Origin of the sequence: Cupriavidus pauculus (genome assembly GCF_008693385.1) — a bacterium.
In the GTDB taxonomy this organism is placed as follows: domain Bacteria; phylum Pseudomonadota; class Gammaproteobacteria; order Burkholderiales; family Burkholderiaceae; genus Cupriavidus; species Cupriavidus pauculus_D.
In genome coordinates, this window is record NZ_CP044065.1 from 2162864 (window position 1) to 3078124 (window position 915261).

A 915261-nucleotide genomic window follows, 5' to 3' on the forward strand; every position below is an offset into this window, starting at 1 on the left:
TCAGGCCCGCGTAGCCTTCCGGCACCGCATAGCCGACCGTGTCGGGCAGGTTGATGGTGGTCGCGCCCTCGGCAATCACGCCTTCGAGCACGCGGCACAGGAAGTCCATGTCCGAACGGCTGCCGTCTTCGGGCGAGAACTCGATATCGTCGGTGAACTGGCGCGCGAAACGCACCGCCAGGCGCGCCTGCTCGTACACCTGGTCCGGCGTCATGCGCAGCTTCTTTTCCATATGCAGCGCGGAGGTCGCGATGAACGTATGGATACGGAACGAGTTCGCGGGCTTCAGCGCCTCGGCCGCGCGCGCGATGTCCTTGTCGTTGGCGCGGGCCAGCGAGCAGATCGTCGAATCCTTGACCACCTGCGCGATCGAGCGAATCGCCTCGAAATCGCCATTGGAGCTCGCGGCAAAACCGGCCTCGATCACATCGACCTTCAGGCGCTCCAGCTGGCGCGCGATGCGGATCTTCTCCTCGCGCGTCATCGAGGCGCCCGGCGATTGTTCGCCATCGCGCAAGGTCGTATCGAAAATGATGAGTTTGTCAGACATTTTGTGGAGCTCCTGAGACTTTTATGTGTGTGCCGGTCCGGGTGCCGGAGGTCAAATGCAAAACGCCCCGGCGTGCAATCGATGCAGGCCGGGGCGTGAAAGAATCCTTGTGGATTTCGCGCTGGAAATTGGGTTTCCGTCTTCCCTCAGCGCGCGCGCGTCCCGGCTCGGTTGCCTAGTAGGCCGCCCAGTAGGGTAATCGCGAGGAGGGATTGCAGCGAAATCATGTTGGCGACTATAGCCGGTTTGCTTTATCCGTGCAACTCAGCGTTTCCCGCTCATTTCGGCGGAATCCGCAGCTTCTGCCCCGGATAAATCTTGTCCGGGTGCGTCAGCATCGGCTTGTTCGCCTCGAAGATCCGGTTGTACTCGGCCCCGTTGCCATAGGCCGCCTGCGAAATCGCCCACAGCGTGTCGCCCTTCACCACGGTGTGCCATTGCGATTCGGTGGACGCGGTACTCACGGACATCTTGTCCTCCACCTGATCCACACCCTCGACATTGCCGCAGCAGAGAATGATCTTCTCGCGCGTGGCCTGGTCGGCCGCCACACCGAACACGGTGACCTTGCCCTGCGAGCCGTCCACCGTGACAGTCAGGCCCGTCGCGTCGAGCCCCATCTGCTTGATGTACGCCTCGATCGCGTCGCCGGCGGCACGATTGGCCGCCTCGACCTTCTCGGTGGACGCATCGGCTTTGGCGGCATCCTGCGCCGCCTTGGCCTCGCCCTTGCCGAACAGCTTCTCTCCTGCTTCCCTGATGAAGTCGAACATGCCCATGACGTCCTCCCTACAGCAATGAAAGTGAATGAAGTTGCGACCTAAACTCAGTGCGGCGCGCTGTTCTTTCGCACGCCGCCGGGCTGGCCGTGCAACGCACGCCAGGCCCACAACACGTAGCCAGAGATCGCATAGGCCACGAACAGTCCGAACAGCGCCACGGGCGGATCCGTCGATACGACGACGAACAGCACGAGCACCAGCACCATCATGCCGAACGGCACGCGGTAGCGTACGTCGAGCGCCTTGCCGCTGTAGAACGGCGCGTTGGATACCATCGACAGGCCCGCGTAGAGCGTCAGGGCAAACGCCACCCACGGCATCCACAGTTCCTTCACGGGCAGCTTGTTGTCGATCACGAGCCAGACGAAGCCCGCGACCAGCGCGGCCGCGGCCGGGCTCGGCATGCCCTGGAAGAAGCGCTTGTCGACCACGCCGATATTCGCGTTGAAGCGCGCGAGCCGCAGCGCCGCGCACGTGCAATACACGAACGCCGCGATCCAGCCCCACTTGCCGAGGTCGTGCAGGATCCATTCGTACATCACCAGCGCGGGGGCCACGCCGAACGACGTCATGTCGGACAGCGAGTCGTACTGCTCGCCGAACGCACTCTGCGTGTTCGTGATGCGCGCGACGCGCCCGTCCATGCCGTCCAGCACCATGGCCGCGAAGATCGCGATGGCCGCGGCGTCGAAGCGCATGTTCATCGCCTGCACGATCGCGAAGAAGCCCGCGAACAGCGCCGCCGTGGTGAACGCGTTGGGCAGCAGGTAGATGCCGCGCCGGCGCGGCCGCGGACGCACGTACTCGACGTCGTCGTGCTCCTCGGCGTCGTCGAAACCGTTGTCGTATGCGCTGTCGTTGCGCAGCTGGTTATGGCGGAACGGACGCAGATGCGTCACGTTGCCATTGTTCGCCCGCTTGTTGCGGCGATTGAAGGCACCCATGCCAGTCTCCTGTCCCGGGGTGGCTTATTTCAGTTCGTCGAGCTCGGCGAGCACCGTGGACGAGGCCGAGACCTTCTCGCCGATCGTCACGCGCGGGCGCGCATCCACCGGCAGGTACACGTCGACGCGCGAGCCAAAGCGGATAAAGCCGTAGCGCTGGCCGCGCGAGAGCGTGTCACCCACCTTGGTGTAGCACAGGATACGGCGCGCCACCAGACCCGCCACCTGCACGAGCGTGACGATCTGGCCGTCGCCGGCGCGGCGGATCACCAGCGCGTTGCGCTCGTTCTCCACGGATGCCTTGTCGAGGTCCGCGTTGACGAACTTGCCGGGGAAGTATTCGAGCTTCTCGACCTTGCCGTCGAGCGAGGAACGGTTCGAGTGCACGTTGAACACGTTCATGAACACGCTGATCTTGAGCGCTTCGCGGCCCGCGTACGGGTCCTGCGTCTTCTCGACCACGACGATGCGGCCATCGGCCGGCGCGAGGATCGCGTTCGCCGCCGAGGGAATCGGGCGCGGCGGATCGCGGAAGAACTGCAGCACGAACAGCGTGATGATCCACAGCGGCAGCGCCCACCAGAAGCCCGCGCTGACGTGAACCAGCAGCGAGATGACGAATGCGCCGGCCAGGAACGGCCAGCCTTCACGGGCGATCAGCGGATGAGGATAGTTCATGCAAATTTGGTCAGAAGTTCATTCACGGCGACAGGATAACAAAAAGCCGCCCAGGCACCGCCAAAATCGCACCGGCCGTCTTGGACGGCGCGGCTGGGCGGTACGGTGGGCGGCTGCGGGGCAAGGTGGCCGCCCTGTCGCGCGGCCACGCTGCCTTGCGGCTGCGTCTTAGTTCTTCGACTGATCGACCAGCTTGTTCTTGGCGATCCACGGCATCATCGCGCGCAGCTTCGCACCCACTTCTTCGATCTGGTGCTCGGCCGTCAGGCGGCGGCGCGAGATCAGGGTCGGAGCGCCGGCCTTGTTCTCGAGCAGGAAGCTCTTTGCGTATTCGCCGGTCTGGATGTCCGTCAGGCACTGCTTCATGGCCTTCTTGGTCTCTTCGGTCACGACGCGCGGGCCCGTGACGTACTCGCCGTACTCGGCGTTGTTCGAGATCGAGTAGTTCATGTTGGCGATGCCGCCTTCATAGATCAGGTCGACGATCAGCTTCAGTTCGTGCAGGCACTCGAAGTACGCCATTTCCGGCGCGTAGCCGGCTTCCACCAGCGTCTCGAAGCCCGCCTTGATCAGCTCGACGGTACCGCCGCACAGCACGGCCTGCTCGCCGAACAGGTCGGTTTCGGTTTCTTCGCGGAAGTTCGTCTCGATGATGCCGGCACGGCCGCCGCCGTTGGCGGTGGCGTACGACAGCGCGATATCGCGTGCCGCGCCCGACTTGTTCTGATGCACGGCGATCAGGTGGGGCACGCCGCCGCCTTGCGCGTACGTCGAACGCACGGTGTGGCCCGGTGCCTTCGGCGCGATCATGATCACGTCGAGGTCGGCGCGCGGGATCACGGCGCCGTAGTGCACGTTGAAGCCGTGCGCGAAGGCCAGCGCGGCGCCTTCCTTGATGTTGTCGTGCACTTCGTTCTTGTACACGTCGGCGATCTGCTCGTCCGGCAGCAGGATCATGACCACGTCCGCGCCCTTCACGGCCTCGGCCACTTCCTTGGTCTGCAGGCCGGCGTTGACGGCCTTGTTCCACGACGCGCCGCTCTTGCGCAGACCCACCGTCACATTCACGCCCGAATCCTTCAGGTTCTGTGCGTGGGCGTGGCCTTGCGAGCCGTAGCCGATGATGGTGACGTTCTTGCCCTTGATCAGGGAGAGGTCCGCGTCCTTGTCGTAAAACACTTTCATGATGATTCCTTCAATTGCTTTGATCTGGGATATAGGGGGTGGCGTCCCGCCCCGTCTGGACCGGGACCGCCGCTGCCGGGGGCGCCGGTCAGACCTTCAGGATGCGCTCGCCACGTCCAATACCGGAGCCGCCCGTACGAACGGTTTCCAGGATCGCCGTACGGTCGATCGCGTCGAGAAACGCGTCCAGCTTGCCGCCGTTGCCGGTCAGTTCGATGGTGTACGTTTTCTCGGTCACATCGATGATGCGGCCGCGGAAAATGTCCGCGGTGCGCTTCATCTCTTCGCGTTCCTTGCCGACCGCGCGCACTTTCACGAGCATCAGCTCGCGCTCGATGTGCGCGCCTTCGGTCAGGTCCACAACCTTGACCACCTCGACCAGGCGGTTCAAATGCTTCGTGATCTGTTCGATCACGTCATCCGAACCCGTGGTCACGATGGTCATCCGTGACAGCGAAGCATCCTCGGTCGGTGCCACCGTCAGCGTCTCGATGTTGTAACCGCGCGCGGAGAACAGCCCCACCACGCGCGACAGCGCGCCGGGTTCGTTTTCCAGCAGGACGGAAATGATGTGTCGCATTACAGGTCCTCCGAGCCGAGCAGCATTTCGGAGATTCCCTTGCCGGCCTGGACCATCGGCCACACGTTCTCGGTGGGGTCGGTCTGGAAGTCCAGGAACACGGTGCGGTCCTTCAGGCGGAATGCCTCGCGCAGGGCGGGCTCGACGTCGGACGCACGCTCCACGCGCATGCCGATATGGCCATACGACTCGGCGAGCTTGACGAAGTCGGGCAGCGCGTCCATGTACGAGTGCGAGTAACGGTTGTCGTACTCGATTTCCTGCCACTGGCGCACCATGCCCAGATAGCCGTTATTGAGCGAGCAGATCTTGACGGGCGTGTTGTACTGCTTGCACGTCGACAGTTCCTGGATGCACATCTGGATCGAGCCTTCACCGGTGATGGTGACGACTTCCTTGTCCGGGAACGCCTTCTTGATGCCCATCGCGTACGGCAGGCCGACACCCATGGTGCCGAGGCCGCCCGAGTTGATCCAGCGGCGTGGTTCGTCGAACTTGTAGAACTGCGCGGCCCACATCTGGTGCTGGCCGACGTCGGAGCAGACGTACGCATCGCCCTTGGTCAGTTCCCAGATCTTCTCGACCACGTACTGCGGCTTGATGATCTCGGAGCTGCGGTCGTACTTGAGGCAGTCCACCGAACGCCATTGCTCGATCTGGTCCCACCACTTGGCCAGCGCCTCGCGCTTGGGCTTGACGTCGCTGGCCTGCAGCTGGGCGATGAGCTCCTGCAGCACGTCCTTGACGTTGCCGACGATGGGAATATCCACCTTCACGCGCTTCGAGATCGACGACGGGTCGATATCGATATGGATGATCTTGCGCGCCTGCGAAGTGAAGTGCGACGGGTTGCCGATCACGCGGTCGTCGAAGCGCGCGCCGATCGCGATCAGCACGTCGCAGTTCTGCATGGCCATATTGGCTTCATACGTGCCGTGCATGCCGAGCATGCCCAGGAACTGCTTGCTCGTGCCCGGGAACGCGCCCAGGCCCATCAGCGTGTTGGTGACCGGATGGCCGGTCACCGCGGCCAGCTGGCGCAGCTCGTCGCTGGCGTTGGCCAGCACGACGCCGCCGCCCGTATAGATATACGGACGCTCGGCCTGCTGCAGCAGCGCCACGGCCTTGCGGATCTGACCCGAGTGACCCTTGTTCACCGGGTTGTACGACCGCATGTCGATGGTCTTCGGATACTCGAAGCGGCAGGCGTTGCGCGACACGTCCTTCGGGATATCGACCACGACCGGGCCGGGACGGCCGGTGGAGGCGATAAAGAAGGCCTTCTTGATCGTCGCGGCCAGGTCGCGCACGTCCTTCACGAGGAAGTTGTGCTTGACGATGGGTCGCGTGATGCCGACCGTGTCGCACTCCTGGAATGCATCCTGGCCGATCGCGTGCGTGGGCACGTTGCCGGTGATGACCACCAGCGGGATCGAGTCCAGGTAGGCCGTGGCGATACCGGTCACGGCGTTCGTCACGCCGGGGCCCGATGTCACCAGTGCCACGCCGACCTTGCCGGTCGCGCGTGCATAGCCATCGGCGGCATGAACGGCAGCCTGCTCGTGGCGCACCAGGATGTGCTCGAATTTCGTTTGCTTGTGAAGCTCGTCGTAGATGTAAAGCACGGCGCCGCCGGGGTAACCCCAGACGTACTCGACGCCTTCTTCGGCAAGTGCATGGACGAGGATTTCCGCGCCGATCATTTCGGGTGCGGAGGAGGCATTGCTGTCTGCGTGGGAAAATTCCGCGCTGGGCATGTTCATTTCAGTCCTTTGCAATTTTCGGCAAAAAATTGTTTGGATGCTCTCTGCCGGGCTTGTGGCTCGGGTTCAAGCGGTGCGCGTCTGCATGGAAGACCGCCTCATAAGCGGCCAAATGAGACAACCACTGATGTCGTGTGAACCGCAGATGATACTGCAATGCCCTGGCGCGGTCTATGGTCTTGTCATGCCGGCCCGCAACTGGCCGTGCAGTCTCGAAAGGTCATGTCTGCAATGCAATACAGCAGTGGTCAGAGCCACGTGTTTTTTGCTAGCATCGCAGACATTTTGGAAATTCCGCAGGACGTATGCGGCACTTCCAGCACGCACTGGCGCCGTCCATCCCGCAATTTCCGTCCGTAATTCGCCTGCATGGCCACCGACCAGGAACTCTCCGATTTTCTCGCCAGCGTCGAGCGGCGGGCTTTCAAGCAGGCCGTGTTTGCGGTACGAGACGACGAGGCCGCGCTCGACATCGTGCAGGACGCGATGATCAAGCTCGCCGAGAAGTACGGCGACAAGTCCGCGGCAGAGCTGCCGCCGCTGTTCCAGCGGATTCTGCAGAATACCGTTCACGACTATTTCCGCCGCCAGAAGGTCCGCAATACGTGGGTCACGCTGTTTTCGTCGCTGCGCGACGATCGCGATGGCGACGATAATGACTTACTCGACACTCTGGAGGCCCAGGCAGGGTCAGAATCTGCGGAAAGCAGCGCGGACAAGGTAGAACGCGCGCAGGTCATGCAGATCATCGAACAGGAAATCCAGCGACTGCCGACGCGTCAACGCGAAGCGTTTTTGATGCGTTACTGGGAGGACATGGATGTCGCCGAAACCGCTGCCGCGATGGGTTGTTCAGAAGGCAGTGTGAAGACGCACTGTTCCCGTGCAACGCACACCCTGGCGCAGGCCCTGCGCGCGCGAGGGGTCCGACTATGAGCCGAAACGAACAACAAATACTCGAACGCCGCCTGGCCCACGATATTCGCACCGTGCTCGATGCATCGGCGGATGCGGTGCCGGCCGATATCGCCGAGCGGCTAGCCGCCGCGCGGCGGATGGCCGTCGCCCGCAAGAAGGCCGAGGCACCGGTACGGGCGCCGCAATTCGCGGCGGCCGGCATGCCTTCCTCCTATGGGTCGGTGCATCACGACCTCGACGATCCCGATCACGATACGCCGCTGCACCGCGCGGGCGCCTGGCTGCGCCGGCTCGCGCTCGTGTGGCTGCTGATCGCGCTCGTCGGGGGGCTGAGCGGCATCTACGAGTGGCAGAAGCAGAAGCGCGTGGAGGAACTCGCCGATGTGGACGCCGCGATGCTGCTCGACGATCTGCCGCCGACCGCCTACGCCGACCAGGGCTTCCACATGTACCTCAAGCGCGGGCAATGAGGATGGCGCGCGCACAGGATCTCGTTGACGCCTCCCGTCGTGACACGTTGAAAGGCCGGCTGGGTCTGCCGCGTGCCGCGCGGCTGGGCCTGTCCGTGCTCGCGCTCGCCGGCGGCATTGCGCTGTTTGGCGCGCCGCTGGTGCAGGCGCAGGGGCAAGGGCAGGCCTCGGCGCCGCAGCCCGGCCCCGTCATCAATGCGCATCCGACGTGGCGCGAGCTCTCGCCCGCGCACCAGCGCATTCTGGCGCCGCTCGAGCCGCTCTGGAACTCGATTCCCGAGCTGAACCGGCACAAGTGGGTGCGCATTGCCGACCTGTATCCGAAGTATTCGCCCGAGGAACAGGCGCGACTGCAGGCCCGCATGGCCGAATGGATCAAGATGACGCCGCAGCAGCGGCGCCTGGCGCGCGAGAACTACCAGATCACGCGGTCGCTGACGCCCGAGGCGAAGGCCGAGGCGTGGAAGACTTACCAGCAGTTGCCGGAAGAGCAGAAGAAGAGCCTCGCCGCCGCGGACAAGGTGCCGAAGCGTCCGGGCGCGGTAAGCGCGCTGCCCTCGGGCAAGAAGCTGCCGACGCTGCCCTCGCATGGTCCGCATTCGCAGCATGCGAGCGAGAAAACCGCCGCAAGCGCGCCCGCCGCGCCGGCCGCGGCGGTAGCAGCCGCTTCGGCGCCCGCGGTCGCGACGGGTGCCGCGTCGGCACCCGCGGCATCGGCTGCGGCGCCCGTGGCCGCCGCGTCGGCACCGGTGGCGGCCTCGCCGGCCTCCGCGGTCTCGCCGCAACCGGCCGCGGCAGCACCGCTCGCCCCGCCGGTCACCGGCGAAGCGTCCACTGACTTTCCGATTACGGCGCCCAGCGAGAATCGCTGAAACGCAGCGCCTCGCCAAGCGGCGGCTTTGGCATAATGGCCGTTTCAGGATTTCCGGCCGCGCGCCATGTCCGCCACCACTACCGCCTACGTCCCCACCTCCGAGCCCGTCCGCGCGCCCACGCTGCGGCGGCGGCTGACCTGCATGGTCTATGAAGGCGTGCTGCTGTTCGGCGTGCTGATGGCGTCCACCGCGGTCTACGTATTTGCCCGCCCGCTGCTGCGGCCGATCGGGGCCGAGAACATGTACGTGGCGCAGGTCTGGAGCTTTCTCGTCCTCGGGCTGTACTTCTCTTGGTTCTGGCAGCGCAAGGGACAGACGCTCGCCATGCAGACCTGGCGGATTCGCCTGGAGACCGCCGACGGCGGCCCCGTGCGGTGGCCGCGCGCGATCCTGCGGTTTCTGCTTGCGTGGCTCTGGCTGCCGCCCGCGGCGGCCGTCGGGCATGCGCTCGGGCTCGTCAAGGGCCCGTTCGTGGGCGTGCTCGCGGGCGGCCTGCTGATCTGGGTCATGCTCGCGTGGCTCGATCCGCGACGGCAGTTCCTGCACGACCGGCTGGCCGGCACCCGCCTGATCGACCTGCGGCCGCCCCGCACCGCTCAGGGCAAATGAGCCTGACGGCCGCCGCCCTGCGCCGCGTGGCCGTCGCGGTGCAAACCACCGCGGCAGCCGGCATCGCGTGGGCGCTCGCGTCGTTCGCCGCCTGGCCCTGGACGGTCGCACTCGCCACGGGCATCGTCATCGTCCTTGCCGTGTTCTGCGCATCGGTCGCGCTGGCCTTCTTCGTCACGCTCCATGGCGTCGGCCTGCCGCGGCGCGATCGCGTCGCGCTGCTCCCCGAGAATATCCGCCCGGCACCGCTCGGCATCGCGCAGGCCCTCCGCTGCTACGCCAGCGAATGCATCGTCGTCTTCCGCATGTTCAACTGGCTGCAGCCGTTCCGCTCGCGGCTCACGGTCCCCCGCGCCGCCGATACGCACCCGGGCCGCGATGCGCCCACCGTACTGCTTGTGCATGGCTATGGCTGCAACCACGCGGTGTGGCTCGATATGGCACCCCACCTCGCGGCACACGGCTATCGCTGCGAGACGATCGACCTCGAGCCCGTGCTCGGCGATATCGACGACTACGCGCCGCCACTGCTCGCGCGCATGCGCGAGATCGCCACGCGCACGGGCAGGTCGCCGCTGCTCGTCTGCCACAGCATGGGCGGCCTGGCCGCGCGCGCGGCACAGGTGCAAGCGATGCGCACCACCGGCAACGACGCGCCGTGCAGCGGCATCGTGACGCTCGGCAGCCCGCATCATGGCTGCGTGCTCGCGCGCCATGGCAGCGGGCGCAATGCGCGCCAGATGCGCTGGCTCAGTCCATGGCTGCGCGCGCTCGCGGATGCGGAGACCACCGCGCAACGCGCGCGCATCGTGTCCATCTTCAGCTGGCACGATTCCATCGCCGGCCCGGCCGGCACCTCGTGGCTCGACGGGGCACGCCACGTGCCGCTGACGGGCATCGGCCATGTCTCGCTGCTGCGGCACCCGGGCGCCATTGCCGCCACGCTCGACGCGCTGGCCGTGCTGACCCAGGCGCCGCGCGCGCCGGTGCTCGCCGCGCCCCCGATCGAGACCCCCTGACACGCCATCCCGTTACTGACGCCTCGATCGCGGCACACATTCATGTGACATTCATGTTTCCGTCACGGTACGGTCATGTGCCACTGGCCCAATGCACGCATCGCCGCTACCGGGGCCGACATGGTTCAAGCAATCCGATCCGCGCGCGGGCGACTGTCGCATATCGCGCAGCGCCTGCTCGGCAAGAGTGACGCCACCCTCCCGCTGTCCGCCGTCCTTGCGGCCTACATGCCCCCCGCCCCGGGCTTCGCCCCACCGCCCACCTCACCCACCTCACCCGCCGCGCCGCATTCCCCGCCATCGTCACACGCGCGGGCCGTGCCTCCTCAGCGAGACGTCACCGACGAGCCGCCCGCCAGGCCGAGCGAAGCGCCGGCCCATCGCTACCGCGCGATCTGGATCTCGGACATCCATCTCGGCACCGCCGGCTGCCAGGCCAGGTATCTGCTGGACTTCCTCAAGCACAACGAGTCGGACCAGTTGTACCTCGTGGGCGACATCATCGACGGCTGGCAGCTGAAGCGCGGCTGGTACTGGCCGCAGAGCCACAACGACGTGGTGCAGAAGCTGCTGCGCAAGGCGCGCAAGGGCACCGAGGTCATTTTCGTCCCCGGCAACCACGATGAAGTCGCGCGCCAGTTCGACGGCATGGCCTTCGGCGATATCGTCGTGCGCGAGGATGCGATCCACGTGACCGCGACGGGCCGGCGCCTGTGGGTCGTGCATGGCGACCTGTTCGACGGCGTGGTGCAGCACGCGCGCTGGCTCGCCTATCTGGGCGACTCGCTCTACACGCTGATTCTCGCGGTGAACCGCCACTTCAACCGCGTCCGCACGCGGCTCGGCTTCGACTACTGGTCGCTCTCGCAATACCTCAAGCATCAGGTCAAGAACGCGGTCAGCTACATCAACTCGTTCGAGCACGCGATGGTCGAGGAAGCGCGCCGCCGCGGCTGCGACGGCGTGGTCTGCGGGCATATCCACAAGGCCGAGATCCGCGAGGTCGACGGCCAGCTCTATTGCAACGACGGCGACTGGGTGGAGAGCCTCTCCGCGCTGGTCGAAACGATGGAAGGCGAATTGCGCATCGTCTACTGGACCACGTTGCTCGATCCCCCCGCGCCGCCGGTCTCGCGCCTCGGCCGGCGTCGTCGCGCCCCCGCCGCCACCGCCGTGGCCGGCTGAATTGTTTCCGATCGCTGCCCCGGTCGACACTGCAACACGCCCACCAAGAGACATAAGGAGCTTCGATGAGAATCCTGATCGTCACCGACGCCTGGGAACCGCAGGTCAATGGCGTGGTTCGCACGCTCAAGTCCACGCGCCGCGAACTCGAGGCCATGGGCCATACGGTGGATCTGCTGACACCGCTTGAATTCCAGACGGTGCCCTGCCCTACCTACCCCGAGATCCGCCTGTCGCTGTTTCCGGGCGGCAAGGTGCGCCGCCGCATCGAGGACTTCCGCCCCGACGCGCTGCATATCGCCACCGAGGGCCCGCTGGGCCTGGCCGCGCGCCGCCATGCGCTGCGCCATGACCTGCCCTTCACCACGGCCTATCACACGCGCTTTCCCGAATACGTGCAGGCGCGCTTTGCGATTCCGCTCGCGTGGACCTATCGTTTTCTGCACTGGTTCCATGGCCCGGCGCGCGCCGTCATGGCGCCCACGCCCGTGGTGCTCGACGATCTGCGCAGGTACGGCATCACGAATGGCGTGCTGTGGACGCGCGGCGTGGATCTCGACGTGTTCACCGCGCAGCGCGCCAACGTCCTCAATACCGCGCATCCGATCTTCCTCTACGTCGGCCGCGTTGCCGTGGAGAAGAACGTCGAGGCATTCCTGCAGCTGGACCTGCCCGGCACGAAGTGGGTCGTAGGCGATGGCCCGGCGCTGGCCGGCCTGAAGTCGCGCTATCCGAACGTGAACTACCTCGGCGTGCTCAAGCAGCCCGATCTCGCCAGGGTCTACGCCTCGGCGGACGTGTTCGTGTTCCCGAGCCGCACCGATACCTTCGGGCTCGTGCTGCTGGAGGCATTGGCCAGCGGCCTGCCCGTGGCCGCGTATCCGGTGACGGGTCCGATCGACGTGCTCGGCGACAGTCCCGCCGGCGTCATGCACGAGGACCTGCGCGAAGCCTGCCTGGAGGCCCTGCGCATCGACCGCGCCACCGCGCGCGCGCATGCCGAGCGCTTCTCGTGGCGCGCGGCGTCCGAGCAGTTCCTCTCGCATCTGCGCCCCCTGCCGACCGCCACCGTGGCGGGCGCCCACAACGTCTCCGCCCCGCCCGATCATGCCAAAGCCGCATCAGCCGTTACCCACCGAGCCGGAGAGTGATTACTCGATCGAGCAGAATCCGCACAAGGGCAATCGCGGGCTGACGCGCGCCTGGTACGCGGCCATCAATTCGCTGTCGGGATTGCGCTATGCGGTGCTGGAGGAAAGCGCGTTCCGGCAGGAACTCACGCTGTTCGTGATCCTCGCGCCGTGCGCGTTCGTACTCCCGGTGAGCGTGGTGGAACGCGTGCTGCTGCTCGGCACGCTGTTTCTGGTGCTGATCGTGGAGCTGCTCAACTCGAGCGTGGAAGCGGCCGTCGATCGCATTTCGCTCGAGCGGCACAGCCTGTCGAAGCGCGCCAAGGACTTCGGCAGCGCGGCCGTGATGCTCGCGCTGCTGCTTTGCCTCGGCACGTGGCTCGCGATCGGCGGCCCGATCGTGTGGCGATGGGCGATGCAGCTGGCGGGGTGAAACCGCGAGCGGCCCGACCTCAGGCCTGCTCGCGCCCCTGCTGCCACTTGTCGACGATCACGCGCGGCGCGGCCGCGAGCTGGCCGAGCAACGCGTCGGGCGTGTCGGCCACGTGCAGCAGATCGGCATGGATGCGCTTGAGGAAACCTTCGTCGACCGCGTGGGACAGGAAATCGACCATGCGGTCGTAGAAGCCCGCCACGTTGAGCAGGCCCACGGGCTTGTCGTGGTAGCCGAGCTGCAGCCATGTGAACGTCTCGAACAGTTCCTCGAACGTGCCGACGCCGCCCGGCATCGCGATAAACGCGTCGGCGCGGTCGGCCATCATCTGCTTGCGCTCGTGCATATTGCGCACGACGTGCAGTTCCGTCAGGCCCCGATGGCCGACTTCCTTCTGCATCAGCGCGTCGGGAATCACGCCGATTGCGGTACCGCCGTGCTCGAGCACGCTGTCCGCGACGATGCCCATCAGGCCGACCTTGCCGCCGCCGTAGACCAGCGCCATGCCGCGCTCGACGAGCGCGCGGCCGAGGTCGCGCGCGCCCTGTGCATACTCCGCGCGGAAACCGGGGCTGGACCCGCAATACACGCAAACCGCTTTCATTTCGCTTCCCTCGCTGCCTGGGCCTTCTCGAGTTGCGCCTTGCTCTCGGCGTACTCGCGCGCGAGCTGATCGAACGCTTCGCGCGCCTTGCCGCGGAGGTACGGCGCGAGGATCGAGAAGATGTGATAGCTGGAGCCGTGCAGATACCCGCGGATCTGCTCGGCGTCGTTGTACTGGCGCGGATGCTGCACGAACTGGAACGAGAGCCAGTACGTGGCGATGACCACGATATTCGTGCACACGGCCTCCACCTGCTCGGGCGTGGCCTCCATGTCGCCGTCTTCCTGGAACTGCCGGCAGATCTCGAACGCGAAACGCTTCTTCTGATCGACGATGCGCTTGAAGTTCGTCTCCAGCATCCGGTTGCGCGCCAGCAGGTCGTTGATGTCGCGATACAGGAAGCGGTAGTTCCACAGGAACTCGGACATGTACTGCAGATAGCCCCAGCTCTCGCCCAGCGTGGCCTTGTGGTCATCGGGCAGCTTCAGGCGCCGCTCCATCTCCTGCTCGAAACGCACGAAGATGGAATTGATGATGTCGTCCTTGTTGCGGAAGTGATAGTAGAGGTTGCCCGGACTGATCTCCATGGCCTCTGCAATGGTCGTCGTCGTGACATTGGGCTCCCCGAGTTCGTTGAACAGGCGCAACGAGACATCGAGAATGCGATCGCGCGTACGGCGCGGACCGGTCTGAGGCTTGGCTTCCATGGGTGGCGGGCGATCCTGGCGAATGGACGGGTAAGGCGGATGAGGCCGGTCTGGAATTATAAGCAAACGCGTTCGCGGGGTGACGGGACGGATACAAATCGGTCGCGGCGGACACCGGGCACGTCACCATGTGTCACTAAAACAAGCGCGATACGATTACCCCCGCCCGAGCCGCCGCCGATACTGGCCGTGCCGATCAGAATCGTCTGATCGGCAATCGCACCCTTATCTCCCCCTGAACAGCCCATATCCACCATGCATCCCATCATCAGGAAATCCCTGCTGCTTGCAGGACTCGCCTCTGCCGCGACCGGCGCCTTCGCCGCGGGCTCCGCAGACCTGAAAATCACGGGCACCATCAAGCCGGCCGCATGCGATGTCACCCTGTCGGGCGGCGCCGTGCTGGACTTCGGCGACATCCCGGCCAATACGCTGAAGGATACGGCGTTCACCAACCTGGGCAACAAGAGCGTGGATGTCTCGGTCATTTGCGGCGCGCCCACCAAAGTCGCCCTCGCCGCGACCGATGGCCGCAGCGGCTCGAACGTACCCGGTATCGGTGCCTTTCTGTTCTCGAACCAGTCCGATGCCTCCACCTACGGCGTCGGCGAGGTGGACGGCAAGAAGATCGGTGCCTACGTCCTCTACAGCGACACCGCCCCCGTGGTCGATGCCGCGGCCGGCGCGCGGCTTGCCTCCGACAACGGCGGCACGACCTGGGCCGCCAGCGCCAGCGCCAGCAATGCCATGACGCCGACACGCTGGCACGGTTTCGGCGACGCGGGGTCGCTGGTACCCGGTCAGTACAAGACGATCAGGCAAACCTACAAGGTGCAGCTCGGCCTCAACAAGAAGGCCGATCTTCCGCCTCTGACCAAGGACGTTCCCATCAACGGCCTCGCGACGTTCACGATCAAGTACCTCTGAACGCCGCAACATCGGAGAAAAGCGAAACTTCAACCTTCGCGGCCTTTGTGATTTCGTTGGCTGTTCCACGCACTATACTGCCCGCACAACATCTGCGAGCGCCCCGGAAATTTCCGAACGAACTCACTCGAATCACGTCATCATGATGCCGCTCATCTCGAAGATTTCGAAGGTCGCGAAGGTTTCTCCCGCCGTGGTGCTCGTCGCTGCCAGCCTGTCCGCGGCAATGCCCGCGCATGGCGGCGAAAGCGTCGGGCTGCGCATCCGTGCCACGATCCAGCCCGCGGCATGCGCACTGTTACCGGCAGTCCCGACGAGAGCGGCCGACACGTTTCGCGTCGTGCTCGAATGCGACGCCGGCACGCGCGTGGCGGTGAGTGCGATCGATGGGCTGACCGGAGCCAGCGTGCCGCGGTTCGGTACGCGTCCGGCCGAGGCGTCGCCGCCTGCGCGCGGCATCGTTCGGCAGGCCTACGACCTGAAAGTCGACGAGGGCCCGGCCCACTTGACGATCACCATCCAGTATCTGTAGCGCGGCTCGGAACAGACTCGGAACAGACTCGGATCGGGCTCAGAACGACGAGCCGGGTTCCTGGAGGAATGCGGCTTCCTCGTCGGTGTTCGCGCGCCCGAGTACCGCGTTGCGATGCGGAAAGCGGCCGAAGCGCGCGATGACGTCGCGATGTTTCTCGGCCCAGTAGACTGTGTCGAGACCGGTTTCGTCGCGCAGCAGGGTCAACTGGCGTACCGACTCGTGTTGCGCGTCGAGGTCCTCGACATGCTGCAGCGGCATGTAGCAGAACATGCGGTGCTGCGGCGTGGGCAGCAGGCGGTCCCAGCCGAGGGCGATGACACGCCGGGACAGCGCGAGCGCGGCCGCGTCCGTGGCAAAGGCGCGCGGATCGCCGCGAAAGGCGTTGCGGGGAATCTGGTCGAGCAGCACGATGCGCGCGCAGGCCCCTTCGGGCGTATCGGACCAATCGTCTGGCGCACAATCGTCTGGCGCACAATCGTCCGGCGCACCGTCCCTGTCGCCGACGCGTTCGCATGCCGCGCGCCACATCGGCATCAACGCCTCGCACACGGCCGCATCGAACGCGGCATCCTTGCTGAACCACGCACGGCGATAGGTGTTCCACGCCGGGCCACCGGGCACGTCGAACCAGAAATCGAGCAGGCGTTGCGCGTCGGCGGGAAGCATCGGCGGCGGTAGCGCGATCAGCGGGCGACGTTGCGCATCCAGTCCGCGGTCTGGAAGAACGCCTGCATCAGGCGCAGCCGCAGATCCTCGGACAGGCCCACGTCTTCCATCGCCATCGACATGCAGCGCATCCACTGGTCGCGCTCGCTGATGCCGATCTCGAACGGCAGGTGCCGCGCGCGCAGGCGCGGATGGCCGAACTTCTCGATGTACAGGCTTGGGCCGCCAAGCCAGCCCGAGAGGAACCAGTACAGCTTGTCGCGCGAACCCTCGAGCGTCGTGGGATGCAAGGCGCGCAGGCCCTTGAACTGGTCCTCGAGGTCCATCAGGTCGTAGAACCGGTCGACGAGTTCGCGCACGCGCGCGTCGCCGCCCACCAGTTCATAGGCGGTGACATCGCTGGAGGTGGCGTCGTTGTTGTCAGTGGCGTCGGTCATGAAAAATATCGGTCAGGCGTCGCGCAGCGTGGCCAGCGCGGGTTGCCGGAGCACCTCGCGCAATCCGAGCCAGCCGCCGGCAAAGGCGCACAGCATGCCAGAAACCACGCCGACCGGCACGATCCACCCATTGAAGCGGTACGGGAAATCGAACACGAACTGGGACAAACCCCAGCCCACGGCAATCGCGCCGAGGCTCGCCAGCAAACCCGCCAGCCCGCCCACCACAAGGAACTCCGCGTACTGGGTCTGCCTGACGAGCGAGGCGCTGGCGCCCAGCGCCTTGAGCAGGCCCGCGTCGCGCTTGCGTTCGTCGCGCGCGCCCGACAGTGCCGCATACAGCACCGTGACGCCGGCGAGCAGCGTAAAGATGAACAGGAACTCGACGGCCGCGATGACCTGGTCGAGCACGGCCTGCACCTGCCGCAGGATGAGGTCGGTGTTGACCACGGTGATGTTCGGGAACGCCGCGGTCAGCTGGTTGCCGAGCGAGGCCTTGGCGGCCGGCAGATGGAACGCGGTGATATAGGTCGCCGGCAGCCCGCGCATCTGCGAGGTCGGCAGGATCACGAAGAAATTGACGCGCATCGAGCTCCATTCGAGCTTGCGCAGCGAGGTGACGGGTGCCTCCACGGTCTGCCCGGCCACGTCGAAGCGGAGCGTATCGCCGAGCTTGATATGCAGCGTCCTGGCGATGCCCTCCTCGACCGATGCGCCGGCCTTGGCATCGCCGCCGTCGACCCATTGCCCGCCGACGATCTGGTTGCCCGCGGGCAGCGCGTCGGTATAGGACAGGTTGAACTCGCGCTCGACGAGGTTGCGCGCGCGGCCATCGGGATAGCTGTCGGCCTTGATGGGGCGCTCGTCGATATGGGTCAGGCGCCCGCGCACCATCGGATACAGCAGGTCCTCGACGCCGTTCTGCTCGAGCATCGCGCGCAGCGGCTCGCGCTGGTCGGGCTGGATATTGATGATGAAGCGGTTGGGCGCATCGGCCGGCGTGGCATTGCGCCACGAGTCGATCAGGTCGTTGCGCGTCATGCCGAGCAGCAGCAGCGCCATCAGCCCGATGGCCAGCGCGACGGTCTGCAGCGCGGTGACCGAGCGGCGGCGTTCGAGCACGGCCAGCGCGAAGCGCCAGCCCACGCTGCCGCGCGCGCGGCCACGCATCCCCCTGGACAACGCGGTAAGCAGGCCGAGCGCCAGCACCGCGAACACCGCGCCCGCGCCGAGGAAACCGCCCGCCGTGGTCAGGCCGAGCTTGAGGTCGCGCGCGGCCACCAGCAGCAGCGCGACGAACGCGCCAAGGCCGAGCGCGTAGGCCACCCATGCGGAAATCGGGGGCGTGCCGATATCGCGCCGCAGGACACGCAGCGGCGCGATGCGCGTGAGCGCGAGCAGCGGCGGCAGCGCGAAGCCCACGAGCAGCACGAGGCCGGCCGCCACGCCCACGGCCGCCGGCGCCAGCGACGGCTGCGGCAGCGAGACCTGCAGCAACCCGCCGAGCGACATCAGCAGTCCGTAATGGGCGAGGTAGCCCAGCAGCACGCCGAGCACCGCACCCGCGAGGCCCAGCAGCAGGAATTCGATGCCGAACGCGGTCAGGATCTGGGCCCGCGAAAGGCCCATGCACTTGTAGACCGCGCAGGCGTCGGTGTGGCGCTGCATATAGCGGCGCGCCGACATCGCGATGGCGACGGCGGCGATCATCGCCGACAGCACGGCGACGAGCGACAGGAAGCGTTCCGCGCGGTCGAGCGTCTGGCGCATCTGCGGCTGGCCCGATTCGAGCGACTCCACACGCGTGTTGCGCAGGTGGCGCGTCTCGATCTCCTTTTGCGCCCACGTCTGGTAGGCGGCGCCGGCCGCATCGGGCCCCGCCACCAGCAGGCGGTAGGTCACGCGGCTGCCCCACCCGATCAGGCCGGTGGCCTCGAGGTCGGTCAGCGGCAGCATCACGCGCGGGGCGAAGTTCATGAAGCCCGCGCCACGGTCGAGTTCCTGCGTGATCAGGCGGTCGATGCGGAAGGTCTTGTTGCCGAGCTGAAGGCTGTCGCCGACGTGCAGGTTCAGCGCGGTAAGCAGCGCCTCGTCGGCCCATACCGTACCCGGCGCGGGAATGCCCGCCGCTTCCTGCTCGGTGCCGTTCGGCGCCGTGGCGGTCTTGAGGCGGCCACGCAGCGGATAGCCGTCACTGACCGCCTTGAGCGCGGCCAGCTGGCTCGCGGCCTCGCCGTTGCCGGCCGCCGCCGCGGGCCGCGCCGTCGCCATGCTCGGGAACGTCACGGTCTGCGCGGTCTGCAGGCCGCTGGCCGTCGCGCGCTCGACGAAGGCGGCCGGCAACGGCTGGTCCGCGATCAGCAGCACGTCGGCCGCGATCATCTGCCGCGCGTCGCGTTCGAGCCCCAGCCGCATGCGGTCGGCCAGGAAACCGACGCTGGTCAGCGCGGCCACCGCGAGCACGAGCGCGAACAGCAGCAGGGTCAGTTCGCCGGCCAGCCAGTCCCGGCGCGCCATGCGCAGGGCCTGATGCCAGGGGGAGAAACGGGCGGAGTCGTTTGACATCGATGACGGTCAGGTTCGGTCGGAGGGCGCGCGCGGGCCGCGCAGGCTCGCGTGCAGGCGGCGCATGCCGCGCCAGAGTTTCGGGATCAGCCAGATCGCGACGATCAGGAAGACGGCCAGCAGCAGGAAGAACACCACAGGCAGGAAGAATGCCAGCAGCAGTCCGCCCGTGGCCGTCACGTCTTCCGTGAAAGAGGCCAGCCAGTTGGAAAAAGGTTCCGGAGAAACGTTGATCAGCGCGCGGGTGCCGGCCTTGGCCGCATGCGCGGTGCCGGCCAGCGTGCCGCCGACGAGGCCGGCGCCGACGATCCACTGCGGGTCCATATGGCCGAACGCCGCGGCGGCCAGTACCGCGCCGGCCGGAATGCGGATAAACGTCTGGATGCTGTCCCAGACGGTGTCGAAACCGGGCACCTTGTCGGCGACGAACTCGGCCACGGCGAGCACGCCCGCGATGCCGATCACCCACCAGGAGGCCAGCACGTCGAGGCCGCCGGGCAACTGGAGCCATCCCAGCCGCGCGAGCGCGCCCGCGGTCAGCACAGCCAGGTACAGGCGCAATCCGCTGGCCCAGGACATACCCGCGGCCAGCGCGGCGGTTTCCAGCATGGGGGCCTCGCGGTGGTCAGATGATGTCGAGTGTAACGGATGCGGAGGATGCCGCCCGCCCGCGCCGCGGCGCTACTCCGCCACCGTCTCCAGCTTCGGCAACTGCGGCAGGTCGGCCGCCACCTCGGCGATCGCCCGGCGGAGCCACATCACGTCCGGCGCCGCGTGGCTGCGTTCGTGCCAGAGCTGGTAGAACCGCATGCGCGGAAACGGTACCGGCGACGGCACCATGCGGATCGGGAGGTACTGCGCGTAATGCGCCGCGAACTGCCGCCCGGTGGTGAACACCATGTCCGTCTTCATCAGGACGTACGGCACGAGCCCGAAGTAAGGCAGCGTGACCTGGATATTCCGCTTCAACCCCTGCTCCGCCAGCGCCTGGTCGATCATGCTGCGCTGCATCGACGCATACGGCGCCGGCGCCAGGTGCGGCATCTCCAGATAGTGCTTGAGCGTCAGCCCCTTGCGCGCGAGCGGATGCTGGGCACCGAGCATGCACACCACCTCGTCGTCGAACAGCGGCGAGATATGCAGATGCTCGGGCGGCGACAGCCAGTTGCCGACCACGATATCGAGGTGCCCCTGCTCCAGCGCATCGAGGAAATCGCTCGACTGCGTCATCGGATGCACGAACAGCTTGGCGCCCGGCGCCAGGCGCCGCACGCGCTCGACGATATTGGGCAGGAAGAACGCATCGAGGTAGTCCGGCGCGCCCAGATGGAACGTGCGCGCGGTGGTGGACGGATCGAACTGCTGTGGCGGCCGCGCAATGCGGTCCATGGCGGCCAGGCTCTGCTCGGCCAGCGCCAGCAGCTCGCGCCCGCGCTCGGTCGGCACCATGCCGCTCTTGCCGCGCACCAGAATGGCGTCGCCCGTGATCTCGCGCAGGCGCTTGAGCGTATTGCTGATGGCCGGCTGCGACTGGCCGAGCCGCACGGCGGTGCGCGTGACGCTCTGCTCGGTCAGCAGCGTGTGCAGCACCCGCAACAGGTAGGTATCGAGGTGGTCGCGTCCGTGCATGAAGAGTCGAATAAAGTCCGGGCGGGGCTGGGCGAAAAAACCGGGCAATGCCGCGCACCTTCGCGGTGCCGCACGGCTGGCGCGGGGGAACGGAGAGGCGCATAGTGTATGTACGCCCCGCATGCAAGGTCAATTCGGGACTGCCACAGGCTGTCGGATGCCGGTGGCTGATGCCCTTTATCACATGGGCCGAATATTGCATGAGGAAGGCCAGTGCTATGTTTGCTCCATCCACGAAAGAGAGAAAACCATGGAGACGCAAACCATCCGCTTCTACCACCGCGGCCAGGTCAGGGAGGTGACTGGCGCCGCCGTGACCCGCACGGTACTGCAGTACCTGCGCGAGGACGCGCGCTGCACGGGCACGAAGGAAGGCTGCGCCGAAGGCGACTGCGGCGCATGCACGGTGGTGATTGGCGAGCTTCGCGACGGCGCATCGGACGTCGAGTTCAAGGCCGTCAACGCCTGCATCCAGTTCCTGCCCACGCTCGACGGCAAGGCGCTGATCACGGTGGAGGACCTGCGCCAGCCCGACGGCGCGCTGCACCCCGTGCAGGAAGCGATGGTCGAATGCCACGGCTCGCAATGCGGCTTCTGCACGCCGGGCTTCGTCATGTCCCTGTGGGCGCTCTACCAGCAACATACGAACGGCCACCCGGCCGACGGCACGCCCGCCGCCACCCGCCCCACCCGCACCGCGATTTGCGACGCGCTGACCGGCAACCTGTGCCGCTGCACGGGCTACCGCCCGATCGTCGATGCCGGCCAGCGCATGATGCAGCTGCCCGTGCCGCAACCGGGCAAGCTCGATCCCGCGCGCATCGCCGAGACGCTGCGGACCCTGCGCCGCGCCGAGACGTTCCATTACAGCGCGCGCGACACCAACGCCGCCGAGCAGCATTTCTATGCGCCGCGCACGGCCGCCGAGTTCGGCCGCATCAAGGCGAACGAACCCGGCATCCGCATTCTCGCGGGCAGCACCGACGTGGGCCTGTGGGTCACGAAGCAGTTCCGCGAACTCGGCAACCTGCTCTACGTCGGGCAGGTGGAAGACCTGCAAACGCTCGCCGAGCGGGACGGGATGCTCGAGATCGGCGCCGGGGTGGTCCTCGAAAAGGCCTATGCCGCCCTCACGGCCGCGCATCCGGAACTGGAAGAACTGTGGAAGCGCTTCGCCTCGCTGCCCATCCGCAACGCGGGTACGCTCGGCGGCAATATCGCGAACGGCTCGCCGATCGGTGACTCGATGCCCGCGCTTATCGCGCTGGGTGCCGAAGTCGTGCTCCAGCATGGCGAGACGCGCCGCACGCTGCCGCTCGAGGACCTGTACCTCGCCTACCAGAAGACCGCGATGGTCCCCGGCGAATTCGTCGCCGCGCTGCGTGTCCCGGCAAAGGGGCATGCGGGCAGCGTCGCGCATTTCCGCACGTACAAGCTCTCCAAACGTTTCGACGAGGATATCTCGGCCGTGTGCGCGGCCTTCGGCATCGACGTGGAGCATGGCGTGGTCACGCGCGCGCGCATCGCGTTCGGCGGCATGGCCGCCACGCCCAGGCGCGCCACGCTGACCGAAGCGGCATTGACCGGCCAGCCCTGGAACGAAGCCACCGCGCGCGCCGGCATGGCCGCGCTGGCCAGCGACTATGCGCCGCTCTCCGATATGCGCGCCACCGCGTCGTACCGCGCGCGCGGCGCCGCCAACCTGCTCTATCGGTTCTGGCTGGAGACCCGCGCCGACGCGCTGCCCGCCGCGGCGGTGAATGTGCGGGCCGCGGGTGCGGGCGAACTCGCCGTGGCCGGGGCCTGAGGAGACGACATGAACAAGCAGACCGAACCGTTCCTGCTCGACGCCAGCACCGCACGGGAATCCACGCCGCAGGTCGGCGTCTCCCGTCCGCACGAATCGGCCCACCTCCATGTGGCCGGCACCGCGACCTACACCGACGATATCCCCGAACTGGCGGGCACGCTCCATGCCGCGCTCGGCATGAGCACCCGCGCGCATGCGCGCATTCGCGCCATCTCGCTCGACAAGGTGCGCGCCGCGCCCGGCGTGGTGGACGTGCTGACCGCCGCCGATATTCCCGCGGTCAACGACTGCGGCCCGATCCTCCACGACGATCCGATCCTCGCGAAGGATGTCGTGCACTTTATCGGGCAGCCGATCTTCGTGGTGGTGGCGTCCTCGCACGACGACGCCCGCCGCGCCGCGCGCCGCGCCGAGATCGAATACGAAGACCTGCCGCCGATCCTGTCGCCCGAGGCCGCGCACGCGGCCGGCAGCTACGTGCTGCCGCCGATGCACCTCAGGCGCGGCGAGCCGCAAACGCATATCGATGCCGCCGCGCATCGCGACGCGGGCAGCATCCGCCTGGGCGGGCAGGAACAGTTCTATCTGGAAGGCCAGATCGCCTACGCGGCGCCGCGCGAGAACGACGGCATGCACGTGTGGTGCTCCACGCAGCATCCGACCGAAATGCAGCACGCGGTCGCGCATATGCTCGGCTGGCATGCGCACCAGGTGCTCGTGGAATGCCGGCGCATGGGCGGCGGCTTCGGCGGCAAGGAATCGCAATCGGCGATGTTCGCGTGCTGCGCGGCGCTGGCCGCGTGGAAGCTGCTGTGTCCCGTGAAGCTGCGCCCCGACCGTGACGACGACATGATGATCACGGGCAAGCGCCATGACTTCAACTTCGACTTCGAGGTCGGCCACGACGACGACGGCCGCATCGAAGGGGTGCGCGTGGAGATGGTGTCGCGCGCGGGCTTCTCTGCGGACCTGTCGGGCCCCGTGATGACGCGCGCCATCTGCCACTTCGACAATGCCTACTGGCTGCCGAACGTGCAGATCGACGGATACTGCGGCCGCACCAATACGCAGAGCAATACCGCATTCCGCGGCTTCGGCGGCCCGCAGGGCGCGTTCGCGGTCGAGTACATCCTCGACAATGTGGCCCGCAACGTTGGCAAGGACTCGCTGGCCGTGCGCCGCGCGAACTTCTACGGCAAGACCGAGCGCAACGTCACGCCGTATGGCCAGACTGTCGAGGACAACGTGATCCACGAACTCATCGACGAGCTCGTGGCATCGAGCGAATATCAGGCACGGCGCGACGCCACGCGCGCGTTCAACGCGACGAGCCCGATCCTCAAGAAGGGCATCGCGATCACCCCGGTCAAGTTCGGCATCTCGTTCAACGTCGCGCACTTCAACCAGGCCGGCGCGCTCGTGCACGTCTACAACGACGGCTCGGTGCTCGTGAACCATGGCGGCACCGAAATGGGCCAGGGCCTGAACACGAAGGTCGCGATGATCGTCGCCCACGAGCTCGGCATCCGCATGGAACGCGTGCGCGTCACCGCCACCGACACCAGCAAGGTCGCCAACACCTCGGCCACGGCCGCGTCCACCGGCGCGGACCTCAACGGCAAGGCCGCGCAGGACGCCGCGCGCCAGATCCGCGAGCGCCTGACGGCATTCGTCGCGCGCAAGGCTGGGGTGGAGGCCGACACCGTGTGCTTCGGCGACGACCTCGTGGTCGCCGGCGAGTTGCGCATGGACTTCGGCGACCTCGCGCGCGAGTCCTACGTGGCGCGCGTGCAGCTGTGGTCGGACGGTTTCTATGTCACGCCCAAGCTGTACTGGGACCAGTCGAAGCTGCAGGGGCGCCCGTTCTACTACTACGCGTATGGCGCGGCATGCTCCGAAGTCATCGTGGACACGCTGACCGGCGAATGGAAGCTGCTGCGCGCGGACGCGCTGCACGATGCGGGCAAGTCGCTGAACCCGGCCATCGATATCGGGCAGGTGGAAGGCGCGTTCATCCAGGGCATGGGCTGGCTGACCACCGAGGAACTGTGGTGGAACAAGGACGGCAAGCTCATGACGCATGCGCCGTCCACGTACAAGATCCCGACCGTCAACGACTGCCCGGAAGACTTCCACGTGCGGCTGTTCCAGAACCGCAACGTCGAGGACAGCATCCACCGGTCCAAGGCCGTCGGCGAACCGCCGCTGCTGCTGCCGTTCTCGGTGTTTTTCGCCATCCGCGACGCGATTGCCGCGGTGGGCGACTATCGCATCAATCCGCCACTGCGCGCGCCGGCCACGAGCGAGGCGATTCTCGATGCCGTGGAGGCGGTGCAGGCCATGCGGGCGGCGCAACCGGTCCCGGCCGCCGAGGCCACGGAGGCAGCGGCGCAAGCCGTCTGAGCACGCGATGCAGGACGCCCCGCTCAAGCCCTTCCGCTTTGCCGACGCCGCGCGCTGGATTCGCGCCGGCGTGCCCGTGGTCATGGTCACGATCGCCGAGGTGCGCGGTTCCGCGCCGCGCGAGGCCGGCATCCGCATGCTGGTCACGGCCGACGATCTCGTCGGCACCATCGGCGGCGGGCATCTCGAATGGCGCGGCATGGATATCGCGCGAGAGATGATGGCGGAACGCGCGGCCCCCCGTCGCATCGAACGGATTCCGCTCGGTCCCGCGCTCGGGCAATGCTGCGGCGGCGTGGTATGGCTCGCGTTCGAGGTGCTCGGCACGGAAGACCTGCGCTGGCTCGACGCGGTGGAACAGGCGTTTGCGGCCGGGCATGGCATCGAACGCACGGTTTCGTTACGCCATGCGCAGCGGGCGGTCGCGTTCGCCGACAGCCGCGCGCTGCTGCCGGCGGTCACGCATGACGAGGATGGCTGGATCGACACGCTCGTGCCGGATCCGCTCCACGTCGTGCTGTTCGGCGCGGGCCATGTCGGCCATGCGCTGGTCGGCGTGCTGGCGAACCTGCCCTGCCGCGTGCACTGGGTCGACGAGCGCGACACGCTGTTCCCCGGCGATCTGCCCGGCAACGTCGAGGCCGAGGCCAGCGACACGCCCGAGGCCGTCGTCGATCAGGCCCCCGCCGGCAGCTACTTCCTCGTCATGACGCACAGCCATGCGCTGGACCTGTCGCTGTGCGAGCGCATCCTGCGGCGGACGGATTTCGCGTATTTCGGGCTGATCGGCTCGAAGACCAAGCGCGCGCGCTTCGAGCATCGGCTCTCGGACCACGGCGTGGACCCCGTCCGCTTCGCGGAAATGACGTGTCCGATCGGTGTCGCCGGCATTACGGACAAGGCTCCGGCTATGATTGCGGTAGCGATCGTCGCCCAGTTGCTGCAGGTGCGGGATCAGCGCATTGCCGCGCTGTCCGCCAGCCGCATGGAGGCGGTGGCGCAGTAATCCGGCGCGCCGGGCTCACGAAGCCTGGCGCGAAGACACCGACAGACATAGAAGAGGGCCCCATGACCATCGACGCCGCGCTCGCGGACAGGATCCGCCGTACCCCAAAGGCCGAACTGCACGTGCATATCGAAGGCACGCTCGAACCCGAGCGTATCTTCCGCCTGGCCCAGCGCAACCAGGTCTCGCTGCCCTACCCCAGCGTCGAGGCGCTGCGCGAAGCGTATGCGTTCACTGACCTGCAATCGTTTCTCGACATCTACTACGCGGGCGCCAGCGTGCTGCTGACCGAGGAAGATTTCTTCGACATGACGATGGACTACGTCCAGCGTGCCGTGGCCGACAACGTGCGCCACGCGGAGATCTTCTTCGACCCGCAGACCCATACCGCGCGCGGCGTGCCGATGGGCACCGTCATCGACGGCATTGCCGACGCGCTCGCGCAGGCGCGCACCGAATACGATTTCTCGAGCAGCATGATCCTCTGCTTCCTGCGGCATCTGTCCGAGGAAGACGCGTTTGCCACGCTCGAGGCGGCGCTGCCCTATCGCGACCGCTTCGTCGGCGTGGGGCTCGACTCCTCCGAGCGGGGGCATCCCCCCGAGAAGTTCGCGCGCGTGTTCGCGCGCGCGAAGGAACTGGGTCTTCGCCTCGTCGCGCACGCGGGCGAGGAAGGCCCGGCGCAGTACGTGACCGACGCGCTCGACATCCTCCACGTGGAGCGCATCGACCACGGCGTGCGCGCCATCGATGACGACGCGCTGATCGCGCGCCTCGCGAAAGAGCGCATCGCACTGACCGTGTGCCCGCTCTCCAACGTCAAGCTCAAGGTCTATCCGGACCTGCGCGACCATCCGGCCAAGCGCATGCTCGACGCCGGCGTGGTCGTGACGCTGCACTCGGACGATCCGGCCTACTTCGGCGGCTATATGAACGCCAACTGGGAAGCCACGTTCGACGCGCTGCCGCTCGACGCCAGGGACGCGCACAAGCTCGCGCGCCATTCTTTCGAAGCGGCCTTTTTGCCCCCATCGCTGAAGGCCGAGTATCTCGCCGAGGTCGACCACTTCTGGGCGACACCTTAACAAGACCACATCATGACCAGCACATTGTCCTTCCCGAGCCAGCCGCAAGGCGGCGCCACGCGTGTCATTCGCGGCCGCATCCTGCATTTCCTGCGCGACCCGCAGTTCCACGACGACGGCTACGAGTATTGGGAAGACGGTGTGCTGGTCGTGAAGGGCGGCCGCATTGCCGCGGCGGGCGACTACGCCACGCTCGCGCCGACGCTGCCGGCCGATGCCGAACTGATCGACCATCGCGGCAAGCTGATCGTGCCGGGCTTTATCGACACGCATATCCACTATCCGCAGACCGATATCATCGCGTCGCCGTCGCCGGGCCTGCTGCACTGGCTCGACACCTACACGTTTCCCGAGGAGCGCCGCTTCTCCGAGCCCGCCTATGCCCGCGCGGTGGCGGACTTCTTCACCGACGAGCTGCTGCGCAACGGCACCACGAGCGCGCTGGTCTGGAGCACCGTGCACGCGACGTCGGCTGACGCGCTCTTTGCCGCGAGCGAGGCGCGCAACCTGCGCATGATCACCGGCAAGGTGATGATGGACCGCAACTGCCCCGACTTCCTGCGCGATACCGCGGAAACCGGCGCGCGCGACTCCGCCGACCTGCTCTCGAAGTGGCACAACAAGGGCCGCCTCGCGTACGCGATCACGCCGCGCTTCGCGCCCACCTCCAGCGAGGCGCAGCTGGCCGCGTGCGGCGAACTCGCGCGCGCGCATCCGGACGCATTTATCCAGACGCACGTCGCCGAGAACCGCGACGAGGTCAAGTGGGTGGCCGAGCTGTTTCCCGACGCGCGCAGCTATCTCGATGTCTACGACCGCTACGGCCTGCTGCGGCCCGGCGCGTTCTACGGGCATGCGATCTACCTCGACCCCGACGACCGCCGGCGCCTGGCCGACAGCGGCGCGGCCGTGGCGCACTGCCCGACCTCGAACCTGTTTCTGGGCAGCGGGTTCTACGACTTCCACCAGTCCGATGCCCACCGCCTCAACGTGACGCTGGCCACCGACGTGGGCGGCGGCACCTCGTTCTCGATGTTCCGCACGATGAATGCCGCGCACAAGGTGGCCCGCATGGGCGGCTATCACCTGACCGCGCTGCGCATGTTCTACCTTGCCACGCGCGCCGCGGCCGAGGCGCTGGGCTGGGCGGACCGCATCGGCAGCTTCGAGGCCGGCTGCGAGGCCGACTTCATCGTGCTCGATCCCGATGCCACGCCGCTGATCGCCCGCCGCAGCAGCCGCTCGGAGACGCTCGAGGAGCAGTTGTTCGCGTTCGCGATGCTTGGCGACGACCGCGTGATCGAGGATGTCTACATCATGGGCAAGGCCGTGGGCGAGGCAACGGCGCCCAAATATGGCTTATCTGCTATGGCTTGATGAACATCAACACAATTGTCACCAAAGCCCTTTAGCCTTTTCCGGCCATCACCATGACCGATACCGGAAGAACCGCATGCCTGCCCGCTCCGACAACGCACTGACCGAAGCCAGTGCGTTCGCCACCCCCGGCCCCGACCATTCCAGGGCCGCCCAGCCCGGACGCCAGTCCGCCTCCACGGAACTGCCCGAGCCCATCGCGGCCGACGCACCGCTGCCGGGCCGCAAGGTCATCCGCGGCTGGCTGATTCCGCTGGGCCGGCGCAGCACGCCGCGCGCGCTCATGCTGTTCGCGTTCGATTACCTGCTGTTCGCGGCCGTGATGGCCGCACTCGTGCTGGTGACGCCGTGGTGGGCCAAGCTCGGCATCGGCGTGCTGGCCGGCCTCGTGATCGCACGGCTGTTCATCATCGGCCACGATGCCTGCCACCAGAGCCTGACCGCGCGCCGCGGCCTCAACAAGTGGATCGGCCGGCTGACGTTCCTGCCCTCGCTGACACCGTACAGCCTGTGGGAAGTGGGCCATAACGTCGTGCACCACGGCTATACGAACCTCAAGGGCTTCGACTTCGTCTGGGCGCCCTACTCGCTCGAGGAATTCCGCGCGCTGCCGCGCTGGCGCCGCGCGCTGGAGCGCGTGTACCGCAACGGCTTCGGCGCGGGGCTCTACTACCTCGTGGAGATCTGGTGGTTCAAGATGTTCTTCCCGAGCAAGCGGCAGATGGCCACGCGCCGTGCGATCTTCACGTGGGACTGCGTGCTCGTGGCCGCGTTCGGCGCGCTGTGGATCGGCACGCTGGCCGCGCTGGCTCTCGCCACGGACCAGTCCGTGACGCTGCTGGTGGCCACCGGCTTCGTGCTGCCGTTCCTCGTCTGGAACCTGACGGTCGGCTTCGTGCTCTACGTTCACCATACGCATACGAGCGTGGCCTGGTACGACACCAAGGCGATGTGGGCCAAGGCGCAGCCGTTCGTCTCGACGACCGTGCATCTGCGCTTCCGCCATGGCATTGGCGCGGCGCTCCATCACATCATGGAACATACGGCACACCACGTGGACATGAGCGTGCCGCTGTACCAGCTCAAACGCGCGCAGGCGCTGCTCGAGCACGCGCTGCCGGGCCGCATCATCGTCGAGAACTTCTCGTGGCGCTGGTATTTCGACACGGCCCGCCGCTGCAAGCTCTATGACTTCAAGGCGCTGTGCTGGACCGATTTTCGCGGGCGCCAGACCAGCGAGAACGCACCGGTGCCGACCTGAAGGTGGACGGCGCGAGGCCGCACCGTTATAATGCGGCCTTCCATTGGGGAGTAGCCGCCTCGTTCCATGCCATGCGATGCCATGCCATGTCGTGAACGGGGGCGTACGTCAACAGACTTGACTGGGTTTCCAGTTATGGCGTGCGCAGTCATGTACCACGGTACAGGGGCCTGGCGAGACCGATGACCTCTCCTTTCTGGCCGGGCCGGGAAAGGCGAGTGTCATTGGCATCTCGCGATGCATTGCGGCCCGGGTTGTTCCCACACAAAAGATGGAATCATTCCTCGTCTCCACGGGTATCGTGGCGCTCGCCGAAATGGGCGACAAAACCCAGCTGCTGTCTCTCGTGCTCGCCGCACGCTATCGCAAGCCCGTTCCCATCATCCTTGGCATCCTGATCGCCACGCTCGTCAATCACGGCTTTGCCGGTGCGCTGGGCGGCTGGATCACGCATGTGCTCGGCGCCAATCTGCTGCGATGGATTCTCGGCCTCGGCTTTATCGCGATGGCCGGGTGGATGCTGATCCCCGACAAGCTCGACGACGCCGAGCAGGCGAAGCCGGTCAAGGGCGCCATCGGCATTCTCGGCACGACGATCGTCGCGTTCTTCTTCGCCGAGATGGGCGACAAGACGCAGATCGCCACTGTTGCGCTCGCCGCGCGCTTTCCCACGCAGGTCATCGCGGTCGTGGCCGGCACGACGTTCGGCATGATGCTCGCCAACGCGCCCGCCGTGCTGCTGGGCGACAAGTTCGCGAACAAGATGCCGATCGCGCTGGTACACAAGATCGCTGCGGCGATTTTCCTGGTGCTGGGCCTGCTGGCGCTGTTCAACGTCGGCGGCTGATCCAGCCCTGCAGACGCAAAAAAACGGGGCGGATGCCCCGTTCAAACCATCGACGGTCTGGTTTGAGCCGGGCCGTCGATCACCGATGCCCGTTTCAGTGGGTCAGTTGGCGGTCGCCGCCCCACCCTCGAACCATTGCCCCAGCAATGCACGCTCGTCGTCCGTGATCTGCGTGACGTTGCCGAGCGGCATGGCCTTCTGCTGCACCGCCTGCTGATAGATCAGCTGCGCGTGCGCCTTGATTTCGTCCACCGTATCGAGTTTGATGCCCTTGGCGGCGGTCGGCATCATCTTCGGCTGCTCCGCGTGGCACTGCACGCATCGCGCGTTGATGATCTCCTGCACCTTGTGGAAGCTCACGGCATTCGCGGCAGCATTCCCGGCAGCATCGGCGCCGCCGGCACTCGCCACGACCGGACGCGGCTGCGGCGCGATGATGAACGCCACCACACCGAGCACCGCCACGCCCGCGGCGGGCCAGGCGATATTGATCTTGCCCTTGTGCTTGAGGATAAAGAACTGCCGCACCAGCACGCCCGCCAGCATGATCAGGATCAGCACCAGCCAGTTGTACTTGTGCGCGTACGTCATGCTGTAGTGGTTCGACAGCATCGCGAACAGCACGGGCAACGTGAAGTAGGTGTTGTGCACGCTGCGCTGCTTGCCCCGCTTGCCGTGGATCGGATCGACGGGCTGCCCCGCCTTCAGCGCGGCCACGACCTTGCGTTGCCCCGGGATGATCCACACCAGCACGTTCGCGCTCATGATCGTCGCGATCATCGCGCCGGTCAGCAGGAACGCCGCGCGGCCCGAGAACACGTGGCACGCGACGAACGCGGCCAGCGCCACGTAGACCGCCACCATGATGCCGACCATGCGGTCGCTCTTGCCGAAGACACGGCAGATGCAGTCGTAGACCACCCAGCCGATCAGCAGATAGGACACCGCGAAGCCGACCGCCGCGCCGGGCGACATGTCCCAGACGTTCTTGTCGATCAGGAACGTGCTTGCGTTGAACAGATACAGCACCACCAGCAGCGCGAAGCCGGTCATCCAGGTCGAGTAGGACTCCCAATAGAACCAGTGCAGGTTCGGCGGCAGCTGCTTTGGCGCGGTCAGGTACTTCTGCGGGTTATAGAACCCGCCGCCGTGCACGGCCCACAGTTCGCCATCGACGCCGCGGGCCTTGAGTTCGGGATCGTCGGGGCGCGTCAGCGAGTTGTCGAGCCAGACGAAATAGAACGACGAGCCGATCCACGCGATCGCGGTGATCACGTGTGCCCATCGCAGCAGCATGTTGAACCAGTCGAGGATATAGCCTTCCATGATGTGTCTCCTTCCCCGCGCCCGATCAGCTGCCGCGATAGGTCGAGTACGACCACGGCGAGACCAGCAGCGGCACGTGGTAGTGCGCGGCGGCATCGGCAATGCCGAAGCGCAGCGTCACCACGTCGAGGAAAGCGGGATCGGGCAGCGTGACCCCTTGCGCGCGGAAGTAGTCGCCGGCGCCGAACTCGAGTTCGTAGACGCCGGGCACGAGCGCGTCGCCTTCAAGCAGCGGCGCGTCGCAGCGGCCATCGTGATTGGTCACGAGGCGCTTGAGCGTTTCGCGCTGATTGTTGACAATTTTATGGAGTGCGATCGACATGCCTTGCCCGGGAATACCGGCGGCCGTGTCCAGCACGTGCGTAGTGAGGCGTCCCATCCTGTTCGTCCTTGACGGTTTGGGTTGTGATAGGCGCCGCTGCCTTCACTAGCACCATTTGTGGGAATGGTGCCCGCTCGGTACGTGTATTCACGCATCCCGGCGCTTGCAGCCGTGCGGCTGCAACGTTGTGCGATGGAGGCGAAGATGCGCTACTCCATCGCGCCTGACAACTCCGTACTTACCCGGATTTGTCGAAAACCTTGACTTGTTTTGTTGACAATATTGAATCCCCATCCAAATAATTGTCAACAATTTTCTCAGCGCCCTTCCCCGCCGCAGATCGCCATGTCCAAGAATCTCAAGCTGATTGCCGCCGCCACCGACGACCTGCCGGCCGCCGACCTCAAGCCCGCGCGCAAGGGGTCCGTGGAGGAGCGCATGTATCACGAGATCTACGACGCGATCATGGAGCACCGCCTGCCCCCGCGCACGAAGCTCACCGAGCAATCGCTTTGCGAGATCTATGCCACCGCGCGCCACACGGTCCGCAAGGTGCTCTCGCGGCTGGCGGCGGACGGCATGGTGGACCTGGAGCCGAACCGCGGCGCCTTTATCGCGAGCCCCTCCACGGACGAGGCCCACGACATGTTCGAACTGCGCCAGATGCTCGAGCGCGCCGTGCTAGACAAGCTGGCCGCCCGCGCCGACGTCAAGAGCGTGATCGCCCCGCTGCGCCGCATGGTCGCGACCGAACGGCAGGCATTCCTCTCGCACGAACGGCCGCGCTGGATCCGTCTGTCGGCCGAATTCCATACCGCGCTGGCCGAGCTTTCGGGCAACGCACTGCTCGTGACGATGATGCGCCGGCTGGTCTCGCGCACGACGCTGATGATCGCGAGCGTGGAAGCGCCGGGGCACAACGCCTGCTCGTTCGACGAGCACGACGACATCCTCGATGCACTGGAAGCGGGCGATGCCGCACTGGCGCAGGCGCGCATGGCGCACCACCTTGGCGCCTGCGCCGATCGCGTGCAACCCGACGAACCCGGCAACTTCGATCTGCGCAGCGTGCTTGGACAAGGCGGGGGACACACCCGCTGATGCTGGCGCGCGGTTTGCTCCGCGCCTCTGTTGCGACCCGGTCCCGCACGCTTTGCCACAGGCGCCACAGAGCCGCCGCGCGTGCCCAACGCCAATGCCCGGGAGTGGAGGCACGGATTTCCCCAATCGGAGAAGGAGACACCCATGACTTCCGCGAGTAGCACGCGTACGACTGATTCGACCGATGCGACGGACACGGCGACCCCGGCCGACCGCATCAACGAACGACTTCCCTCGGGCCGGCTGCTGGCCCTGGGCCTGCAGCACGTGCTGGTGATGTACGCGGGCACGGTGGCGGTACCGCTGATCGTCGGCGGCGCGCTCAAGCTCCCCAAGGACCAGCTTGCCTTCCTCATCAACGCGGACCTGTTCGCCGCCGGCATCGCCACGCTGATCCAGGCGCTCGGCTTCTGGCGCTTCGGCATCCGCATGCCGGTCATGATGGGCGTCACGTTCGCGGCGGTGGCACCGATGATCGCCATCGGCGGCGATCCCGAGATCGGCCTGCTCGGCATCTACGGCGCGGTGATCGCCTCCGGCATCTTCGGGATACTGATCGCGCCGCTGATGGGACGCATGCTCGGGCTCTTTCCGCCCGTGGTGACCGGCACCGTGATCACGCTCATCGGCATCTCGCTGATGCGCGTGGGCATCAACTGGGCCGGCGGCGGCCAGCCGACCACGCGCGCGGTCATCGACGGCGTGGTCAAGGACGTGCCGAACCTCGCCTACGGCGACCTCGGCAACCTCGCCATCGCGGGTCTCGTGCTCGTGGTCATCCTCGTGCTGACCAAGTACGGGCGCGGGCTCATCGCCAACTGCGCGGTGCTGCTCGGGATCATCGCCGGCACGCTCGTCGCGATGGCATTCGGCAAGGTGTCGTTCGAAGGCCTGCACGAGGCGAGCCTCGTGGCCGTCATCACGCCGCTGCACTTCGGCATGCCGACGTTCCAGCTCACCGCCGTGCTGTCGATGTGCATCGTCATGCTGATCACGCTCGTGGAATCCACGGGCATGTTCCTCGCGCTGGCCGACATCACGGGCAAGCGGCTGACCAATCGCGAACTCACCAACGGCCTGCGCGCCGACGGCCTCGGCACGATCGTCGGCGGGGTGTTCAACACGTTCCCGTACACGTCGTTCTCGCAGAACGTGGGCCTCGTGACCGTGACCGGCGTGCGCTCGCGCTATGTGGCCGTGGCCGGCGGGCTGATCCTGATCGCGTTCGGGCTGTTTCCGAAGATGGCGCACGTCGTGGCCTCGGTGCCGCAGTTCGTGCTCGGCGGCGCCGGCATCGTGATGTTCGGCATGGTCGCCGCCACCGGTATCCGCATCCTTGGGTCGTGCGACTTCAACCGCAATCGCCATAACCTGTTCATCGTCGCGATCTCGATCGGCTTCGGCATGGTCCCGACGCTCTCCCCCACGCTGTTCCAGTACCTGCCGAAGTGGACCGATCCGTTCACGCATAGCGGCATCGTGCTCGGCACGATCGTCGCGGTGGCGCTGAACCTGTTCTACAACGGCATGCAGTCGGCCGAAGAAGCCATGCGCAATGCCGCCGCCAACTCTCACGGCACCGAATAACTACCACGCAGCAGCCATGAGCCAACACAAAGATTCCCAACACTATCCACGCGACCTCGTCGGCTACGGCGCCGAACCGCCGCACGCACGCTGGCCCGGCGGCGCGCGCGTCGCGCTCCAGTTCGTCCTCAACTACGAGGAAGGCGGCGAGAACAACGTGCTGCACGGCGATGCCGGCTCCGAGCAGTTCCTGTCGGAGATCATCGGCGCGGCCGCCTATCCGGACCGCCATATGAGCATGGAGGGCGTGTACGAGTACGGCTCGCGCGCGGGCGTCTGGCGCATCCTGCGCGAGTTCGAACGCCGCGGCCTGCCACTCACGATCTTCGGTGTCTCGATGGCGCTGCAGCGGCATCCCGACGTCACGCGCGCGTTCGTCGAGCTCGGCCACGAGATCGCCTGCCACGGCTGGCGCTGGATCCACTACCAGAACATGGACGAGGCCACCGAGCGTGAACACATGCGCATCGGCATGGAGATCATCCGCGAGATGACGGGCGCGATGCCGCTCGGCTGGTACACGGGCCGCGACAGCCCCAATACGCGCCGGCTCGTCGTCGAGCACGGCGGACTGCTCTACGACGCCGATTACTATGGCGACGACCTGCCCTTCTGGACCGAGGTGGAAGTCACGGGCGGCGAGAAGAAGCCGCACCTCGTGGTGCCCTACACGCTCGACTCCAACGATATGCGCTTTGCCACGCCGCAGGGCTTCAACACGGGCGAGCAGTTCTTCCAGTACCTCAAGGACGCATTCGACGTGCTGTATGCCGAAGGCGATCCGCGCGGGCTCGACCGCCCGAAGATGCTGTCGGTGGGCATACATTGCCGCCTGCTCGGCCGGCCCGGACGCTTCCGCGCGCTGCAGCGCTTTCTCGACTACGTGCAGGAACACGACAAGGTCTGGATCTGCCGCCGCGTGGATATCGCGCGCCACTGGATCGAGACCCATCCGTACGGAGGCCAGGCATGAGCGGGGCAGGCACGCACTACACCCTCGCCCAGCTCAACGCGATGCCCGAGGCCGAGTTCGTCGCGGTCCTCGGCGGCATCTACGAGCATTCCCCATGGTTCGCCGAGTCGGCCGCTCGCAAACGCCCGTTTGCCGACCTGGCCTCGCTGGCCGCGGCGCTCCGCGAGGCCGTCGATCACGCGGGCCGCGAGGCGCAGCTCGCGCTCGTGCGCGCGCACCCGGAGCTCGCGGGCAAGGCCGCGGTGCGCGGCGAGCTCACCGACGAGTCCACGCGCGAGCAGAGTGGCGCGGGCCTGCACCTGTGCACGCCCGAGGAGTTCGAACGCCTGCAGCAGCTCAACGCGGACTACAACCGCAAGTTCGGCTTCCCGTTCATTCTCGCGGTGCGTGGCTACGATCGGCACGGCATCATCGCGGAATTTGCAAGACGCATCGACAACGCACCCGACGTCGAGTTGCAAACGTGCATCAACCAGATTCATCGCATTGCACAGTTTCGGCTCGACGACTTAGTATCCCGCTGAGCCAAAAAATCGGGCGAATAAAGAAGAGAGAGATCAGAGCGAAGGAACGTCGTTCGCCATGCCGGCACGCGGCAGCGCCCACCAGAGGCGTACCGCGCCGGCTGCCACAGCGGACCCAGCACACAGCGTTCTGAGCGGTATCAAACCACGGAGGTCTTTACCCATGTCGAAGCACTACAAGCCGGCTTTCAAGCTGGCGGCGATCGCGGCTGTCCTGTATTCGGGCGCCACCCTCGCGCAATCGGGCGTCACGCTTTACGGCCAGGCCGATATGTTTATCGGCGGCATTAAGAATCCGGGCACCGGCGAGCGCGCCTTCGTGGCGAACTCGGGCGGCATGCAGACGTCCTACTGGGGCATCAAGGGTTCGGAAGACCTGGGCGCGGGCACGCGCGCGATCTTCGACCTCAACGCGTTCTACCGGACCGACAACGGCCGCGTCGGCCGCTTCGATGGCGACTCGATGTTCAGCCGCAACGCGTTCGTCGGTCTCGAGAACAACAACTTCGGTTCGCTGAAGCTCGGCCGCAATACCACGCCGTACTTCGTCTCGACCATCATCTTCAACCCGCTGGTCGACTCGTACGTATTCTCGCCGATGGTGTTCCACACCTACCTGACGTCCGGCAATGCCCAGGTGTTCGACCCGGGCATCATCGGCGATTCGGGCTGGAACAACTCGATCCTGTACTCGACGCCGACCTGGGGCGGCCTGACCGCCAACTTCATCTACGGCCTGGGCGAGAACGCCGGCAACTACAGCCAGAACAAGTGGGGCGGCAACGTGACCTACTTCAATGGCAACTTCGGCGCGACGCTCGCGTTCCAGCAGGTCAAGTTCGACAACGCGCCGTTCGACGTCACGAACTCGACGAACCCGCTGCTGACCGGCGTCAGCAAGCAGACCGCGGTACAGGGCGGCGTCTCTTACGACTTCCGCATCGTCAAGCTGTTCGCGCAGGCGCAGTACATCAAGACGAGCATCAGCGCGGCCAATCCGAACGGCGACATCAAGCACACGAACGGCCAGGTCGGCGCTTCGGTGCCGGTGGGCGCGGGCGCGGTGCTGGCGACGTACGCGTACGGCAAGACCGAGAATGCGGTCGCGGACTTCAAGCGCAACACGTTCGCACTGGCCTACGACTACAACCTGTCAAAGCGCACGGACCTGTATGCGGCCTACTACTACGACAAGGTCACCGGCATCGAGCACGGCGACAGTTTCGGGGTGGGTATCCGTCACAAGTTCTGACGCGGCCTCGCTAATATGCCGCACTGCGGCATTGAAGCGAGATTGAAAGCAGGGACTCCATAGGCCGATTCAATTGGCGACAGTCACCTCTTAGTCCTTAAATGGGTTTCCGGACTCTGTGCCGGAACCACGTGACAGGAACGAGTGAGGTGACTCATGCGGCGCTATGCGAAAACCCGTTCGGAATTGATGGCGATCCTGAGCCAGTGCCTGGATAACAATCCGGAGTGCGGTGAGGTGGAGCTGCACGCGATGCGCGTGCATCAGCCCGATCACACCGGTTGCAACTGGAGTGCGGAAGTGGACTTCCGCGCGGACACCTTCGATGACGTGACGCAGCAACTCGCGGCAGCGCGTTCGATCATTGTGGTCATGCGCGAGCAGTACAACGTGTTGCAATAGCTGCGCACACAGGGAAAGGAAAAGCCGGGTCCGAGGACCCGGCTTTTTTTTGGGGCGTAGCGCTTAGCGCAGCGCGCCAGCCTCGGCGACCGCAACCGCCGTCATATTGACGATACGGCGCGTCGTCGCCTGCGGGTTCAGGATATGCACCGGCTTGGCCGCGCCCAGCAGGATCGGGCCGACCGTCACGCCCTGCCCGCCCGTGATCTTGAGCAGGTTGAACGCGATATTGGCCGCGTCCAGCGTCGGCATGACCAGCAGGTTGGCGCTGCCCGCCAGCTTCGTGGACGGCAGGAAGTGACGGCGCACGTCCTCGACCAGCGCGGCGTCGCCCTGCATCTCGCCTTCCACCTCGAGCTGCGGCGCCACCTTCGACAGGATCTCGGCGGCATCGCGCATCTTGCGGGCCGACGGACGCGTCGACGAACCGAACATCGAGTGCGACATCAGCGCGACCTTCGGATGCAGGCCGAAGCGCGAGATTTCCTCGGCGGCGAGCTGCGTGATGCAGGCCAGTTCTTCAGCGGTCGGATCGTCGTTGACGAACGTGTCGGTGATGAACAGCGTGTACTTTTCGAGCATCAGCGCGTTCATGGCCGCGAAGACCTTGGCCTCCGGCTTCATGCCGATGACGTCGCGGACGTGCTCGAGGTGACCCTCGAAGCGGCCCACCGTGCCGCACAGCAGCGCGTCGGCATCGCCCATATGCATCAGCATCGTGCCAATGAGCGTGTTCGAGCGGCGCAGCGCCACCTTGGCCATGTCCGGCGTCACGCCGTCGCGGCCACGCAGCGCGTGGTAGGCCTCGTGGTATGCGCGGTAACGGGGATCGTCCTCGGGGTTCACGAGTTCGAAGTCCACGCCCGGGCGCAGGCGCAGGCCGGCCTTGTCGATACGCATCTGGATCACGTGCGGACGGCCGATCAGGATCGGACGCGCGAGGCCTTCATCGACCACGCTCTGCACCGCGCGCAGCACGCGCTCTTCTTCGCCCTCGGCGTAGGCCACGCGCTTCGGCGCGGCCTTGGCGGCCGTGAACACCGGCTTCATCATCAGGCCGGTGTGATAGACGTAGTGCGTCAGCTGCTGGCGGTAGGCCTCGAGGTCCTTGATCGGACGCGTTGCCACGCCCGACTCCTCCGCGGCCTTGGCCACGGCCGGCGCGATCTTCTCGATCAGGCGCTGGTCGAACGGCGTCGGGATGATGTAGTCGGGTCCGAACTTGAGCTCGGCGCCGCCGTAAGCGGCCGCCACGGCGTCGTTGAGCTCGGCCTCGGCCAGCTCGGCGATCGCCTTCACGCAGGCCAGCTTCATCTCTTCCGTGATCTTGGTCGCGCCGCAGTCGAGCGCGCCGCGGAAGATGTACGGGAAGCACAGCACGTTGTTGACCTGGTTCGGGTAATCCGAACGGCCGGTCGCGATGATGCAGTCGGGGCGCGCGGCCTTCGCCACTTCAGGACGGATTTCCGGCTCCGGATTGGCCAGGGCCAGGATGATGGGCTTGTCGGCCATCGTCTTGACCATGTCGCCGGTCAGCACGCCAGCGGTCGAGCAGCCCAGGAAGACGTCGGCGTCCTTGACGATGTCGGCAAGCGTACGGGCCGACGTGTCCTGCGCGTAGCGGGCCTTGTTGGCTTCCATGTTGGCATCGCGGCCCACATGGATCACGCCCTTCGAGTCCACCACGTAGACGTTCTCGCGCTTGACGCCGAGGCTCACCATGGTGTCCAGGCACGCGATGGCCGCGGCGCCGGCACCCGACACGGCCAGCTTGACCTTGCCGATGTCCTTGCCCACGACCTTCAGGCCGTTCAGCAGTGCGGCCGCGGAGATGATCGCGGTTCCGTGCTGATCGTCATGGAAGACGGGAATGTTCATGCGCTCGCGCAGCTTCTTCTCGATGTAGAAGCACTCGGGCGCCTTGATGTCCTCGAGGTTCACGCCGCCGAGCGTCGGCTCCAGCGCGGCCACGATCTCGACGATCTTGTCCGGGTCACGGGCATCGAGTTCGATGTCGAACACGTCGATGCCGGCGAATTTCTTGAACAGGCAGCCCTTGCCTTCCATCACGGGCTTGCCGGCGAGCGGACCGATGTCGCCCAGGCCCAGCACCGCGGTACCGTTGGTCACCACGGCCACGAGGTTCGCGCGCGAGGTGTACTCGGCGGCCATCGCCGGGTCCTTGGCAATCTCTTCGCACGCATACGCTACGCCCGGCGAGTACGCCAGCGACAGGTCCCGCTGGTTCGACAGCGCCTTGGTGGCCGTGACCTGGATCTTGCCCTTGGTGGGGCTGCGGTGATATTCGAGTGCGGCGAGGCGCAGTTGCGCTTCAGGACTGTTGGGGGCGTGCTGGGGGGTTTGCGTGGGGGCTTGTTGCGACGCAACATCCGCGCCGGTAGTCTTGCTGGTCATTCTGCTCGTCCGGGATGAAGGCCCTGCCACACCATGCAGAACGGCGAGGGCCGGAAAATTCGAGCAGCCATTCTAGCCCAGCGCGCATGCGCGGTGTGCCTACTTTCTCTTCAGTCTCGGTTCAATGGGCTTTACTACCGAAGGGGAAAAAGCCTCCTATGGTTTGGCCTTCTCGACTTCGAGCGTCACGCGCCGCGGCCGGCCACTCTCGCCCGGGAAATCGGCGAACGCGCTCCGGATCATGTAGGGCATGACGCCGGCCAGGCTGCCGCCCTCGGTCGTGTTGCGCGCGGTGACCTGATAGACGCGCTTGCCCGACTTCGCATCCTTGAAGAACACGCGCAGGCTCGCGAACGTCACCGGCACGTCGCGCACGATCGTCTGCGGCGGCCAGTAGCCCGGGCCCCAACCCCACGGCCCGTAGGGTCGATACCAGCCGCCGTAGCCCCCATAGGGTCCCCAGTACGGCCCCCACGGGCCGTACCACGGATCGGGGTAGACGGTCTCCGCCACGCGCACCATTCCGGGGACGGCGTCGTAGTCCATGCTGACCAGATACCGTGCCTGACTGGCCGGCAATTGTTCGAATCCCACGCCGCCCAGCGTCGCCGCGAGCCATTGTTCGTATGTGGCGCGCTCCAGCTGCGCCTCCTGTTGCGGCGAGTTCTCGAACGCATAGGTGCGTGGCGCGTCGTTCTGCCATTCGGGCTGGCGGAACGCCGTGACCTCGGTGGTGATGGTGCTGGCGCAGCCCGAGAGCCACAGGGCCGCCAGCAAGGCCAGCGCAAGTGTCCGGCCACGGTTGAAATTTTTCTGCCACATATCGATTCTTCCCGCCTTCTTATCAACGTTCCCGCCACGCCATTCAGACCGTTTGCGTGACGCCGCGTTCCCGCGGCCGACCTCCTTCAACCCCGTTGGCTACAATGAGGACTTCGGCGCCGAACCCTTCCGCGCCGCCCGCCTTGTCTCAACGGCTTGTCCCAACGACCACCGAACACAGGATTCCCCATGCTCCGCACCGATACGCCCGTTACCGTCTATCGCAAGGACTATACTCCGCCCGCGTTAGCAATCGACCACGTGGATCTGGTGCTCGAACTCGATCCGCAGCGCACGATCGTCACGAGCACGCTGGGCTTCCATCGCGCGCCCGGTGCGGCGCCCGATGCCGCGCTGGTCCTCGCCGGCGAGGAACTCGAACTCGTCGGCGTGCGCCTCGACGGCCAGCCGTTCACGGGGGTGGCTACCGCCACCGGCTCGCTGACGCTCACGGGCCTGCCCGCGCAAGGCACGCTCGAGATCACCACCGCGTGCAACCCGGCCGCGAACACCACGCTGTCCGGCCTGTACGTCTCCAACGGCAACTTTTTCACACAGTGCGAAGCCGAAGGTTTCCGGCGCATTACCTATTTCCTCGACCGCCCTGACGTGATGACGACCTATCGCGTCACGCTGCGCGCGGATCGCGCCGCCTACCCGGTGCTGCTGTCCAACGGCAACCTGCTGAGCGAGCAGGCGCTGCCCGACGGCCGCCACGAGGCGGTCTGGGAAGACCCGTTCCGCAAGCCCTCGTATCTGTTCGCGCTCGTCGCCGGCAAGCTCGAATGCATCGAGGAACGGATCCAGTCCGCATCGGGCAAGGAGAAGCTGCTGCAGGTCTGGGTAGAAGCGCAGGACCTCGACAAGACGCGCCATGCCATGGACTCGCTGATCAACTCGATCCACTGGGACGAGCGCCGCTTCGGCCTCGAGCTCGACCTGGACCGCTTCATGATCGTCGCCGTCGGCGACTTCAACATGGGCGCGATGGAGAACAAGGGCCTCAACATCTTCAACACCAAGTACGTACTGGCCAACGCCCAGACCGCGACCGACGTGGACTTCGCGAACATCGAGTCGGTCGTCGGCCACGAGTACTTCCATAACTGGACCGGTAACCGCGTGACGTGCCGCGACTGGTTCCAGCTGTCGCTCAAGGAAGGCCTGACCGTGTTCCGCGATCAGGAGTTCTCGGCCGACATGATGGGCTCGGAGTCGGGCCGCGCGGTCAAGCGCATCGAGGACGTGCGCGTGCTGCGGCAGGTGCAGTTCCCCGAGGACGCGGGTCCGATGGCGCATCCGGTGCGGCCGGACAGCTACGAGGAGATCAACAACTTCTACACGGTCACGGTCTACGAGAAAGGCGCCGAGGTCGTGCGGATGTACCAGACGCTGCTCGGCCGCGATGGCTTCCGCAAGGGCATGGACCTGTATTTCGAGCGCCATGACGGCCAGGCCGTGACGTGCGACGACTTCCGCCGCGCGATGGCCGATGCCAACGGCCGCGACCTGACGCAGTTCGGGCTCTGGTACAGCCAGGCCGGCACGCCCGTGGTGACCGTGCGCACCGCGTGGAACGCCGGTGCGGGCACGCTGGATATCACCCTCGCCCAGCGCTGCCCGAAGGTCGGCATCGAAACCCGCGACGGTACGCCCGAGAAGCAGCCGTTCCATATTCCGTTCGCGATCGGCCTGATCGGCAAGGACGGCGAGGACCTGCCGCTGCGGCTCGAAGGCGAGGCCGCCGCCGGCGACACCACGCGCGTGCTCGATTTCACGCAGGCCGAGCAGACGTTCCGCTTCGTCGGGCTGCCCGCGGGCGATGCCCCGACGCCGTCGCTGCTGCGCAATTTCTCCGCGCCCGTGATCGTCGATTACGACTACAGCGACAGCGCGCTGACGTTCCTGCTCGAGCACGACAGCGATCCGTTCAACCGCTGGGAGGCTGGCCAGCGCCTTGCCACGCGCGTGCTGCTGGAACTCGTGGCCGACGCGCAGGCGGGCCGCGAACTCAAGCTCAGCAAGGCGCTCGTCGATGCGTTCCGCGCGGTGCTCACCGACGGCACGCTGAACCCCGCGTTCCGCGAACAGGCGCTGATGCTGCCGGCCGAGGCCTATCTGGCCGAGCGCATGGGCGTGGCCGATCCCGCCGCGATCCACCGCGCGCGGCTGTTCCTGCGCGAGGGCCTCGCACGCGCGCTCAAGGCCGAATGGCTGGCCGCGTACGAATCCAATGCGACGCCCGGTCCGTACTCGCCGGACGCCGATTCCGCCGCGCGCCGCGCGCTGCGCAACCTTGCGCTTGGCTATCTGGCCGATACCGGCGATGCCGACATGCAGGCGCTGGCGGACAAGCACTACGCGGAGTCCGACAACATGACGGACCGCTTTGCCGCGCTGTCCGCGCTGGTCAACAGCTTCGCGCCGGGCCGCGAGCACGCGCTGGCGGACTTCTACCAGCGCTTCGAGAACGATCCGCTGGTCATCGACAAGTGGTTCTCCCTGCAGGGCATGCAGCGCGGCGAGGTGGGGCCGCACGCGGGCAAGCGCACGATCGACGTGGTGCGCAACCTGATGGAGCACCCGGCATTCACGCTGCGCAACCCGAACCGCGCGCGTTCGCTGATCTTCAGCTTCTGCTCGGGCAATCCGGCCCAGTTCCACGCCGAGGATGGCTCGGGCTACGAATTCTGGGCCGATCAGGTCCTCGCGCTCGATGCGATCAATCCGCAGGTGGCGGCGCGGCTGGCCCGCGTGATGGACCGCTGGCAGAAGTACGCGCTGCCGCTGCGCGACCGCATGCGGGCGGCGCTGGAACGTGTGTCGGCGTCCTCGACGCTGTCGCGCGACGTGCGCGAGATCGTGGGCAAGTCGCTGTCGGCCTGAGGCCGGTTTCCGCCTGAAGATATCGGACATAGTCGGCGCCACGGTAAAATGGCGCCGATCCAAGGAGAACCCCACCATGACACGCATCAGTCTCACCCGATATCTGGTCGAGGAGCAGCGCAAGCACAACACGATTGAGCCCGAGCTGCGGCTGCTGATCGAAGTGGTTGCCCGCGCCTGCAAGGCCATCTCCAACGCCGTCAGCAAGGGCGCGCTCGCGGGCGTGCTCGGCTCGGCCGGCACCGGCAACGTGCAGGGCGAAACGCAGCAGAAGCTCGACGTGATCGCCAACGAGGTCCTGCTCGACGCCAACGAGTGGGGCGGCCACCTCGCGGCCATGGCGTCCGAGGAAATGGACTCGTTCTACGAGATCCCGAACCGCTATCCGAAGGGCGAGTACCTGCTGCTGTTCGATCCGCTCGACGGCTCGTCGAACATCGACGTGAACGTGTCCATCGGCACGATCTTCTCGGTGCTGCACATGCCGAAGCCGGGCCAGACCGTAACCGAGGCGGACTTCATGCAGCCGGGCACGCATCAGGTGGCGGCCGGCTACGCGGTGTACGGTCCGCAGACGACGCTGGTGCTGACGGTCGGCAACGGCGTGCATATGTTCACGCTCGATCGCGAAGCGGGCAGCTTCGTGCTGACGCAGCAGGACGTCAAGATTCCGGAAGACACCAAGGAATTCGCGATCAACATGTCCAACATGCGCCACTGGGCGCCGCCCGTGCGCCAGTACATCGACGAATGCCTGGCTGGCGAGGATGGTCCGCGCGGCAAGAACTTCAATATGCGCTGGATCGCCTCGATGGTTGCGGACGTGCACCGCATTCTCACGCGCGGCGGCATCTTCCTGTATCCGTGGGACAAGCGCGATCCGGACAAGCCGGGCAAGCTGCGCCTGATGTACGAGGCGAACCCGATGGCGATGCTCGTCGAGCAGGCCGGCGGCGCGGCCACCAACGGGCATGACCGGATTCTCGACGTGGAGCCGACCAAGCTGCATCAGCGCGTGTCGGTGATCCTCGGGTCGAAGAACGAGGTGGACCTCGTGACGCGCTACCACCGGGAAGCCGAAGGTAAGGCCTGACCGATCCACTCCCCCTCTCCCCATGGGAGAGGGGTTTTTATTTGAGCAGCAAATCCGGCAGCCACATCGAAAACGCCGGCACATAAGTCACCATCAGCAACGCCGCCAGCAACGCGCCGTAGAACGGCCAGATGGTCTTCATGACCTGCCCCACCGACACGCCGCCGATCGCGCACCCGACGAACTGCGTGGTCCCCACCGGCGGCGTATTCAACCCCAGCGCGCAATTGATCAGCATCAGCATGCCGAACTGCACGGGCCCCATGCCGTAGTGCTGGCAGATCGGCAGAAAGATCGGCGTGCAGATCAGGATCGTCGCGGCCATGTCGAGGAACGTGCCGAGCACGAACAGCAGCACGTTGACCATCAGGAAGATCATCCACGGCGTCGTCGACAGCGAACTCAGGAACTGGCCCGTGAGCTCGGCCACGCCATAGAGGCTGATCAGATAGCCGAACGTACCCGAGATGCCGATCAGCAGCAGCACCACACCCGTCGTCTTCACCGCCTTGGCCGCCGCGCGGATGAACTGTTCCTTCGTCAGCGAGCGATAGACCACCACGGTCAGCGTCAGCGCATAGAGCACCGCCACCGCCGCGGACTCGGTCGCCGTGAACACGCCCGACAGGATGCCCGCGAGAATCAGCACCACGACGAACAAGCCCGGCAACGCGGCCGCAAGCGAGTGGCCGACCATCTCCCAGCCCGGAAACGTGCCGGCCGGGTAGCCGCGCTTGCGTGCGACGAAGTACGCGGCCGCGAGATTGCATAGCGTGAGAATCAGCGCGGGAACCACGCCGGCCAGAATCAGCGCGGCAATAGACACCTTGCCGCCGGCGGCCAGCGTGTAGATGATCATGTTGTGGCTCGTTGGCATCAGCGCGCCCACCAGCGCCGCGTGCGTGGTCACGTTGACCGCATAGTCCGCGTGATAGCCCTCGCGCTTCATCATCGGGATCATCACGGCGCCCATCGCCGACACGTCGGCCACGGGCGATCCGCTGACGCCGCCGAACAGTGTGCAGGCCACCACGTTGGACATGCCGAGCCCGCCGCGCACATGGCCGGCCAGCGACTTGGCAAACCCGACGATGCGATCGGCAATGCCGCCGTACAGCATCAGCTCGCCCGCGAAGATAAAGAACGGAATGGCCAGGAACGAGAACGCGTTCATGCCCGACGTCATCTGCTGGAACACGACCGCAAGCGGCAGGCCTTCGTAGAGGATCGTCGCCACCGCCGAAAGCCCGATCGCAAACGCGACCGGCACGCCGAGAATCAGCAGCCCGAAAAAGCAGACGGAAAGAATGATCAGTGCCATGCGGGCTCCACTTCGGTCCCCTTGACCACCGCGATGATGCGTTCGATCGAGAACAGCACGATGAGCACGCCCGCGATCACGGGCGGCACATAGCGCCAGCCTTCCGAGATACCGAGCGTCGGCAGCTTGTAGTCGGCGACGGATAGCGCGAGCAGCGCGCAGTTCCAGGCCATCACCGCGCCGAACGTGCCGACCAGCGCGTGAATCAGGATCTCCAGCTTCAGGCGGACGCGCTGGGGCACGAGCACGAGCAGCGACTCGAGCCCGATATGGCCCGCGTCGCGCACGCCCACCGCGGTGCCGAGCATCGTCACGTACAGCACGAGCAGCATCGCAAGCGTTTCTGCCCATGTCGGCGTGTCGTTGAGCACGTAGCGGCCGAACACCTGCACGAGCACGGCGACGACGAGCAGGATCAGCCCGGTCACGCCGAGCGCCATGCAGGCGCGGGCGAGCATGGCGCAAAAGCGCGTATAGGCATTCGGCGTGTCGGCAACCTCGCCGCGCGCCGATGCGGAGGATGCAGGCGATGACGTCATCGAGATCTCCCCTGCCGATTACTTGGTCTCTTGCGCGCGCCGCACGTAATCCTTCATCTGCGGACTCGTGATAAAGCGGTCGTACACGGGCTTCATCGCGGCCTGGAACGAGCTCTTGTCCACCTGGATGATCTGCACGCCCGATGCTTCGACGATCTTGCGCGACTTCGTCTCGCGCTCGTCCCACAGCTTGCGCATATAAGGTACCGAGTCCTTCGCGGCCTGACGCACGAGCTGCTGGTCGGCCGGCGGCAGGCGGTCCCACGCGAGCTTCGAGAACAGCAGCATCTCGGGCGCCATCGAGTGCTCGGTCATCGAGTAGTACTTGGCCACCTCGAACTGGCGCGAGCTTTCATAGCTGGGCCAGTTGTTCTCGGCGCCATCGACGAGGCCCGTCTTCAGGCCCGTGTACACCTCGCCCCACGGCATCGGCGTGGCATTGGCATGCATCGCTTCCATCAGCGACACCCACAGGTCGGACTGCTGCACCCGGATCTTCATGCCCTTGGCATCGGCCAGCGTGCGAATCGGACGCTTGGTCGTGTAGAGCGAGCGCGAGCCGCTGTCGTACCACGCCAGCCCGATAAACCCGTTCTTCTCGCACGACTTCAGAATGTCGTCGCCGAGCGGGCCGTCGAGGACATGGCGCATATGCTCGGTGGAGCGGAACAGGAACGGCATCGTCGGGACGATCGTGGCCTCGCAGATATTGTTCATCGCGGCCGAGTTCACGCGCACCATCTGCAGCGCGCCGATCTTGGTCTGCTCGATGGCGTCCTTCTCGCTGCCGAGCGCGCCCTGCGCGAACACCTTGATCGACAGCCGGCCGTTGCTGCGCTGCTTGAGCAGCTCGCCCATATGGCGCACCGCGAGCACGGTGGGATAGTCCTCGGGGTGGATATCGGCCGAGCGGAAGTCTGCGGCCTGCGCGGCGGGGATGGCCAGCGTGGCCAAGGCGGCCATCGTGGCGAGCGCGCGCACGCCTGCGCGCTGGAACGAGCGGGTAAGGAACTTCGATGGCATCGGTGTCTCCGTTTGTAGTTATGACGCGATGATGAGATGGACAGGTCTTGCGGATCAGGGTTTCAGCATGGGCTCCGGAAGGCCCGGCACCCCCGGGCGCAGCGCGAACACGGCGCCGGAAAGCGGGTCCTCCGCGTCGCTCGTACGAATCGAGGTGACATAGAGCGTATCGAGCCGATCGCCGCCAAACGCGCACATCGCGGGCTTGGCCACCGGCACGGCAAGGCTGCGATCGAGCCTGCCTGCCGGCGTGAAGCGATGGATCTGCCCGGCATCGTTGCCGCAGATCCAGTAACAGCCCTCGGCATCGACGGCCGCGCCATCGGGCCGGCCCGGCAGCGTCGTCATATCGACGAACACGCGCCGGTTCGACGGCGTGCCCGTGTCGATGTCGTAATCGAACGCCCAGACGATCTGCCGCGACGGATGCGAATCGGACAGGTACATCGTGCGGCCATCGGGACTGAACGCGAGACCGTTGGGCGTGATCAGCGACGGCAGGACCGGCGTCAAGCCGTCATTGGCGTCATTGGCGTCATGGCGGTAGAGCTGGCCGTCGTCGGCGGCGAGCGACATGTCCATCACCATCGTGCCGGCCCAGAACCTCCCCTGCCGATCACAGCGCCCATCGTTGAAGCGCATGCCTTCACGCGCATGCGTAACCTTGGCCACGCGCCGCAGCACCGGCGTGGCCATCCCCGGCACGAACGCCGTCGCGCGGAACAGCCCGCTCTCCATCGCCAGCAGCCATCCGCCGTCGGCTGTCATCGCCATGCAGCCCGCCATCTCGGGCAATGTCCACGCGTTCGAATGGTTGCGCGATGGGTCCCAGCGCCAGAGCGTGCGATTCGGAATATCGGTCCAGTACAGCGCGCGTTCGCCGCCATGCCAGACCGGGCTCTCGCCGACGCCGCACCGCATGGTGCCGATCCGTTCGATCGAGGCCGGCATCGCGCTCAGTCCCCGAACGGACCAGCCTTGACGAATGCCCCGCCCTGATACCAACCAGCAGGATCATCTGCGGGCAGTGGCGGCACCGACTCGACCTTCGCGCGGAATTGCTCGGAGCTTTCGACGGGCTTGAAGCCCAGCCGCTCAGCCTTGCCGTTATCCCACCAGCGATCGCGATTGGCCGAAGCCCCATAGACGATCAGATTGCCCACATCGGGCACGAAGATCGAGCGCTTGATCAACTGCTCGAGGTCGTCATAACCGAGCCACGTGATCAGCATGCGGCGGTCTTTCGCTTCCGGAAACGACGAGCCGATACGCAGGCTCACGGTCTCGATACCGTAGCGATCGAAGTAGAAGCTTGCCATCTGCTCGCCGAACGCCTTGCTGATGCCGTAGTAGCCGTCGGGGCGCGGCACCGTGTCCGCGTCGAGCGTCTCGCCCTGCTTGTAAAAGCCGATGACGTGGTTCGAGCTCGCGAACACCACGCGCTTCACGCCGTGGCGACGCGCGGCTTCATAGAGGTTGTACGTGCCTTGAATATTTGCCGGCAGGATCTCCTCGAACGGCCGCTCCACCGAGACGCCGCCCAGATGCACGATCGCATCGACACCTTCGACCAGTGCATGCACGGCCTGCGGATCGGCGAGATTGCACGGCACGATCTCTTCCTGCCCGCGCGGGGCGCCGAGGTCCGCGATATCCGAGAGCCGGACCACATCGGCATACCGCTTGAGCCGGTCGCGCAGGACCTTGCCGAGGTTGCCCGCGGCGCCCGTCATCAGGATGCGATGGCAGCGCGTGGCGATACCGTCCAGCGGATCTTTCGATGCAAGAGACATGTTTTTTCGTCTGTTATTGATCTGTCGTCATACAACGTCTGCGCAATCTAAACCTGCGCCTCTAACCGGTCAATGCGGTTCTCATCGGTGTATTCCCTAGACGTTTTCTCTTGCAGACATGCACAAGGCGCGCGGCATTGACCCCGTTCAACCAGGCCCGTGCCATGACGAAAAGGTATGACGTCCTAGGACCATGTCAGCGCGACGACGGGCCCTCGAGCGCGCTCGGCGCCACAGAAAAAAATGGCACGGGGGCTTCACAAAACGCAAAGGCGCTGCTAATATCGCGGTCTCTTATCCGATGCAACGCAAATTCATCGGTGTGGGCCGAAGTAGCTCAGTCGGTAGAGCAGCTCATTCGTAATGAGAAGGTCGGGGGTTCGATTCCTCTCTTCGGCACCATAAAGAATTCAGTAGTACCAGGCACATCAGATGCCATTTAGAAACCCGCTTAGCGCAAGCTTCGCGGGTTTTTTGTTTTTTCCTCCCGCTGTCGGCGCACGTCGCGCGCCATCGCTGCGGCAGCCGCTCCCCTCCGCTCGAGCACGCGCCCGAGAACCCCACCCCACCTCGTAGTTCTACTAACTCATCAAACGTTTCACTGTTTTAAGGCTTCTTGCGATTCCGAGATCGGCGGCCATCGAGAAGACTGGGCCCCGTCTCAACTCACATCTCGCAAGCAACGTCGCATCACATGAAACCCAACATCCGTACCGCTGCCCTCACCCTCCTGCCCCTGACCGCGATCCTGACCGCAGCTTTTGCCGCGGACAACGCAGACCTGACGATCAAAGGCAGCATCCGACCATCCGCCTGCTCGATAAGCCTGTCAGACGACGCCCTCATCAGCTTTGGCACCATCTTCCCGTCATCGTTAAGCCAGACATCCGCTACCCGCCTTGCATCGAAACCCTTCACGCTGAGCATCCAATGCGATGCACCCACCAAGCTGGCACTCAGCTTGATCGACGGCCGCAAAGGCACCGCCAACAACGGCGCAGGCAACGCCATCTATCCATCCGATTCTGTCTGGTACGGCGTAGGCAACGTGGACGGCAAGAACATTGGCGCGTACACGATCCAACGCAATGACAGCACACCCGCCAATGCAGACGGCGAGGTGGCGACGAGGCTCTACACAACCGACGGCGGCGATACGTGGGGGCGCGCTCAACAAGTGGACTGGACGGAACCGGGAACCCGCGGACACGGCTGGTCGGTACGCGATGCGTCAGCACCGGGCGCATTCAAGACGATCACCCAGCAATGGCAACTCGATTTCGCCATCGGCAAAGCCACCGACCTGCCACCACTCACCAGCGACATCCAACTCGACGGTCTGGTCACATTCCAGATCAAGTACCTGTAACAACCTTAGCGCACATCGACGTAACGGCGCACATAACGAAATCGCCAGGATACGCATGCAGCACAATGCTTGCGACTTATCACCCTATTTCATCGCAGTTTTACGAAGTATTAGGCGTTTTCCGTTTTTAGTTTTTTTACGATTCAGAGATAGCCGTCCAACGACCAAACTTCAGTCGTTCCCCAGCGAACACCGCTTCTTAAACTCTGAGATACATCGAAATATCATGAACACGACTATTCGCAACACCGCCCTCGCCGCCCTCCTGTTTGCCGCCGCTTCCGGCGCCGCCTTCGCTGCCGACTCGGCTGACCTGACGGTCAAGGGTGTCATCAAGCCCTCCATCTGCAATGTCGCACTTCCGGACGGTGGCGTCATCGATTTCGGCACTATTACTGCCTCATCGCTTAGCGCCACCAATGCCACTCCGCTCACCGAAAAGTGGCTCGACTTCACCATCACTTGCGACAGTGCAGCGAAAGTCGCCGCGAAGGTCATCGATAACCGGAGCGGGACTGCGAGTCTCAACGATGTAGGCATTGGGGGTCAAGCTTATAAATTTGGCTTCGGCGAGCAGTCCGGCAAGAAGTTGGGCGCTTACACCATTACGGCGACTCCATATTCGACGGTGGACGGCGCATACGTGAACAATTCGACGAATATCCTTGCATCGACCGATAATGGTAAAACTTGGACAAGAAACGCGGCGTCTGCTCGTGCCGATGGCTCGAGTATTCTCGCCCTCAATGCCGCAGGTGGAGACTCGCCAGCCGCTGGCAAAGTATTTAAGTATTCGCTCCGAGTGAACGGCGCAATTGAAAGCACGTCTAACCTGCCGGCACTTACGACCGACATTTCGCTCGACGGCAACGCTACGTTCACGGTCATTTACCTGTAACATCGTTCAGTCGGAAAATTTGATCTATGCCGCCCCCGCTCCCTGAGGACAGGAGGCGCACCTTTTAGCATTGCTACCAACAAAAAAGCCCCGCATGGCAGAAACCGTGCGGGGCTTTTCGTTGTCGTCAGGAGACGGCGTTCATCAAACCGCCGGTTCTGGCCGTACTGCTTCGAGATCGGCGACCTGCCGTCGCTTACGCAAGACGTGGCTATCGACGGTTCCGCAACCATCACGCTCAAGTCACTGAGGCAAAAGTGGGCGCCCTACACCAACCCCAACAACCCCGCCCCTGCCCCCAGCGCCACCAGCGCCAGCGGGTGCACCTTCGTCTTCAGCATCAGCCATACGTCAGCAACGTCACCGCGATCGCGGTCCAGCTGTGGTCTACGCTGGCGGCCAGTAGCCAGCCGGTGGGCATCAGCAGACCGATGGTCAGGGCTGAGAGGCCCTCCTTTATCAGGTTGGGCCAACGCGCATGAGGGGCGCGGCCGGCGATGTGTTCGAAGCTTGGGGCGATGATGCTCGACGGGTCGACCATGCCGGTCATCGCGGCGAAGGTCCCCCGTGGGCCTGCTACTTGCCAGCCGAATAGGGCTACGAACTGGCAGGGTGAGTAGATAACCATGACGGTCAGTACCGCGCCGGCGATGCGTTTCCGTTTTTAGCTTATCTACGATTCAGAGATATCCGCCCCACGACCAAACTTCAGTCGTTCCAGCACGAACACTGCCTCTAAACTCTGAGGTACATCGAAGTATATGCACACGACTATTCGCAGCACCGCCCTCGCCGCCATCCTATTTGCCGCCGCTTCCAGCGCAGCTTTCGCTGCCGACTCGGCTGACCTGACGGTCAAGGGTGTGATCAAGCCCGCCGCCTGCAACGTCACCCTCGCCGGCGGTGGCATTCTTGATTTCGGTACCATCGCCGCGAACACCCTCAGCGCTACCGCAGCGACGGTGCTGCCGACCAAGAGCTCTTCCTTCACGGTCACATGCGACGCGGCCACCAAGGTCATGTGGGGCTCCACCGACAACCGTGCCGGCACCGTCAATGCGTCCGCTGGCCCAGCCGTGTTCAACGGCGCGGTTGCCCAATTCGGCGTTGATGCCGTCGGTGGCAAGAACGTTGGCGCTTACAGCATCGAGATGAACGAGCGGCCGACTGCGGATGGCCAACCAGTTGATATGATTGCCACCTTCGATAAAGGCAATGCCTGGGCCACCTACACGTCTGCTGTCGCACGCAATACCACCGCAGACCAAGCCATGTCGTGGGCGACTAGCGGCACGAAGATCCCGGGCGCTTTCAAGACCATGACGCAGCCCTTCACGGTCAAGCTGGCAATCGGCAAGACCGGCGAACTGCCTGCGCTGACGCAAGACATTGCCATCGACGGTTCGGTCACCTTCTCACTCAAGTATCTGTGATCGTTCTGTCGGAACGGACAAACGCGGCATGAACAAATGGCCCGCCTTACCGGCGGGCCATTTGCGTTTGTACGATTCCTTGCGGTCTTACACCAGCCCCAGCAACCCCGCCCCCGCCCCCAACGCCACCAGCGCCAGCGGGTGCACCTTTGTTTTCAGCATCAGCCATACCGTTAGCAGCGTTACGGCAATCGCGGTCCAGCTGTGGTCTACGCTCGCGGCCAGTAGCCAGCCGGTGGACATCAGGAGGCCGATCGTTAGCGCTGAGAGGCCTTTCTTGATCAGGTTGGGCCAACGCGCATGCGGGGCGCGGCCGGCGAAGTATTCGAAGCTCAGGGCGATGATGCTCGACGGGCCGACCATGCCGGTCATGGCGGCGAACGTGCCTTGCGGGCCGGCTACCTGCCAGCCGAATAGGGCGACGAATAGCACGTTGGGGCCGGGAGAGGCTTGCGATATGGCGTATAGCGCCGAGAACTGCTGATCGGTCATCCAGCCGTTGGCTTCGACCAGATACCTGTGCATGTCGGGGATGGTTGTCGCGCCGCCGCCGATCGATAGTAGTGACAGCATGCCGAAATGGCCTAGCAGGCTGCGGAGGATTTCAGCCGTGGTCATGCGGCCTCCTTGTTGCTCGCGCGGTGTTCCGCATACAGCGCCACCGGCACGAGCACGGCCATCACGGGGACCAGTGGCAGGTGTAGCAGGCCGATGGTGATGAATGCCGCGACGCCTATCAGCAGTGCTCGGATCGTTCTTGGCTGGCTTTGGGCCAGTTTGCAGCCGGTGGAGAGGATGAGTCCGGCCGAGACGGCGGTCATGCCGGTTAGCATGCGGCGGACGGCTTCTACGTCCTGGTAGTGTTGGTAGAGGACCATGACTGTCAGCACCACGACCATTGGCACCAGCACGAGGCCTGAAAAGGCCGCTACGGCCCCGCGGAGACCGGCGAACCTCAGGCCTAGCATCAGCGAGACGTTGATGACATTCGGGCCGGGCAGCACCTGGCCTACGCTTAGCACTTCTACGAAGTCTTTGTCGTTGAGCCAGCGGTTGCGTTCGACGACTGCGCGTCTGACGAAGGGGAGGACGCCGCCGAAGCCTGTCAGGCCCATGCGGGCGAATTCGAAGAACAGGGTGCGGGCGTTGGGGGGTGGAGCCAGTTCTGGATCGGTGGGGGTGGTCGGGGGCATGGCTCGTGTCTCTGTCTTGATCATCGTACCGCCGCTCTCCGGCGGGTTCTCGTGCGGTTATAACGTCGGCAGCTTTCTGCTGCCTTGCCCTGTGTGAAAAAGCCCCGCATGGCAGAGACCAGGCGGGGCTTTTTGTTGTCGTCAGGAGACGGGGGGCATCACGCCGCCGGTTCCGGCCGTACAGCTTCGATGCGCACATCCTTCAGCTTGGCTTCCACTGCCTTGCCCTTGCGCGCGCGCTTGCCCACGAACGGCAGCAGCGTCTTGCCCCTCAGCGTCTGCGGCGGTACCTTGCCGCCGCGCTGGCCGGTGGCCGAGACGATCAGGCCCGGCGCCCCCACGGCAATCGCCTGCACCAGTTGCTCCTTGTCTTCGAGCTCCATCAGCATCACGCCGCGGCCGCCGGCCGAGAGGACCTTGATTTCCTCGAACGCGACCAGCAGCAGGCGGCCGTTGCCGGAGACGCAGGCCGCGTGGGTCGCGTCGTCGGTCAGGGCCTCGGGCTTCAGCAGGACGTCGCCGTCTTCCAGCGTCACGAACGACTTGCCGCCCTTCTGGCGGCTCGTCATGTCGCCGATCTTCGTCAGGAAGCCGTTGCCGCTCGAGGCCGCCATCAGCATACGTTGTTCGGCGTTACCCGCGAACGTATGCGCGATCTGCGTGCCCGGCGCGAGTTCGATCAGCGTGGTCAGGGGCACGCCATCGCCACGGCCGCCCGGCAGGCTTGCCACCGCGACCGAATAGACGCGGCCATTGGTGCCGAAGGCCAGCAGCGTGTCCACGGTGCGGCATTCGAACGTCGCGTACAGCGCATCGCCGGCCTTGAACGTGAACTGCTGCGAATCGTGGCCATGGCCCTGGCGCGTACGGACCCAGCCCTTGCCCGACACGACGACCGTCACCGGCTCGTCGATGACACGGACCTCGGCGGCGGCACGACGCTCTTCCTGAATCAGCGTGCGGCGCGGATCCTTGTCTTCCGGGCTGTATTGCTTGGCGTCCTGCTCGATCTCCTTGATGATGCGACGGCGCATCATCGTCTCGGACTTCAGCAGCACATCGAGTTCGGCCTGCTCGTCGCGCAGCTTCTTGAGCTCCTGCTCGATCTTGATCGCTTCCAGACGTGCCAGCTGGCGCAGGCGAATCTCGAGAATATCCTCGGCCTGTCGGTCGGACAGGTTGAATGCCTCGATCAGCGCGGGCTTCGGCTCGTCGCTCTCGCGGATGATGCGAATCACCTCGTCGATATTGAGCAGCACCAGCATGCGCCCTTCGAGGATATGGATGCGATCCTCGACCTTGGTGAGCTGGAAGCGCGTGCGCTTGGTCACCGTCTCGAAGCGGAACGCGATCCACTCGCGCAGGATCTCGGCCAGCCCCTTCTGACGCGGCCGGCCATCCTTGCCGATCATCACGAGGTTGATCGGCGCGCCCGACTCGAGGCTCGTATGCGCGAGCAGCGTCTGGATAAATTCCTGCTGCTCGATGTTCTTGCTCTTGGGCTCGAACACCAGACGCACCGGTGCATCCTTGCCGGACTCGTCGCGTACCGCGTCGAGCACGCCCAGCATCGTGGTCTTGAGCTGCGTCTGCTCCGTGGACAGCGCCTTCTTGCCCGCACGAATCTTCGGATTCGTGATTTCCTCGATTTCCTCGAGCACCTTCTGCGCCGACGTGTTCGGCGGCAGCTCGTGCACCACCATCTGCCACTGGCCGCGCGCCATCTCCTCGATGGTCCAGCGCGCGCGCACCTTCAGGCTGCCGCGGCCGCCTTCGTAGATCTGCGCGATATCGGACGCCGGCGAAATGATCTGGCCCCCGCCCGGATAGTCCGGACCGGGCATCAGCGTCAGCAGTTCGGCGAGCGTGATGTTCGGGTTGCGGATCATCGCCACCGTGGCCGCCGCGACCTCGCGCAGGTTGTGCGGCGGGATTTCGGTGGCCATGCCCACGGCAATGCCGGAGGCGCCATTGAGCAGCACCATCGGCAGCCGCGCCGGCAGCACCTTCGGTTCTTCCTCCGAGCCGTCGTAGTTCGCCACGAACTCCACGGTGCCCTGGTCGATCTCGTCGAGCAGCAGGCGCGCGATCGGCGTCAGGCGTGCTTCCGTGTATCGCATCGCGGCGGCGCCATCGCCATCGCGCGAACCGAAGTTGCCCTGCCCGTCGATCAGCGGATAGCGCAGCGAGAAGTCCTGCGCCAGACGCACCAGCGCGTCGTACGCGGACTGGTCACCGTGGGGGTGGTATTTACCGAGGACTTCACCGACCACGCGCGCGGACTTCACGGGCTTGGAGTCGGCGCGCAGGCCCATCTGCTGCATCGCGAACAGGATGCGGCGTTGCACGGGCTTCTGGCCGTCGGTCACCTCGGGCAGCGCGCGGCCCTTGACCACGCTCACGGCATAGTCGAGGTACGCGCGTTCCGCGTAACGGGCGAGCGTCAGCGAATCGGCCGGCTCATCGGGTTGGTACGTAATGTCTTGTTGGTCGTCCATGGTAGGCAGGCAGACGGCACGAGCGCCGTGGCTGAGCGGAGTTCCGGTCAGCGGAGGATTCTAAATGACTGGGAAGACTACGGCATGTTTCGGCGGCCGCCGATCACCATCCTGACGCGCGAGGGCCCTTCGCCACTGGCCGTGCGGACCACCGCGCCGGCGGGCTGATAGAGCTGATAGAACGCCAGAACGGTGCTCACGTACTGCCGTGTCTCCGGATAGGGCGGAATCTGGTTGTTGTAGCGCTGCACCGCGCCCTCGCCCGCGTTGTACGCGGCCAGCACCAGTTCCAGGTTGTTCGGGAACAACTCCATGAGCCAGCGCAGATAGCGCACGCCCGCGGAAATATTCATGCGCGGGTCGGCCAGCTTCTGCTCGACCGTGCGCCGCTTGTCGGCATTGACGCCGAAGCGCGCGCCGGTGTCGGGGATCACCTGCATCAGGCCAATCGCCCCCTTGGGCGAGACGGCCGACGGATTGAAACCGGATTCCACCGCCATGACCGCCTTGACCAGCGCGGGATCGACGTTCTGGCCCTGCGCGATCTGCTCGATCATCGGATCGACCACCTTGAGGTTCGGGTGGTTGAGCACGTAGCGGTACAGCTTGTTCGCCTCGGGGTCGCCACCGACGGGCCGCGGCAATGCGGCCCGCAGGCCGGGGCGGGACAGATTGGCGGTGTCGAGCGTGCCGCCGTCCTTCATGAACAGCTTGTAGCGCTCGTCGAGCTTCTGGTCGGAGAAATGCGCGACGCCGTCGCCATCGACGTACCCGTAGAGTTCCGCGCGCGCGGCGGACGTCGCGCACAACGCGGCGATGGCGAGCACGGATGCCGCCAGTCGACGTTTCGTTGTGGTTGAGCCGTTCACCATGCGCACTGTCTCTCCTTAGATGTCGGCCTCTACCTCGTTGCCCTTTTCCTCGAGCCACGAGCGGCGCTGCGACGCCTCGCCCTTGCCCATGAGCATGTTCATCATGGTCACGGTCTGCGGGAGGTCGAACTCGCCGAGCGCCACCGGCAGCAACCGGCGCGTATCGGGGTTCATCGTCGTTTCCCACAGCTGCTCGGCGCTCATCTCGCCCAGGCCCTTGAAGCGCGAGATCTGCCACGCGCCTTCCTTGACGCCGTCCTTGAGCAGCTTGTCCTGGATGGCCTCGAGTTCGCCCTCGTCCAGCGCATAGAGCTTCTGCGCGGGCTTCTTGCCGCGCGCGGGCGCATCCACGCGGAACAGCGGCGGGCGCGCCACGCATACGTTGCCGTTGTCGATGAGCTTCGGGAAATGGCGGAAGAACAGCGTGAGCAGCAGTACCTGGATATGCGCGCCGTCCACGTCCGCATCGGAGAGTATGCAGATCTTGCCGTAGCGCAGGTTGGACAGGTCCGGCTCGTCGTTCGCGCCGTGCGGGTCCACGCCAATCGCCACCGCGATGTCGTGCACTTCGTTGTTGGCGAACAGGCGGTCGCGCTCGGTCTCCCACGTGTTGAGCACCTTGCCGCGCAGCGGCAGGATGGCCTGGAATTCCTTGTCGCGGCCCATCTTCGCCGAACCGCCGGCCGAGTCGCCCTCGACGAGGAACAGTTCGTTGCGCGTGACGTCCGTCGATTCGCAATCGGTCAGCTTGCCGGGCAGCACGGCCACGCCGGAGCCCTTCTTCTTCTCGACCTTCTGCGCCGCGCGCGTGCGCGCCTGCGCCTGGCGAATCACGAGTTCGGCGAGCTTCTTGCCGTAGTCGACGTGATGGTTGAGCCAGAGCTCCAGCGCGGGCTTGCTGAACGTGGAGACCAGACGCACGGCGTCACGGCTGTTCAGCCGTTCCTTGATCTGCCCCTGGAACTGCGGGTCCAGCACCTTGGCGGACAGCACGAACGAGGCGCGCGCGAACACGTCCTCGCTCATGAGCTTGACGCCCTTGGGCTGCAGCGCGTGCATCTCGATAAAGCTCTTCACGGCCTGGAACAGGCCCTCGCGCAGGCCGGATTCGTGCGTGCCGCCGGCCGGCGTGGGAATCAGGTTCACATACGATTCGCGCACGGGCGAACCGTCCTCGGTCCATGCCACGACCCACGATGCACCTTCGCCGTGGGCAAAGCCTTCCTCCCCGGGATTGTTGTCCGGATCGGCGAAATGCTCGCCCTCGAACATCGGAATGACGAGTTCGGCGCCGCTGCCCTGTGCAAGCGCTTCGACCAGATAGCCTTTCAGGCCCTGGTCGTACTGCCACGTCTGCGACTCGCCGGTCTTCTCGATGACGAGCGTCACCTTCACGCCCGGCAGCAGCACAGCCTTGCTGCGCAGCAGCCGCTGCAGTTCGGCCTGCGGGATGGTGGCGGTATCGAAATACTTCGCGTCCGGCCAGACCTGCACGCGCGTGCCGTTCTTCTTCTCGCCGCGCTCGAGCTTGCGCGTGGCCAGTGCCTTGGTGACATCGCCGCCCGAGAACGTCAGCGTGGAATAGCTGCCGTCGCGCCAGACCGCGACGTCGAGCTGCGTGGCCAGCGCGTTGGTCACGGACACGCCCACACCGTGCAGGCCGCCCGAGAATGCGTACGCGCCGCCCTTGCCCTTGTCGAACTTGCCGCCCGCATGGAGGCGCGTGAACACGATCTCGACCACGGGCACGCCCTCCTCGGGGTGGATCCCCACGGGAATGCCGCGGCCGTCGTCCTCCACGCTGACGCTGCCGTCCTTGTGCAGGGTCACGAGGATCTCGGTGCCGTGGCCGCCAAGGGCTTCGTCCGACGCGTTGTCGATGACCTCCTGCACGATATGCAGGGGGTTGTCGGTACGGGTGTACATGCCGGGCCGTTGCTTGACCGGCTCCAGGCCCTTCAGGACCCGGATGGAAGATTCGCTGTACTGACTGGTTTTGCTCGCCATGGCGTCGCTACGGGAGTCGCTCAAATAAGTGGGTGTGGCCGCCGCGGCGGCCGGGATGCGCAGCATTGTAATGGATGCCCAGACCGGGCAATCGGTTCCGCAGCGGGACGAGTTGGCGTCACTTTCCCCGGGATGACTGGGCGGGAGTACACTTCCAGCGGCCTTCACCGGCGTAAAACATCAAAAATAACGCAACATCGCGAGACATCCGAGCCACGACATGACAGACAGAAAACTCTCCCTGACGACCGTGCTGGTGTGCGGCGGCCTCCTCGTCACGCTATCGATGGGTATCCGGCACGGTTTTGGCCTGTTCAACCTGCCGATCACGCAGGCGCATGGCTGGAATCGGGAAACCTTTGCCTTCGCGCTCGCGCTGCAGAACCTGATGTGGGGCGCGAGCCAGCCGTTTGCCGGCGCGCTCGCCGACAAGTTCGGCGCGCTGCGCGTGATGCTGGTCGGCGTGGTGCTGTACGTGGGCGGGCTCGTCGTCATGGCGCTGTCCAGCAGCGGCACGGCATTCGCGTCGGGCGCGGGCATCATGATCGGCATCGCCCAGGCCGGCACCACGTATAGCGTGGTCTATGGCGTGATCGGCCGCGTGGCAAGCGCGGAGAAGCGCGTGTGGGCCATGGGAATTGCCGCCGCGGCCGGCTCGTTCGGCCAGTTCCTGATGATTCCGGTGGAGCAGACGCTGATTTCGACCACCGGCTGGCAGAACGCCCTGTTCGTCATGGCCGCGATGGCCTGCCTGATGCTGCCGCTGGCCTTCTCGCTGCGCGAGCCGAAGATGGCGCCGAGCACGGGTGGCCATCAGCAGACCATCGGTGAAGCCACGCGCGAGGCGTTCGGCAACCGCAACTTCCAGCTGCTGACGCTGGGCTATTTCGTCTGCGGATTCCAGGTGGTGTTCATCGGCGTGCATCTGGCGCCGTACCTCAAGGAGCAGGGTTTTATCGATCCGAAGATCGCGACCGTGGCGCTTGCGCTGATCGGGCTGTTCAACGTGTTCGGCACCTACACCGCTGGGGCCATGGGGCAGCGCCTGCCCAAGCGCTATCTGCTGTCGTTTATCTACATCGCGCGGTCGTTCGTGATTGCGGGCTATCTGCTGTTGCCGCTGACGGCCATGAGCACGTGGGTCTTTGCCGCGCTGATGGGCTTCCTGTGGCTCTCCACGGTGCCGCTGACCAACGGCATCATCGCGCAGGTGTTTGGCGTCAAGTACCTGTCGATGCTCTCGGGCGTGGTGTTCTTCTCGCACCAGATCGGCAGTTTTCTCGGCGCGTGGCTCGGTGGCTTTCTGTTCGACCGTACCGGCAGCTACAACACGGTGTGGCTGATTGCGATTGCGCTCGGCGTGCTGGCCGCGCTCGTCAATCTGCCGATTCGCGAGCAGGCGCTCGTGCGGCCGCAACCGGTGCCGGTGTGAGCATCATGACGGCCATGACCACGCGCGAGCGCTGGCTGCGGGGCATCGGGCTCGTTGCCCTCGGTGCCGTGCTCGCCGCGGGATTTCTTGCCTATCTGCGGCCGGCGTTCATGGTCGATCTGACCAATATGGTGCTGGCCTGGTGCGGATAGGCAGGCGCGGCTGACGACGGCTTCACGGTGTCTCGCCGCGGTTCTTCGCTTCCAGCACTTCCCAGCGCTCCAGCGCTTCCAGCAGTTCCATCTCGATCTCGTCGTGGCGCGTCGCCAGCTGCGCGGCGCGCGGCGGGTCGGTCGCATAGAGCGAGCCGTCCTCGAGCTGGCCGCCGATGGTCTTCTGCTCCGCTTCCAGCGAGGCAATGCGCTCGGGCAGGCCGTCGAGCTCGCGCTGCTCCTTGTACGACAGCTTGACGGTCCGGTTGGCGCCGCGCGAGTCGCGCGTGTTCTGCGCCCTGGCCGCTTCGGCGGGTTTCGGTTCCGCCTGCCTTGCCGATTGCATCGCCGCCGCGCGGGCCGATTGCGCTTCCCAGTCCGAATAGCCGCCGACCGATTCGCGCCAGAGGCCATCGCCTTCGGCCGCGATCGTCGACGTCACCACGTTGTCCAGGAACGCGCGATCGTGCGATACGAGGAAAACCGTGCCGCTGTAGTCCTGCAGCAGTTCCTCGAGCAGTTCCAGCGTATCGATATCGAGGTCGTTCGTCGGTTCGTCGAGCACGAGCACGTTGGCCGGCCGCGCGAACAGGCGCGCGAGCAGCAGGCGGTTGCGCTCGCCGCCCGACAGCGACTTGACCGGCGAACGCGCGCGTTCCGGTGCGAACAGAAAATCGCCGAGGTAGCTCATCACGTGCTTGCGCTGGCCGTTGACCTCGACCCAGTCGCTGCCGGGGCTGATGGTGTCCGCGAGCGAGCGTTCGAGGTCCAGCTGCGTGCGCATCTGGTCGAAATACGCGACCTGCAGGTTGCTGCCGTTGCGCACGGTGCCGCTATCCGGCGCGAGTTCCCCGAGGATCAGCCGCAGCAGCGTGGTCTTGCCCGCGCCGTTCGGTCCGATCAGGCCGACCTTGTCGCCACGCATGATCGTGCCCGTGAAATCGCGCACCACGGTCTTGTCGCCGTACGCCTTGGAGACGTCCGTCAGCTCGGCCACGATCTTGCCCGAGCGGTCCGCCTGCGAGACTTCCAGCTTGACGTTGCCCTGCACCTCGCGGCGTTCCGCGCGCTCGGAGCGCATGGCCACCAGCCGCTGGATGCGGGCGACGCTGCGCGTGCGGCGCGCTTCCACGCCCTTGCGAATCCACACTTCTTCCTGCGCCAGCAGCTTGTCGAACTTGGCCTGCTCCACCGCTTCCGCGGCCAGCAGATCGGCCTTGCGCACCTGATAGGCGGCGAAGTTGCCGGGAAACGAAACCAGCCGGCCGCGATCGAGTTCGATGATGCGCGTGGCCACGCGGTCCAGGAATGCGCGATCGTGGGTAATCAGCAGCACGCTGCCGCGGAAGCCGAGCAACAGGTCCTCGAGCCAGCGGATGGCCGCCACGTCGAGGTGGTTGGTCGGTTCGTCGAGCAGCAGGATATCGGGTTCCGCGACGAGGCCCTGGGCCAGCGCCACGCGTTTCTGCAGACCGCCCGACAGGGCATCGACGCGCGTATGCGGATCGAGGTTCAGCCGGGCGAGCGTGGTCTCCACGCGCGTGCGCAGCTGCCAGGCATCGGCGGCATCGAGCTCGGACTGCAGGCGGTGCAGTTCGGCCAGTGTGGCTTCGTCCTGATGCGCTTCGAGCTTCGCGGCCACGGCTTCGTAGCGCACGAGCAGATCGTGCGCGGACCCCATCCCCTGGGCCACCGCATCGAACACGGTAATGCCGGGGGCAAATTGAGGCTCTTGCGGCACATAAGCGGTGGTAACGCCGCTCTGGCGCGCGATCAGGCCGTCGTCGGGCGCGGACAGGCCGGCGACGATCTTGAGCAGCGACGACTTGCCGGTGCCATTGCGGCCGATCAGGCCGACGCGTTCGCCGGCTTCGAGCGAGAAATCGGTGTGGTCGAGCAGTGCGACGTGCCCGAACGCGAGTTGGGCATCGGAAATGGAAAACAGGGCCATGGAGTTTGACGGTGCGTGCGTACGGCGTGGCCCGGATTGTAGACGAGCGGGCTGGCGAGCCGGCAAAAGCCGGGCGGCGAGGATCGCGCGGCCGGCGATGCAAAAAGAAAAGGCCCGTTCGATGACGGGCCCAAGAGTCTCTCCTCGGTGCCCTGCTCGCAAGGCACGACTGAAGCATACCCAGAGGGCGGCGCGCGAATAAGTCGGACAACTCCTTAAGGGAAAGCCCCCGTCAACCGGAACACGCGCCGACCGTTGCATGCCCGCACGCATTTCCTTTGCGACGGTTGTGTCACAACGCTCCGGCATGGAACAATTCGAGCCTGTCGCCCTGGTCAGCGACAACCCCTCGTAGTTCCGTGGACGTTCCCGGCAGCACGACGCACCAGCACGACGCACCAGCACGACGCACCAACCAGAGCCGGAACCATCCGGCCGTATGTGATCACCATCTGTGGATGGCGCCGATGTCATGCCACACGTTGTCTCACTTTACTCGGACGGGTGAATAACCATGAACACATTGGTCTTGCCGCGGCGCGGACGCTCCGCGCTCTTCCTGGCCGTTGCCGCATCGGTGCTGCTGTCGATGCTGCCCCTCACCGCCGCGCACGCGGCCCAGCCGAACGTGCCACCCGGCAATTCGGTCGTGCAGCGCATTCAGGTAACGGGCGTCCTCCGCATCGCCCATCGCGAAAGCTCCGTGCCGTTCTCGTTCGTCGCCGATGGCAAGCCGATGGGCTACGCGGTGGACCTGTGCCTGCGCGTGGCCGAATCCCTGCGCACCGCGCTCAAGATGCCGCAGTTGCGCGTCGAGTACGTGCCCGTCTCGCCGGCCAGCCGGATTCCGGCCATCGTCGAGGGCAAGGCCGATCTCGAGTGCGGATCGACGACGAACAATCGCGACCGCCGCGAGCTCGTGGCCTTTACGGTGCCCCACTACATCGCGGGCAGCCGCATGATCGTGAAGACCGATTCGGGCCTGCACAAGTGGAGCGACCTGCGTGGCAAGACCGTGGTCTCGACCACTGGCACCACGCCGCTCGTGCAGGTGCGCAAGATGAACGAGTCCGGCGCGCTGGGCTGGAAGATCGTCGAAGCGAAAGACCATGCGGAAGCCTTCGCGATGATCGAGTCGGGGCGCGCGGACGCGTTCGTGATGGACGACGTGCTGCTGTACGGCCTGCGTGCCAACGCGAAGACGCCCGCGCAGTTCACGGTCACCGGCGATCTGCTGACCATCGAACCGTACGCGATCATGCTGTCGAAGCATGACCCCGAGTTCAAGAAGCTCGTGGACAAGGCGATCATCGCTTCCATCTACGACCAGGAAACGCAGAAGCTCTATCGCAAGTGGTTCCAGTCTCCGATTCCGCCGAACGGCATCACGCTCGACATCCCGATGAGCTATCTGCTGCGCGACTCGTTCAAGTTCCCGAGCGACAAGGTCGCCGACTGACCGACCAGCGAATCGGCGTGTTTCGCTGAGACAGTTGTGTCACGGCGTTTGGCCGTGGAAGAATCGCTCCGACCTTTTGTCTCTGGTGTCTGGAGCGACGATGACGCGTGGGCTTGTTTGCAAGTTTGGCGTGGCAAGCCTGCTTGCCACGATCTGCTGGGCGGCACTGGGCGCGCCGCAGGCCAGCGCGACCGCCGCGGGCGGTACCGTGTTGCAGCGAATTCGCCAGTCCGGCACCGTGCGCCTCGCCTATCGCGAGTCGGCGGTGCCGTTTTCGTATGTGGTCGATGGCAAGCCCGCGGGCTACTCCATCGACCTGTGCATGCGCGTCGTCGCGGCGATACGCTCCGCGCTGGCGATGCCGGGCTTGCGGGTCGCGTGGGTGCCCGTCACGCCGACCACGCGCGTGGATGCCATCGCGGACGGCACCGCTCATCTGGAATGCGGCACCACCACCAATACGCGCGAACGCCGCGCGCGCGTGGCCTTCACGATTCCGCATTTCATCGCGGGCACGCGCATGCTCGTCAAGGCGGCCTCCACCATCAACGACTGGAGCGATATCCATGGCAAGACCGTTGCATTGGCCGCGGGCGCCACGTCGCGCGCGGCCGTGGAACGGCTGCCGCAGACGCATGCGGTGGACGTGAAGGTCATGGAAGTGGCCGAGGTCAACGACGCGATGGCCCTGCTCGACGCGGGGCACGTGTACGCCGTGGTGGCTGGCAATGTGCAACTGGCGGGGCTCGCCGCGGCGGCGAAAGATCCCAGGCAATATGCGATACGGGGCGCGATGCTCGCCATCGAGCCGTACGCGATGATGCTGCCGAAGGACGATGCCGAGTTCAAGACGATCGTGGATCGCGCGATGGTGGCGTCGATCCACGAGCGGGAGACACAACAGCTGTATCGCAAGTGGTTCCTGTCGCCGATTCCGCCGCGCAACGTCACCCTCGATATCCCGATGGGCTATCTGCTGATGGAGTCGTTCCGGTTTCCGAGCGACAAGGTGGCCGATTGATGGATCGGCCGGCGAGGCTTACAGCAGCAGGAACGAGATATCGGTGCGCGTGATACGCGTGACAGGCGTGCCCTTGCGGCGCTGGAACAGCACGTGCTCGAGCACGCGGTCGCGATGCTCGGCAAAGACCTTCGGATCGAAACGGAGGGCCGACGTGGCGTAGTGTTCGGCCAGCAGCTTGTAGACGCGATGGCGCACGAGCAGCATCTCGTTGTCGGACCGCAGCCGCGCGATTTCGGCGTCGCGCTCTTCCTCGATCTGCCGCATGCTCACGACCACGCGCGCATGCATGCCGCGGTAGCGGTCGATCTCCGCATGCGCCTTGCGCAGTTCCTCGCGCAGGTTGCGCATTTCCTGCATGAGCTTCAGGTTCTGCTGGACGCCTCGCTGGATGCGACTGGCCTCTTCCAGGGCGTGGTCGGCGGCGGCGATCGTGTTCTGCCAGACTCCATCGCTCCCCTCGCCGCCATCGCCCTGCCCCGCGTCGATGCCAACGGCCCGCGAAGCCGGCCAGATGGTGGCCGCATCGATATCGTTCCGCATTTACCCGCTCCCCAGATTCCTGTCGCTCCGCCCGGCATTGTTTGCGATGGCCGGCATGGTCGGAGCGTGCCGCCGCGACTGATTCGACTTCATTTCTCACCTTTCCCGCGTTCCCACCGGCGGGCGTGCAAGCCGATTTTGTAATTTCTACCTGCATTCAACCCCCCTCCGACGCGGGGCACAACCACCGTAAGGGAGGGTAACCAAGAGGGTCACCGAAGCGCCTGCAACCGTTGCCGGGCGCGCGTTTCGGGGCGTTTGAGGGTCACGCCCGCATAATATGGGGCATAAGCGCCTTTTGCTTCCCTTTTAAGCTTTCTTTACGCTATGACCAACGGTTATCTCCTGCTTGCATTGGCCATCGTGGCCGAAGTCATCGCCACCAGCAGCCTGAAGGCGGCCGAGAATTTCACGCGCCTCTGGCCGAGCGTTCTCGTGGTGACGGGGTATGTGGCGGCGTTCTGGCTGCTGATGCAGGTCATGAAGACCGTGCCGGTGGGCGTCGCGTACGCGATCTGGAGCGGCGCGGGCATCGTGCTCGTGACGCTGATCGCGGCCGTGGCCTACCGGCAGGTGCCGGATCTGGCGGCGTGCGCCGGCATCGGGCTGATCATCGCGGGGGTCGCGGTAATCCAGTTGTTCTCGAAGTTCTCGCACTGAGCGCCGCGGGCGCGGCTGGACGTCAGCCGCGCGGGGGCAGCATGCGCAGCAGGCGGTTGACCTGGGCGATGGTGTCGCACTCGTCGGCCCCGCGCTGGCGGCGGTGGCTGATGATGTCGAGGATCACGCGAATCTGCCCATTCTTGGTGTCGCAGCCCGGCTTGTTCGGATCGTTGCAGACGACCTCGATCTCGCTGCGCAGGCTTTCCTGCACGATGTCGAGCATCGCGGTGCAGCCCGACGTATCGGCGAGCCCGGGATCGGGCGCGACCGCGAGCGCCTGCGCGGCGAGCATGCCGGCCAGTGCAGGCAGGCTGCGATGAATGGTCTTCAGTAAGTGCATAACATGCGCGGGATTCGGTCGAGCGCGGTCCGGGTTCGAACGAACAGGGCCGCGTGAAGCCGACATCATAGCCGGTCGCCGGGCGGACGACGGAAAACGAGGGAGTCAGAAACGGACGATTGCGTGCGATAGCGCGCGAAACATGGTCCCGCCGACAGGAATCGAACCTGTATCTAGCGCTTAGGAGGCGCTCGTTCTATCCATTGAACTACGGCGAGCGGACCAGCGCACCCGTTGCCGGGAGCAGGGGCGGAGTATAGCAAAACGATGTGTGCCGGGTAACGAAAAAGGCCTGCCCTCGGACGAGACGGGCTTGCGCGGCGTCCTTCCGCTACGCCGCGCTTGCCACCGTTCCCGCCTCGATCGTCAGCCCCGATGGCAGCACGCGGCGCAGCAGCAGGAGGGCGACCTGCATGCCCTCGCGGGGATGGCGGATGCAGGCCTCCACCTGTTCGCTGCGGGCGACGCCGCGGACGCACCACGTGCAGAAGTGTTCGCAGTTGTTGGTCAGCAGGTGATAGCGGTCTTCGCCGAGGCGGGAGCGGGCGCGGTGGACGGCCTGGGCGCCCAGGTAGCGGGCGAACGGTTCGGGCTTGACCGTGACCGGGTTGCCATGGGCGAACGCTTCGAGCGAGATTTCTTCGACGGGGGCCGCGTGCAGCGCGTCGCAGAAGCCGCCGTAGTGAATGACGCGGCCGCGGCCGACGTAGATGCCGTGGTGGAAGTACCCGTCGCGTGCGGTCACGAGGTGCGTGCCGGGCAGGTAGGCGTCGGGGGCGTAGTCTCCTCGGATCTGGGCTTGGGCTCGGGGTTGCATGGCGGTCTCGTTCGGTGAGTTGTTGTTTGCTGGCTGGCGGCAACCTTTCTGCATCAAGCGTGCCAGTGGGGGCGCCGCCTCGCGCGCCGCGGCGTGGCGCTGGATCGCGGGCGATGGCGGTCTCGCAACGCCGGAATGGGTCGGTTGCCATCCAACATATCGGCCCGCACGTGTTGGCCCGGCGCCGACCGTTCGAGACCGGACCGCGCGGGCCATCCCGCCAGATCAAGGGATGGCGGGACGCGCCCTGCGACGCGGCGATTGGCACGCCGTTTGCTGTATCTGTGGCACTGCCATCCCCGATTGGAGACCGCCATGGCCACCCTCACGATCAAGGACCTCGCCGTCCGCCGCGAACTCGATTTCCGCGCCATGTCCTGTGTGCGGGGCGGCGGCGCGCAATGGGTGTTCGGCTGGATTCAGCCCTATGTTGCCCCGCGCCAAAGTGCCATGGCACCTGTCGTGAACTTTTACGAGATCAATTACAGCTTCTATGCTGAACAGATGAACAATCAGTTCCAGAACATCGACGTCCGCAACGACGCGCCGAATTCCTCGATCAGCGTCGATGCGGGCCAGGGTGCGAAGAACAAGGGCCGGCTGGTCTGAGCCGGCATCGGGAGCCCGCCCCCGGCATCGTCGGAGCGGGCGCGCCGTTATGCTGCCCCGGGGGGCGGCGCTTGCGCGGAGCCGCCTTTGATCCGCGCCGGAGAGCACCGTGACCTGCGCTACGCAATTCCGCTGGACCTCCGCCGCCTGCACGGACGTTGGACTGGTCAGGGAACGCAATGAAGACGCCTGCTTCGATGCCCCCGAGCGCGGCATCTGGGCGGTTGCCGACGGCATGGGCGGCCATGCCGTGGGCGACTTCGCCAGCCGCACGATCGTGCAGGCCCTCGACGCGATGCCTCCGACGCAGGAGCTCGACGAGGCGGTGGCCGCGGCCCGCGCGACGCTGCAGGCCGTCAATCAGGTGCTGATCGACGAGGCGGCGCGCATGCAGGTGCGCGTGATCGGCAGCACCGTGGTGGCGCTGATGGCGTGCGAGCGGCGGTGTGCCTGCCTCTGGGCCGGCGACAGCCGCCTCTATCTGTTCCGCGATGGGCACCTGAAGCAGCTGACGCGCGACCACAGTCAGGTGGAGCGCCTGCGCGCGCGTGGGCTCATCACGGCCGAGCAGGCGCGGCGCCATCCTGCGCACAACACGATTACGCGCGCGGTGGGGGCGGCCGCGGCGCTGAACCTGGAGGACCTGCAGATCGAGATCGGCGATGGCGATATGTTCCTGCTATGCAGCGATGGGCTCAGCAACGAAGTGGAGGACCCCGCGATCGCGGAGGCGATGGCGAGCGGCGACTGCACGGCGGCGGCGCGCGAGCTCGTGGATCTTGCGCTGGCCAATGGCGGGCATGACAACGTGTCGGTGATCGTGATTCGGGCCGAGGATATCGGTGGGGGATCGGATCGGACGTTGTTGAATCCGGAAGTCTGAGCCGACCCGCCCTGCTTCCCATACCCCTACTTCCCATCCCCTTGCCGCCCCGCCCGAAAATCCTTCGAATGGATGCCATGCTTCTTGAGCAGCATCTGCACATGCGACCGGTTCATCTCGAAGCGGCGGGCCAGTTCGGCGACCGTGCCGCCCACCTCCTGCAATCCGCGTTCGAGAAACGCGCGCTCGGCTTCGTCGCTGGCCGCGCGTTTGGCTTCGCTCAGCGACGTCGGCACCGGGGCATCGATGCCGGCGGCGACCTTTGCCTGCGCAGCCGCGCCAGGGCGGATGTCGGGCGGCAGATGCGCGAGGTCTGCGGTGTCGCCAGCCAGGCAGGAGAGCCGGTACATCAGGTTGCGCAGCTCGCGGATATTCCCCGGATAGCCGTAATGCAGCAGGAAGTCGCGTAGCCGCGGTGTCAGCTTCAGCGGCCGGCGCTTGAGCTGCCCCGCGGCCTCGTCGCCGAAATAAGCGACCAGCAGCGGAATCTCGTCGCGCCGCTCGCGCAGCGCCGGCAGCGAAACATGGATCACGCTCAGCCGATAGAACAGGTCCTCGCGGAACGTCCCCTCCTGGCTCATGCGCCGCAGGTCCTTGTTGGTCGCCGCGACGATGCGCGTGTCCACCGCGATCACCTCGTCCGACCCCACCCGCTGGATCTCGTGCGCCTCCAGCACGCGCAGCAGCTTGACCTGCCCCGTCAGCGGCAGCTCGCCGATCTCGTCGAGGAAGATCGTGCCCGTATGCGCGCTCTCGAACTTTCCTTTGCGATCGTTGCTCGCGCCCGTGAACGCACCCTTGCGATGGCCGAACAGTTCGGACTCGAGCAGGCTGTCGGGAATCGCGCCGCAGTTGACCGAGATAAACGGCCGCTCCACGCGCGAGCCGTTGGCGTGAATCACCTTCGCCATCAGCTCCTTGCCGGTCCCGCTTTCGCCGTCGATCAGCACGGGCAGGTCGGTGGGCGCCGCTTTCTCGGCGATCTCCAGCGCTTCCAGCAGCTTCGCGTTGTCGCCGAACGTGCCTTCGAACACGAAGCTGCGCTCCAGCAGCGCCTGCCGCCGCTCGCGCGACGATCGCGCGATGGGTTCGACATCCGGGACTTCCGCAATCTCCGCGGCCGCCTCGGCGGCATCCCCCTCCTTGACCGCGGCCTGCACGAAGCGCTCGCGGTGCGAGAGGCCCATGACTTCGTCGCGCAGCGAGGTGGCCTGCTTGAGCAGCCGTTCGATCTCGGGCCGTTCCAGCCGCGAGGCCCAGCGCAGCGTCGAGCGCAGAATTTCGACGCGCTCGATCAGGCCCGCGAACGATACCGCGGACGTGGTCAGGCGCGAGCCGAACGAAGCGCCCGATAATGACGACGACGGTGGCGTCGCTTGCGTCGCTTGCGTCTGTGGCATGGTCTCGGTGGGAGTGGCCGGTCGGCCCGGATTGAACAGTTTCATGCCGCGCTCAATTGCTTCTGCACCAGCTGGTAGTACATGCCGCGCCGCTCCAGCAGCTCCTCGTGCCGCCCCTGCTCGACGATGGCCCCTTCATAGAGCACCAGGATCTTGTCCGCCTGCATGATCGTGCTGAGCCGGTGCGCGATGATGACGGCCGTGCGTCCGCGCAGGATATCGTGCATGTTCGCGAGGATATTGCTCTCGGACTGCGTATCGAGCGCCGATGTCGCTTCGTCGAACACGAGCAGCCGCGGATCGTGATACAGCGCCCGCGCGATGCAGAGACGCTGGATCTGCCCGCCCGACAGACCGATGCCGCGCTCGCCCACCACCTGCTCGTAGCCCAGCGGCAGCTTCGAGATGAAAGCATGCGCGTCCGCCATCTTGGCCACCTCCTCGATACGCCGCCGGTCGGCCGCATCGTCGCCGCATGCGATGTTCTCGGCCACGGTGCCCGAGAACAGCAGATTGGACTGCATCACATAGCCCACCTGCGCGCGGAAGAACTCGGTGTCGATCACGTTGAGGTCGTAACCGTCGATACTCATCGTGCCCTCGCTCGGCTTGTAGAACCCCACGAGCAGCTTGGCCAGCGTGGTCTTGCCCGATCCGCTGCGCCCCACGATGGCCACCATCTCCCCCGCGCGGACGTGGAAGCTGATGTTCTCCAGCACATACTGCGTCTCGTCGCCGCCGTAGCGGAAGTACACGCCATCGAACCGGATATCGCCCTGCAGGTCCGGCAGCATGACCCGCGATGCCACATCCTGCGGCCGCTGCTCGGGCTCCAGATCGAGGATGTCGCCGAGCCGCTCCATCGCTACGCCCGCGTCGTTGAGCTGCCCCCACAAGGCGACCAGCCCCATCAGCGGCGCCAGCACGCTGCCCATAAAGGCATTGAACGCGATCAACTGCCCGATGGTGAGCTCGCGTTCGAGCACGAGCGTGGCGCCGACCCACAGCACCGCGATCGTCGTCGCGGCGTTCAGCAGCTGGCTGACCAGCCCCACGAGGATATGGAACGACTGCGCCTGATATTGCCGGTCCAGCGCCTTCGCGTACTTGCGCTCCCAGCGCAGCCGCACCGCGCGCTCGATGCCCATGCCCTTGACGGTTTCCGCGCCGCCGAGCGTCTCCATCAGATACGCCTTGGCATCGGTCGACGCCGTGAACACGTCGCGCGCAAACGTCTTGAGGCGCGGCGTGACGATCACGGTCAGCGCGGCAATCGGAATCACGAACGCGATCAGCAGCAGTGTGAGCTTGACGTTGTAGACGAACATGATGCTGAAGTAGATGAACACCATCAGCAGATTCAGCGCCGTGGTGACCGTCGATTCGGTCAGGAACGCGCGGATCGTCTGGTTCTCCTGGAAGCGCGCGAAGATATCGCCGGTCTTGCGCTTGGCAAAGAACGACAGCGGCAGCGCGAGCGTGTGCTTGAAGAACTGCGACATCATCGCGAAGTCCATGTTGCGGACCATGAAATTCGCGAGGTACGCGCGAATCGTGGCCATCAGCTGCGTGAACACATTGGAGATGATGAGGCCCACGATCAGCAGATGCAGCAGCCCCACGTTCTGGTGCACGACCACGCCATCGAGGATGTTCTGGATGATGAGGGGCGGCACCACGCCCAGCAGCTGGATCACGAACGTGGCCAGGAACAGATGGGCGAGGATGCGCTTGTACGGCGACAGGTAGCTGATAAAGCGCAGCCACGGCGACCGCGCCACCGCCAGCTGCGCCATCGACTCGCCGGCCGTGAAGACGAGGCAGGTTCCGCTCCAGCCGCGCTCGAACTCCTCGGTACTCATCTTGCGGAAGCCGAGCGCGGGATCCGCGACCCAGACATGATGCTGCGAGATGCCGTACACGACGACGTAGTGATAGCCCTCCCAATGGACGATAAAGGGCAGCTCGAAGCCGAGCAGCGCATCGCGCGTGCATTGCACCCCGCGCGTGGTAAAGCCCAGCGACTCGCCCGCGCGCGCGAGGCTGTCGAGCGTGGCGCCGGCCGTCGTCACGTTGGCGAGCTCGCGCAGTTTGCCGAGCGTCAGCGTCAACCCATGATGCCGGCAGATCATGGCGAGGCAGGCCGCGCCGCAATCCATCTCCTCGGCCTGCTCCACCAGCGCGAAACGACGGATCACGCGCTCGCCGAACTCTGGCTTCGAATGCAGGTCCAGCAGCACGGGCCGCTTGCGCCGCTCGGCCAGCTTCTGCTGCCGATGCAGTTCGCGGTCGATCACGCGGATGCGTTCCTCGAGCACCTCGCGCAGCCTGGCATTGCGCTCGAGTATCAGCTGTACGGTCTTCTCGGGAATCACGAGCAGCCGCACATCGGTTTCCGCGATCGCGGAGGCGATCTGCTCCTGCCGCATCACGCACGCGCGCTCGCCGAAGATATCGCCCTGCCCGAGCGTGGCCAGCGGATAGGTCTCGCCGTCCTCGGTCCGCACGATGCGCACCGTGCCCTGCCGCACCACATAGAGCCGGCGATCGTCGCGGCCATCCTGATGCAGGATCTCGCGCCCCGCGGTCACGCGCTTGACGCCGACACTGCGCACGGCGTCCTCGAGTTCCGAGCGGTCGAGCTTGCCGCGCAGGTCGAACAGCCGCGCGACGAAGCCGCCCGCCGAACTGATGGCGACGTAACTCGTGATAAACGCCAGCGCCGCGGGGTTGGCGGCCACCACGGCCTCGCTGACCGCGCGCGGAATACATAGCAGCTCGGTCTTGCCCGACGCGCGCACCGACGACTCGTGGCGGTACTCGCGCAGCATGGCGATATCGGCGAACACCTCGCCGGTCTTGCGCACGCCCATGCTGATTTCCTTGCCGTGCTCCTCGTTGAACACGCGCACGGAGCCGGTGCGGACGATGAACAGGCCATCGGCGGGCTCGCCCGCATTGCAGACGGTGTCGCCAAAGCCGAACGACAGCGTGCGCGCGCTTGCCGCCAGCCGTTCGAGCTCCGCGCGGGTCAGCGAGGACAGGATTTCGACGGTTGCGAGGAAATCGACAAGGGCGGTCTCCGCGACGGGCTCGGGCCTGGCCGAGGCACCGGTCGATGCACCGGTCGATGCGCCGGTCGGGGCACCGGTCGAGGCGTCGGCCGACGCATCGGCAGAAGGTTCGCTAACGGGCTTCGATGACATGTTCCTGTGCCCTCGCCATCAGCCACTCCTCGCGCAACCGCCGGCGCACCTCCACCGCGACGTCTTCGTCGAGCCGCGCCGGATGCTTGGCGCGGACAAGGAACACCTCAAAGAACGAACGATCGGCGGCCGGAAACGGCCCGAGCAGATCGCCCGCTTCCGCATTGAACACCTTGGCCTCGATATCGCTCTTCAACGACCCGCGCAGGACCTTGCCGATCTCGCCGCCCTGCTCGCGCGTATCGGCGATCGAATGCTCGCGCGCCATCTCGGCGAACGCGTCCGGATCGTCCTGCAGATACGACACGAGTTCGCGCGCCTTGCCCTCGCTGTCCACGACGATATGACTGACCTCGATGCTGTCGAACTTCGGGGAGTTGAGCTGGAAGTACGTCTCCACGGCGGCATCGTCGCAGATGCGCGCCATCATCTTTTCCTGGTAGAGACTGTCCGTGATAAACCGCTCGAACTCGTCGAGGCTGACGCCGAGCGCATCGAGGTAGTGGTTCATGTCGGCCGCGCGATGCAGCCCCTGCACGCGCCGGAACTGGTCGGCGCGCGCCTGGATTTCCTCGGGCGTCAGCGTGATGCCATGCCGGCGCGCCGCATGCACGGTCAGCTTCTCCCTCACGAGCTGTTCGACGATGCCTTCGAACTGCCCGGTCAGCTTGAGCACGCGGATGAATTCGTCGACGTCGATCACTTCCTCGTCGATTCGCACGATGGCCGTCATCGCCTTCTCCCCTTTTTTCGCGTAAGCGGGCTAGCCGGCAACCTGCCGGAACGGATCGAGCCCGAGATCGATCAGCCGCCGCTCGCGGACCACGATTTCCGCGGTGGCGGTCATGCCATAGCGCAGCGGATACTTCTGGTCCGCCACGGTGTAGTAGTCCTGCGCCAGCCGCACCCGTCCCTCATAGACCGGTTGCTTGTCCGGCCCCGAAGGCTTGGTGGCCGGCGAGATGTATTCGAGCGTGCCGGCAATCAGCCCGTAACGCTGGTACGGAAACGCGCTGAACTTGAGCTTGACGGGCAGGCCTTCCCGCAGGAACGCGCGATCGCGCTCGGCAATCTCCACGCGCAGCACGGGCCGTGCATCCTTCGGCGCAATGCCGCCGAGCGGCGCGTTCGCCTGTACCTTGTCGCCGCGCTGCGTGGACGTGACGTCGGTGATCACACCCGATGTCGGCGCAAGAATCAGCAGGAAGTTGTCCTTGTCGATGTTCTCGAACTTGATGCGCGCGGCCGCTTCCGCAACCAGCCGCGCGGTCTGCACCTGCAGCCGCAGCTTGTCCTCGGTGCTGCCGATCTCGCGCATCTGCGCGTCGTACTGGATGCGCAGGTTGGCCAGGTCCTGCCCGCTGCCTTCGAGGTCCGCGCTCGCCTGCGTGTACTCGCGCGCCAGCCGCGCATCGAGTTCGGCCAGCCGCGACTGCGCGACGCGCAGGCCGTTCTCAGCCTCCTGCGCGCTGGCGCGTTTGGCTTCCACCTGCGCCTGCGACACGCCCCCGCCGCCGGGCAGCGCGAACAGCCGCGCATAGCGGTCCTGCTCCTGCCGCGCGAAGTCGCGCGCGCGGCGGGCGTTCTCGAGATTGCTGCGCGCTTCCTGCAACTGCGCGCGCTGCTGCTCGGCCAGCCGCGTGGTGCCCTCCGCCATGCGGTTCTCGTGCTGGCGCGTGCCCAGTTCCAGCTGCTGCTTGAGCGCGGCCGCGCGGCGTTCCATCAACGCCTTGCGCTCCGGAAACTGCCGCCACTCGCGCTCCGAATCCTCAAGCTTGAGCTGCGCTTCCAGCGCCTTGGCCGCGGCTTCGATGGCACCGCGCGCATTGAGGCGCGCGAGTACATCGTCCTTCGAGACGGGCTGGCCCTCGGCCACGTAGAGGTCCGCCAGTTCGCCATCGACCGGCGCGTAGAAGCGGCGCACTTCGGACTCCGGTGCAAGCGTGCCCTGCGCGCTGACGATCACGTCCGCATGCCCGATGAACGACCACAGCAGCGCGCACAGCACGAGCGCGCCCGTGACGACGATGGTCAGCATCGTGAGGCGCGAGGGCTCGGCCGTCAGCAGCGCGATGCCTTCGGCGCTGTGGTCGTCGAGCGCTTCGTGCAGCGGACGCAGGCGATTCTCGTCGTTCATCGCCGTCCTCCCGGCGACGCCGCCACGGTGGCGGTGGGTGTCGGCTCGCCGACCAGCGCCAGCTTGGCCTTCAGCACGGCCGGATCGAGGACCATGCGCAGGTCATTGAGCGAGCGGCGCTGCAGATCGACCTCGGCCTGGATATCGTCGCGCACCTTGCTCCATTGCGAGATCTCGTCGGCCTTGAGTTGTGTGTAGATGCGCAGGCCCTGTCGCGCATCGGCCTGCGCGTCGGCAAGCAGCTTCGCCTGCGCGCGGAACTTCGGCGAGATGCCCGCCTCGAGCCGCTGCTCGCCGCCGATCAGGCCGTTGTTGCGATACTGGCGCCACGCGGTGGCCGCGCGGTTGAGCAACAGGTTCGCGCGGCGCAGCGCCGCCTCGCGGATCGCGTTCACATCGCCATCGATGGCGCGCACGTACCAGGCGTCGGCATCGGGGTCGAGCATCGCGTGCAGGCCCAGCAACTGGTCTTCGTAGCCGGCGGTGCCCCGCGCGCGCGGCAGCGCCGCGTATTGGTCGAGCACCTGCCGCTTGTGCGCGATGTCCTGCGCAAGCTCCTCGCGCCACGGCCCCGCCTCGATACGGCCGAGCGCGCCGAGCGCCGCCTCCCCTTCGCCGCGCGCCCACGCCTGCGTGGCGGCAACGTAGTGCTCGGCGATCGCCGCCTCGGGCAGCTTCTCCGCGGCGAGCTTGTCATAGGCCGCGCGGAACGGCGGCGTGCTGAAGTGAACGGCCGCCATCTGCGCGGTCAGCGGGCCGAGCATCCGGTTGCGCAGCGCCTGGATCAGCGCGATGTATTGCCTGAGGTCCGCTTCGGTCGCATCGAGCCCGGCCAGGCGTGGATACTTGTCGCGGTACTCGGCCAGCATCGATTGCAGCGCTTCGGGCTGCTCGCGCCCCAGTTCGGTGGCGATCGACGCATTGAGCCGCTCGATCGCGGCCAGATACACGGCATCGTCGTTCTGCAGCTTGCGCAATGCGCTGAGCGTCCCCGCATAGGTCTCGGCGAACACGGGCACGGTGTTCGCGATGCGGTCGAGCGCGCGCTGGTGCGCCTTGGCATCCTGCTCCCAGTGCGCGAGCAGCTTGCGGATATCGCCCTCGTCGCGGTAGAGCCGGATGCGCGCATCGTCGCCGCCGCGCTCGGCCGCAAAGCGGCTGACGCTGCCGACCCACGCAAGCTCGTCGATCAATGCGCGGGCATCGGTGTTGTGCTGGCTCGTGCCGCGCATATGCGCGAGCGCGGTCTCGGCGCCGACGAAGTCTTTCGCACGCAGCTTGCCGACCCATCCCGGCACGTAGGCGTCGAGCATCGCCTCGGTACCGATGGCCTGATACGTCGGATCGCTCGGATGCCGCGCGAGGTATTCGTCGGCCACTTCCGCCGCGCGCGCGTACTGGTGCTCCGCCATCAGCCGCTCGAGCGAGCGATCCGGCGCGCTGCGCCAGTAGAGGCTGCCGCCGACCAGCACCGCGGCGATGAGCACGGCCACGGTCCATCGCATGGCCCGCGCGACCTGGGCGCGATCGCGCAGCCCGAACGTGCGGGCGATCTCCGCGCACATCAGCGCGGTGCGTCCACGCTTGCGCGCAACGGGCGCATGCGCGCCCTGCGCGGCGTGGCTCGCGTCCGGCATCGGCTCGAGGTTCACCTCGTCTTCCTGCTTCGCCGCGTAGTCGACGCAGAAGATATCGAGGAACGAGTCGGCGGCCCCGACGAACGTGGTCTTGTCGGCATCCTCGTCGACGTCGGGCACCAGTGCGGCCGGGGCATTGCCGGCAGGCGCCACTACCGCGGGGCGATCGGCCTGCAGCGACCGCGTTGCGGTGGCATCGCCGTCCGAGTGGTCCTCGATATCGAGCCGGTAGACGAAGTGGGTGCCGCCGAAGGCGAGCACGTCGCCGGCCTCCACGCGCACCGCGTGATCGCCGAGCCGCGCGCCATTGACGAACGTGCCGTTGGTGCTGCCCAGATCCTCGATCCACGGCGCCCCGCCCTTCAGGTACAAATGCGCATGCCGCCGCGACAGGTAGTTGACCTGATGGGGATAGGCGTCGCGATAGCGCTCGAACGTATCGTCGGCCTTGCTGACGAGAAACGGAAACCCCGTGATGACGATGGGCTGCAGCCCGATGTCCTGGCGCATCGGCGTCAGCGCGACGACAAGGCCGCTCTGCTGCACGGGCGCGCGCGGATAGAGCTTCACGCGATACGACAGCTCCGCGCCAAAGCTCAGTTCGTCGCCATCGCGCAATGCGGCCGGCTGCTGCGCGACCGCGGCACCATTCACGTGCGTGCCGTTCTTGCTTCCGAGATCGGCGACATACACGGCACCGTCTTCCGAGAAGATGCGCGCGTGCCGGCGGGACAGCACCGCGGTGGCATCCGCCGGATACGCCGCGAACGGCGCCTCGCCCCGGCCGATCGCGAACAGGTCCTCGCCGATGCGAATCTCGCCGAGATCGGGCCGCGACAGCGGCATCAGCAGGATGTCGAACGCGTGGCCGAAGGTTCGATCGTAGGTACGATCGGCGGTCCGATCGAGAGACTGATCCACCTTTGCCGGCACGTCCATGATCAGGGCATCGTCGCGCGTCATGTTTCCAGACAACCAACAGTCGGACTGGTCAGGCCGCACGCACGCGAGCGGCGCGAGGGACGGGATGTCACGAGTAAGAACATAGTAGGCGACGCTTCGGATGAGTCAATCGGCCTCTGCGCGCGCTGGCGCGCAGTGGTGCCCGCCCTGGTGCCCTCATTGCGGCGCGCCGACGATCGTGCTGACCGGGCTCTCCGCGGGAGCATTGCGTACCTGCTCGGCGGGCCACCCGCCCCCGAGTGCCTTGTAGAGCGTGACGGTGTCCGAAAGAATCTGTTGGTGAACTTCCAACAGCGCGAGTTGCGCGGTCAGCAGCGAACGCTCGGTCTCGAAGACCTCCAGCTGCGTGACCAATCCCTCCTTCAGCTGTGCCTCGATCTGGGCCGAGACCACGCGCAGCTGATCCACCTGCTGCTGGAGCTCCACACGCTGCTTCTTGTGCGCATCGACGTTGACGAGCGCGTTCTCCACTTCTTCGAACGCCGTCATCACGGTGCGGCCGTATTCGTTCTCCGCCACACCGATGCCCGCCTCGGTGGTCTTGACGCGCGCGCGCACGTTCGGGTCGAGCATCGGCAGGTTGATGCTGGGCATGAAGCCGAACGTGAACGACTTGAGCAGGTCCGACAGCGCGAAGCTCGCGGTGCCGCCTCGCGCGGTCAGGCTCACGCTCGGCAACTGCGCGAGCCGCGCCTGGCCCACGATGTTGTACGCGGACAGCACGCGATATTCGGCCGCAACGATATCGGGCCGGCGCGCGAGCAGCTGCGACGGCAGCCCCGCGGGCACCACGGGCAACTTCACGCGGTCCTGCAGGCGGCCGACGGGCACCTTGAGTTCGCCGGCCGGCACACCGACCAGCGTGGCCAGCGCATTCTCCGCCACGTTGCGCGAACGGCGCAGTTCGATCAGGTCCTTCGTCAGCCGGTTGATTTCGGCCTGCTGCTGCATCACGCGGATCTGCGGCACGAGGCCGTTCGCATACATCGCCTTGTACGTGGCGAGGATCTCGCCATTGCGGGCGACGGTGCGCGACTGCTGATCGACCTGTTCGTCGAACTGCAGAATCTGAAAATACGTGATGGACACCGCGGAGACCAGCGTCAGGTAACCCGCGCGCCAATCGGCTTCCGTCGCGCGGAACTCGGCGGTCTGGGCCTGCACGCCCTTCTCCACTTTGCCCCACACGTCGATGTCCCAGTTGACCTGCGCGCCGAGGTTGTACGTGCGCGTCAGCGCCTGGCCCGTGGTCTTCTCGAAGCTCGCGCCCGCGCCGATATCGAATACCGGCAGCGCCCCCGCGCGCGCTTCGCTGATCTGTGCATTCGCCACGCGGATGCGCGCGGCCAGCACCTTGATGTCGTAGTTGCCCGCCAGCGCCCGCGTGACCAGCCCGTCGAGGTAGGGGTCCTGAAAGCCCTGCCACCAGTTCGGCACGATGGTCTCGTCCGGCGATACCGTCACCACGTCGTCGCGCGACCACGCGGCCTTGGCCGGCGTTTCCGGACGCTTGTACTCGGGCGGCCGGAAGTCCGCGCAACCCGCGACGGCAAGCACCGTCATCGCGGCCAGCAGGGAATGAGCGGAACGGGAAACGTAGGACACGATGTCCTCCTGGGCAGAGCAGGGCCGGCGCGCAAACGCGTCCCGGCAATCTGTATTGTGGTTCGGCAAAACGGGATGGGAGGCGCCAGACAAAAAAATTGCCGGGGCGGAGGTGTCCCCGGCATCAAGCTCCCCGTGCGGTGTTGACTTCGATACCGCCTCTTTCCTGGCAGATGCGCTTGCGGCGGATCAGCGATACACCGTGTTGCTGGCGTTCTGGTTCGTGTTCACGGTGTTCGACAGATGGTCCTGGAACGCGGAACCGTTGGCGAACATGTTGTTCACTTCCTGCATCTGCTGGTTCGACTGCGTGATCTTGGTCGTCGAGTCGAAGGACAGCTTCACCGGGTGGTACACCGAGGTGATCGGCGCCCAGTTGAAGCCCGTGCCGCCGCGAACGGCTTGCATGCCCTTGGCGTCGAGAGTTTCGGTAACGGACAGGTCGGTGATGGTCAGCGTGGTCATGGCAGTTCTCCTTGAGAGATTTGGGTGCTACGTGGTTTCAGGTTTGAGCATCGGGTTGGTGTCGCGCTCGGTCCTGATATCGCAGCAAGCGTGCCAGCCTGCGTGCCATGCGGTCGAATTGCCTGCAATGCCTTGAAAATACGGGGGATTCGAGATGCGGTCCGCGAGCGATGCGTGGCGGACCCGATGGGCGAGTGGTGGGCGCGTCCCGACAGTTGCGCCGCATGGTGTTGGCGAACGCCCGACAACCGTCAACGCACGTAGATCGTGATCTTCTTCGAGTAGACCGGCGGTGTGGTGGGGACGTGCTTCTCGTCGCCCATGAGCAGCTGCAGCGTGTGCTTGCCGGGCGGCAGTTCGATCGTGGTCTCGGTCTCGCCCGCGCCGAAGTGCAGGTGGTTGCGATCGTTCGGAATTTCCTTGTCGAGCGGCGGCAGGTCGACGTCGATCAGCAGGTGATGGTGGCCCGTGTTCGGAAACTTGACGTCTTTCGGCGCCACGCCCATGTTGCGCAGCCCGAACCAGACCTTGATCGGCTTGCCCGCGGGAAAGGTCTGATGATCGTTCGGGTAACCGATATAGAGATAGGCATTCGGTGGCGCCGCCGTGGTACCCCCGGTCCTGGGCGCGCTGTCTTGCGCGGATTTGCCCGCCGACTTGCTCATCGCGCCATGCGGGGCACTGCTCTGCGCGAAGGCGAGCCCGACGGAGGCACCCAGTGCGACGACGAACGTCAGCGTCAATACGGCAACGAGCGTGGATGAAACGTGATCGGTCGACTTGGTCATGGCGTGACTCCCCAACGCGCACCTTGGTGCGCTACCGCACGGTGATCGTGATCTTCTTCGAGTAAATCGGTGGCTCGAACGGTATGTGCTTGCTGTCACCCATCAACAGCTGCAGCGTGTGCTTGCCGGGCGGCAGTTCGATGCGCGCATCGGTCTCGCCCGCACCGAAGTGCAGATGGTTGCGATCGTTGGGAATTTCCTTGTCCATCGGCGGCAGCTCCACGTCGATGAGCAGGTGATGGTGGCCGCAGTTGGGCCGCTCGATGCCCTTGGGGCAGACGCCCATGCCCTTCAGGCCCATGCGCACCCAGAGCTTGCCGCCATCGATCACGGTGCCGTCGGCGGGCCAGATGATGTACGCCTCGGCATTGGCCGGCGCGGGTGTCGGTGTGGAAAGCGAGGGGATGACGGCCAGCAGCGATGCTGCCAGCGCGTGGCGCAGGAATCGTCGGGACATACACGCTCCTCCCAGTCGTTTTCTTGGTGGACGTTGTGACGCGGCGCGCTCGTCGACGTGCACTACAGCGTAGGACGGATGCCATGAAAAAGCGAACCCGTCACGCGGGCTACGGGCGCTGACCGCTGTGCTATCTTGAAACGAGCCGTATGCAGGTCACGGCGGCTTCACAGCAGACTCAACGGAGCCTTCGACATGTGGCGGAAAACGCTTGTGGTGCTCGGTCTGGGAATCGCGATGCTGCAGGGCGCGGAAGTGTTCGCGCCTCCGGCGGCGCATGCGGGGATCCTGCCGAAGGACAGTAACGAGCAGTACGAACTCTCGTTCTGGGACTCCGTCAAGAACAGCAATTACGCGAGCGACTACGAGGCCTATCTGAAGGCGTATCCGAATGGCCGCTTTGCCGCGCTCGCGAAGGCACGCATCGAGCGCATCCGCGCCGCGGCGCCGCCGGCCGCGGCAAAGAGCGATTCGAAGCCCGATTCCAAGGCCGATGCCAGACCGGACGCGAAACCATCCGCGGCGACGACGCCCACGCCCTCACCCTCCTCGCCCCCCTTATCCGCTTCGCCGCCTTCTACCGCACCTTCCGCCCCTTCCGCACCCGCGGCACCGCCGGCCGCATCCCGCACACCGCCGCCCCCCCTCACCGCGACACCGGCCTCACCGCCCTCCCCCGCGCCATCGACGTCTTCCACGAGCACCGCGCGTACGCGCCCGGGTGGCAGCACCTCGTCCGGTGCCATCACGTACCCGAGCGAAGGCAAGCCGAGCGCCCCGGCCACCGCCGCCACAGCCGCGGCCGCCGCCGCTGCCACCGCGCCGGCCACCGCCGCCCGCGGTGGCGAACTGCGTGACTGTCCCACCTGCCCGGTGCTCATCGCGCTGTCGCCGGGCGGCTTCACGATGGGCAGCAGCACGAGCGATCCCGCCGAACGGCCGCCGCATCACGTGAACATCGGGCAGCCGTTCGCGATCGGCAAGTACGAGGTCACGGTCGAGCAGTGGAATGCGTGCGCCGATGCCAGCGCCTGCCCGAAGATCGGCACCAACGGCAGCGAAGCGAAGAACGCGCCCATCCGCGACGTCAGCTGGGACGATGCGCAGCAGTACGTGGCATGGCTATCGAAGAGCACCGGCAAGAGCTACCGCCTGCCGACGGAAGCCGAATGGGAGTTCGCGGCGCGCGGCGGCACGAGCTCCGCCTACTGGTGGGGCGACCAGATGAAGAAGGGCAACGCCAACTGCAAGGACTGCGGCGACCCGTGGAGCCAGGAGGCACCGGCCAGCGTCGGCTCGTTCGCGGCCAATCCGTACGGACTCCACGACATGAACGGCAGCGTCTGGGAGTGGGTCGGCGACTGCTGGCACAGCTCGTACAAGGGCGCGCCCGCTGACGGCCGCGCGTGGGACGAGAACGGCTGCACCGCGCGCGTGATTCGCGGCGGCTCGTGGCGCGAAGGCGCGCCCTATATGGTCTCTTCCACGCGCTTCAAGTACAGCACGAGCGTGCGGCAGTCGCAGAATGGCTTCCGCGTGGCGCGCGACATGAAGTAGCGGGCCGCTCTCTATCGCGCGCGCGTGGAAATCTGCACGAGATCCGCGCCGATGCGATCCTTGCCATACTGGTTCGCCATCTGCGCAAGCGGCTTTTCGAGCGCGCGCAGGTATTCCTGGCGTGTCTCGAATTCGGGCCGGCGCGCGTCGAACAGCGGCGCCGGCGTGGTCAGCAACACCACGAGCTCGCTGCCGAACGGTTTGGACACGATCCAGTCGCCGCCATCGCCGATCGTCGCGTGATAGTTCGCTGGCGCTTGGTTGCCCTGCACGCGCTTGCTCGGCACGAGGTGCGCCACCTTGCCATCGACCACGTAGTAGTCGACATACACATACGATTCGTGCGCGGGCGTGGCAATCTCCATCACGAGCGGCGAGCCTTCGGCGAGCCGCGTGTTGCCACCGCGCGGCCGCAGCGACGCCGCGTCCTGCCGGTTGCCGCCAAGACTGGCGGACCGGCCGGCAGACCGGCTCGCAGACCAATACGGCGCCAGGAGCTTCACGACGTCGCACTTGTCCTCGCCGAGCGGCTGCAGATCGAGCTTGACGCTGCCCGCGCCGGGCACGGCGTTGAGCTTTTCTCGCAAGGGCTTCACGGCAACGGACTCCGATACGTACCCGTTCACGTAGAGGATGCTGCCCTCGATGCGCGCGGTCAGCAGCGAGCAAGGTACCGCCGCCAACACGGGCGTGACGTTCTCCATCGCCAGCGGCATGTTTGCAGACGCGCGCGCGGTGGCGGTGGCGGCGGTGGGCGACGGCGTCGACGCCGATTCGCCATTGAGCGCCGGCACGCTGCCGGCCTCGCGCGACGGCGCGGTGGGCGTGCCCCGCGCGCCGGCCTCCGCGACGGTGCGTGGCGGTTCCGGTACCCCCTGCGTCCCGCCATCGTGCGGCGCAACACCGGCGCGCCATGCGTAATAACCGAGTCCCGCGGCCAGCAGCGCGCCGACGGCGGCCCCGGCCAGCAGCGGCGCGCGCATGCCCGCGTGCTGCGGCTCCGCGCCAAGCCCTTCCAGAAAGCGACCGACGGTCGGCGTGCGCGTGGCGCGATCGAGCGAGAGCGCCTGGCGCAGCGCTTTCCATTGCCCGCGCGACAGCACCTTCGGCTGTGCGGGCTTGAGGTTGGCCGCGCGCGCCTGATTGGCGGACAGGCGATCGTAAGGGTGCTTGCCGGTCAGCAGTTCGTACGTCACGCAGGCCAGTGCGTAGATATCGTCGCGCGGATCGGGCTCGCGATGCTCGAACATCTCCGGGCTCGCGTACGCGGGGGTCATGCCGCCGAGCGATCCCGCGTCGAAGACGGTCTGGTCGGCATCGTCGAGGGGCTGGCGGAAGCCGCGCGCGATGCCGAAGTCGATGACCTTGACCTCTCCGCGCTCGGTCAGGAAGACGTTGGCGGGCTTGAAGTCGCAATGCACGAAACCGCGCTCGTGGGCATAGGCGAGCGCGCGGCCCATGCCGACGATGATCGGCAGCGCCTTCGCGTAGGGCAACCCCGCGAACTCGGGCGCGCGCAGCACGCGGCTCAGCGACTTGCCCGACAGGTACTCCATCGTCAGGAAGACGGTCGCGCCATCGCGATCGAAGTCGTACACGGTGACGATATTGCGGTGCGCGAGCTGCTGCGCCTTGCGCGCCTCGCGCTGCAGCGCCATCAGCGACTTGGGATGCGCGCTGAACTGCAGGTTCAGCACCTTGATCGCGATATAGGGCTTGCGGTCCGAGGCCTCGAGCTTGCGCAGGTCCAGCGCCTTGTAGACCGTGCCCATGCCGCCGACGCCGAGACATTCCTCGAGCACGAAGCGGCCGTTGAGCGTGTCGCCGACGCCCTTCACGTGCGCGCCGGACATGCCCGGTGCCGATGGCGACGAGGACGACGAGAGCGAAGAGAGCGATGGCGGCGACAACGAGGGCGACAGCGAAGGCGACGATGGCGCACTGCGATCGCCCACGCGCGTCTCCTCGGCAACGGGGTCGTACTGCGTGGCCACGCGCGATTCGATGCGGCGCATGACTTCGGTATAAACGTTCGCGGGCAGCGGCGCGCGCGTATGTTCCTCGCTCAGCACGCGCGCGAGGTGCCCCGGTGTGGTCTCGTCTTCGAGCGCGTGGTCGATCGACGCCAGAAATTCGTCGCGCGTCAGCCCACCGCTCCGGAAGTTGCGTATCAGATCGGTCAGGCTGGGCATCGATGCGTTCCCGACGTGTGGTTATGGCGTCCTCGATGGATACTAGTGCGCACCCTCCGCATTCGCAATCCGCACAGCACCCGCCGCGCATGCGGGACGTTGGCGAACGCACGACACTCGCGCGCCGACTGTTGTCCGTGGCCCACCACATCGACGCGTCATGGCACAGCGCCTGGCACGCCGCGGAGGCCTCGCGAATGCGTTTTTCCCCGTGTTTTCAAGGCATTGCAAATTTCTTTGGGCGATGGCCACCCCGCTGGCACGCTTGCTGCGATATCAGAACCGAGCGCGACACCAACCCGATGCTCAAACCTGAAACCACGTAGCACCCAAATCTCTCAAGGAGAACTGCCATGACCACGCTGACCATCACCGACCTGTCCGTTACCGAAACCCTCGACGCCAAGGGCATGCAAGCCGTTCGCGGCGGCCTCGGCTTCGGCTTCGTGCCCTACACCTCGATCTACAGCCCCGTGAAGCTGTCGTTCGACAAGACCACGAAGATCGACCAGTCGAACCAGCAAATGCAGGAAGTGAACAGCATGTTCGCCAACGGCTCCGCGTTCCAGGAGCACCTGCGCAACAACCTCAACACGAACCAGAACGCCAGCAACTACGTCGGCTGAACGCTGCCGCTACCGAGGAGACCACCATGTCTACCATCGTCGTCCGCGACCTTGCGCTCAGCAAGGAACTCGACAGCAGCGCGCTTGCCACCGTCCGCGGCGGCAGCTCATGGCTCGATCGGGTCGGCGTCGGGGCCACTGGCCCGCTCGCCAACGTCAACATCAATATCAACCAGAGCGTGCAGCAACTGCAGCAGATCAACGTTGCGGCGCTCAACAACAACGGCGTGATCGGCAGCGGCCTCGGCCGCGTCAAGATCGGCGTCGATCCGTCGCAGTGGGGCGGCAACTGGGCGGCGGTCTGAACGGCCAGCCGGCGGTGGCGGTCGCGCATGGAAGCATGCGCGACCGCTTGCCTATACTGGAGTGGACCCGCGCCTGCCCCGGCGCCGTCGCCACGGCGCGCCTGCCGCGCGCGACACGGTCCCCATGCTGGAGAACGCCATGGCAGTGATCGTCATCAGGGATTTGTCGGAAAACGTTGACCTCGACCGCGAGGCGATGTCCGCCATCATGGGCGGCGCGCGCGCGGCAGGCTCGCCACGCTGGCAGTCGTTCCGTCACGCGCATGTGACGCGACTCGTCCAGTATCCGCGGGGAGTGCCCGGCAAGGGACTTCCGGCGGACCCATCGATTGCAGGGCAGGAACGGGTGGCCGGCGTACCACCGCGCGAATAGACGCACGTATGCCGGCTCGCATGCGAGTCGTGGAAAAGTCACTGTGGAAAAGAAAAGCCCGCCAAGAAATTGGCGGGCTTTGTGGTTGCGGACGGGCCCGGATCGCCTGGGTCACGTCACCGGCAAATTCCGGTCATTTCCTGCGTCGCGATGAGTGTGAAGCTTTGGGTACCTTGCGTCCATCCCTGGACGGCCGTCCGGACCACCCGGACAGTCGGACCTACCCATACCGACGACAAATGACCGCAATCCCGGCACCGAACGGCAACGCTGGTTGCCGAAGGAGATCGGCGGGACACGTTATCGTCCGCCCCGGGCGGGCACTGTGTGCTCGCGTTTCCCAGTATAGAAAGCCCGGCTTTGCTTTCAAGTCCGCTTCGGACACATCTGCTTACGTTTCGCAGTGCAACATGATACGGAGTCTTCTGATATACTTCGCGCCGTGAGTTTCGCACTGTGAGTTCCGCACCGCGCCCGCTGAAGTTTCCAAGCCATGGCGTATCCGCAGCCCTCCCAAGCTCTGCCCCCTGCTTCTGTCCACGCAACATTCGAGACAGGTGCCGGCCAGATCGCACCGCTCACCGCCCGTTGCCTCGTCTCCGATCCTGTTCCGAACAGCCCGCATTCTGGAGTTGTTTGCCTGTCAGGGACCCGCCCGGATTTTCCGCGCGCCCCTGCCTGCCGCCGTATTCACAGCCCACAGCACACTGCTGAGTCTGTCGAACGGCCTCACCGATTGGCGCCGAAGCCTTTTTAAGACTTTGACCTTGGGTTCGCCCATCGCGCCCACCCCGTGTTCCGAAACGCCGGGGTGAATGCATCACTGAAAACCTACGACATGACCCAGCACGATTTCCGTGCGGAGCAAGATATTGCCTCCGCCGACACGACTATCTCGACGATTTCGCAAGACACCGCCGCCGCCACGCAGAGCCCGCTCGACAAGCTCGACGCGATGCTCAATGGCGACGCGCCTGTTGCCGGCGAACAAGCTGCCCCGGCCGCTGACGCCGCCGACGCCGCACCGAACGGCTTTGCCTTGCTCGGCCTCGACGCCGCCATCCTGCGCGCGCTGAGCGACGCCAACTACAACACGCCGACGCCGGTCCAGGCGCAGGCCATTCCCGCATTTATCGCCGGCCGCGATCTGCTGGTCTCGAGCCAGACCGGCTCGGGCAAGACCGCCGCGTTCATGCTGCCCGCGATCCAGCGCATCAGCGAGAAGCCCGCGCCGAACCGCCCGCGTGCCGAAGAACCGACCAAGCGCATCAAGGGCAAGCGCCCCCGTCCGTCGCCCGCGCAGCCGTCCCTGCTCGTGCTGACGCCGACGCGCGAACTCGCGCTGCAGGTGACGGAAGCCGCCGCCAAGTACGGCCGCTATCTGCGCCGCATCGTGTGCGCGAGCATCCTGGGCGGTATGCCCTACCCGAAGCAGCTCGCGATGCTCTCGAAGATGCCTGACATCCTCGTGGCCACGCCGGGCCGCCTGCTCGACCATATCGAAGCCGGCCGCATCGACCTGTCGCAACTCGACATGCTCGTGTTCGACGAAGCCGACCGCATGCTGGACATGGGCTTTGCCGACGACATCGACGCGATCGTCGCGGCCACGCCGGCCTCGCGTCAGACGCTGATGTTCTCGGCCACGCTCGACGCCCGCATCGCCCAACTGGCTTCGCGCCAGCTGCGCGACCCGCAGCGCATCGAGATCGCCGCCGTGCGCGCCGACCAGAGCAACATCGAACAGCGCCTGCACTACACCGACGACATGTCGCACAAGGAGCGCCTGCTCGACCATCTGCTGCGCGATGCCTCGCTGAAGCAGGCCATCGTGTTCACGGCGACCAAGCGCGACGCGGACTCGCTCGCGGAACGCCTGTCGGACACCGGCTTCTCGGCTGGCGCCCTGCACGGCGACATGACGCAAGGCGCGCGCAACCGCACGCTGACGGCCCTGCGCCGCGGCAACCTGCGCGTGCTCGTGGCGACCGATGTGGCCGCGCGCGGCATCGACGTGCCCGATATCACCCACGTGGTGAACTTCGACCTGCCCAAGCAGGCCGAGGACTACGTGCACCGTATCGGCCGTACCGGCCGCGCGGGACGCTCGGGCATCGCGATCAACCTCGTGAACCACGGTGACGTGTTCCAGTGGCGCCGCATCGAGCGCTTCACGAACAACCGCATCGACGCCTCGGTCATCGAAGGCCTGGAACCGCGTCGCACGCCGAAGCCCCGTCAGGGCTTCGGCGGCAAGCCGGGCGGCCCGCGTGGCGGCAACGGCGGCGGCTACCGCGGCAATGGTGGCGGCTACCGTGGCAACAACGGCGGCGAGCGCACCTTTGGCGACCGTAATTTCGGCGACCGCAATGGCGGCGGCGAGCGTCGCTTCGGCGGCGAGAGCCGCGGCTTCGGCGACCGTGGCAATGCGGGCGGCTTCGGCGATCGTGGCAATGCGGGCGGCTTCGGCGATCGCGGCGAGAACCGCGGTTTCGGCGACCGTGGCAATGCAGGCGGCTTCGGCGATCGCGGCACCGGTGGCTACCGTGGCCAGGGTCAAGGCCAGGGCCAGGGCCAGCAACGCACGTTCGGTGATCGCAATTTCGGTGACCGCAGCTTTGGCAACCGCGATGGCAACCGTGACGGTAACCGCAGCTTCGGCAACCGCGAAGGCGGTCAGCGCGACGGCAATCGTGGTGGCTTCGGCGGTGGCAACAGCGGCGGCGGCTTCGGCGGCCAGCGCAACAGCCGCTCGCGCTACGAGCGTTAAGCCTCCCGCCCGTGGGTAACACGGGCGATGGACAGACAACGGGCGCCCGAGAGATCGGGCGCCCGTTGTCGTTTACGTTCGGCTTTTACAGCGCGCAGCTGCGGAAGCCCACGAACGACACGTCGTCCTCGGGCAGCAGCGCCGTGCGCGCGCGCGTATGGCGCTGGCGCGGCGCGCTCGCGAACGAGACGCCGCGCGTGACCTGATGCGTGGCAAACCGCCCCACGATCTCGGCATCGACGGGGCTCGCCTCGAAACCCGCGTACGGTTCGTAGGGCGTGGCGGTCCACTCGCGCAGCGCGCCCCACTGCAGCCCGCGGTTCTGCGTGGCCGCGAGTTCCCACTCGACCTCGGCCGGCAGCCGACGCCCGGCCCACACGCACCAGGCCTGCGCCTCGTACAGCGTGACGTGACGCACGGGCTCGTCGGGATTGAGCGTGCGCAGCGTGCCGAAGCGCGACACCATCCAGGCGCGCGTCTCGGGGTGCCGCGACCAGTAGCGCGGCGCCGAGCGCTCCTGCGTCATGAGCCACTGGCGTCCCGCCGCCGACCACCACGCGGGGTGCTCGTAGCCGCGGTCCTCCACGAAGTCCAGGAAGTGCGCGTTGGTGACGAGCGCCGCATCCATCTCGAACGCGGGCACGTACGTCTGCTGCGGCGGCAGTTCGTCGGGCAAGGCAAACCCGTCCGCGTCGCTCCATCCCTGCACGAAGCGCCCACCGGGAAAATGCAGCGTGCCCGCATAGCCGGCCGTCAGCGCGGGCGCGGGCGTGGCCGGGCCCGCGGGCGCCATATCGAGCGCCTGCAGCAGCGCGGCGATGGTCTCGCCCTGTGCATCCTCGTGGAACAGCGCGCGGCGGAAGGGATAGAGCGTGTCGTCGTTGTCGTCCGGCAGCAGCGCGATACGGCGCAGCAGGCCGTCGAGCACATCGGCCGCGTACTGCTTGACCACGGCGACATCCGGCAGCGCGATCTCCCAGCGTTCGTCGGGACCGATGCGCTCGGGATCGAACCATTCGTCGGCGCCGTCGAGCCGGGACGGCTCGCGCGCCACGGGCAGCCGCAGGCCACCGTGCTCGAGCTCGTGCACGCCGCGCAGACACCACCATTCGGCGTGCCACGCGATATGGCCCAGCGTCCATAACGGCGGATTGCAGTCGTACTGCCGGTCCACCTGCCAGCCCCGGCGCGTCTGGCCGAAAGCGGCGAGCCAGCCAAGCGTGCGGTTGCGGGCCTCGACCAGTGCCTGTGCCAATCCCTCGCGCGGCAGCCGGCGGGCATCGGCCCAGGCCGCCTGGCCGCCAGTGAAGAAGAGATCGGGAAGCATGGAGAAGCCGCTCATCGAAGCATCCGTCCGAGAAAGGTGAAAAGATTGCCGAATATGGCGTCCGCGCACGGACGCACGAAAGCCCGGGCTGCGCGAATTATGACATCGCGCCCCGGGCCCCGCTTTTTCGTACTGCTTTTCCGACCTGCCGGTCAGGTTACTGCGCGACGGCGTTCCGCTGCATCACCCGCGCGCGTGGAACACCGCGAACCAGCCGCGCGGATCGGTCCAGCACACCGGATCGGTGAAGCCCGCGGCCTCCAGCAGCAGCGAGAAATCGTCGGGCCGGTACTTGTACGAATCCTCGGTATGGATGCGCTCGCCCGCCGCGAACGCGCGCTCGCCGCCCGGCCAGCGCACCCGCACGTCGCGCGTGGCGGCCAGATGCATCTGCACGCGCGAGGCCTCGCGATCGAAGCTCGCCTCGTGGCGCCAGTCGGCCACCGCAAAGTCGCTGCCGACGATACGGTTGAGATTGCGCAGCACGTTGCGGTTGAACGCGGCGGTCACGCCCAGCGCGTCGTCATAGGCGGCCACCAGCGTGTCCGCGTCCTTGTGCAGGTCCACGCCGATCAGCACGCCATCGCCGCGCCCGGCCACGCCGCGCAGCCGCTGAAGCAGCGCCAGCGCGTCCATCGGCGCGAAATTGCCGATGCTCGAGCCCGGGTAGAAGAACAGCCGCCGTCCGCGCCGGACGCTGGACGGCAGATCGAGGGGACTGCACAGATCGGCGCCGAGCCCGAGCATCGGGATCTGCGGATGCTGCTGCTGGAGGCCGGTGAGCGTATCGCGCAGAAACTCCACCGAGATATCCACGGCCACGTACTGGGCGGGCTGCAGGCTGCCGAACATGCGGGCGGCCTTCTCGCAGTTGCCGGCGCCGAGGTCGATCAGCACGCAGCCGCTGCCCGCGCGCGCGGCAATGGCCGGCGACGCCGCCGCGAAGATCGAGGCCTCGGTACGCGTGGGGTAGTACTCGGGCAGATCGGTGATGGCTTCGAACAGCCGCGAGCCCAGGACGTCGTAGAAGAATTTCGGGCTGATGCCCGCCTGCGGCCGGTTCAGGCCCGCGACGATCTCGTCGCGGAGCGCGCCGCTGTCCTCGCGATACTGCTGGACGAACTGTGGCTGAAGACCCGCCTTCGCATGTGCATGGCCGTTGCCGAGCGGCACCACGGCGCCGCCCTGGTGACCGTTGGAGGCGTGGCCATTCGTCGCGTGGGATTCCTGGGGAGCGGTGTGGTTGTGCGGGCGATGCGGGGCGGTGCGGGAAGGTGTCGGGTTCAGCGGTGTCGTTGAGGCCGGCATGACATTGTCCTTGTTGTCGATGGGGCACTACATGAATCCCTGGAACAGACCGCGCTGACCGGCAGGCGCGGCGGCGAAGGGGTCCGCTTCTGTGTGGTCTGAAGCGTACCTGCCGATGCCAATCTCACAAGCATAGGTGTATATCCTGAGGCGTGCCGAGTCGTTTGCATCGGCTTACAAACTCGATGCGTGCTTTTTTCACCACATCCGGGCGAATGCGGCGCAACATTTCCTGAAAAAGTTCGCTTATAATCCGCTCCAGCGCGATCACAAAAATCGCGTCCCTTCAAAGGGGAGTAGCTTGGGGGCCGATGCCCTTAGCACAATCGTCATTCCGAGACGCGGCCAAAATCTGCCGTCTCCGGTTGTGCTGACACTGACGCGCATTCCGCGGCAGCCGTCGAGCAAGACCTTTGCAACCTGGTTTCATGGTTTGCAAAGGCGCGGCTCCCACACCTCGTGTGTCTCCCGCAGTTCTCCATGATCCCAGGCGATAAACCAAGCGTTATTCGCACCTGAGGAGTGTCAATTCATGGAGTGGTTCACCGATCTGTTCACGATGCAGTTCCTGACGGCGCTGCTGTCGATCGTCGTCATCGACCTCGTTCTCGCTGGCGACAATGCCATCGTGATCGCGCTGGCGGCGCGCAATCTCCCGCCGCACCTGCAGAAAAAAGCCATCATCTGGGGCACCATCGGTGCCGTGGTCGTCCGTTCCGCGATGACCATCGGCGTGGTCTGGCTGCTCAAGATCCCCGGTCTGCTGCTGGTTGGCGGCCTGGCGCTGGTCTGGATCGCCTACAAGCTGCTGTCGGCCGACGATAACGGCGACGAGCATGGCGCGGGCGCGAGCACGCTGGTCGGCGCGATGAAGACGATCATCATCGCCGACGCGGTGATGGGCGTGGATAACGTGCTGGCCGTGGCCGGCGCCGCGCACGGCAGCTTCCTGCTCGTGGTGCTGGGCCTGCTGATCAGCATCCCGATCGTGGTCTGGGGTTCGAGCCTCGTGCTCAAGCTGATGGCGCGCTTCCCGGTGATCATCTACGTCGGCTCCGGCGTGCTGGCGTTCACCGCGGTCAAGATGGTCTCGCACGAGCCGCTGATCAAGGACTTCTTCGTCCAGTATCCGGTGGCGCTGTGGGCAATGTATGTCGTGTTCGTCGGCGGTGTGCTCGGTGCCGGCTACCTGGCACAGAAGCGCCGGGGCGATCGTGCGGAGAGCGGTGAGGCCGTGACCGGCCACTGATCGGGATAGAATATCCGCTGTGCGACGGGGGCCGCTGAGGCCCCCGTCTCGTTTACCCCCCTTATTCCGCGCCGATGAAACAATATCTCGACTTCATGCGCCATGTTTACGAGCATGGCACCGAAAAGTCCGACCGCACTGGGACAGGCACCCGCTCGGTGTTCGGCTACCAGATGCGCTTCGATCTGCGCGAGGGCTTCCCGGTGGTCACCACCAAGAAGCTGCACCTGAAGTCGATCATTCACGAGCTGCTGTGGTTCCTCCAGGGGTCCACCAATGTGAAGTACCTGCAGGACAACGGCGTCTCGATCTGGGACGAGTGGGCCGATCCGCAAGGCGAGCTCGGTCCGATCTACGGTTACCAGTGGCGTAACTGGCCCGCCCCCAATGGCGAGCATATCGACCAGATCGCGCAGGTGGTCGAGCAGATCCGCAAGACGCCCGATTCGCGCCGGCTGATCGTCTCCGCCTGGAACGTCGGCGAGATTCCGCAGATGAAGCTGCCGCCCTGCCATGCGTTCTTCCAGTTCTATGTGGCCGACGGCCGGCTCTCCTGCCAGCTCTACCAGCGCAGCGCCGATATCTTCCTCGGCGTGCCGTTCAATATCGCGAGCTACGCGCTGCTGACGCATATGGTCGCGCAGCAGACGGGCCTCGACGTCGGCGACTTCGTGTGGACGGGCGGCGACTGCCACCTGTACAGCAATCACCTCGAGCAGGTACGCACGCAGCTGTCGCGCGAACCGATGGCGCTGCCGCGACTGAAGATCCTGCGCAAGCCGGACAGCATCTTCGACTATCGCTACGAGGACTTCGAGCTCGTCGGCTACGAATCGCATCCCGCGATCAAGGCGCCGGTGGCCGTATGACCATGACCCAGAAGACATTGACGCCGGACGCGCTGGCCGGCATGGCGGCAGCGTTTCAACGCGCGCAGACGGCGCGCGGCACCGTGGATGCCGAGACATCGGCGCTGCTGCGCGGCATCGATATTGCCGATGGCTATCGCGCGGGCCGTGCCTTGCACGAGCGCCTGGTGGCCGGCGGGCTGCGGCCCGTGGGCCGCAAGATCGGCTGCACCAATACCGCGACGTGGGGCAAGCTCGGCATCGATGCGCCGATCGTCGCGCATGTCTACGCGCAGACCGTGGTGAACGGCGCGGGCGACACCGTGGCCGTGCCCTGGACCACGCTGCATGCGCCGCGTATCGAGCTCGAGCTCGCGTTCCGGCTCAAGGCCACGCCCGTTGCGGGGCAATCGCTGGAAGCGCTGATCGACTGCGTCGATTGGGTGGCACCGGCGATCGAGGTCGTCGATGGACACGTCGATCCGGCGATCGGTTCGCCCGCGACGATCCTCTGCGACTTCGGCGCGCATGCGTCGCTGCTGCTTGGCGAGCCGATCGCGCTGGCCGGGTTGCCGCCGCTGACGCCGGCGACGTTCGCCGGCATCACGGCCACGCTGCGGGTCGGCGAGACCGTGCTGCCCGGTGGCGCGGTGAACGTGATGGGCAATCCGCTGGTGTCGCTGGCGACCGCGATCGAGATCGCCGCCGGACTGTCCGCGCCGATCGAGGCGGGCGAGATCGTGACGACCGGCGCGCTGGTGGGGCCTGTGGCGCTGGAGGCGGGTCAGCAATGGCGTGGCCGGCTGTCGTTCGCCGGCCGTGACGACCTGACGGTGGGGCTGGACGCATGACGCTGTTGACGTTGATCGTTGCGCGCGCGCGCAACGGCACCATTGGCCGCGACAACACGCTGCCGTGGCGGTTGCCAGAGGATCTGGCCTATTTCAAACGCACGACCATGGGGGCGCCCGTCATCATGGGGCGCAAGACCTGGGATTCGATCGGCCGGCCGCTGCCGGGCCGCCGCAATATCGTCGTGAGCCGCAATGCGGCGCTGCGGCTCGACGGGGCCGACGTGGTCGGCTCGCTCGAGGATGCGCAGCGGTTGTGCGTCGGCGTGGAGCAGGTGTTTCTGATCGGGGGCGCGCAGCTGTATGCGGAGGCGCTGCCCAGCGCCGATCGGCTATATGTGACCGAAATCGATGCCGATATCGAGGGCGACGCGGTGTTTCCCGCGGTCGATCTCGCGAAGTGGGTCGAGTTGTCGCGCGAGACGCATCATTCGGAAGCCAATGGCTTCGATTATGCGTTCGTGAAGTACGAGCGGCCGCCTTCGGGCGAGGAGTAACGGCGAGAAGCAAGATCGCCCCTCTCCCCGCGGGGCGAGGGGCAATCGGCCATCAATTGCCGGCGATCGTCATCTGCTCGATCAGGATCGAGCCCGTTTCCTTCGTGCCCCGCACCAGCGCGTCCGCGCCGATGCCGACGATCTGCCTGAACATCTCGGGCATGCTGCCCGCGATCGTGATTTCTTCCACCGGGTACTGGATCACGCCGTTCTCCACCCAGTAGCCCGACGCGCCGCGCGAATAATCGCCCGTCACGTAGTTCACGCCCTGCCCCATCAGTTCCGTCACCAGCAGACCCGTGCCCATCTTGCGCAGCATGGCGGCAAAATCGTCGCCGGCCTTCGTCAGGTTGCTCGTCAGCGTCAGGTTGTGCGAGCCGCCGGCGTTGCCGGTGGTCTTCATGCCGAGCTTGCGCGCCGAGTACGTCGACAGGAAATAGCCCTCGACCACACCATCGCGCACGACGTCGCGCGCATGGGTGCGCACGCCTTCCTCGTCGAACGGGGCGCTGCCCATCGCGCCCGGCACGTGCGGCTGCTCGTGGATCTGGATATGCGGCGCGAACACGGCCTTGCCCAGCGTGTCATGCAGGAACGTGGACTTGCGGTACAGCGCGCCGCCCGAGACCGCCTGCACGAAGGCACCGAGCAGGCCCGCCGCGAGCGGGGCCTCGAACAGGACCGGGCACTTGCGCGTGGAAAGCTTGCGCGCATTCAGGCGGGCCAGCGCGCGTTCCGCCGCATAGCGGCCGATGTCCTCGGGTGCCGCGAGCGCCTTCGGCGAACGCTTGCACGAATACCAGTCGTCACGCTGCATGCCACCGCCCGAACCGGCGATGGGCGCGCACGAAATGAAATGGCGCGAATACGGATAGCCGCCCACGAAGCCGCGCGAGGTGGCGAGCACGAACTGCGAATGCTGCGCGGATACGCTCGCGCCGTCGCTATTGCGGATCTTCGGCGATACCGCGAACGCGGCGGCCTCCGAGCGGCGCGCGATATCGATCGCGCCCTCGGCCGTCACGGTCCACGGATGGAACAGGTCGAGGTCGCGCGGCGAACGCTCAAGCAACTCTTCCTCGGCGAGGCCCGCGCAATCGTCCTCGGCGGTGAAACGCGCGATGTTGTAGGCGGCCTCGGCCGTGGCGCGCAGCGCCGCCGGCGAGAAATCGGACGTGCTCGCATTGCCGCGGCGCTGGCCGATCATCACGGTCACGCCCACCACCTTGTCGCGGTTCTGCTCGATGGTCTCGACCTGGCCCTTGCGCACCGTGACGGACAGCCCGCTACCCTCGGAAATCTCCGTCGCGGCGTCGGTGGCACCGAGTTCGCGCGCGATACGCAGCACGTCGGCCGCCATCTCGCGAAGCTGGTCCTGGCTGTGGGTGAAATGCGCGGTTTGTTGCGAAACGGCAGAGGTGTCCATGTGGGCGGGTATCGGCTAAAGTCCAAACGACAATCATAGCAAGATAAAATGCGCGCCATGACGCGAAATACCCGTAGCCGATCCAATCCCTCCAATCCCCGCTTCGGTGCCTTCAACCCCGAGCCGGATGACGACGACACGCCGAAAAGCAAGTCGCAGAAGAAACGCGACATGACGGCGCTCCAGGACCTGGGCGTCGAGCTCGAGGCCCTGCCCAAGGACCGCCTGGCGCGCGTGCCGATGCCCGAGGCCCTGGCCGACGCCATCCATGCGGCGCGCAAGATCAACAGCCACGAAGGCAAGCGGCGCCAGATGCAGTTCGTCGGCAAGGTCATGCGTGGCCTCGAAGACGACGAGGTGGACGCCATCCGCGGCGCCCTCGAAGGTTTCAAGGGCACCAGCAAGGCCGAAACCGCCCGCCTGCACCTGATCGAGCGCTGGCGCGAACTGCTGCTGACGGACGACGAGTCGCTGACCAAATTCCTCGGCGAGCACCCCGGCGTGGACGTACAGGCCGTGCGCAACACCATCCGCAACGCCCGCCGGGAACAGCAGATGGCCAAGCCGCCGAAGTCGTTCCGCGAGCTGTTCCAGATCATCAAGTCCGCGCTGGAGGAGAAGGACGCCGCCAGGGACGCGGCCGCCGCCGCCCAGCCCCCTTCCCCGGAGTCCGACGCATGACGCAGCCCAGCAGCGCACCGATCACGTCTCCCGTGAGCCGCCGCCATCCCGACGAGCTCGTGGTCGGCCTGGTCTCGATCTCCGACCGCGCCTCGGCCGGCACCTATCAGGACGAAGGCATCCCCGCGCTGCGCGAATGGCTCGGCCGGGCGCTGACGTCGCCCTGGCAGGCCGTGGAGAAGCTGATTCCCGACGAGCAGGCGCTGATCTCGCGCACGCTGATCGAACTGGTCGATGTGGCCGGCTGCGACCTCGTGCTGACGACCGGCGGCACGGGCCCGTCGCGGCGCGACGTGACGCCCGAGGCCACGCTGGCGGTCGGCACGAAGGAAATGCCCGGTTTTGGCGAGCAGATGCGCGCGGTGAGCCTGCATTTCGTGCCGACGGCGATCCTGTCCCGGCAGGTGGCGGTGATCCGCGAGACCGCGAGCCGCGCGGCGCTGATCGTCAACCTGCCCGGCCAGCCGCGCGCGATCCGGGAAACGCTGGAAGGATTGCGCGATGCCGATGGCAAACCCATCGTGCAGGGCGTGTTTGCGGCGATCCCCTACTGCATCGACCTGATTGGCGGGCCGTATATGGAATGCGACGAGGCGATCGTCAAGGCGTTCCGCCCGAAGAACGCGATCCGGCTGAAATAAGGGCCCCGACCGAGGCCTAGCGCAGGCCGAGGTAGAGCCCGATGGGCACGAAGACCACGGCCGCGATATTGCCGAGCAGCACGATCGAGGCCACCTGATCCGGCTCCTGCCGGAAATGGTCGGCCACGAGGAAGTTGAGCACCGCGGGCGGCAGCGCCGCGAACACGAACAGCAGCCCGCGCTGGAGGTCGGTCATCGGCACCAGCGCCACCAGCAGCAGCGCCACCGCGATACCGGCGAGCGGGCAGACCGCGGCGCCCCACATCCCCATTCCCCAGTTGCGCAGGCTCACGTCTTTCATGCGCACGCCGAGCGCGAACAGCATCAGCGGCACCGTGGCATCGCCGAGCAGCTTGATCGATTCGTAGATCGGCTCGGGCAGCGCGAACCACGGCTTGGCCAGCGACAGCGCGACGCCCGCCACCGTGGCGAGCACCATCGGATTGCGCACGATCTGCGCCAGCGAGGCATGCCGGTTGACGATCTTGAGGCCGATCGTGAAATGCATGAGGTTGGACATCGCGAACAGCGCCACGGCGGGGGCCAGCCCGGCCGGCCCGAACGCGAAGACCGACAACGGCAGCCCCATGTTGCCGCTGTTGTTGAACATCATCGGCGGCACGAACGTGCGCGGATCCGCGCCGAGCAGCCGCGCGGCCACATAGGCCAGCAACCCGGACCCGAGCACCACCGCCACCGCGCAAGCCAGCAGCACGAGCTGGTCGGCGAGCACGAAGTCCTTGCTGATGAACGCGGAGACCACGAGCAGCGGCGCGATGACATCGAGCGTCGCGCGGTTGATGCCCGTCATGTCCGGATGGGCGCGTCGTCCGTAAATCCAGCCGATCAGGATGATCAGGATGACTGGGGTGATGATCGAGACGATGCGCGTGAACATGGGGGAGAGGTGCGGGATGACGACGACGCGCGCCGGGCCGGTCCGGCCGCCCGGCGCGCGACAGGACGGGTGAAGCTCAGGCCGCGGGTGCGGCAGGCGCGGCGGGCGTCTCGCTGGCGGCGGCTTCCGCTGCCGACGAGCGAATGAAGTGCGTGCGGTAGTAGCGCAGTTCTTCCACGGACTCGAGGATGTCGGCCAGCGCGGTATGGAGCTGGCGCTTGACGAAGCCCTTGTGGATCGCCGGCTCCCAGCGCTTGCAAAGCTCCTTCAGCGTGGACACGTCGAGGTTGCGGTAGTGGAAGAACGCCTCCAGCTTGGGCATGTAGCGCGCCATGAAGCGGCGGTCCTGGCAGATCGAGTTGCCGCACATCGGCGACTTGCTGGCCGGCACCCAGCGCTTGAGAAAGGCCAGCAGTTCCGTTTCGGCCTGCGCTTCGGTCAGCGTGGAAGCCTTGACCTTGTCGATCAGGCCCGAACGGCCATGGGTGCCCTTGTTCCAGTTGTCCATGCCGTCGAGGACGGCATCTTCCTGGTGGATCACGAGCACCGGGCCCTCGGCCAGGATGTTCAGTTCGGAATCGGTAACGACCACCGCGATCTCGATGATGCGGTCGGTATCGGGCTGCAGCCCGGTCATCTCCATATCCAGCCAGATCAGGTTGTTTTCGCTCTTGACGGATGGGGAGGCGGTGCTGGCTACGTGTGTCATGGGGTCGGGGACGGCTTGGAAGGTACGAACAACTTATAATTCTCGCATATCTGCCCAAAATGGCCGGCCGCGCACTTGCGCGTCGGGCCGGGCGTCCCCCGCAAAGGCCTTGCCGATGTCCACGTTCACCCTGATTTTCCTCGCCGCGCTCGTGATCATGGTTGCAACCAAGCTGTGGCTCGCCGCCCGGCAGGTCCGCCATGTCGCGCAGCACCGCCATGCCGTCCCGGCCCGCTTTGCCGATACCATCGCGCTGGCCGCGCACCAGAAAGCCGCCGACTACACGGTGGCGCGCACGCGCCTGTCGATGTTCGAGGTGCTGACCAGCGCCGCGGTGCTGATCGGCTTCACCATGCTCGGCGGGCTGCAATGGCTCAACGAGTTCTGGCTCGGCGCGTTCGGGCCCGGTTATGCGTACGGCATCGCGCTGATCGCCAGCGTCGCCCTGATCGGCGGCCTCGTCGATCTGCCCTTTTCGCTCTACGGGCAATTCGGCATCGAACAGCGCTTCGGCTTCAACAAGATGACGTTCGGTCTCTGGCTCGTGGACCTCGTCAAGATGACGGCCGTCGCGTGCGTGCTGGGCGCCCCGCTGCTGCTGGCCGTGCTCTGGCTGATGGACCGCACGGGCGACTACTGGTGGGCCTGGACGTGGCTGCTATGGGTGGGGTTCAGCCTGCTGCTGCATGTCATCGCCCCGACCTACATTGCCCCGCTGTTCAACAAATTCGAGCCGCTGAACGACGACAGCCTGCGCGCGCGCATCGAGGCGCTGCTGCGCAAGTGCGGCTTTGCCAGCAAGGGCGTGTTCGTGATGGACGGCAGCCGCCGCAGCGCGCACGGCAATGCGTATTTCACGGGCTTTGGCGCCGCCAAGCGCATCGTTTTCTTCGACACGCTGCTGGCGCGCCTGGACGGCGAGGAAATCGAGGCGGTGCTCGCGCACGAGCTCGGCCACTTCAAGCGCCGCCATATCGCCAAGATGATGCTGGTCACGTTCGTGCTGTCGCTCGTGTTCCTCGGCGTGCTCGGCTGGATGTCGACGCGCGCGTGGTTCTACATGGGCCTGGGCGTCGCGCCGAACTTCGGCAGCGACAACCATGCGCTCGCGCTCGTGCTGTTCTTCCTCACGCTGCCGGTATTCACGTTCGTGCTCGGCCCGCTCGCGAGCCAGTCGTCGCGCCGCCACGAGTTCGAGGCCGACGAGTTCGCGGCCAGCCAGACCAACGCGGGGCACCTCGTGTCCGCGCTGGTCAAGCTGTACAAGGACAATGCGTCCACGCTGACGCCCGACCCGCTCTATAGCGCGTTCTACTATTCCCACCCGCCCGCGGCCCAGCGGATCGACCGGCTGCTGGCGCACGCATGACCCGTAGCGCGCGCCACCACAACGCCGGCAAGGGCACCGGCAATAACTCCAGTACCGAAGCGGCCATCGTCATCGCCGCGCATGGCCGGCACTACGTCGTCGAGCTTGCCGGCGGCGAGCGGCTGCATGCATTTCCGCGCGGCAAGAAGAGCGACTGCGCGGTGGGCGACCATGTGCGCATCGAGCGGGCCGCGGCCGACCAGGGCGTGATCGCGGCCGTCGATCCGCGCCGCAACCTGCTGCACCGTTCGGACCAGTTCAAGTCGAAGCTGCTCGCGGCCAATATCGATCAGGTCATCATCGTGCTGGCCACGGAGCCGAGTTTCTCGGAAGACCTGCTCGGCCGCGCGCTGGTCTCGGCCGAAGCGCTCGAGATCCGGCCGCTCGTGATCCTCAACAAGACCGACCTGCCGGACCGGCTCGAGGACGCGCGGCGGCGGCTCGCGCTCTATCGCGACCTCGGCTACGAAACGCTCGAGCTGTCGGTGCACGCGCAGCCCGACCACGCGCTGGCGCAATTGCAGCCGCGCACGGCCGGGGTTTCCAGCATCCTGATCGGCCAGTCGGGCATGGGCAAATCCTCGCTGCTGAATCTGCTGATTCCGGGCGTGGAAGCGCAGACGCGCGAGATCTCCGCCAAGCTGGACTCGGGCAAGCACACGACCACGTTCACGCGGCTCTATCACTTGCCCGACGCGTGGGCGACGGTCGATGGCCGGCCCGGCTACCTGATCGATTCGCCCGGGTTTCAGGAATTCGGCCTGCACCATCTGAGCGAAGGCATGCTCGAACGGGCGTTTCCGGAATTCCGGCCGCGCCTGACCGAATGCCGGTTCTACAATTGCCACCATATCAACGAGCCCGGCTGCGGGGTGCTGGCGGCCATCGAGGCGGGAGAGATCTCGCCGCGCCGGCACGAGCTCTACACGCAGCTGCTCCACGAATCGCGTCAGCAGAAGCCCTGGTAAGACCGTGAAACTGCTGTTGAGAGCCTCGTCGCTGGTTCATGCCGCGCACTGCCGCAACGTGCTGCGCGCGGCGGGCATCGACGCCGAGTTGCGCAACACGTGGCTGGCCGGCGCGGCCGGCGATATTCCGTTTCAGGAGAGTTCGCCGCAGGTGTGGATCCACGAGAGCGCGAGCGAGAAGGAGGCGTGGGCCGTGCTCAATGCGGCCGCCAATCCCGCGCCCGGGCCGCGCTGGCATTGCGCGGCCTGCGACGAGTGGCATGAAGCCCAGTTTGCCGCGTGCTGGCGGTGCGGCAGGATGAACGAGGTCTAGTCCGCCGACGCTAGCCCACCCACAGCGCCAGCGACAGCATCGCCAGCAGCAGCATCCACAGCACCACCGCGCGCCAGACCAGCCCCACGGCCGACTGCAGCGTGCGCACGCCCGGTTCCATGCCGAACTCGGGCGGTACCGGATCCGGACCGATATCCTCCATGCCCGGCGCGTAATCGACACCGGCGAGGCTCGTGCGCAGCATCACGCTCGAGTCGTCCTCGGCCAGCGGCGTGCCGAGCCGGACGCCAAGCGCCCCGCCCCCGCTCGCAAGCAGGATCCCGTTGACGGCATCGTTCCACTTGCGCGCGTGGTTGCGCCAGGCGTACACGGCGTCCTCGAAATTGCCGACGATCGCAAAACCGATCGCGGTCAGCCGGGACGGGACCCAGTCCAGCACATAGAACGCCTGGGCGGCAAAGCGGCCGAGCGCGGGGCTGCGCTCGTTGGACGGCAGGTTCCACTGGCGGCCCAGATACTCGGCCACGCGATAGAGCACCACGCCGCCCGGGCCGATCGGCACGAGAAACCAGAAGAACACGCCGAAGACATGGCGATGCACGGCGACGATGGCCGCTTCGAGCGTATGGCGCACGATCTCGCTCACGGGCATCTCGATGGTTTCGAGCCCCGTCCACTCGGCCAGCAGCGTGCGCGCGGTCAGCACGTCGTCGCGGTTGAGCGCTTCGTGGATATCGGTGAAATAGTGGCTGAACTGCCGGAAGCCGAGCGTGAGGTACAGCAGCAGCACGTTCCACGCGAGCGTGAGTGCCACGCTGATCGACGCGAGCAGGTAATGGACGATGACGGCCGCAAGCGTGAGCGGCAGCACGACGGTGAGCCACGCCAGCGCGGCATCGCGGCGGCGTCCGGTGTCGAACGCGTGCTCGGCCCGTTCGCCCAGCACGCGGACGATGTCATGAATCGGGTTGTTGCGGCCCAGGGCCCGGAACTGCTCGGCGATCAGCGCCAGGAGGATGGAAACAAAGGTCATCTCGGAACTGACATTCGGAATCTAGGATTCGGAACTGCGTGCGCGGCGCGGCACCGAGTGCCGCGCCGTTCGCATGACTGGATGACCAAGACGATACCATGCGGATCAGGGCAGGTCGAACACCAGCACTTCCGCGCCATCGCCCTGCTCGATCTTTACCTCGGCCACGTCCTGCAGCTTGGCGGCGTCACCGGCCTCGAGCTTCTGGCCGTTGACCGTCACCCGGCCACGCGCCACATGCACGTATGCACGGCGGCCCGGGGCAAGCGACAGCGCGGCGGCCTCGTCACCGTCGAACAGGCCCGCATACAGCCGCGTGTCCTGATGCACGACCACCGAACCCTCGGCGCCGTCCGGGCTGGCCACCAGACGCAGGCGTCCGCGCTTTTCCGTCGTATCGAAATGGCGCTCCTCGTAGCCCGGTTCGATCCCCTGCTGGTTCGGCATGATCCAGATTTGCAGGAAATGCGTCGTGTCATGGGCGGCATGGTTGTACTCCGAATGGCGCACCCCCGTGCCCGCGCTCATGCGCTGCACATCGCCCGGACGGATCACGCTGCCGTTGCCCATGCTGTCCTTGTGGGCAAGTTCGCCTTCGAGCACATAGCTGATGATCTCCATGTCGCGGTGACCATGCGTGCCAAAGCCCATGCCCGGCGCCACGCGATCTTCGTTGATCACGCGCAGCGGCCCGAACTGGATATGGTCCGCGTCGAAGTAATCGGCGAAGGAGAAGCTATGGAACGACTTCAGCCAGCCGTGGTCTGCATAACCGCGCTCGTTCGACTTACGGATTTCAATCATTTTGATGGCCCTCCTTGTGGCCCTTCAATTTGCCTGAACGCCCGAATCATGAACCCGGGCTTGGCGTAATGCGTTGCGATGCTTTGCAGTTTAGGCCCGCCGGAGTATATTGACGGGCACCGTCTTAGAAGCACTTGTTCAGAATTTCTGAATATACCGATATGGCTCTCTCTCTCGAATCGCTTGAAGTCCTCGATGCCATCGAACGCAAGGGCAGCTTTGCCGCCGCCGCGCACGAAATGGGCAAGGTGCCGTCAGCGCTCACTTACGTGGTCCGCAAGCTCGAGGACGACCTCGACGTGTTGCTGTTCGACCGCCGGCGCCACCGCGCGGAACTCACGCCGGCCGGCCGGGCGCTGCTCGACGAGGGCCGCCACCTGCTGCACGCGGCCGACGACCTCGCCCGCCGCGTCAAGCGGCTGGCCACGGGCTGGGAAGCCACGCTGTCGATCGTCACCGACGACCTCATCAACTTTCGGGCGCTGCTGCCCGTGATCCAGGACTTCTATGCCGAGAACACCGCGACGCGGCTGCGCTTCGGCAAGGAGGTGCTGGGCGGCGCATGGGATGCGCTCGTCAGCAACCGGGCCGACCTGATCATCGGCGGCGCGTACGAGGCGCCCAGCACGCAGGGGTTCCAGATCCGCCCGCTAGGCACGATGCCGTTCGTGTTCGTGGTGGCCGCGCACCATCCGCTGGCCTCGGTCGAAGGACCGCTGACCACGATGGAAATCGCCAAGCACCGGATCGTCGCCGTGGGCGATACCTCGCGCAACCTGCCCGCGCGCACCTTCGGCGTGCTGGCCGGGCAGGACGTGCTCGTGGTGCCGAGCATGCGCGACAAGCTCGAGGCGCAGATCCGCGGCCTGGGCTGCGGCTGGCTGCCCGCGCCGATGGCGCAGCCGTTTATCGAGAGCGGCGTGCTGCAGGCGCGCGAGACGGTCGAGATTCGCGCGCCCGGCAACTTCAAGGTGGCCTGGCGCACGAGCACGCGCGGCAAGGCGCTGCAATGGTGGTCCGCGAAGCTCGAAGACCCGCGGCTTGCGCAGGCACTGATCCAGCAATCGCCGATGCCCGTGACGGAATGAACGCGCCAGCGTCTGGCGGACCCGCGGCCTATCGCGGCCGGTTCGCCCCCTCCCCGACCGGACCGCTGCATATCGGCTCGCTCGTCACCGCGCTCGCGAGCTGGCTCGATGCCCGCGCGCATGGCGGCCAGTGGCTCGTGCGCATCGAGGACATCGACTATCCGCGCTGCGTGCCCGGCGCCGACGAGGACATCCTGCGCACGCTCGAGGCGCTCGGCCTCGTCGCCGATGAACCGCCGCAATGGCAGAGCCGGCGCGAAGCGCGCTATGGCGAGGCGCTGCGCGCGCTCGACGCCGCGGGCCAGCTGTATCCGTGCGGCTGCTCGCGCAAGGAGATTGCCGACTCGCTGATCCACGTGCGCGAGCGCCATCAGACGCTCGGTTATCCGGGCACGTGCCGCAACGGCCTGCACGGCAAGCTGCCGCGCGCATGGCGCGTGCGCGTACCCGACGGCCCTGCCGCGACCGTCTGTTTCGACGATCGGTGGCAAGGCAGGCAGTGCCAGGATCTGGAAACGGAACTCGGAGATTTCGTGCTGCGGCGCGCCGACGGCCTATGGGCGTATCAGCTGGCCGTGGTGGTCGATGATGCCGCGCAGGGCATCACGCATATCGTGCGCGGCGCCGATCTGCTGGACTCGACGCCGCGGCAGATCCATCTGCAGCATCTGCTCGGCGTGCCGACGCCCAGCTACCTGCATGTGCCCGTGGTGGTGAACGCGCAGGGCGAAAAGCTCAGCAAGCAGAGCGGCGCGCGCGCGATCGACCTGCGCGATCCGCTCGCGGCGCTGCGCGAAGCGGGCGCCCATCTGGGCATCGTCAACGGCGAAAACGACATCGCCCGCTGGCTGGAGCGGGCGACGGAGGACTGGAAGACAGTGGATCGGTGCGCGCGCGCGGCGCGCTGATCAGGACTTGCGCGGCACGCCGCCGAGCAGCGCCGCGACGGGACGCTTCGGGGCCTGGCGGCCACGCGTCAGCGCGGCGGCGAGTTCATCGGCCGGCGATTGCGCCGACCCGTTGTGGTTCGCGCTCGGCTCGTACGGACGCGAGAAGAACGGATCGTCGGACGGACGGAACGCGGTACGCGACGACGAACCCTGCTCGCCACGGCGGCGGCGCTCTTCGCCACCACCCGCCTCGCCCGCATCGCGCGCGCGGCGCACGTCGGCACGCTGGCGGCGGCGGTCGGCATCCTCGGTACGCGCGCGTTCGCCGGTCGGATCGAAGCCCTCGAGCTGGCCGCGCGGCACGCTGCGCTTGATCAGCTTCTCGATATCGGCCAGCAGACGGTCGTCGTTGCCCGGCACGTAGATCGAGAGCGCATCGCCGCTGGCACCGGCACGGCCCGTACGGCCGATGCGGTGCACGTAGTCTTCCGCACTGAACGGTAGGTCGAAGTTGATCACGCAGGGCATGGCCTGGATATCGAGGCCACGGGCCGCGACATCGGTGGCCACGAGCGCATCGATCGTGCCGGTCTTGAAACCTTCGAGCGTCTGCATGCGCTCGGTCTGCGTCTTGTCGCCGTGGATCGCCGCGGCATTGATGCCCTCGCGCTCCAGATGGCGCGCCAGGCGCGAGCAGCCGATCTTGCTGTTCACGAACACGATGCACTGCTTCGACTGGCCCTGTGCCGCGCGCTGCTTGAGCAGATGCACGACCGCGGCCTGCTTGTGGCCGTCCTCGACCTGATAGACCATCTGGCGCACGTTCTCGTTGGTCGAGTTGCTGCGCGCCACTTCGATCGTCACCGGCTGCTTGAGGTAGCTCGCGGCCAGTCGCTTGATCTCGGGCGAGAACGTCGCCGAGAACAGCAGCGTCTGGCGCTGCGCGGGCAGCAGGTTGATGATGCGCTGGAGATCCGGCAGAAAGCCCATGTCGAGCATGCGGTCCGCTTCGTCGAGCACGAGCATCTGCACCTGCGACAGGTTCACCGATTTCTGCTGCACGTGGTCGAGCAGACGGCCCGGCGTGGCAACGAGGATTTCCACGCCACGGCGCAGCGCATCGGTCTGCGGATTCATATCGACGCCGCCGAACACGACCGTGCTGCGCAGGTCCGTGTGCTTGGCGTAGCGGGCGACGTTGTCGTAGACCTGATCGGCCAGCTCGCGCGTGGGCGTCAGCATCAGCGCGCGGACCGGATGGCGCGCGGGCGAGGCGCTCGCGTTGGACATCGGCAGCAGGCGCTGGATGATCGGCAGCGCGAAGCCCGCGGTCTTGCCCGTGCCGGTCTGCGCGGCACCCATGACATCCTTGCCCAGCAGCACGACCGGAATGGCCTGCGCCTGGATCGGCGTCGGCTTCGAGTAGCCTTGTTCGGTGAGGGCGCGCACGATGCGCGCATCCAGTCCGAAGCTGTCGAACGTCTGCTCTGGCGTTTGCACCGGCGTCGGCTCTGGCTGGGTCTGGTCGGGAAGGGTCGTAGTGGTCATGGGTCTCGGTGTCTCGCGGGCGTCGGGCCCGGCGCAAATCGGACACGCGTCTGATACGGCGGCGAAGCGTTACAGGCAATCGCCTAGAAAATCAAAGACTTGGATTCTAACACCATGACTTGCCCGGGTGATGCCGGAACCCGCAAAATGCCCGGTTCCGGTGTCGCCCGGCAGTCACAGCGGCGGGGTTTCCGTGAACGCATCGAAGCGTTCGAGCGCCCCGGCGAACGCCGCCAGGGCCGGATGCGCGCCGCCATCGACGCGGCCGGGCAGCATGGCCTGCGTGAACGTCCACACCACGGCCACGGTCACGTCGGCCTGGTTCAGGTCCGCCTGCGTGGCCGGAATCCGCCGCCGCGCGACCTCGGCCTCGAGCATCGAGAACGCGCTCGACATCTGGCCATCCACGCGGTCGATCCACGGCCGGTGCTGCTTCTCCTCGGGCCGCAGATTGTGTTCGTAGACGTCCTGCACCACCTTCTCGCAGGCCGCCAGCGCGAGGCCGAGCACGCGCAGGTCCTGTCGGCGCGCGGCCAGGTCCGCGGGCATCAGGCTGCGGCCGCTCAGCGCCTCGGCGTAGTCGATGATGAACGTGGAATCCATGAGCAGGACGCCGTCGTCGCACACGAGCGTGGGCGCCTTGACCACCGGATTGATCGCGCGGAACTGCTCGAACGTCCGGAACACCGATACCGATTCGTGCGTGAACGGAACGTCCAGCAGCTTCAGCGAGATGGCCGCGCGGCGGACATAGGGGGAGTCGAGCATGCCGATCAGTCTCATGGGTCTGGCCTCGTGCCGTGCGAGTGGGAAAGTTCTGATCGTATCGAGATTTCGGATGCGTCACAAATTTGATCGTTTCGATCACTAATTTGATCGGACTAGTCATTCATGCGGGATTGGCCTACACTCCGCCCTGCAAACGGTCAGAAGTTGATCGTTTCGATCAAACTCACCAAACATGCCGCACCCCACGCGGCAGGAGACGAAGAATGCAGATTTCCATCAAGCGCGCCATCGAGCGCGTCCCGGGCGGCATGATGATCGTGCCGCTGTTGCTCGGTTCGCTGGTCGCGACGTTCGCGCCCGAGGGTCCCAAGTTCTTCGGCTCGTTCACGGGCGCCCTGTTCACCGGCGCGCTGCCGATTCTCGCGGTCTTCTACGTCTGCATGGGCGCGAGCATCAACGTCAAGGCAACCCCGTACATCATCAAGAAGGGCGGCGTGCTGTTCGGCGTCAAGATCGGTACCGCCATGGTGCTCGGCGTGGTCATGGGCCACTTCCTCGGCGAATCGCCGATCAGCTCGGGCATGTTCGCGGGCCTGTCCACGCTGGCCGTGGTCGCCGCGATGAACGACACCAACGGCGGCCTCTACATGGCGCTGATGGGCCAGTACGGCAAGCCCGAGGATGTGGGCGCCTACACGATCATGTCGCTCGAGTCGGGCCCGTTCCTGACCATGGTCACGCTCGGCGTGGCCGGCCTGTCGGCATTCCCGTGGCCCACGCTGGTCGGCAGCATCCTGCCGCTGATGCTCGGCATGCTGCTTGGGAACCTCGACCGCGAAATGCGCGACTTCCTGAGCAAGGCCGTGCCCGTGATGATTCCGTTCTTCGCGCTCGCGCTCGGCGCCGGCCTGGACCTGCACAAGGTGTGGCAGGCCGGTATGCTGGGCCTCGGCCTGGGCGTGGCCGTGGTCGTGATCACGGGCTTCACGCTGTACTTTGCCGACCGCCTGACCGGTGGCACCGGCGTGGCCGGCGTGGCCGCCGCCAGTACGGCTGGCAATGCCGCCGCGGTACCGACACTGATCGCGGCCGCCAATCCGGTCTATGAAGAAGCCGCCAAGAGCGCGACGATTCTCGTGGCCGCGTGCGTGGTGGTCACGGCCGTGCTGACGCCGCTGGTCACCGCCTGGGTCGCGCGCCGCGTGGCCAACCGGCAGGAAGGCGCCGTGGCGCGGACCGCCGCATGACCACGCACCGCCGCACGCCGGCCGCATGGCTGGTGATCGCCGACGACCTGTCCGGCGCCGCCGACTGCGCGATCGGCTTTGCCGCCGCGGGCGCGCGCACGATGGTCACGCTCGACGCGACCGCGGCTGACGATGCGCTGGCCGGCATCGCGGACGCGGACGTGATCGCGGCCGACGTGGACAGCCGCCGCATGGCGCCCGCGCTGGCCGCCGCATCCAACGTCGCGGCATGGCGCCGGCTGGGCGGTACGCCCGCGGACCGGCCGCGCCGCCTGTACAAGAAGATCGACTCGACGCTGCGCGGGAACTGGGCGGCCGAGACCGCCGCCCTGCTGCCCCATGCGGGCGTGGCGATCGTCGCCCCGGCCTTCCCCGCCACCGGCCGCACCACGCGCGGCGGCTGCGTGTTCGTCAACGGCGAACCGCTCGGCGAATCCGATATCTGGCGCCTCGAGGGCCTGAGCGGCCGCGCCGACATGGCCGCGCTGCTGGCCGTCCACGACGTGCGCACGGCCGTCGTCGGCCTCGACGTCGTGCATCAGGGCGCGCAGGCGGTCCAGGCCACGATTGCCGCGTTCGTCGCGAAAGGGGTGCAGGCCGTGGTCTGCGACGCCGAGAGCGAAGCCGATATCGGCGTCATTGCCGCGGCCACCGGGTCGCTGAAAAACCCTGTGTTCTGGGTCGGCTCCGGCGGCCTGGCGCGCGCGCTGGCCACGGCGGTGCCGACCGGCGAGGACGCCCGGTCCGCCGGCGATGTCCCCGAACATCGCAAGGGTCCCGTGCTCGCGCTGGTGGGCAGCATGTCCGGCGTGTCGGGCCGGCAGGCCGCGCTGCTGCGCACGCGGACCGGCATGGATCATCTGGAGATTGCACCGCAGGTGCTGCGCGAAGGTCCCGCGCATGCCTCGTGGCCGTCCATTCAGGAAGATATCGGCCAACGCCTGCGTGGCGGCCACGATCTGCTGATCGGTATCGGCCGCGACGAAGCATTCGACACGTCGGAAGGCCCGAAGCTCAGCCATGCGCTGGCCACGCTCGTGCTGCCGTCGTTCGATTGCGTGGGCGGACTGATCGCGACCGGCGGCGAGACCGCGCGCGCGATGCTGGCCGCGGCGGGCATCGCCACGCTGAGGCTGCGGCACGAAGTGGAAGCGGGCGTGCCGCTGTCGCGCACGCTCGAACGGCCGGCGCGCCATGTGGCCACGAAGGCCGGCGCGTTCGGTACCGACTCGGCACTCTGGCTCGCATGGCGCGCCATGCAGGCCGAATGAATTTTGGATCGTCCCCGCGGAACCCCCGGGGGCGTCAACAAGCAGGATGAAACGACAATGAGCGACTACCTCCCCATCATCGGCATCACCATGGGCGATGCCACCGGCGTCGGTCCCGAGATCATCGTCAAGAGCCTCGCGCACGATACGGTCTACGCACAGTGCCGTCCGCTCGTGATCGGTGACGCGCCGCGCCTGCGCCAGGCCGCGGCAATCGTGAACAGCAAGCTGCAGGTGCGCGCGATCGCCACACCCGCCGAAGCGCGCTTCGAGGCCGGCACGATCGACTGTATCGACCTGGGCCTGATTCCCGAGGACCTGCCGTTCGGCAAGCTGTCAGCGCTGGCCGGCGATGCCGCGTTCCGCTATATCGAACGCGCGGTGGAACTCACGCGCGCCGAACAGATCGACGCCATCTGCACCGCGCCGCTGAACAAGGAGGCGCTGCACGCGGGCGGCCACAAGTTCCCGGGCCACACCGAGATGCTTGCGCACCTGACCGGCACGCCGGAAGTGTCGATGATGCTCGTGGCGCCGCAGCTGCGCGTGATCCACGTGACCACGCACATCGGCCTGCTCGATGCGATCCGCAAGATCGAACCGGCACTGGTGCAGCGCGTGATCGAGCGCGGCTACGAGACGCTGCGCCGCGCGGGCATCGCCGCGCCGCGCATCGGCGTGTGCGGCATCAACCCGCACGCGGGTGAAAACGGCCTGTTTGGCCATGGCGAAGAAGAAGAGAAGATCATCCCGGCCGTCAACGTCGTGCGCGAGCGCGGCTGGAACGTCGAAGGCCCGCTGCCCGCGGACACGCTGTTCTACCGCGCGGGCCGCGGCGACTTCGACCTCGTGGTGGCCATGTACCACGACCAGGGCCACGGTCCGGTCAAGGTGCTGGGCCTCGAGGCCGGCGTCAATATCACCGTGGGCCTCCCCGTGATCCGCACGTCGGTCGACCACGGCACCGCGTTCGATATCGCCGGCAAGGGCATCGCCGACGAACGCAGCCTGCTGGAAGCGCTGCGCCAGGGCGCGGAACTCGCCACGCGTCGCTGACCGTCGCGCCTCTTCGCGTCCCCCTTCGCGCCCCCTCGCCCCGCTCTCGCGGAGCGCGGGCGCAAAGACTTGATAAGATCGCGGTCGTTCACGAACTTCCGCCCTGCTCCATGAAAGCCGCCGACCGCCAACGTGCCATCCTCGAACGCGTGCTCTCCGGCGTTGACGCCAACGTGGAGCGGCTCGTCGCCGAGCTCGGCGTGTCGGAAGCCACGGTGCGCCGCGACCTCACCGCGCTCGCGCGCGAAGGCCGCATCGTGCGGACCTATGGCGGCGCCGCGGCGCTCACGCCCGTGGGCTCCCACGAACCCGAAGCCCCGCTCGAGGAACGCAAGGCCCTGCAGCGCGACCAGAAGGATGCCATCGCGCGCATGGCCGCGAGCTTCGTGCGCGATGGCGACGCGGTGCTGCTCGACAGCGGCACCACGGCCGCCGCGCTCGCGCGCCTGCTGGCCGCGCGCGAAGACCTGCACGTCTACACCACGAACCTCCTTGCCGTGACCGCGCTCGCGGGCCTGCCGAAGATCCGCGTCACGCTGATCGGCGGCGATGTGCGCCCGTCGAGCATGGGTACGTTCGGCCCGCTCGCGCAGCTGGCGCTCTCGCGCATCAGCGTCGACAAGGCGTTTCTGGGCGCCGACGGCGTGGTGGCCGGCGTGGGCCTGTGCGAGGCCACGGCCGAGCAGGCCTACCTCAAGGAATGCATCATCCGGCAGGCCGCCGATATCTTCGTGCTCGTCGACTCGACCAAGCTCGGCCGCGCGCGCCAGCAGCACTGGACGCCACTCGAACGCGCATGGACACTCGTGACCGACCGCGATGCCTCCGCCGCGCAGCTCGAGCCGTTCCGCGCGCTCAAGCAGGTGCAGGTCACGGTCGCCGCATAAGGTCACCAAATAAGCATTCCCGTTTTTGTTCGTTCGCCCCGCGCGACACGCGCGGTACGTTGGCAGTCTTGCCAACCATGAGAGCGAAACGTGAGTACAGCGCGCGAATCCCGACGACAATTCCTGCGGCATGGCGCCGCTTCGGTGGCCCTGCTTTACGGGGGCGGCGCATTCGCGCAGGGCCGCGTGGTCCTGAAGGCCGGTGACCAGAAAGGCGGCTTCCGCGCGTTGCTCGAAGCCGCCAACGCGCTCGAGGGCGTCCCCTACGATATCCAGTGGACCGAGTTCCCCGCCGCCGCGCCGCTCGCGGAAGCGCTGAACGCGGGCGCGGTCGATAGCGGCCCCATCGGCGACGCGCCCGCGATCTTCGCGCTGGCCGCCGGCACGCGCATCAAGCTGATCGGCGCCAACCGCTCCGATCCCTACGGCACGGCGGTGCTCGTGCGTCCCGATTCCCCGCTGAAGCAGGCGGCCGACCTCAAGGGCAAGACCATCGGCACCAACCGGGGATCGATCGGCCACTACGTCGCGCTGAAGGCGCTCGAGTCGGCGGGGCTCGGCCCCAATGACGCGAACATCCGCTTTCTGCCGCCCGCCGACACCAAGCTCGCGCTGACCAATGGATCGGTCGATGCATGGGCGACATGGGAGCCCTACACCGCCATGGCGGAGACCAGCGGCCACGCGCGCGTGCTCGTGAGCGGACGCGGACTGTCATCGGGACTGAGTTTCCTGGCGGCCACGGAGAGCGCGCTCGCAACCAAGCGCGCCGCGCTGCAGGACTTCCTGCAGCGCGTGGTGCGCGCGCAGCGCTGGTCGTATCAGCATGTGCCCGAGTACTCGGCATCGCTGGCGCGCATCATCGGCATTGCACCGGATGCGGCGCGGCTGCAGTTCGAACGGCGCAACACGCAATGGCGTCCGATCGATGCCGACCTCGTCGCCACGCAGCAGGCCACGGCCGACTTCTATCTGAAGACCGGCCTGCTCAAGCAGCGCCTGGACGTGCGCCAGACCTTCGACACCACGTTCACGCTGCCTGCCTGAGTGGCAATCGGGGGCGACGCGCTACACCACGCGGAACGCGTGGGTGCCGTCGCGATCGAGCTGCGCGATCAGCCCGAATTCCCAGTCGAGATAGGCCTGCATCGCCGCGGTGGCGTTGTCGGTGCCCTCGTACGGACGGCGATAGCGGTCCGTGCGCGGCACGGCAAGACGCGTTTCGCCCTGCTCCAGCGGCAGCCCGGCGGCAATCCAGGCGCCGGTACCGCCTTCGAGCACGTGGACCGACGCCTCGCTGCCCCGTGCCGCGAGCAACGCGCGCAGGTCCACGGCCGCGAACCGGGCGAGCTGGCTCGTGCCGCAGGTCAGCACATAGCGGCGCGCGGGTGGAATCGCTTCCAGTGCCTCCGCGAGCTGCGCGCGGATCGCGAACCAGGCGCCGGGAATATGCTGGCGCACGTAGTTCGCGCTCGCGGTCACGTCGAGCACGGCCGTGTCTCCCGCATCGATCCACGTGGCCAGCGTTGCCGGGCTGACGGTCCCGGTGGGCGCGGCCTCGGGCGCCGGCACCCTGACCGCGCCGCGTTCGCTGCGCGCGCGATCGTCGGCGGGCGCCACGACGGTGACGTGCCAGCCCATCTGCGCGAGCCACGATGCCGTCATGTCCGCACGGACACCATCGTCGTCGGCCAGCACGATACGCGCGCCACGCACCGGCGCGCTATGGTCGGTCTCCTGCACGAGCTGGCCGCCCGGCGCATTGACGAAGCCCGGCAGATGGCCATCGGCGAATTCCTCGGGCGTGCGCACATCGAAGCGATACACGGTGCGCCCCGGTGCCTCGAGCGTGTGCAGGGCATCGTGCGGCAGGCGCTGCACGCCCGCGCGCGCCGCGATCTCGCGCGCGCCGGCCTGGGCCTCCGCGCGGCGCGCGGCATCGACGACCGCGGGTGCGCGGCGGCTCGCGCCATGGTCGAGCGACTGCCCGGCCAGCGTCCAGCCGATGGTGCCGTTGCGCAATGCCGCCACCGGATTGGGCACGCCCGCGTTGATCAGCGACTGCGTGCCGATGATGCTGCGCGTGCGGCCCGCGCAATTGACGATGATGCGCGTATCGGGATTCGGCGCGAGTTCGCGCGCGCGCAGCACGAGTTCCGCGCCGGGCACGCTCGTCGCCGTGGGAATGCTCATGGTCTGGTATTCGTCGAAGCGGCGCGCATCGACGATCACGACATCGGCCTTCGCATCGATCAGGGCCTGCACCTCGGGCGCGCTCAGCGACGGGGTATGGCGCTTCGACTCGACCAGCTCGCCGAACGACTTGCTCGGCACGTTGACGTCGCGGAACGTTTCGCCGCCGCCCGCGATCCATGCATCGAGTCCGCCCTCCAGTACCGACACGTCGGTGTATCCGAGCGCGCGCAGCACGGCCACCGCGCGCGGGGCCAGATCTTCGTTGCCATGCACGCCATAGACCACGATGCGCGTATCGCGGCGCGGAATCCGGGACCATGCCTGCAGTTCGAGCTTGGACAGCGGAAAGTTCGACGCCCACAGTGGATGCGACTGCGCGTACGGATCTTCCTCGCGCACGTCGAGCAGTGCGATCTCGGTGCCGTCGAGCAGGGCCTGACGAACGGCGGCGGGCGACGTGGTGGCAGGTGCGGCGGTGGCAGCTGAATGGGTAACGGCGGTCATGACGCGAGCGGATCCTTCGAACGGTCCCACGGGTTAGGCAGGAAGGGATTGGAATAACCGGAGATAAACGATTTCGTCTCGCCCGCCTCCGTGTAGACATGACGGCGTACCGCGCCGATATTGGCGCCGTACACATGGATGCTGATGGAGACGCGGTCCGAAAACGCGTTGTGCACGCGATGGATATCGCCCACGCGGGGCGACACCGCCTCCACGTGGCCGGGCTCGAGGCGCACGGCTTCGCCATGCGGCTGCGGCCGGCCCTCGGCATCGAGCGCATAGGGCTGCGAATACTCGGCCCCGCGCAGCATGCCGATCAGGCCCCATACGGTGTGATCGTGAATGGGTGTGCGCTGCCCCGGCCCCCAGACGAAGCTGACGATCGAGAACCGCTCCGCGGAGTCGCAGTGCAGCAGCATCTGCTGGTAGTACTCGGGATGCGGCTGCGCGAACGCCTCGGGCAGCCAGTCGTCGCGCGCGACGAGCGTGGCCAGCAGCTGGCCGCCCTGCTCGAGGATGCGCGGTTCGTCGGGATGCTCGTCGAGCAGGCGCGTCAGGTCGGTGATGAATTCGCGCAGCGGCGCGAGCGAGCGCGTCACGTGGATTGCGGGGTCGGACATGTCGTCTCCGGTTGTTGTCGTTGTGGTCGTCGTACCCACGACAGTATCCGAAAACGGGCCGGTCCGGCGTGTCTGCGAGCGCGGCATCTCCTACGCCTCCAGCGCCGCGCGGCCGGCGGCCACGAGGATCGAATCGTTCTGCGGCGTATGGACGCGGCTGCAGAGCACATCGCGGTAGTGCCGCTCGAGCGGATTGTGGCGGCTGAGCCCATGGTTGCCCGACAGCTGCAGCGCCAGTTCGAGTGCGCGGATCGCGTTGCCGGTCACCGTGAACTTGAGCAGGCCGCTGTCCTGCGCCGAACCGGGCGTATTGCGAGCCGCACCGCGATCGGCGTCCTCGGCCGCCGCATCGAGCAGCACCGCATTGGTGCGCAGCAGCGCGGCGATCTCCCCCACCTGTTCCTGCACGCGCGGCAGCGTCGCCAGCGGGGCGCCGAGGCTGCCCGGCGCGCGGTCGCGCAGGAAGCCGCGCAACCAGTCGAAGCCCGCGCGCGCGACCGCGTCATAGAGACTGCCCAGTAGCACGATCATCCACGCCTGCTGGTCTGCGTTGGCATCGATATCGGCCTGGCTCGCGCCCGCCGGTGCCCACGCGGCCGGCGCGCGCACATCGACCGCATGCGAGGCCGGAATCCAGATGTCGTCGAGCACGGTCTCGTGGCTGCCCGAGGCGCGCAGCCCCAGATGGTTCCAGCTTTCGATGATGCTGACACCCGCGGTTCCCGCCGCGGGGCCCGGCACGAGAAAGATGCCGACGCGCGGCTCCGGCTCGTCCGTGCGTGCCCAGACCGAGAGCCAGCGCAGCGCGGGAATACCCGTCGTGTAGAGCTTGTGCCCGCTCACGCGCCAGCCGCCTTCGACGCGCCGCGCGATGGTGGCCGGGAGGCCGCCGCGCGCGGGCGAACCGAGTTCCGGCTCCACGCGCAGCGCGTTGATCAGCGCACCCTCTTTCACCGCCGTGGCAAAGACCGTGCGGCGCACCGCATCGGGCCAGTGCGCGTCCCGGCGCCCGATGGCCCGGTGTTGCAGATACGTCATCGTCAGCACGAGCGCGGTGGCCGCATCGCCGCGAGCCACCGCCGCGATGATGCGCCGGGCTTCGGCAAGCGTGGCCCCGCCACCGCCCTGGTCGCGCGGGACTACCTGCGCAATCAGGCCCTCGGCGTGCAGCAGCGCGAAGTTGTCGTGCGGAAAGCGGCCGCTGGCATCGTGATCGGCCGATGTCGCCGCGAGGCGCGCGGTCAGCGCCGCGAGCGCTTCGTCCGCGATGGGAGCGCGCGCGAATGTGTCCGGGAACGCATCGGCGCGAAGGAGAACGGAAGACATGCAATGAGGCCCCGGGCGCGGGGCGGCTGGCGTGAAGCGTCAGAGCGTACCGCGCGCGCCGCGCCACGCTAACGACGGAGTTCGCATATGCATGCGCGTCTTTCGTACATAAGCACGCACATTTTTATTCCTTCTGTTGCGTCGCGGCATGGCGTAATTTTTTTGTCAGTCCGCATTCCCCTCAGGAGACCCAGATGACCGTGGCAACCGGCGCTCGTAGTGGCGTGAACTTTATCGGCATGATCCAGAGCCAGAAGCAGTCGGAGATCCATCCGCCCAATCCCGATGGTCCCGTCGTCGATCGCGACTATGTGCGTGCGTTCGCGCAGGCGCACGAGCAGGCCGGCTTCGACCGCGTGCTCGTGCCGCACCATTCCACGGGTCCTTCCGCCACGCTGACCATTTCGTACGCGGCCACGCAGACCGAGCGCGTGCACTTCATGCTGGCCCATCGTCCGGGCTTTACGTCGCCCACGCTGGCCGCACGGCAGATCGCAACGCTCGACCAGTTCAGCGGCGGCCGCCTCGGTGTCCACTTCATCTCGGGCGGCTCCGACGACGAGCAGCAGCGCGATGGCGACTATCTCGACCACGACGAGCGCTATGCGCGCACGGACGAATACCTCGGCATCCTGCGCCGCATCTGGACCGAGAACAAGCCGTTCGATCATGACGGCAAGTACTACCGCTTCCGCAACGGCTTCTCCGAGGTCAAGCCCGCGCAGAAGCCCCATGTGCCGATCTTCTTCGGCGGCGCGTCCGAAGCGGCGATCCCCGTGGCGGGCAAGCATGCCGACGTCTATGCGCTGTGGGGCGAGTCGCTCGACCAGGTGCGCGAGCTGACCACGCGCGTGCGCGCGGAGGCCGCGAAGCACGGCCGCGACGTGCAGTTCTCGATCTCGTTCCGCCCTGTGCTTGCCGAGACCGAAGCGAAGGCATGGGCACGCGCGGAGCATATTCTGGAACGCACGCGCGCGCTGCGCGTGCAGGCCGGCTATAGCCGTGGCGGCCCGCAGCAGAGCGAAGGCGCGCGCCGGTTGCTCGCGGCGGCCGAGCTCGGCGACCGCGTCGATCAGTGCCTGTGGACCGCGATCGCGCGCGAGACCGGCGGGCGCTCCAATTCGACCGGGCTCGTGGGTACGCCCGAACAGGTCGCGCAGGCACTGCTCGCGTACTACGACCTCGGTGTCACCACGTTCCTGATTCGCGGTTTCGATCCGCTCGAAGACGTCGTCGACTATGGCCGCGAACTGATTCCGCGCGTGCGCGAGCTCGTGGCGCAGCGCGAGGCCGAACACGCACAGAAGGCAGCCTGATCATGAGCGCCGTCCTTCCTCTCCAGCGCAGTGCCGAGCCGCTATCGGCCCGCTTCAACGCCACGCCGAAGCAGAAGTTCTTCTTCGATCCGGTGCCGCCGCGCCCGACCGTCGAGGCCGAGCGCCGCCATCGGCAGGAGCGGCTCGCGGGCGCGTTCCGCCTGTTTGCGCGCCATGGATTCGACCTCGGCCTGGCCGGCCATATCACCGCGCGCGATCCCGAGCTGACCGACCACTTCTGGGTGAATCCGCTCGGTCTGCATTTCTCGCGCATTCGCGTATCGGACCTGCTGCTCGTCAATGCGCGCGGCGAAACGGTCATCGGCGACCGCCCCCTCAACAAGGCGGCGTTCGCGATCCATGCCGCGATCCACGAAGCGCATCCGCACGTGGTGGCCGCCGCCCATACGCATTCGACCTACGGCAAGGCCTGGTCCACGCTCGGTCGCAAGCTCGATCCGCTGACGCAGGATTCCTGCTCGTTCTTCGAGGACCACGCGCTCTACGACGAGTTCCACGGCATGGTCGTCGACGACACCGAGGGCAACCGCATCGCGCGCGCGCTCGACAAGGGCAATGGCCAGACCTACAAGGGTGCGATCCTCAAGAACCACGGGATTCTCACCGCGGGGCCCACGGTCGAGGCCGCCGCATGGTGGTACATCGCGCTCGAGAACGTCGCGCATACGCAGTTGCTGGCCGAAGCCGCCGGCAAGCCGCAGCCGATCGACGAAGCGACCGCGCGCCATACGCACGGACAGGTCGGCGGCAACGAGGGGTCGTTGCACGCGTTCGAAAGCCTCTACGCGGGGCTGGTGGCCGCGGAGCCGGACCTGCTCGACTGAGCCGATATCGACCATTCAAAACGGGGAGTGAAATCATGAGCCAGAGCCATGCTACCAATGGCCGCCGACGCGTGCTGCGCGCGGCCGCCGCCACCGCCATTGCCGCGCCCGCGCTGATCCTCGGCCGCCAGGCGTGGTCCGCGCCGCGCAAGCTGACGTTCGCGTGGAACCAGAACTCGTTCTGCCTGACGCCGATCGTCGCGGCGCAGGAGCGCGGCTTCTTCGAGAAGAACGGCCTGCAGGTGGACCTCATCAACTACAGCGGATCCACGGACCAGCTGCTGGAATCCATCGCCACGGGCAAGGCCGACGCGGCGGTCGGCATGATCCACCGCTGGCTCAAGCCGCTCGAAGCGGGCTTCGACGTCAAGATCATCGGCAGCTCGCACGGCGGCTGCGTGCGGCTGGTCGGCGCGAAGGCGGCCGGCGTGACGAACCTGCAGGCCCTCAAGGGCAAGACCGTCGGCGTGAGCGACCTCGCCGCGCCAGGCAAGCACTTCTTCACGATCCTGCTCGCCAAGAACGGGATCGATCCCGATCGCGACATCACGTGGCGCCAGTATCCGGCCGATCTGCTCGGCGTGGCCGTCGACAAGGGCGAGATCCAGGCGATCGCCGATGGCGACCCAAACCTGTACCTGCTCGAGAAGCGCACCAACGGCGCGTATGTCGAACTGGCGACCAACCTCACCGGCGAATACCAGCGCAAGGTGTGCTGCGTGATCGGCGCGCGCGGCGAACTCGTGCGCAACGACCGCCCGGCCGCCGCGGCCCTCGCGCGCTCGATCGTGCAGGCCACCGATTTCGTGAACGAGAACCCGAACGAGGCCGCCAAGATCTTCGCGAAGTACTCGCCGAAGATCGATCCGAACGATCTGCGCAAGCTGTACTCGACGCTGACCTATACGCATCACCCCACGGGCACCGACCTCCAGGAAGAGATCGCATTCTTCGCGCAGGACTTCCAGCGCATTGGCGTGCTGAAGAAGACCACCGATACCAAACGCCTGGCGCAGCATGTCTACGCCAACGTCCTTGGATAACGCCGAAGGAGTCGCACGATGACGACAAGCCAACCGGCGGTGCCGACGCCGCTCGCGCAGCCGCTGCCCCGCGCGCGAGGCGGCATACGCGTCTGGAAGACGGGCCTGCTCGCGGCACTCGCGTGGGGCGCCTTCGGGCTGCTGACGTGGCAATGGCCGAATCATGTGGTCGGCTTCAGCGACTGGGCCTATACGAACGAGCTCGGCATCGCCGCGCTGGCCGTGGCCGCGTTGATCGCACTGATCGCGTTCTTCGCGCCGTTGCGCGGCGGGGCGGGCAGCCACGCCGGCGCGCGCAGCGCACCGCAACGCGCTGTTGCCGCGCTGCACCTCGCGGGCCCGTGGCTCGTTGCGGTTCCGGTGGTGCTGGCCGCATGGGAGATCCTGACCGCCAAGACCGCCACGCTGCCCACGCCGTTCTTCGCGCCGCCGCAGGCGCTCATCGAGGTCTATATCGACGACTGGAAGCGGCTCGGCGACAGCGTGGTCAATACGCTGCGGCTGCTGGCACTGGGCGTGGCCTGGGGCGGTGTGGCCGGCTTCCTGATCGGCGTGTCCATCGGCTGGTCGCGCCGCATCGGCTACTGGGTGCACCCCGTGCTGCGCGTGCTCGGTCCGCTGCCGTCCACCGCGCTGCTGCCGCTCACGTTCTACTTCTTTCCGTCGAGCTATTCGGCCGCCGTGTTCCTGATTGCCCTGGCGACCGCGTTTCCGGTGGCGGTGCTGACGTGGTCCGGCGTCGCGAGCGTCAACAAGAGCTACTACGACGTGGCGCGCACGCTCGGCGCTTCGGGGTGGTTCCTCGTGCTGCGCGTGGCCATTCCGGCCGCGCTGCCGCAGGTCTTCGTCGGCCTGTTCATGGGACTCGGCGCCTCGTTCTCGGTGCTCGTCACCGCGGAGATGATGGGTGTGAAGTCCGGCCTCGGCTGGTATCTGACGTGGGCGCAGGGCTGGGCCTCGTACGTCAACATGTATGCGGCGCTGATCGTGATGGCGCTGCTGTTCTCGGGTGTGATCACATTGCTGTTCGTCGTGCGCGACCGCGCGCTGTCGTGGCAGAAAGGCACGGTCAAATGGTAGCCATCGCGGAACGCGCGGAGAACGCTGGTGCGCATATCGACATCCGTCACGTCAGCCACGCGTTCGGCGACGGCGCGGCGCGCCTGCCCGTGCTGGAGGGCGTGAATTTGTCGGTCGCCCCCGGCGAATTCGTCGCGCTGCTCGGCCCGAGCGGCTGCGGCAAGTCGACGCTGCTGCGGCTCGTCGCGGGACTCGAAACGCCGGCCGACGGCGAGATCCTGCAGGACGGCACGCCGATCACCGCGCCCGATCCGTCGCGCATCGTCGTGTTCCAGGATCCGACGCTCTACCCATGGCGCCGCGTGTGGGACAACGTCGCGCTCGGCCTGCAGGCGCGCGGCATCGTCAAGCAGCAGCGGCATCGCGTCGATGCGGCGCTCAAGCGCGTGGGGCTCGAGGCGTTCGATCGGGCCTTTCCGCATCAGCTGTCGGGCGGCATGGCGCAGCGCGTGGCACTGGCCCGTGCGCTCGTCAACGATCCGCGCCTGCTCGTGCTCGACGAACCGCTGGGCAAGCTGGACTCGCTGACGCGCCTGGCGATGCAGAGCGAGCTCGTCGAACTGTGGCAGCGCTCGGGCTTCTCCGCGCTGCTCGTCACCCATGACGTCGAGGAGGCGCTGTTTCTCGCGCAGCGCGTCATCGTATTCAGCCAGCGGCCCGCGCGGATCACGGCCGAGCTGCACGTCGATCTGCCTTACCCGCGCCATCGCGGCGACCCGCGGCTGACCGAACTGCGCCACGAGGCACTGCGTCATCTGGGACTCGATGCCAGCTGGTAATACGTTGCACAAGCCGCGGCATTCGCGGGCCCTGCATCCAGCACGGCCGGTACGCGCGGCGCAGCCCGGGTACCGGCCGTCATCGTCCGGCGGGACGCGATGACCGCGCCGCCGCAATACTGGCTCAACGCCCTGCTGACGGGCATCGAACACGCGCAACTGTGGCTGCTGCGCGTGTGGCATGCGCTCGGCCTGACGGCTGACAGCCACGGCCAGCCCGCATGGCCATGGGCGCATCGCATCGTCGGCGAGACACTGCTGATCGACCTCGGCCTTGCACGGCAACTGCTGTGGTGCGCGGCCGCGATCGTCATCGCCCTGCTGGCGTTGCTGCTGGCCATTGCGTGGAAGCGCCGCCGCCTGCCCGTGCTCGCCGTGGGCGCGCTGGCACTGGCGCTGGCGCCGTGGCCCGCCGCGTCGCTGGTGCTCGGCCCCGCCGTCCCCACGAGCTTCCATGCCAGTCCCACGCATTTCTCTCTGGACGCCATCGCCCGTGGCGAGCGGCTCTACGCCGCGCACTGCGTCGCGTGCCATGGCGCGGACGGCCGCGGCGAAGGGCCGCTCGCCGCCACGCTGTCGCGCTGGCCGCCGACGATCGTGAGTCCGCTGCTGGGCCGCCGTCTCGACGGCGAGATGTTCTGGCATGTGCTCGACGGCATGCGCGATGCGCGCGGCGCCATCACCATGCCGGCCTTCGCGGGCGAACTCGGCGACGACGATGCATGGGCCGTGCTCGACTATATGCGCGTGCTGTCGGCACGCACGGGGGCTGCGGTGTTCGGCAGCTGGCCCGTGCCGTTGCGGCTGCCTGGCCTCGATGTGCAATGCGGTGGCGATCCGCCGCAACCTCTCGCGGCATGGCGCGGCACGCAGCGCGTGCGCGTGGTGCTGACCGATGGCCGCCCGGAATCGCTGCCGCTGGAAGATCCGCGCTTCCAGACCCTCGTCGTCACACGCGACGCGCGGCCATTGCGCGATGTGCCGCAATTTCGCGCGGCCTGTACCGCGGTGTCTCCGGCGGCATGGCAGGTATTCGCGCAGATCGCCGGCCTCGACGATGCGGCCCTCGCGCGCGCCAGTGGCACGACGTTGCTCGCCGATCGCCAGGGATGGCTGCGCGCGCGTGGCGCGCCCGGCGGCGATGCCGAGCTGCTCTGCAAGGTCGGCGATGTACCCGCTAATGCCAGACAGGATCTGACAGCACTGGTCCTCGCGATGGACGCCGAGCCCGTGCGATTCGTCAAGGGCGGCTTCGTGCACTGAGCCAGCCGCACGCCAACACAAACGAGATAAGCAAGCGCCAAATTCTTCGTTCGCGCGCGCGCGGCGCACACCTACCATCGATGGCTGCCTTCGACTCCTCTCACCCATCATGGATCGCCGCGATTTTCTAGCCAGTACCGCCCTGCTCTCCCTTGGCCTGCCGTTCTCGGCCGAAGCGTTCGCGCAAGCCGCGACATCCAGCGTCAAGCCCGTTCGCGGCGGCACGCTCAACGTCGCGGTATCGCCCGAGCCCACGCTGCTCACGTCGGCGTTCATCACGACGATGAACATCGGCCAGGTCTCGAGCAAGGTACTCGAAGGCCTCGTTGCGTACGACCTGAACCTGCAGCCGGTGCCCGCACTGGCCACGTCGTGGGAGACCTCGGCCGATGGCCTCACCACCACGTTCCATCTGCGCAAGGGCGTCAAATGGCACGACGGCAAGGATTTCACCGCCGCGGACGTTCGCTACACGCTGCTGGAAGTCTGGAAGACGCTGCATCCGTTCGGCCGCGCGGCCTTTGCCAACGTGACCGCCGTGGACACGCCCGATCCGCATACGGTCATCATCCGGCTGTCGTCGCCGGCGCCCTACCTGATCAACTACATCAACACGTATGGTGCGCAGGTCCTGCCGAAGCATCTGTACGAAGGCAAGGACGTGCTCAGCAATCCGGTCAACAATGCGCCGGTCGGCACGGGCCCGTTCGTGTTCAGGGAGTGGGTCAAGGGCAGCCATGTGAGGCTCGAGCGCAATCCGAACTACTGGCAGAAGGACCAGCCTTACCTCGACGGCGTCGTGTTCAAGTTCATCCCCGATGCGGCCGCGCGCACGGTGGCACTCGAAGCGGGCGAGCTCGATGTCGCGCTCGGCTCGAGCATTCCGCTGTCGAATCTCACACGCTTTCAGGACAAGCAGCGCTATCGCATCAATCTCGACGATGGCCGCTACCTCGCCACGATCTTCCTCACGCAGTTCAACGTGCGCAAGCCTTACTTCGCGGACAAGCGCGTACGGCAGGCGTTCGCCCACGCGATCGACCGCAACGCGCTGCTCAAGGTGGTGTTCCTCGGCTATGGCAAGCCCGCGACCGGGCCGGTGCCGTCGTCGGTGGTCAACTACTACTCGCCTGAGACCAGACAATATCCGTTCGACGTGAACAAGGCCAAGGCGCTGCTCGACGAAGCCGGGCTCAAGCCCGGCGCCGATGGCAAGCGCCTGCGCATCACGCTCGACTACGACGGCGGTGGCGGCGTCACCGCGAGCCGCCCCGCCGAGTTCATCAAGCAATCGCTGGCGCGCGTGGGGGTCGACGTCGAGTTGCGCGCCGGCGATACGGCGACCTATCTGCGCCGCGTGTTCACCGATCAGGATTACGACCTGATGATCTCGAGCCTCCATCGCCTGCCCGATCCCACGCTCGGCGTGCAGCGGCTGTTCTGGACCCGGAACATCATCAAGGGCGCGCCGTGGACCAATGGGTCCGGCTATTCGAACCCCGAGCTCGATCGCGTGATGGAAGCCGCGGGCCGCGAAGCGGACGTCGCCAGGCGCAAGGCGCTGATCAAGACATGGCAGCAAATCGTCCAGGACGACGTGCCGGTGCTGGATCTCGTCGAGCAGACGTGGGTCACGGTGTCGAGCGCGCGTTTCCACAAGACCACGCCGCAGGGCGATGGCCTGTTCGCGTCGTACGCGGACGCCTGGCTCGCGCCGAAGGCCTGACGCCATGCGACCGCGCGTGCTCGTCTTCCTGCGCCGGCGGTTGCTGCAGGTGGTGCCGGTCGTCATCGGCATCGCGCTGCTCAACTTCCTCATCCTGCAGCTTGCGCCTGGCGATGTCGTGGACGTGCTCGCGGGCGAGGCCGGCGCGGCAACGCCCGAGACCATGGCGCAACTGCGCGCGAGCTTCGGCCTGGACCAGCCGGTCTGGCTACAGCTCTTGCACTACCTCGGCAACGTGGCGACGCTCGATCTCGGCTTCTCGTACCGGCAGAACCTGCCCGTATTCGACCTGATCCTGCAGCGGCTGCCCGCCACGCTGCTGCTGATGGCGCTGGCGATGACGCTGGCCCTCGCGCTCGGCATCGCCTTCGGCGTGATCAGCGCGGTATGGGTCCATCGCTGGCCCGACCGGCTGATCTCGATGACCGCGCTCGTCGCCTATGCGATGCCGACGTTCTGGCTCGGCCTGATGGCCATCGTGCTGTTCTCCGCGCGGCTCGGCTGGCTGCCGTCTGGCGGCATGGCCGATGTCGGCGCGAACCATCGCGGCGTCGCCTACGTGCTCGATGTGGCGCGCCACGCGATCATGCCCACCTGCACGCTCGCGACGTTCTACCTCGCGGTCTACGCGCGGCTCGTGCGCACCGCCATGCTCGAGCTCGACGGCGCGGACTTCGTGCGCACGGCACGGGCCAAAGGCGCGGGCGAAGTGCGCGTGACGCTGGCTCATGCGTTGCGCAACGCGCTGCTGCCGCTCGTGACGATGGCGGGCTATCAGGTCGGTTCGCTGCTGAGCGGCGCGGTGCTCGTCGAGTCGGTCTTCAGCTGGCCCGGCCTCGGCCGGCTGGCCTTCGAATCCGTGCTCGCGCGCGACTTCAACCTGTTGCTCGGCATTCTGCTGCTGAGCTCGCTGCTCGTGACCGTCGTCAATATTCTGGTGGACCTGCTTTACGCGGCGATCGACCCGCGCGTGTCGATCGCCCATGCCGGAGGCCGTGCATGAGTACCGTTGCGCATCCGTTACCCACCCGCCGCCGCGGGCTGCCGGGCCTGCGCTTCGCGCGGCGGCATCCCACGCTGTCCGTCGGCGTGCTGCTGCTCGCGGCCATCGTGCTGCTTGCCGCGTTCGGCCCGCTGATCTTTCCGGGCGACCCCTGGGAGATGGCCGGATCGCCGATGCTCTGGCCCGGCGACGATCCCGCGCATCCGCTCGGTACCGACTTCATGGGCCGCGACCTGGCCACGGGGCTTGCGTCGGGCGCGCGCGTCTCGCTGCTGATCGGGCTCGTGAGCACCGCGCTGTCCGCCACGCTCGGCATTGCCGTCGGCGCGATCGGCGGGTACTTCCGCGGGCCTGTCGATACCGCGCTGATGCGGCTGACCGAACTGTTCCAGACGGTGCCCAAGTTCGTACTGGCCGTGGTGCTCGTCGCGATCTTCAAACCCTCGGTCACGACCGTGGTGCTCGCGATCGGCGTGGTCTCGTGGCCATCCACGGCGCGGCTCGTGCGCGCGGAGTTCCTGTCGCTGCGCGAGCGCGAGTTCGTGCTGGCGGCGGAGACGATCGGCATGAGCCACGCGCGCATCATCGTCACGCAGATCCTGCCCAATGCGTTGCCGCCCGTGATCGCGATGGCCACGCTGACCGTCGCCACCGCGATCCAGACCGAGGCCTCGCTGTCGTTCCTCGGTCTTGGGGATCCGAACGTCATGAGCTGGGGCACGATCATCGGCAGCGGGCGCGAACAGGTGGCCGACGCGTGGTACATCTGCGCGCTGCCGGGGCTTGCGATCGTGCTGACCGTGCTCGCGTTCAACCTCGTTGGCGAAGGGCTCAACGACGCGCTCAATCCGCATCTTCGGCAACGTTCTTCGGCAACGTAATGGGTAAGCGGGAGGAATGACCATGCCATTGCTCGACGTGCGCGGCCTGCGCACCACCTTCGATACCGCTACTGGCACCGTCACCGCCGTGCGCGACGTCTCGCTGACCATCGAGCGCGGCGAGACGCTCGCGCTCGTCGGCGAAAGCGGCTCGGGAAAATCGGTGACGGCCTGCTCGCTGCTGCGGCTGCTGCCGCGCCGTGGCGCGCGCGTGAGCGCGGGCGAGGCGTGGTTCGACGGCATCGATCTGCTTGCGCTCGACGATGCCGGCATGCGCGCGGTCCGTGGCGACCGGATTGCCATGATCTTTCAGGAGCCGATGTCCGCGCTCAATCCGGTCATGCGCATCGGCGACCAGATCGTCGAGGCCATTCGGCTGCATCGCCGGGTGAGCCATGCCGCGGCCGAGGCGCGCGCGATCGCGCTGCTCGAGCAGGTGCGCATGCCGTCGCCGCGCGAGCGCGCGCGGGACTTTCCGCATCAGCTGTCGGGCGGCATGCGCCAGCGCGCGATGATCGCCATCGCGCTGGCGGGCGAGCCCGATCTGCTGATTGCCGATGAACCGACCACCGCGCTCGACGTGACCACGCAGGCGCAGATCCTCGCGTTGCTCAAGCGGCTGCAGCGCGAGACGGGCATGGCGCTGCTGCTGATCACGCACGATCTCGGCGTGGTCGCGGAGACGGCCGATCGGGCCGCCGTCATGTATGCGGGACGCATCGTGGAACAGGGCCGCGTGGACGCCCTGCTCGCCCGCCCCGCGCATCCGTACACGGCGGGGCTGCTCGCCTCGCAGGCCATCGATGCGCTGGCGCCCGGCAGCCGCCTGCCCGAGATTCCGGGCACCGTGCCGCCGTTGTCGGCCATGCCGCCGGGATGCGCGTTCGCCCCGCGCTGCGCGCATGCGCGGCCGCAGTGCACGCAGGCGGCCCCGGCGCTTGTCGCGCATGGCGCGGGCCAGCTGGCCTGCCACGCGCCGCTCGTCTCGAGTCGCGACGCGGCGGAGCGACCCGCGCCGCACGGGGACGCATCGGGATGGCACCCGCCCGCGCCAGCCACCTTCGGCACGCCCCACGCACACGTGGAGGTCGCCGCATGACCGCCCCCCTTCTCTCCCTGCGTGGCGTTTCCCGCCACTACCGTACTCACGCCGGCACCGTACGCGCGCTGGACCGCGTCTCGCTCGACGTCCGGCGCGGCGAGACGCTCGGTCTCGTGGGCGAAAGCGGCTGCGGCAAATCGACCATCGCGCGCGTCGTCATGCGGCTGACGCCCGCCGACGAAGGCGAGGTGCTGCTCGATGGCGAAGACATCGCGCAACGAACAGGCCGCGAGCGCATCCAGATGGTGTTCCAGGACCCCGCCGCCTCGCTGAACCCGCGCGTGACCATCGGCCGCGCGCTCGAGGAACCGCTGATCGTGCACCGGCGCGGCAACGCGAACGAACGGCGCGCGCTCGTGCACGACATGCTCGACCGTGTGGGCCTGCGCACAGACATGGCCACGCGATTGCCCCACGAGCTGTCGGGCGGCCAGCGCCAGCGCGTCGCCATCGCGCGTGCGCTGATGCTGTCGCCGGACCTCATCGTCTGCGACGAAGCCGTCTCCGCGCTCGACGTCTCCATTCGCGCGCAGGTGCTGAACCTGCTGCTCGACCTGCGCGCGTCGCTCGGTATCGCCTATCTGTTCATCTCGCACGATCTGTCGGTCGTGCGGCATATGTCGGACCGCATCGCGGTGATGTATCTGGGGCAGATCGTCGAGTCCGGTCCGCGCGACGCGGTATGGGAGACGCCACGGCACCCCTACACGCGCGCGTTGATGGCGGCCGCGCCCGTGGTCCGTACGGGCGCACACCCGCAACCGCGCATCGAGACACGCCCGGTCATCGAAGGCGAACTGCCGAGCCCGCTCGCGCCGCCATCAGGGTGCCGCTTCCATCCACGCTGCCCGCTCGCGGTGCAACGCTGCCGCGAGGAGGCGCCGGTCCTGCGCGAAGTCGTCTTCCACAACGACGCGGCAACGCACCGGGTCGCCTGCCATCTCGCGGACTAGCGCATCAGAATCGATGCCGCACGCCGATGGTGACGGCGGTCTGGTTTTCGTCCGGCACCGCGGTTCCCACACCGCCGACGCCGATCGACGAGTTGCCACGGTTCCGCGCGAAGGCAACTTTCGTATAGACGTCGGTGCGCTTGGAGAACGAATAGTCGGCACCGACGATCGCCAGCCACGGATCCTGATTTCCATGGCGCTGATCGGTGTAATACACGCCGCCCAGCAGCTGGATCGCCCCGGTGATGTTGTACGTCGCGCCCAGCCAGTACAGGTTGGTGCGCAGGCCCGTCGCGGTCGGGCTGTCGGCGCCCTGGTCCTGCAGCCAGCGATAGCCGCCAAACAGCTTGAGCTGCCCGAACGTATAGTTGGCCCCGGCCGCAAACCGCTTGGCATTGCGCTGACGCGTGGCCTCGGTATTGCCCTGGTACTGGTCGTAGGCCAGGCCGAGCTGCAGATTGCCGATGTTGTAGCCCAGCCCGCCGCCGACGTCGCGCGACGTCTCGGGCGAGCCCGGGACTTCGCCGTCGTTGTTGCGGCCGAAGCTGTAGTAGCCGATCGCCGTGAGTCCGCCGAACTTGCCGGTGTACTTGACCATATTGTCGGCGCGGCCGTTGAACGCGGCATCCACCGACACCAGCGAATAGCGCGCGGGGACGCCGTACGGATCGAATGCCGCGAACAGATCGTAGATCGCGGTCTGCTGCCGGCCGAGCGTGACGGCACCGAACTGGTTCTGCAGGCCGACGTATGCCATCCGGCCGAACAGCCGGTTGCCCTGCGCGGACAGGCCATTGTCGATGGTGAAGCCGCTCTCGAGCGTGAACAGCGCGCGCATGCCCCCGCCGAGATCTTCCACGCCCCGCAGGCCCCACCGATTGGACGACATATTGTCCGAGGCCACGCGCACGGCCGTGCCGCCGTTGCCGCCGGGCGAATGCGTAACCGCCTCCACGCTGCCATCGAGAATGCCGTAGAGCGTCACGCTCGATTGCGCAAGCGCGCCTTGCGCCGCGCCGAGGGCGCACAGGGCGCAGGCAGCCACCACGGGCCGGATGACGGTTTTCATTCTTGTGGTCCCCCTGAAGCAACGCCGATGCGGGCGAATGCGGGCATGCGGGGACATTGGCAGAGGCCCCCTTGCTCATTCAAGCAGACGGCATGCTAAAACGAAACCGGATTTAGTGTCCGCGCACGCTGTCGCAAAAAACAGACGCGCGCGGACAGCGCTGGCGGTTAAACCGCCGAGGCACTAACGCCCTGCCCCACGCGCGCATCGAGCACGGGCGGTGCCGTGACGATCGACGTGAGCGACGGCTCCACGGGCCCGAGCTTCGCGAGGTCCGGCAGCGGACGCCGCAGCGCGGGCGACGTGGCAAACGCCTGTTCCATCGCGTGCGCGATGCCGAGCGTCTCGCGATCCTGGCGGAAACCGCCGACGATCTGCAGGCCGAACGGCATGCCGGCGTGATCGAGCCCGCAAGGCAGCGACAGCGCCGGGTGGGTGGTCAGCGTCACCACATACGTCGGCGCGAGCCAGCGGTAATAGTTCTCCTGACGCACGCCGTTGATCGTCTCCGCATACAACGACGTCCACGGGAACGGCGAGACCGGCGTGGTCGGCGACAGAATCACGTCGTAGTCGCGATAGAGCTGCTGGAAGCGCTGAAGGATGCGCGTCTGCTCGCTCTGCGCCCAGGAACTGTCCACGAGCGACATGCGCGCGCCAATCTCGTAGTTGGCCCGCGTGTTGGGACCGAGCGTCGACGGATCGCGCTCGTAGGCTTCGCGCGTGCTCGCGACGAAGCTCTCCGCGCGCAGCACGTCGAAACACCTGTGCGCGTCCCCAAGGTCCACGCTCACCTCGTCGCAGCTGCGGAACAGGTGTCGCATCGCGGCGATCTTCTCGCGGAACACGCGGCGGATGTCGTTATCGACGTCGCAGCAGCCGAAGTCCTCGGTGTAGCCCACGCGCAGGCGGCCCAGATCCATCGGCATCGGGACGAGGAACGACATCGGGTCGAGCGCGTACGTGAGCGGATCGGACGCGGACACGCCCGCCGAAGCGGCCAGTTGCAGGCACGCGTCGGCCACGGTGCGGCCCATCGGGCCGACCACCGAGATCGGCGTCCAGCCGAGCAGCTTGCGCGAGCTCGGCACCACGCCCGGCGACGGACGAAAACCGACCACGCCGCACTTGGCCGCCGGAATGCGCAGCGAACCGCCGGTATCCGAACCCGTGCACACGGGCAGCAGATCGGCAGCGAGCGCCGCGGCGGAACCGCCCGACGACCCGCCCGCATTGAGGCGCGGGTCGAACGGGTTGCCCGTGGCGCCCCAGACGTCATTGCGCGAGTTCGCGCCGGCGCCCATCTCGGGGATATTGGTCTTGCCGGCTACGATGGCACCGGCCGCGCGCAGGCGCGCGACCAGCACGTTGTCCTCGGCGGGCACGTTGTCGCGATACAGCGGCGAGCCATACGTCGTCAGCAGGCCGGCCGTCGCCTCCAGATCCTTCACGCCAAGCGGCAGCCCGTGCAGCAGGCCCAGCGGCGCGCCCGCAAGCACCGCGCGCTCGGCGGCCCGCGCTTCTTCCCGCGCGCGATCGAAGCACGTGGCCGTCACCGCGTTCAGGAACGGGTTCACGGCCTCGATGCGTGCAATGCAGGCGTCGAGCAGTTCGACCGGCGAGATCTCCTTGCTGCCGATCATCCGGCGCAGTTCGACGGCCGAGCGCGATACCAGCGTGGCATCCGTAGTCATGGGGTTGTCTCCCTCAGTGTGTTTTCGCAATATTAATCGGCGGTGATGTTCGCACGCTGCGCGGTCGCGCGCATCAGCGGCAGCTCGCGCGCGATCAGCGCGGACACGGCGGCACCGTCCGCATACGACGGCTCGAAGCCCGCGTCGAGCAGCTGCTTGCGCGTATCGGCATCGGCCATCGCGGCCGCCAGCGCGCCCTCGAGCTTCTTCTTCACGTCGGCGGGCAGGCCACGCGGCGCGACGAGCGCGAGCCACGTATCGGCATCCATGCCCGGGTATCCGGCCTCGGCCACCGTCGGCACGTTCGGCAGCAGCTGCGAACGCTTGGCCGTGGTCACGGCAATCGCCTTGACCTTGCCGCCGCGCACCTGCGGAATCGCGGCCGCGACCGTGTCGATCGTGAACGGAATCTGGCCGCCGATCAGGTCGGTCATCGCGGGCGCGCTGCCCTTGTAGGGCACGTGCAACAGCTTGATACCCGCGAGGTTGAACAACATTTCTCCCGCGAACTGCGCGGTGGTGCCGGCACCGAACGTGCCATACGAATACTTGCCCGGCGCGGCCTTCGCCGACGCGACCAGTTGCTTGAGATCGTTGACGGGCACGTCGCGATTCGCCAGCAGGATCAGGCCCGTGCGGCCCGTCAGGCCGATCGGCTCGAAGCTCTTCACCGGGTCGTACGGCAGCTTCGGATGAATGGCGGGGTTCACCGTGAACGTGGTGCCCGAGCTCAGGAACAGCGTATAGCCATCGGGCGCTGCCTTGGCCGCGAAGCCCGCGCCGACGATCGTGCCCGCGCCGGGACGGTTGTCGATGACCACGGACTGGCCGAGCTTCTCGCCGAGCTTCTTGCCGACGAGGCGGCCGATCACGTCGGTCGCGCCGCCGGGCGGGAACGGAATCACCAGCTGGATCGGCTTCGACGGATATGCCTGCGCCAGCGCGCTGCCGGCGATCAGCGCGGCGCCGCATGCGACGGCCACACGCGCGGCAAGGACGAAGCCGCCAGAAATCATGGGGGTACGAGTCATGGTGATTCTCCGCAAGGGTCTAACAGTTCAGAACGGTTCTGAGATGCCGCGGGTTGCCCGTTATTCGGGTGCCCGCGGCGGGATATCGTCATTCGCGCGCACCGCGATGGCGGCGCCGCGTTCGGCAAAGGCGGCATAGGCCTCGGGCGGCACGAACAGTCCGCCGGTGGTCCATACCAGATGCGTCGCGTTCGGCAACGCGTCGCCAAGGCCCGTTTCCCGCAGCCATTTCCGGCCCGCCGCGCTGTGCAGCAACATGTCCGGGCCGCTGAAACCGGCCGCCGCCGACGGTTCGACGTGCATGCCTTCGCTCACGCGCAGGCGATGCAGATCGAGGAACAGGGTGTCGTCGGCCACCGTGTAGCCTCCCGCAAGCATCGGCGTCATGGCCTCGGCCGCGAGTTCGGACGCGCGCGGCACCGCAAGGCCGTCGGCCTCGGTGCGGTTGTCGAGGCCGTAGTCGTACACGGACTTGCCCGGCGACAGCATCTCCACGAAGAAGCATGGCGACTGCGTGGGCTCGGCGAAGAACGCATGCACGTGGGGGCCGTAGATCTGACGCAGGCCGAATGCGATACCGGCCGGCGCGCCACCGACGCCGCAGGGCAGGTACACGAACAGCGGATGCGCGGCATCGACGACGATCCCCGCCGCGTCGAACTGGTCGCGCAGATGCAAGGCGGCGGCGCTATAGCCGAGCATCAGCGACAGCGAACGCTCGTCATCGACGAAGTAGCAATACGGGTCCTGCTCGGCCTGGCGGCGCCCGGCGGCCACGGCCTCGGCGTAATCCCCTTCATGCTCGACCACGTTGACGCCGCGCGCACGCAGACGCGCCTTCTTCCATTCCTTGGCGTCCGCCGACATATGCACCGTGGCGCGGAAGCCCAGCGCGGCGGCCATCACGCCGATGCTCAGGCCGAGATTGCCGGTGGAACCCACGGCCACTTCATAGCGCGCGAACAGTTCGCGGGCGGGAGCCTGCCCCAGGACGGTGTAGTCGCTCTGGCGCGTCACCAGCCCGTTCTTGAGCGCGAGCGACTCGGCGAACTCGAGCACCTCGTGAATGCCACCGCGCGCCTTGATCGAACCGGCCACCGGCAGGCCATGATCGGCCTTGACCCACAGCGCGCCCTGCGCGGGCTCGATGCCGAGCGCGCGCTGCATCGCGGACACGCGGTGCAGGCCCGACTCGATGCGGCCGCCGGTTTCCCGCAGTTCCGGAAACAGCTGCGCGAGCAGCGGCGCAAAGCGCAGGAAGCGGTCCTGAGCCGCCTGGGAATCAGCTAGACTAATGGCACGCCCGTCCACGACGGTCTTGACCTCGGCGGCATCGCTGCGCGCGGGATTGGTCCACAGCAGGGGCCGCGCCGCGCGCAGATCCTCCAGCAGCATGGGTTCTGGCGAAATTGTCTCTGTTGTCATCGTGTAATTTCCGTCAGCGGAAGCCGTGTGAAGCGGCGAAAAGCGTGTTGCGATGGATCTATTCTTGTCCCGATGGCACGGCCTCCACAAACCATTTGTACTGATCTATGTATTAGTCTGACTAATGGCTAACGTCCTGTCCGCCTCATTATTGGGCTGGCTGCGCTGTTTTGAGGCAGCCGCGCGCCACTGCAACTTCACGCAGGCCGCCGGCGAGCTCTGCGTGACGCAGGGCGCCGTCAGCCAGCAGGTGAAGCAGCTCGAACAATGGCTCGACCGGCCGCTGTTCCTGCGCACGCCGCGCGCGCTGGTGCTGACGCCCGAGGGCGAGCGGCTGCGCTTCGTGCTGCGCGAGTCGTTCCAGGCGATCGAAGGCACGCTCACGCAACTGCGCCGCCCGCGCGAACGGGGCGCGGTATCGCTCTCGTGCTCGCCGTCGTTCGCCATGGTCTGGCTGACGCCGCGGCTCGGGCATTTCTTCCGCCAGCATCCCGATGTCGGCCTGCGCGTCTACGGCGAATTCCACGCGCTGGACCCCTCGCGCATGGCGCGCGACGGCACCGAGGCCGCCATTCGCTTCGATCCGGGCGGCTATCAGGAACTTGCCGCGACGATGTTCCTGGAAGAATGGCTGCTGCCCGTGGCCAGCCCGGCCTATGTCGCCGCGCATCCCGAACTGCGCAGCCCGTCGGGCCTGCGCGCCGGCATGCTGCTGCACGACGTCAGTCCGTGGGACGGCGCCGGCGAGTTCGACGAGTGGCAATGCTGGCTGCGCCATGCGGGCCTCGAACTCGACGATGCGGCCGGGCATGGGCAGCGCTTCAACCTGTCGCAGCTGGCCGTCAACGCCGCGCTGGCCGGACAAGGCGTGGCGATGGGACGCTCGGCGCTCGTGCTGGAAGAGATCGCGGCGGGCCGGCTTGTCGATCTGTTCGGCATTCACGCGCGCAGCAATGCGTCCTATCACTTCGTGAGTACGCACGCGCAGGCGAGCCAGGTGGCCGAGGTGCAGGCGTGGCTCGTGCGCGAAGGCATGGAGTTCCACGCCAACCGGCGGCGCGTGCTAAAAGTCGGCTAGCACTGGCCAATATGGTGCGCGCGCGGTGCGGCACGCACCGGAGTCGGGCGCGGCGCATCGGGCCAGCGGCGCGCGCCCGCCCCGCCCCGACCTCCATTCCCTGGTCTCTATTCCCTTACTTATCAACGACTTCGCGTCGCCCGGGGGCGCTCGCGCCTGGCTTGGCACGCCCCTTGCGAATCTTGGATTCAAGAATGGATATTTTCCTCTCCCAACCTTCGCCTGCCCAATAAGGAAGCCTCGATGCCCAAGTCGCCCCTCTCCGCCACCCCCGCTTCCGCCACCCCCGCTTCCGCCACGCCTGCTTCGGCCACGCGCCGCCGCGTGCTGAAAGCCACCGGCGCCGCCGTGGCCACGCTCGCCGCCCCGGCCTTCGTGCGCGCCCAAGGGTCGTCCAAGCTGCGTATCGGCTTCTGGCCCGTGGCATCGGGGCTGCCGTTCTTCGCGGCGATCGAGAAGGGGTACTTCAAGGAAGCGGGCCTCGACGTGGAACCCCTGAAGTTCGCCAGCGCGCAGCAGGTCATCGAGGCGATCCTGTCCGGCCGCTGCGACGGCAGCGCCAGCGGCACCGCGTCGGCGGCGCTGGCTCTCGGCGAAATCGCACAGCCGGGCCTGCTCAAGATCTTCTGCACCAATCCGACCAACGCGAAGTACGTGCTCGAAGAAATCGTCGTCGCCAAGGACAGCCCGATCAAGACCGTGGCCGACCTCAAGGGCAAGCGCGTGGCCTGCGGCCCCGGCGTGCAGAACGTCACGCTCGCCAAGACCATTCTGGAGCGCGCGGGCGCCGGCAAGATGACCGTGACCGAACTGCCGATCGGCCAGCACGTGGCCGCGCTCGCGTCGGGCCAGATCGACGGCGTCTACACGCTCGAACCCACGGGAACCGTGGGCCGCCTCAAGGGCCTCACGCGCACGATCGAAGCGGGCGTGGTCGCGCGCTATATCCTCGGCGACCCGATGGCCCCGTGGCATGGCGGCTCCGCGAGCCTCACGTCGGAACTCATCGGCAAGAACAAGGACGTCGCCACGCGCTATATGACCGCGTATCGCCGCGGTGTCGCGCTCGTCAAGCAGTCGCCGCAGGAAGCGCGTCCGTACCTCAAGGGCTACACCGCGATCGAGGGCGACCTGACCGCGGAGGTGCCGATGTCCGATTACGTGTTCTACGACGAATTCAAGGCCAGCGACGCGGCCTACTTCCAGAAGTTCTACGACCTGTTCTCCGAGAAGGGCATCTTCTCGCGCAAGGTCGACGTCAACGCGATGCTCTACAAGGGGTAACGATCATGGGCGAGCTATCACGCACCGAATCGCCGGGCGCGGCCACGGCCGCCGCGGCAACCGCCCCGGGATGGGCACCGCCCGCGTCGCAGGATGCCGCGCCGCGGCGTCCGTTCTCGGAACGGCTGCTGCCGTTCGTGGGACCGATCGCGCTGTTCATCGTCTGGGACGTGGTGGTGCGGCTCGGCTGGATCAAGGCGATCCTGCTGCCGAGCCCCATCGACACGATCGCGGCGCTCGCGAGCGGGCTGGCCGGCGGCGCGCTGCTGACCGACTTTCTTGTCACGGTCTCGCGCACGCTGCAGGCGTTCGCCATCGCGGCGGTCATCGGCATGCCGCTCGGCGTGCTGCTCGGCAGCAACGAGCGCGCGTACCGCAGCGTCGAGTTCCTGATCGACTTCTTCCGTTCGACGCCCTCCTCCGCGCTGATTCCGCTGTTTCTGCTGATCTTCGGCGTGACCGATATCAACAAGATCGCCATCGCCGCGTTCGGCGCCGTGCTGATCGTCGTGTTCAACAGCGCGTACGGCGTGATCAACGCCCGCAAGCAGCGCGTGATGGCCGCGCGCGTGATGGGCGCCTCGCGCTGGCGCATCTTCCGCGACGTGCTTATCTGGGAAAGCCTGCAGCCGAGCTTCGTGGGCCTGCGCTCCGCGGTGTCGATGGCGCTCGTGATCGTGATCGTCGCCGAGATGTTCATCGGCTCCGAGAACGGCCTCGGCCACGCGATCATCGACGCGCAGCAGGTGCTCAACGTCAAGACCATGTACGCGGCCATCCTCGCCGCCGGTGCACTGGGCTATGTCCTCAACATCGTGTTCATGCTGATCGAACGACGCATCGTCCACTGGAGCGGAAGGTAAATCATGAGTGCCGTCATCACGCCCGCCCGTCACGCCGACGTCCCGCCACCCGTGTTCCGTCCGGGCCCTCCGGGCACGCATATCACCATTCGCGGCCTGACCAAATACTTTGCCGGCTGGCCGCTCTACGAGAACTTCGATCTCGACATTCCCAAGGGCAAGATCGTCTCGGTGTTCGGCCCCAACGGCTGCGGCAAGAGCACGCTGATCAATATGATCGCGGGCCTGATCCCGATCGATCGCGGCGAGATCCTGTTCGACGGCAAGTCGCTCAAGGACACGCGTATCGGCTACGTGTTCCAGAACTATCGCGAGGCGATGTTCCCGTGGATGCGCACGATCGACAATATCGCCTACCCGCTGCTGCTCGAAGGCCGCAGCAAGGCCGAGGTCGATCGCCGCGTGGCGGAGCTCGTCGCATCGTTCGACGTCAAGTTCGATCTGCACCGCTACCCGTATGAACTCTCGGGCGGCCAGCAGCAGACCGCGTCGATCATGCGCGCGCTCGCGCCGCGTCCCGAGGTGCTCTTCCTCGACGAACCGTTCTCGGCGCTCGACTTCGAGATGACGCTGTTTATCCGCGAGAAGCTGCAGGAAGTGTTCATGCAGACGGGCACCACGATGCTGCTGGTCTCGCACGACCTCGAAGAGGCCGTGTACCTCGCCGACCAGATCCTGCTGCTGACCAAGCGTCCGACCCGCGTCGCCGAGATTCTCGACTACACCGACGCGCGGCCGCGCACGGTGGAAACGCTGTCGCAGGCAAGCTTCGTCGCGGCCAAGCGGCAGAGCCTCGAGATCTTCCAGCGCGAGGTCAGACGTTGAAGACAATCGGCGTACACTGATGCGACATTCACCGAGTCAATCATGACCGACGCCACCCTGACCGACGATCGCGTGCTGCCGGACGATGTACGCACCTCGCGCGCGGACAGCGTCTATGCCCTGCTCAAGCGCGATATCGCGGACTTCCGCCTGATTCCGGGCGACCGCTTCACCGAGGCGGAGGTCTGCGAGCGCCTGCACGTGTCCCGCACACCCGTGCGGCAGGCGCTGTTCCGACTCAAGCAGGAGGGTTTCGTCGACGTGAGCTTCCGCGCGGGCTGGCGCGTGCTGCCCTTCGACTTCAGCAAGCTCGACGAGCTCTACGAACTGCGCATGCTGCTGGAAACGGAAGCTGTGCGCCGCGTGTGCACCATGGATCGCGAGACCATGGACACCGCGCTCGCCGAACTCGCCGCGATCTGGCTCGTCGCGCCCGAGCATCGCCTGTCGGACCTCGCCCATGTCGGGGAACTCGACGAGGCGTTCCACTGCGCGTTACTCGACGTGGCCGGCAACACGGAAATGGCGCGCGTGCATCGCGAAGTCACCGAACGCATCCGCATCGTGCGGCGCCTGGACTTTACGCGCCAGGCGCGCGTCGATGCCACCTACGACGAGCACGGCGCGATCCTCCGCGCGATCCTCGCGCACCGCGCCGACGAAGCCACGCGTCTGCTGCGCACGCATATCGGCACGAGCCAGGCCGAAGTGCGCAAGATCACGCTGCACGAGGTCTACCTGGCCAAGAGCCGCGCACATGGTGGCGCGGATTAGGGTGGCGCGGACTAGGGTGGCGCGGACTAGGGTGGCGCGGATTAGGGCGGCGCCGACTAACTGACCTTCAGCGCGCGGCCGATATAAAGAATCGGTCCCGTCGGCCGGCCGATCGGCGAGCCCGTCGCGGGCTCGAGCGTGATTTCGAACAACTGGTTCGGTTGTAGCGCCGGAAGCTTGTCCAACGGAATTTCCACGCGCTGCCCCGGCTGCACGAGACCCAGCGATACCGGTCCCGTCCAGTCATCGCCCTTGGTCCAGAACTGCAGTGCGCGATCGGGCGGCGCGGCTTGCGCGCCGAGCGGAATCAGCGTGATCTTCTGCGAGGTACTCGCCTGGATCAGCCAGCCCGGCGTCTTGTCGCGCGGTTCCGCAAGCACCACCACATAGCGTGGCGCCGGTGGCGGCTGCAGGATCTGCCGGCCGAGCAGCACCGCCAGCACGACCGCGCAGGCGGACGCCCCGAGCGCGAAGCCGCGCCACACGGGCAGTGCCTCCCACCAGCGCGGCCGCCCCCGGTCGGCACGCACTGGCGGTGGCACTCGGTAGCCGACACGCTCGGCAATCGTTTCCTCGATACGCGGCCACGTCGCGGCATCCGGCTGCACCGGCTCCACGAGCGCCGTCATCGGATGCAGCCTTGCTTCCCATGCCTGCACGCGCGCGGCCAGCTGCGCATCGGTGGCCATGCGGCGCACCACGCCCTGCCGGCTGGCATCGGACAGCGTGCCCAGCACGTACTCGCCCGCGAGACGATCGATCTCGTCGTCGTGGCCGTCGTGGCCGTCGTCGGGCGCATTGTGGTTCGAATCTGGCGGGCCGGCGCTCATTGCATGCACTCCCTTAATGCCTGCAGCCCGCGGCGAATCCATGCCTTGACGCTGCCAAGCGGCGCACCGAGGCGCGCGGCGATTTCACTATGGGAGCACCCGTCCAGATACGCGTACATCAGGCTGTTGCGCCGCGGCTCGTCGAGGTGTTCGAGGCAATCGTTCAGGCGGCCCATCAGCACGCGCGTCTCCCCGGCGTCCGCGCGGCCGACCGAGGCCGCGTAAGACGCCTCCGCATCGATCGCCTCCGCGGCCTCCTCGTCGGGCGTCACCACCCTCAGGCGGCCCCGCACGACGTTGAGCGCTTCATGCCGGACGATGCTGAACAGCCAGCCGCGCGCGGCACCGCGCGCATCGTCATAGCTTTCCGCGGCCGTCCAGATCTTCACGAACGCGTCGTGCAGGACATCCTCCGCCGTCTGGCGGTCGCGCACGATGCGTAGCGCAACGCCGAGCAGATATGGCGACGCATGATCGTAGAGACGGCGCAATGCCTCCGCATCGCGCGCGGCGCAACCCGCGATCGCGCCCGCATAGTCGAAGACGTCTCGGACGAACACATCCTGCATGGCCGACATGGAATCGTTCAAGACAGCGCCTCCCGCGCAACGCGAACGTCCCGGGGCGGATGCCCCGGACCGGATCTGCCAACGATCATATCGCGCCAACAGGCGTTTGACGCTGCCCTCCCGTCACGATGCGGAGGCTTTCCAGAACAGATAGTCCGCCTGATACTCGACCGTTTGCCTGGCCCCCGCGTTACTACCGGAGCACGGCGTCCCCGGCGCCGCGCCGCCCTTGGTCGCCACGCGCTGGATATACGTGACACCGGACATGCTCCCACTCCCCTGCGCGGGGTTGGCCTTGACTAGCTGATGCGGAATATTGCCGGCGCCGGCGGGAGAGACGGCGACCTGCGTGGCGGTGACTTTCGACCCATCGAGGGATTCCCAGGTGGCCGGTGGGCCATAGTATTTGCCGACAGTCTTGCCGCTGCGATCCATCAGCGTCGCCGTCGGTCCGACGAACGTCCATTCATGGGCGTCCGTGGTGTTCGCTTTCAGCTTGCACTCGTAGAGCAATTGCCCCGCGCCGACCGTCTGCATGACCATGGCGTGGCCGGCCGGCACGCGGATCGGTTCCGCCACGGCATTGGGTTGTGCGGCGGTACTGGTCATCATGGGCTTGTTCGACGAACACGCGGTCAATGCCGCGGAGCCCAGGATGGTAAGCAACAGCATTCGTTTCATGACGACGCTCCCTCGAGGTGATGTTGGCTGTCGCAACCATGGGGTTGCACTAGCTCTACACACGAGCGGGCCATTTGGATGCAGCGTGCGAAAAATAAATCCGTTTCGCTTTCGCGGGGCTGCACCGAAGCGGGGGACACAAAGTTACGCGCACGCGAAGGGTACAGTGGCGCGGCGCGGGAATATCAGGGTTTTCCCGCAGTCGCAGGACTATCATTGCTCACACGCGGCATATGCAATGCGCCGCCGGAAGCCATCGCCCCCTGCTCCATCGCCCCCCCCTCCTCGCCATGTATCAAGACACCATCCAGCAGCTTGCCGAGACCGGCGCCCACAAGGCGTCGAAGGCCCGGCTGGCACCGTTCGCCTATCTCGTCGGCGCCATGATGGCCGGCGCCTATATCGGCTTCGGCGACATCCTGATGTTCTCCGTTTCCTCGCACGTCGATCCGGCCTACGCCCGGCTGATCGCGGGCGCCGTCTTCGCGTCGGCGCTGACCATCGTCATCTTCGCGGGCGCGGAGCTGTTCACGTCCACGGCCATGGTGATGCCGCTCGCCAACCTGCGCGGCACGACCGATATCCGCGGCACCATCACGGTCTGGTCCATGAGCTGGACCGGCAACCTCATCGGCGCCGCGCTCCTCGCGGCAATCGTGCACGCGGCCGGCGGCGGCGTGATGCTGACCGACGGCGCCGACGCGTTCTTCAAGGTGGCCCACGCCAAGATGAGCGGAGCACCGCTGGAACTGTTCGCCAAGGGCGTGCTCTGCAACTGGCTGGTCTGCCTCGCGGTATGGATGGTGGCCAGAACCCAGAGCGACAGCACGAAGCTCGCGATGATCTTCTGGCCCATCTTCGCATTCGTGGCCGGCGGGTTCGAACACAGCGTCGCCAACATGTTCGTCTTCTCGCTAGCCCTGCTCGGCCCGCACCCGGACACCATCACGCTGGCCGGCGCCATCCACAACCTGGTCTTCGTCACGCTGGGCAACCTCGTCGGCGGCAGCGTGTTCATGGCGCTGGGATATTGGGTCCAGCAGAGCGAAGGCGAACCGCACGCCAAACCCGCGGGCAAGACGGTCGTCCGATAACCAACGCTGCGCACGGACGAAAAAAAAGGGACTACGATTTCTCGTAGTCCCTTTTTCGTACTGCGGTAAGTTGGTGGGCCTCCCGTGAGTCGAACACGGCACCAACGGATTATGAGTCCGCTGCTCTAACCAGGCATGAGCTAGAGGCCCTTGGAAGGGCTTAGTTGCCTTCCAGGAAGCTCTTCAGCTTGTCGGAGCGGCTCGGGTGGCGCAGCTTGCGCAGGGCCTTGGCCTCGATCTGGCGGATCCGTTCACGCGTGACGTCGAACTGCTTGCCGACTTCTTCCAGCGTGTGGTCCGTGCTCATTTCGATACCGAAGCGCATGCGCAGCACCTTGGCTTCGCGCGGCGTCAGCGAGTCCAGCACGTCCTTCACGACATCGCGCATGGAACCATGGAGCGCGGCCTCGGCCGGGGCCAGCGTGTTCGTGTCCTCGATGAAGTCGCCCAGATGCGAGTCGTCGTCGTCACCGATCGGCGTTTCCATGGAGATCGGTTCCTTCGCGATCTTCATGATCTTGCGGATCTTGTCTTCCGGCATCTCCATCTTCTCGGCCAGCGTTGCCGGATCCGGCTCGTTGCCGGTTTCCTGCAGGATCTGACGCGAGATGCGGTTCATCTTGTTGATCGTCTCGATCATGTGCACCGGAATACGGATGGTGCGCGCCTGATCCGCGATCGAACGCGTGATGGCCTGGCGAATCCACCACGTGGCGTACGTGGAGAACTTGTAGCCGCGACGGTATTCGAACTTGTCCACGGCCTTCATCAGGCCGATGTTGCCTTCCTGAATCAGGTCGAGGAACTGCAGACCGCGGTTCGTGTACTTCTTGGCGATCGAGATCACAAGGCGCAGGTTGGCCTCGGTCATCTCGCGCTTGGCTTCACGCGCGCGCTTCTCGCCTTCCGACATCTTGCGGTTGACGTCCTTCAGTTCCTTCAGCGGCAGCACCACGCGGGCCTGCAGGTCGATCAGCTTCTGCTGCAGTTCGTGCACGGCCGGCACGTTGCGCTCGACGATCTGGCTGTAGCCCTTGTTGTCGGCCACGATGGTCTGGATCCAGTCCAGGTTCGTCTCGTTGCCCGGGAAACGCTGCACGAATTCCGAACGCGGCATGCCGCACTTGTCGACCACGATGTTCAGGATCGCGCGTTCCAGCTTGCGCACCTCGTCCACCTGGCCACGCAGCGTGTCGCACAGACGCTCGACGTTACGCGCGGTAAAGCGGATGCCCATCAGTTCGGCCTGAATGGCTTCCTGCGCCTTCACGTAAGGCTTGGACTTGTAGCCTTCCTTCTCGAACGCGCGGCGCATCTTGTCGAACTGGTCGGCAATCGCGTGGAACTTCTCGAGCGCGGCAACCTTGAGCTCTTCGAGCTGGCGCGCGGAGGCACCGCCGCCAGCACCGCTGTCGTCGTCCTCGTCCTCGTCGCCGTCGCTTTCCTCGTCGGCCTCGATGTCCTCGTCCTCGGCAGCCGAAGCGGCGTTCGCGGCCGACTCCTGGACTTCCTCGGCATTCGGGTCGATCAGGCCGTCGACGAACTCGTCGATCTTGATCTCGTCGTTGCGCACGCGGTCCGCGTAGGCGAGGATTTCCGAGATCGTGACCGGGCACGCGGAAATGGCCATGACCATGTCCTTGAGGCCCGCTTCGATCCGCTTGGCAATCTCGATTTCACCTTCGCGCGTCAGCAGTTCCACGGTACCCATCTCGCGCATATACATGCGGACGGGGTCGGTGGTACGGCCGAACTCGGAGTCCACCGTCGAGAGGGCGGCTTCCGCTTCCTCTTCGGCTTCTTCCTCGCTCGTGGCGGACGGTGCGTTGTCGTTGAGCAGCAGCGTCTCGGCATCCGGCGCCTGTTCGTAGACGGCGATACCGATGTCGTTCAGCGTGGCGACCAGCGTGTCGATCGTTTCCGAATCGACCATGTCGTCCGGCAGGTGATCGTTGATTTCCGCGTAGGTCAGGTAGCCGCGCGACTTGCCCAGCTTGATCAGCGCCTTGAGCTTCTGGCGACGGAGTTCGAGTTCTTCCTCGGTACCCTGCTGGGTCGAGGCGAACTCCTTCAGCAGCGCCTTTTCCTTGGCCTTGCGGTCCTTGGCCTTCTGCTTTTCCGTCTTGGGCGCAGCGGTGGTCGTCACCGCGGGCGTATCGTTTTCAAACTCTTCAGTCACGTCTTCAGTAGTGCTGTCGTCTTGCTGCGCTTCGGCGGCCTTCGGTTTCCGGCCACGCTTCTTCGGCTCCGGCTTGACGGCCGGCGCGGAAGGATGCTCCGATGCAGCGGGTGCGGGTGTCACGGCACGAGCCTTGGGCGCCGCGGCGGCCTCGCCACTACGGGCGGTGCCTGTCCGCGTGCTGGCGCTGGCCGCACGCTTGCTCTCGACTTCGGTATTCTGCTGTTTCGCCACGGTGATACTCTTGCCTTTCACTGATGCAGCGGCGCTTTTGCCGCTAGTATTGGCGCTGTTGCTCTCGCGTGCCGAAGTCGAGGGCTTGTTACTTTCGGATATGCGATTCCTGGCGGCGGTGGTCTCGTCGGGTGCGGAAGCACCACGGGCGGACTTTGATGGCGCAGACCGGGCCTGTGTCGTCCTGACTGTCGCGGTCGAAGTCTTCGCCGCCGTTGCTTTCACGGACGCCTTGCCGCTCCCGGTAGGGGGAGCTTTGGTGGACTCTTCGCCGGATGGGCTATGAGTCACATCGGTTGCTTTGGCCTTTGCCATTGGCACGCTCACTTTCGCCAGAACTGGAGAGAGATTTCGCAATCCAAACCGGGCATTGTAGCACGTCGCTACCCCCCGGCTTCCTGTCAGGTATGGTTTTCACCTGAAAAATCAAGGCTTAAGCATGACAAACCGGGACCCGGGGCTTGTCGCTTGGCCATCGCGGGCCGCTCTTGCCATACCGCTACTACCGCCTTCGCCGCCTCAGTCGTCGCTTAGTCGTCGGCTTGCGGGCCCCTGTATCCAATCTGCCGTCGCTGCTGAACCTCGGTCACGAGCCAGCGCAGGCGTGTCTTGTCCGCCTCGTCGGCCGTGCCGGCGATGACGGCCGCCTGCAGCGCGTCGAGTTCGCGTTTCAGCGGCTCTGCCAATAACTTGTGGACGGCGCCATCGAATTCCAGTGTCGCCGGCTCCTCTTCGATGTCCTCCCGCAACACGGCCGCCCGCGCCGCGGCATAGACCTCGGCATACGGCGACTGCGCCAGCTGCTCGCTGAACGCCGCGAAATTCGCGGGCCCCTCGATACCCTCGCAGGCCGCGACCAGGTGCGCGAGCACTTCCGACTCGGGCCGCTCGTTATCCAGCAGCAGTGCCCGCGCATCGCCGTCGAGCCGCGCCGCGAGGGACGGATACGTCATCAGCAACTGCACCACGCGCTGCTCCAGCGCCGTGGGGGCCTGCCGGCGGGCTCGCGGGCGCGGCGCCGCATAGCGGCCGACGCGCGACGCATCGCTGCCGAGCCCGCAGATCGCCTCGATTTCCGCGGGAGTCGTACCCGTGGCATCGGCAAGTTCACGGACAATCTGTAGCCGGAGCCCACCCGCGGGCATTGCCTGCAGCATCGGCTTGGCCTCGAACTGCGCCCGTGCGCGGCCTTCGGCCTGACGCAGGTCCTGCTCTTCCGTGGCCACCTGCAACAGGAAGCGCGAGAGCGGCATCGCGTCGCGCACCTGCGCGGCAAAGGCATCGGTGCCCTGCTCGCGCACATAGCTATCGGGGTCGTGCTCGGCCGGCAGAAAGAGAAACCGGATGGTCTTGTTGTCCGCCACATGCGGCAGGCAAGCCTCGAGCGCACGCCGCGCGGCACGCCGGCCCGCGGCGTCGCCGTCGAACGAGAACACCACGGCGTCGGTCTGGCGCAAAAGCTTCTGCACATGCACGGGCGTGCACGCGGTACCCAGCGTCGCCACGGCGTTGGCAAACCCAAGTTGCGCAAGCGCCACCACGTCCATATAGCCTTCGACCACGAGAACGTAGCCGGTTTCCCGAATCGCGTGCCGCGCCTCGAACAGGCCGTAGAGCTCGGTACCCTTGCTGAAGAGCGGCGTTTCGGGGGAATTGAGGTACTTTGGCTCGCCCTGGCCGATGACGCGGCCGCCGAACCCGATGACCGCGCCCTTCGTATTGCGGATCGGGAACATGATGCGGTCGCGGAACCGGTCATATCGGCGCGGCTTGCCGTCGGCATCGCGCTTGTCGCTGCTCTCGATCAGCAGGCCCGCCTCGATGAGGGGCCCGGCGATCGCATCGTCGCGGAAACTGCCGAAGACGGCCTCCAGCCCCTGCCAGTCGTCCGGTGCGTAGCCCAGGCCGAAGTGCGCGGCAATCTCGCCGGTCAGCCCACGCCCCTTGAGGTACTGCACGGCCGTCTGCGCGCCGCGCAACTGGCGGCGATAGAACTCGGTGGCGCGCGTCATGGCGTCGGAGAGCGCGAGGGAGCGCGCCTGCTGCTCCGCGCGCTGGGCGGGCGGCAGGCGATCGCGCTCCTCGGGCACGCTGAGCCCGACGGACTGGGCCAGCTCGCGCACCGCGTCGGGATAGGACTGGCCCGAATACTCCATCAGGAAGCCGATGGCCGAGCCATGCGCGCCGCAACCGAAGCAGTGATAGAACTGCTTGGTCGGGGAGACCGTAAAGGACGGCGACTTCTCGTTATGGAACGGGCACAGGCCCATGAAGTTGGCGCCGCCCTTTTTCAGCTGCACATACTTGCCCACCACATCGACAATGTCGACACGGTTGAGCAGGTCCTGAATAAAGGATTGCGGAATCACCCGACTGACCGTCCTGATGGCTTGACCGGCCGGAAAGTCCGGCGGCCATATTATTGGAATGGATGGCTAAAAACACTTCGACCGGGCAGCGCCCGGTCACCGTGTTTCATTGATGCAATGGATTGTAGTGCACAGACAACGGACCGCCCGACAAAGTCAGCATCTGCCGGCAACTTCCGCGAAGCCACCGGCTAAATCGATAAGCATGCTGACTATTACACTCTGAAGCAATCGCGCGCCGAAGCCATCCGCCCGCGCCCTGGCACCCGCCCGGGACCCACCTTACTTGGGGGCGAGCGCGGCTTTTACGAGGCCCGACACGGCGGTCATGTCCGCGCGGCCAGCCAGGCGGCCCTTGAGCACGCCCATGACCTTGCCCATGTCTTGCGGACCGGCGGCGCCGGTCTCGGTGACAGCCTTCTGCACTTCCGCGGCGACCTCGGCATCGGACAGGGCGGCCGGCATATAGGCCTGCAGCACCACGACCTCGGCCTTCTCCTTGTCCGCCAGATCCTGGCGGTTTGCGGCCTCGAACTGCGTGATCGAATCCTTGCGCTGCTTGATCAGCTTTTCCACGACGGCCGTCACGGCCGTGTCGTCGAGCTCGATGCGCTCGTCGACCTCGCGCTGCTTGATCGCGGCCAGCAGCAGGCGGATCGTCCCGAGACGGTCCGTTTCGCGGGCGCGCATGGCAGCCTTCATATCATCATTGATCTGTGCTTTGAGAGACATGGCAGAATTCCGGAAAAATGCAAAAACCCGCCGGAGCCTGGCTCCAGGCGGGTCCTCATGAGCGGGTCCTCGATGCTGACGCGAAACCGGCGATCAGTACAGCTTTTTCGGCAGCATCTGGCTGCGAATGCGCTTGTAGTGGCGCTTTTCCGCGGCCGCCTTCTTGCGCTTGCGCTCGGCTGTGGGCTTCTCGTAAAACTCTCGCGCGCGCAGTTCGGTGATCAGGCCCGTCTTCTCGATGGTCCGCTTGAAGCGGCGCATCGCGACTTCGAACGGTTCGTTTTCCTTGAGGCGAATGGTAGTCATTTGGCCAAAAAAGAAGGACCGGCGAGGTTCCGACGAGTGCTGCTAGCGGCTGGGCCGGCGGTTTTACGAAGCGCCGATTGTAGCGCAAGGCCTGTGACGGCGCACGCGCATGGCGGCACGCGGCTATTGGCGTGCCAGCGACGCAACAGTCGCCTCGGACGCCGCCTCCCCGGCCGCCACGGCCGAGGCCCACGCCCACTGGAAGTTGTATCCACCGAGCCAGCCCGTCACGTCCACGACCTCGCCGATAAAGTAGAGGCCGGGCACTTCGCGCGCCATCATGGTCGTGGAAGACAGCCCACGCGTGTCCACCCCGCCGATGGTCACCTCGGCTTTCCGGTAACCCTCGGTGCCCGATGGCACCAGTTGCCAGCGATTGAGCGCGGCACCGAGCTGCCGCAGCGCCTTGTCGGGCAGATCCGCCACGGACTGGGCGCCGGGGAGGCCCGCGGCCGCGCACCAGGCGTCGGCCAGCCGCGAGGGAAGCCGCTCCGCCAGCAGGTTCGCCAGATGCTTGCGGCTGCCACGCTTGTGGCCGATCAGCCATTCCGCGGCATCCTCGCCGTCGAACAGGTCGATATCGATCGGCGTGCCGGGCCGCCAGAAACTGGAGATCTGCAGCACGGCCGGGCCCGACAGCCCCCGGTGCGTCCACAGCAGGTCCTCCTTGAACGCGCCGGCGGTCTTGCCGCTGCCCGTCGCGATATCGACCTCCATCGACACGCCCGCCAGCGGCACGAATGGCTGCCACGCCTGGCCATCGAACGTCAGCGGCACGAGCGCCGGGCGGGTTTCCACGATCTTGAGGCCGAATTGCCGGGCGATGCGGTAGCCGAGGTCCGTGGCGCCGATCTTCGGGATCGAGAGTCCGCCCGTGGCGACCACGAGCGCGCCCGCGCGCACCGTGCCCTGCGTGGTGACCAGCAGATAATCGTCGCCTTCGCGCCGGACCTCCTCGATGCCGCAGCCGGTGCGCCACTGCACGCCGCCCGCGTCGCACTCGGCGCGCAGCATGCCGATCACGTCTTCGGCGCTTTCGTTGCAGAACAGCTGGCCGCGGTGCTTCTCGTGCCAGCCGATGTCGTAGCGGCGCATCAGCGCAAGGAAGTCCTGCGGCGTGTAGCGGGCCAGCGCGGAGCGGCTGAAATGCGGGTTGGACGACAGGTAGTTGGCGGGACCCGCCTGCAGGTTCGTGAAGTTGCAGCGGCCGCCGCCGGAGATGCGGATCTTCTCGGCGATGCGCGTTGCATGGTCGATCAGCACCACGCGCGCGCCCCGCTGCCCGGCCACGGCGGCACACATCATGCCGGCCGCGCCCGCGCCAAGCACCGCCACGTCGAACCGGTCGTTCCTGCCTGAAGTCATCGTTACCCCATCCAAAGAAGCGCAGATTGTAGCGTCCGGCATGCCCGGCGCCGCTGTGCTACCCTGCTGCCCTTCCGATTTATCCGTTTTTCCGGCGCCATCCATCCCATGCTCGTGCTCGGCATCGAATCCTCGTGTGACGAAACCGGCCTCGCCCTCTACGACACCGAGGCAGGTCTGCTCTCTCACGCCTTGCACTCGCAGATCGCGATGCATCGCGACTATGGCGGCGTCGTGCCCGAACTGGCCTCGCGCGACCATATCCGCCGCGTGCTGCCGCTGCTGCGGCAGACGCTCGACGATGCGGGGCGCACGCGCGCCGATATCGATGCCATCGCCTTCACGCAGGGACCCGGGCTCGCCGGCGCGCTGCTGGTCGGCGCCTCGGTCGCCAATGCGCTGGGCTTTGCGCTCGGTGTGCCGATGGTCGGCGTGCACCATCTGGAAGGCCATCTGCTGTCGCCGCTGCTGACCGATGCGCCGCCGCCGTTCCCGTTCGTCGCGCTGCTGGTCTCCGGCGGCCATACGCAACTGATGGAGGTCAAGGGCGTCGGCGATTACACGCTGCTTGGAGAGACGCTCGACGATGCGGCCGGCGAAGCGTTCGACAAGACGGCCAAGCTGCTTGGCCTCGGATACCCGGGCGGCCCGGAAGTGTCGCGGCTGGCCGAGTTCGGTACGCCCGGCGCGTTCGAACTGCCCCGGCCGATGCTGCATTCGGGCAATCTCGATTTCTCGTTCGCGGGGCTCAAGACGGCAGTCCTGACACAGACGCGCAAGCTCGGCAACGCCTGCGAGCAGGACCGCGCGAACCTGGCGCGCGCGTTCGTCGATGCGATCGTCGATGTGCTCGCGGCCAAGTCGATGGCCGCGCTCAAGCAGACCGGACACAAGCGGCTGGTGGTTGCCGGCGGTGTCGGCGCGAACCGCCAGCTGCGCGAACGGCTCAATCAGATGGCGAAGGCGCGGCGTGCGCAGGTCTACTACCCCGACCTCGCGTTCTGCACGGACAACGGCGCGATGATCGCGTTTGCCGGCGCGATGCGGCTATCGGCCGCACCCCAGCTCGCGCGTCACGACTACGATTACGGCGTGACGCCGCGCTGGGATCTGGCCGATATCAGGCTGCCGGCCTGATCCAGGCCTGCTCGCTCAGGCCACGCGCTTGTCGCGCTCGATCAGCGCGTAGGCGCTGTGGTTGTGGATCGATTCGAAGTTCTCGGCCTCGAGCGTGTATGCGGCAATGCGGTCGTCCGCGTTCAGGCGCATGGCGATGTCGCGCACGAGGTCTTCCACGAACTTCGGGTTCTCGTAGGCGCGCTCGGTCACGAACTTCTCGTCCGGGCGCTTGAGCAGGCCCCACAGTTCGCACGACGCTTCTTCCTCGGCCATCCGCACCAGCGCTTCCACCGGCAGTTCCTGCGCGAGTTCCACCTTCATCGTGATGTGCGAGCGCTGGTTGTGCGCGCCGTACTGCGAAATCTTCTTCGAGCACGGGCACAGGCTCGTCACGGGCACCAGCGCGGTCAGGAACACGCGCGTCTGGCCGTCGCGCGCCTCGGCGGTCAGCGTGACCTCGTAGTCCATCAGCGACTGCACGCCCGACACGGGCGCGGTCTTCGAGATGAAGTACGGGAAACGCACCGAGATACGGCCCGCGTCGGCCTCGAGCCGCGTCAACATGCTGTCCATCATCGCGCGAAACCCCCCAAGGTCCAGCGGCGCCTGCTCTTCCTCGAGCAGTGCCACAAAGCGCGACATATGCGTCCCCTTCTGGTCCGCCGGCAGGCGCACGTCGAGGTCGAACGTGCCGACCGTGGCCACCACGCCGTTCGGCGTCTTCACCGACAGCGGATAACGGACGCCGCGCACCCCTACGCGCTCGATCGGAATCTGGCGGGTATCCAGGCTCGATTGCACGTCGGGCATGACGAAGGCGGGATTGATGTCATTCATCTGGGTTTCCTTTACGGTCGCGGCGGTTTTCGCAGTCCATCGACGCCGCGCAACGAGTGTGAAACCACGGACCGCGGTCGGGTCCGTAGCTGCGAACACAAAAGTGAAGTCGGGATTCTACGAGAGATCGCAAAACCCTGCCCCGGGAAAGACAAAGCCCGCACGATGTGTGCGGGCTCGCCGGGTATTGCGGGAGGAATCGCGAAACGCGTCGCGTCAGGCGACGCGGGTCGCCACCTTGATCGACGACGACTGCCCGATCGCAAAGCGCTCGCGCACCGACCGCTCGATGCCGGCGGCATCGAGGCCGCATTGCGACAGCAGGAACGCGGGGTCGCCGTGGTCGATGAACTTGTCGGGCAGGCCCAGCACCAGCACCGGAATCTCGATGCCGGCTTCCGCCAGCGCCTCGAGCACCGCGCCACCGGCGCCGCCCATCGTCGCACCCTCTTCCACGGTGACCAGGTAATCGTGGTTCGCGGCCAGCGACTTCACCAGTTCCACGTCCAGCGGCTTGACGAAGCGCATGTCGGCCACGGTCGCGTCCAGCGCCTCGGCCGCGCCGAGCGCGGGATGCACCATCGAGCCGAAACCCAGGAACGCCACGCGCTGACCCGCGCGCGCATTGCCTTCGCGGCGGACGATGCCCTTGCCCACCGGCAGCGTCGCGAGATCGGCCGAAATGGCCGCGCCCACGCCCGCGCCGCGCGGATAGCGCACCGCGGTCGGCACGTCCTGCGCGAACGCGGTGCTCAGCAACTGGCGGCACTCGTTCTCGTCGGACGGCGTCATCACCATCATGTTCGGCACGCAGCGCAGGAACGGAATATCGTAGGCCCCCGCGTGCGTCGCGCCGTCGGCGCCGACCAGACCGGCGCGGTCCAGCGCGAACACCACGGGCAGGTTCTGCAGCGCCACGTCGTGGATCAGCTGGTCATAGCCGCGCTGCAGGAACGTCGAGTAGATCGCGACCACGGGCTTCAGGCCCTCGCAGGCCAGGCCGCCCGCGAACGTCACCGCGTGCTGCTCGGCAATGCCGACGTCGTAGTAACGGTCCGGGAAGCGCTTCTCGAACTCGACCATGCCCGACCCCTCGCGCATGGCGGGCGTCACGCCGATCAGGCGCTTGTCGGCGGCCGCCATGTCGCACAGCCAGTCGCCGAACACCTGCGTGTACGTCTTGCGCGACGGCTTGCCCGACGGGCGGATGCCCTCGGCCGGGTTGAACTTGCCCGGGCCGTGGTACAGGATCGGATCGGCCTCGGCGAGCTTGTAGCCCTGGCCCTTCTTGGTCACCACGTGCAGGAACTGCGGGCCATGGCCCTCGAGCGCGCGCTGACGGATGTTCTGCATGGTCGGCACCAGCGATTCGAGGTCGTGACCGTCGATCGGGCCGATGTAGTCGAAGCCGAATTCCTCGAACAGCGTGGCCGGCACGACCATGCCCTTGGCATGTTCCTCCAGGCGCTTGGCGAACTCGAGCACGGGCGGCGCCACCGACAGCACCTTCTCGATGCCCTTCTTGGTGGCCGCATAGAACTGGCCGCTCATCAGGCGCGCGAGGTGGCGGTTCAGCGCGCCCACCGGCGGCGAGATCGACATGTCGTTGTCGTTGAGCACGACCACCAGCGGCACGTCCTTGTACACGCCCGCGTTGTTCATGGCCTCGAAGGCCATGCCGGCGGTCATCGCACCGTCGCCGATCACGGCGATCGCCACGCGATCCTCGCCCTTCGTGCGGGCGCCCATGGCCATGCCGAGCGCGGCGGAGATCGAGGTGGACGAGTGAGCGGTGCCGAACGTGTCGTACTCGCTCTCGGAGCGGCGCGGGAAGCCCGAGATGCCGCCCCACTGGCGCAGCGAATGCATGCGGTCGCGGCGGCCTGTCAGGATCTTGTGCGGATAGCTCTGGTGGCCCACGTCCCATACCACGCGGTCCGACGGCGTCTGGAACACGTAGTGCAGCGCGATGGTGAGTTCCACCGTGCCGAGGTTTGACGACAGGTGACCGCCAGTCTGGGAGACCGATTCGAGCACGTAGGCACGGAGTTCTTCGGCCAGCGTGTCCAGCTGGCGTCGATCCAGCTTGCGCAGGTCTGCGGGGTCGTCAATCTTGTTGAGCAGTGCGTAGGTCATGATGTCCGTTCGGCCGCCGGATTCTTCGCGTCCGGCTTGTTGTTCTTCAGTAATAGCGACTCAGTTCTGGCGCAGCACGATCAGGTCGGCCAGTTCGGCCAGCCGCCCGGCACGTGCGCCAAAGCCTTCCAGCGCCTCGTGGGCGGTGGTGCGCAGCTGTTCCGCCAGCTCGCGCGCGGCGTCGAGTCCCATCAGCGACACATAGGTCGGTTTGTCGTTCGCGGCATCCTTGCCAGCGGTCTTGCCCAATGTGGCGGTATCCGCGGTGACGTCGAGGATATCGTCGACCACCTGGAACGCCAATCCTGTCGCGGCCGCATAGCGGTCCAATGCGGCCAGACCGGCCGTATCGATGTTTCCGCACAACGCTCCCATGCGCACGCTTGCGCGCAGCAGCGCCCCGGTCTTCATCCGATGCATGCCTTCCAGCGCCTCGCGAGACATCGCCAGGCCCACGTTCTGCAGGTCGATCGCCTGGCCGCCGGCCATGCCGACCGAGCCCGACGCGATCGCCAGCTCGGCCACCAGCGTCATGCGTGCTTCCGCCGCCAGCATCTGCGCCCGCGTGAGTACCAGGAACGCCTGCGTCTGCAGCGCGTCGCCCACCAGCAGCGCGGTCGCTTCGTCGTAGGCCTTGTGGACCGTCGGACGGCCGCGGCGCAGGTCGTCGTCGTCCATGCACGGCATATCGTCATGGACCAGCGAGTACGCGTGGATCAGCTCCACCGAGCAGGCCGCGGCATCGCAAGCCTCGGGCGTGGCACCGGATACTTCGCCCGCGGCGTGGACCAGCAGGGGGCGCACACGCTTGCCGCCGCCGAGGACAGCATAGCGCATGGCTTCATGCAAGGTGTGTGGAATTGTGTCCGTGGTGGGAAGCGCCGCGTCGAGGGCAGCCTCGGTCCGGGCGCCCTGCGCCCGCATCCAGCTTGCAAAATCGGTCATTCGAAGTCTGCCCCGTTGCCATTGTTGTCGCCGCGCGTGTCGGCGGCGAGCGGCTTGAGCGCCTCGCCTTCCAGGACACGCACCTGCGCATCGACGCGCTCCAGCTGTTGCTGGCAGTACCGCACGAGCTCGGCGCCCCGGCGATACGCCGTGAGGGACGCTTCGAGCGGCAGTTCACCGGATTCCATGCTCGCGACCAGCGTCTCGAGTTCGGCCATGGCGGCTTCGTACGAGGCAGGGGCGTCGGGCTGGACCGGAGCGGTCGTCGTTCTTGGCATGAGAGGCCTTGATCAGGGGAAGCGGGGATTCTACGCCAAACCGGCCGATTTCCGCTTGATCGCGCAACTGCGTGTGACGAGTACAGCAGATGCGTTCATGGAAGTGACTTGTGCGCTCGGGTCGTCTTTTGGCGAATGCGCCCCCTAGGGCACTAAATGACGACCCGGGTCGACATTTTCGCTAAAAAGTTAGAAAAATCAGTCCCTTAATTTTTTGGCCTTGGGTACAATCCCGGGTTCGTCGGCCCACCCCGGCGGCATGCGGAACCGCGAAGGAACCCCTTGCGCCGAGTGGCGTCTGACCCCTGTTTCCCAAATCGATTTTCATATTTCGATGGTTGGGTTGTTCACTGCTTTCGCCTGTTATAGGGAGTGGGGATAATGTCCAATCTCAGCACCGCGCTCAAGCTGGCGCCGGCTGATTCGCAGTTGCCCGTGGATGTCTATTTCGACGAAGCGCTGCATCAACAAGAACTGGATCTGCTGTTCAGGAAGGGCCCAGGGTACGTCGGCCACACGCTGATGGTCCCGGAGGTCGGCGACTTCCATACGCTGCGCGCCGAGGACGAAGGCCGCATGCTCGTGCGCAACGCGGGTGGCGTGGAACTGCTGTCCAACGTGTGCCGGCATCGCCAGGCCATCATGCTCAACGGCCGCGGCAATACGAAGAACATCGTCTGCCCGCTCCACCGCTGGACGTACGACCTCAAGGGCGAGCTCCTGGGCGCCCCGCACTTCGCGGAACAGCCCTGCGTGCACCTGAACCGCTCGCCGCTCCAGAACTGGAACGGGCTGCTGTTCGAGGGCGAACGCGACGTCCGCGCCGATCTCGCGCGCATGGGCGTGGCCGAGGACCTGAACTTCGACGGTTACATGCTCGACCACGTCGAGGTCCACGAGTGCGACTACAACTGGAAGACGTTCATCGAGGTCTACCTCGAGGACTACCACGTCGTGCCGTTCCACCCGGGCCTTGGCAGCTTCGTCTCGTGCGACGACCTCAAATGGGAGTTCGGCGAGTGGCATAGCGTGCAGACCGTCGGCCTGCACGCCGGGCTCAAGCGCCCGGGCAGCGCGACGTACCAGAAGTGGCACGACGCGGTGTTGCAGTTCAACAACGGCAAGCTGCCCAAGCACGGCGCGATCTGGCTCACGTACTACCCGAACATCATGGTCGAGTGGTACCCCAACGTGCTGGTCGTCTCGTCGCTGCATCCGCTGGGTCCGCGCAAGACGCGCAATGTCGTGGAGTTCTACTACCCCGAGGAAATCGCGCTGTTCGAGCGCGAGTTCGTCGAGGCGGAACGCGCCGCGTACATGGAGACCTGCATCGAGGACGACGAGATCGCCGAGCGCATGGACGCGGGCCGCGCGGCGCTGATGAAGCGCGGCGTGAGCGAAGTGGGTCCGTATCAGTCGCCGATGGAAGACGGCATGCAGCATTTCCACGAGTGGTACCGGCGCGCCATGCAATACACCGGCTGAAGCCCCGGGGCATGCGCTGTTACAATCACGCGCTGCCCCGCCTTCACCCGCCTCTCATCGTCATGCAATCGCTCTGGATGTTGTTCGCCGCCTTCGCGTTCTCGTTAATGGGGGTGGGCGTCAAGCTGGCATCCGAGTTCTACACGACGGGCGAAATCGTCTTCTACCGCAGCCTGATCGGCGTGCTGATCATGTGGGGGCTGCTCTCCTACCAGCGTATTCCGGTCCGCACGCCGCAGATGGCGATGCACATCAAGCGCAGCGTCTTCGGCGTGACCGCGCTGCTGCTCTGGTTCACCTCCATCACGTACCTGCCACTCGCCACCGCGATGACGCTGAACTACATGTCGCCCGTGTGGATCGCGCTGATCCTGGGCGCCGGCGCGGCGCTCGCGGGAACGGGGGGCGGCGCGGACCGCAAGCTGATCGGCGCGATCCTGCTGTCGTTCGCGGGCGTCCTGTGCCTGCTGCAGCCGTCGGTCGGCAAGGACCAGCTCACGGGCGGGCTGATCGGCCTGATCTCGGGCGTGTTCACGGCGCTCGCCTACGTCGAGGTACGCCAGCTCGGCCAGCTCGGCGAACCCGAGGGCCGCATCGTGTTCTATTTCTCGGCGGTGGGCCTCGTGGTGGGCCTCGTATGGATGCTGATCGCCGGCACCAGCCACCATACGTGGCACGGCGCGGGACTGCTGGCGGCGATCGGTATCCTCGCCACGCTGGGCCAGACCTCGATGACGCGCGCGTACAAGCGCGGCAACACGCTGCTCACCGCCAACCTGCAGTACGCGGGCATCGTGTTCTCGAGCCTGTGGGGCATGCTGATCTGGTCCGATCGCCTGAACTGGATATCGTGGCTCGGCATGGCGCTGATCATCGCAAGCGGCATCGCCACCACGCTGATGCGCGCGGGCGAAAGCACGGATGCCCAGCCGACGCCCGCGACGCCGGTCAAGTCGCCCGAAGCGGAAGTCCATCCGGAGGTGTAGCGGGTGTAGGATCACGGGACGCACTTCCCGACAGGTCCATCCATGCCGACACCGCTGATTTCCGCTACCGAACTCGAATCTCTGCGCGCCAGGGGCACGCACGACATCGTCGTCATCGACTGCTCGTTCGACCTCGCCAATCCCACCGCGGGCCGCGAGGCGTATCACCAGGGCCACCTGCCCGGCGCGTATTACCTGCACCTCGACAACGAACTGTCCGGCCCGAAGACCGGCGTCAACGGCCGGCATCCGCTGCCCGACGCCGAACTGCTGACGGCGCGCCTGCGCGCGCTCGGCGTCAACGACGACACGCTGGTCGTGGCGTACGACGCGCAGGGGGCGATGTACGCCGCGCGGCTCTGGTGGCTGCTGCGATGGATCGGCCACGAAGCGAGTGCCGTGCTCGACGGCGGCAAGGCCGCGTGGATCGCCGCGGGCTTGCCGCTGGAGCCGGGGAATACGCCCGACCCCGCCCCGGAGGCGGCCGGCAATCTGTCGCTGCGCTCGACGCTCGTGCCCACGGTCGATGCCGCCACGCTCGTGGAAAACCTCACCGCACCGACGCGCCTCGTCGTCGATGCGCGCGCACCGGACCGCTTCCGCGGCGAGAACGAAACGATCGACCCGGTAGGCGGCCATATCCCGGGCGCCATCAATCGGTTCTTCAAAGACAATCTGCGGCCCGACGGCCATTTCAAATCGGCCGATACGCTGCGCAAGGAATTCGGCCAGCTGTTCGCCGGCACGCCACCGGCCGAGACCGTGATGCAGTGCGGCTCGGGGGTGACCGCGTGCCACAACCTGCTGGCGCTGGAGGTGGCCGGGCTGACCGGTGCCGCGCTGTACCCGGGATCGTGGAGCGAATGGAGCGCCGATCCGAAGCGGCCCGTGGCGACCGGCCCGGCGGACTGAAGCCGGGCGGCCAGGGGAAGGCTGGGGGGGCGGCCGTCAGTGTGCCGCCGCGCCCTGTTGCTGGTGATGGTGCGCGTGGCTTTCGTGCACGCCGTTGGTGATGAACACGATGGCCGCGATGCCCGCGGCAACCAGCACGACCTGGATCGCCGATTCCCGCCAGCGCGGACGGCGCTGCATCTGCGGCATCAGGTCGCTCACGGCGATATAGACGAAGCTGCTCGACGCGATGACGAGCACGTAGGGAATCCACGCCTGCAGCTGGTCGAGCAGGAAATAGCCGACGATGCCGCCGATCACGGCCGCGAGGCTCGACAGCAGGTTGAACGCGAACGCGCGCGCCTTCGAGAACCCCGCATTGAGCAGCACGATAAAGTCGCCGACTTCCTGCGGAATCTCGTGCGCGGCGATGGCCAGCGCCGTCACGATGCCGATATGCGGGTCGGCGAGGAACGCCGCGGCGATCACGATGCCGTCGGCAAAATTGTGGAACGTGTCGCCGACGAGGATCGTCATGCCGCTGCGGCCGGCTTCTTCGCGGTCGTGCCCATGGTGATGGTGGTGGCCATCGCCCTCATGATGATGCGAATGGCGCAGCAGCGAGAGCTTCTCCAGCAGGAAGAAGCCCAGCAGCCCGGCCAGCAGCGTGCCGAACAGCGCGCGCGTGTCCGCGCCCGACTCGAACGCTTCCGGCAGCGAATGCAGCAGCGCGGTCGCCAGCAGCACGCCCACGGAGAAGCTCACCATGCGCTCGACCACGCGCGAGGCTACCGTCAGGGACAGCAGCGCCGCTCCGAGAATACTGCCCACGCCCGAAATCAGCGCGGCAAGCAGGATATACAACAGCGTGGAATGGATGATGGACTCCCCGGGGCCGTGCTGCCCGATTTAACGCAACACGGTTGCAAAAACGCGAAGACCGCATTGTACGACGGTCTGCGCGAATTGCAATCCTCCGTTCGTCGAACGGTCACGCAACCTTGTGTTCCTTGAACCAGGCCAGGCAACGCTGCCAGCCATCCTTCGCCGCGGCCTCGACATAGCTCGCGCGATAGTCGGCGTGAAACGCGTGGCCCGCTTCGGGATAGACCACGAACGTCGATGCCTTGGCGTTCGGGTTGGACGACGCGGCGAGCGCCGCCTTCATCTTCGCCACGTGTTCCTGCGTGATGCCGGTGTCCTTGCCGCCGTACAGGCCGAGCACGGGCGCGTGCAGGTCGTTGACGATATCGATGGGGTTACGCGGCTTGAGCGAAGTGGGTTCGCCGACCAGCGCGCCGTACCACGCGACGCCGGCCTTGATGCGCTTGCTGTGCGCCGTGTAGAGCCACGTGATACGGCCGCCCCAGCAGAAGCCCGTGATGCCGAGCCGGTTGAGGTCGCCGCCGTTCTTGCCGGCCCAGTCCACGAGCGCGTCGAGGTCGCCGATGACCTGCGCGTCGGGCACCTTGCCGATGATGTTGGTCTGCAGTTCCTGGATCGTGCCGAAGCTGGACGGGTCGCCCTGGCGCGCGAACAGCTCCGGCGCGACCGCCAGGTAGCCGAGCTTCGCGAAGCGGCGGCAGATATCGGCGATATGCTCGTGCACGCCGAAGATCTCGCTGATGACCAGCACGACGGGCAGGTTCGACTTGCCTTCGGGCTGGGCGCGATAGACCGGCATGTTGAAGCCGTTGGAGGACACGGTGACCTCGCCGGCGGTCAGGCCGGCGAAGTCGGTCTTGATCGTTTGCGCGGTGACGGGCAGCGCGGCGGCGGCGAACGCCGAGCCCAGCGCGGTCTTGACGAACGCGCGGCGATCGAACGTCTGGCCGGGCACGAGGCTTTCCACTTCGGGTTTGAACATGCGGTTTCTCCGGGAATCAGGGCAGCGCCGCTGATTCTAGGGGAAAACATGCCGCCCCGTGCACACGCCGATCAGTGCAGCTTCACGCGCGGATTCGTCTTGCTGCGCAGCCAGTGCGTCACGGTATCCAGCCCCATGCGCAGCGCGCCGTGCAGCGCCAGCACGTGCATCCGGTACAGCGAGGTGTACATGACGCGTGCCATCAGCCCCTCGATAAACATCGAGCCGCCGATCAGCCCGCCCATCAGGCTGCCCACCGCGCTGAAGTGCCCGAGCGACACGAGCGAGCCGAAGTCCTTGAACTGGAATTTCGGCAGCGGTCGGCCGTCGAGGCGCGCGCGAATGGCGTCGTAGAGGAACGTGGCCTGCTGGTGCGCCGCCTGCGCGCGCGGCGGGACCGTGGTCTGCTGCTCGGGCCACGGGCAGCTAGCGCAGTCGCCGAACGCAAAGATGTCCGGATCGGTCTCGCTTTGCAGCGTCGGCCCGACCACGATCTGCCCCATGCGGCTGACCGGCAGGTCCAGCGTCTTGAGCACCGCGGGCGCCGTAATGCCGGCCGCCCACACGGTGAGGTCCGCGTCGATCCGCTTGCCGCTCGCGGTCAGCACCGCGTCGGGCGTGACCTCGGTCACGCGTTCGGCGGTCAGCACGCCGACGTCGAGCTTGCGCAGCAGCTTGGTGGTTTCGGCGGAGACGCGTTCCGACAGCGCCGGCAGAATGCGCGGACCGGCCTCGATCACGTTGATATGGATATCGCGGCGCGGATCGAGCTGATGCAGCCCGTAGGCGTTGAGCACATGCGCGGTGTTGCGCAACTCGGCCGACAACTCGACGCCGGTGGCGCCTGCCCCGATGATCGCGATATCGATGCGTGGCCGGCCATCCGCGCCGACGCGCCCGCGGCCGTTCTGCGCGCGCACGCACGCGGCAATCAGACGCCGGCGGAACCGCTCGGCCTGATCGACCGTATCGAGCGCGATCGCGTTCTCGGCCGCGCCGGGCACGCCGAAGAAATGCGTGACGCAGCCGATGGCCAGCACGAGCGTGTCATAGGCAAGCTCGCGCGCGGGCAGCAGTTCGTCGCCTTCGAGATCGACGCACGCCGCCACGGAAATCGTCTTGCGCGCACGATCGATGCCGGTCAGTTCACCTTGCTGGAATTCGAAGTTGTGCCAGCGCGCCTGCGCAACGTACTCGAGCTGGTGGGTATTCGGATCCATGCTGCCCGCCGCCACTTCATGCAGCAGGGGCTTCCAGATATGCGTGGGCGAGCGGTCGACGAGGATCACCTGCGCCGCGCCCGATTTGCCCAGCTTGTCGCCGAGCCGGGTGACGAGCTCCAGCCCGCCTGCCCCGCCGCCTACCACGATGATGCGATGGACCTGCCGTACCGCGCCTTCTCTCTCACTGGTCATTTGGGTCTACCCGTTATCTTTTTGGAAACACTGTTGGCCGCGCTGGGTGGCGCAAGGCTCGTTGCCATCAGTTTGCTGCATTGCAGCAAACCGGGCAAGCCTGCCAATCGATGTGTTCCATACTAGACCGCGCGCGCAAACCGCACGGTGCACAGTGCGCGGGGGCACTGGACGGGTACAGACCATACGGCGAATGAGGGTATTTTCCTGCATTCGCCTGCACACCTCGGTACGCGTCGCGGCGTCCTCGGTGCAGCCTCTTCAGTACAGCCTCTTCAGTGCGCCTCCTCCCAGTTGGCGCCGTGGCCCACCTCGGCGACCAGCGGCACGCGCAGTTCGGCCACCGTGCACATGAGCTCGGGCAGCTTCACCTTCACGTGCTCGAACTCGGCCTCGGGGACTTCGAGCACGAGTTCATCGTGGACCTGCATGATCTGGCGCGTGCCGAGCTTCTCGGACTCGAGCCAGTCCTGCACCGCGATCATCGACAGCTTGATCAGGTCCGCCGCCGTGCCCTGCATCGGCGCGTTGATGGCCGCGCGTTCGGCCGCCTGTCGGCGCGGGCCGTTGCCGCCGTTGATATCGGGCAGCCACAGGCGCCGGCCGAACACGGTCTCCACGTAGCCCTGTTCACGCGCGGTCTGGCGCGTTTCTTCCATGTAGCGGGCCACGCCCGGATAGCGCATGAAGTAGCGGTCGATATAGTGCTTGGCCGCCTCGCGCTCGATGCCGAGATTGCTCGCCAGGCCGAACGCGCTCATGCCGTAGATCAGGCCGAAGTTGATGACCTTGGCGTAGCGGCGCTGCTCGCTCGACACCGCCTCGCGCTCGACGTTGAAGATCTCCGCCGCGGTCGCGCGGTGGATGTCCTCGCCGTTGGCGAACGCGCGCAGCAGGTTCTCGTCGCCCGAGATATGGGCCATGATGCGCAGTTCGATCTGCGAGTAGTCGGCCGACACGATCACGCTGCCCGGCGGCGCGATAAAGGCCTCGCGGATGCGGCGGCCTTCCTCGGTGCGCACGGGAATGTTCTGCAGGTTCGGATCCGTCGAGGCGAGCCGCCCCGTGACCGCCGTGGCCTGGCCATAGCTCGTGTGCACGCGCCCCGTGTTCGGGTTCACCATCTTCGGCAGCTTGTCCGTGTAGGTGGACTTGAGCTTGGAGAGGCCGCGATAGTCGAGCAGGATCTTCGGCAGCGGATAGTCTTCCGCGAGCTTCTGCAGGACCTCTTCGTCCGTCGACGGCGCGCCGCTCGCCGTCTTCTTGACCACGGGAAGCTTCATCTGATTGAACAGGATCTCGCCGATCTGCTTCGGGGAACCGAGGTTGAATGGCTGCCCCGCCGTGGCATAGGCGGCCTGCTCGATGTCCATCAGCCGCTGGCCGAGTTCCGCGCTCTGCGCGCCGAGGCGGTCGGCGTCGATCAGCACGCCATTGCGCTCGATCTTCTGCAGCACCACCGAGACGGGCATCTCGATCTTCTCGTAGACGTAGCGCAGCCCTTGCGCGGCCTCGATCTTCGGATGCATGTTCCGGTGCAGGCGCAGCGTCACGTCGGCATCTTCGGCCGCGTACTGCGTCGCGCGCTGCAGGTCGATCTGGTCGAAGCCGATCTGGCTCGCGCCCTTGCCGCAGACTTCCTCGTACGTGATGGTCTTCACGTTGAGCAGTTTCTCGGCCAGGCTGTCCATGCCGTGATTGCGGTGCGAGGCAAGCACGTAGCTCTCCAGCATCGTGTCCTGCTCGATGCCGCGCAGCGCGATGCCGTGGTTCGCGAACACGTGCGCGTCGTACTTCAGATGCTGGCCGAGCTTGGGCCGCGACGGATCCTCGAGCCACGCGCGCAGCCGCTCCAGCACGTACTCGCGCGACAGCTGGCCGTAATTGTCCACGCCCGCGACGTCCGGGCCGCGATGCGCGACCGGGATGTAGCACGCCGAACCCGGTTCGGCCGATAGCGAGATGCCCACGAGCTGCGCGAGCATCGGATCGAGCGACGTGGTTTCGGTATCGATGGCCACGAGCGGCGCATCGACGATGCGCGCGATCCACGCATCGAGCGCGGCCTCGGTGGTCACGGTCTCGTAGCTGACCTCGGCTGGCGGCAGGTCCGCCGCGGGCAGTGCCTCGTCATGGCCCGACGCGGCCGGCTGATCGAACAGACCGCCCTGTGCCGACGGCGTGGCCTTCGACGCGGCCCCCTTGCCATTGCGCGCCGCATTGGCCAGATTCGGCAGGCTTTCGCCCGTCAGTTCGCGCAGCCACGACTTGAAGCCGTACTTCGCGAAGAACGCGGCGAGCTGGTCCTTGTCCTCGCCGAGCTCGCGCAGCGCGTGGAAGTCCGCCACGGCCTCGCGCAGATCGCAGTCGGTCTTCACCGTCACGAGCTCGCGCGCCTTGGGCAGCCACTCCAGCGTATTGCGCAGGTTCTCGCCGACCACGCCCTTGATCTCGGCCGCGTTCGACATGATGGCGTCGAGCGTGCCGTAGGCGGACAGCCATTTCACCGCGGTCTTCGGACCGACCTTCGGCACGCCGGGCACGTTGTCCACGGCATCGCCGATCAGCGAAAGATAGTCGACGATGCGCTCGGGCGGCACGCCGAACTTGGCGACCACGCCGGGCGGGTCGAGCACCTCGCCGCTCATCGTGTTGACGAGCGTGACGTGGTCATCGACGAGCTGCGCGAGGTCCTTGTCGCCGGTGGAGACCACCGTGCGCACGCCCTGCGCCGTCGCCTGGCGCGCCAGCGTGCCGATGACGTCGTCGGCCTCCACGCCCTCCACGACCACGATCGGCCAGCCCAGCGCGCGCACGGCCTCGTGGATCGGCTCGATCTGGCGCGCGAGGTCCTCGGGCATCGACGGACGATGCTCCTTGTAGGCCGGATACATATCGTCGCGGAAGGTCTTGCCCTTGGCGTCGAACACGCAGGCGCTATACTCTGCCGGGTAATCATTGCGCAGCTTGCGCAGCATGTTGATCATGCCGTAGATTGCCCCTGTGGGCAGCCCCTCGCCATTTCGCAGATCCGGCAGCGCGTGATACGCGCGATACAGATAGCTCGATCCATCGACGAGCAAGAGTGTTTTTGGACTATCCGACATTCCCATGGACTCAAAATTGACAGGCGCTCCGAACGGCGGCGACGCCGGAACCCCCCTCGCTGATACGGATGTCTCGGACATCTCGGGCAACACCGTGAATCCTCCGCCGGAAGCGGCGTCGGCCCACGCGGCCGCGATCGCGGCCAAGGCCGATGCCGCTGCCGAGGGCAAATCGCCCGAGGAACAGGAAGCCGCGGCTGCGGCTGCCGCCGCGCGCACCAACCCGCGCAAGATGATTCCGAGCCTTCGTGCGCTCGCCGACGAAGACCGCGCAACCGCAAAGAAGGCGCGCGCCTCGTGGCAAATGTTCACGATTATGGCAGAGTTCATCGAGGCGACCGAGTACCTCTCGGAGATCCGCCCGGCCGTCTCCATCTACGGCAGCGCGCGCCTGCGCGAGGACTCGCCGTACTACCAGAAGACGATCGAGATCGCGCGGCTGTTCTCCGACGCGGGCTTCGCGGTAATCTCGGGCGGCGGCCCGGGCATCATGGAAGCGGCCAACAAGGGCGCGCACGCGGGCAAGTCCGCGAGCGTCGGCCTCAATATCGAACTGCCGCATGAACAGCAGGGCAATCCTTACCAGGACATCGCCATGCGGTTCCGCCATTTCTTCACGCGCAAGGTCACGTTCGTGAAGAACTCGGATGCGTTCATCGTGATGCCGGGCGGCTTCGGCACGCTCGACGAACTGGCCGAGGTGCTCACGCTCGTGCAGACCGGCAAGTCGCGCTCGGTACCGGTGGTGATGTACGGCAGCCGCTTCTGGAAGGGCCTGCTCGACTGGTTCCGCTTCACGCTGCTGCCCATGGGCCTGATCGCCGAGCACGATCTGGACCTGATGAAGATCGTCGATGAGCCGCAGGAGGTTCTCGAGGCGGTGTACGAGTACTACGAGAAGCGCGGCGGCGACCACCCGATTCCGCCGAAAGAAGAAATGTTCTATCTGTAAGGCATTGCTGGGGTGGCCCGGGCGCCACGGGAACGGCCAGAGTGCGGCAGGAATTGCTAGAATGGAATCCTGTTTGCCAGGTCCGGCGCCGCCGGACCTGCCGCCGCACGCTCAGGAGCCCCGGATGACCTCCCCCACGCAACAACGCCTCGTCACATCCGACGATGGCGACGTACCGCCTGCCGCCTCGCTGAAGCGCCTGTTCGCTGCCGCGGGCATTGCGCTTGCCCTCGGCGCGCCCGCGCTGGCCATGGCCCAGCCGAACGGCGAGCAGAGCAATGCACTGACCCAGCAGGAACTGAACCGGATCAACAACCAGCCGATCGCGCCGGCGGTCAAGAGCCAGCTGAACCAGCCGCGGGAGCCGAGCTTCGAGCTCAACGAACGCGATGGCACGCAGGTGCGCGAGTATCGCAACAAGGGGCAGGCCACGGACATCCAGGTACGATCGGGGTTCGGCACCAGCTACCAGATGAGCAAGCCGGAAGATAGTTCGCCGAAGTTTCGCGACCATGACGTGAACCGCGTGCCGTCCGTCAACCTGCAGTGGTGACGGGCGCGGGCCAGTTACCGCATGGCCGCGTAGCCAGGGCATCGTTCCAACGCAGTTCAGATTCTGTTCACCCACGGACTGGCGGTCTCGCCGGTCCGCGCCGGCCCGGCGGGTTCTGCCCGCCGTGGCGGCAGGTTTGCCCGCGGACCCTTCCGCTTGCAGATTCGCCGCATTCCGCATCGATTCACACGACAACAATGGCTGTTTTCACCACGGTCTCGCAGGACGAGATCGCTAGCTGGCTGCTCGATTACGACCTTGGCGAAGTGCGCGCGCTGCGCGGCATCGCCTCGGGCATCGAGAACAGCAATTTCTTCCTGACGATGGAGCGGGACGGGCACGTGCGCGAGTACGTGCTGACGATCTTCGAGCGGCTGACGTTCGAACAGCTGCCCTACTACCTCCACCTGATGGCGCATCTGGCGGGACACGGCATCAGCGTGCCCGCGCCGATTCCCGCGCGCGACGGCGAGATCCTGCGCGCGCTCAAGGGCAAGCCCGCCACGATCGTCACCCGCCTGCCCGGCAGCTCGCAGCTGGCCCCCAACGCGCAGCAGTGCGCCGAGGTGGGCGACATGCTCGCGCGCATGCATCTGGCCGGCGTGGACTACGCGCGGCAGCAGCCGAACCTGCGCAGCCTGGCCTGGTGGCAGCAGACCGAACCCGAGATCACGCCGTTCCTCGATGCGGACCAGCATGCGCTGCTGCGCGACGAGCTCGCGCACCAGACCGCGTTCTTCGGCAGCGCCGATTACGCGGCGCTGCAGGGCGGGCCCTGCCACTGCGACCTGTTTCGCGACAACGTGCTGTTCGAGTCCGCCGAACAGGGCAAATACAAGCTCGGCGGGTTTTTCGACTTCTACTTTGCCGGCAACGACAAGTGGCTGTTCGATCTGGCCGTGACCGTCAACGACTGGTGTATCGACGTGCCCACGGGCACGCTCGACGACGCGCGTGCGCGCGCGCTGCTCGCGGCTTATCATGCCGTGAGGCCGCTGACCGGCAACGAACACGCGCACTGGCAGGACATGCTGCGTGCCGGCGCGCTCCGTTTCTGGGTATCGCGTCTGTGGGACTTTTTCCTGCCGCGCGAGGCGGACATGCTGCAACCGCATGATCCGACCCACTTCGAACGTATCCTGCGCCGGCGCGTCGACGCCACCGCGCTCCCCTGGATCTGATTCCCATGCAATTACTGGAAGTTCCCGCCAAGGAAGGTTACGTCTGGTTCCGCCAGGGCATCTGGCTGTTTCGCAAGAATCCGCTCGCGTTCCTGATGCTGCTGTTCATCTACCTGATCGCGGCGCAGCTGGCCATTTTCGTCCCGCTGTTCGGCGTGATCGCGCTGCTCGTGGTGACGCCCGGCCTGTACGTGGGGGTGATGACGGCCTGTCGCGACGTGATCCAGAACAAGCGTGTGCTGCCGACCGTGCTGTTATCGGGGTTCCGGACCAACGGCAAGCAGGCCACGCGCAATCTGCTCATTCTCGGCGCGATCTATGCGGTCATGGTATTCACGCTGAGCCTGATCGCGGGCGCGCTCGTCGATATCAGCACGCTGGCGCCGATTCTGCTCAAGCAGGAGGAACCGTCGGCGGAGTCGGTGCGGCAGCTGTATTACGCGCTGCTGCTGGGCGCGCTGCTCTATACGCCGATCGCGATGATGTTCTGGTTCGCGCCGCTGCTGGCGGCGTGGCACAGCGTGCCGCCCGTGAAGGCCTTGTTCTTCAGCTGGACCGCATGCTGGCGGAATCGCGGCGCGTTCTTTACGTACGCGGTGCTGTTCGCGCTGCTGATGGTCGCGATTCCGTTCTTCCTGGAAGCGGTGTTCGCGGCGTTTGGCGCGGAGGCGGTGCTGTCGTTCCTCGTCACGCCGTATTCGCTGCTGATGCTCGCGATCCTGTATTGCTCGTTCTACGCCACCTATCGCGGCTGCTTCAATATCGCCCCCGCGGAGCCGGAGGCGACGTCGGTTCAGGCCTGATCAGTCGATCGGGTCCAGCTTGGCGACGCCAAGCGCCAGCTTCTTCGTCCCGTGGCGCTTGAAGTTGATCTGGGCGTGGGCATTGGCGCCCTCGCCCTCGATGGCCGTGATCTTGCCCTCGCCGAACTTGTTGTGGAACACGCCCTGCCCGACGCGGAAGCCGGTTTCGGCCGCGCGCTTGCTGTCGGCGTAACCGTTCCCGGTGTCCATGCCGCCTGTCGGCTTCGTGCCCGTGTAGGCCACATCCTCCGGCCGCTTGAACCAGTCCCGGCCCCACGCCGACTCCGACTTCTCGCGGCGCCCGCCGCCCATGCCACCGTAGGCCTGCTGCGGGGGCGTGAGCCACTTCAATGCGCCTTCCGGCAGCTCCTCGAAGAACCGCGACCGCACGTGGTAGCGCATCTGGCCATGCAGCACACGGCTTTGCGCGAACGACAGGTAGAGCCGCTCCCGCGCGCGCGTGATCGCCACATACATCAGGCGGCGTTCTTCCTCGAGCCCGTCGGCCTCCATCGCGCTGTTCTCGTGCGGGAACAGCCCTTCTTCGAGGCCGGTGATAAACACCACGTTGAACTCGAGCCCCTTGGCCGCATGCACGGTCATCATCTGCACGGCATCCTGGCCAGCCTGCGCCTGGTTGTCGCCAGCCTCGAGCGAGGCATGGGTCAGGAACGCGACCAGCGGGGTCATGACCACGGGCAACTGCTCGGGGTCGAGCACCTGCTGGGCCTGATCGCCCTCGGCCAGCGCGGGCGTGCCGGTCTGCCCGGCCGGCAGCACCGCCGCGGGCGCGTCCAGTCCGTAGCCTTCCTCCATCACGAAGGCCTGCGCGGCGGTCACCAGTTCCTGCAAGTTCTCGATGCGGTCCTGCCCTTCTTTCTCGGCCCGGTAATGCTGGATCAGGCCGCTCGTGTTGGTCACGTACTCGACCATCTCGGGCAGCGTCATGCGGCGCGTTTCGGCGCGCATCTGGTCGATCAGGCGGATAAACGCGCCCAGCGAGCTGCCGGCCTTGCCGGGCACATAGGCGACCGCTTCCGACAGCGAGCAGTTGTACTGGCGCGCGGCATCCTGCAGCGCCTCGAGCGAGCGCGCGCCGATACCGCGCGTCGGGAAATTGACCACGCGGCCGAACGCCGCGTCGTTGCGCGGATTCTCGATCAGCTGCAGATAGGCCAGCGCATGCTTGACTTCGGCGCGTTCGAAGAATCGCAGGCCACCATAGACGCGGTACGCGATGCCGGCCGAGAACAGCGCATGCTCGATGACCCGCGACTGCGCGTTGCTGCGATAGAGAATCGCGATCTCCGAGCGCGACATGCCCTGCGCGATCTGGTCGCGAATCTCCTCGACGATCCACGAGGCTTCCTGCCCGTCCGAGCCGCCCTGGAACACGCGTACCGGTTCGCCATGCCCCGCGTCCGTGCGCAGGTTCTTGCCGAGCCGGCGCGAGTTATGGGAGATCAGATGGTTCGCGGAATCGAGGATATTGCCGTGCGAACGGTAGTTCTGCTCGAGCTTGATCAGCTGGCGCACGCGGAATTCGTGCTCGAAGTCGCGCATATTGCCGACGTTCGCGCCCCGGAACGCATAGATGCTCTGGTCGTCGTCGCCCACGGCGAACACCGCGGCCGCGCGGCCCGTGCCATACCCCGCCAGCATCTTGAGCCACTGGTACTGCAGCACATTGGTGTCCTGGAACTCGTCGACGAGGATATGGCGGAAGCGGTGCTGGTAGTGCTCGCGAATCGCGTCGTTGTAGCGCAGCAGCTCGTAGCAGCGCAGCAGCAATTCGGCGAAATCGACCACGCCTTCGCGCTGGCACTGCTCGTCGTAGGCGGCGTACAGGTCCACGAAACGGCGGTTGTAGTCGTCGTTGGCCTCGACGTCGGCCGGCCGCAGCCCCTGCTCCTTCGCGTTGTTGATGAAGTACTGGAGGTTCTTGGCCGGGTACTTCTCGTCATCGACGTTGAGCGCCTTGAGCAGGCGCTTGAGCGACGAAAGCTGGTCCTGCGAGTCGAGGATCGCGAATGTCTGCGGCAGGCCCGCATCGCGGAAATGCGCGCGCAGCATGCGGTTGCACAGCCCGTGGAACGTGCCGATCCACATGCCGCGCGTGTTGATGGGCAGCATCGCGGCCAGCCGCGTCTGCATTTCCTTGGCCGCCTTGTTGGTAAAGGTCACCGCGAGCACGCCGGCCGGCGAAACGTGGCCGTTCTGGATCAGCCAGGCGATCCGGGTGGTCAGCACGCGGGTTTTGCCACTGCCAGCGCCCGCCAGGATCAGCGCCGGCTCGTCGGGTAGCGTGACGGCGGCGAGTTGTTCGGCGTTGAGATTGGCGAGCAGGTTGGACATTCGCTGGATTTGCGTCAAGAAAGGGCCTTTGCGGATAGCCGGGATTATACCGGCCCCTTATCCCCTATAATTTGTCGTTTCGCCGACGCCTTTGCCGACGCGGCCCCTAAGACATACCGATACCGAGCGACACCGAGCATGACCGCAGAAGACCAGTCCCTTGCCAAGAGCTTCGAACCCGCCGCCATCGAGGCGAAGTGGGGCCCCGAATGGGAGCGCCGCGGCATTGCCCAGCCGACGTTCGACCCCGCCAAGCCGAACTTCGCGATCCAGCTGCCTCCGCCCAATGTGACCGGCACGCTCCACATGGGCCACGCGTTCAACCAGACCATCATGGATGGCCTGACGCGCCACGCGCGCATGCGCGGCGCCAATACGCTGTGGGTACCTGGCACGGACCACGCGGGCATCGCCACCCAGATCGTCGTGGAGCGCCAGCTGGAGGCGCAGGGCGTCTCGCGCCACGACCTCGGCCGCGAGAAGTTCACCGAGAAGGTCTGGGCATGGAAGGAAGAGTCGGGCTCGACCATCACGCGCCAGGTGCGCCGCATGGGCGCATCGATCGACTGGACGCGCGAGTACTTCACGATGTCCCCGGACATGTCGAAGGCCGTGACCGAGGTGTTCGTGCGCCTGTATGAACAGGGTCTGATCTACCGCGGCAAGCGCCTCGTCAACTGGGATCCCGTGCTCGGCACCGCGGTGTCGGACCTCGAGGTGGACAGCGTCGAGGAAGACGGCTCGCTCTGGCATATCCACTACCCCCTCGTGGAGGCCGACGGCGTGCGCGGCCTGACCCACCTGACCGTGGCCACCACGCGTCCGGAAACCATGCTCGGCGATACCGCGGTGATGGTGCACCCCGAAGACGAGCGCTACGCGCATCTGATCGGCAAGTTCGTCAAGCTGCCGCTGACCGATCGCCAGATTCCCGTGATCGCCGACGAATACGTCGATCGCGCGTTCGGCACGGGTGTGGTCAAGGTGACCCCGGGCCACGATTTCAACGACTATGCGGTGGGCCAGCGCCACAACCTGCCGCAACTCTCGATCCTCACGCTCGACGCGAAGATCGTCGCCGACGCGCCGGCCGCGTATGCGGGGCTCGATCGCTTCGACGCACGCAAGCAGATCGTCGCCGACCTCGACGCGCAGGGCCTGCTCGGCGAGATCAAGAAGCACAAGCTCATGGTGCCGCGCAGCGAGCGTACGGGCAGCGTGATCGAGCCGATGCTGACCGACCAGTGGTTCGTCGCGATGAGCAAGCCCGCGCCGGAAGGCACGTATTTCCCGGGCCGTTCCATCGCCGACGTGGCGCTGGACGCCGTGAAGAGCGGCGAGATCAAGCTGGTGCCGGAAAACTGGAACAGCACGTACAACCAGTGGCTCGAGAACATCCAGGACTGGTGCATCTCGCGCCAGCTGTGGTGGGGCCATCAGATCCCGGCCTGGTACGACGACGCGGGCAACTGCTACGTCGGCCGCACCGAGGAAGAAGCGCTGGCGAAGCAGCAGGCAGCCGGCGGATCCGGCCCGCTGCGCCGCGAGGAAGACGTGCTCGACACGTGGTTCTCTTCCGCGCTGGTACCGTTCTCGTCGCTGGGCTGGCCCGAAGAGACGCCCGAGATCCAGCACTTCCTGCCGTCGTCGGTGCTGGTCACCGGCTACGACATCATCTTCTTCTGGGTGGCGCGCATGGTCATGATGACCAGGCACTTCACCGGCAAGGTGCCCTTCCACACCGTGTACGTGCATGGCCTCGTGCGCGACTCGGAAGGCAAGAAGATGAGCAAGTCCGAGGGCAACACGCTGGACCCCGTTGACCTGATCGACGGCATCGAACTCGAGCCGCTGCTCAAGAAGCGCACCACGGGCCTGCGCCGTCCGAAGGACGCGCCGCGCATCGAGTCGAAGACGAAGAAGGAATTCCCGAACGGCATTCCCTCGTTCGGCGCCGACGCGCTGCGCTTCACGTTCGCGTCGCTGGCCACGCTGGGCCGCAACATCAACTTCGACACGGGCCGCTGCGAGGGTTACCGCAACTTCTGCAACAAGCTGTGGAACGCCACGCGCTTCGTGCTGATGAACACCGAGGGCCATGACTGCGGCATGGGCCCGTGCAACAAGGATTGCGGTCCCGAAGGCTATCTCGATTTCTCGCAGGCGGACCGCTGGATCGTGTCGCTGCTGCAGCGCGTGGAAGCCGAGGTGGACAAGGGCTTCGCGGAATACCGTTTCGACAATATCGCCAGCGCCATCTACAAGTTCGTATGGGACGAGTACTGCGACTGGTACCTCGAAATGGCCAAGGTGCAGATCCAGAACGGCACGCCCGCGCAACAGCGCGCCACGCGCCGCACGCTGCTGCGCGTGCTGGAGACGGTACTGCGCCTCGCGCACCCGATCATCCCGTTCATTACCGAGGAACTGTGGCAAAAGGTCGCCCCGCTGGCGGACCGCGCCAAGGGCGACGGCACCGAGTCGATCGCACTGCAGGCCTACCCGCAGCCCGCGGCGGCCAAGCTCGACGAAGCCGCCGAGCAATGGGTGGCGCAGCTCAAGGCCGTGGTGGACGCGTGCCGTAACCTGCGCGGCGAGATGAATATTTCCCCGGCGCAACGCATTCCGCTCTATGCGCACGGCGACAGCGCGTTCCTGAAGTCCGTGGGGCCCTATGTGCAGGCGCTCGCGAAACTCTCGGAAGTGCGCGTGTTCGAAGACGAATCCGAGCTGATGCGCGAGGGTGCCGGCGCGCCGGTGGCGATCGTCGGCGGGAACCACCTGCTGCTGAAGATCGAGATCGACGTGGCGGCCGAGCGTATCCGCCTGGCCAAGGAAGCCGATCGCATCGGTGCCGAGATCGTCAAGTGCCGCGGCAAGCTGTCCAACGAAAGCTTCGTGGCCAAGGCGCCGCCGGCCGTCGTCGCGCAGGAAACGCAGCGTTTGTCGGATTTCGAACAGACGCTGGCGAAGCTGCAGGATCAACTACAGCGACTGCCCGCCGCCTGAACTACGAGACACCGCGCGGGGATCGGCATGGAAGTTGCGTGCCGTTTTCCGTGCAGCATCCGACTATTGTGAGAAAAGTCGGACAGTCACGGACAGACGACCCCCCCGGCCATCCGGCACGGTAATGCACCGGCAACAGCCACCGGAATAGAAAGGAATTCTGATATGGAAAACCGCGTCACCAAGGCCGTCTTCCCGGTCGCGGGACTGGGCACCCGTTTTCTGCCCGCGACCAAGGCCAGCCCCAAGGAGATGCTGCCAGTGGTGGACAAGCCGCTGATCCAGTATGCCGTGGAAGAGGCGATGGCTGCCGGCATTACCGAGATGATCTTCGTGACGGGCCGCTCGAAGCGCGCCATCGAGGATCATTTCGACAAGGCGTATGAACTCGAGGCCGAACTCGAAGCCAAGAACAAGCGCGCGCTGCTCGATGTGGTGCGCTCGATCAAGCCGTCGCACGTGGAATGCTTCTACGTGCGCCAGCCCGAGGCACTGGGTCTGGGCCACGCGGTGCTCTGCGCCGCCAAGCTCGTGGGCGACGAACCGTTCGCGGTCATGCTCGCGGACGATCTGCTCGACGGCGACACGCCGATCATGAAGCAGATGGTCGACGTCTATAACCACTACAACTGCTCGGTGCTCGGCGTTGAAGAAATCGCCCCCGAACAGAGCCGTTCCTACGGTGTGGTGGAAGGCCGCGAATGGGACGAGCGCGTGATCAAGATGTCGGGCATCGTCGAAAAGCCGGCGCCCGAGGACGCACCGTCGAACCTCGGCGTGGTGGGCCGTTATATCCTGACGCCGCGTATCTTCGACCATATCCGCGACCTGAAGCCCGGCGCGGGCGGCGAATTCCAGCTGACGGATGCGATCCAGTCGATGCTGGATCAGGAACAGGTGCTCGCGTACCGCTACAACGGCGTGCGCTACGACTGCGGCAGCAAGCTGGGCCTGCTGAAGGCCACTGTGGAATTCGCGCTCAAGCACCCCGAGGTGCGGGACGAATTCAGTGCCTATCTGGCAAATCGCTGATGGTTTTCACCCCTCTCCCGCCGGGAGAGGGGTCAGCGCCCTCTCAGCGGCGCTTCATGTAGAACGTGAAGACCTTGTCCACTTCCTGGTGGGACAGCAGTTCATTGCCGGTCTGCTTGGCAAACGCCTGAAAATCGCGCGGCGAGCCCGGATCGGTCGCCAGCACCTTCAGCACATCGCCGCTTGCCATATCGGCCAGGGCCTTCTTCGTACGCAGGATCGGCAGCGGGCAATTCAGGCCGCGCGCGTCCACTTCCTTCTGAAATTCCATACCTCGTCTTCCCGTTTCAAATCGGCCGTATCGGATCTCACTACAGCCGGTATTGTAGCGAAGCATCCAAGCGCCTGAAGTCCGTCGGCCTGCGCGGGTCCTCGATATCCTCGCCGGTCTGCCGGTCGAAGAAACGCACGGGATAACCGCGGGCCTGCAGGAAATCCGCGACCGCGAAGCCCGTGCCCGCACTCCAGATGCGCACCTTCTCGGGTGCTACGAGCTTGTATTCGGCCAGTTCCTCGGACAGCGCGATGGTGCCGCTCGCCTTCACGTGATAGGCGATGATCAGCTCGTTCTTGCGCATGAATTCGTAGACGCCGATCAGCGACACCGATTCGGTGTCCAGATTGGTCTCTTCCTTGAGTTCGCGTGCCACGCCGAGCTCGGGCGTCTCGTCACGCTCGAGAAAGCCTGTGACCAGCGCGAACATCTTTTCCGGCCACGCCGCATTGCGCGCCAGCAACAGCTTGTCTTCGTACTCCACCACGGCCGCCAGCACGGGCAGCGGGTTGTTCCAGTGCACGAATCCGCATCCTTCCGTGACGCAGGCGCTGCGGTCACGTCCGGCATGCGGGAGCACCTGCAACGAGGCGCCGCACTGCGGGCAATAACGGTAGGGTTGCATGTGAGGGCTCGCTCTTCTACGTTGGCGTTTATCTGTCGTTTTTATGGACCCGCGCTTACTTCTGTTCGGACCAGAGCTTGCCGCCGGTGGCCCAGTTCTCGCGCTTGACCTCGTCGATGATGATATCGACGCTGCCGGGCTCGCAGCCCAGTGTCTCGCAGGTGACGCGCGTCACCGCCTCGACCAGCTTGCGGCGCTGATCGAGAGGACGTCCTTCAAACAACTCGATTCGAAACGTTGGCATTACCACTGACTCCTAGTAAAAATCTCGCGCCATCGATGGTCGCGAGGGTGTTGAAACCGCTACTGTAGCGCCAGTCCGGCCAGGCGGCCATCGCGAGTGCCCGGCCGCCGTCGCGATGTGGCCGGTGGTCTACACTTGGAAGTGGCGCGGTCACGGCATTCCTTCCGGACGCGCGCGCGACCATGGCACTCCCCTTCGGCAAGATCGCCCCCCGGATGACCCGCCTGGCATGGCGCGCCGGCCAGGCGCTGCTGGCGGTATTCGCCTGTGCGCTGGCCCTGTCGGGCGCCGCCCCCGCGCAGGCCGTGGATACCGCCCCCGCGACCGCGCCCGTCTACGTGGTGCCGCTGCGCGGCGCGGTCGGCCCGGCCACCGCGCATTTCGTGACCCACGGCATCGAACAGGCGCGGCGTGCCAATGCGCAACTCGTCGTGATCGAAATGGATACGCCGGGCGGTCTCGACCGTTCGATGCGCGACATCATCCAGGCGATTCTCGCCTCCCCCGTGCCGGTGGCGACCTATGTGTCGCCCGGCGGCGCGCGCGCGGCGAGCGCCGGGGCGTACATCCTCTACGCGAGCCATATCGCGGCCATGGCGCCCGGCACCAATGTCGGCGCGGCCAGTCCGGTGGCCATCGGCATCGGTGGCCCGCAGCGTGGCGACCATGGGGACCGCGGAGCCGCCTCGGCGCCGGCCGGTGCCGGCAGCGAGGACACGATGGCGCGCAAGCAGATGCACGATGCCTCGGCGTATATCCGCGGCCTCGCGCAACTGCGACAGCGCAATGTGGAATGGGCCGAGCGGGCCGTACGGGAGGCCGTGAGCCTGTCGGCGAGCGAAGCCGTCGCGCAGCATGTGGCGGACCTCGTGGCGCCGGACCTGCCCGCGCTCTTGCGGCAGATCGACGGCCGCAGGGTCGAGGCGGCGGGCGCCCAGCGCGTGCTGCGCACGGCGAACGCGCCCGTGGTGGCCACCGAGCCGGACTGGCGCGCGCGGCTGCTGGCCGTGATCACCGACCCCAGCGTGGCGCTGGTGCTGATGATGATCGGCATCTACGCGCTGCTTTTCGAATTCTCCACGCCCGGCATGGTCGCGCCCGGCGTCATCGGCGCCATTTGCCTGGTAGTCGGCCTGTTCGCGCTGCAGATGCTGCCGTTGAACTATGCGGGCCTTGCGCTGGTCGCACTGGGCATCGGCTGCATGGTCGCGGAGATGTTCCTGCCCACGCTGGGCGTGCTCGGTGTCGGCGGCGCCGTGGCGTTTGCCATTGGCGCCGTGATGCTGATCGATACCGACGTGCCCGGCTTCGGCATTCCGCTGACGGTCATCGCGGTGCTGGCGCTCTCGTCCGTGGCGTTCGTATTCGCGATGTCGGCGCTCGTGCTGCGCACGCGACGGCGGCCCATCGTCAGCGGCGGGGATACGATCGTCGGCCGGACCGGCATGGTGATCGCCGATGCCACGCTGGACCACGATGGATGGGCTTCCGTCGATGGCGAGCAGTGGCGCGTGCGCACCGCCACGCCGCTGGCGCGCGGACAGTCGGTGCGCGTGACCGCGCGGGACGGACTCGTACTCGATGTGATTGCCATCGACTGATGGCTCGATTGACGCAGATTTTCGGGAAGTTCGACGGGCGCAGGACAACTACAAGGAGTCTCTCATGGCGTTTGGATTCAGCTTTGGCGGTCTGATCTTCCTGCTGGCGCTGCTGGTCATTGCATCGGTACGCGTGCTGCGCGAGTACGAACGCGGTGTGGTCTTCATGCTCGGCCGCTTCTGGCGCGTCAAGGGGCCTGGGCTCGTGCTGATCATTCCGGCCGTGCAGCAGATGGTGCGCGTGGACCTGCGCACGGTGGTCATGGACGTGCCGCCGCAGGACGTGATCTCGCACGACAACGTGTCGGTGAAGGTCAACGCGGTGGTCTATTTCCGCGTGGTGGATCCCGAGCGCGCGATCATCCAGGTGGCCAACTTTCTCGAGGCCACGAGCCAGCTCGCGCAGACCACGCTGCGCGCGGTGCTGGGCAAGCACGAGCTCGACGAAATGCTCGCCGAGCGCGAGAAACTCAACCTCGATATCCAGAAGGTGCTCGACGCGCAGACCGATGCGTGGGGCATCAAGGTCTCGAACGTCGAGATCAAGCACGTCGATATCAACGAGTCGATGGTGCGCGCGATCGCAAGGCAGGCCGAGGCCGAGCGCGAGCGGCGCGCGAAGGTGATTCATGCGGAGGGGGAAATGCAGGCTTCCGAGAAACTGCTCGAAGCCGCGCAGATGCTGGCGCGGCAGCCGCAGGCGATGCAGCTGCGCTATATGCAGACGCTGACGCAGATCGCCGGCGATCGGACGACGACGATTGTATTTCCGTTGCCGGTGGACTTGATCAATACGCTGGCGAGTGCCCTCACTCCGGGCCCCTCTCCCCAAGAGAGCGGGGAGAAAACCTGAAACAACAGGTTCTCTACCGCCTCTCCCCGAGAGGGGAGAGGGGAGCAAACCCTGCAGACTCAGACCTTTGCCGCGACCCAGTCGCTGACACCCGCCAGGGCGTTCGGCAGGTTCGCCGGCTCCGTGCCACCAGCCTGCGCCATGTCCGGACGGCCACCGCCCTTGCCGCCCACCTGCTGGGCGACGAAGTTGACGAGGTCCCCGGCCTTCACCTTGCCCGTGGCATCGGCGGTCACGCCCGCAATCAGGCTCACCTTGCCGTCGGTCACGGCGCCCAGCACGATGGCCGCGCTCTTGAGCTTGTCCTTGAGCTTGTCCATCGTCTCGCGCAGCGTCTTCACGTCCGCGCCGTCGAGCTGGGCGGCCAGCACCTTCAGGCCCTTGACGTCCACGGCCTGCTCGGCCAGTTCGTCGCCTTGCGAGGCGGCCAGCTTGCTCTTCGCGCGTTCGAGTTCCTTCTCCAGCGCGCGCACCTGGTCCTGCACCTGCGCGATGCGCGACACCAGCTCCGAAGGCTGCGCGCGCATGGCGGCGGCGGCTTCGTTCAGGCGCGCGTCGAGCGACTGCAGGTAATGCAGCGCGTTATCGCCCGTGATCGCTTCCACGCGGCGGATACCGGCGGCCACGCCGCCCTCCACCACGATCTTGAACAGGCCGATATCGCCCGTGCGCGACACGTGCGTGCCGCCGCAGAGTTCCTTCGACGAGCCGATGGACAGCACGCGCACGTCGTCGGCGTACTTCTCGCCGAACAGCGCCATCGCACCGCTCTTCACCGCATCGTCGAACGGCATGATGCTGGCCGTCGTGGCCTCGTTGCGCAGAATCTCGGCGTTGACGATTTCCTCGACCTGGCGGATCTGCGCATCGGTCATCGGCGCGTTGTGCGAGAAGTCGAAACGCGTCTTGTCGGCATCGACCAGCGAACCTTTCTGCTGCACGTGGGTACCGAGCACTTCGCGCAGGGCCTTGTGCATCAGGTGGGTGGCCGAGTGGTTGCGCATCGTGCGCGCGCGGCGAATCTCATCGACCTTCGCGGCCACGACGTCGCCGACCTTCAGCGCGCCGCCCGAGAGCGTGCCCTGATGGCCGAACACGTCGGCCTGCACCTTCGTGGTATCGCCGACGGTGAACACCGCGGCACCGGCCACGAGCGTGCCCTGGTCGCCGGCCTGGCCGCCGGACTCGGCGTAGAACGGCGTGTGGTCGAGCACGACCACGCCTTCCTGGCCCGGCTGCATCGTCTGCACCGCGGCGCCATCCACGTACAGCGCGATGACGCGCGCCTGCTCGACGCCCAGCGCGTCATAGCCGTGGAACACGGTCTTGTCGCCCGAGTACTCGAGGCCGGCGGCCATCTTGAACTTGCCGGCCGCGCGGGCCTGCTCGCGCTGACGCGTCATGGCGGCATCGAACGCGGCCTCATCGACCGTGATCTCCTGCTCGCGCGCCACGTCCTGCGTGAGGTCGAGCGGGAAGCCGAACGTGTCGTGCAGCTTGAATGCGAGCTCGCCGTCGAGCACGTTGCCGCCCTTCGACTTCAGTTCGCTCACGGCGCCTTCGAGAATGGTCATGCCGTTCTCGATGGTCTCGAAGAAACGCTCTTCCTCGGCCTTCAGCACCTCGGTCACGCGCGCCTGCGCATCGGCGAGTTCCGGGTAGGCGGCACCCATCTGCGCGACGAGGTCGGGGACCATCTTGTGGAAGAACGGCGTCTTCTGGCCGAGCTTGTAGCCATGGCGAATGGCGCGGCGCACGATCCGGCGCAGGACGTAGCCACGGCCTTCGTTGCCGGGAATCACGCCATCGACGATCAGGAACGAGCAAGCGCGGATATGGTCGGCGATGACCTTCAGCGAGTTCTGGTTCAGGTCGGTGATATGCGTTTCGCGCGCGGCGGCCTGGATCAGCGCCTGGAACAGGTCGATCTCGTAGTTGCTGTGCACGTGCTGGAGCACGGCCGCAATCCGCTCGAGGCCCATGCCGGTGTCCACGCACGGCTTGGGCAGCGGCGTCATGTTGCCCTGCTCGTCGCGGTTGAACTGCATGAACACGAGGTTCCAGATCTCGATGTAGCGGTCGCCGTCTTCTTCGGGCGATCCCGGCGGGCCACCCCACACTTCGGGACCATGGTCGTAGAAGATCTCCGAGCACGGACCGCACGGGCCCGTATCGGCCATCTGCCAGAAGTTGTCGGACGCGTAGCGCGCGCCCTTGTTGTCGCCGATGCGCACGATGCGCTCGGCCGGCACGCCCACTTCCTTGGCCCAGATGTCGTACGCCTCGTCATCCTCGGCATACACGGTGACCCACAGCTTGTCCGCGGGCAGCTGGTAGACCTTGGTCAGCAGTTCCCACGCGTACTGGATGGCGTTGCGCTTGAAGTAGTCGCCGAACGAGAAGTTGCCCAGCATCTCGAAGAACGTATGGTGGCGGGCGGTGTAGCCCACGTTCTCGAGGTCATTGTGCTTGCCGCCCGCGCGCACCGAACGCTGCGAAGACGTCGCGCGCGAATACGGGCGCTTGTCGGTGCCAAGGAACACGTCCTTGAACTGCACCATGCCGGAATTGGTGAACAGCAGCGTCGGGTCGTTCGCCGGCACCAGGCTGGACGAGCGGACCACGGTATGGTCCTTCGACTCGAAGAACTGCAGGAACTTGCTGCGAATGTCGGAGACTTTCATGTTATGGCAGGCGCAGCCCATTGCCGGGCGGCTGTTCGGAATTGGATTTGCAAACCGTTGATTATACGGGGAAGCCCTGCCGGAGGGCAGACTCCGCGCACCGGCCAAGTGCGGTCGGCGGCCTGCCCGGTGGTACAGTGCGATCTTTCCCAATTCCGCGCCGTCCCTGCCGGCCTTCCCCCCAATGGGAGCCTTGAGCCACCTTCGCGTCCTCGACCTGACCCGCGTTCTCGCCGGGCCGTGGTGCGCACAGAATCTCGCCGACTTCGGCGCCGATGTCATCAAGATCGAGCGCCCCGGCGCCGGTGACGATACCCGCACGTGGGGGCCGCCCTGGCTGAAGACGGAGGACGGCCGGGATACCGCCGAGGCCGCCTACTACCTGGCCGCCAACCGCAACAAGCGCTCGGTCACCTGCGATATCAGCACGCCCGAGGGCCAGCAGCTCGTGCGCGAGCTCGCGGCGCAGAGCGATGTCGTGCTCGAGAACTACAAGGTCGGGCAGCTGAAGAAGTACGGGCTGGACTACGACTCGCTGCGCGCGGTCAAGCCGGACCTGATCTATTGCTCGGTGACGGGCTTCGGCCAGACGGGTCCGTATGCGAACCGCGCCGGCTACGATTTCATCATCCAGGGCATGGGCGGCTTCATGAGCCTGACCGGCGAGCGCGACGACCTGCCCGGCGGCGGGCCGCAGAAGGCCGGCGTGGCGATCTCCGACCTGATGACGGGCCAGTACGCGACCATCGCGGTGCTGGCGGCGCTCGCGCACCGCGACCGCACCGGCGAGGGCCAGTACATCGACATGGCGCTGCTCGACGTGCAGGTGGCGATGCTCGCCAACATGAACACCAACTACCTGGCCAGCGGCGTGGCGCCGAAGCGCTGGGGCAACGCGCATCCGAACATCGTTCCCTACCAGACGTTCCAGGCCGCCGACGGCTGGATCATCGTCGCGGTGGGCAACGACGGGCAATTCCGCAAGTTCGTGACCGCGGGCGGGCGTCCCACGCTGGCCGACGATCCGCGCTTTGCCACCAATCCGCAGCGCGTGGCGAACCGCGACGTGCTGGTGCCGATTCTCGGGGAGATGGTGCGGCCGCGCACGCGCGCGCAATGGATCGCGGACCTCGAGGCCGCCGGCGTGCCGTGCGGCCCGATCAATACGCTCGACGACGTGTTCGAGGACGATCAGGTCAAGGCGCGCGGCCTGCGCGTCGATCTGCCCCATCCGACCGCGGGCGAGGTGAAGCTGGTCGGCAGCCCGATCCGCATGAGCAAGACCCCGCCCGAGGCGCTGCGCCACCCGCCGCTGCTCGGCGAGCATACGGAGGCAGTGCTGGCCGACACGCTCGGTTACGACGCCGACCGTATCGCCGCGTTGCGGGGCAAGGGCGTGATCTAGCGAGACCGGCCCCAAGAACAATATTCCCCACAGGAGGAGACATGCTGACCGATGCGTTGCTCGCGTTCTTTCACTTTGGCGCCATCTTCCTGCTCGTCACGCTGATGGCGGCGGAGGCCGTCGTGCTGCGGCCCGACATGACGCCCGCCGTGCTCCGGCGCCTGTCCCTCTACGATCTGTTCTATTTCCTGTCGGCCATCGCCGTGCTGGTCTCCGGCCTGCTGCGGCTGTTCTATGGCGCCAAGGGCATGGGTTTCTATATCCACAACCCCTGGTTCCACGCGAAGATGACCGTCTTCGTGCTGATCGCGCTGTGCTCGCTGCCGCCGACGTTCGCCATCGCGCGCTGGCGCAAGCAGGCGCGCACGCTACCCGAGTTCGTCCCGACGCCGGCCGAGATCAAGATCGCGCGCCGCTGGGTCATGATCCAGGCGCACGTGCTGATCCTGTTGCCGCTGTGCGCGGTGATGATGGCGCGCGGGATCGGAATGTAATTTTCTTGTTTCTGTCATGCTGAATACATGGATCCAGGCCACCAAGCTGGCCATTACCACCGTCGCCATCGTCGCTGCCGCAACGGCCGCGCCCGCATACGCGGCGCCTGCCGGCAACTGGCCCGCCAAGCCCATCCGCTTCGTCGTGCCCTACCCGGCCGGCGGCCCGCTCGATACCGTCGCGCGCGCCATCGGCGAGAAACTGCGCGATGAACTCGGCCAGCCCGTCGTCGTGGAGAACAAGCCCGGCGCCGGCGGCAACCTCGGCGCGGACTTCGTGGCCAAGCAGCCCGCGGACGGCTATACGATCCTGATGGGCGCGGTGGCGACGCATGCGATCAACCCCACGCTGTTCACGAAGATGCCGTACGACCCGATTCGCGACTTCGCACCGGTGACGCTCGTGGCGGATGTGCCGAACGTGCTCGTGATGCATCCGGGCAAGGCCGCGGAACTGCATATCGACAACGTGCGCGACCTCGTCACGTACGCGCGCAGCCATCCGGGCAAGCTCGACTATGCGTCGGGCGGCAACGGCAGCGCCGGGCATCTGTCCGGCGAACTGTTCAAGAGCATGGCCCACGTGAGCATGGTCCATATTCCGTACAACGGCGCCTCGCCCGCGCAGCTGTCGGTGCTCTCGGGCCAGACGGATCTGATCTTCGACAACCTTGCCTCGGCCTCCGCCAATATCAGGGCGGGCAAGCTCAAGGCGTTCGCGGTGACCACGCAGGCGCGCGCGGCCGCATTCCCGGAACTGCCGACGATTGCCGAGGCGGGCAAGGGGCTTGGCCTCGAAGGGTTCGATATCTCGACGTGGTTCGGCGTGTTCGCGCCGGCCAATACGCCGCGCGAGATCGTCGATCGGCTCAATCGCGATATCGTCGCGATCCTCAAGACGGACGACATGCGCGCGAAGCTCGCGCGTATCGGTGCGCAGCCCGCGCCGACCACGCCCGAGCAGTTCGCCGCGCTGATCCGCCGCGAGCTCAAGAAGTACGGCGAGGTGGTGAAGGTCTCCGGCGCCAAGGTCGACTGACGAACCTCGACTGGCGAACCTGTTATGGTGCGCGGCGGTGGAGCCGCCATGCGCTGTCCCTGGCCGCGGCATCGCCCGCCGGGCCGCGCGGCAGCAACAACCCCACCTGCACGATACGCGGGCCGTCCATGCGCGTGACCGTCAGCCGCAGTCCGGCGACCGCCACCGCATCGCCCTCGACCGGTGGCGACGGAAACGCCGCGAGCATCGCGTCTTCCAGCGTCTTGCCCGTCTCGGCTGGCGTCAGCGCGCGCGTGCCGTACAACGCGGCCACCTCGTCGAGCGATGCCTCGCCCGACAGCAGGAAATCGTGCGAGACCTGATCCCATTCGGGCGGCGTCGCTGGCGTAAGGAACAGCTGCGACAGCATGGGGACGCTCGTGGCCGGCGCCAGCACGGACACGGCGTCGCCGGCACGCAGCACCGCCTGATCGAGCGGCGCCAGCGCACCGTCACGCACCACGGCCACCACGGCGCAGCGCGGCGGCAACTCCAGCCGGTCCGCGCGCTGGTCCGTCACGGGCGAATTGGTCGCGACCAGAAACTGCATGAGTTCGAGCGCGGGCGCATGCGTGCCGCGTAGCCGCTCGCGCGAGAGCGGCTCGGTATAGCTGGGCCGCATCACGCGCGCCAGCCGCGCGGCCAGCGCGACGGTCGTGCCCTGGCACAGCAGGCTCAGCAGCACCACGGCAAAGGCGACGCGGAAAATCAGGCCCGAGTCCTCCATGCCCTTGAGCAGCGGAAACAGCGACAGCACGATGGGCACCGCGCCGCGCAGCCCCATCCAGCCCAGGAACGCCTTTTCCCGCCCGTTGAAGCGGAAGGGCAGCAGCGACAGCCAGACGGCCACTGGGCGCGCCACGAACATCAGGAAGACGCCGATCAGAAACGCCGGAAGCGCGATGTCCCAGATGCGATGCGGCGCCACGAGCAACCCCAGCAGCAGGAACATGACCGACTGCGCGAGCCACGCCATGCCGTCCATCGCGCGCATGGTGTCGGACGTGACCGCGCGCTCGCGGTTGCCGACGAGCACGCCCGTCAGGTACACCGCGAGGAAGCCGCTGCCGCCGGCCGTCTGCACGATCGCGAACACCATCGTGCCGCCCGCGCAGACGAGAATGGCCTGCAGGCCCTCGGCCACCTGGATGCGCTCGAGGACATTGGCGAGGCAGTAGCCGAGCCCGAGCCCCAGCAGGCCGCCCACGCCGAACTGCACGAGCAGCCGCAGTCCGAGCGCGCCCGGCGTGAGCGCGTCCGGCGCGGTGATCCATTCGATCAGTGTCAGGGTCAGGAAGATCGCCATCGGGTCGTTGATGCCCGATTCGATCTCGAGCACGCTGCCCACGCGTTCCTTGAGGCGAATGCCGCTGCTGTTGAGCAGCGAGAACACCGCGGCCGCATCGGTGGAGCCGACGATCGCCCCGAACAGCAGGCCGAGCTTCCACTCCACGCCGAGCAGCCAGCTGGCGAACGCCCCGACGAGCCCCGCGGTCACGAGTACGCCGACGGTCGCGAGCGACAGCGAGGGCCGCAGCGCCACCCGGAACGTGGCCAGCCGCGTGCGCAGGCCGCCATCGAGCAGGATGATGGCCAGGGCGACGTTGCCCACGAGGAAACTGAGCCAGGTGTTCGAGAATTCGATATGGCCCGGACCGTCCACGCCGGCCAGCATCCCGACGCCGAGAAAGACGAGCAGGAACGGCACGCCGAAGCGCGACGAGAACGCGCCCACCACGATGCCCAGCGACATCACGACGGCGCCGATCAGGATGGCATGCTCGATGCTCTCCACGCGCGATCTTTCCTTTCGAAGCTTTCAACCCAAGCTTTCAACCGAAGCTTCAAACCTTTCGGGTGGCTTTCCGTTTTCTTTCAGCGCGCGGGCGGGCGCAGTGGTCCCGCCGATCATAACCGAGCCTCCCGCGTTCCACAGTCGGGCGCCCGCTGACGCCCGGCAGCCCGCCTCCTGCCTGCGTTCCCGGTATTTACCCTCAGCCTTTCTGCATCCTTTCATACGTATTCCTAGGGACATACCCTGAGCATGACGTCAAATGCAGACATGTGAAAGGTAGCTGAAAGGTACCGCTTTTACCTTCCACCCTGCTCGCGACGGGGTCAGGGGCAAATCGCCCCCTTGTGCAGTGCGTCAACTGCACCGTTGCGAAGAATTTCAAGCGTCTTATCGAGGAGAATCACTTTGCGCATACGTAGCCAAAAGGACTTTGCCTCCGGCCTGATGTTTATCCTGGTCGGTATCGGCTTTTCCTGGGTCGCCCGTACCTATTCCATGGGCACCGCCGCCAAGATGGGGCCGGGATACTTCCCCTTCTGGCTCGGCATCGTGCTGGCCCTGCTCGGGGTCCTCGTGCTCTGGGGCTCGATGTCCTTGAAGTCCGAGGAAGACCACCTCGCCAAATGGGATATCAAGACCCTGCTGTGGATTCTGGGTGCCGTCGTGCTGTTCGGCCTGCTGCTGAAGCCGCTCGGCATGGTGCTGTCGGTGTTCGTGCTGGTGATGGTCTCGTCGATGGCGAGCCATGAATTCAGCTGGAAGGGCGCTCTGGCCGCCGCGGTCATCCTGGTCGTGATCAGCATGGGTGCGTTCGTCTACGGCATCAACCTGCAGATGCCGGTGTGGCCTGCTTTCATTACCGGCTAAGGAGACGACTCTCATGGAATTGTTGGCCAACCTGGGATTGGGCTTCTCGACCGCCCTCTCCTTCCAGAACCTCGCGTACGCGTTCCTCGGCTGTATCCTGGGCACGCTGATCGGCGTGCTGCCGGGCCTCGGCCCGCTCGCAACCATCGCGATGCTGCTGCCCGTCACGTACACGCTGCCCCCGGTGGCCGCGCTGATCATGCTGGCCGGTATCTACTACGGCGCGCAGTACGGCGGCTCCACCACGGCCATTCTGGTGAACCTGCCCGGTGAATCGTCGTCGGTGGTGACGACGATCGACGGGTATCAGATGGCGCGGCGAGGACGCGCGGGTGTGGCACTGGCGACAGCGGGCCTAGGCTCGTTCTTCGCCGGCTGCGTGGCCACGCTGATCCTGGCCGCGTTTGCCGCACCGCTGTCGGAGCTGGCGTTCAAGTTCGGTCCCGCCGAATACTTCTCGCTGATGGTGCTGGGCCTGATCGGTGCCGTGGTGCTGGCGTCCGGCTCGCTCGTCAAGGCCATCGCGATGATCGTGCTGGGTCTGCTGCTGGGCCTGGTCGGTACCGACGTGAACTCGGGCGCGGCGCGCTTCTCGTTCGACGTGCCCGAACTGACCGACGGCCTGAACTTCGTGTCCGTGGCAATGGGTGTGTTCGGCTTCGCGGAAATCATCGCGAACCTCGAGCAGAAGGAAGCCCGCGAGACGTTCACGAACAAGGTGACGAACCTGTTCCCGACGAAGGAAGACTTCAAGCGCATGATCCCGGCCGTGCTGCGCGGCACGGTGCTCGGCTCGGCGCTCGGTATCCTGCCGGGTGGCGGTGCTTCGCTGGCGTCGTTCGCGGCGTACTCGCTCGAGAAGAAGACCTCGAAGCATGCCCACGAATTCGGCAAGGGCGCGATCGAAGGCGTGGCGGGTCCGGAGTCGGCCAACAACGCCGCGGCACAGACCTCGTTCATCCCGCTGCTGACGCTCGGCATTCCGCCGAATGCCGTGATGGCGCTGATGGTCGGTGCAATGACCATCCACAACATCCAGCCGGGTCCGCAGGTCATGACCAGCAACCCCGCGCTGTTCTGGGGCCTGATCGCCTCGATGTGGATCGGTAACTTCATCCTGATCATCCTGAACCTGCCGATGATCGGTATCTGGGTGAAGCTGCTGAAGGTGCCGTACCGCTTCCTGTTCCCGGCCATCCTGACGTTCTGCTGCATCGGCGTGTACTCGGTCCAGAACACCACGTTCGACGTGTTCCAGACCGCGGCCTTCGGCCTGATCGGCTACCTGTTCATCAAGCTGAAGTGCGAACCGGCCCCGCTGCTGCTCGGCTTCGTGCTGGGACCGATGATGGAAGAGAACTTCCGCCGTTCGCTGCTGCTGTCGCGCGGTGACTTCGCGGTGTTCGTGACGCGCCCGCTGTCGCTCGGCCTGCTGATCGCCGCGGCGATTCTGGTGGCCATCGTCGCGATGCCGTCGATCAAGGCGAAGCGCGAGGAAGCGTTCCAGGAAGAATAAGCAGGAACGAGGCCGGCACAGCCGGCCACACAACGCAAAGCTCCGGGTGCCGCAAGGCACCCGTTTTTTTTTGCCCGGCCTACGTGCCGAACAGCGACACGCAGGCCTGCCGGATGGCCCCGGTCACGTGATCGCGCCCATGGTCGCGCCGTTCGAGCATGCCGACGGTGCGCACCAGCGGTTCCCCGCCGGACTGCAGCGGCAGGATCCGCAGCGCCTCGTCGTCGCGCCAGCGCGCGCGCTTGAGCAGCGGCACCACGGTCACGCCCACCTCCTGCCGGACCAGTTCGACGAGCGCCTCGATCGAATTGAGCTCGAGAAACTCGTTCACGCGCAGATGCGCGCGCCGCAGCGCCCGCTCCACGAGCATGCCGGTCCGCTGCGTGCGGTCGAACCGCAAGAACGGATTGCCGGCCAACGCCTGCCGCGCGGTCTCGCCCGGCGCGCCGCGCGCCGCGATCGCGACCAGCGGTTCCTGATACAGCGGTGTCCAGCGCAGGGTCCCGGCCGGCCGGGCCGAGCCTTCCACGAGGAAGGCCGCGTCGAGCGTGCCCTGCTCGACCTCCGCCGCCAGCTCGATCGACTTCGCGCCGACCAGCCGCACGTCCAGCGCCGGATAGGCGCGCTTCATCCGCGCCACGGCGTGGGACAGCCCGCCCATGACCGACACCACGGCGCCCACCGCCACCGCCCCCGCCATCGCCTCCGACGCCACGAGCGGCAGCCGCATTTCGTCGTATAGCGACAACATCCGGCGTGCCTGCGGCAACAGCTCGCGGCCGTCGGCATTGAGCACGGCCACGCGTCCGCTGCGGTCGAACAGCTCGCGCCGCAGTTCCTCCTCCAGCGACCGCATCTGCAGGCTGACGGCGGCCTGCGTAAGCGCCACCTGTCCGGCGGCGGCGGCAAACGAGCCGTGTTCGGCCACGGCGACGAAGGTGCGGAGGAAGCGGATGGTGCTCATGGGAGGCGCGACAGGGGCGTAACAGGGCGTGACAGGGGGTGGGCCGGGTCGATGACGAACGCGATTCACAAGGATTTCTTGTGGATCGCAAAAGGAATATTAGCTTTCATTGTGACCGGGCGCGCGGAATAATGGATATTCCTATCGAATCCGCCCTGCCCGGAGTAACTTGCATGACCACAAGGCGCCTGACCCAACCGCTGCGACACCTGGGCCTCCATCTCGGCCTCGGCCTGGCCTCGAGCCTGATGCTCGCCGCCGCCCCGTCCTTCGCGGACACGTATCCCAGCAAACCCATCCGTCTGATCGTGCCGTTCCCGGCCAGCGGCGCGACCGATCTGCTCGCGCGGGCCATCGCGCAGAAGGTGGGCGCCGACATGGGCCAGCAGATCGTCGTCGATAACCGCCCCGGCGCCGGCGGCGCCATCGGCTCCGACATGGCCGCCAAGGCCCCGGCGGACGGTTACACGCTGCTGATCGCGACCACGAGCACGCACTCGATCGGCCCGTATATCAACGCACGGCTGCCGTACAACACCGAAACGGACTTCACGCCGATCGGCCAGGTCGCCATTGCCACGAACATCCTCGTGGTGCCGAACGCGCTCCCGGCGAAGAACGTCAAGGAACTGATCGACTACGCCAAGAAGCATCCGGGCGAGCTCAATTACGCGTCGAGCGGCAACGGCACCATCGGCCAGCTGACCGCCGAGGCCTTCAAGGCGCAGACGGGCACGTTCATCACGCACATCCCGTACCGCGGCACCGCGCTCGCCGTGCCGGACCTGATCTCCAACAAGGTGCAGGTGCTGTTCGACAGCGTGGTGTCCGGCATGCCGCACGTGAAGGACGGCAAGCTCAAGGCCCTGGCCGTGACGAGCCTCAAGCGCTCGCCGCTGGCGCCGGAAGTGCCGACCGTGGCCGAATCGGGCCTCCCGGGCTTCGAGTCGAACACGTGGTTCGGCATCTACGGTCCCAAGGGCCTGCCCGCCGACATCGTCACGCGCCTGAACACCGAGTTCAACAAGGCCATCCAGTCGCAGGACGTCAAGGACCGCCTGGCCAAGCTCGGCGCCGAGCCCGTCGGCGGCACGCCGGCCCAGTTCGCCGCGATGGTGAAGCAGGACAGCGCGCGCTGGGGCAAGCTGATCAAGGATCGCAAGATCACGGTGGACTGACACATAAACGAGACAACCATGCAGAACTTCAACTGGACCAACCCCTACCCCACCGTGCGCATTCCGCTGTTCGCGCGCAACACGGTGTCCACCTCGCATCCGCTGGCCGCGCAGGCCGGCCTGCGCATGCTGCTCAAGGGCGGCAACGCCGTGGACGCCGCGATTGCCGCGGCGGCCGCGATCACGCTCGTGGAGCCCGTATCGTGCGGTCTGGGCAGCGACGCGTTCGCGATCCTGTGGGACGGCAAGGAACTGCATGGCCTGAACTCGTCGGGCGTGGCGCCCGCCGCGTGGAATCCGGACTACTTCAAGGGCAAGTACGGCGAAGCCGGCAACGGCATCGCCAACCGCCCCGTCCGCGGCATCGACTCCGTGACCATTCCCGGCGTGATCGCGGGCTGGGCCGCGCTGCACGAGCGCTTCGGCAAGCTGCCGTTCGAAGACCTGATGGAGCCGGCGATCGAGATCGCCGAGCGTGGCTATGCCATGCCGCCTGTGGTCGCCCACAAGTGGGCCGCCGCCGTGCCCGAGCTGCGCAACCAGCCCGGCTTTGCCGAGACGTTCATGCCGAACGGCCGCGCGCCCGAAGTCGGCGAGAAGTTCGTGTTCAAGGCGGCTGCCGACACGCTGCGCAAGATCGGCGCGACGCGTGGCCGCGCGTACTACGAGGGCGAGATCGCCGAGAAGATCGCCGCGTTCAGCAAGGAAATCGGCGGTGCGATGACGCTCGACGATCTGCGCAACTATCGCCCGGAATGGGTGAAGCCGATCTCGAAGTCCTACCGCGGCTACGACGTGCACGAAATTCCGCCGAACGGCCAGGGTATCGCCGCGCTGATGGCGCTGGGCATGCTCGACCAGTTCGACGTGGGCGCGCTGCCCGTTGACTCGGTGCAGTCGCAACATCTGCAGATCGAGGCGATGAAGCTCGCGTTCGCCGACTTGTACCGCTACGTCGCCGACCCGCGCAGCATGGAAGTCACGCCCGAGCAGATGCTCGACGACGCGTACCTGAAGTCCCGCGCGAAGCTGATCGATATGGACCGCGCCTCGAACCCCGGTTTCGGCATGCCGAAGGCGGGCGGCACCATCTATCTGACGGCCGCCGACGAGAACGGCATGATGATCTCGTTCATCCAGTCGAACTACATGGGCTTCGGTTCGGGCGTGGTCGTGCCGGGCACCGGCATCAGCCTGCAGAACCGCGGCGTGGGCTTCTCGATGGATCCGAAGTCCGCCAACGTGGTGGCCGGCGGCAAGCGTCCGTTCCACACCATCATCCCCGCGTTCCTGACCCGCGACGGCCAGCCCGTGATGAGCTTCGGCGTGATGGGCGGCGACATGCAGCCGCAAGGCCATGTGCAGACCGTCGTGCGCATGCTCGACTACAAGCAGCAGCCGCAGGCCGCGTGCGACGCGCCGCGCTGGAAGGTCAACCGCGACTTCACGCTCGACGTGGAAGGCACGATGAACCCCGATACCGTTGCCGCCCTGAAGGCGCGCGGTCACCAGCTCAAGTCGGTCGAGGATCCGTACATGGACTTCGGTTCGGGCCAGTTCATCTGGCGCCTGTCCGACGATCGCGAGCAAGGCTACGTAATCGCCAGCGACAGCCGTCGCGATGGCCAGGCTGTCGGCTTCTGACAGCGCTCATGCGGCACTGAAAGCGCCACGGGCAACCGTGGCGCTTTTTTTTCGCCAACTGTTCCGTTCGCGAGGGGGGCAACTGTGCATGGCGAACGGCGTGCGCATCACTACACTGGGAGGCCCTGCTTCCACGAGGTTTGCCATCATGGCCACGTACGCGTACCGCATCGTCAACGTCTTCGCCGAGTCCACCCTTGCCGGCAATCCGCTCTGCGTCTTCGAGGATGCGCGCGGCATGGACGACGCGACCATGCAGGCGCTGGCCCTGCAGTTCAACCTCTCCGAAACCACGTTCCTGCTGCCGTCGGAACGCGCCACGCGCCGCATGCGCATTTTCACGCCCAACTTCGAGATGCCGTTTGCCGGCCACCCGACGCTCGGCAGCGCGCACGTCGTGCGCGACCTCGCCGGTTGCGGCGATACGCTCTCGCTCGAGGTCAAGGCGGGCATCGTCCCCGTGACGGCCGGAAATGGCGCGGATGGCGCCAGCGGCAGCGACCGCTGGACGCTGACCGCGCCGCATGACGGAACGCCACCTACCGCGCCGGCCGGCGTGCCCGATGCCACGATCGCATCGCTGCTGGGGCTCGAGGTTTCGGATCTCGCGGGATCGCCGGTCTGGGTCAATACCGGCAGCGAGCAGCTGCTGGTGCCGTTGCGCTCCGCCGAGGCCGTGCGCCGCGCGCGGCCCGATGGCGGGCGCTTCGAGCAATGGCCGCAGAGCCCGGCCTCCGGCCGCCGGTGCGCGTATGTGTTCGCGCCGGATGCGCAGGTGCCGGGCAAGATGCTCGTGCGGTTCTTCTTCACCAAGAACGCGGGATCGTTTGCCGAAGACCCGGGCACCGGGTCGGCCTGTGCGAACCTCGGAGGCTGGCTGCTGGCCACGGGACATCCACTGCCGGCGGTCTACGAGCTCGATCAGGGCGAAGCCGTCGATCGGCGCTGCCGGCTCGATCTGGCCGTGACGGCCGAAGGCGCGATTCGTGTCGGCGGCCGGGTGATCGAACTCGGCCGAGGCACGGTGACACTGTAGTCCGTCATACTGTGGGCCTGCTCTTTCCCGCATCGCCCACCCATCCCGAAGCACCATGTCCGAAAACGATCCGCAATCCGCCCCCCATGTTGCCGTCCCCCATGTGCTGACCGACACCGCGGCGCTGGAAGCGCTGTACGCGCAGCCGAGCGCGGCGTCGCTGTCGAAGGAAGTCGATTACCTGCATCCGCACTATCGCGCCTTCGTCGAGAAGTCGCCGTTCTGCCTGCTGTCGACGATCAACGACCAGGGCGGCGACTGCTCGCCGCGCGGCGATGCGCCGGGCTTCGTGCAACTGCTCGACGACCGCACGCTGCTGCTGCCCGACCGGCGCGGCAACAACCGGCTCGACAGCCTGCGCAACATCATGGCCGATCCGCGCGTGGGGCTGCTGTTCCTCGTGCCCGGCGTCAACGAGACCCTGCGCGTGAGCGGGACCGCGCGCATCTCGACCGACCCCGCGCTGATCTCGCGCTTCATCGTCGACGGCAAGGCGCCGACGACGGTGCTCGTGGTGTCGGTGCTGTCGGTGTTCTTCCAGTGCGCGCGGGCACTCGTGCGGTCGCACCTGTGGTCGCCCGAGGTGCAGATTCCGCGCACGGCGCTGCCCAGCACGGGCACGATCCTCACCGATATCAGCGGCGGCGCGTTCGACGGCGCCACCTATGACCGGGAACTGCCGGAGCGGATGCGCAAGACGCTTTACTGATACCGCGGGGGCCGATTCAGCCCCCCTCAGCCCCCTCAGACCCACTCGGGCGCGTGCGTCCCCAGCGGCACCGACGGCAATTCCCAATGCGCGGGCGTCTCCGACAACTGCGCCGCGTGCCGCACCACGGTCAGATCGCCGAAGCCCGATGGCAACACCTCGAGCAGGTCCGCCACGTCGTCGATCTTCAGGTCCGGCACGCCAAACCCGTGCTCGACGCGCCCCAGTCCCCGCAACCACTGACCGACCTGCGCGAGCGACACCCGCACGTGCCAGCTGCCGCCTTCCACCGCCCGGCGATGCAGCGCCGCCATCGCGCCGAATGCCAGCAGATAGCCGGCCGCGTGGTCGAGCACCTGTGCCGGCAGCGGCTTCGGATCGGCGCTGCCCGCCGCCTGCGCCTCGGCGAAATTGAGACCCGTGGCCGTCTGCACGAGCGAATCGAAGCCGCGCTTGCCGGCCCATGGCCCCACGTGCCCATAGGCGGTCAGGGACACGTACACGATGCCTGGCCGCGCGCGCGCCGCGGCCTCCGGGCCGATCCCCAGGTCCGCCAGGCCGTTGGGCCGGTACCCCTGCAACACCACGTCCGCCCCGTGCAGCAGCTTGTGCAGCGCGCGCTTGTCGTCGGGATCGCGCAGATCGAGCTGGCACGAGCGCTTGCCCCGCCCCGTGTCGATCACGAGCGGCGCGATCGCGGGCAGATGGCCGGCCGTCACCAGCAGCACATCGGCGCCATGCGCGGCCAGCGTGCGCCCGGCCACGGGCCCCGCGATGATCCGGGTGAAATCGAGCACGCGCACCCCCGACAGCGGCCGGGCATCGACATTGATCTCGCCGTGCGCGGGCAGCGGCGCAAACGGCCGTGGCGGCGCGTCGCCGATGCGTTCGATGGTCATCGGCGGCAACCCGCGCAGTGCCGCCGCCTGAGGATGCGCGTCCCATTCGTCGAAGCTGCGCATGGCGGCCACCACGAGCCCGGCGTCCGAAGCCGCCTGCTCGAAGGCCAGCGCCTCCCATTTGCCGAGCGCCGCCTGGACGGCCGCGCGATCGTGCGCGCAGCTTAGAATCCGCAGGACACCGTCGCGATGATGGGGAAAATTCGTATGGAGCCGGACCCAGCGGCCATCGCCGCACCGATACAGCCCGGCGATCTTGTCCCAGAGTTCGGGCGCCTCGCCGCCATCGACGCGCAGATAGCGCTCGCTGCGAAACTCGGCCAGCGCATGGCGCATGTCCACCGACACCTGCTGCGCGCGTCCCGTGCGTTGGGCCCAGATGGCGGCGGCGGCCAGCGCGGAAGCCCCGAGGCTCGCCTGCGCCGCCGCGCCGATCGGAAAGCTGGACGGCAGGACCGGATCCGCGCCGGTGAGCGTCAGGTGCGCCAGCGCGTCCATCGGCATGGCCGCGTCGCGCCACAGCGTGGCCAGCGCATCCCGCGCGAGCGGAGACTCGGCGGCTACCGAAGACGGTGATGAATGTGACGAGAAGGGGCTGTTCATGGCATATGTTCCCGCGACGAAAGTCATCGGATCGTGCCACAGTCCCGAGGCACGGTAAAATCCCCGATCTCAGTCCCAGACAGCGTTTTTTGCTGCCGCCCCGTTTTTTGCTGCCGCCCAGAGCGCGGCGCCACCATGAGCCACGACAACAAGCCCAACGACACGCCCGCCGCTTCCAATTTCCTGCGGAGCATCATCGACCAGGACCTGGCCGCCGGCACCTATACCGCCCGCGCCGACAAGGCCGGCGAGCCCCTGCCCGCGGTCATCACGCGCTTTCCGCCGGAGCCCAACGGCTACCTCCATATCGGCCATGCCAAGAGCATCTGCCTGAACTTCGGCCTCGCGCGCGACTACGCGGGCCGCTGCCATCTGCGCTTCGACGACACCAACCCGGTCAAGGAAGACACGGAATACGTCGATTCGATCATCGACGCCGTGCACTGGCTCGGTTTCTCGTGGGACAGCGACGCGGCTGGCGCGGCCCCGCGCGCGCACCTGTACTACGCCAGCGACTATTTCGACCAGCTCTACGCGTTCGCCGAGACGCTGATCGAGCGCGGCGTGGCCTACGTGGACAGCCAGAGCGCCGAGCAGATGGCCGCCGCGCGCGGCAATTTCTCGGAGCCCGGCAAGCCGTCGCCGTTCCGCGACCGCACCGTCGAAGAGAACCTGCAACTGTTCCGCGACATGCGCGCGGGCAAGTACGCCGACGGCGAGCACGTGCTGCGCGCGAAAATCGACATGGCCGCGCCGAACATCGTGATGCGCGATCCGGTGCTCTACCGCATTCGCCATGCCCATCATCACCGCACGGGCGACAAGTGGTGCATCTACCCGATGTACGACTTCACGCATTGCATCTCCGATGCGCTGGAGAACATCACGCATTCGCTCTGCACGCTCGAGTTCGAGAACAATCGCCCGCTGTACGACTGGGTGCTCGGCCACCTGCGCGATGCCGGCGTGTTCAAGGATCCGCTGCCGCACCAGTACGAATTCGCGCGCCTGAACCTCACGTACGCGATCACCAGCAAGCGCAAGCTGCTGCAGCTCGTCAACGAGAAGCGCGTGAACGGCTGGGACGATCCGCGCATGCCGACCATCGTCGGTATCCGCCGCCGCGGCTTCACGCCCGAATCGATCCAGCTGTTCTGCGACCGCGTGGGCGTGTCCAAGGCCGATAGCTGGATCGACATGAGCACCCTCGAGGGCGCCGTGCGCGACGACCTCGATGCGCGCGCGCCGCGCAGCGTGGGCGTGCTGGACCCGATCAAGCTGATCCTCGACAACTACCCCGAGGGCCAGAGCGAGGAATGCTCGGCACCGGTACATCCGAAGCAGCCCGACCTGGGCCGCCGCGTGTTCCCGTTGTCGCGCGAACTCTGGATCGAGCGCGAGGACTTCAACGAGACCCCGCCCAAGGGCTACTTCCGCCTGTTCCCAGGCAACAAGGTGCGCCTGCGCTACGGCTACGTGATCGAATGCACGGGCGTGGACAAGGACGCCGACGGCAACATCGTCGCCGTGCACGCGAACTACCTGCCGGAAACGAAGAGCGGCACGCCGGGCGCGGACAGCGTCAAGGTCAAGGGCAATATCCACTGGGTCAGCGCGGCCCATGCGTACGAGGCCGAAGTACGCCTGTACGACCGCCTGTTCAACGACCCGCATCCGGACTCGGGCGGCAAGGACTTCCTCGAGGCGCTGAACCCGGACTCGTGCAAGGTCATCCGCGCGTACCTGGAACCGGGCCTGAAGGACGCGAAGGCCGAGGACCGCTACCAGTTCGAGCGCCACGGCTACTTCGTGGCGGACCGCGTGGACTCGAAGCCGGGCCAGCCCGTGTTCAACCGCATCGTCGGCCTCAAGGACAGCTGGGGCGGCAAGTAATGGCGAAGGACGATCGACAGTACGTCAACTTCCCGCTGGACCGGGAGTTTATTGCATTGAACGACCTGCTCAAGCTCGCGGGCGTCTGTGATAGCGGCGGCGCCGGCAAGGCGCTCGTCGCGGCAGGCGAGGTGGCCGTCGATGGCGCCACCGAATCCCGCAAGACGGCAAAGATCCGCGCGGGACAGGTCGTGGACGTGGCAGGGGTCAGGATCCGGGTAGTGGCGGGCTGAGGCATCCGCCTCGGCCTCTGCTACCCGCGCAGGACCAGACAAAGGAATCGGCGTGCCCATAGCGTTCTGGTGTGTTCTGATCGCCGGCCTGCTGCCGGTGCTGACCGTCGCCGTCGCCAAGGCCGGCGGCCGCGGCGGCTTCGACAATCACGACCCGCGCGGCTGGCTCGAGAAGCAGAGCGGCCGCGCGCGGCGCGCGGACCTCGCGCACCGCAATCACTTCGAGGCGTTTCCCTTTTTCGCGGCGGCCGTGCTCTCGGCGAGCCACCTCGGCGCGCCGGCCGCGCGCATCGACGAACTCGCGGTCGTGTTCGTCCTCGTGCGCGTGCTGTACACGGTCTGCTACCTGACCGACCGGGCCACGCTGCGCACGCTATGCTGGACCATCGGCTACCTGACCGTGATCGGGATCTTTCTGCTGCCGGTGTTTGTCCACTGAATCATGCGCAACCTCATCGTCAACGCCCTCCTCGCCATCCCATTCGCGGCCATCCCATTCGCGGCGGCCCTGCCGCTGCCGGCCCTGGCCGCGGCGACGAACTACACGATCGACCCGCTCCACACCGCGGTCTACTTCGGCGCGAGCCATTTCGACCGCACCACCGTGCGCGGCCGTTTCGGCAAGATCGACGGCCGCATCGTCTACGATCCGGCCACGGGCGCCGGCTCGCTCGACTTCACGGTGGGCACGGACTCCGTGGATACCGGCAACCGCACACTCGACGGCGTGCTGCGGTCCGATCAGTTCCTGGACGCGCAGGGCAACCCGTTCGCCCGGTTCCGCGCCAACCGCTTTGTCGTCGAGGGCGGCAGGCTCGTGGCCGTGGAGGGCGACTTCACGCTGCGCGGCGTCACGCAGCCGCTGCGGCTCGAATCCGACCGCTTCAGCTGCGGCCAGACCGTGCTCTTTGGCGTGCGCCGCGACGTGTGCGGCGGGGACTTCCATGCGACGCTCAAACGCAGCGCGTTCGGCCTCACGCGTTTCCTGCCGGAGGTGAGCGACGACGTGACGCTGCAGATCAGCGTGGAAGCATCCCCGGACAATCCCCAATGACCGTCGCCGAGACGCCCCGGCGTCACCTTTGCGCAGGAATTCTTCTGTAGAATCAGCGCCTTGCATAAATTCCTGCCGCGTCCCGCAGTCCCGCGTGTCCCGGCGACGCGAGTCAAGATGATTGCCATTTCTGCCGGAGACGTCGTTGCGGCGTCCCTTGCCGCGGCCGGCGCCTGCCTGGTCTGCAGCGTTCCCCTCGATTTCCTGCGCCGGTTTCCGCTGTGGGCGTTCCGCACCTACGGACGCGGCGCGCTGCTGCTGCCGATGCTGGGCCTGCTGATCCTGACCGCGATCGTGCGTATGGCCACGAACGGCCAGATCGACAGCGACGCGGGCCTCGCGATGGTGGCCGCGGCCGCGTTCCTCGGCCTCGTGTTCGCCTCGGCGCTGCTGCGGTTCTACCTGAGCGACTACCGGAAGTCCTGAGGCATCGCCCGGGTGCGATATGGGCGTTTTCGCGTGGTTTCGCGCGGATCACGTATGATGCGGCCTTTCGCGCGTCTCCATCCGCGTCACCAATCAGGCCCATGGCGCTCAAATCCACCATCTACAAGGCCGAGCTGTCGGTATCCGACATGGATCGGCCCTATTACGGCAGCCACGCGCTGACCATCGCCCAGCACCCGTCGGAAAACGACGCGCGCATGATGATCCGCGTGCTTGCGTTCGCCTGCGAGGCCACCGAAACGCTGACCTTCACGCGCGGCCTCGACGAACCCGACGAGCCCGATCTCTGGGACAAGGCGCTCACGGGCGACATCCTCCACTGGATCGACCTCGGCCAGCCCGACGAAACGCGGCTCAAGCGGGCCGCATCGCGCGCGCAGCGCGTGACCGTGTTCACCTACCAGAGCGCCAGCGCGCGCGAATGGTGGAAAGGCATCGCGGGCAAGGCTGGCAAGCTGCGCAACGTCACCATCTACAATGTCCCGCAGGACGCCGTCGACGCGCTGGCCGGCCTGGCCCAGCGCGCGATGCGCCTGTCCGTCACGATCCAGGATGGCGAGATCTGGGTCAGCGACGACGATCACAACGTCCAGCTCACGCTGGACGTCCTCCAGCGCGCCGACTGACGCGCTGCCGACTCACGCGCCCCTACAAGGAACCGCACGATGCAAACCACTCCCTCTGGCCTGCAATTTGAAGACACCGTCGTCGGCGACGGCACGGAAGCCACCGCCGGCAAGCACGTGACCGTGCATTACACGGGCTGGCTGTACGAGAACGGCCAGGCTGGCCGCAAGTTCGACTCGAGCAAGGACCGCAACGATCCGTTCGTGTTCCCGCTGGGCGCGGGCCACGTGATCCGCGGCTGGGACGAAGGCGTGCAGGGCATGAAGGTAGGCGGTACGCGCCGCCTGGTCATCCCCGCCGACCTCGGCTATGGCGCGCGCGGCGCCGGTGGCGTGATTCCGCCGAACGCCACGCTGCTGTTCGAAGTGGAACTGCTCAAGGTCTGATCGCTACGCTGTTCGTGTCGCCGATCGCTTCGCTTTAAGCGATTGGCGGTATCTGGATCGCGACGGGCCGTCTAGGCTGTCGCGATGCCAGACTCCCACCCGTTCTACCCGCCCCGCCCCTCCCGCGTCCTGCTCGCCGGTGCCGCGCTGCTTGCGCCGCTCTCCGCCGGTGTTGCCGCCGACACCCTCCCCTCCGGCATTCCCACGGTCACGGTCACCGATATCGCCACGTTGCTTGGCGCCAGCCCGCATGCCACGCGTTTCGATCTCGCGGCATGGCACTTCCTCGACGCGGGCGGCGTCGCGGGCCCCTCTGGCTCCCCGGCAGGCTCCCCGGCAGCCCCGCCGGCGAACGATGACGGCGCCCTGCGCTACGGCGCGGCGCGCGCATGCGGCGTCCCCGCGCTGTCCGCGCTCGCCTACGCGGCGGCACCCGCGACGCATCGGCATGCCCGGCATCCCGACGATGCGCTGATCCAGTGTTCCCGCCGCGTCGAGCGCATCGTCGCGCTATACCGCCGGCTGTTTCCGCTCAACGCGTCGGAAGCCCATTTCCGCCGGGTGCTCCGCCGCATTGCGCGCGATGGCGCCGCGGCGACGTGGAACCGCGACCGGCGGTCCGAGCAGGCACTGATCGCGGCGATCGACGGCGCGGTCGGGGCGCTGACGCAGGAGACGATCGCGATACTGGCGCTTCACCACGCCAATACGGTGCTTCCGCGACGGTTGTGGCCCATCGAACGGCGGCCGCCAGTCGCCGATGACGGTTCGATCGCGTCCGCCGCGGGCACCTGCGATGCCACGCTGGACATCTATGTCTATCCGGCCAGCAGGCAACGCCTGCGACGTGCCAAGGTTCTGATTTGCGACAGCCATGGGCACTGGGCCCAATGCGACCTGACCGCCCCGTTAACCATCGTCGGCAATCACGACAATACGCATCCCCTGCTGACACGGCTCGGGCTCGTCATCGATGCGTGGTCGCGCCGCTACGCCGACCTGGGGGACCGTCGCGCACACTACCCGCCACCGATCGGTACCGTGATCGATGCCGCCCGGTCGTCGCTGGCATTGCTCGGGCAGGACATGGAGACGCGCGTGGCCCGCGCCGACACGGTGACGCTGCTGGTGATGCGCGCCGAGGTCGCCATGGCGATTCTGGAGGGCAGCATCGTGCGCGACGAACGGGGCGACCGGTACGCGCTGATCGAACACCTCGTGCTGAACCCCGCGAACGTGGTGCCGCAGCCGGGCACGGACCTCGTGGTCGGCGCGAGCGATTTCGCGCTGCGAATGTTTATCCAGCGCGTGCGGGCGCGCGGCGTCAGCGGCATCGTCATGGTCGCGCTGACCGCGCTCGAGCATCGCGCGGCAAGGGATGTCCCGTTTCGCCGCTGGGACCCGGGCCCCTCGGGCTGCTGAAAGGGGAGACCGCGGTCAGAAACCGATGGAGGCGTTGCCCACGTCCACGCGCACCTTGTCGCGATCGAGCAGGCGGCCCGCGTGGCGCGCGTAGTCCTGCGCCCACGCGGCGTCCCCGGCAAAGCGCCGTTCGCCCGAGAAGCGCGCGACGTTCAGGATCTTGTCGATCACGAGCACCTTGCCCACGGGGCTCGACGCCTGGCAGTCGAGCTCGGCGTATTCGCGATCGAACCAGCGCCAGGCGGCGTCCTCGCCGATGCCGGCCAGCTCGGCCTCGGTCAGCGTGAATTCGAATTCCCTGCCGTTACCGAAGACCACGGTAAGCGTACGCGCCATGGCGCTTTCTCCTGTCATTGAACGGTTGCCGAACGTGCGGCTTCATTGTACGAACCTGCACACGCCAGCGTGGCGCAAACACCACGACCTATGGAAATGTGGGAAGACCGTGGTAACGCGGACACACCATGGCCGGCTTTGGATTATGCTTGCACGCATGGCCATCACCAGACAGGACCTCGAATCGGATCGGCTGCGCGCATCGCTGTGCAGCACGCCAGTCGCGTCCTCGCTGTTGACCGAAGATGCCATCGAACGTTCCCTGCACTGTGCGCTGGCGGAACGCGCCGATGCGGACGGCCCCGACGGCGACAGCGGCGACGTCTGGATTTTCGGTTACGGCTCGCTGATCTGGAATCCGATGGTCGTCCACACCGACCGCCGCGTCGCGTCGGTGCACGGCTATCACCGCGGCTTCTACCTGTACTCCCGTATCAATCGCGGCACCTGGGACCATCCGGGCCTTGTGCTCGGCCTCGACCGTGGCGGCAGCTGCACGGGCATGGCATTTCGCATTCCGAAAAATGTGATCGAACAGGAATTTCGGGTGCTCTGGCGCCGCGAAATGATGACGGGCGCCTATCACCCGCGCTGGCTGCGCCTCAAGTTCGGGGACGGGCAGCAAACCGGCCCGCGCCGCGCGCTCGCCTTCGTCATGAACCGCGCCCATAACGGCTACGCCGGGCGCCTGCCCGACGACGAGGTCGTGGGCTGCCTGCGGCACGCCTGTGGCGTCTACGGCCCCGCGCGCGACTACCTTCAGCAGACGCTGCTCGGACTCGCCACCCATGGCGTGGGCGATCCGTATCTGGAGCGCCTGTGGCGCCAGTTGCAGGAGCGCGATGCGCGCGAAGGCAGCAGCGCCGCGCCGGGCGTCCACCATGCGCCCCAGCAGGCAGCGGCCGACGCCGGCACCGCCGTGGCTTCCACCATGGCCCCGCACGAGACCGTCTGAACCGAACCGAACCGGCCATGAGTCGCTTCCACTCACGCACCCGACGCCAGGCCCTTGCCGAGATGCTCGGGCTCATGGGGGTACTGATGGGCGGGGCGCTGCTTGCGGGCCAGGGCGGCCAGTCGCTTGCGCGTTCGATCGTCGCCGCGGGACCGGTGCCGTTACCGGCGCGGCCGCGCCCGCTCGCGCCGCAGGAGCCCGCGCCCCCCTATGCGCACCCCGAGGGCGTGACCGCGCTCGACCGCAACCTGATTACCGCGGCATCGCTCGGCGACCTCGAGCTCGTCAACCGGCTGCTGTCGGCGGGGGCATCGCCGCTGGTTGCCGACGAACGTGGCCGCACCGCGCTGCTGAGCGCGCTCTATAACCGCCGGGGCGACGTCGCACGCGCGCTGATCCTTGCCGGCGCAGACGTCAACCGCAAGGATGCCGATGCCAACAGCGCATTTCTGCTGGCCTCGGCTACGGGACAGGTGGATATCGTCCGGCTGTCGCTTTCGCACGGTGCCGATCTCAACAGCACGGACCGCTATGACGGCACCGCGCTGATCGCGGCCGCGCAGCACGGCAATACCGAGGTGGTGCGCATGCTGCTGAAATCGGGCATCGCCGTGGACCACGTCAACCAGCTCGGCTGGACCGCGTTGCTCGAGGCCGTGATTCTCGGCGACGGGAGCTCGCGGTACGAAGACATCGTGCAGTTGCTGCTCGATGCCGGTGCCGACGCCAACCTGCCCGATCGCGAGGGCATCTCGCCCACGCGGCATGCGCGCGACCGTGGCTACAAGACGATGGTCAAGATGCTCGTGCGCGCGCGCGGGCACTGACGTCCGCGCGCATCTCCCGCGCATCTCCCGCACGTATCCCGCTAGCCGCCGGACTTCGCGTTCTCGCTTTCCTGCAACTGCCGCCACATCACCTTGCCCGTGCCGGACTTCGGCAGCGCATCGACGAACTCGACCACGCGCGGGTACTTGTACGCGGCCATATTGTCGCGCGCCCATGCAATGATGTCTTCGGCCGTGGTGTTGCCGCGCGCGGCCGCCCGCAACACGACCACGGCCTTCACGGTCTCGCCGCGATAGGCGTCGCGCGTGCCGATGATGCAGGCCTCCTGCACCGCCGGATGCTTGTACAGCAGGTTCTCCACTTCGGCCGGCCACACCTTGAAGCCCGATGCGTTGATCATGCGCTTGAGGCGGTCCGTCAGGAAGAAGTAGCCCTCCTCGTCCATGCGGCCCAGATCGCCGGTGCGGAAGAACGTGGCGCCCTCGAACTCGATGAATGCCTCGCGCGTGGCGTCCGGCTTGCCCCAGTAGCCCTTGAAGACCTGCGGGCCGCGCACGATGATCTCGCCGACCTCGCCCACGGGTAGTTCCTTTAGCGTGACGGGGTCGATCACGCGCGCATCGGTATTGAACGTCGGAATGCCCAGGCACTGCTGTTTCGGCCGTTCGAGCGGATTGCTGTGCGTGGGGGCGATCGTCTCGGACAGTCCATAGCCCTCGATGTAGGAGAGCCCGAACTGCTCGCGCAGCCGTTCCGCCACCGCCTGCGGCATCGCCGCTCCGCCGCCGCCGATATAGCGCAGGCTGCGCAGGTCGAAATCCGACAGGTTCGGGCTGCCGAGGAAATCGATCACCATCGTCGGGATATTGGTCCAGTGCGTGACCTGATACCGGGAAATCAGGCGGCCCGCGACCTCGCGGTCCCAGCGCGGCAGCATCACCACGGTCGCACCGGTATAGATGGGCACGTTCATGCCGTACTGCATGCCGGTCACGTGGAACAGCGGCAGCACCGACAACTGCACCGACTCCGAACCGTTGCCCGACCAGGTGGCGCCGCCGATCACGTTGTGCATGACCGTGCGATGCGTGTGGATGCAGCCCTTCGGAAAGCCCGTGGTCCCGGACGTGTACGGCATCACGGCCATATCGTCGGGACCGGCCGTGTGCGGACCGGGCGTCAGCTGCGCGTCCATGGCGTCGGTCCACCGCGCATAGCCCGCGGGCAGCGCGTGCGTGGCCGTCAGCCACGCGGGCGGTGCATCTTCGGGATGCTCGTGCGAAGGCGGCAAGGCGTCGGCATACTCGGTCACCAGCACGTGCGCGAGGCGCGCGGCTTCGTCCACGCCCGCGTTGGCCTCCGCGACGCCACCCGCGAGATCCGCACTGCAGATCGCGACCTTCGCCTGCGCGTCGGTGATGTAGTGCCGGAACTCCTCGGTCCGGTTCATCGGATTGACGGGCACGACCACGGCATCGGCACGCAGGATCGCATAGTACGCAAGCAGGAACTGCGGGCAGTTCTGCATATAGAGCAGGACCCGGTCGCCTTTCTTCACCCCCGCGCGCTGCTGCAGCCAGCCGGCCAGCGCGGTGGCCTGCGTCTCCATCTCGCGAAACGTAACGGCGCCTCCGAAATACCGGATGGCCGCCTTGTCCGGATAACGGCGCGCGGCGACTTCGAGGTTGTACCAGAGCGAGGTTTCGGGCAGCACGACCTGCGTGGGCAGGCGGCGCGGCCAGGAGCGGAAGTGCGGGCGGTCCGGCGGTGCGGCAAAAGGTGACACCACGGGTGAAACGACGGGAGAAACAACGCGGGAAGCAGCGGGAACAGCGGTGGTCATGGGTGTCTCCGGTTGGCTCGGCCTGTTCTATATGCGCATCGACGGGCAATATAACTGAACGACCGTGCTATTTTCAACCCGAGACAATCCCTCGGTTTGCCCCCTTCCCCGGCGACGGAGGTTGTTTTTCCGTCATTCGCCCCCACAATAGCCATCAACATCAGTCAATCGAAACGAGGCCAATACGATGAGCGACGTCACCCTGCAGAACTTCGAAGCCGAAGTCATCGAGTTATCGCGTCAGGTGCCCGTGCTGGTCGATTTCTGGGCGCCGTGGTGCGGGCCGTGCCGCACGCTCGGGCCGATGCTGGAAAAACTGGAAGCCGAAGCGGGCGGTACGTGGCGCCTGGCAAAGGTGAACGTCGACGAGAACCAGCAACTGGCCGCGCACTTCGGCGTTCGCAGCATTCCGCATGTGGTCGCGTTCGTCGATGGGGAAGCCGTCGATCAGTTCACGGGCGTGCTGCCCGAGTCCGGCCTGCGCGAATTCCTCGAACGCCTGTCGCCGAATCCCGCGGACCTCGCGCTGGTCGAGGCACGGCATCGGCTCGAAGCCGGCGATCGCGATGGCGCGCAGGAAGCGTTCCTGGCCGCGCTGGATTACGACCCGACCGCCGACGACGTTCGCCTCGCCTATATCTCGTTCCTGCTCGACGGCAATGCGATCGCGGAGGCGGAAGCCGAGTTCGCGCGGCTCTCGCCGCAGGCCACCCAGCTCGATGGGTTCGCGGCCCTGCGCACGCGCATCGACGCCATGCAGAACGTGTCGGACATGCCCGATGCCGGCACGCTGAACGCGCGTGTGGAAGCCAATCCGGCCGACCTGCCCGCGCGGCTCGACCTGGCGCGCGTGCTGATCGCGCGACGCGAGTACGAAGGCGCGCTCGCGCAGTTGCTGGAAATCGTGCGGCGCGACCGGACGTTCGAGGACGACGCGGGCCGCAAGACGATGCTGTCGGTGTTCGACATGCTGACGGAGCAGCCCGAGATCGTGTCGCGCTGGCGCCGCCAGCTGGCCACCGCGCTCAACTGATCGCGCCTGTTCGCTCCGGAAGGCTCAGGCCGGCGGCCCCTCGACCAGCGAGAAGCCGTTGGCCTTCATATGGCTGACCATCATCGCGTCCATCGACTTGACGTGATGGTCGAACCAGCCCGATAACTCGCCGACGAGGCGACGGCCGAGATCGAGCCGGCCGTCGTCGGCGACGGACTGCCGGATCGCGTCGGCAATCGCGAGCACCTGCTGATGCTCGCCCGCGTGGCAGCCGCGCGGGCCGAATGACATGGCCTCCATCCACTGTTCTTCCTGCTGGAAGTGATAACGCGTGTGGTCGATCCACGCGTCGAACGCGGCGAGGAATCCGGCATCGTCGGCGGCCACGGCGGCCGCCAGCAGCTGCACGAATTCGGCGTGCGTGGAATCGGTCACCGGCTCGTCGAGATGGAGGTCCGCCGGCAGTCCCTCGGAGGAGAGACCGTCGTAGGGCGATACGGGCATTGCGGTTTCGGTCATGGCTGGCACTCGAGATGCAAGCCGCAAGGATACCGCGTTATGCTGTGCCCCATGCCCAGACTGATTTTCTTCTGCGGTCACGCCGGCACCGGCAAGACCACCCTCGCGCACCGGCTGATCGGCCCGCTGATGGCCGCCACCGGCGAACCGTTCTGCCTGCTGGACAAGGACACGCTCTACGGCCGCTACAGCGCGGCCGCGATGCGCGCGATCACGGGCGACCCGAACGACCGCGACAGTCCGGCCTACCTCGACAACCTGCGCGATCCCGAATACGAAGGGCTGCTCGATACCGCGCGCGAGAATCTCGCGCTCGGCATCAGCGTGATCGTCATCGGCCCGCTCTCTCGCGAGATTCGCGCGCACCAGCTCAGCGATCCACAATGGCTCCACGTGCCGGCGGGCACGACCGTCAGTATTCTGTGGGTGCATCTGCCCGAGGACGAGGCGCATGCGCGCATCATCCGCCGCGGCAATCCCAACGATGCGTACAAGCTTGCGCACTGGGATACGTACCGCACGCGCCGGTTCCAGCCGGCGCCCGCCGACTATCCGGAACTGATCTTCTTCGACAACTCCGCACCCGACGCGGCGCAGGTGGACGCGCTGCTGAAAACGCTGGCGGCCTAGCTGGTGGCCTGGCTGGTGGCCTGGCTGGTGGTCTGGCTGGTGGTCTGGCTGGTGGTCTGGCTGGTGGCAGGCGCCGCGGCGGCGAGCTTCCCGATCACGGCCGACGCGGCAACGAACCCGAACACCGCCGTCACCGCCACCGACGAGCCGAAGCCCGCGCACGCGAGCCCCTGCGGGCCGCTCGGGGCCACCGGCTGCACGGGCGGCGCCTCGTCGATCTCGCACGCCTGTTGTTCGGGCTCCGGATAACGGAGCGGCTCGTCCGAGTACACGGCCTGGATATCGAACTTGCGCTTCGGATTGCGCGGGAAGTTCCACTTCTGCCGCAGCGACTGCCGCACCTTGGCGAGCAGCGGGTCCTGGACCGTGCGCGACAGATCCTCGATGCGCACGCGCGTCGGGTCGAGCTGTCCGCCCGCGCCGCCGCACGTGATGAACGCGCGCCCTTCACGGCGCGCCCAGGCGATCATCGCGATCTTCACCTTGACCGAATCGATCGCATCGATCACGTAGTCGAAGCCCGACAGCAGCTCGGCCACGTTGTCGGTGGTCACGAAATCATCGACGGTGGTCACGCGGCAGCGCGGATTGATCGCGACGATACGCTCGGCCATCGCCTCCACCTTCGCGCGGCCATAGGCATCGCCGAGTGCATGGATCTGCCGGTTGGTGTTGGACACCGCGATATGGTCGAGGTCGATGAGCGTGATGCGGCCCACGGCATTGCGCGCCAGCGCCTCCGCGGCCCAGCTGCCCACGCCGCCGACACCGACCACGCACACGTTCGCCGCCTCGAGCCGCGCAAGGCCGTCCGCGCCGTAGAGGCGCGCGACACCGCCGAAGCGGCGATGGTAGTCGTCGTCCTCGGGCGATTCGTGGGCGAGGGGCGCGGGCAGATCCGACAGGTCGGCCAGGGGCGTAGGGGCAATGGTCATGCTTGGGGAAACAGGGGCGACTCTGGGGGCAACTTCAGGCCGGCATTTTATGTCATTGGACGAAAATCGGCGCACCGGCGACCGCAATGTCAGCGGATGACCGACAACACGCGCGCGCCGCGATTCCTACAATGACTTGCAGTGGTTGATGCGCCGCTTCGGCCCGCCCGAGCGCCGCACACGATTACAAGGCCAACTCCATGCCCGTCACCCGCCGCCAGAAGGTTGCCCTCTGGAGCATTTTTACGCCGCTCGCGCTGATCGCCATCATCGTGATCGTGATTCTCACGTTCGACTGGAATCGGCTCAAGCCCTGGCTCAACGACAAGGTGTCGCAGGCCATCGGCCGTCCGTTCGCGATCAACGGCGACCTCGTCGTGACCTGGAAGCGCGCGCAGGGCGAAACCGGCTGGCGCACGCTGGTGCCGTGGCCGAGACTCTCGGCAAGCGATATCACGATCGGCAATACCGAGTGGGCCAAGGCCCCGCAGATGGCGACCGTGCGCGAGGTCATCTTCGTGCTGCGGCCACTGCCGCTGCTCGCGCACGAGATCAATGTGCCGAGCATCGTGATCGACAGCCCCGCCGTCTGGCTCGAGCGCCTTGCCGACAAGCGCAACAACTGGACCTTCGATACCGGCCCCAAGACCGGCAACTCGAACTGGCATCTCGACATCGGCGAGATCGTGCTCGCGCAGGGCAATATCGCGCTCAACGACGCCGCGTCCAAGATCGACATGCAGGCCGAGATCGGCACCATCGGCGACAACGCGCTGTACAACAAGGCGCGCGATGGCGCATTGATCAATGCCGCGTCGGAAGCCTCGGCCGTACAGGGCAACCCCTCCGACGAGCGCCGTTACGGCCTGCGCTGGAAAGCGGTGGGCCACTACAACCAGGCCACCATCAACGCCAGCGGCAAGGCCGGCACGGTGCTGAGCCTGCGCGATACCGACACGCCGTTTCCCGTGCAGGCCGACGTGCGCGTCGGCGGCACGCGCGCGGTCATCGAGGGCACGCTGACGAATCCCGCGCACCTCGGCGCGCTGGACGTGCACCTGGCCCTGTCCGGCGACAACATGGCCAAGCTCTACGCGCTTACCGGCATCGTGCTCCCGTCCACACCCCCGTATGAAACGCGTGGCCGGCTCGTGGCGACGCTCAGGAAGGACGCATCGAGCTACAGCTATCGCAACTTCACCGGCAAGGTGGGCGGCAGCGACCTGGGGGGTACGCTGAACTTCCAGCAACGCTCGCCGCGCCCGCTGCTCTCGGGCGAGCTCGAATCGAAGCAGTTGCTGTTCTCCGATCTCGCGCCGCTGATCGGTGCCGATGCCAAGCCCGGCGAAGCGGCGTCCGACAGCAGCGTCAAGCAGCCCGCCGACAAGGCGCTGCCGGTCGCACCATTCCACACGGAGCGCTGGGACCAGATCGACGCCGACGTGCAATTCACGGGCCGGCGCATCGTGCGGACCGAAGACCTGCCGATCACGAACCTGACCACGCACCTGAAGCTGACCGATGGCGTGCTGTTGCTCGATCCGCTCAATTTCGGCGTGGCGGGCGGCAACCTCGTCTCGACGATCCGGCTCGACGGCAAGCGCGAACCGATGGCCGCGATGATCGACATGAACGCGCGGCGCCTCAAGATCAAGCAAATGTTCCCGAAGGTCGAGTCCATGCGCGCGAGCATCGGCGAGATCAACGGCGCCGCGAAGCTGTCCGCCACCGGCAACTCCGTGGCCGCCCTGCTGGGCACGTCCAATGGCGAGGCACGGCTGCTCGTCGAGAACGGCACCGTCAGCAAATTCATCCTCGAAGCCATGGGGCTCAATGTCGGGAGCGTCGTGATCTCCAAGCTCTTCGGCGACAAACCCGTGCAGATCAACTGCGGCGTCGCGGACTTCGGCTTTACCAACGGCGTGGGGCGCGCGCGCACGTTCGTGCTCGATACGCAGGACGCGGTCATCAATGTCGATGGCGCGGTCGATCTTGCCAACGAGCGCACGGCGCTGACGATCCATCCCGATTCGAAGGGCGTGCGGATCATCTCGCTGCGGTCGCCGCTTTATATCGGCGGCACGTTCAAGAAGCCGTCCGTGAGTCCGAATATCGCGGTACTCGCGCTGCGCGCGGGCGGGGCCGTCGCGCTCGCGCTCGTGGCGCCCGTGGCCGCGGTGCTGCCGCTCATCGACCTGTCGTCGGGCGACGAGAGCCAGTGCGGACGCCTGCTGACGGAACTCAAGAAGCGCCCCACGGCGCCGCCGCCGGGCAAGACCTACAAGGATCCCAAGGCGCAGGCGGCCAGTGCGCCGGCCGCCGCCGCGCCTTCCGGAAACACCCCGGCGGACGCCGCCTCCGCAAAGAAGCCGACGGCCCCCACGGCCATCCAGCAGCCGGACCCCATGCACGAAGGCAGCTGAGGCGCGCCCGGGGCCCGATAGCGCGATCCGGGGGCGTTGCTTTTTTCCGACGCCTCCGACCACCCCTCGACCGCCCCGCGACCGGCCGCACGACTGACCGCACGACTGACCGCACCAAGACCGTTGCGTTTTTGCACGACACAGTCCCCGTTGTTGTGCATGTGCCACATTGAGGCGCATACTTAAACGGCCATTTACAAGCCCCCGCCCCCCAAATGACGTTGCCCCCTGCCACGGTGCCGCCGATCAGCTGGCTGATCGCCCTCACGGTGTGCAATCACGTCGCCTTCAACGCGAGCCGCGTTGTCGTCTCGCTGTTCGCCATCTCCCTCAAGGCCTCGACGATCACGCTCGGCGTGCTGATGGCGCTCTATGCGCTGCTGCCGATGTTCCTCGCGATTCCCGCGGTCCGCCGGATCGATGCCATCGGGCCGCGACTGCCGATGACCGCGGGCTCGATCATGGTCGTGGCCGGCACGCTGATGCCCGCGGTGTGGCACGACATCGCATCGCTGTATGGCGCCTGCGCGCTGATCGGCGTCGGCTTCATGCTGGTGCAGGTGGCCATGCAGCTGCTGATCGGACAGGTCTCGACCAACGAGACGCGGCTGCGCAACTATTCGCTGCATGCGCTGGGGCTGTCCGTCTCCGGCACGCTCGGCCCGGTGACGATGGGTTACGTGATCGAACATGCAGGGTTCCGCTGGGCCTTCATCGTGCTCGTCGGGGTGGCCATCGCGGGCCAGATCGGCCTCCAGTACGTGCGGCCGCGCCTGCCCGCCACGGGCGGCAACGCGGGCCGCATCGCCATCGAGGACGGCTCGCGGCAATCGACGCTGAGCCTGCTTCAGTACCCCGAGCTGCGCGCGGTGTTCGTCGCGAGCGCGGTGCTCTCGGCCGCGTGGGACCTGCACGCGTTCCTGATCCCGATTCGCGGCTCGAACATCGGCCTCACCCCATCGTCGATCGGCTGGGTGCTCGGCGCCTTCTCGCTCGCCACGCTGGCCATCCGTATCGCCATGCCGCTGATCACGCGCCATTTCTCGGAATGGAAGATCATTCGCATCGCGCTGACGGTGGGCGCGCTCGCCTACCTGATCTATCCGTTCGTCTCGCAGTTCTGGCTGATGTGCGCGCTCGCGTTCCTGCTGGGTCTCGCGCTCGGCAGCGCGCAGCCCAATGTCATGAACATCCTGCATATCGCCTCGCCCTCGGGCCGCGCCGGCGAGGCCCTCGGCCTGCGCTCGGCCGTGCTGAACACGAGCCAGGTCGTCTGGCCGCTCACGTTCGGCGTGGTGGGCACGGCGCTGGGCATGCTGCCGATCTTCCTCTCGATGGCGGGCGCGATGGGCATGGCCGGCTACTACTCGCGCACGCAGACGCGCAACAAGGCATTGCCTCCCGTTTGATGCAGCGCAGGTCGCGCCATGCGGCGCATTCGCTATACTCGAAGCATCCTTCGTGATGTTTTCGTGCGGATGTGACATGACTGAACTAGCCGACCTGCGCCGCCAATTCGTGCTCGGCGCGCTCTCCGAAACCGACGTGGCCAACGACCCGATCGTGCAGTTCCAGCGATGGTTCGACGAGGCCGTGGTCGCGAAAATGCCCGACCCCAACGCCATGACCCTCGCGACCGTTGGCGCGAACGGCCAGCCCTCGGCGCGCATCGTGCTGCTCAAGGGCGTGGACGCATCGGGGTTCACGTTCTTCACCAACTACGAGAGCCGCAAGGGCAACGACCTGCTCTCCAACCCGCGCGCGGCGCTGCTCTTCCACTGGGTGCAACTCGAGCGCCAGGTGCGCATCGAGGGCGAAGTCCGCAAGGTCGATGAAGCCGAAAGCGATGCATATTTCGTGTCGCGTCCGCTCGGCTCCCGGCTCGGCGCCTGGGCGTCGGAGCAAAGCCGCGAGGTGGCCGACCGTGGTGTGCTCGAAGCCCGCGAGGCGGATTTCCGCGCGCGCTTCGGCGACGATCCGCCCCGCCCGCCGCACTGGGGCGGCTACCGCCTGATGCCGAACTGGATCGAGTTCTGGCAGGGCCGCGCATCGCGCCTGCACGACCGCATCGGCTTCCGCCGTCAGGACGACGGCAGCTGGCGCATTGTGCGATTGTCGCCCTGATTTTTGTCCCGACCGTTGGACGATCTGTCGAACGGTCTGGACAGTCCCGCGCCGCGCCGCGCCACGCGCTCCCTATATCCCTGAAAGCCACGCCCAGCTTGCGTTTCCGCGAGGCCGGGAATCCATGTTTGCTCGCCTAGACAAGCAAAGGGCCCGTCACACGCGCGCTCCCGTTCGGCAGTAGAGTCAATGGATCGTTGCCATTACGGGAGAGCACGGCATGTTGTTCAAACAAGCTTTGGATACCCAACTCGAACGCTGGATCGCCGACGTGCGCGAGCACGCCAACCTTCCGGTCCGATTGCGTTTGTGGAATGGCAGCGAGTTCGCGCTGGGCCGGTTCGAGACGCCCGATGTCACGCTGACCGTGCGCGAGGCCGCGGCGCTGCCGCTGCTGCTCGTGCCGAGCCTCGACAACCTCGGCGAGGCCTACGTGCAGCAGAAGATCGATCTCGACGGCAAGCTGGCCGACATCATCAATGTGGGATACGGCTTCTCGGCGGCCGCAAAGTCCGTCGCGGGCGGCATGCTGGCCAGGGTGGCGCAGCACTTCACGCATTCGAAGCAGGAAGACAAGTCCGCGATCCAGTACCACTACGACGTCTCCAACGACTTCTATCAACTGTGGCTCGACCCGCGCATGGTGTATTCCTGCGCCTACTTCGAACATGGCGACGAGGACCTCGCGACCGCGCAGCTGAAGAAGATCGACCATATCCTGACGAAGATCCGGCTGCAGCCCGGGCAGACGCTGCTCGATATCGGCTGCGGATGGGGCGCGCTCGTGATCCGCGCCGCGCAGAAGTTCGGCGCGCGCTGCGTGGGCATTACGCTCTCGCAGAACCAGTTCGACCTCGCCACGGCACGCGTGAAGGAAGCCGGGCTGGCGGACCGGATCGAGATCCGGCTGCAGGATTACCGCGACGTCACGGGGCAGTTCGACCGCATCACGAGCGTCGGCATGTTCGAGCATGTGGGCAAGGACAACCTGCCCGGCTACTTCGGGCGCATCCGCGAGCTGCTGGCCGACGACGGCGTGGCGATGAACCATGGGATCACCGCGACCGATCCGGACAGCGGCGAGGTGCCGATGGACGGCGCGGCCTTCATGGACCGCTACGTGTTTCCGCAGGGCGAGCTCCCGCATATCGGCCTCGTGCTGCAGACCCTGCAGCAGGGTGGGCTCGAGGCATTTGACGTGGAACTGCTGCGGCGGCACTATGCGCAGACGCTGCGCCACTGGGCCGAGAATTTCGAGGCCCATGGCGATGCCATTCGCGAGATGGTCGGCGAAACCAAGTTCCGCATCTGGCGCGTGTACCTGGCCGGATGCGCGCACGCGTTCACGACGGACCAGATGTCGATCTACCAGATCGTCTGCCACAAGGCGGGACGACAGGCTGAGACGCTGCCTTCGTCGCGACGGTATATCTACGACACCACGCTGGCCAGTTGACGACGAATCTAGACCTGTTTGGCATGCCGGCCGACTCGGCTGACGATACGCCGGCCGACGACCGCGCGGCACCCTCGGCCAGGGCCGCGCGGGGCAAGGCGATCCAGCCCGCCGAGGTCTCGGCCGAGCTCGCCGCGCTGGCCGCGCGCCTGCCGCGCCATCTCTACCTCGGCACGTCGTCGTGGTCCTATCCGGGCTGGCACGGCCTCGTCTACGATGGTCAGTACAGCGAGAGCCTGCTCGCGCGCAAGGGACTGACCGCATACGGCCGGCATCCGCTGCTGCGCGCCGCCGGCATCGACCGCGGCTTCTACGGTCCGATTCCGCTCGCCGACTACCTGTCCTACGCCTCCCAGGTCCCAGAAGATTTCCGTTTCCTGATCAAGGGGCCCGCCAGCGTCTGCGACGGCTGGGTGCGCGGATCGGACGGCGCGGGGCGCCTGCCCAACGCGGCGTTCCTCGACCCCGATATCGCCGTGCGCGACTTTATCGTGCCCGCGACGGGCGGACTCGGACGCCGTTGCGGCCCGCTGCTGTTCCAGCTCTCGCCGCTCGGCAGCATGGCCAGCGACGCCGAGGCCTTTCACGCGCGGCTGGGCGCGTTCCTGCAGGCGCTGCCGCCGCTGGACCCGTCGCTGACGCCGTTCGCATGCTATGCGGTGGAGATGCGCGACCCGTCGCTGCTGACGCCGCGCTATATCAAGCTGCTGCGCGCGCATGGCGTGCGCTTCTGCCTGTCCGCGCGCGATCGCCTGCCGCCGGTCAGCCGCCAGGCGGGTGCGCAGGCGCTCATGGACGCCGAAGCGCCGGGACCGCTCGTGCTGCGATGGATGCTGTATCAGGGCCGCTCGTACGAGATCGCCGAGGCCGCGTACGCGCCGTTCGACAAGCTCGTGGACGAGGATGCGCCCACGCGCGAGGCCATTGCCGACCTCGTCGTGCGCACGCTCGCGGCGGACCAGCCCGCCTACGTGATCGTCAGCAACAAGGCCGAGGGCTCGGCCCCGCTGACTTGCCTGAAGCTGGCGCAGGCCATCGCCGAGCGGCTCTGACCCGCGTACGGCGAGCCCTTACTGACGCAGGCGGTGCGCGAACTGCCTGCGGAACTTGGCCACCTTCGGCGTGATGACGAACGCGCAGTAGCCCTGCCCCGGATGATCGACGTAGTAGTTCTGGTGGCTTTCTTCGGCGCGCCAGTACGGCTGCTCCGGCTCGATCTGCGTCACGATCGGATCGTCATAGACCTTGTTGGCCGCGATCTCGCGCATCACGTACTCGGCGGTCGCGCGCTGCGCCTCCGAATGCGTGAAGATCACGGACCGGTACTGCGTCCCCACGTCGTTGCCCTGCCGGTTCAGCGTGGTTGGGTCATGGATCGCGAAGAAGATCTCGATGATCTCGCGGTAGGTGATCACGGACGGGTCGAATGTCACGCGCACCACCTCGGCATGTCCCGTGTCGCCCTCGCAGACCTGCCGGTACGTGGGATGACTGACATGGCCGCCCGTATAACCGGACTCCAGGGCACGCACGCCCTCCACGTGCTGATAGACCGCTTCCAGACACCAGAAGCATCCGCCGCCAAGCGTGGCGATCTCCAACTGTTGCTGTTCCATGTCTTTGGCTCCCTTCGCCGTCATGTCGTCTTCCCCATTCACTAGGATATTCAAGCAAATGGAGACGCGCTTGCAAATATGAAGGGGCGGCGGGCGCACCCCGTCCGCTACAATCACGGGTATGCCCGGGTGGGCCCGGGTGGCGCGATTCGTGCGGAGCCCAACCGAGCCGCCCGCGCCTGGAGATTAGGTTGTGGTTGCGCGCGCGCATCCGCGAGCGCGATTACACTGTGGAACCCGTCATGGAATTGTGTGGAGCCCAAGACATGGGCATGCCTGAAACCGGAAGCCGCCTGGAGGGCCCGGATGCGGACCCCGCCGCAAGCGGCGCGGCCGCGCCCGACTTCGATACCCAGCATTTCCGCCGTGCGCTGTCGCAGTTCGCCACGGGCGTGACCGTCATGACCACGCGCTCGGCCGGCCATCATCACCACGGCGGCGCACCGTTTGTCGGAATTACCGCCAGTTCCTTCAACTCCGTCTCGCTCGACCCGCCGCTCGTGCTCTGGAGCCTGGCCATGCGCGCCAGCAGCCTGCCGATGTTCCGCGCGGGATCGCACTACATCATCAACGTGCTGGCCGCTTCGCAGCTGGATCTCTGCCAACGCTTTGCCACGCTCAAGGGAGACCGGTTCGCCGGCGTGGACTATCGCCTGTCCGAGACCGGGCTGCCGATTCTCGCCAACGCGCTGGCCTGGTTCGAATGCCACAACCGCAGCCGCTACGACGAGGGCGATCATGTGATCTTCGTCGGCGAAGTGGAACGCTGCGGCATTCTCGACGACGCCGGCCAGCCACTCGTGTTCCAGCGCGGCGGGTTCTCGACGCTCAAGCCCCTGCCTTGAGGATCGCCAGCGGCGACCCTTCGGTCTTGATCCGCTGCAGCACGATGTTCGACCGGATATCCATCACGCCCGGCGTGCGGTAGAGCCGGTTGACGATGAAATCCGAGTAGTGCTTGAGGTTGCGCGCCTGCACGCGCAGGATGTAGCTGCTGTCGCCGGTGATCACGTAGGCAGACAGCACTTCGGGCCACGCCTGCACGGCCTCGTTGAACGTCTCGTGCCACCCTTCCACGTCGTGGCGCATCGATACCTGCACGATCGCCTCGATCTCCAGCCCCAGCTGTTCCGCGTCGAACCACGCGCGGTAGCCCCCGATCACCCCGCCTTCCTCGAGTAGCCGCACGCGCCGCAGGCACGCCGATGGCGACAGCGCCACGCGGTCCGCCAGATCCTGATTGCTGATGCGGCCGTTCTCCTGCAGGCAGGTCAGGATACGGAGATCGATGGGGTCGAGGGTCATTGCAGATTCCACCGTGAAATAGTTGTTCTACGCAAGATTCTGCGAAATCGTATCGATTTTCGCGGTGAAATGGCAAGCCTCTTTCGCGATGTTTTGACTACCATGCGGGCATGCATCGAGAAAGGTTTGCCATGACAAACGCGCCCCGCACGCTCTGGGATATCACGCCGCCGGTGTCCCCCGCCACGCCCGTCTGGCCCGGCGATACGCCGTTCCAGCATCAGCCGTCGTGGCAGATGGATGCCCACTGCCCCGTCAATGTGGGCCGCATCACGATGTCGCCCCATACGGGCGCCCACACCGACGCCCCGCTCCATTACGCGGCGGATGGCGCCGCGATCGGCGATGTCGCGCTCGATGCGTATCTGGGCCCATGCCGCGTGATCCATTGCCTCGGCGCCAGGCCCGCCGTCACGCCCGACCAGATTGCCGATGCGCTCGATGGCACGCCGCCGCGTGTGCTGCTGCGCACCTACGCGCGCGCGCCGCTCGACGCGTGGGACAGCCAGTTCTGCGCCGTGGCCGCGGAGACCATCGCGCTGCTGGCCGCGCATGGCGTGCGGCTGATCGGCATCGACACGCCCTCGCTAGACCCGCAGGACTCCAGGACCATGGACGCCCATCGCGCCGTGCATGCCCACGGCCTCGCGATTCTCGAGGGCATCGTGCTCGACGACGTGCCTGCCGGCGACTACGAACTGATTGCGCTGCCGCTCCGGCTGGCGGGCCTCGATGCCAGCCCCGTGCGCGCGGTACTGCGAACCCTTCCCTGATTTCCACCGCCCTCTGCCCATGACAGCCTTCACCCGGGAACACTGCCTCGCGCTCGACCGCGAAGATCCGCTTGCGCCGCTGCGGGAGCAATTCGCGCTGCCTTCGGGCGTGATCTACCTCGACGGCAACTCGCTCGGCGCGCGGCCGCACGCCGCGACCGCGCGCGCCGCCGAAGTCGTCGCCGCCGAATGGGGCAACGGACTCATCCGCAGCTGGAACGACGCGGGCTGGTTCGATCTGCCCCGCCGGCTCGGCAACAAGCTCGCGCCGCTGATCGGCGCACGCGACGATGAAGTGGTGGTCACCGACACCACGTCGATCAACCTGTTCAAGGTGCTGGCCGCCGCGCTGCGCGTGCAGCAGCAGCGCGACCCCGCGCGCCGCGTGATCGTGTCCGAGTCGAGCAACTTCCCGACCGACCTCTATATCGCGCAGGGCCTTGCGGACCTGCTCCAGCGCGGCTATTCGCTGCGCCTCGTCGACGATCCCTCCGAACTCGATGCCGCGATCGATGCCGATTGCGCGGTGCTCATGCTCACGCACGTCAACTACAAGTCAGGCGAGATGCTCGACATGACGGGCCTGACCGAACTCGCTCATGCGCGCGGCGCGCTCACGGTATGGGACCTCGCCCACTCGGCCGGCGCGGTGCCCGTCGATCTGCATGGCGCGCATGCCGATTACGCGATCGGCTGCACCTACAAATACCTCAACGGCGGCCCCGGCTCGCCCGCGTTCGTGTGGGTCGCGCCCGCGCTGCGCGATGCATTCTGGCAGCCGCTGTCGGGATGGTGGGGCCATGCCGCGCCGTTCGCGATGTCGCCGCGCTATCGGCCCACCGAGGGGATCGGGCGCTTCCTCTGCGGTACGCAGCCGATGACGTCGCTCGCGCTCGTCGAATGCGGCCTGGACGTGTTCGCGCAGACGAGCATGGCCGCGCTGCGCGAGAAGTCGCTGCGGCTCACGGACCTGTTTATCCGCCTCGTGGAGCATCGCTGCGGCGATCATCCGCTGAAGCTCGTCACGCCGCGCGACCATGCCCGCCGCGGCAGCCACGTCAGCTTTGCGCATCCCGACGGGTATGCGGTCGTGGCGGCGCTGATCGAGCGCGGCGTCATCGGCGACTATCGCGAGCCGTCGATCGCGCGGTTCGGCTTTACGCCGCTGTACACGAGCTTTACAGAGGTATGGGATGCCGTCGAGGTGCTGCGCGACGTGCTCGATACGGGCGTCTATCGCGAAGACCGCTTCGCGGTGCGCGGGCAAGTGACCTGATTCGATCCGATTTTCAAGGCAGAAACCTATGAGCACCACCTCGGGATGCCCGTTCTCGGGCAAGACCACCACCGGCGAGGGCGACTGGCACGGCGCGCAGATGGACTTCGCGCGCGACATGAGCTACGGCGACTACCTCGGCCTCGATCAGATCCTCGATGCCCAGCATCCGCGCTCGCCCGACCACAACGAGATGCTGTTCATCGTCCAGCACCAGACCACCGAGCTGTGGATGAAGCTGATGCTGCATGAACTGCGCGCGGCACGCGAGAGCGTGCGCGAAGACCGCCTGCCGCCCGCGTTCAAGATGCTGACGCGCGTGTCGCGCATCATGGACCAGCTCGTCCAGGCGTGGAACGTGCTGGCCACGATGACGCCGCCTGAATACTCGGCCATGCGGCCGTACCTCGGCGCATCGTCCGGGTTCCAGTCGTATCAGTATCGCGAGATCGAATTCATCCTCGGCAACAAGAACGCGGCCATGCTGCGGCCGCATGCGCATCGGGCGGAGCACCTCGCGCTGGTCGAGACCGCGCTGCGCACGCCCTCGCTGTACGACGAGGCCATTCGCCTGATGGCACGGCGCGGCTTTGCGATCGACGCGGCATGCCTCGAGCGCGACTGGTCGCAACCGGCGGGCGACAACGCGTCGGTGGAGGCGGCGTGGCTGCAGGTCTATCGCGACCCGTCCGCGCACTGGGATCTCTACGAGCTCGGCGAAAAATTCGTGGATCTCGAGGATGCGTTCCGCCAATGGCGCTTCCGCCATGTGACGACGGTCGAACGCGTGATCGGCTTCAAGCGCGGCACCGGCGGCACCGAAGGCGTCGGCTATCTGCGCAAGATGCTCGACGTGGTCCTGTTTCCGGAACTGTGGAAGCTGCGCACCGATCTCTGAGCCCCCGGCTCAGCCCGTGGCCTCCGACAGCCGCGCCGCCAGCGCGCGCAGCGCCGGCGCGAGCTTGTCATGGAAGTCCTGTTCAGGCACCGCGCCATACGATGCGCTGCAGCTGAGCATATGGATCTCGCGTTCACCAATCGGCCGGAACGCGACCGCACAGGCGTGGATCGCCGGATGCCAGTCCCGGAACGACGCCGAGTACCCGAGGCGCTCGGCCGCTTCGAGTGCCACACGCATCGGCGCCTCCTGCTGACGCCATTGCTCGGGATAGGCCTGCGCGAATTCCGCGATCACGCGCTCGCGCCGCGCCGAGGGCAACGCCGCCAGGTACGCGCGCCCCATCGAGCTCGAAACCAGCGACAGCCGCGACCCCACCCCGAGACCGAGCATCACGCCCGCGTCGTTACGAATCGACTCGAGGTAGATGACCTCGAGCCGGTCGCGCTTGCCCAGCGACACCGACACCCCATGCGACTGCGCGAACGCGAGCATATGCGGGCGCGCCAGCGCCACGACATTCGACGCCGACAGATACGAGAACCCTAGCGCGAGCACGCCGGCGTCGAGCGCGTACTTGCCGAGCGAGGCGTCATAGCGAAGATAGCCCAGCTGGACCAGCGTGCCGGCCAGCCGGCTCACGGTCGCCTTCGGAAAACCGGTACGGCGCACGAAGTCCTGGTTGCCCAGCATCGCCTCGCCCGTGCGGAAGCAGCGCAGCAGTTCGAGGCCGCGCGCGAGCGCGGTGACGAAATTCGGGTCGCTGGCCCGCTCGCCCGCCGCGCTATCTGGGGCGCTGTCTGGGGCGCTATCCGGGACGGTGTCGGCAACGACATCGGATGTCTGGGGAATCGGCACATCGGCCACGGCGGTCTCCTGATTGCGCAACGGTATTGCACCGCCACGAGGTTCGGCTATACTACCGCATCGGAACATGGTTCCGCAATGCGGAACTTTAAATCTTCAGGAGACCTCGATGGCCGCGAACGCCGAATTCCATTGGACCGATCCTCTGCTGCTGGACCAGCAACTCACCGACGAAGAGCGCATGGTGCGTGACGCGGCGGCGTCCTACTGCCAGGACAAGCTCATGCCGCGCGTGCTGCAGTCCTTCCGTAACGAGAAGACCGATGTCGAGATCTTCCGCGAGATGGGCGAACTGGGCCTGCTGGGCCCCACCATTCCGGAGCAATACGGCGGCCCCGGCCTCAACTACGTGAGCTACGGCCTGATCGCGCGCGAAGTGGAGCGCGTGGACTCGGGCTATCGCTCGATGATGAGCGTGCAGTCGTCGCTCGTGATGGTGCCGATCTACGAATTCGGCAGCGATGCCCAGAAGGAAAAGTATCTGCCGAAGCTCGCCACCGGCGAATGGATCGGCTGCTTCGGCCTGACCGAGCCGAACCACGGTTCGGACCCGGGCTCGATGGTCACCCGCGCGAAGAAGGTGGATGGCGGCTACGAGCTCAGCGGCGCCAAGATGTGGATCACCAACTCCCCGATCGCCGACGTGTTCGTCGTGTGGGCCAAGCTCCAGGGCGAGGACGGCAAGGGCGCGATCCGCGGCTTTATCCTCGAGAAGGGCTGGAAGGGCCTGTCGGCCCCGGCGATCCACGGCAAGGTGGGCCTGCGCACGTCGATCACGGGCGAGATCGTGATGGACCAGGTGTTCGTGCCCGAAGAGAACATCATGCCGGGCGTCAGCGGCCTCAAGGGCCCGTTCACGTGCCTGAACTCGGCACGCTACGGCATCGCCTGGGGCGCGATCGGCGCCGCCGAATTCTGCTGGCATACCGCGCGCCAGTACACGCTGGACCGCAAGCAGTTCGGCCGCCCGCTGGCCGCCACGCAGCTCGTGCAGAAGAAGCTGGCCGACATGCAGACCGAGATCACGCTCGCGCTGCAGGGCTGCCTGCGCCTGGGCCGCATGAAGGACGAAGGCACGGCGGCGGTGGAAATCACTTCGATCATGAAGCGCAATTCGTGCGGCAAGTCGCTGGACATCGCCCGCGTTGCCCGTGACATGCTCGGCGGCAACGGCATTTCCGACGAGTTCGGCGTGATCCGTCACGTGGTCAACCTCGAGGTGGTCAACACCTACGAAGGCACGCACGACATCCACGCGCTGATCCTGGGCCGCGCCCAGACCGGCCTGCAAGCGTTTTTCTGATCCGGTAAAAACAAAACGCCCGGCGGGACATCGGTCGCGCCGGGCGAAAATCACACCACCAGGATTACTTGTTCGGCTGCGGCGTCAGACGCAGGTACGGACGCACCGCCTTGTAGCCCTTCGGGAATTTCTGGCGGATCACCTCTTCGTCCTTCAGCGACGGCACGATCACCACATCGTCACCGTCCTGCCAGTTGCCCGGCGTGGCGACGCTGTGGTTGTCGGTCAGTTGCAGCGAATCGATGACGCGCAGGATCTCGTTGAAATTTCTACCCGTGCTGGCCGGATACGTAATGATCAGGCGCACTTTTTTCTTCGGATCGATGATGAACAGCGAACGCACCGTCAGCGTGTCGTTGGCGTTCGGATGAATCATGTCGTACAGGTTGGACACCTTGCGGTCGCTGTCGGCAAGAATCGGGAAATTGACCGACGTTCCCTGCGTTTCATTGATATCGCCGATCCAGCCCTTGTGCGATTCCACGTTATCCACAGACAGCGCGATGGCCTTCACGCCGCGCCTGGCGAACTCGTCCTTGAGCTTCGCGGTCAGACCGAGTTCCGTCGTGCACACGGGCGTGTAGTCCGCTGGGTGCGAAAACAGGACACCCCAGCCATCGCCGAGCCACTCGTGAAAACGGATGGTGCCTTCGCTCGACTCCTGTTCGAAATCGGGAGCGATATCGCCGAGACGCAATGACATGCCTAATCTCCTGTTGATCTGGGGGAAAGAATCGAATTGAACCAGCTTAGTGAGATTGCGATCCAACTCAAACGAATATAAAGTCACTATAAAATCACTCGAAGTCATAAGACCAATGCTGTCCTACGCCGTCGAGAGTCTTGTAACGCTTCGGTTTCCAGCGGATCGGACTATAGCCGAACGCACTCGATGCCGATATCGATATGCCATCGACATCGGATCGAATGCCCGAAACCGTGCGTCAAGACTTGAAACGATGGCTCGCCGCCACATATCCTAGTTTCATGTCCCGCGTGGAGACACGAAACGCCACAAGTGGGAGCGAGCAAGGCAAAATGTCACCAACACAACCAACCGCCCGCAAACAGGAGAAACTGATGAGCGATGTCAAGACCGTTCTGTCCGACGCCGAAGAACTGCTTAAGCAAGCGGCCTCGACTACCGGCGAGAAAGCTGCCGAACTGCGCGAGCGTGGCATGGGCCTGCTGAAGCAAGCCAAGGAGAAGGCCCAGGATCTGCAGGACGCCGTGGTCACGAAGAGCAAGGCCGCCGCACGCGCGACCGACGATTACGTGCATGACCACCCGTGGCGCGCCGTGGGCGTGGCGGCCGGCGTGGGCCTGCTGATCGGCCTGCTGCTCAACCGCAAGTAAGATCCAGATCCAGCACGGGCGGTGCGAGCGTGCCACCCGTTGCTGCATAACGTTTTACCTGACCCGGCCGGGGCGACCCGCGCCGGGTAGTTGCCGGGGGCCACCTGCTCGGGTCTCCATGCCCAGGGCCTCCCCTGCCACAGGTGGAGGCTCCAACCCCGCCGGCCGCGTCGCGAGTCTTTCCGCGTCACGCCTCGCACATTCGCAAGACCGCCGCATGAGCGAACCCTCTTCCCCGAAGTTCCTGGACGCCCTTCGCAACCTGGCCAGCTCGATCGTATCGATGCTGCAGACGCGACTGGAACTTGCGAGCGTGGAACTGGCCGAGGAGCGCGCCCGACTGATGAAGGTGGCGCTCCTTGCCTTTTTCGCGCTGGCATTTTTCAGCATGGCGCTGATGACGTTCACGCTGCTGATCGTCATCCTGTTCTGGGAAAGTTACCGGTGGCAGGCCATCCTTGCCATCATGCTCTTCTACTTCGTCGCGGCCGCAGCCTGTTTGCTGGTCGCGCGCAACAAGCTGCGCCATGCGCCGCCGCTGTTCGAAGCCACGCTCGCTGAGCTCGACAAGGACCGGGAGATGCTGCGCCGATGACTACTCCAAACGACGATCAGGACCCGTACGCCGACCAACGCGCGGGCGACCGTCCGCGCCGCGATCATCCGCGGCCCGCACGCTTCTCGCATGAAGTCCGGCTGCCGCTCGCGGTACGCAAGGAGCTGCTGCTCACGCGGGCCGCGCTCGAACGCTACGATGCGCTGCAGGCGCTGCAGCAGGTGCGTGGCGGTGCGCGCCGCATGACCAACGTGAGTGCGTGGCTGCCCAAGGTGGCCGGCCTCACGCGCCCTGGCGGCTGGCTCAAGCTGCTGGGCATCACGCGCGAGTATCCGATGGTGAGTACCGCCATCACGCTGGCGCTGCCACTCTTGCGCAAGACGCCGGTCGGACGCGTGGCGTGGAAGCTTTCGAAATTCGGCGCGCTCGGTGCGGCCGGCTACTTTGCCTACCGATCGTGGCAGGCCGCGCAGCGGCCCGTGCGCAAACCCGGCGATACCGGGTTTCGCGATCCGCTCGTCCACTCGCCGCCCGCGCCCATGACACCCGCGGGGCCTGCGGGAACCACGGACGCCACGTCGCCGATCGTACCGCCGCCGGTCTGACCGCGGCTTATAGCGTCACCGCGAAGCGTTCGGTGGTCTCCACATGCACGCTGGTGCCGCGCGCGAACGGCATCGGCCGTGCGATGTAGTGGCCCTGCGCGTAGTCGATGCCGAGTCCGCGCAGACGCTCCAGCATGGCTTCGCTCTCGACGAACTCGGCGATCGTGCGCTTGCCCATGGCCTGCCCGATTCGCTGGATCGCCTCGATCATCACGAGGTTGACGGGATCGTCGAGCATCTCGCGCACGAAGCTGCCGTCGATCTTCAGATACGCGGTGGGCAGGTGCTTGAGATATGCGAACGACGACATGCCCGCGCCGAAATCGTCGAGCGCGAACGCGCAGCCCATCGCCTGCAGCTGCTGAATGAACGCGGCCGCCTGCGTCAGGTTCGCGATGGCCGCGGTCTCGGTAATCTCGAAGCAGACGCTATCGAGCGCCAGGCCCTGCAGTTCGGCCTGCTGCTGGACAAACGCGGGGAAGTGATCGTCGGCGAGCGACGCGCCGGATAGATTGATCGAACACATCGCGATGCAGCCGGGCTGCTCGGCCTGCAGGCGCGCCAGCGCGGCGAAGCCGGTCTCGACGACCCATCGGTCGATCATCGGCATCAGGTTGAACCGCTCGCACGCGGGCACGAATGCCATCGGCGGGACGAGTTCGCCGCGCTCGTCGATCAGGCGCAGCAGCAGTTCGATATGGCGGCCGGACCGGCCATCGATGCCCGGCTGCAACGCCACGATCTCCTGCGCATACAGGCAGAACCGGCCGGCGGCCAGCGCCGCATGCACGCGGCTGACCCACTCCATCTCGCCGCGGCGCGACTGCATCGCGTTGTCGTCCATGCGATAGATCTGCACGCGGTTGCGCCCGCCCTCCTTCGCCATGTAGCACGCGGCGTCGGCCGCGCTGAGCGCTTCCTCCACCTTGACGATGCTGCCATCGAGGCTGACCACGCCGATGCTCACGCCCAGCGCGAACGTGCGCTGCCGGTGCGCGAAGCGGAACGACGAGATCGCGCGGCGCAGGGCCTCGGCCACGCGCGCGCCTTCCTCGCCCGAACAGTGTTCGAGCAGGACGCCGAATTCGTCGCCGCCGAGCCGCGCGAGCGTGTCGCCCTTGCGCAGCGCCTGCCGCATGACTTCCGCTACCTGCCGGATGAGTTCGTCGCCGGCCGCGTGGCCGCACGTATCGTTGACCACCTTGAACTGGTCGAGGTCGAGGTACATCAGCGTGTGCGTGCAGTCGGTCTGCCGTGTACTGCCCGTGGCCGCCGCGAGCCGTCGCTCGAACTCCGCGCGATTGACGAGGCCCGTCAGCGCATCGTGGGTGGCCTCGTGCGCGAGCCGCGCGGCGTGCGCGCGCTCCATGCTCACGTCATGCATCACGAGCACCACGCCGATGGCAAGTCCCGCGCGGTCGCGGATCAGCGCGACCGACGGCTTGACCGCGACCAGACCGCCGCCTCGCCGCGCCAGCAGCATGATGGCCTGCGTGGGCCAGCGCTCCTGCAACGCGCGCGAGATGAGGTCGGTGATCGGCGCACCCGTGCCCTCGTCCTGCAGCGGACATGTCTGCGCCAGGAACGTGCCCAGCGCCTCCTGATTCGACCAGCCCGTGAGCAGCTCCGCCACCGGGTTCAGCGATTCGATGCGGCCCCACACGTCCGTCGTCACCACCGCTTCGCCGATGGCCTGCAGCGTGACCTGCGCACGCTCCTTTTCCGCGAAAAGCTGCGATTCGAACTCCTTGCGATCGGAGATATCGGTCAGCGATCCGGCCATGCGCGCGGGCTTGCCCGTCGTGCCGCGCACCATGCGCCCACGCGAACGGACCCACTGGAAGCCGCCGCCCTTCCGGCGCAAGCGGAACTCGACGTCGTATTGCGTACCCTCGCGCAGATGCCGCGACAGCTGCCGCTCGAATCCGGGCACGTCGGACGGATGCATCAGTGCAAGCAGGGTCTCGCGCGCATGCGGCAGTTCATCGGGTTCGTAGCCGAGCATCTCCGCGCAGCGCGGCGAGAAGTAGAGCTCCCCGCGGTGCGGATGCCAGTCCCACAGGCCGTCGCTGCTGCCAGCCACGGCGAGCTTGAGCCGCTCTTCGCTACCGGTCAGCGCCTCGCGCAGCTGCCGCTCCTGACGGAGGATGCGATAGGACAGCCAGACGGCGCTCAGCAACAGCAGCACGGCCAGGCCGACCGCGCCCCATAGCAGCGTGTCGCGCACGCGCCGCGAGGCCGTGCCGATGCTGTACGAGAACGCGATTTCGAGCGGCGTGAGGCGGGCGTCGATCTCGGTGATTTCCGAGACCAGCGGCTTCAGGCAGATGTCGTCGCAGGCGGGGTCCGCCGCGCGTTCGCGCAGCGTGCTCGCCACCGTATCGAGCTTGTGGATATCGCGGTCGGCCTCGGCCCACAGCGCAATCGCGCGGTCGATCTCGGTAACGTTACGGAAGTAGCGATACAGCCGGATCATCGCCGGGATATCGTCGGGATGATTGCCGCCCGCGATCAGGCCCTGGAATGCCTTGTCGCGATCGAAATCGTCCTCGTTCTCGAGCGCGACGCGCGCCTCGGCATCGCCGAGCGGCAATGCGATGGCCATGCGGTACGCCTCGAAATCGACGTCCTGCCGCGTTTCGGCAAACCTCAGCAGATGGAGAACGGCGGCCTTCTGGCCCTTGGTCCAGAGGCTCTCCGCCGAAATGAACGCGCGCGACGCGGATAGCAAATCGACACTGGCGACGCAGAAAAACGCCAGCGCGATAACCACGGGGACGAACGGCCAGGCGACGCGCAGCACGCGTCCGCCGGCCGGCGGGGATCCGCCATGCTGCTGCATAAAGACTTCCCTTGCCGGCGTCCGCGCAGCCAGCAAATCGTCGATACCTCGGATAAAGGAGTGCGGAGCGTCGCCAACACGCGCGGTATGGCGCGTGGCGCAACGTCCATTCTGGGTCACGACGGTATCGGCGTCTTTAACTCAGACGTGTTATTTTTTGCCGGCCCGGCGCCATGATAGAGGCACATGGGAAAAAAAGCGATGTGTAACGGTGCCGCACACCATTACCGGTACGGTTACCAGATCACGACACGTTCGTCCGGTCCGCGGGCCATCGGCTGCCCGGGCGCGCAACCGAAAGCGGCCGCGAACGATGTCATGTTGGACAGCGGGCCGATGATGCGGAAGCGCGCGGGCGCATGTTCGCCGAAAGCCAGCGATTCGGCGACGGCGGCCGGTGTCTGCTTGACGCGGAAGCGCTGGGCCCAGCTGATGAAGAAGCGCTGGGCCTGCGAGAGGCCGTCGACCGGCCGATTCTCCGCCGGAAAGCTGGCCATCCGGGCCTGCAATGCATCGTAGGCCGCGTTGAGGCCGCCAAGGTCGCCGATATTCTCGTTGACCGTGCGCCGTCCATCGACGAACACGCCCGGGGCCCCTTCGTAAGCGTCGAACTGCTTCACCATCGCGCTCGCCCGCGCCATGAAGCGCTGCCTGTCGTCCGCCTGCCACCAATCGACCATCGTGCCCGTACCGTCCCGCCCGGCGCCCTGGGTATCGAAACCATGCGATATCTCATGGCCGATGATCGCGCCGAGCCCGCCATAGTTGAACGCGGCATCGTCGTTCGGATCGAACATCGGCGGTTGCAGCATGGCGGCGTGGAGCAGGATGGCATTCTCGTCGTGCACGTAAGTGGCATTCACCATGTACTGCGCGGCGTCGAACGGCAGCACATCGGTCGTGGTACCGATGGCGGCGCGCACGCGTTGCAGGTCGAAGCGATGCACCGCCTGCAGGTTGGCGAAATGCACGGAAGTCATCTGGGGCAAGAGCGCCGATACATCGACGGCGTCCGCCTGCGAGGCCACCGAGACCTTCATCTGCCGCTCCTTCTCCAGCGCGCGGGCGCGCGTTTCGGGCGAGAGCCACGCCGCGCGGGCCAGGCGCGCGCGGAACGCCGCGCGCACGTCATTCACCAGCCGTGTGGCCACCTCGATGGACTGCGGGGTAACGGCGCGCGCCGCGTATTCCATGCTCATGGACTGCGCCAGCGCAGGCAAGGTACTGATGGCCTGCTGCACGTCGCCCCATTGCGGGTCGTCCAGCACCAGGCCATTCGCCATGCCGCCGTCGGCCGGACCGCCTGCCTCGCGAAACGCGGCGGACAGATACGGCGCCGCATCCTGCAGCTTCCAGACCTTGAGCGTGGCCTTCCATTGCGTCAGCGGGACCTCGGCGATCATGCGATCGAGCGCTTCTATCCATGCGATGTCCGCCACGACGAACTTCGCGGGTGGCGTGATGCCCTGCGCGCGAAAATACGCGCGCCATTCGATGTGTTCGACCGCGCGATTGGCTTCCTCGAGGGTCACGACCGACATCTTGCCCACGGGGTCCGCGGGCTCCGCGGCGGCCGGCAGTATCCTCCCCAGGCGCGCCTCGGCGTCGAAGGCCAGCGCGGCCGCCTGCTCCGCGTCGGCGACGCCCGCGAGGCGCAGCAGCGACGCGTTCATGCGCAGGTACCGATCCCGCGCCGCCCCACTCTCCGGCGTGGTGTCCGTGTACAAGGCACGCTGCATGACACCGAGCGCCCGCACCGAGACGATGGCCATATTGAGGTCCAGCCGTTGGCCCGGCGCCAGGCCCGGCACCCGCTTCTCCGCACCCAGTCCGATGACGGAACTCCCGTCGTCGTCGTCCGGCTTCATCAGGTACGCGACGAGCGCGTCGGTGTTGCCGATGGCATCGATGCGCGCCAGCGCGGGCATCACCGGCGCCGCGCCCGCTCGCTCGATGGCCGCCCGATCCATGCCGGCATCGTAGACGGCCTTCAGCAGTTTCAGCCGCGCGCTGGTGCCGCCGCCGCTTGCGATCTGCCGCTGGATGTCGTAGGCATTGCGCTCCGCGGTATGCGAGGGACTGATGACCGCCTGCCCCGGCAGCGTGAACGGCGTCGTGGCGCGCCATTTCCCATTGACGTAGGCGTCGAAGTCCGTGCAGGCAGCGCTCGGGGCCTGAAGGCCCCGGCTGTCGATGGGGTTCGAGGCGGCAGCCTGCCCACCCACGGCGCCCCGCGTCAGAGGTGGGGACGGGGGCGGGGACGAATCATCGCCCCCGCATGCGACCACGGCGGCGGCGGCGAACGGTACGAAGAGAGACGGCTTCATGGCGGCGAATGGGCGGGTGAGTACCTTCCGCATTCTCGGCTTTCACGCCATCCGGTCCATCGCCATCCGCCGATTCCTGGTGAAACGGCTCGCGTCGCCGTTACCAGATCACCACGCGATCTTCCGCCTTGCGCGCCATCGGCTGGCCAGGCTCGCAGCGGAACGTGGCAGCAAAGGCTTCCATGTTCGACAGCGGTCCATTGATGCGGAAGCGCGCGGGCGCATGCACGCCCTCGGTCACGATTTCGACGAGGTACGCCGGGGTCTGCCGGGTGCGATCGAATTGCGCGCGGCTGACAAAGAAACGTTTCATCGGCGACATGCCGTCGATCAGCCGATTCTCCGCCGGGAAACTGGCCAGGCGCGCCTGCAGGGCATCGTAGGCGGTGTGGACACCGCCGAGGTCGGCGATATTCTCGTTGACCGTACGCGCGCCGTTGACGAACAGGCCGGGAGCCGCCTCGTAGGCGTTGAACTGTTTCACGAGCGCATCGGCGCGGCCATAGAAGCGGCCATAGTCTTCCTGCTCCCACAATTGACCCATCTTGCCCGTGCCATCGAATCTGGCACCGTTCGTATCGAATCCATGGGAGATCTCGTGGCCGATCACGGCACCCAGGCCCCCGTAGTTGAAGGGTGCGTCGCTATCCGGGTCGAACAGGGGCGCCTGCAGCATGGCCGCGTTCAGCACGATCAGGTTGCGCTCCGGCCAATAGGAGGCATTGGCGACCTGATTATCGGCGCCGGGCGGGGTCAGATCCGTCTCGGTGCCGATCGCCGCGCGCATGCGATGCAAGTCGAAGCGCTTCACCGCCTGCACGTTGGCGAAGTGATAACCGGACATTTGCGGGACGAGCGAGGAGACGTCCATGTTGGCGTCCGACGAGGCGATCACGACCTGCATCAGCCGCTCCTTCTCCACCGCCTTCGCGCGTGCCTCGGGTGACAGCCACTCCACCTTGTCCAGGCGCGCGCGGAACGCCGCGCGAACGTCGTCGACCATCCTCGCGGCCACTTCGAGCGTGCGCGGCGTCATCGCGCGTTTGGCATACTCCGTGCTCATTGCCTGCTTCAGCGGCGCCATCGTATTGATGGTCGACATCACGCGGCGCCAGTTCTCATCCTCCAGCACGAGGTCGCTCGGGTGGTCATGCGAACCCTTGTACAGCGCCTCCTGGAACGCCGTGGAAAGATGCGGCGCCGCATCCTGCAGCGCCCAGACCTTGAGCGCGGCCTTCCATTCCGTCAGCGGCACCTCCGCGATCATCCGGTCGATGTTCCCGATCCGATCCGTGCCGCTGATCGCGAACCTCCGCGGCCGCGCCACGTTCTGGGCGACGAAGAACGCGCCCCATTCGATGTTCCTGACGCTCTGGTTGCCTTCCTCGACCGTGACCAGCACATACGGCGGGGGCGGATACCCGTCGGGCGCACCGGCGCCCGCGCCGGGCTGCGATCGCCTGACGATGCGCGCCTCGGTCTCGAACGCGGTTTTCGCCACCTGATCCGCGTCGGCCACGCCGGCCAGGCGCAAGAGCGTCGCATTGGCGCGAATATACGGCTCGCGACTGGCAACCGCCGCCTGCGTGTCGGCATACATCTCCGGCGTGCCCTGAGGATTGCGCACCACGACCGTCGCCAGGTTTCGTACCGGGCCGTTTTCGTCGAACCCTTCCTGCGCGATCAGCAGGATGGTGGACGATCCGTCGGCGGTATCGGGCGTGGTCAGGTGCGTGGTCAGTGCCGCCGCGTCGCCGATGGCGTCGATGCGGGCGAGCGCGGTCAGCACGGGCGCCGCGCCCGCGCGCTCGATGGCATCGCGATTGCTCGCGCCATCGTAGAACGCCTTTAGAAGCCTGGCTTCCGCGCTGGCACCGCCGCCGCTCGCAATCTGCCGCTGCAGGTCCGCCGAGTTACGCGCGGCGGTTGTCATCGGACTCGCAATCTGCTGACCTTCGGGCGTCAGCGGCGTCGCGGCGCGCCATTGACCGTTGACGTACTCGTCGAAGTCCGTGCAGGCAACGCGCTCCGCGTCCAGCTCACGGGAATTGATCGGGTTCGAGGTGGGCGCCGGCGCTGCCTGCGGGGCCGGCGAAGCGGTGGCGGCCCGAGGCGTCGGCGGGTCGTCCCCTCCGCATGCGGCCACGAGGGCGGACGCCGCGAGCGGCGCGAGGAAGGACGAGGAAATGGAACGCAGGTTTGACTTCATGGCGGCGGAACAGAGTCGAAAGAATCCGCGATTCTCGCCATGTGCCTCGCCTGTCTCCATAGGCGAAACCTAATAAGGCAACACCCGATCAGGGACCGACGCAGAGGCGCAACACAAACAAAAAGGGCCTGTGACGTGCGCCACAGGCCCTTCGACATGCTGGTGGGTCGTGCGTGACTCGAACACGCGACCAACGGATTAAAAGTCCGCTGCTCTACCGACTGAGCTAACGACCCGGAAAAACAGAATCCGCGATTATAAGGAGGTCTCCGCGGAGCGTCAACCCATGCGCCAGAGCTGGTAGCGGAACGCGAGAACCGCGCCGACGACGATTGCGGCGAAGACGATGAAGGAGCCGATGGCAAGCGTCGAGATGCCCGACAGGCCCTGGCCGATCGTGCAGCCCAGCGCGGTCACGCCGCCGATGCCCATCATCGTGCCGCCGATCATATGGTTGGCCACATCCTCGGGACCGCCGAAGCCTTCCCAGCGGAACGTGCGCGTGGCGAGCGCGCAGACCGCGGCGCCGGCGATCACGCCGAATACCGACACGATGCCGATCGTCAGCACCTTGCTCGTATCGCTGAACAGCATCAGCCAGTCGAGCGTATACGCATACGGCGCGACGAAGCTCAGGCTTTCCATGCGGCCGCTGTTGGTCGCGACAAAGACTTCCTCGAGCGTGTTGGGGTCTTCGGCCACATAGCCGAGATGGCCGGACACGTACCACATGGCGACGATGATCAGCCCCACCGCGATGCCGCCGAGCAGGTTGTCGAACGAGCGGAAATCGCGGCCCGCGAGCGCCCAGCCGCCGACGATCGCGCCGAACGCGAGGCCGAGCGCGAGCTGCAGCGTCCCGCGCGCGATGCCGGTGGCCTGCGCGATCAGCGAGGGCAGATCCTGCGTCGCGGGCAGCGTCACGGCGACCGCATCCACCGTGTTCACACGCACTACGCCGAACACGCCGCGCAGCGTCATATACGCGGACAGGCCCAGGAACACGAACACCACCACCGATTTCAGGTTGCCGGCGCCGATGCGCACGAGCGTCTTGCTGCCGCAGCCCGAGGCCATCACCATGCCGAAGCCGAACAGCAACCCGCCGACGATCGCCGACAGCCAGCCGAGCTTCGCCGCGGTGTAGATCGTACGCGTGGGATCGATCTGCCCCGCCCATGCAAGCACGCCGGTGCCGATCATCGCGACGCCGATCGCGAGGCCCCACATGCGCAGGCGATTCCAGTCGCCCATGTTGACCACGTCCGAGATCGCACCCATAGTGCAGAAGTGCGTGCGCTGGAGAATCGCGCCAAACAGGAACGTGAGCGCGAACGTGCTCCACAGCACGGTCTGCGTGACCGCGGAAAGATTGACTTCGGGCATGTCGGGGCCGTCTTGTTATTTATTGGTATGGGTCGGGTGTCGCGACGGGTATCAGGCGGGGTCCTGATATCGCGTGGGATCGGGCACGCCCGCGGCTTCGAAGCCCGCGCGGCGGATGCGGCAGGAATCGCAGACCCCGCACGCGCGGCCATCGTCGTCCGCCTGATAGCACGACACGGTCAGCCCGTAGTCGACGCCGAGCCGCGTGCCCGCGCGAATGATCTCGCCCTTGGTCATGTCGATGATCGGCGCATGCACGTGGAAACGATCGCCCTCGACGCCGGCCTTGGTGGCCAGATTCGCGAGCGCCTCGTACGCGGACACATATTCCGGGCGGCAGTCGGGGTAGCCCGAGTAATCCACCGCGTTGGCGCCGAAGAACAGGTCGCGACCGCCGACGGCCTCCGCCCAGCCCAGCGCGAGCGACAGCATGATCGTGTTGCGCGCGGGCACGTAGGTAATCGGAATACCGCCAACCGCACCATCGGTCGGCACCTCGTACGCGTCGTCGGTCAACGCGGACCCGCCAAAGCGGCGCAGGTCGAGATCGATGATCTCGTGACGCACCGCGCCGAGGGCCGCGGCCACACGCTTGGCCGCCTCGAGTTCGGACGAATGGCGCTGGCCGTAGCGCATGGACAGCGCATACGTTTCAAAGCCCTGCGCATTGGCCATGGCAAGGACGGTGGCGGAGTCGAGACCGCCCGAAAGCAGGACGATGGCGCGTTTGGTCATGATTGGGGGAACCTGGGGGAATTCGGGGTACGGCGGGGGAAACGCGTATTTTAGCCCGTCTGGGCATCCCACCCGCGAGCGGGCCTCCGCGTCGTGCCAAAAAACAAAAAACCCGCGGTAACCGCGGGCTTTCTGTCATGACCTTCCAACTACCCGATCAAACGTTCACGGGGCTCACTTCAGCGTCTTCAGGCGATTGCTTGCCGCCTGGGCGCCTTCCGTGCCCGGGTACTTGGCCACCACGTTCTCCAGCGTCTTCTTCGCAGCCGCTTTCTGGTTGGATTCGAGCTGGTTGTTCGCAATGGCGATCATCGCGTCCGGTGCCTTCGGATGCGTGGGATTGGCCTCGACCATGTTCTGCAGGACCGAGATCGACCCCTTGTAGTCGCGTTGCGCGTAGAGCGAGTTGCCGAGCCAGAACTGTGCGAGCGGCAGGTACGGGCTCTGCGGATACTTGCGCGCGAACGACGAGAACGCACTGCCCGCCCCCTTGAAGTCGCCGCTCTGGAACTGCTTGAGCGCGGCATCATACTCGGGCTTCTCCGTGGGCTGCGACATGCCCTCGCGACCATCGACGGTCACCTGTTGCGGCTCGAACTTCTTCAGGCGCGCGTCGAGGTCGGCGTAGTAGTCCTTCTGCTGACGCTGCAACGTGTCCACCTGATTCTGCAGCACCTCGTTCTGACCGCGCAGACGAGCCACCTCCTGACGCAGACCTTCGAGCTGGTTCTGCATGTCGAGCTGGACTCGGCTGTTCTGGTCGATACGCTGCGAAGCCGTGGCCTGGAAACCGTTGAACTGGTCTCGCAGGGTGATCACGGCCTTGCGCGCCTCGTCGTCGTCAAAGACGCCGGCGTGCGCCTGGGTGGCAGCCAGCAGGCCGCCGGTGGCGGCAACCAGCCAAAGCAAGGTGGATACGCGTGCGTTCATGAAGGCTCGTCCGTGGATCAGTAAACGATGTCGGCGCGGCGGTTTTCAGCCCACGCGGCTTCGTCGTGACCGAGGGCCTTCGGCTTTTCCTTGCCCAGGCTCACGGCTTCCAGTTGAGAGTCGGCCACGCCGAGAGAGTTCAGCGAACGGCGAACGGCTTCCGCGCGCTTCTGGCCCAGCGCGAGGTTGTACTCGCTGGTGCCGCGCTCGTCGGTGTTGCCCTGGATCAGAACCTTGCGGCTCTTGTTGGCGTTCAGGTACTGGGCGTGAGCCGACAGCACGCTCTGGTAATCCGACTTCACGGTGTAGCTGTCGAAGTCGAAGTACACGCTGCGCTTGGCCAGCGGGCCGTTCGGGTCGTTCAGCGGGTCGCGCGACACGTCCACCGGTGCCACCGCGCGGCCATCGGTTGCCGATCCGCCGGTGCCGGCGCCGGACTTGGCGGCGTCGTCGAGCTTCACACCGGAGCTGCAGGCGCCGAGCGCGAGCAGCGCGGCGATAGCGAGAGTCTTGGTCATCATTTGGGGCATGGCGATTTACTCCTCTGTTATTGCGTTATTGCATGAAAGGACCCCAGGACGGCTCGCGAACCTCGCCGGACTGGAGGGAGAGAACCTGTTTGGTGCGACCATCGGTCGACACCGCTGCCAGGACCGCGCGGCCTCCCACGCGAGTGGCGTACAGAATGTACTTGCCGTTGGCAGCAAAACTCGGCGACTCGTCGTTCGAGGTATCCGTGAGCGACGTCACGTCACCGTTCGACAGGTCCTGCAGCTGCAGCTTGAAGCCGCCCGCGCGCGTGATGTAGGCCAGGTACTTGCCGTCCGGCGAGAGGCGCGGACTGACGTTGTAGTTGCCCTTGAAGGTCACGCGCTGTGCCGCACCGGATTCTTCCCCGTTTGCCGGCATGCGATAGATCTGCGGCGCGCCGCCGCGATCGCTGGTGAAGTAGATGCTGCGGCCATCCGGCGAGAACTGCGGCTCGGTATCGATGGCGCTGCTGCGCGAGATGCGGCGCAGGCCGGAACCGTCGGCATTCACGAGGTACACCTGCGTGTTGCCGTCGCGCGAGAGGGCCACGGCAAGGCGCTGGCCATCGGGCGACCACGACGGAGCGCTGTTGTTGCCCTTCTGGTTCGAGACCAGCACGCGCTTGCCGGTGGCCAGGTCATGCACGTACACCACGGGCTTCTTCGCTTCGAATGAAACGTAGGCCACGCGGCGGCCGTCCGGCGACCATGCCGGCGAGATGATCGGCTCGTTGCTGGACAGCGCGACCTGCGCGTTCTGGCCGTCGGAGTCCGAGATCAGCAGCTGGTAGCGATTGCCCACGCGCGACACGTACGACAGGCGCGTGGCAAACACGCCGCGCTCGCCGAGCAGTTTCTCGTAGATGTAATCCGCGATCTTGTGCGCGGTCACGCGCAGCTGGTTCGGGCCGACCGTGAAGGCCAGGCCGCCGAGGCTCTGCTGCTTGACCGTGTCGTACAGGCGGAAGCGCACCTCGAACTGGCCGTTGCCCGCGGGCGTCACGCTGCCGGCCACGAAGGCATCGGCGCCGCGGCCCTTCCAGCTGCCGAGGTCGACGTTCGCGGTTTCAGCGACGGTCGCGCCGGCGGGGTCGACGTTACGGAAGCGGCCGCTGTTGACGAGGTCGCTGCGGATGATGGCGGTGAGGTTGACCGGTGCCTGCGCTTCGCCCTGGAAGTTGGCGGTGGCAATCGGGAACTGCGTCGAGCCGACGCCGACGATTTCCACATTCAGCTGGGCGTGCGCGATGCCCGCGGTCAGGGTCAATGCCGCGGCGAGCCACGCCATCAGTGCGCGGGCGATCAGTGCACGGTCCGACAGCCAGTTTGGGACCCAAAGCTTTCGCATGCTGCTCCTCAAGTCGATATCAAGATTCATCGGGCTCGGCGAGGCGCAAGACCAGCAAGGCACAAGGTGCGGCTGGCGCATCCCGTGCTTGCGTACGTCTTGCACACTGCCGGCTGCGTCAGGCAACCGTTCATGGTAGCGACGGTGTCGATCCCCAGCGATGAAGGTTGCATTCTGTTGCAAATCATATGCTTAGCTACCTAACGCCTCGGTTTCCCCTCAGTTGCGGGGGCGGAACTGCAACGTGATGCTGCCTGGCGCCTTGCCATCCTCGTCGCGAGGCAGCGGGCTCGAGGCTTCCACCGCGCGCAGGACCGCATCGTCCCAGCCGGAATTGCCGCTGCTGCGCGACACGCGCGCCGATAGCACCGTGCCATCGGGGGCCAGCTGAACGGAGACGGTCGCCGTCGGGTTGTTCGACGTATCGCCGCCAAAATTAACGTTCGGCAGCACTTTTCGGCGGACACGATCGGGATAGCCGGGCGACGCCTTGCCACCCGAGCCCGCGCCCGAGCCGCTCGCATTGCCCACGCCACCGCCGCTGACCGCCGCGCCGCCACCGGCCAGCGCCTGCAGGCGCGCGAGTTCGGATTTGCGCTGCGCATTGGCCGCGGCTTCGCGCTTGGCCTTGGCATCGGCGTCGGCCTTGGCCTTGGCTTTCGCTTCGTCGGCCGCCTTGGCCCTGGCTTCGGCATCAGCCTTCGCCTTGGCGTCTGCCTCGGCCTTGGCTTCAGCCCTGGCCTTCGCATCGGCCTTGGCCTTGGCGTCGGCCTTCGCCTTCTCGTCGGCGTCCTTGCGGCGCTGCTGTTCCTGTTGTTCCTGCTGCGCCTTCTTGCGGGCGTCGTCCTTGCGCTGGGCTTCCTGCTGCGCGCGGAGTTCGTCCTGACGCTGCTGCTCCTTGCGCTCTTGATCCTTGCGCTGCTGCTCCTGCCGCAGGCGGTCCTGCCGCGCGGCCTCTTCCTTTGCGGCCTGCTCCTGCGCGAGCTTGCGCTTCTGCTGCTCCAGCGCGATATCGGCGTCCTCTTCGGCCTTGCTGCGGACCTGCGGCGCAGGCACGGGGCGTGGCTGCTCCACCGGCGGCGGCGGCGGGGGCACGGGCTGCGGCGTCGCGACGTCGGGCACTTCTTCCCAGAGTTCGGCTTCGCCGCCGACCGGGGTGCTGCTCTGCCAGTGCACGCCGAAATACAGCACGATGCCGAGCAGCACGTGCATGAACAGTGCAAGCAGGAAAGACGGCAGCGTGCCGCGTTCCTTGACGGGCTCGTACGGATAGGCCGCGCGGACTTTGCGCGGCGGTCGCGAGGACGGGTGTTGCGAGGACAGAGTGGCCACGAGAGGACGCGACGCTTATTTGGACTTCACCATCAGGCCGACGCGCTTCACGCCGTCGGCCTTCAGAACGGACATGACGTCGAGCACGGCTTCGTACTTGACGGCACGGTCGGCGGCGATCACGACCGGCTGGTCCGGATTCTCGTTCTGGCGCTGATGGACGAAGTCCAGCAGGCCACGCTTGTCGAGCTTGCTCTCGAACGTCTTGCCCGATGCATCCTTGCCGCGCGCGGTCAGCGAGCCGTCTTCGTGCACGGACACGACGATCGGCGGCGCCTTCTGTTGCGGCGTGGCATTCGCGACCGACGGCAGATCGACGACGGACGGGTTCACGATCGGTGCCGCCACCATGAAGATGACGAGCAGCACGAGCATCACGTCGATATACGGCACGACGTTGATCTCGGCGCTGGCCCGGCGGCGGGAGCCGCCGCGACGCTGGATGGCTGCCATATCTGTTAGCTCCGGCTCAGCGCGTTTGACGCTGCAGGATGTTCAGGAACTCTTCCATGAAGCTCTCGAACCGGATCGCCAGGCGGTCGATCTCGGTGGCATAGCGGTTATAGGCGATGACGGCCGGAATCGCGGCGAACAGGCCGATTGCCGTGGCGACCAGTGCCTCGGCAATGCCGGGCGCGACCGAGGCGAGCGTCGCCTGCTGGACGTTCGACAGGCCGCGGAACGCGTTCATGATCCCCCACACGGTACCGAACAGGCCGATATACGGGCTGACCGAACCGACCGACGCGAGGAACGGCAGATGCGACTCGAGGACGTCCATCTCGCGCTGGTACGCGGCGCGCATCGCGCGGCGTGCCGCGTCGAGCAGCGCGCCGGCGTCGTTGCTGCGCTCGCGCGCCTTCAGGAATTCGCCCATGCCCGACTCGAAGATCCGTTCGAGCGCGCCCGTGTTGTGGCGATTGTTCACGGCGCTGTTATAGAGCGCCTGCAGGTCGCCGCCCGCCCAGAAGTCCCGCTCGAAACCCTCGGTCTGCGTGCGCGCGGCGCGCAGCGCCAGGTGCTTGCGGAAAATATAGGTCCACGAGAAGAGGGACATGACCAGCAGCAGTGCCATGACGGCCTGTGCCAGCAGGCTGGCGTTCAATACCAGCGAAATGATCGACAGGTCTTGCGTGACGGTCACCGGATTCATCGAGTCTTCTTTATCGTTTCTAGGACGGGATTGGGAATCGGAGCCGGGCGAAAAGTGCTCTTATCGACGCACCCCACCCGAATCGACCCGGCCGCCAGATGCAGCTCGCCGCGCCACGCTTCCTGGGCGAATTGGACCGAAGCCGGCCCCACCCGTTCCACGCGCGTGCGAATCTCCAACTGGTCGTCCAGCCGGGCGGGCGCATTGTATTCGACGGCCGTACTGCGTACGACGAAGACCACGCCGGCTTCATCGGCGAGCCTTTGTTGTTCGATGCCGAGCGAGCGCAGCCACTCCGTGCGGGCGCGCTCGAAAAACTTGAGGTAGTTGGCGTAGAACACCACGCCGCCTGCGTCGGTATCTTCCCAGTACACGCGCAGCGGCCACACGAAAATCGACATGGGCGGCATTGTAACGGAGTGCGGCGCTCATACGTGGTTAACCCGCAGACGACTTTGCAACAGCAAGTTGCGAGCCAGCACCGGCGCGGCTTTGCGGGAAGCGGGCTGGCGGGAAGCGCCGCGGCGCGGGGTCATTTGCAGACCGGCGCGCGAAGCAGTAAAATCCGCGTCAACCATTCCATCTTGCGCAACTGGCGAAGTCAGTGGGCACTACCACGAGGAAGCGCAAGTTCTCTGGCATGCCGCATAAGGCTTTATGAAGTCTATGCGAACATGCCTGCCGCTCGCCTGGGCAGCGAATGGGAAGCAGGGTGCGCCCTGTGCCGTCGGTTCCGTCTGGAAACGGAATCTCTGGCACGGACGCCGTTGCCTCCCCGCACGCCCTACTCTCCAACGCCTGTTTCCAGAATTTGCCGATGCAATGTGACGTAAATTGCAATCGGTGCCCTCTGAATTCCCTTTTTACAGACGAGTGACGCCATGTTCGAACGCAGCCGCTTTACGATCGACCAGATCGACCCCGAGGTCTTCGCCGCGATCCAGAAGGAAAACCAGCGCCAGGAAGACCATATCGAGCTGATCGCTTCCGAGAACTACACCTCGCCGGCCGTGATGGCCGCGCAGGGTTCGCAACTGACCAACAAGTACGCCGAGGGCTATCCCGGCAAGCGCTACTACGGCGGCTGCGAATATGTCGACGTGGTCGAACAGCTGGCCATCGACCGCATCAAGCAGATCTACGGCGCCGAAGCCGCCAACGTGCAGCCGAACTCGGGCTCGCAGGCGAACCAGGGCGTGTTCTTCGCGATGCTGAAGCCGGGCGACACCATCATGGGCATGAGCCTCGCCGAGGGCGGTCACCTGACGCACGGCATGGCGCTGAACATGAGCGGCAAGTGGTTCAACGTGGTCAGCTACGGCCTGAACGCGCAGGAAGACATCGACTACGACGCGATGGAAAAGCTCGCGCACGGGAAGAAGCCCAAGCTGATCATCGCGGGCGCCTCGGCCTTCGCGCTGCGTATCGACTTCGAACGTATTTCGAAGGTTGCCAAGGCAGTCGGCGCTTACTTCATGGTGGACATGGCCCACTACGCGGGCCTGATCGCCGCCGGCGAGTACCCGAACCCGGTGCCGTTCGCGGACTTCGTCACCACGACGACCCACAAGAGCCTGCGCGGTCCGCGCGGCGGCGTCATCCTGATGAAGGCCGAGCACGAGAAGGCCATCAACTCGGCCATCTTCCCCGGCATCCAGGGCGGCCCGCTGATGCACGTGATCGCCGCCAAGGCGGTCGCGTTCAAGGAAGCGCTCACTCCCGAGTTCAAGGCTTACCAGCAACAGGTGGTGAAGAACGCCGCCGCGCTGGCCGAGACGCTGATCGCGCGCGGCCTGCGCATCGTGTCGGGCAAGACCGAGAGCCACGTGATGCTCGTGGACCTGCGCGCCAAGCAGATCACCGGCAAGGAAGCCGAGAAGATCCTCGGCGACGCGCATATCACCGTGAACAAGAACGCGATTCCGAATGACCCGGAAAAGCCGTTCGTGACCTCGGGTGTGCGTCTGGGCTCGCCGGCCATGACCACGCGCGGCTTCAAGGAAGAGGAAGCCCGCCTGGTAGGCAACCTGATCGCCGACGTGCTGGACAACCCGCACGACGAAGCGAACATCGCCAAGGTGCGCGAGCAGGTGGCGGCGCTGACCAAGCGCTTCCCGGTTTACGGTTAAGCTGCGACAGTCCCTTCCCTCTCCCCTGGCGGGGAGAGGGACGCCCCCCAACCCAACAGGCGGCCCGGCATGAAATGCCCTTTCTGCGGTCACTCCAATACCCAGGTTCTCGATAGCCGTGTCTCCGAGGACGGCGACACCGTGCGCCGCCGCCGGCGCTGCGAAACCTGCGATCGCCGCTTCACCACCTACGAACGCATCGAACTGTTCTTCCCGGCCATCGTGAAGAAGAACGGCTCGCGCGTCGACTACGCGCGCTCCAAGCTGCAGGACTCCATGCGGCTGGCCCTGCGCAAGCGTCCCGTCTCGGCCGAGGCCATCGACCTCGCCATCACGCAGATCGAAGAGAAACTGCTCGCCCTCGGCGAGAAGGAAATCCCGAGCAGCCAGGTCGGCGAGCTCGTGATGCGCGAACTGCGCAAGCTCGACAAGATCGCCTATATCCGCTTCGCCTCCGTCTATCGCAGTTTCGAGGATGTGTCGGAATTCCGTGAAGTGATTGAAGAATTCTCAACGTCGTCCCGCAAGCCCGGCAGGAGTGGTTAAATCGCGGACGCGACGGCGCCCCGCGCGCACGTCGTAGCAAACCATCGTCGCCCCCCGACTGATTCGTGACACCCGTGTTGCAGACACGGTGAACACGGGAGGGCACGCGCATGACCCTGCGCCGCATGCGCATCGGTACCGGCTTCACCATGATCGAGTCATTGGTGGCCGTGCTCGTTCTCGGCATCGGTGTGCTCGGCGTGGCGAACCTGCTCGCCAACTCGCTGCGGTTCTCGCAGCAATCCACTTACGAACTCGTCGCCTCGTCGCTCGCCCATGACATGGCCGAGCGCATGCGCGCCAACGCGGCGCGCGTGCGCGATGGCGGCTACCGCGCCGTCGATACCGCCACCTTTACCGGGCGTGGCACGGACCCGCTCTCCAACGGCTGCACCGGGCAGGACTGCGCCTCGCGCCGCGAGCAGCGCGATGTCGAGGAATGGAGCCGCCGCGTCACCGGCAGCCTGCCGGGCGGACGCGGCGTGGTGTGCGCCGATGCGGCGCCGCGCGTTCCCGTTGGTGGCGCGTGGGCATGCACGCCTCCTGCCTCCGGCGTGCGCTCGCCACTGGTGATCAAGCTCGGCTGGGTCCCCCGTTCGGGAGGCGGAAATGCCCACGCAACCGGGGCGAGCGGCGGCAAGGCCGGCGACGGCGAGGCGGTGGTCCAGCTCGTCGTCGTGACGAGCACGCTGGCGGGCCCATGACACGGCATACCGCACGGCCCGCTTCGCATGCGCGATGCCACGGCTATACGCTGGTGGAGCTGCTGACATCGCTCGTGATGGGCATGATCATCCTTGCCGCGGGCTTCGCGCTCTATACGATGAGCCGCGGCAACCAGAACGCCATCGCCAACAGCAGCACGCTCGACGAGCGTGGCTGGCTAGCACTCGATGCCGTGGCGAGCCAGCTGCGGCAGGCGGGGTACGTGCCGCCGGGCGCGAAGCGAGACGCCGCCATGCCGATGCTGCTGGGGCTCGACGACTGCGACGCGCCTGCCGTGGCGCACGGCACGCTGCAATGCACGGGCGCGTCCGCGAAGACCGATGCGTTGCTGATCCGCTTCTACGGTGCGAGCCGGGCTGGCTCGCCAGCGGCCGACGACACGGTCATCGACTGTGCGGGCGAAGGTGTGCCGGCCCCCGACGGCGACAGCCCGCGGGGCGCCTCGCTCTTCTTCGTGCGCCACGCCGCCGACGGCACCGCAAGCCTGATCTGCCGGCATGGCGCCGGTGCGGGCGCCGCCGACGTCGAACTGATACGCGGCGTCGAGCGCATGGAGTTGCTCTATGGCATATCGACGGCCGGTGACGGCATGCCGGACAAGGTCGTGCCTGCACGGGTCATGACAGCCGACGACTGGCGCAACGTGGCGACGGTCACGGTCTCGCTGCTGCTGCGCGGCGACCATCGCCGCCGTGGCACCACCTCCGGCACCACGTCCACCACCACGTCCACCACCACGCTCGCGATGTTCGGCGCCGCCGACGATCCCGACTATCGCGTCGAGACCGGCAAGACGCCCGATATCGTCCGCCGCGTGTTCACCAGCACCGTGCAGTTGCGAAATCAACTGGCCTGCCCCACGAGCGGAGATCCATCGTGCGGCTGACGCGATGGGTGCCGTCCATGCGCGGGGACAGCGGCATGGCCCTCGTCACCACGCTGACCATGCTTGTCGTGGTGCTGCTGCTCGCCATCACGGGCGCGCGCGTGGCGCTCGATGGCAAACGCAATGCCCGCCACATGCGGGACATGGACATCGCCTTCCAGGCGGCCGAGGCCGCGTTGCGCGACGCGGAACTCGACATCGAGGCATCGCCGGACGCACGCAGCCGCTCGTCGCTGTTTTCCACGCGGTCGTCGGAGGGGTTTATCGAGGGATGCAATACCGGCGCGGCCGGCGCGCAGCCTTATCTCGGCCTCTGCCTGCCCAACGCCGCGGACGGGGACATATGGAACGTTGTCGACTGGGACGCCACGACCACGCCCCGCACGGTGGCGTTCGGCACCTTCACGGGCCGGCGTTTCCAGACCGGCACGGGCGCGATGCCTTCCCGCCCGCCCCGCTATCTCATCGAACTCGTGGTCGATCAGTCCATCGGCGCGCAAGCCGATGGACTGCGCTACCTCTATCGCATCACGGCACTTGGTTTCGGGCCTCATCCGGACACACGCGCCATGGTGCAGTCGGTCTATCGCAAATCCAATCGCTGAACATGTGCTTCGATCCCATCGTACGGACGATACGACGCGCGCGCGCCATGCTGCTGGCCGCATCGCTCACCGCGCCCCTGACGTCCGCGCTCGCGGCATCCACACAACCCACTCCCACGATCGACATCGCAACGGCGCCGCTGTCGCTGTCGCTCGAGAGTGCGTATTCGAACGTGATGCTCACGCTATCGGTCGAGTTCCCGACCGTCGGGGCGGCATATCGCGGGCCCTACCGGAAAACCGAGACGTACCTGGGCTACTTCAACCCCAACCGCTGCTACAGCTACGACGAGGGGGCTGGTTACTTTGTGGGCAAGGGCAACACGGACGCGGCATACGAATGCGTCGTCGCGACGGAGGGCGAGTTCAGCGGCAACTTCATGAACTGGGCCACCGCGTCCGCGATGGACGTGTTTCGGATGGCCATGACCGGTGGGGATCGCGTCATCGACACGCCCAGCGAAACGGTCCTGCAGCGGGCCCTGTTGCCGTCGAACTTCTTCGCGTCGCACTGGACCTTCCCGCTGAAGGGACTCGATGGAAGCGGAGAGAACAGCGAGCCGTCGAAAGTAACGCCTTTCGCGCACGGCAATCTGTATATCGCATCCTGCGGCAATCATGTCTTCTTTTCGCCGACTTACGATCCCAGTGCGGACTGTTACTGGCCTGGTGAATACAGTGACACGGCCACGGAGCGGCGCGCGTTCCGCGTGCAGGTGAAGGTCTGCGACGGCGGCGAAGCGACCTCCCGAGGCGACCTCTGCCATCGTTATCAAGGCAGCAACTACAAGCCGATCGGAGAGATGCAGCGCAACGCCGGCAAGGCGCGCTTTGCCGCGTTCGGCTATCTGAACGACAGTGACTGGAACCGGTATGGCGGCGTGCTTCGCGCACCGATGAGATACGTTGGCCCAACCGCCACCGACGACAAGTTCCAGCCCACCGGCAACCCCGCGCCCGAATGGGACAAGGATGGTGTGCTGCGAGCCAATCCGCTGGGCGACAAGACGTACGGCCAGAGTGGCGTGATCAATTACCTGAACAAGTTCGGCCGGACGCAGCACGCGAGCATGGGCGCCCCTGGCACTAACCCTTCGGGCAGCTACAAGCAATACGATCCGATCGGCGAACTGTATTACGAGAGCCTCCGCTACCTCCACAGGCATCCGGACGGCCCCACGCCGGAGGCGTTCGCCGACGGGTGGCAGAACTTTACCGACAGCTTTCCCGCCTACCGCGACTGGAAGGCGCTGGACGACCCGTTGCTCGGCAACTGTCAGCGCAACTACGTCATTCTCATCGGCGACATCAACACCAACTTCGACAACTACGTTCCCGGCAACACGAAACCCGAGGGCGTCACCGGGGATGCGCCTCGCCCGGTCGATCCCTACTCGGGCCTCGACGTGATGGCCGAGACCGACAAGGTGGGAAGACTCGAGACGAACACGCCCGCCTCGACCGGCAATGCGAAGCCACTGCCGGCCGACTTCCTGAGCCTCGGCGCGAAGTTCCTGCACGGCTCGTCACGCCGGTCCTACTACGTCGCGGGTCTGGCCTACTGGGCGCATACCTCCGCGTTCCATCCCCAGCGAAAGGAGGCGCGCGTGACCACCTACGCCATCGACGTGAACGAAGGCGGCGACGGCACCATCCACGACTGGCACAGACACTCGCAGATCTATCTCGCCGCGAAATACGGCGGCTTCCGTAACGAGCTCGCGGAGGGCGGCAATGCCGATGGGAATCCCTTCCAGGCGCTCGGCGCGGATGGCGCGGTCGCGGCCAGCGACAGGGAATGGGAAGCCGCGCCGCCGGGATCGAACCTGCCCTACAACTGGTTCCTGGCCAGCCAGCCGCGCAAGATGATCGATGCGATCAAGCAGATCTTTGCGCAGATCTCGAGCGGCGTGGCGGGGACCGGCGGCATGGCGCTCAGCACCCACAGCATTCGCCGTGGCGGCCCGCCACCGCTGGCGTTCGTCCCGGGCTACGACGCGCAGTGGAATGGCACGCTCACGGCATACGACGTTCGCGTGGACCCCGGCAAGGGCATCGCGCTGGCCTCCGCGCAGTGGGAAGCCGGTGAGCGCCTCGGCACGCGCGCCCACACCTCGCGCGCCATATTCTCGCTCGACAGCGCCGGCCGCGGCATGCCCTTCACGTGGGCAGCGCTCGACGCGGCACAGAAGACATCGCTGGACATCGACCCTGACACCGGCACCGCCGACGGCCGCGGCGAGCAGCGCGCGGAATATGTCCGTGGCGACCGCGCCCAGGAGACCGCGACTCCGCGCAACGCGCGCCCCTTCCGCGGCCGTCGCAACGTTCTTGGCGACGCGGTGAATGCCGGCCCGGTTCATGTCGGCGGCCCGTCCGGCAATGCCGGCGCGGGCGGCGCGCGCTACGAAGCCTTCCGTACCCGCTATGCGGCGCGCACGCCAATGGTCTACCTTGCCGCGAACGACGGCATGCTGCATGGCTTTGCCGCGCGTACGGGGCACGAAGTGTTCGCGTACGTGCCGCGCAGCGTGGTGCCCGCCCTCAACCAGCTGACCTCTCCAGCCTATGCACACCGCAACTTCGTGGATGCGACACCCGTGACGGCAGATGCAGAAATCGGCGGTACCTGGCGCACGGTGCTGGCGGGCGGCCTCGGCGGCGGCGGCCAGGGCCTGTATGCGCTCGATATCACCGATCCCGAAGGCGGCCAGCGCGGGCGCGCGTTCGGCGCGGCCGACGTGCTCTGGGAGTTCACCGATCGCGACGATGCCGACATGGGCAACGTCATGAGCGCGCCGATCATCGCGAAGCTGCGCACCGGCACCGATAACCGCGGCGCCCCCATCGAGGCATGGTTCGTCATCGCCGGTAACGGCCTGAATGCCAACCTGGACGACGGCCACGCCAATCCGGCCGCGTCGGGCGTGCTGTTTCTGCTTCGCCTCGACAAGCCCGCCGGGCAACGGTGGCAGCTCGATCGGAACTACTACAAGATCGTCACGCCGCGCGGCATGATCCCGGAAGCGCTTCAACATCCGAACGGACTGAGCGCGCCGACCGGTGTCGCCAACGCGGCAGGCGTGACCCAGACCGCGTATGCCGGCGATCTGCTCGGGCAGCTTTGGAAGTTCGATCTCACACGCGGCGCATCGACGTGGCATGGGGGCCGCGATGGCGCCATCCCCGCTTATGGGGAACCCAGGGGCACGCCATTCTTCAGCGCCACGTCCACCGCGGGCGAGCCCCGCCCCATCACGATGGCGCCAAGCGTGGCCCATGCGGGCGGCGGCCATATGGTGCTGTTCGGCACCGGCAAGTATTACGAACTGGCGGACGCACGACAGGACGCATCCGACTCCAACGCGTTCTATGGCGTGTTCGACGATGGTCAGCGCCGGGTGGAGCACCGCGGCAGGCTCAACACGCTGATTGCCATGCCGGCGCATAACGGAGCCGCGGTCGCATGGCTCGGCAAGGGAACCCCGCCCGGCCACGTGTCGCCCGCCAGGCCGGGGTGGGTGTTCGAATTCATCGAGCCAGCCGAACGCCAGGTCGGACCCGCCACGCTGCAAGGCGGCTTCGTCCACTTCAATTCCATGACCACCAGCACCAGGTCCTGCAGTTCGCCCGGCAGCAGCCGCAACTACGCGCTCAATGCATTGACGGGGCTGCCCAGCGATACGGTGTCGGGCACCCTGTCGGCGGAGGGGATTCTGGGGCCGCCGGTGACCGTATCGAGCGAGCCCGTCGTGGACGCGCGCAACAACACCGGACAGATCCGCCAGGCCGAAACGCAGCAGGTGCTGAGTCTCGGCACGACCGGCCAGGCCAGACCCACGCCCCCCACACGCGTCGCGTCGATCGCCGGCCGCCTGAGCTGGCGCGAGATTCGCCACCCCGACCCGCGCGCGCAGCCGGCCGCGAAGCCATGAGGAGGCCGCTCGTGTCGCAAACCGAAACGGGTCCGGGAACGGGAACCGGGTTCACGCTGATCGAACTGGTGACGGTGGTTGCCATCATCGGAATACTGAGCACGATTGCGTATCCGCAATACATCGAGCACACGCGCCGCGCGAGCCGCGCCGATGCAAGCGCCGCGCTGCTCTCCGCCATGCAGCAGTTCGAACAGCACTATTCGGACGCCAATACCTATTACAAGCCGAACACGAACGTGCTCTGGGACGGCTTTCAGAAGAAGTCGGACGGCGGAAAATTCGTACTGTCCGCACAAGGCTGCGGCGCGTTCAATGGCCACTGCGTCGAGCTTCGCGCCACGGCGCAAGGCACGGGCGATCCATGCGGCGCGCTCGTGCTTCGCAGTACCGGCGAGCGCCTGGTGTGGACGCAGAATCAGTATCTGAACAAGCGGGAGTGCTGGTGACGCGGGCCATAGACCGGCAGCGGGCCTTCACGCTGATCGAACTCGTCACCACACTGGCCATTGCCGCCATCGCGATGGCCGCGGTGGTCCCCAGCGCGGCGACTTTCGTCCGCGAGCATCGCGTTGCCGCGACCACCGAGCGTCTGGCCTCCGCATTGACGATGGCGCGGACCACGGCGATCGCGCGGCGCACCTACGTCAGCGTCGCCCCGCTCGGCACGGGGTGGCAGGAGGGCTGGCGCGTGTTCGTCGAGCACGACCCGCCTCGCGGCCAGTTCAACGGACGCGATGCCGTGCTCCTCCTGGAGGACCGCCTGTCCTCCGACCTCGCCGCCCTGACGCCGGGCGCGAATGCCGTCACGTTCTCGCCGGTGGGCCGTGTGGTTGCGGCAGGCCCGCCGGGCGGACGCCAGCATATTGGCTTTCGCATCGAAAGCGCGAGCCGGCTGGTGGAAATCGGCGCGATGGGTCAGGTTCGCGTCTGCATTCCGGCAAGCCAGCCCACCGCCTGCAAATAGCCGCGCCGCCGGCTTGTGACAGGACTGTCTGAATTTCGCGACGAAACCCGACGCGACCGGGTGAGATTCGGCCATTACCCCACGAAAGGGGTAGCCTTTTGCCATAAAAAGCCGTCTAATCTGCCCTGACCTTCCCCATGGGTTAGGGAAGGGCGTATTACGCGAGCGCGCATCGCGGCTTCTCACACATCGCAAACATAACCGCGCGCAGCACAACAAAAAGCAAAAAGCAGCACCTTTTTTTGACGGGAGTCATGATGGGTCAGTCTGTCTGCCTTTGGGCAGTGGGCTTGCTGGCGTCTGCGCAGCCCACGGCCGGGGACGATCTCACGCGCCACGCATGCGGGCGCGGCGCCAGCCATGGCGCGCCCTCCACGATCGGCGGCTTCACGCTGATCGAGATGCTCGTCGCCGTCACCATTCTCGGCGTGGTCGCCATGGCCGCGTTACCGAACCTCAGCAGCTTTACCCATAGCAGCAAGATCCGCTCGGAAGCCTCGAGCTTCGCCAGCGACATGGAAGTCGCGCGCAGCGAAGCCGCGCGCCGCAACGCCACCGTCACGATCTGCCCGAGCCAGGACGGGAATACCTGCTCCGACGACTGGTCGCAGCCTCGGGTGATCTTCTTCGATACCAATAACGATGGCGCCTATGGCAATGGCGACGACCTGATCCGCCGCGGCAACACGCCGCCCGCGCGCATCGTCATCACGGCCGCCGATCTTGCCGCGCCGACCTATATCCGCTTCCGCTCGTTCGGACCCTCGACCTCGCCGACCGCGAACTGGCAGATCTGTGAAAGCGGATCGGCGCTTCCGGGCCAGACGATCTCGATGACGGGCAGCGGCAAGCCCTATATCCAACTGCAGACCCCCTGCTCCTGACGCCATGTCGAGACACCCTTCGCATGCCCAACGCTCCGGCAGGGTCCCGCGTATCCGCGCGCGGCGGCCCGCTCCGCGCAACGCGGCCGGCTTCTCGCTGATCGAGGCGCTCGTCACGATCGTCATCCTGTCGTTCGGCGTACTGGCACTGGCGATGCTGCAGGTGCAGACGCTGGTGGACACGCGTACGTCGGCGGCACGGAACATCGCGGCGGAGATGGCGTACAACCTCGCCGACGAGATTCGCAGCAACAACGCCGCGTACGACCTCGGAGCGTTCAAGACCCTGCCGACGGATCCGCCGGCTCAGGTCGCGGCCTGCTACGGCGCCGGCTGCACGCCCGCGCAGATGGCCACCACCAGCTATGCGACCTGGCGCAACGATCTCGGCAGCGCGCTGCCGCAGGGCAAGGGCTACGTATGCGTGGATGGCTCGCCCGACGATGGCGAAAGCCCGGCGGACAATCAATGCGACAACGCGCCCGGCGCACCGTACGTGATCAAGATCTGGTGGAACGAAGACCAGGGCAGCGCCCTGCGCTTCGTGACGTCGTTCGTCCCCTTCCCCGTCGCCGCCGGCACCCCATGAGACAGACGCCCCGCCTCCTCCCGCGCCGCGATGGCGGCTTCACGCTTGTCGAGATCATGGTCGGGCTGGTCATCAGCCTGCTGCTGTTGCTCGCCGCGAGTTCGATGTTCATCGCCCAGCAGCGCACGAACGCCACGCAAGGCGACATCTCCGAGATCCACGAGAACGCACGCGCCATCTCGCAATTGATCCAGCGCGAAGCCCGCCAGGCCGGCTATAGCGATTTCATTTTCGCCAACAACGCGTTTCCCGGCGACCTGAGCATCTCCGCGACCAACGACGATGGCGTCAACCTCTCGGACTCGCTCACGCTGAGCTACTTCGGCGCCTCCCAGCCCGGCGCGGATCCGTTCGCCACGCCAAGCACGCCGGCCGCCGCGGCGCCGGACGGCACCGTCATCGACTGCACCGGCAAGGAGGTCAATGCCAACGTGCTGACGACGGAAGTGTTCTCGGTGGTCCAGGCCCCCGACGGCACGCCCTGGCTGCAATGCGCGGTCAACGGCGTCAGCACGCCGCTGTTCCCGAACGTCGAATCGATGCAGCTCCTGATGGGCGAGGACACCAATGGCGACAAGACCGTCGACCGCTATGTGCGCCCCGGCGTCGCGAACATGAGCCAGGTACGCGCGCTGCGCATCTCGTTCGTCCTGCGCGGCAAAAGCACGACGAACGTGGCGCCGACCGCCGCGGCCATCAACCATTTCGGTCCCGGCTACGCGGGCGGAGACGTCGCGCCCGCCGGCGATGCCGGCAGCATCTTCAACCAGCCCGCCGACGGCAGGCTGCGCAAGCATTACGCGTTCTACGTGGCCATCCGCAACCGGCTGAACTAGTCATGAGCATTCGACCCCTGCGATCCCTGCGATCGATCCGGCGCCGCCAGCGCGGCATTTCGCTGGTCATGGTGCTGTTGTTCCTCGTCATCCTGACGCTGGTCGGCGTTGCTGCGAGCATGTCGGGCCGCTCGGCGGAACTGATGTCGCGCAATGCGCGCGACGAGAACGTTGCGCTACAGGCGGCCGAGTCGGCCCTGCGCGATGCGCGCCAGGATATCGGCGTCGCGCGCGCGCTCCCGGCCGGCAACGCCGTCGGCGCCTCCCCGACCTGCGACTGGCCCTCATACAAGGGCTACTGCACACCCGCCGGCCTGGGCGAGCAACCGCGCTGGGAACAGTACATCGAAGACCCGCTGCGATCGGTGGAACTTGGCGAAATCACCGCCCTGAAGACCGAGCAGAAGATGCCGACCCTCAGCGCCGGCAAGGGGGGCGGCGTGTCGCGGCAGCCGCGATACATCATCGAGCGCCTGCCCGACCTGAACAACGGCGGCGGTACGTGCCCCGAATGCATCTCCTACGTCTATCGCATCACCGCTGTCGGGTATGGCACGAATACCACTACCCGCGTGATGGTGCAGGAAGTCGTTCGCTTCTGATCATGTCACTGAGCCGTTCTTGCGCAACCTCCCACCTGTCGGGCGCACTATGACCCAGCTAACCTCCTTCCGCGTCATGAGCCGCATCCAGCGCGTGCTCCTGGCCACGTCCTGCCTGCTAGCGATTGCGTCCGCGTCGGCCGCGCAGCTGAACCTGTCCACGCGACCCCTGTATGCGGGCGGCGCCGTGCCACCGATGGTCATGATCGACCTGAGCAAGGACCATTCGCTGCACCAGAAGGCCTACAACGACTACACGGACCTCGACGGCGGCGGAATCGACTCGACGTACAAGAACAGCATCGAGTACGCCGGGTACTTCGACTCGTACAAGTGCTACGACTACGACGCGAGCGGCGTCAAGGGCTTCGTGCCCAAGGCGTTGACGACCACGAAGTACTGCGATGGCAAGACCTGGAGCGGCAACTTCCTGAACTGGGCGTCGATGAGCCGGATCGACGAAGTGCGCAAGATCCTGTACGGCGGCACGCGCTCCACCGACACGGCCACGCAGACCATTCTCGAGCGCGCGTTCCTGCCGATGGATGCCCATGCGTGGGCCAAGTACTACTCGGGCACGGACATCGCGCAGCTCACGCCATTCAGCGTGGAACTGCCGGGCGACGTCAAGGGTGTGACCTCGACCACGAGCATGACGCTGTCGGCGGCGGTCCGCACCGTCTCGGTCAGCAGCACGAGCGACATGCAGGTGGGCGACCAGATCCAGCTCAAGCCGACCAGCGGCAATGCCGGCGCGTCGATGACGGGCTGGATCTCCAGCGTCGGAACGGGGCAGATCACCCTTGCCATCTACGGCGAGAGCGTGATCAACCCGACCAACACGAACACGACCTACAACAACTGGAACGTGCTCAACCTGACCCGCGGCGGGCTGACGTTATGCAACGTCACGCCGAAGGACAGCAACAACCTCAACTCGCAGAGCAACACGCAGCCGCCGCAGATCCGCGTGGTGCGCGGCAACTATGCGACGTGGGGCGCCAGCGAGAAATGGCAATGCAACTGGTCTTCGGAGGCGTCGAACACGCAGAGCGGATTCCTGCCCAATATCGGCAGCACGGCGGTATCGGGATCGTCCAACGGTAACCGCGCCGCGGTGTCGGGCATCAATTCGTCCGCGGAGAATCCTTCGAAATCTGCGCGCGGCCTGGGCACGGGTCAGGACACGGGCACGTTCAACGCACGCGTGCAGGTGTGCGTAGCGAGCCTGATCGGCACCGAGAACTGCAAGCAGTACGGCACGAGCTACAAGCCTTACGGCCTGCTGCAGAAGTACGGCGAAACGGGGCAGATGCTGTTCGGCCTGATGACGGGCACGTACGACAAGAACATTTCGGGCGGCGTGCTGCGCCGCAACGTGACGAACTTCGCGAGCGAGATCAACCAGGCCGACGGCACGTTCGTCTTCACGGGCACCAACGGCGTCAAGGGCATCGTCTGGAACATCGACAAGCTGCGCCCGTATGGCTACAGCTACAGCGATGGCGGCTACACGAGCGCGGATTCCTGTAATTACCAGCAGACGTCGATCGTGCCGAGCGGCGGCAGCAACGCGCAGAACAAGCCCGCCAGCGAGGGGAATTGCTCGACATGGGGCAATCCGATGTCGGAGATCTACATCGAGACCCTGCGCTACTTCGGCGGGCTGACGCAGAACGCCGATTTCCAGCCCAGGAGCAACGGCAAGGACAACGCGCTGGGCCTCACGCAGGCCACCTGGGCCAACCCGATGGACCTGCCGGCCAACAACGCCAGCAAGGCGCCCTACTGCTCGCCGATGAACGCGCTGGTGTTCAACGCGAGCGTGACGTCCTACGACAACGACCAGGTCGGCATCCTCAACGGTCTGGCCGGCGCGCCCAATGTCAGCACCTACACCGACAAGGTCGGCACCGGCGAAGGCGTCGATGGCAAGTCGTGGTTCGCGGGCGGCGTGAATGGCGGCGTGATCGACAACCTCTGCTCGGCGAAGAAGGTCGGCAAGTTCAGCGACGTGCTCGGTATCTGCCCAGAAGGCCCGTCGCAGCTCGGCACGTTCCAGATTGCCGGCGCGGCGCTGTTCGCGCATATGAACCGCATTCGCGATGGCAGCAAGCTCGGCGTCCCCACGAGCGATACGACGTCGCTGAAGGTCTCGACCTACGCGGTGCAGCTGGCAACCACGACGCCGAAGATCAACGTGAACGTGAACGGCAAGACCGTGACGATCATGCCGGCCTATCAGCTGCATCCGTCCGGCGTGGTGGCCAGCAGCGGCACGCTGGTGGACTTCAAGGTCATTTCGCAGACGGCGACCGACGGCAAGTTCTACGTGAACTGGGAAGACTCCACCGCGGGCGGCGACTACGACCAGGACGTGTGGGGTATTCTGAGCTACAGCGTCAGCGGCAACAACATCACGGTCACCACGCGCGTGGTGTCGGCCTCTACAGCAAACGGTCAGGGCTTCGGCTACGCCATCTCCGGCACGGACAAGGACGGCCCGCACTTCCACTCGGGCATTCTGGGCTTCAACTACTCCGACCCGGTACCGGTGACCGTGACGCCGAATACCAAGGTCGACAAGACCGGCGGCTGCAGCAACTGCGTACTCGGCGATGCCGCGACGAGCGTGACCTACTCCGCCAGCGGCAACGCGGCGGCGGAGTTCCTGGATCCGCTGCTGTATGCGGCGAAATGGGGCGGCTTCAAGGACATCAACGGCTCGGGGGCCCCGGACCAGGCGTCGGAGTGGGATGTGCGCCTGCAGGACGGCACGCCCGGAAACGATGGCATTCCCGACAACTACTTCTATGCGACGAACCCGGGCGCGCTCAGTGCGGCGCTGGAGCGGGCATTCCTGTCGATCCTGAAGGCTTCGTCGGCCGCGGCGGCCGCCACCAACTCGACGACACTGTCCACGGACACCACGATCTTCCAGGCCCGCTTCAACGGTTCGGACTGGTCGGGCCAGTTGCTGGCGTACGGTCTCGGCCCCGACGGCTCGGTCAAGACGCCCGAGCTCTGGGATGCCGGCCAGAAGTTCGCGGGCGTTTCCGCCAACGCGCGCAAGATCCTGACTTTCAACTACGCGGACAATACCAGCGCCGGGATTCCATTCCGGTGGAACAGCCTGCCCGACGCGTACAAGACCGCGCTGAACACCACGGACACGCTCGGTAGCAAGCGGCTGGACTGGCTGCGCGGCGACCAGACCAACGAGGGCGACGGCGCCACGCAGTTCCGCACGCGTCCCTCGACCGTGCTCGGCGACATCATCGACTCGGCCCCGCAATATGTGGGCAGCCCGACCGCTGGCTACACGTCGCTCGCATACGCACAGTTCGTGGCCGCGCACCGCAGTCGCAAACCGATGGTCTACACGGGCGGCAACGACGGCATGCTCCACGCGTTCTCGGCGGACCCCTCTCCCACCGGCGACGGCGGCAGGGAACTGTTCGCCTACGTCCCGTCGCTGATGTACAGCCGCCTGGCCAACCTCACGGCGAAGGGCTACACGCACGCGTACTACGTCGATGGCACGCCGAAGGTCGCGGACGCCGTCGTCAACGGCAACTGGCGAACCGTTCTGGTCGGCGGCCTCGCCGGCGGCGGACGCGGCGTCTATGCCCTCGACGTGACGGACCCGGATTCGATCTCGGAAGGCACGGCGGCCAGCACCGTGCTCTGGGAGTTCACCAGCGCGTCGGATCCCGATCTCGGCTACACCTACGGCCAGCCGAGCATCGTGCAGTTCAAGAACGGCAAGTGGGCCGCCATCATCGGCAACGGCTACAACAGCACGGCGGGCCGCGGCTCGATCTTCGTCCTGATGCTGGACCGCCCGGCCGGCAAGAAGACGTGGACCCTCGGCGTCGACTATTTCAAGCTCACGCTCGACGATGCGGGCACCACGGCTTCCAATGCCGTCGTGCAGCTCTACCCCAGCGATGCCGATGGCGACGGTGTGGTGGATGCCGTCTACGCGGGCGACCTGCTCGGCAACGTGTGGCGTTTCTCGTTCGACGACGCCACGCCGGCAAACTGGCAGGGCACGCGCCGCAAGCTGCTGAAGGCCACCGATGCCGGCGGCAAGGCGCAGCCGATCACGGCCGCACCCGTCGTGCGCCGGCATCCGCTGGGCGGCTATCAGGTGCTGGTCGCCACCGGACGCTTCGTGGACGTCGCCGATCCGACCGATATGTCGGTGCAGAGCGTGTATGGCGTGTGGGATCAGAACAAGACGTCGCAGGCCACCGTGACGCGTTCCGACCTCCAGGTCCAGTCCATCACGCAGGAAGTCCTCGTGAACAGCGTCTGGTATCGCCTGATGACGAACAACATGTTCCAGTACGCACCCGCCGGCAAGCAGGGCTGGTATCTGGATCTCGTGCCGCCGGGCTCGCCCCCGGCACCGCAGGGTGAACGCGTCATCTACAATCCGCAGCTTCGCCAGGGCCGCCTCATCTTCACCACGGCCATCCCTTCGACCGATGTCTGCGAGAACGGCGGCACGAGCTGGCTCATGGAGTTCGACTCGCTGACGGGCGGGCCGCTCACGACGTCGCCGTTCGACGTCAACGGTGACGGCAAGTTCGACGCCAGCGATCTGATCAACAAGACGGACACCGTCACGGGCACCAAGCAGGGGAACGGCATCAACACCGCGCCCGCCGTCATCGAAGGCCCGAAGGACGAGAAGAAGATCAGCCCCGGATCCAATGGCGGGATCAGCGAGGTGAACGAAAGCAGTTCGATCCGGCGTGGCCGCCTGACATGGCGCCAGATCCTGCATTGATGGCGGGCCCGAGGCAACAAGGAGAAACAGCATGATGAGAACCGCCCTGCCGATCAGGCGCCCGCGCGGCGCCCGGGGCTTTACGCTGGTGGAGCTGATGATCACGGTCATGATCATCGGCGTCCTGGCGACGATCGCGATTCCGAGCTATCAGCAGTACGTGCAGCGTGCGCGCCGCACGGAGGCGAAGAGCGCGATGCTGCGGCTGATGGGGACGCTGGAACGGTACTACACGGTGAACATGAGCTACACCCTGAGTCCCCTTACGCTGAACTATCCCAACTGCGGCAATAACACGACGGGATCGGGCGATACCTGCGAGGCGAGCACATACCTGATCACGCTGGCGGCAATCGGCGATCTGAACACGGGCGTCATGCTCAGCGCTTCGCCCAAGCAGCCGGACGCGCTTTGCGGCACGCTCACGCTGAATACGAAGAACCAGAAAACCAGTAGCGGAACGGGCAGCCAGCAGGATTGCTGGTAGGCGGTCGGCACGCAGGTCTCAGACGGCGCCGGCGGTCGCTTACACACTGCCACACTCCCGGCACACGTCGACACGTTTCGGCGGGGTATCCGACGCTACGCTTGGCGCCTTGAACGCTGATTGAGGCCGTCATGCCGGATACCCGCCGCACCGTACTCTCTTTTTCTCGCCGCCCTCCCTGCGGCCTTCCCCGCCGCTCTCCCCTCTGCCTTCCCCACGCCACGATGCGCGGGTACGTGTTCGCCGAGGCGTCGCTGTCGGTGTCGATCGTCGCGATGGCGGCATTGCCGCTGGCACTGCTCGCCACCACCGGACTCGATACCGCGCGCCAGCAGCGCGCAGTGCTCGATCTGGCACGCGTGACCGCGGCCGCCGCTGAGCACTGGCCGGGGCATGACAGCCGCGGCGCAAGCCTCGCGCGCTGCGGCACGCTGCATGCCGATGCCGCGTGCGCACCGGGGGAACGGCTCGTCGTTGGCACATCGCTCGCGCCGCCGCGCCCATCCCTCTCGCCCACGATGCAGGCCGCGGCATTGCCGCGCGTCGCGCTGTGGATCGCCCCGTAGGCCCGGCCGCCATGCGGCGACCACACGCGTTCCCGCGCCGCACGCGCGCGTTCTCGCTGGCCGGCATGCTCGTCGGCCTCTCGCTCGGTCTCCTCGCCAGTATCGTGGCCTTCGTGACGTTCCGCATCGCGAGCGTCGCGTACCGCGATATCGTCGATCACGTGATGATCGAGGAGCGCGGGCATCGCGCGCTGACGGTGCTCGCGCACGCCATCCGGCATGCGGGCCATCTTTCGCCCGTCGCCGCGTCGGTCACGCTGTTCCCCGCAGCCCCCGAACCGGCACCGGTCGTCGGGCGCGACGACTGTGGATCGCGCTTCGTTGACACGGTGGACGACGTGACATGCGCGCGGGCCGGCGTCGCGCGCAGCGACGCGCTGCGCGTACGCCTGTCCGGCAGCGGCAGCCCCGGCGACCCGACGCTTCCCGACGGCACCATGAGCGATTGCGGGGGCTACGCGTTGCCCGCGCGCGCGACGCACCCGCTATATCCCGAGTGGCCCGGCGAACGCCACGCGCACAATGTGTTCTATATCGGCCGCGCGGCCGATGGCGTGCCACAGCTCATGTGCCGCTATCCGGCGCGCCGCGACGGCCGTATCGCGAGCCACCGGCATACACAGGGCCCCCTCGTGCGCGGCGTGGAGACCATGCAGCTCCGCTATGGCATCGACGCGGACGACGACGGCGAGATCGAGGACTTTCTGCGCGCGGAAGCCGTGCGGGCGCGCGGTCCCGCCGCATGGCATGCGGTCCGCGCGGTGCGCATCGCCATCGTCATGCGCGGCGAACGTCATGCGCGCGGTGACGGCGCGCCTACGCTGCAGCTATTCGATGACGGGGCGTTCGGGAGCACCCCTTCGCCCGATGACCGCTTTACGCCCACACGCGACCTCGACCGGCGCCGCAAGGTGCTCACGACGACGGTGCGCCTGCGCCATCCGTCGTCCTGCCGGGAGGCATCGTGCTGAAGGGATGCGAACGGCCACGTCGCGGCGGGGGTATCGGCACGCTGGCCTTCGTGTCGCTGCTGCTGATGCTGACGGCGTCGTCGTGCTTTGCGGCCATGCATCTGCTGCGTGTGGGACAACTCCTTGCCAGCCGGCATATCGATCGCGAGATTGCAATGCACGCGGCCGAGGTCGCATTGCTCGATGCGGAAGCGGATGTACTTGCGGCGCTGGCGCAAGGCGGTGGAAGGCTGCTGCAATGGCCCGATGCGGGGACCTGCGTCGAAGGCGCGGGGCGAGGCCTCTGTGTGCCCGGCCGGGATATGCCGCCCGTCTGGTGGCGCTGGCTCGATGGACAGCCGCTGGCCGAGGCCGCCACGTTCGGCACGTTCACGGGCGCGCGCATGCCCGAGCTGCCCGATGGCGTCGCGGGCGCAGCGACACTACCGTGCTACGTGCTCGAGCCGATCGGTGACGGCATGCCAGGCCATCGGCCGCGCTTTCGCGTGACCGCGCTCGGCTTCGGGCGCGATCCGCGCGTGCGGGTGCTGGTGCAGTCGGAGTTTCAGCCATGAGCGCGCGACGCGGCCGTCTGACGCGCGTGGTGGCCATGATGGCGCCCATCATGCTGGCGATCGTCGTGTGGGCAATACCTGCCTGCCATGGCTCGCCGGCCGGTCATCTGCCCAGGCACTATCGCATCGAACGCGCTGGCTATCCGTGGACGGGCCGGCTGCATGCGGTCACGTTTCATACGTCCGCGCTCGATGGCGGCCTCGCGCCGGTCATGTCGCAATGGGAAGCGGGCCATCTGCTCGATCGGCGAGATCCGGCCTCGCGGCATCTGTATGTCGGCGGCGCACGGATGGCCGCCCTGCACTGGGATGCCCTCGATGACGACGCCCGCGATCGCCTCGCCGGCGGCGTGTCCGCACGCGAGGGCAAGGACCGGATCGGCTGGCTTCGGGGTCGATTCGGCATCCCGGACATGCGGCCGCGCGATACGCGGCTCGGCCATGCGGGCGAGGCGCACGTGCGCGTGGTCGCGCCGCCGATCTGGCAGCCGCTGATGCCGGGGCACGATAGCTTTCGCATCGCCCATGCGCGGCGGCCGCATACGGTTTGGCTCGGCACGCGCGCGGGTGTCGTGCATGGCTTCGATGCGATAACGGGCCACGAGATCGCCGCGTTCATGCCACGCGCGTTGCTGTCGCAGGCCGGCGCGCTTGCCGGGGCCGGACCTTTGCCACCGCTGCGCGTGCCGTGCCCCCGTCCCGATACGATCGATGCCGATCTGCGGGGTGCGTGGCGGACGTTGCTGCTGTGTGGGGTGCCGGCGAGCGACGATCGGGATCGCGGGGAGGACGGCCTCCCGGACACCGCGGCGCATGCTGATCACCCCATGGACCGTCCGATCGACCACCCGATGGACCACCCGATGGACCACCCGACGGACCACCCGATCGACTACCCGATGGACCGCCCGATGGACCGCCCGATGGACCACCCGATCGACCACCCGATGGACGATTCGATCGCCGCTATCACGCACGCCCCCGTGAACGTTGGGATGCACAACGAGTTGCACGACCGGCGCACCCACGTCCGCCACCGCCCCACCCCCGCAATCTTCGCCCTCGATATCACCACCCCCGACGCACACCGCCCGCTATCCCTGATCTGGGAACTCGCGGCGACCGACACGCTGCCTCTGACCGGCAGCGGCCCCCTGCGCGCCGCCGCGTCTATCGAGCACGGCACCCGTCGCTGGCACGCCGTGGCCATCGTCGCGCATGCGAACCGTACGGGCATCGCGCTGATCCCGCTCGACGCCACGCCGTCGCGCGATATCCGTCAGATGCTGCTGCCCTCGCATGGATGCGATGGCACGCAGCGTGCCGGCCGCCTGCTGGCCGCGTCGGTCCTCGCCGATGCGCGCGGCCTCGCGCGCTCGATCCACGCCATCGACGATGCCGGCCAGCTATGGCGCTTTCCATTCCCGTGGGACGCCGCGACAGGTCCGTCGCCAACCCCCGTCTGCGTACTGAAACTGCGCGGCGGCGCCAGCCGGCGCGCCGAAGCCCCGCTGATCCTGCCCGGCGTGATCGTCCCGCTGGTGGCCGTGGGCAGCGGCAGCGAAGTCGCCGTGGTACCCGCCACGCCCGCCCCGCACGCCGCCGCGGCGCGCGCCACCGCGGCCCGCGCCGTCATCCGCGCGCGACGCCAGCACGGCGACTCCGGTGGCGTCACGCTGCGCGCCGATGGCGCCACCGATCACGGCTGGACCTTCGTGCTGCCCCATGCGGGCGAGCGCTTCGAGCGATGGCTGCCAGCCGGCCACGCGCACCTCGCGTTCACCACCGTGTCCGCGGACGGCGGGCGGCGCAGCTATCTGGTCGATGCGATGCGTGGCATCTCGCCCGTCGTCACGGGCCTGCCCGCGGCGAGGACGGAACCCGTGGTCACGATCACGCCCGTCCACACCGATGGCGAGACCGCGCCGGGCATACAGCGGCGCGATATGGAGTCCGTCGCGCTGTGGACGGTCGGCAAGGACGATGCCCATCTGCAACAGCCGCTGCAACACGTCCGCCGGCGTGGCCGCCTGGGCTGGCGCGAATTGACCCGGAGTTCGCCATGACCCCTGCCATGACCCCCAACATGACGCACCCCCCCGCGCGACGCCGCGGCCTCGGGCTCGCCGAGGTGCTCGTCGTACTGGCCATCGGCACGGTACTGACGGCACTCGCGCTTCCCGCGTGGCAACAGCACCGCGCACGCGCGCTCCGTGTGGAAGCGCGCGCCGCGCTCGCGGCGTCGATGCTCGCCCTCGAACGCCATGCACTGACGCACGCGAGCTTTGCGGCCACGCACGACGAGTCGCTGCCGGCTGGCACGTGGCCACGGCCCGTACCGGCCGCGCCGGGTGTCGCGCATCACTGGATTGCCGCCATGCCATGCGAAGACCTGCCGCTCAGCCAGTGCGTGGAATTGCGCGCGACGCCCGTTACCCCCGACCCGCGCTGCGGCACGCTCGTATTGCGCAGTCATGGCGCGTGGCTGTCGCTGCCCGGCGCAAGTGGCGCGCCCGTTCCGCTCCCCCGCGGATGCTGACCGACGGGATCGAGATGACATCGCGCTACCGATGCGGCCTGTCGCTCGTGGAATGCCTCGTCACGCTTGCCGTGGCCGCCATCCTCGCAGCCGCCGCCTATCCGGCATTGCACGCCGTGGTTGCCGAGCAGACCGTCACCCATGCGGCCGACCGGCTGGCCGCATCGCTCGCACTTGGCCGCAGCATCGCGGCCACGCAACTGACCGATACGGCATTGCTGCCCCTGGCGGGCCACGCCGCGTTCGACCATGGCTGGCAGATCGTGTCGCGGGCGCACCCCGATGCCCCGCTGCTTGCCGTGCCGTTGCCGGACCGCTGCCTGCGCATCGCGCTGCGCGGCAGCCGGCACGAGAGCCGCCGCGAAACACACAATGCGGGCCACGGCGCACACGCGCCCGGCATTCGATGGACGGCTGTGGGATACTCACGTTCTGAGCACGGCGGCTTTCATGCCGCCACGTTCGTGGTTCGCTGCCATGGAGCGCGGCGGCAGGTCAGACTCGGCGCGCAAGGCAGGATTCGCATCTGCCGGCCACCGGCCGGTCTCCACCGCCATGCCGACCGCGACTGCGACTGATCTACGTGCACCGCTCGCCATTTCACCACGCAAGGCTCGTCACGCCAGACCGTATGTTTTCCGATTCCGATCACGCCGCCATGCAACAGGCGCTCGCGCTCGCGGCGCGAGGCATGTTCACGACCACACCCAATCCCCGCGTCGGTTGCGTCCTGATCCGCGACGGCGAGGTCATCGGGCAGGGATACACGCAACCGGCGGGACAGGATCACGCGGAGATCCAGGCCATGAAGGACGCGCTGTCGCGCGGGATCGATCCGCGCGGCGCCACGGCCTACGTCACGCTCGAACCCTGCAGCCATTTCGGCCGCACGCCCCCCTGCGCGGATGCGCTGGTGCGCGCCGGTATCGCGCGCGTGGTGGCGGCGATGGAAGATCCCAACCCATCCGTATCGGGCCGCGGATTGCAGCGGCTGCGCGATGCGGGCATCGACGTGCGCTGCGGGCTGTTGGAGAAGGAAGCGCGCGATCTGAATATCGGCTTCGTGTCGCGCATGACGCGCGGCACGCCATGGGTACGCGTGAAGGTGGCCGCGTCGATCGACGGCGGCACCGCGCTGCACGACGGCACGAGCCAGTGGATCACGGGCCAGGCCGCGCGCGACGATGGCCATGCGTGGCGCGCGCGCGCCTGCGCGATCCTCACGGGCATCGGCACCGTGCGCGACGACAATCCCGAACTGACCGTGCGCGCCATTCCCACGCCGCGCCAGCCGCAGCGCGTGCTCGTCGACTCGCGACTCGACGTTCCGCTCGACGCGCGCATGCTCGCGCGCGACACCGGCGATTTCGCGAAGCCCGTGCTGATCTTCTGCGCCGTCGACGATGTGCCGCGCCGCAAGGCCCTCGAGGCGCGTGGCGCCGAGGTCGTCGTGCTGCCGAATCCGCACGGCAAGGTCGAGCTGCGCCAGATGCTCGAGGCACTGGGCCAGCGCGGCATCAACGAACTGCATGTCGAGGCCGGCCACAAGCTCAATGGTTCGCTGATCCGGGAAGGGTGCGCGGACGAACTGCTGATCTATCTGGCGCCGAAGCTGCTCGGCGATGCGCAGGGCATGTTCAACCTGCCCCCGCTCGCCCGCCTCGACGATGCCCCGGCATTCCACTGGCACGACGTGCGCCAGATCGGCGACGACCTGCGCCTGATCGCGCGCCGCGCGCGCCCCCAATCATGATTGACGGTTTCTGAAGAGATCCACCATGTTCACAGGCATTGTCGCGGCCGTCGGCCGCATCGAATCCGTTTCGCCGCTCGGCGACGCGCAAACCGCGGCCCAGGCCGGCGTGCGGCTGCGCATCGCCGCGGGCGATCTGAACCTGTCCGATGTCGCCCTTGGCGACAGCATCGCCATCCAAGGCGCCTGCATGACGGTGGTCGCGCTCGAAGCGGGCCATTTCGACGTCGACGTCTCGCGCGAATCTCTCGACAAGACGGTCGGCCTCGACCGCCCCGGGCGCGTGAACCTCGAGAAGGCGCTGACGCTGGCCGAGCGCCTCGGCGGCCATCTGGTCTCGGGCCACGTCGATGGCCTGGGCGAGGTGACGCACTTCGCGCCGGTCGGCGAGTCGCACGAGCTGCGCATCCGCGCGCCGCGCGAACTCGGCAAGTACCTCGCCTACAAGGGTTCGGTCGTGGTGAACGGCGTGTCGCTGACCGTGAACCGCGTAACCGATGGCCCCGATGGCTGCGAGTTCTCGATCAACCTGATTCCGCACACGGTGGAAGTCACGACGCTGCAGGAACTGAAGGCCGGTGCCCGCGTCAATCTGGAAATCGATCTGATCGCGCGGTACGTGGAGCGGATGCAATCGGCGTCTACCGACGTACATAACCCATTGATTTAATTTAATTTTCACCAAATCAGCTGTCTACTGAGAGCTACCAAAAACCACCGGTAGCTCTCAGCTTGCGACGGTAAACTTGACGGTATACTTCACCGGCACGCCGAAGTATACCGTCGGGAGCCGCCAAATCCGGACATCAAACCACCCGGTTATCAGCCGCCTTCCTGCGCCAGCACTGGGACTTGCGGCCGCCCCGACAAGTGCGGCTTTCCAGATTTTCTAGTTATCGGACTTGCTCGCACGGTCATCCTCCGGGATTGCACGCGTATCGCCGCGCTCGGCCCCGTGAACGGACTGCACAGCGGCTTTGGCGAGTACCGAACCTCTCACCAACCACTGGCTAACCCGAGCCAGGCATGTGTTGCCGGACGGACGAAACGAGGCGGAGATCGACAGGCTAGTTGCCGCACTCGAGCTTCTGCTTAAGATTGAGCCGCCGCCGCAACAGGATCAACCATCATTCTCGTGCGAGAAGAAGGTGATTGAGTGCACTGGCTCCTTCCGGCCGGTCTCGACCTGCTGCCCAGCGCCAAGCTGCGGCTGCTCTGACCGACCCTTTACTGCCGGTCAAACTTGCCCTTGCGAGCGTGTGGAAAGCAAAGAGAAATCAGACGGTCACCGCTGCCTTCTAGGCCCCTTCTCCTACAACCATTACCCCGGAGCACATGGAGCACGGAGAGCACAGGGAGAAACAGGAGGACATGGAGCACCGAATTTCACCCGTAACCATTTGATCTTAAAGAAGATTGTCCGGTTCATGTCTGCGGAATCATGAGAACTGAAGTTGACCAGTTGATCAACTTCGCTGATCTGATTAAACCTTGGTCCGCAAAAAGCTGGGACAGACTGCGTGGGATTCAGAGTATCCAGTCATTGGAGTTGCGCGACTTCAGGTGTCTAATCGGTCTATCAAATTACTCGAAGGACTGACATGGCAACACAGAAGCAATCGCGGAACCGACGGCTCAATATGACCGAGCGCGCAAAGCAGCAAATGGAAATCCAGTTCCCCGACTACCCGCGTGAACTGCTTTGGCATCGCAAATTGAACGATGGCTACTCGACGATCCCACGTACCCTCCCGCTCGCGATGCAAGGGATCGACGCCCAATCCAAGGGGCAACCTGCGGGGCATACGCTGCTGTGCTTGTGGATTCGTGCACCCGATTACCCTTTTCTCACGATTGACGCGCCGGCCACCTTCGCAGCAGAAACCGGCTTCGATGGCGAGCGTGCAGTCGATACTTGGCGCCGGCGCATGCGCACGCTGCGCGATCTCGGATTCATTGAGGCGAAGAAGGGGCCTTCCGGCGACTTCCACTACGTACTGCTGCTCAACCCAAACGTAGGCATCGAAAAGCTGAACCGAGCGGGCAAAGTGCAGACCGCTCTCTACGGACGCTTCCGGGACCGTTTGATCGACATCGGCGCGCAGAGCGACATCACGGACTATGACGACCACCTTGCTGACCTCAAGAAGGCCGAAGCGAAGTTAGCTGCGAAAGCCGCGAAGATTGCCAGGAGCCCAGTCGCTTCTTCCGACGCACCAGCTAAGACAGCCAAGTCGACCAGTGTTTCCGCAAAGCCCAAGTCGAGGGCCCGTTCGAAGCTTAAGGAGGAGGACTAAAGAATGGCTCGCATCAAAGACTCCCCGGAAGAAAGGAGCTTGTTCGGTCGCTGGGCTCGATGGGCGGCGGCACCGTACTGCGAGTTCAAGGACGACCGCGCCCGCCTGCTCGCCCTTGTTGCGCGCGACCTACGCAAGGTGATTATCGCGGTCGTGCTTGCGGTCACGGGTGTCTCGCTGCCGTGGCGTGCGTGGATTGCCCTTCTTGTGGGATGAGCCGGCTCCCCTGCGCGAGATTGCGACTACCACTACTTCTGCCTCAAGATCCGAGCCGCCCCGGAATTCGCCGATGAACCTTATGTAAGCCGCTCCGAATGAGGCAGAATTTCCCCTCTTCCCTCTCAATAAAGGATGTTGCATGGTCGACAAGAGCAAGGTGAGCGAATCCATCGGCCGCAAGGCGTACGCTGAATTCGCCGAGCGTTACGCCGAGATTGCCCCGACCAAACCGCATAACGCCCTCTATGAGCGCCCAACATCGATGGCACTTCTTGGTGATGTCAATGGGCGAGCGGTTCTCGATGCCGGATGTGGGCCGGGCATTTGTAGTCAGCAGCTCGCGAGTAGCGGAGCCATGGTGCATGCATTCGATGCAACCCCGGAGATGGTGAAACTTGCTCGCACTCGCTGTGCCGGCTTACCCGTGGAGGTAGTAGAGGGTGATCTTTCTATGCCTCTCGCGTGGCTGCAGGACCATTCATTCGACAAGATCTTGTGTTCGCTTGCTTTCGACTACGTAGAGAATCTCGCGCCGGTTCTCGGGGAATTCCGACGGGTGTCGCGGCCGGGGGCGACTTTGGTGTTCTCGATGGCACATCCGATGCGAGATTGGATGGATGAGCGGACACGAGGCGAAACTAACTATTTCGACACATCCAAATTCGGATTCTACTGGTCAGGCTTTGGCGAGCCCAAGCCCTATGTGCAGGCGTACCGCAGGCCCCTTTCCGACATTCTGAACGGTCTGACGAACAGTGGATGGTCCCTGGATCGATTCATTGAGCCCCGTCCGTTACCGGAAATGAAGGAGGCATCGGAGCGCCTCTATACGGAACTATCCCAAGCCCCCGCGTTCATCTGCGTGCGCGCGCGGTGGTGCTAATGCGGAGCGTCTTGCTTCGGCGACTAGGCGTGTGACACCGAAACGGGCTCCGCCCGGCTTCGTGGCCGACGCGAGTCTGAGCTGTAATGAGGATGCTTAGTTTCTCATGTACCACCTTCAGGCGGTCTCCTAGCAGGCGATCTCTTTCGCGGCGCTGCTGGCCCCCTCAATCGGATACCCATCTCCCTTAGCGTGCGGTGAACGTTCGGCACGCCAAAGGCTACACCGAACTTCCGCTCGATAAGCTGACTGACTAGTGCCAGCGTCCACCAGCCCGATGGGGATTCGCGCTTCGTAGGCCCCACAAACAGCGTCTTCCTCAACGAGCGTCGTTGCGCTTCATTCAAACCGGCAGGACGCCCCAATGGCCGCTGACGCCACGCCTGGGGACTCTCTGCCAGCTTCTTGGCCCAACTTGATGCTGCCTGCCGGCTGACACCGAGATGGCGCGCCACCTCCGCCTGGGAAACGCCGCGAGCGAGCATGCGCATGCCATCGCGCCGACACTCTTCCATCCCTTCCAAATCTCTCTTGTACTGCTTCATTGCCATCGTGTCAGCAGAGCTACCTAGTCATGCCGAAGACAGTACCCAATGCTCCCCCGCTTGTCATCCATTTAATGAAAAACCGTGGATCCGCCAAAGTTAGCCGACGATGGACCGCGAGCCAGCGCCATTGCTATGTTTGATGCCGCCCAATACCTCTACATTGAGTCCCAGAATGATTCTGAGCACCAAGAAAATCGAGAGCATCAAATATGACGACAAGGCGCGGACGCTGCGCGATGGCACGGGCTTGTGCTTGGTCGTCTTCAAGAAATCCAAGTCCTGGCGCTACACCTATCGGTATGCTGGCCGCTGCTACACGATCACGTTCGGCACATATCCCTCCATCAGTCTCGCGGAAGCTCGTGAATGCCTGAGCGAAGCCAAGAAGCAACTCGCTCGCGGCGTCAATCCCGCCATCAACAAGAAGCTGCTTAAACTGGCATCGGAAGCGCAACTCGGCAACAGCTTCTCCGATGTGGCGAAGGACTGGTATGACAGCAAGAAAGATCAACGCTCCGATGTATGGTGCGAGGCCCACGAGCTCTATCTGCGCCGCGATCTGAACCCCTATCTCGCCAACCTGCCGCTCGAGTCGATTGACCCCACGTTGCTACTGAACGTCCTCGAACGGATCAAATCAGTTCGCGGCGTGCGGACAGCGGAGCGCGTTCGGCAAACAGCTATCCAAGTGTTCGACCACGGGATGCGCAAACTCAAGATTCAGGCGAACCCAGGGCGCATTTTGAAGGGCTGGGCGGATCTGCCTGCGCAGGTCAGCCATCAGCCGTTGCGAGAGGATGAGATTCATGAGTTTGTCGAACGCCTCGACGCCGATACCGGATCTGTCGCCACCAAGCTATGCATCTTGCTCATGTTGCTCACATTCGTACGCAAGACAGAAATTGTTGAGGCGCGCTGGTCGGAGTTCGACATGCGCAAGGCGATGTGGACGATCCCGCCTGAGCGCATGAAGATGCGCGATGCCCACGTGGTACCGCTCAGCCGGCAGGCGTTGGAAGCATTGACGCAGTTACGGCCGCTATCGTTTGGCTCGCCCTTCCTGTTCCCGAGCAACAGCACCATCACCAAGCCCATGAGCCTGTCCACGCCCAACGTCATGTTCAAGCGGATGGACTATGCAAACCGCTTCTCGCCGCATGGCCTGCGCTCGACTGCCAGTACTTGGCTGAACAATCGCGGCGTGCGTGCGGATGTCATCGAGCGCCAGCTCGCCCACGCCGAGCGCAACCGCGTGCGCGCCGCCTACAACCATGCCGACTACATGCCGGAACGCATCGCCATGATGCAGATGTGGGCTGATTTCATCGAGCCGCCCGCACAGGTAACGACGATCAACGAGAAGTTGTTTGCACCCACCGAGGCAGAAGCCCACTACACGCCCGATGACTGGGCGTGGCAGTTCCTTCGGTTGAGCAATGACTACAAACAAGCCTTTGCTCGCGCTAGCGCAGAGACACCCGATGCAGAGCACCTGAGCGAGATCCGAAGCCACCTCGTCAATGCCGCCCATGTGCACGTATAAGCAGGAGCCGACCCTGCCTGCGCCCTCGAGTTTGGGCTCGCCGCATGGCTGGACCCGTCACTTGAGACTTTGCCGAAACTGAATGGGGCCGGCTCCTGGTTTTTTCCGCTGAAGCGCGTCACTCAGGAAGACCGCCGTCTCATCGAGGTCGGTGCAACCTGGCCGGCTCAACGCGCTGCCGGCAAGCGCCCGACTGAAACCCCGCCACAGCTTGTTGTCAGTGAGACAGCCTTCGGATATGGCGCGGCCAGGTGCGCAAACTTATGCGATACCTCCCGCCACGAGCGCATGGTCTGGGCTGCAATTGACTGCAGCGTGCCTCCTGATGCTCAAGTCGCCTCCCTAAAGGCACTTGCTCAAGTGCATCGCGCATACTGGCGCGAAAACGGCATGCTGACAAAGGACACCTCCACGGCGACAATCGAAACGACCGACTATCAGGATGTCTTTTCCCATGTCGGGTTTCGACGAACCCACGATGCGGGCATTTCGACGGACGACAACGCTTCTTTCTGGCGGGTTGTCGGCGTCGATGCACTGGGCCCCATCGTTACAGAGACGGAGACTTGCCTGCGGCTGCTGCGCGAAATCCACTGCCGATTCCAAAAGCAAGAGGAGGTTACGAACTGGCCATCTCGTTTTCCCCAACTCATTCCGACCGTGCCAGGTCAGTCTGAAAGACCTCCAACTAACAGCCGCTACCTGAAAGCCCTTCTCGCCCTGGCTACAGCAAGCGCGTCAGCCAACTTTGACCAGACGCGCGCCAATGACATCGCTCGGGAAGTAGGCATTGGCCCCACTAAGGGCAGACGTTCGCCCAGTTGGATGACGGATTTCCACGATTCCATGGAGGAAACGCATCTTCGTCGAGCCAACCTCTTAGTCAGGAAGCTCTATCGCTGGCTCGTGCATGCCCAGATATCGCTGGCGCAGTAGCCACCTAATTCGACTGAAACGTAGGTCACCCGTCGCAGCGATGTGCCAGCAGCCGAGAGAATCGCCGCTGGCACATCCCCCCTCGCAAGCCCAACTGCCACACGGCGCCAATTCCCCAACGCAATCCGGAACGCCTGCGCCGCCACTACCACACCCCAAGTAATCCCGCAAATAGCAAGGAAGCGTTTTCGTGCGACCCGAGCCCGGCCTAAAGCAGGTCTTGCTATTCGCCGTGAGGTTCCCTGAAAGGAAGAATGCGTCCGTTCGATCACGAACATCCTTCAACAGACGAACGGAGCCTTCCATGCAAAGTACCAACATCAAACTGGCAACAACGCAACTCATGGGGTCTACGGCGAAGCCCTACACATGCTCCCGCGAAAGCACAGCACCTACCGAAATCAATGAGCTGATCCGGCTTCCCACTGTACTTCAGATCGCTGGCATCAGCCGACCGCAGGTCTACGTGCTCATGCGACGGGGCCGATTTCCGCAAGGCGTGAAACTGGGCAGGGCGACAGCCTGGGTCCGTAAAGAGATCAACGATTGGGTACAGCAGCGTATTGCCGAGCGCGATGCAACGCTGGCAGCCTGAGAAGGAAGAGGCTCCCATGAATACACACGATCTGTTTTCGCAGAACCCAACGGAATGGCCTCGCTCGAAAGATGCTGTCACGGCAAAAATCGCCACAGTTTTCGCGGACCTCGCACTTGCTACAGGGGTTCACCCAGTTGCCGCAGCCACTGGCCTGACCAAGGCCGTAGGCTTCGAATGTAATTCCCCATTGATGATCTGGGGCATCGACTGCTCCAATGCACTCATATTCAAAGTCTGTGACAAGGCCGGGGAAGCCTGCAATGTACTCGTCGCTTGCATGGCGGACGGCGGTCATGAAGAACTAATGATTCCCGGCGCCAAAATCGAAGGCGGCTACATCCGCTTTGGTGTCCAGCTCGGCGACTCTCCGATCTATATCGCCACGGATTGGGCGAGTGCCGCAGCCATTCACGAGGTGACCGACGCCCCGGTCGCATGCGCAATCTATGCTGAAAACATCCTCGAGATTGCTGCAGACCTCCAAGGGAAGTATCCCGACATGGAATTGATCGTGTGCACCGGGACGAGCGACGACCCAAGCCATCGCATCGCCGCCGAAACTGCCGCTCACCTGGACATCAAGCTGGCCGTAGCTGAGGACGCTAACTCCTTCATCGAATGCTACAGATCCCTCGGTTCGGACGGCATTCTTCGTAGCATCGCCGCTGCTACTGTGCCGGACAGTTCTGTGCTCGACATGCACGCCGACGACCCGCTCGATCCGCCTGCCCCAAGTCGCTGGCCAGGTCAGATAAGCGGCAGCGTGATGGCACAGCATGCTGTGATGCTGGTCATGCGTCATTTGATCGTGGACGCCCATGTCGCTATTGCGATCATCCTCTGGGCATTGGCAACCTATTTCGTTGACGTCATCCGCGTCGCCCCGTTGCTCGCGTTCTTCTCCCCCGTCAAGCGGTGTGGAAAGACAACTGCGCTAGGCATTCTGAAGAGTCTGGCGTTTCGAGCCTACGCAGCCTCCAACGTAACACCGGCGACGCTGTATCGAATGCCAGCGCACAACAAGCCGACGACCCTAATCGACGAAGCAGACACGTTTATTCACTCCCGTGAACTTATCGGCATCATCAATTCCGGTCACACGCGACAGGCGGCGTCTATCACCAGAGTGGAAAAAGGCCGCACCGTCTCATTTGGCACCTTCTTCATGAAGGCGATATTCGGAATTGGCCGCCTTCCCGAAACGCTGGAGGATCGATCAATCTTGATTGAACTGCAACGCAAGCGCCCGGATGATATCGTGGAGAAGCACATACCATCAGCCAATGATGCGTTTGCTCCGATTCGCGCCTGCTTTGCCCGACTGGCACATGAACATGCAAACGATGTCCGAAACGCCATCGGCGACTCCATCAACCTGGGCAACGACCGGTTCTCGGACAACTGGGAGCCACTACTCGCAGTCGCAAGCCTCTTAGGCGATGACTGGCTCGTGCATGCTCTCCAAGCCGCGACCACACTTTCGACGCGAAACGATCATCAGCCTCAGGCTGGCCTGGAAGAATTGCTCGCAGACATCAAGCTGGCCTTCGAGTCGAAAGCAGCCTCAAAGCTCTCGACAGGCCAGCTGATCCAGAGCTTAACCTTTGACCCCGAAAAACCATGGGCAACGTTCACGCGCGGCGGGCCAATCACAGCACATGACGTTTCACGGTCACTCCGTCCTTTGCACATTAAAAGCGTCAATCTGCGCACGGAGCGGTCGCCGGAAGACGTAGGCCCTGCCCCGTCGCTCAAGGGTTACTACCGCCGGGACTTTGAGGACGCATTCGCTCGATATCTCCCTGGCGACCGGAGTAAGCCCGGTAAGGGTAACCACATACCCGATTCAGCATGAGCCGCCACACCGCTACACAGCGGTAAGGCAGCAGTGACGTAATACCGTAACTATGTACCTATTTTGTATAGCTGTATTCCCATGTAGATATCCGTACGAATCAGCTTGATAGCCGTCAATGATATCCATGGAATACCAGTTCAACTCATATTCGATGAGTACAGCCTTATGAATCCCACGAAGATAGAAGATTGCATCATGCTCGACACCGTAGGGCTTGCAGTGGATGGCATCGACGCGACGTTGCCCACTCACGTACGGACAGAGAATGGTGAGGAGACGCGATCCACCGATCACGGAAATATGAGCTCTTCGTCAGGCCGGCGCACGCTCAGCGTCAAGCACGTCAAATCTAAGAATCGGCTACTCGTTGAAGGAAGCTGTGCTGCGCACCTTCAGGAGCACAACATCGTCGCATCTAACGATATGATCATGACAGCGTTCTCTATGCTGAGGGCCGTGAAAGACTGGCATGGGCTCAACATCCCGTTGAAAAGGGCCAGAGAATTTGCACGCGGCGAAGACATTACAGTCACCCGAGTAGATATCCCCGTCATGCTCCGTGTCCCGCGGGGAATGAGCGTTGGGGCGGTAGTCAACGGCTTGGCCTGTGCAGGTATCCGCTGCGGGATCAATGTGGCGCTGTACCACGATGAGAGCTTCTACTACGACCAAAGCTCGCAAACGGCTGCCCCGAAGGGATATGACAAGGCAGCGGAGATCGATCAGCGCCGAAAGAAGCTCGTGCTGCCGGAAAGCCAAGCAGCCGAAACCCTCGGCGAACTCGCCTCCTCAAATGTCAGGCTTGAGGCCGTGTTCCGACAGAAGTACTTTGCCAGCCATGCCTGGTTCGCCGGACAAACAGTGACACCTCGCCACCTCAGTCCACCCATGCTCGCCGCAATGCTGCTTGACCTGCTCAAAAAATACGACCTGCGGGGGAGTCTCCGTGCGCGCCTGCGGCAGGAGGAACTTTGGCAGATACCGCAACCGTATAGGGGTACGGTGGCGTTCTGGCAGAACGGCGGCGACATGCTGCCCTACTTTGACTACAACGGACGCGCGCTCCGCCGTCACCGCAGGTTTCTGTGGGAGAAGTACTCGATTAATATTGACGGTCTGCCGCCTGGCGAAATCGAGGTTCCGGTGCAAATCGGCGATATCCTTGCCCCCGACAACTTCGTGGCGGTGCCGGATGCAATTCGATGCGACCCGAAGCTGTTCCACTCACTAAATATGCGCGATGAATGGAACGAGCTTTGCGACAGGGCGGGCATTCGCAAGGGCCTCGGGCGGGTCTATGTCGACCCATATGAGGAGCCGTGGCTGCCGCATGAACTCGGCGAGCAGAGCCTGTAGCCCTGTAGCGGTTTCTAGGTAGCCGCCTATGTGCGATCTCTGTGGCCCTGTAGCGGCTGCCTCAGAAACAAGGACTGAGAGACCAACTGTGGCGGTGTAGCGATCCTCGCTGACTACGCGTGCGCCGCCACATCGCCCCGCCACCCAACTCGGCGGGCAAACTGCTATGAAAAAGCCCCTCCTGATGCTCGCCATTACCACGGTCAAGCTGTCACTCGCCAAGCTTGTATCCTGGCCGCTCAGCACGCTGGCCGGTCCGCTGAAGGAACTACCGAGCCCGGCGGGGAGCCAAGAATTAACAAGATGTGCAACTTGCGAAGGTTACCACTCCAACTCGGGCTCATCCTGCTGTGACTGGCCATCAGTAAGCCCATACTCGCGCGGAGCATTTTCGGCCTTGCCCGCGCGTATCATGATCTCGCCAGAGTCCAACAGGCGTATATACAGATAGTCCCCGGCGGCTAGTCCGGCGCATTCTACGATGTGTTGCGGCAAGCGCAGGCCGAGGCTGTTGCCCCAGCGGTTCAGTTTGGTCGACGTGGCGATACAGCTCACTCATTGATATTCGATGTATAAATTGAGCAAACCTGCCAATATCACCTCAGCCTCCACGGCCAGCAGCACCACTGGCCAAGCCAACTTCTAGGCAATTGCCCCTGCTATGATGCAGGAACAACAATGAAAAGGTGGCAAGGATGGCGGGTCAATCGGCACCAGCGGAAGCACGGGTCGCAGTACTCGTAGACTGCGACAATACAAGTCCAGAGATCCTCGAATACGCGCTCCGGGTCGTTGCCCAGTTCGGGCGCGTCGTACTTCGTAGAGGGTACGGAAACCATGCCACACTTGCCCACAAGTGGCAGGAAGCCATGGTTCGCCTCGCCTTTACCCCCTGTCTACAGTATCAATATGCGGCGGGCAAGAATACCGCTGATATCGCCTTGGCCCTGGATGCGATGGAAGCCATGTTCGACTCTCGCGCCGATACCTTCTGCCTCGTCACGAGCGATTCGGATTTCGCCTACCTTTGCCGCAAGCTCCGCGAGCGCGGGGCCACTGTGCATATCGTTGGGGAGACCAAGACGCCTGACGCACTGCGCAATGCCAGCGATCAGTTCTTCGAGTGGTTGCCGCCAGAGCCTGTCGCCGAACCAGCAGACCCGGCGAAACCAAAGGCTGCCGCGGCTCCTGCGAAGCCCCCGACGAAGCGGCGACCCAAGGCAGTAATTAGGGCCGTCGAGCTGCTCGCCGGCGACACGCCAGATGGCTGGGTGGGCTTGGGGGCCCTAGGACAGTACCTCAAACGCACAGATCCAGGGTTCTCGCCCAAGGCTTTCGGCCATGCCGCGCTATCTGACATGGTTCGCACTTACCCCGACTTGGTCATGAACCAGCAGAATGGGACGGGCTTCTGGGTCAGCCTGAAGCCGAAGGCGGACGCAGCAGAAGCATGACCAGAGCATCTACTATACGCAGCAAGTAGCCAGGATTTCCCGCAATCCTTCTGGAAATACCTCGTTTCCACTTGTTGTGGCAACGTGCGAGGCAAATCAACTACGGAGATCTAATTTGGCTGGCACATGGCACATACCACTTAAAACGCGTGGAATCTCTGGGCATGGCACCCAAAACTTCTTATGGCAGGACGGCCAGATCTACATCATGGACAATCACCGTGCCGCCTGGTGGTGTTGGCTGCGCCACCTGCCGAGCGAAGAACGGGCTGACCTGTTTCACATTGACCGGCACTTTGACACGTTGAGCAGCAACCTAGCACTTTGGTTGCAGCATCTGCCCGCTCAGATGCGCGGCGTGTCGCTGGTAGACTATCTGAATTTTCGGGGAACAATTAATGGATTCCCCTGTGAAATCATCCGCTGGGACAACTACCTCAGCCTCTTTCTTGAGCATGAGAAGAACCATCTGGGTCAACTTTACTTCGCTACCCACGGCGATGGCGATGAGCCCAATGTTCCTGAGGGATCATACAGAAACGTCTTGCCATGGGATATACCGAAGAACTTTGACTTCTGGCTCACCGAGGGTCGCAACTGGATTGTCAATATTGATCTTGATTATTTTTTTTGCGACATGGAAGACGGCGAATGCCGGCGTCTCCTCGGGCCGGAATATGTTGAAGACCTGTGCTTGACAATCAAGAAGCATCTCGCAACAGGACTAATCAAGGTCTTGACGATTTGCCTCACTCCCGATGAGCACGGCTACAGTGGTGGCTGGGCCTCGGCCGAATCCCTGTGTGCCGAGTTTTGTCATCACCTCGGGCTGGATTTCAAGCTGCCGTGAATATTCGTGCGTGCAAATCTGGCCAAAACCTCCCTGGGGACCGCGCCCAACTGGTCACCTGTAAGGGAAAGCCGCAGAACCACCGCTAAATGCCAACGCTTCGTATAAACGAGCGGGACGTAGGCCCGCACAAAGCAACTGTCAACCCCAATCTGGGGGCTCGAACTGTGCTGACGAACAGCCACTGGGAATACGTGGCGCTTTGGCTCCGTCGGGAACGCAAGATCTCCGCCCTCTTCTACTGGCAACAGGCCCAAACGTTCGCACAGGCAGCCGAGGGTATGCCAGTTAGTTCGGCACCATTGCTCCTGTACTACTCATTTATGAACGCTGTGAAGGCGTTACTCTCCGCCAAGTCTGTGCCTTTTGATGAGCACCACGGCGTTCGGGCACACAACATGCGAGGCTCTTCAAGCAAAATTGCTTTGTCGAATGAAGGTGTCAGGCTCATGCAGAGGGGAATTGCGCCCGCATTGTCGCAATACTTCTCAGAAGCGGAGACGAGCACTAATCACAGCTTAGAGGAGCTGCTTTTTAACATTCCTTGGATTCATCGAACATTCTGCCTTACATACAAAAACCAGAAAGACCTCTTCATCCCGCTGACGGAATGCCGTATCGAGTTTGATGCAGTTTCAAGGACCGCTTACTTCTCTGCAATGTTGTCGAAGGACTTTGCGGGACCGACGTTCATCCGTCGATTGCCACCGTCGCTCATCGCAGACCCGACCGCGAACGATGGCAGGACCATTAGGTCCGTCGCAAATATTGCCCTAACACAGCCAGTAGCCCGCACGACCGCGGAGACTTCGGCGGTAGCGGGGCTCTTGCGAGGGCTTCGACCCGATCTGAACTACATCGCGGGCTCACAAACGCTCTGGTACGCAAAGGCAGTCGTCCCTGGGCCAGCCCGTCTGAAGCGATTCCCATTGACTTGCACCCTATTGGCTATGCATCGCTTAAGCGAAATCTGCCGCTATCGACCAATGGAGCTTGCCTCGTTCTTGACTGGCCAGAAGAACTGGCTCCTGACCGAATTCATTCGGATGTCACCGCCTCAGTTCCTCGATGAGCTTTCTGCTGAGCTAACCGGGCAGCAGTTCATGGTGCCTAACGTTCGACCGGCGAGCTGAGCCTCAATGCACAACATGAAGATCTATGTCGCATGCGGCCTTACGCATGTTCCCAGAGACGAATTTGCAGAATACGTCAGGTTGATAGAAGGCATTGCCGATGGATTGGCTCGCCAGCCTGCGGCCGAGGTCAAGTATGCGCTGAGAGATAGTGATCCCCAGCTTGCTCAAAAGCCATTCGCTGATCGCGCCCGTCTCTGCTACCTCTGGGACAAGGAAATGGTCGAGTGGGCTGACGTGGTCATCGCCGAAGCAAGCTACCCGTCCACCGGACTCGGCATCGAACTGCAACTTGCGTGCACACGAAACATTCCTATCGTTCTCGCATTCAAGTTGGATGAACGGCATCGGGCGCCTCCGGTCCAATACCGAACTCCCGATCATGAGATCCACAGCCTCCAACTCGGCGATGGCTATGTTTCCCTAATGGCGCTTGGCCTACCCAGTCTGTTCAAGGTCTTGCCGTACCGGGACGTTGAGCATGCTCTTTCCGAAGTCTCCGAAATAGTCGAAACGCTGCGAAAACCTGCCGGGGATAGCGAAAAGGGAGGATCCGGAGGCTAGCAAGCGAGTCTCCATCACCCCTCGACCCGGGCGTTCACGCTCCGAGTTGGGAAGCTTGTCAAGTCGTAAGTCGCTTGGGTCGGAAGGTGATGCACGGGCAAAAACGCCGAGCCGATTGGCGTAGTTTCCCTTCGGCAGCTACGACGTCACACCTTTCAAACTATCGATAATGGTGTGTTTTCGCTACGTGGCGCTGCGCTGACGTTGCTTACCAGGGAAGCTCCTGACTGTCTCGCCGGATGCCATCGTCCCTTAGCCACGGAGATCGTCCAAAAACTCTGACGCAGGCTCGGTGCTCGTCACAAGCAATCGGTCACGGGCACGCGTGCATGCAACATAGAGCAGGTTCCGCTCGGTATTGTAGACCTCTTCAAGATCTGAATCGTCGGCAACTGCTGCAATGCGCTCCTGCAAAGGGATGACTTCGTCGTCGCACGCCATCACCGCTACAGCGCGGAATTCCAATCCCTTTGCGAGATGCATCGTACAGATTGATGCTCGACCGCTCGTGATCTCGACATGTGCGTCCAGTACGCCGAGTGGGATCCCTGCAGCCTTGACGGCCACGACGGCGCGATCCAACTGTGCATCGGACCTGACGAAGATCCCCAGTTCATGCGGCATCAAGCCGTCTTTCAGACGTTCCAGAAGCCAGGCGGTCACAGCCTGGCATTCTTCGGCCTCAGATTTGAATGAGCGAACCTCTGGAGCAGGCCCATTGAAGACTGACACGGTACCGCGCCGATCCTCCGTATTGCCGTCCACGTCCGAGAAGTCAGGCCCAAGTAGCTGGTCGGCTTGAGCCCGAATCTGATGCGATGTTCGATAGTTGATGTGCAAGGTGCGCGCCCGTCCGCGCACGTCCACACCTAAGGATTTCCATGAGAAGGGCTGCTGGAATATCCGCTGTCCCAGGTCGCCAGCAAAGAATAGGCTGTTAGGGCGAACATGGCCCTCACTAGCGCCGATGGCCGCGAGGAACTTGAGCTGAGCGATGCTGACATCCTGCGCTTCATCGATCACCACAAACTCGAAGGGCGGTTGCCGCAGCGTCTCCATCTTCTCAGCCAGTCGGAAGAACATCTCAGCCTGCGTGATCAGCCCCCGTCGTTGCAAGATCAATTGCACACGTTCAAAGACCGCCCACAGGGCGCTGCGCTGTGCCTCTGACAGCCTGGTCTTACGTCCCAATCGCTTGACATCCCGATAGGATTCCCAGGTCTTGAGCTGCCAAGCATCGACAAGATCAGCCCACTCACCATGGATGAACCGCTGGCTGAACTTCAAGCTCGGTTCGGCCTTCACAGCCTCTAGCAAGACCTGACCTAGATCCGCCTGCGTCGCGAGCTTCGGCTTGCCCCAATACGCGGCGTACAGCCGCTTGCCGATGGCTTCCATGGCATGGATTTCGAGCCTTTCAGCTAGCCTTGGCTGATTGCCGATCAGGTTTTGTAGCTTTGTCCCCAACGCGCTAGCCAAAGTGTCGGAGAATGTGACCAGCAACACGCGACTGTCTTGATTCTGGCGAGTCAGATGCACCGCTCGATGCAGTGCTACGATGGTCTTGCCAGTACCTGCCGACCCCGAGATCCGCGCTGGTCCTGTGTAGTCGCGCTCGACCCATTGCCGCTGCGCAGGGTGAAGGAAGACAGTCCATTTCTCCCATGGAAAGTCGAAGGCACGCTCCAACTCTTCCACGTCCTTCATGACGCGGAATCGACGCAGCGCATCCGGGTGATTGAATGGATCTACGCCAGGTCGTGCTCCGGCAACGGACGTCGGCACGCCGCCCGTTGCCAACTCCAGCAACGCCTCCGCTGCCTCGGCCGGAAGATGCTCTGCGAGGATCAGCAAGCTGTCTTCGTTCGCCGCTCGAACATCGGCCAGCCATTCGGGCGGTACGCCGTAGCCAAGAAGCTCCTCGTCCGAGCAGCCAACAAAGAGTTGCGGCTTTTGCTGTCGTTGATGGCCTTTGGGAAAACCGCCTGCATGGCCTCCAAAGCCTTCGGTAGCTGAGTCGCCACCGGCAGCACGCTTACCAACAATTTCTTCTACGCGCTCGTGAATCTCAACCCACTGTGCCGCGCCTGTTTTGGGATGAACCTCAAGCTTCCTTCGCTCCGCCCACTTGTAGGCCTTGTCGTGATGATCAACGTAGCAGAGCAGGAAGCTGGTCGCGGTCCGGTGCACGATGAGCCGGATGTCGCTATTGACCCGGACAGACCAAAAGTTCTTGTCCTTCGACTGGTCGATCTTGTGCAGGCTCATGCTCGGATGCGCTGGGTTCAACTGCAAGTCGAAAGCGGTCGTCTTCACCGCCTTCTGCTCGTCGCCCGTGAGTCTCGCGAGGCTGTCGTTGAAGGTGTCGGAAATACGAAATTCCATCGCTCTACCTGTTAGATCAAACGGCTTTCGGAATGAACCCCAAAGTCATGAGACTTTGAACACTTTCATCACCTCGTCGCCCAGGTGGTTGATCACCTTCACGGCGATGCGCCCGGATTTCGGCTTGTCGAATGCGCGCGATGTGTCGCTGTTCAAGGTCGCCCAAGCGTCTTCGTTGATCTCCGCCTTCAGCGTGGTCTTGAGTGCCTTGTAGGGGTCGTTCGCACCAAGGAAATAGGCGTGGCGGACGAAGAAGCTTTCTTCGTTGTAGTCGGTGTCGATGAACCAGCAGGCAATGCCCTCGGCCCCGTCGCTGCGGACCTCGCCGGTGTTGGGGTGGAACACATCCACGCCATTGACCTTCACTCGCACCTGACCGCCTTCGGCGGGCAGGATGTCGATATCAGGTTCGCCGAAGATCACGAAAAGATTGCCCTTGCCCGTGTTCTTGAGGTCTTCTGCCATGTGGAGATCGGCATTCATACGCGCCTTCAGCACAGGAATGCGCCCCAACTTCTCGAACTCGGAGGAGTGCGCGTCGTAGTTGAAGGCGCAAGCGATCAGTACATCGAAGCCGGCATCGCCAGCTTCGCGCGCGGCGGCCACCAGGTCCGGTCGAGACACCGTGCCGAACTCCGGCCCAATAAAAATGGCGGCGCGCTTCTCGCCGGCACTGTCTTCGTAGCCCCCCTCGGCGCACACCAAATCGCCGGGCCAAGGAACCAGCGAGTTGAAAACGACCCTGTCTTCCTTGTGGGCCTGCTGCACACCAGCGGTCTTGAGGTTGTCAAGAATGATCTGCACAAAGTCGCGCGCAGCCTCGAAGTCGGCTTGCTGCTTGGCCACCTTAGGGTCGGCAGGATCGATCAGCTCGTCGTTTTCATCGATAGCCAGTACGCGATGCGGCGACAGACTTTCCACCGTGAACGGACCTGCCACACGGACCTTCTTCTTGTCCTCGTACGGTTTGTCATAGAGGTACTCAAATTCAGCCTTGGCTGCAATGGATGCGTCAATCTCCTCTTGACGAATAACTCGCAGTTTCCACCACTCAGCATGATCTCGCTGGACTGCTGCTGGCCACTTGGAATCAGGCAGACGAGGAATGCTCCATTCATGCCACGAAGTACCGAGCGCGCTATTTATTCCCGCAAGAAGAGGCTCCAGTCGTAGCTGATACTTATCCCAAATTACATCGATCTCAGAGTTGTGAGCAACAGATCCCAGGGTTATTCTCGGCACGCGGTTGTATACAAATCCTTGTCGAACCGAGCCCCGAGTCGTCACATTACCCAGTGTCTTTCCGGTAAGTTGAGCCTCTTTAATCTGACCATCTTGACTATCTGTCAACAGGTAGTACGGATATCGAGCCCCCATAATTCGTGCACGGGCCAGCGCCAGCGCGACTCGAGAGGTATCAATCGTCACCCACCGCCGTCCCCACTGCTCTGCAACAGTCGCAGTTGTGCCAGACCCACACGTGGGATCTAGAACCAAGTCGCCCGGATCCGTGGTCATCAACATACAGCGTTGAATAATCTTAGGATGCGTCTGCACAACGTATGTTTTGGTTTCCCCAAAGCCCGCCACGGTGTCCGGCCACGTATTCAAATAACTCATGCATGGGAAATCATCATAGTAGAGCTTATAGTAAAGCTTCGAGCCTAAGACAAAGAGACGGTCCGCCTTCTCAAGTCGATTCATGCCCTGCGTATTTGTTCTCCAGCTTTTTTTCCCACGCGGGAAGAAAGGCTGTCCTTTATGCTCATGGGTGAAAGTGCATGATGGCGTGAATCCCGACGACTCCAGAACTGACCTCTTAAAGACCCCAGCGGTTGAACCTACCGGGGCAGCGGAGAGATTCAGCTCTTCGTAGCCGACATCCTTGGCGCGAAATTTAAATTCCGGATTCCCATCAAACATCTTTTCCCGGTAGAGATTCTTATATTTGATTCTTTCTTTGTCCTTGGCGTACCAAACTATGTGATCAAAAACAGACTCGATCTTCCCGGACTCCAATGGCGTCATGGACTGAAAATTTATCTGTGAAATAAAATTCTCATCACCAAAAACTTCATCGAGAAGCGCCCTAACTCGATGTACGTTCTCATCACCAATCTGAACAAATATCGATCCACTTTCATCGAGCAGATCACGAGCGACAGTTAGACGATCACGCAAATACGTCAAATAGGAATGAATCCCGTCGCGCCAAGTATCGCGAAAGGCCTTTACTTGTTCCGGTTCGCGAGTAATGTGCTCGGCATTGCCGTCCTTAACGTCGCGACTAGTGGTTGACCACTGAAAGTTACTATTGAACTTAATGCCATACGGCGGATCAAGGTAGATGCACTGCACCTTGCCGCGCAGACCCTCGCGCTCTGCCAGCGAGGCCATGACTGCCAAGCTATCGCCCAGGATCATGCGGTTGGCCCAATGGGCGTCATGTGCATAGAACTCGGTCTTGGCGTCTTCGTTCGGCAAGCCGTTGAAGTCCGCGAACATGTCGACCTGCGGTGAGTCCGATCCCTGCGCGCGTTCAGTCCGCCGCTTGAGGTCGTCAATTAGCACCTTGGGGTGGACCTTCTCTTGTATGTATAGAGGCGGCGCGTGCACTACCAGGTCTGACCAGTCCTGCTCATCCTTACCGCGCCAGACCAATTGTGGATCCAGGTCTCGGTTCCGCCCCTCGCGCTCGCGAGGGTACGCAACGCGCACCGGGCTCTGCTGCTCCTTCTTCATGACCGACTGGTACTCGGCCGTGGGAATGTTCTTGCGCTTGGCGTCTTCGTGTTTGATCGTCTCAACGCTCAGCGGGGAGGTCTTGTTAGTGGCCATGGTTCAAATTTCAGAGCTAGCTGAGGCGTCGGAAACGGGATTGAAGAGATTGCAGTTGTAGTGAGCGACGGTTCGGAGGTCGCCAGTGGCGTGCAAATGCGCCGTCTTGAAGGCCCACTTGATTGGCAAAGCTGTACTCTTGCCCTGTTGGGATGAGGGCATCGACTTGTCCATGTCTTCGCGAAGTTCCTTGGCAATGCCAGCGATGTTTTTCTTCTTTACGAAAGACAGCATGAGGCATTGAGCCTCTCTCCCAGTCATGTACCGGCCCATTAGTTGTGCCAGGCCCTTCTTGTGCAGATTGGGGCCGTCATACACTTTGGCTTCGCCTAGAGAAAACAACAGTGGGTAGCTGTGATCGAGCGAGACCGTCAAGTCAACATGACCGTTCGAGTTCTCCTCTTGGCTGACGGTTAGCCCCGGCATGCGTAGCCCCATCGCTAACGCCGCAACCAGCCCTGTCTCGCCAAGGCCCGCAAAGTTCTTGCTATTCGCCTCAAGATCGTGAATTGCCCGAGCGAGCCAGGGCGCAAAGGCATCGTCGAAATCCGCTTCCGTCACGGTTGTCAGCAATTCAACCGCCTCCGGACAACGCCTCGCGAGGATTTCGCACAAACGCTTCAAGTTGCTATCAGCCATTGGGGAGCTCCCCAAGGCCATAGCCGAGCCAGCTCACGCGGACTTCAGAGGCCCATTCGTCCCATGCCCAAGGTGCACCATTAGCGCCACGCTCCGTCGCCCTTCGCTTTAGCAGAGCGTCGCGCAATGTGACTTGAGAGTTTGATTCGCCGTCTATCAACTTCATCTGAAATCGGCCCTTGCTTTCGCCGCTAAGCGCAGCAAGGATCGCGATCACGTTGGCCGGATCAACCTGGTTTTGGGCGGCTACTCTTTCAATGTCCGACAAGGTCAACTCACCATACTCATGCAGCGCGGCGCTACGCCAGAGGGACTCCAAGACAGGTCGGACCCATGGAATCGAAGTGGCTTCTGCTCGCAGCACGTCCTCGGATGATTCGATGTAGCCTGCGACATCAGGCGTTCTCAGCCCGGTCACACGTTCCATCATCAGGTCGAACTCAGAGGCAACTTCCTTCTCGAAGTCATGCTGCAATTGGTAGACGTCGGCGAACTCGACAAAGGCCCAACGGCCATAGCCGCCTAGATTGTTGACGCCCGGCACCCAGTAGGTGTCCATGGTCAGCTTCTTGTCTTTGGCATCTTCGCCCCTGTAGCCCTTGATTTCGACGATCAGATTCAGAAGATCGTCGGCGCCGTGGCCGTCGTCGATCTGTACGATGAAATCGGGCCGGTACTTGCGCGTCTCTGAGCCGTAGCGATACGGCACCTCAAGGCCCAGGTTGTGGTTCTTGACGTAGGCCACAACACGCGGATGCCGCTCGGCAACGCGGCAAAATTCCGCTTCCCAGTCGCTGTCCAGGATGACCCAGTTGACGTGGCACTTGGGAGGCGGGCCGCTGGTTTCCCAACGTTCAGTCTTCGATGTGTTGAAGTTGACGAAACGGGTGGTGCCGGTTGCGTTGTAGGGGTCCAGCACCGCCTTGATTGGGCGCATGTTCGCTTGCTCGGCCTTGGTAATGGCTGCGGTGATGCGGTTGCAAGCCTCATCTGCCAGTTCCTGGTACATCAACTGCGCGGGATAGGTGTCGCCCTTGCAGGTCAGGCAGGTGTCCAGCCATTCCTTGGTGATACGCTTGAGTTGGCCGAACAGATGCAGCTTGGGTTCGTCGCCGGGGTCACGCCAGTGATTCATCAGCAGGCGCTTGGTGAGGTGCATCAGCAAGGTGGAGTGCCGCATGTCAGCCAGGTGCTCAAGGCTGAGGTCCACGGTCTCGCCAATGATGCCAGCGTTCTGCGTAATGGACGGGCCGACCAAGTCGGGCGTCAGCACCATCTGCGAGTCCGCAGTGAACTCCGCCGTCAACCGCTCTTCGGGCAGTTCGACCCGATAGCCTTGCACTCGGGGAAACTGAATCTCCAGCGCCGCACGATCCTGCAATGCACGCACCTGCACCGTCTCGCGCGGAGGCTGCGGCTTTGATATGACGGGCTTGGCCGTGAAGTCAAACGGGATGCCTAGCACGTCAGCGTACTCGACGTTGAACAATCCTTCCTCGTTCAAGTCGTAGGACTGGCGGCGTAGGGCGCGGCCGATCACCTGCTCGCAGAGCAACTGCGTGCCGAACGCACGAACCCCCAGCACATGGGTAACGGTGTTCGCGTCCCAGCCCTCGGTCAGCATGGATACCGACACGACACAGCGAATGGAGTCACCCAGCCGGCCTGCCTTACCAACTGTGTTCATGACCTCACGCAGCAGACGCGCGTCGTCAAAGTCCTTACCGGACCGAAGTTCGTCGGCCAGCGCACCGCCGCGCTCGAAAACCTCATGCTTGAACTGCTCAATCTCCGGTCCTGCGGCGGCACGGAAGCTGTCATCCAGTGCTTCACCGGATTCCAACTGCTCGCTGTCGATTAACAGCGTGCGGGGGCGTCCATATGGGTTGCCATACTCGTCGGTGTTACGGAACAGTTCCAGGCGGCCAGGCACAGGCGTCTGGCTACCGTCTTCGTTCTCGCGAGTAAAGCCTGAGATGAAGTCGTAGACCAGTTTGGATGTGGACGTGTTGTTGCAGACGACGATGAAGCAAGGAGGTACCTTAATGCCGGCCGCTTGCCACAAGTCGAAGGTCCTCCGGTAATGGCCATATAAGGCCTCCAGTGCCGTTTGCAGTTCGACCGGCAGGCTTAAGGGGTCCAACGACTTTGCTGCCCCTCGGCCCTTTTTGGGCATGCGTGTGCGGATGTGCTCCCACAGGTTGCGGAACTTTGGCATCTCGCCGCCGGGGATGTTGTCGGCCACGGGTACGCGAGGCAACTTGACGATGCCGCATTCGATGGCGTCCATCAGCGAAAAGTCGCTCATCGTCCAGGGGAACAGAGTGCCCTCGACATAGCCAGAGCCCGCCAGGAAGAACGGCGTAGCGGACAGGTCAATCACCTTGGCAACCCCCAGCTTGCGGTTGACCGCCTCCAGGCCAGTGATCCACATGCGGGCCGCCTCGTTGTTCTCCTCGGCTTCCTTCTTCTCGTCGCCCTTCAGATCATCAGTTTCGGCGTCAGGCTTCTCGCGGTAGCAGTGGTGAGCCTCATCGTTGATGACCAGGATGTTGGTCATGCCCATCAGGTCGGGCATGACACGCTGGAGCATCTGACCTTCAGTCTCCAAGGTATTCAGCTCATCGCCGCCGCGGCCCTGCAGCAGCCGACGGCCGCCCTTGGATAGATCGATACGCTCTCGAAGTTTGAAAGCGTGGTAGTTCGTGATGACGATCTTTGCGCGGTTCAGATCCTCCAACATGTCGCTGGGGACCAGCTCGCGACTGGCATAGTAGCTGTCCGGGTCGTTGGGCTGCAGAACGCGAAGGCGATCCTTGATGGTCAAGCCAGGAGCGACCAGGAGGAAGCCTCGGGTGAACTTTTTGCTGCCGGGCCGACGCACCGCATTGACGGTTTGCCAGGCGATGATCATCGCCATTACCGTCGTCTTGCCAGCGCCTGTGGCCAACTTGAGCGCCAAACGCATCAGTTCCGGGTTGGCATCGTTGTTGGCATTGGCCAGGTGATCGAGGAAAGTCTGGCCAATCTTGCCGACCTGCGGCGCTACCTCACTAAGCCATATGACCGTCTCTGCCGCTTCAACTTGGCAGAAAAAAGGGCGAATGCTGCTGAAGGCGTGATGCCGCCAGTGCTGCAGCAATCGGGCCGTCTCCGGCGTGACTCGCCAATCCGCGGGATTCTTCAGGGCACGCCACTTATCGACCTCCTGGCGCACCGAGTTGATGATGGCCGTGTGGTCGTAGGCCTGTGCCTGGGTCGAGAGATCGTCGAACAGCAGACTGTCCTGCTTCGCCCCTTTTTGCTTCTTGGCCTTTGGGATGGGCGTGATGAATTCAGCCCTGCGGCGAGCTTCGACGATCTGTTGGGTTGGTTGTCCGGTCGCGTCAAGCTCCCAGTGACGCCCCGGATACTCGTACGGAGAATTGAGAATCGGCTTCTCAAAAAACTGATTTGTCATTCAAGGCCTATTATTATTTTCATTCACTGCGACGAAATGTTCAGCTGGAAGTTGGGCTTCAGTGGAAGAAAACGTCCGATGAGTGTGCTGAATTTGGCTCATATTCTATAGCAACCGGGATCGCCAATTGTGCCGCATTAGGTTCCTCGAACCGCCTTGTTTGGGGCGCACCTCACTTCCCTTGGTGATCCAAATGTGATTTATGCATCACCAAATTCACTACCAAGGAAAAGGCCGGATTGCTGAGCCCGCAATTGCTACTTCATCAATCAAAGCAAGGTCGGAATTTTCGGCTTCGCCACCGGCCGGATATAGCGGGCCAGCATGACGTCCGACCGATGGCCAGTTTGCTCTTTAATCTGGTATGGCTGTAGGCCGGCTTCGGCGGCAGTCGTAACGTAGCCGGCCCTCAGACTGTGGCCCGAGACTCTAGACGGATCACCGCCAGTCCTTCGGACCGCAGCTTTGATGATCAATGCCACCGACTGCGCGGACAAGGCGGCGGTTCCGACCTTATCGTACCGACTCACGCTGCGGAATACCCAGCCCGAAGCAATCCCGGCCAGCTCTAGCCACCCCCGCAATGCCTTGACCGGACACCGAGCGCCTTTTGCATATGGGATGAACACGGTACGGCCGGCCCCCGCCTGGTCCGTTTTCGAACGTCGAATCAGGACTTCTAGGCCGCTCGCATGCTCCGTGATGTCCTCGCACCGGATTGCCACCAGTTCAGATCGTCGAAACGCCCCGGCGAAGCCCACCAGTAGCAGCGCGCGGTCGCGCGCTGCCTGGATCGGCTTGCGCTGATCCACCATCACCAGCATTTCGAGCAAGTCATCCTTGACCAGGGCCTTGGCCTGGCGCTGTCGCGTACCCAAGGTCCGCCGGATACCCGCCATAGTTTGTTTCACCAAGGCGTCCCGGGCCGGCGAATCCAGCCCCTTGTCGACATGTGCACGATGGATGGCGATCAGCCTCCGCTCTATGGTGGCAACGGCCAAAGTTGATGCCAGCTCGGCAAGGTATGCCGCCAACTGCTGCTGCGTTGCCGGAATCTTGCACCCCTTGCTTATGAAATGTCGCACATCTGCTGCATAGCCGCGCTGAGTCGCCGTCGAGCGGGCGGCCGCCACATACCCATCAGCCGACAGGCTTCGGCGATGTGTGGCGCCGTTGGACCGGCCTGATGTCGGCTGCGTATGGGCGAACGTCGCCCAACCGAGCTTGGTGTCGTTTTTCATGGCTTGTTTGAGTATTGCGAAGTGAGCCTTTTCGCTAATCAGCGAAAGGCGAAAACGCGGCAAGATTGCCGCGCTAGGGCCGGCCGTAAAGTGACCTGGCCATTAGGAAGGTGAGCGAGTGGAGCTACTTGAGCTATCGGAGGGCAGTCGTAGGTATGTGCCCGGCAATCGCCGGCGAGCCTCTGGAGACGAACACACTACCTGACGTCGGCTAGCAGTCAGCCGACGGATCGGCCGCCTCGTAGTCGAACGCGCCAGAGGCGGTGATTGGCACACCGATAGGACAGTTAGGAATAGGTCAACCAGCGACTCCGCCCTCACTGGATTTGGGTTGCCTGATGTGGATCACGTCATGGCTCAGTACTCTTCGGGCAAGAGCAGCGTCGTAACGCTTCGGTCAGCCTCGGTAATGATCCATACCCGCACGCCGGCAATGTCATATGCCGACAGGATTCGCGCCCCGCTGATCACTGCTAGGTCGTTTGCCTTCGCGTCCTCTTCGGGCACCGAGCCCCAATCGCCGCGTGCGTGCCGTGACAGATATAAGCCGGGTCCGATCAGGTGGCGCGTCAAGTGGGCGACAACGCCTCGCGTGGCGACGACCTGCCCCAGCGGGAATTGTTGACATGGCGTCCCGCCGCTCCTTGTCGAGGATTCATGGGGGTTAGATGGATAGTGCTTGCGAAACGTGTCAGGTCTCCTGAAGGTTATTTCCGGCCAAACGCAGATGCCAGAAAGCGAAAAAGCCAAGGCAGCGAGCCTTGGCTTTGGGGAAGAGCGCGAACTACAGGGAGCCCGTGTGGCGTCGGTTGTGGCATGGCGGGGCCTGCGCCATTTCGGCACGCTACGCCAGTGTCAACACCGGAACAAGGCGAAAATAACTTTGGCAGTCAAATCAGGAATCGCCAGCGGGCCCTGATGATCGTCCGTTCTCTTCAGGTGGTTGGGCCGTGAAAGGAGATGCAAATCGAAATCTCGTCAGCGTTGATGCTACCTGCCATATGCGCGACTAACACATGTTCAGCAAGAACCTGGCAATCAAGCACAGTCACCGCGTAGTTGCCTTGACCGAGGCTCGAACATGCCCCGGTCCCACTCGGCCAAGCCCGTCTCGCCTTCAGGCATCATCGTTCCCGAGGAGCCGAGCGAAATCCAAAGGTCAGCCAGCTATTTGAAGGGAACCGGGCGAGCTTGCCTTACAGGCGTCGTGAAGATCTGCTAGTAGGATACGAACGACCGGAAAATCGAGTGTCGGTGATAGCACCCGGCCTGAAAGTAGGTTTCCATAAATGTTGACCGTCTTGCGCTGGGGATGTGCAAATCTTGCAAGGAGGGCTGTCGTGACAGAAGAAGCGCGTGAGCCGACAGGCGGCGAGCTGGCTAGTGCGAAGGTGGCTCCACTGTCCCGTGAGCAGCTATACGAGCTTGTCTGGCGGGAGCCCATGCTTCGAGTTGCCGAACGACTGGGGGTATCGTCGAGCTACATGGCTCGGGTGTGTACTGAGCTGCGTGTGCCTCGACCACCTCGGGGGTACTGGGCGCAACTTGAGTTCGGAAAGGCGCCCGCAAAGCCCGCATTGCCGGAAGCTAGAGCAGGTGATATTGGTGAATGGAGCCCAGGGGACTTCATCGGCACCAATGAGCGGGCGGCTAAAAGGATAGTGAAGGCTCCCGCGCCGACCGTCGATGGCGTGCCCGTGGTGGCACCGAGCGTAAGGCGCCGGTCTCACCAGACGAAGACAGAGAGGCACTTGCACCCGCTGCTGGACGGCATCAAGCCCTTCTTCGAGAAGACTCGCGATAGCGAAACCGGCATCATGCGCCCATTTTAGCGATTATTGGTCGATGTCCTTTCTTCGAAGGAGAGGCTGGACGCTGCCATCGATGCTACCGACAAGCTGTTCCGAACGCTGACCTCGCGCGGGCACCGAGTGACGATTGCTCCGACAGGCGTACAGATGCAGCGATCTGAGGTTGACCTACGCGAGACGCCCAGAAAGAACCACTACCAGCAAAGCGCCTGGGCGCCTGAGCGACCAACGGTGGTGTACGTCGGTGATGTGCCCATCGGATTGACGCTCTTCGAGATGACAGAAGTCGTCGAGATGCTCTACGTCGGCAATAGCGAGTACGTACCGGTTCGAAGCCTGACTCCCGAGCAACGTCGCAGGTACCAGGCGCCCAGGTACTGGACGACGACAAAGGACTTGGCTTCTGGTCGCCTTTGCTTGCAGGCGTACTGCCCCTCGTGGCGGGTCAGTTGGGTCAAGCGATGGTCCGAGACAAAGCCTGGGCAGTTCTCTTCAATGGTGCCGAGCATCGTGCAGGAGTTGGAAGCAGCGGGCCCTGAACTGAGCGTACAGCTGGAGGCCGCGAGAATTCGGGCCGAGGAAGAGCACAGACGGTGGGAGTACGAGCAGCAACGCCGGCGGGAAGAGGAGAAACGCGCGCGGCAAGAGAAATGCCGGCAGGATGCGCTAAAGGATCTGCTTGCAGCCATTGCAACCTGGGACGAAGCACGTCGAATTGACGCCTACTTCACGGAAGCGGTGCAAGCGGCTGAGCGCCTTGGCGCCGATGAACGGCAACGACTGCTGGGCCGCATTTCACTCGCAAAGGAACTGGTAGGCGAGAGCAGACCCGTGGAAATGTTGCTTCACTGGAAGGCGCCAAGCGAGAGAAACTAACTAGCAGCGCCGGGCATCCGACTCGGACAATACATCGAGGGTGCCACCCTGGAAGTAGAAGGCGTCTTAGCCAAGGCCGGAGCCTTGGCTCCTTGAGGGTTCGGGCTACCACGCGGGAACGTTGGATCGCGAAAGGAGCGCCGGCAACTATCTCAGGGACGAAATCCGCTGTTGATATGCGCTGGAAAGGCAGGCGTCATCGCCGCAGGCATCGCGAACTTTGTGGCGCCAATCGCTCTGCTGCTTCTTCAAAGCGTCCTTATCTGACGTTCTGGCGATAGCCGCCTTGTAAGCATCCACCATCACTGCGTCGAGCGACGAAAGTTTCGCGTCAGCGCAGATGATCTTCTCGATGCGGGTCGATGCGCGATCACAGTCAAAGCTAGGGCCGCGCGAGGTAGTCTCAGCCTGGGGCTGCTTTTCTTTGTCGCTTGCCGGGATAGTTGGCATTCCTGCTCGACCAACGTCGTCAGACTTGGCATGCGCAACTGGCACTGGCTTTTGCGCTGGAGCTGCGGGCACGGCCTGACTAGGCGCTGCATAGACGACGGGCTCACTAACAATTACTTCCTCAACGCCAAACGGCGGAACATCGCCAGCGAAATGCCAGCTGCTTTCGCCTTTTGTCATCATGCCCGCGCCCTTGGCTTTCAAACCAATTGGCATGGCCGCTTGCCTCGCATCAGCATTCATCTGAGCCTCGGCCTCCCCAAGAAGTGAAGAAAGTGCCAATTGCGCTCCTGGCGTCTCACAGGGCAGGATTTGCTTGATACGAGCTGCGACTTGTTCTCGGCGAGCTTGCGCATCGTCGCGACGCTGGACGGCTTGGACCGCGGCATCGGATACTTTACCGCTGCCGACTCCCGCAAAGGCTGCAGCCATCACTGCCTGCTCTAGTTCAATCTTCGCCGCACGCTCTTGCTTGCTCAATGACGACCATTCCGGGAGCAGCTTCGCAGCTGCGTCCTTGCCGCCTTTCAGCTCAAGGCGAAAGCTGTAGGCGATCTGGTATGCGTTGTTTCCGTCAGACGCACCATCAACTTTCTTCACATCAGCGACATCAAGCAGGGGACATCGATAGGCATGCACAAGCTCCCGCTCAAGATCGTCGCTGCCTGGCTTGCTGCTGCAACCTGCTAGCGATGCGCCGAGGAGCACGGTGGCAAGTAGCATTCGCACCGGGCCGCTTTGAAAGACGGAGGGAACCCAGCTAACGGCGTCGGGACGTGTTCTTGACACGATTTTCTTGTTCGTCTGGGTCATGGCTGTCTTGGTCATAGAAGAGTGAAAGACACACTTTACGTTTGGTAATGCGCGGCACTTCCGTCACGGGAATCCAAACGCAAAAGTGTGGGGCGCAGATGCTGTTCGCCGCCAATCTGCGGCGCATCCGCAAAGACAAAGGCTTGATACAGGAGAAGGTCGCGGAGGCGGCCGACCTGCATGTCAACTACATCAGCTCCGTCGAGCGCGGCGAGCGCAATATCTCGATTTGCAACCGCGCTGGTTGAAGAGGATGCGCCCACCAAGGGCCACCAACGTTCATGAACCCGGGTGGGCTGCGCTAGCTCCTGCTACTTGGCCGAGGGAGCCTTGCTCATTGCGTGAATTCCGATATACCAGGCTGGTTGGCAATCCTTGAACTCGACCCGGATGCGCTGTGCCTCGCTCACCCAGTAGGCTGGGTCGACCATGTATTCCACGATGGTCTTGGGCGCATGGCTGGCCTTTGCGCGATGAAACACCACGTGCCGCCCTAGCTCGATTTCGGGATTGTAGTCAACCATTGCCAAAGCCAGATCTGGCAGGTCGGCCAAGGTCGCCGCCTCCTTATAGACCGTTCCCACCAGTCCGTGGTTTGCCAGCAGCGCCGTGATCAACTGCTCGGAAATATAGTAAGGGCCGTGGGGCGGGTGGCCGAATCTATCAATCGCCTGCTTGCGGATCTCCGCCAAGGTCTTTCCGGTAAGCATGGCGATGCAAGCGAATGCGTCGTCGAAATCCCCTTCCTGCTGGACCCGCGCAAACGCCGGTTGAAACCCCTCCGGGGATGAGGTGACGGTGGTCGGTATGGTGGCCATGTGGCACTCCTCGAAAATGTCATGAAGATGTGCGCAGCAACGCCTGCCTGGCGGCATCAGATTATCGAGTGGACGTCCGGGGAGGCGTTCGAAGGATCAACGAATCGAATCGGCGGATTCGAGGGCGCTGCGGCGCAGGTGACAACCAACAGTTGCATCGGCGAGCCGAGGTTGGTCGAATCGGCAGCGTACCAGGAGGCGTTGTTGCCAATCAACGACCAAATAACTTTGGCAAAACGGCCCAGAAGCGGCGCCCGTCATCCGGTCGGATCACCAGGAACCGCGGAACGATCTCTCGTGAACTGCTGAAATGCGTGTGTGGCGTCTCTCGACGTCCACCGCCAGCAGCTAGCGCCCTAGGCTCGGACTCGCGAAATCAGTGCTTGTCGGCAGTGGAAAGATCCGGCTCGCCAGTCGTGGCCGAATCGGCCGGGATAGCGCACTGACGAGCGTCGTTTGAGCTTACGTTTGCCACCGCAAAACAGTCCCGACCAATAAGCCAGTAATATGGTGCCACCGGCAGCACGTCGCTGCATGCACGCTCAATACTATGGACATAGCAAAGATACAAACGTTGGGAGCGTTGGAAAAACTCGGCTCCGTCGACGAAATCCGTCGGCAGCTAGAGCCCATCGTCCAACCCCTGAGAATCGACGCCAAGACCTACGCTGACCTCCTGCTGGTAGTGCAAACTCTGCAGGAAAAGTGGCTGGACTTTCGCCCGGGCCCCTTTGTCTCCCGCCAAGCCGAGCTCGTCTTCTACCTAACGAAGCTTCAAGGAAGTGCGCGCAACGAGCTCTTGGGGATCACGGAGGCACACTACCGAAACAAGAAGCTCGCTAAACAATGGTTTCGGTCGATTTCTCAGCAGGTGCATAGCGACAAGGGAGGCGACGATGTCGCGTTCCAAGTATTGCGGGATTTGTACACGGTCATGACGGAGCCGGTTGACGAGGATGACGATGCCTAAGGACCAGTTGCCTGTCGTTCACTCGGCTGAAACCCTAGATTTGAAATTCCCCGAGGCCAAGGACCACATTACCCCGGAGGACGCATCCAAGACACGTACACTGATTACAACCGGCGGTGTTTTCACGCCCGACGGCAAGCCCTATATTCCCACGTCCGCATTGGCACACCTTCTCGCCACGGATAAACCGGGTGTGAACCAGCTCTACAACGACCTGCCAAATGAGGACAAGATGCAGGATGGGCACACGCGGTACATCGCCACGCCTGCGCTGAACAAGGAGTTCTCCCGTCGGATCCAGGAGCCGCGGGACGTCTACAAGATCGAGCGACTCAAGGACGCTGAAGCCTGCGTAAACGCCTTCCGCGACAACCCTGAGTTGGAAAAGCGCCGGGCGTTGGTCGAGTCGCACATCCGAAAGACGCTGCCGAAGCTGAAACAGCAGATGCTCAAGGCTGAAAATATCACCGCCTGCCAGGTTACCGGCGAACCCTTGCAAACGGACGCCCAAGTGCATCACATCGAGCGGCAAGCCGATCAGCCGAGCAAAAGCCTCGATCCGGACAACCTCGTGCTCATTAACAAGTCTCCGCACCAGCGGATCCACGACGCGGAAGCTCACTCTCACGAGGCGCTGGCTTCGCTCGCGGGGGAGGAAAACTGGCCCTACAGGCGCAAAACGTGATGGGCCAGTTGGATCTAGTGCCGGAGGGCCTTAGCCACTTGCGGCGCGGGCGCGAGTCGGAGGAGGCCTGCGGGTCGTCGCCCGCGCAGCGGCGCTTTCGCTCGACAAGCTCCCCCTGCTTCAAAACTAATCAAGCGGTAGGCCCGACGGAAACTTCGAGGAACCAGAAATTTTGCCATGCGGCGCAGAAGCGACGCGACGCGCCCCCATCCAAGGTTGGATGAAACGAAGTCTCGTGAACCGCCGAATTGCTGCGGGCGTCTATCGCTGTATACCGGCGGCTAGCTGCCCCAGGCTCGGACTCGTGACGGTATTTCTGACGGTATACCTTCGTATCATCCGAAGCTGCCCCCTTGCCAGGCAAGGCTTTGCGGGCCGATTCCACCTAATCGCGCGCTACGTCGAGCGCATGCTGTCGGCCGGCGCCACCCCCAACGCGGGTTAAGCTGGCTAGCCCTGCACCGGCGCGACCGAGGCCCCCTCGATGCCGTGCCGCTTGAGCGCGGCCGCGACGAACCCGCTGGCCTTCATGTCCTCGACGAACCGGCGTAGCAATTCCACCACCTGGGGCGGGCGCGACTTCGGCACGCCCATCGCCTGCTGGATCACCATAAAGCGCCCCGGCAGCAGGCGCACGCCGCCCACGCGCGCCGCGTCGGCCTCGAGCTGCTGGCGCACACCGGCCGCGACATCCAGATGCTGTTCGAGGAAGGTGGCGACCACCGTCGGCGACGTCGGCGCGCGCACGATCTCGGCGTGCTTGAGTTCGCGCGTCAGGTAGAGGTCGTAGGCACTGCCCTTGCCCACCGTCACCCGGCGGCCCGGCTGATCGACCTCGGCGTTGTCGCGCAGCGGCGAGTCTTCGCGCACCAGATAGGCGCCTTCGATCAGCACGTACGGCGCCGTGAACGAGATCCCCGCGCCGCGCACGGGATCGATCGCAAAGAATCCGAAGTCCGCCTGCTCGTGGGTCACGGCATCCACGGACTTGCCCGCGGCGTCGAACACCACGAGCTGCACATCCATCCCGAGCCGGCGCGCGAATTCGCGCGCGAGATCGATCGATACCCCGAACGGCTTGCCGTCCGCGTCGAGATTCGCGAGGATCGGGTTGCCGACGTTGATGGACGCGCGCAGGGCGCCCGTGGGCGCCAGTTCGGCGATGAGCTGGGGATCGATGGCGGTCATGGACACGGGCCTCCTGTGGTTCCGGTGAACTGATATGGCGATGTACCGCACTTGACCGCCCTTGTCCAGCGCGTGCGGCCCCCGGCGGCGGTGATGGGAAGCGGCCGCTTGGCGTACAATACCGGCCTTGATTCCCGGCCGGGACTGTCCGGCCTTGACCGCGGCGGCGCACGGCGCCTCGCACCAGCCCTCCTCTCCGGCCTCCGCCCAGTTTCCAGAGTCGCCCCTGCCATGACAATCGCCCGTACCGAAGACATCATCGCCGACATCCGCGCCGGCCGCATGGTCATTCTCGTCGATGAGGAAGATCGCGAGAACGAGGGCGATCTGGTCCTGGCCGCGGATTTCGTGACCCCGGAAGCCATCAATTTCATGGCGAAGTTCGGCCGCGGGCTCATCTGCCTGACGCTGACCGCCGAGCGCTGCCGCCAGCTGGACCTGCAGCCCATGGTCTCGCGCAACGGCACCGTGCACGGCACCAATTTCACGGTATCGATCGAAGCCGCCGAAGGCGTGACCACCGGTATTTCCGCGGCCGACCGCGCGCGCACCGTCCAGGCCGCCGTGGCCCGCGACGCGCGTCCGTCGGACCTGGTCCAGCCCGGCCATATCTTCCCGCTGACCGCCCAGCCCGGCGGCGTGCTGATTCGCGCCGGCCATACCGAAGCCGGCTGCGACCTCGGCGCGCTGGCCGGCCTGACCCCGGCCGCCGTCATCTGCGAAATCATGAAGGACGACGGCACGATGGCCCGGCTGCCGGACCTGATCGAGTTCGCGCGCGAGCATGACCTCAAGATCGGCACCATCGCGGACCTGATCCACTACCGCAGCCGGACCGAAAGCATGATCGAACGCATGGGCGAACGCGCGATGCAGACGCCCTTCGGCGCGTTCCGCACCGTGGCCTATCGCGACAAGGCGAGCGGCCGCGCCCATCTGGCGCTGGTCAAGGGCGAACCGAAGCGCGACCGCGAGACCCTGGTCCGCGTGCACGAGCCGCTGTCCGTGCTGGACGTGCTCGAAATCTCGCGCACCACGCACTCGTGGAGCGTCGCGGCCGCGCTCGAGGCCGTGGGCCGCTCGGACGCCGGCGTGGTGGTGCTGCTGAACTGCGGCGACTCCCCGGACCAGCTGCTCGCGCAGTTCTCGGCACTCGACGCCCCGCAGGAGCGTCCGCGCCGCAAGCCGGACCTGCTGATCTACGGCGTGGGTGCCCAGATCCTGCGCGATATCGGCGTCGGCAAGATGCGCGTGCTCGGCTCGCCACAGAAGATGCCGAGCATGACCGGTTACGATCTGGAAGTCACGGGCTGCCAGCCGATGGACGGCGAACCGTCCTGCGACTGAGCACCGCCCACGCAAACACACCGAACAACAGGAGAAATGACAATGGATCACGGCTTCTACCCCAGCAATATGGATGGTGAAGGCCTGCGCATCGGCATCGTGCAGGGCCGTTTCAACGAGCCGGTCTGCGACGAACTGCGCGAAGCCTGCGTCGCCGAGCTCGAGAAGCTCGGCGTGGAAGGCGAGGACACGCTGGTCGTGACCGTGCCGGGCGCGCTGGAGATTCCGCTCGCGCTGCAGAAGATGGCCGAGAGCGGCCAGTTCGACGCGCTGATCGCGCTGGGCGCCGTCGTGCGCGGCGAGACGTACCACTTCGAACTCGTGTCGAACGAGTCGGGCCAGGGCATCACGCGTGTCGGCCTGGACTTCAACCTGCCGATCGCCAACGGCGTGCTGACCGTCGATACCGACGCACAGGCCCACGCCCGTACGCGCGAGAAGGGCCGCGACTGCGCGCGCGCCGCCGTGGAAATGGCCAATCTGGTCGCCGCGCTGGATTCGCTGCGCGACCACGAGCGCGAAGAAGACGACGAGGACGATGATGAGTGACACGCGCGATACCGGCGATCAGGCCGGCAAACCGGGCCAGCAGGCCCGCCCCGAGCCCAAGGCACCGCCGAAGAGCGCGCGCCGCCGCTCGCGCGAACTGGCACTCCAGGGCCTGTACCAGTGGCTGCTGAACCGCAACGACATTGGCGCGATCCAGGCTCACCTGCATGATGCGCAGGGCTTCAACAAGGCCGACCGCGAACATTTCGACGCGCTGCTCAACGGCGCCGTGCGGGAAGAAGCGCGCCTGACGGCCGCGTTCGAGCCGTTCCTCGACCGTACCGTGGACGAACTGTCGCCCGTGGAACGCGCGGCGCTGCTGGTCGGCAGCTACGAGCTCGTGCACTGCCTCGACATTCCGTACAAGGTCGTGATCAACGAAGCAGTGGAACTGACCAAGACGTTTGGCGGTGTGGAAGGCTACAAGTATGTGAATGGCGTGCTGGACAAGCTGGCCGCCCAGGTGCGCGCGCCGGAAGTCGCCGCCCGTCGTTAATCCCCCACCCGAGTCCCCGCGCATGGAACCCCGGCACCTCGCCACGGCCGCACGGCTGGCCCATATCGAACCGTTCCATGTCATGGAACTGGCCAAGCAGGCGGCCGAACTCGAGCGTGCCGGCCGCCACGTCATCCATATGGGCATCGGCGAGCCCGATTTCACGGCTGCCGCGCCCGTCGTCCACGCGGCGGAAGCCGCGATGCGGCGCGGTGTGACGCAGTACACGGGCGCGCTCGGCATCCACGCACTGCGCGAGGCCATCGCCGGCTACTACAAGACGGCCTACGGCATCGATATCCCCGAACGGCGCGTGATCGTCACGGCGGGCGCCTCGGGCGCGCTGCTGCTGGCCTGCGCGGTGCTCGTCGAGATCGGCGCCGAGGTGCTGATGCCGGATCCGAGCTACCCGTGCAACCGCCATTTCGTGGCGGCGTTCGACGGCCATGCCCGCATGATCCCGAGCGGCCCCGCCGAGCGCTTCCAGCTCACGGCGGAACAGGTCGCGGCCCACTGGGGCGTGGACACGCGCGGCGTGCTGCTGGCGTCGCCGTCCAATCCGACCGGTACATCGATCCTGCCCGACGAGCTGCGCAAGATCCTCGCCGAAGTCCGCGCGCGCAACGGCTTCGCCATCGTCGACGAGATCTATCAGGGCCTGTCGTACGACGGCCCGCCCGTCTCGGCGCTATCCCTCGACGACGACGTCGTCACGGTCAACAGCTTCTCCAAGTACTTCAACATGACGGGCTGGCGCCTCGGCTGGCTCGTCGTGCCCGATGCGCTGGTGTCGGCGTTCGAGAAGGTGGCGCAGAACCTGTTTATCTGCGCCTCGGCGGTGGCCCAGCACGCCGCCCTCGCCTGCTTCTCGCCGGCCGCGCTCGAGATCTACGATGCGCGCAAGGCGGAATTCCACCGCCGCCGCGACGCGATCGTGCCGGCGCTGGAAGCGCTAGGGCTGCGCGTGCCCGTCAAGCCAGACGGGGCGTTCTACGTCTACGCGGACTGCCGCCATATCAACCATCCGTTCGCGGGCGACGCGGACCGCCTGACGCAGGCCATCCTGCACGACGCGGGCGTGGTGATGGTGCCGGGCACCGACTTCGGCCCCCACACGGCACGCGACTACCTGCGCATCTCCTATGCGACGTCGATGGAGAACATCGAGGAGGCGATGCAGCGGCTGCATCATTTCCTGCGATGATTCTCATGGCAGCCCAGGGCCTGCCAGCCATGCATGTGTAGTAATCTAGACTCGCATCAGCGAGCAATGGGACGCCATGAAGATCAACCTCATCAATACCGCACAGTGGCAGGCCTTCGTCGCCAGCCCCGAACTTCTCATCGACCGGATCGAGCGCGAGGTGTTTATCGTCCGGAATTTCATGGATGAGAAGCGGGTCGATGATTTCAAGCATTTCTGTATCGGGCTCTCGCGCGAAACGCCCGCCTCCTGGCACCCCTGCCTCGACGGCTGTCCCGATTACCATCGCATTCACCACCAGTATCCGCAGGCGTTCGTCAGATCGACGCAGCATGGGTACTATTTCCACCCGTGGAACGACAATTTCGCGACGTTCGCGGAATTTCCGGGCTTCGAGGAAATCTTTGAACTGAAGGCGCGCGCGGCCGGGTCCAGCTTCGCGGCGTACCGGTCCAACGTGCCGTCGGCGGGCCCGATCGCGCGGATCGTCTGCCACCAGTACCCGCCGGGCGGCGGCGGCCAGGAAGAGCATATCGATCCGGTCTCGCCGTTTGCGAAGGTACAGACCATCATCCAGGCGTCCACGCCGGGCGAGGACTATCGAAAAGGCGGCCTTTATATCAACGATCCCGAGTACGGCATCGTGAATATCGATCCCCTGACGAAGAAGGGCGATCTGATCCTCGCCTCCCCCGGGGTCAAGCATGGCGTCGCATCCATCGACGATGACGAGGCACTGCAGTGGGAGACCGACAGGGGCCGCTGGATCATCATGCCCATCATCATTCACTCCGATCACGTGAAAGACATTTCAGTGAAGCCTTCCCGGACTCAAACGTCATGAAGCAGTTGATTCTCCCCGACGATCACGACCTGTGCATCCGCACGTTCCTGAAGGAAATCGACGCGCTGAACCTGCCGGGCGCGGCGCGCGGCGTGCTGCATGTGGGCGCCCATATGGGCGAAGAAGTGGCCGCGTATCGGGACCATGGCTATGCGCCCATTTATCTCGTGGAAGCCAATCCGGAGGTCCTGCCGCAACTATCCGCGAAGTTCGACGCCGATGACGCCGTCCATATCGTCCCCACCGCGGTAGGCGATCGGGAAGGACAAACCGAGTTCGTGGTGCATCGGACCACCAAGGGCGGCATGGAGTCGTCAGGCCTGCTCGATCTGGACAGACTCGGGGCGATCGTGCCGGTCTTCGATTCGGCATCGAGGTATCAGGTCGATGTGACCACCATCGATCATCTGGCTGCGCAGTTCGATCTGGCCGGCCGCGTCCGCCTGATGGTGCTCGATATCCAGGGCGCGGAACTGCTGGCCCTTTCCGGCGCCAGCGCATTTCTCCAGCAGGTGGATGTGGTGATCTGCGAGGTCAATCTGATCATGAACTATCAGTCCTGCCCGCTCGAAGCCGATATCGATCGCCTCTTCGCCGCCGCCGGCTTCACCAAACGCCTGGGGATCTACCATGAACTCTACGATCAGACCGGCCGTTTCCCCGCGTGGGGAGAATGTCTCTGGTACCGCCAGCCGTGACGATGCGAGAAGATAGCGCGCCGATGCCGGAGCTTTCGGTCGTCACCACCCTCTACCAGTCGGCACCGTATCTTGCGGCGTTCTACACGAGAATCGGCGCGGAATTGTCGAAGCTCGGCGTCAGTTACGAGATCGTCTTCGTCAACGACGGATCTCCGGACAACTCCCTCGATCTTGCCCTCGGTATCCAGCGCCATGACGAGCACGTCGTGGTCATCGATCTTTCGCGCAATTTCGGCCATCACAAGGCCATTATGGAGGGCCTTTCTCATGCGCGCGGCGAGCGCGTGTTCCTGATCGATTGCGATCTCGAGGAGCCGCCCGAAACGCTGGGCGCGTTCTACGAGAAATTCGAGGCGGAAGACTGCGACGTCGTCTATGGCGTGCAGGAGACGCGCAAAGGCAAGTTCTTCGAGCGCATGAGCGGCGCCGCGTTCTACAAGCTGTTCAATTATCTGTCGGACACCGAAGTGCCCGAGAACTGGACGATCGCGCGCATCATGTCGCGTCGCTATGTGACCTCGCTGGTCCAGTTCAAGGAAGAGACGATGTTCCTGGGCGGCATCATGTCGGCCGTGGGCTATCGGCAGATCCCGCTTGCGGTGAACAAGCAGCACAAGGGCACGACGACGTACACGCTCAAGCGCAAGATCGCGGCCTTCACCTCGGCCGTGACGTCCTTCAGCGAAAAGCCGCTGAAGCTCGTCTTCTATTCGGGACTCGGCGTGTCGGGCGTGTCGTTCCTGTACGCCATATGGCTGATCGCCCAGAAATTCATCTTCGGCATTCCCGTGGACGGCTGGACCACGCTGGCCGTGTCGATCTGGATGATCGGAGGCCTCGTGATGCTGTTCCTCGGCATCATCGGCATCTATATCGCCAAGATCTTCCTGCAGACGAAGCAGCGGCCCGTATCCGTCATCAAGCATATCTACCGGAAGCAGGACTGACAGCGCGCGGGCCGGAAAACAAAAAAGGCTCCCTTGCGGGAGCCTTTTTTGCTGTGGGGGCCTGCGGTAATCAGGCCGCCTGCGCGGTACTGCCCGATGCCTCGAGCTTTTCCGTCGCCGGCTTGCTGTCGTTCTGCTTGGCCGGTGCCGACTCGCTCGGCAGGCCCAGCAGCGCACGCAGCCGTGCCCGTTCGGCCAGGACCTTCGCGCCATAGCCGCCGTCGCCGTTCGTGGTCGAGCCGACGTAGAAACGCAGACCGCCCTCGATCGAGCCGGCACGCGCGATGCAATCCTTGAGCACCAGTGCGCCGATCTTGATATTGGCGTACGGATTCAGCGCTTCGGCCACACCGCCCACGGCCTCGTACTTGTCCGAGTGCACCTTGGTCATGACCTGCATCAGGCCCTGCGCGCCCACACCGCTTTCGGCATAGGGGTTGAAGCTGGACTCGATCGCGATGACCCCGAGGATCAGCAGCGGGTCGATGCCGACCTCGCGGCCGGTCAGGTATGCCGCCTTCACGAGCTGTCCCGTCGCCTGCGACGCCACGCGATACTTGCGCGCGATGTACTCGGCCACGGTCGCCTGTTCACGGGCGGTGCCGAGCGTCGCCGAATTGCGGGCATCCATGGCAACGCGCTGGACCGGAATCTGTGCGGCCAGATGCGCCACCGAGGGCACCTTCGCGGCCGACGCCACGCTCCACTCGTCTACGCCGGACACGGTCGGCAGGCCAGCTGCCGCAACGCTCCTGCCGTTGCCGGCCGAGGCACCGAGCCGCGCCGCGGCCGCATCGGCCGAAACCGCCGGCACGCCGTTGTTCGCATGCGCCGAAGCGACAGGTGCGGACAACATGGCGGCGCCGATCAGCACCGAGGGCGCTTCCTTGCCAGCCAGCGCGCCGGCCAGCGAGGTACGCCATTGCTGGCTCACCGTCAGCGAAACCGCCGCGGCAACCGACAACACGCCCAGGCTATTCAGCGTGTACTTCAAGGTCGTGCGGCCGCCTCGCAAGGCACGGCTCGCAACCGGGTGAGCCAGGCGCAATTGCAACGGCCCGTTCACACCGGGTACCGGACGTCTGAGGCGGACCTGCAATGCCCGCCCGACGCCGGGAAGATGAAGGGTTTTCCAACCGCTCATACTTACCTCCATCCGCTGTCCGCTGCATGCGCACAGGTGACCAACACCGTGCGAGCCCGATCTCAACGTATTCAAGTAAGGATGCCGCAACCATCTAGCAGGTGATGGCCAGCATCTGTTGGCAGGGCGCTCCCCGTGCGCCCAACGTGAAACAGGGTACGCTCTTGGGGGAACGCGCCCTGCCGCTAAACATGCTTACCGCCAAGGCTCTCGCCAGCGGTCCGATGAGGGCGATCGGGCGATGGCTTTTTCTGCAGCACCCACTTGACAGTGGGAAAAAAGCCATGTTGCGACGCAACACCTCATGAAGCAGACCGGATTGTAGGAACGCTTTTATATCTCGTCAAGCATAAAAAATATTGCATCTACTACTTCTAGCTATATGTAACAGGCTCATTGAGGTCTCGCAAGCATCACGTGGCCGGGCGCAATGTCAGTGCTGGCCTTGCTTGCCGGACATTGCCAACAGTCTCTGACCGCGACAATCTTTACAATTTCACGACGCGTTCCGACACATTTTTTTTGCTTCGTTGCGGTCGTGTGTGTATTGTTATCCACCCCTTCCCAAGCCGGGTGCGCCACTCCGAAAGGCGCGCTCTTTGGACGAATTTCTATGCAATACAAAGACTTGCGCGATTTCGTCGCGCAACTGGAATCGCAGGGCGAACTCAAGCGCATCGCCAAACCCGTCTCGCCGCGACTGGAAATGACGGAGATTTGCGACCGCATCCTGCGCGCGGGCGGCCCCGCGGTGATGTTCGAAAAGCCGCGCGACAATGCGCACGGCGGCGGGCACAACGGTGGTCACAACGACGGCCGTGACGCTATCTATAGCGTGCCCGTCCTGGCCAATCTGTTCGGCACGACACGCAGGGTCGCGCTCGGCATGGGCGCGGAGTCGCTGGCCGACTTGCGCGACATCGGCCGCGTGCTCTCCGTGCTCAAGGAGCCCGAGCCGCCGCGCGGCCTGCGCGAGGCCGGCAAGCTGTTCACGCTGGCCAAGTCCGTATGGGACATGGCGCCAAAGCGCGTCAGCAGCCCCGCCTGCCAGGAGGTCGTGTGGGAAGGCAACGACGTCGATCTGGCGCGCCTGCCCATCCAGACCTGCTGGCCCGGCGATATCGCGCCGCTGATCACATGGGGCCTCGTGGTGACGCGCGGTCCGAACAAGAAGCGCCAGAACCTCGGGATCTATCGCCAGCAGGTGATCGGCCGCAACAAGGTCATCATGCGCTGGCTCGCGCATCGCGGCGGCGCGCTCGACTTCCGCGAGCATGCCCAGCGCCACCCGGGTCAGCCTTTTCCGATAGCTGTGGCGCTCGGTGCCGATCCGGCGACGATCCTCGGCGCGGTGACGCCGGTGCCCGACACGCTGTCCGAATACCAGTTCGCGGGCCTGCTGCGCGGCAGCCGCACCGCGCTGGCCGGCTGCATTACGCCGACGCTGTCCGAGCTGAACGTGCCCGCCTCGGCGGAGATCGTGCTGGAAGGCCATATCCAGCCGGATCCGAACCACCCGAGCGGCTACGAGCATGCGCTCGAAGGCCCGTACGGCGACCACACCGGCTACTACAACGAGCAGGACTGGTTCCCGGTCTTCACGATCGATCGCATCACCATGCGGCGCGACCCGATCTATCACTCGACGTACACGGGCAAGCCGCCCGACGAGCCCGCGATGCTGGGCGTGGCGCTGAACGAGGTGTTCGTGCCGCTGCTGCAGAAGCAGTTCCCCGAGATCACCGACTTCTACCTGCCGCCCGAGGGCTGCAGCTACCGCATGGCGGTGGTCCGCATGAAGAAGCAGTACGCGGGCCACGCCAAGCGCGTGATGTTCGGCGTGTGGAGCTTCCTGCGGCAGTTCATGTATACGAAGTTCATCGTCGTGGTCGATGACGATATCGACGCGCGCGACTGGAAGGAGGTGATCTGGGCGATCACCACGCGCGTGGACCCCACGCGCGACACCGTGCTCGTCGACAACACGCCGATCGACTACCTCGACTTCGCGTCGCCCGTGTCGGGCCTCGGATCGAAGATGGGGATCGACGCCACCGACAAGTGGCCCGGCGAGACCACGCGCGAGTGGGGCACGCCGATCGTCATGGACGCCGCCGTGAAGGCGCGCGTGGACGATCTCTGGGAAACGTTGTTCGATCGCTGACGCCCCGGACCCCCGCCTGAGTCGGTATGATGGGCCGGCGTGTCGCGCAGACGACACCCGGCACGATCGCCAACCGACCAGGAGGAGACATGACGCTTCCCATCGAGGAAGGTGCCTTGCTATGGACGCCCGCACCGGCGTTCGCGCGCGAGAGCCAGCTCGCGCGCTTCATGACGTGGCTGCGCGACACCCGCAGCCTCGATTTCGCCGACTACGGGAGCCTGTGGCGCTGGTCGGTCGATGACCTCGAGGCATTCTGGGACGCGCTGCGCGCGTATTTCGACGTGCGCTTCGACACCCCCGCCAGCGCCGTGCTCGAGCGCCGGATCATGCCCGGCGCGCGGTGGTTTCCCGGTGCCACGCTCAATTACGTCCAGCAGGTCTTTCGCCATGCGGGCACCGGCGCCGCGCGCGATCGCCCGGCCATCCGCCATGCGGGCGAGGCACAGCCGCTGGCGGACATCAGCTGGCAAACGCTCGAAGCCGAAGTGGCCTCCCTCGCGCATGCGCTGCGCGGCATGGGCGTCGGCAAGGGCGACCGTGTGGCGGGCTACCTGCCCAATATTCCCGCGACCGTGGTGGCCTTCCTCGCCACGGCCAGCCTCGGCGCGATCTGGTCCGGCTGCGCGCCCGACATGGGCCAGGTGGCCGTGATCGACCGCTTCCGGCAGATCGCGCCCAAGGTCCTCGTCGCCATCGACCGCTACCACTATGGCGGCCGGATGCACGACCGCACGGCGGTCGTTGCCGCTCTCGTCACCGATCTCGTCGCTGCCCTGCCCTCGCTGACCGATGTCGTGCGCGTGCCGTCTGGCGACGCGTCCGAAGCCGCTGTCGCTGCACATGCCGGAGGCCCGGGCGTGCGGTGGCACGACTGGGCGGACACGCTCTCGCACGACGTCCCGCTGGCGCCGACACCGGTGCCCTTCGACCATCCGCTCTGGATCGTCTACTCCTCCGGCACCACGGGCATGCCGAAGCCGATCGTCCACGGCCATGGGGGGATCGTGCTCGAACAGCTCAAGCTGCTCGCCTTCCACGCCAATATCGGGCCCGACGACGTCTATCACTGGTACAGCAGCAGCGGCTGGATCATGTGGAACGCGCAGGTGGGCGGCCTGCTGGCCGGCGCGACCATCGCGCTCTACGACGGCAACCCCAGCTGGCCCGATGCGGGCGTGCTGTGGCGCTTTGCCGAGACCGCGCGCGTGACGATGTTCGGCGCCGGCGCGGCGTTCTTCACGGGCAATATGAAGGCCGGCATCGTGCCCGCCGAGGTAGCGGACCTGTCGCGGCTGCGCGCGATCGGCTCCACCGGCTCGCCATTGCCGGCCGAGGCTTACGCATGGATCCATCGCGCCGTCCGGGAGGACCTGTGGATCGCGCCGATCTCGGGCGGCACCGACTTCGCCGGCGCGTTCGTCGCGGGCTGCCCGCTGCTGCCCGTGTATGCGGGCGAGATGCAGTGCCGCTGCCTGGGCGCGCGCGTCGAGGCGTTCGACGACGAAGGCCGGCCCGTGATCGATCAGGTCGGAGAACTCGTCTGCACGGCGCCCATGCCGTCGATGCCGCTGTTCCTCTGGGGCGACGACGACGGCAGGCGCTATCGCGACAGCTACTTCGACATGTGGCCCAACGTCTGGCGCCACGGCGACTGGATCAAGATCACGTCGCGCGGCGGCGCCATCATCTATGGGCGGTCGGACGCCACGATCAACCGCCATGGCATCCGCATGGGGACCAGCGAGCTGTATCGCGTGGTCGAGGAACTGCCCGAGGTGCTCGACAGCCTCGTCGTCGATCTCGAGTACCTCGGCCGCGAGTCCTATATGCCGTTGTTCGTGGTGCTGCGCGAAGGCGTGGCCCTCGACGACGCCCTGCGCGCCACGCTGTGCGCGCGCATCCGTTCGGCCTTGTCGTCGCGCCATGTGCCGAACGAGATCGTGCAGGTGCCCGCGGTGCCGCGTACCCTGTCGGGCAAGAAGATGGAGGTGCCGATCAAGAAGCTGCTGCTCGGCCATGCGCGCGACCGGATCGCCAATCGCGACGCGATGGCCAATCCGGACAGCCTCGACTGGTACTTTGCTTATGCCGACGACTTCCTCACCGCACGGAACATCAACAAATGAACACAGAACGCTTTCAGGGACAGGACCTGCTGCGGGTAGGCAAAGGCGACAGTTTCCTGCTACTGGCCCCCGAACACGGCGGCCGCCTCGTGCGCTGGGTCCACCGCGGTGAAGACATCCTTTACTGGCCCGACGATGCGGACTGGACCCGCGTGGCCAAGGTCCGCGGCGGCAATCCGCTGCTGTTCCCCTTTATCGGCCGGCATTTCGTCGATGGGGAGGCGGGCAAATGGCGCGACGCGCAGGACGTGGTGCGCGACATGCCGCAGCATGGGTTCGCGCGGGATTTGCCCTTCGCCACGAAGGCGGTGACCGACGATGCGGTGACGCTCGTGCTGACCGCGTCGGCCGCCACACAGGAAAGCTATCCGTTCGCGTTCACGTTCGATGTCACGTATCGGCTCGACGATTCGGGCATGGAGGCCGTGCTGCGCGTCACGAATCATGGCGATACGCCCTTGCCATGGTACGCGGGGCATCATTTCTACTTTCGCCTTCCGCACACGATCCGTTCGACCTCGCGGCTGGACCTGCCCGCGGCGCTGCGCGTGCGGCAGACCGCCGACGGGGCGCTGACGCCGCCCGAGCCGGGCCAGACGCGGTACGCGCTCGACGACGCCCGTCTGCAGGACACCTTTCATGTCTTGCAGACGCGCGACAACGACAGCACCCTCGTCATGCCCCGCACGGACGGACCGCCGCGCACGATCCGGCTGTCGCTGGCGGCCGCCTCGCCGTGGCATGCGATCACCACATGGACCGAGGGCGCGGCTTCCGACTTCTATTGCGTCGAGCCGTGGACAGGGTTGCCCAATGCTATCGGGCATGGGCAGGGGCTACACTGGCTGCGGCCCGGAGACGCGGTGGAGGCGCGGTGCGCGCTCGCGGTGGAATGATCGTCTGACCGGCCCGATCGTCACACCATCGCGCGCAATGGCCTGATCACGCGTATCAGGCCGATCACCGCCAGACTCGCGAGGAAGACCGCAACGGTGCCGATCACCGGATCGAGCCACACCCAGCCCGTCGGATTCATCCATCCGCGGCTGATCAGCAGCCGGTCGATCACGAACGGATGCAGGCCATAGACCCCGAGCGTGCATCCCGACAGCCATTGCAGGCGGGCACTCGACTGTCCGGCCGGCTGGCCGAAAAACGCGATAAATGCGCCCGCGGCGGCGAACACGACCAGTGGCGAAAGGTAGAGATGGAAGAACTCGCAGGGCGCCCCCAACCGCCTGGAGAGCCAGTACGTCAGCAGGATCGTGCCGGCCGCCGATACCGCAAACAATGCCGCGCCCTTCTGCCAGGCAATACGCCGCTCCGCCAGATAGGCACCCAGGACCATGTAGCCAAGGTAACCGCCGAAATGCTGGAGATGGTAGACGTCATCGAGGATTCCCGCCCTCAGATAACCGCACGCGTCGTCGCCGTAGAGGCCCTGCAGCGTGGGATAGACCGATGCGACGAGAAACCAGACCGCAAGGAAAAAAAGCTTCTCCTGTTGCGTGCCGTTCTGATAAAACCGGCGCATGACCGGCATAAACAAATATAGTCCGGCAATGGCGTAGAAATACCAGAGGTGGAACATCGTCGGACCGCGGAGGATCGCCAGCACCCAGTTGCCGGTGGGCACATGGTTATGCTGTAGCCACCATAGATAGAAGCAGGACCACAGCAGCAGCGGCAGCAGAATGCGCAGGGCCCGCTTGCGGAAAAAATCGGTGAGCGTCTCGCTGCGGCCGAGCAATGTGCTGCCCGACAGCATGAAGAACAACGGCACGCAGGCGCGTGACAATCCATCCCAGACGTTTGCGGACCACCATGTGGGCCCGAACTCATGGATATGCGCCGAGGACACATGAAGCAGCACGACCATGAAGCATGCCACGACCCGCAACCCGTCGATGCGTCGGTCCATTTTTTCTCTTATCGGACATTGTCTGGGCGTGCATACTAGCAGAAGCGCAGTGAAGATATCGCGATAAAACGCGCAGTTCTAGTCGCATCGAATGTTTCATTACGGTTAAAATGCGCCAATGGATCAAACCACGCACAATCGCACTCTTCAAAGCCTTTCCGAATTGAGCCGCCCCGAACTCAGCGTCGTTATACCCTCCTACGGATGTATCGGCTGCCTGGAGGAACTATGCGAGCGCCTGCATCGGGTGCTGGCGGGCATGGGCAAGTCCTTCGAGATCGTGATCGTCGACGATCGCAGCCCGGACAATTCCTGGCCCCTCACGGAGAGCCTCGCGCAACGCTATCCCGCCGTGCGCGGGGTACGGCTCAGCCGGAATTTCGGCCAGCATATTGCGATCACGGCAGGACTCGCCAGCGCCCGCGGCGATAACGTGGTCGTCATGGATTGCGATCTGCAGGATCCTCCCGAGTTGATCCCGCAGCTCTACCGCAAGCTGCAGGAGGGCCATGACCTCGTATTCGGCCGCCGCGTGGAGCGTACGCATTCGATGTTCCGTCAGGTGATGGCCAAGCTCTACTTCCGGATCATGCGCGCTGCGATGCGTGAAGCCGTGGAAGGCAGTTATGGCACCTTCAGTATCCTGAGCCGCAAGGTCGTCGATGCGTTCCTGCGGTTCGGCGAGCGGGAGCGCCACTATCTGATGATCCTGCGATGGCTGGGATTCAATGCGGGCACGCTGGATTATGCGCACGCGGAGCGCCATGCCGGACGCAGCTCGTACAGCCTGGCCCGCCTGCTGCGCCATGCGGTCGGCGGCATGTTCTTCCATACCGGCGTGTTCCTGACCTGGATCATGTACGTCGGAATGGGTTTTACCGCACTGAGTTTTTTTGGCGCGGCGTATTTCATATACCGGCATATCGTTTCCGCGCCGCCGCCAGGGTGGACGAGCCTCGCGGTGGGTATCTCGTTTTCGACGGGTCTTATTCTCGCGAGCGTAGGCGCGGTGGGCATCTATGTGTCGCGAACGTTCGAGATGAGCAAGGGCCGGCCGATCTATGTGGTCGACACCGAATGCGGATGCCAGGATCAGGAGGCTGCGGGTAACGTCAACGCCGCCACGAACGTTTCGGCGACCGCCACGGCAGCCACTGCCGCGGCGGCGCGGGACGAAGCGATTTATCAGCAGAACGCATGAAGAGCCATTGGAAAAAGCTGGGGCAATTGTATTGCCCCGCCGAAACCGGCCGCCATCCGAAGCTGGCCACGCACGCCGCCAACCCCTTGCCCTTATGGCTCGAGGGGGATGTGTATCGCGTCTTCTATTCGTCGCGCGACGCCTGCAATCGATCGTCGGTCGGCGCAGTGGATATCGACATCGTGCAACGCCGCGTCGTGTGCGACCATGCCGAGCCGTTCCTCGTGAACGGCGCGCCCGGCAGTTACTACGCCGATGGCATCAGCATCGGCTGCTGCTACGAGACCGGCGGCACGCGCTACATGCTGTTCATGGGATGGCAGGCCAATGTGGGCACCCATTGGCGCGGCGACATCGGGCGGATCATCGTGAACGACGACCTGACGCTCCGCGCCGATGGCGACCAGCCGTTCATCGGGTCCGACGCGACCGATCCGCTGAGCCTGTCCTATCCGTGGGTCATCCAGGACGCGCAGGGCCGCTATGCCATGTGGTACGGCTCGACGCTCACCTGGGACGCGGGAAACGGAGAGATGCTTCACGTCATCCATGCCGCGTCGTCCACGGACGGCACGCACTGGACGCGACACGGCCTGTCCGTGCCGTACGAGCTCGGCACGGTGCAGGCCTTCTCCCGGCCGACCGTGGCATCGCGCCCCGGCGGTGGCCTGGACATGTGGTTCTCCTGCCGCGGCGCCACCGACAAATATCGTATCGGCCGCGCCATCAGCGAGGATGGCACCCACTGGCGGCTGGCGATGGACGACGCGGGCATCGCGGTATCGGAAGCCGGCTGGGACAGCGACATGATCGAGTATCCGTACGTGTTCGATCACGACGGCAAGCGGTACATGCTCTATAACGGCAACGGATACGGCCGGACCGGTTTCGGTCTGGCGCAGTGGATCGAGGACTGAAAGCCAGGGCTGGCGCATGCTACAATCCGCGCCAGCCAGCCATAGCGGGCGTCGTATAATGGCCATTACCTTAGCTTCCCAAGCTAAAGACGTGGGTTCGATTCCCATCGCCCGCTCCACTTCTTACTGAAACAAGCCGCTCAGGCAGCCCGTCTTTCCCATGACTGGCGACGCGCCCGGCGGCTTTTTTGTTGCCATGCTTCCCCAAGAGCCGATCGAACCGACCCCGGACGACAACGCCGACACGGCCGGTACCTCTCCTGCCGGCGCGCCTCCCGAAGACGTTGCGCATCCGCGCCGCATTCGCTCGTTCGTCCGCCGTGCCGGGCGGACCTCGATCGGGCAGCAGCGGGCCATCGACGAACTCGGGCCGCGCTTCATGCTGCCCTACGCGCCCGGCCCGCTCGATATCGCCGCGACGTTCGGGCGTACCGCGCCGACCATCCTCGAGATCGGATGCGGGATGGGCGAGACCACCGCGCATATCGCGCAGCTGCGCCCGCAGGACGATTTTCTGGGCTGTGAAGTGCACGAGCCCGGCGTGGGCGCGCTGCTGAAGCAGATCGGCGAGCGTGGCCTCGGCAACGTGCGGATCTTCCAGCATGACGCGGTCGAAGTCGTGGCGCATATGCTCACCGAGCAGTCGCTCGATGGCGTGCATATCTTCTTTCCCGATCCGTGGCACAAGAAGCGCCACAACAAGCGCCGCCTCGTGCAGCCGCCGCTGATCAAGCTGCTGGCCACGCGGCTGAAGACCGGTGGGTATATCCACTGCGCGACCGACTGGGAAGAGTATGCGCACCAGATGGTGGAGGTGCTGCGCGGCGAGCCCGCGCTCGAGAACACCTCATCTGCGGCCGATGGCTTCGCCGAGCGGCCCGACTACCGTCCCGTCACCAAGTTCGAGCGCCGCGGCGTGCGGCTCGGCCACGGCGTGTGGGACGTCGTCTTCCGGAAGAAGTAAGGCGGCCGCTCAGGCGTGCCAGGACACGATGCCCGTGTACGCCGTCAGCAGCACGATCACGCCGAACGCGATGCGATACCACGCGAACGGCTTGAAGTCGTGCGTCGCCACGAATCGCAGCAGCCAGCGCACGCACAGGAACGCAGACAGGAACGCGAACACGAAGCCGATGGCAAAGATGCCGAGGTCGTCGGCGGAGAGTACCGAGCGCGCCTTGTACAGTTCGTAGACGGTCGCGCCGAAGATCACCGGAATCGCGAGGAAGAACGAGAACTCGGTGGCCACCTGGCGCGACAGGCCGAAGATCATGCCGCCGATGATCGTGGCGCCCGACCGCGACGTGCCCGGCACGAGCGCGAAGCATTGCGCGATACCGACCTTGATCGCATCGCGCCAGTTCAGGTCATCGACCGATTCGATGCGCGGCGCGCCGGCCTTCGCGGCCTCCAGCAGCGCATTGCCCTGCGGGTGGGACACCGTGCCCCGGCGCCCCTCGCGCCATTCCGCCCACAGGATCACGAAGCCGCCGATGATAAAGGCCAGCGCCACCGTGATCGGGTTGAACAGATGAGCCTTGATCCATTTGCCGAACACGAGCGCGAGCACGATCGCGGGAATCGTGGCGACGATCACGTTGATCGCGAAGCGCTGCGCGCGCCGTTCGGTCGCCAGCCCCGCCACGACGTTGATGATGCGCTGCCGGAACTCCCAGCAGACCGCGAGGATCGCGCCGAACTGGATCACGATCTCGAAGATCTTGCCCTTCTCGTCATTGAAGTCCAGCAACTGTCCGGCGAGGATCAGGTGGCCGGTACTGGAGATCGGCAGGAACTCGGTCAGTCCTTCGACGATGCCGAGGATCACGGCTTTCAGGGCGAGTGCGATGTCCATGCGTTACGGGTAATTGAGATGTTCTTGTTGTCGCGAACTACGGCCGGTTGATCTTCACGTTGATGCCGTCCGGCAGCACCGTGATTGTACCGGGCTCCACCTGCATTCCCGCATAGCGCAGCTGCTCCGGCTTGAACGTATAGAGCGGATAGCCCTGCAGGAGTTGCTCCGCGAGGATGCCGCCGAGCGCGTTGAGCTGGCGCGAATACTCGCCCGGCAGGCCCTGCACGTCGAACTGCCTGACCTCGGGGTCCTGCAGCACGAGCGAATGCGACGGCGGATCGTAGCGCAGCGCGCTGTCGAGCGCGAAGCGTCCATTGAGCGGCTGACGGAAGAACAGCCGGTTATCGACCTTCGCATCGAACTGCACGGTCACGCGATTCCTCGCGGCATCGAGCACGAGCTGAGGATTGGTCAGCTGGACGTCGAACAACTCCATATAACGCTTGCTAAACGGAAACTTCCGTTCGAGCGCCGACTGAAGCTGCGACTGAGAGAAGGTATATTCGTTGCCGATTCCGGCACAGCCAGCCAGCCAGCCGGCGGCGGCCACGGCGGTGGCGATGCCGGCGGCGGCAAGCCAGCGCCGGCGGGACGTCACGATCATCAGGAATGCTCCGTCAGTGTGGTTCGGATGGACTGCGGTCCGGCGCGGTCAGGATTTCGAGCCGCGTCAGCCATTGCAGCGCGGATTCGCGCGAGTCGCCGCACATCTCCGCCGACGGCCGCAGGCCGCCGCAGAACGCGGGACGCTCGGGCTGGCCGAATACCGCGCAGCGATAGTCGGGCAGCAACTGCGCGCAGGGCACACCGGCCGGCTTCCCGTCGGGCATGCCCGGCAGCGGCGAAGCGATCGACGGCGCGATGCAGCAGGCGCCGCAGCCGTCACGGCAGGACAGTTGAGACTGGCAACCCATGAGAAAGGTTTCAGCGGGGGCGGACGAAGGCGCTATTGTGCCTGAGTGCGTGGACTGCACCCGGCCGCTTGACCGTCCCGGACCGCTGGCCTACATTACTGACCCATAAGTTATTTATTAGCAAGCCTCAGCCGTGCCCGCACGTTCCCCTTCCCGGCATTCGAGCCCATCCGCGAACGAATCGACGAACGAATCGACGATCGACGCCCGCCGCTGGACGCGGCGCAAGGCGGCGCGCCCGCAGGAACTGGTGGCCGCCGCGCTCGAGCTGTTCGTCGAACGTGGTTTCGCCGCAACACGGCTCGAGGACGTCGCGGCCGCGGCCGGCGTGTCCAAGGGCACCGTCTACCTGTACTTCGCGAACAAGGAGGAGCTGTTCAAGACCGTGGTGCGCGAGAACATGATCCCCGCGCTCATGAAGGGTACCGACCTCGTGGACAGCTACGAGGGCTCCACGCCGGAGCTGCTGCGCGAGCTGCTGCTCGGCTGGTGGGGGCTGATCGGGGCGACGCCCGTGGCCGGGCTGACCAAGCTGATCATGGCCGAGTCCGGCAATTTCCCCGATATCGCGCAGTTCTACCAGAACGAAGTGATCGAGCCCGGCGAGCGGCTGTTCGCGCGCGTGCTGGAGCGCGGCGCGGCGCGTGGCGAGTTCCGGGCGCTGCCGGCCAACCCCTGCACCACGCTGTTCTGCGCCCCGCTGGTCTACCTGATGATCTGGCAGCGCGCGTTCAGCAACGTGTCGTGCGAACCGATCGATCCGAATGCCTTCGTCGATCAGCTGCTGCAGATGCTGCTGTTCGGCGTGACCACGGGCGCCGCGCGCGATACGCCGCTGCCGCCGGCCTCGGGGCCGTTCATCTGGGAGCAGATCCGCGACGAACTGCTGGCGGAGAAGGAAATGTCTGCAACAACTTCCCGGACGGGCACGGATGCGACATGAATAATCTTTTGCAGGTCCGTCCTGCGCCGCGGCGGTAAAATAGCGGGCTTTCATGCATCTTTCCGGCCCATGACGCCGCTCGGCCGGGAAGCAGAATGGTAACAATGGTAGGCGCAAGGACACGCAAGATGGATCTCGAAAAAGCCCGTTTCAACATGATCGAACAGCAAATCCGCCCATGGGACGTGCTGGACCAGGAAATCCTGGACCTGCTGGCCGTGGTCAAGCGGGAGCAGTTCGTGCCCGCGGCCTACGCCGCGCTCGCGTTCGTCGACATGGAGATTCCGCTGCCGGCGGGCCAGAACATGCTGCCCCCGCGCGTGGAAGCGCGCCTGTTGCAGGACCTGGCGGTACGCAAGCACGAGAACGTGCTCGAGATCGGTGCCGGCTCCGGCTATATGGCCGCCCTGCTGGCCAACCGCGCGCGTCACGTGCTGAGCGTGGAGATCGAGCCCGAGCTGGTCGCGATGGCCCGCAAGAACCTGACGGCGGCCGGTGTCGGCAACGCCGAGGTGGTCGAGGGTAACGGCGCCGAGGGCTGGCCCGCTTCCGCGCCGTACGACGTGATCTGCATCTCGGCTTCGGTGCCCGAACTGCCGCAATCGATCCTGTCGCAGGTCAAGGTCGGTGGCCGCATCGCCGCGATCGTCGGCAACGTGCCGGTGATGGAAGCGCGCATCATCACGCGCGTGTCGGAAACCGAGTACCAGGTGGTCAACCTGTTCGAGACCGTCGTGAAGCCGCTCCAGGGCGCCGCGCAGACGTCGCGTTTCAAGTTCTGAGGAGCGTTCGCATGCAGGTAATTTCCGCAACCGAACTGTCGCAATGGCTGGCCGCGGCCGATCGCAAGAAGCCCGTGCTGCTCGATGTGCGCGAGGACCTCGAGGTCCGCACCGCCGCGATGCCCGGCATCACGCATATCCCCATGGGGCAGATTCCGGCCCGCATGGGCGAGCTCGACGATGAAACCGAAATCGTCTGCATCTGCCACCACGGTGCGCGCAGCATGCAGGTGGCGAGCTTCCTCGAGCGCCAGGGCTATGCGCACGTGTACAACCTGACCGGCGGCATCCACGCCTGGTCCACCGAGGTCGATCCCTCGGTACCGCAGTACTGATCCGATCCTCTTCGCAGTAAGGGTTCGCTGCCCGGGGGCGCGAATCCGGCAGTCCCCCGAGGCCGCGGCATGTCCGTGGCCTCGTCTCCGTATCGTCCGCCCGCTTTATCCGTTGTTACACCGCAGCACCCGATAATTGACCGTGCCCAGCGCGGCAAGCAGGAGAAGTCATGAGTCTCGCGCCAAAGTCACTGGCACTCGTCGCGTCGCTGGTGCTGCTGCACGCGCCCGCCGCGTCTGCCGCGGATCTGCTCCAGGTCTTTCGCGATGCGCAGTCCAACGACGCGCAGTTCGCGAGCGCCCGCGCGCAGCTGCTGGCCACGCGCGAGCGGCTGCCTCAGGCTCGGGCGGGGCTGCTGCCCAACGTGGCGGGCTCGGCCGGATCGACGCGGACCAAGGTCGATCAGCATGCGCCGGTGGAAGCGGACCGCTTCATCAACAACAGCCTCTGGGCGCTGCAGCTGACCCAGCCGCTGTTCCGCTGGGACCGGTGGGAAACGTACAAGCAGGGCGAACTGGCCTCCCTCGCGGGCGAGGTCTCGTTCCAGCAGGCGCAGCTCGACCTCATCACGCGCGCGTCGCAGGCCTACTTCGACGTGCTGGCCGCGCAGGACAACCTGTATCTGGCGCAGGCGCAGAAGAAGGCCATCGGCGAGCAGCTCGAACAGGCGAAGCGGAACTTCGAGGTCGGCACCTCGACGATCACCGATGCCAACGACGCGCAGGCCCGCTATGACCTGGCCACCTCCACCGAGATCGCCGCGCAGAGCGCGCTCGAGGTCAGCCGCGCCACGTTGCAGCAGATCACGGGCAAGTCCGTCGATGAATTGCTGGGCCTGCGCGCGCAGGCGCAGATTCCGGGTCCGATTCCCGCCGATGTGAACGCGTGGGCCTCGCAGGCCGAGCAAAGCAACCTGCAGGTCAGCCTGGCCAACTACAACCTCGAGACCGCCGAGCGCGAAACGAGCAAGGCGCGCGGCGGCCATCTGCCGTCGGTCGATCTGGTCGCATCGTACGGCTACACCAACGCCACGGGCACGCAGACGCAGATCGTCAACCAGGCCGCGCGCTACAACAGCTCGCAGGTCGGCGTACAGCTGACGATCCCGATCTTCGCGGGCGGCGCGATCCAGTCGCGCGTCCGCGAGACGCTGGCACTGGCCGACCGGGCCGCGGCGGACCTCGAATTCGCGCGGCGCACCGCGGCGCAGAACGCGCGGCAGACCTACTCCGGCGTGTACAACGGACTCGCGCAGGTGAAAGCGCTCGAAGCCGCCGAACGCTCGGCGCTGAGCGCCGTGGAGTCGAACCAGCTTGGCTACGAAGTGGGCGTGCGCATCAATATCGACGTGCTGAACGCCGAAGCGCAGTTGTTCCAGACGCGACGCGACCTGTCGAAGGCGCGCTACGACACGATCATGAACGGCCTGCGCCTGAAGGCGAGCACGGGCGTGCTGTCGGAAGACGACGTGGTGCAGATCAACACGCTGCTGACCGAGCACACGGGCGCGATGTACGAACTGCCGGACTGGAAGCGGCTCAACAACCTCGGGCCGCGGAACAACGCGCCGGCCGCGCCGCGCATTACGCCGCCGAGCGGCCCGATCGTTCGCTGACGGCCGCGAGGGCCAGCAGCAGGCCGATCGTTCCCGAGTAGAAGACCATGTTGGCCTGATGGGCCATCGTGACCTGCGTCAGTCCGCAGATGATCGTCGCGGCGGTCATGGCGATGCCGCCACCGCTCAGGCTCACGCCCACGGCATCGCGACGCGCGCGGCATGCGACGAGCATGCGCCAGAACAGCGCCGCGGGAACCAGGAACAGGGCCAGCACCACGATCAAACCCGGTATGCCGGTCGTCGAGGCGGCTTCCAGCATATCGTTGTGCGCGTGCTCCAGATCGCACGGCAGCGTGGTGAGGTTCCGGCAATAAGGTGCCGCGTGCAGGATGCGCGCGAACTGGCCCACACCGACGCCCATCACCGGGTGTTCGCCGATGGATTGCACGGCGATCTCCCAGACCTTGAGCCGCGAGCCGACCGACGTGGCGGCGTTGCCCAGCTGGAACTGATGGACGTCCGCCATGACGAGGTCCACGCGCGACTTGACCGGGCTGTCCGGCAGGTAATAGGAGCCCGCTGCCAGTGCCGCGATCGCCACGACGGCCAGCAGGAATGCGCGCTTGCCGAGCCGCCCGTATCGCAGCAGCAGCATCGGCAGCATGATCACGAGCAAGGCCAGCAGCGCCGAGCGCGTACCGTTGACCATGAGGATCAGGAACGCACAGGCCAGATTGAACCAGGCCAGCGCGTGCGTGCGCCGGTCTTCCCCCGCGCGCGCGAATCCGATCAGGCCGAAGGCCGCCACCATGTTGGCGAAGGCAATGGCCTGTACCCAGGCCGAGGGACGCGGATCGCCATGGAGAAAGCGCTGATAGCAAACGATGACGAGCGCGCCGACCAGCGCGACGGTGATGCCGCGCCATAGCATGCGCGGGTCCGGCGCGGCGTGCAGGATGACCCAGCAGGTCAGGATCGCGAGCAACGTGCGCGAGGGATTGTCGAGCACGTCCCAATGCGTGTGGAAGTACATGCGCGAGGCCAGATAGACGAGCAGGAATGCGAACACCGTGATCGTCAGGGGCATCAGCACATCGCGGTAGGCACGCCAGGTCTGCCCCATTCCGCGGTACCGCAGCAGCGCCAGAAGGCCGACGCACCCCAGGAATACGCCGGCGCCGCGCGGCACGCAGAGCAGCAGGATCGGAAAGGCGAAAACCAGTGCGTCGGCGAACGCTGTCGAGGCGGGGCGGCGGAGCATGTGTCGGGAGAGGGTACCGTGCGAGTCAGCGCGACATTATAGTCCTGCCCTCCTCCGCCCCACCTTCGCCACCTTCGCCACCTTGGTCCATTCCCGAAAGACCGGACCGGCTAGCCCCCTCGCCGCCGCTCCTCCACCTTCAGCAACTGCCACCGAATCGACGAGGCATCGGCCGGCGGGTTCGGGACGCGGTACTCGCGCACGCGCAGCTTGTAGGCCACGCCGGGCTCGAAGTCGAGCCCTTCGATCGGCCCGTACCAGAGCTGCCATGCCGCGTCCTCGGACTCGCGCCAGCGGTAGCACTGCATGCGGCCGACGCCCGTGCATTCGACGCGCTGGGAATCGATATAGACGATCTTCTCCGTCCCGGACGCGGCATCGATCTTCGCGCCGCGGCGGCCCACGCCCTCGCGCTCGGCGAACTGCAGCAGATCGCCGTCCGCGGTCTTCCAGATGATCTGGCGCCCCTGCGGCGTGGCCGAGGGCTGCGTGGCGACGGTCGTGAACGGCGACTGCATCGCGTGCAGCAGCGCGGTCTCGAATGTCATGCGCTCGCCGGGGCAGGCCATGCGCGTCCCGGCGATCTTGTCGAAGCGGATGCCGGTGGCGGTCTTGCCGTACCCGCCCGTGAAGCGATTGCAGCCGCTGTTGCCGCTGACGGTGCCCTGCGCGGCGTCGATGCCGCTATTGAACTCGAAGATGACGGGCTGCCCGCTGTCGCCGCGCGGCAGTTCGCGCGAGACGCCGTCGGCCTGCTGCCAGCGCACGAGTTCCCAGCGCTGGGGACCGTCAGACTGCGTCTGCGAAAGGCTCGCGCCTGCGGCGGGCGAATCCGCGGTGGTGGTCGTCGTACACGCGCCCAGCAGCGCGGCGGCGGCCATGGCGGCGGCGGGGACGATGGCTGCAAGCATGGGCAAGCGCTGAACTTTCTGCATGATCCGCTCCTTTGTTCTCTGCGTGGCGTCGCTTACATGGCGAATTTACACGATGCGGCAGCGGGCACGTGTATTCGGACGCCGGGGGGCTCAGGTCGTCACTGCAGGTCGCAACACCCATGCCAGTACGCCCGGGCGCGCGCGATCCCACACGCTGCCAAATTTCGTCGATCTGTTGTTTTCACATGCGACGGGCGAGGCCATAGTCGACGCATCCCTTCGCGAGTGGTCGGACGATGAAGATCAATGCTCTCGGCGCGACGATAACGATCGCCCTAGTGGTATCCGCCTGGTACGTGTGGCAGTCATGGCCGCGTGCATCCAGCGAGCGGCCGGAACATCGCGGCACCACGCAGACGTCCGCCAAGGGCCGGGGCGGCAGCCTGGCGACGCTCGGCGGCATCGACGCCCTCGCACCGGTGGATCGGCAGCAGGACTATCCCGGCGCGATCGCCGGCCTCGCCGATCGCGCGGAAGCCGAAAGACATCTGCCGTTCCTCGCCGAACCCCGTTATCGCGAGAGCCGGCTGGTCCGGTATCGACACGACACGTTGCAGCATCTGCGCCCCACCGATCGATTCGATCTCTATCTTCCCAACCTGGACATGACGGTCACCGCGCGCCTGGAGGCGCGCGAAGATGACGACGGATGGACGCGCTGGCGTGGCGAACTACTGAGCCCGGACATCGTGCGCCACCACGAATGGCTGATCACGGAAGCGCCGGTCGATCGTTACGCAGTCGCCTACTTCGAGACGCCGGATGGCGCGGTGTATCTTGAGGCGAAGAACGGATACGGGTGGCTGCGGAACGCCGGCGACAGCAAACTGGACAACGATGCACGGGTCCCGCCTGACAGCACCGCCATGCCGGCGCGCACCCTCGGTCCTTCGCATCAGCCACAGGAGACATCCCACCGATGACAACGCTGCTTCGCTGCACCCTTATGGCCGCCGCGCTGGCCACGCAGGCATACGCCACTCACGCCGACAATGCGGATGCCGAGGATGTTTCCGCGCTCCATCCCCAGCGGAACCGTACGGTGCCCGCCGACGGCGTCATGGGCGATATGACCGAACCAACGCTGGACCTGTACCTCCACGAAGGCGACCGCTTCCCCAAGCTGACGCTCCCTGCCTCGGCGCCGGATCGTGCACGCCTGGTCGTGCGCATGAACGGTTCCCACAGCACTTACATCGACGATGGCAACATCGAAGAGAAGGCGACCCTGGGATTGCGCGCGGGGGACGAGTACCGATTCATGTTCCAGAAGGAAAAGAACATGTGGCGAATGACCAAGGCTGCCAAAGTCGAACTCACCTCATCCCAACTGGACGGTGGCGTGATCCCGCCGATGCGGACGCCAAGCACGTGGATCAGCGTGCCACGTCGGAGAGCCGTGACCTCCGCCCTCGAATTACCGGTGGATGCAAAACCGGATGACCGGATCACCATTCATAATTATCGCCATCACCAGGCTGTCTCCGTAGAGGGGCCTGGTTTGTTCGAGCGTTGGACGATCCCGCCTGGAGCGCGCGTCCAATTCGAAAAAGCGCCGCTGTACGGCTGGCAGCCATATACGCAGACATTGGATCTGCTGCCGGTATTCGGTGACAAGGCGGTCAAGAGGCTGGGTGATTTTGCCGTTCGCGCCCGCATCGCCCATGACGTTGCCTTGACGAACAAGGCGCTCGCGGACTCCCGCGTCGGCATCTGGATCCGGGATGCCACCGCGCTGTATCACCCGATCGCGGGAACGCGGATGTCCGATGTCCTCGATGCACTCCAGTCCGATCCACGCGTTCGCCATGCACGCCTGGCCGCCGAGGCACATGCCGTGTATTACCTCGATGCCGTCGGCGACCTGGGACCTGACGGCGCGTGCGGCATGGCATGGCTAGGGAGCCCCATGAACTGGCGATGGGCGTATAGCACCGTCGATATCGACTGCAATTCCTCCGTCCTGGCACACGAAGTCGGACACATGCTCGGCGTGTGGCACGGGAATGCACCGTTCGCGGTGGCCCGCTTCGCTCGCGGATATCCGCTTGCCAAGACGTTACTTGCGGGGGACAAGCGCCTGCTTTACAGCAATCCCGACGTCCTCGATCCCAGCGACGGGACTGTGGTCGGCAAGCGCGGGGAGTTCGATGCCGCCTCCCATATGAACAGCAATGCAGCGGATCTGCATTGGCTGCTTCCGCCAAGCTAGCCCGCGTGCCCGCCTTCGGTTACCGCAGCGCGGGCGCCAGCGTGGACAGGGTTCGTGCGGTCGCGCCGCGATGCATCCCCGCGAACGCCAACGCGTTCGCGCGCATCTCTCCCAGCGCCGCGCGATCGGCGAGGATGCGCGCCGCGGCGGTCATCAGCACGTCCGCGTTGTCCACGCGCTGGCAGGCACCGGCCGCGATCGCGTCTTCGGTAGCCTGCGCGAAATTGAAGGTATGCGGGCCAATCAGGACCGGCGTCCCGCACGCGCAGGCCTCGATCAGGTTCTGACCGCCGAGCGGCATGAGGCTGCCACCGATAAATGCAATGTCCGACGCCGCGAAGTACATCGGCATCTCGCCCATCGAATCGCCCAGCACGATATCGGCCGTCATCGATTCCAGCCCCGCGGCGTCGACACCGAGCGTGCTGCGGCGCTGCACGGTGAACCCGAGCCGCTGGGCCAGCGCCGCCACTTCGTCGAAACGCTGCGGATGGCGCGGCACCAGCAGCAGCAGCGGGCGCTTTTCACCGGGCCAGCGGATAAACGCATCGAGCAGCATGGCTTCCTCGCCCTCGCGCGTGCTTGCCGCCGCCAGCACGGGACGTTGCTCGCCCGATGGGTCTTTCATGGCCTGGCGCAGCGCCTTGCCGCGAGCCAGCAGCGCCTCGGGCGGCTGCATATCGAACTTGAGGTTGCCCGTGATGGTCACGCGCGTGATGCCGAGCGCGCGGTAGCGCTCCGCATCGCCGGGCGTCTGCGCGAGGACCTCGGTGAAGTTCTGGTAGATCGCGGAGGCCGCGCGGCCGAAACGCGCGGTCCGCCGATAGCTGCGCGGCGACAGCCTCGCATTGACGAGGTAGAGCGGCACGCCCGCCTCATGCGTGCCATGCACGAGATTCGGCCAGACCTCGGTCTCCATCAGCAGCGCCGCCTCTGGACGGAAATGCCGCAGAAAACGCCGCACGAGCCATGGCACGTCGTACGGCACGTAGCACTGCTGCACGCGCGCGTTGGTGCCGAACAGCTGCTGCCCGGTCTGGCGTCCCGTGGGCGTCATATGGGTCAGCAGCACGCGATGGTTCGGGTGCGCGGCCAGCAGCGCCTCCACGAGCGGCTGCGCGGCGCGCGTCTCGCCGACCGATACGGCATGGACCCAGAGCCACGGGCCATCGGAAGGGATATCGTCGTAGCGGCCGAGCCGCTCGCCGACGTGGTGCACGTAACCCGGTTCCTTGCGCGCGCGCCAGACGAGGCGCAGCAATGCGACCGGCAGGATCACGATCCACAACAACGTATAAACCCACCGCAGCATCAGGCCTCCGCACCTCGCACGCGCGTGGCCGCGGCATGCACTTCCTCGACGGACGGCACAATGCCGTCGTCCCCCACGTTGGCGATGCGATCGGACCAGTAGCCCTCGGTCTTCCAGCGCCACGTGGCCGTATAGATTTCCACCGTCGGACGGCACAGCGCCGCCGCGATGTGCACGAGGCCGGTATCGACACCGATCACGACCTCCGCGCGATTGATCAGGCCGAAGCCCTGCATCACCGAGAAACGCGGCAGCACGCGCGCGCCCGGGATGCCCGCGGCAATCTCCTCCGCGTCGCGGCGTTCGGATGCGTTGCCCCATGGCAGCAATACCGTGAGCCCCTCGGCCTGCAGGCGCTTGCCCAGCGCGTGCCAGTGCGGCACGGGCCAGCGCTTCTTCGCGCCGGCCGTCGCATGGAAGCAAACCGCGTAGCGCGCGGGCAGATCGGCCCACAGCGGATCATCGACATGCAGCGTGCGCGCGCGCTCCCCGAAAAACTTCGGCGGCTCGGGCGGGGCCACGGCCGTCAGCGCGGCGCCGAGCAGGCGCGAGCGCCGGACCGAATGGGTCTGGCGTGGCACCTGGACGGGCGCCGTATAGAACAACCGCGCGGCGGGCTCGTAGCCCGAACCCTGCGTGGCGTTGCCGAGTCCGATCACGGGCGCGCCCGCCACGCGCGCGGCGGTCCGCGCCACGACGGCGGTCTTCAGCAACCCCTGGGTCTCGAGCACGGCGTCGTAGGGCCGCGCGCGAATCGCATCGCGTAACGCGCCGAGCTCGTGCCACGTGTCGCCGCGGTAGAACCGCTTGCGCCAGCGCCGCAACGCGAACGGAATCACGTGCGAGACCTCGGGCAGCAGCCGGACGAGGTCCACGTAGCCCTCTTCCACGACCCAGTCGATCTCGCACGCGGGCCAGCGCGCGCGCAGATCGTGCACGAGCGGCATGTTGTGGACCACGTCGCCGAGCGACGAAACCTTGACGATCAGGATGCGCGCGGGCGCGGCATTCGCCGGCAGCGCATAGGGATACGACGCCGGCGACGGATCGTTCGCCGGCGCCACGAGCGGCTGCGTCATCCGCTCAGAACGGGAGCTGCGCATCCGGTTTCTCGGCCAGGATCACCCGCTTGAACTCGGCCTGGATACGCGCGAGCGCCGCATCGTTGTCCGCCTCGAAGCGCATCACCACCACGGGCGTGGTGTTCGACGGCCGGGCAAGGCCGAAACCGTCGGGATACTCGACGCGCACGCCATCGATCGTGATGACCTCGCGCGCACCGTCGAACTTCGCGTTCGCGCGAATCTTGTCGAGCAACGCGAACGGCTCGCCCTCGGCGCACTTGAGCTGCAGCTCCGGCGTGTTGTTGGCGTTCGGCAGCGCGTTGAGCACGGCGCTGGGATCGGCATGGCGCGACAGGATCTCCAGCAGGCGCGCGCCCGTGTAGAGGCCGTCGTCGAAGCCGTACCAGCGGTCCTTGAAGAACACGTGGCCGCTCATTTCGCCCGCGATCGGCGCGCCCGTTTCCTTGAGCTTGGCCTTGACCAGCGAATGTCCGGTCTTCCACATCAGCGGTTCGCCGCCGTGTTCGCGGATCCACGGGGCCAGCTTGCCCGTGCACTTGACGTCGTAGATCACCTGCGCGCCCGGGTTGCGCGAGAGGATTTCCTCGGCAAAGAGCATCAGCTGGCGATCGGGGAAGATGACCTGGCCGTCCTTGGTCACGACGCCCAGCCGGTCGCCATCGCCATCGAACGCGAGGCCCAGTTCGCAATCGGTCTCGCGCAGCGCGCGCATCAGATCCTGGAGGTTCTCGACGTGCGCGGGGTCCGGATGGTGGTTCGGGAAATTGCCATCGACGTCGCAGAACAGTTCGACGACCTCGCAGCCGAGGCCGCGGAACAGGTCGCCGACGAATGCGCCCGCCACGCCGTTGCCGGCGTCGAGCGCAATCTTCATCGGGCGCGCGAGCTTGACGTCGCCGAGGATGCGGTCGAGGTACTGCTGGCGGATATCGACGAGCTTGTAGCTGCCGCCACCCTTCGTGAAGTTGCCGGCCTCGATGCGCTGGCGCAGGGCCTGGATCTGCTCGCCATAGATCGCCTTGCCGGCCAGCACCATCTTGAAGCCGTTGTAATCGGGCGGATTGTGGCTGCCGGTCACCATGATGCCCGAGGTGGCGCGGCGGCCATCGATCTCGATATTGGTGCCGAAGTAGACGATCGGGGTCGCGACCATGCCGAGGTCGATCACATCGACGCCCGCGGCGCGCAAACCCTCCACGAGGCCACCGAGCAGGTCGGGGCCCGACAGCCGGCCATCGCGGCCGACGACCACGGTCTTCTCGCCGAGTTCGACCGCGGCCGAACCGAACGAGAGGCCGATCTGACGGGCCACTTCCACCGTCAGCGTCTTGCCGACGATGCCGCGAATGTCGTAGGCCTTGAAGATCGAGGGGTCAATTTGCATAGATCGTCCTTAGGGAGTGCGGTGCGTCCGTCACATGGCGGGCACTACCAGGCGGGTTGTCCAAAGGCGCCATTTTGCCGGATTGCGGCGACGGCGGCAGTTATAATCGCCGAGTTACGTGCGTCCGGCCACCCGATTTCGTCTGATCCTGCAAGTTTGGCGGTATTTGCCGATACGGACCGTGACCCACGCGCATCCCTTGTTTCACAAGCGTTGTCCGCCGCCGCCGAATAGGTCGGACGCAGGCGGACCCTGGTTCTCATCGCGCCGCCTTCGTGCCCTCGCCTCTCGTTCCGCCCCGTCCGCGCATCGCCTACCTGATCACGAACTCCGAAATCGGGGGGGCCCAGTCGCACGTCGCCGACCTGCTCCGCGCGCTGCATGGCCGCATCGACGCCACGGTGCTGGCCGGCGGCGATGGCCCGCTGTTTACCGCCGCCCGGGCCGCCGGCGCGCAGACCGTCGTCCTGCGCCGCCTCGACAACCGCCTGTCTCCGTGGCGCGCGGCGCTGGCGTTCCGGGAAGTCCTGCGCGCGCTGCGCGCCGCCGCGCCCGATCTCGTGCACGTGCACAGCGCCAAGGCCGGCGCGCTCGGCCGGCTGGCGGCCTGGTGCCTGCGCCTGCCCGTGGTCTACACCGTGCACGGCTTCGCGTTCAAGCCGCAGGCCCCGACCCTGCGCCGCGTCGCGGCACGGATCGCGGAATGGTGCCTGGCCCCGATCACCACGCGCGTGATCTGCGTCGCGCGGGCCGAGCGGGCACTGGCGGCCACGCTGCCGATTCCGGCGCGGCGCATCGACGTGATTCCCAACGGCATTGCCGATACGCCGCTGCGTGCCCAGCCGGGTGCCCCGCTGCGACGGCTCGTCATGGTGGCGCGGCTGGCCTCGCCCAAACGCCCGGACCTGCTGATCCGCGCGTTCGGGCAGGCGCTCCGCGACCCGGTCGCCGCGCCGCTGTTCGGCGGCTGCGAGCTGGTCATCGCGGGCAGTGGCCCGGACCTGCCTGCGCTGCAGGCACTGGCGGACCGCGAGGCGCCCGGGCGCGTCTCGCTGCGCGGCAATGTCGCCGACATTCCGGCACTGCTCGCCGCCGCGCAGGGGTTCGTGCTGGTGTCCGATCACGAAGGCCTGCCGCTATCGGTACTCGAGGCGATGCGCGCGGGCCTGCCCGTGATCGCCTCGGATCTTCCCGGCATCCGGGAGCAGCTTGGCGATGACGACGGCCGCCTGATCGCCGGCAACGACGTCGATGCGCTCGCCGCGGCCCTCTGCGAGCTCGCGGCCTCGCCCGCGTTGCGCGCGGCGCTGGGCCAGCGTGCCCGCGCGCGATATCTGCGCGACTTCGGCCTCGACGCCATGGCTGACGCCACCTGGCGTGTCTACCGCGAAGCGCTGGCGGACCGTTCGCCCGGTCTCGCCCGCGCGGGCACGGAGGGCGCCTGACGTGAGCCTCCCCAAGAACCCCACGCGCGTGCAGGACAACACGCGCCCCGCGCCCGGCAGCGCGGCCACTTCGGAAACCGTGCGCCGCGCCAGCCGGATGCTGAGCTGGGCCATGCTCGGCCTGCTGCTGTTCGGCCTGAACCTGATCCTGGCGGAAGGCCTGCGCCACGCGGGCATCGCCACGTACGTGTTCACGCGCACGATGGCCTGGTCGATCCTGCCCTACCTGTGCACGTTCGTGCTGCTGCACCGTTCACTGCACCTGCCGTCCATCGAGGGCAACAGCCTCGTCGGCGTGGCCGGCACGCTGCCGTTCGCGCTGCTGCTGCTCGGCTTTGCCGCGCTTCATATCGAGTACTCGCGCGGCGCGCTGATGCTGGGCTACCTGACCACGCTGGCCTGGAGCGGCTTCGGCTACCGGCGCTTCGTGCAGAACTACGTGCCGGTCTTCGGCTATACCGATCCGCGCGCGCTCGCCCAGCTCGAGGGCATCCTGTCGATGCCGGGCGCGTCGGCGCCGAGCGCGATGCGCTTCGTGCTCATCCGCTCGCTCGAGGAAGCCGCGCACTGCGATGGCCTGATGCTCGACCGCACGGCCACGGCCGATCCCGAACGCACGCGCGCGCTCGCGCGCTTCAAGCTCGGCCATGTGCGCATGTATTCGGTGGAGCGCGTCGGCGAAATGCTGACCGGCCGCGTGGGCCTCGCCCATATCGACGAGAACTTCCTCGACGACCACGCGCGGCATTATCTGTACGGCTTTATCAAGCGCGTGCTCGACGTGAGCGCGGTGCTGTGCCTCGCGCCGCTGGTATTGCCGGCCGCGTTGCTCACCGCACTGGCCATCCGCATCGAATCGCCGGGGCCGGTACTGTTCCGGCAGACGCGCGTGGGCCGGTTCGGCACGACCTTCACGATGCTCAAGTTCCGCAGCATGGCCGTGCAGATCGATGCGCCCGCGCAGTTCGCGGCGCGCCACGACCCGCGCGTCACGCGCGTGGGCCGCGTCATCCGCAAGTACCGGCTCGACGAGCTGCCCCAGCTCTGGAACGTGCTGACCGCGGACATGAGCCTGATCGGCCCGCGTCCCGAGCAGGTGCCGATGGTCGACAAGTTCTCGGAGACCATCGCCTACTACCCGTATCGCCATCTCGTCCGGCCCGGCCTGTCCGGCTGGGCGCAGGTGCAGCAGGGCTACGTGGGCAGCCACGAGGAAACGATCACCAAGCTCAGTTACGACCTCTATTACGTCAAGCATTGCTCGTTCGCGCTCGACCTGCTGATTGCGGTCAAGACCGTGCGCACGCTGCTGACGGGATACGGGGCGCGCTGATGGGTGAACCACGCGCGCTGCGCATCCTGCTCGTCGCCACCGGCCTCAAGGTCGGCGGTGCCGAGCATCAGGTGGCCGCGCTGGCCGGAGCGTTTCGCGCGCTTGGCCATGTGGTGGCCATCGTCAGCCTGTCGCCGGGTCGCGAGATCGAGGTGCCCGCCGGCGTCGAGGTGATCGAACTCGCGATGCGCAAGACGCCGGCGGGCCTCGCCCGCGCGCTGTGGCAGGCCCGCGCCTTCGTGCGCGCATGGCGGCCCGATATCATCCACGCGCACATGGTGCACGCCAACCTGTTTGCCCGGCTGCTCACGCGCATCGTCCGTTGCCCACCGCTGGTCTGCACCGCGCACAGCTATCGCGAGGGCGGCCGCGCGCGCATGCTCGCCTATCGTCTGACCGACCGATGGTGCGCGTTGACCACGCACGTCAGCGAAGCGGGCCGCGCGGGCATGATCGCCGCCGGCGCGGTACCCGCCGCGCGCGTCGTCGTCATGCCGAACGGCATCGATATCGCGCGCTTTCATTACGATGCGGAGCGGCGCGCGCGCACGCGTGCCAGCCTCGGCATCGACGACGGCACGCCGTTGCTGATGCATGTGGGCCGGCTCGTGCCGGCCAAGGCCCAGCATGTGCTGATCGACGCGTTCGCGCGCGCCCATGACAAGCGCGCGCGGCTGCTGATCGCGGGCGGCGGGCCGCTGGCCGATGCGCTTGCCGCCCAGGTCCACGCGCGGGGCCTCGACGGCCGCGTGCAGCTGCTTGGCCCCCGACAGGACGTGCCCGCGCTGCTCGACGCCGCCGACGCCTTTGCACTCTCCTCGGAGATCGAGGGCTCTCCGCTGGCACTCGCGGAAGCACTGGCGAACGGTTGCCCGGTCGTGTCCACCGACGCGCCGGGCGTGCGCGAGATCGTCGATGGACTCGGCGCGATCGTGCCGCGTGGCGATGCCGAAGCGCTCGCCACCGCCATCGATACCGCAGTGCGCGAGGGGCGCGGCGATGCCCGCGCGCAGGCCGCGCGCCGCGCGCATGTCCGCGCGACCTGTGCGCTGGATACCGTCGCGCAACGCTGGCTCGCCTGCTACGCCACGCTGCGCGCCGCGCCTCGCGATTCCCGGCTGGAGCCCGCATGAACCGGCGCGTCGCGGCCAATCTCGCGTGGATGCTGTTCGAGCGCGGCCTGCAGGTCGGCATCGGCATCGTCGTCGTGGCGATGCTCGCGCGCGCGCTCGGGCCCGTCGGCTTCGCGCACTTTCAGTATGCGCAGTCGATGGTCCTTATCGCGGCCGCGTTCGCGCTCGTGTGCGGCGCCGAAGTCGTGGTGCCACGCCTCGTTGCCGCGTCGGGCCCCGATGCGGAGGTGGCACGCCACGCGCTGCTGGCCCATGCATTCGTGCTCCGCTTCGCGGGCGGCGTCATCGGCTATCTGCTGATGTGCGGATATCTCGGTATCACCTCGCCCGACGCGGAAATCTGGCACGCCGCGCTGCTGCTGGGCATCGCGATCCTGCTGCGCGAGCCGTTCGGCGTGGTCTCCGCATGGATGCAGGCGCGCACGCACAACCGCCCCGGCGTGCTGTTCAACATGGCGGCGCTCGGCACCAAGGCCGCGCTCGTCGGCACGCTGTTTCTGTGCGGCGTGCGCGAGGTCAGCGGCTACGCGGCCGCGTTCGCCATCGAAGCGATCGTGGTGGCGGCAATGCAGATGCTCTATTTCCGGCTGCGCATGCGCGAGCATCGCGTCGGCGGCCTGCTCAGCGTCCATTGGCAGCGCGCGCGTCTGCATGAACTGCTGACGAGCGGCGCGCTGTTCTGGGGCAGCTTCATCCTGATGATGGCCGCGCGCCGCGTCGATCAGCTGGTGCTGCAACCGGCGGTGCCGGCCGCGGAGTTCGGCGCCTATGCGGCGTGCATGCAGATTCTCGACAACTTTACCGTGCTCGCGAGCGTGCTTGCCGCGGGCCTCGCACCGGCGTACGTCTACGCGCGCGACACCCTCGCCGAGGCACGCACGAACACGGGCCGCGTCGCATTTGCGCTCGCGGGCGTCGGCCTCCTCGGCGGCGCCGCGATCGCCGCCTGCGCGCCGTGGATCGTGCATCTGCTCTACGGGCACGCGTTCGCGCCGACCATCGCGCTGCTGCGTGCCGCGGCCCTGCTCTCGTCGCTCGTGTTCGCCGACGTCGGGCTCACGCTGCTGGCCGTGCATCTGCGCCGCCCCGACTGGATCGCCATCAAATGGCTCATGGTCTTTGTCGTGACGCTGCTCTTCGACCTCGTCATGGTGCCGCGCCACGGCAGCTGGGGCGCGATCGCGGGCTACGGCCTGGGCAATGCGGTGGCAACGCTGGTCGGCATCGCGTTCTGGTGGCGCTGCCGTCCGGCAACGAGCGTGGCCACGCCATGACGCTGCCGACGGTATGTTTTCTCACGGGGACGCTCAATGCGTTCGCGGGGGCCGAACGCATGACGGCCGTCATCGCCAACGGACTGGCCGAGCGCGGATACCGCGTGCACGTACTGAGCCTGTACGACCGGACCAGCGTGTTTCCGCTGCATCAGGACGTGACGCACCATGCGCTGTTCGACGCACGGCCGTCGTTCAGGCGCGAGTATCTAACAACGGTGCTCGGCATTCGCCGCTTCGTGCGCGAGCACGGCGTCGATGTGCTGGTCGAGGTGGATACGATGCTCACGCTGTTCACGGTGCCGGCGATGCTGGGGATGCGCGTGCGGCGGGTCGCGTGGGAGCATTGCCATTTCGACGAGGACCTAGGGCGGCCGGCGCGACGGGTGGCGCGCCGACTGGCCGCATGGACGAATGCCGCCATCGTGGTCCTGACCGAGCGGGACCGTGAGCGGTGGCTGACCCTGCGGCGCGGCGCGCATCGGGTGCGCGCCATCGGCAATGCGTTGCCGTTTGCCATGCCCGACGAGCCCGCGCCGCGCGACCATCGTGTCCTGCTCGCGGTCGGACGGCTCACGCATGCCAAGGGCTTCGATATCCTGCTGCGCGCATGGGCGCGGGTGCATGCCTCGCTGCCGGGCTGGCAGTTGCGTATCGTGGGCGATGGCGAGGAGCGCGACGCGTTGCACGACCAGTTGGGCGCGCTTGCCAGAGCTTCGGATCTGGCGGCCAGCGTCACCTTTGCGGGCACGACCGCCGACGTGAGCGGAGAGTATCGCCGTGCCGCGGCGTTCTGCCTGAGTTCGCGCTACGAAGGGTTCGGACTCGTACTAATCGAGGCCATGGCCTATGGCTTGCCGATCGTCGCCACGCATTGCGAGACGGGACCGAAGTCCCTGCTGGAAGACGATGTCAACGCGGTCGTGGTGCCGGTCGAGGATGACGCGGCGCTGGGGCGCGCGCTCGTGCGCGTCTGCAACGACGCGGCCCTGCAGGATCGGCTCGCGACGGGTGGGCGAGCCTTTGCGGGGCAATTCGCGCTGCCCCGCATTCTGGCGCACTGGAGCCAGTTGCTCGACAGCCTGAAGCGGGGCTGACCGGGCGTCGGCGCGCTCAGCGTGCCGCCGCGCGCAGGCGCCGTTCTCGCAGCAGCGACCAGACGAGGCCCAGAGCCAGGCCGAGGGCGCCACCGATGATCAGGAAGTTGATCTTGCGCGGCCACACGGGACGCTTGGTCACCTCGATGCCGCCCATGGGGCGTGTATTGAAGGTCCGCTCCGGGCTCGACTGTTCGAGCAGATACGAGGCCCGGCGCTTGAGGTCGCGCAGTTCCTTGTCGTTACGATCGATCAGCTGGTTCAGCAGCACGGACTCGGAGAACTGTCCACGCAGGCCCTCCTTCAAACGTTCCTGCGCCAGCGTGCTCAGTTGCTTCTGGCGGTTCTCCGCCGCGGTCACGTCGCGCGCGACCTGCGCATTTTCGGCGGCGATACGTTTGAGCGAAGGCTCGGCGAGCTTCAGATGCTCCAGAATCAATTGATCCTGATAGGCCTGAATCACGCGCTGTGCCATCTCGGGCGAGGTGCCGCGCACGCTGATCTCGAGCAACTCGGCATTCCGGATCAACCGCGCATTGATGCTCGCGCGCAGCAGGTCGGTATCGCGATTGACGTTGGGCGCCGTCGGCAGGTTGAGCCGTTGCAGGACGGCGTCCTGAAACTGCTCGAGCCGTACCCGTTCCACCGCGCGCGCGGTCGGTTCGATCACCGCGAGCTGCGGCTGGTCGTTCTCCGTGCTGTAGAACAATTGACCCACCTGCATGATCGTGCTGGCCTGCCACTGTTTCGGCAGCGCCATTGCCACGAGGACCGCGATGATCGCGCCGAGCACGGGCAGGCCCAATAGCCGGTATTTGTGGCGGAAGATGAAATCGATACCTTCTCCGGCGGTCAGGCCGTCACCTCGAAGCGTCGCGGGGCGCGCCGGTTGCAAATTGTCAGTCATCTTGAGCAGCAAATTATTCCGGCGCGATGCGCAAGCGCGAGGCCGGAAACTACATGGGTTATAAAAATCGCGCGGGCCCGGTCGCCATCAGGCAGACCGTTACGCTTTCAGGCGATCACTCGCATCTGGGCATGATGCTCGGGTTCGCGGTATTCAGGCACCAGCGTCGAAAGCACGGCGATCGCACTGTCCTGATCGAACGTGTCGCACGCGCGGCGCAATTCCGTGGCCGAGCGTACCACCTCGTTCCATGGCAGCTTGCGCTCGTGTGCGCGCATGATTTTCGGATGCTCGCTCGGTTCGGCGCTATCGCCGATGAGAAGTTCCTCGTAAAGCTTTTCGCCGGGGCGTAATCCGACGACCTTGATCTCGATGTCGCCATCGGGATGTTGCGCCGTGCATTCGCTGTAGCCCGAGAGGCGGATCATCTTCCGGGCCAGGTCGATAATACGCACGGGCTCGCCCATATCGAGCACGAACACTTCGCCGCCCTTCGCCATGGCACCCGCCTGAATGACGAGCTGCGCGGCTTCCGGAATCAGCATGAAATAACGCGTGATATCGGCATGCGTGAGCGTAATGGGGCCACCCGCGCTGATCTGCTTCTCGAAGAGCGGGACCACCGAACCGGACGACCCGAGCACGTTGCCAAAGCGCACCATCGAGAAACAGGTGTCGGCAAAGTAATCGGTGGCCGCCTGGAACACCAGTTCCGCGGCGCGCTTGGTCGTCCCCATGATGTTCGTGGGCCGCACGGCCTTGTCCGTGGAGACCAGCACGCACGCTTCCACACCGGAATTGCCCGCAGCCTGCGCGACCGCATAGGATCCCAGCACGTTGTTGGCCACGCCCTGCAGAACGTTGCTCTCGACGATCGGCACATGCTTGTACGCGGCCGCGTGATAGACCGTCTGCACCTTCTCGGTCGTCATCACATGCGTCAGCAGCGATTCGTTCTTGACCGACCCCAGCACGGTCACCAGCCGCGTCGTCGGAAACTTCAGCGACAGCTCCGATTCGATCGCATAGAGGTTGTATTCGGAGTGATCGAACAGCACCAGCGCCTTGGGCGCCTGCGTCATGATCTGCCGGCAGAGCTCGCTGCCGATGGAGCCGCCGGCGCCCGTCACCATGACCGTCTTGCCAGTAATGCAGCGCGCGAACAGATCGGCGCGCGGCGGCACCTGGTCGCGGCCCAGCAGATCGCTCGGCTCCACCGCGCGAATCGCCGAGATCGCGGTCTGCCCGTCGACAAGGCCCGTCATGCCCGGCAGCACCCGGACCGGCACGGCATAGCATTCGAGCGTCGAAATGATCTCGGTCACACGCGACGGCCGCGCGGAAGGAATCGCCACCACGATCACGGAAATCCGATCGCGATCGATCCGATGGCGAATCTGGTCGGGCGACACGACCCGAATGCCGGAGACCGACTTGCCCCAGAGCGCCTGGTGATCGTCGACAAAACAGACGGCGTCATATTCGCGGCTGTTTTGCATCGCCTGAGCCAGCTGCGCACCGGCCTCGCCCGCGCCGTATATCATCGCGCGCTGGCGGAATCGGGCCGGACCGACGGAAATGCGGCGCGAAAGCGAACGGGCCGCGAATCGCGATACCGTCAGATAGGCAAACGCCACGAGCCAGAAAATGCCAAGCGAGGTCCGCGGCAGACCCGCCTGCCCGAACAACAGCATGATGCCGTAGGCCGCCAGCACGACCACGCCAAGGCCCATGCCGATAATCAGCACCACACGCAGTTCGATAAACCGGATCACCGCGCCATACAGGCCCGTGCGAACGAAGAACGCCAGCGCCACCGCCGTCATCATGCCGGCAAAAATCAGCGACGTGGCATTGACGACATGAAAACTGCCGAGGCGAAGCCCCAGCGCGATCATGAAGCAGATCGGCAGGGCGATCGTATCCACCGCCACCGTCAAGGCACGCTTGGCTGGACGCGAAAGGTTAACGAGGTGGCGTAGCATCGATGTAATTTCTTGCTTCCCGATAAGAAGTGGAGCAGCGGGTTATCTCGTCAATGAGACACGCCGTCCCGCTTCAAAACCTTTAACGCGGTCAAAATTATAATCCTAAGATCGAAAACCAACGACTGACGCGCCAGATATTCGGCGTCGTAATTGACCTTGGTCGCGATCGGCAGATCGTCCCGGCCATTGATCTGGGCCCAGCCGGTCAGCCCCGGACGAATCTTCTCCACGCCGCGCTCGGTGCGCAGCGCAATCAGGTCGTCCTGGTTATACAGCGCGGGACGCGGCCCGACAAAGCTCATATCCCCGACGAGGATGCTCCACAGCTGCGGAATCTCGTCGAGGCTCGACTTGCGAAGGAAACCGCCGATCGGCGTCAGGAACGAATTCGGATCGTTCAGCAAATGCGTGGCGACCACGGGCGTATCGATACGCATCGATCGGAACTTCGGCATCCGGAAAATGCGATTATCCCGGCCGACGCGGTCGGACCAATACAGCGCGGGACCGCGCGACGTCAGTTTCACCAGCACCGCGACGATCACGAACGGAATCGCCAGCACGAGCGAAGCAAAGACTGCAAGGCAAAAATCGAAGAGACGTTTCATTATTTCCTGCTCTCCACGACATGGCGCGCGGATTCGGCAAGCTTGTCACTGGCACTGTATGGCGGATACCACCCGAGCACGCGCTGCAACGCGGACGCATCGACCTGGAGCGACCCCAGCACCCGGCGTGCCGCCTCCCCCTTCCCGAGCATCCCGGCGGCCAGCAGCATCAGCGCGGGCGGCACCGGCAGCAGCCGCGCCGGACGCCCCGTGCCACGCGCGATCGCGCGAACGAGCTCGGGCGTGGACAGATCCTGGCCGTCCGACACGAGGAAGGTGTGGCCGGCGGCGGCCTCGTGCGTGGCGCAGGCGATCAGCGCGGAGCACAGGTTATCCACAGCGACCAGGCTGCGTTTGTTGCGTACCAGACCGAACGGCAACGGCATGCCCCGTCCAATGGCCTGGACGAGCCGAAGGAAGTTAGCCTTTACTCCCGGCCCATAGATCAACGGCGGCCGGACGATCACTACCTCCAGCCCCGTCTCCTGGCTCAGGCGGGCCAGTGCCTGCTCGGCTTCCCATTTGGAGATACCGTAGGGATCGGTGGGCGCCGGCGGATCCTCGGGCGTGAACGGCCGTCCGTCGGTGGACTCGCCATTGACCTTGACCGAACTCACGAACACGAAACGGCGCACACCCGCCGCGGCTGCCTGCCGGGCGAGGTTCAGCGTGCCGTCCGTATTGATCGCGCGAAACAGCGCGAGCGGATCGGCCGCCGTTTCGTGCATCACGTGCGCGCGGTTGGCCAGATGGATGATCGCGGAAACGCCTTCCAGCGCCGGGCGCCAGTCCGTCTGTCCGTCGATGTCGCCGATCGCGATCTGATGACCGTCCGTCGCGGACGCGCGCTCGCGCACCGTCCCCGCGTACGGCTGGCCGGACGCGGACAACTGCGCCACCAGCGCCTTGCCGACAAACCCGTTCGCGCCCGTTACTAGAATTCTGCCCATTGCATCCGCCGATGTTTCCCGTTCAGCCACTCCGCGCTCCCCACAGACCGAACAGCCGCCGGGCGCGAGTCCGCAGGACGTCCGAGCGGAGGTCCCTGCGGTACTTCAACGCGTTGGGGAGGAATCGCGTCAGGCCGGAAGCCGCCAGACCCGGCGCTTGACGAAGTCCGTGTAGCTGACGATGATCCGCAGCACCTTGTCGGACACGTTATCGGGCTCGTAGTCGCTCACCAGACGCAGCGCGCGCGCTTCGCCACGCGGCTGCGCCGCGAGAATGTCGAGCGCCTGCATGGCCCGGTCCACGTTCATGCCGACGAACATCACCGCCGCTTCCTCGAAGCCTTCCGGGCGCTCGTGCACTTCGCGCAGGTTCAGCGCGGGGAAGTTCAGGATCGACGATTCCTCGGTGATCGTGCCGCTATCCGACAGCACGGCGCGCGCGTTCGTCTGCAGCTTGATGTAGTCGAGGAAACCGAACGGCTTGTGGAACACGACGCGCGGATCGGCCTCGAGGCCCAGTGCGTCCATGCGCTTGCGCGTACGCGGGTGCGTGGAGACGATCACCGGCTCGTCGTAGCGGCGCGCGATGGCGCTGAGCATCTCGATCAGCTTGCGCAGCTGCTCGGGCGAATCGACATTCTCCTCGCGGTGCGAACTCACGACGAAGTAATGGCCGGCGCGCAGGTCCAGGCGCGTCAGCACGTCGGACGCATTGATGCCGTCCTGATAGTGCTCGATGACCTCGCGCATCGGGCTGCCCGTCTTGATCACCTGATCGGGTGGCAGGCCTTCGCGCAGCAGATACTCGCGCGCGATCTCGCTGTAGGTCAGGTTGATATCGGCGATATGGTCGACGATACGGCGGTTGATTTCCTCGGGCACGCGGAAATCGAAACAGCGGTTGCCGGCTTCCATATGGAAGATCGGCACCTTGCGGCGCTTGGCCGCGATGGCGGCAAGCGCGCTGTTGGTATCGCCGAGCAGCAGCAGCGCGTCCGGCTTCAGCGTCTCGAGGATCTTGTCGGCGGCAATGATGACCTGCCCGATCGTCTCGGCCGCGGTCGCGCCAGCGGCCTCCAGGAAGTGGTCAGGCTTGCGAATGCCGAGGTCGCTGAAGAAGACCTCGTTCAGCTCGTAATCGTAGTTCTGGCCCGTATGCACGAGCGTGTGTTCGCAATAGCGATCGAGCTTGTCGATCACGCGCGACAGACGAATGATCTCGGGGCGCGTACCGACGACGGTCAGGACCTTAAGCATGGATGGCCTCCCGCACGATATCGAGCTGCAGCAGGACGTCCTTGACCTGCGGCACGGTCAGGCGATGCGTGTTGTGCGACGTATAGTCGTCGATCTCCGAGATCTCGGTCTCGCCCTCGACGAAGTACTTGTTGTAGTTCAGGTCGCGCGAGTCGGCCGGGATGCGATAGTAGCCGCCGAGGTCGTCGGCGCGCGCCATTTCCTCGCGCGACACCAGCGACTCGTACAGCTTCTCGCCATGGCGGGTACCGATGACCTTCAGTTCGCTGTCGCCCTTCAGCAGTTCCTTGAGCGCGAGCGCGAGATCGCCCACGGTCGAGGCGGGCGCCTTCTGCACGAAGATATCGCCCGGCCGCGCGTGTTCGAACGCATACAGCACCAGGTCCACCGACTCCTCGAGCGACATCAGGAAACGCGTCATGTTCGGGTCCGTCAGCGTCAGCGGCAGGCCTTTCTGCAGCTGGCTGAGGAACAGCGGAATCACGGAGCCGCGCGAGGCCATCACGTTGCCGTAGCGCGTGGCGCTCAGCACCGTCTTGCCCGGATCGCACAGCCGCGACTTGGCGACCATGACCTTTTCCATCATGGCCTTGGAGATGCCCATCGCGTTGATGGGGTAGACCGCCTTGTCGGTGCTCAGCACCACGCAGCGGCTCACCTCGTTGGCAATCGCCGCGCGCATGACGTTCTCCGCGCCCACCACGTTGGTCCGCACGGCCTCCATCGGGTAGAACTCGCACGACGGCACCTGCTTGAGCGCCGCCGCGTGGAACACGTAGTCCACACCGCGCAACGCGTCGTGCACGGCATCGTATTCGCGGACATCGCCGATATAGAACTTGACCTTGTCGTTCTTCAGCGCGATGCGCATGTCCTCCTGCTTCTTCTCGTCGCGGCTGAACACGCGGATCTCGGCGAAATCGGAGTTCAGAAAACGATTGAGGACCGCGTTGCCGAAGGAACCGGTACCGCCGGTGATGAGAAGCGTCTTATCTTTAAACATGTCTTGTCAGGGTAACCGTTGAAAACGCGGCCTCAGCCGAACTTCGCCATCGTGTCGACCAGCGCGGGCCATGCGGGCGGGGCATAGCCCGTCGCCGCACGGAAGCGGGCCGAATCCAGCGAGCGATCGATGACGAATCCGTCGTCGGGCACAATCTCGATCTCTTTCCGATATGCGGCCGCAACGAGCTTCAGCAGATCGTACTTCGCGATCGGCTCCGCCGACACGTGATACAGACCGTGCAGTTCCGGACGCGGCAGTACGAACTCGCTGATGACGCGCGCCAGTTCCACGGTAGGCAGCCCCGAGAACACCGCGCGCGTAAAGCCCTTCACACTGCCTTGCTGGGACAGGAACCAGCCGACGAGCGCGTTGGCACTGTCGAGCTCGTGGCCGATGATCGAGGTCCGCAGCGTGATGGCGTGCGGATAATCGACTTCACCGAGATACTTGCTGCGGCCATAGAGGTCCTTGGCATCGGAGGCGTCTTCCTCACGATACAGGCCCTTGGCGCCGGAATAGACGCAGTCCGTGCTCACGTGCACAAGGCGTGCGTTCGCTACCGCACAGATGCGCGCGAGCCGATGCGGCAGCTCCGCATTGATCGGCAGCGCCGACAGCGGATCGTTCGCCTGCGCCAGCTGCTTGATCAGGCCGATGCAGTTGATGACCACGTCGGGACGCACGGTGGCGAATGCCGACAGCAGGCTATCCACATTCTCGACATCCACACCCGTCAGAATCGCATCGTGCAGCGATGGGTCGAAGTGCCGGCGCACCGCCCCGGACCGCGCGGTGCCGATCACCTGGAAACGCTGCGGCTGTTCGGCAAAATGCCGGAAGACGGCGTTGCCGAGCATTCCGGACACACCCAGTACCATGACCCTCATGGGCGATCTAGTTATCATGATTCCCTTCTATTCGAATTTGAGTCCGAATCCATATGCTTCCAGCGCTGGCGGACCGCGGCCCGAAACCGGGCAACGAGCTGGTTCGCCAATGCTGCAGGTTCGAAATGCCGGGCGTAATAGGCGCGTCCCGCATCGCCCATGGCCTGTCGCGCGTCCGGTGAAGCGGACTTGAGCGCGTGGATCGCGGCGGCCAGCGCCGCGGCATCCTCCGCGGGACACGCCACGCCAGCACCAGACTCCTGCACAACGCGCGCACCCTCGCCGTCCATGGATGCGATGACCGGCCGTCCCGCCGCCAGGTACGCCTGGACCTTGCTGGGTACGGTTTGCTCCATGATCGGACTGCGCACGAGGCTGACGAGCAGCGCATCCGCCTGCGCAAGAATCTGTGGCATGTCGTCGGGAGCGTAACGCCCCGGCAACGAAACATTGTGCAGATTCCGACGCGCAATCTCGTCTTCCAGCCACTTCAGCCGGCTTCCATCGCCAACCAGCGTGAACCGTATGGCGCTATCTCGCCGCAGTTGCTCGGCGGCGTCAAGCACTGTTTCAAGTGCTTGCACAGTCCCGAGGTTGCCCGCAAACACCACATTGAACCCGGGATCCAGCACCAGCGCGGCCGGGCCGGCAAGCGCCCTGCCCATGGCCCGCTCGCCCGGGTTGGGATGATAGACCACCTCGGTCCCACCGGAAAGCGCCCGCACGGTGGGGACGAACGCCTCCGACTGGGTGAGCAGCAGATCATTTTTGCGGTAGATCCAGCGGACCACGTGCTCGACCATCGACAGCGCGGTCTTGTTGCGTACGAAGCCCGTGACTTCCAGGCTCTGCGGCCAGAGATCCTGCACCCATGTCACGAGCGCGGCACGGCACGTGCTGCGCAGCACGATCGCGGGAATCGCCTGAAGAATCGGCGAGACCGCGTAGACGAAGATCACGTCGAACCGCTTGCGTCGCAATTGCCACGCGCCGAACAACGCGCCGTTCATCACGAACGAAAGATAGTTGCCGACCAGCCGGAGGGCGCCGCCCGGTCCACGCGGCATCAGCGGAACGCGGTAGATGTCGTAGCCGGCCGGATGACGCTCCACGCCCCACCCGGTAGCCCGGTAGCCCGGGAAAACCTCGCCCCGGGGATAGTTGGGCTGGCCGCTCAGGACGGTGACCTCGCAGCCCGCTTCCTGCAGCGATTCCACCACCTCGTTGATACGGAACGACTCCGGCCAGTAATGCTGGCTGACGACGAGCACCTTCATGACAGGAGCTTCTCGCGGAACGCCGCGGCCGAGAAGAAAGGTCCCGGAAGTGGGCCTTCGCCTTCCACGAATCGCGTGACCGCATGCGCGATCGAATACGGCGATGTCGGGTCGAACGTCTGCGCCGGACGGCACACGTCGCGAACGAAGTCCCGCTCCGCCGCGAGGACCGGCTTGTTCAGCGCGCTGGCCTCGAGCATGGGCAGCCCGAACGTTTCCGCGATCGACGGGAAGATCAGCGCACTGGACGCCGACAGGCGCGCGAGCACGTCGTCGCGGCTGAGCCGGCCCAGCGCGCGGACCGCGCCCGCGCGCTCGCGCGGCACGCCCGCCGCCGCGAGCATCGCGTCGAGTTCGTCGTGATCGAGCGTCAGCCACAGTTGCGGGTCGTGCCCGGCGTCGTGCAGCAGGGCCCACGCGCGCAGCAGGTTCACATGGTTCTTGTGACCCACGGTGTCGGCCGGGTAGAAAAATACCTTGTCTTGCCACGCATGCGGCGCGGCCGGGCTGCCGCCGTCCATCGACGAGACCATCCGATGGAGCGCCCCGTCCAGCAGGGGCACGACCCGCACCGTCACCGTCGGATACAGCCGATGGAAGCTGTGCGCCATCGTCGGCGTCTGCACCCAGACCTCGTCGCTATGGCCGATCGCGAACCGGAACCACGCGCGCTCGAGAACGATGCGCAGCCGCGTGACGGGGGTATACCGGATGCCGGCGTGGGCGCCGACGAAATGCGGCGCATGGACGTAGGTAACGACGCGGGCCCGCGACCGCGTCAGCGGTGGCAGGCTGTTGAAGCAGAGGAGCACCTCGTCCTCGCGGCCTTCGCGTGCGGCGCGGAGGGACGAAAGCATGCGGGCAGCAAAGCTGCGCCGGACGGAACGCGTCGGCGTACCTTCGGGCACGCCGACCTGGCTCGCGCTCACGCGCGCATCGATTTCAATTGACCGCAGGTCACCGCTCACACCCTCCAGAAGGGCTTTCAGCAGAACCAGACCTCCGCCCGAATTGATACCAAAGGCACTGATCCGGAGGCCCCGGATCGGAATGTCGGTCTCTGCCAACTATATTGACCTGTTATCGGGAGAAAGGCGAATGATACCTCATGCGCCAGGCCCGGCGGCTGGCATGGCGCCCCCCGCGAGCAATGCCCGGGACCGGCGTTGCCAGAACAGCTGGGCCGCGACCATGAAGAACGCCACACAGGTCTCCGCCGACTGAAAAATCTGATTATTGGCGGGGATATAGAAGAACAGCACGATCATCATGAACGTCATCAGCAGCCACGGCGCACCGAGCGTCGTGAGCGACCGGCCCCACGACAAACCGAGCAGGTAGGCGAATCCCCCCAACACCAGCAGTGCGCCCGAGAATCCGAAGTCGGAGGCAAGCCATGGGTAGATCGAATGCCAGAGCGTGAACATGCCCCAGCCGGTCTGCTCCTCCAGCTGGCCGGGCAACGAGCCCGCCGTGAAGCTGGTGGTGCCGAATATCGCATCGGCATTGCGCGCCATGAACATCGAATTGCCGAAGCCGAGCGTGCTGTGATAATCGATGTCGAACGCCATGGACAGCGCGTAGTAGCCCTGCCCGACATATCGCGTAATGGACTCGAACGTGATGCGGCCGGCATCGCCGAGCATGAGCGAGATGGGATGCTGCGAATCCGCGTACAGCAATCCGGCGCCCGTATTGATCACGCCGAGCTCGCCCACGCCGCCCTCCCGCTGCGCCTGCCCCATGCCGAAGAACTGGAGGAACAGGAAAAACAGCAGGATAAAGACCGGAATCAGGACACTGCGCGGGATGCGGAACCGCAGTGTCCTGGCGGCGACGCCCAGCAGGACCAGCCACGGCAGGGTCACGACGAAGTCCGCGAAGCCCTTGTTCGTGCCCGTCGCGATATAGACCGACAGGTTGAACAGGATGGCCACGCACGCGACCCAGCGGAACTGGCTCGAGAGCCGCCCCCACAAGACCACCGTCAGCGGAAACACGGCCATGAGGTATGGCGCCACGGCGATGCGCAGGTACTCCACGATCTGATAGGCGTTGCCCTCGTCCAGCCGCGCAAGATTGCGGTTGTAGGCGCCGCCCGTGTCGCGCAGGCCGTCGAGCACGTCAGGCAGCACGGTGCCCGTGCGTGACAGGGAAGTCGGAATCAGCAGGACCAGCGTGACCACGAGCGCACGGCGCAGGAAACCGATCGTGCGGGAGATCTCCGCCTCGCGCTGCACCGGCGTGAGCATCGAGTTGCGCACACCGCTCCAGGACATGCCGTAGCCGATCGCGATGATCGCCTGCGCGCTCAGCAGGTAACCCACCAGCAGCAACGGATGACCATCCGCCCACGGCCACGGGCCGAAGAAGAAGAGTGCGACGGTCAGGCCGAGATAGCACTGGAAGAAAACGAGGGGCGCAAGCCAGGCACGGCGCAGCGTCGACAACTCCATCGTCCGTTATCCTTTCATCAGCGTGCGAATCCTGTAGAGCGCGATTCGCGCAGGCTTGCTCACCACGTTGCGCACAAGCCGCAGCTTGTAACCTGCCGCGCGCAGCGGCGGATGGCGCTCGCATGCCTGCCTGTAAAAATGATTGCCGCGCGACAGCCGCCCGGACCGGAACGCATTGCGCGCGAGAACGAATAGCGCGTGGCCATAGGCTTCGTCCTTGCGCGCGGCAATTTCCGCGGGAACGTCGGGCGTCGCGAAATAGCTGTCGAGCACATGCAGATACTCCATGCTCGTCTGTTCCGACACATCACTATAGGAGATCGATCGCGGATGCATGCGATATCCGGCCAATGTCTCCGGCACGAAGTGGAACGAGCCATAACGCGCGAGGCGGATCCAGAACTCCCGGTCCGGGGCGAGCCGCAACTCGGGTTTCCAGCCGCCCGCCTGCTCGAACGCATCGCGACGAAAGACCGCGCCCGGGCCGATATAGCACTCCTGCCGGATCACCAGATCCGCGAGGTCGAAGGGCCGGCAGACGTTGCGCTTGATGACGCTGGAGGTCTGGTCGATCAGGTCGCAGTCGGGAAAGGCGCAGACCCGCGTGGGATCGTCCTCGAGCGCCTGCACCAGCCTGGCGATCGCATCGGGGTAAAGAATGTCGTCGGAACTGAGGTACGCGAGATAGGTGCCGCGCGCGGCCGCCCAACCTTTGTTGAGCGTGCGCGCCTGCCCCATGTTGGCCTGCGATTCGATGTGCGCGCGGTCCTTGTACGGCTCCAGCACACGCTTCGTGTCGTCCGTCGAGCCATCGTCGAGAACGATGTATTCGATATTCGGATACGTTTGCGTCAGCACGCTCTCGATCGTCTCGGCCACATACTGTGCCTGATTGAACGTAGGCGTGACGATGGTCACCAGGGGTTGCGCGCTCGTGGTCATGTATCGAATGGGCTCGGAAAAATTCAGCTACCGGTATTGCGGGAGGCGGCGTACCTGGCACGGTAGGCCATCAGCATGGCCACCGGCTTCGTGCAAAGCACGGCAAGACCGATGCCGATCGACACCCACAGCACCCGCAGCCACGGATTGTCGAACAGCGCCCCCGCGAACGTCAGCGCGGCGAGCAGGGACAGCGTGACCACGTGCCGGTTGATGAAGTATGTGCGCGGCTGGCGCAGGATCGGCGCGCTCAGGAAGAACAGCGTGCAGGCATCGATCACCATGCGCAGCAGCCAGGCCCATGCCGCGCCCGTCACGCCGAACGTGCGCGCGAGCAGCCACAGGCTGAGCAGATAGATGGGCAGGATGCCGCAGTGGAGCAAGGCGGTCGTTCGCGGCTGCCCGGCGCTCTGGATCAGCGTGTACGGAATCTGCGCCATGCAGTTGATCAGGATGCTGACCGCGAAGATCTGCAGCAGCAGCGTGCTGTGCGAAGCGAATTCGGCGTTGATCCAGAGCGTCAGCAGTTCGTTGCCGAACAGGACCAGCACCGCCGTGATGGGAAGCACGGTGATGTACAGCGCAGTGAGGCTCGCCCGGACGAGGCCGAGGTTATCCGCGTCCGGGTCCGCCATCCGCGCGGCGAATGCCGGGAACAGGACGGCCGTCACGGCGCCCGGAATGATCCAGATCTTGGTCACCATCTCGTTCGGCGTCGCGTAGTAGGCCACGGCGCTGGCGGACACCACCGCGCCGATGACGAAGCGGTCGACGTAGCCCATGATCGGGCTGATGATGTTGCTGACCGTGAGCCAGCCGCCCGACGATGCCAGTTGCTTCATCTCCGCGCGGCCCACATGGAGGCGGCGCTGTGTGGGCGTGAGGACGCGCCATGCGAACACGGCATGCACCACGCAGCCGACCATGCGCCCCAGCGCGAGCACGAGCGCGATGACGTCCAGACCGGGATTGCCGTGCCAGACCACCGCCAGCGGCCCAAGAAAGGTGAACAGGCCCAAGGGCAGCCGGATCGCATTGACGATGCCAAACGCCGACTTGGCCTCGAGCACGCCGCGAAACCCCGACGTGAGGATGATCGACGGCATCGCGAAGGCCATCGCATAGACCGCGCGAATGGCCTCGCCGCGATCCGGAACGCTCTTGATGAGATCGACGCCCCAGGGTGCGCCGAGCGCGAGGGCGATACCGGCCACCACGCCGAGCACGGCCATCAGCACGGTAGCCGTCGCCGTCAGCGGGCCGATCGAGTCGTCGTCGCCGCGGGCGAACGCCAGGGACAGCTGCTGCGTCAGCGCGCGGCCCAGCCCGAGGTCGAACAGGCCGAAGTAGCTGACCACGGCCCATACCATCGTCAGCAACCCGAACCTGCTCGGACCGAGTGCCGCGATCAGCGGTGGGATCGTGACGATCGCCACCAGCAGCGGTGCCCCCAGACCGATCAGATTGAAAGTCGTATGACGCAATAACATGGATGTTCTATTCACCGGGTCGGCAATTCGCGACCACTTGCGGCTGTGCGGGGCCGCAAATTATCGCACACCCGGCTACATGGATTTTCCGCGTTATCGTGCGAGCGCAGCCTCCAGCACATTCACCACGCGGCGCTGCTCTTCCTCGGTCAGACCGACCCAGAGCGGCAGGCGGACCAGCCGCTCCGACTGACGCACCGTCATGTCGAGGGAGCCATGCACGCGGCCGAAGCGTTCTCCCGCGGGCGACGAATGCAACGGCACGTAGTGGAACACGCAATTGATATTCGCCGCCTTGAGCGCGGACAACACCCGCTGCCGGTCGATGCGCGGGTCCAGCAGCACATAGTACATATGCGCGTTATGCACGCATTCGGCGGGCACGATCGGCCGGCGCAGATATCCGGACGCCTCGAGCGGCGCCACCATGGCGTGATACCGGTCCCAGATATCGAGCCGTTTGCGGGTAATGGCCTCGGCCTGCTCGAGCTGCGCCCAGAGAAAAGCCGCGATCAGTTCGCCCGGCAGGAACGACGAACCCACGTCCTGCCACGTGTACTTGTCCACCTCGCCCCGGAAAAACCGGCTGCGGTCGGTCCCTTTCTCCCGGATGACCTCGGCGCGCAGCGCGAGCTTCGGGTCGTTGACCAGCAGCGCGCCGCCCTCGCCCGAGATCACGTTCTTCGTTTCGTGGAAGCTGAACGCGCCCAGGTCGCCGATGGCGCCCAGCATACGTCCCTTGTAGCTGGCCATGACGCCCTGCGCGGCATCTTCGACCACGCGCAGCCCATGCCTCGCGGCGATTTCGAGAATGGTGTCCATCTCGCAGCCGACGCCGGCGTAGTGCACCGGCACGATCGCGCGCGTGCGCGGCGTGATGGCGGCCTCGATCAGGCGCTCGTCCAGGTTCAGCGTGTCTTCGCGAATATCCACGAACACCGGCACGCCACCGCGCAGCACGAACGCGTTCGCCGTCGACACGAACGTGTACGACGGCATGATGATCTCGTCGCCCGGCTCGATATCGAGGAGCAGTGCCGTCATCTCGAGCGCAGCCGTGCAGGAATGCGTCAGCAGCGCCTTCTTGCAGCCCGTGCTGGCCTCGATCCACTCATGGCAGCGGCGCGTGAACGTGCCGTCGCCGGCCAGCTTGAAATCGCGCTCGACCTGCTCGATGTAGGTGAATTCCTTGCCCGTGACATAGGGCCGATTGAACGCGATCTTCCTGTCTTGACTCACCGTTGACTCCCTCGGGTATGCGTTGTGATGTGATGCCCTGCCATGCGGTCAGATTTTTCGCAGGCGGCTGCTCGGCACGCGCGAGCGCTCGGTGCCCGCTCCCAGGTACACCCCCTCCGCGGCCGCGTCCTCCAGCAGCAATACGCCGGCACCGATCACGCAGCGCTCGCCGAGGGTCACGTGATCGCGAATGGTCGCGTTCACACCAATAAAGCTCTGCTCGCCGATCTTGACGCCGCCGGAGACCACGACGTGGGAGGCGAGGAAGCAATGATCGCCAATCGACGAATGATGGCCGATATGATTGCCGCTCCAGAGCGTGACGTTGTTGCCGATCACCGTGAACGGCTGGATCACGTTGCCTTCGAGCACGAAGCAGTTCTCGCCGATCGCGCCGTCGTTGAGGACCATCGCGCGGGAGCTCACGTAACTCGCCATCGGATAGCCCATGTCCTTCGCGGCCAGGTACTTGTCCTTGCGCAGCGCATTCAGCTTTGCATAGCTGAGGGCAATGAACATCGCATGCGTGGACGGATCGTACTGCGCCGCCACATCCTCGAACGGCACCACGGGCAGGCCGCGGAACTCAGGCGCGCCCATGAACGCACGGTCCACCGTGAAGGCCACGACCTCGTAATCGGAGTCGTTCCGGAAGTAGTACAGCGCCAGTTCCGCGATGTCGCCGGCACCAAAGATGACGAGTGGTTTTTTCATCAGCTTTTCCTCACGAGGATCGTGAACTCATAGAGCTCGTAATCGTGAAGCAGCGCCACGTTGCGCGCGTAGCGGCGCTTGCACATGTCGAACAGCAGGCACGGATCCGCATAATAGAGCGTGTCGCGCATCTTCTCCGCGTCGGAGTAGGACGTCAGGCAGTTGAATGCGAATCCGAGGCGGCTGGTGCGATCGAGGACGTCGAGCGTCGCCTTGACGTAGGCAAGCCACTCTTCGTCGCCGCGCCCGAGCCGCACGTTGAAGATGCCGCTGGCAATACCATAGTCGGCCACGCGATCGGGTTCGCTGGCCACCACGAACCGCGTGTCGGCGCGCTCGCCTGCCCGTTGCCGCGCGGTGTCGATCATCGAGGCCGCGATGTCATACCCCGCGAAATCGAATGCGGGAAAGACGCCGCGCAGATAGTCGTTGAGCGCGCCGTAGCCGCAGCCGAGATCGTTGATGCTGAAGGGGGCGTCGCCGGCAATGATGCGCGACAGCTGGGCAAAGCGCAGGTGCTGGCTTTCCGCGCCGTTCCAGTCGACGCCGCGCGGCGTGTCGCCATGCTCGGCAAGGCGGGCCGCATAGTAGCCGGCTACCTCGCCCAGCAGTTCCGTGTTGTCGCCCTGCATCTCAATTCCCCCCAATGGATACGGTCCGGTCGGCCAGCTGGCCGTCCGCGTTCCGCACGTATTTCATGTATTTCGGTGCTTCGCGTCCGCAATTGAACAACAGGTCCAGGATCGTCACGCCATGCGTGAATTCGCCCCATTGCTGCGGATATGCAGGATACCCTGCGTACTCGAACCACTCCACCGCCACGCCCCGGCTCGAAAAGACTTCATCGTCGATGTAATCGCGCGCGGCCGGCCCGGAGATATAGGTCGATGCGCCCGCCTGCACGCAAAGGTCCGCCAGACGCTCGCTCTTGCCGTCCGCCAGCACATAGTCCCACGAGTTGGTGATGCGCGTGCCGATGCCCAGGTAGCCGCAGATGGCTTCGATAAACAGCCGGTTGAGCTGCGACAGCGAACCGGGTGCCCGCTCCAGATAGAGCGGCTCGAGCCATTGCGCGATCTCCGTGAAGCAGGCGGCGCGCCGGTAGTTCTGTGCCAGCGCCTTCCAGTGATCCCTGGCCCAGTCGGTGCCGTCGATCTCGGTATCGCGAATACGCTGATCGTACTTCCCCTTTACCTGCACGGGCACGGTCAGCCATTGCACGCCTTGCGGGGTCTTGATCTGATTGCGGTTGCGCCAGTCGCGGCGCGTGTACTGCATGTCATCGTAGAGAATGAACTCGTCGACGGCGGCAATCATGTCGAAGTAGCCCTTCCACGGAATGTAGTTGGACTGGACGATTGCGATCTTCTTCATGGGTGTTGCTCCTCGATATCGACACCGCGTCGCGCTCCCTCGCACGCGGCGCGCGCCACCTCGAACGGCCGGCGCGGCTTCAGGTATTGCTGCGTCTTGACAGGGGTGAAGCCACCCACCACCGGGGCGGTCTCGAACCGGCCCACGACGTCGTAGTCCGTTTCGATACTGGCGCCAAAATGCTTCAGCAGCGCGCCCGACAGCTTCACGGGCCCGTCGGGCTCCGCGAGAATCCAGGCGCGGGCGAGTTCGTCGCAGCTCACGCCCGCGAGAATGTCTCGCGCGATCGCCTCGCTGCCCGTGTATCCGGGGTAGTTGCCGGTAATCCATGCCTGCCCCGTGCTCCGCGCGCCGATCACGAACAGCAGGCCGGGCGAGTGGCCCGTCAGGTCGATCATCGGCGTATCGTAGGCAAATCCCGCCTTGCGCGCGGCATCGATCGCGTCGGTCGTGTACTTGCCATGCGTCGGCGCGAGCCGCAGTACGCCGCCGCGCGCCCCGAGATCGACACGATAGTCGTCCTTGTCCAGCGGAAGCGGCTGATAGTAAGGCCCCTGCATGCCACTGTGCACCTGGGTCACGACGATCAGTTGCGCCCCTATCGCCAGCGGCAGCAGCAGGCCCACGACGCCGCGCCGTGCCGTAGCGGGCGCCAGCAGCACGAGCGCGCCCAGTATCCAGAAGATGCCGACCAGGCAGGCGAACCACCAGTAGTTGTTGCTGGTGCCGAACGCAAACCCATGCGGCAGCAGGATGAACACGACAAACAGCGCCCAGTGCCGGCGCGAGATCGCGCGCAACGGCGAATGGGGCAGCAACAGCGCGAGCAGTATCGTGGCCAGCGGTACGGCCAGCAGCATCAGATGCTGGAACTCGCCGAACTCGGTCGGCTTCTCGGGAATCCCGAGGACGATCACCGCGTCCGCGACCAGCGCGGCCAGCACGAGCAAGAGGCCGAGCCCGCGGACGATCGCGAGGCGGGAACTCAGCAGATAGGCAGCGCCGCCGATGAACATGACGCCCCACGCCAAGGCCTCCCGCGACTTCGGGTCGAGCTCGAACGCATCGATGCGCAGCATCTTGAGCATCGAATAGCCGGTATTGAGCCGCGAAGCGTTGGCGGCCCCTTGCTGGAGCCGGTGCACGAAGCCAGTCAGCGAACCGTCGATGGCCAGTGCGGCCATCACGCAGCCGGCCGCGGCCGTTGCCACGGCGATCGCGAGCATGCGCCAGCGAAGCTTGCCGGCAATGGCCAGATAGATCAGGACACACGCGCCCGTGACCGCGGCCGTGGTCGGCTTGGCAAGAAATACCAGCGTGCCGCCCAGGCCGATCACGATCCAGCCCGCGACGCTGCGCGGGCTGGCCTCGCGCTGCGCCAGCAGCATGCCCGCCACGGTCACCATGACGCCCTGGAAGGCCAGCCAGTTATAGCTGGGCGTCGGCAGCCACAGGCGCAGGAACATCAGCGACACGGTCGCGAACGCGGCCGCGACGATCCACCTCGACCAACGCGGCATCGCCGCGGCGCCGAAAATCTCGGCCAGGCACACTGCCGCCACCCACCAGGTCAGCCCGAACGTCAGCAGGATGTTTCCCTGCCGCAGCGCCGCGATGCCGCCATGCACGAGCAGGTACAGCGGGTGATAGACAAAGCCGAACTGGGTCGGCGAGACGGTGTACCGATCGGGCGCGGCGATCGAGACGAGGTAGTAGCCTTCGTCGGCGAAATCGAGTCCGAAACGACAGAACCACAATATCCACCCGAGGATGGCGAGCGACGCGGCGGCGGAAGCGACAAGCGCGACGCGCACGCCCGGCGAAAGAGCAGGCTGGCGGACGGCGGCTTCACGCATAGACTTCGGCGGTGGCAAACGGGGATGCGGCGCGATCCTTGTCGGACAGCAGCAGATGATCGACGTCGGGCCAGTCGATGCCAATGGCCGGATCGTTCCAGAGAATGGACCGCTCCGACGCCGCGTCGTAGTAGTCGGTGACCTTGTACGACACTTCGGCGAATTCGGACAGCACGAGGAAGCCGTGCGCGAAGCCCGCCGGAATCCACGTCATCTCGTGGTCGTCGGCACGCAGGCGATGGCCGGTCCATTGCCCGAACGTGGGCGAGGCGCGCCGGATATCGACCGCGACATCGTAGATTTCCCCCTCGGTCACGCGCACCAGCTTGCCCTGCGGGCGCGCCAGCTGGTAATGCAGGCCGCGCAGCGTGCCGCGCGACGACCGCGAATGATTGTCCTGAACGAACTCAGGATCGACGCCCGCCGCCGCCGCGAACGCGCGGCGGTTGTAGCCCTCGAAGAACCAGCCACGCGCGTCGGCATGCACCGCCGGCTGCAGGATCAGTACCTCGGGGATGGCGGTTTGCAACACCTTCATGCGCGCGACTCCGCGAGCAGCGTCTGCAGATACCGGCCATAGCTGTTCTTGCGCAGCGGATCGGCCAGCGCGGACAGTTCCTCGTCGCTGATCCAGTGCGCGCGCCACGCGATTTCCTCGGGGCAGCAGACCTTCTGGCCCTGACGATGCTCGATGGTCTGGATGAACTGGCTCGCTTCCAGCATCGACTCGTGCGTACCGGTGTCGAGCCACGCGTAGCCGCGGCTCATGACTTCGACATCGAGGCGGCCACGCTCGAGATACCAGCGGTTGATATCGGTAATCTCGAGTTCCCCGCGCGCCGACGGGCGAACGTTGCGGGCGACGTCGATCACGTCGTTGTCATAGAAGTACAGGCCGGTGACCGCATAGTTGGAACGCGGCGCCGTAGGCTTTTCCTCGAGATGGATGGCCTTGCCGCGGCTGTCGAACTGGACCACGCCATAGCGCTCGGGGTCCTGCACGCGATAGGCGAACGCCGTGGCGCCGGACGTCGCGGCCGACGCGCGCCGCAGCATGCTCACGAGATCGTGGCCATAGAAGATGTTGTCGCCGAGTACCAGCGCGGCGGGCGAGTCGCCGAGGAACTCGGCGCCGATCACGAATGCCTGGGCCAGCCCGTCCGGCGACGGTTGCACCGCGTACGAGAAATTGACGCCCCACTGCTCGCCCGATCCCAGCAGCTGCTCGAAGCGCGGCGTATCCTGCGGCGTCGAGATGATCAGGATGTCGCGGATATTGGCCAGCATCAGCGTGCTGAGCGGATAGTAGATCAGTGGCTTGTCGTAAATCGGCAGCAGCTGCTTGGACACCGCCAGCGTTGCCGGATAAAGACGGGTGCCGGATCCGCCGGCCAGGATAATGCCTTTTCTTGTCATCGCCTTACCATGAACGAGGTAGTTGGTCGAACAGACGGCTCAGTCCGTCTTGCCACGCAGGCATATGCAGTCCGAATGTGCGCGCGAGCTTCGACGTATCGAGCCGCGAATCGCGCGGTCTGCGCGCGGCGGCCGCGCGCGCCGCGCTGTCGGCCGGTTCCACGGCATCGGGCCGTGCGCGCAGCGGCACGCCCTGCCGCTCGGCGCGCGCGAGTATCTCGCACGCGAACGCATGCCAGTTGGTCGCACCCTCCGGCGCGACATGGTAAACGCCGGACGGAAACGCACCACCCCCACATCGCATGGCATCGCGCAGCGCATGCGCGGCAACGTCGGCCAGCAATGCGGCGGATGTGGGCGTCCCGACCTGATCCGCCACCACCTGCAGCCGCGCCTGTTCGCGGGCCGCACGCAGGATCGTCCTGACGAAATTGCTGCCGTGCACGCCGTAGATCCAGCCGGCGCGCAGGATCAGATGCGCACCGCCGGCCCCGGCCACGGCGGCATCGCCGGCGGCCTTGCTCTCTCCATAGACGGACAGGGGACGCGTAGCATCGTCCTCGACGTAAGGCGCGCCCTTCTCTCCGTCATACACGTAATCGGACGACACATGCACGAGCGGGATCGCACGCGATGCGGCGAAGCGCGCCATAACCTCCGGCGAGCGCGCATTGACTGCCCATGCCGTGGCGCGATCGTGCTCGGCCGCATCGACCGCGGTATAACCGGCCGCGTTCACGATGACGTCGGCATCGAAGCGTCGCAGGGCGTGCTCGAGGCCGTCCGGTCGCGCCAGGTCGCAGTCGTCGCGCGATGGCGCCACGACCGGGCCCAGCAGCGCGAGGCTGCGGCGCAATTCGAACCCCACCTGTCCGCTGCCGCCGAGCAGCAGGATCCGCGCAGGCGCCGACACGCTAGCCAGCATAGTGCTTGCGCACCCAGTTGCGATACTCGCCCGACGTGACCCCCTCGATCCACTCCGTGTTGTCGAGGTACCAGTGCACGGTGCGGCGCAGGCCGCTCTCGAACGTTTCCACGGGCGTCCAGCCGACCTCGCGCTGAATCTTGCGCGCATCGATGGCATAACGGCGATCGTGGCCGGGCCGATCCTTGACGAACGTGATCTGGTCCCGATAGCTGCCCTGCGCCTTTGGCCGCAGCGCGTCCAGGAGGTCGCACAACGTGTGCACGACATCGAGGTTGGTCTTCTCGTTCCAGCCGCCCACGTTGTACGTTTCCCCGACGGTGCCGCCGGCAAGTACCGTGCGAATGGCACTGCAATGATCGGTGACGTAGAGCCAGTCGCGCACGTTCAGGCCGTCGCCGTAGACGGGCAGCGGCTTGCCCGCGAGCGCGTTCACGATCATGAGCGGCAGCAGCTTCTCCGGAAACTGGTACGGCCCGTAGTTGTTCGAACAGTTGGTCGTGAGCACCGGCAAACCGTACGAGTGATGGTACGACCTGACCAGATGATCGGAAGCGGCCTTCGAGGCCGAATACGGGCTGTTCGGGGCGTAAGGCGTGGTTTCGGTAAAGGGCGCCGCGTCCGGTGCCAGCGAGCCGTATACCTCGTCGGTGGACACATGCAGGAACCGGAACCCGTCGCGCTCGCCGGAGGACGCCTCGAGCGAAGTCCAATAGGCACGGGCTGCCTCGAGCAGCGTAAAGGTCCCCACGACGTTGGTCTCGATAAAGACGCCCGGTCCGTGAAGCGAGCGATCGACGTGGCTCTCCGCCGCAAAATGCACGATCGCGCGCGGCCGGTATTCGGCGAGCAATCTGTCCATCGCCGCACGATCGCCGATATCGGCCTGCACGAAGATATGGCGGGGGTCTTTCTCGACCGCGCTGAGGCTCTGCAGGTTGCCGGCGTAGGTCAGCTTGTCCACATTGACCACGGCATCCGCTTCGGGATCGCGCAGCCAGTCGAGAACGAAGTTCGCGCCGATAAAGCCAGCGCCGCCGGTAACGAGAATATGAGACAACGTGGAAACCTCTGAATGGTTTGCGAGTGAATGCATCGATCGTACCGAGGGCGATCCGGAGCACGCACTGTCGATCGATATTCGCCTCGCGCTGTGTTGGCGCTGAGTTGGCGTATTCTATCCGACCCTGCGGCGGCTTCAGGCATATCGCGCACGCCGCTGCCTCCATGCAATGACTCCACATGACAGACACGTCCACCGGCACGTTCGCACTGGGCGACCTTCAGGGTTGCGCATCTTCGCTGACAGCATTGCTCGAGAAGCTGCCGCCTCACGCCCGGTTACGCTTCGTCGGCGACCTCGTCAACCGCGGCCCGGCATCGCTGGAAACCCTTCGCATCGTCCGCGCACTGGGATCGCGTGCCGAATCGGTGCTCGGCAACCACGATATCCATCTGCTGGCGGTCTCCATCGGCGTCCGCAAGAAGGGCAAGTCGGATACCCTCGATGATATCCTCAGCGCGCCCGATCGTGCGGAAATCATCACATGGCTCCGTCATCGTCCGATGGCGATCCGCGAGGCGGGCTTTCTGATCGTCCATGCCGGCGTGCTGCCGCAATGGACCGCCACGCAGGTCATGGATCTGGCCGCGGAAGTCGAAGCGGAATTGCAGGGCTCCAACTGGGAAGGGTTTCTCGCCGACGTATTCGGCAACACCGCGGACCGCTGGCATGACGGCCTGCGCGGCATCGAGCGCCATCGCGTCATCGTCAACGCGTTGACGCGGCTGCGCTTCTGCCGCGCCGACGGCGTCATGGATCTCAAGATGAAGGAAGGGCCCGGCAATGCGCCGGAAGGCCTGATGCCGTGGTTCGACGTGCCCGGCCGCCGCACGGCCGACGTCACCATGGTCTGCGGCCACTGGTCCACGCTTGGCCTGGTGATGCGGCCGGACCTGATGGCGCTGGATACGGGCTGCATCTGGGGCGGGCAACTGACGGCGGCGAAGCTGGCCGCGGACCCCGCCGCGCGACAGACGATCCAGGTCGGCTGCCCGGTCTCGCGCGACCCGCTCGCCGCCGACTAGTCCAGCACGGCGAGGCCGATACCGCTCGCTCCGTAACCGTTGCCGTTGTAGAGCATGTACCGGTGCCCCTTGTGGTCGAACACGAAGGGGTACTCGATCATTTCGGCGTCCCAGCCGCTCTCCGAGACATCGATGCCGCTCTCGTCGTCGCGGCGCTCCCACGTCACGCCATCGAGCGACTCGGCATAGCCAATCCGATAGGCATCGGTACGATGCGAATACCACATGCGCCACATGTCCGGATCGCGGATCACGGAAGGGCGGGAAATGGCGACCTCGCGTTCGCCGGCAAAGTCGATCGCGATCGTGCCGTCGCGCTTCCACGCGATGCCATCGGTCGAGGTCGCGTACTTGATGTGATAGCGATGTTCGAGGCCGGCCGCGGTCTGGCGCCATTCCGTGCACGAGAGATACCACATGCGCCATGCATCGCCATCGCGCAGGACGCAGCAGCTTGCACAGAAGTGGGGCTCGTCCGGCGTGCGATCGACGATCGGGCCACGTGCGTAGCGCTGGAACGTGCCGGATGCCGGGGCCGCCGTCGCCAGTCCGATGGCATTGCGGAATGGCACGGTCACGCCCAGGTTCCAGCCGATGTAGTACAGCATGTCGCGGTCAGGGCCCGCCACGAGCCATGTCGCCATGGCGCCGCTGTCGTCGAACGCGCCGAGCTCTCCCGGGGACAGCACCGGATCCGTCGCCACGGCCAGAACGCGGTCAGGCTGTGTCATGTCGATATCGAAATAGCCCGTGTGGCTACGATTCTGACCATCGCGCGAACTGAAGTAGATGCGATAGCGATCGTCCTGCAACTGCTGGGCGATCGGCACGGATGCATGACTGCGCATCCACGGTTGAGATCCGTCTGGGCAAAAAATCCGGCCCAGCTTTCGCCATCGCATGCTTGTCCTTGGTTATCAACGCTGGCCTGACCGTGCACCATGCATGGCTTAGCGGCCGGCCTTCTGCATCCGAGATGCCAGATAGGCTTCCACCGAGGCGGGCTCGACATAATTGAATCCGAGTAAATCCCGCGCTTCCGCCGACAATATCCCCTCATTCATTACCGCAGGCAACTGGATCTGTTGTTTGAAGAAAGGAATCGTGAATACATGGTTGACTGCGCGACGGGGATTGGGTGTGCGATTCGCTCCGCCGGTATGGAACAGCATGCAATCGAGCACGATAAAAGATCCTGCCTTGGCAGATATCTGAATCTTGTTGCGCTGAACGAACGCGTCCGATCCCATTGCCTCGCTTCGGTGCGAGCCGGGCAGTACGTACGTTGCACCATTCTCGACCGTAAAATCGTCGAGGCAGAATAAGGCGTTGATCGCCAGCGGGCGCGTCGAAACAAAATGCTGGTACGGCAGGTCCCGGTGCCATTTGCCCTGATTGTATTTCTCGAAGGGCGGATTGATGATGCCGTTCTGCTGATTCAGCATGTACTTGCCTTCGATCAGCAGCTTCAGCGTGGCATGCAGATCGGGGTTGAGCGCAAGCTGGAGAAACGCGTCTTCTCCCTGCGTCAGCAGGGCCCGGATCGTATTGAACTCGTCCGTCGCACGCAGCCGATCTTCGCCGTGCCGCGCCACGTAGCCGGCACGCGCGCGATCGAATGCCGCCGACAGTGCCGCGACCGTTTCCGGCGAGCAGGCATCCTCGAGTACCGCATACCCGCGCTCCCGCACTTCCTCCGCCACCAGTTCGTGGCGCGAGCTCGTTTGCCGCTGGCGTAACACGCCATAAGATTCGACCGGTTCCGTCATTGTTGTTCTCCAAGTCATGTTTGATGGCCAGGCGCCGGAAATCTGGATCTGGCAGGGCCCTGGGGGACCCTATCGGGAAGCCGCGGGCTCCGCGATCGCCGCCGGCAGGGCACCGGCGTCCTGCTGCATATCGGTGGCCGGGCTGCCACCGCGCAGCTCCACCACCACCGCCCGCGCCGCTTCCGCGAGCTCGCGACGGCCCAGGCCTTCTGGCCGCAGTTCCTCTCCGATCGTCAGCCGCGCCTTGATCTTCGGCGCGCGCAGGATGGCATCGAGACATTGCAGCAGCGTGATGTCGTCGATATACGCGGGCGCAAGCGCGAGCTCGCCCGTGGCCGCGTCGATGTAGCTGAGGCCGACGGGCTGCACGGGGAGATCGCCCGCGATCGGCGCCTGCAGCAGGTTCGCGTGGAACGGCAATACCTTCGAGCCGTCGGTCGTGGTGCCTTCGGGGAACACGCCGACCAGGTCGCCCTGCTTCATCTCGTCCGCGATCTGGTGCAGCACGCGGTGCGCGTCGCGCTTGCTCGCGCGTTCGATGAAGATCGTGCCCGTCTTGTCGCAGAGCCAGCCGATCACGGGCCAGCCGCGGATCTCGGACTTCGCGACGAAGCGCGTCGGTTCCCAGCAGTGGATCACGTAGATGTCGAGCCACGAGATATGGTTCGACACCAGCATGGCACCGTGCGGCAATGTGCGGCGCGTGCGACGGTCTTCCACCTCGAGTTCGACGCCGCAGATCGCCAGCATCCTCTGTGACCAGTTGCGGATGCGACGGCGGCGCGCCTCCTTGCCGATCCAGGGAAAGACCGTGGCACAGACCAGCATCCCGTGCAGGATATGCAGGAACAGGACAAGCTTGCGCAGTGCGATCATGACCCGCGTCCCGTTCAGCGCGCCTCGTACACGACCTGACCGCCGACGAGCGTCATGCGCACGCGGCCTTCCATCTCGTAGCCGAGCCACGGCGTGTTCTTGCCCTGGCTCTTCAGCGACTTGCCTTCGACCTTCCACACCTGCTTCGGGTCGAACACGCAGATATCGGCCGCATTGCCCGTGAGCAGCGAGCCCGCGTCGAGGCCGATCACGCGTGCCGGTTCGCTCGTGATGCGCGCGAGCGCCTTGACCAGCGGCACCTTGTGCTCGTTCGCCCAGCGCAGCGTCAGGGGCAGCAGCAGTTCCAGGCCCGTCGCACCCGGGGTGGCCTCGGCGAATGGCAGCAGCTTCTCGTCGTCGTCCACTGGCGTGTGGTCCGACGTCAGCGCGTCGATGGTGCCGTCGGCCAGCCCGGCGACGATCGCATCGCGGTCGCGCGCGCCGCGCAGCGGCGGCGTGAAGCGCATCTGGCTGTTGAAGAAGCCGATGTCCATGTCCGTCAGCGACACGTGATGAATGTTCACGTCGCACGTCACGGGCAGCCCTTCCTTGCGCGCCTGGCGCACGAGTTCGATGCCCGCGGCCGACGACAGCCGGCACAGGTGCACGCGCGCGCCCGTGGCGCGCATCAGTTCGAAGATCGTATGCAGCCGAACGGTCTCGGCGATGACCGATACGCCCGACAGGCCGAGCCGCGAGGCCACGGCACCGCTGGCGGCCACGCCGCCGCCGAGGAACGGATCCTCGGGACGCAGCCAGAGCGTGAAGCCGAACGTCTGCGCGTACTGCATCGCGCGCTGCAGCACCTTGGTGTCCCGGATCGGCTCCTCGGCCTGGCTGAAGCCCACGCAGCCGGCTTCGGTCAGCTGGCCCATCTCGGTCAGGGACTCGCCCTTGAGGCCGACGGTCAGCGCGCCCAGCGGATACACGTGCGTCTGGTTCAGCGTGCGCGCGCGAAACTTGAGCATCTCCACGAGGCCCGGTTCGTCGAGCACGGGATCGGTATCGGGCGGGCACACGAGGCTCGTCACGCCACCGGCCGTCGCGGCGGAGACTTCCGACTCGAGCGTGGCCTTGTATTCGTAGCCCGGCTCGCGCAGGCGCGCCGACAGCTCGACGAGCCCGGGGCACACGATCAGCCCTTTGGCATCGATGGTCTTGTTGGCGTTGAAGTCGGCGGGCGCGCGGCCCACCCCGACGATCTTGCCGGCGGCGATATAGAGATCCTGCGCGGCGTCGATGTTCGCGGCCGGATCGATCAGGCGGCCACCCTGGATATGAATTTTCATGTTCAATCGTGCTTTAGGGACGCGCTATCAAAAGGAAGCGAAGCGGTTCTGACTAGGCGCGCGGCCGCAGACAGTACAAGTGGTACGGCAAGGCCGCGCAACGACGTCAGAATCATTTTGATAGTGCGTCTTAATCGTTGTTTCCTGCGACGATGCCCATGACGGCCATGCGGACCGCGATGCCGAACGTCACCTGGTTCAGGATCACGGACTGCTTGCCGTCCGCCACGGCGGAGTCGATCTCCACGCCGCGGTTCATCGGGCCCGGATGCATCACGATCGCATCGGGTTTCGCCAGCGCCAGGCGCTCGGGCGTCAGGCCGTAGGCCTTGAAGTATTCCTGCGCGGAAGGCAGCAGCGCGCCGCTCATGCGTTCGTTCTGCAGCCGCAGCATGATCACCACGTCCACGCCCTTGAGGCCTTCCTCCATGTTGTGGAACACACGGACACCCATCTGCTCGAGACCCGACGGCAGCAGCGTGCGCGGCCCGATCGCGCGCACTTCCGGCACGCCGAGCGTGGTCAGCGCATGGATGTCCGAGCGCGCGACCCGCGAGTGCAGGATGTCGCCGACGATGGCCACGGTCAGGTTCGTAAAGTCTTTCTTGAAATGCCGGATGGTGTACATGTCCAGCAGGCCCTGCGTCGGGTGCGCGTGGCGCCCGTCGCCGGCGTTGATCACGTGGACGTGCGGCGCCACGTGCTCGGCAATCAGGTACGGCGCGCCCGAGCTCGCATGGCGCACCACGAACATGTCCGCCGACATCGCCGACAGGTTGTTGATGGTGTCGAGCAGCGACTCGCCCTTGCTGGTCGAGGACGCGTTGATGTTCAGGTTCAGCACGTCCGCGGACAGCCGCTTGGCGGCGATCTCGAACGTCGTGCGCGTGCGCGTGGAGTTCTCGAAGAACAGGTTGAACACGCTCTTGCCGCGCAGCAGCGGCACCTTTTTGACGTCGCGGTCGGAGTCCGAGAGCGAGACGAACTGGCTGGCGGTATCGAGGATGTGCGTGATCATGTCACGCGACAGTCCTTCGATCGACAGCAGGTGCTTGAGCTCACCGTTCTTGGTCAGCTGCGGGTTGCGGAACATCTTGGTCATGGCAGGTCAGGCGCGGGCGGGGATCGGGTCCGGGTCGGGAAATCTTTCTGGAATCAGGCGCGTGCCTCGGTGGCGAACGAGAAGCGCGTGGCCGCGCCCTCGCCCGCCCGCGACAGCACCAGCGTGCTGTGCGCCGGCACCTCGACGGTGGCGGACGCGAAGTCGGCGGCAAACGGCAGCTCGCGGCCGCCACGGTCGGCCAGCACGGCCAGCGCGACGCGCGCGGGGCGGCCATAGTCGAACAGTTCGTTGACGGCGGCGCGGATCGTGCGGCCCGTGGCCAGCACATCGTCGATCAGCAGGATATTGCGGTCCTGCACCGAGAAGGGCAGCGTGGTCGGCTCGGCCTGGCTGTGCAGGCCCTTCTTGGCGTAGTCGTCGCGGTGGAATGCCACGTTGATCACGCCGTGCTCGCCGAGCTTCAGGTCCGCGGCCAGGCGCTCGGCAATCCAGGCGCCGCCCGAGTAGATGCCGGCGATCGACCAGTGCGCGCGGTCCGCGGATGGCATCAGCGCCTGGGCCTGGTCGCGCAGCGCATGGTAGAGCGCCTCGGCGTCGGGGGTGGAGGTCTGTGTCATAGGGGAAGCTCGTCGAAATACTGTTGCAGGATGATACGGGCGGCCTCGGCATCGAGGGCGCCGCGCCGCGCGCCGCCCATGGCGGCCATGCGCGACGAATAGCGTTCATCGACCCACGTGACCGGCAGGCCGTAGCGCCCGTTCAGCTGGTTGCCGAAGCGGCGGGCCAGCCGCATCGAGGGCTGCTCCGGCGCGCCGGGCTCGGCGTCGGGGTTGACCGGCAGGCCGACCACGAGCCGCACGGGCGCCCATTCGCGGATCAGTTCGGAGACGGCGTCGAAGCGGGCCTCGACGGTGATATTGGGGACGATCTGCAGCGCGCGGGCCTGGCGGGTCACGAAATTGCCCAATGCCACGCCTATTTTCTTTTCGCCGTAATCGAAGGCGAGCACCGTGCCGTCGCGGGGGATGTCGGCCCCCGCCAGCTCAGGCATGCCCGGCCTCTCCGGACAGCATCGTGACATCGATGCCCAGCAGGCGCACCGCGGCCGCGAAGCGCTCTTCGGGCGGCACGCTGAAGATGATTTCGGGATCGGCCTGAACCGTGAGCCAGCCGTTGCGGCTCAGTTCTTCCTCGAGCTGGCCGGCGCCCCACCCGGCGTAGCCGAGCGTGAGCAGGAACCGGTGCGGCCCGCTGCCGTTGGCCACGGCTTCGAGCACGTCCTTGGAGGTCGTCATCTCGAGCCCGCCCGGTACCGCCAGCGACGAGACATAGACGCCCACGGGGTCGTGCAGCACAAAGCCCCGCTCGGTCTGAACGGGGCCGCCGAAGTAGACGGGCTGGTGCGCCACGGGCTGGATTTCGAGCTTGAGGTCGATCTTGTCGAACAGCGTGGCCATGTCGATATCGATCGGCCGGTTGATCACCAGGCCGAGCGCGCCACGCTCGTTGTGCTCGCAAAGGTAGACAACGGAACCCGAAAAGGTCGGATCGGCCATGCCGGGCATGGCAATCAGGAACTGATTGGTGAGATTGATCGAGGTGACTTCGGGCTTCGCCATGATTTCCATTTTATCAAATCGCCGCCGCTGCTCCGGAAAACTTGTTGCGAAACATCACATCGCCGCCAGCGCCACATTCACGGGTGCCAAGCGGCCGGCCGCCCCGTCATGCCGGGCGCAGCGCGGCGAGGTCTTCCGCGGTCAGCCAGCGCCATTCCCCCGGCGCCAGCGACGGGTCGAGCGCCAGCCCGCCGATCGCGCTCCGGTGCAGGGCCTCCACATGGTTGCCGGCCGCGGCGACCATGCGCTTGACCTGATGGTACTTGCCCTGCAGCAGCGTGAGGCGCAGGCTGCGCTCGCCCGTGGCCTCGCACGCGTCGGCCGCCAGCGGGGCCGGTTCGTCGTCCAGCTGGACGCCCGTCCGCAGGGCTTCGACCTGCGCCTCGGTAACCGGCTCGGCCGTGGTGACCTCGTAGACCTTGGGCACCATCTTCTTGGGCGAGGTCTGCGCGTGGATGAACTGGCCGTCGTCGGTCAGCAGCAGCAGGCCCGTGGTGTCGTGGTCGAGCCGGCCGACCGCCTGGACTTCCCGCAGGCGCAAGGGCACCGGCAAGAGCGTGTACACACTTGGATGATGGCGCGGCCGCTGCGAGCACTCGTAGCCCGTGGGCTTGTTGAGCATCAGGTAGGCCTTGGTGCAGGCGAGCCATTCCTCGCCATCGACGGTCAGCCGCAGGCCGTCCACCTCGAAGTTCGCGCGCGGGTCCTCGCACAGTTCGCCGTTGACCTCGACCAGCCCGGCGGCGATCAGGTCGCCACAGTAGCGGCGCGTGCCAAAGCCCTGGGATTGCAAAATTCGATCGAGTGTCATGCTGTGCGTTTGTCCTGCAGAAATGGGCATGTTGCTATGGTAGGTTACGGCGATGCCCAGTTCTCGTTCCCCATCGACTCCCGCCAGCCGGCTGCCCTACCGGATCGATCGCCGGTTCGCGCGCGGCCTGGTCTGGTTCCGCCGCGACCTGCGCGCCGACGACCATGCGGCGCTGCATTATGCCCTCAAGCACTGCACGCGGGTGTGGTGCGTGTTCGTCTTCGACCGCGAGATCCTCGATCCGCTGCTGGAGCGCGGGTGCCGCGCCGACCGCCGCATCGAGTTCATCCTCCAGTCGCTGGCGCCGCTCAAGGCCACGCTCGAGGCGGCCGGCGGCGGGCTGATCGTGCTCGATGCCGCCGCGCGCAAGGCCATCCCGAAGCTGGCCGCGGAACTCGAGGTCGAGGCCGTCTTCACGAACCACGACTACGAACCGTCGGCCAATGCGCGCGACGCGGCCGTGCGGGACACGCTGGCCGGCGACTCGCGGCTGTTGTTCACGTTCAAGGATCAGGTCATTTTCGAGGCCGACGAGGTGCTGACCGGGCAAGGTTCGCCGTTCTCGGTCTTTACGCCTTACAAGAACGCGTGGCTGCGCACGGTGCAGCCGTTCGACCTGCGGCCCTATCCGATCGAGCCGTATCTCGGCGCGCTGGCCCCCGTGCCCCGCGAATGGCAGCACGCGCTGCCGACGCTGAAGGACCTCGGCTTTGCCGACAGCAACCTGGCCGAGGTGGCCATGCCCACCGGCAGCGAGGGTGCGCACGCGCTGTTCGAGGATTTTCTCGACCGCATCGGCGACTACGAGCGGCAGCGCAATTTCCCGGCGGTGCGCGGGCCGAGCTACCTGTCCGTGCATCTGCGCTTCGGCACGATCTCCATCCGCACACTGGCCCGCGCCGCGCACGAGATGGTGCTGCGCGGGGGCGCCGCGGCGCCCGGTGCCGCGGTCTGGCTGTCGGAACTGATCTGGCGCGACTTCTACTTCATGATCCTGCACCACCATCCGCGTGTGGCCGAGGGCAAGTCGTTCCATCCCGAGTACGACAAGCTGCGCTGGGTCGACGCGCCGACGGGCGATCGCTACTTCGAGGCCTGGTGCGCGGCGCGGACCGGCTATCCGCTCGTCGATGCCGCGATGCTGCAGATCGCGCAGAGCGGCTATATGCACAACCGGCTGCGCATGATCGCGGCCAGCTTCCTGATCAAGGACCTCGGCGTCGATTGGCGGCGCGGCGAGCAGTACTTCGCCGACCAGCTCAACGATTTCGATTTCTCGGCGAACAACGGCGGCTGGCAATGGGCCGCGTCAACGGGATGCGATGCGCAGCCGTACTTCCGCATTTTCAACCCGATCACCCAGTCCGAGAAATTCGATCCCGAGGGCCGCTTCATCCGGAAGTACCTGCCTGTGCTGGCGAAGCTGCCGCAGAAGTACATCCACGCTCCGTGGACCGCGCCCGAGCACGTGCTCGCCGAGGCGGGTGTGAAGCTGGGTGACAACTATCCGCGGCCGATCGTGCAGCACGACGTGGCGCGCGCGGAGACGCTGGAACGCTATGGGGTGGTGAAGGGGAAGGCTTCCGGCCGGCTGCCTTCCCCGTAAGCGCGGGGCGGCTCAGGCCGCCAGCATCGCGCTTTCGCGGTAGTGCCGCTGCGCGTCGTCGGGACGGTCGGTGTCCTCGAACAGCCGCGCGAGCGCGAGGTGCGCGCGCACGCGCAGACGGCGCTGCGCTTCGGGCTCCGCGTACTTGAGCGCGCGCTCGAAGCTCGACTGCGCCTTGCCCCACAGTTGCTGGCCGAGGCACAGCACGCCGAGCGTGTAGTACAGGTCGGCATCGTTGGGATGCTGCGCGAGCCACTGCTCGGCCTGCTGGATCTGCGGGAGCGCGCGGCCCGGTTCGGCGCAGTCCGCGTAGCGCTGCACCAGCCGGCTGTCCCAGTTGACCTTGAGCGCATCCTCGACGATGCGGCGCGCCTCGTTCTGATGGCCCAGCGCCGAGAGATAACGCGCCGCGGGTTCCGCGATGCGCACCGCGCGGCGTTCTTCGTTCGAGAGCGATTTCCAGAAGTACAGCAGCGCGTCGGCGTCATGGCGGCGCTCCTCGAGCATCGCTTCGACCGCCATCTGCTTGAGGCGCAGCGCGAGCACCGGATGCAGCGCATTGCGCTTCTCGAGCGAGCGCGCCAGGCGCAGCACCTCGGACCAGTTCTTCAGATGCTGGTGCGCGCGCAGCGCGATGCGCTGCACATGGATCTGGCGGCCGCCCTGTGCCTGCAGTTGCGCGATGGTCTCGAGCGCGCCTTCGGCGTCGCGCGCATCGACGAGCAGTTCCGCCATCGATACCAGCCGTGCCTGTTCGCGCTCGGGATCGGTGACCTGCGCCATCCAGACGTCGCGGCGGTCCGACTCCTGCATGCGGTGGGCCGCGCGCGCGCCGATCAGCGCCGCCGTCTGGGCCTGGTCGGGCCACGCCTGCGCATCGCGCGCGGCGCGTTCGGCCCGCGCGAAGCGGCCGGCAAACAGGTTCTCGATCGACTCGCGCAAGGCGGCCTGCGCCTTGCTCATGCGGCTGCGCTCGCGATAGGCCGCGGCGCGGCGCGGCATCTCGGACAGATGGCGGATCGTCGACAGGACGGTCCACGCGACGAAGAACGCCAGCAGCAGCAACGCCAGCGCAAGGTTCAGCGACAGTTCCACCCGATACGGCGGATAGAACAGGACGACGTTGCTATGGTTGAACTGCGTGAACAGCGCGAGCCCCACCGCGCCGCCGAACAGGACCGCTACCCAGAACAGGAGCCGCATCTGCTACTCCTTCTTGAGGGCGCGCAGCGCGCCCAGGCTCTCGGCCATGGTCGGCAGCGTGACGGTCACGGCATTGGCCTGCGCCTGGCGCAGCAGCGTGAGCACGCCCTGGACGCGGCGCGAGCGCGTGTCGAAGTAGCGCGTGATCATCGCCTGCGCGGCGGCCAGGTCGTTGCGGAACACGGGTTCGTTGCGGGACAGCAGCGCCAGGCGCGCATTGAGCAGGCGCAGCTTGACGTTCTCGCGCAGGAACCAGCCCTGGTCGCCCGAGAGCAGCAGCGCGTTGGCGTCGTCCACCTTGCGGATGCGGATGACCTGCGCGAGTTCGTCGAGCACGTAGTCCCAGAGCCGAACGGCGTAGTTCGTGGTGGCAGCAGGTGCGGAGGCACCGCGCGCGGCCGGCGCCGCGGACGCCGCCGATGCCGGCGCGCCTTCGGCGGGCCGGCGGTCGATCATGCGCTCGCTCGAGATCAGCGGCAGCGCGTCGATCTGGTTGATCGATTCGTCGAGCTTGATCGCGGCGCCCGTCAGGTCCGTGTCCGGCACAGCCTTCATGCGCGCGATGTCGCGCGCAATGGCACGGCGCAGCAGGTTGTACTGCGGCTTGTCGGAACGCGCGAGGCGCCCGTCGGCCGATTGCAGCGCGGCCAGCGCGACCTGCACGTTGCCCGTGAGCTGCAGTTGCTGTCCGGCGTTGGTCAGCAGCTGCTGGATCTCCGCGATCTCCCAGTCGTCGCGGTTGCGCATCAGGTCCTGATAGACCTGCTCGAGCGCGGCCTGCTTGTCGCGGGTCTCGCCGACCTGGTCGTCGAGCGCGCCGACCTTTGCCTGCAACTCCTTGACCGTGTCCTGCGCGTTGCGCGACAGCACGCGCGTTTCCTGCACGAGCGTGTCGTTGCTCTGCTGGCGCCGCGCGAGTTCCTCGGTCAGATGCTCGACGCGGCGCTGCAGCCACCAGAAGCCGGCGGCCATCACGATCAGCAGCACGATGGCGACGGGCCACCATGGATTGAAACGGCGCGCGGGGACCGCCGATGGGGCGGAAGGCGCGGCGGTGTGCGGCGGCACGGTGTAGGCCGCCGGAGGCGGCGCGGCAGCGGGAACGGAGTGTGCGGTCTGGTTATCTGTCGTCACGCGATCGACCTTCGTTGACGTTGTAAGCGGCTCATGTTCTGGCATCTTGCCCGATGCCGGGGGCTCGGCCCGCGGCGCATCGCGCTCCGGGGACGGGGGTAACGATGGCGCTGGCGATGACGCGGGCGATGGTGCGGGCGATGCGGCCGGCCCGGCATGCGCATCGGCCCACTGCAGGCACGCGGTCAGCAACCCCGCATCGCCCGGCGCCGCGGGAATGACATGCACGAACCCCAGCGACTCGGCCTGCCCCGCGATTCTCGCATGGGGCGTGATGCACTGCACCTGAAGAAGTCGTGACAGTTCCTGCGGCGACAGATGCAGGCGGGCCAGCGCATCGAGATTGCGCACGGCCTCGGAACTCGTCAGCAGCCACGCCTGCGGCGGCGCTTCGGGTCGCAGGCCGTCTCGCACGGCCTGCCATTGCATCGCGCTCGGCTCCGGCAGCGTGCGGCGGTAGGCCTCGACGGCCTCGACCGTCGCGCCCGCGTCGCGCAGACGCTGCGCCAGCCAGTCGCGGCCGCCGTTGCCACGGATGATCAATACGCGCCGGCCCGCGTAGCCGCCGATGGCGGGCAGGCTGTCGAGGCGCGACCATAACGCTTCCGAGTCGAACCGCGCGGGCTCCCCCGCGCCATTGCCGTCGGCGGCCTCGCTGTCGTCAGCGCCGCCATTCCCATTGCCGCCGCCATGACCGTTGAGGTGGCCATCGGCGCCGGCGGGCGCGATCACGGTATAAGCGGGCGCCGCGATACCGCGCTCGGCAAGCGCCGCCACCGAGGACGGGCCCACGACGGCCACGGGCACGCCGGCCGGCCATTGCGCGACCGCGGTGTTCTGCACCTGCGCGAGCGCATCGAGCGCGTACGCGATGGCGTTCGGGCTGACGAAGACGACGAGCGCATAGTCGGCGAGGCGCGCGAGCGCGGCGCGCAACGGTCCGTCATCGTCGGTCGGTCCGATCGCGAGCAGCGGAAAGCCGAGCACATCGAGGCCGTGCGTATGCAGGGCCTCGATCAGTTGCCGGGACTGCCCGGCAGGTCGCGTGACGACGACGGTCGGACGCGGCATGCGTGTCCTCAGGCGGGGGCCGGGCCGCTGCCCGACCCATGGCCTGCCTTGTCGGCCAGCCCCTTGTCGGCCGATTCGAGCACGGCCAGGATATCGCCCGCGCCCTGTCCGAGCAGATCGCCCGCCACCGCGCTGCCGAGTTGCTCGGCCTGCGCGACGCTGGTCACGCGCGCCATCGCATGCGCGCGCACGTTGCGGCTGCCATCGGGCATCGCGACAAATGCATCCAGCTGCAGGTCGGCGCCATGCCAGCGCGCGTGCGCGCCCAGCGGCACCTGACACGAACCGCCGAGCCGGCGCGACACCGCGCGCTCGGCCAGCACGGCCATCGCCGTCGGCGCGTCGTTGAGCGGCGCGAGCCATTCGGCCAGTTCGGGGCGGTCGGCGCGGATCTCGATGCCGAGCGCTCCCTGCCCGGCCGCCGGCAGCGACGCCTCGGGCCCGATCAGCGCGCGGATGCGGTCGCCGAGGCCCAGGCGCTTGAGCCCGGCCGCGGCAAGGATGATCGCGCCATAATCGCCGCGATCGAGCTTGCCCAGGCGTGTGTCGAGATTGCCGCGGAGCGGCTTGATCACGAGATGCGGATAGCGGTTGCGGATCGCGGCCTCGCGACGCAGGCTCGAGGTGCCGACCACGGTGCCGGGAGGCATGTCGTCGAGCGACGCGAACTGCGAGGACACCAGTGCGTCGCGCGGATCCTCGCGCGTCATGACGGCCGTCAGCGCGAACCCCTCGGGGAGCTCCATCGGCACGTCCTTCAGGGAATGCACGGCGAGGTCCGCGCGGCCTTCGGCCATCGCGATCTCGAGCTCCTTGACGAACAGTCCCTTCCCGCCGACCTTGGAGAGCGTCCTGTCGAGAATCTGATCACCCCTTGTCGTCATTCCGAGAATGGACACATCGCAGGCGGGATAGTATTGTTGCAACGCAGCACGCACATATTCGGCCTGCCAGAGCGCGAGACGGCTCTCGCGGGAGGCAATGACGAGCTTTTGCGGTGCGTTCCGCTGTATGGAAGAGGCAGATGCTTGCATGCGCGCATGGTAGCACGCACGTCGCGCGCACTTTGGCACACCTCGGCGTATCAGACCTATAAGACACAAGAGGAGATTGCATGACGCAGCCCGCTGCGCGCCCCGCCAGCCGGACCCGTTCCGCCGGCAGCAAGACCAGTGCAAGGAAACTGGCAGCAAGCGCCCCAAAAGACACTTCCAACACGAAATCGAAGGCCGCGGCCAATGGCGCCGACAAGGACCTGCCCCTGCGCGAGGACATCCGTTTCCTTGGCCGCCTGCTCGGCGATTGCGTGCGCGAGCAGGAAGGCGAAGCCGCATTCGACCTCGTGGAGACGATTCGCCAGACCGCCGTGCGATTCCGCCGCGAGAACGACCGCGCCGCGGGCACCGAGCTGGACCGCCTGCTCAAGCGGCTGTCGCGCGACCAGACCAACTCGGTCGTGCGCGCGTTCAGCTATTTCTCGCATCTGGCCAATATCGCCGAGGACCAGCACCATAACCGCCGCCGCCGCGTCCATGCGCTGGCGGGCTCGCCGCCGCAGCCGGGCAGTATCGCGCGCGCGCTGGAAGCCATCGATGCGGCCGGCGTGACGGGCAAGCAGTTGCGGGAATTCCTCGACCAGGCGCTGATCGTGCCCGTGCTCACCGCGCACCCGACCGAGGTGCAGCGCAAGAGCATCCTCGATGCCGAGCGCGAGATCGCGCGCCTGCTGGCCGAGCGCGACCTGCCGATGACCGCGCGCGAGCGCGATCACAACACCGCCCAGCTGCGCGCGCGCGTGACCACGCTCTGGCAGACCCGCATGCTGCGCAATACGCGGCTGATGGTCGTCGACGAGATCGAGAACGCGCTCTCGTATTACCGCACCACGTTCCTCCACGGCATTCCGCGTCTGATGAGCGAGATCGAGGAGGATATCGCCGCGGTATTCCCGGCCGCGCGCAAGACCAAGAGTCTGAACGGCGCGGCAAGCTCGCCCCAGCCGCTTGCCCCGTTCCTGCAGATGGGCTCCTGGATCGGCGGCGATCGCGACGGCAACCCCAACGTCACGGCGGAAACGCTCGAGCATGCGGCCGGCCAGCAGGCGCAGATGATTCTCGCGTGGTATCTGGACGAACTGCACGCGCTCGGTGCCGAGCTATCGATGTCCTCGCTGATGGTCGATGCGAGCCCCGAACTGATGGCGCTGGCCGAGGCCTCGCCCGACCACTCCGACCATCGCGCGGACGAGCCCTATCGCCGCGCGCTGATCGGCATGTACGCGCGCCTGGCCGCCACGGCGCATGCCCTTACCGGCCACACGACGATGCGCCATCCCGTGGCCGACGTGGAGCCGTACGCCAATGCGGAAGCGTTCGCGGCCGACGTGCGCATCGTCGTGGAATCGCTCCGCGCGCATCACGGCGAAGCGCTGTCGCGCGCGCGCATCGACTCGCTGGCCCGCGCGATCGCGGTGTTCGGCTTCCACCTCGCGTCCATCGACATGCGCCAGGTATCGGACGTGCATGAAGCGGTGATCGCCGAACTGCTCGCGGCCGCGGGCGTCGAGGCCGACTACGCGTCGCTGCCCGAGGAACGCAAGCTCGCGCTGCTGCTGGACGAACTGCGCCAGCCGCGTCCGCTCACGCTGCCGTGGCACGACTACTCGGAGCAGACGCGCGCCGAGCTCGCGATCTTCTCGCGCGCGCGCGACCTGCGCGCGCGCTTCGGCAACCGTGTGGCGCGCAACTACATCATCTCCCACACGGAGACGCTGTCGGACCTGATCGAGGTCATGCTGCTGCAGAAGGAAACCGGCATGCTGCGCGGGACGCTCGGCAGCAAGACCGATCCGGCGCGCATGGAGCTCATGGTCATTCCGCTGTTCGAGACCATCGAGGACTTGCGCAACGCGGCGGGCATCATGCAGTCGCTGCTGGAACTGCCTGGCTTTGCATCGGTGATCGCCGCGCATGGCGGCGAGCAGGAAGTCATGCTCGGCTATTCGGACTCGAACAAGGATGGCGGCTTCCTGACGTCGAACTGGGAACTGTACAAGGCGGAACTCGCGCTCGTGAAACTGTTCGAGACGCGCCGCGTCAAGCTGCGGCTGTTCCACGGACGCGGGGGCACCGTCGGCCGCGGCGGCGGTCCGACCTATCAGGCGATCCTGTCGCAGCCCCCCGGCACCGTGAACGGCCAGATCCGCCTGACCGAACAGGGCGAGATCATCAACAGCAAGTTCGCCAACGCCGAGATCGGCCGGCGCAACCTGGAAACCGTGATTGCCGCCACGCTCGAGGCCTCGCTGCTGCCGACGCAGAACGCGCCGAAGGAACTGGCCGCGTACGAGGCCGTGATGCAGCAGTTGTCCGATCATGCCTTCCGCGCGTACCGCGAGCTCGTCTACGAGACGCCCGGCTTCAAGGACTACTTCTTCGCCACGACGCCGATCACCGAGATCGCCGACCTGAACCTCGGTTCGCGTCCGGCCTCGCGCAAGCTGATGGACAAGCAGCATCGCCGCATCGAGGACCTGCGCGCGATTCCATGGGGGTTCTCGTGGGGTCAGTGCCGGCTGCTGCTGCCGGGCTGGTTCGGCTTCGGCAGCGCGGTCAAGGCGCTGCTGGACGCCGCGGGTGACGACAAGGCCCGCAAGGCCACCGAGGGAGCGCTGCGGCGGATGGTCAGGAACTGGCCGTTCTTCTCGACGCTGCTGTCCAATATGGACATGGTGCTGGCCAAGACCGATCTGGCCGTTGCCTCGCGCTATGCGGCGCTGTGCGAGGACAAGGCGCTGCGCAAGACGGTGTTCGCGCGCATCAGTGCCGAGTGGCACCTGACCAGCGAGATGCTGGCGCTGATCACCGGCAGGCAGGAGCGGCTTTCCGACAATCCGCTGCTCGCGCGTTCGATCAAGAACCGCTTTGCCTACCTCGATCCGCTGAACCACCTGCAGGTGGAACTGCTCAAGCGCTACCGCGCGGGCAAGGACTGCGACGACGTGCGGGTGCGGCGCGGTATCCACCTGACGATCAACGGCGTTGCGGCGGGACTGCGCAATAGCGGCTGATCGACGGCGGCCTGCCGCGCGCCTTTCGACACGAAGGCGCGCGGCAGGGGGCCGCTCCCGACCCATCGCCTACTGCTTCGCCCAGTACTCCCCCCTGTTACCCAGCGGCTTGAACATCGTCGTGTTCTGGCCCCGCGAATTGGTGGCCGCGAACACGTTCGAGTTCGGGTTGTAGTAAAGACTGTTGCCCGATGCGTCCGACTTGGTCTGCGTCCCCGCGGGCGGATTCGACGTGAATTGCTGCGCGCCCGCCGCGTACTCGAACCAACGGTTGTACTGGGGAAACTCGTGCTTGTGCTTCTGCCAGTGATCCTGGGCGTTCTGCGTTGACGACTTCCAGCCCGAGGACGCCCACGACTCCCCGGGCTTGCCCAGTGCGGCGGCATCCGCGATATCGGCCCTCGCCTTCGTGCCGTTCGCCAGCACCTTCACCGGCCGGCTCTGCCCCGTCATCTCTGCCTGGATGCCGCGACTGCCCAGTTCCGCCGTGACGTCGCCGAGCATGCAGCTCGATCCGCATCCCACCAGCGCGACTTTCGTGACGTTGCCCCGCGTCCCCGCCGCCTGCGCGACGAGGTCGGCAACCTCCGCCGCGGTCCTGCCGCCCAGCGTCGGTACGGTCCCGCTGCCGCCATGCCCCACGACGGCAACCTTGACGTCGCCGGCCGGCCGCGACGCGCCCGTATCGTCTGCCACGCCCTCCGCGCCAACCTGCAGCAGCCGCGTGCCGGGGTGCTTGCGGGCCAGGGCCTGCGCGGCCCTCGCGGTCACGGGGTCGTCGCCTGCCTGCACCACGACCCGATCGGCATAGACGCGCTTTGGCACCGGCTCGCCCGTGAAGATGTCCTTGACCAGCCGATGGCGCGACGCTTCCGTTTTCTCATGCTCCCGCAACAGCACGTAGGTCCGCGTATCCGCCTGCTTGTGCCCCAGCACGTCGAACCGCGTGTTGGGCAGGAACACGACCTCCGCCTCGTCGTTGAGGCCCATTCCCGCGATGTTCCTGCCGCTGCGACCGCGGATATGGAACACCGTGGGGTACCCCTTGACGCCCGGGGTGACCCCCATGTTGCTCGCGAAATGTTTGGCCACATGCGGCGACGCCGAGCTCGAGGTGAACGTCCGGCTCATCACGACATCGCCGCGGTTGACCTTGGTGCCCCAGATATCGGACGGCGCGTGGACACCGCGATAGGTGACATCCGTATGGTCCGGAAGCTTGCCGAGCGCACCCCGCAATCCGTTGGGCTTGTCCCACTTGACGATCGGCCCGGCCCCGCCATCCGGCCGATCGTAGTAGCCCCTGTTGAAGGGGGCGGAACTCCCCACGTACTGGTCGATGAGCCTCTCGTCCGGGTCCGTCAGACGCACGTTCTCTGTCCGATGCCGGTCTCTCATCAGCGTGGCCGTCTCCGCCTGCGTTGCCGCCTTCTCCTCCCTTCGCTGCGCCTCCGGCACATCGCGCGTCAGCGCCCTGAAGGTATTCTTGCGGTCCCGCGCTGCCTGCCAGCGTTCGAAGAGGGAAGGCGCCCACGGATAGCCGAACGGCCCGAGCGCGTAGGTATCCATGACCGAGGCCACTGCCTTGCTTCCGGTGGGGAGCACCTTGATGGTCCCGCTCTGACCCGTCACTTCCGCCTGGATGCCCCGTCTGACCAGTTTGTCCGTGACGTCGCCCACCATGCAGTCGGTATCGCAGCCCACCAGCGAGACCTTCCTGACCGTGCCCGCCGTTCCGGCCGCCTGCGCGACGAGCCCGGCCACCTCCGTCGCCGACCGCCCGCCCAGCTTCGCGTCCTTGCCTCCGCTGCCGTGCCCGACGACGGATACCTTGACGTCGCCGCCGGGCGCGCGCGACGGCCCGCTGCCGTCCGTGGCACCCAGCCCGTCCGCCTGTACGAGCCGTGTGCCCGGATGCTTGCTGGCAAGCGCCTTCGCGGCGTATGCGGTTGCCGCATCGTCACCGGCCTGGACCACGACGCGCTCGGCATAGACCCGCCTGGGCACCGTCTGGCCCGTGTACATATCCTTGACCGGCTTCTTGCGCGACGCTTCCGTTTTCTCGTGCTCCCGCAACATCACGTACGTGCGAGCGTCGATCTTCTTGTGCCCCAGCACATCGAAGCGCGTGCCGGGCCGGTACAGGACTTCCGATTCGTTCATCGTCGCGTTGAGTCCGGCGATATTCTTGCCACTGCGGCCACGAATGACATACATCGTGGGGTTTTCGCTTGCGTAAGGCGAGCTCGAGAATTCGTGCGCAACGTGCGGCGACATCGACGTCGACGTGAACGGCCGGCTCACCACGACGTCACCCTTCCTGACTGTCTTGCCCCAGATGTTCGCCGGCAGATGATCGCCGCGGTAGGTGATGCCCTCATGGCTGGGAAGCTTGCCGAGCGTGCCTCGCAGCGTATTGGCGTTGTCCCAGCGGATCGGCGGATCGGCGGTATCCCCGGGGCGCCGGATATACGGATCGTTGAACGGCCGGGAGCTCAGCTGGTACTGGCCGATCTGCGCGCCATCCATGGCGTTGGGACGCACGCCGCGGCCCCGGAAATCGTCCCACATGCGCTGGGCGGCGTCTGCCTGGGTTGCCGCTCTTTCGCTGCTGCGCCGGGCTTCGGGCACGTCCCGCGCGGCATCCCGGATGAGCGCGCGGCGCTCCTGCCATGCGCCAATGCGCCCGGGCAACGGCAATGTGTTGCCGGTCGATGGCGTTGATGACGTCGATGGCGTCGACGACGTGGACGACGTGGGCGACCCGTGGAGGACCTTCGAGATCGGAAACAATATCGCATTGCCTGTTTGCGACAACGCGGACGCCACCGGATTGCCATACGGCTGGTACGGCTTCATGTCGTTGTACGACACGCCGATCGTGTAGGGGCCGGGCGTCGAGAATACGGTTTTCCCGGTCGCGTTGGCCAGCGCCTGTGCCTGCGAGAACGGACCGCCGCAACCGCCATAGCAGGTCTTCAGATCGATGCGCCGGACCTGATCGAGGCTCCCTCCTGCCTCGGTCACGACGCGATCGACGGCCTTGGCCACCCCCTTTGCATTGGCGCGATTGCCGCTATTGAACGGCGCGCCATGCGTTTCGATCGTCACGATCGGCTCCCCGCGCGTATAGGCGATATAACTATCGGGGCCGAACACGCCGTCACGCACCGTCGCGGCCCTGGGCCGTGCAAGCAGCTGGCGGGCAGGGCTCGGCTCGAGCGGCGCGCGCGCCGTGCCTCCCTCCAGATCCAGCGTCAGGCGCTTCATGCCCGGCGAAGGCGCAGCCGGCCGGCGCCCTCCACCCGCGGGCATCACCATCGGCGGCGCCACGATATCGAGATTCTTGTTGCGTGCGACATCTTTCTTCAGGGCCGTTTCCGTGAGCGTGCCGCCGTACGTCTTCCGGGTGTCGGGCGCGCGTGCCGTGAGCCCGGCGAGCGTCAGGTCGCGCCCCGCCACCAGACTGACCTGCACACCCGCATCGACTTCCGTACCGATCTCGCGCTCGCGGAATTTCTCTCGAGAGCCGACGAACGCCCCATCGGAACTGAAGCCTGGCGACCCGCCGACGGTGCTGATCCCCAGGCCGCCCCCGGTCCGATCCGACTGGTACAGCGAGCGGATCGTCGCGGCCCCGAGTACGAGGTCGCGCCCGGCCCGCACGGTCACCGTTCCTTCGCTGGCTAGCCGCGTCGCCACGAGCGTGGCGTCGTTGCCGGCCTGCAGGTCGATGTCTCCCTGTTTCGACGCGATGCGCACCGGCGCGACATCGTCCTCCTCGCGCACGGTCTTGCCCACGTTGGCGCTCGCGCTCGCCGCCATCCAGCTCGTACCGGCGCCGAGCGAGCCGTTCGCGGCCAGGCTTTGCGTCTTGCCGCGGCGTTCGGTCCGGGCCGCATCGAGCTTCAGATCGCCCCCCGCCGCAATACGGATGTGCTGCCCCGCGTCGATCCGCGTACCTTCCAGCCGTGCCTCGCCGGTCGCCTGCACGAATACGCTGCCTCCGGCGCCGACATGCCCGCCAGTCGCGATGGATGCACGGCGATTCAACTGGTTGCCCTGATAGTCGCCGTTGCCGCTCACGCCCGGATTCACGACATCGACCTTGAGGTCGCCCCCCCCATTGAGGTCGCTGCCCGTCACGGCCGACACCTCGCGCGCGGCGGCATAGTCGAGCGTCGCGGCATCGATACGGACGTCGCCGCCCGCCGCGATCGATGTCCCCTCCAGCCGCGTGGCGCCTGTGCTGCGGCTCGACACATTGCCACCCGCCTTGATCCGGCCCGCGATCTGCGTGCGGCCCGACTCTCGCTCGTCGAACCCTTCCTTGCGATAGCCCACCGTGCCTCCGGCCCCGAAGCCCATCCCGCGCGTCATCGTGCTGGCGCCCTGCCCGGTGGCCGAGGACGTTGGCACGCCCGCCGACGCTGAACCGTACACGCCCACGCGCAACGTGTCCCGGCTGCGCTGGTCCGAGCGATGCACGGTATCGGCGGCCGCCTCGCCGACGATCGTCGCCGCCTCTTGCGTCAGGTTGCGCCCGGCTTCGATGCTGGCGCCGACATCGCGCAGCGTGCCGCCGGCATGGCGCGCAAGATCGCGTCCCGCCACCAGGCGCGACGCGAGCGCGTGGGTGCTGCCGGATTGCCCATCGTCAAGCATGAGCGAAGTCCTCGCACCGCCTTCGCCATTCGCCCACATCGAGGGCAGGCCGCCCGACTGCGCGCCGCTGGCCTGCGCCCCGATCCCTGCCTGCGCGCCCGCGTTGAGCGTGAGGTAAGCACCGAGCGCCGCCGATCTGCCCGAGGTCCGTTCGGTTTTCAGGTTCTCGGCGACGACGCTCTCGAGATCCCATCCGGCCAGCCGCAGATCGCGTCCCGCCGCGAGCAGGGAGGCCCGCACCGTCAAGGTCTTCGCGGCGCTCGCCACGACATCGCCCGCGGCACCCATGGCAGCAGACCGGAATGACGTGACATCGACGTCGCGCGTGCGCGCATCGTGTTGCGCGACGTCGTACCCGATGTCGAGCGTCGCCGACGCGTTGCCACGCAGCGTCGCCCAGTTGTCGTCATCGCCCTTCCTGCGACCCCCGACGCTAGCGGCCCCCGTGGCGGACGCCGCGGCGGACGTCGACACCATCCACCCGATGCCCATGCTCTCCGTCGCCGTCCCGATGCTGACCGCGTCGCGTGCCGCTTCGATAACGACCTTGGCCGCGCGCGCATCGAGGTCGCCACCCGCTTCCACCGCGCCACCTTCGAGCCGGATGTCGCCCGTGGCATGCGCGCGCAGATTCTCGCCGGTACGCAGCGTCGATCCGATGGCGGCCGACTCCTTTATCGTGTCGCGCTGCGTGTCCCGGCCGTAGAACTTGAACCCCATCGCCCCCTCCGCGCTCGCGCTGGTGCCACCGGCGCGGACCACGGGTCGATTGCGATACACCTGCAGGATGCCGCTCTTGTCGACCGAGGCCGACGACTCGAGGCTTTCGCCGCCGGCGAGTACGAGGATGTTGGCGGCGACGATCGACCCCGCACCCGCGCCCACGACCGTCGAGCCGCGCAGGTACACATCGCGCCCGGCTTCGAGATCGAGCGCGCCGCCCGCCTCGAGCGTGGCGCCAACGTTGCGGCGCGCGACACTTCCGCGGGTCGTCTTCTCGGTGCCGTAGAGCGAACCGTTGACACCGAGCCCACCGGTATCGACGTCATCCCACGTACGAATCTGATTCTGCTGCGATACCACGCCAATCGCATCCGACGCACGCACGAACAGCGTGCCGCCCGCCTTGACCGCCGACGCGCTGAACAACGCCGAGCCATCGGTGCGCACACGGAGGTCGCGCCCGGCCACCAGACTGCCCACGTGCTGCGTGATGGCGGCCTCCCCGCCCGTCGTCCAGGTGACCCCCGCACCGAGCTTCGGTTGCATGGTCGGGGTCGAATCCGCCTGCATCGTGACCACCGCGTCGAACAGCACGCCACGGCGCGCGCCGAGGTCGATGGCCCCCGCGGCACGCATCGCCCCGCCGAGATTGACGATATGCCCGCCCGCGTCCAGCGAGAGCGCCTCGCCGGCCTCGATCGTGCCGATCGGCCCACGCTGCGAGAGGTAGAGCTGGGGCGTCCCGTTACCCATGACCAGCGTGCGGTTGACGATATCGCCCTGCCGCGAAAACAGCGCGACGCGACGGCCCGCGAGCACGCCCGACCGGTTCGCAATACTGCCGACGCTGGCAACGATCAGCGCCTGATCGCCCGCGATGCGGCCGCCGTCGTTGACAAGCGCGCCCACATCCAGCTGGAGGTCACGCCCCGCGATCGTGGCGGCGCCCGACTGCGCGCCGTCGTTGATCAGGCGCAAGCGTGCCGCGCGCACGGTATCGGCCTGAACGGTCGCCTGCATCGCGGGACGAAACTCGGACAGATAGGCGGCCTGCGCGCCGTTGTAACGGCAACCGGGATCGTATGCCGCGCCGCCGTCGCGGCAATGGGTCCACCCGTATTTTTCAATGCCGAACAGCGGCCCGATGATCTTGCGCGTCTGCGTGGAAAGCGAGGTGTGGCGCTGCGTCTCTTCGGCAATCCCCTCGTTGTGGAACACGGCGCTGCCGTCGGCGTGCAACCCACGCAGGAGCACGGCGTTGCCGGCGCTGAGCTTGCCGCCCAGATTGTGGCCGCGCTGGAACGCCATGTTCAGCGTATCGCCGGCGTGCATCGTAGCCACGCGCGGTTGTACGCCGGGCGCGAACATCCGGGTCTCCGTCCATGTCGCGCGATAGTCCTGAAAGAAATCCCGGTTGCCGCCGCTGCCGCCATCGTCGTAGGCCTGGCCATGCGCCTCCCTGACCTCGGCGCCCCTGACCCAGACCCGCTGCGTGGCGCCTGCGGATTCATTGCGCACCACCGCGGCTTCGATATCGATCGTTGCGCCACCTTCGAGATCGCCCTGATTGAGCAGCTCGCGCGCGCGCACGGCCAGCATGCGGCCGGCTTCGAGACGCCCCGTGTTGGCCAGTGTTTCACCCGCCTGCAACCGCAACTCGCGTCGCGCGGTGACGCGCCCGAAGACCTGGATGCCCCTGGCGGCCTCGATGTGCAGATCGTCGGCGCGGGCCGCAGCCTGCCCGCGCATGCGTACGCCCGTGCCCGCCTCGGTGGCAACGATCCGGATGCGGTCGGCATACATGCCGCCAAACAGGGTGCTGTCGATGGCGAGCTTCGGCGCGTCGCCATTGCCTGCCAGTGGATGCGCGACCGCGCGGTTCGCGCGTTCGTTTCGCATGGCCCCCGTGACGATTGCCAGATCACGCGCGCGCACGACACCGTCGAACCGCACCGCGCGCGCAAGCAGTTCGAGCGCGCGGGAGTCGGTGGCGTCGAGACCGGCGCGCTCCACGCGGATATCGCCCTGCGTCACCTCGAACCCGCCGAGCGACCGATCGGGGTTCAGGTAGGGCACGCCCGTCGTCAGCGTGACGCTGTCCGTGTTGACGAAGCTGCAGCCCGAACACGTCACGCCATAGGGATTGGCGACGATCACGTCGGCGCGCGCGCCCAGCACCTCGGCGGCACCGGCGAGCGTGCTGCGGTTGTTGGTCACGACCTCGTTGAGGATAAGGCTCGCGGCCTCGGTCAGATTTGCATTGGCGGCGACCTGCCCGGCCAGCTGCGACACTTGCGGGCCGCGCGACGCCACCGTGTTGTTCAGCACGAGTCCGTTCGCGTCGATGTTGAACGCGTCGTAACGATTATGGGAAAGCCCCGCGGCATTTGGGGCGTCGATATCGACGACGGTCGCACCATTGGCGGCGCTGTGCGCGCGGGTGTGGCCGCTGGCGGCGGCAACGGAAACGGAATGGCCCGACTGCGCGCGCGCGGTCTCGGGCGCCACGGTCCAGGCCGCGGCGGCAATGCTCCATACGATGCGATAGACGTGGTTCATGGTGGTCAGAGATCGAAGGTCAGGCGCATCCCGAAGAGCAGGCCTTCACGCATGCGCGGGCTCGGCGCGCTCACCGCGCGCGAGAGTTGGGCATCGACGCTCATGCCCCGCCACGTGGCGACGACACCGAGCGCGACACCGGAGAGCGCTCCGCCCGGCACGCCGCGCGCGATGCTGCCAACGCGACCCCAGTCGAAGCCGACATAGGCACGCCCGACGAGTGGGCCGCCCGGAATGGTTTGCACGCGCCACGGGAGGCCGGCTTCGGTCCGGAGCAACAGGCCGCTGTCGCCGCTGAGCGAGTGATCGAGAAACCCGCGCACGGTGCCCGGGCCGCCAATGACGAACTGCTGGGAGCCGAAGAGGCTGCTGCGGGCAAGCTGGCCCGTCAGCCGCGCGGACACGGTTAGCGGTGCGCCGGGCACCGGCAGGACGCCTGTGCGATCGCTGTAGCCAAGCTCGTAGGTCAGCTTCGTGAACTGCGCATGCGGCAATTCACGCGAAAGCCCTGCCGGATCGCGCCGCGTGCCGAACAAGGACAGGCCATGCGCGATGCCGACGCGGCCGCCGAGCACGCCGCTGCCGATGCGCCGTGTCACGTCGGCGCCCACTTCCGCGTACGACAGATTGCGACTGGCCACGCGAAGCAGGATGTCGTCCGCCCAGGTCCGGCTCGATTGCACCGCGAGCCGCGCGGACACGGTCACCCGGGTGCGCTGGTCGCGAAGGACGACGTGATCGACCCCGACGCCATAGGTGTTCGTGGCGCCGCTGACCGCCAGCCGCGCGCCGCGTGGCAGCGCGAGCGTATTGACGTAATCGGTCCGGCTGACATCGAGCGCGAAAGTGCGATAGCCGAGCGGGAGTTGCGCGCGCAGCCCCGTGGCCGCCGATCGATGCGCGCCGCCGAATGGAAAGATCGACTGGCGGCGCGTGACCGAGATCTGCTCGTTCGCGCCGAGCAAGCCCTCGAACGTGGCGACGGCGGATACCGCGTTGCGGCCTGTCGCGGTCGTGCCCAGGTTGTCGTACGCGGTCAGGAGGCTCACGGGCAAGCTGGCCTCGTCCTTCACGACCACGACCGTCTGTCCCGGCGCGGTTCCGGGCCGCAGTTCCAGTCGCGCGCGATGCGAGCGCAGGCGATTGATCTGCTCGAGTCCCTGCTCCAGATCGCGCAGGTTCAGCACGTCTCCGGGCTTTGCCGTAAATACGCCGCCGGGCCAGATCGCGCCCTCCGCGTCGTAGCGCTCGATGGTCCCGGCGACGATATCGATATCGAGCACGCGCCCATCTGGTTCCGGGTCCGGGCCGCGCCGATCGTCGCGTAGATAGGCACGCGTCGTGATCAGGCCGCGATCGAGAAACGATTGCGTGATCGATGCCAGCAGGGTTTCCAGTTCCGCGGCACCGAGGCAGCGGCCGGCATATCGTTCCGTGATGCGCGCCGATACGGCCGCCGGCACGAGGGACGTGTCGCCGTGCAGGGCGATCGTATCGGCAGGTCTGCAATCGCCGTCGATGTGGCGGCCGTCGGCTGGCGGCAGCAGAACCTCGCCGGCGCCGCCGGGCGGCGGCGCCTCGCCCAGCGCGCGCCGCTGCATCTCCTGCAGCTGTTCGCGCTGCTGTTGCTCCAGTACCTGGCCGTGCCGCGACAGCGCGCGCTCGCCCGGCCCGGATGCCGCGCATGGCGGGAGCGCGCACAGGAGCGCGCAGGTCGGGATCCATCGCAGGAAGCGGGCATGAGGCACGGTTGAGTTCCAGTCGCCGATTGGACGATGGACTCACGGTATGCCCGCGTATTTATTTCCCGTTTTTTATTTTATCAATCTTGATGAAACCAATATTTATTGGAACTGGAAACGTCAATGGAAATATTTAAAAAAACCAAAGCGGTTTTTACTTCAGGCTTCGCAGATAGCGATGCAGCGCCTCCAGATCGGTGTCGTTCATGTACGCGAACGACGCGAACGGCATCACGCGGCTGACATCCGTGCCGTCGGGCCGCTTGCCGGTGCGCATCATGTTCACGAAACCGGCGGCATCTTCATAAGGTTTCATCGCGCGCGAATCCGCGTGCAGATTGGCCGCATCGGGCCAGTCGGGCGGCGCGCCCGGGATCTTGCCGCCCCGGAGGCTGGCGCCATGGCAGCCCATGCAGGCATTGGCCACGTAGGCGCCGTACGCGACCGTCGGCGCGGCCGCCACGGCCGACGCGGGCGGCAGCGCATGATCGATCTTCTCGGCGGCGTCCTTGACCACGCCGGCGCCATAGAGCCCGCGCACGTACCATGGCATCGTCACCTGGCCGGGCTTCGCCCCGCCGGCCGTCGGCGGCAGGCTGCGCAGATAGCCGACCAGCGCGGCGAAGTCCTCGTTGGACAGGCGGTTGTAGTCCTCGCTCGGCATGACCAGCAGCGGCCGGCCGGACGGCGCGACGCCATGGCGAATCGCCAGATCCCAGTCCTGCGGCCGGTAGTTCGCGATGGTGGGATTGGCCGAGGTCAGATCCGGCGAACGCACATAGAATCCGTTGGGTTCGTCGAACACCACCTTGCCGGCGCCGTTGGCGCCGTGGCACTCCATACAGCCCCGCGACAGATAGAGGTACTTCCCATGCGCGAGCGAGGCCGCGTCATCGACATAGGCAACCGGTGGCAGTTCCGGCACCTTGACCGTCCGCTGCATTTTCTGGCCGCCCCAGTACCAGGTGCCGCCGACGGCGATCACCACGACCACGACGAAAGTAACCAGTGCGGCCGAGGCAATCCGGAAGAAACGCGCGATATCCATGGGGAGCCCTCTCTTTTCTTATGGTGCCGCCCGATTCCAGCGGGGCGGGCATTCGCGATCTGTGCGCGATGGTACAGACTTCGCGCGGGCCATCGACCCGATGTTTTTCGGCTCCGCACGCTTTGCGCGCAGGCGCCCTACCAAAATTCCGCTAAAGATGCCAGCCCCAACAAGGCACCCTCGTCCCGCCTATCTCTGGCCTCAAACAGCCGTTGGCGGCCTTACAGTGCGGTCTAGCCTCGGGATCGTGTGACCATATAAAACCCGAAAACGAACAGATCCGCATGACGCCAGATTCGGCCGCCAATTCGCGCAACACGCCCAACGCGACGCACGCCCCCGCGATCGCGCCGGCGCCCCTGCCAGCCCCCGCCCTGCCGTGGCGCCCCCTGCTGCTGGCCGGCGTCGGCGCGTTCGTGCTGGCGGCGTCCGGTATCTGGCTGTCCCGGCTGCCCGGCAATGCCGCCGCGCTATGGCTGGCCAACGCGTTCGGCCTCGGCATGCTGCTGCAGCGGCCGCGCTATGAGGCACGGTGGCTGCTGGCCGCCATGTTCGCGGGCTGCCTGCTCGCCAACTGGGTGGGCGGCGATTCCGTCATCGTGGCGGTGCTGCTCTCCTGCGCTAACCTGCTGGAAATTGTCTGTTCGGTGACGTTGCTGCGGCTGATGAGCGCCCATATGGGGAACGTGCGCTCAGGGCCGCTTGCCAGTTTCGCGCTGACGCTCGGGGTGGCCGCGACGGTCGGGCCGGCCGTGGGGGCGCTGGCGGGCGCGGCGGCGCTCGCCCAGGCGTATGGCACGCCGTTCACGCGCGTCTGGTGGACCTGGTGGAATGCGAGCGCGCTCGGCATGGTCATGCTGCTGCCGCTGATGGTATCGGTCACGCGTGCGCGCGTCAGCGCGACGTTCCAGCGCGGCCTGCTGGTGCGTCTGACGATCCTGCTGGTCATCTCGGTGGCCATCGGCGCGGTCGCGGTCCTGCAGTCGCATGACCCATTTGTCGCGATGTCGCTGCCGCTCGTGGTGGTGGCGCTGCTCAGCAACCCGTTCGCGACGGCTGTGCTGACGCTGATCTCGACCCTCGCGGCGGAGCTGTTCGCGCTGGCGTCGGGCGCGCCCGACGTGGCAATGCAAAGGCTGCCGCTCTCGGCGGCCGCGATCATGGTATTTCCGGTCTGCATCGCGCTGATGACCGAACAGAACCGCGCCGGCCGCGCGCATCTGCGCAACAGCGAGCGCCGCTTCCGGCAGGCCATGGAACACTCGGCCATCGGCATGGCGCTGGTCGGCCTCGACGGACGCTGGCAGATGGTCAACCGCGCGCTGACCGACCTGCTCGGATACAGCCCCGACGAATTCCGCGGCCGCCCGTTCCAGCTCATGACCCATCCGGACGACCTCGCCGCGGACCTGCGGCAGGTGGAACGGCTGCTGGCCGGCGAGATCGATTCGTACCGCATGGAGAAACGCTACCGCCACAAGGAAGGGCACTACCTGTGGGCGCTGCTCGCGGTATCGCTCGTGCGCGACGAGATCACCGGCGAACCCGTCCACTTCATCTCGCAGGTGGAAGACATCAACAGCCGTCGCCTGGCCCAGGAGCAGATGGAACAGCTGTCGCGCCGCACGCAGCTTGCCGTGGAAGCGGGTGGCGTGGGGATCTGGGAATGGGATTTCACGAACGCGTCCATCACGTGGGATGCGCGGATGCACGCGCTGCACGGCACCACGCCGGAGCTCGGCACGCCGACGCTGGCCGAGTGGATCGCGATGCTGCACCCCGAGGACGTGAGCCGCGTGAGCAGCGAGATGCGCCAGGCCATCCGCGGCCTGCAGCGCTTCGATACCGAGTACCGCATCGTGCGGCCGACCGGAGAGATCCGCCACGTGCGCGCGATGGCGATGGTGTCGCGGCAGGAGGACGTGCGCGCCGGCGATCGCGACAGCGGCATGACGCGCGCGCTCGTCGGCACCAACTGGGACACCACGGAACAGCGCCGGCTGACCTCGGCGCTGTTCGAGGAAAAGGAGCGGCTGCAGATCACGCTGCGCTCCATCGGCGACGCGGTAATCTGTACCGATGCCGCGATGCGCGTGACGTTCCTGAACCCGATCGCCGAGCAGCTGACCGGCTGGAGCATGGACGCCGCGATGGGCCAGCCGCTCGAGCAGGTGTTCCGCATCGTCGATGAACTGACCGGCGAGGTGATTCCGAGCCCGGTCGAGCAATGCCTGCAATCGCTGCGCCCCGCCTACCTGCAGGAGGGCGCCGTGCTGCAGAGCCTGACCGGCGAGCGCCACGACGTGCAGGACTCCGCCGCGCCGGTGCTCACCGGCAATGGCGACGTGCTCGGCGCGGTGCTCGTGTTCCAGGACATCACGAGCTCGCGCGCGCTGCAGCGCGAACTCGCACATTCGGCCACGCACGATGCGCTGACGGGCCTGCCCAACCGCGCGTGGTTCGAGAAGAAGCTGCGCGAGGCCTGCGAATCGGCGCGCCAGCACGGCCATCGCAGCGCGCTGTGCTTTATCGACCTGGACCGCTTCAAGATCGTCAACGACACGGCCGGACACGGCGCCGGCGACGTGCTGCTGCGCGAACTCGGCTACGTGATCCGCCACCATGTGCGCCCCGACGACCTGCTCGCGCGCCTCGGCGGCGACGAATTCGCGCTGCTGCTCAAGGACTGCACCGTCGATCAGGCCGACCATGTGTGCCAGAAGGTCATCGATGCGATTCGCGGCCGCCGCTTTCCGTGGGACGGCCGCGTCTACGACGTGGGCGCCAGCATCGGCATCGCGGCCATCGACAGCGAAGTGCCGCCGGTCGGCGAACTGATGAGCCGCGCCGACGTGGCCTGCTACGCGGCAAAGGCCGCGGGCCGCAACCGCGTATCGGTCTACCGCCGCGACGAAAGCGACGCGCGCCGCCACCACCGCGAACTCGAAGTCGCGGCGGGCATCCACTCCGCGCTCGAGGCCAACCGCTTCCGCCTGTATGCGCAGGAGATTCGCGCGCTGCGGCCCGAGTCGGACCCCGCCTGCCATATCGAGATCCTCGTGCGGATGGTCGACGAGAACGGCACGCTGATCATGCCCGGCGCGTTCATCCCGGCCGCCGAGCGTTACGACCTGATGGGCCATATCGACCGCTGGGTCATCCGCAACGTGCTGCACGACTTCGGCCCGCGCCTCGCGGCGATTCCCGGGTTGTCGGTATCGATCAACCTGTCGGCCAACTCGCTCGGCGAACCGTTCCTCCTGCCCTTCCTGCACGCCGCGCTCGACGAATCCGTGCTGCCGGCCCGGCGCATCCGGCTGGAGATTACCGAGACCGCGCTGATCAACAACATGTCCGCCGCCAACCGCCTGGTCGCCGAGATGCGCCGGGCAGGCTGCACGGTCGCGCTCGACGACTTCGGGGCCGGGCTGTCCTCGTTCTCTTACCTGAAGCAGTTTCCGGTCGATTACCTGAAGATCGACGGCAGCTTTATCCGCAACCTCGCCGACAACGTCGTGGACCGCGAGATCGTGAGCTCGATCAACGATATCGGCCATCGCCTCGGCGTGCGCACGGTGGCGGAGTCCGTCGAGGACGAACAGACCCTGCATACGCTGCGCGCGATCGGCGTGGACTATGCGCAGGGCTATGTGATCGGCCGCCCGATGCCGCTCGAGAGCTTTATCGCCGGCGCCACGCACCAGGCGGCGGAAACGCCGCCCGCGCCCTGACCCCTTCCTGAAGTCGTTCGGATTTCCGAACACTTGCACGCCACCGCCGTTCGGACTCCCGGACGGCGCGGCCGGCGCACTTCCATTTCCCCTTTGTATTCATGGCCTTACATCAGGCCAGGCGGTCCCGCGCGCTGGCATGGCTCGTGCGATTCCGGGGCGCGCGTTTTTTCGCGCCGCGTTTCCCATAACGAGAAAGCTGCCACAGGAAGACAAACCCCACGATGAAACTCAAACGACTGCCCACCCTGATCTTCATCGCGATGCTGCTCGGCGTACTGGCCGGCACCGCGGCGCACCATCTGGCCCCCGACGCGGACACCGCGAAATCGATCGCCGATCATCTCTCCATCCTGACCGACGTGTTCCTGCGGATGATCAAGATGATCATCGGCCCGCTCGTGTTCGCGACGCTCGTCTCGGGCATCGCCAGCATGGGTGACGGCCGGGCCGTCGGCCGAATCGGCGCCAAGGCGATGCTGTGGTTCGTGGGCGCGTCCGTCACGTCGCTGCTGCTGGGCCTGATCATGGCCAACGTGCTGACGCCGGGCCACGGCATGAACCTGCCGCTGCCGCCGGCCGACGCGGTATCCAGCGTCAAGACCGCCTCGCTGAACCTGCGCGACTTCATCGCGCACATGTTCCCCAAGAGCTTCGTGGAGGCGATGGCCACCAACGAGATCCTGCAGATCGTGGTGTTCTCGCTGTTCTTCGGCTTCGCGCTCGGCACCGTCAAGGACGGCGTTGGCAAGCCCGTACTCGCCGGCATCGAAGGCCTCGCGCAGGTCATGCTCAAGGTCACCAACTACGTCATGGCATTCGCGCCGATCGGCGTGTTCGGCGCGATCTCCGCGGTCATCACGGCGCAGGGCCTCGGCGTCCTGGCCGTGTACGCCAAGCTGCTGGGCAGCTTCTATCTGGCGCTGGCGCTGCTGTGGGCCGCCCTGCTTGCCGGTGGCGCGCTCTTCCTCGGCCGCGGCGTGTTCTCGCTGCTGCGCGCGCTGCGCGCCCCGCTGATGATCGGCTTCGCCACGGCGAGCAGCGAGTCGGCCTACCCGAAGGTCATCGAGCAGCTCACGCGCTTCGGCGTCAAGCCGCGCATCACGAACTTCGTGCTGCCGCTCGGCTATTCGTTCAACCTCGACGGTTCCATCATGTACACGTCGTTCGCCGCGCTGTTCGTCGCGCAGGTGTACGGCATCCATCTCTCGCTGACGCAGCAGATCACGATGCTGCTGGTGCTGCTGGTGACCAGCAAGGGTATTGCCGGCGTGCCGCGCGCCTCGCTGGTCGTCGTGGCCGCGGTGCTGCCGATGTTCGGCCTGCCCGAGGCCGGCATCCTGCTCGTGCTCGGTATCGACCACGTGCTGGACATGGGCCGTACCGTGACCAACGTGCTCGGCAATGCCATCGCCACCACGGTGGTCGCACGCAGCGAAAACGCGATTGGCGCACCCGATCTTTCCGAAGATGAGGAAGACGAGGACATCGACAGCCGCGACGTCTCCACGCAAGGGGCAGGCCTGGGCACGAGTCAGGTTCTGGCCGGCAAGTAACATCGCCGCCAGCCCATGCGAGGGCCCTGCCGCCGATCCGGTGGCAGGGCCTTTTTTCATGGCTTGACGTTGTCTCAGCAATAATTGCTTAGTCAATATTTGTCTGCGCCGATTTCTCTCGGGCTTTGCCTTGATGTGGTAAAAGGGCTGCCATGCAGCACGAAGACCCCGTCATTCCGTCCACCGTCGCCACACCCGCAAGACCCCGCGTCGCGCTCTCCCTGTTGGCCCTGCTGGTGCTTGCCGCGCTGATCGCCGCGGCGGGCTGGTTCGGCTATCGCTATACCTACGACGGCGCGCTCGCCCGCCAGGCCGAGCGCGGCCAGGTTCAGCTGCGGCTCTATGCGCAGGCGCTCGACAGCGAGCTCGCGCGCTACGACTACGTGCCGAGCCTGCTGTCGCTGGACGCGCGGATCGACGCGCTGCTCCATCATCCGCAGGATCCCGCCCGCGTCGCCGATGCCAACGTCTACCTGTCCGCGCTCAATGCGCGCGCGGGCACGCGCGTGGTGTACGTGCTCGATGCGCAGGGGCATGTCGTCGCCACCAGCAACTATCAGCGCCCCGACAGCTACCTCGGCGAAGATCTGAGTTTCCGCCCGTACTTCCATACGGCCATCGAAGGCCAGCTCGGCCGCTTCTACGGCGTGGGCACCACGCGCAGCGAGTCCGGCTACTACCTGTCCGCGCCGCTCGGCGACCGCGATCATCCGTCGGGCGTGGCCGTCGTCAAGATCGGGCTGGAACCGCTCGAGAACCGCTGGCAGGGTGCCGACAGCCAGATGCTGCTCGCCGACGAGAACGGCGTGGTCATCCTCGCCTCCGATCCTTCATGGAAGCTTGCCGCGGTGCGCGAGATTCCGCCCGACCTGCGCGCGCGGCTCGACCAGACGCTGCAGTACAACCGCGCGCCGCTGCCGACGCTTGCGCTCTCCACGGTCCGCACGCTGGGCACGGGGCCGGGCCCCGGTGGCGACGCGCTCGTCAAGCTGCGGCAGGGGCCGCCGATGCTCGCGCAACATGCGTCCCTGCCCGGCACGGGCTGGGACCTCACGCTGCTGACCAATACCTCCCAGGCCCGCGTGGCCGCGCTCAACAGCGCGGCGCTGGCCGGCGTGGCCACCGCGTTCGTGCTGCTGCTGGCCGCCGCGTGGAACGTGCGCCGCCGCATCGTCAGCGAGCGGCTGGCCGCGCGGCATGCGCTGGAGGCGGCCAACAACGAGCTCGAACGCAAGGTCGCGGAGCGAACGTCGGACCTCTCGACCGCGAACCAGCAGCTGCACGCCGAGGTCGCCGAGCGCATCCGCACCGAGTCGTTCCTGCGGCAGGCGCAGGATGGCCTCATGCAGGCGGGCAAGCTCGCCGCGGTAGGACAGATGTCGGCCGGCATCGCGCACGAGCTCAACCAGCCGCTGGCCGCGCTGCGCACGCTGTCCGGCAACGCCTGCAAGTTCCTCGATCGCGGCGACGCGGCCACCACGCGCGACAACCTCGAGAAGATCATCGCGCTCGTCGAACGCATGGGCCGCATCACGGGCGCGCTCAAGTCCTTCGCGCGGGACCCCGCCAGCGGCCCGCGCCGCTGTGCAAAGCTCGCGGATGCGGTGGACAACGCGCTGTTCCTGATGGAATCGCGCGTGGCCACGACCCGGCCCCAGATCGATCGCGACATCGACGCGCACCTGACGGTCGCGTGCGACCCCAATCGGCTGGAACAGGTGCTCGTGAACCTCATCGGCAACGCGCTCGATGCCACCGCCGGGCAGCCCTCGCCCAAGCTCTGGCTCCATGCCTACGAGAGCGGCGGCCTCGTGCACCTGACCGTGCGCGACAACGGGCCGGGCCTTTCCGAGGAAGCCTTCGCGCGGCTGTTCGAACCGTTCTTCACGACCAAGCCCGCGGGCGAGGGCCTTGGCCTCGGCCTCACGTTGTCGGCCGGCATTCTCAACGAGAGTGGCGGCACGCTGACCGCGATCAATCACCCCGACGGCGGTGCGTGCTTCACGCTCGCGCTGCCGCAGGCGATCGGCAAAGTCCGGGAGACATCCCATGACGGCTGAGCCCATGCCGCGCGATCTGGCCGTGACGATCGTCGAGGACGATCCGGACGTGCGCCTCGGCTGCGAGCAGGCGCTGCGGCTCGAAGGCATTCCCACGCGCACGGCCGCGAGCGCCGAGGCCGCGCTGCGCGATATCCAGACGCAGATGGAAGGCGGGCTGCATCCGGGTATCGTCGTCACCGATGTCCGCCTGCCGGGACGCGACGGCATGTCGCTGCTCGCGGCGCTGCGCGAGCAGGATCCCACGCTGCCCGTGATCCTCATCACGGGCCACGGCGATGTGAGCCTTGCCGTGCAGGCGATGAAGCAAGGCGCGTACGACTTCCTCGAAAAGCCGTTTTCGCCCGAGCGGCTCGTCGATGCATGCCGCCGCGCGCTCGAGCAGCGCCGGCTCACGCTCGAGGTGGCCGGGCTGCGCGCCCAGCTGGCCGCGCGCACGTCCGTGGCGAGCCGGCTGATCGGCAATTCGCCCGCGATCGAGCGGCTGCGCGCGCGCATCGCGGACGTGGCCGATACCGGCGCCAATGTGCTGATCCACGGCGAGACTGGCACGGGCAAGGAACTCGTCGCGCGCTGCCTGCACGAAGCGAGCGGCCGCCATGCGCGCCATTTCGTCGCGATCAACTGTGGCGGCCTGCCCGAACAGCTGTTTGAATCCGAGATCTTCGGCCACGAGGCCGGCTCGTTCACGGGCGCCACGCGCCGGCGCATCGGCAAGATCGAGCACGCCGCGGGCGGCACGCTGTTCCTCGACGAGATCGAGAGCATGCCCATGCCAATGCAGATCAAGCTGCTGCGCGTGCTGCAGGAACGCACGGTCGAGCGGCTCGGCTCCAACCAGCCCGTGCCCGTCGACGCGCGCGTGGTAGCCGCGACCAAGGCCGACCTGCGCGCGCAGTCCGATGCCGGCGCGTTCCGCGCGGACCTGTACTACCGGCTCAACGTGATCACGCTCGCACTGCCGCCGCTGCGCGAGCGTCGCGAAGACGTACCGCAGCTATTCGAGCATTTCGTGGCACAGGCCGCGCTGCGTTTCGATCGCGAGCCGCTGCCCGCATCGCCGGCGGAGATGTCCGCGCTGATCGCCTATCCGTGGCCCGGCAATGTGCGCGAACTGCGCAATCTGGCAGAGCGCCATGTCCTCGGACTCGGCTGCCGTCCTGGCGATATGCACGAAGGTGGCGACGGCGGCGGAGCCGTCGGCGACGGGCCGACTGAACTGTCGCTGCCGCAGGCCGTCGAACAATTCGAGCGCGCGCTCATCGCCGATGCATTGCGCCGCCACGACGGCAACCTCTCCCGCGCGAGCGAAGCGCTCGGCGTGGCCAAGACAACCTTGTTCGACAAGGTTCGCAAGTACGGACTCTGAGCCATTGCGGCGTGATTTTTTGGAGGCGCAAGCGCGAACCGTTATCATCTGCACATGCGCATCGGGACCGATGATCCATAAGGACTAGGTCGAACGGTGGGCGAAATCGTTCGGATGTCATCAGCTTTTCCGTCGCGCCGGTCCACCAGAGGCCGCCGATGTACGTTAAACAACAAAAGTGCAACGCCAGTCATCGATTACCCTCTGTCATGCGTGCCCCATGCGAGGAATACTATGAATGGTGTGCGGTGCGGTTCGCCGTGCCGGGCAGGTGGCAAAGACCACCGCCGCCAAGCAGTACGACCGGCGGGGAGCGGGTCGAGTAGCAGGGTCAGTAGAATTCCGGCAGCCCGGTAATCACCGGCGTGGCGCGCCCGAAGGCGCCACGAGACGCGGCTTCCGCGTTGCGCTGCCGTTCGACAACGGGTGAGTGGATGAAACTGGATCCAGAACTGGCTGACAAGCCTTACTACAGCACGCGTACCGCAGCAAAGCTTCTCAATGTATCGCTGGGCACTGTCCAGAAGATGGTCGAACGGGGCGAACTTGGCGCCTGGAAGACCAACGGCGGACATCGGCGCATTCACAAGGAAACGGTGCACCGCCTGCTGGCATCGCGCGCCGCGCCCGATCTGCAGACGCCGCACGATCTCGACCTCGTGGTGTTCCACCCGAACCACCAGGAGGCGCAGCGTATCAGCGCGCAGCTGGGCAAGTGGTCACTGCCGCTGAAAACGCAGGTGCTCGAGGACGTCGTCGATACCGTGATCACGTCGGTCGATGCGCGGCCGCGCGTGGTCCTCTACTACGTCGAGGAACTCAACGACGCCGAGTCGGCGATCATCGAAAAGCTGCAGAACTTCTTCGCGCGCCAGCGCGTGATCTTCGCGGTGATTACCAATCGGCAGGCCTACGATGGCGTGGCCGACGCCCTGCAGCACTGGGGCATCATGGTGTTCCTGAAGACACCGTCGCTGGAAGAAGTCAAAGGCTTCCTGCGCGCGCAACTGATGATGGGTCGCGCCGGCGCATAAGCCCGTGCCCCGCGGGCGCCACGCGCCCCCGATAGAGCGCCCCCGATAAAGCGCCCGGCGCCGTCACCGCGACATGCGGTGCGGGCCGGGCGTTTTGCTTCCCGCGTTCTGTCTCCCGCGTTTTGCCTCCCAAACTCTTAAGTAAGAGCCACCTTCACACCGCCGCCCTCGGTCTTTGCGGCCGACGCGTCCTCTCGCATCATCCACCCGTAGAGGTCGCGGGGGTCGCGTGGTGTTGCAACCAACGCAAAAAACTCACCGGCGTCGTTCGACAGCGCCACATTGTGGAGCCATCGTAGCGCTGAAAAATCTTCGAGCGCGAAGCCCACCGAATCGAATATCGTGACCTCCTCGCGGGTCTCGCGGCCCGGCGAGGTTCCCGCCAGGACTTCCCATAGTTCGGTCACCGGCGCATCGGGCGGCAACTGCTGGATCTCGCCCTCGATGCGAGTCTGCGGCGCGTACTCGACGACGATCCGGGCGTTGCGGAGGATGTCCGCATGCAGCTCCGTCTTGCCCGGACAATCGCCGCCGACGGCGTTGAGGTGCATGCCCGGCGCGATCATCTCCGGCGCAAGAATCGTGGCGCGGGTCTTGTCGGCGGTGACCGTGGAGACGATGTCCGCGCCCGCCACGGCGTCCGCGATCGATGCCGCCGCCACGATGCGCAGGTCCGGCACATGCGCGAGGTTCCGCGCGAGCCGATCCGTCGCGCGACGGTCGATATCGAAGGCGCGAATCTCGCGGATACCGAGCAATGCGTGGAACGCCAGCGCCTGGAACTCGGCCTGCGCGCCATTGCCGATCAGCGCCATGGACTTCGCGTCCCGCCGCGCCATCGCCTTCGCCGCCAGTGCGGAGGTGGCGGCGGTGCGCAACGCGGTGGCCAGCGTCAGATCCGCCAGCAGCAGCGGATGCCCCGTGCGCACGTCGGCCAGCGCGCCATAGGCCATCACCGTGGGCAGCGCGTACCGCGCGTTGCGCGGATGGCCGTTGACGTACTTGAATGCGTGCAGCACGCCATCGCTGACGGGCATCAGTTCGATCACGCCCACGTCGGAATGGCTTGCCGCGCGCGCGGACTTGTCGAACGCGGACCAGCGCAGGAAATCTTCGCGCAGATGGTCCGCCAGCTGCACGAGCGACTGCCTGACGCCGATGGCGCGTACGAGGGCCGCGACATCGCGCGCGTCGAGGCATCGCGTGAGGGGGGAGGGGTTGCCGCCCGGTGTGTCGCGTGGTGTGAGCGTCATGATCCGCGTCTCCGATGGTGAGGTTCAGGCAGGACCGGCAGGACGGCGCGCGCGCTATGCCGCCGCGCCACGCACCGCGTCATGCATCGCGACCGCTGCCGTGCCGTCGCGGTCGAGCCGCAGCGTCATGCAGTACGCACCGCCACCGGACAGCATGAACGGCGACAGATCGACCTCGCGCAGGCGGTAGCCGCGGCGCGCGAACTCGGTGCGCAGATGCGGCGTGGTGCGCGTCATCACGACCTGGTCGTCGAGGTTGACCGCATTGACGCTGAAATGCCGCAGGTCGTCCTCGGTCGCCTCGATGCGAAGGCTGGCGGGCACGCGCGCATGGATCTCGCGCAGGGCCTGCTCGCCGAATGCGGGCGGGTAGTAGAGGACTTCGCCACCGGCAAGCGGGCAGAAGCAGACGTCGAGGTGATAGCTGTGTTCGGTGGCCAGCTCCAGCGCGACGACGTCGCGATCGAAGTGCGCGGACATCGCGTCGGCGGCCTCGCGCGACGAGCGCGGACCGAAGCCGGCCCAGAAGTGGCCGCGGGAGGCGTCCCAGATGCAGTCGCCGGCGCCCTCCTGATAGCAGCCGTCGGGCAGCGTGGCCACGCTGTCGATCCAACCGCGCGCGCGCAGCGATTCGAAGATGGCCGCGAACGGCGCCTCCTCGCCCTGCCGCTGCGGATAGCGGAAGCGCGCGAGCACGGCCTTGCCATCGAGCACCACGGCCGCGTTGGCCGGGAACACCATGTCCGGCTGCCCCGGCGCGCCCGGTGCCACCTCGACCGCGAAGCCCGACGCATCGAGCGCCTCGCGCAGCGCGTCGAACGACCGCGTCGCGTTGCGATGCATGCCGCGCGGGTCGCGCGCCCAGGCCTGCGGGTCCATCCATGGGTTGATGCTGTAGGAGACGTCGTAGTGGGTCGGGGCAACAACGAGAATGGTCGGGCGTTGGATCATGGCAGTCGGCATCCGAGGTGGGAATGCGTGCATTGTGGGTCGCCTGCGCGCCAGCCTGAAGCGCACATATTGGACAAATTGCGCGACTGGGATAACAATTCGCTAGCCGTCACTCGCAAATTGCCAAACCGCCATGGACGCCACCGATCAGCAGTTGCTCGCGCTGCTGCGCGACAATGCCCGCACCCCCGTGACCACGCTTGCAAAGGTCCTGCGCATCTCGCGGGCGACCGTGCAGAACCGGATCGACAAGCTCGAGCGCGATGGGTTGATCGTGGGCTACACGGTGCGGCTCAAGCCCGAGGCGGAACCGCATCGGATCCGCGCGTGGATGACGGTGGCGGTCGAGGGCAACAAGGCGCGGCAGGTCCTGCAGGCGCTGCGCGGAGAGCCGAACGTGCAGGCGCTGCACACGACCAATGGCCGCTGGGACATCATCGCGGAACTGCGCGCGGACACGCTCGAGGCCTTCGACCGCACCCTCGACCGCATTCGCCTGATCGACGGCATCTCCGCGACGGAGACGAGCATCCTGTTGTCGACCTACAAACTCTGAGCAAGCGGCCGCTCGCGCGTGGTCTCTTCGTCGAGCACCCGACGGCTCGGCGCCGCGAGGTCCCGCAGCGAGACGATGCCGACGAGGCGCATCGAGGCCAGGTCGGCCACCACCGGCAATCGCGCGACGCCCAGCGTGGCCATGCGCCCCGCCGCGGCGCGGCCGGTATGCGTGGGGAGCAGGACCGCGCCCACCCCATCGGATGGCACGGGCAACAGATCGCGGCACGCAAGCGGCGCGCCCGGTGCCTGCGCGGCAGCGTCGATCGCCGCGCGATTCAGCATGCCCAGCACACGCCCGTCGCCGACGACCGGATACGCGCGATGCGGCGCGCGCTCGCCGAAGTAGCGGGCCACGGCCGCTTCGAGCGGCAGATCGCCATCGATCGCCACGACGTCGCGCGTCATCAGATCGGCCACATGCGCATGCTCGAGCGGATCGACACCGTACTCGCGCCAGATATGCAGGCCGCGCCGTGCAATCTTCTCGGTCATGATCGACCGCTTCATCGTGAGCACGGAGAACCCGTAGGCCACCGCGGTGGTCAGCAGCAGCGGCAGCAGCGCCTCGCTGTCGTGGGTGAGTCCGAACGCGAACACGATCGCCGTCAGCGGCGCGCCGAGCACGCTGCCCAGCACGCCTGCCATGCAGACGAGCGCCCAGAGCGAGGGCGAGCCGCCGGGCAGCCACGGCGCAAGCACCACGCCGAGCCCCGCGCCCAGCATCAGCAGCGGCGCGAGCACGCCGCCCGAGGTTCCCGAGCCCAGCGCGGCGACCCAGATCACGGCCTTGACGGCCAGCAGCGCCACCGCGACCTCGATGGCGAGGCGGTTGTTGAGCAGATCGCCGATGACGTCGTATCCGATACCGAGCGCGCGCGGTTCGAAGTAGCCGCCGATGCCCACCACGAGCCCGCCGAGCGCGGGCCACCACATCCAGTGCATGGGCAGGCGGGAGAATGCGTCTTCCGTGCGATACAGCGCCAGCGTCAGCCCCGCGCCCAGTCCCCCGCACAGCAGCCCCGCGACGATGCACGCGCCGAGCGCCATCACCGACACGGGCGCCGTCTGCAGCGGGAACAGCGGCCCAGGCTCGAAGACAAGAGCACGCAGGAAGCCCGCCACCGCGCAGGCGAGCGCCACTGGCAGCAGGCTGCGCGGCCGCAATTCGAACAGCAGCAGTTCGATGGCCAGCAGCACCGCCGCGACCGGCGTGCCGAAGATCGCGGTCATCCCCGCGCAGGCGCCGGCAACGAGCAGCGTCTTGCGCTCGGCCGCGCTCAGGTGGAGCAGCTGTGCAAGCAGCGACGCGATCGAGCCGCCGGTCATGATGATCGGACCCTCCGCACCGAACGGCCCGCCGCTGCCGATCACGATGCCCGAGGACAGCGGCTTGAGCACCGCGACCTTCGGCGACATGCGGCTGCGGCCGAACAGCACGGCTTCCATCGCCTCGGGAATGCCGTGCCCGCGAATCTTGTCGCTGCCGTAGCGCGCCATCAGGCCGACGATCAGGCCACCGATCACCGGTAGCGCGACGACCCACAGGCCGAGCGCATGGTGCGCGGGCGAGGTCTCCGCAAACGACAGCGTCCGATAGAAGAACAGGTTCGTGAAGAACCGGATGAGGTTGACCAGCACCCACGCGGCGCCGGTACTTACGCCGCCCAGCAGGAGCGCGATACCTGCCAGCATCGGCAGGCGCCCATCCACGGCGTAGTCGCGCCGCCCGTCATGTTGCAATGCATCATGCCGTGATGCGATCGGCCGCTCGGCGCCGCGCGTGGATTCGGCGCTTGTGGAATTGCTGCGCATGCTTCGCTCCTCTCTCCGGACTCCAAGGCCACGGAATATATCACGGCATGATATATTGCCGCTTTCGCGCAGAAACCGCCGCTACAATCACCGCCATGGCATCCGACACCGACAACGCCGCCGCGCCCGACCGCCAGACCCTGACGTGGCTGCGCACGTTCCTGCCGATGCCGATCACCGGCGGCCGGCACGAGCGCGTCAAGAGCTGCCTGGGCGCGCTGCTGGGACTGTTCGTTACGGAGTGGATCAGCCGCCACCTGATGGGCGGATTCAATCCGTGGTTCATCGCGCCCATGGGCGCGTCGGCCGTGCTGCTGTTCGCGGTGCCCGCGAGCCCGCTCGCGCAGCCGTGGTCGATCATCGGCGGCAACCTCGTGGCGGCGACGGTCGGCGTGACCTGCGCGATGCTGATTCCCTCGCCGGGACTGGCGGCCGGCGTCGCGGTGGCGGTCGCGATCGCCCTGATGTTTCCGCTGCGCTGCATCCACCCACCCAGCGGCGCGGTCGCGCTGACGGCGGTGCTGGGCGGGCCGGCGGTGCAGGCGCTCGGCTTCGGCTTTATCGTGATGCCCGTGGCCGTGAATTCGATGGTGCTGGTGCTGATGGCGCTGGCGTTCAACAACGCCATGCGGCGACGCTACCCGCACCGTCCGCCCGAACCCGCGGCGGGCCACCGCACGCGCGACGTGCCGCCGACCCAGCGCGTGGGCTTCACGCGCGCGGACCTGGACGCCGTGCTCGCGGCGCGCGGGGAATTCCTCGACATCTCGGAAGACGATCTCGAGGCGATTCTCGTGGCGGCCGAACTGCGGGCCTTCCGACGCCGCTTCGGCGACGTGCGGTGCGCGGACATCATGTCGCGCGACGTGGTGACCGCAACACCCGATATGCCCGCGGGAGAAGCCGCCGCGCTGCTGGCCCGCCATCACATCAAGGCCCTGCCCGTCGTGGACGGCCAGCGCCGGCTGGCCGGCATCTTCACGCAAAGCGACTTCTTCGCCGCCCAGCGCACGGGCTCGGCCCGCACCGCCGGCACCGTGCGCACGCTCATGACGCATGCGGTCACCGTGGCGCGCCCCGAACAGCCCATGGTCGATCTGGCGCGCGCGTTCTCCGATGGCGGCCTGCACCATGTGCCCGTCATCGACGACGACCGGCGCGTGGTCGGCATGGTCACGCAGTCCGACCTCGTGGCCGCCCTCCTGCGCAGCCGGGTATCGGGAACTTCGGGAACTTCGGGAACTTCGGGAACCTCGGCACCGGATGACGTACCCGCCGCGCCGACGGCGCATTGACACGGCCGCGCCACCCGCACGCCACCTCCGTCGCCTATAACTCTCATCAAGGCACCGCCCCGCCCCCGACGGGCACGCTTCGTCACGGTGCGCGCATCGATTTCCGCTATGCTTACGGCGTTTCCGTCACACGGCCGCCGAGGAGATCTGCCCGATGAGTTCCGGACAACTGATTGAAAAGCTCGCCGCGGTCTTCGCGCTGATCCTGTTGATCGGCGGCTCGCTGGTCGTGCTGGCGCCGTTCGCGACGGCGCTGCTATGGGGCGCGATCCTCGCGTTCAGTTCCTGGTACCCCTATTCCGTGCTGACCCGCTGGCTCGGCAACCGCCGCGGCATCGCCGCGCTGGTCTGCGTGCTGCTGGCGGCCGTGATCGTGCTCGGCCCCTTCGTCTACGCCGGCGCGAGCTTCTCCGCGCACGTCGATGACCTGACCGCGCTGGTGGAGCGCTACAAGGAGCGCGGCGTGCCGCAGCTGCCCGAGTGGCTGTCGAGCCTGCCTTACGTCGGCAGCTATCTGCAGAACACGTGGAACCAGGTAGTCAACGCCGATTCGGAAATGCTCGCGAACCTGCGCAAGCTCGTGGCGCCGGTCGGCCACGTGCTGCTCGGCGCGGGCCTCTCCATCGGCGCGGGGCTGGGCCAGCTGGCGCTGTCCATCGTGCTCGCGTTCTTCTTCTATACCGGCGGCGAACTGGCCGTGGAATGGCTGCGCGGCGGCATGCGCCGCATCGCGGGCGAGCGCGCCGACCATCTGCTGGCGCTCGCGGGCAGCACGGTCAAGGGCGTGGTCTACGGCGTGCTCGGCACGGCGTTCGTGCAGGCGGTGCTGACCGGCATCGGCCTGTGGATTTCGGGCGTGCCGGGCGCCGCCATCCTCGGTTTCATCACGTTCTTCCTCTCCGTGATCCCGGTCGGCCCGCCGCTGATCTGGATTCCGGCCGCGCTCTGGCTCTATCACTCGGGCGCGACGGGCTGGGCCATCTTCATGGTCGTCTGGGGCGTGGCCGTGGTCGGCATGGCCGACAACATCATCAAGCCGCTGCTCATCAGCAAGGGCACGGGCCTGCCGCTGATCTGGATCATGATGGGCGTGCTCGGCGGCGCGCTGGCGTTCGGCTTTCTCGGCGTGTTCATCGGCCCGACCGTGCTCGCGGTGGCCTACGCGCTGCTGCGCGACTGGACCATCGGCACGCAGGTGGCAACGCCGGTGACGGCCGTCACCGCCGCGCCGCCCTCGCGACTGACGCCGGACGCATGACGGATCCCACCCAGCGCGAAGCCTCCCCGCAGGTCCCCCGCGATCTGAGCCAGCTGATCGCGTGCGAATACTGCGACGCGGTGTACGCGCGCGAGACGCTCGCGCCGGGGGAGCGCGCGCAGTGCCTGCGCTGCGGTGGCGCGCTCTACCGCGAGAACCGGCGCGCATACCGCCGCCTGCTGCCACTCGTGATCACGGCGCTGATCCTGTTCCTCATCTCCAATTCGTATCCGATCGTTGAGATGGACCTGCAGGGCGTGCGCACGCAGACGACGCTGCTGGGCGCCGTGGAAGCCTTGCATGGCGACAACATGGACCTCGTGGCCGCGCTGGTGCTGGCCACCACGATCGTGTTTCCGCTCACCGAGATGCTCATGATGTGCTACCTGCTGATACCGATGGCGCAGCGCCGCATGCCGCCCGGTTTCGACCGCATCGTGCGCGGCATTCGCCAGACGCGGCCATGGGGCATGATCGAAGTGTTCATGATCGGCGTGCTCGTGACCGTGGTGAAGCTTTCCACGATGGCGCAGGTGCTGCCAGGCATCGCGCTGTGGTCGTTCGGCGCGCTCGTGGCCGTGCTGGCCGCGATGCTCTCGTTCGACCCGCGCGCGTTGTGGGACTACCTCGAGCAGCCCGAGCCCGGCGCGGAGGGCGAGACCACATGAGACAGCATCTGGAGCGCTCGCGCCGGCTGGCAAGCGGCGTCGTGGCGGGAATCACCGACGACGACGAGAGCACGCCGCTCGCGCGCGTGCCCACGGCCACGTCGCTCGGGCTCGTCTCGTGCCACGCATGCGACCAGCTCAGCCCGCGCGCGCTCGAAGGCGAGCCGTGCCCGCGCTGCGGCGCCACGCTCCATCATCGCAAGCCGGCCAGCCTCGCGCGCACCTGGGCGTTCCTGCTGGCCGCCTTCATCCTCTACATCCCCGCGAACCTGCTGCCCGTGATGGTCACGCAGTCGCTGCTCGGCACGCAGCAGGACACGATCTTCTCGGGCGTCATCTATCTGTGGCTGTCCGGCTCGCATCTGCTGGCCGGCGTGGTGCTCATCGCGAGCATCGTCGTGCCGCTGCTCAAGATGATGATCCTGACGATGCTGCTGGTCTCGGTGCGCCTGCGCACGACCTGGCGCATCCGCCAGCAGACGCGGCTGTATGGACTCGTCGAACTGATCGGCCGCTGGTCGATGCTCGATATCTTCGTGGTGGCGCTGCTGGCCTCGCTCGTGCGCGCGGGCGCGCTCGCCACCATCGTGCCAGGCCCCGGAGCGCTCGCGTTCGGCTCCGTGGTGGTACTGACCATGCTCGCATCGCTGAGCTTCGACCCGCGCTTGCTGTGGGATTCGCTGGAACCGACGGAACACACCGATGCCCGACAACACTGAACTTCCTCCGCCGCCTCCGCCGCCGCCCGCGTCTCCTTCGGGCCTGCCCTACCCTGCCCGGCGCCGCCGCTCGCGCTGGCTGCCTTCGCTCGTGTGGCTGATTCCGATCGTCGCCGCCATCGTCGGCATCTCGCTGCTCGTCAATACGATCATGTCGCGCGGGCCGGAGATCGATGTCACGTTCCGCACGGCCGAGGGGCTGACGCCCGGCAAGACGCCCGTGCGCTACAAGGATGTGGAGATCGGACTCGTCAAGGCCGTGCGGCTGGCGGAAGACCGCTCGCATGTCATCGCGCGCATCGACCTGACCAAGGACGCCAGCAGCTTTGCCGTGGCGGACACGCGCTTCTGGGTCGTGCGGCCGCGGCTCGCGGTCAGCGGCGTGTCGGGGCTGGAGACGCTGCTTTCGGGTGCGTATATCGGCGTCGATATCGGCAAGTCCGCGGAACGCAAGACGGCGTTCACGGGGCTCGAAGTCCCGCCCGTGGTGACCACCGATGCGTCGGGCAAGCAGTTCGTGCTGCGCGCGCAGGACCTCGGCTCGCTCGATATCGGCTCGCCGGTCTACTACCGCCGCGTGCGCGTGGGCCAGGTGGTGGCGTTCCAGCTCGAGCCGAACGGCCGCGACATCACGCTGCGCGTGTTCATCGACAAACCCTACGACAAGCTCGTCACGGCCAATACGCGCTTCTGGCATGCGAGCGGCGTCGATCTCAAGCTCGATGCCACGGGCCTCAAGCTGCAGACGCAATCGCTGGTCACGGTGCTTCTCGGCGGCGTCGCGTTCCAGGCGCCCGACCATTCGGGCGGCGCGCCCGTGGCCACCGAGAACACGCAGTTCCTGCTCGCGGGCGATCAGTCCGAGGCGATGAAAGAGCCCGAGGAACTCGCACCGACGCTGGCCGTGCTGAACTTCGACCAGTCCGTGCGCGGGCTCTCGCCGGGCGCGCCCGTGGACTTCCGCGGCGTGGTGGTGGGCCAGGTCCGGTCCATCGGGATCGAGTACCAGCGGGACAAGAAGGCGTTCCGCATGCCCGTGGTCGTGGAGCTCTACCCCTCGCGCATGGGCTTCCGCGAGCGCGATGTCGCCGAGGAAGCGCAGAAGCGCACGATCGTGGAGACCTTGATCCGCCGCGGCCTGCGCGCGCAGCTGCGCAACGGCAACCTGCTGACCGGCCAGCTCTACGTGGCGCTCGACTTCTTCCCGAAGGCGGCGCCGGCCGCGGTCAACCTCGACGCCTCGATGCCCGAGCTGCCGACCACGCCGGGCACGTTCGACGAACTGCAGGCCAAGCTCGGCGATATCGTCAGCAAGATCGACAAGGTGCCGTTCGACCAGATCGGCCAGGATGTGCGCACCACGCTCGCCTCGCTGAACCGCATGCTCGACAACGCCGACAAGCTCGTCGCGCAGTTGCAGGGCGATGTCGCGCCGCAGGTCCTGTCGGCGCTGCAGGATGCGCGGCGCACGCTCAACACGGCCAACGGCACGCTCGCGTCGGATGCGCCGCTGCAGCAGGATACGCGGCGCATGCTGCAGGAACTCACGCGCACGGCGGCTTCGCTGCGCGCACTGACCGATTACCTCGAGCGCCATCCCGAGGCGCTGCTACGCGGCAAGGCGGAGAAGCCATGATGATCCAACGTTCGCTGACGGTTCCCCGTGCGGGACGTCGCCTCGCGGCGCCCATGGTTGCCGCGCTCGCCCTGCTGCTTGCGGCCTGCGCGTCGCCCGATCCGCGCTATTACTCGCTGGCCGCGTCCGCGGCCAATGCCGTGCCCGCCGCGCCGCCTGCCCGGGCCGAGCCGCTATGGATCGAGGTCGCGCCCGTGCGCGTGCCGGAGCGGCTCAATCGCGCGCAGCTCGTGGTGGGCGACGGGGCAGACGGCCAGCTGAAGCTGCTCGACCTGTCGCGCTGGTCCTCGCCGCTCCCCGACGAGATGCGCGATGCGCTGTCGCAGCAGTTGCAGGCGCGGCTCGGCGCGGTGGATGTCTACCAGCAGGGGCTGTCCGATGTCGCACCGGTCTATCGCATCACGACCGAGGTGGTACGGATGGACGGCGATGTGGGCCAGCGCGCGAACGCCACGATCGCCTGGACCGTGCGACGCCTGCCCGACGGCAGGGTGACGGGCGGCCGCACGGTGGCGGAGGTGGCGGCGCCGGGGCAGGTGGAGGGGCTTGTGGGCGCGTACCGCCAGATCGTCGGCACCACGGCCGACGATATCGCGGCGGCGCTGAGCGGCCTCAAGCCCTGACGCTGCCACCCCGCTGCGCAGCCATGGCCTTCAGGCAATCCTCGGCCGTCCCGTGCACGAGCGTCACGCTGCACGCGAGCATCAGGTTCTTCGACAGTCCGAAGTCCTCCACCACATAGCCGCGCGCGTCGATCGCCTCGCCATCGGCGTCGATCGACGCGGTCACGCGTTCGCGCAGCGAGGACGCCTCGCTCGCGTAGCCCCAGACCGGCTTGCCCAGCGCCACCGCGTAGCCGACCTCGAATGCGGTGCCCGAATCCGGCTCGCCGGGGCCCCGGAAATCGTCGAGGTTCGCCATTACCGCATCCGCGCGATGCAGCAGCGCGATATTGGCCTCGTAGATCCACCGCGCGGTCTCGGGGCCCGTCATGCCGGCCGGCGCGGCCTGGTCGAGCGGGTACAGGCCCGTGAAGCCGTGATCGGCGCACAGCGCCTGGAGCCGCTTGCCGTAGTCGACCGCATCCTTGCGGAAGACGTCGAAGCCGGCGAGATAGATGGAGGTCATGGGCAGACGCCGTGAAAAGGGATGGCGCAGCATAGCGCAGGGAAGCCGGATCCCGGGAGCCGATACCAAAGTCGGATTGACCATCGTTATATACCGTCTTATATTGCGCATGTGCCGCGCTGCGGCGTCCGAGTCATTTTCCCTGCCCGAACTTCTCTAACCATGCCTTCCACGCCCCGCTTCCTGCGCCGGACGATCGGCGCCGCCGCGCTTGCCGCCCTGACCCTGACCGCCCCGTCGGCCTTTGCCGCCGACCTCGTGGTGTCGGCCGCCGCCAGCCTGACGAACGCCTTCAAGACCCTGGCCGAGCAGTTCGAGAAGTCCCACCCCGACACCAGGGTGGTGCTCAACTTCGGGGCGTCGGACGTGCTGATGCAGCAGATCGTCAAGGGCGCGCCGGCGGACGTGTTTGCCTCCGCCGACCAGGATGCGATGAACAGGGCCGAAAGCGAAAAGGTTGTGCAACCCGCCTCGCGCAAGGACTTTGCCGCGAACCAGATCGTGCTGATCGTGCCCGGCGACAGCAAGCTCGGCATCACGTCGCTCAAGGACCTGACCAGGGCCGACGTGAAGCGCATCGCCTATGGCAACCCGTCTTCGGTTCCCGTGGGCCGCTACACCAGGGGCGCGCTGGAAGCCGAACACCTGTGGGATGCCGTGGCCGCCAAGGGCGTGCCCGCGCAGAATGTGCGCCAGAGCCTGGACTACGTGGCCCGCGGCGAAGTCGATGCCGGCTTCGTGTTCGCCACCGACGCCACCGTGATGCCGGACAAGGTCAAGGTCGCCGTCCGCGTGCCGAACCGCACGCCCGTGACGTACCCGATCGCGATCGTCGCGCAGACGAAGCAGGCCGCCTCGGCCAACGCGTTCGTGAACTACGTGCTGTCGGCCGATGGCCAGGCCGTGCTCGCGCGCTATGGCTTCCTGAAGCCCTGATCCGAACGCATCGACGAGGCCGATATGGATGCCGTCTGGATTCCGCTGCTGCTGTCGCTGAAGGTGGCGGGATGGGCCACGCTGCTCAATAGCGTGCTCGGGGTGGCCGCGGCGTACGCACTCGCGCGCTGGCGCTCGTCGGCGCGCGACGTCGTCGACGCCATCCTGACGCTCCCGCTCGTGCTGCCGCCGACCGTGCTTGGCTACTACCTGCTCGTGCTCGTGGGCCGGCGCGGGGTGTTCGGCGCATGGCTGTCGTCCGTCGGCATCGAACTCGTGTTCACGTGGCAGGGCGCGGTACTCGCCTCGACCGTGGTCGCATTCCCGCTCGTGCTCAAGTCCGCCCGCGCGGCCTTCGAAGGGGTCGATCATCAGCTCGAGAACGCCGCGCGCGTGCTCGGCGTCTCCGAGGCAGGCATCTTCTTCCGCGTCACGCTGCCGATGGCGGCGCGCGGCATCATCGCGGGCGTACTGCTCGCGTTCGCGCGCGCGCTCGGCGAGTTCGGCGCCACGCTGATGATCGCGGGCAACCTGCCCGGCCGCACGCAGACGCTCTCGGTGGCCATCTACGAAGCGGTGCAGGCCGGCGACGACAACACGGCCAATCTGCTCGTGCTGATCACCTCGGTCACCTGCGTGGTGTTGCTGGTCGCCGCCGGCCGGCTCGTGCCGCCCGTCGCGCGCGGCGCCTCCGACGTCTACGAACCCCGGCGCTTCCGCGCCCGCGCGCGCAAGGCCGCGTCGCCTGCCGTCCCCAAGTGAGCCCCCCATGAGCATGCATGTCTCGCTGCGCAAGCACATGACCTCGGGCGACCGCGAGTTCGCGCTCGATATCGACTTCACATCGGACAGCCGGCGCATCGCGCTGTTCGGCCAGTCCGGCGCGGGCAAGAGCCTGACGCTGCGCGCGATTGCGGGGCTGCTCGCGCCCGATAGCGGCCGCATCGTGCTGAACGGCCGCACGCTGTTCGACAGCGAAGCGGGCATCGACGTCCGGCCGCAGGAGCGCCGCGTCGCCTATCTCTTCCAGGATTACGCGCTGTTTCCGCACCTGACCGTCGCGCAGAACATCGCCTTCGGTCTCGAGCATGGCTGGCGCAATCCGCGGCGCCGCGCGCGCTATGCGCAGGCGGACCGCTGGATCGATGCATTCAGCCTGCGCGAGATCGTGGGCCAGTATCCGTCGCAGATCTCCGGCGGCCAGAAGCAACGCGTGGCCCTTGCGCGCGCGCTGGTTGCGCAACCGGACACCGTGCTGCTCGACGAACCGTTCTCGGCGCTCGATCCCGCGCTGCGCGCGCATATGCGCAACGAGTTGCGCGCGCTGCAGAGCAGCCTCGACGTGCCGATGGTCGTGATCTCCCATGACCCCGAGGACGTCGAGGTTCTGGCCGATCATGTGCTGGAAGTCCGCGACGGCCGCATCGTTGCCGGCGGCTACGCCACCCCCCCTCGCCCGACGCCACTGCCCGTCGGCACGGAACTCGCGTAAGCGATCGCGCACACCCGTGCGCGCGGGTACATGAAGGTCGAGGAACGGCCGCCCTATGGCATCAGGAACGCGCTGGTACGACGCGTGGTGCAGTCACATGATCGGCTCGGACAACGATCTCAAGATGGTGGCGTCGCGGGTGCGGGACTTCCTGCTCGCGCATCCGGCCGCCCTGCCGGCTTCCCGCTAGACCGCGCCCGGGTCAGCGGTTCGCGCGCAGCAGGTCCACATACGCGCCGTCGATCAGCCTTGCGCGATCGACACCGAGCGCATCCATCAGCGTATGGGCTTCGGCCACGCCCGCCTCGGCCGCTTCGTCATCGGCCAGCACCACTTCCAGTTCGAGAAAGTCGCCGAGCCCCTCCACGCGGTCCAGGTGCACGCGCGTACGGCCGACGAGGAACAGCGTGCGCACCTTCCTGACACGGCCGCCCTCGCCATGCGCGGCGGCGAGTGCCGCGCGCAGCGTGTCGGGCGACGCCGTCGGCGACAGGATGTAGAAGCTCTCTTTCGGCCCGGTCTGGTCCGGGCGCGCGTAGAAGATCAATTCCCCTCGCGACGCATCGAACGCGCGCAGCTTCAGACGTCCATTCGCGCATGGAAAGAACGTATCGTCCTGTTCGATGCGCTCGGGGCCGTGCTGCGCGAGGGCCGCCGCGCGCGGCGCCACGGCCTCGACGCTGTCGATGCGGGCCTTGATCTCGATATTGCGTGCCATGCGGGAACTCCTTCGCCAACAGAGCCGCGCATTCTACAGCGTGCCGACGATCACGCTCGATGCCTTGAAGATCGCGATGGCGCGCGCGCCTTCGGCCAGCGCCAGATCGCCGATGGCCGTGCCGGGCACGATCGCCGCCACGGTACCGCCGCCGTCGAGCGCAAGCACGACTTCCGCGTTGACCGCACCGGGAACGATGCGCGACACCACGCCCGGCAGCTGGTTGCTCGCCGACAGCCTGCCCTCGGGATCGGGCAGGCCGATCAGGACCGATGACGCCTTGATCAGCCCGAAGGCCTCCACGCCCGGCGCGAGCTCGAGCGTCTCGGTGCTCTCGCGCGTGATCGTGGCGACGATCGCCTGTCCGCCCGGCAGCCGCAGCGTGATCTCGTCATTGACCGCGCCTGTTCGGACCGCTTCCACCTGCCCGAACAGCTTGTTGCGCGCGCTCGTGCGCACGGTGAAGCGCCGCATGAGCTCGAGGTCCTGTCCGCTTGCCACATCGCCGCCGAGCGTGCCCGTCTCGGCCTGCGCGCCGAGCCACGCGACAAAGCGCCGGTGCTCGGCCTCGAGCGTGCGATAGGTGCGGATCAGCTGCTCCGCGCGATCGGTGAGCCGCGTGCCGCCCCCGCCCTTGCCGCCTGCCGCGCGGGCCACGAGCGGCTCGCCGGCGCTGTTGTTCATCGCGTCGATGGCATCCCACGCGGCCTTGTAGCTGAGCCCCACCGCGCGCGCGGCCGCGGTGATCGAGCCTTGTTCGCCGATCGCGGCCAGCAGGGCGATGCGATCCTTGCCGCCCCACTCGCGGGCACCGGCCCGGAACCAGATCGCGCCTTCGAGTTCTAGCATGATGGGTGTCGGAGAGTTCTGTCGAAGAATGGTTGCGATGGTAGCGCGAATGCCCGCCGCGCCCGCAAATGGACAGAATCTGACCGGAATCAAACCGATCGTGCGCCGCCGGCTTGGCATGCCGAACGCCGCTTTCCATAATGGAGGGGCATCCGATGACGGGAGGCCCCCATGCAGATCTCGCTGTCCAGCGCCCAGCGCTTCGCGCGCGACATCCTCGTCGCGCAGTCCGTCCCCGCCGATATTGCCGACGACGTCGCCCACCACCTCGTCGAATCGGACCGCTGCGGCTATGCCAGCCACGGCCTCTCGATCCTGCCGAGCTATCGCACGGCGCTCGAGGCGAACACCGTGAATCGCACGGGCCGCGCCGAATGCGTGATGGACCGCGGCTCGCTGATGGTGTTCGACGGCCACGGCGGCTTCGGCCAGCATGTGGGCAAGGCCGTAATGGCCACCGCGATCGCGCGCGTGCGCGAGCACGGGCACTGCCTCGTCACGCTGCGCCAGTCGCACCATCTCGGCCGCATGGGCCATTACGGCGAAATGGTCGCCGCCGAAGGCTGCGTGCTGCTGTGCTTCACCAACGTGATCAACCGCCCGCCGATGGTCGCGCCGTTCGGCGGCCGCGTCGCGCGCCTGACGACCAATCCGCTGTGCTTCGCGGGCCCGATGCCGAATGGCCGGCCGCCGCTCGTGCTCGATATCGCGACAAGCGCGATCGCGCTCAACAAGGCCCGCGTGCTGGCGGAAAAAGGCGAGCCGGCGCCCGAGCGCAGCATCATCGATGCCGACGGCAATCCGACGACCGACGCCAGCGTGATGTTCGCCGATCCGCCCGGCGCCCTGCTGCCGTTCGGCGGCCACAAGGGCTATGCGCTCGGCGTGGTGGCGGAACTGCTGGCCGGCGTGCTGTCCGGTGGCGGCACCATCCGCCCCGATGCGCCGCCCGGCGGCGTGGCCACCAACAACCTCTTCGCGGTGCTGCTGAACCCCGAGCTCGATCTCGGTCTGCCGTGGCAAAGCGCCGAGGTGGAATCGTTTATCGAGTACCTGCAGGCCACGCCCACCGCGCCGGGGTTCGATCGCGTCCAGTATCCGGGCGAGTACGAAGCCGCGTGCCGCGCCGCGGCGGCGACGCATCTCGAGATCGACGATCGCATCTGGCAGAACCTCGACAAGCTTGCACGGACCGTTGGCGTCGAGACGCCGCGCGGATAAGCCAGCACCGGGTGATGGCACAATGTGGCCCATGCAACGTCTCTGGTCCGCCTTCGTCAAGTTCGTCCTGCTCGCCATCGTCGGCGGGGCGCTGCTGATCGCGTTCACCGTGATCATGGCCAGCCGTCAGCTGCCGTCGCTCGACGCGCTGACCGCGTTCCGCGCCTCGCCCGGATACGTGCCGCTCGCGCAGTTCCCGCCCACGCTGCCCGAAGCCGTGGTCGCGATCGAGGACGACCGCTTCTACATCCACGATGGCATCGACTATGTAGGCGTGATGCGCGCCGGCATCGCCAACCTCTCCGACGAACTGTCGCAGGGCGCATCGACGATCACGATGCAGGTGGCGCGCAACTTCTTCCTTTCGCGGCAGAAGACGTACACGCGCAAGCTCTACGAGGCGTTGCTCGCCTACCGCATCGAAAGCGCGCTGAGCAAGAACGAGATCCTCGAGCTGTATCTCAACAAGATCTACCTGGGCCAGGGCGCGTACGGCTTCGGCGAGGCCGCCGAGACCTATTTCGGCAAGCCCGTGGCGCAGCTCACGCTGGCCGAATGCGCGATGCTCGCCGGCCTGCCCAAGGCGCCGTCGGCCAACAATCCCGTGGTCAACCCGCGCCGCGCACGCCAGCGCCAGAGCTATATCCTGCTGCGCATGCTCGAGCTCGGTCGCATCACGCGCGGCCAGTACGACGCCGCGCTGCTCGAGCCGCTGCGGCTGCGCTAGCGCGCGCACCGGTCCCCTTCCCCGCAACGTGTCAGCGCGTGTCAGTGCGTGTCAGCGCGCGCCCGACTGCGGACAGTCATGCGCCCATGCTAGCGTCTGGCATCGCAACTGCGGGAGCCAGATCATGGAAGGTGTGTGGGGTGATATCTACAGCACGATCCGGGCCGAATTCGCCGACGTCCCGAATATCAAGGAGCTGACGCGCCTGCTGCTGCGTCTTACGCTCGCGGTGGCGCTCGGCGGCCTGATTGGCTGGGAACGCGAAGCGGCCGGCAAGGCGGCCGGCCTCCGCACGCATATGATGGTCGCGCTCGGGTCGGCGCTGTTCGTGCTGGTCCCGCTTCAGGCCGGCGTGCCGCTGGCCGATATGAGCCGCGTGTTGCAGGGCCTGACGGCCGGCATCGGCTTTATCGGCGCCGGCGCGATCATCAAGCAGGCGAGCAAGGACGACGTCAGCGAAAGCGATGTCCGCGGCCTGACGACCGCCGCGAGCATCTGGACCGTCGCGGCAATCGGCGTCGCCTGCGGCCTCGGCCGCGAAATGACGGCCGTGGTCGCGACGGTGTTCAGCCTCGTGATCCTCCAGCTGCTCTACGCCTTCAAGAAGTAACGGCTCAGGAAGCCACGGCCACCGGCGCCGGCTCCAGGCTGGCCCGATGCGCGGCGATGGCTTCGCGCACGATCGGATCCAGCCCTTCTCCACCCTCGGTGGCATCGACGTGCGCGAGCAGCGCGCGGCGCATGCGCGGCTCCCAGAATCGCTTGATATGGCTCGCGATATCGCCAATGGCCTCGGTGCGATCGGGCATCGCCTCGAAGAAGCTGCCGATCTGGTTGGCCATCTTGATCAGGTTCTCGATATGCATGGCCGTTACTCCGCGGACGCCGGGTTGGGTTCGCTCGCCGCGCGCAGCAGCGCCAGCTGCTGGTCGTTGAAGTCCTGGTAGTTGCGCTGCCACGTGGACGGCTGCGCCACCGGCATCACCTGCACCGCGGTCACCTTGTACTCGGGACAGTTGGTCGCCCAGTCCGAGTTGTCGGTGGTAATCACGTTGGCGCCCGACTCGGGGAAGTGGAACGTGGTGTAGACCACGCCCGGCTGCATGCGGTCGCTCACGATCGCGCGCAGCACGGTTTCGCCCGCGCGGCTCTGTACGCCGACCCAGTCGCCATCCTTGATGCCGCGCTCCTCGGCATCGTGCGCATGGATCTCCAGACGGTCCTCGTCATGCCAGTGCACGTTGTGCGTGCGCCGCGTCTGCGCGCCGACGTTGTACTGCGACAGGATACGGCCCGTCGTCAGGATCAGCGGGAACTTGCGGTTGACCTTCTCGTCGGTGGCCACGTACTTGGTGATGATGAACTTGCCCTTGCCGCGGACGAACCCATCGACGTGCATGATCGGCGTGCCCGTCGGCGCGTCGTCGTTGCACGGCCACTGGATGCTGCCCAGCTGGTCGAGCTTCTTGTAGCTCACGCCCGAGAACGTCGGCGTCAGGCGCGCGATCTCGTCCATGATCTCGGACGGATCGTTGTAGTGCATCGGATAGCCAAGCGCGTTCGACAGCAGGATCGTCGCTTCCCAGTCCGCGTACCCGCCCTTCGGCGGCATGACCTTGCGCACGCGCGAGATGCGGCGCTCGGCATTGGTGAACGTGCCGTCCTTCTCGAGGAAGGTCGAACCCGGCAGGAATACGTGCGCGTACTTGGCCGTCTCGTTCAGGAAGATGTCCTGCACCACGATGCATTCCATCGACGACAGCGCTTCGGACACATGCTGCGTGTTCGGGTCCGACTGGACGATGTCCTCGCCCTGGCAGTACAGGCCCATGAAGCTGCCCGTCAGCGCGGCCTCGAACATGTTCGGAATGCGCAGGCCCGGTTCGGGGTTGATCTCGACACCCCATGCGCTCTCGAACAGATTGCGCGTGGTGGTATCGGACACGTGGCGATAGCCGGGCAGTTCATGCGGGAACGAGCCCATGTCGCACGAACCCTGCACGTTGTTCTGGCCGCGCAGCGGGTTCACGCCCACGCCTTCGCGGCCGATATTGCCGGTGGCCATCGCGAGGTTGGCGATGCCCATCACGGTCGTCGAACCCTGTGCGTGCTCGGTCACGCCCAGCCCGTAGTAGATCGCGGCATTGCCGCCGGTCGCGTACAGGCGCGCGGCACCGCGCATCTGGTCGGCCGGCACGCCCGTCACGGCTTCCATCGCTTCCGGCGAGTTCTCGGGCAGCGACACGAAATCGCGCCATTGCTGGAACGCCACGTCCTCGCAACGCTCGGCGATAAACGACTCGGCCAGCAGGCCTTCGGTCACGATCACGTGCGCGAGCGACGTGACCACCGCCACGTTGGTACCGGGACGCAGCTGGAGGTGATAGTCGGCGCGGATATGCGGCGAGCTCACGAGGTCGATGCGGCGCGGATCGACGACGATCAGCTTGGCGCCCTCGCGCAGGCGGCGCTTCATGCGCGACGCGAACACGGGGTGGCCGTCGGTCGGGTTCGCGCCGATCACCATGATCACGTCGGACTTGGCCACCGAGCGGAACGTCTGCGTGCCCGCCGATTCGCCGAGCGTGGTCTTGAGGCCGTAGCCGGTCGGCGAGTGGCACACGCGCGCGCAGGTATCGACGTTGTTGTTGCCGAACGCGGCGCGCACGAGCTTCTGCACGAGGTAGTCTTCCTCGTTCGTGCAGCGCGACGATACGATGCCGCCGATCGAATCCTTGCCGTGCTTGGCCTGGATGCGCTTGAATTCGGAAGCCGCGTAGCCGATCGCCTCTTCCCACGACACTTCACGCCACGGATCGGTGATCTTCGCGCGAATCATCGGCTTGAGGATGCGGTCCTTGTGCGTGGCATAGCCCCACGCGAAACGGCCCTTCACGCATGCGTGGCCATCGTTGGCCTGGCCGTCCTTGTACGGCACCATGCGCACGACCTCGTTGCCCTTCATCTCGGCCTTGAACGAGCAGCCCACGCCGCAGTACGCGCACGTGGTGATCTTGTCGTGCGAAGGCTGGCCCAGCTGGATCACGCTCTTCTCGGTCAGCGTCGCGGTCGGGCAGGCCTGCACGCACGCGCCGCACGACACGCAGTCGGACTCCATGAACGGCTGGCTCGTGCCCGCGGCCACGCGCGACTCGAAGCCGCGGCCCGAGATCGTCAGCGCGAACGTGCCCTGCGTTTCCTCGCAGGCGCGCACGCAGCGATTGCAGACGATGCACTTCGACGGGTCGTACGTGAAGTACGGATTCGACTCGTCTTTCTCCAGATGCGTGTGCGTGGCGATGGCCGGGGTGTTGGTGTGGCCGTCGTTGTAGCGCACCTCGCGCAGGCCCACCGCGCCGGCCATGTCCTGCAGTTCGCAGTTGCCGTTGGTCGGGCAGGTCAGGCAGTCAAGCGGGTGGTCGGAGATATAGAGCTCCATCACGCCGCGGCGCAGGTCGCCGAGCTTGTCGCTCTGCGTGCGCACCTTCATGCCCGCTTCCACCGGCGTCGTGCACGAGGCCGGATAGCCACGGCGGCCTTCGATTTCCACGAGGCACAGACGGCAGGAGCCGAACGACTTGAGCGAGTCCGTCGCGCACAGCTTGGGCACGGCGATCCCGGCTTCCATGGAAGCGCGCATCACCGAGGTGCCGGCCGGCACGGTCACGTTCACGCCGTCGATCTCCAGCGTGACCTGCGTCTCCGATTCGCTGGCCGGGGTACCGTAATCCAGTTCGTTTCGAGCGTTCAAGGGATGTCTCCCGATCTTGTGTTTTGTGGGATGGGCGCGAAGGATGGCGGCCTACGCCGCGCGCGCGGGCTTCGGCGACAGGCCGAAGTCCTCCGGGAATTCGTTCAGGGCGGACAGCACCGGGTATGGCGTCATGCCGCCCATCGCGCAGAGCGAGCCGTTGAGCATCGTGTCGCACAGGTCGCGTACCAGCGCCACGTGCTTCACGGGCTGATCGCCGGCCATGATGCGATCCATCACCTCGACACCGCGCGTCGAGCCGATCCGGCACGGCGTGCACTTGCCGCACGATTCGATCGCGCAGAACTCCATCGCATAGCGCGCCTGCTTCGCCATATCGACGGTCTCGTCGAACACGACGATGCCGCCGTGGCCCACCACCGCGCCGAACGCCGCATACGCTTCATAGTCGAGCGGGACGTCGAAGCGCGACTCGGGCAGATAGGCACCGAGCGGGCCGCCCACCTGTACCGCGCGAATCGCCCGGCCCGAGCGCGTGCCGCCGCCGTAATCGACGAGCAGTTCGCGCAGCGTGATGCCGAACGCCTTCTCGACGAGGCCACCCTGGAGGATGTTGCCGGCAAGCTGGAACGGCAGCGTGCCACGCGAGCGGCCCATGCCGAAGTCCTTGTAGTACGCCGCGCCGCGCGAGAGGATGATCGGCACCGTTGCAAGCGAGATCACGTTGTTGATCACGGTCGGCTGGCCGAACAGCCCTTCGATCGCGGGCAGCGGCGGCTTGGCGCGCACCACGCCGCGCTTGCCTTCGAGGCTTTCCAGCAGCGCGGTTTCCTCGCCGCAGACATAGGCGCCCGCGCCCTTGCGCACTTCGAGATGGAAGCGGCGGCCGCTGCCACGGATATCGTCGCCGAGCCAGCCTGCGGCAGTGGCGACGCGAATCGCTTCCTCGGTGGCGGCGATCGCGTGCGGGTACTCCGAACGCGTGTAGATGTAACCCTGCTCCGCGCCGACGGCCAGGCCCGCGATAGTCATGCCCTCGATCAGCATGAACGGATCATCTTCCATGACCATGCGGTCGGAGAACGTGCCCGAGTCGCCCTCGTCGGCATTGCAGACGATGTACTTGACCGGCGATTGCGCGGCCAGCACGGTCTTCCACTTGATGCCCGTGGGGAACGCGGCGCCGCCACGTCCGCGCAGGCCGGAGTCGAGCACCTCCTGCACGATCTGCGCGGGCTGCAGCGTCAGCGCGCGCGTCAGGCCCGCATAGCCTTCGTGCGCGATGTAGTCGTCGAGCGACACCGGATCGGTAATGCCGACGCGCGCGAAAGTCAGGCGCTCCTGCTTCTTCAGGAACGGATGGTCATCGACCACGCCGATCGACAGTGCGTGCGTGGCGCCCTGCAACAGGCCCGCATCGAACAGTGCGGGCACGTCGTCCGCCGAGACCGGGCCATAGCCGATACGGCCGGCATCGGTCTTCACCTCGACGAGCGGCTCGAGCCAGAACATCCCGCGCGAGCCGTTGCGCACGATCCGGACGTCGGCACCGCGCGTCGAGGCCTCACGTGCAATCGCCTCGGCCACCTCGTCGGCGCCGAGCGCGAGCGCGGTGGAGTCGCGCGGAACAAAGATGGTGGTGCTCATGCGCTTGCCTCCGCGGCCTGTTGGCGTTCGGCGCGCATGGCATCGCGCAGCCCTTCGATCAATCGCGTAAAGCGCGCGGCATCCACGCGCCCGTGCAGCCGGTCATCGATCATCACCGCGGGGCCGATCGCGCACTGCCCGAGGCAGAACACGGGCTCGAGCGTGAATGCGCCATCGGCCGTGGTCTCGTGCATGCCGCAGCCGAGCGTGCGCTCCGCGTGCGTCACGAGCGCGTCGGCACCCACCGACTGGCACGCTTCCGCGCGGCACACCTGCACGACGTGTCGGCCGGCCGGATGCTCGCGGAAGTGGTGATAGAACGTGATGACGCCATGGACTTCGGCGCGCGACAGGTTCAGCGCCTGCGCGATGACGGGCACCGACTCGGCGGGCACGTAGCCATGGACGTCCTGGAGTTCATGAAGGATGGGCAGCAAGGCGCCGGGCATGTCGCGGCGCGCGGAAACGATCTGCGCGATCGCATCCAGCCTGCGCGCGGCACTGACCGCTGCATTGTCTGTGGGGGTGACGGTTTCTGGCATGGCGTCTCCGTGCTCTTGTGTCGTCATGGCCCGGCGCGCGTGGCTTGTCTCCTGCGCGCCGTTGCGTCCGCCAGCCACCTCATTGGGTCGTGCCGTGCAGCCGCATATAGGCTCTTTTTTTCATATTCCGGGACTGCATTTCAGGTACTTGTCCCGTTTGTGCGACTATAGGCCCGTGTTTCAGCCCCATCAATATGCTATTTTGCGCATATGCTTCGCATCTCGATCCTCCCCCATCTGCAGATCCGCGACGACGCGGCGCCCGGGCCCGCGCCCGCGCTCGATGTCTCGCGTCTGGTGGCGTTGCTCGGCCATATCGAGTCCACGGGCAATATCGCCCAGTCGGCGGAGGCGATATCGTTGTCTTACCGCTACGCCTGGGGGATTCTGCGCGATGCCGAGACGCTGTTCGGCGGCGCGCTGATCGCCAAGACGCGGGGCCGCGGGTCGACGCTGACGCCGATGGCGCAACAGCTGGTATGGGCAAGCAAGCGGATTGCGGCCCGCCTCTCGCCGACGCTGGACAGCCTGGCGTCCGAGCTCGAGATCGAGCTGAAAAAGCTGATGGTGGCATCCGATCCGGCCGTGCGCCTGCATGCGAGCCACGGTTTCGCGGTGGCCGCGCTGCGCGACTTCCTCGACGAGCACAAGGTGCGGCACGACCTCAAGTACTGCGGCAGCCTTGAGGCCGTGGCGGCGCTCGCGGAACATGCATGCGATATCGCGGGGTTCCACGTGCCGATCGGCGATCTCGAGGACGATATGGTGCGGCGCATCACGAGCTGGCTGCGCCCCGATACGCATTGCCTGATCCACCTTGCGGTCCGGACGCAGGGGCTGTTCGTGCGGCCGGGAAATCCGCTCGGCGTCCATTCGCTGGAGGACCTCGTCCGCTCGGACGTCCGCTTCGTGAATCGCCAGCCGGGATCGGGCACGCGGCTGCTGCTGGACCTGATGCTGGCGCGCCGCGGCATCGATCCGAACCGCATCGAGGGCTTCAGCAACGGCGAGTTCACGCATGCGGCCGTGGCCGCGTATATCGGCAGCGGCATGGCCGACGTGGGCTTCGGCGTGGAGACGGCGGCGCGGCGCTTCGGACTCGAGTTCGTGCCCGTGCTCAAGGAGCGCTACTTCTTCGCCATCGAACAGAAAATGCTGCAGAGCCCCGCGCTCGCCGAAGCGGTGGAGGCCCTCAAGAGCCGCTCGTTCCGCGAGCGCGTGGATGCGTTGCCGGGCTACGACGCGGCGATGACCGGCGTGGTGCAGACCATGCAGCAGGCGTTTCCGAGTCTCGCGCGTCAGTAGGCGCGTCAGTAGATTTCCGGCACGATCATCTGGCCCGGCACGGGCTGCCGCACATAGTCGGCGTGCCGTTCGCGCTCGGGCAGCACGATCGGCGTCTGTTGCGGCTCCACGTACGGCATCTGCTGCAGCAGATGGTGGATGCAGTTGAGGCGCGCGCGCTTCTTGTCCACGGCCTGCACGACCCACCAGGGCGCCTCGGCGATATGCGTGCGCTCGAGCATCACTTCCTTCGCGCGCGTGTAGTCTTCCCAGCGGCGGCGCGATTCGAGATCCATCGGGCTCAGCTTCCACTGCTTGAGCGGATCGTGGATCCGGCTCAGGAAGCGCAGATGCTGCTCTTCGTCCGAGATCGAGAACCAGTACTTGATCAGCTGGATGCCCGAGCGCACGAGCATGCGCTCGAACTCCGGCACCGAGCGGAAGAATTCTTCATACTGCTCGTCCGTGCAGAACCCCATCACGTGTTCCACGCCCGCGCGGTTGTACCAGCTGCGGTCGAACAGCACCATCTCGCCGGCGGCCGGCAGATGCGATACGTAGCGCTGGAAATACCATTGCGTGCGTTCGCGGTCGTTCGGCGCGGGAAGTGCCGCCACGCGGCACACGCGCGGGTTCAGCCGCTGCGTGATGCGCTTGATCACGCCGCCCTTGCCCGCGGCATCGCGCCCCTCGAACAGGATCACCACCTTGTGGCCCGTCGCCTGCACCCAGCTCTGCAGCTTGACCAGCTCGCCCTGCAGGCGGAACAGCTCGCGGAAGTACATCTGGCGTTCCGCGCGCTCCTCGTCGTCGCCCGCGACGCCGCCGTTCTCGGCACCGTGGCCGGAGAGAATCGCCTGCACCACGCTGGGGTCGCGGTCTTCGAGTTCGAGCTCGAGTTCCTCGTCGTAGTAGTCGGCCACCTCGCGGTGAATGCGCCGAATCAGGGCTTCATCGTTGGGGTTCATTTGCTACGCTCCGGTATGCTGGGCTCATGGCCGTGTGGCCAAACATGTTACGCCGCCTCCGTTGCAATTACGTGAAAGCGCGGGCTAACCGCCGGCCTGCTGCTTGCGGAACGCCCACCGCCCCGCGAGTGCGGTAAAACTTGCCACGACGACCACGAGCACCCAGAACCCGTGCGGATGGTCGGCCAGCGGAATGCCGCCCACGTTCATGCCGAAGAAGCCCGCGACGATATTGATCGGCAGCGCCAGTACCGTTACCAGCGTCAGGGTGAACAGCGTGCGGTTGGTCTGCTCGTTAAGCTTGGCGGCGATCTCTTCCTGCAGCAGCTTGATGCGCTCGACCAGCGCGGCAAGATCGCTGAGCACGAGCGAGAACTCCTCGGTGGATTCGCGCAGCTCGCGCAGGTCGCCGTCCTGCAGCCATGCGGGCGGACGGTTGAGCAGGCGGAACAACGCCCCCGGTTCCGGGGCCAGCAGCCGCTGCAGGCGCACGAGGCCGCGGCGCATCGCGCCGAGTTCCGAACGATTGCCATGAAGGCGCTGCGACAGCAGCTGATCCTCGATGCGATCGACGCCGATGCCGGTTTCGCGGACGATCTGCACGAGCACATCGGCCTGGTCGCGCAGCAAATGCACGACGAGGTCGAGCGGCGAGCGGAACCGCTCGCCGCGCCGCACCGCCTCGCGCAGCCGGTCCACCGACCGCAGCGGACGCGACCGCGCGGTCACGAGCACGCGATGATCGACGCTGGCCCACAGCGTCGAGATATCGGTCGATGACACGCCGAAGTTGTAGATCACGTCGTTGACCACCGCGAGCAGGGCGTCGTCCTGCCGCTCGATACGCGTGGAATGCGACCCCTGCCGCAGCGCGGCGAAGAAATCCTCGGACAGGCCAAGCTGGCTCTTCATCCAGCGTTCGCAGGCGCTGTTCGAAAGATTGAAATGGAGCCAGAGAAAGCCCGCCCCTTCACCCGCCGGGTCGCCATGCAGCCACGCGATGGCCCGATGCGAGTCGATCTCGCGCGCGGGCTCGCCCGGCACGAACAGATAACCGCTGACCAGCCCGACCGGATCGGAACCATAGCCGGATTCGACGATGGCGGATGGCATGGGAAAGGCTCCGTCGATAAACGCAAAACCGAGACGGTATCACGGCACCATGGCAGTCAGTGCGAAACGTGCATGACGCCTCGCCAAAAACAAAAAAGCCCGCTTTTCGCGGGCTTTTTTGCGATGGAACAGGGCTCAGGCGAAGTTCTTCGCGGCGAAGTCCCAGTTCACGACGTTCCAGAATGCCTCGACGTACTTCGGGCGGGCATTGCGGTAGTCGATGTAGTACGCGTGTTCCCACACGTCGCAGGTCAGCAGGGCCTTGGCGTCGGTGGTCAGCGGCGTGGCGGCGTTCGAGGTGGACACCAGGTCCAGCGAGCCGTCGGCCTTCTTGACCAGCCAGGCCCAGCCCGAACCGAAGGTGCCGACGGCGACCTTCGTGAATTCTTCCTTGAACTTGTCGAACGAACCCCACTTGGCGTTGATGGCATCGGCCAGCGCGCCGGTCGGTGCGCCGCCGCCGTTCGGCTTCAGCGATTCCCAGTAGAAGGTGTGGTTCCAGACCTGGGCCGCGTTGTTGAAGATACCGCCCGAGGACTTCTTGACGATGTTTTCCAGCGACTCGTTCTCGAACTCGGTGCCCTTGATCAGGTTGTTCAGGTTCGTGACGTAGGTCTGGTGATGCTTGTCATGGTGGAACTCCAGCGTCTCCTTGGAGATGTGCGGAGCGAGGGCATCATGCGCGTACGGCAGCGGAGGAAGTGCGTGTTCCATTGTTCGGTCTCTGCGGGTTGTTTATAGGTGGGGACTGACGATTGTAGGTGACTTGCCAGACCCGCGCAAACGCAGGCGGAAAGCCCCCTGGACTCATGCTAGTTTGTCCTCGCCCGCGCGGTACGCATTCCCATGCGTCATCAAAAGGTCGCGAGCTTGGCCTGTACACCGGCGATTTCCACATCGGCCACGCCCTCCGCCAGATGCGCCTCCACAATGGTGCCGGCGCGCATCTCTTGCGGCGAACGCAGCGCGTGGCCGCGCTGGTCGATCAGCACCGCGTAACCGCGTTCCAGCGTACGCTGCGGTGCCAGCAACTCGAGCGCACCCGCGGCGCGGGCAAGCCGCGCGCCGGCGCGTTCGTGCTGTCGGTTGGCGGCCGCGGCGAGCCGCGCGGACAGGCGGCCGAGGTCGGTGCGCGCGCGGGCCACATCGGGCATGCACGCGCGCCAGCGCATGGCCAGCACCTGCTGGCGGTGACGTTGCACGGTCACCGTGTCGCGTAATGCCGCACGCAAGTGTCGGGCCAGATTGTCCACGCGCGCGCGGCGCTCCTGCAGTTGCGCCTGCGGGCTGCGCAGCCGGCGCGCGAGCCAGTCCAGATGCTGGGCGCGGCGATCCAGCTGCCGCGCCATGCACTGGCGCAGCGCGTCCTGCGCGCGGCGCGCGAGCTGCAGCAGATGCGCGCGGTCGGGACTCACCAGTTCGGCGGCACCGGTCGGCGTGGGCGCGCGCACGTCGGCGACGAAATCGGCAATCGTGAAATCGGTTTCATGCCCCACGCCCGACACCACCGGCATCGCACTGCGCGCGATCGCATGCGCCACCACTTCCTCGTTGAACGACCAAAGGTCCTCGATACTCCCGCCACCGCGGCACAGGATCAGCACATCGCACTCGGCCCGCGCGCTCGCGGCATCGAGCATCGCGGCGATGCGATCGGCCGCGCCCGCGCCCTGCACGGGGACCGGATACACGATGACAGGGACATGCGGCGCGCGCCGCCGCAGCGTGGTCAGCACGTCGCGCATCGCGGCCGCCTGCAGCGAGGTGACCACGCCGATCGAGCGCGGATGCGTGGGAATCGGGCGCTTTCGTTCATTCGCGAAAAGCCCCGCCTGTGCAAGTTTTTCCTTGAGCCGCAGGAACGCTTCGTAGAGATTGCCGAGCCCCGCGCGGCGCATCGCCTCCACGCCGAGCTGCAGTTCGCCGCGCGCCTCGTACATGGAGACCAGCGCGCGCACTTCCACCGCTTCGCCTTCGCGCGGCGAGAAATCGACATGCTGGTTGCGGCCGCGGAACATCGCGCAGCGAATCTGCGCGCGGGCGTCCTTGAGCGAGAAATACCAGTGACCGCTGGCGGCCCGCGTGAAATTGGAGATTTCGCCACGCACCCAGGCAAGCGGAAATGTGCGCTCGAGCACCGACGAAATCGCGTGGTTGAGCTCGCTGACCGCAATCACTTCACGGCCGCCAGCCGAGGCGTTGGACGGCGTTGCGCGGGGAACGTTCGGAAAGTCGGGCATGGTCCACTGCCGCGCGGGCGGCGTGAAATTGACATGTCCACAGCATAACCGCTCTGTCAAGAGGCACACCTCACGCGACCCGTTTGATCTCGTAACCCGCTTGTCTCCGTACAACTCTTTGATTCTTATGCCTTTTCCGTCCAAGGCAAAAAATAGGCAATGTAAGAGAAACGCTTACGCGTCAACGACTTACGGCGCGCACCCCCGCATTGTTCACAAAGTTATCCACAGAAGTTCTGGATAAACGGCAACGCGCTGTGCGGCGCTGTGGATAATCGCGATCGCGGTTGCGCTGCTCGCGCTGGAGCAATCGCGCGGTCGGGAAGCATCACTTCCCCGCGTCGCGATGCGTGGGCGAGGGCCACACTGGCGTTTCGGCCCGATTTGCCTGTTTTTTAGGCAGAGATCGATTCGCCTTTACAAAACAAGGGGTTAGATACCCTGTCCGGTATTTGTCCACAACCCGTCCACAAGACTGTCCCGCAGGAATGTGGAAATTCGTCACAGTGTCGACACACTCGCCCGGCCGTCAACCGGGACCGCACTGCCCGTTTTTTGGGCAACGCAAGTTTCTTCCTTTGCAATCAACGGGTTGAGTCAGTTTTGCGCAACCTGTCCACAACCGATCCACAATCCTGTCCCGCTCCCGTGTGGATACCGCGGGGTTCGGGGCAGCGCGGATGCGGTGCCCATTTTTCGGGCAGCCCGCGCGACACCCTTTACGATCAACGACTTAGCGCATCTATCCGGCGCGTATCCACAAGCGGTCCACAGTGCTGTCCTGCCCGTCTGTGGAAAGCCACAGGCGCCGAGAGCGGCTTGCCGCGCGCGAACGCGCGGGGTAGAGTGGCGCCTGATTTTTTCGAGCACGCCGCTGCGCGCCGCCGTTGGGCAGCACGCATCAAAGGCTGCCTAGGTCTGCTGTGTTTCGGGTCTGTTTTTTAGTCGATCTGTCGTCGGCTAGTCGAATCGGGGGTCCACGTGTTTTCCATCATTCAAGCGGCCGGCTGGCCGATCTGGCCGCTGCTGCTCGCCTCGGTCATCGCGTTGGCGCTGATCGTCGAACGTTTCCTGTCGCTGAAGCGCAGCAAGGTGCTGCCGCCGAAGTTATACGACGAAGCGCTGTCCGCCGCGCAACAGCGCCGCGCCACGCCCGAGGTCGTCAACAACCTCGAGAAGAATTCTCCGCTCGGCCGTATCCTGGCCGCCGGCCTGCGCCACGTCGTGCTGCAGCCGCATACCTCGCGCGATGCCGCCAAGGACGTGGTCGAGGAAGCGGGCCGTGCCGTCGCCCATGACCTCGAACGTTACCTGAACGCGCTGGGCACCATCGCTTCGGTGGCGCCGCTGATGGGCCTGCTCGGCACCGTGATCGGCATGATCGAGATCTTTGGCAACCAGAACGGCACGGGCGCCAATCCGGAGCAGCTGGCACATGGCATCTCGGTCGCGCTCTACAACACGGCGTTCGGCCTGATCGTGGCGATTCCCGCGCTGATCTTCTGGCGCTACTTCCGCCGCCGCGTGGACGACTACGTGGCCGAGCTGGAATTCCGCGCGACCACGTTCCTCGACGCCATCCTGCCGCAACGGCGTTCGTAAGCGCGCGGGAGCACGCCATGCACTTCCGTTCCCGCCAGCGGCGCGAGGAGCCGGAGATCAACCTGATCCCGCTCATCGACGTCCTGCTCGTGATCCTGATCTTCCTGATGATCACGACCACCTATTCGCGCTTTACCGAGCTGCAGATCCAGCTGCCGACCGCCGACGCCGAACGCGCCCAGCAACGGCCCAGCGAGATCGTGGTCTCGGTGTCCTCGCGCGGCGTTTATTCGGTCAACAAGCAGGTGCTCGAGCAGAAGGATGTGACGAGCCTCGCGGACCAGCTGCGTCATGCGGCCGGCCCCACGGGCAACGGGCCGCCGCCCGTCGTCATCGTCAATGCCGATGCACAGGCCACGCACCAGGCGGTGATCAACGTGATGGAGGCCGCGCGCGTCGCGGGCCTGTCGCGCCTGACCTTCGCCACGCAGAGCGCGCAGCCGCGCTGATCCGCCCGGCCCCGGGCGGCCATCGGCTCGGCGTCGTTGTACCATGCGGGCATTGCCGCTTCTGACCGCACTGCCCGACCTTTCCCCAATGCCCGCACCCCGACACGCCCTCGCCGCCTTTGTCACCGACCAGTGGCAACGCCGCGGCTGGTTCGCCTGGCTGATGCTGCCGTTCTCGCTGCTGTTCGGCCTGATCGCGCGCGTGCGCCGCTACGGCTATCTGCATGGCTGGTTCCGCTCGACGCGGCTGCCGATGCCGGTGGTGGTGGTCGGCAACGTCACGGTGGGCGGCACCGGCAAGACACCGGCCGTGATCGCGCTCGCGCAGGCGCTCGTCGAAGCGGGGCTGCGCCCGGGCGTGGTGTCGCGCGGCTATGGCGTCAAGCTCACGCACCCGCGCCGCGTCAAACCCAATTCGAACGCGGCGGACGTCGGCGACGAACCGCTGCTGATCGCGCGCGCCACCGAGGTGCCCGTGTGGGTGTTCCCGGACCGCGCGCTGTGCGCGCAGACGATGCTGGTCTCGCACCCCGGCGTCAACGTGCTGCTGCTCGACGACGGCCTGCAGCACTACCGCCTGCAGCGCGACTTCGAGATCGTGATGTTCGACGGCCGCATGGGCGGCAACGGCCTGCTGCTGCCGGCCGGCCCGCTGCGCGAGCCGCTGTCGCGGCCGCGCGACGCCACGCTGATCAACGACCCGCACTTCCGCGCCACGCCCGACAAGCCCGATGTCTACGGCATGCGGCTGGAGCTGGACGTGGCCTGGCAACTGTCCGACCCGACCATGACGCGCCCGGTCTCGGCGTTCGCGGACCGGCGCGTGTTCGCGGCCGCGGGCATCGGCAATCCCGAACGCTTCTTCGCAAGCCTGCGGCAGGCCGGCCTGAACCCGGCCACGCTGCCGCTGCCCGACCATTACGACTTCGCCGAAGATCCGTTCGCCACGCATCCGGCCGCCATCGACGCGGAGGTGATCCTGATCACCGAGAAGGATGCCGTAAAATGCGAGCGCTCCGAGTACCATGGCGACCCGCGCATCTGGGTCGTCGCCACCACGCCCGTGATCGACGCGGGGCTCATCGATAAAATCCGCCGCGCCGTGACGGCGCGCGCGCCGGCTGTCGCCACCCCCGTGACCACGGGTTCGGCCGGCCTAGACAAGGAACACCAGGATGGACAACCGGCTGCTTGAGATCCTCGTTTGCCCGCTGTGCAAGGGCAAGCTGGAGTACAACCGTGCCGCCCAGGAGCTGATCTGCCATGCGGACAAGCTCGCGTATCCGATCCGTGACGGCATTCCCGTCATGCTCGCCGACGAAGCACGCCAGTCGGTCCCCGGCCGCGTGATCGACACCGACGCCGACAAGCCGGCCGCCGGGAGCGGCAACGCCAACCCCTGATCGTCCCCGCGCAGTCATGACCCTTCCGGACTTCACCGTCGTCATTCCGGCGCGCATGGCCTCCACGCGCCTGCCGGACAAGCCGCTGGCCGATATCGGCGGCCATCCGATGATCGTGCGCGTGGCCGAACGCGCGCACGCGTCGTCCGCGCGCCGCACGGTCGTGGCCACCGACGCGCCCGCCGTGGCCGAAGCCTGCGCCGCGCGCGGCGTCGAAGCCGTGCTCACGCGCGCCGACCATCCGTCCGGCACCGACCGGCTGGCCGAAGTGGCCACGCTGCTCGGCCTCCCCGACGATGCCATCGTCGTGAACGTGCAGGGCGACGAGCCCCTGATCGACCCGCTGCTGATCGACGAGGTGGCGCTGCACCTGGCCGCGCATCCGGACTGCGCGATCGCCACGGCCGCGCACCCGCTCCACGACATTGCCGACGTCTTCAACCCGAATGTGGTCAAGGTCGTGTGCGACGCCGCGGGCCGCGCGCTGTATTTCTCGCGCGCCCCGATCCCGTGGTCCCGCGACGCGTGGTCGGCCGTGCCGGCCCAGCCCGCCGCCGGCGCGCAGGTCGCGCTGCCGTCGATGCCCGTGCTGCGCCATATCGGCCTCTACGCCTACCGGGCGGGCTTCCTCCGCCGCTTTCCGACGCTGGCCGCCGCGCCGCTCGAGCAGACCGAAGCGCTCGAACAGCTGCGCGCGATGTGGCACGGCGAACGGATCGGCGTACTGGTCACGGCCGCCGCGCCCGCACCGGGCGTCGATACGCCCGCCGACCTCGAGCGCGTGCGCGCGCTGTGGGCGGCCGGGATGGCGCAGGAAGGCCCCTCACCGCATCTCTTCACTTAAGTTCACACTGCTGCAACCGAAGCGGAGGCCGAATTCGCGCCGCCCATGGCATAATGCCTGCCGAAACAGAGCCTGCGCCGCGTGCTCGAGAGCGCGCGTCGCACAAGGCTCGGTGGGGAGATAGAACGAGCCCGTCCGGCAGGAACCCTCCGCCATCACCCATGGCAGCAGGTGTCCCTTGCCGTAAGTCCCGCGTCAAGTTGCGGCGTTACCCTCCTTCGAAGTCTCCCGCGTTACCAGATTCCAAAAAACTTCTGAGGACCCGTAAATGCGTTTGATCCTGTTGGGCGCTCCCGGCGCCGGCAAAGGCACGCAAGCCAAATTCATCTGCGAAAAATTTGGCATTCCGCAAATCTCGACCGGCGACATGCTGCGCGCCGCCGTCAAGGCCGGCACCCCGCTCGGCCTCGAAGCCAAGAAGGTGATGGACGCGGGTGGCCTGGTCTCCGACGACATCATCATCGGTCTGGTCAAGGATCGCCTGAAGGAATGCGACTGCGACCAGGGCTACCTGTTCGACGGTTTCCCGCGCACGATTCCGCAGGCCGAGGCCATGAAGGAAGCCGGCGTCGCCATCGACTACGTGCTGGAAATCGACGTGCCGTTCGACGCGATCATCGAGCGCATGAGCGGCCGCCGCGTGCACGCCGCCTCGGGCCGCACCTACCACGTCAAGTACAACCCGCCGAAGGTCCCCAATGTGGACGACGTCACCGGCGAGCCGCTGATCCAGCGCGACGACGACAAGGAAGAGACCGTGCGCAAGCGCCTGGACGTATATGCCAGCCAGACGCGCCCGCTCGTGGACTACTACTCGGGATGGGCCGCCAACGGCGATGCCACGGCCAAGGTTGCCGCGCCGAAGTATCGCAAGATCTCCGGCCTCGGCGACGTGGACAAGATCACGGCCAGCGTGTTCGAAGCGCTCAAGTAACCGGCGCCTCCCGCAAAAAAAAGCGACCCCTCGGGGTCGCTTTTTTCTTTCCGTCGTACCGAAGCCGCCGTAGAATTGCCTTGAATTGACGTATACGTAAAGTAAGTACATCGATCCCACAACAAGAGGAAGAGACGGCATGGACATCCAGGGCAACGTATTCATCGTCACGGGCGGCGCGTCCGGACTCGGCGCGGGCGCCGCGCGCATGTTCGCGGAGCACGGCGGCAAGGTCGTGATCGCGGACCTCAACGAGAATGCGGGTCTCGCGCTGGCCAAGGAGCTCGACGGCGCGTTCGTGCGCTGCGATGTCACCTCGGAAGCGAATGGCCAGGCCGTGGTCACGGCGGCGCAGGCCATGGGCCGCCTTGCGGGACTCGTGAACTGCGCGGGCATCGCCACGGCCGCCAAGACCGTCGGCAAGAACGGCCCGCATCCGCTCGACCAGTTCGAGAAAACCATCCGCATCAACCTGATCGGCACGTTCAACATGATCCGGCTGGCCGCGGCGGCGATGGTGCAGAACACGCCGGACGCCGAGGGCGAGCGCGGCGTGATCGTGAATACGGCGTCGGTGGCCGCCTATGACGGTCAGATCGGGCAGGCCGCATACGCGGCGTCCAAGGGCGGCGTGGTGTCGATGACGCTGGCCATCGCACGCGACCTGTCGCGCGACGGCGTGCGCTGCATGACGATTGCCCCCGGCATCTTCGAGACGCCGATGCTGCTCGGCATGCCGCAGGAAGTCCAGGATGCGCTGGGCCGCATGGTGCCGTTCCCGCCGCGGCTTGGACGGCCCGCCGAGTATGCGCGGCTCGTGCGCGCGATCGTCGGCAACACGATGCTCAATGGCGAGGTGATCCGCCTCGACGGCGCGATCCGGATGCAGCCGAAATAATTCCCCTGGCCCGGTCACCGCGCGGGCAGCAGCATGACGAGCATGGTTCCGGGTGCCGCGGGCGGGATAAACGTCAGCTGCTCGAAGTAGACGGCGGCCCCCGCGCCTTCGCCCGTGGCGGTGTGAAAGCCCCGCCTGCCGCCCTGCCGCTCCTCAACATCCTGCGACGCCCACGCGTCCCGAAACGCAGGACTTGCCGCCTGCAGTCCCGCCACGAGCGCGCGGGTCGGCGCGTCGCCCGCATGGCGCAGGCTATGCACGCGAAACTCGGCCACGAGCCGCGCCGCGCGATGCGGCCAGTCCTCGACGCGCGCCTGCAGGCGCGGCGACAGGAACATCGCGCGCAGCAGGTTGCGATCGTCGCTCTCCGCATCGAGCCATCCCACGAACAGGTCGGCGGCCGCCGCGTTCCAGGCCAGCGCCGTCCACTGGCGGTCGAGCAGATACGCGGGGCCCGCGATCGCCTGCACGCTCTCGAGCAACGCGGCCGGCACGGATGGATCGGCCGCCGCGCGTGGCTCTGCCTTGCCCGCGAGGGCGAACAGATAGGCGCGTTCGGCCCGCGAAAGCCGCAAGGCCTGCGCGAGCCCGTCGAGCGCGCGCGCCGACATCGCCACGGGCCGGCCCTGCTCGAGCCACGTCACCCACGTCGCACTGAGTCCGGCGAGCTGGGCCACTTCCTCGCGACGCAGTCCCGGCGTCCGGCGGCGCCTGCCCGGCGGCAGGCCCACATCGGCCGGCGTCAGCCGCTCGCGATGATTGCGGAGGAACGTCCCGAGCGCGCTGTCTTTTGAAGAAAATTCGGAGGGAAGTTCGGAGGCAGGTGCGTTGGAGGGGGCGTCGGCGTCCATTGGGTGGTGCGATTTATACCAGGATAAACAAGTGAGTTGTACCGGGACAACCGGCCATCTACAGTACGTGAAGGTTGCCGCTCCGGCAACTGCCTGCCCCTCTTCCCACAAGAACAAGGTCGATCGTCATGCAACAACAGGAACTCGTCGCCGCCCAGTTCGGCGCCACCGCCAATGCCTACCTCACGAGCGCGGTCCACGCCCAGGGTGCGGATCTGACGCAGCTGAAGGAGATACTCGGCAAGCTGGAGACGGTGCGCACGGGCCGCGTGCTCGATCTCGGCTGCGGCGCGGGCCATGCGGGCTTTGCCGCCGCCGCCGTGGCCGGCGAGGTCGTCGCCTACGATCTGTCTTCGGAAATGCTCGACGTGGTCGCCAATGCCGCGCGCGACCGCGGCCTCGCGAATATCGGCACGCAGCAGGGTGCGGCGGAGACGCTGCCGTTCCCCGACGCAAGCTTCGACGCGGTGGTCTCGCGCATGAGCGCGCATCACTGGCGCGACGTGCCCGCCGCGCTGCGCGAAATGCGGCGTGTATTGAAGCCCGGCGGCACGGTCGTGATGATCGATATCGCGGGCGCGGAAGATCCGCTCTGCGATACGTGGCTGCAGTCGGTCGAGCTGCTGCGCGACCCGTCGCATATCCGCGACTACTCGCCCACGGTGTGGCAACAGATGTTCGAGGCGGCCGGGTTCGGCGCCGCGGTGGCGCCGCTCTGGCATATCGACCTCGAGTTCGGCACCTGGGTAGCGCGCATGCGCACCCCCGATGTCGCCATCGCGGCCATCCGCTATCTGTGGGAGAAGGCCCCGCGCGAGGTCGTCGAGCGCTACCGCGTCAAACCCGACGGCAGTTTCTCGCTCGAAACGATGATGCTGACGGCCAAGGCCCCCTGATCAGGCCGCCATCGCCTCGGCCGGGATCGGCAGATTCTGGATCATGTTCCAGACCGCCGCGGCCGCGGGCGACAGCGAGCGGTCCTCGCGCCGGACCATCACGATGCTGCGCTCCTCGCGCGGCACGAGCGGACGCGACACCAGCGGCGAGGCGGCCGGCAGCGGCAGCGAGAACGACGGCAGCACCGACGCACCGATGCCGGCTTCGACCATGCCGAACACGCTGGCCGAATGCCCGAGTTCCTGCACGACCTGCGGCGTCACGCCATGCCGCGCCAGAATGCGGTCGATCAGCGGGCGGCTGCCCGAAGCAAAGTCGAGCAGCGCGAGCCGCTCGCCGTGGAGCGCGCTCCATGGCACGGTCTCCGCGCCCGCCAGCGGATGATCGCGGCGGCAGACGAAGCAGAACGGATCGGTCGCCAGCGACTCGATCGTCAGCCCCTCGCGCGCCATCGGATCGATCAGCACGCCAAAGTCCACGGCACCGGCGCGGATCTGTTCGAGGCCATCGGCCTGGACGTTGTCGCGAATAAACAACCGAATTTCGGGATACTCGCGCGCGCAGGCGGCCACGTACATCGGCATCAGCCGGGCCGATATGGTCGGCGCGCTCGCGATCACCACCCGCCCGCGATACCGTTCGCCCAGTTGCCGGGTTTCCTCGAGCGTGTCGTCGAGCTGGCCCAGCAGCCGTTCGAGCGCGGGCACAAGTGCAGTACCCGCATCCGTGAGCACCACTTCCCGCGTCGTCCGGTCGAGCAGACGCACACCAAGTGCTTCTTCAAGCTCTTGTACACCCCGACTGACCGCGGGCTGGGTCAGGCCCACTGCGTCGGCAGCCCGGCTGAAGCTTCCATGTGCCGCAACAGCCAGAAAGACCCGCAACTGCCGAAGGGTGTAATTCATGCGAACGAAAGATTAATGAATGAAATAAATGAATTTGCATTCTAGACAGGTCTTGTGTCCAATACTAGGCGGAAACCCTTAGGCAATATCCCTAGTCATGACCACCGCCATTCTCGCGCCTTTCAAAAAAACCTACGACCTGATCGACGGCTTCGTCCTGATCATGCTGACCGCGATCGCGATCGCGCTGCTCGCCCCCGAGATCGGCACCGGTGACGGCCCGCTGCACCTCGGCATCGTCACCAACGTCGGCGTCGCGCTCGTGTTCTTCCTGCACGGCGCCGCGCTCTCGCGCGAAAAGCTCGTGGCCGGTGCGAAGCACTGGCGCCTGCACGCATTCGTGCAGTCGTTCACGTATATCGTGTTCCCGGTGGTGGGCGTGATCCTGATGCTCTCGCTGCGCCAGGTGCTGCCGCCCGATCTGCTGCTGGGCGTGTTCTACCTCTGCGTGCTGCCCTCCACGGTGTCCTCGTCGGTGGCAATGACCTCGATGGCGCGCGGCAACGTGCCCGGCGCGATCTTCAACGCCACGATCTCGGGCCTGATCGGCATGGCGCTCACGCCGCTGCTGATGGGCCTCGTCATCAGCGCGAGCGGCGCATCGATGCCGCTGGGCAAGGCACTGATGGGGGTGGCGCTGCAGCTGCTGCTGCCGTTCGCGCTGGGCCAGGCCGCGCGTCCGCTGATCGGCAACTGGCTCGCGAAGAAGAAGCAGATCACCAACAAGATCGATCGCGGCGTGATCGTGCTGATCGTTTATTCGTCGTTCTGCGATGCGACCGCGGCCGGCCTGTGGCACCAGTACCAATGGCAGACGATCGCCGCCGTGATGGCGCTGGCGGCCGTGCTGCTGTTCGTGGTGCTGGCCGCGACCACGTTCACCGCGCGCCGCCTGCACTTCCCGATCGAGGACGAGATCACCGCGGTGTTCTGCGGTTCGAAGAAGAGCCTGGCCAACGGGATTCCGATGGCCAAGATCCTGTTCGCGGGCCACCCCGCGCTGGGCCTGCTCGTGCTGCCGCTGATGGTCTATCACCAGCTCCAGCTGATCGTATGCTCGGTGATCGCGGCGCGCTACGCGAACCGCGAGGACGAGCCGGTGCGCAACCGCGCCGCGGTGCGCGCCTGATCTCGCGGCTGCCGTAACGTCAGACCGAAGGAGCCTTCGCCAGCGGAGGATTCTTCGCGAAGTAGGCCTTGATGCCGCGCAGGATCGCGTTGGCGAGCTGCTCCTGGTGGGCCTCGTCGTTGAGCTTGCGCTCCTCCTCGGGATTGCTGATGAAGGCGGTCTCGACGAGGATCGAAGGAATGTCCGGTGCCTTGAGCACCGCGAACGAGGCCTGCTCCACGCTGCCCTTGTGCAGGCGGTTGATCCCGCCGATCTCCTTGAGCACCGCGTTGCCGACCTGCAGGCTGTCGTTGATCTGCGCGGTCGTGGACAGGTCCAGCAGCACGCGCGCGACCTGCGCATCCTTGTTGCCCATATTCGCGCCGCCGATCAAATCGGCGGCGTTCTCCTTGTTGGCCAGCCAGCGCGCGGCCGAGCTCGACGCGCCGCGCTCCGACAGCGCGAACACCGACGCGCCCTTCGCCTCGGGCGACAGGAACGCGTCCGCGTGAATCGACACGAAAAGGTCCGCCTGCACGCGGCGCGCCTTCTGCACGCGCACGTTCAGTGGCACGAAGAAGTCCGCGTCGCGCGTCATCATCGCGCGCATGTTCGGCTGGGCATCGATCTTCGCGCGCAGCCGATGCGCGATCTGCAGCACCACGTTCTTCTCGTGCGAACCCGATGCGCCCGTGGCGCCGGGATCCTCGCCGCCATGGCCAGGGTCGATCGCGACGGTCAGCAGGCGGCGCAGCTTGAACTGGCTCGGCGGCGGGACGTTGGTCTGCGCCATCGGGGGCGGAATCGCGGGCGCGGCCGGCGCGGAGGGTGCCGCTGGCGTGGCAGGCTTCGGCTTGACCGCGGCGATAGCGGGCGGCGGGGCCGTCGTGCCCGTGGGAATCTGGTCCTTGTCCTCGAGCTTGCGCACGATCGCGCCGATCGCATCTTCCTCGGCACCCGCCGGCGCGCCCGACACGCCCGCAGGTCCGGACGGCGGCTCGCTCGACGCGAAGCGCCGCTGCTTGTCCTCGGTATCGCGCACGAGTTTCCATAACGGATCGGGCGGATTCACGGGATACAGGTCGAAGACGAGGCGGTTACGGTAGTCGCCGACCGGCGCCAGCGTGAACACCTGCGGCGAGACGTCTTCCTTGAGGTCGAACACGAGCCGGACTACGCGCGGCCGGTTCTGGCCCACGCGCACGCTCTGGATATAGGGGTCGTTGGCCGCGATCTTGGCGACGATCTCGCGCAGCGTGGGCGAAAGGTCGAGCCCATCGATATCGACGACGAGGCGATCGGGATTGCGCACCATCTGGTGCGAGGCGGCCAGCGCGCTGTCGGACTCGATGGTCACGCGCGTGTAATCCTCGGCGGGCCAGACACGCACGGCAACGATATTGGCGCCGAACGCGATCTGCGGCCCGGCCAGCGTGAGGACGGCCGTCCCGGCGCCGAACTTCAGGCACTGGGCCATCCACTTGCGGCGCGCCGTCATGACCCCGTCGGGGGCGTTCGAAACATCGGGTCGGTCGGTGGCGATTCGCTTGATCAGCATGCGGTCAGCAACGTAAGTCCAGTGGGAGTATAGGCCCGCAGGGTGGCCATGCGGGCATCGGCGCCCTCGTCGGCGCCGCCCGGCGCCGGATTCTGGCCGCGGCTGTCCGATTGGAGCAACACATGCAGATCAGGTTCCCCGAGCAGGCGTCCGGCCTTCTCGGGCCATTCGACCAGATTGAACGCGGGCTCGGCAAAACAGTCGCGAAAACCGGCATCGATCCATTCCTCGGGATCGGCGAACCGGTACAGGTCGAAGTGGTAGACAGTGAGCGGCGAACCATCGGCGCGCGCCACCTCGTAGGGCTCGCACAGCGTGTAGGTCGGGCTGCGGACCTTGCCGGCATGGCCGAGCGCGCGCAGGACCGCGCGCGAGAGCGTGGTCTTGCCCGCGCCGAGGTCGCCGGACAGCTGGACATGGATCGTGCGCGGCGGCAGCGTGCGGACCGCGGCGGCGAGCGCCGCGCCGAACCGTTCGGTGGCGGCTTCGTCGGGTAGCGCGAGGATGCGTTCTTCGAGCAGGGGCATTGCGTACAATTCGGGGATGACCGAGCGAGCCGTACCCGCGCCAGCCACATCGGCGGCGCCGCAGCGATCCAGCCCCCCTATCGACGCAACAAGCGTCGGTGCGGACGCGCTGGAGGCGCTCGTCACGCGCATTCGTGCATGGGGCGCCGAACTCGGCTTCGATGCGGTACGCATCGCGGACGTCGATCTGAGCCACGCGGAAGCGGGATTGCTCGCATGGATCGCGGCCGGTCATCACGGCGACATGGATTATATGGCGAACCATGGCACACGGCGCGCGCGGCCCGCCGAACTCGTGCCCGGCACCGTGCGCGCGATCGTCGCGCGCATGCCCTATCTGCCGGCGGAAAGCCCCGAAAACTGGCGCGCGCACGAGTTCGCGCGGCTCGACGATCCGGCCACGGCCGTCATCTCCGTCTATGCGCGGGGCCGCGACTATCACAAGGTCCTGCGCAGCCGGCTGCAGCAGCTGGCGTCGCGCATCGAGCAGGCGCTGGGCGCATTCGGCTATCGCGTGTTCACGGATTCCGCGCCCGTCATGGAGGTGGCGCTCGCCGCGCAGGGCGGGCTCGGCTGGCGCGGCAAGCATACGCTGCTGCTCGACCGCGAAGGCGGCTCGATGTTCTTCCTCGGCGAGATCCTCGTCGATATCCCATTGCCCGCGGACCCGCCCGAGACGCCCCGCTGCGGCCAGTGCACGCGCTGCATCGACATCTGCCCCACGCAGGCGATTCTCGCGCCGTACCGCATGGACGCGCGGCGTTGTATTTCTTACCTGACCATCGAGCACAAGGGCGCGATTCCCGAGGCGCTGCGCGCGCCGATGGGCAATCGCGTCTACGGCTGCGACGACTGCCAGCTCGCCTGTCCCTGGAACAAGTTCGCGCATCGTGCGACGCTGCCGGACTTCGACGTGCGCAATGGATTCGACGCGCCGGACATGGCCGCGCTGTTCCTGTGGACGGAAGCGGAGTTCAACCGGCGGCTCGAAGGCAGTCCCATCCGCCGCATCGGCCACGAACGCTGGCTGCGCAATCTTGCCGTGGGCCTCGGCAACAGCCTGCGCGCGGCATCGGCGGCGCACGGCGACGCGGCGCTGGCCGCGCGCATCCGGACTGCCCTGCACGCGCGGCGACACGATGCGAGCGAACTCGTGCGCGAGCACATCGAGTGGGCGCTCGCGCAGGACGTGACGCCCGTCAGCTGACCAGCGCGAGCCAGAGCGGCGTCGTCACGATCGCCGCGACCGTCATCACCGAGATCGTCGCCGCCACCAGCGGTCCGTTGCCGCCCATGCGCACCGCGAGGATATACGCGCTGGACGCCGTGGGCAGCGAGGCGTAGAGCACCACGATCTGATACTGCAGCGTCGTCAGCGGCAGATAACGCCCGACGCACCATGCAAAGCCCGGCATCGCCAGCAGCTTCACACCGCTCCACCACGCCATGGGCCCCACCGTGGACGAGGCGGCCGCCATCTGCAGGCCCGCGCCGACCGTCATCAGCCCCAGCGCCGTCGAGGCGGAGCCGAGCCGGCCGAGGATCATGCCGGCCACTTCGGGCGGATGGAGGCCCAGCACGTTGGTCAGCAGCCCGCCCGCGGTGGCGAGGATCAGCGGGTTGCGCGCGAGCTCGCGCCACAGCCGCGACTCGCCATGCCGCGCGAGCGCCCATACGGCGACGACATTGCAGAGCGGTACCGAGCAGCCGACGATGATGGCCATCAGCGCGAGCCCCTCGTTGCCGCCGAGGCGCGCGGCTATCGCAAGCGCGATATACGAGTTGAAGCGGAACGCGGTCTGCAGGCCCGATGCGAAGTCGATGGCGTCGGGACGCAGGACCCACTTCACGAGGTAGCCGCCGATCATGCCGAACGCCGTGGTGGCCAGCGCCAGGCCGAGCATCGCCGACGTGGAAGAGAAGTCGAATGTCGCGCTGTTGGTGGACTGGAGCAGCAGCGCCGGGAACAGCACGAAGTAGACGAGGCGTTCGATACCGGCCCAGAACGCGCGGTCGAACGGCGAGTACCGCACCAGCAGCCAGCCGATCAGGATCAGGCTGAAGTCTGGAATCAACAGCAGGGCGGATGACATGGGGCCGTGTGTCTCATTGTTATAAGTGCGTCTTAGGGCAGATACGGATGGGTATTGTTCCAGAGATCGGGCAAGATGGCATGCCGAATCCTGTTTTCGGACGTCTGCTTGCGCATACATTTGCGCGTGCAGGACCCGTCCGCCGTGCCGCCGTAGCCATGTTGTCTGTGTTTCGCCTTCCATCCCGTGTTTCGCTGCGCGCCGTCCTGCTGGGTGCGTCGGTGGCGTTCGCCGCGTTCGCACTGTGTGCGCCGCCGGCCGGCGCGGGCGAGATCGAGGGCGTGCGCTTCGACGACGCGGCGCGGCTCGGCGGCAAGGAGCTCCCGCTCAACGGCACGGGCCTGCGCTCCGGATTCGTGATGAAGGGCTACGTCGCCGCGCTGTACCTGCCCGAGCGCGCGCGCAACGCGACCGTGGTGCTCGGCACGCCGGGCCCCAAACGGCTTCAGATCCGGCCTTTGCGCGAAGTGGAATCGGACACGTTCGTAAAGGCCCTCAACGACGGCCTGCGCGAGAACCACAGCGAGCTGCAGGTCAGGATGATGTCCGACCGGATGACCCAGCTCGCACAGGCCATGAACCAGGTGGGCACCGCGCGCCGCGGCGACATCATCAATCTCGATTTCACCCCGGACGCGGGCACCGTCGTGGCCATGAATGGCATTCCGCGCGGCAGGCCGATTCCGGGCGAAGACTTCTACCAGGCGGTGCTGCGCAGCTTCCTGGGCGAACACCCCGTGGACCGCGAGCTCAAGCGCGGACTGCTCGGGGACTGAGCGACCCGACTGGACATACCAACTGGCTTACCCGCCGGGCATTACCGTGCCCGGCCTACGTATCTAAACCGGAGACACCCTCTCATGCAATCTGGCAAAACCGCTCTGTTCCTCGCACTCGCCGCCTCGGCTTCGCTGCCGGCCGTCGTGCAGGCCCAGTCCTACCCGACCAAGCCGATCCGCCTGATCATCCCGTTCGCGCCCGGCGGTACGACCGACATCGTGGGCCGCGGCGTGGCCGACCAGATGAGCAAGATCCTCGGCCAGCCCGTGGTGGTGGAGAACCGTGCCGGTGGCGGCGGTTCGATCGGCGCCGACGCGATCGCGAAGGCCCCGCCCGATGGCTACACGATCGGCATCTCGACCGTGTCGACGATGGCGGTGAACCCGGCCTGCAATCCCAAGCTCTCGTACGACCCGATCAAGGACCTGAAGCCGATCGCCAACGTCGCGAACGTGGCCAACGTGATCGCCGTGAACCCGAACTTCCCGGCCAAGGACTACAAGGAGTTCATCGCGGTACTGAAGGCGAATCCGGGCAAGTACTCGTACGCCTCGTCGGGCACCTGCGGCTTCGGCCACATGCTCGGCGAGCAGTTCAAGGTCTCGACCAAGACCTTTATCGTGCATATCCCCTATCGCGGTGCCGGCCCGGCCCTGAACGACGTGCTCGCGGGACAGGTGCCCATCATGGTGGACAACCTGCCGTCGTCGATGCCGTACATCAAGGCCGGCAAGCTGCGTCCGCTGGTCGTCGCATGGAACAAGCGCATCGAGGGCCTGCCCGATGTGCCGACCTTCGGCGAACTGGGCCTGAAGGAGCCGAACGATCCGGCCTGGTACGGCCTGGTGGCACCGGCCGGCACGCCTGACGACATCATCAACAAGCTCAATGCCGCCGTCGTGAAGGCGCTGCAGGACAAGGGCTTCGCGGATCGCCTGCACGCTGCCGGCGCCGAGCCGTCGGGCAACACGCCCGCGCAGCACGCGGCCGAGATCAAGAAGGAATACGAGAAGATGAAGAACCTGGTCAAGGTGCAGAACATCAAGCTGGAGCAATAACCGGGCCTTGATTTCGGCATGCGGTAACAAAAGGCATAGAATCCGTTCTGTGCCTTTTTTTTCGCCTTGATTCCCTGCCCCGCCGCATGACTGCCCAGTTCGATGCCATCCTCCCCGCACCGTTCGGCAAGGTCGGCGTACGGTCCGACGGCGATGCCGTCGCCGAGCTGGTCTACCTGCCCGATACGTACGACGCCATCGCCCCGGCCAGCGCGCTGATGCGCGATGTCGCCGCGCAGCTCGATGCGTATTACGCCGACGCCGGCTTCGTGTTCGACCTGCCGCTCGCGGCGCGCGGCACCGATTTCCAGCGCCGCGTCTGGCGCGAAATCTGCGCCGTGCCGCGCGGCGGCCTGACCACGTACGGCACCATCGCGAAAGCGCTGCGCAGCGTGCCGCGCGCGGTGGGCCAGGCCTGCGGGCAGAACTGGTTTCCCGTCGTGATTCCGTGCCATCGCGTGGTCAGCGCCACCGGGCTGGGCGGCTTCGCGCATCACGGTGAAGAAGGCTTCCACCTCGGCGTCAAACGCTGGTTGCTGCGCCACGAAGGCGCGATGCTGCTGTGAGCGCCGCGCCCATGCCGGTGGATGACGCCGCGCTGGCGTCGGACCTGTCGCTCGTCGATCGCTTCTGCGACGCGCTGTGGCTCGAGGACGGACTGTCGCGCAATACCATCGACGCCTATCGCCGCGACCTGTCGATGCTCGCGCGCTGGCTGCACGAGAACGACCACGGCGCGCTGCTCGCTGTCAACGACACGTCGCTGTCGGCCTACTTCGCCGCGCGCCATATGGAAACGCGCGCGTCGTCGGCCAACCGGCGGCTGACGGTGTTCCGCCGCTTTTTCCAGTGGGCACTGCGCGAGCACATGGTGCAGGCCGATCCCTGCCTGCTGCTGCGGCCCGCCAAGCAGCCGCCGCGTTTCCCGAAGACGCTGTCGGAAGCGCAGGTGGAAGCGCTGATCGACGCGCCCGATACCGGCACGCCGCTCGGCCTGCGCGACCGCACGATGGTCGAGCTGATGTATGCGAGCGGGCTGCGCGTCTCCGAACTCACGCAGATGAAGACGGTCGAGGTCGGCCTCAACGAAGGCGTGGCGCGCGTGGTCGGCGGAAAGGGCAACAAGGAGCGGCTCGTGCCCTTCGGCGCGCAGGCCGGCGACTGGCTGCGCCGCTACCTCGCCGAATCGCGCCCGGCATTGCTCGCGGGCCGCGCATGCGACGCGCTGTTCGTCACGCAGCGCGGCGAGGGCATGACGCGGCAGGCGTTCTGGCACCTGATCAAGAAGCACGCGCGCGAGGCCGGCATCCATGCCCCGCTGTCGCCGCACACGCTACGGCACGCGTTCGCCACGCATCTGCTCAACCATGGCGCGGATCTGCGCGTGGTGCAGCTGCTGCTGGGCCACGCCGATATCTCCACCACGCAGATCTACACGCACGTCGCGCGCGAGCGCCTGCGCGAGCTGCACCAGCAACATCATCCGCGCGGGTAACCCCGCTCCCGCGGATCGTCCGTCATGAGCAAAGCGAAACACATCTCCGAAACTCCCGCCACGCAGTTCCTGCGGCAGCATCGCATCGCGTTCGGCGAGCATCCCTACGACTACGTCGATCACGGCGGCACGGGCGAGTCCGCGCGCCAGCTCGGCGTGCCCGAGCATGACGTGGTCAAGACCCTCGTGATGGAAGACGAGCGCGCGCAGCCGCTGATCGTGCTGATGCACGGCGATTGTTCGGTATCCACCAAGAACCTCGCGCGGCAGATCGGCTGCAAGAGCGTGCAGCCGTGCAAGCCCGAAGTGGCGCAGCGCCACAGCGGCTTCATGGTCGGCGGTACGTCGCCGTTCGGCACGCGCAAGAAGCTGCCCGTCTACGTCGAGTCGTCGGTGCTCGCGCTGGAAAAAATCTACATCAACGGCGGGCGGCGCGGCTACCTCGTCAGTCTCGCGCCCCAGGTGCTGGTGGACGTGCTCGGCGCGAAACCGGTCGAATGTGCATTGCCCGATTGATTCCTGACGGGCCCCGCGTCCGGGCGCGCTACAATCGCGCCAGCCCAAAAACAGCCAACACCCCGCAATGGTCAATCTGATATTCGCTGTCGCCGCCTACCTGATCGGGTCGGTGTCCTTCGCCGTCGTGGTCAGCAAGCTCATGGGGCTGCCCGATCCGCACAGCTACGGCTCGGGCAATCCCGGCGCCACCAATGTGCTGCGCACCGGCAACAAGAAGGCCGCCATCCTGACGCTGATCGGCGACGGCCTCAAGGGATGGCTCGCGGTCTGGCTCGCGCAGCGTTTCGGGCCGGCATACGGCGTGCAGGACGCCGGCATCGCCCTCGTGGCGGTGGCGGTGTTCCTCGGTCATCTGTTCCCCGTTTACCATCGCTTCGCGGGCGGCAAGGGCGTGGCCACGGCGGCCGGTATCCTGATCGCGATCGACCCGATCCTCGGCCTCGCGACGCTGGCCACGTGGCTGATCATTGCGTTCTTCTTCCGCTACTCGTCGCTCGCGGCGCTGGTCTCGGCGATCTTCGCGCCCTTCTTCCACGTGCTGATGTCCGGCGTCGATATCACGACGGGCGCGATCTTCGTGATCAGCGTGCTGCTGATCATGCGCCACCGCGCGAATATCGCCAAGCTGCTGGCCGGCAAGGAAAGCCGGATCGGCGAGAAGAAAAAGCCGGGTTGAGCCTTAGCGCGCGATCGGGCTCGCCGGAGACGCCGCCGGCTCGCTCGCAATCTCGGTCCCTTCCGCATGCCATCCGCCGCCGAGCGCGGCAATCAGGATCACCGCCGTGGTGTACTGGCGGCTCGTGATCGACAGCGCGGTGCGCTCCGCGGTATAGGCCGCTGTCTGCGCGGTGAGCACGTCGAGCAATGCCGCGGTGCCCGCCTTGTAGCGGTTGTTGACCAGCGCGAGCGCATCGCGCGCGGAGCGCAGCGCGTCGTTCTGCACGACCGACTCCTGCTCCAGCAGACGCGCCGCCGCGAGGTTGTCCTCGACTTCCTGGAACGCATTGAGCACCGTCTGCCGGTAGTTGGCGACCGTCTGGTCGTACACGGCCACGGCCTGTGCCTTGTTCGCGCTGCGCAGGCCGCCATCGAAGATCGCACCGGCCAGTGAAGGACCGAACGACCAGATACGGTCGGGCAGCGACAGCCAGCGCGCGAGCGTGGCCGCGGTGAGGCCGCCCGTGGCCGACAGCGATAGCGTCGGGTAGTACGCGGCCTGCGCCACGCCGATCTCGGCATTGGCGGAAGCCATGCGCCGCTCGGCCGCGCCGATGTCGGGCCGGCGCTCGAGCAGCTGCGAAGGCACCGCGACCGGCACGCGCGGCAGCGTGGTGGCGAAGTCGGCCGCATGCATCGTCAGCTCGGACGGCGACCGACCGATGAGCACCGCAATGGCGTGTTCGAGCTGCGCGCGCGTGATCTGGATATCGATCTGCTGCGCCTGCGCGGACTTGAGCTGCGTCTCCGACTGCAACACGTCGGAGCGCTGCGCGGTGCCCGCCGCGTACTGATTGCGCACGAGCTGCAGCGAGCGTTCATAGTCGCTCACCGTGCGATCGAGCAGCGCGCGCTGCGCATCGGCGATGCGCAGCAGGAAATAGCTCTGCGCGAGCGTCGACTGCGTGGACAGCAATACGGCGGCCAGATCGGCCGCGCTGGCCTGCGCGCTCGCCTGGTTGCTTTCCACCTGCCGCCGCACGCGGCCCCACACATCGAGTTCCCACGCCGCGGACAGCGTGACGCTCTGCCCATTGCGGATATTGCCGGCCTGGCTGGTGGTGCTGCTGCCCGAGCGCGACGCGCTGGCCGAACCGTTGAGCGTCGGGAAGAAGCCCGCGCGCGCGGCCTGCAGCGCGCCGGCGGCCTGGCGATACTGCGCTTCCGCCGCCTTGATGTTCTGGTTCGAGATCTGGACCTGCGCCATCAGGATATCGAGGTCCGGATCGTTGAATACGCGCCACCATTCGGCGCGCGCGGTCTGATCCTGCGGCTCCGCGGTCTTCCAGTCGCCGGTCCACGCGGGCATGTCGGGCGTGGCTTCCTTGAACGCGGAGGGGGTCGGCGCATCGGGCCGCTTGTAGTCGGGACCGACCGCGCAGCCGGACAACAGGGCGAGCAGCAGCGCGCCGGCCAGCGTGGCCAGACGGGGAACGGGGGAGCGGTGCATCGGCATCGTGGATCGCATCAAAGGCTTCGTTCGCTTCAATGGCTCGGCTTGGTTCAATGGCTCGGCTTGGTTCAATCGATCGGTTCTTTTCAATTCGGTTCGCATCAATGGAGACGAGGCTCTGCGTCGGGTTCCTGCCGCCGGTGGCGCGCGCGCCATGCGTTGACCTTCAGGCGCCAGCGGTCGAGCGTCAGGTAGACCACCGGCGTCGTGTACAGCGTCAGCAGCTGGCTGACCAGCAGGCCGCCGACGATCGAGATGCCGAGCGGCGCGCGCAGTTCGGCCCCGTCGCCGCGCCCGAGCGCGAGCGGAATCGCGCCGAGCAGCGCGGCCATCGTCGTCATCATGATCGGACGGAACCGCAGCAGGCACGCGCGATGGATCGCCTCGCGCGGCGACAGCCCGTCGCGCCGCTCGGCATCGATCGCGAAGTCGATCATCATGATCGCGTTCTTCTTCACGATGCCGATCAGCAGGATCACGCCAATCAGCGCGATGATGCTGAAGTCGGTCTTCGAGGCCAGCAGCGCAAGCAGCGCGCCCACCCCCGCCGACGGCAGCGTGGAGAGGATCGTCAGCGGATGCACATAGCTCTCGTACAGCACGCCCAGCACGATATAGATCGTGATGAGCGCCGCGAGGATCAGGTACGGCTGGCTCTTGAGCGAGTCCTGGAACGCCTTGGCGCCGCCCTGGAAGTTCGCCTGCAAGGTCTCGGGTGCGCCGATACGCGCAAGCGCATCGCGAATCGCATCGGTGGCCTGCGACAGCGAGAACCCCTCGGCCAGGTTGAACGAGATGGTCGAGGCCGCGAACTGCCCCTGATGGTTCACGCCGAGCGGCGTGCTCGTCGGCGTGACGCGCGCGAACGCGGAGAGCGGCACGCGATTGCCGCCGCCGGTGACCACATAGATGTCCTGCAGCGCATGCGGACCCTGCAGGTATTCCTGGCTCAGCTCCATCACCACGCGGTACTGGTTCAGCGGGTGATAGATCGTGGAGACGAGGCGCTGCCCGAACGCGTCGTTGAGCACCGCATCGACCTGCTGCGCCGTGACGCCGAGCTTCGAGGCCGTGTCGCGATCGATGATCACGGACGTCTGCAGGCCCTTGTCGTTGGTGTCGGTGTCCACGTCCTCGATACCCTTGATGTTCGAGATCGCGGCGCGTACTTTCGGCTCCCACGCGCGCAGCACTTCGAGGTCGTCCGACTGCAGCGTGAACTGATACGCCGAACTGCTCTGCCGGCCACCGATGCGAATATCCTGCACGGGCGTGAGGAAGAGGCTCGCGCCGGGCTCCTTGGCGAGCTTGACGCGCAGCCGCGCGATGATCGCGTCGGCCGACTCCTTGCGCTCGGAGAGCGGCTTCAGCGTGACGAACATCTGACCCGTGTTGCGCTGGGAGCCGCCCGTGAAGCCCGTCACGTTGACCACGGCCGGGTCGGACCGCACGATCGTGATGAAGTTGTCGAGCTTCTTGGTCATCGCCTGGAACGACGTGGCCTGGTCCGCGCGGATAAAGCCGATCAGCCGGCCCGTGTCCTGCTGCGGGAAAAAGCCCTTGGGCACGATCACGTAGAGCCACACGTTCAGGCCGATCGTCGCGATCAGCACGAGCCAGACCAGCGCGCTGTGGCGCAGCGCCACGCCAAGCGTGCGGGCGTACTGGTCGTGCAGCCAGTTGAACACGCGCTCGCTCGCGTGATAGAAGCGGCCGCGCTTCTCGTCTTCCTTGACCGGACGCAGCAGCTTGGCGCACATCATCGGCGTGGTGGTCAGCGAGACCACGAGCGAGACCAGGATCGCGACCGACAGCGTGATGGCGAACTCCTGGAACAGCCGGCCCACGATGCCGCCCATGAGCAGCAGCGGAATGAACACGGCGATCAGCGACAGGCTCATCGAGATGACCGTGAAGCCGACCTCCCGCGCGCCGCGCAGCGCGGCCTCGCGCGGCTTCATGCCGTTCTCCATATGCCGGGAGATATTCTCGAGCACGACGATTGCATCGTCGACGACGAACCCCGTGGCAATGGTCAGCGCCATCAGCGAAAGATTGTTCAGCGAGAACCCGGCCAGATACATCACCGCGAACGTGCCGACCAGCGAGACGGGCACCGCCACGCTCGGGATCAGCGTCGCGCGCACGTTGCGCAGGAACACGAAGACCACCATGATCACGAGCGCGATCGAGATCAGCAGCGTGTGCTCGACCTCGCGCAGCGACGCGCGGATGGTCGGCGTGCGATCGAGCATCACGTCCATCGAGATCGCGGCCGGAATCATCTTGCGCAGCTGCGGGAGGATGTCGTTGACGCGATCGACGGTCTCGATGATGTTGGCGCCGGGCGAGCGGTTCAGCACGAGCAGCACCGACGGCTTGCCATTGGCGGAGCCCGCGTTGCGGATGTCCTGCACGGAGTCCGTCACATTGGCCACGTCGGACAGGCGCACCGGCACCTGCAGCGAATTCGGTCCCGAGTTGCCGTTGCCGCCGCCCGTGGCGCCGGTGGTGATCGTCGTGGTGCCGCTGCTCGTGGTCAGCGTGGTCGTGGTCACGCCGTTGACGGTCTTGGTGCTGACATTGCCGCCCGCGGTGGCGTTGGCCGTGCTCGCGATCAGCGCGCCCGCCGATGCCGACGAGTAGGTGCCCGGCGTGGCGTAGCGCACGATCAGCGGCATATAGTCCTTGGCCGCCATCGCCTGGTCGTTCGCGTAGACCTGCCAGTTGTTATTGTTGTTCTCGAGGACGCCCAGCGGCCGGTTGGCATTGGTCGCGCTGATCGTGTTGCGCACGTCCTCCAGCGAGATGCCGTACTTGTTGAGCGCGGTCGGATTGAGCTCGACGCGCACGGCGGGCAGCGACGAGCCACCGATGGTCACCTGCCCGACGCCTTCCACCTGCGAGAGCTTCTGCGCGAGGATCGTCGACGCCGCGTCGTAGAGCTGGCCGCGCGTCATGGTCGGCGACGTCAGCGCGATGATCATGATCGGCGCGTCGGCCGGGTTGACCTTGCGATAGGTCGGGTTGTTCGGCAGGCTCGTCGGGAGCGTGGCGCGCGAGGCGTTGATGGCCGCCTGCACGTCGCGCGCGGCACCGTCGATATCGCGCGACAGATCGAACTGCAGCGTGACGCGCGTGGAACCGAGCGAGCTCGACGACGTAATCTCGTTGACGCCCGCGATCGTGCCGAGCGCGCGTTCCAGCGGCGTGGCCACGGTCGCGGCCATCGTCTCGGGGCTCGCACCGGGCAGCGATGCGGAAACCGAGATCGTGGGAAAGTCCACCTGCGGCAGCGGCGAAACCGGCAGCAGCCGCAGCGCCGCCAGCCCCGCCAGCAGGATGCCGATGGTCAGCAGCGCGGTCGCGACCGGGCGTTGGATAAAGGCGGCGGAGACGTTCATCAGGCGTGCGTCTCCCCTTCGGGGTCGCCGAACTTGCGCCGGCGCCAGCTATTGAGCTGGAGCGCCACGCGGTCGAACGCGAGGTAGATCACGGGCGTGGTGAACAGCGTGAGCACCTGGCTCACGAGCAGGCCGCCGACCATCGTCACGCCGAGCGGCCGGCGCAGTTCGGAACCGATGCCGGTGCCGAGCATCAGCGGCAGCGCGGCGAGCAGCGCCGCCATCGTCGTCATCAGGATCGGGCGGAAACGCAGCAGGCAGGCCTGGAAGATCGCCTCGCGCGGCGCCATGCCGCCCTCGCGCTCGGCCTCGAGCGCGAAGTCGATCATCATGATCGCGTTCTTCTTGACGATACCGATCAGCAGGATGATGCCGATGATCGCGATGATGCCCAGATCCTGCCGCGCGACGAGCAGGGCGAGCAACGCGCCGACGCCCGCGGACGGCAGCGTGGACAGGATCGTCACCGGGTGGATCGTGCTCTCGTACAGCACGCCGAGCACGATATACATCGTGATCACCGCGGCGAGAATCAGCCACAGCGTATTGGAGAGCGACGCGCTGAACGCGAGCGCCGCGCCCTGGAACTCGGTAGCCATCGAGATCGGCAGGCCGAGCTCCTTCTCCACCTTGAGGATCTTCTCCACGGCGGCGCCGAGCGACTCGCCCGGCGCGAGGTTGAACGAGATGGTCGCGGCCGGGAACTGGCCCTGATGGTTGATGACGAGGGGACCCGTGCGCTCGCTGATGCGCGCGATCGAGCCCAGCGGCACCTGGCCGCCCGACGACGACGGCAGCCGCAGTTCGGACAGCGATTGCGGGCTCGTGCGGAACTGCGGCATCGTCTCGAGCACCACGCGGTACTGGTTGGACTGCGTGAAGATCGTCGAGACCAGGCGCTGGCCGAACGCGCTATATAGCGCGCTGTCGATCACGGCCGTGGTAATGCCGAAGCGCGCGGCGGCATCGCGGTCGATCTCGACGTAGGCGCGCAGGCCGTTGTTCTGCTGATCGCTGGTCACGTCGCGCAGCTCGCGCTCCTGGCGCAGGCGCTCGACGAGCTTCGGCACCCATTCGGCCAGCACCTTGGGATCGGGGTCCTCCACCGTGAACTGGTATTGCGTGCGCGAGACGCGGTCCTCGATGGTCAGGTCCTGCACGGGCTGCATGTACAGCGAGATACCGCCGAGCTTCTGCGCGGCATCCTGCAGCCGGTCCATCACCACATCCATGCTGTCCCGGTCGCCCTTGGGCTTGAGGTTGATCAGCATGCGGCCCGCGTTGAGCGTGGTATTGGTGCCATCGACGCCGATGAACGACGACACGCTGGCCACCGCCGGGTCTTCCAGGATGACCTTCTGCACGGCCTCCTGCTTGCGGCCCATCGCGGTGAACGAGGTCGTCTGCGCGGCTTCGGTAATCGCCTGCAGCACGCCCGTGTCCTGCACCGGGAAGAAGCCCTTGGGCACCACGAGGTACAGCAGGCCCGTCAGCACGAGCGTGCCGACGGCGACGACGAGCGTCGCGGTCTGGCGCCCGAGCACCCATTCCAGCGCGCGGCCGTAGCGATCGATCACGTTGTCGAAGAAGCGGCCCGTGGCGCGGTGAAAGCGCGACAGGTTCTCTTCGGGCACATGGCGCAGCAGACGCGCGCACATCATCGGCGTGAGCGTCAGCGATACCACGGCCGAGATCAGGATGGACACCGCCAGCGTGATCGCGAACTCGCGGAACAGCCGCCCCACCACGTCGCCCATGAACAGCAGCGGAATCAGCACCGCGACGAGCGAGAACGTCAGCGAGATGATGGTGAAGCCGATCTGCTTGGAACCCTTCAGCGCCGCGGCCATCGGCGTATCGCCCTTCTCGATGTACCGCATGATGTTCTCGATCATCACGATCGCATCATCGACGACGAACCCCGTGGCGATGGTCAGCGCCATCAGCGTCAGGTTGTTGATCGAGAAGCCCGCCAGGTACATCACGCCGAAGGTGCCGACCAGCGAGAGCGGCACCGCCACGCCCGGGATGATCGTCGCGGGGATATTGCGCAGGAAGACGAAGATCACCATCACGACGAGCGCGATGGCCAGCAGCAGTTCGAACTCGACGTCCTTCACCGACGCGCGGATGGTCGTGGTGCGGTCGGTCAGCTGCTGCACGTGCACCGAGGCGGGCAGCGCATTCTGCAGCTGCGGCAGCAGCGACTTGATGCGATCCACCACCTCGATCACGTTGGCGCCGGGCTGGCGCTGGATGTTCAGCACGATCGCCGGCTTGCCGTTGGCCCACGCGGCCAGCCGCGTGTTCTCGGGGCCATCGACGATATCGGCGACGTCGGTAATGCGGATCGGCGCGCCGTTCTGGTAGCCGATGATGATCTGCCGGTATTCATCGGCGGAGCGCAGCTGGTCGTTGGCGTCGATCGTCGAGGCGCGCTGGGGCCCGTCGAAACTACCCTTCGCGCCATTGACGTTGGCGCTGCCGATCGCGGTGCGCAGGTCGTCGATCGACATGCCCAGCGCGGCCAGCGCCGTGGGGTTGGCCTGGATGCGCACGGCGGGACGCTGCCCGCCGCTGATCGTGACGAGGCCCACGCCCTGGATCTGCGAGATCTTGGCCGCGATACGCGTATCGACCATATCCTGCAGTTGCGGCAGGGGCAGCGTGTCGGAGGTCATCGACAGCGTCATGATCGGCGCGTCGGCCGGGTTCACCTTGCTGTAGACCGGCGGCATCGGCAGGTCGGCCGGCAGCAGGTTGCCGCCCGCGTTGATGGCGGCCTGCACTTCCTGCTCGGCCACGTCGAGCGAGAGCGACAGCTCGAACTGCAGCGTAATGACCGACGCGCCGCCCGAGGACGACGACGACATCTGCTTGAGGCCCGGCATCTGGCCGAACTGACGCTCGAGCGGCGCGGTCACCGACGACGTCATCACGTCCGGGCTCGCGCCCGGGTACAGCGTGGTGACCTGGATGGTCGGGTAGTCCACCTCCGGCAGCGCCGACAGCGGCAGCAGGCGGAATGCCACCAGCCCGGACAGCAGGATGGCGAGCATCAGCAGCGCCGTGGCGACTGGCCGCTCGATAAAGATGCGTGACGGGTTCATGCCGCTCCTCGATTCCTTCGCCGCTTACTGCTGCGGGCGCTGGCCGACGTTGCCGGCGGGGTTGGCGGGGGTGTTCCGGGTCGGGTCGGGGACCGCATCCGCATCGCGCTGGCGGCGCGGCTCGGCCATCGGCGCGCTGGCACCGCTCGCCCCGTCGCCACGGCGCGCATGCGCACCGCTCGCGCCGGCGCCGCTCGCGCCGCCCCAGTTGCTGCCCTCGCGGTGGCGGCCGCGCCCGCGCGGCTGGCTCGCAGGTACCAGTTGTGCCGCGCGCGCGGCCGGATCCACGGCCTCCACCGTCATGCCTTCCTTCAGGCGGTCCGCGCCGTCGATCACCACGCGCTGGCCGGGCTGCAGGCCCTTCGTCACCGCCGTGCGCGTGCCATCGCTGGCGCCGAGCGTGACCGTCGCCACATGGACCGTGCTGGCCTCATCGACCACGTACACGAACGTGCCCTGCTGGCCGCGCTGGATGGCCGCCACCGGAATGACCGTGGCGTCCTCGAGCGTATCGATGCGCGTGCGCACGTTGACGAACTGGTTCGGGAACAGCATGCCGTCCTTGTTCTCGAACTGCGCCTTGAGCTTGACCGTGCCGGTGGTCACGTCGATCTGGTTGTCGGTCGTCAGCAGCGTGCCTTCGGCCAGCTGCGTGCGCATCTGGCGATCCCAGGCCTGCACGGGCAGCTTCTTGCCCGCATTGAGCTGCCGGAGCACCTGCGGCAGGTTGTCCTCGGGAATCGTGTACAGCACGGTGATGGGCGTGATCTGCGTGATCAGCGCGATGCCGTTGGTGTCGCTGGTGCTCACGATATTGCCGGGGTCCACCTGGCGCAGGCCGATGCGGCCGGACACCGGCGCGACGATGCGCGTGTAGCCCAACTGGATCCGCGCGTTGTCCACATTGCCCTGATCGGTCTTGACCGTGCCTTCGTACTGGCGCACGAGGGCGTCCTGCGTGTCCACCTGCTGGCTCGAGATCGAGTCCTGCTGGAGCAGCGTCTTGTAGCGCTTCTGGTCGAGCCGCGCATTCTGCAGCAGCGCCTGATCGCGCGCGAGCTGGCCCACGGCCTGGTCGTAGGTGGCCTGGAACGGACGCGGGTCGATCTCGGCCAGCACGTCGCCGGCCTTGACCATCTGGCCTTCCTTGAACAATACGCGCAGCAGCGGGCCGGAAACCTGCGCGCGCACGGTCACATTGGCCAGCGGGGTCACGTTGCCCAGCCCGTTGAGCACGACATCCATGTCCCGGCGCGCGACCGTGGACACGACCACGGGAGAGCGCGGCATATTGGCGCCCGGTCCACCGGGCCCGCCCGGGCCGCGCGCCTGCCGGCCGCCCGCCGCGGCCCCGCTCGCCCCGGCCTGGCTCCCGGCGCCATCGGCCGCCGCGCGATGGCCCTGCCACCAGTACCAGCCGGCACCGGCCAGCACCACGACGACCGCGATCGCGATCCATGTGCGGCGCGATGACGCGCCGCGCTGTGGCGAGGGCCCCCGGGGCGGGGTGGGTGGCGAGGAGGGTTGACCGTTTTCGGGTTGCGACATATCCGGAATCCTGGGAACGGCGCGCCCGGGATGGGGCACGCCAACGATATTCGCGCGGCGGCCGGGGGCCGGCCAGCGGGCGAAATGGCAAAGTATGCCAAATCGCGCTACCGGAAAGACCATTCGCCCTGGCCGCCTATGGAGGGGCTTCCCTTTCGGGTCCCGTTTTTCCTCTGGGGCAAGGTTCGGGAGGGCGATCGATCCGGTGCGGCTGGCAGGTAGGCGCCGCGCGATTGGCAGTGGCGAAAAATATCGCCACGTTGGGACGAAGCATAATGTGCCGGGATGACCGCGCCTGTTTCTGGCACCCGCTCTTTTATTACAGCGGATTACCAGCGGGCCGGGTGTAACCTCCGGAAACAAAACCGCGGACGCCAATCGCGTTCCCACGCCGCCAGCCTGACTATCATTTGCCTATGCGAACGAACCAGCCCACCCAGATCCTCGTCGTGGACGACGATCCCGAACTTCGCGACCTGCTGCGCGAGTACCTGACCTCGCAGGGCTTTGCCGTGTCCGTGCTGCACGACGGGGACGGCCTGCAGGCGCGCCTCGAGCGTGAACGGCCCGCGCTGATCGTGCTGGACCTCATGATGCCCAAGGTCGATGGCCTGACGGCGCTGCGCAACCTGCGTGCGAAGAACGACGATATTCCGGTGATCCTGCTGACCGCGCGCAGCGACGAGATCGACCGTATCGTCGGGCTCGAGATCGGCGCCGACGACTACCTCGGCAAGCCGTTCTCGCCGCGCGAGTTGCTCGCGCGCATCAACGCGGTCCTGCGCCGCAAGCTCGCCCGGCCCGCGGCTGCACCCGAGGACCGCGAGTCGATCGCGTTCGGCCCGTTCCGCGTGAACTTCCGCCAGCGCTCGCTGCTCCGGACCGGGCAGGCGGTATCGATCAGCGACACCGAGTTCGCGCTGCTCAAGCTGCTGCTCATGCATCCGCTGGAAGTGCTGTCGCGCGAGCGCATCGTCGAGCTGATGTACGGCACCGCGAGCGGCATCAGCGACCGCGGCATCGATGTGCAGATCTGGCGCCTGCGCCGGCTGCTGGACGAGGACGCGCAGCGCCCGCGCTATATCCAGACCGTGCGCGGCAGGGGCTATACGTTCGTGCCCGACGAGGCCGAAGAGATTCCGCAGTAGGACTTTCGCACCAAAGACGCTGAGCAATGAAGCTGAGGATTGACACCCTGTTCGGACGCATGGCACTGCTGATTGCAGCGGTGCTCATGATCAGCCATTTCTCCTGGCTGACGATTCTTCGCATGGATCGTCGCCAGCAGCAGGTCGACTATTCGGTCGAACAGATGCTGTTCCAGCTGCAGAGCATCGAGCACGCGCTCGATGCGCGGCCGCCGCTGCCGTTGCCGAGCCTCGTCGAGATCGGCGACAACACGCGGGCGGAAGAATTGTCGGCGGTCCCGCAGGGCGGCCGGCCGCGCCGGCTGATCGAACAGTTCGGCAGCCGCCTGCCGAAGGGCAGCGAGTTGCGGATCGAGGACGAAGCCACGCCGCGGCTGTGGGTCAAGCTGCCGACGCGCGCGCAGTGGATCGCCATGCCGATCCTGTGGGTGCACAACCCCCCGCCCGACAACCGGCTCGTACCCGGCGTCATCCTCGTGGTCGCCGTGGCGACGATCTTCGCGCTGCTGATCGCGTGGCAGATCCAGCGGCCCGTACGCGACATGGCCGAGGCCGCGGCGCGATTGTCGCGGCAGGAGATGGTGCCGCCGCTACGCGAGCGCGGGCCGCATGAGCTGCGACAACTGATCGAGCGTTTCAATCGCATGGTCGCCGACCTCGTGCGCACGGACCAGGAGCGCAACACGATGCTCGCCGGCATCGCGCACGACCTGAAGACCCCGCTCGCGCGGCTGCGGCTCCGCGCCGAGATGCTGAGCGACCCGAAGGCCGCCGCGGGCGTTACGCGCGATGTGGAGTCGATGTCGGCGATCGTCGAGCAGTTCCTGACCTTCGCGCAGAGCAGCGAGCCGACCGCGCGGCCCGTGCCCGTGGAGAAGCGCATTTCCGAACTCGCGGCATCGCTGGCGGAGCAGGACCGCTTCGTCGAACTCGACCTCGCCGCGGGCGACGGCTTCCGCATGATCGCGACGCAGCTCGACCGCATCGTCGGCAACCTCGTCGATAACGCCTATGCGTACGGCGCACCGCCCGTGCATGTGTCCACCGCGCGCACGAACGAAGGCTGGCGCCTGACCGTGGAGGATCACGGCACGGGCATTCCCGACGATGCGATGGACCGCGTGACGCTCCCGTTCGTGCGGCTGGATCCGGCGCGCGGCGGCAACGCGCACTCGGGGCTGGGACTCGCGATCGTCGATCGCCTGGTCCGCCAGGGCGGCGGGCGCCTGAACCTCGTCAACCGCGAGGAAGGCGGCCTGCGCGTGGAGATGGTGTTTCCGTTTGCGCCGCTGGCGCAGGCGGCATAGGCGGTGCCCCTTATTGCCGCCCCTTATTGCTGCCTCCTACCGCCGCGCCGATCCGCCGCCCGAGACCGGAACCGGCAACGGCTCGCGTTTCACGCGCTCCCGCAGCCATGTCGCCGCCTTGCCGAGCGGCCGCTGCTTGTGCCACACGAGCTCCATCGCCACGGGCCAGTCCTTTTCCTGAAACGCGAGTTTCGGTGACACCAGTTGTGCCGCGGCCGGCGAGTTCGCGGCCACGTGCCAGGGTACGAATCCCCAGCCCAGATTGCGCTTGATCAGTTCGACGATGACCCACTGGCTCTCGACCCACCAGACATCGGCCGCGACGCGCAGGCGCTTCTTTTCTTCGCTGTCGCTGCGCGTGGCCACCATCAGCTGGCGATAACGCTTGAGCTCTTCCCAATCGACGCGCGGCTGGTGCGCGAGCGGATGCTCGGGCGCGCAGAGGATCGGCATCGGCACCCAGCCGAGCGCATGAAACGCGAGTTCGGCCGGCAGAATTTCCTGCCGCCACATGATGCCGAGGTCCGCGCACTGGCTCATCACGAGCCGGCTTACGTCCTCCATCAGCGGAAACAGCAGTTCGAGCTCCACCGCCGGAAACTGCCGCGAGAACTCCTCGAGCATCACGCCGAGAATCTCTTCCGGATACAGCTCGTCCACGGCCAGCACGAGCCGCGTCTCGACGCCCTCCCCCAGGCTCTTGGCCACGCCGCGGAAATGTTCGCAGCGTTCCAGGATCACGCGCGCCTCGGCCAGCAGGCGCTCCCCCGCGGGCGTGAGCACGGGATAGCGCGCGCTGCGATCGAACAGCGCATTGCCGAGGTCGATCTCGAGGTTGGCCACGGCCGCGCTGACCACGGACTGCGCCTTGCCGAGTCGGCGCGCGGCGGCCGAGAACGAGCCCGTTTCGGACGCCGCGACAAAGGCCTGCAACTGGTCGATGGAGAGACTCATACGCCTCCTTTTCTGCTATCTATCGGATAAACCGATGGTATCCAACTTGGCAATATCAATCCATCAGATAGACTGTGTCCCATCGTCGTTTTTGCTGGAGAGGATCATGCGCACTACCGGAGACCGGATCCGACACGCGATCGGTTTCGAGTTGATCGGCCTGTTGGCCTTCGCCCCGCTTGCCAGCTGGGTGTTCGGCTATGCGCTGCATCAGATGGGCCTGATCGGTGCGGTGGCATCGCTGATCGCCGCCGCATGGAACTACGTCTACAACCTGATGTTCGACAAGGCGATGCTCCGCGTCCGTGGGGACGTCCACAAGACGCCGGCCATTCGCGTGCTGCACGCGATCCTGTTCGAGGGCGGCCTGCTGATCGTGTTCCTGCCGTCCGTCGCGTGGTACCTCGACATCAGCCTGTTCGACGCGTTCATCATGGACATCGCGGTGGCCGGCTTCTACATGGTCTACGCGCTGATCTACAACTGGGCCTACGACCTCGTGTTCCCGATTCCGAAGGCGCCCGCCCCCGTGAGCGGCGCGCGGTCGACTTCGCTGTCGAATTGACACGGTAACCGAGCGTTTCACGTCATCCGAACCGCGTTGGGCATGCGTTAACATCTCCGCCATGCCCATGCCCAATGCCCTGCCCCGCATCGTTCCGGCCGCCGCGCTCCTGGCGTGCCTTGCCGCCGGACTCGCAACCGTCCCCGCGGACGCCAAGGCCGCCAAGGCCAAACCGGCCGCGGCGGCAAAGTCCACCTCCCCTTCTTCGTCCGCGCCGGCAAAGCATGCCGCCGCGGAGACCGTCGATCCCGCCGCCCTGCGCGCCGGGTTGCCGGCCAACGTCGTCACGGCATTACGCCGCGCCAACGTGCCGTTATCGGCCGCGAGCTTCTATGTCGTGAAGGTTGGCGCGCCCGCGCCGCGCGCGAGCTGGAATGCCGAGCAGCCGATGAATCCCGCCTCGACGATGAAAGTCGTGACGACGTTTGCGGGACTCCAATTGCTGGGGCCCGACTTTCGCTGGCAGACGTCGCTCTATGCCGACACGCAGCCCGGTGTCGACGGTTCGCTCAACGGCAATATCTACCTGCGCGGCCGGGGCGATCCCAAGCTCGTGCCCGAAGAGATGGCCAAGCTCGTGTCATCCGCGCGGCGCGCGGGTGTCAACAATATCAATGGCGACCTCGTGCTCGACCGCAGCTTCTTCGCGGATGGGCTCGATGGCAACGGCACGATCGACGGCGAGTCCACGCGCGCGTACAACGTGAATCCGGACGCGCTGCTGTATGCGTTCAAGACGCTGTCCTTCACGATCAGTCCGGACCCGGCGAGCCGCTCGGTGGCGGTGTCGGTCACGCCCTCGCTGGCGCAACTGCGGGTGGACAACCGGCTGGCGCTGACGAACGGCCGTTGCGGCGACTGGCGGACGCGGGCGAACCCGGCCATCATGCCGCAGCCGGACGGCACGGTCGTGGCCGCGTTCGACGGCAGCTATTCGACCGATTGCGGCGAACATGTGATCAACCTCGCGACGCTGTCGCACAGCGATTTCATCTGGGGTGGATTCGTCGCCGAATGGCAGCTCGCGGGCGGAACGTTCACGCATGCGCCCGGCGTGCGCAGCGGCCCGGTGCCGCGCAACGCGGTGCTGCTGGCGCGGCACTATGGCGAGCCGCTCGGCGATATCGTGCGCGATATCAACAAGTATTCGAACAACGTGATGGCGCGCCAGCTGTTCCTGACCATCGGTGCGGAAATCGACCGTGGCGGCCCCGCGAGCACCGCGCGTTCGGCAACCGTGATCCAGCGCTGGCTGCAGAAGCAGGGGCTGGACCTGCGCAGCCTCGTGCTCGACAACGGCTCGGGCCTCTCGCGCGACGAGCGCATCAGCGCGTACGACATGGCGCGCCTGCTGCAGCAGGCGCTCGCGAGCAACGTGGGCCCGGCCCTGCTCGACTCGCTGCCGATCCTCGGCGTGGACGGCACCCTGCGCAACCGCCTCACGCGCGCGAACGCGGCGGGCAATGCGTATCTGAAGACGGGGACGCTGCAGGATGTGCGCGCGCTGGCGGGCTATGTCGATGCGCTGAACGGCGACCGGTATGTGGTGGTGGCCTACATCAACCACCCGAACGCATCCGCCGCGCAGGAGGCGCACGACGCGCTGATGCAGTGGGTGTACCGCGGCGCGCCTTGACGATCTGAGGACCCGAGGACCTGGAGGCGGCGGCTATTCGAACGCCGCCGCGGCGCGGCCGAGGCGGTCCCGTACGCCATCCCATTCGTGCCCGGCCGGCACCGGCTCGAACACGAGCCGGCCGAACCCTTCCTTGTCGAGCCGGCGCAGCAGGCGATAGAGCTCGCGCGCATAGGCCTCCGGCGTAGCCGGCGCCGCCACGAACGCGCAGCGTGCGTCCAGACCCGAAGGCGCCTCGCGTCCAACGAACGCCAGCCGCCCATCGGCCGGCAGCGCGGCCAGGTAGGCCGGCAGCGCGGACGCATCGGCCAGCACCAGCGCCGTGCGCGGCGCGTAGTGGGCGCGCAGCGTGCCCGATGCCCGCGGCGCGGCCGCATCGGGCGGCAACGGCGCGGTGCCCAGCACGGCTTCCATCATCGCCGGGGTGATCGCACCGGGCCGCAGCAACACGGGGCCGACGCCCTGATCGAGCCGCGACAGATCGACGATCGTCGACTCGATGCCGACATCGACCCCATCGCCTTCCAGCACATAGACCGCATCGCCGAACTCGTCCCGCACATGCTGCGCGGTGGTCGGACTCACCTGCCCGAACTTGTTCGCCGAAGGCGCCGCGATCCCGCCGCGACCCCGCCGGAAACGCGACAGCAGCGCCTGCGCGACCGGATGCGACGGGCAACGCAGTCCAAGACTGTCCTGCCCGCCGGCCACGGCGGCGGGAATATGCGCGGCACGCTTGAGAATCAGCGTCAGCGGTCCCGGCCAGAACGCATCGATCAGCTTCTGCGCCGCCTCGGGCACCGAGTCGGCCCAGTAGCTGACGTCGCCGCCATCGACCACATGCACGATCACGGGATGATTCGACGGACGGCCCTTGGCAGCGAAGATGCGGGCAACGGCCTCGGGATTCTCGGCGTCGGCACCGAGCCCATAGACGGTCTCGGTCGGAAACGCGACCAGCTGTCCCGCTTCGAGCAGGCGAACCGCTTCGTCGAGCTCGGCGGCCGTGGGCATGCGTGAGGACATGAAAAGACTCAGAGCGGAATATGCAGCGCCTGCGCGGCCGCGACGAACGCCGCATCGGCTGCAGCGGCCGCGTCACCGACGCAATTCACATGGCCCATCTTGCGCGCGGGGCGCGCATCGCTCTTGCCATAGAGGTGGAGCTTGGCGCCGGGCTGCGCGATGACCTGATCCCACGCGGGCGTGCGCTCGAGGCCGAACTCGAACCACGCGTCGCCCAGCAGGTTCAGCATCTTGCCGGCCGAATGCTGGCGCGTGCTGCCCAGCGGCATGCGCGCCATCGCGCGAACCTGCTGCTCGAACTGGCTGGTCTCGCAGGCATCCATCGTGATGTGACCCGAATTGTGCGGGCGCGGTGCCATCTCGTTGGCCACGAGCGAGCCATCGGTCAGCACGAAGAACTCGATGCACAGCACGCCGACATAACCCATCTCGGTCGCGATGATCGCCGCCGCGGCACGCGCGCGATCGGCGATATCGTCGGACACGCTCGACGACGGCATCGTCGTCGAGAACAGGATGCCGTCGCGATGGACGTTCTCGGCCAGCGGCCACGTCGCGGTAGAACCGTCCGCGGCGCGTGCGGCCAGCACGGACACTTCGTAGGCCAGCGGCAGCATCTGCTCGAGCACGCACGGCACATGCTGCATCGCGCGCCACGCGGCCCGGACGTCCTCGCGCGTCTTCACACGCGCCTGGCCCTTGCCGTCGTAGCCCATGCGCGCGGTCTTCAGAATGCCGGGCAGCAGCGCCTCGGGCACCTGATCGACGTCCGCATCGTGCTGGATGACCCAGTGCGGCGCGGTGGGCACGCCCGTGCGCTCGGCACACGACGCAAAGAACTTCTTCTCGCCGATGCGGTTCTGGGCAATCGACACGCAATAGCCGCGCGGCGCCACGAACGCACCCAGTTGCTCCAGGCGGTCCAGCGACATCGACGGCACGTTCTCGAACTCGGTACTCACGGCCTGGCAAAGCTTCGCCATCTCGTTGAGCGCGGCCTCGTCGGTGTACGGCGCGCAGATATGACGGTCGGCCACGATGCCTGCCGGGCTGTCCTGATCGGGATCGAGCACGCAGACGCGATAGCCCATCGACTGCGCCGCGTGCGTGAACATGCGGCCGAGCTGCCCGCCGCCCAGCATGCCAAGCCAGGCACCCGGCAGAATCGGCGCACCGGGCTGATCGACGCCGAACTCGGCGCGCGACTCGGGCGTATGGGCTTCGGACAGGTAAGGATGGATATCGGTCGGCATGCGTAGAACAGGAAAGAGCAGCTAAAACAGGCAGCTTGAAACAGGCGGCCAACGCGGCCGCGGAACGCGCGGATCGGACTCAGACGGGCAGCTTCATGGCCCGCGCGGCCTCGGTCTGCTTCGCGCGGAACGCTTCCAGCGCGTCGGCCAGCGCCGCGTCCGTGGTCGCGAGCGTCGCTATCGCATGCAGCGCCGCGTTGGCCGCGCCGGCCTCGCCGATCGCGAACGTCGCCACGGGCACGCCCTTCGGCATCTGCACGATCGACAGCAGCGAATCCTCGCCACGCAGGTACTTCGACGGCACGGGCACGCCGAACACCGGCACGATCGTCTTGGCGGCGATCATGCCGGGCAGATGCGCGGCACCGCCGGCGCCCGCGATGATCGCGCGAATGCCACGGCCGCGCGCGGTCTCCGCATAGCGGAACATGTCGTCGGCCATCCGGTGCGCGGATACCACCTGCGCCTCGAACGGTACGCCGAAATCCTTGAGCATGGCCACGGCGTGCTGCATCACGTCCCAGTCGGAACTGCTGCCCATGACGACGCCCACCACGGGCTTGTTTGCTTCGTTGCTCATGTTGCGAAATCCGTCGTCGATTATTGCAGCGCTTCGCCGGTCAGGCGCGTCAGCGCTTCCTTGTACTTGTCGGCGGTCTTCTGCACGACGTCGTCCGGCAGCTTCGGCGCCGGCGCGGTCTTCGGCCACGGCTTGCCGTCGAGGCGCACGGCTTCCAGCCAGTCGCGCACGAACTGCTTGTCGAACGACGGGGGATTGGTGCCGACCTGATACGAATCGGCGGGCCAGAAGCGCGAGGAGTCGGCGGTCAGCACCTCGTCCATCAACGTCAGCGTGCCGTTCTCGTCCAGACCGAACTCGAACTTGGTATCGGCGATGATGATGCCGCGCGTGGCCGCGAACTCGGCCGCTTCCTTGTACAGGCGAATCGAGATATCGCGCATCTTCGCGGCCAGTTCCTTGCCGATGCGCTGCTCGACTTCGTCGAACGAGATGTTCTCGTCGTGCTCGCCCATCTCCGCCTTGGCGGCCGGCGTGAAGATCGGCTCGGGCAGCTTCTGCGCGTTCTGCAGGCCGGCCGGCAGCGCGATGCCGCACACCTTGCCCGTCGCCTGGTAGTCCTTCCAGCCGCTACCGGCGAGGTAGCCGCGCACCACGGCCTCGACGAGGATCGGCTTCAGGCGCTTGACCACCACCGCGCGGCCCCGCACCTGCGCCACTTCGTCCGGCGCCACGACGCTCTCGGCGGACACGCCGGTCTCGTGGTTCGGCACGATGTGCGCGAGGCGCTTGAACCAGAAGTTGGCCATCTGGTTCAGCACGCGGCCCTTGGCCGGGATCGGCTCCCCCATGATCACATCGAACGCGGACAGGCGGTCCGTCGTGACGATCAGCAGCTTGTCGTCGCCGACGGCATAGTTGTCGCGCACCTTGCCGCGGCCGAGCAGCGGCAGGGATTGAATGGAGGAATCGTAGAGGGCTTCGGACATGGTGGAAGAACTGAGAAACGTAAACGTAAAACTGCCCTCCCCGGAGGGGGAGGGCATCGGGCGTATTACTGCACGACTTGCGACAGCTTGCCCGACTTGTACTGCTGGGCGATGTCGGTCAGCGAAACCGCCTTGATCTTGCTGGCCTGGCCTTCGCAGCCGAACGCCACGTAGCGCGCCTTGCAGACCTGCTTGGCGGCTTCGCGCGCGGGCTTCAGGTATTCGCGCGGGTCGAACTTGCTCGGGTTCTCCGCAAAGAAGCGGCGGATCGCGCCGGTCATCGCCAGGCGGATGTCGGTGTCGATGTTGATCTTGCGCACGCCGTACTTGATGGCTTCCTGGATCTCTTCGACCGGCACGCCATACGTTTCCTTCATGTCGCCACCGAACTGGCGGATTTCCTCGAGCAGTTCCTGCGGCACCGACGACGAACCGTGCATCACGAGGTGGGTGTTCGGAATGCGCGCGTGGATTTCCTTGATGCGGCTGATGGCGAGGATGTCGCCCGTGGGCTTGCGCGTGAACTTGTACGCGCCGTGCGAGGTACCGATCGCGATGGCCAGCGCGTCCAGCTGCGTGGCCTTGACGAAGTCGGCGGCCTGCTCGGGATCCGTCAGCAGCATCGAATGGTCGAGCTTGCCCTCGGCGCCGATGCCGTCTTCCTCGCCCGCTTCACCGGTTTCCAGCGAGCCGAGGCAGCCCAGTTCGCCTTCGACGGTCACGCCCAGCGCGTGGGCCATCTGCACGACCTTGCGGGTCACGTCCACGTTGTACTCGTAGTCGGCCGGCGTCTTGCCGTCTTCGCGCAGCGAGCCGTCCATCATCACGGACGAGAAATTCAGGTCGATCGCGGCCTGGCAGATCGCCGGCGACTGGCCGTGATCCTGGTGCATCACCACCGGGATATGCGGATACGCTTCCACGGCCGCTTCGATCAGATGACGCAGGAAGTGCTCGCCCGCGTATTTGCGCGCGCCTGCCGATGCCTGCATGATCACCGGAGCGTTGACCTCGTCGGCCGCCTGCATGATGGCCTGCACCTGCTCGAGGTTGTTGACGTTGAACGCGGGCAGACCGTAGCCGTTCTCGGCGGCGTGGTCCAGCAGCTGGCGCATGGAAACGAGTGGCATCTCAAACTCCTGAATAAAAAATTGTTTCTGTATTCGTTCCGGTATTGGTTCCGGTATGCATGCTTTCCGGGCCTCGGGAGGCTCGCACACGCGGGCCCGGACGTCTGTCCGGCGGGGCACACACGCGTTGTCGGTCAACTCCCTACGCGCACGATCTTCAGCGTATTCGTCCCACCCGCCTGGCCCATCGGCTCGCCGACCGTCAGCACGATGAAGTCGCCCCGCTGCACCACGCCCTGGGCCAGCAGCAGCGCCTCGGCCTGCTCCAGCGCGGTATCGCGATCCGTGCTCGACTCCAGCGGCAGGGGCACCACGTTGCGGTACAGCTGCATCTTGCGCTGGGAGGCCAGGTTCGGCGTCATCGCGTAGATCGGCACATGGATCCGGTGGCGGCTCATCCACAACGCCGTCGCACCGGAATCGGTCAGCGCGGCAATGGCCTTCACTCCAAGATGATAGGCGGTGAACAGCGCACCCATCGCAATCGACTGATCGATGCGCGAGAATGTCTGATTCAGGAAATCGGTATCGAGCTGCACCACCTCGGATTTCTCGGCCTCGAGGCAGATCGCGGCCATTGCCTCGACCGTTTCCACGGGGTAGCGGCCCGCGGCCGTTTCCGCCGACGTCATGACCGCATCGGTCCCGTCCAGCACCGCATTGGCCACGTCCGACACCTCGGCGCGCGTCGGCACCGGGTTCACGATCATGCTTTCCATCATCTGCGTGGCGGTGATGGTCAGCTTGTTGGCCTCGCGCGCAAGCTTGATCATGCGCTTCTGCAGCGCCGGGACCGCGGCGTTGCCCACTTCCACGGCCAGGTCGCCACGCGCGACCATGATGCCGTCGGACGCCTGCAGGATTTCCTCGAGCACGCCCGGGCGGATGGCTTCCGCGCGCTCGATCTTCGCGATCATGCGCGTCTTGTGGCCATGCGGCTGGCCCGCGACGGCCGCCAGCTGGCGCGCCATTTCCATATCGGTGGCGTTCTTGGGAAAGCTCACCGCGACATAATCCGCGCCGAGCGCCATGGCGGTCTTGATGTCCTCCATGTCCTTCGCGGTCAGCGCCGGCGCCGACAGCCCGCCGCCCTGGCGGTTGATGCCCTTGTTGTTCGACAGGTCGCCGCCGATCTTCACCGTGGTGAAGATCTCCGGGCCGAACACGCGATCGACCACGAGCACGATCAGCCCGTCATTGAGCAGCAGCACATCGCCGGGACCGACGTCGCGCGGCAGGTCGCGGTAGTCCAGCCCCACGCGCTCCTGATTGCCGAGCTCGCAGGTCGCGTCGAGGACGAACGCGTCGCCCGGCTTCAGCGTGACCTTGCCGTGCTCGAACTTGCCGACACGGATCTTCGGGCCCTGCAGGTCGCACATGATCGCGACTTCGCGCGAGCACGCCTTCGCCGCCTCGCGGACGAGCGCGGCACGGTCGATATGGTCCTGCGCGGTGCCGTGAGAGAAATTGAGGCGTACCACGTCGACGCCTGCAGCGATCATGCGCGTCAGCATTTCGAGCGTGCTCGAGGCCGGGCCGATCGTTGCGACGATCTTTGTCATGCGGGTCATGCGGGCAACTCCTTCTGTCGGGGGTTTTCGTGGGGGGCGTTCTTCGGGAGACGTTGGTCAGCCTGCCGCGCGCTGTTCCAGCACTTCGAATGCGGGCAGCTTCTTGCCCTCGAGGAACTCGAGGAACGCGCCGCCACCGGTGGAGATATAGCCGATGCGGTCGGCAATGCCGTACTTGGCGATCGCGGCCAGCGTGTCGCCGCCGCCGGCGATCGAGAAGGCGCTGGAGTCGGCGATCGCCTGTGCGAGGACCTTGGTACCGTTGCCGAACTGGTCGAACTCGAACACGCCGACCGGACCGTTCCAGACGATCGTGCCGGCGGCCTTGAGCTGATCCGCCAGTTGCGCGGCCGTCTTCGGGCCGATGTCGAGAATCATGTCGTCGTCGGCCACATCCTTGACGTCCTTGACCGTCGCGGTGGCGGTGGCGCTGAATTCCTTCGCGCAGACCACATCGACCGGAATCGGCACCGACGCGCCGCGCGCGGCCATGATGTCGATGATGGTCTTGGCGTCGGCGACGAGGTCGGCCTCGGCCAGCGACTTGCCGATCTTCAGGCCAGCGGCCAGCATGAACGTATTGGCGATACCGCCGCCGACGATAAGCTGATCGACCTTGTCGGCGAGCGACTTCAGGATGGTCAGCTTGGTGGAAACCTTGGAGCCCGCGACGATCGCCACGAGCGGACGGGCCGGCTGGCCCAGCGCGCGGCCCAGCGCGTCGATCTCGGCCGCCAGCAGCGGACCCGCGCATGCGATGGGCGCGAACTTCGCGATCCCATGCGTCGTGGCCTCGGCGCGGTGCGCCGTGCCGAACGCGTCGTTTACGTAGACGTCGCACAGGCGCGCCATCTTCTGCGCGAGCTCGTCGCTGTTCTTCTTCTCGCCCTTGTTCACGCGGCAGTTCTCGAGCAGCACCACCTGGCCCGGCGCCACCTGCACGCCATCGACCCAGTTCTGCACCAGCGGCACCGGCTTGCCGAGCAGTTCGGACAGACGGGTGGCGATCGGCGCCAGCGAATCCTCGGGCTTGAGTTCGCCTTCGGTCGGGCGGCCCAGGTGCGACGTGACCATCACGGCGGCCCCGGCCGCGAGGCAGGCCTCGATGGCCGGCACGGACGCGCGGATGCGCGTGTCTTCCGTGATATGGCCCGCGTCATCCTGCGGCACGTTCAGGTCTGCGCGGATGAATACGCGTTTGCCGGAGATTTTGCCTTCGGAAATGAGATCGGAAAGACGCAGGACAGAGGTCATGGCGATATGCGGCGGGAACAGTCGGGGAAACCGGCATTTTACCTGATCGCCGTTGCGGAATTGCGCGTTGGCAGGAACTCTGACGCGACCGACGTTCCCGCCGCAACCAGATCGTCGTCAGATCCGGATTTGATAGTTCGTCGCATTTCTGCCATATCCCCCCCGCAGGCGGGGGTAACCGGCGTTGCCCCCGCAGAGGCAGTTCGAGTACTGTAGCAAGAAATGTATCCAAAACGTCTGCAATGTCAGACAAGTGGGATGCCGCCCGGTAAGGGACGTAAAACAGACGGACGCAAAAGAGACGGCAACCTGCGCACGGGGGCAGGGGGAAAGCGGCGCAGCGTATCGACGACAACGCCGGGGCGGCAAAGACTCGTACAGCAATCGGTACCCGGGGAGATGGCCATGCATGAGACGATCCGTGGCCTCTACGAGGGGATGCTAGACCGCACGGCATGGCGTCGCAGCCTGAAGTCGCTCTGCACCAAGAGCGACAGCGTGCGGGCTTCCATCGTCATCGTGGAGCACGTCAACGCGCACGCTCGCGTGGAAGAGATCGCGCATTCGGAATTGGGAGAGGTCGAGCCGGTCAGCCCACCGCCGCTCAGCCCGCCGCGTGACCCGCGCATGGGCCTGGCCGGTCCGCTGGCCGTGGGGCAATGGCAGATCGGCATCCGGCGCCCGTCGGGCGTGGCACAGATGTTCGGCAATGCGCCGGTTCCGCCCTTCATGACATGCCTCGTCGATCGCAATCCGCGTCGCGAGATCTACCTTTGCCTGCAGCGGCGCCTCGAGCAGCCCCCTTACGATACGGCCGACGCGCAGGCGCTCGACTGGGCCGTTCCGCATCTGCGGCAGGCCATGGCCCTGTGCCAGCGCGCGCAGTCCGAGGCGCTCGCGCTGCGCGCCTCCATCGACGTCATCGGGCGGCTGCAATATGCGGTGCTGGTGGCGCGCGGCAATGGCACGCTGATCGTCGCGAACCCGGCCGGAGAGGCCTGGGCGCGCCGGCTATTGCCGCAGCATTCCAACGGGACCAACGGCACAAGCAGCACCAGCGGCACCAGCGGCACCAGCGGTAGCACGGCCATGCCGCCGGGGGTGGCGGGCGCATCGGGATGGCGCCTGTCGCGGCCGCTGCCGGACGTGCTGCGGCTCGTCTGCGAGACCGCCTCGCCGCCGCAGGCGATTCACGCCATCGGCCACGAGGGCCGTACCGCGCAGATCGTGATCCAGCCGGTACGGCCGGGCGGCGAAATCAACGCGGCGCTCGTGGCCATTCACGAGAACCGCGGCGCGCCCCTGACGATGGCCACGATCCTGCGCGACCTGTACGCGCTCACGCCGGCCGAGTCGCGGCTGGCGTCGCTGATGATGACGGGCATCGGCCTGCCGGAAGCCTGCACGCAACTCGGCGTCAAGCGCGAGACCAGCCGCACGCAGCTCAAGTCGATCTTCACGAAGACCGGCACGGGCACGCAGGCACAGCTCGCGCACCTGCTCACGCGGCTCGGCAGCGTGCTCGCCGGCCCCGCCTGAAGTCAGCGGAAACGATCAGCCGATAAACCGCAGCACCGTGTAGACGGCCATGCCGACCGCGATCATCCCGACCATGCGGCGCGTGGCCAGATAAAACAGCGTGGCCGCGATGCCGGCCATCATGCGGTCATTGGCGGGCGAGATCGTGAAGTGCCCCTCGAACGTCAGGAAGTCGGGCAGGATGATTGCCGCGAGCGCGGCCGCCGGCGCATAGCGCAGCGCGCGCTGGATGCGATCGGGCAGCGTCACGCGTTCGCCGGCCATCAGGAACAGCGCGCGCGTGACGATCGTCACGGCCGCCATGCCGACCAGCGCGATCCAGATTTCGCTATGGCTCAGCGGCGTCGTCATCGCGACTCTCCCGACTTGCCCACGCCCTGCGCGCGGTTACGGAGGCGAATGGCGCGCAGCGTGGCGCGATTTGCGAGTTCGTCGCTGGCCATGCCCGCCGCGATCGCGCCGACCACGGCCACCACGAGGCTGAGGCGGTACGGCAGGTCGAAGCACAGCAGCGCGAGCACCGAGGACACCACCACCGCCAGCATCGTCGAGCGCGAGGTGATCGTCGCGATCATCACCGGAATCAGCGCCATCGTCCCCGCGAGGCCGAGGCCCCAGCTATCGGGGAACAGGCTCGCGAGCAGGATGCCGACGATCGACGATGTCTGCCACATCGTGAAGTTGGTCAGCGCCATCCCCCAGAAGAATCCTTCCTTGCCGGGCGTGTAACCGATCTGGCTGCCATAGCGCTGCATGAAGTAGACGAAGTGCAGGTCGCCGTTGAACGACCCCATGAGCGTCCGGCGCCAGAGCGGCATGTAGCTGAAGTGCGGCTGCAGCGCCGCGCTGAAGATCACGAAGCGGAGATTCACCACGGCCGCGGTCAGCCACACGGTCCAGATCGGCAAGCCCGCCGCGAACAGCGGCAGCGCGGCCAGTTGCGCGGAGCCGGCATAGACCAGCAGCGACATGCCGATGGCCTCGGGCACCGTCAGCACCGACTTGCTCATGGCCACGCCGGTGACCAGACCCCATGAGAACACCGCGGGAAGGGAGGGCGCGAAGTAGCGCGCGCCTTCAAGGAAGCCCGTGCGCTCGGCCTCGGCAAAGCGATGCCAGAGGCGTTGCCACACGGGGGACGACATTCGGGGCGTCATGGCGAAATGAAAACCGGAAAGGCCAACGGCCGCACAGGACGCGCGGCCGTTGGCAGAGAGCCCCCATTATAGGCCCGTGGCGCCCGCTGGTAAGCAGCGACTTAAAAGCGCCCCGGGGAGTGTTGTTTCGAGGTCAAAGCGGTCAGGCGAGCTTTCCCGCCGGCGTCACCGGCGACGGCGCGCCCGCGACGGGCCCCACCGTATCGCGGTTCTCGCGCTTGTCGCGCGCGTCGCGGTCATCGTCACCGCCGCCGGCCTCGCCAAGGTCGATCCCCGACGTCTCCGGCAGCAGCGCCGCCGACACCATCACGAGCGCATACCCCACGCCCGCCACCATGGCGATGGCCAGCGCCAGCGACGTCCGGCCGCTGTTGAGCCAGCCTACGGCCAGCGGGAAGAACGAGCCGATCACGCGGCCGAGGTTGTACGCCACGCCGTAGCCGGTGGCCCGTACGCCGCTCGGGTACGACTCGGAGATCGTCGCGCCGATGCCCGAGAACACCCCCTGCATCAGCACGCCAAGCGGAAACCCGAGGAAGAGCATCGAGGTATTCGAGACGGGGATGATCATGTAGATCATCGCCATCACGAACGCACCGGCCGCGAACGCGATGTAGGTCAGGCGGCGGCCCCAGCGGTCGGTGGCATAGGCGCCGGCCACATAGCCGACCAGCGAACCGAGGATCGTCACGGCCAGGTAGGAACTGGTGCCGAACACCGACAGCCCGCGTTCGGTCTTCAGGAACGTCGGCAGCCACGTGGCGATCGCATAGTAGGCGCCCAGCATGCCGCCGGACAGCAGGCTGCACAGCACGGTCTTGCGCAACAGCGGCCGCCGGAACACGCGCGACAGGTCCGCCATCGGCGAATCGTTGCCCCCGCGGCTACCGCGCTCGGCCCGGCTCTTCAGGAAGACTTCGGGCTCCTCGAGGTTGCGGCGCAGATAGACGACCACCAGCGCGGGGAGGATGCCGAGGAAGAAGCAGACGCGCCATGCCACCTCGGGCTCGAACAGGTTGAACGTGATGGCGTACGCGATGGCCGCGCCGCCCCATCCGAACGAGTAGCTGCTGGCCGTAAAGCCCGAATACTTGCCGCGATGCGCCGGATTGCGGATCAGCTCCGTCACCAGCACCATGCACAGCGACGACTCGCCGCCAAACCCGAGTCCTTGCAGCATGCGGAACGCCATCAGCTGCTCGGGCGAATTGGCGATGCCGCACAGGAAACACGACACCGCGAACACGAGGATCGTCCAGCGCAGCACGCGCACACGCCCGAACCGGTCCGCCAGCAGGCCCGCGCCGATCGCCCCGACGAGCGACGACACCAGCGTCCACGTGACGATGGCCCCCGCCATCGACTTGCTCATGCCCCACTGCGCGAGCAGTGTGGAAATCAGGAACGAATAGATCATGAAGTCGAACACATCGACCGCATGCCCCAGGAACGCTCCGTAGAAGCCTTTGCGCTCCGCGCGCGACAACTCCCTGAACCAGTCCAGCATGATCTCCCTCCCCTGTTTGTCTTTCAGCGATGATGTTCAGGCCGGCGGCGGACGGAACGCATGGCCCGCGTCTTCCAGCAATTGCGCGAAGCGCAGCGACGTCAGGTCGCCATAGCGGCGCGCCACGATCTGCACGCCGACGGGCAGGCCGTCGCTCGCGGGCCCGATCGGCGCGACCGTGGACGGCAGGCCGCACAAGCCGGAATGGCCCGCCCAGAACAGTTGCGACGTGAGCGGCAGCGGCTGGCCGTTGACCGTGATCGTGCGTTGCCACGGCTCGCCGCGCTCGTCGATCGGAAACGCGGTGGTCGAGGCCGCTGGGCACAGCAGCACGTCGTACTCGCCGAAGAAGCGGTGCCATGCGCGCGCGAACCCCTCGCGCGCCTGCTGCAGCAACAGCCATTGCCGATGGCTCAGCGCGGCGCCCGCGAACTGCAGCGTGGCGTAGTCGCTCGACGCGCGGTCACTGCCATCGGCGCGCAGCAGCGCATCGGCAAACGCCGCGTCGTCCATATAGACGGATGTGGTCGCGCGCAGCAGCAGCACGTACACGTGCCACAAGTGCGCGGCATCGAAATCGGGCCGGACGTTCCAGCTCACGCGCGCACCGGCGCGCGCCAGGTCGTGCCCGAGCGACTCGATGGCCCCGCTCACCGCGACGTCGGCCTCGGCAAGCGGATGGGTGGGGAGCACGGCGACGCGGAAATCGGCCAGCCGCGTGTGTCTGCACGCCGGCAGGTCCATGCGCCATGCAGACGCCTCGGCACTGTCCGGGCCGGCAATCGCGTGCAGGACCAGTTCGAGGTCGCGGGCGCTGCGGGCAATCGGGCCCGCCACGTTGATGTCCTGTTCGGCAAACCCCGCGGGCGCGTTGCCGTGGCCACGCAATGGCACGATGCCGTGGCTGCTCTTGTGCGAGAACACGCCGCAGTAATGCGCGGGATTGCGCAGCGACGACCCGATGTCCGAGCCGATGTCGAAGTAGCTCATGCCCGCGCACACCGCGGCCGCGCTGCCGCCGGACGAACCGCCCGGCGTGCGCGACGGATCGTGCGGGTTGCGCGTGGTGCCGTAGATCGCGTTATAGCTTTGCCAGTCGCGCAACCCCAGCGGCACATTGGTCTTGCCCAGCAGCACAGCCCCTTGCGCGCGCAGGCGCTCGACCACCGCGGCGTCTCCCGCGGCGCGATGGGCCGCGCGCGCGGGTACCCCGCACGTCGTCGGCCACCCCTCGACGTCGAACGATTCCTTGATCGAAAACGGCAATCCGTCGAGCGGCCCGCGCGAGCGTCCGGCCTGTCGCCGGGCGTCGCTCTCGGCAGCGGCTTCGCGCGCCGCTTCGAAATCGGCCAGCACCATCGCATTGACCGCCGGATTGCGCGCGGCCCATGCCGCGTGGCAGGCCTCGGTCAGCGCCATCGAGGTGGTCTCGCCGCTCGCCATCCGCGCGGCGGCGATATGCGCCGGCACCCAGCAGTCGGCAAGCGGCGCCTGCGCGACGCGCGGCGGAACGGGGTCGGACACGACTTCGGGGGACAAGGGGGCTCCGGTCTGTTTTTGTGGTTCGGTATACTATATTCAGATATCCCAAAACCTCAAGGCCGGGTTTATGCGAAGGCCCCGTTGCACCGCAACGGGCCAGAACCGCCACCCGATGCGCCATAACCGTACCTCGTATGCGCCAAAACGGCGCCGCGGGCATATCGCACCGCACCAGCAGGCAGCAAGATAAGCGGCAATTTGTATACCGTTTGAGAGTCAAGCGCCTTGACTCGCGTTAATCAACGGCGCAGCAATCCCACGAGCTCGTCGATATCGGGCAACGCCGCCTCCCTGCCCACCGCTTCCCCCGCGGTGGCGTCCAGCACCCCTTCGGCCAGCGCACGCTTGCCCAGATGCAGATCGACGATGCGCTCCTCGATCGTGCCGGCCGTGATCAGCCGGTAGACCGTGACGGGACGGCTTTGGCCGATACGGTGGGCGCGGCCCATCGCCTGATCCTCGGCAGCGGGGTTCCACCAGGGGTCCGCGATCACGACGTAGTCGGCCGCCGTGAGATTGAGCCCAAAGCCGCCGGCCTTCAGGCTGATCAGGAAGACGTCGCCCTCGCCCGCCTGGAAGGCGGCCACGCGCCGCGTGCGTTCGTCGGCCGGCGTGGCGCCATCGAGGTACTGCCACGCCAGCCCCGCCTCGTCGAGCGCCTGCCGCAGCAGCTGCAGGAAGTCGACGAACTGGCTGAACACGAGCGTGCGGTGCCCGTTGGCGGCGAGCGTGGCGGCCAGATCGGCAAACGCCCGCACCTTCGCGCCCGCGTGCCCGATCTCCGGTGTCACCAGCCGCGGGTCGCACGCGGCGCGGCGCATGCGCATCAGCTGCGCGAGGATGTGGATGCGCGCTTCGGGCTCGGGCAGCCGCGCGCGCCTGACGCGGCGCCGGCCTTGTTCCTTCGGTTGCAGCAGGGCGCGCTCGGCTTCGGAGAGCGCCTGCCGCCGCAGCGCCTCATAGTGCGCGGCCTCGGCGGGCTCGGGGGCGACGCGGATCACGAGTTCGGTGCGCGGCGGCAGTTCGTCGAGCACCTGCGCCTTGGTCCGCCGCAGCACGAACGGCGCAATCATGCGGCGCAGGCGCGCACGCGGATCCCGTGCGCCATTGCGCTCGATCGGGTTCGCAAAATGCTCGTTGAAGCGGACGAGCGAACCGAGCAGGCCCGGATTGCAGAAGCGCATGACGGCCCAGAGCTCGGCCAGCCGGTTCTCCACGGGCGTCCCGGACAGCGCGATGCGGCAGTCCGCCTGCAACGCGAACATCGCCTGCGCCCGGCGCGAGGAAGGATTCTTGAACGACTGCGCCTCGTCGGCGACCACCGTGTGCCACGCGCGCTCGCAAAACGCCTTGCGCGCCTGCTGGAGCAGCGTATAGGAAACGATCACCACATCCTGCGCGCCGGCCTGTTCGACGATGGCGGTGCGATCGCCATCGGCATAGACGTGGACCCGCAGCGAGGGCGCGAAGCGGCGCGCCTCCGCGGCCCAGTTGCCGCAGACCGATGTCGGCGCCACGACGAGCGCGGGCCCCTCCGCCGCGCGCGCGAGCAGCACGGCGAGCGCCTGCAGCGTCTTGCCGAGCCCCATGTCGTCGGCCAGACAGGCGCCGAGACCGGCCCGGGCGAGCGACATCATCCAGCGATAGCCCTCCAGCTGGTACGGACGCAGCTCGGCGGCCAGCGTGGCGGGCACCGGCATATCGGCCTCGCGGGCCTCGCGCAGCCGTTTGATGCGCGTGCGGAAGTGCGCGTCGGGGTCGATGCCGGCCCCGGCGAGCACGTCGTCGAGCCAGGGCGTGGCCACCAGCGGCACACGAATGCCGTCGCGCACGGCGTCCCCGACGGCGGCGAGATCCCGCAGCCGGTCGCGCAGCTGGCGCGTCAGCGCGACGTACACCCCGTGCTCCATCGCCATGAAGCGGCCCGCGTGGCCGTGCGCCCAGGCCACGAGTTTTTGCAGGGACAGCACGAGCCCCTCGGCTACATGCAGTTCGCCGACCAGCTTGAACCACTCGCTGCCCGTTTCCACGCTCACGGCAAGTTGCGGCAGATCGGCCGGTATGACGCGAATCTCGCGGCCCCGCGGCCATTCGAGATCGATCACGCCATCCAGCCCCGGCAGCGTCTCCACCACCGTGAGCGCGTCCTCGGGATCGTCGAGCGTCCACACCAGTTCGCCGCTGCCCGGCGCCTGCCGCACGAGGCACGGCAGCGCGTTGAACACCTCGGCCACGTGAGCCAATTCGGCATCGAGGTCGCGGCGCGTCGCGAGCGTTTCCACGCCGATGGTCGCCATCAGCTGCGCGCGGCCGTGTCCGGGCGCGAGGCGCGGCCCCATGGCGCCCAGCGGCGTCACGACCAGCCGCAGGCTGATGCCACGCCCCACCGGCGCCACTTCGGCACGCAGGCGCGAATCGGGATCGCGTTCGCGCGCGTCGCCGGCGCCATCGGCATGGATCTGGAAATGGCCCGCAAGCGCCCGCAGCGTGCCGTCCAGCCGCGCCTGCGCGCTGGCGGGGACGGCGAGCCCATCGGCGATCAGCCGCGCCGCGGCCTGCTGGGCGGGCGTGAACCGCACGATGCGCAGGCGGCGCGGGCCGTCCTGCAGCACGGTGATCTGCCGCAGCGCCTCGGCTTCCTGCCGCGCGGCGGCCGGCAGAAAGTCCTCCATCGCGCGCGCCTGGCGCAGCGGCGGCACGATGCGGAGCACGAAGCGGTCTTTCTCGCGCACGGCCTCCAGCGCGGGCGAGGACTCCAGCACCTCCACGGGCACCGTCGGCGCGTGCGCCAGCACCACGGCCGGATGGCCAACCAGCGCCATGATGGCGGCGGCGCGGTCCAGCACATAACGCCGGTTGCGGGAGGCGTCCCGCCGCACGGCCTGCGCCACGCGGGCGTCCCACGGCGGCAGCGTGTCATCCTCGGCCACGCGGGCGAGCGGCACGGGCCGGGGCTTGCCCCAGCCGCGCGCGCCCCACGCCTGCTCCATCGGCTCGATCGTGCCCACCTCTCCGTCGGCATCGAACGTCAGCGCCCAGATCAGGCGCCGTCCGGCGCCGGGGGCTTCCGGGGCCGCGTCGCCGCCGGCCAGCGCCTGCAGCGCGCCCAGCGCCGATTCCCAGCGATCCTCGGCGGGGGGCGTGCCGGCATCGGTATTGGGGTCGGTGGAGGCGGAAAGCTCGGAAGTCGGACGCACGCGTGCGGGGGGTGGGTCGGGAAGGTGCGATTGTAGATCCACAAGGGCCCGCGTTGGCACGCAAGGCCTCGCGGCTTACAATGGCGATCTTTCGATTTTTTCTGGTGCTCAGGAGACCAACCATGTCGATGGCGGATCGCGACGGCAAAATCTGGATGGACGGCAAGCTGATCGAATGGCGCGACGCCAAGATCCACGTGCTGACCCACACGTTGCACTACGGCATGGGCGTCTTCGAAGGCGTACGCGCTTACAAGACGCCGGAAGGCACCGCGATCTTCCGCCTCAAGGAGCACACGCGCCGCCTGTTCAACTCGGCAAAGATCTTCCAGATGGAGATGCCGTTCGACCAGCCGACGCTCGAAGCCGCGCAACGCGAAGTGGTGCGCGCGAACAATCTGGAATCCTGCTACATCCGCCCGCTGGTCTGGATCGGCTCCGAGAAGCTCGGCGTCTCCGCCCGCGGCAACACGATCCACGTGGCCATCGCCGCATGGCCCTGGGGCGCGTACCTCGGCGAAGAAGGCATGGAGCGCGGCATCCGCGTGAAGACCTCGTCGTTCACGCGCCACCACGTCAACGTGTCGCTCGTGCGCGCCAAGGCGAGCGGTTACTACATCAACTCGATCCTGGCCAACCAGGAAGCGACGGGCCTCGGCTACGATGAAGCCCTGCTGCTCGACACCGACGGCTATGTCAGCGAAGGCTCGGGCGAGAACGTGTTCATCGTGCGCAACGGCGTGATCTACACGCCGGACCTGGCCTCGTGCCTGGACGGCATCACGCGCGACGCCACGCTGACGATCGCGCGCGACCTCGGCATCGAGGTGCGCGAAAAGCGCATCACGCGCGACGAGATGTACTGCGCCGACGAAGCGTTCTTCACGGGCACGGCCGCCGAAGTCACGCCGATCCGCGAACTCGATGACCGCGTCATCGGCGAAGGCCGCCGCGGCCCGGTCACGCAGCGCATCCAGGAAGCGTTCTTCGCCGCCGTCGGCGGCACCGATGAAAAGTACAAGAAGTGGCTGACGCTGGTCTGAGACCCGCGCGCCGCCCCGATTGCTAACACCCCTGCAACTGGCAACACCATGACCCAAACCGCCACCGTCGTCGAAATCGGCGCGGAAGACATTCCGCTGCACTGCCCCACCGGCAATACGCCCGCCTGGAACTACCACCCGCGTGTGTTCCTCGATGTGGCCGATACCGGCGAGGTCAAGTGCCCGTATTGCGGTACCGTGTACAAGCTCAAGCCCGGTACCGTGCTGAAGGGTCACCACTGAACCGCGGCCGCCTCGTCGCGCAACCCGCATCCATGGCTGGCAACCGGCACGCCCGGTTAGCCGGCCGTTGCCGCTGGCGCCGCCGTCATTCATGAAGAAAGCTCTCGTCATCGCCCCCAACTGGATCGGCGACGCGTTGATGGCCCAGCCGTTGTTCTCGCTGATCAAGGCTCGTCATCCGCGTCTCGAAATCGACGCGCTCGCGCCCAAGTGGGTGGCGCCGGTCCTGACGCGCATGCCCGAGATCGGCCGCGTGTTCCCGAGCGACCTCGCGCACGGCAAGCTGCAGCTGTCGGCACGCCTGATGTTCGCCCAGCAGCTCAAGAACGAAGGCTACGACATCGCCTACGTGCTGCCGAACTCGCTGAAGTCCGCGCTGATTCCATGGCTCGCCGGCATTCCGCTGCGTATCGGCTACCGCGGGGAGGCGCGCTTCGGCATGCTCAACGTGCGGCATGCCAACCCGCCGCGCGACCACCGCCCGCCGATGGTCGAACACTACGCCCGCCTGGCGCTCAAGCCCGGCGCGCGCCTGCCCGAAGATCTGCCCGAGCCGCGCCTGCGCACCGACCCCGCGCGAATGGCGGCCACCGCGGCGCGCTTCGACATTGCGCCGCACACCCGCGTCATCGCGTTCTGCCCGGGCGCCGAATTCGGTCCGGCCAAGCGCTGGCCCGCCGCCCACTTCGCGGAGCTCGCGCAGATGCTGCGCCGCTCGTTCCCCTACGCGCAGATCATCGCGCTCGGGTCGGGCAAGGACGCCGAGATCGCCGACGAGATCGTCGCGGGCGCGCCGTTCGTGCGCAACCTCTGCGGCCAGACCTCGCTCGACGACGCGGTGGACCTGCTCGCGCTGTCGGAGGCCGCGGTCTGCAACGATTCGGGCCTGATGCACGTGACCGCGGCACTGAATCGCCCGCAGGTGGCCGTGTACGGCTCCAGCGATCCCCGCCATACGCCCCCGCTGTCACAGGCAGCGAGTATCATGTGGCTTCAGCTCGAGTGTAGTCCCTGCTTCAAGCGCGAGTGCCCGTTAGGACACCTGCGTTGCCTGAAAGATATCGGACCCGAGATGGTGTTCGTCGAGCTTCGCAAGCTGTTGCAACGGTCCCTGCGTCCGTGACAGCGGTCCGTGACGACGCTCCCGAAGCCAGCGCCCTGAATCCCTGACACGCCACCATGCCACGTTTCGCCCGCCTGTTCGATTCCGCCGAAGACATCGTCGAAGCCTTTCGCGAAGCCATGAAGTTGCGCGATGCGGATGGCGCGCTGCGGCTATGGCTCGACGAGGACTCGGTGACCTGCGTGCTCCCGGACGGCCAGCGGCTGATCGGGCACGAGCATCTGCGCCAGGCCTTCACGACGCTGCTCGACTCCCAGCCGGTCCTGATCGACGCGATCGAGACCAGCAGCCATGCATCGCTCGGCGTGTCCATCTTCGACGTGACCGAGGCGCTGCGCTTCGGCGCGGACCGCGTCGAGGCGGACCTCTACGTGCACACCACGTACGTGCTGATGCAGAACCACGAGGGCTGGCGCCTCGCCCATATCCATTGCAGCCCCGCCAACGCGGTGCAGGTCGCCACCGTCGCAGCCGCACCGGGACAGGCGCTGCACTGACGCAGTCTTCCGCCATGTCGGCAATCCCCATGGCCGCCCCCGCGTTCGGCGACGACTTCCATACGCCATGGTGGCTGCGCGGCGGCCATGCACAGACGATTCTGGCGGCACGCTTCACGCGCCACGCGCGCCTGACGTTCCGGCGCGAACGCTGGAACACGCCGGACGGCGACTTCATCGACCTCGACTGGACCACGCACGCCACGCAGCCCGACGCGCCGCTCGTGGTCATGTTCCACGGCCTCGAGGGCGCCTCCGACAGCCACTACGCGCAGACGCTGATGGACGCGTTGCGCGCGCGCGGCTGGGCGGGCGTGATTCCGCATTTCCGCGGCTGCTCGGGCGAAATCAACCTGGCCCCGCGCTTCTATCATTCGGGCGATGCGGCCGAGATTCGCTGGGTCTTGCAGCGGCTGCATGCGATCGATCCCGCGCGGCGGCTGCTCGTGGTCGGTATCTCGCTCGGCGGCAACGCGCTGCTGCGCTATCTGGGTGAAGATGGCAACGCCGCGGGCTTCGTGTCTGCAGCCGCGTCGGTCTCGGCGCCGCTCGACCTCGCGGCCGGCGGCGCGGCGCTCTCGCGCGGGTTCAACCTCGTCTATACGCGGATGTTCCTGCAGACGCTCAAGCGCAAGTCGCTCGCGAAGCTCGGCCAGTACCCGGGTCTGTTCGATCGCGCCACGATGCTCGCGAGCCGCGACCTCTACGCGTTCGACAACGTGGTTACCGCACCGCTGCACGGCTTTCGCGATACCGACGACTACTGGCACCGCGCCGCGAGCAAGCCGATACTCGGCGAGATTCGCGTGCCGACGCTCGTGCTCAACGCGCGCAACGATCCGTTCCTGCCCGGCCACCATCTGCCGGGCCCGGCGGACGTGAGCGACGATGTGGTGCTCGACCAGCCCGCCTATGGCGGCCACGTCGGCTTCATGACGCCGCGCGGCGGACTGCTGGGGCAGCTGCCATTGCTGCCGGTGGCGGGACACCTCGACTATCTGCCCGCACGCATCCTGCGATTCTTCGACGGCGCGGCATAAAAAAGACAGGAGACAGCGGTTATGGATGAGATCGTCAAGGCGGCCATGGCGCGCTGGCCCAATGTGCCGAACTGCTACGGCTGGCTCGCGCTCGACCGGCGCGGCCAATGGCGCATGCGCAACGAGTACGCCCAGCAGCACGGGCTGTCCGGCGATCCGATTCGCCATGCGGCGCTGATCGCCTTTATCGAACGCAACTACCAGCGCGACGAGACGGGTGGCTGGTTCTTCCAGAACGGCCCCCAGCGCGTATTCGTGTCGCTCGGCTATACGCCGTGGATCGTTCGGCTGCACGATGGCGCATTGCGGACGACCAGCGATCTCGCGTTTTCGCCGAGTGCCTGCCTCGCGGACGAGCACGGCAACGTGCTGATGACGGGAACGGTGGACGGGGTCGATGGCGAGCAGGTCGCGCTGCTGCACGACCACGACCTCGACGCGTTTGCCAGCACGAGCACATGGCATGGCGAGGCCTGTGGCGCGGCGCTCGGCGTGTTCCACTTCGGCGGCAGGGACTTCGAGATCGCGCCGATCGCGGAGGACGAGGTACCCGAGCGATTCGGCTTCCGGAAAACTCCAGCTCCACCGGCCACATAAAGCCCGTCACATAACGCGTGCCGGTCAGTTCGGCATCCCCTTGTTGTCCTGCTTTTCCTCGCGGAACTGGCGTTCGAGCTGGTGCAGGCGCGCATCGACCTCGGACAGCGTGTAGAAGTCGCCGTCGCCGGCCTTGCGCGCGATCTGCAGCTGCTCGATGGCCGCCTGGTACGAGCCATCCATCGCATACTTCTCCGCCAGCGCCTGATGCTGCTGCAGCCGCTTGCCCTGCGCGGCGTACGCGCGCGCGAGCAGATCCCACCATTCGCTACGTGACGATTCCTCGCGCGTGCGGGAACGGATAAACGTCACCGCATCGTCGAGCCGGCCCGTGGCCAGCAGCGTGTCGGCGTAGTTCAGCGCCACCGCATGCGAGAGCGGATAGGCGCGCAGCGAGGCGGTGGCCTGGTTCATCGCATCCTGGGGCCGCTTTTCCTGGAGCGCGAGCTGGATCGCCATCACGTCGAGCATCGGGCTACCCGATGCCGCACCCGGAATATTGCCGTAGAGGCGGCGCGCCTCCATCAGCGCCTCGTCGGCCTTCTGATAGCGCTGGAGCCGCTGTTCGACGAACGCCACGCCGTAATAGAGCGCGGGCAGCCGCACGGGCGACGCGGTAGCCATCTGGTTCTGGAATGTCGAGCGCGAGGCCACGAGGTCCGCGCGGTCCTTGTCCTGGATCACGCGGGCCCGCACGCGCGCGAACTCGTACTCGGGCGTGTTGCCGACCTTGCGGGCCGTCACGTGGCGCACACGGTCCTGCATGTCGGCAAGGCGCTCGGACGTCAGCGGGTGGGTACGCACGTAGGCGGGCACCGAGCTTTCGGAGATGCCCATCACACGCTGCAGCCGCGCGAAAAAATCGGGCATGCCCTGCGGATCGAAGCCGGCCGCGGTCATGATCTGAAAACCGACCCGATCGGCTTCGCGCTCGGCGCCGCGCGAGAACGACAGCTGGTTCGCGATGGCGGCACCCTGCCCGCCCATCGCGAGCGCCGCGGCCGCATCGCCGCTCTTGGTCGCGGCCAGGCCCGCCAGCACCATCGCCGCGAGCGCGATCCACATCGACTGGTCCTGGCTCGTGATGCCGCGCGCGATATGGCGCTGAAGCACGTGGCCGATTTCGTGGCCCAGCACCGAGGCGAGTTCCGACTCGGTTTCCGACTGCACGAGCAGGCCCGTATGCACGCCGATATAGCCGCCGGGCAGCGCGAATGCATTGATCGTGCGATCGCGCACGCCGAACAGCTCGAACCCCGTGGTGAACGTACCGCCGCCGGCCGAGCCCGAGATGTTCTGTTTGCGCGCGGCCTGCACGAGGCGGTAGCCGAGCGCGTTCAGGTAGTCGGACATCAGCGGGTCGCTGATGTAGTCGGGGTCGCGGCGGATATCGCGCATGATGCGGTCGCCGAGCCGCTTCTCCATGTCCGGCGACAGGCTCGCGCTGGACGGGTCGCCGAGGTCGGGCAGCTGGATGCCGCCGCTCTCCACGACCGGATTGTTCGTGCGCAGCCCGAACTCGGACTTCTGGCCCGCGCGGACGCTGCGGTTCAGGTTGTCGTAGACCTGATCGCTGGCATCGCCGTCGTTCGGCGAGGCCATGGCGAACGGGGCCTGCGATCCCGCGCCGCTTCCTGTGCCCGCGGGAGCGGCCAGCGACGGCAGCGAGGCCTGCGTCGGCCGCACCGGCGGCGGTGCGCCCATCGGCGCCTGCGGCCACGCCGGCGCCGACATCGTCAACACGAGCGCCGCCGCCAGCACGCGAACGCGCAGACGCGGCGCCGCGCGCATGGCAGGCGCGGCGGTGGAGGCAGGGCGACCGGGGCGGCGGATGGGGCTCCCGGACCATGGGAAATCGGGCATGTTGCTATGATAGCGGCCTGCGCTGCCCGTTCCCATCGGGCAAGCCCTTCCCGCGCTTTTTCACACCAGACCTTCACACCTTTCCCGTCATGAGCGAGCTCACACACTTCGACAAGGCCGGCCAGGCACATATGGTGGACGTCGGCAACAAGGCCAGCACGCACCGCGTCGCGGTGGCCACCGGCACCATCACGATGGAACCGGAAACCTTCGCGCTGGTGCGCGACGGCAACGCGCGCAAGGGCGACGTGCTGGGCATCGCGCGCGTGGCGGCCATCATGGCGACCAAGCGCACGTCGGACCTGATCCCGCTCTGCCACCCGATCGGCCTGACCAAGGTGGCCGTGGACTTCGCCCTGGACCCGCCCAGCTCGACCATCGCCTGCATCGTCCGCACCGAAACCCACGGCCAGACCGGCGTCGAGATGGAAGCGCTCACGGGCGTGCAGGTCGCCCTGCTGACGATCTACGACATGTGCAAGGCCGTGGACCGGGGGATGGTGATCGGCAATGTGCGGTTGCTGGAGAAGCACGGCGGCAAGTCGGGAGACTGGGTGGCGAACCCCTGATCCTGACCGACTTGGTTCGGTGATGACATAAGGGCACCCTGCCCCAAGGTAACCTATCGGGAAAACATACTCGTACACCACTGAGACTCACAGGGGGTCCCATCGCCATCACCGTCCATTTCGGTGTTTGGACAGTTCTTCAGGAAGTACTTGGCCTCTTTGCAAGAAGTCATCTGGGAACAGTATTTCCGTCCATCACACTGAAAGGGACTAGCCGCCTCCGAGGTTGGCGCTTGGATCGAATCGGAGGCCAGTGTTTCGGACGGGCCGAATTTCGGGGCAACGTACTTGTACCCAACAGCGACGAGGACGGCGGCAGCGATGAATCCAAGCAGACGGTGGCCGATGGACCGTCCTTTGCTGGCTGGCGATTGCGCACGACCTCGACGTGACCCTGTCGGATTGACGCCGGGCCGTTGGACAAAGATGGCCTTCTTCTTGCCATCCTTGTTGAGCATGACAAGGAACGTTAGTGACTCACCAACCTTCGGCTGACCACCCTGCTTGGGGTAATCCGAGATATGCACGAAGATGTCCTGACCACCTTTCGACGGCGCGATAAACCCGAACCCTTTGTCGTTCCACGCTTTGAGGGTCCCGTCGATCCTTGTATTCATGGGCTCCGTCGATTCAGCCGTCATCACGCGGTATCAGTCAGTAGTTTCCGATGCGATCTTGGCGGCTTCGGGCCTTGCGCATATGTTCCGAACAAAACTACCAAAAATATCAGCGGGCCGCTGCAAGCGCGAAGAGGGGTGTGGCGCTTGCGAGACGAGTGCATGGCGCGCCGTCGCCAGACGCACGGAGGCGCTCAGGGAGGGATTCGGAAAGCTGGTCCGTGCGATCAGCGGCCGCGGCATACAAGCCCGTCTGGCAGCCGTGTCGTCTAAGCTGCGTGACGACAGCAGTACAAATCCTTCACGGCCGTTGTCTGCCCCGTAATAAAGGTAACGTCACATTTCCAACGTGCCTTCCGGTCAGCCGCGTGAGGCAAATTGGCGTTAAATAGAAGGAACACCTTTGGGGTATCGATCATGAACGGGCGCAAGATTGGCCTTATCGTATTGGCGGTGGCAGCGGCGGTGGCGACCATCGCCAGCGGCACCGCGGAAGCGCGCACGCGTGTTGGCGTGGGCGTGTATGTCGGGCCGGGCTGGGGCCCGGGATGGGGTCCCGGATGGGGGCCGGGCTGGGGCTATCCGGCCTATGGTCCCTATTACTACCCCGGTTATTATCCGCCGCCGGCCGTCGTCGCCGTGCCCGCGCAGCCGCCGCAGTACATCGAGCAAGGCGCCGACGGGAATCCGGTCGAGGCGCCTGCCGATCCCGGCCAATATGGCGGGCAGAACTATGGCGGACAGTCCTATGGCGGCTCCGCTGGCGGCGCGCCGCAGGCCGGACAGGATTCCAATGCGAACCAGTACTGGTACCACTGCGCGCGGCCGGAAGGCTACTACCCGTATGTCAAGACCTGCCCAGGCGGCTGGGAGCAGGTGCCCGCGCATCCTCCGGCCGGATCCTGAGACATGGGAAACACGATCATGCAAACCCGTTCCATCGTTATCCTGCTGGCCGCAACGCTCGCGCTGGGCGCCTGTGCAGTGCTGCCGTCGGGCCCGAGCGTGATGGCGCTGCCGGGCACCGGCAAGAATTTCGACCAGTTCCGAGCCGACGACTATAGCTGCCGTCAGTACGCGTTCGGGCAGGTGGGCGGCACGACGGCGCAGCAGAATGCCAATGCCAGCGCGGTCGGTAGCGCGGCGATCGGTACCGCGCTCGGCGCGGCCGCCGGCGCGGCGTTCGGTGGCGGGTCCGGTGCGGCGGTCGGCGCTGGCGTCGGCCTGCTCACGGGCGCCGCGGTCGGGGCGGGCAATTCGTACGAGTCGGGCTACGGCACGCAGCAGCGCTACGACTCCGCGTACACGCAGTGCATGTACGCGAGCGGCAATCGTGTGCCCGTGTATGGCACGATGGCCACGCAGATGGCACCGCGCCGCGCGGCCGCCGCACCGCCGCCGAATTACCAGCCGTACTATCCGCCGCCTCCGCCGCCCGGATACGTGCGGTGACGTAAAAAAGAGCGCACCCCGGTGCGCTCTTTTTTGTTCCGCCCTCGCCCTTCAGCCGCCCGACCATCGGCGGGACTTCGCGCGAACCCACGCGCAGAATTCGCGGGGCTGCTCCGCGGCCTCCCGCGTGCCCGCTTCCGCCATCTCGTCGCACGCGCTCGCCAGCGATGCAAACTGCGCGCGTTCGTCGCCCTGATAGTAGTAGCGCAGGCGATCCATCCACAGCCGTGCGCGATCCTGCTCGCCTGTCAGCGCGAAGAGCCACGCGGTGCGGGCGATGGTCGCCGGCATCGGCAGCAGATGGAGCGATGCGATATGCGCGGGCAGCAGCGCGCGCGCATTGTCCGCGGTGATGATCGCGTCCTCGGCCGTCTGCGCGCGGGCGTAGGCGTCGAACCAGAACGCGGGCCGCGGCATCGTATCGCGCGACCCCTCGGCGGCGTACTCGCGCGCTTCCACGCGGCGATAGTCGCGCCACGTGGTGGCCAGCACCACCAGCCCCACCGCACCGACGACGATCGCGAGCGGCTTCACCCATCGCGCGTCGCCGGTACCGCCCGTCTCCAGCCAGCCGAGCAGGAAACAGCACGGCAGCAGGAAATAGAGGTAATGCAGCGGGTATTCGAGCATCGAATGCATGCCGAACATCGCGAGCCAGACGAGCAGCATCACGGTCTGCGCACGTTCGTCGGCGCCCGTGCGCAGCAGGCGGTCACGGACCACGCGCCACACCCAGGCGAGCAGAACCGCCACGACGCCAGCCGTACCGATCAGGCCGGTCTTGGCGAGCATGTCGAGCACCGCGTTGTGCGCGTGCAGCGCCATTTCCGGGCGCGCGCCCACCTCCGCGAGCTGCTGGAACTCGACCCAGCCGAACTCGCCGTAGCCGATACCGAGCCACGGATGCGCATGGAACATCGCGAGCGCGTGCGCCCACAGTGCATTGCGCCCGCTGAGCTGGCCGCCGCCCTTGATCAGCGCGATGGTGTCGAACAGCTGCCAGCCGAACGTCTGCCCCGCCGCGCGGATCAGCGGCTGCAGGATCACGAGCAGCCCGACCATCACGATCGCGGTGACGACGAGCGCGGCCGGGCGCTGCATCACGTTCGCGGGGCCCGTCCCCTGTGTGCGGTGCCGCGCCATGGCCGCCGCGATCAGCGCATAGATCGCCGCGATGCCGACATGAACCACGCCCGTGCGCGAGCCCGACAGCACGATGCCCGTCTCGAGCAGCAGCACGGCGATCAGCCATGCGGGAAACCGCAATCCACCGCGCGCGGCGAGCCACACGGATGCCACGAGCGCGAGGCCCTGCACGGTGGCCTGGTGATTGGGCTGATTGAGGTTGCCCCATAAGCGGCGGTTGGCCGGGTGAAAGTATTCCGAAACGAGGCCGAACATCTCGCGCTCGAGGCGGAACACCTGGATCCACTGGGCGAGGGTGCCGAGCAGGCCGGCGACGAGAAACGCGACGGCCAGCGCATCGACGATCGCGGCGCGCTGGTCCACGGTCTGGCGCTGGCTCATCCACGAGGCGGCCATGATCATGGCGGCGGCGAGGGCGAGCATCACCTGCGTCATGGCGCGCGTACCGGTGATATCGGCCATACCGCTCGCGGCCTGCAATAGCGTGGTGGCGATCAACCACAACGGCATGGCCGCAATCCATGGGAAAAATCTGATTCTCTGCGGGAGGCCCGATTTCGTCGCCGAGACGCTCAGAACGAGGATCAGGACGAGACCGAGCACGCCGGCAGCCCATTCGCCATAGAAGGTGGCGAGGGGGAGCGTGTGGCGGGAAACCAGCAGGGGGAAGGCGAAGGCAACGACGATCGCCGCTGCGGGGAGAGAGGCCCGGGATGGCGGCATGAGGCGGCCGGTGGAGGAAAAGGCACCATGATAGCGTGGCACCAAAAGAAATAGCGCCCGGAGGCGCTATTTGTCAGCTTGGGCGAGGGAAAGGCTCGCTGTGGGCTCGTGTAGCTAATTATCAGGGAGCTGCGCAACCCGGCGGCATGTACGACGCGTCCCAACCAGCACCTGCGCCAGTGATCGTGCAGGACCAAGTACCAGCATTGTTGCGATTCCAGCTGATACGGGTGTTCAGAATCTTGTTGGAAGCGTTACCGCCGAGTTGAGCGGTAATCGTGTCCACGGCAGCATTGAGGTTACCGGTCGGGTAGCCAGCACCAGTCACGAGGCTCGACTTCGTAGCACCCCAAGCGCACTCACCATCTGCCGGAGCAGCACCGTCTACGGGCGTGACCATCTTGTTTTCGGTAATGCACAGCTCAGCAGCCGTACGCAGCGCCGACAGTTCACCCACCACACGCGAAACCTGCGACTTCGCGATGTAGTTCTGGTACTGCGGAATCGCGATAGCGGCCAGGATACCGATGATCGCCACGACGATCATCAGTTCGATCAGCGTGAAGCCTTTCTGAGCTTGGCGGCCCAGTTTTTTAAGTTGTACCCGTTGCATAGGAATTGACCCCTCAAAGAGAATTTCGTTACAGGACGATACATCCTGTTTCATGTGATGCATTCCCTATAATGCAGGGAGCGTGCCAGCTCGAAACTCCCCGATTTCACGGGTCAAGGTGACAAACTTTGACAGACCAACGCGCGTATACCGCTGCCGTGAAACAGGATTTGTCACATGACGGTGACGAACCCCGGCAAATTTCCGGCACCCGCACCCTCCGAGGGGTCGATCGAACCCGGAGCGCCTCAATACATTTAAAGCGCTCCGTACATCACTTAACCATAATCGCTCAACGGACATCGCCAGACGCCGTCGTCGTGCATACACGCGGCAGATATTTCGCCGCGACCGACGAGCGGCATTCCCATTTCACCGAGCCCTTGTCCGCGTCGAGCATCGTCAGCGTCACGTCCTTCCCGGCCAGTCCCGAAGACACGCCCGAATCCTTGAACGCCGCGATGATCGTGCAGCCGCCTGACGCCCCGGCCGTGCCGCCGACCTTCACGCTCTTGACGTAGTTGCCCGTGATATCGGTGAACAGCGGAATGCCATCCGCCGCGGCCGTCGAGTTGTCGGGGCAACTGCCGCCCGACGAGTAGGACTCGGTCACGCCCACCTTCTGCCCCGACGCAAGGCTCATGCCCTCCGCGAACTGCGAGCGCGCGATGTAGTTCTGATACTGCGGAATCGCGATGCCCGCCAGAATGGCGATGATCGCGACCACGATCATCAGTTCTATCAGCGTAAAGCCTTGCTGGCGCGTTCGCGCTCCGCGCGCGCGCCGGTGGCGGATTGACTGCCGGATGGTCCCGTCGACATGAAGTGGATATTGCATGGTTGACCCTTTCAGAAATGTTGTTGGAAACACGTCTCACCAGGCACGGTGAAACGTGACACATCATCCCCATCGGATCGGTCCGACCCGTTTGACCCAGCGCAAGGGCCATGAAACGGTCACACTCTGTCGCACTCCGCTGCGTACCCGCATCAATCCACCATCAATCCGGATCCACAAAAGGAAAGAGGCGGTCCCAAGACCGCCCCTTTCGAGCTTTTGGCAATCATGCAATGCGACGAATCTGAATTCGCTTCAGACTCCCGTTGAAGCGCTCAAACCCGCCGCACCGACTGGCGTCGTCAGGCCGCCTGACGCTGGCCGCGTTTCTGCAGCAGCTTGCCCAGCAGCACCACAAAGGCCGCGCCCGCGATACCGAACACCAGATGGGCGTGCGGCACATTGGCTTCGAACCACAGGTGATCCACCGGATCGCTCACGAGCATTTCGCCGGCGAGGTAGCCCAGCAGCGCGGCGCCCAGCACGATGATGATCGGGAAGCGCTCCATCACCTTGAGCAGGATGGTGCTGCCAAACACGATCAGCGGAATCGACAGACCCAGGCCCAGCACCAGCAGCATCAGCTGGCTGCCTTCAGGACCCTTCTGCGCGGCGGCGGCCACGGCCACCACGTTGTCCAGCGACATCACGAGGTCGGCAATCAGAATCGTGCGGATGGCGGCCCAGATGTTCTCCTTGCCTTCGTGGCCTTCCTCGTCGTCGTCACCGGTCAGCAGTTGCACGCCGATGTAGACCAGCAGGATGGCGCCCACGATCTTCAGGTACGGCAAGGTCAGCAGCTTGACGGCTGCCACGGTCAGCACCACGCGCATGATGATGGCGGCGGCACTGCCCCAGAAAATGGCTTTCTTCTGCTGCGCGGGCGGCAGGTTGCGCGAAGCGAGCGCGATCACGACCGCGTTGTCGCCCGACAGGACGATATTGGTCAGGATGATCGAACCCAGCGCGATCCAAAACGCACTGCTGGACAACAATTCCACGGCAAAGCTCCTCGTATTCTCGGTAATGACTCATCGCCCGCTTTACGGCTGACTGCGGGCTTTCGGATGTCTGAAACTACAGACATGCAGGTTTATCGTACGAACCTTTCGATTCGGTTTCAAACCCGCGATGCACGCCTCCGGACATACCCTGAGATGCGGTGCACCAGAATGACATTGCCCCCGCGCGCGGGGGCAATGACGACAACAAATACCACGTCTGCGGCGATCGTGCTGGCATGCGCGGCAGCTCACACTCGAGCATGCCGCCCACGTCACGGCAACGGCATCACCGCATGACGCGCGATCCCGAAGGCAATTACAGGATCGACTTCAGCAGACGGCCCATTTCGGACGGGTTCTTGGTGACCTTGATACCGCAGGCTTCCATGATTTCCAGCTTGGCTTGCGCCGTGTCGGCACCGCCCGAGATCAGCGCGCCAGCGTGGCCCATGCGCTTGCCCGGAGGCGCCGTCACGCCGGCGATAAAGCCAACCACCGGCTTCGTCATGTTGTCCTTGATCCACTGCGCGGCGTTCGCCTCGTCCGGACCACCGATTTCACCGATCATCACCACGGCGTCCGTTTCCGGATCGTCGTTGAACATCTTCATCACGTCGATGTGCTTCAGACCGTTGATCGGATCGCCACCGATACCGACGGCCGACGACTGGCCCAGACCCAGCGCGGTCAGCTGGCCCACGGCTTCGTACGTCAGCGTGCCCGAGCGCGACACCACGCCGATGCGGCCCTTGCGGTGGATGTGACCGGGCATGATGCCGATCTTGATTTCGTCCGGCGTGATCAGGCCCGGGCAGTTCGGTCCCAGCAGCAGGGTCTTCTTGCCTTGCTTGCGCATCTTGTCCTTGACTTCCATCATGTCGCGGACGGGAATGCCTTCGGTGATGCAGACCACGAGGTCCAGATCGGCGTCAACGGCTTCCCAGATCGCGGCAGCGGCGCCTGCGGGCGGCACGTAGATGACGGACACGGTCGCGCCGGTCTGCGCCTTGGCATCCTTCACGCTCGCGTAGATAGGAATGCCTTCGAAGTCTTCGCCTGCCTTCTTCGGGTTCACGCCGGCCACGAATGCGTTCTTGCCGTTCGCGTAGTCGCGGCAGCCACGGGTGTGGAACTGACCGGTCTTGCCGGTGATGCCCTGGGTGATGACCTTGGTATCTTTATTGATCAGAATCGACATGCTGTAATCCTTTGCTAGTTGGGCGGACCGGCTTACTTGCCAGCGGCGGCGGCCACGACCTTCTGCGCGGCATCTTCCATCGCGTCGGCCGAGATGATGGGCAGACCCGAGTCGGCCAGCATCTTCTTGCCGATCTCTTCGTTGGTGCCCTTCATGCGGACCACCAGCGGCACGGACAGCGACACGGCCTTCGAGGCAGCGATCACGCCTTCGGCGATCACGTCGCAACGCATGATGCCGCCGAAGATGTTGACCAGGATGGCCTTCAGGTTCGGGTTCTTCAGCATCAGCTTGAACGCTTCGGTCACCTTCTCGGTGGTGGCACCGCCGCCCACGTCGAGGAAGTTGGCCGGCTCGCCGCCGAACAGCTTGATGGTGTCCATGGTGGCCATGGCCAGGCCGGCGCCGTTCACCAGGCAACCGATGTTGCCGTCCAGCGAGATGTACGCGAGGTCGAACTTCGAGGCCTCGATTTCGGCGGCGTCTTCTTCATCCAGATCGCGGTAGGCCACGATTTCCGGGTGACGGAACAGCGCGTTCGAGTCGAAGTTGAACTTGGCGTCCAGTGCGATCACCTTGCCGTCGCCGGTCAGGATCAGCGGGTTGATTTCGGCCAGCGAAGCGTCGGTTTCCCAGAACGCCTTGTACAGACCTTGCAGGGCCTGGCGGGCTTGCGGAATGCTCGCGTCGGGCACGCCGATCTTGCGGGCGATGTCGTCGGCGTCGGCATCCTTCAGGCCTTCGGCCGGATCGACGATCAGCGTGTGGATCTTCTCGGGGGTGTGGGCTGCCACTTCCTCGATGTCCATGCCGCCTTCGCTCGAGGCCATCAGCGCAACCTTCTGCGACACGCGGTCCACGACCAGGCTGACGTACAGTTCCTTCTTGATGTCCGCGCCTTCTTCGATCAGCAGGCGGTTGACCTTCTTGCCTTCCGGGCCGGTCTGGTGCGTGACCAGTTGCATGCCGAGGATGTTGCTGGCGTAGGTCTTGACGTCATCGATGCTCTTGGCCACCTTCACGCCACCGCCCTTGCCGCGGCCACCAGCGTGGATCTGCGCCTTGACGACCCACACCGGGCCGCCCAGCTGCTCAGCAGCCTTCAGGGCTTCGTCAACCGAGAACGCGGGAATGCCGCGCGGAACCGGCACGTTGTATTTGCGCAGGATTTCCTTGCCTTGATACTCATGGATATTCATGCGTGTTTCCTTTCGGGTAGGCGTAAAAGGGGGAAGAAGGAGAAATTCGTGGGAGACGAACAGCTCTCGCCTGTGGGCCGACCGTGACGGTCAGCCTGAGGTCCGGGGTTTCGGCTGGTAACCATACCAGCGCGGGTAAAACTGCCGAACCACCTCGCCTTCGAAATGCAGCGCGTGGCAGCCGTGAAGCTGGTAAGGCGGTTCGGGGTTGGAATCGTTCGCGCCGTCGTCGCGCGTCTTGAAGACGTCGCCGGCAAAGGCCTGGATGGCCGTGGTCGGCAGCACGCCGGCCAGTTCGGTCAGATGGGTACAGCCTTCCACGCTGCCGAGCAGCTCGCGCACGGACTTGCGGAAGCCGCGCATCAGGTTCAGGCCGATCAGCTTGCGGTAAGCGGGCCCGATCGTGTCGCAGTGGGTCGGGTACGGCACCCAGTCCGAGCAGGCCTCGGCGTCCACGATGTTCATGCGCAGGTCGATCGTCACGCGCAGCCACAGGTCGTGGAGCGGTTCGCCCTCGGGCCGCACACCGCCGCCCGCCAGCGGGATGTCCCGCGGCTTGGTGTCCGTGAGCCGCGCCTCGATATCCCACAGGCCATCCTCGCGCAGATACGCCTCGGCCGTGATGGCTCGACGGTGACGCAGGGCGCGGTTGACGGGCGGGGAGAGGGGCATGCTGCGAACGGATGCAGGGACCGGCAAGGATCGTGAATCGGGGCGTTACGGCGCTATGGGGTCAAGACGGCCATGGCGCTGGCGGCTTGAAGCCGCGCGGCCGCCGGGGGCCGAAAAAACCCAAGGAGTTTAACATGCCGCGACGCTCCCACCGGGAACATCCTGCCGAACGCATTGTCCGGTGCCGATTGTTGCACCTTCATCGCCGTGAAACCCAACTGTGACAACGGTTTGCGGGTCGGTGTGGTTTTTGGCGCTGCAGTGCGCCACGACAAAATTGCGGGCGAATACACCTGCTGTGCGCGCAGGTATACAACGGCGTCATGCGCGTTCCCGGCCGCACATCAGACGTCAGTCATCCGTGTCCGGATGGTCCTCGAAGCCCTCTTCCGCGCCGCGAATGACCTTGCCGATCGTGGCCCGCGAGAAGCCGCGCGCCATCATGAAGCGGATCTGCTTCGCACGCGCTTCGGCGGAATCCGGCGCTTCACCGAAGCGCTTGCGCCAGACCTCGCGCGCGCGGTCGAGTTCGGTCTCGCGCAGGCGCTCCTGCAGATCCTGGAGCTGGTCGCTGCCGAGCTTGTGGGTCTTGGCTTCCTGCAGCACGCGGGCCGTGCCATAACGGCTGGCGCGACGGTGCACGAGGCTATCGACAAAGCGGGTATTGGAAAGCCAGTTCTCGCGCTCGAGGGCGTCGAGCAGGGCATCGACTTCCTCGGGGGATTCGGCATGCGGGGCCAGCTTGCGCGCGAGTTCCACGCGGCTGTGCTCGCGCCGCGACAGATAGCCGATCGCGCGGGCCTTGAGGGAAAGCGGGGGGCGGGTAATCATGAAGCGCCCTCCCCCAGCATGGGAGAGGGCAATCGCGTGTCAGTCGTTGCGACCGATCAGTTGTCGGCGTCAGCCGTCGCGGCCGCCTTGGTGACGTTGGGGTTGGTCGGCACCACACCCAGCGCGGCGCGCACCTTGTTCTCGATTTCCTCGGCGATATCGGGATTCTCGCGCAGGTATTCGCGCGCGTTGTCCTTGCCCTGGCCGATCTTCTCGCCGTTGTAGCTGTACCACGCACCCGACTTCTCGACGATCTTTGCGTCCACGCCGAGGTCGATGATCTCGCCCTGACGCGAAATGCCCTGGCCGTAAAGGATATCGAAGAAGGCCTCGCGGAACGGCGGCGATACCTTGTTCTTCACGACCTTGACCTTGGTCTCGTTGCCGATCACGTCGTCGCCCTTCTTGATCGAGCCGATCCGGCGGATATCGAGACGCACCGATGCGTAGAACTTGAGCGCGTTACCGCCCGTGGTCGTTTCCGGCGAGCCGAACATCACGCCGATCTTCATACGGATCTGGTTGATGAAGATCACGAGGCAGTTCGTGCGCTTGATCGTGCCGGTCAGCTTGCGCAGCGCCTGGCTCATCAGGCGGGCCTGCAGGCCCGGCAGCGAATCGCCCATTTCGCCTTCGATTTCGGCCTTCGGCACCAGTGCCGCGACCGAGTCGATCACGATCATGTCGATCGAGCCCGAGCGCACCAGCGCGTCGGCGATTTCCAGCGCCTGCTCGCCCGTGTCCGGCTGCGAGATCAGCAGGTCGTTGATGTTCACGCCAAGCTTGCTGGCATAGCTGACGTCCAGCGCATGCTCCGCGTCGATAAACGCGCAGGTGCCGCCCGTCTTCTGCATTTCGGCCACGGCCTGCAGCGTCAGCGTGGTCTTGCCCGACGATTCCGGACCGTAGATTTCCACCACGCGGCCGCGCGGCAGGCCGCCAACGCCGAGGGCGATGTCCAGACCCAGCGAGCCGGTGGAGACGACCTGGATGTCCTGTTCGACATCGCCGTCGCCGAGCCGCATGATCGAGCCCTTGCCGAACTGCTTCTCGATCTGCGAAAGCGCGGCAGCAAGCGCCTTTTGCTTCTCCGCGCTCACGCCGGCGCCCGCCTTCTTGTCGTCCATGGTCGTCCTTCAGTCAATGGTGTATAAATAGGCCGAATGTGGCGCACGCCCCGATAGATATCGATATATAGATGGGATCGGCCCCGGTATTCGGCCCCTGCGCATCGCACCAATGGCACTGCGCGCGGAATGTCGGATACTGTATAAAAAAACAGTATGCTTGGCAAGCCCCACCGCATGCCGGCACGAGGGTGGAGACAAATCATGCGCATTCTGATCGCCGAAGATGACGATGTTCTGGCAGACGGCCTGACCCGGTCGCTGCGCCAGTCCGGCTATGCCGTCGACCACGTCAGCCATGGCGTGGAGGCCGATTCCGCGCTGTCCACCCAGCATTTCGACCTGCTGATCCTCGATCTGGGCCTGCCCCGGATGTCGGGGCTCGAGGTGCTCAAGCGCCTGCGCGCGCGCGGGGCCATGCTGCCGGTGCTGATCCTGACCGCGGCGGACAGCGTCGATGAACGCGTCAAGGGCCTCGATCTCGGCGCCGACGACTATATGGCCAAGCCGTTCGCGCTCTCGGAACTGGAGGCGCGCGTGCGTGCGCTCGTGCGCCGCGGCGCGGGCGGCGGCGCCACCCTCATGCGGCACGGTCCGCTCGCATTCGACCAGGTGGGCCGCATCGCCTATCTCAACGAGCAGTTGCTCGACCTGTCCGCGCGCGAGATCGGCCTGCTGGAGATCCTGCTCACGCGCAGCGGGCGGCTGGTATCGAAGGAGCAGCTCGTCGACCATCTGTGCGAATGGGGCGAAGAGGTGAGCAACAACGCGATCGAGGTCTACGTGCACCGGCTGCGCAAGAAGATCGAGGTGGGCGGCATCCGCATCGCCACGGTCCGCGGCCTCGGCTACTGCCTCGAGAAATTCCAGCCCGCGATGGCCGCGCACGGCTGAGCGCGCGGCACCCATCCTCCGGAGATCCGTCGCGATGAGTCTGTTGTGGTTGCCATTGCGACGCGCGTCCCGACCTGCCGCCGAGACCGCTGCGGAGACTGCTGCCGAGGCTGTCGATACGGCCGTCACCGACGAAGCGCTCGCCGACGCCCTGCCCCATCTCGAAGAGAGCACCGCCCACCCTGCCCCGCGCTCGCTGTTCGGCGAGATCCTCGACTGGATGCTCGCGCCGCTGCTGTTGCTCTGGCCGATGAGCATCGCGGTGACGTACCTCGTCGCCAAGTCGATCGCCAACGGGCCCTTCGATCGCTCGCTCGAGGCAAGCGCCATCGTGTTGTCGCAGCAGGTACGCGAGGTCAATGGCCGCGTCACGCTGCAATTGCCGCTCTCCGCGCGCGAGATCCTGCGCGCCGACGAGACCGACAACATCTACTACCAGGTGGTCGGCAAGCGCGGCGAGTACGTGGCCGGCGACCACGACCTGCCGCTGCCGCCCGAGGACGACCAGGCCCATGCGGGACTCGTCTCGCTGCGCGACGACCACGTCGGCGGCAACGACGTGCGCGTGGCCTATACCTACGTCGACCTCAAGAATGCGAGCGGCACGCAGCCCGTGCTCGTGCAGGTGGCGGAGACGCTGGACAAGCGCGCGCGGCTCGCCAACGAAATCATCAAGGGCGTGATCCTGCCCCAGTTCGTGATCCTGCCGCTCGCGGTGGTGCTCGTGTGGTTCGGCCTCACGCGCGGCCTTGCGCCGCTTACCGCCATCCAGCAGCGCATTCGCGCGCGCAACCCCGGCGACACGAGTCCGATCGACGAGAGCGCGGCGCCGCAGGAGATCACCCCGCTCGTCGCGTCGTTCAACGATCTGCTCGCGCGGCTCGACCAGTCGGTGCAGACGCAGAAGCGCTTTATCGCCGATGCCGCGCATCAGATGAAGACACCGCTCGCCGGACTTCGCATGCAGGCCGAACTCGCGCAGCGCGAGCAGTCGCCCGAGGAACTGCGCCGCTCGCTCGCGCAGATCGCCGGCAGCTCGGAACGCACCGCGCATCTGGTCACGCAGCTGCTGTCGCTCGCGCGCATGGAGAACCTCGCGGGCGTCGGCGGCATGGCGCCGCTCGACCTCGCCTCCCTCGCGCGCGACGTGGTCAAGGACTGGCTGCCGCAGGCATGGGCCCGGCGCATCGACCTCGGGCTCGAGGCCGACGATCACCCCGTGATGATCGTCGGCAACCGCCTCATGCTGACGGAGATGCTCAACAACCTGCTCGACAACGCCATCCGCTATACGCCGGCCGAAGGGCATGCCACGGTGCGCGTGAGCGCCGATGCGTTCGAACCGTTCGTCTATCTCGACGTGGAGGACACGGGCCCCGGCATTCCACCGGGCGAAAGGGAACGCGTGATGGAGCGCTTCTACCGCGTGCTGGGCACGAACACCGAAGGCAGCGGGCTGGGCCTGGCGATCGTGCGCGAGATCGTCCAGCAACACGGCGGCGAGGTGTCGATCGGCGACCATGTCTGGCAGGCCGAACCGCGCCGCGCGGGCGCGCGCTTCCGCATCACGCTGCGCCGCCCCGCCGACCACGACGCGGGCGCCGGCTTCGGGGGCCTGCCCGGCGGAGGCGGCATCGCATGAAACGCGCGTTTCCGCCCGCCACCGCGGCCGAACGCCGCGCGTGGCGCCGCAACCTGCGCTGGATCGCAAGCCTGCTCGCCATCTGGTTCGTGGTCACGTTCGTCGTTGCCTGGTATGCGCGCGAGCTGCGCTTCGCCTTCTTCGGCTGGCCGTTCTCGTTTTGGGTGGGCGCGCAGGGCGCGCTGATCGTTTACGTACTGATGGCCGCGCTGTACGCCTGGCGCATGAACCGCGCGGACCGGACCGCCGAGCCCGGCGATGCCCGCGGCACCGATCCGCACCCCGTCGAGCCCGAAGCGGGCGGGCAGGGCAAATCCGCCCGGGATGCTGCATAGCACGATGTGGCACGCGTCATACCACGCGCGGCAGGCAGCCCCGACGCCACCTCCAGCACCCTCTGAAACGCCGCACCGCAGCGCGCCGGCCGCGCGCCGCAATGTGGCGAATCGCTAGCGTATACCCCGACCATTCCGGTCGATTCCTGTCAGAACTCAGTAAGTTTCGCCTCCCACAATCGATTTCAACTTCGGTGCGGGAGTCCGCACGCGCGCGCATTGCGCCGGGCGGAGGGGACCGGAGATCCCAACGTAGAGGAGACAACAACATGGCAAACGGGCAGAACGTAGCGATGCCGGGGGGCAGCGCAAGCAGCGCGCCGATGACGCGCGAGGAGAAAAAGGTCATTCTGGCCTCCTCGCTCGGCACGGTGTTCGAGTGGTATGACTTCTATCTGTACGGTTCGCTGGCCGCCGTCATCGCGAAGCAGTTCTTCGCGGGCCTCGATCCGACTTCCGCCTTCATCTTCGCGCTCCTCGCGTTTGCGGCCGGCTTTATCGTACGGCCGTTTGGCGCCCTGGTATTCGGCCGCCTCGGCGACATGATCGGCCGCAAGTACACATTCCTGGTCACCATCCTGATCATGGGCGTGTCCACGTTCATCGTGGGCCTGCTGCCCAGCTACGCGACCATCGGCTGGGCCGCGCCGATCATCCTGATCCTGCTCCGCATGCTGCAGGGCCTCGCGCTCGGCGGCGAGTACGGCGGTGCCGCCACGTACGTGGCCGAGCATGCGCCGCACGGCAAGCGCGGCGCGTACACGGCATGGATCCAGACCACGGCGACGCTGGGCCTGTTCCTGTCGCTGATCGTGATTCTGCTGTGCCGCGAGATCACGGGCCCGAACTTCGAAGTCTGGGGCTGGCGTATCCCGTTCCTGCTCTCGATCCTGCTGCTGGCCATGTCGGTGTACATCCGCCTGTCGATGAGCGAGTCGCCGGCGTTCCAGCGCATGAAGGCCGAGGGCAAGACCTCCAAGGCACCGCTGACCGAATCGTTCGGCCAGTGGCGCAACCTGAAGATCGTGATCCTGGCACTGATCGGCCTGACCGCCGGCCAGGCCGTGGTCTGGTACTCGGGCCAGTTCTACTCGCTGTTCTTCCTGACGCAGGTGCTGAAGGTCGATGCGAAGACCGCCAACCTGCTGATCGCGGGCGCGCTCGTCATCGGCACGCCGTTCTTCATCTTCTTCGGCTCGCTGTCGGACAAGATCGGCCGCAAGTGGATCATCATGACGGGCTGCGCGCTGGCCGTGCTGACGTACTTCCCGATCTTCAAGGGCCTGACGCACTACGCCAACCCGGCACTCGAGCGCGCGCAGCAGACCGCGCAGATCGTCGTGTCGGCCGACCCGAAGACCTGCTCGTTCCAGGGCAGCCCGATCGCCCGCGAGATCGACTTCCGCAGCTCGTGCGATATCGTCAAGCGTACGCTGGCGCAAGCCTCGGCCAGCTATGACGTGGTGCAGGCCCCGGCCGGCACGGTTGCGACGGTGAAGATCGGCGACAAGGAGATCAAGGCGTTCGACGCCAGCGTCGTGGGTGGCCACAGCTTCGACGACGCCAGCAAGAAGCAGATCGCCGCGTTCAAGAAGGAAGTCGCCGACTCGATGGCCGCCGCCGGTTACCCGACCAAGGCCGATCCCGCGCAGATGAACACGATCATGGTGCTCGTGCTGCTGGTGATCCTGGTGATCTACGTGACGATGGTGTACGGCCCGATCGCGGCGATGCTGGTGGAAATGTTCCCGACCCGCATCCGCTACACGTCGATGTCGCTGCCCTACCATATCGGCAACGGCTGGTTCGGCGGCCTGCTGCCGACGATCTCGTTCGCGCTGGTGGCCCAGAACGGCAACATCTACTACGGCCTCTGGTACCCGATCATCATCGCCGCGATGACGTTCGTGATCGGCGCGCTGTTCATCCGGGAGACCAAGGACGTCGATATCTACGCCCACGACTGATTTGAGAAAAGGGTGTTGACAGTCCCAAAACCGTAGGTATAATTGCGGTCTTCGTCGGCGAATTAGCTCAGTCGGTTAGAGCGACGGAATCATAATCCGCAGGTCCGGGGTTCGAGTCCCTGATTCGCCACCAGTATTTGAGAAGGGGTTAGCGCAAGCTAACCCCTTTTTCATTTTCCGCATCAGTTTCTCTGCGCACGTTGCTGGGCCCTGGGCCGGGTTTCCTAACCCGGAAACTCTCGCGCGAACACGTCCGCGATAAAGTCCATCACCGCGCGGATCGCGGTCTGCCGTCGCATATCGGCGTGCACGACCAGATAGAAGTCGCGCGCAAGCGTTCGCGCTTCGCCCGGCACGGCGGCCACGCCGTCTCCCGCATCGACGCCCGCCGTCATCCCCGCCAGATAGCGCGGTAACGCCGCGACGCCCATGCCGCCCCTTGCCGCCGCGAGCTGGCTCATCAGGTCGTTGCTGCGAAACCCGATGCGCCGGCCCGCGGCCATCTCGTAGATCCATTTCTGCTCGGGCAAATGGTCGAACGACAGGTCGTAGGCGATGAACTGCCACTGATCCGCCGGCAGCGCCGCATAACCGGGCGCCGCATACAGGCCGTAGGAGATCTGGCCGATGCGGCGGGCCACATAGTCGAGCTCCGTCGGCCGGCCGATGCGGATGGCGATATCGGCTTCCTGCCGGTGCAGCGAAGCCAGCGCCTGCGTGCCGTGCAGCGTGAGGTCGATCTCGGGGTGCCGTGCGCCGAATACCGCGAGGCGCGGTGCGAGGAAGATGCTTGCGAATGCGGGCGGCGCGCTGACGGTGACGCGCGCGGAACGTCCCTGCCGGCGCGCGAGCACCGCGCGCTCGAGCGCATGGGCCTGCGTCTGCATGCCCTCGGCCGCCCCCGCGATGTCGCGGCCGGCCTCGGTCAGATGCCAGCGGCGCGCGGACCGGTTGACGAGCACGATGCCGATTGCCTGCTCCAGCGCCGCCACGCGCCGGGCCACGGTGGCGTGCTCCACCTCCATGCGGCGCGCCGCGCCCGACAACGTGCCCGCTTCCGCCAGCGCAATGAAGTGCCGCATGTCATTCCAGTCGAACATTGGTGCGAAATCTCACAAGCGATGTGAAGTCCGGCGCAGTTCCCGGCCCGGACCCACGGTGCTATTTTTCATGATGATTGACATCTTAACGCGCGGCATCCGATCTCGCAGGCGGGTGCATGCGAACCTCCTCTTCTGTCATGAAAGCTATCCAGTACCGCACTTTTGGCGGGCCCGACGTCCTCGAGTATGTCGAGCTGCCCGACCCCACGCCCGGTCCCGATGAAGTGCTGATCGACACGACCGCGATCGGCGTGAACTTCCCCGATATCCGCGAACGCCTCGGCGTCTACAACCGCGCGGATACGCGCGTGGGCGGCGTCACGCTGCCGCAGGTCGGCGGTCTGCAGGTAGTCGGTCATGTCGTGCGCAGCGGCAGCGCCGCGCATGCTTACCTCGTGGGCCGCAAGGTCATGGCGCTGATGGCCAAGGGCGCCTATGCGCAGCGTGCCGTCGCGCGCGCCGACATGCTCGTCGAACTCGCGGACGATGCGGACGACGTGGCGATGGCGAGCGTGCCGTGCCAGGGTGTCACCGCGTATCTCGCCCTGCGTGTCTGCACGACGCTGCGGCGCGGCGAGAGCGTGCTCGTCCATGGCGCCGCGGGCGGCGTGGGGAGCCTCGCGGTGCAGATCGCGCGCATGCTCGGCGCCGGCATGATCATCGGCACCGCGAGCAGCGAGGACAAGCGCGCGTTCGCGCGCAGCCTCGGCGCGGACCATGCCATCGGCTACGACTACCCGCGCTGGCCGGAGACGGTGCTCCACTACACCGAGGGCAAGGGTGTCGATGTCATTCTGGAGACGATCGGCGGCGAAGTCTTCGATCAGAACTTCAACTGCCTCGGCATGCTCGGGCGATGCATCGTCATCGGGTCCACGCAGGGCCCCGGCGCACCGCTCGCGCCGCGACGGCTGATGGCCCGGGCCCAGACGCTCACCGGGGTGTATCTGCCCACGTTTTTCCAGCGGCCGGACCTGATCCAGCGCGGACTGCATTTCCTGCGCGACGGCGTCGCGCAGGGCATGATCCGGCCGACCGTCGCCGCCACGCTGCCGCTCTCGCGCGCGGCCGAGGCCCACGCGATGCTCGAGCGGCGCGAGGCGCGCGGCGTGATCGTGCTGGACCCTCGCGGCTGACTGGCGGCTGAATTACGCCACCGCGATACGCGGCGGCACCACGCGATCGAACTGCCCGCCCGCCGCGCTCTGGCGCAGCGCGGGCGCGTCGATCATCGAGCGCGGGAAGATCGCCGGGGCCTGACTCACCGCGTCCAGCCGGGCCACCTGCTCCGGCGACAGCGCGAGGTCGGCCGCGCCGAGGTACGCATCGAGGTGCGCGAGCGAGCGCGGACCGATGATCGGCAACGCGCCCTTCCGGAGCACCCATGCCACGGCCACCTGCGCGGGCGCGACATCGAGCTCGCCGGCGATGGCCAGCGTGGTATCCACGATCGCGGTACGCTGCGCCGAATTCTCCTGCTGGAACACGGCACCGCCGAGCGCCTCGAGGCGGCCCTGCTCGCCGCGTCGATACTTGCCAGTCAGCACGCCGCCACCGAGCGGCGACCACGCGACCATGCCGAGCCCGAGCGCTTCTCCCGCCGGCATCAGTTCATGCTCGCTGGTTCGCTCGACCAGGCTGTGCTCGAACTGCAGCCCGGCCAGCGGCGCCCACCCGCGCAATTCCGCGAGCGTCGCGGCGCGCGCCACACGCCATGCCGGGAAATCGGAAAGACCGATGTACAGCACCTTGCCGCTGCGGACGAGGTCGTCGAGGCCGCGCATGATCTCGTCGGTCGGCGTCACGCCATCGGCATAATGCACCCAGTACAGATCGATACGATCGGTCTTCAGACGGCGGAGGCTCGCCTCGACGGACATCCGCATCGCAAGCCGGCTATTGCCGGTGGCGAGCACACCGGCCTCGGGACGCGCGGCCTGTGTGTACTTGGTGGCGATCACGAAGTCGTCGCGCCGCCCCTGCAGCAGCGTACCCAGAAACTCTTCCGACTGGCCGAACTGATAGACGTCCGCGCTATCGATGAAGTTGCCTCCCGCCGCCGCATAACGGTCCAGCATCGCCCGCGATGCATCGAGGTCCGCGCCATGCCCCCAGCCGAGGCCGAAGTTGGCCGCGCCGAGCACGAGCTCGGACACACGCAGCCCCGTGTGTTCACCAAACAGTCGATATCGCATGATCGTTCCTTTTATATGTGCAATTACACATGTAGTGACCAGAAAATGGCCGCGTGCGGCGGCCACCGTTTTCAACCGAACACCGCTCCCAACAAGTCGCTGCGCAATGCCACGGCTTCCTTGCGTCCCATTTTGGTCTCGAACTCCGCCTGCGCCGCGCGCCAGTACGGCTCGGCTTCGGCCAGCCTGGCCATGCCCGCCGCGGACACGGTGAACGACAACGCGGCGCGCGCGCCCTCCGTGCTGGCCGTCAGCAGTCCCGCGTCCCGCAGCGGCTTGAGCGCGCGCATAAGCGTGGTGCGCTCCATGACCATCCGCTCGGCGAGATCGCCCACCACGATGCCCGGCTGCGCCTGCACGAGCGCAAGGATCGAGAACTGGGAGATGGACAGCCCCACGGCGGAAAGATGACCGTCGTAGATACGCGAGGTGAACCGGGCCGCGCGGCGCGCGGCCAGGCAATGGCAGAGATCGGGTCCGGTAATGCGGTTCATGGTCGAAAGTTTGGTGTGCAATTGCACAGAAGTCAAGCGGCAGGATGCGCAATACGGCGTTGCGGAAATATCAGCCTGATCTCTCGGACGCTTCCGCATGCAATTCCAGACGCTTCGGCGAGGCAATTCGCGCGCCGAAGCCTATGCTCACCGGACCACCTGCACATGAGGAGCATATCGATGCCCGTAGCCTTGATCGTTGATGACCATCCCGCCGTCCGTGTTGCCGTCGCCGCGCAATTGTCGCAGCAGCTCGGGTACCAGACCCACGAAGCCGCGACCGCCGCCGACGCCATGCAGCTGATCGGCGAGGTGACGCCAGACCTCGTGATCGTCGATCTCGACCTGCCCTCGGTGCCGGGCGAAGTGGTCATCGAGGCCGTCGAGGAACGCCACCCTTCGGCCCGCCTCGTCGTCCTGTCGGCGGTATCGAGCGCGTCACTGCGCGCGCTTCAGGCGGGCGCGCACGGCCAGGTGGCCAAGGACTCGGGCCTCGATGAACTCGGAAAGATCGTGGACGCCGTCATGGCCGGCTACGTCGTGTTCCCCGCGGCACTGCTGGAGTCGCTGCATCGAATGGCCGGCGGCCAGAACGATCCGATGGCCGAACTCAGCCGCCGGGAAGTGACCGTCCTCCGTTTTCTCGCGGGGGGCCAGTCCAACAAGGCGATTGCCGAAACCCTGCATATCAGCAACAAGACGGTGAGCTCGCACAAGACCAGCATTATGACCAAGCTCGGCCTGAAATCGATGATCGACCTTGCCGAGTTCGCGCGCAAACACCGGCTGATCGGCACGGACTGACATGCCGATGGCATCGATCACGGCGCGGGACGCGCCGGGATAAAGCGCGGCGCGGGCGCCGCCTGCACGACCTCGCGCCCAGCGTGCGCATAGACGCGGTACGTCTCGCGCGCGACGTTGTGCGGATGCCGCGCGGCCTCGTCGATCGTCAGCACCGGCGCGAAGCACGCATCGGTGCCTTCGAAGCGCTCGCGCCAGTATGCGAGCGGCGCCCCGGCAATCGCCGCGGCAAGGCGCGCCTTCAGCGCGGGCCACTGCGCGCGATCGTATTGCGCGGCCGGATCGACGTCGTCGAACCCGAGCCGCGCAAGCAGTTGCCGATAGAACGGCGGCTCGAGCGCGCCGAAGGTCAGCGCGCGCCCATCGGCACAGCGGTAGACACCGTAGAACGGCGAGTCGTGAAACGGACTCGGCGAAGGACCATCGACCGAGCCCGCGGCACGTGCGACATTCAGCAACCCGCCGAGCATCGCGACGATATCGGTGATCGCCGCATCGACGACAGAGCCCTGCCCCGTCGCGCGCGCATGCAGGATCGCACTCGTGATGCCGAACGCGAGCCCGAGCGCGCCCGTCGCATCGCCCATCACCGTCGGTGGCGTTCTCGGCAGCGCGCCCTCGCCCGCGGCGCCGTGCAATAGCCCGGACAGCGCGAGGTAGTTGATATCGTGACCCGCCTGCTGCGCGAGCGGCCCCGTCTGGCCCCAGCCCGTCATGCGCCCGTACACGAGCCGTGCATTGCGTGCGTGACAGTCCGCGGGACCGAGGCCCAGGCGCTCCATCGCGCCGGGACGCAGCCCTTCTATCAACGCGTCGGCCTTCGCCACGAGATCGAGCGCGGCCGCACGTCCGGCGTCCGTCTTGAGGTCGAGCGACATGACATTCTTGTCATGATCGAGCGCTACCTCGGGGGGCATGTCACCATCGAGCAACAGGCGCCGCGCTTCGGGCGCGACCGGACGCGTGACCAGCGTCACGTCGGCGCCGAGACCGGCCAGCATCGCGCCGCACAACGGGCCGGGCCCGATGCCTTCGAACTCGACGACCCGGATACCTTCCAGCGGCCGCAAACCCGCCGGTCTTTCTTGCTGCGATGGATCCATCGGAAATGCCTCCCCTCGCGGAACGGTGATGTGGAACGAATCTGCGATGCGTTTGATCCAAATCGTGACATCGTAAATTAGCGACTGTCATGATGCACATGGGCACTGGCCCTAGTCGTAGGGCTCACTCTTCAAGGAGATCCAGTCATGACCCAGATCGTGCTTGCCACCGATGGCTCCCCGTTCAGCGACGCCGCGGCGCGCTTCCTTACCCGCGGCGACCTGCTGCAGCCCGGCTACACCGTGCATGTATTGCATGTCACCCCGGACGTCACCGGCCAGGTCCGCGCGTTCGTCAGCAAGGAGGCGGTCGAAGACTGGCATCGCGAGGAAAGCGAGAAGGCGATGCAATCGGTCTGCGACATCCTCGCCGCGGCCGATATCGCGTTCGAACGCCACCCGTTGCATGGCTTTGCGCCGGACAAGATCCTTGGCTATGCGAAGTCGGTGAATGCCAGCGCGATCGTGATGGGCACGCACGGCCGGGGCACGTTCTTCGACGCGGTGCTCGGCTCGGTGGCCGGGCGCGTGCTCGCCCAGGCCAGTTGCCCCGTGATCATGATCAAGGCGGAGAAGGACAGGAAATAACCTGTCGCGGGCTCACCCCCAGAGCGGGGGTTCGTCCATCAGCGCGATCTGCTCGCGCAATTCGAGGATGCGGTCCTGCCAGTAGCGCGCCGTGCCGAACCAGGGGAACGCGGCCGGAAACGCGGGGTCGCGCCAGCGGCTCGCGAGCCATGCGCTGTAGTGGATCAGGCGCAGCGTGCGCAACGCCTCCACGAGCCACAGTTCGCGGGTCTCGAACTCGGCGAAGTCCTCGTAGCCCGCGACGATGTCGGCAAGCTGGTCCTGCATCGCCGCGCGGTCGCCTTCGAGCAGCATCCAGAGGTCCTGCACCGCGGGACCCATGCGGCTGTCGTCGAAATCGACGAAGTGAGGCCCCGGCACGCCACGGCCGCGCGCATCGTCGGCGTCGATCCACAACACGTTGCCGCGATGGCAATCGCCATGCAGACGCAGCATGCGCACATCGCCGGCGCGTTCATAGCAGCGGCGCACACCGTCGAGCGCGAGGTCCACGGCCGCGCGCCACGGCGCAAGCAGGTCCCCCGGCACGCAGTCGTGCGCGAGCAGCCAGTCGCGCGGCGCCACACCGAAAGTCTCGATATCGATCGCCGGGCGCGACGCAAACGGCTGGCGCGCGCCCACGGCATGGATGCGTCCGATAAACCGGCCGAGCCATTCGCGCGTCTCCGCGACGTCGAGCGCGGGCTCGCGGCCGCCGCAACGCGGGAAGACCGCGAAGCGAAAGCCGTCATGCACATGCAGCGTGGAAGGCGGGGCGCCCGCCTCGGCGGCCAGCGCGAGCGGCGGCACCGCGGGAATCTCCGCATCGGCGAGCTCGCGCACGAATGCGTGCTCCTCGACGATCGCCGCGTCGGTCCAGCGGCCCGGACGATAGAACTTGGCGATAACGGGCGCGGCATCCTCGATGCCGATCTGCCACACGCGATTCTCGTAGCTGTTGAGCGCCAGCAGGCGTCCGTCGGAACGCAGTCCCGTGGACTCCAGCGCATCGAGGATCCGCTCGGGCGTCAGGCCGGCATACGGTACGTCGCTGTCGGCGTTCGGCGCGAGCGGAGCGGTCATGGCGGTCAGCCCTTGCGCTGGCCGCCGAGCAGCGCGGCCTGCGGCGCCGGGCGGCGCTTCTGCTGGGACTGCGGCTGCGGGTGGGACTGGGACTGCGGCTGGGCTTGCGCCGGCGACCGCGCCGGGCGCTGCGAACCTTGCGGCTGTGCGGGTCGCTGCCCGCCCTGCGGCTGGCCGCCGCGGGGTTGCGCGCCATTGCGCGCGGGCGCACCCCCTGCGTGCGTGCCTGGCTGCCCGCCACGCTGACCGCCTGCCGGCGCACCCTGCTGTCCGCGGGGCTTGGCCGGCGCGGGCTTCTGGCCCTGCGCCTGGCGCGGAGCGGGCGCGGCTTGCGCGGCCGGCGCACGGGCGGGTTCCCGGCGCTGGCCCTGCTGCGCGCGTTGTGCGCCACCCTGTGCGCCCTGGCCACGGCCCTGTCCGCCACCGCTGCCGCCACGACCCTGGCGGGTCTTCTGGATCGGCTCGGCCGCGATGGTCGGATCGACCTCGAAGCCCGGCAGCACGGTCTGCTCGAGCTGGCGCTTGATCAGCCGCTCGATATCGCGCAGCAGGCCATGCTCGTCCACGCAGACCAGCGAGATCGCCTCGCCTTCGGCCCCCGCGCGGCCGGTCCGGCCGATGCGGTGCACATAGTCCTCGGGCACGTTCGGCAGGTCGAAGTTGACCACGTGCGGCAGCTGGTCGATATCGATGCCGCGCGCGGCGATATCGGTCGCGACAAGCAGGCGCAGCGTGCCGGCCTTGAACTCGGACAGCGCGCGCGTGCGCGCCGACTGGCTCTTGTTGCCGTGAATCGCCAGCGCGGACAGCCCGTCCTTGGTCAGTTGCTCGGCCAGACGGTTGGCGCCATGCTTGGTGCGCGTGAACACGAGCACCTGGTGCCAGTCGTGCTCGCGCACCAGATGGGCCAGCAGCTCGCGCTTGCGGTCGCGGTCCACCGGGTAGACGCGCTGATCGACGGTCTCGGCCGTGGTGTTGCGGCGCGCGACCTCGATCGAGGCCGGGTTGTTCAGCAGACGGTCCGCGAGCGCGCGGATGTCGTCCGAGAACGTCGCCGAGAACAGCAGGTTCTGGCGCTTGGCCGGCAGGATGTTGAGGATCTTGCGGATGTCATGGATAAAGCCCATGTCGAGCATCCGGTCGGCCTCGTCGAGCACCAGCAGTTCGACCTGCGACAGATCGATCGTGCGCTGCGAAACGTGATCGAGCAAACGCCCCGGCGTCGCCACGACGATATCGACGCCGCGCTTGAGCGCATCGATCTGCGGGTTGATCCCCACACCGCCGAACATCACCATCGAGCGCAGCCGCAGGTACTTGCCGTAGTTGCGCACGCTCTCTTCGACCTGGGCCGCGAGTTCGCGCGTGGGCGTCAGCACGAGCGCGCGCACCGGACCACGCTGGCCGCGTGGCGTGGGATGGCGCTCGATCGATTCGTTGAGCAGCTGCAGCATCGGCAGCGTGAACCCCGCGGTCTTGCCGGTGCCGGTCTGGGCGCCGGCGAGCAGGTCGCCTCCCTTGAGAATCGCAGGGATGGCCTGCGCCTGAATCGGGGTGGGCGTGGTGTAGCCTTGTTCGGCCACGGCACGTACAAGCTTGTCGGACAAGCCTAGTTCGGAAAAAGACATGAAATGACGCTTGAGCCGCTCACCGCGCAAAGATTGCGGCAATCGTGGAGCGGCGTGACACAGGATGGCCGGTGACTTGCGCCCCGGGGGCGCTTGCCGGCGTGACGGGTCGATTGCAACCGTCGTCGGAACAGGAAAGGCCCGTAGTGTACCAGTCTGTCGCCAACTGCCTCGCCGGGTCGCCCGCCGAGTGGACGAACAGGTAGAATTGCGGGTTACCTTGCCTCGTCGGAGCCTGCAATGCCCGTTGCTTTCAGCCGTCGCCTTCCGCGCCAACCTGCCGGCGCAAGCCTGCGCCTTTCCCGTCACGTCCGGCGGACGTTGCCACGTCTGGCGCTGGCCCTGGCGCTGGTGCCAGCACTGGCGCCCATCCTCCCGGCGGCGCTGGCGCAGCAGGCCACGATCGTGTCCGACGGACCGGGCATCACGGGCGGCCCGACGAACAACCCCGTCGGTGTCGGCGCGCCCGTCCGGGCGATTCCCGACGATGCCGGGCAGGCACGCCTCGTGATGGCCGCGCCGAGCGCGTCCGGCCCGCAGACGGCGAAGCTCGGCAGCAAGACCGTGAGCATGGCGCCCGGCCTGCGCGTGTTTTCGACGGACATGCAGCTGACGCCCGTGAGCGCGCTGATCGGACAGAAGCTCGAAGTGCGTTACCGGCTGGACGTGTATGGCCAGCTGCTGACCGCATGGATCATGACCGATGCCGAATACAAGGCTTGGAAGGCCGCGCACTGAGCCTTTCGGCCAACCCGTAGTACCGTGGTCCCCACCGCGGATGATTTGTCGATGTCACCCGTTGCAAAAGCGGATGCCCCCAGGTTAAACCACTGAGACCGGCACCAACCATGAAGAAAGTTTTCGTCAAGACGTACGGCTGCCAGATGAACGAGTATGACTCGGACAAGATGGTGGACGTGCTCAACGCCACGCAGGGCCTCGAGCCCACCGATAACGTCGAGGAAGCCGACGTCATCCTGTTCAACACGTGCTCCGTGCGCGAGAAGGCCCAGGAGAAAGTGTTCTCCGAGCTGGGCCGCATGAAGGCGCTCAAGGCCGCCAAGCCCGACCTCGTGATCGGCGTGGGCGGCTGCGTCGCCAGCCAGGAAGGCGCGACCATCGTCAACCGCGCGCCGTATGTCGATGTCGTGTTCGGCCCGCAGACCCTGCATCGCCTGCCCGACCTCATCGCGCGCCGGCGCCAGACGGGTCTCTCGCAGGTCGATATCTCGTTCCCCGAGATCGAGAAGTTCGATCATCTGCCGCCCGCGCGCGTGGACGGTCCGAGCGCATTCGTCTCGATCATGGAAGGCTGCTCCAAGTACTGCAGCTATTGCGTTGTGCCCTACACGCGCGGCGAGGAAGTGTCGCGGCCGTTCGAGGACGTGCTCGCCGAAGTCGCCGGCCTGGCCGAGCAGGGCGTGCGCGAAGTCACGCTGCTGGGCCAGAACGTCAACGCCTACCGCGGCGCGATGGGCGGCACGAGCGAGATTGCCGACTTCGCGCTGCTGATCGAATACGTGGCGGAGATTCCGGGCATCGAGCGCATTCGCTATACGACGAGCCATCCGAAGGAGTTCACGTCGCGGCTGATCGAGCTCTATGGCCGCTGCGACAAGCTCGTCAACCATCTGCACCTGCCCGTCCAGCATGCATCGGACCGCATCCTGATGGCGATGAAGCGCGGCTACAGCGTGCTCGAGTACAAGAGCATCATCCGCAAGCTGCGCGTGCTGCGGCCCGAAATGTCGATGTCGTCGGACTTCATCATCGGCTTCCCCGGCGAGACCGATGCCGACTTCGACAAGCTCATGGCGATGGTCGAGGAAGTCGGCTACGACACGTCGTTCTCGTTTATCTTCAGCCCGCGCCCCGGCACGCCCGCCGCGAACCTCCACGACGACACGCCGCGCGAGGTCAAGCTGCGCCGCCTGCAGCGGCTGCAGGCGACGATCGAGGACAACGTGCAGCGCATCAGCCGGAACATGGTCGGCTCGGTGCAGCGCATCCTCGTGGAAGGTCCCGCGCGGAAGGACCCGACCGAGCTGCATGGCCGCACCGAGAACAACCGCGTGGTCAACTTCGCGCTGCCCGGTGTCCCGCAGTCGCAGCGCGATCGCATGATCGGCCAGATGGTCGATGTGAGCATCACCGAAGCGTTCCCGCACTCGCTGCGCGGCGAGATCGTGGTGCGGCAGTAAGCCCCCGTACGACACCGACGATGAAGAAATCCACCGCAGCGATTACCGCAGAATTCGTCGCCCCCCGCGACGACAACACCCGGCTGCAGAACCTGTGCGGCCCGCTCGACGAGAACCTCCGCCAGATCGAGCAGGCGCTCGACGTGACGATCCAGCGCCGCGGCCATCGCATGACCGTGCGGGGCAAGCTGGCGCAGGACGCCGCGCTCGCGCTCGAGCGCTTCTACAACGAGGCGCGCATGCCGCTATCGATCGACGACGTGCAGCTGGGTCTCGTGGAGTCCCGTCAGATCGGCGCCCATGGCAGCTATCTTCCCGATGACGCCGAGACCGAAACCGACGGCGGCACCTCGGTGGATGACGACTCCCCCGTGCTCCATACGCGCCGCGCGGGCCTGCAGGGCCGCACGGCCGCGCAGCGCGAGTATCTGCGCCATATCCTCTCGCACGACCTGACGCTGGGCATCGGGCCCGCGGGCACCGGCAAGACGTACCTCGCGGTGGCCTGCGCCGTCGATGCGCTCGAGCGCGACGCGGTCAAGCGCATCGTGCTGACGCGTCCCGCCGTCGAGGCCGGCGAGCGCCTTGGGTTCCTGCCCGGCGACCTCGCGCAGAAGGTCGATCCGTACCTGCGCCCGCTCTACGACGCGCTGTACGATCTGCTCGGCTTCGACCGCACGCAGAAGATGTTCGAGCGCCAGATGATCGAGATCGCGCCGCTGGCCTATATGCGCGGCCGCACGCTGAACCATGCATTCATCATTCTCGACGAGGCGCAGAACACCACGCCCGAGCAGATGAAGATGTTCCTGACCCGGATCGGTTTCGGCTCCAAGGCCGTGATCACGGGCGACACCACGCAGATCGATCTGCCGCGCGGCCAGAAGAGCGGCCTCGTGGAAGCGCAGCATGTGCTGCGCGAGGTGCGCGGCGTTTCGTTCACACGCTTCACGAGTATCGACGTGGTCCGGCATCCGCTCGTGGCCCGCATCGTCGATGCCTACGACGAGTATCACGCCCAGCACAAGGACGCCTGATCCAGGCGCCACGGCACTCCCCCACAAAGGACGCAGTATCTTGAAGAAGTCATCCCCCACCACCGTCACCCTGTTCGACGCGGACGGCCGCGCGCGCAAGACCGCCGCGCATGCCCTGCGCGTGCAGCTGCCCGACGGCCGCAGCGTGACGATCGACCTGTCGCAGGCCGCCGACGGCGTGGTCGCGCTGCTCGCCGAGCACACGGACACCGCCCAGCAGGCGGGCCTGCTGGTCCGCCCCGACAATCACGACGCGCTGTCCGTCGCGGTGACGGCCACGCCGCTGACCACCACGACGGGCACGCCGGCCACGCCGCCCGCGCTGGAACTCGATCTCCAATATGGCGACGGCGTGCGCAAGGGCGATGGCCTGCCCCGCCGCAAGCAGGTGGAGACGTGGGTCAAGTCCGCGCTGTATGCCGATGCCGCGCTGACCGTGCGCTTCGTGGGCGAAGACGAAGGCCGCGCGCTCAACCGCACCTATCGCGGCAAGGACTACGCCACCAACGTGCTGACCTTCGCCTACGCGGAGAACGCCGACGACCCAGTGACGGGCGATATCGTCCTGTGCTGCCCCGTGGTGGAGTCCGAAGCGCGCGAACAGCACAAGCCGCTGCTTGCCCACTATGCGCACCTGATCGTCCACGGCGTGCTGCACGCGCAGGGCTACGAACACGAGGACGACGCCGAGGCCGAGGAAATGGAAGCGATCGAGACCGAGACGCTGCAGGCGCTGGGCTTCGACGACCCGTACCTGCCCGTGCGCGAACATTAAGGCACGTCTGTATTGAGGCACGTCTGTACGGCGGCGCGCGGGGTTCCGGCCCCTTTTGCGCCGCCTTCGGCACTCCAGCCCGGGTGCGAGGGCGGGCCGTAAAGCTTTTAGTGTATGCTTCAGACGATCTCCACCACGCGCTAGCCGCGACATGAACGACCCCTATCCCAGTTCGAAAGCTGCCAATTTCAAGCAGTCGGATCGCCCCAGATCTCTTCTCGAACGCCTTTCGGATTTCATTTCTCCTGAGCCGGACACCCGCGCCGAATTGCTCGAAGTGCTGCAGGACGCGCACGGGCGCAATCTGATCGACGCCGATTCGCTCTCGATGATCGAGGGCGTGTTCCAGGTCTCCGAGCTCACCGCGCGCGACATCATGGTGCCGCGCGCCCAGATGGATGCGGTCAATATCGCCGACGCACCCGAGACTTTTATCCCGTACATGCAGCAGACCGCGCACTCGCGGTTTCCGGTCTACGAGGGTAGCCGGGACAACATCATCGGCATCCTTCTCGCGAAGGACCTGCTGCGCTACTACACCGACGAGACGTTCGACCTGCGCGAAACGCTGCGGCCGGCCGTGTTCATCCCGGAGTCGAAGCGACTGAACATCCTCCTGCGCGAGTTCCGCATCAACCGCAATCACATCGCGATCGTCGTCGATGAGTACGGCGGCGTGGCCGGGCTGGTGACCATCGAGGACGTGCTCGAGCAGATCGTGGGCGACATCGAGGACGAGTTCGACCTCGACGAGGATCAGGACAAGATCCTTCCGACGTCCGACGGTGCATGGCGCGTCCATGGGCTGACCGAGATCGGACAGTTCAACGAGGCGTTCGGCACCGCATTCTCCGACCACGACGTCGATACCGTGGGCGGGCTGCTCATCAACCATCTGGGGCATGTGCCGCACCGCGGCGAGATCATCACGCTGCCGCCGATCCGCTTCGAGGTCCTGCGCGCCGACGCGCGCCAGGTCCATCTGCTGCAGGTGCGCCGCGAGGCCACCAGCGACGCCCTGGCCGTAGCCGACGCATGAAGCGTTCCGACACCGGCGCGGCGGAAGCACGCCGCGGCGATGCCAATGCACGTGCCGGGGTTTCCCCCGAACCAACATTTTCACCATCGATGACCTCTGCTTCGGGCAGCCCCACGGGCGACCTTTCGCGCGCGACCGCGCCTGGCCCTCGACTGCGCCTGCTGCTGGCGGCGGTGCTCGGCGTCGCGCACACGCAGGCATTCGCGCCCCACGACTGGTGGTGGCTGCAACTGCTTGCGCTGGCCGGGCTCGTGGCGCTGATGGCCGACGCCGGCCGCGCGCGAATGGCCGCGGCCACCGGCTACGCGTTCGGCATGGGCTGGTTCCTCTCGGGCATCTGGTGGCTCTATATCAGCATGCACGTCTATGGCGAAATGCCGGCCTGGATGGCGGCACCCGCGGTCGTGCTGTTCTCCGCGTACCTGTCGCTGTGGCCGGCACTGGCCGGCGGCGTCTGGTACGGGCTGACGCAGGCGCGCGGCCGCGCGGCCGGTGTCATGGCGGCGGTGCTGTTCGGTGCCGCATGGGGCCTCTCGGAGTGGCTGCGCGGCGTGGTGTTCACGGGGTTCCCGTGGCTCGGCAGCGGCTATCCGCATACCGAAGGTCCGCTGGCGGGCTATGCGCCGCTGTTCGGCGTGTATGGCATCGCCACGCTGGCCGCGACACTCGCGGCGCTGATCGTGGTGGCCGTGCGCGCGGCCGGCCTGCGCCGCCGGGCCAGCGTGGGGGCCGCCCTTGCCTGCGCCGCCGCGATCGCGCTCGTCGGCGCGCTGCTGCGCCCCGTGGCCTGGACACAGCCGGCCGGCAATCCGATCTCGGTGCGGCTGCTGCAGGGCAACGTCGCGCAGGACATCAAGTTCGAGCCCGCCGGCATCCAGCGTTCGCTCGAGCTCTATCGCGATCTGATCACGGCCAAACCGGCGGACCTCGTGGTCACGCCGGAAACGGGTTTCCCGGTGATCCTGCAGGAATTGCCGCTCGATATCGCGCAGGACGTACGGCGCTTTATGGAAAGCTCCGGCAGCACGGTGCTGTTTGGCGCAGTCGGCGCTGACTCACCCGTGGATTTCACGAACAGCGCCTTCGCGATCGGTCCCGAGCATCCGACGCTGTACCGCTACGACAAGCACCATCTGGTGCCGTTCGGCGAGTTCATTCCGTTCGGCTTCCACTGGTTCGTGGACATGATGAAGATGCCGCTCGGCGACTTCCGCCGCGGCGGGCTCGATCAGCCGGCGGTGCCGGTGCGCGGCATTCGCGTGGCACCCAATATCTGCTACGAGGATTTGTTCGGCGAAGAGATCGCGCATACGCTGCGCCACCAGCAGGCGCCGGCCAACATGATGGCGAACATGACCAACCTCGCGTGGTTCGGCGACACGATCGCGCTCGACCAGCATCTGCAGATCTCGCGGATGCGCGCGCTGGAAATGCGCCGGCCGATGCTGCGGGCGACGAATACGGGCATGACGGCGGTCGTGAAGCCTGACGGCTCCACGGAGCGGCTGCCCACGTTCGAGGTCGGCACGCTGGCCACGACGGTTCAGGGCATGCAGGGGCTGACGCCGTTCATCCGCTGGGGGAACGTGCCGTTCCTCGCGGCGAGCGGGCTGGTGCTGGCGGCCGCGCTGGTGGCGCGCGTGATGGCGCGCCTGATCGCGCGCAGGCGGGGCTGAGGGCCGACGAGGGGCCGACTAGCGAAGTACCACCGAGACAGCGGCGGCGACGGCCATCACGGCGATGGCGACAAGGTAAGGCTTACGAGGCAACAACGACATGACCGGATCCCCTTATCAATGTGGATGGCAGTTCTGCACGACTGCGTTCTTTGCACTGTATACAAAAACTGTATCGGCACAAATCGTCCTTCTCTGAATATCGCGTCAGTGTTTTCCCGACCCGTTGCCCGAATCTGACACCGCGGCAACCCGCGAAAAATCCGGCATTCCACGCAAACGCCCCCCATCCATGGGGGGTGGCGGTCAAAAAACGATAGAATTCGGGGTTTGGCAAATCCGCCTGCCTGGATTGCCGCCGCATTCATTTCCGTCCTTTCTATGCTGACCTTCCAACAAATGATTCTGACCCTGCAGGCCTACTGGGACCGGCAGGGTTGCGCGTTGCTGCAACCGATCGATCTGGAGGTCGGCGCGGGCACGTCGCACGTGCATACGTTCCTGCGCGCGATCGGCCCCGAGCCGTGGCGTGCCGCGTACGTGCAGCCGTCGCGCCGGCCCAAGGACGGCCGCTACGGCGAGAACCCGAACCGCCTGCAGCATTACTACCAGTACCAGGTGGTGCTGAAGCCCGCGCCCGAGAACATCCTCGAGCTGTACCTCGGTTCGCTCGAGGCGCTCGGACTGGACCTCAAGCAGAACGACATCCGCTTCGTCGAGGACGACTGGGAGAATCCGACGCTGGGCGCATGGGGCCTGGGCTGGGAAGTCTGGCTCAACGGCATGGAAGTGACGCAGTTCACCTACTTCCAGCAAGTGGGCGGCATCGACTGCAAGCCCATCACGGGCGAGATCACGTACGGCATCGAACGCCTCGCGATGTACCTGCAGAAGGTCGAGAACGTTTATGACCTCGTATGGACCGAATGGGTCGAGAACGGCGAGACACGCCGGCTGACCTACGGCGACGTGTACCACCAGAACGAAGTGGAACAGTCGACGTACAACTTCGAGCACAGCAATACCGACATCCTGTTCCGCCATTTCTCGGAACACGAGGGTGAGGCCAAGCGCCTCATGGGCGAGGTCAAGGAAGGCGAAGCGCCGAGCGGCACGCGCCTGGCCCTGCCCGCCTACGAACAGGTGCTCAAGGCCGCCCACACGTTCAACCTGCTGGACGCGCGCGGCGCGATCTCCGTGACCGAGCGCGCGGCGTATATCGGCCGCATCCGCAATCTGTCGCGTCAGGTTGCGCAGGCCTACTACGATTCGCGGGAGGCCCTCGGCTTTCCGATGTGCGGCAACGGGGCACGCGCATGACGTCCCGCGCGCGCGGCGCGCTGGCAACCCGCGTCACGGTCGCGGCGGCGATCGCGGCGGCCGGCGTGGCGATGGGAGCTTCGGGCAGCGCGCTGGCCGCGCGCACGAGCCCACCCACGCCGCAGGCGCTGTACCTGCCGGAGAGTCTCGCCAACGTGTGCGAGGCCGACCAGCAGCAGCTGCAACAGGCGATCTCGCGCCACTGGCGGCCCGGGCTCAATGCCGTGGACCAGTGGACGCAGCTCGTCCGGTCGTTCTCGTGCGATCTGTCCGGATCGCGCGACCTCGGCTGGCATCGCGTGCCGTTGCGCGCTTATGAAAGCGCGATCCGCTACCCGCTGACCTGGGTCGAGTGGGAAGAGCGCAACGGCCACGCGCGGCGTACCGTGAAGATGTACCGCTCGGCCGCGCAGCTGCCCCAGAAGATCGATTTCTGGATCGGCGGGCGCATCGACGAGATTCGCTACGACCGCCGGCAGCAGCGGATCGATGCGCGTTTTCCCGCCGCGGGCAGCCGCGGCGCATCCGGCGTGGCCGCGCAATGCGCATACACCACGCTGCAGTTCCGGCAACAGAACGGCCTGTGGCTGCTGTCCGGCGTAGAACCCAATCCCGCACCGCGCTGCTGAGCGCGGTGCCTGCCTCATACCCGTTGGATACGATTCATGTCGCAACTGATGACCGATTCGCTGCTGATCGAACTGTTCACCGAAGAGCTGCCGCCCAAGGCGCTGGCCCGACTCGGTGACGCGTTTGCACAAGGCCTGTTTGCCGGCCTGCGCGAGCGCGACCTGCTCGAGCCCGGTGCCGCCGTGACGCCGTTTGCCACGCCGCGCCGCCTGGCCGCGCTGGTCACGGGCGTACGCCGTGCCGCGCCGGACCGCGAGCAGCGCGAGAAGGTGCTGCCGCTGACCGTGGCGCTCGACGCCGCCGGCGCGCCCACCGCCCCGCTCGCCAAGAAACTCGCGGCGCTGGCCAAGTCCATCGGCGTGGAGTCGATCGACTGGCAGACGCTCGAGCGCGCTTCGGACGGCAAGGCCGACGCGTTTTTCCACCGCTACACCGCGCGCGGCGCCACGCTGGCCGGCGGCCTGCAGGCGGCGCTCGACGAGACGCTGGGCAAGCTGCCGATTCCGAAGGTGATGAGCTACCAGCGCCCGGACGGCACCACGGTGCATTTCGTGCGTCCCGCACATAGCCTCATCGCGCTGTTCGGCGCCGAGATCGTGCCCGTGTCGGTGCTCGGCCTCGATGCCAGCAACATCACGCAGGGCCACCGGTTCCTGTCGCACGGCATGATCGAGATTCCGCATGCCAACGATTACGCCGCGCTGCTCGAGTCGAAGGGCCGCGTGGTCGCGAGCTACGCCGATCGCCGCGAACGCATCCGCTCCTCGCTGCTGGCCGAAGCCGGCGCCGATCAGGTGATCATGCCCGACGCGCTGCTCGACGAAGTGAACTCGCTCGTGGAATGGCCCGTGGTCTACGCCTGCCACTTCGAGGAAACGTTCCTCTCGGTGCCGCAGGAGTGCCTGATCCTGACGATGCAGACCAACCAGAAGTACTTTGCGCTCACCGATGCCAGCGGGCATCTGCGCAACCGCTTCCTGATCGTCTCGAACCTCGCCACGGAAACGCCGCAGTCGATCATCACCGGCAACGAGCGCGTGGTGCGTCCGCGCCTGGCCGACGCCAAGTTCTTCTTCGACCAGGATCGCAAGAAGACGCTGGCCTCGCGCGTGCCGCAGCTTGCGAACGTCGTGTATCACAACAAGATCGGCTCGCAGCTGGACCGCGTGCAGCGCCTGCAGCAGATCGCCGGCCATATCGCCGAGACCATGAACGGCACCGGCGCGCCGGTAGACCAGGCTGCCGCGATGCGCGGCGCCGAGCTCGCGAAGGCCGACCTGCTGACCGACATGGTCGGCGAGTTCCCCGAACTGCAGGGCACGATGGGCACGTACTACGCGCGCCACGACCACGAGGACCATGACGTGGCGCTGGCCTGCTCGGAACACTACCGTCCCCGCTTTGCCGGCGACGCGCTGCCGGAAGGCAACGTGAGCACGGCCGTGGCGCTGGCCGACAAGCTCGAGACGCTGGTCGGCATCTGGGGCATCGGCCTGCAGCCGACGGGCGAGAAGGATCCGTTCGCGCTGCGCCGCCACGCGCTCGGCATCCTGCGCATGCTGATCGAGAAGCCGCTCGCGGTAAAGCTCGACACGCTGCTGGCGCTGACCGAGCAGTCGTTTGCCGGCATCGCCGCGGTAAAGCCCGCGCGCGAGGCGATTCTGGACTTCCTGTACGACCGCGTGCGCGGCTACCTGAAGGACAAGGGCTACACGACGAACGAAGTGGAAGCCGTGGTCAGCCTGCGTCCGCAGGCGCTGCACGACATCATGGGCCGTATGGAAGCGGTGCGCACGTTCGCGGCGCTGCCCGAGGCGGAAGCGCTCGCGGCCGCCAACAAGCGCATCACGAACATCCTGCGCAAGACCGACGAAGCCATCGGCACCGTCGATGCGGCACTGTTCCAGGAAGACGCCGAGCGCACGCTGCACACCGCCATCGAGCGCGTGCGCCCGGGCGTGGAAGCGGCGTTCGCCGGCGGCGATTTCACGGCCGCGCTGCGCGACCTCGCGCAATTGCGCGAGGCGGTGGACCAGTTCTTCAACGACGTGATGGTGATGGCCGACGATGCGCGCCTGCGCGCGAACCGGCTTGCCCTGCTGGCGTCGCTGCACGCGCTCGCCAACCGGGTAGCCGACATCTCCAAGCTCGCTGCCTGACGGCCCGGCAGTCACACACGGAAGCCACGCAAGATGCCACAGACACCGCCCCGCTTCGTCATCCTCGATCGCGATGGCGTCGTCAACCTCGACAGCGATCAGTTCATCAAGACGCCCGATGAATGGGTGCCGATTCCCGGCAGCCTCGAGGCGATCGCCGCGCTGAACCAGGCCGGCTTTCGCGTCGTGATCGCGAGCAACCAGTCGGGCATCGGCCGTGGCCTGTTCGAGATGAGCGCCCTCAACGCGATGCACGAGAAGATGTACAAGGCGCTGGCCAGCCTCGGCGGGCGCGTGGAGGCGGTATTCTTCTGCCCCCATACGGCCGCCGATGGCTGCGACTGCCGCAAGCCGAAGCCCGGCATGTTCGAGCAGATCGGCGAGCGTTTCGGCATCGAGCTGCGCGCGGTACCCGTGGTCGGCGACTCGCTGCGCGACCTCGAGGCCGGCGTGGCCGTTGGCTGCGTGCCGCACCTCGTGCTGACCGGCAAGGGCCGGAAGACGCAAGACAAGGGTGGCCTGCCTGCCGGCACGCGCATCCACGACGACCTGACCGCCTTCGCGCGCTGGCTGGTCACCGGCGACGATGCGCAATCGGCGCACAAGTCCCCGGCCCCCTCACACGAGCCTCCGAACGAGGCTCCCCGCGCGCAACCCCGATGATCTTCATTCGTTCCCTGCTGTTCGCCATCTACCTGGTGGTCCTGACGCCGCCGTACGCGTGCGCCTGCTTTATCGTCTTTCCGTTCATGAACGCCGCGAACCGGTTCCGCTTCGTGCAGGGCTGGACGCGGCTCGTGATCTGGGCCGCGCGCGGCATCTGCGGCATCAAGTACCGCATCGAGGGCATGGACCACATGCGCACGATGCTGGACAAGCCCGTGGTGCTGCTGTCGAAGCACCAGTCCGCGTGGGAGACCGTCGCCTACGTGGCGCTGATGCCGAAGCCGCTCTGCTTCGTGTTCAAGCGCGAGCTGCTGTTCGTGCCGTTCTTCGGCTGGGCGCTGGGCATGCTCAAGATGGTCCATATCAACCGCAAGGACGGCTCGCGCGCCTTCGCGCAGGCGGCCAACCAGGGCCGCGAGCGGCTTGCCGAGGGCGCATGGATCATCATGTTCCCCGAGGGCACGCGCACGCCTTCCGGCATGGCGAACCCGCGCTACAAGAGCGGCGGTGCGCGCCTCGCCGCGGAAACGGGCGCATGGATCCTGCCGATGGCGGTGAACTCCGGCCGCGTCTGGCCGCGCAATTCGTTCCGCAAGTATCCGGGCACGGTGACGATCTCGATCGGCCCGGCCATCAGCTCCGCGAACCGCACGGCCGACCAGCTCAACACCGAAGTGCAGACGTGGGTCGAGGCGGAGATGCGCCGCATCGACGCGGACAGCTACCGCGGCGAGCGCGGCGCGCAGGACAAGGCTCCCGCATGAAGCTGCTGCGGCCCGCCCCCGATACCACCGACGCGCAGCTCGAGCTGCTGTTCGGGACGACCGGCCATGCCGTCGAGACCGGCGAACGGTTCACGGCGGCGCCCGGCGACGCCGCGCTGGCGGCCGAGCCCGCGCCGCTCGTCGCGGAACCGCCCGCGTGGCCGCCGCTGCAACCCAACGCCCGTGTGCTCCATATCGGCGAGCGCGCGCTGCATTACACGCTCAAGCGGTCGGCGCGCCGGACCATCGGCTTCACGATCGACGATCGCGGCCTGTCCATCACGGCGCCGCGCTGGGTCACGCTCGTCGATATCGAATCGGCGATCCTCGAAAAGCAGCGCTGGATCTTTACCAAGCTCGGCGAGTGGCGCCATCGCGAAGCGCGCCGTGTGTTACCGACCGTGCAGTGGCGCGACGGCGCGAGCCTGCCGTTCCTCGGCAAGCCGATCACGCTGCAGCTGGACTCGCCGTTCGGCGCGCTGCAGTTCGATGCGGCCACGCGCGTGCTGCATCTCGCGTTACCGGCGCATGCCGACGAACAACAGATCAAGGATCGCGTGCAGGGCTGGCTCCAGCATCAGGCACGGCGCCTGCTGGCCGAGCGGCTCGATATCTACGCGGAGAAGCTCGGCGTGCGCCATACCGGTTTTGCGCTGACGTCCGCGGCCACGCGCTGGGGCAGCTGCACCGCCGACGGCAAGATCCGCCTGAACTGGCGCCTCATGCATTTTCCGCTGTCGATGATCGACTACGTGGCCGCGCATGAGCTCGCGCACCTCAAGGAAATGAACCACGGCCCGCGGTTCTGGGAAACGGTCGAATCGATCTTTCCCGAGTTTCGCGATGCCCGCGCACAGCTGCGCGCGCATCCCCCCGAGTTGTTACCGACGTTCTAGACAACCACAGAAGGACCCCACATGCGACTCCTCCACACCATGCTCCGCGTTGGCGATTACCAGCGCTCGATCGAGTTCTATACGCGCGTGCTCGGCATGCAGCTGCTGCGCGAAAGCGACAACCCCGAGTACAAGTACCGCCTGGCCTTCGTCGGCTACGGTCCCGAGAGCGAAGGCGCGGTGATCGAGCTGACCTACAACTACGGCGTGGACAAGTACGACCTCGGCACGGCCTACGGCCATATCGCGCTGGAGACCGACAATGCCGCCGCGGCCTGCGACCGCATCCGCGCGGCCGGTGGCAAGGTCACGCGCGAAGCGGGCCCGGTCAAGGGCGGCACGACCGTGATCGCGTTCGTGGAAGATCCGGACGGCTACAAGATCGAACTGATCGAGCGTCATTCGACGCGCGACGCGAACCGTCCGTAAGCACCGGCCCCGCGATGAGCGTTGCCGCGCAGGCCCTCGACCGCCGTCCGCTCGACGCCATTGCCGTGGGTCTCATGTTGTTGCTGTGCGCGTCATGGGGCCTGCAACAGGTGGTGATCAAGGTCACCGCACCGCTGATGGGTGCGGTGATGCAGGCCGGCGTGCGCTCGGCCATCGCGGCGCTGCTGGTCTACGGCTTCACGCTGTGGCGCCGCCAGCCGCTGTGGCAGCGTGACGGCACGCTGCCCGCGGGGTTGCTCGCCGGGCTGCTGTTCGGCGGCGAGTTCCTCTGCATCTTCGTCGGACTGGGCCATACCACGGCCTCGCGCATGGCGGTGTTTCTCTATACGGCGCCGGTGTTCACCGCGCTCGGCCTGCATTTCACGGTGCCGGGCGAGCGGCTGCGGCCCGCGCAATGGCTGGGCGTGATCGCCGCGTTCGCGGGCATCGTGATTGCGTTCGCCGATGGCATAGGGAACGGCATAGGGGGCGCGACTACGTCGCCCACGCAGGGTGGTTCCACATTGATCGGGGATGGGCTCGGCGTGCTTGCGGGCGCGCTATGGGCGGCCACCACGCTGCTCGTGCGTGCCAGCCCGCTGGCGAGCGCACCGGCCAGCAAGACGCTGCTGTATCAGCTGGCCGTCTCGGCCGTGGCATTGCTGGCGCTGGCGCTGATGGCGGGCCAGCATATCGATGTGCAATTCAACGGGCTCGTGTTCGCGAGCCTGTTCTACCAGTCCGTGCTGGTGGCGTTCGCGAGCTATCTGGCGTGGTTCTGGCTGCTGCGCCAGTACCTGACGTCCCGGCTCGCGGTGTTCTCGTTTCTCACCCCGTTGTTCGGCGTGACGTTCGGCGTGGTGCTGATGCACGACGTCGTCGGCGTGCGCTTCGCCATATCGGCGCTGCTGGTGCTCGGCGGCATCGTGCTCGTCAATCGCCGGGGTTGACTCTCCGTCAGAACGAGAACATGCCCAGCGCGCTGCGCACTTCGTCCAGCGTCTGCTGGGTCAGTTCGCGCGCTTCGGCCGTGCCCTTCTTCAGGATATCGAATACATAGCCCGGATCCTTCGCGAGTTCTTCGCGACGCTCGCGGATCGGACGCAGCATCTCCTGCAGGATGCCTTCGATCCGGCGCTTGAGCACCATGTCGCCCAGACCGCCGCGGCGATAGTGTTCCTTCAGGGCCTCCACTTCCTCGACGTTCGGATCGAACGCGTCGAGGTAGGTGAACACCACGTTGCCCTCCACCTGCCCCGGATCCGACACCTTGAGGTGGTTCGGATCGGTGTACATACGGTGCACGGCTTCCTTGATCTGCTCCGGCGACGCGCCGAGCGGAATCGCGTTGCCCTGCGACTTGCTCATCTTCGCCTTGCCATCGACGCCGGGCAGACGGCCGTGCTTCGGGATCAGCGCGGCGGCCTCCGGCAGCACCTCGCGGCCCACCTGATGGTTGATGCGGCGCACGATCTCGTTGGTCTGCTCGATCAGCGGCGCCTGGTCCTCGCCCACGGGCACGAGCACGGCCTTGAAGCCCGTGATGTCCGCGGCCTGCGAGGCGGGGTAGCACAGGAAGCCCGCCGGGATATCGCGGCCGAAACCGCGCGCCTGGATCTCTTCCTTGATCGTCGGGTTGCGCTCGAGGCGCGAGACCGTGACGAAGTTCAGGTACATCAGCGTCAGCTCGGCCAGCGCGGGCAGATGCGACTGCACGGTGATCGTGGTCTTGGCCGGGTCGATGCCCACCGCGAGGTAGTCGAGCGCGACCTCGAGCACGTTGCGGCGGACCTTCTCCGGATCGTGCGCGTTGTCCGTCATGGCCTGCGTGTCGGCCAGCAGCAGATACTGCTTGTGCGAGTCCTGCAGCGACACGCGGCTCTTGAGCGAGCCGACGTAGTGGCCGAGGTGCAGCGGGCCGGTGGGACGGTCGCCGGTCAGGATGACGGGACGCGTATCGATGTTCGTTTGGGCTGTCATGGCGTCACAGATGAATCAAGACAAATACGGTAGGAATCAGGGGGCCGGCCGGGCCTGGGTGCCGGCGCTCACGAGCCGCGCCAGATCGACGTACTCGCCGACCGGCACCTCCTCGGCACGGCGGCCGAGATCGAAGCCGAGCGCATCGAAATCGACCTGGTCGCGCAGGAAGGACAACGTGTTGCGCAGCACCTTGCGGCGCTGCGAGAACGCCGCGGCCACCACGTCGCCGAGCACGCTCGTGTCGCACGCGGCATACGGCGACTGAAGCTCGCCGGTGGGCAGGCGCGGCCACGGAATCATGCGCACGACGGCGGAATCCACCTTCGGCGGCGGATTGAACGAAGCCGGCGGCACGTCCAGCACGTGCTCCATGTGATAGCGCACCTGCAGCATGATGGACAGGCGGCCGAATGCCTTGCTGCCCGGCTCCGCGATCATGCGCTCGACCACTTCCTTCTGCAGCATGAAGTGCTGGTCGCGCACGACATCCGCGAAGCTCATCAGATGGAACAGCAGCGGGCTGGAAATGTTGTACGGCAGATTGCCGACGATGCGCAGCGAACGGTCCGGCTCCTGCAGGCGCGCGAAGTCGAAGGCCAGCGCATCGCCGGCGTGGACGTCGAGGCGCGTGCCGTAGCGGCGGTTGAGCCGTTCGACGAGGTCGCGGTCGAGCTCGACCACGTGCATGCGCGGCAGGCGCTCGAGCAGCGGATTGGTCAGCGCGCCGAGGCCCGGGCCGATCTCGACGAGCACGTCGTTCGGCTGCGGATCGATGGCGTTGATGATGCCGTGGATGACGCCGTCATCCACGAGGAAGTTCTGACCGAATCGCTTGCGGGCAATGTGGCCCTGATGAACGTTTGAACGCATGGTGTCTGTGGGCTGTCCGTCAGCGCGGCGCGCGCCCGTTCGTGTGGCGGCCATTCGCGTGGTGGCCCTCGGCATGGCCCGACATTTCCACCGCGCAGCGAATGGCCTCGATCATGCTGCCGTGCTCGGCGAGGCCGCTCGCGGCCAGGTCGAGCGCGGTGCCATGGTCCACCGAAGTCCGAATGAATGGCAGGCCGAGGGTCACATTGATGCCGTGACCGAACGTGCCGTATTTCAGGGGCGCGAGCCCCTGGTCGTGATACATCGCGAGCACGCAGTCCGCGCCCTGAAGATGGCGAGGCTGGAACAGCGTGTCGGCGGGATACGGGCCGCGCGCGTCGATGCCCGCGTCCTGCGCCAGCGTCAGCGCGGGCCCGATGATGTCGATTTCCTCGCGGCCCATATGGCCGCTCTCGCCCGCGTGCGGGTTGAGGCCGGTGACGAGAATGCGCGGGCGCGCGATGCCGAAGCGCCGGCGCAGATCGCCGTCGACGATCGCAAGCGTTTCCATCAGCAGCGGTACGGACAGCGCGTCGGGCACCGCGCGCAGCGGCAGATGCGTGGTCGCCAGCGCCACGCGCAGCATCGCGTTGTCGTGCGCGGGCTGTGGTCCGGCCAGCATCATCACCACGCGCGACACGCCCGCGCGCTCGGCCAGATATTCGGTATGGCCCGTGAACGGCACGCCCGCGTCGTTGATCGTGCTTTTCTGCACGGGCGCGGTGACCATCGCGGCAAAGCGCGTGCTGTCCGACACCCCGCCCGATCCCGGCAGCAGGCCATCGATGGCCGCATCGAGCAGCGACAGCACGTAGCGGCCGTTGCGCGCGTCCAGTTGCCCCGGCACGCAGTCCACGTCGAGCGGAATATCTTCGATGACCACGTCGCCGTCGGCGAGGCGGCGCGCCCAGGCGCGCCCGGCCCCGAGGGCCTCCGCGCGCGCGGCAAGCATGCGCGCATCGCCCAGTACGTGATAACGGATCTCGGGGTTCCCGCTTCTGCCACTCTCACCCCCATCCCGCGCGTCGCCGTGCGCCCCCGCGATCTGCAGCAGCGCGCGGATCGTGATGTCGGGGCCGATGCCGGCGGGTTCGCCGGTGGAGATGGCTAGCGCGAGAGGTTCGGGCATGGACGGGTTGGGCCGCGCCTCAGCGCTGGCGGTTGATCCGGTATTCGACGTAGGCCGCGCTGCGCAGCTGGCGGACCCAGTCGTCATACGCCACGCGCAGCTTCTGTTCGCGCACTTCGGCGCGCGCGAAGTCGCGCTGCTTCTCCGGCGAAACCTCGGACTCGCGACGGTTCAGCACCTGGATTAGGTGCACGCCGAACTGCGTGACCACGGGCTCGGAGATCTCGTTCGGGCGCAGACGATTCATGGCCTGCTCGAACTCGGGCACGAGCTCGCCGGGCGACACCCAGCCGAGATCGCCGCCGTTCGACGCGGAACCGTCCTGCGAGTAGCGCTTGGCCACATCGGCGAAATCGCCGCCGTGCGTGATGCGGTCGCGCAGGCCCTGCAACTGGCGCTTCGCTTCGGCCTCGGGCATGTTCGGACCCGTGCGGATCAGGATATGGCGCACCTGCGTCTGCGTGATGCGGTCCGCCGCCTGCGGGGACGACGCGCTCGGCGCGGTCCGCTTGGCCGTGAGCTTGATCACGTGGAAGCCGTTGGCGCTTTCCACGACCTGCGGCGCCACCGCGCCAGGCTGCAGATCCACCACCGCGTTCGCGAACAGTGCCGGGAGGCGGCCGATCTCGCGGAAGCCGAGGCTACCGCCCTGCGACGCTTCGGGCGCCTCCGAGTTCGACTTGGCCAGTTCGGCGAAGTCGCCGCCGTCCATGGCCTGCTTGAGCAGCCCTTCGGCCTTCTTCTTCAGCTCGGCCTTCTGCGCTTCCGACGCATCCTCGGGCACGCGCACGAGGATCTGCGAAACGTTGAATTCGGCCGGGCCCGATGCCGCGTTAGGCTGGCCGCTGCGGGCCGCGATGTAGTTGTCGATCTCGCCGTCGTAGACCTGCACCTTGGAGTCGACCTCGCGCTCGCGCAGGCGAATCACCTGCACCTGCTTGCGCAGCTCGTCGCGATACTTGGTCCAGCTCATGCCCGTGGCTTCCACGCGGCTGCGCAGTTCGGTGGCGCTCATGCGGTTCTGCTGGGCCACCGACTCGATCGCGCGGTCCACTTCCTGGTCCGTGACGCGAATGCCGGCGTCCTGCGCGGCCTGCGTCTGCACGCGATCCATCACCAGGCGCTCGAGCACTTCGCCGAGCAGGTCCGCGCGCGGCGGCACCTCGCGCTGCTGGGCGCGCAGCTGGCTTTCGATCTCGTCGGCACGGTCGAGCAGTTCACGTCGCGTGATCACGCTGTTGTTCACGATGGCCACCACTTCGTCCACGAGCTGCGAGCGCTTCTGGCCCGACTGCGGCTGGGGAATGCCCATCTGCGGCTGGCTCGGCGCCACCGCGCTCTCCTGCCCCGCCTGCGGCAGGAAGATACCCGTCGCGCGCGACGAGGACCCCGGGGCGCGCAACTGTGCCGCGGCCGGCAGCGCGATCGATGCGATCACGGCGGCGAGCAGCACGCGCTGCCACGATTGACGCTGGAAAGTGAACATGGAAAACACGGAAAAAACTCGACGTTTCATCTTGGTCCGTCATTCATAGTGATCGTACTGGGATGTCGGCACCGGCCGTGCGGTAACGGGCTCGTAGCCCGGCACGTTCAGGCGCAGCATATCCAGCGGATTGGAGCCGATCTTCGACAGCCCGCGGAACTCCACCTGCAGGAAGAACCGGCCGGTGTAGCCATCCGAGGTGTTGCGGAACCGCTGGTAAACCACCCGGCCCACCCAGCAGTCCGCGGCGTATTCGATACCGGCGAGCGCATCCACGAGCTGGTTGGCTTCCTTGTCGAACGCCACGCGGCCGATCCCGTAGGTCCGGCGCGTGAGCGGCCACTGGCTCGACAGCTCGATCTGGTCGATCGCGGTATTGTCCGTCACGGAAGTCGGCCGGCGGTAGCGGTAGCCAAAGTTGACCAGCTTCCGCGATTCCGGACGCCACGAGAACGCCACGTTGGAATAATTTACGCGGTTGTCTTCGGGACTGTACTGGATTCCGGCATCGAGGTAGTAGCCCCGGAACAGCTGAACGGTTGTCGCGGCCAGCAGGTCCGAATAGCTCGGCTTGGTGTCCTGCACGGTGCCGGAGATCTGGACGCGCTGGCCCGTGAAATCGAAACGCTGCGCGATCGTGCCGCGGAAGCGCTCGATACCGGTGTCGGACTCGATCAGGCGCGTGGTAACCCCGGCCGTCAGCTTGTTGTTGTCGGCGATCCGGTCGTAACCGGTAAACGAGTTCTCGGTAAAGATCTGTCCATAGCCAAAGTCTGACTGCGCGGTATCGAACAGCGGAAACTGGCTCTGGTCGCGGAACGGCGTGTAGACATAGAACAGCCGCGGCTCGAGGGTCTGCGTGTACTTGGTCCCGAACAGGCGGCTCACCCCTGGCGCGTCCCGGTCGAACTGCATGCCCGAGTCGATGCTGAACGTGGGCACCGTCCGGTTCAGCGTGTTCGACGCCCCCACGGTGTTCGTGCCCGCATCCATGTTGTACTGCGCGGCGTTGAATATCACCTTCGGCGTGACGTACCAGCCCGCGCGGACGATCGGGTAGCTGATCGACGGCTGGATGAATACCCGTTCGCCCTCGGGCTGCTGGAATCCGGTCGTCGACAGCGGAATGCGGAAGCGCGTGTAATCGGCTTCGACCGCGATGTCGAAACCGCCGAAGTTGTACTTGTTGTACCGCGCGTTGATCTGCGGCTCGCGCTCGTACGACGGTTCGCTCGGCGACAGCGTCTGGAACTTCTGCACGCGCGCCAGCACCGTGAAATCCTGCCAGTTGTAGACGACCCCGCCTTCCTGCGTGTACTGGCGCAGCGTCGACTGCGCAACGGTCCGCGTCAGATCATCCGGGAACTGGTCGTCCGAGACCTTGCTGACATTGGCGTAGGCGCTCAACCCCGGCGCAAGCCGCTGCGTATGCTGGATCGAGTACGACCATCGGTTGCGGTCGGCCTTCTGGTCGTCCGGCAGGATATCGGCCCGGATACGGCCGCTATAGCCGTCGCCGAGGTAGCGGAAGTCTCCGCCCAGCTGCACGCCACGCGACGACAGGATACGCGGGTACAGCGTCAGGTCCCGGTTCGGCGCGAGGTTGAAGTAATACGGCGCGGTCAGGTCGAAGCCCGAGCGCGAGCTGTAGCCGAACAGCGGCGGCAGGAAGCCGCTGCGGCGCTCGTCGTTCAGCGGAAACGAGAACGCGGGCGCGCCCGCGATCGGCACGCCGAAGAAATGCAGGATGCCGCCATACGCCACCCCCACCTCGCGGTCGCTGTCGAGGTCGATCTTGCTCGCGCTGAAGTACCAGTCGGCGTTGTCGGGCGAGCAGGTCGTGTAGGTGGCGTGCTTGATCGTGCTGCGGTCCGGGTCGAGGAAGTCGATCCGCTCGGCCTGGCCCCCGCCGCCGGTCTGCTGGAAATAATAGTCGGGCGAGAGCATGTAGCCCTCGTTGGCCTCGATGCGCATTTTCGCTTCGGGACCGACGGCCACCGTGCCGTTCTTCGACAGCCGCGCGTTGCCCTGCACGTGCGCCTCGTCGGTGTCCTGGTCGTAGGTCAGCTTGTCGCCCTTGACCACGGCGCCGTCACGGCGCAGCTCGGCGTTGCCTTCGAGCGTGACGCCCTTCTCGCTGTAGCCCGTCATGCGGTCGCCCGAGACGAACGCCGGGGCGTTCGGGTTGGGCGGTACCTTGGCCTGCGGCGTAAAGCCGAGCCCGCTCTGCTTCTGGGCGCCCGTGGGCGCGGCCGTGGACACGGCGGGCTCCGAGAGGCGCGGCACCAGTTCGCCCGCCTGCGGCGGCGGTGGCGGCGGCAGCGGCGTCTGCGTGACGCTTTCCGCGGGCAGCACGTCCGGAATCGTCGAGGCGGCACCGTACTGGGCATGCACGTTCACCGACAGCCCGGCCATGGCCAGCACGAGCGGGCGCAGCGCGATGGCGGGCACCCCCCGGCGCGGATGCTGGCGCGGGTGGTGTGGCTCGCCGGCAAGGCGCGGGCGCGTTCGAGTGGCCGTCTGGTTCGGTGTTCGTCGTTGTTCGGTCATGCGAGCGGTGGTCGTTCAACCGGGCGGCGGGCAGCACTGCGGTCCGCCAGAAGGAGGCCACAACGCCCGCCAACCCTTGCCGGAGCAGGCTGCCAGGCAACGGTGGCCCCTCCCGGAGGCCACCCGGCACCCGGGTTTGGTCGGGTATTATACGGGCCAACCTATTCACCCTTTCCGGCATGGCAGCACTTTCTCATGAGCCGGGCCACGATCCGCGTCTCGCCCAACTGAAATCCTGGGTGGCCGGACTCGGCGCCGCCTGGCAGATCGACCCCGATTCCTGCGCCCCCGCGTCCGCCGACGCCAGCTTCCGGCGCTATTTCCGCGTGCGCACCGCGCACCCGGACCACCCGACCGCGATCGTCATGGACGCGCCGCCCGCGCACGAGGACTGCCGGCCGTTCATCCACGTGGCCGCGCTATTCGGCGACGCGGGCGTGACCGTGCCGACCGTGCTCGCGCAGGATCTCGGCCAGGGCTTCCTGCTGCTGGCCGACCTCGGCAGCCAGACGTACCTGTCGAAGCTCGACGACGCGACGGCGCCCGGCCTGTACGGCGACGCCGCGGCCGCGCTCGTGAAGATCCAGGCCGCCACGCGCGCCGGCGAACTGCCGGCCTACGACCGCGCGCTGCTGCAGCGCGAGCTCGACCTGTTCCCGGAGTGGTACGTGGCGCGCCACCTCGGCGCGACGCTGACCGACGCGCAACAGGCGGATCTGCGCGAGGTCACGGATGCGATCATCGCGAACAACCTCGCGCAGCCACAGGTGTACGTGCATCGCGACTATCACTCGCGAAACCTGATGGTGATGCCCGAAGGCGCCAATCCGGGCATCCTGGACTTCCAGGACGCCGTGATCGGGCCGATCACCTACGACGCCGTCTCGCTCTGGCGCGACGCCTATATCGAGTGGGAAGAAGAGCGGCAGCTGGACTGGCTGATCCGCTACTGGGAACGCGCGCGCGCGGCAGGACTGCCCGTGAACCCCGATTTCGGCGCGTTCTACCGCGACTTCGAGTGGATGGGCCTGCAGCGCCATCTGAAGGTGCTCGGCATCTTCGCGCGCCTGTACCACCGCGACGGCAAGGACGGCTACCTCGCCAACCTGCCGCTGGTGCTCAAATACACGCGCAGCGTCGCCGGCCGCTACACCGAACTGCGCAAGCTGCTGCGCCTGCTCGACGCGCTGGAAGGCACCGAGCGGCCCGCGGGCTATACGTTCTGAGCGCCGTGCCAGCGTCTCCGACACCGGCCGCGCCGCCGCCATCGCGTCCCCGCGACGAATGGTGGGCCGGCGTGCGCGCGCTGCTGCCGATGCTGCTCGGCGTGGCGCCGTTCGGCCTGATCTACGGCGTGCTCGCCGTCAACGCGGGCATGCCGGCGTGGCTCGCCTGCGCGATGAGCGCCACCGTGTTCGGCGGCGCCTCGCAGATGATCCTCACGCAGCTGTGGTCGGCCGGCACGCCAGCGCTGATCGTGGTCTTCACGGTCGCGATGGTGAACCTGCGCCACGCGCTCTATTCCGCCACCATGGCCCCCGCGCTCGCGCATCTGCCGCGCCGCTGGAAGGCGCTGATCGCGTACCTGCTCACCGATGAAGCGTTCGCGGCGATGACGCGGCGCCTGACCGATACCGGCGAGCGCATGCGCAACCGCCACTGGTTCTTCTTCGGCGCCGGCGTTTCGCTGTGGAGCTGCTGGCAGGTCTCGACGCTGGCCGGCGTGCTCGTGGGCGCGCAGATCCCGCGCGACTGGCCGCTCGATTTCTTCCTGCCGCTGACGTTCATCGCGATCATCGTGCCGAACCTCAAGCATCGCGCGCAGCTGGCCGCGGCGGTCGTGGCGAGCGGTCTCGCGGTGGCGTGCTACGGCATGCCGCACAAGCTCGGCATCATGGTCGCGGCGCTCGGGGGCATTGCCGCGGGCATGGTGTTGTTGCATCGCTCGCGCCATCGCGAGCAGGAGACCGCGGCATGAGCGCCGCCACGATGAGCCCCCTCACCCTGTTCGCGGTCTTTCTCGCGGCGGGCGCCGCCACCTTCCTGATCCGCCTCTCGTTCATCGCGGTCGAGGGCCGCGTGCGGCTGCCCGCGTGGTTCCGCACGGCGCTGCAGTTCGTGCCGGCCGCGATGCTGTCCGCGCTGATCGCCCCCGATCTGCTGATGCGCGACGGCCAGCTGTTCCTGAGCCCGCAGAACGCGCGGCTGGTCGCGGGCATCGTGGCCGTGGTCGTGGCCGCCCGCACCCGTAGCGTCGCCTGGACGATCGTGGCCGGGATGGCCGCGCTGATCGGGCTGGAAATGCTGCGGTAACCCATCCAGGCAGGGTCCCAACCAGGATTCCAACACGGATTCCAACAAGGATTCCAAGATGAAAGCCATGATTTTCGCAGCCGGCCGCGGCGACCGCATGCGGCCGCTGACCGATACCTGCCCCAAGCCGCTGCTGCCCGCGGGCGGCAAGCCGCTGATCGTCTGGCAGATCGAGGCGCTCGCGCGCGCCGGCCTCACGGACATCGTCATCAACCACGCCTGGCTCGGCGAGCGGATCGAAGCGGCGCTGGGCGACGGTTCGCGCTACGGCGTGCGGCTCGCCTACTCGGCCGAAGGCACGGCCCTGGAGACGGCCGGCGGCATCGCGCGCGCGATGCCGCTGCTGACCGACGACGGACGGGACGGCGTGTTTCTGGCCGTGTCCGGCGATATTTTCTGCGACTACGACTACCGCGCACTGCTCCCGCGCGCGGCCGCGATGGCGGCACAGGCGCAGCCGCACATGCATCTGGTCATGGTGCCGAACCCGCCGTTCCATCCGGCCGGCGACTTCGTGCTGGCCGCGGATGGCGGCCTGCACCTGCCCGGTGCGGAGACCGTGCCCGCCGGCGGCGTGCCGCTCACGTTCGGCAATATCGGGCTCTACGACACGCGCCTGTTCCGGGAGATCGAAGCGGGGCGCAAGGTGGCGATGACGCCGTACTATCGCGCCGCGATTGCCGCGGGCACCGCGACGGGCGAACGCTTCGACGGCCAGTGGGAAAACGTCGGCACGCCCGCGCAGCTGGCCGCGCTCGATGCGGCGCTCGGCGCTCGTCCCCCGTCGCCCCCCGGGGCCATGCCGCACGCATCACGCGGCTGACGGCGTTAGAATCGGGATAATTTCCCCAAAACATTCCCCAACGCGCCCACGCGCGCCCACAGCCCATGTCCGCTCCCGACTCCGCCCTTCTCGAAGCCTGCCGCGGCCGCCGCGAGCGCGTGCTGCAACAATTGCGCGCGGGCGGCGGTGGCGTCGCCATCGTGCCGACGGCCCCCGAGGCCATGCGCAATCGCGACAGCGACTACCCGTATCGCCACGACAGCTATTTCTATTACCTGACCGGATTCACCGAGCCAGAGTCGGTGCTCGTGCTCGTGGCCGATACGGACGGCACCGGCCGCAGCATCCTGTTCTGCCGCCCGAAGCACGAAGAACGCGAGATCTGGGACGGCTTCCGCTTCGGCCCCGAAGGCGCGCGCGCGACGTTCGGCTTCGACGAAGCGCATTCGGTCGAGGAGATCGACGCGAAACTGCCGGCGCTGCTCGCCAATCGCGCGCAGGTCGCCTATCCGCTCGCCGCGTCCACGCGCACCGACATGCAGGTGCGCCGCTGGCTCGATGGCGTGCGCGCGCAGGGCCGCGCGGGCGTTTCGTCGCCATCGGTGGCGATCGACGTCCGGACGTGGCTCGACGAGATGCGCCTGTTCAAGGACGCGAGCGAGATCGCGATCATGCGCCGCGCGAGCGAAATCTCGGCCCAGGCGCACGTGCGCGCGATGCAGGCATCGCGGCAGGGCCTGCGCGAGTACCACCTGGAAGCGGAACTGCTCTACGAATTCCGCCGTCACGGCGCGCAGAGCGTGGCCTACAACTCGATCGTCGCCACGGGCGCCAACGCGTGCGTGCTGCACTATCGCGCGGGCCCCGCGGAACTGCGCGACGGCGACCTGTGTCTGATCGATGCCGGCTGCGAGCTCGACGGCTACGCATCGGACATCACGCGCACGTTCCCGGTTTCCGGCCGTTTCACGCCCGCGCAGCGCGAGCTGTATGACATCGTGCTGGCCGCGCAGAACGCCGCGATCGCCGAGACGCGCGCCGGCGTACCGTACAACGTGCCGCACGACGCGGCGGTGCGCGTGCTCGCGCAGGGCATGCTCGACACGGGCCTGCTCGACCGCAACAAGGAAGGCACGCTCGACGACGTGCTCGCAAGCGGCAGCTATCGCCGCTTCTACATGCATCGCACGGGCCACTGGCTCGGCATGGATGTGCATGACGTCGGCGAGTACCGCGTCCCGGGCCCCGCCGCCGCGGCCGGGCCCGATGGCACACCGGGCGAACGTCCGTGGCGTCCGCTGGAGGCGGGCATGGTGGTGACCGTCGAGCCTGGCATCTACGTACGTCCTGCCGAGGACGTGCCCGAACGCTACTGGCATATCGGCATCCGCATCGAAGACGATGCCGTGGTGACCGGTGGCGACTGTGAACTGCTGACACGCGGCGTGCCCGTGGATGCGGATGAAATCGAAGCGATCATGCGTGCTGGCGCGCGGGATGGCGTACAACATGCAGGAGAGACTCGATGATTGGATGGCTGCGCAAACTGTTTCCTTCCGACGGCGCCGCCAACGGCAATAACGGCAACACCGCGAACCATGCGGCGCGCCGCGCCCCGGCCGCCACCGCGCGCCGCGCCGACTCGGGCGAGCCGTTCGTGATCAACCTCTACGACGACCGTGCCGTCGTGCACCGGCCCGACGGCCAGCGCGAGGAAGTCTCGTGGGACGCGCTGGAGCGCGTGATCGTGCGCGTCTCGGACCGCGCGCCGTGGGCCGGTACCGCCTGGCTGATCCTCGTCGGCGACGGCGACAGCAAGCAGGGCTGCGTGGTGCCGCTCGATGCGGCCAATCATGACGCGCTGCTCCGGCATCTGCGCGACATGCCCGGATTCAACGAACAGAAGCTCGACAACGCGCTGCGCGATGCCGAAGCGGGCCGCTCGCGCTCGGACGCCATCCTCTGGAAGCGGAGCGATGCCGCCCGCGTGGAGGCGGAACGCACCGAAGCGGGAGACCACCATGACCCTGCCGCACACCCCTGATACGGCTTCGCGCGCGATTGCCGATACCGGCGAGCCGCGCGATATCGCGATCGTCGGCGGCGGCCCCGTCGGCCTGACGCTCGCGGCGCGGCTGCTGCGCACGACCGCGTGGCGGCTCACGCTGATCGATGCCGCCACGCCGGCACGCGCCGCGCGAGACCCGCGCGCGATCGCGCTGTCGCATGGCAGCCGGCAATTGCTCGAGCAGATCGGCGCGTGGCCCGTGCCGATGCAGACGATCGAGCATATCCATATCTCGCAGCGCGGCCGCTTCGGCCACGTCAAGCTGCATCACGACGACTACGATGTGCCCGCGCTCGGCTACGTGGTCCGCTACGGCGACCTGTGCCAGGCGCTCGAACGCGCGCTGGCGCGCGCGGCCGAGGCGGCACCCGGGCGGCTTGCTCGCGTTTTCGAGACGCGCATCGACGAGATGGAACAACAGCAGGACAGCGGGACCGTGCGCCTCACCGGCACCTCGCATGGCGATCACGACGGCCTGCCCGTCGCCTTCGCGGCGCGCCTCGCGGTGCAGGCCGAAGGCGGCCTGTTCCACCAGCAGATGCGCCGGCACGGCGGCGGCCACGGCGATGGCGACACCGGACGCCGCCGCGACTACGGCCAGACCGCGGTCATCGGCCATGTGACCGCCTCGCGCCCCATGCCCGGCTGGGCATGGGAGCGCTTTACCGAAGAAGGCCCGCTCGCGCTGCTGCCGCACGAAGATCACGGCACGCCCGGCTATGCGCTGGTCTGGTGCTGCGCGCCCGATGCGGCCACGCGCCGGCTGGCGCTGCCCGAGGCCGAGTTCGCGCGCGAGCTCGGCGAAGCGTTCGGCACCCGGCTCGGCACATTCACGCTGCATGGCAAGCGCCACGCGTTCCCGCTCGGCCTCAATGCCGCGCCGGTCACCGTCGATGGCCGCATCGTGGCCGTCGGCAACGCGGCGCAGACGCTGCATCCGGTGGCGGGACAGGGGCTGAACCTCGGCCTGCGCGATGCGTTCGCGCTGGCCGATTCCCTGCGCGCGAGCTGCACGCCGCAGGCGCTGCAGGCCTTCGCGGCACGCCATCGCGTGGACCGCGCGGTGACGATCGGCGTGACGGACCTGCTGCCGCGCGTGTTCGGCGTGGGCGGCCCACTGGCGGCCCATGCGCGTGGCGCGGCGCTCGCCGCCCTGTCGTGCGTGGCCCCGCTCAAGCATGCGGTGGCGCGCCAGATGATGTACGGCGTGCGCCGCTGATTCCCTTCCGGGGGCATCGCGCAACGGTCGAGCGCTGCGGGCAGCGATTATTGCCGCCCGCGGCGCGTCCCATACGATATTTGCTCATTTCTTGAGCACCCGCCTCCGTTTGGCGTTAAAATCCCGCCCTCGCACACGCTCCCAGCCAGCCGCCTGCCGGATCCTGCTCCGCTCGATCCGACGCCAGACACGTCTGCCGCGCGTGCATCGCCGCGACCGGTACCAGGGGTGCCGGTCGTGAATCGCTGTTTCTTTCCCGCTCTTATCGTGCAGATCGGCCCGCATCGTCTCCGCAACAACCTGTTCGTCGCGCCCATGGCCGGTGTGACGGACCGGCCGTTCCGCCAGCTGTGCAAGCAGCTCGGCGCGGGCTACGCGGTGTCCGAGATGGTCGCGTCCAACGCGCAGCTCTGGAAGAGCGAGAAGACCATGCGCCGCGCGAACCATGCCGGCGAGGTGGAACCGATCTCGGTCCAGATCGCCGGGGCCGAACCCGGCATGATGGCCGAAGCCGCGCGCTACAACGTCGATCGTGGCGCGCAGATCATCGACATCAACATGGGCTGCCCGGCCAAGAAGGTCTGCAACGTTGCCGCGGGGTCCGCGCTGCTGCAGAACGAACCGCTGGTCGCGCGCATCGTCGAGGCCGTGGTGGGCGCCGTGGGCGACCGCGTACCCGTCACGCTCAAGATCCGCACGGGCTGGGACCGCGAGCATCGCAACGCGCTGCGCGTCGCGCATATCGCGGAAACCTCGGGCATCAGCATGCTGACGGTCCATGGCCGCACGCGGGCCGACCTGTATCACGGCGAGGCCGAGTACGACACGATTGCCGCGGTCAAGGCGTCGGTTCGCATTCCGGTGGTCGCTAACGGCGACATCACCACGCCGCAGAAGGCCCGCCACGTGCTGGCCGTGACCGGCGCCGATGCCATCATGATCGGCCGCGCGGCACAGGGTCGTCCGTGGCTGTTCCGCGAGATCGAACACTTCCTCGCAACCGGCGAATTGCTGCCGTCGCCCGAGGTCGCCGAGATCCGCGCGATCATGAACCACCATCTGGCCGATCACTACGGGTTCTATGGCGAGTTCACGGGCGTGCGCACCGCGCGCAAGCACATCGCCTGGTACACGCGCGGCCTCAAGGGCGCGAACCTGTTCCGGCATCGCATGAACACGCTCGAGTCCACGGACGCGCAACTGCAGGCCGTGAACGCGTTCTTCGACGAACAGGCCATGATCTCCGATCGGCTCGTCTACGTGGACGAAAACAGCGACAACAACGACGGTGGCCCCGATGCCGCCGACAACAACAAGAAACGGGAACTGCTTGCCGCATGAGCCGCAATGCCATCGACCAATGCATCCGGGACAGCCTGGATACCTACTTTCGCGATCTCGACGGTGAAGAGCCATCGAACATGTACAACATGGTGCTCGAAGCCGTCGAGCGCCCGCTGCTCGAAGCCGTGATGGCACGCACGGAGCGCAATCAGTCGCTCGCCGCCGCCTATCTCGGCATCAATCGCAATACGCTGCGCAAGAAGCTGCAACAGCACGGCTTGTTGTGAACCGAATTATTTTGAATTGAAGCGTCTCCCCCGATCATGATCAAGCAAGCCCTTCTCTCCGTTTCAGACAAGACCGGCATCGTCGATTTCGCGCGCGAACTGAATGCGCTCGGCGTGGTGCTGCTTTCCACGGGCGGTACCGCCAAGCTGCTGGCCGACGCCGGCCTGCCGGTGACCGAGGTGGCCGACTACACCGGTTTCCCGGAAATGCTCGACGGCCGCGTCAAGACGCTGCACCCGAAGGTGCACGGCGGCATTCTCGCGCGCCGCGACCTGCCCGAGCACATGGCCGCGCTGGCCAAGCACGATATTCCGACCATCGACCTGCTCGTGGTCAACCTCTACCCGTTCCAGCAGACCGTGGCGAAGGACGACTGCACGCTGCCGGACGCGATCGAGAACATCGATATCGGCGGCCCGACCATGCTGCGCTCGGCCGCGAAGAATCATCGCGACGTGACCGTGATCGTCGATCCGGCCGACTATGCGCCCGTGCTCGAGGAAATGCGCGCGAACGCCAACGCGGTGGGCTACGACACCAACTTCCGCCTGGCCACCAAGGTCTTCGCGCACACCGCGCAATACGACGGCGCGATCACGAACTACCTGACCTCGCTCGGCGCCGACAAGGCCCACCAGACGCGTAGCGCCTACCCGCAGACGCTGAACCTGGCCTTCGAGAAGGTGCAGGAAATGCGCTACGGCGAGAACCCGCACCAGTCGGCGGCGTTCTACCGCGACCTGAAGACCGTGGACGGCGCGCTGGCCAACTACGTGCAGCTGCAGGGCAAGGAACTGTCGTACAACAACATCGCCGACGCCGATGCCGCGTGGGAGTGCGTGAAGTCGTTCGACGCCGCCGCCGGTGCCGCCTGCGTGATCATCAAGCACGCCAACCCGTGCGGCGTGGCCCTCGGCGTGAATGCGCTGGAAGCCTACGACAAGGCGTTCAAGACCGATTCGACGTCGGCCTTCGGCGGCATCATCGCGTTCAACGTCGAACTCGACGAAGCGGCCGCAAACGCGGTAGCGAAACAATTCGTCGAAGTGCTGATCGCCCCGTCGTTCAGCACCGCGGCGCGCAACGTGTTCGCGGCCAAGCAGAACGTGCGCCTGCTCGAGATTCCGCTGGGCAAGGGTGTCAACCAGTACGACCTCAAGCGCGTGGGCGGCGGCCTGCTCGTGCAGAGCCCGGACGCGCGCAACGTGCAGCAGTCGGAACTGCGCGTGGTCACGCGCCGTCAGCCGACCCCGAAGGAGCTGGACGATCTGATGTTCGCATGGCGCGTGGCCAAGTTCGTGAAGTCGAACGCCATCGTGTTCTGCGGCGGCGGCATGACGCTCGGCGTCGGCGCGGGCCAGATGAGCCGCGTGGACTCGGCGCGCATCGCCAGCATCAAGGCGCAGAATGCCGGCCTCACGCTGGCCGGTTCGGCCGTGGCATCGGACGCGTTCTTCCCGTTCCGTGACGGCCTCGACGTGGTCGTGGACGCCGGCGCCACCTGCGTGATCCAGCCGGGCGGTTCCGTGCGCGACGACGAAGTCATCGCCGCAGCCGACGAGCGCAATATCGCGATGGTGCTCACCGGCACCCGCCACTTCCGCCACTAAGCCTGCCCCCGGGAGCGGACGCGGCGTTACACTACGCCCTATTCCATCCGCTCCCGACTCCTCCATGCGTATCCTGGGCATCGACCCCGGCCTTCGGACCACCGGCTTCGGCGTCATCGAGAAGCACGGCAACCGGCTTGCCTACGTCGCCTCGGGGACCATCAAGAGCAACGGCGACTCCAGCCTGCCCGAACGCCTCAAGACGTTGTTCGACGGCATCAGCGAGGTCACGCGCGTGTATGCGCCCGACTGCGCGGCCATCGAGAAGGTCTTCGTCAACGTCAATCCCCAATCCACGCTGATGCTCGGCCAGGCCCGCGGCGCCGCGATCTGCGGCCTCGTCGGCCATGGGCTGCCCGTCTTCGAATACACGGCGCTGCAGCTCAAGGTCGCCGTGGTGGGCTATGGCCGCGCCAACAAGGAGCAGGTGCAGGAAATGGTCACGCGGCTGCTGTCGTTATCGGGGCGTCCCGGCTCCGATGCGGCCGATGCCCTCGGCGTGGCGATCTGCCATGCCAACGGCGGCGATACGCTGCAAACCCTCTCCGGCCTCGCGCCCGAGCTCGTGCGCAAGGGCATGCGCGTGCGCCGCGGCCGCCTTGTCGGCTAACCCCCCCTTTTACGCTTCCGGACTCCGAACGTGAACGCTTTCCGACGACGCGCGCCGCTCGCCGCCATCGCAACGGCCGCCGCGACCCTGTTGCTCGCAGCCTGTGTCTCCACGCCGCCGCAGTCTGGCGTATCGGCCCCTGCCGCGCCCGAGGCCCCCGACGTACCGAAGGCGAAGCCGCTCGTGATCGGCCATCGCGGCGCCAGCGCATTGCGGCCCGAGCACACGCTCGCGTCGTACGGCAAGGCGATCGACGACGGTGCGGACTTCATCGAACCCGATCTCGTCGCCACGAAGGATGGCGTGCTGGTCTCGCGCCACGAGAACGACATCACGGGCACCACGAACGTTTCCACGCTGCCGCAGTTCGCGGACCGCCGGCGCATCAAGGTCGTCGATGGCGAGCGCCTGACGGGCTGGTTCACGGAAGACTTCACGCTCGCGGAGCTGAAGACCCTGCGCGCGCGCGAACGCATTCCCAAGCTGCGTCCGGCGAACGCGCGCTACGACGACCAGTTCGAGATCGCCACGTTCGACGAGATCGTGAAGCTGGCCAGCCAGGGCGCGCAGAAGCGTGGCCGCCCCGTCGGCATCTACCCCGAACTCAAGCATCCGAGCTATTTCCGCGGCATCGGCCTGCCGCTCGAGGAAAAGCTCGTCGCGGCGCTGCAGGCGAATCCGTACACCCGCACCGCGCCGGTGTACATCCAGTCGTTCGAATCCGGCGCGCTGCGCAATGTCCGGCGCCTGCTCGGCACTTCGATGCCCAACGTGCGCCTCACGCAGCTGATCGGCGGCGCGGGCACGCGTCCCGCCGACTGGCGGCTGGCGGGCGACACGCGCACGTACGCGGCCATGCTCACGCCGCTTGGCCTGCGTGAAGTCGCCACCTACGCCAACGGTATCGGCCCCGAGAAGAGCCTCGTGATGGCACGCAATGCGGGCGGCGCGATCGGTGCGCCCACGGCGCTGATTCGCGACGCCCATGCGGCGAACCTCGTCGTGCATCCGTACACGTTCCGCCCCGAGAACAACTTCCTGCCGAAGCCGTTGCAGGTCGCCGGCGACCCGGCCACACGCAATCCCAATGGCATGGTGCGCGAGCTCGACGCCTTTATCGCCGCGGGTGTCGACGGTTTCTTCACCGACGACCCCGCCCTCGGCCGCCGCGCGGTCGATGCCCCCGCACCCTGACACGCAGCCCCCAGGAAAACATGATTGGAAGAATCGCAGGCACGCTCCTCGAAAAGAATCCCCCGCATCTGCTCGTCGACTGCCACGGCGTCGGCTACGAAGTCGATGTGCCGATGAGCACGTTCTACAACCTCCCGCAGGTGGGCCAGCCCGTCACGCTGCTGACGCAGCTGATCGTGCGCGAGGACGCCCATCTGCTGTACGGCTTCGGCACGGCGGCGGAGCGCAATACGTTCCGCGAGCTCATCAAGATCACGGGCATCGGCGCGCGCATGGCACTCGCGGTGCTGTCGGGGCTGTCGGTGACCGAACTCGCGCAGGCCGTCACGCTGCAGGAAGCGGGCCGCCTCACGCGCATTCCCGGCATCGGCAAGAAGACCGCGGAACGGCTGATGCTCGAGCTCAAGGGCAAGCTGGGCGCGGAACTGGGCCATGCGCCGGGCAGCACCCCGGTGCCCGATTCGGCCGTGGACATCCTCAACGCGCTGCTGGCGCTGGGGTACTCCGAGAAGGAAGCGACGCTGGCCATCAAGCAGGTCCCGGCCGGTACCGGCGTATCCGACGGCATCAAGCTCGCGCTCAAGGCGCTGTCCAGGGGCTGACGGCCGGTGCGCGCGAGTAGAATAGCGGCATGATCGAAACCGACAAGCTCACCGGCGCCGAGCGCGCCCCCGAACGCGGCACCGAACGTGTGATAGCGGCTACTCCCGCTTCCACGCAGGAAGAAGCGTTCGAGCGCGCGCTGCGCCCGAAGCTGCTGGACGAGTATGTCGGGCAGGAAAAGGTCCGCAACCAGCTCGATATCTTCATGCACGCGGCGCGCAACCGCCGCGAGGCGCTGGACCACGTGCTGCTGTTCGGGCCGCCGGGCCTCGGCAAGACCACGCTGGCCCACATCATCGCGCGCGAGATGGGCGTCAGCCTGCGCCAGACATCGGGCCCGGTGCTCGAGCGGCCGGGCGACCTCGCCGCGCTGCTGACGAACCTCGAAGCCAACGACGTGCTGTTTATCGACGAAATCCACCGGCTCTCGCCGGTCGTCGAGGAAATCCTGTATCCGGCGCTCGAGGACTACCAGATCGACATCATGATCGGCGAAGGGCCGGCCGCGCGATCGGTCAAGCTCGACCTGCAGCCGTTCACGCTCGTCGGCGCCACCACGCGCGCGGGCATGCTGACCAATCCGCTGCGCGACCGCTTCGGCATCGTGGCGCGGCTCGAGTTCTACACGGCCGAGGAACTCGCGCGCATCGTCACGCGCTCGTCGCAGTTGCTCGGCGCGCGGATCGATCCCGAAGGCTCGCTCGAGATCGCGCGCCGCGCGCGCGGTACGCCGCGGATCGCCAACCGCCTGCTGCGGCGCGTGCGCGACTACGCCGAGGTCAAGGGCGACGGCACCATCACGCGCAAGATCGCCGATGCGGCGCTCGCGATGCTCGACGTCGATAGCGTCGGCTTCGACCTCATGGACCGCAAGCTGCTCGAGGCCGTGCTGCACAAGTTTGGCGGCGGGCCGGTCGGCATCGACAACCTCGCGGCCGCGATCGGCGAGGAGCGCGACACCATCGAGGATGTGCTCGAGCCCTACCTGATCCAGCAGGGCTATCTGCAACGCACCCCGCGCGGCCGCGTGGCCACCGCGTCCGCCTATCGTCACTTCGGCCTGGCGTCGCCGCAGGGCGGCGGCGAGCTGTTCGACGCGCCCTGAGTTTCATCCAGGCGCCCCGATCAGACTCCGAGTTAAACGATTTAGGATTCGCCGCAAATTTTTTCGAAGTGGATTGCCGGCCTCTGCCCGGTTGTCCACAATGGTCTGCATCGACTCCCAATCACTCGCGCCCTGCGCGCGATGCAACCATGGTCCCCTCGTTCCGACTTCCCTTCCGCCTGCTCCCTGTCGCGCTGGTCGCCGCCCTGGCCCTCGGCGCGGCCACCGCGCACGCGCAACCGAAGACACCGCCGGCCGTCGGCATCGCCGAAGAAGCCGTCATCAGCGGCAAGGTCATCGACATCGATCCCGACACCAAGGCCGTCCTCGTGCAGGGTCCGCGCGGCAATGTCGTGGAGCTCGTGGCCGGCGACGAGGCGCGCAACTTCGGCAATATCCGCAAGGGCGATATCGTGACGCTCACGCGCGGCGCGGTACTCGTCGCGGGGCTCGAGCCCGTCGGCAGCAAGGATGTGGCTATGGCGGAGCAGGTCGAACGCACCTCGCGCGCGGCGGAAGGCGGCAAGCCCGGCCTGACGCGAGAGGTCACGACCACGGTCACCGGCCAGGTCACGCGCGTCGATGCCAACGCGCGCACGCTCACGTTCCGCGGTCCGCGCGAGAACCTGCGCACGGTCAAGGTTCAGGATCCGGCCATCGACCTCGCCTCGATCAAGGTGGGGCAGATGGTCAAGATCGTGCTGCGCGAGGTCATCGCGATCAGCGTCAAGTCGCCGTCCGCGGGCTAGGCCGCGCCGGCTCACCAAGGGAGGTCAGCCATGAATCGACGTCAGTTCGTGACCCGCGTCACGGCATCGGGTCTTGTCGTCGCCACCGCGTTCGCGGCGGGCTGCACGACGACCGGGCCGGATTCGCCATCCGATGCGGCCGCCAAACGCCAGGAAATCGATGCCGGCGTGGACGGCGCGCTCAACCGGCTCTACGGCTCGGTGGACGGGTCGCGGGAATTGGGCAACAAGGCGCAGGGGATCCTCGTGTTTCCGCGCGTGCTGTCCGGCGGCCTCGTGGTCGGCGGCGCGTATGGCGACGGCGCGCTGCGCGCGAAGGGTGCCACGGTCGGCTACTACCGCACCATCGCGGCATCGTTCGGCCTGACCGCGGGGGGCCAGTCCAAAGCCGTCATCATCATGTTCATGACGCCCGAGGCCTACAACAAGTTCGTCCAGAGCAGCGGCTGGACGGTCGGGGCCGATGCGAGCGTGGCGCTGGCCAAGATCGGCGCCAATGGCAAGATCGATACGGTAACGGGCCAGCAGCCCGTGATCGGCTTCGTGCAGACCAACGCGGGGCTGATGTTCGACGCCTCGCTCGACGGCTCGAAGATCAGCAAGCTCTCGCTGTAATCCACCCGGCGCCCCCTCTCTTCCGTCCCGCGGAGAGAGGGGCGGGCGTCTCTCCGCAGTTCCCGGCATAATCGCGCGAACGTCCCCTCGGACCGGACCCCGACGATGCCCGAACCCATCACCACCCCCGCCCCGCCTCGCACCGGCACGCCCTCCGCCCCGCATACGGGCCGCGTCTACCGGTACTACGACCTCGTGATGGTGGCATTCGTCACGGTGCTGCTGTGCTCGAACCTGATCGGCGCGGCCAAGGCGGCCCAGGTCACGCTGCCCGTCATCGGCACGGTGACATTCGGCGCGGGCGTGCTGTTCTTCCCCATCTCGTACATCTTTGGCGACGTGCTGACCGAGGTCTACGGTTACGGCCGCGACCGGCGCGTGGTATGGGCGGGCTTTGCCGCGCTGGCGTTCGCGACGTTCATGAGCTTCGTGGTGCTGAGGATGCCGGTGGCGCCGTTCATGGCCGACTACCAGAAGAGCCTGCAGGACGTGTTCGGCAACACCTGGCGCATCGCGCTCGGCTCGCTGATCGCCTTCTGCTGCGGGAGCTTCGCCAACAGCTTCGTGCTGGCGAAGATGAAGCTGTGGACCGGCGGCCGCTGGCTATGGTCGCGCACGATCGGCTCGACGCTCGCGGGCGAGCTCGTCGATTCGTCGCTGTTCTACATCATCGCGTTCTACGGGGTCTGGCCCCTGCACGAGGTCATCCAGGTGGCGATCGCGCAGTACGTGCTGAAGACGATGTGGGAAGTCGTGATGACGCCCGTGACCTACAAGGTCGTGAACTTCCTCAAGCGCGCGGAGAACGAGGACTGGTTCGACCGCGATACGAACTTCACGCCGTTTCGTCTGCGCGTGTAGGGCGTGTAGGGCGTGTAGGGCGGTGTAGGGCATGTAGGCCGCGGGGCGCGCCTCGGGCCTCAGGGAACGCGGCGGTCCACCTCGTCGAGCGTCATGGCCGCCAGATGGCTCACGTCGCCCCACTGCAGCAGCGTCAGGTGGGCCGTGTCGCAACGCAGCCGGTTGACGCTCGCGTTGAGCAGTTCGTGCTGGCGCGGCGCTTCCAGCGTCATGCCCGTCGCCTCGCGATAGAGGCAGTCCAGCACACCGCCGTGCGCGACCAGCGCGATCCGCTCGCCGGGGTGCCGGCGCGACAGCGACAGCGCGATCTCCACCGCGCGGTCCTGAAACGCGCGCAGCGATTCGCCGCGCTCGGGCGCGTAGTCGGGCACGCGCGCCTGCCACCGCGCGAAATCCTCGGGCCGCTGCTCCGAGACTTCCGCGTAGGTCATGCCTTCCAGCACGCCATAGCAACGCTCGCGCAGTTGCCGCTCGGGGCGCACGGTCAGCCCGAGCGCCGCCGCCAGCGGCGCCGCGGTCTGCATCGCGCGGCCGAGGTCGCTCGAATACACCGCATCGATCGGCTCGCCGGTCAGCGCCTCCGCCAGCGCACGCGCCTGCGCGGCGCCCGTCTCGTTCAGCGGCACGTCGAGCTGCCCCTGCAGGCGCCGCTCGCGGTTCCATGCCGTCTCGCCATGGCGGATCACGATCAGGTGGGTAAAGGCCAGCGGCCCGGTGCTTAACGACATGCCATTTCCTTTGGGGGCGGCCTTGCTTCAGGCTTCAGCGAGCAAGCTTCGGGTTCAGCGTGTAGGTGCCGGTATAGCTGGCCTGCCCCAGCACGTGGCCCTGGATCGCGTCCAGCACCTGCGCGCCGTTGAAGCGGCCTTCGATCGGCAGCCGATCGATATCGAGCGCATACACGGTGAACACGTAGCGATGCTGGATCGCATCGTTCCACGGCGGGCACGGGCCGTCATACCCGTAGTAGTCGCCCTTCATGTCCGGATCGTTCGCGAACCAGCCCGTGTAGTCGTTCACACCGTGACGCAGACCGCCGGCGGTCGCCGTGCCGACCAGCGCCTCGGGGCCCGGCTTGCCGCGCGCGATCACGCCGTCGCTGTGCGTGCCGGCCGAAATCGTGTTCAGGCCGGGCGGAATGTCGATGAGCACCCAATGGTAGAAGTCCACGCGCGGCAGCGAGGCCGGCACCTCGCGGCCTTCCTGGTTCACGTCGTCGCCCTTGCTGGGCACGTCGGGATCGTGCACGACCAGCACGAACGAACGCGTGCCGTGCGGCACGTCGTCCCAGTGCAGATCGGGGTTGCGGTTCGTGGACAGCGTCACGTGCGTGGCCGCATCGGGCACGCAGAAGGCGAACTCGCCGGGAATCGGCGCGTTGTCGGCGAAAGCCTTGCTCCAGAGTTTCATCGGATGCTCCTTCGGTCGTTCGGGGTTCAGGACGCCGCGGCGCCCGGAGGCACGCGCAGCCAGAATGTCACGGGACCGTCGTTGGTCAGGCTGACCTGCATCATCGCGCCGAACTCGCCGGTCTCCACCGTCGGGTGCGCGGCGCGTGCCCGCGCCACGAAATGATCGTAGAGGCGCCGGCCATCCTCGGGCGACGCGGCCGGCGTGAAGCTCGGACGCGTGCCGCTGTTGGTATCGGCGGCCAGCGTGAACTGCGACACCACGAGCAGCCCGCCCGCGTTGCCGTGTCCATCGATGTTCTGCACGGACAGGTTCATCTTGCCCGCGTCGTCGGAGAACACGCGGTACGCGAGCAGCTTGGCCAGCAGGCGCTCGGCCTGGCTCTCCGTATCGCCGCGCTCCGCGCAGACGAGCGCGAGCAGCCCAGCGCCGATCTCGCCGGTGGTGCGGCCGCCAACGGTGACGCGCGCCTGCGAGACGCGCTGGATCAGCGCGATCATGCCAGCGTGACGCGCGCGAAGCGGCGCTTGCCGACCTGTACCACGTACGTGCCGGCTTCCACCCTGGTGCCCTTGTCGCTCACGACGGCACCGTCGATCTTGACGCCGCCCTGCTCGATGTTGCGGTTTGCCTCCGAGGTCGAGGGCACGAGGTTGGCCTGCTTCAGCAGTTGGCCGATGCCGAGCGGCGCGCCCGCGAGCTGCACCTCGGGGATATCGTCCGGAATGCCGCCGCGCGCGCGGTGATTGAAGTCCTCGAGCGCGCGCTCGGCCGCCTCCGCGCTATGGAAGCGCGTGACGATCTCCTGCGCGAGCGCCACCTTGCATTCGCGCGGATTGCGGCCCAGCGCGATCTCCTGCTTCATCAGGTCGATCTCGCTCATCGGGCGGAACGACAGCAGCGTGAAGTACTGCCACATCAGGTCGTCCGAGATGCTCATGAGCTTGCCGAACATGTCGTTCGGTGCCTCGGTCACGCCGATGTAGTTGTTCTTCGACTTCGACATCTTCTCCACGCCGTCGAGCCCCACGAGCAGCGGCATGGTGAGAATGCACTGCGGCTCCTGCCCGTACTCCTGCTGCAGGGCGCGGCCCACCAGCAGGTTGAACTTCTGGTCGGTGCCGCCCAGCTCGAGGTCGGCCTTGAGCGCGACCGAATCGTAGCCCTGCATCAACGGGTAAAGGAACTCATGCACCGAAATCGGAATCCCAGACCGGAACCGTTTGGTGAAGTCGTCGCGCTCCATCATCCGCGCCACCGTGTACTTGGCCGCGAGCTGGATCATGCCGCGCGCGCCGAGCGGATCGCACCATTCGCTGTTGTAGCGGATCTCGGTACGGTCCGGATCGAGCACGAGGCTCGCCTGGCGGTAATAGGTCTGGGCGTTGGCCTCGATCTGCTCGCGCGTGAGCGGCGGACGCGTGGAGTTCCGCCCGGACGGATCGCCGATGGTGGAGGTGAAATCGCCGATGAGGAAGATGACCTGATGGCCGAGATCCTGCAGTTGCCGCAGCTTGTTCAGCACCACGGTATGGCCGAGGTGGATGTCGGGCGCGGTGGGGTCCAGACCGAGCTTGATCCGCAGCGGCACGCCCGTGGCTTCGCTGCGGGCAAGCTTCTGCGCCCACTCGGCCTCGATCAGCAGTTCGTCGCAGCCGCGCCTGGAGATCTCCAGCGCCTGCATCACCGACGGTGTCAGGGGATATTTGGCCGCGACGGCCGGGGAAACATCAGTCATGACGTAAGTCGTTGAAATACATGGAAAATCCGCGCTGGCAACCAAAATTTTCTCTGGTATAATCCGCGCTTTCTATGTCGCCGAAGAGCAGAGACCCATGAGTCTCGCGTGCCAGGCGCCAAACCGCCATTGTAGGGTAGGCGGCAAACAATCAAGGCCGTGCCGCACCTCGGGGGAGGAAGGCAGACGACACACATCGTTGCGGACGCGTGCCCGTTACAAAGAGTGAATTTTACGTGATGTGGTCCAGACTCCGCGAAGTTTTCGCGCGCGAGCTGGTGGTGCTCGTCGACCCCACCAATCCTCTGCATGCGCGCCGGCGCAAGCAGCTGACGGCTTCCGTCGGTACCGTGTTCACGCTCGGCATGGCCGCGGCGATGGGCGTGGCGCCCCGCAATGCCTATGACGACCCCGAGGCGCCCCGCGTCCAGGAATCGATGCGCCTGCCCGATCTGCGCCAGCAGCTCGCGCAGCTGACCGACGCTGACAGCGGCGTCTATATCCGCCAGGAACACATGCAGCGCGGTGACACCATCGCCGCCCTGCTCCGCCGCCTGGGCGTGGACGATCCCGACGCGCAGGCCTTTATCGTCAAGAACCGCACCGCGCGCGGGCTGTTCGACCTCGCGCCGGGCCAGATCGTGCAGGCCCAGGTCGATGACGACAACCTGCTGGTCTCGCTGCAGGCGAACCTCGGTGGCGACGCCGCCTCGTCGCGCGAGCTCGTGATCGAGCGCGTCGCCCCGGTCAAGGCCGATGGCGAATACACGTACAAGGCACGTATCAACACCGTCGATAACGACCTGCGCTACGACATGGCGTCGGGCGCGATCGACGGGCGCGGCTTCTTCAAGGCGATGGACGCGGCCAACGTGCCGGACGAGATCGTCGCGCAGATGATCTCGATCTTCTCGGGCGTCATCGACTTTCATCACGACATCGCCAGCGGCGACCGCTTCCGCATCATCTTCGAAGCCGGCTTTCGCGACGGCACGTTCGTGCGCAACGGCCGCGTGATCGCGGTCGAGCTCATCAACCGGAACTCGCTACACCAGGCGCTGTGGTTCGCGCCCGAAGACGGCGGCCAGGGCGGCTATTACACGTTCGACGGCCGCAGCATGAAGCGTCCGTTCCTGCGTTCGCCGATCGAGTTCTCGCGCGTGTCGTCGGGCTTCGGCGGCCGCGACCATCCGCTGCATCACCAGTGGGCCCAGCACAAGGGCGTGGACTTCGCCGCGCCGCAGGGCACCAAGGTCTTCGCTTCGGGCGACGGCACGGTGGACTTCGTGGGCCAGCAGAACGGCTACGGCAATATCGTCGTGCTCGAGCACGCGGGCGGCTACTCGACCTACTACGCGCATCTGTCGCGCTTTGCCACGCTGCGGCAGGGCCAGCACGTGTCGCAGGGCGAGGTCATCGGCTACGTCGGCCAGACGGGCTGGGCCACGGGCCCCCATCTGCACTACGAATTCCGCTACAACGATGTGCCGCAGAATCCGCTGACCATCACGCTGATGGAAGCGCCGGCGCTGACCGGCAAGGCCCGCCAGGAATTCCTGAGCTACACCAGCAGCATGCTGGGCCGCATCAACGCACTGCGCACCTACAACGTCCTGACCGCCGCCAACTGACATGACCGCACCGTCCGCAGTGCCCACGGATTGCTATATCGGCCTGATGTCGGGCACCAGCATGGACGGGGCGGACGGCGTGCTCGTGGACCTGTCCGGCCCGCGCCCCGTGGTCCGCGCGGCGGCGCACGCGCCGTTTCCGGCCGAACTGCGCGAAGCGTTCGGCGCACTCCAGCAACCGGGCGATGACGAGATCCACCGCGAAGCCATGGCCGCGAACGCGCTGGCCCGTGTGTACGCGGCGTGCGTGGCCACGCTGTTGCGCATAGCGGAGACCGAGGCCGGCGCGGTGACCGCCATTGGCGCGCATGGCCAGACCATTCGCCATCGTCCCGGCCAGTACGACGGCATCGGCTATACGCGCCAGAGCCAGCATCCGGCGCTGCTGGCCGAGCTGACCGGCATCGACGTCATCGCCGACTTCCGCAGCCGCGATATCGCGGCCGGCGGCCAGGGCGCACCGCTCGTTCCCGCTCTGCACGCGGCGCTGTTCGGCGCGCCGGACGAAACGCGCGTGATCTGCAATATCGGGGGCATCTCGAATATCAGCATCGTGCCCGCGGCTGGGACGGGCCGTCCGGTGTCGGGTTTCGACTGCGGCCCCGGCAATGCGCTGCTCGACGACTGGATCCAGCGGCATCGCGGCGCGCCGTTCGACGAGGACGGCCAGTGGGCCGCCAGCGGTCAGGTCGATGCCACGCTGCTGGCCCGCTGCCTCGATGAACCGTATTTCCGCATGCCGCCGCCCAAGAGCACGGGCCGCGATCTGTTCCACCGCCACTGGCTCCAGGATTGCCTCGATGCGTGCGGTTCGCGCGTGCCGGCCCCCGCCGATGTGCAGGCCACGCTGGCCGTGCTGACGGCGGAAGCGATCGCGCGCGATGTCCGGCGCCACGCGGCCGACGCGCGCCGGCTCATCGTCTGCGGCGGCGGCGCGCGCAATGGCTTCGTCATGGCGCGGCTTGCGCAGTTGCTGCCGGGTGTGAGCGTGCAGACGACCGACGATTTCGGCGTGCCCGTGACCCAGGTCGAGGCCATCGCATTTGCGTGGCTCGCGCGCCAGTGTGTGCATCGCGCGCCCGGCAATGTGCCCACGGTCACCGGCGCGGCGGGGCCGCGCGTGCTTGGCGCGCTGTATCCCAGATAAAGGGGCCCGGACAAAAAAAAAGCGCACCGCAGGGTGCGCTTTTTCTTTGAGGCGGGAACGTTCAGACCGAGAACGACGAACCGCAGCCGCAGGTCGTGCTGGCGTTCGGGTTCTTGATCACGAACTGGGCGCCATTGATGTCTTCCTTGTAGTCGATCTCGGCGCCGACCAGGTACTGGTAGCTCATCGAGTCGATCAACAGCGTGACGCCGTTCTTGTTCAGCGTGGTGTCGTCTTCGTTCACGTCTTCATCGAACGTGAAGCCGTACTGGAAGCCGGAGCAGCCACCGCCCTGCACGAACACGCGCAGCTTCAGGTCGGCGTTGCCCTCTTCCTCGATCAATTGCTTGACCTTGTCGGCTGCGCTGTCGGTAAAGACGAACGGTGCCGGCACGTCCTCGGTTACGGGTGCCTCTGCGACTGCGTTCATGGGGGGTTCTCCTAGTTAGATACGCTCGTATTCTAAGCGCATCGGAAAGATCGTGCCGAAACCCCTCGCTTTCAAGGGGCACTGGGCTCGGGGGATACATCCTTGCGGTCGGCTTCCACGAGCTCGGCCGCGACGGCGGCGGGGGCCGACAGGTTCGGCAGCGCCTTCGGCTCGCTTTGCGACAGCGGCACGAGGCGGCCCTCGACCAGCGCGCCCTGATGCATTTCCAGCGCTGCGTAATGCACTTCTCCATAGACCCGCGCATTCGGCTGGAGTTCGAGCAATTCGGCCGCATGTACCGGACCGGTCACACTGCCGTTGAGAATCAGATGACCGACGCGCACTTCGCCCTCGATCACTGCCTTCTCGCTCAATACGAGCATGCTCGGCTTGCCCTCGGTGCCCGTCACGTTGCCACGCACACGGCCATCCAGTCGCAATCCCCCGGCAAACGTCACATCGCCCACGATCACGGTATCCGCGCCGATCAGCGTGTCGATGGACAAACCTTTCTTCTTCGAGAACATGTTGTTTTCTCCTGAATCGCTTTCCTGCTTCCTGCGTCCTGCTTCCTACGGCGCGGCCGACTGCACCGCGCGGACCTGCCCGTTCTGGACGATGCGCACCGACACCGACCGGATCTCCGCATCCTGCGGAACCGGCAGATCGCCCTCGATCCGCTGGTAATGCTGGAACTTCACCGGCGGCAGCCCCGGCCCCCCGGCCTGCGGCACCGCCAGCATCGTCGGCTTGCCCGCGCGCATTGCCGAGATCGTGAATTCCAGGTTGCCCTGGAATTCCGGCTGCGGCACGAATGCGCGCGACCCGCCCTGCATGACGAGCAGCCGGTAATGCAGGGCATGCGGTTGTGCCTCGTCGCGCGTCACGCGAAAGCTGCGCACATGCACGCCCGAGGTGTCGCCAGTGGCCGGCAGCAGCGTCTCGAAGAACCCGAGGTCCTCCTTGAGCTGCGCGGTCTCGGCCTCCGCGGCCTTCAGCTGCTCCGCGAGCCGTTCCTGCGCGGCACGGGCCATTCGCAGTTCGGCCTCGGCCGTATCGGCCCCCGCGCGCAACCGGTCGCGCTCGTCGGTGGCCGCCTTCAGCTGGGCGAGCAGTTCGGCCTGGGCCGGCACGGGCTGCCCGGCATTCGCGGCACCGGTCTCGGGCGCGGACGTCGGGCGATGCCCCGCGTCGTAGGCCCATACGGCCAGGCCCGCGCCAATGGCGAGCAACAGCACGGCACCCATCATCCAGCTACGCCACGGACGGTGCGCGCGAATCACGGCACGCGAGCCGCGCAAGCCTCTGCGTGGACGCAGCGGCCGGTATTTCATGCGATCTCCTGCTACTGCGCCGCAAATGTCTCGGCGGGCGTGCATTATCCCTCCAAAATCATGACAGGCGCCGGATTTGGCAACACTTTCAGCTGATTCGGCGAAATTGCCACGTTCGGTCAGAAGCGGAACGAAAAAAAACCGCACGCGAGGCGTGCGGTTTTTCTGACCTCGCAGTATCCGGAAGACCGGACCCTGCGATGGCGCATCAACGCTTCGAGAACTGCTTGCGGCGACGTGCCTTGTGCAGACCGACCTTCTTACGCTCGACTTCACGCGCGTCGCGGGTCACGTAGCCTGCCTTCGACAGTGCCGACTTCAGCGTGGCGTCGTAGTCGATCAGTGCGCGGGTGATACCGTGGCGCACCGCACCGGCCTGGCCGGTTTCGCCACCGCCGTTCACGTTGACCTTGATGTCGAAGGTCTGAGCGTGAGCGGTCAGTTCCAGCGGCTGACGCACGATCATCAGGGACGTTTCGCGAGCGAAATATTCCTGGATAGGCTTGCCGTTGACGATGATATCGCCCTTGCCCGACTTGATGAAGACACGAGCCACAGCGCTCTTGCGGCGGCCAGTGCCGTAATTCCAGTTACCGATCATGGATTGGCCCCCTTAGATGTCCAGCGTCTTAGGCTGCTGTGCTTCATGCGGATGCTCGGCTTCGGCGTAAACCTTCAGCTTCTTGATCATCGCATAGCCCAGCGGGCCCTTCGGCAGCATGCCCTTGACAGCCTTTTCCAGGGCACGGCCCGGGAAACGCTGCTGCATCTTGCCGAACGTCGTTTCGTAGATACCGCCCGGGTAACCCGAATGGCGATAGTACTTCTTGTCTTGTTCCTTGGTACCCGTGACGCGCAGCTTCGCCGCGTTGACGATGATGATGTAATCGCCAGTATCGACGTGCGGGGTGAACTCCGGCTTGTGCTTGCCGCGCAGTCGGCGTGCCACTTCGCTGGCAACACGGCCGAGGACCTTGTCCGTCGCGTCAATCACGTACCAGTCGCGCTTTACCTCATGAGGCTTGGCGGAAAAGGTCTTCATGATTTTTCCTGAATCGTAGAAATGCTGCCCGATATGACGGTCGCCGTTTTAGCGTCCTGTCGGTACTGCCTGTCACTGCTCTTTTTCCGGGGGCAACGACCGGAAAAGTCGTCGATTATACTGCGGGCTTGTCGGCGCGTACAAGCAATGTGCGAAAAAAAACCCAAGCGGCTTAGGCTTGGGTTCGAATCCACCAAAGGAGGAGGGTGGAGGAGACACTGGGAGATCGACGAAGGGGGTTCGGTGCCGAAGGGCTCGATGCCGAGGTTCGGTTTCGCACACCAGCGCGTCGTCGTTCAATGCTTCGAATTATACAGCCGGGTCTTGCGGGCGCAAGGGAATTTACACTGCGAAATTGAATTTCGCATTATAGAATGCTGAATAAGACACTCATTGGCCTGTGAGTGTCTTTATAAACAATGACTTAGCGAAACAGCGCCGATGATGCGCATTCGCGACAGTAGAGGAAACCCTCCAAAAAATGCGGGAAATCCCTGCCATCCGTCGGTGGGGAACGATGATAAGGCGTTGCGGATGGCAAGATTCGCCACCATATTGGAAACAGACAAGGAACGAACACAATGGAATGCAAAGTGACATGGATGGGCCCGGAAGGCATGAGCTTCGTGGCCCAGACCGGCAGCGGCCATATCGTGGCGATGGACGGCGCACCCGACGGCGGCGGCAACAACCTTGCGCCGCGCCCGATGGAAATGGTGTTGCTGGGTACCGGCGGCTGCACGGCCTATGACGTGGTGCTGATTCTCAAGCGCGGGCGCCAGGACGTGCGCGGCTGCAGCGTCAAGCTCGAGGCCGAGCGGGCGAACGAGGACCCGAAGGTGTTCACGCGCATCAATTTCCATTTCGTGGTGACGGGCCGCAACCTGAATCCGGCGACGGTGGAGCGCGCGATCACGCTGTCGCACGACAAGTACTGCTCGGCGTCGATCATGCTGGCGAAGACCGCCGAGATCACGCACACGATGGAAATCGTGGAAGGATAAGAAGCAAAGCAGGCCGATAAGCCGGATTCTGTGCGCCTGGCCCGCCTTGCGGCGGACCGGGCGTGACAACCATTCCTCTAGGCCGGCCGTTACCGGCCGGCTCCAGCTCCCTACCCGCAGGCTCAGCGGGCCGCCTCGATGCCTGCCTATTTGGGATTGCTCCAGGTGGAGGTTACCGCGTTTCACCCTTCCCGCCGGGCGAACCCGATGGGAAGACTCGTCTCTGTGGCCCTATTCCGCACGTTGCCGTGGATGGCTGTTAGCCAACACCCTGCCCTGTGGAGTCCGGACTTTCCTCCCCTTGGCCCTTGCGAACCAAGCAGCGATTGTCTGGCCTGCTTTGCGGCCCGCAGTCTATCACCGACGGCGCCCGGGGCGAAACACCGATCGATCGGCGTAGAAGCTGGCGTCCGCATTTTCCGGGCACCAGCCCGGGATGCCCATCACCGGCAACGGGGCAAAACTGCGTCCGCCGCGCAGCGTGTCGCGCGCCTCCCGCAGCGACGCCGCGAGCGCGCGATCGATCGTATCGGGCCGGCTATCGACCGGTAGCCGCAGCGGCCACGCATGGGCCGTGACCGACTTGTACGGCGCCATCAGCTTTTCCAGCAGCGCATGGCCGAAGGGCACCGCCGCGCAGTCGCGGCCCCAGGCGGCGCGCGCGTCCACGAACAGCGTGTGCCACTGGAAGTCGCGCAACGCGGCCTCGAGGGCGGCGTCCTCGCAGAGAAAGATCACCGCGTTCTCGTCGAACAGCGTCGCGGCATCGCGCACGCCCCCGCGCTCGCTGGCCACGCCGGCGCGCGCGATCTCCTCCGCCTGCAGGCGGTTCAGCCATTGCTTGGTTTCGGGGAAGTGGAGCCACACGAGCGCGTTGAATGCGTCGTGCAGGTTGTCGCGGGTGGGGACTTCGCCGGTAGCGAAGATATGCGATTCGTAGGCGGTGTCCGCCGGCAGACGGTCCTGCGGCACGAACCGCAGCGGCAGCCCGCGCGCGTTGCGCAGGTCCGCCGCGCGGCGATTGAGGTCGGCATGGAGCGTCGGCGCGCCCGCCATGCCCGCACCCACCGCGGCAAACGGCTGGAACCACGGGCGGCCCCAGTCGATGCCGCGCCAGCCGGCGCTCACGCCGCCGTCGTGGCCTTCCAGCGCATCGTCTCGCCGGCGCGCAGCGGCACCAGCGTCGTCTCGCCGTATGGCACTTCCGTCGGCAGTTCCCAGTCTTCGCGCGCGAGCGTCAGCGTGCCCGTATTGCGCGGCAGGCCATAGAACGCCGGGCCGTTGAAACTGGCGAACGCTTCGAGCTTGTCGAGCGCGCCGGCGTTGTCGAACGCTTCCGCGTACAGCTCCATCGCATGCAGCGCCGTGTAGCAGCCGGCGCAGCCGCAGGCGTGTTCCTTGAGGCCGCGCGCGTGCGGCGCGCTGTCGGTGCCGAGGAAGAAGCGCTCGCTGCCCGACGTCGCGGCCTTGACCAGCGCCTCGCGGTGCAGCTCGCGCTTGAGCACCGGCAGGCAGTAGTAATGCGGGCGAATGCCGCCGATGAAGATGGCATTGCGGTTGTACAGCAGGTGATGCGCGGTGATCGTGGCGCCGATCGGGCCTTCCGCGTCGCGCACGTACTCGGCGGCGTCCTTCGTCGTGATGTGTTCGAACACGACCTTCAGGCCCGGAAAGTCGCGGCGCAGCGGCTTCATCACGCGCTCGATGAACACGGCTTCACGATCGAACAGGTCGATGTCGCCATCGGTCACCTCGCCGTGCACCAGCAGCGGCAGGCCCTCGCGCTCCATCGCCTCGAGGGTCTTCGCGCAGCGGCGGATATCGGTCACGCCCGCGTCGCTGTTGGTCGTCGCGCCGGCCGGGTACAGCTTGACCGCGTGCACGAAGCCGCTGGCGCGCGCCGCCTTGATTTCCTCGGCCGGGAGGTTGTCGGTCAGGTACAGGGTCATCAGCGGCTCGAACGTCATGCCGGCAGGCAGCGCCGCGAGAATCCGCTCGCGGTAGCCGCGCGCCTGCTCCACCGTGGTCACGGGCGGCTTCAGGTTGGGCATGATGATCGCGCGCGCGAACTGGCGGGCGGTGTCGGGCAGCACGGCCGCGAGCGCCGCGCCGTCGCGCAGGTGCAGGTGCCAGTCGTCCGGGCGGGTGATGGTCAGCGTTTGGGTCATGGTTGCAGAATCAGGATGGCGCGATAGTCGTTCACGTTGGTGCGCGTGGGGCCGGTGACCACGAGGTCGCCGATCGCGTCGAAGAAGCCCCAGGCATCGTGCGCGTCGAGCTGTCGGCGCGCGGGCGTGCCCGCGGCATCGGCCCGGGCAAGCGAAGTCGGGTCGGCGATCGCGCCGGCATTGTCCTCGGAGCCGTCGATGCCGTCGGTATCGGCGGCAATCGCATGGACGCCGGCCATGCCGCCCAGTTCCAGCGTCAGCGACAGCAGGAATTCGGAGCAGCGGCCACCGCGCGCGCCGCTGGCCCCGGGGGGCAGCGTCACCGTGCATTCTCCGCCCGAAATCAGCGCCACGGGGGCGGCGAACGGCGCATTGTACGCGCGAATCTCGCGCGCCAGCGCCGCGTAGACCTGTGCCACCTCGCGTGCCTCGCCGGTCACGGTATCGCCGAGCACCACGGGCTGGATGCCGTGCGCGCGGAACACCGCCGCGGCCGCTTCCAGGCTGCCGTGGGCCGTGGCGATCATGCGATTGTCCACACGCGCGAACAACGGATCGCCGGGCTTCGGCGTTTCGTCGATCTCGCCGCGCGCGCCGCGCTCCAGATGCGCCTGCACGGTGGCGGGCACGGTCGCGCCGAAGCGGCGCAGGATCGCGAGCGCATCGGCATAGGTGCTCGGGTCGGGAACGGTCGGCCCCGAGGCGATCGCGCTCGGGTCGTCGCCGGCCACGTCGGACACGATCAGCGTCGTGACCGGCGCGCGGCTGGCCTGCGCGAGGCGGCCACCCTGGATGCGCGAGATGTGCTTGCGCACGATGTTCATCTCGGTGATCGGCGCGCCGCAGCGCAGCAGCTCCCGCGTGGTGGCCTTGAGGTCGGCCATCGGGATGCCCTTGGCGGGCAGCGACAGCAGACTCGATCCGCCGCCCGATACCAGCACGATCAGCCGGTCGTTCTCGGTCAGGCCCTCGACGCGCGCGAGGATATCGGCGGCGGCCTGCTCGCCGGCCTCGTCGGGCACCGGATGCCCAGCCTCGATCACGCGGATATGGTCGGTCGGCATGCCGTGCGCGTAGCGCGTGACCACGAGGCCCTCGAGCGTGGCGCGGCCCGCGGGATGGTTCGCATAAGCGCGCTCGACCGCCGCGGCCATCGACGCGGCGGCCTTGCCGGCGCCGACCACGAGCGTGCGGCCGCCCGCGTGCGGCGGCGGCAGATGGGCCGCGACGATTTCGAGCGGGTCCGCGGCCGCTACCGCGGCGCGGAAGGACTCGAGCAGCAGCGCGCGGGCGCTGTCGCGCCGCGAATCGGGGCCGCTCACAGGGCCTCCGCGATCGCGCGGCCGAGGTCCGTGGTGCTCGCGGTGCCACCGATATCGCGCGTCAGCGGCGCGTGCGCGGGCCCCGCCCCCAGTACCTTCTCGATCGCGGCCAGCACGGCGGCGCCCGCCTCGGGGTGGCCGAGGTGCTCGAGCATCATGCCGCCGCACCAGATCTGCCCGATCGGATTGGCGATGCCGCGGCCCGCGATATCGGGCGCCGAGCCGTGCACGGGCTCGAACAGGCTCGGATAGGTGCGGTCCGGGTTGATATTGGCCGACGGCGCCACGCCGATCGTGCCCGTGCAGGCCGGACCCAGGTCGGACAGGATGTCGCCGAACAGGTTACTGGCCACGACCACGTCGAACCAGTCCGGATGCTGGACGAAGTGCGCGGTCAGGATGTCGATGTGGTACTTGTCCACGTTGATGCCGGGGTAATTCGCGGCCATCGCCTCCACGCGCTCGTCCCAGTACGGCATGGTGATCGAGATGCCGTTGGACTTGGTGGCGGAGGTCAGGTGCTTCTTCGGCCGTTTCTGCGCGAGCTCGAACGCGAACTTCAGGATGCGATCGACGCCGGTCCGGCTCATCACGGTTTCCTGCACCACGATCTCGCGGTCCGTGTTCGGGAACATGCGCCCGCCGATGCTCGAATACTCGCCTTCGGTGTTCTCGCGCACCACGTAGAAGTCGATGTCGCCGGGCTTGCGGTCCGCCAGCGGGCTCTTGATGCCGGGCAGCAGGCGCACCGGGCGCAGGTTCACATACTGGTCGAACGACCGGCGGAACTGGAGCAGCGAGCCCCACAGCGAGACGTGATCGGGCATTTTTGCCGGCCAGCCCACCGCGCCGAAATAGATGGCGTCGTACTTCGTCAGCGTGTCGAACCAGTCGTCGGGCAGCATCTTGCCGTGCTTCTCGAAGTACGCGTAGCTCGAGAAATCGAAATGGTCCCACTGGAAATCGATGCCGAAGCGGCGCGCGGCGGCATCCATCACGCGAATGCCTTCGGGCATCACTTCCGTACCGATGCCGTCTCCGGGAATGACTGCGATCTTGTATTGGCTCATGGCGGGGCGCTTTCAGTATGCGTTCGGAGTGTTGGCAGCACCCCGCGCGCGCGTGATAATCTGCGCATTCTATTGCAAATGCGGCAGCCCCCTGCCGCGCCGGGTTCCCGCCATGTGCCAGTTGCTAGGCATGAACTGCGCCACGCCGACCGACGTGACGTTCTCCTTTACAGGCTTCGCCTTGCGCGGTGGCCTGACCGACCATCATTCCGATGGGTTCGGGGTGGCGTTCTTCGAAGACAAGGCCTGCCGCCTGTTCATCGACAACCAGTCCGCCGGCACGTCGCCGGTGGCGGACCTGATCAAGCGCTATCCGATCAAGTCCAAGAACGTCATCTCCCATATCCGCAAGGCCACGCAGGGCACCGTGCGATTGGAAAACTGCCACCCGTTCATGCGCGAGCTGTGGGGCCGGCACTGGATCTTCGCGCACAACGGCGACCTCAAGAATTTCAGCCCGTTCCTGTCCGGCGTGTACCAGCCCGTGGGCGACACCGACAGCGAACTCGCGTTCTGCACGCTGATGCAGGGCCTGCGCAAGCGGTTCCCGGGCTCGCAGCCGCCGCTGAACGAGCTTTGCCACGCGCTGGCCGACATCACGCGCGACATCACGCTGCACGGGGTCTTCAACTATCTGCTGTGCAACGGCCAGGCGCTGTTCGCGCACTGCTCGACGTACCTGTACTACATCGTGCGCCAGTGGCCGTTCTCCGAGGCACATCTGATCGATGCGGACCTGTCGATCGATTTCGCGCAGGTGACCACGCCCGACGACCGCGTGGCCGTGATCGCCACCGCGCCGCTGACCGACAACGAGACCTGGACGCGCTTCGCCCCCGGCGAGCTCATCATGTTCGAGAACGGCCTGCCGTCGATGACGCTGACCGTGCCGATTCCGCCCGAAGTCCAGGCCAAGAACGCCGCCAATACCGCATGCACCTAGCGTGCACCCAGCCGCGCGGGCCTGAGCCGCTTTGCGTTTTGCGAAAAACAGGTCTGCGCTAAACGCCTCTCACACCCTGCTTCCGCCTGAGATACTTCGCGATCGGATTTGAACGATCAGGAGACGGAAGCATGTTCGGTAACAAGAAAAACGCTTCGCTGCGGCGATGGATGGCGGGTGCGGCGGCACTCGTGACGGCGATGCTGGCGGGGACCGCCAGCGCGGCCTGGCCCGAGAAGGCCGTCACGATCGTCGTGCCCTGGCCCGCCGGCGGTCCGTCGGATATCGCCGCGCGGCCGCTGTCCAAGGGCCTGTCGGAAGCGCTCGGCCAGCCGTTCGTCATCGACAACCGCGCCGGCGCCGGCGGCAATATCGGCACCAACCTCGTCGCGCACGCCAAGCCGGACGGCTACACGCTGATGATCACGGCCAGCGGCCCGATCGTCATCAACCAGCATCTCTACAAAAAGATGCCGTTCGATGCGAAGACCGACCTGAAGCCCATCACGAACCTGCTCAAGGTGCCGCAGGTGATCGTCGTGCATCCGTCGGTACCCGCGAACACCCTCCCCGAGCTGCTTGCCTATATCCGCGCGCAGAAGGGCAATTTCTCGTGGGCATCGGCGGGCAACGGCACCACCCAGCACATGACGGGCGAGCTCCTCAAGACCATGACGAAGCTCGAGATGAACCATATCCCGTTCAAGGGCTCGGCGCCGGCCATCAACGACCTCGTCGGCGGCCATGTGCCGATGCTGATCGACAGCACGATCGCCGTGGTGCCGATGATCAAGAGCGGCAAGGCCAAGGCCATCGCCGTCACGGGCAAGCAGCGCGCGTCGCAGCTGCCCGACGTGCCCACCGTCGAAGAGTCGGGCATCAAGGATCTGAAAGGTTTCGAGTCGTACGCGTGGTACGGCCTGTTCGCGCCCGCCAATACGCCCGCCGACGTCGTGGCCAGGCTCGAGAAAGCTTCGCTCGACTACATGCGCACCCCGGAGTTCAGGCACGTGCTGGAGAGCGCGAGCTCGCAGTACGTCGGCAGCGATCCGGCCGCGTTTGCCGCGTTCATCAACGAGGACGCAAAGCGCTGGGCCAGGATCGCCCCGACGCTGAACCTCACGCTCGATTAAAAGTTTCCGATGACCACCACCCCGACCTCCCCTTCCCGCAATGGCGGCCAGATCCTCGTGGAAGCGCTGCGGCGCAACCACGTGGACACCATCTATTGCGTCCCCGGCGAAAGCTACCTGCCCGTGCTCGACGCACTGGCGGACCACGCGAGCATCCGCACGATCGTCACGCGCCATGAAGGCGCGGCGTCGAACATGGCCGATGCGTACGGCAAGCTGACGGGCCGTCCCGGTATCGCATTCGTGACGCGCGGCCCCGGTGCCACGCATGCGGCCAATGGCGTGCACACCGCGATGCAGGACTCCACGCCGATGGTCCTGTTCGTGGGCCAGGTGGCCAACCAGATCAAGGAACGCGAGGGCTTCCAGGAAGTCGACTATCGCCGCGTGTTCGGCGGCCTCGCCAAATGGGCGACCGAGATCGAGGACATCGCGCGCATTCCCGAGATCGTGAGCCGCGCGTTCAGCGTGGCCATGTCGGGCCGCAAGGGCCCCGTCGTCGTGGCGCTGCCCGAGGACGTGCTGTTCGGCGCCGCGGCCGTGGCCGACGTGCCGCCGGCACGCGTGAGCGAGGCCGCGCCCGATGCGGCCGCGCCGGCCGAGCTCGCGGCCCTGCTGCGCGAGGCACAGCGTCCGCTCGTGGTCGTCGGCGGAACCGGCTGGACCGCGCCCGCTCAGGACGCGCTGCGCGCGTTCGCGAGCGCGTGGAACCTGCCCGTCGCCGCCTCGTTCCGCCGCCAGGATGTGCTCGACAACCGCGATGCGCATTACGTCGGCCAGCTGGGCCTTGGCGTATCTCCCGCGCTGGCGCGCATGGTCGGCGAGGCCGATCTGCTGATCGTGATCGGCAGCCGGCTGTCCGAAGTCACGTCCGGCAATTACGAACTGATCCGCAGCCCGCGCCCCGCGCAACGGCTCGTGCATGTGCATGCGGACCCCGAGGAGCTCGGCCGCGTATTCCTCGCGGATCTGCCCGTCAATGCGTCGGTGTCCAACGCCGCCATCGCGTTCTCGGCGCTGAAGCCCGAAGGCGCGGCATTGCCGTGGCATGGCTGGACCGAGGCCGCGCGCGCGGCGTACGTCGCGCACAACACCCCGCTCGCGCGCGGTGCCGCGCAGCGTGGCGTCGAGATGTCGTCCGTGGTCGCGCATCTGTCGAACACGCTGCCCGACGATACGGTCATTACCAATGGCGCCGGCAACTATACGGTGTGGGTCCACCGCTTCTATCGATACAAGCAGCTCGGCACGGAACTCGCGCCGACCAATGGCGCGATGGGCTACGGCCTGCCCGCGGCCATCTCGGCCAAGCTGGCCGCCCCGGACCGCACCGTGGTGTGCTTTGCCGGCGATGGCTGCTTCATGATGTATCCGCAGGAGCTCGCCACCGCCATGCAGTTCGGCGCGGCGGTGATCGTGATCGTCGTGAATAACGGCATGCTCGGCACCATCCGCATGCATCAGGAGCGCGAGTACCCGGGCCGCATTTCGGGCACGCAGCTGGCCAACCCGGACTTCATCGCATTGGCGAAGGCATTCGGCGCGCATGCCGAGCGCGTGGAGCACGAATCGGACTTTCCGGCCGCGCTCGAGCGCGCGCGGGCATCGGGTCGTGCAGCCGTGCTGGAACTCGTGACCGATCCGCAGCAGATCACGCCGGCACTGCGGCTGGATCAGGCGTAATCAGCCGCGCGCCGGGCCAGGCGCCGGTCTTCACGAGATCGGTCGCCACCTCGCGGATGGCGGCGCCCAGTGCCCACAGCGTGGCGGGCTCGAGGTCCGTGCGGCCGAGCACGAGGCTGATGCAGCGTTCGGCATCGTCGCCCGGCAGCGGAAACCCCCGCAGCCGGCCCGCGGCGATATCGTCGGGCACGGCCGCGAGCGGCAGCACGGTACAGCCGCAGCCCTTGTGGACCAGCGCCGCGGTGATCGCGTTGGAGCCGTCGCTCTCGAGCGCCAGCTGCACGCTGTGCCCGCGCCGCGCCGCCATGGCTTCGACGAACACACGAATGCCGTGGTGCGTGCTCGGCAGGATCATCGGCACCCCCTGCAGCCCATGCGCGTCCACGCGCTCCTGCGTCATCGCGAAGCGCGGCGGCGTCAGCAGGTAGAGGCGCTCCAGCAGCAGCGGCTCGTAGCTCATGCTGCCCGGATATTCGGGCCGATACAGAATCGCGATATCGATGGCGCCGGCCTGCAGGTCGGTCAGGATGCTGCTGGCGAGCCCTTCGGTGAAATGCAGCCGGCTGTGCGGGAACTGCCTGTGCAGGACGTGATAGAGGTCGCCGAACACGGTCCGGGCGAGGGTCGGCTGCGCCGCGATGCGGATACGCGGGGGACCCATTCCCGCGTTGCTGGAGACCGCGGCCTCCGCGGCGGCGAGCGTTTCCTTGATCTGGCGGGCATAGGCCAGCAGCGCGCTGCCCTGCTCGGTCAGCGATACGCCGCGGCCCGTGCGATGAAACAGGCGGGTGCCCAGCTGCTTTTCGAGCTGCGTAACGCGGCGGCTGATACTGGAGGCATCGACGCCGCCGGCGAGCGCGGCGGCGGAGAAACTGCCGGAATCCGCAACGAGCGCGAAGATCGACAGATCGTCGGAATTCATGGGCATAAAGCGGTACTGCGGCGCTCACCCCCGCGCGCTGAAGCCCAGCGCGCGGAGGGGGCGTGGGTTTAATGCTGCAGGATCTTCGAGAGGAACTGCTTGGCGCGGTCCGAGCGCGCTTCGCTGTTGCCGAAGAACTCTTCCTTCGGGCAATCCTCGACGATCTTGCCGGCGTCCATGAAGATCACGCGGTTGGCCACCTTGCGCGCGAAACCCATTTCGTGGGTCACGCACATCATGGTCATGCCTTCCTGCGCCAGCTGCACCATCACGTCCAGCACTTCGTTGACCATTTCCGGATCGAGCGCCGAGGTCGGCTCGTCGAACAGCATGCAGATCGGGTCCATCGACAGCGCGCGCGCGATGGCCACGCGCTGCTGCTGGCCGCCCGACAGCTGGCCCGGGAACTTGCCGGCCTGGCTCTTCAGGCCCACGCGCTCGAGGTACTTCAGGCCCTTGGCGGTGGCTTCTTCCTTCGAGCGGCCGAGCACCTTCATCTGCGCGATGGTCAGGTTCTCGGTGATCGAGAGGTGCGGGAACAGCTCGAAGTTCTGGAACACCATGCCGACGCGCGAACGCAGCTTCGGCAGGTTGGTCTTCGGATTGCCGACCGAGGTGCCATCCACGAGGATGTCGCCCTTCTGGAACGGCTCGAGCGCGTTCACGGTCTTGATCAGCGTGGACTTGCCCGAACCCGACGGGCCGCACACCACCACCACTTCACCCTTGGCGACCTTGGTGGTGCAGTCGGTCAGCACCTGGAAAGCGCCGTACCACTTGGAAACGTTATTGATTTCGATCATACAGCCACCTTTTTCTGGTAACGCTTGACCAGCAGCGAAGCGGAGAAGCAGATAACGAAGTAGACGAGGCCCGCGAACAGCAGCAGTTCGACGATCCGCCCGTCACGCTCGCCGATACCGTAGGCCTGGCCGAAGAAGTCCGCCAGCGCGCTCACGTACACGAGCGAAGTATCCTGGAACAGGATGATGCCCTGCGTCAGCAGCAGCGGCACCATGTTGCGGAACGCCTGCGGCAAGATCACCAGACGCATGGTCTGGCCGTAGGTCATGCCGAGCGCCTGCGCCGCGAACATCTGGCCGCGCGACACGCTCTGGATACCCGCGCGGATGATCTCCGAGTAGTACGCGGCCTCGAACAGCGCGAACGCGATCAGCGCGGACGTCATGCGCAGATCCGTGGCCGGCGACAGGTTGAAGAGCTTCTGCAAGACCTGCGGGATGATCAGGAAGAACCATAGCAGCACCATCACCAGCGGGATGGAGCGGAATATGGACACGTAGCCCTGCGCAAACCAGTTCAGCGGCTTGAACGAGGACAGGCGCATCATCGCGAGCACGGTGCCCCAGACGATACCCACCACCACGGCGGTTACCGTGATCTTCAGCGAGACCAACATGCCCTCGCCGAGCACTTCCAGCGTGGCGGGATTGATCGAGCTGAAATCGAAGTCGTATGCCATCGTGTCCCCTTACTTGCCGCCGATGAAGCCGGGCACGCGCGTGCGCTTTTCCACCCAGCGCATGATCAGCATGACCGTCACGTTGATCAGCATGTACATCACCGTCACCGCGATAAACGACTCGTACGGCCGTGCCGTGTAGTCGACCAGCTGACGACCCTGCGCCGCGAGCTCCAGCAGACCGATCGTCGACGCGACCGCGGAGTTCTTGAAGATGTTCAGGAACTCGGAGGTCAGCGGCGGCACGATCACGCGGAACGCCATCGGCAACAGCACGTGCCGGTAGGTCTGCGACAGCGTGAAGCCCATGGCGAGGCCCGCGTTGCGCTGGCCGCGCGGCAGCGAATTGATACCCGAGCGGACCTGTTCGCAAACCCGGGCCGCCGTAAAGGTGCCCAGGCAGAGCATCGCCGCCAGGAACTGCTGCGTGAACGGGTTCATCTGCTTGATCGCCTCGCCGAACGGCAGCAGTTCGGGAATCACGAAGTACCAGATGAACAGCTGCACGAGCAGCGGAATATTGCGGAAGATCTCGACATACCACGCCGCGATCCCCGACAGGAATTTGTTCGGCACGGTGCGCAGCACGCCGAGCACCGAGCCAATGACGAGGGCGATGACCCACGAGGTGAGGCCCAGCGCGAGCGTGACCTTCAGACCGGAAATCATCCAGTCGAGGTACGTCTCGTTCTGCGCGGCCTGCTCGAGGAAAACTCCCCAATGCCAGTTGTAATCCATCTTGCGTCCTCAAAAAGAAACGGAAGGACTTCTCCTTCCGTTTCGCACTCCCATGACTGAAGGATCAGTCGAGCGCCTTGTCGTTCGGGTTCTTGAAGAGCGCCTTCATGTCTTCCGACAGCGGGAAGTCCAGGTTCAGGCCCTTCGGCGGGACCGGTTGCTGGAACCACTTGGCGTACATCGTGTTGATCGTGCCGTCCTTCATCAGGCCGGAAATCACGTTGTCCGACAGCTTCTTGAACGGGGCGTCATCCTTGCGGATCATGCAGCCGTACGACTCGCGCGACTGCGGCTTGCCGACCACGATCCAGTCGTTCGGGTTCTTGGCCTTGGCGCGCTCGCCGTACAGCAGCGCGTCATCCATCATGAACGCCACGGCACGGCCGGACTCCAGCGTCAGGAACGACTGACCGTGGTCCTTGGTGCTGATGATGTTCATGCCCAGCTTCTGGTCGTCGTTCATCTTGCGCAGCAGACGCTCCGACGTGGTGCCGGCGGTCGTCACGACGTTCTTGCCCTTCAGGTCGGCCCAGTCCTTGATGCCGCCATCCTTCTTCACCATGATGCGGGTGCCGATGATGAAGATGCTGTTCGTGAACGAAGCCTGCTTCTGACGCTCGAGGTTGTTCGTCGTCGAGCCGCACTCGATATCGATCGTGCCGTTCTGCAGCAGCGTGATACGGTTTTGCGACGTGATCGGGATTTCCTTGACCTGCAGGTTCGGCAGCTTCAGCTGTTCCTTGACGGCTTCCACGATCTTCGTGTTGATGTCATAGGAGTAACCGACCTGGCGCACGCCGCCCAGGTTGTAATTGAACGGAATGGACGAATCCCGCACGCCCAGCGTGATGACACCCGTTTCCTTGATCTTCTGCAGCGTGCCCGAAAGCGGCTCGGCGGCTTGTGCGGCGCCGCTCAGAATCCCTGCCGCGACCATGAGGCCAGCCAGCTTGGCAAAATTCATAACATCTCCTTGACCATGAAGAGAAAGGCGGCACTCTAGCAAAAAACGCCCCGCCAGCGAAATAGTATTGCTTAGCCGCTTATATCCGACAACGGGTTTTCCCCTAACTGGTGCAATTTCCGGCACGGTGTCTCGCCGCCGCGCCATATCGAGGCGAAATCGTTCAAACGGAAAAAAACGCAAAAAAACGCGGTCGCCGGCATGGACCGGCAACCGCGTTTCTCGCGTCGTCCTGGCGCGTCACGGTGAATATTGCATTGCAACACATCATCATGACGCGCATCCGTATCAGGGATACAGTCCGCGCATTTCGCGCGCCTGCAGGATTCGCGTGCACGCCACGATGAACGCGGCGGTGCGGAGCGTGACCTTGTTGTCCTGGGCCACCTGCCAGATCGCCCGGAAGGCTTCTTGCATGATTCGTACCAGGCGCTGGTTGATTTCCTCCTCGGTCCAGAAAAAGCTCGAGAAATCCTGCACCCATTCGAAATAGGACACCGTCACGCCGCCGGCGTTGGCGATGACGTCCGGCGCGACGAGGATATTGCGCTCGCGCAGCACGTCGTCGGCCTCGGGCGTGGTCGGGCCGTTGGCGCCCTCGATCACGAGGCGCGCCTTGATCTGCGACGCGCGTTTCGCGGTCAGCTGGCCTTCCAGCGCGGCCGGGATGAGGATGTCGCAATCGACTTCCCAGAACTGGTCGCCCGAGATCGCCTCGGCGCGGAAGCCCTCGATGGTGCCGCTATGCGAGGCGTACTCGATCATCGCGGGCACGTCGAGGCCGGCCGGGTTGAACAGCGTGGTGCGGTGGTCCTGCACGGCCACCACGATCGCGCCCGCTTCATGGAACAGCTTGGCGGCCACGGAACCCACGTTGCCGAAGCCCTGCACGGCCACGCGCGCGCCCTTGACGTCCATGCCGATGTTGCGCGCGGCCTCCGAGCCCACCACGAACACGCCGCGGCCGGTGGCCTCGCGGCGGCCCAGCGAGCCACCGAGCGAGATCGGCTTGCCCGTCACCACGCCCGTAGCCGTGCTGCCCTCGTTCATGGAGTAGGTGTCCATCATCCACGCCATGATCTGCTCGTTCGTGTTGACGTCCGGTGCCGGGATGTCCTTGTTCGGGCCGATGATGATGTTGATTTCGCTGGTGTAGCGGCGCGTGATGCGTTCCAGCTCACCCTGCGACAGCTTGCGCGGATCCACGCGGATACCGCCCTTGGCGCCGCCGTACGGCACATTGACGGCCGCGTTCTTGACCGACATCCACGCGGACAGCGCCATCACTTCCGACAGCGTGACGTCCTGGTGGAAACGCACGCCGCCCTTGCCCGGACCGCGCGAGGTGTTGTGCTGCACGCGATAGCCCTCGAAATGGGCGATCGTGCCGTTGTCCATCTCGATGGGCACATCGACGATCAGCGCGCGCTTGGGGCGCTTGAGCGTTTCCACCCAGCGCGCGAGCGAGCCCAGATAGGGCGTGACGCGGTCGACCTGCTTGAGGTAGATGCCCCAGGGGCCGAGCTCTTCGGCGTTGAGGTAGGACGGGAGGGGATGGGTAATGATCGAGGAGGGTTGCGACGGTGCTGCGGAAGACATGGCTGGTTTCCACGTTTGAAGGTGATGCACAGGATATCGGCGCCACCCTTTCACAATCCAATGCCGTTTGCTCATCCGCCCTGACAGGGTTATGCAAGACACGCATAACCTTTCCGACATGGTGCGACGCGCCTCAGCCCGGTGCAGTCTGCCCCGCCAGCGTGCTCCAGATCTGGTCGACGAGCTGGCGCTTGCGCCGACCCTGTCCGCCGCGCCGGTCGGCGCCGTTCTCGCCGGGCCGTTCGCGATAGAGGCGAATCTCCATGTCGATCGACTGCGGCAGCCCGCGTCCGCCCTCGGCGCGGACCAGCCGGCCCTGCTGCACGTCGTCGCGCACGGCGCTCTCGGGCAGGAACGCCATGCCGTGGCCGGCCAGCGCCATGACCTTGAGCGCTTCGGCCATATCGGTCTCGTAGCATTTGTCGAGCTTGAGCCCGTCCGCCGCGGCTTCCGCCAGCAGCATATCGACCATGCGGCCGAGAAACGCGTTGGGCGTGTAGCTGAGGAACGGCACCGGCTTCTTGTCGGTGCCCGGCAGCCGGAACAGCGGCCGGCCCGTGGCATCGGGGACGCTGTATGGCGACAGCCGCTCGGTGCCGAGCACGAGCATGTCGTAATGGGCGGGGTCGAGCTGGATGGCCTGGCGCGGATGGTGATAGACCATGACGAGGTCGCACCCGCCTTCCACGAGCGTGAGCACCGCGTCGTGGACATTGAGCGCGCGCAACCGGCACGGCAGCGTGCCGAGCTGGCGCTCGAGCGCCTTGAGCCATTCGGGGAAGAACGTCAGCGAGAGCGTGTGGGGCACCGCGAATTCGAGCACCTGCGCGTTGGCGGACCGCTGGCCGCGCATCAGCGCGCGCGTCTCGCTGACCTGCGCGAGCATCGCCAGCGCCTGCTCGTAGAACACCTTGCCGGCGGCGGTGAGGCTTGTCGGGTAACTCGACCGGTCGATCAGCTCGGTGCCGACCCACGCCTCGAGCGACTGGATACGGCGCGAGAACGCCGGCTGCGTGACATGGCGCAGTTCCGCCGAGCGCGAGAAGCTGTGCGTCTCCGCCAGGCTCACGAAGTCTTCAAGCCATTTGATTTCCATGGCCGCAATTATGCCGCGCCCATCGCGGAATGCGCAGGAGAACAAATTGCTACGAATCGACGTCCATGAAGAACAGGATTACAATTTCCGCGCAATCCGGACCCGATTACGCACGTTGCGACTCTGCCGGGCGGCCTATGATGGGCTATCCGCATGCCCAGCGCACGCCGTCCCCGAGCAAATGCAACCGGAGCCCGCCATGTCCCGTCTTTCCGCCATGCCTGCCACGCCCGCCCCCGGCCGCGCCGCCCCGCCGCCGCTGATGCCATTCGCGCAGACCATGGAGGACGCGCTCGCGCAAGGGGCGCGGCTCGTGGCGGACGGCATCGTCGCGAGCCTGCCCGATGCGGACACGCTGCTCGCGACGCTGCCGCCGGGCGCGCTCGACGGCAGCGCGGAAACCTACACCCGCCATCTGATCCATGCCGATCCGTTCGGCCGGTTCTCCGCGATGCTGCTGGTCTGGCGCCCCGGACAGGCGAGCCCCGTCCACGGCCATCGCGCATGGTGCGCGTATCGCGTGCTGCGCGGCACGATGACCGAGCATCATTACCGCTGGAACCCCGCCACGCGCCATGCCGCGCTGGCCAATACCGTGACGCGCGCGGCCGGCGATACGTTCAGCGTGCCGGCCGGGCTGCGCCATATCCATCGGCTCTCGAACACCGGCGACAATATCGCCGTCTCGCTGCACGTCTACGGCGTGGAGCCGCAGCACATCGCCACCGGCGTGAACCTGCTGGTGGATACCGTCCCCGCCTGAACCCCCGTTACCGTTACCCATGGATCGCTACGACCGCCAGATTCTCTCCCTGCTGCAGGAAGACGCCACGATGCCCGTCGCCGAGATCGGCGAGAAAGTCGGCCTGACTTCCACGCCTTGCTGGCGGCGCATCCAGAAACTCGAGGAAGCCGGGCTGATCCGCCGGCGCGTGGCGCTGCTCGATGCGGCCAGGCTCAATGTCGGCGTGACGGTGTTCGTCTCGATCCGCACGAACCAGCACAACGCCAAGTGGCTGAAGACGTTCCACGGGCTCGTGCAATCGATCCCAGAGGTCACCGAGTTCTATCGCATGGCGGGCGACACCGACTATCTGCTGCGCGTAGTGGTGCCCGATATCGCCGCGTACGACGCCGTGTACAAGAAACTGATCCAGGGCGCCGAGCTTTCCGACGTGAGCTCGCGCTTCGCGATGGAGCAGATCAAGTACACCACCGCGCTGCCGCTCGATTACGCCTGATCACGCGCGACTCAGGCATGCGCGACGCCCTCCGCGTCGTCGGTTTCGCCTTCGACGGCATTGCGTGCCTGGATGCGCCACATCTCGGCGTAACGCCCGTTGATGCGCATCAGTTCCCCATGCGTGCCGCGCTCGATGATCTGGCCATGGTCCATCACGAGGATCTGGTCCGCATGCACGACCGTGGACAGGCGGTGCGCGATCAGCAGGGTCGTGCGGTTCTGCGCCAGGCGCATGAGCTCGGCCTGAATCGCCTGCTCGGTGCGCGAGTCGAGCGCGGACGTCGCCTCGTCGAACACGAGGATCGGCGGATTCTTGAGCAGCGTGCGCGCGATGGCCACGCGCTGTTTCTCGCCGCCTGACAGCTTGAGCCCGCGCTCGCCGACCGGCGTGTCGTAACCCTGCGGCAGTTCGCGGATAAACGGATCGATCTGCGCCGCGCGCGCGGCCGCGATGACTTCGTCGTGCGAGGCCTCAGGACGGCCGTACGCGATGTTGTAGTAGATGCTGTCGTTGAACAGCACGGTGTCCTGCGGCACGATGCCGATCGCGCGGCGCAGCGTATCCTGCCGGATGCCGCGTATATCCTGCCCATCGATCTCGATGCCGCCGCCGCTGACGTCGTAGAACCGATAGAGCAGCCGCGCGAGCGTCGATTTGCCCGAGCCGCTGTGGCCGACCACGGCCGTGGTGGTGCCCGCGGCGATCGTGAAGTCCACGTCGTTCAGGATCACGCGGTCGGACTCGTAGCCGAAGCCGACATGGCGGAAGCGCACGGCGGCGCCGCGCACCTCCAGCGCCGGCGCGCCGGGCACGTCGGCCACCTCCTGATTGGTGCCGAGCAGCACGAACATGCGGTCCATATCGGTGGTGGCCTGCTTGATCTCGCGATAGATCACGCCAAGGAAATTCAGCGGGATATAGAGCTGGATCATCAACGTGTTGACGAGCACGAGGTCGCCGAGCGTGAGGCGCCCCGCCGCGACGCCCACCGTCGCGCGCCACAGGATCAGGATCAGCCCGATGGCGATGATCGTCTGCTGGCCGAAGTTCAGGAAAGACAGCGAGTTCTGCGAACGCACCGCCGCGGCGCGGTACTTGAGCAGGTTCTCGTCATAGCGGCGCGCCTCGTATTCCTCGTTGCCGAAATACTTCACCGTCTCGAAGTTGAGCAGCGAGTCGATCGCCTTCTGGCTCGCGCGCGAATCGAGTTCGTTCATGCGGCGGCGGAAATGCGTGCGCCACTCGGTCACGACGATCGTGAACACGATATAGCCGATCAGCGCGACGGCCGTGATGCCCGCGAACCAGATGTCGTAATGGAGCACGAGGAACCCGATCACGAGCGCCATTTCCACGAGCGTCGGCAGGATGCTGTAGAGCGAATACGAGATCAGCTGCTGGATGCCGCGCGTGCCGCGCTCGATGTCGCGGCTCATGCCCCCCGTCTGCCGCTCGAGGTGGAACCGTAACGACAGCGCGTGCAGATGGCGGAAGACCTGCAGCGCGATCTCGCGTACCGCGCTCTGCGTGACCTTGGCGAACAGGATTTCGCGCAGCTCCGTGAACAGCGTGCTGGACAGGCGCAGCACTCCATACGCGACGATCAGCCCGACGGGTACCACGAGCAGCGCGTGCGCATCGCCGGGGGCCACGTCCATGGTGTCGATCAGGCGCTTCATCAGCACAGGCACGCCGAGGTTCGCGACCTTCGCGAGCACGAGGCACGCCAGCGCGAAGATCACGCGCCATTTGTAGTGCCAGACGTAGGGCAGCAGGTTACGGACGGTCTGCCAGTCGCTGCGCGGCGCGCCCCGGCTGGAGAAAATCGAGTTCGAGGGTGCCGTGGCGGCACTTTCGTCGGTGCTGGGGGCTGTCGTGGAGGAACGGCGCATACGTTAGAATTCTGGCCAATGCCGCGATTGTCGCAGAGATCGCGATGGACGGCAGAGGCCGCCCCGGCCGACGCCGGTCCTGCCACCCGGATCGGCACCCTTGCCGTCATCCGAACCTTCATCGGTCCCTTCACCGATCCCTTCATCCGTATCTTCAACACCGCCTCATGACCCAGCTCGCTCCCCTGTCCACCCTCCCCGAAGGCAAGAACCCCGCCTTGCGCGTGGTCCCGATGCCCGCCGACGCCAACGTGCATGGCGATGTTTTCGGAGGCTGGATCATGGCGCAGGTCGATATCGCCGGGTCGATTCCGGCCGTGGAGCGCGCGCAGGGCCGCGTGGCCACCGTCGCGGTGAACTCGTTCCTGTTCAAGAACCCGGTATTTGTCGGCGACCTCGTGAGTTTCTATGCCGATATCGTGAAGACGGGCCGCACCTCGATCACGGTGTCCGTCGAGGTCTATGCGCAACGCATGCGCCACAGCAATGCGATCGTCAAGGTCACCGAAGCCACGCTCACCTATGTGGCGACCGACGAGAACCGGCTGCCGCGCGAATTGCCGGTATGAAAATGGGGGCTTGCGCCCCCATACCCTGCTTGCCTGTCCCCCGGCCTCCGTTACTGGAACTTCGAGAAATCCGGTTTGCGCTTCTCGAAGAACGCCGTAAAGGCCTCCTTCGCCTCCGGTGCCGCCAGCATGCGGGCAAACACGCCGGCCTCTTCGGCCATCTGGCGCTTCACCGCCGCGGCCTCGCCACCCTTCATCAGCCGCTTGGTCTCGCGCAGCGACGATGCCGGCAGCGCGGCGAGCTTGGCCGCCTGCCGCCGCACGTGCGCATCGAGTTCCGCCACGGGCAGCACCTTCGTCACGAGTCCGATCTCGAACGCTTCCTGCGCGCTGAACGGCTCGCCCAGCAACAGTTTCTCGGCGGCACGCTGATAACCGACCAGCCGCGGCAGCAGCAGGCTCGACGCCGCCTCCGGGCATAACCCCAGCTGCGTGAACGGCAGCGTGAGCTTGGCGGTATCCGAGGCATAGACGAGATCGCAGTGCAGCAGCAGCGTCGTGCCGATGCCGACCGCCGCCCCGCTTACCGAAGCGACCACCGGTTTGCCCGCCTCGGCGATCGCATGCAGGAACTGGAACACCGGCGCCGGTGCCCCGCCCTCGCCGGACGTGGGCGGGCGCTTCATGAAATCTTCGAGGTCGTTGCCGGCCGTAAAGATCTCCGGCTTGCCCTCGATGACGATCACGCGCACCGCGCTGTCCGCCTCGGCCGACCGCAAGGCATCGGCCAGCGTCTGGTACATCGCCGCCGTGATCGCGTTCTTCCGGTCGAGGCGATCGAAGGTGAGGGTCAGAATCCCGTTGTCGATCCGTGTGGCGATGCTCATGGTGGCTCCCCTCTCAAACGCGTTCGAAGATACCCGCGGCGCCCATGCCCGTGCCGACGCACATGGTCACCATGCCGTACTTGAGGTTGTGGCGGCGCAGCGCGTGCACGACGGTCGCCGAGCGGATCGCGCCCGTCGCGCCGAGCGGATGGCCCAGCGCGATCGCGCCGCCCATGCGGTTGACCTTCGACGCGTCGAGTTCCAGGTCGCGGATCACGGCCAGCGACTGCGCGGCGAATGCCTCGTTGAGTTCGATCCAGTCGATCTGGTCCTGCGACAGCCCCGCCGCCTTCAGCGCCGCGGGAATCGCCACCTTCGGGCCGATGCCCATGATCTCCGGCGGCACGCCGCGCACTGCGAACGACACGAAGCGCGCGAGCGGCACGAGGTTGAACTGCTTGAGGATCTTCTCCGAGACCAGGATCAGCGCGCCCGCGCCATCGGACGTCTGCGAGCTGTTGCCGGCGGTCACGCTGCCCTTGTTCGCGAAGACGGCACGCAGCTTGCCGAGGCCTTCCATCGACGTATCGGGACGCGGACCTTCGTCGAGCGCGAGCGTGCGCGTCTTGACGCTGACCTGACCCGAAGCCAGATCCGGAAACTTCTCGACGATCTCGATCGGCGTGATCTCGTCGGCGAACTCGCCGGCCTGCTGCGCGGCCATCGCCTTCTGGTGCGAGGCGAGCGCGAACGCATCCTGGTCCTCGCGGCTGACCTTCCACTGGTTCGCCACCTTCTCGGCCGTCAGGCCCATGCCGTACGCGATGCCCACGTTCTCGTCGCGCAGGAAGATCGACGGCGACATCGACGGCGAGTTGCCCATCATCGGCACCATGCTCATCGACTCGGTGCCCGCCGCGATCATCACGTCGGACTCGCCCACGCGAATACGGTCGGCCGCCATCGCCACGGCGGACAGGCCCGATGCGCAGAAGCGGTTCACGGTGATGCCGCCGACGGTGTTCGGCAGGCCCGACAGCAGCGCGCCGATACGCGCGACGTTGAGGCCCTGCTGCGCCTCGGGAATCGCGCAGCCGACAATCGCGTCTTCGATCAGCGCCGGGTCCAGCGACGGCACCTGCGCCACGGCGGCCTTCAGCACGGTAGCGAGCAGATCGTCGGGGCGCGTGTTCTTGAACGCGCCCTTGGGCGCCTTGCCGATCGGCGAGCGGGTGGCCGCGACGATGTAAGCGTCTTGCAGTTGTTTCATGATGTCGGTTCCTCGCTTGCCTGTTAGTTACGCACCGGCTTGCCGGTCTGCAGCATGCCCATGATGCGTTCCTGCGTCTTGCCGGTGCCGAGCAGGTCGACGAATGCCTTGCGCTCGAGCGCGAGCAGCCAGTCCTCGCTGACCAGCGAGCCGGCTTCCACGTCGCCGCCGCACACCACCTCGGCGATACGGCTCGCGATCAGATAGTCGTGCGCGGAGATGAAGTTGCCGTCGCGCATGTTGACGAGCGAAGCCTGGATGGTCGCGATACCGGAACGCCCGGCCACCGGCACGAGCGCGCCCGGCAGCGGCGAACGATAGCCAGCCTCGGCCAGCGCGCGCACCTCGCTCTGCGCCACGTGCAGCAGTTCGTGCACGTTGAACACGATCGGGTCTGTCGCCTGCACGTAGCCGATCTTGCGCGCGTCGAGCGCCGACGTGGACACCCTGGCCATCGCGGCGGCCTGAAACCGGCCAGTGATGAAGTTCAGGTAGTTCGTGCTGCCGGCCGCATCGGCCGCGCGCGCGGCCGCCAGCACGGCCTCCTTGAGGCCGCCGCCCGCGGGCACGAGGCCCACGCCGACTTCGACGAGGCCGATATACGATTCCATCGCCACCACGCGCCGCGCGGCGTGCAGCATCAGTTCGCAACCGCCGCCGAGCGCGATGCCCGACACGGCCGTTACCACGGGCACCGCCGCGTACTTGACGCGCATCATGCCGTCCTGGAACTTCTTTACGAACGGCTCGATGCCCTTGGCGCCGCCCATCATGAAGGCCGGCATCGCGGCTTCGAGGTTCGCGCCCGCGGAGAACGGGCCGCCCGGATTGCCGAGCTGCAGCGACGTCGGCTGCCAGATCACGAGGCCCTTGTAGCCCGCTTCGGCGAGGTCGATGGCGCGCGTGAGGCCGTCGATGACGTCGGGGCCCATCGTGTTCATCTTGCTCTTGTAGGAGACGATCAGCACGTCATCGGCACCATCGCTGGTCCAGATGCGCACCGCGTCGTTCTCTTCGACGGTCTTGCCCGCCTTGCGCGGGTCGGCGGCGTCGGTGCCGCGCAGCGACGCGCGGAACGCCTGCCGTGCATACACGGGCAGCCGCGGGCGCGCGACGAACGCGTTCGTCGCCGGCGACCACGAACCGTTCGGCGTGTGCACGCCCTGCGCCTCGGCCACGGGACCGCTGAACACCCACGCGGGCAGCGCGGCATTGGCCAGCGCCTTGCCGCCGTCGATGTCTTCCTTCACCCATTCGGCCACCTGCTTCCAGCCGGCCGCCTGCCAGTCCTCGAACGGACCGGTATTCCAGCCGAAGCCCCAGCGAATGGCGAGGTCCACGTCCGCGGCCGAACCCGCGATCTGGTCGAGATACACGGCGATGTACTGGAACACGTCGCGGAACACGGCCCAGAGGAACTGCGCCTGCGGATTGGTCGATTCGCGCAGCAGCTTGATGCGCTCGCCGGGCTCCTTCTTGAGGATGCGCGCGACGATCTCGTCGGCCTTCTTCCCCGACTCGACATACTGGCCGGTCTTCGCGTCCAGGACCTTGATGGCCTTGCCTTCCTTCCGGTAGAAGCCCGCGCCGGTCTTCTGGCCGAGCGCGCCCGCATCGACGAGGCCCTTGAGCACGGCCGGCGTCTGGTACACGGGCGCGAACGGGTCGTCGCGCAGGTTGTCCTGCATCGTCTTGATGACGTGCGCCATCGTGTCGAGGCCCACCACGTCGGCCGTGCGGAACGTCGCCGACTTCGCGCGGCCGAGCTTCGAACCGGTCAGGTCATCGACCACGTCGAACGGAATGCCGTACTTCTCGGCCTCGGCGAACACCGCGAGGATCGAGAAAATACCCACGCGGTTCGCGATGAAGTTCGGTGTGTCCTTCGCGCGCACCACGCCCTTGCCGAGCGTGGTCGTCAGGAACGCCTCCAGGCGGTCGAGGATCTCGGGCTGCGTGCTCGCGGTGGGAATCAGCTCCACCAGATGCATGTAGCGCGGCGGGTTGAAGAAGTGCACGCCGCAGAAGCGGGACTTGAGGCCGGTATCGTCACCGAGGCCATCGGCCAGCGCGCCGATCGACAGGCCCGACGAATTGGTCGCGAAGATCGCGCCCGGTGCAATGTACGGCGCGACCTTCCTGTACAGGTCGTGCTTCCAGTCCATGCGCTCGGCAATGGCCTCGATCACGAGGTCGCACTCCTTGAGCAGCGCGATATCGTCCTCGTAATTGGCGGGGCGGATCAGGCCGGCTTCGTCCTTGATGCCGAGCGGCGCCGGCGACAGCTTCTTGAGGTTCTCGATCGCACGCAGCGCGATACCGTTCTTGGGACCTTCCTTGGCCGGCAGGTCGAACAGCACCACGGGCACGCGCGCGTTGACGAGGTGCGCGGCGATCTGCGCGCCCATGACGCCGGCGCCCAGCACGGCGACCTTCTTGACGATGAAATTGGACATGCGCGCTCCAGTATTCGGTGAGCGTTGATGAGAGGGTTCGGGGGCGAGCGCCCCCGGAACGATCAGAACAGGTCGGCGTCGAGTGCCATCAGCGTGGCCGCGCCGGCGCGGGCCTTGCGGATCTCGGCGGCGGTCTCGGGCTGCAGCTTCGCGAAGTAGAAGCGCGCGGTAGCCAGCTTGGACGTGTAGAACTTGTCGCCGCTGCCCTGCTTCTCCAGCGCGATCTTGGCCATGCGCGCCCAGAAATACGAGAACACGAGGTGGCCCACCACGCGGAGATACGGCACCGCGGCAGCGCCGACTTCATCGGCATTGCCCATCGCCTTCATGCCGATTTCCATCGTGAGCTTCTGCACCTTGTCGCCAAGGTCGGCCAGCGGGTTGACGAACTCCTGCATCGCCTCGTTCGTGCCTTCCTGCTCGACGAACGCCTGCACTTCCTTGCCGAAGGCCTTGAGCTTGGCGCCCATGTCGCCGAGGATCTTGCGGCCCAGCAGGTCGAGCGCCTGGATCGTGTTCGTGCCTTCGTAGATCATGTTGATCCGCGCATCGCGCACGTACTGCTCCATGCCCCACTCGGCGATATAGCCGTGGCCGCCGAATACCTGCATGCCCTCGTTGGTCGAGGTGAATGCGTTGTCGGTCAGAAAGGCCTTGATCACGGGCGTGAGCAGCGCGACGAGGTCGGCCGATTGCTTGCGCACCGACTCGTCCGGATGCGACAGCTCGCGGTCGATCTGCAGCGCGGTCCAGTACGCGAACGCGCGGCCGCCTTCGGCGTAGGCCTTCTGCGTCAGCAGCATGCGGCGCACGTCGGGATGCACGATGATCGGGTCGGCCGCCTTGTCCGGTGCCTTTACGCCCGTCAGCGAACGCATCTGCAGGCGATCCTTCGCGTAGGCCAGCGAGTTCTGGTACGCGACCTCGGTCAGGCCAAGGCCCTGCGCGCCCACGCCGAGGCGTGCGGCGTTCATCATCACGAACATCGCGTTGAGGCCCTTGTTCGGCTCGCCGACCATCCAGCCCTGCGCGCCGTCCAGGTTCATCACGCACGTCGCGTTGCCGTGGATGCCCATCTTGTGCTCGATGGCGCCGCACTGGATGCCGTTGCGCTCGCCGGGATTGCCGCTCGCGTCCGGCACGAACTTCGGCACCACGAACAGCGAGATGCCCTTGGTGCCCTGCGGCGCGTCCGGCAGGCGCGCGAGCACGAGGTGAATGATGTTGTCCGCAAGGTCATGCTCGCCCGCGGAGATAAAGATCTTGGTGCCCGTGATGCGATAGGAGCCGTCGGCCTGCGGCTCGGCCTTCGAGCGCAGGATGCCGAGGTCCGTGCCGCAGTGCGGCTCGGTCAGGCACATCGTGCCGGTCCATTCGCCCGAGACCAGCTTGGGCAGGTACGTCTGCTTGAGCTCGGGGGTGCCGTGCGCGTGCAGCGCCTCGTAGGCGCCATGCGACAGCCCCGGGTACATCGTCCACGCCTGGCTGGCCGAGTTCAGCATCTCGTACAGCGCGTTGTTGACGACGATCGGCAGGCCCTGGCCGCCGAACTCGGGATCGCATGCGAGCGCCGGCCATCCGGCTTCGATGTACTGCCGATAGGCCTCGCGGAAGCCCTTGGGCGCGCGCACCACGCCGTCGCCGACGTAGGTGCAGCCTTCGCGGTCGCCGCTCTGGTTGAGCGGGAACACGACGTCGGCGCAGAACTTGCCGGCTTCCTCGATGACCTGGTTGATGGTGTCCGCGTCGACGTCCGCGTGGCGCGGCATCGCCTTGAGTTCGGCTTCCACGCCGAGCAGTTCATGGAGCACGAACTGCATGTCGCGCAACGGTGCGGTGTACTGGCCCATCAAAGACTCCTTGGAGGTTCACGATGCCGCCCGCCGCCGGCTCCGCGCGACGCGGAGCCCGTTGCACCGGACGACTTCAGGTACGGTAGGACTGAATCAGCTTGTTGAGCGCAACCATGGCAAGTTCGGCACTGTCGGGCAGGCGCAGGAAGCGGGCATCGTGATGCAGCCCCAGTTCGAGGCTATACATTTCGAACAGCATCAGGCGCGGATCGCAATCCGCGCGCAGATGGCCTTCTTCCTTCGCCTGGTCGATCGCACGCAGCAGCGCGGCACGCCAGATCGTGACGCTCCTGACGAGTTCGTCGCGAACCGGGCTTTCCGCACGGTCGTCGTATTCGACGGCCCCGCTGATGTAGATGCAGCCCGTGGTCACTTCCTGGATGCGCTTCTCCATCCAGCGGCGCACCATCGACCACAGGCGCGGCAATCCGCGCGGCTCCTGCAAGGAAGGGTAGAACACCTCCTGCTCGAAACGGCGGTGGTACTCGCGCACCACTTCCACCTGCAGGTCCTCGCGCGAACCGAAATGCGCGAACACGCCGCTCTTGCTCATCTGCATGCGTTCGGCGAGCAGCCCGATGGTCAACCCCTCGAGCCCGTCGCGCGACGACAGTTCCAGTGCCGCATCGAGAATCGCCACACGCGTCATCTCACCCTTGCGCAAGGGCGCGGGTGCAGCGGCGGCGGATTCAAGACGAACTGACTGGTGGCGCATGATTTCTCTCTCCGTTCAGTGGATGGCTTTGATCTAGCGCAGTCTAAGCCAAAAAAGAACGGTCGTTCAGATTATTCGGGCGAGCCGCGTCGGCATCAAGTACTTAATTAGACCTTGGTTTCTAAACGGCGGGCAATCAGTAGCGCCCCGTCACGCCCGCGATCACGACGCCCAGACGCAGGACGAAATACGCGGCCCAGTTGGCAAAACGCCGCACGCGCGGCAGCCGCGCATGGACTTCCGGCGCGATGCGCGCACTCCGCTGCGCCATGGCGCGCTCGAGGTGCGCGCGCAGATCGGTGGCAAAGGCGCGGTCGTACACCGACACGTTGGCCTCGCGCGCGAGCAGGAGGCTGAAGGGGTCCATGTTGCTCGACCCGACTGTGGCCCAGCTTTCGTCGACGACGGCCACCTTCGCGTGCAGGAAGCTCGCCTCGTACTCGTAGATCTCCACGCCGGCCGCGAGCAGCGTGGCATACAGCGCGTGCGTGGCGTAATGCTGGAGCCGGTACTCGACCACCCCCTGCAGCAGCAGCCGCACGCGCACGCCGCGCTTGCGGCATGCCAGCAGCGCGCGGCGCATCTTGTGGCCGGGCAGGAAGTACGCATTGGCGATGATCACGTCGTGGCGCGCGGCACCGAGCGCGTACAGGTACTCGCGTTCGATCGTGCGGCGATTGCGCAGGTTGTCGCGCAACAGCAACGCCGCGGGCACGCCGTCGGGCTGCATGTCGCGCGGCGGACCATCGGCGGCGGCCGTCAGCGCCTCCATCTCCTGCAGCGCGCGCGCGGCGTCCCGCATGCCGTGGCGCTGCGCGATGCGAAACCACAGCCGCGCCGCCGCCAGCGCGATCTGCGTGACCAGCGGCCCACGTACGCGCACGGTGAAGTCGTAACGCGGACCGAGTTCGGGCAGATCGAGCGGACCGTGGTTATGGTCGCTGATGATATTGATACCGCCGACAAACCCGACCGAATCGGGCAACTGCGCATCGATCACCGCGATCTTGCGATGGAGCCGGCGCAGATGGCGCCGGGCCAGCCGGAAGCCGCGCATCGGCCGGTAGATCTCGAGCTGGACGCCGCCCTCGCGCAGGCGCGCCGCGAGCGCCGCGGGCAGGTCGCCGGCGCCGAAGCCATCGACCACGAGCCGCACGTCCAGGCCCCGGCCGGCCGCGCGGATCAGGGCATCGCCCACGGCCGCGCCGACATCGTCGTCGGCATAGATATACGTCTCCACGACCACGCTCGCGGTGGCCGCGTCGATCGCCTCGATCAACGCGGGAAAGAAGGCCTCGCCGTTGCGCAGCAGATCGACGCGGTTGCCGGGCACCGTGCGGCCGCTGCGGGCGGCCCATCGCAGCACCCCCGCGCGGCGCTCGAGTGGACGGTAGGGGCGCGACGGCGCCTGGTCGGGATGGTGCGGTGCAGTATCCGCGCGATCGAATATCCGTGACATGCCTCGATTATCGGCGAACCGGCGCGACAAGCACATCGGTGCGCCTTCTCTGCTATCGTCCGGTTCATTCTGACGCTTGATTGGGAACGGATCGTGAAGGTCTTCGGTATCGCCGGCACATCGGGCAGCGGCAAGACGACGCTGCTGGAACAGCTGATTCCGCGCTTCGTCACGGCGGGCATGCGCGTGGCCGGCATCAAGCACACCCACCACGGCTTCGATCCCGACACGCCGGGCAAGGATTCCTGGCGCATGCGCGCATCGGGCTGCGAGAACGTGGTGCTGGTCGGCGCGCGCCACCTGACGCTGATGCGCAACTATCCGGCCGAGCGCGCCTCGCCCGAGATCGCCGAGGCGCTGGCCGTGCTGCCGGCCGGGACCGACCTCGTGCTCGTGGAAGGCTACAAGTGGAGCGACTTCCCGAAGCTCGAGGTCTTCCGTCCGGCCACGGGCAACGTGCCGCTGTGGGGAGAGGTGCCGGGCGTGGTGGCCGTGGCCACCGACGACCCCGATCATGTCCGCGCGCGCACGCCGCTGCCGATTCTCGACCTCAACGACGTCGACGCCGTCTTCCGCTGGATCCGCGACTACCGGTAACCGCTAGGCCTCGGGAATGGCCACGCGCCGCGCGAGTTCGGCGACGAGCGGCACATGGTCGGACCGCTGCGCCCAGTCGCGGCCCGTCAGCGCCAGCGAACGCTCGATGTCGAATCCGCGCACGTAGATGCGGTCCAGCTGCCACCACGGCATATGGCTCGGAAACGTATGCAGGCGTCCGGTCTTGGCCTGCGCGGACTCCATGCAGTTCAGCGTGTTGCAGATCTGCGCGTCGAGGCGATGGTTCCAGTCGTTGAAATCGCCCGCGATGACGAGCGGCGCATCGGCCGGCACCACGCTGCGCACGCGCTCGACCAGCGCCTTGGCCTGCCGCACGCGGCTGCGCGCGAAGAGGCCGAAATGCACGCAGATCAGATGCGCCTCGATGCCATTGATATCGGCGACCGCGTGCAGCAGCCCGCGCTGCTCGAAGCGATGGTCGGAGACGTCGAGGTTCTCCGACATCAGGATCGGATGGCGCGACAGGATCGCGTTGCCGTGATGCCCATGGTCGTACACCGCGTTGCGGCCATAGACCGAATGCGGATAGGCGTCGGTGGCGAGGTAGTTGAGCTGCGTGTGGTCGGGGTCGAACAGCTCCGCCGCGATCAGCCGATCGTTGCGGTCCTGCACTTCCTGCAGGAACACGATGTCCGCATCCATCGACTGCAGGCCCGTGCGGACGCTCTGGATGCGCGGTTTGCCCGAAAAGCCGGTCACGCCCTTGTGGATGTTGTAGGTGACCACGCGCAACTTCATCATGCCACTCCGGGTATGGGCTGGGGGCCCGCGGCGGGCACGCCGGCCACGCGCCACGCGAGCTGGCGCACGGCTTCGGCATTGCTGCGCGAAAAACATCGCTCGGCCGCGGCCTCCCAATGCAGCCATTCATGGCGCGTATGCTCGCGCGGCGCGAGCGTCACCGGCACCGGATACGGCACGCAAAGACCGAACCAGTGCTCGGTATTGCGGACGACGCCGGGCGCATAGCGGTGACGCCACTGCGGATAGATTTCGTAGTCGATCGTGTGATGCCAGTCTGTAAGCGTGTGCTCACTGGCAATAATGCCGGTTTCCTCGGCGACTTCGCGCGCGGCCGTGAGCGCCAGCGGCTCGTCCGTGGCATCGAGGCTGCCGGTTACCGACTGCCAGAAGCCGGGCCGGTCGGCACGCTCGATCAACAGCACTTGGAGGTCTGGCGTATAAATGACGACCAGCACCGATTCGGGAATCTTGTAGGGCATGGAGGCGGAATGCGGAACAGACCCAAGCATAACGCAGCCATCCGCGGTCGGTATCAGACAGCGCTGTGAGAAGTGGGCTCCGTTGTCCTACCCGCGACGGGCTCCGGCGCCACGGCGGGCTGCCGGGGCTCCCCACCCGACTGCGGCGCATTGTGGAGCCACGTGTCGAACACTTCGGGCGAATCCCCATGGCCCCACGACGCGCGCAGCTGCTGCATCAGCGGCGCGAGGCACTGCGTGTAGCGCTGGGCGGCCACGTGTGCGTGCGCGGCCAGCGCGTCCGCGCTTTCCCGCATCTGCGCCTCGATCGCGGCGCGTTCCTCGCCGATCTCCTTCTCGCGAAGGCCGAGCGCGTTGTACTTCTGGATCAGGAAACGCTGGTAATCGCCAGCGTCCGCGCCCTGCACGCCCTGCGCGTTGACCTGCTCGAAACGCATGACGATGCTGCCCGTCTCGCGCTCCACGTGCGCGGCCTCGGCCACGAGCGCCTGTGCCGCGTCCTGCAGCCGCAACGCCTCGCGGCGGTGGGTCTGCAGGCGCGAGGCTTCATCCTCGAATATGCGCTGGGCGGTCAGGTACGCCTGCACCAACGGCTGCGGTGCCACGACCAGCAGCGGATCCGCACCGCCCGCGCCGCGGCCGCTCATCAGCGCATCCTCGGGCACCCGCAGGTTGCCCATGTCCTCGAGCCAGCGTCCGCGCGCCATCACGGTGGCGACGGTATCGAGCGCGAGCTTGCGCAGCGCGTCGGCGCGCTGCGTTGCAACAGGCGTCCCCTCCGGCGTACCGGTCTCGGCATCGGCCAGCGGCCGCGCCGACTGGGCCGCGTGCGCGATCTCCGGCACGCAGGCGGCCACCGTGGTCGCCACGGATTCCGACATGGCCTGCGCGGAGCGCCGCACCGCGCGGCGCAGCTCGAAGCGCGCCAGCAGCATCATCAGCAGGCCGGCCACGAGCCAGGTCAGGATCGTTTCCGCATGCGCCAGCAGGAACTGGCGGATCTGTTCGACATCAAGGTTCACGACTATGTCCTCCCGCGTCGCGGCGGTCTTCGTCGTGGACCGGCATCGCGCGCTTCCTTCGGAAGACATTGTTCCCGGCCCCATCGTTCCGGAACGTAACAAATGGAAACGCATTGTTGTGGGGGCAACAAAAAAGCCGCGTGGAGACGCGGCTTTTTTGTGGTTTCGCGGAAGACGTCAGGCCGTCTTCGGCTCCTGCGTGCGCAGGCGGATATGGAGTTCGCGCAGTTGCTTCTCGTCGACGCTGCTCGGGGCCTGCGTCAGCAGATCCTGGGCACGCTGCGTCTTCGGGAAGGCGATCACGTCGCGGATGGAATCGGCGCCGGCCATCATCGTCACGATGCGGTCCAGGCCGAAGGCCAGGCCACCGTGCGGCGGTGCGCCATATTGCAGCGCATCGAGCAGGTAGCCGAACTTGGCACGCGCTTCTTCCTCGTTGATCTTGAGCGCGCGGAACACCTTGCTCTGCACGTCCTCGCGATAGATCCGCACCGAGCCGCCGCCCATTTCCCAGCCGTTCAACACCATGTCGTAGGCCTTGGCGATGCACTTGCCCGGATCCGTTTCCAGATACTGCAGGTGCTCGTCCTTCGGGCTCGTGAACGGGTGGTGCATGGCCACCCAGCGCGCGTCTTCCTCGTCGTACTCGAACATCGGGAAGTCGATCACCCACAGCGGCTTCCACACGTCCTCGAACAGGCCCGTGCTCTTGCCGAATTCCGAATGGCCGATCTTCAGGCGCAGCGCGCCGATCGAGTCGTTGACGATCTTGGCCTTGTCCGCGCCGAAGAAGATGATGTCGCCATCCTTCGCTTCCGTGCGCTTGAGGATCTCGGCGATCGCGGCGTCGTGCAGGTTCTTGACGATCGGCGACTGCAGGCCGTCACGGCCCTTGGCCACTTCGTTCACCTTGATCCAGGCGAGGCCCTTGGCACCGTAGATGCCCACGAACTGCGTGTACGCGTCGATCTCGCCGCGCGAAATCGCGCCGCCGCCCGGCACGCGCAGGCCGACCACGCGGCCGCTGTCGCTGTTGGCCGGACCCGAGAACACCTTGAAGTCCACGTCCTTCATCACGTCGGTCAGCTCGGTGAATTCGAGCTTCACGCGCAGGTCGGGCTTGTCCGAACCGAAGCGGGCCATCGCCTCGCGGAACTCCATGACCGGGAAGGTCGCGTCGAGGTCAACGTCGATCGCGTTCTTGAACACCGTGCGCATCATGTCCTCGAACAGGTCGCGAATCTCCTGCTCGGTGAGGAACGACGTTTCGCAGTCGATCTGCGTGAATTCGGGCTGGCGGTCGGCGCGCAGGTCCTCGTCGCGGAAGCACTTGGTGATCTGGTAGTAACGGTCGAAGCCCGAGACCATCAGCATCTGCTTGAAGATCTGCGGCGACTGCGGCAGCGCGAAGAAGTGGCCCGGGTTCACGCGGGACGGCACGAGGTAGTCGCGCGCGCCTTCGGGCGTGCTCTTGCCGAGCATCGGCGTCTCGATGTCGATGAAGCCCTGCGCGTCCAGATACTTGCGCACTTCCATCGCCACCTTGTAGCGCAGGCGCAGGTTGTACTGCATCTGCGGACGGCGCAGGTCCAGCACGCGGTGCGTGAGGCGCGTGGTTTCCGACAGGTTGTCGTCGTCGAGCTGGAACGGCGGCGTGACCGACGGGTTCAGCACGCTCAGCTCGTGGCACAGCACTTCGATCTTGCCCGAGGTCAGGTTCGCGTTCTCGGTGCCGGCCGGGCGCGGACGCACCTTGCCGGTCACGCGGATGCAGAACTCGTTGCGGATTTCCTCGGCCACCTTGAACATCTCGGGGCGGTCCGGATCGCACACCACCTGCACCAGGCCCTCGCGGTCGCGAAGGTCGATGAAGATCACGCCGCCATGGTCGCGGCGGCGCTGCACCCAGCCAGTGAGGGCCACTTCCTGGCCCGTCAGTTGTTCGGTCACCAGACCGCAGTAGTGAGTACGCATGGAGGACATAGGAAAAATTCCGGGTTGCGCGCGGGCGCTGTGCGGCCCGCTCGAATTCAATGAGTATCGGTGGGATCGGCGGCAGTGACCGCTTCGGCGTCGCCGGCGGCCGCGCTCGTCACGGCAGCGGCTGCCACGGCGGCCGTGACCGCCACGGCTTCCTCGGCCACGGCGGCGCGTTCGTCCTGCTCGCTCTTGCGCGGCAGGTCGATCGGGGCCACCACGCCCATCGAGACAATGTACTTGAGCGCGGCATCGACGGTCATGTCGAGCTCGATCGTATCGGCCTTGGGCATCATGAGGAAGAAGCCCGAGGTCGGATTCGGCGTGGTCGGCACGTAAACGCTCACGTACTCGCCCTGAAGGTGATTCTGCACGTCTCCGCCGGGCCGTCCGGTCAGAAACGCGATGGTCCAGGAGCCCTCGCGCGGATACTGCACGAGCAGCGCCTTGCGGAACGCGTTGCCCGACGAGGACAGCAGCGTGTCGGACACCTGCTTCACGCTGGTATAGATGGGGCCGACCACCGGAATGCGGCCCAGCAGCATTTCCCACCAGCGCACGAGGCGCTGGCCGATGAAGTTATGCGTGGCCACGCCCACGAGCAGGATGAACAGCAGCGTGAGGATCGCGCCCAGACCCGGAATGCGGCGGCCGAACAGGTTCTCCGGCTGCCACGACAGCGGCAGCAGGGCCATGCTCTGATCCATCGTGCCGATGATCAGGTTCAGCACCCAGAGCGTGATGCCGAGCGGCACCAGCACGAGCAGCCCGGTCAGAAACCAGGTCTTGAAGGCGGAGGTCTTCTTGGTGGCCACGATGGTCCCGGTCAGGTGGCGGTGCCGCCGGACGACGCCGCCGGTTTCGCGCCACCGCTGTCGCCGCCCGAGGACGAGGACGACGGCGTGGAGGAGGCGGCGGACGACCCGGCGGAGGACGAGGCAGCGGACGTGTCCGATGCCGGCGCGCCCGACGAACCCGAAGCGGGCGCGCTGGCGCCGCCGCTACCGCCGCGGAAGTCGGTCACGTACCAGCCGGAGCCCTTGAGCTGGAACCCGGCCGCGGTCAGTTGTTTCTTGAAGCTGCCGGCCGTGCCGCAGGACGGGCAGTCCGTGAGCGGCGCATCGCTCATTTTTTGCAGCACATCGCGCCCGTGGCCGCAGGCTTCGCAACGGTAGGCATAGATCGGCATGGTCGTTCTTTCGCGAGAAAACTGAAAATCAGCGGAACAAAACCTCGGATTATAAACCGTGGCTGGGTATTGGCCGCGAGGAAAAGCCGGTAAACACGAGCGTTATCCCGCGATCGACAAAAAGTTATGCGGTGTGCACTTTCTCGACGCGCGGATGGTCGACGATCCACTGCGGCAACAGCGAGCCGAACACCATCCCGCCGAGGGAGAACATCAGGCCCACGAGTTGCGGCGGCACTGCGGCATCGGCGAACGCGACCTCGCACACGATCCACGACACGAGCCCGAGCAGAATGGACGCCAGGCCGCCCTGGCGGGTGGCAGGCTTCCAGAACAGGCCGAAGGCCAGCGGCACGAACGAGGACACCAGCGTGACCTTGTAGGCGTTCTCGACCATATGGAAGATGGACAGGTGCGAGTTCAGCGCGAACAGCGTCACCAGCGTCGTGAACACCAGCACCACGGCCTGCATCACGCGCAGGAACTTGCGGTCGTCCAGATGGCGGAAGTACGGGCGAAGGATGTTCTCCGCGAACGTGACCGACGGCGCCAGCAGCGTGGCCGAGGCGCAGCTCTTGATCGCGGACAGCAGCGCGCCGAAGAACATGACCTGCGCGAACAGCGGCGCGTGGTTCAGGATCAGCTGCGGCAGGATCAGCTGCGAATCGGTGTCGATGTACTTCTGCACCATCGCGGGGTCGATCAGCGTGGCCGAGTAGGCCAGGAACATCGGGATGAACGCGAAGCAGAAGTACAGCACGCCGCCGAGCACCGACGCGTGGCCCGCGATCTTCTCGGTGCGGGACGAGGTCACGCGCTGGAACACGTCCTGCTGCGGAATCGACCCGAGCATCATGGTGAACAGCGCCGCGGCAAACCCGATGATCTGGAGCAGGTCCAGCGACGGCAGGAATTCGAACTTGCCGGCCGCGGCCGCGTGGGACACCACGGTCATCACGCCGCCGGCCTGGCTGCTGACTTCCATGCCGATATAGAGCATGCCCACCACGATGATGATCATCTGGAGGAAGTCCGTCACCGCCACCGCCCACATGCCGCCGAACAGCGTGTACACGAGCACGCTGGCCGCGCCGATCATCATGCCGGCTTCCTGCGACAGCGCGCCGTCGGACACCGTGAAGAAGACCAGGCCCAGGGCCTTGATCTGCGCCGCCACCCAGCCCAGGTACGACACCACGATGCACAGCGTGGTCAGTACCTCGGCCACGCGGCCGTACCGGTTGTGATAGTAGTCGCCGATCGTCAGCAGGTTCATCCGGTACAGCGGCCGGGCGAAGAACAGACCGACGAGGATCAGGCACAGCGAGGAGCCGAATGGGTCGGAGACGACGCCCGATAACCCTTCGCGCAGGAAGACGGCCGGAATGCCGAGCACCGTTTCGGAGCCGAACCACGTCGCGAAGACCGTCGCGGTGACGATATAGAACGGGAGGCTGCGGCCGGCGACCGCGAAGTCCTTGGTGTTGCGGACGCGCAGCGCCGCCCACAGGCCAATACCGACCGAAATGACCCAATAGATGATGACGAACCAGATCAGCATGCCGGTGCCGTAGCCGATTTGAAAACGCGGATTATAACGGCATGGCCCGCGGGATCAGCGCGGTTTTATCCGAGGTGCCCGCCCCAGGACAAAATCTGCATGATCACCACGCCGGCCATGAAGCCGCCCACGAGCATCAGCGCGGCGGCGAAGATGCGGTTGGTGCGGCGCTGCTCGGCCACGAGCATGGCCAGCAGCTTCTCCGTTTCGCCATTGTTGTGCAACGCGCGGCGTTCCAGGAACTGATGCGCGAGGCGCGGGAAGTCCGGCAGCATCTTGGCCCACTGCGGCGCTTCCACCTTGATGCGCTCCCAGGCGCCCTGCCAGCCCACCTGCTCGTGCATCCACCGTTCGAGGAACGGCTTGGCGGTTTTCCACAGGTCGAGGTCGGGGTCGAGCTGGCGGCCGAGGCCCTCGATATTGAGCAGCGTCTTCTGCAGCAGGACCAGCTGCGGCTGGATCTCCACGTTGAAGCGCCGCGAGGTCTGGAACAGCCGCATCAGCACGAGGCCCAGCGAGATCTGGTGCAGCGGCTTGTCGAAGTACGGCTCGCAGCACGCGCGCACCGCGCTTTCCAGTTCCTCCACGCGCGTCTCGGGCGGCACCCAGCCCGACTCCACGTGCAGCAGCGCCACGCGATGGTAGTCGCGGCGGAAGAACGCGATGAAATTCTGCGCGAGGTAGTTCTTGTCGAATTCGGACAGCGCGCCGACGATGCCGAAGTCCAGCGCGATATAGCGGCCGAACGTCTCGGGTGCCACCGACACGAGGATATTGCCGGGGTGCATGTCCGCGTGGAAAAAGCCGTCGCGGAACACCTGCGTGAAGAAGATCTCCACGCCCTCCTCGGCCAGCTTGTGCATATCGACGCCGGCGGCCCGGAGCGCTTCCGTGCGCGAGATCGGAATGCCGTGCATGCGCTCCATCACGAAGACGCAGCTCGTGCACCAGTCCCAGAACACCTCGGGCACCAGCAGCAGGTTCGTGTCCTGGAAATTGCGGCGCAGCTGGCTCGCGTTGGCGGCCTCGATCATCAGGTCGAGCTCGTCGTGCAGGTACTTGTCGAACTCGGCGACCACCTCGCGCGGCTTCAGGCGACGGCCGTCGGCCCAGACGCGCTCGAGCCACGTGGCCATGTCGCGCATCAGCGCCAGATCGCTGTCGATCACGGGCAGCATGCCCGGACGCAGCACCTTCACGGCAACCTCGCGGCCATGGCTCGGGCCGCCGCGCAGCGTGGCGAAGTGCACCTGCGCGATCGACGCGCTGGCCACCGGCTGCTGCTCGAAGTTCTGGAACAGCTGCTCGAGCGGCTTGCCCAGCGAACGCTCGATGATCCCGACCGCGATCGCGGAGTCGAACGGCGGCACCTGATCCTGCAGCATCGCGAGTTCGTCGGCGATATCGGGCGGCATGAGGTCGCGCCGCGTGGACAGGACCTGGCCGAATTTCACGAAGATCGGGCCCAGCGCGGTCAGCGCGAGTCGCAGACGGACGCCGCGCGGCTGTTCCAGTTTCCGGCCGATCGTGATGACACGGACGAGGAACTTGATCTTGCGGTCGTTGAAGCCGGACAGCACGAGTTCGTCGAGACCGTAATACAGCACGACGAAGAGGATCTTGCAGAGACGCAGAAGGCGGGTCATTCGGGGGAGTGGAATCCGGAAACCGGGCCGCGCATGGCGGCAGGAAACAGCGAGTGTAGCCGACGCACGTGTCGGCGCTTCAGCGGCCCGCGCGGTCGAGCCGCTCCAGCCGCTTCTCGAGCCGGGCCAGATCGTCGCGCAGCCGCGAGACGTCGCCGCCAAACTGCTCCAGCGCCGTGTGGCGCACCAGCGTCGGCCGTTCGTCCAGCAGGTATTCGGTCACGTTATCCACGAGCGCGCGGCCCACGCGGGTCGCGCCCTCGTGCACCTGCCGGGCGCCATCGACCGCGCGCTGGGCCACGCTGTCCGCCAGCGGGCCGCCGATCGACCCGCCCAGCACGCCGCGCAGCGCGCGCGACAGGTCCTCGGCGGCATCCCAGCGCAGATGGCGGGCCAGCGTGGAGACCACGTTGGCGAATTCGGCATCGCCATCGATGCGCACATGGCGCATCGCGGCGGCCTGCCCGCCCTCGGCCACATCGGCGACGACCAGCGGCCACTGTTGCAGCGGCACGCGCAGCGTCACCGCGGGCGCATCGGCCGGCGAATCGCTATCGGGCGCCCGCTCGATGCCGCCCTGCGCCGTGACCTTGAGCGACAGCGCGAACGCCGCGGCATCGAAACGGATCGTGCGGCCCGCGAACGGCGCCAGCAGCCCGCAGGCCCACGGTTCCTGCTCGATCAGATGATTGAGGGCGGCGACGACCGGCGCGGCCAGGGGAGTAGGCAGAGCGTTCATGGCGTGCGTGAAGATGCGGAAAAAAGAAGGCCCACGCGAGCGTGGGCCTCCATTCTAAGCTACTTGCCCGCCGCATCACTTGCCGGCAGGCGGCGCGGGATCAGGCGTCCTGCTGAATGCCCGCCAGCAGCCAGCCACCGCCGTTGACCGGCTTGGCCAGGTTCCAGACCTCGGCGAACGGCTGGGCGGCTTCGCCCACGCGCTCGCGGATCATGCCCGAGAAGCGCACGCTGGCCACATGCTGCGTCGGCGTCGATTCGATGCCCAGCAGCTGGGCTTCCAGCGTGACCACGTCGGTCTTGTTGACCTCGGCGCCGCGCTCGGACAGGTCCATGCGGATCTCGGCGAACATTTCCGGCGTGGTGAATTCGCGGATATCGTCGAGGTTGCCCGCATCCCACGCGGCCTGCAGACGCACATAGTGCACCTTGGCATTGCGCAGGAAGTTCTCGGTATCGAAGTCCGCCGGCACGCCCCAGGCCTGCTGGGGGGCCGAACCGGCCGCCACACCGGCGACGGCGCCGGCGGCCCCGGCGGCGGGCTGCTCGGCCTGACGGAACGTGGGCTCCGACTGGCGAACCTCGGGCTGTGCCACCTTGGGCTGACCGAACGCCGGCTCGCGGTTACCGCCCGCGGCCCCATTGCCCATGCCCGCGAAGGCCGGCTCGCGGCGCTGCGCGCCACCGCCACGGAACTTGCGGATCAGCCAGATGGCCGCGAACGCGATCAGCGCGATGATGATCAGGTTACCGAGGAAGCCGGCCATCGCTTCGCCCAGACCGAAGTGCGAAAGCAGGTAGCCCAGGCCCAGACCGGCGGCCAGGCCGCCGAGCATGCCGCCCCAGTTGCGCTTGGGCGCGGCGGCTGCCGCGCCGCCCGCCGCGGCGCCTGCCGTGGCCGGTGCCGCCTGCTGCGCGGGCGCGCCCTGCTGCGCCGGCGGCGTCTGCGGCGCCTGCTGGCGCTGCTGCGTCACCTGCGACGATTGCTTGCCCACACTGCGCGATCCGCCAAGCCGCTTGGCTTCGGCGTCCAGCGCGACCCCTAGCGCCAGCGTCATGATCAGCGACGCGGCAAGGAACTTTCCGCGAAAAGTAGACATATGTTGTGATCCCCTGTCAGATCCGGTCATTGTTCATATAACTGAGGCCGTTGCCCCGTCTTTTCAATGACCATGCATGGCGAGTTAGTACTTTCGCCCGACGTGGAGCGCCACCACTCCGGCCGTCAGATTGAAGTATTCGACCTGTTCCAGGCCAGCTTGTTCCATTAAGCGTACAAGCGAAGCCTGGTCTGGATGCATTCTGATCGATTCGGCGAGGTAGCGATAGCTAGGGGCATCCCCTGCCACGCGCTCGCCGAGCCATGGGAGCACCTTGAACGAGTAGACATCGTAGGCCTTCTCGAGCGGTTTCCATACCTTGGAGAACTCGAGCACCATGACCTTGCCGCCCGGCTTGGTCACACGCCGCATCTCGGCGATGGCGCGGTCCTTGTGGGTCATGTTGCGGAGGCCGAACGCCACCGTCACCACATCGAAGTAGTTGTCCGGGAACGGAATCTTTTCCGCATCGCACAACGCCACCGGCGTCACCACGCCCTTGTCCAGCAGGCGGTCGCGGCCCACGCGCAGCATCGACTCGTTGATGTCGGTGAGCCAGACCTGGCCGGTCGGGCCCGCCGCCTTGGCGAACGCGCGCGCGAGGTCGCCCGTGCCGCCGGCGATGTCCAGCACCTTCTGGCCGGGCCGCACGTTGGCCTGCCCGATCGTGAACATCTTCCAGAGCCGGTGCATGCCGCCCGACATCAGGTCGTTCATCACGTCGTACTTGCTGGCCACCGAATGGAAGACGCCCGCGACCTTGCCGGCCTTCTCCGTCTCCTCGACCTTCTCAAACCCGAAGTGGGTCTCGCTCATGTTCCAGAACTCCTGCTATTCAATGATGATGGCCACAGGCGTGGCCGCCCGGCGCGGCCATCGGCGCATCGCGGTCGAGGCCGGCGGCCTCGAGGCGCTTCAGGTAATCGTTCCACACGGTGTCCTGCTGGTCGCCGAGGCGGTGCAGCAGCTCCCACGAGTAGATGCCGGTCTCGTGGCCGTCGTCGAAGCGGATCAGGATCGCGTAGTTGCCCACGGGCTCCACGGCGGAGATACCGACATCGCGCTTGCCGGTCTGCAGCGTTTCCTGCCCCGGACCGTGGCCCTGCACTTCGGCCGAGGGCGAGCAGACGCGCAGCAGTTCGAACGGCAGCCGGTAGGTGCGGCCGTTGTCGAAGCCGATTTCGAGGACGCGCGACTGCGTGTGGACCGTCAGCGCGGTGGGGTGCGGGGTATCTTTCTCTAGGCCAGCCATAGATGGGGTCATGCCTCCTGTACGACCTGATAGCTTACTCCACCCCCAATGGCTTGCCCATCCCGGGGGCCCGCACCGCTCTCGTCGCGCCCCGCGCGGTAGTCGGCCGCGCCATCGACCGGCACATAGCGCAGGCGCCGGTCGTGGAATGCCGCCACCGTGCTGCGGTGCGCGATGCTGACGATGGCCGCGTCAGGCAGCGTATCCACCATCAGGCGGTACATCGCACTTTCGGTCTCCTCGTCGAGCGCGCTCGTGGCCTCGTCCAGGAACAGGTAATCGGGTTTCTGCAGCAGCGCGCGCGCGAAGGCGAGGCGCTGCTGTTCGCCCGGCGACAGCCGCAGCGACCAGTTGTCGAACGTGTCCAGGTGGTCGGCCAGCATGGCCAGCCGCGCGTCGCGCAGCACGCGGCGCAGCGTCTCGCGGTCGTGGACGGTGCCCGCATCGGGGTACGAGAGCGCGTCCGCGAGCGTGCCGATGGGCAGATAGCTGCGCTGCGGCAGGAACAGCATGCGCGCGCCGGGACGCGTCACGCGGCCGCTGCCGTAGGGCCAGATGCCCGCGAGCGCGCGGAACAGCACGCTCTTGCCGCAGCCGGACGGCCCGCTCACGAGCCAGCGCTCGCCGCGGCCGATGGTCAGCGAGAACGGCGCCACGAGCGGGCGCTCGGGCGGGTGCGACACCGGACCGATGCCTTCCTCGTCGACGCTGACGCCGCCGCGCACGGGCAGCGCGAGCGCAAGCTGGTCCACCGTCATGGCATCGCCCTGCCCGTCCACGACCTCGATGTCCTGGCGGCCGTGCGGGCCGGCCTCCTCGCGCTCGGCCAGCCGGATCGCGTCCTGGAAATCGATCAGACGGTTGGCGGCGGCCTTCCAGCCGACCAGCGTCGCGTAACTATCGACGAACCACGACAGCGCGCCCTGCACCTGGCCGAACGCGGAACCGATCTGCATCAGGCCGCCGAGCGTGAGCTTGTTGGCGAAGTAGCGCGGCGCCGCGACGAGGATCGGGAAGATGATCGCGAACTGCGCATAGCCCGACGTCACGAACGTCAGGCGCCGCGTATAGCGCATCAGTTGATTCCAGTTCGCGCGAATGCGCTCGAAACGCGCGCGCAGCCCGGCCTGCTCGGTCGGCTCGCCCTTGTACAGCGCCACGGGCTCGCTGTTCTCGCGCAGGCGCACGAGCATGAAACGGAAGTTTGCTTCGTACTGTTCCTGCTGGAACGACAGGCCGATCAGCGGGCGGCCGACGAAGTGCGCGATCACCGAGCCGATCACCGCGTATCCGACCGCGAACCAGACCATGTAGCCGGGAATCTCGACCGGCGTGCCGCCGAGCGCGAGCGTGATCGGACCCGAGACGGCCCACAGGATGCCGACGAACGAGATCAGCGTGACCACGGAGTTCAGCAGGCCCATCGACAGCGTCAGCGCGCCGTCGGTGAACTGGCGCAGGTCGTCGGCGATACGCTGGTCGGGGTTGTCGGTCGAATGCGTCTGCTCGATGCGGTAGTACGCCTGATGCCCGAGCCATCGCTCCATGAACGTGCCCGTCATCCATGTCCGCCACCGCATCTGCAGCATCATCTGGTAGTACTGCCGCGAGATCGCCAGCACGATGAAGCAGCCGGCGATCCACGAGAATCGCACCAGCAGCGTCTTGAACGAGACGAAGTCACGCTGCTCCAGCGCGTTGTAGAACACGCGGTTCCACTCGTTGAGCAGCACGTTGATATAGACGATGGCCAGGTTCAGCGCGACGACCAGTGCCAGCAGGCCCAGGCCCGCCTTGCGGTCCTCGGACTTCCAGTACGGCTTGATGAGTTCCCAGGTGGCCGCGAGCCGCAGCCGGCTCTGGTTCCTGAGGGCCTGGACGGGAACGGCCGGACCCGGCACGGTGGCCGAGGAGGGCGTGACCTGTGGCGTGACGTTCGACATGAGCGGGCAAGCCTCGTTGTTGTTCGTGGAGTCGTGCGATCCGGGAGTGTGACAGCTCGCGGCCAGCAAGGTCACCTTAACCGCGATTACTTAAAATGCGCTTAATGCCGCCGCGCCCGGGGTCGCCCCCGAAAGCGGTCAGTCTTCGGCGTCGGGAATCGACAGCGCGATGCGCAGCGCGGGCAGCCGGCTGGCGAGCTCGGCCACGCGCGCGGCATCGGCCGCGCGTTGTGGCGCGGCCCAGATGGCTTCCGGGAAGTGCGTGTCCCAGCGATAGCGCGGAATGATGTGCCAGTGCAGATGCGGCACCATGTTGCCGAACGCGGCCAGGTTGACCTTGTCCGGCGTCATCACCTCGCGCACCACGCGCTCCACGCGCGCGACCAGGCGCATCAGCCATGCCTGGTCGGCGTCGTCCAGATCGGACAGCTCGGCCACGTGGTCGTTCCACACGATGCGGCAGAACCCCGGGAAGCGGTCATGCTCGACGAGGATCAGCCGGGCGCGGTCCCCCATCCAGACCAGCTCGCCGCCATCGGCTTCGCACAGGGGGCAGTTCGGCACACGGGTCTGGGCGGGAGCGTGGGAATGGGTCATGGAAGCCGGACCAGCCTTGCGTTATACGAGCACGCGCTCGATACCGCCCGCGTTGGCGCGTTGCACATACTCGGGCAGCCAGTTCTCGCCCAGCACGTACTTGGCCATCTCCACCACGATATAGTCGGCGGTGACCGAGGCGTCCTCGTTGTAGCGCGACAGCCCCTGCAGGCACGACGGGCAGCTCGTGAGGATCTTGACGTCGCCGCCGAAACCCTCGGTGCGCAGCTTGTCCGCGCCCTTGCGCATCTCTTCTTCCTTGCGGAAGCGGATCTGCGTGGACACGTCGGGACGCGTGACCGCGAGCGTGCCGGACTCGCCGCAGCAGCGGTCGTTCTTCTCGATCTTGCCGCCGCCGTCGTTGCCGCCCATCAGCTCGTTGACGAGCTTGGTCGGGTCCATCGTCTTGATCGGCGTATGGCACGGGTCGTGGTACATGTAGCGCGTACCGGTGACGCCCTCGAGCTTCACGCCCTTCTCGAGCAGATACTCGTGGATGTCGATGATGCGGCAGCCCGGGAAGATCTTGTCGAATTCATACCCCGCCAGCTGGTCGTAGCAGGTGCCGCAGCTCACCACGACGGTCTTGATGTCGAGGTAGTTGAGCGTATTGGCCACGCGGTGGAACAGCACGCGGTTGTCGCTGACCATCTTCTCGGCCTTGTCGAACTGGCCGGCGCCGCGCTGAGGATAGCCGCAGCACAGATAGCCCGGCGGCAGCACGGTCTGCACACCGACGTGCCACAGCATGGCCTGCGTGGCCAGCCCCACCTGCGAGAACAGCCGCTCCGAGCCGCAGCCCGGGAAGTAGAACACCGCTTCCGTGTCCGACGACGTGGTCTTCGGATTGCGGATGATCGGCACGATCTCGTTGTCTTCGATGTCGAGCAGCGCGCGCGCGGTCTTCTTGGGCAGGTTGCCCGGCATCTTCTTGTTGATGAAGTGGATCACCTGTTCCTGCACGGGCGGCTTGCCGACCGTCGCGGGCGGATGCTGGGTCTGCTTGCGCGCGAACTTCTTGAGCACCTCGTTGCCGAGGCGCTGCGCCTTGTAGCCGAGCCCGATCATCGCCGAGCGCGTCAGGTTGATGGTCTGCGGGTTGGTCGCGTTCAGGAAGAACATCGACGCCGCGGTGCCGGGGTTGAACTTCTTCTGGCCCATCTTGCGCAGCAGGTTGCGCATGTTCATCGACACGTCGCCGAAGTCGATCTTGACCGGGCACGGCGTCACGCACTTGTGGCACACCGTGCAATGGTCGGCGACGTCCGAGAACTCGTCCCAGTGCTTGATCGACACGCCGCGGCGCGTCTGTTCCTCGTACAGGAACGCTTCGATCAGCAGCGACGTGGCGAGAATCTTGTTGCGCGGGCTGTACAGCAGGTTCGCGCGCGGCACGTGCGTGGCGCACACGGGCTTGCACTTGCCGCAGCGCAGGCAGTCCTTCACGCTCTCCGCAATCGCGCCGATGTCGCTCTGCTGCATGATGATGGACTCGTGTCCCATCAGGCCGAACGACGGCGTGTACGCGTTGCGCAGGTCCGCGCCCGGCAGCAGCTTGCCCTTGTTGAAGCGGCCCTGCGGGTCGACGCGCTGCTTGTACGCGCGGAAGTCGCCGATCTCGTCCTCGGTCAGGAATTCGAGCTTGGTGATGCCGATGCCGTGCTCGCCCGAGATCACGCCGTCCAGCGAACGCGCGAGCGCCATGATGCGGGCCACCGCGCGGTGCGCGTCCTGCAGCATGTCGTAGTCGTCCGAGTTGACGGGCAGGTTCGTGTGCACGTTGCCATCGCCGGCGTGCATGTGCAGCGCCACGAAGACGCGGCCGCGCAGCACCTGCTTGTGGATCTTCTGCGCCTCGTCGAGGATCGGCTTGAATTCGCCGCCGTTGAAGATCTTGCGCAGTTCGGCGCGGATCTCGCCCTTCCACGACACGCGGATAGTACGGTCCTGCAGCAGATGGAACACGGTGGCGTCCGGCTGCTGCGCCAGGCGCTGCTCGAACGCCGGCCCGAGCAGGCCGAGGCCGTGACCGATCAGCGAGGCGCGTGCCTCGCCGAGCGGCGTGTCCATATGGTCCTGCAGATACAGCCAGCGCGCGCGGATCTCGCGCAGCAGCGTCAGCGCATGCTGCACGCGGTCCTCGAGCAGCTCCGCGCTCGGAATCTCGTTGGCGTCGTCGCTGCGGCCCAGCGGCAGGTTGCCGCGCGCGAAGAACTGCTCGAGCTCGTCGGTGAGCTTGAGCTTGTTCTTGATCGACAGTTCGATATTGATGCGTTCGATGCCGTCCGTGTATTCGCCCATGCGCGGCAGCGGAATCACGACGTCCTCGTTGATCTTGAACGCGTTGGTATGGCGCGCGATGGCGGCCGTGCGCGAACGGTCGAGCCAGAATTTCTTGCGGGCCTCGGGGCTGACCGCGACGAAGCCTTCGCCGCTCTTGCCGTTGGCCATGCGGATGACTTCCGACGTGGCGCGCGCCACGGAGTCTTCGTCGTCGCCGACGATATCGCCGATGAGGACCATCTTCGGGAACGCATTGCGCTTGCTCTTGGTGGCATAACCCACCGCGCGCAGATAGCGCTCGTCCAGATGCTCCAGGCCCGCGAGCACCGCACCGCCCTCGCGCTTCGATTCGGCGTCGAGGAAGTCCTTGATCTCGACGATGCTCGGAATGGCGTCGCGCGGCTGGCCGAAGAACTCCAGGCAAACCGTGCGGATATGCCTGGGCATGCGATGCAGGATCCAGCGCGCGCTCGTGATGATGCCGTCGCAGCCTTCCTTCTGCACGCCGGGCAGGCCGGCCAGGAACTTGTCGGTCACGTCCTTGCCGAGGCCTTCCTTGCGGAACTTGCGGCCTTCGATCGCGAGCGTCTCGGTGCGCAGCACCTTTTCGCCCGGCGCGCGATTGCCGTCCGACCATTGCAGCTGGAACGTGGCCACCGGCACGTCGTGGATCTTGCCGAGGTTGTGGTCCATGCGCGTGATCTCGAGCCAGTTGCCCTCGGGATCCACCATGCGCCACCACGCGAGATTGTCGAGCGCCGTGCCCCACAGCACGGCCTTCTTGCCGCCCGCGTTCATCGCGACGTTACCGCCGATGCACGACGCATCGATCGACGTCGGGTCCACCGCGAACACGAGGCCGGCCTTGTCGGCGGCATCGGCGACGCGGCGCGTGACCACGCCCGCGCCCGAGAAGATCGTCGCCACCTTGTGCGCCACGCCCGGCAGATCGGTCTGCTCGACCGGTCCCAGCTGCTCGAGCTTTTCCGTGTTGATGACCGCCGAGAACGGCGTCAGCGGGACCGCGCCGCCCGTGTAACCGGTGCCGCCCCCGCGCGGGATGATGGTCAGGCCGAGTTCGAAGCAGCCCTTGACCAGGCCGGCGATCTCTTCCTCGCTGTCGGGCGTGAGCACGACGAACGGATACTCCACGCGCCAGTCGGTGGCGTCGGTCACGTGCGAGACGCGCGACAGGCCATCGAACTTGATGTTGTCCTTCTCCGTGACGCGGCCCAGCACGCGCTGCGCGCGCTTGCGCAGCTCGTAGGCATCGGCGAATTCCTGCTGGAACGACTCGATGGCCTGGCGCGCGAACGAGACCAGCTGCTCCACGCGGTGCGAACGGTCCTCGGCGGCCGGCTCGGCGTGCTCGGCACGGTCCGCGGCGCGGCGCTTCTCGATCTCGCCCAGGCGATGATGCAGCGCGCCCACCAGCATCTGGCGGCGCTTCGGGTTCTCGAGCAGGTCGTCCTGCAGATACGGGTTGCGGCGCACGACCCAGATATCGCCCAGCACCTCGTACAGCATCCGGGCCGACCGGCCCGTGCGGCGCTCGCTCCGGAGCTCGTCAAGAATGCGCCAGGCTTCCTCGCCGAGCAGGCGAATGACGATCTCGCGGTCGGAAAAAGACGTGTAGTTGTAGGGAATCTCTCGCAGGCGCGGAGCGGCGTCCTGCGCGGCGAGCTTGGCATCTAGCACGAGTGGGGCGTTCATGGCGGGACCGCTTCCTGCGGGCGCACGGGGACAGTGCGCATTTATTCATTGAAGCGCGATTGTACTGCAAGCCCCCTCCCTCCGCCCCTTGTTGGGGCGGTTGCTGCTCCTTATCCCGCACTGCAGCAAGGGGCATTCGGGTGGGTCAGAACCAGCCCTTGAGGGTCGCGCCGATGCTGTGCCAGAAGCTGTCCGGTATCCAGAGCAGGCTGGCCGTCATGGCCAGGTAACGCAGAAACTTGCCAATGGCCATGTAGGCGAGGCTCGGCCAGAACGACAGCCGCAGCCATCCCGCCAATGTGCACAATGGATCACCAACGATCGGCAGCCACGACAGCAGCAGCGTGGGCGGGCCGAGCCGGCGCATCCAGCGGAAGTATTTCGCATCGAGGGCCGGCTTGCGCGGCTTGCGGGGATGCCGCCGGTGCTGGGCGTGCTCGACCTCGTGCTCGCGATGCTGGCGGCGCAGGTGGTAGCGCACGAGCGCGAGCTTGGCCCAGTAGCCGAGCCACCAGTCGATGGCACCCCCGACCGTGTTGCCGGCCGTCGCGACGAGGATCGCGGGCCAGAACATATCGGGGTTCAGCTTGATATAGCCGAACACCGCGGGCTCGGAGCCCAGCGGCAGCAGCGTGGCCGAGACCAGGCTGACCACGAAGATTGCCGGCAGCCCCACCTTCGGGAGGGCGACCATGCCGAGCAGCGAATCGAGGAACGCTTCCATGAATGCAATGCCGGTCTCCATGAGCGGGTTACCCACATGGCGATACCGTGCTTTTTGTGATTAACTGTTAGAGCCAGTTGCGGTCAAACGTTCACCGCTCATCACCCGGCAAGCACCAATATCACGAAATAGCCGTAGCAACCAAGCGGCAGCACAGCGTCGTGGCCAGTCCCGCGCAGTCAGTGTGTTCGGGATGCCGGTATTGGCCATGCGCGTCACCCACATGGAGACAAGCATGGCGATTCCGATCCGCCTGACGGTCAATGGCAAGCCCATCGACGCGCAGGTCGAACCTCACACCCTCCTCGTCCAGTTCCTCCGCGACACCCTGCGCCTGACCGGTACCCATGTGGGTTGCGACACGGCCCAGTGCGGCGCGTGCACGGTCCATCTGGACGGCCGCGCGGTCAAGTCCTGCAATCTGCTGGCCGTGCAGGCGGACGGCATGCAGGTGACGACCATCGAGGGCTTGTCGGACCATGGCGAACTGCATCCGATGCAGGAAGCGTTCCGCGAATGCCACGGCCTGCAATGCGGCTTCTGCACGCCAGGCATGGTCATGGCGGCCACCGCGCTGCTGCGCGAGCAGCCCAACGCCGATGCGGAAGCCATTCGCGAGCAGCTCGACGGGAATCTGTGCCGCTGCACGGGTTATCACAACATCGTGCGCGCGGTGCAGCAGGGACAGGCGATGATGCAGGCGCCGGTCGCGGCGGAATGAGAGGAGCGACGCCATGAACGCACCCGAAAGACATCCGCTGATCGGCACGCCGGTCCGCCGGAAGGAAGACTATCGCTTCCTCACCGGCAACGGCCAGTACACCGACGACATCGTGCTCGCGCACCAGAGCTACGCGTGCTTCGTGCGGTCGCCGCACGCGCATGCGCGCATCCGGTCGATCGACACCGCCGAAGCGCTGGCCGCCCCTGGCGTCATCGCCGTGCTGACGGGCGAGGACATGGCGGCCGACAAGGTCGGCGGCCTGCCCTGCGGCTGGCTGATCCACAGCATCGACGGCACGCCGATGAAGGAGCCGCCGCACCCCGCGCTCGCGCACGGCAAGGCGCGCCACGTGGGCGACCAGGTGGCGGTGGTCATCGCCGAGACGCTCCAGCAGGCGCGCGACGCGGCCGAGAAGGTCGACGTCGATTACGAGACGCTGCCCGCGGTGGTCGCGCCGGCCGCCGCCGCGCAATCCGCCACGCTGGTCCACGACGATGTGCCCGCCAACACCTGCTACACGTGGGGCCATGGCGACAAGGCGGCCACCGATGCCGCGTTCGCGAAGGCCGCGCACGTGACCACGCTGGAGATCGTCAACAACCGGCTGATTCCGAACGCGATCGAGCCGCGCGCGGTCAATGCGAGCTACGAGCGCCGCGACGACAGCTATACCGTGTACGTGGCCAACCAGAACCCGCACGTCGAGCGGCTGCTGATGGGCGCGTTCGTGCTGGGGCTGCCCGAGTCGCGGCTGCGCATCATCGCGCCCGACGTCGGCGGCGGCTTCGGGTCGAAGATCTTCCTGTATCCGGAAGACGTGGCGCTGACATGGGCGTCGAAGAAGATCGGCCGCCCCGTCAAATGGACGGCCGACCGGTCCGAGTCGTTCCTGACCGACGCGCACGGCCGCGACCACGTGACCCGCGCCGAGCTGGCGATGGACGCCGATGGCCGCTTCCTGGCCATGCGCGTGCACACCGTGGCGAACATGGGCGCGTATCTGTCCACGTTCGCGAGCAGCGTGCCGACGATCCTGTACGCGACGCTGCTGGCCGGGCAATACGCGACACCGGCGATCTACGCCGAGGTGCACGCGGTGTTCACCAACACCGCGCCCGTCGATGCATACCGCGGCGCCGGGCGTCCCGAGGCGACCTATGTGGTCGAGCGCCTCGTGGAAACGGCCGCGCGCGAACTCGGCATGGACCCGGCCGAACTGCGGCGCAAGAACTTTATCCGCGACTTCCCGTATGCGACCCCCGTCGGGCTGACCTACGACACGGGCGACTACGAGCCCTGCCTCGCGCGCGCGCAGGCGCTGGCCGACGTGGCCGGCTTTCCCGCGCGGCGCGAAGCCTCGAAGCAGCGCGGCAAGCTGCGCGGACTCGGGTACTCGTGCTACATCGAGGCGTGCGGGCTGGCGCCGTCGAACATCGCGGGGGCGCTCGGCGCGCGCGCGGGCCTGTTCGAAGTGGGCGAGATCCGCGTGCATCCCACGGGCACCGTGACCGTGTTCACGGGATCGCACAGCCACGGTCAGGGACATGAGACCACGTTCGCGCAGATCGTCGCGGACCGGCTCGGCATCGCGCTCGAGTCCGTGGAGATCGTGCACGGCGATACCGGACGCGTGCCCTTCGGCATGGGCACCTATGGCTCGCGCTCGCTCGCGGTCGGCGGTTCCGCGATCATGAAGGCGCTCGACAAGGTGGAGGCCAAGGCCAAGAAGATTGCCGCGCATCTGCTGGAAGCGTCGGACGCCGATATCGAGTTCAGCGACGGCGTGTTCCGCGTGGCCGGCACCGATCGCACGAAGACGTTCGGCGAAGTCGCGCTGACCGCGTACGTGCCGCACAACTATCCGCTCGACAAGCTCGAGCCGGGGCTCAACGAGAACGCGTTCTACGATCCGACCAACTTCACCTATCCGTCGGGCGCGTATATCTGCGAGGTGGAAGTCGATCCCGACACCGGCGAATCGCAGGTGATGCGCTTTACCGCGGTGGACGACTTCGGCAACGTGATCAACCCGATGATCGTCGAGGGCCAGGTCCACGGCGGCATCGGGCAGGGCCTGGGCCAGGCGATGCTCGAGCAGTGCGTGTACGACGAGGACAGCGGCCAGTTGCTCACGGGTTCGTACATGGACTACGCGATGCCGCGCGCGGGCGATCTGCCCGAGTTCACCGTGGAGACCGCCAAGGGCACGCCGTGCACGCACAACCCGCTCGGCGTGAAGGGGTGCGGCGAGGCCGGCGCGATCGGTTCGCCGCCCGCGTTCATCAATGCGCTCGTCGATGCGCTCGCGCCGCTCGGCGTGCGCGACGTGCAGATGCCCGCGACCCCGCACCGCGTCTGGCAAGCGATGCAGCAGGCGATGCAGCAGGCCAACCATGGCGGCACTCCCACCGTCTGAGCCAGAGGAGCACGACATGTACGCATTCCAGTACGAACGCGCGGCCGACGCCAAGGCCGCTGTGGGCATGGTCAAGGCAGACGCCGATGCGCGCTTTCTCGGCGGCGGGCAAAGCCTGCTCGCCTCGATGAAGCTGCGCCTCGCGGCCCCTTCCACGCTGATCGACGTCACGCGCATTCCGGGGCTCGCCAGTATCCGCATGGAGGGCGACGAACTTGTCATCGGCGCCGCCGCACGCCATGCCGACGTGGCCACGAACCCCGAGGTCATGCGGCGCATTCCCTCGCTCGCGCGCCTGGCCGGCGAGATCGGGGACCGGCAGGTCCGCGCGATGGGCACGCTCGGCGGCTCGCTGGCCAATGACGATCCGGCCGCGGACTATCCGGCCGCGGTGCTCGCGCTCAATGCGATCATCGTGACGGACCGGCGCAATATCGCGGCGGACAATTTCTTCAAGGGCCTGTTCGAGACGGCGCTCGCGCCCGACGAACTGATCACCGCGGTGCGCTTTCCGCAGCCCGATCAGGCCGCCTATGTGAAATTCCGCAATCCGGCGTCGCGGTTCGCGCTCGTCGGCGTGATGGTCTCGCGGTGCGGCAGGACCGTGCGCGTGGCCGTGACCGGCGCGGCCGACTCGGTATTCCGCGCGCCCGCGCTCGAGCAGGCGCTGAGCACGTCGTTCACGCCCGCCGCGGCGCGCGCCGTGCGCATGGACCCGTCCGGGCTCGGCACGGACCTGCATGCCTCGGCCGAGTATCGCGCGCATCTGATTCCGGTGCTGGCGAGCCGGGCCGTGGAGCAGGCGTTGAAAGGCTGAGTGCCGACCGCTCATGCTGCCCGCTTCCATCGACGACACGGTCGCGCTGCTCGCGCGACAGCGGTACTTTGCCGACCGCGAGACCGCCACGGTGGTCTACCTCGCGCTGCGCATGCAGCGGCCGCTGTTCCTCGAAGGGGAACCCGGCGTCGGCAAGACCGCGCTCGCGCAGGCGATGGCGGACGCGCTCGGCACGCGGCTGCTGCGCCTGCAGTGCTATGAAGGGCTCGACGTGGCGAGCGCGCTCTACGAGTGGGACTATCCGCGCCAGATCATGGCGCTGCGGCTTGCGGAAGCGCGTGGCGAGCGGCCCGCGCAGCAATCGCTCTATCACGACGATTTCCTGCTCAAGCGTCCGCTGCTCGAATCGCTGCTGCCCGATGCGGCCGCACCGGGCGTGCCGCGCGTGCTGCTCATCGACGAGATCGACCGCGCCGACGAACCGTTCGAGGCCTTTCTGCTCGAAGTGCTGGCCGACTATCAGGTGTCGATTCCCGAGATCGGCACCGTGCGCGCCGAGCGGCCGCCGCTCATCATCGCCACGTCCAACCGCACGCGCGAGGTCCACGATGCGCTCAAGCGGCGCTGCCTGTACCAGTGGATGGGCTATCCGGACCGGCAGCGCGAGCTGGAAATCGTGGCCGCGCGCGCGCCCGAGGCGGCTGCCGCGCTGCAGCGGCAGGCCATCGATTTCGTGCATCGGCTGCGCGGCATCGACCTGTTCAAGGCGCCGGGCATCGCCGAGGCCATCGACTGGTGCCGCGCGCTTGCGGCACTCGGCGTGACCGAGCTCGATCCGCAGTCCGTGCGCGACACGCTCGGCGTGCTGCTCAAGTATCAGGACGATCTCGCGCGGGCCGACGGTCCGACCGTCGCCGAGCTGTTGTCGCAGCCGTCGCCATGAGCACCAGCGATGGGATCGACGATGGACTGACGCCGCCCGCGCACGCGGACGGCATCGCGCTGCCCATGCTCGCCCGCAACGTCACGCACTTCATGCGCCTGCTGCGCGACGCGGGGTTCGGGCTCTCGCCCGCGCACGCGGTGGACGCGCTCGAGGCGCTGCGCCATATCGATATCGGCCAGCGCGACGAAGTCCGCGCGGCGCTCGCGGCGTTGACGCTGTCCGGCCCCGACCAGCGTCCGCTGTTCGATGCGGCGTTCGACCTGTTCTGGCGCGACCCCGACTGGGAGGGCAAGCTGCGCGCGCTGCTGCTGCCCCGCATCGACGCGGGGGCACCGCCGCCGCCGCGCAGCAACCGGCTCGCGGATGCGCTCGCGGCACGGACGCCGCCCGCGCCCGCCGCGCCGCCATCGGTTTCGGAGGAGCGCATTGCGGTCGCCCTCACCTTCTCCGCGCACGAACGGCTGGGCGAGCGCGACTTCGACACGCTCGATGCCGAAGAATGGCGGGCCCTCCAGCATCTGATCCATACGCGGCGCGCGCATCTGGGCCTGCACCGCACCCGGCGGTTGCGCGCCGCTGCGCACGGCACGCATGCGGACCTGCGCGCCAGCGCCCGGCTGGCCGTACGGCAGCACGGCGAGTGGCTGCGCTGGAAGTACCGCCAGCATGCCGAGCGCAAGGTGCCCATCGTGCTGCTGCTCGATATCTCGGGCTCGATGAGCCAGTATTCGCGCGCGGTGCTCTATTTCTGCCACGCGCTCATGCAGTCGCGCGAGCGCATGCATGTATTCCTGTTTGGCACGCGCCTCACCAACGTGACCCGCGCGCTACGCGAGCGCGACCCCGACGAAGCGGTGAACCTCATCGCGGGGCAGGTGCGCGACTGGGCCGGCGGCACGCGCATCGGCGGCGCGCTGGCTGAATTCAACCGGCATTGGGCGCGCCGCACGCTGTCGGGCCGCGCGACCGTGCTGCTCGTGACGGACGGTATCGACCTCGAGGACATCGACCTGCTCGATGCCGAAATGGGACGGCTTGCGCGCTTTGCGCACCGCATCGTCTGGCTCAATCCGCTGCTGCGCTACGCGGGGTTCACGCCACAGGCGCGCGGCATGCAGGCCATCCTGCCGCATGTGGACACGTTGCGCGCCGCGCACAATCTCGACAGCCTGCTGCAACTCGAATCGTTGCTCGTCACCACAAGGGACCACCATGGAAATGAACCAGACCCAGCGCCTGCCCGTGCCGCGCGACATCGCCTGGGCGGCGCTGAACGATCCTGAGCTGCTCAGGCAATGTATTCCCGGATGTGAGAGCATCGAGCCCGATGGCGAGAATACCTGGCAGCTGGCGCTGACCGCCGCGGTGGGGCCTGTGAAAGCACGTTTCAAAGGCCGTATGGCGCTACAGGATATTCAGGCACCGGAAAGCTATACCATCGCGTTCGACGGCCAGGGCGGCGCGGCCGGCTTCGGCAAGGGCGTGGCGCGGGTTTCGCTCGCACCGGATGGCGACGCGACACTGCTCACCTATGCGGTGCAGGCGCAGGTCGGCGGCAAGATCGCCCAGATCGGCTCGCGGCTCGTCGATGCAGCCGCGCGCAAGATGGCCGATACTTTCTTCGTCCGCTTTACCGAGGTGGTGACCGGGCCGGGCGAAGCGGAGCAGGACAACGACGCAGTGCAACAGGAAGAAGGAAAGCAGAAACGATCATGGACAGCGTGGATCTCGAAGCCCTGAAGAGCAGCGTGCGATGGCAGGCGGAAGGCCATCGCGTGCTGCTCGTGACGGTGGTGCGGACGTGGGGCTCGTCGCCGCGGCCCGAAGGCGCGATGCTCGCGGTGCGCGACGATGGCCTCGTGGTGGGCTCGGTCTCGGGCGGCTGCATCGAGGACGACATCATCGATCGCGTGCGGCGCGAAGGTATTCGCAGCGACAGGCCCGAGTCCGTCAAGTACGGCATCAGCGCCGAGGAAGCGCATCGCTTCGGGCTGCCGTGCGGCGGCACGATCGAGCTCGTGACCGAACCGCTGTCGGCCGCGAGCGGCATCGAGGAGTTGCTGGCGGCGGTGGAATCCGGGCGGCTCGTCTCGCGCCATCTGGATATGGCAACGGGCCGCGCGACGCTCGGGCATGCCGAGGTGACCGACGGCCTGGCCTTCGACGGCGACAGGCTGCTGACGATTCATGGGCCGCGTTACCGCATGCTCGTGATCGGTGCCGGACAGCTCTCGAAGTATCTGTGCCAGATCGCGGTGGGGCTGGGCTTTCAGGTCACGGTGTGCGATCCGCGCGAGGAATACACGGAGACGTGGGACATTCCCGGCGTGTCGATGGTCCGCACGATGCCCGACGACACGGTGCTGGCCATGCGCCTCGACGAACGCTGCGCGGTCATCGCGCTGACGCACGACCCGAAGCTCGACGACCTCGCGCTGATGGAAGCGCTGCACACCCCCGCGTTCTATGTGGGCGCGCTGGGCTCGCGCCGCAACAATCAGGCGCGGCGCGAGCGGCTCAAGGAGTTCGACGTCACCGAGGCCGAGCTGGCGCGGCTGCATGGGCCCGTTGGCATCTATATCGGCAGCCGCACGCCGCCCGAGATCGCGATCTCCATCCTGGCCGAGGTGATCGCCGCGAAGAATCACGTGTCGCTGCCGGACATTCTGCAAGTGGAAGGCGCCAAGGCCGCGCGCGAGATCGCCGCGGGCGAGGCAGCCTGTCCGATCCTGCCGGAAGATCGGACGGCGGCTGCCGCGGCGTCCGTGGCTTCCGCGGCATCGTGACGGTCTGGGCTAGCGCATGATCCCGGCGCCGCTGACCACCACCGACCTGCCGACCGGCGTGCTGCTGGCGGCGGGCTTCGGACGCCGTTTCGACCCCGCCGGCCTGCGCAACAAGCTGCTGCAAACGCTGCCCGACGGGCGCACCGTCGCGTGGCGCAGCGCGCGCACACTCGCGGTGGCGCTGCCTGCGACGATTGCGGTCGTGCGGCCCGGGCACGACGAGCTTGCGGCACAGCTGCGGCATGCGGGTTGCCGCGTGGTCGAAAGCGCGGCGGCCGAGGCCGGAATGGGTGCGGCGTTACGCGACGCGGTGGCCGCGAGTCCCGATGCGCGCGGATGGGTGGTGGCGCTCGCCGATATGCCGTGGGTGTCGATCGAACTCGTGCGCGCGGTGGCGCTGACGATCACGACGCCCACGACGATCGCCGCGCCGTGGCGCGACGGTCAGCGTGGGCACCCCGTTGGATTCGGCGCGGCGTGGCGTGAGGAATTGCTGAAGCTCGACGGCGACGAAGGCGCGCGGGCGCTGCTGAAGTCGCAGCCCGTCACGCGCATTCTCACCGAGGACGATGGGGCGTTTCGGGATATCGATGTCCCGGGCGACCTGCGCACGCCACCCACCTAACCACCGCCCCCCCTCGCTCAAACGTTTTCCGTCTCCGCCAGCGCGCGCAGAAACTCGCTGCTCCACCAGTGCACATCCTGCTCCCGGATGCGTTCGAGCAGCCGCTGGTGCCGCGTGCGGCGTTCCGTCAGCGGCATGTGCAAGGCCTGCTGAATCGCCTGCGCCGTGGCGCGCGTGTCGTACGGGTTCACCAGCAGCGCTTCCTTCAGTTGCTCGGCCGCCCCCGCGAACCGCGACAGCACCAGCACGCCGGGATCGTCGGGGTCCTGCGCGGCGATAAACTCCTTCGCCACAAGGTTCATGCCGTCGCGCAGCGGCGTCACGAGCGCCACGCTGCTCGCGCGGCAAAGCCCCGGCAATCGCTTGCGCGCGGTGGACCGATGGATATACCGCACCGGCATCCAGTCGAGTTCGCCGTACTCGCTGTTGATCGCGCCCGTAATGCCTTCCATATCGCGCCGGAGGTCCGCATACGCATCGACCGACTCGCGCGACGGTGCCGCGATCTGGATCAGCGTCGCGCTGGACCGGTTCTCCGGATACTCGGCCAGCAGCGTCTGGAATGCCTTGAGGCGCTGCGGCAGGCCCTTGGAGTAGTCGAGCCGGTCGATGCCGAGCAACAGCCGGCGCCGCGCATACTGGCCGCGCATCATCTCGTACGTCTCGCGCGAATCGTCGCCCTTGCCAAGCTCGATGAACTCGTCGACATCGATGCCGATCGGGAACGCCTGCGCGCGCACGGTCCGATGGAACGCGCGGAACCGGTACTCGCCCATCGGCTCGGCGCCGGCCTCGTCCTGCGCGTAGCGGGCAAAGTGGTCGACGTCGGCCTGGCTCTGGAAGCCGATCAGGTCGTAGGCGAACATCGCGCGCATCAGCCACTCGTGCTGCGGAATCGCGGCGAGGATCAGCGGCGGCGGCAGCGGGATATGCAGGAAGAATCCGATCCGCTGGCCACAGCCGATCGCGCGCAGCTCCGCCGCGAGCGGAATCAGGTGATAGTCGTGAATCCAGATGACATCGTCCGGCTTCAGCAGCGGCGCGAGCTTGCGCGCGAACAGCTGGTTCACGCGGCGGTAGCTGTTGAGATTGCCCGCCGGGTCGAAGTCCGCGAGATCGAGCCGGTAGTGGAACACGGGCCAGAGCACGCCATTGCTGTACCCGAGGTAGTACGCGTCATAGTCCTCGCGGCTCAGGTCCACCGTGGCCAGCGTCACGTTGCCGGCCTGTTGCAAATGGAGTTCGCCCTCGCCCGGCGTGCCGCCCTGGTTCGCCTCGACGGCCTTGCCGCTCCAGCCGAACCACAGTCCGCCTGTCTTCGAGAGCGCTTCGGAGAGCGCGACGGCAAGACCGCCCGCCGCGTGGTTACGCGGATCGGCGACCCGGTTGGATACCGCTACAAGTCTTCCCATTGGCTGTTTGCTTTGGCTATTTGTTGTTTGGATCGCCGCGTGGAGCGCTCGTGCACCGCGGCGTCAGATCACACTGTCCCATGGCGCGGACAACCGCATGGCGCCGTTGATCAACCCCACCATCGAATACGTCTGCGGGAAATTGCCCCACATCTCGCCCGTGACCGGATGCGTGTCTTCGGAGAGCAGCCCGAGCGGATTGCGCGCGGCAAGCATCGCTTCGAAGATCTCGCGCGCTTCCTCGCGGCGGCCGATGCGCGCCAGCGCATCGATGCGCCAGAACGTGCAGATATTGAACGCGGTCTCGGGCTTGCCGAAATCGTCGGGCGCTTCGTAGCGGCGCATATAGGGGCCGTCGCACAGCGACGTCTCCAGCGCCTTGACCGTCGAGACGAAACGCGGATCCTTCGGGTCGATGAAATTGACCTCGGCCATCAGCAGCACGCTCGCGTCGAGCTCCTTGCCGCCGAAGCTTTCGGCGAACGCCTGGCGCGACTCGGACCATGACTCGGCGAGGATCTGCGTCTTCATGCGATCGGCATGGTCGCCCCAGTACGCGGCGCGCGCCGGCTGCTCGAGCTTGAGCGCGATCTTCGCAAGGCGGTCGCACGCGGCCCAGCTCATCAGCGCGGAAGACGTATGGACACGCGCGCGCGTGCGCAACTCCCACATGCCCGCGTCGGGCGTGCCGAACACGCGCACGGCCTGCTCGCCGACGTCCTCCAGCCGCTGGAATTCGGCAAGGCCGCCGCGATGGAGCAACCGGTGATCGTGGAAGGCCTGCGCGGCGCCGAGCACCACGTTGCCGTACACATCGTGCTGGAAGTGCTCCTGCGCCTGGTTGCCCACGCGCACCGGGCCCATGCCCCGATAGCCGCACAGATGGTCGAGAATGCTTTCGGGCAATTCGCGTTCGAGCCCGATCCCGTACAGCGGCTGGATATGGCCGTCCTGCGATTGCATGACCACGTTGGAGAGCCACCGCAGGTAGTCCTCCATCGTGCCCACTTCGGACAGGCTGTTGAGCGCGCGCACCACGAAGAACGCATCGCGCAGCCAGCAGTAGCGGTAGTCCCAGTTGCGGCCGCTGCCGGGCGCCTCGGGAATGCTCGTCGTCATGGCCGCGACGATCGCGCCGGTCTCCTCGTAAAGCGACAGCTTGAGCGTGATGGCCGCGCGGATCACCGCGTCCTGCCATTCGCGCGGCACCGCCAGCCGGCGCGTCCACAGGCGCCAGTAAGAGGTGGTCTCCTGCTCGAAGTCGCGCGCCGTCTCTTCCACGCCGCCCGCGAGCGTCTCGTCGGGGCCGAGGATGAAGTTGTACCCGCGCGTGACGAGGAACGGCGTGTTCGACATCACGTACGCAAGCGGCGCGTCGGTGGTCATGCGCAGCGTGGTGCCGTCGCCGATATAGCGCACGTGGCTGCTGCCGCGCGTGATCTCGGGCTTGATGCGGCCCCACTGGAAGCGCGGGGCCACGTTCACGCGCACGCGCGGCGCGCCGCGGACCGGCCGGATGCGGCGCACGAGCGTGATGGGACGGAAATAGCGCCCGAGCCGGAAGAAGCGTGGCGCGAAATCGGTAATCTCGAGGCAGTTGCCGTGCTTGTCCATCAGCCGCGTGCGCAGGATGGCCGTGTTCGGTTCATACCATTGCGTCGCTTCCTGGAAGTCCTCGATCTCGATCGAGAAATGCCCGCCGTTCTCGCTTGGGTCCAGCAGCGCGTTGAAAACGGGATCGCCGTCGAAGCGAGGCAGGCACATCCACACGACGCGGCCGCGCCCGTCGATAAGGGCCGAGAACGCGCAATTGCCGATCATGCCGAGCGAAAGCGAGGCATCGGCGACGCGGCTCGAGCAGTCGCGATCGACGTTCACCGCCGATTCGGAGGCAATGCTCGCGGTGATGGCGGCGCTGGCCGCCGCATCCGCGGCGGTCTTCGCCGTGCCGGTGTCGGCGGCGGGTTCGAGCATCGTGGTGGCGTCGGCGGGGACATGGGCAGGTCCGCCCGACGGGGTATGGGAATGGCTCACAGCGAATCCTCCCTTAGAGTCGGTGTGAAGTGGTGGAACGGGTGACGGTTTCGCGCGCGGCCTGCGCCGAGCGATGCAGCCAGTCGCGCAATGCGGAGGGGGCCGGCAGACTCACGCTGGCCGCGCTCGCGCGCTGGCCCACGAGCACACCGGTGCCGCCGAGTTCGCCGACGACGGAGAATCCCGCCTCGTCGGTGACGTCGTCGCCGGCGAAGACCGGGCGGCGTCCCGCGAACGGCGGCATGCGCATGAACGACGCGATCGCGCCGCCCTTGTCCACGCCGGCGGGCTTGATCTCGACGACCATCTTGCCCGGCAGCGCCTCCAGGCCCGTGGCGTCGCGCAGCACGTCGGACACGGCGGCGCGCACCAGCGGCTCCAGCTCCGGCGCCTGCCGGTAGTGGATGGCCACGGCGATGGTCTTGTCCTCGAGCCGGAGCCCGGGGTGCCTGCGCACGAGGGCCTCGAGCTGCGGCATCAGCAGGCTGATATCGGGCGAAGGCGGTGTAATCAGGTGCTCGCCGATATTGCGGAACTCGGCACCGTGCACGCCCGCGGCGGGCAGTCGCAATGGCTGCAGGAAATGGTCGAGCTCGGCGACGGGCCGGCCCGAGATAATGGCAAGCGCGCCATCCAGCCATCGATGCAGCGTCGTCAGCGTGTCGACCAGTTCGGGCTCCACGCGCACCAGTTCGGGGCGTGGGGCGAGGTCGGCAAGCGTGCCGTCGAAGTCCAGAAACAGCGCGGTATCGGGTGCGATCAGAGGTAGCGGAGACATCGCGTATTACCGTAGCACGGGGATGTGACGAGCCGCCACCGGGCGCTGTCCTACAAGCCACCCCCACGGCCGACCGGTGACGCCCACACCACCCCCGTCGCGCCTGCCGTCCGGAGATCGGGAGGCAGCGAATGGGCGCCATCCATTATCATTGGCGGTTTCCGCCGATTTTTCCGGCTTTTTTTTGCAGTGCCACGTGCCCCAAGCTGCCTGCCCAACATGACCCGCCCGTCCGCCAAGCCCGCCAAACCTGATTACCTCAAGAAGATCCTGACCGCCAAGGTGTACGACGTGGCCCAGGAAACCGAACTGACCTACGCGCACGACCTCTCCGCCCGCACCGGCAACGCGGTCTGGTTCAAGCGCGAGGACACCCAGCCGGTCTTCTCGTTCAAGATTCGGGGCGCCTACAACAAGATGGCGTCCCTTGCCCCCGAGGAACTCAGGCGCGGCGTGATTGCGGCCTCGGCCGGCAACCATGCGCAGGGCGTGGCCATGTCCGCGGCCCGCCTGCAGTGCAAGGCCATCATCGCGATGCCGACCACCACGCCGCAGGTCAAGATCGACGCGGTGCGCGAGCGCGGCGGCGAGTGGGTGCAGATCGTGCTGCACGGCGAGTCGTACAGCGACGCCTACAACCACGCGGCCGAACTCGAGAAGAAGCACAAGCTCACGTTTATCCATCCGTTCGACGATCCGGACGTCATCGCGGGCCAGGGCACCATCGCGATGGAGATCCTGCGCCAGCACCCGGGCCCGATCCACGCGATCTTCGTGGCCATCGGCGGCGGCGGCCTGATCTCGGGCGTGGCGGCCTACGTCAAGGCCGTGCGGCCGGAGATCAAGATCATCGGCGTGCAGACGCTGGATTCGGATGCGATGAAGCGTTCCGTCGATGCGGGCAAGCGCGTGGAACTGAAGGAAGTGGGCCTGTTCTCGGACGGCACCGCGGTGAAGCTCGTGGGCAAGGAGACCTTCCGCATCACGCGCGAACTCGTGGACGAGATCATCCTCGTCGATACGGACGCGATCTGCGCGGGCCTCAAGGACGTATTCCAGGACACGCGCTCGATCCTCGAGCCGGCCGGCGCGCTGGCCGTGGCGGGCCTCAAGGCCTATGCCGCGCGCGAGAAGCTCAAGGGCCAGCACCTGGTGGCCGTGGCCTGCGGCGCCAACATGAACTTCGACCGCCTGCGCTTCGTGGCCGAACGCGCCGAGGTGGGCGAGGCGCGCGAGGCGGTGTTCGCGGTGACGATTCCCGAAGAGCGTGGCAGCTTTCGCCGCTTCTGCGAGATCGTGGGCACGCGCAGCGTGACCGAGTTCAACTACCGTATCGCCGATCGCAAGGCCGCGCATATCTTCGTGGGGGTGCAGATCGCCAGCCGCGCGGAGAGCGACAAGATGGCGGCCAACTTCCGCCGCCACGGGTTCGATACGCTGGACCTGTCGAACGACGAACTGGCCAAGCAGCATATCCGCTATATGGTCGGCGGCCACTCGCCGGAAGCGGACAACGAACTGCTGTACCGCTTCGAATTCCCCGAGCGTCCGGGCGCGCTGATGAAGTTCCTCTCGAGCATGAGCCCGAACTGGAATATCAGCCTGTTCCACTACCGGAACCAGGGCGGCGACACGTCGAACATCCTCGTGGGCATCCAGGTGCCGAAGAACGACAAGCGCGCTTTCCGCGACTTTCTTTCCACGCTCGGTTACGTACACTGGGATGAGACCGAGAACCCCGTCTACAAGCTGTTCCTCTCGCGGCCCCGCGCCGACTGACCATGAGCGACACGCCCAACCATCGATCGCCGGAACAAACCCCGGAACATTCGCCGCTCGGCAAGCCCTCGGCCTACAAGACCGAGTACGACCCGACGCTGCTGTTCCCGATTTCGCGGCAGCCCAAGCGCACCGAGATCGGCCTCGCCGAGGGGCGGTCGCTCCCATTCTTCGGCGTCGATATCTGGAATGCATACGAACTGTCGTGGCTCAACCTCAAGGGCAAGCCCCAGGTCGCGCTGGCCAGCTTCATCATTCCGTCGGACACGCCGAACATCGTCGAGTCGAAGTCGTTCAAGCTCTATCTGAATTCGTTCAACCAGAGCAAGATCGCGTCGCCGGAAGCCGTCCAGCAACTGCTTCACCACGATCTGTCGGAAGCGACGGGCGGCACGGTGCAGGTGCGGCTGGTGACCGAGTCCGACCTCGGCAAGCAGAAGATGGGCGAGCTCGAGGGCCTGCTGCTGGACCGCCTCGATATCGAGACCGATGTCTATGAACCCGATCCGACGCTGCTGTCGGCGGCGCAGGACGAATCGCCGGTCGAGGAATCGCTGGTCTCGCATCTGCTGAAGTCCAACTGCCTCGTGACCGGGCAGCCCGACTGGGGCAGCGTGCAGATTCGCTACGTGGGCGCGCCGATCGATCAGGAAGGGCTGCTCAAGTACCTGATCTCGTTCCGCAACCACAACGAGTTCCACGAGCAGTGTGTCGAGCGGATCTTCACGGACATCCAGCGCCAGTGCAAGCCGGTGAAGCTGGCCGTGTATGCGCGCTACACGCGCCGCGGCGGGCTCGACATCAACCCGTTCCGCACGAACTTCAACACGCCGTGGCCCGATAACCGCCGCAATTCACGGCAGTAAGGCCGGCGTTCGTTCAGAACTCCGCGTGCGCGCGGATGCCGTAAAACTTTGCCGGACCGCGATCCCGGTTGTAGCCGGGGTTGCGGATGTACTGGAAGTCCGGCGACAGCGTCAGCGTTTTCCACACCGCAAAGCTGTAGTAGACCTCGAGCACCTGCTCCGATCCGTAGCGCAGCGCGCCATCGCCAAGGAACGCGCCGAGCCCGCCCGCGGCCAGGTACGCGCGATGATGCGGCCCCAGCATGTTGGCCGCGAATGCCACACCCACCTCGTCCTTCCCCCGTCCCCACGCATTGCCCTTGAGCGTGCCGCCGAACGCGACCTGCCGGCCGATCTCGGTGAACGCGTAGGTTTCCGTCTTGTCGTCCGACCAGTTCGCGCGCAGGAACACGCCCAGCGAGTCGTTGACCTCCTGGAGGAAGGCGACGCCCACGCCCACCTTCGCATGCTCGCGCCGCACGTCGCCGACGTCGGGCGTCACGTTGTTGGCCTGCCCATAGGCCAGCGCGTCCGTGAACGATCCCATGCGCGCCTTGTTGCGCCATAGCAGCAGGCGCGCCTGCCCGGGGCGCCCGGCGATGCTGTAGCGCTTCTCGAGTTCGAGCACGTCGCCGTAATGGTCGAACATCCGCGTATCGAGTTCGCGGCCATTGGACTCGAGCGGCAGCAGAAAGCGGCCATAGCGCGCGGACCAGCCGTCGCCGACGTACTCGAGCGCAAAGCCCCAGTCGTAGCCGCGCGAGTCGGCCGGATAGTCGAACGAGCCGTGCGCGAGAAACGACCAGTTCATGAACTGCGTGCGCGGGTCCGAGCCGTACGGGTTCTGGTCGAACACGTCGATCACGCCGAAATTGCCGGCCGTCAGCACGAGGCGCTGCTTGTCCACGGTCCGCGCAAACTGGTTGAAGTCTTCCTCGAGCGTTTCCTCGCCCCCGCCGAAGCCCCAGGTCTGGCGCACGAACGCGCGCGCGCGATAGAACTTCGGGCTCGTGCTGGCCGTCTTGGCCAGCTCGCCGTTCGACAGGCCGCCGAGGCCGTGCAGATTCGAGAACGGCACGCCCTGCGCCACTTCCGGGTTGAAGTGGAACTCCGCGCCCTGCCACAGCCGCAGGCCGAGGTCGAGCGTGCTCGTGAACGAATAGCTCTTGGCGCGCGCGTCGGTCAGGCTGTTCTCGCCCGAGTAGGCGGCATTGAACGCTGGCTTGCGCTGCCAGATATAGGTGGCCTGCCCGTGGAACGCGAACGGGCTCTCGGTAGCGGCAACGGTGGCTGCAACGGTAGCGGCATCGGGCGGGACGGCTGGCGCCTCCTGCGCGCAGACGCCGTGGGCCGCCAGCACCAGCGCGGCAGCGGCGGCGATGCGATTCAGAAACATGAGCAAGCTGGAAATGCCGTCGCGTCCTGCGTGGGGCGCGTCGTGCGGAGATTGGTTGGGTCACATGCATGGGTTCCCACGCAGCAAGGCCGGGCCAGCATAGCCAAGCGTATGTGACATGTCCATCGAACGTCTCCTCAACGTTTGCACATGCCGTTCCGCCGACATTGTAACGACCCTTGGAATTAATTAACTCGAAAATTAATATGGTCTGAGATTTCAGGAATGCACGATGCCAACCAGATCCAGACCTGCCCGCCCCGGCACGCGCGGTCCCGGCCGCCCGACCGCCGCCGCCGCCGGTGACGGCGACGCGGGTGGCAGTCCGCGCGAACGGCTGCTCGATGCGGCCACCCTGCTGTTCTCGCGGCATGGCGTGGCTGGCACCCCGATCAAGGCCATCGCGGCCGAGGCCGGCGTGACGCCCGCGCTCGTCCACTATTACTTCCGCGACCGCGACCAGCTGCTCGATGCGGTCGTCGATGAACGGCTGCAGCCGCTCGTCGAGCAGGTGTTTCCGAACATGCCGCCCGTGGCCGAACCCGGAGCGCCCGCGCCGGACATCGTCGCGATGATGACCGGGCTCGCCGCGCAGCTGATTCGCGTGGCATCGGCCACGCCGTGGCTGCCGGGGCTGTGGATCCGCGAGATCGTCGGCGCCGAGGGCCAGTTGCGCGAGCGCGTGGTGCAGCGGATCGCGCTGCGGCGCGGCGCGCTCGTCACCGGCCTGCTGGCGGCCGCGCGCGAGCGGGGCGACCTCAATCCGGGACTCGAGCCACCGCTGGTGATGGTCTCGCTGATCGGGCTCACGCTGCTGCCGCTCGCGACCACGCATATCTGGCGCGGCCTGCCGGGGGCGGATGCGATCGATACCGAGACGCTCGTGCGCCATGTCGGCGCGTTGCTCGCACGCGGCCTGGCGCCCGGGTGACGGCTGCCACCCGGCACCGCGGGCGAGGCCCAGCCCCGTCAGCCGCGAATCCAACACCGCTTTCCCGCCTTTTACGCTTTACGCCTTTTACGCTTTACGCCTTCCCCGCCTTTTGCGCCTCCGCGCGCACGCGCAGAGGCCACCCACGGAGCCTGCCATGCCTTCCTCCTCCGCCCCCCTCCACACGCCTCGCCGGCGGCGCACCATCGCTGCGGCCATCACCCCCGCCGCGCTGGCGATGATGGCGCTCGCGCTGGCCGCCTGCTCGCGGGATGCGCCCACCGGGTGGCAGGGCTATGTCGAGGGCGAGTTCGTCGCCGTCGCCTCGCCGTTTGCCGGCCGCCTCGATCGCCTCGCGGTCGAGCGCGGGCAGCAGGTGGCCACGGGCGCGCCCCTGTTCGTGCTCGAGTCCGACGACGAGCGCGCCGCGCGCGATCAGGCCGCGGAGCAGGTGCGCGTGGCGGAGGCCCAGCTGACCGATATGCAGACCGGCAAGCGCCCCGTCGAAGTCGCGGTGAATCAGGCCCAGCTCGTGCAGGCACAGGCGCAGGCCACGCGCAGCGCCGCGCAACGCAAGCGCGACGAGGCGCAGTTCGAGATCGGCGGCATCTCCCGCGCGCAGCTCGACGAGAGCCGCGCCACCGCCGAGTCAGATGCCGCGCGCGTGCGCGAGATCCAGCGCGATGTCGATGTGGCCCGCCTGCCGGGCCGCACCGCGCAGATGGCCGCGCAGGCGGCACAGGTGCAGGCCGCGCGCGCCGCGCTGGCGCAGGCGGAATGGAAGCTTTCGCGCAAGGCGGTGGCCGCGACCGAAGCGGGCCTCGTCTACGACACGCCGTTCCGCAACGGCGAGTGGGTCCCGGCGGGCAGCCCCGTGGTGCGCATGCTGCCGCCCGGCAACGTGAAGGTGCGCTTCTTCGTGCCCGAGGGCGCGGTCGGGTCCATCCGGAACGGTCAGCGCGTGCAGATCCTCTGCGATGGCTGCGCGGCGCCCGTCGCGGCAACGATCACCTACGTGTCGAACGAAGCCGAGTTCACGCCGCCCGTCATCTACAGCAACGAGACGCGCCGCAAGCTCGTGTTCCTGATCGAGGCGCGTCCCACGCGCGGCGACGCGTCGAAGCTGCATCCGGGCCAGCCCGTGGAGGTGCGCGCATCATGAGCCACGCCAACCCGCCTCCCGGCGCCGCGTCGAACGGCACACCCGAACTCGCGATCGACGTGCATGGCCTGAACAAGCATTTCGGCGACAAGCACGTGGTCAACGATCTGTCGATGCAGGTCGCGCGCGGCGAGATCTTCGGCTTTCTCGGCCCCAACGGGAGCGGCAAGACCACGTCGATCCGCATGATGTGCGGCCTGCTGACGCCCGACTCGGGCTCAGGCACCTGCCTGGGGTACGACATCCTCAAGGATGCCGCCGAGATCAAGCGCAACGTCGGCTACATGACGCAGCGGTTCTCGTACTGGGAAGATCTCTCGATTCGCGAGAACCTCGACTTCGTCGCGCGTGTGTACGACATGCCCAACCGCCGCGAGGCCGTCGATCGCGCGCTCGAGGATCTCGGCCTGCAATCGCGCGCGGCGCAGCTCGCGGGATCGCTCTCGGGCGGATGGAAGCAGCGGCTCGCGCTCGCCGCCTGCCTGCTTCACGCGCCGCGGCTGCTGTTGCTCGACGAACCGACGGCCGGCGTCGATCCCAAGGCGCGCCGCGATTTCTGGGAACAGCTGCACCAGCTTGCCGCGCGCGGCATCTCGGTACTCGTCAGCACGCACTATATGGACGAGGCCGAACGGTGCCACAAGCTCGCGTATATCGCATACGGCAAGCTGCTCGCGCAGGGGACGTCGCAGGAGGTCGTCGATAGCCAGCACCTCGCCACGTGGAGCGTCGAGGGCGAGGACCTCGCCGGTCTGTCGGCCGCGCTGCAGGGCAAGCCCGGCGTCGAGCAGACCGTGGCCTTCGGCACCGCGCTGCACGTCACGGGACGCGACGGCGCGCTGCTCGGCGAAACACTGCGACAGCTTGCCGGCCCGAACCGGCGCATCGCGCAGACGCCGACGAGCCTCGAGGACGTCTTCATCCACATGATGAGCGGCGCGCAGGACAACATGGCCGCGAGCGCGGCCAGGCCGCGGGCGAAGGAGCGCACATGAACAACCCCGCCACGCCCACCCCACCGAGGCGGCGAGCCACCCGCTCGCGGTTCTCGGTCCAGCGCTGGTGGAGCATCGTGCTGAAGGAGTTCCTCCAGCTGCGGCGAGACCGCGTCACGTTCGGCATGATCGTCGGCCTGCCCATCATCCAGCTGATGCTGTTCGGCTTCGCGATCAACTCGGACCCGCGCCATATGCCCACCGCCGTCATCAGCGCGGAGCAGAGCGACTTCACGCGTTCGTTTATCGCGGCGCTGGAGAACACCACGTACTTCCGGGTCGTGGGCACGCTGCCCGACGAACGCGCGGGGCGCGAGGCGCTGATGCGCGGCGACGTGCAGTTCGTGCTGACCATTCCGACCGATTTCTCGCGCAAGCTGCTGCGCGGCGAGCGGCCCGCGATGCTCGTGGAAGCCGATGCGACCGATCCGTCCGCGACGGGTCCCGCGCTTGCCGCGCTCGCGAGCCTGCCGGACAGCGTCGCGCGCATCGACCTCAAGGGCGCGCTCGCGCCGCTGGCCGGCGGCAAGTCCGCGTTCGACGTCGATGTGCAGCGTCTCTACAACCCCGAAGGCATCACGCAGTACAACATCGTGCCGGGCCTGATGGGCGTGATCCTGACCATGACGATGGTGATGATGACGGGCCTCGCCATGACGCGCGAACGCGAGCGCGGCACCATGGAGAATCTGCTCGCCACGCCCGTGCAGCCCGTGGAGGTCATCTCCGGGAAGATCGTGCCGTATATCTTCATCGGCCTGATCCAGTCGACGATCATCCTCGCGGCCGCGTACTGGATCTTCTCGGTACCGTTCTTCGGTTCCGTCGTCGCGGTCTACCTCGCGGCGCTGCTGTTCATCGCGGCCAACCTGACGGTCGGCATCACGCTGTCCTCGCTCGCGAAGAACCAGTTGCAGGCCGTGCAGCTCACGTTCTTCTACTTCCTGCCCAATATCCTGCTGTCGGGCTTCATGTTCCCGTTCGTCGGCATGCCCGCGTGGGCGCAGTGGATCGGCAACGTGCTGCCGATGACGTACTTCAACCGCCTGATCCGCGGCATCCTGCTCAAGGGCAACGGATGGACCGAACTCTGGCCGAACGTCTGGCCGATGGCTGTCTTCACGGTCGTCGTCATGACCATCGCGGTGCGCTTCTACAAGCGCACGCTGGATTAACTTCACGATGGAGCCCGCGATGCGCACCCTCCTCATCTCCTGCGCGGCCCTGGCGCTGGCCGGCTGCGCGGTCGGCCCCGACTTCCGCTCGCCGGCCGCCACCACCGATGCGCGTTACACCACCGGCCCGCAGCCAGAGCGTACGGTGACCGCCGAAGGGCAGGCCCAGACCTTCGCCGAAGGCGACGTGCCCAAGCAATGGTGGACGCTGTTCCGCAGTCCCGCGCTCGACGAGACCGTGCGCCGCGCGCTCGACAGCAGTCCGACGCTCGCGCAGGCCAGCGCGCGGCTGCGCGAAGCGCAGGAGACGCTGATCGCGCGCACGGGCGCCACGCAGTTTCCGAGCGTCGATGCGAAGTTCAATGCCGCGCGGCAGCAGTTCGATATCAAGTCCGTCGGCATCGATGCGTTTCCGAACCCCGGACCGTTCACGCTCTATGGCGCGACGGTACAGGTCTCTTACGTGCTCGATCTGTTCGGCGGACAGCGGCGCGAGCTGGAAGGACTGCGCGCGGCGGTCGATTACCAGCGCTACGAACTCGAGGCCGCGCGCCTGTCGCTCGCGGCGAACGTCGCCACCACGGCGATCCGCGAGGCCGGTCTGCGCGCGCAGCTTGCCGATACCGTCGCCCTGGCGGATGCGCAGCAGCGGCAGGCCGGCATCATGGAGGATCGGCTAAGGGCCGGAGGCGTGGCGCGCGTGGACGTGCAGCGGCAGCGCGCCGAACTTGCGCAGACGCAGGCGCTGATTCCGGGCCTGTCGCGGCAGATCGACGCGGCGCGGCATCAGCTTGCGGTCTATACGGGCCAGACGCCGGGCAGTGCGAGCCTGCCCGAATTCCGGCTCGAGGACCTGTACCTGCCCGATACCGTGCCGGTGAGCCTGCCCGCGACGCTCGCGCGCCGCCGGCCCGATATCCGCGCGGCCGAGGCGCTGCTGCACGAAGCGTCGGCGAATATCGGCGTGGCCACGGCGAACCTGTATCCGCAGATCACGCTGAGCGCGAGCGCGGGCACGCAGGAGACGCGCATGCGCGACCTGTTCGACAGTCTCAATATCTGGAGTCTCGCGGCGGGCGTCGTGCAGCCGGTGTTCCGCGGTGGCGAGCTGCTGGCGAAGAAACGCGCATCGGAGGCCGCGTATGAGCAGTCGCTCGCCGCTTACCGGCAGGCCGTGCTGCAGGGCCTGCAGAACGTGGCGGATTCGCTGCGCGCGCTGGAGGCGGACGCCGGCACGCTGGCGGCCCGCGCCGACAACGCGCGGCAGACGCGCGACACGCTGGCGATCGTGTCCGAGCAGTACCGGCTCGGCGGTGTGAGCCAGTTCACGGTGATCGACGCGGAACGCCAGTCCCGGCAGGCGGCGCTCGACCTGGCCCAGGCGCGTGCGAGCCGGCTGGCGGATACGGCGGCGCTGATGCAGGCGCTCGGGGGTGGGTGGTCGCAGGAGGCCGTCGACGTGTCGGCTCGCTAAGCGCCCGGTAGTCCCCGGCTACCGGTCCGCGCTAGCGAGCGAGGTACTGCCGCAAACGCGCGACGCCTTCGTCGAGCCGCGCGACATCGCACGCGTAGCACCACCGCACAAACCCCTCGCCCTCGTCGCCAAACGCACTCCCCGGCGCGAGCCCGATGCGCGCCTCGCGCACGAGCCGCTTGCACAGTTCGAGGCTGTCGGTGGCACCACCCGTCTGCGCGTCGAAGCGGAAGAACACATACATCGCGCCGTCCGGCGCCCGTGCATCGACGCCGGGCAGCGACGAGAGCGCGTTCACCAGATGGTCGCGGGCCTGACGCGTGCGCGCGACCAGTTCCCGCGTGAACGACTCGCCCTCGCGCACGGCCACCACGCCCGCTTCCTGCACGAACGACGGCGCGCACGACGTGTTGTACTCGATAAGCTTGCCGAGATCCGCGGTCAGAGCGGCCGGCAGCACCATCCACCCGAGGCGCCAGCCCGTCATCAGCCATGCCTTGGAAAACGAATTGACGCTGATCACGCGCTCGTCGCGCGAGGCAATATCGAGAAACGACGGCGCGGTCGGTGCGTCGCCATCGGTGTCGCCGTAGTAGAGGCGCTCGTACACCTCGTCCGCAATGATCCAGATGCCATGACGCCGGCAGTGATCGAGCACGATCTGCTGCGCGGCGCGCGGCATCACCCAGCCGGTCGGATTGTTCGGCGAATTGATCATCACCGCGCGCGTGCCGGGCTTGAGCGCGGCAAGCAGCTTGTCGATGTCCAGCGCCCACCCCTGCGGCCCATAGTCGAGCGACACCGTTTCCACGGTGGCACCGAGAATGCGTGGAATTTCGACGAGGTTCGGCCACAGCGGCGTGACCGCCACCACATGGTCGCGGGGCCCGGCAACGAGCTGCGCGGCCAGCATCAGCGCATTGACGCCGGCGCTGGTGACCGCGACGTTATCGACCGCGGTGGCGCCATGCAGGCGCGTGGCATACGCGGCCAGCGCCTCGCGCAGCGCGGGAATGCCGAGGTTGTGCGTGTAGAACGTGGCCCCGTCGGCCAGCGCGCGGCTGGCCGCGTCGCGGATGAACGCGGGCGTGACCTGGTCCGATTCGCCGAACCAGAACGGCAGCACGTCGGGGAGGCCGATGCCAGCATTGGCCACCTCGCGGATGCGCGACGCGCGCAGGTTGTGGACGGCTTCCCGGGCTGACGGGAGGACGGGGGCGACGGACATCGGAACTCCTTGGCGGTGGATGCGATGGGCTACGGATGCATGGCAGCGCCAAGCGTACCACCGCCCGCCCCATCGCGTCCGGGCCGACGCTTACTCGAAGGCCTCGTCGCTGGGGTTCGCGTACGCGCGCTTGAGCGGCTCGCTCACCGGCAGATCGAAGCTGATGTTCTTCGGCGGCACCGGCTTGGCGAACCACTTGGCATAGAGCGTATCGATCTCGCCGCTCTTCATCAGCGACGTGATCGCGCCATCGACCACCTGCTTGAAGCCCGGATCGTCCTTGCGCATCATGAACGCATAGGCCTCGAACGATTGCGGCGTGCCGACGACGGCCCAGTCCGACGGGTTCGGCGCCAGCGTGCGCGCGCCCGAGAGCAGCACGTCGTCCATCATGAACGCGGCCACGCGGCCCGACTGCAGGATCAGGAACGACTCGCCATAGTCCTTGGCGCTCTGAATCGTGATATTTGCGCCCTTCTCGTCGTTGAGCCGGCGCAGGATGCGCTCCGACGTCGTCCCCGCGTTGGTAACCACGGACTTGCCCGACAGATCGCCGAAATCGCGGATCGGGCTGTTCTTCTTCACGAGCAGGCGCGTGCCCGCCACGAAGAACGTGGTCGAGAACGCGACCTGCTGCTGGCGGGCCTTGAGGTTGGTCGTCACGCCGCACTCGAGGTCCACGGTCCCGTTCTGCACGAGCGAGATACGGTTCTGCGACGTGACCGGCACCATGCGCACCTGCAGCGCTGCAACACCTGTTTCCTTCTTCACGGCGTCGATCACGCGGTCGCAGATGTCCTGCGAGAAGCCGATCACCTTCTGGTTCGCGTCGTAGTACGAAAACGGGATGGAAGACGTGCGGTGGCCGATCGAGATCACGCCGCCGGACTTGATCTTGCTCAGCGTGGGGCTCGCGGCCACGTCCGCGGCGCTGGCGGCCAGCGGCAGCAGGGTGGCGAACATGGCCGCAAGGGCCAGGCGATGGTGTTTCATGGTGGCACTCCTATGAGTCGAATGTTGCAACTCTAGACTCAGAGCAACAAACGTTCCATCATGGATTACCATGAAACATATGGTTTTTTCACCGAATCGGTGAAACAAATGCGCCACATCGGGGCGAAAAGGCGATCAGCTGTGATCGGCGCACTTCTCGTTGTAGACGCGCTGGAGCTGCCGGCGCGTGCGGTCGCGCTCCACGGTCGGGATGTCGGTGCCCTGGCTGTTTTCGACGTTCTGGCCCGACGGGCGATAGCTGCGGCGCGGCAAATCGCCGATCTGGGCCGCGAGCGAATCGCACTCGGCGTCGCGCGACGGCGGCTGGCTGGGCGTGGGGCGGAACTGCGGTTCGCCTTCGCGCACGGCGTTGGAGATCGCGTTATTGATGGCGGCGTCGCCCGACGGCTGCGCCCGCGCCATCGAATGGTGGAGTTGCTGTGGCAACGGCAGTGACGCGAGCAGACCGCTTGCCGTTACCAACAGCGACGTGATAACCAGACTGCGAGCGAGGCGAGGCATGGAAGCGATCTCCGGAGCGGACGTTTATCCATGGTAGTGCAAACGGCGCTCCCGCACTAACGCAACACAAACGTCTTCTGTTTCACGTTCTCGGCGTCGAGCCCGATCTGGACGTTGAACTCGCCCGGTTCCGCCACATAGTCGAGCTTCGCGTTGTAGAACTTGAGCTTGTCCTCGTCGATCGGGAACGACACCACGCGCGACTCGCCCGCCTTGAGCGGAATCTTGCGGAAGTCCTTGAGCTCCTTGACCGGCCGCACGACCGAAGCGGCAACGTCCTGCAGGTACAGCTGCAGGACCACCTCGCCGTCGCGCGCGCCCGTGTTCTTCACGGTCACGCTGGCTTCGATACGTTCCCCCGCGCGCATCGTGTCCCGCGAGAGCCGCACGTCGGACACCGCGTATTGCGTGTAGCTGAGGCCGTAGCCAAACGGGTACAGCGGGCCCGACGCTTCCTCGAAATACTGCGACGTGTAGTTCGCGGGCTTGCCCGGCGTGAACGGACGCCCGATGCGCAGTTGGTTGTAATACGTGGGAATCTGGCCGATCGAACGCGGGAACGATATCGGCAGGCGGCCCGACGGGTTGTAGTCGCCGAACAGTACGTCGGCGATGGCATGGCCGCCCTCGGTGCCCGCGTACCAGGTCTCGAGCATCGCGTCCGCGTTTTCTTTCTCCCAGTTCAGCGTGAGCGGCCGGCCATTCATCAGCACCACGACCATCGGCTTGCCGGTGGACTTCAGCGCCTTGAGCAGCGTCTGCTGCGAGCCGGGCAGCGACAGCGTGGTGCGGCTGGACGCCTCGTGCGACATGCCGCGCGACTCGCCAACGGCCACCACCACCACGTCGGCGGCACGCGCGGCCGCCACCGCTTCGGCAATCATGTCGCCGAGCGGGCGCGGATCCTGCACGAGCTCCTTCATGTCCCAGTTCAGGAAGTTCAGGTACTCGACCACGCGCGGATCGTCGGTCAGGTTCGCGCCATGCGCGTGGAGCACGCGGCCGCGATCGCCGAGCGCGTCGCGCATGCCCTGCAGCAGCGTGACCGAATGCTTGCCTTTGCCGGCCGCGGACCAGCTGCCCATGATGTCGATCGGCGCATCGGCCAGCGGGCCCACCACCGCGATCGTGCCGCCCTTCTTCAGCGGCAGCGTCTGGTTGCGGTTCTCGAGCAGCACGAGCGAGCGGCGCGCCACGTCGCGCGCGTCCTCGCGATGCAGGCGGCTGTCGGCTTCCACATCGGCGGGATCGTCGGCGGCACGGCCAATACGGCGATACGGATCGGCGAACAGCCCGAGGTCGTACTTCGCGCCCAGCACTTCGCGCACGGCCTCATCGACCACGCCGACGGGCACCGCGCCCGATTTCACGAGGCCCGGCAGCTGCTGAAGATAGAGCGAGTCATGCATGCTCATGTCCGCGCCCGCCTCGATCGCGAGCTTCGCGGCCTCGCGGCCATCCTTCGCCACGCCGTGGCGCAACAGTTCGTCGATCGCGCCATGATCGCTGACGGTCAGGCCCTTGAAGCCCCACTGCTTGCGCAGCAGGTCGCGCAGCAGCCATTTGTTCGAGGTGGCGGGCTCGCCGTTGATCGAATTGAGCGCGATCATCACGCCGCCCGCGCCCGCATCGATCGCGGCCTTGTATGGCGGCAGGTAGTCCTGGAACATCCGCATCGGGCTCATGTCCACCGTGTTGTAGTCACGGCCACCCTCCACGGCGCCATACAGCGCGAAATGCTTGACCACGGCCATCAGGCTGTCGCGATTGGCCGGCGACGCACCCTGGAAGCCGCGCACCATCGCGCGCGCGCTCTGCGACACGAGGAACGGGTCCTCGCCGAAACCTTCGGACGTGCGGCCCCAGCGCGGATCGCGCGAGATATCGACCATCGGCGCGAAGGTCATGTCGATGCCGTCGGCCGTGGCCTCGAGCGCGGACACGCGCGCCACGCGTTCCACGGCGCCCATGTCCCATGTGGAGGCCACGCCCAGGCTGATCGGGAAGATCGTGCGATGGCCGTGCACGATGTCGTAGGCGAAGAAGATGGGAATCCCGAGCCGGCTCTTGACCGCGGCCTCCTGCAGCGGACGGTTCTCGGCCGGCGTCACCGAATTGAACGTGCCGCCCACGCGGCCGGCCTCGAGTTCCTTGCGCAGTTGCGGCTGCGGCATGTCGGAGCCGATGCTGATCAGCCGCAGCTGGCCGATCTTTTCCTCGAGCGTCATGCGCGCGATGAGCCTGTCGATGAATGCGTCGCGCTCCGCGACCGACGCGGGCGAGGCCTGCGCGCCGTCGGGCGGGGCGGCGTCGGGCGGGGCGGCAAGGGCGGAAAAGGCAGGGGCGCAGAGCAGGCTGGCGGCAACAGCCAGCGAGGTGAGCAGTCTCATCGGATCGTTTTTCCGTTATGTAGGTCAGCGACGCGCTCGACTCTGCCCGAACGCGCGCCTGACGTATGCCCGACTTTGTCGGACTTTTTTACAGCGCACGCATGCCGTTGCAGGCACGCCACGCAAAAACGTAACTTTTAAGGCACTACGCCCGCAGTTTACCGTCTATACACTAGCGGTTTGCACCGCAGCACGACTGTGGCAACATTTTCCAACCCGTCTTACTGGAGGAATCGGTCTTGACAGCAGCCTTTGTCGCGACATTTACCCGGGGCGTCCTGCCCGCGCTTGCCGCCATGCTGGCCGTGCTGCACGGTGGTGCCGCATTTGCCTTCTCGCTCGACGACGTGACCGCACGCGCGAAGAGCCTGGCCGACAAGCCCTACGTGGCACCCGCGAACAATCTGCCGCCGGCGTTCCAGCAGATGCAGTTCGCCGACTACATCAAGATCCAGCCGCGCACCGACAACCTCGAGTGGAAGAATCAGGGCACGCCGTTCAAGCTCGGGTTCTACCATCAGGGCATGCAGTTCAGCTCGCCGGTGCGCATCAACGAGATCGTGGGCAACAACGTGCAGGAGATCCGCTACGACATGTCGCGGTTCGACTTCGGCGACCTCAAGCTCGACCGCTCGGCCACGAGCAAGCTCGGTTACGCGGGCTTCCGCGTGATGTACCCCGTCAACCGTCCCGACAAGCTCGACGAAGTCATGAGCGTGCTCGGCGCGAGCTACTTCCGCGTGATCGGCAAGGGTCAGGTGTATGGCCTGTCGAGCCGCGGCCTGGCCATCGACACCGGCCTGCCCGTTGCCGAGGAGTTTCCGGCGTTCCGCGAGTTCTGGATCGAGCGTCCCAACCCGCAGGACAAGAAGCTCGTGTTCTTCGCGCTGCTCGATTCGCAGCGCGCGACCGGTGCCTACCGCTTCGAGCTGATGCCGGGCGAGGACTCCACGCTGAAGGTGCAGGCGCGTGTATTCATGCGCGACAAGGTGACCAAGCTCGGCGTGGCGCCGCTGACGAGCATGTTCCTGTTCGGGCCGAACCAGATGCGCGACCCGCACAACTTCCGCCCGGCGCTGCACGACTCCAACGGCCTGTCGATCCATACCGGCGACGGCGAATGGCTCTGGCGCCCGCTGAACAATCCGCGCCATCTGGCCATCAGCCAGTTCACCGTGAACAATCCGCGCGGTTTCGGCCTGCTGCAGCGCGGCCGCGATTTCTCGTCCTACGAGGACCTCAAGGATCGCTACGACCTGCGGCCCAGCGCGTGGATCGTGCCCGAGGGCGACTGGGGACGCGGCAAGGTCGAGCTCGTCGAGATTCCCACGCCCGACGAGACCAACGACAACATCGTCGCATTCTGGACGCCCGACGCGCTGCCCGCGAAGGGGACGCCACTGGTGGCCAACTACACGATGCACTGGACGATGGACGAGCGCGCGCTCGTGCCGAAGGACGTGGCGTGGGTCAAGCAGACGCTGCGCTCGGCCGGTGAAATCATGCAGGCCAACCTGATTCGCCATCTCGATGGCAGCGTCGGGCTCCTGATCGACTTCGAGGGCGCGCCGCTCGCGAATCTCGCGCCCAGCGCGCAGATCAACCCGCAGGTCAGCCTCAGCGACAACGCCGAGCTGATCGAGCGCGTGCTGCAGGTCAATCCGGCGACCAAGGGACAGCGGCTGACGCTGCGCTTCAAGGTCAAGGACCCGAAGAAGGTGGTCGAGCTGCGCGCGGCGCTGGTCTCGGGCGACAACCGTCCGCTGACCGAGACGTGGAGCTACCAGCTGCCGCCGGACACGGCACCGAAGGCGCAGTGATCCCCTGACCCGCGTGCCCCGAAGGCGAGGGTCAGATCATCGCCTTCGGCACCCACACGCGCAGCAGCGAATACAGCTGGTCGAGGTCCACGGGCTTGGCGATATAGTCGCTGGCCCCGGCCGCAAGGCATTCCAGCCGGTCCTTCTGCATCGCCTTGGCCGTCACGGCGATGATCGGCAGGCTCTTGAGCCTGAGGTCCGCGCGAATCCGGCGCATGGCCTCGAGCCCGTCCATGCCCGGCATCATCACGTCCATCAGCACGATATCGATATCCGGCGTGCGCGCGAGGATATCGAGCGCCTCGTGCCCATTGCGGCCGATGTCCACGCGCATGCCCTGATGCTCGAGCGCGCTCGTCAGCGAGAACACGTTGCGCACGTCGTCGTCCACGACGAGGATGCGCCGCCCTTCGAGCTCGCGGCTGCGCGCCCGCGCGGCCAGCAGCATATGCCGGCGCTCTTCCGGCAGATCCGATTCCACCTGATGCAGGAACAGCGTCACCTCGTCGAGCAGGCGCTCGGGTGAGCGCGCGCCCTTGATGATGATCGACTGCGAGTACTTGAGCAGTTCGCGCTCTTCCGCACTCGACAGGTTGCGGCCCGTGTAGACGATCACGGGCGGGAACGAGCAGGCCTCGGTAATCGCCATCGAGCGCAGCAGTTCGCTGCCCTGCATGTCCGGGAGCTTGAGGTCGACGATCATGCAGTCGAACACCTCGGTCAGCAGTCGCTGCAGGGCCTGCTCGCCGGTTTCCACCGCCACGATCTCGATCTTCTCGTCGCCGATCAGCTGGACGATGCTGTCGCGCTGGCGCGCATCGTCCTCCACGAGCAGCACGCGCTTGACCTGCCGCGCGATTTTCTCCTCCAGGCGGCGGAAGATATTGGCAAGGTCCTCGCGCGAGGTCGGCTTGACCGCGAACCCGATCGCGCCGAGATGCAGCGCGGTATCGGCGCGGTCCATGGCCGAGACCACATGCACCGGGATATGGCGCGTGCGGGGGTCGCCCTTGAGCTCCTGCAGCACCATCAGGCCCGAACGGTCCGGCAGACCGAGGTCGAGTAATATCGCCTGCGGCTGGTGCTCGCGCGCCATCGCGGCGCCCTCCCCGCCCGTGCCGCAGACGATGCACTGGTACTGCATGTCGTGCGCGATATCGAGCAGGATCTGCGCGAACTGCGGTTCGTCCTCGATCACGAGCACGAGGCGCTCGCCGCTCAGCGCGTAACGGTCGTCGGGGATCACCGCGCGCGCCTCGGCGAGATCGGGAAGGTCCGCGGGAACATTCGCGGACACGCTCGCGGGCACGTGCGCCGGCACGTTCGCCACCAGCGCGGGCGCCGTCGCGGGCAGCGTGGCCCGCACCCCGGCGACCGGCGCGGCAAGCGGCGCCGCTCCAGCATCCATCGCATCGGCCTGCACTTCGGGAGCCGCCACATGCGGCGCCACATAGTGCACGGGCAGCGTCACCGAGAATGCCGACCCATGCCCCGGCGTGCTCTCGAGCGTAATCTCGCCGCCAAGCAGTTCGGCAAGACTGCGCGAGATGGACAGTCCCAATCCCGTGCCGCCGTACTGCCGGCTGGTCGTGCCATCGGCCTGATGGAACGCCTCGAACACGCGCGCGTGCTGCGCGGGCGCGATGCCGATACCGGTATCGATGACGGAGCAGCGCACGCGATCGGGCCCCGCCATGGTCCACTGCACGAAGACCTGTCCATGCTCCGTGAACTTCACCGCGTTCGACAGCAGGTTCTTCAGCACCTGTTCCAGGCGATGGCCATCGGTCGTGATCGCGAGCGGCACGTCGGGGGCCACCGCGCACTGGAACGCAAGCCGCTTCTGCCGCGCGAGCGGCTCGAACGTGCGCACGAGGTTGTTGTTGATGTGCTCGAGCGCGACGGTATCGATCACGAGCTCGACCTTGCCGGCCTCCACCTTGGCCAGGTCGAGAATGTCGTTGATCAGCACCAGCAGGTCGTTGCCCGCCGAATGGATCGTCTGCGCGTAGCGCACCTGCTCGCTCGACAGATTGCCGGCCTTGTTGTCGGCCAGCAGCTTCGAAAGTATCAGCGAACTGTTCAGCGGTGTGCGCAGTTCGTGCGACATGTTGGCGAGGAACTCGGACTTGTACTGGCTCGCGCGCTCGAGGTCCGCGGCCTTTTCCTCGAGCGTGGACTGCACGCGCATCAGCGCATCGTTCTTTTCGTCGAGCACGCGCGCCTGCGCGGACAGCTGCTCGTTGGTCTGCTCGAGCTCGGCCTTCTGGTTCGCGAGCACCGCGCGCGACTGCGAGAGCGCCGAGGTCTGCTGTTCCAGCTGCTCGTTGGCCACGCGCAGTTCTTCCTGCTGGCTTTGCAGTTCCTCGTTGAGTTGCTGCGTTTCCTCGAGGGCTTCCTGCAGACGCTCCTGCTGCTGCGCGGCGGCCACCACGTCGCCGATCGTCGCGCTCATCAGCGCGAGGAACTCATGGGTACGCGCATCGGGCGGCGCCATGAACGCGAGCTCCAGCGCGCCGATCACGACGCCGTTCGCCCGGATCGGCGCGACCACCAGCGCCGTGGGCGGCGCGGCGCCCAGCGCCGACGCGACGGACCAGTAGTCCGCCGGTACGGCGTCGATATGCAGGGACTGCGCGGACGTCACGGCACGGCCGACCAGCGTGTCGCCCACGGCGATGCGCTGGGGCAGCATGTCCTCGTTTGCCAAGCCGATGGCGCCGCGGCGCTCGAGCGTGTTGCGGCTGACCAGCACATAGAGCGTGCCGGCCGCCGCGCCAAGATAGCTCGCAAGAAACTCGAGCACGACCGGCGAGAGCCGCGCGAGCGAGTCCTGCCCCACCACCTGCGCACCGAAGCGTACCTGTCCATCGCGCAGCCACGCCTGATGCGTCAGCACGCGCGCCTGGCTCTCGTGCGCGTCCAGCGATCCGCTATAGGCATCCGACAGCTGCACCAGATCCCGGCGTCCTCGCCAGGCGACGATAAAGCTCAGCAGCACGCTGGCCACCACGGAACCGACGATCGTCACGAGCGCAAACTGGCTGCCCGAGTCCGCGCGATTGAGCCGCAGCGTCTGCTCGATACCGAGAAACGCGTCGAGCTCGCGATTCGTCGCATCGCGCTCGGCCTCGCCGCGGCCGGCCAGCGCCGATGCCTGCGTGCCATCCCCGCGGCGCCGCAGCGCAATCAGTTCGTCGGCCTTCCGATCCCACTGCTGCTGCCATGCCTTGATGCGCTGCAGCCGTTCCACCTGCGCGGCGTTGTCGCGCACGAGCGTGGAGAGCGCATCGACGTCGGCCATCAGGATCGGACGCGCGAGGTCGTAGTCGCGCGTGTAGCGCTCGTCGCCCGTCATCGCGAAGCCGCGCAACGCGGCTTCCTTGCGCCAGACCAGCCGGCCGATCTCCTGCGTATTGCCGATGACGCGCTCGGAATGCTCGATCCAGCTGTTGGCAGAGAGGAGATACAGCACGAGCCCGATGAAGATCGCCGCCGTAACCCCTCCGACCACGAGTGGCAGTGTGATATTGCGTCGAAGGATCCGCCGAAAAGCCAACTCATCGAGTCCGGTCGAGGGAGACATAGGGAACGTGGCCGAAGGGTCGGCGCCCATGGAATTGGAGGTGGCGGCATGTTACCTCACCGGCGCCAACAAAAAAGCCGTGCCCGAAGGCACGGCTCAGGGGCGGCGCGGGAAAGTCGCGCCGTTTCTCGGGGAGAGAAAGCGTCGTGGCAGCCTTTACAGCGACTGCAGGAACGCGACGATCGCGTCGCGGTCGTTCTTGGGCAGGGCCTCGAAGCGCGTGCGCGCGTCGTTGGCCTCGCCGCCGTGCCACAGGATGGCCTCGACCATATTGCGCGCGCGGCCGTCATGCAGCAAACGCACGCTTTGATCGGCATTGCCCTGTACGAAGCGCAGCGAACCGATACCCCACAGCGGCGCGGTACGCCACTGGTTCGGCGCGGCGCGGCCTTCGCTCAGCGTGTCGGCCAGGCCCGGGCCCATGTCGTGCAGCAGCAGGTCCGTGTACGGATGGATGGTCTGGTCGCGCAGTTCCACGAACGGGTGGTTGGTGCCGGTCTTCAGCGTCGCGGTGTGGCAGGCCACGCAGCGGGACTGCGTGAACAGCACGCTGCCGCGCGCGATCAGGTCCGGATTCACGTCATGCTCGGGCGATACGCGCACGCCGGCCGGGAAGCCGCTGCGCAGGCTGCGCTGTGCCGGCACCGCGATCAGCGACAGGTAGCTCGTCAGGCGTTCGATCTCGGTCTCGGAGATCGACGTGGCCGCGGCGGCCTGGCGGCAGTCGGCGGCGCCCATCTGGCAACCGCGCGTCGGGAACACTGGCGACGTCACGCCCATGTCCTTGCTCAGCGCGTCGCCGGCCTGCTGGCGGATGCTGCCCTTCGACGCCTTCCAGCCAAAGCGGCCCAGATGGGTCTTGCCGGTTTCCGGGTCGGTGACCCAGTTCGGGATGCCGCGCACGCCGTCGCCGTTCACGTCGTCCGGGTCCGCGAGCGCGAGAATCGTCTTCTCGTCCAGCGCCTCGAGCAGGCCCATGCCGATGACCTGCGCGGCCTGGCGCGCCGAGTATTGCGCCGGGGTCGGGCCCTTGAACGCATAGACCGGCTTGACCAGTTCCACCTTCTCCCCATCGGGCAGCGTGCGAACCGTGGTCTCGTACGACTTGATGCTGACGTCGTACTGCGGGGCATTGCCGTCCTGCGCGTGCTGCTGCACGTTCCAGCCGTAGGTCGGATCGGCCTTGCCATCGGCGGCGGCGGTCAGGATCGACATCGTGTCGAGCTTCACGCCGATGCCCGGCGAGATGCTGCGGCCGTTGTTCGTGTGGCACTGGATGCAGCGCGGCTGGTTGTAGCGCGGGCCGAGCTGGCCGATGTGCGCCGTGAACACGGGGTTGTCGGCGTCATGCTCCGAGTGCTTGCCGTCGAGGAACGACGTGTGGAACAGGCGGCGGCCCTCCACGAAGCGCTGCGTGTTCGCGATGCCGATATTGTTCGACATCTGCTGGAACACGCGCATCGGCTCCTCGGAGTAGTTGTACGAGAGGCTCGCCTGGCCGCCCAGCAGCGCTTCGTCCGGAATCGGTTCCGAGTCGAGGTTCGGCACGATGCCGTACCACGGCTTCATGCCCTGGCCCACCACGTACAGCTGCTCGAACGAGTAGTAGCGGCTGCCGCCGCCATCGACCACCGGATCGCGCTTGAGGCGCGGCGCCGGCGCGAGTTCGATCTTGTCGCCGATCGCCAGCTTGCTGTGCGGGTCCGTGCGCCAGTTCGAATCCACGGTCATCATGCAGTTCTCTTTGGGCTGCCCTTCGATACAGATCGGCAGTCCACCCTGCGTGGGATTGTTGAAGCCGTAGTTCAGCGACCAGCCATAGTCACGCACTTCCGGGTTCTGGATATTGCGGAACAGGCTGAACGTCGTGCCGTCGAAGATGCCCTGGTTCACGCGCAGGTAGAACGAGATCTTCTGGCGGCCCGCCGGCACTTCGTCGCGAATCTCCAGGCCGAACGTGCGATTCTGGAAGTAGAACGTCGGGAACGTGAGGTAGCGGCCCGGACCCGCGTCCGGCGCATCCCATGCCTCGCCGCGCTCGCGTGCGTGACGCTCGGTGGGCCGCATGCCCACCAGCGTCACGAGCGTGCCGTCGGCCTCGCGGTATTGGATCTGCTCCATCGCCTGCGTCGTCGCGTCATACAGCGGCGAGTAGCCCGATGCGGGCTGCACGGGCGTCGAGTTGCTGGCGTTGTTGTTGCCGGACGGCGCGGCAGCGCCATCACCGCCGCCACCGCCGCCGCAGGCGGCGACGATCGACGCGGCAATCAGGGAGACGGCAAGCGCGGCAACCGCGCCCGTGCCTCGCTTGGGGACGGGAAATTGCATGGTTTATCTGACCTTCTTTGTTGTTATCGAATGCCTTCGGCCAGTTGCTCCGCCGGCGGTTTCCACTGCATGCAGACAACAGGCCCCCCTGGACGCGCCGGGACGGCGATCCATATGGATGCAAGACTGTTGGGAAGGCTTGAATGGATGTGACAGACCTGTACCGCAATCATCGTGCCTGCCATTTCTCGGTCATGCGGTGACCTTCGGCGACGGCGCAATGGCTTCGCAGCGGACCGAAGATCGCGGCATATTCCTGCGAATTGGCGTATCCAACCAAAGGGGGATATGGGTACGAACGGAATCTGCCGAAATGCACGCAGGCGGTTATATCGCGCCGTGCCAGAAAATGGCCCATGAGGTGACATCAATTGGCAGTCGACCGCAGCAATAGGTGTCACTGCCGATGCGCTAGACTGCGCGGGTATTCGTTCGCACGCCTTACATGTCCTTCAACGACCCCGTCACGCTGCTCCTGATCATCACGCCGTTCGGGCTCATGACGATGCTGCTGCTGTGCCTGTCCTATATCGGGCTCGGCAAGGACAACGCGTCGCTGCACTGGTGGATCGCGGGCGATCTGCTGCTGGCCGCCTATCGTGTCGCGGCCCTGCTGCAGCCGGGCGTGCCGCAGGGCGTGAACCGCGACGCGCTCGCCTGGGTGCCCACGATGACGCCCCTGGCGGCGTTTATCACCGGCACGACGCTGCTGCTGGCGGCAGTGGGCGCCCACACGCTCGCGCTTTATCGGCTCGACCCTCTTTGGCCAGACCCTCTTCGGCCAGACCCTCCCCGCCTCGACCCTCCGCGCCCGGACGATGCAGCAGGCACGCGCGGCCGCGGCACGACCGTGCTGATGCGCCTCGGCCTCGCGCTCCCGCTGTTCTACGCCTGCGGCGCGGCTGCGGCCGTGCGGGCGGGCTACGCGCTGCCCTGGCACTCGCTGTTCATGGTGGCCACCATCGCGATACAGGCACGCATCACGCTGCGCCTCGCGCGCCGGTATCGCGGCGCGCTGGGCCTGCTCGCGGGGCAGCTCGTCGTCCTTGCCTATCACGCCTGGTCGGGACCCGTGCTCGTCCTGCATCCGATTCCGCCGCAGGCATTCGAGCACACGTTCCTGCCATCGGTGCAGGCGCTGACGATGGACGTGATCGTGTCGTTCCTGTTCACGCTGAGCTACGCGCTCGCGCTGCAGGAACGGCTGCGGCTGCGCATCCTGCAACTGAGCATCACGGACTCGCTGACGGGCGCGCTCAACCGGCGCGGCGCGGTGTCGATCCTCAACGACGCATGGGCGCGCGCGAGCGCCGAGCGCCATCCCATCGCCATCGCGATGGTGGACCTCGACAACTTCAAGCGCATCAACGACCAGTACGGCCACTCGGCCGGCGACGCCGCGCTCCAGGCCTTCGCGGATACCGTAACGCGGCTCAAGCGCCAGTCCGACGTGTTCGTGCGCTGGGGCGGGGAGGAATTCCTGCTGATGCTGCCGCGCACGGACCTCGGCCAGGCCCAGCACTTTCTGGCGCGCCTGCGCGACCACCTCAAGGCCCTGCCGCTGACGCCCGCGCTGCCGTTCCACCTCGAATTCAGCGCGGGGCTCGCCGACAGCCGCGCAGCCGCGGCCGCGCGCGACTTCGAGACCGCGCTGCGGGCCGTGGACAAGGCGCTGTACCGCGCCAAGGTGGATCGCAATCGCGTGGAAATCGTCTCGGAAGTCGACGTTTGAGCACTTTTCGCACGAATCAGGTGTCGCGAACGCCGGATTATTGAGGTGGCGTCAACAAGCTTTCCCACGGACTCGCCTTTTTCCCGGCCATGATGCGCCGCACAATGCCGGGATTGGATATCCGGAGATCCGGCATGACACCCACGCAACCTTCCACGGACAGCACACAACCGGCCGGCAGCGCTGGGCTGGCCCTGCTCGCCCTCGCCGTCGGCGCCTTTGGCATCGGCACCACCGAGTTCTCGCCGATGGGCCTGCTGCCCACGATCGCCGCCGGCGTGAACGTTTCCATCCCGACCGCGGGCATGCTGATCAGCGCCTACGCCATCGGCGTGATGGCCGGCGCGCCGCTGATGACGCTCGCGCTGTCGCGCTGGTCGCGCCGCACCGCGCTGATCGTGCTGATGAGTATCTTCACCATCGGCAACCTGCTGTCCGCGGTGGCCACCGACTACACGATGCTGCTGCTCGCGCGGCTCGTCACCAGCCTCAACCACGGCGCGTTCTTCGGCCTCGGTTCGCTCGTCGCGGCCAGCGTGGTCCCGCGCGAGAAGCAGGCCAGCGCGGTGGCGACGATGTTCATGGGGCTGACCATCGCCAACGTCGGCGGCGTGCCCGCGGCCACGTGGCTCGGTAACGTGATCGGCTGGCGCATGTCGTTCGCGGCCACGGCCGGTCTCGGCGTGCTCGCGATGGCCGCGCTGTGGTTCGCCCTGCCGAAGGGCAGCGCGGGCCAGCGTCCGAACGTGCGCGCGGAGCTTGCCGTGCTCACGCGTCCCGTCGTGCTCGGCGCGCTGGCGACCACCGTGCTCGGTGCCGGCGCCATGTTCACGCTCTATACCTATATCGCGCCGACACTGTCGGACCTCACGGGTGCGTCGTCGGGCTTCATTACCGCGATGCTCGTGCTCATCGGTCTCGGCTTCACGATCGGCAACGCCGCGGGCGGCAAGCTCGCGGACCGTTCGCTCGATGGCAGCCTGATCGGCTTTCTCGTGCTGCTGATCGCCGTGATGCTCGCGTTCCCGCTGCTGGCAAAGTCGCATGCGGGCGCGGCAATCGGCCTCCTGATCTGGGGCGTCGCGACGTTCGCCGTCGTGCCGCCGCTGCAGATGCGCGTGATGCGCGCGGCCGTGGAAGCGCCGGGGCTGGCGTCGTCGGTCAACGTGGGCGCATTCAACCTCGGCAACGCGCTCGGCGCGGCGGCCGGCGGCTGGGCCATCTCTGCGGGCTTCGGCTACAAGGCCGTGCCGCTCGTCGGCGCCATCATCGCGGCGGCCGGCCTGGCACTGGTGCTCGTCCAGATCTCGGTCCGCCGCAAGCCCGCGGGCCTGTCGCTGGGCGAACGATAACGGTGCCCATCGGCGGCACTCGTCAGCCGATGCCGAGCCGCCGCCGCTCGGTCTGCACCTGATCCTCACCATCGCGGCGGCCGATGATCCAGCCGTCGCCGGGCACCAGCGCGCGGTATTTCACATCGACGATCTGCTTCCAGTCCTGGATCAGATCGCGATGGGCAATGCGCCATACTCCATCCCGCCTTTCCATCCGATCGAGGTAGCGTGACGACGTGAACATGTCCATGGGCGCGTCGGCGTCGCCGGCCGCGCCGCCGGTCAGCTGCGCAAGCTGCGGCTTGGCCTCGGCCGGGTACTGCTGGATCGTGCGCACGTAGGTCTCCACCAGCGCGACGTCGTCGCTCGCGAACTCGATCAGCATGTTGCCGATAAAGTGGCTCGAGGTCGCGATCGGCCGGTGCCGCACGAGGATCCATTCGACGAGCCCTTCCGCCGGACCGATATACGGACCATGGCTGTCGATCGCGCCGGGCCAGAAGATATCGAGCATGCCCTGCCGGTCCAGCCGGTCTACCGCGCGGCACCAGCGGAACATCAGGTCCTGGATCTGCAGGCGGGAGACGATGCGTTCGGGGGTGTATTGGCTGGTCGTCATGGTCATGCGGTCTTGAACTGCACACGGGTGGAAAGCTCCTGCATCTGCGCGGCCTCCCTGCGGATCAATGTCGCGAGATCGGCTGGCGTGCCGCCGACGGGCACGATGCCGTACCCCTCCATCTTCGACACGATGGCCTTGTCGGCGAGCATGCCATTGAGCAGCGTATTGAGCCGCGCGACGATCGGCTTCGGCGTGTTCGCGGGCGCGCCCACGCAGAACCATGGCGACATCACGAACCCGGGCATCGTCTCCGACAACGTCGGCAGATCGGGCAGCAGCGGCGAGCGCTGCGCGGACGTGACCGCGAGCGCCTTGATGCGGCCCGCCTGAATGAGCTTGAACGCGGACGAGATCTGATCGATCGTGAAATCGATATTGCCCGCGATGAGGTCCGTCAGCATCTGCGAGCCGCCCTTGTACGGCACGTGCACGGCCTGCACGCCCGCGCGCTGCTTGAACACCTCGCAGCTGATCTGCGCGCTCGATGCCACGCCGGAACTCCCGTACTGGAAGTTCCCGCCTCTGGCCTTCATCAGCGCGATGAGCGCGGCCGGCGAATCGACGTCGAGCGAGGGCCGCACCATCAGCACGTTCGGCGTCTCCGCAAGATTGATCACGGGCGCGATCGAGTCGATCGTGAACGGCAGCTTCTCGTACGCGAAATGGTTCGTGACCATGGTGCCGACCGAACCCATCAGCAACGTGTAGCCATCGGGGTTCGCGCGCGAGACCGCGGCCACGCCGATGGTGCCCGTGGCACCGGGCAGGTTCTCGACCATCACGGGCTTGCCGAGCGTCTTCTGCAGATGCTCGGCAACGAAGCGGCCGAGGATGTCCGTGGATCCGCCGGGCGGGAATGGGACCACGACCTTGATCGGCTGGGCGGGCCAGCCGGTGGGCAGCGACGCGGGCGTCGCCACGGCAGGGGTCGCCTGCGCGTGTGCAAGACGGCCTGACGGCAGCGCGAAGCCCGCCGCCAGCGATCCGCCAATGCACTGCCGCACAAAGCGGCGTCTCGATGATTCCATGACATGTCTCCTCTCGTTATGGGCACCGCATCCGCCGGACTTCAGGCATGCCACGCCGCGGCGATCTCCGTCGCCATCCGCGCGGCCTGCGCCAATCCCGCCCGCGCGCTCGGCACGCAACGCGACGGATCCAGAACGTTGTCGGTCATCGCATCGAGCGACGCCGCATCGGGAACGATCACGGACACGGATGCGCCACGCGCGCGGAGCCCGTCCACCTCGGCGCGCAGATGACCGCTGACGGGATTGCCCTCTGCATACCCGAGCGGCGCGATCACGAGCACATGCTTCGCGTCCGGCGCGAGGTCGGCGTTGGTCAGCGAGCGGATGCCGCCATCCATGTAGACGCGTCCGCCGATCGGCACGGCCGGCCACGCGCCCGGCACCGCGCAACTCGCGGCAATCGCATCGACGAAGTCCACACCGCCGTCCGCATCGAACACGACGTGCGCCCCGGTCGCGGTATCCACCGCCACCACATGCAGCGCGCGTCCGGGCCATGTCGCGCGCGGCAGGCGGCCCGCGACGATGGCGCGGCGCGCGTCGAGCGGTACGGTCTCGCTGCGCAGCGCGAACGCGCCGATGCGCCGGCGCGCCGCATCGATATCGTCGCCCACGCGTTTCATGAGATGCCGGTTGCGCGCGTCCGCGTCGGCCTGCGAGTAGGGCCGCGCCTGTTCGAGCGAACCAGCGGGCGGCGCAAGCTGCTGCGCGAGCAGCGTTTCCACCGCCACACCGGACGCCAGCTGCGCACCGACCACCGAGCCGGCCGACGTCCCGACGAACGCATCGGCGTCGGCGATATCGACACCGGCCCGCGCGAGCCCTGCCGCGATGCCCGTGGCCCACGCAATGCCGGCCACCCCGCCCCCGCCCAGCACGACCGCGCGTTTCATATGACCCCCGCGTCGTTCAGCGCGGCCAGGCGCTCGGGCGACAGCCCCAGCAGATCGCCGTAGATCTCGGCGTTGTGCTGGCCCAGGTCCGGCGCGGGCTCGATCGGCTTTTCGGCGCTATCGGGAAACTTCGGCACCACGCCCGCCATCTTCACGGGACCGATATGCGGATCCGGCACGGACGCGATGGTGCCGCGCGCGCGATAGTGCGGATCGTTCATGATGTCCTCGATGCTGAAGATGAACGAGTACGCGAGCCTGGCCTCGTCGAGCGTGGCGCATAGCTCCGCCACGGGCTGCGCCTCGATCCACGCGGCCAGCGCGGTGTTCAGCTCGTCCACGTGCTGCCAGCGCTGTTCGTGCGTGACAAAGCGCGGATCGTCGAGCCAGTCCTGCCGGCCCATGGCCTGCGCCAGCCGCTGGAAGCCCGCGTCGGCGGACACGGTGAGGATCATGTAGCGGCCATCGGACGTGCGGAAGTGCTCGCCCGGCGCCGCCGCGAAGTGCTTGTTGCCGCGCCGCTCCCGCACGGTACCCAGACGGTCGTAGGCGGGCACCAGTACCTCGGTGAAACGGATGATCGATTCGTACATGGCGAGGTCGATCTGCTGGCCTTCGCCGCCGTGCATGTCGCGGCGGTAGATCGCCATCATCAGCGCGAACGCGCCGAGGATCGCGGACTGGTAATCGGCGATCGACGTGCCGATGCGCACGGGCGGACGATCGGGGAACCCCGTGATGCCCATGAGTCCGCCGAAGGCCAGCGCGATGCGGTCGTATCCCGCGCGCTCGCGATAGGGTCCCGTCTGGCCGAAGCCCGAAATCCGCAGCATGATCAGCTGCGGATTGCGCGCCTTGAGCACGTCCCATCCGCAGCCCCACTTCTCGAGCGTGCCGGGGCGAAAGTTCTCGACCACGGCATCGGCGTGTTCGACCAGATCGAGCAGCAGCTCGCGACCCTCCGGCTTGCGCAGGTCGAGCGTGATGCTCTTCTTGTTGCGGTTCTCGACGCTCCAGTACAGGCAGCGACCATCGACGAACGGGCCGAGATCGCGCACGGTGTCGCCACGGCGCGGGACCTCGACCTTGATGACCTCGGCACCGAAGTCGCCGAACAGCGTGGCCGCGACAGGACCCGCGACCATGGTGCCGAGATCGAGAATGCGCAGGCCGCTCAGCAGATGCGGGCCGGGACCGGAGGTCATCTTCATGATGCGGCCCCCTCCTTCTGCGCGCTGAGCGGGTCGCATGCGCGCGTCGCGGCATTGCCTTCGCGCACGATATAGTCGGCAAGGCCCGAGTTGCGCGTCATATGCCAGTAGTCGTCGTTGCGGAACGGCGTGGGCGCCACCACGCGGCCGCGCGCGTTGCGGTACCAGTTGGACATGCCCTTGTGCGTCCAGATCATGCGCGCGTGGGCATCCTGCACGCGCGCGTTGTACGCGTCGTGCACGTCCTGCCGCACCTCGATCTCGAACCGCTCGTGCGCGTTCAGCGCGGCCTTGAGCAGCGACATCACGTACTGCACCTGCGTCTCCAGCAGCGCGACGACGCTGCCGCCATGGCCCAGCGCCGTGTTGGGGCCGGCCAGCATGAAGAAATTCGGAAAGCCCGGCGTGGCCACGCCGAGGTAGGCCTGCGCGCCGTGCGCGTCCCAGTGCTCGCGCACGTTGCGGCCACCGCGCCCATGCAGGTTGAATGACGACAGCAGGTTCACCGCATCGAAGCCCGTGCAGACCACGACGATATCGACCTCGTGGCGCTCGCCATCGGCCGTGACGACCGCATCGCGTTCCACGCGATCGATGCCGTCATTGACGATGCGCACGTTGTCGCGCGTGGCCGTGCGGAACCAGCCGTTGTCCATCAGCATGCGCTTGCCGAACGGCGGATAGTCGGGCAACACGTCGGGCAGCAGGTCCTGGCGGTCGCCAAGCTGCTCCCGCACGTACGAGACGAAGAACTCGCGATGCTTGTCGTTGCGGCGATTGATCGCGCGCTCCGGGTGCGGCCATTCGGGATCCACCTGCAGCGAGGCATGGATACGGTCGTTGAAGATCCAGGCAAGGCGCTGGCGATACCACGGCTGGTAGTACGGCAGTTCCTTCAAAAGAAAGCGCGCGGCCGCGGGCACGGGCTTCTGAAAACGCTCGAATGGCGCGGCCCATTGCCGGGACCGCTGGAACACCGTGAGCCGCGAGACGATCGGCGCGATCGCGGGCACGATCTGCATCGCGCTCGCGCCGTTGCCGATGATGGCCACACGCTTTCCGGCCACATCGAGGCCTTCGGGCCAGCGCGCGCTGTGGAAGCATGGGCCTTCGAACGTATCGAGCCCGGAGATCGGCGGCATCTTCGGCATATTGAGCAAACCCACCGCGCTGATCACGACATCGGCCCGAATGACGTCCGCATTGCCGTCGGCATCGGAGACACGCACGGTCCAGTCCATGCTGCCTTCGTTGTACGTCGCCGCATCGACCTTCGTGCCGAAGCGCATATGCGCGCGCACGCCAAAGCGATGCGACACCTCGACGAAGTAGGCCTGGATTTCCTCGCGCAGCGCGAAGTAGCGCGTCCAGTCCGCCCTGGCAAACGAGTATGAATAGATATGGTTCGGCGTATCGACGCCCGCGCCCGGATAGCGGTTCTCGTACCACGTGCCGCCAACCTCGGCATTCTTCTCGATCACCGTATGCGGAATGCCGGCACCCTGCAGGCGGATGGAAGCGCAGAGTCCCGCCACGCCCGCGCCGATCACCACCACGTGGAAGCCTTCGGGCACGCGGTATTCGTCGCGCTGGTCGATGCGGAACGCGGGGTCGCCGCCCAGCCACGCGCCGACCATCGGACCGTAGGCTTCGGGCACGTCCTCGCCGACGCTGCGGCGCATCATCTCCACGAGTTCCCCGAGTTCGGGCAACGGCAGCGCGGCCGGCGCACCGGCCTTCCACGCGAGCACGGCATCGCGCGCGGCGTCGCGGACTTCCTGCTGGACCTCGGGCGGCAGGCCGCCGCTATCGTGATCGTCGATGCCGCGGATATGCGTGCACTGGTAGCGCTCGGACAGCCAGCGCCGGTCGCCGGTGAGATGCAACAGCATCATCAGCAGCGTGGGCACATTGGCCGCGGGCAGTGCGTGGTCGAGTTCGCGGATCCATGCGGGATCGATGGCAGGCGTGGAAGACGAGGAGGCGGTCATTGGCATTCTTTGGGCAAAAGGGGGCCCGCGGCGGGCCGCGCGCGGCCACCTTGGGCAACAAACATCGACGAGGAGAAGAAACGCTTGCCTGGGTGTCTTACTTGGGCGTCATGCCGGAGGTGCGCACGACATCGCCCCACTTCGCGTATTCGGCGGCAACGGTCTTCTGCATGAACTGCGGCGTGCCGGGCCAGGCCTCGAAGCCCAGCGCATCGAGCTTCTGCTTGACCTGCGGCATCGTGAGTACCTGCTGCAACTGCGCGCTGAGCTTCTGCACGATGGCGGGCGGCGTGCCGCGCGGGGCGACCAGCGCGGTCCAGCCCAGCGCTTCATATCCCTTTACCCCCGCCTCGATCATCGTCGGCACGTCCGGCGCGATCGAGGAGCGCGTGCTATCGAGCACGGCCAGCGCCTTGAGCTTGCCTGCCTTGATGTTCTCGTGCTGCGCGCCGATGGTGTCCACCATGAGCTGCGCGCGGCCGGACATCACATCGATGGACGCGGGCGCGCCGCCCTGGTACGAGACCGTGGTGATATCGACGTTGGCCTTGGACTTGAACAGCTGCAGCGCCAGCTCGAATGCCTGCGCGCCCGATGCGAACATCAGCTGGCCGGGCTTCTTGCGCGCGTCGCGGATCACGGCCTCCACGCTGTCATACCCGCTCGCGGGGCTGGCCAGCAGGATCATCGGTGCCTTGGCCACCATGCCGATGGGCTCGAAGTCGTTGAGCGGATCGTAGAGCCTGGTGGCCTGCAGATGCGGCCCCGTGGTCAGCGTGCCGCTGACGGCCAGGCCGAGCGTGTAGCCATCGGGCGGCGCCTTGGCAACCATGCCCATCGCGATCATGCCGCCGACCCCGGGGCGGTTCTCGATCACGAACGACTGGTTGTTGAGCTTCGACAGCTCCTGCCCGATCAGGCGGCTGATCGTGTCCGAAGCGCCGCCGGGCGGGTAACCGACCAGCAGCTTCACGGGCCGGGCGGGAAAATTGTCGGGCCCCTGCGCATAGGCGCCGCCGGGCAGCAGCAGCGCCAGACAGGTGGCGGCAATGAGGGATGCGCGAGTCATGTTGTCTCCTGATGTTCTGTTTTTTTGTGTAGCCGATAGCCACAGTATCGGTATGCGCGCGTAACGGCGTAAAACTCTCGATACCGATTCGTTCACAATGTGAACGTGCGGATTCCCCTATGCTGCACCGTAGCGGGCAGAGTGGCGATAATGGAGCGCGTCATCGTTTTGCAGGAGTTCACATTGTGAATACGGAAGCCTCCCGTACGCGCGGCGCGCAGGCCGTGTTCCGGGCGATCGACCTGCTCAAGCTCGTCGGGCTGAACCACGAGCACGGCATCTCGCTGGCTTCGCTGGTCGCGGCGACGGGGCTCGATCGGGCCACCGCCTACCGGCTGCTGAGTTCGCTCGTGCAGAGCGGCATGGTCGCGCGCGACGAGGGCAAGCTGTACCGGCTTGGCCTCGAGTCGATGCAGCTGGGCCTCGCGACGATGAGCCGCGTGCCGATCATGGAGCGCTGCCGCCCGACGATGATCCGGCTTGCCCGGCGTACCGAGGACACCGTCTACCTCGTCGTGCGCAATGGCGACTATGCGCATTGCGTGCACTACGAGCAGGGCGCATTTCCGATCAAGGCGCTCGTGCTGCAGGTCGGCGGGCTGCGGCTGCTGGGCGTGGGCTCGGCGGGCACCGCATTGATGGCAACGCTGTCAGACGCCGAACTCGAAGGCTTTCATGCGCGGCATGCGGCCGAGTTGCCGCCGGAGCGCGGTTCGCTGCCGCATCTGCTGCGCCAGGCCGCGCAGATCCGGCAACAGGGCCATGCGCTGACCGACAACCTCGTGGCGACGGGCGTGGGCGGCGTGGGCGTGGCGTTCGAGGTTACGCCGGGGACCTATGCAGCCATCAGCATCGGCGCGATTCGCTCGCGCATGGACGATGCGCGGCGCCGATGGATCGCGGACCTGATGCGCGAGGAACTGCGCGCCGCGGGATGGGCGTTGCTGCCCGAGGGATGATCCGCGTTTGCATCGCGCGCGGTCTCGCTTCACACTAGCGGGCATGGGTCATTCACAGGCATCCAAGGCGGCCACGCGCGAGCGCCTTGTCGTCACCGCCGCGCGGCGCCTGCTGCGCGAGGGCACCAATGGCGCGAGCGTCGCCGATATCGCGGCGGACGCGCACATCACGGCGGGCGCGATCTATCGGCACTTCGCGTCGCGCGACGTGCTGCTGCGGGAAGCATTCGCCACGGCGGCCACGGTACTCGGCGACTGGTCGCGCCAGTCGCCGGACTTCGATACGGCCATCTCCCTCTACCTGAGCCCCGCGCATCGCGATGCGGTCGATGCGGGCTGCCCCGTCGCCGCGCTCGCGAGCGACATGGCACACGGTACCGCCGATGATGCCCTGCGCGGCGCCTTCACCGCGCATGTACGCGGCGTCATCGACATGCTCGCCCATCGCCTCGCGCCCGAGGCCGGTGAGCGGGCCCGTGCGGAGGCCATCCTGTCGTGGTGCGCCTGCGTCGGCGCGCTGGGCCTGTCGCGCGCGATACCCGACGCATCCGCTTCCGGCGAACTGCTCGCGGATGTCGCGGCGGAACTCACGCAGTGGCCGTCGCGGTCCCCGCGAATGCCTCGGTAAGCTGCGCGGCGACCGTGTCGAGTATCTCGCGCGACAGCGCGGGATCGTCCACCGCGCGCGATAACGCGAGCGCGCCCACGCAGGCACTGAAGATCAGCCGCGCCCGCGCGCGCCGCCTCGCCCGAACCTCTTCAGGCAACAGCCGCTCGAAGAAGGCGAACATGCGCTCGATCTGGCCGGTGTAGACATCGGACGCCCGGTCCGGAACATGGCGCGGCACGTCGTTGAGCAGCGCTGTCAGCGGGCACGATCCGCAGCGATCGTCGCGATGCGCGGGCGAGAGATACCGCGCGATGGCATCGCGCAGGCTGGTCCTCGCCGCGTCGTCCCATCCCTCGAGATCGCCGAACGCGGCGGCCAGCGCCTCCACGACGAGATCTTCGCGCGACGCAAAGTGCTTGTAGAAGCCACCGACCGTCAGCCCCGCTTCCTCCATGATGTCCGCCACGCCAATGCCCGCGAACCCGCGCTCGCGAAAACGGCGCGCGGCAATCCGCACGATGCGTTGATGCGTCGCGGCCTTCTCCGCGCGTGAATGCCTCATGATGAATGCATGGTCTGAATGCGGGGTCGATTAACGCGTCGATCCTAGCACGTGCAATCGTTGGTTCCCTTAAGTCTCCTTTAAGTCTTCGTCCCTAGACTCAACCCGTACTCACCTCAAGCCGTACGAACGAACGGGACAGGAGATAGCCATGACCCCCCAGGAAACCCAAGCGCTGGAACGCTTCTTGACCCAACTGTCGCAGGCGCGCGCCGCCGCGAAAGATCCGCAGGCCGATGCCATGATCGCCGAAACGGTCGCGCGGCAGCCCGATGCCGCCTACCTGCTCGTGCAGCGCGCGCTGCTGCTCGACAATGCGCTGGCCGCCGCACGCGAGCAGAATGCCGCGCTGCAATCGCAATTGCAGCAATTGCAGGCCGCCCAGGGGGGCGGCAATCGCGGCTTTCTCGATGACAACGCGTGGGGCTACGCATCGGGCAACAACGCGGGTCGCGCGGCGGCGGCCGGCGCCGCATCCATGGCGGCACCCCAGCCGGCGCCCGTTCAGGCACCCGCTCAGGGACCCGGCCAACCACCGGTGGCGTATCAACCCGCCGCGGCACAGCCACCTGCAAGATCGGGCTGGCTCGGTGGCGGGCTGGGCGGCACGCTGGGGAGCATCGCGACCACGGCAGCCGGCGTGGCCGGTGGCGCGTTCCTGTTCCAGGGCCTCGAAAACATGTTCCATCGCAATAGCGCGAGCAATGTGCTGGGGAACCCGGATATGGCGGTGCTGGAGCAGCCCAACGAGACCGTGGTGAACAACTACTATGGCAACAACGACACGCCGTCGCTGGACACGACCAGCGCGTCGTCGGGCAACAGCTTCCTCGACGACGACGATCTCGGCAACGGGTCGTTCCTCGACGACGATTCGTCGTGGACCTGAAAGCGGAAGGGCCCGCCCCGAAACCGGGGACGGGCCCTTTCCTGACCGGGCAACCGGTCGCCCGGCCGCACAGCGGCCGGTCCGTTCAGTCGTCCAGCAGCGACAGGTCGCGCACGGCGCCCTTGTCCGCCGACATCACGAGCTTGGCGTAGGCCTTCAGCGCGGCCGTGACCTTGCGCGGACGCGGCTTCGCCGGCTTCCAGCCCTTGGCGTTCTGCGCCTCGCGGCGGCGCGCGAGTTCCTCGTCCGACACCAGCACGTTGATCGTGCGGTTCGGAATGTCGATGCGGATCCTGTCGCCATCGCGCACCAGACCGATCGCGCCGCCCGCGGCCGCTTCCGGCGAGCAGTGGCCGATCGACAGGCCCGACGTACCGCCCGAGAAGCGGCCATCCGTCAGCAGCGCGCAGGCCTTGCCGAGACCCTTCGACTTGATATAGCTCGTCGGGTACAGCATCTCCTGCATGCCGGGGCCGCCCTTCGGACCTTCGTAACGCACGATCACGATGTCGCCGGCCTTGACCTTGTCGTTCAGGATGTTCTCGACGGCCTCGTCCTGCGACTCCGTCACGTGCGCATTGCCCTCGAACACGAGAATGCTCTCGTCCACGCCGGCGGTCTTCACCACGCAGCCGTCGAGCGCGATATTGCCGGTCAGCACGGCCAGGCCGCCCTCCTTCGAGAACGCATGCTCGTACGAGCGGATGCAGCCTTCGGCACGATCGAGGTCGAGGCTCGGCCAGCGCGTGTTCTGGCTGAACGCCACCTGCGTCGGAATGCCGGCGGGGCCCGCCATATAGAACTTGCGCACCGCTTCGTCCTGCGTGCGGACGATGTCCCACTGGTCGAGCGCGTCCTTGAGCGTCGGCGTATGCACGGTCGGCACATCGGTGTGGAGCTTGCCAGCGCGGTCCAGCTCGCCGAGGATCGCCATGATGCCGCCGGCGCGATGCACGTCCTCGATGTGGTACTTGTTCGTGTTCGGCGCCACCTTGCACAGCTGCGGCACGATGCGCGACATGCGGTCGATGTCGGTCATCGTGAAGTCGATCTCGGCTTCGCGCGCGATCGCCAGCAGGTGCAGGATCGTGTTGGTCGAACCGCCCATCGCGATATCGAGCGTCATGGCGTTCTCGAACGCCTTGAAGCCGACCGAACGCGGCAGCACGCGGTCGTTCTCCTGCTCGTAGTACTCGCGCGTGAGTTCGACGATACGGCGGCCGGCGCGCTTGAACAGCTGCTCGCGGTCGGCGTGCGTGGCCACCACGGTGCCGTTGCCCGGCAGCGAAAGACCCAGCGCCTCGGTCAGGCAGTTCATCGAGTTGGCCGTGAACATGCCCGAGCACGATCCGCAGGTCGGGCAGGCGGAACGCTCCACCTCGGCCACATCGGCATCCGAGTACGACGCATCGGCCGCGATCACCATCGCGTCGACGAGGTCGAGCTTCTTGAACTCGACGGCCTTGGTGACGGGGTTCGCCAGGCGCGTCTTGCCCGCTTCCATCGGGCCACCCGACACGAAGATCACGGGAATGTTCAGGCGCATGGCGGCCATCAGCATGCCCGGGGTGATCTTGTCGCAGTTGGAAATGCACACCATCGCGTCCGCGCAGTGGGCATTGACCATGTATTCGACGGAGTCCGCAATGATGTCGCGGCTCGGCAGCGAATACAGCATGCCGTCGTGACCCATCGCGATACCGTCATCGACGGCGATGGTGTTGAATTCCTTGGCCACGCCGCCTGCCGCCTCGATCTCGCGCGCGACGAGCTGGCCGAGGTCCTTCAGGTGGACGTGTCCGGGAACGAACTGGGTGAACGAATTGACCACCGCGACGATCGGCTTCGAGAAGTCTTCGTCCTTCATGCCGGTGGCGCGCCAGAGCGAGCGCGCCCCCGCCATATTGCGACCGGCGGTGGAGGTTTTGGAACGGTATGCGGGCATCGTGGGAACTGTTTGAATCGCGGCAATTGGAATCATGGGGGGGTCGAAGACCCGGGAGCCCCGCGAGTAGGAGCCCTTCGCTCGCCCGTGCGAACAACCTCTTGAGCCGCGCCGTGGGCAAAACCCGACGATTATCCCATAACGGGCTCCGAGCGGCCCGCGCCACCCACCCCCGCCATCGCACACGTTGGCAATCTTCCATATTTCGAATATAGTCGAACAATGGAAACGAAGACCATGGAAACCGACAGCGCCCTCGAAGCGCTAAGCGCGCTCGCCCACGCCGTGCGCCTCGCCATTTTTCGCCTGCTCGTGCAGGCCGGGCCGGAGGGCCTGCCCGCGGGCCGCATTGCCGAAATCATGGACATGCCACCGTCGTCGCTGTCGTTCCACCTCAAGGAACTGCACCGAGCCCACCTGCTGGCAAGCCGGCAGGAAGGGCGGTCGATCGTCTATATGGCGCGCTTCGACACCATGGGCGGCCTGCTGGGCTATCTCACCGAAAATTGCTGCGGTGGCGCGCCGTGCGGGCCGGCGTCCGCCGGTTTGTCCGCGGGTTCGTCCGCCTGCGCGGCCCCGGTGCGGTCATGAGTGCCGCACCACCGCTCGAAGCGAGCGCGCCGGCCGCCGCCATCGGCGTGTTCGAGCGCTATCTCACGGTCTGGGTCGCCCTCTGCATCGTCGCCGGCATCGCGCTGGGCCAATGGCTGCCCGGGCTGTTCCGCGCGATCGGCGCCATGGAGATCGCGCAGGTGAACCTGCCGGTCGGCGCGCTTATCTGGGTCATGATCGTGCCCATGCTGATCCGGATCGATTTCGGCGCCATGGGCCAGGTGGCCGGACACTGGCGCGGCATCGGCGTCACGCTGTTCGTGAACTGGCTCGTCAAGCCATTTTCGATGGCGCTGCTCGGCTGGCTCTTCGTGCGGCATCTGTTCGCGGGATGGCTGCCCGCCGACCAGCTCGACAGCTATGTCGCGGGACTGATCCTGCTGGCCGCGGCGCCGTGCACGGCCATGGTCTTCGTGTGGTCGCAGCTGTGCAGGGGCGATCCGTACTTCACGCTGTCGCAGGTCGCGCTCAACGACGCGATCATGGTCGTGGCGTTCGCGCCCGTGGTCGGCCTGCTGCTTGGCCTGTCGTCGATCTCGGTGCCATGGGATACGCTGATCGCCTCCGTCGGGCTGTATATCGTCACGCCCGTGCTGATCGCGCAAGGCATTCGCCGCGTACTGCTCGCGCGTGGCGAGGCAACGTACCAGCGGGCCGTCGCCGCGATGGGACCCTACGGGATCGCTGCCCTGCTCGCCACGCTCGTGCTGCTGTTCGGCTTCCAGGGCAATGCCATCGTGGCGCAGCCGCTGATCATCCTGCTGCTCGCCGTGCCGATTCTCGTGCAGGTGTTGTTCAACTCGGGCCTCGCCTATCTGCTCAATCGCCGGCTCGGGGTCGCGCACTGCGTCGCGGGACCGTCGGCGCTTATCGGCGCGAGCAATTTCTTCGAGCTCGCCGTGGCCACCGCCATCAGCCTGTTCGGCTTCCGGTCGGGCGCCGCGCTCGCGACGGTCGTGGGCGTGCTGATCGAAGTCCCCGTCATGCTGCTGGTCGTGCGCGTGGTCAACCGCTCGCAACGCTGGTACGAATCTGCGTAGGAACCTCCAATGTCCGTCACGATCTATCACAACCCTGCCTGCGGCACGTCGCGCAACACGCTGGCCATGATCCGCAATGCTGGCATCGAGCCCGCGATCATCGAATACCTGGCCACCCCGCCCGATCGCGAGACCCTGCAGGCGATGATTCGCGGCGCCGGCCTCACCGTGCGCGAGGCCATGCGCGAGAAGGGCACGCCTTACGCCGAACTCGGCCTTGGCGACCCGGCGCTCACGGATGCCCAGCTACTCGACGCAATGCTGGCCCATCCGATCCTCATCAACCGTCCGTTTGTCGTCACCGAACGTGGCACGCGGCTCTGCCGCCCGTCGGAGGTCGTGCTCGATATCCTGCCCTCGCCGCAGCAGGGCGCCTTTACCAAGGAAGATGGCGAAGCCGTCATCGACGCGCGGGGACAGAGAATCCGATGACCGGGCTCCCCAACATCATGCCGGCGGTGTTCGACACGCCGGACCTGCGCAAGCTCGAGCCTTCGCGCGTCAGCACGCATCCGCCGCGCATCCTGCTGCTCTACGGCTCGCTGCGTACGACGTCCTACAGCCGCCTGCTCGTGCGGGAGGCCGAGCGCATTCTCCAGCAGTTCGGCGCCGAGACGCGCGTGTTCGATCCCGCAGGACTGCCGATGGCCGACAGCGTGCCCGCCGATCATCCGAAGGTCGTCGAACTGCGCGAGCTGTCCCAGTGGTCCGAGGGACAGGTCTGGTGCAGCCCCGAACGGCACGGCACGCTGACGGCCGTGTTCAAGAACCAGATCGACTGGCTGCCGCTCGAGTTCGGCGGCATTCGGCCCACGCAGGGCCGCACGCTCGCGGTGATGCAGGTCAGCGGCGGCTCGCAGTCGTTCAACGCCGTCAACGCGCTACGCGTGCTCGGCCGCTGGATGCGCATGGTGACGATCCCCAACCAGTCGTCGGTCGCCAAGGCGTATCAGGAGTTCGACGCGGACGGCCGCATGAAGCCATCTGCGTACTACGACCGCGTGGTCGATGTCATGGAGGAGCTCTACAAGTTCACGCTGCTGCTGCGCGACCGCAGCGACTACCTTACGGATCGCTACAGCGAACGCAAGGACGCCGCGCCTGCCCGGGCCGCGGCACTCGCGGCCGCGGCGATGCAACACGAGCAGGGCGCACCGGCCGAAGACAGCGACGAACTCGAATGAGCGCAGGCATGCAGACGGCACCGAGCCGGGCCGTCATCGCGCGGCTCGGTATTGCCCAGACGCTGGCATGGGGGTCCACCTACTACCTGCCCGCGATGCTGGCGACGCCCATGGCGCGCGACCTCGGCGTATCGCCGCCGACGATCTTCGCGGCATTCAGCGCGGCGCTCGTGGTCTCCGCGCTGGTCGGCCCATCGGCCGGGCGGATGATCGACCGTCATGGCGGCCGCCCGATGCTGGTTGCAATGAGCGTCGTCTTCGCGCTGGGTCTGGCGGGTCTCGGTGCCGCGCAGGGCGTGATCGGCCTGTTCGCGGCGTGGCTCGTGCTCGGTATCGGGATGGGCGCGGGCCTCTACGAGGCCGCGTTCGCGACGCTGGTCGGGCTATATGGTCATCGCTCGCGCGGCGCGATCACCGGCATCACGCTGATCGCGGGCTTCGCGAGCACCGTGGGCTGGCCGCTTTCCACGTATATGGAAGCCCATATCGGCTGGCGCGGCGCGTGTTTCGCGTGGGCGGTCCTGCACGTGACGCTGGGACTTGCGCTGAACTGCAGCATGCCGCGCCGCGAATCGGACGGCACGCCCCCCGCAGAGGCGTCCGCGCCCTCGTCCTCGCCCTCGCCCTCGCCCTCGCCCTCGCCCTCGCCCTCGCCCTCGCCCTCGTCCGCACCCGCACCCTCGTCCGCACCCGCACCCTCGTCCTCGTCCTCGTCCTCGTCCTCGTCCTCGTCCGCACCCGCACCCTCGCCCTCGTCCGCACCCGCACCCGCGCCGTCGCCGTCGTCCGCACCCTCGCCCGCGCCCGCGCCTTCGTCCTCGTCCGCACCCGCCCCCGCACCCGCGCCCTCGTCCGCACCCGCACCCGCGCCGTCGCCCGCGCCGTCGCCCCCGCCCTCGCCCGCGCCGTCGCCGTCGCCGTCGCCGTCGCCCTCGCCGTCGCCCTCGCCGGCGTCCGCGTCCGCGTCCGCGCCCTCGCGGTCGCCCTCGCCCGCGCCCGCCCAGGCACTCGCCTCCATCGCCCTGTCCTTCGTCTTCGCGGCAACGTGGTTCATCAGCACCGCCATGGCCGCCCACCTCCCGCGCCTGCTGCAGGCGGGCGGCGCCACGCTGGCCACCGCGGTCACGGTCGGCGCGCTGATCGGTCCCGCGCAGGTCGGCGCGCGCCTGCTCGAGTTCGGCTTCCTCCGCCAGATCCACCCATTGCTGTCGGCGCGCCTCGCCGCAGCCCTCCACCCCATCGGCGCCGCCGCATTCGCGATCGCTGGCGCCCCGGCCGCCGCGCTGTTCGGCGTGCTGCACGGCGCGGGCAACGGCATCCTGACCATCGCCAAGGGCACGCTGCCGCTGGTGATCTTCGGCCCCAGCGGCTATGGGCACCGTCAAGGCGTACTGATGGTCCCCGCCCGCATCGCGCAGGCCCTGGCACCGTGGCTGTTCGGCCTCTGCCTCGATGCATTCGGCATCGGCGCGCTGTGGGTCTCGTCGGCGCTCGGCGTGATGGCCGTGGTCATGCTGATGATGCTGCGCGGTATTCCACGCTGACCCCCACGCTGACCCGCTCGCCGAACCGCGTTCCCGAACGCGCGCACAGCTCGGGAATTTCCCCTGGCGCCCCGCATGCCCCGACGCCCCACGCCGGGGAATACCCGTCCTTTCACGCTTCCCGGCAAGCGTTTTTCGCACCATTCCCGCGATTTCCGCGACGGACGCGGTCAGGAATTGGGCACTGTGACATCCAGTCATGACCCGGTGAGAAATTGACAGTATCGAGCCGCTGGCTGGAATCGTAAATTCTCGGTGCCACGCAAAATCCCCGAGAAGGAACTCACCATGACCGCGTCCCCCACGATGCCGCCGGAAATCGCCCGCAAGATCAGCTGGCGACTGGGCCCCCTGATGATCCTGATGTACATGGCCAACCAGCTGGACCGCGCCAACATCGGCTACGCGGCCCTGACGATGAACCAGGAGCTCGGCATGACCGCGGCCCAGTATGGGCTCGCCGCGAGCCTCTTCTTTATCGGTTACGTGCTGTTCGAGGTACCGAGCAACCTGTGCATGTACCGCTTCGGCGCGCGGCTCTGGATGACGCGCATCATGATCACGTGGGGCATCGTCTCCTCGCTCACGTGCCTCGTGCCCAATGCGCAATGGCTCTATGTCGCGCGCTTCGTGCTCGGCGTATTCGAGGCCGGCCTCTTCCCGGGCATGGTCTTCTATCTCACGCTCTGGCTGCCCGCAAAGGACCGCGTGTGGATGATGTCGCTGTTCGTCACGGCCATTCCGCTCACGGGCGTGTTCGGCGCGCCCATTTCCACCTGGCTGATGGCGCACGTCACGCTGTTCGGCCTCAGCGGCTGGCGCGCGATGATCTTTCTCGAGGGGCTCCCTTCCATCGCGCTGGGCATCTTCGTCTTCTTCTACCTGCCCGATAGTCCGGCCAGGGCACGCTGGCTCTCGCCCACCGAGAAGAGCGCCGTGGCGTCGGTGCTCGCGCTCGAGCAGAAGCAGAGCCAAGCGAGCGCATCGCAACGCCATGACAGCGTGTGGACGACCTTGTCCAACCCGCGCGTCTGGGCGCTCGGCGCCGTGTACTTCGGCATCAATGCCGGCATCGTGTCGCTGCTGTTCTTCCTGCCGCAGGTCGTGGCTTCGTTCGAGAAGACGCTCGGCGTCAAGTACACGATCACGCAGATCGGCATGATCACCGCGATTCCGTTCGCGTTCGCCGCCGTCAGCATGCTCGTATGGGGCCGCATGATGCAGCGCCGCCAGCTGTCGAGCCGGCACGTGGCGGGCCCGCTGCTGGTCTGCGCGATTGCCCTGACCGTGGCCATGTGGATGACGTCTCCCTACGCGGCCATTGCGGCCTTCGCGGTGGGCGCCGCCGGCTGCTTCTGCACGATGACGACGTTCTGGCAACTCCCGACGAAGTTCCTCGCCGAGCGCGCCGCGGCCGCCGTCATCGCGATGATCACGAGCCTCGGGGTCTGCGCGGGATTCGTGCTGCCCTACTTCATTGGCTGGTCGAAGGACGTCACGGGGCACTTTGCCGTGGCATTCTACGGCGTGTCGATCCTGATGGTCGTCTCCGCGCTGATCGTGACCGCGCTCGAGGCGTCGCGCCGCAAGGCGGCCAGCGGATTGACCACCGCAACCTAGTATCGAAGCACGTATCGAAGGAGAAACTGTCATGCGTCGTGGCGTCCCCAGTCTGGGCCTGTTGCAGGCATTCGAAGCCTCGGCGAGGCATGAAAGTTTCTCCAAGGCCGCGGAGGAGTTGTCGCAGACCCACGGCGCCATCTGCAAGAAGGTCAACGAACTGGAAGAGGACCTCGGCGTCGCGCTGTTCGACCGCGTGCGGCAGCGCCTCGTGCTGACGCCGGCCGGCGCCGAGTATGCGCGCCGCATTCGCGTGAACCTCGACCAGATCCGCCGCGACACGCTGGAGCTCGTCCGCTCGGAAAGCGCCGTGAGCCTCGACATCGCCGTCGGCGTGTCGTTCGCGGCGCAGTGGCTCGTGCCGCGGCTGCAGGACTTCTACGACCGGCACCCCGATATCCGCGTGCATATCATCGGCCGCGATCAGCCCAACTTCTTCGACGACTCGAACTTCGATGCGACGCTCTATTTCGGTCAGCATCCATGGGCAGGCATGGCGGGGTCGGCCCTCATCGGCGACGATCGGCTGCTGCTCGTCTGCGCGCCCAAGTGGTGTCCCGCGGGGCCGCTGACGATCGAGGCGATCGCGGGCGCGCCATGGATCTACACGCGCGATCTGCCTACGGCATGGACCGACTGGGCGGAATCGCTGGTCGGCCATCCGCTCAAGCACAGCGGTGCCGCGCCACGCTACGACATGTTCGTCATGTCCATCAATGCGACGGTCGCCGGTCAGGGGCTTGCCCTGCTGCCGCGCACGCTGATCGACCAGGAGCTTGCAAACGGACAACTCGTCGTCGCGCATCCGCATACGGTCAGAAGTCCCAGCACGGTGTACTTCGCGTATCCCGAGCAGCGGCAGAACTGGGAGCCGCTGAAGCAGTTCGAAGCGTGGCTGTCGGAGACCGCGGCGCGCTATCAGGCATCGATCGCATCGCCGGTCGCGTCATCGGTGGAACGCTTCCACGACAGCACCATCCTGTGAGATTTCTTCCCTATCGTCAGGGGCAGGTCTGTCCGAGAATCGATCCGACAGACAGGAACAACGCCCCATGAACGATATCGCGCCTCTCCACCTCCAGATCCCCACGCCGATCGGCGGCCCGCTGCCCACGCCGAAGATCCACACCTCGTACGACGCCGAACGCCGCGAACGAAAGCTCCGTCTTGCGGCGGCGTTCCGCATCTTCTCGCGCTTCGGCCTCGCGGAAGGGATCGCCGGACACATCACGGTCCGCGACCCCGAGCATCACGACCGCTTCTGGGTCAATGCCTACGCACAGCACTTCTCGAGCATCCATCCCGACGACCTGATCTGCATCGACGAGGAAGGCAACGTGCATGACGGCAGCGGCGGCCCCGTCAACGCGGCGGCCGTGGCAATCCACTGCGGCATCCACGCGACCCACCAGCACGTTACCGCCGCGGCCCACACCCACTCGATCTACGGCCGCGCGTTCTCGGCACGCAAGCGCACGTTGCTGCCGATCAATCAGGAGGCCTGCCTGTTCTTCGACGACCAGGCCGCATACCAGGGCGACGTCCTGGTCCTCGACCGAAACGAAGGCCGCCGCATCGCCGCCGCCATGGGCAACCGCCGCACCGCGGTACTCGTCAACCATGGCCTGCTGACGGTCGGCACGTCGGTCGACGCCACCGCCTACCGCTTCCTCGCGATGGAACGCTGCTGCCAGATCCAGCTACTGGCCGAAGCCGCAGGCGAGTTCATCGTCATGACCGACGAGGAAGCCACCTCCATCCGCCAGCAGATCGGCTCGGACTACGTGGCATGGCTGGCGTTTCAGGGATTGCTCGGGCAACTGCTGAGAGAGAGTCCGGACCTTCGGTACTATCAGGAAACAATCGGATAAGCCGACCCGACCGATCTGCGCTACGACATATCTGCGATAAGCCGCATCTGCGACTTACCGCCAGTTCGCAACCGCCTGACCCGCAGACGCGCGACTCAACCCGTCGCGCCCTCCACGGTATCCCGCGCCCAACGCACGATGTCCCCAAACCTCGGCGGCAACAACGCCTCCGCATCGGCAAACGACACCCACCGCCACTCATGATGCTCGGGCCTGCCTAGCTCGGCACTGACCGGCAACACCACGTCGCCCTCACGCGACAACGCGAGAAAAACGCGCGCCACCTTCCCCCGCGCATAAACCGGCGTCTCGCGATACGCGTCGCCCCACGCCAACTCGAGCGCGCGCAACCCGGTCTCCTCAGCAGCCTCCCGCAACGCCGCCGCCAACGGCGCCTCCCCTTCCTCCGGCGCGCCCTTGGGCAAATCCCAGTTTCGATAGACACGCAGCACAAGACAACGCCAACGGTCATCGAACCGGCGCACTACGATAAGTCCTGCGGAGAGTTTTTGAGTGGTCATCCAGAGTGCATAGCGTGAGAGACGGACGAAGGCAGTACGTCAGCTTACATCCCGCCTAAGCCCTTCAGGGCCCAAACTGGTGATGCCCCAGCTGTAACAGAACCTCAAACTAACGCCACCCACTGGGTGGCGTTAGTCTTTCTAGTGTCCACCTCGATCGCCAGGCACTCGCGCGTGTAATCATCCACCACGTTCAGGCAACGGAATCGCCGACCATGCGCCAGTCCATCGGAGACGAAGTCCATCGTGCGGCAAAGCTCCGCGGGCCTCAGGCCCGCTTCGGCTTCCTTCAGCACGCCGATAATCTGTTCTTCGGTGAATCGCTTCTTCATGACCGCTCCTCCTGGGAACGGACTCTACATCGTCACGGTACTAAACACGGGGAGCAGGTCAATGCGCTGCTGAACTACCTTCTCGCTTTGTACGCGCTCATTCCGGCCTCATCCATTTGTGGATACACCGGCCCAGCGCCCGGCACGTAGGGTTGCACGATATGCGCTAGCACGGCATGCTCGGTTAGCAGCATCTCAAACAATCTTCCGTTGTAGCTGTGCTGGTACACCTCCAGAGTTTGGGGGCACATCCATCCCAACACAGTAAGCATCTCTGCTCTGCGCCGCCTTACACGGTCCAGCACTTCCGTCCAATGTTGCGTGGTGCTGTTGCGATACCAACCCTGCGTCCAAACCGGCTCGCAATGTGCGATCCGATTACGCCAAGCATTTACGTCCTTCAGCACAGTAATGGCAGCTTTCCGATTGTCCGGGTGATTCCAATGCTTTCGAGGATTCTTTGGGTAGTTAGCGAAGACATCAAGAAAGGTTCGGGCTTGGACCACCGGCGTTGGCAACTGCTGTTCCAGAATGTTCGGCCATACGCCAAACGTTAGCTTTGCTATAACGGAATCTGGCGACGGTTGCAGTTTGAGGCGGATCATTCTGTCATCGCAAAGCAACGCTTCGATCCTATCGAAAGTTGCCCCCTGCAACTTTCGAAGGCCGAGACAATAGTCGTACCAAGGAAACGAATCCGACGCACATCCGGACTTTTCCGTTGCTTGACGAGACAGACTCACATGAACTCGATTGCGGAGCGCCACCTCGAATGTCAACATCAACGACTGGAGCGCCATACTCATGGCTTGCCCCCACAACACAGCGCCCCCCTGTCTCTGCTGCGCTTTGCGTCCGGAACACCCGTTTATAGACGCTACTTCTTGGACCGGATTGCGTGTCTAGGAACGCTTGGTATGGCATTTGACCCCTCTCTCCTTCGCTTGCTATACTCGGCCGCGTAGACGGTTGGACCAGCCGCTCCCAACCTGACTTCGGTCAGGTGCCGCTAAGCTCGTCAGAGCCCAAACTGGTGAAGCCCCACCCGTATCCGAGCCTGAAGCCAACGCCACCCACTGGGTGGCGTTGGTCTTTCTAGAGGATGCGCACAAGGCCAGCAGCAGAATCACTGCGCGCACCATCGCAATCCTCCTAAAATCCCCCGGCCCAAATAGCAAAAGCCCCGCACAAGGCGGGGCTTCCTACCGACGTATTCCCTGACGCGACGTCAGAACGGAATATCGTCATCCATATCTTCAAACCCATTCGACGGCGATTGCTGCTGACGGCGTTGGCCACCGCCCTGGCCGCCTTGCGCGGCGCCACCACCGGCGCCGCCGCCCTGACCACGGCCGCCGCCGTAGCCACCGCCGCCACCGCCCGATGCTTCGCGGCTGTAACCACCGCCGCCGCCGCCGCCACCGCCGTAGCCGCCTTCATCGCCGCCGCCACCGCCGCCCTGACCGCGGCCGCCCAGCATTTGCATCTGGTCGGCGACGATTTCGGTGCTGTACTTGTCCTGGCCCGACTGATCGGTCCACTTGCGCGTGCGGATGCGGCCTTCGATATAGACCGACGAGCCCTTCTTCAGGTACTGGCCGGCGATTTCCGCCAGCTTGCCGAAGAACGCGATGCGGTGCCACTCGGTCGCTTCCTTGAACTCGTTGCTCTGCTTGTCCTTGTACCGATCGGTCGTTGCGAGCCGAATGTTGGTAACGGCGTCGCCGCTGGGCATGTAGCGCGTTTCCGGGTCAGCGCCCAGGTTGCCGACGAGGATGACTTTGTTGACCGATGCCATATGAATATTCTCCGAAGGACCACCTCATCCGAGGTGGCAAGTAAATCTGTAAAAACAAATCTGCAAAAACGCCATCGCGGCAAACAAAAAGCGCGCCCCGTTGCCAAGTGTTGCGTTGGCAGGCGCGCGCTCATGCTAAACCCAAATTGCTGGAATAGGTACTCGTGATTCTGCGGTTTTTCACCACCGTATCGATCACACCACGGTAGGTGCCGCAGGCGCTTCCGCCTGCCCGCGTGCAGGGGGCGGTTTCATGCGCCACGCGATTATAAGCCAGGCCAGCAACACGACCGCACAGCCGATGAACACCGCCGCCCGCCCCTCGTGCTTGAGCAGCCAGCCGCCGATCACACCGCCCAGAAACAGCCCCATCGCCTGCGTCGTGTTGTAGATGCCGAGCGCCGCGCCCCGGCTCGCCGCCGCATACCGCGACACCAGCGACGGCTGCATGGCCTCCAGCACGTTGAACGCCACGAAGAACAGCAGCAGCACCCCGACGATCGGCCACAGCCCATGCACGGCGGCAAACAGGACCTGCACCGCCGTCATCAGCGCCACCGAACTCAGCAGCACCACGCGCACGCGGCCATACCGCTCGGCCGCCATCATCGGCCCGAGCATGAGGACGAACGACACCAGCACCACGGGCAGATAGACCTTCCAGTGCTGGTCCAGCGGCATACCCGCATCGGACAGCATGGACGGCACGACCATGAACATCGCGACCTGACTTGCATGTAGCGCAAGTACCCCCACATTCAACCGGGCGAGATCGGGATTCGTCAGCACGCTGCGGAACGGCAGCTGTACCGGATGCGGAGCCGGCGGCACAGGCACGACGAAGATCGTCACGCCGATGGCCACCACGCCCAGCACCGCCATCAGCCAGAAGATGCCGGACATGCCGATGGCCTCGAGCAGCGGCGAGGCAATGACCAGCGACAGCGCAAAGGTCAGGCCGATGCTGCCCCCGACCATCGCCATCGCCTTGGTGCGATGCCGCTCGCGCGTCAGATCGGCGATGCACGCGGTAATCGCGGCCGAGATCGCGCCGGTCCCCTGCAACGCGCGGCCGATCGTGATGCCCACGAGGGTGTCCGAACACGCCGCGATGACCGCGCCTGCGACAAACAGTAGCAGCCCACCGACCATCACCGGCTTGCGTCCGACGCGATCGGACAGCCAGCCAAGCGGAATATGGAGAAACGCCTGCATCAGCCCGTAGATCCCCATCGCCAGACCCACGCGCTGCGCGTCGTGCCCGTCCGGCAAGCCGCGCGCGAACTCGGCGAAGACCGGCAGGATCAGGAACAGTCCAAGCATGCGCAGCGCAAAGATGCTGGCCAGCGACAGACTGGCACGCAACTCGCTTCGCGTCATGCGGTCGCGCACGGGCGGCGCGCTATCGGCAACGCCTGGTTCACCGGGTGCACTGGCCGCAGCGGATTGGGGGGAAGAAGGGATCGACGGCATTGCGATCGTGAGAAGTATCTGACTCGGTCGGAACGGTGGGGCTGAATTCACAGGGCTGAACCGACGGCGCTGCGCCAGGCGGTTCGCTTCAATTCTGTCGTGTTTCCCGTCCTTTTGCCGGGGAAGCCCCCGAAACCGAAGTTCGGTATATTAGCAGGTTTGCTTCTCGCGCTTTCCCGGTCACCTGCCGTCCCCGCAGGTGCCGGAGCGGTGACACTCGGCAGGCGTTTGCCCTCGTTTGGGGCATCACAGGCGTTGCTTTAGGCACTTATAAGTTTCGATGGAAGAAATCAAGATTCGTGGGGCGCGTACCCACAACCTGAAGAACATCAATCTCGACCTGCCGCGCAACAAGCTGATCGTGATCACGGGTCTGTCCGGTTCGGGCAAGTCGTCGCTCGCGTTCGACACGCTCTACGCGGAAGGCCAGCGCCGCTACGTGGAATCGTTGTCCGCCTACGCGCGCCAGTTCCTGCAGCTGATGGAAAAGCCCGACGTGGACCTCATCGAGGGCCTGTCCCCGGCGATCTCCATCGAGCAGAAGGCCACGAGCCACAACCCGCGCTCGACCGTCGGCACCGTCACGGAAATCCACGACTACCTGCGCCTGCTGTTCGCGCGCGCGGGCACGCCGTACTGCCCCGACCACGGCATCGCGCTCCAGGCGCAGAGCGTCTCGCAGATGGTGGACGCCGCGCTCGCGCTGCCCGAGGACACCAAGCTCATGATCCTCGCGCCGGTCGTGGCCGACCGCAAGGGCGAGCACTCCGACCTGTTCGACACGATGCAGGCGCAGGGCTTCGTCCGCTTCCGCATTCGCTCGGGCGGCGGTACCGCGCACGAGGCGGAAGCGAAGGTGTACGAGGTCGATCAGCTGCCCAAGCTCAAGAAGACCGAGAAGCATTCGATCGACGTGGTCGTCGATCGCGTCAAGGTGCGCGCCGACATCAAGCAGCGACTGGCCGAGTCGTTCGAGACCGCGCTGCGCCTGGCCGACGGCCGCGCCATCGCGCTGGAGATGGATAGCGGCCACGAGCATGTGTTCAGCTCTCGCTTTGCCTGCCCCATCTGCTCGTACTCGCTGCAGGAGCTGGAACCGCGCCTGTTCTCGTTCAACAACCCGATGGGCGCGTGCACGACCTGCGACGGCCTGGGCCAGATCACGTTCTTCGATCCGAAGCGCGTGGTGGCCTTCCCAAACCTGTCGCTCGCCTCGGGCGCGATCAAGGGCTGGGACCGCCGCAACCAGTTCTACTTCCAGATGCTGCAAAGCCTGGCCGCCTACTACGATTTCGATACCGAGACGGCGTTCGAGGAACTGCCGCCGAAAGTGCAGGAGGTCGTGCTGCACGGCTCGGGCGAGGAAGAAATCCCGTTCACGTATATCAACGAGAAGGGCCGCACCACGGTGCGCGCGCACGTGTTCGAGGGCATCATCCCGAACCTCGAGCGCCGCTATCGCGAGACGGACTCCATCGCCGTGCGCGAGGAACTCGCCAAGTACCAGAACAACCAGCCCTGCCCCGCCTGCCACGGCACGCGCCTGCGCACGGAAGCGCGGCACGTGAAGGTGGGCGAGGACGATCAGGCGCGCGCGATCTTCGAGATCAACGCGCAGCCGCTGCGCGACGCGCTCACGTGGTTCCTGACGCTGAACCTGCATGGCGCCAAGCGCGAGATCGCCGACAAGATCGTCAAGGAGATCACCGCGCGGCTGAACTTCCTGAACAACGTCGGCCTCGACTACCTGTCGCTTGAACGCAGCGCAGATACGCTGTCCGGCGGCGAGGCGCAGCGCATCCGCCTGGCCTCGCAAATCGGCTCGGGCCTGACCGGCGTGATGTACGTGCTCGACGAACCGTCGATCGGCCTGCACCAGCGCGACAACGACCGGCTTATCGGCACGCTCAAGCATCTGCGCGATATCGGTAACTCGGTACTCGTGGTCGAGCATGACGAGGACATGATCCGCGCGAGCGACTACGTGGTCGATATCGGCCCGGGCGCCGGCGTGCACGGCGGCATGATCGTCGCGGAAGGCACGCCCGACCAGATCGAGGAAGCCGTCGCGTCGCTGACGGGCCAGTACCTGTCGGGCCAGCGCCGCATCGAGGTGCCCGCGCATCGCGCGGCGCCCGACGAAGAGCGGCTGCTGCGCATCGTCAATGCCACCGGCAACAACCTGCGCAACGTGACGGCCGAGATTCCGGTCGGCCTGCTGACCTGCATCACGGGCGTATCGGGCTCGGGCAAATCGACGCTGATCAACGACACGCTGTATCACGCGGTGGCGCGCCATCTGTACGGCTCCACGCCGGAGCCCGCCGCGCACGACCGCATCGAAGGGCTCGAGCATTTCGACAAGGTCATCAACGTCGACCAGAGCCCGATCGGCCGCACGCCGCGATCCAATCCGGCCACGTACACGGGCCTGTTCACGCCGATCCGGGAACTGTTCGCGGGCGTGCCGTCGGCCAAGGAACGCGGCTACGATCCGGGCCGCTTCTCGTTCAACGTGAAGGGCGGCCGCTGCGAGTCGTGCCAGGGCGACGGCGTGATCAAGGTGGAAATGCACTTCCTGCCCGACGTCTACGTGCCATGCGATGTATGCCACGGGCAGCGCTATAACCGCGAGACGCTGGAAGTCCTCTACAAGGGCAAGAGCATTTCGGAAGTGCTGGACCTGACGGTCGAGCAGGCGCACGAGTTCTTCAGCGCGGTGCCCGTGGTACGGCGCAAGCTGCAGACGCTGCTCGACGTGGGCCTCGGCTATATCCGCCTCGGCCAGTCGGCAACGACGCTGTCGGGCGGCGAGGCGCAGCGCGTCAAGCTGTCGCTGGAGCTATCGAAGCGCGACACGGGCCGCACGCTCTATATCCTCGACGAGCCGACCACGGGTCTGCACTTCCACGATATCGAACTGCTGCTGAAGGTCATCCACAAGCTGCGCGACCAGGGCAATACGGTCGTGATCATCGAGCACAACCTCGACGTGATCAAGACCGCCGACTGGCTGCTGGATATGGGACCGGAGGGCGGCGCCGGCGGCGGGCAGGTGATTGCCAAGGGCACGCCGGAAACGGTGGCGAAGAGCAAGGCGAGCTTCACCGGGAAGTATCTGGCCCCGCTGCTCAAGCGCTGACAGGGCCGTCCTCTCCCCCTGGGGGAGAGGACCTGGCATTACCGGGCCTGTACCTCGGGGACGCCCGCCACATCCGTGCGTTCGTCGTCCTTGAGCCGGCTGCGATTCATCAGGCCGGCCTGTTCCAGCACCGGGTAAGCGGTCGCGCAGAACAGCGAGTTCAACCGCTTCAGTTCGCTGATCATGTCCAGATGCAGCGAACTCGTCTCGATGCTCTCCACATGCTGCACCGCCACGCGCTGCAGATGGGACCGCGAATACTTGCGTTCGAGATCGCGGAACTTGGCTTTCTCTTCCACCAGCTGCTGCGCGCTGCGCAGATCGCCGGTCAGGAACACCGACATCGCCAGCCGCAGGTTGGCCACCACGCGCCCGTGCATCTCGGCAATCTCCTGCATCCCCGCTTCCGAGAACTGGAGGTTGTGCGCAATCTTCTTGTCCTTGGCATCGAGCAGCATGCGCTCGATCAGATCCCCCGCGTGCTCGAGATTGATCGTCAGCGAAATGATCTCGGTCCACCGCTGCCCGTCGTTCTCGTCGAGCGCTTCGGTGCTGATGCGCGTGAGGTAGAGCTTGATCGCGGTGTACAGATCGTCCACTTCGTTGTCGATCCGGCACGTCGCCGTGGCCAGCCGCGCATCGTTGTTGCGCAGCACGCGCAGCAGGTTGTCGAGCATCTGCTCCACGCGATCGCCAATCCGCAGCACCTCGCGCGCCGCATTGGACAGCGCGAGCGTCGGCGTGGTCAGCGCGGCCGGGTCGAGGTGGCGCGGCGTCACCTGGCTGTCGCCGGTATTGCGCCCGGGCAGGATGGTCTCGCACAGCCGCGCCAGCGGCCCCGTCGCGCCGATCAGCAAGATTGCCAGCACCACGTTGAACATCAGGTGGAAGTTCACGATCAGCCGCTGCGGATCGGTGCTGAGCAGCTTGAGCAGATCTTCCGCATGCGAGAGCAGCGGCAAGGCGATCAGGCACCCGAGCAGCCGCGACAGCAGGTTGCCGAGCGTCACGCGCTTGCCGGGCTGGTTGTTGCCCGAGGTGGTCAGCAGCGCGGAAATGCCCGAGCCGAGGTTTGCGCCGAGCACCAGTGCCAGGGCCACGTGGATGGAGACGACCCCCGCGGACGCGAGCGCACCGCAGAACAACACGACCGCGAGGCTCGAATAGCAGAGGATGGTCAGGAACGCGCCGATCAGCATGTCGAGCGTGGCGTCGCCGGTCAGCGTGCTGAACAGCACCTTGACGCCGGCGGCCTGCACGACGGGACGCGTCGCGATGGAGATCAGTTCGAGCGCGAGCGTGATCAGGCCAAGGCCGATCAGCACGCGGCCGACGTGCCCCACACGCTGGCCCTTCCACGTGAGGTGAAGAATCACTCCCACGAAGATCAGCAGCGGCGAGAGCCAGGAGAGATCGAGCGAGAACACCTGCACCATCATCGCGGTGCCGACGTTGGCGCCCAGCATGATCGCAAGCGCCGGGGCCACGGCAATCAGGCCCTGGCCCACGAACGAACTGACGATCACCGCCGTCGCGTTGCTGCTCTGGACGAGCCCGGTCACACCGAGTCCCGCCGCAAAGGCGCTGAAGCGATTCGATACGCTGACCGAAAGAATATGGCGCAGATTTGCGCCATACACACGCAGAATGCCAACCTTGACGATATTGGTGCCCCAGACCAGGAGCGCCACGCCGGAAAGCAGATGAAGAAGAACGCCCATCGTCCGCCCTTTCGTGACCGTTAAGGAACCGCAAAGCGGCGGTTCACGCGGTCATCATGTCGTTGTCAATAGGACATTATGCGCCGCGGGGCAGTCACGGGCAAACCGAGGGGCGGTTAATGCGCTTCTTAATGCCCTTCGAAGTTGCAAACGGTGAACAAAGGCAGTCCGCTGGCCGCCAGCACCTTCGATCCGCCCAGTTCCGGCAGATCGACGATGGCCGCGCCCTCGATCACCGTGGCGCCCAGGCGCTCGAGCAGCTTGCGGCCGGCCATCATGGTCCCACCCGTGGCGATCAGGTCGTCGATCAGCAGCACGCGGTCGCCCGGCTTGCACGCATCGGCGTGGATTTCCACGGTCGCACTGCCGTATTCGAGCTCGTATTCCTCGGCCACCGTCTGGAACGGCAGCTTGCCCTTCTTGCGGATCGGCACGAAACCGAGGTTCAGCTCGTACGCGATGATCGAGCCGAGGATAAAGCCACGGGCGTCGATGCCGGCCACGAGGTCCAGTTGCTGGTCCATGTAGCGGTGGACGAATACGTCGATCAGCACGCGCAGCGTCTTGGGGTTCTGCAGCAGCGGGGTGATGTCGCGGAACATCACGCCGGCCTGGGGCCAGTCGGGCACCGTGCGGATGCGATCGCGCAGGTAACGGCTCACGTCGCCGAGTTCATCGGCCAACTTCGGTGACTGGAGGGTGGAATCTGCCATGTGGGAATTCAGTTTCTAAAGACAATGACGCACAATGGGCCGGTGCCCGCTGATAACGGGACTGGCCGGCCCAAACCCCGTAACCATACAGGAGAGTGCGATGGCGAAGAAGATTCTGATGCTCGTCGGCGATTTTGCCGAGGACTACGAAACGATGGTGCCGTTCCAGGCGCTCCAGATGGTGGGCCATACGGTCCACGCGGTCTGCCCGGACAAGAAGGCGGGCCAGCATTGCGCCACCGCCATCCACGATTTCGAAGGCGACCAGACCTATACGGAGAAGCGCGGCCACAATTTCACGCTCAATGCGACGTTCGCGGACGTCGATCCGGCCAGCTACGACGCACTCGTAATTCCGGGCGGCCGCGCACCCGAGTATCTGCGGCTCAACCCGCGCGTGATCGAGATCGTCCGGCATTTCGCCTCGGCCGGCAAGCCGATTGCCGCGGTCTGCCATGGCGCCCAGTTGCTGGCCGCCGCCGACGTGCTCGAAGGCCGCACCTGCTCGGCCTACCCCGCCTGCGCGCCCGAGGTGCGGATGGCGGGCGGGACCTACGCGGATATCCCCGTCGATCAGGCCCACACCGACGGCAACCTCGTCACCGCCCCGGCATGGCCTGCCCACGCGGCATGGCTGGCCCAGTTCCTGACCGTGCTCGGGACGACGATCTCACACTAGGAGCTCAGTCCCGGATCAGCCGCTCCTCGGCGGCTTCCAGCGCTTCCGGCGTCCCCCGAAGCACCACGATATCGCCCGGCTCCAGCACGGTGTCGGGCTCGGGATCGAATGCCGGAATCCCGCGCCGCCGCACGGCGGTCACCTCCACGCCGATCCGCTCGAGCCCCAGCAGCCCGAGCCGGCGCCCGACCGCCGTATGCTCCCCGCCCAGCGAGACCGCGTGCAGCCGCACCGTATCGCGCTCGACCATGTCTTCTTCGTCGTCGCGCCCGTGGAAGTAACCGCGCAGCAGGCTGTAGCGCGCGTCGCGGGCCTCCTGCACGCCGCGCACCACGCGGCGCATGGGCACGCCCAGCAGCACCAGCGCGTGGGAGGCCAGCATCAGGCTCCCCTCGATGATCTCGGGCACCACCTCGGTCGCGCCGGCCTTCTGCAGCGTGTCCAGTTCCGAGTCATCGACGGTTCGCACGATCACCGGCAATGCCGGCGCCAGCTCCTGCACGTGGTGGAGCACCCGCAGCGCGGACGGCGTATTGGCATAGGTGATGATCAGCGCCGCCGCCCGGTGGATACCGGCCGCGATCAGCGCCTCGCGCCGCGCGGCATCGCCATAGACGACGGTATCCCCGGCCGCCGCGGCCTCCCGCACACGGTCCGGATCCAGATCGAGCGCCACATAGGTAATGCCCTCGCGCTCCAGCAGGTGCGCGAGGTTCTGCCCGCTGCGGCCAAAGCCGCAGATGATCGCGTGCTTCTCGGTCTGCAGGCTCTGCACCGCGATGCGCGTCATGTTCAGCGACTGCATCAGCCATTCGTTGGCCGCAAAGCGCAGAACGATCGCATCGCTGTACTGGATCAGGAACGGCGCCACGAGCATCGACAGCAGCATCGAGGCCAGAATCACCTGCGTGAGCACCGGGTCCACGAGCCCCATGCCGTCGATCTGGTTCAGCAGCACGAACCCGAACTCGCCGGCCTGCGCAAGGCCAAGGCCTGTGCGGATGGCGACGCCCTGCCGCGACCCGAACGCGCGCGCGAGCAGCGCGATCAGCACGAGCTTGAAAACGATGGGCACCACCAGCAGCCCGAGCACGAGCCAGACATGGTCGTAGACCACCTGCACGTTCAGCAGCATGCCGATGGTCACGAAGAACAGCCCCAGCAGCACGTCGCGGAACGGCTTGATGTCCTCTTCCACCTGATGCCGGTACGGTGTCTCGGAGATCAGCATGCCGGCGAGGAAGGCACCCAGCGCCATGGAAAGGCCCAGCCGCTCGGTCAGCGCGGCCATGCCGAGCGTCACCAGCAGCAGGTTCAGCATGAACAGCTCCTGCGACCGGCGTGCCGCCACGATATGGAACCAGCGGCTCATGAGCCGCTGGCCCACGAAGAAGATCAGGCTCAGCGCGACCACGATCTTGACGGTGGCCAGGCCGAGCGCGGCCACGAGGTCGCCCGGGTCCCGCGACAGCGCCGGGATGATGATCAGCAGCGGCACCACGGCCAGATCCTGGAACAGCAGCACGCTGATGATGTTGCGCCCGTGCTCGCTTTCGAGCTCCATGCGCTCGGACAGCATCTTGGAGACGATGGCCGTGGACGACATGGCCAGCGCGCCGCCCAGCGCGATCGACGCCTGCCATGACAAGGGGAACAGCCAGCTGAACAGCCAGCTCGCCGGCAGCACCACGAGCATCGACAGCACCACCTGCGACCCGCCCAGCCCGAATACGAGCCGCTTCATCGCACGCAGCTTGCCGAGGCTGAACTCGAGCCCGATCGAGAACATCAGGAAGACCACGCCGAATTCGGCCAGGTATTTGGTCTGGGCCGAATCGCTGGCCAGGCCGAGCGCGTGAGGACCGATCAGGATGCCCACCGCCAGATAACCGAGCATCGGGGGCAATTGCAGCATGCGGAAGGCCACCACGCCGAACACGGCGGCGGCCAGCAGTACCAGGGTCAGTTCCAGCGGAGAATGCATGCGGCAGCGGTTCGGACGTCTTAAACAGGCGGAAACGAAACAAGCGGAAACGAGCAGGAACAACCGGGATGCGCGCGGATCGAACGGCCACGCACGCGCGCCGGACGGCACGCCAGACGCCATCGCATTCGTTGGTATACTCCGTCGCCATGATAGCCAATTTCGATGCGGATCGAGCACTTCGTCTCGGCCGCGACACCCTCCAGATCGAAGCCGACGCGGTTCGCGGGCTGATCGACCGACTGACCCCCGATTTCGCGGACGCCGTGCGCCTGTTACTGGCCTGCACCGGCCGCGTGGTCGTGTCCGGCATCGGCAAGTCGGGCCACATCGGCCGCAAGGTCGCCGCGACCCTCGCCTCCACCGGAACGCCGTCGTTCTTCGTGCATCCGGCCGAGGCCAGCCATGGCGACCTCGGCATGATCACGCGCGACGACGTGCTCATCGCGTTCTCGAACTCGGGCGAAACGGGCGAGCTGCTGTCGATCGTGCCCATCGTCAAGCGCATGGGCGCGCGGCTGATCTCGATTACCGGCAACCCGGCCTCGAATCTGGCCCGGCTGTCCGACGTGCACCTCAATGGCGCGGTGGAAACCGAGGCCTGTCCGCTGAACCTGGCCCCGACCGCCAGCACCACCGCCGCGCTCGCGCTCGGCGACGCGCTGGCCGTGGCGGTGCTGGACGCACGCGGGTTCGGCGAGGAAGACTTCGCGCGCTCCCACCCGGGCGGCGCGCTCGGCCGCAAGCTGCTGACCCACGTGTGCGACGTCATGCGTACCGGCAACGCGGTGCCCGAGGTGCGCGAGAACACCCCGCTCGCGCAGGCGCTGATGGAAATCACGCGCAAGGGCATGGCCATGACGGCCGTGGTCGACGACGCGGGCCACGCCATCGGCGTGTTCACGGACGGCGACCTGCGCCGGCTGCTGGAAACCCCGCGCGACTGGCGCGTCGTGCCCATCGGCGAGGTCATGCACGCGAATCCGCGCACGGTGCTGCAGGACGCGCTGGCCGTCGAGGCCGTACAGATCATGGAAGCCAACCGCATCAACCAGCTGCTGGTGGTGGATGGCGACGGACGCCTGACCGGGGCGCTCCATATCCATGACCTGACGCGCGCCAAGGTCATCTGACCAGGCGCCGGCCACCATGCAGGCACTCCTCGCCAAACTGACCGGGCTCGTCATGCGGCTGCTGCCGCTGCTGCTGATGGCGATCGTTGCCGGCAGCACGTTCTGGCTCGTCGAGATCAACTCGCCGCGCGAGGACAAGGCCGCGGTCACGGGCAAGCGCCACGAGCCCGACTATTACATCGACAATTTCTCGGCCACCGAGCTCGCGCAGGACGGCAGCACCAAGCTGCGGTTCACCGGCATCAAGATGATCCACTTCGAGGACGACCAGACCTACGAGGTGACGCGCCCCGCCATGCGCGCGTACGAACCGGACCGCCCGCCCGTGACCGCCAACGCCGACCGCGGCGTGATGAACAGCGAGGGCTCGATCATCGATCTCTACGGCAATGCGTTCATCGTGCGGCAGGCTGGCACGGACCTCAGCAAGGACCCGCGCATGACCGCGGCCTCGCAGTATTTCCAACTGCTGGTGAACGACGACATCGTGAAAACCAACCAGCCCGTGCAACTGGTGCGCGGCCCTTCCGTGATGAACGCAAACGGGCTGATCTTCAACAACGTCACCCGCGAAGTACAATTGCTGGGTAACGTTCGCGGCACCATCATCACGGGGCCGCCTTCGGGCCAGGCTCCGAAACCATAAGAAGCGCGCCCATGCAAGACCGTCGCCCCGCGCGCAGCCTTGCCAGGCCGTCATCCAGTCCATTTTCTAGTCCGCTATGACTTCATCCCAGACGACGCCGTCCCGTCGCCGCCCCGCCGCTGTCGCGCTGCTCGCCATGGTCGCCGCCCTCGGGCTATCGCTCGCGGGCCCCGCGCAGGCCGAACGCGCGGATCGCGACAAGCCGCTCGTGCTGGAAGCGGACAACGCCAGCTACGACGACGTCAAGCAGATCTACACGCTGACCGGCAACGTCGTGCTGACCAAGGGTACGATGGTGCTGAAGTCCGATGCGGCCGAACTGCGTACCGATCCCGAGGGTTATCAGTACGCAATCGCGACCGCCAAGCCGGGACGCCAGGCCTATATCCGCCAGAAGCGCGACGGCGTGGACGAGTACATCGACGGCTGGGGCGACCGCATCGAATACGACGGCAAGCAGGAACTGTCGCGGCTGATCGGCCATGCCCGCGCGGCGCGCGTCGCCGGCACGAAGGTCATCGACGAGATCCGCGGCGCGCTGATCACGTACGACAGCCGCAACGAGTTCTACACCGCCGCGGGCGGCGGAGACACGACCGCCGCCGGCGCGCCGTCCTCGGGCCGCGTGCGCGCGGTGCTGTCGCCGCGCGCGGACGCGAGCGCGCCCGCCGCGCCGCTGGACCTGAAGCCCTCGCCAGTCCCGTCGCCCAACTCGTCGCAGAACCCGTCGCCGGCCAAGCCCTGAGCCCCGCGCTCCGGGCCCGAAGCACCCCAACGCAGCAGTCATGAACGATACCGCCACGCTCGCCAAGCCGATCTCCACCGCCACTGTCTCCAATGGCAGCACGCTCGTCGTGCGCCACCTGAAGAAGCGCTACGGCTCGCGTACCGTCGTCAAGGACGTGTCGCTCGACGTCAAGAGCGGCGAGGTGGTCGGGCTGCTGGGCCCGAACGGCGCGGGCAAGACGACCTCGTTCTACATGATCGTGGGCCTCGTCGCGCTCGACGAAGGCGACATCGTGCTCGATGGCGACCACATCAGCGGCCTGCCGATCCACGAGCGCGCGCGCATGGGCCTGTCGTACCTGCCGCAGGAAGCGTCGGTCTTCCGCAAGCTCAACGTGGAAGAGAACATTCGCGCGGTGCTCGAGCTGCAGCAGGAGAACGGCAAGCCGCTCAAGAAGGACGAGATGAACAAGCGGCTGGACACGCTGCTCGACGATCTCCAGATCGCGCACCTGCGCAACAACCCCGCGCTGTCCCTGTCCGGCGGCGAGCGCCGCCGCGTGGAAATCGCGCGCGCGCTGGCCTCCTCGCCCCGCTTCATCCTGCTCGACGAGCCGTTCGCGGGCGTGGATCCGATCGCCGTCGGCGAAATCCAGCGTATCGTCAGCTTCCTCAAGGCACGCAACATCGGCGTGCTGATCACCGACCACAACGTGCGCGAAACGCTCGGCATCTGCGACCACGCGTACATCATCAGCGAAGGCACGGTGCTCGCCGAGGGCCAGCCCGAGGACATCATCGCCAACGAATCCGTGCGGCGCGTCTACCTGGGCGAAAACTTCCGGATGTGATGCCCCGGCCGCGAGTGCGGCCGCTCACATTCGCGCTCGGTCAGACACGATCACCGAGCCAAAGCGATAGGCGATAGCAATTTCCGTTCCATCGACGAGAAGATGCGCATAGAATAGGTCGCATGAAACCGTCGCTTCAGCTTCGCCTCTCCCAGCACCTTGCCCTTACCCCCCAACTGCAGCAGTCGATCCGGCTGCTGCAGCTCTCGACGTTGGAGCTCCAGCAGGAAGTGGAGCAGGCTCTGACGGAGAATCCCCTGCTCGAGCGCGAAAACGACTGGATCGAGAGCCCGCTGCGCGTGGCCGCCGATGGCTCCGTCAACGTGCAGAGCGCCCCCGCGCCCGCCCCGGCCGAGCCGCAGGGCAACGGCGAGGAGCGCGCGGAAGGCGCGGGCGGCAGCGACGAGGAAGGCTTCGGCGGCGATAACACCAGCGAGGACTACGGCAACGACTGGAGCCTCGACGATTTCGCGCGCCGTCCGCAGGGCGACGAGGACGAGAAGACGCCGATGCAGTTGCGCGACGCGGAACCCACGCTGCGCGAGCATCTGATGGAACAGGTCGCGCCGCTGAAGATTTCCCTGCGCGACAAGGGCCTGGCGGTGTTCCTGATCGAGTCGCTCGACGACGATGGCTATCTCGGCGCCACCCTCGAAGAAATTTTCTCGGAACTGCCCGAGGAACTCGAGTTCGAAATAGAGGAAGTGCAGTCGATGCTCACGCTGCTGCAGAGCTTCGATCCGCCCGGCGTGGGCGCGCGCAATGCGGCGGAATGTCTCACGCTGCAGCTGCGCCGCATCTCGCATCCGCAACGCGATCTTGCATCGTCGATCGTCAACCACCATCTGGAGTTACTGGCGGTGCGTGATTACACGCGCCTCAAGAAAGCGCTCCAGGTGGACGAAATAGCATTGAAGGCCGCGCACGATCTGATCCGCTCGCTAGCACCGTATCCCGGGCACGCCTATAGCAGGCCCGAGGCCGATTTCGTGGTGCCCGACGTGTTCGTGCGCAAGAGCGGAGGTGGCTGGATTGCCCAGCTGAATCCCGATGTGATGCCGCGATTACGCATCAACGACATGTACGCGCAGATCCTGCGCGGCGCGAAGGGCGAATCGGGCACTGCGGGGCTGCAGCAGAAGCTTCAGGAGGCGCGGTGGCTCATCAAGAACATACAGCAGCGCTTCGATACGATCCTGCGTGTGGCGCAGGCTATCGTCGAACGGCAGAAGAACTTTTTCACCCATGGGGAAATCGCGATGCGCCCCTTGGTTTTGAGGGAGATAGCCGATACACTCGGTTTACATGAGTCCACGATTTCGCGCGTGACCACGAACAAGTACATGGCCACGCCGATGGGGACTTTCGAGTTGAAGTACTTCTTCGGGAGCCACGTGTCCACCGAAACGGGTGGCGCAGCTTCATCCACGGCAATCCGCGCGCTGATCAAGCAACTCATAGGAGCCGAAGACCCCAAGAATCCCCTTTCCGACAGCCGCATCGCCGAACTGTTGGGCGAGCAGGGCTTTGTGGTCGCGCGGCGCACCGTCGCCAAATACCGCGAAGCGCTCAAGATCCCGGCAGTGAATCTCCGCAAGACTTTGTAGCCGAGTTGCACCGTCTGCCTGGTGTGACTCTTTCAGAAGGAGAAACGCTATGAACTTCAAGATCAGTGGACACCACCTGGACATCACGCCCCCTCTGCGTGAGTACGTGGAAACGAAACTGGAGCGTATCGTCAGGCATTTCGATCAAGTCATCGGTGTGAGCGTGCTGCTATCGGTCGACAACCACAAGGAAAAGGAACGGCGGCAGTATGCGGAAATCAATCTGCATCTGAAGGGCAAGGACATCTTCGTCGAAGCGCATCATGAAGACCTGTATGCGGCGATCGACTGTCTGGTCGACAAGCTCGACCGTCAGGTCATCCGCTACAAGGATCGCGTGCAGGGCCACGACCGCGAAGCCCTGAAGTACCAGATGGCTGCCGCGCAAATGCAGCAGCAATAAACACCGACGCGCGACGCCAACGTCGCCAAGGAGTGATACGAAGAGAGCAAAGCCGCGCAATCAGCGCGGCTTTTTTGATGGGCGCCCGATACTCGCGGCGCGTGGTCCGCCAGCCACGGGGAGTTGCAACCGTGCGGCGTCGGTGTATGCTGCGCCATACATGTACAAAGGAGACTGGCGTTCGCCGCCCGGAGTTGGCGACCGGTAGTGACCGGTATGGCGCAACGCTGCGGTGCACAAGGAACCGATGCCGCTGCTCTATAATGGCCGGACGCTTTACACCCCCAAGATACCCGCGCATCGCCCATGAATCGTTTGGCCAAACTGCTGCCACCCGGCAACATCACTCTCGACGTCAGCGTCACCAGCAAGAAGCGGGTGTTCGAGCAGGCCGGGCTCCTGTTCGAGAACAACCATGGCGTGGCACGCGCCACCGTGACCGACAATCTGTTCGCGCGGGAATCGCTCGGCTCGACCGGCCTGGGTGCCGGGGTCGCGATTCCGCACGGCCGCATCAAGGGGCTCAAGCAGCCGCTGGCCGGCTTTATGCGCCTGGCCGAGCCGATCCCGTTTGAATCGCCCGATGGCAAGCCCGTATCGCTGCTGATCTTCCTGCTCGTGCCCGAGCAGGCCACGCAGCAGCATCTGGAAATCCTGTCGGAGATCGCACAGCTGTTATCGGACCGCGAGATGCGCGACGGGCTCGCAACCCTGCCCACGCCCGAGGCGGTGCACCAGTTGCTGACCGAATGGCACCCATGAGGTCCCGCGGGAACGGCGGGGCTACCCGCTGCTGATCCGCGCGCCCGAGCGGCGCCAGCCACGGTGCCTGCCCCCTCCCAACCACCGCCCCACGTAATCGCATGGAACTCACCGGCGTCACCTCGCAGTCGATCTTCGACGACAACGCAGCCGATATCAAACTCTCGTGGGTGGCCGGACTGGAAGGCGCCGACCGTGCGTTCGACGTCGAGTTCGCGCGCGAGGCCACATCGGCGGCGGACCTCGTGGGTCACTTGAACCTGATCCATCCGAACCGCATCCAGGTGCTCGGCAAACCCGAGATCCTGTACTACCAGCGGCTCGACGACGAGCCGCGCAAGCGCCAGATGGGCGAGCTGATCCTGCTCGAGCCGCCGTTCCTCGTCGTGGCCGATGGCATGGAGCCGCCGCCCGACCTGGAACTGCGCTGCACGCGCTCTTCGACGCCGCTGTTCACCACGCCCGTGTCGTCGGCCGCGGTCATCGATCATCTGCGCCTGTACCTGTCGCGCATTTCGGCGCCGCGCGTGACCATGCACGGCGTGTTCCTCGACATTCTCGGCATGGGCGTGCTGATCATGGGCGAATCGGGCCTCGGCAAGAGTGAACTCGGCCTCGAACTGATCTCGCGCGGCCATGGCCTCGTGGCCGACGATGCGGTGGACTTCGTGCGCTTGGGCCCCGATTTCGTGGAAGGCCGCTGCCCGCCGCTGCTGCAGAACCTGCTCGAGGTACGCGGACTGGGCCTCCTCGATATCAAGACGATCTTCGGGGAAACCGCGGTCCGGCGAAAAATGAAGATCAAGCTCGTGGTGCAGCTCGTGCGCCGGAACGACGGCGAATTCGAGCGCCTGCCGCTCGATTCGCAATACCTCGACGTGCTCGGGCTGCCGATCCACATGGTGAAGATCCAGGTGGCGGCCGGCCGAAACCTCGCCGTGCTGGTGGAAGCCGCCGTGCGCAACACGATCCTGCGCCTGCGAGGCATCGACACGCTGCGCGACTTCATGGACCGTCAGCGCGCGGCCATGCAGGCCGATGTCGTATCGCGCGGGCAGGGCCGGCTGCTCTGAACGTCGCGGACAGGCGCCGCGCGGTCAACCTCGCCGGCATGGCCCACGTTGTGTGCGTTGACGGGCATGAAAAGCCCGCATGTTTTCCTGTGGTTCCACCCCCAAGGAGAGAGAAGCATGAAAAAGCTGATCGCGATGTGCGTGCTGGTAACCCCGCTGATCGCCACGGGCGCGTTTGCCCAGGGCGCTTCCGCTCCCGCGGCGGCTGCTGGCAACAGCCAGCAGGACCGGATGAAGGCATGCAACACGCAGGCCACGGGCAAGAAAGGCGACGATCGCAAGAAATTCATGAGCGATTGCCTGTCGGGCAAGCCCACGGCCGCCGCCGAGCCCAAGACGCAGCAGGAAAAGATGTCCGCCTGCAGCAAGCAGGGCAAGGGCAAGAAGGGCGACGACTACAAGGCATTCATGAAAGATTGCCTCTCCAAACCCGCCGCTTGATGTCGAATGGCGGCGTCATGTCATGACGTCGCCATCACCCGGTGCTATCCTTGCGGGTGCCATGCGAATCATTCTCATCACCGGAATCTCCGGCTCCGGCAAGTCCGTTGCGCTGAACGTCCTCGAAGATGCGGGCTATTACTGCGTCGACAACCTGCCGGCGCAGTTCATCCCCGATCTCGCGAGTTATCTGTCCTCCCAGGGCTATACGCACCTCGGCGTGGCCACCGATATTCGCAGCCGCGAATCGCTCGCGCGCTTACCCGAGACCGTACGCGACCTCGGACGCGATCATCAGGTGCAGGTGCTGTTCCTGACCGCGAACACCGATGCGCTCGTCCAGCGCTACTCGGAATCGCGCCGACGCCATCCGCTCTCCGTCCGTACCGAGGCCACGCCGTTGCTCGAGCAGCAGGCCAGCGTGGAGCCGGTGTACAACGATCGCTCGCTGATCGAGGCCATCGAGATGGAGCGCGAGCTGCTGAGTCCGCTCTCGGATTCGGCCCATCGTATCGATACCAGCAACGTGCGCACGAACACGCTGCGCAGCTGGATCAAGGATCTCATCCGCGACAGCCATATGCAGCAGCTGACGCTGCTGTTCGAGTCGTTCGGCTTCAAGCACGGCGTGCCGAGCGATGCGGACATGGTGTTCGACGTGCGCTCGCTGCCGAACCCGTACTACGACCTCGCGCTGCGCCCGCTCACGGGCCGCGACGCGCCCGTGGTGGACTTCCTGCAGAGCCAGCCGCTGGTGCTCGCCATGGCGGAAGATATCCGCGCCTATGTGGAAAAGTGGCTGCCGAGTTTCATCGCGGACAACCGCAGCTATCTCACGGTTGCCATCGGTTGCACGGGCGGGCAACATCGCTCCGTGTTCATCGCGGAAAGACTTGCCAACTACTTCCGGGCACATGGTAATGTGCTGGTCAGACACCGCGAGCTGGCACCGGGCTGATCGGCGTTTTCCGATCGACATGGGTGGCTCCGCGCGGCGCGACACGGTCCGTGCACCCATGGCTATCCATGTCCACCCATCCGCCTTCTCCTCACCGTTCCGTCCCGACGGACGACGCTGACACCGCGCGCGTCATCCTCGACGAGCTGCCGCTGTTTCCCCTCCATACGGTGCTGTTCCCCGATGGCCGCCTGCCATTGCGCGTCTTCGAGAAGCGTTACGTGGACATGGTGCGTGGCTGCCTGCGCGACGGCAGCGCATTCGGCGTATGCCTGATCGCCAGCGGTCAGGAAGTGGCGCGTCCCGAAGATCCCACCGTGCCGGAGTCGGTCGGCTGCCTGGCCGAAATCGTCGATTGCAACATGGAGCAGCTGGGCGTGCTGCTGATCGAGGCACGCGGGCGCCAGCGCTTTCGCGTGCTGTCGCACGAGACGCGCGACGACGGCCTGCTCGTGGCGCGCGCGGAAGTGCTGCCCGACGACATCATCGACTGCAAGCTCGAACTGCTTGGCGAATGCCTGTCCGCCCTGCGGCGCATCGTCTCGTCGATCCACGCGGAGTCGCCCGACAACATGCCGTTCGCGGAGCCGTACCAGTGGGACGATCCCACCTGGGTCGCCAACCGGCTGTGCGAGCTGCTACCGGTTCCGCTCAAGGCCAAGCAGATGCTGATGGAACTGCCCGACGCGGGCATGCGTATCGAGATCGTGCACCGCTATATGCGGCAGCACCATATCGTCTGAATCGTCCAGGCTAGAACAGTCCGCCGCGCGCCTGGTCTTCGAGCAGGCGGCGCACCGGCGCCGGCGTCCCGAGTGCGTCGAGATCATCGAGCGACAGCCAGCGCCGCGCGGGATCCTCGACATGCGAGACCGCGTCGAGGTCCACGCGAATCGCGCGAATCAGCAACCGGAAATGCGTGAACACATGCGTGAGCTCGCCCGCGAGCATCGCGCGCGACGGCGTGCCGAATGCGCGGGCCTGCGCGAGCGCGGCATCCTCGGCCGCTTCGATATCGAACGGCACGGTGTCCACCGGCATCTCGGGCAGGCTCCACAATCCACCCCAGATACCGCTGTCGGGCCGCAGGCCCAGCAGCACGTCGCGGCCATGCCGCATGACGAGCATGACGGTGCTGCGCTCGGGAATCGCGGCACGCGGCTTGGGCGTCGGCAGCACGGCGGTCAGCCCGTCGCGGCGCGCGACGCAGTCGGCCGCGAGCGGGCATGCGTCGGCATTGGCGAGGCACGCGGGCTTGCCGCGCGAGCACACGGTCGCGCCGAGGTCCATCAGACCCTGCGTGTACGCGATCATGTCCTCGGCCTGGTTCGGGCCCGCCGGTGGCAGCGCCTGCCCGGCCAGTTGCCACATGCGCGTCTCGATCGCGCGTTCGCCCGGATAACCCTCGATGCCGAACACGCGCGCAAAGACGCGCTTGACGTTGCCATCGAGAATGGGCGAGCGCACGCCCGCGCTGAACGCGGCAATCGCCGCGGCGGTCGAGCGGCCGATGCCGGGCAGCGTCACCAGTACATCGGGGTCGGTCGGAAACACGCCGCCGTGCTCGTCCATCACGGCCTTGGCACAGCGGTGCAGATTACGGGCGCGCGAGTAGTAGCCGAGGCCCGCCCACAGCGCCATGACCTCGTCGGCCGGGGCGGCCGCGAGCGCGGCGACGGTCGGCAACTGGGTGACGAAGCGCTGGAAATACTCGATGACGGCCGCGACCTGCGTCTGCTGCAGCATGATCTCGGACAGCCAGATGCGATAGGCGTCGCGCGTGTTCTGCCACGGCAGGTCGTGGCGGCCGTGCCGGCGCTGCCAGTTCACGACGCGCATGCCGAAATCGGTCGGCACGGAGATCGGCGCTTGCGAGGAGGGGGATAAGGGAGACGCGGACTTGCGGGGCATGCGGCGAGACAGTGCGGCAGGGGTGAGGGAGACGAGGTGGGGGAGATATTACCCCACCCCCTCCCTCGTCAGGCCGCGCGCGCGCCCGCCTCGGCCGGCGTTTCGAGAATCGCCTTGGCGAACGCCTCGATGCGCCCGCTGCGTTCGTCGAGGCCGTTGAGCACTTCCTCGAGCTGCGAGATGCGGCTCTCGAGCGTGTCGGTAGCCTCGTGGATGCGCTCGATGGAATCGACGCGGCGGCGCAGCTGCTTCTGATGCTCGCGCACCTGCGCCTCCAGCGGCGTCATCACCGACTTCAGCCAGATCTCGATATCGCGGTTGAGATCGCGGAAGTTGTCGAGCACGCGGCTCGCCATCGTCGCAAACGCGTTCTGCACGAGCTGCGGCCGCGAGCGCGTGAGCATGTTCACGGCGCCGAAGTGGTTGTTGACCAGCTGCAGCGTTTCCTGCAGGTCCATCGCATAGCGCGACGTCACGAACTGGATGGGCGCGGGCAGCGTGAAGCCATGCTCGGCGTTGAAGCGTCGGTACATGCTATCGACGAGCTGATGCAGGCCGGCAATCTTCTGGTCGGCCTCCTTGATCAGCCCCGTCAGCTGATCGAACAGCGCCTCCATGTCCTCGCGCAGGCCGCGCGAGAAGAAGCGTTCCTTCATCTGTTCGCGCGCGTCGCGCATCGTGCGGCGCACGTCGCGCAGTTGCAGGGCCTTGATGATGTCGGCGCTATGGCGGCCGAACACGAGGCGCAGCGCCTGGAACTTGGTGATGCTCTGCTCGAACTCTTCCTTCTCGCCCTGCACGCGCAGCAGCATGTGCTTGACCATCGCGTGGTTCTTGCCGCGCAGGCCGCGCAACTCGAACAACTGCTCGACGATATCGCGGCGGCGGCTCTGCAGCAGTTGCTGCGCGCCGCGCGAGACGTCGTGCACGAGGCGCTGCACCTGATCGGACACGATATCGCGGCGCTGCGGAATCAGCTGGTCCGACAGCACGTGCTCGAACTGCGCGAGATTGCTGCGCGCGAGCAGCGGCTCGTCATGCGTGACCTTGGCGACGAGACCCTTCTGCGCGGACACCGGATAGACGCGGCGTTCCTCGATGCCGAGCACCTGCGCGGTCGTGCGGACCTGGCGCGAGATCTCCATCGCGATCTCGGGCGAGGACTTCAGCGGGTCCCACAGGCCGTCGATCTTGTTGAGCACCGCGAGGCAGCCGCGGCGATGGCCGGCGCCCACATGGCTGCGCCACAGCTCGAGGTCGCTCTTGGTCACGCCGGCATCGGCGGCCAGCACGAACACGACCACGTGCGCATCGGGAATCAGCCGCAGCGTCAGTTCGGGTTCGGTACCGATCGCGTTGAGACCCGGCGTGTCGAGAATGACAAGGCCCTGGCGCAGCAGCGGATGCGGGAAGTTGATCACCGCGTGGCGCCAGCGCGAAATCTCGACCATGCCGTCCGCATCGACGGACCAGGCGGCATCGGGGTCGTTCTCGTGATACAGGCCCAGCGACTCCGCGACGGCCGGCGTCACGCGCGTGGTTTCCACCACGTGCTGGAACGCCGCAAGCATCCCCTCGGGCGAGGATGGGTCGAGCGGTACCGTGGTCCAGTGGGAGCCGCCAGCGGCGCCAGGCTCCATGAAATCGGCGGTGGAGGCTTCCTGCAGGCGCGTCTCGATCGGCAGCAGCCGGATGCTGGGCGCCTCGGCTTCGTCATAGCGCAGCTCGGTCGGACACATGGTGGTCCGGCCGGCCGACGACGGGAGAATGCGGCGGCCATAGTCGGCGAAGAAGATCGCGTTGATCAGCTCGCTCTTGCCGCGCGAAAACTCGGCGATGAACGCGACCTTGAGCCTGTCGCTCTTGAGCACGTTCTGGATGCGCTGGACGCGATCGTCGGCGGTGGCATCGTACAGGTCGTACTGCTGCAACCACGACTGGAATTCCGCTAGTGACTGGAGTACCCCCGTTCTCCAGGCGCCATACTGTTCGAATTGATGGGCAAGGCTTGTCATGGAGTGTTCGGCTGCGTTTGCTGTTTTGGGCTAGGTGTTATGGCACTGCGCGCACAAACGACGCCGACTTCGGGTGGCCCGTTGACCCTGCGGACCCGAGGCAGGCGCCTCTCGGTCAGACCCTTCCGATTTGATGGATCCGACGCTTTTTTGTAACTTTTTTTATCTGGGCACACGATACATGTTTCCGGCGCGATTTTGTGGAATTCGCGCCCCTCGATGGCTCCAAATTACGCGAGTGTTGCGCCGAGCCATCGGCCATGTCCGAGCGCCGTCCCCGCCCTGTGAAACGCGCGTGAACTGCAACAACAGGAAGCGTGCCGGAAGGCCGTCCGGCTACCGCTGGCAGTGGGGGCAGTAGAAGGTCGAGCGCTGGCCCTGAACGATCTGACGGATCGGCGTGCCGCATACGCGGCATGGCTCGCCGGTCCGGTCGTAGACAAGGCAGTCCAGCTGGAAGTAGCCCGTGTTGCCGTCGCTGCCTACGAAATCCCGCAGCGTGCTGCCGCCGCGGGCGATGGCCTCGGCCAGCGTCTCGCGTACGGCCACGGCCAGCCTGTCGTACCGCTCCCGGCTGATACGCCCGGCCGGCGTGGTCGGACGAATACCGGCCCGAAACAGGCTTTCCGATGCATATATGTTGCCGACGCCGACGACGATGTCGCCGGCCAGCAGCACGGTCTTGATGGCGGCCGAGCGGCCGCGCGTATGGCGGTGGAACCAGCCGCCGTCGAATCGCGCGTCGAACGGCTCGACACCGAGGTTGGCGAGCAGCGGATGGCTCGGCAGTTCGGACTCCGGCAGCGGGCTCCAGAGGATTGCACCAAACCGGCGCGGATCGCGAAAGCGCAGCACGATATCGCCACCCTCGCCCGTCGGCCCCGCAAGCACGAGGTCGAGGTGGTCGTGGGGTCCCGGCGCGGGCGCCTGCGGCCACACGCGCAGCGTGCCGGTCATGCCGAGGTGTACCAGCAGCCAGCCCGGCTCGGCCGCGCTCCCTTCCGCCGGCAGGCATTCGAGCAGCAGGTACTTGCCCCGGCGCTCGATGCGCGCGATCACGCGTCCGGCGAGCAATGCCTCCAGTTCCGGATCCACGGGCCAGCGCAGGCCGCGATGGCGCACCGTCACCTCCACGATGCGCCGTCCGACCACATGCGGCAGCAATCCACGGCGCGTGACTTCGACTTCCGGTAACTCGGGCATCGCGAAAAACCTCTGAAAAACCTTTTGTTGTGGAAACTGGTACAGAACCTCTTGCCCGCCGCGACGCTCCAAGTCGCAGGCCCCCGGTTTCCGATGTGCGTGCTGTCAGACGCAACGCCGCACCGCTGGCAAGCAGGGCATTGTAGCGGCAGGCTACAATGCCTCTCATCCATTCCTGACGCCGCGTGCGCCGGAGCATAGTTTGTCCCGTTCGCCGATTTGTCCCGTTCGTCCCCAAAATAGGCCATGCGCCCGGAATTCATCCCGATGATCACCACCGCCAACATCGGCGAGCCGCGTTCGCGCGCTCGCCGCATCGCCCGCGTTGCCCGCATTGCCGCCCATACGCCCCATATGCCAGTTCTGCGCCATGCCCGCGCGCTGGCCGCGGCCGCGCTCCTGGCGTTCGGATCGCTCGCGTCGCTCACGGTACCGGCACCGGCATTCGCGGCACCCCCCGCGTCGCCCGCTTCCACGTTCGCCCCGGCGGCCCCCCTGCCCGGCCTGCTCGCCCAGTCCGACGACGATGCGGAGCTCGCCCCGCCCTCGTCCGTCGCGCCGGCATCGCGCGCCCCGCGGACCCCGCTGCCCAACGTCACGCTGACGCCGGACATCATGTACCGCGTGCTCGCGGCGGAAATCTCGCTGCAGCGTGGTCTCGTCGGCACCGCCTATCGCACGTACCTGGACCTCGCGCGCTCGACGCGCGACCCCCGCCTGGCGCAACGCGCGACGGAAATCGCATTCAATGCGCGCATCTCGCAGCAGGCGCTCGACGCCTCGCGGCTGTGGGTCGAGCTCGCGCCGAAGTCGGCGGCGGCCCGTCAGGTGCTGTCGACGCTGCTGGTGCTCAACGGACGCTGGGAGGAAGCCGAGCCGCTGCTGGCGCAGCAGCTCGCGGCGGCACCCTCGGCGCATCGCGCCGAAGCGATCCTGCAGCTTCAGCAACAGTTATCGCGGACGAGCGACCCCGCCGGCGCGGTGGCCGTGCTCCAGCGCCTGACCGCGAACGACACAAAGCTGCCCGAGACGCATTTCGCGCTCGCGCGGGCCAAGGAAGCCGCGGGCGATTCGGCCGGCGCGCTGAAGGAACTCGACGAGACGCTGCGCCTGAAGCCGGACTTCGAGGCCGCGGCGCTGGCGGTCGCGGAAATGCGAGCCGAGCAGTCGCCGGACGAGGCGATCGCGGGGCTGAAGAAATTCCTCGCCAAGTCGCCGTCGTCGGTCAACGGGCATATCACGCTCGCGCGCCTGTATCTGCAGAAGAACGACATGGACGCCGCGCGCGACCAGTTCCAGGCGCTGCGCAAGGTCGCACCGAACGATCCGCGCGTGCCGCTCGCGCTCGGGCTGACCAGCCTGCAGGCGCGCAGCTATGACGACGCCGAGCGCTATCTGAAGGAATACCTGCAGATGGCCGAGAAGTCGCCGGCCGCGAACCCGGACGTCGCGTTCCAGTACCTCGCGCAGATCGCCGAGGAAAAGAAGGACTACAACGGCGCGATCCAGTGGCTCGACCGCATCGACGACGGCCGCCTCGCACCGGCCGCGCAGGCCAAGCGCGCGCAGTTGCTCGGCCGTCTCGGCAAGCTCGACGACGCGCAGGCCGTGTTCGGCGAGATGATGGCGGAGTCCGAGGACATTCCCGATCCGGCGCAACGCGCGCAGCGCATGGGCGCGATCCGTCAGGCCGAGGTGTCGATGCTGATCGACAGCAAGGCCTACGACCGCGCGCGCAAGGTGCTGACCGAACGCGTCAAGGCGGAACCCGACAACGCGGACTGGCTGTATGAACTCGCCATGCTCGACGAACGCGAGAAGCGCTACGACAGCATGGAGGTCGCCCTGCGCAAGGTCATCTCGATGCAGCCCGACCAGAAGCAGGGCTACAACGCGCTCGGCTATTCGCTGGCGGACCGCAACGAGCGGCTGCCCGAAGCGCGCAAGCTGCTCGAACGCGCGACCGAACTCGGCCCCGACGATCCGTACATCATGGATAGCCTCGGCTGGGTCAAGTTCCGCCAGGGCGAACTCCAGCCCGCCGCGGATCTGCTGCGCAATGCCTACGCGAAAGCGCCCGAGGCGGAAATCGGCGCGCACCTGGGCGAGGTGCTGTGGCAGCTCGGCCAGCAGGACGAAGCACGCAAGACCTGGAACGAGGCCGCGAAGATCGAGCCCGAGAACCAGACGCTGATCGATACGCTGCGCCGCTACAATCAGAACCTGCTGCTGTCCAAGTAATCCCGTGCGGCACGCCCGGCGCCCCAGGTGCCGGGCGTGCCGCAGTCATTCCGGCGCGCACGCTGGCGCTACCGACCCCTTATCATCCGAGATGCTCCGTTCCCGACGCCTGGCCCTGCTCTGCGTGGCCGCCCCGCTCTGGCTCGCCGCCTGCGCGAGCGTGACTCCGACCCGCACCTTCGATGCCGGCGAGACGGCCCGCACGGAAAACTATTCCGGGCGCTTTGCCGCGAACTACGTGCGCTATGGCCGCAACGAAGGCGTGCAGGGCAGCTTCCGGTGGCAGGAACAGGGCCGCAACGTGCGGCTCGATCTCGTCTCGCCGCTCGGCCAGACGCTGGCCGTGATCACATCGACGCCGTCGGGCGCGACGCTGGACCTGCCCAACGAGGCGCCGCGCAACGCGCCCGAGGTCGATAGCCTGATGGAGCAATCGCTCGGATTCGCGCTGCCCGTGTCGGGCCTGCGCGACTGGATCCACGGCCGCCCCGCCGCGGGCGCGCCCGCGAATGCCACGCGCGACACCAAGGGCCGCCTCGATACGCTGACGCAGAACGGCTGGACCGTGCGCTACGTCGATTGGCAGGAGCCGCCCGAGGGCACCGCCGTGACCACCGCGCGGCCGCGCCGCATCGACCTCGCGCGCGACACCGGCGAATCGCCGCTGACCGTGCGCCTCGTCATCGATCCGGCCGCACAATAATTCATTCCCGCATGACCGCGACTCACACCTCTTCCGCAACGCTGCCGCCGCCGGACCTGCGCGACTGCGCGGCGCCGGCCAAGCTCAATCTGTTCCTGCACGTGACGGGCCGCCGCGCCGATGGCTATCACCTGCTGCAAACGGTCTTTCAGCTGATCGACTGGAACGACACGCTGCATTTCCACCGGCGCGAGGATGGCCTCGTCGCGCGCACGACCGAGATCGCGGGCGTGCCCGCCGACACGGACCTCGTGGTGCGCGCGGCGCGCGCGTTGCAGGCCGCAACGGGGACCCCGTTCGGCGTCGATATCGCTGTCGACAAGCACCTGCCGATGGGGGGCGGCATCGGGGGCGGTTCGTCCGATGCGGCCACCACGCTGCTCGCGCTGAATCATCTGTGGGGACTGGGCCTGACGCGCGAGCGCCTGATGGAGATCGGCCTCGCGCTCGGTGCCGATGTGCCGGTGTTCGTATTCGGCCGGAACGCGTTTGCGGAAGGCATCGGCGAGGCGCTGACCGCGGTCGATTTACCCGAGAGCTGGTTCGTCGTGATTCACCCTCGCGAGCATGTCCCGACCGCTGCAATTTTTTCGGATCAGCGCTTGACAAGGAATTCTCCTATCTCCATAATTGCGGACTTCGCTGCTCACACAAACAAGTTTGCTTTCGGTCGCAACGATCTGGAAGCGGTGGCGACAGCGAAGTTCGGCGAGGTTGCCCGAGCCCTTGCATGGCTGAGACAATACAGTCCGCATGCGAGGATGACCGGATCCGGAGCCTGCGTGTTTGCCCGTTTCGACGATGAGCAGACAGCGCAGCAGGTGCTGGATCGGTTGCCGTCCGAGTGGGATGGCAGATGTGCGAAGAGTTTGTCGCAACATCCGCTCGCAGCTTTCGCATAGCAAGTTTTCGTCTGGCGTGACGTGGTAGTAGAGCGTGACGACAGGTGATGAAAGGTTGTGTAGGGGAGTCGCCAAGTTGGTCAAGGCACCGGATTTTGATTCCGGCATTCGAAGGTTCGAATCCTTCTTCCCCTGCCATTACTTCCTATAGTGTCCCCATGGACCGCAAGTCAGCTGACGTAGCCGCCGCCCCCGGCGGCCGCCAGCAACAACTCCCCCAGCAGCAAGACAGGTGCCCCGAATGAGCAGCGAAGGCTTGATGGTATTTACCGGCAATGCCAACCCCAAACTCGCGGAGGCTGTCGTACAGCACCTCGGCATTCCGCTCGGGAAGGCGCTTGTGGGCCGTTTCTCCGACGGTGAAGTCCAGGTCGAAATCCAGGAAAACGTTCGCGGCAAGCACGTCATCGTGCTGCAGTCCACCTGCGCGCCGACCAACGACAACCTGATGGAGCTGATGGTGATGGTCGATGCGCTGAAGCGCGCGTCGGCACGCAGCATCACCGCCGCGATGCCCTACTTCGGCTATGCGCGCCAGGATCGCCGTCCGCGTTCCGCGCGTGTCGCCATCTCGGCCAAGGTCGTGGCCAACATGCTCGAGGTTGCCGGTGTCGAACGCGTGCTGACGATGGACCTGCACGCGGACCAGATCCAGGGCTTCTTCGACATCCCCGTTGACAACATCTATGCATCGCCGGTGCTGCTGGGCGACCTGCGCGAGAAGAACTACGGCGATCTGCTCGTGGTCTCGCCGGACGTCGGCGGCGTGGTCCGCGCGCGTGCACTGGCCAAGCAACTGAACTGCGATCTCGCGATCATCGACAAGCGTCGTCCCAAGGCCAACGTGGCCGAGGTGATGAACATCATCGGTGAAGTCGATGGCCGCAACTGCGTGATCATGGACGACATGATCGACACCGGCGGCACGCTCTGCAAGGCGGCCCAGGTGCTGAAGGAACGTGGCGCGCAGAAGGTGTTCGCCTACTGCACGCACCCGGTGCTGTCGGGTGGCGCGGCCGCCCGTATCGCGGCGTCCGAACTCGACGAAGTGGTGGTCTGCGACACGATCCCCCTCAGCGACGAGGCGCTCAGCTCGGGCAAGATCCGTCAGGTGTCCACGGCACCGCTGCTGGCCGAGACGTTCACCCGCATCATCAAGGGCGACTCGATCATGTCGCTCTTCGCGGATTCCTGATAAGATCGCGGGCTTTACTGGTTTTTATGCATTGGGGACCGGATTTCGGTCCCCAATGTGCTTCCCAAGGCTGTCTGGTCGCGGACAGCCTTATTCACATCTGGAACATTTGGAGTTAGACAATGAAAGTTATCGCTTTCGAGCGTAGCGTACAGGGAACGGGTGCGAGCCGCCGCCTGCGCAACGCCGGCAAGACCCCCGGCATCATCTACGGCGGCGCCGCCGAACCGAAGATGGTCGAACTGGATCACAACGCGCTGTGGCACGCCCTGAAGAAGGAAGCGTTCCACTCGTCGATCCTGGACCTGGAAGTGGCAGGCAAGTCCGAGAAGGCCCTGCTGCGCGCATTCCAGCTGCACCCGTTCAAGCCGCTGGTGCTGCACGTCGATTTCCAGCGCGTGTCGGCAACCGACAAGATCCACGTGAAGGTGCCCCTGCACTTCATGAACCAGGAAACCGCTCCTGGCGTGAAGCTGGGCCACGGCATCATCAACCACATCCTGAACGACCTGGAAGTGTCGTGCCTGCCGGCCGACCTGCCCGAGTTCATCGAAGTGGACCTGGCCAACGTGGAACTGAACCAGACCGTTCACCTGTCGGACATCAAGCTGCCGAAGGGCGTGACCGTGATCACCCACGGCGACGAAAACCCGGCTGTCGCCACGATCTCGCTGCCGGCTGGCGGCGTGTCGGAAGCGGCCGAGGGCGATGCTGCCGCAGGCGAAACGCCGGCTGCCTGAGCTCCCGCTTTGCACCAGAAAAACCGCCGGCTTGCCGGCGGTTTTTTTTCGTGCCCGGTTTCACGTATGCTTTGAGGCCGCACGACACACCCACCGACATTTCGCATGATCAAGCTCATCGTGGGCCTCGGGAACCCCGGGGCCGAATACGAAGCCACGCGCCATAACGCGGGCTTCTGGCTCGTCGATCAGCTCGCCCGCATGGGCGGCACCACGCTGCGCGTGGAAGGCCGCTTCCATGGCCTGGCCGGCCGCGCGCGGCTGTGGGACCAGGATATCTGGCTGCTCAAGCCCTCGACGTTCATGAACCGCTCGGGACTCTCGGTCGTCTCGCTCGCGCGCTTCTACAAGATCCTGCCGGACGAGATCCTGGTCGCGCACGACGAGATGGACCTGCCGCCCGGCTCGGTCAAGCTCAAGCGCGGCGGCGGCTCCGGCGGCCACAACGGCCTGAAGGACATTGCCGCGCATCTGACCACGCAGGACTACTGGCGCCTGCGCCTCGGCGTGGGCCATCCGCGCAATCTGCCCGGCGGTGCCGCGGGCGGCCGCGAGGACGTCGTCAACTTCGTGCTCAAGCCGCCGCGCAAGGAAGAGCAGCAGGCGATCGACGAAGCGATCGATCGCGCCATGGACCCGCTCGGCCTGCTCGCGCGCGGCGAGTCGGAACGCGCGATGATGGCGCTCCATACCAACCGCTAACGGGGGAATTCGCATGACGGCAACACAGAAGGTAGCGATCGTGACGGCCGCGGGCAGCGGCATGGGCGCGGCGGCCGCGCGACGGCTTGCCGCGGACGGTTATCACGTCGGCATCCTGTCGTCGTCGGGCAAAGGCGAGGCGCTCGCCGCGGAGCTCGGCGGACTCGGCATCACGGGCTCGAACCAGTCCAGCGACGATCTGCAGCGCCTCGTCGACGCGGTACTCGCGCGCTGGGGCCGCATCGATACGCTGGTCAACAGCGCCGGCCACGGTCCGCGCGGCCCCATCCTCGATATCTCGGACGAGGACTGGCATCGCGGCATGGACACCTACCTGCTCAACGTCATTCGCCCCACGCGGCTGGTGACGCCCGTGATGCAGCGTCAGCAGGGTGGCACGATCATCAATATCTCCTCGGCCTGGGCGTTCGAGCCGAGCGAGATGTTCCCGACCTCGGCCGTGTTCCGCGCGGGCCTGGCGGCCTTCACGAAGATCTTCGTGGACACGCACGCGAAGGACAACATCCGCATGAACAACGTGCTGCCGGGCTGGATCGACAGCCTGCCGGCCACCGAGCAGCGCCGCGACAGCGTGCCGCTCAAGCGTTACGGCACCAGCGAGGAGATTGCCGCGACGATCGCGTTCCTCGCGTCCGATGGCGCGGCCTATATCACCGGCCAGAACCTGCGCGTGGATGGCGGGCTGACGCGTTCGGTCTAAGCGCCGCCTGAAGAAAAAAACCCCGCTCGGCATGCGCCGCGCGGGGTTTTTGCTTTGGGACGGGGATATCGTTATATCCGGTGCCGAATCGAAGGCCTTCAGGCCACATGCTTGGCTGCCGTCAGCAGCCGGTAGCGTTGCATCAGCACCTCGTGCGTCTCGACCCGGTTCGGGTCCTTCGGGATGCATGCGACGGGGCAAACCTGCTGGCATTGCGGCTCGTCGAAATGCCCCACGCATTCGGTGCATTTGTTGGGGTCGATCTGGTAGATCTCCGGCCCCATCGAAATCGCTTCGTTCGGGCACTCGGGTTCACAAACGTCGCAATTGATGCAGTCGTCGGTGATCAGTAGCGCCATGGTGTTTCCTTCCGGCAATCCGCGCGCGCCCGACTGGCCGCTTCCTCACGAATCGCAGGCTCCATTCTATTCCTATTCGGCCTTGCCGATTTTCTCCTTGAGCCACCGCTCGACGGACGGGAACACGAACTTGCTCACGTCGCCGCCCAGCACGGCGATCTCGCGCACGAACGTGCCAGAGATGAACTGGTACTGATCGGACGGCGTCAGGAACATCGTCTCGACGTCGGGCAGCAGATAGCGGTTCATGCCGGCCATCTGGAACTCGTATTCGAAGTCGGACACCGCGCGCAGGCCGCGCACGATCACGCGCGCATTGTTCTTGCGAACGAAGTCCTTGAGCAGGCCGGAGAAGCCCTCGACGCGAACGTTCGGGTAATGGTTCAGTACCTCGCGCGCGATGCCGATCCGTTCCTCGAGCGAGAAGAACGGACGCTTGTTGGGGCTGTGCGCGACACCGACCACGAGCTCGTCGAAGATGTTCGACGCACGGCGGACCAGATCCTCGTGCCCCCGGGTCATGGGATCGAACGTACCGGGGTAAACCGCGATGACCATACTTCCTCCTTGGGGAGACCGCTCTAAAGAAACAACAGCGGCGTAGTGTAACGCCAAAATCCTTGATGACAAGGTCCCCGGTCTACGCGGTCTGTCCGGGCTGGCGATGTTGCAGCAGATGGAAATGGACCGCGCCCGCGCGCGCCTGACGCACGATCTCCAGCGCCGCGGGAACCGGCGCGTCGGGGCCGATCAGCGCGCGATCGGTCTCCACATAGACGGCGCCGCCGGGCCGGGTGAGCCGGGCCGCATGTTCGAGCGCGGGCCCGAGCCAGTCTTCGGCGAACGGCGGATCCAGGAAGATCACGTCGAAGCTGGCGGCCGGCATCTGCGCGGCCACCGCGAACGCGTCGCCCTGCACCACTTTCACGCCCGCCGCGTCGAAGCGGTACTGGTTGTCGCGCAACTGGCGCGCCACGCGCGGATTGGTTTCCACGAGCGTGACCGCGGCCGCGCCGCGCGAGGCGGCTTCGAAGCCGAGCGCGCCAGAGCCCGCGAACAGGTCCAGGCAATGCCAGCCGGTCAGATCCTGACCCAGCCAGTTGAACAGCGTCTCGCGGACGCGATCGGGCGTGGGCCGGAGCCCTTCGGCCTCGAGCACGGGCAGCAGCGAACGCTTCCAGCGGCCGCCGATGATGCGGACCTGGGCTGGCGTCTGGCGGGGACGGGGTGAGGCGGTGCGCCCGCGCGGCGCTTTCGCGACAGGCGGGCGGGAGGGAGGTTCGGAGGTGGTGGAAGCGCCGGATGCGCCATCCGCACCACCCCGGGTCTGGGATGCGTTACGCGAAGTCATGACAGGATTGTAGAGCCTGTCGGCCAATCCTTTTACTTGCCCGCCGACGGATTCCCTTCCGGACCGCCCACGACCACGGTGGCAAGCCCTTCGGGATGCACATGGCGCTGGAATGCCGTGCGCACCTGGTCGCGCGTGACCTTGGCGATCTGCGCGGTCCACGTATCGAGGTAATCGAGCGGCAGACCGTACCAGCCGATATTGGCCACGTTGGTCAGCAGCTTGCGGTTGCTGTCGATGCGCAGCGGGAAGCCGTTGACGAGGTTGTCCTTGGCCGCGCGCAGTTCGGCATCGGTCGGGCCCTCGGCCACGAACTTCGCCACCACCTGGCGCACGAGCGCGAGCGCCTCGTTGGTGTTCTCCTTCTTGGTCTGCAGCGTGATGCCGAACGGGCCCGGCTGCTTGGCCGGCGCGAAGTAGCTGTCCACGCCATAGGTCAGGCCGCGCTTTTCCCGCACCTCGTCGGTCAGCCGCGAGCTGAAGCCGCCGCCGCCGAGCACGTAGTTGCCGACGAGCAGCGCGAAGTAGTCGGGATCGCCGCGCGCGATCGACGGCGCGCCGATGGCCACGCTCGCCTGCTGCGCCGGATGCGGAATACGCTGCTCGCTGGCCGCGATCTTCATCTGCACGTCGGGCAGCTTCGGCGCGGCGACGCCGGCGGGCAACCCGCGCGTGAGATCCTCGGCGATCGCCTCCGCCTGCTTGCGGTCGATCGCGCCGATCAGCGTGACCACGGCGCGGCTGGCGCTGTAGTTGTCGCGCCAGAACTTCACGATATCGTCGCGCGTGATGGACTCCACCGACGCGGGCGTGGCCGTCACGCCGTACGGATGGTTCACGTAGATCGTCTTCGACAGCGTCTTGTCGGCGATCGTGCCGGGCCGCGTGTCCGCCTCGCGGATCGCCGCGACCAGCCGCGCCTTCTCGCGCGTGATCACCGCATCGGGGTACGTCGGCGCCTTGATCAGCTGGCTCGCCAGCTTGATCGACTGGTCGCGCTCGGGCTCGGCCGTCAGCGTACGCAGCCCCACGCCGCTGCGGTCGCCGCCCGCGGAGCCGCCGAAGTCGGCGCCCGTATCGGCAAACGCGTCCGCGATCTGCGCTTCGTTGCGGGCCGGCTGGCCGTCCTGCGCGCCCGCGCCCTTGTCGAGCAGCGCCGCGGTCAGCGTGGCCAGGCCCGCCTTGCCGGGTGGATCGTAACGGCTGCCCGCATCGAAATCGACATTGACGTCGAGCATCGGAATCGACGGACTCGGCACGAAGAACACCTTCGCCCCCGTCGACGCGGTCCAGTTCTCGATGGGAATCGCGGCGTGCGCAAACGACGCGGCCGCCATCATTGCTACACCGAGCGCCGCGCGGGCAAGTTGACGCGAATATCGGGACATCACAGTTCCTTAAAGACCCGTTCCGTAAAAAAGGGAGGCTATTGCCGCGCTCAGTGGCGCAGGCCTTCTGCCGCCGGCGAAGGCTTCGGCTTGTTGGGGTCGATCGGCTGCGGCAGCAGCGTCGCCACGGTAAGGTTGTCGTCGCTGAAGTATTTCGCGGCCACGGCCTGCACCTGTGCCGGCGTGACGGCCTTGATCTTGTCCAGCATGCGGTCGATCTGCTGCCACGGAATGCCCGCGATCTCGGCCACGCCGATCTCCATGCCCTGACCGAAGACCGAGTCGCGCTTGTAGATCTGCCCCGCGATGACCTGGGCCTTCACGCGCTTGAGTTCTTCCTCCGACACGCCATCGCGCGCGATGCGCTGGACCTCTTCGCGCAACGCCTTCTCGATTTCCTCGGTCGTATGGCCGTCGGCCGGAATGCCGTCGAGCACGAAGATCGATTCGCCGCGGTTGATGCTGTCGTAGCCGACGTTCACATCGTCGGCCAGCCGTTTCTCGCGCACGAGCTCGCGGTTGAGCCGCGCGTTGTCGTAGCCATCGAGCACGGCGGAGAGCACCTCGAGCGCGTACGGATCGACGTCCTTCTCCACGTCATGCAGGCGCGGCACCTTGTAGGCGAGGACGATGTACGGGTTCTGCGCGGGCGCCTTGACCCAGATGCGCTTGATACCCTGCTGCGCCGCCTCCAGCTGCGTCTTGCGCAGCGGCAGCGCGCGCGGCTTGATCTTGCCGTAGTAGCGCTCCGCGAGCTTGCGCACCTCGTCGGTCTTCACGTCGCCGGCCACCACGAGCAGCGCGTTGTTCGGCACGTACCATTCGCGGTACCAGGCCTGCACGTCCTCCACGCGCATGTTCACGAGGTCGTCCATCCAGCCGATGACGGGGTGGCGATACGGCATGGCCGTGTACACGGTGGCGAGCAATTGCTCGTAGACCTTGCCGCGCGGCGAGTCGTCGGTACGCAGGCGGCGCTCTTCCATGACCACCTTCATCTCGCGCTCGAACTCATCCTTCTTGAAGATGACGTTCGTCATGCGGTCGGCCTCGAGCTCCATCATCTTCGGCAGGTACTGCTTGCCGATCTGCTGGTAATAGAGCGTGAAGTCGCGGTTGGTCATCGCGTTCTCGCGGCCGCCGAGCAGCGCGATCTGGCGCGAGAACTCGCCGATGGGTACCTTGGGCGTGCCCTTGAACATCATGTGCTCGAGCATGTGGGCCACGCCCGTGGTGCCGCTGAGCTCGTCCATGCCGCCCGTGCGATACCAGATCTGGTGGACGACGGTCGGCGCGCGATGGTCTTCCTTGACGATCACGCGCATGCCGTTGGACAGCGTGAATTCGGAGGTGCCCGCCTCCGAGGACTGGCCGATCGCGGCCGCGGTGCGGGCGCCCGAGGGCGGTGCCTGCGGCGCGGGCGCGTTGACCGCCTGCAAGGGTTCCGCCGCCTGGACGAACGCCGGACTGGCAAAGGCCAGGGCGATCAGGGTCGGAACGACGCGCCGCGAAAGCTTTCGGCGCAGGGTGTCGGCGTTGTTGCCGGTGCGGCCGATGGAAGGGCGGCCGACAGAAGGGACCTCGGCGGAAGACTCGGCGGCGGAAGGCTCGGCGGAAAAGACAGCGCAATGGTTCATGCGACCCCGTCTGCTAAAATTTTGGCGATTGATTCTACCGGGTATTGTGACCCCTTTCCCAATGTTTAGTTTCTGGAAGAAGCGCAAGGCCGAACCGGCTCCTGCGCCCGCCGAGCCGCCGGTCGCAGCCCCCGTCGCCCCGCCCCCCACCCTCGCACCCGCGCCGACGCCCGCGCCGGCCGTCCCACCCACGCCTGCGCCCACGCCTGCGCCCGCGCCGATCCCGGCTCCGGTGCCCGTGCCTGTTCCGACACCGACCCCGATCCCGACGCCCGCCCCGGTGCCTGCGCCAGTGCCTGCGCCAGTGCCTGCGCCAGTGCCGGTTCCCGTGCCCGTCCCGGCCCAGGTGCCGCCCCCTCCCCCGGCGCCAGTCGCCATGGTGGCTCCCGCCGCTGTGGAGGAACTCGAACTCACGCCGCCCCCGGCCCCCACCGCCGAAGCCAAGCGCGGCTGGATGACGCGGCTGCGCGCGGGCCTCTCCAAGACCAGCCGCAATATCGGCACGCTGTTCGTCGGCGTGAAGGTCGACGAGGCACTGTTCGAGGAACTGGAAACCGCGCTGCTGATGGCCGATGCGGGGGTCGAGGCCACCGAATACCTGCTGGGCGAGCTGCGCCGCCGCGTGAAGAGCGAGCGCATCGAAACGGCCGAGGGCGTCAAGGCCGCGCTGCGCGCGCTGTTGATCGACCTGCTGCGTCCGCTCGAGAAATCGATGGCGCTCGGCCGCGAGCAGCCGCTCGTGATGATGATCGCGGGCGTGAACGGCGCCGGCAAGACCACGAGCATCGGCAAGCTCTGCAAGCACTTCCAGAACTACGGACAGTCCGTGCTGCTGGCCGCCGGCGATACGTTCCGCGCCGCCGCGCGCGAGCAGCTGACGATCTGGGGCGAGCGCAACAACGTGATGGTGGTGGCGCAGGAAAGCGGCGACCCGGCCGCCGTGATCTTCGACGCGGTGAACGCAGCCCGCGCGCGCGGCATCGATATCGTCATGGCCGATACCGCGGGCCGGCTGCCGACGCAGCTGCACCTGATGGAAGAGCTCAAGAAGGTCAAGCGCGTGATCGGCAAGGCGATGCCCTCGGCCCCGCACGAGGTGCTGCTCGTGATCGACGCCAACACCGGGCAGAACGCGCTCGCGCAGACGCGCGCGTTCGACGACGCGCTCGGCCTGACCGGCCTCATCGTGACCAAGCTCGACGGGACCGCCAAGGGCGGCATCCTCGCCGCCATCGCGCGCCAGCGTCCGGTGCCGGTCTATTTCATCGGTGTCGGAGAAAAGGTCGAGGACCTGCAGCCGTTCAGGGCCGACGAATTCGCGGACGCTTTGCTAGGTTAAAAAAATCCCCGGAGAACCCGGGGATTTTTTTACTCGCTGTCCGGCTGCGCGCCGGGCGCGGCGTTGCGAAACGCCTCGAGTTCGAGGCACGCCTCGTTGATCCGCGAGATCAGCGGATAGCGCCTCATGTCCACCTTCAGCCGATTCGCGTTGAACACCTGCGGCACCAGGCACAGGTCGATCAGCGTCGGCGTATCGCCATACGCGAACTTCCCCACATGGCCGACGCGTTCGAGATTGACCTCGAGCGCGGCAAAGCCCTGCTCCACCCAGTGGCGATACCAGGTATCCCTCGCCTCGTCGCCGACGCCCAGTTCGTTCTTGAGGTACTTGAGCACCCGCAGGTTGTTGAGCGGGTGGATCTCGCACGCGATCTCCTGCGCGAGGCCCCGCACGATCGCACGCTCGAGCGGATTGCCCGGCAGCAGCGGCGGATGCGGGTGCGTTTCGTCGAGGTACTCGATGATCGCCATCGACTGGATCAGCGGCTGCTGATCCACCATCAGCGTCGGCACCACGGCATCGGCATTGATCGCGCGGTAGTCGGCCTTCAGCTGCTGGCCGCCTTCCCTGAGCAGGTGGATCGGCGCGTAGTCGTAGGGCAGGCCCTTCAACGCGAGCGCGATCCGTACCCGGAACGAAGCTGAACTGCGAAAGTAGCTGTACAGCTTCATCATGCGTCAGGCGACCTTGACCGTCAGGTCGCCCACGCCTTCGACGTGGCAGGTCATGACGTCGCCCTTGACGATCGGGCCCACACCTTCCGGCGTGCCGCTATAGATCAGGTCGCCCGGCTGCAGCTCGAACAGCTTCGACAGGTACGACACCATTTCCGGCACGGACCAGATCAGGTCCGACAGATCGCCGCGCTGCTTCTCGACGCCGTTCACCGCGAGCGTGACCGCACCCTTTTCCGGATGGCCGATCGCCGAGACCGGAACGATCGGGCCGATCGGCGCCGACTTGTCGAACGCCTTGCCCGTTTCCCAGGGTCGGCCCGTCTTCTTCGACTCGTTCTGCAGGTCGCGGCGGGTCATGTCGAGGCCCACCGCATAACCGAACACGTGGCTCGCGGCCTGCTCGACCGGAATGTCCTTGCCGCCCTTGCCGATGGCCACCACGAGTTCGATCTCGTAATGGACGTTGCTGGAGCCCGGCGGATACGGGAACGTGCCTTCGCTGTTGTCCGCCACATAGCTCACCGCGTCGGACGGCTTGCAGAAGAAGAACGGCGGCTCGCGATCGGGGTCCGAACCCATCTCGCGCGCATGCGCCGCATAGTTGCGGCCCACGCAGTACACACGACGCACGGGAAAGCTTGCGCTGCTGCCTCGCACGGGAACGCCAACGGGGGCTTGCGGGGCGAATACGAACTCGGTCATCCAACTATCTCCAGACTCTGGTCTTTTGGGTTGCAATGCGGGCTGCAATGCGGATAAGCGAACTACCTCGGGTCGCGCGACATGCACGAGCCCGCGCGGCAGTGCAAGAGCATACACCCGGTGCCGCGCCGAAACATGTCTATCGTGTTTTCCACTTCCTAAGTCGGCGCGAATCTTGCATGATGCAGTGCAACCGAAGCGACTCCATGACCCGCCGCCACCCGCCCCCTTCTGCTCCTGTCCAGCCGGCCGCCCGCCCGCTGCGCATCCTTCTGGTGCGGGACCCCCACGACGAAGATCCGCTCAACGTCGAGACCATCCGCGCCGGCCTGGCGCAGGCAGGCTTCACGGAGGTGCATACCGTCGACGCGGACCTGCGGCTGCCGGACGTCATTTCCGCGCGGCAGCCGGACCTCGTGATCATCGCGTCCGAGTCCGCCGCGCGCGACACCATCGAGCATGTGTGCGTCTCCACCCAGCACGCGCCGCGGCCCATCGTGCTGTTCACCGACAACGACGATTCCGCGCGGATCAAGGCCGCGCTGACCGCCGGCATCACCGCCTATATCGTCGATGGCCTGCGCGCCGAGCGTGTGAAGACCGTGCTCGACGTGGCCTATGCGCGCTTCGAGCTCGACCAGCAGCTGCGCGCCGAGCTCGACGCCACCAAGCTCAAGCTTGCGGAACGCAAGATCGTCGAGCGCGCCAAGGGCCTGCTGATGCAGGCGCGCGGCATCGGCGAGGACGAAGCGTACAAGCGCCTCCGCAGCATGGCGATGGAGCGCGGCATCAAGCTCGTGGAAGCCGCCCAGCGCGTGATCGACGTCATGGTCTGAGCCCGACCGGCGGCGCACGCCGCTGGTGCAATGCACAACTGTGGCGCTGCCCCGCCCACCCGCGCGCCCTCCGCGGACTGCCTTTCAGGCACCTTTCGCACGCAATTCGCCCATTCGCACGCTGGCACATCACTTGCGTTAACAGCGGTCACGGCCAACGACGGCCGCGGCTGCACCGGTTTCAACCCACACAACTCGATGGATGCGCGCGCTCAAAGGCGAGCACGCGCTCCCGGACAACGACGTCCTGAACTGCACCCGATCCTGAACAAGGCGGGCGGCGGCTCGGGACGTTTTTTATTGGAGCCTTTCTCAATGCCTTCTCGCCTCAAGATCGCCAAGCCGCTGCGCGTCACCGCGGACAACGCCACCGCCGATACCGTTCCCGCGAGCCAGGGACGGCGCCGCGCGCTGGCGACCATCGCCGGTGCCAGCGTGATGACGCTCGTCGATCCGCTCGTGCGCAGCGGGGCATGGGCAGCAGGCTCCGATGCGCCCGAGAAATCCGAGGTGAAGATCGGCTTCATTCCGCTGACCGACTGCGCGTCCGTCGTCATGGCCTCCACACTCGGCCTCGACAAGAAGTACGGCATCAAGATCACGCCGAGCAAGGAAGCCTCGTGGGCGGCCGTGCGCGACAAGCTCGTCAACGGCGAACTCGATGGGGCACACGTGCTGTATGGCCTGGTCTATGGCGTGCAGCTCGGCATCGGCGGTCCCAAGAAGGACATGGCCGTGCTGATGAGCCTGAACCACAACGGCCAGGCCATCACGCTGTCCTCGAAGCTCGCCGAGAAAGGCGTGAAGGATGGGGCGAGCCTCAAGGCGCTGATGATGAAGGAGAAGCGCGACTACACGTTCGCGCAGACCTTCCCGACGGGCACGCACGCGATGTGGCTGTACTACTGGCTCGCGGCCAACGGCATCAATCCGATGCAGGACGCGAAGGCCATCACCGTGCCGCCTCCGCAGATGGTCGCGAACATGCGCGTCGGCAATATGGACGGCTTCTGCGTGGGCGAGCCGTGGGGCGCGCGCGCCATCGCCGACAAGATCGGTTTCACGGCCGAGACCACGCAGGCGATCTGGAAGGACCACCCGGAGAAGGTGCTCGGCACCACGTCCGACTTCGCGCAGAAGAACCCGAACACCGCGCGCGCGATGACGGCCGCGATTCTCGAGGCATCGAAGTTCATCGATGCCTCGGTATCCAACCGCCGCAAGACGGCCGAGACGATCGCCGCCAAGTCGTATGTGAACACCGACATGGACATCATTCTCGACCGCATGCTCGGCCGCTACTCGAATGGCCTCGGCAAGACGTGGGACGACCCGGACTCGATGAAGTTCTATCAGGACGGCGCCGCGAACTTCCCGTTCCTCTCCGACGGCATGTGGTTCCTCACGCAGCAGAAGCGCTGGGGCCTGCTCAAGGACCACCCCGACTACCTCGCGGTGGCGAAGCAGGTCAACCGCATCGACCTGTTCAAGCAGGCCGCCACCGCCGCGCAGGTACCGCTGCCCAAGTCGGACTTCCGCACCGCCAAGCTGATCGACGGCGTGGTGTGGGATGCCACCAAGGACCCGAAGGCGTACGCCGACGGTTTCAAGATCAAGGCCTAGTTTGTAGTTCGATTTTCTCTTTGTCGTGCCCCGCCTTCAGGAGCCAGACGTGAACGCCATTGTCCAGACCGCGCCCGAGCGCGCAGAGCCGTATAACGACCCCGACGCCAAGGAGCGTGCCGCGCGGCGCGCGCAGGAGATTGCCGCGCAGGAAGCGCGTGCCGCACGGCGCGAAGCGCTGTCCGGCCTCGTGATGAAGACCGTGCCCCCGGTGCTCGGCTTCGTGCTGTTCGTACTGGTCTGGCATGGCATTGCCACGCTGATCCCGGCGATTCCGACGCCGGGCAAGACGTGGGATGCCGCGGTGCCGCTGTTCTCCGACCCGTTCTACAGCAACGGGCCGAACGACCAGGGCATCGGCTGGAACGTGCTGGCCTCGCTGGCGCGCGTGGCGGGCGGCTTCGGCCTCGCGGCGCTCATCGGCATTCCGGCGGGCTTTATCCTCGGCCGCTTTGCGTTTCTCAACGCGATGATGGCGCCCGTGATCAGCCTGCTGCGTCCGGTCTCGCCGCTCGCGTGGCTGCCCATCGGCCTGCTGCTGTTCAAGGCCGCCAACCCCGCCGCGATCTGGGCGATCTTCATCTGCTCCATCTGGCCGATGATCATCAACACGGCCGTGGGCGTCACCCGCGTGCCCCAGGACTACCTGAACGTCGCGCGCGTGCTGGACCTCTCCGAATGGCAGGTGTTCCGCCGCGTGCTGTTTCCGGCCGTGCTGCCGTACATGCTGACGGGTGTGCGCCTCTCCATCGGCACCGCGTGGCTCGTGATCGTCGCCGCGGAGATGCTGACGGGTGGCACCGGCATCGGCTTCTGGCTGTGGGACGAATGGAACAACCTGAAGGTCGAGCACATCGTGATCGCGATCTTCATCATCGGCGTGGTGGGCCTGATCCTCGAGCACCTGCTGCTCGCGCTGGCCCGCCGCTTCAGCTACGGCAACAACTGACCGCACGGTGACCGCCATGGAAAAATTCGTCAGCATCGAAAACGTCGGCCAGACCTTCAAGACGCGCAAGGGACCGTTCGTCGCGCTGCGCGACGTGGACCTCTCCATCGCCGAAGGGGAATTCATCACGCTGATCGGCCACTCGGGCTGCGGCAAGTCGACGCTGCTCAACCTGATCGCGGGCCTGACCACGCCGACCTCGGGCGCGCTGATCTGCGCGGGCCGCGAGATCGCCGGCCCCGGCCCCGAGCGCGCGGTGGTGTTCCAGAACCACTCGCTGCTGCCGTGGATGACATGCTTCGAGAATGTGCACCTCGGTGTCGAGCGCGTATTCGGCGCCACCGAAAGCAAGGCGCAGGTCAAGGCACGGACCCACGACACGCTCGCACTGGTGGGCCTCACGCACGCGGAGAACAAGTATCCGCACGAAATCTCGGGCGGCATGAAGCAGCGCGTGGGCATTGCGCGCGCGCTCGCGATGCAGCCGAAGGTGCTGCTCATGGACGAGCCGTTCGGCGCGCTCGATGCGCTCACGCGCGCGCATCTGCAGGATGCGCTGCTGAAGATCGTCGAGCGGACGCGCAGCACGGTCGTGATGGTCACGCACGACGTCGATGAGGCCGTGCTGCTGGCCGACCGCATCGTGATGATGACAAACGGCCCGGCCGCGACCATCGGCGAGATCCTGAAGGTCGATCTGCCGCGCCCGCGCGACCGCGTGGCCCTCGCCGACGACAAGGCGTATCACGCATGCCGCACCGCGGTGCTGGACTTCCTCTACCGCAAGCAGCGCAATCCGGCGCTCGCGGAGGCCGCATAGGCCCTTCCGCGCGAGCAAGTCGGGTGGAGAGGGATGGCGGGGTCCGCTATCATGAAACCCATAAGCCATTCTCTCCCCACATCATGACGTCCGCCACGCAAGCCACGAGTTTTTCCGCCGCGAAGTACATCAAGGAGATCGGCCGCGGCGTCAACGGCGCGCGCGCGCTGCCCCGCGAAGACGCGCAGGCGCTGTTCGACGCCATGCTGGCGGGCCAGGTCTCCGATATCGAGATGGGCGCCGTGCTCATGGCGTACCGGATCAAGGGCGAGGCGCCGCACGAACTCGCGGGCATGCTCGAGGCCGCGCACGGCCACTGCATGCCGATCGACGCACCGCCCGATCGTACGGTGGTGGTCATTCCCAGCTACAACGGCGCGCGCAAGCAGCCGAACCTCGTGCCGCTGCTCGCGCACCTGCTCGCGCGCGACGGCGTGCCCGTGCTCGTGCACGGCACGCGCGCGTTCCACGGGCGGGTGACCAGCATCTCGCTGTTCGAAGCGCTTGGCACGCCGCTGTGCGAGACCACGCGCGATGCGCAGGACAACCTGCGACTGCCGGCGGGCGGCGGGGCCGGCGGCAACGGACCGCTGGCCGTGCTGCCGATCGACGTGCTGTCTCCGGCCCTGACGCGGCTGCTCGACAAGCGCGCGATCATCGGCCTGCGCAATTCGTCGCACACGATCGTCAAGATGCTGCAGCCGGTGGGCGCGCATACGCCGGCCGAGGCGCTGCGGCTGTACAGCTACACGCACCCCGAATATCGCGAAACGCTGACGGATTACTTCTCGCACGAGCCGGCCAATGTCCTGCTGGCCCGCGGTACCGAGGGCGAAGTGGTGGCCGATGCCCGCCGCAGCGGCCGCATCGACTGGATGCACGACGGCCATCAGCGCACGCTGGTCGATCCGGTGGGCGGCTCCATCGGCGACGTGCCCGAACTGCCGGCCGGTACCGACGTCGATGCCACGGCCGCGTGGATCCGCAGCGTGCTCGATGGCACCGAGCCCGTGCCCGCGCCCATCGCGGCGCAGGCCGACGCGATTCGCGCCTGCCTGAACCAGGGCACGCGGGTGACGTGGGCTGACCCGGTCTGATCCAGGCCCGCCCTCAGGACTTGCGCGGGGGCAGCGGGATGCGCTCGGTCTCGCCGGGCACGCGGGGGAACTGGTCGTCCTGCCAGCGCTGCGAGGCCTCCTCGATGGCCTCCTTGCTGCTTGCGACGAAATTCCAGAAGATAAAGCGCCGGCCATCGGTCGGATCGCCGCCGAGCAGCATCACGCGCGACGGCTCGCTGGCCGTCAGCGTCACGGGCTCGCCCGGGGTGATCACCACGAGGTGCTCGGTCGGCACCGCCTCTCCATCGAGCGCGATCGTGCCCTCCACCGCATAGACGCCGCGCTGCACGTGCTCCGCCGGAATCACGAGGCTCGCGCCCGCGTCGATCTCGATCGCCACATACAGCGTGCGGCTGTAGACGCGCACCGGGGACTCGGCGCCAAACGCGTCACCCGCGATCACGGTCATGCGGACACCGGGCAATTCGATGCGGGGCAGCGTCGCGCCCGGATGGTGGTGGAACGACGGCGGATCGGCCTCGTGCGCCTGCGGCAGGGCCACCCAGGTCTGGATGCCATGGAGACGCGGCCCGGCTTCCCGCGCTGCGTCCGGCGACCGTTCCGAATGCGCGATGCCGCGTCCGGCGGTCATCCAGTTGACGTCGCCGGGGCGGATCACCTGCTCGCTGCCCAGGCTGTCGCGGTGCATGATCTCGCCCTCGAACAGGTACGTCACCGTGGCCAGCCCGATATGCGGATGCGGGCGCACATCGATACCGCGCCCCGGCTCCATGGAGACCGGTCCCATGTGATCGAAAAAGATGAACGGACCGACGGTCTGGGCCGTCGCCGCAGGCAGAAGCCGGCGCACGGTGAAATCGCCCAGGTCCCGCACATGGGGCTTGAGCAAGTGTTCGATGACAGACATTGGGGACTCCGTGGGGAATGAAAAGATACGTCTGGACAGCCCTGAGTGTAGCGAATCCCGCAATACAGAATCTCGAATTCGCGACGAAACTGGAACGGTCCTCGCCCCTCTAATCTTTCTGTGAGCGCCAGCCTGTCGTCAAACCCATATGGGGCAAGGGCTCGCGCCTGCGCTCAGGGTAGCGAGCAAGGTTAAAAACTATTTGAACCGAGATTGCAATGGCCCGGAACTATCGACCCCATTGACACTCCAACTTAGCACTCGCCCGGCATGAGTGCTAATATCCGTTGCAGTGCTGTAGCCGATCCGATGTGGAGTACGCTACACCCGGCAATTTACCGCCGGTAGCGAAAGGAGTCATAGTGAACGCAGTCCTGTCTGCTGATCAAATCGCGCTGGGTCAAGCGAGCCCAGCTGCAGGTCAATCCCCGAGCCGCCGCCTGCCGGCGCCCCAGGCCAACGCCAGCTTTGCGCTGACGCTGCCGGGGACCCTGGGGAATCTGGATGCGTACATCCAGGCGGTACACCGCATTCCGATGCTCACCCCCGAGGAAGAGCAATCGCTGGCGCGCGACCTGCGCGACACCGAGTCGGTCGATGCGGCCCGTCGCCTCGTGATGTCGCACCTGCGTCTGGTGGTGTCCGTCGCCCGTCAGTACCTGGGCTACGGCCTGCCCCACGCCGACCTGATCCAGGAAGGCAATATCGGCCTGATGAAGGCCGTGAAGCGCTTCGACCCGGATCAGGGCGTGCGTCTGGTCTCGTACGCGATCCACTGGATCAAGGCCGAGATCCACGAGTACGTGCTCAAGAACTGGCGCATGGTCAAGGTGGCGACCACCAAGGCCCAGCGCAAGCTGTTCTTCAATCTGCGCAGCCACAAGCGGGATGCGCATACCTTCACGCCCGAACAGGTGGAAGCCGTTGCGCGCGAGCTCAACGTGAAGCCCGAGGAAGTGATGGAGATGGAAACCCGCCTGTCGGGTGGCGACATGGCGCTGGAAGGACAGGTCGAGGACGGCGAGGAAGACTTCGCGCCGATCGCGTACCTGGCCGACAACCACAACGAGCCGACCCGCGTGCTCGAGGCCCAGCGTCACGACCGCATGCAGGTGGAAGGTCTGGACGACGCGCTGGCGAAGCTGGACCCGCGTAGCCGCCGCATCATCGAGGCCCGCTGGCTGCAGGTCAACGACGACGGTTCGGGCGGCTCCACGCTGCACGAGCTGGCCGACGAGTTTGGCGTGTCCGCCGAGCGTATCCGCCAGATCGAATCGGCGGCGATGAAGAAGATGAAGGGCGCGCTGCAGGCTTTCGCCTGATATCGCCAGAAGGCAGGAAAAAGGGCCGGTCTCAGACCGGCCCTTTTTTGTTTGGCTCCCCGCTTGTTACGGCTCCAGCAGCGCCTTCAGATCGTGCGCGATCGGCTCCGGGCCCTGCCCGTGGCGAATGAACAGCCGCAACTGGCCATTGGGGTCGAACACGTAGCTGCCCGCCGAATGGTCCATCGTGTAGTTGTTCGGCGAGGTGCCCGGCACCTTCGCGTAATAGACCTTGAAGTCCTGCGTGACCTTCTTGAGCGCGTCCTCGTTCTCGGGGCGCAGGCCCAGGAAGCGCGCATCGAACGCGGGCACGTACTGGCCCAGCAGCGCGGCCGTATCGCGCTCCGGATCCACGGTGACGAACAGCACCTGCACCTTGTCCGCCTCGGGGCCCATCTGTTCCATCACGGCCTTGAGTTCGGCCATCGTGGTCGGGCAGACGTCGGGGCAGTGCGTGTAGCCGAAGAACATCACCACGGCCTTGCCCTTGAAGTCCGCGAGCGTGCGCACCTTGCCCGACGGGTCGGTCAGCGCGAAATCCTTGCCGAAGCCGGTGGCGCCGGAGATATCGACATTGCGGAACGTGGGCTTGGGCTTGCCGCAGGCGGCGAGCAGGAAGGCACAGCAGATCAGGACGAACGCCTGACGGCAGATGGAACGGAAAGACGTGGGCATTGGCGGATGGTTGGCGGAAGCAGCCCCGGCAGTATCGCCGATCGCGGCACCCCCGGCGACCGAATGTGCGGGGGGCGCGTCAACATGACGCAGCGTCAGATCTGCGGCAGGAACTTGAAATAGTGGTCGATCAGCAGTGCCGCGAACAGCAGCGACAGGTACAAGATCGAGAACCGGAACATCCGACGAGCCAGGTCGTCCGAGTAGTTGCGGAACAGCTTCCAGGCGTAGCCGAGGAAGATCAGGCCCAGCACGAGCGCGGCCGCGAGGTAGATATAGCCGCACATGCCGTAGACGAACGGCAGCAGCGTGGCCGCGATCATCGTGAGCGTGTACAGCAGGATATGGAGCAGCGTGTAGCGCTCGCCGTGCGTGATCGGCAGCATCGGCAGGCCCGACTTGGCATAGTCGGCGCGGCGGTACAGCGCCAGCGCCCAGAAATGAGGCGGCGTCCACGTGAAGATGATCAGCACGAGAAACCACGCCTCGGCCGGCACGGTGCCCGCCACGGCGGCCCAGCCCAGCGCGGGCGGCATGGCGCCCGACAGGCCGCCGATGACGATGTTCTGCGGCGTGGCCGGCTTGAGCAGGATCGTGTAGACCACCGCATAGCCCAGGAACGTCGCGAACGTGAGCCACATCGTCAGGTCGTTGGCGAACACGTGCAGCAGCCACATGCCCGCCCCGCCGAGGATCGCGGAGAAGATCAGCGTCTGGATCGTCGTGATCTCGCCGGTGGCCGAGGGGCGCCACGCCGTGCGGCGCATCAGCGCGTCGATCTTCTGCTCGACGAGGCAGTTGATGGCGAACGCCGCGCCCGCCAGCAGCCAGATGCCCGCGGCGCCGCCGATCAGGACGGACCAGGGCACCATGCCCGGCGTGGCCAGGAACATGCCGATCACGGCGCAGAACACCGCGAGCTGGGTCACGCGCGGCTTGGTCAGCGCGGCGTATTGACGGGCCAGGTGTCGGAAATGACGTAACCGGCCCACGGAAGAATGGGGATGGGTAGCTGTAACCACGGGGGGAAACTTGTCCTTCATGTGGCGCGCGCGGCAACGGATGGTTGGGCGGCGGCACCAGCGGTTCGGGTCGCGAGGCCGATATTGTAGTTGAGACGGAGCAACAGTATCAGGAGCAGGGCTGCTCCGCCGTTGTGGGCGACCGCGGCGATCAGCGGCCAGTCGAACACGATGTTCGACAAACCGGTGGCCAGTTGCAGCGCCAGCACCGCCAGCAGCCATGTCGCGTGGCGGCCCAGTCCCTCGAGCCGGCGCGCGCGCAGCGCGAACCAGGCGAGGTAGCCGAGCACCACGAATGCAAAGCCGCGATGCACCCAGTGGATGGCCACGAGCGCGCTATGCGGAATGTAGTTGCCGTCGGCGGTCATGCCGAGCTGGCGCCAGAGCGTGAAGCCGTGGCGGAAGTCCATCTCGGGAATCAGCTGCCCGTTGCACAGCGGAAAGTCCGTGCACGCGAGCACCGCGTAGTTCGTGCTGACCCAGCCGCCGAGAAAGATCTGGATCACGAGCAGGCCCAGCGCGATGACGCCGGGCCAGCGCAGTCCGGCCGCCGCGGGCGCCACGGGGTGCGGCGCCTCGTTGCGCGACCCGAGCCAGATCAGCGACGCGAGCAGGCACATCGCCAGCATCAGGTGCGTGACGACGATGATCGGCTGCAGCTTCATCGTGACCGTGAACGCGCCGAACGCCCCCTGCACGCAGACGAGCAGCAGCACGCCCGTGGCGTACCACGGCGACTGCCGCAGCTCCCTGCGCTTGATCCAGGCGAGCACCATCAGCGCGATGATCAGCACGCCGACCCCCATCGCGAAATAGCGATGGATCATCTCGATCCACGCCTTGACGTGCGTGACGGGGCCGCTCGGCATCGCGGTCTGCGCCGCCGCGATCGGCTCCATGGCCGCGTGCGGATTCGAGTGGCCGTAGCAGCCGGGCCAGTCGGGGCAGCCGAGGCCGGAGTCCGTCAGGCGCGTGAAACTGCCGAACATGATCAGGTCCAGCGTCAGGAACGCCGTGATCCAGACCAGTTTGCGATATTTGTCGCGGCTGCCGCGTACGAGCACGTACGAGAGCGGCAGCAGCGCGATGAGAATGCCGATGATGGCGAGTTGAAGCAGCATGCCTGGTCAGCCGATACGCGAATACTTGAGAAGCTTCTTGAGGTCCCCGTTGATCTTCGCGGGATCCGGATCCTTCGGGAAGCGCATCATGAGATTGCCAAGCGGATCGACGAGGAACAGCGTGTCCTCGGGACGCCCGCCCGCCTCGGCCGGCAGCCAGCCGCGCACGGTCGCGGCGTCGATGCGCAGGAAGCGCACGCCCGCATACGGTTCGTTGTAGGCGGCGCCGAGCCGTTCGTCCACCGTGCCGTTGTCCGAGATCAGCCAGACCGGCGTGATGCGCTCGCGATCCTGTCCCTGCCCGGCCCGAATCTGACGGATCATGAACAGCTTGCGCGCACAGGCCTCGTCGCACGCGGAAGGGTCCGTCGTCACGAGCAGCCACTTGCCGCGGAACGCGGACAGCGGCTGCGCCTCGGCGCGCTCGTTGGACACCTGCACGGCCGGCATCGGACGCTGCGGGTCGATGAGCGTGCCGTAGTTGGTCGCGCCGCCGGTGGGCTTGACCACGTAGTACATCAGGTAGGACGCGATGACCGGCGACGCGCACACGAGCAGCAGCGCAAGCATCTGGAGGCGGCCGCGGCGTGTCCGCGCGTCAATCCGGGCGCTCAGGTCGGGCTCCTGCCCGCCGGGCTTGGCATTCGTCTTGGCCGAAGGATCTTGCGGAGACATGGATTCGGTCTGTACGGTCATCTGTTCGTTCGTTGTCAGGCGGCCTGCGGGGCGCGCGCGCGCCGCACACCGAGCACGATTACCAGCGCGAGTGTCAGCGCCGCAATCGCGAACCACTGGAATGCATAGCCGTAATGGCGGTCCGCGCCGAAGCCGGGCGACGTCCACTCGCGCGCGAGGCCGTCGCGCGTATCGGTGGTCTGCTCGATCACCAGCGGCAGCAGCGGCATGCCGATCTCGCGCGCATACTCGCCGAGGTCCACGTTCTGGCGAATCTGCCGGCCCGCCTCGGCGTCGGCCGACGCGCCGAGCCCATAGACGCGCGGCAGCGAGGCGAGCGCGGTGCCGTTCAGCGTGACATCGCCGGCAGGCGTGTCGAACGGCGCGATGCGCGCGCGGTCCTGCGCGTCGCGCGGCAGCCAGCCGCGCAGCACCAGCACGTTGGCGCCGCTCTCGAGCCGCAGCGGCGTCACCACGAGGAAGCCCGCGCGGCCATCGCTGCCGTGCGGACGGTTGTCGAGCAGCACCGTATGCGCGCGGTCGAAACGCCCACGCGCGCGCACCGTGCGGTCGCCGAGCGCACTGGTTGGAATATCGCCGGCATTGAGGTCCACGGGTCCCTGCGCCGCCAGCGTGGCGAGCCGCTGCGCGCGCGCGGTCTTTTCGTGCCCGCGCTGCAACTGCCAGTTGCCGAGCACGCACGTGACCGCGATGACGGCGGTGGCCGCGATCATCGGCAGCGTACCCGGCGAGCGCCAGATCTTCACTGGCGCCCCTCGGTGCGATAATGCACGCACGTTTCCCGCATGCTCATCCCCGCAGATCGATAAGGACGTCCTCGCCCCGTCATGCGCATCCTCATTGTCCTGGCCTTCATCCTGATCATCGGCAGCCTCGCGTCGGCGCTGTTCTTCATGATGCGCGACCGCGGCCGCACACCCAACATGATGCGATCGCTGATGTTTCGCGTCGGTTTCTCGGTGGCGCTGTTCCTGTTCATCCTGTTTTCGCACTGGATGGGCTGGATCCACAGCACCGGGATTCAGATGAACCCCTAGGCGGTCCCCGGAAGCGACCCCATAAAAGACAAAGCGCCGCAGGGGTGGTTCCGCCTGCGGCGCTTCTGTTTATGTCATCCCGGCCGTAAGGATACTCCGCTCCGGGGTCAGAGCCAGTAGACCACGACGTAGAGGCCCAGCCAGACCACGTCAACGAAGTGCCAGTACCAGGCCGCGCCTTCGAACGCGAAGTGGTGGTCCGGCGTGAAGTGGCCCTTCAGCACACGCCCCAGGATCACCGCCAGCATGATCGCGCCCATGGTCACGTGGAAACCGTGGAAGCCCGTCAGCAGGAAGAACGTGGAGCCGAACACGCCCGACGTGAGCTTCAGGTTCAGCTCGTGATACGCGTGGTAATACTCGTAGCCCTGCAGGCACATGAAGATCGCGCCCAGCAGGATCGTCAGCACGAGGCCCTGGATGACCTGGCTGCGCTTGCCGGCCAGCAGCGCGTGGTGCGCCCACGTCAGCGTGACGCCCGAGGTCAGCAGCAGCGCGGTGTTGATGGTCGGGATCGGCCACGGGCCCATGGTCTGGAACGTCTCGACCACGCCGGCGGGGCCGGTGTTCGGCCATACGGCGGCGAAGTCCGGCCAGATGATCTTGTTGTTGAGGTCGCCGAGCCACGGCATCGCGATGGAGCGCGCGTAGAACAGCGCGCCGAAGAACGCCGCGAAGAACATCACCTCGGAGAAGATGAACCAGCTCATCGACCAGCGGAACGACACGTCGATGTTCTTGCCGTACTTGCCCCCCTCCGACTCGCCGATCGCATCGGCAAACCATGCGCGCAGCACGAACAGGAACCACACGAGTCCCACGGCGACGACGTACGGGCCCCAGGGTTGTCCGTTGACCCAGCCGGCGGCGCCACCGCCCACCAGCAGCAGCCCGAAGGCCGCCGTGATCGGATGGCGCGACGGGCCCGGTACGAAGTAGTACGGAGCGTTTGCGCGGTTCGCACTCATTCTTCTATCTCCAGCTCAGAGTCTCTGATTCAATGGTTTTTATTGTGATGCCGTGTGTGCTGCCATCTCGTGCTGCTGCCCTACCCTGTTGCCTGTCCCACCACGGTGCGCACGATCACGATGAGCACACCGACGAATACCGCCGCGGCAATCAGTCCCGCGATGATCACGTGGACCGGATTGAGCCGGGCCATGTCCGACTCGTGCTCCGAACCCTTGCGCAACCCGACGAACGACCACAATACGGCCCGCATCGTCTGCAGGAACGAAGCCTTGCGGTGCGTGGCCTCCTTCAGGTCATCCATCGTCGTTTGCCTCGTTCCTCAGCTGCCGTGCGCGGCTGCGTCGATCTGTCCCTGCGGGGCCTGCGCGACCGGCGCGCCCACCTCGAAGAACGTGTACGACAGCGTGATGTTCTTCACATCCTTCGGCAGCTTCGGATCGATCACGAACACCACCGGCATCTGCCGCGCTTCATTCGCCTTGAGCGTCTGCTGCTTGAAGCAGAAGCACTCGATCTTCTTGAAGTACTCGGTGGCCTGCTTCGGCGCGTAGCTCGGAATCGCCTGCGCGGCAATATCGCGCGACTGCCCGTTGGCCACCTCGTACACGATCGTCGCCATCTCGCCCGGGTGCACTTCCATCGTGTTCTTCACCGGACGGAACGCGAACGGCCCGCGCGCGTTGGAATCGAACTCGACGGTGATCGTGCGGCTGGTATCGACCTGCGAGTTCTTCACCGATCCGCCATAGAGTTCCCGCGTGGTCACCACGTTGATGCCGGTGACCTCGCAGATCTTCTTGTACAGCGGCACCAGCGCGTAGCCGAAGCCGAACATCACGCCGACGACCACGAGCAACCGGCCCAGCATGCCGCGGTTGAAACGCTTCTCGTCTGCCCTCTCGTCTGCCTTGCCGCTCATCTACCGCTCCCGCACGAACTCCTCAGCCGCCAAAAAACTTCATCTTGGCGAAGAAGCCCAGAAAGAACACCACCACCACGGACAGCAGGATCCAGCCGAGCCGCCGGTTGGCGGCACGCTGCTGCGCCTTGCGATCGTCCATGACGTTCACTTGACCAGCGGCGGTTCTTCGAACGTATGGAACGGCGCCGGCGACGGCACGGTCCACTCGAGGCCTTCCGCGCCTTCCCACGGCTTGTCCGCCGCCTTCTCGCCGCCGCGGTACGACGGCAGCACCACGAAGAAGAAGAAGTACACCTGCATCAGGCCGAAGCCGAGCGCGCCGATCGATGCCACCGCGTTGAAGTCCGCGAACTGGGTCGGATAGTCGGCATAGCGACGCGGCATGCCGGCGAGACCCAGGAAGTGCATCGGGAAGAAGGTCACGTTGAAGAAGATCAGCGAGCCCCAGAAGTGGATCTGGCCGCGCGTCTCGTTGTACATGAAGCCGCTCCACTTCGGGCCCCAGTAGTAGAAGCCCGAGAACAGCGCGAACAGCGAGCCCGCCACCAGCACGTAGTGGAAGTGCGCGACGATGAAGTACGTGTCCTGCAGCTGGATGTCGATCGGTGCCACCGCGGGCATCAGGCCCGTGAAGCCGCCGATCGTGAACACGAAGATAAAGCCGATGGCGAACAGCATCGGCGTCTCGAACGTCATCGAGCCGCGCCACATCGTGGCGATCCAGTTGAAGATCTTCACGGCCGTCGGCACCGCGATCAGCATCGTCGCGTACATGAAGAACAGCTGGCCCGTCACCGGCATCCCCGTCGTGAACATGTGGTGCGCCCACACGATGAACGACAGGATCGCGATCGACGCGGTCGCGTAGACCATCGAGCTGTAGCCGAACAGGCGCTTGCGCGCGAACGCCGGCACCACCTGCGAGATGATCCCGAACGCGGGCAGGATCATGATGTACACCTCGGGGTGACCGAAGAACCAGAAGATATGCTGGTACATCACCGGGTCACCGCCGCCGGCGGCCGAGAAGAAGCTCGTGCCGAAGTGGCGGTCGGTCAGCACCATCGTGATCGCGCCGGCCAGCACGGGCATCACCGCGATCAGCAGGTACGCGGTAATCAGCCACGTCCAGCAGAACATCGGCATCTTCATCAGCGTCATCCCCGGGGCGCGCATGTTGAGGATGGTCACGATGATGTTGATCGAGCCCATGATCGACGAGGCGCCCATGATGTGCATGGCGAAAATGGCCATGTCCATGCCCGGACCCATCTGCACCGACAGCGGCGCGTACAGCGTCCAGCCCGCGGCCGTGGCGCCGCCCGGCACGAAGAACGAGCCGGCCAGCAGCAGCGCGGCCGGCGGCATCAGCCAGAAGCTGAAGTTGTTCATGCGCGCGAACGCCATGTCCGAGGCGCCGATCTGCAGCGGGATCATCCAGTTCGCGAAGCCGACGAACGCCGGCATGATCGCGCCGAACACCATGATCAGGCCGTGCATCGTCGTGAACTGGTTGAACAGTTCGGGACGGAAGAACTGCAGGCCCGGCTCGAACAGCTCGAGGCGGATGAACAGCGCCAGCAGGCCGCCCGACAGCAGCATGGTGAACGAGAACAGCAGGTACAGCGTACCGATGTCCTTGTGGTTGGTGGCGAACAGCCAGCGCCGCCAGCCATGCGGATGATCGTGGGCGTGATCGTCGTGACCATGGCCGTGGTCATGGTCGTGCGCATGATCGTGCGCGTGATCATGGGCAGGTTGATGCGGATGACCCAGCGTCTCCGGGGTTGCGGTACTCATCGCGATGACTCCTGAATTCCAGAATGCGGACGTGCGCGGGTCAGCCGGCGACGCGGTTGCCCGCGACGCTGGCCTGCTTGTCTTGGGTGCCGGCGTTGTTCGCCGGTGCCTGCGCCTTGGGCGCGGCTTCGCCACCGGCGGCCTGGGCTGCGCCCCCGCCTTCCGGGAACTTGCCCGCGCGCGCGTTCACAAAGTCGGCCGGCTGGATGACTTCACCGGTCTTGTTGCTCCAGCTGTTGCGCGTGAACGTCATCACGGCCGCCAGCTCGGTATCGGAAAGCTGCTTCCACGACGGCATGCCGCCCTTGCCTTCCAGCAGGATATGCATCTGGCCGGCCTTCGGGCCGTTGACGACCTTGGAGCCGTCGAGTGCCGGGAATGCGCCGCCGCCCTTGCCGTTCGGCTGGTGGCAAACCGCGCAGTTCGACACGTACACCTTCTCGCCGCGCACCTTCAGCTCGTCGAGCGTCCACGTCTTGTTGGGATCGTCGGCCGCCGCGGCCAGCGCCTTCTTCCGCTCGTCGACCCACTTCGTGTAGTCGGCGTCGGACACCACGCGCACCACGATCGGCATGAACGCGTGCTCCTTGCCGCAGAGCTCCGCGCACTGGCCGCGGTACACACCCGTCTTCTCGGCGCGGAACCACGTGTCGCGCACGAAGCCGGGAATCGCATCCTGCTTCACGCCGAAGGCGGGAATCATCCATGCGTGGATCACGTCATTGGCGGTCGTGACGATGCGGATCTTCTTGTTCACCGGCACCACGAGCTCGTTGTCCACCTCCATCAGGTAGGTGTTCGACTTCGGCTGCTCGTTGTTGATCTGCTCGCGCGGCGTGGTCAGCGTGGACACGAACGAGATGCCTTCGCCCTCGCCCTTGAGGTAGTCGTACCCCCACTTCCACTGGTAACCGGTGGCCTTGATCGTGATGTCGGAGTTCGTCGTGTCCTTCATCGCGACCACGGTCTTCGTGGCGGGCAGCGCCATCGCGATCACGATCAGGAACGGCACGATGGTCCAGACGACCTCGACGGTAATGCTCTCGTGGAACGACGCCGACTTGGCGCCCTTGGACTTCCGGTGCTTGAAGATGGAATAGAACATCACGCCGAACACGGCGACGAATATCACCGTGCAGATGATGAGCATCATCCAGTTCAGCCAGTGAATCTGTTCGGCGATCTTTGTAACGGGTTCGGCCAGGTTCAGCTGACGCACGGCGGGACCGCCCGGCATGTCACTGACCGCGGAGGCGGCCTGGCTGGCAAACAGGGACACGCCTGCCAGACATGCTGCGGATGCCTTCTTCCACATTTTCATTTGTTATCTACCTAATTTACAGATTCAAATCTGTCCCCGCTTCCACCCGGCGGCGCTTCGTTCAGAAGCGATGCAGGGCCGCAACGAGTTCCTGCGCGAACTTGCGACGCCGATACGGGTCCAGATGCGACCCCACCCGTACGACATGCTTGCCCGACCGCAGGACCACGAGCGCCCGGAACGATTCACCCAGTTCTACCCGCACCCATCGCGGGTTGAATTCTTCCCGCGTCACCCGGCTGGCGCTGGCTGTCTCCACGACCAGCATGCCGTCGGTCAAACTGACGCGTTCATAATCCGTCGCATGCCGCGCGTGCGCCAGCAGGGCAATCCCCAGCCCCAGCAGCTCCAGCCCGGCGAACGGCAGCACGAGCCAGGTCCCTTGCCATGCGAAAAACAGCGCGATGGCAGTCGATAGACATGCGATGGAGAAGTAGAACCAGCCGACCTGGCGAGGGGAAAGCGAGCAATTCCGCTTCATCAGCCAGTCGTCGCTCGGCATAGGAGGGCGTCCGTCGAGATTTCCGCCGGAGTTACCCACTGCCGTCTGGAATGCGATACCCAAGTCTTGCATCGCCAACCGCTCCGCATCGGATGCACGCCCGGGACAATAGCGCTCCACGGAAAGCACGTGCGCAACTGGAATGCGGCCTTTGCGCGATGATGCCTACGCCTGCCGGTACCGGATCCGATCGGGATGCGTATGACCGTGGAACGGTACGGCCATACGGTACTCCCGTACAAGATCCGTACATCGTACGGAGGCGTAGCGTGCTAAACCCCGAGGGGCGAGATAGTGCCAGGGGACCACTGCGACAAACTGGCGCATTATATGGCGCTTCGCATACTCAAACAAGCGCGGACTTGCCCGCAGGGCTTGCATCGGCCAAGTTTTTGTGCATGGCACAACCCGCGCGATAGTCAACACAATCGTCGTTCGCGCGGCGTCCGCCGCTGTGCCGGGCAAGCGTGTCGCGACAATCTGTCGCAGGCAATCCTGTGGGAATCAGCGGCGCGGGCGGGCGCGGCCAATCTTGTCCACCGGCACGACCGCGCGCCCCTGATCGTCGGTCGCCTGCCGCTCGCGCGGCGCCAGCTTCCATGCATGGCCGTAGACAATCTCGAACGTGAGCGGAATCACGCCGTCGGCGTTGCGGCGCCGCTCGAGCGCGTCGAGCACCGCGCGATACCAGCGCCGGCCGCGCAGGCCGCCCGGTCCGGGCCGCCGCATCCCGCCGAATGCGCGTACCTCGCGCAGCAGGGTGTCCGGCGATTCGTAGGTGACCGTCAGCGTCTCCATGTCCATGACCGGCGTGGACCAGCCGCCGTGGACCAGCATGTCCCCGATATCGTGCATATCGACGAAGCGCAGCGTGTGCGCATCGAGGTCGACGTCGGCAAACGCATCGCGCACCTCGCGCAGCGTGTCCGGGCCGAATAGCGAGAACAGCACGAGCCCGTCGTCGCGCGTGACGCGGTGCCACTCCGGAAACACCTGATGGGGCTCCGGATGCCAGTGCAGCGCGAGGTTCGACCACAGCAGGTCGAAGCTGGCGGCGTCGAAAGGCAGTGTGGCAAGATCGCCCTGCACCAGGTCGAACACGGGCCGCTTGCCGAGCATGCGGCCGAGCCAGCCCGGCTGGCGCTGCGGATCGCGCTGCACGGCCTCGCGCAGCATGGCGCCGGATACGTCGAGGCCGGCGATCTGTGCATCGGGAAACCGCGCGCGGAGCGCGGCGAGTCCCTGCCCGTGGCCGCAGCCGAGGTCGAGCGCGCGGCGCGGGGCCAGCCGGATCACTTCCATGCGCTCCTGCATGCGGCGGCCGATCTCGCCGAGCAGGAAGTCGAGCTGCCCGAAGCCGGCGCTGCGTCGGTCGAAGGCGAGACGGGTCAGCCGCGTGGGCGGCAGCCAGGCATCGGGGGTGGCGGAATGCGAGGACACGAGGGATTCGATAAGAAGGATGGCGAACGGCGGGACGGCGTGCAAACCGGGGCTGCCCGGCCGCCGCACGTGGATCGGCCGGAAATGACCCGGCCGCAAGTATACGCGCCCTCCCCCACCCGCGCAGGGCGGGCCCGGGCGCTCGCCCCGCGTGTCTATCATGGCCTCGACCGCCTGTGGCGCGCGCTGCTGCCCTCCGCGTGTGCATTGTGCGGGCGGTTGCAGGCCGAGGCGGTCTGTCCGGCCTGCATGGCGGAATATCTGACGCCCACACCGCGCTGCCCCGTCTGCGCGCTGCGGCAATCGCGCGGCCGCAGGTGCCTGCCGTGCCGGGCGGACCCGCCGCCGATCGATGCCGCGCTGACGCTCGGCGACTACGCCGCGCCGCTGGACCAGCTCGTGCTGGCCCTCAAGCGCGGTGCGGCGCTGCCTCATGCGCGCTGGTTCGCGGAGGCGCTCGCCGCACGCATCGCCGCGTCCCCGCTGCCGCGGCCGGACCTGCTCGTGGCCGTGCCGCTGACGCGCGCGCGTCTGGCGGCGCGCGGCTTCAATCAGGCATGGGAGATCGCGCGGCCGCTTGGGCGACGGCTCGGCATTCCGGTCGATGCCACACTGCTCGCGCGCCGTGGCGATGCCGCCATGCAGCACTTGCTGAACCTCAACGACCGGCTGGCCAACGTCCAGGGCGCGTTCACGGTCACCCGTCCCGCCGCGGTCTCGGGCCGGCACGTCGGCGTCGTCGATGACGTCATGACGACCGGCGCCACGCTGCGCGAGGCCGCTTACGTGCTCAAGGCCCATGGCGCCGCGCGCGTGACCGTGTTCCCCGCGCTGCGCACGCCATGATTGCCGCCCGCCGCCGCAGGCGTTAAGCTGCGCAGCGCTTACGTCCCCCTCACCGTTCCCCCGCATGTTCAACGTCGTCCTCGTCGAGCCCGAGATTCCTCCCAACACCGGCAACGTCATCCGGCTGTGCGCGAACACGGGTGCACAGCTGCATCTGGTGAAGCCGCTCGGTTTTCCGCTCGAGGATGCGCGCATGCGCCGCGCGGGACTCGACTATCACGAGTACGCCAATATGCGTGTGCACGAGAGCTGGGACGCGTTGATGGATGCCGAGACGCCCGATGTCGAGCGCATGTTCGCGCTGACCACGCATGGCTCGACGCCGTTCGGCGAGGTGACCTTCCAGCCGGGCGACTGGTTCGTGTTCGGTTCCGAGACACGCGGCCTCGCACCCGAGCGGCGCGAATGGTTTCCGACATCGCGGCGCATTCGCCTGCCGATGCGCCCCAACAATCGCAGCCTCAACCTGTCGAACACCGTCGCGGTGGTCGTGTTCGAGGCATGGCGCCAGAACGGATTCGCGGGCGGCGCCTGAGCGTCCCTGACCGCCCCTGAGCGGCCGCTATTCCGGCTGCACGTGCGCCACGCGGATCACCTTGTCCCAGCGCACCTTCTCGCTCGCCATGGTCTGGCGCAGCGACGCCGGCGCGGTGCCGGCCGGCGCGAAATACTGCGCGCGCATTTTCTCGCGCACGTCTTCCCTGCCGATGATGGCCACGAGCTCGCGATAGAGCCGATCGACGATCGGCGCCGGCGTACCCGCGGGCGCGAGCACGGCCTGCCACGAGATGGCCTCGAAACCCGGATAGCCGGACTCCGCCACCGTGGGCACCGACGGCAACAGCGACGAGCGGCCCGTGGTCGTGACCGCGAGCATCTGCAGCTTGCCCGACTGCACGAGCGGCATCGCGATCGCGGGGACCATGAAACCCGCCTGGACCTGCCCGCCGACGATGGCCGTCGTCACTTGCGGAAAGCCCGGATACGGTATGTGCTGCAGATCGATGCCCGCCATCGCCTTCAGCTGCTCCATCGCCAGATGGGCGGCGCTGCCGTTGCCGACCGAACCGTAGTTGAGGGCGCCCGGCTTCGACCTGGCAAGCGCGACGAAGTCCTGCAGCGTGCGAACGGGCAGGCGCGCATCGACGACCAGCACGTTCGGTGACGTGGCCACGAGCGTCACGGGCGCAAGCTGTCGCACGGGGTCGTAGTTGAGATTGCGCCAGAGCGTGGGCGCGGTCACGAGCGGACCGTTGATCGTGAACAGCAGCGTGTAGCCATCGGGCGTGGCGCGCGCGACCATCCCGGTACCGATATTGCCGCCGGCGCCCGGATGGTTCTCGATCACGACCGGTTGGCCGAGCACCGCGGCCAGCCGCTCGGTCAGCAGGCGCGCGATGAGGTCCGGCGACGAGCCGGCCGGAAACGGCACGATCATGCGAATGGGCCGCGCGGGCCAGTCCTGCGCGAGTGCTGCGGGTACGCGGGCCAGCGCGGACAGGCCCAGCGCGGAAGGAAGAAGCACGCCAAGCGCGCGGCGACGACGATTCATTTCGGTGTGGTGTTCAAGGGCGAGAGTCCGGAGTGCTCCGCGCACAGCTTAGTGCCAAACCTGCCCCCAGGGTTTCGACATCGGCTAACCGTGCCGTGGGCTTGTGTGCGAAGCGGGCGTTAGTGCAACACGCTCACTCCAGCGGCGACTCGTCCCGCGCATCGCGCTGCAGCAGTTGCGCCACCGCATCGGCCACGCCCAGCCCGTCGAACAGCACCGCGCAGACCGCGCGCGTAATCGGCATATCGACGCCATGCTTCGCGGCCAGCGCGGCCACGGCCTGCGCGCAGCGCACCCCTTCCGCAACGTGTCCGAGATCGGCGAGGATCTGCGCAAGCGTCTTGCCCGACGCGAGCTGCTGCCCCACCTTGCGATTGCGCGACAGATCGCCCGTCGCGGTCAGGATCAGATCGCCCACGCCGGCCAGGCCCATGAACGTATCGAGGCGTCCGCCGAGCGCGATACCAAGGCGCGTCATCTCGGCAAGCCCGCGCGTGACGAGGGCCGCGCGGGCATTGAGCCCGAGCCCGAGGCCATCGCTGGCACCGGTGGCGATCGCCAGCACGTTCTTGACGGCACCGCCCACCTCGACGCCGATCAGGTCGTCGCTGCGGTAGATACGCATGGCGCGGTGATGGAACGCGGCCTGCGCGCGCTCGCCGAGCACCGGCGATGTGCCGGCCACGGTCAGCGCGCACGGCAGGCCCTGCGCGACTTCGCGCGCGAAGCTCGGTCCCGTGAGCACACCATATTCGAGCGTGGCGGCGCCCGCGATCGCATCGCGTTCCTCGCGCACCATCTGATGCGGCATCGCATGCGTCTCGGCCTCGAAGCCCTTGCACAGCCACAGCATCGGCACGGCGGCCGTGAACGACGCGATGCGGCGCGTGGTCTCGCGCAGGCCCGAAACGGGCGTGGCCACGACGATCAGCCCGTCGGGATCCGCCGATGCGTGCGCCACGGCGCGCGCGAAGTCGGGTTCGTAGACGAGCTGGGGAGATAGCGGGATGCCGGGCAGATAGCCAGCGTTGATGCCGGTCGCGGCCATGGCCGCGAGCTGGCCGGCATCGCGGCCCCACAGCACGACGTCGTGCATGGCGGCCGCGTGGCTTGCAAGCGCGGTGCCCCATGCGCCAGCGCCAAGGATCGTGAGTTTCATGATGTCATTGACGCGGGAACAGAGCAGACCCTCTCCGTTGCGGAGAGGGTTCGGCGCATCAGTGGCGCGCCTGGCTGCCGTCGGGCATGACGATGCCCGAATTGCCTTCGCCGCCCTGCTGGCCGGCCTCGGCCATCGCGGCCTGCAGGCGCTGCTCGTACAGGGCCTGGAAGTTGATTTCCGACAGGTGGATGGCCTGGAAGCCCGCACGCGTGATCACGTCGGCGATGTTGCCGCGCAGGTACGGGTACAGGATCGTCGGGCAGGCGATGCCGAGCAGCGGGTCGAGCTGTTCCACGGGCACATTGCGGATATCGAAGATACCGGCCTGATGCGCTTCCACGAGGAACGCCACCTTGTCCTGGACCTTGGTCGTCACGGTACCGGTCACGACCACTTCGAAGATGCCTTCCTGCAGCTGGGCCGCGGCCACGTTGACCTGCACCTCGACGGCCGGCGCTTCCGACTCGAGGAAGATCTGCGGCGAGTTCGGCTGCTCGAGCGACATGTCCTTCAGGTACACGCGCTGGATGTTGAAGAAGGGCTGGTCGTCCTGCTGGGTAGCTTGTTGCTGGTCGCTCATGAGAGGCTTCCGGATTGACTAAGAAGGGTGTCCGCACACGCGCTCGCGCGGGTAGGTCCCGGTTGGAAAGCGCATATGGTACATGACGCGGGTGGCGAATTCACCCGGAAGCAGAGGAATCAGAGATTCGCGACGTGCCGCGGCGGGCAAGTCGCGAAAGTGTGACGCAAGCGTGCGAATCAGGCCGCCAGCAGCGGCACGAGGCCACCCTGGCGGTCGAGTGCGGAGAGGTCGTCGAAACCGCCCACATGACGCTCGTCGATATAAATCTGCGGCACGGTACGGCGGCCGGTGCGCGTCATCATTTCCTCGCGCTTGCCCGCCTCGCGGTCGATCATGATCTTCTCGATCGTCTCCACGCCCCGCTGGCGCAGAAGGCGCTCGGCCATCTGGCAATACGGGCAAACCACCGTGCTGTACATGACGACGCGGGCCATGCGAAATCTCCTTGTCCTGAAATGCGGCGGCGCGGATGCCAGAGGCGATCCGCGCCGCGACAGCTGAAAAATAAGGCAGCCGTGACCGGCCGCCGGGCCTGTTACTTGACGACCGGCAGACCGGCCTGCTGCCAGGCGGCCATGCCGCCCTCGAGCGCGTAGACCTCACTGTACCCCGCTTCCTTCAACGCTGCTTGAGCCTTCCCCAGGTGCTGCCCGGTCTGGCTGATCACGATGATCGGGGCGGCCTTGTCCTTGGCCAGCGTGGCGGCGCGGTTGGCGAGGTCCGCAAGTGGCGCGCTCTTCGCCTGAGGCAGGTGGCCCTTTGCATACTCGGCGGCGTCGCGCACATCCACGGCCACCGCGTTGCGCTTGTTCATCAGCTGCGTGGCGGCGACGGTATTGACGCTCTTGCCGCTCGTTCCGCGGACGATGGCCGGCCAGGCCAGCAGGCCGCCGGAGACCACCGCGATCGCGAGCAGGGCCAGGTTGTTGTAGTCGGCGAAGAAATTCACGTTGGCATTTCCGTTGGGTTGAGTCGGCGGCATTATAAAATACGCGGTTTGGCGCCACCCTTCATTTTGTGGGGTGCGGGCCGCGCCGCTTCGGCGCCGCCGCGCCGGCAGGTTTTCTACTCCCTGGAAGCAGCATGTACAAGCTCGTTCTCATCCGCCACGGCGAATCGACGTGGAATCTCGAAAACCGCTTCACGGGCTGGGTCGACGTCGATCTGACCGAAACCGGCGCCGCCCAGGCACGTCAGGGCGGCCAGCTCCTCAAGGAAGCGGGCCTGTCGTTCGACATCGCCTACACCTCCGTCCTCAAGCGCGCCATCCGCACGCTGTGGCACGTCCAGGACGAAATGGACCTGATGTGGATTCCGGTGCGCAACGAATGGCGCCTGAACGAACGCCACTACGGCGCGCTGTCGGGCCTCAACAAGGCCGAGACCGCCGCGAAGTTCGGCGACGCGCAGGTGCTGGTCTGGCGCCGCAGCTACGATACGCCGCCGCCGGCCCTGGAGCCCGGCGACGAGCGCGCATCGTTCAACGATCCGCGCTACGCGAACGTGCCGCGCGAGCAGATCCCGCTGACCGAGTGCCTGAAGGATACGGTGGCCCGCGTGATTCCGCTATGGAACGAATCTATCGCTCCAGATATCAAATCCGGCAAGCGCGTGGTGATTGCCGCCCACGGCAACAGCATCCGCGCGTTGGTGAAGTACCTGGATCAGATTTCGGATGACGACATCGTCGGCCTCAATATTCCCAACGGCACCCCGCTCGTGTACGAACTGGACGCCGACCTGCGACCCCTGCGCCATTACTACCTCGGCGACGCGGACGCCATCGCCGCTTCGCTGGCCGCCGTGGCCAACCAGGGCAAGGCACGCTGACCGTCCGGCGGGGGACTCGGGATGATCCGGCCACGCCGGCGAGCCGCCTTGCGGGTTGCCAATGTGGCCGCGCCCACCGTCACGCGGTGACGCGCAGGCCTTTTTTCCCACACCCTCTTATACTGTCGGACAAATCCGGTCCAGGCACCCGCCGTGGCATGCGCCGCGGCGCCGACCGGATTCCATCAGGCAAAATCCTCACACGTTCAGGCTGCCCTCATGCGTAAGTCGCTCAAGAACATTAGCCTCGTCTCCATCGGCGTCGTTGCCGGCGTGCTCGCCACGCTGCAGATTTCGGCGACGGCGCAGAACTCTTCCGGACCGCTGCCGCTCGACCAGCTGCGGCTGATGTCCGATATCTTCGGGCAGATCAAGCGTGAATACGTCGAGCCGGTCGATGACAAGAAACTGCTGACCGAAGCCGTCAAGGGCATGGTCGCCAGCCTCGATCCGCACTCGGCCTATCTGGACGAGAAGGACTTCAAGGAACTGCAGGAAGGCACGCGCGGCCGCTTCGCGGGCCTCGGCATCGAGATCTCGCAGGAAGAAGGCCTGGTCAAGGTCATCAACCCGATCGAGGACACGCCCGCGTTCCGCGCCGGCATCCAGCCGGGCGACCTGATCACGCGTATCGACGACAAGCCCGTGCGCGGCCTCCCGCTGGAGCAGGCGGTCAAGCGCATGCGCGGCGAGCCGGGCACCAAGGTCACGCTGACGATCTACCGCAAGAGCGAGGAACGCACGTTCCCGGTCTCGATCACGCGCGCCGAGATTCGCGTGCAGTCGGTCAAGACCAAGATGCTCGACCATGACATCGGCTGGATCCGCCTGACGAGCTTCCAGGAACGCACGGTGGCCGACCTCGGCCGCAAGCTGACCGAGATGGCGCAGAAGAATCCGAACCTGAAGGGCGTGATCCTCGATCTGCGCAACAACGGTGGCGGCGTGCTGCAGGGCGCCGTGGGCGTCGCCGCGGCCTTCCTGCCGGAAGATGCGACCGTGGTCTCGACGAACGGCCAGGTGCCCGACGCCAAGCGCGTGTACAAGGCGTCGTTCAACAACTACCGCCTGTCGTCGCTCGAAGACGATCCGCTCAAGGATCTGCCGCCGCTGTTCAAGAAGATTCCGATGGTCGTACTGACCAATGCGTACTCGGCCTCGGCCTCGGAAATCGTGGCCGGCGCGCTGCAGGATCATCACCGCGCGCTGATCATGGGCAAGACCACGTTCGGCAAGGGCTCGGTGCAGACCGTGCGCCCGCTGACGAACGACACGGGTATCAAGCTGACGATCGCGTACTACTACACGCCGACCGGCAAGTCGATCCAGGCCAAGGGCATCCGCCCCGACGTCCCGGTCGATCAGAATCCCGAGGGCGATCCCGACGACGCGCTGATCACGCGCGAAATCGACACCGAGCGCCACCTGCACAACAAGCAGGAATCGGAAGAACCTGAAATGGCCGAGCGCGAACAGCGCCGCGTGGAAGAACTGCGCCGCCTCGAGGAAGAGAACGCGAAGAAGTCGCCGGAAGAACGCGAGAAGGAACGCCGCAAGAAACCCGTGGAGTTCGGTTCGAACGACGACTTCATGCTCCAGCAGGCCATCGCGCAGCTGAGCGGCCAGCCGGTCAAGAAGTCGAAGTCGCGCCTCGAACTCGCGCAGGCTGCCGGCAAGCCCGACGAGAAGCCGGACGGCGCCAAGCCGGCCGACACGTCGAAGCCGGCCGCCAAGCCCGCGGGCAAGAGCGCACCGGCCAAGCCGGCAGCGCCGGCACAGCCGCCCGCCAGCGCACCGATCGGCGAACCGCTCGGCACGCCGACCGGCAAGGCGCGCTGATCCGGTAGCGCTGCATTCCCCCTCGCACGGCCCGCGGTTTCACGACAGCGGGCCGTTTTTGTTTTCAGCCCCGGCTCCGCCTTTGCCATGAACGACGATCAACTGCTGCGCTACTCGCGCCATATCCTGCTGGACGAATTCGGTATCGAGGGCCAGGAACGCCTGCTGGCCGCGCACGCGCTCGTGATCGGCGCCGGCGGTCTCGGGGCCGCGGCCCTCCCCTACCTGGCCTCGGCCGGTGTGGGCCATATCACGATCGTCGATGACGACGACGTCGATCTGACCAACCTGCAGCGCCAGATCGTGCACACCACGGCAAACGTCGGACGCCCGAAGGTGGAGTCGGCCCGCGAGGCGATGCTCCGCATCAATCCCGACCTCGATATCCAGCTCGTGCCAAGGCGCGTGAGCGACGCCGAGCTCGGCCCGCTCGTGGCACAGGCCGACGTGGTCCTCGACTGCACGGACAACTTCGTCACACGTCACGCGATCAACCGCGCCTGCGTCGCGCATCGCGTGCCGCTCGTCTCGGGCGCGGCGCTGCGCTTCGACGGGCAGGTCAGCGTGTACGACCTGCGCCAGCCGGACGCGCCGTGCTACGGATGCCTGTTTCCCCCGTCGGTACCGGCCCCGGAGGCCGCCTGCGCGTCGATGGGCGTATTTGCGCCGCTGGTCGGCATGGTAGGCACGGTGCAGGCGGCGGAAGCGCTGAAGCTGCTTTCCGGCGTCGGCAGGCCACTGGCCGCGCGGCTGCTGATGGTCAATGCGCTGACGATGGAATGGAACGAGATGCGGCTGGCGCGCGCGCCGGACTGCGAGATCTGCGGGGGAGCGTAGGAGGGGGTCACCGGTACCGGGCACCCTGACGGCGGAGCAAACCGCGGGGCCCGATAAACCGATGACTGGATGAAGACAAGAATCCGAATGAGAACGGTTATTGCCTCATCGCGCACAAAGCGGTGACGCCAGTCAGCGTCACGCGCCGTGCCGACCGCTGCCGGAAATCGCTTCAGCGGCTGGCGGTACGACCTTGGACCGGCGCTTATTGCTCGCCGGGCTCCATCTGCGATTGCAGATAGTTCTGCAGGCCAACCTTGTCGATCAGGTCGAGCTGCGTTTCCAGGTATTCGATGTGCTCTTCGGTATCCGTGAGGATATCGACGAGGATCTCGCGGCTGACGTAGTCGCCGACGGACTCGCAGTAGGCGATGCCTTCCTTGACCGTGGCGTGGGCCGTCTGCTCCAGCTTCAGGTCGCACTTCAGCATTTCGGGCGTGTCTTCGCCGAGCAGCAGCTTGTGCAGATCCTGCAGGTTGGGCAGGCCGTCGAGCATCAGGATGCGGTCGATCAGGCGGTCGGCATGCTTCATTTCGCCGATCGATTCCTTGTACTCCACATCGCCGAGCTTCTTCAGGCCCCAGTGGCGGTACATGCGCGCGTGCAGGAAATACTGGTTGATCGCGGTCAGCTCGTTCTTGAGCTGCGCGTTCAGATGCTGGATGACCTTCTTGTCACCTTTCATACAGGGCTCCTAAGTGTGCAAGCGGGCCCGCAGTCGAAAATGCAAAAGCACAAAAGCGCGCCGCGGAGCATCTCCGCTGGCACGCCTCACACTACAAGCAAATTCAGATGACGCAGCGTGGTCAGAACTTAAGCAACGAGCTCTGTACGCTGATCGTTCGCGACTGCCGGGTCCCGAGCGTCCATTATCGCACGTGGGGCAGCAGCCGAACAGGAAGAAATCTCCACAATCTGGATCGTGGAGATAGTGGGAGCGGGCGACATATTGCGAACCGCGGCCACGCCTTCGGCGAGGACCTCCTTCGCGCAGTCGGTGCAACGTCCGCAGCAAGTGCCAACGCCAAGCGTCTCGGCCAGCTCATCCATGGTCGAAACGCCAAGATGGGCAGCGCCGTGAATCTCGTGATCGGTGACCTGATTGCAGATGCAGACGTACACAACTTACTCCTCGGGGGCTTGCGCGACACCGGCATGTCGGCGCGTTTGAGGAAGATTAACAGAGATCGAAAATGATAACAATTCCCATTAAACACCCATGGTTTATCCGCGCAACAGAGCGCGGAAGCCGTCACTTCCGGTCAGGAAAGTGACGGCGAGTCCATCACATCAAGGTGAATAACCCTGAAGATTTCAGGGTTGTGTGACGCGCTGCAACGCGGCGCTGAGCTCGTCCGGCTCGTACGAGGCAAGCACCTGGTCGACGAGCGGACCGAGCCGTTCGCAGTCGGCATGGATGACCTCCTGCTTGACGCGAAGCAGCTGCGACGGGTGCATCGAGAACTCGCGCAGGCCCATGCCCAGCAGCAGCCGCGTCATCGCGGGGTCGCCGGCCATTTCGCCGCACACCGCCACCGGCACGCCGGCACGGTTGGCTTCGCGAATGGTGCGGGCCACCAGCTGCAGCACCGCCGGATGGCACGGATCGTAGAGGTGCGCGACGGCGTTGTCGGCCCGGTCGATCGCCAGCGTGTACTGGATCAGGTCGTTGGTGCCGATGGACAGGAAGTCCATGCGGCGCAGGAACAGCGGCAGCAGCAGCACGGCCGCGGGAATCTCGATCATCGCGCCGACCTTGACGCCCGGGTCGTACGGCAGCCCCCGCTCGTCGAGCTGGCGCTTGGCCTGCTCGATCAGGTCCAGCGTCTGGGTGATCTCGCTCGCATGCGCGAGCATCGGGATGAGCAGGCGCACAGGGCCAAACGCCGACGCGCGCAGCAGCGCGCGCAACTGCGTCAGGAACATCGCCGGCTCGGACAGCGACCAGCGAATCGCGCGCAGGCCCAGCGCCGGGTTCGGCGCGGTCTCGAAATCGTCGTTGCGGGAATCCAGCGGCTTGTCGGCGCCGATATCGATCGTGCGGATCGTCACGGGCAGGCCGTGCATCGCCTCCACGGCGCCGCGATAGGCCGCGAACTGCTCGTCCTCGCCGGGCAACTCGTCGCGGCGGTTCATGAACAGGAATTCGGAACGGAACAGGCCCACGCCGACGGCGCCGGCCGAGAGCGCGGCGCCCGCATCCTCGGCCATCTCGATGTTGGCGAGCAGTTCGATCTCGAGCCCGTCGAGCGTGACGGCGGGCGTATGCCGCAGCCGCTGCAGGCGCTTCTTCTCCAGCGCGCGCTCGCTCTGGCGATGGCGGTATTCCTCGAGGATGATCGGCGACGGATCGACGATCACGAGACCCGCGTCGCCGTCGATGATGATCCAGTCGTCCTGGCGGATCAGCTCGCTGGCGCTCTTGACGCCCACGGCGGCCGGAATGTCGAGGCTGCGCGCGACGATCGCGGTATGCGAGGTCCGGCCGCCGAGGTCCGTGACAAAGCCGTGGAAGACGGTATGGCGGAACTGCAGCATGTCCGCCGGGGAGATATCGTGCGCGACCACGATCACGCCCGGCGCGGGTTCGCCATCCGGGGCGAGCGCGGGAACGGGCGCCGGTGCGAGCACAGGCGCGCCGGCCAGCACCTTGAGAATCCGCTCGACGACCTGCTCGATATCGGCCTTGCGCTCGCGCAGGTACTCGTCCTCGATCTCGTCGAACTGGCGCATCAGCTCCTCGAGCCGCGTCGTCAGCGCCCATTCCGCGTTGTAGCGGCGGTTGCGGATCAGGGCCTCGGGCTCCTCGGACAACGCCTCGTCGTCGAGGATCATCGCGTGCACGTCGAGGAATGCGCCCATTTCCTCCGGCGCGTCGCGCGGCAGGTCCCGCTTCAGCGTGACCAGTTCCGCGCGCACCGCGGCCCGCGCATCGCGCAATCGCCCGACCTCCGCTTCGATCCGGTCTTCATCGACCAGATAGTGCGAGACGTCGAGCGCCGCGGGCGCGACAAGGTGGGCGCGCCCGATGGCGACGCCACGCGAAACCGGAATGCCGTGCAAGGCAAAGGGCATGAACCGCTCCGATCGGGAACGTTGAAGAAAGCGCTGGATACGCGCGTCGATGACGCGCGTTATTCTCCCTCGCCGAACCGATTGGCGATCAGCGCCAGCAGCGCGTCCATCGCCTCCTGCTCGTCGGGGCCGTCGGTCTCCAGCGTCACCGTCGAACCGATTCCGGCCGCAAGCATCATCACCCCCATGATGCTTTTGGCATCGACCTGCCGCCCGTTGCGGGACATCTTGACCTGACTCGAGAACTTTCCGGCGAGTTGGGTCAGCTTGGCCGAGGCCCGGGCGTGCAGCCCGAGCTTATTGATGATGGTGGTGTCCCTCTGCAGCATATTTATCGGGGTGGTTGGCTTGTTGGTTCTGAACGGTGGTGGCGCCGACCTGCAGCACGCCCTGCGCGCCGCCGGCCAAGGCCTTGGTCGCCAGCTGGTCGAGTTTCTCCGCGCGATAGCAGATGGCACGGACCAGCATGGGCAGATTGACGCCGGCCAGCACTTTGACGCGGCCGGGCTCGGCAAGGCGCGCCGCGATGTTCGCGGGCGTCGCGCCGAAGATATCGGTCAGGACGAGCGCGCCGTTGTCCTCGCAGAGCGCGGCCAGGCGTCGTCGCGCCTCGGCCAGCACGGCTGCGGGATCGGCGTCGGGAGCGACGTCGATGGCCTCGAGCTGCGGAGGCTGGCCGCAGTAGACGTGGGCAGCGCAATCGCGCAGCGCCGAAGCCAGCGGTGCATGCGCGATGATGAGAATTCCTGCCATGGTGGTGAGCGCGTTGGGATGCTCGAATTGTAGCAGGCACCCCTTCGGGCCAATCCGCTTATCCTGCCGACGGGTGCCCGCGCCCGCCAATTAGGCCGGCGCTGTGGCGCGCTAGCGTCGGTCCGTCTCCGCGACAGCTGCTTCCAGCGCGTCGATAAACATGCCCGCTACGTCGAAACCGGTCTGCTGCGTAATTTCCTGGAAACACGTCGGGCTCGTCACATTGACCTCGGTCAGGTAGTCGCCGATCACGTCCAGGCCCACCAGCAGCAGGCCCTGCTCCCACAGCCCAGGCGCCAGCGTTTCCGCGATCTCGCGGTCCCGTGCGCTGAGCTCCTGCGCGCGGCCGAGGCCGCCGGCGGCCAGGTTGCCGCGAATCTCGCTGCCCTGCGGAATGCGCGCGAGCGAGTACGGCACGGGCTTGCCGCCGATCAGCAGGATGCGCTTGTCGCCTTCCTTGATGGCCGGGATAAAGCGTTGCACCATCAGGGTGCGCGCCCCGTTTTCGCCGAGGGTCTCGACGATGGAGCCGAGGTTCATGCCGTCGGGGCCCACGCGAAAAATACCCATGCCGCCCATGCCGTCGAGCGGCTTGACGATGATGTCGCCGTGCTCGGCATGGAACGCGCGGATGCGGTCGGCATCGCGCGTGACCAGCGTCGGCGTGACGAACTGCGGGTAGCGGCCGATGGCCAGCTTCTCCGAATGGTCGCGGATGGCGCGCGGCTTGTTGAAGATGCGCGCGCCCTGCGCTTCCGCCAGTTCCAGCATCCACGTGCTGGTCACGTATTCCATGTCGAACGGCGGGTCCTTGCGCATGAGCACCGCGTCGAACGCCGCGAGCGGCTGCCGTGCCGGCTCGCCAAGGCGGAACCAGTCATGCGCGTCGTCGCGGATGTCGAGCGGACGCACGGTGGCCTCGACCACGTTGTCCGCGAGCGAAAGCTGCGACTGCAGGCAGAAGAACAGCTCGTGCCCGCGGGACGCCGCCTTGGTCATCATCGCGTAGGTGGAGTCCTTGTACGTCTTGAAGGTCTCGAGCGGATCGGTGATGAAGAGAATGCGCATGGATGTCCGAGGCTGGAATCAGGAGATCAGAATCAGAGGATCGGGTTCGGGTCGGTCTTCTCGAGCTCGATCGACGCGGCCAGCAGCGCGAGGCGCGCCACCACGCCATACATATAGAAGCGGTTCGGCACGGCCGCGCCCGGCTTGGCGTGGCTGTCCGGAATCCCGTTCGGCGCGAAGGCCAGCGGCACGAAGTGCATGCCCGGCGCGTTGAGGTTCTCGTCGTTGCCGCGGCCCGTGTGCACGCGGTAGAAGCCACCGACCACATAGCGGTCGATCATGTAGACCACCGGCTCGGCCACGGCCTCGTTGACCTTCTCGAACGTGTGCACGCCTTCCTGGATGATGACGTCGGAGACCTCGAGGCCTTCCTTGACGACGCTCATCTTGTTGCGTTCCTTGCGGTTCAGGCCCTTGACCTCGGACGGATCGCGCACGGTCATGATGCCCATGCCGTAGGTACCGGCGTCGGCCTTGACCACGACATACGGCGTTTCCTTGATGCCGTACTCGCGATACTTCTTCGCGATCTTCTTGAGCACGCCTTCCACCGCGTCCGCCAGTTCTTCCTCGCCCACGCGTTCGTGGAAGTCCACGCCCGACGTGCGCGCAAAGTACGGATTGACCATCCACGGGTCGATGTCGATCAGGCGCGCGAACTTCTTGGCCACCTCGTCATAGGCGGCAAAGTGGCTGCTCTTGCGGCGCGTGGACCAGCCAGCGTGCAGCGGCGGCAGCAGGTACTGCTCGTTGATGTTCTCGAGCACGGGCGGCACACCGGCCGACAGGTCATTGTTCAGCAGGATCGAGCAGGGGTCGAAGTTCTCGAGACCCAGGCGGCGGCCCTTGGTGCCCAGCCGCGTCAGCGGCTCGACCACGAGCGTCTGCCCGTCCGGCAGCTCGATCGGGGTCGGTTCGGTGATGTCCTCCGAAAGCGAGCCAAGCCGCACGTTGAGACCAGCCTGACGCATGATGAGCGACAATCGCGCCACGTTCTGCAGATAGAACATGTTGCGCGTATGGCGCTCGGGGATCAGCAGCAGGTTCTTGGCGTCCGGGCAAATCTTCTCGATCGCGGCCATCGCGGCCTGGACGGCCAGCGGCAGCATTTCCGGGGCGAGGTTGTTGAAACCGCCCGGGAACAGGTTCGTATCGACCGGCGCCAGCTTGAAACCGGCATTGCGCAGGTCCACCGAACAGTAGAACGGAGGCGTATGTTCCTGCCATTCCAGCCTGAACCAGCGCTCGATGGACGGTGTGGCGTCCAGTATCTTCTTTTCCAGTTCGAGCAGTGGACCGTTCAGAGCGGTGATGAGATGCGGGACCATATCCATCCTAATTGATCGTCTTTATTGTCCGCCCCGATTGTAGAGGAACGGCCAATAGCCTGCAGGCATGGTTCGCATAACATTATGCGCAGGCTGGTGAATGCAGCCCATGTGGGGACGATCGGGCGGATTTCAAACGGACGAGCGAAGCCGAAAGATCGGCGACAGCTTGGACGAAAAAAAAGCGCGGCGGGAGCCGCGCTTTGAAATGGCCTGACAGATACGGGGAGCGTTCTGCAGGTGGAGGAAACTGCCTCACTGGCACTGTATGTGCGCTACCACTTAAAGACAATTGAGACTTTTTAAGATCGGAGTTAAGCACTCTGCGAAAACTGCTCCGATCCGTTGCCGCGCCTCGCGTGGGGCGGCGCAGAAAAGAAAAAGCCCGGCACAAGGCCGGGCAAAACTCCTGAGAGAAGATTCCCAATCAGCTCTCCAGCACAACACTTTTGTGGATCACACCTCGTAAGCGGTCTCGCCGTGGGAGGTAATGTCCAGACCTTCGCGCTCTTCCTCTTCGGGGACGCGCAGGCCAATCAGCATGTCAACCAGCTTGAAGGCAACCAGGGCCACGACGCCCGACCACACCACGGTGGTCAGCACGCCTTCGAACTGGATCCAGACCTGTCCGGCGATCGAGTAGTCGTCCGACACCTTGTTGGCCACGTAGTCGTAGATGCCCACGCCGCCGAGGCTCGGTGCCGCGAACACGCCGGTCAGCAGCGCGCCGACGATACCGCCCACGCCGTGCACACCGAACACGTCGAGCGAGTCGTCCATGCCGAGCATGCGCTTCAGGCCGGTCACGCCCCACAGGCACAGCAGGCCAGCAACGAGGCCCATCACGATCGAGCCCATCGGGCCGACGAAGCCGGCGGCCGGGGTAATCGCCACGAGGCCGGCGACGGCGCCCGAGGCACCACCGAGCATCGAGGGCTTGCCCTTGCCGATCCACTCACCGAAGGTCCACGACAGCACGGCGGCGCAGGTGGCCAGCAGCGTGTTGACGAAGGCCAGGGCGGCACCGCCGTTGGCTTCCAGACCCGAGCCGGCGTTGAAGCCGAACCAGCCGAACCACAGCAGCGAGGCGCCGACCATCGTGAACGTCAGGCTGTGCGGGCGGATCGCTTCGCGGCCGAAGCCGATGCGCTTGCCGTACATGAAGGCACCCACGAGACCGGCGACAGCCGCATTGATGTGCACCACGGTACCGCCTGCGTAGTCGAGCGCGCCCTTCTGGAACAGCCAGCCAGCCTTCGCGGTTGCGGCGGTTGCGGCAGCAGCGTCGGTGTAGGCGTCAGGACCCGGCCAGAACCAGACCATGTGGGCCATCGGGATGTACGAGAACGTGAACCACAGGACCACGAACACGAGCACGGCCGAGAACTTGGCGCGCTCGGCGAAGGCGCCGATGATCAGGCCGCAGGTAATGGCCGCGAACGCGCACTGGAAGGCGAAGAAGCCCAGTTCCGGCACGACCACGCCCTTGCTGAAGGTCGCGCCGACGGCGTCGGCGTTGAGGCCCTTCATGAAGAGACGGTCAGTACCGCCGAAGAACGCATTGCCTTCGGTGAACGCGAAGCTGTAGCCGTAGATCGCCCACAGGATCGACACGAGCGAGAAGATCACCAGGCACTGCATCAGCACCGACAGCATGTTCTTCGATCGCACCAGGCCGCCGTAGAACAGCGCGAGGCCAGGCAGCGTCATCAGGATCACGAACGCCGTGCAGACCAGCAGCCAGGCCGTGTCGCCCTTGTTGGGCGCCGGGGCCGGTGCTGCGGCGGGAGCGGCTTCGGCTGCTGCCGGAGCGGCAGCGGCGGGTGCGGCGGCCGGGGCCGCGGCGGCGGCGGCTGCCGGCGCCGAGGCTTCGGCGGCGGGCTTGTCCTGCGCCACGGCATGGGTGGACAGGCCGAGTGCGGCCGTGCCGAGTGCCAGCGACATCGCGCCGGCTGTCAGGATTCGCTTGAACCAGGTTTTCATTGGATTAACCTCTTGTCTTTGTGTCTCTGTCTCACAGGGCATCGCCGCCGGTCTCGCCGGTGCGAATGCGGATGACCTGTTCGATCGGTGCGATAAAAATCTTGCCGTCACCGATCTTGCCGGTGCGCGCCGACTTCTCGATGGCTTCGATGGCGCGATCGACCACGTCGTCCGGCACGGCAACTTCGATCTTCACCTTCGGAAGGAAGTCGACGATGTATTCGGCGCCGCGATAGAGCTCGGTATGCCCTTTCTGGCGTCCGAAGCCCTTGACCTCGGTCACGGTAATGCCGGACACGCCCACGTCGGACAGTGCTTCGCGCACCTCGTCGAGCTTGAACGGCTTGATGACTGCAATGATGAGTTTCATCGGGTTTCTCCTGTTGGCGGCGCCGTGCACGGCGCCGCGCGGCCGGATGCGTGTTTAGAAAGTCTTGGTAAGCGATGCCCAGGCCGTGGCCTTGCCGACGTAGCGGCCACGGGTGTTGGTGTAGACCGACTTGTCGGCGTTCGTGTCGATGTACGCGACGGCGACCGAGAAACCCTTGCCCAGGTCCTTCGTCAGGCCGACCTTCCAGTCCGTGTACGACGCATCGCTGAAGTTCTTCACGCCCTGATAGCCCACGTGGGCGTTGAACGTCAGGTCCCAGAAGTTCAGCGGCACGTTTGCCGAGAGATCGACGTAGTAGCTGTTCTTGCTGTCGTCGAAACCGAACAGGTTGGTCACGGCGTGCGAGTACTTCAGGAACACGGGGCCCCAGCCGATGCCGGCGTAGAGTTCCGTGGTGTACGGACGCGTGGTCGTGTAGCCGCCCGGGTAGTAGTATTCGAGCACACCGACGTCGTAGTTGAACTCGAGCTCGGACACCTTGAAGGTGTTCTTGAAGCCCGCGTAGAAGTCCATTTCCACCGGCGCCGACACCGACGAATCGGCGTCCTCGAGCCAGCTGATGCTGGAGTTCCAGTTACCGACGTAGAAGCCGCTGGAATGCGAATAGTCGAAACCACCCTGGATTGCCGGACGACGATTGGTCTGGCTGATACCGCGGTAGCGATAGTCGGTCACCAGTGCCACGTTGGCGGAGAACGTGTGCGGCGACGCTTCCTCGGCGGGCGCTGCGGCGGGAGCCGCGGCATCCGGGGCGCTCTGGGCGAGCGCGGCGGATGCCGCAAGGCTCAACAGGGCCGCACTGACGCTGACTGCGAGGGTCGACTTCTTCATGGGTGATTCCTCCTTTTCCTCAATCTTCATGGGCTCGTGAAGCTACTGTTCTTGAGTTGGCCCCGCTCTGTTACGCGGTGGCTCTTTGGCCTTCACTACTGCAACAGCTGTGCCAGGGTGTCACGCGAACGAAATTTGTCGGCGATTCGGCGGTCAAATGGATAGACATGCGCCGTCAGAACCACTTTTATCGAATTCGATGGGGCCAGTCGTGCTTTCGCGAAAACACGAAAAGATGCGGGCAAACCCTTGTCACGGCTTTCATGGCGGGCGCCGAGGGGCCATAATCCGCGTCATGCGGGGGCAAAAAAGTCGTGTAACCTGCGCGCGGTCGCAAGCAGGTCGCCGATCGGGCGGTCTCTTGTGGGGCACAGGGTCTACCCGGCAAGATCGCCCCAATCGAGTGCATGACCGTGCCGGACCGATCACACTACGCCGCGCGCATGCACAAACAAGGTGCGAGCGTGCGGAACGCGGCGCAAGCCCCACGAACCGTCATCTGTTTTTAAGGAGTTTCGCCATGAAACCGACCGATCTCTTCAACGATCTGCAGAGCAAGGTCAGCGAAGCGCTGCGCAATTCGCCGGCCAAGGACATCGAGAAGAACGTCCGCAGCATGATGAGCCAGGGCTTTGCGCGCCTGGACCTCGTGACGCGCGAGGAATTCGACGTGCAGTCCCAGGTGCTGGCCCGTACGCGCGCGCGCTTAGAGGAACTGGAAGCGCGCGTGACCGAGCTCGAGCGCAAGCTCGGCTCCGGTGCGACCCCGACGGGGACCGGCGGCGTCTGACGCCCGTCCGCACCCCGTCCTACCCGCGCCCACGCGCCGAAGGCCGCCAGCAATGGCGGCCTTCTCGTTTCCGCCCCCCCAAGGAGAGTCGCCCCCCAGCCAACGCCCACCAAACCCTCCATGAGCCTCGCCGTATTGCGCAGCCGCGCGCTCACCGGCATCGACGCGCCGCCGGTATCGGTGGAAATCCACCTGGCCAACGGCCTGCCCGCGTTCCATATCGTCGGACTGGCCGAAACCGAAGTCCGGGAGGCGCGCGAACGTGTGCGGGCCGCCCTGCTCCATTGCGCGTTCGACTTTCCCAGCCGGCGCATCACCGTGAACCTGGCGCCGGCCGATCTGCCGAAGGATTCCGGGCGCTTCGATCTGCCGATCGCGCTCGGCATTCTCGCGGCGAGCGGACAGTTGCCGGCAGACCGCCTCGACGATGTCGAGTTCATTGGCGAGCTGTCGCTGTCCGGGGAACTGCGGCCCGTGCGCGGGGCGCTGGCCATGGCGATGGGCGTCGCGCAAGGGAACGCGCTGCGCGCGCGGTTCGGTTCGGACCCGCGCGCGTTCGTGGTGCCGGCCGGCAATGGCCCGGAGGCCGCCCTGATCGACGGTCTGCGTGTATTGCCGGCCGATACGCTGGCCGAGGTCTGCGCGCATCTGGCTGGCCAGCCGGAACACCAGATCGCCCCGGCGCGCGCGCCGGCACTCGCCGCGCGCCCGGCGGAAGGTCCCGATCTGGTGGATGTACGCGGCCAGTTGCAGGCGCGTCGCGCCATGGAGATTGCCGCGGCTGGCCAGCATTCGGCGCTGCTCGTGGGACCGCCGGGGACCGGCAAATCGATGCTCGCCCAGCGATTCGCGGGGCTGCTGCCGCCGATGACCCACGAGGAGGCGCTGGAGGCTGCGGCGGTTTCGAGCCTGACGGCGGCCGGATTCCAGTCATCGGCGTGGGGCCGCCGGCCGTTCCGCGCGCCGCACCATACGGCCTCGGCGGCGGCGCTCGTGGGCGGCGGCGGCAATCCGCGGCCCGGCGAGATTTCCCTCGCGCATCATGGGGTGCTGTTTCTCGACGAGCTTCCCGAGTTCGAGCGCAGGGTGCTCGAGGTCCTGCGCGAGCCGCTGGAGACGGGCCACATCACGATCTCTCGCGCGACCGCGCATGCGGACTTTCCCGCGCGCTTCCAGTTCATCGCGGCGATGAATCCTTGTCCATGCGGGTATCTCGGTCATGCGTCGCGGCCGTGCCGGTGCACGCCGGACCAGATTCGCCGCTATCAGTCGCGCGTATCCGGTCCGCTGCTGGACCGCATCGACCTGCAGATCGAGGTGCCCGCGCAGCATCACGAAGAGATGCTCGACGGGCCGGTGGGCGAGACCACCGAGGCAGTGCGCGCGCGAGTGATCGTGGCGCGCGAGCGGCAGCTTGCGCGGCAGGGCAAACCGAATGGCGACCTCGGGGGGCGCGAGATCGATGCGCTGTGTCCGCTCGAAGCGGCCGCGCGGGAACTGCTGCGCGCCGCGATGCACAAGCTGGCGTGGTCGGCGCGTGCCTATTTCCGCGTGCTCAAGGTCGCGCGGACCGTCGCCGACCTCGATGGCACGGACACGCTGGCGGTGCGGCATGTGGCGGAAGCGATTCAATACCGGCGGGCGTTGCGGAGCGGGTAGCCATGCCGCTCGGGCGCGTGACCGGTCAGTTCACCACCGGTGGTTCCAGCGGGGGCGGCGGCGGTTCCTCGATCGGAGGCAGGTCGGGTGGGATGCCGGGCGGCGGGGGCATATCCGGCGGGGGCTCGCGGTGGGCGCGGAAAGACACAAGCTGACGGACGGGTTGGCGCATGGGCGCTCCTCGGTTGGGTGCTATCCATTGAAGCAAACCGGAGCAGCGTTCGCCACCCGCGGTTTGCCGCGCCCCTCGTCCCCAGGTGCGATCAGGCGTGGTGGCGGCGCACGAAGAACAGCGCCGTGCCCACCGCCATCAGCACGCTGCCGAAGAAACGGTTCTGCCAGCGCAGCGCGCGGGCGTTGCGGAACAGCCCCTGCATGCGCGAGGCGAGCAGCGCGTAGCCATGCATGACCGTCAGATCGACCGCGCACATCGTCAGGGCCAGGATCGCGAGCTGCATGGCGAGCGGATGCGTCGTGTCGATAAACTGCGGCAGCACGGCGACCATGAACACGATGCCCTTCGGGTTGGTCGCGTTGGTCAGCACGCCCGTGGCGAACCGGCGCTCGCGGCTCATCGTCGGCACGCGCGCGGGGCCGCCGCTGCCGTCGGCCTGCACATCGACGCGCGCGCGCCATTGCTGAACGCCGAGGTAGATCAGGTACACCGCGCCGACGGTCTTGACCACGAGGAAGGCCTGCTCGGACGCGAGCAGCAGCGCACCCAGGCCGCCGCCCGCGATCAGCAGGATCATCACGAGGCCGACCTGCAGCCCCAGAATGGTCGTCGTCGCGCGGCGTACGCCGTAGGACAGGCCATGGCTCATCGACAGGACCGCGCCTGATCCCGGCGAGACCGCAATGACCCAGCATGCCGCGAAATAGGCGACCCAGACTTCCCAACGCATCTTCTGTACTCCGTTGATTTCAGGTTTCAATAAGGATGGAAGCCGGCCAGGAACTGCTCGACCTGCTCGGCCTGCCGTTGATCGCGCGCGGCATCGCCGGCCTCGAGCACCACGGCTTGATAAACGTGCCTGCCCGAGGCCACGAGCCGCGCGGTGAGGCGCCGCGGCGACTGGTCCTGCGGCGAGATACCGGCCACCTGCACCTCCACCGCGTCGAGCGCGATGGCCGGCTGCGCGGCGGTCATGACCTTGACCGCGCGGGTGCGCGCGGGCTCGGGCGCATGCGTCCCGAGATTCGCGGCAAGGCCGGTCTGCATCGATTCGAGGGCCTGCCTGCGCAGCGCGGGATCGTCCTCGGGCAGCGTGACGACGCCGACGGCGAACAGCGTGTCGTCCACGCGCGCGGCCTCCATCGTCATCGGCAGCTTGCGGCCCGCGATCGCCACGTCGCGCGCGGCGCGCGTGGGCTTGGCCGGATAGAGCGCGGCATAGCCGCCCTCGCTCGAGACCGTCGTGCGCCAGTCGTAGCGTGGCGAACAGGCCGACAGGGCCCAGACCATCAGGAGCGGCAGCAGCAGGGACGGAGTGCGTGGCATGCGTTGGGGTGGGGATGGCGGAGGTGGCGTGGACGTGGAGGTGGACGTGGACGTGGACGTGGACGTGGAGATGGCGCGCCAGCGTGTGCGATCCCACAGCGTTCGGCCGCGCAAATCGCTATTATCGGGGAAAGCCTTGTATTGGTGACGTACCGGTGACGCCATGTTTGCCCTCCCCCGCCCCTCGCCTTCCCTGATGGTGCACCTGACCGAGCACCTGACCGCGCGCACGCTTGCCACGGCCGCGCTGTGGACCACGCTGTTGACCGCGCCCCTGGCCCCCGCGGTGGCCTTCGCCGCCACCGGCGACCATCTGCCGTGGATGACCGACGTGCCCGCGCAGACGGCCGCGGCCGGCAAGGCGGGCGAGCCGCTCGTGGTGCTGGTCAGCCTGCCGGGCTGCGTCTACTGCGAGACCGTGCGCCGCAACTATCTGGCGCCGCAGGCTGCCGCCGGGGAAATTCGCGTGCGCGAGATCGATATGACGGCCGATACGCCGCTGCGCGATGCGGACGGCACGATGACCACGGCCCGCGCCTGGGCCCGCGCGCGCCAGATCAACGCGGCGCCGACCGTGCTATTTCTCGACCGCAGCGGACGCTACGCGGCCGCGCCGCTGCGCGGCATGCAGCCCGATTTCTACGGCGCCTACTTCGAGCAGGCACTCGACACGGCGCGCGACAAGGTGGCGGCGGCGCGCTGAGCGCCCATGCGACGGAATGACGCAGCCCCGCCGGGGGGCCGAACGGCGGGCGACGCACGGCCGCGCGCGGCAGTAGAATAGACGCCACTCCGGGCCCCCACCCGTGCCTATATCGGACCGCAACATGTCGACAACCGCTACTTCCGGCAGCAAGCGCCTGCCCATCGCCATCGCCGCCCTGGTCATCGTGGCCGTGCTCGGCTGGTTTGGCTTCCGCGCGCTGTCGCCGGCCAACGCCGCGCCGGCCGCCACGTTCACGCTGCTTTCCGGCGACAAGGTCGGTACCGCGGACCTCAAGGGCAAGGTCTATATCGTCAACTTCTGGGCCACGAGCTGCACGACCTGCGTGAAGGAGATGCCGGACATGGTCCGCACCTACCAGCAGTTCAAGGAAAAGGGCCTGGAATTCGTCGCGGTGGCGATGAACTACGATCCGCCGATGTACGTGATGAACTACGCCAAGACGCGCGAACTGCCATTCAAGGTGGCGATGGACTCCGACGGCACGGCCGCCAAGGCGTTCGGCAACGTGCAGCTCACGCCGACCACGTTCGTCGTGGACAAGAACGGCAAGATTCTCAAGCGCTATGTGGGCGAGCCCGAGTGGGATGCGCTGCACAAGCTGCTGGAAGGCGCGCTGGCGGCCTGAGCGGCGCCGTCCCCGCTGTCGCAAAAAAGGGTGCCGCAAGGCACCTTTTTTGTTGTGCGCTTGATTCCGCATGCTGTATGCATATACAGTGGGCGCCAGCTTTCCTTCCGCCGCCCCGCCGTGTCCATCGAACTTGCCCCCGACATCACTTCCGCGCCCGCGGCGCCGCCCGCCGAGCCGGCTGCTTACCTCACGAAGCTCAATCCCGAGCAGCGCGCGGCCGTGGAGCACGCCAGCGATGCCCCGCTGCTGATCATCGCGGGCGCGGGGTCGGGCAAGACCAATACGCTCGCGCACCGCGTCGCGCATCTGGTGCTCGGCGGCGCCGACCCGCGCCGCATCCTGCTGCTGACGTTCTCGCGCCGCGCGGCGGCCGAGATGGGACGCCGCGTCGAGCGCATCGTCGATCAGGCACTTGGCACGCAGACGGGCGCGGGCCGCGCGGCGCTGCAATGGTCGGGCACGTTCCACGCGATCGGCGCGCGGCTGCTGCGCGAATATGCGGAGACGCTCGGGCTGGCCCAGTCGTTCACGATCAGCGACCGCGGCGATTCCGCGGACCTGATGCACGTGGTGCGGCACGACCTCGGCCTCTCGGAGCAGACCTCGCGCTTTCCGCGCAAGGAGACCTGCCTTGCGATCTACTCGCGCGTGGTCAACACGCAGCTGCCGCTCGAGGTCGTGCTGAAGACGCAGTTCCCCCGCTATGCGATGTGGGCGGAGGCGCTCAACGGCCTGTTCGCGGGCTACGTGGAAGCCAAGCAGAAACAGCAGGTGCTCGATTACGACGACCTGCTGCTGTACTGGGCGCAGGCGATGCAGGAACCGGCCATCGCGCAGGACATGGGCGCGCGCTTCGACCACGTGCTCGTGGACGAGTACCAGGACACCAATGCACTGCAGGCGTCGATCCTGCTTGCGCTCAAACCCGATGGGCGCGGCCTGACCGTGGTCGGCGACGACGCGCAGTCGATCTACGCGTTTCGCGGCGCCACGGTGCGCAATATCCTCGATTTTCCGACGCACTTCACGCCGGCCGCGCATCAGGTCACGCTCTCGCAGAACTATCGGTCGACGCAACCGATCCTGACCGCGGCCAACGCGGTCATCGGCCTCGCGGCCGAACGCTTTACCAAGGACCTGTGGTCGGACCGCGCGTCCGCCGAGAAACCCGGCGTCGTGGTGGTCAACGACGAGGCCGATCAGGCGCGCTTCGTGGTGGAGCAGGTGCTCGCGCGCCGCGAGGCGGGCCTGACGCTGATGTCGCAGGCCGTGCTGTTCCGCGCGGCCGATCACAGCGCGCAGGTCGAGATCGAACTCGCGCGGCGCAATATCCCGTTCGTGAAGTTCGGCGGGTTGAAGTTCCTCGAATCGACGCACGTGAAGGATGTGATGGCCGTGCTGCGGTGGTTCGAGAATCCGCGCGATCGCATGGCCGGGTTCCGCACGCTGCAGTTGTTGCCGGGCGTCGGGCCGAAGACCGCCGGGCGCGTGCTCGACGGCCTGGAAGGCGCGATGGCGCCGCTGGATGCGCTTTCCGCCTTCGAGCCACCGCCCGCCGCCGCGCCGGCGTGGGCCGAGTTGCTGACGCTTGCCGATGCGCTGATGGCACCGGCCTCCGCATGGCCTTCCGCGTTCGAGCAGGTGATCGCATGGTACGAACCGCATCTGGAACGGCTGCACGACGATGCCGCCGCGCGGCAGGCCGATCTGCAGCAGCTCGAACGCATCGCGGCGACCTATGCCTCGCGCGAGCGCTTCCTGACCGAGCTCACGCTCGATCCGCCCAGCGCCTCGAGCGACGAATCGGGGGTGCCCTCGCGCGACGAGGACTATCTGATCCTGTCGACGATCCACTCGGCGAAGGGGCAGGAGTGGAAGGCCGTCTATGTGCTCAACGCGGTGGACGGCTGCATGCCGTCGGACCTCGCGACGGGTACCACGGAGGAGATCGAGGAAGAGCGCCGGCTGCTGTACGTGGCGATGACCCGCGCGAAGGATCACCTCGACGTGATCGTGCCGCAGCGCTTCTATGTGCATCAGCAGGTGGGCTTCGGCGACAAGCACGTGTATGCCTCGCGCACGCGTTTCCTGCCCAATCGCGTGATGACGAATTTCTACAGCCGCTCATGGCCGCCGCCGCCGATGCCCGGCGATGCGCCCGCGAAGGCGCCGCTGCCAAAGATGGATCTGGCGGGGCGCATGCGCGGGATGTGGAAGTGATGACCCGCCGCTACAGCCCGTATCGCTTGATCTTGTCGTAAAGCGTGGCCTTGCCGACCTGCAACAGGTCGGCGGCCTGGCTCACCGCGCCGCCCGTGCGCGCGAGCACGTCGGCGATGACCGCGCGCTCGTAGTGCTCCATGCGCTCGCGCAACGGCTGCGAGTCCTCGTGCGCCTCGGCCTTCGCCTGGTTGCCTTCCGGCACGCCGAGCACGAAGCGGTCTGCCGCGTTGCGCAGCTCGCGCACATTGCCCGGCCATGGCCGCTGCATCAGCGCCTGCCGCTGCATCTCCGACAGGATCGGCGCGGGCCGCTGGTAGCGCACCGCGGCCACGAGCATGAAGTGTTCGAACAGCGGCACGATGTCCTCGCGCCGGTCGCGCAGCGGCGGCAGCGGAATCGTGACGACGTTGAGGCGATAGTAGAGATCCTGCCGAAACACGCCCTGCTCGACCAGCGCTTCCATGTCGCCCTTGGCGGCCGCGACGATGCGGACGTCGATGCGGATCGATGCATTGGACCCGAGCCGCTCCAGCGTGCCTTCCTGCAGCACGCGCAGCAGCTTGACCTGCAGCGCCAGCGGCATGCTCTCGATCTCGTCGAGGAACAGCGTGCCGCCCGACGCGTGTTCGAGCTTGCCGACGCGGCGCTTGCCCGCGCCCGTGAACGCGCCGGCCTCGTGGCCGAACATCTCGCTCTCGAAGATCGACTCGGGGACCGCGCCGCAATTGAGCGCGATAAACGGCGCCTCGCGGCGCGTGGACAGCGCATGCAGGCTGCGCGCGACGAGTTCCTTGCCGGTGCCGGTCTCGCCGTTGATCATGACGGGCACGTCCGTCGCGGCGACGTTGGCGATGAGCCCGCGCACCTGCTCGATGGCCGGCGACCGGCCGATGATGCGCGTGCCCGCCGCGGGCCCGGCGAGTTCGCGGCGCAGCGCGACGTTCTCCAGTTCCAGCGCGCGGCGTTCGAGCGCGCGCCGCACGGTATCGGTCAGGCGGTCCGCGCCGAATGGCTTCTCGATAAAGTCGTAGGCGCCCTCGCGCATCGCCTGCACGGCCATCGTGATGTCGCCGTGCCCCGTGACCAGAATCACGGGCACGCCGGGCGCCGCGTTGCGGCAGTGGTGGAGCAGATCGAGCCCGCTCGCGCCGCCGAGGCGCACGTCGGTGACCAGCACGCCGGGGAAATCGGGCGCGAGGTGCGGCATCGCCGCTTCCGCGGACGGCAGCGCCAGCACGGAGAACCCGGCCAGTTCGAGGCTCTGTGCCGTGGCCTGTCGCACCAGCGGCTCATCCTCGACGAACAGCACTCGCAAACCGTCTTGCATTGTCGTTTCCTGCTTTCAGCTATGGACGGGCTGATGTGCCCGCCGCAATGTCACCACGAATTCCGCGCCCGTGACCCCCGTCATACCCGCCATCCCGGCTCCGCCTTCCACGTTGCGCGCGGCGAGCTGCCCGCCGAACTCGCGCACGATCGACGACGAGATGGCGAGGCCGAGCCCGAGGCCCTGCCCGATCTCCTTGGTCGTGAAGAACGGTTCGAACAGGCGCGGCAGTGCCTCGGCGGCGATACCGCCGCCATTGTCGCGCACGGTCACCGTGACGAGCGACTCGTTCGACCTGACCGTGATATCGATATGGCCCTCGGTATGGTCCGCCGCGCGCGCCGAAGCGATCGCGTCGAGCGCGTTGCCGACGAGGTTCAGCAGCACCTGCTCGAGCTTGAGTTCGTCGGCCCATACGGCAATGTCCTCCGCGCCGGACGCGGCGTCGAGGCCATGCACGGCGATGGCGGTGCCGCCCGTGCGCGGCGCCGTGATCGCGAGCACGTGATCGATCGCGGCGCACACGCGGACCGCATTGCGGCGCGGCCGCGCCTTGCCCGCGAACAGTTTCAGCTGGCCCGTGATCTTGCCCATGCGCTCGGTCAGGTCCGCGATGGCGGACAAGTTGCCGGTGGCCGCATCGAGCTGGCCTCGCTCCAGCAGCACGCGCGTGTTGTCGGAGAACGTGCGCAGCGCGGCCAGCGGCTGGTTGAGTTCGTGCGTGATGCCGGCCGCCATCTGGCCGAGCGCCGCGAGCTTGCTCGCCTGCACGAGTTCGTCCTGCGTCGCGCGCAGCTCCTTCTCCGCGCGCGTGCGTTCGACCACTTCGCCCTCCAGCTGCTCGTTGATCGCCATCAGGTCCGCCGTCCGCGCCTCCACGCGGCGCTCGAGTTCGTCGTAGGCGGCCTCGAGCAGGCGGCGGCTGTACTGCATGTCGCGCGCGCGCTGGCGGCGCTGGCGCAGGTTGACGAGCATCAGGCAGATGCAGGCGTACGCGAGCGCCGCGCCGATGGTCGCGTTGCGCGCGGCGGACAGCACCGGTTCCAGCGGCGCCATGACCTGCATGGTCCATCCGGCCGGGCCCACCGCGCGGCTGACCTCGAGAAAGCGCCCGCGGTCGTCCTCGAGATCGAGGCCCACGCGCTCCGCGATGGCCTCGGCGGCGGGCTTGTCCGCGCCCACGCGCACGAGCCGTGCGCCGTCGGACAGCGTGGTGCCCGCGAGCCAGCGCGTGATGGGCGACCGCAGCGGCTCCAGCGGCAGCGGCGTGACCGCCTTGTCGTGGTACTGGCGCGTGTTGTGAAGCTCGGCCTGCAGGTCTTCCGGCAGCGTTCGCAGCGTACGGTACTGCCATGCGGGCACCGAAGACAGGAAGATGACCCCATGGTCGTCGCTGACCATCAGCGGTTCCGCGCTGCCGCCGCCGGCGCGCTGGAACCATTCGAGATTGAGCTTGACCACGGTCACGCCGATGACCTTGCCGTCGGCCTCCACGGGTTGCGCGATGTAGTAGCCGGGCTCGTCGTTGGTCACGCCGATCGCGTAGAAGCGCCCGACGTCACCGCGCGAGGCGATCTGGAAATAGGGCCGGAACCGGTAGTCGGTGCCGACGAAGCTGCCGGCCTCGCCGTGGTTGCTCGCGGCCAGCGCGATGCCGTTGGCGGCAATCACGTAGGTGGCCGAGGCGTGCGCGCGGCGGTTGACGTCGACGAGGTAAGCATTGGCCGCGTCGATATGGGCACGGTCGCTGGGGTTCTGCAGCAGCCCGCGCACGAACGGATGCAGCGACACGAGCGCGGGCAGGAATTCGTAGCGGTCGAGCGTGCTTTCGAGCGTGGCCGCGTAGCGGTCCGCGCGCGTGGCCGTCGATTGCTGAAGCCCGGCAATGCCGCGCTGCACCGAGACCAGCCATGTGAGCGCGCACAACACCAGCAGGCCGGCCGCGAGCACGGCGGCGAACGCCCACCAGCGCGACATGGCGCCGGGCGTATCCGGCGCATGCGGCGCGGCCCCGTCGCGGGGAGCGGCGGGATCGTGGACTGCCAGGAAGTCGTCGGAATGGGGCATCGGCGCGCGGGGGGAATTCTGCGCCGATGATACCCGCTGGCGGCGAACGCCAGCGGACGGGGAGGATGCGGCCGGACGCGCGCCGGCCGGTCGGTTGACGTCCATGGGGTTGACGTCCGCGGGGTTGACGGCCGCGGCGGCGTGTCGCGCCGCCGGGGACACGTCAGCGGGCGCCCTGACCGGCGTCGGCGAGCCCGACGGTGTCATCTTCGCCACGCAGCACGCGCGTGAGGCGCGCGCGATCGAGTTCGCGTTCCCACGCGGACACGACGACTGTCGCCACACCGTTGCCGATGATGTTGGTCAGCGCGCGGCACTCGCTCATGAAGCGGTCGATACCGAGGATCAGCACCATGCCGGCCACCGGGATGTCCGGCACCACGGCCAGCGTCGCGGCCAGCGTGATGAAGCCCGAGCCGGTCACGCCGCTCGCGCCCTTGGACGTGAGCATGGCCACCGCGAGGATGGTCAGCTGCTGCCACAGCGTCAGGTCGATACCGGTCGCCTGCGCGATGAACACCACGGCCAGCGTCATGTAGATATTGGTGCCGTCCAGGTTGAACGAGTAACCGGTCGGCACGACCAGGCCCACCACCGGCTTGGAGCAGCCGAGGCGTTCCATCTTCTCCATCAGGTGGGGCAACGCGGCTTCCGAGGAGCTCGTGCCCAGCACGATCAGCAGCTCTTCCTTGATATACGCGACGAAGCGGATGATCGAGAAGCCCGTGAAACGCGCGATGGTGCCGAGCACCACGAGCACGAACAGGACGGCCGTGAAGTAGAACGTGCCGATCAGCTTGAGCAACGGCACCAGCGAACCGAGACCGTACTTGCCGATGGTGAAGGCCATCGCGCCGAACGCGCCGATCGGGGCGACCTTCGTGATCACGTGGACGATGTGGAAGAACACCTTCGACACCTGATCCACCATGTCGTGGATGACCTTCGCGCGGTCGCCGACGACGCCGAGCGCCGAGCCGAAGAACAGCGAGACCAGCAGGATCTGCAGGATGTCGCCGTTGGCGAATGCGCTGAAGATCGTGTCCGGAATGATGTGCATCAGGAATTCGACGCTGCTCTGGCCGTGGGCCTTCGACACGTATTGCGAGATCGACTTGGTGTCGAGCGTCGCCGGGTCGATGTTGAAGCCGACGCCGGGCTTGAGCAGGTGCGCGGCGCACAGGCCGATCAGCAGCGCGAACGTCGAGACGATCTCGAAGTACAGCAGCGCCTTGCCGCCGACGCGGCCCACCTTCTTCATGTCGCGCATGCCGGCGATACCGGAGACGACCGTACAGAAGATGATCGGGCCGATGATCATCTTGATGAGCTTGATGAAGGCGTCGCCGAGCGGTTTCATTTCGACAGCGGTACTGGGCCAGAAATGGCCCAGCACGATGCCGACGAAAATCGCGAACAGCACCTGCACGTACAGGATCTTGTAAAAGGGTTTCCTCATGATGTCGTCCTCGGTATTTGACCGTGACGGATGCCGTGGACCGGCAACCGATTTCCGCACGTCTCGGAATTGCGACGCGTCTGGTTGTAACCATTTGCAACGCGCATGCCAGTGCATACATCGCTTGTAACGCATTGATTTTTAAGCGATTTCGGATTGATGGCCGCAAAATCGCTCCAGCTTTCCGGAAATCCGGAATCCGGTCGTCCGGAAATTCGGAAGGAATAGCGATCTATCAGGCACTTACGGCACGGTCAGGTGCGCCGGGGACGTCACGCGCGGCCTCGCGGAAGGGGGAGGCGGGCGGGAGTTTCCGGAAATCCGGGCAGGCCGCGCGGGGGGATGCGGGCGCGCGTGCACGTATAATTGCGAGCTTCACTCGATCGCCCCGCCCCGCATGAGCAGCCACTTCAAACACCACGTCTTCTTCTGCCTCAACCAGCGCGAGAACGGCAAGGCCTGCTGCGCCGACCATAACGCGAAGGCGATGCAGCAGTACGCCAAGAAGCGGTGCAAGGAGCTGGGTATCTCCGGCGAGGGCCGCGTGCGGATCAATCAGGCCGGCTGTCTCGACCGGTGTGAACTCGGACCGGTGCTCGTGGTCTACCCCGAGGCCGTCTGGTACACGTTTGTCGACGAGCAGGATATCGACGAAATCATCGAGAGCCATCTGGTGAACGGCAAGCCCGTCGAGCGCCTGATGGTCGATCGCTGAGTTGCCGATCCCCGCGTTGCCGATCGCTGGATTGCCGATCGCTGTTGTTCCCGAGCGGTTCCCTGTTTTGCATCCCTGAGCCGTCCTGACGTACCGCCTGCCCCGTACTCCTGCCCGCTACCATGAACGCGCACACCGAGGTTCTTTCCATTGCCGGTCCCGTCGGCGCCATCGATATTTCGGTCGACCGCCCGCAGAACGCGCCCGTGCGCGGTCTCGCGCTGGTCTCGCATCCCCATCCGCTGTTCGCGGGCACCAAGGACAACAAGGTCGCGCAGACGCTCGCGCGCACGTTCGTGGCGCTGGGCTACGCGACCGTGCGGCCGAACTTCCGTGGCGTGGGCGGTACCGAGGGCGAGCACGACAAGGGCATCGGCGAGCAGGACGACCAGCTCGCGGTCATCGCGTGGATGCGCCAGCAGACCGCGTGGTCGCCCGACGTGGGCACCCTGCCGGTCGCGCTCGGCGGCTTTTCGTTCGGCAGCTACGTGACCACGCATGTGGCGCGCCGGCTTGCCGAAGCGGGCACGCCCGCGCAGCGCCTCGCGCTGGTCGGCACGGCCACCAGCCGCTGGGAGGTCTGCGATGTGCCGGCCGATACCATCGTGATTCATGGCGAGCTCGACGACACCGTGCCGCTTGCGAGCGTGCTCGACTGGGCACGGCCGCAGGAGTTGCCGGTGATCGTGATTCCGGGCGCCGATCATTTCTTTCATCGAAAGCTGCACCTGATCAAGCAGCTCATCGTCAACGCTTGGGCGACCACGTCTGCCTGACGTCTATTCTTTTTCGATTCTTGGGTAATACAACAATGATGAACAGAGCCATGCCGCACCTCGCGCCAATCGCCGCCGTCGCGCTCGCCGCCACCCTGGCTGCCGCGCCCATGGCCGTGCTCGCGCAGGGCGTGCCGATGCCGCAGGTTGCCGCCAAGTCCTGGATGCTCTACGACGTGACCAGCGGCCAGGCGCTTGCCTCGCAGAACGCCGACATGCGCATCGAGCCCGCGTCGCTGACGAAGCTGATGACCGCATACCTCGCGTTTGCCGCGCTCAAGGAGAAGCGCCTGACGCTCGAGCAAACCGTGGTGCCGACCTCGCTCGTGCTCAAGGTCAAGAGCGACGAGTCGCGCATGTTCATCGAACCGAACAAGCCCGTGAGCGTGCAGGACCTGCTGCTGGGCCTGATCGTGCAGTCGGGCAACGACGCCGCGCTCGCGCTGGCCGAGGCCGTGGGCGGCTCCGAGGAAGGCTTCGTCAAGATGATGAACGACGAGGCGGGCCGCATGGGCCTCAAGGGCACGCACTTCACGAACACCGACGGCATTCCCGACCCGAACCACTACACGACGGCCGTGGATCTGGCCACGCTGACCACGCGCCTGATCAACGACTTCCCCGAGTACTACCCCATGTACTCGCAGAAGGAGTTCACCTATAACAAGATCAAGCAGCCGAACCGCAACCGCCTGCTGTATATCGACCCGACCGTGGATGGCGTGAAGACGGGCCACACGAAGTCCGCCGGCTACTGCCTGATCTCGTCGGCCAAGCGTCCGCTCGCCAACGTGCCGAACGGTTCGCGCCGCCTCGTGTCGATCGTCATCGGCACCGTGAGCGAGCAGACCCGTACCGCGGAAAGCCTGAAGATCCTGAACTACGGCTTCCAGTTCTTCGACACGCTGCGCCTGTACGACAAGGGCCAGGTGCTCGCGACGCCGGACATCTACAAGGGCAAGTCGGGCACCGTGAAGATCGGTGTGGCCAACGAGACGTTCGTGACCGTGCCGAAGGGCACCGGCGGCCGCCTCAAGCCCGTGCTCGAGCGCCAGGAACTGCTGATCGCGCCGATCGCCGCCGGCCAGCAGGTCGGCACCGTCAAGCTGATGGACGGCACCACGAAGGTGGGCGAGTTCCCCGTGGTCGCGCTCGAGGAAGTGCCGGAAGCCGGCTTCTTCGGCCGCCTGTGGGACACGATCCGCTTGTGGTTCAAGCGCAAGTAATCGCTCAAGGATGACGACATGAGTACCGATTCGAACGACGATCCCCAGCAGGACCTCTCCGCCGGCCAGACCGATCCGGTCACCCCGCGCGAGTCGCTGATCGAGTATCCGAGCGACTTCCCGATCAAGGTGATGGGCGCGATGCAGGATGGCTTCGCCGAGACCATCGTGGAAGTCGTGCAGGGCTTCGATCCCGAGTTCCACGCGGGCAAGATGGAAATGCGCCCGTCGCGCAACGGCAACTACCTGGGCCTCACCGTGACGGTGCGGGCGACGAGCCGCGAGCAGCTCGACAACCTGTACCGCGCGCTGAGCTCGCACCCGATGGTCAAGGTGGTGATGTAAGTGAATGTGATCACCCTCAAGCCGGGCAAGGAAAAGTCCCTGCTCCGGCGACATCCGTGGGTCTATGCCACGGGCATCGCGACAACCAGCGGCCGCTGCGAGCCGGGCGCCACGGTGACCATCCGCGCCGCCGACGGCCGCTTTCTCGCACGCGGGGCCTATAGCCCCGAGTCGCAGATCCGCGCGCGCGTATGGACGTTCGACGAGGACGAGCCCGTCGATCACGCGCTGATCAAGCGCCGCGTGGCCGCGGCCATCGCCCATCGCGGGCAGTGGGTGCGCGACACCGACGCCGTGCGCCTCGTGTTCGGCGAATCGGACCGGCTGCCGGGCCTGATCGTCGATTACTACGGCAACGGCGAGCGCGGCCAGCTCGTGTGCCAGTTCAACTCGGCCGGCGTGGAACAGTGGAAGACCGCGATCGTGCAGGCGCTGGTCAAGGAGACCGGCTGCCCGAACCTGTACGAACGCTCGGACGCGGCCGTGCGCGAGCGCGAGGGCCTGCCGCTCGTCACCGGTGTGCTCGCGGGTGCCGAGCCCGATCCCGAACTGTCGGTGACCGAACATGGCGTGCGCTACTACGTGGACGTGCGCAACGGCCACAAGACCGGCTTCTACGTGGACCAGCGCGACAACCGCAAGCTGGTCGGCGATCTTGCGCAAGGCCGCGAGGTCCTGAACTGCTTCTGCTACACGGGCGGTTTCTCGCTGGCCGCGCTGCGTGGCGGCGCGACCGCCGTGACGTCGATCGATTCGTCGGGCGAAGCGCTCAAGATCGCCGCCAACAACGTGACGCTGAACGGCTTCGACGCGGACCGCGCGACGTGGCTGGACGCCGACGTGTTCAAGACGCTGCGGCAGTTCCGCGCCGAGGGCCGCCAGTTCGACCTGATCGTGCTGGACCCGCCGAAGTTCGCGCCGTCGGCGCAGCATATCGACCGGGCCGCGCGCGCGTACAAGGAAATCAACCTCGTCGGCATGCAGCTGCTGCGGCCCGGCGGTCTGCTGTTCACGTACTCGTGCTCGGGCGCGATCAGCATGGAACTGTTCCAGAAGATCGTGGCCGGCGCCGTGACCGACGCGCGCGCCGATGCCCGCATCCTGCGCCGCCTGTCGGCCGGGACCGATCATCCGATGTCGGCCGCGTTCCCGGAAGGCGAATATCTGAAAGGCCTGCTTCTGGAAAAGATCTGAAGGCTGTTGTCTTGGGACGGTAACAATGCCCGCCTATGATGCGTCTCGCGGTGGACGCATTGGCAGGTGCCCCACCGTCTCTTCTTATCAGTCTTCGTGGTAATTGCCCCGCAGGTTAGAACCCTGCGGGGTATTTTTTTGCGCGCGAAACTCCCTATAATCGACCGATCGTCGAACGATCGTTCGCAAAAAGGAGACCTCATGCCCGCCGCCAAGCACCTGCCACCGGCCCTGCAGAACCTGGCCCTGCCCGTCATCGCCTCCCCGATGTTCATCGTGAGCTATCCCGAGCTCGTGCTGGCCCAGTGCAAGGCCGGCATCGTCGGTTCGTTTCCGGCGCTCAACGCGCGCCCCGCGGAACTGCTCGACGAGTGGCTGACGACGATGCAGGAGGAACTGGCCGCGCACGTGGCCGCGAACCCGGGCGCGCGCGTGGGACCGATCGCGGTGAACCAGATCGTGCATGCGTCCAACGCGCGGCTCGAGCACGACGTGAAGGTCTGCGTCGAACACAAGGTGCCCATCTTCATCACGTCGCTGCGCGCGCCGGTCAAGGAGATGATCGATGCCGTCCACAGCTATGGCGGCATCGTGCTGCACGACGTGATCAACCTGCGCCACGCGGAAAAAGCCATCGAGGCCGGTGTCGATGGCCTGATCCTCGTCGCGGCCGGCGCGGGCGGCCACGCGGGCATGCTGTCGCCGTTCGCGCTCGTGGGCGAGGTGCGGCGCATCTTCGACGGCCCGATCGCGCTCTCCGGCTCGATCGCGACCGGCGACGCGGTGCTGGCCGCGCAGGCGATGGGCGCCGATTTCGCGTACGTGGGCACGCGTTTCATCGCATCGCAGGAGGCGCACGCGAGCCCCGAATACAAGCAATCGATCACGCATTCGGCGGCGGCGGATATCATCTACACCAACCTGTTCACCGGCGTGCACGGCAACTATATCCGCGAGAGCATCCTCAACTCGGGGCTGGACCCCGAGAACCTGCCCGTCGCGGACAAGACCAAGATGGATTTCTCGAGCGGCGCTTCGAAGGCCAAGGCATGGAAAGACATCTGGGGAGCAGGTCAGGGCGTGGGCCAGATCCACGATGTGCCAACCGCGGGCGAGATCGTCGCGCGCATGAAGACCGAATACGATGCCGCACGAGCCCGGCTCGCCATCCCGCAGACATCCGCGTAACGGCCCGGAAGACCTGCCGCTCGAGGCCCCGCGGGGCGGTCCGCGCCTCGTGCGCGCCGTCCGCGCGCTCTGGGTCGCGCTGGGCGTCATCAGCCTCGTGCTCGGCATCATCGGCATCTTCCTGCCGCTGCTGCCCACCACACCGTTCGTGCTGCTGGCCGCGGCATGCTTCGCGCGCGGCTCCAGACGCTTTCATACCTGGCTCGTCTCGCATCCGCGCTTCGGGCCGACCATCCTCGACTGGCAGAAGCATCGCGCGATTCCGTGGCGCGCCAAGGTATTCGCGCTCTCGACGATGTGGGTATCGATGGGCACCACCGCGTGGTTCCTGCGCGCGCGGCCCTATGCCTCGCTCACGCTGATCGGCATCGCGCTCGCGGTCAGCATCTGGATGCTGCGGCTGCCCACGCGCGCGCCCGAGGGCGCGTCCGGGCGTCAGTCGTAACGCCAGTCAGTCGTAGCGCCGCGCGTCCTCGATGGTCTTGCCGTCCTGCGGCAGCGATCCGGCCGCGACGAAGGCCACCTCTCCCCGCAGGCGCGTGACCTCCCGCAGCGACTTACCGATGGCCGCCGCCAGCGCCGCGTCCTCGCGCGTGGCATCGCAATGCAGCGTCATGACGTCCGCGCCCACCGTGCCGGTGACCACGAGCCGCGCCGCGCGAATCTCGGGATGGCGCCGCACGACCTCGGCCACCTGCCCCGGATAGACGAACATCCCCTTGACCTTCGTGGTCTGGTCCGCGCGCCCGAGCCAGCCCCTGAGCCGGATATTGGTCCGCCCGCATGGACTGGGCCGCCACGCGGAATCGGCCACGATCGCCGACAGATCGCCGGTACCGAACCGGATCAACGGATAGTCGCCATTGGCCAGTACCGTGACCACGACCTCGCCGATCTCGCCATCGGGCATCGGTCGCGTGCCGCCGGGCTCGACGATCTCCACGAGCACGCCCTCATCGACGACCCAGCCGTCACCGCCATCGGTCTCGTACGCGATGAGCCCCACGTCGGCCGTGCCGTACATCTGTCGCGCCGAAATGCCATGGTCGTGCAGCCACGCGCGCAGCGGCGGCGGGCATGCCTCGCCCGACACCAGCGCCTTGGTCAGGCTCGCGCAGCGCAGGTCCATCTCCGCGCCGCGCTCCAGCAGCAGCTTCAGGAACGATGGGGTGCCCGCGTAGGCGGAGGGCTGCAGGCTGGCCAGTGCCTCCACCTGCGATTCGGTCTGGCCCACGCCCGCCGGAAACACGCAGCAGCCAAGCTGATGCGCGCCGGTCTCCATCATCATGCCGGCGGGCGTGAAGTGGTACGAGAACGTGTTGTAGACGAGCTCGCCCGCGCGGAAGCCCGCGGCGAACATCGCGCGCGCGACGCGCCACCAGTCGCCCGAATGGCCGTCGGGTTCGTGGATCGGCCCCGGGGAGCGGAACAGATGGCGGAGCCCGCCGATCGGCGTGGCATTGAGCCCGCCGAGCGGCGGCGCAAGCTTTTGCCGCGCGGTGAGTTCGGACTTGCGCGTGACGGGCAGCTGGGCGAGCGCCTCGCGCGTGTGGATCGCGCGCGCATCGACGTGTCCGAGAATCTCCGCGAAATAGGTCGCGTGGGACTGCGCGTGTGCGACCTGCCGCGACAATGCGGCAAGCTGCGCCTGCTCGCGCGCTTCCGGCTCGCGCGTCTCCAGCGCGTCGAAGAACGCGCCGGGCGTCTGGGAGGTGTCCATGGATCGATCCTTCATGCCAGCCAGCGCTTGCGGCGGCGGTAGCTCTTGACGTCGCGGAACGACTTGCGCGCGGCGCCTTCCGCGTCGTTGGCGGCCACGCCGAGGTAGAACTCCTTCACGTCCTCGTTGGTCCGCAGCGATTCGGCGTCGCCATCCATCACGACGCGGCCGTTCTCGAGGATGTAGCCGTAGTCCGCATAGCGCAACGCGACCATCGTGTTCTGCTCGGCGAGCAGGAAGCTCACGCGTTCGCGCGCGTTGAGGTCGCGCACGATCTCGAAGATTTCCTCGACGATCTGCGGCGCGAGGCCCATCGACGGTTCGTCGAGCAGGATCATCGCGGGCTTGGCCATCATGGCCCGGCCGATCGCGCACATCTGCTGCTCGCCGCCCGACGTGTATCCGGCCTGGGACTTGCGCCGCGTCTTCAGCCGCGGGAAATAGCCATAGATCTTTTCGAGCTCGTCGCGCGTGGCCGCGCGGGACAGGCCGCGCGTGTAGGCGCCGGTCAGCAGGTTCTCCTCGATCGTCAGGTGCGCGAAGCAGTGGCGGCCCTCCATCACCTGGATCACCCCACGCCGCACGAGGTCGTTCGGCGTGAGCTGATCGACGCGATTGCCCTGATACGTGATGGAGCCCTTGGTCACATCGCCGCGCTCGGCGTGCAGCAGGTTCGAGATGGCCTTGAGCGTGGTGGTCTTGCCGGCGCCATTGGCGCCGAGCAGTGCCACGATGCGGCCCTCGGGCACCTCGAGCGAGACGCCCTTGAGCACAAGGATCACGTGGTCGTAGATGACCTCGATATTGTTGACCGTCAGCATGATGTCAGGCCCTGTCTCAGGACTTCACGCAACCCGGCGTGATGCCCTTCTCCTTGGCGTACTGCGCCGCGGTGGCCTTGAACAGCGGGTGGATCAGGTTCTTGTTGCCCTCGATCCAGTCCGACACCACGACCCACTTGCTGCCGTCCCATTGCTGGATCTTCACCTTGCCCGACCCTTCGTGGTTCTCGCACGAGGTCTTGATCTCGGGCAGCAGGCCCGTGGCGCCGAGCTGCTGCAGCCGCGCGTTGGTCACGTTGAGGTTCTCGAAGGCCCAGCGCATCTGGTCGCCGTTCATGACCTTGCCCTTGCCGAACTTGTCCTGCGCCACGCGGATGGCCTCCACGGTGACGACGGCCGCCGACACGCCGCGGTTGTAGAGCACCGAGCCGACCTTGTTGCGGTCCTGCATATTGCCCTTGTTCGCGCCGTACACCACCTTGTCGATATCGGCGATAAGGGGGACGTTGCGGCCCGCCACGTTCCACGTGGCGCTCATGTAGCCCTTGGCCGCGTCGCCGGCCGGCACCGTGTCTTCCTCGGAGCCGGCCCACCACGAGCCGATCATCTTGTCGCGCGAGAAGCCGACCTTCTGCGCGGCCTTGAGCGCGGTCTGGTTCATCACGCCCCAGCCCCAGAAGATCACGTAGTCGGGGTTCTCCTGGCGGATACGCAGCCACTGCGCGCCCTGCTCGTTGCCGGGGTGCGCCACCGGAATCTCGACGAGGTTGAACTTGTTGAGCCTGGACTCCGCCTGCAGCGCGACGATCGGCTCCTTGCCATAGGCGGAGTCGTGGTACAGGTAGACGATCTTCTTGCCCGCGAGGGAGCCGCCGTTCTTCGACTGCAGGTACTTGACGATGGCCGACACCTGCATCTGGTACGTCGTGACGAGCGGGAAGGCGTAGGGGAACACCGAACCGTCCACGGCGTCGGTACGGCCATAGCCCATCATGACCAGCGGGACCTTGTCGGCCGCGGTCTTGTCCACGAGCGCGTACGAGATACCCGTCGACATCGAGTGATAGGCGGTGCCCTTGGTCGTCGCGTTCTTGGCTTTCAGGCGCTCGTAGCACTCCACGCCCTTGGCGTTGTTGTACTCGGTCTCGCACTCTTCCCACGACAGCTTGACGCCGTTGACGCCGCCGTCCTTGAGATTCACGTAGTTGAGGTAGTCGATGAAGCCACCATAGAACGACTGGCCATTGGCGCCGTACGGGCCGACGCGATAGCTCGGCAGCGCGACGAATTGCTCACTGCTCTGGGCGAGCGCGGCACCGGCGGGTGCGAGCAGCGCCACGGCAGCAGCGGTAGCGGTAGCGGCGGCGAGCGCGGCACGCCACAAGTTGCGGATCTCGAATGCCATGACTTGTCTCCTGTTCCTGTTCGGATTTGTTATTTGCTACGACCCCTTCAATGCGGGAATGGCCACAACCGCAGTTTCTCCTTGCCGATCTGCCAGAGGCGCGCGAGGCCGTGCGGCTCGACGATCAGGAAGAAGATGATCAGCCCGCCAAACACCATCAGCTGGATATGCGACACGGTGGCGTTCGTGAACGGCAGGCTGAGCCATGCCGCCAGCGTCGGCAGCGTGTTGTCGAGAAAGATCGGCAGCAGCAGGATGAACGCCGCGCCGAGGAACGAACCGAGGATGCTGCCCACGCCGCCGATGATGATCATGAAGAGCACGCGGAACGACAGGTCCAGCGAGAAGCCGTCCGGCTCCACCGAGCCGAGGTAGCAGAACGCATAGAGCGCGCCCGCCACGCCGCAGTAGAACGAGCTGACCGCGAACGCCAGCAGCTTGGTGCGCATGAGCGGAATGCCGATGACCTCCGCGGCCACATCCATGTCGCGCACCGCCATCCATGCGCGGCCCGTGGCGGAGCGCACGAGGTTCTTGGCGAGCAGCGCAAGCACCGTCACCACGCCGAGCACGAACAGGTACTTGCGCACCGGCGTGTCGAGCGCGAAGCCGAACAGATCGAGCCGCTGCGCGGTGATCACGCCCGACGAACTGTTGTTCGAGAACCAGGGGAACTTGGTCAGCGCCCACACCACGAAGAACTGCGCGGCCAGCGTCGCCACGGCGAGATAGAAGCCCTTGATGCGCAGCGACGGCAGCCCGAACGCCACGCCGACGAGCGCGGCCGACAGACCGGCCAGCAGGAACGTGAGCAGCACCGGCAGGCCTTCGATGCGCAGCTGGAAGTTGTACGCGGCATAGGCGCCGACCGCCATGAACGCCGCGGTGCCAAGCGATAGCTGCCCCGCGTAGCCGGTCAGGATATTGAGACCGAGCGCGGCCAGCGAGAAGATCAGAAACGGGATCAGGATCGCGCTGAACCAGTATTCGCTGCCGAGGAAGGGCACGGCGACAAAGGCCACGGCCATCAGCACGGCAAAGCCGATGCGGTCCTGGCGGATGGGGAAGATCTGGCTGTCGGCGACGTAGGACGTCTTGAACTGGCCCGCTTCGCGATAGAACATGTCGGCTCCTGAACGGTCCGTTAAACGCGGTCGATGTGTTTCTCGCCAAACAGCCCTTCGGGCCGGACGAGCAGGAACAGCAGCGCGAACACATACGGGAACCAGCCCTCGATCCCGCCGAAGTTGCCGCCGAACATCGACTGGAACACGGGTGGGATATAGATCTCGGCCAGCTTCTCCGACGCGCCGATGATCAGTCCGCCCACGATCGCGCCCGGCACCGACGTGAAGCCGCCGAGGATCAACACGGGCAGCGCCTTGAGCGCGGTGAGCGTCAGCGCGAACTGCACGCCGTTGCGCGAGCCCCAGAGCATGCCTGCCACCAGCGCGACGAACCCCGCCACGCCCCACACGATGGCCCAGATATGCTGCAGCGGAATGCCGAGCGAGAGCGCGGCCTGGTGGTCGTCCGCCACCGCGCGCAGCGCGCGGCCGACCTTCGTGTACTGGAAGAACAGCGCGAGCGTGGCCACGAGCACGGCGGCGATGCCGGCGGCCGCGAGGTCGAACTTCGACACGACGATATTGAAGTGCGTGAGAATCGGCTCGATCGGTTCATCGACGATGCCAAGCTGGATCGGGCGCACCTCGTTGCCGAACAGCAGCGGGCCGAGACCTTCGAGGAAGAACGACAGGCCGATGGTCGCCATGAACAGCGTGATGGGCGGCTGGTTGACGAGCTTGCGCAGCACGAACCGTTCGGTGCCGATGCCGACGAGCACCATCACCACGAACGCGCCGATCACGGCCGCCCACATCGGCATGCCCTTGTCCATCAGGCCCACCACCGCGAGCGCGGCAAAGTACACCATCGCGCCCTGCGCGAAGTTGAACACGCCGGACGCCTTGTAGATAAGCACGAAGCCGAGCGCGACGAGCGAATACATGAGGCCCGACAGCAGCCCGCCCAGCAGGATTTCGAAGAAGAAGGTCATGGTCCGTGGCCTGCGATGCGAGCGGTTAGTGCGACGCGCCGAGATAAGCGCGGATGACGTCGGGGTTGGCCTTGACCTCTTCCGGCGTGCCGTCGCCGATCTTCTTGCCGTAGTCGAGCACGACGACGCGGTCCGAGATATCCATGACCACGCCCATGTCGTGCTCGATGAGCACGATGGTCGTGCCGAACTGCTGGTTCACGTCGAGGATGAAGCGGCACATGTCCTGCTTCTCTTCCACGTTCATGCCGGCCATCGGTTCGTCGAGCAGCAGCATGGACGGCTCCGCGGCCAGCGCGCGCGCCAGTTCCACGCGTTTCTGCAGACCGTACGGCAGGCGCCCCACCGGCGTCTTGCGAATGGCCTGGATCTCGAGGAAGTCGATGACCTCCTCGACCTTGCGACGATGGCGCACCTCCTCCGCGCGCGCGGGACCCCACCACAGCGCATGGGCGAAGATGCCCGAACGGAACAGCGTATTGCGCCCCGTCATGATGTTGTCGAGCACGGTCATGCCCTTGAACAGCGCGATGTTCTGGAACGTGCGGGCGATGCCCTGCCGCGCGGCCGCGGTCGGATGCATCTGCCGGCGTTCCTCGCCGCGGAACACGATGCGCCCCTGCTGCGGGTGATACACGCCGTTGATCACATTGAGCATCGAACTCTTGCCCGCGCCGTTCGGGCCGATGATCGCGCGGATCTCGTGCTCGCAGACGTCGAACGAAATATCGGTCAGCGCCTTGACGCCGCCGAACGACAGCGAGATATGCTGCAGGTCGAGGATCACGTCGCCACGCGTGCGCGCGTGCGCGGGCATGCGGGGGTCCAGCGCTTCGCCGGGCCGCACTTCCGCACAGGGCGTGTGAGGTGTGTGGGGATTGCCCGCGCCCTGCGCGGGCGAGGCGATCGGGCCGGTCGTAGTGTGCGCGCCCGCCGTGGGGGGGCCGTCCGCGCGGGTCCGTGCCATCTGTGTCATGCCGTCGCTCCGGTCGGGTTAGGCTGCGCGCGTGGCGCCGCGGGGCGGAAACCGTGTGGCCTCCACCAGTTTCAGCGTCGCCGACACGCTGCCCTCGCGCCCGTCCTCGAACTTGACGCGCGTCTCGATGAATTGCTCCGGTACGCCCGCGTAGAGCGCATCGACGAGCACCGCGTACTTCTCCGCGATATAGCCGCGCCGTACCTTGCGCGTGCGCGTCAGCTCGTCGTCGTCGGGGTCCAGCTCCTTGTGCAGGATCAGAAAGCGCGCGATCTGCGAGCCCGCCAGCATCGGATCGGCCGCGAGGTCCGCGTTCACCTGCGCGACGCAGTCGGCGATCATCGCGATGACGTCGGGCTGCCCCGCCAGATCGACATAACCCGCGTAGGGCAGATGGCGCCGTTCGGCCCAGTTGCCCACCGCGTCGAAGTCGATATTGATAAATGCGCAGACATGCGCGCGGTCCGCGCCGAAGGCGACCGCTTCCTTGATGTACGGAAAGAACTTGAGCTTGTTCTCGATGTACTTGGGCGCGAACATCGAGCCGTCCGCGAGCTTGCCCACGTCCTTCGCGCGATCGATGATCTTCAGGTGGCCGTCGGCATCGATGACGCCGGCGTCGCCGGTCATGAAGTAGCCCTCGTCGTTGATCGCCTCGCGCGTGGCATCGGCGCGCTTGTAGTACTCCTTGAGCAGGCCCACGCCGCGCACGAGCACTTCGCCGTTGTCGGCGATGCGGATCTCCATGCCGGGCGCGGCCGGACCCACCGAGTCGAACTTCACCTGCCCGTCGGGCTGCAGGCACACGTAGGCGCAGGTCTCCGTCTGGCCGTAGAACTGCTTGAGGTTGACGCCGATCGAACGATAGAAGCGGAACAGGTCGGGCCCGATCGCCTCGCCCGCGGTATAGGCCACACGAATGCGGCTCATGCCGAGCACGTTGCGCAGCGGGCCGTAGATCAGCAGCGCGCCCACCGCATAGCGCAGGCGGTCCGCGAAGGCGACGGGACGGCCGTCGAGCAGATCGGCGCCGCAGCGGCGCGCGACGGCCATCGCCCAGTGGAACAGCTTGCGCTTGATCCACCCCGCGTCTTCCATGCGGATCATCACCTGCGTGAGCAGGCCTTCATAGATGCGCGGCGGCGCGAAGTAGTACGTCGGGCCGATCTCGCGCAGGTCGGTCATGACGGTCTCGCGCGATTCGGGGCAGTTGACCGTGAAGCCGGCCACCATGGCCTGCGCGTACGAGAACAGGTTGTCGCCGACCCACGCCATCGGCAGATACGACAGTACGTCGTCGCCGGGGCCGAGGCCATCGAAGCCGCAACCGTTGCGCGCCGCGCCGATCAGGCCCGCGTGCGCATGACACACGCCCTTGGGCTTGCCCGTGGTGCCCGACGTGTAGAGGATGATCGCGGTATCGCCGGGCTGGCCGGCGGCCACCGCCTCGTCGAACAGGCCGGGATGCGCGCTGTCGTATTCGCGGCCGATTTCCTGCAGGCGCTCGTACGACAGCAGCGACGGATGATCGTAGTCGCGCAGCCCGCGCGGATCTTCATAGACGAGATGCCGCACGGCGCGGCCGCGCGCCGCGAGTTGCGCTTCCACTTCCAGCAGCTTGTCGACCTGCTCCTGGTCCTCGACGATCGCGAAATCGATCTCGGCGTCGTCGAGCACATAGACCATCTCGTTGGCGATCGCATCCTGATAGAGCGGCACCGGCACGCCGCCGAGCGCCTGCGCGGCGGTCATGGCCCAGTAGAGGCGCGGCCGGTTGTCGCCGATCACGGCGAGATTCATGCCGCGCCTGAAGCCCAGCGCCGCGAGGCCACAGGCGACTTCGCGCACCTCGCGCGCCACCTGTGCCCAGTCGTGGGTCTGCCAGATACCGAGGTCCTTTTCGCGATAGGCCGGATGCGCCGGCCGCTGCCGGGCATGCTCGAGCAGTAATCGTGGAAAGGTCGTTGCGGCTGACTCCTGCATCGCTCCACCTCCTGTGCCGCCTGTGCCGCCAGTGGGGGCACGCCCGGGTATCAAGCCATTGGAGCGGTGGCTATACTGGGCGATGCCGTACGTCTGCCGCACCGCATCAATTGCCCGCCGTGCCTCGTCCTGTCTGGCACGCGCCCCGCTGTCCCTGTGATGTATCCGTACGATAGCCCATGGAATTTGGCGGGGTTGTCGCGCCGGTGACAATCTCGGGTTAATCCCTACGGGAGCTTGCCGCGCCAATGCAGAATGCCAAGCCGAACGCCAACACGACGCCAGGCGATCTGATCGACCGCTGCGTATGGGCCCGCGATCTGAGCGCCGCGCAGCGCGAACATGTCCGCGCCGTGACAGTGGTGCGCGAATACGAACAGGGCGACTACGTCGTGCACAAGGGCGACCTGGCCGAGCATTGGCTCGGGGTGGTCGAGGGCATCGTCAAGATCACGACGGTGTCGCCCTCGGGCAAGTCGGTGACCTTTACCGGCGTGCCCACCGGCGGCTGGTTCGGCGAAGGGGCCGTGCTCAAGTCGGAAGTGCGCAAGTACGATGTGATGGCGCTGCGCCGCTCGCGCATCGCGTTCATTCCACGCGAGACGTTCCAATGGCTGCTTGAAACGAGCCTGCCATTCACGCGCTTTCTGCTGACGCAGTTCAACGAGCGGCTCGGGCAGTTCATCGCGGCCGTCGAATACGAACGGCTGCTCGACATCGACTCGCGCGTGGCGCGCGCGGTGTCGTCCCTCTTCAACGAACAGCTGTATCCGGGGCTCGGCAACACGATCGAGATCTCGCAGGAAGAGATCGGCCTGCTGGCGGGTATCTCGCGCCAGCGCGCGAACCAGGCGCTCAAGGTGCTGGAGCAGCAGGGACTCGTGCGCGTGGACTATGGCGTGATCGAGGTGCTCGATCTGGAAGGGCTGCGGCAGTACGGGGAGTAACGCCGTCTTCAGCGCTTGCCGCCGGCCTCGCGCAGGAATGCGAGCGCGCGCGGCTCGCTGACATAAGCGGAATTCACGCGCACCCACGGCGTGGTCTCGCCGCCCGGTCGGAAGAAATTGCCGGGCGCGATCTTGACGTCGTACCGCTCGCCGATCGCAAGCAACTCGCGCGAGTCCTCGATGCCCTGCGGGCGCGTCCACAGGAAGTTGCCGCCGGCCGGCTCGCAGAACACTTCCCACCCGCAATCGGCCAGCGTGTCGACCGCGCGCGCGGTGACCTCGCGCGTGCGCAGCCGCAGGCGGTCCACGTGCTTGCGATACGCGCCGCGCTCCAGCAGGCATGCGGTGACCGCTTCCGCGAAGTACGAACCCGCCACGCTCGTAAGTACCTTGACGTCCGCGAGCGCCTTGATCATCGGCTTGCTCGCGACGATATAGCCCACGCGCAGCGCGGCCGACACGGTCTTGGAAAAGCCGCCGATATAGATCACGTGCTCGAGCTGGTCGAGCGTGGCGAGGCGATCGGACACGTGCGTCTGGAAGTCCGAGAAGATATCGTCCTCGACGAAGCGGAAGTCGTGCTTGCGCGCGAGTTCGAGCAGGCGGAACGCGACGCGCGGCGCGAGCGTCGAGCCCGTGGGATTCTGCAGGATGCTGTTCGTGAAGAACAGCTTGGGCTTGTGCTCGCGCAGCAGCGCCTCGGCCGCGTCGGGATCGGGCCCGTCCGGCGTCTGCGGCACGCCCACGAGCTTCACGCCGTGCAGCCGCAACAGGCCGTACAGGTTGTAGTAGCCGGGGTCCTCGACGAACACGGTATCGCCCGGTTTCAGCAGATGGCGCACGACGAGATCCATCGCCTGGCTCGCGCCGTTGGTGATCAGGACCTGCGGCAGCTCCGCATCGATGCCGACCTGTCGTGCGCGGTTCAGCACGTGCTGGCGCAGGTCGGGCAGGCCCAGCGGCGTCGCGTAGTGGATGAGGCTATCGACGTTGTGGCGCGAGACGTGGCGGATGGCCGCAGTCAGTCCATCGACGTCGCGCCAAGACTCGGGCACGAAGCCGCCCGCGAGCTTGAGCATGCCGTACGGGTGGTGGAATTGCTCGATGATGTGGTCCGACAGGTCCTCGGCCAGGCTGGGATCGGACCAGCCGCGCATCGCGCGGCCCGAGAGCGGGCTGTCCGCGACATAGAAGCCCGAGCCCTGTCGCGAATCGAGCAGCCCCTGCGACACGAGGCGATCGTAGGCCTCGATGACCGGAAAACGGCTGATGCCGTGATCGGCCGCGAGCTGGCGGATCGACGGCAGCTTGGCGCCGGGGCGCGCCTCGCGCGAGCCGATCCACGCGCGCACCGAATTGACGATCTGTTCGGTCAGCGGCACACCGGTGGTGGCGTCCAGCGTCAGCTTCATGAATCCCCCCGCATTGTCGTAAAGCCCCCGAACTGTCAGCAGAAACTACTGCACAGTACATCTGAAACTGTTCGGAAGTGTGCATGGGATTGTAGTGCAGGCCATGAATAATGACAGCATGGTTCCGCTGTCGCGGTACCGACGCTGCAGAAGGAGATGGACCATGCGGGAACTCAGGACATTCGAATTGAACGAGCCGGGCCGGCTCGTGAACTGGCGCGCGCGCCACGATCAGCGCGTGCTGGCGCTGGAAGGCATGCTGTGGCTGACCATCGAGGGCGTGCCGTGCGATATCTGGCTCCGGCCCGGCGCCGAGCATCTGCTGCGCGAGGGCGAGATGGTATGGCTGTCGGGCGAGGGCGGCCCCGCCCGCTTCGTGCTGTCGGAGCCCGCGCCGCGCTGGTCGGGATGGCGCGTGCTGCGGATCGTGCGGCGCGCCGTGGCCCGGATGACGCACACGGTCGCCTATGGCGCCTGCCCGCGCGTATCGTGACCCTCACGACCGTCACGGCCACCATGACATTTCGGATTTACGTTAACGTAAGCGTCAAGTAACGTCATATAATCCACCGAGTCCGGTCAGAGCGACCCCAGATGTCGCCGGCCGGCGGTTGCCAGTCACAGACCGAGCGGTGGAGACCATGACTGATCTTTCCGATGTCAGCAAGACCGTCGGCAAGCCGGCGGAAGATGCCAGCCGGACGCCGGCCAACAAGGTGCGCTTCGTCACGGCGGCCTCGCTGTTCGACGGCCACGACGCTTCCATCAACATCATGCGGCGCATCCTGCAGTCGCACGGCTGCGAGGTGATCCACCTCGGCCACAACCGCTCGGTGCGGGAAGTGGTGAACGCGGCCTTGCAGGAAGACGCGCAGGGCATCGCGATCTCGAGCTACCAGGGCGGGCACGTCGAGTACTTCCAGTACATGATCGACCTGCTGCGCGAGCATGGCGGCGAGCATATCCAGGTCTTCGGCGGCGGGGGCGGCGTGATCGTGCCCGAGGAGATCCGCGCGCTGCAGGCCTACGGCGTCGCGCGCATCTACAGCCCCGAGGACGGCCAGCGGCTCGGCCTGGCCGGCATGATCGCGGACATGGTCCAGCGCTGCGATATCGACCTCACGCGTTATGCCCCCACCACGCTCGATGGCGTCCGGTCGGGCGACCGCCGCGCGCTGGCGCAGCTGATCACCGCGCTCGAGAACGGCAAGGCCGCGCCGGCGCTGGTCGATGCCATGCACTCCCAGGCGAAGGCCGCGAACGTCCCCGTGCTAGGCATCACGGGCACCGGCGGCGCGGGCAAGTCGTCGCTGACCGACGAACTGATCCGTCGCTTCCGCCTCGACCAGCAGGATGCGCTGTCGATCGCCGTGATCTCGATCGACCCGTCGCGCCGCAAGTCCGGTGGCGCGCTGCTTGGCGATCGCATTCGCATGAATGCCATCGATCATCCGAATATCTTCATGCGCTCGCTCGCCACGCGCGATGCGGGCTCCGAGATCTCGCAGGCCCTGCCCGATGTCGTCGCGGCGTGCCGCGTGGCGGGCTTCGACCTCGTGATCGTCGAGACCTCCGGCATCGGCCAGGGCGACGCGGCGATCGTGCCGCACGTCGATCTCTCGCTCTACGTCATGACGCCCGAGTTCGGCGCCGCGAGCCAGCTCGAGAAGATCGACATGCTCGACTTCGCCGACTTCGTCGCGATCAACAAGTTCGACCGCAAGGGCGCGCAGGATGCGTGGCGCGACGTCGCCAAGCAGGTGCAGCGCAACCGCGAGCAATGGCACGCGAAGCCCGACGAGATGCCCGTGTACGGCACGCAGGCGTCGCGCTTCAACGACGACGGCGTGACGATGCTTTATCAGGGGCTGCGCGAGGCACTGGCCGCGCACGGGTTGCCGGCACCTGCGGCCGGCACGCTGCCGAAGCCGGCGGGACGCATCTCGACGGGCCAGAACGTGATCGTGCCGCCCGCGCGCAATCGCTACCTTGCCGAGATTGCCGACAGCGTGCGCGCCTATCATCGGCGCGTGGCCGAGCAGTCGCGGCTCGCGCGCGAGCGGCAGCAGTTGCGCGAGGCGCATCGCATGCTCGGCGAGTCGAGCGGCGCCTCGGGAGACGTGTCGAGCGGCGCGTCGGGCAGCGATGGGACGGACAACGACGATCGTCTGCTGGCCCTCGCCGCCGAGCGCGACGCGGCCATGGGCGCCGTCGAACGCAAGCTGCTTTCGATGTGGCCGCAAATGCGCGCCGCCTACAGCGGCGACGAGTACGTCGTGAAGATCCGCGACAAGGAAATCCGCACGGGCCTCGTCACCACCACGCTGTCAGGGACGAAGATCCGCAAGGTCGTGCTGCCGCGCTTCGAGGACGAAGGCGAGGTGCTGCGCTGGCTCATGCGCGAGAACGTGCCGGGTAGCTTCCCCTATACGGCGGGCGTCTTCGCGTTCAAGCGCGAGAATGAGGACCCCACGCGCATGTTCGCGGGCGAAGGCGATGCGTTCCGCACGAACCGCCGCTTCAAGCTCGTCTCCGAAGGCATGGACGCCAAACGCCTGTCCACCGCGTTCGACTCGGTCACGCTATACGGCGAGGATCCGCACCTGCGGCCCGATATCTATGGCAAGGTCGGCAACTCGGGCGTGTCCATCGCCACGCTCGACGACATGAAGGTGCTCTACGACGGCTTCGACCTCACGAGCCCGAGCACCTCGGTATCGATGACGATCAACGGTCCCGCGCCGACGCTGCTCGCGATGTTCATGAACACCGCGATCGACCAGCAGCTCGACCGCTTCCGCGCCGACAACGCGCGCGAGCCCACGGCCGACGAGGAAGCGAAGATTCGCGCATGGGTGCTGCAGAACGTGCGCGGCACCGTGCAGGCGGACATCCTCAAGGAGGACCAGGGCCAGAACACCTGCATCTTCTCCACCGAGTTCTCGCTGAAGGTGATGGGCGATATCCAGGAATACTTCGTCCACCATCAGGTGCGCAACTTCTATTCGGTTTCCATCTCGGGCTATCACATCGCCGAGGCCGGCGCGAACCCGATCTCGCAGCTCGCGTTCACGCTCTCCAACGGCTTCACCTATGTGGAGGCGTATCTCGCGCGCGGCATGCATATCGACGACTTCGCGCCGAACCTGTCGTTCTTCTTCTCCAACGGCATGGACCCCGAGTACAGCGTGCTGGGCCGCGTCGCGCGCCGTATCTGGGCCGTGACGATGCGCGACAAGTACGGCGCCAACGAGCGCAGCCAGAAGCTCAAGTACCACATCCAGACGTCGGGCCGTTCGCTGCATGCGCAGGAGATCGACTTCAACGATATCCGCACCACGCTGCAGGCGCTCATCGCCATCTACGACAACTGCAATTCGCTGCACACCAACGCGTACGACGAGGCCATCACCACGCCCACGGGCGAATCGGTGCGCCGCGCGCTGGCCATCCAGCTGATCATCAACCGCGAGTGGGGCGTGGCGAAGTGCGAGAACCCGAATCAGGGCGCGTTCCTGATCGAAGAGCTCACGGACCTCGTCGAGGAGGCGGTGCTGCAGGAGTTCGAGCGCATCGCGGAACGCGGCGGCGTGCTCGGCGCGATGGAGACCGGCTACCAGCGCGGCAAGATCCAGGAAGAGTCGCTCTACTACGAACAGCTCAAGCACGACGGCACCCTGCCGATCATCGGCGTGAACACGTTCCGCAATCCGGAAGCCGATCCGGTGCCGCAGACCATCGAGCTCGCGCGATCGAGCGAGGAAGAGAAGCAGAGCCAGCTGCAGCGGCTCGATGCGTTCCAGCACGACCACGCCGCCGACGCGCCCGCGATGCTCCAGCGGCTGCGCGAGGCGGTGATCGAGAACCGCAACGTGTTCGCGGTGCTGATGGATGCGGTGCGCGTGTGCTCGCTGGGCCAGATCACGCACGCGTTGTTCGAGGTGGGCGGACAATATCGCCGCAACATGTGAAAGGCGGGTTCCGGCAAGGGGAGCGCTGCGCTACACTCGAAGGCTGCGCCCCTTGCCCCACACTCTCCGAGATTGCCATGTCTTACCAATCCCCTGAATACAACGCCGGCAACATCTTCGCCCGCATCCTGCGCGGCGAGCTTCCCTGCTACAAGGTCTACGAGGACGCGCACACCATTGCGTTCATGGACATCATGCCGCAGGCCGACGGCCACACGCTCGTGGTGCCGAAGGAAGGCGCGCCGGACATCCTCACGCTGTCGCCGGAAGCCGCGGCAGCCGCCATCCACACCACGCAGCGCATCGCGCGCGCGGTGAACAAGGCGTTCGCCCCCGACGGCCTGCTCGTCACGCAGTTCAACGGCGAAGCCGCGGGCCAGACCGTTCCGCATATCCACTTCCACGTGCTGCCGCGCTATACGGACCAGTCGTTCCGCCGCCATGCGCGGGAGCAGCAGGAAGCGGACGTGCTGAAGGAACACGCGCAGCGACTCATTACCGCGTTGTCGGAACTGAACGGCTGACGCCGCGATCGACACGCGCCTCCATCCATCGAAGGGATCCAACATGCAGATCAAGACAGTGGGCATCGTCGGTGCCGGCACCATGGGCAATGGCATCGCGCAGGCATGCGCGGTGGCGGGACTCGATGTGGTGATGGTCGATATCAACGATGCTGCCGTGCAGAAGGGCATCGCGACGGTAGCGGGCAGCCTGGACCGGCTGATCAAGAAGGAAAAGGCCACCGAGGCGGACAAGACGGCCGCGCTGTCGCGCATCCAGGGCAGCACCGCCTACGATGACCTCAAGCGCGCCGATATCGTCATCGAGGCCGCTACCGAGAACCACGAGCTCAAGATCCGGATCCTGAAGCAGATCGATGCGCTGGTGGGCGACGGCGTGATCATCGCATCGAACACGTCGTCGATCTCGATCACGAAGCTCGCCGCTGCCACCGGCCGCGCCGATCGCTTCATCGGCATGCACTTCTTCAACCCGGTGCCGATGATGGCACTGGTCGAGCTGATCCGCGGGCTGGCGACGAGCGACGCCACGCACGCGGCCGTGGAAGACCTCGCGAAGCGCCTCGGCAAGTATCCGATCACGGTGAAGAACAGCCCGGGCTTCGTCGTGAACCGCATTCTCTGCCCGATGATCAACGAGGCGTTCTGCGTGCTCGGCGAAGGCCTGGCATCGGCGGAAGAGATCGACGAAGGGATGAAGCTCGGCTGCAATCATCCGATCGGCCCGCTCGCGCTCGCCGACATGATCGGCCTCGACACGATGCTGGCCGTGATGGAAGTGCTGTACACCGAGTTCGCCGATCCGAAGTACCGGCCGGCGATGCTGTTGCGCGAGATGGTGGCGGCCGGGTATCTCGGCCGCAAGACCGGACGCGGGGCTTACGTGTATAGCAAGTAAGCAGCAAGTCATCGCCAGCTTGCCGAAAGCGCAAGGAAAGGCCGGGCGGGAGCCTCGACTCCACCCGGCCTTTTTTACGCCCCCCGCTTCAATCGACCTGCGCGTTGCTCTTCTTCACGACCTCGGTCCACTTGCGGACCTCGCCATCCACGAATCCCTGCAACTGCCCGGGCTCCAGGGTGTTCGCCTCCAATCCCTGCGCGGCCAGTTGCTGATGCACGGTGGGATCCTGCAGCACGTTCGACACGGTCTGCAGCAGCCTGGTGCGCGTGCCCGCATCGAGACCCGCGGGCGCCGCGAGGATAAACCATGCGGTCAGGTCGAAGCCCGGATAGCCCGACTCCGCGACGGTCGGCACGTTCGGTGCCGCGGACGAGCGGCGCTGGCTGCTGACAGCCAGTGCGCGCAGCTTGTTCGCCTTCAGGTACGGCAGTACCGCCACCGGATGGTAGAACATGAAATCGACCTGTCCGCCCAGCACCGCGGTCAGTGCCTGCCCACCCTCCTTGAACGGCACGTGCGTCATGTTCACGCCCGCCATCGACTTGAGCAGTTCGCCCGCGAGATGGCCCGAGGTGCCGTTGCCGGCGGACCCGAACGACAGCTTGTCCGGGTTGGCCTTCGCATATGCCACGAGTTCCGCGAGGTTCTTGTAGGGTGCCTCGGCCCGGACGACGAGCAGCGTCGGCGTGTAGCCCGGCATGCCCAGGTACGTGAAGTCCTTGTCGGGGTCATACGGCAGTTTGCGGTACAGCGCCTTGTTGATCGCGTGCGTGCCCACGGTGCCGAGCGTGATCGTGTAGCCGTCGGCCTTCGACTTGGCCACGAAGTCGGTGCCGATGGCACCGCCCGCGCCCGCGCGGTTCTCCACCACGACGGGCTGGCCGAGCTTCTTCGCCATGCCTTCGCCGACCACGCGTGCGATCAGGTCGGTCGAGGTGCCGCCGCCGAACGGAACGATCATGCGGATCGGCCGGTTGGGATAGTCGTCGGCGTGTGCCGGCAGGTGGGCAAAGCCGGTTGCCAGCAGCAATGCGGCGAGCGCCGCCCGTAGCGTCTTCGTCTTGTACATGTCTCCTCCGTCTGGCGGTGGTTTTATCGAGTCGTTCTTATTGGGTACGGCTTTTCAGCTGCGCGCGAATCTCCTCGTCATGCTCTCCCAGCAGCGGCGGCGCCGTGACGTCCAGTGCGCGCTCGCCGTCGAACGACACCGGGCTGCGCACCGTGCGGAATTCGCCTAGCGTCGGATGGTGGCCCGTGACCAGCAACTCCAGATGCCGGGCCTGCGGATCCTCGAGCGCCTCGCTCGTGTCGTACATCGGCGCATGGGGTACGTCCTCCGCTTCGAGCCGCGCGCACCATTCCGCGCGCGGATGCCGGCGGAACAGCTCGCCGAGCAGATCGATCAGTACTTCCTGATTGTCGATACGCGCCTTGCGCGAGGCGAAGCGCGGATCCTGGAAGAGGTCCGGCCGCTCGATCGCGTTGGCCAGCCCCTGCCAGAACTTCTCTGGCGACGACATATGGAGCGCCACCCATTTGCCGTCCGCGCATTCGAGCACATACGACTGCGACACGCTCGGGCGGCTATAGGGGCCCATCACCTCCCCCGCGGAATAGTAATGCGTGAAGGCGTCGAGGTTGAAGTGGCTCATCGCCTCGAGCATCGACACCTCGACCTTGCGGCCGACGCCCGTGCGCTGGCGCTCGTACAGCGCGCCGAGAATGCCATAGGTCGCGTAGAAACCCGTCATCGAATCGGCGATTGCCGGGCCCACCACGCGCGGATTGGCCGGATTCACGAGCAGGTTCAGGAAGCCGCTCGCGGCCTGGGCCACGGTATCGTAGCTCGGGCGCGTGGCGGCCGGGCCCGTCGCGCCAAACCCGCTGATGGCGCAATAGATCAGCCGCGGATTGATCTCGCGCAGGCGCGCCTCGCCAGCATTGAGCCGCTCGGCCGCGCCGGGGCGGAAGTTCTGGATATAGACGTCGGCCTCGCGAATCAGCGCGTCGAACACTTCGAGGTCGTCGGGGTTCTTGGTGTTGAGCGTGAGGCTGCGCTTGTTGCGGTTGTACGTCTGGAAGTGCGGACTGTAGAGCCCGCCCTCGAACGCGCGAAACGGGTCGCCGGTCTCGGGCTGTTCGATCTTGATGACGTCGGCACCGAGGTCGCCCAGCAGCATCCCGCATGCGGGGCCCGTGATAAAGGTGCCTTGTTCGAGGACCTTGAGGCCCGCGAGGACTTTGGTCATGAATGCTCCCCTCAGGCCTGCGGGTCGAAGCCGGCCGGCGTACTGCCCGTGTAGACGAGTTCGCGCGTGGCCTGGTACGACAGCGCGAAGCCGATCGAGTGGCGCAGCTCCTCGCTCAGGTGGGCAATCAGGCCGCCCGTACGCGCGAGGATCGGCACGCCCTTGAGCGCGTTCAGCGGAAAGCCGACGCCGAGCAGCACGGCCGGAATCGCGGCCGAAACGTTGAGGCGCAGGTCCTTGCCGACGATATCGGGAATCACGGTTTCGATCGCTTCGGCGATATCGACGTAGACGGTGTCGGCACCGGCTTCGCGTGCCACCGCGAACAGCGCGGCCACACGCGGGTCGCGCGACTTGTGCACCGGATGGCCGTAGCCGGGAATGGCGCGGCGTTCGGCGCGATAGGCCGTGATCACGGCGCGCGCGGCGTCCTCGATCGACTCCCCTTTCTGCACCCGCTGCCAGACCTCGTGGAGCATGATGCCCGCGGTCTCCGATGCGCCGAGGATGACCGAGCCGCAGCCGAGAATCCCCGCGGCCACCGCGCCCTGCAGCGCGTCCGGTGCCGCGGCAAGCGTCATGCGGCTCGCCTGCACGCTCGGCACGAGGCCGTGCTCGGCAATCGCGACGAGCGTGGCGTCGATGACGCGCACGGCCGCGCGCGTGGGGCGCTCGCCCGTGACGAGGAAGCAGAAGTATTCGGTAAAGCTCAGCTTGCCGATCAGGTCCTGGCACAGGTCGGCGCCGCGCACGACGATGGTTTCGGTGTTGGAAGTGCAGATCGCGGTACGCGGAACGGTTTCCTTGCCAATCTTCATGGCGACTGTCTCCTGATGGATCTCGTAGTAGTGGCTGCCAGTCTATGAGCTCCGATGCACAGATAACAGTGATGAATTTCTCTGCTATGCATCGACAGCATCGATAACGGCGCAGTAAGATCGCGGCATGGAACTCCGACACCTTCGCTACTTCGAGGCGCTGGCCGATACGCTGAGCTTTACGCGCGCGGCCGAGCGCATGCACGTGACGCAGTCCACGCTGTCGCATCAGATCCGGCAGCTGGAGGAAGAGATCGGGCAGGCGCTGTTCAACCGCATCGGCAAGCGCGTGACGATGACCGAGGCGGGCGAGACGCTGCTGCTCCATATCGGCCCCGCATTGCGGCAGGTCGATCTCGCCCTCCATGCGGTGCGCGACGAGCAGGGTCCCGTGGCCGGCGAGATTCGCGTGGGGGCCACGCACAGCTTCAATATCCGGCTGATTCCGCAGTGCGTGTCGTCGTTCCTCACGCGCTACCCGTCCGTGCGCGTGATCGTGGAGGAATTGTCGGCCGCGGAGATCACGGCACGGCTCGCAAGCGGGGACCTCGACCTCGGCGTGTCGTATCGTCCCGCCCAGACCGATGCGTTGCGATTCGAGCCGCTGTACAACGAGGAGCTGAAGCTCGTGGTGGGCGCGCACCACCCGATGGCGAACCGCCGGCGCGCGCGCATGGTGGAGCTGCACGGCCTGCGCATGGTGCTGCTGCCGCAGTACTTCGCCACGCGGCAACTGCTCGACGAATGCTTCCGCGCGGCGGGCGCGGAGCCACTGGTCATCGCGGAACTGAATTCGATCGCGCCGATGCTCGAGCTCGTACGGCAGGCGACGGGGGGATCGGCGGGGGGATTGGATATTGCGGCGGTGATCGGCGAGTCGGCCGACCTCGGCAACGAGGACCTGCGCTTTATACCGCTGGAGAGTCCGACGCCGCAGCGCACGCCGGGGCTGCTGTGGCGGCGCGGCGCGCCGCGTGCGGTGCCGGTGAAGTATTTCGCGACGGCCGTGCGGCGCGTCGTGGAGTCGATGGAGAAACGATAGGCCCTCTCGCGACCCTCTCGCCTCGAACGGCGGGAGGGCCTCAAGCGATCGGTCGCCCCGTCGCCCGGTCTATTACTTCGCCACGGGCATCGTGAATTCCGCGCCCTTGGCGATGCTGTCCGGCCAGCGCTGCATCACGCTCTTGTAGCGCGTGTAGAAGCGCACGCCTTCCTCGCCGTAGGCGTGGTGATCGCCGAACAGCGAGCGCTTCCAGCCGCCGAACGAGTGCCATGCCATCGGGACCGGAATCGGCACGTTGATACCGACCATGCCCACCTGGATCTGCCGCGCGAAGGCGCGGGCGATACCGCCGTCGCTCGTGTAGCAAGACACGCCGTTGCCGAACTCGTGCGCATTGATCAGCGACACGGCCTCCGCAAAGTCGTCCACGCGCACCACCGACAGCACGGGCCCGAAGATCTCTTCCTTGTAGATCGTCATGTCCGGCTTGACGTGGTCGAACAGCGTGCCGCCGACGAAGAAGCCCTTGTCGTGCCCCTCGACCTTGTGGCCGCGGCCATCGGTCACGAGCGTCGCACCCTCTTCCACGCCCTTGGCGATATAACCCTCCACCTTCGCCTTGTGCACGCCGGTCACGAGCGGCCCCATCTCGGCATCGGCCTCCATGCCGTTGCGGATCTTCAGCGCCTTCGCGCGTTCCGCCAGACGCGGCACGAGCTTGTCCGCCACGTCGCCGACGGCCACCGCGACCGAGATCGCCATGCAACGCTCGCCGGCCGAGCCGTAGGCCGCGCCGATCAGCGCATCCACGGCCTGGTCGAGGTCGGCATCGGGCATCACCACGAGGTGGTTCTTCGCGCCGCCCAGGGCCTGCACGCGCTTGCCGTGCTTCGTGCCTTCCGTGTAGATGTACTCGGCGATCGGCGTCGAGCCCACGAACGACAGCGCCTGCACGTCCGGATGCGCGAGCAGCGCATCGACGGCCTGCTTGTCGCCCTGCACGACATTGAACACGCCATCGGGCAGGCCAGCCTGCTTGAGCAGGTCGGCGATCAGCAGGCTCGGCGACGGATCGCGCTCGCTCGGCTTGAGCACGAACGTGTTGCCGCAGGCCAGCGCGACCGGGAACATCCACATCGGCACCATCACCGGGAAGTTGAACGGCGTGATGCCGGCCACCACGCCGAGCGGCTGGCGCAGGTTCCAGTTGTCGATGCCGCCGCCGATGTTGTCGGTGAAGTCGGTCTTCAGCAGATTGGGAATGCCGCACGCGAATTCCACCACCTCGATACCGCGCGTGACTTCGCCCTTCGCATCCGAGAACACCTTGCCGTGTTCACGCGTGATCAGCGCGGCCAGGTCGTCGTGATGCCTGTCGAGCAGCTCCTTGAACTTGAACAGGATGCGCGCGCGGCGCAGCGGCGGCGTCTCCGCCCATGCCGGCGCGGCGGCCTTGGCCGCAGCCACGGCCGCATCCACGTCGGCGGCGGAGCCGAGCGCGACGCGGGCCGCGACTTCACCGGTGGCCGGATTGAAGACGTCACTGAAGCGGTCGCTGCCGGCCTGCCTGATGGCACCACCGATGTAGTGATGGATCTCGGTGATCTGCTTGTTTTCTGCGATGTTCACTGCGATGTCCCCTCGGTTTCCTGATTACTTCACGTCCTGCAGCGCTTCGCGCACGGTGTCGAACAGCTGGCCGATCTCCGCTTCGGAGATGATCAGCGGCGGCGAGAACGCGAGGATGTCGCCCGTGTAGCGGATGAGCACGCCGCGCTCGAAGCATTTGACGAACGCTTCGTAGCCGCGCGCACCCGGCGCGCCCGGACGCGACTCGAGTTCGACGCCGGCCATCAGGCCAAGGTTGCGGATGTCCTTCACGTACGGCGCGCCACGCAGCCCATGCACGGCGGCCTCGAACTTCGGCGCCATCTCGGCCGCGCGTTCGAACAGCTTGTCGCGCTTGTACAGGTCGATGGCGGCAATCGCGGCCGCGCAGGCGAGCGGGTGGCCCGAGTACGTGTAGCCGTGCGGCAGCTCGATGGCGCCGGGACCGGCACCGTTGACGACCGCGTCATGCACCTCGCGGCGCACCGCCACCGCGCCCATCGGCACCGCGGCGTTGTTGATGGCCTTGGCCATCGTGATCAAGTCCGGCGTGACGTTCAGGCGCTCGGCGGCGGTGGCGGCACCGAGGCGGCCGAATGCGGTGATCACTTCGTCGAAGATCAGCAGGATGCCGTGCTTGCTCGTGATCTCGCGCAGCTTTTCCAGATAGCCGACCGGCGGGATCACCACGCCCGTGGAGCCGGCCACCGGCTCGACGATCACGGCCGCGACGTTCGACGGATCGTGCAGCGCCAGAATGCGCTCGAGGTCTTCGGCAAGGTGCGCGCCCCATTGCGGCTGGCCCTTCGAATAGCCGGCTTCGGCGATGTTCAGCGTGGCGGGCAGATGGTCCGTGTTCGGCATCACGTTGGCCGACCAGATCTTGCGGTTCGGTCCGATACCGCCAACGCCCATGCCGCCGAAGCCCACGCCGTGATAGCCGCGCTCGCGGCCGATGATCTTCACGCGCTGGCCTTCGCCGCGTGCGCGGTGGTACGCCAGTGCGATCTTCAGCGCCGTATCGACGGACTCGGAACCCGAGTTCGTGAAGAAGATGCGGTCGAGACCCTTCGGCATGAGGGCGGCGACCTTGGTCGCGGCTTCGAACTCGAGCGGATGGCCCATCTGGAACGGCGGCGCGTAGTCGAGCGTGGCGGCCTGCTGGGCGATCGCTTCCACGATCTCCTTGCGGCCGTGGCCCGCGGCCACGCACCACAGGCCCGCGCAACCGTCGAGCACCTGACGGCCGTCATGGGTCGTGTAGTACATGCCGCTCGCCGAGGCCAGCAGGCGCGGCGCGGCCTTGTACTGGCGATTGGCGGTAAACGGCATCCACAGCGCTTCGAGGTCGGGGATCACGGTCTTGGCGGCGTCCATAGCTTCTCCTGGTATCCGGTGTCGGTTCGGTTGCGGTTCGATTTCGATTCGGCCACTCTACCGGCGCGTGGCGGCCCGCAGAATATACGGTCGCGAGTTCGCGCACTCACCGTACAGTTTAGGCTTTATGAACCGTACAGGTATCTGTGCCCGCACGCTTCCCCGGCCTGGTGCACGCACGCGTTCGCACATCGCGAACCCGGCCAGCAGATGGGCCATTGCGGGCATACGGCCCGCTGCGCTGCACCATGACGATATCCTTCCCGCGCGCGCCCTAACCCCGCTAAACTGTGCAGGTCCCCAGACCGGAAAGCCGCCTTCGATGCTCGCCCTCCACCTCGCCCGCAGCCGCCGCGGCAGCGATACGCTGACCGAACAGATCGTCTCCGGCATCGTCGCGCTGATCGACAGCCGCGCGCTGCGCGCGGGGGCGGCCGTGCCATCGGTACGGCGGCTGGCGCAGCAGCATCACGTCAGCACGTTCACGGTCGCGGAAGCCTACGCACGCCTGACCGCGCTCGGATACCTGAGCGCGCGTCCGGGATCGGGCTATACGGTCGCGCACCGGCATGCGCCGGCCGGGCAGGCACGCACACCGCAGTGGCAGGCGCCCGAACTCAACGCGGCATGGCTGCTTGCCGACGTGTTCGCCGACCATTCGGTGCCGATCAAGGCCGGCGCGGGCTGGCTGCCCGGCGACTGGCTCAACGAGGAAGGCCTGCATCAGGCCATGCGCACGGCGTCGCGCGTGCCGGCCGCGCAGGTCTCGGGCTACGGCCATCCCTATGGGTTCGCGCCGCTGCGCGAGCATATCGCCACGCATCTGAGCCAGTACGGCATGCCCGTGCAGTCGCAGCAGGTGGTGCTCACGCAGGGGGCCACGCAGGCGCTGGACCTCGTGGTGCGCACGCTGCTGCGTCCCGGCGATACGGTGCTCGTGGAAGCGCCGTGCTACTGCAATCTGCTGCAGATCCTGAAGCTCGCGGGGCTACGCGTGATCGGCGTCCCGCGCACGGCCGCGGGGCTCGACACCGATGCCCTCGAGGATGCCATCCGCGCGCACGGACCGCGCGCGCTGTTCGTCAACACGGTGCTGCAGAACCCGACCGGCGCCACGCTGACGAGCATGAACGCGTATCGCGTGCTGCAGCTGGCCGAGACCCACCGGCTGCTCGTGGTGGAGGACGATATCTATCGCGAGCTCGCGCCGGCGGGCTCGCCGATGCTGGCGGCCATGGACGGCCTGTCGCAGGTGGTTTACATCAACGGATTCTCGAAGACCATCGCGCCGTCGGTGCGCGTGGGGTATCTCGCGGCGAGCCCCGACCTCGCCAAGGCGTTCGCGCAGACGAAGATGGCGGTGGGGCTGACCTCATCGGAGGTGACCGAGCGGCTCGTGTATTCGGTGCTGACCAGCGGCCATTACGCGCGCCATGTCACGGCGCTGGGCGAACGGCTGCGCGCGCAACAGGATCTCGTATCGGAAAAGCTGGAGGCGCATGGCATGGAAGTGCTGCTGCGGCCGGAAGGCGGGATGTTCACGTGGGCACGGCCGCGCTGGGACGATCGTGCCGAGGGCGGGCAGCCAGGCCAGGCGCTGGCCGCGCGGGCGCTCAGCCACGGAATCTGGCTCGCACCGGGCGTCTACTTCGAGCCCGATGGCAGCGACTCGCCGTGGATCCGCTTCAACGTGGCGACGAGCGATGCGCCGCAGTTGTGGGCGTTCCTCGGCGCCTGCCGTGCGGGGCAGGACGCCGAGTCCGCGCTGACCGCCTGATCAGAAGCGGTAGCGCACGTAGCCCGTGTAGAAGTTGGCGCCCGGGTTCGGCTCGCGGATGCCCGCGTTGGAGATGTGCTGGAAGCGGAAACCGGCTTCCATGGCGTTGTTCTTGCCGAACGCCGCACCCACGCCGATCATGTCGCCGAACTGGAACGCACTGCTCATGTTGTGCTCGTCGGACGTGTGCGTATGCGTGAGCAGGCGCAGCCCGAGGCCGCCTTCGATAAACGGCGTGAACGGGAAGCTGCCGCGCTTTTCCACACGCAGGATCGGCGTGAAGCCGAACTCCTGCAGGTTCTGCGAGTTCGTGCCGCCGCGCGACTGCCATTGCGCGATATTGAATTCGACCTGCACGCGGAGCAGCCAGCTATCGGGATTTCCGTACTGGAGCGGCGTGTTGAAGTTGATGCCGAGCTCGTACTTGTTGACGTCGTGACTCGTGTCACGGCCGTATGCAACGTGAACACCCGGGTCCGTAAACCACGGCTCGGCCTGGGCGGCGGTGCTGACCCCCGCGGCGAGCGCGGCGGCAACGAGACAACGGGCGGCGAGGGATACGGACGAAGCGCGCGAGGCAGGCGCGCACAGGGAACGCTGTTGTAGTTGTGGATGCATGAGAGAGCGTCGGCGATGAAGAGAGGACCCGGCAAAGGGACGACAAAAAGCCGGACATGCCGAGGCTCTGCGAGACATCGCGCGCGGGGAATGGGGCATGGCGAATGGCCGTGCCCCATGGCGTCAGCGCCCGGTCCCTCCCAGAATCCGGTACGTCAGGCCCAAAGCCGCTCCGCGATCCAGTTCGCGAACACACAGATCGAAAGCCAGATGGCGAGGCAGCCTGCAATAAAACGGTACGTCATGGGTATTTCTTCTTGTCAGGTTCTTCGTGAGACGCGCGATTATACATTCATTCATGAATGTATGTTTCGGGATCCCCCGGTCCGCTATCCGGTATCACGGTCGATATCGGACGGCGCAGAAACCTCACAAGGGGACGATGATGCCAGTGTGTGAGAAACCGTGCACGGCAAGGGTTCAATTCTCTTTTCAAAAAATTTGTGCATACCTGCACAAAAGCACGATGGCGCGCCCTGCGGCGCGCCATCCCGGCAACCCATTCGAAAAGCCGCGAGGCTTGCTGGTATTAGCTTCTGAGGAAAGGAAGCACTTCCTCCAGTAACCGTTCGGGAATTTCCTCGGCGATATAGTGACCGCTCGGCAAAGCATGTCCGCTGACGTGGCGTGCGACCTTGCGCCACTCCTCCAGCGGCTGGAAACACTGGCCGACCGCCCCCTCGGCGCCCCAGAGCGCGAGCATCTCGCACTCGACCTTGCGACCGGCCTCGAAGTCCGCGCGGTCGTGTTCGAGGTCGATGCCCGCGCTCGCGCGGTAGTCCTCGCAGAGCCCATGCGCGGCACCGGGCAGCTTCAGGCAACGCAGATATTCGGCCAGGGCGGCCTCCGTGAACGGCGCGAGGCCCGCGCTGCGCGTGCCCATGGTCTGGCGCAGATACAGGGCGGGATCGGCCTCGATCAGCGTTTCCGGGAACGGCGCCGGCCGGATCAGGAAAAACCAGTGATAGTAGGCGCGCGCGAACGCCTCGTTGGTCTGTGCATACATCGCGAGCGTGGGCGCGATATCGAGCGTGACCAGCTTTTCCACCGCCTGCGGGTGGTCCAGCGCGAGCCGGTGCGCCACGCGGCCGCCGCGGTCGTGCGCCAGCACGCGAAAGCGCGCAAAGCCGAGCGCCCGCATGACCGCGAGCTGGTCGGCCGCCATCGCGCGCTTGCTGTAGTTGCTGTGGTCGGGCAGGCCCGCCGGCTTGTCGCTGTCGCCGTAGCCGCGCAGGTCCGTGGCGACCACGGTGAAGTGCCGCGCCAGTTCGCCCGCGACCTTGTGCCAGATCACGTGCGTCTGCGGATGGCCATGCAACAGCAGCAGGGCCGGGCCCTGCCCGCCGACCACCGCGTGAATGTTGACGCCGTCACAGTCGAAGCTGCGTTCGGTGAATCCTTCGAACATCTCGTCTCCTTGCCGCGCCTCCGCGCGGAATACCGGACAGTGTAATCACGAAGCGCGCCGATATAATGCCCCGCATCGACTTTCATTCAGTCATCCGTTTCACGAATCGATGGATCCGTTCTCCGACGTCGCGTTCTTCGTCCTGCTCGTCAAGCGCGGCAGCCTCGCCGGTGCCGCGCAGCAGCTCGGCATCACGCCGTCCGCGGCCAGCAAGCGGCTGTCCGCGCTGGAATCGCGGCTCGGCGTGCGGCTGCTCCAGCGCACCACGCGGCGGCTGTCGGTGACCCCCGAAGGCGAGTCGTATCTGGCGCAGGGCGGGCGCATCCTCGCGGAACTCGAAGAACTGGAACAGGGACTCGGCGGCAGCCGCGTCGCGCCGCGCGGATTGCTGCGCGTCAATGCGTCGCTGGGCTTCGGACGGCGTCATCTGGCACCCGCCATCGCCGATTTCCTCGTGGCCTATCCCGACGTCGAGGTCCAGCTGCAGCTGACGGACCGCGCGCTGAACCTGGCCGAGAGCGGACACGATATCGGCATCCTCGTCGGCGAGCCGCCCGATGCGCGCCTCAACGCGCGACGGCTCGCGGCCAACCGGCGCCTGCTGTGCGCGGCGCCCGCCTATCTGGAAGCGCACGGCGAGCCCACATCGCCGCGCGCGCTGCACCGCCATCGCTGCCTCGTCATTCGCGAAAACGAATCGGCCTACGGCACGTGGCACCTGGAATCGGGCGGGCATCATGAAACCGTGAAGGTGCGCGGCCCCGCCGCGACCAACGATGGTGAAGTGGCCGTCGGCTGGGCGCTGCAGGGGCATGGGGTGCTGCTGCGATCGGAGTGGGAGGTGGCGCCGCTGCTGCGCTCGGGGCGGTTACGGCAGGTGCTGCCGGACTGGGCTTCCCCGCCCGCCGATATCCATGCCGTCTATCTGGGCGGGGACAAGCTGTCCGCCCGCGTGCGCGCATTCGTCGATTTTCTGGCGGCGCGGTTCGCGGGGCATGACGAGGGCGCGCGGTTTCACGGGTGGTGACCGGCGCCCCGCGCCGACAGACACTCGGTCAGGGGACCAGCAGGATCGCGCCCGTGGTTTCGCGGCGCTCGGCCGCTTCGTGCGCGCGCGCCACGTCGGCCAGCGGAAAACGCTGACCGATCTCCACCTTCACATGGCCGGCCGCGATCGCGTCGAACAGATCCTTAGCATTCGCGCGGAATCGCGCGGCGTCCGCGTTATGCGGAAACACCGACGGCCGCGTCAGGAACAGGCAGCCCTTCTTGGCCAGCAGCTCGGGCTCGATCGCCGGCGCGGGACCCGATGCGGCGCCGTACAGCACCACGAGGCCGAACGTCTGCGCGCAATCGAGCGAGCCGAGGAACGTCGACTTGCCGACCGCGTCGTAGACCACGCGCACGCCCGTGCCGCCGCTCGCGGCACGCACCTGTTCCACCCAGTCGTCGTTCGAATAGTCGATGGCCACGTCGCAGCCCATGCGCTTCGCGATTTCGCACTTGGCGGGCGAGCCCGCGGTGCCGATCACGAACGCGCCAAGCGCCTTGGCCCAGCTGCTCAGGATCTGGCCCACCGCACCGGCGGCCGCATGCACGAGCACCTTGTCGCCGGGCTGGATCGCGTACGTATGGCGCACGAGATATTGCGCGGTCATGCCCTTGAACAGGATTGCGGCGGCATGCTCGTCGGAGACGTTGTCGGGCAGCGCCACGAGCTTGTCGGCCGGCACGTTGCGCGCCTCGGCATAGGCGCCGAGACCGGCGTTCATGTACGCCACGCGCGCGCCGGGCGCGAAATCGGTCACGCCGGGACCGACGGCTTCGACGACACCGGCCGCCTCGTGGCCGAGCCCGGTCGGCGAAGGCAGCGGATAGGTGCCGCGGCGCTGGTACGTATCGATGAAATTGAAGCCGATCGCGGTCTGCCGGACACGCACTTCGCCGGGGCCCGGATCGGGCAGCTCGACATTCTCGAGCCGCATGACCTGCGGGGCGCCGAATTCATGAAGGCGTACGGCACGAACGGTGATCGGCATGCTGGTCTCCTCTGGATGGGGTATCGATGAGCGTTGGACTCCGGATTATCGAGTGATTCCGGAAATCCTGCCGGACCGCAAATACGGACACCGCCGACGCTGCGAGATCAGTCCAGCTGGGCGCACATGCAGAGCGCCGAACCGCTGCTCTGCCTTCGGAACGCCTCGGAGTCGCGCACCTCGGCCGGCAGCTGCGCGGCCTGGATCAGCGAGAACCCGTAGCGAGCGAAGTAATCGGGACAACTCGACGTCAGGAGCACCGCGCGCCGGCTGCCGTTCGCGCGCGCGCGCATCATCGCGGCGCGCACGAGGTGGGTGGCAATGCCCTGGTCGCGGCAGTCATGCAACACCGCCACCGAGCGGATCATCGCCGTATCGCCAAAGCGCTCGGCGCAGGCACATCCCACCACGCGCGTCTCGAGCACGGCCACATGGAAATGATCCACGAGCAACGCCACGTCGGTTGCCGGCAGGCCGCACCGCTCCAGAACGGCCTCGATGGCAGGGATATCGGCCGCCCGCGCGGCTCGGATCTGCATGTCTTTGATCATCGGGAGCCTCGTTATCGCTGAACGCTATGGACGACATTCACCATGGAAGCCCTGCATGGATACTGCTGTGTCTTTCCCTGCCCCGCGTCGTACGACGACACATGACACGGGGGTATGAAACGGGAAAGAAACGGCGGCGCCGGGCGAGCGGTGACATGCTGACAATCGCGGCGCGCGCGGGACTCACAGTAGCGCAATCGGCCGCACCTTGCCAGAGGCAAATGCACGCCTTTGGTTCATGTTCGTCCGCAGCGTATCGACGCACGGAGTGCGAGCATGAAACGCGCCAGCGAGAGGCGCCGAGGGAAAGAAAAACGGGAAGGAAAAACGGAAAGGAAAACGGAAAGGAAAACGATGGAGGCGGGGATACGGAATCGAACCGTCGTAAACGGCTTTGCAGGCCGTCGCATAACCACTCTGCCACCCCGCCCCGGATGGCGTCTCCATGGACGCGCGTTGCTTGTTGCGGGCCGCAGTGTAGCCGAAGATGGAAAAACGTGCAGCGGCTCAGTGACTTTCGCCGACCTCGCCCATCGCGGACTGCTGATAGTTCTGCAGGCCGATCTTGCGGATCAGCTCCAGCTGGGTCTCGAGCCACTCGATATGGTCTTCCGTATCGTCGAGGATCGGGGTCAGGACATCGCGCGACACATAGTCGCCCACCGACTCGCAATACTTGATCGATTCCTTGAGGCTCGTCTGCGAGATGCGCTCGAGTTTCAGATCGCAGCCGATCATCTCTTCGGTGTTTTCGCCGAGCAGCAGCTTGTCGAGGTCCTGCAGGTTGGGCAGCCCGTCGATCATCAGAATGCGCTCGATGAGCTTGTCCGCGTGCTTCATCTCCTCGATGGATTCGTCGTACTCGTGCTTGCCGAGCGCGAGGAGACCCCAATGCCGGTAGATGCGCGCATGCAGAAAATACTGGTTGATTGCCGTCAGCTCGTGCTTCAATTGCGTATTCAGCAGCTGAATGACTTTCTTATCGCCTTTCATCGTGCCTCTCCAACCATCATTACCATTTCATGGTAATCGCGGAGACCGCAATATCAAGCTGGGATTGGCGTTGCGGGCAGCACGCTGCATGTTTCGCAAATATTTTTTTACGTGAATGCATCTGATTTCGATTCACGTCCCCATTCGCGTGGCAAAAAAAAGGCGCTCCGGAGAGCGCCATTTTTTATTTAGGCACCGCTCGCGCGATACCGGTTACGCAGATCGCGAATCAGATCGTGATTGCGCAGCACACCCTGGTACTGGCGCTCGATCAGCGCGCGGATGTCGAAGCTGAGGTCCGCGTCCTGCAGCGCATCGCCATACTTCTTCTTGGCGACGTCCTCGCCCTTCTCGGTTTCTTCCAGAATGGCAAGGTCCGACCGGTCCGACACGGCGGTCCGCAGGCTCACCCAGCCGCGATGCAGGGCGCCGGCCACGCTGCCGTGGTCTTCCGGCTTGCCGCCCAGTGCGGCCACCTGGCTCTGCAACTCGCGCACGGCGGCGCCGATTTCCGCGGCACGGCTCGAGAACAGGGTCTTGAGCTCGGGGTTCTTGGCGTCCTCCGCAGCCTTGCGAAAACCTTCCTCGCCGTCGCGCGACACTTCGATCAGATCGTTCAGTACGGATACGTTGTTATCAGCCATCGCTCTCTCCTTTCTGAATTTTGCCCCTGCGTCCATCGCAGGCGCGGCATGAGTTCAAGATAGAAGAGTGGGCACACGCAAACTGTCGGGTGCCCTCGCAACCGGTTGTCGGTCTATGCCTACAACCGCGCGCGGACGGCGGAATCAGTCGAGAAGGTGACCCATGCGAGACCGCTTGGTCGCGAGATATTTCTCGTTCTCGGCGTTCGAGGGCACGATGTGACGCATTTGCTCGGCGACGACGATACCGGCGTCCTCGAGCGCGCGCTGCTTGACGGGGTTGTTGCTCATCAGGCGAATCGACTTCACACCCCACTGGCGCAGCAGATCGGCCGCGAACGCATAGGTGCGCGAGTCGATGGCCTGCCCGAGCGCGAGATTCGCATCGACGGTGTCGAGGCCGCCGTCCTGGAGCGCATAGGCGCGAATCTTGTTCGAGAGGCCGATGCCGCGGCCTTCATGGCCACGCAGGTACAGCAGGATGCCGCGGCCTTCCTCGGCAATCTTCTGCATCGCGAGGTCCAGCTGCTCGCCGCAGTCGCAGCGGCACGAGCCGAACACGTCGCCGGTCAGGCATTCGGAATGCAGGCGCGTGAGCACGTTCTCGCCGGAGATATCGCCAATGGTGAGGGCCAGGTGCTCGGTGCCCGTGTGCGCGCCCTTGAAGGCATGCGCGGTGAACTCGCCGTACCGCGTGGGCAGGCGCGCGGAGCCAATCAGCTCGCTTTCTGTGTCATTCATGTTGTCAATGTGGTGCGGTGACCGCCGAAGCGGCGCATGGCGGCAAGGATACCGCACCACGGCAGGACATGCTCGCGGCAGGGGTTACCGGCCTGCCCCGCGGCACGCCGGCATCCCTCGCGGAGAGGGAAAGCGGGAAGAACCGTGCGCCGCGGAAGAACGCGTTGCCCGCGGCACCCGCACAAGCGCCTAGACAGGCACTTGCAGCGCGTCCGGGCGATCCCACCAGCGATGCTGGCCCACGGCCTCGAGAAACGCCTTGTGGCCCGCCGCCTGGTCCTTTTCCGCCACGAGCACGCCGGCGCCGCCGAAGCCGCCGTCGAGCCCCGCGGCGCGCGCGGCAGCCGCGACGAGCAGCGCACCGGAACCGCCCGCGCCGATCGGCTTGTAGTGCTTGTAGCTCTCGCTGACGAACAGCAGCGCGGCCGCTTCGGGCACCGTCGGCGGATTGTCGCCATCGGGAACATAGACGGCATCGAACAGCACCGAGCCGACCGACGCCAGCGCGTGATCGACGGCGAGCGCGGCGCCCTTGGCCGTGGTGACCGCGCTCGCGCGCGGCCCGATGATCTTGACCACCGCGCCGCCCTGCTCCGCCAGCTTGCGCAGCGACGCGATGGCTTCATCGCGCACGCCGTCGTTGACCAGCACCGCGATCTGCCGGCCCTTGATCACGCCCTTCGGCTGCGCATCGAGGCTCAGCGCGGGGGAGGCGGCAATCCCGTAGTCGTTGATCGGAACGTCGGGGCCGACCGGCACGACCTCGATGCCGAGCTTGTCCGCGACCTGCTGGGCCAGCTCCGGCGCGATATGCACGAGCTGTCCCACCACGCGTTCGCGAATCTCGGGGCTCGACACCTTCGACAGCTCGAACGTGTATGCATCGACGATCTGCATCTGCTCCACGGCCGACTGGCTGCGCCAGAACAGGTTGGCCTGCGAGAAATGATCGGCGAACGTGTGGCTACGCATGCGGACCTTCACCGCGCCATCCTCGGCGGGCTGCGGAAAATGCTTGTAGCCGTCGGTGTCGCCCGCGAGGAACGGGCAGCCGCCGCTGATGCTGTTCGGCTGATAGCTCTCGCGGCCCTGCACGACCGTCTGGCGCATAAAGCCGTCGCGCTGGTTGTTATGCACGGGGCAGAGCGCGCGGTTGATCGGCAGTTCGTGGAAGTTGGGACCGCCGAGCCGCGTGATCTGCGTATCGGTATAGGAGAACAGCCGCCCCGCGAGCAGCGGGTCGTTCGTGAAATCCATGCCGGGGACGATATGGCCCGGGTGGAAGGCCACCTGCTCGGTCTCGGCGAAAAAATTGTCGGGGTTCCGGTTCAGCACCATCTTGCCGATACGCCGCACGGGAACGAGTTCCTCGGGAATCAGCTTGGTCGCGTCCAGCAGGTCGAAGCCGAGCTTCAGCGCATCGGTCTCGGGCACCAGTTGCACGCCCAGTTCGTACTCGGGATAGAGGCCCGCGTCGATGGAATCCCACAGGTCGCGCCGATGGAAGTCCGGGTCCTTGCCGTTGATCTTGAGCGCTTCGTCCCACACGAGCGAATGCGCGCCCCCCACGGGCTTCCAGTGGTACTTGACCAGCGTGCCGCGGCCCTCGGCATCGACGAGGCGGAACGTGTGCACGCCGAACCCTTCCATCGTGCGGAAGCTGCGCGGCAGCGCGCGACCTGACATCGTCCACAGCACCATGTGCATGGACTCGGGCTGCAGCGACACGAAGTCCCAGAACGTATCGTGCGCCGACGCGGCCTGCGGAATCTCGTTGTGCGGTTCGGGCTTCACCGCATGCACGAAGTCCGGAAACTTGATCGCGTCCTGGATAAAGAACACGGGCATATTGTTGCCGACGAGATCGAAGTTGCCCTGGCGCGTATAGAACTTGGTGGCAAAGCCTCGCACATCGCGCGCGACGTCGGGCGAGCCGCGCGAGCCCGCCACCGTCGAGAAGCGCACGAATACCGGCGTCTTCTCGCCCACGCGCGTAAAGATATCGGCGGTGGTCACGTCCTCCAGCGATTCGGTGAGTTCGAAGTAGCCATGTGCGGCCGCGCCGCGCGCGTGCACGACGCGCTCGGGAATGCGTTCGTGATCGAAGTGGGTGATCTTCTCGCGCAGATGAAAGTCTTCGAGCAGCGTCGGGCCACGCAAACCGAGCTTCAGCGAATCGTCGTCCTGCGGGAGCCGCAGACCCTGATTGGTCGTCAGCGTGCGGCCCTCGTTCGATACGAGGTTGCCGACGGAGTCGGAGCCCAGCCGCTTTGGACGCGGGTTCAGCCGGTCGGCCACCGCGCGCTCGTAGCTGCCGTCGTCGTTGTTGCCGGCGCCCTGCGGCTTGGGTGGGGTCGTGTCTGGCGGCACCTGCGACGCGGTCGAGGCCGCATCGTTGCGAGGCGGCTTTGCGGGGGAGGCTGTCTTCTTGGTCATGGCCGATTCCATCGTGAAGAGTGATCGAACCCTGTCCTCCCGCAGATTGCGTGCCACCAGCCTGCGCGCTGCCCCGTACCGGCCACATCCTCGCCGCGCCCCGCGCGCGCGGCGCATGGCCGGAACGCTGCCAGCGCGCCTGCACGCGCCAGCACGCGCCGCTTGCGCCGGTCTGCGCCGTGCGGGCTTCCGTCCCCGCTTGGCGCCTGGCGTGCCGGTGCCCCGCGCCCTGGGGGGCGACGGCCTTTTTACATCGTCGTGTAAAAGCTGCGGAGGCGCGCGTCAGCCCTTGTTGCATTGCGGCTGCGCGCGAATGCCGTCGCGCGTGGCCGCGCAGGCGCGCGCGAGGTTCTCCTTGTCGGGGATCGCGCGCCACTGTGCGCGCACCTTGTCCATCTCCTGCGGAATCGCCTCGCGCAGCGTCTTCGCCGCCGCGCTCTGGCCCAGACGGTCGTACCCGGATGCCATCGCCTCGGTACATGCACGCTGCGCGGCTTCGGCCTCGACGCACTCCTTCGGCAGGCTGTCGTCCGCGCCGGACGTGCCCGCGGTCTTGCCCTCGTCCTTGCCGCATGCGGCCATCAGCATGGTCAGCGAGGTGATCGCGAGTGCGGCACGGACGGTACGGAAGCGGTACTTGCTCATGGTTTCTCCTTGTCGTTCGAGGATTCAGGGATTCAGAGGATTCGGCAGCCGGGCCTGATAGCCGCGATACAGCGCCATCACGCGCGGCACGTATTGCTGCGTCTCCGCGTAGGGCGGGATCTGGAGGCCGTGGCGCTCCACCGCGCCTTCGCCGGCGTTGTAGGCGGCCAGCGCGAGCGGCAGGTCGCCGTAGCGGCCGATCAGGTAACGCAGATGCGCGGCACCGGCCCGCACATTGCGCGCGGGGTCGCGCGGGTCGGGCTCGCCATAGCGCCCGGCGGTTGCGGGCATCAGCTGCATGAGGCCGACCGCGCCTTTCGGCGACAGCGCGGCGGGATTGAAGCCCGATTCGGCGTGAATCACGGCGAGCAGAAGCGCGGGGTCGAGGCGATTGTCGGAGGCGGCCTGCGTGACGAATGGCAGCACGGTGCGAAGCAGGTCGCCGGTGCGGGGCGCGGGCGCCGGGAACATGCTGGCGAGGCCGGGCAGCCCGATGAAGGGGACTGCGGCGACTTCGCTATCGGCGTCGGTGTTGGGATCGCTATCGGGGTCGGTGTCGGGGTTGCTACCGGGGTCGGTGTTGGGACGGATAGCGGGGCCGTTAGGGGAGCCGCTATAGGAGCCGATGTTGTGGACGAGGTTAGGGCCGAGATTGGCGCGGATGTTGGGACCGAGGTTGGCGCGAATGTCCGGGCCGATGCTGGTGCGGATGTCCGGGCCGAGGTTGGCGCGGATGTCCGGCCCAAGGTTCGCGCGGATGTCCGGCCCGAGGTTGGCGCGGATGTTGGGACCGAGGTTGGCGCGAATGTCCGGGCCGATGCTGGCGCGGATGTCCGGGCCGAGGTTGGCGCGGATGGCCGGGCCGAGGTTCGCGCGGATGTCCGGGCCGAGGTTCGCGCGGATATCCGGCCCGAGGTGGGCGCGGATGTTGGAACCGCTAGCGGAATCAATGGCAGGGCCGCTATCAGGTCGGCCGTGGTCGCGATCGTTCCCGCGTGTCAGCGAGACCATCATCGGGCCGCCCGCCCGCGCGCGCGGCGCCGAGCGGATGGGCTGCACGGCCCCGCCGCCCTGCAGCCACGTCACCCCGTGCGCTCGCACGGTGGTCACTTCGGCACGGGCCAGCGTGGGAAACAGCAGCGCGGCACACGCCATCAGGGATGCCACCACGCGCACAGCGGCAATCCCGCGCATGGCCTCCCCACGCGTTGCCATCCCGTGCGTAGGCACACCCCGCGTTGCCATCCCACGCGTTGGCACGCCACGCGTTGGCACACCTCGCGTTGGCACACCTCGCGTTGCCATCCCACGCGTTGTCGCCCCACGCGTTGGCACACCTCGCGTTGCCATCCCACGCGTTGTCGCCCCACGCGTTGGCACACCCCGCGTTGCCATCCCACGCGTTGACACGCCACGCGTTGCCCCCCCACTCATTGCCGCGCCACCTCCACCCGCCGGTTCTGCGCGCGGCCCGCGGGATTGTCGTTTGGTGCCACCGGCCGGCTGGCGCCGAACCCCTGCGCGCCCAGATGATCGCCCGCCACGCCCGCCGCCGCGAGGTATCGGCGCACGCTCTCGGCGCGCCGCTGCGACAGGTCCTGATTGTGGGCATCGCCCCCGCTGCTGTCCGTATGGCCCTCGATCGCGAGGTGCCAGTCCGGATGCGCGCGCGCTGCCTTGACCACCGCGTCGAGCGCGGGCCGGCTCTCGGGCCGCAGCGTATCGGCATCGAGGTCGAAGTTCACGCCATAGAGCGTGACGCGCTTGTCCGCTTCCAGCGCATCGTCAACGAGATCGGTCGCGTTCGCATCGCCAGGGCAGGCATCGCGATAATCGCCGACGCGCCAGCCGATGCCATTGACCGACTGCGCCATGGTGCCGCTGCCGCCCGTCGCGCCCGGAAACTCGAGCACCGCGGTGCGCGCGCCATCGGGGCTGAAGCTCATGACGCCGCGCCACGCATCCTTGCCGCTCCCGCGCGCGTAGCGCAGATAGCCGCCGGGCTCGGCACCGCCCGCGAATTCCCCGGCAACGCGCCGGAACGTCACGCGGCCGCCCTTCTCCTCGCCGTCGCCAAAGCATCCGCGTACGGTCGCGCCATCCTGCCGGATCGCGACATACGACGCGCCGCTGAAGCCGCGCAGCAGCCGATAGACGCCCGATACGCTGCGCTCGGCCGGCGCGCCTTCGGCAGGTTGCGCAAGCGCTTCGAACTGGCGCACGGAGATCGTGCCCCCACCGCCGCCCGTGAAGTTCACGCGCACCCATCGCGCGCGCGCGGGCGTGGGCAACGCGGCCTCGTCGCTGACGCCGCGGCTGTCGCGTTGCGACGAACCGATCGCGGTCAGGTCGGCGTCGTACACGGTCTGCCATGGGCCATCCTGTCCCTGCTCGGAGACCTGCACCTGCGCGTGCTTCGCGGCCGAGATCTCCGCGGCGCGGACAAAGCGCACACGTTCGATCGTCGCGGGCGCGGCGAGCGCGATCACCGCGTCATAGCCGTCGCCATTCGCGGTAATCCCCACCGAGTCCGGCACCTCGTTGATCAGTGACAGCCAGCGCTGGTCGTCGCGCGGCTTGTTGACGACGAATGCGCCGGCGGACATGCCGGCCACATTGACCAGCTTCGGCGCGGCCGGCGCGGGTGGATCGGCGGATGCGGATGCCGAAGGTGCCGGTGCCGCGGGCGTCGCGGGCACCGATTGCTCGGTGACGGGCTTCGGCACGCCGGGCTTCGGCAGCTCGTGTTTCGACTTCTCCTTGCAACCGGCCACCATCGCGATGGCGGCAATCAGCAGAGGGAGCACGGTGGGGCGGAGGGATGATGCAGCGGACAACGAGGACTCCTTGGCAACGGAGCGTCTCGCTGCCCGCGCGGGCAGCACGCTCTCGCATTGATTCAGGGTTCGCGCGCACGCGGTGTGCGGACGAGTGTGTCGATCTGCTCCAGCGTCTGGCCGATGGCGGCCTCGAGCGGCCCGAGCGATTCGGGCGGTGCGTTCTCGAGCAGCGCACGATTGTATTCGCTAATTTGTGCTTCGAGCACCCCTTGCGCCGCGCGCAATCGCTGCGGCACGGTCGCGGCGGCCGCTTCCACCGACGCTTTCGTGGCGGGCGCGAACGTCGCCGGCTGTACGGGAGCGCCCGGCGTACCGCGCGCGGGCCGCGCCGTGGCGGGCGCCGCGGGCTGCGGTGGACGGCCGTTGATGATCTCCACACCCTCGGCACGGTGCACGTCCATCGCCGATGCCGGCGCGGCCATGCAGAGCGCCGCGGCGCCGCCCATCGTGCAGGCAAACGCGCAGCCAAACGCGCGTACGAATCGCGTGGTGCGCCTCATGTTCATCCGCCTCACTTCATCCGCCCCCCGCTTATCCACCACGATACGGGGTCTGCATACGCACGATCGCCTCCGACTCGAGCGGAATACGCCAGCTCCCTTCGACCGTCGACAGCGCGTAGCAGGTATTGGGCCGCTTCGGCAGCCCCGATCCGGGCTTGCCCGTCGCATAGATATCGTCGATGGCGTTCATCAGCGAAAAGATGGTGCGATTGGCGAAAGGCACGGCCATCGCGTAGCAATAGGTCACGCGGATCTTGAGCAGGTTCGCATCCTGGATCGAGATGCCCGAGCTGCCGCCCGCGCTCGTGCTCCGAAAGCTCAGCGTATCGTTCGGAATCTCGCGCACGGTCTGGCCCGCATACTGGTTGGTCTTGCCGAAATCCTGCAACGCGGCCGATGTCGGATTGATGACATCGATGCGATACGCGCCGGGCTTGAGCAACTCGATCGAGTTCACGTACAGCAATGCCTTCTGCTGCCCGATGAGGTCGGCCGAATGCGTGAACAGCGGCGCAAGGCCACGCGCGAGCCCGCTGCGCATCGACGCGTTGCGGCCATGGTCGAGCGCGCCCGCGCGCGCCGCCTGCAGCGCCGCATAGTCGAGCGTGGCCTTGGCCTGGTACAGCAGGCCGAACTGGACGATGCCGAGGCACAGCAGCAGCAGGATCGGCAGCACGACGATGAACTCCGCCATGCTGGCGCCACGGATGCGGTTGCGGTTCATGCCGCCGCCTCCCCGTCCCGCACACCGGCTTCCGCGAACCGCAGCCGATCGCCGGCGCGCAATGCGAGCGCCGCCGCGCGCCCCGCCGCGAGCTCCACCGTCGCGCGCGCACGCCAGTGCGCACGGAAGCGTCCGCGCGCCACGTTCGCATGGACCGCGAGCACGGTGCCCCCGCCATCCACGAAGACGACGTCGATCGGCATGCGCATGCCGAGCGTATGCACGGCATTGCACGACGGGATCCACATCGCCTGCGAGGCCTCGAGCGACGCGCGCCCGAGCAGCCCGCGCATGCGCTCGCGCGCGTGCTCGGCAAGTTCCGCGCGCGGGCACAGCGGCTCCTCGCCGCGCCACAGCGTGCCGTGCTTCACAACAACCCCTCCTGCATGAACTTCATCACGATCGGGAAGCCCAGCACGATGAACGTCACCGGGAAGATAAACACCACGAGCGGAAAGATCAGCTTGACCGGTGCTTCCATCGCCTGCTTCTCCGCGCGCTGGAACCGTTCGGTCCGGCGCTGCTCGGACTGGAAGCGCAACGTCTGCGCGAGCCCCGAACCCATGCGTTCCGCCTGGATGACCGCGCCCGCGAAGTTCGTGATCTCCTTCATGCGCAGGCGGTCGTCCATGCGCCGCAGCGCCTCCGAGCGCGAAAGGCCCGCCTTGAGATCGCGCAGCACGTGCTCGAACTCGCGCTGCAGCGTGCCGGCCGGCCCCTTCTCCACGGCCTGCGTCATCGCGCCGTTGATATTGAGGCCCGCTTCCACGGACAGCGTCAGGAAGTCGAGAAAGATCGGCAACTGCTTGGTCACCTGCGCCACGATGCGCTTGCGCACATCGCGCAGCCACAGCCGCGGATAGAAGAAGCCGCCGAGCGCGCCCAGCGCGAGCACGGGCAACGAGAACGTATGGATGCCAAGCATCGATACCCACAGCATCAGCGCGAACAGCAGCGCCGACACCAGCGACAATGCCGTGAACTGGCTCGCGGTCATCACGAACGACATGCCCGTCAGGCGCAGTTGCTCTTCGGTGCGCGCCAGTACCGCGCGCGGCACGAGCCACAGAAAGTGATGTTCGACAAAGCGGACGAGCGGCCACAGCTTGCGCAGCGACTTCGGCAGCGGGTCGAGGTAGGCGCGATTCTCCTGCGGCACCACGCCCGTGAGCCGGCGCATCGAGTAGACCAGCGCGCCGATCATCGCGATGACGGCCAGGCAGATGAGGAAAATAATCGCTATGCGCATGGCGGCTCCGTCAGACGTCGATGTGCGTGATCTTCTTGATCGCCTGATAGCCGATGAACTCCATCGTGCCGATCACCGCGAGCACGCCCCAGCCCAGCGGCGAATCGAACAACGGCGCCATCGCCTTCGGCTCCATATTGCGGAGCACGAGGATCAGGAAGATCGGCAGGCCCGTCATGACCCAGCCCTGCATCTTGCCCTGCGCGGTGAGCGATCGGATCTTGCCTTCCATCTGCTGCTTCTCGCGCAGCGTGCGCGCGACGGACTCGAGCGTCTCAGCCAGGTTCCCGCCCACCTCGCGCGAGATGGAAATCGCCGCGGTCACCATCAGAAAGTCGGGCACCGGAATGCGGCGCTCCATATGGCGCAGCGCCACCATCAGATCGACACCGAGGCGAATCTCGCGCAACAGCAGCTCGAACTCCTGCGACACCGGCGGCCGCGATTCCTGCGCCACGCTTTCCAGTGCCATCGGGAAGCTCGCGCCGGCGCGCAGCGCGCCCGACATCATCAGCAGCGAATCCGGCAACTGTTCCTCGATCTCTCGCAGCCGCCGCGTCTGCATGCGCCGGACCCACAACCGCGGCAGCATGAAGGCGAGCGGAATCGACACCGCGGTGAACAGCACGTTCTGCGACACCAGCCACACGACGAGCGGCAGCACAAAGACCGCAAGCGCCGAAATTCCCGCGAGCCGCTGCGTATTGATGAAGATGAACAGATCGGCGAGGTTCGATTCCACCTCGGTGGCCACGCGCTGCGTCCGCTGCACGAACCATGTGCGGCCGTGGAACAGCGCGCCCCACGCGAGGAACATGAGCACCGCGAAGATCAGAGCGAGTACGACGACGATTTCCATGGGAGCTTCTTACGTTGGTTACGTCCGTTGGTTGCCACCGTTACGCCGGCTGTTCGCCGAAGATCGACGTGTCGACCGAGATACCGCGGCGAATCAGGTCCTGATAGAAATCGGGGATATAGCCCGTGGAGACGAAGCGGCCGCGAATGCGCCCCTGCTCGTCATACCCGTCCTGCCGGAAATTGAACACATCCTGCAGCTGCACCACGCCCGTCTCCATGCCGCTGACCTCGGTGATGTACGTCACCCGCCGCGAGCCGCACGAGAAGCGCGTCTGCTGCACGATGATGTCCACGGCCGAGCACACCTGCTCGCGAATCGCCTGCACGGGCAGGTCCAGTCCCGCCATCAGCGTCATGACCTCGAGCCGCGACAGGCAGTCGCGCGGCGAGTTCGCGTGCGCGGTGGTCAGCGAGCCGTCGTGGCCCGTGTTCATGGCCTGGAGCATATCGAGCGCTTCGCCGCCGCGGCATTCGCCCACGACGATGCGGTCCGGCCGCATCCGCAGGCAGTTCTTGACGAGGTCGCGGATCGGCACCGCGCCCTTGCCTTCCATGTTCGCGGGCCGCGCCTCGAGCGAGACGAGGTTGGACTGCGTCAGCTGCAGTTCCGCGGCGTCTTCCACGGTGACGATGCGTTCGTCGTCGGGAATGAAGTTCGAGAGCACGTTGAGCAGCGTGGTCTTGCCCGAGCCCGTACCGCCCGAGATCACGATGTTCGCGCGACGCTCCACGGCCACGCGCAGGAACTCGACCATCTGCGGCGACATGGAGCCGAATGCGACGAGGTCGCGCGCCTGCAGCTTGCGCTTCGAGAACTTCCGGATCGTGATGTTGGGGCCCTTGAGCGCGAGCGGCGGAATGACGGCATTCACGCGCGAGCCGTCCTTGAGCCGCGCATCGACCATCGGCGACGATTCGTCGATGCGGCGGCCGAGCGGCGCGACAATGCGCTCGATCGCGCCGAGCACGGCGCGATCGTCCGTGAAGATCACCGACGATCTGGCGAGCCGTCCCGAGCGCTCGACAAAGATCTCGTCATGCCGGTTGACCATGATTTCGGTCACGGCGTCGTCGGCGAGCAGCTCCTCGAGCGGGCCCAGGCCGATCACTTCGTCGAACACGCTCTTCTTGAGCACGCCGCGCGGAATCTGCGGCGTGTTGTAGCGCTTGTCGCCGTCGAGGATGTCGTCGAGCAGGCCGCCCACGAGCTGGCGCAGTTCTTCTTCCGGCATGCGCGCGACGTTGACGCGCCGCAGATCCATCGCGCTGATCAGTGCCTGATGCGCGGCCTTGCGGAGCTCGATGCCGAATGCGCTGTTGATGGGGGCGAGGGACTCGTCCTCGTGCCGTCCGGCGGCGGGCCGTGGCGCGGCCGGTGACATCATCGTTGGTGTCGATGGGTTCGGTGGTGTCGCCGGTGTCGCCGGGGTCGGCCCGGGCACTGCGGACGGCGTCGCGGCCGCCATCTGGGGCGGTACAGTGGGGGCCGACACCCGACCCGACATGGAAGTCGGCACCGGGCGCGACATCGGGTCCGACACCGCGCCCGAAACCGCGACCGGCCCGGCGACGGTTTCGTCATTGGGACGCACGGGCGTCGCGGCCTGCGAATGCCCGTTCGCCTGGCCATTCACCGCCACCGCCAACGTATAGTTGCCGATCTCGATCCGGTCCGCCGCCGTCAGCGGCCCATAAGACGTCACGGGATTCCCGTTGATCATCGTCGAGGCAATCCCGCCCTCGTCCTCGAGGTAATAGTGCCCCTCGCGATTCTCGATGCGCGCATGCAGCTTGCCGATCAGCAGCCCCTTGAGCACGATATCGCAGGCCGGGTCCTTGCCGATGGAGCACGCGTGTCCCACCTGGTACACGTCGCTGGCGCCGTTGCGCGCCGTGATGGTCAGCTTGAGCATGACGTTACTCCTCAGCCTCCGCGGTACTGCGCGGCCGCGGCATCGGGTGCCGGTTGCTCCAGCAACTGGCCATGGCGCTTCTCGCGATCGATCTCCTGCTCGCGGCGGCGGTCGATCTCCGGCAGCGGGCTCGGATCCCCGTTCTCGTACCGGAAGTTGCGATCGATCGATTCGCCGCGGTTCATCACGTCCGCGGCCATGGGCTCCGCCGGGTCGTACAGCACCGGCGTCACGAAGATCACGAGGTCGCTCTTGTTGCTGCGGAAATTCGTCGAGCGGAACAGCTGGCCCAGCACGGGGATGTCCCCGAGCAGCGGCAGCTTGTCCACCGCACTGCTGGCCTGTGCCTGCACGAGGCCCGACATCGCGATGGTCTCGCCCGGCCGGAGCGTGAGTTCCGACGACGTGCGCCGCGTCAGGAACGCCGGATAGCCGTTGACGGACAGCGACGGGTCGATCTGGCTGATCTCGGTACCGAGCGACGTGCTGATGACGTTGTCCCCATCGACCGCGGGCTTGACGTCGAGCTTGATGCCGTACTGCTTGTAGATCACGGTCTGCGCGCCAAGCGCGCCCGCGAGCGGAATCGGCACCTCGCCGCCCGCGAGGAAGCTCGCGGTGCCGCCGCTGCGCGTGTTGAGTTCGGGCGCGGCCAGCACGTAGGCTTCGCCGCGGCTCACCGCGAGATTGATCTTCGAGAAGATCGACGTGGCGATGCCGAGGAACACCCCGCCGGCCGCGCCGTTGACCGAGCCCGGAATGGAGTCGTACGGCGAGCCGCTCTGGATCGGCGGCACCGTGCGGTAACGGCCCGTGTGCACGGCATTACCGGCCACCGACGCCTGCGGGCCGTTGATCTGCTGGTCCCACGAGATGCCGATATTCTCGAGCCCGGTCTTCGTGATCTCCATGATATGGACCTTGAACATCACGGCCTTCTTGATGGGCCCGCCGTCCTCGGTCTGGATCAGGTTGGTCGCCATGCGGAACCGCTCGACCACCGCCCGCGCATCGTCCTTGCGTTCCGGATGCACATAGCCGCGCACGATGACGGATCCGCCGCGCTGCGTGATCTCGAGCTTGCGCACGAACGGCGACAGCGCCACGCGCATCTGATCGGCCGCATCGCCGAGGTCCTGATCGGTGACGCGCACGCGCACATGCATCGCGATGCCCGCTTCGTTCCAGATCACCAGGCTCGTGACACCCGCCTTTTCCGCCAGCAGCACGAGGCGACGATCGACCACGGTGCTGCTGACGAGGCTGCCGTCGCCGACGGCCACGCGCTTGATGGTGCCCGGCACATCCACCACGCGCACTTCGCCGCGGAACAGCACGATCTCGTACTGGGCGCGCGCGCCCGCCGTCACGGGCGTTGGCGTGACCATGGCAAGCGTCGCGGCTTCTGGCTTCACGCTGCCCGGAACGCCGCGCACCACGCCGCTCGCATTGGGCTGACTCGCGCCTTCGGTTGCGGTGGCCGTGGCCGCGCGGGCCGGCAGGTACGGCGCGGCCATCGCCACGCCGATCAACCACACGAGGACCCTACCCTGGCTGGCCGCGTTGCGGGCGGCTCTGTTTTGACTGGACATGCAATCGCTCTTCTGTAATGGATGGACTCGGGGAGAGAGGGAGGCTCGCGCGGCTAGTTGCCGGTGCCGGAGACACTTCCGGGGGGGCTGCCACTGAGGGCACTGGCCAGGCGCTCCATGTTCGCCTGCTGCGCGGCCGCGAGTTTCTGCGCGGCCGCGAGCGCCGCATCGGCCTGCGCGCCGCGACCGTCATTGCCCGCCGCATTGCCGGCCACCGCGGCCGCGGGCAACTCGGGCACGGTGCCCAGCATGTTGCCGCCGCTGTTGCCGACGATGTACTGCACGGTGTCGCCGGTGTCTTCGGCGGAGAACAGCGTGCGCTCGTGCAGCGCGATGGCGGGCGTTTCGCGTTTGTCCGCCGCATTGCGCAGCACCGCGCGCAGCGCGCCGACCTTCTGCGCGAGCGCGATGCGCGCGGCCTGCTCGGAGGTGACCGACAGCGTCAGGCTGTCGTAGCCCGCGGCTTCGTCGTTGGGGTCGCCATTGCGCTGCGCCGCGCGCTGACGCTCGAATGCCTCGCCGAGGTCGCGCGGGCGCACGTCCTGGCCGGTGGCCAGCACCACCACGTTGGAGAGCAGCATGCGCGCGGTCTTGTCGGTGTCCTTCGGTCCGGGGGCTCCGCCGGCCTTGGCGCCGCCGCCGCCCGCCCCCGACGTGAGCAGATACAGGTCGATATGGTTGCCGGGCTTGAGCATCTTGGCCGCCGAGTTGGTGGCGTCGATCTCGATCGTCAGCGCGCGTTTGCCCACTTCGAGCATGTCCGAGAAGTCGCGCGCCTGCAGCGCCTCCAGATCCGCGCGGCGCACGGGACGGCCGCGGCTGACCGGGCGCACGAGCTTGAGGTTGGACACCGCGTCGAAGTCGCTCGCGCGAATCACGTCCTCGAACACGAGATCCGCGGGCACGTCGCGCGCGGCAAACGCGCTGTTGTCAACGGGCGTGCCGACCGGCAGATCTCGCGTCGGCACCATGACCGATACGCGCTGCTGGCGGTTCATCTCCTCCGCGAGCCTGGCCTTGAGCGCGTCCTCGCGCCCCTCCAGAAAGCGGTACACCCAGAACGTCAGCAGGCCGGCGGCAAGCACGGCGATCACGAGCAGGACCCAGGGATTACTGGCCAGTGACTGGACTTTTATTTTCTTCAGCATGAGAGACAGACCCGATGAAAAAACCCGATGAAGCGACAGAAGCGGCAGAGGCGGCGACGCGCTCAGGGCACGGCGATCGCGTAGCTGTACGACTGGTAGAAGGTCCTGAAGGCCGCGAGCAGTTGATTGATCACGGAGTTGTCGCCCCCCACGATGAGCAACAGGATCACGACCACGAGCATGACCACGTACTCGGCGTAGGCCTGACCGGCCTGGCCCCGCTTCACAGCGTCCTCGACACGTTGATGACCGCGCGCGTGGCGGCCCCGCGCGGCAAGAAGGTCGCGTCCAGCTTGTAGCCTTCCTTTTGCAGCGCGATGGCACGCCCGCCGCGCAGTCCGGCCGCGCGCGGGACGCCGGCATCGGCCAGCACGCGCCAGCCGCTCGCGAGCAGACTCGACAGGAAGCGCGCATGCGTGCCGCGCGCGCTGCCGTCGACATCGACGACCACGGTGCGCGCGACCGCCATCGGGTCGCGGCTCACGGTATCGGACACGACGCGTCCGCCCACGGGCAACGGCATGGCGCGCGCGCCGACTTCCGTTGGCAGATCGGCGCGCTGCAGGCGCATGGCGCTGAAGAGGCCGCCGCTCATGCCATCCGCGCCGCGCTGCGCGGGCATCTGCAGCACATAGCTGCAGTCGTTCTCGATCGCGGTGATCAGCCAGCCCTTGCGGCTGCGCAACGCGCGAGAGGGCACGCCGGCGTCCTCCCAGTAAGCGCGCCAGCGGCGTGCCACCTCGTCGGGGCTGTCCTTGTAGGAGACCGCCATCACGGTCACGGGCATGCCATCGACGAGCGTGTCCTCGCCGAGCCACGCGGCCGCGTCGGGCTTCATCGGCTTGCGCGCGCACGCGCCCGCGACGGCCGCGTGCGCGGCACACGTCATGAGTAGCGCGACCGATGCGGCGCGCATGAAGGCTGCGAAGTTCATTGACCCACCCTGTCCGCCGGGACCACGTCCGGCGCAATCTTGCCGAGATCGAGCCCCGTGATATCCGGCGCAAAGACGGCCAGCGGCATGAAGATGGCGCTGCCGAGGAATTCGCCGCGATGCAGCGGCGCGAGGTTGGTCACCTGCGCGAGCGTCCCGTCACGCCCGTCCGGTGTCCATGCATTGGTGAGCAGCACGTTGGCGTCGCTGGCCGTGAAGCCGGTCCAGCCCGGCCACAGCTTGCGCAGCGTCTGGCTGTCCGCGCCCACGGCGACGTCGATCTGCGCACGCTGCTGGTTCGTGATGGACAGGTCCGGCCCCACGCCGACCGCGCCGCCCGCATCGAGGACGCCGATCGCGGTGTCGAGCGCCGTGCCCGTGTTGGTGCGCGAGGTGCGCAGCTGTATGTCTTCGTATCGCTTGAGCAGGTCCTTGCCCGCGACGTCATGCCACATCGGCAGGCCGCCCTGCGGCAGGGCATTGCGCGTACCGTCGTCCGCGCGCAATGCCGGCGCGTCGTGGCCGAACACGCGTTGCACCGCTTCGCTGCGCAGCGCCTGCGGCGTCTTGGTGACGGACGCGCCATACTTGTTCCAGCCCGCGTCGTCGAGGTACACGGTGCGTTCCCACGCCGCATAGCGGCTGGCCATCAGCGTCTTGGTACGCACGTCGTGAAAACGGCCGAGCATCGCAAGCGCGAGGAACAGCAGCACGAGCACGCCGCCGGCGGCCGCGGCGAGTTCGACGAGGGCCTGGCCGCGTTGACGAAGACGCATCGCTCGCATCATGGCGCTCCCGCGGCCTGCGCGGCGGCGGCCGCTTCGAGCTCGACCGTCGGCGTATCGACGAGCGATGCCTGCCAGTACGGATTGAACAGGCTCGGATACTCGTAGCGGTTGTCCGAACGGTTCCACGACGCCGCGCGCAGCAGCGCGCCCGCGCCGCTGCTATTGCGCGGCCGGATGAAGTACGCGCTGGCGCTTGCGAGCGCGCGCAGCTCGCTCGACGGGGCGCCTTCCTGCAGGCCCACGCGGCCCACCCCGACCCGCAGCGTGGACGTCGTGCGCGTGCTTGCGATATTGCGCGAGACCTGCAGCGTGAGGGTCGGCGCGCGATTGAAGTCCGCGCCCTTCGCCGGCGTGGCATTGGCCGGCGTGGAAAGGTCGTAGTACTGCTGCAGGCCGGCGCGGCTGCTGTTGTCGAGCGAGGTGCCGGGGCCGGCCGAGTACTGCATGCCGGCGGCAACGGCCGCCGCGCTGGCGATCGCATCGCCGATATGGCCCGTGCCGCGATATCCGCTCGTGCCCGAGTAGCGATTGCCGGGGCCGTTCGCGGCGCCGCCGCGGCCCATCGACTCGATGATCGGGATGATCAGCGGCACCGGTTCCGGCAGGAACAGGCAGCTGATAAAGCCTTCGGCCGCGGTTGCGTCGAGCGCTTCCCAGCCCTTCATGTCCGGGCGCAGCTGCGTGGCGCCCGAATGCGGCTGGCCGACCAGCATGAACGTTACCGACGCGCCCGTGCAGCCCTTGTACGCGGTGCTGGCGACGAACGGCGTGCGGATATTGCCGCGCTCGGGCGTAAAACCGTCCATGCTCGCGTCGTCGGTCACCACGTCCGCAAAGCGGTCGCCCGTACCGCCCGCACCCTTGGCGCCGGTAGCCTGCGGGTCCGTGCGTGTCGTGAATTTCTGCCACGCCGCGATGCGTGGCGCGCCGAGCGTGGCGAGGTAGCCCTTGTCGGCATGCGTGTCGCGCTGGTTCGCCTGCGCGACTTCCTCGGCGACGAACGGCATGTTGAGCTTGGTGGCCACCGTATAGGCCTGCTGCGCGAGGGACAGGCCCTCGATCAGCACGTCGAGGCCCTTCACCGCGGTTGGCGCGACCGAATTCACGGTCGCCTTCAGCGGCGCGATGATGGGCCGCGCGACCTGCTTGGGCAGGGTCCACTGCACGGCGCCGAGGTCCGCGAAAATGTTGACCAGTTCGTCGGTGACGTGATCCTTGCCGTCAGTCTCGTCGACTTCCTCGATCCACGACTTGAGGCTCAGCAGCTGGGCCACGTGCACCTGGTTCGCGACCATTGCGCGGTTGGTGTACGCGGCAAAGTTGTAGTCCCGTGCCTGCATCACCGCCACGCTGTACGCGGCGGCATCGGCCGTGTTCTGCAGCTTGGCTTTGGCGGTGGTCAGCTGCGAAGCGTTGAACGCCACGTACAGCGCCACCGCGCCCACGGCCAGGAAGATGAGGGCGAAGGCCAGCGCCTGCCCTCGTTGCCGGGCGGGCGCGGCCGTGCGCCGGTGACGCACGCTGCACATGATATCGACACCAATCTTCTAATTATTTGCCGGTGTCGTTGCCGACGTTGAAGTTGTTCAGGCCCTTGCCCTGATTGGCCTTGCTCGTGGCCTGGCCCGAGGACTCGCCGGCGCGGTTGATGTTGTTCTGCGACTCGTCGGTCTTGCCCGACATTTCCGAGGCCAGCGCGGCGGTCTGGTTGCGGATGGTCTGGCCGAACATCGCGTACACGCCGATCGCGGACACCGCGATGAGGGCCACGATGATGATGTATTCGGTCATGCCCTGACCGGCCTGGCGGAACTTGCGGCGAAGCTGTGCGAACTTCATGACGGACTCCTTCTGCGTGGAATACGGGGAAATGGATGGCACCTGCTGGGCCAAATGGCTCGATTAAGCGGCCCCATCCCGGACACCGGTCCAATGGGACGGCGGCGAGAATCGTAGCAAAGCCACCGTTTTGTCTGAAGCAGAATAGTTTCAATGTTTTTAGCAGCATTGAAATGTCACGAATAGTTTGTAGTTTAATGCTGGTAAGCCTATTATTCGGCGTTCGCTACCGTATATGAATTCTGCGCGGATGTGTCATTTTTACATGGTCCGCGTTTGAAATTTCGTTGTATGGAACGTTCAACATGTCGTTCTTCTATCCCGCGCGGGGCCTTGCAGTACAAGGCACTGGGAGCGAGAATGGCAGGCTAAGGGGAGCGGCGGCAGGCATGCCGTTGTATTTGTCGGGAATTCAATAATAAGCAGGGAAGTATAATCCGATGGATATCAAGAACGCTGCAGATATTCTGGGAGCACTCGCCCAGGAGAATCGTCTGCGTATATTTTTATTATTAACAGAAGCCGGGCCAGAAGGTATTTCGGCGGGAATTATATCCGCCTCTTCCGATTTGACACCTTCCGCGGTGACATTTCATTTGAAGGAATTAGTCAGGACCGGTCTGGTAAAGTGCCGGCAGCAGGGTCGATTCATGATTTATTCCGCCACCTGCGAGGGCATCGCGCCCGTTCTCGATTTTCTCAATACCAAATGCGCCATGCTTTGCTGATGGCCCGATAGCCGCGCCGGAGGCGGCTTTCGGGGCATCGGCCGGGGGCCGGTCCGGGGCTGCGCCGCTCGATGACTTTCGCGTGACATATGCTCCCCTCGTCGGGAGGATGGCGGCGGCAATTCCCCCTCCGATGAGGGGTATAAGCAACATGTCCAATTGCCGACCGCTTGTCTCGATTTTGTTTCAGTTTTGAAGCATTTGCGGCACCGCGCAATCGCGCCATCCGCCCGCGGATTGTCACTCCTGTTATTTCTTTCACATTGGAATGCGCGCATTCGCACGGTTTTGCGCCAGCGTTTCGACGGCGATTGGCGACCTTCGCCTTATTACAGCGTTTACTTAATCAACGACGCTGTTCGGCGCGCCGCCCATAGCAAAGAACCTGGCCGAGAACGGGGCGAACGTCGGCTGCACGCGCGCCGCGCGTCGCCGTTCGTTTCAAACGCAATCATCCGCGCGCGAAGGCTTCCGCGAGGAAGTCGATGAACGCCCTCGCGCGTGCGGTCTGGTTACGGCGGTTGGGGTAGTAGACGAACAGGTCCGCGGACGGCAGTGTGCATTCCGGCAACACCACGCGCAGGCGACCGCTTTCGAGATACTTGGCGAGGTCCCATTCCGAGCGGATCAGGATGCCGTGGCCATCGAGCGCCCAGCCCAGCACGATGTCGCCATCGTTGCTCGACAGGCTGCCCTCCACCTTGATCGCTTCGCTATGTTCCTGATGCGTAAAACGCCAGATGCCATACGCATCGTCGTTCTGGCGATGGATGATGCAGCGGTGCCGTGCGAGGTCGGCGAGCGTGCGGGGCGTGCCGTGGCGTTCGAGGTAACCGGGCGACGCGCACAAAAAACGCCGGTTCGACATGATGCGGCGCGCGGCCAGGCGGCTGTCGGGCAGCGTGCCGAAGCGGATAGCGAGGTCGAACCCCGTCTCCACGAGGTCGATCGGGCGATCGGTCACCTGCAGCTGCACCTCGACCTCGGGGAAGCGGCGCGCGAACTCCGACACGAGCGGCGCGATGGTAGTGCGGCCGAAGCCGAGCGTGGCGTTGACGCGCAACAGGCCGCGCGGCGCCACGCCCCCGCTGGAGACGGCCTCTTCCATCGCGCGCAACTCGGCGAGGATGCGCGTGGCGTAGCGCAGGTAGGTCTCGCCCTCGTCGGTCAGGCTGACGCTGCGGGTGGTACGGTTGACCAGACGCACCCCGAGACGTGCCTCCGTCTGCGCAAGCCGCTTGGTCGCGGCGGGCGGCGTGAGGTCGAGTTCGCGCGCGGCCGCGGCAAGGCTGCCGCGGCGGGCGATCAGCACGAAGAATTCGAGTTCGGACGCGAGGTCGGACTTCATCGTCTATTCACCGTCGGTTAATAGTCAATTGACTGCCGGTGAATTCTAGGTGCGATCGTGGCTTCTATGCTACCGACTCGTTTCCGCCATCCTGTTCAGGCGGACGCCCCCGGAGACATGATGAGAATCGTTGAAATTCGCGAGAAGACGCTGCCGATCAGCTCGCCCATCCGCAATGCCTATATCGACTTCAGCAAGATGACGCTGAGCCTCGTGGCCGTGATCACCGACGTGATCCGCGACGGTAAGCCCGTGGTCGGCTACGGCTTCAATTCCAACGGCCGCTACGGCCAGGGCATGCTGATGCGCGAGCGCTTTATCCCCCGCATCATGGAGGCGGACCCCGACTCGCTGGTCGACGCCACCGGCAACAACCTCGATCCGCACAAGATCTGGGACACGATGTTCACGAACGAGAAGCCTGGCGGCCATGGCGAGCGTTCGGTGGCCATCGGCACGATCGACATGGCCGTATGGGATGCCGTCGCGAAGATCGAGGGCAAGCCGCTGTTCCAGCTGCTCGCGGACCGCTACGGCGACGGCAAGCCGAACCGCAAGGTGTTCGTCTACGCCGCGGGCGGTTACTACTATCCGGGCCAGGACCACGGCAAGCTCAAGGACGAGATGCGCAGCTATCTGGACCGCGGCTACACGGTGGTCAAGAAGAAGATCGGCGGTGCGTCGCTCGATGAGGATCTGCGCCGCATCGATTCGATCCTGAGCATCCTGCAGGACGGTCAGCGCCTTTGCGTCGATGCCAACGGCCGCTTCGATCTCGACACCGCGATCCAGTACGCCAAGGCGCTGTCGCAATACGACCTGTTCTGGTACGAGGAAGCCGGCGATCCGCTCGACTACGAATTGCAGGCCACGCTGCGCAACTACTACGACAAGCCGATGGCGACCGGCGAGAACCTGTTCTCGATGCAGGATGCGCGCAACCTCATCCGCTACGGCGGCATGCGCCCCGATCGCGACTGGCTGCAGTTCGACTGCGCGCTGTCGTATGGCCTCGTCGAGTACCTGCGCACGCTCGATATGCTCAAACAGCATGGCTGGTCGGCCAGCCGCTGCATTCCGCACGGCGGGCACCAGATGTCGCTGAACATCGCCGCGGGCCTGGGCCTCGGCGGCAACGAGAGCTACCCCGACCTGTTCCAGCCGTATGGGGGCTTCCCCGATGGCGTGAAGGTGGAGAACAGCTACGTGACCATGCCCGATCTGCCCGGCATCGGCTTCGAGGGCAAGTCCGATCTCTACAGCGTGATGCAGGCGCTGTCGGCCTGATGCTGTCGGCCTGATGCCTTCGTTCTGATCCCACGCCCCCGCCTGCGACGCAGGCGGGTTTCGCTTTTTCGCTGTACGCTTTGCACCGCAGTACCACCACAAGAATCAGGAGACAACATGCTGAACCCGCGCACGATCTTCCGTGCCGCAGGCCTCGCTGTAGCCTGTGGTATCGCTGTCACCCCCGCCATCGCCCTCGCCGACTATCCCGACAAACCCATCACGCTCGTCGTACCCTTCGCCGCTGGCGGGCCCAGCGACAAGATCGCCCGCGACGTGGCGGAGGCGCTGCGCAAGCAGCTCAACCAGACCGTCGTCGTGGAGAACACGACGGGCGCCGGCGGCACGATCGGCACCGCCCGCGTCGCGCGCGCGACGCCCGATGGCTATACGCTACTGGTCCACCATATCGGACTGGCCACCGCGCCGTCGCTCTACCGCAAGCTCGGCTACAAGAGCTCCGACCTCGAGTTTCTCGGGCTGATCAACGAAGCGCCGTCGACGCTGATCGGCAAACCCCAGCTCGCGCCGAACACGCTCGCCGACCTGCGCAAGCTGATCTCCGCGGACGGCGACAAGCTGAACCTCGCGAACGCAGGCGTAGGGTCGGCCTCGCACCTGTGCGGGCTCATGCTGCAGAGCATGCTCAAGAGCAAGATGACGTTCGTGCCGTACAAGGGTACGGGCCCGGCGATGTCGGACCTGATGGGCGGACAGGTGGACCTGATGTGCGAACAGGCCACCAACAGCACGCCGCAGATCGAAGGCAAGAAGGTCAAGGCCTACGGCGTCAGCAGCCTCCAGCGCTCCGCCGTGCCCGCGCTGGCAAGCGTCCCCACGCTGAATGAAGCGGGCCTGCCGGGCTTCAACTTCACGGTCTGGCACGGCCTCTACGCGCCACACGGCACCCCGCCCGCGGTCCTCACCAAACTCAACACGGCCCTGCGCGCCGCGCTGAAAGATCCCGAACTTATCAAACGAGAAGAGGCGCTCGGCATCACGATGGTCACCGACGACCGCCTGTCGCCGGCGGGCCACAAGAAGTTCTACGACGCGGAGGTCGCGCACTGGGGCAAGATCATCCAGGACGCGGGGATCCAGCCGGAGTGAACGAGTAAGGCGATTTCGTAGCGCGGCGATGTACGCGCTGCACGCTGTTTCATAGAGTTGCCATCACGCATCGATCGGCCTGTCGCCACGATGCGAAAGGTGAAGGGCCTCCCGTCGGGAGGCCTTTCGTTTTGCGCAGCCGACATGGAACACGCGGTTCCCATCGACGATGGTCGTCATCCTTTACGAAGAAGCGAAGGTGGATGCAGCCACCGGTACCGAGACATATCTCACCCTCGGCCACGAAGCCCACCACGGCATCGAGCAGGTGCTCCTGCCGGTCAGCCCGACCGTGGGCAATCCCATTTTCCTCACGAAGAAATTCATCGGCCACGCCGAGTACCGGTGGCAAGTCCACAGCGTTCAGTGGGAGCCATCCGCCGACCGACTGACCTATCGCGTCCGGCTCATCCGACGCACGCAGATCGACAAGCAGTACTACCTGAAGAACATCCTCGCTGCGCGCCGGAAAGGCGCCCGCGGGGTGCTGCACCCTTGGGCGCTGGTGGAGGTCGAGTTCGGCCACCACTTCAACGTTGGCGACGCGCAGGGCGAGTTCAGGGAAAGCAAGCAGTATGTCGATACGATTCAGCTGTACAGCATGCCAAAGCGACGACTCGCGGTGGTGACGCAGGTGATCGAGCGAAAGGCGGAAGACCTGGTACAGGTCATTCCGATCAGCTCGAAGTCGCCGGACGCCGATGAGAAGGCAGTCGTAGAAGTCACGTCGCAACTTTCACGAATGTCTCATTACCAGAAGCGCAGTTGGGCGATATGCACGATGATCCAAACCGTCACGGCCAGTCGCATCATTGCGCCACTCGTGGTGCATGACGGGAGACGCCATTCGCGCGATACAACTTTTAACGTCTTCATTCGAGGACAGGCTCGAGCCCAGCTGAGGGATGCCATCTTGCACGGCGTGGCGGCAGGTAGTCGTATCACGGAAGCCGAATCGCTAGCCGCGGAGAAGGCGCTGTCTGACCGCTTGCAGCAAGAGATCAGGACAATGAGATCTCAGTTGGAATTGTTCACGCTGTATGAGAAGGTCGCCGCCGATTCCAAACTGACGCTGGAAGAGATGCGGCAACTTTTCCCTGAGGACGTCTAGCACATAGGCGTTCTACGAAACGTGCGGCAGCGCATTGTTACCGGCCCTGCATCCCGCTATACTCGAACCGTTTGGTGATGGGTCCCGGCCAGGACCGGCCATCGCGACGGTTAAGAGCCTCCTGCGTAGTAACTTCTGAAAGCAAAATCCGCCCTCCGTGGCGGATTTTGTTTTTCGAGCGTGCATTTCACGCTTGCGGCATTTGCCGTGAGAGGGCGAAGGAGATGAGCACGGCATCGCGCCAGGGTCTGTTGATGAGTCCCGGGGCGGGGCCCGCCGAGCTGTCCCTTGGGCAAAGAAAATGGCCTCCAGTAGGAGGCCATTTTTTCGTACGCGATGGTCCAAAGCATTAGTGACCTGCCCCCGGTTTTAGTACGGCATGCGATTAGAGTCCGGGGTTAAAAACGCTGCCTTCCCCTGAGCGAATTGCGCAGGGGTTAGGTAGCCGAGCGAGCTATGAGGCCGCTCGGTGTTGTACTCATTGCGCCAATCTTCAATCAGCGTCTTGGCGTGACGCATCGAAACAAACCAGTGTTCGTTCAGGCATTCGTCGCGGAACCGACCGTTGAAGCTCTCGATATAAGCATTCTCCACAGGCTTGCCCGGTCGAATGAACGAGAGCGTAACGCCTGCCTCGTAGGCCCACGCATCCAGCACCTTACCAGCGAACTCCGGACCGTTGTCCACCGTGATGGACGCCGGCAAGCCGCGCGCCTCCTTCAACCGCTCGAGAACCTGCATTACTCTCATGCCCGGCAATGAGGTGTCCACCTCGATAGCCAAGCACTCGCGCGTGTAATCATCCACCACGTTCAGGCAACGGAATCGCCGACCATGCGCCAGTCCATCCGAGACGAAGTCCATCGACCAGCTCTGATTCGGGCCGGTTGTGATCGGCAACCGCGTGCGTTCAACGGCAGGAATACGCTTGCGGCGACGCCTGCGCACGCTCAGTCCAGCCTTGCTATACAGGCGCCAGATGCGCTTGTGATTGGCCAGGCAGCCTTCCCGCTTCAACAGGACGTGAATCCGGCGATAGCCATACCGGCGCTTCTGCGCGGCAATAGCCGTCATCCGCTCGGTCAGCACCTCATCGTCGATTCGGCGACGCGATTCATAGTGAAACAGCGAACGCGAAATCCCTACCAGCCCGCAGGCGCGGGTGACACCCATAGCGCGTTCGGTCACCAACATCCGGACCGCTTCACGCCTGGCCTGCGGGCTGACTATTTTCGCGACAGCAAATCCTTCAGCGCCGCGTTGTCGAGCATCGAATCGGCCAGCAGGCGTTTGAGCTTGTTGTTCTCCTGTTCCAGCTCCTTCAGACGCTGCGCGTCGGAGACAGTCATACCGCCGAATTTTGCCTTCCAATTGTAGTAGGTGGCCTCCGAGATGCCGTGTTTGCGGCAAAGCTCCGCGGGCTTCAGGCCCGCTTCGGCTTCCTTCAGCACGCCGATAATCTGTTCTTCAGTGAATCGCTTCTTCATGACCGCTCCTCCTGGGAACGGACTCTACATCGTCACGGTACTAAACACGGGGCGCAGGTCACGTCAGGCAGATTTTTCCTTTTTGGCCATGGCTCTTTCGGCAGCGGCCCTGACGTCATCACGGCTATCGCTCCGCAACTGACTAAGCATGGACGATAGCTCCTCACCCATCAACTGAACAAACTTTACATCCGGCATCTCAATACCATGGACGAGGTTATTGCGAACGCGACGCATGAACTCGATGGCGGACAATTGCTCTGCCGTGAAGACTTGGAGTGCTTCGACTAATTTTCTATTGGTAACAAACAGAATTTTGTTCTTCCGCATCCCTCGCATCTCGGCCATTTCCCTGAGGAATCTCTCCAGAGTTATCCACTGAGCCAGGAAAAACCCGATTTCCCCGTTGTCTGAACGACCATTGTCTGGATGAATGACTCCTTCATGCGCAGGAACACTGGTCGACGTATGCCCATAGATTCTCGGGGCCGCCTCCTGGGTAGTCTCCTGTTTCCGAGCAAGGGCGTATGCGTTGTATCGCTCTGGGTCTGCAGCTACAATCCGGTCAGCAATCTGTTCAGACACAGGGCGCGACTCTGACCCTGGACTTAGATTCTCTAGATATGGAGCGAGGTCATCGGGATTTGAAATGTTGAGAATCTTCAGAAGTCGAAACAGCAGCTGCACGTCACCAACGACTGGCTCTGTCGACGGGTCTTCGTCTTTTGCCCTCACATACTTAACGAGGTACGAGGCCAAATCGTAGTGGTTCTCAAAATTTGCGCCTTGCTTCGATAGCCTGACTTCCGCCGCTCGTTGAAGCCGCTCTAACGCGATTTCACCCGTTAGAACCATTCCGTTTAGCTCGTCAAGGATGGCCAACTCGTCCTCGGATAGCTCTCCCTGGAGAGGCTTGTACACAAGGTCATGTTCAACTTCAGACCATGCGTGCATCAAGACAGACGCAACTTGCACTTCAACCCGAGCCTCAGAGAAACGCTTGTTCGCATCGGCCAGCGTGCTCTCTTGAATTTGTAGCCGGTAATGTGTCGCCCAGTACCCCGTGAATCGCTTCCGGTACGATGCTGGGCCAGAGGTACCTTTGAACTCTTTCGGTTCCTCATTCAAGAAGAATTTCTCGCGGATAATCTTGTCGACCTCCGACCTCTCGGCAGGGAAATACAGGGCGACTCGAACGCCGGCCAAATCAACGATGTCTGCGAAGATGTCCTCCACAGCCGCATACTTCTTATCCACGCCACGCTGCCTAACCTTCGCCTCTAGGCGCTTTGGATTCTTTGCCCTCGAAGTGACCATCGCGCGGATACCAGAAGACTCGAGTTGGGCCTCTAGCTGTTGGGCGACGATACGTCCTGCTTGCTCGAAAAAATCGAACTCTCGGCGGTAGCGCCCAATAAACTGGGCGATGATGTCGCCGCTAGTGGAAGGATTGCTCATGAAATTCCGTGTGTGAATTTTTTTGCGTGTACGGACTCTGACGGGTGACGTCATCACTCAGCATCAGACGATAGAGCCTCAGTCCAACAATCCAAGTCTCTCTAGTTCCCGAACAACGAAAGGCGAAAGCTCTCCGCGCCAGAACCACTTCGCTTTCAGTTCCTGCCGAATGAACCCTGCATCCTTGTCCTTCGGAAGGAACTTGGACACTTCCAAGGCGGCGATTCGAGACATGCCGAGCTCCATCGCGGAGACGAGCGTTCTCTCACACGCACCAAGCTCCAAGAACAATGGAATGGGCGGCATTTCTGCTTCGTCACTGCGGCCGATTTCAAAGAGCTTGTGCGTGAGGATATCCATGTAACACCGCAGGTACTTGACGTAATGGTAGCGCAGCTTCGTCTCTACTTGCTCCATGACTGTTCTAGCGAATGACCCAATTTTTTCGGGCTCAAACGCTTCCAGTTTGGCTTTCCGGAGTTCCCATGCAACTCGGTTATCAATCAACGAGCGCAGCGAGTCACCACGCATCCAGGCGAGCGCAAACCAGCCATAGAAGAACTCCTCGTTGGTCAGCTTGCCTTCTAGATGAGTATGAATTGCCCGAAGGGCCGTTTCCAACTGCGTCTTTGCGTCCGGGTACTTGCTACGAGGATGCACAAGAATCATGCTGCTAAGCATCCTGTCGGACGCACGTTCTGTGAAGTGGTCGTACAGCGCTTGCTGGCGCAGTGGCGATATCAGATTGTTGCGCCGGAGCAGCGACGTGGGCAAGGACACACGGTCTTGTGCGGCCATCACGGCGTCCTTCAAAGCCGAGGCGCTTACGGTCGGATACCGCGCCAGTGCGCGCTCAATGGTCTGGTCGATTGTCCCGTCTCGAGCGTCCAGGAACAACCGCGTGAATACGCTTTCCGCGAGCGCCTCCTTTTTGACACCGGACTTATGGTGAAGGTCTTGCGCATAAGTCAACACCAGCTCTTGTTTGGTGCCAAGCGCGTCGCAAATGGAGGGCTCTACGTCCGTCGTTTGCTGGTCTGAAACAGGTTGAGATTCCCAATCCTCGTAATCGACCAGAAACACGTTACCGTGTGTATCACGCTTCAGCCTCCCGGCGCGGCCCGCAAGATTCCAGAACTCATTGGCCTCCAGCGGTCCTTTTGTACCCTTCTTAGGATTCTTCAGAAAGATGTTGCGCGCGGGAAGGTTCACTCCCTGGAGCAGCGTGGACGTGCAGACCAAATACTTGATATGCCCCTCGTCAAAGTACTCTTCGACCGCTTTCGATATCGTCGTCGGTAGGCGTCCGTAGTGCACGCCGACACCCTTTCTTAGTACCTTTGCAAGCTTGAACTCTGGATGGATGTGCTCCGCAACGAAACTGGAGAGCTTTTCCAGCGGCGAATCAACGAAGTTCTCAAGTTTAGGCAAGCCGTCAGCCAAATCTGAAGCAGCCTTGTCAGCAGTCGAAGGCGCCCACGCGTAGACAATGCTCTGCCCATCCTTCCCAAGTTCTAAGGCGGCTGTCACGAGCCTATCGTCCTTGGCGGTGCTTCGCTCCGTTAGGATGCTACCGACGTTCAGATTGTCTTGGCCTTGCCGATGCAGCTGAACTGAGACCATCCGACTTGGTTTCCGGCCACTGCAAGTAACGAACAGAAGATTCTGACGTACTGGTCGAACGGCGCTCCGAACTGTCTGCACCTCTTTTGCTCCGAGCAAAGGTGCGATGGTTCGCGCGTCTTTGGAACTTGGGGTGATGAACAGCATCTTGCTCTCGGGGTGCCGAGTAAGCGCGTCTTCTAGGCAACCAAGGAGCAGAATCCCTCTATCCGCGTCACCGATTTGCTGTGCCTCATCCACGATTACGACATCGAACTCAATCGTGGACTCGTTCAGAATGGTCTGTAGGCGCTCTTGCGTAAGCACAAAGACCAGACTCTTCCCCGCATGCAAGTCGTCATGAACCTGCGGAACGCTGCTAACTACCACCCTGTCTGCCAGCGGCTTCAGGGCGTGAGTGAGGCTGGCCTGCACCTCAAAAATGAGCGAACGAGAAGGTACTAGGTAGACAATGTTTCTGGTTGCCTGGGTGTTTGCCAGTTCATCCAGCAGGTACATCTGGACCAGAAAGGACTTTCCTGCGGAAGTAGGTGCGGACACATTCACGAACTGGTGTCCGTGCAGCCGCGACCAAACGTCCGCTTGGAAATCTGTGAAAACAATCTCCCGCCCGAGCACATTGACCGTGTTCTGGTCGCGGCGGGCCGCTTCGCGGACCTTCAACGTCCACGGTAGCTCTTGCTCGATGAGTGGTCGGTCGGAGACATAATCACCGGCAGGAAAGTTGCCTGTCTCAGCCAGAATGTGGCGCCATACGCCGCGGAGCCTGGAATCTGCATCGCAAGCGACCAAGGAGTACGCAATATCTTGAGCGAGACCCTGGTGCCTCGGCTCCGTCGAGCGCGCCAAAGCAATTGCTGCCTCACTCAACCTGGCTGCCCGAACCGTTTCTAAGCTAGATTGACCGCCGACCAACGGAATCAGACTTTGCTTCTGCAGGTCCGCTAGCGCTTCCTGGAACAAGGGGCTGGACTCAATGCGCTCTGCTAGCCTGAAAGCGAATTCAGCCATTCATCGCCTCCTGAAACTTGGCTCGAAACAAGTCCACTGATGGCACAGGGAAGATGAACAAATCGACGTTCTCAAGCTCAATCCCGTTGTGCTTGAGGTGGCTCCGAGCCGTACCGATTTTTTGATTCATCGCCCGCTTGTAGTAATTGAGGAACGTTTCCTCGACTTCGGCTAACGGCACGTCAGCGACCTTCGCGTAAGCGTGATAGTCGAAGCCGACAAGTATCGCGAAGCGGTCAATTCGTCGATTGCCTTCCTCGGTCTCGAACGGGTTGAGGAAGCGCAGCAGGTATTCAATACCTTGCTCAGGGAAGTTTCCTAAGTCGTGGAAGTTCGACACCAAGTCGAGCTCGCGCTCCAGGCGCCCGCCCTTGTTTGTCACAAGGGCCGCCACGGACTCCGCCGCATCTTGCATGGCACTAGCGAACTGTTGATGCATCTTTGACTCTCCGAAATAGAGAATCAGTGCATCAGTTTTTTCGCACCATCCCGCATGGAGACCATCAGCCCCATGGACCGGCATGTTAGTACTGGTCTTCAGCCGCATCTTCGAGACAATCAATGGGGCGCGGAGATAGTGCTCGATGAGCGCATACAGGAGCAGTTCTCCGGCTTCCCCGGAGCGGTCGTCCGCGTCGGGTGCCATGAAAAGGCTCCGGGCTTTCGCGGCGAGTTCTTCAACCGCGCCGGTCTCCAAGTCACCGGCTTCGTTGTCGAGACGCTTGGCTTTACGGCGGTCCGCCCGCGTTGCGCAGAACTTCGTGATCTCCTTAACCAACATCTTCGCCAACTCTTCCATTGTCGGTCGGCGGTCTTTGAAGACTGGATAAAGGAAATGCGCATTCACGCAAGGCAGAGTCGTAGACGTGAAGTCAACGCGTCTGATGCGTACATCGACGATGTGCGAATCGACAATGCTGCTTATTCTGCCCGCTCGGGACCCCGTCGGGAAAGGCTCATCTTGCATTAGGTAACACCACCTCTGAACCGGCGCCAGACGACCCTACGCCCCCGGCACAACGAAACTTAGACCAGATGTAATTGATATTAATATCTTGATTGCCGCTCGAACGCAGTTTACATCGGCATATTGTGCTGTGGAGTCTCCCCCCTTAGGAGGGGACTCGTCACCGGCTAAGCCAATGCCCCGTGTACGCTTTGCCACCGTATCTCTTTGTAAGGTCCCCAATGCATCTGTGATAGTTGTTCTGCCTCGCGAACCTGTAAAGCGAACTCGTCGAGTGTCATTTCGATGGACTGGTCCTCGCGGTCTTCCGACATGTCCCAATCGAGTGGGACAAACACTAGCAGCGGTGCAGCGTCACTTATCCTGCCGGATTCGGTAAAACGGTGCTTCCCGGGCGCCGCCCATCTCCCGTGGGCATATTCATTTCGAAATGCCCTTGCTTTGTGAGCACGGCGAAACCATAGGTCCATCTCCTGCCATCCTTTCGAGTTGCTCGCTCCCCATGCTCGTTCCAACAGCTTCTCCAACGCCTTGAGCCGCTCCTCCAGCCGGGCGATTCGGGGTCTTAGCAGCTCTTGAATCTTCGCGTCCTCGGGGTGACCCCAGTAGCGAAGCTGTAGACCCACATGCAGGTCGAGTCTCGCCACGGAATGAACGAGGCGACCTAACAGCATATGGAAGCGGTCTTCCATGGTCAGTTCTACATTACCTTGAGCCACTTCATTTCGGTCTACTGCTGGCATTTGATTTTTCTCTGCGTACCTGCTTTTTGATATTGCGCTGCATCAAGAATCACGTCCAGCCTCTTCTGCGCATCGGACCTGTCGTTTCACGGTAACAACTGCCTATTTCCCGACTAGTTTCCGTACTTCTTCGGTGCTACGTTGGCAATCACATCGCACGCCTCACTAGCATGGCGGACATCACCCAAGTGGGTCGTCGCCGATATTCATCGCCAGCGCAGAACTGCGATATCTCAGTAGCAGTTGAACAGCTACTAAGCCCCCGCGTTATGAAGCATTGTTCACGCGGCAAAAGAATACTCACAAAGCGAAGGGATAGGGACCGATGTTTGATTTCTATGAAGTCGACTTCCTACCGGTGGAAACGAGTAAAAGCGGAGACGCAATTGCCATTCGCTACCGTATCGGCGGGATTACTGGCGTCCACGTGGTTGATGGAGGCTATCTCGAAACAGGGGAAGCCATCGTCGAACACCTCAGGACCCACTACGGCACCACCCATATTGACAACGTCGTGCTCACGCACCCTGACCAAGACCATGCCAATGGGCTTCGTAAGGTGCTTGAGTCGTGCACTGTCGACACGCTCTGGATAAATCGTCCTTGGCTCTATGCTGAAGCGCTCATAGACCGCTTCGAGACCTATGAGTCGGTCGACGCGCTGCGCAGGAAGCTACGGTCCATCTACTCAGCAACCGCCGCGCTCGAGGACCTTGCCACCGAGAAGGGTATCCCCATGAAGAGTCCCCTTCAAGGCGCCGAAATTGGCCCCTTCGTGGTTCTTGCTCCCTCCATACAACGCTATGCGGACCTCATTGTCGCGTCAGAAAAGACGCCCGAGGCCGCTGAGGACAGCGCGTTCAACAGCTTGTTAGAGGAGCTTCGGAAGGCAATGAAGACGGCCTCAAATCTGGTCAAGGCGGCGTGGGGTGCTGAGACGTTTCCTGCCGATGGGACGAGCAGCGAGAACGAGATGAGCGTCGTCCAGTACGCGCTTATTAATAATCGTCGAATTCTCCTCACTGGGGATGCGGGGAGGGAAGCATTGGCGGAGGCTGCTGACTACGCGCCGTTCGTCGGCTTGGCGCTGCCAGGAATTGACGACTTCCAGGTGCCGCATCACGGAGGCCGACACAACGTCGACACTGCAATCTTGGACCGATTGCTCGGCCAGCGCCTTCCCGAGATTCCGCAGGAAACCTCGTGGCGCGCCGTATGCAGCTCAGCGAAAGCGGACGAAGACCACCCACGCAAGTCCGTAAAGCGCGCGATGATGCATCGCGGAGCCTGGTTTGGGGCAACAGAGGGCAATGGAATCTTGCTCGCGCATGGCATCAGCCGAGCAGGATGGACAGGCATGGCACAAGCAGACTACCCCACAGAGCAAGAGGACTGACTGCTATGGCGCTCAACGGGCTTCTTGAGTTGGTCCGCGACCCATACCAGCAGAAGGCCAGGGTCTTCCCCGGCCTTCTCACCGCGCTTCCCATTCTCGTGCCACTTCTATGGATTCTCGGTCCGAAGAATCCAATTTTGACCGCCTTGTTGGGCCTCGTGACGTCCTGCGGAGCAATCTACGGCTTGGCGAGCGTTGCGCGCGGCCTCGGAAAACGTCTGGAAGGGCGACTCGTGGCCAAATGGGGCGGCCTACCAACGACCATCATCTTGCGCCACCGGGACCGTCATTTGGACGACTACTCAAAGGCGCGATACCGCAGCGTAATTGAAGCGAAGTTAGGAGTGAAACTGCCAACAGTTGACGAGGAAAACGCGGAACCAGATGTCGCTGACCAAATGTATGACGGCGTAACGCGACACGTCCGCGAACTGACGCGAGGCAAAGAGCACGCGTTACTGCTCAAGGAAAACATCGCATATGGGTTCCACCGGAACATGCTGGCGATGAAGCCTCTGGGTGTCATCACCAGCCTCGTCGGTATGCTGTTCGGGGTCATGATAAGTGGGATGGTCCAGCTCTCGCCCTTCCAGATTCACGCGGACAAAGTTGCGAGCCCAGGCGCTGCTGGCGGCATCACTCTGGTTGTGTCCATTGTGGTTTTCGCCTCATGGATGTATTTCACCGAAGACCACGTGAAGCGCATTGCGTACACGTACGCGGAACGGCTTTTTGAATCTCTTACCGTCATCAAGCAGCAGCGCCGAGGTAAGGCTACGACTAGCGCTGTCTAGGCGGCTATTTCGTTCCGGTGCAGGGAACGCCACGGCCGACATCGCGCATCTCGGCCACGCCTCCGAAAAGCGCGAAAACGCCGCCGATGAAAAGCGCCGAAATCAGCACTTTAATTAGTTAGTCCGACACTTCAAGTCTTTGAATCAGCGGGGATTTCTGGAAATGTCGGACTAACTTTCTTAGGCGTCGGACTAACTAATCAAAGTCACTAGCGAAACGCTTACTGCAAGACGGCGTTACTCCACCGTCACCGACTTCGCCAGATTCCGCGGCTTGTCCACATCCGTGCCACGTGCGCATGCCGTGTGATACGCCAGCAATTGCAGCGGCACCACGTGCAGGATCGGCGACAGCGCGCCGTAGTGTTCGGGCATGCGGATGACCTGGATGCCGTCCGACGACTGGATATGCGTATCCGAGTCGGCGAAGACATACAGGCGGCCGCCGCGTGCGCGGACTTCCTGGATGTTGGACTTCAGCTTCTCCAGCAGCGCATCGTTCGGCGCCACCGTGACCACGGGCATGGCCTCCGTGACGAGCGCCAGCGGACCGTGCTTCAGTTCGCCCGCCGGGTACGCTTCGGCGTGGATATACGAGATTTCCTTGAGCTTCAGCGCGCCTTCCAGCGCGATCGGGTAGTGCAGGCCACGCCCGAGGAACAGCGCGTTCTCGCGGCGAGCGAAGTCTTCCGACCAGGCAATGATCTGCGGCTCCAGGGCCAGCACGCCGTGCAGCGCCGCCGGCAGGTGGCGCAGGTTCGTCAGCGCCCTGGCTTCGTCGTCGCCGCTCAGGTAACCGCGTACCTTCGCCAGCGCGAGCGTCAGCATGTACAGCGCCGCCAGTTGCGTGGTGAACGCCTTGGTCGATGCCACGCCGATCTCGGTGCCCGCGCGCGTCAGGAAGCGCAGTTCGGTCTCGCGCACCATCGCGCTCGTCGCGACGTTGCAGACCGCGAGCGTATGCGTATGGCCCAGCGAGCGCGCATGGCGCAGCGCGGCCATCGTGTCGGCGGTCTCGCCCGACTGCGAAATCACGACCACAAGCGCGCGCGGATTCGGCACCGTGTCGCGATAGCGGTATTCGCTGGCGACCTCGACCTGCGTCGGGATCTTCGCGATCGACTCGAGCCAGTACTTGGCCGTGCAGCCCGAGTAGTAGCTCGTGCCGCAGGCGAGAATCAGGATGCTGTCGATGCCGGCGAACACCGCCTCGGCGCCCTCCCCGAACATCTCCGGCGTGATCGCGTCCACACCCTCGAGCGTGTCGCCGAGCGCGCGCGGCTGCTCGAAGATTTCCTTCTGCATGAAGTGGCGGAACGGCCCAAGCTCCACCGCCGCGGCGTGGGCTTCCACCACACGCACTTCACGCTCGACCACATGGTCCGACCCATCGCGGATGACCACGCCATCGAGCGAGATCTCGGCGACGTCGCCCTCTTCCAGATAGACGATACGGTTCGCGGTACCGGCCACGGCCAGCGCGTCCGAGGCGAGGAACGCCTCGTTGTCGCCCAGTGCCACGACCAGCGGCGAACCCGCGCGCGCGCCAACCACGCGCTGCGGCTGGTCCTTGGCGATCACGGCAATCGCATACGCGCCATGCAGGCGCTTGGTCACCACACGCACCGAGGCGTAGAGGTCGCCGCGCGTCGCGCTGCTCGGATACGTGTAGGCCTGATGGATCAGGTGGGCCACCACTTCGGTATCGGTCTGCGACTCGAAACCGTAGCCCGCGGCACGCAGTTCTTCGCGCAGCGGCTCATAGTTCTCGATGATGCCGTTGTGCACTAGCGCGATGGTCTCGTCCGAGAAATGCGGGTGGGCATTCAGCGTATCGGGCTTGCCGTGCGTGGCCCAGCGCGTATGCGCGATGCCCGTCATGCCGGCGAGGCCCGACGATTGCGTCTGCGTGTCGAGATCGGCCACGCGCGACACGGTACGCGCGCGTTCCAGCATCTCGTCGCGCACGATGGCCACGCCACACGAGTCATATCCACGATACTCGAGGCGCCGCAGGCCCTCGATCATGACCGGTACGATATTGCGGGTAGAAACCGCGCCGACAATGCCACACATTTTTAAACCCCCGATGAATTTTGCTTGCTTTACTTCTTGGCCGGCTTGACCGGACGCGTCCAGCCCTCCAGGGTCATCTGCTTCGCGCGCGACAGCGTCAGCTTGCCCTCGGGCGCTTCCTTGGTCAGCGTCGTGCCTGCGCCGATCGTCGCGCCACGCCGCACCGTCACCGGCGCCACGAGCTGCGTGTCCGAACCGATGAACACGTCGTCCTCGATCACCGTGCGCAGCTTGTTCGCGCCATCGTAATTGCAGGTGATGGTGCCCGCGCCGATATTGACGCGCTGCCCCACCGTCGAGTCCCCCACGTAGGCGAGATGATTCGCCTTGCTGTGGTGACTGATCTGGCTGTTCTTGACCTCGACGAAGTTGCCGATATGCACGTCCTCGCCGAGTTCCGTACCCGGGCGCAGGCGCGCATACGGACCGATGCGTCCGTCCGGCCCGATTGTTGCTTCGTCGATATGGCAGAAAGGTTGCAGACGCGAACCCTTGCCGATCTTCGCATGACGAATCACGCAATGCGCGCCGATATGAACACCGTCTTCCAGATGCACGATGCCTTCGAACACGCAGCCGACATCGATCGTCACATCGCGGCCGCACGTCAGCTCGCCACGCACGTCGATCCGCGCGGGGTCGAGCAGCGTCACGCCGCTCTCGAGCAGCTTCTGCGCGATGTTGCGCTGATGGATGCGTTCGATCTCGGCAAGCTGGACCTTGCTGTTGACGCCCAGCGTCTCCCACAGCGCGGCCGGCTGTGCCGACACGACTTCCACGCCGTCCTGCACGGCGCGCTCGATGGTATCGGTCAGGTAGTACTCACCCTGCGCGTTGTCGTTGCGCAGCGTGGAGAGCCATGTGCGCAGACGCGCGGTGGGGCATACGATGATGCCGGTATTGATCTCGCGGATCGCGCGTTCGTCGTCGCTCGCGTCCTTCTGCTCGACGATGCGCGTGATGCTGCCCGCCGCGTTCCGTACGATGCGGCCGTATCCGGTAGGATCGGACATCTCGACCGTCAGCACGCCCAGGCGTTCGGTGCCCGCGGCATCGAGCAGCGCCTTGAGCGTCGCGGCGCTCGTGAGCGGCACATCGCCGTACAGCACCAGCGTCGGCTGGCTGTCGTCGATCAGCGGCAGCGCCTGCATGACCGCATGGCCCGTGCCGAGCTGCTGGGCCTGTTCGGCAAACTGGACGTCACTGGCGCCGACGGCCGCGCGAACCTGCTCGGCACCGTGGCCCACGACGACGACGAGCTTGCCCGGCGAAAGCGTGCGCGCGGTCGCAATGACGTGAGCCAGCATGGGCTGGCCTGCAACCGGATGAAGTACCTTGGGCAGCGCCGAGTTCATGCGCTTTCCCATGCCCGCGGCAAGAATGACGATATTCACAAGGAGGTCCTAAGTGAGTGTGTCCGGAGAGAAACTTGAAAATCCGCGCCACGGATCGTTTCACCATCCAATGCGGCGAAATCGTTGTCAGGACTGGGTTGCGGGACGTTCTGCGACCCCAGTAAACATGCGCGCCGATTCTAGCATGGCGGGTTATGCCCGACGCCCCGTGGTTTCCGATTCTCACAAAACGCAACATATGCAACGACAGCGCATTTTTTCATGGTTTGCAGCTATTACCGCCTGTGTGGCGCTCGTGGCACTGGGCGGCTGCAACGCGATGAAGCTTGGCTATCAGCAGGGTGACCGGCTGGCCTACTGGTGGGTGGACCGGTATGTGGACGTCTCCGACGCCCAGGAGCCGCCGACGCGCGAGGCCATCCACCGGTTCTTCAGCTGGCACCGCCGCCAGCAGCTGCCGGAGATCGCCACGGTGCTGACGCGCGTCAAGGGCGAGGTCGCCCAGCCCGTCAGCGCCGCGATGGTCCAGCAGGTCCAGCAGGACACCCAGCGGCTGGGCCGGCAGGCCTTCGAGAACGCGGTGCCGGATCTGGCCGACCTGCTGCTGACGCTGACGCCGGAGCAGATCGAGCGCATGCAGGCCAAGTTCGACGAGAGCAACGCCAAATACCGCAAGGAGTTCCTGCGCGGCAACGAGGCAGCACGCACCGATGCGCGCTTCGACAAGGTGATGGAGTACGCGAAGCTGATCTACGGCCGGTTCTCGACCGAGCAGGAAAAGGCCATCCGGGAGGCCATGGGGCCGTACATGCAGGGCGCGGAAGCCCGGTATGCCCAGCGTGTGCAGCGGCAGAAGGAATGGGTGGCGCTGGCGAAGGAAGTCCAGGGCTCGCACCCGCCCAAACCGCAGGTGGAGCAGATGCTGCGCCGCTATGCGGACCAGTGGCAGCGCCCCGGCAAGGAGAACAGCCAGCCCGGCGTGGACCTGACGGTCACGATCGCGAACCTGACGACGCCCGAGCAGAAGGCCCACGCGGTGGACCGGTTCCAGAAGTGGATCGACGATACGCGCTCGCTGATCCGGGAAGGCAACGGTCCGTCGCCGTCGCAGGCGTCCAACAATTGATCGCGCAATGGGCCGTTTGAGACGGCCGCTTCAGACGTCGGCCGGCGGTCAGGCGATGGCCGCCTCGGCCGCGACCCGCCCGGAGGCCGCACGTCCAGCCGGCGCGACCTCCCGAAGCAGCGCGAACAGATCCTTCGGATCGTCCTGCCGCGGCACCAGATCGAGCGCCTGGCCGAGGCCGAGCGCCTCCGCGCTGTCTCGCAGGTAGCGCAGCGCCGAGTAGTCCTCGAGCGCAAAGCCCACCGAGTCGAACACAGTGATCTGGCTTGCCTCGGTCCGGCCGGGCACGCTACCGGCCAGCACCTGCCAGAGCTCCGTCACCGCGAAGTCCGCCGGCATCTGCTGGCAATCGCCCTCGATGCGGCTCTGCGGCTCGTACTCGACGAACACGCTTGCCCGGCGCAGCACGTCCGGATGGAGCTCGGTCTTGCCGGGGCAATCGCCGCCCACGGCGTTCAGATGCAGGCCCGGCGCCAGCATGTCCGGCGTGATGATCGTCGCGTAGGTCTTGTCGGCGGTAACGGTGGTGACGATATCCGCGCCGCGCACGGCCTCGGCCGTACTGGCGCACGCCACGATCTCCAGACCGTCGATGCCGTGCAGGTTGCGCGCGAGCTTGCGCGTGGCGTCCGCATCCACGTCATACACGCGCAACGTGCGAATGCCGAGCAGGTAATGGAACGCCAGCGCCTGGAACTCGGCCTGCGCGCCGTTGCCGATCAGCGCCATCGTGGCCGCGTCGTGCCGCGCCAGCCGGCGCGCCGCCACCACCGACGTGGCCGCGGTACGCAGCGCCGTGGTCAGCGTGAGTTCCGACAGCAGCAGCGGCATGCCCGTCGAGACCTCGGCCAGCGTGCCGAAGGCCATCACGGTGGGCAGGCCGTCGGCGGTGTTGGCCGGATGGCCGTTCACGTACTTGAAGCTGTAGAGATCCGCGTCGGCGATCGGCATCAGCTCGATCACGCCACGCGCCGAATGGGCAGCGGTGCGCGCGGATTTGTCGAAGTCCTGCCAGCGCAGGTAGTCCTCCTCGATGTAGCGCGCCATCTGCCGCAGCACGTGCGGCAGGCCCTGGACGGCGACGATGCGGGAGACATCGGTGAGAGACAGGAAACGGGTAAACGAGCGGGTAAACGAGTGGGTAAGCGAGCGGGCCATGGTCCGGTAATCCAATGCAGTGATAACCGGATCCATTGTTCCAGCGGCCCGCGCCACGCAGAAGCCACCGTTTCGTGACGAAAACGCAGCCGCGCTGACATTTCGCCAGCACGGATCGAACGTTTCGCTCAGGAGTGCGCCTTGGCCTCGGCCCCCGCATCGCCGCGCTCGAAGCGCACGAACTCGATGCGGTTCTCCTCGGCGCTGCCCGCGAACACGAGCGGCTGCTGCGAGAACGTGGTCTCGCCGAACAGCGAGGCCTCGTCCACCTTGGCCAGGCCCGTGGCCAGCCCCGTGAACGGGAACAGATCGGTGTCGGCCAGATGGGAGGGCACGACGTTGCGCAGCGACGCGAAGATATTGTCGATGCGGCCGGGATTCTCGCGCTCCCACGACTGCAGCATCTCGCTCACCTTCTTGCGTTGCAGGTTCTCCTGCGAGCCGCACAGATTGCAAGGGATGATCGGAAAGGCCATCGCGCGCGCATAGCTCGCGATCTCCTTCTCCGGGCAGTAGGCGAGCGGGCGAATCACGATATGCTGGCCGTCGTCGGTGGCGAGCTTGGGCGGCATCGCCTTCATCTTGCCGCCGAAGAACATGTTCAGGAAGAACGTCTGGACGATATCGTCGCGATGATGGCCCAGCGCGATCTTGTTGGCCCCGAGCTCCTTCGCCGTGCGGTAGATCACGCCGCGGCGCAGGCGCGAACACAGCGAGCACGTGGTCTTGCCCTCGGGCACCTTCTCCTTGACGATCGAATACGTGTCCGCCTCGACGATCACGTACTCCACGCCGGTGGACTTCAGGTACTCGGGCAGGATGTGCTCGGGGAAACCCGGCTGCTTCTGATCGAGATTCATCGCGATCAGCTTGAACTGGATGGGCGCGCGCTTCTGCAGCGCCATCAGGACCGACAGCATGGTGTACGAGTCCTTGCCGCCGCTCATGCACACGAGCACGGTATCGCCGTCCTCGATCATGCCGAAGTCGCCAATGGCCTTGCCAGTCAGCGACTGGAGGCGCGTTTCGAGACGATAGAAGTTAGCGGAGTGACTCATAGGGCATTGCAGGGAGATCGGCGGCGGGCCCGTATTCTACTTGAGCCGCCCCGAACGTTCAGACCGGCTTGATGTGGAAGACTTCCACGCCCACCGAGTCGCAATCCGGATACACGTCCGGCTTCTCGGTGGAGACGCGCACCGCGCGCACCTGCGGATGCTGGAGCATCGCGCGCGCGAGGTCGTCGCACAGCGTTTCCTGCAGGTGGATATGGCCCTGCGCCATGCGCGCGGCCACGGTGCTGCGCATGAAGTCATAGTCCACGACCTCGTCGAGCTTGTCGGCGTGCGGCGTGCATTCGGCCAGCGGCACGAACAGGTCGATATTGACCAGCACACGCTGCTCGCCTTTCTTCTCGAATTCATGCACGCCGATATTGATCTGCACTTCATAGTTGCGCAGGAACATTCGGCGGCAATCGGTCAGGCTGGGGTGGGATAGTGCGGCGAGCATGGTCATGGGGTCATTCTGTGAGGAACATCACGTCGCGATGCAGCGGCATCAGGTGCTGCCCTCCGTCGACGTACAGCGTGGTGCCGGTCACCGCGCGGGCTGCCGCCAGATAGGCGACGGCCTGCGCGATATCCTCCGGCGTGGAAGACTTGCCGAGCGGCGTCATCTGATGCGCGCGGCTGAAGCCGGTACCGGTCTGTTCGCCGGACACCAGCGTGATGCCGGGCGCGACGCCCACCACGCGCAGGCGCGGCGCGAGCGCCTGCGCCAGCTGCATCGTGGCCGTCTGCAGCGCGGCCTTGGACAGCGTGTACGACAGGAAGTCCGGGTTCAGGTTGTCGAGTTTCTGGTCCAGCAGGTTGATCACGACACCCCTGGGACCTTCGTCGGCGTCCGTGGCCAGCGCCTTGTGCATCTCGCGCGCGAGCAGCAGCGGCGCGGCCACATTGGTGCGCATATGCGTGTCGAGCGACGCATAGGAGAAGCTCGTTGCCACGTCGTACTGGAACAGCGAGGCATTGTTGACGAGGCAGGTCGGCGTGCCGAGCGCCACCGCGCAGTCGGCGATCAGGCGGCCGGTCTCGGCCTCGTTCGCGAGATCCGCGCGCAGCACGGCCGCGCGGCGGCCCAGCGCGCGGATCTGCCCGGCCAGCGCCTCGGCCTCGGCCACCGAGCGGTTGCAGTGCACGGCCACGTCCCAGCCGTGCGCGGCCAGTTCGAGCGAGATGGCGCGGCCCAGCCGGCGCGCGCCACCGGTGACCAGCGCGACGCCGCGCGCGGTTGAGGTGTCAGGGGTCTGGGATGCGGGCATTGCTACAATTCGCGGTATGCAGAAAGTCGCTAGTCTACCCCTTCCCCCTCAGGACGCGCAGGAAGCGTCGAATGCCCTTGCCGTGTGCATTGGCGATGCGATCGACGCCGGCGGCGGCTGGATCGGTTTCGACCGCTATATGTCGATGGCGCTGTACGCCCCTCGCCTTGGGTATTACAGCGGCGGCGCCGCCAAGTTCGGCCGCGACGCGCGCGACGGCAGCGACTTCATTACCGCGCCGGAGCTCACGCCGTTCTTCGCGCGCACGCTGGCGCGCGAGTTCGCGCCACTGATCGTGCAACAGGGCCTCCCCGCGGTCATGGAATTCGGCGCCGGCACGGGCCGCCTGGCCGCCGACCTGCTGCTCGCGCTCGAGTCGGAAGGCGCGCTGCCGGCGCAATATGCGATCGTCGAGCTGTCGGGCGAGCTGCGCGAGCGCCAGCGCCAGACACTGGCCGACCGCGCGCCGCACCTCGCGGACCGCGTGATCTGGCACGACATGCTGCCCGAGCGCTTCGAGGGTGTGATCGTCGGCAACGAGGTGCTGGACGCGATGCCTGTGCGGCTGTTCGCGCGCGAGGGCGGCCGCTGGCATGAACGTGGCGTCAAGCGGGAAGGCACCGCGGGCTTCGCCTATCAGGACCGCGTGCTCGCCGACGCCGAAATCCCCGCCACGATCGCGGCCATCCCAGGCGACCACGATATGGTCACCGAAACCCATGCGGAGGCCGAGGGCTTTATCCGCGCGGTGGGCGGGCTGCTCACGCGCGGGGTCGCATTCTTCATCGACTACGGGTTTCCGGCCAGCGAGTATTACCACCCGCAGCGCTCCGGCGGCACGCTGATGTGTCACTACCGCCATCACGCGCACCCCGACCCGTTCCTCTACCCCGGCCTGCAGGACATCACCGCGCACGTGAACTTCACGGGCGTGGCCGAGGCGGCGGTCGAGGCCGGGATGCAGGTCGCGGGATTCTGCTCGCAGGCGCGATTCCTGATGAACGCCGGCATCACCGAACTGCTGATGACGCTCGATCCCAATGACACGCGGGCTTTCCTGCCGGCCGCCAATGCGGTGCAGAAGCTGCTGTCGGAGGCGGAGATGGGCGAACTGTTCAAGGTCATCGCGCTGTCGCGCGGCTTCGGTACGATCGGTGCCGATGACGACCTCCATCCCGTCCTCGCCGGATTCCAGCGCGGCGATCGCACCCATTCCCTCTGACCCATGCTGCGCTGGACGCTGACCATCTTCTTCTGCGTGATCGTGCTGTCGGCCGCGCTGCCGTGGCTGCAGAAGCTCGGCCTCGGCCGACTGCCCGGCGACGTGCGCTTCCGCCTGTTCGGCCGCGAATACGTGCTGCCGTTCGCATCGACGATCCTGCTGTCGCTGGCCGCGCTGGTGATCGGCCGGCTGTTGTAGGACGCGTCCCGCCAGACAGCGTTACGCCACGCCCAGCCGCCCGGCCACGGCCGCCACGCGTGCTTCGTGCACGCGGCTCTTGATCCGCGACACGTCATCCGCGCATTCCCGCGCGATGGCCCCCGCGTCGATGGACGACGCGGCATCCAGTGCCTCCAGCAGGCGCGCGGTCTGCGGGTAGTCGCGATCCTCGAACCCGAGCCGGCCGCGCGCATCGGCCTCGCACGCACGCAGGGCCTCCGCAAAGCGCTCGGGCTTGCGCAGCGCATCGCAACGTTCGAGCAGCCGCGTCACGGCCGCCGCGCCGAATTCCATCGAGCGATGGATATTGCCGTGCTCGCGCGCGACCACGAGTGCCAGCTCGCGGCATTCGTTGGGCACGCGCAGGCGTTTGCAGACCTGTTCGAGCAGCTTGACGCTGCGCTCCTCGTGGCCGGTATGACGCGGCAATACATCGTCGGGCGTGGTGCCCTTGCCTAGGTCGTGCACGAGCGCGGCGAACCGCACGGGCAGCGACGCGCCGACCGACGCCGCGTAGTCGAGCACCATCATCACATGCACGCCCGTATCGACCTCGGGGTGGTAGTCCGCGCGCTGCGGCACACCCCACAGACGCTCGAGCTCGGGCATCAGCCGCGCCAGCGCCCCACACTCGCGCAGCACCGCGAACATGCGCGACGGTTTCGCTTCCATCAGCCCGCGCGCGAGCTCCTGCCACACGCGTTCGGGCACCAGCGCATCGACCTCGCCCGCCTCCACCATCGCGCGCATCAGCGCGACGGTCTCCGGCACGACCGTGAAGTCATGAAAGCGCGCCGCGAACCGGGCCGCGCGCAGGATGCGCACGGGGTCCTCGGCGAATGCATCGGACACATGGCGGAACTGCTTCGCCGCAAGGTCCTGCCGCCCGTTGTACGGATCGATGACCGGACCCACGAGGTTGCCCGCGTCATCGACGGCGCGCGCCATCGCATTGATCGTGAGGTCCCGCCGCACGAGGTCGTCCTCGAGCGTCACGTCGGCGCCGCAGTAGAACGCAAACCCCTTGTAGCCCACGGCGGTCTTGCGCTCGGTGCGCGCGAGCGCGTACTCGGCCTTCGTCTGCGGATGCAGGAATACCGGAAAGTCCTTGCCCACGGGCTTGTAGCCAAGGCGCTCCATCTCTTCGGGCGTGGCGCCCACGACCACGTAGTCGCGATCCTGGCTCGGCTTGCCGAGCAGTTCGTCGCGAATGGCGCCACCCACGGCGTAGACCTGCATGTCGCGATGCCCGCTCAGAGCACGATCGCGTCGTCGCGATCGGGCGTCGTGCGATACGGCTCGTCGGCGAGCAGGAAATCGCGCTCTTCGCGCGCGGCGGCCACCCATGCCTGCATCGACGGCAGCGAAAGGATGAAGTCCGCATATGCCTTCGCGTCGTCGGGCAGGTGGATGCCGTACGTCGCAAAGCGCGACACCACGGGCGCATAGAACGCATCGGCGACCGTGAACGTGCCGAACAGGAACGGCCCCTTGCCACCGTGTCGCGCACGCAGATCGCTCCAGATGGCGGCGATGCGATCGACGTCGCGCTGCACCGACGTGTTCCACCCCATGCCGGGCAGCACCGCGGTGCAATTCATCGGCAACTGGCTCCGCACGTGCGGAAAGCCCGAATGCATCTCCGCGCAGATCGAGCGCGCATGCGCGCGCGCCGCGGTGTCGGCGGGCCACAGCCGCTTCTCCGGAAAGCGCTCGGCCACGTACTCGCTGATCGCGAGCGAGTCCCATACATGCACGTCGCCGTCGATCAGCACCGGCACCTTGCCCGCGGGCGAATGCTTGCGGATCTCGGCGTCGAACTCCGGCGTCGACAGGCGCACGGGAATCTCCTCGAACGGGATGCCCGCCTCCCGCAGCAGCAGCCACGGGCGCAGCGACCAGGACGAATATTTCTTGTTGCCGATGACGAGCTTCATGACGCAAATCCTTGGGGGAACGGTTGTGGCCTGCAGCCGGCCATTGTAGCCAGCGTCACCGGCAGCCATCAAATGAATTGCGCTCGCAACGGTGTGAGCGGGACTCACATCAGCGGTGGACGCTCCCGCGCATGACCTGTAGCTGCTCTTCGCGATTGCGGCCGGCCAGCACATCCGTCATGACCGATTCGAGGCTCGCCGGACGCAGGTTCAGCTCGTGCGCGAGCGGCGCTTCCAGGACGTTGTCGAGCCGCATCGAGTCGAGGTTGTCGCGCGTCATCACCGGCCCGCCCGGCATATGCTCCAGCACCGCGGCCTGCACGCGCGCGAGCGCGTCCGGCAGCGCGATGACGGGACGCGGATGCCCCGAGGCGCGGCCCGCGAAGCGCACGAGTTCCTCGAGCGTATAGACCTGCGGACCGCCCAGATCGTATGCATGCCCGATAGTCTGCGGCGTGACCATCGCATTCAGGAAGGCCTGCACGACGTCCTGCACGAACACGGGCTGGAAGCGCGCATGGGCGCAGGCGAGCGGCACCACGGGCGCCATCTGCTGCATCTGCGCGAAGAGGTTCAGGAAATGGTCGTCGGGACCGAACACGACGGAGGGGCGGAACACGGTCCAGTCGAGGCCCGACTCGCGCACGATGCGTTCGCCATCGCCCTTGCTGCGCAGGTACATCGAGGGGCCCGCGCTGTCCGCGCCGAGTGCGCTCATATGGAGCAGGCGGCGAACGCCGGTGCGCTGGCAGGACTCGACGATCTGCCGCGGCATCTCCACGTGCGCGGTGGCAAACGCTTCGCCGTACGGATCGCCGCGCTCGCCATGCAGCACGCCGACGAGGTTCACGACGATGCCATCGACACCGAGCGAACCGATCGCGTCGTCGAGCGCGGCGCCATCGGCGAGCCCGAGCTCCACCACTTCCACGCGCGGCAGCAGCAACAGGTGCTGCGCGTGCTCGAGGTTGCGCGACCCCGCGAGAATGCGCTCGGGCGCGATGGGACTATCGGGATTGGAGGTGGGGTCGAGCGGTGCGCCCGACGCCGAGGCCGCGCCGGCCAGGCGCGAGATGAGGTGACTGCCGATGAAACCGGCGCCCCCGATGACGAGGACATTGCTGGTCTGCATGGTTGGCTCCGTGTCGCTGGTCTACAAGACAGTCATGCGATCACGGAGCCAGCCATCAGGGCAGGCTGGTGGTCGTGACCGAAGACGGTGCAACCGAACCCAGGCGATCCTTGAGCGACTGGGAACGGCCACTCATCAATGCAGCATAGTACGTCGCATTGGAGAGCACATTCTTCACATAAGTTCGCGTTTCCGTGAACGGGATCGTCTCTGCAAAGATCGCGCCTTCCACGGTACGGTTCAGCGAACTGCGCCAGTTCTTCGGCCGTCCCGGGCCCGCGTTATAGGCCGCGGAGGCCAGCGTCCACGAACTGTCCAGATCCGTCAATACCATGCTCATGTAATTCGTACCGAGCAGGATATTGATATTGGGATCCCCCATCATCGACGGCGAGAAGTCGTTCATGCCGATCTTGCGCGCCACATACTTCGCGGTAGCGGGCATGACCTGCATCAGGCCATGCGCGCCCGCGGAGGATCGTGCATTCATGATGAAGCGCGATTCCTGGCGGATCAGGCCATACGCCCATGCCATGTCGAGGCCCACGTCGTCGGTCGCGCGCTGCATGATGTCGCGGTACGGCATCAGGAAGCGCAGCGCGAAGTCGTGCTCGGTGCGCGTGCGGTCGGCGGTGTTCACGGCGCGGTCCAGCAGCTCGATGCGGCGCGCGTAGTCGGCGGCGGCGATCAGTTCGCGGTCGCTCATACCGCGCAGCTCCCAGTTCCACTCGCGGTTGCCCTCGAAGCGCAGGTTCAGGTCATAGAACTTCTGGGCGCGCACGAAACCGGGGCGCGTGCGCATGGCCATCGCCTCGGCGTCGCTGACCGCCGTGCGGGCCGGCAGCGAGATACGATTGCCGAGTTCCTCGCTGGCCAGCTGGCCGTAGAAATTGAACTGGCCGGCAATCGACTCGAACTGCGCGCGGGCCTCGTCCGGACGCTTGTCGGCGGCCAGCGAACGGCCGTACCAGTAGGTCCATGCCGGATCCTTGGCGCGCAGCTCCGGACGCATCAGTTCGATCGACTGACGCACCTGGCGCCAGTCGCCCTGGCGCAGCGCCGCGCGCACGCGCCATTCCTGCGTTTCATCGGAAAGCCACTGGTTGCCGCCGAGGTCGATCTGGCGGCGGAAATAGCCGGCCGCCTCGGGCGCGAGCTTCTTCGCCGCATACTGGCCCACCACGCCCCATGCCGCGCCCTGCTCGTCGCGCGACAGGCTCGCCGCGCTCGCGTTCAGATAGGCGGCCGCCTGCGACGGATCGTTGCGCGCCATCTTGACGATGGTGGCCAGCGTGTCACTGTCGCCGCGCGAGTCGGGCGCGGTCGCGGCGATGCGCGCGGCCAGCGTCGTGTAGTTCTGCTCGAGCGCCTGCCGCGCCTGGAACGCGACATCGCTGCGCTGGATCTGCTGGCTCTGCGCGAGGTAGCCGATCAGATCGACGCAGCCCTCGCCGTAGTAACGCACGTCGGAGAGCGCCGCGCGCGACTCGGCCGCGACGTTCTGCCCCTTGAGCGCGCGCGACAGCAGCGCATAGCACTCCACCTGCGTGTCGTCCTTGAGCACGAACTTCGGATACTCGGCGTCGAAGTTGGCCCAGTCTCGCTTCTTGCCCAGCACCAGCAGCCAGTCGTTGCGCATGCGGTCGGCGATCGCCTCGCCCTGGTACCGCTGGAGGAACGTGCGCACCTGCTCGTCGGGCGCATCGATGCGCGCGAGGCCACTGGCATCGAACATCTGGGGCTTGATGCGGAAGTATTCGACGTACGACGGAATCGGATAGTCGACCAGCGCCGCCGACAGCGTGGCCGCGCGGTCCGCGTCGTTCTTGCGCGAGGCCTCGCGCAGCGCGACGAACGCGTCGTCGGGATTGCTCGGAATCGTGAGCACCGGAGCCGGGGCGGCGGCTGCCGGGCGTTTCTGCGCATATACCGGGGTGGTCAGCAGCGCACCCGACAGACCGCCCACGAATGCGATCCATGCGGCACGCCCCACGTGGCGCAGATATACTCCCTTGAACATGCTTCGTCTTCCTCGTCGATGGCACGCGGTCACGGGTGCTCGCTCTTGCACTCGCCGCTGACCGCGCCGCCGGAATTGGTATGGGTTCGGGTCTGCGATCGAAATCGGACCGGAACCAGACATTTGGCCGAACATTATTGCACGCCATGCCCCCCGCCAAAGCGCCAGACAACCCGCCCGACAGCCCTCTATTCCCCGCGTCCGGGCCCGTCGCGCCCGAAGACCGCCGTGCGCTGCGCGCACGGCTGCTGGCACGGCGGGCGTCGCTGCCCGACCGTGCCACCGCCGATGCACACATCGCCGAGGCACTCGCCGAACTGCTCGAGCGCCTTGCCGTGCACTGCGTGGGATTCTATTGGCCGATTCAGCAGGAATACGACGCGCGCGCGGTCGTGACGCGCTGGCTCGGCGGCATGCCCGGGCGGCGCGCGGCGCTGCCCGTGGTCAGCGCGCCGGCCACGCCGCTCGATTTCCATCTGTGGACGCCCGACACGCCGATGCGCGAGGGGCGCTACGGCATTCCGGTACCCGATGGCACCGAGGCGGCATCGCCCGACGCACTGATCATTCCCTGTGTCGGATTCAGCGCCGATAAGTTCCGCCTCGGCTATGGAGGCGGCTTCTACGACCGCACGCTCGCGGCCATGTCGCCACGACCCGTGGCGATCGGCATCGGCTTCGAGGCGTGCCGCGTGCCGCTGGAGGCAGCGGCACACGACCTGCCGATGGCGTGGATCGTCACCGAGACCGGGACGATCTGACGCGCCCCCGGGGCGGCGCGCTTACAGCTTCAGCCGTTCCCAGATCGCCTTGGTGGCGCCCGCGGTGTTCAGCGTGTAGAAATGCAGGCCCGGCACGCCGGCCGCGAGCAGGCGCTCGCACAGCGCGGTAATCACGTCGAGGCCGAACGCGCGGATCGACTCGCGATCGTCGCCGAACCCCTCGAGCCGCTTCGCCACCCAGCGCGGCACTTCGGCGCCGCACATCTCGGAGAAACGCATCAGCTGCGAGTAGTTCGTGATCGGCATGATGCCCGGCACGATCGGCACTTCCACGCCCTGCGCGCGCACGTCATCGACGAAGCGGAAATACGCGTCGGCGTTGAAGAAATACTGCGTGATCGCGGAGTCGGCGCCGGCCTTGACCTTGCGCACGAAGTTGTCGAGGTCGTGACGCGGCGAGCGCGCCTGCGGGTGGTATTCGGGATACGCCGCCACCTCGATATGGAACCAGTTGCCCGTCTCCTCGCGGATAAAGGCCACGAGCTCGTTGGCGTAGCGGAACTCGCCGATCTCGCCCATGCCGGACGGCAGGTCGCCGCGCAGCGCCACGATATGGCGGATGCCCGCCTCGCGGTAGGTATTGAGGATCTGGCGAATGCTGTCGCGCGAGGAACCCACGCACGACAGATGGGGCGCGGCATCGATGCCCTCGCGCTGGATCTCCAGCACGGCATCGAGCGTGCCCTGTTGCGTGGTGCCGCCGGCGCCGAACGTCACCGAGATGTACTTCGGCTGCAGCGGCGCCAGCTGCGCGCGCGTATTGCGCAGTTTCTCCGCGCCCTCGGCGGTCTTGGGCGGGAAGAATTCGAAGCTGTAGTAACGGTCAGTCATGGGTCAGTCTCGATCCCGCAGCAACAGGCTGGACAGGATCCACGAGATCACGCTGTACAGGATGGACCCGAGCAGCGCGGCACCGAAGCCCTGCACGACAAAGCCTTGCAGCAGATTGCCGACGAACAGGAACAGCAGCGCGTTGATGATGAAAATGAACAGGCCCAGCGTCAGCAGCGTGACCGGAAGCGTGAGGATCACGAGGATCGGCCGGATCAGCGTATTGACGAGACCCAGCACCAGCGCGGCGATCATCGCCGAACCGAAGCCACCGAGTTCGATCCCGTTGATGACGTTGCCCACGAGGAACAGCGACGCCGCATTGATGATCCAGACGGCCAGCAATCTCATATCGACTCCTTGCTAAGGGGATGCGCGAACGCGGGACTTCGGTGTGTCCGGACCGCCGCGGGCGGTCCGGACACTACGCGATCGATCGGGATCGATCAGTAGCGATAGTGGTCGGCCTTGTACGGGCCTTCCTTCTTCACGCCGATGTACGCGGCCTGCTGCTCGGTCAGCTCGGTCAGCTGCGCGTTGAGCTTCTTCAGCTGCAGGCGGGCGACCTTCTCGTCGAGGTGCTTCGGCAGCGTGTAGACGCCCACCGGGTACTTGCCGCTGTCGCGCTCCTGCCAGAGTTCGATCTGCGCGATCGTCTGGTTGGCGAACGAGCTGCTCATCACGTACGACGGGTGGCCCGTGGCGCAGCCGAGGTTCACGAGGCGGCCCTTGGCCAGGATGATGATCTTCTTGCCGTCCGGGAAGATCACGTGATCCACCTGCGGCTTGATCTCGTCCCACTGGTACTTCTCGACCGACGCGATATCGATTTCGTTGTCGAAGTGGCCGATGTTGCAGACGATGGCCTGGTCCTTCATCTTGACCATGTGCTCATGCGTGATCACGTGGTAGTTGCCCGTGCAGGTCACGAAGATGTCGCCGTGCTCGGCGGCGTAGTCCATCGTCACCACACGGTAGCCTTCCATCGCGGCCTGCAGTGCGCAGATCGGGTCGATTTCCGTGACCCACACCTGTGCCGACAGCGCGCGCAGCGCCTGGGCGCTGCCCTTGCCCACGTCGCCGTAGCCGGCCACGATCGCGACCTTGCCGGCGATCATCACGTCGGTGGCGCGCTTGATGCCGTCCACGAGCGACTCGCGGCAGCCGTACAGGTTGTCGAACTTGCTCTTGGTCACCGAGTCGTTGACGTTGATGGCCGGGAACTTGAGTTCGCCGCGCTGCGCCATCTGGTACAGGCGGTGCACGCCCGTCGTCGTTTCTTCGGTCACGCCGCGGATCGCTTCCAGGTTCCGGCTATACCAGCCCGGATCCTTGGCCAGCTTTTCCTTGATCGCGGCGAACAGGAACGTCTCTTCTTCGCTGGTCGGCTTGGCGATCAGCGAGGCATCCTTCTCCGCGCGCGCGCCGAGGTGCAGCAGCAGCGTGGCGTCGCCGCCGTCGTCGAGGATCATGTTCGGGGTGCCGCCGTCCGCCCAGTCGAAGATGCGGTGCGTGAAGTCCCAGTATTCCTTGAGCGACTCGCCCTTGAACGCGAACACCGGCGTGCCCGATGCGGCGATCGCGGCGGCGGCGTGGTCCTGGGTCGAGAAGATGTTGCACGAGGCCCAGCGCACGTCGGCGCCCAGCGCGGCCAGCGTCTCGATCAGCACGGCGGTCTGGATGGTCATGTGCAGCGAGCCGGCGATGCGTGCGCCCTTGAGCGGCTGCGCGGCGGCGAATTCGTCGCGAATGGCCATCAGGCCCGGCATTTCGGTTTCGGCGATCGCGATTTCCTTGCGGCCCCAGCCTGCAAGTTTGATATCGGCGACGATGTAATCCTGCTTGAGATCGGTCACGGCGTTCATGTTCACTCCGGGTGAAGAGTGGCGACGGTGACGAGTGGGAAAATAGCCCCGGGCAGCCAGAACTGCGGACTGCGGACTGAAATGTCGACTCGCCTCCGTGAGTGCCACGGATCAGCGAGCGCCGTTGAAGACATCCGAGCCTGGCGAATGACGCGGGGGTCATCCGTTGCAACGCTCCTCGGAGTGGCGGTATTGTAGCGTGCCCGGCGGCGCCGTGTCGCCAAACCCCTTTTTTTTTCTCCATGTCCCAGCCACCCCGCACCCTGACCATCGCCGGCTCCGATTCCGGTGGCGGCGCCGGCATCCAGGCGGACCTCAAGACCTTTGCGGCGCTCGGCTGCTTCGGCATGAGCGCGATTACCGCGATCACCGCGCAGAACACGCTCGGCGTCACGGGCGTGCACGCGATTCCGGCCGACATGGTCGCCGCGCAGATCGATGCCGTGGCCGGCGATATCGGCGTGGACGCGGCCAAGACCGGCATGCTGGGCACGGCCGCGATCGTCGAGGCCGTGGCCGATGCCGTCGATCGCCACGCGATCCGCCGGCTCGTGGTCGACCCCGTCATGATCTCCACGTCCGGGGCCGCGCTCTCCGACGACGCCACGAGCCAGGCGATGGTACGGCTGCTGTTTCCGCGCGCGATGCTCGTCACGCCGAATCTGCCCGAGGCCTCGTACCTGCTGGGCCGCCGTGTCGCGCGGCGCGCGGACATGGAGGGCGCCGCGGAAGCACTGCTGGCACTCGGCTGCCGCGCGGTGCTGCTCAAGGGCGGACACCTCGAGGATGGCGAGGGCAGCCAGCTGGACGACCTGCTGATGACCGCCGACGGCAAGGTCCGCGTGTTCTCGCATCCGCGCATCGACACGCCGAATCTGCACGGCACGGGCTGCACGCTCGCGGCGGCAACCGCCTCGCAACTCGCGCGGGGCGACAGCCTCGAGGACGCGGTGGCCACCGCGCTCGACTATGTCGCCGCCGCGATCGCGGCCGGCGCCTCGCTACGCCTCGGTACCGGCAACGGCCCGCTCAACCATTCGTTCGCGCCGCGCGCGCTGGGCTGACATCATGACCCTGCTGGACAACATCGACCTGCGGCACGACGCCGCCGCCGCGCTGTACGTGAAGGAAGAAACGGTGCGGGTGGAATTTGCCGCCGAACCCGGCGAGCTCGTCAGCCGCGAGGGACCGAACCGCTATCGCGTGGGCGACGCGATCGTCACGGGCAGCACGGGCGACCGCTGGTGCGTTTCGCGCGACCGCTTCGATGCGCGTTACGACGCGGTGCCGGACCAGCCCGGTGCCTATCGCAACAAGCCTGTCCCGGTGCTGGCGAAGGAGATGCCGGTGCCGTTCTCGATAGCGCGGTCCGCCGGCGGCGACGTGCTGCACGGGAAAGCCGGCGACTGGCTGATGCAGTACGCGCCCGGCGATTACGGCATTACCGAGCGCGCGCGCTTTCTTGCGGTCTATCGCCGCGCCTAGTTCCCGCCCGCGGACATGGGCACGAGCTTGAACGCCGCGCGCGCCACGCACACCACGTTACCGCTGGCGTCCTTCGCCTCGCCGTCGCAGAACGCGATCTTGGCGCCACGGCGGATCAGGCGGGCCTCGAAGGTCAGCTCGCCGCGCGCGCCGGCCAGAAAGTGCGTCGACATGTCGATGGTGATCACGCCGACTTCGAGCGGCGCATGCGAACGCGCGGCCCCGCTCAGCGTGAAATCGAGCACGGCCATCAGCGTGCCGCCATGCACGTCGCCCCGGCTGTTCACGATCTTGTCGCTGGCCGGCAGCCGCGTGCGGCACAGGCCCTCTTCCATATGCATCGGCTGCAGCCCGAGCAGGCGCATCAGCGGTACGTCGATACCGAAATAAGGGCGGTCGGGGGTCCCGGGCGCGGCCGGCATGATCTGCGTGTCCAAAACGTGCATCCTCTCAGAGTTCCGCGCTGCGGAACTCTGGTCCGCCTTGCGCGAGTCAGAGGATATCGCAATCGGCGCCGCGCTCCAGTACCCGGGCGCGGCGCCGCCGCAATCAGCGTTCGAACATCGCCTTGAGCCGCGTGACGGCGGCCGGCACGTCCGTGGCCTCGGTGATCGCGCGCACCACGGCCGCGCTGCCCACACCCACGTCCAGCACTTCGTGCAGGTTGCTTTCGTTGACGCCGCCGATGCCGACCAGCGCCGGCATGACGGGTTGCATCAGCTTGACGTAGGCCTGGAAGCGCCCCATGCCCTGCGGGGCGGTCGGCATGATCTTGGTGGTGGTCGGGAAGATCGCGCCGAGCGCGAGGTAGCTCGGCGAGATCGCGGCCACGCGCAGCATTTCGGCGTAGCCGTGCGTGGAAACGCCGAGCCGCAGGCCCGACGCGCGAATGGCATCGAGGTCCGCCACGTCGAGGTCCTCCTGTCCGAGGTGGATGCCGTAGATGCCGCTGTCGCCGCCCAGCTGCCTGTGCAGGTCGATGGTCACGCGCCAGTGGTCGTTGATGAACAGCCGCGAGGACGATCCCCTGGCCGCGCGCGCGGCGCGCTCCACCTCGGCGCGCACGGCCGCCTCATCGGGCGACTTGAAGCGCAGCTGCACGGTCGGCACGCCAAGCGGCACGAGCCGCTCGATCCAGTCGGCCGTCGGCACCACCGCATAGAGGCCGAGATCGGCCGGGCACGGCGCGAACGGCGGCGGCAACTGCTCTGGCGCGGCCAGCGCGGCGTGACGCACGCGCGGAAACCGCGCGAAGTCCGCCGGCCACGTTTCGGCGCTCCCCTGCCATGCGCGTGCCAGGCACAGCGCATCGTGCGCGGGGAAGTGCAGGGCGCGCGCCGCCAGCAGCACGGCGACGAACGCCGGCGCATGCGGGGCGTCGCTGTCCGCCTGCGAATCGAGCACCCACGTGCCCATCGGCGAGCGCACGGTGTCGATCCAGCGGCCGCCTTCGCGTTCGGTGGCGATCAGCGTCGCGCCGGCGGCGGCCACGCGCGCGATCACGTCGTCGGCTGGCTCGTCTTCGGCAAGCACGATATCGTGCGGCGCGAGCGCAGGCAGGGATGACGAGCGGGCCAGCGGCCATGCGCGCCACGGTGCCTCGTCACGTCCGAATGTCGCGCCGAAGCGCGCGAGCAACGCCCGGTGAAGGTCGTCGTCGATGACGGCGGCGACGCCAGCGGAAAGGGCTCCCTGTCGCGTCATGCGCGGTCCTCCGCGCCAGCCGCATGCCAGAACGGCATGCCGACCACGGGCGTGCTCGCCTGCGCGACATCGCGCTCGGGAATCGGGCCGGCGAGGTAGGCGGTGCGGCCCGCTTCCACGGCCTGCGCGAACGCGCGCGCCATGTTCACGGGATAGGCGGCCTGCGCGACCGCGGTGTTCAGCAGTACGCCGTCGTAGCCCCACTCGAGCACCTGCGCCGCGTGCGACGGCAGGCCCAGGCCCGCATCGACGATCAGCGGCGTGTCGGGCAGGCGTTCGCGCAGCGTGCGCATCGCGAGCGGATTGATCGCGCCGCGGCCCGTGCCGATCGGCGCGCCCCACGGCATCAGCGCCTGGCAGCCCACATCGACGAGGCGGCGGCACAGCACGAGGTCCTCGGTGCAGTACGGCAGCACCTTGAAGCCCTCGCGAATCAGCGTCTCGGCCACCGACGGCAGGTTCAGCGTGTCGGGCTGCAGCGTGTAGTCGTCGCCGATCAGCTCGAGCTTGATCCAGTCGGTCTCGAAGACCTCGCGCGCCATCATCGCGGTGTTGATGACTTCCTGCGCGGTAAAGCAGCCCGCGGTATTGGGCAGCACGGGCACGCCGAGCGTGCGCAGCATCTGCCAGAACGACTGGCCGCCGAGGGTCTGGCCCTCGCCGCTGCCCACGGCGCTCTGGCGGCGCAGCGCCACGGTGATCATCGCGGGACGCGAGGCCTCGATCGCGGCCTCCAGCGTCGCCGGCGACGGGTAGCGCGCGGTGCCGAGCAGCAGCCGCGACGCGAACGACTCCCCATAGAGCACGAACGGATCGCGCGCGCTATCGGAAGAATATTGGGCGGGTTCGAACGCCATGGTTCAGCCTCCGGTCACGGGTTGCACGAGGTCGATCTGGTCGCCCGCGGAGAGCGGCGTCGCCGCATGCGCGGCGCGCGGCACGAACTGGCCGTTGACCGCCGCCGCGAACGGCGGCGCAATGGCGGCCGCCGCCACCGCGTCCGCGAGGGTCGCGGCATCGGCGAGTTCGAGCGATCGGCCGTTGAGCAAAATTTCCATCATGCGTGATATCAGTGAATCGTGTCGCCGCCGTCGATGACCGATGCCGCGGGCGTGACTGCCGCGACGGCTGCCTCGTCCACCGCCTCGATCATGCCGGGCCAGCGCAGGGCGGCAGGCACCGCGTGCGCGGCCAGGTCGCCGTTCAGCATCGCGCGCACCACCTCGCACGCGGCTTCCGTCACCGCCGGCGAGATCATCCAGCCGTGCCGGTACAGGCCATTGACGCGCACCACGCGCGCCTGCTGTTCGACGCGGATCGACGGCAGATGGTCGGGGCGCGTCGGCCGGCGCTGCACGTTCAGCTCCAGCACACGCGCCTCCCCGAATGCGGGATGCAGCGAATGCGCGGCCGACAGTAGCTCCAGCGCGGAGCGCACGCTCATCGGCGACTCGTCCTCGCTCTCGATCTCCGTCGCGCCGATCACGTACAGGTCGTTCGGCTTCGGCGCGATGTAGATCGGATAGCGCGGATGCAGCAGCCGCACGGGCCGGTGCAGCGACACGTCAGGCGCATGCACGCGCACGACTTCGCCGCGCAGTCCGCGCAGGCCGGGCATGGTCCCGCCCGCGCGCTTGCCCGGCGCGTTCGGTGCCGCCACCTCGGGCCATGCGGCACGCGCGCCCAGTCCGCGGCAGTCGAGCACGACGTTCGCATGGACGCCGAACGACGGCAGCGCGTGTTCGTCGATGTCGCCCGCTTCCCAGACGCAATACAGCCCTTCGGATACGGCGCAGGCAAGCAGCGCGCGCATCGCGCCGCGATTGTCGATCTGCCCCTCGCCCTGCAGCAGCAGGCCTTGCGTGAAGCGGCCCGCGAGATCCGGTTCCACCTCGGCCACGCCGCGCCCGTCGAGCGCGCGCAGCTGCCGCGCCACCATCTCCGGCGGCGCTACCGCGCGCATACGGCTCGTGAACATCGCGAGCTCGCCGCGGTCGCGCGCATGCCACACCACGAGCGTGCCGTCCTGCTGGAAGAACACGGGTTCGGGAAGCTCCTCGACCCAGCGCCGCCACAACGTCAGGCTGGCCACGCCGAGATCGACGATGCGCCGCTCCGCGATGGCCGACTCGGCCAGCGGGGCAAGCATCGCGGCCGCGACGTGCGCGGCCGAGCCGGTTCCGTCGGGGCCGCCACGCTCGACGAGGGCCACGCGCGCGCCGGCGCGCACCAGCAGCCAGGCGGAGAGCCGCCCGGCCAGGCCACCGCCGAGAATGGCGACGTCAAAGTACTGCGGAGCGGTCATCGCGTCACGAGTAGATCTTGCCGCCCTGACGGACGAACTCGATCGACTTCTCCTCCATGCCCTTCTGCGCGGCCGGCAGGGACGCGGCGTAGTCGCGCACTTCCTGCGTGATCTTCATCGAACAGAACTTGGGACCGCACATCGAGCAGAAGTGCGCGATCTTCGCACCTTCGGCCGGCAGCGTGGCGTCGTGGAACGACCGCGCGCGCTCGGGGTCCAGGCCCAGGTTGAACTGGTCTTCCCAGCGGAACTCGAAGCGCGCCTTCGACAGCGCGTTGTCGCGCAGCTGCGCGCCGGGCCAGCCCTTCGCGAGGTCGGCCGCGTGCGCCGCGATCTTGTACGTGATGATGCCTTCGCGCACGTCTTCCTTGTCCGGCAGGCCCAGGTGCTCCTTCGGCGTGACGTAGCACAGCATCGCGGTGCCCATCCAGCCGATGTTGGCGGCACCGATACCGCTCGTGATGTGGTCGTAGCCCGGAGCGATATCGGTGACCAGCGGTCCGAGCGTGTAGAACGGGGCCTCGTAGCAGTGCTTGAGTTCCTCGTCCATGTTGGCCTGGATGCGCTGCAGCGGCACGTGGCCCGGGCCTTCGATCATCACCTGGACGTCATGCTCCCACGCCTTGGCGGTCAGTTCGCCGAGCGTGCGCAGTTCGCCGAACTGGGCGTCGTCGTTCGAGTCCGCGATGCAACCCGGACGCAGGCCGTCGCCGAGGCTGAACGACACATCGTACGCCTTCATGATTTCGCAGATCTCGTCGAAGTGCGTGTACAGGAAGTTTTCCTTGTGGTGGGCGAGGCACCACTTGGCCATGATCGAGCCACCGCGCGAGACGATGCCCGTCACGCGGTCGGCGGTCAGCGGCACATAGCGCAGCAGCACGCCCGCGTGGATCGTGAAGTAGTCCACGCCCTGCTCGGCCTGCTCGATCAACGTGTCGCGGAACATTTCCCACGTCAGGTCCTCGGCGACGCCGCCGGTCTTGTCCAGCGCCTGGTAGATCGGCACCGTGCCGATGGGTACCGGCGAATTGCGCAGGATCCATTCGCGCGTCTCATGGATGTGCTTGCCCGTGGACAGGTCCATGATCGTGTCGGCGCCCCAGCGGATCGACCACACCATCTTCTCGACTTCTTCGGCCAGCGACGACGTCACCGCCGAATTGCCGAGGTTGCCGTTGATCTTCACGCGGAAATTGCGGCCGATCGCCATCGGCTCCAGTTCCGTGTGGTTGATGTTCGCGGGAATGATCGCGCGGCCCGCGGCAATTTCCTTGCGCACGAATTCCGGCGTGATGTCTTCCGGACGCAGCGGCAGCGCGGCGCCGAGCGCATTGCCCGGATGCTGGCGCAGCAGCGCGCGGTACTCGGCCTTGTCGTACAGGGCCTGCAGGTTCAGCGACTCGCGCAGCGCCACGTATTCCATTTCCGGCGTGACGATGCCGCGACGCGCGTAGTGCATCTGCGACACATTGGCGCCGGGCTTGGCGCGGCGCGGATTGGTCAGCTGCGCGAAACGCAGGTGAGCCGTGGCGGGGTCGTTGGCACGGGCCAGGCCGTACTCGGACGACAGGCCCGGCAGCACCACCGTGTCGTTGCGCTCCTCGATCCATTTGGCCCGCACGGGGGGCAGGCCGGCCTTGAGGTCGATATGCACGTCCGGATCGCTGTACGGGCCCGAGGTGTCGTACACGGGAATCGGCGGGTTGGGCATATCGCCCTTCTCGGTCTTCGTGGACGTCTGCAGGATCGTGCGCAGCGGGACGCGGACATCGGGGCGGCTGCCCGTGATGTACGTCTTGCTGGAAGCCGGATAGGCGAATTTCTGGTCGAGATCGCTTTCGAGCGATTCGAAGGATGCGGCGGGGGCAGTGCGGGCCATGGGTATCGTCCTCTCTCTTGCGGGGATGGACGAAACCAGGAGCCCAGTGAGCCAGCCTGTGTCACCTGAGGCGTCTGACTGGGTGTCTGACCTCGGATGCCTGAGACGGGGTCCTGCGGTGCATGGACTGCCATGCGGTGCGGGACTGGAGCAGTTCGGTTCTGTTTGAAACTTCCCACGCCGGTACTAGCCGGATCGGGTTCGAAGGGACTCTCTCAGCCGCACGGCCCATCCGTACGGCACCCCTGTTTCATCCAACGGGGTGAATTTAAGCACAAGGGGCGCCGCGCCGCCACCCGGAATTTTGTTTCAACAGCATTCCACGCCGATATCGAATCCGTGACGGGGAATTGTTGCGCCGCGGCAATTCGAACGCGCCGCTTGCCGTACCATCGCTCCAGCCGCCCGCTCAGGAGACGCCATGACCACGGAAACGCACCGCGTGTTCAATCAGGTACCGGACCTTGCGCACTACAACCTGCTCGAGACCGATCCCGCGTTGCGCGCCGCGCTGGCGCGGCTCGGTGGCGACTGGCATGCCGGGGCCCTGTCCGCATATGGCGCGCGGCTCGGCGAACCGGAAGTGCAGCATTGGGCAGCCGAGGCCAATCGGCTTCCCCCCGAACTCCATACCCACGACCGCACCGGCGAACGTATCGACAGCGTCACGTTCCAGCCCGCATGGCATGCGTTGCTCGGTCTGCTGCGCGCGGAGCAATTGCAGGCGCTGCCGTTCGCGCAGCCGCGCGCGGGGGCGTGGGCCGCGCGCACGGCCGGCTACTTCCTGCAGGCACAGGTGGAGTCGGGGTCGCTTTGCCCCATCACCATGACGTTCGCGAGCATCCCGGTGCTGCGGAAGGAGCCACAGCTGTTCGGCGACCTCGCGCCGCGCCTGTTCGCGCGCGAGCACGACGCGCGCGACCTGCCGTGGCGCGACAAGGCGTCGATGATGATCGGCATGGGCATGACCGAGAAACAGGGCGGCTCCGACGTGCGGGCCAACACCACGGTGGCACTGCCGGTGCGTGGCGAGGGACGGGGCGCGGAGTATGCGCTGACGGGCCACAAGTGGTTCTTCTCGGCACCGATGTGCGACGCGCATCTCGTGGTCGCGCGCATGGGCGCCGCCGACGGCCCCATCTCGTGCTTCTTCGTGCCGCGCTTCCGCGACGACGGCAGCAAGAACCCCATCCTGATCCAGCGGCTCAAGGACAAGCTCGGCAACCGGTCCAACTCGAGCAGCGAGGTCGAGTTCCGCGATACCGCGGGCATCCTCGTCGGCGAGGAAGGCCGCGGCATTCCGACGATCATCGAGATGGCCACGAACACGCGGCTGGACTGCGTGATCGGCAGCAGCGCGCTGCTGCGCGCGGGCCTCGTGCAGGCCGTGCATCACGCGCGCCACCGCATGGCGTTCGGCCGACTGCTCGCCGATCAGCCGCTGATGCGCAACGTGCTGGCCGACCTGGCTCTCGAGAGCGAAGCGGCCACGCTGCTGATGATGGCGCTGGCCGACGCGTTCGAGCGCGCCGACGAAGATCCGCTCGCGGCCGCCTGGAAACGCGTGCTGACGCCAGCCGCCAAGTTCTGGATCTGCAAGCGCGCGCTCGAAGCCACGGGCGAGGCGATGGAAGTCTGGGGTGGCAACGGCTACGTCGAGGAAGGGCCGATGGCACGGCTTTATCGTGAAGCCCCGGTCAACTCGATCTGGGAAGGGTCGGGCAACATCATGTGCCTCGACGTGCTGCGCGCCCTGCAGCGCAATCCCGACGACGGCGCGCGCATCCTGCAGGACCTTGCGCGGCGCGCCAACGGCAACGCCGCGGTGCGCGCCGAGCTCGCCTCGCTGCAGGCGATGCTGCGCGAGGCGCCAGACCAGCTGGAGGCCGGCGCGCGGCGCTTTGCGCAGGGGCTCGTGCTGACCGCGCAGGCCGCGCTGATGATCGCGCATGCCGATGCCGAATCGGCGGAACAGTTCGTCGCCAGCCGCCTCGGCCGCCAGCATGGCCGCGTGTTCGGCACGCTCGATGCGGACCCGGCCACGCTGGACCGGATCGTCGCGCGCGCGTATCCCGCCTGACATCGCGGCGCGGGGCGCTCAAGTCCGTCCGCGCCGCAACCGTAAACATGGGAGCGTTCGCCCGGCATGTGCATGGTCATGCCGCCGGGTATCCATGGCCATCTCAGCCGTCAAACCCCCATGAACATCAGCAAACGTCTGCTCCTTACGCTCACCATCGCAATCCTGGCCCTGCTCTTCGTCGGGCTGGGCGGAATCTGGCAACTCAACAAATCCGAACAACGTTTCGAGTATTTCAACGACAACACGCTGGCTAGCGTGCGGCACCTGAACGACGTGGTCGATGCGTTCAGCGACATGCGCGTGGCCGCGCTCCACCACGCCATGACCGACGACATCGTCGCCAAGGGCGACGCCGAGAAGAAGATCGCCGCGGCCGACAAGCGTTTCGACGAAGTGCTCGCGAAATACGAGCGCGAGGATATCTCCGACGAGACGGACCGCAAGATGCTGGCGGCGGACCGCGACGCCGCGAAGGCCTACCGCGCGGCGCGCGTGAAATTCCTCGACAAGTCCAACAACAACGACTACGCGGGTTCGCAGGAAATGGCGACCACCGGCGAGCTCAACACGAGCGCCATCTCGCTGCGGAAGGCCATCGACGAACACCTGGCCTACAACGTGAAGCTCGGTGCCGACGCGGTGCTGCAGAACGAATCGCAGCATCGCTGGACGGTGCGCGTGTTCCTGGCCGTCATCGGCGTGACCGCGCTGTTCCTCGTCGCGATGGCCGTCACCCTGTACCGCCGCATTCATCGCAGCCTCAACGATATCCAGCGCACGCTCGAGTACGTGAGCGAATCGCTCGACCTCGACCGCCGCGCGCATGTCGGCCGCCTCGACGAGATCGGCCTGACCGCGCAGGCGTTCAACGCGCTGATCGCGCGCGTGTCGCACGCGATGCGCGACGTGCGCCAGTCGAGCGAATCGGTGGGCGTGGCCGCCGCGCAGATCGCGGCCGGCAATACCGACCTGTCCGCACGTACCGAACAGCAGGCCGCGTCGCTCGAGGAAACCGCGTCGAGCATGGAAGAGCTGACCACCACGGTGCGCCAGAATGCCGAGAATGCGCGGCAGGCCAATGCGCTCGCCACGAGCGCGGCGGACGTCGCCGACACCGGCAGCCTCGCCGTCAGCGAGATGGTCGGCACGATGGGCGAGATCAGCGGAAGCTCGGCGCGCATCGCCGAGATCACGAGCCTGATCGAGGGCATCGCGTTCCAGACGAACATCCTGGCGCTCAACGCCGCGGTGGAAGCGGCGCGTGCCGGCGAGCAGGGCCGCGGCTTCGCGGTCGTGGCCGGCGAGGTGCGCAGCCTCGCGCAACGTTCGTCCACGGCGGCCAAGGAGATCAAGGAGCTGATCGAGGCGTCGGCGACGACGGTGCAGACCGGTTCGGCGCAGGCGCAACGCATGGGTACGACGATGGACGAGATCCGTCAGGCGGTAAAGCGCGTGGCGGACATCATCGCGGAGATCTCGGCGGCGTCGCAGGAGCAAAGCGCCGGCATCGATCAGGTCAACCACGCGGTGGGACAGATGGACCAGGTGACGCAGCAGAACGCGGCGCTGGTCGAGGAAGCCGCGGCCGCGGCGCAGTCGCTCGACGAGCAGGCACGCCGCCTGCGTGAAACGGTCGCGCAGTTCCAGATGGCCGATGGCGTCGATGGCCCCGATGGCGTCGATTACGCCGATCACGCCCGCTTCGGCCACAGTGGCGACGCACGCGCGCTGCCGGCGCCGGCCCTCGGACGTTAGCCGCCTCGCCGCTCAATCCGCTTCCGCGACCTCGCGCAGCCTGAGCATTACGCGCGGCGCATAGCGGATGAGGTCATGCGCGCGCTCGCCGATCATGATCGCGGGCGCGTTCGTATTGCCGCCGACCAGCGTCGGCATGACCGACGCATCGACCACGCGCAGTCCCTCCACACCCCGGACCCGCAGCTGCGGGTCCACCACCGCCATCGCATCCATGCCCATGCGGCAGGTGCCCACCGGATGGTAGATCGTGTCCGCATGCGCGCGAATATGCGCGTGCGCGGCCTCGTCGTCGCTGCCGTCGAGCCGCAGCGCGCCCGAATAGAGCTCCCGCCCGCCGAAGCATGACAGCCGCGGCTGCGCGAAGATCTCGCGCACGATCCTGAGTCCGTTCAGCATGCCGTCCAGGTCCGCGGGATCCGACAGGTAACGCGGATCGATACGCGGCGCCTCGCGCATGTCGGCCGAACGCAGCCGGACCTCGCCGCGGCTGCGCGGCCGCAGCACGCACACATGGCACGAGTAGCCGTGGCCGAGGTTGAGGTGGCGCATATGGTCGTCCGCCATGCCGACGACGAAATGCAGTTGCAGATCCGGCTCGAGCAGATGCGGATGGCTGCGGACAAAGCCGCCGGCCTCGGCAAAGTTGGACGTCAGCATGCCCGAACGCTCCTGCCGGTAGCGGCGCATCTCCCCCATCAGCCGGCCGATCGCCTTGAACGACACGCCGAACAGGTCGGTCGTGGCCACGCGCTTGTGCATGGCGATATCGACATGGTCCTGCAGATTGGCGCCGACGCCGGGCAGGTCGTGCACGAGCGCGATGCCGTGCTCGCGCAGATGCGCGGCCGGACCCACGCCCGACGCCATCAGCAGCTGCGGCGACGCGAACGTGCCGGCCGAGACGATGACTTCGCGCCGCGCGCGCAAGACGTGCTCGCGGCCATCGCGCAGCACCACCACGCCCACCGCGCGGCGCCCTTCGAACAGGATGCGCCGCACCTGTGTGTCGGTCAGCACGTGCAGGTGGGACCGGCCGCCGTTGTAATGGCGGTCCGCCGCATTGCCGCCATGGAGGTAGGCGCGCGCGGCGTTCCAGCGCTCGCCGTCGTGCTGCGTGACCTGGTACCAGCCCACGCCCTCCTGCTCCACGCCGTTGAAATCGTCGTTGCGCAGATGGCCGGCCTGCTCGGCGGCCTCGATGAAATGCTGCCCGAACGGATTCGGCGTGCGCAGGTCGCTGACGTGCAGCGGACCGGTGCCGCCATGGAGGGGATCGTCGTCATGCCCGGCCACGCGCTCGTTGCACTCCGCGCGGCGGAAATACGGCAGCACGTCGTCCCACGACCAGCCGTCGCACCCGGCGCTCGCCCAGTCGTCGTAGTCGGTGGGGCGCCCGCGCGTGTAGACCATTGCATTGATCGACGAGCATCCGCCCAGACCGCGGCCGCGCGGCTGGTAGCCCCGGCGACCGTCGAGACCCGCCTGCGGGACCGTTTCGAAACCGTAGTTGCGCGCGCCCGCGCGCGGCAGGAGCACGGCACCCCCGGCCGGAATGCGCACCAGCGCGTGGTGGTCGTGTCCGCCGGCCTCGATCAGGGCGATGGTGTCGCGGCCGCTGTCGGCCAGGCGGCCGGCCAGCGCGCAGCCGGCCGATCCGGCGCCCACGACGAGATAGTCAAAGCTGGTGGTGTCCATCCGTCCCCTCGTGTGTAGTCGTCGGTCCGGCCGCAAGGAACGCGCCCCGCCACGGTTCTCTGGTCACGAAAATCCAGTGTAGGCGCTTGGCGATACGCGGTGAAGCGGTCCGCAAGCGATGCGGTGGCCGCGATGTTTGGTAGCGCTCCTCCATTGTTCTCGCGCGGCGGCTGCCTTATGGTGTCGGGCTGGAATGCCCCAGAGTGAAGCACTGCCGCCGCCCCCGCGAGAGGAGACGTCCATGATAAGAGAACTGCCCGCCATGCCTGTACTGTCGTTGCAGTTCGACGCGATGCGCGCTGCCTCGCGGCGCGACCAGTATCCGGCGTGGGCGGTGCGCGCGGACCGGCTCCGGCGGCTGCGTGCGCTCGTGCTCGACAACCAGCCCGCCATCGCCGAGGCCATCGATGCCGATTTCACGCAGCGCCCGCGCCAGGAAACCGCGCTGCTGGAGGTCTTTCCGAGCCTCGCGGGCATCGATGATGCGCTGCGGCATGGCAAGCGCTGGATGCGCATGCGGCGCGCACGCACGGGGTTCTGGTTTCTGCCGGGGCGTTCGCGGCTGCTGCCGCAGCCGCTGGGCGTGATCGGCATCGTGGTGCCGTGGAACTATCCGCTGTACCTCGCCGTGGGGCCGCTCGCGGGCGCGCTGGCGGCCGGCAATCGCGCGATGGTCAAGCTCTCGGAGTACACCCCGCGCTTCGCCGCGCTGTTCGAGGCACTGATCCGGCGCACGTTCGCGCCCGACGAAGTCGCGGTGGTCAATGGCGATGCCGAGGTGGCGCGGCAGTTCTGCACGCTCCCGTTCGATCATCTGCTGTTCACGGGTTCCACCGCCGTCGGCCACGAGGTCATGCGCGCGGCCGCCACGCATCTGACCCCGGTGACGCTCGAGCTCGGCGGCAAGTCGCCGGCGATCGTCGGCCCCGATGCGGACCTCGACCAGGCGGTGGAGCGGATTCTGGTCGGCAAGCTCGTCAACGCGGGACAGACCTGCATCGCGCCCGACTACGTGCTGGTGCCCCACGCACAGCGCGAGCGATTCGTGCAGGCAGCCATCCGCTGCGCGGCGCGGCTCTATCCGGACCTTGCGCGCAATGCCGATTACACGAGCATCGTCAGCGCGCGGCATTTCACGCGGCTGCAGTCGATGGTCGGGGCTGCCGAGGCGGCCGGCGCGCGGCGCGTCGCGCTGACCGACGCCGTGCCCGATGCCGCCGCGCGCCGCTTTCCGCCCGAGCTGCTGCTCGACGTGCCCGACGAGGCGATGGCCATGCGCGAGGAGATCTTCGGTCCGGTCCTGCCGGTAGTGGGCTACGACTCGCTCGACGCGGCCATCGCGTATGTCAACGCGCGTCCGCGCCCGCTCGCGCTGTACGTCTTCGACCGCCGCCGCGAACACCTCGATGCCGTCACGCGGCAGACGGTGGCGGGCGGTGTGACGGTGAACGACACGCTGTTTCATATCGCGCAGGACGACCTGCCCTTCGGCGGCGTCGGTGCCAGCGGCATGGGGGTCTATCACGGGGAGGCAGGCTTCGACACGTTCTCGAAGCGCAAGCCCATCTTCCTGCAGTCGCGCCTGAACGGCGCGGGACTGCTCAAGCCGCCCTACGGCAGGCGCTTCGAGGCGATGCTGAAGCTGCTGATCCGCTGAGGGCGCCGGCGGCGGCCGCTTACGCCGCCACCATCGGACGGCCCAGCATGCGCGACAGCACCGCTTCGGGCGAGTGGGTGTGGTCGCCGATGGCCTTCGGATCCAGATAGATCGTCTGTTCCATCATCGCCTTGCCGCGCATCGCGGCGTGCAGCAGCTGGTCGCTGAACACGATCCACGTGGCGCCGGGCGGAATCTGGAACTCCTGCTGCGGCACGGTCTTCTGGTAGTCGAGGTCGGCCTTGGCCAGATCGTGCAGCTGGAGCATCCGGTGGTCGTACTCGGAGCGCTCGCGCTTGGTCACATGCAGCTGTTTCATGAGCCATGCCTGCCCGGGCCACATGCCATGCGTCTTCGGCACGAAGCGCGCGGCAAAGTCCGCGAACGGCTCGCCCACGCGCCATACGCGCGGCGCTTCCGGATCGATGTTGTGAAACACGCGCAGCAGGCGCTTGCCGCGCATCGGATTCGACGGAAACGCGTCCACGTGCAGCCGCGTGTCGTCCTTGCGCCAGCTGACCGGACGCCCGGCGATCTCGCTCGGGCGCAGCGACGTGCCCGCGCGCGTCATATACGGCTTGTACTCGGGAAACAGCGAATGGATCAGCGACTCGCTCGACTCGGCATATCGCCGGATCAGCGCATGGATGTCGGCGAGGTCCTGCGGGCTGCCCGTGGCACCGCGCACCGCGGACTCGTTGGCACGCAGGTTGATGTTCTTGGACTTGCCGTCCGACCAGCGGCTGTCGAGGAAGCGTTCCTCGCCGGGCTCGAAGCGGAAATGGAGATGCGGGAAATAGAGTACCGCGCCCTGTTCGAGCTCGCGGCGCAGCCGCGCGCGCGTTTCGGCGCTGACGGCAGGGGCCCAGTCGGTATAGGGCTGCGTGCGGATCAGGTCCAGACCACCGGAAGTTGCGGCGGCGACGGTCTGGGCGCTCTGGGTGATCTCGGCGGGCGTGGCGACGGTCATGGCGAACTCGAAGACGGAAGTTGCCCGAATTCTACTACCGTCCCAGCCGCCTCAAGCAGGGAGGCCCCTCCCCCGGCGGGAGAGGGGCCGCTACCGCTGACTGACGTTTACAGACCGGCGGCGGCGCGCAGTGCGGCGGCCTTGTCGGTCGCTTCCCACGAGAATTCCGGCTCTTCGCGGCCAAAGTGGCCGTAGGCGGCGGTCTTCTGGTAGATCGGACGCAGCAGGTCCAGCATCTGCACGATGCCCTTCGGACGCAGGTCGAAGTGCTCCTGCACGAGCTCGGCGATCTTCTCGTCCGAGATCTTGCCGGTGCCTTCCGTGTACACGGTCACGTTGATCGGGCGGGCCACGCCGATCGCGTAGCTGACCTGCACCTGGCACTGGCGGGCGATACCGGCGGCCACGATGTTCTTGGCCACGTAGCGCGCGGCATAGGCAGCCGAGCGGTCAACCTTCGACGGATCCTTGCCCGAGAACGCGCCGCCGCCGTGCGGCGACGCGCCGCCGTACGTATCGACGATGATCTTGCGGCCGGTCAGGCCGCAGTCGCCTTGCGGGCCACCGATCACGAAACGGCCAGTCGGGTTCACCAGGAACTTGGTGTCCTTCAGCATTTCGGCCGGAATCACGGGCTTGATGATCTCTTCGATCACGGCTTCGCGGATCTGCGCCTGCGTGACGTCCGGGTGGTGCTGGGTCGACAGCACCACGGTGTCCACGCTGTGCGGGCGGCCGTCGACGTAACGCACGGTCACCTGCGACTTGGCGTCCGGACGGAGCCAGGGCAGACGGCCGTCGCGGCGCAGTTGCGACTGGCGCTCGACCAGACGGTGCGAATAGTAGATCGGGAACGGCATCAGTTCGGGCGTCTCGTCGCACGCATAACCGAACATCAGGCCCTGGTCGCCGGCGCCCTGGTTCAGGTAGTCGTCCGAGGCACGGTCCACGCCCTGGGCGATGTCGGGCGATTGCTTGTCGTAGGCGACGAGCACCGCGCAACCCTTGTAGTCGATACCGTAGTCGGTATTGTCGTAGCCGATGCGCTTGATGGTGTCCCGCGCGACCTGGATGTAATCGACGTTTGCCGACGTGGTGATCTCGCCGGCCAGCACGACGAGGCCGGTGTTGCACAGCGTCTCCGCGGCCACACGGGCGTACTTGTCCTGCGCAAGGATGGCGTCGAGGACGGCATCCGAGATCTGGTCGGCAACTTTGTCGGGATGGCCTTCGGAGACGGATTCCGAAGTGAAGAGGAAGTCGTTTGCCACGAGTAGTGTTCTCCAGGTTGGCAGGTTAGCTATTGCGTGCCAGCCTTGAAAACAGCTCGGCGACGCTTTAGCGGTATTTAACGGCCACGGCATGCGGTCTGTGTAGACCCATGTGCAGCAGAATCGCCCCGCAAGTTGTCAGTTAACTCGGCGATAGGCGGTATTATACGCGCCTTGCCGGCGCCAGTGCAGTGCGCCAAATGGCCCTTTTGGCATCATGACCTTTCTCTTCTGGCTGATTTCCCGTTTGCCGCTGCGCGTGCTGCATGCGCTGGGCGGCACCCTGGGCCTGCTGGTGGCGCGCCTGCCCGGCCGTTACGGCCGCCGGCTCAAGGAAAATTTCCGTCACGCTTACCCTGCCGTGACCGACGCGCAACTCGACGATGCGGCCCGGGCCACGGGCCGCATGATCGTGGAAATGCCGTACTTCTGGAGCCGCAAGCGCATCACGGTGCCGCTGCACGGCTTCGACGAATACCTGTGGGCGGAGATCGGCAAGCTCCAGGCGGCCGGCAAGGGCGTCATCATCCTGACGCCGCACCTCGGTTGTTTCGAGGTGCTGCCGCAGTCGTTCGCGGGCAACCGTCCCGTGACCGCGCTGTTCAAGCCGCCCCATCAGCCGTGGCTGCGCGAGTTCGTGGAACGCATGCGCACGCGCCACAATCTGGCGATGGCCCCGGCAACGCCGCGCGGGGTGCGCATGCTGGTCAAGGCGCTGCGCCGCGGCGAAGCCGTGGGCATCCTGCCGGACCAGGTCCCGAGCGGCGGCGAAGGCACATGGGCGCCGTTCTTCGGCAAGCCGGCCTACACCATGACGCTGGTCCAGCGCCTGCAGCAACTGACCGGCGCGCCGATCGTGATCGTCGCGGCCGAGCGGCTGCCGCGCGGCGCGGGCTATCGGGGCCATCTGCGCATCCTGCGCGAGGGCGGCCTGCTGCCCGAGGACGCGTCGGCCGCGGCAGCCGTCATCAACGCCGGGATCGAGGACCTGATCGCGGTCATGCCCACGCAGTACCTGTGGGGCTATAACCGCTTCAAGACGCCGGCCGGCGTGAGCCAGCCAGAGGCGGCGGGCGCCGCAACCGAACCCGCCCGTTATCGAGAACGCCAACAAAGCCAATGAGCCGTATCTTCACGTGGCTGGGCATCGCGTTCCTGACGCTGCTCGGCAAACTGCCGTATCCGCTCGTCGCGCGCTTCGGCGAGGCGCTCGGCGGCCTGCTCCACAAGCTGCCGCACGGCCGCCGCAAGGTGGTCGAGGCCAACCTGCGCCTGTGCTTTCCGGAAAAGACCGACGCCGAGATCGCCGCGATGTCGCGCGACGTGTTTCGGACGATCTTCCGCAGCTTTGCCGAGCGCGGCATCTTCTGGACCGGCAGCGAGGCGCAGATGCGCCGCTGGGTGCAGATCGACGACCAGGCGGACCTTGTCTCGCTGGACGGCACCCCCCATATCCTCGTGACCCTGCATCTGTCGGGCGTGGAGGCCGGGGCGATCCGGCTGACCATCCATTTGCGCGATCACGTGGGCCGATCGGGTGCGTCGCTCTATACGAAGCAGAAGAATGCGCTGTTCGACGACTTCCTCAAGCACGCGCGCGGCCGTTTCGGCGCGAACATGATCTCGCGCAACGACAGCGCGCGCGAGATCCTGCGCAGCCTCAAGAAGGGCGAGGCGCTGCAGCTGATCTCGGACATGGACTTCGGCGAGCGCGACTCCGAGTTCGTGCCGTTCTTCGGCGTGGAGGCGCTCACGCTCACGGCCGTCTCGCGGCTGGCGCGGGTGACGGGCGCCAAGGTGGTGCCCATCTACACCGAGATGCTGCCCGACTACCAGGGCTACGTGCTGCACATCCTGCCGGCCTGGGAGAACTACCCCGGCGCCAGCGTGCACGAGGACACGCGCCGCATGAACGCGTTCTTCGAGGACGTCATCCGCCCGCGCGTGACCGAGTACTACTGGGTCCACAAGCGCTTCAAGCATCGCCCCGAGGGCGAGCCGGAAATTTATTGAGACGGTAGAATCGCTGGCATGAAACTCCAGTTCACCAAGATGCACGGCGCCGGCAACGATTTCATCGTGCTGGACGGCATCCACCAGAAGCTCGACCTGACCGAGGCCCAGTGGCGCGCGCTCGCGAGCCGGCATTTCGGCATCGGCGCGGACCAGATCCTGATCGTCGAGCCGTCTTCGCGCGAGGACGTCGATTTCCGCTACCGCATCTTCAACGCGGACGGCGGCGAGGTCGAACACTGCGGCAACGGTGCACGCTGCTTCGTGCGCTTCGTCACGGACAAGGGCATGACCGACAAGCGCTCGGTGCGCGTCGAGGTCATGAACGGCGTGATCACGCTCACGCTGCAGGACGACGGACAGGTTACGGTGGACATGGGCGCGCCCGAGCTGACGCCCGCGCGCGTGCCGTTCCTCGCGGAAGGCCTGCCGACGCGCGTCGAAGGCAACGACACGGCGTTCGGGCTCGAAATCAATGGCCGCACCGCGTGGCTGTCGGTGGTGTCGATGGGCAACCCGCATGCGGTGCAGGTGGTGGACGATGTCGAAACCTTCCCGGTGCTGCAGGACGGTCCCGTGATCGAGCATCACGCGACGTTCCCCAACCGCGTGAACGCGGGTTTCATGCAGATCGACGACCGGCAGACGATCCACCTGCGCGTATTCGAGCGCGGCGCGGGCGAAACGCTCGCCTGCGGCACCGGCGCGTGCGCGGCCGTGGTCGCGGGTATCCATCGCGGCCTGCTGGACTCGCCGGTCAAGGTGCATACGCATGGCGGCGCGCTGACCATCGCCTGGGACGGCGTGGGGCAGCCGGTCCGCATGACGGGTCCGGCCACGACCGTATTCGAAGGGACCATTGACCTGACGACCCTGCCGGCCTGACCATAGGGGCGCCACCCCCGATGGAGCGCCCCCATGCCGCTGGACGATTTTCGTATCACCTCTGGCAAGCAGTTCCGCCTTGCCGACCACGACGCCGACAGCAAGCCGCTGTCGCGCGGCAGCAAGAACGCCGACCTGCAACGACTGACCGAGCTGTCCGAATGGCTCGATACCCAGCAGGACATCTTCTACGCGCAACACAACCGCAAACTGCTCGTGGTGCTCCAGGGCATGGACACCAGCGGCAAGGACGGCACCGTGCGCGGCGTGTTCCGCAGTTTCGACCCGCTGGGCCTGCGCGTGGTGAGCTTCAAGGCGCCGACCGCCGAGGAACTCGCGCGCGACTATCTGTGGCGCGTCCATGCGCAGGTGCCGCGGCTCGGCGAGATCACGGTGTTCAACCGCAGCCATTACGAGGACGTGCTGATTACGCGCGTGCATGGCTGGATCGATGAAGACGAATGCGCGCGGCGCTACAAGCAGATTCGCGCGTTCGAGACGCTGCTGACCGAGACCGGCACCACGATCGTGAAGTGCTTCCTCCATATTTCGAAGGACGAGCAGAAGGCACGGCTCGAGGCGCGCCTGGCCGATCCGCAGAAGCACTGGAAGTTCGATCCGAAGGACCTCGAGGAGCGGCAGTACTGGAAGGACTATGCGGGCGCCTACGAGGCGGCTATCGCGGCCACCAGCACGCCCGAATGCCCGTGGTACATCGTGCCGGCCGACTCGAAGACCCATCGCAACCTGATGGTCGCGGAGATCCTCGCCGAGGTGTTCCGGAAGCTCAAGCCCGAGTACCCGCCCCCGAAGCCCGAGCTCGCGAAGCTCAAGGTCGACTAGTCGCCATTCCCGCGATGCACGTCGTGGGTCACGAACGGATGGTCGGGCTCCGGCATCGCGAGCCACTGCGGATGCTTGAGCGTGTCGCGGATATCGTCGAGCCCGCTGGCCCAGTGCTCGTGCATGGTCAGCGCGCCGAACTGGTAGTCCTTCGCGCTGCCCTCGAACGACTTGTCGCGATAGATCAGCTGGATCACGTTGCGGCGCGCGTCGCACGCATGGTCGGCCGCCTTGCGATAGGCCGGATCGTCACGCTTCGCCGGCGGCACCAGCGCCATCAGCTCGCTGAGCATGCGCCGGTAGTTCTGCTGCTCGCGCATGACGTCGGTGATCGCCCGCGTGCGGCTCGAATACTGGATGTCCTTCTGGCGCTCGGCCACATCCAGCAGGCTGTGCGGCAGCTTGCCGCGCGCGCTCCACAGGTCCACCTGGAAGATCAGCGCATCGCGCCGCGGCTGCGCGGTCAGCACCTCCTGCAGCGGCGTGTTCGAGACGAGGCCGCCGTCCCAGTAGAACTCGCCGTCGATCTCGATGGCCGGAAAGCCCGGCGGCAGCGCGCCCGAAGCCATGAAATGCTCGGGCCGCAGCCGCGTGCGCGTATTGTCGAAGTACGCGAAATTGCCGGTGCGCACGTTGACGGCGCCCACCGATACGCGCATTTCCTTGGGATGGTTCAGCCGGTCGAAATCGGCAAAGCGCTCGAGCGTCGCCTTGAGCGGTGACGTGTCGTAATAGCTCGCATTGCCCGCATCGGCGCAGCGGCCCCAGATATCGGCGACCGAGCGCGGGCTGAAAAAGCCGCGCTGCCCTTCGATCAGCGCGCGCGCCGCATGGATGCTGTCGAACCAGATGCGCACAGGCTCGGGCCAGTTGGGCGCGGCCTCCGTCAGCATTTCGACGGGAAGACCGGGTAGCCATGGCTGCTGGCAGATGTATTCCCAGAACGCGCGCAGCTGCGCGACGCGGGTTTCGGGAGGATTGCCCGCGATGATGGCCGCGTTGAGCGCGCCGATGGAGATGCCGGCGATCCAGTTCGGATGGATGCCGCCCTCGGACAGCCCCTGATACACGCCAGCCTGATAGGCGCCGAGTGCGCCGCCGCCCTGCAGCACGAGCGCGCGCACGGCATACGATTCGTGGGCGGGGCCGTTGCCCGGCACGGTCTCGGGTGCACAATGCTCGGGGGGCAGGTCGTCGGCCTTGCCGCGTCTGGCGCGGGCGGTCCTGGTCGCCGCCTTGGCAGCGGTGGACCTGGCCGGCGCCCGGTCCGACTTTTCCCGGGCCAACGTCCTGTCCTTCGCCTCAGGCGCCAGCATGGCCGGCGACACCGAATCCTGCGGGGCGGGCCCCTGCTTGCCGACGGCCGCCTCGACTGCCGCCACTTCGTGCTTCTGCCCGTTTTTCTGCCGCTTGTCCGCCACGCGCCGCTCCCCTTGCTGTCACCCTCAGAACCGCGCCCGGGCCCGTTGCCCGGGCGGGATGTCCGTCAGACGCCGTAGCGCTGGCGGTAAGCCGAAACGGCCTCGCGGTGCGTGCTCAACGAAGCGTCCTGCGACGCATCGAGGTAGGCGAGCAGATCCCTGAGGCTTGCGATCGCGATCACCGGCACGCCGTATTCGCGCTGCACGTCCTGCACGGCCGAATGCGTGCCGATATTATCGGCGGTTCCGCTTTTCTCCATCCGGTCGAGCGCGATCAGCACGGCGGCCGGCTCGGCGCCCGCGGCGCGGATCATCTGCATCGATTCGCGCACCGAGGTGCCGGCCGAGATCACGTCGTCGATGATGACGACCTTGCCCTGCAGCTTCGCGCCGACCAGCGTGCCGCCTTCGCCATGGTCCTTGGCTTCCTTGCGGTTGTACGCAAAGCCCACGTCGCGGCCCATGCCGGCGAGCGCCACGGCAGTGGCCGAGGCCAGCGTAATGCCCTTGTAGGCCGGTCCGAACAGCACGTCGAACTGCACGCCCGAGGCCAGCAGGGTTTTCGCATAGAATTGCGCCACCTGACCGAGCATCGCCCCCTGGTTGAACAGGCCGGCGTTGAAGAAATACGGCGATTTGCGACCCGCCTTGGTCACGAACTCGCCGAAGGACAGCACACCCGCGTCGAGCGCAAAGCGGATGAAGGTCTGGCTCAGTTCGCCCGTCAGGGCGCCGGGGGTCGTCTGCTGCGTCATCTTTTCTCTCTGAATACGAAAATTTCCCGAGATGTTACGGATTATCAGCGCCAACCTCAACGGCATCCGCTCCGCCTCCAAGAAAGGCTTCTTCGACTGGATGGGCAAGCAGGACGCGGACATGGTCTGCGTGCAGGAGCTCAAGGCCCAGGCCGCCGACATGACCGACGCCTTCCTGGCGCCGCACGGCTATCACGGATTCTTCCACTACGCCGAGAAGAAGGGCTACAGCGGCGTCGGTCTCTACACCCGCCACAAACCCGAGCGCGTGATCACCGGCTTCGGCAACCCCGAGTTCGACAATGAAGGCCGCTATGTCGAGGTGCAGTATCCGCACCTCGCGGTCATTTCGGTCTACGTGCCTTCCGGCTCCAGTTCAGAGGAGCGCCAGCTCGCCAAGTTCCGCTTCATGGAGGCGTTTCTGCCCCATCTGCTGCAACTGAAGGCCAGCGGGCGCGAGATCGTGCTGTGCGGCGACGTGAACATCGCGCACAAGGAAATCGATATCAAGAACTGGAAGGGCAACCTCAAGAACTCCGGTTTCCTGCCCGAGGAGCGCGCATGGATCGGCGCGCTGTTCGACAGCCACGGCTACGTGGACGTGTTCCGCCAGCTGGACCCGCGCCCGGACCAGTACACGTGGTGGAGCAACCGCGGCCAGGCGTACGCGAAGAACGTCGGCTGGCGCATCGACTACCACCTGGCCACGGCAAAGATCGCGGAAACGGCCAAGGTCTGCGCGATCTACAAGGACGAGAAGTTCAGCGACCACGCGCCGCTGTCGATCGACTACGACTACCCGCTGTAAATTCGCCAAGCGCCGGCTGCGCCACAGCAAACGCGGGACAGCCGTCATGCAACGTCGTTACAATGCGGGTTCCTCGCATTTTTCAGAGTGAGACCGCCATGGTTTTCAAAGTATTCGTCGATGGTCAGGAAGGTACCACCGGTCTCCGGCTGCTCGACTATCTCTCGGGCCGCAGCGACGTCGAACTCCTGCGCATTGCCGACGACAAGCGCAAGGATCCGGCGGAGCGCGCGCGCTTCCTCAACGCCGCGGACGTGGCGTTCCTGTGCCTGCCCGACGTCGCCTCGCGCGAGGCCGTATCGCTGGTCACCAATCCGAATACCTGCGTGATCGACGCCAGCACGGCGTTCCGCACGTCGGACGACTGGGCCTACGGCCTGCCCGAACTCACGCGCGGCCAGCGCGAGAAGGTGCGCGCGAGCAAGCGTATCGCCGTGCCGGGCTGCCACGCGAGCGCGTTCGTGCTCGCCGTGCGTCCGCTCGTGGAAGCCGGCCTGCTGCCGCGCGACTATCCGGTGACCGCGTTCTCGCTGACCGGCTACAGCGGCGGCGGCAAGAAGATGATTGCCGAGTTCGAAGCCGGCGGTAACCCGAAGCTCGACAGCCCGCGTCCGTACGCGCTCGGCCTCGAGCACAAGCACCTGCCCGAAATGCGCGTGCAGGGCGGCCTGTCGCAGGCGCCGATCTTCAACCCGATCGTCGGCAACTTCCTGAAGGGCCTGGCCGTGACGGTGCCGGTGTTCCCGGCGCTGCTGTCGCGCAAGGCCGATGCCGAGGCGATTCTCGACATCTACCGCAAGCACTACGAAGGCGAGCAGTTCGTGCGCGTGCATCCGTTCAACAGCGAAGCGAACCTCGACGGCGGTTTCTTCGACGTGCAGGCGAGCAACGACACGAACCGCGTGGACCTGTTCGTGTTCGGCAACGGCGAGCGCCTGAACCTCGTCGCGCGCCTGGACAACCTCGGCAAGGGCGCCGCCGGCGCGGCCGTGCAATGCATGAACGTGCATGTGGGCGCCGACGAGGCGACCGGTCTCGCCGCCTGAGCCGCGCGTCGGTTCGCGACGACGTCCATGAAAAACGCCGGGCTCGCCCGGCGTTTTTTTATTTCGGTTTCGCGCCGGCCCCGGCAACGGGCGGCTTCCTGAGCGGATGCATGCGGTCGTCGTCGCCCTCGTCCACGGGCGCATCGCCGAGGTTCGTCATATTGGTCTGATGCTCGGGCAGCATCTCCATCGGCATGTCCTTGGCGTTCGCGTAGAGGCGCAGCGCTTCCTTCATATGCCGCTCCAGCACCGCGATCCGGCTGCGGCCCGACGGATGCGTGGACAGCATCTCCTCGCCGGGGTCGAGCATCGTGCCCATCTTGCGCCAGAGCGTGATGGACGCGCGTGGGTCGTAGCCCGCGCGCGAGGCCATGTCGAGGCCGATCAGGTCCGCTTCGGTCTCCTCGAGCCGCGAGAACTTCAGCGTGATCAGCCGCGCGCTGTTGCCGATGTCCATGTTGCCGAGATTGCCGAAGCCCGTGAGCTGCGACATCACGTTGGCACCGAGGTTGGTCACCTCGGCCTGCGCCGCGCGCTGCCGCGCGTGCTCCTCGAGCGCGTGCGAGATCTCGTGGCCCATGACCATCGCGATCTCGTCGTCGGTCAGCCTGAGCTTGTCGATGAGTCCCGAGTAGAACGCGACCTTGCCACCGGGCATGCAGAACGCGTTGATCTGGTTCGAATGGATCAGATTGATCTCCCACTGCCACTTCGCGGCGGCGGGATTCCAGCGCAACGTCTCCGGCAACAGGCGCTTGCCGATCGCGCGCAGGCGCTGCAGCTGCGGATCATTGTCCGCGGCCAGCGCGTGGCGCACGATCGCTTCCTGCTTGATCTGTTCATACTCGCGCGCGGCCTGCTGCTCGATCATGTCGCTCGGCACGATTTCCCGAATCCGCGACTTGCGCAGTTCCACCGAAACGCCGGGATCGCCGGGCATCATCGCCGCGGCGGGGACTTCGACGCCCGAGGCCGGGCCCTGCGGCATCGCCGGCGCGGCGGGCGTGGCGGGGGCGGTCGGCGTCGAGAGGGCCGAGGCCGGGCCGCCCTGCGCGAACACCGATCCCGCCGACAGCACGCACCACGCCGAGAGCGCCGCGAGCGCCGGCTTCAGGGCGGCCGCAAGCGGCCCCGGGCGTTGCAACGGGTGGGAAAACACGGCGGTGAGGCAGGGCACGGGTCGGGTCACGGGGCAGGTCACGTGTCGTGATCTCGCGGGAAATGGGGGCAGCGCGCAGGCGTGGTGCAATAATACACGGCAGCCTCGCCAGCGCTCACTCCCCACCGCCCGCGCCCATACATGACGTTTCAAGCCTACCTCGATATTTTTCGCAATCGCCGGATTGGCGCCATGCTCACGCTCGGCTTTGCCTCGGGGCTGCCACTGGCGCTCACGTCGGGCACGCTGCAGGCATGGATGACCGTGGAAGGCCTGGACATCAAGACCATCGCGTTCTTCTCGCTGGTGGGCCAGGCCTATATCTTCAAGTTCCTGTGGGCGCCGCTGATGGACCGCTTCACGCCGCCGATGCTCGGCCGGCGGCGCGGCTGGCTGCTGCTGACGCAGATCGGGCTCGTGGCCAGCATCGCGGGCATGGCGTTCTGCCCGCCGCACGAGGCGTTATGGATGCTGGCCGCGCTGGCCACGCTGGTCGCGTTCCTGTCGGCGTCGCAGGACATCGTGTTCGATGCATACAGTACCGACGTGCTGCGCACGTCCGAGCGCGGTGCCGGCGCCGCGGTCAAGGTGCTCGGCTACCGGCTCGCCATGCTGGTCTCGGGCGGCCTTGCCCTGTATCTGGCCGACCGCGTGATGGGCTGGCCGCAGATGTACCTGTTCATGGCCGCGCTGATGGGCGTGGGCCTGCTCACGCTGCCGTGGGCGCCCGAGCCCGATACGCCGTCCCGTGCGCCGCGCACGATGGAGGACGCGATCGTCGGCCCGCTGCGCGATTTCTTCTCGCGCAAGGGCGCGTGGTGGCTGCTGCTGCTGATCGTGCTGTACAAGCTCGGCGATGCCTTCGCGGGCAGCCTGTCGACGACGTTCCTGATTCGCGGCCTCGGCTTCGATCCGGGCGAGGTCGGCATCGTCAACAAGACGCTCGGGCTGGCGGCGACCATCATCGGCGCGCTGTTCGGCGGCTCGATGATGGTGCGGCTGGGGCTCTATCGCTCGCTGATGCTGTTCGGGGTGCTGCAGGCGGTGTCGAACCTCGGCTACTGGTTCCTCGCGGTCACGCCGCCCCATCTGTGGTCGATGGGCGCGACCATCGCGGTGGAGAACCTGTGCGGCGGCATGGGCACGGCCGCGTTCGTCGCGCTGCTGATGACGCTGTGCAACCGCTCGTTCTCGGCCACGCAGTATGCGCTGCTGTCGGCGCTGGCCTCGATCGGCCGCGTCTATGTGGGCCCGACCTCGGGCTATATGGTCGAGGCATGGGGCTGGGCGCCCTTCTACCTCGCCACGGTCGTGGCCGCGGTGCCCGGCGTGGCGCTGCTATGGGCCATGCGCGGCACCGTCCATCGCTACGAGGCGCAGGCGCGCGAGCCGGAGAACACCGCCGTCGCCCGCCCCGCCTGACGGGTCACTCTTTGTAGTAGACGATTTGATGCGAGGTGGCGAGTAACTCGCCGGCCGCGCTCCAGATCTGCGCGGTCTGGTCGAAGAACCCCTGCCGGAACACCTGTGCCCGCGCGCACCCCAGCACGTGCTGGTCCCCCAGCGCCGCCAGCGTGTCCGCGTCGGCATGGAAATACGTGGTCAGCGACACGGTGCCCGCCGGCACGAAGCCCGCGCGCTTGAGGAAGATGCGCGGGTAGAAGCTGTCGCACCACGACGCAATGGCCGCATAGTCGGGCGTGCGCGCCGGCGCGTCGCGCAGCCAGAACTCGGTGATGCTGTCGGGATGCTCCGTCCCCGGCGTCGTGCCCGGCTTGGCGCCGCGCACGGCGCGGATATCGTAGGCGGAGAGCCACTTCACCGGCGCGAACCCGCCGATCGGCGGCAGCGTGTCCGCGGGCGGCGCCTCGGGCATGACCGCCTCGGGCGAACTCCACGTGTCGCGCCGCACCGCGAAGACCGCGCTGCCCGTGGTCGTCACCGCGCCGTTCTGGCGTACCGTCAGCGTCCAGTGCTGGGTCGAACGATTGGTGCGCGACGGCACAGCCTCGATCTCGAACGGCCCCTCGGCGATCGGCCCCGCAAAATTCACGGTCAGCGCGATCGGATCGCCGAGGCGTTCGGGGTGTTGCAGCGCGGCCTGCAGCATCGTGGCCGCCGTGATGCCGCCGAACGGCCCGATCATGTTCCAGTAATTGGGCGTGGTACGGCCGTCGAAGCGGTGTTCGCCGACGGGCGCCAGCTGCAGCGCCTCGTCGAACGGATGGAGATCAGACGTTGAGGACATGAAAAAGCACGCTCGTTCGATAATGCTTCGAACAATAGGACGAGCGTGCGATTTCGTCAATCGGGATCAGACCGCGCAAACCCGATAGACCGCGAGGCTGCCGCGCCAGTTGAAGCCCCAGTTGACGGTCACGCCTTCGTGCATGACCACGCGATCGACCACGCGCAGGCCCACCTTGGGCGCCAGCGCCTCGAAGTCGCTGATCGTCAGCACGCGCACGTTCGGCGTGTTGTACCACTGGTAAGGCAGCGACTCGGACACCGGCATGCGCCCGCGGAACACCGACAGCCGATGCGGCCAGTATCCGAAGTTCGGGAACGAGACGATGCACTCGCGCCCCACGCGCAGCGTGTCGCGCAGCACCTGCGCGGTGTTGTGGATCGTCTGCAGCGTCTGCGACAGGATCACGGTGTCGAAGCTCTTGTCCTCGAACAGCGCGAGCCCGCCCTCGAGGTTCTGCTGAATCACGTGCACGCCCTTCTGCGCGCACGCCAGCACGCCCTCGTCGCGAATCTCGATGCCGTACGCCTGCACGCCGAGCTCGCGCTGCAGCACGTTCAGCAGGCTGCCGTCGCCGCAGCCCGCGTCGAGCACCGTGGAATTCGGCTCGACCCAGCGCGCGATCGCGCGGAAATCCGGGCGCAGGGCCAGCACGTCGGGATGGGATGCGGCATTCATACGCCAATCTCCTCGGCAATGCGGTCGTAATACGCGCGCATCAGGTTGTGATAACGCGGATCGTCGAGCAGGAAGGCGTCGTGTCCGTGCGGCGCCTCGATCTCGGCGTACGACACCGGGCGCTTGTTGTCGAGCAGCGCCTTGACGAGCTCGCGGCTGCGGCTCGGGGCAAAGCGCCAGTCGGTCGTGAAGCTTGCCACCAGGAAGCTCGCCTGCGTTCCGGCCATGGCGCGCGTGAGGTCGCCGCCGAAGGCCAGCGCCGGATCGAAGTAGTCGAGCGCGCGCGTGATCAGCAGATACGTGTTCGCGTCGAAGTACTCGGCGAACTTGTCGCCCTGATAGCGCAGATAGCTCTCCACCTGGAACTCGACGTCGAACGAGAAGCGGATGTCCTCGGCCTTCAGCGAGCGGCCGAATTTCTCGGCCATGTCCTCGTCCGACAGATACGTGATGTGCCCGATCATGCGGGCCACGCGCAGGCCGCGCTTGGGCTTGACGTTGTGCGCGTAGTAGTTGCCGCCATGGAAGTCCGGGTCCGACAGGATCGCGCTGCGCGCGACCTCGTTGAACGCGATGTTCTGCGCCGACAGCTTCGGCGTGGACGCCACGACGATGCAATGGCGCAGCCGCTCGGGATACTTGAGGCTCCAGGCCAGCGCCTGCATGCCGCCGAGGCTGCCGCCCATCACCGCCGCGAACTGCGTGATGCCGAACGCGTCGGCCACGCGCGCCTGCGCATCGACCCAGTCCTCGACGGTCACCACGGGAAACAGCGCGCCGTAGGGCGTGCCCGTGTCCGGATTGACGCTCATCGGGCCGGTCGAACCGAAGCACGAGCCGAGGTTGTTCACCCCGATCACGAAGAACCGGTCCGTATCGAGCGGCTTGCCCGGGCCGACCATGTTGTCCCACCAGCCGACATCGCGCGGGTCGTGAGCGTATACGCCCGCCACGTGGTGCGAGGCGTTGAGGGCATGGCACACCAGCACGGCGTTCGTCCGCCCGGCGTTGAGCGTGCCGTAGGTTTCCACCATCAGGTCGTAGCCGGACAGCTGGCTGCCGTTGCGCAGCTTCAGCGGTTCGGCGAAATGCATGCGTTGCGGCGTGACGATGCCGACGGAGTCGTTCGGCGCATCGGCGACGCTCAATACTGCGGCAGGAGGAGCAACATCGGTCATGGAGCAGGCCCGTTGGCGACAGGCATAAAAAAACCCGACTGGCGATGCGTCATTGCAACGCGGCCAAATCGGGCTTTTCGCGGAGACTCCGCGCGGTGGATGCCGGGCATCGACCAACCTCTTTAGCCGCATTTATATTGGCGGCAAGGCTGGTTCCGGCTCGAATTTCCCGGAATCTTCCCTGCTACCGCGCGCCCGCAAGCCAGTCATCAAATCGGCGCGACACGGCGATTATAGTGCAAGTCGGCCCGGCGGGTCACCGGCGGCGATTCACCCCAGCAGTACGCGCAGCTGGCCGTCGATGTACTCGCCGGGCAGCTTGCGGAAGCCGCTCTTCGCGTAGCGGTGCCAGTGTCCCTGCACGCTGGCCATGATCAGCGCGGCACGCACGGGGATATCGGCATCGGACGGAAACGCGCCCTGCGTGACGGCCACCTTCAGGCACTGGCGCAGCGAGGCCTCGATGCGATCGACCATCTGGTTGATCCGCTCCTGCAGCCGCTCGTGTTCGCCGACCAGCGCCTCGCCGGTCAGCACGCGCGTCATGCCCGGATTCTTCTCCGCGAACGACAGCAGCATGCGCACGATCGCCTGCGCCTGGCGCAGGCCGTGTTCTTCCTGCAGCGTGATCTGGTTCACGAGGCCGAAGACGGTCTGCTCGATAAACGCAATCAGGCCCTCGAACATCTGCGCCTTGCTCGCGAAGTGGCGGTACAGCGCGGCCTCCGAGACCGAGAGGCGCGCGGCCAGCGCCGCGGTCGTGATCTTTTCCCCGCGCGGATGCTCGAGCATGCCGGCCAGCGTCTGCAGGATCTGGATGCGGCGTTCCCCCGGACGCGGCCGCTTGCGCGCCGACGTGCCCTCCGCCCCGGCTTCCGTCTCGGCCAGTTCGGCGGCGACCTGCGCGCCAGCCTGGTTTCCCGATTCGCTCCCCATGTGTCGTGCGATGGTTTGATTCATGACCCAGTACCTTTTTATTGTTTGATGAGGTGATCCAGCGATTGTACTTTTATGTTCACATAACGTGGCCGGTTGACCACACGGGCACGCACCCGAGGCGCCGAATCGGGCTGCGACTGTGGCGCGCGGACATCGCTCGTACCCACTTCGCCTGCCTGCCGTCCCCCATTCGGGGGTACCTGGCTTTCCGCCGCCACCAGCGTCACCGACCGCTCCTGCGTGACGTGCGCGGCATGCCGCGCGTCCTCTTCGGCGATCGTCGCGCGCATGGCCGCGTCGTCGTTCGTGGCGGTCGCGGGCACCGCATGCGGCCGCGACGGCGCCAGCGTGCGCAGATGCCCGGTGATCCAGGCGGTCCGGATGCCCGTGCCCGCATAGTGCTTCAGGTGGGACAGCGTGTCCTCGACCAGAATGGCGCGGTGCGCGGGCACGCGCGCGCGCGCCAGCCACCGGCGCAGCATGCGCCGATCGGGCTTGGGCCGCAAATGGCCGTGCACCCACATGTCCTCCACGGCAATCACCCGCTCGAAAAAACGGTCGATGCCGGCAATCGCCATGACCGCGCGCGCGTAGTCGCGCGGCGCGTTCGTGATCAGGATCTTGCGGCCCGGCAACCGGCGCAGATGCGCGGCAAGCCCACGCTGCACCCGCACCATGTCGCCGAGTTCGGGAAACGCGTGGGCCGCGCGCAGGAAGTCGTCGGGATCCACGCCATGATGTCGGATCATACCCAGCAATGTCGCGCCGTACCGTTGCCAATAATCAACACGGACCTGGCTGGCGGTGGCGGCATCGGTGTCGAGCACGCGCGCGACATATTCGGTCATCAGCCGGTTGATGGCCGGGAAGATCGCGTGGGAGGCGTCGTGCAGCGTGTTGTCGAGGTCGAACAGCCACACGTCGGGGCCGGACAGGTTGCCGGCCGGGCGTCGTACGACGCGGGCGGCAAGGCGCTTGCCCGCGAGCGGCGTCCGCGTGAGGGCGCGGCGCGAGATCGGTTGTCTGGAGTTCACGCCGGGAGAGGAAAAAGGGGGGGAAGGGGGAGGACGTCCGATAGCGCCCGGCCGCCCCCGAGGGTGCTCAGTGCGAGCGGATCAGCGTACCGAACGCCTGTTCGGTCAGGATTTCGAGCAGCAGCGAATGCTCGATGCGGCCGTCGATGATGTGCACCGAGTTCACGCCGCTCTTGGCGGCGTCGAGCGCCGACGAGATCTTCGGCAGCATGCCGCCCGAGATCGTGCCGTCCGCGAACAGCTCCTCGATCTCGCGCGCGGACAGGTCGGTCAGCAGGTTGCCCTTCTTGTCCATCACGCCCGGGATATTGGTCATCATGACCAGCTTCTCGGCCTTCAGGATCTCGGCCATCTTGCCCGCGACCACGTCCGCGTTGATGTTGTACGCCTGGCCATCGTCGGAGAAGCCGATCGGCGAGATCACGGGGATGAACGCGTCGTCCTGCAGCGCGCGCACCACGGCCGGGTTGATCGCCTCGATATCGCCCACGTAGCCGATGTCGAGGAAGGCGCCCGGGTTCTCGCGGTCCGGCATCTGCAGGCGCTTGGCGCGGATCAGGCCGCCGTCCTTGCCCGTGAGGCCCACGGCCTGGCCGCCGTACTGGTTGATCAGCATCACGATGTCCTGCTGGACTTCGCCGCCGAGCACCCATTCCACGACTTCCATGGTTTCCTCGTCGGTCACGCGCATACCCTGCACGAACGTGCCGACCTTGCCGATCTTTTTCAGCGCGTCATCGATCTGCGGACCGCCGCCGTGCACGACCACCGGGTTCATGCCGACGAGCTTCAGCAGGATCACGTCGCGCGCGAACCCGTGCTTGAGCTTCTCCTCGGTCATGGCGTTGCCACCGTACTTGACCACGATGGTCTTGCCGTGGAACTTGCGGATATAGGGCAGCGCCTCGGCCAGAATCTCGGCCTTGAGCGCAGGCGCAATAGCGGCAATCGAGGTGGTGGCAGGCCCGGGTTGGTCGTCGGTCATGGCTGGAAGACTTGAATGTTTCAACAGGTAAGATGGCAATGGCTGGCGCGCGTGGCATTTCCGCCGCTTTGCAGCCGCGCACCGAGACAGGCGCCGATTTTAAAACAAGTTCGCGCGGGCTCGACAACAATCGAGAACGATCGCGCCTGTAAAAGATGTCACCACCTATGACCGACCCCACCCACACCGCCACGGTTCCCGAGGCACTGGCCAGCCGCTGCAGCCAGTGCGGCGCGGCGTTCGTGTGCGGCTACGTCGCCGGGCTCTCCACCTGCTGGTGCGCGCACGAGCCGTTCCTGCCCGCCAGCGGACTCGTGCCGGACCAGCTGTGCCTGTGCCCCGATTGCCTGCGGAAAAGGAAAGCCACGCTGGCAAATCGTCCGGACGAATGTCACAATCGCACTAAATTGACCTGACATTCGTCCGACGAATAAATATGAACAGCCTGCGCGGAATCGATCTCAACCTGCTCGTCGTGCTCGAGGCACTGCTCGCGGAACGCCATATCTCGCGCGCGGCGCTGCGGCTGCAGCTGAGCCAGCCCGCGGTCAGCCATTCGCTGGGCCGGCTGCGCCAGTTGCTCGACGATCCCCTGCTCGTGCGTGGCCAGGGCGGCCTCGTGCTGACGCCGCGCGCGCATGAACTGGCGGCACCGCTTGCCGAGGCCCTCGCGCAGGTGCGCATCCTGCTCGGCCCCACGAGCTTCCAGCCATCCACCGCGCGCCGCACGTTCCGGCTCGCGATGTCCGACTACGGGGCACTCGTGGTGCTCCCGCATCTGCTGCGCACGCTGCGCAAGGCCGCGCCGAACGTCGATCTGACGGTGTCGCAGGCCAGCCGCGAAGCGATGACCGCGCAGGTGGCGGACGGCGAGGCGGACCTGGCCATCGGCGTGTTCGCCTACCGGCCCGAAGGCGTGCGGGAGACACCGCTGTTCGAGGATGGGTATGCCTGTGTGGTGGATGCCGCGACAGTGCGCGACAACGGCCGGCTCGATCAGGTGGCCTACCTCGCGCGTTCGCACGTGCTGGTGGCGAATGCCAGCGAGCCCATGGACGCGATCGATACCGCCGTGGCGAAGCTCGGCGGCCGCCGCAAGATCGCCTGCACGGTTCCGCACTGGAGCGTCGCACCCGCGCTGATCGCGGGGACCAACCTCGTGCTGACCACCGCGCGCCGCACGCTGGCGGCCATCGAGGACGACGCGCGTTACGCGGTGTTCGCGCCGCCGTTCAAGTCCGATGCATTGTCGGACTTTACCTGCAGCATGCTGTGGCACGCGCGCGCCGAGGCGGATCCCGGCCACACATGGCTGCGCGAGCGTGTGGCGCAGGCGGCCGCGCTCGTCGCGCAGGCCGGCCAGTCGCCGGCCGAGGCGCCGATCAGCCTCCGGGGCTGACCGGTGCCGGGCTGATCAATGCTTATGGTCGCCGTGGGCCATGCCGCCCGCGGGCGCACCCGGCTGCGCCGCCTGCGCGGTCAGGTCGCGCACCTCGGCGGTCACACGCTGTTCGACGACCTTGCCGCCCTGCTCGATCTTCAGCGTCAGCGGCACCTTGTCGCCGGCTTTCAACTGCGTCTTCAGGTCCATCAGCATCACGTGATACCCGCCGGGCTTGAGCTCGACGTTCTGCATCTTCGGCAGATCGAGCGAACCGACCGGACGCATGCGCATCACGTTGTTCTCCATCTTCATCTCGTGCAGCTCGGCGGTGCCGACCGGCGACGACACGCCCACGAGCTTCGCGGCGTCGTGCGCGTGAATGGTCATGAACGCGCCCGAGGCGGTCTGCGCGGGCACCGTGCCACGCACCCAGGCGTTGGTGACATCGACCTGGGCGAAGGCCGCGCCGCTGGCGAAGAGCGCGGCGGCAGACATCACGGCCAACGCCGCGCGGGGAAAGGCTTGCATCTTGTACGTCTCCATGGAAAGCAGACATTAGACCATGAGACCACGGCCTCCCGCCCGGCGTCAGGGCATGGGGACCATCGTCGAACCGCATAGTCTGGCAGCGCGCGGGATACGTCAGAATGCGGCACGGTGTCGCATCCGCCGAAGCGGTGCGATGGCATTGTTACACTCGCGTCATGGGCCGAGCGTGCCCCGCGCTCGTTCCTCCATTCCAGTGATCACGAACTTGTTCCCGCCCTCCCTCGCCACGTGGCTCTCCATGCCCGGCGTCGTTCCCGAGCGTCACAGCCTGGTCAGCCTGAGGCGTCTGTCGCGGCTGCGGTGGGCCCTGCTCGCGGGGCAGGCGCTGCTGCTCGTCTCGTGCGAGTCCGTGGCGGGCATCATCCTGCCGTACAAGCCGCTGCTGCTGCTGTTCGGCCTGCAGACGCTGTTCAATCTGCTCACCACGCTGCGGCTGCGCGGACTGGCCGCGCGCAGCGGCGCGCCGGCCGATGCCGAGCTGATGGCGCAGATGATGGTGGACCTGACCGCGCTCTCGGCCATCCTGTTCTTCACGGGCGGCGCGACCAATCCATTCGTCTCGTTCTATCTGCCGGGCCTGGCGATCGCCGCGGCCATCCTGCCCTGGCGCCTCGTCGCGGCGCTCGCGCTCTATGCGCTCGCGTGCTATTCGCTGCTGCTGCTCGAATACGTGCCGCTGAACCTGCACAACCCCGACAACGCGGTGAACTATCACCTCGCGGGCATGTGGCTCAACTTCGTGGCCAGCGCGGTGATGATCGCGTTCTTCGTCGCGCGGCTCTCGGGCGTGCTGCGCCAGCGCGACGCCGAGCTGAATCTCGCGCGCGAACAGCTGCTGCGCGAAGCGCGCGTGGAGGCACTGAACAACCAGGCCGCCGCGGTCGCGCACGAGATCGGCACCCCGCTGGCCACGCTCGCGGTGATCGCGGGCGAGTTGCGCGCGGACGCGGACGATGCCGGCCGCGGCAACACCGCGATCGCCGGCTATCTGCCGGACCTGCGCACGATGGAACAGCAGCTCGACCTGTGCCGCTCGATTCTCGCGCGCCTTCGCGAAGACCACGCCACGCTGGCGCCGCAGCGCATCGGCACGTGGCTGGCCGCGTTCGCGGAACGCTGGCAGCTGCGGCATCCGCAGGCCACGCTGCGCGCGGTCGCCAGCGCCGAGGCCGCGCGGCACGCGGTGGACGTCGCGCGCGTGGGGCAGATCCTGACGATCCTGCTCGACAACGCCGCGCGCAGCCAGCAGGCGGCGGGCCGCGCGATGCATGCGGCGCCCGCGCTGCGGCTCGACCTGTCGCTCGTGCAGGACCATCGCGGCGCGCACGAGGGTGCGGGCCTGCCGGTGCTCTCGTGCTGCGTCACCGACCGCGGCACGGGCATTCCCCCGGCCATCCGCGCCCGCCTCGGCGAAGCCCCCGTCGCGAGCACGCATGGCGGCCAGGGCATCGGCCTGTACCTGGCACAGAGCGCCGCGCGCCAGCTTGGCGGACAACTGGCGTGGCACGACAACCCCGGCGGCGGTACCGTCGCCGAACTGCGCCTGCCCCTCGCCGTCACGACCCCCGACCTCGACGCCTCGCCGTCCGAACTCCAAACGTAAAGCCGCAATGACCGACGCTCCCGCAATCGTTCCCGTGGATCCCCTGGCCGGCACGCCCTTCCTGGTCGTCGATGACGACGAGGTGTTCGCGGGCACGCTGTCGCGCGCGCTCACGCGCCGCGGCTATGCGGTACAGGTCGCGCACAACGGCGCGACCGCGCTCGCGCTGGCCGCGCGCACCGCGTTCGCGTACGTCACGCTGGACCTGCATCTGGGGCCGCCCGCGGAAGCGGCCGGCACCGCGCCGGCGGAATCGGGACTGCATCTGGTGGCGCCGCTGCGCACGGCGTTGCCCGACGCGCGCATCCTCGTGCTGACGGGATATGCGAGCATCGCCACGGCCGTGGCGGCCGTGAAGCAGGGGGCGGACGAGTATCTGGCCAAGCCGGCCAACGTGGATTCGATCCTGACCGCGCTGATGGCGGGGATCTCGGAAGATGCGGCCGAGGCCGCGCTCGAGGAACCGGTGCCGCTATCGGTGGCCCGGCTCGAGTGGGAGCATATCCAGCGCGTGCTCACCGAGCACAACGGCAATATTTCCGCGACGGCGCGCGCGCTGAACATGCATCGGCGCACGCTCCAGCGCAAGCTCGGGAAGCGTCCCGTGCAGCGCTGACCGGTGGCCGCGCCCGACGGGTTCGGCTTACAGGCGCAGCTGCACGTAGTCCCAGCCCAGATCGTCGTGCGCGCCGTTGGCCTCCGAGGCGATGCGCAGCGCATCGCTCGCATGGCGGTCGGCCAGCGTGACGAGCTTGCCCGCATCCATCGCCATCGTGGCCATCGCGGCTGACGACCCCGCGTCGGCGGACTTGCCCGCGCGCGGATCCACGACCGCCGGCGCCGAGGCGGGCAGATCGGTGGGAATCGTGGAAGGGATCGTCGAAGGCAGCGGCAGCGTGATCGTCGTGGCGCCGGCCGAGGCCTCGGGCGCTGCCGTGCTGGCATTGGCGGGCGTCACCATCGGACGCACGCACAGGAACACGGTGGCGGCTGTCAGCGCGGCCAGCAGCATGGCCGAGGCCAGCGCGACGCGGCGCGTTCGAACCTGATTGCGTTTGTAGAACAGATTGCGCGACATGAATGCTCCCCGGAGTCGTCTCGATGAGATGCGGGTCGCTCCCATCGACGCTCGTTACCATTGAAGGTGCGCAAGCGTCTCATCCGTGGGCCATGTGCGCCAGTGGACTTACCAAGTTTTACGAAGCTTACCGGACGCGGTGGTTCCCGTGCATTCGTGTACCTTCGCGTACGATGCCGCCGCGTTCCCGCTTCCGTGCGAAGCGGGAACGCACCGTGGCTTACAGCACGTAGCGCGACAGGTCCTCGTTGCCGGCGAGGTCGCCCAGGCGCTCTTCGACATACGCGGCATCGATCGTCACGGTCTGGCCCGACGACTTGCCCGCGTTGAACGACAGGTCCTCGAGCAGGCGCTCCATGACCGTGTACAGGCGGCGCGCGCCGATGTTCTCGACCTTCTCGTTGACCGAGAACGCGATCTCGGCCAGGCGGCGGATACCGTCCGGCGCGAACTTCAGATCGACCTCTTCGGTGGCGAGCAGGGCCTGGTACTGCTTGGTCAGGCTCGCGTCGGTCTGCGTGAGAATGGCCTCGAAGTCCTGCACCGACAGCGATTCCAGTTCCACGCGGATCGGGAAGCGGCCTTGCAGTTCGGGAATCAGGTCGCTCGGCTTCGACAGATGGAATGCGCCCGATGCGATGAACAGGATATGGTCGGTCCGGATCATGCCGTACTTCGTGTTCACGGTCGTGCCTTCCACCAGCGGCAGCAGATCGCGCTGCACGCCCTGGCGCGACACCTCGCCGCCGCCCACGTCGCTGCGGCTCGCGATCTTGTCGATCTCGTCGAGGAACACGATGCCGTTCTGCTCGACGTTGGCGATGGCCTTGAGCTTGAGCTCCTCTTCATTGACGAGCTTCGCGGCCTCTTCGTCGATCAGCAGCTTGAACGCTTCCTTGACCTTCATCTTGCGGCGATGCTTCTTGCCCTGGCCCAGCCCGGCGAACATCGTGCGGATCTGCTCGGTCATGTCCTCCATGCCCGGCGGCCCCATGATGTCCATGCTCGGCGCGCCCGCGGCCACCTCGAGCTCGATGTCCTTGTCGTCGAGCGAGCCCTCGCGCAGCTTCTTGCGGAAAGCCTGGCGCGTGTTCGAGTCCTTGTCCTCGCCCTGCGCGAAGCCGATATCGCGCGGCGGGGGCAGCAGCACGTCGAGCAGGCGGTCCTCGGCGGCGTCTTCCGCCTTGGTGCGGACCTTCTTGGTCTCCGACTCGCGCGTCTGCTTCACGGCCATCTCGGCCAGATCGCGCACGATCGTATCGACGTCGCGGCCGACGTAGCCCACTTCCGTGAACTTGGTCGCCTCGATCTTGATGAACGGCGCGTCGGCCAGCTTGGCCAGGCGGCGCGCGATCTCGGTCTTGCCGACGCCGGTCGGTCCGATCATCAGGATGTTCTTCGGCGTGATTTCCTGGCGCAGCGGGTCCTGAACCTGCTGGCGGCGCCAGCGGTTGCGCAGCGCCACGGCCACGGCCTTCTTGGCCTTGTTCTGGCCGATGATGTGCTTGTCGAGTTCGGAAACGATTTCCGACGGGGTCATGGTATGCGACATGGGAATCCGTTCAGAGCGACGCTTACTCGAGCGTCTCGATGACGAAATTGGTATTCGTGTAGATGCAGAGTTCGCCGGCGATGGTCAGCGACTTCTCGACCACGTCCTTCGCGGACAGGTCGGTGTTCTCCATCAGCGCCTTGGCGGCGGACTGCGCGTACACGCCGCCCGAGCCGATGGCCGCGATGCCGCCTTCGGGGTCGAGCACGTCACCGTTGCCGGTAATGACGAGCGTGGTGTCCTTGTCCGCGGTAATAAGCATGGCCTCGAGCCGGCGCAGCGCGCGGTCCGAGCGCCAGTCCTTGGCGAGGTCCACCGCCGCGCGGGTCAGGTTGCCCTGGTACTTTTCGAGCTTGGCCTCGAAGCGGTCCAGCAGCGAGAACGCATCGGCCGTGCTGCCGGCAAACCCGACCAGCACCTTGCCGTTGTAGATACGGCGCACCTTGCGCGCCGAACCCTTCATGACGATATTGCCCAGAGTGACCTGGCCATCACCGCCCAGCGCGACCTGGTTGCCGCGGCGGACGCTGACGATGGTAGTGCCGTGATACTGTTCCATGGTGCCTCGTTGATGTCTGTCAGGTCGGTAGGTGGCGCCACCGGCGCGGCTTTCAAGGGGGACGCGAAATTCCCAATATAGGCACAAAAAAAAGGCCATGCCTCGCGGCATGGCCTTTGGTGTTGCAGCGTCGGCGCTCAGTCCGCGTAGACGCCCGCCTTCTTGATGACCGGCGTCCACTTGTCGATTTCCGACGCGAGGAACACGCGCAGCGAGTCCGGCGTGGCGCGCTGGGCCGGCACGGCCTCGGCGCCGAGTTCCGCCATCTTGGCGCGGAACGTCGGATCGGTTACCGACTTCTGCAGCGCGGCCGACAGCTTGTCGATCACGGCCTTCGGCGTGCCCTTCGGCGCGTACATCGCGTGCCAGATCTTGACTTCCACGCCCGGCAGGCCCTGTTCGGCCGCGGTCGGAATGTCCTTGAACGCTTCCACGCGACGCTGCTGCATGGCCGCGTACGGCTTCAGCGAACCCGCCTTCAGCTGGCCGGCGATGTTGGTCGTCTGGTCGCACATCAGGTTGACCTGGCCGCCCAGCACATCGGTCAGCGCCGGCGCGGTGCCCTTGTAGGGCACGGTGGTCAGTTCGGTCTGGATCGCGCTCTGGAACAGCAGGCCGCACAGGTGCGAGGCCGAGCCGATACCGGCGTTGGCCAGCGACAGCTTGCTGGCGTTGGCCTTCACGTACGGCAGCAGCTCCTTGAACGTGGCCGGCGGCAGGTTCTTGTTGCCGACCATCACCATCGGCACGTCGGCGATCTCGCCGACCATCTCGAAGTCCTTGAGCGGGTCGAAGCCCAGGTTCCGGTACAGCGCCGGTGCCGTGGACATGCCGATATGGTGGATCAGGATGGTGTAGCCGTCGTTCTTGGCCTGCACGACCTTCTTGGCGCCGATGGTGCCGCCGGCGCCACCGAGGTTCTCGATCACGATCGTGGTGCCCAGATGCTTGGACATGATCGCCGTGAGTTCACGGGAGACCTTGTCGGTCGGGCCACCGGCCGCGAACGGCACCACGGCCTGCACGGGCTTGCTGCCCGGGAAATCCTGCGCGAACGTACCCGTCGATGCCACCACGCCGGCAACTGCCAGCGCGGCCGCGAAATGTACTGCAACTCGTTTCATCATGCTCTCCTGTATTCCCTGCTCCAGTGCCTCGAGACCGCCGTTTGCCGTCGGACGCCCGCGTGTTGCGGATCTTTCCGGTCGTGCGATCCATATCGGAAGCGCACGAGTGACCATCGGCAAAATGTATGGGTGGAAGGCGGCCACCAGCCCCGCGTACAGGCGGAGCCGGAGGTGGATGTTAGCCGCCGCGAACAACGCGCAGGTAGCGGGGTTAACCCGCGAGAAACGCACATCTGGACGGCGCATTCGGAGCACGCCGTTGCGGACGCGCTTCCGCAACTGAATTGCATCGAAGGGGGCCCTATGGTTAAATGGCCCGCATGACCCGCCCCACTTTGCATTCCGCGCCTCAGGCCGCTCCGCACGACGTCGCGCAGGAGCGTCTGCGCCTGCTCGGCGCCCGCGTGACGCAGCCGCGCGTGGCCATCCTGGCGTGCCTGATCGGCAGCGACGACGCCATGACGCACCAGGCCGTGATCGACACCCTGCCCGCCGAGGCCGGCGTGGACCGCGTCACCGTCTACCGCGTGCTCGACTGGCTGGTCGAGCAGGGCATCGCGCAGAAGCGCGCGGGCAACGACCGCGTCTTCCGCTTCAGCCTCGTCGAGCACGAGGCCGCGCGCGCGCAGGTGCACCGCCAGCACAGCCACTTCCATTGCACGCGGTGCGACCGCACCTATTGCCTCGAAGCCGCGGGCGCGCCGCCGCGCGTGGCCACGCCGAAGGTGCCGAGCGGTTTTGCCGTGGAGCACGTGGAGCTGACCGTCAACGGCGTCTGCGCCGAATGCGGCAAACGCATCGAGGCCGGCGCGCACGCGCACTGAAGGCGGAATCGATTTATCTATCGGACTCGGAGAACAACATGTCCAAAATGATCCCGGTCACGATCCTGACCGGCTTCCTCGGCAGCGGCAAGACGACGCTGCTCAAGCGAATTCTCAACGAACAGCACGGCATGAAGATCGCCGTGATCGAGAACGAATTCGGCGAGGAGAACATCGACAACGAAATCCTCGTGCAGGATGGCCGCGAACAGATCGTGCAGATGAGCAACGGCTGCATCTGCTGCACGATCCGCGGGGACCTCGTGCAGGCCTTGTCCGATCTGCTCACGCGCCGCGACGCGGGCGAGTTCGACTTCGACCGCGTCGTCATCGAGACGACGGGCGTGGCCAATCCGGGCCCGGTCGCACAGACGTTCTTCATGGACGAGGAAATCGCCGCGCGCTATCTGCTGGATGCGGTGATCACGCTCGTCGACGCGAAGCACGCCAACATGCAGCTCGACAAGCAGGAAGAGGTGCAGCGCCAGGTCGGCTTTGCCGATGCGATCTTCATCACCAAATCGGACCTCGTCGACGAAAAGGAGGTGGCCGACCTGCGCCACCGCCTGCTCCACATGAATCCGCGCGCGCCGATCCGCACCGCGCATTTCGGTGAAGCGCCGATCGACACGATCTTCGACCTGCGTGGCTTCAACCTCAACGAGAAGCTCGAGATCGACCCCGACTTCCTGCGCGCCGACGATCACGACCACGACCATGACCACGATCATGGCCACGTGCATGACGAGCACTGCGGCCACGACCATCACGACCATGGCCACGGTCACGCGCACGACCACCACCATCATCACCACCACACCGACCGCATCGCGTCGTTCGTGTTCCGCAGCGACAAGCCGTTCCACTACGGCAAGCTCGAGGAATTCCTGTCGGGCATCCTGTCGGTCTATGGCGAGAAGCTGCTGCGCTACAAGGGCGTGCTCTATATGGATGGGGTGGACCGCAAGGTCGTGTTCCAGGGCGTGCACCAGCTGATGGGCAGCGATATCGGCGCCAAGTGGGCCGACGAGACGCCGGTCACCAAGATGGTGTTCATCGGTGTGGATCTGCCGCGCGAGGCGATCCTGAAGGGGCTCGAAAGCTGCCTGGCCTGACCTGACGGCATCCGGCACCATCCGACCGGGGGGCTTCGCCAGTGGCGATGCCCCCTTTTGTCCTTTTCTGCCTGTCCCGTCACATGGGGGCCCGGCGGTCATCGTGAAAAATCCTGTGCGCTTGTCCGGCTTTCTCCCATATCTCCGAAAAATTTGTTCAAGTACAATAAGCCGGATTTGATACGGGCGGCGCACCTTTGAGCCGTTACCCGTATTGGCAGGGCGGCGGGTCGTCGTCTACACGAGGCGGGCCGCCTGCAGGTGCGGTCGCAGTGCTTCGTGCGGAGACCGCCAATCCGCCGTGAGGCACCTCCGGTTCGCGCCGCGTTACGTTTTGCGTGTTTGCTTTGCGTGATGTAACGTCACTAAACGTCACTTACCCGACGCGAGAGAGAGAGGTGTCCCCATGACAGCCGCAACAAAAACCAAGGAAAGCCGCAGCAAGACTGTTACTGCCGCGGCAGCGACACCAAAGGCGCAGCCTGCGAAGGCAACGCCGACTCCACGTGGCAGTACGGCGCAGGCCGAGGCGGGGGAGGCCAAGGGAGGCACGCGAAGCAGCAAGACTGCAGCCAGCCAGAGTGAAACGACCGCACCGCGCAAGCGGGCGGCCACCGCACCCGAGCGGACGGAGACGCCGCCGGTCGCATCAACAAGAGAATCAGCAGCAACCATGAGCAGCAACAAACTTCTGACTGAAGCTGAAATCCTGAAGATGAGCGACAAGGATTACATGAACGAGGCGCAGTTGGCCTTCTTCAAGAATCGCCTTGAGCAGCTTCGCGACGAAATTCTCAAGAACGCCGACCAGACCACCGAACACCTGCGCGAAACGGTCATCGTGCCGGATCCGGCGGATCGCGCGACGATCGAGGAAGAGCATGCGCTCGAACTGCGCACGCGCGATCGCGAGCGCAAGCTGCTGAAGAAGGTCGAACAGTCGCTCCAGCGCATCGAGTCCGGCGACTACGGCTGGTGCGAGGAAACCGGCGAGCCGATCGGCGTGCCGCGCCTGCTGGCCCGTCCGACCGCGACGCTCTCGCTGGAAGCGCAGCAGCGCCGCGAGCTGCGCCAGAAGCTGTTCGGGGACTGAGCCCTCCCGGATCGCACTGACCTACGGCCCGGATCATCCGGGCCGTTTGTGTATACGCGATGTCCTACCATGGGGAAGCGCCGTGCGTGACTGTCCTCACGGCGGCGTTTCTGATACAGTCGCAACCTTGTTGCAATTACATCCCGCATCATGGCCGATCGCCTGCCCGTCACCGTATTGTCCGGATTCTCCGGTGCCGGGAAGACCGCCCTGCTCGACCACGTTCGCGCCCATGCCGATGGCCTGCGCGTGGCGGCGCTCGCCGATGGGCCGGACCTGCTGACCGAGGTGGAACGCCTGGCGCAAGCGGGCGGCCACGATGCCGTGATCGTCGAAACCGACGCCAGTTCGGAGCCGCTCGCGATCGCCGAGCTCTTCGCCTTCGAGGATGCGCACGGCCATGACGATGCCGGGGCCGGCTACCGGCTCGATACGCTGGTCACCGTCGTGGATGCCGCGACGCTGCTGCGCGACTGGCACGACGCGGATTTTCTCGCCGATCGCGGCCTGGCCGAGGCCGGCGACGACCGCACAGTGGTCGATGTGCTCGTGGAGCAGATCGAAGGCTGCGACGTGCTCGTGCTGAACCATACGGACGAGGCCGATGCGGATACGCTCGCCCGCGCCCGTGCGCTGTTGCGCGCGCTCAACCCGCGCGCCGATCTCGTCGAGACGATCCGCGGCGCCGTGCCGGCCGCGCATGTGCTGGACACCGGCCGCTTCGATGTCGACACGACGTTCGCGAACACGGGCTGGCAGCTGGCCCTGCGCGGCGAAGCCCTGCCCGCCGAAGACGGCATCGGTGCCGTCGTCTATCGGCGCCGGCGCCCATTTCATCCGCAACGATTCGCCGATCTGATCCACACCGAATGGATGCGCGAGCACGGCGACGTGCTGCGTTCCAAGGGCCTGTTCTGGCTGGCGTCGCGCATGGACATGGCCGGCGACTGGGCGCAGGCCGGTGGCGTCTGCCGACCCGGCGGTGCCGGCGCATGGTGGGCCTCGCTCGACGACACCGACTGGCCGCAGGACGCCGATGCGCGCGCGGAGATCGAGGCCGAGATGGAAGATCCGTTCGGCGACCGCCGTCAGGAACTCGTGCTGATCGGGCGCGATCTCGATGCGGCCGCGCTGTCGGCATTGCTCGACGCGTGCCTGCTGACCGATGCGGAAGTGGCCGAGGGTCCCGAGGCGTGGGCAGCCTATGCCGATCCGTTCCCGGCCTGGGACGACGGTCACGACCATGACGACCATGACGATCATGGCGATGGCCATGGCGATCACGACCACGATCATGATCACGACGATCAGTGCGGCTGTGGCCATGCGCACTGACGCGGGCCAACTTCTCGCGCGCTGGCGCCACCGCGGCCTCGGTCTCTGGACCGCGCTGGGGCTGGTGCTGTGCCTGCTGCTCGCGCAGCAGGCAGGCCTCGTGCACCGCGTGGTGCACGGCGGGCTGCTCAACACCCCGCTGACCCTCTCCGCCGTCGTGGCGGGACAGGGGCAGGACGCCCATGTGCATCCGCTTGCGCTGAAAATCGCCGGCCATTCCTGCGTGCTGTTCGATGGCGCGACCGTGGCCGACACGCACTTCGGTACCGTCACGCTGCCCATGCTGCGTTTCGGCAAACCGGTCAAGCCCGCCGCGCTTGCGTGGCGCTGGCCCGATCTTCCCGCCCGTCACCCCTTCCATTCGCGCGCCCCACCGGCGCCGCTCGCGTTCGTCTGACCCGCCACGGTCCGCGGCCCTGATTTGCCGGCCGCCGCGCCGGGGCTCCAGCCATATTCCACGTGCCATGCCACGTGTGCCCTGCCGGGGCGCACCGCCGTCGTGTCGACGCCCGTCGTCCGCCGTCGTGCGCGTGCAGTGCCATCCGTCGTGCCACGGTCGTGACAAAAACCGAATCGCGAGCCATGTCTCACAAGAACAAACTCCCGCGCGCGCGCCGCCTCTCCGCGCGCAAGTCTCCCCTCAAGCCCGCCGCCGCCGTCGCGGCGCTGGTCGTCTCCGCGCACGCGTTCGCGCAGGATGCCGCGCCCGCCGCCCCCACGGCGCCGGCCAGCACGCCCGCGCCGGCACCGCAGGTGCTCAAGCCCGTCGTCGTCACCGCCAATCCGCTCGGCAGCGACCTCAACGACCTCGTGGCGCCCGTCTCCACGCTTGGCGGCGATGCGCTGACCGTGCGCGCCGACAGCACGCTCGGCGAAACGCTGAACACCCTGCCCGGCGTCTCGTCGAGCTATTTCGGCCCGAACGCGAGCCGCCCGATCATTCGCGGCCTCGACGCGGACCGCATCAAGGTGCTGCAGAACGGCGGGTCCACGATCGACGCTTCCACGCTGTCCTATGACCACGCGGTGCCCATCGATCCGCTCGTGGCGGAGAGCATCGAGGTCGTGCGTGGCCCGGCCGCGCTGATGTACGGCGGCAACGCGCTCGGCGGCGTGGTCAACGTGATCGACAACCGTATTCCGAAGGACCCGATCACGGGCGTGTCCGGCGCGGTCGATTCGAGCGCGACCATCGGCGGCGACAAGGGCCGCAATGCGAGCGGCCTGATCGAGGCCGGCAACGGCAGGTTCGCCGTGCATGCCGACGCGTTCGTGCGGCAGACCAGCGACCTCAAGATTCCGGGCTTCGCGCGCAGCGGCAACGCGCGCGCCACGCAGCCGCTCCCCGAAGGGGAAACGGAGAGCTACGGCCATATCCCCAACACCAACGCGCATCAGGAAGGCGGCGCGCTCGGCGGTTCGTACACGTGGGCCGACGGCTTTATCGGGGCCGACTACTCGACGTATCGCAACGACTACGGCACGCCGGCCGAAGCCGACGCGCGCATCAAGATGCGGCAGGACCGCTTTGGCGTCGCGGGCGAGGCGCGCAATCTGTCCAATGCCACGGGCGGCATCATCGAGTCGGTCAAGGGCAACTTCAGCTACACCGACTACGAGCATCGCGAGATCGAGGACGGCGAGACGGGCACCACGTTCAAGAGCCATGGCTGGGATGCGCGGCTGGAGGCCAAGCACGGCAAGATCGGGAACATGACGGGCGTGATCGGCACGCAGTTCGGGCACACCGACTTCTCCGCGCTCGGCGAGGAAGCGTTCGTGCCGAGCACGCGTACCGACAATGCCGCAGTGTTCGTGTTCGAGGAACTGCCGCTGACGGCATCCGGCGACCTCAAACTGAACCTCGGCGGTCGCCTCGACCACACGACGGTGAAGGCCAGCGCGAATGGCAGCGATCGTTTCGCCGATGCCGAGCGGACCTTCAACGCGGGCAGCGCGTCGGCGGGTCTGCTGTACAAGGTCAACCCGGTCTGGTCCGTGACCAGCAACCTGTCGTACACGGAGCGCGCGCCGACGTTCTACGAGCTCTATGCCAACGGGCCGCACCTGGCCACGGGCACGTTCGAGGTGGGCGATCCCAATGCGAACAAGGAACGCGCCACGTCGATCGACCTCGGGCTGCGCTTCAACCAGGGGCCGCATAGCGGTAGCGTCACGGGCTACTACAGCCGCTTCCAGAACTACCTCGCGCTCGTGAACTCCGGGCAGTTCCGCGACGAAGAAGGCAATGCCGCGCCGGCGGGCAACGGTGCGTTGCCCGTGTTCCAGTACCTCGGCGTGCCGGCCACGTTGTGGGGCTTCGAGGCCGAGGGCAAGACGCGCCTGCTCCAGAAGATGCTCACCACGAGCGATACGCTGGACTTTGCCGCGCGCGCGGACTACGTGCATGGCGAGAATCGCGACACCGGCGAGGCACTGCCGCGCCTGTCGCCGCTGCGTCTCGGCGGGTCGCTGATCTACGGGGCGGGCCCCTGGGGAGCGCGCGTGAACGTCGATTGGTACGCGCGCCAGAGCCGTGTACCGACGGACGATACGCCCAGCGATGCCTATACGATGCTCGGCGTGGCGCTGACCTACAAGTTCAAGGTCTCGCGCACGCAGACGCTCGTGTATCTGCGAGGCGATAACCTGACCAACACCGAGGCGCGCAGCGCGACGTCGATCTTGCGGGATATCGCGCCGCTGGCGGGGCGGAGCGTGCGGGTGGGGTTCAAGACGACGTTCTGACCGGGAAGGCCTCAACCCGGGATCATCGAATACACGGCCGCCGCGATCGGGCGGCCGTTCAGGATCAGCCGGTTGCGCGCGATGCATTCGAATTGCGCGCCGATCTTCTCCGCCACGGCGCGGCTGGCGAGGTTACCCTCCGCGGCCACGACCTCGATGCGTGTCAGCCCGAGCCCGTGAAAACCATGGCACGCCATCATCGACGCGGCACCCGCCGCGATGCCGCGCCGCTGCCGCGATTGCCGGATCCAGTAACCGAGGTTGCCCAGGTTGTCCTCGCGCCGGATCTGGTTGATCGCGACGCCGCCGTACAGCACGCGCCCATCGGGCGAGAACACGCCGACGTCGAACGCGACGCCGTCCTCCATATTGGTTTCGCAGCGGGCAAACCACTCGTGCGCGTCGTAGAGGCCATAGTCGGGATACGCCCAGGGCATCCACACGCCCACCGTCGCCATCGATTCGCGTACCGCGCCGACCATCTGCGATGCATCGCTCGCACGAAATGGCCGCAGCAGGAAGTCGCGAGCCTTGAGCGGCGGCATCAGCATGGCGTCAGTCCCGGTTCAGTATCTGATCGCCATCGACCGCAAGCGCTCCGACGCGGACAAGTCCCCGCAGCGCATCCTCGCAGATCGCCGCGAGCGATTCGCCCGGCATGTAGCGCGCCTGGATGCGCGACATCAGCGGCGTCGCGCCGAACCAGTCGAGCAACGCCGCGCGCGTCATCCGCTGCGCGGCCAGCATCCGGAACTTCACGAGCACCTTGATCGCGTTCGTCGCATTGCGCAGCGGATCGTCGCGCAGGTAGGCGAGCCGGCCGCGCGCGCGTTCGAGCGCGCCCGCGACGTCCGTGAACACGGCACCATGGCCGGGAATCACCACCCGCACATCGAGCGACGCGATCCGCGCGAGCACCGCCTGCTGCTCGGCAAACCCGCTCTCGCCATCGAGCTCGGGAAAGATCACGCCGAAGCCGTTCTCCCACAGCGCATCGCCAGAGATCAGGATGCCGTGGGCGGGCGCGAACAGCATGACCGCATGCGGATCGTGCCCGGGCGCCCCCACCACGTTCCAGTCGATGCCGCCGAGCCGCAGCGCATCGCCATCGGCGAGCACGTCGTCGAACGTAAAACGCGCGCATTGCTGCCCCGTGGCGCGATACGACAGCGCCTCCTCGTCCCACGCGGCCACCGCGTCCGCTTCCGCCGCCGGAATGCGCGTGTGCGGCTGCCAGCGTGCCTGCAGGCTCGCGTTGCCGCCGCAGTGGTCGGAATGCAGATGGGTGTTGACGAGCCGGCGCAATGGCCGGCCGTCGAGCGCGGCTTCCACGAGCGCCACCGTCTGCGAGGCGTGCGTGACGTAGCCGCTGTCGATCAGCGTGGCGCCATCCCCGTCGAACGTGAGGACATTGTTGGCCGAGAGCCAGCCGCGCTCCAGCACACGTAACGACGGCGGGAGCGGCGGCGTGCTCATGGCGCGGTTTCCCGCAGCCAGCGCAGGCGATCGGGCAGTTGCGCCCAGATCGCGCGGCGTGCGGCGTCGTCCGCGCCGGACCATGACGCAATCTCGTCGATCGTGCGCAGGCAGCCTTCGCAGTAGCCGGAGGCCGCATCCATGCGGCAGACGTTGATGCACGGCGACGGCACGGGCGAGCCCGTCAGCGCGGCGTCGGCAGCGTGTTCCAGTTCGGCCAGCGATCGCGTGCACACGGTCATGGCGTCAGCCCGTCATGCGCGCGGCTTTTGCCGCGATCTTGTCGTTGAAACGCGCAGCATCGATCAGATGCCGTTCGTGCACGCCCTCGGAGATCTTGTCCTCGCCGTCCCATGCGGTCAGCGCGAACCGCAGCTTGCGGCCTTCGACGGCAACCAGCTCGCCCTTGACCGTCACCGCCATGCCCGGCGGCGTCGCGGCCAGATGCGAGAAGTTCACGAGCGTGCCGAGCGACTGCTCGCGCGGCCAGTCGAGGTAGTCGCGCAGCATCTGCAGGCACGCGCATTCCATGATGCCGACCATATACCCCGTGGCCAGCACGTCGGGCATGTCGGCACACCCGGGAATATCGTCGTACAGGTTCGGCACGGTGGCCTTCGGCGGCACCACGTACTGCCACTCGAACGCAATGCCGGGCCGCAGCCCGCTGGCCGCGCTCAAGCCGCCGGCGCCGCCGGCGCTCACGACGCCACCTCGCCGTTCACCGGCTGCACGAGCTGCGCGACGTCGGCCACCTCGGCACCCGTCATCGTCTGCAGCTGCGCCGGCGTCAGGTTGAACACCGCATGCGGATGGCCGGCGGCGGCCCAGACGCTCTCGTACTGGAACAGGTCCCGGTCGAGCAGCATCACCGGTGCCACCGCGTGGCCGATCGGGCAGACGCCACCGATCGCATATCCGGTCTTGTCGCGCACGAAACGCGCATCGGCCTTGCCCAGCGCCCCCACGCGCGCGGCCACCTTGGCCTCATCGACGCGATTGCTGCCACTCGCGATCACGAGCACGGGCACGTCGTCCGCCACGCGGCGGAAGATGATCGACTTGGCAATCTCCGCCACGGAGCAGCCCAGGCCGGCCGCGGCCTCCGCCGAGGTCCTGCCCGTCGCGGGCAACATCACCACGGGCCGGTCGTGGCCGATGCCGGCCAGCAGATCGGCCACGCGTTGCGCGGATTCCGGGAGGGGTCCCTGCGACGTTCCGGAGGTTTCGCTCATGTCACTGCTCTCCTGAAGAGGAATGGGTTCACACGCACGTGGCTTCCGCCGCCGACGCCCACTTGGTCAGCAGGGCCTTGCCCACGCGCGAGCTGTTCGCGCGGCCGATGGCCTGCGAGATGAAGTCGCCGGTGCGCACCACGGCTTCGAGATCGATGCCGGTGTGCAGGCCGAGCCCGTGCAGCATGTACAGCACGTCCTCGGTGGCCACGTTGCCCGTGGCGCCCTTTGCGTACGGGCAGCCGCCGAGGCCCGCCACCGACGCGTGGAAGATCGCGATCCCCACTTCGAGGCTCGCGAGGATGTTCGACAGCGCCTGGCCGTACGTATCGTGGAAATGGCCCGACAGGCGGTCGATCGGAAACTCCGCCGCCGCGGCGCGCATCACGTCCTGCACCTTGCCCGGCGTGCCCACGCCGATCGTGTCGGCGATATCGATCTCGTCGCAGCCGAGTTCGCGCATGCGGCGTACCACATCGACCACCGCGCTCACGGACACCTCGCCCTGATAGGGGCAGCCGAGCGCGCACGAAATGCTGCCGCGCAGCCGGACGCCCGCTTCCTTCGCGGCGGCGGCCACGGGTTCGAAGCGCGCGATCGATTCGGCGATCGAGCAGTTGATGTTCTTCTGCGAGAACGCCTCGCTCGCGGCGCCGAAGATCACCACCTCGTCGGCGCTCGCGGCCACCGCGCCCTCGAAGCCCTTCATGTTCGGGGTCAGCACCGAATAGAGCGTGCCCGGACGGCGCTGGATGCGCGCCATCACATCGGCGCCGTCGGCCATCTGCGGTACCCATTTCGGCGAGACGAACGAGGCGGCCTCGATATTCACGAAGCCCGCGTCCGACAGCTGGTTGATCAGCGCGACCTTCACATCGGTCGGCACCATCGCCTTCTCGTTCTGCAGGCCGTCCCGCGGGCCCACTTCGACGATCTTCACGTATTGTGGCAAGTTCATCTCCAACTCCTGTTCGGTGGCGTCGCGTTCAGTACCCGCGGTCGATATCGACGATGCCCGCGATGGGGCGTCCTTCGCCGAGCGCGCGGATCTTGCCGGCGATCTGCGCGATGCTGTCCTCGCGCAGCGTGAGCGCCGAGATATGCGGCGTGATCGTGATGCGCGGCTCCTTCCAGAACGGATGCTCGGCCGGCAGCGGCTCTTCGCGGAACACGTCGAGCGTCGCGCCGCCGATCTGGCCCGACTGCACTGCGGCGAGGAGGTCGGCCTCGACCAGATGCTGGCCGCGCGCGACGTTGACGAGGTGGGCGCCCGGTGCCAGACGCTTCAGCAGATCGGCGTCGATGATGTTCTCGGTGTCCGGCGTCAGCGGCAGCACGTTGACGAGCACGCGCAGGCCGTCGAGGAACGCGGCGCGGCCGTCTTCGCCGTGGAACGCCTGCACGCCCTCCACCTGCCTCGGCGAACGGCTCCAGCCGCGCACGGGAAAGCCGAACTGGGCCAGCGTGCGGGCGATATGGCTGCCCAGCGTGCCGATGCCCATCACGCCGATCGTGAAGTCCGCGCGGCGATGGGGCTTGATGAACTTCCACGTGCCGGCGGCGGCCTGCGCGGCGTAGGCGTCGAGCTTGCGGAAATCGCGCAGCACGGCGGCGCTCACGTATTCGGCCATCTGCGCGGCCATGCCGGCGTCGTCGAGGCGGACGATCGGCACGCCCGCGGGCAACGCATTCGCGTCGTTGTCACGCAGCCGCAGGATGCCGTCCACACCGGCGCCGAGATTGAAGATGGCGCGCAGATCGGTGCGGCCGCGCAGCATCTCGACCGGGGGACGCCAGACGACCGCGAAGTCCACCTGCTTGTCGCTGGAGATATCGCGGGATTCCTCCCAGGTCAGGCACTGCGCCTCGGGCAACGCCTCGGCGAAACCTTCAATCCAGGGGGCATAGCGGCCGTCCGGCACGTACAACTGCAACTTCATCTCGACTCCGTGTGATTGTTGTAAGGGGATGCCTGCGATTTTGGCATGGATTCGGATTGGACCGAGCCCACCGCTACGCTGTTTCGGGTACGGCAAACGCCAGCAACTGCGCGCCTTCCGTCACCTGTTCCCCCACGCCGTACAGCACCTCGGCCACCACGCCGTCCACGGGCGCGCTGATCGTATGCTCCATCTTCATCGCTTCCATGACGAGCAGCGGCGTGCCGCGCGTGACCTGCGCGCCCGGCTCGACCATCACCGCGATGACCTTGCCCGGCATGGGCGCGGTCAGCTTGCCGCCCTCGCCTTCCGCGGCGTCCGACACCGCGAGCGGGTCGAGCCATTCGAGCACCGCGTGGCGCCCGCCGTGGAACACGTGGAACGTGTCGCCCTCCAGATGCACCTGCCCATGCGTGCGGCGCGTGCCCATGTCCACGCGGATATCGTCCGCGCGGAACGTGTAGGCGAACGGCGTCGCCTGATCCATGAAGATCAGCGTCTTGCGCCGCGACTCGATGCGCAGCACCACCTCCAGCACATCGTTGCCGGATTTGAACCGCAGCGTGCGGTCATCGCGGCCATTGAGCCGCCATGCGCCCGCATGGGTCCACGGCGAATGCGGATCGCTCGCGTCGATGCGCCGCGTGGCGTCTTCGCGCGCGAGCAGCGCCGCCGCCGCGAGCGCGGCCGCTTCCATCCCTACGGGGCGCGGGGGCGGAAACAACGCGTCGTGGTTGCGCTCGATCAGTCCGGTGTCGAGGTCCGCCGTGCGGAATGCCTGCGAGGTCACCAGCCGCTGCAGGAACGCGACGTTCGTCGACAACCCCACCACGTGGTAACCGGCCAGCGCCTGCGACAGGCGTGCCAGCGCCGCCTCGCGCGTCGGCCCCCAGACGATCAGCTTCGCGATCATCGGGTCGTAGAAGGGGCTGATCGCATCGCCCTCGCGCACGCCCGCGTCGATGCGCACACCCGCGGGACCATGCGCATCGCCACCGCGCATGAACTGCACGGCCGGCGGCGTGCGCAGGAAGCGCAGCGTGCCGGTCGATGGCAAAAAGCCCTTCTCGGGATTCTCGGCGTAGATGCGCGCCTCGATCGCATGCCCGTCGATGCGCAACTGCTCCTGCGTCAACGGCAGCGGCTCGCCCGCGGCGACACGGAGCTGCCACTCGACGAGGTCTTGCCCGGTGATCATTTCGGTCACCGGATGCTCGACCTGCAGCCGCGTGTTCATCTCCATGAAGTAGAACGACCCGTCCTGGTTCGCGATGAACTCGACCGTGCCCGCGCCGACGTACCCCACCGCGCGCGCGGCAGCCACCGCGGCTTCGCCCATCGCGCGGCGGCGATCTTCGGTCATGCCCGGCGCCGGCGCTTCCTCGAGCACCTTCTGATGACGGCGCTGCACCGAGCAGTCGCGCTCGAACAGGTACACGCAATTGCCATGCGTGTCGGCGAACACCTGGATCTCGATATGGCGCGGCCGCGTGAGGTACTTCTCGACGAGCACCTTGTCGTCGCCGAAGCTCGCCGACGCCTCGCGCCGCACGGACGCGAGCGCAGCCTCGAACGCATCGCCGGACTCGACGACGCGCATGCCCTTGCCGCCACCGCCGGCGCTGGCCTTGATGAGCACCGGATAGCCGATGCGATCGGCCTCCGCGCGCAGCAGCGCGGGATCCTGGTCCTCGCCGTGATAGCCGGGCACCAGCGGCACACCGGCCCGCTCCATCAGCTGCTTGGCCGCGCTCTTGCTGCCCATCGCGCGAATCGCGGACGCGGGCGGCCCGATGAACACCATGCCCGCCTCGGCGCAGGCCTCGGCAAACGCGTCGTTCTCGGACAGGAACCCATAGCCCGGGTGAATCGCGTGCACGCCCGCGTCGCGGGCCATCTCGATGATGTGGTCCGCGCGCAGATAACTGTCACGCGCGGCCGCGCCGCCGATATGAATCGCCTCGTCGCAATACGCGACATGCCGCGCTTCCGCGTCGGCGTCGGAATAGACCGCCACCGTGCGAATGCCCAGGCGGCGGCACGTGGCGGCCACGCGGCAGGCAATCTCGCCGCGGTTGGCGATCAGGACCTTCTGAAACATGGCTCTCCTCCTTCTTGTGGTCGGGGGCGGCCAGTCTGCGTTGCACCGTCGGGTATTACCCCGCGTAGCCTTCCGCGCGAATGTCGAGGCGCGCGAGCAGCGCGCGGTCGCGGTCGGCCTGCGGGTTGCCGGTGGTCAGCAGCTTTTCGCCATAGAAAATCGAATTGGCGCCGGCCATGAAGCACAGCGCCTGCAACGCTTCGTCCATCGCCTCGCGGCCGGCGGACAGACGCACCATCGCGCGCGGCATCGTGATGCGCGCCACCGCGATCGTGCGGACGAACTCGAACGGGTCCAGCGCCTCGGTGCCGGCCAGCGGCGTGCCCTCCACCTGCACGAGGTTGTTGATGGGCACCGACTCCGGGTACGGGTCCATGTTCGCGAGCTGCGCGATCAGGCCCGCGCGCGCGGCGCGCGACTCGCCCATGCCGACGATGCCGCCGCAGCACACGTTGATACCCGCCTCGCGCACGTGGCCGATCGTGTCGAGACGATCCTGGTACGTGCGCGTGGTGATGATCTTGCCGTAGAACTCGGGCGACGTGTCGAGGTTGTGGTTGTAGTAATCGAGACCGGCATCCTTGAGGCGCTGCGCCTGCTCGGCCTTCAGCATGCCGAGCGTGACGCAGGTCTCGAGGCCCATGGCCTTGACCTCGCGCACCATGTCGATCACGGGCTCGAGGTGACGCTCCTTCGGGCTGCGCCAGGCGGCGCCCATGCAGAAGCGCGTGGCGCCATTGGCCTTGGCCGCGCGCGCGGCTTCCAGCACCTCGTCCAGCGCCATCAGCTTCTCGGCCTTCACGCCGGCGTCATGGTGCGCGCTCTGCGGGCAGTAGCCGCAATCCTCTTCGCAGCCGCCCGTCTTGATGGACAGCAGCGTGGACAGCTGCACGGTGTTCGCGTCGAAGTGCTCGCGATGCACCTGTTGCGCGCGGAACAGCAGGTCGTTGAACGGCAGCGCGAACAGCGCGGCCACGTCGTCGACGCGCCAGGCATCGGTGTCCTTGGGCGCACCGGCGGCAATGTTGCGGGCGGTCTGGCGCAGGCTATCGGGCGAGATGGTGGCGGAGACGGTGGCGGAGATGGTCGTTTGAGTCATGATCGTTTCGGTTTTCTGTATTCGGTGGGGGGGACGGTCAGTCCCTGCGTTCCATATCCCGGATGGTCGCATAGAGCGGCCCGAGGTCAAGCTGGCTGGCGGCGATGGCCGGCGCCACCTGCCACGGCAGCTGGCCGAGAAGGGGCACGTCGAGCGCGTCGAGCATATCGACCAGCGTGACGATGTTCTCGTCGGGCAGCAGCATGTCCGGATCGATGCGATTGGCGATCCAGCCCGCGAGCCGGAGCCCGCGCGCGCGAATCGACTCGGCGGTCAGCATCGCGTGGCTCAGGCAGCCGAGGCGGACGCCGACCACCATCACGACGGGCAGGTCCAGCATGACCGCGAGGTCGGCCGTGTTCCAGCGCGTGGCGCCCACGTCGAGCGGCACCTGGAACCCGCCGACACCTTCGACGACGACGGCATCGGCACGGCGTTGCAGCGCGTGGAACGCATCGCGGATCGGTTCGCGCGTAATGCGCACGCCTTCCATGGCGGCGGCCAGATGCGGCGACACGGGCATGCGCATCAGGAACGGGCACATCTCTTCCTGCGGCGCGATGATCGAGCCGGCCGCGCGCAGCTGTTCGACGTCGTCGTTCTGCCAGCGCTCGTCCAGCCATTCGCCACCGCTCGCCACGGGCTTCATGCCCGTGGTGCTGTAGCCGCCGAGATGGAGCGCATGCAGCAGCGTCGCGCTCGCATGCGTCTTGCCGACGCCGGTGTCGGTACCGGTCACGAAGCACGCCACGCGCTCGGGACGCAATGCGGCATTGCGTGCGAGCGTGCGGTCGCCGGTGTGCTCGCTCATGCGGCCTCCTTGCAGTCGATCGGCGCCGCGCCCTCACCGGCTGCAACCTGTGCGGCGGCGCGCGCGAGTGCGTCGAGCAGACGGCGCACATCGGCCTCCGTATGCGAGGCCGACAGCGTGATGCGCAGGCGCGCGGTACCGGCCGCGACGGTCGGCGGACGAATGGCGCCCACGCGAATGCCTTCGGCCTCGAGCGCCACGGACAACGCCAGCGACAGCGCGTTGTCGCGCACGATCAGCGGCTGGATCGCGGTATCGCTGTCGCCGAGTTCCCAGCCCGCCTGCGCGGCCAGCGCGCCGAGCCCGTCGCGCAGTTGCGCGATCAGCCGCGCCAGATGCGCGCGGCGGGCGTGGCCTTCGTCGCCTTCGATCAGATCGAGGCTCGTCAGCAGCGCGTGCGCCACGGCCGGCGGCGCGGCCGTCGTATAGATATACGGACGCGCGGTATTGATCAGATGCTCGACGATCAGTTCGTGCGCGGCGACGAATGCGCCCGCCACGCCCGCGGCCTTGCCCAGCGTGCCGAGGTAGATCAGCCGCTCCGACACGAGGCCAAGATGCTCGAGCACGCCGCGGCCCTGCTCGCCGAGCACACCAAAGCCGTGCGCGTCGTCGAGGATCAGCCACGCGTCGTGCGCCTCGGCCAGCGCAAGCAGCGCGGACAGCGGCGCGATGTCGCCATCCATGCTGAACACGCTGTCGGTGACGATCAGCTTGAGCGCGCTCCGGCTCTCGGCCAGCTGCGTCGCGAGCGTGGCCACGTCGCCATGCGGGTAGCGCACGACGTCGGCCTTCGCGAGGCGCGCGCCGTCGATCAGCGACGCATGGTTCAGCGATTCGCAGAACAGCGTCGCGCCGGCGGCGCCGAGCGCGGTCAGCACCGCGAGGTTGGCCATGTAGCCCGTGCAGAAGTACAGCGCGCGCGCATTGGGAATGGACGGCGCCAGCCATTCGGCCAGCCGCGCTTCAAGCTGCGCATGCGCGATCGAATGTCCGCTCACGAGATGCGAGGCACCGCTGCCCGCGCCATAGCGGCGCGCGCCATCGGCCAGCGCATCGGCGAGCGCGGGGTGATCGGCCAGGCCCAGGTAGTCGTTGCTGCAGAACGTCAGCAGCGAGGCAGGAGGCTGGTCCAGCGGGCCCACCGACTGGTGCGGCGCGCACGCGGTATGGGCAATACGGCGGCGGCGCGTCAGGGCCTGCGCCTCGCGTTCGGCGGCCGCGCGTTTCAGATGATCAAGCAACACGGCGTACCTCCGGTTCTGGTTCGGTGACCTGCGCGGTCACCTCGTCGAGCGTCGCGAACAGTTGCTCGCCGAGCCAGCGCGCCTGCGCGGCATCGAAGACGTACGGCGGCATCACGTACAGCGTATGGCCGATCGGGCGGACCAGCACGCCACGCGCGAGCGCCGCGCGATGGAAGCGCACCGCGAAGTCGCTGCCCGCCGCGCCCGCGTCGATATCGGCGGCCCAGATCATGCCCTGCTGGCGCACGTTGCGCACGCGCGCGTCGGCGGCCATCGGCGCAAACGCTTCGGCCAGCCATTGCGCGCGCTCGCGGTTGCGGGCCAGCACGTCGTCCTGCTCGAACAGGTCGAGCGTGGCCAGCGCCGCGCGGCACGCGAGCGGGTTGCCCGTGTACGAATGCGAATGGAGAAAGCTGCGCGCGAGGTCGTCCGAAACGAACGCGCGCTGGATCTCGGGGCGCGACAGCACGAGCGACAGCGGCAGGTAGCCGCCGCTGATGCCCTTGGACAGGCACAGGAAATCGGGCCACGCACGCGCGGGCAGCCGCTCCTCGGTGGCGGCGTCGTTCGCCTGCGCGCCGCTCCGCGACTGCTCCCACGCGAAGAACGTACCGGTGCGGCCGCAACCGACCGCAATCTCGTCCGCGATCAGATGCACGCGATAGCGGTCGCACAGCGCGCGCGCGCCCTCGAGGTACGACGGGTCGTACATCGCCATGCCGGCCGCGCACTGCACGAGCGGCTCGACGATCAGCGCCGCGATCTGGCCGCCGCGCTCGCGCAGCAGCGCCTCGAGCTCGGCCAGCGCGCGGGCGGCCACGTCGGCGGCCGTCTCGCCGCGACGGGCCTGCCGGGCATCGGGCGACATCACCACGTGCGCGCGCCGCGTCAGCGCTTCGTACGCGTCGCGGAACACCTCGAGGTCCGTCACCGCGAGCGCGCCCACGGTCTCGCCGTGATAGCCGTCACGCAGGCACACGAACTCGCGCTTGGCCGAAAGGCCCGTATTGCGCCAGTAGTGGAAGCTCATCTTGAGCGCGATCTCCACCGCCGATGCGCCGTCGGATGCGTAGAACGCATGGCCGAGCGCGCCGCCGGTCAGCGCGGACAACCGCTCCGCAAGCGCCACGGCGGGCTCGTGCGTGCAGCCGGCCAGCATCACGTGTTCGAGCGTCTGCAGCTGATCGACGATCGCGGCGTTGATGGCCGGGTTGGCATGGCCGAACAGGTTGACCCACCACGAGCTGATGGCGTCGAAATAACGCTGGCCGTTGGCATCGATGAGCCACGGCCCTTCGCCGCGCGCGATGGCGAGCGGCGGGATATTGGCGTCGGGCCGCAGACGCGTGCACGGATGCCACACGGCACGCGCGCTACGGGCGGCAAGTCCGGCCGAATCCGGGGGGGACAGGTGTTCCAAGAGGACCCTCCTACTACGTTTGCCACCCGCAAACGCACCGGGCCAGACAGGGCTGGCCGGGGTCGAATGGGCGGGTGGATTGGGGAGCCTCATGGTAGGGATGTCAGCAGGGTCTTGGCAAACCGGATTCGGACGACGCGTTGCCGGCATGTTGCCGGACGTTGCGCGATGTTGCGGGCGGCGCAGGCATTCCGCCACCGCAACGGCGCGCTCCTGTCGGCATTACGTGCGGATATCGCCGCAAATCTTCATGCCGCACCTCAGGCGGGACGCCACGACGGCGTGCGTTTTTCGAGAAATGACCGCACCCCCTCGCGCCCTTCGTCCGACGCACGGATCTGCGCGATGCGGTCGGCCGTAAGCGCCAGCAGGCCGTCGTCGATCGGCGCGCCGGCAACGTCCTGCACCAGCCGCTTGCTCTCGCGCACGGCGTTGGGGCTGTTGGCCACCAGCGCCGCCGCGATCTCCGCGACCTTCGCGTCGAGCGCATCCGGCGCCGTCATGGCATGCACGAAGCCGAGCCGCAGCGCCTCGGCCGCGTCGAAGCGCTCGGCCGTGATGAAGTAGCGGCGCGAGGCCTGCTCGCCCATCGCGCGGATGACGTACGGGCTGATCGTCGCGGGCATGAGCCCCAGGCGCGCCTCCGACAGGCAGAACTGCACCGGCTGCGCGGCCACGACGATGTCGCAGGCCGCCACGAGCCCGACGCCGCCCGCGTAGGTATCGCCATGCACGCGCGCGATCACGGGCTTCGGGCAGGCCCAGATCGTGTGCAGCATCTGTGCGAGCGTCAGCGCGTCGGCGCGGTTCTCGTCGTCCGAGTAGCCGGCCATCTTCTTCATCCAGTTCAGATCCGCGCCCGCGCAGAAGGCCGGGCCATTACCGGCCAGCACGATGGCGCGCACGTCGGGCGTGTCGCCGAGCGCGCGGAAGGCCCCGGTGAGTTCCGCGATCACGGTCTCGTTGAAGGCATTGCGCACATCGGGCCGGTTCAGCGTGACCGTGGCCACGTGCGAGGCGACGGTGACGGCAAGCGTGGTGAAGTTCATGCTGGCTCCAGATGAAAGTAGGACGTCATTCGGCGGGCATGCCCACGCGGCGCAGAAACGCCTCCACGGGCGGCAGCCACACGCGAATGCCATTGCGGCTGCTGAACAGCCGGTGCGAATCGAATTCGAACTCGCCGACGTCGACGAACGTGGCGTCCGCGGCCGAGCCGCTCACGGTCGCCTTGTAGCTGTTGAACATCTTCTCCGGCAACGGCCACGGCCAGTAGCTGTCGTTGCTGCCGTAGATCCAGAGCGACGGATAGCGCGCGGTGCGGCCATAGTCGGCAAACGCATCGACGAGGTTGTCTTCCCAGCCGGCGCAGCTCTCGTTGCGCAGGCCGCCCGCGAAGTTGATCACGCCGCGCACGCCCGGATAGCCGATCGCATTGAACGCCATCGTCGAGAGGCCGCCGTGCGACTGGCCGATCATCACGATGCGCTCGGCGTCGACGTACGACTGCCGCGTCATGTAGTCGAGCGCGGCGACGAGGTCCTCCGCCTGCATCAGGCCGTTCGCCTGCACATTGCAGCCGCCGCCGATATACATGCCGCCCGAGCGCGAGAAGCCCTGCCGCATCGGCAGCGCGACCACGTAGCCCCGCTTGAGGAACTCGGCGCTCTGGGCGGTGAAACGCGCGCGGCCCTGGAAGGCGGGCTTGCCGGGTGCCTTGCCATGGCTGATCACGACGAGCGGAAACGGACCGTCGCCGGGGGGGCGGAAGATCGTGGTCTCCAGCTCCACGGTGAACAGCGTGCCGACCTTCGGCACCATCACCACCTGCTCGGTCACGCGCGGCGGCAATACGGCCGGCGAGGATTGTGCGTGCGCGGACGCAGCCATCCCCGGCACCATCATCGCCCACATCGTCAGCCACGCCAGCCCATGCCGCACAAAAGACATCGAATCCTTACATCCGGAAAACGCCAAACTTCATGTCGTCGATCGGCGCGTTGAGGCTTGCCGACAGGCCGAGGCCGAGCACCGTGCGCGTCTGCGCGGGATCGATCACGCCGTCGTCCCACAGCCGCGCGCTCGCATAGTACGGATGGCCCTGCACCTCGTACTGGTCGCGAATCGGCTGCTTGAACGCCTCTTCGTCGGCCGCGCTCCACTGGCCGCCGCGGCCCTCGATGCCGTCGCGCCGCACGGTGGCAAGCACGCTCGCGGCCTGCTCGCCGCCCATGACCGAGATGCGCGCGTTCGGCCACATCCACAGGAAGCGCGGCGAATACGCGCGCCCGCACATGCCGTAGTTGCCAGCCCCGAACGAGCCGCCGATGATCACCGTGAACTTCGGCACCTGCGCCGTGGCCACGGCGGTCACCATCTTCGCGCCGTTGCGCGCGATGCCTTCGTTCTCGTACTTGCGGCCGACCATGAAGCCCGTGATGTTCTGCAGGAACACGAGCGGAATCTTGCGCTGGCAGCACAGCTCGATGAAATGCGCGCCCTTGAGCGCGGACTCCGAGAACAGGATGCCGTTGTTCGCGATGATGCCTACGGGGTAGCCCCAGATGCGCGCGAATCCGCAGACCAGCGTGGTGCCGTAGCGCGCCTTGAACTCGTCGAACTCGGAATCGTCGACGATGCGCGCGATGACTTCGCGCACGTCGTACGGCTTGCGCGTGTCGGTCGGGATCACGCCATACAGCTCGTCCACCGGATAGCGCGGCGGCACGGGCTCGTGCAGGCGGATCTGGTCCGGCTTGCGGCGGTTCAGATGCTGCACGATATTGCGCGCGAGCGAGAGCGCATGGGCATCGTTCTGCGCGAAGTAGTCGGCCACGCCCGAGAGCCGCGTATGCACGTCCGCGCCGCCGAGGTCCTCCGCGCTGACCTCTTCGCCGGTGGCCGCCTTCACGAGCGGCGGACCACCGAGGAAGATCGTGCCCTGGTTCTTCACGATGATGGACTCGTCGCTCATCGCGGGCACGTAGGCGCCCCCCGCCGTGCAGGAGCCCATCACCACGGCGATCTGCGGAATGCCCTGCTTCGACAGGTTCGCCTGGTTGTAGAAGATGCGGCCGAAGTGGTCGCGGTCCGGAAACACGTCGTCCTGGTTCGGCAGATTCGCGCCGCCCGAATCGACGAGGTAGATGCACGGCAGATGGTTCTGCTCGGCGATCTCCTGCGCGCGCACGTGCTTCTTGACGGTCATCGGGTAATAAGTGCCGCCCTTCACCGTCGCATCGTTGCAGACGATCACGCACTCCTGGCCGGCCACGCGGCCGATGCCCGTGATGATGCCGGCGCCCGGCGCCGCATCGTCGTACATGCCGTACGCCGCCAGCTGCGAGAACTCGAGGAACGGCGTGCCCGGATCGAGCAGTTGCTGCACGCGATCGCGCGGCAGCAGCTTGCCGCGCGACAGGTGCTTCGCGCGCGCTTCCTCGCCGCCGCCCTGCGCGAGCCCGGCGATTTTCGTCTTCAGGTCGGCCACGAGCGCCTGCATGGCATCGGCGTTCGCCTTGAACGCTTCCGAACGCGCGTTGAGTTTGGTTTCCAGCGTGGGCATGCGTCGTCTTCCTGTCGTCTCTCGTTGCGTCTTGTCGATATGGTCTTCAGGCGGCCTCGCCCAGCATGTCGCCGTCGACGTACAGCCACCGCGCGGCCTCGCCCGGTTCGCGCGGCTCGAACACGAACCGGCTGCGCTCGTGCAGGCGCCACGCGCGCCCGCCGATCTTGTAGCGCGCGACGAACTCCACCGTCGCGTGCGTGTCGTCCTGCTGCGCGTGCGCCTTGACCGTGAGGCCGAGCCAGCGCGTGTCCGCGTCGGGCGACACATCGCGCGGGCATGTGCTCGCGTGCCAGGTCTGGCGCAGCCAGTCGGCCAGCCCCAGCACGTAGGCGCTATATCGCGAGCGCATCAGCGCCTCGGCCGTCGGCGGCGATGCCTCGCCGCGGTGAAAGCGGCCACAGCACCCGGCATAGCTCGCATGCCCGCAGGGGCACGGGTTCGCTCCGGATGCCTTCTGGCGCGTGGTCATGCGACCAGCTCCGGCAGCGCGCGCATGTCCGTGAACGTGGTCGAGGCGCCGGCTTCGCGCAGCATGCCCGCGTCGTTGCGCGCGGCATAGCCGAACACGGTCATGCCGGCGGCCACGCCGGCGGTGATGCCCGCCGGGCTGTCCTCGACGACCGCGCAGCGCGACGGATCGACGCCCATCGTGCGCGCCGCCAGCAGGTAGACGTCGGGCGCGGGCTTGCTGCGCTCGACTTCGGTCGATGAAAAGATATGCTCGCGGTCGTCCTGCTGGAACAGCTCCACGAGACCCGTGCGCGTCAGCTGCAGCTTGACCTTGACGCGGTCCGCGCCCGAGGCCACGCAGATCGGCATGCCCGTGGCGGCAATCGCGGTGATGGCATCGCGCACGTGCGGAATCGCCTCCACCTCGGCCTCGAGCATCGCGTTGCGGCGCGCGAGCCAGGTCGACAGCCAGTTATCGGGCAGCGGCGCGCCGCGCCGGCGTTCGATCTCGGGCAGTTCCTCGCGCACGGTGCGGCCGAGGAACCAGCGCACCGATTCCTCGAGCGTGATCGCGATGCCGAGCTCGTTGAGCATCTGGTTCAGCAGCCGATGCACGAGCGGCTCGCTATCGACGAGCACGCCGTCGCAATCGAAGATCACGCAGTCGAAGCGGGAGGCTTTCCGGTTGTCGTTGATACCTTCGGTCATGCGGGTTTCTTTTCCTTGTTGATGTCGGGAACGGCGCGCAGCTCGGTCTGGCGGCGGCTCTTGAGATGTTCCTCGATCTGGTCGAAGCGGTCGAAGCCCCAGAACGGCTCGCCATCGACGATCACGAACGGCGAACCGAACACGCCCTTGGCCATGGCCACATCGACCTCCGCCTTGAGCTGGTCCTTGATCTGGTAGCCGGTGGCGCCTTCGTTCACGGCCTGCCCGTCGAGGCCGAGCGACTCGGCGATGCGCGCGATCTCGGCCGGCTCGGCGATGTTCACGTCCTCGGCGAACAGCGCGCGATAGACGGCCTTGCCGAACGCCGTCGCGATATCGGCGCCATGATGATTCTGCAGCCACAGCATCGCGCGCGCGGGATGCTGCGTCGGCAGCGGAAAGTGCGAGGGGCGCTTGTAGTCGATGCCGTGGTACTGCGCCGTGCGCTCGAAATCGCGCCAGCAGTATTCGCCCTTGATCGGCACGCTCGTCAACGGCGCCGAGCCCGTGGTCTTGAACACCGCGCCCAGCAGGATCGGATGCCACGCGACATAGCGCCCGTACTTCTGCGCGATCTCGTCGATGCAGGTGCTCGCGAAATAGCCGTAAGGCGAGGAGAAGTCGAAGTAGAAATCGATCGGTGCGGTCATGGCTGGGGGGCTCCGTGGGTCAGGTGCATCGATGAGAGAGAAACCACCGCGCGACGCTCACGCGAGCGCGCGCGCAATCAAAATCTTCTGGATATCGCTGGTGCCCTCGTAGATCTGGCACACGCGCACATCCCGGTAGATCCGTTCCACCGGGAAATCGTTCACGTAGCCATAGCCGCCGAACACCTGGATGGCATCCGAGCATACCCCCTCGGCCATCTCGCTGGCGAACAATTTGGCCATCGCGGCTTCCTTGAGGCAGGGCCTGCCGGCATCGCGCAGCGCGGCCGCGTGCCAGACCATCTGCCGCGCCACGTCGATGCGCGTGGCCATATCCGCCAGGCGGAACTGCACGGCCTGATGCGCGAACAGCGGCTGGCCGAAGCTCTCGCGCTCCTTCGCGTAGGCCAGCGCGGCCTCGAACGCCGCGCGCGCCATGCCGACGCTCTGCGACGCGATGCCGATACGCCCGCCCTCGAGGCCGGAGAGCGCCATGCGGTAGCCTTCGCCCTCCTCGCCCAGCAGGTTCGCCGCCGGCACGCGGCAATCCTCGAACACGATCTGCGCGGTATCCGACGAATGCTGGCCCAGCTTGTCCTCGAGCCGCGCGACCACGTATCCGGGCGTCGAGGTCGGCACCACGAACGCGCTGATGCCGCGCTTGCCCGCCGCCTTGTCGGTGACCGCGAGCACGATCGCCACGTCCGCGTGCTTGCCGCTCGTGATGAACTGCTTGACGCCATTGATCACGTAATGGTCGCCATCGCGCGTTGCCGTCGTGCGCAGCGCCGACGCATCGGAACCGACATGCGGCTCCGTCAGGCAGAACGCGCCGAGCATCTCGCCGCGCGCGAGCGGGACCAGCCACTGCTGTTTCTGCGCCTCGTTCGCGAACGCCATCAGCATGCTGCACACGGGGCAGTTGTTCACGCTGATGACCGTCGAGGTGCCGCCGTCGCCGGCCGCGATCTCCTCGAGGATCAGCGCCAGCGACAGATAGTCGAGTCCCGCGCCGCCATAGCTTTCGGGCACGGCCACGCCGTACGCGCCGAGCGCGGCCAGTTCCTTGTGCACCGCGTGCGGGAACGTCTTGTCGCGATCCCACTGCGCGGCTTGCGGCGCGATGACCTCCTGCGCGAACTGCCGCACGGCGTCGCGGATCATTTCCTGTTCGGTGCTCAGCAGCATGTCGTGTCCCCTACCCCTGCCATGCGCCCGCGGGCGTCACCATGGCAATGCGGTGCCGTCATAGTTATGGAAGCTGCCGTGATGCTTGCGCGTGGCCGATGCGATCATCCGGCGCATGCCCGCGACGCTGTCGTGCGGCGTCACGTCGGCGTTGCCGCCGCCCATGTCGGTCTGTACCCAGCCCGGATGAAAGGCGAGGCAGGTCGCATGCCTGGCGTCGATCGACAACGCGCGCAGCACGGCATTGAGCGCGGCCTTGCTCACGCGATAGAGCCACGCGCTATTCGCCTCCATGCCGCCGATGCTGCCCATGCGCGACGACAGCACGGCGAGCACGCCGCCCTTGCCGCCGTGCCCGGTCTCCACGCTCGGCAGCACCATCGGCAGTGCCATCATCGCGCCGAGCACGTTGACATGCATCACGGCATCGAAGTCCTCCGGCGTGACCGGCTGCGCGCCCTGGGTGCGCGGGCTCATCACGCCGGCGTTGTAGATCGCCACGTCGAGCGATTCGCCATCGAGCTTCCAGCCGAGGCCCGCCACCGCGCCGGGATCGGTCACGTCGAGCTTGTGCGCTTCGGCGCCGAGTTCCTTCAGCGCGGCCACGTCTTCGTCGCGCCTGGCGGTGGCGATCACGCGCCAGCCGTCGCCGCGGTACTGCCGCACGAATTCGAGGCCGATGCCGCGCGAGGCGCCCACAACGAGTACGGTCGGCATGGCGTCAGACCATCTCGATGCCGACCGCGGTGGCTTCGCCGCCGCCGATGCACAGCGAGGCCACGCCGCGCTTGCCGCCGGTCTTGCGCAGCGCGCCGATCAGCGTCGTGAGAATGCGCGCGCCCGAGGCGCCGATCGGATGGCCCAGCGCGCACGCGCCGCCATGGATATTGACCTTCTCGCGCGGAATGCGGTGATCGTGCATCGCGGCCATCGGTACCACCGCGAATGCCTCGTTGATCTCGAACAGGTCCACGCTGTCGGTGGTCCAGTCGAGCTTGCGGTACAGCTTGGCGATCGCTTCCACCGGCGCGGTCGTAAACCAGCCCGGCGCCTGCGCGTGCGACGTATGGCCGAGCATGCGCGCGAGCGGCTGCAGCCCCAGCGCCCTGGCGGTGGACTCGCGCATCATCACGAGCGCGGCCGCGCCGTCGTTGATCGAGGACGACGACGCCGCGGTGATGGTGCCGTCCTTCGCGAACGCGGGCTTCAGCGACGGGATCTTCTCGGTCTTGATGCGGCGCGGACCTTCATCGCTGTCGATCGTGACGTCGCCGCCTTTCGCGGCCACGGTCACGGGCGCGATCTCCCACTTGAAGTCGCCGTTGGCGGCAGCCTGCTGGGCGCGCGTCACGGACTCGATCGCGAACTGGTCCTGCTGCGCGCGCGTGAATTCGTACTTGGCCGCGCAGTCCTCGCCGAACGTGCCCATCGCGCGGCCCTTGTCGTAGGCATCTTCCAGGCCGTCCAGCATCATGTGGTCGTAGATCATGCCGTGGCCGATGCGATACCCGCCCCGGCCTTTCGGAATCAGGTACGGCGCATTGGTCATGCTCTCCATGCCGCCGGCCACGGCGATGTCGAACGCGCCCGCGAGCAGGCCGTCGAACACCGTCATGGCCGCACGCATGCCGGACCCGCACATCTTGTTCACCGTGGTACAGGCCACGTCGAGCGGCAGTCCCGCGCCGAGCGCGGCCTGGCGCGCGGGCGCCTGGCCCTGGCCCGCCGGCAGCACGCAGCCGAACACCACTTCCTGCACCTGCTCCGGCCTGATGCCCGCGCGCTCCACCGCCGCGCGAATGGCGGCGGCGCCCAGCTGCGGCGCGGTCAGCGCGGACAGTTCGCCCTGAAACGCGCCCATCGGGGTGCGCGCGGCCGATACGATGACGATTGGGTCTTGCATGTCGTGTCTCCTGTTGTCTCAATGCCGCCGGTCAGGGAACGGCTACGTGCGGGGGATCGCCGTACTGGCGATAGACCGCCGAGATCTGTTCGTTCAGCTCGTCGTTGTTGCTGGCCGCCACGCCGAGGTCGCGCAGCAGGCCATCGGATACGCCGTAGACCCAGCCATGCACGGTCACGGCCTGGCCGCGGGCCCAGGCATCCTGCAGCACGGTGGTCTGGCACAGGTTGTTGACCTGTTCGATCACGTTGAGCTCGCAGAGGCGCGTATGCGCGTCTTCCTCGCGCAGCAGCGTGCCGAGGTAGGCATCGTGCTTGTCGGCCACGTCGCGCACATGGCGCAGCCAGTTGTCGGCCAGCCCGATCCGCTCGCGCTTGAGCGCGACCTTCACGCCGCCGCAGCCGTAGTGGCCGACCACGGTGATGTGGCGCACCTTCAGCACTTCTACCGCGAACTGGATCACCGACAGCGCGTTCAGGTCGCTATGCGAGATGACGTTGGCGATATTGCGGTGGACGAACACCTCGCCCGGGGCCAGCCCGAGAATCTGGTTGGCCGGTACGCGCGAATCGGAGCAGCCGATCCACAGGTACTCGGGCGCCTGCTGGTTGGCCAGACGCGTGAAGAACTGCGGGTCTTCCGCGTTGACGCGGTCCACCCAGTCACGGTTGTTGCGGAACAGCTGGGCAATCGCGTCACTCATGCCACTCTCCTTGGCTGCGGTTGCGAATGGGGCTGAGGCCGAGGCTCGGCTGGGCCAAAGCGCTGGCTGAATCGTTCTTGAGTCTGGTAGGCAAAAAAGTCATAAACGTGTCCGGCCAGAAGCCGGTCCTTGTAACCCTGCCACATGGCAGCGTCGAAAAAATCTGGATGATGCCGCAGAAATGCGTCGCGCACGCGCGTATCGCCAAGCAGGAACGTACGGAACGTCTCGGGAAACACGTCGCGCGGCCCTACGCTATACCACGGCTCGCCCGACATTTCCTCTTCCTCGTTGCGCGGCGCGGGCACGCGGCGGAAATTGCAGTCGGTCAGGTACTCCACTTCGTCGTAGTCGTAGAACACCACGCGCCCGTGGCGCGTGACGCCGAAGTTCTTGTACAGCATGTCGCCCGGAAAGATGTTGGCCGCCATCAGTTCCTTCACGGCATTGCCGTACTCGGCAATGCCGTGGTCCACCTGCGCGTCGTCGCCTTCCTGCAGCCACAGGTTCAGCGGCGTCATGCGGCGCTCGATATAGACGTGCCGCAGCACCACCTCGTCGCCGCCATCGCGCGCCCGCCGGTATTCGATCATCGACGGCACCTCGCGCTCCAGCTCGCGCAGCAGTGCCTCATCGAAGCGCGAGCGCGGAAACGCGACGTCCGAATACTCGAGCGTATCGGCCATGCGGCCCACACGGTCGTGCTGCTTGACCAACTGGTACTTGCTCCGGACGAGCGCGCGCGTGGTGTCCTTCGGCGCCGGGATGGTATCGCGAATCACCTTGAAGACATAGGGATACGAGGGCAGCGTGAACACGAGCATCACGAGCCCGCGAATGCCGGGCGCCACGACGAAGCGATCGGACGAATGCTGCAGATGATGCAGGAAGTCGCGGTAGAACAGGTTCTTGCCCTGCTTGTGCAAACCCAGCGCGGTATAGATCTCGCCGCGCGGCTTGCGCGGCATGAGGTCGCGCAGGAACGTCACATACGCGGACGGTATCTCCATATCGACCATGAAGTACGCGTGCGCGAACGAGAACAGGACCAGGATCTGCGAGGTGCGCAGCAGCACCGTGTCGAGCACGAGCCGGCCCGACGCGCCATGCACGATCGGAATCACGAGCGGATACGTGCGGTCGCCGTTGACCATCCGCCCGACGATAAACGCCGACTTGTTGCGGAAGAACAGCGACGACAGCGTGTGGACCTGGAAATTCGGCGCGATGCGGAACTCGCCATGGTGCGCCTCGATGGCGCGCAGCACGTAGCCGATATCGCGCGGCAGGTCCTCGAACGGCACGTCGAGCTGGAAGTTGTGGACGATGCGTTCGAAGCAGGCCGCCATGCCCGCGCGGGAGCCTGGGTAGTAGGCACGGTAAGTCGGCCGGAATGGGGACAACGCGGGCGATTCCTCGTTCTCGAGGTACTCGGTCGAGATCGCGGGCCGCACGAAGATGAAATCGTTGTTGAAGTACGAACGATGCAGGATGCGCGTGCAGACCGAATTGAAGAACGTCTCCGCGAGCTCGGGCTGATGGTGGCGCGTCAGCAGCCCGATATAGTGCAGCTTGACCTGCTGCCAGATCTCGTCGCCGATCGTCTCCGCATCGTATTCGTCGACCAGCGCGCGAATCGTCTCGCCGACGCGCGCGTGATAGAACGCGATGCGGTCGCGCTGCAGCCGCTGCAGCGCGTGCCAGTCGCCAGCCTCGAAGCGCGACTTCGCATCCTTCGCCACGTCGCGGAACAGCCGGTAATGACGGTCGAAACCGTCCAGCATCGTGCGGGCCACGTCGTAGGCAATCTGCGAGGAGAGCAGCTTGGGAAAATGCGACATGGCGACCGGATCGGGCGTGACGTGGCGTAACGTGGCGTGTGGGTGACAGCAGGCGAAATTGTAGTTCGCCTTTCGTATTTACATCGTTTCCGCGAACAATTCCCGGCCAATCAGCATGCGGCGGATCTCGGACGTGCCCGCGCCAATCTCGTACAGCTTGGCATCGCGCCACAGGCGGCCCGCGGGGTACTCGTTGATGTAACCGTTACCGCCGAGAATCTGCACCGTCTCGCCCGCCATCCACGTCGCCTTCTCGGCCGTGTACAGGATGACGGCCGCGCAGTCCTTGCGGACCTGGCGCACATGGCCGGTCCCCAGCGCGTCGAGGTTCTTGCCCACGGTGTACAGGTAGCTGCGCGCGGCCTGCAGCGTCGTGTACATGTCCGCGACCTTGCCCTGGATCAGCTGGAATTCGCCGATGCTCTGGCCGAACTGCTTGCGGTCGTGGATATACGGCGTAACCACGTCCATGCAGGCCTGCATGATGCCCACCGGGCCGCCCGACAGCACCGCGCGCTCGTAGTCGAGCCCGCTCATCAGCACCTTCGCGCCGCCATTCTCGGCGCCCAGCACGTTCTCCACCGGCACCTCGACGTCCTGGAACACGAGCTCGCCCGTATGGGAGCCGCGCATGCCGAGCTTGTCGAGCTTCTGCGCGACCGAGAAGCCCTTCATGCCCTTCTCGACGATAAAGGCCGTCATCCCGCGCGCGCCGAGGTCGGGCTCGGTCTTCGCGTAGACCACGAGCACGTCGCAGTCCGGTCCGTTGGTGATCCACATCTTGGTGCCGTTGAGCACGTAGCGGTCGCCGCGCAGATCCGCGCGCAGCTTCATGCTGACGACGTCCGACCCCGCGTTGGGCTCGCTCATCGCGAGCGCGCCGATCCACTCGCCGGAGACCAGCTTCGGCAGGTACTTCGCGCGCTGCGCCGGGGTGCCGTTACGATGAATCTGGTTCACGCAGAGATTCGAATGCGCGCCGTAGGAGAGGCCGACCGACGCCGACGCGCGGCTGATCTCTTCCATCGCGATCATATGGGCGAGGTAGCCCATATTGGCGCCGCCGTACTCCTCCGCCACGGTAATGCCGAGTACGCCGAGGTCGCCCATCTTCTTCCACGCGTCCATCGGAAACTGGTCCGTGCGGTCGATCTCGGCCGCGCGCGGCGCCAGCTCGGCCTGCGCCCAGTCGCGCACGGCGTGGCGCAGCATCTCGATATCCTCGCCGAGATCGAATCTCAGGCCTGGCAACTCGGTCATGTCGGTCTCCTGTGTTCTGCGTTCTGTCTTGCCATCGGTGTCAGACGTGGTCCAGCGTGCGGACCACGCACAGCGTCATCAGCATCGTGGCCACCTGCTTGCGGCGCCCCGCCTGCTCTGCAAATACGTCCCCCTGCGCGACCACGAGCGTGCGGCCCGGCTTGAGTACCCGCGCCACCGCCACGAGCCGTTCGCCCTGCGCGGGCGACAGCAGGTTGATCTTGTACTCGGCCGTCAGCCCGGCCTCGCCTTCGCCGACCACCGACAGCGCGGCGTAGCCGCACGCGGTATCGGCCAGCGCGCCAATCGCGCCGCCGTGGAAGAACCCGTGCTGCTGGGTCACCGCGTCGGACCACGGCATCGACAGTTCCACCTCGCCATGCACGACGCGCTCGATGCGTGCGCCGAGCGTCCGCATCATCCCCTGCCGCGCAAAGCTGGCCGCGATGGCGTCGGCGCGGCCCGGCGCGAGCGCCGCGCGCGAGGCACCGTTCAAGGCATCGTTCGGGCCATCGTTCGGGCCATCGATAGCGGGTGAGGCGGACATGGACGCTCCTTGGGGGCCGATCGGACTGGGGATATTCTATTTACGTTTACGTAAACGTCAACTAGTGCAGACGCGTATCGGATGGTTCATGCCGCGCTTTCCCGGCGCCCCGCGAGCAGTGTCCGGCACTGCCGCTCGTGCGCATCGATCTCGGCCAGCTGCGCCTGCAAGTCCTCCATCTGGCGCTCAAGCGTCTCCCGATGCTGCGCAAGGGCATGCAGAAAGCGCTCGAGCTGCGGCGCGGTGTCGCGCGGGGATTCGTAGAGATCGAGGATCTCCTTGATTTCATTGAGCGTGAGCCCCAGCCGCTTGCCGCGCAGCGTGAGCTTGAGCCGCGTGCGCTCGCGCCCGTTGTAGACGCGCTTGCGTCCGCCGGGCCCTTCGCGCTCGGGCGACAGCAGGCCCTGATCCTCGTAGAACCGGATCGCGCGCGGCGTCACGTCGAACTCGCGCGCGAGGTCGGTAATCGTATAAGTGGCGGAAGAGGACTGAGCCGGCATGAGCGATGAGGAAGAATGCTGCGAAAAAGAATGCTGCAAAAAAAGCGAACGATCGTGCGGGAAAGTTCGTTGTATGGTCAAGTTTTCGACTAAGATGGGCACACGGGCGCCCCGATTGACGTTAACGTTAGCGTCAACCGCATCGTCTGACAACGTCCCGCAGAGACTTCCCATGAACGCACTCGAACACCAGCTCCAATATCCCTTTGGCGACACGCTGCCCGAGCCGGGCACGCGGCAGGAAGTGGCCCCCGGCATCTACTGGCTGCGCATGCCGCTGCCGTTCGCGCTCGACCATATCAATCTGTGGCTCGTGCGGGACCGTCTCGATGGCCAGGAAGGCTGGACCATCATCGATTGCGGCATCACCAACGACGCGATCCAGGCGCACTGGGAGACGATCTTCGCGCACCACCTCGACGGCCTGCCGGTGCTCCGCGTGCTGGTCACGCACTGCCATCCAGACCACGTCGGCCTCGCGCACTGGCTGTGCAAGCGCTGGAACGTGCGGCTGTGGATGAGCCTGGGCGACTACATGACGGCGCGCGTCATGAACAGCGGCACCGGCGCGGGCTCCAACGCCGGCGGCGACTTCGCGGCGAGCCACTTCGAGCGCCACGGGCTGACCGATCCGGAAATGCTCGAGAAACTGCGCGCGCGCAAGAGCTACTACCCGTCGCTCGTGCCCGACCTGCCGGGACAATACCGGCGGCTCATGGATGGCGACACCGTAAAGCTGGGGAACGATGCCGCGCGCGCGGAATGGCGCGTGATCACGGGCTTCGGGCACGCACCGGAACATGTGGCGCTCTACAACGCCACAACCAACGTGCTGATCTCGGGCGACATGGTGCTGCCGCGCATTTCGACCAACGTGAGCGTGTTCGACATGGAGCCCGAGGCCAATCCGCTGCAGCTCTACCTCGATTCGCTCCGCAAGTACGAAGGCCTGCCCGAGGATGTGCTGATCCTGCCGTCGCACGGCCGGCCGTTCCGCAATCTGCATACGCGGCTGCGGCAACTGCACGAGCACCACGTCGATCGCCTCGCGGAAACGCTCGCCGCCTGCGCGGAGAAGCCGTGCAATGCGCACGACATCGTCGGCGTCATCTTCCACCGCCAGTTCGATATCCACCAGCTGACGTTCGCGATGGGCGAGGCGCTCGCGCACCTCCACGCGCTGTGGCATCGCGGCCAGCTCGTGCGCGAGGCTGGCGACGACGGCATCTTCCGCTTCCGCGCGGCGTAGGCCGGGCTAGAAGCCTTCGCGCGCGAGGCCGGCCAGATAGCGCATGCCGGCCACCGCGCGGCTGCCGTACCACGACAGCATCTCGCCATCGACGAGCAGCACGGGCAGCCCCAGCTGCCGTTCCAGCGCATCGGCATGCGTCTCGGTAAAGCGGTACGGCTCGGTCGAGAGCAGCACCGCATCGAGATCGCGCACGAGCGCGTCGCTCCACCGGAACGTCGGATAGCGCTCGCCCGCCGCGTTCGGACGGCTGCAATCGCCATCGACACAGACCTCCGGCGTCGCCGCCGGCCAGGTCTGCCAGTTCACGCGCGCGAGCATGCGGCTGATATAGGTGTCGCGCGACACCGTCATCCATGGGTCCTGCCAGATCGCGTAGAGCACGCGCCGCGCGGGCCAGGCCGCCTGCCCGAGCGCATCGAGTTCGGCTTCCAGCGCGGCGACGAGCGCCTCCGCCTGCGCCGCGCGTCCGAAGATCGCGCCGAGCAGCCGATACAACGGCATGTTGTCCTCGGGTGCGCACGGATGGGTCACGATCACATGCGGCACGAATGCGCGAATCGCCTCCACCGTGTCCCGGCGGTTCTCGTCGATATTGACGATGACGTGCGTGGGCGCGAGCGCGCGCAGCTTGTCCAGCTGCACGTCCTTGGTCCCGCCCACTTTCGGCACCGCGCGCACGTCCGGCTCGGGATGGACGCAGAATCCCGTGCGCGCGACGACCTGATTGCCAAGCCCGAGTGCGAACAACAGCTCGGTGATCGACGGCACCAGCGATGCAATGCGCGCCTCCGCGCCGGCCACCGCATGCACGTGGCCGAGTGCGTCGGTCCGATGCGCTCCGTCACTCATCTCCCCCCTCACTTCGGGTTCTCCTGCCTCGGCTTGCGCGGCGCGTTGGCGAACAGCCGGTCATAGAGCCAGCGCGGCATGACGTGCAGCACCGACGCGACCACCCCCATCTGCCACGGCAGCACGCGGTAGCGCTTGCCCGCGGCGATCACGCGCACGGCCTTCCGCGCGAAGCGGTCGGCATCCATCAGGAACGGCATGCGGTAAGGGTTATGCGCGGTCATCGGCGTGCGGATATAGCCGGGCGCGATCGTCACCACGCGGATCGCATGCGGTTTCTGTTCGAGCCGCAGCGACTCGCACAGCTTCACCACGGCCGCCTTGGATGCGCTGTACGCCCCGCCGCCCGCGAGACCGCGCACACCCGCCACGCTCGCAATGCCCACCAGCGTGCCGCGCAGGCCGCCGAGTCCCGGCGCGCGCGCCTGCATCGCGGGCAGAAACGGCTGGAACGTCGCGAGCGTGCCGTACCAGTTCGTGTCCATGACGGCGCGGGCGACCTCGAGGTCTTCGCGCGCCTCCGCGACCGTGCCGATGGAAATCCCCGCGCTGGCGATCACCACGTCGGGGCAGCCGAAGTGCGCCAGAAAGTCTTCGGCCGCGCGCGCCATCGCGCCGGCATCGCGCACATCGGCCGCATAGACGCGCACCGCATTGGGATTCGGCAGCGTCCCCGCGAAGTCGCGCAGCGCCGCCTCGTTGCGGCCGACGAGCCCGAGCACGGCGCCCTGTGCCGCGTACTCGCGCGCCAGCGCCTGCCCGATGCCGCTGGACGCCCCGGTGAGAAAAACTTTCAGAGGTCGCATCGTTTCACTGTAAGCGTTGAAGCTGCCCCAAGACAAGACGGCCCGGGGCACCTCTCGGTGCGCCGGGCCGTCATGGCAGTGCGGCGGGAAGGCCGTCGGATCAGAGCTTCTTGTCGCGCACGCCGGTCACGACGAAGTCCATCGCCTGGATGGCGGCACCCTTCGTGCCCGCGATCGACGGCGACGTCACGTACTTGCCCTGCACGACGATCGTCGGCACGCCGTCGATCTTGTAGGCGTCGGCGATCTTGTTCGCGCGCTGGGCGTTGGTCGTCACCGAGAACGAGTTGAAGGTATCGACCCACTGCTTGCGGTCGATGCCGTTCTTGGCCATGAAATCGGCGATCTCATCGGTGCTCAGCATGCGCTTGCGATCCTTGTGGATCGCGTCGAACACCTTGCCGTGCAGCGCTTCCAGCTTGCCCAGCGCTTCCAGCGTGTAGAAGATCTTGGTGTGGGCCAGCAGGTCCTCGCGGAAGGCCACGGGCACGCGCTTGAACACGACGTCCTTGCCCTGCTTGTGCACCCATGCCTCGAGCTCGGGCTCGAAGTCGTAGCAGTGCGGGCAGCCATACCAGAAGAACTCGGTCACTTCGATCTTGCCGGCCGGCACGGGCTGCGGCGCCTTCAGGACCTGGTAATCCTTGCCTTCGGTCGGCGCGGCCTGGGCGGCGGGCGCGGTCATCAGCAGACCGCTCACGGCGGCGATCGTGGCAAACAAGGCGGCGAATGTCTTCATGGCGGCGGTTCTGCGTGAGTACGCTCGGTAGGTACGTTCGGTTGGTACGGGGTTGGGTAACCTGCTTATGACCAGTCCGGCCGCTTCCGGTTCAACCGGAAGGCCGGTCTTACTGCTTGGTGAAACGAATCACGGACGCCTCGAAGCCGGCCGACTGCAGCCGGTCGCGCGCGCGGTTCATGTCCTCGATGCGGTTGAACGGTCCCAGTCGAACGCGGTACATCTTCACGCCGTTGACATCGCGGTCCGTCACCTTGGCCTCGAACCCCTGCATGGCCAGGTTGGCCTTCTGGCGATCGGCGTCGTCCTGCGAGCGGAACGCGCCCACCTGGAGCAGGTAGCCCACCTTGTTGGCGTCCGCCTGGGCAATCTCGGCGATCGGGTCGGCCACGGGCTTTTCCGCCGGGCGGGCGGCCTGCGGCGGCGTGACCGGGCGCGACGCGGCACCGCTGGTCCCCGCTTCCGGCGGACGCGTGACGGCCACCGGCGGCTGTGCGGGCACGGCCGGCGCGGCCGGATTGGCGGACGGCGCCGCGGGATTGGCCTCGGGCGGCTGGCCCACCGGCTTGGCCGGGGTCTTGCTCCACAGCGGCTTGTTCGGGTCCGACTGGTCGGCGCCCTGGGCGGGCTGCTGCGGCTGGGTCGGCGGCGGCAGCGCGCTCGCGACGTTGCCGGGCTCGCTCGGGCGCGGTGCCGCGGTGCCGCCATTCTTCTGCTGGAACGGCGCCGGCGACTTGGTGATGTACAGGGCGACCACAACGGCGATGGCCAGGCCGACGATCAGGCCGAGCACGAGGCCCAGAAACGTACCGCCATGTTGACTGTCACGACGGCGGGTGCCCTGGGCACGCTTGGCTTTCTGTTGCATGAAGTCCTCTTCGGTGATGCTCGCGATTATAGGGCCTGTTCGCGTTCCATCCGTTGCGGCGCGGAAACGCCGATCACGGCCAGGCCGTTGCGCAGGACCTGCCGGGTGGCGGCCAGCATGGCCAGGCGCGCGCGCTTGACGGCCTCGTCGTCCACGAGCACGCGGTCGGCGTTGTAGAACGCGTGGAAGTCGCCCGCGAGGTCGCGCAGGTAGAACGCCACCGCGTGCGGTGCCAGTTCGCCCGCGGCCGCGGCCAGCATGTCCGGGAACTCGGCCAGGCGGCGGCCCAGCGCGAGCGCCTGCGGGCTGACGTCGGCCGCGGTCACGGCGGTCAGGTCGGCGCCGGCCAGCTCGGGCAGGCGGGCCGCCCAGTCCGCGCCGCCCCATGCCTCGAAGATCGAGCAGATGCGCGCATGGGCGTACTGCACGTAATACACCGGGTTCTCGTCGTTCTGCTTCAGCGCGAGGTCCACGTCGAACACGAACTCGGTATCCGCCTTGCGCGACAGCAGGAAGAAGCGCACCGCGTCGCGGCCGCGCGTGAACAGCGCGGGCCAGTCGGCCACGCCGGCTTCCAGGCAGCCGCGGATGGTGCGGTCGCCGCCGTTGCTCCATTCGATCAGGTCGCGCACGGTCACGTACGAGCCGGCGCGCTTGGAGATCTTCACCTCCTCGCCGTTCTTCATCACGGTGACCATCTTGTGCAGCACGTAGTCGGGATAGCCCTGCGGAATCCCCATGTCCAGCCCCTGCAGGCCGGCGCGCACGCGGGCGATGGTGCCGTGGTGGTCGCTGCCCTGCACGTTGATGACCTTGTGGAAGCCGCGCTCCCACTTGGTCGTGTGATACGCGACGTCGGGCACGAAGTACGTGTACGTGCCGTCCGTCTTCTTCATCACGCGATCCTTGTCATCGCCGTCGTCGGTGGTGCGCAGCCACAGCGCGCCCTCGCTCTCGTAGGTCTTGCCCTTCGCGACGAGCGACTGCACCGCGTCCTCGACGCGGCCATCGCTATAGAGCGACGACTCGAGGTAATAGCGGTCGAACTTGACGCCGAAAGCCTGCAGGTCGATGTCCTGTTCGTTGCGCAGGTACGTGACCGCGAACTTGCGGATCGACTCGATATCCTCGACGTCGCCCGATGCCGTCACCGGCTCGCCGTCGGACGCGCTGACGGTCTTGCCCGCCAGGAAGTCCGCCGCGATATCGGCGATGTAGTCGCCGTTGTACGCGGACTCGGGCCAGTTGGCGTCGCCGGGCTTGAGGCCGCGCGCGCGCGCCTGCACCGAGGTCGCCAGCGTGTGGATCTGCACGCCCGCGTCGTTGTAGTAGAACTCGCGGTGCACGGCCCAGCCCTGCCAGCCCAGCAGGTTGGCCAGCGCGTCGCCGAGCGCGGCCTGGCGGCCATGGCCCACGTGCAGCGGGCCGGTCGGGTTGGCGGAGACGAATTCGACCAGCACCTGGCCGTGGGCACCCTCGGCCTTGGCGCCGAAACGGTCGCCCTCGGCCAGCACGGCGCGCAGCACCTCGGCGCGCGCCGCGGCGTTCAGCCGCAGGTTGATAAAGCCGGGGCCGGCGATCTCGAGCTTCTCCACGAGCGCCTGGGCGCGCGGGTCGGCCTCCACGGCGGCGACGATGCGCTGGGCCAGTTCGCGGGGGTTGCTCTTGAGCGCCCGCGCGACCTGCATGGCCACGTTGCAGGCCAGGTCGCCGTGGGCGGCGACCTTCGGCCGTTC

The 915261-nt window shown here is 66.4% G+C and carries 837 protein-coding genes, 8 tRNA genes, 1 other RNA gene, 2 pseudogenes and 4 riboswitches (2 of these 852 only partly in view); of the genes and pseudogenes, 402 read left to right on the forward strand and 446 right to left on the reverse strand.

Annotated elements, in window-relative coordinates; genetic code table 11:
- The 7 genes from FOB72_RS09930 to FOB72_RS09960 all read right to left on the reverse strand — a co-directional run.
- Nucleotides 1-550: the start of a 2-isopropylmalate synthase gene (locus FOB72_RS09930; RefSeq protein ID WP_150372355.1), read on the reverse strand. Its footprint begins 992 nt before the window's first position; the window shows 550 of its 1542 coding nt (coding positions 1-550); the start codon lies at nt 548-550; the stop codon falls past the left edge of the window.
- Between the two features lie 278 nt (nt 551-828).
- A complete protein-coding gene (gene lysM / locus FOB72_RS09935; RefSeq protein ID WP_150372356.1) occupies nt 829-1329 on the reverse strand; it encodes a peptidoglycan-binding protein LysM in 501 nt (166 codons plus the stop codon).
- 47 nt (nt 1330-1376) lie between these two features.
- Nucleotides 1377-2276, reverse strand: coding sequence for a CDP-diacylglycerol--serine O-phosphatidyltransferase (gene pssA, locus FOB72_RS09940; protein ID WP_150372357.1), 900 nt, complete (start codon nt 2274-2276; stop codon nt 1377-1379).
- Between the two features lie 24 nt (nt 2277-2300).
- Entirely contained in the window at nt 2301-2954 is a 654-nt protein-coding gene (locus FOB72_RS09945) for a phosphatidylserine decarboxylase (RefSeq protein WP_150372358.1), read from the reverse strand.
- A gap of 168 nt (nt 2955-3122) precedes the next feature.
- Nucleotides 3123-4139: a ketol-acid reductoisomerase gene (ilvC, locus tag FOB72_RS09950; protein ID WP_109581672.1), complete on the reverse strand. Its 1017-nt coding sequence runs from the start codon at nt 4137-4139 to the stop codon at nt 3123-3125.
- 88 nt (nt 4140-4227) lie between these two features.
- A complete protein-coding gene (ilvN, locus tag FOB72_RS09955) occupies nt 4228-4719 on the reverse strand; it encodes an acetolactate synthase small subunit (RefSeq protein WP_008643328.1) in 492 nt (163 codons plus the stop codon).
- Nucleotides 4719-6482 carry an acetolactate synthase 3 catalytic subunit gene (locus tag FOB72_RS09960; RefSeq protein WP_150372359.1) on the reverse strand — a complete coding sequence of 588 codons (1764 nt, stop codon included), beginning with the start codon at nt 6480-6482 and terminating at the stop codon, nt 4719-4721. The genes ilvN and FOB72_RS09960 overlap by 1 nt, the downstream gene beginning before the upstream one ends.
- Nucleotides 6483-6851: 369 nt before the next feature.
- Between FOB72_RS09960 and FOB72_RS09965 the strand changes: the two genes are divergently transcribed.
- The 8 genes from FOB72_RS09965 to FOB72_RS10000 all read left to right on the forward strand — a co-directional run bounded on the left by FOB72_RS09965 (nt 6852) and on the right by FOB72_RS10000 (nt 13121).
- Nucleotides 6852-7418, forward strand: a complete 567-nt coding sequence (locus FOB72_RS09965) for an RNA polymerase sigma factor (RefSeq protein WP_150372360.1) — start codon at nt 6852-6854, stop codon at nt 7416-7418.
- Nucleotides 7415-7870 carry a DUF3619 family protein gene (locus FOB72_RS09970; protein WP_150372361.1) on the forward strand — a complete coding sequence of 152 codons (456 nt, stop codon included), beginning with the start codon at nt 7415-7417 and terminating at the stop codon, nt 7868-7870. The genes FOB72_RS09965 and FOB72_RS09970 overlap by 4 nt, the downstream gene beginning before the upstream one ends.
- A 47-nt stretch (nt 7871-7917) precedes the next feature.
- On the forward strand, nt 7918-8742 hold the full coding sequence (locus tag FOB72_RS09975; RefSeq protein WP_223851292.1) for a DUF3106 domain-containing protein: 825 nt from the start codon (nt 7918-7920) through the stop codon (nt 8740-8742).
- A 66-nt stretch (nt 8743-8808) separates the two neighbouring features.
- On the forward strand, nt 8809-9354 hold the full coding sequence (locus FOB72_RS09980; protein ID WP_150372363.1) for an RDD family protein: 546 nt from the start codon (nt 8809-8811) through the stop codon (nt 9352-9354).
- Complete coding sequence (locus FOB72_RS09985) at nt 9351-10373, forward strand: esterase/lipase family protein (protein WP_150372364.1); 1023 nt, start codon at nt 9351-9353, stop codon at nt 10371-10373. The genes FOB72_RS09980 and FOB72_RS09985 overlap by 4 nt, the downstream gene beginning before the upstream one ends.
- Nucleotides 10374-10493: 120 nt before the next feature.
- A complete protein-coding gene (locus FOB72_RS09990) occupies nt 10494-11558 on the forward strand; it encodes a UDP-2,3-diacylglucosamine diphosphatase (RefSeq protein WP_150372365.1) in 1065 nt (354 codons plus the stop codon).
- 65 nt (nt 11559-11623) lie between these two features.
- Complete coding sequence (locus tag FOB72_RS09995; protein WP_150372366.1) at nt 11624-12709, forward strand: glycosyltransferase family 4 protein; 1086 nt, start codon at nt 11624-11626, stop codon at nt 12707-12709.
- Nucleotides 12666-13121, forward strand: a complete 456-nt coding sequence (locus FOB72_RS10000; protein ID WP_150372367.1) for a diacylglycerol kinase — start codon at nt 12666-12668, stop codon at nt 13119-13121. Before FOB72_RS09995 ends, FOB72_RS10000 begins: the two co-directional genes overlap by 44 nt.
- 19 nt (nt 13122-13140) lie before the next feature.
- Here FOB72_RS10000 and FOB72_RS10005 read toward each other — a convergent pair whose 3' ends face one another.
- Nucleotides 13141-13725 (reverse strand): TIGR00730 family Rossman fold protein, encoded by a 585-nt coding sequence (locus tag FOB72_RS10005; RefSeq protein WP_150372368.1) that lies wholly within the window; start codon nt 13723-13725, stop codon nt 13141-13143.
- Nucleotides 13722-14432 (reverse strand): TetR/AcrR family transcriptional regulator, encoded by a 711-nt coding sequence (locus FOB72_RS10010; protein WP_150372369.1) that lies wholly within the window; start codon nt 14430-14432, stop codon nt 13722-13724. The genes FOB72_RS10005 and FOB72_RS10010 overlap by 4 nt, the downstream gene beginning before the upstream one ends.
- 255 nt (nt 14433-14687) lie before the next feature.
- Between FOB72_RS10010 and FOB72_RS10015 the strand changes: the two genes are divergently transcribed.
- Both FOB72_RS10015 and FOB72_RS10020 read left to right on the forward strand, forming a co-directional pair.
- A complete protein-coding gene (locus tag FOB72_RS10015) occupies nt 14688-15359 on the forward strand; it encodes a DUF1120 domain-containing protein (protein WP_150372370.1) in 672 nt (223 codons plus the stop codon).
- Between the two features lie 142 nt (nt 15360-15501).
- On the forward strand, nt 15502-15891 hold the full coding sequence (locus FOB72_RS10020; RefSeq protein WP_150372371.1) for a hypothetical protein: 390 nt from the start codon (nt 15502-15504) through the stop codon (nt 15889-15891).
- A gap of 39 nt (nt 15892-15930) precedes the next feature.
- Here the strand turns inward: FOB72_RS10020 and FOB72_RS10025 are convergent, their stop codons facing one another.
- The 5 genes from FOB72_RS10025 to FOB72_RS10045 all read right to left on the reverse strand — a co-directional run bounded on the left by FOB72_RS10025 (nt 15931) and on the right by FOB72_RS10045 (nt 21191).
- The gene (locus FOB72_RS10025; RefSeq protein WP_150372372.1) at nt 15931-16560 is read right to left on the reverse strand and encodes a DUF924 family protein; all 630 of its coding nucleotides are present in this window, start codon (nt 16558-16560) and stop codon (nt 15931-15933) included.
- Nucleotides 16561-16577: 17 nt separating this feature from the next.
- Complete coding sequence (locus FOB72_RS10030; RefSeq protein ID WP_150372373.1) at nt 16578-16997, reverse strand: group II truncated hemoglobin; 420 nt, start codon at nt 16995-16997, stop codon at nt 16578-16580.
- 12 nt (nt 16998-17009) lie between these two features.
- Nucleotides 17010-19562, reverse strand: coding sequence for an ABC transporter permease (locus FOB72_RS10035; protein ID WP_150372374.1), 2553 nt, complete (start codon nt 19560-19562; stop codon nt 17010-17012).
- Between the two features lie 9 nt (nt 19563-19571).
- Nucleotides 19572-20171 (reverse strand): DUF4126 domain-containing protein, encoded by a 600-nt coding sequence (locus FOB72_RS10040; protein WP_150372375.1) that lies wholly within the window; start codon nt 20169-20171, stop codon nt 19572-19574.
- A 72-nt stretch (nt 20172-20243) separates the two neighbouring features.
- The gene (locus FOB72_RS10045) at nt 20244-21191 is read right to left on the reverse strand and encodes a LysR substrate-binding domain-containing protein (RefSeq protein ID WP_150372376.1); all 948 of its coding nucleotides are present in this window, start codon (nt 21189-21191) and stop codon (nt 20244-20246) included.
- A gap of 250 nt (nt 21192-21441) precedes the next feature.
- On the opposite strand from FOB72_RS10045, the gene xdhA reads away from it, so the two are divergent.
- The 7 genes from xdhA to FOB72_RS10080 all read left to right on the forward strand — a co-directional run bounded on the left by xdhA (nt 21442) and on the right by FOB72_RS10080 (nt 30980).
- Nucleotides 21442-22998 (forward strand): xanthine dehydrogenase small subunit, encoded by a 1557-nt coding sequence (xdhA, locus tag FOB72_RS10050; protein ID WP_150372377.1) that lies wholly within the window; start codon nt 21442-21444, stop codon nt 22996-22998.
- Between the two features lie 9 nt (nt 22999-23007).
- Entirely contained in the window at nt 23008-25404 is a 2397-nt protein-coding gene (gene xdhB / locus FOB72_RS10055) for a xanthine dehydrogenase molybdopterin binding subunit (protein WP_150372378.1), read from the forward strand.
- A 7-nt stretch (nt 25405-25411) separates the two neighbouring features.
- The gene (xdhC, locus tag FOB72_RS10060) at nt 25412-26410 is read left to right on the forward strand and encodes a xanthine dehydrogenase accessory protein XdhC (RefSeq protein WP_150372379.1); all 999 of its coding nucleotides are present in this window, start codon (nt 25412-25414) and stop codon (nt 26408-26410) included.
- A 62-nt stretch (nt 26411-26472) separates the two neighbouring features.
- On the forward strand, nt 26473-27495 hold the full coding sequence (locus FOB72_RS10065; RefSeq protein WP_150372380.1) for an adenosine deaminase: 1023 nt from the start codon (nt 26473-26475) through the stop codon (nt 27493-27495).
- Between the two features lie 12 nt (nt 27496-27507).
- Complete coding sequence (gene guaD, locus FOB72_RS10070; RefSeq protein WP_150372381.1) at nt 27508-28872, forward strand: guanine deaminase; 1365 nt, start codon at nt 27508-27510, stop codon at nt 28870-28872.
- A gap of 76 nt (nt 28873-28948) precedes the next feature.
- Nucleotides 28949-30133 carry a fatty acid desaturase gene (locus FOB72_RS10075; protein WP_150372382.1) on the forward strand — a complete coding sequence of 395 codons (1185 nt, stop codon included), beginning with the start codon at nt 28949-28951 and terminating at the stop codon, nt 30131-30133.
- A gap of 33 nt (nt 30134-30166) precedes the next feature.
- Nucleotides 30167-30321: riboswitch (yybP-ykoY riboswitch) on the forward strand.
- A gap of 83 nt (nt 30322-30404) precedes the next feature.
- A complete protein-coding gene (locus FOB72_RS10080) occupies nt 30405-30980 on the forward strand; it encodes a TMEM165/GDT1 family protein (protein ID WP_150372383.1) in 576 nt (191 codons plus the stop codon).
- 102 nt (nt 30981-31082) lie between these two features.
- Here the strand turns inward: FOB72_RS10080 and FOB72_RS10085 are convergent, their stop codons facing one another.
- Both FOB72_RS10085 and uraH read right to left on the reverse strand, forming a co-directional pair.
- Nucleotides 31083-32306 (reverse strand): urate hydroxylase PuuD, encoded by a 1224-nt coding sequence (locus tag FOB72_RS10085; protein ID WP_150372384.1) that lies wholly within the window; start codon nt 32304-32306, stop codon nt 31083-31085.
- 25 nt (nt 32307-32331) lie between these two features.
- On the reverse strand, nt 32332-32685 hold the full coding sequence (uraH, locus tag FOB72_RS10090; protein ID WP_150372385.1) for a hydroxyisourate hydrolase: 354 nt from the start codon (nt 32683-32685) through the stop codon (nt 32332-32334).
- A 288-nt stretch (nt 32686-32973) separates the two neighbouring features.
- On the opposite strand from uraH, the gene FOB72_RS10095 reads away from it, so the two are divergent.
- The 6 genes from FOB72_RS10095 (at nt 32974) to FOB72_RS10120 (ending at nt 38467) form a co-directional block, all read left to right on the forward strand.
- A complete protein-coding gene (locus FOB72_RS10095) occupies nt 32974-33729 on the forward strand; it encodes a GntR family transcriptional regulator (RefSeq protein ID WP_150372386.1) in 756 nt (251 codons plus the stop codon).
- Nucleotides 33730-33873: 144 nt separating this feature from the next.
- Nucleotides 33874-35316, forward strand: a complete 1443-nt coding sequence (locus FOB72_RS10100) for a nucleobase:cation symporter-2 family protein (RefSeq protein ID WP_223851293.1) — start codon at nt 33874-33876, stop codon at nt 35314-35316.
- Between the two features lie 16 nt (nt 35317-35332).
- Nucleotides 35333-36289, forward strand: coding sequence for an allantoinase PuuE (puuE, locus tag FOB72_RS10105; protein WP_150372387.1), 957 nt, complete (start codon nt 35333-35335; stop codon nt 36287-36289).
- Nucleotides 36286-36813 (forward strand): 2-oxo-4-hydroxy-4-carboxy-5-ureidoimidazoline decarboxylase, encoded by a 528-nt coding sequence (uraD, locus tag FOB72_RS10110; RefSeq protein ID WP_150372388.1) that lies wholly within the window; start codon nt 36286-36288, stop codon nt 36811-36813. Before puuE ends, uraD begins: the two co-directional genes overlap by 4 nt.
- 163 nt (nt 36814-36976) lie before the next feature.
- Nucleotides 36977-38065 (forward strand): porin, encoded by a 1089-nt coding sequence (locus tag FOB72_RS10115; protein WP_150372389.1) that lies wholly within the window; start codon nt 36977-36979, stop codon nt 38063-38065.
- 156 nt (nt 38066-38221) lie between these two features.
- Nucleotides 38222-38467 (forward strand): hypothetical protein, encoded by a 246-nt coding sequence (locus FOB72_RS10120; RefSeq protein ID WP_150372390.1) that lies wholly within the window; start codon nt 38222-38224, stop codon nt 38465-38467.
- Between the two features lie 63 nt (nt 38468-38530).
- On the opposite strand, the gene FOB72_RS10125 is transcribed toward FOB72_RS10120, so the two are convergent.
- A complete protein-coding gene (locus FOB72_RS10125) occupies nt 38531-40882 on the reverse strand; it encodes an NADP-dependent malic enzyme (RefSeq protein ID WP_150372391.1) in 2352 nt (783 codons plus the stop codon).
- Nucleotides 40883-41038: 156 nt separating this feature from the next.
- A complete protein-coding gene (locus tag FOB72_RS10130) occupies nt 41039-41704 on the reverse strand; it encodes a DUF4136 domain-containing protein (protein WP_150372392.1) in 666 nt (221 codons plus the stop codon).
- A gap of 189 nt (nt 41705-41893) precedes the next feature.
- On the opposite strand from FOB72_RS10130, the gene pepN reads away from it, so the two are divergent.
- Together pepN and FOB72_RS10140 are read left to right on the forward strand one after the other, a co-directional pair.
- Entirely contained in the window at nt 41894-44590 is a 2697-nt protein-coding gene (pepN, locus tag FOB72_RS10135; protein WP_150372393.1) for an aminopeptidase N, read from the forward strand.
- A 76-nt stretch (nt 44591-44666) separates the two neighbouring features.
- Nucleotides 44667-45683, forward strand: a complete 1017-nt coding sequence (locus tag FOB72_RS10140; RefSeq protein ID WP_150372394.1) for a class 1 fructose-bisphosphatase — start codon at nt 44667-44669, stop codon at nt 45681-45683.
- A 37-nt stretch (nt 45684-45720) separates the two neighbouring features.
- Here FOB72_RS10140 and FOB72_RS10145 read toward each other — a convergent pair whose 3' ends face one another.
- From FOB72_RS10145 to FOB72_RS10165, 5 genes are all read right to left on the reverse strand, one after another.
- Complete coding sequence (locus FOB72_RS10145) at nt 45721-47004, reverse strand: TRAP transporter large permease (protein ID WP_150372395.1); 1284 nt, start codon at nt 47002-47004, stop codon at nt 45721-45723.
- Nucleotides 46995-47444: a TRAP transporter small permease gene (locus tag FOB72_RS10150; RefSeq protein WP_150373849.1), complete on the reverse strand. Its 450-nt coding sequence runs from the start codon at nt 47442-47444 to the stop codon at nt 46995-46997. Before FOB72_RS10150 ends, FOB72_RS10145 begins: the two co-directional genes overlap by 10 nt.
- Before the next feature lie 117 nt (nt 47445-47561).
- Complete coding sequence (locus FOB72_RS10155) at nt 47562-48566, reverse strand: TRAP transporter substrate-binding protein (protein WP_191002127.1); 1005 nt, start codon at nt 48564-48566, stop codon at nt 47562-47564.
- Nucleotides 48567-48620: 54 nt separating this feature from the next.
- Nucleotides 48621-49517, reverse strand: a complete 897-nt coding sequence (locus FOB72_RS10160) for an SMP-30/gluconolactonase/LRE family protein (RefSeq protein ID WP_150372396.1) — start codon at nt 49515-49517, stop codon at nt 48621-48623.
- Between the two features lie 5 nt (nt 49518-49522).
- Nucleotides 49523-50359 carry an NAD-dependent epimerase/dehydratase family protein gene (locus FOB72_RS10165; RefSeq protein WP_150372397.1) on the reverse strand — a complete coding sequence of 279 codons (837 nt, stop codon included), beginning with the start codon at nt 50357-50359 and terminating at the stop codon, nt 49523-49525.
- Between the two features lie 326 nt (nt 50360-50685).
- Here FOB72_RS10165 and FOB72_RS10170 point away from each other — a divergent pair.
- The 3 genes from FOB72_RS10170 (at nt 50686) to FOB72_RS32175 (ending at nt 52626) form a co-directional block, all read left to right on the forward strand.
- Nucleotides 50686-50761, forward strand: a tRNA-Thr gene (locus FOB72_RS10170).
- 292 nt (nt 50762-51053) lie between these two features.
- Nucleotides 51054-51728, forward strand: coding sequence for a DUF1120 domain-containing protein (locus FOB72_RS10175; RefSeq protein ID WP_150372398.1), 675 nt, complete (start codon nt 51054-51056; stop codon nt 51726-51728).
- A 226-nt stretch (nt 51729-51954) separates the two neighbouring features.
- Entirely contained in the window at nt 51955-52626 is a 672-nt protein-coding gene (locus tag FOB72_RS32175; RefSeq protein ID WP_191002128.1) for a DUF1120 domain-containing protein, read from the forward strand.
- Nucleotides 52627-52966: 340 nt separating this feature from the next.
- On the opposite strand, the gene FOB72_RS32515 is transcribed toward FOB72_RS32175, so the two are convergent.
- Nucleotides 52967-53176: a hypothetical protein gene (locus tag FOB72_RS32515; RefSeq protein ID WP_223851294.1), complete on the reverse strand. Its 210-nt coding sequence runs from the start codon at nt 53174-53176 to the stop codon at nt 52967-52969.
- A 211-nt stretch (nt 53177-53387) separates the two neighbouring features.
- Here FOB72_RS32515 and FOB72_RS10190 point away from each other — a divergent pair, with 211 nt between their 5' ends.
- Entirely contained in the window at nt 53388-54059 is a 672-nt protein-coding gene (locus FOB72_RS10190; RefSeq protein ID WP_150372400.1) for a DUF1120 domain-containing protein, read from the forward strand.
- Nucleotides 54060-54146: 87 nt separating this feature from the next.
- Here the strand turns inward: FOB72_RS10190 and FOB72_RS10195 are convergent, their stop codons facing one another.
- The 5 genes from FOB72_RS10195 to FOB72_RS10215 form a co-directional block, all read right to left on the reverse strand.
- Complete coding sequence (locus FOB72_RS10195) at nt 54147-54677, reverse strand: chromate transporter (RefSeq protein ID WP_150372401.1); 531 nt, start codon at nt 54675-54677, stop codon at nt 54147-54149.
- Nucleotides 54674-55276 carry a chromate transporter gene (locus FOB72_RS10200; protein ID WP_223851295.1) on the reverse strand — a complete coding sequence of 201 codons (603 nt, stop codon included), beginning with the start codon at nt 55274-55276 and terminating at the stop codon, nt 54674-54676. Before FOB72_RS10200 ends, FOB72_RS10195 begins: the two co-directional genes overlap by 4 nt.
- 134 nt (nt 55277-55410) lie before the next feature.
- Entirely contained in the window at nt 55411-57750 is a 2340-nt protein-coding gene (gene parC, locus FOB72_RS10205) for a DNA topoisomerase IV subunit A (protein WP_150372402.1), read from the reverse strand.
- 77 nt (nt 57751-57827) lie between these two features.
- The gene (locus FOB72_RS10210; protein ID WP_150372403.1) at nt 57828-58622 is read right to left on the reverse strand and encodes a lytic transglycosylase domain-containing protein; all 795 of its coding nucleotides are present in this window, start codon (nt 58620-58622) and stop codon (nt 57828-57830) included.
- A 15-nt stretch (nt 58623-58637) separates the two neighbouring features.
- The gene (locus tag FOB72_RS10215) at nt 58638-60629 is read right to left on the reverse strand and encodes a DNA topoisomerase IV subunit B (RefSeq protein ID WP_150372404.1); all 1992 of its coding nucleotides are present in this window, start codon (nt 60627-60629) and stop codon (nt 58638-58640) included.
- 220 nt (nt 60630-60849) lie between these two features.
- On the opposite strand from FOB72_RS10215, the gene FOB72_RS10220 reads away from it, so the two are divergent.
- Together FOB72_RS10220 and FOB72_RS32180 are read left to right on the forward strand one after the other, a co-directional pair.
- The gene (locus FOB72_RS10220) at nt 60850-62061 is read left to right on the forward strand and encodes an MFS transporter (protein WP_150372405.1); all 1212 of its coding nucleotides are present in this window, start codon (nt 60850-60852) and stop codon (nt 62059-62061) included.
- Nucleotides 62062-62066: 5 nt separating this feature from the next.
- Complete coding sequence (locus tag FOB72_RS32180; protein WP_191002258.1) at nt 62067-62213, forward strand: hypothetical protein; 147 nt, start codon at nt 62067-62069, stop codon at nt 62211-62213.
- Between the two features lie 22 nt (nt 62214-62235).
- On the opposite strand, the gene FOB72_RS10225 is transcribed toward FOB72_RS32180, so the two are convergent.
- The gene (locus tag FOB72_RS10225) at nt 62236-64164 is read right to left on the reverse strand and encodes an ATP-binding cassette domain-containing protein (RefSeq protein WP_150372406.1); all 1929 of its coding nucleotides are present in this window, start codon (nt 64162-64164) and stop codon (nt 62236-62238) included.
- Nucleotides 64165-64678: 514 nt separating this feature from the next.
- Between FOB72_RS10225 and FOB72_RS10230 the strand changes: the two genes are divergently transcribed.
- The gene (locus FOB72_RS10230; protein ID WP_150372407.1) at nt 64679-65623 is read left to right on the forward strand and encodes an amino acid ABC transporter substrate-binding protein; all 945 of its coding nucleotides are present in this window, start codon (nt 64679-64681) and stop codon (nt 65621-65623) included.
- Between the two features lie 100 nt (nt 65624-65723).
- A complete protein-coding gene (locus FOB72_RS10235) occupies nt 65724-66644 on the forward strand; it encodes an amino acid ABC transporter substrate-binding protein (protein ID WP_150372408.1) in 921 nt (306 codons plus the stop codon).
- Between the two features lie 18 nt (nt 66645-66662).
- Here the strand turns inward: FOB72_RS10235 and FOB72_RS10240 are convergent, their stop codons facing one another.
- Entirely contained in the window at nt 66663-67187 is a 525-nt protein-coding gene (locus FOB72_RS10240; protein ID WP_150372409.1) for a hypothetical protein, read from the reverse strand.
- A 327-nt stretch (nt 67188-67514) separates the two neighbouring features.
- Between FOB72_RS10240 and FOB72_RS10245 the strand changes: the two genes are divergently transcribed.
- Nucleotides 67515-67847 (forward strand): DMT family transporter, encoded by a 333-nt coding sequence (locus tag FOB72_RS10245; protein ID WP_150372410.1) that lies wholly within the window; start codon nt 67515-67517, stop codon nt 67845-67847.
- Between the two features lie 22 nt (nt 67848-67869).
- Here FOB72_RS10245 and FOB72_RS10250 read toward each other — a convergent pair whose 3' ends face one another.
- The 3 genes from FOB72_RS10250 to FOB72_RS10260 all read right to left on the reverse strand — a co-directional run bounded on the left by FOB72_RS10250 (nt 67870) and on the right by FOB72_RS10260 (nt 69007).
- On the reverse strand, nt 67870-68190 hold the full coding sequence (locus FOB72_RS10250) for a hypothetical protein (protein WP_150372411.1): 321 nt from the start codon (nt 68188-68190) through the stop codon (nt 67870-67872).
- Nucleotides 68191-68333: 143 nt separating this feature from the next.
- A tRNA-Arg gene (locus tag FOB72_RS10255) sits at nt 68334-68408 on the reverse strand.
- 113 nt (nt 68409-68521) lie between these two features.
- On the reverse strand, nt 68522-69007 hold the full coding sequence (locus tag FOB72_RS10260) for a lecithin retinol acyltransferase family protein (protein ID WP_150372412.1): 486 nt from the start codon (nt 69005-69007) through the stop codon (nt 68522-68524).
- Nucleotides 69008-69322: 315 nt separating this feature from the next.
- Between FOB72_RS10260 and FOB72_RS10265 the strand changes: the two genes are divergently transcribed.
- Nucleotides 69323-69616 (forward strand): hypothetical protein, encoded by a 294-nt coding sequence (locus FOB72_RS10265; RefSeq protein WP_150372413.1) that lies wholly within the window; start codon nt 69323-69325, stop codon nt 69614-69616.
- A 109-nt stretch (nt 69617-69725) separates the two neighbouring features.
- Entirely contained in the window at nt 69726-70499 is a 774-nt protein-coding gene (locus tag FOB72_RS10270) for a PP2C family protein-serine/threonine phosphatase (RefSeq protein ID WP_150372414.1), read from the forward strand.
- Nucleotides 70500-70525: 26 nt separating this feature from the next.
- Here FOB72_RS10270 and FOB72_RS10275 read toward each other — a convergent pair whose 3' ends face one another.
- From FOB72_RS10275 to FOB72_RS10315, 9 genes are all read right to left on the reverse strand, one after another.
- On the reverse strand, nt 70526-71944 hold the full coding sequence (locus tag FOB72_RS10275) for a sigma-54 interaction domain-containing protein (RefSeq protein WP_223851296.1): 1419 nt from the start codon (nt 71942-71944) through the stop codon (nt 70526-70528).
- On the reverse strand, nt 71941-75105 hold the full coding sequence (locus FOB72_RS10280) for a peptidase domain-containing ABC transporter (protein ID WP_150372415.1): 3165 nt from the start codon (nt 75103-75105) through the stop codon (nt 71941-71943). The genes FOB72_RS10275 and FOB72_RS10280 overlap by 4 nt, the downstream gene beginning before the upstream one ends.
- A complete protein-coding gene (locus tag FOB72_RS10285; protein WP_150372416.1) occupies nt 75086-75838 on the reverse strand; it encodes a peptidylprolyl isomerase in 753 nt (250 codons plus the stop codon). Before FOB72_RS10285 ends, FOB72_RS10280 begins: the two co-directional genes overlap by 20 nt.
- 30 nt (nt 75839-75868) lie before the next feature.
- Entirely contained in the window at nt 75869-77242 is a 1374-nt protein-coding gene (locus FOB72_RS10290; RefSeq protein ID WP_150372417.1) for an HlyD family efflux transporter periplasmic adaptor subunit, read from the reverse strand.
- Nucleotides 77239-79842: an FHA domain-containing protein gene (locus FOB72_RS10295; RefSeq protein ID WP_150372418.1), complete on the reverse strand. Its 2604-nt coding sequence runs from the start codon at nt 79840-79842 to the stop codon at nt 77239-77241. The genes FOB72_RS10290 and FOB72_RS10295 overlap by 4 nt, the downstream gene beginning before the upstream one ends.
- Before the next feature lie 156 nt (nt 79843-79998).
- Nucleotides 79999-81405, reverse strand: coding sequence for an efflux transporter outer membrane subunit (locus tag FOB72_RS10300; protein WP_150373853.1), 1407 nt, complete (start codon nt 81403-81405; stop codon nt 79999-80001).
- 231 nt (nt 81406-81636) lie between these two features.
- Complete coding sequence (locus tag FOB72_RS10305) at nt 81637-81912, reverse strand: hypothetical protein (protein WP_150372419.1); 276 nt, start codon at nt 81910-81912, stop codon at nt 81637-81639.
- A 251-nt stretch (nt 81913-82163) separates the two neighbouring features.
- Nucleotides 82164-82577 carry a DUF4399 domain-containing protein gene (locus FOB72_RS10310; RefSeq protein ID WP_223851505.1) on the reverse strand — a complete coding sequence of 138 codons (414 nt, stop codon included), beginning with the start codon at nt 82575-82577 and terminating at the stop codon, nt 82164-82166.
- A gap of 154 nt (nt 82578-82731) precedes the next feature.
- On the reverse strand, nt 82732-83157 hold the full coding sequence (locus tag FOB72_RS10315; protein WP_150372421.1) for a DUF4399 domain-containing protein: 426 nt from the start codon (nt 83155-83157) through the stop codon (nt 82732-82734).
- 237 nt (nt 83158-83394) lie between these two features.
- Here FOB72_RS10315 and FOB72_RS10320 point away from each other — a divergent pair, with 237 nt between their 5' ends.
- Complete coding sequence (locus tag FOB72_RS10320) at nt 83395-84714, forward strand: formylglycine-generating enzyme family protein (RefSeq protein WP_411859830.1); 1320 nt, start codon at nt 83395-83397, stop codon at nt 84712-84714.
- 11 nt (nt 84715-84725) lie between these two features.
- On the opposite strand, the gene FOB72_RS10325 is transcribed toward FOB72_RS10320, so the two are convergent.
- On the reverse strand, nt 84726-86906 hold the full coding sequence (locus FOB72_RS10325) for a serine/threonine-protein kinase (RefSeq protein WP_150372423.1): 2181 nt from the start codon (nt 86904-86906) through the stop codon (nt 84726-84728).
- Nucleotides 86907-87259: 353 nt separating this feature from the next.
- Here FOB72_RS10325 and FOB72_RS10330 point away from each other — a divergent pair, with 353 nt between their 5' ends.
- The 4 genes from FOB72_RS10330 to FOB72_RS10345 all read left to right on the forward strand — a co-directional run bounded on the left by FOB72_RS10330 (nt 87260) and on the right by FOB72_RS10345 (nt 90980).
- Complete coding sequence (locus FOB72_RS10330; protein WP_150372424.1) at nt 87260-87532, forward strand: hypothetical protein; 273 nt, start codon at nt 87260-87262, stop codon at nt 87530-87532.
- 26 nt (nt 87533-87558) lie between these two features.
- Nucleotides 87559-87837, forward strand: coding sequence for a hypothetical protein (locus tag FOB72_RS10335; RefSeq protein ID WP_150372425.1), 279 nt, complete (start codon nt 87559-87561; stop codon nt 87835-87837).
- Nucleotides 87838-87976: 139 nt separating this feature from the next.
- Nucleotides 87977-88210 carry a hypothetical protein gene (locus FOB72_RS10340; RefSeq protein WP_150372426.1) on the forward strand — a complete coding sequence of 78 codons (234 nt, stop codon included), beginning with the start codon at nt 87977-87979 and terminating at the stop codon, nt 88208-88210.
- An 838-nt stretch (nt 88211-89048) separates the two neighbouring features.
- Nucleotides 89049-90980 (forward strand): DEAD/DEAH box helicase, encoded by a 1932-nt coding sequence (locus tag FOB72_RS10345; RefSeq protein WP_150372427.1) that lies wholly within the window; start codon nt 89049-89051, stop codon nt 90978-90980.
- A gap of 85 nt (nt 90981-91065) precedes the next feature.
- Here the strand turns inward: FOB72_RS10345 and FOB72_RS10350 are convergent, their stop codons facing one another.
- Nucleotides 91066-92322: an SUMF1/EgtB/PvdO family nonheme iron enzyme gene (locus FOB72_RS10350; protein WP_150372428.1), complete on the reverse strand. Its 1257-nt coding sequence runs from the start codon at nt 92320-92322 to the stop codon at nt 91066-91068.
- A 168-nt stretch (nt 92323-92490) separates the two neighbouring features.
- Nucleotides 92491-93615, reverse strand: coding sequence for an L-histidine N(alpha)-methyltransferase (gene egtD / locus FOB72_RS10355; RefSeq protein WP_150372429.1), 1125 nt, complete (start codon nt 93613-93615; stop codon nt 92491-92493).
- A 532-nt stretch (nt 93616-94147) separates the two neighbouring features.
- Between egtD and FOB72_RS10360 the strand changes: the two genes are divergently transcribed.
- The 4 genes from FOB72_RS10360 to FOB72_RS10375 all read left to right on the forward strand — a co-directional run bounded on the left by FOB72_RS10360 (nt 94148) and on the right by FOB72_RS10375 (nt 97060).
- Complete coding sequence (locus tag FOB72_RS10360; protein WP_150372430.1) at nt 94148-94864, forward strand: TerC family protein; 717 nt, start codon at nt 94148-94150, stop codon at nt 94862-94864.
- A 74-nt stretch (nt 94865-94938) separates the two neighbouring features.
- On the forward strand, nt 94939-95733 hold the full coding sequence (locus tag FOB72_RS10365; protein ID WP_150372431.1) for a thymidylate synthase: 795 nt from the start codon (nt 94939-94941) through the stop codon (nt 95731-95733).
- The gene (locus FOB72_RS10370) at nt 95730-96563 is read left to right on the forward strand and encodes a 2-keto-4-pentenoate hydratase (protein WP_150372432.1); all 834 of its coding nucleotides are present in this window, start codon (nt 95730-95732) and stop codon (nt 96561-96563) included. The genes FOB72_RS10365 and FOB72_RS10370 overlap by 4 nt, the downstream gene beginning before the upstream one ends.
- Nucleotides 96560-97060, forward strand: coding sequence for a dihydrofolate reductase (locus tag FOB72_RS10375; protein WP_150372433.1), 501 nt, complete (start codon nt 96560-96562; stop codon nt 97058-97060). Before FOB72_RS10370 ends, FOB72_RS10375 begins: the two co-directional genes overlap by 4 nt.
- 52 nt (nt 97061-97112) lie before the next feature.
- Here the strand turns inward: FOB72_RS10375 and pmbA are convergent, their stop codons facing one another.
- On the reverse strand, nt 97113-98486 hold the full coding sequence (gene pmbA, locus FOB72_RS10380; protein WP_150372434.1) for a metalloprotease PmbA: 1374 nt from the start codon (nt 98484-98486) through the stop codon (nt 97113-97115).
- A 57-nt stretch (nt 98487-98543) separates the two neighbouring features.
- Here pmbA and yjgA point away from each other — a divergent pair, with 57 nt between their 5' ends.
- Both yjgA and mog read left to right on the forward strand, forming a co-directional pair.
- The gene (yjgA, locus tag FOB72_RS10385; RefSeq protein WP_342052913.1) at nt 98544-99167 is read left to right on the forward strand and encodes a ribosome biogenesis factor YjgA; all 624 of its coding nucleotides are present in this window, start codon (nt 98544-98546) and stop codon (nt 99165-99167) included.
- Entirely contained in the window at nt 99164-99808 is a 645-nt protein-coding gene (mog, locus tag FOB72_RS10390; protein WP_150372436.1) for a molybdopterin adenylyltransferase, read from the forward strand. The genes yjgA and mog overlap by 4 nt, the downstream gene beginning before the upstream one ends.
- Nucleotides 99809-99824: 16 nt before the next feature.
- On the opposite strand, the gene FOB72_RS10395 is transcribed toward mog, so the two are convergent.
- Together FOB72_RS10395 and orn are read right to left on the reverse strand one after the other, a co-directional pair.
- Nucleotides 99825-100706, reverse strand: a complete 882-nt coding sequence (locus FOB72_RS10395; RefSeq protein WP_150372437.1) for an AEC family transporter — start codon at nt 100704-100706, stop codon at nt 99825-99827.
- A 76-nt stretch (nt 100707-100782) separates the two neighbouring features.
- Complete coding sequence (orn, locus tag FOB72_RS10400; protein WP_150372438.1) at nt 100783-101415, reverse strand: oligoribonuclease; 633 nt, start codon at nt 101413-101415, stop codon at nt 100783-100785.
- Between the two features lie 115 nt (nt 101416-101530).
- On the opposite strand from orn, the gene FOB72_RS10405 reads away from it, so the two are divergent.
- Genes FOB72_RS10405 through FOB72_RS10415 form a run of 3 tightly spaced genes read left to right on the forward strand, consistent with a single transcriptional unit; the run spans nt 101531 to nt 104065 of the window.
- The gene (locus FOB72_RS10405) at nt 101531-102784 is read left to right on the forward strand and encodes a M48 family metallopeptidase (protein WP_150372439.1); all 1254 of its coding nucleotides are present in this window, start codon (nt 101531-101533) and stop codon (nt 102782-102784) included.
- Nucleotides 102781-103752 carry a ribosome small subunit-dependent GTPase A gene (rsgA, locus tag FOB72_RS10410; RefSeq protein ID WP_150372440.1) on the forward strand — a complete coding sequence of 324 codons (972 nt, stop codon included), beginning with the start codon at nt 102781-102783 and terminating at the stop codon, nt 103750-103752. The genes FOB72_RS10405 and rsgA overlap by 4 nt, the downstream gene beginning before the upstream one ends.
- Nucleotides 103753-103756: 4 nt before the next feature.
- The gene (locus FOB72_RS10415) at nt 103757-104065 is read left to right on the forward strand and encodes a putative signal transducing protein (RefSeq protein ID WP_150372441.1); all 309 of its coding nucleotides are present in this window, start codon (nt 103757-103759) and stop codon (nt 104063-104065) included.
- Nucleotides 104066-104075: 10 nt separating this feature from the next.
- On the opposite strand, the gene FOB72_RS10420 is transcribed toward FOB72_RS10415, so the two are convergent.
- Both FOB72_RS10420 and FOB72_RS10425 read right to left on the reverse strand, forming a co-directional pair.
- A complete protein-coding gene (locus FOB72_RS10420) occupies nt 104076-105059 on the reverse strand; it encodes a CobD/CbiB family protein (RefSeq protein ID WP_150372442.1) in 984 nt (327 codons plus the stop codon).
- A 105-nt stretch (nt 105060-105164) separates the two neighbouring features.
- Nucleotides 105165-105863, reverse strand: coding sequence for a pirin family protein (locus tag FOB72_RS10425; RefSeq protein WP_150372443.1), 699 nt, complete (start codon nt 105861-105863; stop codon nt 105165-105167).
- Nucleotides 105864-106024: 161 nt separating this feature from the next.
- Between FOB72_RS10425 and FOB72_RS10430 the strand changes: the two genes are divergently transcribed.
- Nucleotides 106025-106951, forward strand: coding sequence for a LysR family transcriptional regulator (locus FOB72_RS10430; protein ID WP_150372444.1), 927 nt, complete (start codon nt 106025-106027; stop codon nt 106949-106951).
- Nucleotides 106948-107859, forward strand: coding sequence for a tRNA glutamyl-Q(34) synthetase GluQRS (gluQRS, locus tag FOB72_RS10435; protein ID WP_150372445.1), 912 nt, complete (start codon nt 106948-106950; stop codon nt 107857-107859). The genes FOB72_RS10430 and gluQRS overlap by 4 nt, the downstream gene beginning before the upstream one ends.
- Here the strand turns inward: gluQRS and FOB72_RS10440 are convergent, their stop codons facing one another.
- Nucleotides 107860-109389, reverse strand: coding sequence for a DEAD/DEAH box helicase (locus FOB72_RS10440; protein WP_191002129.1), 1530 nt, complete (start codon nt 109387-109389; stop codon nt 107860-107862).
- A 174-nt stretch (nt 109390-109563) separates the two neighbouring features.
- Nucleotides 109564-110172: a glutathione S-transferase gene (locus tag FOB72_RS10445; protein ID WP_150372446.1), complete on the reverse strand. Its 609-nt coding sequence runs from the start codon at nt 110170-110172 to the stop codon at nt 109564-109566.
- 209 nt (nt 110173-110381) lie between these two features.
- Here FOB72_RS10445 and FOB72_RS10450 point away from each other — a divergent pair, with 209 nt between their 5' ends.
- The 5 genes from FOB72_RS10450 to FOB72_RS10470 all read left to right on the forward strand — a co-directional run bounded on the left by FOB72_RS10450 (nt 110382) and on the right by FOB72_RS10470 (nt 115626).
- Nucleotides 110382-111365, forward strand: coding sequence for a 2-keto-3-deoxygluconate permease (locus tag FOB72_RS10450; protein ID WP_150372447.1), 984 nt, complete (start codon nt 110382-110384; stop codon nt 111363-111365).
- On the forward strand, nt 111362-112636 hold the full coding sequence (locus tag FOB72_RS10455) for a four-carbon acid sugar kinase family protein (protein WP_150372448.1): 1275 nt from the start codon (nt 111362-111364) through the stop codon (nt 112634-112636). Before FOB72_RS10450 ends, FOB72_RS10455 begins: the two co-directional genes overlap by 4 nt.
- Before the next feature lie 57 nt (nt 112637-112693).
- A complete protein-coding gene (pdxA, locus tag FOB72_RS10460; RefSeq protein ID WP_150372449.1) occupies nt 112694-113692 on the forward strand; it encodes a 4-hydroxythreonine-4-phosphate dehydrogenase PdxA in 999 nt (332 codons plus the stop codon).
- 110 nt (nt 113693-113802) lie between these two features.
- Nucleotides 113803-114579, forward strand: coding sequence for a DeoR/GlpR family DNA-binding transcription regulator (locus FOB72_RS10465; RefSeq protein ID WP_150372450.1), 777 nt, complete (start codon nt 113803-113805; stop codon nt 114577-114579).
- A gap of 90 nt (nt 114580-114669) precedes the next feature.
- Nucleotides 114670-115626, forward strand: coding sequence for an ABC transporter substrate-binding protein (locus FOB72_RS10470; RefSeq protein WP_150372451.1), 957 nt, complete (start codon nt 114670-114672; stop codon nt 115624-115626).
- Nucleotides 115627-115647: 21 nt separating this feature from the next.
- Here FOB72_RS10470 and FOB72_RS10475 read toward each other — a convergent pair whose 3' ends face one another.
- The 3 genes from FOB72_RS10475 to FOB72_RS10485 all read right to left on the reverse strand — a co-directional run bounded on the left by FOB72_RS10475 (nt 115648) and on the right by FOB72_RS10485 (nt 119225).
- Nucleotides 115648-117279 (reverse strand): rhodanese-related sulfurtransferase, encoded by a 1632-nt coding sequence (locus FOB72_RS10475; protein ID WP_150372452.1) that lies wholly within the window; start codon nt 117277-117279, stop codon nt 115648-115650.
- On the reverse strand, nt 117276-117899 hold the full coding sequence (locus FOB72_RS10480) for a cysteine dioxygenase (RefSeq protein ID WP_150372453.1): 624 nt from the start codon (nt 117897-117899) through the stop codon (nt 117276-117278). Before FOB72_RS10480 ends, FOB72_RS10475 begins: the two co-directional genes overlap by 4 nt.
- Before the next feature lie 90 nt (nt 117900-117989).
- Nucleotides 117990-119225, reverse strand: a complete 1236-nt coding sequence (locus tag FOB72_RS10485; protein WP_150372454.1) for an acyl-CoA dehydrogenase family protein — start codon at nt 119223-119225, stop codon at nt 117990-117992.
- Between the two features lie 194 nt (nt 119226-119419).
- Between FOB72_RS10485 and FOB72_RS10490 the strand changes: the two genes are divergently transcribed.
- From FOB72_RS10490 to FOB72_RS10540, 11 genes are all read left to right on the forward strand, one after another.
- Nucleotides 119420-120541 carry an LLM class flavin-dependent oxidoreductase gene (locus tag FOB72_RS10490; protein ID WP_150372455.1) on the forward strand — a complete coding sequence of 374 codons (1122 nt, stop codon included), beginning with the start codon at nt 119420-119422 and terminating at the stop codon, nt 120539-120541.
- Nucleotides 120542-120543: 2 nt separating this feature from the next.
- Nucleotides 120544-121386, forward strand: a complete 843-nt coding sequence (locus FOB72_RS10495; protein ID WP_150372456.1) for a class II aldolase/adducin family protein — start codon at nt 120544-120546, stop codon at nt 121384-121386.
- Nucleotides 121387-121421: 35 nt separating this feature from the next.
- Complete coding sequence (locus FOB72_RS10500; protein WP_150372457.1) at nt 121422-122429, forward strand: ABC transporter substrate-binding protein; 1008 nt, start codon at nt 121422-121424, stop codon at nt 122427-122429.
- A gap of 18 nt (nt 122430-122447) precedes the next feature.
- The gene (locus FOB72_RS10505) at nt 122448-123509 is read left to right on the forward strand and encodes an ABC transporter permease (protein ID WP_150372458.1); all 1062 of its coding nucleotides are present in this window, start codon (nt 122448-122450) and stop codon (nt 123507-123509) included.
- Complete coding sequence (locus FOB72_RS10510) at nt 123503-124288, forward strand: ABC transporter ATP-binding protein (RefSeq protein ID WP_150372459.1); 786 nt, start codon at nt 123503-123505, stop codon at nt 124286-124288. The genes FOB72_RS10505 and FOB72_RS10510 overlap by 7 nt, the downstream gene beginning before the upstream one ends.
- A 99-nt stretch (nt 124289-124387) precedes the next feature.
- Nucleotides 124388-125551 (forward strand): c-type cytochrome, encoded by a 1164-nt coding sequence (locus FOB72_RS10515; protein ID WP_150372460.1) that lies wholly within the window; start codon nt 124388-124390, stop codon nt 125549-125551.
- Nucleotides 125552-125660: 109 nt separating this feature from the next.
- Complete coding sequence (locus FOB72_RS10520; protein ID WP_150372461.1) at nt 125661-127277, forward strand: ABC transporter substrate-binding protein; 1617 nt, start codon at nt 125661-125663, stop codon at nt 127275-127277.
- Nucleotides 127278-127281: 4 nt separating this feature from the next.
- Nucleotides 127282-128280 (forward strand): ABC transporter permease, encoded by a 999-nt coding sequence (locus FOB72_RS10525; RefSeq protein ID WP_150372462.1) that lies wholly within the window; start codon nt 127282-127284, stop codon nt 128278-128280.
- Nucleotides 128277-129161, forward strand: a complete 885-nt coding sequence (locus FOB72_RS10530) for an ABC transporter permease (RefSeq protein ID WP_150372463.1) — start codon at nt 128277-128279, stop codon at nt 129159-129161. Before FOB72_RS10525 ends, FOB72_RS10530 begins: the two co-directional genes overlap by 4 nt.
- Before the next feature lie 22 nt (nt 129162-129183).
- Nucleotides 129184-130260: an ABC transporter ATP-binding protein gene (locus tag FOB72_RS10535; protein WP_223851297.1), complete on the forward strand. Its 1077-nt coding sequence runs from the start codon at nt 129184-129186 to the stop codon at nt 130258-130260.
- Nucleotides 130257-131216, forward strand: a complete 960-nt coding sequence (locus FOB72_RS10540; RefSeq protein ID WP_150372465.1) for an ABC transporter ATP-binding protein — start codon at nt 130257-130259, stop codon at nt 131214-131216. Before FOB72_RS10535 ends, FOB72_RS10540 begins: the two co-directional genes overlap by 4 nt.
- A gap of 4 nt (nt 131217-131220) precedes the next feature.
- Here the strand turns inward: FOB72_RS10540 and FOB72_RS10545 are convergent, their stop codons facing one another.
- The 4 genes from FOB72_RS10545 to FOB72_RS10560 form a co-directional block, all read right to left on the reverse strand.
- Nucleotides 131221-132285 carry a porin gene (locus FOB72_RS10545; protein ID WP_150372466.1) on the reverse strand — a complete coding sequence of 355 codons (1065 nt, stop codon included), beginning with the start codon at nt 132283-132285 and terminating at the stop codon, nt 131221-131223.
- 167 nt (nt 132286-132452) lie between these two features.
- Complete coding sequence (locus FOB72_RS10550; protein WP_150372467.1) at nt 132453-133979, reverse strand: amidase; 1527 nt, start codon at nt 133977-133979, stop codon at nt 132453-132455.
- 32 nt (nt 133980-134011) lie between these two features.
- Nucleotides 134012-135010, reverse strand: coding sequence for a Bug family tripartite tricarboxylate transporter substrate binding protein (locus FOB72_RS10555; RefSeq protein WP_191002130.1), 999 nt, complete (start codon nt 135008-135010; stop codon nt 134012-134014).
- A gap of 60 nt (nt 135011-135070) precedes the next feature.
- Nucleotides 135071-136435, reverse strand: coding sequence for a D-serine ammonia-lyase (locus tag FOB72_RS10560; protein WP_150372468.1), 1365 nt, complete (start codon nt 136433-136435; stop codon nt 135071-135073).
- Nucleotides 136436-136559: 124 nt separating this feature from the next.
- Between FOB72_RS10560 and FOB72_RS10565 the strand changes: the two genes are divergently transcribed.
- From FOB72_RS10565 to FOB72_RS10585, 5 genes are all read left to right on the forward strand, one after another.
- Nucleotides 136560-137513 carry a LysR family transcriptional regulator gene (locus tag FOB72_RS10565; RefSeq protein WP_150372469.1) on the forward strand — a complete coding sequence of 318 codons (954 nt, stop codon included), beginning with the start codon at nt 136560-136562 and terminating at the stop codon, nt 137511-137513.
- Nucleotides 137514-137756: 243 nt separating this feature from the next.
- A complete protein-coding gene (locus FOB72_RS10570) occupies nt 137757-138797 on the forward strand; it encodes an ABC transporter substrate-binding protein (protein ID WP_150372470.1) in 1041 nt (346 codons plus the stop codon).
- 5 nt (nt 138798-138802) lie between these two features.
- Nucleotides 138803-139660 (forward strand): ABC transporter permease, encoded by an 858-nt coding sequence (locus tag FOB72_RS10575; RefSeq protein WP_150372471.1) that lies wholly within the window; start codon nt 138803-138805, stop codon nt 139658-139660.
- A 3-nt stretch (nt 139661-139663) separates the two neighbouring features.
- Nucleotides 139664-140485, forward strand: coding sequence for an ABC transporter ATP-binding protein (locus FOB72_RS10580; protein WP_150372472.1), 822 nt, complete (start codon nt 139664-139666; stop codon nt 140483-140485).
- Between the two features lie 42 nt (nt 140486-140527).
- A complete protein-coding gene (locus FOB72_RS10585; RefSeq protein WP_150372473.1) occupies nt 140528-141259 on the forward strand; it encodes a GntR family transcriptional regulator in 732 nt (243 codons plus the stop codon).
- A 56-nt stretch (nt 141260-141315) separates the two neighbouring features.
- Here FOB72_RS10585 and FOB72_RS10590 read toward each other — a convergent pair whose 3' ends face one another.
- From FOB72_RS10590 to FOB72_RS10600, 3 genes are all read right to left on the reverse strand, one after another.
- On the reverse strand, nt 141316-142089 hold the full coding sequence (locus tag FOB72_RS10590) for an anti-sigma factor domain-containing protein (protein WP_150372474.1): 774 nt from the start codon (nt 142087-142089) through the stop codon (nt 141316-141318).
- Complete coding sequence (locus FOB72_RS10595) at nt 142086-142667, reverse strand: sigma-70 family RNA polymerase sigma factor (protein WP_150373856.1); 582 nt, start codon at nt 142665-142667, stop codon at nt 142086-142088. The genes FOB72_RS10590 and FOB72_RS10595 overlap by 4 nt, the downstream gene beginning before the upstream one ends.
- Nucleotides 142668-142781: 114 nt before the next feature.
- Nucleotides 142782-143339 (reverse strand): DUF3455 domain-containing protein, encoded by a 558-nt coding sequence (locus tag FOB72_RS10600; protein ID WP_223851298.1) that lies wholly within the window; start codon nt 143337-143339, stop codon nt 142782-142784.
- 290 nt (nt 143340-143629) lie between these two features.
- Here FOB72_RS10600 and FOB72_RS10605 point away from each other — a divergent pair, with 290 nt between their 5' ends.
- A complete protein-coding gene (locus FOB72_RS10605; protein ID WP_150372475.1) occupies nt 143630-144433 on the forward strand; it encodes a formate/nitrite transporter family protein in 804 nt (267 codons plus the stop codon).
- A 71-nt stretch (nt 144434-144504) separates the two neighbouring features.
- Here the strand turns inward: FOB72_RS10605 and FOB72_RS10610 are convergent.
- The 6 genes from FOB72_RS10610 to FOB72_RS10635 all read right to left on the reverse strand — a co-directional run bounded on the left by FOB72_RS10610 (nt 144505) and on the right by FOB72_RS10635 (nt 151618).
- Nucleotides 144505-144583: transfer RNA gene (locus FOB72_RS10610), tRNA-Ile, on the reverse strand.
- A 10-nt stretch (nt 144584-144593) separates the two neighbouring features.
- Complete coding sequence (rpoD, locus tag FOB72_RS10615) at nt 144594-147161, reverse strand: RNA polymerase sigma factor RpoD (RefSeq protein WP_411859789.1); 2568 nt, start codon at nt 147159-147161, stop codon at nt 144594-144596.
- A 215-nt stretch (nt 147162-147376) separates the two neighbouring features.
- Nucleotides 147377-149215 carry a DNA primase gene (dnaG, locus tag FOB72_RS10620; protein ID WP_150372477.1) on the reverse strand — a complete coding sequence of 613 codons (1839 nt, stop codon included), beginning with the start codon at nt 149213-149215 and terminating at the stop codon, nt 147377-147379.
- A gap of 282 nt (nt 149216-149497) precedes the next feature.
- Entirely contained in the window at nt 149498-149947 is a 450-nt protein-coding gene (locus tag FOB72_RS10625) for a GatB/YqeY domain-containing protein (RefSeq protein ID WP_150372478.1), read from the reverse strand.
- Nucleotides 149948-150040: 93 nt separating this feature from the next.
- A complete protein-coding gene (rpsU, locus tag FOB72_RS10630) occupies nt 150041-150253 on the reverse strand; it encodes a 30S ribosomal protein S21 (protein ID WP_109581792.1) in 213 nt (70 codons plus the stop codon).
- A gap of 123 nt (nt 150254-150376) precedes the next feature.
- Nucleotides 150377-151618 carry an NAD(P)/FAD-dependent oxidoreductase gene (locus FOB72_RS10635; protein WP_150372479.1) on the reverse strand — a complete coding sequence of 414 codons (1242 nt, stop codon included), beginning with the start codon at nt 151616-151618 and terminating at the stop codon, nt 150377-150379.
- Between the two features lie 108 nt (nt 151619-151726).
- Here FOB72_RS10635 and tsaD point away from each other — a divergent pair, with 108 nt between their 5' ends.
- Complete coding sequence (gene tsaD / locus FOB72_RS10640; protein WP_150372480.1) at nt 151727-152755, forward strand: tRNA (adenosine(37)-N6)-threonylcarbamoyltransferase complex transferase subunit TsaD; 1029 nt, start codon at nt 151727-151729, stop codon at nt 152753-152755.
- 15 nt (nt 152756-152770) lie between these two features.
- Here tsaD and folE2 read toward each other — a convergent pair whose 3' ends face one another.
- From folE2 to FOB72_RS10660, 4 genes are all read right to left on the reverse strand, one after another.
- The gene (folE2, locus tag FOB72_RS10645) at nt 152771-153574 is read right to left on the reverse strand and encodes a GTP cyclohydrolase FolE2 (protein ID WP_150372481.1); all 804 of its coding nucleotides are present in this window, start codon (nt 153572-153574) and stop codon (nt 152771-152773) included.
- A gap of 216 nt (nt 153575-153790) precedes the next feature.
- Complete coding sequence (gene dxs / locus FOB72_RS10650; protein WP_150372482.1) at nt 153791-155710, reverse strand: 1-deoxy-D-xylulose-5-phosphate synthase; 1920 nt, start codon at nt 155708-155710, stop codon at nt 153791-153793.
- A gap of 60 nt (nt 155711-155770) precedes the next feature.
- Nucleotides 155771-156655 carry a polyprenyl synthetase family protein gene (locus FOB72_RS10655; protein WP_150372483.1) on the reverse strand — a complete coding sequence of 295 codons (885 nt, stop codon included), beginning with the start codon at nt 156653-156655 and terminating at the stop codon, nt 155771-155773.
- Entirely contained in the window at nt 156652-156933 is a 282-nt protein-coding gene (locus tag FOB72_RS10660) for an exodeoxyribonuclease VII small subunit (protein WP_150372484.1), read from the reverse strand. The genes FOB72_RS10655 and FOB72_RS10660 overlap by 4 nt, the downstream gene beginning before the upstream one ends.
- Before the next feature lie 381 nt (nt 156934-157314).
- Here FOB72_RS10660 and FOB72_RS10665 point away from each other — a divergent pair, with 381 nt between their 5' ends.
- The 3 genes from FOB72_RS10665 (at nt 157315) to FOB72_RS10675 (ending at nt 160316) form a co-directional block, all read left to right on the forward strand.
- Complete coding sequence (locus FOB72_RS10665; protein ID WP_150372485.1) at nt 157315-158418, forward strand: aromatic ring-hydroxylating oxygenase subunit alpha; 1104 nt, start codon at nt 157315-157317, stop codon at nt 158416-158418.
- A gap of 62 nt (nt 158419-158480) precedes the next feature.
- Nucleotides 158481-159404 carry a DMT family transporter gene (locus FOB72_RS10670; protein WP_150372486.1) on the forward strand — a complete coding sequence of 308 codons (924 nt, stop codon included), beginning with the start codon at nt 158481-158483 and terminating at the stop codon, nt 159402-159404.
- Nucleotides 159405-159446: 42 nt separating this feature from the next.
- Nucleotides 159447-160316: a sulfurtransferase gene (locus tag FOB72_RS10675; protein ID WP_150372487.1), complete on the forward strand. Its 870-nt coding sequence runs from the start codon at nt 159447-159449 to the stop codon at nt 160314-160316.
- A 36-nt stretch (nt 160317-160352) separates the two neighbouring features.
- Here the strand turns inward: FOB72_RS10675 and FOB72_RS10680 are convergent, their stop codons facing one another.
- From FOB72_RS10680 to polA, 4 genes are all read right to left on the reverse strand, one after another.
- Nucleotides 160353-161159, reverse strand: coding sequence for a ZIP family metal transporter (locus FOB72_RS10680; protein ID WP_223851300.1), 807 nt, complete (start codon nt 161157-161159; stop codon nt 160353-160355).
- Between the two features lie 127 nt (nt 161160-161286).
- A complete protein-coding gene (locus FOB72_RS10685; RefSeq protein WP_150372489.1) occupies nt 161287-162162 on the reverse strand; it encodes a dienelactone hydrolase family protein in 876 nt (291 codons plus the stop codon).
- Nucleotides 162163-162233: 71 nt separating this feature from the next.
- The gene (locus FOB72_RS10690; RefSeq protein WP_150372490.1) at nt 162234-163577 is read right to left on the reverse strand and encodes an NAD(P)/FAD-dependent oxidoreductase; all 1344 of its coding nucleotides are present in this window, start codon (nt 163575-163577) and stop codon (nt 162234-162236) included.
- Between the two features lie 275 nt (nt 163578-163852).
- Entirely contained in the window at nt 163853-166684 is a 2832-nt protein-coding gene (polA, locus tag FOB72_RS10695; protein ID WP_150372491.1) for a DNA polymerase I, read from the reverse strand.
- Nucleotides 166685-166688: 4 nt separating this feature from the next.
- On the opposite strand from polA, the gene FOB72_RS10700 reads away from it, so the two are divergent.
- The 4 genes from FOB72_RS10700 to FOB72_RS10715 all read left to right on the forward strand — a co-directional run bounded on the left by FOB72_RS10700 (nt 166689) and on the right by FOB72_RS10715 (nt 170173).
- Complete coding sequence (locus tag FOB72_RS10700) at nt 166689-167636, forward strand: TIGR00730 family Rossman fold protein (protein ID WP_191002131.1); 948 nt, start codon at nt 166689-166691, stop codon at nt 167634-167636.
- 124 nt (nt 167637-167760) lie between these two features.
- Complete coding sequence (locus FOB72_RS10705) at nt 167761-168189, forward strand: DUF2782 domain-containing protein (protein ID WP_223851301.1); 429 nt, start codon at nt 167761-167763, stop codon at nt 168187-168189.
- Between the two features lie 197 nt (nt 168190-168386).
- On the forward strand, nt 168387-169370 hold the full coding sequence (locus FOB72_RS10710) for a homoserine kinase (RefSeq protein ID WP_150372492.1): 984 nt from the start codon (nt 168387-168389) through the stop codon (nt 169368-169370).
- Nucleotides 169371-169375: 5 nt separating this feature from the next.
- Entirely contained in the window at nt 169376-170173 is a 798-nt protein-coding gene (locus tag FOB72_RS10715; RefSeq protein ID WP_150372493.1) for a BPSS1780 family membrane protein, read from the forward strand.
- Here FOB72_RS10715 and FOB72_RS10720 read toward each other — a convergent pair whose 3' ends face one another.
- Nucleotides 170174-172528 carry a UvrD-helicase domain-containing protein gene (locus FOB72_RS10720; RefSeq protein WP_150372494.1) on the reverse strand — a complete coding sequence of 785 codons (2355 nt, stop codon included), beginning with the start codon at nt 172526-172528 and terminating at the stop codon, nt 170174-170176.
- Nucleotides 172529-172666: 138 nt separating this feature from the next.
- Between FOB72_RS10720 and FOB72_RS10725 the strand changes: the two genes are divergently transcribed.
- Together FOB72_RS10725 and galU are read left to right on the forward strand one after the other, a co-directional pair.
- Entirely contained in the window at nt 172667-175537 is a 2871-nt protein-coding gene (locus FOB72_RS10725) for a valine--tRNA ligase (RefSeq protein ID WP_150372495.1), read from the forward strand.
- Nucleotides 175538-175702: 165 nt separating this feature from the next.
- Complete coding sequence (galU, locus tag FOB72_RS10730; protein ID WP_150372496.1) at nt 175703-176569, forward strand: UTP--glucose-1-phosphate uridylyltransferase GalU; 867 nt, start codon at nt 175703-175705, stop codon at nt 176567-176569.
- A gap of 43 nt (nt 176570-176612) precedes the next feature.
- On the opposite strand, the gene FOB72_RS10735 is transcribed toward galU, so the two are convergent.
- Genes FOB72_RS10735 through FOB72_RS10745 form a run of 3 tightly spaced genes read right to left on the reverse strand, consistent with a single transcriptional unit; the run spans nt 176613 to nt 177712 of the window.
- Nucleotides 176613-176840 carry a sulfurtransferase TusA family protein gene (locus tag FOB72_RS10735; RefSeq protein ID WP_109581811.1) on the reverse strand — a complete coding sequence of 76 codons (228 nt, stop codon included), beginning with the start codon at nt 176838-176840 and terminating at the stop codon, nt 176613-176615.
- A gap of 40 nt (nt 176841-176880) precedes the next feature.
- Nucleotides 176881-177468 (reverse strand): NUDIX domain-containing protein, encoded by a 588-nt coding sequence (locus FOB72_RS10740; RefSeq protein ID WP_150372497.1) that lies wholly within the window; start codon nt 177466-177468, stop codon nt 176881-176883.
- Nucleotides 177469-177523: 55 nt separating this feature from the next.
- Entirely contained in the window at nt 177524-177712 is a 189-nt protein-coding gene (locus tag FOB72_RS10745; RefSeq protein WP_150372498.1) for a 4-oxalocrotonate tautomerase, read from the reverse strand.
- A gap of 182 nt (nt 177713-177894) precedes the next feature.
- Between FOB72_RS10745 and FOB72_RS10750 the strand changes: the two genes are divergently transcribed.
- Both FOB72_RS10750 and FOB72_RS10755 read left to right on the forward strand, forming a co-directional pair.
- Nucleotides 177895-179313 (forward strand): NfeD family protein, encoded by a 1419-nt coding sequence (locus FOB72_RS10750; RefSeq protein ID WP_223851302.1) that lies wholly within the window; start codon nt 177895-177897, stop codon nt 179311-179313.
- Between the two features lie 64 nt (nt 179314-179377).
- Complete coding sequence (locus FOB72_RS10755) at nt 179378-180166, forward strand: slipin family protein (RefSeq protein WP_150372499.1); 789 nt, start codon at nt 179378-179380, stop codon at nt 180164-180166.
- 59 nt (nt 180167-180225) lie between these two features.
- On the opposite strand, the gene alaS is transcribed toward FOB72_RS10755, so the two are convergent.
- On the reverse strand, nt 180226-182850 hold the full coding sequence (alaS, locus tag FOB72_RS10760; protein ID WP_150372500.1) for an alanine--tRNA ligase: 2625 nt from the start codon (nt 182848-182850) through the stop codon (nt 180226-180228).
- Between the two features lie 184 nt (nt 182851-183034).
- On the opposite strand from alaS, the gene FOB72_RS10765 reads away from it, so the two are divergent.
- Genes FOB72_RS10765 through FOB72_RS10775 form a run of 3 tightly spaced genes read left to right on the forward strand, consistent with a single transcriptional unit; the run spans nt 183035 to nt 185788 of the window.
- Nucleotides 183035-184255 (forward strand): CaiB/BaiF CoA transferase family protein, encoded by a 1221-nt coding sequence (locus FOB72_RS10765; protein ID WP_150372501.1) that lies wholly within the window; start codon nt 183035-183037, stop codon nt 184253-184255.
- Between the two features lie 41 nt (nt 184256-184296).
- Nucleotides 184297-184749 (forward strand): DUF2214 family protein, encoded by a 453-nt coding sequence (locus FOB72_RS10770; RefSeq protein WP_150372502.1) that lies wholly within the window; start codon nt 184297-184299, stop codon nt 184747-184749.
- A gap of 16 nt (nt 184750-184765) precedes the next feature.
- Nucleotides 184766-185788: a tripartite tricarboxylate transporter substrate binding protein gene (locus tag FOB72_RS10775; protein WP_150372503.1), complete on the forward strand. Its 1023-nt coding sequence runs from the start codon at nt 184766-184768 to the stop codon at nt 185786-185788.
- A 22-nt stretch (nt 185789-185810) separates the two neighbouring features.
- On the opposite strand, the gene FOB72_RS10780 is transcribed toward FOB72_RS10775, so the two are convergent.
- The gene (locus tag FOB72_RS10780; protein WP_150372504.1) at nt 185811-187583 is read right to left on the reverse strand and encodes a potassium/proton antiporter; all 1773 of its coding nucleotides are present in this window, start codon (nt 187581-187583) and stop codon (nt 185811-185813) included.
- Between the two features lie 405 nt (nt 187584-187988).
- Between FOB72_RS10780 and FOB72_RS10785 the strand changes: the two genes are divergently transcribed.
- Both FOB72_RS10785 and FOB72_RS10790 read left to right on the forward strand, forming a co-directional pair.
- Nucleotides 187989-188450: a tripartite tricarboxylate transporter TctB family protein gene (locus tag FOB72_RS10785; protein WP_150372505.1), complete on the forward strand. Its 462-nt coding sequence runs from the start codon at nt 187989-187991 to the stop codon at nt 188448-188450.
- Between the two features lie 13 nt (nt 188451-188463).
- Nucleotides 188464-189966, forward strand: coding sequence for a tripartite tricarboxylate transporter permease (locus FOB72_RS10790; RefSeq protein ID WP_150372506.1), 1503 nt, complete (start codon nt 188464-188466; stop codon nt 189964-189966).
- Nucleotides 189967-190045: 79 nt separating this feature from the next.
- Here the strand turns inward: FOB72_RS10790 and FOB72_RS10795 are convergent, their stop codons facing one another.
- The gene (locus FOB72_RS10795; protein ID WP_150372507.1) at nt 190046-190930 is read right to left on the reverse strand and encodes a LysR substrate-binding domain-containing protein; all 885 of its coding nucleotides are present in this window, start codon (nt 190928-190930) and stop codon (nt 190046-190048) included.
- 173 nt (nt 190931-191103) lie between these two features.
- Between FOB72_RS10795 and FOB72_RS10800 the strand changes: the two genes are divergently transcribed.
- The 4 genes from FOB72_RS10800 (at nt 191104) to FOB72_RS10815 (ending at nt 195497) form a co-directional block, all read left to right on the forward strand.
- Entirely contained in the window at nt 191104-192108 is a 1005-nt protein-coding gene (locus tag FOB72_RS10800) for a Bug family tripartite tricarboxylate transporter substrate binding protein (protein WP_150372508.1), read from the forward strand.
- 18 nt (nt 192109-192126) lie between these two features.
- Entirely contained in the window at nt 192127-193752 is a 1626-nt protein-coding gene (ggt, locus tag FOB72_RS10805) for a gamma-glutamyltransferase (RefSeq protein WP_150372509.1), read from the forward strand.
- Between the two features lie 148 nt (nt 193753-193900).
- A complete protein-coding gene (locus tag FOB72_RS10810) occupies nt 193901-194788 on the forward strand; it encodes a PhzF family phenazine biosynthesis protein (RefSeq protein ID WP_150372510.1) in 888 nt (295 codons plus the stop codon).
- Nucleotides 194789-194843: 55 nt separating this feature from the next.
- Complete coding sequence (locus tag FOB72_RS10815) at nt 194844-195497, forward strand: pyridoxamine 5'-phosphate oxidase family protein (RefSeq protein ID WP_150372511.1); 654 nt, start codon at nt 194844-194846, stop codon at nt 195495-195497.
- A gap of 35 nt (nt 195498-195532) precedes the next feature.
- Here the strand turns inward: FOB72_RS10815 and FOB72_RS10820 are convergent, their stop codons facing one another.
- Complete coding sequence (locus tag FOB72_RS10820; protein ID WP_150372512.1) at nt 195533-196999, reverse strand: CoA transferase; 1467 nt, start codon at nt 196997-196999, stop codon at nt 195533-195535.
- A 135-nt stretch (nt 197000-197134) separates the two neighbouring features.
- Here FOB72_RS10820 and FOB72_RS10825 point away from each other — a divergent pair, with 135 nt between their 5' ends.
- The 8 genes from FOB72_RS10825 to FOB72_RS10860 all read left to right on the forward strand — a co-directional run bounded on the left by FOB72_RS10825 (nt 197135) and on the right by FOB72_RS10860 (nt 203061).
- The gene (locus FOB72_RS10825) at nt 197135-198892 is read left to right on the forward strand and encodes a glutamine--tRNA ligase/YqeY domain fusion protein (RefSeq protein ID WP_150372513.1); all 1758 of its coding nucleotides are present in this window, start codon (nt 197135-197137) and stop codon (nt 198890-198892) included.
- Nucleotides 198892-199125 (forward strand): RNA-binding S4 domain-containing protein, encoded by a 234-nt coding sequence (locus tag FOB72_RS10830; protein WP_150372514.1) that lies wholly within the window; start codon nt 198892-198894, stop codon nt 199123-199125. The genes FOB72_RS10825 and FOB72_RS10830 overlap by 1 nt, the downstream gene beginning before the upstream one ends.
- 52 nt (nt 199126-199177) lie before the next feature.
- Nucleotides 199178-199564, forward strand: a complete 387-nt coding sequence (locus FOB72_RS10835) for an MAPEG family protein (protein ID WP_150372515.1) — start codon at nt 199178-199180, stop codon at nt 199562-199564.
- A gap of 3 nt (nt 199565-199567) precedes the next feature.
- A complete protein-coding gene (locus FOB72_RS10840; RefSeq protein WP_150372516.1) occupies nt 199568-200179 on the forward strand; it encodes a YceI family protein in 612 nt (203 codons plus the stop codon).
- A 117-nt stretch (nt 200180-200296) separates the two neighbouring features.
- Nucleotides 200297-200605 (forward strand): hypothetical protein, encoded by a 309-nt coding sequence (locus FOB72_RS10845; protein ID WP_150372517.1) that lies wholly within the window; start codon nt 200297-200299, stop codon nt 200603-200605.
- A gap of 101 nt (nt 200606-200706) precedes the next feature.
- On the forward strand, nt 200707-201252 hold the full coding sequence (locus FOB72_RS10850; protein ID WP_150372518.1) for a YaeQ family protein: 546 nt from the start codon (nt 200707-200709) through the stop codon (nt 201250-201252).
- A gap of 39 nt (nt 201253-201291) precedes the next feature.
- Nucleotides 201292-201639 (forward strand): FKBP-type peptidyl-prolyl cis-trans isomerase, encoded by a 348-nt coding sequence (locus tag FOB72_RS10855; RefSeq protein ID WP_150372519.1) that lies wholly within the window; start codon nt 201292-201294, stop codon nt 201637-201639.
- Between the two features lie 84 nt (nt 201640-201723).
- Nucleotides 201724-203061 (forward strand): hypothetical protein, encoded by a 1338-nt coding sequence (locus FOB72_RS10860; RefSeq protein WP_150372520.1) that lies wholly within the window; start codon nt 201724-201726, stop codon nt 203059-203061.
- A 15-nt stretch (nt 203062-203076) separates the two neighbouring features.
- On the opposite strand, the gene FOB72_RS10865 is transcribed toward FOB72_RS10860, so the two are convergent.
- Entirely contained in the window at nt 203077-203397 is a 321-nt protein-coding gene (locus FOB72_RS10865; RefSeq protein WP_150372521.1) for a hypothetical protein, read from the reverse strand.
- A 157-nt stretch (nt 203398-203554) separates the two neighbouring features.
- Here FOB72_RS10865 and FOB72_RS10870 point away from each other — a divergent pair, with 157 nt between their 5' ends.
- Together FOB72_RS10870 and FOB72_RS10875 are read left to right on the forward strand one after the other, a co-directional pair.
- Nucleotides 203555-204352: a gamma-glutamylcyclotransferase gene (locus FOB72_RS10870; RefSeq protein WP_150372522.1), complete on the forward strand. Its 798-nt coding sequence runs from the start codon at nt 203555-203557 to the stop codon at nt 204350-204352.
- 17 nt (nt 204353-204369) lie between these two features.
- Nucleotides 204370-205179: an ankyrin repeat domain-containing protein gene (locus tag FOB72_RS10875; RefSeq protein WP_150372523.1), complete on the forward strand. Its 810-nt coding sequence runs from the start codon at nt 204370-204372 to the stop codon at nt 205177-205179.
- A 41-nt stretch (nt 205180-205220) separates the two neighbouring features.
- Here the strand turns inward: FOB72_RS10875 and FOB72_RS10880 are convergent, their stop codons facing one another.
- Nucleotides 205221-206984: a long-chain fatty acid--CoA ligase gene (locus tag FOB72_RS10880; RefSeq protein WP_150372524.1), complete on the reverse strand. Its 1764-nt coding sequence runs from the start codon at nt 206982-206984 to the stop codon at nt 205221-205223.
- Between the two features lie 187 nt (nt 206985-207171).
- On the opposite strand from FOB72_RS10880, the gene trxA reads away from it, so the two are divergent.
- Nucleotides 207172-208017 carry a thioredoxin gene (trxA, locus tag FOB72_RS10885; protein ID WP_150372525.1) on the forward strand — a complete coding sequence of 282 codons (846 nt, stop codon included), beginning with the start codon at nt 207172-207174 and terminating at the stop codon, nt 208015-208017.
- Between the two features lie 24 nt (nt 208018-208041).
- Here the strand turns inward: trxA and FOB72_RS10890 are convergent, their stop codons facing one another.
- Nucleotides 208042-208497, reverse strand: a complete 456-nt coding sequence (locus tag FOB72_RS10890) for a bacteriohemerythrin (protein ID WP_223851303.1) — start codon at nt 208495-208497, stop codon at nt 208042-208044.
- Between the two features lie 51 nt (nt 208498-208548).
- Between FOB72_RS10890 and FOB72_RS10895 the strand changes: the two genes are divergently transcribed.
- Nucleotides 208549-209127 (forward strand): AAA family ATPase, encoded by a 579-nt coding sequence (locus FOB72_RS10895; protein WP_150372526.1) that lies wholly within the window; start codon nt 208549-208551, stop codon nt 209125-209127.
- On the opposite strand, the gene tcdA is transcribed toward FOB72_RS10895, so the two are convergent.
- Nucleotides 209124-210062 (reverse strand): tRNA cyclic N6-threonylcarbamoyladenosine(37) synthase TcdA, encoded by a 939-nt coding sequence (gene tcdA, locus FOB72_RS10900; RefSeq protein WP_150372527.1) that lies wholly within the window; start codon nt 210060-210062, stop codon nt 209124-209126. The two genes, FOB72_RS10895 and tcdA, sit on opposite strands and share 4 nt — an antisense overlap.
- A 200-nt stretch (nt 210063-210262) precedes the next feature.
- Here tcdA and FOB72_RS10905 point away from each other — a divergent pair, with 200 nt between their 5' ends.
- From FOB72_RS10905 to FOB72_RS10925, 5 genes are all read left to right on the forward strand, one after another.
- Nucleotides 210263-212485 carry an AsmA family protein gene (locus FOB72_RS10905; RefSeq protein ID WP_150372528.1) on the forward strand — a complete coding sequence of 741 codons (2223 nt, stop codon included), beginning with the start codon at nt 210263-210265 and terminating at the stop codon, nt 212483-212485.
- A gap of 215 nt (nt 212486-212700) precedes the next feature.
- Entirely contained in the window at nt 212701-213894 is a 1194-nt protein-coding gene (locus FOB72_RS10910; RefSeq protein WP_150372529.1) for an MFS transporter, read from the forward strand.
- A gap of 76 nt (nt 213895-213970) precedes the next feature.
- Complete coding sequence (gene pdxH, locus FOB72_RS10915) at nt 213971-214609, forward strand: pyridoxamine 5'-phosphate oxidase (protein ID WP_150372530.1); 639 nt, start codon at nt 213971-213973, stop codon at nt 214607-214609.
- Nucleotides 214610-214829: 220 nt separating this feature from the next.
- A complete protein-coding gene (locus FOB72_RS10920; protein ID WP_150372531.1) occupies nt 214830-216065 on the forward strand; it encodes an SAM-dependent methyltransferase in 1236 nt (411 codons plus the stop codon).
- Between the two features lie 23 nt (nt 216066-216088).
- Nucleotides 216089-217117, forward strand: coding sequence for a DUF72 domain-containing protein (locus FOB72_RS10925; RefSeq protein WP_150373861.1), 1029 nt, complete (start codon nt 216089-216091; stop codon nt 217115-217117).
- A gap of 18 nt (nt 217118-217135) precedes the next feature.
- On the opposite strand, the gene msrA is transcribed toward FOB72_RS10925, so the two are convergent.
- Complete coding sequence (gene msrA / locus FOB72_RS10930; protein ID WP_150372532.1) at nt 217136-217681, reverse strand: peptide-methionine (S)-S-oxide reductase MsrA; 546 nt, start codon at nt 217679-217681, stop codon at nt 217136-217138.
- Between the two features lie 266 nt (nt 217682-217947).
- Here msrA and FOB72_RS10935 point away from each other — a divergent pair, with 266 nt between their 5' ends.
- Nucleotides 217948-218526: a flavin reductase family protein gene (locus FOB72_RS10935; protein ID WP_411859790.1), complete on the forward strand. Its 579-nt coding sequence runs from the start codon at nt 217948-217950 to the stop codon at nt 218524-218526.
- Here FOB72_RS10935 and FOB72_RS10940 read toward each other — a convergent pair.
- Nucleotides 218510-218986: an Lrp/AsnC family transcriptional regulator gene (locus FOB72_RS10940; RefSeq protein WP_150372534.1), complete on the reverse strand. Its 477-nt coding sequence runs from the start codon at nt 218984-218986 to the stop codon at nt 218510-218512. The two genes, FOB72_RS10935 and FOB72_RS10940, sit on opposite strands and share 17 nt — an antisense overlap.
- A gap of 131 nt (nt 218987-219117) precedes the next feature.
- On the opposite strand from FOB72_RS10940, the gene kynB reads away from it, so the two are divergent.
- Genes kynB through kynA form a run of 3 tightly spaced genes read left to right on the forward strand, consistent with a single transcriptional unit; the run spans nt 219118 to nt 221933 of the window.
- Nucleotides 219118-219759, forward strand: a complete 642-nt coding sequence (kynB, locus tag FOB72_RS10945) for an arylformamidase (protein WP_150372535.1) — start codon at nt 219118-219120, stop codon at nt 219757-219759.
- 19 nt (nt 219760-219778) lie between these two features.
- On the forward strand, nt 219779-221035 hold the full coding sequence (kynU, locus tag FOB72_RS10950; RefSeq protein WP_150372536.1) for a kynureninase: 1257 nt from the start codon (nt 219779-219781) through the stop codon (nt 221033-221035).
- A 28-nt stretch (nt 221036-221063) separates the two neighbouring features.
- A complete protein-coding gene (kynA, locus tag FOB72_RS10955; RefSeq protein ID WP_150372537.1) occupies nt 221064-221933 on the forward strand; it encodes a tryptophan 2,3-dioxygenase in 870 nt (289 codons plus the stop codon).
- 9 nt (nt 221934-221942) lie between these two features.
- Here the strand turns inward: kynA and FOB72_RS10960 are convergent, their stop codons facing one another.
- The gene (locus FOB72_RS10960) at nt 221943-222800 is read right to left on the reverse strand and encodes an IclR family transcriptional regulator (protein ID WP_223851304.1); all 858 of its coding nucleotides are present in this window, start codon (nt 222798-222800) and stop codon (nt 221943-221945) included.
- 109 nt (nt 222801-222909) lie between these two features.
- Between FOB72_RS10960 and FOB72_RS10965 the strand changes: the two genes are divergently transcribed.
- Nucleotides 222910-224103: an acyl-CoA dehydrogenase gene (locus FOB72_RS10965; RefSeq protein WP_150372539.1), complete on the forward strand. Its 1194-nt coding sequence runs from the start codon at nt 222910-222912 to the stop codon at nt 224101-224103.
- 64 nt (nt 224104-224167) lie between these two features.
- On the opposite strand, the gene FOB72_RS10970 is transcribed toward FOB72_RS10965, so the two are convergent.
- Nucleotides 224168-224806, reverse strand: coding sequence for a peroxiredoxin (locus FOB72_RS10970; RefSeq protein WP_150372540.1), 639 nt, complete (start codon nt 224804-224806; stop codon nt 224168-224170).
- A 335-nt stretch (nt 224807-225141) separates the two neighbouring features.
- Here FOB72_RS10970 and FOB72_RS10975 point away from each other — a divergent pair, with 335 nt between their 5' ends.
- From FOB72_RS10975 to FOB72_RS10985, 3 genes are all read left to right on the forward strand, one after another.
- Nucleotides 225142-225459 carry a YqjD family protein gene (locus tag FOB72_RS10975; protein ID WP_317889529.1) on the forward strand — a complete coding sequence of 106 codons (318 nt, stop codon included), beginning with the start codon at nt 225142-225144 and terminating at the stop codon, nt 225457-225459.
- A gap of 217 nt (nt 225460-225676) precedes the next feature.
- On the forward strand, nt 225677-226054 hold the full coding sequence (locus tag FOB72_RS10980) for a phage holin family protein (RefSeq protein ID WP_150372541.1): 378 nt from the start codon (nt 225677-225679) through the stop codon (nt 226052-226054).
- Nucleotides 226051-226620: a DUF3318 domain-containing protein gene (locus tag FOB72_RS10985; RefSeq protein WP_150372542.1), complete on the forward strand. Its 570-nt coding sequence runs from the start codon at nt 226051-226053 to the stop codon at nt 226618-226620. The genes FOB72_RS10980 and FOB72_RS10985 overlap by 4 nt, the downstream gene beginning before the upstream one ends.
- Nucleotides 226621-226627: 7 nt before the next feature.
- Here the strand turns inward: FOB72_RS10985 and FOB72_RS10990 are convergent, their stop codons facing one another.
- A complete protein-coding gene (locus tag FOB72_RS10990; protein ID WP_150372543.1) occupies nt 226628-229462 on the reverse strand; it encodes an EAL domain-containing protein in 2835 nt (944 codons plus the stop codon).
- On the opposite strand from FOB72_RS10990, the gene FOB72_RS10995 reads away from it, so the two are divergent.
- Complete coding sequence (locus tag FOB72_RS10995; protein WP_150372544.1) at nt 229451-229639, forward strand: hypothetical protein; 189 nt, start codon at nt 229451-229453, stop codon at nt 229637-229639. The genes FOB72_RS10990 and FOB72_RS10995 overlap by 12 nt on opposite strands.
- 59 nt (nt 229640-229698) lie before the next feature.
- Here the strand turns inward: FOB72_RS10995 and FOB72_RS11000 are convergent, their stop codons facing one another.
- From FOB72_RS11000 to ybgC, 12 genes are all read right to left on the reverse strand, one after another.
- Nucleotides 229699-231789 carry a M13 family metallopeptidase gene (locus FOB72_RS11000; RefSeq protein WP_191002132.1) on the reverse strand — a complete coding sequence of 697 codons (2091 nt, stop codon included), beginning with the start codon at nt 231787-231789 and terminating at the stop codon, nt 229699-229701.
- A 100-nt stretch (nt 231790-231889) separates the two neighbouring features.
- Nucleotides 231890-233998, reverse strand: coding sequence for a M13 family metallopeptidase (locus FOB72_RS11005; protein ID WP_191002133.1), 2109 nt, complete (start codon nt 233996-233998; stop codon nt 231890-231892).
- A 160-nt stretch (nt 233999-234158) separates the two neighbouring features.
- Nucleotides 234159-234234, reverse strand: a tRNA-Lys gene (locus FOB72_RS11010).
- Between the two features lie 43 nt (nt 234235-234277).
- Nucleotides 234278-235384: a YeeE/YedE family protein gene (locus tag FOB72_RS11015; RefSeq protein WP_150372547.1), complete on the reverse strand. Its 1107-nt coding sequence runs from the start codon at nt 235382-235384 to the stop codon at nt 234278-234280.
- Between the two features lie 51 nt (nt 235385-235435).
- Complete coding sequence (queC, locus tag FOB72_RS11020) at nt 235436-236119, reverse strand: 7-cyano-7-deazaguanine synthase QueC (protein WP_150372548.1); 684 nt, start codon at nt 236117-236119, stop codon at nt 235436-235438.
- Nucleotides 236120-236293: 174 nt separating this feature from the next.
- Nucleotides 236294-237049 (reverse strand): tol-pal system protein YbgF, encoded by a 756-nt coding sequence (gene ybgF / locus FOB72_RS11025; RefSeq protein WP_150372549.1) that lies wholly within the window; start codon nt 237047-237049, stop codon nt 236294-236296.
- Nucleotides 237050-237066: 17 nt separating this feature from the next.
- The gene (pal, locus tag FOB72_RS11030; protein WP_191002134.1) at nt 237067-237579 is read right to left on the reverse strand and encodes a peptidoglycan-associated lipoprotein Pal; all 513 of its coding nucleotides are present in this window, start codon (nt 237577-237579) and stop codon (nt 237067-237069) included.
- A 25-nt stretch (nt 237580-237604) separates the two neighbouring features.
- Nucleotides 237605-238927, reverse strand: coding sequence for a Tol-Pal system beta propeller repeat protein TolB (gene tolB / locus FOB72_RS11035; RefSeq protein WP_150372550.1), 1323 nt, complete (start codon nt 238925-238927; stop codon nt 237605-237607).
- Between the two features lie 219 nt (nt 238928-239146).
- Complete coding sequence (tolA, locus tag FOB72_RS11040; protein WP_150372551.1) at nt 239147-240259, reverse strand: cell envelope integrity protein TolA; 1113 nt, start codon at nt 240257-240259, stop codon at nt 239147-239149.
- 15 nt (nt 240260-240274) lie between these two features.
- Entirely contained in the window at nt 240275-240712 is a 438-nt protein-coding gene (gene tolR / locus FOB72_RS11045) for a protein TolR (RefSeq protein ID WP_150372552.1), read from the reverse strand.
- Between the two features lie 16 nt (nt 240713-240728).
- Nucleotides 240729-241412 (reverse strand): protein TolQ, encoded by a 684-nt coding sequence (gene tolQ / locus FOB72_RS11050; RefSeq protein WP_179592817.1) that lies wholly within the window; start codon nt 241410-241412, stop codon nt 240729-240731.
- Nucleotides 241409-241813, reverse strand: a complete 405-nt coding sequence (gene ybgC, locus FOB72_RS11055; RefSeq protein WP_150372553.1) for a tol-pal system-associated acyl-CoA thioesterase — start codon at nt 241811-241813, stop codon at nt 241409-241411. Before ybgC ends, tolQ begins: the two co-directional genes overlap by 4 nt.
- A gap of 177 nt (nt 241814-241990) precedes the next feature.
- A riboswitch (ZMP/ZTP riboswitch) is annotated at nt 241991-242114 on the forward strand.
- Nucleotides 242115-242293: 179 nt separating this feature from the next.
- Between ybgC and glyA the strand changes: the two genes are divergently transcribed.
- From glyA to FOB72_RS11180, 25 genes are all read left to right on the forward strand, one after another.
- On the forward strand, nt 242294-243541 hold the full coding sequence (glyA, locus tag FOB72_RS11060; protein WP_150372554.1) for a serine hydroxymethyltransferase: 1248 nt from the start codon (nt 242294-242296) through the stop codon (nt 243539-243541).
- Between the two features lie 69 nt (nt 243542-243610).
- A complete protein-coding gene (gene nrdR / locus FOB72_RS11065; protein WP_150372555.1) occupies nt 243611-244087 on the forward strand; it encodes a transcriptional regulator NrdR in 477 nt (158 codons plus the stop codon).
- Between the two features lie 110 nt (nt 244088-244197).
- On the forward strand, nt 244198-244791 hold the full coding sequence (gene pilV / locus FOB72_RS11070; RefSeq protein WP_150372556.1) for a type IV pilus modification protein PilV: 594 nt from the start codon (nt 244198-244200) through the stop codon (nt 244789-244791).
- Nucleotides 244788-245699, forward strand: a complete 912-nt coding sequence (locus FOB72_RS11075) for a PilW family protein (protein ID WP_191002135.1) — start codon at nt 244788-244790, stop codon at nt 245697-245699. The genes pilV (FOB72_RS11070) and FOB72_RS11075 overlap by 4 nt, the downstream gene beginning before the upstream one ends.
- Nucleotides 245690-246304: a PilX N-terminal domain-containing pilus assembly protein gene (locus FOB72_RS11080; protein ID WP_223851305.1), complete on the forward strand. Its 615-nt coding sequence runs from the start codon at nt 245690-245692 to the stop codon at nt 246302-246304. Before FOB72_RS11075 ends, FOB72_RS11080 begins: the two co-directional genes overlap by 10 nt.
- Before the next feature lie 47 nt (nt 246305-246351).
- Nucleotides 246352-250239, forward strand: coding sequence for a pilus assembly protein (locus FOB72_RS11085; RefSeq protein ID WP_150372558.1), 3888 nt, complete (start codon nt 246352-246354; stop codon nt 250237-250239).
- 11 nt (nt 250240-250250) lie between these two features.
- Nucleotides 250251-250688 (forward strand): type IV pilin protein, encoded by a 438-nt coding sequence (locus FOB72_RS32870; protein WP_317889530.1) that lies wholly within the window; start codon nt 250251-250253, stop codon nt 250686-250688.
- Entirely contained in the window at nt 250685-251206 is a 522-nt protein-coding gene (locus FOB72_RS11095) for a GspH/FimT family pseudopilin (protein ID WP_191002136.1), read from the forward strand. Before FOB72_RS32870 ends, FOB72_RS11095 begins: the two co-directional genes overlap by 4 nt.
- Nucleotides 251207-251496: 290 nt before the next feature.
- Entirely contained in the window at nt 251497-252090 is a 594-nt protein-coding gene (locus tag FOB72_RS11100; protein ID WP_191002137.1) for a GspH/FimT family pseudopilin, read from the forward strand.
- Nucleotides 252091-252094: 4 nt separating this feature from the next.
- Nucleotides 252095-252679, forward strand: coding sequence for a type IV pilus modification protein PilV (pilV, locus tag FOB72_RS11105; protein ID WP_150372562.1), 585 nt, complete (start codon nt 252095-252097; stop codon nt 252677-252679).
- Nucleotides 252676-253515 (forward strand): PilW family protein, encoded by an 840-nt coding sequence (locus FOB72_RS11110; RefSeq protein WP_191002138.1) that lies wholly within the window; start codon nt 252676-252678, stop codon nt 253513-253515. The genes pilV (FOB72_RS11105) and FOB72_RS11110 overlap by 4 nt, the downstream gene beginning before the upstream one ends.
- A 2-nt stretch (nt 253516-253517) precedes the next feature.
- Nucleotides 253518-254117 (forward strand): PilX N-terminal domain-containing pilus assembly protein, encoded by a 600-nt coding sequence (locus tag FOB72_RS11115; protein ID WP_150372564.1) that lies wholly within the window; start codon nt 253518-253520, stop codon nt 254115-254117.
- Between the two features lie 49 nt (nt 254118-254166).
- Nucleotides 254167-258915, forward strand: a complete 4749-nt coding sequence (locus FOB72_RS11120; protein ID WP_150372565.1) for a pilus assembly protein — start codon at nt 254167-254169, stop codon at nt 258913-258915.
- A 31-nt stretch (nt 258916-258946) separates the two neighbouring features.
- Nucleotides 258947-259402 carry a type IV pilin protein gene (locus tag FOB72_RS32875; RefSeq protein WP_150373864.1) on the forward strand — a complete coding sequence of 152 codons (456 nt, stop codon included), beginning with the start codon at nt 258947-258949 and terminating at the stop codon, nt 259400-259402.
- A gap of 236 nt (nt 259403-259638) precedes the next feature.
- Nucleotides 259639-259968: a hypothetical protein gene (locus FOB72_RS11130; RefSeq protein WP_150372566.1), complete on the forward strand. Its 330-nt coding sequence runs from the start codon at nt 259639-259641 to the stop codon at nt 259966-259968.
- 11 nt (nt 259969-259979) lie between these two features.
- Nucleotides 259980-260939 (forward strand): PilW family protein, encoded by a 960-nt coding sequence (locus tag FOB72_RS11135; RefSeq protein WP_223851306.1) that lies wholly within the window; start codon nt 259980-259982, stop codon nt 260937-260939.
- Nucleotides 260933-261493, forward strand: a complete 561-nt coding sequence (locus FOB72_RS11140; protein ID WP_223851307.1) for a pilus assembly protein PilX — start codon at nt 260933-260935, stop codon at nt 261491-261493. Before FOB72_RS11135 ends, FOB72_RS11140 begins: the two co-directional genes overlap by 7 nt.
- A complete protein-coding gene (locus tag FOB72_RS11145; protein WP_150372567.1) occupies nt 261490-263559 on the forward strand; it encodes a hypothetical protein in 2070 nt (689 codons plus the stop codon). The genes FOB72_RS11140 and FOB72_RS11145 overlap by 4 nt, the downstream gene beginning before the upstream one ends.
- Nucleotides 263556-264032 carry a type IV pilin protein gene (locus tag FOB72_RS11150; protein WP_223851308.1) on the forward strand — a complete coding sequence of 159 codons (477 nt, stop codon included), beginning with the start codon at nt 263556-263558 and terminating at the stop codon, nt 264030-264032. Before FOB72_RS11145 ends, FOB72_RS11150 begins: the two co-directional genes overlap by 4 nt.
- A gap of 14 nt (nt 264033-264046) precedes the next feature.
- The gene (locus FOB72_RS11155; protein WP_191002139.1) at nt 264047-264610 is read left to right on the forward strand and encodes a prepilin-type N-terminal cleavage/methylation domain-containing protein; all 564 of its coding nucleotides are present in this window, start codon (nt 264047-264049) and stop codon (nt 264608-264610) included.
- Nucleotides 264611-264663: 53 nt separating this feature from the next.
- Complete coding sequence (gene ribD / locus FOB72_RS11160; RefSeq protein ID WP_150372569.1) at nt 264664-265785, forward strand: bifunctional diaminohydroxyphosphoribosylaminopyrimidine deaminase/5-amino-6-(5-phosphoribosylamino)uracil reductase RibD; 1122 nt, start codon at nt 264664-264666, stop codon at nt 265783-265785.
- A gap of 25 nt (nt 265786-265810) precedes the next feature.
- Nucleotides 265811-266455, forward strand: coding sequence for a riboflavin synthase (locus FOB72_RS11165; RefSeq protein WP_150372570.1), 645 nt, complete (start codon nt 265811-265813; stop codon nt 266453-266455).
- Nucleotides 266456-267386: 931 nt separating this feature from the next.
- Nucleotides 267387-268082 (forward strand): hypothetical protein, encoded by a 696-nt coding sequence (locus FOB72_RS11170; protein ID WP_150372571.1) that lies wholly within the window; start codon nt 267387-267389, stop codon nt 268080-268082.
- Nucleotides 268083-268085: 3 nt separating this feature from the next.
- Entirely contained in the window at nt 268086-268298 is a 213-nt protein-coding gene (locus FOB72_RS11175; protein WP_150372572.1) for a hypothetical protein, read from the forward strand.
- 142 nt (nt 268299-268440) lie between these two features.
- Nucleotides 268441-269184, forward strand: coding sequence for a class I SAM-dependent methyltransferase (locus FOB72_RS11180; RefSeq protein ID WP_150372573.1), 744 nt, complete (start codon nt 268441-268443; stop codon nt 269182-269184).
- Between the two features lie 104 nt (nt 269185-269288).
- Here FOB72_RS11180 and FOB72_RS32950 read toward each other — a convergent pair whose 3' ends face one another.
- A complete protein-coding gene (locus FOB72_RS32950; RefSeq protein ID WP_150372574.1) occupies nt 269289-269735 on the reverse strand; it encodes a winged helix-turn-helix domain-containing protein in 447 nt (148 codons plus the stop codon).
- Nucleotides 269736-269904: 169 nt separating this feature from the next.
- On the opposite strand from FOB72_RS32950, the gene FOB72_RS11190 reads away from it, so the two are divergent.
- The 5 genes from FOB72_RS11190 (at nt 269905) to FOB72_RS11210 (ending at nt 276023) form a co-directional block, all read left to right on the forward strand.
- A complete protein-coding gene (locus FOB72_RS11190; protein ID WP_191002141.1) occupies nt 269905-271275 on the forward strand; it encodes a tyrosine-type recombinase/integrase in 1371 nt (456 codons plus the stop codon).
- Nucleotides 271276-271344: 69 nt separating this feature from the next.
- Nucleotides 271345-272211: a hypothetical protein gene (locus FOB72_RS11195; RefSeq protein WP_150372576.1), complete on the forward strand. Its 867-nt coding sequence runs from the start codon at nt 271345-271347 to the stop codon at nt 272209-272211.
- A 304-nt stretch (nt 272212-272515) separates the two neighbouring features.
- Nucleotides 272516-272806 carry a helix-turn-helix transcriptional regulator gene (locus FOB72_RS11200; RefSeq protein WP_223851309.1) on the forward strand — a complete coding sequence of 97 codons (291 nt, stop codon included), beginning with the start codon at nt 272516-272518 and terminating at the stop codon, nt 272804-272806.
- 16 nt (nt 272807-272822) lie between these two features.
- The gene (locus FOB72_RS11205; RefSeq protein WP_191002142.1) at nt 272823-274664 is read left to right on the forward strand and encodes a DUF3631 domain-containing protein; all 1842 of its coding nucleotides are present in this window, start codon (nt 272823-272825) and stop codon (nt 274662-274664) included.
- 198 nt (nt 274665-274862) lie between these two features.
- Complete coding sequence (locus FOB72_RS11210) at nt 274863-276023, forward strand: phage/plasmid replication protein (protein WP_191002143.1); 1161 nt, start codon at nt 274863-274865, stop codon at nt 276021-276023.
- A gap of 321 nt (nt 276024-276344) precedes the next feature.
- Here the strand turns inward: FOB72_RS11210 and FOB72_RS32955 are convergent, their stop codons facing one another.
- Nucleotides 276345-276578, reverse strand: a complete 234-nt coding sequence (locus FOB72_RS32955; RefSeq protein ID WP_411859791.1) for an AbrB/MazE/SpoVT family DNA-binding domain-containing protein — start codon at nt 276576-276578, stop codon at nt 276345-276347.
- Between the two features lie 140 nt (nt 276579-276718).
- Here FOB72_RS32955 and FOB72_RS11215 point away from each other — a divergent pair, with 140 nt between their 5' ends.
- The 4 genes from FOB72_RS11215 (at nt 276719) to FOB72_RS11230 (ending at nt 280024) form a co-directional block, all read left to right on the forward strand.
- On the forward strand, nt 276719-277477 hold the full coding sequence (locus FOB72_RS11215) for an NYN domain-containing protein (protein ID WP_150372579.1): 759 nt from the start codon (nt 276719-276721) through the stop codon (nt 277475-277477).
- Between the two features lie 208 nt (nt 277478-277685).
- On the forward strand, nt 277686-278327 hold the full coding sequence (locus FOB72_RS11220; RefSeq protein WP_150372580.1) for a hypothetical protein: 642 nt from the start codon (nt 277686-277688) through the stop codon (nt 278325-278327).
- An 89-nt stretch (nt 278328-278416) separates the two neighbouring features.
- Nucleotides 278417-279460, forward strand: a complete 1044-nt coding sequence (locus FOB72_RS11225; RefSeq protein ID WP_150372581.1) for a YaaC family protein — start codon at nt 278417-278419, stop codon at nt 279458-279460.
- Nucleotides 279461-279466: 6 nt separating this feature from the next.
- A complete protein-coding gene (locus FOB72_RS11230) occupies nt 279467-280024 on the forward strand; it encodes a hypothetical protein (protein ID WP_150372582.1) in 558 nt (185 codons plus the stop codon).
- 252 nt (nt 280025-280276) lie between these two features.
- On the opposite strand, the gene FOB72_RS11235 is transcribed toward FOB72_RS11230, so the two are convergent.
- From FOB72_RS11235 to FOB72_RS11255, 5 genes are all read right to left on the reverse strand, one after another.
- A complete protein-coding gene (locus FOB72_RS11235) occupies nt 280277-282409 on the reverse strand; it encodes a UvrD-helicase domain-containing protein (RefSeq protein WP_150372583.1) in 2133 nt (710 codons plus the stop codon).
- A gap of 45 nt (nt 282410-282454) precedes the next feature.
- A complete protein-coding gene (locus FOB72_RS11240) occupies nt 282455-285247 on the reverse strand; it encodes a site-specific DNA-methyltransferase (RefSeq protein ID WP_150372584.1) in 2793 nt (930 codons plus the stop codon).
- A gap of 3 nt (nt 285248-285250) precedes the next feature.
- Nucleotides 285251-285886, reverse strand: coding sequence for a hypothetical protein (locus tag FOB72_RS11245; protein ID WP_150372585.1), 636 nt, complete (start codon nt 285884-285886; stop codon nt 285251-285253).
- Nucleotides 285879-289346, reverse strand: coding sequence for a BPTD_3080 family restriction endonuclease (locus FOB72_RS11250; RefSeq protein ID WP_150372586.1), 3468 nt, complete (start codon nt 289344-289346; stop codon nt 285879-285881). Before FOB72_RS11250 ends, FOB72_RS11245 begins: the two co-directional genes overlap by 8 nt.
- Nucleotides 289347-289615: 269 nt before the next feature.
- On the reverse strand, nt 289616-290587 hold the full coding sequence (locus tag FOB72_RS11255) for a site-specific integrase (RefSeq protein ID WP_150372587.1): 972 nt from the start codon (nt 290585-290587) through the stop codon (nt 289616-289618).
- Between the two features lie 1958 nt (nt 290588-292545).
- Here FOB72_RS11255 and FOB72_RS11265 point away from each other — a divergent pair.
- Entirely contained in the window at nt 292546-293274 is a 729-nt protein-coding gene (locus FOB72_RS11265; protein WP_150372588.1) for a hypothetical protein, read from the forward strand.
- Between the two features lie 147 nt (nt 293275-293421).
- Here FOB72_RS11265 and FOB72_RS11270 read toward each other — a convergent pair whose 3' ends face one another.
- The gene (locus FOB72_RS11270; protein ID WP_191002144.1) at nt 293422-294537 is read right to left on the reverse strand and encodes a lysozyme inhibitor LprI family protein; all 1116 of its coding nucleotides are present in this window, start codon (nt 294535-294537) and stop codon (nt 293422-293424) included.
- 98 nt (nt 294538-294635) lie between these two features.
- Between FOB72_RS11270 and FOB72_RS11275 the strand changes: the two genes are divergently transcribed.
- The gene (locus FOB72_RS11275) at nt 294636-294785 is read left to right on the forward strand and encodes a helix-turn-helix domain-containing protein (protein ID WP_223851310.1); all 150 of its coding nucleotides are present in this window, start codon (nt 294636-294638) and stop codon (nt 294783-294785) included.
- A gap of 63 nt (nt 294786-294848) precedes the next feature.
- On the opposite strand, the gene FOB72_RS11280 is transcribed toward FOB72_RS11275, so the two are convergent.
- Nucleotides 294849-295355 carry a hypothetical protein gene (locus FOB72_RS11280; RefSeq protein WP_150372591.1) on the reverse strand — a complete coding sequence of 169 codons (507 nt, stop codon included), beginning with the start codon at nt 295353-295355 and terminating at the stop codon, nt 294849-294851.
- Between the two features lie 550 nt (nt 295356-295905).
- On the opposite strand from FOB72_RS11280, the gene FOB72_RS11285 reads away from it, so the two are divergent.
- Both FOB72_RS11285 and FOB72_RS11290 read left to right on the forward strand, forming a co-directional pair.
- Nucleotides 295906-296325, forward strand: a complete 420-nt coding sequence (locus FOB72_RS11285) for a hypothetical protein (RefSeq protein ID WP_150372592.1) — start codon at nt 295906-295908, stop codon at nt 296323-296325.
- Complete coding sequence (locus FOB72_RS11290; RefSeq protein ID WP_150372593.1) at nt 296318-297010, forward strand: HNH endonuclease; 693 nt, start codon at nt 296318-296320, stop codon at nt 297008-297010. The genes FOB72_RS11285 and FOB72_RS11290 overlap by 8 nt, the downstream gene beginning before the upstream one ends.
- Nucleotides 297011-297460: 450 nt before the next feature.
- Here the strand turns inward: FOB72_RS11290 and FOB72_RS11295 are convergent, their stop codons facing one another.
- Nucleotides 297461-298198, reverse strand: a complete 738-nt coding sequence (locus FOB72_RS11295; protein ID WP_150372594.1) for an ABC transporter substrate-binding protein — start codon at nt 298196-298198, stop codon at nt 297461-297463.
- A gap of 231 nt (nt 298199-298429) precedes the next feature.
- Here FOB72_RS11295 and ribBA point away from each other — a divergent pair, with 231 nt between their 5' ends.
- The 7 genes from ribBA to FOB72_RS11330 all read left to right on the forward strand — a co-directional run bounded on the left by ribBA (nt 298430) and on the right by FOB72_RS11330 (nt 304286).
- Complete coding sequence (ribBA, locus tag FOB72_RS11300) at nt 298430-299545, forward strand: bifunctional 3,4-dihydroxy-2-butanone-4-phosphate synthase/GTP cyclohydrolase II (RefSeq protein ID WP_150372595.1); 1116 nt, start codon at nt 298430-298432, stop codon at nt 299543-299545.
- Between the two features lie 42 nt (nt 299546-299587).
- Complete coding sequence (gene ribH / locus FOB72_RS11305; protein ID WP_150373870.1) at nt 299588-300094, forward strand: 6,7-dimethyl-8-ribityllumazine synthase; 507 nt, start codon at nt 299588-299590, stop codon at nt 300092-300094.
- The gene (gene nusB / locus FOB72_RS11310) at nt 300087-300590 is read left to right on the forward strand and encodes a transcription antitermination factor NusB (protein ID WP_150373871.1); all 504 of its coding nucleotides are present in this window, start codon (nt 300087-300089) and stop codon (nt 300588-300590) included. Before ribH ends, nusB begins: the two co-directional genes overlap by 8 nt.
- Nucleotides 300591-300612: 22 nt before the next feature.
- The gene (locus FOB72_RS11315; RefSeq protein WP_150372596.1) at nt 300613-301794 is read left to right on the forward strand and encodes a pyridoxal phosphate-dependent aminotransferase; all 1182 of its coding nucleotides are present in this window, start codon (nt 300613-300615) and stop codon (nt 301792-301794) included.
- 76 nt (nt 301795-301870) lie between these two features.
- Nucleotides 301871-302638: a hypothetical protein gene (locus FOB72_RS11320; protein WP_150372597.1), complete on the forward strand. Its 768-nt coding sequence runs from the start codon at nt 301871-301873 to the stop codon at nt 302636-302638.
- Nucleotides 302635-303336: an FkbM family methyltransferase gene (locus FOB72_RS11325; protein WP_150372598.1), complete on the forward strand. Its 702-nt coding sequence runs from the start codon at nt 302635-302637 to the stop codon at nt 303334-303336. The genes FOB72_RS11320 and FOB72_RS11325 overlap by 4 nt, the downstream gene beginning before the upstream one ends.
- 23 nt (nt 303337-303359) lie before the next feature.
- On the forward strand, nt 303360-304286 hold the full coding sequence (locus FOB72_RS11330) for a glycosyltransferase family 2 protein (protein WP_150372599.1): 927 nt from the start codon (nt 303360-303362) through the stop codon (nt 304284-304286).
- Nucleotides 304287-304356: 70 nt separating this feature from the next.
- Here FOB72_RS11330 and FOB72_RS11335 read toward each other — a convergent pair whose 3' ends face one another.
- Nucleotides 304357-305430, reverse strand: a complete 1074-nt coding sequence (locus FOB72_RS11335) for a lytic transglycosylase domain-containing protein (protein ID WP_150372600.1) — start codon at nt 305428-305430, stop codon at nt 304357-304359.
- A gap of 613 nt (nt 305431-306043) precedes the next feature.
- On the opposite strand from FOB72_RS11335, the gene ubiD reads away from it, so the two are divergent.
- From ubiD to FOB72_RS11350, 3 genes are all read left to right on the forward strand, one after another.
- A complete protein-coding gene (gene ubiD, locus FOB72_RS11340; protein ID WP_150372601.1) occupies nt 306044-307594 on the forward strand; it encodes a 4-hydroxy-3-polyprenylbenzoate decarboxylase in 1551 nt (516 codons plus the stop codon).
- Nucleotides 307595-307683: 89 nt separating this feature from the next.
- The gene (locus FOB72_RS11345) at nt 307684-309723 is read left to right on the forward strand and encodes an acetoacetate--CoA ligase (RefSeq protein ID WP_150372602.1); all 2040 of its coding nucleotides are present in this window, start codon (nt 307684-307686) and stop codon (nt 309721-309723) included.
- Nucleotides 309720-310619: an aldose epimerase gene (locus tag FOB72_RS11350; RefSeq protein ID WP_150372603.1), complete on the forward strand. Its 900-nt coding sequence runs from the start codon at nt 309720-309722 to the stop codon at nt 310617-310619. The genes FOB72_RS11345 and FOB72_RS11350 overlap by 4 nt, the downstream gene beginning before the upstream one ends.
- Before the next feature lie 20 nt (nt 310620-310639).
- Here FOB72_RS11350 and FOB72_RS11355 read toward each other — a convergent pair whose 3' ends face one another.
- Entirely contained in the window at nt 310640-311644 is a 1005-nt protein-coding gene (locus tag FOB72_RS11355; protein WP_150372604.1) for an acyltransferase, read from the reverse strand.
- A 118-nt stretch (nt 311645-311762) separates the two neighbouring features.
- Here FOB72_RS11355 and FOB72_RS11360 point away from each other — a divergent pair, with 118 nt between their 5' ends.
- The 4 genes from FOB72_RS11360 to trmB all read left to right on the forward strand — a co-directional run bounded on the left by FOB72_RS11360 (nt 311763) and on the right by trmB (nt 314726).
- A complete protein-coding gene (locus tag FOB72_RS11360) occupies nt 311763-312845 on the forward strand; it encodes a glycosyltransferase family 2 protein (RefSeq protein WP_150372605.1) in 1083 nt (360 codons plus the stop codon).
- Nucleotides 312842-313762, forward strand: a complete 921-nt coding sequence (locus FOB72_RS11365) for a hypothetical protein (protein WP_150372606.1) — start codon at nt 312842-312844, stop codon at nt 313760-313762. The genes FOB72_RS11360 and FOB72_RS11365 overlap by 4 nt, the downstream gene beginning before the upstream one ends.
- 44 nt (nt 313763-313806) lie before the next feature.
- Nucleotides 313807-313881, forward strand: a tRNA-Gly gene (locus FOB72_RS11370).
- Between the two features lie 77 nt (nt 313882-313958).
- On the forward strand, nt 313959-314726 hold the full coding sequence (gene trmB, locus FOB72_RS11375) for a tRNA (guanosine(46)-N7)-methyltransferase TrmB (protein ID WP_150372607.1): 768 nt from the start codon (nt 313959-313961) through the stop codon (nt 314724-314726).
- Nucleotides 314727-314735: 9 nt separating this feature from the next.
- Here the strand turns inward: trmB and FOB72_RS11380 are convergent, their stop codons facing one another.
- From FOB72_RS11380 to FOB72_RS11390, 3 genes are read right to left on the reverse strand one after another with little or no spacing between them, the layout of a single operon-like run.
- On the reverse strand, nt 314736-315617 hold the full coding sequence (locus tag FOB72_RS11380; protein ID WP_150372608.1) for an undecaprenyl-diphosphate phosphatase: 882 nt from the start codon (nt 315615-315617) through the stop codon (nt 314736-314738).
- Between the two features lie 37 nt (nt 315618-315654).
- Nucleotides 315655-316224 (reverse strand): DUF1439 domain-containing protein, encoded by a 570-nt coding sequence (locus FOB72_RS11385; protein ID WP_150372609.1) that lies wholly within the window; start codon nt 316222-316224, stop codon nt 315655-315657.
- 13 nt (nt 316225-316237) lie between these two features.
- Complete coding sequence (locus FOB72_RS11390) at nt 316238-316534, reverse strand: YkgJ family cysteine cluster protein (RefSeq protein ID WP_150372610.1); 297 nt, start codon at nt 316532-316534, stop codon at nt 316238-316240.
- A gap of 199 nt (nt 316535-316733) precedes the next feature.
- On the opposite strand from FOB72_RS11390, the gene FOB72_RS11395 reads away from it, so the two are divergent.
- The 4 genes from FOB72_RS11395 (at nt 316734) to FOB72_RS11410 (ending at nt 320210) form a co-directional block, all read left to right on the forward strand.
- On the forward strand, nt 316734-317477 hold the full coding sequence (locus tag FOB72_RS11395; protein WP_223851510.1) for a TetR/AcrR family transcriptional regulator: 744 nt from the start codon (nt 316734-316736) through the stop codon (nt 317475-317477).
- Between the two features lie 128 nt (nt 317478-317605).
- Nucleotides 317606-318259 (forward strand): protein-L-isoaspartate O-methyltransferase family protein, encoded by a 654-nt coding sequence (locus tag FOB72_RS11400; RefSeq protein ID WP_150372612.1) that lies wholly within the window; start codon nt 317606-317608, stop codon nt 318257-318259.
- A gap of 11 nt (nt 318260-318270) precedes the next feature.
- Entirely contained in the window at nt 318271-318594 is a 324-nt protein-coding gene (locus tag FOB72_RS11405; protein WP_150372613.1) for a rhodanese-like domain-containing protein, read from the forward strand.
- A gap of 170 nt (nt 318595-318764) precedes the next feature.
- A complete protein-coding gene (locus tag FOB72_RS11410) occupies nt 318765-320210 on the forward strand; it encodes a TolC family outer membrane protein (RefSeq protein WP_150372614.1) in 1446 nt (481 codons plus the stop codon).
- Here FOB72_RS11410 and FOB72_RS11415 read toward each other — a convergent pair.
- Both FOB72_RS11415 and FOB72_RS11420 read right to left on the reverse strand, forming a co-directional pair.
- Nucleotides 320179-321414, reverse strand: a complete 1236-nt coding sequence (locus tag FOB72_RS11415; protein WP_150372615.1) for an O-antigen ligase family protein — start codon at nt 321412-321414, stop codon at nt 320179-320181. The two genes, FOB72_RS11410 and FOB72_RS11415, sit on opposite strands and share 32 nt — an antisense overlap.
- A 110-nt stretch (nt 321415-321524) precedes the next feature.
- Nucleotides 321525-322349, reverse strand: coding sequence for an META and DUF4377 domain-containing protein (locus FOB72_RS11420; protein WP_150372616.1), 825 nt, complete (start codon nt 322347-322349; stop codon nt 321525-321527).
- 236 nt (nt 322350-322585) lie between these two features.
- Between FOB72_RS11420 and FOB72_RS11425 the strand changes: the two genes are divergently transcribed.
- Nucleotides 322586-323272 (forward strand): hypothetical protein, encoded by a 687-nt coding sequence (locus tag FOB72_RS11425; protein ID WP_150372617.1) that lies wholly within the window; start codon nt 322586-322588, stop codon nt 323270-323272.
- On the forward strand, nt 323269-324561 hold the full coding sequence (locus FOB72_RS11430; RefSeq protein WP_150372618.1) for a hypothetical protein: 1293 nt from the start codon (nt 323269-323271) through the stop codon (nt 324559-324561). Before FOB72_RS11425 ends, FOB72_RS11430 begins: the two co-directional genes overlap by 4 nt.
- A gap of 19 nt (nt 324562-324580) precedes the next feature.
- Here the strand turns inward: FOB72_RS11430 and waaA are convergent, their stop codons facing one another.
- From waaA to FOB72_RS11445, 3 genes are read right to left on the reverse strand one after another with little or no spacing between them, the layout of a single operon-like run.
- On the reverse strand, nt 324581-325873 hold the full coding sequence (gene waaA / locus FOB72_RS11435; protein WP_150372619.1) for a lipid IV(A) 3-deoxy-D-manno-octulosonic acid transferase: 1293 nt from the start codon (nt 325871-325873) through the stop codon (nt 324581-324583).
- A complete protein-coding gene (waaC, locus tag FOB72_RS11440; protein ID WP_150372620.1) occupies nt 325873-326976 on the reverse strand; it encodes a lipopolysaccharide heptosyltransferase I in 1104 nt (367 codons plus the stop codon). The genes waaA and waaC overlap by 1 nt, the downstream gene beginning before the upstream one ends.
- On the reverse strand, nt 326957-328342 hold the full coding sequence (locus FOB72_RS11445; protein ID WP_150372621.1) for a phosphomannomutase/phosphoglucomutase: 1386 nt from the start codon (nt 328340-328342) through the stop codon (nt 326957-326959). The genes waaC and FOB72_RS11445 overlap by 20 nt, the downstream gene beginning before the upstream one ends.
- A 275-nt stretch (nt 328343-328617) precedes the next feature.
- Between FOB72_RS11445 and FOB72_RS11450 the strand changes: the two genes are divergently transcribed.
- Genes FOB72_RS11450 through FOB72_RS11470 form a run of 5 tightly spaced genes read left to right on the forward strand, consistent with a single transcriptional unit; the run spans nt 328618 to nt 334624 of the window.
- Nucleotides 328618-329787, forward strand: coding sequence for a glycosyltransferase (locus tag FOB72_RS11450; RefSeq protein ID WP_150372622.1), 1170 nt, complete (start codon nt 328618-328620; stop codon nt 329785-329787).
- A gap of 28 nt (nt 329788-329815) precedes the next feature.
- Nucleotides 329816-331120, forward strand: coding sequence for an exopolysaccharide biosynthesis polyprenyl glycosylphosphotransferase (locus FOB72_RS11455; RefSeq protein ID WP_223851511.1), 1305 nt, complete (start codon nt 329816-329818; stop codon nt 331118-331120).
- Complete coding sequence (locus tag FOB72_RS11460; RefSeq protein WP_150372623.1) at nt 331120-332253, forward strand: glycosyltransferase; 1134 nt, start codon at nt 331120-331122, stop codon at nt 332251-332253. Before FOB72_RS11455 ends, FOB72_RS11460 begins: the two co-directional genes overlap by 1 nt.
- On the forward strand, nt 332250-333527 hold the full coding sequence (locus FOB72_RS11465) for a lipopolysaccharide biosynthesis protein (RefSeq protein WP_150372624.1): 1278 nt from the start codon (nt 332250-332252) through the stop codon (nt 333525-333527). Before FOB72_RS11460 ends, FOB72_RS11465 begins: the two co-directional genes overlap by 4 nt.
- Nucleotides 333524-334624, forward strand: a complete 1101-nt coding sequence (locus FOB72_RS11470; RefSeq protein ID WP_150372625.1) for a glycosyltransferase family 4 protein — start codon at nt 333524-333526, stop codon at nt 334622-334624. The genes FOB72_RS11465 and FOB72_RS11470 overlap by 4 nt, the downstream gene beginning before the upstream one ends.
- Nucleotides 334625-334640: 16 nt before the next feature.
- Here the strand turns inward: FOB72_RS11470 and FOB72_RS11475 are convergent, their stop codons facing one another.
- From FOB72_RS11475 to rfbB, 21 genes are all read right to left on the reverse strand, one after another.
- A complete protein-coding gene (locus FOB72_RS11475) occupies nt 334641-335531 on the reverse strand; it encodes a chain-length determining protein (RefSeq protein ID WP_150372626.1) in 891 nt (296 codons plus the stop codon).
- Nucleotides 335532-335638: 107 nt separating this feature from the next.
- Entirely contained in the window at nt 335639-337459 is a 1821-nt protein-coding gene (locus FOB72_RS11480) for a polysaccharide biosynthesis protein (RefSeq protein WP_223851311.1), read from the reverse strand.
- A gap of 107 nt (nt 337460-337566) precedes the next feature.
- A complete protein-coding gene (locus FOB72_RS11485; protein WP_150372628.1) occupies nt 337567-338127 on the reverse strand; it encodes a sugar transferase in 561 nt (186 codons plus the stop codon).
- Complete coding sequence (locus FOB72_RS11490) at nt 338127-339077, reverse strand: UDP-glucose 4-epimerase family protein (RefSeq protein ID WP_150372629.1); 951 nt, start codon at nt 339075-339077, stop codon at nt 338127-338129. Before FOB72_RS11490 ends, FOB72_RS11485 begins: the two co-directional genes overlap by 1 nt.
- Nucleotides 339078-339206: 129 nt before the next feature.
- Complete coding sequence (gene wecB, locus FOB72_RS11495; RefSeq protein WP_150372630.1) at nt 339207-340334, reverse strand: non-hydrolyzing UDP-N-acetylglucosamine 2-epimerase; 1128 nt, start codon at nt 340332-340334, stop codon at nt 339207-339209.
- Nucleotides 340327-341337 carry a polysaccharide biosynthesis protein gene (locus FOB72_RS11500; protein WP_150372631.1) on the reverse strand — a complete coding sequence of 337 codons (1011 nt, stop codon included), beginning with the start codon at nt 341335-341337 and terminating at the stop codon, nt 340327-340329. The genes wecB and FOB72_RS11500 overlap by 8 nt, the downstream gene beginning before the upstream one ends.
- Nucleotides 341338-341369: 32 nt before the next feature.
- A complete protein-coding gene (locus FOB72_RS11505) occupies nt 341370-342227 on the reverse strand; it encodes a dTDP-4-dehydrorhamnose reductase family protein (RefSeq protein WP_150372632.1) in 858 nt (285 codons plus the stop codon).
- A 14-nt stretch (nt 342228-342241) separates the two neighbouring features.
- The gene (locus tag FOB72_RS11510) at nt 342242-343504 is read right to left on the reverse strand and encodes a glycosyltransferase family 4 protein (RefSeq protein WP_150372633.1); all 1263 of its coding nucleotides are present in this window, start codon (nt 343502-343504) and stop codon (nt 342242-342244) included.
- Nucleotides 343501-344433 (reverse strand): glycosyltransferase, encoded by a 933-nt coding sequence (locus tag FOB72_RS11515; RefSeq protein WP_150372634.1) that lies wholly within the window; start codon nt 344431-344433, stop codon nt 343501-343503. The genes FOB72_RS11510 and FOB72_RS11515 overlap by 4 nt, the downstream gene beginning before the upstream one ends.
- Nucleotides 344434-344610: 177 nt before the next feature.
- Nucleotides 344611-345960, reverse strand: a complete 1350-nt coding sequence (locus tag FOB72_RS11520) for a hypothetical protein (protein WP_150372635.1) — start codon at nt 345958-345960, stop codon at nt 344611-344613.
- A gap of 6 nt (nt 345961-345966) precedes the next feature.
- The gene (locus FOB72_RS11525; protein WP_150372636.1) at nt 345967-346902 is read right to left on the reverse strand and encodes a glycosyltransferase; all 936 of its coding nucleotides are present in this window, start codon (nt 346900-346902) and stop codon (nt 345967-345969) included.
- Between the two features lie 23 nt (nt 346903-346925).
- Nucleotides 346926-348392, reverse strand: coding sequence for a flippase (locus FOB72_RS11530; RefSeq protein ID WP_150372637.1), 1467 nt, complete (start codon nt 348390-348392; stop codon nt 346926-346928).
- 93 nt (nt 348393-348485) lie between these two features.
- A complete protein-coding gene (gene rffA / locus FOB72_RS11535) occupies nt 348486-349631 on the reverse strand; it encodes a dTDP-4-amino-4,6-dideoxygalactose transaminase (protein ID WP_150372638.1) in 1146 nt (381 codons plus the stop codon).
- 48 nt (nt 349632-349679) lie between these two features.
- Nucleotides 349680-350345: an acetyltransferase gene (locus FOB72_RS11540; RefSeq protein ID WP_150372639.1), complete on the reverse strand. Its 666-nt coding sequence runs from the start codon at nt 350343-350345 to the stop codon at nt 349680-349682.
- On the reverse strand, nt 350345-350977 hold the full coding sequence (locus tag FOB72_RS11545; protein WP_150372640.1) for a class I SAM-dependent methyltransferase: 633 nt from the start codon (nt 350975-350977) through the stop codon (nt 350345-350347). Before FOB72_RS11545 ends, FOB72_RS11540 begins: the two co-directional genes overlap by 1 nt.
- Before the next feature lies 1 nt (nt 350978).
- The gene (locus tag FOB72_RS11550; protein ID WP_150372641.1) at nt 350979-351719 is read right to left on the reverse strand and encodes a WbqC family protein; all 741 of its coding nucleotides are present in this window, start codon (nt 351717-351719) and stop codon (nt 350979-350981) included.
- Entirely contained in the window at nt 351716-353575 is a 1860-nt protein-coding gene (locus FOB72_RS11555; protein ID WP_150372642.1) for a hypothetical protein, read from the reverse strand. Before FOB72_RS11555 ends, FOB72_RS11550 begins: the two co-directional genes overlap by 4 nt.
- Nucleotides 353568-354113 (reverse strand): dTDP-4-dehydrorhamnose 3,5-epimerase, encoded by a 546-nt coding sequence (gene rfbC / locus FOB72_RS11560; RefSeq protein ID WP_150372643.1) that lies wholly within the window; start codon nt 354111-354113, stop codon nt 353568-353570. The genes FOB72_RS11555 and rfbC overlap by 8 nt, the downstream gene beginning before the upstream one ends.
- A complete protein-coding gene (gene rfbA, locus FOB72_RS11565) occupies nt 354110-354991 on the reverse strand; it encodes a glucose-1-phosphate thymidylyltransferase RfbA (RefSeq protein ID WP_150372644.1) in 882 nt (293 codons plus the stop codon). The genes rfbC and rfbA overlap by 4 nt, the downstream gene beginning before the upstream one ends.
- Before the next feature lie 4 nt (nt 354992-354995).
- On the reverse strand, nt 354996-355916 hold the full coding sequence (gene rfbD, locus FOB72_RS11570; protein ID WP_150372645.1) for a dTDP-4-dehydrorhamnose reductase: 921 nt from the start codon (nt 355914-355916) through the stop codon (nt 354996-354998).
- Nucleotides 355906-356976, reverse strand: coding sequence for a dTDP-glucose 4,6-dehydratase (gene rfbB, locus FOB72_RS11575; protein ID WP_150372646.1), 1071 nt, complete (start codon nt 356974-356976; stop codon nt 355906-355908). Before rfbB ends, rfbD begins: the two co-directional genes overlap by 11 nt.
- 182 nt (nt 356977-357158) lie before the next feature.
- Here rfbB and FOB72_RS11580 point away from each other — a divergent pair, with 182 nt between their 5' ends.
- Nucleotides 357159-358004 carry a symmetrical bis(5'-nucleosyl)-tetraphosphatase gene (locus FOB72_RS11580; protein WP_150372647.1) on the forward strand — a complete coding sequence of 282 codons (846 nt, stop codon included), beginning with the start codon at nt 357159-357161 and terminating at the stop codon, nt 358002-358004.
- Here the strand turns inward: FOB72_RS11580 and FOB72_RS11585 are convergent.
- The 9 genes from FOB72_RS11585 to FOB72_RS11625 form a co-directional block, all read right to left on the reverse strand.
- A complete protein-coding gene (locus FOB72_RS11585; RefSeq protein ID WP_223851312.1) occupies nt 358001-358852 on the reverse strand; it encodes a hypothetical protein in 852 nt (283 codons plus the stop codon). The two genes, FOB72_RS11580 and FOB72_RS11585, sit on opposite strands and share 4 nt — an antisense overlap.
- A 102-nt stretch (nt 358853-358954) precedes the next feature.
- A complete protein-coding gene (locus FOB72_RS11590; RefSeq protein WP_150372649.1) occupies nt 358955-359773 on the reverse strand; it encodes a phytanoyl-CoA dioxygenase family protein in 819 nt (272 codons plus the stop codon).
- Nucleotides 359774-359842: 69 nt separating this feature from the next.
- The gene (locus FOB72_RS11595; protein ID WP_150372650.1) at nt 359843-360649 is read right to left on the reverse strand and encodes a lysophospholipid acyltransferase family protein; all 807 of its coding nucleotides are present in this window, start codon (nt 360647-360649) and stop codon (nt 359843-359845) included.
- 14 nt (nt 360650-360663) lie between these two features.
- Nucleotides 360664-361938 (reverse strand): dihydroorotase, encoded by a 1275-nt coding sequence (locus FOB72_RS11600; protein ID WP_150372651.1) that lies wholly within the window; start codon nt 361936-361938, stop codon nt 360664-360666.
- A gap of 130 nt (nt 361939-362068) precedes the next feature.
- Entirely contained in the window at nt 362069-363040 is a 972-nt protein-coding gene (locus FOB72_RS11605; protein ID WP_150372652.1) for an aspartate carbamoyltransferase catalytic subunit, read from the reverse strand.
- Nucleotides 363041-363093: 53 nt separating this feature from the next.
- Nucleotides 363094-363618: a bifunctional pyr operon transcriptional regulator/uracil phosphoribosyltransferase PyrR gene (gene pyrR / locus FOB72_RS11610; protein WP_150372653.1), complete on the reverse strand. Its 525-nt coding sequence runs from the start codon at nt 363616-363618 to the stop codon at nt 363094-363096.
- Nucleotides 363615-364052, reverse strand: a complete 438-nt coding sequence (ruvX, locus tag FOB72_RS11615) for a Holliday junction resolvase RuvX (RefSeq protein WP_150372654.1) — start codon at nt 364050-364052, stop codon at nt 363615-363617. The genes pyrR and ruvX overlap by 4 nt, the downstream gene beginning before the upstream one ends.
- On the reverse strand, nt 364045-364629 hold the full coding sequence (locus FOB72_RS11620) for a YqgE/AlgH family protein (protein ID WP_373561907.1): 585 nt from the start codon (nt 364627-364629) through the stop codon (nt 364045-364047). Before FOB72_RS11620 ends, ruvX begins: the two co-directional genes overlap by 8 nt.
- Nucleotides 364630-364726: 97 nt before the next feature.
- Nucleotides 364727-365431 (reverse strand): pseudouridine synthase, encoded by a 705-nt coding sequence (locus FOB72_RS11625; protein ID WP_150372655.1) that lies wholly within the window; start codon nt 365429-365431, stop codon nt 364727-364729.
- 52 nt (nt 365432-365483) lie between these two features.
- Between FOB72_RS11625 and FOB72_RS11630 the strand changes: the two genes are divergently transcribed.
- The gene (locus FOB72_RS11630; protein WP_150372656.1) at nt 365484-367037 is read left to right on the forward strand and encodes a cryptochrome/photolyase family protein; all 1554 of its coding nucleotides are present in this window, start codon (nt 365484-365486) and stop codon (nt 367035-367037) included.
- A 12-nt stretch (nt 367038-367049) separates the two neighbouring features.
- On the opposite strand, the gene FOB72_RS11635 is transcribed toward FOB72_RS11630, so the two are convergent.
- The 3 genes from FOB72_RS11635 to hemC are packed head-to-tail and all read right to left on the reverse strand — an operon-like array spanning nt 367050 to nt 371479.
- Nucleotides 367050-368240 (reverse strand): heme biosynthesis protein HemY, encoded by a 1191-nt coding sequence (locus FOB72_RS11635; RefSeq protein WP_150372657.1) that lies wholly within the window; start codon nt 368238-368240, stop codon nt 367050-367052.
- A gap of 3 nt (nt 368241-368243) precedes the next feature.
- Nucleotides 368244-370445: a fused uroporphyrinogen-III synthase HemD/membrane protein HemX gene (gene hemDX, locus FOB72_RS11640; RefSeq protein WP_150372658.1), complete on the reverse strand. Its 2202-nt coding sequence runs from the start codon at nt 370443-370445 to the stop codon at nt 368244-368246.
- 8 nt (nt 370446-370453) lie between these two features.
- Nucleotides 370454-371479 (reverse strand): hydroxymethylbilane synthase, encoded by a 1026-nt coding sequence (gene hemC / locus FOB72_RS11645; protein WP_150372659.1) that lies wholly within the window; start codon nt 371477-371479, stop codon nt 370454-370456.
- 80 nt (nt 371480-371559) lie between these two features.
- On the opposite strand from hemC, the gene ppc reads away from it, so the two are divergent.
- Nucleotides 371560-374514: a phosphoenolpyruvate carboxylase gene (gene ppc / locus FOB72_RS11650; protein ID WP_150372660.1), complete on the forward strand. Its 2955-nt coding sequence runs from the start codon at nt 371560-371562 to the stop codon at nt 374512-374514.
- A gap of 69 nt (nt 374515-374583) precedes the next feature.
- Here the strand turns inward: ppc and FOB72_RS11655 are convergent, their stop codons facing one another.
- The 3 genes from FOB72_RS11655 to FOB72_RS11665 form a co-directional block, all read right to left on the reverse strand.
- Complete coding sequence (locus tag FOB72_RS11655; protein ID WP_150372661.1) at nt 374584-382461, reverse strand: C80 family cysteine peptidase; 7878 nt, start codon at nt 382459-382461, stop codon at nt 374584-374586.
- Nucleotides 382462-382466: 5 nt separating this feature from the next.
- Nucleotides 382467-384209 (reverse strand): ShlB/FhaC/HecB family hemolysin secretion/activation protein, encoded by a 1743-nt coding sequence (locus FOB72_RS11660; protein ID WP_223851313.1) that lies wholly within the window; start codon nt 384207-384209, stop codon nt 382467-382469.
- 148 nt (nt 384210-384357) lie between these two features.
- Nucleotides 384358-385251 (reverse strand): c-type cytochrome, encoded by an 894-nt coding sequence (locus FOB72_RS11665; protein WP_150372662.1) that lies wholly within the window; start codon nt 385249-385251, stop codon nt 384358-384360.
- A 284-nt stretch (nt 385252-385535) separates the two neighbouring features.
- Here FOB72_RS11665 and FOB72_RS11670 point away from each other — a divergent pair, with 284 nt between their 5' ends.
- The 5 genes from FOB72_RS11670 (at nt 385536) to FOB72_RS11690 (ending at nt 395001) form a co-directional block, all read left to right on the forward strand.
- Nucleotides 385536-388982: a diguanylate cyclase gene (locus FOB72_RS11670; protein ID WP_150372663.1), complete on the forward strand. Its 3447-nt coding sequence runs from the start codon at nt 385536-385538 to the stop codon at nt 388980-388982.
- Nucleotides 388983-389206: 224 nt separating this feature from the next.
- Entirely contained in the window at nt 389207-390538 is a 1332-nt protein-coding gene (locus FOB72_RS11675) for a dicarboxylate/amino acid:cation symporter (RefSeq protein WP_150372664.1), read from the forward strand.
- Between the two features lie 152 nt (nt 390539-390690).
- Nucleotides 390691-392598, forward strand: coding sequence for an ATP-binding protein (locus FOB72_RS11680; protein ID WP_150372665.1), 1908 nt, complete (start codon nt 390691-390693; stop codon nt 392596-392598).
- A gap of 4 nt (nt 392599-392602) precedes the next feature.
- Nucleotides 392603-393967 carry a sigma-54-dependent transcriptional regulator gene (locus FOB72_RS11685; protein WP_150373874.1) on the forward strand — a complete coding sequence of 455 codons (1365 nt, stop codon included), beginning with the start codon at nt 392603-392605 and terminating at the stop codon, nt 393965-393967.
- Between the two features lie 434 nt (nt 393968-394401).
- On the forward strand, nt 394402-395001 hold the full coding sequence (locus tag FOB72_RS11690; protein WP_150372666.1) for a helix-turn-helix domain-containing protein: 600 nt from the start codon (nt 394402-394404) through the stop codon (nt 394999-395001).
- A 137-nt stretch (nt 395002-395138) separates the two neighbouring features.
- Here the strand turns inward: FOB72_RS11690 and FOB72_RS11695 are convergent, their stop codons facing one another.
- Both FOB72_RS11695 and FOB72_RS11700 read right to left on the reverse strand, forming a co-directional pair.
- Nucleotides 395139-396254 carry an ornithine cyclodeaminase gene (locus FOB72_RS11695; RefSeq protein ID WP_150372667.1) on the reverse strand — a complete coding sequence of 372 codons (1116 nt, stop codon included), beginning with the start codon at nt 396252-396254 and terminating at the stop codon, nt 395139-395141.
- 54 nt (nt 396255-396308) lie between these two features.
- On the reverse strand, nt 396309-397205 hold the full coding sequence (locus FOB72_RS11700) for a dimethylarginine dimethylaminohydrolase family protein (protein WP_150372668.1): 897 nt from the start codon (nt 397203-397205) through the stop codon (nt 396309-396311).
- A gap of 133 nt (nt 397206-397338) precedes the next feature.
- Here FOB72_RS11700 and FOB72_RS11705 point away from each other — a divergent pair, with 133 nt between their 5' ends.
- Nucleotides 397339-397761, forward strand: coding sequence for an Lrp/AsnC family transcriptional regulator (locus FOB72_RS11705; RefSeq protein ID WP_150372669.1), 423 nt, complete (start codon nt 397339-397341; stop codon nt 397759-397761).
- Here FOB72_RS11705 and FOB72_RS11710 read toward each other — a convergent pair.
- The gene (locus tag FOB72_RS11710; RefSeq protein ID WP_223851512.1) at nt 397749-399455 is read right to left on the reverse strand and encodes a chloride channel protein; all 1707 of its coding nucleotides are present in this window, start codon (nt 399453-399455) and stop codon (nt 397749-397751) included. The two genes, FOB72_RS11705 and FOB72_RS11710, sit on opposite strands and share 13 nt — an antisense overlap.
- A gap of 215 nt (nt 399456-399670) precedes the next feature.
- On the opposite strand from FOB72_RS11710, the gene FOB72_RS11715 reads away from it, so the two are divergent.
- The 6 genes from FOB72_RS11715 to FOB72_RS11740 all read left to right on the forward strand — a co-directional run bounded on the left by FOB72_RS11715 (nt 399671) and on the right by FOB72_RS11740 (nt 405774).
- Complete coding sequence (locus FOB72_RS11715; RefSeq protein WP_223851314.1) at nt 399671-400870, forward strand: HPP family protein; 1200 nt, start codon at nt 399671-399673, stop codon at nt 400868-400870.
- Between the two features lie 154 nt (nt 400871-401024).
- Nucleotides 401025-402128 (forward strand): AI-2E family transporter, encoded by a 1104-nt coding sequence (locus FOB72_RS11720; protein WP_150372671.1) that lies wholly within the window; start codon nt 401025-401027, stop codon nt 402126-402128.
- Entirely contained in the window at nt 402125-402796 is a 672-nt protein-coding gene (locus FOB72_RS11725; RefSeq protein WP_150372672.1) for a paraquat-inducible protein A, read from the forward strand. The genes FOB72_RS11720 and FOB72_RS11725 overlap by 4 nt, the downstream gene beginning before the upstream one ends.
- The gene (locus tag FOB72_RS11730; RefSeq protein ID WP_150372673.1) at nt 402793-403515 is read left to right on the forward strand and encodes a paraquat-inducible protein A; all 723 of its coding nucleotides are present in this window, start codon (nt 402793-402795) and stop codon (nt 403513-403515) included. Before FOB72_RS11725 ends, FOB72_RS11730 begins: the two co-directional genes overlap by 4 nt.
- Nucleotides 403499-405151 carry an intermembrane transport protein PqiB gene (locus FOB72_RS11735; protein WP_150372674.1) on the forward strand — a complete coding sequence of 551 codons (1653 nt, stop codon included), beginning with the start codon at nt 403499-403501 and terminating at the stop codon, nt 405149-405151. The genes FOB72_RS11730 and FOB72_RS11735 overlap by 17 nt, the downstream gene beginning before the upstream one ends.
- Before the next feature lie 53 nt (nt 405152-405204).
- Nucleotides 405205-405774 carry a membrane integrity-associated transporter subunit PqiC gene (locus FOB72_RS11740; protein WP_411859831.1) on the forward strand — a complete coding sequence of 190 codons (570 nt, stop codon included), beginning with the start codon at nt 405205-405207 and terminating at the stop codon, nt 405772-405774.
- On the opposite strand, the gene FOB72_RS11745 is transcribed toward FOB72_RS11740, so the two are convergent.
- Entirely contained in the window at nt 405764-406279 is a 516-nt protein-coding gene (locus tag FOB72_RS11745) for a nucleoside 2-deoxyribosyltransferase (protein WP_150372676.1), read from the reverse strand. The two genes, FOB72_RS11740 and FOB72_RS11745, sit on opposite strands and share 11 nt — an antisense overlap.
- Before the next feature lie 162 nt (nt 406280-406441).
- Here FOB72_RS11745 and modA point away from each other — a divergent pair, with 162 nt between their 5' ends.
- Genes modA through FOB72_RS32790 form a run of 4 tightly spaced genes read left to right on the forward strand, consistent with a single transcriptional unit; the run spans nt 406442 to nt 408897 of the window.
- Nucleotides 406442-407215, forward strand: coding sequence for a molybdate ABC transporter substrate-binding protein (gene modA, locus FOB72_RS11750; protein WP_150372677.1), 774 nt, complete (start codon nt 406442-406444; stop codon nt 407213-407215).
- A gap of 24 nt (nt 407216-407239) precedes the next feature.
- Nucleotides 407240-407977, forward strand: coding sequence for a molybdate ABC transporter permease subunit (gene modB, locus FOB72_RS11755; RefSeq protein WP_150372678.1), 738 nt, complete (start codon nt 407240-407242; stop codon nt 407975-407977).
- A gap of 7 nt (nt 407978-407984) precedes the next feature.
- Entirely contained in the window at nt 407985-408707 is a 723-nt protein-coding gene (locus tag FOB72_RS11760) for an ATP-binding cassette domain-containing protein (protein WP_150372679.1), read from the forward strand.
- A gap of 55 nt (nt 408708-408762) precedes the next feature.
- Entirely contained in the window at nt 408763-408897 is a 135-nt protein-coding gene (locus tag FOB72_RS32790; protein WP_263364721.1) for a hypothetical protein, read from the forward strand.
- Nucleotides 408898-408909: 12 nt separating this feature from the next.
- On the opposite strand, the gene FOB72_RS11765 is transcribed toward FOB72_RS32790, so the two are convergent.
- Both FOB72_RS11765 and FOB72_RS11770 read right to left on the reverse strand, forming a co-directional pair.
- Complete coding sequence (locus FOB72_RS11765) at nt 408910-409425, reverse strand: class IV adenylate cyclase (RefSeq protein ID WP_150372680.1); 516 nt, start codon at nt 409423-409425, stop codon at nt 408910-408912.
- A 33-nt stretch (nt 409426-409458) separates the two neighbouring features.
- Nucleotides 409459-410274: a TOBE domain-containing protein gene (locus FOB72_RS11770; protein WP_150372681.1), complete on the reverse strand. Its 816-nt coding sequence runs from the start codon at nt 410272-410274 to the stop codon at nt 409459-409461.
- Nucleotides 410275-410445: 171 nt separating this feature from the next.
- Between FOB72_RS11770 and FOB72_RS11775 the strand changes: the two genes are divergently transcribed.
- The 3 genes from FOB72_RS11775 to FOB72_RS11785 all read left to right on the forward strand — a co-directional run bounded on the left by FOB72_RS11775 (nt 410446) and on the right by FOB72_RS11785 (nt 412832).
- Complete coding sequence (locus FOB72_RS11775) at nt 410446-411495, forward strand: Ldh family oxidoreductase (RefSeq protein ID WP_150372682.1); 1050 nt, start codon at nt 410446-410448, stop codon at nt 411493-411495.
- 31 nt (nt 411496-411526) lie between these two features.
- Nucleotides 411527-412222, forward strand: coding sequence for a transglycosylase domain-containing protein (locus FOB72_RS11780; protein WP_150372683.1), 696 nt, complete (start codon nt 411527-411529; stop codon nt 412220-412222).
- Nucleotides 412223-412346: 124 nt separating this feature from the next.
- The gene (locus tag FOB72_RS11785; protein WP_150372684.1) at nt 412347-412832 is read left to right on the forward strand and encodes an MgtC/SapB family protein; all 486 of its coding nucleotides are present in this window, start codon (nt 412347-412349) and stop codon (nt 412830-412832) included.
- A gap of 4 nt (nt 412833-412836) precedes the next feature.
- Here FOB72_RS11785 and FOB72_RS11790 read toward each other — a convergent pair whose 3' ends face one another.
- Genes FOB72_RS11790 through FOB72_RS11805 form a run of 4 tightly spaced genes read right to left on the reverse strand, consistent with a single transcriptional unit; the run spans nt 412837 to nt 418123 of the window.
- Nucleotides 412837-413088 carry a formate dehydrogenase subunit delta gene (locus tag FOB72_RS11790; RefSeq protein WP_150372685.1) on the reverse strand — a complete coding sequence of 84 codons (252 nt, stop codon included), beginning with the start codon at nt 413086-413088 and terminating at the stop codon, nt 412837-412839.
- A 5-nt stretch (nt 413089-413093) separates the two neighbouring features.
- Nucleotides 413094-415973, reverse strand: a complete 2880-nt coding sequence (fdhF, locus tag FOB72_RS11795) for a formate dehydrogenase subunit alpha (protein WP_150372686.1) — start codon at nt 415971-415973, stop codon at nt 413094-413096.
- A gap of 51 nt (nt 415974-416024) precedes the next feature.
- On the reverse strand, nt 416025-417581 hold the full coding sequence (locus FOB72_RS11800; RefSeq protein WP_150372687.1) for a formate dehydrogenase beta subunit: 1557 nt from the start codon (nt 417579-417581) through the stop codon (nt 416025-416027).
- Nucleotides 417578-418123: a formate dehydrogenase subunit gamma gene (locus tag FOB72_RS11805; RefSeq protein ID WP_150372688.1), complete on the reverse strand. Its 546-nt coding sequence runs from the start codon at nt 418121-418123 to the stop codon at nt 417578-417580. The genes FOB72_RS11800 and FOB72_RS11805 overlap by 4 nt, the downstream gene beginning before the upstream one ends.
- A 210-nt stretch (nt 418124-418333) precedes the next feature.
- Here FOB72_RS11805 and FOB72_RS11810 point away from each other — a divergent pair, with 210 nt between their 5' ends.
- Nucleotides 418334-419428, forward strand: coding sequence for a helix-turn-helix transcriptional regulator (locus FOB72_RS11810; protein ID WP_150372689.1), 1095 nt, complete (start codon nt 418334-418336; stop codon nt 419426-419428).
- 5 nt (nt 419429-419433) lie between these two features.
- On the opposite strand, the gene ppk2 is transcribed toward FOB72_RS11810, so the two are convergent.
- From ppk2 to xseA, 4 genes are all read right to left on the reverse strand, one after another.
- On the reverse strand, nt 419434-420375 hold the full coding sequence (gene ppk2 / locus FOB72_RS11815) for a polyphosphate kinase 2 (protein ID WP_150372690.1): 942 nt from the start codon (nt 420373-420375) through the stop codon (nt 419434-419436).
- A gap of 84 nt (nt 420376-420459) precedes the next feature.
- On the reverse strand, nt 420460-421488 hold the full coding sequence (locus FOB72_RS11820) for a transporter (RefSeq protein ID WP_150372691.1): 1029 nt from the start codon (nt 421486-421488) through the stop codon (nt 420460-420462).
- 135 nt (nt 421489-421623) lie between these two features.
- Nucleotides 421624-422202 carry a superoxide dismutase [Fe] gene (gene sodB, locus FOB72_RS11825; protein WP_109581967.1) on the reverse strand — a complete coding sequence of 193 codons (579 nt, stop codon included), beginning with the start codon at nt 422200-422202 and terminating at the stop codon, nt 421624-421626.
- A 140-nt stretch (nt 422203-422342) separates the two neighbouring features.
- Complete coding sequence (gene xseA, locus FOB72_RS11830) at nt 422343-423728, reverse strand: exodeoxyribonuclease VII large subunit (protein ID WP_150372692.1); 1386 nt, start codon at nt 423726-423728, stop codon at nt 422343-422345.
- Nucleotides 423729-424709: 981 nt separating this feature from the next.
- Between xseA and FOB72_RS11835 the strand changes: the two genes are divergently transcribed.
- The 7 genes from FOB72_RS11835 (at nt 424710) to FOB72_RS11865 (ending at nt 429858) form a co-directional block, all read left to right on the forward strand.
- A complete protein-coding gene (locus tag FOB72_RS11835; protein WP_150372693.1) occupies nt 424710-425330 on the forward strand; it encodes a MotA/TolQ/ExbB proton channel family protein in 621 nt (206 codons plus the stop codon).
- A gap of 17 nt (nt 425331-425347) precedes the next feature.
- Nucleotides 425348-425779: an ExbD/TolR family protein gene (locus FOB72_RS11840; protein ID WP_150372694.1), complete on the forward strand. Its 432-nt coding sequence runs from the start codon at nt 425348-425350 to the stop codon at nt 425777-425779.
- A gap of 88 nt (nt 425780-425867) precedes the next feature.
- Nucleotides 425868-426974: a tetraacyldisaccharide 4'-kinase gene (lpxK, locus tag FOB72_RS11845; RefSeq protein ID WP_150372695.1), complete on the forward strand. Its 1107-nt coding sequence runs from the start codon at nt 425868-425870 to the stop codon at nt 426972-426974.
- The gene (locus tag FOB72_RS11850) at nt 426955-427182 is read left to right on the forward strand and encodes a Trm112 family protein (RefSeq protein WP_150372696.1); all 228 of its coding nucleotides are present in this window, start codon (nt 426955-426957) and stop codon (nt 427180-427182) included. The genes lpxK and FOB72_RS11850 overlap by 20 nt, the downstream gene beginning before the upstream one ends.
- Nucleotides 427183-427198: 16 nt before the next feature.
- Nucleotides 427199-428026: a 3-deoxy-manno-octulosonate cytidylyltransferase gene (kdsB, locus tag FOB72_RS11855; protein ID WP_150372697.1), complete on the forward strand. Its 828-nt coding sequence runs from the start codon at nt 427199-427201 to the stop codon at nt 428024-428026.
- Between the two features lie 268 nt (nt 428027-428294).
- A complete protein-coding gene (gene adk / locus FOB72_RS11860; RefSeq protein ID WP_150372698.1) occupies nt 428295-428960 on the forward strand; it encodes an adenylate kinase in 666 nt (221 codons plus the stop codon).
- A gap of 139 nt (nt 428961-429099) precedes the next feature.
- On the forward strand, nt 429100-429858 hold the full coding sequence (locus FOB72_RS11865) for an SDR family NAD(P)-dependent oxidoreductase (protein WP_150372699.1): 759 nt from the start codon (nt 429100-429102) through the stop codon (nt 429856-429858).
- Between the two features lie 14 nt (nt 429859-429872).
- Here the strand turns inward: FOB72_RS11865 and FOB72_RS11870 are convergent, their stop codons facing one another.
- Nucleotides 429873-430709, reverse strand: coding sequence for a helix-turn-helix transcriptional regulator (locus FOB72_RS11870; protein ID WP_150372700.1), 837 nt, complete (start codon nt 430707-430709; stop codon nt 429873-429875).
- 128 nt (nt 430710-430837) lie between these two features.
- Here FOB72_RS11870 and FOB72_RS11875 point away from each other — a divergent pair, with 128 nt between their 5' ends.
- A complete protein-coding gene (locus FOB72_RS11875) occupies nt 430838-431605 on the forward strand; it encodes a class I SAM-dependent methyltransferase (protein ID WP_150372701.1) in 768 nt (255 codons plus the stop codon).
- Here the strand turns inward: FOB72_RS11875 and FOB72_RS11880 are convergent, their stop codons facing one another.
- The gene (locus tag FOB72_RS11880; protein ID WP_150372702.1) at nt 431606-432511 is read right to left on the reverse strand and encodes a LysR family transcriptional regulator; all 906 of its coding nucleotides are present in this window, start codon (nt 432509-432511) and stop codon (nt 431606-431608) included.
- Between the two features lie 97 nt (nt 432512-432608).
- Here FOB72_RS11880 and FOB72_RS11885 point away from each other — a divergent pair, with 97 nt between their 5' ends.
- A complete protein-coding gene (locus tag FOB72_RS11885) occupies nt 432609-433640 on the forward strand; it encodes a bile acid:sodium symporter family protein (RefSeq protein WP_150372703.1) in 1032 nt (343 codons plus the stop codon).
- Nucleotides 433641-433659: 19 nt separating this feature from the next.
- Here FOB72_RS11885 and FOB72_RS11890 read toward each other — a convergent pair whose 3' ends face one another.
- Both FOB72_RS11890 and tsaE read right to left on the reverse strand, forming a co-directional pair.
- A complete protein-coding gene (locus FOB72_RS11890) occupies nt 433660-435177 on the reverse strand; it encodes an N-acetylmuramoyl-L-alanine amidase (RefSeq protein ID WP_150372704.1) in 1518 nt (505 codons plus the stop codon).
- Nucleotides 435171-435704 (reverse strand): tRNA (adenosine(37)-N6)-threonylcarbamoyltransferase complex ATPase subunit type 1 TsaE, encoded by a 534-nt coding sequence (gene tsaE, locus FOB72_RS11895; protein WP_150372705.1) that lies wholly within the window; start codon nt 435702-435704, stop codon nt 435171-435173. Before tsaE ends, FOB72_RS11890 begins: the two co-directional genes overlap by 7 nt.
- Nucleotides 435705-435720: 16 nt before the next feature.
- Here tsaE and queG point away from each other — a divergent pair, with 16 nt between their 5' ends.
- Complete coding sequence (gene queG / locus FOB72_RS11900; RefSeq protein ID WP_150372706.1) at nt 435721-436911, forward strand: tRNA epoxyqueuosine(34) reductase QueG; 1191 nt, start codon at nt 435721-435723, stop codon at nt 436909-436911.
- Here the strand turns inward: queG and FOB72_RS11905 are convergent.
- Nucleotides 436904-437797, reverse strand: coding sequence for an AEC family transporter (locus FOB72_RS11905; RefSeq protein ID WP_150372707.1), 894 nt, complete (start codon nt 437795-437797; stop codon nt 436904-436906). The genes queG and FOB72_RS11905 overlap by 8 nt on opposite strands.
- A 158-nt stretch (nt 437798-437955) precedes the next feature.
- Here FOB72_RS11905 and FOB72_RS11910 point away from each other — a divergent pair, with 158 nt between their 5' ends.
- From FOB72_RS11910 to plsY, 6 genes are all read left to right on the forward strand, one after another.
- Nucleotides 437956-438573: a chalcone isomerase family protein gene (locus tag FOB72_RS11910; protein ID WP_150372708.1), complete on the forward strand. Its 618-nt coding sequence runs from the start codon at nt 437956-437958 to the stop codon at nt 438571-438573.
- Nucleotides 438574-438657: 84 nt separating this feature from the next.
- Nucleotides 438658-439635 carry a tripartite tricarboxylate transporter substrate binding protein BugE gene (locus FOB72_RS11915; RefSeq protein ID WP_150372709.1) on the forward strand — a complete coding sequence of 326 codons (978 nt, stop codon included), beginning with the start codon at nt 438658-438660 and terminating at the stop codon, nt 439633-439635.
- An 86-nt stretch (nt 439636-439721) separates the two neighbouring features.
- Nucleotides 439722-440201, forward strand: coding sequence for a methylated-DNA--[protein]-cysteine S-methyltransferase (locus FOB72_RS11920; protein WP_150372710.1), 480 nt, complete (start codon nt 439722-439724; stop codon nt 440199-440201).
- 11 nt (nt 440202-440212) lie between these two features.
- Nucleotides 440213-441130, forward strand: coding sequence for a site-specific tyrosine recombinase XerD (gene xerD, locus FOB72_RS11925; protein ID WP_150373876.1), 918 nt, complete (start codon nt 440213-440215; stop codon nt 441128-441130).
- Between the two features lie 24 nt (nt 441131-441154).
- Nucleotides 441155-441646, forward strand: coding sequence for an aminoacyl-tRNA deacylase (locus tag FOB72_RS11930; protein WP_150372711.1), 492 nt, complete (start codon nt 441155-441157; stop codon nt 441644-441646).
- Nucleotides 441647-441713: 67 nt separating this feature from the next.
- On the forward strand, nt 441714-442325 hold the full coding sequence (gene plsY, locus FOB72_RS11935) for a glycerol-3-phosphate 1-O-acyltransferase PlsY (RefSeq protein ID WP_150372712.1): 612 nt from the start codon (nt 441714-441716) through the stop codon (nt 442323-442325).
- 3 nt (nt 442326-442328) lie between these two features.
- Here plsY and FOB72_RS11940 read toward each other — a convergent pair whose 3' ends face one another.
- The 4 genes from FOB72_RS11940 to FOB72_RS11955 all read right to left on the reverse strand — a co-directional run bounded on the left by FOB72_RS11940 (nt 442329) and on the right by FOB72_RS11955 (nt 451881).
- Entirely contained in the window at nt 442329-443822 is a 1494-nt protein-coding gene (locus tag FOB72_RS11940) for an efflux transporter outer membrane subunit (RefSeq protein ID WP_150373877.1), read from the reverse strand.
- A gap of 98 nt (nt 443823-443920) precedes the next feature.
- Entirely contained in the window at nt 443921-447223 is a 3303-nt protein-coding gene (locus FOB72_RS11945; protein ID WP_150372713.1) for an efflux RND transporter permease subunit, read from the reverse strand.
- Nucleotides 447223-450333: an MdtB/MuxB family multidrug efflux RND transporter permease subunit gene (locus FOB72_RS11950; protein WP_150372714.1), complete on the reverse strand. Its 3111-nt coding sequence runs from the start codon at nt 450331-450333 to the stop codon at nt 447223-447225. Before FOB72_RS11950 ends, FOB72_RS11945 begins: the two co-directional genes overlap by 1 nt.
- Before the next feature lie 24 nt (nt 450334-450357).
- Complete coding sequence (locus tag FOB72_RS11955) at nt 450358-451881, reverse strand: MdtA/MuxA family multidrug efflux RND transporter periplasmic adaptor subunit (RefSeq protein WP_150372715.1); 1524 nt, start codon at nt 451879-451881, stop codon at nt 450358-450360.
- A 416-nt stretch (nt 451882-452297) separates the two neighbouring features.
- On the opposite strand from FOB72_RS11955, the gene FOB72_RS11960 reads away from it, so the two are divergent.
- The gene (locus FOB72_RS11960) at nt 452298-453029 is read left to right on the forward strand and encodes a response regulator (RefSeq protein WP_150372716.1); all 732 of its coding nucleotides are present in this window, start codon (nt 452298-452300) and stop codon (nt 453027-453029) included.
- A gap of 26 nt (nt 453030-453055) precedes the next feature.
- On the forward strand, nt 453056-454336 hold the full coding sequence (locus tag FOB72_RS11965; protein ID WP_150372717.1) for an ATP-binding protein: 1281 nt from the start codon (nt 453056-453058) through the stop codon (nt 454334-454336).
- Nucleotides 454337-454372: 36 nt separating this feature from the next.
- Here the strand turns inward: FOB72_RS11965 and FOB72_RS11970 are convergent, their stop codons facing one another.
- On the reverse strand, nt 454373-455290 hold the full coding sequence (locus FOB72_RS11970) for a LysR family transcriptional regulator (RefSeq protein ID WP_150372718.1): 918 nt from the start codon (nt 455288-455290) through the stop codon (nt 454373-454375).
- 106 nt (nt 455291-455396) lie between these two features.
- Here FOB72_RS11970 and FOB72_RS11975 point away from each other — a divergent pair, with 106 nt between their 5' ends.
- Nucleotides 455397-455855 carry a PACE efflux transporter gene (locus FOB72_RS11975; protein ID WP_150372719.1) on the forward strand — a complete coding sequence of 153 codons (459 nt, stop codon included), beginning with the start codon at nt 455397-455399 and terminating at the stop codon, nt 455853-455855.
- 52 nt (nt 455856-455907) lie between these two features.
- Entirely contained in the window at nt 455908-457491 is a 1584-nt protein-coding gene (gene dacB, locus FOB72_RS11980) for a D-alanyl-D-alanine carboxypeptidase/D-alanyl-D-alanine-endopeptidase (protein ID WP_150372720.1), read from the forward strand.
- 33 nt (nt 457492-457524) lie between these two features.
- On the opposite strand, the gene FOB72_RS11985 is transcribed toward dacB, so the two are convergent.
- The 7 genes from FOB72_RS11985 to FOB72_RS12015 all read right to left on the reverse strand — a co-directional run bounded on the left by FOB72_RS11985 (nt 457525) and on the right by FOB72_RS12015 (nt 465234).
- The gene (locus FOB72_RS11985; protein ID WP_150372721.1) at nt 457525-458517 is read right to left on the reverse strand and encodes an L-threonylcarbamoyladenylate synthase; all 993 of its coding nucleotides are present in this window, start codon (nt 458515-458517) and stop codon (nt 457525-457527) included.
- Between the two features lie 8 nt (nt 458518-458525).
- Nucleotides 458526-459770 (reverse strand): 5-(carboxyamino)imidazole ribonucleotide synthase, encoded by a 1245-nt coding sequence (locus FOB72_RS11990; protein WP_150372722.1) that lies wholly within the window; start codon nt 459768-459770, stop codon nt 458526-458528.
- Nucleotides 459771-459849: 79 nt separating this feature from the next.
- Nucleotides 459850-460350 carry a 5-(carboxyamino)imidazole ribonucleotide mutase gene (gene purE / locus FOB72_RS11995; RefSeq protein WP_150372723.1) on the reverse strand — a complete coding sequence of 167 codons (501 nt, stop codon included), beginning with the start codon at nt 460348-460350 and terminating at the stop codon, nt 459850-459852.
- Between the two features lie 20 nt (nt 460351-460370).
- A complete protein-coding gene (locus FOB72_RS12000; protein WP_150372724.1) occupies nt 460371-461279 on the reverse strand; it encodes a phosphoribosylaminoimidazolesuccinocarboxamide synthase in 909 nt (302 codons plus the stop codon).
- A gap of 65 nt (nt 461280-461344) precedes the next feature.
- Entirely contained in the window at nt 461345-462409 is a 1065-nt protein-coding gene (fba, locus tag FOB72_RS12005) for a class II fructose-bisphosphate aldolase (RefSeq protein ID WP_109582002.1), read from the reverse strand.
- Between the two features lie 134 nt (nt 462410-462543).
- Nucleotides 462544-463980: a pyruvate kinase gene (gene pyk, locus FOB72_RS12010; protein ID WP_150372725.1), complete on the reverse strand. Its 1437-nt coding sequence runs from the start codon at nt 463978-463980 to the stop codon at nt 462544-462546.
- Nucleotides 463981-464037: 57 nt separating this feature from the next.
- On the reverse strand, nt 464038-465234 hold the full coding sequence (locus tag FOB72_RS12015; protein ID WP_150372726.1) for a phosphoglycerate kinase: 1197 nt from the start codon (nt 465232-465234) through the stop codon (nt 464038-464040).
- Between the two features lie 405 nt (nt 465235-465639).
- On the opposite strand from FOB72_RS12015, the gene FOB72_RS12020 reads away from it, so the two are divergent.
- Nucleotides 465640-466773 (forward strand): helix-turn-helix transcriptional regulator, encoded by a 1134-nt coding sequence (locus FOB72_RS12020; RefSeq protein WP_223851315.1) that lies wholly within the window; start codon nt 465640-465642, stop codon nt 466771-466773.
- A 15-nt stretch (nt 466774-466788) separates the two neighbouring features.
- On the opposite strand, the gene FOB72_RS12025 is transcribed toward FOB72_RS12020, so the two are convergent.
- The 5 genes from FOB72_RS12025 to FOB72_RS12045 all read right to left on the reverse strand — a co-directional run bounded on the left by FOB72_RS12025 (nt 466789) and on the right by FOB72_RS12045 (nt 474176).
- Entirely contained in the window at nt 466789-467112 is a 324-nt protein-coding gene (locus FOB72_RS12025) for an AzlD domain-containing protein (RefSeq protein ID WP_150373878.1), read from the reverse strand.
- A gap of 8 nt (nt 467113-467120) precedes the next feature.
- Nucleotides 467121-467930: an AzlC family ABC transporter permease gene (locus FOB72_RS12030; protein WP_223851316.1), complete on the reverse strand. Its 810-nt coding sequence runs from the start codon at nt 467928-467930 to the stop codon at nt 467121-467123.
- 142 nt (nt 467931-468072) lie between these two features.
- Nucleotides 468073-469437, reverse strand: coding sequence for an MFS transporter (locus FOB72_RS12035; protein ID WP_150372728.1), 1365 nt, complete (start codon nt 469435-469437; stop codon nt 468073-468075).
- A gap of 36 nt (nt 469438-469473) precedes the next feature.
- Nucleotides 469474-470880, reverse strand: coding sequence for an amidase (locus FOB72_RS12040; RefSeq protein ID WP_263364780.1), 1407 nt, complete (start codon nt 470878-470880; stop codon nt 469474-469476).
- A gap of 338 nt (nt 470881-471218) precedes the next feature.
- Complete coding sequence (locus FOB72_RS12045; RefSeq protein ID WP_150372730.1) at nt 471219-474176, reverse strand: DEAD/DEAH box helicase; 2958 nt, start codon at nt 474174-474176, stop codon at nt 471219-471221.
- Between the two features lie 122 nt (nt 474177-474298).
- Between FOB72_RS12045 and FOB72_RS12050 the strand changes: the two genes are divergently transcribed.
- The 6 genes from FOB72_RS12050 (at nt 474299) to FOB72_RS12075 (ending at nt 478719) form a co-directional block, all read left to right on the forward strand.
- Entirely contained in the window at nt 474299-475219 is a 921-nt protein-coding gene (locus FOB72_RS12050; RefSeq protein ID WP_109582010.1) for a branched-chain amino acid transaminase, read from the forward strand.
- Nucleotides 475220-475267: 48 nt separating this feature from the next.
- Entirely contained in the window at nt 475268-475462 is a 195-nt protein-coding gene (locus tag FOB72_RS12055; protein WP_061954896.1) for a zinc-finger domain-containing protein, read from the forward strand.
- 91 nt (nt 475463-475553) lie between these two features.
- Entirely contained in the window at nt 475554-476585 is a 1032-nt protein-coding gene (gene waaF, locus FOB72_RS12060; protein ID WP_150372731.1) for a lipopolysaccharide heptosyltransferase II, read from the forward strand.
- A 56-nt stretch (nt 476586-476641) separates the two neighbouring features.
- On the forward strand, nt 476642-477082 hold the full coding sequence (locus FOB72_RS12065) for a YybH family protein (protein ID WP_150372732.1): 441 nt from the start codon (nt 476642-476644) through the stop codon (nt 477080-477082).
- Nucleotides 477083-477096: 14 nt separating this feature from the next.
- Entirely contained in the window at nt 477097-478122 is a 1026-nt protein-coding gene (locus tag FOB72_RS12070; protein ID WP_150372733.1) for a YheT family hydrolase, read from the forward strand.
- A gap of 21 nt (nt 478123-478143) precedes the next feature.
- Nucleotides 478144-478719: a DUF2946 family protein gene (locus tag FOB72_RS12075; RefSeq protein WP_150372734.1), complete on the forward strand. Its 576-nt coding sequence runs from the start codon at nt 478144-478146 to the stop codon at nt 478717-478719.
- A 24-nt stretch (nt 478720-478743) separates the two neighbouring features.
- Here the strand turns inward: FOB72_RS12075 and FOB72_RS12080 are convergent, their stop codons facing one another.
- Nucleotides 478744-480582, reverse strand: a complete 1839-nt coding sequence (locus tag FOB72_RS12080; protein ID WP_411859792.1) for a M48 family metalloprotease — start codon at nt 480580-480582, stop codon at nt 478744-478746.
- Between the two features lie 89 nt (nt 480583-480671).
- Between FOB72_RS12080 and moaC the strand changes: the two genes are divergently transcribed.
- Complete coding sequence (gene moaC / locus FOB72_RS12085; protein ID WP_150372736.1) at nt 480672-481151, forward strand: cyclic pyranopterin monophosphate synthase MoaC; 480 nt, start codon at nt 480672-480674, stop codon at nt 481149-481151.
- A 53-nt stretch (nt 481152-481204) separates the two neighbouring features.
- Here the strand turns inward: moaC and FOB72_RS12090 are convergent, their stop codons facing one another.
- Nucleotides 481205-481768 (reverse strand): cold shock domain-containing protein, encoded by a 564-nt coding sequence (locus tag FOB72_RS12090; protein ID WP_150372737.1) that lies wholly within the window; start codon nt 481766-481768, stop codon nt 481205-481207.
- A 417-nt stretch (nt 481769-482185) separates the two neighbouring features.
- On the opposite strand from FOB72_RS12090, the gene FOB72_RS12095 reads away from it, so the two are divergent.
- Together FOB72_RS12095 and FOB72_RS12100 are read left to right on the forward strand one after the other, a co-directional pair.
- Nucleotides 482186-482674 carry a hypothetical protein gene (locus FOB72_RS12095; RefSeq protein WP_150372738.1) on the forward strand — a complete coding sequence of 163 codons (489 nt, stop codon included), beginning with the start codon at nt 482186-482188 and terminating at the stop codon, nt 482672-482674.
- A gap of 18 nt (nt 482675-482692) precedes the next feature.
- Complete coding sequence (locus FOB72_RS12100) at nt 482693-483220, forward strand: YMGG-like glycine zipper-containing protein (RefSeq protein ID WP_150372739.1); 528 nt, start codon at nt 482693-482695, stop codon at nt 483218-483220.
- Nucleotides 483221-483271: 51 nt separating this feature from the next.
- Here FOB72_RS12100 and FOB72_RS12105 read toward each other — a convergent pair whose 3' ends face one another.
- From FOB72_RS12105 to recA, 10 genes and pseudogenes are all read right to left on the reverse strand, one after another.
- Nucleotides 483272-484876, reverse strand: coding sequence for a PglL family O-oligosaccharyltransferase (locus tag FOB72_RS12105; RefSeq protein ID WP_317889531.1), 1605 nt, complete (start codon nt 484874-484876; stop codon nt 483272-483274).
- Between the two features lie 334 nt (nt 484877-485210).
- The gene (locus FOB72_RS32535; RefSeq protein WP_411859832.1) at nt 485211-485549 is read right to left on the reverse strand and encodes a pilin; all 339 of its coding nucleotides are present in this window, start codon (nt 485547-485549) and stop codon (nt 485211-485213) included.
- 11 nt (nt 485550-485560) lie between these two features.
- Nucleotides 485561-485702 (reverse strand): annotated as a pseudogene (locus tag FOB72_RS32960) (prepilin-type N-terminal cleavage/methylation domain-containing protein); the annotation flags it as partial.
- Between the two features lie 292 nt (nt 485703-485994).
- Nucleotides 485995-486540: a pilin gene (locus FOB72_RS12115; RefSeq protein ID WP_150372742.1), complete on the reverse strand. Its 546-nt coding sequence runs from the start codon at nt 486538-486540 to the stop codon at nt 485995-485997.
- A 302-nt stretch (nt 486541-486842) separates the two neighbouring features.
- The gene (locus tag FOB72_RS12120; RefSeq protein ID WP_150372743.1) at nt 486843-487541 is read right to left on the reverse strand and encodes a TerC family protein; all 699 of its coding nucleotides are present in this window, start codon (nt 487539-487541) and stop codon (nt 486843-486845) included.
- Between the two features lie 319 nt (nt 487542-487860).
- Nucleotides 487861-488742, reverse strand: coding sequence for a succinate--CoA ligase subunit alpha (gene sucD, locus FOB72_RS12125; protein WP_150372744.1), 882 nt, complete (start codon nt 488740-488742; stop codon nt 487861-487863).
- A 32-nt stretch (nt 488743-488774) separates the two neighbouring features.
- Complete coding sequence (sucC, locus tag FOB72_RS12130) at nt 488775-489941, reverse strand: ADP-forming succinate--CoA ligase subunit beta (protein WP_150372745.1); 1167 nt, start codon at nt 489939-489941, stop codon at nt 488775-488777.
- A 90-nt stretch (nt 489942-490031) separates the two neighbouring features.
- Nucleotides 490032-490613 (reverse strand): DUF2889 domain-containing protein, encoded by a 582-nt coding sequence (locus FOB72_RS12135; RefSeq protein WP_150372746.1) that lies wholly within the window; start codon nt 490611-490613, stop codon nt 490032-490034.
- Nucleotides 490614-490964: 351 nt separating this feature from the next.
- Nucleotides 490965-491444 carry a recombination regulator RecX gene (gene recX / locus FOB72_RS12140; protein ID WP_150372747.1) on the reverse strand — a complete coding sequence of 160 codons (480 nt, stop codon included), beginning with the start codon at nt 491442-491444 and terminating at the stop codon, nt 490965-490967.
- A 56-nt stretch (nt 491445-491500) separates the two neighbouring features.
- Nucleotides 491501-492571: a recombinase RecA gene (gene recA / locus FOB72_RS12145; RefSeq protein WP_150372748.1), complete on the reverse strand. Its 1071-nt coding sequence runs from the start codon at nt 492569-492571 to the stop codon at nt 491501-491503.
- A 204-nt stretch (nt 492572-492775) separates the two neighbouring features.
- Here recA and FOB72_RS12150 point away from each other — a divergent pair, with 204 nt between their 5' ends.
- The 5 genes from FOB72_RS12150 (at nt 492776) to FOB72_RS12170 (ending at nt 497542) form a co-directional block, all read left to right on the forward strand.
- On the forward strand, nt 492776-493465 hold the full coding sequence (locus FOB72_RS12150) for a response regulator transcription factor (protein WP_150372749.1): 690 nt from the start codon (nt 492776-492778) through the stop codon (nt 493463-493465).
- Between the two features lie 34 nt (nt 493466-493499).
- Nucleotides 493500-495107: a sensor histidine kinase gene (locus FOB72_RS12155; protein ID WP_150372750.1), complete on the forward strand. Its 1608-nt coding sequence runs from the start codon at nt 493500-493502 to the stop codon at nt 495105-495107.
- Nucleotides 495104-495442: a DUF4212 domain-containing protein gene (locus FOB72_RS12160; protein ID WP_223851317.1), complete on the forward strand. Its 339-nt coding sequence runs from the start codon at nt 495104-495106 to the stop codon at nt 495440-495442. Before FOB72_RS12155 ends, FOB72_RS12160 begins: the two co-directional genes overlap by 4 nt.
- A gap of 269 nt (nt 495443-495711) precedes the next feature.
- Nucleotides 495712-497409, forward strand: coding sequence for an MFS transporter (locus FOB72_RS12165; protein ID WP_150372751.1), 1698 nt, complete (start codon nt 495712-495714; stop codon nt 497407-497409).
- Between the two features lie 56 nt (nt 497410-497465).
- Nucleotides 497466-497542, forward strand: a tRNA-Met gene (locus FOB72_RS12170).
- Nucleotides 497543-497633: 91 nt separating this feature from the next.
- Here FOB72_RS12170 and FOB72_RS12175 read toward each other — a convergent pair.
- Nucleotides 497634-498491, reverse strand: a complete 858-nt coding sequence (locus FOB72_RS12175) for a LysR family transcriptional regulator (RefSeq protein ID WP_191002145.1) — start codon at nt 498489-498491, stop codon at nt 497634-497636.
- Between the two features lie 158 nt (nt 498492-498649).
- On the opposite strand from FOB72_RS12175, the gene FOB72_RS12180 reads away from it, so the two are divergent.
- The gene (locus FOB72_RS12180; protein WP_150372753.1) at nt 498650-499648 is read left to right on the forward strand and encodes a zinc-binding alcohol dehydrogenase family protein; all 999 of its coding nucleotides are present in this window, start codon (nt 498650-498652) and stop codon (nt 499646-499648) included.
- 12 nt (nt 499649-499660) lie between these two features.
- On the opposite strand, the gene FOB72_RS12185 is transcribed toward FOB72_RS12180, so the two are convergent.
- Complete coding sequence (locus FOB72_RS12185) at nt 499661-500707, reverse strand: aldo/keto reductase (RefSeq protein WP_150372754.1); 1047 nt, start codon at nt 500705-500707, stop codon at nt 499661-499663.
- Between the two features lie 71 nt (nt 500708-500778).
- On the reverse strand, nt 500779-501201 hold the full coding sequence (locus FOB72_RS12190; RefSeq protein ID WP_150372755.1) for a MarR family winged helix-turn-helix transcriptional regulator: 423 nt from the start codon (nt 501199-501201) through the stop codon (nt 500779-500781).
- Nucleotides 501202-501381: 180 nt separating this feature from the next.
- Here FOB72_RS12190 and FOB72_RS12195 point away from each other — a divergent pair, with 180 nt between their 5' ends.
- Nucleotides 501382-502005, forward strand: coding sequence for a response regulator transcription factor (locus FOB72_RS12195; protein WP_150372756.1), 624 nt, complete (start codon nt 501382-501384; stop codon nt 502003-502005).
- Between the two features lie 17 nt (nt 502006-502022).
- On the opposite strand, the gene FOB72_RS12200 is transcribed toward FOB72_RS12195, so the two are convergent.
- Entirely contained in the window at nt 502023-503108 is a 1086-nt protein-coding gene (locus FOB72_RS12200; RefSeq protein WP_150372757.1) for a CaiB/BaiF CoA transferase family protein, read from the reverse strand.
- 147 nt (nt 503109-503255) lie between these two features.
- Here FOB72_RS12200 and FOB72_RS12205 point away from each other — a divergent pair, with 147 nt between their 5' ends.
- On the forward strand, nt 503256-503696 hold the full coding sequence (locus FOB72_RS12205; protein WP_150372758.1) for a universal stress protein: 441 nt from the start codon (nt 503256-503258) through the stop codon (nt 503694-503696).
- A 12-nt stretch (nt 503697-503708) separates the two neighbouring features.
- Here the strand turns inward: FOB72_RS12205 and FOB72_RS12210 are convergent, their stop codons facing one another.
- On the reverse strand, nt 503709-504758 hold the full coding sequence (locus FOB72_RS12210) for a serine/threonine protein kinase (RefSeq protein WP_150372759.1): 1050 nt from the start codon (nt 504756-504758) through the stop codon (nt 503709-503711).
- A gap of 5 nt (nt 504759-504763) precedes the next feature.
- On the reverse strand, nt 504764-506386 hold the full coding sequence (locus tag FOB72_RS12215) for a DEAD/DEAH box helicase (protein WP_150372760.1): 1623 nt from the start codon (nt 506384-506386) through the stop codon (nt 504764-504766).
- A gap of 240 nt (nt 506387-506626) precedes the next feature.
- Here FOB72_RS12215 and FOB72_RS12220 point away from each other — a divergent pair, with 240 nt between their 5' ends.
- From FOB72_RS12220 to FOB72_RS12285, 14 genes are all read left to right on the forward strand, one after another.
- Nucleotides 506627-507124, forward strand: coding sequence for a hypothetical protein (locus FOB72_RS12220; RefSeq protein WP_223851318.1), 498 nt, complete (start codon nt 506627-506629; stop codon nt 507122-507124).
- A gap of 110 nt (nt 507125-507234) precedes the next feature.
- Complete coding sequence (gene miaB / locus FOB72_RS12225) at nt 507235-508587, forward strand: tRNA (N6-isopentenyl adenosine(37)-C2)-methylthiotransferase MiaB (RefSeq protein ID WP_150372761.1); 1353 nt, start codon at nt 507235-507237, stop codon at nt 508585-508587.
- 20 nt (nt 508588-508607) lie between these two features.
- Nucleotides 508608-509624, forward strand: a complete 1017-nt coding sequence (locus FOB72_RS12230; RefSeq protein WP_150372762.1) for a PhoH family protein — start codon at nt 508608-508610, stop codon at nt 509622-509624.
- Nucleotides 509625-509664: 40 nt separating this feature from the next.
- The gene (gene ybeY, locus FOB72_RS12235) at nt 509665-510399 is read left to right on the forward strand and encodes an rRNA maturation RNase YbeY (protein ID WP_150372763.1); all 735 of its coding nucleotides are present in this window, start codon (nt 509665-509667) and stop codon (nt 510397-510399) included.
- 151 nt (nt 510400-510550) lie between these two features.
- A complete protein-coding gene (locus FOB72_RS12240) occupies nt 510551-511438 on the forward strand; it encodes an HlyC/CorC family transporter (protein WP_150372764.1) in 888 nt (295 codons plus the stop codon).
- Nucleotides 511439-511527: 89 nt separating this feature from the next.
- The gene (gene lnt, locus FOB72_RS12245; protein ID WP_150373881.1) at nt 511528-513114 is read left to right on the forward strand and encodes an apolipoprotein N-acyltransferase; all 1587 of its coding nucleotides are present in this window, start codon (nt 511528-511530) and stop codon (nt 513112-513114) included.
- A gap of 381 nt (nt 513115-513495) precedes the next feature.
- Nucleotides 513496-514434 carry a glycine--tRNA ligase subunit alpha gene (gene glyQ / locus FOB72_RS12250; protein WP_150372765.1) on the forward strand — a complete coding sequence of 313 codons (939 nt, stop codon included), beginning with the start codon at nt 513496-513498 and terminating at the stop codon, nt 514432-514434.
- Nucleotides 514431-515063, forward strand: coding sequence for a hypothetical protein (locus FOB72_RS12255; RefSeq protein ID WP_150372766.1), 633 nt, complete (start codon nt 514431-514433; stop codon nt 515061-515063). The genes glyQ and FOB72_RS12255 overlap by 4 nt, the downstream gene beginning before the upstream one ends.
- Before the next feature lie 36 nt (nt 515064-515099).
- Nucleotides 515100-517223, forward strand: coding sequence for a glycine--tRNA ligase subunit beta (gene glyS / locus FOB72_RS12260; protein ID WP_150372767.1), 2124 nt, complete (start codon nt 515100-515102; stop codon nt 517221-517223).
- Between the two features lie 33 nt (nt 517224-517256).
- Nucleotides 517257-517886 carry a D-glycero-beta-D-manno-heptose 1,7-bisphosphate 7-phosphatase gene (gene gmhB / locus FOB72_RS12265; protein ID WP_150372768.1) on the forward strand — a complete coding sequence of 210 codons (630 nt, stop codon included), beginning with the start codon at nt 517257-517259 and terminating at the stop codon, nt 517884-517886.
- Nucleotides 517883-518653: a lysophospholipid acyltransferase family protein gene (locus FOB72_RS12270; protein ID WP_150372769.1), complete on the forward strand. Its 771-nt coding sequence runs from the start codon at nt 517883-517885 to the stop codon at nt 518651-518653. The genes gmhB and FOB72_RS12270 overlap by 4 nt, the downstream gene beginning before the upstream one ends.
- On the forward strand, nt 518650-519549 hold the full coding sequence (locus FOB72_RS12275; RefSeq protein ID WP_150372770.1) for a M48 family metallopeptidase: 900 nt from the start codon (nt 518650-518652) through the stop codon (nt 519547-519549). Before FOB72_RS12270 ends, FOB72_RS12275 begins: the two co-directional genes overlap by 4 nt.
- A 21-nt stretch (nt 519550-519570) precedes the next feature.
- A complete protein-coding gene (gloA, locus tag FOB72_RS12280; protein ID WP_150372771.1) occupies nt 519571-519978 on the forward strand; it encodes a lactoylglutathione lyase in 408 nt (135 codons plus the stop codon).
- Nucleotides 519979-519992: 14 nt separating this feature from the next.
- On the forward strand, nt 519993-520928 hold the full coding sequence (locus FOB72_RS12285; RefSeq protein WP_150372772.1) for a DMT family transporter: 936 nt from the start codon (nt 519993-519995) through the stop codon (nt 520926-520928).
- A gap of 7 nt (nt 520929-520935) precedes the next feature.
- Here FOB72_RS12285 and trpS read toward each other — a convergent pair whose 3' ends face one another.
- The 5 genes from trpS to FOB72_RS12310 are packed head-to-tail and all read right to left on the reverse strand — an operon-like array spanning nt 520936 to nt 527996.
- On the reverse strand, nt 520936-521958 hold the full coding sequence (trpS, locus tag FOB72_RS12290; RefSeq protein ID WP_150372773.1) for a tryptophan--tRNA ligase: 1023 nt from the start codon (nt 521956-521958) through the stop codon (nt 520936-520938).
- A 36-nt stretch (nt 521959-521994) separates the two neighbouring features.
- Nucleotides 521995-522831 (reverse strand): 16S rRNA (adenine(1518)-N(6)/adenine(1519)-N(6))-dimethyltransferase RsmA, encoded by an 837-nt coding sequence (rsmA, locus tag FOB72_RS12295; RefSeq protein ID WP_150372774.1) that lies wholly within the window; start codon nt 522829-522831, stop codon nt 521995-521997.
- A gap of 19 nt (nt 522832-522850) precedes the next feature.
- Entirely contained in the window at nt 522851-523960 is a 1110-nt protein-coding gene (gene pdxA, locus FOB72_RS12300) for a 4-hydroxythreonine-4-phosphate dehydrogenase PdxA (protein ID WP_150372775.1), read from the reverse strand.
- 19 nt (nt 523961-523979) lie between these two features.
- Entirely contained in the window at nt 523980-525476 is a 1497-nt protein-coding gene (locus FOB72_RS12305; protein WP_150372776.1) for a peptidylprolyl isomerase, read from the reverse strand.
- Between the two features lie 9 nt (nt 525477-525485).
- Entirely contained in the window at nt 525486-527996 is a 2511-nt protein-coding gene (locus FOB72_RS12310; protein WP_150372777.1) for an LPS-assembly protein LptD, read from the reverse strand.
- Nucleotides 527997-528175: 179 nt separating this feature from the next.
- Between FOB72_RS12310 and FOB72_RS12315 the strand changes: the two genes are divergently transcribed.
- From FOB72_RS12315 to FOB72_RS12395, 17 genes are all read left to right on the forward strand, one after another.
- Nucleotides 528176-529222 (forward strand): aminoglycoside phosphotransferase family protein, encoded by a 1047-nt coding sequence (locus FOB72_RS12315; protein ID WP_150372778.1) that lies wholly within the window; start codon nt 528176-528178, stop codon nt 529220-529222.
- A gap of 89 nt (nt 529223-529311) precedes the next feature.
- The gene (locus FOB72_RS12320) at nt 529312-529974 is read left to right on the forward strand and encodes an AzlC family ABC transporter permease (RefSeq protein ID WP_150373882.1); all 663 of its coding nucleotides are present in this window, start codon (nt 529312-529314) and stop codon (nt 529972-529974) included.
- Nucleotides 529975-529985: 11 nt separating this feature from the next.
- Nucleotides 529986-530309 carry an AzlD domain-containing protein gene (locus FOB72_RS12325; protein ID WP_150373883.1) on the forward strand — a complete coding sequence of 108 codons (324 nt, stop codon included), beginning with the start codon at nt 529986-529988 and terminating at the stop codon, nt 530307-530309.
- Nucleotides 530310-530367: 58 nt separating this feature from the next.
- On the forward strand, nt 530368-531132 hold the full coding sequence (murU, locus tag FOB72_RS12330) for an N-acetylmuramate alpha-1-phosphate uridylyltransferase MurU (RefSeq protein ID WP_150372779.1): 765 nt from the start codon (nt 530368-530370) through the stop codon (nt 531130-531132).
- Between the two features lie 65 nt (nt 531133-531197).
- On the forward strand, nt 531198-532622 hold the full coding sequence (locus FOB72_RS12335; RefSeq protein ID WP_150372780.1) for an aminopeptidase P N-terminal domain-containing protein: 1425 nt from the start codon (nt 531198-531200) through the stop codon (nt 532620-532622).
- Nucleotides 532619-533137 (forward strand): hypothetical protein, encoded by a 519-nt coding sequence (locus FOB72_RS12340; protein WP_150372781.1) that lies wholly within the window; start codon nt 532619-532621, stop codon nt 533135-533137. The genes FOB72_RS12335 and FOB72_RS12340 overlap by 4 nt, the downstream gene beginning before the upstream one ends.
- Entirely contained in the window at nt 533115-534380 is a 1266-nt protein-coding gene (locus FOB72_RS12345) for a UbiH/UbiF/VisC/COQ6 family ubiquinone biosynthesis hydroxylase (RefSeq protein ID WP_150372782.1), read from the forward strand. The genes FOB72_RS12340 and FOB72_RS12345 overlap by 23 nt, the downstream gene beginning before the upstream one ends.
- A 267-nt stretch (nt 534381-534647) precedes the next feature.
- Nucleotides 534648-535721 carry a tRNA dihydrouridine synthase DusB gene (gene dusB, locus FOB72_RS12350; RefSeq protein ID WP_150373884.1) on the forward strand — a complete coding sequence of 358 codons (1074 nt, stop codon included), beginning with the start codon at nt 534648-534650 and terminating at the stop codon, nt 535719-535721.
- Entirely contained in the window at nt 535718-535951 is a 234-nt protein-coding gene (locus tag FOB72_RS12355) for a Fis family transcriptional regulator (RefSeq protein ID WP_109582064.1), read from the forward strand. Before dusB ends, FOB72_RS12355 begins: the two co-directional genes overlap by 4 nt.
- Before the next feature lie 36 nt (nt 535952-535987).
- On the forward strand, nt 535988-537562 hold the full coding sequence (purH, locus tag FOB72_RS12360; RefSeq protein ID WP_150372783.1) for a bifunctional phosphoribosylaminoimidazolecarboxamide formyltransferase/IMP cyclohydrolase: 1575 nt from the start codon (nt 535988-535990) through the stop codon (nt 537560-537562).
- A gap of 64 nt (nt 537563-537626) precedes the next feature.
- The gene (ruvC, locus tag FOB72_RS12365) at nt 537627-538172 is read left to right on the forward strand and encodes a crossover junction endodeoxyribonuclease RuvC (RefSeq protein ID WP_150372784.1); all 546 of its coding nucleotides are present in this window, start codon (nt 537627-537629) and stop codon (nt 538170-538172) included.
- A 30-nt stretch (nt 538173-538202) separates the two neighbouring features.
- Nucleotides 538203-539366, forward strand: coding sequence for a glycerophosphodiester phosphodiesterase (locus FOB72_RS12370; RefSeq protein WP_150372785.1), 1164 nt, complete (start codon nt 538203-538205; stop codon nt 539364-539366).
- 20 nt (nt 539367-539386) lie between these two features.
- On the forward strand, nt 539387-539968 hold the full coding sequence (gene ruvA, locus FOB72_RS12375; RefSeq protein ID WP_150372786.1) for a Holliday junction branch migration protein RuvA: 582 nt from the start codon (nt 539387-539389) through the stop codon (nt 539966-539968).
- Nucleotides 539969-539997: 29 nt separating this feature from the next.
- Entirely contained in the window at nt 539998-541074 is a 1077-nt protein-coding gene (gene ruvB / locus FOB72_RS12380) for a Holliday junction branch migration DNA helicase RuvB (RefSeq protein ID WP_150372787.1), read from the forward strand.
- 149 nt (nt 541075-541223) lie between these two features.
- Entirely contained in the window at nt 541224-541823 is a 600-nt protein-coding gene (locus FOB72_RS12385) for a hypothetical protein (protein WP_150372788.1), read from the forward strand.
- A 30-nt stretch (nt 541824-541853) separates the two neighbouring features.
- On the forward strand, nt 541854-542438 hold the full coding sequence (locus FOB72_RS12390) for a YSC84-related protein (RefSeq protein ID WP_150372789.1): 585 nt from the start codon (nt 541854-541856) through the stop codon (nt 542436-542438).
- A gap of 198 nt (nt 542439-542636) precedes the next feature.
- On the forward strand, nt 542637-543299 hold the full coding sequence (locus FOB72_RS12395) for a queuosine precursor transporter (RefSeq protein ID WP_223851516.1): 663 nt from the start codon (nt 542637-542639) through the stop codon (nt 543297-543299).
- Nucleotides 543300-543358: 59 nt separating this feature from the next.
- Here FOB72_RS12395 and FOB72_RS12400 read toward each other — a convergent pair whose 3' ends face one another.
- From FOB72_RS12400 to tyrS, 4 genes are read right to left on the reverse strand one after another with little or no spacing between them, the layout of a single operon-like run.
- Nucleotides 543359-544027 carry a histidine phosphatase family protein gene (locus tag FOB72_RS12400; RefSeq protein ID WP_150372791.1) on the reverse strand — a complete coding sequence of 223 codons (669 nt, stop codon included), beginning with the start codon at nt 544025-544027 and terminating at the stop codon, nt 543359-543361.
- Between the two features lie 34 nt (nt 544028-544061).
- Nucleotides 544062-544709 carry a YbhB/YbcL family Raf kinase inhibitor-like protein gene (locus tag FOB72_RS12405; RefSeq protein ID WP_150372792.1) on the reverse strand — a complete coding sequence of 216 codons (648 nt, stop codon included), beginning with the start codon at nt 544707-544709 and terminating at the stop codon, nt 544062-544064.
- 26 nt (nt 544710-544735) lie between these two features.
- Complete coding sequence (dtd, locus tag FOB72_RS12410) at nt 544736-545209, reverse strand: D-aminoacyl-tRNA deacylase (protein WP_150372793.1); 474 nt, start codon at nt 545207-545209, stop codon at nt 544736-544738.
- Nucleotides 545206-546447 (reverse strand): tyrosine--tRNA ligase, encoded by a 1242-nt coding sequence (gene tyrS, locus FOB72_RS12415; protein WP_150372794.1) that lies wholly within the window; start codon nt 546445-546447, stop codon nt 545206-545208. The genes dtd and tyrS overlap by 4 nt, the downstream gene beginning before the upstream one ends.
- 239 nt (nt 546448-546686) lie before the next feature.
- On the opposite strand from tyrS, the gene FOB72_RS12420 reads away from it, so the two are divergent.
- Both FOB72_RS12420 and FOB72_RS12425 read left to right on the forward strand, forming a co-directional pair.
- Nucleotides 546687-548078, forward strand: a complete 1392-nt coding sequence (locus FOB72_RS12420; protein WP_150372795.1) for a M23 family metallopeptidase — start codon at nt 546687-546689, stop codon at nt 548076-548078.
- Nucleotide 548079: 1 nt separating this feature from the next.
- A complete protein-coding gene (locus tag FOB72_RS12425; protein ID WP_150372796.1) occupies nt 548080-549225 on the forward strand; it encodes an anhydro-N-acetylmuramic acid kinase in 1146 nt (381 codons plus the stop codon).
- A gap of 61 nt (nt 549226-549286) precedes the next feature.
- Here the strand turns inward: FOB72_RS12425 and erpA are convergent, their stop codons facing one another.
- From erpA to rplM, 5 genes are all read right to left on the reverse strand, one after another.
- The gene (erpA, locus tag FOB72_RS12430) at nt 549287-549655 is read right to left on the reverse strand and encodes an iron-sulfur cluster insertion protein ErpA (protein WP_150372797.1); all 369 of its coding nucleotides are present in this window, start codon (nt 549653-549655) and stop codon (nt 549287-549289) included.
- Nucleotides 549656-549726: 71 nt separating this feature from the next.
- Complete coding sequence (locus tag FOB72_RS12435; protein ID WP_150372798.1) at nt 549727-550182, reverse strand: polymer-forming cytoskeletal protein; 456 nt, start codon at nt 550180-550182, stop codon at nt 549727-549729.
- 45 nt (nt 550183-550227) lie between these two features.
- Entirely contained in the window at nt 550228-550989 is a 762-nt protein-coding gene (locus tag FOB72_RS12440; protein ID WP_150372799.1) for a DUF6776 family protein, read from the reverse strand.
- Nucleotides 550990-551197: 208 nt separating this feature from the next.
- The gene (gene rpsI, locus FOB72_RS12445) at nt 551198-551590 is read right to left on the reverse strand and encodes a 30S ribosomal protein S9 (protein WP_150372800.1); all 393 of its coding nucleotides are present in this window, start codon (nt 551588-551590) and stop codon (nt 551198-551200) included.
- A gap of 12 nt (nt 551591-551602) precedes the next feature.
- The gene (rplM, locus tag FOB72_RS12450) at nt 551603-552031 is read right to left on the reverse strand and encodes a 50S ribosomal protein L13 (protein ID WP_109582082.1); all 429 of its coding nucleotides are present in this window, start codon (nt 552029-552031) and stop codon (nt 551603-551605) included.
- Between the two features lie 581 nt (nt 552032-552612).
- On the opposite strand from rplM, the gene FOB72_RS12455 reads away from it, so the two are divergent.
- The gene (locus FOB72_RS12455; protein WP_109582083.1) at nt 552613-553035 is read left to right on the forward strand and encodes an OsmC family protein; all 423 of its coding nucleotides are present in this window, start codon (nt 552613-552615) and stop codon (nt 553033-553035) included.
- Between the two features lies 1 nt (nt 553036).
- Here FOB72_RS12455 and rnpB read toward each other — a convergent pair.
- The 5 genes from rnpB to FOB72_RS12480 all read right to left on the reverse strand — a co-directional run bounded on the left by rnpB (nt 553037) and on the right by FOB72_RS12480 (nt 557595).
- An RNA gene (gene rnpB / locus FOB72_RS12460) (RNase P RNA component class A) lies at nt 553037-553377 on the reverse strand.
- A 15-nt stretch (nt 553378-553392) separates the two neighbouring features.
- Entirely contained in the window at nt 553393-554091 is a 699-nt protein-coding gene (locus FOB72_RS12465) for a DUF3025 domain-containing protein (RefSeq protein WP_150373885.1), read from the reverse strand.
- Between the two features lie 68 nt (nt 554092-554159).
- A complete protein-coding gene (gene pyrC, locus FOB72_RS12470; RefSeq protein ID WP_150372801.1) occupies nt 554160-555203 on the reverse strand; it encodes a dihydroorotase in 1044 nt (347 codons plus the stop codon).
- Nucleotides 555200-556525, reverse strand: coding sequence for a glycerate kinase (locus FOB72_RS12475; RefSeq protein ID WP_150372802.1), 1326 nt, complete (start codon nt 556523-556525; stop codon nt 555200-555202). Before FOB72_RS12475 ends, pyrC begins: the two co-directional genes overlap by 4 nt.
- Nucleotides 556522-557595: a tartrate dehydrogenase gene (locus FOB72_RS12480; protein ID WP_150372803.1), complete on the reverse strand. Its 1074-nt coding sequence runs from the start codon at nt 557593-557595 to the stop codon at nt 556522-556524. Before FOB72_RS12480 ends, FOB72_RS12475 begins: the two co-directional genes overlap by 4 nt.
- 112 nt (nt 557596-557707) lie before the next feature.
- On the opposite strand from FOB72_RS12480, the gene FOB72_RS12485 reads away from it, so the two are divergent.
- The 3 genes from FOB72_RS12485 (at nt 557708) to FOB72_RS12495 (ending at nt 561354) form a co-directional block, all read left to right on the forward strand.
- Entirely contained in the window at nt 557708-558538 is an 831-nt protein-coding gene (locus FOB72_RS12485) for a class II glutamine amidotransferase (protein ID WP_150372804.1), read from the forward strand.
- A gap of 131 nt (nt 558539-558669) precedes the next feature.
- Complete coding sequence (locus FOB72_RS12490; RefSeq protein WP_223851321.1) at nt 558670-559671, forward strand: Bug family tripartite tricarboxylate transporter substrate binding protein; 1002 nt, start codon at nt 558670-558672, stop codon at nt 559669-559671.
- 9 nt (nt 559672-559680) lie between these two features.
- A complete protein-coding gene (locus tag FOB72_RS12495; RefSeq protein ID WP_150372805.1) occupies nt 559681-561354 on the forward strand; it encodes a thiamine pyrophosphate-binding protein in 1674 nt (557 codons plus the stop codon).
- Here FOB72_RS12495 and FOB72_RS12500 read toward each other — a convergent pair.
- From FOB72_RS12500 to FOB72_RS12530, 7 genes are all read right to left on the reverse strand, one after another.
- Nucleotides 561323-562276 (reverse strand): LysR family transcriptional regulator, encoded by a 954-nt coding sequence (locus tag FOB72_RS12500; RefSeq protein WP_191002147.1) that lies wholly within the window; start codon nt 562274-562276, stop codon nt 561323-561325. The genes FOB72_RS12495 and FOB72_RS12500 overlap by 32 nt on opposite strands.
- 68 nt (nt 562277-562344) lie before the next feature.
- Nucleotides 562345-563079: an amino acid ABC transporter ATP-binding protein gene (locus FOB72_RS12505; protein ID WP_150372807.1), complete on the reverse strand. Its 735-nt coding sequence runs from the start codon at nt 563077-563079 to the stop codon at nt 562345-562347.
- Nucleotides 563076-563759 (reverse strand): glutamate/aspartate ABC transporter permease GltK, encoded by a 684-nt coding sequence (gene gltK / locus FOB72_RS12510; RefSeq protein WP_150372808.1) that lies wholly within the window; start codon nt 563757-563759, stop codon nt 563076-563078. Before gltK ends, FOB72_RS12505 begins: the two co-directional genes overlap by 4 nt.
- Nucleotides 563760-563768: 9 nt before the next feature.
- Complete coding sequence (locus FOB72_RS12515) at nt 563769-564497, reverse strand: amino acid ABC transporter permease (protein ID WP_150372809.1); 729 nt, start codon at nt 564495-564497, stop codon at nt 563769-563771.
- A gap of 64 nt (nt 564498-564561) precedes the next feature.
- Nucleotides 564562-565461, reverse strand: coding sequence for a glutamate/aspartate ABC transporter substrate-binding protein (locus tag FOB72_RS12520; protein ID WP_150372810.1), 900 nt, complete (start codon nt 565459-565461; stop codon nt 564562-564564).
- Nucleotides 565462-565749: 288 nt separating this feature from the next.
- Entirely contained in the window at nt 565750-567060 is a 1311-nt protein-coding gene (locus FOB72_RS12525; protein ID WP_150372811.1) for a Glu/Leu/Phe/Val family dehydrogenase, read from the reverse strand.
- Nucleotides 567061-567193: 133 nt separating this feature from the next.
- Nucleotides 567194-568156, reverse strand: a complete 963-nt coding sequence (locus FOB72_RS12530; RefSeq protein WP_150372812.1) for a LysR substrate-binding domain-containing protein — start codon at nt 568154-568156, stop codon at nt 567194-567196.
- Nucleotides 568157-568355: 199 nt separating this feature from the next.
- On the opposite strand from FOB72_RS12530, the gene FOB72_RS12535 reads away from it, so the two are divergent.
- Nucleotides 568356-568919 carry a cysteine dioxygenase gene (locus tag FOB72_RS12535; protein ID WP_411859793.1) on the forward strand — a complete coding sequence of 188 codons (564 nt, stop codon included), beginning with the start codon at nt 568356-568358 and terminating at the stop codon, nt 568917-568919.
- Nucleotides 568920-568938: 19 nt separating this feature from the next.
- Nucleotides 568939-569397 carry an Lrp/AsnC family transcriptional regulator gene (locus tag FOB72_RS12540; RefSeq protein WP_150372813.1) on the forward strand — a complete coding sequence of 153 codons (459 nt, stop codon included), beginning with the start codon at nt 568939-568941 and terminating at the stop codon, nt 569395-569397.
- Nucleotides 569398-569408: 11 nt separating this feature from the next.
- Here the strand turns inward: FOB72_RS12540 and FOB72_RS12545 are convergent, their stop codons facing one another.
- Nucleotides 569409-571292 carry an ABCB family ABC transporter ATP-binding protein/permease gene (locus FOB72_RS12545; RefSeq protein ID WP_150372814.1) on the reverse strand — a complete coding sequence of 628 codons (1884 nt, stop codon included), beginning with the start codon at nt 571290-571292 and terminating at the stop codon, nt 569409-569411.
- Between the two features lie 167 nt (nt 571293-571459).
- Between FOB72_RS12545 and FOB72_RS12550 the strand changes: the two genes are divergently transcribed.
- Nucleotides 571460-571861: an acyl-CoA thioesterase gene (locus tag FOB72_RS12550; RefSeq protein WP_150372815.1), complete on the forward strand. Its 402-nt coding sequence runs from the start codon at nt 571460-571462 to the stop codon at nt 571859-571861.
- Nucleotides 571862-571911: 50 nt separating this feature from the next.
- On the opposite strand, the gene FOB72_RS12555 is transcribed toward FOB72_RS12550, so the two are convergent.
- The 6 genes from FOB72_RS12555 to clsB all read right to left on the reverse strand — a co-directional run bounded on the left by FOB72_RS12555 (nt 571912) and on the right by clsB (nt 580381).
- Nucleotides 571912-572688 (reverse strand): enoyl-CoA hydratase, encoded by a 777-nt coding sequence (locus FOB72_RS12555; protein ID WP_150372816.1) that lies wholly within the window; start codon nt 572686-572688, stop codon nt 571912-571914.
- 13 nt (nt 572689-572701) lie between these two features.
- Nucleotides 572702-573901 carry an acetyl-CoA C-acyltransferase gene (locus FOB72_RS12560; protein ID WP_150372817.1) on the reverse strand — a complete coding sequence of 400 codons (1200 nt, stop codon included), beginning with the start codon at nt 573899-573901 and terminating at the stop codon, nt 572702-572704.
- Nucleotides 573902-573921: 20 nt separating this feature from the next.
- The gene (locus FOB72_RS12565; RefSeq protein WP_150372818.1) at nt 573922-576354 is read right to left on the reverse strand and encodes a 3-hydroxyacyl-CoA dehydrogenase/enoyl-CoA hydratase family protein; all 2433 of its coding nucleotides are present in this window, start codon (nt 576352-576354) and stop codon (nt 573922-573924) included.
- 62 nt (nt 576355-576416) lie between these two features.
- Nucleotides 576417-578204, reverse strand: coding sequence for an acyl-CoA dehydrogenase C-terminal domain-containing protein (locus tag FOB72_RS12570; RefSeq protein ID WP_150372819.1), 1788 nt, complete (start codon nt 578202-578204; stop codon nt 576417-576419).
- Between the two features lie 76 nt (nt 578205-578280).
- Entirely contained in the window at nt 578281-578871 is a 591-nt protein-coding gene (locus FOB72_RS12575) for a TetR/AcrR family transcriptional regulator (RefSeq protein ID WP_109582102.1), read from the reverse strand.
- 187 nt (nt 578872-579058) lie between these two features.
- A complete protein-coding gene (clsB, locus tag FOB72_RS12580; RefSeq protein ID WP_223851322.1) occupies nt 579059-580381 on the reverse strand; it encodes a cardiolipin synthase ClsB in 1323 nt (440 codons plus the stop codon).
- A gap of 93 nt (nt 580382-580474) precedes the next feature.
- Here clsB and mobB point away from each other — a divergent pair, with 93 nt between their 5' ends.
- Nucleotides 580475-580978 (forward strand): molybdopterin-guanine dinucleotide biosynthesis protein B, encoded by a 504-nt coding sequence (gene mobB, locus FOB72_RS12585; protein ID WP_150372821.1) that lies wholly within the window; start codon nt 580475-580477, stop codon nt 580976-580978.
- A gap of 3 nt (nt 580979-580981) precedes the next feature.
- Here mobB and FOB72_RS12590 read toward each other — a convergent pair whose 3' ends face one another.
- From FOB72_RS12590 to FOB72_RS12665, 16 genes are all read right to left on the reverse strand, one after another.
- Nucleotides 580982-581740, reverse strand: a complete 759-nt coding sequence (locus FOB72_RS12590; RefSeq protein ID WP_191002148.1) for an endonuclease/exonuclease/phosphatase family protein — start codon at nt 581738-581740, stop codon at nt 580982-580984.
- Nucleotides 581737-582222: a dihydroneopterin triphosphate diphosphatase gene (gene nudB, locus FOB72_RS12595; protein WP_150372822.1), complete on the reverse strand. Its 486-nt coding sequence runs from the start codon at nt 582220-582222 to the stop codon at nt 581737-581739. Before nudB ends, FOB72_RS12590 begins: the two co-directional genes overlap by 4 nt.
- A 53-nt stretch (nt 582223-582275) precedes the next feature.
- Entirely contained in the window at nt 582276-583244 is a 969-nt protein-coding gene (locus tag FOB72_RS12600) for a hypothetical protein (RefSeq protein WP_223851323.1), read from the reverse strand.
- A gap of 177 nt (nt 583245-583421) precedes the next feature.
- Nucleotides 583422-585227, reverse strand: coding sequence for an aspartate--tRNA ligase (aspS, locus tag FOB72_RS12605; RefSeq protein ID WP_150372823.1), 1806 nt, complete (start codon nt 585225-585227; stop codon nt 583422-583424).
- Between the two features lie 47 nt (nt 585228-585274).
- Nucleotides 585275-586036 (reverse strand): DUF502 domain-containing protein, encoded by a 762-nt coding sequence (locus FOB72_RS12610; RefSeq protein WP_150372824.1) that lies wholly within the window; start codon nt 586034-586036, stop codon nt 585275-585277.
- 11 nt (nt 586037-586047) lie between these two features.
- A complete protein-coding gene (locus tag FOB72_RS12615) occupies nt 586048-586410 on the reverse strand; it encodes an FmdB family zinc ribbon protein (protein WP_150372825.1) in 363 nt (120 codons plus the stop codon).
- Nucleotides 586411-586534: 124 nt separating this feature from the next.
- Complete coding sequence (locus FOB72_RS12620) at nt 586535-587971, reverse strand: sodium:solute symporter family protein (RefSeq protein ID WP_150372826.1); 1437 nt, start codon at nt 587969-587971, stop codon at nt 586535-586537.
- Between the two features lie 65 nt (nt 587972-588036).
- Nucleotides 588037-589617, reverse strand: coding sequence for a ubiquinone biosynthesis regulatory protein kinase UbiB (ubiB, locus tag FOB72_RS12625; protein WP_150372827.1), 1581 nt, complete (start codon nt 589615-589617; stop codon nt 588037-588039).
- Nucleotides 589618-589696: 79 nt separating this feature from the next.
- Nucleotides 589697-590356: an SCP2 domain-containing protein gene (locus FOB72_RS12630; RefSeq protein ID WP_150372828.1), complete on the reverse strand. Its 660-nt coding sequence runs from the start codon at nt 590354-590356 to the stop codon at nt 589697-589699.
- Between the two features lie 100 nt (nt 590357-590456).
- Nucleotides 590457-591455: a Tim44 domain-containing protein gene (locus FOB72_RS12635; RefSeq protein ID WP_150372829.1), complete on the reverse strand. Its 999-nt coding sequence runs from the start codon at nt 591453-591455 to the stop codon at nt 590457-590459.
- 84 nt (nt 591456-591539) lie between these two features.
- A complete protein-coding gene (gene ubiE, locus FOB72_RS12640; RefSeq protein ID WP_150372830.1) occupies nt 591540-592271 on the reverse strand; it encodes a bifunctional demethylmenaquinone methyltransferase/2-methoxy-6-polyprenyl-1,4-benzoquinol methylase UbiE in 732 nt (243 codons plus the stop codon).
- A gap of 19 nt (nt 592272-592290) precedes the next feature.
- The gene (locus tag FOB72_RS12645; protein WP_150373889.1) at nt 592291-592707 is read right to left on the reverse strand and encodes a gamma-butyrobetaine hydroxylase-like domain-containing protein; all 417 of its coding nucleotides are present in this window, start codon (nt 592705-592707) and stop codon (nt 592291-592293) included.
- A gap of 8 nt (nt 592708-592715) precedes the next feature.
- Nucleotides 592716-594650 carry an ABC transporter ATP-binding protein/permease gene (locus tag FOB72_RS12650; RefSeq protein ID WP_150372831.1) on the reverse strand — a complete coding sequence of 645 codons (1935 nt, stop codon included), beginning with the start codon at nt 594648-594650 and terminating at the stop codon, nt 592716-592718.
- Between the two features lie 138 nt (nt 594651-594788).
- On the reverse strand, nt 594789-595247 hold the full coding sequence (locus FOB72_RS12655; RefSeq protein ID WP_150372832.1) for an HIT family protein: 459 nt from the start codon (nt 595245-595247) through the stop codon (nt 594789-594791).
- 21 nt (nt 595248-595268) lie between these two features.
- Nucleotides 595269-599243, reverse strand: coding sequence for a DUF3683 domain-containing protein (locus tag FOB72_RS12660; RefSeq protein ID WP_150372833.1), 3975 nt, complete (start codon nt 599241-599243; stop codon nt 595269-595271).
- Between the two features lie 145 nt (nt 599244-599388).
- A complete protein-coding gene (locus tag FOB72_RS12665; protein WP_150373890.1) occupies nt 599389-599967 on the reverse strand; it encodes a YqaA family protein in 579 nt (192 codons plus the stop codon).
- A 235-nt stretch (nt 599968-600202) separates the two neighbouring features.
- Between FOB72_RS12665 and FOB72_RS12670 the strand changes: the two genes are divergently transcribed.
- From FOB72_RS12670 to FOB72_RS12705, 8 genes are read left to right on the forward strand one after another with little or no spacing between them, the layout of a single operon-like run.
- Nucleotides 600203-600688, forward strand: a complete 486-nt coding sequence (locus FOB72_RS12670) for a (2Fe-2S)-binding protein (protein WP_150372834.1) — start codon at nt 600203-600205, stop codon at nt 600686-600688.
- Nucleotides 600689-600701: 13 nt separating this feature from the next.
- Nucleotides 600702-603107 carry a xanthine dehydrogenase family protein molybdopterin-binding subunit gene (locus FOB72_RS12675; protein ID WP_150372835.1) on the forward strand — a complete coding sequence of 802 codons (2406 nt, stop codon included), beginning with the start codon at nt 600702-600704 and terminating at the stop codon, nt 603105-603107.
- A 16-nt stretch (nt 603108-603123) separates the two neighbouring features.
- Complete coding sequence (locus FOB72_RS12680; RefSeq protein ID WP_150372836.1) at nt 603124-603924, forward strand: FAD binding domain-containing protein; 801 nt, start codon at nt 603124-603126, stop codon at nt 603922-603924.
- Between the two features lie 13 nt (nt 603925-603937).
- Entirely contained in the window at nt 603938-604828 is an 891-nt protein-coding gene (locus tag FOB72_RS12685; RefSeq protein WP_150372837.1) for an AAA family ATPase, read from the forward strand.
- Complete coding sequence (locus FOB72_RS12690) at nt 604825-606114, forward strand: vWA domain-containing protein (protein ID WP_150372838.1); 1290 nt, start codon at nt 604825-604827, stop codon at nt 606112-606114. The genes FOB72_RS12685 and FOB72_RS12690 overlap by 4 nt, the downstream gene beginning before the upstream one ends.
- Nucleotides 606044-606571: a CoxG family protein gene (locus tag FOB72_RS12695; protein ID WP_150372839.1), complete on the forward strand. Its 528-nt coding sequence runs from the start codon at nt 606044-606046 to the stop codon at nt 606569-606571. Before FOB72_RS12690 ends, FOB72_RS12695 begins: the two co-directional genes overlap by 71 nt.
- Nucleotides 606544-607617: an XdhC family protein gene (locus FOB72_RS12700; RefSeq protein WP_150372840.1), complete on the forward strand. Its 1074-nt coding sequence runs from the start codon at nt 606544-606546 to the stop codon at nt 607615-607617. Before FOB72_RS12695 ends, FOB72_RS12700 begins: the two co-directional genes overlap by 28 nt.
- A 16-nt stretch (nt 607618-607633) precedes the next feature.
- On the forward strand, nt 607634-608242 hold the full coding sequence (locus FOB72_RS12705) for an NTP transferase domain-containing protein (protein WP_150372841.1): 609 nt from the start codon (nt 607634-607636) through the stop codon (nt 608240-608242).
- A 17-nt stretch (nt 608243-608259) separates the two neighbouring features.
- Here FOB72_RS12705 and otsA read toward each other — a convergent pair whose 3' ends face one another.
- From otsA to otsB, 3 genes are all read right to left on the reverse strand, one after another.
- Nucleotides 608260-609654, reverse strand: a complete 1395-nt coding sequence (gene otsA / locus FOB72_RS12710; protein ID WP_150372842.1) for an alpha,alpha-trehalose-phosphate synthase (UDP-forming) — start codon at nt 609652-609654, stop codon at nt 608260-608262.
- A 63-nt stretch (nt 609655-609717) separates the two neighbouring features.
- Nucleotides 609718-611475 carry a glycoside hydrolase family 15 protein gene (locus FOB72_RS12715; protein WP_150373891.1) on the reverse strand — a complete coding sequence of 586 codons (1758 nt, stop codon included), beginning with the start codon at nt 611473-611475 and terminating at the stop codon, nt 609718-609720.
- 226 nt (nt 611476-611701) lie between these two features.
- Nucleotides 611702-612466 carry a trehalose-phosphatase gene (otsB, locus tag FOB72_RS12720; protein WP_150372843.1) on the reverse strand — a complete coding sequence of 255 codons (765 nt, stop codon included), beginning with the start codon at nt 612464-612466 and terminating at the stop codon, nt 611702-611704.
- Nucleotides 612467-612685: 219 nt separating this feature from the next.
- On the opposite strand from otsB, the gene ilvA reads away from it, so the two are divergent.
- Nucleotides 612686-614245 (forward strand): threonine ammonia-lyase, biosynthetic, encoded by a 1560-nt coding sequence (ilvA, locus tag FOB72_RS12725; protein WP_150372844.1) that lies wholly within the window; start codon nt 612686-612688, stop codon nt 614243-614245.
- A 2-nt stretch (nt 614246-614247) separates the two neighbouring features.
- The gene (queF, locus tag FOB72_RS12730; RefSeq protein ID WP_150372845.1) at nt 614248-615111 is read left to right on the forward strand and encodes an NADPH-dependent 7-cyano-7-deazaguanine reductase QueF; all 864 of its coding nucleotides are present in this window, start codon (nt 614248-614250) and stop codon (nt 615109-615111) included.
- 13 nt (nt 615112-615124) lie between these two features.
- On the opposite strand, the gene FOB72_RS12735 is transcribed toward queF, so the two are convergent.
- The gene (locus FOB72_RS12735; RefSeq protein WP_150372846.1) at nt 615125-616486 is read right to left on the reverse strand and encodes a carbohydrate porin; all 1362 of its coding nucleotides are present in this window, start codon (nt 616484-616486) and stop codon (nt 615125-615127) included.
- 232 nt (nt 616487-616718) lie between these two features.
- On the opposite strand from FOB72_RS12735, the gene FOB72_RS12740 reads away from it, so the two are divergent.
- The 5 genes from FOB72_RS12740 to FOB72_RS12760 all read left to right on the forward strand — a co-directional run bounded on the left by FOB72_RS12740 (nt 616719) and on the right by FOB72_RS12760 (nt 622223).
- Nucleotides 616719-617417 carry a TetR/AcrR family transcriptional regulator gene (locus tag FOB72_RS12740; RefSeq protein WP_150372847.1) on the forward strand — a complete coding sequence of 233 codons (699 nt, stop codon included), beginning with the start codon at nt 616719-616721 and terminating at the stop codon, nt 617415-617417.
- 157 nt (nt 617418-617574) lie between these two features.
- On the forward strand, nt 617575-618579 hold the full coding sequence (locus tag FOB72_RS12745) for an HlyD family secretion protein (RefSeq protein WP_411859794.1): 1005 nt from the start codon (nt 617575-617577) through the stop codon (nt 618577-618579).
- Nucleotides 618576-619574: an ABC transporter ATP-binding protein gene (locus tag FOB72_RS12750; protein WP_150372848.1), complete on the forward strand. Its 999-nt coding sequence runs from the start codon at nt 618576-618578 to the stop codon at nt 619572-619574. The genes FOB72_RS12745 and FOB72_RS12750 overlap by 4 nt, the downstream gene beginning before the upstream one ends.
- Nucleotides 619571-620749, forward strand: a complete 1179-nt coding sequence (locus FOB72_RS12755) for an ABC transporter permease (RefSeq protein WP_150372849.1) — start codon at nt 619571-619573, stop codon at nt 620747-620749. Before FOB72_RS12750 ends, FOB72_RS12755 begins: the two co-directional genes overlap by 4 nt.
- Nucleotides 620750-620768: 19 nt before the next feature.
- On the forward strand, nt 620769-622223 hold the full coding sequence (locus FOB72_RS12760; protein WP_150372850.1) for an efflux transporter outer membrane subunit: 1455 nt from the start codon (nt 620769-620771) through the stop codon (nt 622221-622223).
- A gap of 31 nt (nt 622224-622254) precedes the next feature.
- Here FOB72_RS12760 and FOB72_RS12765 read toward each other — a convergent pair whose 3' ends face one another.
- The 4 genes from FOB72_RS12765 to bglX form a co-directional block, all read right to left on the reverse strand.
- On the reverse strand, nt 622255-623451 hold the full coding sequence (locus FOB72_RS12765) for a pyridoxal phosphate-dependent aminotransferase (protein ID WP_150372851.1): 1197 nt from the start codon (nt 623449-623451) through the stop codon (nt 622255-622257).
- Between the two features lie 90 nt (nt 623452-623541).
- Complete coding sequence (locus FOB72_RS12770) at nt 623542-624444, reverse strand: transporter substrate-binding domain-containing protein (RefSeq protein ID WP_150372852.1); 903 nt, start codon at nt 624442-624444, stop codon at nt 623542-623544.
- Nucleotides 624445-624579: 135 nt separating this feature from the next.
- Nucleotides 624580-624966 carry a hypothetical protein gene (locus FOB72_RS12775; RefSeq protein ID WP_191002149.1) on the reverse strand — a complete coding sequence of 129 codons (387 nt, stop codon included), beginning with the start codon at nt 624964-624966 and terminating at the stop codon, nt 624580-624582.
- Between the two features lie 56 nt (nt 624967-625022).
- Nucleotides 625023-627356, reverse strand: a complete 2334-nt coding sequence (gene bglX, locus FOB72_RS12780; protein WP_150372853.1) for a beta-glucosidase BglX — start codon at nt 627354-627356, stop codon at nt 625023-625025.
- Nucleotides 627357-627652: 296 nt separating this feature from the next.
- Here bglX and FOB72_RS12785 point away from each other — a divergent pair, with 296 nt between their 5' ends.
- The gene (locus FOB72_RS12785; RefSeq protein WP_150373893.1) at nt 627653-629176 is read left to right on the forward strand and encodes a glucan biosynthesis protein G; all 1524 of its coding nucleotides are present in this window, start codon (nt 627653-627655) and stop codon (nt 629174-629176) included.
- A 31-nt stretch (nt 629177-629207) separates the two neighbouring features.
- Here the strand turns inward: FOB72_RS12785 and FOB72_RS12790 are convergent, their stop codons facing one another.
- Together FOB72_RS12790 and FOB72_RS12795 are read right to left on the reverse strand one after the other, a co-directional pair.
- Nucleotides 629208-632651, reverse strand: coding sequence for a response regulator (locus tag FOB72_RS12790; RefSeq protein ID WP_317889532.1), 3444 nt, complete (start codon nt 632649-632651; stop codon nt 629208-629210).
- A gap of 267 nt (nt 632652-632918) precedes the next feature.
- Nucleotides 632919-635090: a di-heme oxidoredictase family protein gene (locus FOB72_RS12795; protein WP_150372855.1), complete on the reverse strand. Its 2172-nt coding sequence runs from the start codon at nt 635088-635090 to the stop codon at nt 632919-632921.
- Between the two features lie 445 nt (nt 635091-635535).
- Here FOB72_RS12795 and FOB72_RS12800 point away from each other — a divergent pair, with 445 nt between their 5' ends.
- On the forward strand, nt 635536-636822 hold the full coding sequence (locus tag FOB72_RS12800; protein ID WP_150372856.1) for a sensor domain-containing diguanylate cyclase: 1287 nt from the start codon (nt 635536-635538) through the stop codon (nt 636820-636822).
- Between the two features lie 134 nt (nt 636823-636956).
- Complete coding sequence (locus FOB72_RS12805; protein WP_150372857.1) at nt 636957-638174, forward strand: MFS transporter; 1218 nt, start codon at nt 636957-636959, stop codon at nt 638172-638174.
- A gap of 22 nt (nt 638175-638196) precedes the next feature.
- Here FOB72_RS12805 and FOB72_RS12810 read toward each other — a convergent pair whose 3' ends face one another.
- From FOB72_RS12810 to FOB72_RS12835, 6 genes are all read right to left on the reverse strand, one after another.
- Nucleotides 638197-638775 (reverse strand): nuclear transport factor 2 family protein, encoded by a 579-nt coding sequence (locus FOB72_RS12810; protein ID WP_191002150.1) that lies wholly within the window; start codon nt 638773-638775, stop codon nt 638197-638199.
- A 2-nt stretch (nt 638776-638777) separates the two neighbouring features.
- The gene (locus FOB72_RS12815) at nt 638778-639806 is read right to left on the reverse strand and encodes a Bug family tripartite tricarboxylate transporter substrate binding protein (protein WP_150372859.1); all 1029 of its coding nucleotides are present in this window, start codon (nt 639804-639806) and stop codon (nt 638778-638780) included.
- Between the two features lie 41 nt (nt 639807-639847).
- Nucleotides 639848-640702, reverse strand: coding sequence for a patatin-like phospholipase family protein (locus FOB72_RS12820; RefSeq protein WP_150372860.1), 855 nt, complete (start codon nt 640700-640702; stop codon nt 639848-639850).
- On the reverse strand, nt 640699-641913 hold the full coding sequence (locus tag FOB72_RS12825; RefSeq protein ID WP_150372861.1) for a CaiB/BaiF CoA transferase family protein: 1215 nt from the start codon (nt 641911-641913) through the stop codon (nt 640699-640701). The genes FOB72_RS12820 and FOB72_RS12825 overlap by 4 nt, the downstream gene beginning before the upstream one ends.
- Nucleotides 641910-643904: a flavin-containing monooxygenase gene (locus FOB72_RS12830; RefSeq protein WP_150372862.1), complete on the reverse strand. Its 1995-nt coding sequence runs from the start codon at nt 643902-643904 to the stop codon at nt 641910-641912. Before FOB72_RS12830 ends, FOB72_RS12825 begins: the two co-directional genes overlap by 4 nt.
- A 97-nt stretch (nt 643905-644001) precedes the next feature.
- A complete protein-coding gene (locus FOB72_RS12835; RefSeq protein ID WP_150372863.1) occupies nt 644002-644973 on the reverse strand; it encodes a Bug family tripartite tricarboxylate transporter substrate binding protein in 972 nt (323 codons plus the stop codon).
- Between the two features lie 185 nt (nt 644974-645158).
- On the opposite strand from FOB72_RS12835, the gene FOB72_RS12840 reads away from it, so the two are divergent.
- The gene (locus FOB72_RS12840; protein ID WP_223851324.1) at nt 645159-645932 is read left to right on the forward strand and encodes an IclR family transcriptional regulator; all 774 of its coding nucleotides are present in this window, start codon (nt 645159-645161) and stop codon (nt 645930-645932) included.
- A 43-nt stretch (nt 645933-645975) separates the two neighbouring features.
- Entirely contained in the window at nt 645976-646560 is a 585-nt protein-coding gene (locus tag FOB72_RS12845) for a TetR/AcrR family transcriptional regulator (RefSeq protein WP_150372865.1), read from the forward strand.
- On the opposite strand, the gene FOB72_RS12850 is transcribed toward FOB72_RS12845, so the two are convergent.
- Nucleotides 646520-647104: a TetR/AcrR family transcriptional regulator gene (locus FOB72_RS12850; RefSeq protein WP_150372866.1), complete on the reverse strand. Its 585-nt coding sequence runs from the start codon at nt 647102-647104 to the stop codon at nt 646520-646522. The genes FOB72_RS12845 and FOB72_RS12850 overlap by 41 nt on opposite strands.
- A 151-nt stretch (nt 647105-647255) precedes the next feature.
- Between FOB72_RS12850 and FOB72_RS12855 the strand changes: the two genes are divergently transcribed.
- Nucleotides 647256-647993, forward strand: a complete 738-nt coding sequence (locus FOB72_RS12855; protein WP_150372867.1) for a DUF2076 domain-containing protein — start codon at nt 647256-647258, stop codon at nt 647991-647993.
- Between the two features lie 85 nt (nt 647994-648078).
- Here FOB72_RS12855 and ilvD read toward each other — a convergent pair whose 3' ends face one another.
- Nucleotides 648079-649938 carry a dihydroxy-acid dehydratase gene (gene ilvD / locus FOB72_RS12860; protein ID WP_150372868.1) on the reverse strand — a complete coding sequence of 620 codons (1860 nt, stop codon included), beginning with the start codon at nt 649936-649938 and terminating at the stop codon, nt 648079-648081.
- A gap of 237 nt (nt 649939-650175) precedes the next feature.
- Here ilvD and FOB72_RS12865 point away from each other — a divergent pair, with 237 nt between their 5' ends.
- The 8 genes from FOB72_RS12865 to FOB72_RS12900 all read left to right on the forward strand — a co-directional run bounded on the left by FOB72_RS12865 (nt 650176) and on the right by FOB72_RS12900 (nt 657809).
- Nucleotides 650176-650529, forward strand: coding sequence for an ArsR/SmtB family transcription factor (locus tag FOB72_RS12865; RefSeq protein WP_150372869.1), 354 nt, complete (start codon nt 650176-650178; stop codon nt 650527-650529).
- Entirely contained in the window at nt 650526-651590 is a 1065-nt protein-coding gene (arsB, locus tag FOB72_RS12870) for an ACR3 family arsenite efflux transporter (RefSeq protein ID WP_150372870.1), read from the forward strand. The genes FOB72_RS12865 and arsB overlap by 4 nt, the downstream gene beginning before the upstream one ends.
- A 9-nt stretch (nt 651591-651599) precedes the next feature.
- The gene (arsC, locus tag FOB72_RS12875) at nt 651600-652022 is read left to right on the forward strand and encodes an arsenate reductase (glutaredoxin) (RefSeq protein WP_150372871.1); all 423 of its coding nucleotides are present in this window, start codon (nt 651600-651602) and stop codon (nt 652020-652022) included.
- Nucleotides 652019-652774 carry an arsenical resistance protein ArsH gene (gene arsH, locus FOB72_RS12880; RefSeq protein WP_150372872.1) on the forward strand — a complete coding sequence of 252 codons (756 nt, stop codon included), beginning with the start codon at nt 652019-652021 and terminating at the stop codon, nt 652772-652774. The genes arsC and arsH overlap by 4 nt, the downstream gene beginning before the upstream one ends.
- An 8-nt stretch (nt 652775-652782) precedes the next feature.
- Entirely contained in the window at nt 652783-654318 is a 1536-nt protein-coding gene (locus tag FOB72_RS12885; protein WP_150372873.1) for an MFS transporter, read from the forward strand.
- 288 nt (nt 654319-654606) lie between these two features.
- Nucleotides 654607-655938 carry an MFS transporter gene (locus FOB72_RS12890; protein WP_150372874.1) on the forward strand — a complete coding sequence of 444 codons (1332 nt, stop codon included), beginning with the start codon at nt 654607-654609 and terminating at the stop codon, nt 655936-655938.
- A gap of 31 nt (nt 655939-655969) precedes the next feature.
- Nucleotides 655970-656923 (forward strand): LysR substrate-binding domain-containing protein, encoded by a 954-nt coding sequence (locus tag FOB72_RS12895; RefSeq protein ID WP_150372875.1) that lies wholly within the window; start codon nt 655970-655972, stop codon nt 656921-656923.
- 67 nt (nt 656924-656990) lie between these two features.
- Nucleotides 656991-657809, forward strand: coding sequence for a class II aldolase/adducin family protein (locus FOB72_RS12900; protein WP_150372876.1), 819 nt, complete (start codon nt 656991-656993; stop codon nt 657807-657809).
- Between the two features lie 95 nt (nt 657810-657904).
- Here the strand turns inward: FOB72_RS12900 and FOB72_RS12905 are convergent, their stop codons facing one another.
- The 5 genes and pseudogenes from FOB72_RS12905 to FOB72_RS12925 form a co-directional block, all read right to left on the reverse strand.
- Nucleotides 657905-658330, reverse strand: a complete 426-nt coding sequence (locus tag FOB72_RS12905) for an NUDIX domain-containing protein (RefSeq protein WP_150372877.1) — start codon at nt 658328-658330, stop codon at nt 657905-657907.
- Between the two features lie 275 nt (nt 658331-658605).
- A pseudogene (locus tag FOB72_RS32795) lies at nt 658606-658662 on the reverse strand (hypothetical protein); the annotation flags it as partial.
- A gap of 74 nt (nt 658663-658736) precedes the next feature.
- Nucleotides 658737-659468 carry a hypothetical protein gene (locus FOB72_RS12915; RefSeq protein ID WP_150372879.1) on the reverse strand — a complete coding sequence of 244 codons (732 nt, stop codon included), beginning with the start codon at nt 659466-659468 and terminating at the stop codon, nt 658737-658739.
- 422 nt (nt 659469-659890) lie between these two features.
- A complete protein-coding gene (locus tag FOB72_RS12920; RefSeq protein WP_150372880.1) occupies nt 659891-660460 on the reverse strand; it encodes a single-stranded DNA-binding protein in 570 nt (189 codons plus the stop codon).
- Between the two features lie 195 nt (nt 660461-660655).
- Nucleotides 660656-661933, reverse strand: a complete 1278-nt coding sequence (locus FOB72_RS12925; RefSeq protein ID WP_150372881.1) for an MFS transporter — start codon at nt 661931-661933, stop codon at nt 660656-660658.
- 280 nt (nt 661934-662213) lie between these two features.
- Here FOB72_RS12925 and uvrA point away from each other — a divergent pair, with 280 nt between their 5' ends.
- Nucleotides 662214-665075 (forward strand): excinuclease ABC subunit UvrA, encoded by a 2862-nt coding sequence (uvrA, locus tag FOB72_RS12930; protein ID WP_150372882.1) that lies wholly within the window; start codon nt 662214-662216, stop codon nt 665073-665075.
- 38 nt (nt 665076-665113) lie between these two features.
- On the opposite strand, the gene FOB72_RS12935 is transcribed toward uvrA, so the two are convergent.
- Nucleotides 665114-666796 carry a Na/Pi cotransporter family protein gene (locus tag FOB72_RS12935; RefSeq protein ID WP_150372883.1) on the reverse strand — a complete coding sequence of 561 codons (1683 nt, stop codon included), beginning with the start codon at nt 666794-666796 and terminating at the stop codon, nt 665114-665116.
- 128 nt (nt 666797-666924) lie between these two features.
- Nucleotides 666925-667509, reverse strand: coding sequence for an adenine phosphoribosyltransferase (locus FOB72_RS12940; protein WP_150372884.1), 585 nt, complete (start codon nt 667507-667509; stop codon nt 666925-666927).
- Nucleotides 667510-667609: 100 nt separating this feature from the next.
- Between FOB72_RS12940 and FOB72_RS12945 the strand changes: the two genes are divergently transcribed.
- A complete protein-coding gene (locus FOB72_RS12945) occupies nt 667610-668188 on the forward strand; it encodes a DJ-1/PfpI family protein (RefSeq protein WP_150372885.1) in 579 nt (192 codons plus the stop codon).
- A 4-nt stretch (nt 668189-668192) separates the two neighbouring features.
- Here FOB72_RS12945 and FOB72_RS12950 read toward each other — a convergent pair whose 3' ends face one another.
- Nucleotides 668193-670172, reverse strand: a complete 1980-nt coding sequence (locus tag FOB72_RS12950; RefSeq protein ID WP_150372886.1) for a monovalent cation:proton antiporter family protein — start codon at nt 670170-670172, stop codon at nt 668193-668195.
- A 149-nt stretch (nt 670173-670321) separates the two neighbouring features.
- Between FOB72_RS12950 and FOB72_RS12955 the strand changes: the two genes are divergently transcribed.
- From FOB72_RS12955 to FOB72_RS13005, 11 genes are all read left to right on the forward strand, one after another.
- The gene (locus FOB72_RS12955) at nt 670322-671305 is read left to right on the forward strand and encodes an SIS domain-containing protein (protein ID WP_150372887.1); all 984 of its coding nucleotides are present in this window, start codon (nt 670322-670324) and stop codon (nt 671303-671305) included.
- Between the two features lie 16 nt (nt 671306-671321).
- Nucleotides 671322-671951, forward strand: a complete 630-nt coding sequence (gene lptC / locus FOB72_RS12960; protein ID WP_150372888.1) for an LPS export ABC transporter periplasmic protein LptC — start codon at nt 671322-671324, stop codon at nt 671949-671951.
- 76 nt (nt 671952-672027) lie between these two features.
- A complete protein-coding gene (gene lptA / locus FOB72_RS12965) occupies nt 672028-672696 on the forward strand; it encodes a lipopolysaccharide transport periplasmic protein LptA (RefSeq protein WP_150372889.1) in 669 nt (222 codons plus the stop codon).
- 40 nt (nt 672697-672736) lie between these two features.
- Nucleotides 672737-673528 carry an LPS export ABC transporter ATP-binding protein gene (gene lptB / locus FOB72_RS12970; protein WP_150372890.1) on the forward strand — a complete coding sequence of 264 codons (792 nt, stop codon included), beginning with the start codon at nt 672737-672739 and terminating at the stop codon, nt 673526-673528.
- A gap of 122 nt (nt 673529-673650) precedes the next feature.
- Nucleotides 673651-675135 (forward strand): RNA polymerase factor sigma-54, encoded by a 1485-nt coding sequence (locus FOB72_RS12975; RefSeq protein WP_150372891.1) that lies wholly within the window; start codon nt 673651-673653, stop codon nt 675133-675135.
- A gap of 49 nt (nt 675136-675184) precedes the next feature.
- Nucleotides 675185-675538 carry a ribosome hibernation-promoting factor, HPF/YfiA family gene (hpf, locus tag FOB72_RS12980; protein WP_109582176.1) on the forward strand — a complete coding sequence of 118 codons (354 nt, stop codon included), beginning with the start codon at nt 675185-675187 and terminating at the stop codon, nt 675536-675538.
- A gap of 306 nt (nt 675539-675844) precedes the next feature.
- Nucleotides 675845-676300 (forward strand): PTS IIA-like nitrogen regulatory protein PtsN, encoded by a 456-nt coding sequence (gene ptsN, locus FOB72_RS12985; protein WP_150372892.1) that lies wholly within the window; start codon nt 675845-675847, stop codon nt 676298-676300.
- A gap of 101 nt (nt 676301-676401) precedes the next feature.
- Complete coding sequence (gene hprK, locus FOB72_RS12990; protein ID WP_109582178.1) at nt 676402-677373, forward strand: HPr(Ser) kinase/phosphatase; 972 nt, start codon at nt 676402-676404, stop codon at nt 677371-677373.
- Nucleotides 677374-677490: 117 nt separating this feature from the next.
- Nucleotides 677491-677814, forward strand: a complete 324-nt coding sequence (locus tag FOB72_RS12995) for a PsiF family protein (RefSeq protein WP_150372893.1) — start codon at nt 677491-677493, stop codon at nt 677812-677814.
- A 61-nt stretch (nt 677815-677875) separates the two neighbouring features.
- Entirely contained in the window at nt 677876-678772 is an 897-nt protein-coding gene (rapZ, locus tag FOB72_RS13000; RefSeq protein WP_150372894.1) for an RNase adapter RapZ, read from the forward strand.
- Between the two features lie 68 nt (nt 678773-678840).
- Nucleotides 678841-679515 carry an LON peptidase substrate-binding domain-containing protein gene (locus FOB72_RS13005; RefSeq protein WP_150372895.1) on the forward strand — a complete coding sequence of 225 codons (675 nt, stop codon included), beginning with the start codon at nt 678841-678843 and terminating at the stop codon, nt 679513-679515.
- Nucleotides 679516-679525: 10 nt separating this feature from the next.
- Here FOB72_RS13005 and mutY read toward each other — a convergent pair whose 3' ends face one another.
- The 3 genes from mutY to mutM all read right to left on the reverse strand — a co-directional run bounded on the left by mutY (nt 679526) and on the right by mutM (nt 683901).
- Complete coding sequence (mutY, locus tag FOB72_RS13010; RefSeq protein WP_150372896.1) at nt 679526-680683, reverse strand: A/G-specific adenine glycosylase; 1158 nt, start codon at nt 680681-680683, stop codon at nt 679526-679528.
- Nucleotides 680684-680751: 68 nt separating this feature from the next.
- Nucleotides 680752-682698: a dynamin family protein gene (locus tag FOB72_RS13015; RefSeq protein WP_150372897.1), complete on the reverse strand. Its 1947-nt coding sequence runs from the start codon at nt 682696-682698 to the stop codon at nt 680752-680754.
- 336 nt (nt 682699-683034) lie between these two features.
- Nucleotides 683035-683901, reverse strand: a complete 867-nt coding sequence (gene mutM / locus FOB72_RS13020) for a bifunctional DNA-formamidopyrimidine glycosylase/DNA-(apurinic or apyrimidinic site) lyase (RefSeq protein ID WP_150372898.1) — start codon at nt 683899-683901, stop codon at nt 683035-683037.
- A gap of 354 nt (nt 683902-684255) precedes the next feature.
- On the opposite strand from mutM, the gene FOB72_RS13025 reads away from it, so the two are divergent.
- The 8 genes from FOB72_RS13025 (at nt 684256) to FOB72_RS13060 (ending at nt 691105) form a co-directional block, all read left to right on the forward strand.
- Nucleotides 684256-686142 (forward strand): tetratricopeptide repeat protein, encoded by a 1887-nt coding sequence (locus FOB72_RS13025; protein WP_223851519.1) that lies wholly within the window; start codon nt 684256-684258, stop codon nt 686140-686142.
- Between the two features lie 91 nt (nt 686143-686233).
- Nucleotides 686234-686845: a lipoprotein insertase outer membrane protein LolB gene (lolB, locus tag FOB72_RS13030; RefSeq protein WP_150372900.1), complete on the forward strand. Its 612-nt coding sequence runs from the start codon at nt 686234-686236 to the stop codon at nt 686843-686845.
- Nucleotides 686846-686856: 11 nt separating this feature from the next.
- Nucleotides 686857-687747, forward strand: coding sequence for a 4-(cytidine 5'-diphospho)-2-C-methyl-D-erythritol kinase (gene ispE / locus FOB72_RS13035; RefSeq protein WP_150372901.1), 891 nt, complete (start codon nt 686857-686859; stop codon nt 687745-687747).
- A gap of 61 nt (nt 687748-687808) precedes the next feature.
- Nucleotides 687809-687885, forward strand: a tRNA-Gln gene (locus tag FOB72_RS13040).
- Between the two features lie 103 nt (nt 687886-687988).
- Complete coding sequence (locus tag FOB72_RS13045) at nt 687989-688942, forward strand: ribose-phosphate pyrophosphokinase (RefSeq protein WP_150372902.1); 954 nt, start codon at nt 687989-687991, stop codon at nt 688940-688942.
- Nucleotides 688943-689064: 122 nt separating this feature from the next.
- Nucleotides 689065-689682: a 50S ribosomal protein L25/general stress protein Ctc gene (locus FOB72_RS13050; RefSeq protein ID WP_109582188.1), complete on the forward strand. Its 618-nt coding sequence runs from the start codon at nt 689065-689067 to the stop codon at nt 689680-689682.
- Between the two features lie 105 nt (nt 689683-689787).
- Entirely contained in the window at nt 689788-690384 is a 597-nt protein-coding gene (pth, locus tag FOB72_RS13055) for an aminoacyl-tRNA hydrolase (RefSeq protein ID WP_150372903.1), read from the forward strand.
- Nucleotides 690385-690397: 13 nt separating this feature from the next.
- A complete protein-coding gene (locus FOB72_RS13060) occupies nt 690398-691105 on the forward strand; it encodes an SDR family oxidoreductase (RefSeq protein WP_150372904.1) in 708 nt (235 codons plus the stop codon).
- A gap of 98 nt (nt 691106-691203) precedes the next feature.
- Here FOB72_RS13060 and FOB72_RS13065 read toward each other — a convergent pair whose 3' ends face one another.
- The 5 genes from FOB72_RS13065 to FOB72_RS13085 all read right to left on the reverse strand — a co-directional run bounded on the left by FOB72_RS13065 (nt 691204) and on the right by FOB72_RS13085 (nt 695840).
- On the reverse strand, nt 691204-691464 hold the full coding sequence (locus FOB72_RS13065) for a YfhL family 4Fe-4S dicluster ferredoxin (protein WP_109582191.1): 261 nt from the start codon (nt 691462-691464) through the stop codon (nt 691204-691206).
- 72 nt (nt 691465-691536) lie between these two features.
- A complete protein-coding gene (gene coaD / locus FOB72_RS13070; protein WP_150372905.1) occupies nt 691537-692022 on the reverse strand; it encodes a pantetheine-phosphate adenylyltransferase in 486 nt (161 codons plus the stop codon).
- Between the two features lie 82 nt (nt 692023-692104).
- Nucleotides 692105-692632, reverse strand: coding sequence for a 16S rRNA (guanine(966)-N(2))-methyltransferase RsmD (rsmD, locus tag FOB72_RS13075; protein ID WP_411859833.1), 528 nt, complete (start codon nt 692630-692632; stop codon nt 692105-692107).
- A 215-nt stretch (nt 692633-692847) separates the two neighbouring features.
- Nucleotides 692848-694203 carry a M16 family metallopeptidase gene (locus tag FOB72_RS13080; RefSeq protein ID WP_150372906.1) on the reverse strand — a complete coding sequence of 452 codons (1356 nt, stop codon included), beginning with the start codon at nt 694201-694203 and terminating at the stop codon, nt 692848-692850.
- 50 nt (nt 694204-694253) lie between these two features.
- Entirely contained in the window at nt 694254-695840 is a 1587-nt protein-coding gene (locus FOB72_RS13085; RefSeq protein WP_150372907.1) for a M16 family metallopeptidase, read from the reverse strand.
- 61 nt (nt 695841-695901) lie between these two features.
- Here FOB72_RS13085 and ftsY point away from each other — a divergent pair, with 61 nt between their 5' ends.
- Nucleotides 695902-697179 carry a signal recognition particle-docking protein FtsY gene (ftsY, locus tag FOB72_RS13090; RefSeq protein ID WP_150372908.1) on the forward strand — a complete coding sequence of 426 codons (1278 nt, stop codon included), beginning with the start codon at nt 695902-695904 and terminating at the stop codon, nt 697177-697179.
- A gap of 29 nt (nt 697180-697208) precedes the next feature.
- Here the strand turns inward: ftsY and maiA are convergent, their stop codons facing one another.
- Entirely contained in the window at nt 697209-697853 is a 645-nt protein-coding gene (gene maiA / locus FOB72_RS13095; protein ID WP_150373895.1) for a maleylacetoacetate isomerase, read from the reverse strand.
- Nucleotides 697854-697859: 6 nt separating this feature from the next.
- Nucleotides 697860-698561: a fumarylacetoacetate hydrolase family protein gene (locus tag FOB72_RS13100; protein WP_150372909.1), complete on the reverse strand. Its 702-nt coding sequence runs from the start codon at nt 698559-698561 to the stop codon at nt 697860-697862.
- A 206-nt stretch (nt 698562-698767) separates the two neighbouring features.
- Between FOB72_RS13100 and FOB72_RS13105 the strand changes: the two genes are divergently transcribed.
- From FOB72_RS13105 to ybiB, 5 genes are all read left to right on the forward strand, one after another.
- Nucleotides 698768-699397, forward strand: coding sequence for an ANTAR domain-containing response regulator (locus FOB72_RS13105; RefSeq protein ID WP_150372910.1), 630 nt, complete (start codon nt 698768-698770; stop codon nt 699395-699397).
- Nucleotides 699398-699712: 315 nt separating this feature from the next.
- Nucleotides 699713-701020 (forward strand): CmpA/NrtA family ABC transporter substrate-binding protein, encoded by a 1308-nt coding sequence (locus FOB72_RS13110; protein ID WP_150372911.1) that lies wholly within the window; start codon nt 699713-699715, stop codon nt 701018-701020.
- 49 nt (nt 701021-701069) lie between these two features.
- Nucleotides 701070-701969 carry a nitrate ABC transporter permease gene (gene ntrB / locus FOB72_RS13115; protein ID WP_150372912.1) on the forward strand — a complete coding sequence of 300 codons (900 nt, stop codon included), beginning with the start codon at nt 701070-701072 and terminating at the stop codon, nt 701967-701969.
- Between the two features lie 16 nt (nt 701970-701985).
- Nucleotides 701986-702789, forward strand: coding sequence for an ABC transporter ATP-binding protein (locus FOB72_RS13120; protein WP_150372913.1), 804 nt, complete (start codon nt 701986-701988; stop codon nt 702787-702789).
- An 83-nt stretch (nt 702790-702872) separates the two neighbouring features.
- Nucleotides 702873-703886: a DNA-binding protein YbiB gene (gene ybiB / locus FOB72_RS13125; protein WP_150372914.1), complete on the forward strand. Its 1014-nt coding sequence runs from the start codon at nt 702873-702875 to the stop codon at nt 703884-703886.
- A gap of 13 nt (nt 703887-703899) precedes the next feature.
- On the opposite strand, the gene FOB72_RS13130 is transcribed toward ybiB, so the two are convergent.
- Complete coding sequence (locus tag FOB72_RS13130) at nt 703900-704775, reverse strand: pirin family protein (protein ID WP_150372915.1); 876 nt, start codon at nt 704773-704775, stop codon at nt 703900-703902.
- Nucleotides 704776-705137: 362 nt separating this feature from the next.
- Between FOB72_RS13130 and rpoH the strand changes: the two genes are divergently transcribed.
- The gene (gene rpoH / locus FOB72_RS13135; protein ID WP_411859795.1) at nt 705138-706097 is read left to right on the forward strand and encodes an RNA polymerase sigma factor RpoH; all 960 of its coding nucleotides are present in this window, start codon (nt 705138-705140) and stop codon (nt 706095-706097) included.
- Between the two features lie 66 nt (nt 706098-706163).
- On the opposite strand, the gene FOB72_RS13140 is transcribed toward rpoH, so the two are convergent.
- The 5 genes from FOB72_RS13140 to FOB72_RS13160 form a co-directional block, all read right to left on the reverse strand.
- Nucleotides 706164-706772, reverse strand: coding sequence for an SCO family protein (locus FOB72_RS13140; protein WP_150372916.1), 609 nt, complete (start codon nt 706770-706772; stop codon nt 706164-706166).
- A 95-nt stretch (nt 706773-706867) separates the two neighbouring features.
- The gene (gene cyoE, locus FOB72_RS13145; RefSeq protein WP_150372917.1) at nt 706868-707815 is read right to left on the reverse strand and encodes a heme o synthase; all 948 of its coding nucleotides are present in this window, start codon (nt 707813-707815) and stop codon (nt 706868-706870) included.
- The gene (locus FOB72_RS13150) at nt 707812-708915 is read right to left on the reverse strand and encodes a COX15/CtaA family protein (RefSeq protein ID WP_150372918.1); all 1104 of its coding nucleotides are present in this window, start codon (nt 708913-708915) and stop codon (nt 707812-707814) included. Before FOB72_RS13150 ends, cyoE begins: the two co-directional genes overlap by 4 nt.
- 6 nt (nt 708916-708921) lie before the next feature.
- Nucleotides 708922-709590: an SCO family protein gene (locus FOB72_RS13155; protein WP_223851327.1), complete on the reverse strand. Its 669-nt coding sequence runs from the start codon at nt 709588-709590 to the stop codon at nt 708922-708924.
- Nucleotides 709591-709625: 35 nt separating this feature from the next.
- Nucleotides 709626-710357: an SURF1 family protein gene (locus tag FOB72_RS13160; RefSeq protein ID WP_411859796.1), complete on the reverse strand. Its 732-nt coding sequence runs from the start codon at nt 710355-710357 to the stop codon at nt 709626-709628.
- An 81-nt stretch (nt 710358-710438) separates the two neighbouring features.
- Here FOB72_RS13160 and FOB72_RS13165 point away from each other — a divergent pair, with 81 nt between their 5' ends.
- On the forward strand, nt 710439-710648 hold the full coding sequence (locus FOB72_RS13165) for a twin transmembrane helix small protein (RefSeq protein WP_150372920.1): 210 nt from the start codon (nt 710439-710441) through the stop codon (nt 710646-710648).
- 107 nt (nt 710649-710755) lie between these two features.
- Here FOB72_RS13165 and FOB72_RS13170 read toward each other — a convergent pair whose 3' ends face one another.
- The 8 genes from FOB72_RS13170 to FOB72_RS13200 form a co-directional block, all read right to left on the reverse strand.
- On the reverse strand, nt 710756-711616 hold the full coding sequence (locus tag FOB72_RS13170) for a cytochrome c oxidase subunit 3 (protein WP_150372921.1): 861 nt from the start codon (nt 711614-711616) through the stop codon (nt 710756-710758).
- 80 nt (nt 711617-711696) lie between these two features.
- The gene (locus tag FOB72_RS13175) at nt 711697-711921 is read right to left on the reverse strand and encodes a DUF2970 domain-containing protein (protein ID WP_150372922.1); all 225 of its coding nucleotides are present in this window, start codon (nt 711919-711921) and stop codon (nt 711697-711699) included.
- 18 nt (nt 711922-711939) lie between these two features.
- Nucleotides 711940-712539, reverse strand: coding sequence for a cytochrome c oxidase assembly protein (locus FOB72_RS13180; RefSeq protein WP_150372923.1), 600 nt, complete (start codon nt 712537-712539; stop codon nt 711940-711942).
- A 22-nt stretch (nt 712540-712561) separates the two neighbouring features.
- Nucleotides 712562-712681, reverse strand: a complete 120-nt coding sequence (locus tag FOB72_RS32545; RefSeq protein WP_223851328.1) for a cytochrome oxidase small assembly protein — start codon at nt 712679-712681, stop codon at nt 712562-712564.
- 5 nt (nt 712682-712686) lie between these two features.
- Nucleotides 712687-714342 (reverse strand): cytochrome c oxidase subunit I, encoded by a 1656-nt coding sequence (gene ctaD, locus FOB72_RS13185; protein WP_150372924.1) that lies wholly within the window; start codon nt 714340-714342, stop codon nt 712687-712689.
- A gap of 40 nt (nt 714343-714382) precedes the next feature.
- Complete coding sequence (gene coxB / locus FOB72_RS13190; RefSeq protein WP_150372925.1) at nt 714383-715663, reverse strand: cytochrome c oxidase subunit II; 1281 nt, start codon at nt 715661-715663, stop codon at nt 714383-714385.
- Between the two features lie 61 nt (nt 715664-715724).
- Entirely contained in the window at nt 715725-716237 is a 513-nt protein-coding gene (locus FOB72_RS13195) for a DUF2244 domain-containing protein (RefSeq protein ID WP_150372926.1), read from the reverse strand.
- Between the two features lie 432 nt (nt 716238-716669).
- Nucleotides 716670-717605, reverse strand: coding sequence for a methyltransferase domain-containing protein (locus FOB72_RS13200; protein ID WP_223851329.1), 936 nt, complete (start codon nt 717603-717605; stop codon nt 716670-716672).
- 84 nt (nt 717606-717689) lie between these two features.
- Between FOB72_RS13200 and FOB72_RS13205 the strand changes: the two genes are divergently transcribed.
- Nucleotides 717690-718451, forward strand: coding sequence for a ComF family protein (locus FOB72_RS13205; RefSeq protein ID WP_150372928.1), 762 nt, complete (start codon nt 717690-717692; stop codon nt 718449-718451).
- Nucleotides 718452-718515: 64 nt separating this feature from the next.
- Nucleotides 718516-718986, forward strand: coding sequence for a tRNA (uridine(34)/cytosine(34)/5-carboxymethylaminomethyluridine(34)-2'-O)-methyltransferase TrmL (gene trmL / locus FOB72_RS13210; RefSeq protein ID WP_150372929.1), 471 nt, complete (start codon nt 718516-718518; stop codon nt 718984-718986).
- A 27-nt stretch (nt 718987-719013) separates the two neighbouring features.
- Here the strand turns inward: trmL and FOB72_RS13215 are convergent, their stop codons facing one another.
- The 5 genes from FOB72_RS13215 to FOB72_RS13235 all read right to left on the reverse strand — a co-directional run bounded on the left by FOB72_RS13215 (nt 719014) and on the right by FOB72_RS13235 (nt 722697).
- Nucleotides 719014-720003, reverse strand: a complete 990-nt coding sequence (locus tag FOB72_RS13215; protein ID WP_150372930.1) for a Bug family tripartite tricarboxylate transporter substrate binding protein — start codon at nt 720001-720003, stop codon at nt 719014-719016.
- A gap of 133 nt (nt 720004-720136) precedes the next feature.
- Complete coding sequence (locus tag FOB72_RS13220; protein WP_150372931.1) at nt 720137-721162, reverse strand: NAD(P)H-dependent glycerol-3-phosphate dehydrogenase; 1026 nt, start codon at nt 721160-721162, stop codon at nt 720137-720139.
- A 58-nt stretch (nt 721163-721220) separates the two neighbouring features.
- Nucleotides 721221-721745 carry a protein-export chaperone SecB gene (gene secB / locus FOB72_RS13225; RefSeq protein ID WP_150372932.1) on the reverse strand — a complete coding sequence of 175 codons (525 nt, stop codon included), beginning with the start codon at nt 721743-721745 and terminating at the stop codon, nt 721221-721223.
- A gap of 179 nt (nt 721746-721924) precedes the next feature.
- A complete protein-coding gene (gene grxC, locus FOB72_RS13230; RefSeq protein WP_150372933.1) occupies nt 721925-722182 on the reverse strand; it encodes a glutaredoxin 3 in 258 nt (85 codons plus the stop codon).
- A 101-nt stretch (nt 722183-722283) separates the two neighbouring features.
- Entirely contained in the window at nt 722284-722697 is a 414-nt protein-coding gene (locus FOB72_RS13235; protein ID WP_150372934.1) for a rhodanese-like domain-containing protein, read from the reverse strand.
- 134 nt (nt 722698-722831) lie between these two features.
- Here FOB72_RS13235 and gpmA point away from each other — a divergent pair, with 134 nt between their 5' ends.
- The 3 genes from gpmA (at nt 722832) to FOB72_RS13250 (ending at nt 726254) form a co-directional block, all read left to right on the forward strand.
- Entirely contained in the window at nt 722832-723578 is a 747-nt protein-coding gene (gene gpmA, locus FOB72_RS13240) for a 2,3-diphosphoglycerate-dependent phosphoglycerate mutase (protein WP_150372935.1), read from the forward strand.
- Nucleotides 723579-723797: 219 nt separating this feature from the next.
- On the forward strand, nt 723798-725417 hold the full coding sequence (locus FOB72_RS13245; protein ID WP_150372936.1) for a S41 family peptidase: 1620 nt from the start codon (nt 723798-723800) through the stop codon (nt 725415-725417).
- An 87-nt stretch (nt 725418-725504) separates the two neighbouring features.
- On the forward strand, nt 725505-726254 hold the full coding sequence (locus tag FOB72_RS13250) for a HesA/MoeB/ThiF family protein (protein WP_150372937.1): 750 nt from the start codon (nt 725505-725507) through the stop codon (nt 726252-726254).
- Between the two features lie 205 nt (nt 726255-726459).
- Here FOB72_RS13250 and bfr (FOB72_RS13255) read toward each other — a convergent pair whose 3' ends face one another.
- The 10 genes from bfr (FOB72_RS13255) to FOB72_RS13300 all read right to left on the reverse strand — a co-directional run bounded on the left by bfr (FOB72_RS13255) (nt 726460) and on the right by FOB72_RS13300 (nt 735683).
- Nucleotides 726460-726939 (reverse strand): bacterioferritin, encoded by a 480-nt coding sequence (bfr, locus tag FOB72_RS13255; protein ID WP_011296489.1) that lies wholly within the window; start codon nt 726937-726939, stop codon nt 726460-726462.
- Nucleotides 726940-727067: 128 nt separating this feature from the next.
- Nucleotides 727068-727376 (reverse strand): bacterioferritin-associated ferredoxin, encoded by a 309-nt coding sequence (locus FOB72_RS13260; RefSeq protein ID WP_150372938.1) that lies wholly within the window; start codon nt 727374-727376, stop codon nt 727068-727070.
- 192 nt (nt 727377-727568) lie between these two features.
- A complete protein-coding gene (ptsP, locus tag FOB72_RS13265; protein ID WP_150372939.1) occupies nt 727569-729329 on the reverse strand; it encodes a phosphoenolpyruvate--protein phosphotransferase in 1761 nt (586 codons plus the stop codon).
- A gap of 59 nt (nt 729330-729388) precedes the next feature.
- Nucleotides 729389-729658, reverse strand: a complete 270-nt coding sequence (locus FOB72_RS13270; RefSeq protein ID WP_150372940.1) for an HPr family phosphocarrier protein — start codon at nt 729656-729658, stop codon at nt 729389-729391.
- On the reverse strand, nt 729627-730082 hold the full coding sequence (locus FOB72_RS13275) for a PTS sugar transporter subunit IIA (protein WP_150372941.1): 456 nt from the start codon (nt 730080-730082) through the stop codon (nt 729627-729629). The genes FOB72_RS13270 and FOB72_RS13275 overlap by 32 nt, the downstream gene beginning before the upstream one ends.
- 111 nt (nt 730083-730193) lie before the next feature.
- Entirely contained in the window at nt 730194-731150 is a 957-nt protein-coding gene (gshB, locus tag FOB72_RS13280; protein ID WP_150372942.1) for a glutathione synthase, read from the reverse strand.
- A gap of 32 nt (nt 731151-731182) precedes the next feature.
- Nucleotides 731183-732478, reverse strand: a complete 1296-nt coding sequence (gshA, locus tag FOB72_RS13285; RefSeq protein ID WP_109582795.1) for a glutamate--cysteine ligase — start codon at nt 732476-732478, stop codon at nt 731183-731185.
- A gap of 456 nt (nt 732479-732934) precedes the next feature.
- The gene (gene amt / locus FOB72_RS13290; protein WP_150372943.1) at nt 732935-734461 is read right to left on the reverse strand and encodes an ammonium transporter; all 1527 of its coding nucleotides are present in this window, start codon (nt 734459-734461) and stop codon (nt 732935-732937) included.
- 31 nt (nt 734462-734492) lie between these two features.
- Nucleotides 734493-734831, reverse strand: a complete 339-nt coding sequence (locus tag FOB72_RS13295; protein ID WP_109582230.1) for a P-II family nitrogen regulator — start codon at nt 734829-734831, stop codon at nt 734493-734495.
- Nucleotides 734832-734885: 54 nt separating this feature from the next.
- Nucleotides 734886-735683 carry a TorF family putative porin gene (locus FOB72_RS13300; RefSeq protein ID WP_150372944.1) on the reverse strand — a complete coding sequence of 266 codons (798 nt, stop codon included), beginning with the start codon at nt 735681-735683 and terminating at the stop codon, nt 734886-734888.
- 520 nt (nt 735684-736203) lie between these two features.
- Here FOB72_RS13300 and FOB72_RS13305 point away from each other — a divergent pair.
- A complete protein-coding gene (locus tag FOB72_RS13305) occupies nt 736204-736473 on the forward strand; it encodes an accessory factor UbiK family protein (protein WP_150372945.1) in 270 nt (89 codons plus the stop codon).
- A 120-nt stretch (nt 736474-736593) separates the two neighbouring features.
- A complete protein-coding gene (locus FOB72_RS13310) occupies nt 736594-738132 on the forward strand; it encodes a YifB family Mg chelatase-like AAA ATPase (protein WP_150372946.1) in 1539 nt (512 codons plus the stop codon).
- A 263-nt stretch (nt 738133-738395) separates the two neighbouring features.
- Here the strand turns inward: FOB72_RS13310 and FOB72_RS13315 are convergent, their stop codons facing one another.
- Nucleotides 738396-739037, reverse strand: a complete 642-nt coding sequence (locus tag FOB72_RS13315; RefSeq protein WP_150372947.1) for a LysE family transporter — start codon at nt 739035-739037, stop codon at nt 738396-738398.
- A 26-nt stretch (nt 739038-739063) separates the two neighbouring features.
- Nucleotides 739064-739633 carry a hypothetical protein gene (locus FOB72_RS13320; protein WP_150372948.1) on the reverse strand — a complete coding sequence of 190 codons (570 nt, stop codon included), beginning with the start codon at nt 739631-739633 and terminating at the stop codon, nt 739064-739066.
- Nucleotides 739634-739796: 163 nt separating this feature from the next.
- Between FOB72_RS13320 and FOB72_RS13325 the strand changes: the two genes are divergently transcribed.
- The 3 genes from FOB72_RS13325 to FOB72_RS13335 all read left to right on the forward strand — a co-directional run bounded on the left by FOB72_RS13325 (nt 739797) and on the right by FOB72_RS13335 (nt 743208).
- Nucleotides 739797-740336: a thioredoxin gene (locus FOB72_RS13325; protein ID WP_411859797.1), complete on the forward strand. Its 540-nt coding sequence runs from the start codon at nt 739797-739799 to the stop codon at nt 740334-740336.
- A 124-nt stretch (nt 740337-740460) separates the two neighbouring features.
- Nucleotides 740461-740985, forward strand: coding sequence for a TlpA disulfide reductase family protein (locus FOB72_RS13330; protein ID WP_150372949.1), 525 nt, complete (start codon nt 740461-740463; stop codon nt 740983-740985).
- A gap of 120 nt (nt 740986-741105) precedes the next feature.
- A complete protein-coding gene (locus FOB72_RS13335) occupies nt 741106-743208 on the forward strand; it encodes an ATP-dependent helicase (RefSeq protein ID WP_150372950.1) in 2103 nt (700 codons plus the stop codon).
- A gap of 10 nt (nt 743209-743218) precedes the next feature.
- Here the strand turns inward: FOB72_RS13335 and FOB72_RS13340 are convergent, their stop codons facing one another.
- From FOB72_RS13340 to FOB72_RS13350, 3 genes are all read right to left on the reverse strand, one after another.
- Nucleotides 743219-744538: a sigma-54-dependent transcriptional regulator gene (locus FOB72_RS13340; protein WP_150372951.1), complete on the reverse strand. Its 1320-nt coding sequence runs from the start codon at nt 744536-744538 to the stop codon at nt 743219-743221.
- Nucleotides 744539-744553: 15 nt separating this feature from the next.
- A complete protein-coding gene (locus FOB72_RS13345) occupies nt 744554-746605 on the reverse strand; it encodes an ATP-binding protein (protein ID WP_150372952.1) in 2052 nt (683 codons plus the stop codon).
- 163 nt (nt 746606-746768) lie between these two features.
- Nucleotides 746769-748064 (reverse strand): dicarboxylate/amino acid:cation symporter, encoded by a 1296-nt coding sequence (locus FOB72_RS13350; RefSeq protein WP_150372953.1) that lies wholly within the window; start codon nt 748062-748064, stop codon nt 746769-746771.
- A 397-nt stretch (nt 748065-748461) separates the two neighbouring features.
- Here FOB72_RS13350 and FOB72_RS13355 point away from each other — a divergent pair, with 397 nt between their 5' ends.
- The 7 genes from FOB72_RS13355 to FOB72_RS13385 all read left to right on the forward strand — a co-directional run bounded on the left by FOB72_RS13355 (nt 748462) and on the right by FOB72_RS13385 (nt 753953).
- Entirely contained in the window at nt 748462-748779 is a 318-nt protein-coding gene (locus FOB72_RS13355; protein ID WP_109582254.1) for a (2Fe-2S) ferredoxin domain-containing protein, read from the forward strand.
- Between the two features lie 122 nt (nt 748780-748901).
- The gene (locus tag FOB72_RS13360; RefSeq protein WP_150372954.1) at nt 748902-749555 is read left to right on the forward strand and encodes an alpha/beta hydrolase; all 654 of its coding nucleotides are present in this window, start codon (nt 748902-748904) and stop codon (nt 749553-749555) included.
- Nucleotides 749556-749590: 35 nt separating this feature from the next.
- Nucleotides 749591-750781 (forward strand): D-alanyl-D-alanine carboxypeptidase family protein, encoded by a 1191-nt coding sequence (locus tag FOB72_RS13365; protein ID WP_150372955.1) that lies wholly within the window; start codon nt 749591-749593, stop codon nt 750779-750781.
- Nucleotides 750782-750799: 18 nt separating this feature from the next.
- Complete coding sequence (locus tag FOB72_RS13370) at nt 750800-751126, forward strand: YbeD family protein (RefSeq protein ID WP_150372956.1); 327 nt, start codon at nt 750800-750802, stop codon at nt 751124-751126.
- A complete protein-coding gene (locus FOB72_RS13375) occupies nt 751127-752320 on the forward strand; it encodes a class I SAM-dependent rRNA methyltransferase (protein WP_150372957.1) in 1194 nt (397 codons plus the stop codon). It begins immediately after the preceding gene.
- 201 nt (nt 752321-752521) lie between these two features.
- Entirely contained in the window at nt 752522-753508 is a 987-nt protein-coding gene (locus FOB72_RS13380; RefSeq protein ID WP_150372958.1) for an NAD(P)H-dependent flavin oxidoreductase, read from the forward strand.
- The gene (locus tag FOB72_RS13385) at nt 753465-753953 is read left to right on the forward strand and encodes a YbaN family protein (protein ID WP_150372959.1); all 489 of its coding nucleotides are present in this window, start codon (nt 753465-753467) and stop codon (nt 753951-753953) included. Before FOB72_RS13380 ends, FOB72_RS13385 begins: the two co-directional genes overlap by 44 nt.
- A gap of 6 nt (nt 753954-753959) precedes the next feature.
- Here FOB72_RS13385 and FOB72_RS13390 read toward each other — a convergent pair whose 3' ends face one another.
- The 7 genes from FOB72_RS13390 to FOB72_RS13420 form a co-directional block, all read right to left on the reverse strand.
- Nucleotides 753960-755228, reverse strand: a complete 1269-nt coding sequence (locus tag FOB72_RS13390; protein WP_150372960.1) for a phenylacetate--CoA ligase family protein — start codon at nt 755226-755228, stop codon at nt 753960-753962.
- Nucleotides 755229-755239: 11 nt separating this feature from the next.
- On the reverse strand, nt 755240-756049 hold the full coding sequence (locus FOB72_RS13395; RefSeq protein WP_150372961.1) for an ABC transporter ATP-binding protein: 810 nt from the start codon (nt 756047-756049) through the stop codon (nt 755240-755242).
- A gap of 16 nt (nt 756050-756065) precedes the next feature.
- The gene (locus FOB72_RS13400; RefSeq protein ID WP_150372962.1) at nt 756066-757415 is read right to left on the reverse strand and encodes an ABC transporter substrate-binding protein; all 1350 of its coding nucleotides are present in this window, start codon (nt 757413-757415) and stop codon (nt 756066-756068) included.
- 47 nt (nt 757416-757462) lie between these two features.
- Nucleotides 757463-758539, reverse strand: a complete 1077-nt coding sequence (locus FOB72_RS13405; RefSeq protein ID WP_150372963.1) for a branched-chain amino acid ABC transporter permease — start codon at nt 758537-758539, stop codon at nt 757463-757465.
- Between the two features lie 20 nt (nt 758540-758559).
- Complete coding sequence (locus FOB72_RS13410; RefSeq protein ID WP_150372964.1) at nt 758560-759474, reverse strand: branched-chain amino acid ABC transporter permease; 915 nt, start codon at nt 759472-759474, stop codon at nt 758560-758562.
- A 25-nt stretch (nt 759475-759499) separates the two neighbouring features.
- The gene (locus FOB72_RS13415) at nt 759500-760291 is read right to left on the reverse strand and encodes an ABC transporter ATP-binding protein (RefSeq protein ID WP_150373899.1); all 792 of its coding nucleotides are present in this window, start codon (nt 760289-760291) and stop codon (nt 759500-759502) included.
- Between the two features lie 177 nt (nt 760292-760468).
- Nucleotides 760469-762433 carry an AMP-dependent synthetase/ligase gene (locus FOB72_RS13420; RefSeq protein ID WP_150372965.1) on the reverse strand — a complete coding sequence of 655 codons (1965 nt, stop codon included), beginning with the start codon at nt 762431-762433 and terminating at the stop codon, nt 760469-760471.
- Between the two features lie 248 nt (nt 762434-762681).
- On the opposite strand from FOB72_RS13420, the gene FOB72_RS13425 reads away from it, so the two are divergent.
- Complete coding sequence (locus tag FOB72_RS13425) at nt 762682-763380, forward strand: Crp/Fnr family transcriptional regulator (RefSeq protein WP_150372966.1); 699 nt, start codon at nt 762682-762684, stop codon at nt 763378-763380.
- An 8-nt stretch (nt 763381-763388) separates the two neighbouring features.
- Here the strand turns inward: FOB72_RS13425 and FOB72_RS13430 are convergent, their stop codons facing one another.
- Complete coding sequence (locus tag FOB72_RS13430) at nt 763389-764792, reverse strand: PLP-dependent aminotransferase family protein (RefSeq protein WP_150372967.1); 1404 nt, start codon at nt 764790-764792, stop codon at nt 763389-763391.
- Nucleotides 764793-764955: 163 nt separating this feature from the next.
- Here FOB72_RS13430 and FOB72_RS13435 point away from each other — a divergent pair, with 163 nt between their 5' ends.
- From FOB72_RS13435 to FOB72_RS13450, 4 genes are all read left to right on the forward strand, one after another.
- Nucleotides 764956-765285 (forward strand): DUF2917 domain-containing protein, encoded by a 330-nt coding sequence (locus tag FOB72_RS13435; RefSeq protein WP_150372968.1) that lies wholly within the window; start codon nt 764956-764958, stop codon nt 765283-765285.
- A gap of 148 nt (nt 765286-765433) precedes the next feature.
- Nucleotides 765434-768763, forward strand: a complete 3330-nt coding sequence (gene icmF / locus FOB72_RS13440; RefSeq protein ID WP_150372969.1) for a fused isobutyryl-CoA mutase/GTPase IcmF — start codon at nt 765434-765436, stop codon at nt 768761-768763.
- Nucleotides 768764-768840: 77 nt separating this feature from the next.
- On the forward strand, nt 768841-769287 hold the full coding sequence (locus FOB72_RS13445) for an HIT family protein (protein WP_150372970.1): 447 nt from the start codon (nt 768841-768843) through the stop codon (nt 769285-769287).
- Nucleotides 769288-769330: 43 nt separating this feature from the next.
- Nucleotides 769331-770185 carry a 3-hydroxybutyryl-CoA dehydrogenase gene (locus FOB72_RS13450; protein ID WP_150372971.1) on the forward strand — a complete coding sequence of 285 codons (855 nt, stop codon included), beginning with the start codon at nt 769331-769333 and terminating at the stop codon, nt 770183-770185.
- Nucleotides 770186-770273: 88 nt separating this feature from the next.
- Here the strand turns inward: FOB72_RS13450 and FOB72_RS13455 are convergent, their stop codons facing one another.
- From FOB72_RS13455 to FOB72_RS13465, 3 genes are read right to left on the reverse strand one after another with little or no spacing between them, the layout of a single operon-like run.
- On the reverse strand, nt 770274-771257 hold the full coding sequence (locus tag FOB72_RS13455; RefSeq protein WP_150372972.1) for a Bug family tripartite tricarboxylate transporter substrate binding protein: 984 nt from the start codon (nt 771255-771257) through the stop codon (nt 770274-770276).
- A gap of 37 nt (nt 771258-771294) precedes the next feature.
- Nucleotides 771295-772437, reverse strand: a complete 1143-nt coding sequence (locus FOB72_RS13460) for a CaiB/BaiF CoA transferase family protein (RefSeq protein WP_150372973.1) — start codon at nt 772435-772437, stop codon at nt 771295-771297.
- 11 nt (nt 772438-772448) lie between these two features.
- Nucleotides 772449-773255, reverse strand: a complete 807-nt coding sequence (locus tag FOB72_RS13465) for a citryl-CoA lyase (protein ID WP_150372974.1) — start codon at nt 773253-773255, stop codon at nt 772449-772451.
- 127 nt (nt 773256-773382) lie between these two features.
- Here FOB72_RS13465 and FOB72_RS13470 point away from each other — a divergent pair, with 127 nt between their 5' ends.
- Entirely contained in the window at nt 773383-774297 is a 915-nt protein-coding gene (locus FOB72_RS13470; RefSeq protein WP_150372975.1) for a LysR substrate-binding domain-containing protein, read from the forward strand.
- Between the two features lie 72 nt (nt 774298-774369).
- On the opposite strand, the gene FOB72_RS13475 is transcribed toward FOB72_RS13470, so the two are convergent.
- Complete coding sequence (locus FOB72_RS13475; RefSeq protein WP_150372976.1) at nt 774370-775887, reverse strand: CoA-acylating methylmalonate-semialdehyde dehydrogenase; 1518 nt, start codon at nt 775885-775887, stop codon at nt 774370-774372.
- Between the two features lie 24 nt (nt 775888-775911).
- Complete coding sequence (locus tag FOB72_RS13480) at nt 775912-777243, reverse strand: aspartate aminotransferase family protein (RefSeq protein ID WP_150372977.1); 1332 nt, start codon at nt 777241-777243, stop codon at nt 775912-775914.
- 322 nt (nt 777244-777565) lie between these two features.
- On the opposite strand from FOB72_RS13480, the gene FOB72_RS13485 reads away from it, so the two are divergent.
- Nucleotides 777566-779020: a PLP-dependent aminotransferase family protein gene (locus tag FOB72_RS13485; protein ID WP_150372978.1), complete on the forward strand. Its 1455-nt coding sequence runs from the start codon at nt 777566-777568 to the stop codon at nt 779018-779020.
- On the opposite strand, the gene FOB72_RS13490 is transcribed toward FOB72_RS13485, so the two are convergent.
- Both FOB72_RS13490 and FOB72_RS13495 read right to left on the reverse strand, forming a co-directional pair.
- The gene (locus tag FOB72_RS13490) at nt 779021-779638 is read right to left on the reverse strand and encodes an acyloxyacyl hydrolase (RefSeq protein WP_150372979.1); all 618 of its coding nucleotides are present in this window, start codon (nt 779636-779638) and stop codon (nt 779021-779023) included.
- Between the two features lie 529 nt (nt 779639-780167).
- Nucleotides 780168-781046 carry an alpha/beta fold hydrolase gene (locus FOB72_RS13495; RefSeq protein ID WP_150372980.1) on the reverse strand — a complete coding sequence of 293 codons (879 nt, stop codon included), beginning with the start codon at nt 781044-781046 and terminating at the stop codon, nt 780168-780170.
- Between the two features lie 109 nt (nt 781047-781155).
- Here FOB72_RS13495 and FOB72_RS13500 point away from each other — a divergent pair, with 109 nt between their 5' ends.
- A complete protein-coding gene (locus FOB72_RS13500; RefSeq protein ID WP_150372981.1) occupies nt 781156-782073 on the forward strand; it encodes a LysR family transcriptional regulator in 918 nt (305 codons plus the stop codon).
- Nucleotides 782074-782101: 28 nt separating this feature from the next.
- Here the strand turns inward: FOB72_RS13500 and FOB72_RS13505 are convergent, their stop codons facing one another.
- From FOB72_RS13505 to FOB72_RS13615, 23 genes are all read right to left on the reverse strand, one after another.
- Complete coding sequence (locus FOB72_RS13505; RefSeq protein ID WP_150372982.1) at nt 782102-783085, reverse strand: quinone oxidoreductase family protein; 984 nt, start codon at nt 783083-783085, stop codon at nt 782102-782104.
- A 107-nt stretch (nt 783086-783192) separates the two neighbouring features.
- Entirely contained in the window at nt 783193-783636 is a 444-nt protein-coding gene (locus tag FOB72_RS13510) for a GNAT family N-acetyltransferase (RefSeq protein WP_150372983.1), read from the reverse strand.
- Nucleotides 783637-783991: 355 nt separating this feature from the next.
- A tRNA-Cys gene (locus FOB72_RS13515) sits at nt 783992-784066 on the reverse strand.
- Between the two features lie 77 nt (nt 784067-784143).
- Nucleotides 784144-784629: a bacterioferritin gene (bfr, locus tag FOB72_RS13520; RefSeq protein ID WP_150372984.1), complete on the reverse strand. Its 486-nt coding sequence runs from the start codon at nt 784627-784629 to the stop codon at nt 784144-784146.
- Between the two features lie 188 nt (nt 784630-784817).
- Nucleotides 784818-785273 (reverse strand): PA2169 family four-helix-bundle protein, encoded by a 456-nt coding sequence (locus FOB72_RS13525; protein WP_150372985.1) that lies wholly within the window; start codon nt 785271-785273, stop codon nt 784818-784820.
- A gap of 144 nt (nt 785274-785417) precedes the next feature.
- A complete protein-coding gene (gene ribA, locus FOB72_RS13530; RefSeq protein WP_150372986.1) occupies nt 785418-786014 on the reverse strand; it encodes a GTP cyclohydrolase II in 597 nt (198 codons plus the stop codon).
- A gap of 189 nt (nt 786015-786203) precedes the next feature.
- Nucleotides 786204-788450 carry a catalase gene (locus FOB72_RS13535; RefSeq protein ID WP_150372988.1) on the reverse strand — a complete coding sequence of 749 codons (2247 nt, stop codon included), beginning with the start codon at nt 788448-788450 and terminating at the stop codon, nt 786204-786206.
- A 282-nt stretch (nt 788451-788732) separates the two neighbouring features.
- Complete coding sequence (locus tag FOB72_RS13540) at nt 788733-789095, reverse strand: hypothetical protein (RefSeq protein ID WP_150372989.1); 363 nt, start codon at nt 789093-789095, stop codon at nt 788733-788735.
- 24 nt (nt 789096-789119) lie between these two features.
- Entirely contained in the window at nt 789120-790289 is a 1170-nt protein-coding gene (locus tag FOB72_RS32800; RefSeq protein WP_263364723.1) for a transglycosylase SLT domain-containing protein, read from the reverse strand.
- A 236-nt stretch (nt 790290-790525) separates the two neighbouring features.
- Complete coding sequence (locus FOB72_RS32550) at nt 790526-791932, reverse strand: OmpA family protein (protein ID WP_223851330.1); 1407 nt, start codon at nt 791930-791932, stop codon at nt 790526-790528.
- Nucleotides 791933-791994: 62 nt separating this feature from the next.
- Nucleotides 791995-792435, reverse strand: a complete 441-nt coding sequence (locus FOB72_RS13560) for a hypothetical protein (RefSeq protein ID WP_150372991.1) — start codon at nt 792433-792435, stop codon at nt 791995-791997.
- A gap of 31 nt (nt 792436-792466) precedes the next feature.
- The gene (locus tag FOB72_RS13565; RefSeq protein WP_223851331.1) at nt 792467-793162 is read right to left on the reverse strand and encodes a TadE/TadG family type IV pilus assembly protein; all 696 of its coding nucleotides are present in this window, start codon (nt 793160-793162) and stop codon (nt 792467-792469) included.
- Nucleotides 793159-793533, reverse strand: a complete 375-nt coding sequence (locus FOB72_RS13570; protein WP_223851332.1) for a DUF192 domain-containing protein — start codon at nt 793531-793533, stop codon at nt 793159-793161. The genes FOB72_RS13565 and FOB72_RS13570 overlap by 4 nt, the downstream gene beginning before the upstream one ends.
- Nucleotides 793530-794411, reverse strand: coding sequence for a type II secretion system F family protein (locus FOB72_RS13575; protein WP_150372992.1), 882 nt, complete (start codon nt 794409-794411; stop codon nt 793530-793532). The genes FOB72_RS13570 and FOB72_RS13575 overlap by 4 nt, the downstream gene beginning before the upstream one ends.
- 10 nt (nt 794412-794421) lie before the next feature.
- Nucleotides 794422-795270, reverse strand: coding sequence for a type II secretion system F family protein (locus tag FOB72_RS13580; protein ID WP_150372993.1), 849 nt, complete (start codon nt 795268-795270; stop codon nt 794422-794424).
- A 40-nt stretch (nt 795271-795310) separates the two neighbouring features.
- Nucleotides 795311-797185 (reverse strand): ATPase, T2SS/T4P/T4SS family, encoded by a 1875-nt coding sequence (locus FOB72_RS13585; protein ID WP_150372995.1) that lies wholly within the window; start codon nt 797183-797185, stop codon nt 795311-795313.
- A gap of 11 nt (nt 797186-797196) precedes the next feature.
- The gene (locus FOB72_RS13590; protein WP_223851333.1) at nt 797197-798777 is read right to left on the reverse strand and encodes a type II and III secretion system protein family protein; all 1581 of its coding nucleotides are present in this window, start codon (nt 798775-798777) and stop codon (nt 797197-797199) included.
- 53 nt (nt 798778-798830) lie between these two features.
- Complete coding sequence (gene cpaB / locus FOB72_RS13595; protein WP_150372996.1) at nt 798831-799925, reverse strand: Flp pilus assembly protein CpaB; 1095 nt, start codon at nt 799923-799925, stop codon at nt 798831-798833.
- Between the two features lie 62 nt (nt 799926-799987).
- On the reverse strand, nt 799988-800152 hold the full coding sequence (locus FOB72_RS32185) for a hypothetical protein (protein ID WP_191002151.1): 165 nt from the start codon (nt 800150-800152) through the stop codon (nt 799988-799990).
- Nucleotides 800149-800859, reverse strand: coding sequence for a hypothetical protein (locus FOB72_RS13600; RefSeq protein ID WP_150372997.1), 711 nt, complete (start codon nt 800857-800859; stop codon nt 800149-800151). Before FOB72_RS13600 ends, FOB72_RS32185 begins: the two co-directional genes overlap by 4 nt.
- Complete coding sequence (locus FOB72_RS13605; RefSeq protein ID WP_150372999.1) at nt 800856-801635, reverse strand: hypothetical protein; 780 nt, start codon at nt 801633-801635, stop codon at nt 800856-800858. Before FOB72_RS13605 ends, FOB72_RS13600 begins: the two co-directional genes overlap by 4 nt.
- A gap of 8 nt (nt 801636-801643) precedes the next feature.
- Nucleotides 801644-803176, reverse strand: coding sequence for a Tad domain-containing protein (locus tag FOB72_RS13610; RefSeq protein ID WP_150373000.1), 1533 nt, complete (start codon nt 803174-803176; stop codon nt 801644-801646).
- Nucleotides 803177-803198: 22 nt separating this feature from the next.
- The gene (locus FOB72_RS13615; RefSeq protein WP_150373001.1) at nt 803199-803486 is read right to left on the reverse strand and encodes a Flp family type IVb pilin; all 288 of its coding nucleotides are present in this window, start codon (nt 803484-803486) and stop codon (nt 803199-803201) included.
- A gap of 440 nt (nt 803487-803926) precedes the next feature.
- Here FOB72_RS13615 and FOB72_RS13620 point away from each other — a divergent pair, with 440 nt between their 5' ends.
- Complete coding sequence (locus tag FOB72_RS13620) at nt 803927-804214, forward strand: ArsR/SmtB family transcription factor (RefSeq protein ID WP_150373003.1); 288 nt, start codon at nt 803927-803929, stop codon at nt 804212-804214.
- Between the two features lie 451 nt (nt 804215-804665).
- On the opposite strand, the gene FOB72_RS13625 is transcribed toward FOB72_RS13620, so the two are convergent.
- Complete coding sequence (locus tag FOB72_RS13625) at nt 804666-805562, reverse strand: LysR family transcriptional regulator (RefSeq protein WP_150373004.1); 897 nt, start codon at nt 805560-805562, stop codon at nt 804666-804668.
- 120 nt (nt 805563-805682) lie between these two features.
- On the opposite strand from FOB72_RS13625, the gene FOB72_RS13630 reads away from it, so the two are divergent.
- From FOB72_RS13630 to FOB72_RS13640, 3 genes are all read left to right on the forward strand, one after another.
- Nucleotides 805683-806849 (forward strand): mandelate racemase/muconate lactonizing enzyme family protein, encoded by a 1167-nt coding sequence (locus FOB72_RS13630; RefSeq protein WP_150373905.1) that lies wholly within the window; start codon nt 805683-805685, stop codon nt 806847-806849.
- Nucleotides 806850-806966: 117 nt separating this feature from the next.
- Nucleotides 806967-807959: a tripartite tricarboxylate transporter substrate-binding protein gene (locus tag FOB72_RS13635; protein WP_150373005.1), complete on the forward strand. Its 993-nt coding sequence runs from the start codon at nt 806967-806969 to the stop codon at nt 807957-807959.
- A gap of 169 nt (nt 807960-808128) precedes the next feature.
- Nucleotides 808129-809070: a type II toxin-antitoxin system PemK/MazF family toxin gene (locus FOB72_RS13640; protein ID WP_150373007.1), complete on the forward strand. Its 942-nt coding sequence runs from the start codon at nt 808129-808131 to the stop codon at nt 809068-809070.
- Between the two features lie 369 nt (nt 809071-809439).
- Here the strand turns inward: FOB72_RS13640 and FOB72_RS13645 are convergent.
- The 5 genes from FOB72_RS13645 to FOB72_RS13665 all read right to left on the reverse strand — a co-directional run bounded on the left by FOB72_RS13645 (nt 809440) and on the right by FOB72_RS13665 (nt 816359).
- A protein-coding gene (locus FOB72_RS13645; RefSeq protein ID WP_411859798.1) for an IS3 family transposase occupies nt 809440-810557 on the reverse strand; the annotation gives its coding sequence in 2 pieces (ribosomal slippage) (nt 809440-810302 and nt 810302-810557; 1119 coding nt in all).
- 63 nt (nt 810558-810620) lie between these two features.
- Nucleotides 810621-812015: a RelA/SpoT domain-containing protein gene (locus tag FOB72_RS13650; protein WP_150373009.1), complete on the reverse strand. Its 1395-nt coding sequence runs from the start codon at nt 812013-812015 to the stop codon at nt 810621-810623.
- 78 nt (nt 812016-812093) lie between these two features.
- Entirely contained in the window at nt 812094-814649 is a 2556-nt protein-coding gene (locus tag FOB72_RS13655; RefSeq protein ID WP_150373010.1) for a DEAD/DEAH box helicase, read from the reverse strand.
- A complete protein-coding gene (locus FOB72_RS13660; RefSeq protein WP_223851334.1) occupies nt 814642-815496 on the reverse strand; it encodes a DUF1837 domain-containing protein in 855 nt (284 codons plus the stop codon). Before FOB72_RS13660 ends, FOB72_RS13655 begins: the two co-directional genes overlap by 8 nt.
- A gap of 287 nt (nt 815497-815783) precedes the next feature.
- Nucleotides 815784-816359, reverse strand: a complete 576-nt coding sequence (locus FOB72_RS13665; protein ID WP_150373013.1) for a hypothetical protein — start codon at nt 816357-816359, stop codon at nt 815784-815786.
- Nucleotides 816360-816684: 325 nt separating this feature from the next.
- Here FOB72_RS13665 and FOB72_RS13670 point away from each other — a divergent pair, with 325 nt between their 5' ends.
- Both FOB72_RS13670 and FOB72_RS13675 read left to right on the forward strand, forming a co-directional pair.
- Nucleotides 816685-817755, forward strand: coding sequence for a competence protein ComEC (locus FOB72_RS13670; RefSeq protein WP_150373014.1), 1071 nt, complete (start codon nt 816685-816687; stop codon nt 817753-817755).
- Nucleotides 817756-817760: 5 nt separating this feature from the next.
- Nucleotides 817761-818549, forward strand: a complete 789-nt coding sequence (locus FOB72_RS13675; protein ID WP_150373015.1) for a hypothetical protein — start codon at nt 817761-817763, stop codon at nt 818547-818549.
- 237 nt (nt 818550-818786) lie between these two features.
- Here FOB72_RS13675 and glmS read toward each other — a convergent pair whose 3' ends face one another.
- Nucleotides 818787-820625, reverse strand: coding sequence for a glutamine--fructose-6-phosphate transaminase (isomerizing) (gene glmS, locus FOB72_RS13680; protein WP_150373017.1), 1839 nt, complete (start codon nt 820623-820625; stop codon nt 818787-818789).
- Nucleotides 820626-820654: 29 nt separating this feature from the next.
- Nucleotides 820655-822019: a bifunctional UDP-N-acetylglucosamine diphosphorylase/glucosamine-1-phosphate N-acetyltransferase GlmU gene (gene glmU, locus FOB72_RS13685; protein WP_150373018.1), complete on the reverse strand. Its 1365-nt coding sequence runs from the start codon at nt 822017-822019 to the stop codon at nt 820655-820657.
- A 199-nt stretch (nt 822020-822218) separates the two neighbouring features.
- On the opposite strand from glmU, the gene FOB72_RS13690 reads away from it, so the two are divergent.
- Nucleotides 822219-823106: a DUF6279 family lipoprotein gene (locus tag FOB72_RS13690; protein ID WP_223851335.1), complete on the forward strand. Its 888-nt coding sequence runs from the start codon at nt 822219-822221 to the stop codon at nt 823104-823106.
- Between the two features lie 48 nt (nt 823107-823154).
- On the opposite strand, the gene FOB72_RS13695 is transcribed toward FOB72_RS13690, so the two are convergent.
- The 4 genes from FOB72_RS13695 to FOB72_RS13710 form a co-directional block, all read right to left on the reverse strand.
- Nucleotides 823155-824264, reverse strand: a complete 1110-nt coding sequence (locus tag FOB72_RS13695) for an ornithine cyclodeaminase (RefSeq protein WP_150373019.1) — start codon at nt 824262-824264, stop codon at nt 823155-823157.
- A gap of 128 nt (nt 824265-824392) precedes the next feature.
- A complete protein-coding gene (ttcA, locus tag FOB72_RS13700) occupies nt 824393-825322 on the reverse strand; it encodes a tRNA 2-thiocytidine(32) synthetase TtcA (RefSeq protein ID WP_150373021.1) in 930 nt (309 codons plus the stop codon).
- A 58-nt stretch (nt 825323-825380) separates the two neighbouring features.
- Nucleotides 825381-825782, reverse strand: coding sequence for a dihydroneopterin aldolase (locus tag FOB72_RS13705; protein WP_109582296.1), 402 nt, complete (start codon nt 825780-825782; stop codon nt 825381-825383).
- A 4-nt stretch (nt 825783-825786) separates the two neighbouring features.
- Nucleotides 825787-826587 carry an SDR family oxidoreductase gene (locus FOB72_RS13710; protein WP_150373023.1) on the reverse strand — a complete coding sequence of 267 codons (801 nt, stop codon included), beginning with the start codon at nt 826585-826587 and terminating at the stop codon, nt 825787-825789.
- A 16-nt stretch (nt 826588-826603) separates the two neighbouring features.
- Between FOB72_RS13710 and FOB72_RS13715 the strand changes: the two genes are divergently transcribed.
- Both FOB72_RS13715 and FOB72_RS13720 read left to right on the forward strand, forming a co-directional pair.
- The gene (locus FOB72_RS13715; protein WP_150373024.1) at nt 826604-827809 is read left to right on the forward strand and encodes a class I SAM-dependent methyltransferase; all 1206 of its coding nucleotides are present in this window, start codon (nt 826604-826606) and stop codon (nt 827807-827809) included.
- A gap of 3 nt (nt 827810-827812) precedes the next feature.
- Nucleotides 827813-828007, forward strand: a complete 195-nt coding sequence (locus tag FOB72_RS13720; protein WP_150373026.1) for a DUF2905 domain-containing protein — start codon at nt 827813-827815, stop codon at nt 828005-828007.
- A 21-nt stretch (nt 828008-828028) separates the two neighbouring features.
- Here the strand turns inward: FOB72_RS13720 and FOB72_RS13725 are convergent, their stop codons facing one another.
- The 4 genes from FOB72_RS13725 to FOB72_RS13740 all read right to left on the reverse strand — a co-directional run bounded on the left by FOB72_RS13725 (nt 828029) and on the right by FOB72_RS13740 (nt 833117).
- A complete protein-coding gene (locus FOB72_RS13725; RefSeq protein WP_150373027.1) occupies nt 828029-829267 on the reverse strand; it encodes a multifunctional CCA addition/repair protein in 1239 nt (412 codons plus the stop codon).
- Nucleotides 829268-829281: 14 nt separating this feature from the next.
- Nucleotides 829282-829965, reverse strand: coding sequence for a glutathione S-transferase family protein (locus FOB72_RS13730; protein ID WP_150373029.1), 684 nt, complete (start codon nt 829963-829965; stop codon nt 829282-829284).
- Between the two features lie 109 nt (nt 829966-830074).
- Entirely contained in the window at nt 830075-831097 is a 1023-nt protein-coding gene (locus FOB72_RS13735; protein WP_150373030.1) for a complex I NDUFA9 subunit family protein, read from the reverse strand.
- A gap of 55 nt (nt 831098-831152) precedes the next feature.
- Nucleotides 831153-833117 carry a lytic transglycosylase domain-containing protein gene (locus FOB72_RS13740; RefSeq protein ID WP_150373032.1) on the reverse strand — a complete coding sequence of 655 codons (1965 nt, stop codon included), beginning with the start codon at nt 833115-833117 and terminating at the stop codon, nt 831153-831155.
- Nucleotides 833118-833263: 146 nt separating this feature from the next.
- Here FOB72_RS13740 and FOB72_RS13745 point away from each other — a divergent pair, with 146 nt between their 5' ends.
- Nucleotides 833264-833878, forward strand: coding sequence for a 5-formyltetrahydrofolate cyclo-ligase (locus tag FOB72_RS13745; protein ID WP_150373034.1), 615 nt, complete (start codon nt 833264-833266; stop codon nt 833876-833878).
- 21 nt (nt 833879-833899) lie between these two features.
- Here FOB72_RS13745 and metF read toward each other — a convergent pair whose 3' ends face one another.
- From metF to ahcY, 3 genes are all read right to left on the reverse strand, one after another.
- Nucleotides 833900-834730 (reverse strand): methylenetetrahydrofolate reductase [NAD(P)H], encoded by an 831-nt coding sequence (gene metF / locus FOB72_RS13750; RefSeq protein ID WP_150373036.1) that lies wholly within the window; start codon nt 834728-834730, stop codon nt 833900-833902.
- Between the two features lie 3 nt (nt 834731-834733).
- On the reverse strand, nt 834734-835081 hold the full coding sequence (locus FOB72_RS13755) for a phage holin family protein (protein ID WP_150373038.1): 348 nt from the start codon (nt 835079-835081) through the stop codon (nt 834734-834736).
- A 95-nt stretch (nt 835082-835176) separates the two neighbouring features.
- Nucleotides 835177-836595 (reverse strand): adenosylhomocysteinase, encoded by a 1419-nt coding sequence (gene ahcY / locus FOB72_RS13760; protein ID WP_150373040.1) that lies wholly within the window; start codon nt 836593-836595, stop codon nt 835177-835179.
- A 109-nt stretch (nt 836596-836704) separates the two neighbouring features.
- Nucleotides 836705-836781: riboswitch (S-adenosyl-L-homocysteine riboswitch) on the reverse strand.
- Between the two features lie 56 nt (nt 836782-836837).
- On the opposite strand from ahcY, the gene thiD reads away from it, so the two are divergent.
- A complete protein-coding gene (gene thiD, locus FOB72_RS13765) occupies nt 836838-837659 on the forward strand; it encodes a bifunctional hydroxymethylpyrimidine kinase/phosphomethylpyrimidine kinase (protein ID WP_150373041.1) in 822 nt (273 codons plus the stop codon).
- A 4-nt stretch (nt 837660-837663) separates the two neighbouring features.
- Nucleotides 837664-838080 carry a PGDYG domain-containing protein gene (locus tag FOB72_RS13770; RefSeq protein WP_150373043.1) on the forward strand — a complete coding sequence of 139 codons (417 nt, stop codon included), beginning with the start codon at nt 837664-837666 and terminating at the stop codon, nt 838078-838080.
- On the opposite strand, the gene FOB72_RS13775 is transcribed toward FOB72_RS13770, so the two are convergent.
- The 6 genes from FOB72_RS13775 to thiC all read right to left on the reverse strand — a co-directional run bounded on the left by FOB72_RS13775 (nt 838077) and on the right by thiC (nt 843977).
- A complete protein-coding gene (locus FOB72_RS13775; protein ID WP_411859834.1) occupies nt 838077-838502 on the reverse strand; it encodes a PaaI family thioesterase in 426 nt (141 codons plus the stop codon). The genes FOB72_RS13770 and FOB72_RS13775 overlap by 4 nt on opposite strands.
- A gap of 127 nt (nt 838503-838629) precedes the next feature.
- The gene (locus FOB72_RS13780; RefSeq protein WP_150373046.1) at nt 838630-839784 is read right to left on the reverse strand and encodes a thiamine phosphate synthase; all 1155 of its coding nucleotides are present in this window, start codon (nt 839782-839784) and stop codon (nt 838630-838632) included.
- Nucleotides 839781-840641, reverse strand: a complete 861-nt coding sequence (locus FOB72_RS13785) for a thiazole synthase (protein WP_150373047.1) — start codon at nt 840639-840641, stop codon at nt 839781-839783. The genes FOB72_RS13780 and FOB72_RS13785 overlap by 4 nt, the downstream gene beginning before the upstream one ends.
- 3 nt (nt 840642-840644) lie before the next feature.
- Nucleotides 840645-840842, reverse strand: coding sequence for a sulfur carrier protein ThiS (thiS, locus tag FOB72_RS13790; RefSeq protein WP_150373907.1), 198 nt, complete (start codon nt 840840-840842; stop codon nt 840645-840647).
- An 11-nt stretch (nt 840843-840853) separates the two neighbouring features.
- Complete coding sequence (locus FOB72_RS13795) at nt 840854-842089, reverse strand: FAD-dependent oxidoreductase (protein WP_150373049.1); 1236 nt, start codon at nt 842087-842089, stop codon at nt 840854-840856.
- Between the two features lie 4 nt (nt 842090-842093).
- Entirely contained in the window at nt 842094-843977 is a 1884-nt protein-coding gene (thiC, locus tag FOB72_RS13800) for a phosphomethylpyrimidine synthase ThiC (RefSeq protein ID WP_191002246.1), read from the reverse strand.
- Nucleotides 843978-844126: 149 nt separating this feature from the next.
- Nucleotides 844127-844228, reverse strand: a riboswitch (TPP riboswitch).
- A gap of 164 nt (nt 844229-844392) precedes the next feature.
- Here thiC and FOB72_RS13805 point away from each other — a divergent pair.
- Together FOB72_RS13805 and FOB72_RS13810 are read left to right on the forward strand one after the other, a co-directional pair.
- Nucleotides 844393-846051 (forward strand): acyl-CoA dehydrogenase family protein, encoded by a 1659-nt coding sequence (locus FOB72_RS13805; RefSeq protein WP_150373053.1) that lies wholly within the window; start codon nt 844393-844395, stop codon nt 846049-846051.
- A gap of 120 nt (nt 846052-846171) precedes the next feature.
- Nucleotides 846172-847809, forward strand: coding sequence for a methyl-accepting chemotaxis protein (locus FOB72_RS13810; protein WP_150373055.1), 1638 nt, complete (start codon nt 846172-846174; stop codon nt 847807-847809).
- 12 nt (nt 847810-847821) lie between these two features.
- Here FOB72_RS13810 and FOB72_RS13815 read toward each other — a convergent pair whose 3' ends face one another.
- Nucleotides 847822-849507, reverse strand: coding sequence for a GMC family oxidoreductase (locus tag FOB72_RS13815; RefSeq protein ID WP_150373056.1), 1686 nt, complete (start codon nt 849505-849507; stop codon nt 847822-847824).
- 241 nt (nt 849508-849748) lie between these two features.
- Here FOB72_RS13815 and FOB72_RS13820 point away from each other — a divergent pair, with 241 nt between their 5' ends.
- Nucleotides 849749-851164 (forward strand): coniferyl aldehyde dehydrogenase, encoded by a 1416-nt coding sequence (locus FOB72_RS13820; RefSeq protein WP_223851336.1) that lies wholly within the window; start codon nt 849749-849751, stop codon nt 851162-851164.
- Between the two features lie 19 nt (nt 851165-851183).
- Here FOB72_RS13820 and FOB72_RS13825 read toward each other — a convergent pair whose 3' ends face one another.
- Both FOB72_RS13825 and metK read right to left on the reverse strand, forming a co-directional pair.
- Complete coding sequence (locus tag FOB72_RS13825) at nt 851184-852134, reverse strand: Kdo hydroxylase family protein (RefSeq protein WP_150373058.1); 951 nt, start codon at nt 852132-852134, stop codon at nt 851184-851186.
- A 107-nt stretch (nt 852135-852241) separates the two neighbouring features.
- Nucleotides 852242-853405 (reverse strand): methionine adenosyltransferase, encoded by a 1164-nt coding sequence (metK, locus tag FOB72_RS13830; RefSeq protein WP_150373059.1) that lies wholly within the window; start codon nt 853403-853405, stop codon nt 852242-852244.
- Nucleotides 853406-853622: 217 nt separating this feature from the next.
- Between metK and FOB72_RS13835 the strand changes: the two genes are divergently transcribed.
- Genes FOB72_RS13835 through FOB72_RS13850 form a run of 4 tightly spaced genes read left to right on the forward strand, consistent with a single transcriptional unit; the run spans nt 853623 to nt 857146 of the window.
- Nucleotides 853623-854528 (forward strand): lysophospholipid acyltransferase family protein, encoded by a 906-nt coding sequence (locus tag FOB72_RS13835; RefSeq protein ID WP_150373060.1) that lies wholly within the window; start codon nt 853623-853625, stop codon nt 854526-854528.
- A complete protein-coding gene (locus FOB72_RS13840) occupies nt 854525-855418 on the forward strand; it encodes a lipid A biosynthesis lauroyl acyltransferase (protein WP_150373062.1) in 894 nt (297 codons plus the stop codon). Before FOB72_RS13835 ends, FOB72_RS13840 begins: the two co-directional genes overlap by 4 nt.
- Nucleotides 855419-855436: 18 nt before the next feature.
- Complete coding sequence (gene dapF, locus FOB72_RS13845; RefSeq protein ID WP_150373063.1) at nt 855437-856303, forward strand: diaminopimelate epimerase; 867 nt, start codon at nt 855437-855439, stop codon at nt 856301-856303.
- Between the two features lie 33 nt (nt 856304-856336).
- Entirely contained in the window at nt 856337-857146 is an 810-nt protein-coding gene (locus FOB72_RS13850; RefSeq protein ID WP_150373065.1) for a PPK2 family polyphosphate kinase, read from the forward strand.
- Here the strand turns inward: FOB72_RS13850 and FOB72_RS13855 are convergent.
- Both FOB72_RS13855 and pyrE read right to left on the reverse strand, forming a co-directional pair.
- Nucleotides 857143-858462: a DUF3734 domain-containing protein gene (locus tag FOB72_RS13855; protein WP_150373909.1), complete on the reverse strand. Its 1320-nt coding sequence runs from the start codon at nt 858460-858462 to the stop codon at nt 857143-857145. The two genes, FOB72_RS13850 and FOB72_RS13855, sit on opposite strands and share 4 nt — an antisense overlap.
- Before the next feature lie 170 nt (nt 858463-858632).
- A complete protein-coding gene (gene pyrE / locus FOB72_RS13860) occupies nt 858633-859322 on the reverse strand; it encodes an orotate phosphoribosyltransferase (protein ID WP_150373067.1) in 690 nt (229 codons plus the stop codon).
- Nucleotides 859323-859353: 31 nt separating this feature from the next.
- Between pyrE and FOB72_RS13865 the strand changes: the two genes are divergently transcribed.
- Together FOB72_RS13865 and argC are read left to right on the forward strand one after the other, a co-directional pair.
- Entirely contained in the window at nt 859354-860130 is a 777-nt protein-coding gene (locus tag FOB72_RS13865; RefSeq protein WP_150373068.1) for an exodeoxyribonuclease III, read from the forward strand.
- 98 nt (nt 860131-860228) lie between these two features.
- On the forward strand, nt 860229-861176 hold the full coding sequence (gene argC, locus FOB72_RS13870; protein WP_150373069.1) for an N-acetyl-gamma-glutamyl-phosphate reductase: 948 nt from the start codon (nt 860229-860231) through the stop codon (nt 861174-861176).
- 58 nt (nt 861177-861234) lie between these two features.
- Here the strand turns inward: argC and FOB72_RS13875 are convergent, their stop codons facing one another.
- Nucleotides 861235-862164 (reverse strand): M48 family metallopeptidase, encoded by a 930-nt coding sequence (locus tag FOB72_RS13875; protein ID WP_150373910.1) that lies wholly within the window; start codon nt 862162-862164, stop codon nt 861235-861237.
- A 312-nt stretch (nt 862165-862476) separates the two neighbouring features.
- Between FOB72_RS13875 and FOB72_RS13880 the strand changes: the two genes are divergently transcribed.
- Nucleotides 862477-863757: a muropeptide transporter gene (locus FOB72_RS13880; RefSeq protein ID WP_150373070.1), complete on the forward strand. Its 1281-nt coding sequence runs from the start codon at nt 862477-862479 to the stop codon at nt 863755-863757.
- A 4-nt stretch (nt 863758-863761) separates the two neighbouring features.
- Here the strand turns inward: FOB72_RS13880 and FOB72_RS13885 are convergent, their stop codons facing one another.
- From FOB72_RS13885 to argB, 6 genes are all read right to left on the reverse strand, one after another.
- Nucleotides 863762-864583, reverse strand: coding sequence for an acyl-CoA thioesterase (locus FOB72_RS13885; protein WP_150373071.1), 822 nt, complete (start codon nt 864581-864583; stop codon nt 863762-863764).
- A gap of 66 nt (nt 864584-864649) precedes the next feature.
- Entirely contained in the window at nt 864650-865261 is a 612-nt protein-coding gene (gene metW, locus FOB72_RS13890; protein WP_150373073.1) for a methionine biosynthesis protein MetW, read from the reverse strand.
- Nucleotides 865258-866439, reverse strand: coding sequence for a homoserine O-succinyltransferase MetX (metX, locus tag FOB72_RS13895; RefSeq protein WP_150373074.1), 1182 nt, complete (start codon nt 866437-866439; stop codon nt 865258-865260). The genes metW and metX overlap by 4 nt, the downstream gene beginning before the upstream one ends.
- Before the next feature lie 270 nt (nt 866440-866709).
- Entirely contained in the window at nt 866710-867375 is a 666-nt protein-coding gene (gene slmA / locus FOB72_RS13900) for a nucleoid occlusion factor SlmA (RefSeq protein WP_150373911.1), read from the reverse strand.
- 38 nt (nt 867376-867413) lie between these two features.
- Entirely contained in the window at nt 867414-868412 is a 999-nt protein-coding gene (locus tag FOB72_RS13905; protein ID WP_411859799.1) for an HAD-IA family hydrolase, read from the reverse strand.
- A 67-nt stretch (nt 868413-868479) separates the two neighbouring features.
- On the reverse strand, nt 868480-869397 hold the full coding sequence (argB, locus tag FOB72_RS13910; protein WP_150373076.1) for an acetylglutamate kinase: 918 nt from the start codon (nt 869395-869397) through the stop codon (nt 868480-868482).
- A gap of 167 nt (nt 869398-869564) precedes the next feature.
- Between argB and FOB72_RS13915 the strand changes: the two genes are divergently transcribed.
- The gene (locus tag FOB72_RS13915; RefSeq protein WP_150373077.1) at nt 869565-869813 is read left to right on the forward strand and encodes a cysteine-rich CWC family protein; all 249 of its coding nucleotides are present in this window, start codon (nt 869565-869567) and stop codon (nt 869811-869813) included.
- A 20-nt stretch (nt 869814-869833) separates the two neighbouring features.
- Nucleotides 869834-870796 (forward strand): LysR family transcriptional regulator, encoded by a 963-nt coding sequence (locus FOB72_RS13920; protein WP_150373079.1) that lies wholly within the window; start codon nt 869834-869836, stop codon nt 870794-870796.
- Nucleotides 870797-870811: 15 nt separating this feature from the next.
- Here the strand turns inward: FOB72_RS13920 and FOB72_RS13925 are convergent, their stop codons facing one another.
- A complete protein-coding gene (locus FOB72_RS13925) occupies nt 870812-871309 on the reverse strand; it encodes a copper chaperone PCu(A)C (RefSeq protein ID WP_191002152.1) in 498 nt (165 codons plus the stop codon).
- Between the two features lie 259 nt (nt 871310-871568).
- Here FOB72_RS13925 and FOB72_RS13930 point away from each other — a divergent pair, with 259 nt between their 5' ends.
- Nucleotides 871569-872933 (forward strand): ATP-binding protein, encoded by a 1365-nt coding sequence (locus FOB72_RS13930; protein WP_150373913.1) that lies wholly within the window; start codon nt 871569-871571, stop codon nt 872931-872933.
- A 7-nt stretch (nt 872934-872940) separates the two neighbouring features.
- Nucleotides 872941-873549, forward strand: coding sequence for a response regulator transcription factor (locus tag FOB72_RS13935; protein WP_150373083.1), 609 nt, complete (start codon nt 872941-872943; stop codon nt 873547-873549).
- A gap of 27 nt (nt 873550-873576) precedes the next feature.
- Here FOB72_RS13935 and FOB72_RS13940 read toward each other — a convergent pair whose 3' ends face one another.
- The 4 genes from FOB72_RS13940 to FOB72_RS13955 all read right to left on the reverse strand — a co-directional run bounded on the left by FOB72_RS13940 (nt 873577) and on the right by FOB72_RS13955 (nt 877246).
- On the reverse strand, nt 873577-874011 hold the full coding sequence (locus tag FOB72_RS13940; RefSeq protein WP_150373085.1) for a hypothetical protein: 435 nt from the start codon (nt 874009-874011) through the stop codon (nt 873577-873579).
- Nucleotides 874012-874231: 220 nt separating this feature from the next.
- Nucleotides 874232-875563 carry an ATP-dependent protease ATPase subunit HslU gene (gene hslU / locus FOB72_RS13945; RefSeq protein ID WP_150373086.1) on the reverse strand — a complete coding sequence of 444 codons (1332 nt, stop codon included), beginning with the start codon at nt 875561-875563 and terminating at the stop codon, nt 874232-874234.
- A gap of 22 nt (nt 875564-875585) precedes the next feature.
- Nucleotides 875586-876122: an ATP-dependent protease subunit HslV gene (gene hslV, locus FOB72_RS13950; protein ID WP_150373088.1), complete on the reverse strand. Its 537-nt coding sequence runs from the start codon at nt 876120-876122 to the stop codon at nt 875586-875588.
- A gap of 137 nt (nt 876123-876259) precedes the next feature.
- Nucleotides 876260-877246 (reverse strand): tripartite tricarboxylate transporter substrate-binding protein, encoded by a 987-nt coding sequence (locus FOB72_RS13955; RefSeq protein WP_150373089.1) that lies wholly within the window; start codon nt 877244-877246, stop codon nt 876260-876262.
- Between the two features lie 323 nt (nt 877247-877569).
- Here FOB72_RS13955 and FOB72_RS13960 point away from each other — a divergent pair, with 323 nt between their 5' ends.
- The 6 genes from FOB72_RS13960 (at nt 877570) to FOB72_RS13985 (ending at nt 884364) form a co-directional block, all read left to right on the forward strand.
- The gene (locus tag FOB72_RS13960) at nt 877570-878073 is read left to right on the forward strand and encodes a Fur family transcriptional regulator (protein WP_150373090.1); all 504 of its coding nucleotides are present in this window, start codon (nt 877570-877572) and stop codon (nt 878071-878073) included.
- Between the two features lie 38 nt (nt 878074-878111).
- Entirely contained in the window at nt 878112-879188 is a 1077-nt protein-coding gene (locus FOB72_RS13965) for a CobW family GTP-binding protein (protein WP_150373092.1), read from the forward strand.
- A gap of 406 nt (nt 879189-879594) precedes the next feature.
- Nucleotides 879595-880281, forward strand: coding sequence for an RNA polymerase-binding protein DksA (gene dksA / locus FOB72_RS32555; protein ID WP_223851339.1), 687 nt, complete (start codon nt 879595-879597; stop codon nt 880279-880281).
- Between the two features lie 150 nt (nt 880282-880431).
- Complete coding sequence (locus FOB72_RS13975) at nt 880432-881616, forward strand: GTP-binding protein (RefSeq protein WP_150373094.1); 1185 nt, start codon at nt 880432-880434, stop codon at nt 881614-881616.
- Complete coding sequence (locus FOB72_RS13980) at nt 881555-882013, forward strand: hypothetical protein (protein WP_223851340.1); 459 nt, start codon at nt 881555-881557, stop codon at nt 882011-882013. The genes FOB72_RS13975 and FOB72_RS13980 overlap by 62 nt, the downstream gene beginning before the upstream one ends.
- Before the next feature lie 185 nt (nt 882014-882198).
- Nucleotides 882199-884364, forward strand: coding sequence for a TonB-dependent receptor (locus tag FOB72_RS13985; protein WP_150373095.1), 2166 nt, complete (start codon nt 882199-882201; stop codon nt 884362-884364).
- Nucleotides 884365-884375: 11 nt separating this feature from the next.
- Here the strand turns inward: FOB72_RS13985 and FOB72_RS13990 are convergent, their stop codons facing one another.
- From FOB72_RS13990 to FOB72_RS14115, 26 genes are all read right to left on the reverse strand, one after another.
- Nucleotides 884376-884915 (reverse strand): GNAT family N-acetyltransferase, encoded by a 540-nt coding sequence (locus tag FOB72_RS13990; protein WP_223851341.1) that lies wholly within the window; start codon nt 884913-884915, stop codon nt 884376-884378.
- Between the two features lie 4 nt (nt 884916-884919).
- Entirely contained in the window at nt 884920-885840 is a 921-nt protein-coding gene (locus FOB72_RS13995) for an MBL fold metallo-hydrolase (RefSeq protein ID WP_150373097.1), read from the reverse strand.
- Complete coding sequence (locus tag FOB72_RS14000) at nt 885837-886082, reverse strand: DUF1289 domain-containing protein (RefSeq protein ID WP_150373099.1); 246 nt, start codon at nt 886080-886082, stop codon at nt 885837-885839. The genes FOB72_RS13995 and FOB72_RS14000 overlap by 4 nt, the downstream gene beginning before the upstream one ends.
- 4 nt (nt 886083-886086) lie before the next feature.
- On the reverse strand, nt 886087-886545 hold the full coding sequence (locus tag FOB72_RS14005; RefSeq protein WP_223851342.1) for a thioesterase family protein: 459 nt from the start codon (nt 886543-886545) through the stop codon (nt 886087-886089).
- Nucleotides 886542-887075 carry a YbaK/EbsC family protein gene (locus FOB72_RS14010; RefSeq protein ID WP_150373100.1) on the reverse strand — a complete coding sequence of 178 codons (534 nt, stop codon included), beginning with the start codon at nt 887073-887075 and terminating at the stop codon, nt 886542-886544. The genes FOB72_RS14005 and FOB72_RS14010 overlap by 4 nt, the downstream gene beginning before the upstream one ends.
- A 28-nt stretch (nt 887076-887103) precedes the next feature.
- Nucleotides 887104-888033 (reverse strand): hydroxymethylglutaryl-CoA lyase, encoded by a 930-nt coding sequence (locus FOB72_RS14015; RefSeq protein ID WP_150373102.1) that lies wholly within the window; start codon nt 888031-888033, stop codon nt 887104-887106.
- 28 nt (nt 888034-888061) lie between these two features.
- Nucleotides 888062-889015, reverse strand: a complete 954-nt coding sequence (locus FOB72_RS14020) for a 2-hydroxyacid dehydrogenase (RefSeq protein WP_150373104.1) — start codon at nt 889013-889015, stop codon at nt 888062-888064.
- 73 nt (nt 889016-889088) lie between these two features.
- Complete coding sequence (locus FOB72_RS14025) at nt 889089-891116, reverse strand: acetyl/propionyl/methylcrotonyl-CoA carboxylase subunit alpha (protein ID WP_150373105.1); 2028 nt, start codon at nt 891114-891116, stop codon at nt 889089-889091.
- Nucleotides 891117-891171: 55 nt separating this feature from the next.
- Nucleotides 891172-892215 carry a biotin synthase BioB gene (gene bioB, locus FOB72_RS14030; protein ID WP_150373107.1) on the reverse strand — a complete coding sequence of 348 codons (1044 nt, stop codon included), beginning with the start codon at nt 892213-892215 and terminating at the stop codon, nt 891172-891174.
- Between the two features lie 37 nt (nt 892216-892252).
- Nucleotides 892253-893026 (reverse strand): dethiobiotin synthase, encoded by a 774-nt coding sequence (gene bioD, locus FOB72_RS14035; RefSeq protein WP_150373109.1) that lies wholly within the window; start codon nt 893024-893026, stop codon nt 892253-892255.
- Nucleotides 893023-894273 carry an 8-amino-7-oxononanoate synthase gene (gene bioF, locus FOB72_RS14040; RefSeq protein ID WP_150373111.1) on the reverse strand — a complete coding sequence of 417 codons (1251 nt, stop codon included), beginning with the start codon at nt 894271-894273 and terminating at the stop codon, nt 893023-893025. Before bioF ends, bioD begins: the two co-directional genes overlap by 4 nt.
- Nucleotides 894263-895693 (reverse strand): adenosylmethionine--8-amino-7-oxononanoate transaminase, encoded by a 1431-nt coding sequence (bioA, locus tag FOB72_RS14045; RefSeq protein ID WP_223851343.1) that lies wholly within the window; start codon nt 895691-895693, stop codon nt 894263-894265. Before bioA ends, bioF begins: the two co-directional genes overlap by 11 nt.
- Before the next feature lie 260 nt (nt 895694-895953).
- The gene (locus FOB72_RS14050) at nt 895954-896742 is read right to left on the reverse strand and encodes an enoyl-CoA hydratase/isomerase family protein (RefSeq protein WP_150373115.1); all 789 of its coding nucleotides are present in this window, start codon (nt 896740-896742) and stop codon (nt 895954-895956) included.
- A gap of 25 nt (nt 896743-896767) precedes the next feature.
- Entirely contained in the window at nt 896768-897595 is an 828-nt protein-coding gene (locus FOB72_RS14055; RefSeq protein WP_411859835.1) for a dienelactone hydrolase family protein, read from the reverse strand.
- A gap of 55 nt (nt 897596-897650) precedes the next feature.
- Nucleotides 897651-899258: a carboxyl transferase domain-containing protein gene (locus FOB72_RS14060; RefSeq protein ID WP_150373116.1), complete on the reverse strand. Its 1608-nt coding sequence runs from the start codon at nt 899256-899258 to the stop codon at nt 897651-897653.
- Between the two features lie 46 nt (nt 899259-899304).
- Nucleotides 899305-899730, reverse strand: coding sequence for a YchJ family metal-binding protein (locus FOB72_RS14065; RefSeq protein WP_150373118.1), 426 nt, complete (start codon nt 899728-899730; stop codon nt 899305-899307).
- Nucleotides 899727-900419, reverse strand: a complete 693-nt coding sequence (locus tag FOB72_RS14070; protein ID WP_150373120.1) for an HAD family hydrolase — start codon at nt 900417-900419, stop codon at nt 899727-899729. Before FOB72_RS14070 ends, FOB72_RS14065 begins: the two co-directional genes overlap by 4 nt.
- Complete coding sequence (locus FOB72_RS14075; RefSeq protein WP_150373122.1) at nt 900416-901069, reverse strand: 2-hydroxychromene-2-carboxylate isomerase; 654 nt, start codon at nt 901067-901069, stop codon at nt 900416-900418. The genes FOB72_RS14070 and FOB72_RS14075 overlap by 4 nt, the downstream gene beginning before the upstream one ends.
- Nucleotides 901070-901126: 57 nt before the next feature.
- Nucleotides 901127-902257 (reverse strand): acyl-CoA dehydrogenase family protein, encoded by a 1131-nt coding sequence (locus tag FOB72_RS14080; protein WP_150373123.1) that lies wholly within the window; start codon nt 902255-902257, stop codon nt 901127-901129.
- A 36-nt stretch (nt 902258-902293) separates the two neighbouring features.
- A complete protein-coding gene (locus tag FOB72_RS14085) occupies nt 902294-902974 on the reverse strand; it encodes an SDR family oxidoreductase (protein ID WP_150373125.1) in 681 nt (226 codons plus the stop codon).
- A gap of 4 nt (nt 902975-902978) precedes the next feature.
- Nucleotides 902979-904160, reverse strand: a complete 1182-nt coding sequence (locus FOB72_RS14090) for an acetyl-CoA C-acetyltransferase (RefSeq protein ID WP_150373127.1) — start codon at nt 904158-904160, stop codon at nt 902979-902981.
- A gap of 31 nt (nt 904161-904191) precedes the next feature.
- On the reverse strand, nt 904192-904863 hold the full coding sequence (gene can, locus FOB72_RS14095) for a carbonate dehydratase (RefSeq protein ID WP_150373129.1): 672 nt from the start codon (nt 904861-904863) through the stop codon (nt 904192-904194).
- On the reverse strand, nt 904860-906704 hold the full coding sequence (gene aceK / locus FOB72_RS14100; RefSeq protein WP_150373131.1) for a bifunctional isocitrate dehydrogenase kinase/phosphatase: 1845 nt from the start codon (nt 906702-906704) through the stop codon (nt 904860-904862). Before aceK ends, can begins: the two co-directional genes overlap by 4 nt.
- A 78-nt stretch (nt 906705-906782) precedes the next feature.
- Entirely contained in the window at nt 906783-907964 is a 1182-nt protein-coding gene (locus FOB72_RS14105; protein WP_150373133.1) for an isovaleryl-CoA dehydrogenase, read from the reverse strand.
- 40 nt (nt 907965-908004) lie between these two features.
- A complete protein-coding gene (locus FOB72_RS14110; protein ID WP_223851524.1) occupies nt 908005-908385 on the reverse strand; it encodes a PaaI family thioesterase in 381 nt (126 codons plus the stop codon).
- A 212-nt stretch (nt 908386-908597) separates the two neighbouring features.
- Entirely contained in the window at nt 908598-909011 is a 414-nt protein-coding gene (locus FOB72_RS14115) for a MerR family transcriptional regulator (RefSeq protein WP_150373136.1), read from the reverse strand.
- A 172-nt stretch (nt 909012-909183) separates the two neighbouring features.
- Between FOB72_RS14115 and FOB72_RS14120 the strand changes: the two genes are divergently transcribed.
- Nucleotides 909184-910260, forward strand: a complete 1077-nt coding sequence (locus tag FOB72_RS14120) for an MBL fold metallo-hydrolase (RefSeq protein ID WP_150373138.1) — start codon at nt 909184-909186, stop codon at nt 910258-910260.
- 6 nt (nt 910261-910266) lie between these two features.
- On the opposite strand, the gene FOB72_RS14125 is transcribed toward FOB72_RS14120, so the two are convergent.
- From FOB72_RS14125 to argS, 5 genes are all read right to left on the reverse strand, one after another.
- On the reverse strand, nt 910267-911112 hold the full coding sequence (locus FOB72_RS14125; protein ID WP_150373140.1) for a helical backbone metal receptor: 846 nt from the start codon (nt 911110-911112) through the stop codon (nt 910267-910269).
- An 8-nt stretch (nt 911113-911120) separates the two neighbouring features.
- Entirely contained in the window at nt 911121-911918 is a 798-nt protein-coding gene (locus FOB72_RS14130; protein WP_150373142.1) for an SDR family oxidoreductase, read from the reverse strand.
- Nucleotides 911919-912018: 100 nt separating this feature from the next.
- Entirely contained in the window at nt 912019-912657 is a 639-nt protein-coding gene (locus FOB72_RS14135) for a thiol:disulfide interchange protein DsbA/DsbL (RefSeq protein WP_150373143.1), read from the reverse strand.
- 109 nt (nt 912658-912766) lie between these two features.
- A complete protein-coding gene (locus tag FOB72_RS14140; RefSeq protein ID WP_150373145.1) occupies nt 912767-913525 on the reverse strand; it encodes an SPOR domain-containing protein in 759 nt (252 codons plus the stop codon).
- A gap of 26 nt (nt 913526-913551) precedes the next feature.
- Nucleotides 913552-915261, reverse strand: partial view of an arginine--tRNA ligase gene (gene argS, locus FOB72_RS14145; RefSeq protein ID WP_150373146.1) — the 3' portion only. Its footprint extends 96 nt past the window's final position; only the last 1710 of its 1806 coding nucleotides appear in the window; the start codon falls outside the window, past its right edge; it ends in the stop codon at nt 913552-913554.

Bases quoted from the DNA above. Each gene is read 5' to 3' on its own strand.
- lysM (WP_150372356.1), bottom strand. From the start codon at position 1,329: ATGGGCATGTTCGACTTCATCAGGGAAGCAGGAGAGAAGCTGTTCGGC.
- pssA (WP_150372357.1), bottom strand. From the start codon at position 2,276: ATGGGTGCCTTCAATCGCCGCAACAAGCGGGCGAACAATGGCAACGTG.
- FOB72_RS09945 (WP_150372358.1), bottom strand. From the start codon at position 2,954: ATGAACTATCCTCATCCGCTGATCGCCCGTGAAGGCTGGCCGTTCCTG.
- ilvC (WP_109581672.1), bottom strand. From the start codon at position 4,139: ATGAAAGTGTTTTACGACAAGGACGCGGACCTCTCCCTGATCAAGGGC.
- ilvN (WP_008643328.1), bottom strand. From the start codon at position 4,719: ATGCGACACATCATTTCCGTCCTGCTGGAAAACGAACCCGGCGCGCTG.
- FOB72_RS09960 (WP_150372359.1), bottom strand. From the start codon at position 6,482: ATGAACATGCCCAGCGCGGAATTTTCCCACGCAGACAGCAATGCCTCC.
- FOB72_RS09965 (WP_150372360.1), top strand. From the start codon at position 6,852: ATGGCCACCGACCAGGAACTCTCCGATTTTCTCGCCAGCGTCGAGCGG.
- FOB72_RS09970 (WP_150372361.1), top strand. From the start codon at position 7,415: ATGAGCCGAAACGAACAACAAATACTCGAACGCCGCCTGGCCCACGAT.
- FOB72_RS09980 (WP_150372363.1), top strand. From the start codon at position 8,809: ATGTCCGCCACCACTACCGCCTACGTCCCCACCTCCGAGCCCGTCCGC.
- FOB72_RS09985 (WP_150372364.1), top strand. From the start codon at position 9,351: ATGAGCCTGACGGCCGCCGCCCTGCGCCGCGTGGCCGTCGCGGTGCAA.
- FOB72_RS09990 (WP_150372365.1), top strand. From the start codon at position 10,494: ATGGTTCAAGCAATCCGATCCGCGCGCGGGCGACTGTCGCATATCGCG.
- FOB72_RS09995 (WP_150372366.1), top strand. From the start codon at position 11,624: ATGAGAATCCTGATCGTCACCGACGCCTGGGAACCGCAGGTCAATGGC.
- FOB72_RS10000 (WP_150372367.1), top strand. From the start codon at position 12,666: ATGCCAAAGCCGCATCAGCCGTTACCCACCGAGCCGGAGAGTGATTAC.
- FOB72_RS10005 (WP_150372368.1), bottom strand. From the start codon at position 13,725: ATGAAAGCGGTTTGCGTGTATTGCGGGTCCAGCCCCGGTTTCCGCGCG.
- FOB72_RS10010 (WP_150372369.1), bottom strand. From the start codon at position 14,432: ATGGAAGCCAAGCCTCAGACCGGTCCGCGCCGTACGCGCGATCGCATT.
- FOB72_RS10015 (WP_150372370.1), top strand. From the start codon at position 14,688: ATGCATCCCATCATCAGGAAATCCCTGCTGCTTGCAGGACTCGCCTCT.
- FOB72_RS10020 (WP_150372371.1), top strand. From the start codon at position 15,502: ATGATGCCGCTCATCTCGAAGATTTCGAAGGTCGCGAAGGTTTCTCCC.
- FOB72_RS10025 (WP_150372372.1), bottom strand. From the start codon at position 16,560: ATGCTTCCCGCCGACGCGCAACGCCTGCTCGATTTCTGGTTCGACGTG.
- FOB72_RS10030 (WP_150372373.1), bottom strand. From the start codon at position 16,997: ATGACCGACGCCACTGACAACAACGACGCCACCTCCAGCGATGTCACC.
- FOB72_RS10035 (WP_150372374.1), bottom strand. From the start codon at position 19,562: ATGTCAAACGACTCCGCCCGTTTCTCCCCCTGGCATCAGGCCCTGCGC.
- FOB72_RS10040 (WP_150372375.1), bottom strand. From the start codon at position 20,171: ATGCTGGAAACCGCCGCGCTGGCCGCGGGTATGTCCTGGGCCAGCGGA.
- FOB72_RS10045 (WP_150372376.1), bottom strand. From the start codon at position 21,191: ATGCACGGACGCGACCACCTCGATACCTACCTGTTGCGGGTGCTGCAC.
- xdhA (WP_150372377.1), top strand. From the start codon at position 21,442: ATGGAGACGCAAACCATCCGCTTCTACCACCGCGGCCAGGTCAGGGAG.
- xdhB (WP_150372378.1), top strand. From the start codon at position 23,008: ATGAACAAGCAGACCGAACCGTTCCTGCTCGACGCCAGCACCGCACGG.
- xdhC (WP_150372379.1), top strand. From the start codon at position 25,412: ATGCAGGACGCCCCGCTCAAGCCCTTCCGCTTTGCCGACGCCGCGCGC.
- FOB72_RS10065 (WP_150372380.1), top strand. From the start codon at position 26,473: ATGACCATCGACGCCGCGCTCGCGGACAGGATCCGCCGTACCCCAAAG.
- guaD (WP_150372381.1), top strand. From the start codon at position 27,508: ATGACCAGCACATTGTCCTTCCCGAGCCAGCCGCAAGGCGGCGCCACG.
- FOB72_RS10075 (WP_150372382.1), top strand. From the start codon at position 28,949: ATGCCTGCCCGCTCCGACAACGCACTGACCGAAGCCAGTGCGTTCGCC.
- FOB72_RS10080 (WP_150372383.1), top strand. From the start codon at position 30,405: ATGGAATCATTCCTCGTCTCCACGGGTATCGTGGCGCTCGCCGAAATG.
- FOB72_RS10085 (WP_150372384.1), bottom strand. From the start codon at position 32,306: ATGGAAGGCTATATCCTCGACTGGTTCAACATGCTGCTGCGATGGGCA.
- uraH (WP_150372385.1), bottom strand. From the start codon at position 32,685: ATGGGACGCCTCACTACGCACGTGCTGGACACGGCCGCCGGTATTCCC.
- FOB72_RS10095 (WP_150372386.1), top strand. From the start codon at position 32,974: ATGTCCAAGAATCTCAAGCTGATTGCCGCCGCCACCGACGACCTGCCG.
- FOB72_RS10100 (WP_223851293.1), top strand. From the start codon at position 33,874: ATGACTTCCGCGAGTAGCACGCGTACGACTGATTCGACCGATGCGACG.
- puuE (WP_150372387.1), top strand. From the start codon at position 35,333: ATGAGCCAACACAAAGATTCCCAACACTATCCACGCGACCTCGTCGGC.
- uraD (WP_150372388.1), top strand. From the start codon at position 36,286: ATGAGCGGGGCAGGCACGCACTACACCCTCGCCCAGCTCAACGCGATG.
- FOB72_RS10115 (WP_150372389.1), top strand. From the start codon at position 36,977: ATGTCGAAGCACTACAAGCCGGCTTTCAAGCTGGCGGCGATCGCGGCT.
- FOB72_RS10120 (WP_150372390.1), top strand. From the start codon at position 38,222: ATGCGGCGCTATGCGAAAACCCGTTCGGAATTGATGGCGATCCTGAGC.
- FOB72_RS10125 (WP_150372391.1), bottom strand. From the start codon at position 40,882: ATGACCAGCAAGACTACCGGCGCGGATGTTGCGTCGCAACAAGCCCCC.
- FOB72_RS10130 (WP_150372392.1), bottom strand. From the start codon at position 41,704: ATGTGGCAGAAAAATTTCAACCGTGGCCGGACACTTGCGCTGGCCTTG.
- pepN (WP_150372393.1), top strand. From the start codon at position 41,894: ATGCTCCGCACCGATACGCCCGTTACCGTCTATCGCAAGGACTATACT.
- FOB72_RS10140 (WP_150372394.1), top strand. From the start codon at position 44,667: ATGACACGCATCAGTCTCACCCGATATCTGGTCGAGGAGCAGCGCAAG.
- FOB72_RS10145 (WP_150372395.1), bottom strand. From the start codon at position 47,004: ATGGCACTGATCATTCTTTCCGTCTGCTTTTTCGGGCTGCTGATTCTC.
- FOB72_RS10150 (WP_150373849.1), bottom strand. From the start codon at position 47,444: ATGGCGCTCGGCGTGACCGGGCTGATCCTGCTCGTCGTCGCCGTGCTC.
- FOB72_RS10155 (WP_191002127.1), bottom strand. From the start codon at position 48,566: ATGCCATCGAAGTTCCTTACCCGCTCGTTCCAGCGCGCAGGCGTGCGC.
- FOB72_RS10160 (WP_150372396.1), bottom strand. From the start codon at position 49,517: ATGCCGGCCTCGATCGAACGGATCGGCACCATGCGGTGCGGCGTCGGC.
- FOB72_RS10165 (WP_150372397.1), bottom strand. From the start codon at position 50,359: ATGTCTCTTGCATCGAAAGATCCGCTGGACGGTATCGCCACGCGCTGC.
- FOB72_RS10175 (WP_150372398.1), top strand. From the start codon at position 51,054: ATGAAACCCAACATCCGTACCGCTGCCCTCACCCTCCTGCCCCTGACC.
- FOB72_RS32175 (WP_191002128.1), top strand. From the start codon at position 51,955: ATGAACACGACTATTCGCAACACCGCCCTCGCCGCCCTCCTGTTTGCC.
- FOB72_RS32515 (WP_223851294.1), bottom strand. From the start codon at position 53,176: ATGACCGGCATGGTCGACCCGTCGAGCATCATCGCCCCAAGCTTCGAA.
- FOB72_RS10190 (WP_150372400.1), top strand. From the start codon at position 53,388: ATGCACACGACTATTCGCAGCACCGCCCTCGCCGCCATCCTATTTGCC.
- FOB72_RS10195 (WP_150372401.1), bottom strand. From the start codon at position 54,677: ATGACCACGGCTGAAATCCTCCGCAGCCTGCTAGGCCATTTCGGCATG.
- FOB72_RS10200 (WP_223851295.1), bottom strand. From the start codon at position 55,276: ATGATCAAGACAGAGACACGAGCCATGCCCCCGACCACCCCCACCGAT.
- parC (WP_150372402.1), bottom strand. From the start codon at position 57,750: ATGGACGACCAACAAGACATTACGTACCAACCCGATGAGCCGGCCGAT.
- FOB72_RS10210 (WP_150372403.1), bottom strand. From the start codon at position 58,622: ATGGTGAACGGCTCAACCACAACGAAACGTCGACTGGCGGCATCCGTG.
- FOB72_RS10215 (WP_150372404.1), bottom strand. From the start codon at position 60,629: ATGGCGAGCAAAACCAGTCAGTACAGCGAATCTTCCATCCGGGTCCTG.
- FOB72_RS10220 (WP_150372405.1), top strand. From the start codon at position 60,850: ATGACAGACAGAAAACTCTCCCTGACGACCGTGCTGGTGTGCGGCGGC.
- FOB72_RS32180 (WP_191002258.1), top strand. From the start codon at position 62,067: ATGACGGCCATGACCACGCGCGAGCGCTGGCTGCGGGGCATCGGGCTC.
- FOB72_RS10225 (WP_150372406.1), bottom strand. From the start codon at position 64,164: ATGGCCCTGTTTTCCATTTCCGATGCCCAACTCGCGTTCGGGCACGTC.
- FOB72_RS10230 (WP_150372407.1), top strand. From the start codon at position 64,679: ATGAACACATTGGTCTTGCCGCGGCGCGGACGCTCCGCGCTCTTCCTG.
- FOB72_RS10235 (WP_150372408.1), top strand. From the start codon at position 65,724: ATGACGCGTGGGCTTGTTTGCAAGTTTGGCGTGGCAAGCCTGCTTGCC.
- FOB72_RS10240 (WP_150372409.1), bottom strand. From the start codon at position 67,187: ATGCGGAACGATATCGATGCGGCCACCATCTGGCCGGCTTCGCGGGCC.
- FOB72_RS10245 (WP_150372410.1), top strand. From the start codon at position 67,515: ATGACCAACGGTTATCTCCTGCTTGCATTGGCCATCGTGGCCGAAGTC.
- FOB72_RS10250 (WP_150372411.1), bottom strand. From the start codon at position 68,190: ATGCACTTACTGAAGACCATTCATCGCAGCCTGCCTGCACTGGCCGGC.
- FOB72_RS10260 (WP_150372412.1), bottom strand. From the start codon at position 69,007: ATGCAACCCCGAGCCCAAGCCCAGATCCGAGGAGACTACGCCCCCGAC.
- FOB72_RS10265 (WP_150372413.1), top strand. From the start codon at position 69,323: ATGGCCACCCTCACGATCAAGGACCTCGCCGTCCGCCGCGAACTCGAT.
- FOB72_RS10275 (WP_223851296.1), bottom strand. From the start codon at position 71,944: ATGAAACTGTTCAATCCGGGCCGACCGGCCACTCCCACCGAGACCATG.
- FOB72_RS10280 (WP_150372415.1), bottom strand. From the start codon at position 75,105: ATGTCATCGAAGCCCGTTAGCGAACCTTCTGCCGATGCGTCGGCCGAC.
- FOB72_RS10285 (WP_150372416.1), bottom strand. From the start codon at position 75,838: ATGACGGCCATCGTGCGAATCGACGAGGAAGTGATCGACGTCGACGAA.
- FOB72_RS10290 (WP_150372417.1), bottom strand. From the start codon at position 77,242: ATGAACGACGAGAATCGCCTGCGTCCGCTGCACGAAGCGCTCGACGAC.
- FOB72_RS10295 (WP_150372418.1), bottom strand. From the start codon at position 79,842: ATGACGCGCGACGATGCCCTGATCATGGACGTGCCGGCAAAGGTGGAT.
- FOB72_RS10300 (WP_150373853.1), bottom strand. From the start codon at position 81,405: ATGACGGTGCTTGCCGTCGCGGGTTGCGCGGACTTCCGGCCGCCCGAG.
- FOB72_RS10305 (WP_150372419.1), bottom strand. From the start codon at position 81,912: ATGACCACGCTGACCATCACCGACCTGTCCGTTACCGAAACTCTCGAC.
- FOB72_RS10310 (WP_223851505.1), bottom strand. From the start codon at position 82,577: ATGAGCAAGTCGGCGGGCAAATCCGCGCAAGACAGCGCGCCCAGGACC.
- FOB72_RS10315 (WP_150372421.1), bottom strand. From the start codon at position 83,157: ATGTCCCGACGATTCCTGCGCCACGCGCTGGCAGCATCGCTGCTGGCC.
- FOB72_RS10320 (WP_411859830.1), top strand. From the start codon at position 83,395: ATGCTGCAGGGCGCGGAAGTGTTCGCGCCTCCGGCGGCGCATGCGGGG.
- FOB72_RS10325 (WP_150372423.1), bottom strand. From the start codon at position 86,906: ATGCCCAGCCTGACCGATCTGATACGCAACTTCCGGAGCGGTGGGCTG.
- FOB72_RS10330 (WP_150372424.1), top strand. From the start codon at position 87,260: ATGACCACGCTGACCATCACCGACCTGTCCGTTACCGAAACCCTCGAC.
- FOB72_RS10335 (WP_150372425.1), top strand. From the start codon at position 87,559: ATGTCTACCATCGTCGTCCGCGACCTTGCGCTCAGCAAGGAACTCGAC.
- FOB72_RS10340 (WP_150372426.1), top strand. From the start codon at position 87,977: ATGGCAGTGATCGTCATCAGGGATTTGTCGGAAAACGTTGACCTCGAC.
- FOB72_RS10345 (WP_150372427.1), top strand. From the start codon at position 89,049: ATGACCCAGCACGATTTCCGTGCGGAGCAAGATATTGCCTCCGCCGAC.
- FOB72_RS10350 (WP_150372428.1), bottom strand. From the start codon at position 92,322: ATGAGCGGCTTCTCCATGCTTCCCGATCTCTTCTTCACTGGCGGCCAG.
- egtD (WP_150372429.1), bottom strand. From the start codon at position 93,615: ATGCCGGCCTCAACGACACCGCTGAACCCGACACCTTCCCGCACCGCC.
- FOB72_RS10360 (WP_150372430.1), top strand. From the start codon at position 94,148: ATGGAGTGGTTCACCGATCTGTTCACGATGCAGTTCCTGACGGCGCTG.
- FOB72_RS10365 (WP_150372431.1), top strand. From the start codon at position 94,939: ATGAAACAATATCTCGACTTCATGCGCCATGTTTACGAGCATGGCACC.
- FOB72_RS10370 (WP_150372432.1), top strand. From the start codon at position 95,730: ATGACCATGACCCAGAAGACATTGACGCCGGACGCGCTGGCCGGCATG.
- FOB72_RS10375 (WP_150372433.1), top strand. From the start codon at position 96,560: ATGACGCTGTTGACGTTGATCGTTGCGCGCGCGCGCAACGGCACCATT.
- pmbA (WP_150372434.1), bottom strand. From the start codon at position 98,486: ATGGACACCTCTGCCGTTTCGCAACAAACCGCGCATTTCACCCACAGC.
- yjgA (WP_342052913.1), top strand. From the start codon at position 98,544: ATGACGCGAAATACCCGTAGCCGATCCAATCCCTCCAATCCCCGCTTC.
- mog (WP_150372436.1), top strand. From the start codon at position 99,164: ATGACGCAGCCCAGCAGCGCACCGATCACGTCTCCCGTGAGCCGCCGC.
- FOB72_RS10395 (WP_150372437.1), bottom strand. From the start codon at position 100,706: ATGTTCACGCGCATCGTCTCGATCATCACCCCAGTCATCCTGATCATC.
- orn (WP_150372438.1), bottom strand. From the start codon at position 101,415: ATGACACACGTAGCCAGCACCGCCTCCCCATCCGTCAAGAGCGAAAAC.
- FOB72_RS10405 (WP_150372439.1), top strand. From the start codon at position 101,531: ATGTCCACGTTCACCCTGATTTTCCTCGCCGCGCTCGTGATCATGGTT.
- rsgA (WP_150372440.1), top strand. From the start codon at position 102,781: ATGACCCGTAGCGCGCGCCACCACAACGCCGGCAAGGGCACCGGCAAT.
- FOB72_RS10420 (WP_150372442.1), bottom strand. From the start codon at position 105,059: ATGACCTTTGTTTCCATCCTCCTGGCGCTGATCGCCGAGCAGTTCCGG.
- FOB72_RS10425 (WP_150372443.1), bottom strand. From the start codon at position 105,863: ATGATTGAAATCCGTAAGTCGAACGAGCGCGGTTATGCAGACCACGGC.
- FOB72_RS10430 (WP_150372444.1), top strand. From the start codon at position 106,025: ATGGCTCTCTCTCTCGAATCGCTTGAAGTCCTCGATGCCATCGAACGC.
- gluQRS (WP_150372445.1), top strand. From the start codon at position 106,948: ATGAACGCGCCAGCGTCTGGCGGACCCGCGGCCTATCGCGGCCGGTTC.
- FOB72_RS10440 (WP_191002129.1), bottom strand. From the start codon at position 109,389: ATGACCACTACGACCCTTCCCGACCAGACCCAGCCAGAGCCGACGCCG.
- FOB72_RS10445 (WP_150372446.1), bottom strand. From the start codon at position 110,172: ATGAGACTGATCGGCATGCTCGACTCCCCCTATGTCCGCCGCGCGGCC.
- FOB72_RS10450 (WP_150372447.1), top strand. From the start codon at position 110,382: ATGCAGATTTCCATCAAGCGCGCCATCGAGCGCGTCCCGGGCGGCATG.
- FOB72_RS10455 (WP_150372448.1), top strand. From the start codon at position 111,362: ATGACCACGCACCGCCGCACGCCGGCCGCATGGCTGGTGATCGCCGAC.
- pdxA (WP_150372449.1), top strand. From the start codon at position 112,694: ATGAGCGACTACCTCCCCATCATCGGCATCACCATGGGCGATGCCACC.
- FOB72_RS10465 (WP_150372450.1), top strand. From the start codon at position 113,803: ATGAAAGCCGCCGACCGCCAACGTGCCATCCTCGAACGCGTGCTCTCC.
- FOB72_RS10475 (WP_150372452.1), bottom strand. From the start codon at position 117,279: ATGACCGCCGTTACCCATTCAGCTGCCACCGCCGCACCTGCCACCACG.
- FOB72_RS10480 (WP_150372453.1), bottom strand. From the start codon at position 117,899: ATGTCCGACCCCGCAATCCACGTGACGCGCTCGCTCGCGCCGCTGCGC.
- FOB72_RS10485 (WP_150372454.1), bottom strand. From the start codon at position 119,225: ATGTCTTCCGTTCTCCTTCGCGCCGATGCGTTCCCGGACACATTCGCG.
- FOB72_RS10490 (WP_150372455.1), top strand. From the start codon at position 119,420: ATGACCGTGGCAACCGGCGCTCGTAGTGGCGTGAACTTTATCGGCATG.
- FOB72_RS10495 (WP_150372456.1), top strand. From the start codon at position 120,544: ATGAGCGCCGTCCTTCCTCTCCAGCGCAGTGCCGAGCCGCTATCGGCC.
- FOB72_RS10500 (WP_150372457.1), top strand. From the start codon at position 121,422: ATGAGCCAGAGCCATGCTACCAATGGCCGCCGACGCGTGCTGCGCGCG.
- FOB72_RS10505 (WP_150372458.1), top strand. From the start codon at position 122,448: ATGACGACAAGCCAACCGGCGGTGCCGACGCCGCTCGCGCAGCCGCTG.
- FOB72_RS10510 (WP_150372459.1), top strand. From the start codon at position 123,503: ATGGTAGCCATCGCGGAACGCGCGGAGAACGCTGGTGCGCATATCGAC.
- FOB72_RS10515 (WP_150372460.1), top strand. From the start codon at position 124,388: ATGACCGCGCCGCCGCAATACTGGCTCAACGCCCTGCTGACGGGCATC.
- FOB72_RS10520 (WP_150372461.1), top strand. From the start codon at position 125,661: ATGGATCGCCGCGATTTTCTAGCCAGTACCGCCCTGCTCTCCCTTGGC.
- FOB72_RS10525 (WP_150372462.1), top strand. From the start codon at position 127,282: ATGCGACCGCGCGTGCTCGTCTTCCTGCGCCGGCGGTTGCTGCAGGTG.
- FOB72_RS10530 (WP_150372463.1), top strand. From the start codon at position 128,277: ATGAGTACCGTTGCGCATCCGTTACCCACCCGCCGCCGCGGGCTGCCG.
- FOB72_RS10535 (WP_223851297.1), top strand. From the start codon at position 129,184: ATGCCATTGCTCGACGTGCGCGGCCTGCGCACCACCTTCGATACCGCT.
- FOB72_RS10540 (WP_150372465.1), top strand. From the start codon at position 130,257: ATGACCGCCCCCCTTCTCTCCCTGCGTGGCGTTTCCCGCCACTACCGT.
- FOB72_RS10545 (WP_150372466.1), bottom strand. From the start codon at position 132,285: ATGAAAACCGTCATCCGGCCCGTGGTGGCTGCCTGCGCCCTGTGCGCC.
- FOB72_RS10550 (WP_150372467.1), bottom strand. From the start codon at position 133,979: ATGACTACGGATGCCACGCTGGTATCGCGCTCGGCCGTCGAACTGCGC.
- FOB72_RS10555 (WP_191002130.1), bottom strand. From the start codon at position 135,010: ATGACTCGTACCCCCATGATTTCTGGCGGCTTCGTCCTTGCCGCGCGT.
- FOB72_RS10560 (WP_150372468.1), bottom strand. From the start codon at position 136,435: ATGACAACAGAGACAATTTCGCCAGAACCCATGCTGCTGGAGGATCTG.
- FOB72_RS10565 (WP_150372469.1), top strand. From the start codon at position 136,560: ATGGCTAACGTCCTGTCCGCCTCATTATTGGGCTGGCTGCGCTGTTTT.
- FOB72_RS10570 (WP_150372470.1), top strand. From the start codon at position 137,757: ATGCCCAAGTCGCCCCTCTCCGCCACCCCCGCTTCCGCCACCCCCGCT.
- FOB72_RS10575 (WP_150372471.1), top strand. From the start codon at position 138,803: ATGGGCGAGCTATCACGCACCGAATCGCCGGGCGCGGCCACGGCCGCC.
- FOB72_RS10580 (WP_150372472.1), top strand. From the start codon at position 139,664: ATGAGTGCCGTCATCACGCCCGCCCGTCACGCCGACGTCCCGCCACCC.
- FOB72_RS10585 (WP_150372473.1), top strand. From the start codon at position 140,528: ATGACCGACGCCACCCTGACCGACGATCGCGTGCTGCCGGACGATGTA.
- FOB72_RS10590 (WP_150372474.1), bottom strand. From the start codon at position 142,089: ATGAGCGCCGGCCCGCCAGATTCGAACCACAATGCGCCCGACGACGGC.
- FOB72_RS10595 (WP_150373856.1), bottom strand. From the start codon at position 142,667: ATGTCGGCCATGCAGGATGTGTTCGTCCGAGACGTCTTCGACTATGCG.
- FOB72_RS10600 (WP_223851298.1), bottom strand. From the start codon at position 143,339: ATGAAACGAATGCTGTTGCTTACCATCCTGGGCTCCGCGGCATTGACC.
- FOB72_RS10605 (WP_150372475.1), top strand. From the start codon at position 143,630: ATGTATCAAGACACCATCCAGCAGCTTGCCGAGACCGGCGCCCACAAG.
- rpoD (WP_411859789.1), bottom strand. From the start codon at position 147,161: ATGGCAAAGGCCAAAGCAACCGATGTGACTCATAGCCCATCCGGCGAA.
- FOB72_RS10625 (WP_150372478.1), bottom strand. From the start codon at position 149,947: ATGTCTCTCAAAGCACAGATCAATGATGATATGAAGGCTGCCATGCGC.
- rpsU (WP_109581792.1), bottom strand. From the start codon at position 150,253: ATGACTACCATTCGCCTCAAGGAAAACGAACCGTTCGAAGTCGCGATG.
- FOB72_RS10635 (WP_150372479.1), bottom strand. From the start codon at position 151,618: ATGACTTCAGGCAGGAACGACCGGTTCGACGTGGCGGTGCTTGGCGCG.
- tsaD (WP_150372480.1), top strand. From the start codon at position 151,727: ATGCTCGTGCTCGGCATCGAATCCTCGTGTGACGAAACCGGCCTCGCC.
- folE2 (WP_150372481.1), bottom strand. From the start codon at position 153,574: ATGAATGACATCAATCCCGCCTTCGTCATGCCCGACGTGCAATCGAGC.
- dxs (WP_150372482.1), bottom strand. From the start codon at position 155,710: ATGACCTACGCACTGCTCAACAAGATTGACGACCCCGCAGACCTGCGC.
- FOB72_RS10655 (WP_150372483.1), bottom strand. From the start codon at position 156,655: ATGACCGATTTTGCAAGCTGGATGCGGGCGCAGGGCGCCCGGACCGAG.
- FOB72_RS10660 (WP_150372484.1), bottom strand. From the start codon at position 156,933: ATGCCAAGAACGACGACCGCTCCGGTCCAGCCCGACGCCCCTGCCTCG.
- FOB72_RS10665 (WP_150372485.1), top strand. From the start codon at position 157,315: ATGTCCAATCTCAGCACCGCGCTCAAGCTGGCGCCGGCTGATTCGCAG.
- FOB72_RS10670 (WP_150372486.1), top strand. From the start codon at position 158,481: ATGCAATCGCTCTGGATGTTGTTCGCCGCCTTCGCGTTCTCGTTAATG.
- FOB72_RS10675 (WP_150372487.1), top strand. From the start codon at position 159,447: ATGCCGACACCGCTGATTTCCGCTACCGAACTCGAATCTCTGCGCGCC.
- FOB72_RS10685 (WP_150372489.1), bottom strand. From the start codon at position 162,162: ATGTTCAAACCCGAAGTGGAAAGCCTCGTGCCCGGCCAGACGTTCGAT.
- FOB72_RS10690 (WP_150372490.1), bottom strand. From the start codon at position 163,577: ATGACCAGTGAGAGAGAAGGCGCGGTACGGCAGGTCCATCGCATCATC.
- polA (WP_150372491.1), bottom strand. From the start codon at position 166,684: ATGTCGGATAGTCCAAAAACACTCTTGCTCGTCGATGGATCGAGCTAT.
- FOB72_RS10700 (WP_191002131.1), top strand. From the start codon at position 166,689: ATGGACTCAAAATTGACAGGCGCTCCGAACGGCGGCGACGCCGGAACC.
- FOB72_RS10705 (WP_223851301.1), top strand. From the start codon at position 167,761: ATGACCTCCCCCACGCAACAACGCCTCGTCACATCCGACGATGGCGAC.
- FOB72_RS10710 (WP_150372492.1), top strand. From the start codon at position 168,387: ATGGCTGTTTTCACCACGGTCTCGCAGGACGAGATCGCTAGCTGGCTG.
- FOB72_RS10715 (WP_150372493.1), top strand. From the start codon at position 169,376: ATGCAATTACTGGAAGTTCCCGCCAAGGAAGGTTACGTCTGGTTCCGC.
- FOB72_RS10720 (WP_150372494.1), bottom strand. From the start codon at position 172,528: ATGTCCAACCTGCTCGCCAATCTCAACGCCGAACAACTCGCCGCCGTC.
- FOB72_RS10725 (WP_150372495.1), top strand. From the start codon at position 172,667: ATGACCGCAGAAGACCAGTCCCTTGCCAAGAGCTTCGAACCCGCCGCC.
- galU (WP_150372496.1), top strand. From the start codon at position 175,703: ATGGAAAACCGCGTCACCAAGGCCGTCTTCCCGGTCGCGGGACTGGGC.
- FOB72_RS10735 (WP_109581811.1), bottom strand. From the start codon at position 176,840: ATGGAATTTCAGAAGGAAGTGGACGCGCGCGGCCTGAATTGCCCGCTG.
- FOB72_RS10740 (WP_150372497.1), bottom strand. From the start codon at position 177,468: ATGCAACCCTACCGTTATTGCCCGCAGTGCGGCGCCTCGTTGCAGGTG.
- FOB72_RS10745 (WP_150372498.1), bottom strand. From the start codon at position 177,712: ATGCCAACGTTTCGAATCGAGTTGTTTGAAGGACGTCCTCTCGATCAG.
- FOB72_RS10750 (WP_223851302.1), top strand. From the start codon at position 177,895: ATGGCACTCCCCTTCGGCAAGATCGCCCCCCGGATGACCCGCCTGGCA.
- FOB72_RS10755 (WP_150372499.1), top strand. From the start codon at position 179,378: ATGGCGTTTGGATTCAGCTTTGGCGGTCTGATCTTCCTGCTGGCGCTG.
- alaS (WP_150372500.1), bottom strand. From the start codon at position 182,850: ATGAAAGTCTCCGACATTCGCAGCAAGTTCCTGCAGTTCTTCGAGTCG.
- FOB72_RS10765 (WP_150372501.1), top strand. From the start codon at position 183,035: ATGGGAGCCTTGAGCCACCTTCGCGTCCTCGACCTGACCCGCGTTCTC.
- FOB72_RS10770 (WP_150372502.1), top strand. From the start codon at position 184,297: ATGCTGACCGATGCGTTGCTCGCGTTCTTTCACTTTGGCGCCATCTTC.
- FOB72_RS10775 (WP_150372503.1), top strand. From the start codon at position 184,766: ATGCTGAATACATGGATCCAGGCCACCAAGCTGGCCATTACCACCGTC.
- FOB72_RS10790 (WP_150372506.1), top strand. From the start codon at position 188,464: ATGGAATTGTTGGCCAACCTGGGATTGGGCTTCTCGACCGCCCTCTCC.
- FOB72_RS10795 (WP_150372507.1), bottom strand. From the start codon at position 190,930: ATGAGCACCATCCGCTTCCTCCGCACCTTCGTCGCCGTGGCCGAACAC.
- FOB72_RS10800 (WP_150372508.1), top strand. From the start codon at position 191,104: ATGACCACAAGGCGCCTGACCCAACCGCTGCGACACCTGGGCCTCCAT.
- ggt (WP_150372509.1), top strand. From the start codon at position 192,127: ATGCAGAACTTCAACTGGACCAACCCCTACCCCACCGTGCGCATTCCG.
- FOB72_RS10810 (WP_150372510.1), top strand. From the start codon at position 193,901: ATGGCCACGTACGCGTACCGCATCGTCAACGTCTTCGCCGAGTCCACC.
- FOB72_RS10815 (WP_150372511.1), top strand. From the start codon at position 194,844: ATGTCCGAAAACGATCCGCAATCCGCCCCCCATGTTGCCGTCCCCCAT.
- FOB72_RS10820 (WP_150372512.1), bottom strand. From the start codon at position 196,999: ATGAACAGCCCCTTCTCGTCACATTCATCACCGTCTTCGGTAGCCGCC.
- FOB72_RS10825 (WP_150372513.1), top strand. From the start codon at position 197,135: ATGAGCCACGACAACAAGCCCAACGACACGCCCGCCGCTTCCAATTTC.
- FOB72_RS10830 (WP_150372514.1), top strand. From the start codon at position 198,892: ATGGCGAAGGACGATCGACAGTACGTCAACTTCCCGCTGGACCGGGAG.
- FOB72_RS10840 (WP_150372516.1), top strand. From the start codon at position 199,568: ATGCGCAACCTCATCGTCAACGCCCTCCTCGCCATCCCATTCGCGGCC.
- FOB72_RS10845 (WP_150372517.1), top strand. From the start codon at position 200,297: ATGATTGCCATTTCTGCCGGAGACGTCGTTGCGGCGTCCCTTGCCGCG.
- FOB72_RS10850 (WP_150372518.1), top strand. From the start codon at position 200,707: ATGGCGCTCAAATCCACCATCTACAAGGCCGAGCTGTCGGTATCCGAC.
- FOB72_RS10855 (WP_150372519.1), top strand. From the start codon at position 201,292: ATGCAAACCACTCCCTCTGGCCTGCAATTTGAAGACACCGTCGTCGGC.
- FOB72_RS10860 (WP_150372520.1), top strand. From the start codon at position 201,724: ATGCCAGACTCCCACCCGTTCTACCCGCCCCGCCCCTCCCGCGTCCTG.
- FOB72_RS10865 (WP_150372521.1), bottom strand. From the start codon at position 203,397: ATGGCGCGTACGCTTACCGTGGTCTTCGGTAACGGCAGGGAATTCGAA.
- FOB72_RS10870 (WP_150372522.1), top strand. From the start codon at position 203,555: ATGGCCATCACCAGACAGGACCTCGAATCGGATCGGCTGCGCGCATCG.
- FOB72_RS10875 (WP_150372523.1), top strand. From the start codon at position 204,370: ATGAGTCGCTTCCACTCACGCACCCGACGCCAGGCCCTTGCCGAGATG.
- FOB72_RS10880 (WP_150372524.1), bottom strand. From the start codon at position 206,984: ATGACCACCGCTGTTCCCGCTGCTTCCCGCGTTGTTTCTCCCGTCGTT.
- trxA (WP_150372525.1), top strand. From the start codon at position 207,172: ATGAGCGACGTCACCCTGCAGAACTTCGAAGCCGAAGTCATCGAGTTA.
- FOB72_RS10890 (WP_223851303.1), bottom strand. From the start codon at position 208,497: ATGACCGAAACCGCAATGCCCGTATCGCCCTACGACGGTCTCTCCTCC.
- FOB72_RS10895 (WP_150372526.1), top strand. From the start codon at position 208,549: ATGCCCAGACTGATTTTCTTCTGCGGTCACGCCGGCACCGGCAAGACC.
- tcdA (WP_150372527.1), bottom strand. From the start codon at position 210,062: ATGACCATTGCCCCTACGCCCCTGGCCGACCTGTCGGATCTGCCCGCG.
- FOB72_RS10905 (WP_150372528.1), top strand. From the start codon at position 210,263: ATGCCCGTCACCCGCCGCCAGAAGGTTGCCCTCTGGAGCATTTTTACG.
- FOB72_RS10910 (WP_150372529.1), top strand. From the start codon at position 212,701: ATGACGTTGCCCCCTGCCACGGTGCCGCCGATCAGCTGGCTGATCGCC.
- pdxH (WP_150372530.1), top strand. From the start codon at position 213,971: ATGACTGAACTAGCCGACCTGCGCCGCCAATTCGTGCTCGGCGCGCTC.
- FOB72_RS10920 (WP_150372531.1), top strand. From the start codon at position 214,830: ATGTTGTTCAAACAAGCTTTGGATACCCAACTCGAACGCTGGATCGCC.
- FOB72_RS10925 (WP_150373861.1), top strand. From the start codon at position 216,089: ATGCCGGCCGACTCGGCTGACGATACGCCGGCCGACGACCGCGCGGCA.
- msrA (WP_150372532.1), bottom strand. From the start codon at position 217,681: ATGGAACAGCAACAGTTGGAGATCGCCACGCTTGGCGGCGGATGCTTC.
- FOB72_RS10935 (WP_411859790.1), top strand. From the start codon at position 217,948: ATGGGCATGCCTGAAACCGGAAGCCGCCTGGAGGGCCCGGATGCGGAC.
- FOB72_RS10940 (WP_150372534.1), bottom strand. From the start codon at position 218,986: ATGACCCTCGACCCCATCGATCTCCGTATCCTGACCTGCCTGCAGGAG.
- kynB (WP_150372535.1), top strand. From the start codon at position 219,118: ATGACAAACGCGCCCCGCACGCTCTGGGATATCACGCCGCCGGTGTCC.
- kynU (WP_150372536.1), top strand. From the start codon at position 219,779: ATGACAGCCTTCACCCGGGAACACTGCCTCGCGCTCGACCGCGAAGAT.
- kynA (WP_150372537.1), top strand. From the start codon at position 221,064: ATGAGCACCACCTCGGGATGCCCGTTCTCGGGCAAGACCACCACCGGC.
- FOB72_RS10965 (WP_150372539.1), top strand. From the start codon at position 222,910: ATGGCCGCGAACGCCGAATTCCATTGGACCGATCCTCTGCTGCTGGAC.
- FOB72_RS10970 (WP_150372540.1), bottom strand. From the start codon at position 224,806: ATGTCATTGCGTCTCGGCGATATCGCTCCCGATTTCGAACAGGAGTCG.
- FOB72_RS10975 (WP_317889529.1), top strand. From the start codon at position 225,142: ATGTCACCAACACAACCAACCGCCCGCAAACAGGAGAAACTGATGAGC.
- FOB72_RS10980 (WP_150372541.1), top strand. From the start codon at position 225,677: ATGAGCGAACCCTCTTCCCCGAAGTTCCTGGACGCCCTTCGCAACCTG.
- FOB72_RS10985 (WP_150372542.1), top strand. From the start codon at position 226,051: ATGACTACTCCAAACGACGATCAGGACCCGTACGCCGACCAACGCGCG.
- FOB72_RS10995 (WP_150372544.1), top strand. From the start codon at position 229,451: ATGCTGCTGCATAAAGACTTCCCTTGCCGGCGTCCGCGCAGCCAGCAA.
- FOB72_RS10990 (WP_150372543.1), bottom strand. From the start codon at position 229,462: ATGCAGCAGCATGGCGGATCCCCGCCGGCCGGCGGACGCGTGCTGCGC.
- FOB72_RS11000 (WP_191002132.1), bottom strand. From the start codon at position 231,789: ATGAAGCCGTCTCTCTTCGTACCGTTCGCCGCCGCCGCCGTGGTCGCA.
- FOB72_RS11005 (WP_191002133.1), bottom strand. From the start codon at position 233,998: ATGAAGTCAAACCTGCGTTCCATTTCCTCGTCCTTCCTCGCGCCGCTC.
- FOB72_RS11015 (WP_150372547.1), bottom strand. From the start codon at position 235,384: ATGCCCGAAGTCAATCTTTCCGCGGTCACGCAGACCGTGCTGTGGAGC.
- queC (WP_150372548.1), bottom strand. From the start codon at position 236,119: ATGACCAAACGCGCCATCGTCCTGCTTTCGGGCGGTCTCGACTCCGCC.
- ybgF (WP_150372549.1), bottom strand. From the start codon at position 237,049: ATGAACGCACGCGTATCCACCTTGCTTTGGCTGGTTGCCGCCACCGGC.
- pal (WP_191002134.1), bottom strand. From the start codon at position 237,579: ATGCCCCAAATGATGACCAAGACTCTCGCTATCGCCGCGCTGCTCGCG.
- tolB (WP_150372550.1), bottom strand. From the start codon at position 238,927: ATGCGAAAGCTTTGGGTCCCAAACTGGCTGTCGGACCGTGCACTGATC.
- tolR (WP_150372552.1), bottom strand. From the start codon at position 240,712: ATGGCAGCCATCCAGCGTCGCGGCGGCTCCCGCCGCCGGGCCAGCGCC.
- tolQ (WP_179592817.1), bottom strand. From the start codon at position 241,412: ATGAATCCGGTGACCGTCACGCAAGACCTGTCGATCATTTCGCTGGTA.
- ybgC (WP_150372553.1), bottom strand. From the start codon at position 241,813: ATGTCGATTTTCGTGTGGCCGCTGCGCGTGTACTGGGAAGATACCGAC.
- glyA (WP_150372554.1), top strand. From the start codon at position 242,294: ATGTTCGAACGCAGCCGCTTTACGATCGACCAGATCGACCCCGAGGTC.
- nrdR (WP_150372555.1), top strand. From the start codon at position 243,611: ATGAAATGCCCTTTCTGCGGTCACTCCAATACCCAGGTTCTCGATAGC.
- pilV (WP_150372556.1), top strand. From the start codon at position 244,198: ATGACCCTGCGCCGCATGCGCATCGGTACCGGCTTCACCATGATCGAG.
- FOB72_RS11075 (WP_191002135.1), top strand. From the start codon at position 244,788: ATGACACGGCATACCGCACGGCCCGCTTCGCATGCGCGATGCCACGGC.
- FOB72_RS11085 (WP_150372558.1), top strand. From the start codon at position 246,352: ATGCTGCTGGCCGCATCGCTCACCGCGCCCCTGACGTCCGCGCTCGCG.
- pilV (WP_150372562.1), top strand. From the start codon at position 252,095: ATGTCGAGACACCCTTCGCATGCCCAACGCTCCGGCAGGGTCCCGCGT.
- FOB72_RS11110 (WP_191002138.1), top strand. From the start codon at position 252,676: ATGAGACAGACGCCCCGCCTCCTCCCGCGCCGCGATGGCGGCTTCACG.
- FOB72_RS11115 (WP_150372564.1), top strand. From the start codon at position 253,518: ATGAGCATTCGACCCCTGCGATCCCTGCGATCGATCCGGCGCCGCCAG.
- FOB72_RS11120 (WP_150372565.1), top strand. From the start codon at position 254,167: ATGACCCAGCTAACCTCCTTCCGCGTCATGAGCCGCATCCAGCGCGTG.
- FOB72_RS32875 (WP_150373864.1), top strand. From the start codon at position 258,947: ATGATGAGAACCGCCCTGCCGATCAGGCGCCCGCGCGGCGCCCGGGGC.
- FOB72_RS11135 (WP_223851306.1), top strand. From the start codon at position 259,980: ATGCGGCGACCACACGCGTTCCCGCGCCGCACGCGCGCGTTCTCGCTG.
- FOB72_RS11145 (WP_150372567.1), top strand. From the start codon at position 261,490: ATGAGCGCGCGACGCGGCCGTCTGACGCGCGTGGTGGCCATGATGGCG.
- FOB72_RS11150 (WP_223851308.1), top strand. From the start codon at position 263,556: ATGACCCCTGCCATGACCCCCAACATGACGCACCCCCCCGCGCGACGC.
- FOB72_RS11155 (WP_191002139.1), top strand. From the start codon at position 264,047: ATGACATCGCGCTACCGATGCGGCCTGTCGCTCGTGGAATGCCTCGTC.
- ribD (WP_150372569.1), top strand. From the start codon at position 264,664: ATGTTTTCCGATTCCGATCACGCCGCCATGCAACAGGCGCTCGCGCTC.
- FOB72_RS11165 (WP_150372570.1), top strand. From the start codon at position 265,811: ATGTTCACAGGCATTGTCGCGGCCGTCGGCCGCATCGAATCCGTTTCG.
- FOB72_RS11170 (WP_150372571.1), top strand. From the start codon at position 267,387: ATGGCAACACAGAAGCAATCGCGGAACCGACGGCTCAATATGACCGAG.
- FOB72_RS11175 (WP_150372572.1), top strand. From the start codon at position 268,086: ATGGCTCGCATCAAAGACTCCCCGGAAGAAAGGAGCTTGTTCGGTCGC.
- FOB72_RS11180 (WP_150372573.1), top strand. From the start codon at position 268,441: ATGGTCGACAAGAGCAAGGTGAGCGAATCCATCGGCCGCAAGGCGTAC.
- FOB72_RS32950 (WP_150372574.1), bottom strand. From the start codon at position 269,735: ATGGCAATGAAGCAGTACAAGAGAGATTTGGAAGGGATGGAAGAGTGT.
- FOB72_RS11190 (WP_191002141.1), top strand. From the start codon at position 269,905: ATGATTCTGAGCACCAAGAAAATCGAGAGCATCAAATATGACGACAAG.
- FOB72_RS11200 (WP_223851309.1), top strand. From the start codon at position 272,516: ATGCAAAGTACCAACATCAAACTGGCAACAACGCAACTCATGGGGTCT.
- FOB72_RS11205 (WP_191002142.1), top strand. From the start codon at position 272,823: ATGAATACACACGATCTGTTTTCGCAGAACCCAACGGAATGGCCTCGC.
- FOB72_RS11210 (WP_191002143.1), top strand. From the start codon at position 274,863: ATGCTCGACACCGTAGGGCTTGCAGTGGATGGCATCGACGCGACGTTG.
- FOB72_RS11215 (WP_150372579.1), top strand. From the start codon at position 276,719: ATGGCGGGTCAATCGGCACCAGCGGAAGCACGGGTCGCAGTACTCGTA.
- FOB72_RS11220 (WP_150372580.1), top strand. From the start codon at position 277,686: ATGGACAATCACCGTGCCGCCTGGTGGTGTTGGCTGCGCCACCTGCCG.
- FOB72_RS11225 (WP_150372581.1), top strand. From the start codon at position 278,417: ATGCCAACGCTTCGTATAAACGAGCGGGACGTAGGCCCGCACAAAGCA.
- FOB72_RS11230 (WP_150372582.1), top strand. From the start codon at position 279,467: ATGCACAACATGAAGATCTATGTCGCATGCGGCCTTACGCATGTTCCC.
- FOB72_RS11235 (WP_150372583.1), bottom strand. From the start codon at position 282,409: ATGGAATTTCGTATTTCCGACACCTTCAACGACAGCCTCGCGAGACTC.
- FOB72_RS11240 (WP_150372584.1), bottom strand. From the start codon at position 285,247: ATGGCCACTAACAAGACCTCCCCGCTGAGCGTTGAGACGATCAAACAC.
- FOB72_RS11245 (WP_150372585.1), bottom strand. From the start codon at position 285,886: ATGGCTGATAGCAACTTGAAGCGTTTGTGCGAAATCCTCGCGAGGCGT.
- FOB72_RS11250 (WP_150372586.1), bottom strand. From the start codon at position 289,346: ATGACAAATCAGTTTTTTGAGAAGCCGATTCTCAATTCTCCGTACGAG.
- FOB72_RS11255 (WP_150372587.1), bottom strand. From the start codon at position 290,587: ATGAAAAACGACACCAAGCTCGGTTGGGCGACGTTCGCCCATACGCAG.
- FOB72_RS11265 (WP_150372588.1), top strand. From the start codon at position 292,546: ATGCAGCGATCTGAGGTTGACCTACGCGAGACGCCCAGAAAGAACCAC.
- FOB72_RS11270 (WP_191002144.1), bottom strand. From the start codon at position 294,537: ATGACCCAGACGAACAAGAAAATCGTGTCAAGAACACGTCCCGACGCC.
- FOB72_RS11275 (WP_223851310.1), top strand. From the start codon at position 294,636: ATGCTGTTCGCCGCCAATCTGCGGCGCATCCGCAAAGACAAAGGCTTG.
- FOB72_RS11280 (WP_150372591.1), bottom strand. From the start codon at position 295,355: ATGGCCACCATACCGACCACCGTCACCTCATCCCCGGAGGGGTTTCAA.
- FOB72_RS11285 (WP_150372592.1), top strand. From the start codon at position 295,906: ATGGACATAGCAAAGATACAAACGTTGGGAGCGTTGGAAAAACTCGGC.
- FOB72_RS11290 (WP_150372593.1), top strand. From the start codon at position 296,318: ATGCCTAAGGACCAGTTGCCTGTCGTTCACTCGGCTGAAACCCTAGAT.
- FOB72_RS11295 (WP_150372594.1), bottom strand. From the start codon at position 298,198: ATGACCGCCATCGATCCCCAGCTCATCGCCGAACTGGCGCCCACGGGC.
- ribBA (WP_150372595.1), top strand. From the start codon at position 298,430: ATGACAATCGCCCGTACCGAAGACATCATCGCCGACATCCGCGCCGGC.
- ribH (WP_150373870.1), top strand. From the start codon at position 299,588: ATGGATCACGGCTTCTACCCCAGCAATATGGATGGTGAAGGCCTGCGC.
- nusB (WP_150373871.1), top strand. From the start codon at position 300,087: ATGAGTGACACGCGCGATACCGGCGATCAGGCCGGCAAACCGGGCCAG.
- FOB72_RS11315 (WP_150372596.1), top strand. From the start codon at position 300,613: ATGGAACCCCGGCACCTCGCCACGGCCGCACGGCTGGCCCATATCGAA.
- FOB72_RS11320 (WP_150372597.1), top strand. From the start codon at position 301,871: ATGAAGATCAACCTCATCAATACCGCACAGTGGCAGGCCTTCGTCGCC.
- FOB72_RS11325 (WP_150372598.1), top strand. From the start codon at position 302,635: ATGAAGCAGTTGATTCTCCCCGACGATCACGACCTGTGCATCCGCACG.
- FOB72_RS11330 (WP_150372599.1), top strand. From the start codon at position 303,360: ATGCCGGAGCTTTCGGTCGTCACCACCCTCTACCAGTCGGCACCGTAT.
- FOB72_RS11335 (WP_150372600.1), bottom strand. From the start codon at position 305,430: ATGAGCGGTTGGAAAACCCTTCATCTTCCCGGCGTCGGGCGGGCATTG.
- ubiD (WP_150372601.1), top strand. From the start codon at position 306,044: ATGCAATACAAAGACTTGCGCGATTTCGTCGCGCAACTGGAATCGCAG.
- FOB72_RS11345 (WP_150372602.1), top strand. From the start codon at position 307,684: ATGACGCTTCCCATCGAGGAAGGTGCCTTGCTATGGACGCCCGCACCG.
- FOB72_RS11350 (WP_150372603.1), top strand. From the start codon at position 309,720: ATGAACACAGAACGCTTTCAGGGACAGGACCTGCTGCGGGTAGGCAAA.
- FOB72_RS11355 (WP_150372604.1), bottom strand. From the start codon at position 311,644: ATGGACCGACGCATCGACGGGTTGCGGGTCGTGGCATGCTTCATGGTC.
- FOB72_RS11360 (WP_150372605.1), top strand. From the start codon at position 311,763: ATGGATCAAACCACGCACAATCGCACTCTTCAAAGCCTTTCCGAATTG.
- FOB72_RS11365 (WP_150372606.1), top strand. From the start codon at position 312,842: ATGAAGAGCCATTGGAAAAAGCTGGGGCAATTGTATTGCCCCGCCGAA.
- trmB (WP_150372607.1), top strand. From the start codon at position 313,959: ATGCTTCCCCAAGAGCCGATCGAACCGACCCCGGACGACAACGCCGAC.
- FOB72_RS11380 (WP_150372608.1), bottom strand. From the start codon at position 315,617: ATGGACATCGCACTCGCCCTGAAAGCCGTGATCCTCGGCATCGTCGAA.
- FOB72_RS11385 (WP_150372609.1), bottom strand. From the start codon at position 316,224: ATGATCGTGACGTCCCGCCGGCGCTGGCTTGCCGCCGCCGGCATCGCC.
- FOB72_RS11390 (WP_150372610.1), bottom strand. From the start codon at position 316,534: ATGGGTTGCCAGTCTCAACTGTCCTGCCGTGACGGCTGCGGCGCCTGC.
- FOB72_RS11400 (WP_150372612.1), top strand. From the start codon at position 317,606: ATGGATCTCGAAAAAGCCCGTTTCAACATGATCGAACAGCAAATCCGC.
- FOB72_RS11405 (WP_150372613.1), top strand. From the start codon at position 318,271: ATGCAGGTAATTTCCGCAACCGAACTGTCGCAATGGCTGGCCGCGGCC.
- FOB72_RS11410 (WP_150372614.1), top strand. From the start codon at position 318,765: ATGAGTCTCGCGCCAAAGTCACTGGCACTCGTCGCGTCGCTGGTGCTG.
- FOB72_RS11415 (WP_150372615.1), bottom strand. From the start codon at position 321,414: ATGCTCCGCCGCCCCGCCTCGACAGCGTTCGCCGACGCACTGGTTTTC.
- FOB72_RS11420 (WP_150372616.1), bottom strand. From the start codon at position 322,349: ATGCAGAAAGTTCAGCGCTTGCCCATGCTTGCAGCCATCGTCCCCGCC.
- FOB72_RS11425 (WP_150372617.1), top strand. From the start codon at position 322,586: ATGAAGATCAATGCTCTCGGCGCGACGATAACGATCGCCCTAGTGGTA.
- FOB72_RS11430 (WP_150372618.1), top strand. From the start codon at position 323,269: ATGACAACGCTGCTTCGCTGCACCCTTATGGCCGCCGCGCTGGCCACG.
- waaA (WP_150372619.1), bottom strand. From the start codon at position 325,873: ATGCTGCGGTGGGTTTATACGTTGTTGTGGATCGTGATCCTGCCGGTC.
- waaC (WP_150372620.1), bottom strand. From the start codon at position 326,976: ATGCGCAGCTCCCGTTCTGAGCGGATGACGCAGCCGCTCGTGGCGCCG.
- FOB72_RS11445 (WP_150372621.1), bottom strand. From the start codon at position 328,342: ATGCAAATTGACCCCTCGATCTTCAAGGCCTACGACATTCGCGGCATC.
- FOB72_RS11460 (WP_150372623.1), top strand. From the start codon at position 331,120: ATGGGTGAACCACGCGCGCTGCGCATCCTGCTCGTCGCCACCGGCCTC.
- FOB72_RS11465 (WP_150372624.1), top strand. From the start codon at position 332,250: ATGAACCGGCGCGTCGCGGCCAATCTCGCGTGGATGCTGTTCGAGCGC.
- FOB72_RS11470 (WP_150372625.1), top strand. From the start codon at position 333,524: ATGACGCTGCCGACGGTATGTTTTCTCACGGGGACGCTCAATGCGTTC.
- FOB72_RS11475 (WP_150372626.1), bottom strand. From the start codon at position 335,531: ATGACTGACAATTTGCAACCGGCGCGCCCCGCGACGCTTCGAGGTGAC.
- FOB72_RS11485 (WP_150372628.1), bottom strand. From the start codon at position 338,127: ATGAAACGTCTCTTCGATTTTTGCCTTGCAGTCTTTGCTTCGCTCGTG.
- FOB72_RS11490 (WP_150372629.1), bottom strand. From the start codon at position 339,077: ATGGGCAGAATTCTAGTAACGGGCGCGAACGGGTTTGTCGGCAAGGCG.
- wecB (WP_150372630.1), bottom strand. From the start codon at position 340,334: ATGCTTAAGGTCCTGACCGTCGTCGGTACGCGCCCCGAGATCATTCGT.
- FOB72_RS11500 (WP_150372631.1), bottom strand. From the start codon at position 341,337: ATGTTTAAAGATAAGACGCTTCTCATCACCGGCGGTACCGGTTCCTTC.
- FOB72_RS11505 (WP_150372632.1), bottom strand. From the start codon at position 342,227: ATGAGGGTCATGGTACTGGGTGTGTCCGGAATGCTCGGCAACGCCGTC.
- FOB72_RS11510 (WP_150372633.1), bottom strand. From the start codon at position 343,504: ATGAAGGTGCTCGTCGTCAGCCAGCATTACTGGCCGGAGTCGTTCCGT.
- FOB72_RS11520 (WP_150372635.1), bottom strand. From the start codon at position 345,960: ATGGAGTTGTCGACGCTGCGCCGTGCCTGGCTTGCGCCCCTCGTTTTC.
- FOB72_RS11525 (WP_150372636.1), bottom strand. From the start codon at position 346,902: ATGACCACGAGCGCGCAACCCCTGGTGACCATCGTCACGCCTACGTTC.
- FOB72_RS11530 (WP_150372637.1), bottom strand. From the start codon at position 348,392: ATGTTATTGCGTCATACGACTTTCAATCTGATCGGTCTGGGGGCACCG.
- FOB72_RS11540 (WP_150372639.1), bottom strand. From the start codon at position 350,345: ATGAAAAAACCACTCGTCATCTTTGGTGCCGGCGACATCGCGGAACTG.
- FOB72_RS11545 (WP_150372640.1), bottom strand. From the start codon at position 350,977: ATGCAGGGCGACAACACGGAACTGCTGGGCGAGGTAGCCGGCTACTAT.
- FOB72_RS11550 (WP_150372641.1), bottom strand. From the start codon at position 351,719: ATGAAGAAGATCGCAATCGTCCAGTCCAACTACATTCCGTGGAAGGGC.
- FOB72_RS11555 (WP_150372642.1), bottom strand. From the start codon at position 353,575: ATGCGTGAAGCCGCCGTCCGCCAGCCTGCTCTTTCGCCGGGCGTGCGC.
- rfbC (WP_150372643.1), bottom strand. From the start codon at position 354,113: ATGAAGGTGTTGCAAACCGCCATCCCCGAGGTACTGATCCTGCAGCCG.
- rfbA (WP_150372644.1), bottom strand. From the start codon at position 354,991: ATGACAAGAAAAGGCATTATCCTGGCCGGCGGATCCGGCACCCGTCTT.
- rfbD (WP_150372645.1), bottom strand. From the start codon at position 355,916: ATGCTGGCTAGCGTGTCGGCGCCTGCGCGGATCCTGCTGCTCGGCGGC.
- FOB72_RS11580 (WP_150372647.1), top strand. From the start codon at position 357,159: ATGACAGACACGTCCACCGGCACGTTCGCACTGGGCGACCTTCAGGGT.
- FOB72_RS11585 (WP_223851312.1), bottom strand. From the start codon at position 358,852: ATGCGCAGTCATGCATCCGTGCCGATCGCCCAGCAGTTGCAGGACGAT.
- FOB72_RS11590 (WP_150372649.1), bottom strand. From the start codon at position 359,773: ATGACGGAACCGGTCGAATCTTATGGCGTGTTACGCCAGCGGCAAACG.
- FOB72_RS11595 (WP_150372650.1), bottom strand. From the start codon at position 360,649: ATGATCGCACTGCGCAAGCTTGTCCTGTTCCTGCATATCCTGCACGGG.
- FOB72_RS11600 (WP_150372651.1), bottom strand. From the start codon at position 361,938: ATGAAAATTCATATCCAGGGTGGCCGCCTGATCGATCCGGCCGCGAAC.
- FOB72_RS11605 (WP_150372652.1), bottom strand. From the start codon at position 363,040: ATGACCAAGATGTTCCGCAACCCGCAGCTGACCAAGAACGGTGAGCTC.
- pyrR (WP_150372653.1), bottom strand. From the start codon at position 363,618: ATGACACAGACCTCCACCCCCGACGCCGAGGCGCTCTACCATGCGCTG.
- ruvX (WP_150372654.1), bottom strand. From the start codon at position 364,052: ATGCCTGAGCTGGCGGGGGCCGACATCCCCCGCGACGGCACGGTGCTC.
- FOB72_RS11620 (WP_373561907.1), bottom strand. From the start codon at position 364,629: ATGGAAATCATGGCGAAGCCCGAAGTCACCTCGATCAATCTCACCAAT.
- FOB72_RS11625 (WP_150372655.1), bottom strand. From the start codon at position 365,431: ATGACACTCGATCGAATTTTGCAATCCCAGGGCTTTGGCACGCGCCGC.
- FOB72_RS11630 (WP_150372656.1), top strand. From the start codon at position 365,484: ATGCCCAGTTCTCGTTCCCCATCGACTCCCGCCAGCCGGCTGCCCTAC.
- FOB72_RS11635 (WP_150372657.1), bottom strand. From the start codon at position 368,240: ATGCGGCTCCTGTTCTGGGTAGCGGTCCTGTTCGGCGGCGCGGTGGGG.
- hemDX (WP_150372658.1), bottom strand. From the start codon at position 370,445: ATGCCGCGTCCGACCGTCGTCGTCACGCGACCTGCCGGGCAGTCCCGG.
- hemC (WP_150372659.1), bottom strand. From the start codon at position 371,479: ATGCAAGCATCTGCCTCTTCCATACAGCGGAACGCACCGCAAAAGCTC.
- ppc (WP_150372660.1), top strand. From the start codon at position 371,560: ATGACGCAGCCCGCTGCGCGCCCCGCCAGCCGGACCCGTTCCGCCGGC.
- FOB72_RS11655 (WP_150372661.1), bottom strand. From the start codon at position 382,461: ATGAACCACGTCTATCGCATCGTATGGAGCATTGCCGCCGCGGCCTGG.
- FOB72_RS11665 (WP_150372662.1), bottom strand. From the start codon at position 385,251: ATGGATATCGCGCGTTTCTTCCGGATTGCCTCGGCCGCACTGGTTACT.
- FOB72_RS11670 (WP_150372663.1), top strand. From the start codon at position 385,536: ATGACGCCAGATTCGGCCGCCAATTCGCGCAACACGCCCAACGCGACG.
- FOB72_RS11675 (WP_150372664.1), top strand. From the start codon at position 389,207: ATGAAACTCAAACGACTGCCCACCCTGATCTTCATCGCGATGCTGCTC.
- FOB72_RS11680 (WP_150372665.1), top strand. From the start codon at position 390,691: ATGCAGCACGAAGACCCCGTCATTCCGTCCACCGTCGCCACACCCGCA.
- FOB72_RS11685 (WP_150373874.1), top strand. From the start codon at position 392,603: ATGCCGCGCGATCTGGCCGTGACGATCGTCGAGGACGATCCGGACGTG.
- FOB72_RS11690 (WP_150372666.1), top strand. From the start codon at position 394,402: ATGAAACTGGATCCAGAACTGGCTGACAAGCCTTACTACAGCACGCGT.
- FOB72_RS11695 (WP_150372667.1), bottom strand. From the start codon at position 396,254: ATGACGCTCACACCACGCGACACACCGGGCGGCAACCCCTCCCCCCTC.
- FOB72_RS11700 (WP_150372668.1), bottom strand. From the start codon at position 397,205: ATGATCCAACGCCCGACCATTCTCGTTGTTGCCCCGACCCACTACGAC.
- FOB72_RS11705 (WP_150372669.1), top strand. From the start codon at position 397,339: ATGGACGCCACCGATCAGCAGTTGCTCGCGCTGCTGCGCGACAATGCC.
- FOB72_RS11710 (WP_223851512.1), bottom strand. From the start codon at position 399,455: ATGCTGGCAGGTATCGCGCTCCTGCTGGGCGGCGTAAGTACCGGCGCC.
- FOB72_RS11715 (WP_223851314.1), top strand. From the start codon at position 399,671: ATGGCATCCGACACCGACAACGCCGCCGCGCCCGACCGCCAGACCCTG.
- FOB72_RS11720 (WP_150372671.1), top strand. From the start codon at position 401,025: ATGAGTTCCGGACAACTGATTGAAAAGCTCGCCGCGGTCTTCGCGCTG.
- FOB72_RS11725 (WP_150372672.1), top strand. From the start codon at position 402,125: ATGACGGATCCCACCCAGCGCGAAGCCTCCCCGCAGGTCCCCCGCGAT.
- FOB72_RS11730 (WP_150372673.1), top strand. From the start codon at position 402,793: ATGAGACAGCATCTGGAGCGCTCGCGCCGGCTGGCAAGCGGCGTCGTG.
- FOB72_RS11735 (WP_150372674.1), top strand. From the start codon at position 403,499: ATGCCCGACAACACTGAACTTCCTCCGCCGCCTCCGCCGCCGCCCGCG.
- FOB72_RS11740 (WP_411859831.1), top strand. From the start codon at position 405,205: ATGGTTGCCGCGCTCGCCCTGCTGCTTGCGGCCTGCGCGTCGCCCGAT.
- FOB72_RS11745 (WP_150372676.1), bottom strand. From the start codon at position 406,279: ATGACCTCCATCTATCTCGCCGGCTTCGACGTCTTCCGCAAGGATGCG.
- modA (WP_150372677.1), top strand. From the start codon at position 406,442: ATGCCTTCCACGCCCCGCTTCCTGCGCCGGACGATCGGCGCCGCCGCG.
- modB (WP_150372678.1), top strand. From the start codon at position 407,240: ATGGATGCCGTCTGGATTCCGCTGCTGCTGTCGCTGAAGGTGGCGGGA.
- FOB72_RS11760 (WP_150372679.1), top strand. From the start codon at position 407,985: ATGAGCATGCATGTCTCGCTGCGCAAGCACATGACCTCGGGCGACCGC.
- FOB72_RS32790 (WP_263364721.1), top strand. From the start codon at position 408,763: ATGGCATCAGGAACGCGCTGGTACGACGCGTGGTGCAGTCACATGATC.
- FOB72_RS11765 (WP_150372680.1), bottom strand. From the start codon at position 409,425: ATGGCACGCAATATCGAGATCAAGGCCCGCATCGACAGCGTCGAGGCC.
- FOB72_RS11770 (WP_150372681.1), bottom strand. From the start codon at position 410,274: ATGCTAGAACTCGAAGGCGCGATCTGGTTCCGGGCCGGTGCCCGCGAG.
- FOB72_RS11775 (WP_150372682.1), top strand. From the start codon at position 410,446: ATGCAGATCTCGCTGTCCAGCGCCCAGCGCTTCGCGCGCGACATCCTC.
- FOB72_RS11780 (WP_150372683.1), top strand. From the start codon at position 411,527: ATGCAACGTCTCTGGTCCGCCTTCGTCAAGTTCGTCCTGCTCGCCATC.
- FOB72_RS11785 (WP_150372684.1), top strand. From the start codon at position 412,347: ATGGAAGGTGTGTGGGGTGATATCTACAGCACGATCCGGGCCGAATTC.
- FOB72_RS11790 (WP_150372685.1), bottom strand. From the start codon at position 413,088: ATGCATATCGAGAACCTGATCAAGATGGCCAACCAGATCGGCAGCTTC.
- FOB72_RS11800 (WP_150372687.1), bottom strand. From the start codon at position 417,581: ATGAGCACCACCATCTTTGTTCCGCGCGACTCCACCGCGCTCGCGCTC.
- FOB72_RS11805 (WP_150372688.1), bottom strand. From the start codon at position 418,123: ATGCCAGAAACCGTCACCCCCACAGACAATGCAGCGGTCAGTGCCGCG.
- FOB72_RS11810 (WP_150372689.1), top strand. From the start codon at position 418,334: ATGCTTCGCATCTCGATCCTCCCCCATCTGCAGATCCGCGACGACGCG.
- ppk2 (WP_150372690.1), bottom strand. From the start codon at position 420,375: ATGAACCCCAACGATGAAGCCCTGATTCGGCGCATTCACCGCGAGGTG.
- FOB72_RS11820 (WP_150372691.1), bottom strand. From the start codon at position 421,488: ATGCCATCCGCCATCGTCGAATCCGGCTATGGTTCCGATCCGGTCGGG.
- sodB (WP_109581967.1), bottom strand. From the start codon at position 422,202: ATGGAACACGCACTTCCTCCGCTGCCGTACGCGCATGATGCCCTCGCT.
- xseA (WP_150372692.1), bottom strand. From the start codon at position 423,728: ATGCCCGACTTTCCGAACGTTCCCCGCGCAACGCCGTCCAACGCCTCG.
- FOB72_RS11840 (WP_150372694.1), top strand. From the start codon at position 425,348: ATGCACTTCCGTTCCCGCCAGCGGCGCGAGGAGCCGGAGATCAACCTG.
- lpxK (WP_150372695.1), top strand. From the start codon at position 425,868: ATGCCCGCACCCCGACACGCCCTCGCCGCCTTTGTCACCGACCAGTGG.
- FOB72_RS11850 (WP_150372696.1), top strand. From the start codon at position 426,955: ATGGACAACCGGCTGCTTGAGATCCTCGTTTGCCCGCTGTGCAAGGGC.
- kdsB (WP_150372697.1), top strand. From the start codon at position 427,199: ATGACCCTTCCGGACTTCACCGTCGTCATTCCGGCGCGCATGGCCTCC.
- adk (WP_150372698.1), top strand. From the start codon at position 428,295: ATGCGTTTGATCCTGTTGGGCGCTCCCGGCGCCGGCAAAGGCACGCAA.
- FOB72_RS11865 (WP_150372699.1), top strand. From the start codon at position 429,100: ATGGACATCCAGGGCAACGTATTCATCGTCACGGGCGGCGCGTCCGGA.
- FOB72_RS11870 (WP_150372700.1), bottom strand. From the start codon at position 430,709: ATGGACGCCGACGCCCCCTCCAACGCACCTGCCTCCGAACTTCCCTCC.
- FOB72_RS11875 (WP_150372701.1), top strand. From the start codon at position 430,838: ATGCAACAACAGGAACTCGTCGCCGCCCAGTTCGGCGCCACCGCCAAT.
- FOB72_RS11880 (WP_150372702.1), bottom strand. From the start codon at position 432,511: ATGAATTACACCCTTCGGCAGTTGCGGGTCTTTCTGGCTGTTGCGGCA.
- FOB72_RS11885 (WP_150372703.1), top strand. From the start codon at position 432,609: ATGACCACCGCCATTCTCGCGCCTTTCAAAAAAACCTACGACCTGATC.
- FOB72_RS11890 (WP_150372704.1), bottom strand. From the start codon at position 435,177: ATGCTGATCAAGCGAATCGCCACCGACCGACCCGATGTTTCGAACGCC.
- tsaE (WP_150372705.1), bottom strand. From the start codon at position 435,704: ATGCCCCTGCTCGAAGAACGCATCCTCGCGCTACCCGACGAAGCCGCC.
- queG (WP_150372706.1), top strand. From the start codon at position 435,721: ATGACCGAGCGAGCCGTACCCGCGCCAGCCACATCGGCGGCGCCGCAG.
- FOB72_RS11905 (WP_150372707.1), bottom strand. From the start codon at position 437,797: ATGTCATCCGCCCTGCTGTTGATTCCAGACTTCAGCCTGATCCTGATC.
- FOB72_RS11910 (WP_150372708.1), top strand. From the start codon at position 437,956: ATGTTGTCTGTGTTTCGCCTTCCATCCCGTGTTTCGCTGCGCGCCGTC.
- FOB72_RS11915 (WP_150372709.1), top strand. From the start codon at position 438,658: ATGCAATCTGGCAAAACCGCTCTGTTCCTCGCACTCGCCGCCTCGGCT.
- FOB72_RS11920 (WP_150372710.1), top strand. From the start codon at position 439,722: ATGACTGCCCAGTTCGATGCCATCCTCCCCGCACCGTTCGGCAAGGTC.
- xerD (WP_150373876.1), top strand. From the start codon at position 440,213: ATGCCGGTGGATGACGCCGCGCTGGCGTCGGACCTGTCGCTCGTCGAT.
- FOB72_RS11930 (WP_150372711.1), top strand. From the start codon at position 441,155: ATGAGCAAAGCGAAACACATCTCCGAAACTCCCGCCACGCAGTTCCTG.
- plsY (WP_150372712.1), top strand. From the start codon at position 441,714: ATGGTCAATCTGATATTCGCTGTCGCCGCCTACCTGATCGGGTCGGTG.
- FOB72_RS11940 (WP_150373877.1), bottom strand. From the start codon at position 443,822: ATGCCGATGCACCGCTCCCCCGTTCCCCGTCTGGCCACGCTGGCCGGC.
- FOB72_RS11945 (WP_150372713.1), bottom strand. From the start codon at position 447,223: ATGAACGTCTCCGCCGCCTTTATCCAACGCCCGGTCGCGACCGCGCTG.
- FOB72_RS11950 (WP_150372714.1), bottom strand. From the start codon at position 450,333: ATGAACCCGTCACGCATCTTTATCGAGCGGCCAGTCGCCACGGCGCTG.
- FOB72_RS11955 (WP_150372715.1), bottom strand. From the start codon at position 451,881: ATGTCGCAACCCGAAAACGGTCAACCCTCCTCGCCACCCACCCCGCCC.
- FOB72_RS11960 (WP_150372716.1), top strand. From the start codon at position 452,298: ATGCGAACGAACCAGCCCACCCAGATCCTCGTCGTGGACGACGATCCC.
- FOB72_RS11965 (WP_150372717.1), top strand. From the start codon at position 453,056: ATGAAGCTGAGGATTGACACCCTGTTCGGACGCATGGCACTGCTGATT.
- FOB72_RS11970 (WP_150372718.1), bottom strand. From the start codon at position 455,290: ATGAGTCTCTCCATCGACCAGTTGCAGGCCTTTGTCGCGGCGTCCGAA.
- FOB72_RS11975 (WP_150372719.1), top strand. From the start codon at position 455,397: ATGCGCACTACCGGAGACCGGATCCGACACGCGATCGGTTTCGAGTTG.
- FOB72_RS11985 (WP_150372721.1), bottom strand. From the start codon at position 458,517: ATGTCCTCACGCATGCCCACGGCCGCCGAGCTCGACGAAGCGGTTCGC.
- FOB72_RS11990 (WP_150372722.1), bottom strand. From the start codon at position 459,770: ATGCCGACCGATATCCATCCTTACCTGTCCGAAGCCCATACGCCCGAG.
- purE (WP_150372723.1), bottom strand. From the start codon at position 460,350: ATGAGCAACGAAGCAAACAAGCCCGTGGTGGGCGTCGTCATGGGCAGC.
- FOB72_RS12000 (WP_150372724.1), bottom strand. From the start codon at position 461,279: ATGTCCGAAGCCCTCTACGATTCCTCCATTCAATCCCTGCCGCTGCTC.
- fba (WP_109582002.1), bottom strand. From the start codon at position 462,409: ATGCCACTCGTTTCCATGCGCCAGCTGCTGGACCACGCCGCCGAGAAC.
- pyk (WP_150372725.1), bottom strand. From the start codon at position 463,980: ATGACCCGCATGACAAAGATCGTCGCAACGATCGGCCCGGCCTCGAGC.
- FOB72_RS12015 (WP_150372726.1), bottom strand. From the start codon at position 465,234: ATGACCTCTGTCCTGCGTCTTTCCGATCTCATTTCCGAAGGCAAAATC.
- FOB72_RS12020 (WP_223851315.1), top strand. From the start codon at position 465,640: ATGCATGAGACGATCCGTGGCCTCTACGAGGGGATGCTAGACCGCACG.
- FOB72_RS12030 (WP_223851316.1), bottom strand. From the start codon at position 467,930: ATGACGCCCCGAATGTCGTCCCCCGTGTGGCAACGCCTCTGGCATCGC.
- FOB72_RS12035 (WP_150372728.1), bottom strand. From the start codon at position 469,437: ATGCTGGACTGGTTCAGGGAGTTGTCGCGCGCGGAGCGCAAAGGCTTC.
- FOB72_RS12040 (WP_263364780.1), bottom strand. From the start codon at position 470,880: ATGGCGAGCGGCGAGACCACCTCGATGGCGCTGACCGAGGCCTGCCAC.
- FOB72_RS12050 (WP_109582010.1), top strand. From the start codon at position 474,299: ATGTCGATGGCGGATCGCGACGGCAAAATCTGGATGGACGGCAAGCTG.
- FOB72_RS12055 (WP_061954896.1), top strand. From the start codon at position 475,268: ATGACCCAAACCGCCACCGTCGTCGAAATCGGCGCGGAAGACATTCCG.
- waaF (WP_150372731.1), top strand. From the start codon at position 475,554: ATGAAGAAAGCTCTCGTCATCGCCCCCAACTGGATCGGCGACGCGTTG.
- FOB72_RS12065 (WP_150372732.1), top strand. From the start codon at position 476,642: ATGCCACGTTTCGCCCGCCTGTTCGATTCCGCCGAAGACATCGTCGAA.
- FOB72_RS12070 (WP_150372733.1), top strand. From the start codon at position 477,097: ATGTCGGCAATCCCCATGGCCGCCCCCGCGTTCGGCGACGACTTCCAT.
- FOB72_RS12075 (WP_150372734.1), top strand. From the start codon at position 478,144: ATGGATGAGATCGTCAAGGCGGCCATGGCGCGCTGGCCCAATGTGCCG.
- FOB72_RS12080 (WP_411859792.1), bottom strand. From the start codon at position 480,582: ATGCCCGATTTCCCATGGTCCGGGAGCCCCATCCGCCGCCCCGGTCGC.
- moaC (WP_150372736.1), top strand. From the start codon at position 480,672: ATGAGCGAGCTCACACACTTCGACAAGGCCGGCCAGGCACATATGGTG.
- FOB72_RS12090 (WP_150372737.1), bottom strand. From the start codon at position 481,768: ATGAATACAAGGATCGACGGGACCCTCAAAGCGTGGAACGACAAAGGG.
- FOB72_RS12095 (WP_150372738.1), top strand. From the start codon at position 482,186: ATGAACGGGCGCAAGATTGGCCTTATCGTATTGGCGGTGGCAGCGGCG.
- FOB72_RS12100 (WP_150372739.1), top strand. From the start codon at position 482,693: ATGCAAACCCGTTCCATCGTTATCCTGCTGGCCGCAACGCTCGCGCTG.
- FOB72_RS12105 (WP_317889531.1), bottom strand. From the start codon at position 484,876: ATGCCGTTGTGGTTGATCGCCACCACGCTATTGCAGGCCGCGAGCGGT.
- FOB72_RS12115 (WP_150372742.1), bottom strand. From the start codon at position 486,540: ATGCAATATCCACTTCATGTCGACGGGACCATCCGGCAGTCAATCCGC.
- sucD (WP_150372744.1), bottom strand. From the start codon at position 488,742: ATGTCGATTCTGATCAATAAAGATACCAAGGTCATCACCCAGGGCATC.
- sucC (WP_150372745.1), bottom strand. From the start codon at position 489,941: ATGAATATCCATGAGTATCAAGGCAAGGAAATCCTGCGCAAATACAAC.
- FOB72_RS12135 (WP_150372746.1), bottom strand. From the start codon at position 490,613: ATGCCCCTCTCCCCGCCCGTCAACCGCGCCCTGCGTCACCGTCGAGCC.
- recX (WP_150372747.1), bottom strand. From the start codon at position 491,444: ATGATTACCCGCCCCCCGCTTTCCCTCAAGGCCCGCGCGATCGGCTAT.
- recA (WP_150372748.1), bottom strand. From the start codon at position 492,571: ATGGACGACAAGAAGGCGGGCGCCGGCGTGAGCGCGGAGAAGCAAAAG.
- FOB72_RS12150 (WP_150372749.1), top strand. From the start codon at position 492,776: ATGCGCATTCTGATCGCCGAAGATGACGATGTTCTGGCAGACGGCCTG.
- FOB72_RS12155 (WP_150372750.1), top strand. From the start codon at position 493,500: ATGAGTCTGTTGTGGTTGCCATTGCGACGCGCGTCCCGACCTGCCGCC.
- FOB72_RS12160 (WP_223851317.1), top strand. From the start codon at position 495,104: ATGAAACGCGCGTTTCCGCCCGCCACCGCGGCCGAACGCCGCGCGTGG.
- FOB72_RS12165 (WP_150372751.1), top strand. From the start codon at position 495,712: ATGGCAAACGGGCAGAACGTAGCGATGCCGGGGGGCAGCGCAAGCAGC.
- FOB72_RS12175 (WP_191002145.1), bottom strand. From the start codon at position 498,491: ATGCGGCACTTCATTGCGCTGGCGGAAGCGGGCACGTTGTCGGGCGCG.
- FOB72_RS12180 (WP_150372753.1), top strand. From the start codon at position 498,650: ATGAAAGCTATCCAGTACCGCACTTTTGGCGGGCCCGACGTCCTCGAG.
- FOB72_RS12185 (WP_150372754.1), bottom strand. From the start codon at position 500,707: ATGCGATATCGACTGTTTGGTGAACACACGGGGCTGCGTGTGTCCGAG.
- FOB72_RS12190 (WP_150372755.1), bottom strand. From the start codon at position 501,201: ATGAACCGCATTACCGGACCCGATCTCTGCCATTGCCTGGCCGCGCGC.
- FOB72_RS12195 (WP_150372756.1), top strand. From the start codon at position 501,382: ATGCCCGTAGCCTTGATCGTTGATGACCATCCCGCCGTCCGTGTTGCC.
- FOB72_RS12200 (WP_150372757.1), bottom strand. From the start codon at position 503,108: ATGGATCCATCGCAGCAAGAAAGACCGGCGGGTTTGCGGCCGCTGGAA.
- FOB72_RS12205 (WP_150372758.1), top strand. From the start codon at position 503,256: ATGACCCAGATCGTGCTTGCCACCGATGGCTCCCCGTTCAGCGACGCC.
- FOB72_RS12210 (WP_150372759.1), bottom strand. From the start codon at position 504,758: ATGACCGCTCCGCTCGCGCCGAACGCCGACAGCGACGTACCGTATGCC.
- FOB72_RS12215 (WP_150372760.1), bottom strand. From the start codon at position 506,386: ATGTCTTTTTCCGAACTAGGCTTGTCCGACAAGCTTGTACGTGCCGTG.
- FOB72_RS12220 (WP_223851318.1), top strand. From the start codon at position 506,627: ATGCCCGTTGCTTTCAGCCGTCGCCTTCCGCGCCAACCTGCCGGCGCA.
- miaB (WP_150372761.1), top strand. From the start codon at position 507,235: ATGAAGAAAGTTTTCGTCAAGACGTACGGCTGCCAGATGAACGAGTAT.
- FOB72_RS12230 (WP_150372762.1), top strand. From the start codon at position 508,608: ATGAAGAAATCCACCGCAGCGATTACCGCAGAATTCGTCGCCCCCCGC.
- FOB72_RS12240 (WP_150372764.1), top strand. From the start codon at position 510,551: ATGAACGACCCCTATCCCAGTTCGAAAGCTGCCAATTTCAAGCAGTCG.
- lnt (WP_150373881.1), top strand. From the start codon at position 511,528: ATGACCTCTGCTTCGGGCAGCCCCACGGGCGACCTTTCGCGCGCGACC.
- glyQ (WP_150372765.1), top strand. From the start codon at position 513,496: ATGCTGACCTTCCAACAAATGATTCTGACCCTGCAGGCCTACTGGGAC.
- FOB72_RS12255 (WP_150372766.1), top strand. From the start codon at position 514,431: ATGACGTCCCGCGCGCGCGGCGCGCTGGCAACCCGCGTCACGGTCGCG.
- glyS (WP_150372767.1), top strand. From the start codon at position 515,100: ATGTCGCAACTGATGACCGATTCGCTGCTGATCGAACTGTTCACCGAA.
- gmhB (WP_150372768.1), top strand. From the start codon at position 517,257: ATGCCACAGACACCGCCCCGCTTCGTCATCCTCGATCGCGATGGCGTC.
- FOB72_RS12270 (WP_150372769.1), top strand. From the start codon at position 517,883: ATGATCTTCATTCGTTCCCTGCTGTTCGCCATCTACCTGGTGGTCCTG.
- FOB72_RS12275 (WP_150372770.1), top strand. From the start codon at position 518,650: ATGAAGCTGCTGCGGCCCGCCCCCGATACCACCGACGCGCAGCTCGAG.
- gloA (WP_150372771.1), top strand. From the start codon at position 519,571: ATGCGACTCCTCCACACCATGCTCCGCGTTGGCGATTACCAGCGCTCG.
- FOB72_RS12285 (WP_150372772.1), top strand. From the start codon at position 519,993: ATGAGCGTTGCCGCGCAGGCCCTCGACCGCCGTCCGCTCGACGCCATT.
- trpS (WP_150372773.1), bottom strand. From the start codon at position 521,958: ATGACAGCCCAAACGAACATCGATACGCGTCCCGTCATCCTGACCGGC.
- rsmA (WP_150372774.1), bottom strand. From the start codon at position 522,831: ATGCGTTCAAACGTTCATCAGGGCCACATTGCCCGCAAGCGATTCGGT.
- pdxA (WP_150372775.1), bottom strand. From the start codon at position 523,960: ATGCCCGAACCTCTCGCGCTAGCCATCTCCACCGGCGAACCCGCCGGC.
- FOB72_RS12305 (WP_150372776.1), bottom strand. From the start codon at position 525,476: ATGAAACGTCGAGTTTTTTCCGTGTTTTCCATGTTCACTTTCCAGCGT.
- FOB72_RS12310 (WP_150372777.1), bottom strand. From the start codon at position 527,996: ATGACCGAACAACGACGAACACCGAACCAGACGGCCACTCGAACGCGC.
- FOB72_RS12315 (WP_150372778.1), top strand. From the start codon at position 528,176: ATGGCAGCACTTTCTCATGAGCCGGGCCACGATCCGCGTCTCGCCCAA.
- FOB72_RS12320 (WP_150373882.1), top strand. From the start codon at position 529,312: ATGCTGCTCGGCGTGGCGCCGTTCGGCCTGATCTACGGCGTGCTCGCC.
- FOB72_RS12325 (WP_150373883.1), top strand. From the start codon at position 529,986: ATGAGCCCCCTCACCCTGTTCGCGGTCTTTCTCGCGGCGGGCGCCGCC.
- murU (WP_150372779.1), top strand. From the start codon at position 530,368: ATGAAAGCCATGATTTTCGCAGCCGGCCGCGGCGACCGCATGCGGCCG.
- FOB72_RS12335 (WP_150372780.1), top strand. From the start codon at position 531,198: ATGTCCGCTCCCGACTCCGCCCTTCTCGAAGCCTGCCGCGGCCGCCGC.
- FOB72_RS12340 (WP_150372781.1), top strand. From the start codon at position 532,619: ATGATTGGATGGCTGCGCAAACTGTTTCCTTCCGACGGCGCCGCCAAC.
- FOB72_RS12345 (WP_150372782.1), top strand. From the start codon at position 533,115: ATGACCCTGCCGCACACCCCTGATACGGCTTCGCGCGCGATTGCCGAT.
- FOB72_RS12355 (WP_109582064.1), top strand. From the start codon at position 535,718: ATGAGCCGCAATGCCATCGACCAATGCATCCGGGACAGCCTGGATACC.
- purH (WP_150372783.1), top strand. From the start codon at position 535,988: ATGATCAAGCAAGCCCTTCTCTCCGTTTCAGACAAGACCGGCATCGTC.
- ruvC (WP_150372784.1), top strand. From the start codon at position 537,627: ATGCGTATCCTGGGCATCGACCCCGGCCTTCGGACCACCGGCTTCGGC.
- ruvA (WP_150372786.1), top strand. From the start codon at position 539,387: ATGATTGGAAGAATCGCAGGCACGCTCCTCGAAAAGAATCCCCCGCAT.
- ruvB (WP_150372787.1), top strand. From the start codon at position 539,998: ATGATCGAAACCGACAAGCTCACCGGCGCCGAGCGCGCCCCCGAACGC.
- FOB72_RS12385 (WP_150372788.1), top strand. From the start codon at position 541,224: ATGGTCCCCTCGTTCCGACTTCCCTTCCGCCTGCTCCCTGTCGCGCTG.
- FOB72_RS12390 (WP_150372789.1), top strand. From the start codon at position 541,854: ATGAATCGACGTCAGTTCGTGACCCGCGTCACGGCATCGGGTCTTGTC.
- FOB72_RS12395 (WP_223851516.1), top strand. From the start codon at position 542,637: ATGGTGGCATTCGTCACGGTGCTGCTGTGCTCGAACCTGATCGGCGCG.
- FOB72_RS12400 (WP_150372791.1), bottom strand. From the start codon at position 544,027: ATGTCGTTAAGCACCGGGCCGCTGGCCTTTACCCACCTGATCGTGATC.
- FOB72_RS12405 (WP_150372792.1), bottom strand. From the start codon at position 544,709: ATGAAACTCTGGAGCAAGGCTTTCGCCGACAACGCGCCGATTCCCGGC.
- dtd (WP_150372793.1), bottom strand. From the start codon at position 545,209: ATGATCGCGCTGATCCAGCGCGTCTCGCAGGCGCGCGTCACCGTTGGC.
- tyrS (WP_150372794.1), bottom strand. From the start codon at position 546,447: ATGACTGATGTTTCCCCGGCCGTCGCGGCCAAATATCCCCTGACACCG.
- FOB72_RS12420 (WP_150372795.1), top strand. From the start codon at position 546,687: ATGTGGTCCAGACTCCGCGAAGTTTTCGCGCGCGAGCTGGTGGTGCTC.
- FOB72_RS12425 (WP_150372796.1), top strand. From the start codon at position 548,080: ATGACCGCACCGTCCGCAGTGCCCACGGATTGCTATATCGGCCTGATG.
- erpA (WP_150372797.1), bottom strand. From the start codon at position 549,655: ATGAACGCAGTCGCAGAGGCACCCGTAACCGAGGACGTGCCGGCACCG.
- FOB72_RS12435 (WP_150372798.1), bottom strand. From the start codon at position 550,182: ATGTTCTCGAAGAAGAAAGGTTTGTCCATCGACACGCTGATCGGCGCG.
- FOB72_RS12440 (WP_150372799.1), bottom strand. From the start codon at position 550,989: ATGAAATACCGGCCGCTGCGTCCACGCAGAGGCTTGCGCGGCTCGCGT.
- rpsI (WP_150372800.1), bottom strand. From the start codon at position 551,590: ATGATCGGTAACTGGAATTACGGCACTGGCCGCCGCAAGAGCGCTGTG.
- rplM (WP_109582082.1), bottom strand. From the start codon at position 552,031: ATGAAGACCTTTTCCGCCAAGCCTCATGAGGTAAAGCGCGACTGGTAC.
- FOB72_RS12455 (WP_109582083.1), top strand. From the start codon at position 552,613: ATGGAATGCAAAGTGACATGGATGGGCCCGGAAGGCATGAGCTTCGTG.
- FOB72_RS12465 (WP_150373885.1), bottom strand. From the start codon at position 554,091: ATGGCGGGCGCGCCGACGCTCCATGCCGACCTCAATCGCCGCGCGGCG.
- pyrC (WP_150372801.1), bottom strand. From the start codon at position 555,203: ATGACCCAAACGCTGACCATCACCCGCCCGGACGACTGGCACCTGCAC.
- FOB72_RS12480 (WP_150372803.1), bottom strand. From the start codon at position 557,595: ATGAGCCAATACAAGATCGCAGTCATTCCCGGAGACGGCATCGGTACG.
- FOB72_RS12485 (WP_150372804.1), top strand. From the start codon at position 557,708: ATGTGCCAGTTGCTAGGCATGAACTGCGCCACGCCGACCGACGTGACG.
- FOB72_RS12490 (WP_223851321.1), top strand. From the start codon at position 558,670: ATGTTCGGTAACAAGAAAAACGCTTCGCTGCGGCGATGGATGGCGGGT.
- FOB72_RS12495 (WP_150372805.1), top strand. From the start codon at position 559,681: ATGACCACCACCCCGACCTCCCCTTCCCGCAATGGCGGCCAGATCCTC.
- FOB72_RS12500 (WP_191002147.1), bottom strand. From the start codon at position 562,276: ATGAATTCCGACGATCTGTCGATCTTCGCGCTCGTTGCGGATTCCGGC.
- FOB72_RS12505 (WP_150372807.1), bottom strand. From the start codon at position 563,079: ATGATCGAAATCAATAACGTTTCCAAGTGGTACGGCGCTTTCCAGGTG.
- gltK (WP_150372808.1), bottom strand. From the start codon at position 563,759: ATGGCATACGACTTCGATTTCAGCTCGATCAATCCCGCCACGCTGGAA.
- FOB72_RS12515 (WP_150372809.1), bottom strand. From the start codon at position 564,497: ATGGATTACAACTGGCATTGGGGAGTTTTCCTCGAGCAGGCCGCGCAG.
- FOB72_RS12520 (WP_150372810.1), bottom strand. From the start codon at position 565,461: ATGAATTTTGCCAAGCTGGCTGGCCTCATGGTCGCGGCAGGGATTCTG.
- FOB72_RS12525 (WP_150372811.1), bottom strand. From the start codon at position 567,060: ATGTCTTCCGCAGCACCGTCGCAACCCTCCTCGATCATTACCCATCCC.
- FOB72_RS12530 (WP_150372812.1), bottom strand. From the start codon at position 568,156: ATGGAAATCAAATGGCTTGAAGACTTCGTGAGCCTGGCGGAGACGCAC.
- FOB72_RS12535 (WP_411859793.1), top strand. From the start codon at position 568,356: ATGTCCCGTCTTTCCGCCATGCCTGCCACGCCCGCCCCCGGCCGCGCC.
- FOB72_RS12540 (WP_150372813.1), top strand. From the start codon at position 568,939: ATGGATCGCTACGACCGCCAGATTCTCTCCCTGCTGCAGGAAGACGCC.
- FOB72_RS12545 (WP_150372814.1), bottom strand. From the start codon at position 571,292: ATGCGCCGTTCCTCCACGACAGCCCCCAGCACCGACGAAAGTGCCGCC.
- FOB72_RS12550 (WP_150372815.1), top strand. From the start codon at position 571,460: ATGACCCAGCTCGCTCCCCTGTCCACCCTCCCCGAAGGCAAGAACCCC.
- FOB72_RS12555 (WP_150372816.1), bottom strand. From the start codon at position 572,688: ATGAGCATCGCCACACGGATCGACAACGGGATTCTGACCCTCACCTTC.
- FOB72_RS12565 (WP_150372818.1), bottom strand. From the start codon at position 576,354: ATGTCCAATTTCATCGTCAAGAAGGTCGCCGTGCTGGGCGCCGGCGTC.
- FOB72_RS12570 (WP_150372819.1), bottom strand. From the start codon at position 578,204: ATGGGCCAGTACACCGCACCGTTGCGCGACATGCAGTTCGTGCTCCAT.
- clsB (WP_223851322.1), bottom strand. From the start codon at position 580,381: ATGTCACGGATATTCGATCGCGCGGATACTGCACCGCACCATCCCGAC.
- FOB72_RS12590 (WP_191002148.1), bottom strand. From the start codon at position 581,740: ATGATGAAGTTGCGCGTGGTCACCTACAACATCCACAAGGGCGTGACC.
- nudB (WP_150372822.1), bottom strand. From the start codon at position 582,222: ATGCCCTACAAGATTCCCGAATCGGTGCTGGTCGTCATTTATACGCCA.
- aspS (WP_150372823.1), bottom strand. From the start codon at position 585,227: ATGTCCTCCATGCGTACTCACTACTGCGGTCTGGTGACCGAACAACTG.
- FOB72_RS12615 (WP_150372825.1), bottom strand. From the start codon at position 586,410: ATGCCGATCTATGCCTACCGTTGCGAAGCCTGCGGCCACGGGCGCGAT.
- FOB72_RS12620 (WP_150372826.1), bottom strand. From the start codon at position 587,971: ATGCTGATCTGGTTCGTCATCATCTATTGGGTCATTTCGGTCGGTATT.
- ubiB (WP_150372827.1), bottom strand. From the start codon at position 589,617: ATGACCCGCCTTCTGCGTCTCTGCAAGATCCTCTTCGTCGTGCTGTAT.
- FOB72_RS12630 (WP_150372828.1), bottom strand. From the start codon at position 590,356: ATGAACGCTCTGCCTACTCCCCTGGCCGCGCCGGTCGTCGCCGCCCTC.
- FOB72_RS12635 (WP_150372829.1), bottom strand. From the start codon at position 591,455: ATGTCTACTTTTCGCGGAAAGTTCCTTGCCGCGTCGCTGATCATGACG.
- ubiE (WP_150372830.1), bottom strand. From the start codon at position 592,271: ATGAGCGAGACCCACTTCGGGTTTGAGAAGGTCGAGGAGACGGAGAAG.
- FOB72_RS12645 (WP_150373889.1), bottom strand. From the start codon at position 592,707: ATGGCTGGCCTAGAGAAAGATACCCCGCACCCCACCGCGCTGACGGTC.
- FOB72_RS12650 (WP_150372831.1), bottom strand. From the start codon at position 594,650: ATGTCGAACGTCACGCCACAGGTCACGCCCTCCTCGGCCACCGTGCCG.
- FOB72_RS12655 (WP_150372832.1), bottom strand. From the start codon at position 595,247: ATGACCCATTCCCACGCTCCCGCCCAGACCCGTGTGCCGAACTGCCCC.
- FOB72_RS12660 (WP_150372833.1), bottom strand. From the start codon at position 599,243: ATGAACGCCCCACTCGTGCTAGATGCCAAGCTCGCCGCGCAGGACGCC.
- FOB72_RS12665 (WP_150373890.1), bottom strand. From the start codon at position 599,967: ATGGAAGCGTTCCTCGATTCGCTGCTCGGCATGGTCGCCCTCCCGAAG.
- FOB72_RS12670 (WP_150372834.1), top strand. From the start codon at position 600,203: ATGGCGATTCCGATCCGCCTGACGGTCAATGGCAAGCCCATCGACGCG.
- FOB72_RS12675 (WP_150372835.1), top strand. From the start codon at position 600,702: ATGAACGCACCCGAAAGACATCCGCTGATCGGCACGCCGGTCCGCCGG.
- FOB72_RS12680 (WP_150372836.1), top strand. From the start codon at position 603,124: ATGTACGCATTCCAGTACGAACGCGCGGCCGACGCCAAGGCCGCTGTG.
- FOB72_RS12685 (WP_150372837.1), top strand. From the start codon at position 603,938: ATGCTGCCCGCTTCCATCGACGACACGGTCGCGCTGCTCGCGCGACAG.
- FOB72_RS12690 (WP_150372838.1), top strand. From the start codon at position 604,825: ATGAGCACCAGCGATGGGATCGACGATGGACTGACGCCGCCCGCGCAC.
- FOB72_RS12695 (WP_150372839.1), top strand. From the start codon at position 606,044: ATGGAAATGAACCAGACCCAGCGCCTGCCCGTGCCGCGCGACATCGCC.
- FOB72_RS12700 (WP_150372840.1), top strand. From the start codon at position 606,544: ATGGACAGCGTGGATCTCGAAGCCCTGAAGAGCAGCGTGCGATGGCAG.
- FOB72_RS12705 (WP_150372841.1), top strand. From the start codon at position 607,634: ATGATCCCGGCGCCGCTGACCACCACCGACCTGCCGACCGGCGTGCTG.
- otsA (WP_150372842.1), bottom strand. From the start codon at position 609,654: ATGGGAAGACTTGTAGCGGTATCCAACCGGGTCGCCGATCCGCGTAAC.
- FOB72_RS12715 (WP_150373891.1), bottom strand. From the start codon at position 611,475: ATGATCGGCAATTGCGCGTTCTCGGCCCTTATCGACGGGCGCGGCCGC.
- otsB (WP_150372843.1), bottom strand. From the start codon at position 612,466: ATGTCTCCGCTACCTCTGATCGCACCCGATACCGCGCTGTTTCTGGAC.
- ilvA (WP_150372844.1), top strand. From the start codon at position 612,686: ATGACCCGCCCGTCCGCCAAGCCCGCCAAACCTGATTACCTCAAGAAG.
- queF (WP_150372845.1), top strand. From the start codon at position 614,248: ATGAGCGACACGCCCAACCATCGATCGCCGGAACAAACCCCGGAACAT.
- FOB72_RS12735 (WP_150372846.1), bottom strand. From the start codon at position 616,486: ATGTTTCTGAATCGCATCGCCGCCGCTGCCGCGCTGGTGCTGGCGGCC.
- FOB72_RS12740 (WP_150372847.1), top strand. From the start codon at position 616,719: ATGCCAACCAGATCCAGACCTGCCCGCCCCGGCACGCGCGGTCCCGGC.
- FOB72_RS12745 (WP_411859794.1), top strand. From the start codon at position 617,575: ATGCCTTCCTCCTCCGCCCCCCTCCACACGCCTCGCCGGCGGCGCACC.
- FOB72_RS12750 (WP_150372848.1), top strand. From the start codon at position 618,576: ATGAGCCACGCCAACCCGCCTCCCGGCGCCGCGTCGAACGGCACACCC.
- FOB72_RS12755 (WP_150372849.1), top strand. From the start codon at position 619,571: ATGAACAACCCCGCCACGCCCACCCCACCGAGGCGGCGAGCCACCCGC.
- FOB72_RS12760 (WP_150372850.1), top strand. From the start codon at position 620,769: ATGCGCACCCTCCTCATCTCCTGCGCGGCCCTGGCGCTGGCCGGCTGC.
- FOB72_RS12765 (WP_150372851.1), bottom strand. From the start codon at position 623,451: ATGTCCGTCGCCCCCGTCCTCCCGTCAGCCCGGGAAGCCGTCCACAAC.
- FOB72_RS12770 (WP_150372852.1), bottom strand. From the start codon at position 624,444: ATGAAACACCATCGCCTGGCCCTTGCGGCCATGTTCGCCACCCTGCTG.
- FOB72_RS12775 (WP_191002149.1), bottom strand. From the start codon at position 624,966: ATGCCTCGCCTCGCTCGCAGTCTGGTTATCACGTCGCTGTTGGTAACG.
- bglX (WP_150372853.1), bottom strand. From the start codon at position 627,356: ATGAGACTGCTCACCTCGCTGGCTGTTGCCGCCAGCCTGCTCTGCGCC.
- FOB72_RS12785 (WP_150373893.1), top strand. From the start codon at position 627,653: ATGCTGGCCGTGCTGCACGGTGGTGCCGCATTTGCCTTCTCGCTCGAC.
- FOB72_RS12795 (WP_150372855.1), bottom strand. From the start codon at position 635,090: ATGCAATTTCCCGTCCCCAAGCGAGGCACGGGCGCGGTTGCCGCGCTT.
- FOB72_RS12800 (WP_150372856.1), top strand. From the start codon at position 635,536: ATGTCCTTCAACGACCCCGTCACGCTGCTCCTGATCATCACGCCGTTC.
- FOB72_RS12805 (WP_150372857.1), top strand. From the start codon at position 636,957: ATGACACCCACGCAACCTTCCACGGACAGCACACAACCGGCCGGCAGC.
- FOB72_RS12810 (WP_191002150.1), bottom strand. From the start codon at position 638,775: ATGACGACCAGCCAATACACCCCCGAACGCATCGTCTCCCGCCTGCAG.
- FOB72_RS12815 (WP_150372859.1), bottom strand. From the start codon at position 639,806: ATGGAATCATCGAGACGCCGCTTTGTGCGGCAGTGCATTGGCGGATCG.
- FOB72_RS12820 (WP_150372860.1), bottom strand. From the start codon at position 640,702: ATGAAACGCGCGGTCGTGCTGGGCGGGGGCGGGGTGGCCGGCATTGCG.
- FOB72_RS12825 (WP_150372861.1), bottom strand. From the start codon at position 641,913: ATGAAGATGACCTCCGGTCCCGGCCCGCATCTGCTGAGCGGCCTGCGC.
- FOB72_RS12830 (WP_150372862.1), bottom strand. From the start codon at position 643,904: ATGACCGCCTCCTCGTCTTCCACGCCTGCCATCGATCCCGCATGGATC.
- FOB72_RS12835 (WP_150372863.1), bottom strand. From the start codon at position 644,973: ATGACTCGCGCATCCCTCATTGCCGCCACCTGTCTGGCGCTGCTGCTG.
- FOB72_RS12845 (WP_150372865.1), top strand. From the start codon at position 645,976: ATGGGTCATTCACAGGCATCCAAGGCGGCCACGCGCGAGCGCCTTGTC.
- FOB72_RS12850 (WP_150372866.1), bottom strand. From the start codon at position 647,104: ATGAGGCATTCACGCGCGGAGAAGGCCGCGACGCATCAACGCATCGTG.
- FOB72_RS12855 (WP_150372867.1), top strand. From the start codon at position 647,256: ATGACCCCCCAGGAAACCCAAGCGCTGGAACGCTTCTTGACCCAACTG.
- ilvD (WP_150372868.1), bottom strand. From the start codon at position 649,938: ATGCCCGCATACCGTTCCAAAACCTCCACCGCCGGTCGCAATATGGCG.
- FOB72_RS12865 (WP_150372869.1), top strand. From the start codon at position 650,176: ATGGAAACCGACAGCGCCCTCGAAGCGCTAAGCGCGCTCGCCCACGCC.
- arsB (WP_150372870.1), top strand. From the start codon at position 650,526: ATGAGTGCCGCACCACCGCTCGAAGCGAGCGCGCCGGCCGCCGCCATC.
- arsC (WP_150372871.1), top strand. From the start codon at position 651,600: ATGTCCGTCACGATCTATCACAACCCTGCCTGCGGCACGTCGCGCAAC.
- arsH (WP_150372872.1), top strand. From the start codon at position 652,019: ATGACCGGGCTCCCCAACATCATGCCGGCGGTGTTCGACACGCCGGAC.
- FOB72_RS12885 (WP_150372873.1), top strand. From the start codon at position 652,783: ATGCAGACGGCACCGAGCCGGGCCGTCATCGCGCGGCTCGGTATTGCC.
- FOB72_RS12890 (WP_150372874.1), top strand. From the start codon at position 654,607: ATGACCGCGTCCCCCACGATGCCGCCGGAAATCGCCCGCAAGATCAGC.
- FOB72_RS12895 (WP_150372875.1), top strand. From the start codon at position 655,970: ATGCGTCGTGGCGTCCCCAGTCTGGGCCTGTTGCAGGCATTCGAAGCC.
- FOB72_RS12900 (WP_150372876.1), top strand. From the start codon at position 656,991: ATGAACGATATCGCGCCTCTCCACCTCCAGATCCCCACGCCGATCGGC.
- FOB72_RS12905 (WP_150372877.1), bottom strand. From the start codon at position 658,330: ATGACCACTCAAAAACTCTCCGCAGGACTTATCGTAGTGCGCCGGTTC.
- FOB72_RS12915 (WP_150372879.1), bottom strand. From the start codon at position 659,468: ATGAGTATGGCGCTCCAGTCGTTGATGTTGACATTCGAGGTGGCGCTC.
- FOB72_RS12920 (WP_150372880.1), bottom strand. From the start codon at position 660,460: ATGGCATCGGTCAACAAAGTCATCCTCGTCGGCAACCTGGGCGCTGAC.
- FOB72_RS12925 (WP_150372881.1), bottom strand. From the start codon at position 661,933: ATGCCGTCGATCCCTTCTTCCCCCCAATCCGCTGCGGCCAGTGCACCC.
- uvrA (WP_150372882.1), top strand. From the start codon at position 662,214: ATGGAAGAAATCAAGATTCGTGGGGCGCGTACCCACAACCTGAAGAAC.
- FOB72_RS12935 (WP_150372883.1), bottom strand. From the start codon at position 666,796: ATGGGCGTTCTTCTTCATCTGCTTTCCGGCGTGGCGCTCCTGGTCTGG.
- FOB72_RS12940 (WP_150372884.1), bottom strand. From the start codon at position 667,509: ATGGCAGATTCCACCCTCCAGTCACCGAAGTTGGCCGATGAACTCGGC.
- FOB72_RS12945 (WP_150372885.1), top strand. From the start codon at position 667,610: ATGGCGAAGAAGATTCTGATGCTCGTCGGCGATTTTGCCGAGGACTAC.
- FOB72_RS12950 (WP_150372886.1), bottom strand. From the start codon at position 670,172: ATGCATTCTCCGCTGGAACTGACCCTGGTACTGCTGGCCGCCGCCGTG.
- FOB72_RS12955 (WP_150372887.1), top strand. From the start codon at position 670,322: ATGATAGCCAATTTCGATGCGGATCGAGCACTTCGTCTCGGCCGCGAC.
- lptC (WP_150372888.1), top strand. From the start codon at position 671,322: ATGCAGGCACTCCTCGCCAAACTGACCGGGCTCGTCATGCGGCTGCTG.
- lptA (WP_150372889.1), top strand. From the start codon at position 672,028: ATGACTTCATCCCAGACGACGCCGTCCCGTCGCCGCCCCGCCGCTGTC.
- lptB (WP_150372890.1), top strand. From the start codon at position 672,737: ATGAACGATACCGCCACGCTCGCCAAGCCGATCTCCACCGCCACTGTC.
- FOB72_RS12975 (WP_150372891.1), top strand. From the start codon at position 673,651: ATGAAACCGTCGCTTCAGCTTCGCCTCTCCCAGCACCTTGCCCTTACC.
- hpf (WP_109582176.1), top strand. From the start codon at position 675,185: ATGAACTTCAAGATCAGTGGACACCACCTGGACATCACGCCCCCTCTG.
- ptsN (WP_150372892.1), top strand. From the start codon at position 675,845: ATGAATCGTTTGGCCAAACTGCTGCCACCCGGCAACATCACTCTCGAC.
- hprK (WP_109582178.1), top strand. From the start codon at position 676,402: ATGGAACTCACCGGCGTCACCTCGCAGTCGATCTTCGACGACAACGCA.
- FOB72_RS12995 (WP_150372893.1), top strand. From the start codon at position 677,491: ATGAAAAAGCTGATCGCGATGTGCGTGCTGGTAACCCCGCTGATCGCC.
- rapZ (WP_150372894.1), top strand. From the start codon at position 677,876: ATGCGAATCATTCTCATCACCGGAATCTCCGGCTCCGGCAAGTCCGTT.
- FOB72_RS13005 (WP_150372895.1), top strand. From the start codon at position 678,841: ATGTCCACCCATCCGCCTTCTCCTCACCGTTCCGTCCCGACGGACGAC.
- mutY (WP_150372896.1), bottom strand. From the start codon at position 680,683: ATGCCCCGCAAGTCCGCGTCTCCCTTATCCCCCTCCTCGCAAGCGCCG.
- FOB72_RS13015 (WP_150372897.1), bottom strand. From the start codon at position 682,698: ATGACAAGCCTTGCCCATCAATTCGAACAGTATGGCGCCTGGAGAACG.
- mutM (WP_150372898.1), bottom strand. From the start codon at position 683,901: ATGCCCGAGTTACCGGAAGTCGAAGTCACGCGCCGTGGATTGCTGCCG.
- FOB72_RS13025 (WP_223851519.1), top strand. From the start codon at position 684,256: ATGCCAGTTCTGCGCCATGCCCGCGCGCTGGCCGCGGCCGCGCTCCTG.
- lolB (WP_150372900.1), top strand. From the start codon at position 686,234: ATGCTCCGTTCCCGACGCCTGGCCCTGCTCTGCGTGGCCGCCCCGCTC.
- ispE (WP_150372901.1), top strand. From the start codon at position 686,857: ATGACCGCGACTCACACCTCTTCCGCAACGCTGCCGCCGCCGGACCTG.
- FOB72_RS13045 (WP_150372902.1), top strand. From the start codon at position 687,989: ATGAGCAGCGAAGGCTTGATGGTATTTACCGGCAATGCCAACCCCAAA.
- FOB72_RS13050 (WP_109582188.1), top strand. From the start codon at position 689,065: ATGAAAGTTATCGCTTTCGAGCGTAGCGTACAGGGAACGGGTGCGAGC.
- pth (WP_150372903.1), top strand. From the start codon at position 689,788: ATGATCAAGCTCATCGTGGGCCTCGGGAACCCCGGGGCCGAATACGAA.
- FOB72_RS13060 (WP_150372904.1), top strand. From the start codon at position 690,398: ATGACGGCAACACAGAAGGTAGCGATCGTGACGGCCGCGGGCAGCGGC.
- FOB72_RS13065 (WP_109582191.1), bottom strand. From the start codon at position 691,464: ATGGCGCTACTGATCACCGACGACTGCATCAATTGCGACGTTTGTGAA.
- coaD (WP_150372905.1), bottom strand. From the start codon at position 692,022: ATGGTCATCGCGGTTTACCCCGGTACGTTCGATCCCATGACCCGGGGG.
- FOB72_RS13080 (WP_150372906.1), bottom strand. From the start codon at position 694,203: ATGTCCCGATATTCGCGTCAACTTGCCCGCGCGGCGCTCGGTGTAGCA.
- FOB72_RS13085 (WP_150372907.1), bottom strand. From the start codon at position 695,840: ATGAACCATTGCGCTGTCTTTTCCGCCGAGCCTTCCGCCGCCGAGTCT.
- ftsY (WP_150372908.1), top strand. From the start codon at position 695,902: ATGTTTAGTTTCTGGAAGAAGCGCAAGGCCGAACCGGCTCCTGCGCCC.
- maiA (WP_150373895.1), bottom strand. From the start codon at position 697,853: ATGAAGCTGTACAGCTACTTTCGCAGTTCAGCTTCGTTCCGGGTACGG.
- FOB72_RS13100 (WP_150372909.1), bottom strand. From the start codon at position 698,561: ATGACCGAGTTCGTATTCGCCCCGCAAGCCCCCGTTGGCGTTCCCGTG.
- FOB72_RS13105 (WP_150372910.1), top strand. From the start codon at position 698,768: ATGACCCGCCGCCACCCGCCCCCTTCTGCTCCTGTCCAGCCGGCCGCC.
- FOB72_RS13110 (WP_150372911.1), top strand. From the start codon at position 699,713: ATGCCTTCTCGCCTCAAGATCGCCAAGCCGCTGCGCGTCACCGCGGAC.
- FOB72_RS13120 (WP_150372913.1), top strand. From the start codon at position 701,986: ATGGAAAAATTCGTCAGCATCGAAAACGTCGGCCAGACCTTCAAGACG.
- ybiB (WP_150372914.1), top strand. From the start codon at position 702,873: ATGACGTCCGCCACGCAAGCCACGAGTTTTTCCGCCGCGAAGTACATC.
- FOB72_RS13130 (WP_150372915.1), bottom strand. From the start codon at position 704,775: ATGTCTGTCATCGAACACTTGCTCAAGCCCCATGTGCGGGACCTGGGC.
- FOB72_RS13140 (WP_150372916.1), bottom strand. From the start codon at position 706,772: ATGCCCACGTCTTTCCGTTCCATCTGCCGTCAGGCGTTCGTCCTGATC.
- cyoE (WP_150372917.1), bottom strand. From the start codon at position 707,815: ATGAAGGACAAGTTTCCCCCCGTGGTTACAGCTACCCATCCCCATTCT.
- FOB72_RS13150 (WP_150372918.1), bottom strand. From the start codon at position 708,915: ATGCTGCTTCAACTCGCCATCATCGGCATTCTCATCGCGCTGCTGCCG.
- FOB72_RS13155 (WP_223851327.1), bottom strand. From the start codon at position 709,590: ATGTCTCCGCAAGATCCTTCGGCCAAGACGAATGCCAAGCCCGGCGGG.
- FOB72_RS13165 (WP_150372920.1), top strand. From the start codon at position 710,439: ATGCGCATCCTCATTGTCCTGGCCTTCATCCTGATCATCGGCAGCCTC.
- FOB72_RS13170 (WP_150372921.1), bottom strand. From the start codon at position 711,616: ATGAGTGCGAACCGCGCAAACGCTCCGTACTACTTCGTACCGGGCCCG.
- FOB72_RS13175 (WP_150372922.1), bottom strand. From the start codon at position 711,921: ATGGATGACCTGAAGGAGGCCACGCACCGCAAGGCTTCGTTCCTGCAG.
- FOB72_RS13180 (WP_150372923.1), bottom strand. From the start codon at position 712,539: ATGAGCGGCAAGGCAGACGAGAGGGCAGACGAGAAGCGTTTCAACCGC.
- FOB72_RS32545 (WP_223851328.1), bottom strand. From the start codon at position 712,681: ATGGACGATCGCAAGGCGCAGCAGCGTGCCGCCAACCGGCGGCTCGGC.
- ctaD (WP_150372924.1), bottom strand. From the start codon at position 714,342: ATGAGTACCGCAACCCCGGAGACGCTGGGTCATCCGCATCAACCTGCC.
- coxB (WP_150372925.1), bottom strand. From the start codon at position 715,663: ATGAAAATGTGGAAGAAGGCATCCGCAGCATGTCTGGCAGGCGTGTCC.
- FOB72_RS13195 (WP_150372926.1), bottom strand. From the start codon at position 716,237: ATGCAAGACTTGGGTATCGCATTCCAGACGGCAGTGGGTAACTCCGGC.
- FOB72_RS13205 (WP_150372928.1), top strand. From the start codon at position 717,690: ATGACCCGGCCGCAAGTATACGCGCCCTCCCCCACCCGCGCAGGGCGG.
- trmL (WP_150372929.1), top strand. From the start codon at position 718,516: ATGTTCAACGTCGTCCTCGTCGAGCCCGAGATTCCTCCCAACACCGGC.
- FOB72_RS13215 (WP_150372930.1), bottom strand. From the start codon at position 720,003: ATGAATCGTCGTCGCCGCGCGCTTGGCGTGCTTCTTCCTTCCGCGCTG.
- FOB72_RS13220 (WP_150372931.1), bottom strand. From the start codon at position 721,162: ATGAAACTCACGATCCTTGGCGCTGGCGCATGGGGCACCGCGCTTGCA.
- secB (WP_150372932.1), bottom strand. From the start codon at position 721,745: ATGAGCGACCAGCAACAAGCTACCCAGCAGGACGACCAGCCCTTCTTC.
- grxC (WP_150372933.1), bottom strand. From the start codon at position 722,182: ATGGCCCGCGTCGTCATGTACAGCACGGTGGTTTGCCCGTATTGCCAG.
- gpmA (WP_150372935.1), top strand. From the start codon at position 722,832: ATGTACAAGCTCGTTCTCATCCGCCACGGCGAATCGACGTGGAATCTC.
- FOB72_RS13245 (WP_150372936.1), top strand. From the start codon at position 723,798: ATGCGTAAGTCGCTCAAGAACATTAGCCTCGTCTCCATCGGCGTCGTT.
- FOB72_RS13250 (WP_150372937.1), top strand. From the start codon at position 725,505: ATGAACGACGATCAACTGCTGCGCTACTCGCGCCATATCCTGCTGGAC.
- bfr (WP_011296489.1), bottom strand. From the start codon at position 726,939: ATGAAAGGTGACAAGAAGGTCATCCAGCATCTGAACGCGCAGCTCAAG.
- ptsP (WP_150372939.1), bottom strand. From the start codon at position 729,329: ATGCCCTTTGCCTTGCACGGCATTCCGGTTTCGCGTGGCGTCGCCATC.
- FOB72_RS13270 (WP_150372940.1), bottom strand. From the start codon at position 729,658: ATGCTGCAGAGGGACACCACCATCATCAATAAGCTCGGGCTGCACGCC.
- FOB72_RS13275 (WP_150372941.1), bottom strand. From the start codon at position 730,082: ATGGCAGGAATTCTCATCATCGCGCATGCACCGCTGGCTTCGGCGCTG.
- gshB (WP_150372942.1), bottom strand. From the start codon at position 731,150: ATGCGCATTCTCTTCATCACCGATCCGCTCGAGACCTTCAAGACGTAC.
- gshA (WP_109582795.1), bottom strand. From the start codon at position 732,478: ATGGTCCCGCATCTCATCACCGCTCTGAACGGTCCACTGCTCGAACTG.
- amt (WP_150372943.1), bottom strand. From the start codon at position 734,461: ATGAAAACCTGGTTCAAGCGAATCCTGACAGCCGGCGCGATGTCGCTG.
- FOB72_RS13295 (WP_109582230.1), bottom strand. From the start codon at position 734,831: ATGAAACTCATCATTGCAGTCATCAAGCCGTTCAAGCTCGACGAGGTG.
- FOB72_RS13300 (WP_150372944.1), bottom strand. From the start codon at position 735,683: ATGAAGAAGTCGACCCTCGCAGTCAGCGTCAGTGCGGCCCTGTTGAGC.
- FOB72_RS13305 (WP_150372945.1), top strand. From the start codon at position 736,204: ATGAAACCGACCGATCTCTTCAACGATCTGCAGAGCAAGGTCAGCGAA.
- FOB72_RS13310 (WP_150372946.1), top strand. From the start codon at position 736,594: ATGAGCCTCGCCGTATTGCGCAGCCGCGCGCTCACCGGCATCGACGCG.
- FOB72_RS13315 (WP_150372947.1), bottom strand. From the start codon at position 739,037: ATGCGTTGGGAAGTCTGGGTCGCCTATTTCGCGGCATGCTGGGTCATT.
- FOB72_RS13320 (WP_150372948.1), bottom strand. From the start codon at position 739,633: ATGCCACGCACTCCGTCCCTGCTGCTGCCGCTCCTGATGGTCTGGGCC.
- FOB72_RS13325 (WP_411859797.1), top strand. From the start codon at position 739,797: ATGTTTGCCCTCCCCCGCCCCTCGCCTTCCCTGATGGTGCACCTGACC.
- FOB72_RS13330 (WP_150372949.1), top strand. From the start codon at position 740,461: ATGTCGACAACCGCTACTTCCGGCAGCAAGCGCCTGCCCATCGCCATC.
- FOB72_RS13340 (WP_150372951.1), bottom strand. From the start codon at position 744,538: ATGCAAGACGGTTTGCGAGTGCTGTTCGTCGAGGATGAGCCGCTGGTG.
- FOB72_RS13345 (WP_150372952.1), bottom strand. From the start codon at position 746,605: ATGCCCCATTCCGACGACTTCCTGGCAGTCCACGATCCCGCCGCTCCC.
- FOB72_RS13350 (WP_150372953.1), bottom strand. From the start codon at position 748,064: ATGAGGAAACCCTTTTACAAGATCCTGTACGTGCAGGTGCTGTTCGCG.
- FOB72_RS13355 (WP_109582254.1), top strand. From the start codon at position 748,462: ATGAGCAGCCACTTCAAACACCACGTCTTCTTCTGCCTCAACCAGCGC.
- FOB72_RS13360 (WP_150372954.1), top strand. From the start codon at position 748,902: ATGAACGCGCACACCGAGGTTCTTTCCATTGCCGGTCCCGTCGGCGCC.
- FOB72_RS13365 (WP_150372955.1), top strand. From the start codon at position 749,591: ATGATGAACAGAGCCATGCCGCACCTCGCGCCAATCGCCGCCGTCGCG.
- FOB72_RS13370 (WP_150372956.1), top strand. From the start codon at position 750,800: ATGAGTACCGATTCGAACGACGATCCCCAGCAGGACCTCTCCGCCGGC.
- FOB72_RS13380 (WP_150372958.1), top strand. From the start codon at position 752,522: ATGCCCGCCGCCAAGCACCTGCCACCGGCCCTGCAGAACCTGGCCCTG.
- FOB72_RS13385 (WP_150372959.1), top strand. From the start codon at position 753,465: ATGCCGCACGAGCCCGGCTCGCCATCCCGCAGACATCCGCGTAACGGC.
- FOB72_RS13390 (WP_150372960.1), bottom strand. From the start codon at position 755,228: ATGGACACCTCCCAGACGCCCGGCGCGTTCTTCGACGCGCTGGAGACG.
- FOB72_RS13395 (WP_150372961.1), bottom strand. From the start codon at position 756,049: ATGCTGACGGTCAACAATATCGAGGTCATCTACGACCACGTGATCCTT.
- FOB72_RS13400 (WP_150372962.1), bottom strand. From the start codon at position 757,415: ATGGCATTCGAGATCCGCAACTTGTGGCGTGCCGCGCTCGCCGCCGCT.
- FOB72_RS13405 (WP_150372963.1), bottom strand. From the start codon at position 758,539: ATGTTCTATCGCGAAGCGGGCCAGTTCAAGACGTCCTACGTCGCCGAC.
- FOB72_RS13410 (WP_150372964.1), bottom strand. From the start codon at position 759,474: ATGACCTTCTTCTTCGAAATCCTGCTGGGCGGGCTGCTGTCGGGCCTC.
- FOB72_RS13415 (WP_150373899.1), bottom strand. From the start codon at position 760,291: ATGCCCGCGCACGCGCGCACGCGTGGCGACGTGATCCTCGACCTGCAG.
- FOB72_RS13420 (WP_150372965.1), bottom strand. From the start codon at position 762,433: ATGCAGGAGTCAGCCGCAACGACCTTTCCACGATTACTGCTCGAGCAT.
- FOB72_RS13425 (WP_150372966.1), top strand. From the start codon at position 762,682: ATGCAGAATGCCAAGCCGAACGCCAACACGACGCCAGGCGATCTGATC.
- FOB72_RS13430 (WP_150372967.1), bottom strand. From the start codon at position 764,792: ATGAAGCTGACGCTGGACGCCACCACCGGTGTGCCGCTGACCGAACAG.
- FOB72_RS13435 (WP_150372968.1), top strand. From the start codon at position 764,956: ATGCGGGAACTCAGGACATTCGAATTGAACGAGCCGGGCCGGCTCGTG.
- icmF (WP_150372969.1), top strand. From the start codon at position 765,434: ATGACTGATCTTTCCGATGTCAGCAAGACCGTCGGCAAGCCGGCGGAA.
- FOB72_RS13445 (WP_150372970.1), top strand. From the start codon at position 768,841: ATGTCTTACCAATCCCCTGAATACAACGCCGGCAACATCTTCGCCCGC.
- FOB72_RS13450 (WP_150372971.1), top strand. From the start codon at position 769,331: ATGCAGATCAAGACAGTGGGCATCGTCGGTGCCGGCACCATGGGCAAT.
- FOB72_RS13455 (WP_150372972.1), bottom strand. From the start codon at position 771,257: ATGTACAAGACGAAGACGCTACGGGCGGCGCTCGCCGCATTGCTGCTG.
- FOB72_RS13460 (WP_150372973.1), bottom strand. From the start codon at position 772,437: ATGACCAAAGTCCTCGCGGGCCTCAAGGTCCTCGAACAAGGCACCTTT.
- FOB72_RS13465 (WP_150372974.1), bottom strand. From the start codon at position 773,255: ATGAAGATTGGCAAGGAAACCGTTCCGCGTACCGCGATCTGCACTTCC.
- FOB72_RS13470 (WP_150372975.1), top strand. From the start codon at position 773,383: ATGGAACTCCGACACCTTCGCTACTTCGAGGCGCTGGCCGATACGCTG.
- FOB72_RS13480 (WP_150372977.1), bottom strand. From the start codon at position 777,243: ATGGACGCCGCCAAGACCGTGATCCCCGACCTCGAAGCGCTGTGGATG.
- FOB72_RS13485 (WP_150372978.1), top strand. From the start codon at position 777,566: ATGCTCGCCCTCCACCTCGCCCGCAGCCGCCGCGGCAGCGATACGCTG.
- FOB72_RS13490 (WP_150372979.1), bottom strand. From the start codon at position 779,638: ATGCATCCACAACTACAACAGCGTTCCCTGTGCGCGCCTGCCTCGCGC.
- FOB72_RS13495 (WP_150372980.1), bottom strand. From the start codon at position 781,046: ATGTTCGAAGGATTCACCGAACGCAGCTTCGACTGTGACGGCGTCAAC.
- FOB72_RS13500 (WP_150372981.1), top strand. From the start codon at position 781,156: ATGGATCCGTTCTCCGACGTCGCGTTCTTCGTCCTGCTCGTCAAGCGC.
- FOB72_RS13505 (WP_150372982.1), bottom strand. From the start codon at position 783,085: ATGCCGATCACCGTTCGTGCCGTACGCCTTCATGAATTCGGCGCCCCG.
- FOB72_RS13510 (WP_150372983.1), bottom strand. From the start codon at position 783,636: ATGATCAAAGACATGCAGATCCGAGCCGCGCGGGCGGCCGATATCCCT.
- bfr (WP_150372984.1), bottom strand. From the start codon at position 784,629: ATGAAAGGCGATAAGAAAGTCATTCAGCTGCTGAATACGCAATTGAAG.
- FOB72_RS13525 (WP_150372985.1), bottom strand. From the start codon at position 785,273: ATGGCTGATAACAACGTATCCGTACTGAACGATCTGATCGAAGTGTCG.
- ribA (WP_150372986.1), bottom strand. From the start codon at position 786,014: ATGAATGACACAGAAAGCGAGCTGATTGGCTCCGCGCGCCTGCCCACG.
- FOB72_RS13535 (WP_150372988.1), bottom strand. From the start codon at position 788,450: ATGACCAAGAAGACAGCCTCCCCCGCAAAGCCGCCTCGCAACGATGCG.
- FOB72_RS13540 (WP_150372989.1), bottom strand. From the start codon at position 789,095: ATGAGCAAGTACCGCTTCCGTACCGTCCGTGCCGCACTCGCGATCACC.
- FOB72_RS32800 (WP_263364723.1), bottom strand. From the start codon at position 790,289: ATGCGCGGGATTGCCGCTGTGCGCGTGGTGGCATCCCTGATGGCGTGT.
- FOB72_RS13560 (WP_150372991.1), bottom strand. From the start codon at position 792,435: ATGAGGCGCACCACGCGATTCGTACGCGCGTTTGGCTGCGCGTTTGCC.
- FOB72_RS13565 (WP_223851331.1), bottom strand. From the start codon at position 793,162: ATGAACCGCAACCGCATCCGTGGCGCCAGCATGGCGGAGTTCATCGTC.
- FOB72_RS13575 (WP_150372992.1), bottom strand. From the start codon at position 794,411: ATGCGCATAGCGATTATTTTCCTCATCTGCCTGGCCGTCATCGCGATG.
- FOB72_RS13580 (WP_150372993.1), bottom strand. From the start codon at position 795,270: ATGGAAATCGTCGTCGTACTCGCTCTGATCTTCGCGGTGCTCATGTTC.
- FOB72_RS13585 (WP_150372995.1), bottom strand. From the start codon at position 797,185: ATGCTCAAGCTGACCATCACGGCGCGCAACGGCGCCAGCGACGTGTAC.
- FOB72_RS13590 (WP_223851333.1), bottom strand. From the start codon at position 798,777: ATGTCCAGTCAAAACAGAGCCGCCCGCAACGCGGCCAGCCAGGGTAGG.
- cpaB (WP_150372996.1), bottom strand. From the start codon at position 799,925: ATGCTGAAGAAAATAAAAGTCCAGTCACTGGCCAGTAATCCCTGGGTC.
- FOB72_RS13600 (WP_150372997.1), bottom strand. From the start codon at position 800,859: ATGAACTTCGCAGCCTTCATGCGCGCCGCATCGGTCGCGCTACTCATG.
- FOB72_RS13605 (WP_150372999.1), bottom strand. From the start codon at position 801,635: ATGCGTCTTCGTCAACGCGGCCAGGCCCTCGTCGAACTCGCCGCGGCC.
- FOB72_RS13610 (WP_150373000.1), bottom strand. From the start codon at position 803,176: ATGTGCAGCGTGCGTCACCGGCGCACGGCCGCGCCCGCCCGGCAACGA.
- FOB72_RS13615 (WP_150373001.1), bottom strand. From the start codon at position 803,486: ATGAAGTTCGCACAGCTTCGCCGCAAGTTCCGCCAGGCCGGTCAGGGC.
- FOB72_RS13620 (WP_150373003.1), top strand. From the start codon at position 803,927: ATGGATATCAAGAACGCTGCAGATATTCTGGGAGCACTCGCCCAGGAG.
- FOB72_RS13625 (WP_150373004.1), bottom strand. From the start codon at position 805,562: ATGAAGTCCGACCTCGCGTCCGAACTCGAATTCTTCGTGCTGATCGCC.
- FOB72_RS13630 (WP_150373905.1), top strand. From the start codon at position 805,683: ATGAGAATCGTTGAAATTCGCGAGAAGACGCTGCCGATCAGCTCGCCC.
- FOB72_RS13635 (WP_150373005.1), top strand. From the start codon at position 806,967: ATGCTGAACCCGCGCACGATCTTCCGTGCCGCAGGCCTCGCTGTAGCC.
- FOB72_RS13640 (WP_150373007.1), top strand. From the start codon at position 808,129: ATGGTCGTCATCCTTTACGAAGAAGCGAAGGTGGATGCAGCCACCGGT.
- FOB72_RS13650 (WP_150373009.1), bottom strand. From the start codon at position 812,015: ATGAGCAATCCTTCCACTAGCGGCGACATCATCGCCCAGTTTATTGGG.
- FOB72_RS13655 (WP_150373010.1), bottom strand. From the start codon at position 814,649: ATGGCTGAATTCGCTTTCAGGCTAGCAGAGCGCATTGAGTCCAGCCCC.
- FOB72_RS13665 (WP_150373013.1), bottom strand. From the start codon at position 816,359: ATGCCAGCAGTAGACCGAAATGAAGTGGCTCAAGGTAATGTAGAACTG.
- FOB72_RS13670 (WP_150373014.1), top strand. From the start codon at position 816,685: ATGTTTGATTTCTATGAAGTCGACTTCCTACCGGTGGAAACGAGTAAA.
- FOB72_RS13675 (WP_150373015.1), top strand. From the start codon at position 817,761: ATGGCGCTCAACGGGCTTCTTGAGTTGGTCCGCGACCCATACCAGCAG.
- glmS (WP_150373017.1), bottom strand. From the start codon at position 820,625: ATGTGTGGCATTGTCGGCGCGGTTTCTACCCGCAATATCGTACCGGTC.
- FOB72_RS13690 (WP_223851335.1), top strand. From the start codon at position 822,219: ATGCAACGACAGCGCATTTTTTCATGGTTTGCAGCTATTACCGCCTGT.
- FOB72_RS13695 (WP_150373019.1), bottom strand. From the start codon at position 824,264: ATGGCCCGCTCGCTTACCCACTCGTTTACCCGCTCGTTTACCCGTTTC.
- ttcA (WP_150373021.1), bottom strand. From the start codon at position 825,322: ATGAGTCACTCCGCTAACTTCTATCGTCTCGAAACGCGCCTCCAGTCG.
- FOB72_RS13705 (WP_109582296.1), bottom strand. From the start codon at position 825,782: ATGACCATGCTCGCCGCACTATCCCACCCCAGCCTGACCGATTGCCGC.
- FOB72_RS13710 (WP_150373023.1), bottom strand. From the start codon at position 826,587: ATGCCCGCATCCCAGACCCCTGACACCTCAACCGCGCGCGGCGTCGCG.
- FOB72_RS13715 (WP_150373024.1), top strand. From the start codon at position 826,604: ATGCAGAAAGTCGCTAGTCTACCCCTTCCCCCTCAGGACGCGCAGGAA.
- FOB72_RS13720 (WP_150373026.1), top strand. From the start codon at position 827,813: ATGCTGCGCTGGACGCTGACCATCTTCTTCTGCGTGATCGTGCTGTCG.
- FOB72_RS13725 (WP_150373027.1), bottom strand. From the start codon at position 829,267: ATGCAGGTCTACGCCGTGGGTGGCGCCATTCGCGACGAACTGCTCGGC.
- FOB72_RS13730 (WP_150373029.1), bottom strand. From the start codon at position 829,965: ATGAAGCTCGTCATCGGCAACAAGAAATATTCGTCCTGGTCGCTGCGC.
- FOB72_RS13735 (WP_150373030.1), bottom strand. From the start codon at position 831,097: ATGCAGACCAGCAATGTCCTCGTCATCGGGGGCGCCGGTTTCATCGGC.
- FOB72_RS13740 (WP_150373032.1), bottom strand. From the start codon at position 833,117: ATGTTCAAGGGAGTATATCTGCGCCACGTGGGGCGTGCCGCATGGATC.
- FOB72_RS13745 (WP_150373034.1), top strand. From the start codon at position 833,264: ATGCCCCCCGCCAAAGCGCCAGACAACCCGCCCGACAGCCCTCTATTC.
- metF (WP_150373036.1), bottom strand. From the start codon at position 834,730: ATGACTGACCGTTACTACAGCTTCGAATTCTTCCCGCCCAAGACCGCC.
- FOB72_RS13755 (WP_150373038.1), bottom strand. From the start codon at position 835,081: ATGAGATTGCTGGCCGTCTGGATCATCAATGCGGCGTCGCTGTTCCTC.
- ahcY (WP_150373040.1), bottom strand. From the start codon at position 836,595: ATGAACGCCGTGACCGATCTCAAGCAGGATTACATCGTCGCCGATATC.
- thiD (WP_150373041.1), top strand. From the start codon at position 836,838: ATGTCCCAGCCACCCCGCACCCTGACCATCGCCGGCTCCGATTCCGGT.
- FOB72_RS13770 (WP_150373043.1), top strand. From the start codon at position 837,664: ATGACCCTGCTGGACAACATCGACCTGCGGCACGACGCCGCCGCCGCG.
- FOB72_RS13775 (WP_411859834.1), bottom strand. From the start codon at position 838,502: ATGCCGGCCGCGCCCGGGACCCCCGACCGCCCTTATTTCGGTATCGAC.
- FOB72_RS13780 (WP_150373046.1), bottom strand. From the start codon at position 839,784: ATGACGCGACAGGGAGCCCTTTCCGCTGGCGTCGCCGCCGTCATCGAC.
- FOB72_RS13785 (WP_150373047.1), bottom strand. From the start codon at position 840,641: ATGGCGTTCGAACCCGCCCAATATTCTTCCGATAGCGCGCGCGATCCG.
- thiS (WP_150373907.1), bottom strand. From the start codon at position 840,842: ATGGAAATTTTGCTCAACGGCCGATCGCTCGAACTCGCCGATGCCGCG.
- FOB72_RS13795 (WP_150373049.1), bottom strand. From the start codon at position 842,089: ATGACCGCTCCGCAGTACTTTGACGTCGCCATTCTCGGCGGTGGCCTG.
- FOB72_RS13805 (WP_150373053.1), top strand. From the start codon at position 844,393: ATGACCACGGAAACGCACCGCGTGTTCAATCAGGTACCGGACCTTGCG.
- FOB72_RS13810 (WP_150373055.1), top strand. From the start codon at position 846,172: ATGAACATCAGCAAACGTCTGCTCCTTACGCTCACCATCGCAATCCTG.
- FOB72_RS13815 (WP_150373056.1), bottom strand. From the start codon at position 849,507: ATGGACACCACCAGCTTTGACTATCTCGTCGTGGGCGCCGGATCGGCC.
- FOB72_RS13820 (WP_223851336.1), top strand. From the start codon at position 849,749: ATGATAAGAGAACTGCCCGCCATGCCTGTACTGTCGTTGCAGTTCGAC.
- FOB72_RS13825 (WP_150373058.1), bottom strand. From the start codon at position 852,134: ATGACCGTCGCCACGCCCGCCGAGATCACCCAGAGCGCCCAGACCGTC.
- FOB72_RS13835 (WP_150373060.1), top strand. From the start codon at position 853,623: ATGACCTTTCTCTTCTGGCTGATTTCCCGTTTGCCGCTGCGCGTGCTG.
- FOB72_RS13840 (WP_150373062.1), top strand. From the start codon at position 854,525: ATGAGCCGTATCTTCACGTGGCTGGGCATCGCGTTCCTGACGCTGCTC.
- dapF (WP_150373063.1), top strand. From the start codon at position 855,437: ATGAAACTCCAGTTCACCAAGATGCACGGCGCCGGCAACGATTTCATC.
- FOB72_RS13850 (WP_150373065.1), top strand. From the start codon at position 856,337: ATGCCGCTGGACGATTTTCGTATCACCTCTGGCAAGCAGTTCCGCCTT.
- FOB72_RS13855 (WP_150373909.1), bottom strand. From the start codon at position 858,462: ATGCTGGCGCCTGAGGCGAAGGACAGGACGTTGGCCCGGGAAAAGTCG.
- pyrE (WP_150373067.1), bottom strand. From the start codon at position 859,322: ATGACGCAGCAGACGACCCCCGGCGCCCTGACGGGCGAACTGAGCCAG.
- FOB72_RS13865 (WP_150373068.1), top strand. From the start codon at position 859,354: ATGTTACGGATTATCAGCGCCAACCTCAACGGCATCCGCTCCGCCTCC.
- argC (WP_150373069.1), top strand. From the start codon at position 860,229: ATGGTTTTCAAAGTATTCGTCGATGGTCAGGAAGGTACCACCGGTCTC.
- FOB72_RS13875 (WP_150373910.1), bottom strand. From the start codon at position 862,164: ATGCCGCAGGGCCCGGCCTCGGGCGTCGAAGTCCCCGCCGCGGCGATG.
- FOB72_RS13880 (WP_150373070.1), top strand. From the start codon at position 862,477: ATGACGTTTCAAGCCTACCTCGATATTTTTCGCAATCGCCGGATTGGC.
- FOB72_RS13885 (WP_150373071.1), bottom strand. From the start codon at position 864,583: ATGTCCTCAACGTCTGATCTCCATCCGTTCGACGAGGCGCTGCAGCTG.
- metW (WP_150373073.1), bottom strand. From the start codon at position 865,261: ATGAATGCCGCATCCCATCCCGACGTGCTGGCCCTGCGCCCGGATTTC.
- metX (WP_150373074.1), bottom strand. From the start codon at position 866,439: ATGACCGATGTTGCTCCTCCTGCCGCAGTATTGAGCGTCGCCGATGCG.
- slmA (WP_150373911.1), bottom strand. From the start codon at position 867,375: ATGGGGAGCGAATCGGGAAACCAGGCTGGCGCGCAGGTCGCCGCCGAA.
- argB (WP_150373076.1), bottom strand. From the start codon at position 869,397: ATGACCGACGACCAACCCGGGCCTGCCACCACCTCGATTGCCGCTATT.
- FOB72_RS13915 (WP_150373077.1), top strand. From the start codon at position 869,565: ATGACCGACCCCACCCACACCGCCACGGTTCCCGAGGCACTGGCCAGC.
- FOB72_RS13920 (WP_150373079.1), top strand. From the start codon at position 869,834: ATGAACAGCCTGCGCGGAATCGATCTCAACCTGCTCGTCGTGCTCGAG.
- FOB72_RS13925 (WP_191002152.1), bottom strand. From the start codon at position 871,309: ATGCAAGCCTTTCCCCGCGCGGCGTTGGCCGTGATGTCTGCCGCCGCG.
- FOB72_RS13930 (WP_150373913.1), top strand. From the start codon at position 871,569: ATGCCCGGCGTCGTTCCCGAGCGTCACAGCCTGGTCAGCCTGAGGCGT.
- FOB72_RS13935 (WP_150373083.1), top strand. From the start codon at position 872,941: ATGACCGACGCTCCCGCAATCGTTCCCGTGGATCCCCTGGCCGGCACG.
- FOB72_RS13940 (WP_150373085.1), bottom strand. From the start codon at position 874,011: ATGTCGCGCAATCTGTTCTACAAACGCAATCAGGTTCGAACGCGCCGC.
- hslU (WP_150373086.1), bottom strand. From the start codon at position 875,563: ATGTCGCATACCATGACCCCGTCGGAAATCGTTTCCGAACTCGACAAG.
- hslV (WP_150373088.1), bottom strand. From the start codon at position 876,122: ATGGAACAGTATCACGGCACTACCATCGTCAGCGTCCGCCGCGGCAAC.
- FOB72_RS13955 (WP_150373089.1), bottom strand. From the start codon at position 877,246: ATGAAACGAGTTGCAGTACATTTCGCGGCCGCGCTGGCAGTTGCCGGC.
- FOB72_RS13960 (WP_150373090.1), top strand. From the start codon at position 877,570: ATGACCCGCCCCACTTTGCATTCCGCGCCTCAGGCCGCTCCGCACGAC.
- FOB72_RS13965 (WP_150373092.1), top strand. From the start codon at position 878,112: ATGTCCAAAATGATCCCGGTCACGATCCTGACCGGCTTCCTCGGCAGC.
- dksA (WP_223851339.1), top strand. From the start codon at position 879,595: ATGACAGCCGCAACAAAAACCAAGGAAAGCCGCAGCAAGACTGTTACT.
- FOB72_RS13975 (WP_150373094.1), top strand. From the start codon at position 880,432: ATGGCCGATCGCCTGCCCGTCACCGTATTGTCCGGATTCTCCGGTGCC.
- FOB72_RS13980 (WP_223851340.1), top strand. From the start codon at position 881,555: ATGGCGATCACGACCACGATCATGATCACGACGATCAGTGCGGCTGTG.
- FOB72_RS13985 (WP_150373095.1), top strand. From the start codon at position 882,199: ATGTCTCACAAGAACAAACTCCCGCGCGCGCGCCGCCTCTCCGCGCGC.
- FOB72_RS13990 (WP_223851341.1), bottom strand. From the start codon at position 884,915: ATGCTGATGCCGCCGCTCAAGGCTCGCGACTTCCTGCTGCGGCCATTT.
- FOB72_RS13995 (WP_150373097.1), bottom strand. From the start codon at position 885,840: ATGAGCACGCCGCCGCTCCCGCCGTCGTTACGTGTGCTGGAGCGCGGC.
- FOB72_RS14000 (WP_150373099.1), bottom strand. From the start codon at position 886,082: ATGACCGTGTGCACGCGATCGCTGGCCGAACTGGAACACGCTGCCGAC.
- FOB72_RS14010 (WP_150373100.1), bottom strand. From the start codon at position 887,075: ATGAGCGAAACCTCCGGAACGTCGCAGGGACCCCTCCCGGAATCCGCG.
- FOB72_RS14015 (WP_150373102.1), bottom strand. From the start codon at position 888,033: ATGAACTTGCCACAATACGTGAAGATCGTCGAAGTGGGCCCGCGGGAC.
- FOB72_RS14020 (WP_150373104.1), bottom strand. From the start codon at position 889,015: ATGAAGTTGCAGTTGTACGTGCCGGACGGCCGCTATGCCCCCTGGATT.
- FOB72_RS14025 (WP_150373105.1), bottom strand. From the start codon at position 891,116: ATGTTTCAGAAGGTCCTGATCGCCAACCGCGGCGAGATTGCCTGCCGC.
- bioB (WP_150373107.1), bottom strand. From the start codon at position 892,215: ATGACTCAAACGACCATCTCCGCCACCGTCTCCGCCACCATCTCGCCC.
- bioD (WP_150373109.1), bottom strand. From the start codon at position 893,026: ATGAGCGAGCACACCGGCGACCGCACGCTCGCACGCAATGCCGCATTG.
- FOB72_RS14050 (WP_150373115.1), bottom strand. From the start codon at position 896,742: ATGAACTTCACCACGCTTGCCGTCACCGTCGCCTCGCACGTGGCCACG.
- FOB72_RS14055 (WP_411859835.1), bottom strand. From the start codon at position 897,595: ATGGTGCCGGGGATGGCTGCGTCCGCGCACGCACAATCCTCGCCGGCC.
- FOB72_RS14060 (WP_150373116.1), bottom strand. From the start codon at position 899,258: ATGCCCACGCTGGAAACCAAACTCAACGCGCGTTCGGAAGCGTTCAAG.
- FOB72_RS14065 (WP_150373118.1), bottom strand. From the start codon at position 899,730: ATGACCACGCGCCAGAAGGCATCCGGAGCGAACCCGTGCCCCTGCGGG.
- FOB72_RS14070 (WP_150373120.1), bottom strand. From the start codon at position 900,419: ATGACCGAAGGTATCAACGACAACCGGAAAGCCTCCCGCTTCGACTGC.
- FOB72_RS14075 (WP_150373122.1), bottom strand. From the start codon at position 901,069: ATGACCGCACCGATCGATTTCTACTTCGACTTCTCCTCGCCTTACGGC.
- FOB72_RS14080 (WP_150373123.1), bottom strand. From the start codon at position 902,257: ATGCTGCTGAGCACCGAACAGGAAATGATCCGCGACGCCGTGCGGCAG.
- FOB72_RS14085 (WP_150373125.1), bottom strand. From the start codon at position 902,974: ATGCCGACCGTACTCGTTGTGGGCGCCTCGCGCGGCATCGGCCTCGAA.
- FOB72_RS14090 (WP_150373127.1), bottom strand. From the start codon at position 904,160: ATGCAAGACCCAATCGTCATCGTATCGGCCGCGCGCACCCCGATGGGC.
- can (WP_150373129.1), bottom strand. From the start codon at position 904,863: ATGAGTGACGCGATTGCCCAGCTGTTCCGCAACAACCGTGACTGGGTG.
- aceK (WP_150373131.1), bottom strand. From the start codon at position 906,704: ATGTCGCATTTTCCCAAGCTGCTCTCCTCGCAGATTGCCTACGACGTG.
- FOB72_RS14105 (WP_150373133.1), bottom strand. From the start codon at position 907,964: ATGACCGAGTTGCCAGGCCTGAGATTCGATCTCGGCGAGGATATCGAG.
- FOB72_RS14110 (WP_223851524.1), bottom strand. From the start codon at position 908,385: ATGATGCGGACGCTCGGCGCACGCATCGAGCGCGTCGTGCATGGCGAG.
- FOB72_RS14115 (WP_150373136.1), bottom strand. From the start codon at position 909,011: ATGCCGGCTCAGTCCTCTTCCGCCACTTATACGATTACCGACCTCGCG.
- FOB72_RS14120 (WP_150373138.1), top strand. From the start codon at position 909,184: ATGAACGCACTCGAACACCAGCTCCAATATCCCTTTGGCGACACGCTG.
- FOB72_RS14125 (WP_150373140.1), bottom strand. From the start codon at position 911,112: ATGAGTGACGGAGCGCATCGGACCGACGCACTCGGCCACGTGCATGCG.
- FOB72_RS14130 (WP_150373142.1), bottom strand. From the start codon at position 911,918: ATGCGACCTCTGAAAGTTTTTCTCACCGGGGCGTCCAGCGGCATCGGG.
- FOB72_RS14135 (WP_150373143.1), bottom strand. From the start codon at position 912,657: ATGAAGACATTCGCCGCCTTGTTTGCCACGATCGCCGCCGTGAGCGGT.
- FOB72_RS14140 (WP_150373145.1), bottom strand. From the start codon at position 913,525: ATGCAACAGAAAGCCAAGCGTGCCCAGGGCACCCGCCGTCGTGACAGT.